The sequence below is a fragment of the Roseateles sp. So40a genome (genome assembly GCF_048081605.1).
Taxonomy (GTDB): Bacteria; Pseudomonadota; Gammaproteobacteria; order Burkholderiales; family Burkholderiaceae_C; genus Roseateles.
In genome coordinates, this window is record NZ_CP182288.1 from 1,517,288 (window position 1) to 2,424,475 (window position 907,188).

General features: G+C 69.1%; 795 protein-coding genes, 9 tRNA genes, 1 other RNA gene and 5 pseudogenes (2 of these 810 only partly in view). 429 read left to right on the forward strand and 381 right to left on the reverse strand.

Annotated elements, in window-relative coordinates; genetic code table 11:
* On the reverse strand, positions 1 to 255 hold the 5' portion of the coding sequence (locus ACNI65_RS07055) for a sulfurtransferase (protein WP_416762041.1). Its footprint begins 537 nt before the window's first position; 255 of the gene's 792 nt are visible here — the first part of the coding sequence; it begins with the start codon at positions 253 to 255; the stop codon falls past the left edge of the window.
* Positions 256 to 352: 97 nt separating this feature from the next.
* A complete protein-coding gene (locus ACNI65_RS07060; RefSeq protein WP_416762042.1) occupies positions 353 to 1,372 on the reverse strand; it encodes a peptidylprolyl isomerase in 1,020 nt (339 codons plus the stop codon).
* A gap of 71 nt (positions 1,373 to 1,443) precedes the next feature.
* Between ACNI65_RS07060 and dnaE the strand changes: the two genes are divergently transcribed.
* The 4 genes from dnaE to ACNI65_RS07080 all read left to right on the forward strand — a co-directional run bounded on the left by dnaE (position 1,444) and on the right by ACNI65_RS07080 (position 8,112).
* Positions 1,444 to 5,010 carry a DNA polymerase III subunit alpha gene (gene dnaE / locus ACNI65_RS07065; RefSeq protein WP_416762044.1) on the forward strand — a complete coding sequence of 1,189 codons (3,567 nt, stop codon included), beginning with the start codon at positions 1,444 to 1,446 and terminating at the stop codon, positions 5,008 to 5,010.
* Between the two features lie 81 nt (positions 5,011 to 5,091).
* Positions 5,092 to 5,403: a helix-turn-helix domain-containing protein gene (locus ACNI65_RS07070; protein WP_416762045.1), complete on the forward strand. Its 312-nt coding sequence runs from the start codon at positions 5,092 to 5,094 to the stop codon at positions 5,401 to 5,403.
* Positions 5,400 to 6,671: a type II toxin-antitoxin system HipA family toxin gene (locus ACNI65_RS07075; RefSeq protein WP_416762046.1), complete on the forward strand. Its 1,272-nt coding sequence runs from the start codon at positions 5,400 to 5,402 to the stop codon at positions 6,669 to 6,671. The genes ACNI65_RS07070 and ACNI65_RS07075 overlap by 4 nt, the downstream gene beginning before the upstream one ends.
* A gap of 142 nt (positions 6,672 to 6,813) precedes the next feature.
* On the forward strand, positions 6,814 to 8,112 hold the full coding sequence (locus ACNI65_RS07080) for a patatin-like phospholipase family protein (RefSeq protein ID WP_416762048.1): 1,299 nt from the start codon (positions 6,814 to 6,816) through the stop codon (positions 8,110 to 8,112).
* A 74-nt stretch (positions 8,113 to 8,186) separates the two neighbouring features.
* Here the strand turns inward: ACNI65_RS07080 and ACNI65_RS07085 are convergent, their stop codons facing one another.
* From ACNI65_RS07085 to gyrA, 19 genes are all read right to left on the reverse strand, one after another.
* The gene (locus ACNI65_RS07085; RefSeq protein WP_416762049.1) at positions 8,187 to 9,545 is read right to left on the reverse strand and encodes an ATP-binding protein; all 1,359 of its coding nucleotides are present in this window, start codon (positions 9,543 to 9,545) and stop codon (positions 8,187 to 8,189) included.
* Complete coding sequence (locus tag ACNI65_RS07090) at positions 9,542 to 10,387, reverse strand: response regulator transcription factor (RefSeq protein WP_416762050.1); 846 nt, start codon at positions 10,385 to 10,387, stop codon at positions 9,542 to 9,544. Before ACNI65_RS07090 ends, ACNI65_RS07085 begins: the two co-directional genes overlap by 4 nt.
* 6 nt (positions 10,388 to 10,393) lie before the next feature.
* Entirely contained in the window at positions 10,394 to 11,311 is a 918-nt protein-coding gene (locus ACNI65_RS07095; RefSeq protein WP_416762051.1) for an intradiol ring-cleavage dioxygenase, read from the reverse strand.
* Positions 11,312 to 11,394: 83 nt separating this feature from the next.
* Complete coding sequence (msbA, locus tag ACNI65_RS07100; protein WP_416762052.1) at positions 11,395 to 13,203, reverse strand: lipid A export permease/ATP-binding protein MsbA; 1,809 nt, start codon at positions 13,201 to 13,203, stop codon at positions 11,395 to 11,397.
* Positions 13,204 to 13,312: 109 nt separating this feature from the next.
* A complete protein-coding gene (locus ACNI65_RS07105) occupies positions 13,313 to 14,197 on the reverse strand; it encodes a hypothetical protein (protein ID WP_416762053.1) in 885 nt (294 codons plus the stop codon).
* A gap of 7 nt (positions 14,198 to 14,204) precedes the next feature.
* Entirely contained in the window at positions 14,205 to 15,308 is a 1,104-nt protein-coding gene (gene glf / locus ACNI65_RS07110) for a UDP-galactopyranose mutase (RefSeq protein ID WP_416762054.1), read from the reverse strand.
* A gap of 51 nt (positions 15,309 to 15,359) precedes the next feature.
* Positions 15,360 to 16,454, reverse strand: a complete 1,095-nt coding sequence (locus ACNI65_RS07115; protein WP_416762056.1) for a glycosyltransferase family 4 protein — start codon at positions 16,452 to 16,454, stop codon at positions 15,360 to 15,362.
* Positions 16,441 to 17,484: a glycosyltransferase family 2 protein gene (locus tag ACNI65_RS07120; protein ID WP_416762057.1), complete on the reverse strand. Its 1,044-nt coding sequence runs from the start codon at positions 17,482 to 17,484 to the stop codon at positions 16,441 to 16,443. Before ACNI65_RS07120 ends, ACNI65_RS07115 begins: the two co-directional genes overlap by 14 nt.
* 10 nt (positions 17,485 to 17,494) lie before the next feature.
* Positions 17,495 to 18,286, reverse strand: coding sequence for a glycosyltransferase (locus tag ACNI65_RS07125; protein ID WP_416762059.1), 792 nt, complete (start codon positions 18,284 to 18,286; stop codon positions 17,495 to 17,497).
* Between the two features lie 19 nt (positions 18,287 to 18,305).
* Positions 18,306 to 19,463 (reverse strand): lipopolysaccharide assembly protein LapB, encoded by a 1,158-nt coding sequence (lapB, locus tag ACNI65_RS07130; RefSeq protein WP_416762060.1) that lies wholly within the window; start codon positions 19,461 to 19,463, stop codon positions 18,306 to 18,308.
* Positions 19,453 to 19,755, reverse strand: coding sequence for a LapA family protein (locus ACNI65_RS07135; RefSeq protein ID WP_416762062.1), 303 nt, complete (start codon positions 19,753 to 19,755; stop codon positions 19,453 to 19,455). Before ACNI65_RS07135 ends, lapB begins: the two co-directional genes overlap by 11 nt.
* A gap of 121 nt (positions 19,756 to 19,876) precedes the next feature.
* Positions 19,877 to 20,191, reverse strand: a complete 315-nt coding sequence (locus ACNI65_RS07140; protein WP_088403971.1) for an integration host factor subunit beta — start codon at positions 20,189 to 20,191, stop codon at positions 19,877 to 19,879.
* Between the two features lie 176 nt (positions 20,192 to 20,367).
* Positions 20,368 to 22,053: a 30S ribosomal protein S1 gene (gene rpsA / locus ACNI65_RS07145; RefSeq protein ID WP_416763583.1), complete on the reverse strand. Its 1,686-nt coding sequence runs from the start codon at positions 22,051 to 22,053 to the stop codon at positions 20,368 to 20,370.
* A 191-nt stretch (positions 22,054 to 22,244) separates the two neighbouring features.
* A complete protein-coding gene (locus ACNI65_RS07150; protein WP_416762063.1) occupies positions 22,245 to 24,266 on the reverse strand; it encodes a bifunctional 3-phosphoshikimate 1-carboxyvinyltransferase/cytidylate kinase in 2,022 nt (673 codons plus the stop codon).
* Between the two features lie 46 nt (positions 24,267 to 24,312).
* Positions 24,313 to 25,203: a prephenate dehydrogenase gene (locus ACNI65_RS07155; RefSeq protein WP_416762064.1), complete on the reverse strand. Its 891-nt coding sequence runs from the start codon at positions 25,201 to 25,203 to the stop codon at positions 24,313 to 24,315.
* Between the two features lie 33 nt (positions 25,204 to 25,236).
* Positions 25,237 to 26,388: a prephenate dehydratase gene (gene pheA, locus ACNI65_RS07160; RefSeq protein WP_416762065.1), complete on the reverse strand. Its 1,152-nt coding sequence runs from the start codon at positions 26,386 to 26,388 to the stop codon at positions 25,237 to 25,239.
* Positions 26,381 to 27,508: a 3-phosphoserine/phosphohydroxythreonine transaminase gene (serC, locus tag ACNI65_RS07165; protein ID WP_416762066.1), complete on the reverse strand. Its 1,128-nt coding sequence runs from the start codon at positions 27,506 to 27,508 to the stop codon at positions 26,381 to 26,383. The genes pheA and serC overlap by 8 nt, the downstream gene beginning before the upstream one ends.
* Positions 27,509 to 27,656: 148 nt before the next feature.
* Positions 27,657 to 28,271, reverse strand: a complete 615-nt coding sequence (locus tag ACNI65_RS07170) for a DUF2059 domain-containing protein (protein ID WP_416762067.1) — start codon at positions 28,269 to 28,271, stop codon at positions 27,657 to 27,659.
* Positions 28,272 to 28,273: 2 nt separating this feature from the next.
* Positions 28,274 to 30,961, reverse strand: a complete 2,688-nt coding sequence (gene gyrA, locus ACNI65_RS07175; RefSeq protein ID WP_416762068.1) for a DNA gyrase subunit A — start codon at positions 30,959 to 30,961, stop codon at positions 28,274 to 28,276.
* A gap of 258 nt (positions 30,962 to 31,219) precedes the next feature.
* Between gyrA and ompA the strand changes: the two genes are divergently transcribed.
* The 4 genes from ompA to ssrA all read left to right on the forward strand — a co-directional run bounded on the left by ompA (position 31,220) and on the right by ssrA (position 33,868).
* Positions 31,220 to 31,867, forward strand: a complete 648-nt coding sequence (ompA, locus tag ACNI65_RS07180) for an outer membrane protein OmpA (protein ID WP_416762069.1) — start codon at positions 31,220 to 31,222, stop codon at positions 31,865 to 31,867.
* Between the two features lie 174 nt (positions 31,868 to 32,041).
* The gene (ubiG, locus tag ACNI65_RS07185) at positions 32,042 to 32,743 is read left to right on the forward strand and encodes a bifunctional 2-polyprenyl-6-hydroxyphenol methylase/3-demethylubiquinol 3-O-methyltransferase UbiG (protein WP_416762070.1); all 702 of its coding nucleotides are present in this window, start codon (positions 32,042 to 32,044) and stop codon (positions 32,741 to 32,743) included.
* Positions 32,740 to 33,456 (forward strand): phosphoglycolate phosphatase, encoded by a 717-nt coding sequence (gph, locus tag ACNI65_RS07190; protein ID WP_416762071.1) that lies wholly within the window; start codon positions 32,740 to 32,742, stop codon positions 33,454 to 33,456. Before ubiG ends, gph begins: the two co-directional genes overlap by 4 nt.
* Positions 33,457 to 33,494: 38 nt before the next feature.
* Positions 33,495 to 33,868, forward strand: a transfer-messenger RNA (tmRNA) gene (ssrA, locus tag ACNI65_RS07195).
* 61 nt (positions 33,869 to 33,929) lie between these two features.
* On the opposite strand, the gene ACNI65_RS07200 is transcribed toward ssrA, so the two are convergent.
* Positions 33,930 to 35,933, reverse strand: coding sequence for a WD40/YVTN/BNR-like repeat-containing protein (locus ACNI65_RS07200; protein WP_416762072.1), 2,004 nt, complete (start codon positions 35,931 to 35,933; stop codon positions 33,930 to 33,932).
* Positions 35,934 to 36,265: 332 nt separating this feature from the next.
* On the opposite strand from ACNI65_RS07200, the gene ACNI65_RS07205 reads away from it, so the two are divergent.
* Both ACNI65_RS07205 and ACNI65_RS07210 read left to right on the forward strand, forming a co-directional pair.
* Positions 36,266 to 36,943 (forward strand): hypothetical protein, encoded by a 678-nt coding sequence (locus tag ACNI65_RS07205; protein ID WP_416762073.1) that lies wholly within the window; start codon positions 36,266 to 36,268, stop codon positions 36,941 to 36,943.
* Between the two features lie 95 nt (positions 36,944 to 37,038).
* On the forward strand, positions 37,039 to 37,401 hold the full coding sequence (locus tag ACNI65_RS07210) for a hypothetical protein (protein WP_416762074.1): 363 nt from the start codon (positions 37,039 to 37,041) through the stop codon (positions 37,399 to 37,401).
* On the opposite strand, the gene ACNI65_RS07215 is transcribed toward ACNI65_RS07210, so the two are convergent.
* Positions 37,338 to 38,231 carry an AraC family transcriptional regulator gene (locus tag ACNI65_RS07215; RefSeq protein WP_416762075.1) on the reverse strand — a complete coding sequence of 298 codons (894 nt, stop codon included), beginning with the start codon at positions 38,229 to 38,231 and terminating at the stop codon, positions 37,338 to 37,340. The genes ACNI65_RS07210 and ACNI65_RS07215 overlap by 64 nt on opposite strands.
* A 71-nt stretch (positions 38,232 to 38,302) precedes the next feature.
* On the opposite strand from ACNI65_RS07215, the gene ACNI65_RS07220 reads away from it, so the two are divergent.
* The 5 genes from ACNI65_RS07220 (at position 38,303) to ACNI65_RS07240 (ending at position 42,853) form a co-directional block, all read left to right on the forward strand.
* Entirely contained in the window at positions 38,303 to 39,577 is a 1,275-nt protein-coding gene (locus ACNI65_RS07220) for an MFS transporter (protein WP_416762076.1), read from the forward strand.
* 216 nt (positions 39,578 to 39,793) lie between these two features.
* Positions 39,794 to 40,717: a PIG-L deacetylase family protein gene (locus tag ACNI65_RS07225; RefSeq protein ID WP_416762077.1), complete on the forward strand. Its 924-nt coding sequence runs from the start codon at positions 39,794 to 39,796 to the stop codon at positions 40,715 to 40,717.
* A 64-nt stretch (positions 40,718 to 40,781) separates the two neighbouring features.
* Positions 40,782 to 41,297, forward strand: coding sequence for a pyridoxamine 5'-phosphate oxidase family protein (locus ACNI65_RS07230; RefSeq protein WP_416762078.1), 516 nt, complete (start codon positions 40,782 to 40,784; stop codon positions 41,295 to 41,297).
* A 59-nt stretch (positions 41,298 to 41,356) separates the two neighbouring features.
* Positions 41,357 to 42,346: a PAS domain S-box protein gene (locus ACNI65_RS07235; protein ID WP_416762079.1), complete on the forward strand. Its 990-nt coding sequence runs from the start codon at positions 41,357 to 41,359 to the stop codon at positions 42,344 to 42,346.
* 129 nt (positions 42,347 to 42,475) lie between these two features.
* Positions 42,476 to 42,853, forward strand: a complete 378-nt coding sequence (locus ACNI65_RS07240) for a response regulator (RefSeq protein WP_416762081.1) — start codon at positions 42,476 to 42,478, stop codon at positions 42,851 to 42,853.
* Between the two features lie 24 nt (positions 42,854 to 42,877).
* Here the strand turns inward: ACNI65_RS07240 and ACNI65_RS07245 are convergent, their stop codons facing one another.
* On the reverse strand, positions 42,878 to 43,702 hold the full coding sequence (locus tag ACNI65_RS07245) for an alpha/beta fold hydrolase (protein WP_416762082.1): 825 nt from the start codon (positions 43,700 to 43,702) through the stop codon (positions 42,878 to 42,880).
* A gap of 504 nt (positions 43,703 to 44,206) precedes the next feature.
* Here ACNI65_RS07245 and ACNI65_RS07250 point away from each other — a divergent pair.
* Entirely contained in the window at positions 44,207 to 45,655 is a 1,449-nt protein-coding gene (locus ACNI65_RS07250; protein WP_416762083.1) for a catalase, read from the forward strand.
* Between the two features lie 79 nt (positions 45,656 to 45,734).
* Here the strand turns inward: ACNI65_RS07250 and ACNI65_RS07255 are convergent, their stop codons facing one another.
* A complete protein-coding gene (locus ACNI65_RS07255) occupies positions 45,735 to 46,295 on the reverse strand; it encodes a carboxymuconolactone decarboxylase family protein (protein WP_416762084.1) in 561 nt (186 codons plus the stop codon).
* A 176-nt stretch (positions 46,296 to 46,471) separates the two neighbouring features.
* Between ACNI65_RS07255 and ACNI65_RS07260 the strand changes: the two genes are divergently transcribed.
* Both ACNI65_RS07260 and ACNI65_RS07265 read left to right on the forward strand, forming a co-directional pair.
* Complete coding sequence (locus ACNI65_RS07260; RefSeq protein ID WP_416762085.1) at positions 46,472 to 47,368, forward strand: AraC family transcriptional regulator; 897 nt, start codon at positions 46,472 to 46,474, stop codon at positions 47,366 to 47,368.
* Positions 47,369 to 47,471: 103 nt separating this feature from the next.
* Complete coding sequence (locus tag ACNI65_RS07265; RefSeq protein ID WP_416762086.1) at positions 47,472 to 47,735, forward strand: DUF2024 family protein; 264 nt, start codon at positions 47,472 to 47,474, stop codon at positions 47,733 to 47,735.
* Positions 47,736 to 47,807: 72 nt separating this feature from the next.
* Here ACNI65_RS07265 and ACNI65_RS07270 read toward each other — a convergent pair whose 3' ends face one another.
* Positions 47,808 to 48,770, reverse strand: a complete 963-nt coding sequence (locus ACNI65_RS07270) for an IS110 family transposase (RefSeq protein ID WP_416762088.1) — start codon at positions 48,768 to 48,770, stop codon at positions 47,808 to 47,810.
* 294 nt (positions 48,771 to 49,064) lie between these two features.
* Here ACNI65_RS07270 and ACNI65_RS07275 point away from each other — a divergent pair, with 294 nt between their 5' ends.
* Positions 49,065 to 49,643 carry a DUF6624 domain-containing protein gene (locus ACNI65_RS07275; RefSeq protein ID WP_416762089.1) on the forward strand — a complete coding sequence of 193 codons (579 nt, stop codon included), beginning with the start codon at positions 49,065 to 49,067 and terminating at the stop codon, positions 49,641 to 49,643.
* 28 nt (positions 49,644 to 49,671) lie between these two features.
* Here ACNI65_RS07275 and ACNI65_RS07280 read toward each other — a convergent pair whose 3' ends face one another.
* The 8 genes from ACNI65_RS07280 to ACNI65_RS07315 all read right to left on the reverse strand — a co-directional run bounded on the left by ACNI65_RS07280 (position 49,672) and on the right by ACNI65_RS07315 (position 59,054).
* On the reverse strand, positions 49,672 to 51,558 hold the full coding sequence (locus ACNI65_RS07280) for an ATP-binding protein (protein ID WP_416762091.1): 1,887 nt from the start codon (positions 51,556 to 51,558) through the stop codon (positions 49,672 to 49,674).
* A gap of 138 nt (positions 51,559 to 51,696) precedes the next feature.
* The gene (locus ACNI65_RS07285) at positions 51,697 to 52,380 is read right to left on the reverse strand and encodes an SAM-dependent methyltransferase (RefSeq protein WP_416762092.1); all 684 of its coding nucleotides are present in this window, start codon (positions 52,378 to 52,380) and stop codon (positions 51,697 to 51,699) included.
* Positions 52,381 to 52,417: 37 nt separating this feature from the next.
* Positions 52,418 to 53,791: an MmgE/PrpD family protein gene (locus ACNI65_RS07290; RefSeq protein ID WP_416762093.1), complete on the reverse strand. Its 1,374-nt coding sequence runs from the start codon at positions 53,789 to 53,791 to the stop codon at positions 52,418 to 52,420.
* Positions 53,788 to 54,678, reverse strand: coding sequence for an HpcH/HpaI aldolase/citrate lyase family protein (locus ACNI65_RS07295; RefSeq protein WP_416762094.1), 891 nt, complete (start codon positions 54,676 to 54,678; stop codon positions 53,788 to 53,790). The genes ACNI65_RS07290 and ACNI65_RS07295 overlap by 4 nt, the downstream gene beginning before the upstream one ends.
* Positions 54,679 to 54,691: 13 nt before the next feature.
* Positions 54,692 to 55,681 (reverse strand): tripartite tricarboxylate transporter substrate-binding protein, encoded by a 990-nt coding sequence (locus tag ACNI65_RS07300; RefSeq protein ID WP_416762095.1) that lies wholly within the window; start codon positions 55,679 to 55,681, stop codon positions 54,692 to 54,694.
* A 52-nt stretch (positions 55,682 to 55,733) separates the two neighbouring features.
* Positions 55,734 to 56,963 (reverse strand): CaiB/BaiF CoA transferase family protein, encoded by a 1,230-nt coding sequence (locus ACNI65_RS07305; protein WP_416762096.1) that lies wholly within the window; start codon positions 56,961 to 56,963, stop codon positions 55,734 to 55,736.
* Between the two features lie 10 nt (positions 56,964 to 56,973).
* Complete coding sequence (locus ACNI65_RS07310) at positions 56,974 to 58,134, reverse strand: acyl-CoA dehydrogenase family protein (RefSeq protein WP_416762097.1); 1,161 nt, start codon at positions 58,132 to 58,134, stop codon at positions 56,974 to 56,976.
* Between the two features lie 59 nt (positions 58,135 to 58,193).
* Entirely contained in the window at positions 58,194 to 59,054 is an 861-nt protein-coding gene (locus ACNI65_RS07315) for an FAS1-like dehydratase domain-containing protein (RefSeq protein WP_416762098.1), read from the reverse strand.
* 143 nt (positions 59,055 to 59,197) lie between these two features.
* Here ACNI65_RS07315 and ACNI65_RS07320 point away from each other — a divergent pair, with 143 nt between their 5' ends.
* From ACNI65_RS07320 to ACNI65_RS07330, 3 genes and pseudogenes are all read left to right on the forward strand, one after another.
* Positions 59,198 to 60,130 carry a LysR substrate-binding domain-containing protein gene (locus tag ACNI65_RS07320; protein ID WP_416762100.1) on the forward strand — a complete coding sequence of 311 codons (933 nt, stop codon included), beginning with the start codon at positions 59,198 to 59,200 and terminating at the stop codon, positions 60,128 to 60,130.
* A 203-nt stretch (positions 60,131 to 60,333) separates the two neighbouring features.
* Positions 60,334 to 60,513 (forward strand): annotated as a pseudogene (locus tag ACNI65_RS07325) (lysozyme inhibitor LprI family protein); the annotation flags it as partial.
* 51 nt (positions 60,514 to 60,564) lie between these two features.
* Complete coding sequence (locus ACNI65_RS07330) at positions 60,565 to 60,870, forward strand: MliC family protein (protein WP_416763584.1); 306 nt, start codon at positions 60,565 to 60,567, stop codon at positions 60,868 to 60,870.
* A gap of 71 nt (positions 60,871 to 60,941) precedes the next feature.
* Here ACNI65_RS07330 and ACNI65_RS07335 read toward each other — a convergent pair whose 3' ends face one another.
* Entirely contained in the window at positions 60,942 to 62,051 is a 1,110-nt protein-coding gene (locus tag ACNI65_RS07335; protein WP_416762102.1) for a Glu/Leu/Phe/Val family dehydrogenase, read from the reverse strand.
* A 262-nt stretch (positions 62,052 to 62,313) separates the two neighbouring features.
* Here ACNI65_RS07335 and ACNI65_RS07340 point away from each other — a divergent pair, with 262 nt between their 5' ends.
* Positions 62,314 to 63,432 (forward strand): hypothetical protein, encoded by a 1,119-nt coding sequence (locus tag ACNI65_RS07340; RefSeq protein ID WP_416762103.1) that lies wholly within the window; start codon positions 62,314 to 62,316, stop codon positions 63,430 to 63,432.
* A 26-nt stretch (positions 63,433 to 63,458) separates the two neighbouring features.
* Positions 63,459 to 63,731: a hypothetical protein gene (locus ACNI65_RS07345; RefSeq protein ID WP_416762104.1), complete on the forward strand. Its 273-nt coding sequence runs from the start codon at positions 63,459 to 63,461 to the stop codon at positions 63,729 to 63,731.
* On the opposite strand, the gene ACNI65_RS07350 is transcribed toward ACNI65_RS07345, so the two are convergent.
* Both ACNI65_RS07350 and ACNI65_RS07355 read right to left on the reverse strand, forming a co-directional pair.
* Positions 63,718 to 64,464 (reverse strand): 2OG-Fe dioxygenase family protein, encoded by a 747-nt coding sequence (locus ACNI65_RS07350; RefSeq protein WP_416762106.1) that lies wholly within the window; start codon positions 64,462 to 64,464, stop codon positions 63,718 to 63,720. The genes ACNI65_RS07345 and ACNI65_RS07350 overlap by 14 nt on opposite strands.
* Before the next feature lie 17 nt (positions 64,465 to 64,481).
* Positions 64,482 to 65,519, reverse strand: coding sequence for a CDP-6-deoxy-delta-3,4-glucoseen reductase (locus tag ACNI65_RS07355; RefSeq protein ID WP_416762107.1), 1,038 nt, complete (start codon positions 65,517 to 65,519; stop codon positions 64,482 to 64,484).
* A 71-nt stretch (positions 65,520 to 65,590) separates the two neighbouring features.
* On the opposite strand from ACNI65_RS07355, the gene ACNI65_RS07360 reads away from it, so the two are divergent.
* Positions 65,591 to 66,538 (forward strand): SDR family oxidoreductase, encoded by a 948-nt coding sequence (locus tag ACNI65_RS07360; RefSeq protein ID WP_416762109.1) that lies wholly within the window; start codon positions 65,591 to 65,593, stop codon positions 66,536 to 66,538.
* 7 nt (positions 66,539 to 66,545) lie between these two features.
* Here ACNI65_RS07360 and ACNI65_RS07365 read toward each other — a convergent pair whose 3' ends face one another.
* The 8 genes from ACNI65_RS07365 to ACNI65_RS07400 form a co-directional block, all read right to left on the reverse strand.
* Positions 66,546 to 67,142, reverse strand: coding sequence for a rhomboid family intramembrane serine protease (locus ACNI65_RS07365; RefSeq protein ID WP_416762111.1), 597 nt, complete (start codon positions 67,140 to 67,142; stop codon positions 66,546 to 66,548).
* Positions 67,143 to 67,346: 204 nt separating this feature from the next.
* Entirely contained in the window at positions 67,347 to 71,474 is a 4,128-nt protein-coding gene (locus tag ACNI65_RS07370; protein ID WP_416762112.1) for a hypothetical protein, read from the reverse strand.
* Positions 71,475 to 71,577: 103 nt separating this feature from the next.
* Positions 71,578 to 72,921, reverse strand: a complete 1,344-nt coding sequence (locus ACNI65_RS07375) for an HlyD family type I secretion periplasmic adaptor subunit (RefSeq protein WP_416762113.1) — start codon at positions 72,919 to 72,921, stop codon at positions 71,578 to 71,580.
* Complete coding sequence (locus ACNI65_RS07380) at positions 72,918 to 75,101, reverse strand: type I secretion system permease/ATPase (protein WP_416762114.1); 2,184 nt, start codon at positions 75,099 to 75,101, stop codon at positions 72,918 to 72,920. The genes ACNI65_RS07375 and ACNI65_RS07380 overlap by 4 nt, the downstream gene beginning before the upstream one ends.
* Before the next feature lie 14 nt (positions 75,102 to 75,115).
* On the reverse strand, positions 75,116 to 75,271 hold the full coding sequence (locus tag ACNI65_RS07385; RefSeq protein ID WP_416762115.1) for a hypothetical protein: 156 nt from the start codon (positions 75,269 to 75,271) through the stop codon (positions 75,116 to 75,118).
* 74 nt (positions 75,272 to 75,345) lie between these two features.
* Positions 75,346 to 76,320 (reverse strand): hypothetical protein, encoded by a 975-nt coding sequence (locus ACNI65_RS07390; protein WP_416762116.1) that lies wholly within the window; start codon positions 76,318 to 76,320, stop codon positions 75,346 to 75,348.
* Positions 76,308 to 77,654 (reverse strand): TolC family protein, encoded by a 1,347-nt coding sequence (locus tag ACNI65_RS07395; protein ID WP_416762118.1) that lies wholly within the window; start codon positions 77,652 to 77,654, stop codon positions 76,308 to 76,310. The genes ACNI65_RS07390 and ACNI65_RS07395 overlap by 13 nt, the downstream gene beginning before the upstream one ends.
* A 500-nt stretch (positions 77,655 to 78,154) precedes the next feature.
* Positions 78,155 to 78,239, reverse strand: a tRNA-Leu gene (locus tag ACNI65_RS07400).
* 145 nt (positions 78,240 to 78,384) lie between these two features.
* Here ACNI65_RS07400 and cysM point away from each other — a divergent pair.
* The 3 genes from cysM to ACNI65_RS07415 are packed head-to-tail and all read left to right on the forward strand — an operon-like array spanning position 78,385 to position 80,180.
* A complete protein-coding gene (gene cysM / locus ACNI65_RS07405; RefSeq protein ID WP_416762119.1) occupies positions 78,385 to 79,314 on the forward strand; it encodes a cysteine synthase CysM in 930 nt (309 codons plus the stop codon).
* A 40-nt stretch (positions 79,315 to 79,354) separates the two neighbouring features.
* Positions 79,355 to 79,894 (forward strand): NUDIX domain-containing protein, encoded by a 540-nt coding sequence (locus ACNI65_RS07410; protein ID WP_416762120.1) that lies wholly within the window; start codon positions 79,355 to 79,357, stop codon positions 79,892 to 79,894.
* A gap of 58 nt (positions 79,895 to 79,952) precedes the next feature.
* Positions 79,953 to 80,180, forward strand: coding sequence for a sulfurtransferase TusA family protein (locus ACNI65_RS07415; protein WP_416762122.1), 228 nt, complete (start codon positions 79,953 to 79,955; stop codon positions 80,178 to 80,180).
* Positions 80,181 to 80,290: 110 nt separating this feature from the next.
* Here the strand turns inward: ACNI65_RS07415 and galU are convergent, their stop codons facing one another.
* The gene (gene galU / locus ACNI65_RS07420; protein ID WP_416762123.1) at positions 80,291 to 81,160 is read right to left on the reverse strand and encodes a UTP--glucose-1-phosphate uridylyltransferase GalU; all 870 of its coding nucleotides are present in this window, start codon (positions 81,158 to 81,160) and stop codon (positions 80,291 to 80,293) included.
* A 39-nt stretch (positions 81,161 to 81,199) separates the two neighbouring features.
* Here galU and ACNI65_RS07425 point away from each other — a divergent pair, with 39 nt between their 5' ends.
* Positions 81,200 to 82,219 carry an NAD(P)-dependent oxidoreductase gene (locus ACNI65_RS07425; RefSeq protein WP_416762124.1) on the forward strand — a complete coding sequence of 340 codons (1,020 nt, stop codon included), beginning with the start codon at positions 81,200 to 81,202 and terminating at the stop codon, positions 82,217 to 82,219.
* Here ACNI65_RS07425 and ACNI65_RS07430 read toward each other — a convergent pair.
* On the reverse strand, positions 82,161 to 85,019 hold the full coding sequence (locus ACNI65_RS07430) for a valine--tRNA ligase (RefSeq protein ID WP_416762125.1): 2,859 nt from the start codon (positions 85,017 to 85,019) through the stop codon (positions 82,161 to 82,163). The genes ACNI65_RS07425 and ACNI65_RS07430 overlap by 59 nt on opposite strands.
* Before the next feature lie 587 nt (positions 85,020 to 85,606).
* Here ACNI65_RS07430 and ACNI65_RS07435 point away from each other — a divergent pair.
* From ACNI65_RS07435 to ACNI65_RS07490, 12 genes are all read left to right on the forward strand, one after another.
* Positions 85,607 to 85,765, forward strand: a complete 159-nt coding sequence (locus ACNI65_RS07435) for a hypothetical protein (protein WP_416762126.1) — start codon at positions 85,607 to 85,609, stop codon at positions 85,763 to 85,765.
* Positions 85,732 to 86,157 (forward strand): hypothetical protein, encoded by a 426-nt coding sequence (locus tag ACNI65_RS07440; protein ID WP_416762127.1) that lies wholly within the window; start codon positions 85,732 to 85,734, stop codon positions 86,155 to 86,157. Before ACNI65_RS07435 ends, ACNI65_RS07440 begins: the two co-directional genes overlap by 34 nt.
* Positions 86,157 to 86,522 (forward strand): 4Fe-4S dicluster domain-containing protein, encoded by a 366-nt coding sequence (locus ACNI65_RS07445; RefSeq protein WP_416762129.1) that lies wholly within the window; start codon positions 86,157 to 86,159, stop codon positions 86,520 to 86,522. Before ACNI65_RS07440 ends, ACNI65_RS07445 begins: the two co-directional genes overlap by 1 nt.
* Positions 86,500 to 87,234, forward strand: coding sequence for a response regulator transcription factor (locus ACNI65_RS07450; RefSeq protein ID WP_416762131.1), 735 nt, complete (start codon positions 86,500 to 86,502; stop codon positions 87,232 to 87,234). The genes ACNI65_RS07445 and ACNI65_RS07450 overlap by 23 nt, the downstream gene beginning before the upstream one ends.
* Entirely contained in the window at positions 87,231 to 88,352 is a 1,122-nt protein-coding gene (locus ACNI65_RS07455) for a sensor histidine kinase (RefSeq protein ID WP_416762132.1), read from the forward strand. Before ACNI65_RS07450 ends, ACNI65_RS07455 begins: the two co-directional genes overlap by 4 nt.
* A 219-nt stretch (positions 88,353 to 88,571) precedes the next feature.
* Entirely contained in the window at positions 88,572 to 89,180 is a 609-nt protein-coding gene (locus ACNI65_RS07460) for a hypothetical protein (protein WP_416762134.1), read from the forward strand.
* A gap of 133 nt (positions 89,181 to 89,313) precedes the next feature.
* Positions 89,314 to 90,147: a MipA/OmpV family protein gene (locus ACNI65_RS07465; protein ID WP_416762136.1), complete on the forward strand. Its 834-nt coding sequence runs from the start codon at positions 89,314 to 89,316 to the stop codon at positions 90,145 to 90,147.
* Between the two features lie 50 nt (positions 90,148 to 90,197).
* Positions 90,198 to 90,881, forward strand: coding sequence for a response regulator transcription factor (locus ACNI65_RS07470; RefSeq protein WP_416762137.1), 684 nt, complete (start codon positions 90,198 to 90,200; stop codon positions 90,879 to 90,881).
* Positions 90,853 to 92,340 carry a sensor histidine kinase gene (locus ACNI65_RS07475; RefSeq protein ID WP_416762138.1) on the forward strand — a complete coding sequence of 496 codons (1,488 nt, stop codon included), beginning with the start codon at positions 90,853 to 90,855 and terminating at the stop codon, positions 92,338 to 92,340. Before ACNI65_RS07470 ends, ACNI65_RS07475 begins: the two co-directional genes overlap by 29 nt.
* 106 nt (positions 92,341 to 92,446) lie before the next feature.
* The gene (locus ACNI65_RS07480; protein WP_416762139.1) at positions 92,447 to 92,926 is read left to right on the forward strand and encodes a helix-turn-helix transcriptional regulator; all 480 of its coding nucleotides are present in this window, start codon (positions 92,447 to 92,449) and stop codon (positions 92,924 to 92,926) included.
* 86 nt (positions 92,927 to 93,012) lie between these two features.
* Positions 93,013 to 93,426, forward strand: coding sequence for a VOC family protein (locus tag ACNI65_RS07485; RefSeq protein WP_416762140.1), 414 nt, complete (start codon positions 93,013 to 93,015; stop codon positions 93,424 to 93,426).
* A 127-nt stretch (positions 93,427 to 93,553) separates the two neighbouring features.
* Positions 93,554 to 93,940 carry a DUF1801 domain-containing protein gene (locus ACNI65_RS07490; protein ID WP_416763585.1) on the forward strand — a complete coding sequence of 129 codons (387 nt, stop codon included), beginning with the start codon at positions 93,554 to 93,556 and terminating at the stop codon, positions 93,938 to 93,940.
* Positions 93,941 to 93,971: 31 nt separating this feature from the next.
* Here the strand turns inward: ACNI65_RS07490 and ACNI65_RS07495 are convergent, their stop codons facing one another.
* Together ACNI65_RS07495 and ACNI65_RS07500 are read right to left on the reverse strand one after the other, a co-directional pair.
* A complete protein-coding gene (locus tag ACNI65_RS07495) occupies positions 93,972 to 94,391 on the reverse strand; it encodes a VOC family protein (RefSeq protein ID WP_416762141.1) in 420 nt (139 codons plus the stop codon).
* 212 nt (positions 94,392 to 94,603) lie between these two features.
* Positions 94,604 to 95,134 (reverse strand): gamma carbonic anhydrase family protein, encoded by a 531-nt coding sequence (locus tag ACNI65_RS07500; RefSeq protein ID WP_416762143.1) that lies wholly within the window; start codon positions 95,132 to 95,134, stop codon positions 94,604 to 94,606.
* On the opposite strand from ACNI65_RS07500, the gene ACNI65_RS07505 reads away from it, so the two are divergent.
* On the forward strand, positions 95,133 to 95,570 hold the full coding sequence (locus tag ACNI65_RS07505) for a hypothetical protein (protein WP_416762144.1): 438 nt from the start codon (positions 95,133 to 95,135) through the stop codon (positions 95,568 to 95,570). The genes ACNI65_RS07500 and ACNI65_RS07505 overlap by 2 nt on opposite strands.
* Positions 95,571 to 95,607: 37 nt before the next feature.
* Here ACNI65_RS07505 and ACNI65_RS07510 read toward each other — a convergent pair whose 3' ends face one another.
* The gene (locus ACNI65_RS07510; protein WP_416762146.1) at positions 95,608 to 98,373 is read right to left on the reverse strand and encodes a TonB-dependent receptor plug domain-containing protein; all 2,766 of its coding nucleotides are present in this window, start codon (positions 98,371 to 98,373) and stop codon (positions 95,608 to 95,610) included.
* Positions 98,374 to 98,550: 177 nt separating this feature from the next.
* Complete coding sequence (locus tag ACNI65_RS07515) at positions 98,551 to 99,327, reverse strand: acid phosphatase (protein WP_416762147.1); 777 nt, start codon at positions 99,325 to 99,327, stop codon at positions 98,551 to 98,553.
* Positions 99,328 to 99,483: 156 nt separating this feature from the next.
* Here ACNI65_RS07515 and ACNI65_RS07520 point away from each other — a divergent pair, with 156 nt between their 5' ends.
* Positions 99,484 to 100,356 carry a DUF6502 family protein gene (locus ACNI65_RS07520; protein WP_416762149.1) on the forward strand — a complete coding sequence of 291 codons (873 nt, stop codon included), beginning with the start codon at positions 99,484 to 99,486 and terminating at the stop codon, positions 100,354 to 100,356.
* A 74-nt stretch (positions 100,357 to 100,430) separates the two neighbouring features.
* On the forward strand, positions 100,431 to 102,512 hold the full coding sequence (locus ACNI65_RS07525) for a prolyl oligopeptidase family serine peptidase (RefSeq protein WP_416762150.1): 2,082 nt from the start codon (positions 100,431 to 100,433) through the stop codon (positions 102,510 to 102,512).
* A gap of 1 nt (position 102,513) precedes the next feature.
* On the opposite strand, the gene ACNI65_RS07530 is transcribed toward ACNI65_RS07525, so the two are convergent.
* Entirely contained in the window at positions 102,514 to 103,572 is a 1,059-nt protein-coding gene (locus ACNI65_RS07530) for a hypothetical protein (RefSeq protein WP_416762151.1), read from the reverse strand.
* Positions 103,569 to 104,573, reverse strand: a complete 1,005-nt coding sequence (locus ACNI65_RS07535; RefSeq protein WP_416762153.1) for a family 43 glycosylhydrolase — start codon at positions 104,571 to 104,573, stop codon at positions 103,569 to 103,571. The genes ACNI65_RS07530 and ACNI65_RS07535 overlap by 4 nt, the downstream gene beginning before the upstream one ends.
* Before the next feature lie 210 nt (positions 104,574 to 104,783).
* On the opposite strand from ACNI65_RS07535, the gene ACNI65_RS07540 reads away from it, so the two are divergent.
* Entirely contained in the window at positions 104,784 to 105,407 is a 624-nt protein-coding gene (locus ACNI65_RS07540; protein WP_416762155.1) for a phosphohydrolase, read from the forward strand.
* A gap of 25 nt (positions 105,408 to 105,432) precedes the next feature.
* Here ACNI65_RS07540 and ACNI65_RS07545 read toward each other — a convergent pair whose 3' ends face one another.
* Positions 105,433 to 106,080, reverse strand: coding sequence for a TetR/AcrR family transcriptional regulator (locus ACNI65_RS07545; RefSeq protein ID WP_416762156.1), 648 nt, complete (start codon positions 106,078 to 106,080; stop codon positions 105,433 to 105,435).
* Positions 106,081 to 106,184: 104 nt separating this feature from the next.
* On the opposite strand from ACNI65_RS07545, the gene ACNI65_RS07550 reads away from it, so the two are divergent.
* Genes ACNI65_RS07550 through ACNI65_RS07560 form a run of 3 tightly spaced genes read left to right on the forward strand, consistent with a single transcriptional unit; the run spans position 106,185 to position 109,797 of the window.
* A complete protein-coding gene (locus ACNI65_RS07550; protein ID WP_416762158.1) occupies positions 106,185 to 107,294 on the forward strand; it encodes a dipeptidase in 1,110 nt (369 codons plus the stop codon).
* Positions 107,291 to 109,396, forward strand: coding sequence for an amidohydrolase family protein (locus ACNI65_RS07555; RefSeq protein ID WP_416762159.1), 2,106 nt, complete (start codon positions 107,291 to 107,293; stop codon positions 109,394 to 109,396). The genes ACNI65_RS07550 and ACNI65_RS07555 overlap by 4 nt, the downstream gene beginning before the upstream one ends.
* Positions 109,393 to 109,797 (forward strand): RidA family protein, encoded by a 405-nt coding sequence (locus tag ACNI65_RS07560; RefSeq protein WP_416762160.1) that lies wholly within the window; start codon positions 109,393 to 109,395, stop codon positions 109,795 to 109,797. Before ACNI65_RS07555 ends, ACNI65_RS07560 begins: the two co-directional genes overlap by 4 nt.
* Before the next feature lie 212 nt (positions 109,798 to 110,009).
* On the opposite strand, the gene ACNI65_RS07565 is transcribed toward ACNI65_RS07560, so the two are convergent.
* Together ACNI65_RS07565 and ACNI65_RS07570 are read right to left on the reverse strand one after the other, a co-directional pair.
* Positions 110,010 to 111,050 (reverse strand): quinone-dependent dihydroorotate dehydrogenase, encoded by a 1,041-nt coding sequence (locus ACNI65_RS07565; RefSeq protein WP_416762161.1) that lies wholly within the window; start codon positions 111,048 to 111,050, stop codon positions 110,010 to 110,012.
* A gap of 217 nt (positions 111,051 to 111,267) precedes the next feature.
* A complete protein-coding gene (locus ACNI65_RS07570) occupies positions 111,268 to 112,218 on the reverse strand; it encodes a LysR family transcriptional regulator (RefSeq protein WP_416762162.1) in 951 nt (316 codons plus the stop codon).
* Between the two features lie 125 nt (positions 112,219 to 112,343).
* Between ACNI65_RS07570 and ACNI65_RS07575 the strand changes: the two genes are divergently transcribed.
* The 8 genes from ACNI65_RS07575 (at position 112,344) to ACNI65_RS07610 (ending at position 119,173) form a co-directional block, all read left to right on the forward strand.
* Positions 112,344 to 113,369: a DMT family transporter gene (locus ACNI65_RS07575; RefSeq protein WP_416762164.1), complete on the forward strand. Its 1,026-nt coding sequence runs from the start codon at positions 112,344 to 112,346 to the stop codon at positions 113,367 to 113,369.
* A 51-nt stretch (positions 113,370 to 113,420) separates the two neighbouring features.
* A complete protein-coding gene (locus ACNI65_RS07580; protein WP_416762165.1) occupies positions 113,421 to 114,554 on the forward strand; it encodes a 3-deoxy-7-phosphoheptulonate synthase in 1,134 nt (377 codons plus the stop codon).
* A gap of 21 nt (positions 114,555 to 114,575) precedes the next feature.
* Positions 114,576 to 115,004, forward strand: a complete 429-nt coding sequence (locus ACNI65_RS07585; RefSeq protein ID WP_416762166.1) for a hypothetical protein — start codon at positions 114,576 to 114,578, stop codon at positions 115,002 to 115,004.
* Between the two features lie 59 nt (positions 115,005 to 115,063).
* Positions 115,064 to 115,537, forward strand: a complete 474-nt coding sequence (locus ACNI65_RS07590) for a DUF6152 family protein (RefSeq protein WP_416763586.1) — start codon at positions 115,064 to 115,066, stop codon at positions 115,535 to 115,537.
* A 136-nt stretch (positions 115,538 to 115,673) separates the two neighbouring features.
* Positions 115,674 to 116,171, forward strand: coding sequence for a DUF2141 domain-containing protein (locus ACNI65_RS07595; protein ID WP_416762167.1), 498 nt, complete (start codon positions 115,674 to 115,676; stop codon positions 116,169 to 116,171).
* An 11-nt stretch (positions 116,172 to 116,182) separates the two neighbouring features.
* On the forward strand, positions 116,183 to 117,739 hold the full coding sequence (locus tag ACNI65_RS07600) for a carotenoid oxygenase family protein (protein WP_416762169.1): 1,557 nt from the start codon (positions 116,183 to 116,185) through the stop codon (positions 117,737 to 117,739).
* Between the two features lie 85 nt (positions 117,740 to 117,824).
* Positions 117,825 to 118,484 carry a ribose-5-phosphate isomerase RpiA gene (gene rpiA / locus ACNI65_RS07605; protein WP_416762171.1) on the forward strand — a complete coding sequence of 220 codons (660 nt, stop codon included), beginning with the start codon at positions 117,825 to 117,827 and terminating at the stop codon, positions 118,482 to 118,484.
* Between the two features lie 143 nt (positions 118,485 to 118,627).
* Complete coding sequence (locus ACNI65_RS07610; protein ID WP_416762172.1) at positions 118,628 to 119,173, forward strand: PAS domain-containing protein; 546 nt, start codon at positions 118,628 to 118,630, stop codon at positions 119,171 to 119,173.
* On the opposite strand, the gene garD is transcribed toward ACNI65_RS07610, so the two are convergent.
* The 4 genes from garD to kdgD form a co-directional block, all read right to left on the reverse strand.
* Positions 119,174 to 120,745, reverse strand: a complete 1,572-nt coding sequence (gene garD, locus ACNI65_RS07615) for a galactarate dehydratase (RefSeq protein ID WP_416762173.1) — start codon at positions 120,743 to 120,745, stop codon at positions 119,174 to 119,176. It abuts the gene before it with no gap.
* Positions 120,746 to 120,800: 55 nt separating this feature from the next.
* Positions 120,801 to 122,162: an MFS transporter gene (locus ACNI65_RS07620; protein ID WP_416762174.1), complete on the reverse strand. Its 1,362-nt coding sequence runs from the start codon at positions 122,160 to 122,162 to the stop codon at positions 120,801 to 120,803.
* A gap of 133 nt (positions 122,163 to 122,295) precedes the next feature.
* Positions 122,296 to 123,735 (reverse strand): aldehyde dehydrogenase family protein, encoded by a 1,440-nt coding sequence (locus ACNI65_RS07625; RefSeq protein WP_416762175.1) that lies wholly within the window; start codon positions 123,733 to 123,735, stop codon positions 122,296 to 122,298.
* 68 nt (positions 123,736 to 123,803) lie between these two features.
* A complete protein-coding gene (gene kdgD / locus ACNI65_RS07630; protein WP_416762176.1) occupies positions 123,804 to 124,718 on the reverse strand; it encodes a 5-dehydro-4-deoxyglucarate dehydratase in 915 nt (304 codons plus the stop codon).
* Between the two features lie 357 nt (positions 124,719 to 125,075).
* On the opposite strand from kdgD, the gene ACNI65_RS07635 reads away from it, so the two are divergent.
* From ACNI65_RS07635 to upp, 7 genes are all read left to right on the forward strand, one after another.
* Positions 125,076 to 125,306: a hypothetical protein gene (locus ACNI65_RS07635; protein ID WP_416762177.1), complete on the forward strand. Its 231-nt coding sequence runs from the start codon at positions 125,076 to 125,078 to the stop codon at positions 125,304 to 125,306.
* Positions 125,307 to 125,310: 4 nt separating this feature from the next.
* Positions 125,311 to 126,699 carry a DUF6895 family protein gene (locus ACNI65_RS07640; protein ID WP_416762178.1) on the forward strand — a complete coding sequence of 463 codons (1,389 nt, stop codon included), beginning with the start codon at positions 125,311 to 125,313 and terminating at the stop codon, positions 126,697 to 126,699.
* Positions 126,700 to 126,832: 133 nt separating this feature from the next.
* Positions 126,833 to 127,966, forward strand: coding sequence for an ABC transporter substrate-binding protein (locus ACNI65_RS07645; protein ID WP_416762180.1), 1,134 nt, complete (start codon positions 126,833 to 126,835; stop codon positions 127,964 to 127,966).
* A 248-nt stretch (positions 127,967 to 128,214) separates the two neighbouring features.
* Positions 128,215 to 130,185, forward strand: coding sequence for an ATP-binding protein (locus ACNI65_RS07650; protein WP_416762181.1), 1,971 nt, complete (start codon positions 128,215 to 128,217; stop codon positions 130,183 to 130,185).
* 127 nt (positions 130,186 to 130,312) lie between these two features.
* Positions 130,313 to 131,083 carry a DUF1624 domain-containing protein gene (locus ACNI65_RS07655; protein WP_416762182.1) on the forward strand — a complete coding sequence of 257 codons (771 nt, stop codon included), beginning with the start codon at positions 130,313 to 130,315 and terminating at the stop codon, positions 131,081 to 131,083.
* 22 nt (positions 131,084 to 131,105) lie between these two features.
* The gene (gene rlmB, locus ACNI65_RS07660) at positions 131,106 to 131,861 is read left to right on the forward strand and encodes a 23S rRNA (guanosine(2251)-2'-O)-methyltransferase RlmB (protein ID WP_416762183.1); all 756 of its coding nucleotides are present in this window, start codon (positions 131,106 to 131,108) and stop codon (positions 131,859 to 131,861) included.
* A 145-nt stretch (positions 131,862 to 132,006) separates the two neighbouring features.
* On the forward strand, positions 132,007 to 132,639 hold the full coding sequence (upp, locus tag ACNI65_RS07665) for a uracil phosphoribosyltransferase (protein ID WP_416762185.1): 633 nt from the start codon (positions 132,007 to 132,009) through the stop codon (positions 132,637 to 132,639).
* A 36-nt stretch (positions 132,640 to 132,675) separates the two neighbouring features.
* Here upp and ACNI65_RS07670 read toward each other — a convergent pair whose 3' ends face one another.
* A complete protein-coding gene (locus tag ACNI65_RS07670; RefSeq protein ID WP_416762187.1) occupies positions 132,676 to 133,569 on the reverse strand; it encodes a transglutaminase-like domain-containing protein in 894 nt (297 codons plus the stop codon).
* Positions 133,566 to 134,702 (reverse strand): zinc-binding metallopeptidase family protein, encoded by a 1,137-nt coding sequence (locus ACNI65_RS07675; RefSeq protein WP_416762188.1) that lies wholly within the window; start codon positions 134,700 to 134,702, stop codon positions 133,566 to 133,568. The genes ACNI65_RS07670 and ACNI65_RS07675 overlap by 4 nt, the downstream gene beginning before the upstream one ends.
* Positions 134,703 to 134,896: 194 nt before the next feature.
* Between ACNI65_RS07675 and ACNI65_RS07680 the strand changes: the two genes are divergently transcribed.
* Entirely contained in the window at positions 134,897 to 135,079 is a 183-nt protein-coding gene (locus tag ACNI65_RS07680; RefSeq protein WP_416762189.1) for a CsbD family protein, read from the forward strand.
* Between the two features lie 153 nt (positions 135,080 to 135,232).
* Positions 135,233 to 135,604, forward strand: coding sequence for a YciI family protein (locus ACNI65_RS07685; protein WP_416762190.1), 372 nt, complete (start codon positions 135,233 to 135,235; stop codon positions 135,602 to 135,604).
* Between the two features lie 2 nt (positions 135,605 to 135,606).
* Here the strand turns inward: ACNI65_RS07685 and ACNI65_RS07690 are convergent, their stop codons facing one another.
* The 4 genes from ACNI65_RS07690 to ACNI65_RS07705 all read right to left on the reverse strand — a co-directional run bounded on the left by ACNI65_RS07690 (position 135,607) and on the right by ACNI65_RS07705 (position 139,806).
* Entirely contained in the window at positions 135,607 to 135,996 is a 390-nt protein-coding gene (locus tag ACNI65_RS07690; RefSeq protein WP_416762191.1) for a hypothetical protein, read from the reverse strand.
* A gap of 42 nt (positions 135,997 to 136,038) precedes the next feature.
* Entirely contained in the window at positions 136,039 to 136,365 is a 327-nt protein-coding gene (locus tag ACNI65_RS07695) for a hypothetical protein (RefSeq protein WP_416762192.1), read from the reverse strand.
* A gap of 380 nt (positions 136,366 to 136,745) precedes the next feature.
* Positions 136,746 to 137,132, reverse strand: a complete 387-nt coding sequence (locus ACNI65_RS07700; RefSeq protein WP_416762194.1) for a hypothetical protein — start codon at positions 137,130 to 137,132, stop codon at positions 136,746 to 136,748.
* A gap of 70 nt (positions 137,133 to 137,202) precedes the next feature.
* Positions 137,203 to 139,806, reverse strand: coding sequence for an excinuclease ABC subunit A (locus ACNI65_RS07705; protein ID WP_416762195.1), 2,604 nt, complete (start codon positions 139,804 to 139,806; stop codon positions 137,203 to 137,205).
* A gap of 122 nt (positions 139,807 to 139,928) precedes the next feature.
* Here ACNI65_RS07705 and ACNI65_RS07710 point away from each other — a divergent pair, with 122 nt between their 5' ends.
* Together ACNI65_RS07710 and ACNI65_RS07715 are read left to right on the forward strand one after the other, a co-directional pair.
* A complete protein-coding gene (locus tag ACNI65_RS07710; protein WP_416762196.1) occupies positions 139,929 to 143,051 on the forward strand; it encodes a two-component regulator propeller domain-containing protein in 3,123 nt (1,040 codons plus the stop codon).
* Positions 143,052 to 143,123: 72 nt separating this feature from the next.
* Positions 143,124 to 143,597, forward strand: a complete 474-nt coding sequence (locus tag ACNI65_RS07715; RefSeq protein WP_416762198.1) for a DUF4275 family protein — start codon at positions 143,124 to 143,126, stop codon at positions 143,595 to 143,597.
* A 25-nt stretch (positions 143,598 to 143,622) separates the two neighbouring features.
* Here the strand turns inward: ACNI65_RS07715 and ACNI65_RS07720 are convergent, their stop codons facing one another.
* From ACNI65_RS07720 to ACNI65_RS07745, 6 genes are all read right to left on the reverse strand, one after another.
* Positions 143,623 to 144,219: a hypothetical protein gene (locus ACNI65_RS07720; RefSeq protein ID WP_416762199.1), complete on the reverse strand. Its 597-nt coding sequence runs from the start codon at positions 144,217 to 144,219 to the stop codon at positions 143,623 to 143,625.
* A gap of 46 nt (positions 144,220 to 144,265) precedes the next feature.
* Positions 144,266 to 145,132: a hypothetical protein gene (locus tag ACNI65_RS07725; RefSeq protein ID WP_416762201.1), complete on the reverse strand. Its 867-nt coding sequence runs from the start codon at positions 145,130 to 145,132 to the stop codon at positions 144,266 to 144,268.
* A gap of 4 nt (positions 145,133 to 145,136) precedes the next feature.
* Positions 145,137 to 145,643 (reverse strand): hypothetical protein, encoded by a 507-nt coding sequence (locus tag ACNI65_RS07730; protein ID WP_416762202.1) that lies wholly within the window; start codon positions 145,641 to 145,643, stop codon positions 145,137 to 145,139.
* A gap of 135 nt (positions 145,644 to 145,778) precedes the next feature.
* The gene (locus ACNI65_RS07735) at positions 145,779 to 146,333 is read right to left on the reverse strand and encodes a chromate transporter (RefSeq protein ID WP_416763587.1); all 555 of its coding nucleotides are present in this window, start codon (positions 146,331 to 146,333) and stop codon (positions 145,779 to 145,781) included.
* 89 nt (positions 146,334 to 146,422) lie between these two features.
* Complete coding sequence (locus ACNI65_RS07740) at positions 146,423 to 147,043, reverse strand: chromate transporter (protein ID WP_416762204.1); 621 nt, start codon at positions 147,041 to 147,043, stop codon at positions 146,423 to 146,425.
* Entirely contained in the window at positions 147,040 to 148,047 is a 1,008-nt protein-coding gene (locus ACNI65_RS07745; protein WP_416762205.1) for a D-2-hydroxyacid dehydrogenase family protein, read from the reverse strand. Before ACNI65_RS07745 ends, ACNI65_RS07740 begins: the two co-directional genes overlap by 4 nt.
* A gap of 139 nt (positions 148,048 to 148,186) precedes the next feature.
* Between ACNI65_RS07745 and ACNI65_RS07750 the strand changes: the two genes are divergently transcribed.
* The gene (locus tag ACNI65_RS07750) at positions 148,187 to 148,693 is read left to right on the forward strand and encodes a DUF1993 domain-containing protein (RefSeq protein WP_416762207.1); all 507 of its coding nucleotides are present in this window, start codon (positions 148,187 to 148,189) and stop codon (positions 148,691 to 148,693) included.
* Positions 148,694 to 148,839: 146 nt separating this feature from the next.
* Here the strand turns inward: ACNI65_RS07750 and ACNI65_RS07755 are convergent, their stop codons facing one another.
* The gene (locus ACNI65_RS07755; protein ID WP_416762208.1) at positions 148,840 to 149,352 is read right to left on the reverse strand and encodes a hypothetical protein; all 513 of its coding nucleotides are present in this window, start codon (positions 149,350 to 149,352) and stop codon (positions 148,840 to 148,842) included.
* 437 nt (positions 149,353 to 149,789) lie between these two features.
* On the opposite strand from ACNI65_RS07755, the gene ACNI65_RS07760 reads away from it, so the two are divergent.
* The 4 genes from ACNI65_RS07760 to ACNI65_RS07775 all read left to right on the forward strand — a co-directional run bounded on the left by ACNI65_RS07760 (position 149,790) and on the right by ACNI65_RS07775 (position 156,862).
* On the forward strand, positions 149,790 to 151,646 hold the full coding sequence (locus ACNI65_RS07760) for an acetylglucosamine transferase (protein WP_416762210.1): 1,857 nt from the start codon (positions 149,790 to 149,792) through the stop codon (positions 151,644 to 151,646).
* Between the two features lie 19 nt (positions 151,647 to 151,665).
* The gene (locus ACNI65_RS07765) at positions 151,666 to 154,050 is read left to right on the forward strand and encodes a type I secretion system permease/ATPase (protein ID WP_416762211.1); all 2,385 of its coding nucleotides are present in this window, start codon (positions 151,666 to 151,668) and stop codon (positions 154,048 to 154,050) included.
* Between the two features lie 25 nt (positions 154,051 to 154,075).
* Entirely contained in the window at positions 154,076 to 155,284 is a 1,209-nt protein-coding gene (locus tag ACNI65_RS07770) for an HlyD family type I secretion periplasmic adaptor subunit (RefSeq protein WP_416762212.1), read from the forward strand.
* A gap of 165 nt (positions 155,285 to 155,449) precedes the next feature.
* Positions 155,450 to 156,862 (forward strand): TolC family protein, encoded by a 1,413-nt coding sequence (locus ACNI65_RS07775; protein WP_416762213.1) that lies wholly within the window; start codon positions 155,450 to 155,452, stop codon positions 156,860 to 156,862.
* 168 nt (positions 156,863 to 157,030) lie between these two features.
* Here the strand turns inward: ACNI65_RS07775 and ACNI65_RS07780 are convergent, their stop codons facing one another.
* Positions 157,031 to 157,987: a PEP-CTERM sorting domain-containing protein gene (locus ACNI65_RS07780; protein WP_416762214.1), complete on the reverse strand. Its 957-nt coding sequence runs from the start codon at positions 157,985 to 157,987 to the stop codon at positions 157,031 to 157,033.
* Between the two features lie 285 nt (positions 157,988 to 158,272).
* Between ACNI65_RS07780 and ACNI65_RS07785 the strand changes: the two genes are divergently transcribed.
* The 17 genes from ACNI65_RS07785 to ACNI65_RS07865 all read left to right on the forward strand — a co-directional run bounded on the left by ACNI65_RS07785 (position 158,273) and on the right by ACNI65_RS07865 (position 179,494).
* A complete protein-coding gene (locus ACNI65_RS07785) occupies positions 158,273 to 159,154 on the forward strand; it encodes a ThiF family adenylyltransferase (protein ID WP_416762216.1) in 882 nt (293 codons plus the stop codon).
* Positions 159,155 to 159,261: 107 nt separating this feature from the next.
* On the forward strand, positions 159,262 to 159,900 hold the full coding sequence (locus tag ACNI65_RS07790; protein WP_416762217.1) for an XrtA/PEP-CTERM system exopolysaccharide export protein: 639 nt from the start codon (positions 159,262 to 159,264) through the stop codon (positions 159,898 to 159,900).
* Between the two features lie 131 nt (positions 159,901 to 160,031).
* The gene (locus tag ACNI65_RS07795; protein WP_416762219.1) at positions 160,032 to 161,624 is read left to right on the forward strand and encodes an XrtA system polysaccharide chain length determinant; all 1,593 of its coding nucleotides are present in this window, start codon (positions 160,032 to 160,034) and stop codon (positions 161,622 to 161,624) included.
* 13 nt (positions 161,625 to 161,637) lie between these two features.
* On the forward strand, positions 161,638 to 162,675 hold the full coding sequence (locus ACNI65_RS07800; protein WP_416762220.1) for an XrtA-associated tyrosine autokinase: 1,038 nt from the start codon (positions 161,638 to 161,640) through the stop codon (positions 162,673 to 162,675).
* Between the two features lie 4 nt (positions 162,676 to 162,679).
* Entirely contained in the window at positions 162,680 to 164,257 is a 1,578-nt protein-coding gene (locus ACNI65_RS07805; protein WP_416762221.1) for a TIGR03016 family PEP-CTERM system-associated outer membrane protein, read from the forward strand.
* 13 nt (positions 164,258 to 164,270) lie between these two features.
* Positions 164,271 to 165,359: an XrtA/PEP-CTERM system-associated ATPase gene (locus ACNI65_RS07810; RefSeq protein ID WP_416762223.1), complete on the forward strand. Its 1,089-nt coding sequence runs from the start codon at positions 164,271 to 164,273 to the stop codon at positions 165,357 to 165,359.
* On the forward strand, positions 165,356 to 166,225 hold the full coding sequence (locus ACNI65_RS07815) for an XrtA system polysaccharide deacetylase (protein WP_416762224.1): 870 nt from the start codon (positions 165,356 to 165,358) through the stop codon (positions 166,223 to 166,225). The genes ACNI65_RS07810 and ACNI65_RS07815 overlap by 4 nt, the downstream gene beginning before the upstream one ends.
* A complete protein-coding gene (locus tag ACNI65_RS07820) occupies positions 166,222 to 167,289 on the forward strand; it encodes a FemAB family XrtA/PEP-CTERM system-associated protein (RefSeq protein ID WP_416762225.1) in 1,068 nt (355 codons plus the stop codon). The genes ACNI65_RS07815 and ACNI65_RS07820 overlap by 4 nt, the downstream gene beginning before the upstream one ends.
* Positions 167,290 to 167,304: 15 nt before the next feature.
* On the forward strand, positions 167,305 to 168,558 hold the full coding sequence (locus ACNI65_RS07825) for a TIGR03087 family PEP-CTERM/XrtA system glycosyltransferase (RefSeq protein WP_416762226.1): 1,254 nt from the start codon (positions 167,305 to 167,307) through the stop codon (positions 168,556 to 168,558).
* Positions 168,555 to 170,183, forward strand: a complete 1,629-nt coding sequence (gene xrtA / locus ACNI65_RS07830) for an exosortase A (protein WP_416762227.1) — start codon at positions 168,555 to 168,557, stop codon at positions 170,181 to 170,183. The genes ACNI65_RS07825 and xrtA overlap by 4 nt, the downstream gene beginning before the upstream one ends.
* The gene (locus ACNI65_RS07835; protein ID WP_416762228.1) at positions 170,180 to 171,373 is read left to right on the forward strand and encodes a TIGR03088 family PEP-CTERM/XrtA system glycosyltransferase; all 1,194 of its coding nucleotides are present in this window, start codon (positions 170,180 to 170,182) and stop codon (positions 171,371 to 171,373) included. Before xrtA ends, ACNI65_RS07835 begins: the two co-directional genes overlap by 4 nt.
* Before the next feature lie 14 nt (positions 171,374 to 171,387).
* Entirely contained in the window at positions 171,388 to 173,304 is a 1,917-nt protein-coding gene (locus ACNI65_RS07840) for an XrtA/PEP-CTERM system amidotransferase (protein ID WP_416762229.1), read from the forward strand.
* Between the two features lie 20 nt (positions 173,305 to 173,324).
* Positions 173,325 to 174,530, forward strand: coding sequence for a glycosyltransferase family 4 protein (locus ACNI65_RS07845; RefSeq protein WP_416762230.1), 1,206 nt, complete (start codon positions 173,325 to 173,327; stop codon positions 174,528 to 174,530).
* Between the two features lie 6 nt (positions 174,531 to 174,536).
* Positions 174,537 to 175,739 carry a glycosyltransferase family 4 protein gene (locus tag ACNI65_RS07850; protein WP_416763588.1) on the forward strand — a complete coding sequence of 401 codons (1,203 nt, stop codon included), beginning with the start codon at positions 174,537 to 174,539 and terminating at the stop codon, positions 175,737 to 175,739.
* Positions 175,732 to 177,048, forward strand: a complete 1,317-nt coding sequence (locus ACNI65_RS07855; protein ID WP_416762231.1) for a putative O-glycosylation ligase, exosortase A system-associated — start codon at positions 175,732 to 175,734, stop codon at positions 177,046 to 177,048. Before ACNI65_RS07850 ends, ACNI65_RS07855 begins: the two co-directional genes overlap by 8 nt.
* A complete protein-coding gene (locus ACNI65_RS07860) occupies positions 177,048 to 178,010 on the forward strand; it encodes a polysaccharide deacetylase family protein (RefSeq protein WP_416762232.1) in 963 nt (320 codons plus the stop codon). The genes ACNI65_RS07855 and ACNI65_RS07860 overlap by 1 nt, the downstream gene beginning before the upstream one ends.
* A gap of 194 nt (positions 178,011 to 178,204) precedes the next feature.
* Positions 178,205 to 179,494, forward strand: coding sequence for a hypothetical protein (locus ACNI65_RS07865; protein ID WP_416762233.1), 1,290 nt, complete (start codon positions 178,205 to 178,207; stop codon positions 179,492 to 179,494).
* A 24-nt stretch (positions 179,495 to 179,518) separates the two neighbouring features.
* On the opposite strand, the gene ACNI65_RS07870 is transcribed toward ACNI65_RS07865, so the two are convergent.
* The 11 genes from ACNI65_RS07870 to ACNI65_RS07920 are packed head-to-tail and all read right to left on the reverse strand — an operon-like array spanning position 179,519 to position 191,301.
* Positions 179,519 to 181,186, reverse strand: coding sequence for an asparagine synthetase B family protein (locus tag ACNI65_RS07870; RefSeq protein WP_416762234.1), 1,668 nt, complete (start codon positions 181,184 to 181,186; stop codon positions 179,519 to 179,521).
* Positions 181,187 to 181,200: 14 nt separating this feature from the next.
* On the reverse strand, positions 181,201 to 182,193 hold the full coding sequence (locus ACNI65_RS07875) for a glycosyltransferase family 2 protein (protein ID WP_416762235.1): 993 nt from the start codon (positions 182,191 to 182,193) through the stop codon (positions 181,201 to 181,203).
* Entirely contained in the window at positions 182,190 to 183,653 is a 1,464-nt protein-coding gene (locus tag ACNI65_RS07880) for a lipopolysaccharide biosynthesis protein (protein ID WP_416762236.1), read from the reverse strand. The genes ACNI65_RS07875 and ACNI65_RS07880 overlap by 4 nt, the downstream gene beginning before the upstream one ends.
* A gap of 10 nt (positions 183,654 to 183,663) precedes the next feature.
* A complete protein-coding gene (locus tag ACNI65_RS07885; protein ID WP_416762237.1) occupies positions 183,664 to 184,671 on the reverse strand; it encodes a glycosyltransferase family 2 protein in 1,008 nt (335 codons plus the stop codon).
* Positions 184,668 to 185,810, reverse strand: coding sequence for a GNAT family N-acetyltransferase (locus tag ACNI65_RS07890; protein ID WP_416762238.1), 1,143 nt, complete (start codon positions 185,808 to 185,810; stop codon positions 184,668 to 184,670). Before ACNI65_RS07890 ends, ACNI65_RS07885 begins: the two co-directional genes overlap by 4 nt.
* A complete protein-coding gene (locus ACNI65_RS07895) occupies positions 185,807 to 187,093 on the reverse strand; it encodes a glycosyltransferase (RefSeq protein WP_416762239.1) in 1,287 nt (428 codons plus the stop codon). Before ACNI65_RS07895 ends, ACNI65_RS07890 begins: the two co-directional genes overlap by 4 nt.
* 8 nt (positions 187,094 to 187,101) lie before the next feature.
* Positions 187,102 to 188,337 (reverse strand): DegT/DnrJ/EryC1/StrS family aminotransferase, encoded by a 1,236-nt coding sequence (locus tag ACNI65_RS07900; protein ID WP_416762240.1) that lies wholly within the window; start codon positions 188,335 to 188,337, stop codon positions 187,102 to 187,104.
* Complete coding sequence (locus tag ACNI65_RS07905; RefSeq protein WP_416762241.1) at positions 188,334 to 189,173, reverse strand: tetratricopeptide repeat protein; 840 nt, start codon at positions 189,171 to 189,173, stop codon at positions 188,334 to 188,336. Before ACNI65_RS07905 ends, ACNI65_RS07900 begins: the two co-directional genes overlap by 4 nt.
* The gene (locus ACNI65_RS07910; protein ID WP_416762243.1) at positions 189,170 to 190,117 is read right to left on the reverse strand and encodes a hydrolase 1, exosortase A system-associated; all 948 of its coding nucleotides are present in this window, start codon (positions 190,115 to 190,117) and stop codon (positions 189,170 to 189,172) included. The genes ACNI65_RS07905 and ACNI65_RS07910 overlap by 4 nt, the downstream gene beginning before the upstream one ends.
* Positions 190,114 to 191,019, reverse strand: coding sequence for a hydrolase 2, exosortase A system-associated (locus ACNI65_RS07915; RefSeq protein ID WP_416762244.1), 906 nt, complete (start codon positions 191,017 to 191,019; stop codon positions 190,114 to 190,116). The genes ACNI65_RS07910 and ACNI65_RS07915 overlap by 4 nt, the downstream gene beginning before the upstream one ends.
* Positions 191,020 to 191,049: 30 nt before the next feature.
* A complete protein-coding gene (locus ACNI65_RS07920; RefSeq protein WP_088382204.1) occupies positions 191,050 to 191,301 on the reverse strand; it encodes an acyl carrier protein in 252 nt (83 codons plus the stop codon).
* Positions 191,302 to 191,442: 141 nt separating this feature from the next.
* Here ACNI65_RS07920 and ACNI65_RS07925 point away from each other — a divergent pair, with 141 nt between their 5' ends.
* From ACNI65_RS07925 to ACNI65_RS07940, 4 genes are all read left to right on the forward strand, one after another.
* Positions 191,443 to 193,050: an acyl-CoA ligase (AMP-forming), exosortase A system-associated gene (locus ACNI65_RS07925; RefSeq protein ID WP_416762245.1), complete on the forward strand. Its 1,608-nt coding sequence runs from the start codon at positions 191,443 to 191,445 to the stop codon at positions 193,048 to 193,050.
* A gap of 77 nt (positions 193,051 to 193,127) precedes the next feature.
* Positions 193,128 to 194,333, forward strand: coding sequence for a pyridoxal-dependent decarboxylase, exosortase A system-associated (locus ACNI65_RS07930; RefSeq protein WP_416763589.1), 1,206 nt, complete (start codon positions 193,128 to 193,130; stop codon positions 194,331 to 194,333).
* Entirely contained in the window at positions 194,330 to 195,385 is a 1,056-nt protein-coding gene (locus ACNI65_RS07935; RefSeq protein ID WP_416762246.1) for an acyltransferase family protein, read from the forward strand. The genes ACNI65_RS07930 and ACNI65_RS07935 overlap by 4 nt, the downstream gene beginning before the upstream one ends.
* Positions 195,386 to 195,534: 149 nt before the next feature.
* Positions 195,535 to 196,425 (forward strand): sialate O-acetylesterase, encoded by an 891-nt coding sequence (locus tag ACNI65_RS07940; protein WP_416762247.1) that lies wholly within the window; start codon positions 195,535 to 195,537, stop codon positions 196,423 to 196,425.
* A 28-nt stretch (positions 196,426 to 196,453) separates the two neighbouring features.
* On the opposite strand, the gene ACNI65_RS07945 is transcribed toward ACNI65_RS07940, so the two are convergent.
* The gene (locus ACNI65_RS07945; RefSeq protein WP_416762248.1) at positions 196,454 to 196,930 is read right to left on the reverse strand and encodes a DUF1203 domain-containing protein; all 477 of its coding nucleotides are present in this window, start codon (positions 196,928 to 196,930) and stop codon (positions 196,454 to 196,456) included.
* Between the two features lie 182 nt (positions 196,931 to 197,112).
* On the opposite strand from ACNI65_RS07945, the gene ACNI65_RS07950 reads away from it, so the two are divergent.
* The gene (locus ACNI65_RS07950) at positions 197,113 to 197,781 is read left to right on the forward strand and encodes a GAF domain-containing protein (protein WP_416762250.1); all 669 of its coding nucleotides are present in this window, start codon (positions 197,113 to 197,115) and stop codon (positions 197,779 to 197,781) included.
* Here ACNI65_RS07950 and ACNI65_RS07955 read toward each other — a convergent pair.
* The 12 genes from ACNI65_RS07955 to ACNI65_RS08010 form a co-directional block, all read right to left on the reverse strand.
* Positions 197,778 to 198,428, reverse strand: coding sequence for a nucleotidyltransferase family protein (locus tag ACNI65_RS07955; RefSeq protein ID WP_416762252.1), 651 nt, complete (start codon positions 198,426 to 198,428; stop codon positions 197,778 to 197,780). The two genes, ACNI65_RS07950 and ACNI65_RS07955, sit on opposite strands and share 4 nt — an antisense overlap.
* 101 nt (positions 198,429 to 198,529) lie before the next feature.
* Positions 198,530 to 207,154 (reverse strand): GH36-type glycosyl hydrolase domain-containing protein, encoded by an 8,625-nt coding sequence (locus ACNI65_RS07960; protein ID WP_416762253.1) that lies wholly within the window; start codon positions 207,152 to 207,154, stop codon positions 198,530 to 198,532.
* Between the two features lie 179 nt (positions 207,155 to 207,333).
* Positions 207,334 to 207,624, reverse strand: coding sequence for a hypothetical protein (locus ACNI65_RS07965; RefSeq protein ID WP_416762254.1), 291 nt, complete (start codon positions 207,622 to 207,624; stop codon positions 207,334 to 207,336).
* Positions 207,625 to 207,775: 151 nt separating this feature from the next.
* Positions 207,776 to 208,303: a superoxide dismutase [Cu-Zn] SodC gene (gene sodC / locus ACNI65_RS07970; protein WP_416762256.1), complete on the reverse strand. Its 528-nt coding sequence runs from the start codon at positions 208,301 to 208,303 to the stop codon at positions 207,776 to 207,778.
* Between the two features lie 118 nt (positions 208,304 to 208,421).
* Positions 208,422 to 209,276 carry a hypothetical protein gene (locus tag ACNI65_RS07975; RefSeq protein ID WP_416762257.1) on the reverse strand — a complete coding sequence of 285 codons (855 nt, stop codon included), beginning with the start codon at positions 209,274 to 209,276 and terminating at the stop codon, positions 208,422 to 208,424.
* Positions 209,254 to 210,087 carry a HipA family kinase gene (locus ACNI65_RS07980; RefSeq protein WP_416762258.1) on the reverse strand — a complete coding sequence of 278 codons (834 nt, stop codon included), beginning with the start codon at positions 210,085 to 210,087 and terminating at the stop codon, positions 209,254 to 209,256. The genes ACNI65_RS07975 and ACNI65_RS07980 overlap by 23 nt, the downstream gene beginning before the upstream one ends.
* Before the next feature lie 143 nt (positions 210,088 to 210,230).
* Positions 210,231 to 210,857 (reverse strand): LysE family translocator, encoded by a 627-nt coding sequence (locus tag ACNI65_RS07985; RefSeq protein WP_416762259.1) that lies wholly within the window; start codon positions 210,855 to 210,857, stop codon positions 210,231 to 210,233.
* 38 nt (positions 210,858 to 210,895) lie between these two features.
* Positions 210,896 to 213,427 (reverse strand): penicillin acylase family protein, encoded by a 2,532-nt coding sequence (locus tag ACNI65_RS07990; RefSeq protein WP_416762260.1) that lies wholly within the window; start codon positions 213,425 to 213,427, stop codon positions 210,896 to 210,898.
* Positions 213,428 to 213,549: 122 nt separating this feature from the next.
* Positions 213,550 to 214,416 (reverse strand): hypothetical protein, encoded by an 867-nt coding sequence (locus ACNI65_RS07995; RefSeq protein WP_416762261.1) that lies wholly within the window; start codon positions 214,414 to 214,416, stop codon positions 213,550 to 213,552.
* Positions 214,413 to 215,438 carry an acyltransferase family protein gene (locus ACNI65_RS08000; RefSeq protein WP_416762263.1) on the reverse strand — a complete coding sequence of 342 codons (1,026 nt, stop codon included), beginning with the start codon at positions 215,436 to 215,438 and terminating at the stop codon, positions 214,413 to 214,415. The genes ACNI65_RS07995 and ACNI65_RS08000 overlap by 4 nt, the downstream gene beginning before the upstream one ends.
* Positions 215,439 to 215,448: 10 nt before the next feature.
* Positions 215,449 to 216,066, reverse strand: a complete 618-nt coding sequence (locus tag ACNI65_RS08005; protein ID WP_416762264.1) for a glutathione S-transferase family protein — start codon at positions 216,064 to 216,066, stop codon at positions 215,449 to 215,451.
* 99 nt (positions 216,067 to 216,165) lie between these two features.
* Positions 216,166 to 217,140: a LysR family transcriptional regulator gene (locus tag ACNI65_RS08010; protein WP_416762266.1), complete on the reverse strand. Its 975-nt coding sequence runs from the start codon at positions 217,138 to 217,140 to the stop codon at positions 216,166 to 216,168.
* Between the two features lie 155 nt (positions 217,141 to 217,295).
* Between ACNI65_RS08010 and ACNI65_RS08015 the strand changes: the two genes are divergently transcribed.
* From ACNI65_RS08015 to ACNI65_RS08040, 6 genes are all read left to right on the forward strand, one after another.
* The gene (locus ACNI65_RS08015) at positions 217,296 to 220,124 is read left to right on the forward strand and encodes an ATP-binding protein (RefSeq protein WP_416762267.1); all 2,829 of its coding nucleotides are present in this window, start codon (positions 217,296 to 217,298) and stop codon (positions 220,122 to 220,124) included.
* Entirely contained in the window at positions 220,121 to 222,034 is a 1,914-nt protein-coding gene (locus tag ACNI65_RS08020; RefSeq protein WP_416762268.1) for a CocE/NonD family hydrolase, read from the forward strand. Before ACNI65_RS08015 ends, ACNI65_RS08020 begins: the two co-directional genes overlap by 4 nt.
* Before the next feature lie 127 nt (positions 222,035 to 222,161).
* Entirely contained in the window at positions 222,162 to 222,617 is a 456-nt protein-coding gene (locus ACNI65_RS08025) for a cupin domain-containing protein (RefSeq protein ID WP_416762270.1), read from the forward strand.
* Positions 222,618 to 222,666: 49 nt separating this feature from the next.
* A complete protein-coding gene (locus ACNI65_RS08030; RefSeq protein ID WP_416762272.1) occupies positions 222,667 to 223,536 on the forward strand; it encodes a glutathione S-transferase family protein in 870 nt (289 codons plus the stop codon).
* A 44-nt stretch (positions 223,537 to 223,580) separates the two neighbouring features.
* Positions 223,581 to 223,964: an OsmC family protein gene (locus tag ACNI65_RS08035; RefSeq protein ID WP_416762273.1), complete on the forward strand. Its 384-nt coding sequence runs from the start codon at positions 223,581 to 223,583 to the stop codon at positions 223,962 to 223,964.
* Between the two features lie 11 nt (positions 223,965 to 223,975).
* Entirely contained in the window at positions 223,976 to 225,163 is a 1,188-nt protein-coding gene (locus tag ACNI65_RS08040; RefSeq protein ID WP_416762274.1) for an alpha/beta fold hydrolase, read from the forward strand.
* A 79-nt stretch (positions 225,164 to 225,242) separates the two neighbouring features.
* On the opposite strand, the gene ACNI65_RS08045 is transcribed toward ACNI65_RS08040, so the two are convergent.
* A complete protein-coding gene (locus ACNI65_RS08045; protein ID WP_416762275.1) occupies positions 225,243 to 227,774 on the reverse strand; it encodes a hypothetical protein in 2,532 nt (843 codons plus the stop codon).
* On the reverse strand, positions 227,767 to 229,416 hold the full coding sequence (locus tag ACNI65_RS08050; RefSeq protein ID WP_416762277.1) for a hypothetical protein: 1,650 nt from the start codon (positions 229,414 to 229,416) through the stop codon (positions 227,767 to 227,769). The genes ACNI65_RS08045 and ACNI65_RS08050 overlap by 8 nt, the downstream gene beginning before the upstream one ends.
* Positions 229,417 to 229,910: 494 nt before the next feature.
* Here ACNI65_RS08050 and ACNI65_RS08055 point away from each other — a divergent pair, with 494 nt between their 5' ends.
* Entirely contained in the window at positions 229,911 to 230,285 is a 375-nt protein-coding gene (locus tag ACNI65_RS08055; protein ID WP_416762278.1) for a hypothetical protein, read from the forward strand.
* Positions 230,286 to 230,361: 76 nt separating this feature from the next.
* Here ACNI65_RS08055 and ACNI65_RS08060 read toward each other — a convergent pair whose 3' ends face one another.
* The 6 genes from ACNI65_RS08060 to ACNI65_RS08085 form a co-directional block, all read right to left on the reverse strand.
* On the reverse strand, positions 230,362 to 231,024 hold the full coding sequence (locus ACNI65_RS08060) for a peroxiredoxin-like family protein (RefSeq protein ID WP_416762279.1): 663 nt from the start codon (positions 231,022 to 231,024) through the stop codon (positions 230,362 to 230,364).
* Positions 231,021 to 231,728 (reverse strand): CDGSH iron-sulfur domain-containing protein, encoded by a 708-nt coding sequence (locus tag ACNI65_RS08065; protein WP_416762280.1) that lies wholly within the window; start codon positions 231,726 to 231,728, stop codon positions 231,021 to 231,023. Before ACNI65_RS08065 ends, ACNI65_RS08060 begins: the two co-directional genes overlap by 4 nt.
* Positions 231,729 to 231,741: 13 nt before the next feature.
* Entirely contained in the window at positions 231,742 to 232,374 is a 633-nt protein-coding gene (locus tag ACNI65_RS08070; RefSeq protein ID WP_416762282.1) for a glutathione S-transferase family protein, read from the reverse strand.
* Between the two features lie 214 nt (positions 232,375 to 232,588).
* A complete protein-coding gene (locus ACNI65_RS08075; RefSeq protein ID WP_416762283.1) occupies positions 232,589 to 233,344 on the reverse strand; it encodes an SDR family oxidoreductase in 756 nt (251 codons plus the stop codon).
* 97 nt (positions 233,345 to 233,441) lie between these two features.
* The gene (locus ACNI65_RS08080) at positions 233,442 to 233,921 is read right to left on the reverse strand and encodes a carboxymuconolactone decarboxylase family protein (RefSeq protein WP_416762285.1); all 480 of its coding nucleotides are present in this window, start codon (positions 233,919 to 233,921) and stop codon (positions 233,442 to 233,444) included.
* 144 nt (positions 233,922 to 234,065) lie between these two features.
* Positions 234,066 to 235,046, reverse strand: coding sequence for a LysR family transcriptional regulator (locus ACNI65_RS08085; RefSeq protein WP_416762286.1), 981 nt, complete (start codon positions 235,044 to 235,046; stop codon positions 234,066 to 234,068).
* Between the two features lie 220 nt (positions 235,047 to 235,266).
* Here ACNI65_RS08085 and ACNI65_RS08090 point away from each other — a divergent pair, with 220 nt between their 5' ends.
* Both ACNI65_RS08090 and ACNI65_RS08095 read left to right on the forward strand, forming a co-directional pair.
* The gene (locus tag ACNI65_RS08090) at positions 235,267 to 235,746 is read left to right on the forward strand and encodes a carboxymuconolactone decarboxylase family protein (protein ID WP_416762287.1); all 480 of its coding nucleotides are present in this window, start codon (positions 235,267 to 235,269) and stop codon (positions 235,744 to 235,746) included.
* Positions 235,747 to 235,797: 51 nt separating this feature from the next.
* Positions 235,798 to 236,313: a hypothetical protein gene (locus tag ACNI65_RS08095; protein ID WP_416762288.1), complete on the forward strand. Its 516-nt coding sequence runs from the start codon at positions 235,798 to 235,800 to the stop codon at positions 236,311 to 236,313.
* Between the two features lie 28 nt (positions 236,314 to 236,341).
* On the opposite strand, the gene ACNI65_RS08100 is transcribed toward ACNI65_RS08095, so the two are convergent.
* From ACNI65_RS08100 to ACNI65_RS08115, 4 genes are all read right to left on the reverse strand, one after another.
* Entirely contained in the window at positions 236,342 to 237,778 is a 1,437-nt protein-coding gene (locus ACNI65_RS08100; protein ID WP_416762289.1) for a catalase, read from the reverse strand.
* A 22-nt stretch (positions 237,779 to 237,800) separates the two neighbouring features.
* Positions 237,801 to 239,180, reverse strand: a complete 1,380-nt coding sequence (locus tag ACNI65_RS08105) for a cytochrome b (protein WP_416762291.1) — start codon at positions 239,178 to 239,180, stop codon at positions 237,801 to 237,803.
* Between the two features lie 49 nt (positions 239,181 to 239,229).
* Positions 239,230 to 239,724 carry an Ohr family peroxiredoxin gene (locus tag ACNI65_RS08110; protein WP_416762292.1) on the reverse strand — a complete coding sequence of 165 codons (495 nt, stop codon included), beginning with the start codon at positions 239,722 to 239,724 and terminating at the stop codon, positions 239,230 to 239,232.
* Positions 239,725 to 239,799: 75 nt separating this feature from the next.
* Positions 239,800 to 240,876 (reverse strand): LysR family transcriptional regulator, encoded by a 1,077-nt coding sequence (locus ACNI65_RS08115; RefSeq protein WP_416762293.1) that lies wholly within the window; start codon positions 240,874 to 240,876, stop codon positions 239,800 to 239,802.
* Between the two features lie 234 nt (positions 240,877 to 241,110).
* Between ACNI65_RS08115 and ACNI65_RS08120 the strand changes: the two genes are divergently transcribed.
* On the forward strand, positions 241,111 to 242,106 hold the full coding sequence (locus tag ACNI65_RS08120; RefSeq protein ID WP_416762294.1) for an alpha/beta fold hydrolase: 996 nt from the start codon (positions 241,111 to 241,113) through the stop codon (positions 242,104 to 242,106).
* Between the two features lie 95 nt (positions 242,107 to 242,201).
* Positions 242,202 to 243,047 (forward strand): alpha/beta fold hydrolase, encoded by an 846-nt coding sequence (locus ACNI65_RS08125; RefSeq protein ID WP_416762295.1) that lies wholly within the window; start codon positions 242,202 to 242,204, stop codon positions 243,045 to 243,047.
* A gap of 7 nt (positions 243,048 to 243,054) precedes the next feature.
* Here the strand turns inward: ACNI65_RS08125 and ACNI65_RS08130 are convergent, their stop codons facing one another.
* Both ACNI65_RS08130 and ACNI65_RS08135 read right to left on the reverse strand, forming a co-directional pair.
* Positions 243,055 to 244,023, reverse strand: coding sequence for an SDR family NAD(P)-dependent oxidoreductase (locus tag ACNI65_RS08130; protein ID WP_416762296.1), 969 nt, complete (start codon positions 244,021 to 244,023; stop codon positions 243,055 to 243,057).
* A gap of 15 nt (positions 244,024 to 244,038) precedes the next feature.
* Entirely contained in the window at positions 244,039 to 244,788 is a 750-nt protein-coding gene (locus ACNI65_RS08135) for an SDR family NAD(P)-dependent oxidoreductase (protein WP_416762297.1), read from the reverse strand.
* A 150-nt stretch (positions 244,789 to 244,938) separates the two neighbouring features.
* On the opposite strand from ACNI65_RS08135, the gene ACNI65_RS08140 reads away from it, so the two are divergent.
* Complete coding sequence (locus ACNI65_RS08140; protein ID WP_416762299.1) at positions 244,939 to 245,871, forward strand: LysR family transcriptional regulator; 933 nt, start codon at positions 244,939 to 244,941, stop codon at positions 245,869 to 245,871.
* A gap of 121 nt (positions 245,872 to 245,992) precedes the next feature.
* The gene (locus ACNI65_RS08145; protein WP_416762300.1) at positions 245,993 to 246,436 is read left to right on the forward strand and encodes a hypothetical protein; all 444 of its coding nucleotides are present in this window, start codon (positions 245,993 to 245,995) and stop codon (positions 246,434 to 246,436) included.
* A gap of 10 nt (positions 246,437 to 246,446) precedes the next feature.
* Here ACNI65_RS08145 and ACNI65_RS08150 read toward each other — a convergent pair whose 3' ends face one another.
* From ACNI65_RS08150 to ACNI65_RS08170, 5 genes are all read right to left on the reverse strand, one after another.
* Positions 246,447 to 247,280 (reverse strand): hypothetical protein, encoded by an 834-nt coding sequence (locus ACNI65_RS08150; RefSeq protein WP_416762301.1) that lies wholly within the window; start codon positions 247,278 to 247,280, stop codon positions 246,447 to 246,449.
* A gap of 4 nt (positions 247,281 to 247,284) precedes the next feature.
* Positions 247,285 to 248,514: a hypothetical protein gene (locus tag ACNI65_RS08155; protein ID WP_416762303.1), complete on the reverse strand. Its 1,230-nt coding sequence runs from the start codon at positions 248,512 to 248,514 to the stop codon at positions 247,285 to 247,287.
* A gap of 222 nt (positions 248,515 to 248,736) precedes the next feature.
* Positions 248,737 to 248,827, reverse strand: a tRNA-Ser gene (locus ACNI65_RS08160).
* A gap of 89 nt (positions 248,828 to 248,916) precedes the next feature.
* On the reverse strand, positions 248,917 to 249,843 hold the full coding sequence (locus tag ACNI65_RS08165; RefSeq protein WP_416762304.1) for an SPFH domain-containing protein: 927 nt from the start codon (positions 249,841 to 249,843) through the stop codon (positions 248,917 to 248,919).
* 68 nt (positions 249,844 to 249,911) lie between these two features.
* Positions 249,912 to 250,343 (reverse strand): NfeD family protein, encoded by a 432-nt coding sequence (locus ACNI65_RS08170; RefSeq protein WP_416762305.1) that lies wholly within the window; start codon positions 250,341 to 250,343, stop codon positions 249,912 to 249,914.
* Between the two features lie 241 nt (positions 250,344 to 250,584).
* Between ACNI65_RS08170 and ACNI65_RS08175 the strand changes: the two genes are divergently transcribed.
* Entirely contained in the window at positions 250,585 to 252,930 is a 2,346-nt protein-coding gene (locus ACNI65_RS08175) for an Orn/Lys/Arg decarboxylase N-terminal domain-containing protein (RefSeq protein WP_416762306.1), read from the forward strand.
* A 64-nt stretch (positions 252,931 to 252,994) separates the two neighbouring features.
* Here the strand turns inward: ACNI65_RS08175 and fabI are convergent, their stop codons facing one another.
* Positions 252,995 to 253,777, reverse strand: a complete 783-nt coding sequence (gene fabI, locus ACNI65_RS08180; protein WP_416762308.1) for an enoyl-ACP reductase FabI — start codon at positions 253,775 to 253,777, stop codon at positions 252,995 to 252,997.
* Between the two features lie 195 nt (positions 253,778 to 253,972).
* Between fabI and rimP the strand changes: the two are divergent.
* The 6 genes and pseudogenes from rimP to typA form a co-directional block, all read left to right on the forward strand.
* Positions 253,973 to 254,491 (forward strand): annotated as a pseudogene (gene rimP, locus ACNI65_RS08185) (ribosome maturation factor RimP); the annotation flags it as partial.
* 173 nt (positions 254,492 to 254,664) lie between these two features.
* Positions 254,665 to 256,143, forward strand: coding sequence for a transcription termination factor NusA (gene nusA / locus ACNI65_RS08190; RefSeq protein ID WP_416762310.1), 1,479 nt, complete (start codon positions 254,665 to 254,667; stop codon positions 256,141 to 256,143).
* A gap of 81 nt (positions 256,144 to 256,224) precedes the next feature.
* A complete protein-coding gene (gene infB, locus ACNI65_RS08195; RefSeq protein WP_416762312.1) occupies positions 256,225 to 259,191 on the forward strand; it encodes a translation initiation factor IF-2 in 2,967 nt (988 codons plus the stop codon).
* Positions 259,192 to 259,266: 75 nt separating this feature from the next.
* Positions 259,267 to 259,647: a 30S ribosome-binding factor RbfA gene (gene rbfA, locus ACNI65_RS08200; protein WP_416762313.1), complete on the forward strand. Its 381-nt coding sequence runs from the start codon at positions 259,267 to 259,269 to the stop codon at positions 259,645 to 259,647.
* Between the two features lie 52 nt (positions 259,648 to 259,699).
* Positions 259,700 to 260,659: a tRNA pseudouridine(55) synthase TruB gene (truB, locus tag ACNI65_RS08205; RefSeq protein ID WP_416762315.1), complete on the forward strand. Its 960-nt coding sequence runs from the start codon at positions 259,700 to 259,702 to the stop codon at positions 260,657 to 260,659.
* Positions 260,660 to 260,747: 88 nt separating this feature from the next.
* Positions 260,748 to 262,571: a translational GTPase TypA gene (gene typA, locus ACNI65_RS08210; protein WP_416762317.1), complete on the forward strand. Its 1,824-nt coding sequence runs from the start codon at positions 260,748 to 260,750 to the stop codon at positions 262,569 to 262,571.
* A gap of 179 nt (positions 262,572 to 262,750) precedes the next feature.
* On the opposite strand, the gene xdp1 is transcribed toward typA, so the two are convergent.
* From xdp1 to ACNI65_RS08225, 3 genes are all read right to left on the reverse strand, one after another.
* The gene (xdp1, locus tag ACNI65_RS08215; protein ID WP_416762318.1) at positions 262,751 to 263,554 is read right to left on the reverse strand and encodes an exosortase-dependent surface protein XDP1; all 804 of its coding nucleotides are present in this window, start codon (positions 263,552 to 263,554) and stop codon (positions 262,751 to 262,753) included.
* Between the two features lie 221 nt (positions 263,555 to 263,775).
* Positions 263,776 to 266,586 (reverse strand): XrtA/PEP-CTERM system TPR-repeat protein PrsT, encoded by a 2,811-nt coding sequence (prsT, locus tag ACNI65_RS08220; protein WP_416762320.1) that lies wholly within the window; start codon positions 266,584 to 266,586, stop codon positions 263,776 to 263,778.
* 56 nt (positions 266,587 to 266,642) lie between these two features.
* Positions 266,643 to 267,137, reverse strand: a complete 495-nt coding sequence (locus tag ACNI65_RS08225; protein ID WP_416762321.1) for a YajQ family cyclic di-GMP-binding protein — start codon at positions 267,135 to 267,137, stop codon at positions 266,643 to 266,645.
* Between the two features lie 73 nt (positions 267,138 to 267,210).
* On the opposite strand from ACNI65_RS08225, the gene murB reads away from it, so the two are divergent.
* Positions 267,211 to 268,281 (forward strand): UDP-N-acetylmuramate dehydrogenase, encoded by a 1,071-nt coding sequence (murB, locus tag ACNI65_RS08230; protein WP_416762323.1) that lies wholly within the window; start codon positions 267,211 to 267,213, stop codon positions 268,279 to 268,281.
* Positions 268,282 to 268,306: 25 nt separating this feature from the next.
* Here murB and ACNI65_RS08235 read toward each other — a convergent pair whose 3' ends face one another.
* The 4 genes from ACNI65_RS08235 to ACNI65_RS08250 all read right to left on the reverse strand — a co-directional run bounded on the left by ACNI65_RS08235 (position 268,307) and on the right by ACNI65_RS08250 (position 273,244).
* Complete coding sequence (locus ACNI65_RS08235) at positions 268,307 to 269,146, reverse strand: hypothetical protein (protein WP_416762325.1); 840 nt, start codon at positions 269,144 to 269,146, stop codon at positions 268,307 to 268,309.
* Positions 269,139 to 270,593, reverse strand: a complete 1,455-nt coding sequence (locus tag ACNI65_RS08240; protein WP_416762326.1) for an AAA family ATPase — start codon at positions 270,591 to 270,593, stop codon at positions 269,139 to 269,141. The genes ACNI65_RS08235 and ACNI65_RS08240 overlap by 8 nt, the downstream gene beginning before the upstream one ends.
* Before the next feature lie 129 nt (positions 270,594 to 270,722).
* A complete protein-coding gene (locus ACNI65_RS08245) occupies positions 270,723 to 272,690 on the reverse strand; it encodes an ATP-binding protein (protein WP_416762328.1) in 1,968 nt (655 codons plus the stop codon).
* Between the two features lie 2 nt (positions 272,691 to 272,692).
* On the reverse strand, positions 272,693 to 273,244 hold the full coding sequence (locus ACNI65_RS08250) for a hypothetical protein (protein ID WP_416762329.1): 552 nt from the start codon (positions 273,242 to 273,244) through the stop codon (positions 272,693 to 272,695).
* Between the two features lie 258 nt (positions 273,245 to 273,502).
* On the opposite strand from ACNI65_RS08250, the gene ACNI65_RS08255 reads away from it, so the two are divergent.
* Positions 273,503 to 275,215, forward strand: a complete 1,713-nt coding sequence (locus tag ACNI65_RS08255; protein ID WP_416762331.1) for a long-chain fatty acid--CoA ligase — start codon at positions 273,503 to 273,505, stop codon at positions 275,213 to 275,215.
* 124 nt (positions 275,216 to 275,339) lie between these two features.
* Here ACNI65_RS08255 and ACNI65_RS08260 read toward each other — a convergent pair whose 3' ends face one another.
* The 3 genes from ACNI65_RS08260 to ACNI65_RS08270 form a co-directional block, all read right to left on the reverse strand.
* Positions 275,340 to 276,188 (reverse strand): DUF924 family protein, encoded by an 849-nt coding sequence (locus ACNI65_RS08260; protein ID WP_416762332.1) that lies wholly within the window; start codon positions 276,186 to 276,188, stop codon positions 275,340 to 275,342.
* Entirely contained in the window at positions 276,185 to 278,326 is a 2,142-nt protein-coding gene (locus ACNI65_RS08265; RefSeq protein ID WP_416762333.1) for a prolyl oligopeptidase family serine peptidase, read from the reverse strand. The genes ACNI65_RS08260 and ACNI65_RS08265 overlap by 4 nt, the downstream gene beginning before the upstream one ends.
* A gap of 114 nt (positions 278,327 to 278,440) precedes the next feature.
* The gene (locus ACNI65_RS08270) at positions 278,441 to 279,001 is read right to left on the reverse strand and encodes a YaeQ family protein (RefSeq protein ID WP_416762334.1); all 561 of its coding nucleotides are present in this window, start codon (positions 278,999 to 279,001) and stop codon (positions 278,441 to 278,443) included.
* 230 nt (positions 279,002 to 279,231) lie between these two features.
* On the opposite strand from ACNI65_RS08270, the gene ACNI65_RS08275 reads away from it, so the two are divergent.
* The 5 genes from ACNI65_RS08275 (at position 279,232) to ACNI65_RS08295 (ending at position 283,891) form a co-directional block, all read left to right on the forward strand.
* Positions 279,232 to 279,891 (forward strand): hypothetical protein, encoded by a 660-nt coding sequence (locus tag ACNI65_RS08275; protein WP_416762335.1) that lies wholly within the window; start codon positions 279,232 to 279,234, stop codon positions 279,889 to 279,891.
* Between the two features lie 115 nt (positions 279,892 to 280,006).
* Positions 280,007 to 282,058 (forward strand): M3 family metallopeptidase, encoded by a 2,052-nt coding sequence (locus tag ACNI65_RS08280; protein WP_416762336.1) that lies wholly within the window; start codon positions 280,007 to 280,009, stop codon positions 282,056 to 282,058.
* Between the two features lie 224 nt (positions 282,059 to 282,282).
* Entirely contained in the window at positions 282,283 to 282,555 is a 273-nt protein-coding gene (locus ACNI65_RS08285) for a hypothetical protein (protein ID WP_416762337.1), read from the forward strand.
* A gap of 145 nt (positions 282,556 to 282,700) precedes the next feature.
* Positions 282,701 to 283,531 (forward strand): SDR family oxidoreductase, encoded by an 831-nt coding sequence (locus ACNI65_RS08290; RefSeq protein ID WP_416762338.1) that lies wholly within the window; start codon positions 282,701 to 282,703, stop codon positions 283,529 to 283,531.
* A 60-nt stretch (positions 283,532 to 283,591) separates the two neighbouring features.
* Positions 283,592 to 283,891 carry a hypothetical protein gene (locus tag ACNI65_RS08295; protein WP_416762339.1) on the forward strand — a complete coding sequence of 100 codons (300 nt, stop codon included), beginning with the start codon at positions 283,592 to 283,594 and terminating at the stop codon, positions 283,889 to 283,891.
* Positions 283,892 to 283,897: 6 nt separating this feature from the next.
* Here the strand turns inward: ACNI65_RS08295 and rsgA are convergent, their stop codons facing one another.
* The gene (rsgA, locus tag ACNI65_RS08300; protein WP_416762340.1) at positions 283,898 to 284,809 is read right to left on the reverse strand and encodes a ribosome small subunit-dependent GTPase A; all 912 of its coding nucleotides are present in this window, start codon (positions 284,807 to 284,809) and stop codon (positions 283,898 to 283,900) included.
* On the reverse strand, positions 284,806 to 286,158 hold the full coding sequence (locus tag ACNI65_RS08305; protein WP_416762342.1) for a M48 family metallopeptidase: 1,353 nt from the start codon (positions 286,156 to 286,158) through the stop codon (positions 284,806 to 284,808). The genes rsgA and ACNI65_RS08305 overlap by 4 nt, the downstream gene beginning before the upstream one ends.
* Positions 286,159 to 286,261: 103 nt before the next feature.
* Here ACNI65_RS08305 and orn point away from each other — a divergent pair, with 103 nt between their 5' ends.
* From orn to ACNI65_RS08320, 3 genes are read left to right on the forward strand one after another with little or no spacing between them, the layout of a single operon-like run.
* Positions 286,262 to 286,828 (forward strand): oligoribonuclease, encoded by a 567-nt coding sequence (gene orn, locus ACNI65_RS08310; RefSeq protein ID WP_416762343.1) that lies wholly within the window; start codon positions 286,262 to 286,264, stop codon positions 286,826 to 286,828.
* 28 nt (positions 286,829 to 286,856) lie between these two features.
* Positions 286,857 to 288,797, forward strand: coding sequence for a chorismate-binding protein (locus ACNI65_RS08315; protein WP_416762344.1), 1,941 nt, complete (start codon positions 286,857 to 286,859; stop codon positions 288,795 to 288,797).
* Positions 288,742 to 291,009: a hypothetical protein gene (locus tag ACNI65_RS08320; RefSeq protein WP_416762346.1), complete on the forward strand. Its 2,268-nt coding sequence runs from the start codon at positions 288,742 to 288,744 to the stop codon at positions 291,007 to 291,009. The genes ACNI65_RS08315 and ACNI65_RS08320 overlap by 56 nt, the downstream gene beginning before the upstream one ends.
* Before the next feature lie 51 nt (positions 291,010 to 291,060).
* Here the strand turns inward: ACNI65_RS08320 and ACNI65_RS08325 are convergent, their stop codons facing one another.
* A complete protein-coding gene (locus ACNI65_RS08325) occupies positions 291,061 to 292,593 on the reverse strand; it encodes an FAD-binding oxidoreductase (RefSeq protein ID WP_416762347.1) in 1,533 nt (510 codons plus the stop codon).
* Positions 292,594 to 293,230: 637 nt separating this feature from the next.
* On the opposite strand from ACNI65_RS08325, the gene ACNI65_RS08330 reads away from it, so the two are divergent.
* From ACNI65_RS08330 to ACNI65_RS08355, 6 genes are read left to right on the forward strand one after another with little or no spacing between them, the layout of a single operon-like run.
* Positions 293,231 to 295,198 (forward strand): DEAD/DEAH box helicase, encoded by a 1,968-nt coding sequence (locus tag ACNI65_RS08330; protein ID WP_416762349.1) that lies wholly within the window; start codon positions 293,231 to 293,233, stop codon positions 295,196 to 295,198.
* 36 nt (positions 295,199 to 295,234) lie between these two features.
* Positions 295,235 to 295,984: a DUF1294 domain-containing protein gene (locus ACNI65_RS08335; RefSeq protein WP_416762350.1), complete on the forward strand. Its 750-nt coding sequence runs from the start codon at positions 295,235 to 295,237 to the stop codon at positions 295,982 to 295,984.
* Positions 295,984 to 296,502 carry a GNAT family N-acetyltransferase gene (locus ACNI65_RS08340; protein WP_416762352.1) on the forward strand — a complete coding sequence of 173 codons (519 nt, stop codon included), beginning with the start codon at positions 295,984 to 295,986 and terminating at the stop codon, positions 296,500 to 296,502. Before ACNI65_RS08335 ends, ACNI65_RS08340 begins: the two co-directional genes overlap by 1 nt.
* A 23-nt stretch (positions 296,503 to 296,525) precedes the next feature.
* Complete coding sequence (locus ACNI65_RS08345; RefSeq protein ID WP_416762353.1) at positions 296,526 to 298,016, forward strand: hypothetical protein; 1,491 nt, start codon at positions 296,526 to 296,528, stop codon at positions 298,014 to 298,016.
* On the forward strand, positions 298,013 to 298,726 hold the full coding sequence (locus ACNI65_RS08350; RefSeq protein ID WP_416762354.1) for a hypothetical protein: 714 nt from the start codon (positions 298,013 to 298,015) through the stop codon (positions 298,724 to 298,726). Before ACNI65_RS08345 ends, ACNI65_RS08350 begins: the two co-directional genes overlap by 4 nt.
* On the forward strand, positions 298,726 to 301,545 hold the full coding sequence (locus tag ACNI65_RS08355; RefSeq protein WP_416762355.1) for an ATP-binding protein: 2,820 nt from the start codon (positions 298,726 to 298,728) through the stop codon (positions 301,543 to 301,545). Before ACNI65_RS08350 ends, ACNI65_RS08355 begins: the two co-directional genes overlap by 1 nt.
* 118 nt (positions 301,546 to 301,663) lie before the next feature.
* On the opposite strand, the gene ACNI65_RS08360 is transcribed toward ACNI65_RS08355, so the two are convergent.
* The 5 genes from ACNI65_RS08360 to aat all read right to left on the reverse strand — a co-directional run bounded on the left by ACNI65_RS08360 (position 301,664) and on the right by aat (position 308,990).
* Complete coding sequence (locus tag ACNI65_RS08360; protein ID WP_416762356.1) at positions 301,664 to 303,709, reverse strand: glycosyl hydrolase family 18 protein; 2,046 nt, start codon at positions 303,707 to 303,709, stop codon at positions 301,664 to 301,666.
* A gap of 82 nt (positions 303,710 to 303,791) precedes the next feature.
* A complete protein-coding gene (locus ACNI65_RS08365; RefSeq protein WP_416762357.1) occupies positions 303,792 to 306,431 on the reverse strand; it encodes a chitinase C-terminal domain-containing protein in 2,640 nt (879 codons plus the stop codon).
* A gap of 552 nt (positions 306,432 to 306,983) precedes the next feature.
* Positions 306,984 to 307,340 (reverse strand): hypothetical protein, encoded by a 357-nt coding sequence (locus tag ACNI65_RS08370; RefSeq protein ID WP_416762358.1) that lies wholly within the window; start codon positions 307,338 to 307,340, stop codon positions 306,984 to 306,986.
* A 121-nt stretch (positions 307,341 to 307,461) separates the two neighbouring features.
* Positions 307,462 to 308,187 carry an arginyltransferase gene (locus ACNI65_RS08375; RefSeq protein WP_416762359.1) on the reverse strand — a complete coding sequence of 242 codons (726 nt, stop codon included), beginning with the start codon at positions 308,185 to 308,187 and terminating at the stop codon, positions 307,462 to 307,464.
* Positions 308,184 to 308,990: a leucyl/phenylalanyl-tRNA--protein transferase gene (gene aat / locus ACNI65_RS08380; RefSeq protein WP_416762360.1), complete on the reverse strand. Its 807-nt coding sequence runs from the start codon at positions 308,988 to 308,990 to the stop codon at positions 308,184 to 308,186. The genes ACNI65_RS08375 and aat overlap by 4 nt, the downstream gene beginning before the upstream one ends.
* Positions 308,991 to 309,013: 23 nt before the next feature.
* Here aat and ACNI65_RS08385 point away from each other — a divergent pair, with 23 nt between their 5' ends.
* The 4 genes from ACNI65_RS08385 (at position 309,014) to ACNI65_RS08400 (ending at position 311,736) form a co-directional block, all read left to right on the forward strand.
* The gene (locus tag ACNI65_RS08385; RefSeq protein WP_416762361.1) at positions 309,014 to 309,391 is read left to right on the forward strand and encodes an ArsC family reductase; all 378 of its coding nucleotides are present in this window, start codon (positions 309,014 to 309,016) and stop codon (positions 309,389 to 309,391) included.
* Positions 309,392 to 309,405: 14 nt separating this feature from the next.
* Positions 309,406 to 310,095 carry a riboflavin synthase subunit alpha gene (locus ACNI65_RS08390; protein WP_416762362.1) on the forward strand — a complete coding sequence of 230 codons (690 nt, stop codon included), beginning with the start codon at positions 309,406 to 309,408 and terminating at the stop codon, positions 310,093 to 310,095.
* 208 nt (positions 310,096 to 310,303) lie between these two features.
* Positions 310,304 to 310,690: a hypothetical protein gene (locus ACNI65_RS08395; RefSeq protein WP_416762363.1), complete on the forward strand. Its 387-nt coding sequence runs from the start codon at positions 310,304 to 310,306 to the stop codon at positions 310,688 to 310,690.
* An 86-nt stretch (positions 310,691 to 310,776) separates the two neighbouring features.
* Positions 310,777 to 311,736: a CsgG/HfaB family protein gene (locus ACNI65_RS08400; RefSeq protein WP_416762364.1), complete on the forward strand. Its 960-nt coding sequence runs from the start codon at positions 310,777 to 310,779 to the stop codon at positions 311,734 to 311,736.
* Between the two features lie 172 nt (positions 311,737 to 311,908).
* Here the strand turns inward: ACNI65_RS08400 and acnA are convergent, their stop codons facing one another.
* Positions 311,909 to 314,644, reverse strand: a complete 2,736-nt coding sequence (gene acnA, locus ACNI65_RS08405) for an aconitate hydratase AcnA (protein ID WP_416762365.1) — start codon at positions 314,642 to 314,644, stop codon at positions 311,909 to 311,911.
* A gap of 380 nt (positions 314,645 to 315,024) precedes the next feature.
* Between acnA and ACNI65_RS08410 the strand changes: the two genes are divergently transcribed.
* A complete protein-coding gene (locus ACNI65_RS08410; RefSeq protein WP_416762366.1) occupies positions 315,025 to 316,368 on the forward strand; it encodes a class I SAM-dependent methyltransferase in 1,344 nt (447 codons plus the stop codon).
* Positions 316,369 to 316,438: 70 nt separating this feature from the next.
* Here the strand turns inward: ACNI65_RS08410 and ACNI65_RS08415 are convergent, their stop codons facing one another.
* The gene (locus ACNI65_RS08415; protein ID WP_416762367.1) at positions 316,439 to 317,977 is read right to left on the reverse strand and encodes a methyl-accepting chemotaxis protein; all 1,539 of its coding nucleotides are present in this window, start codon (positions 317,975 to 317,977) and stop codon (positions 316,439 to 316,441) included.
* 198 nt (positions 317,978 to 318,175) lie between these two features.
* Between ACNI65_RS08415 and ACNI65_RS08420 the strand changes: the two genes are divergently transcribed.
* On the forward strand, positions 318,176 to 318,529 hold the full coding sequence (locus ACNI65_RS08420) for a putative quinol monooxygenase (protein ID WP_416762368.1): 354 nt from the start codon (positions 318,176 to 318,178) through the stop codon (positions 318,527 to 318,529).
* Between the two features lie 52 nt (positions 318,530 to 318,581).
* On the opposite strand, the gene mnmC is transcribed toward ACNI65_RS08420, so the two are convergent.
* Positions 318,582 to 320,531, reverse strand: coding sequence for an FAD-dependent 5-carboxymethylaminomethyl-2-thiouridine(34) oxidoreductase MnmC (gene mnmC / locus ACNI65_RS08425; protein ID WP_416762369.1), 1,950 nt, complete (start codon positions 320,529 to 320,531; stop codon positions 318,582 to 318,584).
* A 120-nt stretch (positions 320,532 to 320,651) separates the two neighbouring features.
* Complete coding sequence (locus tag ACNI65_RS08430; RefSeq protein ID WP_416762370.1) at positions 320,652 to 322,223, reverse strand: DEAD/DEAH box helicase; 1,572 nt, start codon at positions 322,221 to 322,223, stop codon at positions 320,652 to 320,654.
* A 442-nt stretch (positions 322,224 to 322,665) separates the two neighbouring features.
* Between ACNI65_RS08430 and ACNI65_RS08435 the strand changes: the two genes are divergently transcribed.
* The gene (locus ACNI65_RS08435; RefSeq protein ID WP_416762371.1) at positions 322,666 to 323,373 is read left to right on the forward strand and encodes a winged helix-turn-helix domain-containing protein; all 708 of its coding nucleotides are present in this window, start codon (positions 322,666 to 322,668) and stop codon (positions 323,371 to 323,373) included.
* 63 nt (positions 323,374 to 323,436) lie between these two features.
* Here ACNI65_RS08435 and ACNI65_RS08440 read toward each other — a convergent pair whose 3' ends face one another.
* Entirely contained in the window at positions 323,437 to 324,984 is a 1,548-nt protein-coding gene (locus tag ACNI65_RS08440; RefSeq protein ID WP_416763590.1) for an ABC transporter substrate-binding protein, read from the reverse strand.
* Positions 324,985 to 325,265: 281 nt separating this feature from the next.
* Between ACNI65_RS08440 and ettA the strand changes: the two genes are divergently transcribed.
* The 4 genes from ettA (at position 325,266) to ACNI65_RS08460 (ending at position 330,165) form a co-directional block, all read left to right on the forward strand.
* Positions 325,266 to 326,930: an energy-dependent translational throttle protein EttA gene (ettA, locus tag ACNI65_RS08445; RefSeq protein ID WP_416762373.1), complete on the forward strand. Its 1,665-nt coding sequence runs from the start codon at positions 325,266 to 325,268 to the stop codon at positions 326,928 to 326,930.
* A 288-nt stretch (positions 326,931 to 327,218) separates the two neighbouring features.
* On the forward strand, positions 327,219 to 327,803 hold the full coding sequence (locus ACNI65_RS08450) for a Spy/CpxP family protein refolding chaperone (RefSeq protein ID WP_416762375.1): 585 nt from the start codon (positions 327,219 to 327,221) through the stop codon (positions 327,801 to 327,803).
* 94 nt (positions 327,804 to 327,897) lie between these two features.
* Entirely contained in the window at positions 327,898 to 328,611 is a 714-nt protein-coding gene (locus tag ACNI65_RS08455; protein ID WP_416763591.1) for a response regulator, read from the forward strand.
* The gene (locus ACNI65_RS08460) at positions 328,612 to 330,165 is read left to right on the forward strand and encodes a HAMP domain-containing sensor histidine kinase (RefSeq protein WP_416762377.1); all 1,554 of its coding nucleotides are present in this window, start codon (positions 328,612 to 328,614) and stop codon (positions 330,163 to 330,165) included.
* Positions 330,166 to 330,323: 158 nt separating this feature from the next.
* Here the strand turns inward: ACNI65_RS08460 and ACNI65_RS08465 are convergent, their stop codons facing one another.
* Genes ACNI65_RS08465 through trpS form a run of 3 tightly spaced genes read right to left on the reverse strand, consistent with a single transcriptional unit; the run spans position 330,324 to position 333,236 of the window.
* Positions 330,324 to 331,712 (reverse strand): MATE family efflux transporter, encoded by a 1,389-nt coding sequence (locus ACNI65_RS08465; RefSeq protein WP_416762378.1) that lies wholly within the window; start codon positions 331,710 to 331,712, stop codon positions 330,324 to 330,326.
* The gene (locus ACNI65_RS08470; protein ID WP_416762379.1) at positions 331,709 to 332,209 is read right to left on the reverse strand and encodes a DUF3717 domain-containing protein; all 501 of its coding nucleotides are present in this window, start codon (positions 332,207 to 332,209) and stop codon (positions 331,709 to 331,711) included. Before ACNI65_RS08470 ends, ACNI65_RS08465 begins: the two co-directional genes overlap by 4 nt.
* Before the next feature lie 10 nt (positions 332,210 to 332,219).
* Positions 332,220 to 333,236, reverse strand: a complete 1,017-nt coding sequence (gene trpS / locus ACNI65_RS08475; RefSeq protein ID WP_416762380.1) for a tryptophan--tRNA ligase — start codon at positions 333,234 to 333,236, stop codon at positions 332,220 to 332,222.
* 142 nt (positions 333,237 to 333,378) lie between these two features.
* On the opposite strand from trpS, the gene purN reads away from it, so the two are divergent.
* A complete protein-coding gene (gene purN / locus ACNI65_RS08480; protein ID WP_416762381.1) occupies positions 333,379 to 334,017 on the forward strand; it encodes a phosphoribosylglycinamide formyltransferase in 639 nt (212 codons plus the stop codon).
* A 46-nt stretch (positions 334,018 to 334,063) separates the two neighbouring features.
* Here purN and ACNI65_RS08485 read toward each other — a convergent pair whose 3' ends face one another.
* Positions 334,064 to 334,714, reverse strand: a complete 651-nt coding sequence (locus ACNI65_RS08485) for a DUF1345 domain-containing protein (protein WP_416762382.1) — start codon at positions 334,712 to 334,714, stop codon at positions 334,064 to 334,066.
* 29 nt (positions 334,715 to 334,743) lie between these two features.
* Entirely contained in the window at positions 334,744 to 334,959 is a 216-nt protein-coding gene (locus ACNI65_RS08490) for a DUF1653 domain-containing protein (RefSeq protein WP_416763592.1), read from the reverse strand.
* Positions 334,960 to 335,088: 129 nt separating this feature from the next.
* Between ACNI65_RS08490 and ACNI65_RS08495 the strand changes: the two genes are divergently transcribed.
* The 3 genes from ACNI65_RS08495 (at position 335,089) to ACNI65_RS08505 (ending at position 338,520) form a co-directional block, all read left to right on the forward strand.
* Positions 335,089 to 336,357 (forward strand): RsmB/NOP family class I SAM-dependent RNA methyltransferase, encoded by a 1,269-nt coding sequence (locus ACNI65_RS08495; protein WP_416762383.1) that lies wholly within the window; start codon positions 335,089 to 335,091, stop codon positions 336,355 to 336,357.
* 278 nt (positions 336,358 to 336,635) lie between these two features.
* Positions 336,636 to 337,847, forward strand: coding sequence for a fatty acid desaturase (locus ACNI65_RS08500; protein WP_416762384.1), 1,212 nt, complete (start codon positions 336,636 to 336,638; stop codon positions 337,845 to 337,847).
* A 151-nt stretch (positions 337,848 to 337,998) separates the two neighbouring features.
* Entirely contained in the window at positions 337,999 to 338,520 is a 522-nt protein-coding gene (locus ACNI65_RS08505; protein ID WP_416762385.1) for a DUF3016 domain-containing protein, read from the forward strand.
* Between the two features lie 150 nt (positions 338,521 to 338,670).
* Here ACNI65_RS08505 and rpmG read toward each other — a convergent pair whose 3' ends face one another.
* From rpmG to trxB, 3 genes are all read right to left on the reverse strand, one after another.
* Positions 338,671 to 338,841, reverse strand: coding sequence for a 50S ribosomal protein L33 (rpmG, locus tag ACNI65_RS08510; protein WP_058934741.1), 171 nt, complete (start codon positions 338,839 to 338,841; stop codon positions 338,671 to 338,673).
* Positions 338,842 to 338,863: 22 nt separating this feature from the next.
* Complete coding sequence (gene rpmB / locus ACNI65_RS08515) at positions 338,864 to 339,097, reverse strand: 50S ribosomal protein L28 (RefSeq protein ID WP_022979438.1); 234 nt, start codon at positions 339,095 to 339,097, stop codon at positions 338,864 to 338,866.
* 217 nt (positions 339,098 to 339,314) lie between these two features.
* Positions 339,315 to 340,274, reverse strand: a complete 960-nt coding sequence (gene trxB, locus ACNI65_RS08520) for a thioredoxin-disulfide reductase (RefSeq protein ID WP_416762387.1) — start codon at positions 340,272 to 340,274, stop codon at positions 339,315 to 339,317.
* A 181-nt stretch (positions 340,275 to 340,455) separates the two neighbouring features.
* On the opposite strand from trxB, the gene ACNI65_RS08525 reads away from it, so the two are divergent.
* The 5 genes from ACNI65_RS08525 (at position 340,456) to ACNI65_RS08545 (ending at position 346,675) form a co-directional block, all read left to right on the forward strand.
* Positions 340,456 to 341,124, forward strand: a complete 669-nt coding sequence (locus ACNI65_RS08525) for a Crp/Fnr family transcriptional regulator (protein ID WP_067067043.1) — start codon at positions 340,456 to 340,458, stop codon at positions 341,122 to 341,124.
* A gap of 73 nt (positions 341,125 to 341,197) precedes the next feature.
* Positions 341,198 to 343,573, forward strand: a complete 2,376-nt coding sequence (locus tag ACNI65_RS08530; protein WP_416762388.1) for a DNA translocase FtsK — start codon at positions 341,198 to 341,200, stop codon at positions 343,571 to 343,573.
* A gap of 1 nt (position 343,574) precedes the next feature.
* Positions 343,575 to 344,201, forward strand: a complete 627-nt coding sequence (lolA, locus tag ACNI65_RS08535) for an outer membrane lipoprotein chaperone LolA (protein WP_416762390.1) — start codon at positions 343,575 to 343,577, stop codon at positions 344,199 to 344,201.
* Positions 344,202 to 344,248: 47 nt separating this feature from the next.
* Positions 344,249 to 345,664 carry a replication-associated recombination protein A gene (locus ACNI65_RS08540; protein ID WP_416762391.1) on the forward strand — a complete coding sequence of 472 codons (1,416 nt, stop codon included), beginning with the start codon at positions 344,249 to 344,251 and terminating at the stop codon, positions 345,662 to 345,664.
* 33 nt (positions 345,665 to 345,697) lie between these two features.
* The gene (locus tag ACNI65_RS08545) at positions 345,698 to 346,675 is read left to right on the forward strand and encodes an amino acid ABC transporter substrate-binding protein (protein ID WP_416762392.1); all 978 of its coding nucleotides are present in this window, start codon (positions 345,698 to 345,700) and stop codon (positions 346,673 to 346,675) included.
* On the opposite strand, the gene ACNI65_RS08550 is transcribed toward ACNI65_RS08545, so the two are convergent.
* Positions 346,590 to 347,639 (reverse strand): LysR family transcriptional regulator, encoded by a 1,050-nt coding sequence (locus ACNI65_RS08550; protein WP_416762393.1) that lies wholly within the window; start codon positions 347,637 to 347,639, stop codon positions 346,590 to 346,592. The two genes, ACNI65_RS08545 and ACNI65_RS08550, sit on opposite strands and share 86 nt — an antisense overlap.
* A gap of 146 nt (positions 347,640 to 347,785) precedes the next feature.
* Between ACNI65_RS08550 and sugE the strand changes: the two genes are divergently transcribed.
* Positions 347,786 to 348,106, forward strand: coding sequence for a quaternary ammonium compound efflux SMR transporter SugE (sugE, locus tag ACNI65_RS08555; RefSeq protein ID WP_416763593.1), 321 nt, complete (start codon positions 347,786 to 347,788; stop codon positions 348,104 to 348,106).
* Positions 348,107 to 348,132: 26 nt separating this feature from the next.
* Here sugE and ACNI65_RS08560 read toward each other — a convergent pair whose 3' ends face one another.
* Together ACNI65_RS08560 and ACNI65_RS08565 are read right to left on the reverse strand one after the other, a co-directional pair.
* Positions 348,133 to 349,128 (reverse strand): hypothetical protein, encoded by a 996-nt coding sequence (locus tag ACNI65_RS08560; RefSeq protein ID WP_416762395.1) that lies wholly within the window; start codon positions 349,126 to 349,128, stop codon positions 348,133 to 348,135.
* 190 nt (positions 349,129 to 349,318) lie between these two features.
* Positions 349,319 to 349,957, reverse strand: coding sequence for a hypothetical protein (locus tag ACNI65_RS08565; protein ID WP_416762397.1), 639 nt, complete (start codon positions 349,955 to 349,957; stop codon positions 349,319 to 349,321).
* A 130-nt stretch (positions 349,958 to 350,087) separates the two neighbouring features.
* On the opposite strand from ACNI65_RS08565, the gene ACNI65_RS08570 reads away from it, so the two are divergent.
* Positions 350,088 to 350,408, forward strand: a complete 321-nt coding sequence (locus ACNI65_RS08570; protein WP_416762398.1) for a hypothetical protein — start codon at positions 350,088 to 350,090, stop codon at positions 350,406 to 350,408.
* Between the two features lie 6 nt (positions 350,409 to 350,414).
* Here the strand turns inward: ACNI65_RS08570 and ACNI65_RS08575 are convergent, their stop codons facing one another.
* From ACNI65_RS08575 to rpsU, 5 genes are all read right to left on the reverse strand, one after another.
* Positions 350,415 to 351,938, reverse strand: coding sequence for a TRAP transporter large permease (locus ACNI65_RS08575; RefSeq protein WP_416763594.1), 1,524 nt, complete (start codon positions 351,936 to 351,938; stop codon positions 350,415 to 350,417).
* Entirely contained in the window at positions 351,938 to 352,546 is a 609-nt protein-coding gene (locus tag ACNI65_RS08580; RefSeq protein ID WP_416762400.1) for a TRAP transporter small permease subunit, read from the reverse strand. The genes ACNI65_RS08575 and ACNI65_RS08580 overlap by 1 nt, the downstream gene beginning before the upstream one ends.
* A gap of 297 nt (positions 352,547 to 352,843) precedes the next feature.
* A complete protein-coding gene (locus ACNI65_RS08585; protein WP_416762401.1) occupies positions 352,844 to 353,188 on the reverse strand; it encodes a TIGR01244 family sulfur transferase in 345 nt (114 codons plus the stop codon).
* 39 nt (positions 353,189 to 353,227) lie between these two features.
* Positions 353,228 to 353,674 carry a GatB/YqeY domain-containing protein gene (locus tag ACNI65_RS08590; protein WP_416762403.1) on the reverse strand — a complete coding sequence of 149 codons (447 nt, stop codon included), beginning with the start codon at positions 353,672 to 353,674 and terminating at the stop codon, positions 353,228 to 353,230.
* Between the two features lie 175 nt (positions 353,675 to 353,849).
* Positions 353,850 to 354,062, reverse strand: a complete 213-nt coding sequence (gene rpsU / locus ACNI65_RS08595) for a 30S ribosomal protein S21 (protein WP_012346814.1) — start codon at positions 354,060 to 354,062, stop codon at positions 353,850 to 353,852.
* 406 nt (positions 354,063 to 354,468) lie between these two features.
* Between rpsU and ACNI65_RS08600 the strand changes: the two genes are divergently transcribed.
* Positions 354,469 to 355,488, forward strand: a complete 1,020-nt coding sequence (locus ACNI65_RS08600) for a GGDEF domain-containing protein (protein ID WP_416762404.1) — start codon at positions 354,469 to 354,471, stop codon at positions 355,486 to 355,488.
* A gap of 4 nt (positions 355,489 to 355,492) precedes the next feature.
* On the opposite strand, the gene ACNI65_RS08605 is transcribed toward ACNI65_RS08600, so the two are convergent.
* The 7 genes from ACNI65_RS08605 to ACNI65_RS08635 form a co-directional block, all read right to left on the reverse strand.
* Positions 355,493 to 355,966 (reverse strand): EVE domain-containing protein, encoded by a 474-nt coding sequence (locus ACNI65_RS08605; RefSeq protein WP_416762405.1) that lies wholly within the window; start codon positions 355,964 to 355,966, stop codon positions 355,493 to 355,495.
* A gap of 281 nt (positions 355,967 to 356,247) precedes the next feature.
* A complete protein-coding gene (locus tag ACNI65_RS08610) occupies positions 356,248 to 356,580 on the reverse strand; it encodes a cell division protein ZapA (RefSeq protein WP_416762406.1) in 333 nt (110 codons plus the stop codon).
* A complete protein-coding gene (locus ACNI65_RS08615) occupies positions 356,577 to 356,831 on the reverse strand; it encodes a DUF904 domain-containing protein (RefSeq protein ID WP_416762408.1) in 255 nt (84 codons plus the stop codon). The genes ACNI65_RS08610 and ACNI65_RS08615 overlap by 4 nt, the downstream gene beginning before the upstream one ends.
* Positions 356,832 to 356,879: 48 nt before the next feature.
* The gene (gene nth, locus ACNI65_RS08620; RefSeq protein ID WP_416762410.1) at positions 356,880 to 357,518 is read right to left on the reverse strand and encodes an endonuclease III; all 639 of its coding nucleotides are present in this window, start codon (positions 357,516 to 357,518) and stop codon (positions 356,880 to 356,882) included.
* A 26-nt stretch (positions 357,519 to 357,544) separates the two neighbouring features.
* Complete coding sequence (rsxB, locus tag ACNI65_RS08625; protein ID WP_416763595.1) at positions 357,545 to 358,201, reverse strand: electron transport complex subunit RsxB; 657 nt, start codon at positions 358,199 to 358,201, stop codon at positions 357,545 to 357,547.
* 98 nt (positions 358,202 to 358,299) lie between these two features.
* Positions 358,300 to 359,616, reverse strand: coding sequence for a polyhydroxyalkanoate depolymerase (locus tag ACNI65_RS08630; protein ID WP_416762412.1), 1,317 nt, complete (start codon positions 359,614 to 359,616; stop codon positions 358,300 to 358,302).
* A gap of 268 nt (positions 359,617 to 359,884) precedes the next feature.
* Complete coding sequence (locus ACNI65_RS08635; RefSeq protein WP_416762414.1) at positions 359,885 to 361,087, reverse strand: amino acid aminotransferase; 1,203 nt, start codon at positions 361,085 to 361,087, stop codon at positions 359,885 to 359,887.
* A gap of 136 nt (positions 361,088 to 361,223) precedes the next feature.
* Here ACNI65_RS08635 and uvrB point away from each other — a divergent pair, with 136 nt between their 5' ends.
* Positions 361,224 to 363,410, forward strand: coding sequence for an excinuclease ABC subunit UvrB (gene uvrB, locus ACNI65_RS08640; protein ID WP_416762415.1), 2,187 nt, complete (start codon positions 361,224 to 361,226; stop codon positions 363,408 to 363,410).
* A 17-nt stretch (positions 363,411 to 363,427) separates the two neighbouring features.
* Here uvrB and ACNI65_RS08645 read toward each other — a convergent pair whose 3' ends face one another.
* Both ACNI65_RS08645 and ACNI65_RS08650 read right to left on the reverse strand, forming a co-directional pair.
* Positions 363,428 to 365,137: a rhodanese-like domain-containing protein gene (locus tag ACNI65_RS08645; RefSeq protein ID WP_416762416.1), complete on the reverse strand. Its 1,710-nt coding sequence runs from the start codon at positions 365,135 to 365,137 to the stop codon at positions 363,428 to 363,430.
* 31 nt (positions 365,138 to 365,168) lie between these two features.
* Entirely contained in the window at positions 365,169 to 366,161 is a 993-nt protein-coding gene (locus ACNI65_RS08650) for an aliphatic sulfonate ABC transporter substrate-binding protein (protein WP_416762417.1), read from the reverse strand.
* Positions 366,162 to 366,362: 201 nt separating this feature from the next.
* Here ACNI65_RS08650 and ACNI65_RS08655 point away from each other — a divergent pair, with 201 nt between their 5' ends.
* Positions 366,363 to 366,827, forward strand: coding sequence for a hypothetical protein (locus tag ACNI65_RS08655; RefSeq protein WP_416762419.1), 465 nt, complete (start codon positions 366,363 to 366,365; stop codon positions 366,825 to 366,827).
* Positions 366,828 to 366,847: 20 nt separating this feature from the next.
* Here the strand turns inward: ACNI65_RS08655 and ACNI65_RS08660 are convergent, their stop codons facing one another.
* From ACNI65_RS08660 to ACNI65_RS08680, 5 genes are all read right to left on the reverse strand, one after another.
* Complete coding sequence (locus ACNI65_RS08660; RefSeq protein ID WP_416762420.1) at positions 366,848 to 367,012, reverse strand: hypothetical protein; 165 nt, start codon at positions 367,010 to 367,012, stop codon at positions 366,848 to 366,850.
* A gap of 199 nt (positions 367,013 to 367,211) precedes the next feature.
* Complete coding sequence (locus ACNI65_RS08665) at positions 367,212 to 367,526, reverse strand: hypothetical protein (RefSeq protein ID WP_416762421.1); 315 nt, start codon at positions 367,524 to 367,526, stop codon at positions 367,212 to 367,214.
* The gene (locus ACNI65_RS08670; protein WP_416762422.1) at positions 367,526 to 367,753 is read right to left on the reverse strand and encodes a hypothetical protein; all 228 of its coding nucleotides are present in this window, start codon (positions 367,751 to 367,753) and stop codon (positions 367,526 to 367,528) included. The genes ACNI65_RS08665 and ACNI65_RS08670 overlap by 1 nt, the downstream gene beginning before the upstream one ends.
* Positions 367,754 to 367,818: 65 nt before the next feature.
* A complete protein-coding gene (locus ACNI65_RS08675; RefSeq protein ID WP_416762423.1) occupies positions 367,819 to 368,391 on the reverse strand; it encodes a hypothetical protein in 573 nt (190 codons plus the stop codon).
* Positions 368,388 to 368,777, reverse strand: coding sequence for an SCO4402 family protein (locus ACNI65_RS08680; protein WP_416762425.1), 390 nt, complete (start codon positions 368,775 to 368,777; stop codon positions 368,388 to 368,390). Before ACNI65_RS08680 ends, ACNI65_RS08675 begins: the two co-directional genes overlap by 4 nt.
* A 204-nt stretch (positions 368,778 to 368,981) precedes the next feature.
* On the opposite strand from ACNI65_RS08680, the gene ACNI65_RS08685 reads away from it, so the two are divergent.
* The 34 genes from ACNI65_RS08685 (at position 368,982) to ggt (ending at position 401,396) form a co-directional block, all read left to right on the forward strand.
* Positions 368,982 to 369,449 carry a low molecular weight protein-tyrosine-phosphatase gene (locus ACNI65_RS08685; protein WP_416762426.1) on the forward strand — a complete coding sequence of 156 codons (468 nt, stop codon included), beginning with the start codon at positions 368,982 to 368,984 and terminating at the stop codon, positions 369,447 to 369,449.
* Positions 369,450 to 369,616: 167 nt separating this feature from the next.
* On the forward strand, positions 369,617 to 370,150 hold the full coding sequence (locus ACNI65_RS08690; RefSeq protein WP_416762428.1) for a Fe-S cluster assembly transcription factor: 534 nt from the start codon (positions 369,617 to 369,619) through the stop codon (positions 370,148 to 370,150).
* A gap of 57 nt (positions 370,151 to 370,207) precedes the next feature.
* Positions 370,208 to 371,428 (forward strand): IscS subfamily cysteine desulfurase, encoded by a 1,221-nt coding sequence (locus ACNI65_RS08695; protein WP_416762429.1) that lies wholly within the window; start codon positions 370,208 to 370,210, stop codon positions 371,426 to 371,428.
* Positions 371,429 to 371,472: 44 nt separating this feature from the next.
* Positions 371,473 to 371,871, forward strand: coding sequence for a Fe-S cluster assembly scaffold IscU (gene iscU, locus ACNI65_RS08700; protein ID WP_416762430.1), 399 nt, complete (start codon positions 371,473 to 371,475; stop codon positions 371,869 to 371,871).
* 10 nt (positions 371,872 to 371,881) lie between these two features.
* Positions 371,882 to 372,205 (forward strand): iron-sulfur cluster assembly protein IscA, encoded by a 324-nt coding sequence (gene iscA, locus ACNI65_RS08705; RefSeq protein ID WP_067067084.1) that lies wholly within the window; start codon positions 371,882 to 371,884, stop codon positions 372,203 to 372,205.
* Between the two features lie 48 nt (positions 372,206 to 372,253).
* A complete protein-coding gene (gene hscB / locus ACNI65_RS08710; RefSeq protein WP_416762431.1) occupies positions 372,254 to 372,769 on the forward strand; it encodes a Fe-S protein assembly co-chaperone HscB in 516 nt (171 codons plus the stop codon).
* Between the two features lie 67 nt (positions 372,770 to 372,836).
* On the forward strand, positions 372,837 to 374,705 hold the full coding sequence (gene hscA, locus ACNI65_RS08715) for a Fe-S protein assembly chaperone HscA (RefSeq protein WP_416762432.1): 1,869 nt from the start codon (positions 372,837 to 372,839) through the stop codon (positions 374,703 to 374,705).
* Between the two features lie 35 nt (positions 374,706 to 374,740).
* Complete coding sequence (gene fdx / locus ACNI65_RS08720; protein ID WP_343630507.1) at positions 374,741 to 375,079, forward strand: ISC system 2Fe-2S type ferredoxin; 339 nt, start codon at positions 374,741 to 374,743, stop codon at positions 375,077 to 375,079.
* 15 nt (positions 375,080 to 375,094) lie between these two features.
* Positions 375,095 to 376,153: a tRNA (adenosine(37)-N6)-threonylcarbamoyltransferase complex transferase subunit TsaD gene (gene tsaD / locus ACNI65_RS08725; protein WP_416762434.1), complete on the forward strand. Its 1,059-nt coding sequence runs from the start codon at positions 375,095 to 375,097 to the stop codon at positions 376,151 to 376,153.
* A gap of 41 nt (positions 376,154 to 376,194) precedes the next feature.
* Positions 376,195 to 377,472: a branched-chain amino acid ABC transporter substrate-binding protein gene (locus ACNI65_RS08730; RefSeq protein ID WP_416762436.1), complete on the forward strand. Its 1,278-nt coding sequence runs from the start codon at positions 376,195 to 376,197 to the stop codon at positions 377,470 to 377,472.
* A 198-nt stretch (positions 377,473 to 377,670) separates the two neighbouring features.
* On the forward strand, positions 377,671 to 377,940 hold the full coding sequence (gene rpsO / locus ACNI65_RS08735) for a 30S ribosomal protein S15 (protein WP_416762437.1): 270 nt from the start codon (positions 377,671 to 377,673) through the stop codon (positions 377,938 to 377,940).
* A gap of 297 nt (positions 377,941 to 378,237) precedes the next feature.
* Entirely contained in the window at positions 378,238 to 380,376 is a 2,139-nt protein-coding gene (gene pnp / locus ACNI65_RS08740) for a polyribonucleotide nucleotidyltransferase (protein ID WP_416762438.1), read from the forward strand.
* Positions 380,377 to 380,415: 39 nt separating this feature from the next.
* Positions 380,416 to 381,402, forward strand: coding sequence for an NAD(P)H-quinone oxidoreductase (locus tag ACNI65_RS08745; RefSeq protein WP_416762439.1), 987 nt, complete (start codon positions 380,416 to 380,418; stop codon positions 381,400 to 381,402).
* 66 nt (positions 381,403 to 381,468) lie between these two features.
* A complete protein-coding gene (tpiA, locus tag ACNI65_RS08750) occupies positions 381,469 to 382,209 on the forward strand; it encodes a triose-phosphate isomerase (protein ID WP_416762440.1) in 741 nt (246 codons plus the stop codon).
* Positions 382,210 to 382,243: 34 nt separating this feature from the next.
* A complete protein-coding gene (secG, locus tag ACNI65_RS08755; RefSeq protein ID WP_416762441.1) occupies positions 382,244 to 382,624 on the forward strand; it encodes a preprotein translocase subunit SecG in 381 nt (126 codons plus the stop codon).
* Positions 382,625 to 382,756: 132 nt separating this feature from the next.
* Positions 382,757 to 382,841: transfer RNA gene (locus ACNI65_RS08760), tRNA-Leu, on the forward strand.
* Positions 382,842 to 383,131: 290 nt separating this feature from the next.
* Entirely contained in the window at positions 383,132 to 383,491 is a 360-nt protein-coding gene (locus ACNI65_RS08765) for an NADH-quinone oxidoreductase subunit A (RefSeq protein WP_091724279.1), read from the forward strand.
* A gap of 178 nt (positions 383,492 to 383,669) precedes the next feature.
* Positions 383,670 to 384,146, forward strand: a complete 477-nt coding sequence (locus tag ACNI65_RS08770) for a NuoB/complex I 20 kDa subunit family protein (protein ID WP_067273441.1) — start codon at positions 383,670 to 383,672, stop codon at positions 384,144 to 384,146.
* Positions 384,147 to 384,166: 20 nt separating this feature from the next.
* Positions 384,167 to 384,763 (forward strand): NADH-quinone oxidoreductase subunit C, encoded by a 597-nt coding sequence (locus ACNI65_RS08775; RefSeq protein WP_416762442.1) that lies wholly within the window; start codon positions 384,167 to 384,169, stop codon positions 384,761 to 384,763.
* Between the two features lie 2 nt (positions 384,764 to 384,765).
* On the forward strand, positions 384,766 to 386,022 hold the full coding sequence (locus tag ACNI65_RS08780; RefSeq protein WP_416762444.1) for an NADH-quinone oxidoreductase subunit D: 1,257 nt from the start codon (positions 384,766 to 384,768) through the stop codon (positions 386,020 to 386,022).
* Positions 386,023 to 386,066: 44 nt separating this feature from the next.
* A complete protein-coding gene (gene nuoE, locus ACNI65_RS08785; protein ID WP_416763596.1) occupies positions 386,067 to 386,564 on the forward strand; it encodes an NADH-quinone oxidoreductase subunit NuoE in 498 nt (165 codons plus the stop codon).
* Between the two features lie 12 nt (positions 386,565 to 386,576).
* Complete coding sequence (nuoF, locus tag ACNI65_RS08790; protein ID WP_416762445.1) at positions 386,577 to 387,974, forward strand: NADH-quinone oxidoreductase subunit NuoF; 1,398 nt, start codon at positions 386,577 to 386,579, stop codon at positions 387,972 to 387,974.
* A 22-nt stretch (positions 387,975 to 387,996) separates the two neighbouring features.
* Entirely contained in the window at positions 387,997 to 390,339 is a 2,343-nt protein-coding gene (gene nuoG, locus ACNI65_RS08795) for an NADH-quinone oxidoreductase subunit NuoG (protein WP_416762446.1), read from the forward strand.
* Positions 390,340 to 390,352: 13 nt separating this feature from the next.
* Complete coding sequence (gene nuoH, locus ACNI65_RS08800) at positions 390,353 to 391,447, forward strand: NADH-quinone oxidoreductase subunit NuoH (protein WP_416762447.1); 1,095 nt, start codon at positions 390,353 to 390,355, stop codon at positions 391,445 to 391,447.
* Complete coding sequence (gene nuoI / locus ACNI65_RS08805) at positions 391,438 to 391,950, forward strand: NADH-quinone oxidoreductase subunit NuoI (RefSeq protein ID WP_416763597.1); 513 nt, start codon at positions 391,438 to 391,440, stop codon at positions 391,948 to 391,950. The genes nuoH and nuoI overlap by 10 nt, the downstream gene beginning before the upstream one ends.
* A 75-nt stretch (positions 391,951 to 392,025) precedes the next feature.
* Positions 392,026 to 392,667: an NADH-quinone oxidoreductase subunit J gene (locus ACNI65_RS08810; protein ID WP_416762448.1), complete on the forward strand. Its 642-nt coding sequence runs from the start codon at positions 392,026 to 392,028 to the stop codon at positions 392,665 to 392,667.
* The gene (gene nuoK / locus ACNI65_RS08815) at positions 392,667 to 392,978 is read left to right on the forward strand and encodes an NADH-quinone oxidoreductase subunit NuoK (protein WP_067273420.1); all 312 of its coding nucleotides are present in this window, start codon (positions 392,667 to 392,669) and stop codon (positions 392,976 to 392,978) included. The genes ACNI65_RS08810 and nuoK overlap by 1 nt, the downstream gene beginning before the upstream one ends.
* Before the next feature lie 21 nt (positions 392,979 to 392,999).
* Positions 393,000 to 395,048, forward strand: a complete 2,049-nt coding sequence (gene nuoL, locus ACNI65_RS08820; protein ID WP_416762449.1) for an NADH-quinone oxidoreductase subunit L — start codon at positions 393,000 to 393,002, stop codon at positions 395,046 to 395,048.
* 18 nt (positions 395,049 to 395,066) lie between these two features.
* Positions 395,067 to 396,536, forward strand: coding sequence for an NADH-quinone oxidoreductase subunit M (locus ACNI65_RS08825; RefSeq protein ID WP_416762450.1), 1,470 nt, complete (start codon positions 395,067 to 395,069; stop codon positions 396,534 to 396,536).
* 12 nt (positions 396,537 to 396,548) lie between these two features.
* Positions 396,549 to 398,015, forward strand: coding sequence for an NADH-quinone oxidoreductase subunit NuoN (gene nuoN / locus ACNI65_RS08830; RefSeq protein WP_416762451.1), 1,467 nt, complete (start codon positions 396,549 to 396,551; stop codon positions 398,013 to 398,015).
* 41 nt (positions 398,016 to 398,056) lie between these two features.
* Entirely contained in the window at positions 398,057 to 398,392 is a 336-nt protein-coding gene (locus tag ACNI65_RS08835; protein WP_416762452.1) for a DUF2818 family protein, read from the forward strand.
* Positions 398,373 to 399,032: an NUDIX domain-containing protein gene (locus tag ACNI65_RS08840; RefSeq protein ID WP_416762454.1), complete on the forward strand. Its 660-nt coding sequence runs from the start codon at positions 398,373 to 398,375 to the stop codon at positions 399,030 to 399,032. Before ACNI65_RS08835 ends, ACNI65_RS08840 begins: the two co-directional genes overlap by 20 nt.
* A gap of 30 nt (positions 399,033 to 399,062) precedes the next feature.
* On the forward strand, positions 399,063 to 399,581 hold the full coding sequence (locus tag ACNI65_RS08845) for a DUF1178 family protein (protein WP_416762455.1): 519 nt from the start codon (positions 399,063 to 399,065) through the stop codon (positions 399,579 to 399,581).
* A gap of 195 nt (positions 399,582 to 399,776) precedes the next feature.
* Positions 399,777 to 401,396 (forward strand): gamma-glutamyltransferase, encoded by a 1,620-nt coding sequence (gene ggt / locus ACNI65_RS08850; protein WP_416763598.1) that lies wholly within the window; start codon positions 399,777 to 399,779, stop codon positions 401,394 to 401,396.
* 19 nt (positions 401,397 to 401,415) lie between these two features.
* Here ggt and ACNI65_RS08855 read toward each other — a convergent pair whose 3' ends face one another.
* From ACNI65_RS08855 to ACNI65_RS08870, 4 genes are all read right to left on the reverse strand, one after another.
* On the reverse strand, positions 401,416 to 402,771 hold the full coding sequence (locus tag ACNI65_RS08855; protein ID WP_416762457.1) for a M56 family metallopeptidase: 1,356 nt from the start codon (positions 402,769 to 402,771) through the stop codon (positions 401,416 to 401,418).
* Complete coding sequence (locus ACNI65_RS08860) at positions 402,764 to 403,213, reverse strand: BlaI/MecI/CopY family transcriptional regulator (RefSeq protein WP_416762458.1); 450 nt, start codon at positions 403,211 to 403,213, stop codon at positions 402,764 to 402,766. Before ACNI65_RS08860 ends, ACNI65_RS08855 begins: the two co-directional genes overlap by 8 nt.
* 141 nt (positions 403,214 to 403,354) lie before the next feature.
* Complete coding sequence (locus tag ACNI65_RS08865) at positions 403,355 to 404,722, reverse strand: 3-deoxy-D-arabino-heptulosonate 7-phosphate synthase (protein WP_416762459.1); 1,368 nt, start codon at positions 404,720 to 404,722, stop codon at positions 403,355 to 403,357.
* Positions 404,723 to 404,759: 37 nt separating this feature from the next.
* Positions 404,760 to 406,052, reverse strand: a complete 1,293-nt coding sequence (locus ACNI65_RS08870; RefSeq protein WP_416762460.1) for an NADH:flavin oxidoreductase/NADH oxidase family protein — start codon at positions 406,050 to 406,052, stop codon at positions 404,760 to 404,762.
* 91 nt (positions 406,053 to 406,143) lie between these two features.
* Between ACNI65_RS08870 and ACNI65_RS08875 the strand changes: the two genes are divergently transcribed.
* Both ACNI65_RS08875 and ACNI65_RS08880 read left to right on the forward strand, forming a co-directional pair.
* On the forward strand, positions 406,144 to 406,557 hold the full coding sequence (locus ACNI65_RS08875; protein WP_416762461.1) for a MerR family transcriptional regulator: 414 nt from the start codon (positions 406,144 to 406,146) through the stop codon (positions 406,555 to 406,557).
* Positions 406,557 to 407,033: a DUF5329 domain-containing protein gene (locus ACNI65_RS08880; RefSeq protein WP_416762462.1), complete on the forward strand. Its 477-nt coding sequence runs from the start codon at positions 406,557 to 406,559 to the stop codon at positions 407,031 to 407,033. The genes ACNI65_RS08875 and ACNI65_RS08880 overlap by 1 nt, the downstream gene beginning before the upstream one ends.
* Before the next feature lie 5 nt (positions 407,034 to 407,038).
* Here ACNI65_RS08880 and ampC read toward each other — a convergent pair whose 3' ends face one another.
* Positions 407,039 to 408,271: a class C beta-lactamase gene (gene ampC, locus ACNI65_RS08885; RefSeq protein WP_416762463.1), complete on the reverse strand. Its 1,233-nt coding sequence runs from the start codon at positions 408,269 to 408,271 to the stop codon at positions 407,039 to 407,041.
* Positions 408,272 to 408,487: 216 nt separating this feature from the next.
* Here ampC and ACNI65_RS08890 point away from each other — a divergent pair, with 216 nt between their 5' ends.
* From ACNI65_RS08890 to ACNI65_RS08900, 3 genes are all read left to right on the forward strand, one after another.
* A complete protein-coding gene (locus tag ACNI65_RS08890; protein ID WP_416762464.1) occupies positions 408,488 to 408,913 on the forward strand; it encodes a hypothetical protein in 426 nt (141 codons plus the stop codon).
* Between the two features lie 178 nt (positions 408,914 to 409,091).
* Entirely contained in the window at positions 409,092 to 411,293 is a 2,202-nt protein-coding gene (locus tag ACNI65_RS08895) for a diguanylate cyclase domain-containing protein (RefSeq protein ID WP_416762465.1), read from the forward strand.
* Positions 411,294 to 411,424: 131 nt separating this feature from the next.
* Complete coding sequence (locus ACNI65_RS08900; RefSeq protein ID WP_416762466.1) at positions 411,425 to 411,925, forward strand: hypothetical protein; 501 nt, start codon at positions 411,425 to 411,427, stop codon at positions 411,923 to 411,925.
* A 92-nt stretch (positions 411,926 to 412,017) separates the two neighbouring features.
* Here ACNI65_RS08900 and ACNI65_RS08905 read toward each other — a convergent pair whose 3' ends face one another.
* From ACNI65_RS08905 to ACNI65_RS08930, 6 genes are all read right to left on the reverse strand, one after another.
* A complete protein-coding gene (locus tag ACNI65_RS08905; protein WP_416762467.1) occupies positions 412,018 to 412,596 on the reverse strand; it encodes an SMI1/KNR4 family protein in 579 nt (192 codons plus the stop codon).
* A 22-nt stretch (positions 412,597 to 412,618) separates the two neighbouring features.
* Positions 412,619 to 412,996, reverse strand: a complete 378-nt coding sequence (locus tag ACNI65_RS08910) for a hypothetical protein (protein WP_416763599.1) — start codon at positions 412,994 to 412,996, stop codon at positions 412,619 to 412,621.
* Between the two features lie 197 nt (positions 412,997 to 413,193).
* Positions 413,194 to 413,619: a hypothetical protein gene (locus ACNI65_RS08915; protein WP_416762469.1), complete on the reverse strand. Its 426-nt coding sequence runs from the start codon at positions 413,617 to 413,619 to the stop codon at positions 413,194 to 413,196.
* Positions 413,612 to 414,151 carry a hypothetical protein gene (locus tag ACNI65_RS08920; protein WP_416762471.1) on the reverse strand — a complete coding sequence of 180 codons (540 nt, stop codon included), beginning with the start codon at positions 414,149 to 414,151 and terminating at the stop codon, positions 413,612 to 413,614. The genes ACNI65_RS08915 and ACNI65_RS08920 overlap by 8 nt, the downstream gene beginning before the upstream one ends.
* A 685-nt stretch (positions 414,152 to 414,836) precedes the next feature.
* Positions 414,837 to 415,295 (reverse strand): ankyrin repeat domain-containing protein, encoded by a 459-nt coding sequence (locus ACNI65_RS08925; RefSeq protein WP_416762473.1) that lies wholly within the window; start codon positions 415,293 to 415,295, stop codon positions 414,837 to 414,839.
* Positions 415,296 to 415,306: 11 nt separating this feature from the next.
* Positions 415,307 to 415,612, reverse strand: a complete 306-nt coding sequence (locus ACNI65_RS08930) for a hypothetical protein (RefSeq protein WP_416762475.1) — start codon at positions 415,610 to 415,612, stop codon at positions 415,307 to 415,309.
* Between the two features lie 465 nt (positions 415,613 to 416,077).
* Here ACNI65_RS08930 and ACNI65_RS08935 point away from each other — a divergent pair, with 465 nt between their 5' ends.
* The 7 genes from ACNI65_RS08935 (at position 416,078) to ACNI65_RS08965 (ending at position 420,149) form a co-directional block, all read left to right on the forward strand.
* Positions 416,078 to 416,395: a hypothetical protein gene (locus tag ACNI65_RS08935; protein ID WP_416762477.1), complete on the forward strand. Its 318-nt coding sequence runs from the start codon at positions 416,078 to 416,080 to the stop codon at positions 416,393 to 416,395.
* Positions 416,396 to 416,564: 169 nt separating this feature from the next.
* Positions 416,565 to 416,828, forward strand: a complete 264-nt coding sequence (locus tag ACNI65_RS08940) for a hypothetical protein (protein ID WP_416762479.1) — start codon at positions 416,565 to 416,567, stop codon at positions 416,826 to 416,828.
* Between the two features lie 17 nt (positions 416,829 to 416,845).
* Positions 416,846 to 417,046, forward strand: coding sequence for a hypothetical protein (locus ACNI65_RS08945; protein WP_416762480.1), 201 nt, complete (start codon positions 416,846 to 416,848; stop codon positions 417,044 to 417,046).
* A gap of 68 nt (positions 417,047 to 417,114) precedes the next feature.
* Entirely contained in the window at positions 417,115 to 418,203 is a 1,089-nt protein-coding gene (locus ACNI65_RS08950) for an SAM-dependent methyltransferase (protein ID WP_416762482.1), read from the forward strand.
* Between the two features lie 3 nt (positions 418,204 to 418,206).
* Entirely contained in the window at positions 418,207 to 418,995 is a 789-nt protein-coding gene (locus ACNI65_RS08955; protein ID WP_416762484.1) for a DUF1295 domain-containing protein, read from the forward strand.
* Positions 418,992 to 419,639, forward strand: coding sequence for a DUF6134 family protein (locus tag ACNI65_RS08960; RefSeq protein WP_416762485.1), 648 nt, complete (start codon positions 418,992 to 418,994; stop codon positions 419,637 to 419,639). The genes ACNI65_RS08955 and ACNI65_RS08960 overlap by 4 nt, the downstream gene beginning before the upstream one ends.
* A gap of 21 nt (positions 419,640 to 419,660) precedes the next feature.
* Positions 419,661 to 420,149, forward strand: a complete 489-nt coding sequence (locus ACNI65_RS08965; RefSeq protein WP_416762486.1) for a DUF2177 family protein — start codon at positions 419,661 to 419,663, stop codon at positions 420,147 to 420,149.
* Here ACNI65_RS08965 and ACNI65_RS08970 read toward each other — a convergent pair.
* Both ACNI65_RS08970 and ACNI65_RS08975 read right to left on the reverse strand, forming a co-directional pair.
* Positions 420,112 to 420,792: a ChrR family anti-sigma-E factor gene (locus ACNI65_RS08970; RefSeq protein ID WP_416762488.1), complete on the reverse strand. Its 681-nt coding sequence runs from the start codon at positions 420,790 to 420,792 to the stop codon at positions 420,112 to 420,114. The genes ACNI65_RS08965 and ACNI65_RS08970 overlap by 38 nt on opposite strands.
* 2 nt (positions 420,793 to 420,794) lie before the next feature.
* Complete coding sequence (locus ACNI65_RS08975; protein WP_416762490.1) at positions 420,795 to 421,388, reverse strand: sigma-70 family RNA polymerase sigma factor; 594 nt, start codon at positions 421,386 to 421,388, stop codon at positions 420,795 to 420,797.
* A gap of 337 nt (positions 421,389 to 421,725) precedes the next feature.
* Here ACNI65_RS08975 and ACNI65_RS08980 point away from each other — a divergent pair, with 337 nt between their 5' ends.
* The 4 genes from ACNI65_RS08980 to ACNI65_RS08995 are packed head-to-tail and all read left to right on the forward strand — an operon-like array spanning position 421,726 to position 426,062.
* Complete coding sequence (locus ACNI65_RS08980) at positions 421,726 to 423,165, forward strand: NAD(P)/FAD-dependent oxidoreductase (RefSeq protein ID WP_416762491.1); 1,440 nt, start codon at positions 421,726 to 421,728, stop codon at positions 423,163 to 423,165.
* The gene (locus ACNI65_RS08985; protein ID WP_416762492.1) at positions 423,162 to 424,040 is read left to right on the forward strand and encodes a DUF1365 domain-containing protein; all 879 of its coding nucleotides are present in this window, start codon (positions 423,162 to 423,164) and stop codon (positions 424,038 to 424,040) included. Before ACNI65_RS08980 ends, ACNI65_RS08985 begins: the two co-directional genes overlap by 4 nt.
* 19 nt (positions 424,041 to 424,059) lie before the next feature.
* Positions 424,060 to 425,448, forward strand: a complete 1,389-nt coding sequence (locus ACNI65_RS08990) for a class I SAM-dependent methyltransferase (protein ID WP_416762494.1) — start codon at positions 424,060 to 424,062, stop codon at positions 425,446 to 425,448.
* Between the two features lie 50 nt (positions 425,449 to 425,498).
* Entirely contained in the window at positions 425,499 to 426,062 is a 564-nt protein-coding gene (locus tag ACNI65_RS08995; RefSeq protein ID WP_416762495.1) for a GAF domain-containing protein, read from the forward strand.
* A gap of 26 nt (positions 426,063 to 426,088) precedes the next feature.
* Here the strand turns inward: ACNI65_RS08995 and ACNI65_RS09000 are convergent, their stop codons facing one another.
* Positions 426,089 to 426,529 carry a hypothetical protein gene (locus ACNI65_RS09000; protein ID WP_416763600.1) on the reverse strand — a complete coding sequence of 147 codons (441 nt, stop codon included), beginning with the start codon at positions 426,527 to 426,529 and terminating at the stop codon, positions 426,089 to 426,091.
* Positions 426,530 to 426,712: 183 nt separating this feature from the next.
* Positions 426,713 to 427,057 carry a hypothetical protein gene (locus ACNI65_RS09005; protein ID WP_416762496.1) on the reverse strand — a complete coding sequence of 115 codons (345 nt, stop codon included), beginning with the start codon at positions 427,055 to 427,057 and terminating at the stop codon, positions 426,713 to 426,715.
* Positions 427,058 to 427,230: 173 nt separating this feature from the next.
* On the opposite strand from ACNI65_RS09005, the gene ACNI65_RS09010 reads away from it, so the two are divergent.
* The 5 genes from ACNI65_RS09010 to ACNI65_RS09030 all read left to right on the forward strand — a co-directional run bounded on the left by ACNI65_RS09010 (position 427,231) and on the right by ACNI65_RS09030 (position 431,125).
* Positions 427,231 to 427,449 (forward strand): hypothetical protein, encoded by a 219-nt coding sequence (locus ACNI65_RS09010; RefSeq protein ID WP_416762498.1) that lies wholly within the window; start codon positions 427,231 to 427,233, stop codon positions 427,447 to 427,449.
* 499 nt (positions 427,450 to 427,948) lie between these two features.
* Positions 427,949 to 428,113 carry a hypothetical protein gene (locus tag ACNI65_RS09015; protein ID WP_416762500.1) on the forward strand — a complete coding sequence of 55 codons (165 nt, stop codon included), beginning with the start codon at positions 427,949 to 427,951 and terminating at the stop codon, positions 428,111 to 428,113.
* 105 nt (positions 428,114 to 428,218) lie between these two features.
* Positions 428,219 to 429,907, forward strand: a complete 1,689-nt coding sequence (locus ACNI65_RS09020; RefSeq protein WP_416762502.1) for an NAD(P)/FAD-dependent oxidoreductase — start codon at positions 428,219 to 428,221, stop codon at positions 429,905 to 429,907.
* Positions 429,908 to 429,989: 82 nt separating this feature from the next.
* Positions 429,990 to 430,358, forward strand: coding sequence for a hypothetical protein (locus ACNI65_RS09025; protein WP_416762504.1), 369 nt, complete (start codon positions 429,990 to 429,992; stop codon positions 430,356 to 430,358).
* Positions 430,355 to 431,125, forward strand: coding sequence for a zeta toxin family protein (locus ACNI65_RS09030; RefSeq protein WP_416762505.1), 771 nt, complete (start codon positions 430,355 to 430,357; stop codon positions 431,123 to 431,125). The genes ACNI65_RS09025 and ACNI65_RS09030 overlap by 4 nt, the downstream gene beginning before the upstream one ends.
* A gap of 37 nt (positions 431,126 to 431,162) precedes the next feature.
* Here ACNI65_RS09030 and ACNI65_RS09035 read toward each other — a convergent pair whose 3' ends face one another.
* Together ACNI65_RS09035 and ACNI65_RS09040 are read right to left on the reverse strand one after the other, a co-directional pair.
* Positions 431,163 to 432,320: a lytic polysaccharide monooxygenase gene (locus ACNI65_RS09035; RefSeq protein ID WP_416762506.1), complete on the reverse strand. Its 1,158-nt coding sequence runs from the start codon at positions 432,318 to 432,320 to the stop codon at positions 431,163 to 431,165.
* A gap of 230 nt (positions 432,321 to 432,550) precedes the next feature.
* Entirely contained in the window at positions 432,551 to 433,708 is a 1,158-nt protein-coding gene (locus ACNI65_RS09040) for a lytic polysaccharide monooxygenase (RefSeq protein WP_416762507.1), read from the reverse strand.
* Positions 433,709 to 433,972: 264 nt separating this feature from the next.
* Between ACNI65_RS09040 and ACNI65_RS09045 the strand changes: the two genes are divergently transcribed.
* The 23 genes from ACNI65_RS09045 to ACNI65_RS09155 all read left to right on the forward strand — a co-directional run bounded on the left by ACNI65_RS09045 (position 433,973) and on the right by ACNI65_RS09155 (position 455,556).
* Positions 433,973 to 434,920: a LysR family transcriptional regulator gene (locus tag ACNI65_RS09045; protein WP_416762508.1), complete on the forward strand. Its 948-nt coding sequence runs from the start codon at positions 433,973 to 433,975 to the stop codon at positions 434,918 to 434,920.
* Between the two features lie 34 nt (positions 434,921 to 434,954).
* Complete coding sequence (leuC, locus tag ACNI65_RS09050) at positions 434,955 to 436,385, forward strand: 3-isopropylmalate dehydratase large subunit (RefSeq protein WP_416762509.1); 1,431 nt, start codon at positions 434,955 to 434,957, stop codon at positions 436,383 to 436,385.
* Between the two features lie 23 nt (positions 436,386 to 436,408).
* A complete protein-coding gene (gene leuD / locus ACNI65_RS09055) occupies positions 436,409 to 437,059 on the forward strand; it encodes a 3-isopropylmalate dehydratase small subunit (RefSeq protein ID WP_416762510.1) in 651 nt (216 codons plus the stop codon).
* Positions 437,060 to 437,104: 45 nt separating this feature from the next.
* A complete protein-coding gene (gene leuB, locus ACNI65_RS09060) occupies positions 437,105 to 438,229 on the forward strand; it encodes a 3-isopropylmalate dehydrogenase (RefSeq protein ID WP_416762511.1) in 1,125 nt (374 codons plus the stop codon).
* 131 nt (positions 438,230 to 438,360) lie between these two features.
* Positions 438,361 to 439,491 (forward strand): aspartate-semialdehyde dehydrogenase, encoded by a 1,131-nt coding sequence (gene asd / locus ACNI65_RS09065; protein ID WP_416762512.1) that lies wholly within the window; start codon positions 438,361 to 438,363, stop codon positions 439,489 to 439,491.
* A 349-nt stretch (positions 439,492 to 439,840) separates the two neighbouring features.
* Positions 439,841 to 442,486, forward strand: coding sequence for a FimV/HubP family polar landmark protein (locus tag ACNI65_RS09070; RefSeq protein WP_416762513.1), 2,646 nt, complete (start codon positions 439,841 to 439,843; stop codon positions 442,484 to 442,486).
* 85 nt (positions 442,487 to 442,571) lie between these two features.
* The gene (gene truA, locus ACNI65_RS09075; protein WP_416762514.1) at positions 442,572 to 443,384 is read left to right on the forward strand and encodes a tRNA pseudouridine(38-40) synthase TruA; all 813 of its coding nucleotides are present in this window, start codon (positions 442,572 to 442,574) and stop codon (positions 443,382 to 443,384) included.
* An 11-nt stretch (positions 443,385 to 443,395) separates the two neighbouring features.
* Complete coding sequence (locus ACNI65_RS09080; protein ID WP_416762515.1) at positions 443,396 to 444,031, forward strand: phosphoribosylanthranilate isomerase; 636 nt, start codon at positions 443,396 to 443,398, stop codon at positions 444,029 to 444,031.
* A gap of 54 nt (positions 444,032 to 444,085) precedes the next feature.
* Entirely contained in the window at positions 444,086 to 445,396 is a 1,311-nt protein-coding gene (gene trpB / locus ACNI65_RS09085) for a tryptophan synthase subunit beta (RefSeq protein ID WP_416762516.1), read from the forward strand.
* Positions 445,393 to 446,190, forward strand: a complete 798-nt coding sequence (trpA, locus tag ACNI65_RS09090; RefSeq protein ID WP_416762517.1) for a tryptophan synthase subunit alpha — start codon at positions 445,393 to 445,395, stop codon at positions 446,188 to 446,190. The genes trpB and trpA overlap by 4 nt, the downstream gene beginning before the upstream one ends.
* Before the next feature lie 63 nt (positions 446,191 to 446,253).
* Positions 446,254 to 447,126, forward strand: a complete 873-nt coding sequence (gene accD / locus ACNI65_RS09095) for an acetyl-CoA carboxylase, carboxyltransferase subunit beta (RefSeq protein WP_416762518.1) — start codon at positions 446,254 to 446,256, stop codon at positions 447,124 to 447,126.
* Between the two features lie 95 nt (positions 447,127 to 447,221).
* Positions 447,222 to 448,604 carry a bifunctional tetrahydrofolate synthase/dihydrofolate synthase gene (gene folC, locus ACNI65_RS09100; RefSeq protein WP_416762520.1) on the forward strand — a complete coding sequence of 461 codons (1,383 nt, stop codon included), beginning with the start codon at positions 447,222 to 447,224 and terminating at the stop codon, positions 448,602 to 448,604.
* A gap of 140 nt (positions 448,605 to 448,744) precedes the next feature.
* On the forward strand, positions 448,745 to 449,713 hold the full coding sequence (locus ACNI65_RS09105) for an SPOR domain-containing protein (RefSeq protein ID WP_416762521.1): 969 nt from the start codon (positions 448,745 to 448,747) through the stop codon (positions 449,711 to 449,713).
* Between the two features lie 83 nt (positions 449,714 to 449,796).
* On the forward strand, positions 449,797 to 450,285 hold the full coding sequence (locus ACNI65_RS09110; RefSeq protein ID WP_416762522.1) for a CvpA family protein: 489 nt from the start codon (positions 449,797 to 449,799) through the stop codon (positions 450,283 to 450,285).
* A 72-nt stretch (positions 450,286 to 450,357) separates the two neighbouring features.
* Positions 450,358 to 451,869: an amidophosphoribosyltransferase gene (gene purF, locus ACNI65_RS09115; protein WP_416762523.1), complete on the forward strand. Its 1,512-nt coding sequence runs from the start codon at positions 450,358 to 450,360 to the stop codon at positions 451,867 to 451,869.
* Positions 451,869 to 453,128 (forward strand): O-succinylhomoserine sulfhydrylase, encoded by a 1,260-nt coding sequence (locus ACNI65_RS09120; protein WP_416762524.1) that lies wholly within the window; start codon positions 451,869 to 451,871, stop codon positions 453,126 to 453,128. Before purF ends, ACNI65_RS09120 begins: the two co-directional genes overlap by 1 nt.
* Positions 453,125 to 454,516 carry a glutamate--tRNA ligase gene (gltX, locus tag ACNI65_RS09125; RefSeq protein WP_416762526.1) on the forward strand — a complete coding sequence of 464 codons (1,392 nt, stop codon included), beginning with the start codon at positions 453,125 to 453,127 and terminating at the stop codon, positions 454,514 to 454,516. The genes ACNI65_RS09120 and gltX overlap by 4 nt, the downstream gene beginning before the upstream one ends.
* 145 nt (positions 454,517 to 454,661) lie before the next feature.
* Positions 454,662 to 454,737, forward strand: a tRNA-Ala gene (locus tag ACNI65_RS09130).
* Positions 454,738 to 454,780: 43 nt separating this feature from the next.
* Positions 454,781 to 454,856: transfer RNA gene (locus tag ACNI65_RS09135), tRNA-Glu, on the forward strand.
* 195 nt (positions 454,857 to 455,051) lie between these two features.
* A tRNA-Asp gene (locus ACNI65_RS09140) sits at positions 455,052 to 455,128 on the forward strand.
* Positions 455,129 to 455,174: 46 nt separating this feature from the next.
* Positions 455,175 to 455,250: transfer RNA gene (locus ACNI65_RS09145), tRNA-Ala, on the forward strand.
* A 51-nt stretch (positions 455,251 to 455,301) separates the two neighbouring features.
* Positions 455,302 to 455,377 (forward strand) — tRNA-Glu (locus ACNI65_RS09150).
* 102 nt (positions 455,378 to 455,479) lie between these two features.
* A tRNA-Asp gene (locus ACNI65_RS09155) sits at positions 455,480 to 455,556 on the forward strand.
* A 132-nt stretch (positions 455,557 to 455,688) separates the two neighbouring features.
* Here the strand turns inward: ACNI65_RS09155 and ACNI65_RS09160 are convergent.
* Together ACNI65_RS09160 and lexA are read right to left on the reverse strand one after the other, a co-directional pair.
* Positions 455,689 to 456,009 carry a helix-hairpin-helix domain-containing protein gene (locus ACNI65_RS09160; protein WP_416762527.1) on the reverse strand — a complete coding sequence of 107 codons (321 nt, stop codon included), beginning with the start codon at positions 456,007 to 456,009 and terminating at the stop codon, positions 455,689 to 455,691.
* Positions 456,010 to 456,011: 2 nt separating this feature from the next.
* Positions 456,012 to 456,689, reverse strand: a complete 678-nt coding sequence (gene lexA, locus ACNI65_RS09165; protein WP_416762528.1) for a transcriptional repressor LexA — start codon at positions 456,687 to 456,689, stop codon at positions 456,012 to 456,014.
* Between the two features lie 143 nt (positions 456,690 to 456,832).
* On the opposite strand from lexA, the gene ACNI65_RS09170 reads away from it, so the two are divergent.
* Complete coding sequence (locus ACNI65_RS09170) at positions 456,833 to 457,765, forward strand: asparaginase (protein WP_416762529.1); 933 nt, start codon at positions 456,833 to 456,835, stop codon at positions 457,763 to 457,765.
* 10 nt (positions 457,766 to 457,775) lie between these two features.
* On the opposite strand, the gene ACNI65_RS09175 is transcribed toward ACNI65_RS09170, so the two are convergent.
* Positions 457,776 to 458,687, reverse strand: a complete 912-nt coding sequence (locus ACNI65_RS09175; protein ID WP_416762530.1) for a DMT family transporter — start codon at positions 458,685 to 458,687, stop codon at positions 457,776 to 457,778.
* 65 nt (positions 458,688 to 458,752) lie between these two features.
* Positions 458,753 to 459,412: an OmpA family protein gene (locus tag ACNI65_RS09180; RefSeq protein ID WP_416763601.1), complete on the reverse strand. Its 660-nt coding sequence runs from the start codon at positions 459,410 to 459,412 to the stop codon at positions 458,753 to 458,755.
* A gap of 338 nt (positions 459,413 to 459,750) precedes the next feature.
* Here ACNI65_RS09180 and ACNI65_RS09185 point away from each other — a divergent pair, with 338 nt between their 5' ends.
* Positions 459,751 to 460,911: an EAL domain-containing protein gene (locus ACNI65_RS09185; protein WP_416762531.1), complete on the forward strand. Its 1,161-nt coding sequence runs from the start codon at positions 459,751 to 459,753 to the stop codon at positions 460,909 to 460,911.
* A 102-nt stretch (positions 460,912 to 461,013) separates the two neighbouring features.
* On the opposite strand, the gene ACNI65_RS09190 is transcribed toward ACNI65_RS09185, so the two are convergent.
* The 4 genes from ACNI65_RS09190 to ACNI65_RS09205 all read right to left on the reverse strand — a co-directional run bounded on the left by ACNI65_RS09190 (position 461,014) and on the right by ACNI65_RS09205 (position 466,547).
* The gene (locus ACNI65_RS09190) at positions 461,014 to 461,679 is read right to left on the reverse strand and encodes a response regulator (RefSeq protein WP_416762532.1); all 666 of its coding nucleotides are present in this window, start codon (positions 461,677 to 461,679) and stop codon (positions 461,014 to 461,016) included.
* Positions 461,680 to 461,784: 105 nt separating this feature from the next.
* Entirely contained in the window at positions 461,785 to 462,876 is a 1,092-nt protein-coding gene (locus ACNI65_RS09195; RefSeq protein WP_416762533.1) for an HlyD family type I secretion periplasmic adaptor subunit, read from the reverse strand.
* An 86-nt stretch (positions 462,877 to 462,962) separates the two neighbouring features.
* Complete coding sequence (locus tag ACNI65_RS09200) at positions 462,963 to 465,182, reverse strand: ATP-binding cassette domain-containing protein (RefSeq protein WP_416762534.1); 2,220 nt, start codon at positions 465,180 to 465,182, stop codon at positions 462,963 to 462,965.
* Between the two features lie 54 nt (positions 465,183 to 465,236).
* Positions 465,237 to 466,547: a TolC family protein gene (locus ACNI65_RS09205; protein WP_416762535.1), complete on the reverse strand. Its 1,311-nt coding sequence runs from the start codon at positions 466,545 to 466,547 to the stop codon at positions 465,237 to 465,239.
* 603 nt (positions 466,548 to 467,150) lie between these two features.
* Here ACNI65_RS09205 and ACNI65_RS09210 point away from each other — a divergent pair.
* Positions 467,151 to 468,308, forward strand: a complete 1,158-nt coding sequence (locus ACNI65_RS09210) for a hypothetical protein (protein ID WP_416762536.1) — start codon at positions 467,151 to 467,153, stop codon at positions 468,306 to 468,308.
* Here the strand turns inward: ACNI65_RS09210 and ACNI65_RS09215 are convergent.
* Positions 468,283 to 470,364 carry an ATP-binding protein gene (locus tag ACNI65_RS09215; RefSeq protein WP_416762537.1) on the reverse strand — a complete coding sequence of 694 codons (2,082 nt, stop codon included), beginning with the start codon at positions 470,362 to 470,364 and terminating at the stop codon, positions 468,283 to 468,285. The two genes, ACNI65_RS09210 and ACNI65_RS09215, sit on opposite strands and share 26 nt — an antisense overlap.
* Positions 470,365 to 470,445: 81 nt before the next feature.
* A complete protein-coding gene (locus ACNI65_RS09220) occupies positions 470,446 to 470,676 on the reverse strand; it encodes a DUF2789 domain-containing protein (RefSeq protein ID WP_416762538.1) in 231 nt (76 codons plus the stop codon).
* 156 nt (positions 470,677 to 470,832) lie between these two features.
* Here ACNI65_RS09220 and ACNI65_RS09225 point away from each other — a divergent pair, with 156 nt between their 5' ends.
* Genes ACNI65_RS09225 through ACNI65_RS09240 form a run of 4 tightly spaced genes read left to right on the forward strand, consistent with a single transcriptional unit; the run spans position 470,833 to position 476,183 of the window.
* Complete coding sequence (locus ACNI65_RS09225; RefSeq protein WP_416762539.1) at positions 470,833 to 471,507, forward strand: MEDS domain-containing protein; 675 nt, start codon at positions 470,833 to 470,835, stop codon at positions 471,505 to 471,507.
* A 5-nt stretch (positions 471,508 to 471,512) separates the two neighbouring features.
* The gene (locus tag ACNI65_RS09230; protein WP_416762540.1) at positions 471,513 to 473,117 is read left to right on the forward strand and encodes an ATP-binding protein; all 1,605 of its coding nucleotides are present in this window, start codon (positions 471,513 to 471,515) and stop codon (positions 473,115 to 473,117) included.
* Positions 473,118 to 473,137: 20 nt separating this feature from the next.
* Complete coding sequence (locus ACNI65_RS09235; RefSeq protein WP_416762541.1) at positions 473,138 to 473,953, forward strand: response regulator transcription factor; 816 nt, start codon at positions 473,138 to 473,140, stop codon at positions 473,951 to 473,953.
* A 22-nt stretch (positions 473,954 to 473,975) separates the two neighbouring features.
* Positions 473,976 to 476,183, forward strand: coding sequence for a PAS domain S-box protein (locus ACNI65_RS09240; RefSeq protein ID WP_416762542.1), 2,208 nt, complete (start codon positions 473,976 to 473,978; stop codon positions 476,181 to 476,183).
* Between the two features lie 54 nt (positions 476,184 to 476,237).
* Here ACNI65_RS09240 and ACNI65_RS09245 read toward each other — a convergent pair whose 3' ends face one another.
* Entirely contained in the window at positions 476,238 to 477,155 is a 918-nt protein-coding gene (locus tag ACNI65_RS09245) for a Crp/Fnr family transcriptional regulator (RefSeq protein ID WP_416762543.1), read from the reverse strand.
* Between the two features lie 255 nt (positions 477,156 to 477,410).
* On the opposite strand from ACNI65_RS09245, the gene ACNI65_RS09250 reads away from it, so the two are divergent.
* Positions 477,411 to 477,821: a hypothetical protein gene (locus tag ACNI65_RS09250; protein WP_416762544.1), complete on the forward strand. Its 411-nt coding sequence runs from the start codon at positions 477,411 to 477,413 to the stop codon at positions 477,819 to 477,821.
* A gap of 32 nt (positions 477,822 to 477,853) precedes the next feature.
* Here ACNI65_RS09250 and ACNI65_RS09255 read toward each other — a convergent pair whose 3' ends face one another.
* Together ACNI65_RS09255 and ACNI65_RS09260 are read right to left on the reverse strand one after the other, a co-directional pair.
* A complete protein-coding gene (locus ACNI65_RS09255) occupies positions 477,854 to 478,435 on the reverse strand; it encodes a DUF4142 domain-containing protein (protein ID WP_416762545.1) in 582 nt (193 codons plus the stop codon).
* 82 nt (positions 478,436 to 478,517) lie between these two features.
* Positions 478,518 to 479,561 carry a glycosyl hydrolase gene (locus ACNI65_RS09260; RefSeq protein ID WP_416762546.1) on the reverse strand — a complete coding sequence of 348 codons (1,044 nt, stop codon included), beginning with the start codon at positions 479,559 to 479,561 and terminating at the stop codon, positions 478,518 to 478,520.
* 321 nt (positions 479,562 to 479,882) lie between these two features.
* Between ACNI65_RS09260 and tssA the strand changes: the two genes are divergently transcribed.
* The 15 genes from tssA to ACNI65_RS09335 all read left to right on the forward strand — a co-directional run bounded on the left by tssA (position 479,883) and on the right by ACNI65_RS09335 (position 494,724).
* On the forward strand, positions 479,883 to 480,920 hold the full coding sequence (tssA, locus tag ACNI65_RS09265; RefSeq protein WP_416762547.1) for a type VI secretion system protein TssA: 1,038 nt from the start codon (positions 479,883 to 479,885) through the stop codon (positions 480,918 to 480,920).
* 87 nt (positions 480,921 to 481,007) lie between these two features.
* Positions 481,008 to 481,520, forward strand: a complete 513-nt coding sequence (gene tssB, locus ACNI65_RS09270) for a type VI secretion system contractile sheath small subunit (protein ID WP_416762549.1) — start codon at positions 481,008 to 481,010, stop codon at positions 481,518 to 481,520.
* Between the two features lie 24 nt (positions 481,521 to 481,544).
* Positions 481,545 to 483,044: a type VI secretion system contractile sheath large subunit gene (gene tssC / locus ACNI65_RS09275; RefSeq protein ID WP_416762550.1), complete on the forward strand. Its 1,500-nt coding sequence runs from the start codon at positions 481,545 to 481,547 to the stop codon at positions 483,042 to 483,044.
* A gap of 193 nt (positions 483,045 to 483,237) precedes the next feature.
* Complete coding sequence (locus ACNI65_RS09280; protein WP_416762551.1) at positions 483,238 to 483,717, forward strand: Hcp family type VI secretion system effector; 480 nt, start codon at positions 483,238 to 483,240, stop codon at positions 483,715 to 483,717.
* Between the two features lie 138 nt (positions 483,718 to 483,855).
* A complete protein-coding gene (locus ACNI65_RS09285; RefSeq protein ID WP_416762553.1) occupies positions 483,856 to 484,356 on the forward strand; it encodes an Hcp family type VI secretion system effector in 501 nt (166 codons plus the stop codon).
* Positions 484,353 to 485,153: a type VI secretion system accessory protein TagJ gene (locus ACNI65_RS09290; RefSeq protein WP_416762554.1), complete on the forward strand. Its 801-nt coding sequence runs from the start codon at positions 484,353 to 484,355 to the stop codon at positions 485,151 to 485,153. The genes ACNI65_RS09285 and ACNI65_RS09290 overlap by 4 nt, the downstream gene beginning before the upstream one ends.
* Positions 485,154 to 485,798 (forward strand): hypothetical protein, encoded by a 645-nt coding sequence (locus ACNI65_RS09295; RefSeq protein ID WP_416762556.1) that lies wholly within the window; start codon positions 485,154 to 485,156, stop codon positions 485,796 to 485,798.
* A gap of 4 nt (positions 485,799 to 485,802) precedes the next feature.
* The gene (gene tssE / locus ACNI65_RS09300; RefSeq protein ID WP_416762557.1) at positions 485,803 to 486,297 is read left to right on the forward strand and encodes a type VI secretion system baseplate subunit TssE; all 495 of its coding nucleotides are present in this window, start codon (positions 485,803 to 485,805) and stop codon (positions 486,295 to 486,297) included.
* Positions 486,298 to 486,305: 8 nt separating this feature from the next.
* Positions 486,306 to 488,213 carry a type VI secretion system baseplate subunit TssF gene (tssF, locus tag ACNI65_RS09305; protein ID WP_416762558.1) on the forward strand — a complete coding sequence of 636 codons (1,908 nt, stop codon included), beginning with the start codon at positions 486,306 to 486,308 and terminating at the stop codon, positions 488,211 to 488,213.
* Positions 488,210 to 489,478: a type VI secretion system baseplate subunit TssG gene (gene tssG, locus ACNI65_RS09310; protein WP_416762560.1), complete on the forward strand. Its 1,269-nt coding sequence runs from the start codon at positions 488,210 to 488,212 to the stop codon at positions 489,476 to 489,478. The genes tssF and tssG overlap by 4 nt, the downstream gene beginning before the upstream one ends.
* Positions 489,475 to 492,126, forward strand: a complete 2,652-nt coding sequence (gene tssH, locus ACNI65_RS09315; RefSeq protein WP_416762561.1) for a type VI secretion system ATPase TssH — start codon at positions 489,475 to 489,477, stop codon at positions 492,124 to 492,126. Before tssG ends, tssH begins: the two co-directional genes overlap by 4 nt.
* Positions 492,127 to 492,172: 46 nt before the next feature.
* Complete coding sequence (locus ACNI65_RS09320) at positions 492,173 to 492,673, forward strand: helix-turn-helix domain-containing protein (RefSeq protein WP_416762562.1); 501 nt, start codon at positions 492,173 to 492,175, stop codon at positions 492,671 to 492,673.
* 40 nt (positions 492,674 to 492,713) lie between these two features.
* Positions 492,714 to 493,358 (forward strand): nucleotidyl transferase AbiEii/AbiGii toxin family protein, encoded by a 645-nt coding sequence (locus tag ACNI65_RS09325; RefSeq protein ID WP_416762564.1) that lies wholly within the window; start codon positions 492,714 to 492,716, stop codon positions 493,356 to 493,358.
* 22 nt (positions 493,359 to 493,380) lie between these two features.
* Complete coding sequence (locus ACNI65_RS09330) at positions 493,381 to 494,385, forward strand: DUF4424 family protein (protein WP_416762565.1); 1,005 nt, start codon at positions 493,381 to 493,383, stop codon at positions 494,383 to 494,385.
* Positions 494,386 to 494,388: 3 nt separating this feature from the next.
* A complete protein-coding gene (locus tag ACNI65_RS09335; RefSeq protein WP_416762567.1) occupies positions 494,389 to 494,724 on the forward strand; it encodes a YnfA family protein in 336 nt (111 codons plus the stop codon).
* A gap of 31 nt (positions 494,725 to 494,755) precedes the next feature.
* Here the strand turns inward: ACNI65_RS09335 and ACNI65_RS09340 are convergent, their stop codons facing one another.
* The gene (locus ACNI65_RS09340; protein WP_416762568.1) at positions 494,756 to 495,508 is read right to left on the reverse strand and encodes a hypothetical protein; all 753 of its coding nucleotides are present in this window, start codon (positions 495,506 to 495,508) and stop codon (positions 494,756 to 494,758) included.
* Positions 495,508 to 496,233 (reverse strand): hypothetical protein, encoded by a 726-nt coding sequence (locus tag ACNI65_RS09345; RefSeq protein WP_416762569.1) that lies wholly within the window; start codon positions 496,231 to 496,233, stop codon positions 495,508 to 495,510. Before ACNI65_RS09345 ends, ACNI65_RS09340 begins: the two co-directional genes overlap by 1 nt.
* 203 nt (positions 496,234 to 496,436) lie before the next feature.
* On the opposite strand from ACNI65_RS09345, the gene ACNI65_RS09350 reads away from it, so the two are divergent.
* The 23 genes from ACNI65_RS09350 to ACNI65_RS09460 all read left to right on the forward strand — a co-directional run bounded on the left by ACNI65_RS09350 (position 496,437) and on the right by ACNI65_RS09460 (position 520,768).
* Complete coding sequence (locus tag ACNI65_RS09350) at positions 496,437 to 498,476, forward strand: type VI secretion system Vgr family protein (protein ID WP_416762570.1); 2,040 nt, start codon at positions 496,437 to 496,439, stop codon at positions 498,474 to 498,476.
* A gap of 14 nt (positions 498,477 to 498,490) precedes the next feature.
* On the forward strand, positions 498,491 to 499,885 hold the full coding sequence (locus tag ACNI65_RS09355) for a DUF2169 family type VI secretion system accessory protein (RefSeq protein ID WP_416762572.1): 1,395 nt from the start codon (positions 498,491 to 498,493) through the stop codon (positions 499,883 to 499,885).
* Positions 499,878 to 500,234 (forward strand): DUF4150 domain-containing protein, encoded by a 357-nt coding sequence (locus tag ACNI65_RS09360; RefSeq protein ID WP_416762573.1) that lies wholly within the window; start codon positions 499,878 to 499,880, stop codon positions 500,232 to 500,234. Before ACNI65_RS09355 ends, ACNI65_RS09360 begins: the two co-directional genes overlap by 8 nt.
* A gap of 4 nt (positions 500,235 to 500,238) precedes the next feature.
* A complete protein-coding gene (locus ACNI65_RS09365) occupies positions 500,239 to 501,219 on the forward strand; it encodes a hypothetical protein (RefSeq protein ID WP_416762575.1) in 981 nt (326 codons plus the stop codon).
* A 7-nt stretch (positions 501,220 to 501,226) separates the two neighbouring features.
* Positions 501,227 to 501,688 carry a hypothetical protein gene (locus ACNI65_RS09370; RefSeq protein ID WP_416762576.1) on the forward strand — a complete coding sequence of 154 codons (462 nt, stop codon included), beginning with the start codon at positions 501,227 to 501,229 and terminating at the stop codon, positions 501,686 to 501,688.
* A 175-nt stretch (positions 501,689 to 501,863) separates the two neighbouring features.
* Positions 501,864 to 502,730 (forward strand): hypothetical protein, encoded by an 867-nt coding sequence (locus ACNI65_RS09375; RefSeq protein ID WP_416762577.1) that lies wholly within the window; start codon positions 501,864 to 501,866, stop codon positions 502,728 to 502,730.
* A gap of 54 nt (positions 502,731 to 502,784) precedes the next feature.
* Complete coding sequence (locus ACNI65_RS09380; RefSeq protein WP_416762578.1) at positions 502,785 to 503,222, forward strand: T6SS immunity protein Tdi1 domain-containing protein; 438 nt, start codon at positions 502,785 to 502,787, stop codon at positions 503,220 to 503,222.
* Positions 503,223 to 503,261: 39 nt separating this feature from the next.
* Positions 503,262 to 503,747 carry a hypothetical protein gene (locus tag ACNI65_RS09385; RefSeq protein ID WP_416762579.1) on the forward strand — a complete coding sequence of 162 codons (486 nt, stop codon included), beginning with the start codon at positions 503,262 to 503,264 and terminating at the stop codon, positions 503,745 to 503,747.
* Complete coding sequence (locus ACNI65_RS09390) at positions 503,740 to 504,204, forward strand: hypothetical protein (RefSeq protein ID WP_416762580.1); 465 nt, start codon at positions 503,740 to 503,742, stop codon at positions 504,202 to 504,204. Before ACNI65_RS09385 ends, ACNI65_RS09390 begins: the two co-directional genes overlap by 8 nt.
* Before the next feature lie 91 nt (positions 504,205 to 504,295).
* Positions 504,296 to 504,778, forward strand: coding sequence for a hypothetical protein (locus ACNI65_RS09395; protein WP_416762581.1), 483 nt, complete (start codon positions 504,296 to 504,298; stop codon positions 504,776 to 504,778).
* Positions 504,779 to 504,826: 48 nt separating this feature from the next.
* Positions 504,827 to 505,309 carry a hypothetical protein gene (locus ACNI65_RS09400; protein ID WP_416762582.1) on the forward strand — a complete coding sequence of 161 codons (483 nt, stop codon included), beginning with the start codon at positions 504,827 to 504,829 and terminating at the stop codon, positions 505,307 to 505,309.
* Between the two features lie 78 nt (positions 505,310 to 505,387).
* Positions 505,388 to 506,410: a hypothetical protein gene (locus ACNI65_RS09405; RefSeq protein WP_416762584.1), complete on the forward strand. Its 1,023-nt coding sequence runs from the start codon at positions 505,388 to 505,390 to the stop codon at positions 506,408 to 506,410.
* 208 nt (positions 506,411 to 506,618) lie between these two features.
* Positions 506,619 to 507,140 (forward strand): hypothetical protein, encoded by a 522-nt coding sequence (locus tag ACNI65_RS09410; RefSeq protein ID WP_416762586.1) that lies wholly within the window; start codon positions 506,619 to 506,621, stop codon positions 507,138 to 507,140.
* Between the two features lie 241 nt (positions 507,141 to 507,381).
* The gene (locus ACNI65_RS09415; protein WP_416762587.1) at positions 507,382 to 509,619 is read left to right on the forward strand and encodes a type VI secretion system Vgr family protein; all 2,238 of its coding nucleotides are present in this window, start codon (positions 507,382 to 507,384) and stop codon (positions 509,617 to 509,619) included.
* Position 509,620: 1 nt separating this feature from the next.
* A complete protein-coding gene (locus tag ACNI65_RS09420) occupies positions 509,621 to 510,280 on the forward strand; it encodes a DUF6484 domain-containing protein (protein ID WP_416762588.1) in 660 nt (219 codons plus the stop codon).
* A gap of 22 nt (positions 510,281 to 510,302) precedes the next feature.
* Complete coding sequence (locus ACNI65_RS09425) at positions 510,303 to 511,379, forward strand: DUF2169 family type VI secretion system accessory protein (protein ID WP_416762589.1); 1,077 nt, start codon at positions 510,303 to 510,305, stop codon at positions 511,377 to 511,379.
* Between the two features lies 1 nt (position 511,380).
* Positions 511,381 to 512,535 (forward strand): beta-ketoacyl synthase N-terminal-like domain-containing protein, encoded by a 1,155-nt coding sequence (locus ACNI65_RS09430; protein WP_416762590.1) that lies wholly within the window; start codon positions 511,381 to 511,383, stop codon positions 512,533 to 512,535.
* Entirely contained in the window at positions 512,532 to 513,917 is a 1,386-nt protein-coding gene (locus tag ACNI65_RS09435) for a TIGR02270 family protein (RefSeq protein WP_416762591.1), read from the forward strand. The genes ACNI65_RS09430 and ACNI65_RS09435 overlap by 4 nt, the downstream gene beginning before the upstream one ends.
* A 4-nt stretch (positions 513,918 to 513,921) precedes the next feature.
* Positions 513,922 to 514,917, forward strand: coding sequence for a DUF4150 domain-containing protein (locus ACNI65_RS09440; RefSeq protein WP_416762592.1), 996 nt, complete (start codon positions 513,922 to 513,924; stop codon positions 514,915 to 514,917).
* A 32-nt stretch (positions 514,918 to 514,949) separates the two neighbouring features.
* Complete coding sequence (locus tag ACNI65_RS09445; protein ID WP_416762593.1) at positions 514,950 to 515,930, forward strand: type VI immunity family protein; 981 nt, start codon at positions 514,950 to 514,952, stop codon at positions 515,928 to 515,930.
* Positions 515,931 to 516,025: 95 nt separating this feature from the next.
* On the forward strand, positions 516,026 to 518,692 hold the full coding sequence (locus tag ACNI65_RS09450) for a protein kinase domain-containing protein (protein WP_416762594.1): 2,667 nt from the start codon (positions 516,026 to 516,028) through the stop codon (positions 518,690 to 518,692).
* 37 nt (positions 518,693 to 518,729) lie between these two features.
* Positions 518,730 to 519,815, forward strand: a complete 1,086-nt coding sequence (locus tag ACNI65_RS09455; protein WP_416762595.1) for a polysaccharide deacetylase family protein — start codon at positions 518,730 to 518,732, stop codon at positions 519,813 to 519,815.
* Positions 519,812 to 520,768 carry a hypothetical protein gene (locus tag ACNI65_RS09460; RefSeq protein ID WP_416762596.1) on the forward strand — a complete coding sequence of 319 codons (957 nt, stop codon included), beginning with the start codon at positions 519,812 to 519,814 and terminating at the stop codon, positions 520,766 to 520,768. Before ACNI65_RS09455 ends, ACNI65_RS09460 begins: the two co-directional genes overlap by 4 nt.
* 33 nt (positions 520,769 to 520,801) lie before the next feature.
* On the opposite strand, the gene ACNI65_RS09465 is transcribed toward ACNI65_RS09460, so the two are convergent.
* Entirely contained in the window at positions 520,802 to 521,230 is a 429-nt protein-coding gene (locus ACNI65_RS09465; protein ID WP_416762597.1) for a VOC family protein, read from the reverse strand.
* Positions 521,231 to 521,446: 216 nt separating this feature from the next.
* On the opposite strand from ACNI65_RS09465, the gene ACNI65_RS09470 reads away from it, so the two are divergent.
* On the forward strand, positions 521,447 to 522,376 hold the full coding sequence (locus ACNI65_RS09470; RefSeq protein ID WP_416762598.1) for a PEP-CTERM sorting domain-containing protein: 930 nt from the start codon (positions 521,447 to 521,449) through the stop codon (positions 522,374 to 522,376).
* A 10-nt stretch (positions 522,377 to 522,386) separates the two neighbouring features.
* Positions 522,387 to 523,031: a glutathione S-transferase family protein gene (locus ACNI65_RS09475; protein WP_416762600.1), complete on the forward strand. Its 645-nt coding sequence runs from the start codon at positions 522,387 to 522,389 to the stop codon at positions 523,029 to 523,031.
* A 67-nt stretch (positions 523,032 to 523,098) separates the two neighbouring features.
* Here ACNI65_RS09475 and ACNI65_RS09480 read toward each other — a convergent pair.
* From ACNI65_RS09480 to ACNI65_RS09495, 4 genes and pseudogenes are all read right to left on the reverse strand, one after another.
* Positions 523,099 to 524,151 (reverse strand): annotated as a pseudogene (locus ACNI65_RS09480) (acyltransferase family protein); the annotation flags it as partial.
* A 123-nt stretch (positions 524,152 to 524,274) separates the two neighbouring features.
* Entirely contained in the window at positions 524,275 to 525,186 is a 912-nt protein-coding gene (locus ACNI65_RS09485) for a TIGR03915 family putative DNA repair protein (RefSeq protein WP_416762602.1), read from the reverse strand.
* A complete protein-coding gene (locus ACNI65_RS09490) occupies positions 525,186 to 526,514 on the reverse strand; it encodes a putative DNA modification/repair radical SAM protein (protein ID WP_416762604.1) in 1,329 nt (442 codons plus the stop codon). Before ACNI65_RS09490 ends, ACNI65_RS09485 begins: the two co-directional genes overlap by 1 nt.
* A gap of 155 nt (positions 526,515 to 526,669) precedes the next feature.
* Positions 526,670 to 527,719 carry a LysM peptidoglycan-binding domain-containing protein gene (locus tag ACNI65_RS09495; RefSeq protein ID WP_416762605.1) on the reverse strand — a complete coding sequence of 350 codons (1,050 nt, stop codon included), beginning with the start codon at positions 527,717 to 527,719 and terminating at the stop codon, positions 526,670 to 526,672.
* 139 nt (positions 527,720 to 527,858) lie between these two features.
* Here ACNI65_RS09495 and tagH point away from each other — a divergent pair, with 139 nt between their 5' ends.
* The 4 genes from tagH (at position 527,859) to ACNI65_RS09515 (ending at position 531,564) form a co-directional block, all read left to right on the forward strand.
* Positions 527,859 to 529,790 carry a type VI secretion system-associated FHA domain protein TagH gene (gene tagH / locus ACNI65_RS09500; RefSeq protein ID WP_416762606.1) on the forward strand — a complete coding sequence of 644 codons (1,932 nt, stop codon included), beginning with the start codon at positions 527,859 to 527,861 and terminating at the stop codon, positions 529,788 to 529,790.
* A gap of 33 nt (positions 529,791 to 529,823) precedes the next feature.
* Positions 529,824 to 530,693: a PP2C family protein-serine/threonine phosphatase gene (locus tag ACNI65_RS09505; protein WP_416762608.1), complete on the forward strand. Its 870-nt coding sequence runs from the start codon at positions 529,824 to 529,826 to the stop codon at positions 530,691 to 530,693.
* 112 nt (positions 530,694 to 530,805) lie between these two features.
* A complete protein-coding gene (locus tag ACNI65_RS09510) occupies positions 530,806 to 531,369 on the forward strand; it encodes a cytochrome P460 family protein (protein WP_416762610.1) in 564 nt (187 codons plus the stop codon).
* Positions 531,370 to 531,420: 51 nt separating this feature from the next.
* Positions 531,421 to 531,564, forward strand: coding sequence for a hypothetical protein (locus ACNI65_RS09515; protein ID WP_416762612.1), 144 nt, complete (start codon positions 531,421 to 531,423; stop codon positions 531,562 to 531,564).
* A gap of 16 nt (positions 531,565 to 531,580) precedes the next feature.
* On the opposite strand, the gene ACNI65_RS09520 is transcribed toward ACNI65_RS09515, so the two are convergent.
* Positions 531,581 to 531,967, reverse strand: coding sequence for a hypothetical protein (locus ACNI65_RS09520; protein ID WP_416762613.1), 387 nt, complete (start codon positions 531,965 to 531,967; stop codon positions 531,581 to 531,583).
* A 402-nt stretch (positions 531,968 to 532,369) separates the two neighbouring features.
* Here ACNI65_RS09520 and ACNI65_RS09525 point away from each other — a divergent pair, with 402 nt between their 5' ends.
* The gene (locus tag ACNI65_RS09525; protein WP_416762614.1) at positions 532,370 to 535,375 is read left to right on the forward strand and encodes a di-heme oxidoredictase family protein; all 3,006 of its coding nucleotides are present in this window, start codon (positions 532,370 to 532,372) and stop codon (positions 535,373 to 535,375) included.
* Between the two features lie 82 nt (positions 535,376 to 535,457).
* Here the strand turns inward: ACNI65_RS09525 and ACNI65_RS09530 are convergent, their stop codons facing one another.
* From ACNI65_RS09530 to ACNI65_RS09555, 6 genes are all read right to left on the reverse strand, one after another.
* Positions 535,458 to 536,663 carry a serine hydrolase domain-containing protein gene (locus ACNI65_RS09530; RefSeq protein ID WP_416762615.1) on the reverse strand — a complete coding sequence of 402 codons (1,206 nt, stop codon included), beginning with the start codon at positions 536,661 to 536,663 and terminating at the stop codon, positions 535,458 to 535,460.
* A 1-nt stretch (position 536,664) separates the two neighbouring features.
* Positions 536,665 to 537,288 (reverse strand): hypothetical protein, encoded by a 624-nt coding sequence (locus tag ACNI65_RS09535; protein WP_416762616.1) that lies wholly within the window; start codon positions 537,286 to 537,288, stop codon positions 536,665 to 536,667.
* On the reverse strand, positions 537,285 to 537,821 hold the full coding sequence (locus tag ACNI65_RS09540; protein ID WP_416762617.1) for an RNA polymerase sigma factor: 537 nt from the start codon (positions 537,819 to 537,821) through the stop codon (positions 537,285 to 537,287). The genes ACNI65_RS09535 and ACNI65_RS09540 overlap by 4 nt, the downstream gene beginning before the upstream one ends.
* Positions 537,822 to 537,868: 47 nt before the next feature.
* On the reverse strand, positions 537,869 to 538,468 hold the full coding sequence (locus tag ACNI65_RS09545; RefSeq protein ID WP_416762619.1) for a YceI family protein: 600 nt from the start codon (positions 538,466 to 538,468) through the stop codon (positions 537,869 to 537,871).
* An 82-nt stretch (positions 538,469 to 538,550) separates the two neighbouring features.
* The gene (locus ACNI65_RS09550; RefSeq protein WP_416762620.1) at positions 538,551 to 538,967 is read right to left on the reverse strand and encodes a hypothetical protein; all 417 of its coding nucleotides are present in this window, start codon (positions 538,965 to 538,967) and stop codon (positions 538,551 to 538,553) included.
* Between the two features lie 81 nt (positions 538,968 to 539,048).
* Positions 539,049 to 541,193 (reverse strand): acyl-CoA dehydrogenase, encoded by a 2,145-nt coding sequence (locus tag ACNI65_RS09555; protein WP_416762621.1) that lies wholly within the window; start codon positions 541,191 to 541,193, stop codon positions 539,049 to 539,051.
* A gap of 131 nt (positions 541,194 to 541,324) precedes the next feature.
* On the opposite strand from ACNI65_RS09555, the gene ACNI65_RS09560 reads away from it, so the two are divergent.
* A complete protein-coding gene (locus ACNI65_RS09560; protein ID WP_416762622.1) occupies positions 541,325 to 543,481 on the forward strand; it encodes a tetratricopeptide repeat protein in 2,157 nt (718 codons plus the stop codon).
* Here the strand turns inward: ACNI65_RS09560 and ACNI65_RS09565 are convergent.
* Complete coding sequence (locus ACNI65_RS09565; RefSeq protein ID WP_416762623.1) at positions 543,460 to 543,651, reverse strand: hypothetical protein; 192 nt, start codon at positions 543,649 to 543,651, stop codon at positions 543,460 to 543,462. The two genes, ACNI65_RS09560 and ACNI65_RS09565, sit on opposite strands and share 22 nt — an antisense overlap.
* Before the next feature lie 149 nt (positions 543,652 to 543,800).
* On the opposite strand from ACNI65_RS09565, the gene ACNI65_RS09570 reads away from it, so the two are divergent.
* Entirely contained in the window at positions 543,801 to 544,625 is an 825-nt protein-coding gene (locus tag ACNI65_RS09570; RefSeq protein ID WP_416762625.1) for a DUF4349 domain-containing protein, read from the forward strand.
* Here ACNI65_RS09570 and ACNI65_RS09575 read toward each other — a convergent pair.
* Positions 544,537 to 544,902 carry a hypothetical protein gene (locus tag ACNI65_RS09575; protein ID WP_416762627.1) on the reverse strand — a complete coding sequence of 122 codons (366 nt, stop codon included), beginning with the start codon at positions 544,900 to 544,902 and terminating at the stop codon, positions 544,537 to 544,539. The two genes, ACNI65_RS09570 and ACNI65_RS09575, sit on opposite strands and share 89 nt — an antisense overlap.
* A 247-nt stretch (positions 544,903 to 545,149) precedes the next feature.
* Here ACNI65_RS09575 and ACNI65_RS09580 point away from each other — a divergent pair, with 247 nt between their 5' ends.
* Positions 545,150 to 545,926, forward strand: a complete 777-nt coding sequence (locus ACNI65_RS09580) for a hypothetical protein (RefSeq protein ID WP_416762629.1) — start codon at positions 545,150 to 545,152, stop codon at positions 545,924 to 545,926.
* A gap of 236 nt (positions 545,927 to 546,162) precedes the next feature.
* Here ACNI65_RS09580 and ACNI65_RS09585 read toward each other — a convergent pair whose 3' ends face one another.
* Positions 546,163 to 546,834, reverse strand: coding sequence for a GNAT family N-acetyltransferase (locus tag ACNI65_RS09585; protein ID WP_416762631.1), 672 nt, complete (start codon positions 546,832 to 546,834; stop codon positions 546,163 to 546,165).
* A 286-nt stretch (positions 546,835 to 547,120) separates the two neighbouring features.
* Between ACNI65_RS09585 and ACNI65_RS09590 the strand changes: the two genes are divergently transcribed.
* The 5 genes from ACNI65_RS09590 to ACNI65_RS09610 are packed head-to-tail and all read left to right on the forward strand — an operon-like array spanning position 547,121 to position 559,707.
* Positions 547,121 to 549,289: a type I secretion system permease/ATPase gene (locus ACNI65_RS09590; RefSeq protein WP_416763602.1), complete on the forward strand. Its 2,169-nt coding sequence runs from the start codon at positions 547,121 to 547,123 to the stop codon at positions 549,287 to 549,289.
* Positions 549,286 to 550,737, forward strand: coding sequence for an HlyD family type I secretion periplasmic adaptor subunit (locus ACNI65_RS09595; RefSeq protein WP_416762632.1), 1,452 nt, complete (start codon positions 549,286 to 549,288; stop codon positions 550,735 to 550,737). Before ACNI65_RS09590 ends, ACNI65_RS09595 begins: the two co-directional genes overlap by 4 nt.
* Positions 550,737 to 552,008 (forward strand): glycosyltransferase family 4 protein, encoded by a 1,272-nt coding sequence (locus tag ACNI65_RS09600; RefSeq protein ID WP_416762633.1) that lies wholly within the window; start codon positions 550,737 to 550,739, stop codon positions 552,006 to 552,008. The genes ACNI65_RS09595 and ACNI65_RS09600 overlap by 1 nt, the downstream gene beginning before the upstream one ends.
* Positions 552,009 to 552,046: 38 nt before the next feature.
* Complete coding sequence (locus tag ACNI65_RS09605; protein WP_416762634.1) at positions 552,047 to 552,868, forward strand: hypothetical protein; 822 nt, start codon at positions 552,047 to 552,049, stop codon at positions 552,866 to 552,868.
* Between the two features lie 29 nt (positions 552,869 to 552,897).
* Entirely contained in the window at positions 552,898 to 559,707 is a 6,810-nt protein-coding gene (locus ACNI65_RS09610) for a calcium-binding protein (protein ID WP_416762636.1), read from the forward strand.
* Between the two features lie 109 nt (positions 559,708 to 559,816).
* Here ACNI65_RS09610 and ACNI65_RS09615 read toward each other — a convergent pair whose 3' ends face one another.
* Both ACNI65_RS09615 and ACNI65_RS09620 read right to left on the reverse strand, forming a co-directional pair.
* Positions 559,817 to 561,229: a TolB family protein gene (locus ACNI65_RS09615; RefSeq protein WP_416762637.1), complete on the reverse strand. Its 1,413-nt coding sequence runs from the start codon at positions 561,227 to 561,229 to the stop codon at positions 559,817 to 559,819.
* Between the two features lie 127 nt (positions 561,230 to 561,356).
* Positions 561,357 to 561,659 (reverse strand): hypothetical protein, encoded by a 303-nt coding sequence (locus ACNI65_RS09620; protein ID WP_416762639.1) that lies wholly within the window; start codon positions 561,657 to 561,659, stop codon positions 561,357 to 561,359.
* Between the two features lie 148 nt (positions 561,660 to 561,807).
* Here ACNI65_RS09620 and ACNI65_RS09625 point away from each other — a divergent pair, with 148 nt between their 5' ends.
* Positions 561,808 to 562,743, forward strand: a complete 936-nt coding sequence (locus tag ACNI65_RS09625) for a LysR family transcriptional regulator ArgP (RefSeq protein ID WP_416762640.1) — start codon at positions 561,808 to 561,810, stop codon at positions 562,741 to 562,743.
* Positions 562,744 to 562,764: 21 nt separating this feature from the next.
* On the opposite strand, the gene ACNI65_RS09630 is transcribed toward ACNI65_RS09625, so the two are convergent.
* Positions 562,765 to 563,265, reverse strand: a complete 501-nt coding sequence (locus ACNI65_RS09630) for a hypothetical protein (RefSeq protein ID WP_416762641.1) — start codon at positions 563,263 to 563,265, stop codon at positions 562,765 to 562,767.
* A 160-nt stretch (positions 563,266 to 563,425) separates the two neighbouring features.
* On the opposite strand from ACNI65_RS09630, the gene ACNI65_RS09635 reads away from it, so the two are divergent.
* Positions 563,426 to 563,974: a hypothetical protein gene (locus ACNI65_RS09635; RefSeq protein ID WP_416762642.1), complete on the forward strand. Its 549-nt coding sequence runs from the start codon at positions 563,426 to 563,428 to the stop codon at positions 563,972 to 563,974.
* Positions 563,975 to 564,142: 168 nt separating this feature from the next.
* Positions 564,143 to 564,442 (forward strand): hypothetical protein, encoded by a 300-nt coding sequence (locus ACNI65_RS09640; protein ID WP_416762643.1) that lies wholly within the window; start codon positions 564,143 to 564,145, stop codon positions 564,440 to 564,442.
* Positions 564,443 to 564,478: 36 nt separating this feature from the next.
* On the opposite strand, the gene tagF is transcribed toward ACNI65_RS09640, so the two are convergent.
* From tagF to ACNI65_RS09765, 25 genes are all read right to left on the reverse strand, one after another.
* Positions 564,479 to 565,189: a type VI secretion system-associated protein TagF gene (gene tagF, locus ACNI65_RS09645; protein WP_416762644.1), complete on the reverse strand. Its 711-nt coding sequence runs from the start codon at positions 565,187 to 565,189 to the stop codon at positions 564,479 to 564,481.
* 23 nt (positions 565,190 to 565,212) lie between these two features.
* Complete coding sequence (gene tssM, locus ACNI65_RS09650) at positions 565,213 to 568,791, reverse strand: type VI secretion system membrane subunit TssM (protein WP_416762645.1); 3,579 nt, start codon at positions 568,789 to 568,791, stop codon at positions 565,213 to 565,215.
* Positions 568,788 to 570,107: a DotU family type VI secretion system protein gene (locus ACNI65_RS09655; RefSeq protein ID WP_416762647.1), complete on the reverse strand. Its 1,320-nt coding sequence runs from the start codon at positions 570,105 to 570,107 to the stop codon at positions 568,788 to 568,790. Before ACNI65_RS09655 ends, tssM begins: the two co-directional genes overlap by 4 nt.
* An 81-nt stretch (positions 570,108 to 570,188) precedes the next feature.
* Positions 570,189 to 571,523, reverse strand: coding sequence for a type VI secretion system baseplate subunit TssK (gene tssK / locus ACNI65_RS09660; RefSeq protein ID WP_416762648.1), 1,335 nt, complete (start codon positions 571,521 to 571,523; stop codon positions 570,189 to 570,191).
* A complete protein-coding gene (gene tssJ, locus ACNI65_RS09665) occupies positions 571,520 to 572,047 on the reverse strand; it encodes a type VI secretion system lipoprotein TssJ (RefSeq protein WP_416762649.1) in 528 nt (175 codons plus the stop codon). The genes tssK and tssJ overlap by 4 nt, the downstream gene beginning before the upstream one ends.
* 82 nt (positions 572,048 to 572,129) lie before the next feature.
* Positions 572,130 to 573,689, reverse strand: coding sequence for a DUF4157 domain-containing protein (locus ACNI65_RS09670; protein WP_416762650.1), 1,560 nt, complete (start codon positions 573,687 to 573,689; stop codon positions 572,130 to 572,132).
* Positions 573,686 to 576,301, reverse strand: a complete 2,616-nt coding sequence (locus ACNI65_RS09675; RefSeq protein ID WP_416762651.1) for an Ig domain-containing protein — start codon at positions 576,299 to 576,301, stop codon at positions 573,686 to 573,688. The genes ACNI65_RS09670 and ACNI65_RS09675 overlap by 4 nt, the downstream gene beginning before the upstream one ends.
* Positions 576,298 to 577,707, reverse strand: a complete 1,410-nt coding sequence (locus tag ACNI65_RS09680) for an ATP-binding protein (protein WP_416762652.1) — start codon at positions 577,705 to 577,707, stop codon at positions 576,298 to 576,300. The genes ACNI65_RS09675 and ACNI65_RS09680 overlap by 4 nt, the downstream gene beginning before the upstream one ends.
* Positions 577,691 to 580,336 carry a contractile injection system tape measure protein gene (locus ACNI65_RS09685; protein WP_416762653.1) on the reverse strand — a complete coding sequence of 882 codons (2,646 nt, stop codon included), beginning with the start codon at positions 580,334 to 580,336 and terminating at the stop codon, positions 577,691 to 577,693. The genes ACNI65_RS09680 and ACNI65_RS09685 overlap by 17 nt, the downstream gene beginning before the upstream one ends.
* Positions 580,333 to 583,005 (reverse strand): hypothetical protein, encoded by a 2,673-nt coding sequence (locus ACNI65_RS09690; protein WP_416762654.1) that lies wholly within the window; start codon positions 583,003 to 583,005, stop codon positions 580,333 to 580,335. Before ACNI65_RS09690 ends, ACNI65_RS09685 begins: the two co-directional genes overlap by 4 nt.
* A complete protein-coding gene (locus ACNI65_RS09695; protein WP_416762655.1) occupies positions 583,002 to 583,895 on the reverse strand; it encodes a hypothetical protein in 894 nt (297 codons plus the stop codon). The genes ACNI65_RS09690 and ACNI65_RS09695 overlap by 4 nt, the downstream gene beginning before the upstream one ends.
* Positions 583,892 to 587,755: a hypothetical protein gene (locus tag ACNI65_RS09700; protein ID WP_416762656.1), complete on the reverse strand. Its 3,864-nt coding sequence runs from the start codon at positions 587,753 to 587,755 to the stop codon at positions 583,892 to 583,894. The genes ACNI65_RS09695 and ACNI65_RS09700 overlap by 4 nt, the downstream gene beginning before the upstream one ends.
* A gap of 13 nt (positions 587,756 to 587,768) precedes the next feature.
* Positions 587,769 to 588,188 carry a GPW/gp25 family protein gene (locus ACNI65_RS09705; protein ID WP_416762657.1) on the reverse strand — a complete coding sequence of 140 codons (420 nt, stop codon included), beginning with the start codon at positions 588,186 to 588,188 and terminating at the stop codon, positions 587,769 to 587,771.
* Position 588,189: 1 nt separating this feature from the next.
* Positions 588,190 to 588,489: a PAAR domain-containing protein gene (locus ACNI65_RS09710; RefSeq protein WP_416762658.1), complete on the reverse strand. Its 300-nt coding sequence runs from the start codon at positions 588,487 to 588,489 to the stop codon at positions 588,190 to 588,192.
* 21 nt (positions 588,490 to 588,510) lie between these two features.
* The gene (gene vgrG, locus ACNI65_RS09715) at positions 588,511 to 590,304 is read right to left on the reverse strand and encodes a type VI secretion system tip protein VgrG (RefSeq protein WP_416762659.1); all 1,794 of its coding nucleotides are present in this window, start codon (positions 590,302 to 590,304) and stop codon (positions 588,511 to 588,513) included.
* A gap of 11 nt (positions 590,305 to 590,315) precedes the next feature.
* Positions 590,316 to 591,044: a CIS tube protein gene (locus ACNI65_RS09720; RefSeq protein ID WP_416762660.1), complete on the reverse strand. Its 729-nt coding sequence runs from the start codon at positions 591,042 to 591,044 to the stop codon at positions 590,316 to 590,318.
* 2 nt (positions 591,045 to 591,046) lie between these two features.
* Entirely contained in the window at positions 591,047 to 591,340 is a 294-nt protein-coding gene (locus ACNI65_RS09725; protein ID WP_416762661.1) for a hypothetical protein, read from the reverse strand.
* Between the two features lie 22 nt (positions 591,341 to 591,362).
* A complete protein-coding gene (locus tag ACNI65_RS09730) occupies positions 591,363 to 591,872 on the reverse strand; it encodes a phage tail protein (RefSeq protein ID WP_416762662.1) in 510 nt (169 codons plus the stop codon).
* 22 nt (positions 591,873 to 591,894) lie between these two features.
* Positions 591,895 to 592,353 (reverse strand): phage tail protein, encoded by a 459-nt coding sequence (locus ACNI65_RS09735; RefSeq protein WP_416762664.1) that lies wholly within the window; start codon positions 592,351 to 592,353, stop codon positions 591,895 to 591,897.
* A gap of 111 nt (positions 592,354 to 592,464) precedes the next feature.
* Complete coding sequence (locus ACNI65_RS09740; protein WP_416762666.1) at positions 592,465 to 594,087, reverse strand: phage tail sheath family protein; 1,623 nt, start codon at positions 594,085 to 594,087, stop codon at positions 592,465 to 592,467.
* 18 nt (positions 594,088 to 594,105) lie between these two features.
* Complete coding sequence (locus ACNI65_RS09745) at positions 594,106 to 594,825, reverse strand: hypothetical protein (protein ID WP_416762668.1); 720 nt, start codon at positions 594,823 to 594,825, stop codon at positions 594,106 to 594,108.
* A complete protein-coding gene (locus ACNI65_RS09750) occupies positions 594,822 to 595,400 on the reverse strand; it encodes a DUF4255 domain-containing protein (protein WP_416762670.1) in 579 nt (192 codons plus the stop codon). Before ACNI65_RS09750 ends, ACNI65_RS09745 begins: the two co-directional genes overlap by 4 nt.
* A 168-nt stretch (positions 595,401 to 595,568) precedes the next feature.
* Positions 595,569 to 596,369 (reverse strand): response regulator, encoded by an 801-nt coding sequence (locus ACNI65_RS09755; RefSeq protein WP_416762671.1) that lies wholly within the window; start codon positions 596,367 to 596,369, stop codon positions 595,569 to 595,571.
* Between the two features lie 222 nt (positions 596,370 to 596,591).
* The gene (locus ACNI65_RS09760; RefSeq protein ID WP_416762673.1) at positions 596,592 to 598,154 is read right to left on the reverse strand and encodes a methyl-accepting chemotaxis protein; all 1,563 of its coding nucleotides are present in this window, start codon (positions 598,152 to 598,154) and stop codon (positions 596,592 to 596,594) included.
* A 214-nt stretch (positions 598,155 to 598,368) separates the two neighbouring features.
* Positions 598,369 to 599,550, reverse strand: coding sequence for a methyl-accepting chemotaxis protein (locus ACNI65_RS09765; RefSeq protein WP_416762674.1), 1,182 nt, complete (start codon positions 599,548 to 599,550; stop codon positions 598,369 to 598,371).
* 74 nt (positions 599,551 to 599,624) lie between these two features.
* Between ACNI65_RS09765 and ACNI65_RS09770 the strand changes: the two genes are divergently transcribed.
* Positions 599,625 to 601,061, forward strand: coding sequence for an MFS transporter (locus ACNI65_RS09770; RefSeq protein WP_416762675.1), 1,437 nt, complete (start codon positions 599,625 to 599,627; stop codon positions 601,059 to 601,061).
* Between the two features lie 180 nt (positions 601,062 to 601,241).
* On the forward strand, positions 601,242 to 602,153 hold the full coding sequence (locus ACNI65_RS09775; RefSeq protein WP_416762677.1) for a hypothetical protein: 912 nt from the start codon (positions 601,242 to 601,244) through the stop codon (positions 602,151 to 602,153).
* A 4-nt stretch (positions 602,154 to 602,157) separates the two neighbouring features.
* On the opposite strand, the gene ACNI65_RS09780 is transcribed toward ACNI65_RS09775, so the two are convergent.
* From ACNI65_RS09780 to ACNI65_RS09790, 3 genes are all read right to left on the reverse strand, one after another.
* Complete coding sequence (locus ACNI65_RS09780) at positions 602,158 to 603,060, reverse strand: MBL fold metallo-hydrolase (protein ID WP_416762678.1); 903 nt, start codon at positions 603,058 to 603,060, stop codon at positions 602,158 to 602,160.
* 108 nt (positions 603,061 to 603,168) lie between these two features.
* The gene (locus ACNI65_RS09785) at positions 603,169 to 603,294 is read right to left on the reverse strand and encodes a hypothetical protein (RefSeq protein ID WP_416762679.1); all 126 of its coding nucleotides are present in this window, start codon (positions 603,292 to 603,294) and stop codon (positions 603,169 to 603,171) included.
* A gap of 13 nt (positions 603,295 to 603,307) precedes the next feature.
* Positions 603,308 to 603,733 (reverse strand): organic hydroperoxide resistance protein, encoded by a 426-nt coding sequence (locus ACNI65_RS09790; RefSeq protein WP_416762681.1) that lies wholly within the window; start codon positions 603,731 to 603,733, stop codon positions 603,308 to 603,310.
* Positions 603,734 to 604,047: 314 nt separating this feature from the next.
* Between ACNI65_RS09790 and ACNI65_RS09795 the strand changes: the two genes are divergently transcribed.
* Positions 604,048 to 604,374: a hypothetical protein gene (locus ACNI65_RS09795; RefSeq protein ID WP_416762683.1), complete on the forward strand. Its 327-nt coding sequence runs from the start codon at positions 604,048 to 604,050 to the stop codon at positions 604,372 to 604,374.
* Here ACNI65_RS09795 and ACNI65_RS09800 read toward each other — a convergent pair whose 3' ends face one another.
* Positions 604,375 to 605,352, reverse strand: a complete 978-nt coding sequence (locus tag ACNI65_RS09800; RefSeq protein ID WP_416762684.1) for a bestrophin family protein — start codon at positions 605,350 to 605,352, stop codon at positions 604,375 to 604,377.
* A 271-nt stretch (positions 605,353 to 605,623) separates the two neighbouring features.
* On the opposite strand from ACNI65_RS09800, the gene ACNI65_RS09805 reads away from it, so the two are divergent.
* From ACNI65_RS09805 to ACNI65_RS09825, 5 genes are all read left to right on the forward strand, one after another.
* Positions 605,624 to 606,040, forward strand: a complete 417-nt coding sequence (locus ACNI65_RS09805; protein WP_416762685.1) for a hypothetical protein — start codon at positions 605,624 to 605,626, stop codon at positions 606,038 to 606,040.
* Positions 606,041 to 606,263: 223 nt separating this feature from the next.
* On the forward strand, positions 606,264 to 606,929 hold the full coding sequence (locus ACNI65_RS09810; RefSeq protein ID WP_416762687.1) for a response regulator: 666 nt from the start codon (positions 606,264 to 606,266) through the stop codon (positions 606,927 to 606,929).
* Positions 606,926 to 608,428, forward strand: a complete 1,503-nt coding sequence (locus ACNI65_RS09815; RefSeq protein WP_416762688.1) for a sensor histidine kinase — start codon at positions 606,926 to 606,928, stop codon at positions 608,426 to 608,428. The genes ACNI65_RS09810 and ACNI65_RS09815 overlap by 4 nt, the downstream gene beginning before the upstream one ends.
* A 131-nt stretch (positions 608,429 to 608,559) precedes the next feature.
* Complete coding sequence (locus ACNI65_RS09820; RefSeq protein ID WP_416762690.1) at positions 608,560 to 609,639, forward strand: tripartite tricarboxylate transporter substrate binding protein; 1,080 nt, start codon at positions 608,560 to 608,562, stop codon at positions 609,637 to 609,639.
* Positions 609,640 to 609,703: 64 nt separating this feature from the next.
* On the forward strand, positions 609,704 to 610,801 hold the full coding sequence (locus ACNI65_RS09825; protein WP_416762691.1) for a porin: 1,098 nt from the start codon (positions 609,704 to 609,706) through the stop codon (positions 610,799 to 610,801).
* Between the two features lie 34 nt (positions 610,802 to 610,835).
* On the opposite strand, the gene ACNI65_RS09830 is transcribed toward ACNI65_RS09825, so the two are convergent.
* The 4 genes from ACNI65_RS09830 to ACNI65_RS09845 form a co-directional block, all read right to left on the reverse strand.
* A complete protein-coding gene (locus tag ACNI65_RS09830; RefSeq protein WP_416763603.1) occupies positions 610,836 to 611,393 on the reverse strand; it encodes a flavin reductase family protein in 558 nt (185 codons plus the stop codon).
* 135 nt (positions 611,394 to 611,528) lie between these two features.
* Positions 611,529 to 614,015 (reverse strand): mechanosensitive ion channel domain-containing protein, encoded by a 2,487-nt coding sequence (locus ACNI65_RS09835; RefSeq protein ID WP_416762692.1) that lies wholly within the window; start codon positions 614,013 to 614,015, stop codon positions 611,529 to 611,531.
* 57 nt (positions 614,016 to 614,072) lie between these two features.
* Complete coding sequence (locus ACNI65_RS09840; protein ID WP_416762693.1) at positions 614,073 to 614,669, reverse strand: hypothetical protein; 597 nt, start codon at positions 614,667 to 614,669, stop codon at positions 614,073 to 614,075.
* A 14-nt stretch (positions 614,670 to 614,683) separates the two neighbouring features.
* The gene (locus tag ACNI65_RS09845; RefSeq protein WP_416762694.1) at positions 614,684 to 615,034 is read right to left on the reverse strand and encodes a hypothetical protein; all 351 of its coding nucleotides are present in this window, start codon (positions 615,032 to 615,034) and stop codon (positions 614,684 to 614,686) included.
* A gap of 229 nt (positions 615,035 to 615,263) precedes the next feature.
* Between ACNI65_RS09845 and ACNI65_RS09850 the strand changes: the two genes are divergently transcribed.
* Positions 615,264 to 616,709 carry an NAD-dependent succinate-semialdehyde dehydrogenase gene (locus ACNI65_RS09850; RefSeq protein WP_416762695.1) on the forward strand — a complete coding sequence of 482 codons (1,446 nt, stop codon included), beginning with the start codon at positions 615,264 to 615,266 and terminating at the stop codon, positions 616,707 to 616,709.
* 249 nt (positions 616,710 to 616,958) lie between these two features.
* Here ACNI65_RS09850 and ACNI65_RS09855 read toward each other — a convergent pair whose 3' ends face one another.
* From ACNI65_RS09855 to ACNI65_RS09870, 4 genes are all read right to left on the reverse strand, one after another.
* On the reverse strand, positions 616,959 to 619,502 hold the full coding sequence (locus tag ACNI65_RS09855) for a cbb3-type cytochrome c oxidase subunit I (protein WP_416762696.1): 2,544 nt from the start codon (positions 619,500 to 619,502) through the stop codon (positions 616,959 to 616,961).
* Positions 619,499 to 620,530, reverse strand: coding sequence for a cytochrome c oxidase subunit II (coxB, locus tag ACNI65_RS09860; protein ID WP_416762697.1), 1,032 nt, complete (start codon positions 620,528 to 620,530; stop codon positions 619,499 to 619,501). The genes ACNI65_RS09855 and coxB overlap by 4 nt, the downstream gene beginning before the upstream one ends.
* Complete coding sequence (locus ACNI65_RS09865) at positions 620,527 to 620,904, reverse strand: c-type cytochrome (RefSeq protein WP_416762698.1); 378 nt, start codon at positions 620,902 to 620,904, stop codon at positions 620,527 to 620,529. The genes coxB and ACNI65_RS09865 overlap by 4 nt, the downstream gene beginning before the upstream one ends.
* Positions 620,905 to 621,031: 127 nt before the next feature.
* Positions 621,032 to 621,994 (reverse strand): IS110 family transposase, encoded by a 963-nt coding sequence (locus ACNI65_RS09870; protein WP_416762088.1) that lies wholly within the window; start codon positions 621,992 to 621,994, stop codon positions 621,032 to 621,034.
* A gap of 376 nt (positions 621,995 to 622,370) precedes the next feature.
* Between ACNI65_RS09870 and ACNI65_RS09875 the strand changes: the two genes are divergently transcribed.
* Together ACNI65_RS09875 and ACNI65_RS09880 are read left to right on the forward strand one after the other, a co-directional pair.
* Positions 622,371 to 623,285 (forward strand): c-type cytochrome, encoded by a 915-nt coding sequence (locus tag ACNI65_RS09875; protein WP_416762699.1) that lies wholly within the window; start codon positions 622,371 to 622,373, stop codon positions 623,283 to 623,285.
* Positions 623,286 to 623,468: 183 nt separating this feature from the next.
* Positions 623,469 to 624,578 carry an S-(hydroxymethyl)glutathione dehydrogenase/class III alcohol dehydrogenase gene (locus ACNI65_RS09880; protein ID WP_416762700.1) on the forward strand — a complete coding sequence of 370 codons (1,110 nt, stop codon included), beginning with the start codon at positions 623,469 to 623,471 and terminating at the stop codon, positions 624,576 to 624,578.
* 8 nt (positions 624,579 to 624,586) lie between these two features.
* Here the strand turns inward: ACNI65_RS09880 and ACNI65_RS09885 are convergent, their stop codons facing one another.
* Positions 624,587 to 625,408: a tellurite resistance TerB family protein gene (locus ACNI65_RS09885; RefSeq protein WP_416762702.1), complete on the reverse strand. Its 822-nt coding sequence runs from the start codon at positions 625,406 to 625,408 to the stop codon at positions 624,587 to 624,589.
* Positions 625,409 to 625,540: 132 nt separating this feature from the next.
* A complete protein-coding gene (locus tag ACNI65_RS09890) occupies positions 625,541 to 626,536 on the reverse strand; it encodes a LysR substrate-binding domain-containing protein (protein WP_416762703.1) in 996 nt (331 codons plus the stop codon).
* Between the two features lie 123 nt (positions 626,537 to 626,659).
* Here ACNI65_RS09890 and ACNI65_RS09895 point away from each other — a divergent pair, with 123 nt between their 5' ends.
* From ACNI65_RS09895 to ACNI65_RS09915, 5 genes are all read left to right on the forward strand, one after another.
* Complete coding sequence (locus ACNI65_RS09895) at positions 626,660 to 627,733, forward strand: tartrate dehydrogenase (RefSeq protein WP_416762704.1); 1,074 nt, start codon at positions 626,660 to 626,662, stop codon at positions 627,731 to 627,733.
* Positions 627,734 to 627,788: 55 nt separating this feature from the next.
* Positions 627,789 to 628,787, forward strand: coding sequence for a Bug family tripartite tricarboxylate transporter substrate binding protein (locus tag ACNI65_RS09900; protein WP_416762705.1), 999 nt, complete (start codon positions 627,789 to 627,791; stop codon positions 628,785 to 628,787).
* 140 nt (positions 628,788 to 628,927) lie between these two features.
* Positions 628,928 to 629,578: a uridine kinase gene (gene udk, locus ACNI65_RS09905; protein ID WP_416762706.1), complete on the forward strand. Its 651-nt coding sequence runs from the start codon at positions 628,928 to 628,930 to the stop codon at positions 629,576 to 629,578.
* A 15-nt stretch (positions 629,579 to 629,593) separates the two neighbouring features.
* Positions 629,594 to 630,676: an alpha/beta fold hydrolase gene (locus ACNI65_RS09910; RefSeq protein WP_416762707.1), complete on the forward strand. Its 1,083-nt coding sequence runs from the start codon at positions 629,594 to 629,596 to the stop codon at positions 630,674 to 630,676.
* Positions 630,631 to 631,059, forward strand: a complete 429-nt coding sequence (locus tag ACNI65_RS09915; RefSeq protein ID WP_416762708.1) for a type III secretion system chaperone — start codon at positions 630,631 to 630,633, stop codon at positions 631,057 to 631,059. The genes ACNI65_RS09910 and ACNI65_RS09915 overlap by 46 nt, the downstream gene beginning before the upstream one ends.
* 332 nt (positions 631,060 to 631,391) lie before the next feature.
* Here the strand turns inward: ACNI65_RS09915 and ACNI65_RS09920 are convergent, their stop codons facing one another.
* Together ACNI65_RS09920 and ACNI65_RS09925 are read right to left on the reverse strand one after the other, a co-directional pair.
* The gene (locus tag ACNI65_RS09920) at positions 631,392 to 631,937 is read right to left on the reverse strand and encodes a hypothetical protein (RefSeq protein WP_416762710.1); all 546 of its coding nucleotides are present in this window, start codon (positions 631,935 to 631,937) and stop codon (positions 631,392 to 631,394) included.
* A 171-nt stretch (positions 631,938 to 632,108) separates the two neighbouring features.
* Positions 632,109 to 632,480: a hypothetical protein gene (locus ACNI65_RS09925; protein ID WP_416762711.1), complete on the reverse strand. Its 372-nt coding sequence runs from the start codon at positions 632,478 to 632,480 to the stop codon at positions 632,109 to 632,111.
* Positions 632,481 to 632,817: 337 nt separating this feature from the next.
* Here ACNI65_RS09925 and ACNI65_RS09930 point away from each other — a divergent pair, with 337 nt between their 5' ends.
* The 18 genes from ACNI65_RS09930 (at position 632,818) to ACNI65_RS10015 (ending at position 642,047) form a co-directional block, all read left to right on the forward strand.
* The gene (locus ACNI65_RS09930) at positions 632,818 to 633,093 is read left to right on the forward strand and encodes a hypothetical protein (RefSeq protein ID WP_416762712.1); all 276 of its coding nucleotides are present in this window, start codon (positions 632,818 to 632,820) and stop codon (positions 633,091 to 633,093) included.
* Positions 633,093 to 633,350: a hypothetical protein gene (locus ACNI65_RS09935; protein ID WP_416762714.1), complete on the forward strand. Its 258-nt coding sequence runs from the start codon at positions 633,093 to 633,095 to the stop codon at positions 633,348 to 633,350. Before ACNI65_RS09930 ends, ACNI65_RS09935 begins: the two co-directional genes overlap by 1 nt.
* A 1,198-nt stretch (positions 633,351 to 634,548) precedes the next feature.
* Entirely contained in the window at positions 634,549 to 634,842 is a 294-nt protein-coding gene (locus ACNI65_RS09940; RefSeq protein ID WP_416762715.1) for a hypothetical protein, read from the forward strand.
* A 2-nt stretch (positions 634,843 to 634,844) separates the two neighbouring features.
* On the forward strand, positions 634,845 to 635,189 hold the full coding sequence (locus ACNI65_RS09945) for a hypothetical protein (RefSeq protein ID WP_416762716.1): 345 nt from the start codon (positions 634,845 to 634,847) through the stop codon (positions 635,187 to 635,189).
* A 4-nt stretch (positions 635,190 to 635,193) separates the two neighbouring features.
* Positions 635,194 to 635,703 carry a hypothetical protein gene (locus ACNI65_RS09950; RefSeq protein WP_416762717.1) on the forward strand — a complete coding sequence of 170 codons (510 nt, stop codon included), beginning with the start codon at positions 635,194 to 635,196 and terminating at the stop codon, positions 635,701 to 635,703.
* Between the two features lie 133 nt (positions 635,704 to 635,836).
* Positions 635,837 to 636,493: a hypothetical protein gene (locus tag ACNI65_RS09955; protein WP_416762719.1), complete on the forward strand. Its 657-nt coding sequence runs from the start codon at positions 635,837 to 635,839 to the stop codon at positions 636,491 to 636,493.
* An 84-nt stretch (positions 636,494 to 636,577) separates the two neighbouring features.
* Complete coding sequence (locus ACNI65_RS09960) at positions 636,578 to 636,730, forward strand: hypothetical protein (protein ID WP_416762720.1); 153 nt, start codon at positions 636,578 to 636,580, stop codon at positions 636,728 to 636,730.
* A gap of 137 nt (positions 636,731 to 636,867) precedes the next feature.
* Positions 636,868 to 637,728: a major capsid protein P2 gene (locus ACNI65_RS09965; protein WP_416762722.1), complete on the forward strand. Its 861-nt coding sequence runs from the start codon at positions 636,868 to 636,870 to the stop codon at positions 637,726 to 637,728.
* A gap of 107 nt (positions 637,729 to 637,835) precedes the next feature.
* Positions 637,836 to 638,204: a hypothetical protein gene (locus tag ACNI65_RS09970; protein ID WP_416762723.1), complete on the forward strand. Its 369-nt coding sequence runs from the start codon at positions 637,836 to 637,838 to the stop codon at positions 638,202 to 638,204.
* Positions 638,204 to 638,575 (forward strand): hypothetical protein, encoded by a 372-nt coding sequence (locus ACNI65_RS09975; RefSeq protein ID WP_416762724.1) that lies wholly within the window; start codon positions 638,204 to 638,206, stop codon positions 638,573 to 638,575. Before ACNI65_RS09970 ends, ACNI65_RS09975 begins: the two co-directional genes overlap by 1 nt.
* A complete protein-coding gene (locus ACNI65_RS09980) occupies positions 638,560 to 638,955 on the forward strand; it encodes a hypothetical protein (protein WP_416762725.1) in 396 nt (131 codons plus the stop codon). The genes ACNI65_RS09975 and ACNI65_RS09980 overlap by 16 nt, the downstream gene beginning before the upstream one ends.
* Positions 638,952 to 639,698 carry a hypothetical protein gene (locus tag ACNI65_RS09985; RefSeq protein ID WP_416762726.1) on the forward strand — a complete coding sequence of 249 codons (747 nt, stop codon included), beginning with the start codon at positions 638,952 to 638,954 and terminating at the stop codon, positions 639,696 to 639,698. The genes ACNI65_RS09980 and ACNI65_RS09985 overlap by 4 nt, the downstream gene beginning before the upstream one ends.
* A 4-nt stretch (positions 639,699 to 639,702) precedes the next feature.
* Positions 639,703 to 640,365, forward strand: coding sequence for a hypothetical protein (locus ACNI65_RS09990; RefSeq protein WP_416762727.1), 663 nt, complete (start codon positions 639,703 to 639,705; stop codon positions 640,363 to 640,365).
* Positions 640,365 to 641,033, forward strand: coding sequence for a lysozyme (locus tag ACNI65_RS09995; RefSeq protein WP_416762729.1), 669 nt, complete (start codon positions 640,365 to 640,367; stop codon positions 641,031 to 641,033). Before ACNI65_RS09990 ends, ACNI65_RS09995 begins: the two co-directional genes overlap by 1 nt.
* Positions 641,030 to 641,239 (forward strand): hypothetical protein, encoded by a 210-nt coding sequence (locus ACNI65_RS10000; protein WP_416762730.1) that lies wholly within the window; start codon positions 641,030 to 641,032, stop codon positions 641,237 to 641,239. Before ACNI65_RS09995 ends, ACNI65_RS10000 begins: the two co-directional genes overlap by 4 nt.
* Positions 641,239 to 641,622: a hypothetical protein gene (locus tag ACNI65_RS10005; RefSeq protein ID WP_416762731.1), complete on the forward strand. Its 384-nt coding sequence runs from the start codon at positions 641,239 to 641,241 to the stop codon at positions 641,620 to 641,622. The genes ACNI65_RS10000 and ACNI65_RS10005 overlap by 1 nt, the downstream gene beginning before the upstream one ends.
* A 108-nt stretch (positions 641,623 to 641,730) precedes the next feature.
* Positions 641,731 to 641,901 (forward strand): hypothetical protein, encoded by a 171-nt coding sequence (locus ACNI65_RS10010; RefSeq protein ID WP_416762732.1) that lies wholly within the window; start codon positions 641,731 to 641,733, stop codon positions 641,899 to 641,901.
* On the forward strand, positions 641,898 to 642,047 hold the full coding sequence (locus ACNI65_RS10015; protein WP_416762733.1) for a hypothetical protein: 150 nt from the start codon (positions 641,898 to 641,900) through the stop codon (positions 642,045 to 642,047). Before ACNI65_RS10010 ends, ACNI65_RS10015 begins: the two co-directional genes overlap by 4 nt.
* Positions 642,048 to 642,221: 174 nt before the next feature.
* Here ACNI65_RS10015 and ACNI65_RS10020 read toward each other — a convergent pair whose 3' ends face one another.
* Positions 642,222 to 642,488: a hypothetical protein gene (locus tag ACNI65_RS10020; RefSeq protein WP_416762734.1), complete on the reverse strand. Its 267-nt coding sequence runs from the start codon at positions 642,486 to 642,488 to the stop codon at positions 642,222 to 642,224.
* Positions 642,489 to 642,783: 295 nt separating this feature from the next.
* Here ACNI65_RS10020 and ACNI65_RS10025 point away from each other — a divergent pair, with 295 nt between their 5' ends.
* Positions 642,784 to 644,388, forward strand: a complete 1,605-nt coding sequence (locus ACNI65_RS10025) for a RecQ family ATP-dependent DNA helicase (RefSeq protein WP_416762735.1) — start codon at positions 642,784 to 642,786, stop codon at positions 644,386 to 644,388.
* Between the two features lie 150 nt (positions 644,389 to 644,538).
* On the forward strand, positions 644,539 to 646,407 hold the full coding sequence (locus ACNI65_RS10030; protein WP_416762736.1) for a carbohydrate-binding module family 20 domain-containing protein: 1,869 nt from the start codon (positions 644,539 to 644,541) through the stop codon (positions 646,405 to 646,407).
* Between the two features lie 50 nt (positions 646,408 to 646,457).
* On the opposite strand, the gene ACNI65_RS10035 is transcribed toward ACNI65_RS10030, so the two are convergent.
* The 6 genes from ACNI65_RS10035 to ACNI65_RS10060 are packed head-to-tail and all read right to left on the reverse strand — an operon-like array spanning position 646,458 to position 653,301.
* Positions 646,458 to 647,228 carry an arginine N-succinyltransferase gene (locus ACNI65_RS10035; RefSeq protein WP_416762738.1) on the reverse strand — a complete coding sequence of 257 codons (771 nt, stop codon included), beginning with the start codon at positions 647,226 to 647,228 and terminating at the stop codon, positions 646,458 to 646,460.
* Positions 647,225 to 648,289: an arginine N-succinyltransferase gene (locus ACNI65_RS10040; protein ID WP_416762739.1), complete on the reverse strand. Its 1,065-nt coding sequence runs from the start codon at positions 648,287 to 648,289 to the stop codon at positions 647,225 to 647,227. The genes ACNI65_RS10035 and ACNI65_RS10040 overlap by 4 nt, the downstream gene beginning before the upstream one ends.
* Positions 648,286 to 649,428 (reverse strand): GlxA family transcriptional regulator, encoded by a 1,143-nt coding sequence (locus ACNI65_RS10045; RefSeq protein WP_416762741.1) that lies wholly within the window; start codon positions 649,426 to 649,428, stop codon positions 648,286 to 648,288. Before ACNI65_RS10045 ends, ACNI65_RS10040 begins: the two co-directional genes overlap by 4 nt.
* A 42-nt stretch (positions 649,429 to 649,470) precedes the next feature.
* Positions 649,471 to 650,877: a YfcC family protein gene (locus ACNI65_RS10050; RefSeq protein ID WP_416762743.1), complete on the reverse strand. Its 1,407-nt coding sequence runs from the start codon at positions 650,875 to 650,877 to the stop codon at positions 649,471 to 649,473.
* Positions 650,878 to 650,884: 7 nt separating this feature from the next.
* A complete protein-coding gene (locus ACNI65_RS10055; RefSeq protein WP_416762745.1) occupies positions 650,885 to 652,003 on the reverse strand; it encodes a succinylglutamate desuccinylase/aspartoacylase family protein in 1,119 nt (372 codons plus the stop codon).
* Positions 652,004 to 652,005: 2 nt separating this feature from the next.
* Entirely contained in the window at positions 652,006 to 653,301 is a 1,296-nt protein-coding gene (locus ACNI65_RS10060) for a cyanophycinase (RefSeq protein WP_416762746.1), read from the reverse strand.
* A 299-nt stretch (positions 653,302 to 653,600) separates the two neighbouring features.
* Between ACNI65_RS10060 and ACNI65_RS10065 the strand changes: the two genes are divergently transcribed.
* The gene (locus tag ACNI65_RS10065; protein WP_416762747.1) at positions 653,601 to 656,312 is read left to right on the forward strand and encodes a TonB-dependent receptor; all 2,712 of its coding nucleotides are present in this window, start codon (positions 653,601 to 653,603) and stop codon (positions 656,310 to 656,312) included.
* Positions 656,313 to 656,395: 83 nt separating this feature from the next.
* Positions 656,396 to 658,009 carry a cryptochrome/photolyase family protein gene (locus ACNI65_RS10070; RefSeq protein ID WP_416762748.1) on the forward strand — a complete coding sequence of 538 codons (1,614 nt, stop codon included), beginning with the start codon at positions 656,396 to 656,398 and terminating at the stop codon, positions 658,007 to 658,009.
* A gap of 55 nt (positions 658,010 to 658,064) precedes the next feature.
* On the opposite strand, the gene ACNI65_RS10075 is transcribed toward ACNI65_RS10070, so the two are convergent.
* From ACNI65_RS10075 to ACNI65_RS10085, 3 genes are all read right to left on the reverse strand, one after another.
* Positions 658,065 to 658,502: an Hsp20/alpha crystallin family protein gene (locus ACNI65_RS10075; RefSeq protein ID WP_416762750.1), complete on the reverse strand. Its 438-nt coding sequence runs from the start codon at positions 658,500 to 658,502 to the stop codon at positions 658,065 to 658,067.
* A gap of 27 nt (positions 658,503 to 658,529) precedes the next feature.
* A complete protein-coding gene (locus ACNI65_RS10080) occupies positions 658,530 to 658,982 on the reverse strand; it encodes an Hsp20/alpha crystallin family protein (protein WP_416762751.1) in 453 nt (150 codons plus the stop codon).
* Between the two features lie 598 nt (positions 658,983 to 659,580).
* Positions 659,581 to 660,345: a DUF72 domain-containing protein gene (locus ACNI65_RS10085; RefSeq protein WP_416762752.1), complete on the reverse strand. Its 765-nt coding sequence runs from the start codon at positions 660,343 to 660,345 to the stop codon at positions 659,581 to 659,583.
* A 348-nt stretch (positions 660,346 to 660,693) separates the two neighbouring features.
* On the opposite strand from ACNI65_RS10085, the gene ACNI65_RS10090 reads away from it, so the two are divergent.
* From ACNI65_RS10090 to ACNI65_RS10110, 5 genes are all read left to right on the forward strand, one after another.
* Entirely contained in the window at positions 660,694 to 661,218 is a 525-nt protein-coding gene (locus ACNI65_RS10090; protein ID WP_416762754.1) for a hemerythrin domain-containing protein, read from the forward strand.
* 150 nt (positions 661,219 to 661,368) lie between these two features.
* The gene (locus ACNI65_RS10095; RefSeq protein ID WP_416762756.1) at positions 661,369 to 662,538 is read left to right on the forward strand and encodes a zinc-dependent alcohol dehydrogenase; all 1,170 of its coding nucleotides are present in this window, start codon (positions 661,369 to 661,371) and stop codon (positions 662,536 to 662,538) included.
* Positions 662,535 to 662,723, forward strand: a complete 189-nt coding sequence (locus ACNI65_RS10100) for a hypothetical protein (protein WP_416762758.1) — start codon at positions 662,535 to 662,537, stop codon at positions 662,721 to 662,723. Before ACNI65_RS10095 ends, ACNI65_RS10100 begins: the two co-directional genes overlap by 4 nt.
* Positions 662,724 to 662,742: 19 nt before the next feature.
* Positions 662,743 to 663,621 (forward strand): YihY/virulence factor BrkB family protein, encoded by an 879-nt coding sequence (locus ACNI65_RS10105; protein ID WP_416762760.1) that lies wholly within the window; start codon positions 662,743 to 662,745, stop codon positions 663,619 to 663,621.
* 301 nt (positions 663,622 to 663,922) lie between these two features.
* Positions 663,923 to 667,243 (forward strand): di-heme oxidoredictase family protein, encoded by a 3,321-nt coding sequence (locus ACNI65_RS10110; RefSeq protein ID WP_416762762.1) that lies wholly within the window; start codon positions 663,923 to 663,925, stop codon positions 667,241 to 667,243.
* A 173-nt stretch (positions 667,244 to 667,416) separates the two neighbouring features.
* Here the strand turns inward: ACNI65_RS10110 and norR are convergent, their stop codons facing one another.
* A complete protein-coding gene (norR, locus tag ACNI65_RS10115) occupies positions 667,417 to 669,012 on the reverse strand; it encodes a nitric oxide reductase transcriptional regulator NorR (RefSeq protein WP_416762764.1) in 1,596 nt (531 codons plus the stop codon).
* A gap of 181 nt (positions 669,013 to 669,193) precedes the next feature.
* Between norR and hmpA the strand changes: the two genes are divergently transcribed.
* A complete protein-coding gene (hmpA, locus tag ACNI65_RS10120; protein WP_416762766.1) occupies positions 669,194 to 670,381 on the forward strand; it encodes an NO-inducible flavohemoprotein in 1,188 nt (395 codons plus the stop codon).
* A 170-nt stretch (positions 670,382 to 670,551) separates the two neighbouring features.
* Positions 670,552 to 671,385: an enoyl-CoA hydratase-related protein gene (locus tag ACNI65_RS10125; protein WP_416762768.1), complete on the forward strand. Its 834-nt coding sequence runs from the start codon at positions 670,552 to 670,554 to the stop codon at positions 671,383 to 671,385.
* Positions 671,386 to 671,471: 86 nt separating this feature from the next.
* Here ACNI65_RS10125 and ACNI65_RS10130 read toward each other — a convergent pair whose 3' ends face one another.
* From ACNI65_RS10130 to ACNI65_RS10145, 4 genes are all read right to left on the reverse strand, one after another.
* A complete protein-coding gene (locus ACNI65_RS10130; protein WP_416762770.1) occupies positions 671,472 to 671,747 on the reverse strand; it encodes an HU family DNA-binding protein in 276 nt (91 codons plus the stop codon).
* 220 nt (positions 671,748 to 671,967) lie between these two features.
* Positions 671,968 to 673,452 carry a PA domain-containing protein gene (locus tag ACNI65_RS10135; protein WP_416762772.1) on the reverse strand — a complete coding sequence of 495 codons (1,485 nt, stop codon included), beginning with the start codon at positions 673,450 to 673,452 and terminating at the stop codon, positions 671,968 to 671,970.
* Between the two features lie 6 nt (positions 673,453 to 673,458).
* Positions 673,459 to 673,914, reverse strand: coding sequence for a post-PEP-CTERM-1 domain-containing protein (locus ACNI65_RS10140; RefSeq protein ID WP_416762775.1), 456 nt, complete (start codon positions 673,912 to 673,914; stop codon positions 673,459 to 673,461).
* 61 nt (positions 673,915 to 673,975) lie between these two features.
* The gene (locus ACNI65_RS10145) at positions 673,976 to 674,617 is read right to left on the reverse strand and encodes a choice-of-anchor J domain-containing protein (protein WP_416762776.1); all 642 of its coding nucleotides are present in this window, start codon (positions 674,615 to 674,617) and stop codon (positions 673,976 to 673,978) included.
* Positions 674,618 to 675,049: 432 nt separating this feature from the next.
* Here ACNI65_RS10145 and ACNI65_RS10150 point away from each other — a divergent pair, with 432 nt between their 5' ends.
* On the forward strand, positions 675,050 to 675,883 hold the full coding sequence (locus ACNI65_RS10150) for an alpha/beta fold hydrolase (protein WP_416762778.1): 834 nt from the start codon (positions 675,050 to 675,052) through the stop codon (positions 675,881 to 675,883).
* A 165-nt stretch (positions 675,884 to 676,048) separates the two neighbouring features.
* Positions 676,049 to 677,518, forward strand: coding sequence for an HD domain-containing phosphohydrolase (locus tag ACNI65_RS10155; RefSeq protein ID WP_416762780.1), 1,470 nt, complete (start codon positions 676,049 to 676,051; stop codon positions 677,516 to 677,518).
* Here ACNI65_RS10155 and ACNI65_RS10160 read toward each other — a convergent pair.
* Both ACNI65_RS10160 and ACNI65_RS10165 read right to left on the reverse strand, forming a co-directional pair.
* Positions 677,484 to 678,323 (reverse strand): alpha/beta fold hydrolase, encoded by an 840-nt coding sequence (locus tag ACNI65_RS10160; RefSeq protein WP_416762782.1) that lies wholly within the window; start codon positions 678,321 to 678,323, stop codon positions 677,484 to 677,486. The genes ACNI65_RS10155 and ACNI65_RS10160 overlap by 35 nt on opposite strands.
* Positions 678,324 to 678,366: 43 nt before the next feature.
* On the reverse strand, positions 678,367 to 679,281 hold the full coding sequence (locus tag ACNI65_RS10165; RefSeq protein ID WP_416762784.1) for a LysR family transcriptional regulator: 915 nt from the start codon (positions 679,279 to 679,281) through the stop codon (positions 678,367 to 678,369).
* Positions 679,282 to 679,437: 156 nt separating this feature from the next.
* On the opposite strand from ACNI65_RS10165, the gene ACNI65_RS10170 reads away from it, so the two are divergent.
* Complete coding sequence (locus ACNI65_RS10170; RefSeq protein ID WP_416762786.1) at positions 679,438 to 680,229, forward strand: SDR family oxidoreductase; 792 nt, start codon at positions 679,438 to 679,440, stop codon at positions 680,227 to 680,229.
* A gap of 265 nt (positions 680,230 to 680,494) precedes the next feature.
* Here ACNI65_RS10170 and ACNI65_RS10175 read toward each other — a convergent pair whose 3' ends face one another.
* The 3 genes from ACNI65_RS10175 to ACNI65_RS10185 all read right to left on the reverse strand — a co-directional run bounded on the left by ACNI65_RS10175 (position 680,495) and on the right by ACNI65_RS10185 (position 684,558).
* Positions 680,495 to 681,712 (reverse strand): MFS transporter, encoded by a 1,218-nt coding sequence (locus tag ACNI65_RS10175; protein ID WP_416762788.1) that lies wholly within the window; start codon positions 681,710 to 681,712, stop codon positions 680,495 to 680,497.
* 73 nt (positions 681,713 to 681,785) lie between these two features.
* The gene (locus ACNI65_RS10180) at positions 681,786 to 683,864 is read right to left on the reverse strand and encodes an ATP-binding protein (protein ID WP_416762790.1); all 2,079 of its coding nucleotides are present in this window, start codon (positions 683,862 to 683,864) and stop codon (positions 681,786 to 681,788) included.
* Between the two features lie 4 nt (positions 683,865 to 683,868).
* Positions 683,869 to 684,558: a response regulator gene (locus tag ACNI65_RS10185; RefSeq protein WP_416762792.1), complete on the reverse strand. Its 690-nt coding sequence runs from the start codon at positions 684,556 to 684,558 to the stop codon at positions 683,869 to 683,871.
* A 482-nt stretch (positions 684,559 to 685,040) separates the two neighbouring features.
* Between ACNI65_RS10185 and ACNI65_RS10190 the strand changes: the two genes are divergently transcribed.
* From ACNI65_RS10190 to ACNI65_RS10225, 8 genes are all read left to right on the forward strand, one after another.
* Complete coding sequence (locus ACNI65_RS10190; RefSeq protein WP_416762794.1) at positions 685,041 to 687,698, forward strand: TonB-dependent receptor; 2,658 nt, start codon at positions 685,041 to 685,043, stop codon at positions 687,696 to 687,698.
* Positions 687,699 to 687,733: 35 nt separating this feature from the next.
* The gene (locus tag ACNI65_RS10195) at positions 687,734 to 688,723 is read left to right on the forward strand and encodes a family 43 glycosylhydrolase (protein WP_416762796.1); all 990 of its coding nucleotides are present in this window, start codon (positions 687,734 to 687,736) and stop codon (positions 688,721 to 688,723) included.
* 95 nt (positions 688,724 to 688,818) lie between these two features.
* Positions 688,819 to 690,567: an IlvD/Edd family dehydratase gene (locus ACNI65_RS10200; RefSeq protein WP_416762798.1), complete on the forward strand. Its 1,749-nt coding sequence runs from the start codon at positions 688,819 to 688,821 to the stop codon at positions 690,565 to 690,567.
* A gap of 125 nt (positions 690,568 to 690,692) precedes the next feature.
* A complete protein-coding gene (locus ACNI65_RS10205) occupies positions 690,693 to 692,255 on the forward strand; it encodes an alpha-N-arabinofuranosidase (RefSeq protein ID WP_416762799.1) in 1,563 nt (520 codons plus the stop codon).
* Between the two features lie 2 nt (positions 692,256 to 692,257).
* The gene (locus ACNI65_RS10210) at positions 692,258 to 693,829 is read left to right on the forward strand and encodes a glycoside hydrolase family 43 protein (RefSeq protein ID WP_416762801.1); all 1,572 of its coding nucleotides are present in this window, start codon (positions 692,258 to 692,260) and stop codon (positions 693,827 to 693,829) included.
* The gene (locus tag ACNI65_RS10215) at positions 693,829 to 696,399 is read left to right on the forward strand and encodes a beta-L-arabinofuranosidase domain-containing protein (protein ID WP_416762802.1); all 2,571 of its coding nucleotides are present in this window, start codon (positions 693,829 to 693,831) and stop codon (positions 696,397 to 696,399) included. The genes ACNI65_RS10210 and ACNI65_RS10215 overlap by 1 nt, the downstream gene beginning before the upstream one ends.
* Before the next feature lie 146 nt (positions 696,400 to 696,545).
* Positions 696,546 to 697,319: a MipA/OmpV family protein gene (locus tag ACNI65_RS10220; protein WP_416762804.1), complete on the forward strand. Its 774-nt coding sequence runs from the start codon at positions 696,546 to 696,548 to the stop codon at positions 697,317 to 697,319.
* A gap of 19 nt (positions 697,320 to 697,338) precedes the next feature.
* On the forward strand, positions 697,339 to 698,496 hold the full coding sequence (locus tag ACNI65_RS10225; RefSeq protein ID WP_416762805.1) for a sterol desaturase family protein: 1,158 nt from the start codon (positions 697,339 to 697,341) through the stop codon (positions 698,494 to 698,496).
* 36 nt (positions 698,497 to 698,532) lie between these two features.
* Here the strand turns inward: ACNI65_RS10225 and ACNI65_RS10230 are convergent, their stop codons facing one another.
* The 4 genes from ACNI65_RS10230 to ACNI65_RS10245 form a co-directional block, all read right to left on the reverse strand.
* Entirely contained in the window at positions 698,533 to 701,388 is a 2,856-nt protein-coding gene (locus ACNI65_RS10230; RefSeq protein ID WP_416762806.1) for a hypothetical protein, read from the reverse strand.
* Positions 701,389 to 701,522: 134 nt separating this feature from the next.
* Entirely contained in the window at positions 701,523 to 702,596 is a 1,074-nt protein-coding gene (locus tag ACNI65_RS10235; protein ID WP_416762807.1) for a DUF4126 family protein, read from the reverse strand.
* Between the two features lie 159 nt (positions 702,597 to 702,755).
* Entirely contained in the window at positions 702,756 to 703,106 is a 351-nt protein-coding gene (locus ACNI65_RS10240; protein ID WP_416762808.1) for a hypothetical protein, read from the reverse strand.
* Between the two features lie 145 nt (positions 703,107 to 703,251).
* Entirely contained in the window at positions 703,252 to 704,694 is a 1,443-nt protein-coding gene (locus tag ACNI65_RS10245) for a PLP-dependent aminotransferase family protein (RefSeq protein WP_416762809.1), read from the reverse strand.
* Positions 704,695 to 704,817: 123 nt separating this feature from the next.
* Here ACNI65_RS10245 and ACNI65_RS10250 point away from each other — a divergent pair, with 123 nt between their 5' ends.
* A complete protein-coding gene (locus ACNI65_RS10250) occupies positions 704,818 to 705,279 on the forward strand; it encodes a carboxymuconolactone decarboxylase family protein (protein WP_416762810.1) in 462 nt (153 codons plus the stop codon).
* A 73-nt stretch (positions 705,280 to 705,352) separates the two neighbouring features.
* Here ACNI65_RS10250 and ACNI65_RS10255 read toward each other — a convergent pair whose 3' ends face one another.
* Both ACNI65_RS10255 and ACNI65_RS10260 read right to left on the reverse strand, forming a co-directional pair.
* The gene (locus ACNI65_RS10255) at positions 705,353 to 705,997 is read right to left on the reverse strand and encodes an N-methyl-D-aspartate receptor NMDAR2C subunit (RefSeq protein WP_416762811.1); all 645 of its coding nucleotides are present in this window, start codon (positions 705,995 to 705,997) and stop codon (positions 705,353 to 705,355) included.
* A gap of 20 nt (positions 705,998 to 706,017) precedes the next feature.
* A complete protein-coding gene (locus ACNI65_RS10260) occupies positions 706,018 to 706,956 on the reverse strand; it encodes a LysR family transcriptional regulator (protein WP_416762813.1) in 939 nt (312 codons plus the stop codon).
* Positions 706,957 to 707,149: 193 nt separating this feature from the next.
* Here ACNI65_RS10260 and ACNI65_RS10265 point away from each other — a divergent pair, with 193 nt between their 5' ends.
* Both ACNI65_RS10265 and ACNI65_RS10270 read left to right on the forward strand, forming a co-directional pair.
* Entirely contained in the window at positions 707,150 to 707,917 is a 768-nt protein-coding gene (locus ACNI65_RS10265) for an SDR family oxidoreductase (RefSeq protein ID WP_416762814.1), read from the forward strand.
* 103 nt (positions 707,918 to 708,020) lie between these two features.
* A complete protein-coding gene (locus ACNI65_RS10270; protein ID WP_416762816.1) occupies positions 708,021 to 708,932 on the forward strand; it encodes a pyridoxal-phosphate dependent enzyme in 912 nt (303 codons plus the stop codon).
* An 11-nt stretch (positions 708,933 to 708,943) separates the two neighbouring features.
* Here the strand turns inward: ACNI65_RS10270 and ACNI65_RS10275 are convergent, their stop codons facing one another.
* The 3 genes from ACNI65_RS10275 to ACNI65_RS10285 form a co-directional block, all read right to left on the reverse strand.
* Positions 708,944 to 709,627: an SH3 domain-containing protein gene (locus ACNI65_RS10275; protein WP_416762818.1), complete on the reverse strand. Its 684-nt coding sequence runs from the start codon at positions 709,625 to 709,627 to the stop codon at positions 708,944 to 708,946.
* The gene (locus ACNI65_RS10280) at positions 709,617 to 710,567 is read right to left on the reverse strand and encodes a hypothetical protein (protein WP_416762820.1); all 951 of its coding nucleotides are present in this window, start codon (positions 710,565 to 710,567) and stop codon (positions 709,617 to 709,619) included. Before ACNI65_RS10280 ends, ACNI65_RS10275 begins: the two co-directional genes overlap by 11 nt.
* Before the next feature lie 125 nt (positions 710,568 to 710,692).
* The gene (locus ACNI65_RS10285; protein WP_416762821.1) at positions 710,693 to 711,121 is read right to left on the reverse strand and encodes a DUF1801 domain-containing protein; all 429 of its coding nucleotides are present in this window, start codon (positions 711,119 to 711,121) and stop codon (positions 710,693 to 710,695) included.
* Positions 711,122 to 711,384: 263 nt separating this feature from the next.
* Here ACNI65_RS10285 and ACNI65_RS10290 point away from each other — a divergent pair, with 263 nt between their 5' ends.
* The 6 genes from ACNI65_RS10290 (at position 711,385) to ACNI65_RS10315 (ending at position 718,389) form a co-directional block, all read left to right on the forward strand.
* Positions 711,385 to 712,677, forward strand: coding sequence for a hypothetical protein (locus ACNI65_RS10290; protein WP_416762823.1), 1,293 nt, complete (start codon positions 711,385 to 711,387; stop codon positions 712,675 to 712,677).
* A 131-nt stretch (positions 712,678 to 712,808) separates the two neighbouring features.
* Complete coding sequence (locus ACNI65_RS10295; protein WP_416762824.1) at positions 712,809 to 713,813, forward strand: ABC transporter substrate-binding protein; 1,005 nt, start codon at positions 712,809 to 712,811, stop codon at positions 713,811 to 713,813.
* Entirely contained in the window at positions 713,813 to 715,324 is a 1,512-nt protein-coding gene (locus ACNI65_RS10300) for a sugar ABC transporter ATP-binding protein (RefSeq protein ID WP_416762825.1), read from the forward strand. The genes ACNI65_RS10295 and ACNI65_RS10300 overlap by 1 nt, the downstream gene beginning before the upstream one ends.
* A 52-nt stretch (positions 715,325 to 715,376) precedes the next feature.
* The gene (locus tag ACNI65_RS10305) at positions 715,377 to 716,393 is read left to right on the forward strand and encodes an ABC transporter permease (protein ID WP_416763604.1); all 1,017 of its coding nucleotides are present in this window, start codon (positions 715,377 to 715,379) and stop codon (positions 716,391 to 716,393) included.
* Positions 716,394 to 716,401: 8 nt separating this feature from the next.
* Complete coding sequence (yjfF, locus tag ACNI65_RS10310; RefSeq protein WP_416762827.1) at positions 716,402 to 717,379, forward strand: galactofuranose ABC transporter, permease protein YjfF; 978 nt, start codon at positions 716,402 to 716,404, stop codon at positions 717,377 to 717,379.
* Positions 717,376 to 718,389: a glycoside hydrolase family 43 protein gene (locus ACNI65_RS10315; RefSeq protein ID WP_416762828.1), complete on the forward strand. Its 1,014-nt coding sequence runs from the start codon at positions 717,376 to 717,378 to the stop codon at positions 718,387 to 718,389. Before yjfF ends, ACNI65_RS10315 begins: the two co-directional genes overlap by 4 nt.
* Here the strand turns inward: ACNI65_RS10315 and ACNI65_RS10320 are convergent.
* From ACNI65_RS10320 to ACNI65_RS10375, 12 genes are all read right to left on the reverse strand, one after another.
* Positions 718,386 to 719,336, reverse strand: a complete 951-nt coding sequence (locus ACNI65_RS10320) for a LysR family transcriptional regulator (RefSeq protein ID WP_416762830.1) — start codon at positions 719,334 to 719,336, stop codon at positions 718,386 to 718,388. The genes ACNI65_RS10315 and ACNI65_RS10320 overlap by 4 nt on opposite strands.
* 15 nt (positions 719,337 to 719,351) lie before the next feature.
* Complete coding sequence (locus tag ACNI65_RS10325) at positions 719,352 to 720,113, reverse strand: FadR/GntR family transcriptional regulator (protein WP_416762831.1); 762 nt, start codon at positions 720,111 to 720,113, stop codon at positions 719,352 to 719,354.
* Between the two features lie 16 nt (positions 720,114 to 720,129).
* Positions 720,130 to 722,190 (reverse strand): glycoside hydrolase family 97 catalytic domain-containing protein, encoded by a 2,061-nt coding sequence (locus ACNI65_RS10330; protein WP_416762832.1) that lies wholly within the window; start codon positions 722,188 to 722,190, stop codon positions 720,130 to 720,132.
* Positions 722,187 to 723,140, reverse strand: coding sequence for a family 43 glycosylhydrolase (locus tag ACNI65_RS10335; protein ID WP_416762834.1), 954 nt, complete (start codon positions 723,138 to 723,140; stop codon positions 722,187 to 722,189). Before ACNI65_RS10335 ends, ACNI65_RS10330 begins: the two co-directional genes overlap by 4 nt.
* Before the next feature lie 21 nt (positions 723,141 to 723,161).
* On the reverse strand, positions 723,162 to 724,781 hold the full coding sequence (locus ACNI65_RS10340; RefSeq protein ID WP_416762835.1) for an alpha-N-arabinofuranosidase: 1,620 nt from the start codon (positions 724,779 to 724,781) through the stop codon (positions 723,162 to 723,164).
* Positions 724,782 to 724,800: 19 nt separating this feature from the next.
* On the reverse strand, positions 724,801 to 726,177 hold the full coding sequence (locus ACNI65_RS10345; RefSeq protein ID WP_416762836.1) for an extracellular solute-binding protein: 1,377 nt from the start codon (positions 726,175 to 726,177) through the stop codon (positions 724,801 to 724,803).
* Positions 726,177 to 727,013 (reverse strand): carbohydrate ABC transporter permease, encoded by an 837-nt coding sequence (locus ACNI65_RS10350; protein ID WP_416762838.1) that lies wholly within the window; start codon positions 727,011 to 727,013, stop codon positions 726,177 to 726,179. The genes ACNI65_RS10345 and ACNI65_RS10350 overlap by 1 nt, the downstream gene beginning before the upstream one ends.
* On the reverse strand, positions 727,010 to 727,918 hold the full coding sequence (locus ACNI65_RS10355; protein WP_416762840.1) for a carbohydrate ABC transporter permease: 909 nt from the start codon (positions 727,916 to 727,918) through the stop codon (positions 727,010 to 727,012). The genes ACNI65_RS10350 and ACNI65_RS10355 overlap by 4 nt, the downstream gene beginning before the upstream one ends.
* The gene (locus tag ACNI65_RS10360; protein WP_416762842.1) at positions 727,915 to 728,997 is read right to left on the reverse strand and encodes an ABC transporter ATP-binding protein; all 1,083 of its coding nucleotides are present in this window, start codon (positions 728,995 to 728,997) and stop codon (positions 727,915 to 727,917) included. The genes ACNI65_RS10355 and ACNI65_RS10360 overlap by 4 nt, the downstream gene beginning before the upstream one ends.
* A gap of 72 nt (positions 728,998 to 729,069) precedes the next feature.
* Entirely contained in the window at positions 729,070 to 730,095 is a 1,026-nt protein-coding gene (locus tag ACNI65_RS10365) for an arabinan endo-1,5-alpha-L-arabinosidase (protein ID WP_416762844.1), read from the reverse strand.
* A 2-nt stretch (positions 730,096 to 730,097) separates the two neighbouring features.
* Positions 730,098 to 731,546, reverse strand: coding sequence for an aldehyde dehydrogenase family protein (locus ACNI65_RS10370; RefSeq protein WP_416762846.1), 1,449 nt, complete (start codon positions 731,544 to 731,546; stop codon positions 730,098 to 730,100).
* A 34-nt stretch (positions 731,547 to 731,580) separates the two neighbouring features.
* Positions 731,581 to 732,510, reverse strand: a complete 930-nt coding sequence (locus ACNI65_RS10375) for a dihydrodipicolinate synthase family protein (RefSeq protein WP_416762848.1) — start codon at positions 732,508 to 732,510, stop codon at positions 731,581 to 731,583.
* A gap of 193 nt (positions 732,511 to 732,703) precedes the next feature.
* On the opposite strand from ACNI65_RS10375, the gene ACNI65_RS10380 reads away from it, so the two are divergent.
* Genes ACNI65_RS10380 through ACNI65_RS10390 form a run of 3 tightly spaced genes read left to right on the forward strand, consistent with a single transcriptional unit; the run spans position 732,704 to position 735,440 of the window.
* Complete coding sequence (locus ACNI65_RS10380; RefSeq protein ID WP_416762850.1) at positions 732,704 to 733,456, forward strand: SDR family NAD(P)-dependent oxidoreductase; 753 nt, start codon at positions 732,704 to 732,706, stop codon at positions 733,454 to 733,456.
* Between the two features lie 44 nt (positions 733,457 to 733,500).
* Complete coding sequence (locus ACNI65_RS10385; protein WP_416762852.1) at positions 733,501 to 734,370, forward strand: SMP-30/gluconolactonase/LRE family protein; 870 nt, start codon at positions 733,501 to 733,503, stop codon at positions 734,368 to 734,370.
* Between the two features lie 5 nt (positions 734,371 to 734,375).
* Positions 734,376 to 735,440: an aldose epimerase family protein gene (locus tag ACNI65_RS10390; protein WP_416762854.1), complete on the forward strand. Its 1,065-nt coding sequence runs from the start codon at positions 734,376 to 734,378 to the stop codon at positions 735,438 to 735,440.
* Here ACNI65_RS10390 and ACNI65_RS10395 read toward each other — a convergent pair.
* From ACNI65_RS10395 to ACNI65_RS10430, 8 genes are all read right to left on the reverse strand, one after another.
* Positions 735,349 to 735,888 carry a PIN domain-containing protein gene (locus ACNI65_RS10395; protein ID WP_416762856.1) on the reverse strand — a complete coding sequence of 180 codons (540 nt, stop codon included), beginning with the start codon at positions 735,886 to 735,888 and terminating at the stop codon, positions 735,349 to 735,351. The genes ACNI65_RS10390 and ACNI65_RS10395 overlap by 92 nt on opposite strands.
* A complete protein-coding gene (locus ACNI65_RS10400) occupies positions 735,888 to 736,121 on the reverse strand; it encodes an AbrB family transcriptional regulator (protein ID WP_416762858.1) in 234 nt (77 codons plus the stop codon). Before ACNI65_RS10400 ends, ACNI65_RS10395 begins: the two co-directional genes overlap by 1 nt.
* On the reverse strand, positions 736,102 to 736,344 hold the full coding sequence (locus ACNI65_RS10405) for a hypothetical protein (protein ID WP_416762860.1): 243 nt from the start codon (positions 736,342 to 736,344) through the stop codon (positions 736,102 to 736,104). The genes ACNI65_RS10400 and ACNI65_RS10405 overlap by 20 nt, the downstream gene beginning before the upstream one ends.
* Before the next feature lie 195 nt (positions 736,345 to 736,539).
* Positions 736,540 to 739,752 (reverse strand): efflux RND transporter permease subunit, encoded by a 3,213-nt coding sequence (locus tag ACNI65_RS10410; protein WP_416762862.1) that lies wholly within the window; start codon positions 739,750 to 739,752, stop codon positions 736,540 to 736,542.
* Positions 739,753 to 739,762: 10 nt separating this feature from the next.
* Positions 739,763 to 741,040 carry an efflux RND transporter periplasmic adaptor subunit gene (locus ACNI65_RS10415; protein WP_416762864.1) on the reverse strand — a complete coding sequence of 426 codons (1,278 nt, stop codon included), beginning with the start codon at positions 741,038 to 741,040 and terminating at the stop codon, positions 739,763 to 739,765.
* An 8-nt stretch (positions 741,041 to 741,048) separates the two neighbouring features.
* Positions 741,049 to 742,341 carry a TolC family protein gene (locus ACNI65_RS10420; protein WP_416762866.1) on the reverse strand — a complete coding sequence of 431 codons (1,293 nt, stop codon included), beginning with the start codon at positions 742,339 to 742,341 and terminating at the stop codon, positions 741,049 to 741,051.
* Positions 742,342 to 742,475: 134 nt separating this feature from the next.
* Entirely contained in the window at positions 742,476 to 742,871 is a 396-nt protein-coding gene (locus ACNI65_RS10425) for a hypothetical protein (protein WP_416762868.1), read from the reverse strand.
* 77 nt (positions 742,872 to 742,948) lie between these two features.
* Entirely contained in the window at positions 742,949 to 744,022 is a 1,074-nt protein-coding gene (locus ACNI65_RS10430; RefSeq protein ID WP_416762870.1) for a beta family protein, read from the reverse strand.
* A gap of 305 nt (positions 744,023 to 744,327) precedes the next feature.
* Between ACNI65_RS10430 and ACNI65_RS10435 the strand changes: the two genes are divergently transcribed.
* Positions 744,328 to 745,389: an alpha/beta fold hydrolase gene (locus tag ACNI65_RS10435; RefSeq protein ID WP_416762872.1), complete on the forward strand. Its 1,062-nt coding sequence runs from the start codon at positions 744,328 to 744,330 to the stop codon at positions 745,387 to 745,389.
* A gap of 13 nt (positions 745,390 to 745,402) precedes the next feature.
* On the opposite strand, the gene ACNI65_RS10440 is transcribed toward ACNI65_RS10435, so the two are convergent.
* Positions 745,403 to 745,849 carry a DUF4148 domain-containing protein gene (locus tag ACNI65_RS10440; protein ID WP_416762874.1) on the reverse strand — a complete coding sequence of 149 codons (447 nt, stop codon included), beginning with the start codon at positions 745,847 to 745,849 and terminating at the stop codon, positions 745,403 to 745,405.
* A gap of 168 nt (positions 745,850 to 746,017) precedes the next feature.
* On the opposite strand from ACNI65_RS10440, the gene ACNI65_RS10445 reads away from it, so the two are divergent.
* Positions 746,018 to 747,391, forward strand: a complete 1,374-nt coding sequence (locus tag ACNI65_RS10445; RefSeq protein WP_416762876.1) for a 3-oxoacyl-ACP reductase — start codon at positions 746,018 to 746,020, stop codon at positions 747,389 to 747,391.
* Positions 747,392 to 747,466: 75 nt separating this feature from the next.
* On the opposite strand, the gene ACNI65_RS10450 is transcribed toward ACNI65_RS10445, so the two are convergent.
* Both ACNI65_RS10450 and ACNI65_RS10455 read right to left on the reverse strand, forming a co-directional pair.
* Positions 747,467 to 747,622 (reverse strand): DUF3309 domain-containing protein, encoded by a 156-nt coding sequence (locus ACNI65_RS10450; RefSeq protein WP_261760402.1) that lies wholly within the window; start codon positions 747,620 to 747,622, stop codon positions 747,467 to 747,469.
* Between the two features lie 142 nt (positions 747,623 to 747,764).
* The gene (locus tag ACNI65_RS10455; RefSeq protein WP_416762879.1) at positions 747,765 to 748,655 is read right to left on the reverse strand and encodes a LysR family transcriptional regulator; all 891 of its coding nucleotides are present in this window, start codon (positions 748,653 to 748,655) and stop codon (positions 747,765 to 747,767) included.
* 141 nt (positions 748,656 to 748,796) lie between these two features.
* Here ACNI65_RS10455 and ACNI65_RS10460 point away from each other — a divergent pair, with 141 nt between their 5' ends.
* The 12 genes from ACNI65_RS10460 to paoC all read left to right on the forward strand — a co-directional run bounded on the left by ACNI65_RS10460 (position 748,797) and on the right by paoC (position 761,957).
* Positions 748,797 to 749,492: a substrate-binding domain-containing protein gene (locus ACNI65_RS10460; protein ID WP_416762880.1), complete on the forward strand. Its 696-nt coding sequence runs from the start codon at positions 748,797 to 748,799 to the stop codon at positions 749,490 to 749,492.
* A 34-nt stretch (positions 749,493 to 749,526) separates the two neighbouring features.
* Positions 749,527 to 750,210, forward strand: coding sequence for a 4-carboxy-4-hydroxy-2-oxoadipate aldolase/oxaloacetate decarboxylase (gene ligK, locus ACNI65_RS10465; RefSeq protein ID WP_416762882.1), 684 nt, complete (start codon positions 749,527 to 749,529; stop codon positions 750,208 to 750,210).
* A 103-nt stretch (positions 750,211 to 750,313) separates the two neighbouring features.
* Positions 750,314 to 751,366, forward strand: a complete 1,053-nt coding sequence (locus tag ACNI65_RS10470) for a Bug family tripartite tricarboxylate transporter substrate binding protein (protein ID WP_416762884.1) — start codon at positions 750,314 to 750,316, stop codon at positions 751,364 to 751,366.
* Position 751,367: 1 nt separating this feature from the next.
* The gene (locus ACNI65_RS10475) at positions 751,368 to 752,354 is read left to right on the forward strand and encodes a DUF1932 domain-containing protein (RefSeq protein WP_416762886.1); all 987 of its coding nucleotides are present in this window, start codon (positions 751,368 to 751,370) and stop codon (positions 752,352 to 752,354) included.
* Positions 752,355 to 752,393: 39 nt separating this feature from the next.
* Positions 752,394 to 753,332, forward strand: a complete 939-nt coding sequence (locus ACNI65_RS10480) for an amidohydrolase family protein (RefSeq protein WP_416762888.1) — start codon at positions 752,394 to 752,396, stop codon at positions 753,330 to 753,332.
* 40 nt (positions 753,333 to 753,372) lie between these two features.
* Complete coding sequence (gene ligA, locus ACNI65_RS10485; RefSeq protein ID WP_416762891.1) at positions 753,373 to 753,774, forward strand: protocatechuate 4,5-dioxygenase subunit alpha; 402 nt, start codon at positions 753,373 to 753,375, stop codon at positions 753,772 to 753,774.
* Entirely contained in the window at positions 753,771 to 754,679 is a 909-nt protein-coding gene (locus ACNI65_RS10490) for a class III extradiol dioxygenase subunit beta (protein WP_416762893.1), read from the forward strand. Before ligA ends, ACNI65_RS10490 begins: the two co-directional genes overlap by 4 nt.
* Positions 754,680 to 754,764: 85 nt before the next feature.
* Positions 754,765 to 755,721 (forward strand): Gfo/Idh/MocA family oxidoreductase, encoded by a 957-nt coding sequence (locus tag ACNI65_RS10495; protein ID WP_416762895.1) that lies wholly within the window; start codon positions 754,765 to 754,767, stop codon positions 755,719 to 755,721.
* Between the two features lie 100 nt (positions 755,722 to 755,821).
* Entirely contained in the window at positions 755,822 to 757,957 is a 2,136-nt protein-coding gene (locus ACNI65_RS10500; RefSeq protein WP_416762896.1) for a diguanylate cyclase domain-containing protein, read from the forward strand.
* A 96-nt stretch (positions 757,958 to 758,053) separates the two neighbouring features.
* A complete protein-coding gene (paoA, locus tag ACNI65_RS10505) occupies positions 758,054 to 758,785 on the forward strand; it encodes an aldehyde dehydrogenase iron-sulfur subunit PaoA (RefSeq protein ID WP_416762899.1) in 732 nt (243 codons plus the stop codon).
* Entirely contained in the window at positions 758,782 to 759,747 is a 966-nt protein-coding gene (locus tag ACNI65_RS10510; protein ID WP_416762901.1) for an FAD binding domain-containing protein, read from the forward strand. Before paoA ends, ACNI65_RS10510 begins: the two co-directional genes overlap by 4 nt.
* On the forward strand, positions 759,744 to 761,957 hold the full coding sequence (gene paoC / locus ACNI65_RS10515; protein WP_416762903.1) for an aldehyde oxidoreductase molybdenum-binding subunit PaoC: 2,214 nt from the start codon (positions 759,744 to 759,746) through the stop codon (positions 761,955 to 761,957). Before ACNI65_RS10510 ends, paoC begins: the two co-directional genes overlap by 4 nt.
* Positions 761,958 to 762,128: 171 nt before the next feature.
* Here paoC and ACNI65_RS10520 read toward each other — a convergent pair whose 3' ends face one another.
* Positions 762,129 to 764,471, reverse strand: a complete 2,343-nt coding sequence (locus ACNI65_RS10520) for an ATP-binding protein (protein WP_416762905.1) — start codon at positions 764,469 to 764,471, stop codon at positions 762,129 to 762,131.
* Positions 764,472 to 764,642: 171 nt separating this feature from the next.
* Here ACNI65_RS10520 and ACNI65_RS10525 point away from each other — a divergent pair, with 171 nt between their 5' ends.
* Complete coding sequence (locus ACNI65_RS10525) at positions 764,643 to 765,434, forward strand: Crp/Fnr family transcriptional regulator (RefSeq protein WP_416762907.1); 792 nt, start codon at positions 764,643 to 764,645, stop codon at positions 765,432 to 765,434.
* A gap of 232 nt (positions 765,435 to 765,666) precedes the next feature.
* Here ACNI65_RS10525 and pepA read toward each other — a convergent pair whose 3' ends face one another.
* A complete protein-coding gene (gene pepA / locus ACNI65_RS10530) occupies positions 765,667 to 766,464 on the reverse strand; it encodes a flocculation-associated PEP-CTERM protein PepA (RefSeq protein WP_416762908.1) in 798 nt (265 codons plus the stop codon).
* 375 nt (positions 766,465 to 766,839) lie between these two features.
* On the opposite strand from pepA, the gene ACNI65_RS10535 reads away from it, so the two are divergent.
* Positions 766,840 to 767,139, forward strand: a complete 300-nt coding sequence (locus tag ACNI65_RS10535) for a hypothetical protein (RefSeq protein ID WP_416762909.1) — start codon at positions 766,840 to 766,842, stop codon at positions 767,137 to 767,139.
* Between the two features lie 67 nt (positions 767,140 to 767,206).
* Here the strand turns inward: ACNI65_RS10535 and ACNI65_RS10540 are convergent, their stop codons facing one another.
* From ACNI65_RS10540 to ACNI65_RS10555, 4 genes are all read right to left on the reverse strand, one after another.
* Positions 767,207 to 768,037 (reverse strand): CheR family methyltransferase, encoded by an 831-nt coding sequence (locus ACNI65_RS10540; protein WP_416762910.1) that lies wholly within the window; start codon positions 768,035 to 768,037, stop codon positions 767,207 to 767,209.
* Positions 768,038 to 768,050: 13 nt separating this feature from the next.
* On the reverse strand, positions 768,051 to 771,656 hold the full coding sequence (locus ACNI65_RS10545; RefSeq protein ID WP_416762912.1) for a response regulator: 3,606 nt from the start codon (positions 771,654 to 771,656) through the stop codon (positions 768,051 to 768,053).
* A gap of 103 nt (positions 771,657 to 771,759) precedes the next feature.
* Positions 771,760 to 772,566, reverse strand: coding sequence for a beta/gamma crystallin-related protein (locus tag ACNI65_RS10550; RefSeq protein WP_416762914.1), 807 nt, complete (start codon positions 772,564 to 772,566; stop codon positions 771,760 to 771,762).
* 101 nt (positions 772,567 to 772,667) lie between these two features.
* The gene (locus ACNI65_RS10555) at positions 772,668 to 773,765 is read right to left on the reverse strand and encodes a response regulator (protein WP_416762915.1); all 1,098 of its coding nucleotides are present in this window, start codon (positions 773,763 to 773,765) and stop codon (positions 772,668 to 772,670) included.
* 211 nt (positions 773,766 to 773,976) lie between these two features.
* Here ACNI65_RS10555 and ACNI65_RS10560 point away from each other — a divergent pair, with 211 nt between their 5' ends.
* The 8 genes and pseudogenes from ACNI65_RS10560 to ACNI65_RS10595 all read left to right on the forward strand — a co-directional run bounded on the left by ACNI65_RS10560 (position 773,977) and on the right by ACNI65_RS10595 (position 781,507).
* Positions 773,977 to 774,867 (forward strand): STAS domain-containing protein, encoded by an 891-nt coding sequence (locus tag ACNI65_RS10560; RefSeq protein ID WP_416762916.1) that lies wholly within the window; start codon positions 773,977 to 773,979, stop codon positions 774,865 to 774,867.
* A pseudogene (locus ACNI65_RS10565) lies at positions 774,864 to 775,220 on the forward strand (STAS domain-containing protein); the annotation flags it as partial. The gene ACNI65_RS10560 and the pseudogene ACNI65_RS10565, both read left to right, overlap by 4 nt.
* A 97-nt stretch (positions 775,221 to 775,317) precedes the next feature.
* Positions 775,318 to 775,725 carry an anti-sigma regulatory factor gene (locus ACNI65_RS10570; protein WP_416762917.1) on the forward strand — a complete coding sequence of 136 codons (408 nt, stop codon included), beginning with the start codon at positions 775,318 to 775,320 and terminating at the stop codon, positions 775,723 to 775,725.
* A 2-nt stretch (positions 775,726 to 775,727) separates the two neighbouring features.
* Positions 775,728 to 776,807, forward strand: coding sequence for a SpoIIE family protein phosphatase (locus ACNI65_RS10575; protein WP_416762918.1), 1,080 nt, complete (start codon positions 775,728 to 775,730; stop codon positions 776,805 to 776,807).
* Between the two features lie 30 nt (positions 776,808 to 776,837).
* Positions 776,838 to 777,764 carry a sensor histidine kinase gene (locus ACNI65_RS10580; protein ID WP_416762920.1) on the forward strand — a complete coding sequence of 309 codons (927 nt, stop codon included), beginning with the start codon at positions 776,838 to 776,840 and terminating at the stop codon, positions 777,762 to 777,764.
* Positions 777,761 to 779,779 (forward strand): response regulator, encoded by a 2,019-nt coding sequence (locus ACNI65_RS10585; protein WP_416762921.1) that lies wholly within the window; start codon positions 777,761 to 777,763, stop codon positions 779,777 to 779,779. The genes ACNI65_RS10580 and ACNI65_RS10585 overlap by 4 nt, the downstream gene beginning before the upstream one ends.
* Before the next feature lie 92 nt (positions 779,780 to 779,871).
* On the forward strand, positions 779,872 to 780,363 hold the full coding sequence (locus ACNI65_RS10590) for a hypothetical protein (protein ID WP_416762922.1): 492 nt from the start codon (positions 779,872 to 779,874) through the stop codon (positions 780,361 to 780,363).
* A gap of 4 nt (positions 780,364 to 780,367) precedes the next feature.
* Entirely contained in the window at positions 780,368 to 781,507 is a 1,140-nt protein-coding gene (locus ACNI65_RS10595) for a hypothetical protein (protein ID WP_416762923.1), read from the forward strand.
* Between the two features lie 34 nt (positions 781,508 to 781,541).
* Here ACNI65_RS10595 and ACNI65_RS10600 read toward each other — a convergent pair whose 3' ends face one another.
* Complete coding sequence (locus ACNI65_RS10600) at positions 781,542 to 783,689, reverse strand: TonB-dependent receptor family protein (protein ID WP_416762924.1); 2,148 nt, start codon at positions 783,687 to 783,689, stop codon at positions 781,542 to 781,544.
* 264 nt (positions 783,690 to 783,953) lie between these two features.
* Between ACNI65_RS10600 and ACNI65_RS10605 the strand changes: the two genes are divergently transcribed.
* The 4 genes from ACNI65_RS10605 to ACNI65_RS10620 all read left to right on the forward strand — a co-directional run bounded on the left by ACNI65_RS10605 (position 783,954) and on the right by ACNI65_RS10620 (position 788,802).
* Positions 783,954 to 785,375: a hypothetical protein gene (locus tag ACNI65_RS10605; RefSeq protein WP_416762925.1), complete on the forward strand. Its 1,422-nt coding sequence runs from the start codon at positions 783,954 to 783,956 to the stop codon at positions 785,373 to 785,375.
* Between the two features lie 68 nt (positions 785,376 to 785,443).
* Entirely contained in the window at positions 785,444 to 786,838 is a 1,395-nt protein-coding gene (locus tag ACNI65_RS10610; protein WP_416762926.1) for a PQQ-dependent sugar dehydrogenase, read from the forward strand.
* Positions 786,839 to 786,991: 153 nt separating this feature from the next.
* Positions 786,992 to 787,342, forward strand: a complete 351-nt coding sequence (locus ACNI65_RS10615; protein ID WP_416762927.1) for a helix-turn-helix transcriptional regulator — start codon at positions 786,992 to 786,994, stop codon at positions 787,340 to 787,342.
* Positions 787,339 to 788,802, forward strand: coding sequence for a type II toxin-antitoxin system HipA family toxin (locus ACNI65_RS10620; RefSeq protein WP_416762929.1), 1,464 nt, complete (start codon positions 787,339 to 787,341; stop codon positions 788,800 to 788,802). Before ACNI65_RS10615 ends, ACNI65_RS10620 begins: the two co-directional genes overlap by 4 nt.
* A gap of 8 nt (positions 788,803 to 788,810) precedes the next feature.
* On the opposite strand, the gene ACNI65_RS10625 is transcribed toward ACNI65_RS10620, so the two are convergent.
* A complete protein-coding gene (locus tag ACNI65_RS10625; protein ID WP_416762931.1) occupies positions 788,811 to 789,374 on the reverse strand; it encodes a hemerythrin domain-containing protein in 564 nt (187 codons plus the stop codon).
* A 173-nt stretch (positions 789,375 to 789,547) separates the two neighbouring features.
* Between ACNI65_RS10625 and ACNI65_RS10630 the strand changes: the two genes are divergently transcribed.
* The 4 genes from ACNI65_RS10630 to otsB all read left to right on the forward strand — a co-directional run bounded on the left by ACNI65_RS10630 (position 789,548) and on the right by otsB (position 793,442).
* Positions 789,548 to 789,760, forward strand: coding sequence for a hypothetical protein (locus ACNI65_RS10630; RefSeq protein WP_416762932.1), 213 nt, complete (start codon positions 789,548 to 789,550; stop codon positions 789,758 to 789,760).
* Between the two features lie 120 nt (positions 789,761 to 789,880).
* A complete protein-coding gene (locus tag ACNI65_RS10635; RefSeq protein ID WP_416762933.1) occupies positions 789,881 to 790,387 on the forward strand; it encodes a hypothetical protein in 507 nt (168 codons plus the stop codon).
* Positions 790,384 to 792,672 carry an alpha,alpha-trehalose-phosphate synthase (UDP-forming) gene (locus ACNI65_RS10640; RefSeq protein ID WP_416762934.1) on the forward strand — a complete coding sequence of 763 codons (2,289 nt, stop codon included), beginning with the start codon at positions 790,384 to 790,386 and terminating at the stop codon, positions 792,670 to 792,672. Before ACNI65_RS10635 ends, ACNI65_RS10640 begins: the two co-directional genes overlap by 4 nt.
* Before the next feature lie 8 nt (positions 792,673 to 792,680).
* Complete coding sequence (otsB, locus tag ACNI65_RS10645) at positions 792,681 to 793,442, forward strand: trehalose-phosphatase (protein WP_416762936.1); 762 nt, start codon at positions 792,681 to 792,683, stop codon at positions 793,440 to 793,442.
* Between the two features lie 123 nt (positions 793,443 to 793,565).
* Here otsB and ACNI65_RS10650 read toward each other — a convergent pair whose 3' ends face one another.
* Positions 793,566 to 794,624 (reverse strand): mechanosensitive ion channel family protein, encoded by a 1,059-nt coding sequence (locus ACNI65_RS10650; RefSeq protein WP_416762937.1) that lies wholly within the window; start codon positions 794,622 to 794,624, stop codon positions 793,566 to 793,568.
* A gap of 17 nt (positions 794,625 to 794,641) precedes the next feature.
* On the reverse strand, positions 794,642 to 796,060 hold the full coding sequence (locus ACNI65_RS10655) for a hypothetical protein (protein ID WP_416762938.1): 1,419 nt from the start codon (positions 796,058 to 796,060) through the stop codon (positions 794,642 to 794,644).
* 364 nt (positions 796,061 to 796,424) lie between these two features.
* Between ACNI65_RS10655 and ACNI65_RS10660 the strand changes: the two genes are divergently transcribed.
* Positions 796,425 to 796,787: a hypothetical protein gene (locus ACNI65_RS10660; protein ID WP_416762939.1), complete on the forward strand. Its 363-nt coding sequence runs from the start codon at positions 796,425 to 796,427 to the stop codon at positions 796,785 to 796,787.
* Here the strand turns inward: ACNI65_RS10660 and ACNI65_RS10665 are convergent.
* Both ACNI65_RS10665 and rpoN read right to left on the reverse strand, forming a co-directional pair.
* The gene (locus ACNI65_RS10665) at positions 796,778 to 797,686 is read right to left on the reverse strand and encodes a hypothetical protein (RefSeq protein WP_416762940.1); all 909 of its coding nucleotides are present in this window, start codon (positions 797,684 to 797,686) and stop codon (positions 796,778 to 796,780) included. The two genes, ACNI65_RS10660 and ACNI65_RS10665, sit on opposite strands and share 10 nt — an antisense overlap.
* Before the next feature lie 189 nt (positions 797,687 to 797,875).
* On the reverse strand, positions 797,876 to 799,279 hold the full coding sequence (rpoN, locus tag ACNI65_RS10670; protein WP_416762941.1) for an RNA polymerase factor sigma-54: 1,404 nt from the start codon (positions 799,277 to 799,279) through the stop codon (positions 797,876 to 797,878).
* 516 nt (positions 799,280 to 799,795) lie between these two features.
* Between rpoN and ACNI65_RS10675 the strand changes: the two genes are divergently transcribed.
* The 3 genes from ACNI65_RS10675 (at position 799,796) to ACNI65_RS10685 (ending at position 803,905) form a co-directional block, all read left to right on the forward strand.
* Entirely contained in the window at positions 799,796 to 800,965 is a 1,170-nt protein-coding gene (locus ACNI65_RS10675; RefSeq protein WP_416762943.1) for an AI-2E family transporter, read from the forward strand.
* 95 nt (positions 800,966 to 801,060) lie between these two features.
* Entirely contained in the window at positions 801,061 to 803,403 is a 2,343-nt protein-coding gene (locus ACNI65_RS10680; protein ID WP_416762944.1) for an ATP-binding protein, read from the forward strand.
* Between the two features lie 49 nt (positions 803,404 to 803,452).
* Positions 803,453 to 803,905, forward strand: a complete 453-nt coding sequence (locus tag ACNI65_RS10685; RefSeq protein ID WP_416762945.1) for a ferritin-like domain-containing protein — start codon at positions 803,453 to 803,455, stop codon at positions 803,903 to 803,905.
* Positions 803,906 to 804,112: 207 nt separating this feature from the next.
* Here the strand turns inward: ACNI65_RS10685 and ACNI65_RS10690 are convergent, their stop codons facing one another.
* The 4 genes from ACNI65_RS10690 to ACNI65_RS10705 all read right to left on the reverse strand — a co-directional run bounded on the left by ACNI65_RS10690 (position 804,113) and on the right by ACNI65_RS10705 (position 806,248).
* The gene (locus ACNI65_RS10690; protein WP_416762947.1) at positions 804,113 to 804,679 is read right to left on the reverse strand and encodes a hypothetical protein; all 567 of its coding nucleotides are present in this window, start codon (positions 804,677 to 804,679) and stop codon (positions 804,113 to 804,115) included.
* Positions 804,654 to 805,061, reverse strand: coding sequence for a hypothetical protein (locus ACNI65_RS10695; RefSeq protein ID WP_416762949.1), 408 nt, complete (start codon positions 805,059 to 805,061; stop codon positions 804,654 to 804,656). Before ACNI65_RS10695 ends, ACNI65_RS10690 begins: the two co-directional genes overlap by 26 nt.
* A gap of 178 nt (positions 805,062 to 805,239) precedes the next feature.
* The gene (locus ACNI65_RS10700) at positions 805,240 to 805,641 is read right to left on the reverse strand and encodes a DUF883 family protein (RefSeq protein ID WP_416762950.1); all 402 of its coding nucleotides are present in this window, start codon (positions 805,639 to 805,641) and stop codon (positions 805,240 to 805,242) included.
* Positions 805,642 to 805,723: 82 nt separating this feature from the next.
* The gene (locus ACNI65_RS10705) at positions 805,724 to 806,248 is read right to left on the reverse strand and encodes a hypothetical protein (protein ID WP_416762952.1); all 525 of its coding nucleotides are present in this window, start codon (positions 806,246 to 806,248) and stop codon (positions 805,724 to 805,726) included.
* Between the two features lie 258 nt (positions 806,249 to 806,506).
* On the opposite strand from ACNI65_RS10705, the gene ACNI65_RS10710 reads away from it, so the two are divergent.
* Together ACNI65_RS10710 and ACNI65_RS10715 are read left to right on the forward strand one after the other, a co-directional pair.
* Positions 806,507 to 807,070 (forward strand): response regulator, encoded by a 564-nt coding sequence (locus tag ACNI65_RS10710; RefSeq protein ID WP_416762953.1) that lies wholly within the window; start codon positions 806,507 to 806,509, stop codon positions 807,068 to 807,070.
* Positions 807,071 to 807,223: 153 nt separating this feature from the next.
* Positions 807,224 to 807,664 (forward strand): annotated as a pseudogene (locus ACNI65_RS10715) (D-glycero-alpha-D-manno-heptose-1,7-bisphosphate 7-phosphatase); the annotation flags it as partial.
* A gap of 55 nt (positions 807,665 to 807,719) precedes the next feature.
* Here the strand turns inward: ACNI65_RS10715 and ACNI65_RS10720 are convergent.
* From ACNI65_RS10720 to ACNI65_RS10745, 6 genes are all read right to left on the reverse strand, one after another.
* Positions 807,720 to 808,925: a DNA topoisomerase IB gene (locus tag ACNI65_RS10720; RefSeq protein ID WP_416762955.1), complete on the reverse strand. Its 1,206-nt coding sequence runs from the start codon at positions 808,923 to 808,925 to the stop codon at positions 807,720 to 807,722.
* 52 nt (positions 808,926 to 808,977) lie between these two features.
* A complete protein-coding gene (locus ACNI65_RS10725) occupies positions 808,978 to 810,459 on the reverse strand; it encodes a sigma-54-dependent transcriptional regulator (RefSeq protein ID WP_416762956.1) in 1,482 nt (493 codons plus the stop codon).
* A gap of 279 nt (positions 810,460 to 810,738) precedes the next feature.
* Positions 810,739 to 811,104, reverse strand: coding sequence for a hypothetical protein (locus tag ACNI65_RS10730; RefSeq protein ID WP_416762957.1), 366 nt, complete (start codon positions 811,102 to 811,104; stop codon positions 810,739 to 810,741).
* Positions 811,105 to 811,278: 174 nt separating this feature from the next.
* On the reverse strand, positions 811,279 to 811,767 hold the full coding sequence (locus tag ACNI65_RS10735) for a hypothetical protein (RefSeq protein ID WP_416762958.1): 489 nt from the start codon (positions 811,765 to 811,767) through the stop codon (positions 811,279 to 811,281).
* 280 nt (positions 811,768 to 812,047) lie between these two features.
* Positions 812,048 to 813,055, reverse strand: a complete 1,008-nt coding sequence (locus ACNI65_RS10740) for a glycosyltransferase family 9 protein (RefSeq protein WP_416762959.1) — start codon at positions 813,053 to 813,055, stop codon at positions 812,048 to 812,050.
* A gap of 113 nt (positions 813,056 to 813,168) precedes the next feature.
* On the reverse strand, positions 813,169 to 814,080 hold the full coding sequence (locus ACNI65_RS10745; RefSeq protein ID WP_416762960.1) for a YihY/virulence factor BrkB family protein: 912 nt from the start codon (positions 814,078 to 814,080) through the stop codon (positions 813,169 to 813,171).
* Between the two features lie 128 nt (positions 814,081 to 814,208).
* Between ACNI65_RS10745 and ACNI65_RS10750 the strand changes: the two genes are divergently transcribed.
* Positions 814,209 to 814,550, forward strand: coding sequence for a PRC-barrel domain-containing protein (locus tag ACNI65_RS10750; RefSeq protein ID WP_088404154.1), 342 nt, complete (start codon positions 814,209 to 814,211; stop codon positions 814,548 to 814,550).
* Positions 814,551 to 814,637: 87 nt separating this feature from the next.
* Here the strand turns inward: ACNI65_RS10750 and ACNI65_RS10755 are convergent, their stop codons facing one another.
* Positions 814,638 to 815,093, reverse strand: coding sequence for a CBS domain-containing protein (locus tag ACNI65_RS10755; protein ID WP_416762962.1), 456 nt, complete (start codon positions 815,091 to 815,093; stop codon positions 814,638 to 814,640).
* A 110-nt stretch (positions 815,094 to 815,203) separates the two neighbouring features.
* On the opposite strand from ACNI65_RS10755, the gene ACNI65_RS10760 reads away from it, so the two are divergent.
* The 3 genes from ACNI65_RS10760 to ACNI65_RS10770 all read left to right on the forward strand — a co-directional run bounded on the left by ACNI65_RS10760 (position 815,204) and on the right by ACNI65_RS10770 (position 817,859).
* Positions 815,204 to 816,517, forward strand: a complete 1,314-nt coding sequence (locus ACNI65_RS10760; RefSeq protein ID WP_416762963.1) for an O-acetylhomoserine aminocarboxypropyltransferase — start codon at positions 815,204 to 815,206, stop codon at positions 816,515 to 816,517.
* 41 nt (positions 816,518 to 816,558) lie between these two features.
* Entirely contained in the window at positions 816,559 to 817,407 is an 849-nt protein-coding gene (locus tag ACNI65_RS10765) for an alpha/beta hydrolase (protein ID WP_416763605.1), read from the forward strand.
* Between the two features lie 86 nt (positions 817,408 to 817,493).
* Positions 817,494 to 817,859, forward strand: coding sequence for an Mpo1-like protein (locus ACNI65_RS10770; protein WP_416762964.1), 366 nt, complete (start codon positions 817,494 to 817,496; stop codon positions 817,857 to 817,859).
* Between the two features lie 21 nt (positions 817,860 to 817,880).
* On the opposite strand, the gene ACNI65_RS10775 is transcribed toward ACNI65_RS10770, so the two are convergent.
* The 6 genes from ACNI65_RS10775 to kbl all read right to left on the reverse strand — a co-directional run bounded on the left by ACNI65_RS10775 (position 817,881) and on the right by kbl (position 821,841).
* A complete protein-coding gene (locus tag ACNI65_RS10775; protein ID WP_416762966.1) occupies positions 817,881 to 818,093 on the reverse strand; it encodes a hypothetical protein in 213 nt (70 codons plus the stop codon).
* Positions 818,094 to 818,136: 43 nt separating this feature from the next.
* Complete coding sequence (locus tag ACNI65_RS10780) at positions 818,137 to 818,340, reverse strand: hypothetical protein (protein WP_416762967.1); 204 nt, start codon at positions 818,338 to 818,340, stop codon at positions 818,137 to 818,139.
* Positions 818,330 to 818,749, reverse strand: coding sequence for a hypothetical protein (locus tag ACNI65_RS10785; RefSeq protein WP_416762968.1), 420 nt, complete (start codon positions 818,747 to 818,749; stop codon positions 818,330 to 818,332). The genes ACNI65_RS10780 and ACNI65_RS10785 overlap by 11 nt, the downstream gene beginning before the upstream one ends.
* A gap of 132 nt (positions 818,750 to 818,881) precedes the next feature.
* Positions 818,882 to 819,577, reverse strand: a complete 696-nt coding sequence (locus tag ACNI65_RS10790) for a hypothetical protein (RefSeq protein ID WP_416762969.1) — start codon at positions 819,575 to 819,577, stop codon at positions 818,882 to 818,884.
* A gap of 53 nt (positions 819,578 to 819,630) precedes the next feature.
* Complete coding sequence (locus ACNI65_RS10795; RefSeq protein WP_416762971.1) at positions 819,631 to 820,584, reverse strand: NAD-dependent epimerase/dehydratase family protein; 954 nt, start codon at positions 820,582 to 820,584, stop codon at positions 819,631 to 819,633.
* A gap of 27 nt (positions 820,585 to 820,611) precedes the next feature.
* Positions 820,612 to 821,841: a glycine C-acetyltransferase gene (gene kbl / locus ACNI65_RS10800; RefSeq protein WP_416762973.1), complete on the reverse strand. Its 1,230-nt coding sequence runs from the start codon at positions 821,839 to 821,841 to the stop codon at positions 820,612 to 820,614.
* 135 nt (positions 821,842 to 821,976) lie between these two features.
* Between kbl and ACNI65_RS10805 the strand changes: the two genes are divergently transcribed.
* Both ACNI65_RS10805 and ACNI65_RS10810 read left to right on the forward strand, forming a co-directional pair.
* The gene (locus ACNI65_RS10805; protein ID WP_416762974.1) at positions 821,977 to 822,555 is read left to right on the forward strand and encodes a helix-turn-helix domain-containing protein; all 579 of its coding nucleotides are present in this window, start codon (positions 821,977 to 821,979) and stop codon (positions 822,553 to 822,555) included.
* 124 nt (positions 822,556 to 822,679) lie between these two features.
* Positions 822,680 to 823,003, forward strand: a complete 324-nt coding sequence (locus tag ACNI65_RS10810) for a hypothetical protein (RefSeq protein WP_416762975.1) — start codon at positions 822,680 to 822,682, stop codon at positions 823,001 to 823,003.
* 33 nt (positions 823,004 to 823,036) lie between these two features.
* Here ACNI65_RS10810 and ACNI65_RS10815 read toward each other — a convergent pair whose 3' ends face one another.
* Complete coding sequence (locus ACNI65_RS10815) at positions 823,037 to 824,305, reverse strand: YihY family inner membrane protein (RefSeq protein ID WP_416762977.1); 1,269 nt, start codon at positions 824,303 to 824,305, stop codon at positions 823,037 to 823,039.
* A 19-nt stretch (positions 824,306 to 824,324) separates the two neighbouring features.
* On the opposite strand from ACNI65_RS10815, the gene ACNI65_RS10820 reads away from it, so the two are divergent.
* Positions 824,325 to 824,756 carry a DUF2069 domain-containing protein gene (locus ACNI65_RS10820; RefSeq protein WP_416762979.1) on the forward strand — a complete coding sequence of 144 codons (432 nt, stop codon included), beginning with the start codon at positions 824,325 to 824,327 and terminating at the stop codon, positions 824,754 to 824,756.
* Positions 824,753 to 826,192: an FAD-binding oxidoreductase gene (locus ACNI65_RS10825; protein WP_416762980.1), complete on the forward strand. Its 1,440-nt coding sequence runs from the start codon at positions 824,753 to 824,755 to the stop codon at positions 826,190 to 826,192. Before ACNI65_RS10820 ends, ACNI65_RS10825 begins: the two co-directional genes overlap by 4 nt.
* Before the next feature lie 22 nt (positions 826,193 to 826,214).
* Here ACNI65_RS10825 and ACNI65_RS10830 read toward each other — a convergent pair whose 3' ends face one another.
* From ACNI65_RS10830 to ACNI65_RS10840, 3 genes are all read right to left on the reverse strand, one after another.
* Entirely contained in the window at positions 826,215 to 827,963 is a 1,749-nt protein-coding gene (locus tag ACNI65_RS10830; protein ID WP_416762981.1) for a hypothetical protein, read from the reverse strand.
* 122 nt (positions 827,964 to 828,085) lie between these two features.
* Entirely contained in the window at positions 828,086 to 831,319 is a 3,234-nt protein-coding gene (locus tag ACNI65_RS10835; protein ID WP_416762982.1) for an efflux RND transporter permease subunit, read from the reverse strand.
* A gap of 20 nt (positions 831,320 to 831,339) precedes the next feature.
* Positions 831,340 to 832,521 carry an efflux RND transporter periplasmic adaptor subunit gene (locus tag ACNI65_RS10840; protein ID WP_416762983.1) on the reverse strand — a complete coding sequence of 394 codons (1,182 nt, stop codon included), beginning with the start codon at positions 832,519 to 832,521 and terminating at the stop codon, positions 831,340 to 831,342.
* A gap of 426 nt (positions 832,522 to 832,947) precedes the next feature.
* Here ACNI65_RS10840 and ACNI65_RS10845 point away from each other — a divergent pair, with 426 nt between their 5' ends.
* Together ACNI65_RS10845 and ACNI65_RS10850 are read left to right on the forward strand one after the other, a co-directional pair.
* A complete protein-coding gene (locus ACNI65_RS10845; RefSeq protein WP_416762984.1) occupies positions 832,948 to 834,024 on the forward strand; it encodes a glycosyltransferase in 1,077 nt (358 codons plus the stop codon).
* A 23-nt stretch (positions 834,025 to 834,047) separates the two neighbouring features.
* The gene (locus ACNI65_RS10850; RefSeq protein WP_416762985.1) at positions 834,048 to 834,989 is read left to right on the forward strand and encodes a hypothetical protein; all 942 of its coding nucleotides are present in this window, start codon (positions 834,048 to 834,050) and stop codon (positions 834,987 to 834,989) included.
* A 35-nt stretch (positions 834,990 to 835,024) separates the two neighbouring features.
* Here the strand turns inward: ACNI65_RS10850 and ACNI65_RS10855 are convergent, their stop codons facing one another.
* Positions 835,025 to 836,521 (reverse strand): MFS transporter, encoded by a 1,497-nt coding sequence (locus ACNI65_RS10855; protein ID WP_416762986.1) that lies wholly within the window; start codon positions 836,519 to 836,521, stop codon positions 835,025 to 835,027.
* A 52-nt stretch (positions 836,522 to 836,573) separates the two neighbouring features.
* Positions 836,574 to 837,443, reverse strand: a complete 870-nt coding sequence (locus ACNI65_RS10860; RefSeq protein WP_416762987.1) for an inositol monophosphatase family protein — start codon at positions 837,441 to 837,443, stop codon at positions 836,574 to 836,576.
* A 103-nt stretch (positions 837,444 to 837,546) separates the two neighbouring features.
* On the opposite strand from ACNI65_RS10860, the gene ACNI65_RS10865 reads away from it, so the two are divergent.
* The 4 genes from ACNI65_RS10865 to ACNI65_RS10880 all read left to right on the forward strand — a co-directional run bounded on the left by ACNI65_RS10865 (position 837,547) and on the right by ACNI65_RS10880 (position 841,393).
* Entirely contained in the window at positions 837,547 to 838,482 is a 936-nt protein-coding gene (locus ACNI65_RS10865) for an SOS response-associated peptidase family protein (RefSeq protein ID WP_416762989.1), read from the forward strand.
* A gap of 156 nt (positions 838,483 to 838,638) precedes the next feature.
* A complete protein-coding gene (locus ACNI65_RS10870) occupies positions 838,639 to 839,442 on the forward strand; it encodes a hypothetical protein (protein WP_416762990.1) in 804 nt (267 codons plus the stop codon).
* 489 nt (positions 839,443 to 839,931) lie between these two features.
* Positions 839,932 to 840,366 (forward strand): response regulator, encoded by a 435-nt coding sequence (locus tag ACNI65_RS10875; RefSeq protein WP_416762991.1) that lies wholly within the window; start codon positions 839,932 to 839,934, stop codon positions 840,364 to 840,366.
* 97 nt (positions 840,367 to 840,463) lie between these two features.
* Complete coding sequence (locus tag ACNI65_RS10880; RefSeq protein ID WP_416762992.1) at positions 840,464 to 841,393, forward strand: alpha/beta hydrolase; 930 nt, start codon at positions 840,464 to 840,466, stop codon at positions 841,391 to 841,393.
* An 18-nt stretch (positions 841,394 to 841,411) separates the two neighbouring features.
* On the opposite strand, the gene ACNI65_RS10885 is transcribed toward ACNI65_RS10880, so the two are convergent.
* The 5 genes from ACNI65_RS10885 to scpA are packed head-to-tail and all read right to left on the reverse strand — an operon-like array spanning position 841,412 to position 848,812.
* Positions 841,412 to 841,879 (reverse strand): VOC family protein, encoded by a 468-nt coding sequence (locus ACNI65_RS10885; protein ID WP_416762993.1) that lies wholly within the window; start codon positions 841,877 to 841,879, stop codon positions 841,412 to 841,414.
* A 10-nt stretch (positions 841,880 to 841,889) separates the two neighbouring features.
* Entirely contained in the window at positions 841,890 to 843,956 is a 2,067-nt protein-coding gene (accC, locus tag ACNI65_RS10890; protein ID WP_416762994.1) for an acetyl-CoA carboxylase biotin carboxylase subunit, read from the reverse strand.
* Between the two features lie 20 nt (positions 843,957 to 843,976).
* Positions 843,977 to 845,509 carry an acyl-CoA carboxylase subunit beta gene (locus tag ACNI65_RS10895; protein WP_416762995.1) on the reverse strand — a complete coding sequence of 511 codons (1,533 nt, stop codon included), beginning with the start codon at positions 845,507 to 845,509 and terminating at the stop codon, positions 843,977 to 843,979.
* Entirely contained in the window at positions 845,502 to 846,569 is a 1,068-nt protein-coding gene (gene meaB, locus ACNI65_RS10900; protein WP_416762996.1) for a methylmalonyl Co-A mutase-associated GTPase MeaB, read from the reverse strand. Before meaB ends, ACNI65_RS10895 begins: the two co-directional genes overlap by 8 nt.
* 35 nt (positions 846,570 to 846,604) lie before the next feature.
* Positions 846,605 to 848,812, reverse strand: a complete 2,208-nt coding sequence (gene scpA, locus ACNI65_RS10905; RefSeq protein WP_416762997.1) for a methylmalonyl-CoA mutase — start codon at positions 848,810 to 848,812, stop codon at positions 846,605 to 846,607.
* Positions 848,813 to 848,892: 80 nt separating this feature from the next.
* Here scpA and ACNI65_RS10910 point away from each other — a divergent pair, with 80 nt between their 5' ends.
* The 8 genes from ACNI65_RS10910 (at position 848,893) to ACNI65_RS10945 (ending at position 872,296) form a co-directional block, all read left to right on the forward strand.
* Positions 848,893 to 849,570 carry a GntR family transcriptional regulator gene (locus ACNI65_RS10910; protein WP_416762998.1) on the forward strand — a complete coding sequence of 226 codons (678 nt, stop codon included), beginning with the start codon at positions 848,893 to 848,895 and terminating at the stop codon, positions 849,568 to 849,570.
* Positions 849,571 to 850,204: 634 nt separating this feature from the next.
* Positions 850,205 to 859,669, forward strand: coding sequence for a hypothetical protein (locus tag ACNI65_RS10915; RefSeq protein ID WP_416762999.1), 9,465 nt, complete (start codon positions 850,205 to 850,207; stop codon positions 859,667 to 859,669).
* A gap of 128 nt (positions 859,670 to 859,797) precedes the next feature.
* Entirely contained in the window at positions 859,798 to 864,255 is a 4,458-nt protein-coding gene (locus tag ACNI65_RS10920; RefSeq protein ID WP_416763000.1) for a hypothetical protein, read from the forward strand.
* A gap of 203 nt (positions 864,256 to 864,458) precedes the next feature.
* Entirely contained in the window at positions 864,459 to 867,521 is a 3,063-nt protein-coding gene (locus tag ACNI65_RS10925; RefSeq protein ID WP_416763001.1) for a hypothetical protein, read from the forward strand.
* A gap of 73 nt (positions 867,522 to 867,594) precedes the next feature.
* On the forward strand, positions 867,595 to 868,749 hold the full coding sequence (locus ACNI65_RS10930; RefSeq protein WP_416763003.1) for a glycosyltransferase: 1,155 nt from the start codon (positions 867,595 to 867,597) through the stop codon (positions 868,747 to 868,749).
* Between the two features lie 12 nt (positions 868,750 to 868,761).
* Positions 868,762 to 869,511 carry a DUF5672 family protein gene (locus tag ACNI65_RS10935; protein WP_416763004.1) on the forward strand — a complete coding sequence of 250 codons (750 nt, stop codon included), beginning with the start codon at positions 868,762 to 868,764 and terminating at the stop codon, positions 869,509 to 869,511.
* Entirely contained in the window at positions 869,511 to 870,518 is a 1,008-nt protein-coding gene (locus ACNI65_RS10940; protein ID WP_416763005.1) for a hypothetical protein, read from the forward strand. Before ACNI65_RS10935 ends, ACNI65_RS10940 begins: the two co-directional genes overlap by 1 nt.
* 203 nt (positions 870,519 to 870,721) lie before the next feature.
* A complete protein-coding gene (locus ACNI65_RS10945; RefSeq protein WP_416763007.1) occupies positions 870,722 to 872,296 on the forward strand; it encodes a methyl-accepting chemotaxis protein in 1,575 nt (524 codons plus the stop codon).
* Positions 872,297 to 872,397: 101 nt separating this feature from the next.
* Here the strand turns inward: ACNI65_RS10945 and ACNI65_RS10950 are convergent, their stop codons facing one another.
* A complete protein-coding gene (locus tag ACNI65_RS10950) occupies positions 872,398 to 872,541 on the reverse strand; it encodes a hypothetical protein (protein WP_416763009.1) in 144 nt (47 codons plus the stop codon).
* On the opposite strand from ACNI65_RS10950, the gene ACNI65_RS10955 reads away from it, so the two are divergent.
* Positions 872,540 to 872,749: a hypothetical protein gene (locus ACNI65_RS10955; RefSeq protein ID WP_416763011.1), complete on the forward strand. Its 210-nt coding sequence runs from the start codon at positions 872,540 to 872,542 to the stop codon at positions 872,747 to 872,749. The two genes, ACNI65_RS10950 and ACNI65_RS10955, sit on opposite strands and share 2 nt — an antisense overlap.
* A gap of 19 nt (positions 872,750 to 872,768) precedes the next feature.
* Here the strand turns inward: ACNI65_RS10955 and ACNI65_RS10960 are convergent, their stop codons facing one another.
* The 12 genes from ACNI65_RS10960 to ACNI65_RS11015 all read right to left on the reverse strand — a co-directional run bounded on the left by ACNI65_RS10960 (position 872,769) and on the right by ACNI65_RS11015 (position 886,632).
* Positions 872,769 to 873,428 carry a hypothetical protein gene (locus ACNI65_RS10960; RefSeq protein WP_416763012.1) on the reverse strand — a complete coding sequence of 220 codons (660 nt, stop codon included), beginning with the start codon at positions 873,426 to 873,428 and terminating at the stop codon, positions 872,769 to 872,771.
* Entirely contained in the window at positions 873,412 to 874,833 is a 1,422-nt protein-coding gene (locus ACNI65_RS10965) for a hypothetical protein (protein WP_416763014.1), read from the reverse strand. Before ACNI65_RS10965 ends, ACNI65_RS10960 begins: the two co-directional genes overlap by 17 nt.
* Positions 874,830 to 875,846, reverse strand: coding sequence for a phospholipase (locus tag ACNI65_RS10970; RefSeq protein WP_416763015.1), 1,017 nt, complete (start codon positions 875,844 to 875,846; stop codon positions 874,830 to 874,832). Before ACNI65_RS10970 ends, ACNI65_RS10965 begins: the two co-directional genes overlap by 4 nt.
* Before the next feature lie 174 nt (positions 875,847 to 876,020).
* Complete coding sequence (locus ACNI65_RS10975; RefSeq protein ID WP_416763016.1) at positions 876,021 to 877,220, reverse strand: patatin-like phospholipase family protein; 1,200 nt, start codon at positions 877,218 to 877,220, stop codon at positions 876,021 to 876,023.
* A 44-nt stretch (positions 877,221 to 877,264) separates the two neighbouring features.
* Entirely contained in the window at positions 877,265 to 878,929 is a 1,665-nt protein-coding gene (locus ACNI65_RS10980) for a hypothetical protein (protein WP_416763017.1), read from the reverse strand.
* 100 nt (positions 878,930 to 879,029) lie between these two features.
* Positions 879,030 to 880,934, reverse strand: a complete 1,905-nt coding sequence (locus tag ACNI65_RS10985; RefSeq protein ID WP_416763018.1) for a hypothetical protein — start codon at positions 880,932 to 880,934, stop codon at positions 879,030 to 879,032.
* Positions 880,935 to 880,992: 58 nt separating this feature from the next.
* Positions 880,993 to 881,841: a transporter substrate-binding domain-containing protein gene (locus ACNI65_RS10990; protein ID WP_416763019.1), complete on the reverse strand. Its 849-nt coding sequence runs from the start codon at positions 881,839 to 881,841 to the stop codon at positions 880,993 to 880,995.
* Positions 881,842 to 881,914: 73 nt separating this feature from the next.
* Positions 881,915 to 882,949, reverse strand: a complete 1,035-nt coding sequence (locus tag ACNI65_RS10995) for a hypothetical protein (protein ID WP_416763020.1) — start codon at positions 882,947 to 882,949, stop codon at positions 881,915 to 881,917.
* Positions 882,950 to 883,121: 172 nt separating this feature from the next.
* Complete coding sequence (locus tag ACNI65_RS11000) at positions 883,122 to 884,162, reverse strand: TRAP transporter substrate-binding protein (RefSeq protein ID WP_416763021.1); 1,041 nt, start codon at positions 884,160 to 884,162, stop codon at positions 883,122 to 883,124.
* Between the two features lie 34 nt (positions 884,163 to 884,196).
* A complete protein-coding gene (locus tag ACNI65_RS11005; protein WP_416763022.1) occupies positions 884,197 to 885,489 on the reverse strand; it encodes a TRAP transporter large permease in 1,293 nt (430 codons plus the stop codon).
* Positions 885,490 to 885,544: 55 nt separating this feature from the next.
* Positions 885,545 to 886,090: a TRAP transporter small permease gene (locus ACNI65_RS11010; protein ID WP_416763023.1), complete on the reverse strand. Its 546-nt coding sequence runs from the start codon at positions 886,088 to 886,090 to the stop codon at positions 885,545 to 885,547.
* The gene (locus ACNI65_RS11015) at positions 886,087 to 886,632 is read right to left on the reverse strand and encodes a gluconokinase (RefSeq protein WP_416763024.1); all 546 of its coding nucleotides are present in this window, start codon (positions 886,630 to 886,632) and stop codon (positions 886,087 to 886,089) included. Before ACNI65_RS11015 ends, ACNI65_RS11010 begins: the two co-directional genes overlap by 4 nt.
* A gap of 201 nt (positions 886,633 to 886,833) precedes the next feature.
* On the opposite strand from ACNI65_RS11015, the gene ACNI65_RS11020 reads away from it, so the two are divergent.
* Positions 886,834 to 887,856: a LacI family DNA-binding transcriptional regulator gene (locus tag ACNI65_RS11020; RefSeq protein WP_416763025.1), complete on the forward strand. Its 1,023-nt coding sequence runs from the start codon at positions 886,834 to 886,836 to the stop codon at positions 887,854 to 887,856.
* 26 nt (positions 887,857 to 887,882) lie between these two features.
* Here the strand turns inward: ACNI65_RS11020 and ACNI65_RS11025 are convergent, their stop codons facing one another.
* The 11 genes from ACNI65_RS11025 to surE form a co-directional block, all read right to left on the reverse strand.
* Positions 887,883 to 888,572: a hypothetical protein gene (locus ACNI65_RS11025; RefSeq protein ID WP_416763026.1), complete on the reverse strand. Its 690-nt coding sequence runs from the start codon at positions 888,570 to 888,572 to the stop codon at positions 887,883 to 887,885.
* 173 nt (positions 888,573 to 888,745) lie between these two features.
* Positions 888,746 to 892,021 carry an efflux RND transporter permease subunit gene (locus ACNI65_RS11030; protein WP_416763027.1) on the reverse strand — a complete coding sequence of 1,092 codons (3,276 nt, stop codon included), beginning with the start codon at positions 892,019 to 892,021 and terminating at the stop codon, positions 888,746 to 888,748.
* Positions 892,022 to 892,033: 12 nt separating this feature from the next.
* Positions 892,034 to 893,191, reverse strand: a complete 1,158-nt coding sequence (locus ACNI65_RS11035; protein WP_416763028.1) for an efflux RND transporter periplasmic adaptor subunit — start codon at positions 893,189 to 893,191, stop codon at positions 892,034 to 892,036.
* Positions 893,192 to 893,217: 26 nt separating this feature from the next.
* A complete protein-coding gene (locus ACNI65_RS11040) occupies positions 893,218 to 893,361 on the reverse strand; it encodes a hypothetical protein (RefSeq protein ID WP_416763029.1) in 144 nt (47 codons plus the stop codon).
* 55 nt (positions 893,362 to 893,416) lie between these two features.
* On the reverse strand, positions 893,417 to 894,607 hold the full coding sequence (locus ACNI65_RS11045; protein WP_416763030.1) for an MFS transporter: 1,191 nt from the start codon (positions 894,605 to 894,607) through the stop codon (positions 893,417 to 893,419).
* Entirely contained in the window at positions 894,604 to 895,701 is a 1,098-nt protein-coding gene (gene aroC, locus ACNI65_RS11050) for a chorismate synthase (protein WP_416763032.1), read from the reverse strand. The genes ACNI65_RS11045 and aroC overlap by 4 nt, the downstream gene beginning before the upstream one ends.
* Positions 895,702 to 895,743: 42 nt before the next feature.
* Complete coding sequence (gene rlmD, locus ACNI65_RS11055; RefSeq protein ID WP_416763033.1) at positions 895,744 to 897,198, reverse strand: 23S rRNA (uracil(1939)-C(5))-methyltransferase RlmD; 1,455 nt, start codon at positions 897,196 to 897,198, stop codon at positions 895,744 to 895,746.
* A gap of 117 nt (positions 897,199 to 897,315) precedes the next feature.
* Positions 897,316 to 898,503: an RNA polymerase sigma factor RpoS gene (rpoS, locus tag ACNI65_RS11060; protein WP_416763035.1), complete on the reverse strand. Its 1,188-nt coding sequence runs from the start codon at positions 898,501 to 898,503 to the stop codon at positions 897,316 to 897,318.
* 24 nt (positions 898,504 to 898,527) lie between these two features.
* Complete coding sequence (locus ACNI65_RS11065; RefSeq protein WP_416763036.1) at positions 898,528 to 899,406, reverse strand: peptidoglycan DD-metalloendopeptidase family protein; 879 nt, start codon at positions 899,404 to 899,406, stop codon at positions 898,528 to 898,530.
* 65 nt (positions 899,407 to 899,471) lie between these two features.
* Positions 899,472 to 900,317, reverse strand: a complete 846-nt coding sequence (locus tag ACNI65_RS11070; RefSeq protein WP_416763037.1) for a protein-L-isoaspartate(D-aspartate) O-methyltransferase — start codon at positions 900,315 to 900,317, stop codon at positions 899,472 to 899,474.
* Positions 900,314 to 901,069, reverse strand: a complete 756-nt coding sequence (gene surE / locus ACNI65_RS11075) for a 5'/3'-nucleotidase SurE (protein ID WP_416763038.1) — start codon at positions 901,067 to 901,069, stop codon at positions 900,314 to 900,316. The genes ACNI65_RS11070 and surE overlap by 4 nt, the downstream gene beginning before the upstream one ends.
* 133 nt (positions 901,070 to 901,202) lie before the next feature.
* Between surE and ACNI65_RS11080 the strand changes: the two genes are divergently transcribed.
* Both ACNI65_RS11080 and ACNI65_RS11085 read left to right on the forward strand, forming a co-directional pair.
* Positions 901,203 to 902,180, forward strand: coding sequence for an NADPH:quinone oxidoreductase family protein (locus ACNI65_RS11080; protein WP_416763039.1), 978 nt, complete (start codon positions 901,203 to 901,205; stop codon positions 902,178 to 902,180).
* 82 nt (positions 902,181 to 902,262) lie between these two features.
* Positions 902,263 to 903,009, forward strand: a complete 747-nt coding sequence (locus tag ACNI65_RS11085) for a LuxR C-terminal-related transcriptional regulator (RefSeq protein WP_416763041.1) — start codon at positions 902,263 to 902,265, stop codon at positions 903,007 to 903,009.
* Between the two features lie 46 nt (positions 903,010 to 903,055).
* Here the strand turns inward: ACNI65_RS11085 and ACNI65_RS11090 are convergent, their stop codons facing one another.
* From ACNI65_RS11090 to ACNI65_RS11100, 3 genes are all read right to left on the reverse strand, one after another.
* Positions 903,056 to 905,275 carry a TonB-dependent receptor plug domain-containing protein gene (locus ACNI65_RS11090; RefSeq protein ID WP_416763043.1) on the reverse strand — a complete coding sequence of 740 codons (2,220 nt, stop codon included), beginning with the start codon at positions 905,273 to 905,275 and terminating at the stop codon, positions 903,056 to 903,058.
* 332 nt (positions 905,276 to 905,607) lie between these two features.
* Positions 905,608 to 906,171 (reverse strand): GNAT family N-acetyltransferase, encoded by a 564-nt coding sequence (locus ACNI65_RS11095; RefSeq protein WP_416763044.1) that lies wholly within the window; start codon positions 906,169 to 906,171, stop codon positions 905,608 to 905,610.
* A gap of 20 nt (positions 906,172 to 906,191) precedes the next feature.
* On the reverse strand, positions 906,192 to 907,188 hold the 3' portion of the coding sequence (locus ACNI65_RS11100) for an MFS transporter (RefSeq protein ID WP_416763046.1). It continues 209 nt past the right edge of the window; only the last 997 of its 1,206 coding nucleotides appear in the window; the start codon falls outside the window, past its right edge — the gene reads right to left on this strand; the stop codon is at positions 906,192 to 906,194.

Sequence of the window (907,188 nt, forward strand, 5' to 3'; positions counted from 1 at the left end):
GCTTTCCTTGGGCGCGAGCGACGCGAAACGGCGGTCCTGGCGCAGCGCGCCGACCCACGCGTTCACCGCCTCGGCGGGGCCGGCCAGGAACAGGTTGATGCCTTCCTCGGCGATCAGCACCGTGCCCTTGAGGCCCAGCGCCTGCGCGCGCTCGTGGAGCGTCTCCCGCAGCGTGTCCGGCGCGTCGATCGCGACGAACAGGTAGCAGGAGATGTTCAGGACGGGCAGGGAATCAGGCGGGACAGCAGCGTTCATGCCGGTGTGGCGGCATCGCGCCACGCAGGATCAGCAAAACGCGCGATTGTAGGGCGGCTGGCGCCCCGGTGAAGCTCGTGGCGTGGTGGACCTGACTTCAGCGCCGCGTCTCGGGCGACTTCGGCTCGTTGAGCTTCACGTCCGGCCCGGGGCTGGGCTTGACGCGCACCGGCACGGCGGCGCTGCACAGGTCGGTGTAGCCGGGGCTGTGGACGAACCAGCCGCCGCGGTTGCGGCGCGCGTTGAGCAGTTCCTGCCAGGTCGGCGTGTCGGTGCGCAGCACCTGCAGCGCGGGCCGCTGCTCGGCTGGCAGCGCTGAGGCCAGCGCCACGCGCTCGATGCCCAGCTTCTGCTCGGGCTTGTCGTAGAAGCCCATCGCCGCGCCGCCGCGCGGCAGCGCCGACAGGTGCTCCATGCCCTTGAGCACGCGGCCCACGACGGTGATGTTCAGGTCCAGCCCGCGCGGCGCGTTGCCGATCACGGCGTAGAGCTCCGCGCCGGTGCTGGAATCCACCGCGTTGCCGCGCCCTGCGCCCACCGTGCCGTAGCAGTGCGCCATCCAGGACGTGCCCTTCTTCGGATCGGCCGCGGCGGGGAAGCCGTCGACCTGGCCCACGCGCGGCGCCCAGCCGTCGACGTCGGGCAGCACCGTCATCGGCACGCCCTTGAGGGGGATGGAAAACTCGGCCGGGATCTTCGATTTCGCGCCGGCGGGGAAGGGCTTGGCCTTGCCCTTGATGCCGGCGTCCTCGTCGTCCGCGTTGGGGTCGCCCCATTGGGTGACGAAGTTGTCCTGGACCCGCACGATCGCCAGCCCGTCGTAATACCCGCCGCGGGCCAGCGCGCGGATGTTGTCCACGTGGGCGGGGGCGAAGCGCGGGGCGAGCTCGATGAAGACCTGACCCTGCGGCAGCGTCATCACGAGCAGGTTGTCCGGGTCGACTTCGCGCCACACGGCCGCGGGCGCGGTGGCGAGGATGTCGGCGGAACTGCGCGGCGGCTGGGGGGGCTGGGACGGCTGTTTGGGCGCCTTGGCGTCGGCGGCCAGCGCGAGCAGCGGGGCGCACAGGGCGAGGGCGGCCAGCGCCGGAGCGCGGAAGGGGATCTTCATGGTCATGCGCATCGTCCTGCGGGCGGTCCGCGAGAGTGTTCGATGGGGGGCGAGCATAGCCTTCTTACAATCGCCGGATGGCTTTCGTTCACCTTCGTCTCCACACCGAGTTCTCTGTCGTCGATGGCACCGTGCGCATCGATGACGTCGCCCAGGCGGCCGCCAAGGACGGGCAGGTCGCCCTGGGCCTGACGGACCTGGCGAACATGTTCGGCGGGGTGAAGTTCTACAACGCCTGCCGCAAGAAGGGCGTCAAGCCCATCCTGGGCGCCGATGTCTGGCTGGAACCCGAGGCCGCCGACAAGCCGCCCGGCCGCGTGCTGCTGCTGGTGCAGAACTTCCAGGGCTACCTGAACCTGAGCGAGCTGCTGTCGCGGGCCTGGATCCAGAACGTGCAGCGCAACCAGGCGCTGCTGAAGCTGGAATGGATGCAGGAGCTCCACGAAGGGCTGATCTGCCTGGGCGGCATGCAGTTCGGACCGGTGGGCCAGGCGCTGATCGCCGGCGACGAGGCGCGCGCGCTGGAGACGGCCCGTCGCCTCGGCGCGATCTACCCGAACCGCTTCTACATCGAGCTGCAGCGCGCGGGGCTGCCCGGCCAGGAAGCGCTGCTGCGCCAGCTGGTGCCGCTGGCGGCCAAGGCGGGGCTGCCGGTCGTGGCCACGCACCCGATCCAGTTCCTGGAAGAGGACGACTTCGAGGCGCACGAGGCCCGCATCTGCATCGCCGACGGCGAGACGCTGGCCAATCCGAAGCGGATCAAGCGCTTCCTGCCGAGCCAGCACTTCAAGTCGCAGGCGCAGATGGAGAAGCTCTTCGCCGACCTGCCCAGCGCGGTCGCCAACACGGTGGAGATCGCGCGGCGCTGCAGCCTGTCGCTGGTGCTGGGCAAGCCGCAGCTGCCCAACTTCCCCACGCCCATCCAGGCCGACGGCACGCCGATGCCGATGGAGCAGTACTTCCGCATGCTCTCGTTCGAGGGCCTGGAGGACCGGCTGCAGCTGCTGTTCCCGGACCCGGCCAAGCGCGACGCGGCGCGGCCGCGTTACGTCGAGCGGCTGGAGTTCGAGCTCGCGACCATCATCAAGATGGGCTTCCCCGGCTACTTCCTCATCGTGGGTGACTTCATCCGCTGGGCGAAGAACAACGGCTGCCCGGTGGGCCCGGGCCGGGGATCGGGCGCGGGCTCGCTGGTCGCGTACGTGCTGCTGATCACCGACCTGGACCCGCTCCAGTACAACCTGCTGTTCGAGCGTTTCCTGAACCCGGAACGGGTGTCGATGCCTGACTTCGACATCGACTTCTGCCAGGGCAACCGCGACCGGGTCATCGAGTACGTCAAGGACAAGTACGGCCGTCCGGCGGTGAGCCAGATCGCGACCTTCGGCACGATGGCGGCCAAGGGCGCGCTGCGCGACATCGGGCGGGTGCTGGGCATGGGCTTCGGCCACGTGGACTCGATCGCCAAGCTGGTGCCGGCGCCCCCGGGCAAGACGGTGACGCTGGCCAAGCTGCCGCCGGACTTCGATCCGGACAAGGCCAAGATGGTCTACGCGCGCCACGAGTCGCCCGAGATCGAGGAACGCGAGCAATCGGACGAGGAAGTCGCGGGCCTGCTGGAGATGGCCGCGCGGGTGGAGGGCATGGTGCGCTCCATCGGCATGCACGCCGGCGGCGTGCTGATCGCGCCGGGCAAGATCACCGACTTCTGCCCGCAGTACCAGCAGCCGGGCTCGACCTCCGCGGTGAGCCAGTACGACAAGGACGACGTCGAGGCGATCGGCCTGGTGAAGTTCGACTTCCTGGGCCTGGCGACGCTGACCATCCTGGAGCTGGCCAAGGACTTCATCGTCGCGCGCTATCCGGAGCACAAGGACTTCGCGTTCGAGACCATCCCGCTGGACGACAAGCGGACCTACAAGCTGTTCTCCGACGGGCTGACCGAGTCGGTGTTCCAGTTTGAATCCAGCGGCATGCAGCGGATGCTGAAGGACGCCAAGCCGTCGCGGCTGGAGGACCTGATCGCGCTGAACGCGCTGTACCGGCCGGGCCCGATGGACCTGATCCCCAGCTTCGTCGCGCGCAAGCACGGCAAGGAAGTGGTGGAGTACCCGCATCCGCTGGTGGAGCCGGTCCTGTCGGAGACCTACGGGATCATGGTCTACCAGGAACAGGTGATGCAGACCGCGCAGGTGCTGGGCGGGTACTCGCTCGGCGGCGCGGACATGCTGCGTCGCGCGATGGGCAAGAAGAAGGCCGAAGAGATGGCCATGCACCGCGACCTGTTCCGCAAGGGCGCGGCCGAGAAGGGCATCGATCAGAACAAGGCCGACGAGGTCTTCGACCTGATGGAGAAGTTCGCGGGTTACGGCTTCAACAAGTCGCATGCGGCCGCGTACTCGCTGCTGGCCTATCACACGGGCTGGCTGAAGGTGCATTTCACGGCGGAGTTCTTCGCCGCGAACATGACGATCGAATCCGACGACACGGACAAGCTCAAGGTGCTCATGAATGACGCCAAGCTGTTCGGCATCGAGTTCGAGCCGCCCAACATCAACATCGGCGTGGGCCGGTTCGAGCCGATGGGCGCGGACGAGGGAACGAACAAGACGGCACCGAAGGAGTCGCCCAAGCCGGGCATGACGCCGCGCGCGCGCAAGATCAACTACAGCCTGGGCGCGATCAAGGGCACCGGCGCGGGCGCGATCGAGGCGATCGTGCGGGCGCGCACCGAGGGCGGTCCGTTCACGAGCTTCTTCGATTTCTGCGCGCGGGTGGATCGCAAGGCGGTCAACAAGCGGGTGGTGGAGGCGCTGGTGAAGGCCGGCGCGTTCGACGCGCTGCATCCGAATCGCGCGCGGCTGCTGGCCAGCGTGGGGCTGGGTTACACCTACGCCGACAACCTGGCGCAGAACGCCAACCAGGGCGGCCTGTTCGACTTCGACGGCGGGCATGGCTCGTCGACGGCTGAGCCGGACTTCGTCGACGTGCCCGAATGGGGCATCAAGGAGCGGCTGAGCCTGGAGAAGACGGCGATCGGGTTTTACCTGTCGGGTCACCTGTTCGACCAGGCCGAGACGGAGCTGCGCAAGATGGTCAAGCGCCGGATCGTGGACCTGCAGGACAGCCGCGAGCCGACGACGGTGACGGGCATCGTGTCGGACATGCGGGTGATCAACGGGCAGCGGGGCCGGGTCGCGATCTTCAAGATCGACGACAAGACGGACGCGATCGAGGCGGTGGCCAATGAGGAGCTGCTCAACGCCAACAAGGAGTTGCTGGCGGAGGACGAACTGATCATCGCGGTGGGCAAGGTGCAGAACGACCGGTTCTCGGGTGGGCTGCGGATGAACGTGCAGCAGGTGTTCGGGCTGGCGGCGGCGCGGGCGCGATTCGGGCGCTATCTGCGCACGGCGCCGAACCTGTCGGCGGCGCAGGTGCTGGAGCTGGTGCAGAGCTGGCCGGCCAAGCGGGTGGAGACGGAGCAGGGCGTGCTGAGCCAGGGGCTGGAGTTGCGCATCCCGATCAAGCGCGCGGGCGCCACGGCCGAACTGGGCCTGGGCGGCGCGGGCAAGTTCTGGCCCAGCGATGAGGCGCTCGAGAAGCTGAAGCCGGCGGAGATCGTGTATTCCGAGGGGGGATGACGCCCGGGGGAAACTGGGTTTGAATCTTTAAATGTTGCTGCAGCACGATTTATGGCCTATAAATCGTGTTGTATGAAGAGTTTGAAGATTCTCCCTTTCGTTGTCGAAGACGCGCTGGGCGACCTGGGCGAGCGGATCTCGCTCGCCCGCCGCGCGCGGCGCATCACCCAGCCCGACCTGGCCGCCAAGGCCGGCATCAGCATGAGCACCTTGCTGGCGATCGAGAAGGGCACGCCCACCGTGCAGATCGGATCGGTCCTCATGGTGTTGTGGGCCCTGGGGCTGGAGGGCACTTTCGACACCTTCACCCAACTCGGGTCAGACAAGGAACTGTCGGAGCTGATGGCTGACGCGGTGCCGTTGACGGTGCGACCCAAACGGGGCCCGCGATGAGCGCGAGCAAGCCGGTCTGGGTCTGGCTCCCCGGTGAGACCACGCCGACCGAGTGCGGCGTGTTCACGCTGGATGGCGCGCGCGGCATCTTCGAATACCGGCAGGGCTACCTCGACCGCGGGGATCTCGCGCTCGATCCTGTCCACCTGCCGGTGGCCTCGCGTTCGCGCGCGATCCGGGAGGTCAAGCAGGATGGGCTGTTCGGCGTGATCCGCGATGCCAAGCCGGAGGGCTACGGACTGGACCTGCTCGCCAACGTGCGCAAGCTGGACGTCAACGACCATCTGGCGGTCCTGGAGGCCTCGGAAGGGGACGCCGTCGGCGCCATCGCCGTCTGCGAGGATGTGGCGCACAAGCAGGACTTTCGGTGCCCGGCCTCGTCGGATCTGCTCGACATCCTGGCGAAGGTGCCGGACTCCCGTCCTGCCAGTGACGCGGTCCGGGAGGTTCACGGCCTCGTGGGCACGAGCGCCGGCGGCGAGCGTCCCAAGCTCACGGTGCTGCATGAGGGCCAGCAGTGGCTGGCCAAGCTGCAGGATCGCGGAGACCGGCCGCATTCGCCGCTGCGCGAGTTCGTGGCGATGCAGGTCGCCGCGGCCTTGGGCGTGCATACCGCGCAGACCGAGTTCCGACGTGTCGAGGATCGCGAGGTCATCCTCGTGCGCCGTTTCGATCGCGAGGTGCTCGCGGACGGCGGCGTGACGCGCCGCCTCTACGCCAGCGCGCACACGGTGCTGGGCCTGGACAAGCAGATGCGCGGCAGCCGCGAGCGGTCCTACGTGGCCCTGGCCCATGAGCTGCAGCGGTGGGGGAATCGCGCCAGTCCGGCACAGCGGCGCGAGGACACGCGCGAGCTGTTCCGTCGCATCGTCATGAACACCGTCCTGGGCAACGGCGACGATCATCCGCGCAACACCGGCTTCATCTTCGACGGATCGTCCTGGACCCTGTCGCCCGCGTTCGACATCGCGCCCTACGGGATCGCGTTCGCGGGCAACCAGTCGATGGACATCTCCCGATCGAAGACGCATGCGGCCCTGGGCGCAGAGTTCAATCTCGTCGACGCGAGCGAGGTCTACGGCTACCCGCAAGAGGAGGCGCGCGAGTACATCGCGCAGGCGCGCCGGCTCGCGCCGGACCTGTGGGCGCAGCAGGTCGCGAAGGCCGGTTATCCCGAAGAGGCCTTGCCTTTCCAGCCACCGACCTGGATGGACACGCCGAGGCCGCCCTCCGACATCCCGACCCGGCGAGGGGCGCGCCCGCGCTGAGCCGGGGCGGAACGGGGCGGAAAACGGGGAGGAAAACGGGGCGAGGTGGACGGGCTCGTCGCCCGACGGCAACACCCGCATCCCCCATTTGACGGGTCTCCGCGGGACACCGCGTTCGCATGGCAGGCGTAAGCTGGCGCCCATGCAGGATGCCAAGCCCAAGACTGGCCTGATCCTTACCGGAGGGGGCGCCCGAGCGGCCTATCAGGTCGGTGTGCTCGCGGCCATCGCCCAGCTCCGGCGCGACGCCTGCACCACCGGCGACAACCCCTTCCAGGTCATCTCCGGCACCTCCGCCGGCGCCATCAACGCCGCCACGCTCGCCTGCCAGGCCGACGACTTCTGCTCCGCCGTCGACGGCCTGATGTACATCTGGCAGAACATCCACGTCGACCAGGTCTACGCCGCCGATTCCTTCGGCGTCATCCGCACCGGCGCCAAGTGGCTCAGCATGGTCTCGCTCGGCTGGGCGCTGAACCGCTGGCGCCGCACCCGCCCGCGCTCGCTGCTCGACAACACGCCGTTGCGCGGCCTGCTCGACCGCTGGATCAAGCTCGACCGCCTGGACGACATGCTCGCCCAGGGCCACCTCGACGCGCTCGCCGTGACCGGCTCCAGCTACACCTCGGGCCACCACGTCACCTTCTATCAGACCCACCAGCAGCGCGAGCCCTGGGTCCGCACCCAGCGCATCGCCACGCGCATCCCGCGGATCTCGATCGAGCACCTCGTGGCGTCGTCCGCGATCCCCTTCATCTTCCCGGCCGAGCCGCTGGAGCTCGGCGGCGAGATCGAGTGGTTCGGCGACGGCTCCATGCGCCAGACCGCCCCGATCTCGCCCGCCGTGCACCTGGGCGCCGAGAAGGTCCTGGTCATCGGGGCCGGGCGCATGCACGAGGCCGGCGGCGAGGGCCAGCACGGCCCCCAGCCCACCGGCCACCCGAGCCTGGCGCAGATCGCCGGTCACGCGCTGTCCAACATCTTCCTGGACGCGCTGGCCGTGGACATCGAGCGCCTCAAGCGCATCAACAACACACTGGCGCTGCTGCCCGAAGAGGCGCTGCGCAACACGCCGCTCAAGCCGATCGAGGCGCTGGTGATCGCGCCCAGCCGCCCGCTGGACACGCTGGCCGCGGAGCACCAGGGCGCGCTGCCGCCGGCGATCCGCGCGCTGCTGCGCAGCGTGGGCGTGTCGGGCGAGGGCGCCACGGCCAGCGGGTCCACGCTGGTGAGCTACCTGCTGTTCGAGCCCGAATACACGAGCGAGCTGATCACGCTGGGCATGGCCGACACGCTGGCGCGCCGGGCGGAGATCCAGAAGTTCTTCGATTGGCCGGCCCAGGCGCCGCAGGTCGACCCCGCGATGATGCGCAAGCGCGCCGGCGGCTTCGCGCTGCAGATGCCGCCGAATCCGCCGGGACCGCCGCGGCTGGTCGCCTGATCCAGGCGTTCAAGCAGGCCCCGTGAAGGGGCCACCGTCCGGGTGGGCCCGGTCAGCTCGACGTCAGCAGGACGTCAGCCGCGGGTCAGCCGCACCTCCGCCATCAACCCGCCTTCTGGGCGATTCGACAGCACCAGCGAGCCGCGCTGCCGCAAGGTCAGCTCGCGGGCGATGTACAGGCCCAGGCCCGCGCCCCCGGTGTGGCGATTGCGCGAGGCCTCCAGCCGGAAGAAGGGCTCGAAGACCGCTTCCAGCTGATCGGCCGGAATGCCCGGCCCGCGGTCCATCACGCGCAGCCACGGACCCTGTTCGTCGCGTCCGACCTGGACCTCCGCGCTGCCACCGTAGCGCACCGCGTTGCCGATCAGATTGCCCAGCACGCGACGCAGCGCCATGGGCTGGCCCTTGGCGAGCACCGGCGATTGACCGTCCTCATCACCGGGATCGCCGATGACATCGCCGATGACCTCGCAGGTCACCGGCATGGCCTGCTCGACCAGATCGTCGCTCAGCGCCATCGCCAGCGCGCCGAGGTCCACGCCTTGCAGCGGCTCGGCCGCGCCGGGGCCATCGCCGCGGAAGAGCTCCATCACCGCGTCCACCAGCGCATTCATCTCGTGGATGTCCTCGACCGAGCGCTGGCGTTGCAGCTCGTCGATGTCCAGCGTCTCCAGCCGCATGCGCAGCCGCGTGAGCGGCGTGCGCAGATCGTGCGAGATCGCCGCCACCATCAGCCCGCGCTCGTTGAACTGGCGCCGCAGCTGCCGCGCCATCGTGTTGAAGACCTGGGCGGTCTCTCGCATCTCCACGGTGCCCTGCCGCTCGTCGAGCAGCGGCAGCCGCTCCTGCTTGTGCAACGACTGGCCCAGGTCCTGCGAGGCCCGCACCAGATCGCGCATCGGCCGCGACAGCCAGCGCGACGCGATCCACGCCGCCAGGCCGGTCACCAGCAGCCGGATGCCGTAATCCAGCGTCAGCTCCCAGCCGGTGAGCGCGCGGAACGGGCCGCGCCAGCGCGGCGGATCCGACGGCGAGCCTCCGTCCTGCGGGAAGCCGCGGAAGCTATCGCGCGGCGGCATCGGCACGTCGCCGGGCAGCGGCACGTCATGCATCGCGGGCGGCGCGTCCTGCGGCCGGAACGGCCCCTGCTGGCCCTGCGGATCCTGCGATCCCGGCTGGTCCGGTCCGCGGCCCAACTGCGGCATCGGCGGCAGCGAGGGCGCACCCGGCACGCGCACGCGCTGGACGTCGAACTCGCCGCGTGTCCAGGTCACGACGCCGATGGCCAGCGCCTGCGCCACCACCAGCGTCACCCACAACAGCAGGAAGATGCGCCGCGCCAGCGTGTCGCCGAAGACGCGCTCGAAGCCTCGACGCAAGGGGCCGGGGCGCAAGGGGCCGGGCCGCCCGGGCGAGCGCTCGTCCGCGCTCAAGCCTGCACCTGGGCGTCGAAGAGATAACCCTCGCCGCGCATCGTGCGGATCAGGCGCGGCTCCTTGGGCGAATCGCCCAGCTTCTGCCGCAGCCGCGAGATCGTCAGGTCCACGCTGCGGTCATTGACCTCGACGCCGGGCGCGCGCGTGAGCTCGATCAGCTGCTCGCGGCTGAGCACCCGCCCGGGGCGTTCCACCAGCGCGCTGAGCATGCGGAACTCGGCGCTCGACAGCGGCACCACCACCTGCTGCGGCGACACCAGCTGACGCAGCAGCCGGTCGAAGGCCCAGCCCTCGAAGCGGAACTCGCGCCGGGTCTGCGCCTCGTGCTCGCCGCGGCGCGCGCGGCGCCGGATCGCATGGATGCGGGCGACGAGCTCGCGGGGCTCGAAGGGCTTGGAGAGGTAGTCGTCGGCGCCCATCTCCAGCCCGAGCACGCGGCTGATCGGGTCGCCGTGGGCGGTCAGCATGATCACCGGCACCGACGGATGGTGCTGCTGGATCCACTGGCACAGCGTCAGGCCGTTCTCGTCGGGCAGCATCAGGTCCAGCACGACGACGTCGAAGACCTGCGCGGCCATCTGCCGGCGCATCTCGCGGCCGTCGGCCGCGGTGCCCACCGTCACGCTGAACTTCTGCAAGTACTCGCCGAGCGACCGGCGGATCTCCGCATCGTCGTCGACCACCAGACACCGCGTCATGCGCATCTCCACCGGCACGGCCGGCGGCATGCCGGCCTGAGCCACGCACGATACACCGGCCGATCCGGCGCTCACCTCCAGCGGCGACGCCGTCGAGAAGCCCGGTTGCTGAGCGGAGGAGGAGGGAATGAAGCGCGGCATGCGGGATCAGGCGGCGATGCCCACCGTCAGGGTCGCGACGTAGCCGGCGGCGACGCTGCCGGTCAGCGTGGCCAGCTGCGTCGAGTAGCCGTCGCTGAACACGTTGTCGGAGGCGAAGCTGATGCGGTTGAAGTTGGTCAGGCTGCTGCTGTAGCCCGAGGCGGTGCTGTAGACCGTCGTGCAGACGTCGGTGGGGAGGGCGATCTGCGAGGTCTTGATCTTGTTGGCGTACGAGGTCGCGGCGCTCGCCGACTTGTAGACCTCGAAGTGCATGTGGGGCATGCGGCCGTCGTAGCAGCCCGGGAAGATCGTCGTGAAGGTGACGGTGCCGTCGCTGCCGGTGCTCTGCACGCCGCGCAGGTAGTTCTCGTTGACGATGCTGGCGCTGTACAGCGAGTAGCGGCCCTCGCGGTCGCAATGCCAGAGGTAGATCGCGTAGCCCGAGAGATCGGCGCAGCTGCTGCTGGTGTTGACCAGCTTGAGCGTCAGCGTCAGCGGCACGCCGCCCGCGGTGGCGCTGGCGGTGCCGATGCTGGTGCGGATGTCGCTGCGCACGATGCCGCTGAGCGCCAGCGCGTTGGTGACGCCGCTGCCGTTGCTGTTGGAGCCGTCGCCGGGGTAGGGGCCCGCGGTCTCCTCGGGGATGACCGAGCAGCTGCCGGTGCTGCCGGTGGTCGTGCCCGTGCCGGTAGAACCCGAGCCCGAGGTCGACGAGCCGGTGGTGACGGTGGTGGTGTCGGAGCCGCCACCGCCGCAGCCGATCAGCGTCAGGCCGCCGATGCCGGCGATCCCGGCGAGCAGGCCCAGCGCGCGGCGGCGCTGCAGCAGGACGGCGAGGTCGTGCGCGAGACCCTGGTCGTGGTCATGACCGTGGCCGTGGCCGTGATCGTCGGTGGCGTCGGATGCGTGGCGATGAGGCTGCATGCGGAACTCCTGTGGGGGATGCTCCGCATTGGATAGACGCGCCTTGTCCGGGGCTTATCGTCTTTGTGTCAGGTCTGACAAGCTCAATGCTGGACCTTGACCATGCCCGCGTAGGTCCCATCTCGCGCCAGGAGCGCGTCATGGTCGCCGGACTCGATGACCTGCCCGTCGGCCATCACCTGGATGCAGTCCGCGCGGCGGATGGTCGAGAGCCGATGCGCGATCACGATCAACGTCTTGCGGCCCTGCCACTGCTCCAGCGCCTGCTGCACGGCGCGTTCGCTCTCGGTGTCGAGCGCCGAGGTGGCCTCGTCGAAGATCCACACCGGCGCGTCCTTGTACAGCGCGCGCGCGATCGCCAGGCGCTGACGCTGACCGCCCGACAGCTTGCTGCCGTTGGCGCCGACGGTGGTGTCCAGCCCCTCGGGCAGGCCCTGCACGAAGTCCCACAGCGCGGCGGCGCGCAGCACCTGCTCGAGCTTGGCGTCGTCGCGTTCCTGCGCGTAGGCAATGTTGTCGGCGACCGAGAGGTCGAACAGCACGATGTCCTGCGACACGACCGCGAACTGGCGGCGCAGGTTGGCCTTGGTCAGTTCATCGATGGGCACGCCGTCCAGCAGGATGCGGCCGCTGTCGGGATGCTCGAAGCCGAGCAGCAGGCTCACCACCGAGCTCTTGCCCGCGCCCGAGCTGCCCACCAGCGCGGTGGTCTTGCCCGACGGGATACGCAGGTCCAGCGCCGCGAGCGCGTCGCGGTTCGCGCCCGGATAACGCAGCGTGACCTGTTCCAGCACGATGTCGCCGCGGACCTCCGTCAGCTCGCGCGTGCCGGTGTCGCGCTCGGCGGGCGTGTCCAGCAGGCCGATGCAGCCGCGCGCCACGACCAGCGCGTTCGTGATGGGCTGCATCACGTCGCTCAGATGGCGCAGCCGCGAGCTCATCAGCAGCAGCGCCGCGACGAAGGCGGCGAAGTCGCCCACGCCGGTGCCGTTCACGCGGGACTGGTACAGCGCCAGGCTCACGATGAGCGAGATGCCGACGCTGGCCATCAGCTGCGACAGCGGCTGCGCCATCGCGTTGGACGCAGCGGTCTTGAGCGAGGCGCGCTGCACCTCGCGGGCGCGCTCGGCGAAGCGGCGCTTCTCGTAGTCCGCGGCATCGAAGCTGCGCACCACGCGCCAGGCGCGGGTGATGTCCTCGACCACCGACACCAGCCGCAGCTGCGCGTCATAGGCCCAGGTGCCCATGCGGCGCACCCGCTTGTTGACCTTGCGCACGACGAACGCCAGGCCCGGCACCGTGATCAGCGACAGCAGCGTGAGCTTCCAGTTGATGAAGAACAGGTAGCCCATCAGCGCGAGCGCGGGCAGGCCGTCGCGCAGGATGGTCACGAGCGCGCCGGCGATCAGCGTCACGACGTGCTGGGGGTCGTTGACGACCTTGGTCACGGCGGTGGCCGGCTGCAGGCTGGTGTAGACGCGGGCATCGGCGCGCAGCAGCACCTGCAGCAGCGCCGCGCGCAGGTCCATCACGGTGCGCGAGATCGTCCAGTTCAGCAGGTACTGGCCGCAGAAGCTGAACAGCCCGCGCAGCGCGAACAGCCCGATCAGCACGATGGGCACCATCCAGATGGGGAAGCTGTACTGGACGTGCAGCGAGGGCATCGCCACGCCGCCGGGCAGCGTGGAGCCGGTCCCGGCCGGCTTGCCGCTGAAGCCCTCGCCGAGCGCGAAGCCCAGCAGCTGCGGGATCAGCGGCTCGGTGGCCGCGACCAGCACGAAGGAGAGGATGGAGAGCAGCAGGCCCCAGCGATGCGGCTTCATGAAGCGCCACAGTCGGCTCGCGGTGGGGGCCAGCGGTTCGTTGTCTTTGGCGGAAGTGGGGTCGGTCATGGCGCAGGCCGGCGCCGGGCGCGACGCGCCGGCCCCGGCCAGGGGAGCGAGGGGTGAAAGCGGGGATTGTGCCGGAGTCGCGCGCCGCGGCGGCGCAGGGGCAGGGCGCTCAGCGAGCCGCGTCCAGCCAGGCGGTGACCGCGCGGGCGGCGCGGCGCTTCCAGCGAATCCACTTGTTGGGGGTCTCGCGGGCAACGAAGGTCCGGTGATACCAGGGGCTCTTCACCAGTCCGGGGGCCTCGCGGGCGATCAGGTCCAGGCTGGCCTGGCGCAGGATCTGGCGTTCCTGCCAGGCGGTGCGGCCGTTGCGGTAGACCTTCTCGCCGCTGGTGACCGGGCGGCGGTGGCTGGCCATGACCGTGTCCAGCAGCGCGGTGCGCGTCTGGCCGCGGAGTTGCTGCAGCGTGGGGATCAGGAAGCGGTCCAGCCCCCAGGAGGAGATGTTGTCCTGGTAGTAGGGGCGCGCCGCCATGAAGAGGTCCCCCCGATAGAAGGGCATCATGACCTCCACCCAGTCCACCTCGCGGTAGAGCTTGTGGGGCTGCTGACGCATCCATTGGTGGGAGTAGGGGCTGTCGTGGCTGAGCACGGGCGAGAAGACGTCCAGCCGCTCGCTGCGGCCCAGGTGCAGCGCGGTGTTGATCTGGGCGACCGAGATCAGGATGTCGTCGTCGATGACGCCGACGTACTCGGGCCAGGGGCCGGAGGCCGGATCGGAAGCGGTCGAGGCGAGGTGATCGGCCAGGTGATCAGCCAGGTGCTTGTAGATCTCGCCCTTGCACTCGGTCCTGGCGGCGAGCACCGTGACGGGCTGGCCTCGCAGGGTGCGTTGGCCCGGTGCCTGGCGGCCGGTGTAGTCGAAGAGGATCCAGTCGAATTCGGGGTGGGCGTCGAACTGGACCAGCGCCAGCGGCAAGCTCGCGCCGTCCCACGACACCAGGACGGCAGGTCGCCGGATCGCCTCGGGCGTCCGGTCTTCGGAGTAAACGGTCATCCCGAGATCATGCCTTGGGAATCTCCAGCAGATCCTGAGCCGTCTTCAGCGCCGCGGCGACGATCTGGTCCATGTTGTAGTAGCGGTACTGCGCCAGCCGGCCGACGAAGGTGACGCCCTGGGCCTGATCGGCCATCTCGGCGTACTTCTTGTACAGCGCCTCGTTCTCGGGCCGCGGCACCGGGTAGTACGGGTCGCCTTCGGCCTGCGGGTACTCGCGCACGATGGACGTGCCGGCGTGCTGCTCGCCCGTCAGGTGCTTGAACTCGGTGATGCGCGTGTAGTCGTGGTCGTTCGGATAGTTCACCGTGCCCACCGCCTGCACCTTCGCCGTCGTCGGCAGATGCTCGTGGGCGAAGCGCAGGCTGCGGTAGGGCAGCGGGCCGTGGCAGTGATCGAAATAGGCGTCGATCGGGCCGGTGTAGATGATGTGCGCGCCTGGGAAGTCGCCCCGCACGTCCTGGAAGTCCACGCCGGTGCGCACCGTGATGGCCGGGTGGTCCAGCAGGCGCTCGAACATCGCCGTGTAGCCGTCGGCCGGCATGAACTGGAAGGTGTCGCCGAAGTAGCGGTCGTCGTCGTTGCTGCGCGTCGGGATGCGCGCGGCCACGCCCGCGGACAGCTGCGACAGGTCCAGCCCCCATTGCTTCTTCGTGTAGCCGCGGAAGAACTTGTCGCACAGGTCGCGGCCGACGCTGTTCAGCACCACGTCCTCGCTGGTCTGGATCGGCTCGCGCGGCTCGCGCACCGTCTCCAGGTAGCCCTGCACCTCGTCCTCGGTCAGCGACAGGCCGTAGAGCGTGTTGATCGTCGTGCGGTTGATCGGGATGGGCAGCAGCTGCTCGCCGACCTTCGCCAGCACGCGGTGCTCGTAGAAGCGCCAGGTGGTGAAGCGCGACAGGTACTCGAAGACCTTCTTCGAGTTGGTGTGGAAGATGTGCGGCCCGTACGGGTGGATCAGCACGCCGTGGGCGTCGCGCTCGTCATAGGCGTTGCCGCCGATGTGCGGGCGCTTGTCGATCAGGACCACGGTCTTGCCGGCATCGGCCAGCTCGCGGGCGCAGACGGAACCGGCGTATCCGGCGCCGACGATCAGGTAATCGGTCTTCATGCGCGGATTGTGGCGCTGGCGCCTGGGCCGGGCCTCCGGAACAACCCAGCTTTATCGGGGCTTCTTCAGGCGGGCGCCGGCCAGCAGCTCGCGGTAGAAGGCCTCGATGCGCGCGGCCTGATGGCCGGCGTCGAAGCGCGAGAGCTCATAGCCCCGCCGCGGCGGCCGCGTGCACGCCAGGCGGTCCAGCGCCTGGGCCAGCGCGCCCACGTCCCCGCGCGGCAGCAGCGGCGTGTCGATCACGGCGGACAGGTGACTCGCGCCTTCGCTGTCGCTGGCCAGGATGGGCAGCCCCGCGTACATCGCCTCCAGGAACACCAGCCCGAAGGGCTCGCTGCGCGCCGCGCTGACGAACACGTCGAACGCGGACATCCAGTCCTGCGGCCGTTCGGCGAAGCCGGGCATGACGATGTCCGGAGGCGCCATGCGCCGCAGACGTTCCCAGTCGCGGCCATGGCCGACGATCACCAGCCGCGCGCGCGCCGGCCGCGCCCGTTGCCAGGCCTCGATCAGGACGTCCAGCCCCTTGCTCTCCTCGACCCGGCCCAGCGCGCCGAACAGCACCTCGTCGTCGGCCATGCCCAGCGAGCGGCGCAGCTGCGCGCGCGCGTCGTCTCGTGGGGGCCGAGGCTCGCTCCAGTTGTCGATCTGGACATGCGGCAAGCTGGCCGGCAGGTCCTCGAGCTGCCACGGCGCGATCGCGATCACGCCATCGAGCTTCGATTGCTGTGGGCCCTTGTAGCGGATGTGCAGCGTGGACACGCGCATCGTCGCCTCGCCGCGCCAGCCGTTGAGCGCGCGATTGGCCCAGCTGAGGTGGCCATGGGCGACATCGGGACGCAGCGCGCGCAGCCGGCGACGCACGGCCAGCATCCGCAGCGGTGCCCAGCCGTCGACGAACTGCACGTCCACGCGCGGATCGAGCCGATGCGCCAGCGCGTCGGGACGGGACTCGCCCGCCGATCGCGTCAGGATCATCGTCACGCGGTGATGCGGCGCCTGCAGGTTGGCCAGGTCGATCGCGTAACGCTCGCTGCCGGCGAAACGGTCGGTCAGCAGGACATGCGCGATGTGGAGCGCCTGTCCGGGCGAGCCTCCGGGCGCGCCTCCGGTCGCGTGTCCGGAAGCGTCCTCAGGCTGTCGCACGGGTCCCCGCCAGTTCCGCCCGGCGCAGCCAGTAGCGCAGGCGCATCGCCCGCACGAACCAGCCGCGCGACTTGTAGGCCCGGTCCAGCTCGCGCAGCGGGATCGGCGACGCTTCCTCGAAGGCCTGCCGGAACATCGCCACCGTCTTCTCGCAACCGTCGGGCAGCGCCTTGTCGGCCATGCGCGAGGCGCCTATGAAGTTGCGCGCCGCGAAGTGGGCCCAGGCGAAATTCGCCGCATCGTCCAGCGGCCGGCCCTGGGCTGCGTCGCGCAGGTTCGCCAACGCATGGGCCAGATGCTCGGCCTTGGTCACGTTGGGCGTGCTGAGGATGGACCCGGCGCGCTGCCGGTAGGCGACCCACACGGCCGGCTCATACCAGGCGTTCTCGGCCTGCAGCGCCAGCCACGGCGTCGTGGCCATGTCCTCGAAGTAGCGTCCGACCGGGAAGCGCAGCTCCTCGCCCCAGACGCTGCGTCGCGCGATCTTGGACCAGCTGTGCATCTGGCCCGCCTCGAACAGCCCGCGCATCAGCAACGAGTGGTCCGACACCAGCTGGCGCTCCGGCCCGAAGAAGGTGCGGCGATGCATCTCGCCGCGCAGCCGGTGCTTGAGCTTGGTGTGCTCGCGCAGCATGAAGAAGTCGCACAGCACCAGGGCCGGCGCATGGGCCTGGACCACCTCGCGCAGGCGCGGGATCGCGCCGGGCATCAGGTAATCGTCCGAGTCGACGAACCACACGTACTCGCCGTGCGCGGCCTGCAGCATCGTGTTGCGCGCGCCGGACAGGCCCAGGTTCTTCTCATGGAACAAGCCGCGCACGCGCACGGGGCCGGCGGCGTGCTCGGCCGCGATCGCGCGCACGAGCTCGCCCGATCCGTCGGTGGAGCAGTCGTCCACCAGCAGGATCTCGACGCCGGCATCCGCCTGCGAGACGACCGAGTCCACGCACTCGCGCAGGTAGTCCTTGACGTTGAAGACCGGGATCAGCACCGACAGCCACGGCGTCGGGGAGGGGAGGGTCGCGCTCATGCGAACCTCGTCACTCGCGCCAGTGGTCGGCGATCCAGCCGGCCGGTTTCGGACGGCGCCAGTTGCCGTTGCTGCGGCCTGCCAGCGCGTCGGGCGGATTCATCACGCCGTGGAAGATCAGGATCCGGGCGCCCTCGGGAATGAACGGCGCCTGGAAGTAGTTCAGCGGCCAGCGCGGGATGCTGTGGTACTTGAAGCTCGCGCACCAGCGCGCGTCCCAGTACTTCAGCAGTCCCTTCTGATGCATCTCGTCGGAGAGATAGGCCTGCTCGTTGCGGAACTTCGCGCGGATCGCGTCGAACTCGCGGCGGAACTTGGCCAGCACCTCGGGATGCGCGCCCAGCGTGAAGCGGTAGACCGACGAGTTGCCGGTGATGCGCCAGGGGCGCTTCCAGTCATGAATGATGAGGAACTCGCCGGGCTCCTCGAAGAACGGCGTGATGTCGTCGACGATCACCACGTCCAGATCCAGGAACAGCGCCGTGCCGCGCAGGCCGTACTTCTGCACCAGGTCGTCGCTGAAGGTGGTCAGCTTGGTCCAGCCGCGCTCAGGGCTGCCCGGGGGCAGGTCCAGCGGCGGGATCGGCAGGCATTCGACCTCGGCGCGCACGCCTTCGCCGCGGTCCGTCAGGCAGACGAAGCGGAAGTCGCCGCGCAGGTGGCGGCGCACCATCGCGTAGAGCCGGTTGACGTACTCGGGACCGTACTTGGTGCCCCACTTCATGCACAGGATGACGCGCTGCGCGGCGGCATCGGTCGGCGCGCCGGACGTGCTCGGGGCGCTCGTGGGGGAGGAGCTCATCGGGGTGGTCATCGCGGGATCAGAGCTCTTCGACGTGACGGGGAGGGTAACTGTCCCAGCTGAGGCAGCCGGGGCATTGCCAGAAATAGTGTTGCGACTCGAAACCGCACGCGGCGCAGCGATAGCGCTGCAATGGACGCACGGCGCGCTGCAGCGCGGTGCCGACCAGCTGGGCCTCGTCGTCGTTGAGCGGCTGCTGGCGCGACTGGCTCTGTTGCAGCAGTTGCGTGGCGGCGGACAGGGCCGGCTCCACGCGCAGGTGCTCGGACAGGCGGCGGCGTTGCGCGTCGGGCGCGGGTTCCAGCAGCGCGATCGCCTGCAGCAGCGCCATGCTCGGATGGCGGCGGTACTGGGCCTCGATCAGCGCCAGCGCCTGCGGCACCGTGCCGGTGGCCTGCGCGCCCTGCGCGTAATCGCGCGCGACCAGGTTGAACGCATCCGGGTTGGCCTTCAGCAGCTCGCCGTACAGCGCCATCGCGCCGGGCTGATCGCCCTGGCGGGCCAGCATCTGGCCCAGCAGCACGTAGGCGCGCGCGGACTGCGGCGCGCGCTCGCGTGCCTGGTCCAGCCACCGACGCGCCTGGGCCTCGTCCTGATGGGCCTGCGCCTCCAGCGCCAGCTCGCACCAGTAGTTGGCGATCCGGCTGGCGAAGCTGCCGGTGCCGGCGGCCTCCAGTTGCTCGGAGACCTCGGCCGCCTTGGCCCATTCGCGGGAACGCTCGTACAAGGACAGCAGCGCCAGCGCCGCCTCGTGGTCGAAGGCCGTGCCCTTGAGCGCCTCGTAGGCCGATTCGGCCCGGTCGAACAGGCCGGCCTTGAAGAAGTCCTGCGCCAGCGCGTACTGCGCGCGGTCGCGTTCGGACTTGGGCAGATCGCCGCGCGACAGCAGGTGCTGGTGCACGCGCACCGCGCGTTCGTACTCGCCGCGGCGGCGGAACAGGTTGCCCAGCGCGAAATGCAGCTCGGACGTGTCCGGGTCGGCCTGCACGGCCTCGATGAAGGCGTCGATCGCCTTGTCCTGCTGCTCGTTGAGCAGCAGGTTCAAACCCTTGAAGTAGGCGCGCGGCGCGTCGCGCTGCTCGCGTTTCCACTGGCGCGAGTCCAGCTTGGACGCGAGCCAGCCCAGGCCGAAGACCAGGGGGACGCCGATGAGCAGCCAGCTCAGATCAAATTCCATCGGGGATCTTGGGGTCGTTGGCGGAGACGCTCGCCGCGGACGGCGGCGGCACATCGTCCGCGGGAGGCAGCGATCTGGCCGCGGCGCGCTTGTGGCGCCACCACGAGGGCACCATCGCCAGCACGCCGAAGGCGCAACCGAGCCCGAAGGTCAGCAGCACCACGATCACCAGCGGAGAGCGCCAGGCTTGGCCGAAGAACCAGTGCACGACGACCTCCTGGCTGTTGTTCAGCGCGAAGGCGAACAGGCAGAAGAACAGGAAGGCGCGGAAGAGCCAGACCAGGATTCGCATGGGGGGCGATTCTAGGCGCGTGCGCGGTACGGCTAGACGAACGCATGACGTTCGGCACGGCGAAAAAAAAGCGCCGCTCGAGGCGGCGCTTGTGCCAGGGCCACCGAGGCCCGGGCGACGTTCAGGCGGCTTGCTGGTCTTCGTCCGTGACGGGCAGCTGCGCGTCCACCGCCTCGCGCAGGGCCTTGCCCGGCTTGAAGTGGGGCACCAGCTTCTCGGGGATCAGCACCTGCTCGCCGCTGCGCGGGTTGCGGCCCATGCGCGGCGGGCGGCGGTTGATCGAGAAGCTCCCGAAGCCGCGGATCTCGATGCGGTGGCCCCGGGCCAGCGCGTCGGACATCGCGTCCAGGATGGTCTTGACCGCGAACTCGGTGTCTCGTTGCGTGAGCTGGCCGAAGCGCTCGGACAAGTGGGCCACCAGGTCGGATCGGGTCATGGTCGTCAGCATCTGAAGAAAAACAGGCTCGCTGCGGAGCGAGCCTGTCGAAGCGCTTGTGCGTCGGTTGGGCGTGTCTGCGGCGGTCAGGCTAACTCAGCCTGCCGCCGGCCAGAACAGGGGATTCTCTCGAGATCGGGCGCCACGCAACGCGGAGCGCCCGCTGCTCTTGAGGATCAGCCGTTGTTCTGGTTGTCCAGCTTGGCGCGCAGCAGGGCGCCCAGGCTCGTCGTGCCGGCGTTCTCACGCTCGTTGGACTGCGACAGGCGCTGCATGGCTTGCTGCTCGTCGGCGTTGTCCTTGGCCTTGATCGACAGCTGGATGCCACGCGACTTGCGGTCGACGTTGATGATGACGGCGGAGACTTCGTCGCCTTCCTTCAGCACGTTGCGGGCGTCTTCCACCCGGTCGCGGCCGATTTCCGAAGCGCGCAGGTAACCGATGACGTCTTCGCCCAGATCGATCTCGGCGCCACGCGCGTCGACGGTCTTGACCTTGCCGGTCACGGTCATGCCACGGTCGTTCACCGACACGAAGGTCGAGAACGGATCACCGTCCAGCTGCTTGATGCCCAGCGAGATGCGCTCACGCTCGACGTCCACGGCCAGCACGATCGCGTCGACTTCCTGGCCCTTCTTGTAGTTGCGGACGGCGGTTTCACCCGGCTCGTTCCACGACAGGTCGGACAGGTGCACCAGGCCGTCGATGCCCTGGGCCAGGCCCACGAACACGCCGAAGTCGGTGATCGACTTGATCGGGCCCTTGACGCGGTCGCCACGCTTGACGTTCTCGGCGAACTCTTCCCACGGGTTGGCGCGGCACTGCTTCATGCCCAGCGAGATGCGACGCTTGTCTTCGTCGATCTCCAGCACCATGACTTCCACTTCGTCGCCCAGCGAGACGACCTTGGAAGGCGCCACGTTCTTGTTGGTCCAGTCCATTTCGGAGACGTGCACCAGGCCTTCGATGCCCGGTTCGATCTCGACGAACGCGCCGTAGTCGGCGATGTTGGTGACCTTGCCGAACAGGCGGGTGTTGGCCGGGTAGCGGCGCGACACGCCGAACCACGGGTCGTCGCCCAGCTGCTTCAGGCCCAGCGAGACGCGGTTCTTCTCGGCGTCGAACTTCAGGACCTTGGCGGTCAGCTCTTGACCCACCGTCACCACTTCGCTCGGGTGACGGACACGGCGCCAGGCCATGTCGGTGATGTGCAGCAGGCCGTCGATGCCGCCCAGGTCCACGAACGCACCGTACTCGGTGATGTTCTTGACCACGCCGTTGACGATGGCGCCTTCGGTCAGCGTCTCGAGCAGCTTGGCGCGCTCTTCACCCATCGAAGCCTCGACCACCGCGCGACGCGACAGCACAACGTTGTTGCGCTTGCGGTCCAGCTTGATGACCTTGAACTCCATGGTCTTGCCCTCGAACGGGCTCATGTCCTTCACCGGGCGGGTGTCGAGCAGCGAACCGGGCAGGAAGGCGCGGATGCCGTTGACCAGGACGGTCAGGCCGCCCTTGACCTTGCCGGAGACGGTGCCGGTCACGAAATCGCCCGATTCCAGGGCGGTTTCCAGCGACAGCCACGAGGCCAGGCGCTTGGCCTTGTCGCGCGACAGGATGGTGTCGCCGTAGCCGTTCTCGATCGCGTCGATCGCGACCGAGATGAAATCACCGACTTGGACTTCGACTTCGCCCTGGTCGTTCTTGAACTCGTCGACGGGCACGTAGGCTTCGGACTTCAGGCCGGCGTTGACGACCACGAAGTTGTGCTCGATGCGGACGACTTCAGCCGAGATGACCTCGCCGGCGCGCATGTTCGACTTCTGCAGCGATTCCTCGAAGAGGGCGGCGAAAGATTCCATTTGGGACATGTGAGATTTCCTTGCCAGGCACAGAGCGTCCGGCGGCTGGGCTCGATGAGCGTCAGGCGGCCTGATCCGAGAGGTGCGCGGGCTTGTGTTGCAAGCGGACTTGCGGGTTAGGTTGTCGAATGCGTCACCCCCAGTGGACTGGCGTCCGGAGGGAGGGGTGACGCTCCATTTGCGCGTTGAGCTCAGGCCTTGAACGGACGCCGTTCCTGCCACCAGCTCAGCACCAGGTCACGGGATTCCCCGATGGTCTGCTGCGAGTTGTCCAGCTCGATCGCGTCCGCGGCGGCCTGCAGCGGAGACGCGCTGCGACCTTTGTCGCGTGCGTCCCGCGCTTCCAGATCAGCGCGCAAGCTGTCGATATTAGCCGAAATGCCCTTGGAAATCAATTGCTTGTAGCGCCGCTCGGCCCGCGTGGCCGCGCTCGCGGTGAGGAAGACCTTGAGCGGCGCGGCGGGGAAGATCGCCGTGCCCATGTCGCGCCCGTCGGCCACCAGGCCGGGCAGGCGGCGGAAATCCAGCTGCAGCTGATGCAGCGCGCGGCGCACCGCCGGATGCGCGCCCACCTGCGAGGCCATCAGCCCGGTGGCTTCCTGGCGCAGGTCGGCCGAGACGTCCTCCTCGTCGAGCAGCACCCGGCCGGACTCGAACTTGAGGTCCAGCGTCGGCACCAGCGCGGCGACGGCGTCGCCGTCGTTCAGGTCGATGTGGCGGCGCGAGGCGGCCAGCCCGGTCACCCGGTACAGCGCGCCCGAATCAAGCACGTCATAACCCAGCGCCTGGGCCACTTCGTCGGTCAGCGTGCCCTTGCCCGAGGCGGTCGGGCCGTCGATGGTGATGACGGGGATGTCCGCGGCCTCGGCGCGCACGACGCCGAACAGCGTCTCGAAATACTCCGGGAAGGTCTTGGCCACGCATTGCGGATCCAGGATGCGCACCGGCACGGCCGGGCCGACCCGGTCGTCCTGCAGGCCGTTGAACGCGGCCAGCGAGAAGCACATCGCCACGCGGTGGTCGTCGTAGGTGTGGATCGCGGCCGGCTTCCAGGCCTTGAGCGGATGCACGCGCAGCCAGTCCGGACCTTCCTCGACGCGCGCGCCCAGCTTGCCGAGCTCGGTGGCCATCGCCGCGATGCGGTCGGTTTCCTTGACGCGCCAGGACGCGATGTTGCGCAGCGTGGTCGGACCGTCGGCGTACAGCGCCATCACCGCCAGCGTCATCGCGGCATCCGGGATGTGGTTGCAGTCCAGGTCCAGCGCCTTCAGCGGCCAGGCGCCGCGGCGGACCTCCAGCCAGTTCGGGCCGATCTCGACCCGGGCGCCCATCGCCTGCGCGGCCTCGACGAAGCGCACGTCGCCCTGCACGGAGGCCGAGCCCACACCCTCGATGCGCACCGGTGCATCGGTCGCGGCGATCGCGCCCAGCGCGACGAAGTAGGACGCCGACGAGGCGTCGCCCTCGACGTGGACCTCGCCCGGCGAGCGGTAGCGGCTGCCCGCGGGGATGACGAAACGCTGCCAGTCGTCCGCGCGCTCGACCTGCACGCCGAAGCGCGCCAGCAGCTCGAGCGTGATGTGGACGTAGGGCTTGGAGATCAGCTCGCCGGTGACCTCGATGACGATGTCGCGCTCGGCGACCAGCGGCAGCGCGAGCAGCAACGCGGTCAGGAACTGGCTGGACACGTCGCCGCGCACGCGCACCGGCGCGTCCAGCGTCAGCGGGGCGGGACCGTACAGGCGCAGCGGCGGGTAGCCCTCCTGGCCCAGGCAGTCGATCGGGCAGCCCAGCGCGCGCAGGGCGTCGACCAGGTCGCCGATGGGGCGCTCATGCATGCGCGGCACGCCCGAGAGCTCGAACCTGCCGCCCTGCGTCGCGGCCAGCAGCGCCAGCGCCGCGGTCAGCGGGCGCATCGCCGTGCCGGCGTTGCCCAGGAAGAGTTTGGCCTCGCCGGTGCGCAGCCTGCCGCCGATGCCGGTGACCGACAGCACGCCCTCGGCGTCGGTCTCCAGCGCGCAGCCGAGCTCGCGCAGCGCGGCCAGCATGACCTTCGTGTCGTCGGAGGCCAGCAGGTCGTGCACGCGCGTGACGCCGTCCGAGAGTCCGGCCAGCAGCAGCACGCGGTTGGAGATGCTCTTGGAGCCGGGCAGGGACACGGTGCCCGCGGCGCCGCGCAGCGGGGGCAGGTCCAGGAAGGGAATCTTGTACATGGCGCGGTGGAGCGCGGCCGGCGCCGCGCCCGCGGGAGGGGTTGGATTACTTGGACTTGGACGGGCTCGAGGCCGGCGCGGCGAGCTGCCACTGCGCGCGGCCCTCGGAGGCTTGCCGGATCATCGTCTCGAGCGCGTGCGTGTCGCCCTGGCGGATGGCCTGCTCCATCTGGTCGAGCACCTCGCGGAAACGCTGCGACTGGGTCAGCAGGTCCTGCTTGTTGGCCATCAGGATGTCGCGCCAGATCGTCGGATCGCTCGCGGCGATGCGGGTGAAGTCGCGGAAGCCCGAGCCGGCCAGGCTCAGGAAGTCGCGGCCCGAGGGCTGTCGGGCGACCGAGCTGAAATAGGCGTACGCGAGCAGGTGGGGCAGGTGGCTGACCGCGGCGAAGGCCTCGTCGTGGTGATGCGGCGCCATCTTGAGCACCTGGCAGCCCAGCGCGGACCACACGTCGGTGGCGGCCTGCACCATCTCCGGCTTGGTCTGGTCCAGCGGCGTCAGGATGACCTGCTTGCCCTGGTACAGCGTCGCGTCGGCGTGCTGCACGCCCGCGCTTTCCTTGCCCGCGATCGGATGCGCCGGCACGAAGCTCGGGAACTGCTTGCCCAGCGCGCGCTTGGCCGCGTCGACCACGTCGCTCTTGGTCGAGCCCACGTCCATGATCAGCACGTCGGCGCGCACCAGATGACGGATGGCCTTGAGCGTCGATTCGGTCGCGGCGACGGGCACGGCCACCAGCACGATGTCCGAGCCGGACACGGCCAGCAGCGCCGACTCCGCGGCGATGTCGATCACGCCCATCCGGCGGGCGGTGTCGGTCGTGGACGGGCTCTTGCTGTAGCCGACGACGCGGCGCACCAGGCCGGCCTTCTTCATGGCCAGCGCGAACGATCCGCCCATCAGGCCGCAACCGATCACGCCGAGTTGGTTGTACATCGCGAGAAACCTCTTTCGCTCAAGACGTCAGCGTCAGGACTTCAGCGGGTAAGCGCCGATGACCTTGTAGAACGCGCACAGCTCGCGCAGCTCCGCGAGCGCGGCCGCGACATGCGGCTGCGACGGGTGGCCGTCCAGATCGATGTAGAAGTAGTACTCCCACTGTCCGGTGCGCGCCGGGCGCGATTCCAGGCGTGTCATGGACACGCCATGCTTCTTCAACGGAACCAGCAGATCATGCATCGCGCCCGGGCGATTCGCCACGGACACGATGAGGCTGGTGCAGTCCCGCCCCGTGGCCGGGGGGGTGGCCATGGTCTGCGGCAGGCAGATCACGGCGAATCGGGTGCGGTTGTAGGCCTCGTCCTGCACCGCGTGCGCGGTGATGTGCAGGCCGAAGAGCGTCGCCGCGCGCTCGCTGGCGATCGCGGCGTAGGCCGGGTTCTCCGCGGCCAGGCGCGCGCCCTCGGCGTTGCTGGACACCGCGCGGCGCTCCGCGTTGGGCAGGTGCTTGGACAGCCAGTTCTGGCATTGCGCCAGCGCCTGCGGATGCGCCAGCACGGCCTCGATGCCCTGCAGCGAGTTCTCCTTGCGCAGCAGGTTGTGGCGGATCAGCAGGCTGACCTCGCCGACGACGTGCGTGGGCGTGTGCAGGAACAGGTCGAGCGAGCGCGTCACCACGCCCTCGGTCATGTTCTCGACGCCGACGACGCCGTACTGCGCGCTGCCCGAGGCGGTCGCGTGGAAGACCTCGTCGAAGCTGTTGCAGTAGATCAGGTCGGCCGCGCCGCCGAAGTACTCGACCGCGGCCTGCTCGCAGAAGGTGCCGAACGGGCCCAGCACGGCCACGCGCTGGGGCGACTCCAGCGCCAGGCAGGCGGACATGATCTCGCGCCAGATCGCGGCGACGTGCTCGCCCTTGAGCGGGCCCTGGTTGGCGCCGCGGATCTTGGCGATCACCTGCGCCACGCGGTCCGGGCGGAAGAAGGGCGTGCCGTCGCGGCGCTTGATCTCGCCGACCTGCTCGGCGACGTGGGCGCGCTCGTTGAGCAGCGTCAGCAGCTGCTTGTCCAGCGCGTCGATCTGGTCGCGCAGCGCGAGCAGCTCGGGATCGGCCACCGGCGCCGGCGGCACGGGGGCAGCGCCCGGTGCGTCGGGCAGGGGGGTGTTCGGCGTGTCAGCCATGTCGGGTCTCGAAGTCTTTCAGGTGGCTTACCAGGGCTTGAACGCCCTCCAGCGGCATCGCGTTGTAGATCGATGCCCGCATGCCGCCCACCGACTTGTGGCCTTTGAGTTGCAGCAGCCCCCGCTCCCTGGCGCCAGCCAGGAAGGCGTCGTTCAGACGCTCGTCGCGGAGGAAGAACGGAACGTTCATCCGCGAGCGGCACGCGGCCGCCACGCGGTTCTCGTAAAGGGAGGAGCCGTCCAGCGCGGCGTAGAGCAGGGCCGCCTTGTCGACGTTGCGCTGCTCGATCGCGGCCAAGCCGGTCTTGCCGCCGTACGTGAAGCGCTTGAGCCACTGGAACACCAGGCCCGCCACGTAGATGCCGAAGGTCGGCGGCGTGTTGTACATGGACTGCGCCTCGGCCACGATCTTGTAGTCGAAGGCGGAGGGGCAGATCGGCAGCGCGTGACCCAGCAGGTCGTCGCGGACGATGACCAGCGTCAGGCCGGCCGGGCCGATGTTCTTCTGCGCGCCGGCGAAGGCGATGCCCACGCGCGACCAGTCCACCGGGCGCGAGGCCACGTGCGAGGAGAAGTCGATCGCCAGCGGCGCGTCGTGGCCCAGCGCCTTCAGGTCGGGCAGGGTGGAGAACTCGACGCCGTCGATGGTCTCGTTGGTGCAGACGTGCACGTAGGCGGCGTCGCGGCGCAGTTGCCAGGACGCGGGATCGGGGATGGCGAGGTAGCGGCCGCCGTCGGGGTCGAGGTCCGCGCCATTGGCGGCGATGCGCACGTCGGCGTATCGACGGGCCTCGGCGGCGCTCTTCTTCGACCAGGAGCCGGTGACGACCACGTCGACCGCACCGCCGCGCGACAGGTTCAGCGGCAGGATGGCGTTCTCGCCCAGGCCGCCGCCCTGCATGAACAGGATGCGGAAGTTCGAGGGCACCTGCAGCAGCTCGCGCAGGTCGGCCTCGGCGGCTTCGTAGATCGAGATGAACTCGCGGCCGCGATGGCTCATCTCCATGACGCTCATGCCCGAACCGTGCCAATCCAGCATTTCCTCGGCGACCTGGCTCAGGACCTCGGGCGGGAGGGCGGCGGGACCGGCGGAGAAATTGAACGGGCGGGAGGCGGACATGGCGGGCGCGGGGTGAGCGCGGGGTGTGCGGGCAAGGGGGCGCGAGGACCGGGGACGGGCGGACCCGTCCGCCGGCGCCTCGCGAAAACCGGCGGGCCGCGCGAGCCGCCCTCCGGTCACGGTGGCGGCACGGGGCCGCCGCCGCGGCTTACTTCTTCGGCGTCGGCGCGGGCTTGGCGGCCGGCTTGGCCGCGGAGGCGCCCGGCTGCGCCGGCGCGGGCTCCAGGCCCAGCTGCTTGGCGACGTTGGCCTGCAGCGCGGTGAACTTGTCGTCCAGCGCCTTGCCGTTGTCGTCGATCAGCTTCTTCGTGTAGATGCTCTGCAGTTCCTGCGAGGACTCGGCGAACTTGCGGCTCACCGGCGATTCCAGCCAGGCCAGCAGCTGCTTGAGCTCGTCCTCGGTGAACTTCTCGTCCAGCGCCACGCCCATCGTCGACGGGGCCAGCTTCAGGCCCTTGTCGACCAGCGGCTTGGCGTTGTCGTCGACGAACTTCTTCAGGTCGGTGTCGATCTGCTTGGCGACGGCCTCGCGGCGCGCCTCGGGCACGTTGCGCAGCGCCGGCGCGGCCTTGGCGGCCAGCTCCTGCACCGGACGGGTCAGCACGCTCATGGTCAGCGCCTCGATGGCGGGCTGCTGCAGCTTGAGCAGACGGGCGATCAGGTCCTTCTTGGACTGCGGGCTGTCGGCCTTCTGGGCGAAGACGACGGGGCTCGCCAGCAGCGATGCGGCGATGACGCCGGCTTGGATGGACTTCAGCAACAAGGTCATTCCTTCACGTCGGGAGTGGAGTCGCCCGCGGCGCCCGTGGCGTCGCCGGCATCGGAACCGGCGGGACCGCTGGCGTCCGCATCGGTGGGGTCGGTGGACTCGTTTGCATCGTTCTCGACGATGCGCTGCAGGCCCGAGAGCTTCGCGCCCTCGTCCAGCGAGATCAGCGTCACGCCTTGCGTGGCGCGACCCAGCTCGCGGATCTCGGCAACCCGCGTGCGCACCAGCACGCCGGTATCGGTGATCAGCATGATCTCGTCCTCCGGACGCACCAGCGTCGCGGCGACGACCTTGCCGTTGCGCTCGCTCTGCTGGATCGCGATCATGCCCTTCGTGCCGCGGCCATGGCGGGTGTATTCGGCGATGTTGGTGCGCTTGCCGTAACCGTTCTCGGTGGCGGTCAGCACGCTCTGGGTCTCGTCCTCGGCCACGAGCATCGCGATCAGGCGCTGGTCGGGCTCGAGCATCATGCCGCGCACGCCGCGGGCCTGGCGGCCCATCGGGCGGACGTCGTCCTCGTCGAAGCGCACGGCCTTGCCGCCGTCGGAGAACAGCATCACGTCATGCTGGCCGTCGGTCAGCGCGGCGCCGATCAGGTAGTCGCCCTCGTCCAGGTCGACCGAGATGATGCCGGCCTTGCGCGGGTTGCTGAAGTCCTTCAACGAGGTCTTCTTGACGGTGCCCAGCGCGGTGGCGAAGAAGATGAAGTGGTCTTCCGGGAAGCTGCGGAACTCGCCCGTCAGCGGCAGGATGACGTTGATCTTCTCTTCAGGCTGCAGCGGGAACATGTTCACGATGGGCTTGCCGCGGGCGTTGCGCGAGCCCTGCGGCACTTCCCAGACCTTGAGCCAGTACACGCGGCCGCGATTGCTGAAGCACAGCATCCAGTCGTGCGTGTTGGCGATGAAGAGCTGGTCGATCCAGTCGTCGTCCTTCGTCGCGGTGGCCTGCTTGCCGCGGCCGCCGCGGCGCTGCGCGCGGTACTCGCTGAGCGCCTGGCTCTTGATGTAGCCGGTGTGCGAGAGGGTCACGACCATGTCGGTCGGCGTGATCAGGTCCTCGGTGCCGAGTTCCTGCGCGTTGTGCTCGATCACGCTGCGGCGCGCCCCCAGCTTGGTCTGGCCGAACTCCTGGCGGACCGAGCCCAGCTCGTCGCCGATGATCGTCGTCACGCGGGCGGGCGTGGCCAGGATGTCCAGCAGGTCGGCGATCTGGGCCATCACGTCGCGGTACTCGCCCACGACCTTGTCCTGTTCCAGGCCGGTCAGGCGCTGCAGGCGCATCTGCAGGATCTCGCTGGCCTGGGCGTCGGACAGCTTGTACAGGCCGTCTTCCTGCAGGCCGTACTGGGCTGGCAGGCCTTCCGGACGGTAGGCGTTGCGGCCGCCGGCGGCTTCGGTCTCGGCGCGCGACAGCATCTCGCGCACCAGCGACGAATCCCACGCCCGCGCCATCAGCTCGGCCTTGGCGACCGGCGGGGTGGGGCTGTTCTTGATGACGGCGATGAAGTCGTCGATGTTGGCCAGCGCGACGGCCTGGCCTTCCAGCAGATGGCCGCGCTCGCGGGCCTTGCGCAGTTCGTAGACCGTGCGGCGGGTGACGACCTCGCGGCGGTGCTCCAGGAAGACCGTGATCAGGTCCTTCAGGTTGCACAGCTTGGGCTGGCCGTCGACCAGCGCCACCATGTTCATGCCGAAGCTGTCCTGCAGCTGCGTCTGCTTGTACAGGTTGTTGAGGACCACCTCGGGGACCTCGCCGCGCTTGAGCTCGATCACCACGCGCATCCCGGACTTGTCGGACTCGTCCTGGATGTGGCTGATGCCCTCGATCTTCTTTTCCTGGACCAGCTCGGCGATGCGCTCGAGCAGGGTCTTCTTGTTCACCTGATAGGGGATCTCGTCGACGATGATCGCCTGGCGCTGGCCACGGTCGATGTCCTCGAAATGCACCTTGGCGCGCATCACGACCTTGCCGCGGCCGGTGCGGTAACCCTCGCGCACGCCCGACAGGCCATAGATGATCCCCGACGTGGGGAAGTCCGGTGCCGGGATGATCTCCATCAGCTCGTCGATCGAGCATTCCGGATTCTTCAGCGCGTGCAGGCAGGCGTCGACGACCTCATTGAGGTTGTGCGGCGGGATATTCGTGGCCATGCCGACCGCGATACCGGCGGCGCCGTTGATCAGCAGATTCGGCAGGCGCGCGGGCAATACCAGCGGTTCTTTCTCGCTGCCATCGTAGTTCGGGCCGTAATCGACGGTTTCCTTGTCGATATCGGCCAGCATTTCATGGGCGATTTTGGACAGGCGGATTTCGGTGTATCGCATGGCCGCGGCGTTGTCGCCGTCGACCGAGCCGAAATTGCCCTGACCGTCCACCAGCATGTGGCGCAGCGAGAAGTCCTGCGCCATCCGCACGATGGTGTCGTACACGGCGCTGTCGCCGTGCGGGTGGTATTTACCGATGACGTCGCCGACGATACGGGCCGACTTCTTGTAGGGCCGGTTCCAGTCGTTGTTGAGCTCATGCATCGCGAAGAGCACGCGACGATGCACCGGCTTGAGGCCGTCACGCGCATCGGGGAGGGCGCGACCCACGATCACGCTCATCGCGTAATCCAGGTAGGAGCGGCGCATCTCCTCTTCGAGGCTGATCGGCAGGGTTTCCTTGGCGAACTGGGTCATGCGCTTGGGGCGCGCACGGACATGCGCGGCCTCTGGAGAGATCGGAAGACAGGGATTCTAATTGCGCGCGCTTGTCGTGCTTGCGCAACAGGTTCATGAACAGTTGCGGTGCGTGCCGCGAGAATGGAGGCGTCCTGTTGCCCTATGGCACAATCGGTTCGTCCCTAGGAGAAACCCTTGGTCAGGGAACTCCTGAGGTTTTAGTTCCGACATTGGACGTTTCGCAGGGCAACTGCGGCTTTCCTTGAGAGGAGAATCATGAAGAAACTGAACCGCGTGGCAGCGCTCTTTGCTGTCGCCGCTGTGGCCACCTCGGGCGTGATGGCCCAAACCGTGGACAACTGGCGCGCTACGGATGGCACCGTTTGGAAAAACGGCACGAACGAGCTGTGCTGGCGCGATGCTTTCTGGACGCCCGCAACGGCTGCCAAGGACTGCGACGGCGCCCTGAAGCCGGTGGCTGCTCCGGTCGTGGCTCCGCCCGCTCCGGCACCGGCTCCGGCCGTGACGCCGGCACCGACGCCCGCTCCGGTGGTCGCACCGACCAGCGAGAAGGTCACGTACGCCGCTGACGCCTTCTTCGACTTCGACAAGTCGGTCCTCAAGCCTGAAGCCAAGGCCAAGCTGGATGACCTGATCTCGAAGACGGGTGGCATCAACCTGGAAGTGATCATCGCCGTCGGTCACACCGACAGCATCGGCACGGACGCCTACAACCAGAAGCTGTCGGTGCATCGCGCCGAAGCCGTCAAGACCTACCTGGTCTCGAAGGGTCTGGAAAAGAACCGCGTCTACACCGAAGGCAAGGGCAAGAAGCAGCCCATCGCCGACAACAAGACCGCGGAAGGCCGCGCCAAGAACCGCCGCGTCGAAATCGAAGTGGTCGGTACCCGCGCCGTCAAGTAATCGGATCGTTCGCGATCCGTGGCAGGTGGCTTCGGCCACTGCCCGCGAAACCCCGCCAGCCGTCAGGCTCGCGGGGTTTTTTCATGCCCGTGTCATCGGCGCGAATGCGCTGGCCATCGGGGATGCGGGGCGATGTCGTGCCCGGCGCGGGTGGGCTCGGCTACCATTGCGCCCATGGCGAATGTCGACGCAAAAGAGCTGGAGAAATTCAGCGAACTCGCCCACCGCTGGTGGGATACCGAAAGTGAATTCAAGCCCCTGCACCAGATCAATCCGCTGCGATTGAACTGGATTGATGGGCTCTGTGCCCTGCAGGGCAAGACGGCGCTGGACGTCGGTTGCGGCGGCGGCATCCTGGCCGACGCGATGGCGCGCAAAGGCGCCAACGTGCTCGGCATCGACCTGGCGACCAAGTCGCTGCGCGTGGCGGAGCTTCACGCGATGGAGGCCGGCACCGAGAACGTCGCGTATCAGGAGATCGCCGTCGAGGATCTCGCCGCTCAGCGCCCCGCGTCCTTCGATGTCGTGACCTGCATGGAGATGCTGGAACACGTGCCCGACCCCGCCTCGGTGGTGACGGCCTTGGGTCAACTGGTGAAGCCGGGCGGCTGGGTGTTCCTGTCCACGTTGAACCGCAACGCCAAGTCCTTCCTGTTCGCGATCGTCGGGGCGGAGTACGTGCTGCGCATGCTGCCTGCGGGCACGCACGAGTACGCCCGATTCATCCGTCCGTCGGAGCTCGCGCAGATGTGCCGCGATGCCGGTCTGGAGGTGCAGGGCGCCAAGGGGTTGACCTTCAACCCATTGACCCAGCGCTACGCGTTGAACGCGGACACCGACGTCAACTATCTGCTGGCCTGCCGCCGACCTTCATGAGCGCCGTCCTGCCGATGCCGCAAACGGCGGCGATTGCACCTGCCACGGCCGCACGCGCGGCCATCCGCGCGGTGCTGTTCGACCTCGATGGCACGCTCGTCGACAGCGCCCCGGATCTCGCGGGTGCGACCAACGAGATGCTCGCGGCCCGCGGCCTGCCGGAAGTCCCGTTCGAGCGGCTGCGGCCGATGGTCGGAGCGGGGGCGCGCGGGATGATGGGCGTGGCCTTTGGCGTGTCGCCGATGGAGGCGACCTTCCCGGCGCTGCGCGATGAATTCTTCGACCGCTACGAGCAGCGCCTGCTGCGCGCGACCGCGCCATTCGACGGCGTGGCCGCGATGCTGGAGGCGCTCGCGAAGTCGGGTCTGGGCTGGGGCATCGTCACCAACAAGTCGGAGCGATTCGCCTTGCCGCTGGCGCGCGGGCTGGGCTGGATGGACAGCGCGGCGGCCGTGGTCGGCGGCGACACGACCCCGCACGCCAAGCCGCATCCGGCGCCGTTGCTGGAAGCGGCGCGCCGGGCCGGTGTGCCGCCCGAGGCCTGCGTGTACGTCGGTGACGACGCACGCGACATCGCGGCCGGCCGCGCGGCCCACATGCTGACGGCGGCGGTGCGCTGGGGCTACCTGGGCGATGGCGAGCCCATCGAGGCCTGGGGCGCGGACGTCATCGTCGACACGCCGGAGGAGCTGCTCGAATGGCTTCGCGCGTGAGCGTCACGACACTGGCATAATCCGAGACTTCTCTCTCTGGGGCCGACCTGGTTTCGACGTGGGTACGGAGTCGGAGTAGGGCATGCCGAGGGCCAGGCACCTCGTAAATCCATCTGGAACAAACCAACTGCGAACGATCAAACGTACGCTCTCGCGGCTTAAACCCCGCGGACCTCTCACCGGTTGGCCGATGGGCCGGGTGACGGGACGCAAGTCCTGACACAGAGAGGTTATTCACATTGGCTGGCTGTCATTCGTGCACCTTGGGTGACGGCGAGATTTAGGGTGCTGGCTGATCCGGTAGCGTGCTCCTGCGCGACTGGGTTGGCGAGATCCAAATCAGAGAGCTAAGCATGTAGAACTGCCCGGCAAAGGCTTGCGGACGCGGGTTCAATTCCCGCCGGCTCCACCATTCAAGACGACCCCTGCTCATGGAAGACCATGGGCAGGGGTTTTGTTTTTCCGCTTCACGATCACTGCGGGGTGAACGTCAGGTTGGCCGATACGTAGCTGATCGGCATGAACACGCCGCCGCCGACGTATTGCAGGTGCATCGCGTCCCCCTGTCCACCGGACAGTGAACCGCCCACGCCCAAGGTAGTCGAGGTCCGGCGCGTTCCACCGTACACCGCCGCGCCCGATTTGCCGGCCAACAGCGTCAGACCGTCGGCGCTGCTCGCGACGGACGTCCACGCCCCCGCATCGGCGGTGGCACGCCACGTCTGACCGCCATCAGCCGATTCCTGCAGGCGGCCGCCGCTGGTCGCCGCGACGACATGACGACCGTCCGCGGAGGTGGTGATGCCGCGCCAATCGCGGTTGGTCGCGACCGAGTCCCAGGTGGTGCCGAAATCGTCAGACCGCCAGACGGCGCCGGTGTCGACCGTCGCGTAGAGCCGCTTGCCATCCGCCGACGCCGACGTCCCCCACCAGAATTGGGCGGAGGCGCGGGCGGTCCAGCTCACCCCGAAATCGGTCGACACGTAGAGCTGGCCGCCATTCGTGCCGGCGACCAGCACGCGACCGTCTGCGGATGAACTGACGCTCCGCCACGCGCGGTTGCTGTCGCGCGCCGTCCAGCTCGCGCCGCTGTCCGAGGACGTCCAGATCTGTCCGAGATACGCCGTGGCAACGAGACGCGAGCCGTCAGCCGAACTTGCGACGGCGGTCCAGGCCCGGCTGCTGCCGTCGTTGGTCCAGTTGGCCCCGCCGTCGATGGACATGTAGAGCGCGCCGCCGTTGGTGGATGCCAGGATCCTGAGGCCGTCGGACGAGGTGGCCACACCGGACCAGGGCTGACCGCTGAGCAACTGCACCCACAGCGCCCCCGAGTTGGTCGAGCTGTACAGCTCTCCGGACGCGGCGACGGCGACCTGGCGCGTCCCGTCGGCCGACATGGCCGTGCCGGTCCACGAGGCGACGGGCGCCCGTGCCGTCCAGCCGATCAGGTTCCCGCCTGGCAGGCCTGCCGTCGAGATGCGCTGGCCGGGATTCTGCGCGATCGTCCAGCCGCCGCTCCCGGCACCGGTGACCTTGATCCAGTCGCCGATGGCGGGGGATGCAGGCAAGGTGACAACGACGGCGGTGCTCGAGTTCGCCAGATAGCCCGTATTTGATTCGGCCTGCACGGCGGAGCCTGTCACGTTGACCCACCGCGTATCGGCCGGGGCGGCGCTGCAGACGTAGGAGGTCGCGGAGACTTCCCCCGCGTCAAGCACGCCATTGCGGTTGGCGTCCTGGCCCGACTGCACGCGCTGACCGCCATAGGCACAGTTGGCGCCGGCGGATTCAGCGATGACCGTGATCAAGGCGTCCAGGCCGGAGGCGCCGGTGGGGCCAGTGGGGCCAGTGGGGCCAGTGGGGCCAGTGGGGCCAGTGGGGCCAGTGGGGCCAGTGGGGCCAGTGGGGCCAGTGGGGCCGGTGGGGCCGGTGGGGCCGGTGGGCCCGGTGGGCCCCGTGGGGCCGCTGCTGCCATTCGAACCGTTGGATCCGTTGGATCCGTTGCATACATACGCGACGCTGCCGGCCTCGCCGTCTTCCAGCGCGCCATTCCCGTTGGCGTCCAGCCCGGCCAGTACAGCCGAACCTCCCTGTGCGCAGTTCGCGCCAGCGGCCTCGGCTCGCACCCTGACGAGCATGGATGGCCCGGCGGCGCCGGTGCTGCCAGGCACGCCATTGCAGACGTACTGCGTGTTGACGACTTCCGCATCCGCGAGCTGGCCGTTGGCATCGGTATCCGGACCCGACTGGACCCGCGTGCCGCCGGCGGCGCAGTGGCCGCCCGCCGGCTCTGCGGCGACGCGAACCAGCGTCGCGGCCACCTTCGCGGGGCTTTCCGCGGGATCGGCGTCCGGTTCGGAGGATCCGCCGCCGCAGGCCGCGAGCCCGGCGGTGGCCATCGCGGCCAGGAGCACGCGAAGCGAGGAGCAGTTCAGACGCGCGTGACGCGGGCGGTGACGGGCGATGGCTGGAATCATGATGGTGGGACGCGCCCCTGGCCGCCGCACGATGCGACCGCTGCGCAGGGCGGTAGACCCGGGAGTATCTTCAAGCTGGCATCGGTCCGGAACAGGTCCGACCACGGCACCACCGAAAGTTACAGAAGTGTCGTGCCCACGCTGCGACGTGGCTGGCGCCCCGGGGGCGGGGCGCTCGCGTTCAGAGCTCGAATCTTCGCGTTGAGCCCCAGCGTGCGGGGCGTGCCGGCGAAGGTGTAGCCCCAGGCCAGGAATCCCCGTCACCGGGTAGTCCGAGACCCCCGATCGGAGGATCTCCCCTACCATCCGCCCATCCTTGACGAGGGCGGACCTTGAACATCACCGCACGAATGGGGGGCGTCGTGATGACGGTGGCCGCCCTGGGCCTGGGGGTCGCGCAGGAAGGGCGGTCCGGCGGCGTCACGCCGTTCACGCGCAAGGCCTATGAGGCGGCGGGCGGGGCGGCCTCGGGCAAGGGCGTCGTGCTGATTTCCGCCAACTGGGCCAGGCGCTGGAAGTGCGGCGCCTTCCAGAACGCCCAGCTGCAATCGCTCGGATTCGATCGCGCCGGGACCGGCAAGTCGGGCTCGGAGCCGGTGGACCTGCTGCTCGAGGACGACTCGCTGCTGCCCGCGAGCGCGCGTTTCGTGAACTTCGCGTTCATCGTCGAGCCGGGCGAGTATCTGTTCAGCAGCTACCGCATCAAGGCCGCGAAGTCGCTGAGCGAGGTCGGCGCCTTCGCCAGCGATCGCGGCACATTGATCACCGACGACGTCTCCAAGACGGGCAGCTTCCGCGTGGGCGCCGGGGAGGTGGTCTACGTCGGCCACTTCGCGGTGGACTGCGCCAGCGCGCCGATGCCGTGGCGCTTCTACCCGCAGGACCGGGCGGCCTTCCAGTCCTACCTCTCGGGCGTGGCCAAGGAGATCGACGGCCTGCCGGTCGACCGCGCGACCTCCCGGCTCTTCAAGACCGAGATCCTGGGCACCGACTTCGAGCTGCCGGAGTAATTCCGGGCGGCGGCGCCTCGTCGCGCCGTGGGCGGCCGCGCCGGTCGGCAAGCCTGGCGCGGTATGCTGCGCGCCGCGATCCAAGCCTCCCCACGATGACGTCCCGTTCCCCCCGACCTGATCCCCAGCCCGACACCCCGCCCGCGTCGCAACCGCCTGTTGAGCGCGGCGAGCTGCTCGGTTACTCGCTGATCGGCGTGCTGGCGGCGCTGATGGTCCTGACGCTGCGCGCCGAGGGCGCCGCCAAGTCCGTCACGATGGGCATCTACCTGATCGTGCTGGGCCTGATGTTCCTGGCCAGCGTCTTCTACAGCCACAAGACCTTCCTGCTGCGCGGCCTGGCCTGGTTCTGCGTGAAGCTGTCCTATCCGTCCACGCCGAAGATGGCCTACTTCTACGCCGCCGTGATGGTGGCGATGGGCGGCGTGTCGATGCTGTCGGGGCTGGGCATGGTCTGATCCCTGGGGGCCGCTCCTGCGGCTCCTGCGGCCGCGGCGGACCCCACCGGTTCACGCCCGCCGTGAAAGCTCGACGGCGGCGCGCCGAAGTGCCGTCGGAACATCGCCGTGAAGGCGCTCTGGCTCGAGTATCCGCAGTCGAAGGCGATGTCGACGATGCGCGCGCCCTCGGCGATGCGCCGCAACGCGAAGAGCAGCCGCGCCTGCTCGCGCCATTGCGCGAAGCGCATGCCCGTCTCCTTCTGGAAGAGCCGGTGCAGCGTCTTGGCCGCGACGCCGATGCGCTCGGCCCAGATGGCGGCCGTCGCCGCATCGGACGGTTTCTCCGCCAGCGCCTCGCACAGACCGCGCAGCCGCTCGTCGGCCGGCATCGGCAGGTGCAGCGGCAGCGTCGGCGCCCGGCGGACCTCCTCGACCAGCAAGGTCATCAGCGTCGCATCACGGCCCTGTTCGGCGTATTCGACCGGCACCCGGACCGCCTCCACGAGCAGCTCGCGCAGCAGCGCCGACACGTTGAGCACGCAGGTGCGGTCGGGCAGTCCGCCCAGCCGCGGCGCGTCGAGGAAAGCCGTGCGCATGCGCACCAGCCCGGCCATGCGCACGCTGTGGCGCTCGCCGGCCACCAGCCACAACGCGCGATTGGGCGGAACCACCCAGAAGCCGGTCCCGGCGTGCACCAGCATCACCCCGTCGATGGCATACAGAAGTTGGGCGCGGGGGTGGCTGTGCCAGTCGTTGACCGTGCCGGACGGGTAGTCGGCTTCCATCGCCACCGTCGGGCGTGGCGTGTCGTGGAAATCCTGGAAACGTTGTACGCTCTTCGGTTGCATGTCCCAAACTCTACAAGTTTTGTCGCAATGGAGCGAGACGGACGGGCGGGATCTCCCTAATCTCGCGGTCCATGACCACCGACTCCGCCACCCTGGCCCGCGCTGACGCGGCACGCTCCGCCGCCGTGGCGGGCTCCGTCACGTCTGCGCCGTCCTCCACGTTCGCCGCGGCCACGCCCGCCGCGCCGCGCTTCCTGCTGCCCATCGTCGGCGCCGCGGCCTTCGCGCACCTGCTCAACGACCTGATCCAGGCCGTGCTGCCGTCGATCTATCCGATGCTCAAGACCAATTACGGCTTGAGCTTCGGCCAGATCGGCTGGATCGCGCTGATCTACCAGATCACCGCCTCGCTGCTGCAGCCCTGGGTCGGGCTCTACACCGACAAGCATCCCAAGCCCTACCTGCTGCCGCTGGGCATGGTGGCGACGCTGATCGGCGTGGCGATGCTCGCGTTCGCGCATTCCTACGAGATGCTGCTGGTCGCGGCGGCGGTGGTGGGCGTCGGATCGGCGACCTTCCACCCCGAGGCCTCGCGCGTGGCGCGCATGGCCTCGGGCGGGCGATTCGGCACGGCGCAGTCGTGTTTCCAGGTCGGGGGCAACACGGGCTCCGCAGTGGGACCGCTGCTCACCGCCGCGATCGTGATCCCCTACGGCCAGACCGCCGTCGCCTGGTTCATGCTGGCAGCCGCGCTGGCGATCTTCGTGCTGTCGCGCATCACCGGCTGGACGCTGCGCCATGGCCAGGCCACGGTCTCCAGCCTGGCGCGCAACGCCGCCGGCGGGCTGGGCCGCAAGGACGTGATCCGCGCGATCGTCGTCATCTCCATCCTGATGTTCGCGAAGTTCGTCTACATCGCGTCGTTCACGAACTACTTCACCTTCTATCTGATCCAGCGCTTCGGGCTGAGCGTGCAGCAGAGCCAGCTCTACCTGTTCATCTTCCTGGCCGCGGTCGCCGCGGGCACCTTCGCGGGGGGGCCGGTGGGGGATCGCATCGGACGCAAAGCCGTCATCTGGGTGTCCTTCCTCGGGGTGGCGCCGTTCGCGCTGGCGTTGCCCCATGTGGGCCTGACGCTGACCGGGGTGCTCGCGGTGGCGATCGGGCTGGTGATGTCCTCGGCCTTCGCCGCGCTGGTGGTCTACGCGCAGGAAGCGGTCCCGGGCCGCGTGGGCATGGTCTCGGGCGTGATGTTCGGCCTGATGTTCGGCATCGGCGGCATCGGCGCGGCCGGCCTGGGCCACCTGGCCGACGTGCACGGCATCGTCTGGGTCTACGGCCTGACGTCCTTCCTGCCGCTGCTGGGCCTGGCCACCGCGTTCCTGCCGGACACGCGCAAGCGCTGAAGGGCGCCTGCCGGTTCGCGTTGAACGAGCCTGCCGGCCCGCGTTGAACGCGCGCTGTCTCAGCTCTTTCGACTCGTTACGCGGCCTTGTCCCCGAATTGTCCCCTTTGGGAGGGGGCCCTGGCAGGCGTCTTGCCAAACACTGGGCCAGGCGCGCCAGGGCGACCGCGATTCACGCGGCGTCGAGCGCGCCCCCTCAGGAAGGAGACGCCTCAGCATGGAAGCCTTGCCGCAACACGCTGCTTTCCCCGCCGCCTCGCCCGCTCCGCGTGGCCTGGGCATGACGGATTTCCCCGATGACGACCTGCGGGGGCCGAGCTTCGGTCCCACCCTGGGCGATGCGGGGCCGTCCCTCCCGCGAGGGCATTCGCTGGAGGGGCAGGGCACACCCGAATGGGCGTGGCGCCAATGGCGGCCCTTGTGGGCGTCCCCGCTGACCTCGCTGGACGAACTGGTGCCGGACGGCCGCCGGCTGGTCGTCGTCGCGCCGCATCCGGATGACGAGGTGCTGAGCTGTGGCGGCCTGCTGTCGCTGCTGGTGGCGCGGCATCGCGCGCAACTCCCGCCGCATCGCGCCACGCCGGCCCCGGTGGAACTCGTCGCCGTCACCGATGGCGAAGCGAGCCACCCGGGCTCGCCGCGGTGGACGCCGGACCGGCTCGCGACGCAACGCCGCGCGGAACGCATGTCGGGCCTGCGTCGACTCGGCCTGCACGTGCCGGTCCATGCGCTCGCGCTGCCCGATGCCGACGTGACCGCGCACGAGGAGCGCCTGGCGCTGATGCTGACGCAGCGCTTGCGGCCCGACGATGTCGTCGTCACGACCTGGCGCCATGACGGCCATCCGGACCATGACGCGACCGGACGCGCCTGCGCGCGGGCCGCGGCCTGGGCGGGCGCCACGCTGCTGGAGATCCCCGTGTGGGCGTGGCACTGGGCGCAGCCGGGTGACGTGGCCGTGCCCTGGCACCGGCTGCGCCGACTGCCGCTCAACGCGCGCGCGCTGCGGGACAAGCGCAGCGCGCTGGCCGCGCATCGCAGCCAGCTGCTGGCCGATGACGATCGCGCGCCGGTGCTGTTCCCCGAGGCGGTGAACCGGCTGATGCGGCCCTTCGAGTTCGTGCTGGTGTCGGAGGCCTGACGCCCGGATAGCGCGTCGGGAGCGGGGCTTGCTCAAAAGGGCTCATCACTTCAAGGAGCTCCCCATGACCGATCAAGCGCTGTCAGACACCGAACGCCGACACAAGCTGTGGACGCTGATCAAGGACATCAAGTTCGGGATGTTCACGACCCACCATGCCAACGGCCATCTGCATTCGCGGCCGATGACGCTGCAGAACAAGGACATCGACGAGGGCGAGTCCCTGTGGTTCTTCATGTCGCGCAGCGGCGATCCCTACGCGGACGTGGCGCACTCGTCGCAGGTCAACGTGGTGTTCGCCGATGCGAGTGCCGACAGCTATGTCTCGGTCTCCGGCATGGCCGGACCCGATGAGGACCGCTCGCGCCGGCAGGCCTTGTGGAACAAGGCCGCCGAGGCGTGGTTCCCCCAGGGCGTCGACGATCCGGACCTCGTGCTGGTGCGGGTGCGCATCAGCCATGCGAGCTACTGGGACGTGAAGTCCTCCAAGCTCACGCAGCTCTATGCGATGGCCAAGGCGGCCGTCACCGGCAAGCCGCCCAAGGACCTCGGCGAGACCGGCGAAGTCCGCATGAAGTAGGCATTGCGGCACGCGCCGGGGGCTAGCGGGCACGGGCGGTCCTTGGATAGGATCGCCCGATGATGTCGCCCCTGCTCCTTCGCGGTCGGTGCGCGTGCGGACGCGCCGAATACGCCGTCCACGGCGCCGCCGACCTCGAAGCCGCCGTGTGCTACTGCGCCATCTGCCGGCGATCGTCCGGCGGAGCGGGCATGGCCTGGCTCAGCGCGGACCGCGTGACGCTGCGCGTCAACGGCGAGCTGCATGCGTGGCTCGATGCCGACGGGGCGACGCGTCAGTTCTGCCCGGCCTGCGCCACGCAGCTCTTCCGATTCGTCGGTGACGACGCGCAGGTCGTGGAGATCGCGGCAGGCACGCTCGAGGATCAGAAGCTGATCAAGCACACGCACAGCGTGTCCGTGGAGGAGCGCCCCGCCTGGGATGCGCGGCACACGCTGGGTCAGCCGGCCGACGTCGCGCCCGCTGCTACACCCGCCGTCGCGCCCGTGACCGCGCTCACCAAGGCCGCCGCGGATGCCGCCTTCCGCAGCGCGCTCGCGAGCAGCCCGGATGCGTTCCTGAGCATCGATCCCGACGGGCTCATCACCGAGTGGAACCGGCAGGCCGAGCGCACGCTGGGCTGGACCTATGCCGAGGCCATCCGTCGCCCGCTGCATGAGCTGATCATCCCGCCCGAGATGCGCAGCGCGCATCTGCGCGGCATGTCGCGGCTGCAGATCACGGGCGAGGGCCCGGTGCTGGGAAGGCGCTTCGAGGTCGATGCGATCCACAAGCTCGGGCATCGCCTGCCGGTGGAGCTCTTCGTCGCGCCGTTGCGCATGAGCGGCGGCACCGGCGCCACGGCCTTCCTGCGCGATGCCAGCGCGCGGCGCGGCGCGGAGTCCGCGATCGAGCATGCGCTCGCGGGCGAGTCGGTGGACCTGGAGCTCGATCTGCGGCTGGCGGGCATCACCCGGCGCAAGCGTCTGCGCCTGTGCGCGCGAGAGGACGCGGCCTCGGGCGACGAATTCATCCTCAAGATTGAGGACTTGCCAGGCGGGCCGTCCTGACGGTCCGCGGCCTGTAGGCGATCGCCTGACCGGCGGTCGGCGCGGCAGCCCACCCTGACTGGGGCCCCGGCGGCCTCGCAATCCGGTGAGCCATCTCCCATCATTGAAGCCATACAGGGAGAACACCAGATGAAAGTCGCAGTCATTGAAGACAACGCGCTCTTGCGCCGTCTGATGGTGACCCGCCTGCAGGCGGAGTCCTCGATCACCGTGGTCAGCCAGGCTTCCAGCGAGAACGCCGCCGTCAGCACCATCGCGCTGAGCGCGCCGGACGTGGTGCTCGTGGACCTGAGCATCGAGGGCGGATCGGGACTGGGTGTGATCGAGCGGCTGCGCGCCGCGCGCTTTCGCGGTCGCATCCTGGTGCTGAGCGCGGAGGACCGCGCGGTCTTCGAGCCGCGCGTCCTGTCCTGCGGTGCCGATGGTTTCTACGACAAGGCGTGCGACTTCGAACGCCTGGTCGAGGAGCTCAGCACGCTGGCCGCGAGCGCGTGGATGGCGGAATGATCCGACGCGCCCGGCGGCGGACGCTCACGACTTCAGGAACTTCAGCAGGTCCTGGTTGAGTTCGTCCTTGGCGGTGTCGCCCAGGCTGTGGCTGCCGCCCTTGTAGATCTTCAGCTGCGAGCCCTTGACCAGCTTGTGCGACAGCAGCGCCGAGCCGCCGATGGGCACGATCTGGTCGTCGTCGCCGTGGATGATCAGCGTGGGGACGTCGAACTTCTTGAGGTCCTCGGTGAAGTCGGTCTCGGAGAAGGCCTTGATGCAGTCATAGGCGTTCTTGTGGCCCGACAGCATGCCCTGGTGCCACCACGACTGGATCAGCCCTTGCGAGACCTTCGCGCCGGGGCGGTTGAAGTTGAAGAACGGACCGCTGGCCACGTCGAGGAAGAACTGTGCGCGGTCGGCCAGGTAGGCCTTGCGGAAGCCGTCGAAGACCTCCATCGGCAGCCCGCCCGGGTTGTTGGGCGACTTCACCATGATGGGGGGCACGGCCCCCATCAGCACCGCGCGCGACACCCGCTTCGTGCCGTGTCGGCCGATGTAGCGGGCGACCTCGCCTCCGCCGGTGGAGTGCCCCACCATCGTCACGCCCTTGAGGTCGAGCTGGGTGAACAGCTCGTTCAGGTCGTCGGCATAGGTGTCCATCTCGTTGCCGTTCCACGGCTGGCTGGAACGCCCATGGCCGCGGCGATCGTGCGCGATGCAGCGGAAGCCGTTGCTGGCCAGGAAGAACATCTGCGCTTCCCAGGCGTCCGCGGTCAGCGGCCAGCCGTGGCTGAAGCTGACGACCGGGCCGCTGCCCCAGTCCTTGTAATAGATCTGGGTGCCGTCCTTGGTGGTGATGGTGCTCATGGTCTTCCTTTTGATGACAGGGGCTGAGGCGGGCAGGGTGGGTGTGCCGCCCGGGCCGGCGGCGCAGGCGCCCAGGACGCCCAGCGGCAAGGCGGCGATCGCCGCGCCCTGGGCCGCGGTGATCAGCACCTCCCGGCGGGTCGCGCCCTGGGACGCGCCGGGTGGGCGCGCTCCGCCGTCGGGGGTGAGGGATGGATCGTTCTGGGGTCCGGACACGTTGCGCCTCCTGGCCCGTGGGCCGTCGCGAGCCTGGCGGCGACGCGCCGACAGTGCCTCGGCATCGTCCCCGCCCGCGCCCCGCGGGCCATCGCCCCGTGAGGCCCCCCGCGGGGGGATCGGTGGATCCCCCCGAGGCTCTCCCGAATGGGGGCTCTTCCGAATGGGGGCGATCCGCGGGAGGGAGTCGTGATCGGCCACCTGGGGGAGGACAGACGGCGCGCCCGCGCGCATCTTGTCGGGGCTGTCCGCCCTCGGCGGATCCACCACGCCAGGGAGGCCCCATCCATGAACCGACCCATCAGCCACGCGCACGGCGCGCCCGTCGTCGACAACCTCAACATCCAGACCGCGGGCCCGCGCGGACCCGCGCTGCTGCAGGACGTCTGGCTGCTGGAGAAGCTCGCGCATTTCGACCGCGAGGTCATCCCCGAGCGTCGCATGCATGCCAAGGGCTCCGGCGCCTATGGCCGCTTCACCGTCACGCACGACATCACGCGCTACACGCGGGCCAAGCTGTTCTCGCAGATCGGCAAGCAGACCGACGTCTTCCTGCGCTTCTCCACCGTGGCCGGTGAGCGCGGCGCGGCCGATGCGGAGCGCGACATCCGCGGCTTCGCGGTGAAGTTCTATACCGAGGAAGGCAACTGGGACCTGGTGGGCAACAACACGCCGGTCTTCTTCATGCGCGACCCGCTGCGTTTCCCCGACCTGAACCACGCGGTCAAGCGCGATCCGCGGACCAACCTGCGCAGCGCGCAGAACAACTGGGACTTCTGGACGCTGCTGCCCGAGGCGCTGCACCAGGTCACCATCGTGATGAGCGACCGCGGCCTGCCGGACGGGTATCGCCACATGCACGGCTTCGGCAGCCACACCTTCAGCTTCATCAACGCCGACAACGAACGCCACTGGGTGAAGTTCACGTTCAAGTCGAAGCAGGGCATCCGCAACCTCACCGATGACGCCGCGGCGCAGGTCATCGCCGGGGACCGCGAGAGCGCGCAGCGCGATCTCTTCGACGCGATCGACCGCGCGGACTTCCCGCGCTGGACGCTCTACATCCAGGTGCTGAGCGAGGCCGCCGCGCGCGCCTTGCCCTACAACCCCTTCGACCTGACGAAGGTCTGGCTGCACGCGGACGCGCCGCTGATCGAGGTCGGCGAGCTCGAGCTCAACCGCAATCCCGACAACTACTTCGCGGAGGTCGAGCAGTCGGCGTTCTCGCCGGCCCACGTGGTGCCGGGGATCAGCTTCTCGCCCGACAAGATGCTGCAGGCGCGGCTGTTCAGCTACGGCGACGCGCAACGCTACCGGCTCGGTGTGAATCACCACCAGATCCCGGTCAACTCGCCCAAGTGCCCGTTCCACAGCTACCACCGCGACGGGGCGATGCGCACCGACGGCAACGCCGGCGCGGTGCCGGCCATCGTGCCCAACAGCCGCGGCGACTGGCAGGACCATCCGCAGCTGCATGAACCGCCGCTGGCGCTGGACGGCGCCGCGGCCCATTGGGACCATCGCCTGGATGACGACTACTTCACGCAGCCCGGTCTGCTGTTCCGGCTGATGGATGCGGCGCAGCGGCAGGCGCTCTTCGACAATACCGCCCGCGCGTTGGGCGGGGCCGATGCCGACGTGCAGGGGCGCCACATCGCCCACTGCACGCAAGCCGACCCCGCCTACGGCGCGGGCGTGCGTGATGCGCTCGAGAAGCAGCTGGCGTCGCGCGGCTGATCGTGAGGTCCGGCCTGGCCGGCCCGGCGGTCCGGGTCGTCCTGGCCGTGACGGCCGATGCCGGCGCGACGCCCCGCGCTCACGCGCGGCGGAACTTCACCGACGGGAAGTCGACCGGCACGGCGAACGCGACGTTCACGTAGTTCGTGAACAGGTTGAGCGCGACGTGCGCGAGGATCTCCACGATGGCCTCGTCGTCGAAGCCGACCTCGCGCAGCGCCTGCACGTCGGCATCGCCGATCTGGGCGCGGTCGGTGACGACCTTCAGCGCGAAGCGCAGCGCGGCGGCGGTCTTCGGATCGGCGGATTCGCCGGCCTGCGCCGCGGCCATCTCATCGGCGCTGGCGCCGGCCTTGCGGCCCAGCATCGTGTGCGCGGCCAGGCAGTACTCGCAGGCATTGCGATCGGCGACGGCCACGGCGATCTGCTCGCCGAGCTTGGCGGGGATCACGCCGCCGCCCAGCGCGCCGAAGCTGCCCCACAGGCTCTTGAGCGCGGCGGAGGAGTTGGCGACGGCGCGGAACATCGCCGGCGTCGCGCCGAAGGCGCCCTGGATCTGGTCGAGCGCGACCTTGACGTCGCCCTGCGCTTGCTTGGGATCGACGAGGGCGACGCGGGCGGTGGTGGAGGTGGCAGTCATGGCAATTCCTTTCAGGATGAGGTTGAAGTCGTTGGCGAGACCGCGCCGGTCCTTCCGGTGGGTGGCTCGCAGCGTTTGCCGCTGGGATGAAGTGTGGGCGAGGGTGGAGTAGGATTGGATGCGTTTCATCCGATAAACATATCCAAACGTCCATAGAGGCGACCGTGAGCATCCCCATGAGCACGTCCGATCCATTGCCAGCCGCCGCGTCGGCGGACCGCCTGTCCTCGCTGCTGGAGCACTTCCGGGTGCGCGCGCGGCTGTTTCATGTCGGGCCGCTGTGCGGCATCAATCCCTTCGATCCGCTGCCGGGCCGGGGCTTCCTGCACGTGATGCAGCGCGGCGAGATGGAACTGCGTCATCCGGCCGGCGCGGGTCTGCCGCGCAAGCTGCGCGTGGACGAGCCCTCGCTGCTTTTCTATCCGCGTCCGGTCGCGCATGAGTTCCGCAACCCGCCGCGCGAGGGATCGGACTTCACTTGCGCGGAGCTCGAGTTCGACGGCGGCGCGCTCAATCCGCTGGTGCGCGCGCTGCCGCCGCTGGTGCTGCTGCCGCTGGCCCGGGTGCAGGGGCTGGAGCTGTCGCTGCAGCTGCTGTTCTCGGAGACCGAGCGCGCGCGTTGCGGGCATCGGCTGCTGGCGGACCGGCTCTTCGAGGTCGTGCTGATCCAGCTGCTGCGCTGGTTGCTCGACCATCCCGCGGAGGCCGGCGTGCAGCCGGGCCTGGTGTCGGGACTGTCGGATCCGCGCGTGGCGCTGGCGCTCGCGGCGGTGCATGAGGCGCCGGGCGACGCCTGGTCGTTGGAGCGCATGGCCGAGCGCGCGGGCATGTCACGCAGTGCCTTCGCGGCGCGTTTCCGCGATCTGGTGGGGCAGGCGCCGGCCGCCTATCTGGCCGATTGGCGATTGAGCCTGGCGCAGGAGCAGCTGCGGCTGGGCCGTCCGATCAAGCAGATCGCCGATCAGCTCGGCTATGCGAATGCGTCGGCGTTGTCGCGGGTGTTCACGCAGCGCGTGGGACGCTCGCCGCGCGAGTGGAAGCAGGCGGTGGTGGGGCAGGGGGCAGAGGGCTGAGGGCCCGCGGACGATTCGATGCGTGTGCTGGACGATGAGGCGCGTTCATGCGGCGGGGCGACGGGACACTGGCTCACCCCAACTCCTGTCTGATGTGAACCCCATGAAGATCGCCGTGTTCGACACCTACGTCACCCGTCCGGATGGCCGCCTGATGCATTTCGACATCCTGGTGCCGGGCGCCTCGCGCGCGCTGGAGCAGGTGCTGGCCTTCGGCCGGATCTACCTCGATGCCAAGGGCGTGCCCGCGGTGCGGCTTTCGGCGGAGGAGTGCCGCTTCTGCCACATGGAGACCGCGCCGGAACCGGTGATCGAGGAGATCGCGCGCGAGGGCTTCGCGATCATCGAGCTGGCCAACTGCGATTGATGGTGGATCGGGTGATGCCGTCCGAAGAGCACCCACCGATCGCCCTCGCCCGCTTGCGGGAGAGCAACCTTGTCAAGCGCTCTCGATGAGCCTCCATGGTTGGCCGGACTTGAGGATGGCGTTGAGGATGATCAGCAGCTTGCGCATGCACGCGGTCATGGCGACCTTGTAGGGCTTGCCTGAGGCGCGTAGGCGCGAGTACAGGTCCTTGATCGGCCCGTCGCACCTTCTGGCGGAGAGTGCAGCCATGTACAGCACCGCGCGCACGTCTGCCCGTCCGCCCTGGATGTAGCGCTGACCGTGCCGTCTGCCGCTGTCATCGGCCATCGGCGCCAGCCCCACCAGCGCCGCCAGGCGCTTGCGGTTCAGAGTCCCCAACTCAGGCAGGCGTCCCAGCAGCGTAGAGATCGTGACTCGGCCGATGCCCGGCACGCTGTCCAACAGCTCGTACTTGGGCTGGTAGATCGTCGAGTCCTTCAAGCGACCGTCCAGATCCTTGTCGATCTCCTTGATCCTCTTGTCCAGCCACTCGATGTGGTGTCGCACGCTCGTACGCGCCACGTGCTTGACCGTGGCCAAGCGGTTCTTCTCCTGCGCGCGCATCGTCACCAGCTGCGCACGTCGATCCACGAGCTCGGTGATCTCCTGCTGAGTCTCGTCGGGTAGCGCGTACACCTGGGGACGGGCGGCCAAAGCAAACTTGGCCAACACCCGTGCGTCCAGCCGGTCTGTCTTGGCAAGAACGCCCATTGATCGGGCGAAGTCGCGCACTCGCTTGGGATTGACCACGGCTACCGCAATGCCTGCCGCGCACAACTCGCTGGCCAACGCTGCCTCGAAACCGCCGGTGGCTTCCAACACCACCAACGTCGGCGACAGGCGCTTGAGCTGATTCACCAGCTCTGCGCGCCCGGCCTCATCGTTGTTCACTCTCGCAGTCAGCTCGCCTGGCACAGCGGCGCTTGAGCTGCACACCTGGGCCGTATCCAGCCAAGCCTTGCAAACGTCGACGCCAACGAAGATCTCGTCGCTCATGACAGTGCCCTTCCTTGTGTTCGATACGGCCTCGATGGACCTCACAACCGTTCGGGCTATCCGTCACGGCGACCGAGATAGGCCGCCACGACCCTCGCTCTCCCTCGGCATGACGCCTCAGCGCCTACCCTGGGAGGATCGGCCTGTGGCGGCCAGGGTCTACTTTGCTACATACAAGGGAGGGGTGAGGGCCAGCGGCCTCCGCACGAACCCTCTCTCAGCTTCAGTTGTCCAGAGCGCCTAGGCTAGAGTGCCTCGCGTGACGCCGCGCTCGCGGCGCAGGGAGACTCGGGCATGAAGCACTGGTGCGTGTGGACCCTGATGGCGGCTGGCTCGATCGCGCACGCGGGAACCGCCTGTCCCGCCGATTACGGCCATCGCCTCGTCGACTGGCTCGCCGCCGATCAGGCGGTCCGCAGCGCAATGGGCGGCGTCATCGCCGACGAGCGCCGCCTCATCAATGCGATGGAAACGCTTGGCGCCCGGCATGCGCGTGACTTCGGCGCGCTGCTGCGCGTGTGTGGATGGCCGGATCAACGCGTGTGGGGCGAGGAAGCCGCCAAGGCCGCGTGGATGCTGGCGCAACACGCGGACGACGATGTCGCGTTCCAGGAAACCGCGCTGCGCGCGCTGCGTCGCGCGGCCGATCAAGGTGCCGCGCCGCGCCGGCAGGTGGCCTACCTCACCGATCGCATCCTGTCGAATCGGCAGCGGCCTCAGCGCTTCGGAACGCAACTGCAGGCAGTCGATGGCCGCATGACGCCCCTGCCCATCGACGATCCCGCGAACGTCGACCAGCGGCGCGCCGCCCACGATCTGCAACCGCTGTCCGAGTACCTCTCCGAGGCGCAGCGGCGATTCGACGCGCGCTGAGGGCGAGGCGGTCCCGCGAGCGTCGACGTCACGGCGCCACGCGCGCCCCCTGCAGCAGTCGCTGCATCACGTCCTCCAGCTCGCCGAACTCGACGGGCTTGACGAGGTGGGCGTCGAAGCCCGCGGCCGAGGTGGCCTCGCGATCCGCGCGCTGGCCCCAGCCGGTGATCGCGATCAGCGACAGCACCTCCGGTCCCGCCACCGCCCGCAGCCGCTTCGCCACGTCCAGCCCCGAGATCCCCGGCAGGCCGATGTCCAGCAAGATCGCCCTCGGCCTCAGCCGATCGAAGCACGACAAGGCCTCCTCGCCGCTGAAGGCCACCGCCGGCCGATAACCCGCTCCGCGCAACACCTCCGCCAACGTGTTGGCCCCGTCCTCGTTGTCGTCGACCACCAGCACGTCCGTCTCGTCGAGCACCGGTGTGTCATCGCGCGGCGCGGGGGCGGGCGCGGCCTCAGGCGACACGGACACCACCGGCTCCTCGGCCCGCGGCAACCGGTCTTGAGCCACGGCGGGCAGCCGGACGATGAAGCGGCTGCCGTGCCCGAGACCTTCGCTCTCGACGCTGACGCTGCCCTCGTGCAGCTGCATCAGCTGCCGCGAGACCGCCAGCCCGATGCCCAGCCCGGACGGCGCGCCCGGCGCGTCGATGCGCGTGAACAGCTCGAACACGCCGGCCTGCCGGTCCATCGCGATGCCCACGCCGCGATCGGTGATCACGACCTGCGCGGTCCCGTCGTCGCTCGTCACGTCGACGCGCACCTCGCCCGGCACCGGGCTGTACTTCGCTGCGTTGTCCAGCAGGTTGCCCAGCACCTGCTGCAGCCGCGTCGGATCGCCGTCGACCGGCACCGGCTCGTCGGGCAGCGACAGCACCACCCGATGCGCCAGCTCGCGATACAGCGGCTGCACCGCCTCCAGCGCCTGTCGTACGACGCCCCGCAGGTCCAGCACCTCGCGGCGCAACGCCACGACGTTGCGCGTCACGCGGCTCATGTCGAGCAGGTCATCCAGCAGCCGCGCCATGTGCGCCGACTGCCGCCCGATCACCTCGATCGCCTCGGTCGCCTGAACGCGCGCCGCGTCGGCGCCGGGCTGCCGCAGCATCGCCACCGCGTAGCGGATGGGCGCCATCGGATTGCGCAGCTCGTGGGCCAGCGTCGCCAGGAACGCGTCCTTGCGACGGCTCTCCCGCAGCAACTCCTCCTGCGCCATCCATTGCGTCGTCACGTCCACCGCAACGCCGTACGCATGCAGCGCGCGGGCCTTGGCGTCCAGGCTGACGTAGCCGTCGAATTGCGTCCAGACGATCTCGCCGTTGTCGGCGCGAGTGATCGGACACACGAGGCTGAAACGGCCGCCGCTCTCCGTCGCATAGCGGTAACGCTCGCGGAACCGGGCGGCATCCGCCGGTGCCATGTCCGACAGCACGTCCTCCAGCGAGTTCCACTTGCGGCCGAACAGCACTTGCACGCCGCCCGCGGTGGAGGCGAACCCGGTCTCCGCGTCCCAGTCCCAGGTCACCATGCGCCCGGCGGCCAGCGCCAGGCTCAACCGCCGGCGGCTGTCGCGCTCCTTGCGCATCAGACGGCCGGCCCATGCCGACACCGCCCCCACGAGCGACCCGGTCACCAGGAACAGCGCCACCAGCACCGCGTCCGCGAGCGTGTTGATCGGAAAGAAGTGGCCGACGGGCTCGATCCAGAAGTACAGGATGGCCAGGCTGCCCGTGATCACCACGGCCAACGCGGGCCCCAGGCCGAAGGCCAGGCCAACGATCACCAGCGCGGGGAAATAGGGCAGCAGCGGCGCGCGTCCGTCCAGCATCGGCTGCAGCTGCAGGTTGAGCCACGTCGTGGCGGCGAAGATCAAGGCGGCCGCGGGCCAGCGCAGCCAATGCCTCTCGATGACCATGGACCGACTCCCTGGACTGCCCGGACAGCCGGCATGGGCCGGCGCTCGCGCCGCAAGAGACCCCTGGAGGCGTTCGGCGCGGACCGCAGCATATCGGTCCCCAGGGCAACTTCCGTGCCCCGGCGTCCCCTCATTCCTTCAAGGTGTAGCGCCGCTGGCCACGACCACCCACTGGACCACCTCGGCCAGTCCGTCGTGCAGCGGGCCCTCGCGCACCAGGCGCTCGCCCTGGAAGCGCAGCGCGACATCGAAGCGCGGCGCCGTGACGGCCGTGATGGGCGTGATCACCGGGGCCACCTCCTGCTCCAGGCGCGGCAACGAGACCAGCAGCGAGGCCTCCTTCGGCCCGCCCGTGCCGCGGCCCAGTTGGCCCGAGCCATAGGCCTCGAAGACGAAGCGGCCGCCCGGCGCGAGCGCGCGCAGGCAGCGCGCATGCAGCGCCGCGCGCGGCTTGGGCGGCAGGTGCAGGAAGATGGAAACGATCAGGTCCCATCGGGTCTGTCCGAGATCCCACGCGCACACGTCCGCCTCGATCGTCTCGATCTCGACGCCGCGCGCCTGCGCGAGCCGACGCGCCTTGGCGCCCCCGGCGGGAGAAATGTCCAGCGAAGTCACGCGCGCGCCGCGCGACGCGAGCCACACGCCGTTTCGCCCCTCGCCATCGGCCAGGCACAGCACCCGCGCGCCGGTCAGCGGCAGCGCGCTGGTGGCTGCGACAAGGAAGTCGTTGGGCGAGGTGCCGTACGCGTAATCCTCCGCCCCGTAGCGCCGATCCCAGAAGTCGCGCAAGGGGGCGATCGCCGCCGGCTCTGGCGTCGGCATCCTCGACGGATCGGCGGCCATGATCAGGCGGCCCCCATCAAACAGCCGTGAGCCAACTGCCCACCGGCGCGTCGCTGTCCAGCGCCCACACGCGCGCGAAGACCTCGCGCAGTTCCGCGGGCGTCGCGCCGTCGCGATAGCCGCCCAGCGTCAGCGCCTTCGCTTCGAGCTCGGCACGGCTCAGCGTGTTGCCCGGGTCGCCCTTGGGCTCGTCGACGCGGCCGCTCAGCCGGCGGCCGTCGCGCGTCGTGACCTCGACCTTGCCGATCCAGCGGCGCGGATAGGCGGCATCGACCTCCGCGTCCAGCGTCATGCGCACGCGGCCCGCGAAGTCGCGCACGCGCTGCGCGCGGTAGCCGGCGTCGAACTCGCCGACCCCCGCATGGCCGTGCAGCGCCGCGAGCGCCAGCACCGTGCCCATCGAGAACTTGGCCTGATGCACCGTCTGCGGATCCGTCACCGGCCCCAGGACGTCGATCGCACCCTGGTGGACGAAGGTCTCGACGTGCTCGATGTCGTCCGCCGTGAGGCCGTGATCGCGCAGCGCCTGCAGCAGCGCGTCGGCCGCGGGATGCGTGTGGCGGCAGGACGCGTGGTACTTGAACGAGGTCTCCGCCGTCGCCCAGCGCGTGCCCAGGCCGTCGGTCAGGCGCGTTGGGTCGCTGTCCACGGACATGCCCGCGGCCATGCCCTGCGGACCCTCGAGGATCTGCCGCGCGCCGGTCAACCCGTCCGCCGCGAGGTAGGCCGACGCGAGCCCGGTCGAAGCCGCATGCGCCGTGTGCAGCTGCTTGGAGTCGGCCGCGTCGCGCAGGAACTCCCACAGGCCGGCGGCCTGCGTGCCCGCCGATCCGAAGGCATGCAGCATCTGCGCCGCGCTCAAGCCGAGCAGATGCCCCGCGGTCGCGGCGGCGGCGATGGAGCCGGCCGTCCCCGTCGTGTGGAAGATCCGGTAATGCGGGCGGCCGAGGTACTCGCCGACGCGGATACCGACCTCGTAACCCGCCACGCTGGCGGCGAGCAGCTCGCGCCCGCTGCGGCCCAGCGCCTGCGCGACGGCCAGGGCCACGGGGAACACGACGGTCGCCGGATGGAAGACCGAGCCGTTGTGCACGTCGTCCTGCTCGGCGTGATGCGAGGCCGCCGCGTTGATGGCCGCAGCGACCATGGGGCTGCTGCCGCGGCGATGGATCAGCACCTCTGACGGGCCGTCCGCGGGTCCCTGCGAGGCCCAGAAGCGCGCCAGCGTCTCCACCGGCCGCGCGCCCTTGCCGGCCAGCGCCGAGGCGAACCAGTCGAGGAACAGGTCCTCGGTGCGGCGCATCACCGGTGCGGGAATGTCGCTGGGGCGAAGCCCGGCGGCGAAGTCGGCCAGCGTTTGGCTGGGATGGCTGGGATGGGAATGGCTCATCGGGAGTCCTCTTCGGAGTAGCGGGCGTGTTGGGCCGCGATGCGTCGCGCCTGCAGCACGACCGGCGCATCAACCATGCGGCCGTCGAGCTGGAAGGCCGCGCCACCGGCGGCGGCATCGGCCGTGATCACGCGCTTCGCCCAGGCGATGGCCTCATCGCCGGGCCGCAGCGCCGCATGCAGCGCGGCGATCTGTCTCGGATGGATGCAGAGCTTGGCCGTGAAGCCCAGCCGCTGAGCCCGTTGCGCGTCGAGGTGCAGGCGGTCCGGATCGTCGATGGCGACGGTGACGCCGTCGATCGGCGGCGGCAGACCCGCCGCGCGGCTGGCCACCGCGAGCGCGAAGCGCAGCGGGGTGAGCTCGGCCTCCTCGTCGGAGGGCGACATGCCCATATCGGCGATGAAGTCGATGTGGCCCAGCGCGAGGCGCGCGACGCCCGGCGCCAACGCGATCGCGTGCAGCTCGACCAGTCCCCGCGCGCTTTCGACGAGCGGCACGAGCGGCACGCCGGGCAGCGCTCGAGCGAGCGCGGCGAACGCGTCCGCGGACTCCGCCTTCGGCACCATCAGCGCATCGGGCGTGGTCTCGGTCAGCGCATCGATGTCCGCCTGGAACCACGCGCTCGACGCGGCATTGATGCGCACGAGCACGGGCACGCCGTGCGCGTCACGTTCCTGCAGATAGACCCGCACCGCCTCCCGCGCCGTGGACTTGCGCTCGGGCGGGACAGCGTCCTCGAGATCGAGGATCACCGCATCCGCGCCGCTGGCGATCGCCTTGGCGAAACGCTCAGGCCGGTCGCCTGGCACGAACAGGAAGGAGCGGCCGTCGGCGATGCGATTGGCGATGCGATGGGCGGTATCGCCGAGGACGCTGTGCTCGGTCACGTGAGGACGCTCCTCAATCCGCGAACTGGCCGGCCGACTTGATCAGCGGTCCGTAGCGATGGACCTCCTCGGTCAGCCAGGACTGCAGGCCGGCGGGCGTGAGCCGGTCGTCGGACGGGATGACCGCGCCGAGTTCCGTCATGCGCTGCACCACGACCGGGTCCTTGAGCGCGGCGCGCAGCGCCTGCCCGAACGCGTCGATCGCGACCTTGGGCGTGTGCTTGGGCGCGTAGATGCCGTGCCAGACGACGACCTTGAATCCGGCCAGCCCTTGCTCGGCCAGCGTCGGCGTGTCGGGCAGCGTCGGCAGCCGCGTGGGCGTCGTGACGCCGTAGAGCTTGACCGCGCCGGCCTTGATCTGGCCGGTGGTCTGCGTGGTCTGGTCGCACAGCACGTCGACCTGGCCCGCGAGCAGCGCGGCCATCGCCGGCGCCGTGCCCTGGTACGGGATGGTCGTCATCTCCGCCCCCACCGCCTGGCGCAGCTGCATGCCGCACAGGTGAGACACCGCGCCCAGGCCGGCATGCGCGAGGTTCACCGCGCTGCCCTTGGTCTTGAGGAAGACCAGCAGCTCCTTGAAGTCCTTGGCCGGCAGGTCCTTGCGGCCGATCAGCGTCATGGGGACGTCGACGACCTGGGACACGTACTCGAAGTCGGTCAGCGGGTTGTAGGAGAGCTTGCGGTACAGCGAGGGCGCGGTGGCCATCCCGTTGTGGTGGATGAGGAAGGTGTAGCCGTCGGGCTGCGCCTTGGCGACGACCGCCGCGGCGATCGTGCCGCCAGCACCGACCTTGTTCTCGATGACGATGGTCTGTTTGAGCGTCTTCTGCATCGACGCCCCGATCGCGCGCGCCACGACGTCGGTGGGCCCGCCCGCGGCGAAGGGCACGATCAATGTGATCGGTCGCGAGGGATAGGTGTCGGCGTGCGCCGCGCCGGTGGCGAGCAGCGACACGGCGAGGCCGGTGGCCATCACGGCCGAGTGGAGGAATCCGCGGGTCATCTGATGTCTCCTGACGTTGTCCTTCGATGGGAACTCCGGGCCGGTCGGCCCGCTACACGGCGCCCTCTGCGTGGAGCGCTCGGATCTGTGCGGCGTCGCGGCCGAGCTCGGCCAGGATCGCGTCGGTGTGCTGGCCCAGCCCCGGCACCGCGTCCATGCGCGGCGAGAAGGCGTCGTTGCGGCCCGGCGGCAGCAGCGCGGGGATCGGTCCTTGCGGCGTGTCCACCTCGCGCCAGCGCGCGCGGGCCTGCAGCTGGGGATGCGACCAGACGTCGCGCATGTCGTTGACCCGCGCGTTGGCGATCTGCGCCTGGTCCAGCCGCTGCATGACCTCGTCGGCGCTGAGCGCGCTGAAGCTCTCCACGATGCGCGCGCGCAGCGCCTCGCGATTCGCGGTGCGCCGGGAGTTGGAGATGAAGCGCTCGTCGGTGGCCAGCGCCTCGTCGCGCAGCACCTCGCGGCAGAAGGCCAGCCACTCGCGCTCGTTCTGCAGGCCCAGCATCACGGTGCGGCCGTCGCCGGCGGGGAAGGGGCCGTAGGGATAGATGGTCGCGTGCGCGGCGCCGGCGCGCGGCGGCGGCGATGCGCCGTCGAAGGCGTAATAGAGCGGATAACTCATCCACTCGACCATGCTCTCGAGCATGGACACGTCGATGCGGCTGCCCAGGCCGGTGCGCAGGCGCTGCAGCAGCGCCGACAGGATGCCGCTGTAGGCATACATGCCGGCGGCGATGTCGGCGATGGAGCAGCCCGCCTTGGCCGGCGCGTCCTCGTCGCCGGTCACCGAGAGGAAGCCCGACTCGCTCTGGATCAGCAGGTCGTAGGCCTTGCGGTCGCGGTGCGGGCCGGGCCGCTTTGGGTCGTCGCCATAACCGGAGATGTCGCAGACGATCAGGCGCGGATTCAGCGGATGCAGGGCCTCGAAGCTCAGGCCCAGGCGTGCCGCGGCGCCCGGCGCCAGGTTCTGGACCAGCACGTCGGCGTCGGCCAGCAGCTCGCGCAGCACGGCCCGCGCCTGCGGGTGCTTGACGTCGAGCGTGAGGCTTTCCTTGGACCGGTTGGTCCACACGAAATGCGAGGCCAGGCCGCGCACGCGCTCGTCGTAGGCGCGGGCGAAGTCGCCGGTGCCGGGGCGCTCGATCTTGATCACGCGGGCGCCCAGGTCCGCGAGCTGGCGCGTGCAGAAGGGCGCCGCGATCGCGTGTTCCAGCGTGACGACCTTGATGCCGTCGAGCGGGCGCGGCGCGGTGGCTGAAGCAGCGGCAGCGGTGGGGGACAACATCGCCGGCTCCTCAGAACGACCGCGGCAGTCCGAGCAGGTGCTCGGCCACGTACGAGTAGATGAGGTTGGTGGAGATCGGCGCGACTTGGTAGAGCCGCGTCTCGCGGAACTTGCGCTCGACGTCGTACTCGTTGGCGAAGCCGAATCCGCCGTGCGTCTGCAGGCAGACGTTGGCCGCTTCCCACGAGGCCTTGGCGGCGAGGTACTTGGCCATGTTGGCCTGGGCGCCGCAAGGCAGGTGGGCATCGAAGCGGCGGGCGGCGTCGAAGCGCATCAGGTTGGCTGCCTCGGTCTCGATGAAGGCATCGGCGATGGGGAACTGCACGCCCTGGTTCTGGCCGATGGGGCGGTCGAAGACGACGCGCTCGGTGGCGTACTTGCGGGCGCGCTCGATGAACCAGTAGGCGTCGCCGATGCATTCGGCGGCGATCAGCGTGCGCTCGGCGTTGAGTCCGTCGAGGATGTAGCGGAAGCCCTGGCCTTCCTCGCCGATGAGGTTCTCCTCGGGGATCTCGAGGTTGTCGAAGAAGAGCTCGTTGGTCTCGTGGTTGACCATGTTGGGAATGGGCCGCACGGACAGGCCGTGGCCGATCGCCTGGTGCAGGTCGACGATGAAGACGGACATGCCCTCGGACTTGCGCTTGACGTCGGCCAGCGGCGTCGTGCGCGCCAGCAGGATCATCAGGTCCGAGTGCTGCACGCGCGAGATCCAGACCTTCTGCCCGTTGACGACATAACGGCCGTCCTTCTTGACGGCGGTGGTCTTGATCTTCGTGGTGTCGGTGCCGGTGGTGGGCTCGGTGACGGCCATCGACTGGATGCGCAGCTTGCCCGCGGCGATGTCGGGCAGGTACTTGTCCTTCTGCGCGGCGCTGCCGTTGCGCAGCAGCGTGCCCATGTTGTACATCTGGCCGTGGACCGCGCCGGCGTTGCCGCCGCAGCGGTTGATCTCCTCCATGATCACCGACGCCGCCGTGAGGCCCAGGCCGGTGCCGCCCCAGGCCTCGGGGATCATCGCGGCGAGCCAGCCGGCCTCGATGAGCGCGTCAACGAAAGCGACGGGATAGGCCTTGTGCTCGTCGACCTCGCGGAAGTACTCGTCAGGGAACTGCTTGCACAACGCGCGGATCGCGTCGCGGATCTCCTGGTGCTCGTCGGGTTCGTTGAACATCGGTGTCGTCCTGGAATGTCGATGGAATCGGGGATCGGAGGCGGTGGCGCGAGTTGCCTTCAGGCCAGCGTGGCGCTGGCCTCCATGGCGAGTTGCCCATCGGCGTCGCGCGCCCACAGGCGCACGGTGCTGCCGCCGTCGTGGCGGCCGCAGACGAAGAAGGGGGCGGTGTCGAAGGTCGGCGCCACGGCCTTGAAGCTGAAGCCGCGCACGACGGCGTCGGGCAGCTCGCGGCGCAGCAGGTCCAGCAGCAATGTGGCGATCAGCGGGCCGTGCACGATCAGGCCCGGATAGCCCTCCACGCCGGTCACGTAGGCGCGGTCGTAATGGATGCGGTGGCCGTTGAAGGTCAGCGCCGAGTAGCGGAACAGCAGCACGTCGTCGGGGGTGATGCAGCGGGTCCAGGTGGCGTCGGTGGGGGCGGCGATGCGCGGCGAGGCGTTGGCGGTGGTGTCGGCGGGCGAGGGCAGGTCGCGGTAGACGATGTCGTGGTGATCACGGATCGCCAGCGCGCCGTCGGCGTGGATCGCGTGTTCCACCTTGACGAAGACGAGCGTGCCGGTGCGGCCCTCGCGGACGTTGACGTCGGCGATGCGCGAGGTTCGCGTGATCGCCTGACCGACGCGCAGCGGGGCGAGGAAGTCGAGCCGGCTGCCGGCCCACATGCGCCGGGGCAGCGGGACCGGCGGCAGGAAGCCGCCGCGGCGCGCATGGCCGTCGGGACCGATGTCGGACTGTCGATGCGCGGGCAGGAAGTAGAGCCAATGGCTGAGCGGCGGGAGCGCATCGCCGCCGCGCGGCGGCGGGTCGTCGCGGTCCAACGTCGCGGCGAGTCCGCGCGCCGGCGCGGCCGTGGCGACGTCCTCCGTCCGTTCCTCGCGGCCGATCCAGCCGCGCAGATGCTCGATGTCCAGGCTCATGCCGTCTCCTGCGTGACCCCGCTTCGTCGGTGCGCCGGGACCACCTCGGTGGCGCATGCGGCAGGGCTGGGGGCGATTCTGGTGAGCGCCGGGGTAGCTGTGAAATACTTCATCGAGCTACGGGCTATACGGAGATCAGCTATATGGAGTTCCGCCAACTGCGCTATTTCGTCGGTGTCTGCGAGGCAGGCAGCCTGCTGAAGGCGTCCACGCGGCTGCACGTCGCGCAGCCCGCGCTGGGGCAGCAGATCGCGGCGCTGGAGCACGGGCTGGGGGTGAAGCTCTTCGACCGATCGAGCCGCGGCATGGCGTTGACCGAGGCGGGGCGGGTGTTCCTGGAGCACGCGCGGGTGGTGCTCGCCGATGCGGACCGAGCGAGGGAGGCGGTGCGCGCGACCGATGCCGAGCCGAGGGGCGCGGTGAGTCTGGGCCTGCCGACGACGGCGGGCCTGATCGCGACGGTGCCGCTGCTGAGCGCCTGCCGCGAGCGCTTCCCGCAGGTGACGCTGCGCATCGTCGAGGGCTACAGCGGCTTCCTGCGCGAGTGGTTGCAGGGCGGTCGGCTGGACCTGTCGCTGCTGTATGGGGACGCGCCGGATCCGGCCTTGTCCAAGCGGCTGCTGATGGAGGACCGGCTGGCGCTGATCAGCACGCCGGGCGATCGGCCGGTGCCACGCAAGCTGACGCTGGCGGCGCTCGCGGACTGGCCGCTGATCCTGCCCGGGCCGGATCACGGGCTGCGGCGGATCATTGACGAGGCCTGCCTGAAAGAGGGCGTGCGGCTGAACGTGGTGGCGGAGATCGAGGCCTTGAACAGCGTGAAGCGCGCGGTGGAGGCGGGGCTGGGCGGGACCATCCTGCCGCTGGGGTCCGCGGCGGACGAGATCGCCGCGGGACGCCTGCGCGGGCGCGACATCGCGAGCGCGCACATGGTCCGCCGGGTGGTGATCGCCACCAGCGTGACGCGGCCCGCGACCTCGGCGACCAATGCTGTGATGGGGCTGGTCACCGAAGTCGCGATGGAGATGGTGAAGGACGGAAGGTGGCCGGCGAAGTGGGTGGGGAAGGGCGGTTGAGCGCGGCGTTTCGCGATGGTCCACGTCGAACTATCAGTCGGCCGTCTCGTCTAAGCTCGCCTCGTTCCACGGAGACTTCCACGATGCTCATCCGATCGACTGTCATCACGGCTGCGCTGCTTGCGCTGGCTCAATCCTGATTCGCCACGGCGCCTGCGGCGAAGCCGGCCGCCACCGCGCCCAGCTTCAACTGCGCCAAGGCCAGCGGCCAGGCGCAGCAGCTCGTGTGCAAGGACGCCGAGTTGGCCCGGCTCGACCGCGAGATCGCCCGGCTCTATGGCCTGGCGAGCACGGGCCCCGACGCGAAGCGCCATCCCGAGTTGAAGGCCATGCAGCGCGGCTGGATCAAGGGCCGCGACGACTGCTGGAAGAGCGACGATGCGCGCCGCTGCGTCCGCGATGCCTACGCGCTGCGCATCGCCGAGCTGCGCGCCTTGCCCGATGCGCGCCGGCAGGACGCCAAGCGCGGCGAGAAAGCCCTCGCCATCGGGCCGCTGCCCCTGCGCTGCCCGACCGTTGAGGGCGAGGTCGTCGTCACCTTCGTCAACAGCGATCCGGGCGCCGTCGTGCTGCGCACCGCGCAGGGCAGCGTCGTGCTCGACCACCTCGTCAGCGCGTCGGGCGCGCGCTACGGCGGCAAGCTCGCAGGGGGCGATTACCTGCTGTGGAACAAGGGCCGCGACTATCGGCTCGAGCTGCCCGGCGCGCCCGGGGCCGAGTGCACCGACACCGCGCCATGAAAAACGGCGCCCCGCAGGGCGCCGTCTCGGCAGCTCGGATCAGCGATCCGAGCGGTTGATCGAGGGATCGATCAGGCCGGCTTCACCAGCAGCGAGCGCGCCCAGGCGTCCGCTTCGCGCGCCGGCGTCGTCTGACCGCTGGTCTTCACGCGGTCCAGCAGCTCGGCCACGCGGCCACGGATCTGGCCGACCTCGGCCATGACCGCGCCTTCCTCGCCCTCGTTGCGGTACTCGCGCGCCACGCTGATGATGCCGCCCGCGTTGACCAGATAGTCCGGCAGGTAGGTGATGCCGCGCGTCTGCAGCGCGTCGCCGTCAGCGGCCGTGGCCAGCTGGTTGTTGGCCGCGCCGGCGATCAGCACCGCCTTCAGCGCCGGGATCGACTGCGCGTTCAGCGTCGCGCCCAGCGCGCACGGCGCCACCACATCGACGTCTGCAGCCAGGATCTCCGTCACGCTCACGGCCTTGGCGCCCAGCTCGGTCTGCGCGCGCGCGACCTTCTCGGCGTTCACGTCCGCGACCACCAGCTTGGCACCCGCCTTGTGCAGGTACTCCGCCAGGTGCCAGCCCACGGCGCCCAGGCCTTGCAGCGCCACGCGCACGCCTTCCAGCGACTGGCGGCCCATCACGCGCTTGACGCCTTCATCGATGGACACGAACACGCCGTACGCGGTCTTGGGGCTCGGGTCGCCACCGAAGGCGCCTTCGCGCGGGATGCCCGACACGTACGAGGTGTGGGCCATCATGCCCTTCATGTCGGCCGTCGTCGTGCCGACGTCCTCGGCGGTGATGTAGGCGCCTTGCAGCGATTGCACCGCGCGGCCGAAGGCCGCGAACAGCGCGGCACGGTCGAAGTCGCCTTGCGGCTTCAGGATCACCGCCTTGCCGCCGCCGAAGGGCAGGTTGGCCAGCGCGTTCTTCAGGCTCATGCCCTGCGACAGGCGCAGCGCGTCGTTCAGCGCGGCCAGCTCGTTGTCGTAGCTCCAGAAGCGGCAGCCGCCGAAGGCGGGGCCGCGCGCGGTGCTGTGCACCGCCAGGATCGCCTTCAGACCGGTCACCGGATCGGCGGCCAGCAGCACGCGTTCGTGCGGGGCCTGGTCGGGCAGGCCGAAGAGCGAGGAGGGGAGGGAGTCGGACGATCCGGCGGCCAGCGCGCGGGCGATGTCGGTCAGGGCGTTCATGTGAACCTGCACTTGTGATGCTTGAGCGGATCAGATCCGCGAGAAGTCCGGCGGCACCAGGCCTCCGGGGCATCGCACGCTTGTGGCGCGCGAGGCCGACAGTGTAGTCGCCTCGCTCTGCGAGACCCCGTGAACTCCCCACGCCAGAGCGGGACTGACCGCGCCTCGCATTCGCCGCAAGCTCCCCATGTTTCCCTGTGCCCCTCCACCGACCTGCTTCCCGCCGCCCCCGGCGGTTTCCACGACGTCGAGACCGGGCGGCATGTCCGGGGACGCGTTCTGCCGCGCTTCGGTGAGGGAGCGGATCGCGGCGATCGACAGGATTCGCGGCGGGCTGAGGGAGCCGCGACATTCGCAAGAGCGCTACGTCGTGCCGACCTCGCTTCGACCGGCGTTCGAGGCCGCGCTGGAGTCGCTGAGGAAGCCCTACGCCTTGCGCGCCGTCCCGCCGGGAAGATTGCCTGGACATTCCTCCGACGCGGCATGGGCGCGCGGGCTGCTGGATCGCTATCTCCAATGCATGACCGACACCGACCTGTTGCCGTACGGCGGCTTGCGCGTGGCGCTCCTGCTGCTGCGATGTCGACTGCGCGACGCCCTGGATCTGCTGTCGCCGCCTCAACTGCCGTCCGGGCTGGATCGGGATGCCCATTTGGAGCTGGCCGCGGATCCTGGATTGCGGCGGTTGGCGGCCTGGTGGGCGCCTCGTCTGTCCGCCGACGCGACCGGCGTTGTCGATCAGGCCAAGCCCCCTCGTGCGTGCGCGTCAGGGACGGGCCAGGATGCCGTGAGCGAAGTTGGCGACTTCCATGCCGCGCGCTGCGAGACGCTTGTGCAGCGCCTGATCGGCGAGGGCGACACCGATGGCGCCTGGGCCCTCCTGTGCGCCGTGCGGGCTGAGGATGATCGCAACCTTCCGACGATGAACAGCTACGCCATGTTGATCCAGGCGTTCGGAGAAGAGCATCGCGGGCTGCGCGCCGGGCAGGTCTTCGAGAGGATGCAGGGTCTGTTTCCTCAGGCGATGTCCGACCGTGCGCTCGCGCAGCAAGGCTATGACGAGATCCTCATGGCCTGCGGCCGATCTCAGGACTTCGCCCGGTCGCTGCGCCATGCGAGGGCGATGAGACGATGCGGTTGCCGCTTCGACACCGAGACCCTCGCGAAGGCGATCGTGGCCTGCATCGCGTGCAAGGACCTGCGCGAGGCGCGGTGCTTCCTCGATGAGGGACGCAAGTCGGGCGTCCCCATTCGTGCCTGCCATGTGATTCCGCTGGTCGAGGCGTTTGCCGCGCGCGGCGGCGATCGCGAACAGGCCGGCCGGATCATCCAGGAGAGCCTGGACCGCAACGAGGGGGTATTCACCCCCACCTGGGCCTGACCGGCCATGTGTTGGATGTGCGCCAAGTGTTCGACAAGCACGGCTCAACGAGACGCTGGAGCGCGGCGTCACGCGATCTGATCTCCACCTTCATCGATTTCCACGACCGGCGCGGCATGCTGGGCAATCGCTTCGAGATGATCCTGGAACTCACGGATGACGGCGCAGGCAATCTGAAGACGCGGAGCCTGCCACGTTGGAACGGCTGGAGGGTGCTCAGTTGTTCCTCCGGCGATCATCGTCAGCTGCGGCTGCAACTGGTCCGCCCGCCCGGGTACCGATCGCTCAGCGACCCATGAAGGCGTCCGCCCGCAAGGTCACGACCAGCGTGTCGCGGTGGCCGGCGTGCGCGGGCTCGATCGGCTGGATCGGCGTGGTCTCGTGAATCACGCGTTCATCGTCCAGCAGCAGCAAGGTCCAGGGCTCCATCATCGTGAAGCGCTGACCGCGCGGGCCGTCGGCCTCGAAGACGCGCGACTCGCCGCCCTTGATCCCGTGGCGCGACAGCATGAACACCGCCACCAGGTCCACGCCGTCGCGGTGCGCGCCCTCGGGCGTGGGCCGGCCGATGCCGCCCGCCGTGTCGATGCGGAACTGGTGCGCCTCGACGAACCAGGGCCGCGCGCCCTTGAGCCGGTCGGCCACCCCCGCCAGGCCCAGCAGCAGCCGCGGCCAGATCGGCAGGTCGACCGCCGCCGGGTCCATCGGCTCGAACCAGCGCTCCAGGCCGCCGTGCAGCGCGTTGTAGTCCACCGGCTGCCAGTGCGCGCGATGCGGCGCCAGCCGCACCGACGGATCGGCCTGCGAGTCGACCACGAAGCTCGCATGCCGGCGGAAGCGGTACTTGCCGCCATCGCGCAGGTAGGCGTCGGGGGGCAGGTCGTTCCAGTAGGTCTGCAGCGCGCGCAGCTCGCTGGCCTGGCAGTGCAGCCAGTGCGTCAGGCTCTCGGGCGCGATCACCGTGTGGCCGAGGTCCTGCAGTTGTTGCTCGAACTGCGCGGCGCTGGAGTAGGGCGGCGGGAAATGCTTCATGTCCGCAAGTATGGATCTCAGCCGGCGTGTTTGTCCGCCTCCGAGGTGAACGCGTCGGCGTAGAACTCGCCGTCGGGCAGACCGCATCGGGCGACGAAGTCGCGATGCGCGGATTCCACCATCACCGGCGCGCCGCAGGCATAGACCTGGTGACGCGACAGGTCCGGCAGGTCCGCCATCACGGCCTGATGGACGAAACCGGTGCGGCCCGTCCAGCCGTCCTCGGGCTTGGGCTCGGACAACACCGGGATGTAGGTCAGCGTGGGCATGGCCGCGGCGGCCGCCTCGGCCCAGTCGTGCTGGTAGAGATCGGCCTTGGCGCGCGCGCCCCAGTACAGCGCGACCGGCCGCGTGATGCCTTCGTCCTGCAGCCGCTCGATGATGGCCTTGATCGGCGCGAAGCCGGTGCCCGAGGCCAGCAGCACGATCGGCTGATCGCCGTCCTCGCGCAGGAAGAAGCTGCCGAACGGGCCTTCCATGCGCAGGATGTCCTTCTCCTTGAGCGCGCCGAAGACGTGATCGGTGAACTTGCCGCCGGGCATGTGGCGGATGTGCAGCTCGATCGCGGGCGGCGTGCCCAGGCGGCTCGGTGCGTTGGCCATCGAGTAGCTGCGGCGCGCGCCGTCGCGCAGGATGAACTCGACGTACTGGCCCGCGCGGTACTGCAGGTTCTGCTTCGCGGGCAGCTGCAGCTTGACCACGGCCACGTCGGCGGCGGGTTTCTCCATGCCGAGCACCCGGCTGGGCAACTTCAGCACCGGGAACTCGCCCGCGCCGGGCACGGTGCGGGCCTCCACCGTGCAATCGGTCTGGGGCCGCGCGCAGCAGGTCAGGATGAAACCGGCGGCCTCGTCGGCGGGCGGCAGCGCCTTGATCTGGTGCTCGCCGTGCACGACCTGGCCTTCGATCAGCTTGCTCTTGCACGAGCCGCAGGCCCCGTCCTTGCAGCCATAGGGCAGGCCGATGCCCTGGCGGATGGCGGCGGCCAGCACGGTTTCGTCGTCGTCGACAGTGAAGTTGCGGCCGGCGGGCAGGACGGTGACCTGGAAGCTCATGGTGCGGAATCGGCGCGAGGAAGGGCGCAATTAAACTGACCCGCCATTTTGCCCCAGCCCCATCGCGACCCATGCCTGGCCCTACTTCCGACTTCACCGCCGCCGAATCCCGTGTCGGCGCGGGACATCCCGGGCGCGCCCGCCGGGGCCGGCTGCTCATCGTGGGTTGCGGGGACGTCGGCCTGCGCGTGCTGCGGCTGCTGGCCGGTCGCTGGACCGTCTTCGCCCTGACCAGCAGCGCCGCGCGAGCGCCCGAGTTGCGCGCCGCCGGTGCGATTCCGTTGATCGGCAACCTCGATGACGCCTGCTCGCTGGGCCGCCTGGCCGGCCTCGCGGACCGCGTGCTGCACCTGGCCCCGCCTGCCGCGACCGGCCGCACCGACGAGCGCACCCGGCATCTCCTGCGGGCGCTGTCGCGCTCGGCGCCGCCCCGGCGGCTGGTCTACGCGAGCACCAGCGGCGTGTACGGCGACTGCGGCGGCGCGCGCATCGACGAGACCCGCCTGCCGCGTCCCGCCAACGACCGCGCGTGGCGGCGGGTCGACGCGGAGGCGCAATTGCGCCAGTGGGGCCGCGTGAGCGGCTGCGCGGTGACCGTGCTGCGGGTCCCCGGCATCTATGCGTTCGACCGCGACGGCGGTCATCCGCGTGAGCGCCTGGCCAAGGGCCTGCCGGTGCTCGCGCGCGAGGACGACGTCTACACCAACCACATCCAGGCCGACGACCTGGCCCGGGCCTGCCTGCTGGCGCTGATGCGCGGCCCGGCGCCGCGCGTGCTGCATGCCAGCGATGACAGCGAGCTGCTGATGGGCGACTACTTCGACCTCGCGGCCGAGCTCTGCGCGATGCCGCGCCCCGAGCGCGTGGCGCGCGCGCAGGCGGCGGAGCGCTTCTCGCCGATGCAGATGAGCTTCATGAACGAGTCGCGCCGCCTGGACAACAGCCGGCTCAAGCACGAGCTGCGGCTGAAGTTGCGTTATCCCACCCCGCGAGAGGGCTTGCTGGCGGTCGAGGACTGAGCGCGGATCAGCGCCGGGGCGCGCCGCGCCAGTGGTTGATGATCAGCCACGCGCCGAGCATGCCGCCCAGGTGGGCGAAGTGCGCGATGCCGCGTCCGCCGGTGAATCCGAGGATCAGCTCGGCCGCGCCGAACAGCGCCACGGCGACCTTGATCTTCATCGGGATGGGCGGGAACAGCGGCACGATCACGCGTTCGCCGAACTGCAGGCCGTAGGCCAGCAGCAGCCCGAACAGCGCGCCCGAGGCGCCCACCGTCGTCGAGCCGGAGTTGGTCACCAGCGTCACCACCAGCTGCGCGGCGGCGGCCGTCAGCACGCTGGCCAGCAGCAGCAGCGCGTAGCGGGTGCGGCCCCAGATGGTTTCCAGCTCGGCGCCGAACATCCACAGGCCCAGCATGTTGAAGAACAGGTGCAGCGGATCGCCGTGCAGGAAGGCGTAGGTGATCGGTTGCCAGAGCTCGAAGCGGCCGGTGTTCAGCGGCCAGAGCCACATCGCCACGAAGACGTCGGTGATGCCGGGCATCCCCGCGACGAGCATCCACAGACAGTACAGGCCGACGCAGAGCAGCATCAGGGCCTTGGTCACCGGGGGGATGAAGGGCATGGTCGTGGCGTCTTCTGAGGGCGCCGGCACGCGGCGCGATGGAAGGCGCAATGGTCATGTCTGCCAATGCGTTGAAGGACCAGTGTAGCCGCGGCCGTCGACGGATCGCCCTGGCAGGAACACGCGAAAAAGAGCGCGGTGCGCGCATGGCGCACCGCGCTCAGGATTTTCCTCAGCTCACGACAGGCCGAGGAGACGTGGCGCTCAGTGCGGCGTCACGAGCGACGGCGCGATGCTCGCGGGGCGCGTGTCCGGGCCATGGCCCGTCGTGGCCGCCTGCGGCACCGCGAACCCGGCCATCGCCTGCGTCAGGCTGGCGGCGGTGTGCGTGTCCGCCAGCGCGGGCGGCTGGACCTGGGTCGAGGCGGCCGGGGCGTTCGCCGCCGCCGCCCTTTGGGAATCCAGCAGGAACGTATCGATCGCCGCCCGCTGCTGTGAGGTAATCGCCGCGATCGTGCTGGTGGTCAGCTGCTGGACCGCTTGGGGCTGCAGCCCGCGGAGGGCGTCGGCGGGAATCTTGGCGATCGTGGCTGGCGATTGCTGGGAGAACCAGCCGGCAGAGACCTTGGTCCAGTCCGTGGGCATGACCGAGTAGTCGACCAGGAACGCGGCATGAGCCGCATCGACCTTGGTCCGCGCGATCTGTTGATGCGCGGGGTCCAGGCCGCCCAGGGCCCAGTGATCCATCTTGTTGATGGTGGCGGCCGGGATCGAGGCGAAAGTCTCCAGCGACAGCTGGTTCATCCAGGCGTCGGACTGCTTCCAGTAGCCGGTCATGCCGGCGAGCTGCGTCGGCGTGATCACGGCCATCGCCTCGCGCGACAGGCTGGCCATGAACATCTCCATCGAGCCGAGCTGGCTGGGCGTCAGATGGCTGACGAAGCTCGCGGAGAGCTGCGAGACCACCGGGCCGTTGAAACCGAAGATCGGCACGCCGGGGATCGCGTCCGCGGACAGGGCGTTGAGCCACTTGGCGTCGATCTTGGCCCACGGCGTGGGCGTGAGCTGCGACCAGTCCGGGTTGTACGGAATGGCCTGGACCTGGGCCAGGCTCAGCGCGCCGATGGCCTCGGTGGACAGCAGGTGCGGAGACGGCAGCGCGGCGAACTGGGCCGGCGTCAGCGCGCGGATCGTCGAGGCGCTCAGTCCGGAAACGGCGCTGGTGTTGATGCGGGCGATGTCGGCGGGTGCGACCGCGGCGAGGTCCTCGGGCTTGCGCGCGTTGAGCCAGGCGGCGGTGACCTTCGTCCAGTCGGTGGCGGGGGTGTTGTCGTTGAGGGCGGCGGCGTGCGCGGCATCGGCCGACTTCAGCGCGATGGCGCGATGGGCAGGGTCCAGCGCGCGCAGGGTCTCGGCACCGAGCTGGTTGATGTCCGCGGCCGGGACGGCGGCGAAGGCGCTGGTGGACAGCGCGTTGATCCAGGCGCCGTTCAGGCCGACCCAGCGCGCGGCCGGGATGGCGGCGACCTGGGCCGCGCCGAGTGCGCCGATCGCCGCGACGGACAGTTTGTCCAGGCAGGGCAGCACCGTGGCCTGGTCCGGGGTCAGCGCGCGGATGGTGCTCGGCGCCAGCGCGGCGACCTGCTCAGGCCGCAGGCCGGCCAGGGTGCTCGTCGTGATCGCGGCCACGGCGGCCGACGACAGGCCGTTCAAGCCCAGGATGTTGAGGTTGGCGGCATCCACCGTGGCGATCTGGCCGGGCGTCAGCACGGCGAGGATCTCGGGCCGTGCGGCGAACAGGTAGGCGGAAGCCGCGGCCATCTTGGCGCTGAACTGGTCGGGGGTCAGCGCTGCGACCGTGCTGGGCAACAGGTTCATGTCGATGACGTTGTCCCATTTCTTGACCAGCTTCGGCGCGATGGCGGCCAGCGCCTGCGGCGTGAGCGCGTTGATCCAGGCAGCGGCGCAGCCGCTCATGCTGGTCAGGGCGGCGGTTTGGGCCGCGCTCAGCGCGGCCACCGCAGACGAGGACAGCGTTCCCAGATCGCTCAGCGTGGCGATTTGCTGCGGCGTCATCGTCTTGATCGCGTCGGGCGTCAGAGCGGAAGTCCTGACGGACGTTGGGTCAAAGGTCGGCGTCGGCGTCGGCGTCGGCGAAGGAGTGGGAGGGGCGGGCGGGGCGACGTCCTGGGGGTGGACGGCCTTGGTGGCATCGGCGGACAGCTGGTCCAGATGGGGTATCTTCCCGCGCTGTTCCGTGGTCAGGGCCCGCACGGTCGAGGCCGTGAGCGCCGAGACGGCCGTGGCGTTCAGACCCGCGATGACGGCGGCGGGCACCGCGGCCAGCGACTCGGGCTTGAGCGAGTTCAGGCTCATGTACTTCCAGGACGCGGAGGAGAACACGGCCACCTGCTGCGGCGACAAGGCCGCCACGGCCGCGTCGGTCATGCGGTAGCGGTGGTCCATCACCTTGAGCTGGGCTGGCGTCAGCGCGGCCACGGTGGCGGGGGTCAGCTTGGCCATCGCGGCGGCGGACAGCGGCTCGATGACCTTCGGCGGGATCGCGGCCAGCGCCTGCGGCGACAGCGCGTTGATCCACTCGGCGCTGAATGCGCCCATCTTGATCGTGAGCGCGGCGGCCTGTGTGGCGGTCAGCGCGGCGACCGCGGTGGCCGACAGGTTCTGCGGGTCCTTCAGCGCGGCGATCTGCTGAGGGGTCATGGCCTTGATGGCGTCGGGAGTGAGGGAGGAGGTGTTCACGTTGAGGTCCTGGATCGGGTGGTTGGACGAAGGCGTGACCGGGGGGGTCACGGGAGCGGGAATGGAGGTGGGAATGGAATCTGGAATGGGAGCGGGAATGGGCGCGGGAAGCGGGGCGAGCGCGGCGCGTTGCGTCGGGCTGAGGGCGGCGAGGCTCGCGGCGCTCAGCGCCTGGACGCCGGCCACCGGCAGTTGCCGCAGTGCATCGGGGGTGAGCGTGGCCAGCACCGTCGGCGAATGGGCGTTGATCCAGTCCGCGGTCAGGGCCGAGCCCTTGGCGAGCGCATTGCTGCCGTATTCGGGCGGAACCTGCGTCATCGAGAACCAGCCGCTGCCCGGCAGCGCGTTCAGTTCATCCATGGACAGCTCGAACGGCGTGTGCGTCATGTTCCACGGGTTGCGGAAGATGAGCTTGCCGTTGTCCGGGTCGATGCCGATCACCGCGAAGCCGTGGCCGCTGATCATCCCGGAGCCCGACTTGAACGAGGTGTAGGTCACCAGGCCGGTGCCGGACTGCAGCGCGGCCTTGATCGCGTCGTATCCGCTCTGGGCGCTGGCCGGCGTGGAGGCCGGCTGGCCCGTCAACGCATGCAGCGTCGCCGCGCACCCGACGCCGACCAGGCCGGACCAGACGCCCGGCAGCAGCCCGGCGCGGCTGGCGGTGGCGATGGCGTCCTCGACCAGCCGCAGCCAGCTGCCGTTGGCGATGTTGGCGCCGCGCTTGACGATGCTGCTGTCGACGGTCACGAAGAACGGCTGACCGTCCTTGTCGTAGAGCTTCACCGCGTAGGTGCCGTTGCCGTTGACGCCGATCAGTCCGGACAGCCGCTCGGGCATCGTCTGGGCCAGCGCCAGGACGGGCGCGATGATGCCGCAGTCGCCCAGGCCGCCCTGTCCCGTGGTGGAGGCCGCCTGATCGAGGGTGCCCTCGGTCAGTTCCAGGTCCGCCACGTTGCGGTTGTCCTGGGAGGCATCAGGATTGACGCCGAGGAACCAGGTGTCGATCGAGGTCGAGAACGCGGCCTGGCTCATCGACGGCGCGAGGCCGCCCTTGACCATGCTGTTCATCAGCGAGGACACGTAGGTCACGCCGCCGTCGGCGGTCTTCGCCCGGGCGAGCAACGCGTTGAAGCTGTCGACCTGCTGGGTGCTCAGGCCCTGGGCGCCGACCTGCTGCTTCATCTGCTGCAGCGTCGCGAGCACCGTGTCATACGTGACGGTGGCATCGGCCGGGGCGCTGTCGAGGTAGCCGGCGTGGATCGGGTCCGCGCTCTTGAGCGCGACGGCGCGATGCGCGGCGTCCAGTCCCTGGAGCGCGATCAGCGACATCTGGTTGATGCCGGCCGCCGGGATGGCGGCGAAGGCCGCCGGGCTGAGCTGGTTGAGCCAGTGCGCGCTGACCGATTCCCAATCGGTGGCCAGGCGGAGCTGCGATGGCGTGAGCGTCCGAACAACGGCGTCGGGCAGCCATGCGACATTCTCCAGGGCGGCGAACTGCTCGGCCGTCATGGCGCTGAGACGGCTTGGATCGATCGCCCGGATCGTGGGCGCGTCGAAGCCGTGCACGACCGCCGGACTCAGCGCGGCGAACTCGGACGGGCTGAGCGTGTTGAGTTGAAGGGTGTCAGTCATTGTTTCAGGAAGGGGTGGGGCGGGTACGCCGACAAGAGGCGGCCATCGGGAAGTCGAGGCCGCGAAGAAGGGGGGAGGGGAGCGGGACGACGCACCGGATGCATCAGCGCTCGCGCAGGCTCTCGCGCTGGTGCTGGATCAGCGGGGAGAGGAGGTAATCGATCACCCGGCGCCGGCCGGTGCGGATGTCCACGGTGCCGGACATGCCCGGGCTGACGGGCATCGCCTGACCCTCGACCTGCAGCGTGGACTGGTCCAGGGTGACGGTCACGGCGTAGATCGGGCCGCGCTTGTCGTCCTGCACCGCGTCGCGCGAGACATGCAGCACGTGGCCAGGCACGGTGCCGTAGCGTGTGTAGTCGAAGGCGTCGATCTTGACGGCGACCTCCTGACCCTCACGCACGAAGCCGACGTCGCGGTTCTCGATGAAGGCCTCGAACTGCACCTTCGCCTGACGCGGCACGATCAGCATCAGCGGCTGTGCCGCGGGAATCGCTGCGCCGACGGTGTGCGTGGTGAGCTGCTGCACGGTGCCGTCCACCGGCGAGCGCAACGCCAGCAAGGACTGCCGCGCTTCGGCGCGCGCGACGTCCTGGCGGGAGGCCTGCGTGATCCGCAGCGACTCGGCGAGCCGGTCGTCGGCCTGCTTGCGTGTCGTGGCCAGCAGTTCCTGCAGCTGGCTGCGCGCCTGCGCGAGCGAGCCTTCCAGCTCGATGCGCGTCATCTTCTTCTGCAGGAAGGCGTCCTGCGGCACGTCGCGGGTGCGCGCCAGCTCGGCGTACTCCCGCTCGCGGTCCTGCGCGATCGGCAGCGACGCGCTGAAGCGCGCGATGTCCGCGCCCAGGCGCTGGCGGCGCGCCGTGTAGTCGCTCCAGGCGCTGGACAGCGAGACACTCGCCGACAGGCGGCGGCTGGCATCCAGGTCGGGCGTGGCGCCGAGCGTGGGCATGCGGCCCGTGTCCAGCGCCTGGATCAGCGCCTGCTGCACCGCCACCTGGGCGGCGGCGGACTGGCGCTCGCCCTCGGCCTTCTCGTGCTCGGTGTCGACCTCGCGGTTGTCGAGCTCGATCAGCAGTTGCCCGGCGCGCACCTGCTGGTTCTCGACCACGTGGATCGCGCGCACGCTGGCGAGCTGGGTCGAGGAGATCGTCTTGGTCTCGCCGTTGACGGCGACCTTGCCCTGGCCGACGGTCACCACGTCGACCTGGCTGAGGATGGCCCAGGCCAGCGCGATCGCGAACATGCCCATCAGGATCCGGGCGACCCAGCGGCCGGCCGGAGAGACGGGACTGGCCTGCAGCGCCAGCGCGGCGGGCAGGAACTCGGCCTCGCGCGCGGTCAGGCGAGGACGGCGATCGGCCTTCTCCTCCTTCCAGGCCAGGCGCGTGGCGGTGGCATAGCGTCGCAGCAGCTCGCCAGCGGCCTGGCAGCGGTGGAGCAGGCTCATGACGTGACCTCGGTGATCTCGGAGGCGCCGCCGTGCTGCAGCGCGTTCAGGTGGGTGAAGATGCCCTTGGGGTTGGCCAGCAGTTCCTCGTGGGTGCCGAACTCGGCGACCTCGCCGCGCTCCATGACCACGATGCGGTCGGCGTCTCGGACCGCCGAGAGGCGGTGGGCGATGATCAGGACGGTGCGGCCCTCGCAGATGGCGCGCATGTTGTCCTGGATGATCTTCTCGGACTCGTAGTCCAGCGCGCTGGTGGCCTCGTCGAAGATCAGGATGCGGGGATTGCCGATGAGCGCGCGCGCGATCGCGATGCGCTGGCGTTGACCGCCGGACAGGCCCGTGCCGTGCTCGCCGACCATCGTGTCGTAGCCGTCGGGCAGTCCGCAGATGAAGTCGTGCGCGCCGGCGAGCTTGGCCGCGCGGATCACGCCCTCGATGGGCATCGTCGGGTCGATGAGCGCGATGTTGTCGCGGATCGACCGGTTGAACAGCACGTTGTCCTGCAGCACGACGCCGACCTGGCGCCGCAGGGACGCGGTGTCCACGACGGCGATGTCCTGGCCGTCGACGAGCACCCGGCCGCGGTTGGGCACGTACAGGCGCTGCACCAGCCGGGTCAGCGTGCTCTTGCCCGAGCCCGAGCGGCCGACGATGCCGATCACCTGGCCGGGCTCGAACTTCAGGCTCACGCCGCGCAGAACATCGGGCGCATCGGGCTTGTAGCGGAAGGCCACCTGGTCGAACTCGATCGCGCCGCTCAGGCGCGGCAGCCGCGTCTTGGCGCCGGTGATCTCGGGACGCGCGTTGAGCACGTCGCCCAGGCGCGCCACCGAGATGCCCACCTGCTGGAAGTCGTTCCACAGCTGCGCCAGTCGCAGGATGGGGCTGGAGACCTGGCCCGCGAGCATGTTGAACGCGACGAGCTCGCCCACGCTGAGCTTGCGGTCGATCACCAGCATCGCCCCGACCCACATGATCACCGCGGTGACCAGCTTGCTGATCAGCGTGACGCCGCTGCTGGCGATCGTGGACACGTTGTTGACGGACTGGCCCGCGGTGACGTAGCCCGCGAGCTGCTGTTCCCATTTCTGGATCCAGCGCGGCTCGACGGCCATCGCCTTGACCGTGTCGATGCCACTGATCGTCTCGACCAGGAAGGACTGGTTCTCCGAGCCCTTGTTGAACTTGACGTCCAGCCGCGCGCGCATGATCGGCGTAACCATCACCGACAGCACGAGGTACAGCGGGATGGACAGCGCCACGATCAGCGTGAGCGTCGGGCTGTACCAGAGCATCACGCCGAAGAAGACAACGGAGAAGAGCAGGTCCAGCACCAGCGTCAGCGCGTTGCCGGTGAGGAAGGAGCGGATGTTCTCGAGCTCGCGGATGCGGGCGACCGAGTCGCCGACGCGGCGTGCCTGGAAGTAGGCGAGCGGCAGCGCGACCAGGTGGCGGAACAGCCGCGCGCCGAGTTCCACGTCGAGCTTGTTGCTGGTGTGCGAGAAGACCCAGGAGCGGATGCCGGTCAGCACGACCTCGAAGACGGTGGCGCAGATCAGGCCCACGGCCACCACGTCGAGCGTGCGCATCGCGTGGTTGACCAGCACCTTGTCCATCACGACCTGGAAGAACATCGGCGTGATGAGGCCGATCAGCTGGATGACCAGCGAGATCAGCAGCACCTCGCCGAGCACGCGGCGGTAGCGCACGATCGCGGGAATGAACCAGCTGAAGTCGAACTTGGCCATGTCGCCGATGAAGTTCGCCTTGCTGGTGAAGAACAGCAGCGTGCCGGTCCAGCGGTCGAGGAAATCGGCCTCGGACAGGATGCGCGGCGGCTGGCCCGGGTACTGGATGAGCAGCTGGGCGGGCTTGTCCTCATGCTGGCGGTATTGGGCGACGACGAAGTAGGTGTCGTTGCGCCGATCCTTGGCGATGGCGGGCAACGGGGCCTGCGCCAGCCGCGCGCGGGCCTGCTTGACGGCCTTGCCGCGCAGGCCCAGCGATTGGGCGGCCAGCAGCAGGGTCTGCCGCGAGAACGGTTCCTTGCCGAACTGGTGGCGCAGCTGGGCCTCGTCCGCGGTGATGCCGTGCAGCGAGGCGATGGCGAGCAGGCAATGCAGCCCGGAGTCCGGCGCGGGCTCCTCGCGCGCGGGGGGCTGCATGATCGATGTATCCATGGAGAGTCCTGGGGTCACAGCGCCGGCTTGGTCAGCGTGCCGAGCGTGGGGTGGTTCGGCGAGGCGGTGGTCGGCGAGATCTGGCTCGACGTCGGCACGATGAACAACGCCGGGCTCAACGCGGCGAGGGCGGACTGGGTCAACGCATTGAGGTTGGTGGTGTCGGTCATGGTGAGAGGGGGTTGGGCGTTTCGCCTGGGGGCGGGGCGCGAGCGGGCAGGACCTGATCAGGGGGATGCCCCGCTCAGCGCGGTGTGGTGAGGGAGTGCTCGACGGGCCACGGCGACCGGAGGTCGTCGAGGATCGTCGTGGCGGAGAAAGAGGGCGGCGTGTAGCTGGCGATCGTCTGGATGACCTGGTGCGCGCGCGCGGCGACGTCCGGCTGCAGCGAGCGCGCCGGCGCCGTGGACGCGATGCCCGGCAGCCAGGGCGAAGCCGCGGTCAGGGCGAGCGCGAGGTCCGGCCATGGGGCCGACCGATCGAGTTGGTCGGCGAACGTCTCGCTCGCCGTGCCGTTCAAGGCGTCGGCGTGGGGAAGGGCCGCGAGCTGGAGGTCGTTCATCGCCTTCAGGACATGAGCGTCCAGCCCGGAGACCGTGGCGGGCGCCCATTGGGCGATGCCGGAAGTGGGAATGGCGGCGATCGCGCGCGGTGTCAGCGCGTTGATCCAATCCGCCGACATCCAGCGCCAGTTCACGCGGACGGCGCGGACCTGTTCGGGCGTCATCGCCTGGACGGTGACGTCGGGCAGCCAGTCCGGATGCGCGAGCGCGCTCATCTGCTCGGCGGTAATCGCGCGCAGCGTGGACGGGGCCAGGAAGGGCAGCGCGCGCTTGGACAGCCTCGCGACGCCCTCCAGGGGCAGCGCCGTGATGGCCGACGGCGAGAGGGCATTGATCTGCTCGCCGGACAGCCATTCCCACTGGGTGCACAACGCGCCCGCCTGCTGCGGTGACAGGATCTTGAAGACCGAAGGCGAGAGCCGGTCCGCATGCGCCAGCGCGGCGATCTGCGTGGGGGTGAGCGCGGCGACCTGCGAGGGCGACAGCGCGCCCGTCTGCGACGCCGTCAACCACTGGCAGTGTTGAAGATCCAGCGTCGCGAAGGCGTAGGTCGGAATTCGCGCGAGGTCCTTCGCGTTCAGCGAGGTGAACGCCGAGTGGCCCAGCACGTTGGGCTGGGACAGCGTGTCCATCACCGGCGCCATCACCGGCTCCATTGACCGATGTCGGCCAGCAGCTTCAGACGGGCTGCATTCCATTGGGCCTCGCCTTGCGCCTGGGATTCGAGCGCCTCGGCCACCGCGTTCTGGGCGTTGATCAGTTCCATGATGTCGCCGACGCCCCGGGCGTAACGGTTTTCAGCCGACTCCAACGCGATATTGGCCGTATCCAGCCATTGCTGCGCGGCATCGAGTCCGGCACGCGAGGAAGCGACCTCGGCGTGGCATTTCACGAGTTCACTCAGGACCTGCTGCTCGATATCCAGCGCTTGTTCCGTCGAGCGGTCGGCCTGCACGCGGGCACGTTGACTCTGATATTTGTTGGCGCCACCGTCGAATATCGGAATATTCACGGTGAAACCCACACCCAGCGCGCGTTGACGCGAGCTGGCGCCGAGTTGGGTGGTGGGCGCGTTGAGCTGGTGGGTGAGGCTGAAATCCACCGTGGGGCGCCCCTGCGCGCGGGCGGCGGCGGCACGCGCCGCGTCCGCGTCGCGCTGGGCGCGGGCCGCGAGGATCGCCGGGTGGTGCGCGCTGGCGTCGTCCATCAGGTCTTGCAGGTCCGGCAGCGGCGTGGGATCGGGCGTCTGCATGCGCGCCGGGAAGGTGATGCGCGCGTCGGCCGGCGCGCCGATCGTGTAGGCGAGGGTGGCGAAGCTGCGATCCACGTCGCTTTGGGCGCGCTGGCGCGAGAGGCGCGCGCGGGCCAGGGCCGTCTCGGCCTGCAGCGTGTCGGCGCGGCCGGCGGCACCGCGTTCCTCGCGGCGCTCGGCGGCGGCCAGGGTCCGCGCGCCCTGACGGGCCGCCTGCTGGCGTGCCTCGAGCGTGGCGCGCGCCTGCTGGGCGGCGAAGTAGGCCTGGATGGTGTCAGCGACGGTCTTGCGGATGGTGTCGTCGCGGCTGGCCACCGCCGCGTCGAGCATGAGCGCGGCCGCGGTCCGGTTGGCGGCGCGCTCGCCGAAATCGAAGAGTCGCCAGTTCAATCCGAGGGAGCTGCCCAGTCCGGCGGTGCGGCTGGTGGCGGTCAGGCCGCCGGTCTGCGTGCGGTTGTCCTGCGCGCTGAGCGAGGCCGTCACCGTCGGGAAGGAGGCGGCGCGGGCCACGCCGACTTCAGCGGTCTGCGCCTGGATCGCGAGCCAGGCCTGGGTGGTCTTGGCATTGCGACACAACGCGATGTCGACCGCGTCGGCCAGCGTCAGCGGAGTATCTGTCTGATATTGCTTGTCGCAGCCCGGAATATCGGCGGCGCTCGCAGGGAGGGCCCACAGCAAACTGGTGAGCGAGATCACCGTGGCCGCGAAAGTCTGTTTCGGATTGAATCTGGCGTCCATTGCTCGTTTCCTACCCCGTGAGGGCGTGAAATCCGGACGCGTTATTGCGTCCGGATGCGGGGAGCGGTGAGGCGCGGCGGGGTCGGCGCTTCACCAACGAGTGCATTAGATTCAAGTCATTGGCGTCGACAAATAGGCCGGTCGTTGCGGATTGATATCTCGCATTCGGCGATCAGAAATTGGCGGGTTGAGGCGGGATCAACCATTAATGAGGTGAACTGACCTCGATTAACTATTGCCGAGACGAGGTATCCCCAAAACCGGGGCGGCGCGATGGCGTGACAGGATTCACGAACCACGGTGAAAACGCGGGCGCTGGGAGGAAACGCGGCGGCGCGGGGCAGGGGGACCCACCTCGATGGGCTAGTGTTGACTTGCCAGGCGGCGGGGAACCGCGACCCGCGACAGGGGCGGCGCGGCCGGACGAGCGCCTGCGCCCAGGCCATGGCGCAGGCGGGCCAGCGAGGAAGAAGCAGGAGGGGGGAGGGGATGCAAGAACCTGGTGCCCGGAGCCGGACTCGAACCGGCACACCTTGCGGCGGCGGATTTTGAGTCCGCTGCGTCTACCGATTTCGCCATCCGGGCGGCACGGTCTTGCTGATCGCGAAGGCCGCCCGAGGCGGCCTTCCTGGCGGCACCGGAGCGTTGACGAGAAGGCAACGCGGCGCCGCGAAATGAGAAAGCCATTATGCCACGCAAGACCTGGCCTCCGCTGAGAGAATGCGCGCTTATGACTGACGCAAGCGCCTCCTCCCTCCCAAGCTATCCGACCCTGGAAGACGTCATCGGCAACACCCCGCTGGTGCGCCTGCAGCGACTGCTCGTTCCCGAACTGGACGCGCGCGGCAACGTCCTGCTGGCCAAGCTGGAAGGCAACAACCCGGCCGGCTCGGTCAAGGACCGTCCCGCCATCAGCATGATCCGGCGCGCCGAGGAGCGCGGCGAGATCCGCCCGGGCGACACCCTGATCGAGGCCACCTCCGGCAACACCGGCATCGCGCTGGCCATGGCCGCGGCGATCCGCGGCTATCGCATGGTCCTGATCATGCCGGAGGACCTGTCCGTCGAACGCGCCCAGACGATGAAGGCCTTCGGCGCCGAGCTCATCCTCACGCCGCGCTCCGGCGGCATGGAATACGCCCGCGACCTGGCCGAGCAGATGCAGCGTGACGGCAAGGGCCGGGTGCTGGACCAGTTCGCCAACAACGACAACCCCCGCATCCATTACGAGACCACGGGCCCCGAGATCTGGCGCGACACCGGCGGCCGCATCACCCACTTCGTCAGCGCGATGGGTACCACCGGCACCATCACCGGCGTGTCGCGATTCCTGAAGGAAAAGAACCCCGAGGTGCGCATCGTCGGCGCGCAACCGGCGGAAGGCTCGCGCATCCCGGGCATCCGCAAGTGGCCCGCCGCCTACCTGCCCAAGATCTACCGGCCCGAGACCGTCGATGAACTCGTCCTGGTCGGCCAGTCCGACGCCGAGGACATGGCCCGGCGCCTGGCGCGCGAGGAGGGCCTGTTCGGCGGCATCTCCGCCGCGGGCGCCTGCTGGGTGGCGTTGCAGATCGCGCGTCAGGTCAGCAACGCGACGATCGTCTTCGTCGTCTGCGATCGCGGCGACCGTTACCTGTCGACCGGGGTCTTCCCGGCCTGACCCGACCAGGAACCGACCAGGAACCGACCAGGACCCCCGCATGACCGTTCCACCGACCTTCCGCTTCTGCCCGCAATGCGCCAGCGAGCTCGCGTGGATCGAGCTGCCCGAGGACAGCGGCCCCACCACGCGCCTGCGTTGCCCGAAATGCGACTTCACGCACTGGAACAACCCGACGCCGGTGCTGGCCGCGGTCGTGGAGTGCGTGGACCGGGAGGGCCAGGTCTTGCTCGCACGCAATGCCGCGTGGCCGGGCCCCTTCTTCGGATTGATCACCGGGTTCATGGAAGCCGGCGAAAGCCCCGAGGAGGGCATCCGGCGCGAGGTGCTCGAGGAGACCTCGCTCGAAGCGCTGGGCGCGACGCTGATCGGCGTCTACGACTTCCAGAAGAAGAACCAGGTCATCATCGCGTACCACGTGCCGGCGCGCGGCGAGATCCGGCTGTCGCCGGAACTGGCCGAGTACTCGCTGACGCCGCCCGAGCGACTCGAATGCTGGCCCGCCGGCACCGGTCAGGCGCTCGCGGACTGGCTGCGCGGCCAAGGCCTCGAGCCCCGCTGGATGGCGCCGCGCGGCTGAGCGCGTCTGACTAGAATCCGCCCCATTACCGGCGCCGGTCGCCGGCCAGGACACACGCATGGACATCCACAAGGAACTCGACACCCGCGGCCTGAACTGCCCGCTGCCCATCCTCAAGGCCAAGAAGGCGCTGGCGGAAATGGAGAGCGGCCAGCTGCTGAAAGTCGTCGCGACGGATCCGGGGTCCACGCGCGACTTCCAGGCCTTCGCCAGACAGACGGGCAACGAGCTCGTCGAGCAGAGCACCGCAGGCGACGAGTTGATCCACGTGCTCAAGCGGCGCTGAGACGCGCAGACGCGCCGCTCCCCAAACGACGAAGGCCACGCGATGCGTGGCCTTCCTGCTTCATGACACGGCAGTGACGGGGAAGTCCTGCCGTCAGAAGTGCCGGGCGGTCAGAACTCCAGCGCCTTCAGGTACTCGCGGAAGCTCGCGCCGAGTTCCGGATGGGCCAGGGCCAGCTCGACGTTGGCCTGCAGGAAACCTTCCTTGCTGCCGCAGTCGTAGCGCTTGCCTTCGTAGCGGAACGCGAAGACCTTCTCGCGTCGCATCAGCGCGGCGATGCCGTCGGTCAGCTGGATCTCGCCGCCCACGCCGCGCGGCTGCGTGGCGATCTCGCGGAACACGCCCGGGGTCAGGATGTAGCGGCCGGCCACGCCCAGACGCGACGGGGCGTCCTCGGGGGCGGGCTTCTCGACCATGTGCGTCAGGTCCATCAGGCGGTCGCTGATCGGCGCGCCCGCGACGATGCCGTAGCGCTTGGTGTGCTCGGCCGGCACTTCCTGGACGGCGAGGATGGACGCCTGCCATTCGGAGAACTGGTCCACCATCTGCTTGAGCACCGGCGGCTTGCCGACCATCAGGTCGTCGGCCAGCAGCACCGCGAAGGGCTCGTTGACGACCACGCACTGCGCGCACAGCACCGCGTGACCCAGGCCCAGCGCCTTGGGTTGGCGGATGTAGATGCACTCCATGTCATCGGGCTTGATCGAATGGACCAGCGCGAGCAGTTCCTTCTTGCCGGCGGCCTCGAGTTCGGTCTCGAGTTCAAAAGCGGTGTCGAAGTGATCGGGAATGGCGCGCTTGTTACGCCCGTTCACGAAGATCATCTGACGGATGCCCGCCGCGTAGGCTTCCTCGACGGCGTACTGGATCAGCGGCTTGTCGACCACCGGCAGCATCTCCTTGGGCTGCGCCTTGGTGGCGGGAAGAAAGCGTGTGCCAAGTCCAGCAACCGGGAAGATTGCCTTGTTGATGAGGGCCATTTACGTACACTCCAACGGTAATTGCGCCGGCATTCTTGCATGGCGCTGCTGAAAGAAAATCAAACAAACCTCTCCAAATCCCTCATGTCAGTGCTTGTCCTGGAACCGCTGGAGGCAGACGTCCTGGAGTGGCTGGCGGAACGCCATGCCGTCCAGTCCGCGCCCGAGCTGGCGACGGCGCCGATGACCTTGAGGGAACATGTTGCGCAGGCCCAGGCAATTTTCCTGCCCGCCTCCGTCGCGCTCGACGCGGACACAGTCCGCCGCGCGCCGCGCTTGCGCGCCGTGGGCCGCATCGGCGCCGGCGCGGAGAACATCGATCTGGAAGCCTGCCGCGCCGCCAACATCGAGGTGGTGAGAGCGCCGACCGCGGCCGCGTCGGCGGAAGCGGAGTTCGTCATCGGTGCCTTGCTGGCTCTGTTGCGCCGCGTGCCGGTGCAGGGCGCGGATGGCAATTGGGTGGGTCGTGAGCTCGGCTGCGCGACCGTGGGGCTGGTCGGCCTGACGCCATCGGCGCGCCAGCTCGCGACCTTGCTGCCGGTCTTTGGTGCACGCGTGATCGGTTATGACCCGAGCCTGCACCATGCCGATCCGCTGTGGGCGCAATGGGGCATCGAGCCCTACGGCCTGCGCGAGCTGATGCAGGCCGCCGACGCCGTGAGCGTGCAGCTGGCCTACTTCCCGCGTTATCGCGGGTTGATCGGGGAGCGGGTGCTGAACTTCTGCAAGCCGTCGCAGGTGCTGGTGTCGACCTCGCACTCGGCGCTGTTCGACGAGCAAGCCCTGGCCGACGCCTTGCACGGCGGCCGGTTGCTGGCGGCTTGGCTGGACCTGATGGAGCCCGGCCTGATGGAAGCCGGGCGCCCGTTGCACGGGGCGCCCGGATTGCAGGTCACGCCGCGCGTGGCGGCGACGACCCGCGAGTCACGGATGCGCGCCGCGTGGAGCGTGGCCAGACGGATCTCGGAGATCCTCGCCACGCCCGCGGCGCAGGCCGAGTTCAGGCCGACGCACCCAGGCGCGCTGCCTGATCTTTTAGCCGAGCCACGGTGGCGCTGAAGTCGGCGATGCGCTGACGTTCCTGCTCCACGACGGCCGCCGGCGCGCGCGCCACGAAGCTCTCGTTGCCCAGCTTGGCGTTGGCCTTGGCCACTTCACCTTCCAGGCGCGCGATCTCCTTGCCGATGCGGGCGCGTTCGGCCTCGACATCGATCTCGACCTTCAGCGCCAGGCGCGCGGCACCGTGCACCAGCACCGGCGACATCGCGCTCTGCGCGTTGAAGGCGGCCTCGTCCTCGATCAGCTCGACGCTTTCCAGCTTGGCCAGCACCTTGAGCGCCGGCGCGGCCTCGCGCAGGAAGCTCAGGTCGCCGCCGGCCAGCAGCGGCACGCGGTCCGACGGGCTCAGGCCCATCTCGCCACGCAGGCTGCGGCAGGTGCCGACCACCGCCTTGAGCTGCTCGACCCAGGCGATGGCCTGCGGGTCGATGCGCTCGGGCTGCGCGACGGGGTAGGCCGCGGTGACGAGGTAGTCGGTCGACTTGCGGCCGGCGATCGGCGCGACGGTCTGCCAGAGTTCCTCGGTGATGAACGGCGCGATCGGATGCAGCAGGCGCAGGATGGTCTCGAGCACACGGATCAGCGTGCGGCGCGTGCCGCGCTGCGCGGCCTCGTCGCCCGCGGCCTGCGCGGTCTGCAGCTGCACCTTGGCCAGCTCCAGGTACCAGTCGCAGTACTCGTCCCAGACGAAGGAATAGATCGCGTTGGCGACCTGGTCCAGCCGGTAGTCGGCGAAGCCTTGCGCCACCGCCTGCTCGACTTTCTGCAGCTCGCTGACGATCCAGCGGTCCGCCTGCGAGAAGCGCAGGTAGCCGTGGGCGCTGCCGCCCGGGGCGCATTGCTCCTTCGTGTGCTCGACCAGACCGCAGTCCTGGCCTTGCGTGTTCATCAGCACGAAGCGGGTCGCGTTCCAGAGCTTGTTGCAGAAGTTGCGATAGCCCTCGCAGCGCTTGGAATCGAAGTTGACGCTGCGGCCCAGCGTGGCCATCGCCGCGAAGGTGAAGCGCAGCGCGTCGGCGCCGTAACCGGGGATGCCCTCGGGGAATTCCTTCTCGGTGGCCTTGCGGACCTTGGGTGCCGTCTCGGGCTTGCGCAGGCCCTGCGTGCGCTTGTCCAGCAGCGGCGCGAGCTCGATGCCGTCGATCAGGTCGACCGGATCCAGCACGTTGCCCTCGGACTTGCTCATCTTCTTGCCCTGCGCGTCGAGCACCAGGCCGTGGATGTAGACATGCTTGAACGGCACCTGGCCGGTGAAGTGCGTCGTCATCATGATCATCCGGGCGACCCAGAAGAAGATGATGTCGTAGCCGGTCACCAGCACCGACGACGGCAGGAAGAGGTCCTGCTCGATGGTCTTGGCCGGCCAGCCCAGCGTCGAGAACGGCACCAGCGCCGAGGAGTACCACGTGTCCAGCACGTCCTCGTCGCGCTTGAGCGGGCCGGTGTAGCCGGCCGCGGTGGCCTTGGCCTGCGCCTCGGCCTCGTCATGGGCGACGAAGATCTCGCCGTTCGTGCCGAACCAGGCCGGGATCTGGTGACCCCACCAGAGCTGGCGCGAGATGCACCAGTCCTGGATGTTGCCCATCCACTGGTTGTAGGTGTTGACCCAGTTCTCGGGCACGAACTTGACCTCGCCGCTGGCGACCACGTCGATGGCCTTCTGCGCGATGGACTTGCCGTCGCGGCCGGGCTTGCTCGTGGCGACGAACCACTGGTCGGTCAGCATGGGCTCGACGATCTGACCGGTGCGGGTGCAGCGCGGCACCATCAGCTTGTGCTTCTTGATCTCGACGAGCAGGCCCTGCTCCTCGAGCGCCTTGACGATCAGCTTGCGCGCGGCGAAACGGTCCAGGCCGCGGTACTCGGCGGGGATCTCGGCCATCGTGTCGACGACGGTCGCGTCCAGCGTGAAGATCGTCAGCATCGGCAGCTGGTGGCGCTGGCCGACCTGGTAGTCGTTCGTGTCATGCGCCGGCGTGACCTTCACGACGCCGGTGCCGAATTCCTTGTCGACGTACTCGTCGGCGATCACCGGCACGAGGCGGCCGGTGATGGGCAGGCGCACCTGCTTGCCGATCAGGTGCTTGTAGCGCTCGTCTTCGGGATGGACCATCACGGCGGTGTCGCCCAGCATGGTCTCGGGACGGGTCGTGGCCACGACCAGCGTCTCGTCGCCCTCGGCCATCGGATAGCGGATGTGCCACAGCGAGCCGTCTTCCTCCTCGCTCTCGACTTCCAGGTCGGAGACGGCGGACTTCAGGATCGGGTCCCAGCTGACCAGGCGCTTGCCGCGGTAGATCAGGCCTTCGTCGAAGAGCTTGACGAAGGTGTCGACGACGACGGTCGAGAGCTTCTCGTCCATCGTGAAGTACTCGTGGTTCCAGGACACCGAGTCGCCCATGCGGCGCATCTGCTGGGTGATCGTGGAGCCGGACTGCTGCTTCCACTCCCAGACGCGGGCGACGAAGTTCTTGCGGCCCAGGTCATGGCGGCTCTGGCCCTGGCCCTGCAGCTGGCGCTCGACGACGATCTGCGTGGCGATGCCGGCGTGGTCGGTGCCCGGGACCCACAGCGTGTTGTGGCCGCGCATGCGGTGGTAACGCGTCAGCGAGTCCATGATGGTCTGGTTGAACGCGTGGCCCATGTGCAGCGTGCCCGTGACGTTGGGCGGCGGCAGCTGGATGCTGAACGACGGCTTGGCCGGGTCGAGCGACGGCTCATAAAGGCCCTTGGACTCCCACAGCGGGCCCCAATGGGCTTCCAGGGACGCGGGTTCGAAGGACTTGGCGAGTTCGGTCATGGGGGCGCTCCGCCGTGAGGCGGTGTCATCTGGGCGAGGGACACAGGGTGAGCCCGCGATTGTAGGGGGCCGCACGTGGCCGGCGGCTGCCGGGGACGGGGGACATCCCAGAGGGGGAAAGCAGGGGGAGGAGGGGGGATGGCGGGGGATGTCGAAAGTCGACTCCCTGACGCGTCGTGTCAGCAGAGGGCTTTGGCGTCCCTCCAATTCGCCCGATTTCGCCCGGATTTCCCCCCTTGGAGGCATTCCATCGGGTGGGGGTGCGGCGATACAAAACGAAAAACAGCGATACCGCGGTGAGATGCCCTGGCGAACGGGCATGGGAATCATGGCGACATGGATTCACCGCCCGGACACCCGGGCTTTACCAAGGAATTGCACCATGCATTTGTTTCGACGCTGGAGCCACCACCATGAACGTCAGCACGCTCTTTTCGGCCACGATGGTCGCTTCGGTCCTGTCGGCCCTGTGTGTGACCACGGCTACTACGGCCCGCTGCCCGTCCACGGCCCCTGGCATCGCCTCGGCGGCTTCGGTGGTTTCCCATGGGGCTGGGGTGGCTTCGGACGCGGCCACGCACACGGTCATGGCGGCCACGGACGACACGGTGGCCACGGCCGCCACGGTCGCCATGGTCACCACGGCGGTGATGGGTGGGGCGGCCTCGGCGGGGGCCTGGGATCCGATGCCCACGGCCACCGCGGCCACCGGTTGCAAGCCCGGGCCCGTGCCTTTCTGGACCTGAGCGAGCGCCAGGACGCGCTGCTCGGGCTGTTGCTGGAGCAGCTGGGCAACGCACGCCGCGCGCTCCAGGCGCTGGCGCGCGGTCCCGAGGTCGCCCGCCTCATCGACACCGACAACTTCCGCCGCGAGGAGGCGCAGGAGCTCCTCGACGGTCAGCTCGACGCGCTGCGAGCGACCGGCCCGGCGCTGGTCGCCGCTTTCGGGGACTTCTTCGACGCGCTGGATTTCGACCAGCAGCAGATGCTGCGCTTCGCGATGCGCCGGCTGCGCAAGCGGGCAGGGCGGCATGACGATCGCCATGACGGTCGCCATGACCGCCACCGTGACGGTCGCCGTGACGATGAGCGCCGCGGTGACGACGCCCCGCCGGCCGGCGCCGACCGGGGCCTGTGATGGACGCGCGCGACTGCCGGCAGCCGCCGGGGCTGCTGCGGCCGGTCATCGATCGCAACCGCTGCGAGGGCAAGGGCGATTGCGTCGCGGTCTGTCCGCATGACGTGTTCTCGGTCGGCACCCTGCCGGCGGAGCGCCGCAAGGAACTGAACCTGCGGGGCAAGCTGCGCGGTTACGCGCACGGCTGGCAGCAGGCCTTCACGCCCAACGCCGACGCGTGCCGCGCCTGCGGTCATTGCGTCAGGGCCTGCCCCGAGCGCGCGATCACGCTGGTGAGGCACACCCGGGTGCCGGACGGCGCGAACGGCACCGCGGGGGCGCCTGGGCACAATGGACGCCACGATGCATCGATTGCTGCTGATTGACGACGACGAGGCGCTGGCCGCGCCGCTGGCGAGCTACCTCGCGCGTTTCGACTTCGCGTTGAGCGCGGTCACGCGGCCCAGCGCCGCGCTGGCGCGGCTGGCGCAGGAACGCTTCGACGCGCTGATCCTGGACGGCATGCTGCCGGAGATGGACGGCTTCGCGTTCTGCAAGCAGCTGCGCGGCGGACAGGACCCGTGGCGCGAGATCCCCATCCTGATGCTGACCGCGCGCGGCGATCTGACCGACCGCGTGGTCGGCCTGGAGCTCGGCGCGGACGACTACCTGGCCAAGCCCTTCGAGCCGCGCGAGCTCGCCGCGCGGCTGCAGACCATCCTGCGGCGCACGCGGCTGGCGCCGGCGGCCTCCACCACGCCGTCCCCGACGCTGCTGCGCTTCGAGGGCCTGACGATCGACACCGCGCGGCGGCAGGTCAGCGCGGACGCCGGCCCGATCGAGCTGACCAGCACCGAGTACGAGCTGCTGCTGATGCTGGCGCGCGAGCCGGGCCGGGTCTTCTCGCGCGACGAGATCCTGAATCGCTTGCGCGGCCAGGAGGCCGACCTGTACACGCGCGCCGTGGACATCCTGGTGAGCCGGATGCGTCGCAAGCTCGAGCCGCTGGAGGCGCTCAAGACGCTGCGCAACGCGGGCTACTGCTTCGCGCTGCCGGCGCTGAGCGCCTCCGCGCGTGACGGGGAGGGCGCGCCATGAGAGGCCCTCGACATCCCTATGACCACTGGAGCCGGCATCACCGCAAGCTCGACAAGCTGCGTCGCTGGGCGGAGATGGAGGCCCGGGGGCTGCCGTTCCCGCACGAGCGCCTGCGTCAGCGGGACTGGCGCTGGCACTGGCGCGCGCGCAATCGCTGGCATCAGCGCTGGCATCGGCATCACGCGCGGTTCAAGCACTCGCTGGGCGCGCGGCTGATCGCGATCTTCGTGGTGCTGGCCGGCGCGGGCAGCGCGATCCTGTGGAGCGCGATGCGTTTCGAGTACGGCCTGTTGTGGGCGGTGCCGCTGCTGCTGCTGGTGACGGGGCTGGCCTATGGCGGCATCCGCCACCTCGTGGCACCGCTGCATGAGCTGGCCGCGGGCGCGGAGGCCTTCGGCCGGGGCGATCTCGACCATCGCGTGCGGATCTGGCACCGCGACGAGATCGGCGATCTGGCGCACCGCTTCAACCAGATGGCCGAGGACATCCAGGCGATGCTGGACGGCAAGCGCGCGCTGCTGCTGGCGATCAGCCACGAGCTGCGCAGCCCGCTCACGCGGGCCCGCCTGCATGCGGAGCTGGTCGACGAGGGCGCCTCGAAGGAGGCGCTGCTGGATGAGCTGGCGCAGATGCGCGAGCTGATCTCGGCCCTGCTCGAGCGCGAGCGGCTGGGCAGCGGGCATCGCGCGCTGCAGGTCGACGACTGCGACCTGGGGGCGCTCGCGCAGGAGCAGGACCAGCCGGGCGTGGCGCTGCGGATCGACCGCGACCTGCCGGTGCTGCGCCTGGATCGCGTGCGGGTGCAGCTGCTGCTGCGCAACCTGGTGCACAACGCGCTGCGGCACAACGACGCGGCGGCCGGACCGGTGCTCGTGTCGGTGACGCGCGACGGGACGGGCGCGCGGCTGACGGTGCGCGACCATGGACCGGGCGTGACGCCCGAGGCGCTGTCGCAGCTGGGTCAGCCGTTCTTCCGCCCGGACGAGGCGCGCGCGCGCAGCGATGGCGGCGTGGGGCTGGGGTTGTCGCTGTGCCGGCTGGTGGCTGAAGCGCATGGCAGCCGGCTGGAGCTGCGCAACGCGCAGCCGGGGTTCGAGGCGACGGTCCGCTTCCAATAGACAGGACCAGTCAGCACCCCACCGAGACAGGTCGGTCGCATCCCCACAAGCCGTGTGGCGCCGACGTTGAAGACTTCATCGAATCCATTTCATTGATTCTTTCGTGCCAGGTCTTGCGGCCGGCGCGCTGAAGATCCGTCCCCCGCGCCGCCAGCGCGGTCCCCGTCATCCCGACGAAGGTGATGTTGATGCAGTGATCCGATTCGATTGGAGTTGTCCATGTCCCTGATGCCTTCCCCCCGCGCCGGCCTGTCCGGCCTTCCACCCGCCGCCGCGGCCCGCTTCGCCGCGATCCACACGGACGATGCGTCCGATGAGCTGGACGATCCGCCGGCCCGCGAGTCCGCGGCCGCCGATCGCCACCCCTCTGAGGCCTGTCCCGCCGATGCCGGCCCCGCCGATCCGCCGCGCCCCGGCAAGACCCTGGTCATGCAGTGCGCGCTGGAACACATCCGCCCGCTGCTGCGGCTGAACCCCGAGGAGATGGAGGCCTTCCTCCTCGAATCGCGCATGTACCCGTCGCTGAGCCGCTTCGCGCTGGGCAGCGTCGAATTCTTCGTGCCGCGCCGCGACATCACGGTCGGCCTGGCCATGCGCACGCTGCGCGAGCGGCTGCAGCGCGCCGCCGTCATCGCCGAGCTGGTCTGCCGGCTGCAGGACGACGACGAGGGCGCCATGGACAGCGATGACGAGGCCGTCATCGCCGCCGCGGCCATCCGCGACGACCTGCGCGAGGCCATGGGCATGCTCGGCGTCTACGAGCTGGCGGTGCGCCATGGCGTGCCCGTCGTGCAGTACTTCGAGCCCGTGCCCGACACGGTCGCCTGAGGCCCGCCCACGCGAGGACGGCCGCCGCAAGGACGGCCGCGGTCAGGACGGCCGCGGTAAGGACGGCAACGGTAAGACGCGGGTAAGTCGACCCGTCCGACCATCCGCTCCGTCCTCACTTGGAGTCGCCTCGATGGCCGCCTTTCTCTCGTCCCGCGCCCCCTTCCGCGTCCTGTTCCACGCCCAGGCCCTGTCCCTGGGCTCCGTCCTCCTGCTGGGCGCGGTGGCGACGCCCGCCCATGCCCAACTGCTCGGTGATCTCGACCCGCAGGTCCAGCCGGGCCTGCAGACCGGCCTGGGCATCGCCGTGGCCAGCCGCCAGCTGCCTTATGCCGGCGTTGACCGCAAGAACAACGCGCTGCCGGTGCTGCTGGTCGAGAACCGGTGGTTTCGGCTCGCCGGCGGCAATGCCGATCTGAAGCTGTGGCGCGAGGGCTTCTCCACCCAGCACAGCCTGAGCGCCGGCCTGCGCCTGAAGTACGACGACGAAGGCTTCAAGGCGAGCGACTCGCCGCTGCTCGCCGGCATGGACAAGCGCAAGGCCTCGGTGTGGGGTGGTGGCGCGCTGACCTGGCAGACGCCGTGGGTGCAGCTCGGCGCGGAGTACGTCGGCGACCTCTCGGGCGAGAGCAAGGGCCAGAAGTTCTCGCTGCAGGCCGATCGCCGTTTCGGATTCGGCGCATGGGGCCTGACGCCGCGCGTGAAGGCGCAGTGGCTCGACAAGAAGTACGTCGACTATTACTACGGCGTGCACGCGCATGAAGTGACCGCCTCGCGCGCGCTGTACACCGGCCAGTCGGCGACGACCGCGGAGCTCGGCCTGCGCGTGGACTACGCGATCGCCCGCAGCCATCTGGTCTACATCGATGCTAGTGTCACGCGTCTGCCCGACGAGATCCGGCAGAGCCCCATCGTCTCGCGCAAGGACACCTCGCGCGTGGTGCTGGGCTACATGTACCGCTTCTGATTGCTCGCGACCCACGCTCCGCCTCCCACTCTCCGCTTCCCGCTCCCCGCATGAATCGAATCGCCCTGATCGAGGACCACGTCCGGCTCGCCGGACTGATCCGGCAGGCCCTGCAGAACGCCGGCATTCCCACCGATGTCTTCCACGCGATGGAGGCCGCCTGGGTGGCGCATCGCGAGGTCGGCTACGCGGCGTTGGTGATCGACCGCGGCCTGCCCGACGGCGACGGGCTCGCGCTGGTCAAGCGGTTGCGCGCCGAGCGGCAGGGCACGCCCTGTCTGATGCTCACCGCGCGCGACGCGCTGCATGACCGTGTCGAGGGCCTGGAATCGGGCGCCGACGACTACCTCGCCAAGCCCTTCCCGATGGAGGAACTGGTGGCGCGCGTGCGGGCGCTGATGCGCCGGCCCGCGGCGGTGCGGCCGCCGCGGGTGGCCTTCGGCGACATCGAGATCGTCGTCGAGCAGGCGCTGCTCATGCGCGGCGATGACGCGGTCGCGCTGGCGCCGGCGGAGCTGCAGATCGCCGTGGCGCTGGTGCACCAGCAGGGCCGCACGGCACGGCGTGCGGCGTTGGAGGCCGCGGCGTGGGGGCTGTCCGAGGCGGTCACGCCCAACGCGCTCGACGTGGCGCTGCATCGCTTGCGCAAGAAGCTGGCCTCGGTGGGCTCCTCGCTGCGCATCGTCAATCTCAGGAATCACGGGTATGCGCTTCAAGATGCGATGGCCGAATAGCCTGCGCGACCGCGTGCTGGCGGTGCTCGGCGCGAGCATGCTGCTCAGCGCGCTGATCGTGGGCGCGGCGTCCACGCTGTGGTGGGAGCCGTTCACGCGCTGGGTGCTGCGCGACCAGATCGAGGACAACGGCGCCGCCATCGCGCGCCACCTGCGTTTCGACGCGAGCGGCCAGCCCGTGGGCATCGAGGAGAAGGCGATCCAGCCCTGGCTCTTCGAGAGCCTGCGCAACGAGGTCATGCTGCGCGTCGTCGATGCGCGGGGCCGTGTGGCCTATGCGACCGACGGCGTCACGGAGACCCTCTCGCCCGAGGGCCGCGCGTTCGAGCCCAAACGCCAATCCTTCGTCTTCGAGCGCAAGGGCGTGGCGATGCATGGCGCGACCGTGCCCTTCGATCACGAGGGCCGGCGCTGGTACGCGCAGTTCGCGGTGACCGACCGCATGGTGCTGCAGATGCGCGAGTCCATCGGTTTCGACGTGCTGCGCCAGGGCACGATCGCGCTCAGCGCGACTTTCGTTCTGGTGTTCCTCGTGACCATCCACCTGGCGCTGAAGCAGGCGTTGGCGCCGGTGCGCGCGGCCTCGCGCGCGGCGCGGCGCATCACGCCGCGCACGCTGGCCGAGCGCCTGCCGGCGGCGGATCAGCCCCGGGAGCTGCGTCCGCTGATCGAGGCGCTGAACGGCGCGCTGGACCGGTTGCAAGGCGGCTTCCGCACGCAGCAGGACTTCCTGTCCAACGCCGCGCACGAGCTCAAGACGCCGCTGGCGCTGATCCGCGCGCAGGTCGAGCTGGCCGATCCCGGCCCGTGGCGCGAGCAGATCCTGGAGGACGTCGACCGGGTCGCGCGCCAGGTGCAGCAGTTGCTGCTGCTGGCCGAGGCGAGCGAGCAGCGCAACTACCGGGTCGAGGCGATCGAGCCGGGCTCGGCCGTGCGCGAGGTCTTCGACCTGATGGAGCGCGTGGCGAGCCGGCGCAGCGTCACGCTCGGCCTGCGGCTGGATCCCGCGCTGCGCTTCTGGCAGGCGGACCGCGGCGCGCTGTTCACGCTGCTGAAGAACCTCGTTGAAAACGCGATCCAGCACAGTCCGTCCCAGGGCGTGGTCACGCTGCAGGCGCGGGCGGACGGGTTCTCGGTGATCGACGAAGGGAAGGGCGTGGCGGCGAAGGACCTGCCGCGCATCTTCGAGCGCTTCTGGCGCGGCGCCGACCGGCGCGAGCAGGGTGCGGGCCTGGGCCTGGCGATCTGCACCGAGATCGCCGCCGCCCACGGCTGGCGGCTGAGCGCGCATCAGCGCTCGCCGGGACTGGAGGTGCGGTGCGAGATGACGCCCTCGGACGACGACGCTCCGATGGAGACCACGGTGCCGCACGACCTCACGACATCGACACCGCCTCGGCTCGCCGGCGCGGGCATCCAGTCGGGGTATTCGCAGGCGGTGCGGCGCGCCTTGTTCTGAGCCGGCGCCGGTCTGACGCTCCTCTGACTTTCGGCACCTGGCTTGTCCGGGATGGTCCCGAGGCCGCCGCTGGATTTCGCGCGCGGTGGCTGGTTAGGATCGCCGGATGCCTGATCCCGCCGCTCGCGCAGTCGCCGACCTGCCCCCATCGTCCGTGGCGCCGGACACGCGCCTGCGCGACCTCGCGCGCCTGCGCCGCGTGCGCGACCGCATCGACCGCGAGTACGCCCAGCCGCTGGACGTCGAGGCGCTGGCCGCGGGCGTGGCCATGTCCGCCGGCCACCTGAGCCGCCAGTTCCGGCTGGCTTACGGCGAATCCGTCTACGCCTACCTGATGACGCGCCGCATCGAGCGCGCGATGGCCCTGCTGCGTCGCGGCGACCTCAGCGTCACCGAGATCTGCTTCGAGGTCGGCTGCGCGTCGCTGGGCACCTTCAGCACCCGGTTCACTGAGCTCGTCGGCGTGCCGCCCAGCGTCTACCGGCGCGACGCCGCGGGCGAGGCCCAGGGCCTGCCGTCCTGCGTGGCCAAGCAGGTGACGCGTCCGATCAGGAATCGAGAAGCGCCGGAAAAGGCATCCTCCTAGACTGCATCGCAAGGGCCCCCAAACCACCCGGGCGGCCGGCGGCGACGGCCGCCGCGACCGCCACCCACGACTTCCTGGAGACTTGCATGGACATCACCATTCACTCGACCTTCCTGCCGCACACCGACCCGGAAGCCTCGCTGGCCTTCTACCGCGACGGGCTGGATTTCGAGATCCGCAAGGATGTCGCCTTCGGCGGCAACCGCTGGATCACGATCGGCCCCAAGGGCCGGCCCGACACCTCCATCGTGCTGTTCCCGCCGGCGGCCACGCCCGGCGTGACCGATGACGAGAAGCGCACCATCGCCGAGATGATGGCCAAGGGCACCTACGCGATGCTGCTGCTGGGCGCCAAGGACCTGGACGCGACCTTCGAGCGGCTCCAGGCGCGCGACGCGGAGATCGTCCAGGAACCGACCGATCAGCCCTATGGCGTGCGTGACTTCGGCGTGCGCGACCCCGCGGGCAACATGATCCGTATCCAGCAGCTCAAGAACTGACCGGAGCACCGCCATGCCCGCCACGACCGCAAGCAAGACCGCCACGGCCAAGATCCCCGCGGCCAAGGCCAAGGCCAAGGCCAAGACCGCCGACACCGACGCCAACGCCGACATCAACGCGTCCGAGATGATCGATGCCCGCATCGCGCAGCTCGACGACTGGCGCGGACGCACGCTCGCGCGCATCCGCCAGCTGATGAAGGACGCGGTGCCCGGCGTCGAGGAGACGTGGAAGTGGCGCGGCACGCCGGTGTGGGAACGCCATGGGCAGATCTGCACCGGGGAGACCTACAAGGAGGTCGTGAAGATGACCTTCGCCAAGGGCGCCAAGCTGGACGATCCGGCGAAGCTCTTCAACTCGAGCCTGGACGGCAACGCGCGCCGCGCCATCGACATCCGTCAGGGCGAGGTCCTCGACGAGAAGGCGTTGAAGGCGCTCTTCAAGGCGGCGGCCGCGCTCAACGAGGCGTCGGCCAAGCCGCGCGCCAAGGCCAGCGCCAAGCCGTCCGCTTGAACGGGAGGCGGCCGCCAGGCCGCCGCCGCCATCAGCCCTGCTGGCTCGCGAAGGTGCGCCGGAACTCCGGCGCCGCGTCTTCGCGCGTGTTGACCTCCAGCATCAGCCGGCCCGGCATCCAGCAGAAGAAGCGTGAGCCGCGCGCATGCGCGAAGACGTCGGTCTCCATCGGCACGCCGGCCTCGCGCATCTCGTCGAAGAGGCGGGCAAGGTCCTCGCGCGTCGCGACCTCGACGCCGACGTGGAAGTTGCCCGGCCACTGGACGTCGCGATCGCGCGCGTCCTCCAGGACGATGTCGAGCTGATCCTTCTTGACGACGCGGCTGTTGCCCATCGCGAGGACGGTGAAACCGAGGAAACGCTCGAAGAACGCCGCGGTGGCGGGCACGTCGTGCGACGGGAAGCTCAGGTGATTGAAGGTGGTACGAACCGTGGTGATGAGCGTGGTCATGTGAATGCCTGTGCGCGAACCGGCACGACGCGACAGCGACGAGGTACCGGTGGGGTTGCGCGTTGGCTGACGTAAACGCTTACGGCTCGGTGCAGTGCGAAGGACTGCGAAGCGGGCGCGATGGTAGGACACCCGCTTCGATGCCGTCAAGCACGGCAAGGATGTCCCTGCGCCCGAACAGGCGTCCGATCACGCGCCCGATCACGCGCCGCTCACTTGCCCAGGTAGTTGTCCTTCACCCGGACGTAATGCTCGGCGGAGTAACGCAGGTAGGCGATCTCCTCGTCCGTGAGCGGACGCACGGCCACGGCGGGGCGGCCGATGTAGAGATGACCGCTCTTGAGCGTCTTGCCCGGCGAGACCAGGCTGCCCGCGCCGATCATGACGCGGTCCTCGATCACGACATCGTCCATCACGATGGAGCCCATGCCGATCAGGCATTCGTTGCCGATGCGGCAGCCGTGCAGGATCACCGAGTGCCCCACGGTCACGTGGTCGCCGATGATCAGCGGCGAGCCCTCGGGCTTCTTCGTGCTCTTGTGCGAGACGTGGCCCATGCTGAAGTCCTGCACGTTGGTGCCGGTGCCGATCACAATCCGGTTCACGTCGCCGCGCAGCACGGTGTTGCACCACACGGAGCTGTCGGCGCCGATCGTGACATCGCCGATCACCTGCGCGGAGTCGTGGACGAAGACGCGCTCGGCGAGCACGGGCGAGGTGTTGAGGTAAGAGGACAGAGGCATGGCGGTCAGCGGCCGGAAATCAGCAACGAAGCGCATTGTCGCGGCATCGGCCAAGAACGCCGAGCACACCGAGAAGGCCGGGAACACCAAGCAGGCCCCGCGGACGAAGCGTGCGCAGCGCCATCACCATCACGTCTACGTGGTGGAGCTCGCCGACCAGGTCTGGAACGAGCCGCGCTTTCGCAGGGCCAATCCGGACTACCGGCTCGGCATGCCCTTCGTGTACGTCGGCATGACCGGCCTGGACCCCGACCTGCGCTTCGACAAGCACAAGGCCGGCATCCAGGCCAACCGATTCGTCTTCGACTACGGACTGCGGCTGCTGCCGCGCCTGTACGAGGTCTACAACCCCATGCCCTACGACGCCGCGCGGGACATGGAGGTCGAGCTCGCCATCGGCCTGCGCGAGGCCGGGTACGGCGTCTGGCAAGCGTGATCCCGCAGGCCTGACCCCGCAGGCCTGATCCCCTCGATCAGAACTCGTACGACGCGGTCACCGACAGGTAGCGCCCATAGGCGTTGGCCACGCTGCCCGACACGCCGACGTCGGTCTCGTTGGGGTCCAGCGGCGGACGCGAGTCGGCCACGTTGCGCACCGTCGCGCTCAGACGCAGCGAACGGAAGCCCTTGTAGCTGACCGACATGTCCACCGTGCGCCACGCCTTCATCCGGCAGTACTCGCCGTAGCCGTTGCTGGTCAGCGTCGAATCGCAGCTGCCGCCGGCATCGAAGCTCTGGAAGCCGCTCTGGTGATTGCCCGTCACCGAGGTGCTCCAGTCGCCCATCGTCCAGTTCGCGCTGATCGCGGCCTTGCTGCGCGGCACCTTGTAGAAACCGAGTGTCTCCACCATCGGGCTGCCGGCTTCAGTCTGTTCCTTGCGCATGAACATGCGCGTGCCGCGCAGGCTCAGCTTGAGCTTGCCCCATTCGCCCGATTCGCCCAGCGTGAAGCGCTGCGACAGGTCGTAGTCCAGGCCGGAGGTCCGCGTCATCGCCAGGTTCAGATACGGGCGGCGGACCTGGTAGACCTGGCCCAGCGTGCCGTCCGTGGTCGGCAGGCGCAGCACCATGCCGGGGAACTCCGCCTCGCGGTTCAGGATCTCCTGCGCGCTCAGGCGGTCGACCTCGCCGCGGCGCTCGATGTACCAGCCGTCGACGATCACCTCGGTGCTGGGCGTGGGCGAGAACAGCAGCCCCAGCGTGTAGGAATCGGACTTCTCCGGACGCAGGTTCGGGTTGGCCAGCGAGACGGTGGACAGGCTCAGCGAGCAGTTGGTGTTGGTGGTCGTCACCGTCGGGCAGAGGATCGGATCGCGATAGCCCGAGCTGAACGAGAACACCGAGGACTTGCTGATCTGCGACAGCGACGGTGCGCGGAAGCCGTTGGCCCAGCTGCCGCGCAGCGACAGCGAGTCGGTGACCTTGTACTTGGCGCCCAGCTTGGCGGTCAGCGCGTTGCCGAAGTCGGTGTAGTGTTCGACGCGCAGCGCGGTCTGCGTCTCCAGGCCCTTGAGCAGCGGGGCCTGCACTTCCGCGTAGGCGGCGGCCACGTTGCGCGCGCCGCTGGCCTCGCCGATGCCGCGCCCGATGATGTCGCCCGCCGCGGTGCGCGGATCGGCGCCGACCTCGAAGCTCTCATGCCGGAACTCGCCGCCCAGGCCCAGCATCGCCGCGCCGCCGGCGAGCTGGCCGATCTCGCGCGAGCCGCGCAGGTCCGCCGAGCTCGTCGAGGCCTTGCCCCAGTCGTGCAGGTCGGGGGCCATCAGCGCGAGCGTCTCGGCGCTGTTCACGCCGCCGAAGACGTAGCTGCCGTCGTTGACGACCTTGTTCAGGCCGGACAGGCTCAACCGGCCATGCAGGTCCTTGGTGTTGCGCTGCAGGTGATGGAGGAGGCCGCCGTCCAGGTCCCAGCCGTTCCACTCGGTGCTGCCGCTGACGACCATGCGCAGGTTGTCCGCGGTCGTGCTGTAGCCGTAGGGGATGTCGGCGAAGCGGTAGCGCAGGCCCATCACGGTGGGCTTGGTGTAGGTCGTCGTGCCGCCGCTGCTGTTGGGCAGCTTCACCGGGTTGGCCGTGCTGGCCAGGCGCGTGGGGTTCTGCGGGTGATTGGCCGGCAGGGCCAGGCCGAGGTACTGCATCGTGTTGCCTTGCGAGTCGCCCCAGGTCGACAGCGATTCGCTGCGGCTGGTGGGCGAGTCCGCGTAGTCGTTCTTCACGCGCGAGGCCATCACCTCGGCCGACAGCGTGGTGACGCTGTTCACGCGCAGCGACGCGCGCGCGAAGACCGAGCCGCGTTCCTGGTCACCGACGTACTGGCTGTACTGGGTCGAATCCCACAGGCAGCGCGGCGTGGCAACGGTCGACGAGTAGGGCGCCTGCGTCGCGCAGTCGTTGGACAGCATGCCGCGCCAGCTGCCGCTCAGGCCGTTGTTGTAGGTGTAGAGGTTGCCGGGATAGGACGAGGTCGAGCTCGGCACCAGGCGGTTGTAGAGCTTGGTCAGCAGCTCGCCGCGCACCCGGTCCGGCGCTTCCTTGATGCCCACGCCGTCGCGCAGGTAGACCTCCGCGCCGAGCATCACGTTGAAGCGGTCGGCCGCGAAGTCGCCGAAGCCGGCCACCGCGCTGACGGTCTGGTTCTTGAAGAGGCCGTCGAAGCGCTGCTTGGCGTTGACCTCGATCAGTTGGCCGACGTAGTCGTTGCGCAGGATCACGTTGACCACGCCCGCCAGCGCGTCGGAGCCGTACAGCGAGGACGCGCCCGACTTGAGGATCTCCACGCGGTCGATCGCCGACATCGGGATCGAGTTGACGTTGAACACCGTGGACTGGCCGGAGTTGGGATCGACCACGCCGGCCGGCGCGATGCGGCGGCCGTTGATCAGCACCAGCGTGGCGGCCGAGCCCATGCCGCGCATCGAGATCGACGCCGTGCCCGCCGCGAAACCGTTGCCCGAGCCCAGGTCATCCAGGCCGCCGGTGCCGGTGGAGGGGTCCATGCGCAGCAGCTCGTCGAGCGAGGTGGCGCCCGCGCGCTGGATGTCCTCGCGGCGCAGGATGGTCACCGGCGCGGGCGTCTCGGCGTCCAGCCGCTTGATCATCGTGCCGGTCACCTCGACCTTCTCGAGCTTCTTGTTGTCGTCAGCCGGTGCGGCCGGCGAGGTCTGCGCGGCGACAGGACACGCGATCTGCAGCGTGGCGGCCACGCAGGCCAGGGCGATGAGGGTGGGACGGGTCTTCATGGGGTTGCAAGCCTCTGGAGGAGTCAACGAAGGGGAGGAGCGGGCAGGGCTGCGCCTCGGCAGGGCCGAAACGTCGCGAACGTGGTGAGCCGGCGCCAGGCCGGCGGAATCAGTCGGACCGCCGCAAGACGGCGGGATCAGGCGGACCGCGTCGGGGTGGCGCGGGTCCGGCTCAGCTCAGCGCGCGGCGGCCAGTTCGGCCCGGGCGCGCTGGAGGTCCTGCTGGAACTCGGGGTTCAAGTCCAGCTGGGACACGACGGCGGTCGCGAGCTGTCGGCCCGCTTCCACGTCGCTGGGGAAATGCATGCCGCAGATCAGGCGGCTCTCACCGTAATCGCGCGCCCGCGCCAGCAGCGCGGGGGCCTTGTCGGGGGCGACGCGCGACAGCACCAGCGCCGTCGTCCACCCGTAGGTCGCGTGACCGGACGGGTACGACGTGCGCTGCTTCGCGTCGGGATCGGGTTTGGACTGACCGCTCTGGCCGCAGACGTGGTCCAGCGTCAGGCGCTGATAGGGGCGCAGCCGGCGGTAGAGCGCCTTGGCGGCGAAGGCCGGCTGGCCCGCTTCCTTCAACGAGCGGTTCAGCAGGTTGATCAGCGCGGGGAAACGTTCCCGCTTGAGCTCGATGCCGAGCAGCGGGGCGAAGCGGTCATAGAGCAGCTCCCCGTCGGCCTCGGCCATCGCGCGGCGCGCGGCGTCGACCTGCTGGCGCGCCAGCACCGCGGCGACGTCATCCTTATCCGCCTGCGTGCCTTCCTCGGGCGGCGCGGGCAGCGTCAGCCCATGCAGGGCGGTGACGTTGGCATAGGGCTTGACGTCCTTGTGGCTGGCGGTCGGCGTCTCCCACTCCGGCGAGGCGGCGCGCACCGCGTCGGCGCCCAGCGCCAGCAGCGTGGACAGGACGAACAGCGCGGGGGCGCCGAGCCAGGAACGGGGGGAGGGGTCGTTCTGCATGTTGCGCATTGTTGAGTTATGCGAAAAATTCGCAAATCGAGAGTAACCCGCATGCCGTCCCGCCCCGGATGCGCGACAGTGCGCATCGTGCCGGGCTCGGTGCGAGCAGCGGTTCGGGCATCATCCAGACCGCCCGCGCCCCCGGTGGAGACATGGATGAACGCCAACACACAAGAAGAATCCCTGCATATCGCGACGCTGCTGATGCGGCCGCTGATCCGGCTGCTGGTGCGCGAGGGCGTCGGCGTGGCCGAGCTGGTCGAGCTGTCCAAGCGCGTGTACATCGAGCAGGCCGCCGCGCAGCTCGAGGACGAGGGCCGGCGCATCACCGACGCGGCCCTGAGCACGCTGACCGGCGTGCACCGCAAGGACGTCAAGCGCATCGGCGTCGAGGCGCCGCTGGCGCAGGCCGAGCGGCGGCGCAAGAGCCTGCTCGACGGCGTGATGTCGCTGTGGAGCGGCGATGCGCGCTTCATCGACGAGCGCGGCGCGCCGCGGCCGCTGGAGCGGCGCAGCACCACGCGCGCGGCCGAGGGCGAGACCTTCGAGGACCTGATCGAGGAGATCACCAAGGGCGTGCCGCCCAAGGCGCTGCTGGACGCGTGGCTGCAGCAGGGCGCGGTGCGGCTCGATGACGCGGGGCGGGTGTGCTGGGGCACGCCGGAACGCGCCGCGGGCGAGGAGCTGCAGAGCCTGACGCGCAGCGCGCGCATCGCCGCGGACCGCATGCAGGCGGCCTGGGAGCGGATGCAGGGCGATGAGACGGCGCATTTCCTGTTCTCGGTGCGCGGCGACAGCCTGCTGGATGAGGACGTGGGGCGGATGCACGCGCTGGTGCGGCGTTGGGGGCGGCGATTCGCCGACCGGCTCAACCGCGAGGTGACGTTGGCGCAGGCGCGCGGACGCAAGGCCGGCGGCACGCAGCGCTACAGCTTCGGCCTGCAGAGCTACGCCGAGCCGGTGCGCCCGGACGCCCGGCCCATCGATGCCACCGCGACGCCGCGCAAGGCCGTGGCCGCGGCGACGTGAGCGGGCCTGGCTCGACTTGGCTCGACCTGGCGTGACGTGACCCTCGCGCCTGAACGACGACTTCAAGGAACACGATGACGACGATGAATCGGCGCGGCTGGCTGCGCCTGTCCGCGACCGCGCTCGCGGCGCTGCAGCCCTGGTGGGCGGGACGCGAGGCCGAGGCCGCCTCGGCGCGGCTGGGCGCGCAGATGACCGCGGACGGCATTCCGCGATTCGAGGCGTGGCTGATGGGCGAGCGCGAGGCGCCGATGATGCGCTTCGCGGGCTGGCATCCGGTCAAGCCCGAGATGCTGGTGCTGACGCGGCGCGGCGCGCGGATGCAGCTGCATCGGCTCGGCGGGCGGGGCTGGGTGCCGGAGCCGCTGACCCAGGGCCGCGACGCGGTCGGGAGCGCGGCCTGGGAGCCGTCGCGGGCCGAGTACCTCGTCTTCGCCCGCGACCAGGGTGGCAACGAGGCCTACCAGCTGTTCCGGCTCGACGCGGGCGGCGACGAGCGCCGTCCCGCGCCGATCGCGCTGACGCCCGAGGGCGAACGCGTCAGCGAGTACGCCTTCCTGCCGGAGGGGCAGGGCCTGGTCTACCTCCAGCAGCGGCTGGACGCGCGCGCGGCGGTGGAGCCCGAGGATTCGGATGACCCGGAGAAGGTTGAGGAACGGGAGAAGACCGAGGAACGGGAGGATGCCCAGGCGGTCTCGGACGCGGGCCCCGGCCTGACGAATCTCTGGTGGACCGACCCGATGCGGCCCGGCGAGCGCCGGCTGCTCGGTGCGAGCGAGGGCCGGCTCGGCGCGCTGCGCGTGAGCCCGGCCGGCCGCGTGATGGCGGCGCTGTCCCGCGGCGGGCGCACGACGGGGCTGGTGTTCCCGCTGGACGGCGGCGGCCCGCATGTGCCCGGCGCGCACGGGGCCGCGGCCCGGTCGCAGGGGCCGTCGGGCGAGGACATCGTCTGGCGCCGCCAGGCCGTGCACGGCGAGTTCCGCCATCTGGTGCGCGGCGACGCGGCGGGTGGACGCTCGCGCAACGAGCTGGTCGACATCGGCGCGGACCTCGAGGGCCTGGCCGTGCCGCCGCGAGTGAACGGCAACAGCAACAACAACCTCGGCGACCGCCCGCTGGCGCTGGTCTACAACGTGGACGGCGTGTCGTCGCTGCGGCTGTATCGGCCCGGCGGCACGCCGACGACGATCGCCCAGGACCTGGCACCCGGCGTGATCCGGTCGCCGCAGTGGCATCCGCGGCTGCCGCTGCTCGGTTTCGAGCAGGTCTCGGCACAGAGCCCGGGGCAGCTCTTCGTGCATTCGCTCGAGGACGGCAGCACCCGCGCGTGGACCGATGCGGCCGAGGGCCCGGGACAACGCGCCGGCGTGCTGCGCTGGAAGAGCTTCGACGGCCGCGAGATCACCGGCCTGCACCTGGCGCCGCCGCCGCGGTTCACCGGCCCGCGGCCGGTGTATGTGAGCCTGCACGGCGGGCCGGCCTCGCAGGCGCGCCCCGGCTATGTGGCCGGCCTCACGCGGGCGCTGCTGGAGCGGCTGGGCATGCATGTGATCGAACCCAACGTGCGCGGTTCCGATGGCTTCGGCAAGAGCTTCCTGAAGCTCGACGACGGCCGCCGGCGTGAGGACGCCACGCGCGACGTGAGCGCGCTGCTGGACCTCATCGCCACGCGCGAGGACATGGACGCATCGCGTGTCGTCGTGGCGGGCGGCAGCTACGGCGGTTACCTGTCGCTCGCCGTGGCGACGCGCGAGTCCGCGCGGCTGGCCGGCAGCATCTGCCGCGTGGGCATCGCCAACTTCGTGAGCTTCCTGGAGCGCACCGAGAGCTACCGCCGCGACAACCGGCGCGAGGAATACGGCGACGAGCGCGATCCCGAGATGCGCGCCTTCCTCACGTCGATCTCGCCGCTGACGCATGCCGACGCGGTACGCAAGCCGCTGATGGTCATCCACGGGCGCAACGATCCGCGCGTGCCTTTCGGCGAGGCGCAGGCCATGGTGGCCGCGGTGCGCGCCCAGGGCACGCCGGTGTGGTTCCTGAGCGCCGATGACGAGGGCCACAGCTTCACCAAGGCCGACAACCGCGCCTATGCCAACCAGGCAAGTCTCGAGTTCGTGCGGCGCGTGATCGAGGGCGCGGCGCTGGATCGGTGAATCAGCCCGGCGGGCGCAGGAAGCGATCGACGTCGCGCGCGAGCACCGCCTCGCGCAGCCGCTCGACCCACGCCCGCACCGCCGCGCGGCGGTCCGGCGCAGCCGGGCCCGCATCGAGGCCGGCATCGGCATCCGTCGCAGCGAGCACGGCCTCCTCGCGCGTCGCGTGCCGGCAGTCCCCCGTCATCACGCAAGGTCCCCAGACGCGCTCGTCGCGCTCATCGCAGGCCAGTCCCAGCGCGCAGGGCAACAGCATCGTCGCGGCTTCCAGCGCGCGTCGTTCGTCCTCGCCGGCCAGGCGTCGACCGTCGAAGACGAACGCCTCGCCCTCTCGCTGCAGCAGCGCGGGGCCCAGCTCCGACAACATCAGCGGATCGGCCCGGTTGAGGATGGCCGCGAGCCGCTCGCGCGCCGCGGCGCTGCCCGGCGGAGCAGGGCGGTCCATCAGCTGGATCAGCGGGTCCGCGCCATCGAGCGTGCCGGGCGTGGCGGATGTGCCGGACGCGGCGGCCGGCACATTCATCGCCTCGCGCAGTTCCTCGGGCTGCAGCTGCGCGCAGCCCGCGGCGAGCTGCTCGCGCCAGGCCGACACCCGCTGCGCCAGCGGCTGGTTGAGATCGACCGGCGCCAGCCCGGCCGTGCCCTCGTGCAGCGTGGTCATCTCCAGCAACACGCACTGACGCGCCAGCGCCCGAGCGTAGAGCCAGCCGCCCTGGTCGCGATGCCGCATCGCGGTCTTCAGGCTGGCGCGCAGCGCGGACGGCGGTGCGCGCAGCAGGGCCTGCAGCTCCGGTGTGCCGACAGCGCCGCGCGGCGCGCCGGTGCGACGCGCCGCGAGGTCGGATGGCGCTGCGTGCGCTGCGTCCAAACCCGGGCTCGCGCCGCGCCAGGACGCGTCCGCCCCGGCGAAGGACGACGGACGCCCGGCGGCTGCCGTGGCCGGCAGGGCCGGGCGGGTGCCGTCTCCACCGGGGTCGACCCACCAGCCCGCGCCGGCGCCCGCGAGCGCGCCCAGCGCGGCGGCGAGCACGGCGACGCGACCGACGCGGGCGGGGCTCACCACACGGCCTGCGGCCAGCCGTCCGAGCCCCAGGTCACGTTGTTGAGGAAGAGCACCGGCGCGCCGTTGTTCTGCGCGTCGTAGGCGTGCCAGGCCATCACCGAGCCGTCCGCCAGCAGCGACTGGCCGCCCGGGCCCTTGAAGCGCGAGCCGCTGGCGGCCAGCACCGTGCCGCCGCCCGAGAGCATCGCCACGCCGGCCTTGTCGACATAAGGGCCGGTGATCGCGCTCGCGCGCCCGACGACGATGCGGTAGGTGCTGTTGGCGCCCTGGCAGCACGCGCCCTTGGACGCGAACAGGTAGTACCAGGTCGTGCCGCCGGTCGCGCGCGAGATCACGAAGCCGTTCTCGATGCCGTTGGCGGTGTCGCGCGCGATGTTGGTCGCGCTGCCCGACGGCTTGAGCGTGGTGCTGCTCACCGGGCGGATGAAGATGCCGTTCCAGAACGAGCCGTAGACGAGGTAGGGCGCGCCACCGGTGGTCCTGGCCAGCGCGGGATCGATCGCGTTGTAGGTGTCGCCGGCCTGCGAGGTCACGACGGCGCCCTGGTCGATCCACTGGCCCGCGGCGATGCCGCCCGCCGAGGTGGTCAGCCCGATGGCGGACTTCTGCGAGCCGAAGCTCGACACCGCGTAGTAGCAGTACCCGAGCGAGCCCCATTCGCCGCAGCCCGGCGCCCAGACCTGCGCGGTCTTGTTGGCGGGGAGATAGGACTTCCACCACGACAGCCCGCCGCTGAAGATCGGCAGCCCCTGCGTCCACGCGCGGCCGTCGCCGGAGTACTTCACGCCGATGCCGCCGTTGTCGGTGGTCTCGAAGATCCACCAGGTCGAGCTGGTCTTGTAGAGGTTGGGATCGTGCGTGCCGAGCGAGCCGGTGAGCGTCCAGGGGGCCGCGATCGCGCTCGTGCTGAAGGCGAGGGCGGCTAGGGCGGCGAGGGCGGCACGCGCAGGGCGCGGCCACCGAGACGCGCCCTCCAGGCGCGAGAGGGTCAGGGTCATGTCTTGTCTCCGGTCTTGTGGGTGTGATGAGCCGGACCTGGGCTCGCGGACGATGCTAGGAAGCGGGCGCTGCGCGCACCAATGAATTCGCGCCGCGTTGCGATGCCGGTTCGGGCATCGGGCCCGAGGGCCTCCAGGCCACCATGGCGGGAATCCGCGATCGCGGCTCAACTGCCAGGAACCGGCCGCGCGCTCGGTACAGTGGGTCGCATGACTGATCACCCTCGCGCCTGGATCCGCCTGCCCTCCGGGGCGGCGCTCGACCTCATCAATCCGTCGCCCGAGGCCTGGACCGACGAGGATCTCGCGCTGCGGCTGGCGCGCACCTACCGCTGGGGCGGGGAGTCGGTCTGGCCGTGGCCCCTGTCCGTCGCGCAGCACTCGCTGCTGGTGCTGGCGCTGCGCCGGCAATGGGCCGAGGAGGCCGGCGAGCCGCTCTCGCGCGCGCTCCAGCGCGCCGAGTTGCTGCACGACGCGGAGGAGGGTTTCCTTGGCTTCGATTGCATCTCGCCGCTCAAGCGCGTGCTGGGCGAGCCCTTCCGCGTCGTCGGCGACCGGCTGATGGCCGCGATCAGCGTGCGCTACCGCCTGCCGGCCTGGACGCCGGACACGCACGCACTGCACAAGCGCGCCGACAGCACCGCCGCCGCCACCGAGGCCGTGCGCTGCACGGGCTGGTCCGAACGCGAGGTCCGCGAGGTGCTCGGCATCACGCATCCGGTGCTGGCGAGCGATCCCTTGACGGCCGTGTACGGCGGCACGGACTGGGAGCCCTGGCCCTCGGATGTCGCCGCGGCGCGATTCCTGGAGGCGCTGCGGGCGCTGGCCGACTGACGGGCCGGTCGCGTTCCGCGACCGCTCAGATCTGCCGCGCGATCGAGCGCCAGGCCGCCTCGGCGAGCATCTCGGCGCGCTCGGCCGGGCTGGCCATGCGGCGTCCGGCCAGCCACGACTGGCTGTACCACTCCGCCGCGCCCAGCACGAGCGCGGGGATCAGCTCCTCGGGCAGCGGCATCACGCGGCCGTACTTCACATCGCGGGCGAAACAGGCGTCGATCGGCGCGTAGCGCGCCGAGATCCGCTGGCGCAGCTCGTCGCCGAAGGGGCCCGAGGCCACCACCTCGCGTGCCATGAACACGAAGCGCGCCAGGTCCGGATGCGCGGTGATCCAGCCCACATAGGCCGTGATCAGCGACTCCACGACCGCGTGGCTGTCCTCCAGGCCCTCGATGCGCGCCGAGATGGCGCGGCTCTGGTCGTCGACCGCGGCGAACAGCAGCGCCGCCACGACGCCTTCCTTGTTCTTGAAGTGGTGATAGATCGTGCCCACGCTCTGGCCGCTGGCCGCGCGCACGTCGTCGATCGTCGTGGCCTCGATGCCGCGCGCGTTGAACGCGGTCAGCGCATGCGCGAGGATCAGCCGCTTGCTCTCCGCCCGGTCCTCGGGCAGCGCGGCGCGAAGCACCTGGTCCGTCCGGTCGGTGGCCGTGGCGGTCTTGCTGGGCATGTCTGGAATAATCTTCTAGGAAATTCTTCTAGGCAACGCGATCATCACGCCGTTGCCGCGGATAGCCGCGATCATCCCTCAAAGCCCACGTGGCGCAGGCGCTCATGATTCCTTCCTCGCTGGACATCCCGAACAAGCCCGGCAAGCCGATCCCCGTGCTCAACGCGCTGGGCGTGCTGGACAACCCCAACCTCGCGCTGGCCGAATCCGCGGAGAGCGCCGAGCAGCGCGACGCGATGGCCTACGCCAGCAGCGCGCGTTTCGTCGACGCGCGCGCGATCAACGACGCGATCGCCTCGGGCCTCTACGCGGTCAATGTCACGCTGGGGCATGTGGCCGGCAGCGACGATCCCCGCGCCGCCACCGAGCGCGACATCGCCGCCTGGGACGCCTTCATCGCGGCCGAGCCGCGGCTGCTGAAGGTGCGCGATGGCGCGGATCTCGACACCGCGCGGCGCGAGGGGCGCATCGGTGTCATCTACGGTTTCCAGAACACCGGGATGCTCGGCGACTCGATCGATGGCGTGGACCATTTCGCCGCGTTGGGCGTGCGGGTCATCCAGCTGACCTACAACGGCCGCAACGCGGTGGGTCATGGCGCGACGGCGGCCGAGGACGCCGGCCTGAGCGCCTTTGGCGAGGCGGTCGTCGAGCGGCTGCAGGCGCGCGGCGTGCTCGTGGACCTGAGCCACAGCAGCACGCGCACCTGCCTGGACACGCTGCGCCGCGCCCGTCGCCCGGTGGCCATCACGCACACCGGCTGCCGCGCCATCGCCGATCACCCGCGCAACAAGAGCGACGAGGAGTTGCGGCTGCTGGCGGACCGCGGCGGGGTCGTCGGTCTGTACTTCATGCCCTATCTGCGCCTGAGCGGCCAGCCGATGGCCCAGGACCTGATCGCGCATCTGGAGCATGCGATCCAGGTCTGCGGCGAGGACCACGTCGGGCTGGGCACCGATGGCGGCACCAGCGCGCATGACGATCCCGCTGCTTATCGGCGCCACCTGGAGGCCGAGGTCGCCCTGCGGCGGCGGCTGGGCATCGGGGCACCGGGCGAGACGGCCGATGTCGGCTTGTTCCTGCCCGACCTGTGCGGGCCGGGGCAGTTCCAGCAGCTGGCACGGCTGCTGGCCGGACGCGGCCACGGGGCGGCACGCATCGACAAGCTGCTGCACGGCAACTTCCATCGACTGATGACGGAGACCTGGGGATGACACGAGCAACACGGCGGACGATCGCCGCACTGGCGGCCGCGGCCTGGATGGCAGTGCTGACCCCGATGGCGCCAGCGGTCGCGCATGACGGACACGAACGCCAATGGGCGCCGAGCGCCACCGAGGCGCAGTCTTCCCTGGCCACGTTGCCGGCGCCGCAGGTGCTGCCCGGCGCGAAGCCGCAGACCACCCGCGTGCAGATCCACGGCATGGCGGTGGGCCGGCAGGTGCTGAGCCGCGCGGGCGACGAGACGCTGGCCGACTACGCCTTCAGCGAGCGCGGCCGCGGCGATCAGATCCGCGCGCGCTGGTCGCTCGATGCGCGCGGTCTGCCGCTGCGCTACGAGGCCGAGGGCAACGATTACTGGAAGGTCCCGCTGACGGAGCGTTTCGAGCGCACGGAGGGCGCGGGCGCGCAGGCGAGCTGGAAGAACCGGGTCGAGCAGGGCCACCGAGCGTGGCCCGAGGCGGGGGCGTTCTACCTGCCGGCCAACGCGCCGCCGGAGTTCACCGCGGTGCTGGCGCGCGCGCTGCTCAAGGCTCCGGGGCAACGCCTGGCCCTGCTGCCGGCGGGCGAGGCCACGATCGCCAAGGGCGCGACGATCGCCGCGGGTGGCCGGCGGCTGACGATGTACCGGATCTCGGGCATCGACTTCACGCCGGTGCCGGTCTGGCTGGACGAGCGGCTGCAGACGGCCGCGGTCGTCGACGACTGGTTCGAGGTCCTCGAGGCGCGTGATGCCGCGCTGCTGCCGCGGCTAGTCGCCGCGCAGCGTGACGCCGATCAGCGCTGGTCGGCGGATCTCGCCAGACGGCTGACGCATGTGCCGGCGGGCGATCTGCTGATCCGGCATGCGCGGCTGTTCGACCCGCGCGACGGCGTGGCGCGCGAGGACATGCGCGTGCTGGTGCGCGGCGGCCTGATCCTCCGCGTGGAACCCGACGACGCGTCACCCGCGCCGCCGGACACCGAGGTGCTCGACGCGGAAGGGCGTTTCCTGATGCCGGGGCTGTGGGACGTGCATCAGCATTTCGCCGGCACCGACGGCGTGTTCGACCTGATCGCGGGCGTGACCAGCGCGCGCGACATGGCCAACGACAACCTGCCGTTGATCGAGCGCGTGCGGCGTTTCGACGCGGGCACGGAGCTCGGCCCGCGCGTGGTGAAAGCCGGCATCGTCGAGGGCGTCGGACCGCTGGCCGGGCCGACCGACGTGCGGGTGGAGACGCTCGATCGGGCGCGCCAAGCCGTGGACTGGTACGCCGAGCGCGGTTATGCGCAGATCAAGATCTATTCGTCGTTCAAGCCGGAGCTGGTGCGTCCGATCGCCGATCTGGCGCATGCGCGCGGGATGCGCGTCAGCGGCCATGTGCCGGCGTTCATGCGCGCGCAGCAGTTCGTCGAGGCGGGCTCGGACGAGATCCAGCACCTGAACTTCATCGTGCTGAATTTCTTCCCGGAGGTTGCCGACACGCGCGGCAAGGACCGCTACACGGTGATGGCGGAGAAGCTGTTGCAGCTGGATCTGGACAGCGCGCCGGTGACCGGGTTCATCGCGGAGCTGCGGCGCCGGCACACGGTGCTGGACCCGACGGTGGCGATCCTGGAGGGCTTGTACTCGGGCGCGCCAGGCGAGCCGCCGGCCGCGTTGCGGGGCCTGGTCGAGCGCTTCCCGCCGATCGTGCGGCGGCGCTTGCTGTCGGGCGCGGTGGCGGTCCCGCCGGGCAAGGAGGAGGCTTATCGCCAGGCCTTGCCACGTCTGCTGGAACTGATCAGGCGGCTGCACGACGGCGGGGTGACGCTGATGCCGGGCACGGACGCCTTCGCCGGCTACACGCTGCACCGCGAGCTGGCGCTGTACGTGCGCGCGGGCATTCCCAATGCGGAAGTACTGCGCCTGGCGACGCTGACGCCGGCGGAGGTGCTGGGCGTGGCGGGTCAGCGCGGCGTGATCGCCGCGGGCAAGCAGGCCGACATGGTGCTGCTGGACGGCGACCCGCTCACCGACATCGCCGCGCTGGGGCAGGTGCACCGCACGATCAAGGCGGGCCGGGTCTTCGATCCGGCGCAGTTGGAGGCAGCGATGGGGATGACGCGATGACGAAGTCGAACGACGGCATTGAGCGATTCAACAGCGGCCGCGTGCTGCCGGCCACCGTGCCGTTCCCGGAGGGCACCGCCTTCGGCGGGCTGGTGTTCCTCTCAGGGCAGCTGGGCAATCAGCCCGGGACCTTGACGCTGGTGCCGGGAGGCCTGCGCGAGGAGGCGCTGCAGACGCTGCGCAACATCGAGACCGCGCTGCAGGCGCAGGGACTCGGGGTCGAGCACCTGTTGCGCTGCACGGTGATGCTGGCGGACATGGCGGAGTGGGGCGAGTTCAACGAGGTCTACCGCGCGTTCTTCGGCGACCGGCCGCTGCCCGCGCGCAGCGCGCTGGGCTGCAACGGCCTGGCGCTGGGCGCGCGCGTGGAGATCGAGTGCATCGCGGCGCGGGTTCGTTGACGCCCGCAAGCGCGTCATGCCGGTCCTCAGCGCAGGGACATGGGCAGGCCTGAGGCGACGTAGCGTTCTGACGAATGTCTTCGGACTCGAAAGCTGCGTCGTTTTTGTGACGAATGCGGGCGACTTATGTTCGCTTTGTGACGGTCGGTCGCCTTCGTTCGCCTTCCTGCGTCGTTTTCGTGACTGGAGGAGAGGCTGCGTGGGCTGGACGCTTACAGCCGCGCCATCGCCTTCGCGCACTCGGGCACGAGGGCGGGGCCCTTGTAGATCAGGCCGGTGTAGAGCTGGACCAGGTCCGCGCCCGCCTGCAGCTTGGCGCGCGCCTGCTCGCCGCTGAGCACGCCGCCCACGCCGATGATCGGATAGCCGCTGCCCAGCGCCGCGCGCAGCAGCCGGATCACCCGATTGCTCGCCTCGAAGACCGGCGCGCCCGACAGGCCGCCCGCCTCGTCGGCATGCGGCAGGCCCTGGACCGCGTCACGCGCGATCGTCGTGTTGGTGGCGATCACGCCGTCGATGCCATGGCGCTTGAGGCTGGCCGCGATCAGCGCGACCTGGTCCTCGTCGAGGTCGGGCGCGATCTTCACGAACAGCGGCACCTGGCGGCCGCTCTGGTCCTGCAGCGCCAGGCGGCGCGCCTGCAGCGGGCCGAGCAGCGCATCCAGCGCCTCGTCACTCTGCAACTGGCGCAGGTTCTTCGTGTTGGGGCTGGAGATGTTGACGGTGATGTAGTCGGCGTGCGGGAAGACGCCTTCCAGGCCGATCAGGTAGTCGTCGACGGCGCGCTCGATCGGTGTGGCGGCGTTCTTGCCGATGTTCAGGCCCAGCAGGCCGCCGCGGTGACGGAAGCTGTGCGAACGCTTGACGTTGGCGATGAAGGCGTCCAGGCCTTCATTGTTGAAACCGAGCCGGTTGATCAGCGCCTCGCGGGCGGGCAGGCGGAACATGCGCGGCTTGTCGTTGCCCGGCTGCGCCTTGGGCGTGACGGTGCCGACCTCGATGAACCCGAAGCCCATCGCGCCGAGGCCGTCGATGCAGCGGCCGTTCTTGTCCAGGCCGGCGGCCAGGCCGATGCGGTTGGGGAAGGTCAGTCCGGCGACGGTGACAGGGTCCGACACGCGGGTCTGCGCCCAGGCGCATTGCGCGGGCGTGTTCTGCAAGCGCGCGATGCTGCCCAGGGTCAGTTCATGCGCGTGTTCGGGATCCATGCCGAACAGGAAGGGACGGGCGAGGCCGTAGGGGATGAGAGCCATGATGGGGCGGCATTGTCTCATCGCGGCTCGCCAGGGCTACTCGCCGCGTGCGAACGGTGATGGGGGAAGCGCCCTAGCTCGTTCGGGCGGGTGGTCCGCACAGAGCCCTCACCCCAACCCCTCTCCCGCTTCGCGGGCGAGGGGCCTCCCACAGGTGGGCGTCGGGGCTCCCTCGCCCGCAAAGCGGGAGAGGGCGGGGGGTGAGGGCTCGCGGCAGTCAGCCGATGTCCTCCCGATCCCACGGCGGCACCTCGCCGAAACGCTCGACGCAGAAGTCGATCAGCGCGCGGACCTTGGGACTGGGATAGCGGCTCGGCAGATAGACCGCGTAGAGGACGTTGGCCTCGGCCGGCCCGCCCATCGGGGTCCAGTCCGGCAGCAGGGCGACGAGCCGTCCCTCGCGCAGGTCACGCCCGATCGCATAGGTCGGCAACACCGCCAGCCCCATGCCCGCGAGCGCCGCCACCCGCAGCGATTCGCTGCTGTTGGCGGTCAGGCCGCTCTCGAAGCGCAGCGCGCCGGAGATCTCCACCTCCTGCTCCCCGTGCTCGCCATGCCGGAAGCGCCAGCGTTCCGGCGCGTGCAGATAGCCGAAGCGCAGACACCGGTGCCCGGCCAGCGCCGCGACCGACGTCGGCGTCCCCTGCGCCGCGAGGTAGGCGGGCGACGCGCACAGCACGAAGCGGATGTCGGCCAGCCGGCGCGCGACCAGCCCGGGACTGGGCCGGCCGGTCAGCCGCAGCACCACGTCGAATCCCTCCTCGGCCAGATCGACGTAGCGGTCGTTGAGCCCCAGCACCACCTGCAGCTGCGGATGGCGCGCGCAGAACTCGGTGATCAGCGTGGTGAATTGCAGGTTGCCGAAGGCGGTGGAGGTGCTCAGCCGCAGCACGCCGCGGGGCTGCTCGCGCTGGCCGGCGAGCTCGGCATCCAGCGCCTGCGCCTCCTCCAGCAAGCGCTGCGCGCGTTCATAGACCCCGCGTCCCTCGGCGGTCGGGCTGATGCTGCGGGTCGTGCGATGCAGCAGACGCGTGCCGAGCTGCTGCTCCAGCCGCGCCACCTGCTTGCTGACCGCCGACTTGGTCGCGCCCAGCAGCTTGGCCGCGCCCGAGAAGCTGCGCGCGTCCACGACGCGGGCGAAGGCTTGCAGGTCTTCCAGACGTCCCATGGAGATCTCCGATCCAGGCTTGGATTGTTCTCGATCTGGAAACTCTAAAACGAATCGACAGCGGATTGTGTCCAGAAGCTGCCTTTTCCAGAATCCAGCCATCGACCTTCATGCCTGGAGTCGCCATGTCCACCACGCTCTCGACCCCTGTTTCAGCCCCGCGTCCAGCCGGGCGACCCGCAGCGCCCGCCGTGCGGCCGCCGGCCTCCGATCGCCTCGGCGCGCTGGTCGCGCTGAGCCTGCCCGCGCTGTTCATCCTGCTGTGGAGCACCGGCTACGTGGCCGGCAAGCTCGCCCTGCCGCATGCCGGCCCGTTCACGCTGCTGGCGCTGCGTTTCGGCCTGGCCGCGGCGGTGCTGCTCGGCGTCTCGCTGGCCACCGGCGCACCCTGGCCGAAGACGCCGCGCGCCTGGATCCACCTGGGCGTCGTGGGCCTGCTGATGCAGGTGCTGCATTTCTCGGGCGTCTACTGCGCGATCGCCTGGGGCCTGCCCACCGGCGTGGCGGCCTTGCTGATCGGGCTGATGCCGCTGGCCACGGCGCTGGGCGCGCACCTGTGGCTGGCCGAGCGCATGGGCACGGGGCAGTGGCTGGGGATGCTCGGCGGACTGGCCGGCGTGGGGCTGGTGCTGCTCGACCGGCCGCTGGGCGGCGGCGCCTGGGCCGCCTACGGCGCGGGACTGCTGGGCCTGGCCGGGCTGGTCGCCGGGACGCTGTACCAGAAGCGCTTCTGCGCCGGCATGGACCTGCGCACCGGCAGCGGCATCCAGATGGCGGTGTCGACGCTGGCGGTGACGGCCCTCGCGCTGTGGCGTGAGCCGGGCGTCGCGGACTGGAGCGCCGAGCTCATCGGGGCGACGCTCTGGCTGGGCCTGGTGAACTCCATCGGCGCCTTCAGCCTGATGTTCGTGATGATCCGGCGCGGCCAGGCGGGCGCGGTGGCCCGGCTCTTCTACCTGATCCCCGGCGTGTCCGCGCTGATGGGCGTGGCGCTGCTGGGCGAGCACCTCGGGGCGCTGACGCTGGCCGGTTTCGTGGTCGCGGCGGCGTCGGTGGGGCTGGGCGCGATGACCTCCGCCAAGACCTCGGCCAAGACGCCTGCCAAGACACCGACGCGCGCGCCGGGACAACCCGGAGAAGCAGGACGATAATCGCCGGTCCTTTTCCGCGTTTCCGTGTCCGAGAGGACACGCGCCGCCGCCATGAAGCACCTCGACCATCCGCAGCACGACCGCGAAGTCGGCTCCGCCGACACCACCCGCGACGCCACCCGCACCGACGACACCCGCATCGACGCGGTCCGCCCGCTGATCTCGCCGGCGCTGCTGCTGGACGAGCTGCCGCTGCCCGAGGCCTCGCTGAGCGTCGTCGAGACCGCCCGCCGCGAGATCAGCGACGTGCTGCACGGGCGCGACGACCGGCTGCTGTGCGTGGTCGGCCCGTGCTCCATCCACGACCACGACCAGGCGATGGACTACGCCCGGCTGCTCAAGGACCTGCGCGGCGAGCTCCAGCAGGACCTGCTGATCGTGATGCGCGTGTACTTCGAGAAGCCGCGCACGACGGTGGGCTGGAAGGGCTACATCAACGACCCGCACCTGGACGGCAGCTTCCACATGAACGAGGGCCTGCGCCTCGCGCGCCAGCTGCTGCTGGACGTGACCGCGCTGGGCCTGCCCGCGGGCACCGAGTTCCTGGACCTGCTGTCGCCGCAGTACATCTCCGACCTGATCGCCTGGGGCGCCATCGGCGCGCGCACCACCGAGAGCCAGAGCCATCGCCAGCTGGCGTCGGGCCTGTCCTGCCCGGTGGGCTTCAAGAACGGCACGGACGGCTCGGTGAAGATCGCCGCCGACGCGGTGCTGGCCGCGCGCGCGAGCCACGCCTTCATGGGCATGACCAAGATGGGCCTGGCCGCGATCTTCGAGACCCGCGGCAACGACGACTGCCACCTGATCCTGCGCGGCGGCAAGGCGCCGAACTACGACGCGGCCTCGGTGCAGTCCGCCGCCGAGGTGCTGAAGGCGGCCGGCCTGCCGCAGCAGCTCATGATCGACTTCTCCCACGCCAATTCGTCCAAGAAGTTCGAGCGCCAGATCGACGTCGGCCAGGACGTGGGCGCGCAGATCGCCGGCGGCGACACGCGCATCACCGGCGTGATGATCGAGTCCCACCTGCAGCCGGGCCGCCAGGACCTGCTCGCGGGCCAGACCAAGGCGGACCTGCTCCCCGGCGTGTCGATCACCGACGCCTGCCTGGGCTGGAGCCAGACCGAGCCGCTGCTGCGCTCGCTGGCGGCTTCGGTGCGTCAGCGCCGCGATCGCCGCGGCGCCTGACCCGGACCGCGCCGACCGCCCATGGGCGAGCTGCTGACCGCGTGGGCGGCCCATCCGTGGGCCTACCCGGCGTGTGCGGTCGTGCATCTGATCGGCGTGGGCGCGCTGTTCGGCGGCCTGCTGATCTTCGAGTTGCGGACCCTGGGCGTTCGAGCCGATATCGATCCGGGCGCGCTGGCGCGTCTGGCCATCCCGGCCGCGCTGGCCGGTTTCGCGCTGTGCGCGGTGTCGGGCGCGGCCATGTTCTCGTTCCAGCCGGAGGAGCTCTGGGTCAATCCCGCGCTGCGGGTGAAGGTCGCGTTGATCGCCCTGGCCGGCCTGAACGCCGCGTGGTTCCACCTGCGCGGCGGCGTGCGGGCGCAGGACCGGCTCGGCCGCTGGCAATGCCTGCTGTCGTTGGGGATTTGGGTCGCTGTCATCATCTGCGGGCGCTGGATCGCCTTCGTCTGACCCCCGGCGCATCCTTCAAGGAGGCTTCGATGGAACGACGCTCGATGGACCGGCCCTCGATGGACCGGCGCGCCCTGCTGGCCGCGCTCGCGGCCGCGCCCTGGATCCCGCTGACCGCTCGGGCCCATCACGGCTGGAGCAGCTTCGACCAGGACCGCCCGCTCTACCTGGAAGGCCGCGCGCTCAAGGTGTCCTGGCGCAATCCGCATGCGGAACTCGATCTGGAACTGCCCGAGCGGCCCGTGCTGCCGGCCGATCTCGCGCAGCGGACGCTGCCGGCCCAGACGACCGCGGTCGATGGCGCGTCGCTGCTGGCCAAGGCGCAACTGCCCACGCGGCGTGACCGCCGCTGGGAGGTGGAGCTGGCGCCGCTCACGCGGCTGGAGTCCTGGCGCGTCGCGGAGATCAAGCCCGGCACCGCGCTGTCGGTGATCGGTTTCGCCGCGCCGGGCGAGCAGGGCGCCGCGGTGCTGCGCGCCGAGTACCTGTTCGTCGACGGCAAGGCCTACGGGCTGCGGTCGTCGCCGGCCTGAGCCGCGGCCAGCGCGGCGCCGTTTGCGACGGGTGGCGACGTCTCGCGCCACACAGCGGCACTTCGTCGCGCGGCGCTGCCCAGGCCGCCGGCCGGTTCCTAGAGTGCGCTCCATCGATCAACGACTGGAGCCCTCGATGACCTTCGCCCCTCACTCGCGCCGCCTCCCGGCCTCCGCCGTCCGTTCCCGCCTGCTGGCGCCGATGCTGGCCGTGCTGCTCGTCGCAGCGGGCGCCCAGGCCCGCGCGGCCGACCTCGAGCTGGAGGTCAGCGGCCTCGCCGCCTCTGCGGGCACCGCTGCCACCGCAGCCGACAGCGGCATGCTGATGGTCGCCGTCTTCGACGCGCAGGGCTGGCTGCGCAAGCCCGTGGCGGTGGACCGCCAGTCGGTCTCGGCGGCCAAGGACGGCAAGCTCGTGCTGCGCCTGACCGGTCTGCCCGACGTCCCGATCGCCGTCAGCGTGTTCCAGGACCTCAACGGCAACGGCAAGCTCGACATGAACCCGATGGGCATGCCGATCGAGCCCTTCGCGTTCTCGCGTCAGGCCCAGGGCAACTTCGGCCCGCCGAGCTTCGAGCAGGCCGTGCTGCCGGCCGGCACCGCGCGCCACGAGATCCGCCTGCCGGCGCAATGAGGGAGCTCGCCATGCAACACCGCAGGGACTGGATGCGGGGCACGCTGCGCCTGGGGGCCGGCGCGCTGGGCGCGACGGCGTTGGCCACGGGCTCGACCTGGGCGAGGGCGGCCGAGCTGCTCTCGGCCACCGCGCATGAGACGGGCGCCGCCGCGCTGTCGGCCGCGGACTTCGAGCGCGCGGTCGCCGAGGCGCCCGAGCTGCTGCCGCTGCGCGGCTGGTCGGGCGAGGACCGCGAGGCGGCCGAGCTGCGCATCGAGGGGCGCTGGCCGCGCGAGCTGCGCGGCACGCTCTATCGCAACGGCCCCGGGCTGATGAGCCGCGGCGGCGAGCGCTACCGTCATTGGTTCGACGGCGACGGGCTCGTGCAGGCCTGGCGATTCGAGGAGGGGCGCGCGCGGCATCAGGCGCGTTTCGTGCGCACCGCCAAGTTCGAGGCCGAGCAGGCTGCCGGGCGTTTCCTGCTGCCCGCGCTGGGCACGGCGATCCCGCCGCAACGGCCCATCACCGGGCCGGACAGTCTGAATGTCGCCAACACCAGCGTGCTGCGCGTTCAGGACCGCCTGTATGCGCTGTGGGAAGGCGGCAGCGCCTATGAGCTGGACCCGGAGACGCTCGCCACGCGCGGCGTGAAGACCTGGGCGCCGGAGCTGCGCGGCATGCCGTTCTCGGCGCATCCCAAGGTCGAGCCCGATGGCACGGTCTGGAACTTCGGCACCAGCGCGAGACACCTGTCGGTGTTCCGGCTGGGCGCGGACGGCGCGCTCCGCGAGCACCGGATGCTGACGCTGCCGATGCCGGCGATGGTGCATGACTTCGCGGTGTCGGCGCGTCACCTGGTGTTCCTGCTGGCACCGATCGGGCAGGACCGGGCCGCGCTGCGTGGCGGGCAGAGCATGGCGGCGTCGATGACCTGGCGGGCGGGCGACGCCACGCGCGTCCTGGTGCTGGACAAGGACACGCTGACGCCGCGCTGGTACGAGCTGCCCGCCAGCCTGGTCTTCCACTTCGCCAATGCCTTCGAGGACGGCGGCGAGCTGGTGGTGGATTACGCCGAGGCGGCCCCGCTGCCCGAATTCCAGGCACGCATCGAGTTGCTGATGGCGGGCCGGCGTCACCGGGCCACTGTGTCGCAGCCGCGGCGCCTACGCCTGCCGCTGGACGGCGGGGCGGCGCGGCTCGCGCGGCGGGACGAGGCGATGGAGTTCCCGGTGGTCGACCCGCGCGTAGTCGGACAGCGGCATCGCTACGTCTATGCGCCCACGCGCATCGCCGGCGATGAGCGCTGGGGTTTCGACGGGGTGATGCGCCTGGACATGGACCAGGGCCGGCGCGACCGGTTCCGGTTCGACGAGGACGTGTTGATCGAGGAGCAGCTGCTGGTGCCGCGTCCTGGCAGCGCGCGGGAGGGTCAGGGCTGGCTGCTGGGCCTGGGTTACGACGTCCGGCGCCAGCGCAGCTTCGCCAGCGTCTTCGACGCGGAACGCCTGGGCGATGGACCGCTCGCGCGCGCCTGGCTGCCGTACTGGGTGCCGCTCGGGTTCCATGGACGGTTCCATGCGGGGTGAGGGTGGGTGAGCCTGGGGGGAGCGAGAAGCGGGCCGGGGGCAGACAGCGATAATCCCCGCTTTCCTCCGCAGCACCCCCACGTCCATGACCCAAGACGAATTGAAGACCCTGGTCGGCCAGGCCGCATTGCAGTACGTGACGCCCGACACCATCGTCGGCGTGGGCACCGGCTCGACCGTCGACAAGTTCATCGACGCCCTGGCCGCCAGCGGCGTGCGCATCGCCGGCGCGGTGTCGAGCTCGACGCGCAGCACCGCCCGCATGCAGGCCCTGGGCATCCCCGTGCTGGATGCCGCCGAGGTCGAGTCGCTGCAGGTCTACATCGACGGCGCCGACGAGATCGACCGCCAGGGCCACATGGTCAAGGGCGGCGGCGCGGCGCTCACCCGCGAGAAGATCGTCGCCGACCTCGCCAAGACCTTCGTCTGCATCGCCGACGAGAGCAAGCTCGTGGACGTGCTCGGCGCCTTCCCGCTGCCCGTGGAGGTCATCCCCATGGCCGCCGCCCAGATCGCCCGCCGCTTCCGCGCCATGGGCGCCGATCCGGTGCTGCGCAAGGACTGCGTGACCGACAACAGCTGTCACATCCTCGACGTCAAGGGCCTGAAGATCACCGATCCGGTCGCCTTCGAAGCCGAAGTCACCCAGTGGCCGGGCGTGGTCACCGTCGGTGTCTTCGCCCGCAACAAGGCCGCCGTGTGCCTGCTGGGCACCTCGCAGGGCGTCAAGACGCTGGATTTCTGAGGATCGCGTCCTGCGCGTCCTGCGCGTCCGGCGCGCCCGGCATCGGCGGTTCCGGTGAGGAACCGTGGCTTCGCGGCAAATTTCCGGTTTCTCCGGGCCTGCCGCGTTGACCGTGCCGGATGCGGCGCGCAAGATGCCTCGCCATGGGGATCCGTCTTGATGAGATCAGCACCTGGCGGACCGCCGTCGAGCGGGGCGCCTTCGGCGTCTGGGACCTGAATCCGCCGCTGGAGCTGGTGCATTACTCGCCGCGCTGGAAGGAGCACTTGGGCTATCCGCACCCGGATCAGCCCGACAGCACCGCGTTCTGGCGCTGCCGCGTCCATCCCGAGGACCTGCCGCCGATGATGGTCGCGTTGCGCGAGCACTTCGACGGCTTCACCGACAGCTACGAGCAGCGCTTCCGCCTGCGCAGCAACGGCTCGGGCTACCGCACTGTGTACTCCCGCGGCCGCGTCGTGGCCCGCGACCACCGCGGCAACGTGCTGCGCATGGTGGGCACGATGGTGGATCTCACGGCCCGGCCCGTCGTGCCCTTCGACGACCGCTTCCTGGGCCACGACTTCTCGCCCTCGGCCCTGGGCTGCACGCCGTTCCACGCACTGCTCGCGGACGCCACCGCGCCGCTGCTCGATCAGGTGTCGGAGATGCTCGCGGCGTCCTTCGAGCAGGCGATGGCGGTCGGTTGATCAGGTCACCGGCGCCGGGTTGAACAGGACCAGCGCGTTGGCCAGGCCGTGCTGCTCGGCCCACGTCTTCTTGCCGGACGCGACGTCCAGCATCATCCGGAACATCTCCCAGCCCATCTCCTGGATGGACTTCTCACCGTCGGCGATCTGGCCGGCGTTGATGTCCATCAGGTCGAACCAGCGCCGTGCCAGGTCGCTGCGCGTGGCGACCTTGATCACCGGGCATTCCGCCAGGCCGTAGGGCGTGCCGCGGCCGGTCGTGAACACATGCAGGTTCATGCCCGCGGCCAGCTGCAGCGTGCCGCAGATGAAGTCGCTGGCCGGCGTGGCCGCGTAGATCAGCCCGCGCTGGTCGCGCCGGAGCTTGTCGCCCGGCGCGAGCACGCCCGAGATCGCCGAGCTGCCGCTCTTGACGATGGACCCCATCGCCTTCTCGACGATGTTGGACAGGCCGCCCTTCTTGTTGCCCGGCGTCGTGTTGGCGCTGCGGTCAACGCTGCCGCGCTGCAGGTAGGCGTCGTACCAGGCCATCTCGCGGACCATGGCCTCGGCCACCTCCGGCGAGGCGGCGCGCGAGGTCAGCTGCGCGATGCCGTCGCGGACCTCGGTGTTCTCGCTGAACATCACCGTCGCGCCCGCGCGCACCAGCAGGTCCGCGCAGAAGCCCACCGTCGGGTTGGCGGTGACGCCGGAGAACGCATCGCTGCCGCCGCACTGCACGCCCACGACGAGCTCCGACGCGGGCACCGTCTCGCGACGGCGCGCGTTCAGGCGCTCGAGGTGGACCTTGGCCTGCGCCATCACCGAGTCGATCATCGACATGAACCCGACGTGCTTCGCATCCTGCAGGCAGACGACATCGAGCGGCTCGCCGTTGGCCGTCGTCTCGCCACGTTGATCCGCGATCGGGATCACGCCGGGTGGCATCAGCCGCTCGGGCTGGAGCTTCTCGCAGCCCAGGCTGACCACCATCACCTCGCCGCCGAAGTTCGGGTTGAGGCTGATGTTGCGCACCGTGCGGATCGGGATCACCGCGTCGGGCGCATCGATCGCCACCCCGCAGCCGTAGCTGTGCGCGAGCCCGACGACGTCGTCGACGTTGGGGTACTTCGGCAGCAGCTCCTGCTTGATGCGCTCGACGGCGAACTCGACGACGCCCGCGACGCATTGCACCGTCTGCGTGATCGCCAGGATGTTGCGCGTGCCCACCGAGCCGTCCGCGTTGCGGTAACCCTCGAAGGTGTAGCCCGTCAGCGGCGCCATCTCGGGCGCCTTCACCGTGGCGATCGGCAGGCCCTCGAGCTCGCGCGCCGGCGGCATGCGCAGCAGCCGCTCGTGGACCCAGCTGCCGGCGGGGATGTCCTGCAGCGCGTAGCCGATGGGCACGTGGTAGCGCAGCACCGCGGTGTCGGCGGGGAGGTCGACCAGCGCGACCTTGTGGCCTTGCGGCACGTGATTGCGCAGCACCAGTCCGGACGGCAGCACCGTGCCCTCGGGAAGTCCGCCGTCGTTGGCGACGATGGCGACGTTGTCGGCCTCGTGCATCTGGATGGTCAGCGGGGAGGTGATCATGGAGAGTTCCTGGGTCAGGTCTACCTGGGTGAGGCCAGCAGCGGGATCGGCGCGGTCAGACCGGCTTGAGCTCGACCCGCTTGATCTCGCCGACGATGAGCAGGTAGCTCAGCACGGCCACCAGCGCATGCGCGCCGACGAAGACGAGCGCGCCGTTGAACGAGTGCGTCGTCTGCACGATGTAGCCGATGACGATCGGCGTGACGATGCCCGCGACATTGCCGAAGGTGTTGAACAGCGCGCCCGACAGGCCCGCGATCTCCTTGGGCGAGGTGTCCGACACCACCGCCCAGCCCAGCGCGCCCAGGCCCTTGCCGAAGAAGGCCAGCGCCATGATGCCCACGACGACCGCCTCGATGCCCACGTAGTTGCACGCGATCATCGACGTCGACAGCAGCATGCCCACGACGATCGGCACCTTGCGGGCGAAGGTCAGCGAGTGTCCGCGGCGCAGCAGCCAGTCCGAGATCACGCCGCCCAGCACGCCGCCCGCGAAGCCGCAGATCGCGGGCAGTGCCGCGACGATGCCGGCGTTGAGCAGCGACATGCCGCGCTCCTTGACCAGGTAGATGGGGAACCAGGTCAGGAAGAAGTAGGTCAGCACGTTCACGCAGTACTGCGCGATGTACACGCCCATCAGCATGCGGTTGCCCAGCAGCTGCTTGAGATAACCGAGCTTGGGGCCCGACGCGGCCTTGCCCGCGCCGCCTGCGCTGCCCGCGAGCAGCGCGCCGCCCGCCTCGATGTGATCGCGCTCGGCGCGCGTGATGGTCGGGTGATCGGCCGGGCTGTTGTGCATCGTGCGCATCCACACGACGCTCATCACGATGCCCAGGCCGCCCATGAAGTAGAAGACCTCGGACCAGCCGATGGCGTGCACGATCCAGGCCATGATCGGCGCGAAGAGCACCGTGGCGAAGTACTGCGCGGAGTTGAAGATCGCCGAGGCGGTGCCGCGTTCCTTCACCGGGAACCACGCAGCAACCATGCGGCCGTTGGCGGGGAAGGAGGGCGATTCGGCCAGCCCGACCATCAGCCGCATCAGGAACAGCGCCGACACCGCCAGCGGCAGGCCGAAGAGCATCTGGTCCATGCCCATGTGATGCACGCTGCCCTGCAGCATCGTGAACAGCGACCACAGCAGGATGCTCCACGCATAGACCTGCTTGGCGCCGAACTTGTCCAGCAGCCAGCCGCCGGGCAACTGGCCTAGCACGTAGGACCAGCTGAAGGCCGAGAAGATGAAGCCCATCTGCACGGCGTCGATGCCGAGCTCCTTGGACAGGACCGGGCCCGCGACACCGACCGTGGCGCGGTCCGCGTAGTTCAGCACCGTGACGATGAAGATCATCGCCAGCACGCCGAAGCGCGCGCGACCGATGCCGCCCGCGGCGGGGGAGGAAAGGGATAACTGCATGTTGTCTCCGGATCGTATCGAGGGCCGGTCTGCGCCGGCTTCCGTCATGCCATCTGTCGGGGCGCGGGCCTGGACCCCGCGCCGCCGTCATGCCTGCATCACACGTGGATCACGTGTGCGATCACGCCTGTGATCACGCTTGTGCGTAGGCGGTCTTCACCGTCGTGTAGAACTCCGCGGCGTACTTGCCCTGCTCGCGCGGGCCGTAGCTGGAGGACTTCCGGCCGCCGAAGGGCACGTGGTAATCGACGCCCGCCGTGGGCAGGTTGACCATCACCATGCCGGCCTGCGCGTGGCGCTTGAAGTGCGTCGCGTGCTTGAGCGAGGTGGTGGCGATGCCGGTGGCCAGCCCGAACGGCGTGTCGTTGGCCAGGGCCAGCGCCTCGTCGTAGTCGCGGACCTTGATCACGCTCACCACCGGGCCGAAGACCTCTTCCTGGTTGATGCGCATCGCGGGCGCGGTCTCGGTGAAGAGCGCCGGCGTCAGGTAGAAACCGGGCGCGCCCGCGCTGCTGGTGGGCAGCGCCTCGCCGCCGGCAGCCAGGGTCGCCCCCTCGGCCTTGGCGATGGCGATGTACTCCAGGTCCTGCGCGAGCTGGCGCTCGTCGACGACCGGACCGATGTCGGTGCCGGCCTTGCGCGCGTCGTCGACCTTGAGCGTCTTCATGCGCTCGACCACGGCGGCGACGAAGCGGTCATGGATGCCCTCGGTGACGATCAGGCGCGAGGACGCCGTGCAGCGCTGGCCCGTGGAGAAGAAGCCGCTGTTGACCGCGGCCGCGACGGCCACGTCGAGGTCGGCGTCGTCGAGCACGACGAACGGGTTCTTGCCGCCCATCTCCAGCTGGAACTTCGCGCCGCGCGCCACGCAGGCCGCGGCCACGCGCTGGCCGGTGGCCACGCTGCCGGTGAAGCTGATCGCGTCGACCTGGCGGTTCTCGAGCAGCTCGGCGCCGACCTCCGAGCCGCGGCCCATGACGAGGTTGAACACGCCGTCGGGCAGGCCCGCGCGCTTGAGGATGTCGGCCAGGTGCCAGGCCGAGCCGGGCACCAGGTCCGCGGGCTTGAGCACGACGCTGTTGCCGAAGGCCAGCGCGGGCGCGATCTTCCAGGCGGGGATCGCGATGGGGAAGTTCCACGGCGTGATCAGGCCGACCACGCCCAGCGGCTCACGCGTGACTTCCACGCCCACGCCCGGACGCACCGAGGGGATCACCTCGCCGCCCACGCGCAGCGCCTCGCCGGCGAAGAACTTGAAGATGTTGCCCGCGCGCACGACCTCGCCGATCGCCTCGGGCAGGGTCTTGCCTTCCTCGCGGGCGAGCAGGTCGCCGAGCTCGGCGCGGCGCGCCAGGATCTCGGTGCCGGCGGCGTCGAGCACGTCGAAGCGCTGCTGCGGCGTGGCCACGCTCCACTTGCCGAAGGCCGCGCGCGCGGCGGCGATGGCGGCGCGGGCTTGCGCGACGTCGGACTGCGCGTACTCGCCGATCACGTCGCGCGTGTCGCTGGGGTTGATGTTGCGGGAAGCGCGCGGGCCGTCGACCCATTCGCCGTTGATGAGGTTCTTGAACATGCGGGACTGCTCTCTCTGCGTCGGGATCGGGGACGCGTGGCGACCGGCCGCGCGTTCCCCAGGAAGACTTACTGCGGGCCGAGCTTGGAGATCAGCGCGCCCAGCTCGTCGACCTCGGCGGCCTTCAGGTCCGACAGCGGCGGACGCACCGGACCGGCGGTGTGGCCGATCAGCGTGGCGCCGGCCTTCACGATGGAGACCGCGTAGCCGTGGCCCTTGTTGCGCAGCGCGATGTAGGGCAGGAAGAACTCGCGGATCAGGCGATCCGTCGTGGCGGTGTCGCCCGAGGCGTGCGCGTTGTAGAAGTCGATGGCCGTCTTGGGGATGAAGTTGAAGACGGCCGACGAGTACACCGGGCAGCCCATCGCGCGATACGCGCCGGCGAAGACCTCGGCGGTGGGCAGGCCGCCCAGGTAGCTGAAGCGGTCGCCCAGCTGCTGGCGGATGGAGACGAAGGACTCGATGTCGCCGATGCCGTCCTTGAAGCCGATCAGGTTGGGGCAGGTGTCGGCCAGCTTGAGCAGCGATTCGGGCGTCAGGCGGCAGGCGCCGCGGTTGTAGACGATGACGCCGAACTTGACGCTGCGGCACACGGCCTGCACGTGGGCGACCAGGCCCTCCTGCGAGGCCTCGGTCAGATAGTGCGGCAGCAGCAGGATGCCCTGCGCGCCCAGGCGCTCGGCTTCCTGCGCGTACTGGATGGCCACACGGGTCGGGCCGCCGGCGCCGGCGATGATGGGCATCCGGCCCTTGCAGGTCTCGACGGCCACGCGGATGACGTCGCTGTACTCCTTGGGCTCCAGCGAGAAGAACTCGCCCGTGCCGCCGGCCGCGAACAGCGCGGTGGCGCCGTAGGGCATCAGCCATTCCAGGCGATCGGCGTAGGGCTTGGCCGCGAAGTTCAGCTGGGCGTCGAAGTCGGTCAGCGGGAACGACAGCAGGCCGTGGGAGATGATGGTTTTGAGGTCTTGGGGCGAGGTCATGAGGGGCTTGTCTCCGTGGATGCAACAGCACTGGCGGCCGACGTCGCACCTCGCCGCGATGGGCTTGGTACCGGTACCAGCTTGCGACGAATGGTAGCGATACCAGTGGCGTCGTTCAAGCAGATGTCCGACAACTGCGGGTAATCACCTAATTGATCTTCGCGCGCGGTCATCGGCTTCATCGGCGCCGGCGGCCTCAGCGACTTCATCGCCGTATCCCCCATCCGGGGACCCTCTTTGCGGTTGCCTCCTTGGAGGGACCACTTCAGAGGGGGGAGAGCTAGGGGTGTCGAGCGCGGGAACGGCCACCTACAACGGGGAGGCGTCTTTCACGCGTTACCCAACCAGGAGGCCCACATGAAGTCCGACACCCGTTCTGCGTTCCAGCAGCAAGTCATCGAAGCGCTCGTCGAGAGCAAGGCCATCAACGTCTCCGCCGTCGGCGCGACCTTCGCGAAGTTCGGCGAGCGGGCCCTGCTGCACGGCGAGACCCTCGTCACCATCGTCAACCGCAATGCCATCTGGAACTGCGGCTGGCCCGGCCCCGAGCTCGACATCGTCCGCAACGCGCGGCAGTTCAACGAGTGACGTCATGAGCGCGGTCGTGTCGATGCCCGCGGTCCGGCGGGTGGCAGGCAGGAGGCCGGCACCGGTCCGGCATCGGGACGACCTGCTCGGGCGGGTGCACCTGGCGGTGCGCATGGCCCGGCGCGCGGTGAAGGCCGCGGTGAACCGGGAGGTCCTGAATGGGGAGGAGTCGGCAAGCGCGGCGTGTCATCCGCCGCCGCTGGTGCCGGCCAAGGTCGTGGGCGAGTCCGCGATGCTGCTGCGCATGACCGCACCGCTGCGCGGGCTGGACGAGACGCTCGATGTCGAGTCCCGCCTGCTCGCGGTGCAACTGGTGCCGCAGGCGCGGGGAGGGCGCGTGCGCGAGCGGCTCTGCCATGAGCCGGGACGCGCGCTGGAGCATGCGTCGGCGCATCTGTTCCTCAGCGACGCCGGATATCCGGACGAGGCCTTCGATCGATTGCTGGCCGGTGTCGTCGAGGGCAATGCGGTCCAGGGGTCGGAGCGCCTGCCCAATCACCTGCTGGAGGGCGAGTGGCTGGACCAGATCTGGCGCGGGCGCGTCGACGCCGAGCCGGCGGACGCGGCGCTGCTCGATCGCACCTGCCTGGGCTGGCCGCTGGACGTGCTGGGGTGCTCGACGCTGGATCTCTACCTGTTCACGCATGTGGTGATGTACGCGTCGGACATGGGCCGGCGCGCGGTGGTCCTGCCGCGTGAGCCGGTGGACATCCTCGCGGAGGTGGAGGCGGCGCTCGCGGCCGCGCTGGACGCGGACAACCTCGACCTCGCCGCGGAGCTGCTCTGGACCTGGCCGATGCTGCGCCAGCCCTGGAGTCCGGTGGCTAGCTTCGCCTACGGCGTGCTCGCGCGCGAGCAGGACGAGCTCGGGTTCCTGCCCGGACCGGACTACGAGCGCTGGGCGAGGCAGCCGGCAGGGCAGGACGCGATGTCGCATGAGGACCTCGTGCTGCGCAGTTCGTACCACGCGACCTTCGTGATGGGCATGTTGTGCGCCGCGGCCTTGCTGCCCGGCGGTGGGGGCCGCGCGGCCGCCGGCCCCGTGATCCCGCTGCCGGACGGCATGGCCGATCAAGCGGATCGACCAGATCAACCTGATGGACCTGATCGAGCCGCATGGCCTCGATGGCAACGGGCCTTCGAGGCGCTCGACGACGCGGCGCGATCGCGGCTCGCGTCCTTGTCGGTCAGCGTGCGTTTCCGGCGCGCGGCGGCGACGGGGGACATCAACGCGCTGCGCGAGGTCCTGGCGTCGACGCTGGACGAGCACGGCGCGGACGGTCCGTCCGCGCGGCAGGCGCTGAGGAAGCTGCAACGGGCGATGGCGATCGTGCGCGCGTCTGGTGCATCGGGTGTGTCGACTGCATCGGGCGCGTCTTCCTTGCAACGCTGAGCGGCGCGGCGAGCCGTGCTTCGCACGAAGTTCCCTGCATTCGCCCATAACGTCGATTGGTTACATGCGGGTTCACCCGTGTTGGCAACAATGGCCAGCCTTTGTTGTCTGACCTCTTGAGCCCTTGCTGACCATGCCTCTTGCCTCGTCCTTCGCGCTGCCTCTTCGTGCCCGCCGCCTGTTCGCGCTGATTTGCCTGGCGGCGGCTCCGGCCGCGCAGGCCGACATCGTCGTCGGCCAGGTCGCGCCGTTCTCCGGCCCGCAGGCGGTGACCGGCAAGGCGATCCACGCGGGCGCGAAGCTGTGGATCGACGAGGTCAACGCCAAGGGCGGCATTCGCGGGCAGCGGATCAAGCTGGTCACGCGCGATGACGCGCAGAAGCCCGAGGAGACGGTGCGCCTGGTCAAGGAGCTGATCGCGCAGGAATCGCCGACGGCGCTGATCGGCACGGTCGGCACGTCCAACCTCGAGGCGCTCAAGCAGGACGGCGTTCTGGAGAAGAGCCGGGTGTCGATGCTCGGCGCGGTGTCGGGCGCGACGAGCGTGCTGACCGCGCGCGGCCTGTATCCGGTCAAGGCCAGTTATCGCGAGGAAGTGGAACGGCTGTTCAAGCAACTCGCCGAGACGGGCCGCAGGCGCGTGGGCATCGTGTTCCAGGACGACGGCCTGGGCCGTGACGCGCTGGCCGGGGCGCAGGTCTCGGCCAAGACGTACGGGCTGACGCTGGTGGCGCAGTCCGGGTACGCGCGTAACACGGTCGAGGTGGGCAAGGCGGTCGACGAGATGGTCAAGCAGACGCCCGATGTGATCTTCCTCGCCGCGACGACGGCGGCGGCGATCGAGTTCACGACGCGCTACCAGGCCGCGGGTGGTCGAGCGGGTCTGTATGGCATGTCGATCATCGACGTGCAGGCGCTGCTGGCGAAGATGGGTCCGGAGAAGGCGCGGGGCTTCGCGTTCTCGCTGGTGCTGCCGACGGATGACCGGGCGGACCGCGAGGTGGTGCGGGACTATGTGCGCCTGCGTCAGGGCTCGAAGGACGCGGACCTGTCGGGCCGCTCGCTGGAGGGCTTCATCGCGGCGAAGGCGCTGGTGCGGGCGCTGGAGCGTACGACGGCGCCGGGCGCGGCGGGCCTGTCGGACACGCTGGAGCGGGGCTTCGATGTGGACGTCGGCGGCCACCGCCTGACCTTCGGCAAGGGCCAGGCCCCGTCGCGCTACGTCGACTTCGCCGTGCTGGGCGCGGGGGGGCGGTTGATGCGGTGAGGCTTGCGGCCTTGCTGCGTTGAGGTGGGGCAGGGCGGTGTCGGCGGCGTCCATCGTCCCGTCTTGTTGTCATCGACGCTTCAATCTCTACTGATTTGTGCAGGAGCGCCTGGGGCGCGAATGCAACGCCTTGGCGGATGCCTCGCCCATGGGCGCCTTGGGCGTCGATAGAGTTCTTCAGATCAAAGGGCCGTCCCAGGTGTCTCGTAGCGAGCCACCTGGAACGGTCCTGATCAGAAGGACTCGCCATGCACGTTGTTGCCTCCACACCGAACGAAGGCGCATGCTCCGCCTTTGAAGAGAGCTACCTGGTGCGGACGCTCGGCCGCATCGCCGAGGACGCCGAGATCGCGTTGACCGAACTCGTGGCCAATGCGTGGGATGCGGGAGCGTCCCGCGTGGACCTCACCATTCCCGCGCATCCGGAAGGCCGCCTCATCGTCGAGGACGACGGACACGGCATGACCGCGGTCCAGTTTCGTGAGCGATGGATGATGCTCGGTTACGACCGCCTCAAGCATCAGCCCGCGGCGGTGGAGTTCCCGCCAGACCGGATCGACTGGCAGCGTCTTGCGCACGGGCGCAACGGCATCGGCCGTCATGGGCTCTTGTGCTTCGGGGATCGCTACGTGGTCGAGACGTGGCGCGACGGTCACGGCGCTCGATTCGAGGTGGACACCCAGGGTCATGAGCGTCCGATCCGGATTGATCGGGCGTCCACCTTTCCGGTGCCGGGCCACGGGACGCGTCTTTCAGTCGACGTTCGGCGTCACTGTCCGGATGCGAATGACCTCCTGGCCATGTTGGCCTTGCGATTCCTGCCGACCGACCGTTTCCAGGTGCGCGTGAATGGCCGGCTTGCCGCACTCGTGGCGAGGTCTTGCGTCATCAGGTGTGCAACCCTGGACATCCCAGGCGGAGCAGGTGTCGCGGTCAACGTGATGGACGAGTCGCAGGTTCCGGCGTCCCTGCGCCAGCAAGGCATCGGCTTCTGGGTGAATGGTCGTCGGGTCGGCACGCCCGGCTGGTGGGTCGGGGCGGAATCAGTCATGGATGGCGGCGGCCGCTTCGCTGAGCGGTACTCGTTCGCCGTCCATGCCGGCGACGAGTGGTCAGCGGAAGTGAGCCCGGATTGGTCGGGGTTCCGGTCGAGCCAGCGGGTGCAAGCGCTGCATGAAGCGGTGCGCAGCCATGCCCGTGCAGTCGCGGCGCAGCTCTCCGGCACGTTGATTGAAGAGAGTTCGGAAGAGGCCCTGGTGCGGAATCGCCAGGCCTTTGGGGCGCTGTCTCCATTGGGACGTGCCGAGATCGCGACGTTCGTGCGCGATCTGGCGAAGACGATGCCTTCCGCGTCGCAAGAGGTCTTGTCGGCGGCTGTGCATGCGGCCATCAAGCTGGAGCGGGCGAGGGGAGGCGCGGTGTTGCTTGAGAGGCTGACGACGCTGGATGAGTCGGACATCGACGGGCTCAATCGGCTCCTGAGCCAGTGGACGGTCCGCGAGGCCTTGACGGTGCTGGACGAGATCGACCACCGCATGACGGTGATCGCGACGATCGAGAAGCTGAGCGCCGACCCGGGTACGGACGAGTTGCACACGCTGCATCCGCTCGTGACCCAAGCCCGCTGGCTCTTCGGCCCCGAATTCGACAGCACCGAATACGCCTCCAACGTGTCCTTGCGGACAGCGGCGGAGACGATCTTCAAGAAGCGGCTGGCTCCGGACGCCTTTGACTTCCGCAGGCGCCGCCCCGATCTCCTGCTGCTCGCCGATGCGACCTGCTCCATCGTCGGCGCCGAGGGCTTCGACCCCGTCGAGGATGCGCTGACCAAGCATCGCCATGTGCTGATCGTGGAGCTCAAGCGCGGCGGGCATGAGGTCGGTCGGGACGACGTGCGGCAGGCCAACAACTACGTGCAGGACTTCTACTTCAGCGGCGCCATGGACGGCCCGACCCAGCTGACCGCGTTCGTCGTCGGACACACCATCGCCGCCACCGCGGGACGGGAGCTGCAGTTCATCGATGGCGGCCTGCCTCGCGCGCGCATCCGGGCGGTCACCTACGGCCAGTTGACGCGGTCCGCCCACCGCCGGCTGCTCTGCCTGAAAGACCGCATTCCGGCCCGCTACGACGAGATCACGGGGGCGGACCTCTCCGCCAAGGTCCTGAAGACCGCAGCACGCACGCACCTGCATCTGGTCGAGGGCAACGACGATTGAGGTGGAGGCTCCGTGGCGCCTGACGATCCCCGGGCGAAATGTTCCGCGCGGGCGGTGTCATCGAGGCCCCAGGCGCCTTCGGTAGACTTGCCCCCTGATGAACTCGACGGCACGAACTCCGACCGCAATGCCTGACCCCGGCCCCGAAGCCGTGGTCGATCCCCGACCTCCGAGCCCGGAGGCGCCCACCCCGCGTTTCGACCGGCTCGATGCCGTGCGGGGCCTGGCGATGGTGTGGATGACGGCGTTCCACTTCTGCTTCGACCTGAGCTACTTCCGGCTCATCACCGAAGACTTCTACCGCGACCCCTTCTGGACCTGGCAGCGCAGCGGCATCGTCAGCCTCTTCCTGCTCTGCGCCGGGATGGGCCAGGCGGTGGCGCTCGGCCAGGGTCAGACGGCCTACCGCTTCTGGCGGCGCTGGGGCCAGATCATGGGCTGCGCGCTGCTGGTGTCGCTGGGCTCGTGGTGGATGTTCCCGCGCTCGTACATCAGCTTCGGTGTGCTGCACGGCATGGCGCTGATGCTCATCCTGGTGCGTTTCGGCTTCGCGCGGCTGCCCACCGCGGCGCTGTGGGCCCTGGGCGCGCTGGCCATCGCGCTGCCTTTCCTGGTCGCCGATCCCTTCTTCGACACCCGCACCACGAATTGGGTCGGCCTGGTCACGCGCAAGCCGCTGACCGAGGACTACGTCCCGCTGCTGCCCTGGCTGGGCCCGATGCTGTGGGGCTGCGCGCTGATGCGCGTGGCGGCGGTGCGCCGCTGGATGCAGCGGCCGCTGAGTCTGCCGCTGCGGCCGCTGGCGGGACTGGGGCGATGGTCGCTGTCGTACTACATGGTCCACCAGCCGGTGATGATCGGCGCGCTGATGGGCGCGCGGCAGCTGGGGTGGATCTGAAGGGCTGCGACAATCGCGCCCCATGAGCTCCTCTCCCTCCAAGACCCAGATCCTGTTCGGCTTCCACGCCGTGACCGTGCGCCTGAAGACGGCGCCCGCGTCGGTGCAGGAGATCCTCTTCGACGCCACCCGCAAGGACCAGCGCATGCGCGGTTTCCTGGAGAAGGCGCAGGCCGCCGGCGCGCGGCTGGTCGAGAGCGACGACGACCGCCTGCAGAAGCTGTGCGGCACCACGCGCCATCAGGGCGTGGTGGCCCGCGTGAAGGTGGTGGCGCAGCAGCATTCGCTGGACGACCTGCTGGACACGGTCGAGGGCCCGCCGCTGGTGCTGGTGCTGGACGGCGTGACCGATCCGCACAACCTCGGCGCCTGCCTGCGGGTGGCCGACGGGGCGGGCGCGCACGCCGTGGTGGCGCCCAAGGACCACGCGGTCGGCCTGAACGCGACGGTTGCCAAGGTGGCCAGCGGCGCGGCGGAGACGGTGCCTTACCTGATGGTGACCAACCTGGCGCGCACGCTGGGCGAGCTCAAGGAGCGCGACATCTGGGTGATCGGCACGTCCGACCAGGCCGAGAAGACCTTGTACGACCTGGACCTGAGCGGCCCGGTGGCGCTGGTGCTGGGCGCCGAGGGGCAGGGGATGCGGCAGCTCACGGGCAAGACCTGCGACGAGCTGGTGCGCATTCCGATGCAGGGCGCGGTGGAAAGCCTGAATGTCTCGGTGGCGGCCGGCGTGTGCCTGTACGAGGCGCTGCGTCAGCGGCAGAAGAAGGGCTGAGGCCAGCGCGCGGGCCCGTCCGGGCACGCCGGGCATGGGTTTTGCGAAGCGAGATAATCGCGCCACTGCGGCCCTGCGGGGCCGCTTCGACATTCAAGAGGCCCTGACCGGGGCCCGATCCTCTCTTACCGGACCTCCTACCGCCATGGCCGTCATCGAAGTCAAGCACCCCCTCGTCAAGCACAAGATCGGCCTGATGCGGGAAGGTGACATGTCCACCAAGAAATTCCGCGAGCTGACCGGCGAGGTCGCTCGGCTGCTGGCCTACGAGGCGACGGCCGACTTCCCGCTGGAGAAGACGACGATCGCGGGCTGGTGCGGCGAGGTCGAGGTCGAGCAGATCGCCGGCCGCAAGGTGACGGTGGTGCCGATCCTGCGCGCGGGCCTGGGCATGCTGGACGGCGTGCTGGACATGATGCCCAACGCGAAGGTCAGCGTCGTGGGCCTGGCGCGCGATCACGAGACGCTGCAGCCGGTGAACTACTTCGAGAAGTTCGTGGGTCAGCTGGACCAGCGCACCGCGCTGATCGTGGATCCGATGCTGGCGACGGCGGGATCGATGATCGCGACGATCGACCTGCTGAAGAAGCGCGGCTGCAAGGACATCCGCGCGCTGGTGCTGGTGGCCGCACCCGAGGGCGTGGCCGCGCTGACGAAGGCGCACCCGGACGTGCGCTGCTGGACGGCGGCGATCGACTCCCACCTCAACGAGCAGGGCTACATCATCCCGGGCCTGGGCGACGCGGGCGACAAGATCTTCGGCACGAAGGACGTCTGAGCGTCACCGCCGGGAGGCGACGACCGGCGGCAGCGCTCATCCGTTCGCCGCCACCACCATCGGCATCGGCCGATGGTCGAGGTCCGACGAGATCGCCTGGTCCACCGGTCGGGGCAGCTCCAGGCCGGGACCCTCGCAGGCGGTCGCGCGGACCCATGGCGCGAAGGGCGCGCGGACCTCGCCGAACAGCATCGCGAACGGCACCTGCGCCGCGTCGAAGCCCGTGCCGATGCGCACGAAGCCCATCGGTACCCCGGTCCCCGAGGGATCGAAGAGATACCAGCGACGGCCGACATACGCCTCCACGTAGGCGTGGAAATCAGGCGCTCGCGCGGTGTCGGCGCCGAAGTCCGTGCCGGTGACATAACGGGCCGGGATCGACAGCGCGCGGCACAGCGCGATCATCAGATGGGCCATGTCGCGGCAGACCCCGACGCGATCCGTCATCGTGTCGAGCGCCGAGGTCCGCGTCGTCGACGCGCCCGGCACATACGCGATGTGCCGGCGCACCCAGGCCTCGATCGCCCGTACCCGTTCATGGCCCGGCGGCATCGCGCCGAAGACGGCCTCGGCCCAGGCGCCCAGCCGGTCGGACTCGCAATAGCGGCTCGGCATCAGGTAGGGCAGCACGTCGACCGGCAAGGCGTCGACCGGGGTTTCCTCGAGCGTGGCCGGGTCGCTCAGCAGATGCTCGATCGTCACGCTCGCGGCGTAGCTCAGGTGCAGCGGGCCGCGCGGCGCGCGCACCCGGATCACGCGGTTGCCGGCGGGCGCGTTCTCGGCGCGCCAGGGCAGGTCCTGCGCGATCGTCACCTGCTCGCAGAGCACGCGTTGCGCCGCGGTGCGCGCGGGCTGCACGCTGAAGAGGAAGTCGCCGAAGGCCGAGTCGACGAGGTAGTCGAGCTCGAATTGCAGGTCGAGGCGGATCATGGCGTGGAGATCCTGGGCTGGGGTGGGGCGTCGCCGCGCGCGGCGGCATCGATGACGCAATGGATGAAATGGAGCTTGGGCACCACGTCGCGGACCAGCACGAACGGATAGAAGTCGGGCTGGCCCATCGCACGGGACATCTCGTTCATCACGCTGGTCACGGCGATCCAGGTGTGGAGGAGCTCGAGGAAGGCCGGGCCGGTCGGGTGGTCGGGGCGCCAGAGCGCGTCAGCGGTGAAGGGCTTGTCACCGCCCGCATCGGCCAGCGGCTGGAGCAGCCGGAATCCCGCGGCGGTCGCGAGGGTGTCTCGCAGGTGCAGGTAATGGGCCCAGGTCTCGGCCCAGTCCTCCCAGGGATGGCTGCTGGCGTAGGCCGAAATGAAGTGTGAAGCCCAGTCCGGCGGCGGGCCGTTGTCGTAGTTGCGCTTCAGCGCCGCGGCGTAGTCGGCGCGCTCGTCGCCGAAGAGCTCGCGGCAGGCGGGCAGCCAATCGGTATCGGCGACCAGCTGCAGCCAGTAGTGATGGCCGACCTCGTGGCGGAGGTGGCCCAGCAGCGTCCGATAGGGTTCGTGCAGCTGCTGGCGGGCACGCTCCCGGTGGGCGTCGTCGGCCTCGTCGATGTCGATGGTGATGACACCGTCGGCATGGCCGGTCATGACCTTGGGCTGGCCGGGCAGGGAACGCAGGAAGTCGAAGGCGAGCCCGCGCCGCGGATCGACGGCCTTGGACACCACCGGCAGGCCGAGCTCGAGCAGCTGCGCGATGACGCGCCGCTTGGCGCGTTCCATGCGACCCCAGAGCTCGCCGTTCTCCGGCACCGACAGGTCGGGGATCCTGCGGTTGAGCGCGCAGGCGATGCAGTACCGATGCGGTGATTGATCATCGAGCGGCACCAGCCAGTTGCAGCCGGCGGCGGTGTCGAAATTCGCGCATCGCGTGAAGAGACCGTCATGACCCGTCACGCGCCAGGTGTGTGGAGAGGAGCCCGGCACGAGCGCATGCAGCGAGGCGTCGCTCGAGAGAAAACCGAGCGCCGAGCCACAGGCGAGGCACGCGCTGTTGCGGAAGAAAACGCGGCGCCCGCAGACGCAGCGGTAATGGTGGGAGGAAGGGCGGGAGGAACGTGTGAGCACGGAGGCGACATGGCAAGCCTGGGGCCCGTGAGGCGCGTCTGTGCCCTGTTCGCTGGCGGTGTAGGACCGATCCGACTTGGAGATGCGTCTCTGCCCTGCACCACGGTCGAGGTCCGTTCCCTACGATGAAGTTGTCCCACCGAAAAGCAGTTCCGCAACGGTGGCAACGCAGCTTCACTTTCAGGAGATCGACCATGAACAAGGACCAAGTCAAGGGCGCCGCGAAGGACATCGCTGGCAAGGTGCAGCAGAAGACCGGTGAGGTCGTGGGCAGCACCGAGCAGCAGGCCAAGGGCCTGGCCAAGCAGGTCGAGGGCAAGACCCAGAAGAACTACGGCGACGCCAAGGAAGCGATCAAGGACGCCAACAAGCATTGAGCGTCACGCCCCTGCGGAGCGCCTTGAGCGCTTCGCCAGCGCGTAAAGCCAGGGACGGCCGATGGATGCATGTCCATCGGCCTTTCTTTCATGCGATGTCGAGAATGGGGCCGGCGATTCGTCGTCCAGGCATCAACCTCACTTGGAGCTCCCATGAAATACCTCGGCCTCGCGTACTTCACCCCCGAGAAGTTCGCGGAAATGTCGCCCGAAGAGGTGAAGGCGCTGGTCAGCCAGTGCCCGGCCCTCGACGAGAAGATGCAGGCGACCGGCAAGATGCTGGTGTCAGCGTCGCTCGGCGACCTGGAGACGTGGAAGACGCTCCGGCCGCGCGCGGGCAAGACGCACGTCACCGACGGCCCCTACACGGAGGCCAAGGAAGTGGTCGGCGGACTGTTCATCATCGAGGCGGACGATGCCGATGAGGCCTTGCGTATCGCGTCCATGCATCCCGCCGCCCAGATCGGCGACGTCGGCGGCTGGGCGGTGGAACTCATCCCGATGGACTTCTATCTGGGGCGATGAGGTCAGCGCCGGAATGCAAAGAGCGCGGCGCCGTAGTACCCGACCTGCATGGCGCAAACCACCGGAATCCAGCCGATCTTGTTGTATTGGGTGGGGAAATTGAACAGCACCAGGACGGCCACACAAGTCAGGATGATGGGTTTCGCCAATAGGATCTGATGGAGCCGGGGGAAGGGTTGGTCCGTGTCCCAGCACAGCCGCTCCTCATGGATGTGCGCGGGTAGAGATACTCGAAGAACGTAGACGAAGTACAGCGCCATGACGGCAATGCTGGTGAAAGACCATATATTGGCGTCGCGGATGGGTGCGGTATCGTAGATCGTGATCAAGGAGATGGTCGAGGCGATTCCGTTGAGAATCACCGCTTGCCGGTGCAGCGTGCGTGGGGTCATGGATGATAGAAATGCACCCGCAAGGCGGGTGCATTGTCAGTATCAGGAAGTCGATTGATCGGTCTCGGTGCCGGTCACCCGATCCCCGATATATCCTCCCGCCGCGCCGCCAAGCGCAGAGCCGATGGTCTGGCCGAATTTCCTTCCCACCACATATCCGACCATGGCCCCCGCTGGGCCAAAGACGGCGCCAATGGCTGCGCCGGCCACGCCGCCGTAGAGCTCGCCTGCCACTCCCCCAGCGATGCCTCCCACCGCCACGCCCGCTGCCGCTCCTTCGGCTGTGCCGCCGTGGACCAGATCAATTTCTGCGTCTGTCAAAACTTGCATTCTCAGAACCTGAATGGTTGTCGATGGATCTGCGGCCATCGATCGCCGCCGGCACGTTTCACCCGCACCTGGCAGATGCCCGTAAAGGCAACTGTTGATCCGACGGTATTCGATGGGTTTGAGGGCGTGGCGCTTAAGTTGACTTGTTCAGGCTGATATTTCAAAAGTTCTTTGATCGAATCAATTCAGTCTTATGCGTGATTGGATATGTGCGGTGGAAGTTTCGAGGCGGCTCGCGCAACTTACTTGCTAGTGGGGCACTTTGCTCCAACATTAGTCGGTTAGTGCCCCACCTCGATAGGTGGGTGGAATTCGCGCCAAACGTGTTGATCGCGATCCTTTGACAATGTCAAGAGACGTTTTGATGTCGTGCAATCTGTGGTCTGTCAGCCAAATGAGGGATCTGACTTTGCGTCTCCTCAAAGCTCGTCGTCCTCTTCATGCTCCGGATCCGGCCCGGCGGACGGGTCATCGCCGCTGGGCAAGTCCTCGACGTCGATCGATGCGTCGATGTCGCTGTTGTCCGGTGAGCGGGTGACGCGATCGGGAAGAATGTCCGCCGACTCGTGATCGTGGCCGGGCGTCGCGGACGCGCGCTCGCCAGTCCCGAAACGGTCGGTGTCGGAGCCGGCCTCGGACGGCGTCGCCCCGAGTTCATCGGGATCGTCCGCGCCCGTGGCCATGCGGCGCTCGTTGGAGACGTCGCTGCCGCTGTCCGAGCTGTCGCTCGGGCCGAGCGCGTCGGTGCCGCGGCCCTTGGCCTGCGAGGGGGCGGGCGTGCCGCCGAGGATGCTGCTGGTGGCCATGGAAACTCCTTGCAGGGACCCGAAGGTCGATGCCGGAGATCGGCAAGCGCGGGGCCCGGCCGACCGGGTGTCAGGCCCCGTTGAGCGCGGCCTTCAGATGGGGTGCGGTCCGCGAGGCGGGGTGCCCCGCGACGTCGTCCGGGGTGCCCGTCGCGACGATCCGGCCGCCGGCCCCGCCTGCGCCCGGTCCCAGGTCGATGACCCAGTCCGCGGCGGCGACCACGCGCATCTCGTGTTCGACCACCACCACCGTGTGGCCCGCCTCGACCAGGTCGCGCAACTGCGCCATCAGCTTGTCGACGTCCGACGGGTGCAGCCCGGTCGTCGGTTCGTCCAGCACGTACAAGGTGTGCCCGCGCGCCGCACGCTGCAGCTCGGTGACGAGCTTGATCCGCTGGGCCTCGCCGCCCGAGAGCTCCGTCGCCGGCTGACCGAGCCGCAGGTAACCCAGCCCGATCCCTTGCAGCAAGCCCAGTGGCCGCGCGAGCGCGGGTTCCTCGGCGAAGAACTCGAACGCCGCGTCGACCGTCATGCCCAGCACGTCGGCGATGCTGCGGTCCCGGTACAGCACCTTCAGCGTCGCCTCGTTGTAGCGCGCGCCATGACACGCGGGGCAGGGCGCGAAGACGCTGGGCATGAACAGCAGCTCGACGCTGACGAAGCCTTCGCCCTCGCAGGTCTCGCAGCGGCCCTTGGCGACGTTGAACGAGAAGCGCCCGGCGTCGAAGCCGCGACGCCGCGCGGCCGGTGTGGCGGCGAAGAGCTTGCGCACGTGGTCGAACAGCCCCGTGTACGTCGCCAGGTTGGAGCGCGGCGTGCGTCCGATCGGCTTCTGGTCGACCCGCACCAGGCGCCGGATCGCCTCGGCGCCCTCGGTGATGCGGCCGCTCGTCGGCAAGAGTCCAGCGCCGCTGTCGCCTCGACCCTCCGGACCCGAGGCGTCCGCGTCCTGGTCGTCATCGAGGCCCGCGGGCTCATGCCCGAGGTGCGCGCCGACGAGATCCACGAGCGCGCGGCTCACCAGCGAGGACTTGCCCGAGCCCGACACGCCGGTGACCGCGGTGAACACGCCCAGCGGGAACGCCGCGTCCACGTTGACGAGGTTGTTCTGCGTGATGCCTTCGAGCTTCAACCAGCCCTTGGGCGCGCGGCGCGCGCGATCTCCCGTTTCCGCCTCGCTCGCCTCAGGGAAGAGGTACGCGGCAGTGCGCGAACCCTCGACGCCGCGCAGTCCCTGCGGCGGGCCGCTGTAGAGCACGCGGCCACCGAGTTCGCCCGCGCCCGGCCCGACATCGACGATCCAGTCCGCGGCGCGCATCAGGCCGAGGTCGTGCTCGACGACGAAGATCGAGTTGCCCGCCGCCTTCAGCGCTTGCAGCGACGCGAGCAGCGATTCGCCGTCCGCCGGGTGCAGCCCCGCCGAGGGCTCGTCGAGCACGTAGACGACGCCGAAGAGGTTGGAGCAGATCTGCGTCGCCAGGCGCAGCCGCTGCAGCTCGCCCGGCGAGACCGACGGCGTGGCACGCTCCAGCGACAGGTGGCCCAGTCCGAGCGTGAGCAGCGGCCGCAGCCGCATCAGCACGTCGTCGACGAGGCGGTGCGCGGCCAGGCGCTTCTCGTCGCTGAGGCCGTCCATCGCGGCGTCGCCGAGGTGCCGAGCGAGCTCCGCGAGCGGGCAGCGTGCCAGCGCGCCGATGTCCAGCCCGCCGAAGGTCACGGCCAGCGCCTCGGGCTTGAGCCGCTTGCCGTCGCAGGACGGGCAGGCGCCGCCGATCAGGTAGCGCGACACGCGGCGTTTCATCAGCGCGCTCTGCGTCGTCGCGAAGGTGTGCATCACGTAGCGCCGCGCGCTGCTGAAGGTGCCCTGGTAGCTCGGCTCCATCTTGCGGCGCAGCGCGTCCTTGGTCTCCGCGGGCGTGAAGCCGGCGTAGACGGGGACGGTGGGCTGCTCGTCAGTGAACAGGATCCAGTCGCGCGTCTTGCGCGGCAGCTCGCGCCAGGGCTTGTCGACGTCGATGCCCAGCGTGACGAGGATGTCGCGCAGGTTCTGCCCATGCCACGCTGGCGGCCACGCCGCCACGGCGCGATCGCGGATGGTGAGCGTGTCGTCGGGGACCATCGACGCCTCGGTGACCTCGTACACGCGGCCCAGGCCGTGGCAATGCGGACAGGCGCCCTGCGGCGTGTTGGGCGAGAAGTCCTCCGCGTACAGCATCGGCTGCTTCGCCGGGTAGCGGCCGGCGCGCGAGTACAGCATGCGCAGCAGCGAGGACAGCCCCGTCACGCTGCCCACCGAGGAGCGCGCGCTCGGCGTGCCGCGTTGCTGCTGCAGCGCGACGGCCGGCGGCAGTCCCTCGATCGCGTCGACCGCCGGCACGCCGACCTGATCGATGAGCCGGCGCGCGTAGGGCGCGACCGATTCGAAGTAGCGGCGCTGAGCCTCCGCGTAGATCGTGCCGAAGGCCAGCGAGGACTTGCCCGAGCCCGACACGCCGCTGAACACCACAAGCGCGTCGCGCGGGACGTCCACGTCGACGTCCCGGAGGTTGTGCTCCCGCGCGCCGCGCACCTGGACGAAGGCGGTCCGGCCACGGTCCGGCTGGTTCGCGTCGAGGAGGGGCTCGGGATGCTGGGGCGGGGGCGGGGGCGGGGGCGGGGGCGGGGACGGGGGCATGGAGGTCCTTGGGCGGTGAGCCAGTGGGCGCAGCGGGATCGTCATTCTGGCAAGCGCGGGTCCCGTGCGCCCGTATCATCCGGCTCGCTCGCGCACGGCCGCGCGGGATCCAGCCCCCTCGAATGACGCGACCGATCCTGTCGATCCCGGTGATGCCCCTGCGCGCGCGACGAGCCCGGCGCGGTGATCGGGCACGCCTGGCGGCGCTGGGGGCGCTGACGGCCCTGGCCTGGTCCTGCCTGGTCGGCGCCGCGCCGATGCCGGCATCGCTGGCCGAGTTCAAGCACACCGCCTGGCCGATGGAGCGCGGCGCGCCCAGCCGCATCAATTCCATCAGCCAGACCCGCGACGGTTTCCTGTGGATCGGCAGCGTCGAGGGGCTGTTCCGCTTCGACGGCGTGAGCTTCGAGCCCATCGGCCTCGCGGATGCCGAGCCCGCGCAGCGGCTCGTGGTCTCCAGCCTGCGCGCGGCGCGCTCGGGCGAGTTGTGGGTCGGCCTGGCGCGCGGGCGCGGCGTGGCGGTGCTGAGAGAGGGCCGACTGCTCGACGCCCGCATGCCGCATCCGTCGCGCGAGGTCAACGACATCGAGGAAGACGACCAGGGCGGGATCTGGATCGCGCGCGGTGGCCGCAGCACGCTGGGCCTGGCCCGCTTCCACGCCGGGGCCTGGCGGGAGTTCGGACCCGACGACGGGCTGCCTGCCCAGCCGGTCTGGGACCTGCACCTCGCGCGCGACGGGTCGATGTGGGTGGCCCTGTCGCAGGCGCTGGCGGTGCTGCGGCCGGGCCAGACGCGGTTCACCGTCACGCAGGATCGTCTCGAGCCCCGCGCCAGCCTGTCCGAGGACGCGCAGGGGCGGCTCTGGATCTCCGATGCCCAGGGTACGCGCCGGCTGGCTGCAGCCGACCGGCAGGACGCCGTGATCCCGCATCCCGGACCGGTGGGCGGCACGCGACTGTTGTTCGATCGGCAGGGCGATCTCTGGACGACGACCTGGAACAGCGGCCTGCTGCGCATCCGCGCGCCCGGCCAGGCTCTGCCCGCCACGGGCGCGGGCAAGGACCGCGTCGCGTCGCTGGACGCCGCCGATGGCCTGACCTCCGACCAGACGCGCGCGCTCTTCCAGGACCGCGAGGGCAGCCTGTGGGTGGGCACCGAGTTGGGGCTGGATCAGCTGCGTCCGGCCAGCGTGGTGGTCGAGCCCGGCCTGCCCAACAACTCGCCGACGAGCTACCGCCTTGCCGCCGCGCGCGACGGCACGGTCTACGTGGCCGATGCGCAGGCGCTGTACGCGATCGCGCCGGGTGCGGATCCGCGCCGGGTGCGGGTGAACGGCAGTCCCGCCGAGGCGCTGTGCGCGGCGCGCGCGGGCGGCGTGTGGCTCTTTCTGGCGGATCGGGTGCTGCGCGTGGACGCGCGAGGGGCCGAGCGCTTCGCCAAGCCCCCGGGGACCATGGCGTACGGCTGCGCGGAGGATGCCGAGCATCGGCTCTGGATGCCGGCGCTGGATCGTGGCCTCCACTGGATGAAAGACGGCGCCTGGTCCCGATGGCGGGAAGCCGAGCCGTCGCCCTCGTTGCCCGCCAACGCCGTGCTGGACGGGCAGGGAGGCGCTGCCATCCTGTTCCGCGCGGCCCCGCCCTCGGGCGAGTTGCCCTTCCTGGCGCTGGAGGCGTCGCGCTCGCCGGCCGGCGGGATCGAGGGACTGCTGCCCACGAGCGCCGGGCTGGCGGTCAGCGGCAGTCGAGGGCTGGCGATGGTGGAGGCGGGGCCGGCTGGCGGGCCCAGCGCGGCGTCACCCGCTTTGCTGGGCATCGAGGCGGCGCCCTGGGCCGCGTCGCTGAACGGATGGGCGCAATCGGTCAACGGCGAGGCCTGGGCGATCGGCGATGCCGGCATCGTGCGGCTGCGCGCGGGCGAACTCGAGTCGGCGCTCGCGGGCGGGTCCGCGCCAAAGGCGCGCGTCTTCGGTTTCCAGGACGGACTCAACAGCTTCGTGCAGAAAGCGCCGGGCGCGCAGGTGGCGGTCGGTGGCGATGGCCGCGTGTGGTTTCTTACGCGGCGCAACGTCGTACGCATGGACCCCGCGACGCTGGCGGACAACGCCTTGCCGCCGCCGGTGCTGGTGCGATCGGTGGTGGCGGGCGATCAGGAGATCGCCGCCGGTCCGCGCGTGGTCCTGCCGGCAGGGACGACCACGGTGCGCGTGGCCTTCACCGCGCTGAGCCTGGCGGTGCCGTCGCGGGTGCGGTTCAGCCACCGCCTGGTCGGCGTGGACGAGGCCTGGTCCGCGCCGAGCCCGCAGCGCAGCGTGGTCTTGTCGGACCTGCGGCCCGGGGACTATCGATTCGAGGTCCGCGCCACCAACAACGATGGGCTGTGGAGCGCGCAGCCGGCGGTGATGAGCGTGTCGATCCCGACGACGCTGACGCAGTCATGGCCGTTCAAGCTGGCGATGGGCGCTGCGGGGCTGCTGGTGATCTATGGGCTGTCGATGCTGCGCATGCGGCAGGTGCTGGCGCGGGTGCGCGAGCGGGACGCGGAGCGCGCGAGCGAGCGTGAGCGCATCGCGCGGGACATGCACGACACGCTGCTGCAGAGCGTGCAGGGGCTGATCCTGCATTTCCAGGCGGCAGCCAACAAGCTGCGCGGGCAGAACGGGCAGCGCAGTGAGGGCGGCGAGAGTGGCACGAGGGGCGAGCTCGACAGCGTGCTGGAGCGCGCCGAGGATGTGTTGAGCGAGGGCCGCGATCGCTTGCAGGGCTTGCGCCGCACGCGCACGGGCGAACTCGAATTCGAGGCGCGCCGGCTGCTGCAGCAACAGCCCTTCACGGACCGCACGCGGGTCGGCGTGGTGAGCGAGGGAACGCCGCGCCGGGTGCGGGCGGATGTCTTCGACGAACTGTCGTTCATCGTGGGCGAGGCGCTGTTCAACGCGGCGCGACATGCCGAGGCCACCGAGGTGGCGGTGCATCTCAGCTATGGACGGCGTTGGCTCGGGATCGAGGTGAAGGACAACGGCGTGGGGCTGCGGCCCGAGAAGCTGTCACGCGCGCAGGCGTCGGGCCACTTCGGCATGCGCGCGATGCGGGAGCGTGCCCGCTCGATCGGCGCGCAGTTCGCGGTGACCGATCTGCCGGGGCAGGGCACCTGCGTGTCGCTGCGCATCCGCGCGGGGATCGCGTATGCGAGCGGTGGCGGCGTGAGCGAGAGCGAGGGCGCGGAGGGTGCCGTGTCGGTCTGAGACCGCGGAGATGGCGGTTGACCGTGCCTGCGCTGATGAGCGTGGACCGTCTGCCGGCGGCATACTCCGCCCATGTCGAAAGCCGGAGAGCCGCTCGTCCGTCCGGGTCAGGTGTTGCGCACGCTGTCCGAGGACGCGGCCGCGGCGATGACGAAAGCCTGGATGCAGGTGTATGGCCGTCGTGGACAAGGGCTCAACATGAAGGACTTCATGTGGCACGTGTTCAGCGGCGGCGGATATGACTGCGTGTCCGGGCAGGAGGCGTTGGCGGCTTATGCCACGCGACAGGCGGCGGAGTACGTCGTGCTGTCCAACGATCGACGCACGGTGTTCGTCACCGATGTGCGGCCTGATCGGGCCGCGCTGTCCGACTACATGGTCTTCCCGTCGAACCTCGCGTGGACGATGGCCTTCACGCATGAAGACGGTTGGCTCGGTCCGTACTTCGCGGTTCATCCGGACGCGGCCCGGCTGGAGGCCGACATCCTGGCGGGCATCCGCAAGAAGCAGCAGATCGAGGCCGCCCGGGCGAAGGGGTGGATCTAGCCGTTGAGGTCCAGGACCGCAGCGATCAGTTCATCACCAGGTCGTCGATCATCTGCTCGAAACCGTCGAGGGCCGGGTCGTCGCCGGTCTTCGTGAGGACGCTCATGGCGACCATGGTGGCGCCGACGTTCCACTTGGGATGACGGCAAAGCGCCACCTTGAACTTGACCGTCATCGGCTTCGTGCTGGCCGGATCGGGGCGCGTCGCACCCACCGCGCACATGTAGCGCCCGGGCTTCTCCGGCTGGAGCTCCATGGGGCCGACCTCGATGGTGTCGGGAATGACGATCAGGCCGGCGGAGGCTTGCTGGAACTCCTTGACCAGTTGCTCACGCGTGTCCGACGCGCCGATCTTCACCGCGGCCAGGCGGAGGTTCCACAGCCGCTGACGCGGCGCGTCCTGCCAGCGATAGGTCAGGGACATGTCGTCGGACTTGAGCAGCTTCCAGTCGGATCCTCCCGGGATCGTGCTGGAGAACAGGGATCGGCTCACGGGTGTGCGCTCCGCAGGGTCCGCGTGGACGGGCGCGATGCAGGCCAGGAGGAGCAGCGCGGCAGCGAGTGTTTTTGTTGAGAAGGGCATTGGTTCAGGGTGAAAGGGATAGGCGTCGGTCTGCGCCATCGCAGACGGAAGGACGGCGTTGCGTACAGCGCGATGGTCTTGGGACTCAATGTTTGAAGCCGGCGGCGAAGTCCTTGGCCCAGGCTTGATCGGTGGGGTTGAGCGCGGCGAGCTTCCGGTCCGCGTACTCCTTCTGGTACTTCAATGCACGACTGCCTCGCTTCTCGTAGCTGGCAGTGAGCGCCATTTCCAGGGCCGCGTCGAGCTTGGGATCGATCGGCGCGTACAGACCGTGGCCGTACGCCGATGACAAGGCTCTCAGCGCATCCGCATTGCCAGCCTTCGCATCGCGCATCAGCAGATCGAAAGTGGTGCGCTTCCACTCCAGCACCAGGGGGTCATCCGGGCGCTGCGTCAGGGCTGAGATGTCTCCATTCGGACCGGCCTCCAGCAGCGCGACGGATGAGCCCGGCACCCGTGCGGCGAGCGCTGCATTCAGCCACGTCATGAAGTCGCGCTGGAAGGCGAAAGGCATTGCCTTGCATTCATCAAGCTGGCGTTGATACGTCTGCTTGTACTCCGCTGATCCTGGCACCTCGACATTGGCGGTCTCCAGGTCCCGCATGACGTTGCAGCGGGCCACGAGCGTGTGGGCTTTGAGCAAGGACTCCGGATCATTGCGCGCCAGAAGCGTCTCGATCCGGGACCGCAGCGATGCCGGTTGCGATGTCGGCGCGGCGGATGGGGGCGCGGCGATCTTCGGCGAAGGCTCGAGGACATGGCTCGTCCTGTGAGGCACCGACGACGCGACGATGGTCGGAGGCGATGCCACGGTCGCTGCGGCAGCTTCGACGGGCCCGTCGATAGGGTCGATGAGCAGGTAGGCCACGGAGGCGGCTGCAACCAGTGCGCCACCGAGGAGGAGCGATCTCCTGGTCTTGAGTCCCAGGTCTTTCCAGCCGATGCGGATCACGATCTCACCGCTCCGGCAGCACCATGCGCGCGATGCTGATCATCGGCCGCGCGTCGGTCTCCGAGTACGGCGACCAATGCCGCGAGCCGGCGTTCAGTTCGCTCGGCAAGGGCACGTACCAGATCAGCGGCCGGGTGGCGGCATCGACGATCTGCACGGCGGCGCCCGGTCGATCCATCGACGCGGACATCACCAGGAAGTAGCGCTGGTCCGCGGCCAGGCGCAGCCGCACCGGCGGCGCACCGGGGCGATCGCCCAGACGCGTCTCCAGCACATGTTCCCCCGGTGCGACCGAGATCGCCGTCCAGGTCTCCGCCGGCATGGCGGCCAGCATCCGCGCGCCTTCGCGCACGGTCAGCGTCGCGTCGTCATGCGGCGCCCGGATCAGATAGATCAGCGACTGGCCGGGCAGCGGGTCTTGAAGCACCAGCGTGGCGGGGTCGGGATAGCTGCGCTGCGCGCAGCCCGCGCCCAGCGTCGCGAGGATGCCGGCGACCGTTGCGGTCGACATGGCACGCAGAGCCCGGCGGCGCGATGTCCGCCGAGCGTTGTCGATGATCGACATGTTCTTGTCCTCCCAGGGAGCCTCGAGCCTAAGGCGAAGCACCTTCCTCGCGCCTTGGGACTGGCCCCAGGGGCGCCACGCTCACACCACCCCCAGCGCCCCCAGCACCCCGCCCGCCAGCACCAGCCACACGATCCCGATCCTGGTCCGCATGGTCAGCAGCACCGTCGCGACGATCATCGCCAGCGTGGCCCAGCGATGCTCGGGCTCGACCAGGTAGGGCGCGGCGAGCAGCCAGCCCGTGGCGATCATCAGCCCCAGCGTCAGCGGCGCCATGCCCACGGTGAACGCGCGCACCCCGAGGTGATCGCGATTGCGGCGCGCCCAGCGCGTCGCCGCCACCACCAGCGTCGTCGACGGCAGCAGGATGCCCGCCATCGCCGCCGTCGCGCCCAGCAGCCCCGACACGTTGAACCCCAGCACCGCCACGAACAGGATGTTGGGACCCGGCGCGGCCTGCGCCAGCGCGATCGAGCTCGTGAAGCTCTGGTCCGTCAGCCAGTGCCGCTCATCCACCAGGTAGCGATGCATGTCCGGCGCCGTCGTGATCGCGCCGCCGATCGACAGCAGCGACAACATCAGGAAATGCAGCATCAGCGCGCCGAGCTCGGGCCAGCTCAGCGTGCCCGTCAGCATCTGATGCCACGGGACGGGGGCGCTCGCGGCGGTCGCCATGGCGGCTGTCGCGGCTGCAGTCCCAGACAAGGCCGCGCTGACCGTGGCGCTCATCGCTGAACTCCGGCGCGGCTGCGCTTCAACGCGATCGTGGCCAGCGCCATGCCCAGCCCGCCGACGCTCAGCACGATCCAGAACAGCGGCAGCTTCAGCCACACCGTCGCCCCGAACACCAGCGCCGCCAGCGTCAGGCCGGGCATCAGCCCGACCGGGTTCTTCTTCAACGAGGGCAGCAGCTTGAAGCCGGTGGCCAGGATCAGCCCCGCCGACACCGCGCCCATGCCGCGCAACGCGCCCGTCATCCGCGGCGAGGCCAGCCAGGTCGTCGACAAGGCCGCGAGCACCAGCACGATCACCGCCGGGAAGAACATCATCCCGGCCAGCGCCACCAGCGCGCCGCGAAGGCCGAAGAATCGGTCGCCGATCATCAGCGAGATGTTCACGATGTTGGGCCCGGGCAGCACCTGCGCTACGGCCAGCGTCTCGACGAATTCCTCGCGCGACATCCAGTTCAGCCGCTCCACGAGCTCGCGCTGCGCCACCGCCAGCACGCCGCCGAAGCCCTGCAGCGCCAGCCACGTGAAGGCCCAGAACAGCTGCGACAGCGATTCGGGTTGCGCCAGCGCCGGCGCGGGCGTTGAGTCAGGGGAGGGTGGCGCCGCCGGCGTCACCGGTGCACCTTCAGCGCATCCGGATTGACGATGTTGCTCGGCTTGCCGGCCATGTAATTCAGCACGTTGTCGAACGCCGCGTCGAAGTACATCTGGTAGCTGTCCTGCTCGACATACCCGATGTGCGGCGTGCACACGGCATTCTCCAGGCGCAGCAGCGGATGGCCTTGCAGGATGGGCTCGGACTCGAACACGTCCACCGCCGCCATGCCCGGCCGGCCCCGGTTGAGGCCCGACACCAGCGCGCCATCGGCCACCAGCTCCGCCCGCGAGGTGTTCACGAACAGCGAGGTCGGTTTCATTCGCGCGAGGTCCTCGCCGGTCACGATGCCGGTGGTCTCGTCGGACAGCCGCAGGTGCATTGACAGCACGTCAGCCTGCTCGAAGAAGGCCTCGCGCGTGTCGGCGGCCTGGTGGCCGTCGGCCTGGGCGCGCAGCCGCGAGGCCTCGCTGCCCCACACGAGCACCTGCATGCCGAAGGCCTTGCCGTAACCGGCCACGAGCTGGCCGATCTTCCCGTAGCCCCAGATGCCCAGCGTCTTGCCCCGCAGCACCATGCCCAGCCCGAAGTTGGGCGGCATCGAGCCCGACTTCAGCCCCGACTGCTGCCACACGCCGTGCTTGAGCGTGGCGATGTACTGCGGCAGCCGCCGCATCGCGGCCATGATCAGCGCCCAGGTCAGCTCCGCGGGCGCGATCGGCGAGCCGCCGCCCTCCGCGACCGCGATCCCGAGCCGGGTGCAGGCGTCGATGTCGATGTGCTTGCCCACGCGGCCGGTCTGCGAGATCAGCTTGAGCTTGGGCAGCTTTTCCAGCAGTTGGCGCGAGAAGTGGGTACGTTCGCGGATCGTTACGAGGACTTCGGCATCCCGCAGCCGGATCGACAATTGGCCGATCCCCTTGACGGTGTTGGTGAAGACCTTGGCGTTCAGCGCGTCCAGCTTGACGGCGCAAGGCAGCTTGCGCACGGCGTCCTGGTAGTCGTCGAGGATGATGATGTTCATAGGCGTGCGGGGTCCGATCCTACTCGCGTCGCACGACCACCTGAAGGCCATTGGGCGAGCGTCGTGCAACAGATCGGAACAGGCACTAGCATCCGGCCCGCTTCGCATCCCACCCCCCTAGAGACACGAGGAGATCTCCATGGACATGTACGCCGCCACCGTGCCGGTGTTTGATCGCATGCTCGCCAGCATGCAGACCTGGCTGCGCACCGCGCGCGATCACGCGATCGCCAAGGGCTTCGATGAATCCGTCTACCTGACGATGCGCCTGGCACCGGACATGCTGCCGCTGTCGCGCCAGATCCAGATCGCCAGCGACGCCGCCAAGAGCGGCGCGGCCCGCCTGGCCGGCATCGAGGTGCCGAGCTGGCCCGATACCGAGGCGACGCTGGAGGAGCTCGTCCAGCGCATCCAGAAGACGCGGGACTTCATCAAGACGGTCAGCGCGGAGCAGATCAACGGTTCGGAGACGCGCTCGGTGAGCGTGCCGCGCCGCGACAAGGAACCGCTGCAGTTCCAGGGCCAGGACTTCACGCGTTTCTTCAACCTGCCCAACTTCTACTTCCACGCCACCACGCTCTACGCGCTGCTGCGCCATGCGGGCGTGCCGCTGGGGAAGATGGACTTCCTGGGGCAGCCGAAGTAAGGAGCAGCGGGTTTCTCTCGACAGCACATCGGGGGAGCCCTCACCCCAACCCCTCTCCCGCTTCGCGGGCGAGGGGCTGCTGCGCTGTGGAGCATTGAGGCTCCCTCGCCCGCGAAGCGGGAGAGGGCGGGGGGTGAGGGCTCGTGTCAGCCCAGCAGCCGGCGCAGGAGGCTCTTGCTCTGCGCGAGTTGCCGGTTGAGCGCGATCAGGCGGGCTTCGGCTTCCGCCTGGTTGATGCCCCGGGCGACTTCCGTGTAGATCGCCGTGCGCAGGTGCCACAGGTCTTGCGGATGCCGCGCGTGGACGATGTGGCGGAGCAGGGCGCGCACGCGCTCCATCGTCGGCGCGTCTGCGTCCACCGCCAGGTCATTGACGCTCGCCCGGAACGCCGAGCGCAGCTTGGCCATCGCGCGGGCGCTCGCCTGCGGCCGGCGGCTCTCGCCGGGCCACAGCCGCATCAGGCTCTGGAACAGCGAATCCCCGCTGCGCCGCCGCGTCGGCGCGTCATTCATCGCCGCGCCCCCGGTGCCGCCCAGGCGGCTGACCGGCTCCACCCAGCTCTGGGTATCCACCGCGCGCGTGTCGATGTCGTCGAGCTCGGCCCCGTCGGCCGCGTCCACGATCTCGTCCCAACGAGACAGGCTAGGAATCACCTTCATGGGTGGTTTCTTCTTGGCGTGATTGATCGAACGCGCGTCCCTCGACGTCCCTTTCCGGGCTTGCTCGCACCGCGCGGCGTCCCGGCTCTGAGGCCCGGATCGCGAGACGATTGTGGAAGTCGCCCCTGTCCCCAGAACCCCGGATAAGGCCGTGACGCGGGCCTCAAATCGTGCTCAAGTTCTCGTTCCGGCTGCCGATAACGGGCCCATGGGGCAGGCCGCCGGTGTCCGCGGCCGCCCGGGAAGGGGCATCCGAAGGAGGGGAATTGGGCGGTCGGCACCGTCCAATTGCCGGGATGCCTCCCGTGAACGCGCGGACACAATCCGATCAGGCGGCCCCTGGGTCCGCGCCGGCACGTCCGGCCGATACCCGCCGGACCGCGTCACGTCCCCGAAAGCCCGATCACATGGACATCGCCCGCCCCAGCATGCCGAACTTGAGCGTTCCCGCCCCGCTGGCCCAGGAATGGGAGCAGCTGCTGAGCCGCGCCCGCGAGGCCACCCTCCCGCTGCCCGAGCTGATGGACCGGGGCAACTTCTTCCAGGCGCAGAACCTGGGAGACGCCGCCGCCCATCTCTATGAGACCTGGCTGGCGCACGACGGCCATCCCCCCGCGGCGCGCCTGGTGGCGCTCTACAACTGGGGCACGGTGCTGGGCAACATCCAGCAGCACGAACGCGCCGAGCAGGTCTATCGCGAGGCGCTGGCCATCAGCCCGACCTTCGCCCAGGCCCGGCTCAACCTCGGCCATCAACTCGAACACATGCAGCGCGTGGACGACGCGCTCGCCGCCTGGCGTGAGGTGTACGACGGCACGCAGCCGATGGAGGCGCTGGGCGCGGAGCCCACCGGCCTGCGCACCCATGCGCTGAACAACGCCGCCCGGCTGCTCGAGCTGCAGCGCCGCTACGAGGAATCCGAAGCCCTGATGGTGCGCAGCCTGACGCTCAATCCCGAGCAGACGGATGTGATGCAGCATTACGTGCATATCCGGCAGAAGCAGTGCAAATGGCCGGTGTACGAGGCTTTTGGCGAAGTCACGCACAACAAGCTGCTGATCGCGACCTCGCTGCTGGCGACGCTGAGCGCCACCGACGATCCTGCGCTGCAGATGGGCGCGGCCCAGCGTTTCGTCCATGAGAAGGTGGTCAAGCAGAAGGAGGCGCTGTGGCGTCATCCGGTCTCGGTCGCGGCGCGCCAGCAGGGCGGCAAGATCAAGATCGGTTACCTGTCGGGCGACCTCTGCATGCACGCGGTGGGCCTGCTCACCGCGGAGCTCTACAGCCTGCACGACCGCGAGAAATTCGAGATCCACGCCTTCGACTGGAGCCGTGAGGACGGCACCTCGCTGCGCAAGCGCATCCTGATGTCGATGGACAAGGTCTGGCGCCTGAACGCGATGGACGACGCCACCGCCGCCAAGCTGATCGCCCAGGCCGGCATCGACGTGCTGGTGGACCTGCAGGGCCTGACCAGCGGCGCCCGCCCCAACATCCTGGCCCACCGGCCCGCGCCGGTGCAGGTGAGCTACCTGGGTCTGCCGGCGACCTCGCTGCTGCCCGGCGTGGACTGGATCCTGGCGGATCGCTTCACGATGCCGCCCGAATACCTGCCGTACTGCTCAGAAAAGCCCATTTACCTGCCGCACTGCTACCAGGTCAGCGACCGCCAGCGCGAGGTCGGCGCCGATCCGACGCGCGCGCAGTACGAACTGCCCGAGGACGCCTTCGTCTTCTGCTCGTTCAACAACAACCACAAGATGAATGCCGAGATGTTCGGCGCCTGGATGCGCATCTTGCACGGGGTGCCGAACTCGGTGTTGTGGCTGCTGGCGGACAACGAATGGGCCAAGGCCAACCTCAAGCGCGAGGCCGAGGCCGCCGGCATCGACGCCTCGCGGCTGATCTTCGCGCCGCGCGTGGCGCCGCCGGACTACCTGGCCCGCTTCCAGCTGCCGGACCTGGTGCTGGACACCTTCCCGTACAACGCCGGCACGACCGCCAGCGACTGCCTGTGGATGGGCACGCCGATCCTGACGCGCTCGGGCCGCAGCTACATCTCCCGCATGTGCGGCAGCCTGCTGACCGCCGTCGGCCTGCCGGACCTGATCACCTTCTCGGTGGACGAATACGTCGAGCGCGCCATTCAGATCGGCTTGAATCCCGGCCGGGCGCGCTCCTACAAGCGATACCTCCGCGACGAGGGCCGCAACAGCGCACTTTTCGACATGCCGGCCATCGTCCGTGACATCGAGCGCGAATTCGAGCAATTGGCCCTCGCCCATCGGGCATGAACTGACGAAGATCCCGTAAATGACCCGGCCGCACGATCCCTTCTTCGACGGTGACCCGCACGCTCGCCGCCCCGGCCTGCGCCTGGCGGCCGAGGACGGCCAGCGCGCGCCCGGCATCCCCGACGAGCCGGTCGATCCGCTGGCGGACCTGGCAGCGCAGCCCGCGGTCGATCCGCTGCTGCAGTGCCTGGCCTGGCTGACCCAGCACCACGGCCGCGCGCGCTCCGTCGATTCGCTGCGCGCGGGCGCGCCGATCGAGGGCGCCATCAGCCCCGACCAGGCCATCCGCCTGATGCGCGAGGCCGGCTACAACGCCGGGCTGCTGCGCAAGGGCATCGAGGAGATCAACCAGCTGCTGCTGCCGGCGGTGCTGCTGCTCAACGGCGGCGACGCCTGCGTGCTGGTGCGCCGACTGGACGACGACGCCAGCGGCGTGCGTTACGAGGTGGTCTTCCCCGGCCCCGAGGCCGCCAGCTGCGTGGCGCCGGCCGCCGAGCTGGACCAGGAATACAGCGGCTTCATCCTGGCCGTCACCCCGCAGGAGGTCTCGCAGGCCAAGCCGATGGGCGGCGCCAAGGAAGAGGCCCCGCTGCTGCAGTCCGACTCGCACTGGCTGTTCGGCACGCTCAAGCGCTTCATCCCGTACTACCGCTCGGCCATGCTGGCCGCGCTGCTGAGCAATGTGCTCATGATGGTGTCCGGGCTGGTGACCTCGGTCATCTACGACAAGGTCATCCCGCACCAGGCCTTCGTCACGCTGTGGACGCTGGCCGTGGGCGCCGGGCTGGCGCTGGTCTTCGACCTCTTCGCGCGCCAGCTGCGGGCCCACCTGATCGACCTGGCCGGCCGCAAGACCGACCTGATCGTCGGCGCCAAGCTCTTCCGCCAGACGCTGGGCGTGCGCATGGAACACCGGCCCGCGTCCGCCGGCTCCTACGCGCATTACCTGGCCCAGGTCGAGGTCGTGCGTGACTTCTTCACCTCGGCCACGATGTCGGTCCTGACCGACCTGCCGTTCGTGATCCTGTTCGTGGCGATGACCTTCATCATCGGCGGCCCGCTGGGCTGGGTGCTGATGGTCGCGATCCCGCTGATGCTGCTGATGAGCTTCGGCATCCAGGGCTACCTGCGCCGCGCGATGCGCACCAACATGACCGAGTCGGCCGACCTGCACGGCACGCTGGTCGAGGCGCTCGAGGGCCTGGAAGACCTGAAGACTGCCGGCGCCGAGGGCCGCTTCCTGCGCCGCTACGAGCACAGCACCGCCATCGTCGCCGAGTCCGCGCTGCGCGCCCGCACGATGGCCAGCTGGAGCATGAACATCTCGATGACCATGCAGCAGGCGATCAACCTGGTCATGCTGGTCTGGGGCGTCTACCTGATCAACGAGAGCGTCATCAGCGCCGGCGCACTGATCGGCGCGGTCATGTTTGCCGGCCGCGCCACCGTGCCGCTCAACAGCCTGGTGAGCCTGGCCACGCGCTACCAGGGCGCGCGCGCCGCGATGCTCTCGCTGAACTCGGTGATGAGCGCGCCGGTGGAGCGCGACTCCACGCGCAACTACGTCCCGCTGAACCAGATCACCGGCCGCATGGGCCTGAACGACATCGGTTTCTCGTACCCGGCGCAGGGCGACGCGCAGTCGCCCAAGGTGCTGCGCAACGTGACGATGCGCGTGCAGCCCGGCGAGCGCATCGCGATCCTGGGCCGCATCGGCAGCGGCAAGTCCACCGTGCTGCGCATGCTCGCGGGGCTGTACCAGCCCACCGAGGGCAGCGTGGAGATCGACGGCATCGACCTGCGCCAGATCGACCCGGCGGAGTACCGCGGCAAGGTCGGATTCGTGTCGCAGGAGCCGCGTCTGTTCCACGGCACGCTGCGCGACAACGTGCTGATGGGCCGCCATGTCGACGCGCAACGCCTGGTCGAGGTCGCCAAGCTGACGGGCCTGGACCGCGTGGTCGCGGGCCACCCGATGGGCTGGGACCTGCCGGTCGGCGAGATGGGCTCGCTGCTCTCCGGCGGTCAGCGCCAGCTGGTCGCGCTCGCGCGCAGCCTGGTCACCAAGCCGCAGATCCTGCTGATGGACGAGCCCACCAGCTCGATGGACGCGCAATCCGAGATCGCCTTCCTGCGCCAGCTGCGCGACGCGGCCGGCAGCTGCACGCTGATCATGGTCACGCACCGTCCGGCGGTGCTGGAGCTGGTCTCGCGCATCGTCGTCGTCGACAGCGGCCGGCTCGTCATGGACGGTCCGCGCGACCAGGTGCTGGCGGCGCTGTCGGGCGCGCGCCCGCCGGGCCAGCCCCAGCAGCAGCAAGCGCAACCGGGTCAAGCCGCGCAGGGCGCGCCGGTCCACGTGCATCCGGCGGCGCAGGCCGTGAACCGCGCGGCGTCGGTCTGACGCCCGCTACGAGATTCCAACGACCATGTCGCAGTCCCGTTCCCTCAGCCGCGAAGAAGGCCTGTTCGTCGGCAGCGTCCAGTCGGCGCTGATCGACGAGCCGCTGCCGCGCGCCGTCTGGGCCCTGTACCTGATGGCAGCGGTGCTGCTGGTGGGCATCGTGTGGTCCTCGCTCGCCACGGTGGACGAGGTCACCCGCAGCGACGCGCGCGTCGTGCCCGACGGCAAGGAGCAGGTCATCGCCAGCCTCGAGTCCGGCACGCTGGGCAAGCTGCTGGTGCATGAAGGCGAGGAAGTGGAGGCCGGTCAGGCGCTCGCCGAGCTCGACCCCACGCGCGCCGAGGCCGCAGAGAACGAAAGCCAGGCCAAGCGCCTGGGCCTGATGGCGCAGGTGGCGCGGCTGCGCGCCGAGGCGCTGGGCGTGCCGCTGAAGTTCCCCGACGAGGTGAAGCACGTGCAGCGCCTGGTCGACAGCGAGTCCGAGGTCTTCGACACGCGCCGCCGCGTGCTCGACGAGGCCACGGCCAGCATCAACCGCAGCATCGGGCTGCTCGCCACCGAGCAGAAGATGGCGCAGGACATGGCGTCCAAGGGCCTGATGTCCAACGTCGAGGTGATGCGCGTCACGCGCCAGGTCAACGAGCTCCAGCAGCAGCGCAACGAACGCATCAGCCGCTTCCGCCAGGACGCCAGCACCGAGCTGTCCAAGGCGCAGACCGACCTGGCGCAGCTGGATGAGCAGCTCGTCGTGCGCCGGGACGCGGTCACGCGCTCGGTGCTGAAGTCGCCGGTCAAGGGGCTGGTCAAGAACATCAAGATGAACACGGTGGGCGGGGTGATCACCTCGGGCTCGCCGATCATGGAGATCGTCCCCATCGGCCCGCGCATCCTCGTGGAGGCACGCATCAAGCCCAAGGACATCGGTTACCTGCAGGTCGGTCAGACGGCGGTGGTGAAGGTCAACGGCTACGACTTCAACGTCAACGGCGGCCTGCACGGGAAGATCGAGTACGTCAGCCCGGACGCGCTGGGCGAGACGGAGAAGAACAACGAGGGTACGTACTATCGCGTGCTCATCACCGCCGAGCGCAACACGCTGCGCGCCAAGGGCGAGCCGCTGCCGGTCATCCCCGGCATGACGGCGATGGTGGACATCCGCACCGGCGAGCGTTCCGTGCTCAGCTACCTGCTGCGGCCGATGCTCAAGTCCAAGGAAGCGCTGCGCGAGCGCTGAGATCGAGTTCCCCCTGAAACCACCCGCTTCCAGCGGGTGGTTTCATTTGTAAGCCTCGTCTGAAGGTCACGAACAGGCCGGTTGCGCGCCGCTTATCCACGCTTCGATTTCCCGCCGGGATGGTCCAGTAGAGGCCATGGGAAATTGCTTGCAGTACGCGTGACCATGATCCATTCGACTCGGCGCCGGAGCCTGCGGCGCGCCTCCTCCTTCCGCCTGAACGCGGGCATGGCTGTCGTCGTGACCGCCCTGGCCGGCTTCAGCGCGTCCGCCTGGGCGCAGGACCCGCCCCCCAGCCGTTGCTCGGACGAGCGCACGCTCCCCGCGGCGCAGCTCTCCGCCAAGGACAGCGCGCTGCTGGACGTCGGCGACGCCGATCCGCGCTCGCAGCTGCAGGAGCTCGTCAACCGGGCCCTCAATCGCAGCAAGGCGCTCGGCGCCACGCGGCTGCTGACGCAGGCCGCCGAGGCCGACCTCGCCGAGGCCAAGGCCCAGCGCCTGCCCACCGTCAATCTCGGTCTGACCGCCGGCCACACCGGCACCATCCTGCCGGGCGACGGTCCGGGCAACAACTCCAGCGGCATGATGGGCCGCGGCTCGCTGAGCGTCACCGCGCCGATCTACGACTCGGGCCGCATCACGAAGCTCACCGAATGGAAGTCGCAGCTGCTCGAGGCCGCGCGCTTCGGCCAGTCCAGCGCCGAGGAGCAGGTCGCCCTGCAGACCGTGTCGCTGGCACTGGACCGCGGCCGTTATCAGCTGCAGGCCCAGGTCTACAGCCAGTACGTGCGCAAGATGTCCTGCCTCGTGGAGGCGCTGGACATCATCACCAAGGCCGACCGCGGCCGCGCCAGCGAACTGGTGCAGGCGCAGAAGAGCCTGCAGCAGGCCGACCTCTCGTATGAACAGACCACGTCCGCGCTGCGCCAGACCGAGGTCCGCCTCAAGCGCTTCGTCGGCGACGACCTGCCGCGCGGCGCGGCGATGAGCGCCGTGCTGGCGCGCCTGCCCGACCTGGGCGAGATGCTCGCCGACGTGATGGCCTCGCCCGACGTGGCCGCCGCCAGCGCGCAGGCGCAAGCCCAGCGCAGCTACGCGGAATCGGTGCGCGCGGGCCAGCAGCCCAGCGTGAGCCTGCTGGTGCAGGGCAACTCGACGGTGGGCCAGTCCCGCCAGACCGACTGGGTCGGTGGCGTGACCGTCAACATCCCGATCGTGCAGCCGGGCGCGGATTCGGCGCTGACCTCGGCACGCCGCCGCGCGCAGGCCGCGTCGATGCAGCGCGACGAGACCATCGAGGCCAAGCGCTATCGCGTGCAGGAAATGTTTGAAGCGGCCTCGTCGTCGCTGGACCGCTCGCGCCGCCTGGTCGACATCCTGCGCAACAGCGAGCGCGTGCGCGGCTTCACGCTGCAGCAGTGGCAGCAGCTGGGCAAGCGGTCGCTGTTCGACGTGATGGCCGCCGAGGGCGACTACTACTCGATGCGCATCGCTCACGTGAACGCGCTGTACGACGCGCAGCAGGTCGTGGCCATCATCTGGTCGCAAGGCCGCGGCGTCGTGACGCCGCTGCGCTGAGAACTCCCCAACGGCCGGCCAAGCGCGGGCTCTCCGCGACGCAGGGGGCGTCCCGTCCGGGAACCCCCAGCATCACTCCGGCCCCAGCCACACCTGTTGACCGCGGGTTTCCGGACTGCCAATGAAAAAACCGCCCCGAGGGGCGGTTTTCGTTTCAGCGGAAGCTGATTACTTGCGCAGGGCGCGGCGGCGTTGGGCGAAGCCCAGGCCAGCCAGGGCCAGACCGACCAGGGCCAGCGAGCCCGGTTCCGGCACGTTGATCACCAGGGAGCCGTCCAGCGTGGACTGACGGATCAGGCCAGAGCCGGTGTTCCACAGTTGGTCCGGGGTCGGGATCGGGGGATCCACGTTGGTGTCCAGGACCCAGCTCACCGAGATGTTGTTGGCCAGCCAGTTGCTGTACAGCGAGCCCAGGCCATCACCGGAGTTGAAGAAGTTCTGGACGAACGCGTCGCCGCCAGCGTAGCTGTAGTCGACATAGCCGCTGACGTTCAGGTTGGTCAGCTGGATGTTCGAGCCCGTGACGATCAGGCGCAGGACTTCCTTGTTGTTGTTCGGGTCCGTCGCCGCGCTGCGGTAGAAGACGCTGAACACACCACCGGTGTACTGCACGTAGTCAGACACGCCGTCGCCGTTGGAGTCGACGGTCTTGCCGACGATCTGGTACGAGTAGGTCAGGCCCCACGCGCCGCCCAGGCCGCCGACGTTGCCGGCACCGTACTGCGGGAAGCCCACGCCGCCGGTGAAACCGTTCAGGTCATTGCCCGGACGCGGGTTGTTCAGCGCGTCGATGTTGGTCTGCGACGGGTCGTTCGGGTAGGCGAAGTTCGCCGAGCCGCCCGACACCGTGGTGTGCGAACCCGGGGCGAAGCCGTACGAGTTCATCACCGACGGGATGTTGGTGTCGATCACCGTGGTGCCCGGCGCGGCCGGCGAACCCAGGTAGATCGAGGTGGCCAGCGTGCCGGAGTAACCCAGCTGGTCGAACACCGCGGTGGTCGTCAGACCGTTCGGGTCCAGGTTGAAGTCTTGCCCGGTGTTGATGTACAGCGGCGCTGCCATCGCCGGCAAGGTCGCTGCCGCCAGCGCCATGGCTGCCAGTGCGAGCTTTGCTTGCTTGAACATGTGTCTCTCCTTGAGGATGCGTCTTGCCAGATGCACGTTAGGAAGCGGCACGTGCCGGCTTCTTGGCGGACATCAAAGCGAGGACCGTGCCAGCCCACTTTCATCCTTTCAAATCAACGACTTGACATTTGGATGCGGTATTCCTCGGCGCCTGCTGTCAAGTTTCTCGACAGCGGCTTTCCCCACATATCAGGGGGGTGCGAGGGTGCATACTCGCCGCTGGCGTCGTCGGACCGGTCCACGAGTGTTTCCGGCCGAACGGCGCTCCGCCTACAGGGAGACCCCATGAGCCGCGACCCCGCCCCCGGTTTCGCCTTCGATTACGACCGCGCGTTTTCCCGCAATATCGGCTGGGTCACCCGCGATGAGCAGCAGCGTTTGCGCCGCGCCCGCGTGGCGGTCGCCGGCCTGGGCGGTGTCGGCGGGCTGCATGTGCTGGCGCTGTCGCGTTTGGGCGTGGCCAACTTCAATATCGCGGACTTCGATGAATTCGATGTCCACAACATGAATCGGCAGGCCGCCGCCTTCATGTCGACGATGGGTCGCCCCAAGCTCGATGTCGTCGCCGAAATGGCCCGCGACATCAACCCCGAAAGCGATATCCGGCGCTTTCCGCAGGGGGTCACCGATGCCAACCTCGATGAATTCCTGAAGGATGTCGACGTGTATGTCGACAGCCTGGACTTCTTTGTCCTGGAAGTACGTCGCAAGGTGTTTCGCCGGTGCCGCGAACTGGGTATCCCCGCGATGACCGCCGCGCCTCTGGGGATGGGCACCGCCTTCCTCTACTTCAGCCCCACCGGGATGAGTTTCGAGGACTATTTCCAGGTCGAGGGCCACGACCACGAGGATCAATATGCGCGCTTCATCGCCGGGGTGTCCCCGTCCATGATGAGCCGGCAGTATCTGGTGGCGCCCGAGGCGGTGAATTTCAAGGAGAAGCGGGGGCCCTCCACCGGCATGGCCTGCGAGTTGTGCGCCGGGGTCATGGCGACGAATGTGCTCAAGCTGCTGTTGAATCGCGGACCCTTGCGCGCGGCGCCCTGGGGCATGCATTTCGATGCCTATCGCGGCAAGCTGAAACACACTTGGCGGCCCTGGGGGAATTCCCACCCCTTGCAGCGTTTGTTGATCGCGCTGATCAAACCCGTCCTCAAAGGGCGCTGAGCTAGCACGGAATTCGTTCACGCCAGGGAGGGATCGCCCTCAGTCCAGGGGGTTCCACACCCGGGCGCGCTGAGGTGCAATCCGAGCAGCTTCCTGCAGGGGTGGACATGTTCAAGAACACTGGATTCAAGATCGCTACGTTCAAGGCGGCACAAGCTGCGCTGCTGGCCGTCACGGCCGTGCTGGCCGGCTGCTCGACGACCGGCAACCTGCCGCCCGCGCCTGTCGCGGCCTCGCAGGCCGACTACAGCTACGTGGTCGGCGCCGGCGACAACCTCAACATCATCGTCTGGCGCAATCCTGACCTGTCGACCACGGTGCCCGTGCGTCCCGACGGCAAGATCGCCGCGCCGCTGATCGACGAGCTGGCGGTGCAGGGCAAGAACTCCGTGGAGATCGCCCGCGACATCGAGAAGCAGCTCGGCAAGTACGTGCGCGACCCGGTCGTCACCGTGATCGTCACCAGCTTCGTGGGCCCGTACAGCGAGCAGATCCGCGTCGTGGGCGAGGCCGCCAAGCCGCAGTTCCTGCCCTACAAGCAGAAGATGACGCTGCTGGACGTGATGATCGCCGTGGGCGGTCTCACCGACTTCGCCGCCGGCAACTCCGCCACCATCCTGCGCACCGCCGAGGGCAACAAGCAGTACTCGGTGCGGCTCAAGGACCTGATCCGTCGCGGCGACGTGTCGGCCAACGTCGAGATGCGCCCGGGCGACATCCTGATCATTCCGCAGAGCTTCTTCTGATCGACGGCCCGGCCGCGGCCGCGCCTGTCGCGCCGGCCGCCGCGGGGCGTCTCCCGGGATCGATTCCCGCAGTACCGGTCCGCGTCGTCGCGGACCACCGGCATTGACGCCGGGGCAACAGAGATCGCCGCATGGATTCCCTCATCGCGCAACTGATGGCCGTCTTCAAGCGGATGTGGCGCTACCGCTGGCCGGGCCTGATCGCGGCCTGGCTGGTAGGCATCGCCGCCGCCGTCGTGGTCTTCGTCGTGCCCGACCGCTACGAGGCCAGCGCGCGCGTGTACGTGGACACCCAGTCCATCCTCAAGCCGCTGATGTCGGGCATGGCCGTGCTGTCCAACACCGAGCAGCAGGTCAACATGCTCAGCCGCACGCTGATCAGCCGGCCCAACGTCGAGAAGCTCGTGCGCATGGCCGACCTCGACCTCAAGGCCACCAGCAAGTCCGACCAGGAAGCGCTGATCGACCGCGTCACGCGCAACCTGTCGATCCAGACCGCCGGCAACTCCGCCAACAACCTGTACCTGCTGTCCTACCGCGATTCCTCGCCGGACGTGTCCAAGAAGGTCGTCGCCTCGCTGCTGTCGATCTTCATGGAGTCCAGCCTGGGCGCCAGCCGCAAGGACAACACCACCGCCGCGACCTTCCTCAGCGAGCAGATCAAGGCCTACGAGACCAAGCTCGAGGAGGCCGAGGCGCGCCGCAAGGAATTCCGCCTGCGCAACCTGGCGCTGACCGCCTCGGATGGCAAGGACTCCGCTTCCCGGCTGGCCGAGGCCAGCAACCAGCTCGAGGCGGCGCGGCTGCAGCTGCGCGAGGCCGTCAACGCCCGCGATGCCGCCAAGGCCCAGCTGGACCTGGAGACCAAGCGCTCCGCGTCCGGCGGCAGCCTGTCCAGCCTGCTGCAGGAAAGCGCCCAGAAGTTCGCCACGCCCGAGCTCGACGGCCGCATCGCCGAGCTCAAGCGCGCGCTGGACCTGAACCAGCAGAAGTACACCGACCAGCACCCGGACATCATCAACATCAAGCGCCAGATCCGCGACCTGGAAGACCAGCGCAAGCGCGAGGTCGCCGACCTGCAGAAGGCCGCGATGTCGCAGCCGCAGGCCGCCGGCGGCCGCAACGACAGCCTGGCCAACCAGGAACTGGCCCGCGTGCTGGCGACCAAGGAAGTCGAGGTCGCCCAGATCCGCGCCCGCGTCGACGAGTACGCGAGCCGCTACACCAACGCGCAGGGCGCCATCAAGATGGCGCCGCAGCTGGAGGCCGAGTTCGCCCAGCTCAACCGCGATTACGACATCATCAAGAAGAACTACCAGGAGATGGTCGAGCGCCGCGAATCGGCGTCGCTGTCGACCGACCTGGACAACACCTCGGGCGTGGCCGACTTCCGCATCATCGATCCGCCGCGCGCATCGACCAAGCCGGTCGCGCCGAATCGCCTGATGCTGCTGGCCGGCGGCCTGGTCGTGGCGCTGCTGGCCGGTCTGGTGACCGCCTTCGCCGCGAGCCAGATCCGCCCGGTCTTCCACGACCTCAATGAACTGCGCCACCGCCTGGAGCTGCCGATCCTGGGCGCCGTGTCGCGCCAGGAAACCCCGCAGGACCGCCGCCGCCAGAAGGTGGACCTGCTGCGCTTCGGCGTGGCCTCGGGCAGCCTGGTCAGCCTGTACGCGATGGGGCTGATCGGCATGGCCATCTGGATCAGCCGCCAGGCCGGGTGAGGGGAGCTTTCACATGACGAGCCTGATCGAACAAGCCGCCCAGCGGCTGGAACAACTCAAGCAGGCCGGCGTCGACGTCGGCCCCGCGCCCACGCCGGTGGCGGCCTCGGCCGCTGCCGCTGCTGCCGCCGCGGTCGCTGTCACGCCGGTGGTGCCGGTCGCGCCCGCGGTGGTGCCCGCGCCGGTCACCCCGGTCGCTGCGCCCGCCGTCATCCGCTCGCCGGGCGACGTGACGTCGAAACGCGTGGAGCTGGATCTGGACGCGCTGGCCGCGCAGGGTTTCCTGACGCCCAACGCGCCGCGCAGCGTGATGGCGGACCAGTACCGCAACATCAAGCGCCCGCTGATCCGCAACGCGATGGATCGCAGCGCCACCTCGCTCAAGCACGCCAACCTGATCATGGTGACAAGCGCGCTGCCCGGCGAGGGCAAGAGCTTCACCTCGCTGAACCTGGCGATGTCCATCGCCGCGGAGTTCGACAACACCGTGATGCTGGTGGACGCCGACGTGGCCCGCCCGTCCATGCTGCGCATGCTGGGCCTGCCGCCCGGCCCGGGCCTGCTGGACGTGCTGGAGAAGGAAGCCGACATGGCCAGCGTGCTGCTGCGCACCAACGTCGACAAGCTGACGCTGCTGCCCAGCGGCCGCCCGCACGCGCGCGCCACCGAGCTGCTGGCCAGCGACGCGATGAGCGCGCTGCTGGACGACATGGCCCAGCGCTATCCCGACCGGATCATCATCTTCGACAGCCCGCCGCTGCTGCTGACCACCGAGTCCCGCGTGCTGGCCACGCACATGGGCCAGATCGTGATCGTGGTGCAGGCCGAGCGCACGCCGCAGAGCGCCGTGCAGCAGGCGGTCTCCGCCATCGAGCACTGCCCGCTGAAGATGGTGCTGCTCAACCAGGCCAGCAACAAGAAGAGCAGCGGTTACGGCTACGGCTACGGGTATGGCTACGGGTATGGCTATGGCTACGGCCAGGCGGACGGACAAGGCGATGCCCAGGGCGATCGCGCCGCCGAGCCGGCCGTCCGCGTGGACCGGGCCTGACACGATGACGCGGGCCACCGACCTGAACCGCCGGCCGCCGATGCCCCTGCGCCGGGCCGCGTGCGCGACGATGGCCGCGCTCGCCGTGCTGGCGCATGCGCCCGCGCGCAGCCAGGAAGACACGAGCGGCGCCCGCCGCGGCTGGTCGTTCGAGCCCCGCGTGTCCGTCACCGAGACCTGGACCGACAACCTGCAGCTCGCGCCCAGCGGCTCGCGCGACAAGGCGCTGATCACCGCGGTCTCGCCCGGCATCTCGATCACCAGCAACAGCGGGGCGATCAAGGGCAACTTCGACTATCAGCTCGACGGTCTGATCTACACGAAGAGCGAGCGCTCCTCGCGCGTGCAGAACCAGCTCAACTCGCGTCTGCTCGCCGAGGTCGTGCCGCAGGCGCTGTTCGTGGACGTGCGCGGCAACATCAGCCAGCAGTCCATCTCGTCCTTCGGCCAGCAGTCGAGCAGCAACGAGCTCGACAACCCCAACCGCACCGAGGTCCGCACGCTGCAGGTCTCGCCGTACTGGCGCGGCAACCTCGCCGGCGTGGCCAGCTTCGAACTCCGCGCCACTGGCGTGATGCGTGACTCCAGCGATGGCGGCGGCGGCGGACTGGCCGCCAACAGCGGCGACTCCAAGCAGGGCTCGCTCTCGCTGAGCCTGGCCGGCCCGCAGGGACGCGCCATCAACTGGGGCCTGAGCGCCAGCACGCAGCGCACGCACTTCGAGCAGACCGGCGTCGACAACCGGACCTCGTCGGTGGTCGGCTCCCTGTACTGGATCCCCGATGTCGACTGGATGTTCGGCGTCAACGCCGGGCGCGAGCGCAGCGACTACTTCGGCAGCGAGACCACGACGATCTACGGCGCCAGCGCGCGCTGGACGCCGTCGGCCCGCACCAAGCTCGACGCCGACTGGCAGCACCACAGCTACGGCAACAGCCACAACGTGTCGCTGGAGCACCGCATGCCGTCGATCTCGCTGCGCGCGTCCAGCTCGCAGAGTGTGCAGACCAACGACACGCCCACCGGTCAGGCGACCAACTACCAACTGCTGGACCTGCAGTTCCAGGGCCTGCAGCCCGACCCGGTCAAGCGCGACGCGCTGGTGCGCTCGGTGCTCGCGGCGATGGGCCTGAGCCCGGACGCGCTCACCGGCAACGGTTTCATCTCCAACTCGGCGATGCTGCAGCGGCGCACCGACCTGTCCATCGGCTACAACGGGCCGCGCCTGGTCGCGATGCTGGGCGTCAACGACAGCATGAACCGCCGGCTGGGCGTGTCGCCCACCGGGACCGGCGACCTGGCGCTGACCGACCGGCTGCGTCAGCGCGGCGCCTCGATCAGCCTGGGTTACCGCTTCACGCCGCTGGCCAGCGGCAGCCTGAGCCTCACCCGTCAGCACTCCAGCGGCGACCAGATCGGATCGACCGACGCGAAGTCGCTGCTGGCCAATGTCACCTTGCGCCTGGGTCCGCGCGCCGATGCGAGCATCGGCCTGCGGCACTCGACCTACAGCGACAACGCGTTCTCCAATTCCGGCTACCGCGAGAACGCGGTGTACGCCTCGCTGTCGCAGCGCTTCTAACGTCATCACCGCCATGTACGAGGCCTTCTACGGGCTGGCCAGCAAGCCGTTCCAGCTCAGTCCCGATCCCAGCTTCTACTTCGGCAGCAAGCAGCACCGGCGCGCCAAGGCCTACCTGGACTACGGCGTGCTGCGCAGCGACGGCTTCATCGTCATCACCGGCGAGATCGGCGCGGGCAAGACCACGCTGGTGCGCGGCCTGCTCGACAGCCTGAACCGCAGCAACGTCGTCATCGGCAACGTGGTGACCACGCAGCTCGATGCCGAAGACACGCTGCGCCTGGTGGGCGCGGCCTTCGGCGTGCGCGTCAAGGACCTGCCCAAGAGCGAGCTGCTGATGGCGCTCGAGGCCTTCTTCGTCAGCGAGGCCAGCCGCGGCAAGCGCTGCCTGCTGATCGTCGACGAGGCGCAGAACCTGACCGCGCGCGCGGTCGAGGAACTGCGCATGCTGTCCAACTTCCAGTTCGGCAACCAGTCGCTGGTGCAGACCTTCCTGGTCGGCCAGCCCGAGTTCCGCGGCATCCTGCAGCGGCCCGAGATGGAGCAGTTCCGCCAGCGCATCGCCGCGAGCTGCCACATCGGCCCGCTGGACGAGGAGGACACGCAGCGCTACATCGAGCACCGGCTCAAGTGCGCCGGCGCCGCCGACAAGCCCACCTTCGACGCCGACGCCTTCACCGCGCTGCACCGGGCCAGCCACGGCATCCCGCGCCGCATCAACACCTTGTGCGACCGCCTGCTGCTGCTGGGCTTCATGCACGAGAACCCGCACCTCACCGCGGCCGACGTGGACGAGGTGGTCGAGGACCTGGCCAAGGAATCCGCCTCGGCGCCCGCGCCGGCGGTGCACGGCGCGCAGATCAACGGCCACGCGTCGGGCGGCGAGCTCGCGGTGGACCTGGACCTCAGCCGGCTGCGCGCGCGGGTGGGGCAGGGCGGTGCGAGCGGCGAGATCGGCGCGCTGGCCGATGAACTGGCCGGCCTGAATCTCGATGGCCAGGATGCGCGCCTGCAGCGCATCGAGGACAGCCTGATGCGCCTGGAGCGCATCAACCAGCAGACCCTGTCGCTGCTGCAGAAACTCGTGGGAGCGATGCGATGAACACGACCGCCGGCGCGATCCGCAACGCGATGAGCATCGACGTGGAGGACTACTTCCAGGTCTCCGCCTTCGCGCCCTACATCGCCCGTGGCGATTGGGACGCGCGCGAGTGCCGCGTCGAGCGCAACGTGCATCGCATCCTGGACCTGCTCGACGCGAACGGCGTGAAGGCGACGTTCTTCACGCTGGGCTGGATCGCGCAGCGCTATCCGCAACTGGTGCGCGAGATCGTCGCGCGCGGCCATGAACTGGCCAGCCACGGCTTCGGCCATGAGCGCGCCAGCGACCTGGACCGCGCCTCCTTCCTCAAGGACGTGGGCGACGCCAAGGCGCTGCTGCAGGACCTGGGTGGCGTGGAGGTCAAGGGCTACCGCGCGCCGAGCTTCTCCATCGGCAAGGACAACCTCTGGGCCTTCGACGTGCTGCAGGAATGCGGCTACCGCTACAGCTCCAGCGTCTACCCGATCGAGCACGACCATTACGGCATGCCCGATTCGCCGCGTTTCGCCTACGAGGTCCGACCGGGCCTGATCGAGGTGCCGGTGACCACGCTGCGTTTTCGCGGCAAGAACTATCCGAGCAGCGGCGGCGGCTGGTTCCGGCTGCTGCCCTACGGCATGACGCGCTGGATGATCGAGCGCTTCAACCGCATCGAGGGCCGCAGCGCGGTCTTCTACTTCCATCCGTGGGAGATCGATCCCGAGCAGCCGCGCATCCCCGGCATCGACGCCAAGACGCGCTTCCGCCATTACGTCAACATCGGCCGCACCGAGGCGCGCATCGCGCAGCTGCTGGGCGATTTCGCGTGGGCGCGGATGGACGAGATCTTCCTCGCGCCCGCGGGCGCCGAGCGGCTGGCGGCATGAGCCCGCTGCCCACGAGTGCCGCGGGCACCGTCCAGGTCAAGCGTCTGGTGCTCAAGGACAGCGCCGGCGCCGCGCGCTGGGACGCCTTCGTGCAGGGCTGCGCGCAGGCGAGCTTCTTCCACCTCTCCGCGTGGCAACGGATCCTGCGCGAGCAGTTCGGTCACGAGGGCTACTTCCTCTACGCCGAGCGGGACGGCGCGATCGAGGGCGTGCTGCCGCTGGCCGAGAACCGCAGCCGGCTCTTCGGCCATGCGCTGGTGGGGCTGCCCTTCGCCGTCTACGGCGGCGTGGCCGCGCTGAACGACGAGGCCGCGCGCGCGCTCGAGGACGAGGCCCAGGCGATCGCGCGCAAGCTCGGTGTCGAGCACCTGGAGCTGCGCAACGTCGAGCGCCGCCACCAGGACTGGCCGCACCAGGACCTGTACGTCACCTTCCGCAAGGCCATCCTCGAGGACGAGGAGGCCAACATGCTGGCCATCCCGCGCAAGCAGCGCGCGATGGTGCGCAAGGGCATCAAGAACGAGCTCAAGGCCGAGATCGACCGCGATGTGACGCGCTTCTTCGCGCTCTACGCGGACAACGTCCATCGCCACGGCACGCCGGCGATGCCGCGGCGCTATTTCCAGGCGTTGCTGGATGCGTTCGGCGACGCGGCCGAGGTGCTCATCGTCACCAGCCCGCAGGGCGAGCCGCTGTCGGGCGTGCTGAGCTTCTACTTCCGCGATGAGGTGCTGCCGTACTACGCCGGCGACGCCGTGGCCGCGCGCGACCTGGCCGCCAACGACTTCAAGTACTGGGAGCTGATGCGCCGCGCCTGCGCGCGCGGGCTCAAGGTCTTCGACTACGGCCGCAGCAAGCAGGGCACGGGCAGTTTCTCGTTCAAGAAGAACTGGGGTTTCGAGCCCACGCCGCTGAACTACGAGTACTGCCTGTACAAGCGCGACGCCGTGCCGCAGAACAACCCGAGCAACGCCAAGTACCAGCTCATGATCAAGGCCTGGCGCCGCCTGCCGATCGGCGTGGCCAACTGGCTCGGGCCGCACATCGTGCGCAGCCTGGGCTGAGGACGGGACCGCCGCATGGCCAACATCCTCTATCTGGTCCACCGCCTGCCGTATCCGCCCAACAAGGGCGACAAGCTGCGGTCGTACCACCTGCTCAAGCACCTGGGGGCCCACCACAAGGTGTGGCTCGCCACCTTCGTCGACGATCCCGAGGACTGGGCGCATGTGCCCGAGCTCGAGCGCCAGTGCGAGCAGGTCTTCGCCGCCGACCTCAATCCGCTGCTGTCGCGCGTGGCCAGCCTGCGCGGCCTGGTCACGGGCGAGGCGCTGAGCCTGCCGTACTACCGTCACCGCGCGATGCGTGCGTGGATCGACCGCATCGCGCGCGAGCAGCGCTTCGATGCGATCGTGGTGTTCTCGTCGACGATGGCGCAGTACGCCGAGCAGCTGCGCGCCATCGCCGGTCCGGTGCCGATGCTGATCGACTTCGTGGACGTGGACTCGGCCAAGTGGACCGATTACGCCCAGGCGCACCGCTGGCCGATGTCGTGGCTGTACCGGCGCGAGGGCCGCGAGCTGCTGGCCTACGAGCGCCGCGTGGCGGAGCAGGCGCGCTGCTCGTTCTTCGTCACCGAGGGCGAGAAGGCGCTGTTCCAGCGGCTGTCGGCCACCGGCGCGCCGGTGGAGGCGCTGGGCAACGGCGTGGACAGCGGCTACTTCGCCCCGCTGCCGCAGCAGGCCAACCCGTTCGAGGCCGATGAGCTGCCGCTGGTCTTCACCGGCGCGATGGACTACTGGCCCAACGTCGACGCGGTGCAGTGGTTCGCCGCCGAGGTGCTGCCCGAGCTGCGCCGGCGCTGGCCCACGCTGCGCTTCACCATCGTGGGCCGCGCGCCCACGCCTGCGGTGCTGGCGCTGGCCGGCGACGCGGTGCGCGTGACCGGCACGGTGCCCGATGTGCGGCCCTATCTGCAGCATGCCGCGGCGGTGGTCGCGCCGCTGCGACTGGCGCGCGGCGTGCAGAACAAGATCCTGGAGGCGATGGCCGTGGGCCGTCCCGTCGTCGCCGCGCGCTCGTGCGTCGAGGCGCTGGGCGCGGACGGCGTGCTGGCCGGCCAGGACGTGCTGTCGGCCGACAGCGCGGCCGATTACCTGGAGCTCGTGCACGCGCTGCTCAGCGCGCCGACGCGGGCGCAGGCCATCGGCCAGCAGGCGCGCGAGCGCGTGCTGCGCCAGTTCAGCTGGCAGGCCCATCTGGCCAAGCTCGACGGCTACCTGCCGCAGGCGGGCGCGGCCGGCCTGCATGGCGCGCAGGGGCAGGCCGCATGAGCGCGACCACGCCGTCCGTGCTGCGTTCCCCGGGTCTGCCGCCGGCGTGGCGCGGTCCGCTCGTGGCGCTGGTGCTGCTGATACTCGCGCTGCTGGTGCTGTACCGCCAGACGGCGCTGGGCATGGTGGCGATCTGGTGGCGCTCGGGCACGTTCACGCATGCCTTCCTCGTGCCGCCGATCGTGATCTGGCTGGCCTGGCGCCGCCGCGCGATGGTGACCCCGCTGACGCCGCGGCCCGTGCCTTGGCTGGCGCTGCCCATCGTGGCGCTGGGCGCGGTCTGGCTGTTCGCCGACTTCGCCGCGATCAACGCCGCCACGCAGTTCGCGCTCGTGGCGATGCTGGTGCTGCTCGTGCCCGCGGTGCTGGGCTGGCGCGTCGCGCGCGAGATGGCCTTCCCGCTGGGCTTCCTGTTCTTCTGCGTGCCGGTGGGCGAGTTCCTGCTGCCCCAGCTGATGGACTGGACCGCGCGGTTCACCGTCGTCGCGCTGCGCCTGAGCGGCCTGCCGGTCTATCAGGAAGGCCTGCAGTTCATCATCCCGAGCGGCCAGTGGTCGGTCGTGGAAGCCTGCTCCGGCGTGCGTTACCTGATCGCCTCGGCGATGGTGGGCACGCTGTACGCCTACCTGAGCTATCACTCGACGCGCCGCCGCCTGGGCTTCATCGCCTTCGCGCTGGCGCTGCCGCTGGTGGCCAACTGGGCGCGCGCCTACCTGATCGTGATGATCGGCCACCTCTCCGGCAACACGCTGGCCGTGGGCGTGGACCACCTGATCTACGGCTGGCTGTTCTTCGGGCTGGTGATGCTGGCGATGTTCCTGATCGGCGCGCGCTGGGCGCAGCCCGAGCTGCCGCTGGTGCCACCCGCGCCCGACGGTGGGCGCCCTGCGGGCGCGTCGGCTGGCTGGCCGGCCTTCGCCGCCGTGCTGCTCGCGCTGGCGCTGCCGATGGCCGCCGGGGCCTGGCTGCGCCAGGGCCACACCGCGCCCATCGACACGCTGCCGGCCGTGGCCGCCGCGCCGGGCTGGACCTCGCAGGTCGTGCCGTCGGACGCCTGGTCGCCGGGCTTCGAGGGCGCCAACGCCGCGCGCCATCAGCAGTTCAGCGCCGCGGGCGCGACCGAGCCCCGCGTGGGCCTGCACCTGCAGTACTTCCGCGATCAGGACTACGAACGCAAGCTGGTCAGCTCCAGCAACGCGGTCATCGCGGCCGAGGACAAGCACTGGGCCGTGACCGGGCAGGGTGGCGCGAGCTTCACGCCGGCCGGATCTTCCGCTGCCACCGCCGCCGCGATCCCGGTGCTGAGCACGCAGGTCCGCGCCGCGTCGCTGGATGCGATCACCGCGCCGCGGATGCTGGTGTGGCATGTCTACTGGATCAACGGCCAGCCGATGACGAGCGCGTTGCGCGCGCGGCTGTGGGGCGCCTGGGAGCGCCTCAAGGGTCATGGTGATGACGCCGCGCTGGTGCTGGTCTACACCGATGCCGACGAGCAGGCGCCGCAGCGGCTGGACGCTTTCCTGCGCCAGCACTGGGGCGCGATCGACGCGGAGCTGCATCAGCTGCGCGACGCAGGCGCCGGCACGAGCACGGACGGCAAGGCCGCCGCGAGGAGCGCCCCATGAGCGCCGACCTGAGCGTGGCGCGCGCGCGCGACGCGGCGGACCCGCGGCCGCTGGTGCTGCACGTGATGTACCGCTTCGACACGGGCGGGCTCGAGAACGGCGTCGTCAACCTGATCAACCACATGCCCGCGGACCGGTACCGGCACGCGATCGTGGCGCTGACCGAGGTCACCGATTTCCGCCAGCGGCTGCAGCGCGACGATGTCCGGTGCATCGCGCTGAACAAGCCGCCGGGGCAGGGCTTCTGGCTGTATCCCAAGCTGTATCGGCTGTTCCGCGAGCTCCGGCCCGCGATCGTGCACAGCCGCAATCTCTCCGCGCTGGAAGTGCAGCTGCCCGCGTGGGCCGCGCGCGTGCCGGTGCGCATCCACGGCGAGCACGGCCGCGATGTCGGCGACCTCGATGGCCGCAATCGCGTGTACCAGCGCGTGCGGCGTTTCTACAAGCCCTTCGTGTCGCACTACATCGCGCTGTCGCGCGACCTGGGCGACTACCTGACCGGTCCGGTCGGCGTGCCGCCCGCGCGCGTGAGCCAGTTCGTCAACGGCGTGGACACGCAGCGCTTCCAGCGCAGCCGCGTGGAGCCCATCCCGGGCTGCCCCTTCGATCCGGCGACGCACTGGCTGATCGGCACCGTGGGCCGCATGGCGCCGGTGAAGGACCAGCTGATGCTGACGCGCGCCTTCATCGCGCTGATCGGCCAGGCACCCGAGCTGCGCGCCACCGCGCGGCTGGTGCTGATCGGCGACGGGCCGCTGCGGGCGCAGTGCCAGGCGCTGCTCGACGACGCGGGTCTGGCGGACCTGGCCTGGCTGCCGGGCGAGCGCACCGACGTGCCCGTGGTGATGCGCGGCCTGCACGTCTTCGCGCTGCCGTCGCTGGCCGAGGGCATCTCCAACACCATCCTCGAGGCGATGGCCAGTGGGCTGCCGGTGGTGGCCACCGAGGTCGGCGGCAATGCCGACCTCGTCACGCGCGGCGTGAGCGGGCTGCTCGTGCCCGCCGCGGATCCGGCGGCGATGGCCGCGGCGCTGCTGCGCCTGGCGCGCGATCCGGCGCTGGCCGCGGCGATGGGCGAGGCGGGCCGCGCGCGCGTCGAGCAGGATTTCAGCATGCGGGCCATGGTCGCGAGGTACCAGGGCCTGTATGACACGCTGCGCGGCCACAATGCCGCCAGCCACAAGAACTGACACGGGATAGGACCATGTGCGGAATCAGCGGACTCTTCGACACCCGGGGGCGGCGCGACTTCGACGGCGCGCTGATGCATCGCATCAACGACTCGCTGCACCACCGCGGGCCGGACGAGGGCTCCATCCACCTGCAGCCCGGCCTGGCTTTCGGCCACCGGCGCCTGTCCATCATCGACATCGCCACGGGCCAGCAGCCGCTGTTCAACGCGGACCATTCGGTGGGCATCGTCTTCAACGGCGAGATCTACAACTACCGCGAGCTCACCGACGAGCTGATCGCGCTGGGGTATCAGTTCCAGACCAAGAGCGACACCGAGGCCATCGTGCACGCCTGGTCGGCGTGGGGCGAGAACTGCGTGAACAAGCTGCGCGGCATGTTCGCCTTCGTCCTATGGGACAAGGCGCGTGACCAGCTCTTCATGGCGCGTGACCGGCTCGGCGTGAAGCCGATGTTCTACGCGCTGCTGGACGACGGCACGCTGGTCTTCGGCTCCGAGCTGAAGGCGCTGCTGGCGCATCCGGCGATGAAGCGCGACATCGTGCCGCAGGCGGTGGAGGAGTACTTCGCGCTGGGCTACGTCGCCGAGCCGCGCACCATCTTCCGCCAGGCGCTGAAGCTGCCGCCGGCGCACACGCTCGTCATCAAGCGCGGCGAGCCGCTGGGCCAGCCGCGCCGCTACTGGGACGTGAACTTCACGACCGACAACAAGATCGACGAGCTGCAGGCGCAGGAGGAACTCACGCGCCGGCTGCGCGAGTCGGTCAAGCTGCGCCTGATCTCGGAAGTGCCGCTGGGCGCCTTCCTGTCGGGCGGCGTGGACTCGAGCGCCGTTGTCGCGATGATGGCCGGCGAGACCAACGGCCCGGTGAAGACCTGCTCGATCGCGTTCGACGACCCGCAGTACAACGAGTCCGAGTTCGCGCAGATGGTCGCGGACCGCTACCAGACCGAGCACCACGTCGAGACCGTCCAGAGCGACGACTTCGACCTGATCGACACGCTGGCGCGTCTGTACGACGAGCCCTATGCCGACAGCTCCGCGATCCCGACCTACCGTGTCTGCCAGCTCGCGCGCAAGCACGTGACGGTGGCGCTGTCGGGCGACGGCGGCGATGAGAGCTTCGGCGGCTACCGCCGCTACAAGCTGCACATGATGGAGGAGCGCATGCGCGCCAGCCTGCCGCTGGGGCTGCGCAAGCCGCTGTTCGGCACGCTGGGCAAGCTCTACCCGAAGGCAGACTGGGCGCCGCGCGTGTTCCGCGCCAAGACGACCTTCCAGGCGCTCGCGCGCAACTCGGTCGAGGCCTACTTCCACACGATGTCCGTGATCCGCGACAACGAACGCATGCCGCTGTACAGCGCGCGTTTCAAGTCGGAGCTCGGCGGCTACAACGCGCGTGAGCTCTTCCTGCAGCACGCCGAGCGGGCCAACACCGACGATCCGCTGGCGCTGATCCAGTACATCGACCTGCAGACCTACCTGGTCGGCGACATCAACACCAAGGTCGACCGCGCGTCGATGGCGCATTCGCTGGAGGTGCGCGAGCCGCTGATGGACCACCCGCTGGTCGAGTGGCTGGCCACGCTGCCGTCCCACCTGAAGCTGCGCGGCGGCGAGGGCAAGTACCTGTTCAAGAAGACGCTGGAACCGCATCTGCCCAACGACGTGCTGTACCGGCCCAAGATGGGCTTCGCGGTGCCGCTGAACCGCTGGTTCCGCGGCCCGCTGCGCCAGCGCGTGCGCGGCGCGCTGCTGGGCGGCCCGCTGGCCGATTCCGGCATGTTCGACTTGAAGGCCGTGGGCCAGATGGTCGAGCAGCATGAGAACGGCAGCCGCGATCACAGCACGCCGCTGTGGACGCTGCTGATGTACGACGCGTTCCTGCGGAATGTGATGGGTGCGTCGTCGATGCGCGAGGCCGCGTGAGCGTTGAGCGGACTCCACGGATGAAGATCCTATATCACCATCGCACCGCGTCCAAGGACGGGCAGGCGGTCCACATCGAGGAGATGATCGGCTCGCTGCGCGCGCTCGGCCATGAGGTGCGCGTGGTCGCGCCGGGCGGCGAGTCGGCGCCGGAAGAGAAGTCGAAGATGGGCGACGACGCGGGCTGGGTGCATCGCCTGCGCGCCAAGCTGCCCAAGGCCGTGTACGAGCTGCTGGAGCTGGCGTACTCGCTGGTGGCCTACCGTCGACTGGCCGCCGCGGCGCGGGACTTCCAGCCCGACCTGATCTACGAGCGCTACAACCTCTACCTGCTCAGCGGGCTGATGCTCAAGCGCCGGCTGGGCGTGCCGCTGCTGCTGGAGGTCAACGCGCCGCTGGTGGACGAGCGCGCGAAGTTCGGCGGCCTGGCGCTGCCGCGCGTGGCCCGCTGGGCCGAGGACAAGGTCTGGCGCGGCGCCGACGCGGTGCTGCCGGTGACGCAGGTGCTGGGATCGATGATCGCCGCGCGCGGCGTGCCCGCCGAGCGCATGGTCGTCATCCCCAACGGCATCAACGAGGCGCACTTCGACGAGGCCCCGACCCCCGAGGCCGCGAAGCGGGCGCTGGGCTGGGACGACGCGCTGGTGCTGGGCTTCACCGGTTTCGTGCGCGACTGGCATGGCATGGACAAGGTGATCCGCTGGATGGCCACCGAGGCCGCGCCCGCCAACGCGCGGCTGCTGGTGGTCGGCGACGGGCCCGAGCGGGACAACCTCGAGCGGCTCGCCGCGGAGCTGGCCCTGGGCGAGCGCGTGCGTTTCACCGGCGTCGTCTCGCGCGACGCGGTGCCTGCCCACGTGGCCGCCTTCGACATCGCGCTGCAACCCGCGGTGGTGGCGTATGCGTCGCCGCTCAAGCTCTTCGAATACCTGGCGCTGGGCAAGGCCATCGTCGCGCCGAGCACGCCCAACATCGAGGAAGTGCTGGACCACGACGGCAACGCGTTGCTGTTCGACCCGGCCGAGCCGGGGGCGCTGGAGATCCAGCTGGCGCGGCTGAGCGCGGACGCCGCGCTGCGCCGCCGGCTGGGCGAGGGCGCGCGCGCGACCATCGGCCGCCTGCACCTGACCTGGCACGGCAACGCGCGTCGCGTGGTCGCGCTGGGCCAGGCGCTGCGCAACGGGCAGGGCGCCCGCGCGGCGCCGGCTTCCGACGCGAAGGCCTGAGCGATGCTGAAGCTGCTGACCTTCTCGACGCTGTATCCGAGCGCGGTGATGCCCAGCCACGGCATCTTCGTGGAGACGCGCCTGCGCCACCTCGTGGCCTCGGTCCAGGCGCAGTCGCGCGTGATCGCGCCGGTGCCCTGGTTCCCGCTCAAGGGCGAGCGTTTCGGCGAGTACGGCAAGTTCGCCGCCACGCCCAGGCGCGAGACGCGCCACGGGCTGGACATCGCGCATCCGCGCTTCCTGCGCCTGCCCAAGGTGGGCATGAGCAGCGCGCCCTACACGCTGGCCTGGACCTTCCTGCGCGAGGCGCGCCGGCTGCAGGCCAGCGGCTACGACTTCGACCTGATCGACGCGCACTACTTCTATCCCGACGGCGTGGCCGCGGTGATGGTGGCGCGCGCGCTCGGCAAGCCCGTGGTGATCACCGCGCGCGGCACCGACATCAACCTGATTCCGCAGTACGCGTTCCCGCGCAAGCTGATCCTGCGCGCGGCCGGGCAGGCCGACGCGATGATCACCGTGTGCGAGGCGCTCAAGGACGAGCTCGTCGCGCTGGGCGCCGACGCGGCCAAGGTGACCGCGCTGCGCAACGGCGTGGACCTGTCGCTGTTCCATCCGGGCGGACGCGACGAGGCGCGCACCGCCCTGCAGCTCGCGCCCGGGCGCTTCACGCTGGCCTCGGTGGGCCACCTGATCGAGCGCAAGGGCCATGAACTCGTGATCGGCGCGCTGGCCGAGCTGCCCGACGTGGACCTGCTGATCGCCGGCGCCGGACCGGAGGAGGGCGCGTTGCGCCGCCTGGCGGAGTCGCTGGGCGTGGCATCGCGCGTGCGTTTCCTGGGCGCGCTGCCGCAGCCGCGGCTGCGCGAGGTCTACACCGGCGTCGACGCGCTGGTGCTGGCCTCGAGCCGCGAGGGCTGGGCCAATGTGCTGCTGGAGGCGATGGCCTGCGGCACGCCGGTCGCGGCGTCCAATGTCTGGGGCACGCCCGAGGTGGTGGCCCGTCCCGAGGCCGGCGAGCTGATGCCCGAGCGCACCGCCGCCGGCGTGGCCGAGGCGGTGCGCCGGCTGCGGCAGTCGCCGCGCGAGCGCGCGGACACGCGGCGCTATGCCGAGCTCTTCAGCTGGGATGCGACGACGCAGGGCCAGCTCGATCTCTTCCATCGCATCCTGGCCGCGCGTCGGTCGCCGGAGTTGCGCCATGCGTGACCTGCTGCTGCTGGGCCTGTTCCTGGCCCTGATCTACAAGACCTTCAAGGACCCGATGTGGGGCGTGCTGGGCTGGGTGTGGATGGGGGTGATGAACCCGCATCGCCTGGCCTACGGCTTCGCGCGCGAGGCGCCCTGGTCGATGGTGATCGCGCTGGTGCTGTTCACCACGCTGCTGATCCATCGCGACAAGCTGGTGAAGTTCCCCGTCAACGCGGTGACCATCCTGCTCGGGATCTGGATCGTGTGGATCGGGGTCTCGCCGCTGCTGTTCTCGTTCTATCCGGACAAGGAGATGCACTTCTGGTCGCGCGCGTTCAAGGTGCTGCTGATGGTGCTGGTGTCGCTGCTCGTGGTGAAGCGGCGGCGCGACCTGGACTGGCTGGTGCTGGTGCTGGTGATCTCGATCGGCTATTACGGCATCAAGGGTGGCGTGTTCACGGTGCTCTCGGGCGGCTCGGCGCGGGTGTGGGGACCGGAGGGCTCGTTCATCGAGGACAACAACTCGCTGGCGCTGGCCACCATCATGACGGTGCCGCTGATCCGCTACCTGCAGCTGCAGTCGACGAAGAAGTGGCAGCGCTGGCTCGCGGGTGGCGCGATGCTGCTGTGCATGGCCTCGGCGGTGGGGTCGCAGTCGCGCGGCGCGTTCCTGGCGATCATCGCGATGTCGTTCTTCATGTGGATGAAGAGCCGCAACAAGCTGCCGCTGGCGATGGTGGTGCTGCTGGCGCTGCCGCTGATCTTCATGTTCATGCCCGACAGCTGGTCGGACCGCATGAACACGATCAAGACCTACGACCAGGACGCGTCGGCGCTGGGGCGGATCAACGCCTGGCACATGGCCTGGCGGCTGGCGACCGATTTGTTCCCCTTCGGCGGCGGCTTCACGGTGGCCGGTCCGGCGGTGTTCGCGCGTTACGCGCCGGATCCGTCGATTCCGCTGACCGCGCACAGCATCTACTTCCAGGCGATGGGCGAGCACGGCTTCTTCGGCCTGTTCGTCTTCATCGGGATCTTCTTCACGACCTGGCGCCTGGCCAGCGCGACGATCCAGGCCAGCAAGGGGCTGCCCGAGCTGCAATGGGCGCGCGACCTCGCGGCGATGTGCCAGGTGGGCCTGATCGGGTATGCGACGGGCGGGGCCTTCCTGAGCCTGGTGTATTTCGACTTGCCGTACTACCTGGTGCTGATCGTCGTGGTGGTGAATCGGATCGTGGCGGCGGAGATGACCGAGCGCAAGCAGGCCGCGATCGCCGCGGGCAAGGCACCGCGCGACGTGCATTCGCCGTACTGGGGAGGTGCGTGATGCTGGCCTCGCTGAGCCTGCTGGGCTGGCCGCGCGGCGCGCCGGCGCTGAGCATCCTGATCTATCACCGCGTGCTGCCGTCGCCCGACGCGCTGCGTCCGGGCGAGATTGACGCGGCGCGTTTCGAGGCGCAGGTGGCCTTCCTGGCTCGGCACTTCACGCTGATGACGGTGGGCGACGCGGCGGCCGCGCTGCGCGAGGGCCGCCTGCCCGCGCGCGCGGCCTGCATCACCTTCGATGACGGCTACGCGGACAACTGGACCGTCGCGCATCCGATCCTGGCGCGGCACGGCGTGCGCGCGACGGTGTTCGTCGCGACCGGTTTTCTCAATGGCGGCCGCATGTTCAGCGACACCGTCATCGAATTCGTGCGGCGCGTGCCGGGGCCGGTGCTGGACCTGAGCGCGGTGGACATGGGCACGCATGCGGTGGCGACCGTCGAGGACCGCTTGACGGCCGTGACCGCGCTGCAGGTGCAGCTGAAGTACCTGGCACCGGCGGAGCGCGACGCGCAGGTGGCGCGGATGCTGGCCGCGGTGCCGGTGTCCGGGCTGCCCGAGGACCTGATGCTCTCGGATGCGCAACTGCGCGAGCTCGCGCAGGCGGGGCACGAGATCGGTGGTCACACGGTGGACCACACGGTGCTGACGACGCTCACGCCCGAGGGCGCGCGGGAGCAGGTGGCGCGGGGGCGGGACCAACTCGCCGCGCTGCTGGGCCGGCCGATCCGCAGCTTCGCGTATCCGAACGGCCGTCCGGTGCGCGACTACGACGCGGGTCACGCGGCGATGCTGCGCGAGCTGGGTTTCGAAGCCGCCGTGAGCACCTCGCCCGGCGTGGCGCTGCCCGGTGCCGACCTGTTCCAGCTGCCGCGCTACACGCCCTGGGGCGACTCGATGACGATGTTCGCCGCCCGCATGATGCGCAACGCACGCATGCGCCGGCCGTTCGCGGTGGTGTGAGGCGGCCTGCCGCATCCGGCGAAAGACGGGCACGACCTTGGGCGGATCCTTGCGACTTCCCGGCGCGTTCGTTGTGATCCATCAAGGTCGCGGTGGTGTTCGTGGGTCTTGCCCAACGACTCGCCCCGCTTCGGGCCGGTGGCTTCTCAGCGAGGTCTGAACCCGGACCAAGAATGGGTGGCTTGGAGGTTCTCATGCTTCAAGCACCCATCCCGTCTTTCCAACGTTTTGCCCATCAGGTCGAGGTGTACGCGCGCGTCGCGGAACACGCGCCCCTGTTCCCACGGCCTGCATTGGCCGCGGCCACGGTCCAGGACTTGCTGTCTGTGGCACGGAGCAGGGGTCTGCTGCTCACAGGCGGCAGGTTCACCGGCAAGAGCACGTTCTTGCGCCACGACCTCCTGCCGCTCCTGCGCTCGGATCCCTCTCTGTATCCGATCGTCATCGACTTCATGGCCCACGAGGAGGCGGAGCCTGGCGCCGTCATCCTGCAGACGCTGTGCGCGGAACTGCAGTCCCAGGACGGCGTTGTCCGGCGGACGGCCAGGAAGCTGGGCCTGACCGGGCTCAGCCTCGGCGGCATGCAGATGAGTCCGGTGCAGGCGGAAGCCGACGACTTCAAAGGGGTGCTCAAGATGTTGCGCGCACTCTCCGCGAAAACGGGGCGCCGGCTGATCTTGCTGCTGGATGAGGTCCAACGGACGCAGACCTCGGACCACGGCCGACGGGTGCTGCTCAGCCTGGCGCGCTCGGTCAACAGCCTCAACGTCGACGCGCGTCCGGGTCCCCGCATCCTGGCCACGGGCTCGCACGCTCACAAGCTTCGGAAGATGACCTTCGGCAAGGAGGACGCCTTCCACGGCGCGACCGTGCGCGCGCTCCCGCCATTGGGCGGCGATTACCTGCAGTGGCTGCACGCCCAGGTCCCGGTGCGCGGGCGGCCGTCGTCAGGCCTGATGGCATCCGCGTTTGACCGGCTTCTGCACCGGCCGCGGGACCTCATCTCGGTGTGTCAGGTGCTCGCCAGCTACGACGGCAATCCCCAGCATGTCATCGACCGAATGTTTCATCTGCTCGTCGAAGAGTGCGCGGATGACGGCAAGACCGAATTTTTGCTTCACCTGCGTGACCTGCCGGATCTGCCCCTGGCGCTCTCGCGTGTGATGGCCGAGGCGGGCCCGGAGTTCGCACCTTTCCAGCTCTGGTGCAAGCGGCTGACTGCCGCGCTGGTGCAGGCGAGGCGGAAACTGCCGGCGCCGCCGGAGTTCACGGAAGGGGAGATCAGCGATGCGCTCAACGTGCTCGTGGCGCGCGGCCTGATCTGGCGAGGACTTGGTTTCGTCTTCGAGCACGCCCGCTTCCAACGCTGGATCCTGTCCCTGGATCCTGCCGTCGAGTTCGGGTTGGCCGCCCCGGGCGGGCAACCCGTGTCGGCGCTGCTCAGCGTCGCGAGCGAGCAGGGGGCACCGAGACTCGTCTCCTGATCGAGACGTCGAGCGCGGACGCGCTCACACCCGATAGTTCGGCCGCCTGCCGCGGAGCCACTGCTCCAGCATCATGAGGATCCACACCATCTCGCCGTAGTAGCCGGGGTGTTCCGGCAGGCGATGGCTGAGCAGGCTCTGGATGAAGTCCGGGCGCACGATGCCGCGCGTCGCCAGACTGCCCAGCGAATCGGTCGCCAGCGCGCGCAGGCCGTCGTCGCGCGTCGCCCACACGCCGAAGGGCAGACCGAAGCCCTGCTTCTTCTTCACGATGATCTCGTCGGGCAGGAACCCGCGCAGCGCCTCCTTGAAGAACCAGCGCAGCTTCAGCCCCTTGAGCTTGTAATCCGCCGGCAGCCGCTGCGAGAACGCCAGCAGCTCGTCGTCCAGCATCGGGAAGCCCACCGAGGTCCCCGCCAGCGCCGTCGTGCCCACGACCTTGGGCAGGTCCGTGTCGGCCAGCGTGTAGCGCCAGTCGAAAGCCAGCATGCGGTCCACCAGCTGCCCGGTCTTCACCGTGTTCCACACCTGGCGCTGCTGCTTCTGCGGCCCCAGCGGATCCACGCGGCGCAGGAAGTCCATCTCCAGCACCTCGCCCATGCCCAGCCGCGTCAGCAGGTTGTAGCTCTGCAGCCGGTCCGGCATCGGCACGCGCGCCTGATCGATGTAGCTCGCGCCCTTCTTGAGCAGCGGCAGCTTGCCGATGGGCGAGCCGAACACCGGCTGCAGCACGAAGTCGCGCAGCGGCGCGGGCACCTCGCCGTACCACGAGAACACCGTCTGCTTCGCATAACGCGTGTTGCCGCCGAAGAGCTCATCCCCGCCGTCGCCCGCCAGCAGGTGACGCACGCCGTTGTCGTGGGCGCGGCGCGCGCAGTAATACGCCGGCAGCGCCGAGCTGTTGCCGAAAGGCTGGTCGTAATGCGTGGCGACCTTGGCGATGCCGTCCACCAGGTCCTTGGGCGTCACGTAGTACTCGTGATGCCGGCAGCCGAAGTGCTTCGCGGCGATGCGCGCGAACGCCATCTCGTCGTAACCCTCGGCCTCGAAACCGATCGAGTAGGTGTCCGCCGCTCGGCCCGCGACGCGGCTCAGCATGCCCGCGACGGTGGAGCTGTCCGTGCCGCCGCTCAGGAAACACGCGGCATCGCCGCCGTGCATCGACCGCTGCACCGAGCGCTCCAGGATCTGCTTGAACTCGTCCTTCAGGTCCTCCAGCCGCGGCGCGGGATCGGCGCGGAAGGTCGGCACCCAGTACGGCATCACGCGCAGCTCGCCGCGCTCGAAGATCGCCACATGCCCCGGCGGCAGCCGGAAGATGTTGCGGAACACCGTCCGCGGCGACGGGATCACGTGGAAGTACAGGTAGTCGAAGAGCGCTTGCGGATCGAGGTCGGCGTCGTCGCCCGCGAGGTCGTCCGCGCGCGTGGCGAAGCGCAGCTCCTGACCGACGATGCGGTAGCACAGCGGCTCGATGCCGAAGCGGTCCGTGGCCATCACCACGCGGCCGCTCGGCTGGCGCCAGGCCACCGAGAAGCGCCCGCCGACCTGCGCCAGCGCCGGCACCGGATCGCTCGCCGACAGCAGCGTCTGCCAGGCAGCCTCGCGCTGCGCGGGGGACGTGTCGGTGCCCAGGCCCGGCGAGCCCGGGAACGCGGGCTGGCCCGTGGAGAGGAAGGAGGCGGTGCTCATGCTCATCGTCATGGTCATTGTTCTTGGTGTCCCTGAAGGCGATCCGGAAGGGGGAGCCAGTGCGCGCCGCGCGTCAGGCACGCGTCGCGGTGACGGCGGATGCGCGGCAGTTCGGGCAGCACGCGCAGCACGGCCGCCCATCCCGCGACGGCCTCCACCCAGTTGAAATACACGAACAGCTGCTGCGCCGACTGCAGCGTCTGCCCCGCCAGCGCGTACCAGGCGTTGCGGCCGAAACGGCCCTCGGGGCGCTTGATGTCGTTGACGACGATCGAGCGCAGCCGCGAGCGCCGCTTGCGCAGCAACTGCGACGAGGACATCGACGAGGCCGGCGCGTGGAAGCCGCGCAGGTGGCGGAAGCGGGCCGCCGGCACGAGCGCGATGCCGAAGCCGTGATGGCGCGCGCGGGCGCACAGGTCGTCGTCCTCGCAGTACAGGAAGAACAGCGGATCGAAACCGCCGACCTGCTCGAGGAACTCGCGCGTGAACAGCCACGCGGCGGCCGGCAGCGCATGCGCGCGGTAGTGGCCGGCGATCGCGTGGCCCATCACCGCGTCGGTGAGGTAGGCCGTCGCGTGCGGCGCGACGTAGTAGCGCAGGAAGGTCGGGTCCATCGCGGCGCCGTCGCCGCCCAGTTGCAGCGGGCACAGGATGCCCAGCGCGGGATCGGCCGCGGCCTCGCGCGACAGGTGCTCGAGGCAGTCCGGCGCGAGCACCGTGTCCTGGTTCAGGATGAAGACCTGCTGCGCGCCATCGGCCAGCGCGCGCGCGATGCCGATGTTGTTGGCGCGGCCGAAGCCCAGGTTCTCGTCCTGTGGCAGCAGCGTCACCTCGGGGAAACCGGCGACGATCGCGCGCGTGTCGTCCGAGGACGCGTTGTCCACGACGATCACCCGCATCGGCACCGTGCTCTCGCGCAGCGCGCGCAGGCAGTCCGCCATCCACGGTCCGCCGTTGAAGCTGACGATGACGCAGGCGACCGAAGGCTTGGACGTGTCGACGCTCATGAGGCCACCCGTTTCGTCATGCGTTGACGCAGGCCGTGGAACGCGCGGGAGAGTTCGATCGCCAGCGGATGGTGCAGGCCCTGCGCGGTGATCACCAGGCCCGCCAGCCCGGCCGCGCCGGTCGTGAGCAGGTTCACCAGCAGTGGCCAGTCGTAGTGATGCCCCGCCTGCGCCATCAGCGCCTGCGGCCCGATCGAGCCCGCCGCCACCAGCGCGCTCTTCAGGCTGGGACCGAGCAGCGTGCGCGTGGACGCGCCCAGCAGCGTGCGCATGTAGTAGACGTAGAGCGACAGCGCCACCAGGTGGCTCACCACCCACGACGCGGCCAGCGTCTCGAGGTTGAAGCGCGACGCGATCACCAGCACCACCAGGTGGACCGGGCTGTAGATCAGGTTGATGCGCAGCCGCTTGGACACGTTGCCCGTGGCGTTGAGCAGGTTGGGGCCGAAGCTGTAGAGGTAGGTCGGCATGATGGCCAGCGCCAGCAGGCTGCAGATCGGCGCCGCGGCGTCCCACTGCGGCCCGAGCAGCAGCCGCATGATGTCGTGGGACATCAGCGCCACGTAGCCGAAGAAGGGCCAGGCGATGGCCGTCATCAGCGCGGTGCTCTGCGCGTAGGTCACCGACAGGTCGGTGCCCGAGCGGTGCTGGTCGGCGAAGACCGGCGTGGCCACGCGCAGCACGGCCGAGGTGACATTCGAATAGAACATCTCCAGCAGCCCCAGCGCGCGGCTGAACAGGCCCACCGAGGTCAGCCCGAAGCTGCGCGCGATGATGAACTCATGGGCGTTGCGGGTGAAGGTCTCCAGCAGCCGGCTCAGCACGAAGTACGAGCCGTAGCCGAAGACATGCCGCATGCCCTTGAAGCTGGGCATCAGCAGCGTGCCCGGCGAGCGCATGACCAGCAGCAGCAGCGCCTGGAACGCGGTGTTGGCCACGCTGGCCCAGGCCAGGCTGCGGAAGCCGAAGCCGTTCATCGCCAGGATCACGCCGGTGCCCGCATGCACGAAGCTCGACGAGAACTGGATGACGAAGATGCGGCGGAACTGCAGGTTGCGGTTGAGCAGCGCGAACGCCGGCGACGCGAACGGCAGGATCGCGAAGTTCAGCGCGAGGATGCCGATCACCTCGACGACCGCGGGCTCCTTCAGGTAGACCGCCAGCGGATGGCGCGCGAGCATCGCGATCGCGCCCACGCCCCAGCCGATCACGATCGCGCCGGCATACGCCGCGCGCAGCTTCTCGTCGTCGAGCTGCTTCTCCTGGATCAGGTACTCGCTGATGCCGAAGTCCCGCAGCACGGTGGCGATCGTGACGAAGGCCGCGCACACCGAGAACACGCCGATCTCCTGCGGCGTGAGCAGCCGCGCCAGCAGCATCGTCGAGGCCAGCGTGACGACCAGGCTGGCGTAGCGTTCCGCGAAGGACCAGATCAGGGCCCCGCGCACCTTGCCGCTCATGCGCGCTCCTTCATGCGGGCGCGCTCCCGGAGCGGCGGAACAGCTTCTCGCCCAGCACGCGGAAGGGCACCGCGGCGGCGTAGAGCACGAAGGTCGGATCGAAGCGCGCGATGTCGCGCACGAGCTTGAAGTTGATCGGCTTGCCGTGGCGCACGCGGTGCAGCAGGTCGCGCATGACGTCCTGCTGCAGGTTGCGGATGGTGCGCTGGTTGTTGCGGTGCTGCGTGTCGGTCAGCGTGTAGAAGCGCGGCACCGAGGTCCACACGAACAGCTCGTTGCGCATGCGGTGCAGCGATCGCTCCGTGCCCCAGCCCGCGCCCTGGTAAATGTTGATGCCCTCGCCGTTGTTGCAGTCGACCTCGGTGGAGAAGCAGAAGGTCGCGCCGCCGGCGCCCAGGTCCATCCAGAAGAAGAAGTCCTGGCCGTTGAAGAACTCCTCGCGGAATCGCAGCGCCGGGAAGCGGTCGAAGCGGTAGACCACGGTGGAGGTCTGGATCAGCCCGCCGCCGTCGCTCAGGATGTGCTCCAGCGGGGACACGCCCAGATCGAAGCCCGGCGGTTGCGCGCTGATCTCGGTGTGCGGCTTGTTCAGCGTGCCGATGCGCTGGAAGTTGGTCTGGTCCGGATGGTTGAAGGACCACCAGTCGGCGAAGTAGCCGTCGAAGCGATCGCCCATCACGGCCAGCGCGTTCTCCAGGTGCTGCGGGCGCCAGTCGTCGTCCGAGTCCAGGAAGGCCACGAAGGTCGTGCCCGCGGGCACCAGGTCCAGCGCCTTGTTGCGCGCGGAGCCCGCGCCGCCGTTGGCCTTGCGGTGCACGGTGAGCTGCGCGCGGGGGAACTCGGGATGGGCGTCGATCTCGGACTGCGCGGACACGGGCGACTCGTCGTCGACGACGATGACGTGGAGGCGGTCGGCGATCGTCTGCGCGAAGCACGAGGCCAGCGCCTTGGGCAGCAGCCCCGGCTGGCGCTGGAAGTGCGGGATGACGACGGCGATCAGCGGCGGGGACGGGTTCATTGGGAAGCTCCCTGGATATCGGCTTGCGGCCGTGTGAGGCCGGCATCGGGTGAGGGGGCGGGTTCCGTTTTGTCGTTGCCCTTCAGCAGACGCTTGAGTGCGGGCAGCCAGGCCCAGCGGAACAGCGTGGCGTGATAGACCGGGCGGGCGTTCTCGGTCCAGCGGGTGTGCCACTCCATGACCTTGCCGTAGAACTCGATGCGGCGCAGCGGGCCGCCGGCAGCCGCCGCCTCGAACAGCTGGTGGAACTGCAACTGCCGCATCAGCGTGGACGGCGACACGGCCTTGTGGGCCTCGTCGTAGGCGGTCTTGAGAATCACGATCTTGCCGCCGGACTCGATGCACAGGTCCATGGCAACGACCGCGTCGTCGAACCAGTACTGGTAGATCCGCGCGCGGCCCTTGCGCGCGAAGCCCTCGAGCATCGCCCGGTAGAACTCGTACTGCGGGTGTCCGGGCGCGATGGCCGTGCCTTCCTGGCCCTTCCAGCCGCTGGCTTCCAGCCGCCCGTAATGGGTCAGCGCGGTCGCGACGTCCTCGGGCGCGGTCAGGCATTCGAGCCGCGTGGCGGTGCCGGCGGTCTCCAGCTTCTTGGCCTGCTTGCGCAGGTTCTGGCGCAGGTTCTTGCCGCGCGCTTCCCAGTAGGTGTCGAAGTCGCCGCTGAGCTCGACCCACGCGGTGTCGATGTAGGCCTGGCCGAACCAGCGCGCGTCGTCAGCCGCGCGCGGGTGGAAGAGGCTGTCGATCTGCGTCAGCCCCAGTGCCAGCGCGGGCAGCGGCAGCGCGCGCAGCAGGCCCTGGGCGAGCGGCTCCAGCGGCTCGCCGGCCGCGCTCAGCCAGGCGCCCAGCGGCAGCTGCGACGGTTGGAAGGTCGCCCACTGGCCCTTGCCGACCGGCGTCACGATCGCCGCGGCGCTGGGCGCGCGCGGATCGCCGCGCAGCGCCAGGCGCTCCTTGCCGGAACCGAACACGTCCAGCAGCGGCGCCAGGAAGGCGCTTTCCAGGAAGGGCAGCGGCGTGACGCGGGCCTGCAGCGCGTCCCACGCGGCGGCGTGCGGGGCGAAGGCGGCGGCGCCGGGCAGCGGGACGAGGGTCCAGCGCGTGGCGCCGGGAGAGGAACTCGGGGTCGTCGACATCATGGGCGAGCCTCGGCGGTAGGCATTCGGGGGGCGCAGGCCTCGTCGAGCACGCGGGCGAGCTCGCCGGTGCGGGACTCGCGCGAGGCGGCGGCGATGGCCGGCGGCGCGGGCAGCGCGGCACGGTCGTGGAACAGGTCGTCGAGGAAACGGTCGAGCGCCAGCGCCACGCCGGGGCCGTCCTCCAGCGCGGCACCGTGCGGCAGGCCGGCGCGGCGCATCAGCTGCGCGGTGTCGCCGGCCGGATCGGCCAGCGTCAGCACCGGGCGCCGCGCGCGCAGGTATTCATAGGCCTTGGCGGGGATCTGGTCGTTGCAGTCGTTGGACTGCAGCAGCAAGAGCGCATCGGCGCGCAGCATCTCCGCCAGCGCGTCGGCGTAGGGCAGCAGCGGGGCGAGCTCGATGAGCTCGCTCACGCCGTGGCGGGCCGCCAGATCGCGCACGAAATCGTCGTGGCCGCTGGCGCGGAAACGCAGCCGCAGGCGCGACGCGTCGACGCGGCCCTCGGCCTTCGCCGCGGCCAGCGCCTCGAACAGCCGCACCGGGCTGCGCCAGTCGGGATAGACGATGCCGCTGTGCACGACCACGCGTGGACCGCGCGGGTTGGCTCCGCGAGCGGACTCGGCCGAGCGCCCGAGTCCTGCCTCCGCTTGCCGGAAGGCGTCCTCGCTGTAGCCGTTCTCGATCACGCGGATGCGCTCGGCGGCCTCGGGGAAGCGCTTCGCGTAGAGCCGGGCCGCGCCGGGCGTCGTGAAGGTGAAACGCGCGGCGCGCGAGAACACCTGGCGCTCGATCGCCGCGTAGCGCTGCCACAGCGCCGGATCGGCCGGATAGCCGTCATGCGCCATCGGATCGCGGAAGTCCGCGACCCAGGGCAGCCCGCTCAGGCGCGAGAGCCAGTAGGCGATGACATGCGCGGTGGGAATGGGATAGCTGCTCCAGATCGCATCGGGCCGCTCGGCACGGATCATCGCCAGCCCGGCGGGCAAGGCGCCCAGCAGCCAGCTCTTCCAGCGATCAGGACTGGCGAGGAAGCCGGGATACCGCCCGCCCACCGACAGGTGGCGCGCGGCGTCCAGCGCGAAGGCGCGGCGCACGTTCAGCCCGGGCGGGATCTCGCCGATCAGGTCCTCGCCGGTGTGCGCGTGCACGCGCGGATGCGCGGTCAGCACGCTGGGCGTCCAGCCCGCGGCGGGCAGCTGCTGCGCGAAGCGCAGGGCGCGCTGCACGCCGCTGGTCCCCGCCATCGGCGGGAACTGGAAGGACACCATGAGCACGCGCTTCATCCTGGGCCTCAGGGGGCGGACGGCGCGGTCGGCGCCGAGGATGCGGCGGGCGTGATGTACAGCCGCTCGATCTGCGCCACGATGCGCTGCAAGTCGGCATCGCTCAGGTCCTGGTGGCAGGCCAGCTGCAGCACGTGGTGCGACCAGGACTTGCCCGAATCGCCCGGCAGCGCGGGCACGCCCGGCCACAGCCGGTCCCAGCGCGACACCGGCACGCCCAGCTTGCGCATCTCCAGGTAGCCCGGATCGGGCGAGCGCACCCACAGCGGGAACACGTAGGGCGCGCAGTCCGCGGGCAGCTCGGGCAGCAGCGGCCGCACGCCGTCGCGCCCGCTGAACGCGGCGGTGAAGAAGCTGTAGTTGCGGCGGCGCGCCTCGACGATGCGCCGGCGCGGCACCCGCGTGGAGATCCAGCCGCTGGCGCTGGTGAGCGCGCGGTGCGACAGCGGCAGGTCGATCAGCGCCATGTTGGCGTCGATCTCGGCGTCCTCGTCCAGGTCGCCGTGGCGGCTGGGCACCGGCGCGGGACCCTTCGGTCCACCGCGCAGCATGCCGCGCAGCGCGCTCTTGAGCGTGAACGCGCCGCGGATCAGCGCGTTGAGCCCTGTCAGCCGGTCGTGGCTGGCGCCCATGTGCAGGATGTCCGAGGCGGCCTTGACCTGCTCGATCGAGGAGGCCGGCGTCAGCGCGGGCAGGCGCAGGCCGTCGCGGTTGAGCGCCAGCACGCCGCCCTCGGGCGTGGGGAAGAACTTGGTCAGGCTGGCGATGGCGACATCGCCCCAGCTGCCGATCGCGCGCGAGCCGGCACGGCCGAACATCGCGTGCGCGCAGTCCTCGATCAACGCGATGCCGCGCGCGTCGCACCAGGCGCGCACCGGCTCCATCGGCTGGGGCAGCCCGAAGAAATGCGGCACCAGCAGCGCCTTGGTCCGCGGCGGCACGTTCGCCGAGAGCCAGTCCAGGCGCGGCGCGCCGTGGTCGTCGATCGGATAGAAGACCGCGTCGGCGCCCAGCGTCATGACCGGCGAGACCATCGTCGGGCAGTGATAGGTGGGCAGCAGGACGATGTCGCCGGGGCCCACGGCCAGGCATTCCAGCGCCAGCAGGATGGCCGCGCGGCCGCTCGTGGTGAGCACCTGGCGCGGATGCGCGAGCAGCGTCGGCACCGCCGCCTCCTGCGGACCGGAGAAGGTGTTCCAGCCGACGACGGGCAGTCGCGGCGCGGGCAGGCGCGAGGCGCTCACGGCTTGGCGGGCGCGGAGGCCGCGGGGGACGCCGGGGTCGAGGACGCGGGCGCGGACGTGGCCGGGGCAGCGGGGGCCGAGGCTCCGCTGGCCGGTGCTTCCGGCGGCGTGGCGCCGGGCTGCGAGGCGGCCTCGTCCTCGGCGCTCCAGCGCCGCGCGGCGATCAGGCGCTGCTTGAGTCCGGGCTGCAGCATGCCGGCCGCGTAGGCCTTGCGCGCGTACTCGACGGCGGTGTCCATGTCGTTCATGTCCAGCGCGACCATGCCCAGGTTGTACTGGCTGAATGGATTCGTCGGCGACAGCTTCTTGGCGTCGTCCAGCGCCTTGCGCGCCGCGTCCATGCGGTTGGAGTCCTTCAGGTACACGACGAAGAGCAGCCGCACGACGATGTCGTCGGGCACGAAGCGGATCGCGCGGTTGAAGTAGCAGGGCACCGAGTAACGCGCATCGGGCGCGTGCTCGGTCTTGTACTTGGAGGCCAGTCGCACCATCGCCACCAGCGCGCGGTGGTGGTTGGGGAAGGCGCGCAGCGTGTAGTCGAACTCGCGCCCGGGCGTGCCGGCGGCGCAATAGACCATCGCCTCGCAGGTCTCCAGGAAGTGCGCGCTCTCGACGAGGAACAGGTTGGAACTCGTCCCGGTGCGCGGATCCTTCTCCGGCGCGTCCTTGTACTCGCGGTAGTCGTAGGGGCCGAAATTGTTCTCCAGCGGCCCGCAGCCGCCGGCGGTCTGGGCGATGGCCAGCGTGGCGCTCAGCGCGCAGGCGGACAGCAGCGCGGCGCGGCCGGCGTGGGCCAGCGACCGGGCGAGCCGGGCAGGGCGTCGATTCGTCATCATGGTGTGGGGCTCCCTCCAGCCGCGACGCCGCGCGCGAAGGCGGCGGTGAGTTGCTCGACCCGCGCGCGCCAGGCGGCGGTCGAGAACGTGTGGTCCGCTTCCGGCAGGTCCTCGCGGCGCAGGCCGGGGCGGTCCAGCAGGCCGCGCCAGGCCGCGCCGCCGTCGCGGCAGCGGTCCAGGAATTCCTTGGCGACGTAATCGTCGCCCGACAGCACCAGCAGCACCGGGCCGGCAAAAGCCCGCAGGCCATCGGCCATCTGCTCGGTGTAATGACGAGTGTCGTGACGGGTGTCGTGACGGGTGTTGCGGGCTGCGCCGTCCGGGCCGGCGGAACCCCCGGACGCCGTCGCCCGGCTCTGCGCCAGCTTGCCCAGCAGCTCGCGCACGGCCGAGAGGCCGACCCGGCCGCTCAGCAGCTTGCGCCAGAACGCGGGCTGGCGCAGCCGCTCTAGGTAGTAGTGACGGACCTGCGTGCGGGCCAGGCTGGCCTCGGTGCGCACCCACGGATTGGCCAGGCACAGGCCGGCCACGCGGGCGTCGCGCTGGCGATGGACATAGAGCAGCGCGGCCGAGGCCGCGTCGCACAGGCCCCAGAGCACGACGCGCTTCAACTCGGGGCGCTCGCGCGTCCAGGCGTCCAGCGCGGCGGCGATGTCGGCGTCGACCTGCTCGAACCCGCGCTGATCGCCGCCGGCGTCGCCCATGCCGCGGTAGTCCAGGCGCAGGCAGGGCACGCCCGAGGCGGCCAGGGCCCGGCCCAGCAAGGTGAATTGACGGTGACTCCCGACCCGGTACTGCGGGCCGCCGACGATGAGCAGCACGCCCATATCGCTGGAGAGCGCGGTGGCCGAGGCCGGCTCGCTCAACAGGCCGACCAGCGGCGTGCCGTCGCAGTCGATGCGCAGCACGCTGTCGCGATGCAGGGGAGCAGCGAGGGCGCTCATGCCGGCACGGCCTCCGCGGTGATCGTCGCGAAGTCGTCCCGCGCGGCGAGCGCGGCCAGGCTGGCCTCGATCAGGCGCGGGGCTTCCTCGATCTCGGTGGCGGCCCAGAAGGACGGGCCCTGGCACACGGCGGCGCGCACGGCCGCGCCCTGCGCGGTCCAGGCCTGGGCGGCCATCGTGGCGGCGGGCGTCAGGGCCGCGTCCTCGCGGGTCGACAGCTCCAGCCAGGCCACGCGGGACACCCGCGCGGTCGGCGTCAGCCTGGCGGCTTCCAGGCCGTCGGCCAGCGCCGGGGCCAGCGCGTAACCGGCAATCTCCACCGACTCGCCGCGGGCGAGCTGGTCGCGCATCGCCTGCACGGCGCCCTTGGCCTGGCCGCCAATCAGGTCCGCGGCCACGCGCAGCCGCATGAACTGCTGCAGCTGCAGCTTGCCGGTGGCGATCGGCTGCCACAGCAGCAGATGTACCGGACGGTCCGGCGCGGCGGCGCTCGCGGCCTCGATGCCGGCATTGGCCAGCAGCGCGCCCGCGCGCAGGCCCCACAACCACAGCGGCACGGGCTGGCCGTCCGGGCCGGGCCGGGTGCGTTCATTCAGCCAATTGACCGCCAGGCGGACATCGTCCTGCCAGTCGGCCCAGGTGGCGTCGCCGAAATCGCCGCTGCTGTCGCCGCAGCCGAGCAGGTCCAGCGTCAGCACCTCCAGCCCGGCGGCGGCGAAGGCGCGCGCGGCCAGGGCCGTCATGCGGCGGGACTTGTTCATCTCCTCCGCGAAGGGCGGCAGCAGCAGGACCTGGCCGAGCGCGGGCGCGCCGTCCGGGTCATGGAAAGCCGGGGAATGGACGCACAGCCGCTGGCCGCGCGCGCCGGTCTCCAGGAAGAAGGGGGTGTCGGCGGCGGCCATGGCGTCAGGGCGCGGCAGTCCCGGCGCCGGTCAGGCGGCGAGCTTGCCGTTCACGAAATCCAGCAGGGCGCCGACCGTGGCGAAGGTGGCGCCGTCGATCTCGTCGTCGTCGACGACGATGCCGAACTGTTCCTCCAGCGCGGTGATCAGGCTGACGACCGCCATCGAGTCGAGCTCGGGGATGGCGCCGAGCAGCGCGGTGTCGACGGTGAAGTCCTTGGCGCGGCCTTCCAGGCTCAGGACGTCGTCGAGGATGGCGAGCAGGTGTTGTTGGGTGTTCATGATCGGGGCGGATCTTAACTGTGGCCCTCTGGAGCCGCCCCCGGAGCGCCCCCCCATCCCAAGGGGATCTCCGCAGGAACGTGAGGTACTGCCGCCAAGGTGCGTGAGATACTTTTTTCGACCCCGTACAGTGACGACACCGTGACCGCAACCGCCACCGACAGCCACCTGCTCCCGCACCTGATCTGGCACAGCGCCGATCGCGATCCGGCCGCACCCGCGCTGCGCGACGGCGCGCGGACGCTGGATTACGCCGAACTCGCCGCGCAGGTGCGCGCGCTGGCCGGCGGGCTGCTGTCGCTGGGCCTGCAGCGCGCCGAGCGCGTGGGCATCTACCTGGACAAGCGCCTGGAGACCGTCGTGGCGAGCTTCGCCGCGCCCGCCGCCGGCGGCGTCTTCGTGCCGATCAACCCGATCCTCAAGCCCGAGCAGGTCGGTTTCATCGCGCGTGACTGCGAGGTCCGCGTCCTGATCACCTCCCGCGACCGCTACGCGGCGCTGCAGCCGGTGCTGGCGCAATGCCCGTCGGTGCGGCATGTGGTGCTGGTGGACGCCGCCGCCGACGGCGCGCCCGCGGGCACCGTCCGCTACAGCGACCTGCTGGACGCGCCGGCCCCGGCCGCCCACCGCGTCATCGACACCGACATGGTGGCCATCCTCTACACCTCGGGCTCCACGGGGCGGCCCAAGGGCGTGGTGCTGTCGCACCGCAACATGGTGGCCGGCGCCAAGAGCGTGGCCAGCTACCTGGGCAACCGGCCCTCGGACCGGCTGCTGGCGGCGCTGCCGCTGTCCTTCGACGCGGGATTCAGCCAGCTGACGACGGCCTTCCATGCCGGCGCGTCGGTGACGCTGCTGAACTATCTGATGCCGCGCGACGTGCTCAAGGCGCTGGCGCGGGACCGCATCACCGGGCTGACCGCCGTGCCGCCGCTGTACATCCAGCTGACGCAGCAGGACTGGCCCGCCGAGATCAATGAGCACCTGCGCTACTTCGCCAACACCGGCGGCCGCATGCCGCGCGAGACGCTGGGCCTGCTGCGCCAGCGCGTGCCCGCGGCGCAGCCTTTCCTGATGTACGGCCTGACCGAGGCCTTCCGCTCGACCTACCTGCCGCCGGAGGAGGTCGACCGCCGGCCCGATTCGATCGGCAAGGCCATTCCCAACGCCGAGATCCTGGTGCTGCGCGAGGACGGCACGCCCTGCGCGCCCGACGAGCCCGGAGAACTGGTGCACCGCGGCGCGCTGGTCGGCCTGGGCTACTGGAACGACGCCGAGAAGACGGCCGAGCGCTACAAGCTGCTGCCCGCCGGTGTGGGCGGCCGCGAGGCCGGCCTGCAGTTGCCCGAGTACGCCGTTTTCTCCGGCGACAACGTGCGCATGGACGCCGAGGGCTTCCTGTACTTCATCGGGCGGCGCGACGAGATGATCAAGACCTCGGGCTACCGGGTCAGCCCGACCGAGGTCGAGGAGATCCTGTACGCGACGCAGCTGGTGGGCGAGTGCGTCGCCTTCGGCGTCGACCATCCGGCCATCGGCCAGGCGATCCAGGTGATCGCCACGCCGCCGGTGGGCGCCGCGTCGGTGGACACGGCCGCGCTGCTCGCGGCGTGCAAGCAGCGCATGCCCGCCTACATGATTCCTTCCGGCATCCAGGAGATGGCCGGCCCGCTGCCGCGCAACCCCAACGGCAAGATCGACCGCAAGCTGCTGAGCACCGACTGGGTGGCGCGGCAGGAAGCCCAGTGAATCCCGTGAGCTCCGACGACAAGACCTCCCCCCCCACGACCTCAGCCCCGGCCAAGGCCGCCCCGCAACATGTGCCGATGGACCAGTTCGGCGCGCGCGACGGCGTGCTGCAGATCGGCGGTCAGCCGCTGACCCGCCTGGCCGACCGCGTCGGCCGCACGCCGTTCTACGCCTACGACCGCGCGCTGCTGACCCGCCGCGTGGCGGAGTTGCGCGCGGCGATGCCGGAGAAGCTCGAGCTGCACTTCGCGATGAAGGCCAATCCGATGCCGGCGGTGGTCGCGCATCTGGCCACGCTGGTGGAGGGCATCGACGTGGCCTCGGCCGGCGAGCTGCAGGTGGCGCTGGACGCCGGCGCCGATCCGCGCGAGATCAGCTTCGCCGGGCCGGGCAAGAGCGCGCTGGAGCTCAAGCAGGCGCTGGCCGCGGGCATCCTGATCAACCTCGAGTCCTTCCGCGAGGTCGAGCTGCTGCGCGCGCTGTGCGCCGAGACCGGTTACGCCGCGCGCGTGGCGGTGCGCGTCAATCCGGACTTCGAGCTCAAGTCCTCCGGCATGAAGATGGGCGGCGGGCCCAAGCAGTTCGGCGTCGATGCCGAGCAGGTGCCCGAGCTGCTGGCGCGCATCGGCGAGGCGGGCCTGGGCTTCGAGGGCTTCCATCTCTTCGCCGGCTCGCAGAACCTCAAGCCCGAGGCGATCGTCGAGGCGCAGCTCAAGAGCTTCGAACTCGCGCTGCGCCTGGCCGCGCACGCCCCCGCGCCGGTGAAGGTGCTGAACCTCGGTGGCGGTTTCGGCATCCCGTATTTCCCGGGCGAGCAGCGCCTGGACCTGGGCCCCATCGGCGAGAACCTGGCCGCGCTGATCGAGCGCGCCGCGGTCGAGCTGCCGCAGGCGAAGATCGTCGTGGAGCTGGGGCGCTATCTGGTCGGCGAGGCCGGTGTGTACGTCTGCCGCGTGGTGGATCGCAAGGTCTCGCGCGGGCAGGTGTTCCTGGTCACCGACGGCGGGTTGCACCACCACCTCGCGGCATCGGGCAACTTCGGCCAGGTGATCCGCAAGAACTATCCGGTGGCCATCGGCAATCGGATGGGCGCAGAGGTCGAGGCCGGGGTCTCGGTGGTGGGGCCGCTGTGCACGCCGCTGGACCTGCTGGGCGAGCGCATGAGCCTGGCGCATGCCGAGCCCGGCGACCTGGTGGTCGTGTTCCAGTCCGGCGCCTACGGCATCACCGCGAGTCCGCAGGGCTTCCTGAGCCATCCGGCGGCGTCGGAGGTCCTGGTGTGAGCCAGACCCCGCGCCTGGCGCAGCTCGATGCCCTGCGCGGCATCGCGGCGCTGGCGGTGGTGCTGTTCCATTACACGACGCGCTACGACCAGCTCTTCGGTCACGCGCAGGCGCCGGCGGTGGCGTTCCCGCACGGTTGGCTGGGCGTGAACCTGTTCTTCATGATCAGCGGCTTCGTCATCTTCATGACGCTGGAGCGCACCGCGCGGCCGATGGATTTCGTGGTGTCGCGCTTCAGCCGGCTCTATCCGGCGTACTGGGGCGCGATCGTGCTGACCTTCGCGCTGACGCACGCGATCGGGTTGCCCGGCAAGACGGTGGGCTGGGACGTGCTGGCCGTCAACGTGACGATGGTGCAGGGCTTCTTCGGCGTGCCGCACGTGGACGGCGTGTACTGGACGCTGGAGGTCGAGCTGCTGTTCTACGCCTGGGCGCTGCTGAGCTTCCGGCTGGCCGGCGCGGCAGGGCTGCGCCATTTCCTTTTCGCCTGCCTGGCCTTGCGGCTGGTGTACGCCGCGGCGCTGGCGTTCTGGGGCGTCAACCTGCCGTGGATGGGCCAGCGCTGGCTGCTGCTGCCCTACATCTGCTGGTTCGCGCTGGGCGTGACGATCTATCGGTTGAGCCGGCCGGGTGGGGCGGCGTCGTCCTCGCGCTGGGACGTCGCTCTCGCCGTCGCGGCGCTGGGCGTGATGGGCGTGTGCGACGGCTGGGACCTGGCGGCGCTGGCGGCGGTCTTCTACGCGGTGCTGTACGGCGCGGCCAAGGGCCGCTGGACCTGGCTGGAGCACCCGGTGCTGCTGTGGCTGGGAGCGATCTCGTACACGCTGTACCTGCTGCACGAGAACATCGGCTGGGCGGTGCTGCGCCGGCTCGAGAGCTGGGGTGTGGAAGTGCACCTGGCCATCGCGCTGACCATGGCCCTGGCGGCCGCGCTGGCGCACGCGCTGACGCACTTCGTGGAGCAGCCGGCCATGCGCTGGATCCGCGACCGTTACCGCGCCCGGCGTCCGAACGGCCCCCTCGCCCGCGCAGCGGGAGAGGGCGGGGGGTGAGGGCTCGGGGAAGGACTCCGTGCCCTCACGCGAGCCCTCACCCCAACCCCTCTCCCGCTTCGCGGGCGAGGGGCTCTCCAAGGACCTTCGAGGACAATGCGCGCCATTCCGATGACGCATGAGGGCGCGCCGCGCGCGCCCAGCCCCCGATGACCGAAGAACGCAAGAGTTTCCTGATCCCCGTGGCGATCGGCGTGGTGGCGCTGCTGTCCTGCGCCGGCATGATCGCCGCGGGCGTGGCCATGCTGCGCCAGTCCAAGGGCGCGACGCCGGCGGACGATCTCGCCAAGCGCATCGCCGCGATCCACGACATGCCCGTCACCGCGCCCGATTGCGGCACCGTGTTCCAGGGCCAGGAGCCGGTCGTGGTCCTCGTGATGGGCCAGTCCAACGCCGCCAATCACGCGGACACGGTGCCCGCGGGCGCCGCGCCCGTCCCGCAGATGCCGGTGCTGCACCTGGGCGGATGCGGCCTGGCCGGCGCGCCGGTGCCCGGCGGCACCGGCACCGGCGGCAGCCTGTGGCCCGCGGTCAACCAGGCGCTGGGCGGCCGCTGGGCGGGTCGCCCCATCGTCTGGGCCGAGATCGCGGTGGAGGCTTCGACCATCGGCGAATGGACCGCGCCGAACAGCCAGCTGCGCACCTACTGGCAACAGCAGATCGACCGCATCAAGGGCACGCCGTGGCCGGTGGTCGCGGTGCTGTGGCAGCAAGGCGAGGCCGACGCGCGGGATCGCACCGCGATGGCCGACTACCGCGACGCGCTGGCCGCTTTGCGTGCCGGCGTGGCCGCGCGCGGCGTCGACGCGCCGTGGTGGATCGCGCGATCGACGTACTGTCCGCCGCACGACGGTGGCCAGGTGCGCGAGGCGGTGCGCGAGCTGCTCGTCATTCCCAACAGCGGTTTCCGCGAAGGCCCGGACACCGACACCATCAGCCTGCCGCTGCGCAACGGCTGCCACTTCACGGCCGAAGGCGCCGCGCGCGCCGCTGCGATGTGGGCCGAGGTGCTGAAGCCGGCCGCGCAGGCCACGCGCTGATTGCCGGCGTGCGGTGAGGGCAGGGGCCTCAGCCCCGGCCGCAGCGCTCGATGCGCGCGGCGTAGCAGCCTCGCTTGGCGAAGTGGACCTGCAGGTACTGCACCGCCGGGTCCGCGAAGAGGCGCTCGATGAGCGCCTCGAGCTCATCGCCCGCCGTGAGGTCCGCGTCGCGCATCATCCCCGCCGCGTCGAAGGCCCGCACCGACAGCATCCGGCCGCGCAACGCGGGCGGCACGGTGTTCACGCGGTCGTAGCGCTCGGCGTCGGCCTCGCGCACGTAGATCGCGTGGGTGCCGCGGTAGGGCGAGTCGACATCCAGGTAGAGGTGGTTGAGCAGCAGCACGGTCTCGCCGGGCTCAGCGTCGTCGAGCGTCACGCGGTCGGGGGCGGAGCGCGGGCTGTCGATGCGCACGCGCCGCGCGCCGACCTCGCGCAGCAGCGCGTCGCTCATGCGGAACATCGGGCGGAAGGGAGCGGGGTCCAGCCCCAGGATGCGGAAGTCCATGTCAGCGCGGCGCCGAGGCCGTCGTGGTGGTTGATGGCCGCACGATAGGGCGGGGCCACGCGGCGGTCGCGCCGTTTCCGGACATGGAATTGCGCCGCGGCCCCTTGCTCTTGGGGTTGGCCCGGGGCGCGGGATCGCGTCATGATCGGCGCTCGCGCGCGAGCGAATCGCCGGAGGTCCGCATGTCCATCGCCTGCCATCCCGAATCGGAGCGTCTGTATGGACGCTGGCAACGCCTGCTGGAGGTGTTGTCGCAGCAACTCGACATGCCCATCGCGATGATCAACCTCGTGGACGGCGGCGACCTCGTGTTCTTCGGCATCCAGGACGCGCAGCAGCGTTTCCCGCGCAACGGCCGGCTGGAACTTGCGGTCAACAGCTACTGCGCCAACGTGATCCGGCGCGGCGAGCACCTGCTGGTGAGCGATGTGCGGCGGCTGCCGGCCATCGGCGACGCCAACCCGACCGCGGCCATGGGGCTGGTGCATTACTACGGCGAGCCCATCCGCGACGCGGGCGGCACAGTGGTGGGCACGGTGTGCGTGATGGACGAGCGACCGCGCGAGACCTCCTCCGCGGTGCGGCAGCTCGTGACGCTGATGCGCGATGCCATCGAGGACGACCTGCGCGCCTGCGCCGAGGCCGAGGCGGTGGAGGCACAGCACGCGGCGCTGCGCAGCTCGGCGCGTCAGCTGCTGGACGCGATGGCGCGCTCGGGCCTGGGCGAGGACAGCGCGCTGCGGGCGCTGGGCTTCAATGCCACGGACCTGGAGAACCACCGGCGGCTGGGATCGTTGTCGGCGTCGATGCCGCGCTCACCCGGCGCGACTTCCCACTCGCCGCCTCGCTAGCCGCTGACCTGGGTGTCGACGGCGTCGCCCGCCGGCTCGATCGTCAGCCACGGCCAGCGGCGCTGGTACGACGCGGCCTTGCGCTCATAGAGCTTGCGGTGCGGCACCAGCGGATTCATCGTGAGCCGGCCGGCATACAGCCCTTCCAGGCCGTAGGGCGCATAGATCTCGCCCGGGCGCACGCCCACGCAGGTGCAGGGCACGAGGAAGCGCTCGATGCCGTCGCGCGCGCTGTGCAGCGGCTGATAGGGCTCGCCGAAGTCCTCCTCGTACCAGAGGTGTACCCGCGCCTGGTTGGCCGCCTCGATGGGGATGCCCAGGTCGCCGAGCACCGCGTCGACGCGAGCCTGGACGCGCTGCTCGGCCTCGCGGCTGAGATCGCCTGGATCGAAGTAGAAGAGGTCGTAGTCCTTGATGTCCGCCGTCGGCGGCCGCCCGTCTCGCAGGTTCCAGACGGTCTGGAACAGGCAGCCCGCGACCAGCCAGCCGTCGGGCAGCGCGAGCTGGTCCCAACGCTCCAGGATCGCGCGGTTGTTGGGGTTGGTCAGCAGGTCCGCGACGAAGCGGTCCTCCAGCGAGGAGGCGTCGCCAGCGGTGATGCCAACGTCGGCGCCCGTGGAGGCGCGGTCGGGGTGGGCGGTGAACATCAGGACCATTCTGTCCGGCGATGGAGAGGGACCCCCGTCATTGGAATCCCTCTCTAGCCAGCGGCGCTCGCGGACGATCCGGCGCGTTCACCGCAAGGCGGTCACTTCGCCGCCGCGCCCTGACCCGTGGTGTGCGGCAGCTTCACCATCTCCGGCACGCTGACCACGACCAGCGCCTGCTCCGGCGCCAGCGACGCGAGCTCGACCTCCACGCCCGGCGACTCGCGCCGAGCGCCCGGTTCACGCGTCAGCGCGGCCCGGCAGGCGGTCTCGTTGGCGCAGACGATCACGCGCAGCCATCGGCCCTCGTGACGCACGCGCACCTCGGCCTGGTCCCAGTGCACCGGCAGGCAGGCCCGCACGCGCAGCCGCCCCTGCTCGATGACCACGCCGCAGATGGACTCCAGCGAGGCCCGCAGCAACCATCCCGCCGAGCCGCTGTACCAGCTCCAGCCGCCGCGTCCGACCCAAGGCGCATGCGAGTAGATGTCGCCCGCCATCACGTAGGGCTCGATCGCGTAGATCGGCCCCAGCCGCGGATCGGCCCAGCGATGCGCGGGGCTCAGCCCCGTGTAGACCTGCCACATCGTGTCGCGCTGCCCCAGCCGCGCGAGCGCCATCAGCGCCCACACCGCGGCGTGGTTGTACTGGCCGCCGTTCTCGCGCACGCCCGGTGCGTAGGACTGGATGTAGCCCGCGCTCGGTTGCGCCACGGCCAGCGGCGGATGCAGCAGCCGCGCCAGCCGGGCCACCGGGTCCAGCAGCTGCGTGCAGGCACTGGCCATCGCCTGTCGCGCGCGCGCTGGATCCGCCGCGCCCGTCAGTACCGCCCAGCTCTGCGCGATCAGGTCGATGCGGCATTCAGCGTTCTGCGCCGATCCCAGCGGCGAGCCGTCGTCGAAGAAGCCCCGCCGATACCACTCGCCGTCCCAGCCCGGCCCGTCCAGCGCCCGCACCCAGCCTTCGCGCGCGCTCTTCCAGCGCAACACGCGCTCATGCTCGCCGCGCGCCGCGGCCACCGGGGAGAAGTCCTCGATCACCTGCGCGAGGAACCACGCCATCCAGACCGATTCGCCGCGCCCCTCGTGCCCGACGCGGTTCATGCCGTCGTTCCAGTCGCCGGTGCCGAACAGCGGCAGGCCATGCGGGCCGCTGTCCAGGCTGCGGTCGATCGCGCGCGCGGCGTGCTCGTAGACCGAGGCGAGCGGGCCGTCGGTGCGCGGGCTCTCGTAGATGTCCTCCGCGCCCTCGGGCACCTGCTGGCCCACGAGGAAAGGAACGTTCTCGTCGAGCAGCGCGAGCTCGCCGGTCCGCGCGAGGTAATGCGCCAGCGCGTAGGGCAGCCAGAGCCGGTCATCGGCGAAATGGGTGCGCACGCCCGCGCCGCCGGGCTCGTGCCACCAGTGCTGCACGTCGCCTTCGGGGAACTGGCGCGCCGCGCTGCGCCGGATCTGGTCGGCGAGCAGCTGCGGCGCGACGTCCGTCAAGGCCATCGCGTCCTGCAACTGGTCGCGGTAACCGAAGGCGCCGCCGGCCTGGTAGAAGCCGGCCCGCGCCCACATGCGGCACACCAGCGTCTGGTAGGGCAGCCAGTGGTTGGTCAGCGCGTCGAAGCGCGGATCGGGCGTGGCGACCTGCAGGCCGCCGAGCAACTCCGGCCATTGCCGGCGCTGCCGCTCGAGCCGCTCCGCCGGATCGACCGCCCAGGCCGCGGCCATCAGCGCGTGGGTGGCCTCGGGCGAGGGACCATGGCCCAGCAGCACGCTCAGCCGCGCCGGTGCGCTGCCGTCGAGCTCGATCTGCGCGCCCAGCGCCGCGCAGGCATCGAGCCCGTCGCCGCTGCGCGGCGTGAGCGCGCGCGGCAGCACCATGTTGCCGGCGGCGTCGAAGAAGGCCCGCCGGTCGCAGGTCCAGTCGCGCGTGTCCACACGCACGCCCGCGCCGGGGCGCAGGCACAGCGCCGCGGTCGCGCCGCCGAAGCCGCCCAGGTGATCGAGCTGTGTGGCCATCAGCACGCGGGCGCGCTCGGGCTGGGGCAGACCCGCGCCGTCCTCGCCGACGGTGAGCCAGTCTTCCCGCGTGGTCACCGACAGCCGCTCGCTGCGCGCGCTGCCGAGCTGCCATTCCGCCAGCGCCACCAGCCGCAGCCGCCGACGCGCGCGGCCGTCCGAGGTGATCGTCACCTGCACCTGCTTGAGGGACGCGTCGCGGTCCACGCACCAGCACAGCTCGACGGTGAGGTCTTCCAGGTGCTGGCGACTGCGCGAATAACCGATGCCGTGCTCCACCATCAGCGGCGCGTCGCTGCGCAGTTGCCGCCCCAGCGGCCAGACACGGTCGTGGTTCAGGTCGTGCAGCAGCAGCCACTCGCCCGGCGGATCCAGCAACGGGTCGTTGGACCAGGGCGTGACCTGATGCATGCGGCTGTTGCCGGCCCAGGTGTAGCCCGCGCCGATCTCGGTGACCTGGCAGCCGAAGTCGCGGTTGGCCAGCACGTTGACCCAGGGCCGCGACGGATGCCGCTGCGGCGAGACCTCGAACGAGAAGCCGCCGTGGTCCGGATCGAAGCGCCCCTCGGGCGGTCGCGCGACCGCCTCGGGCCGCGGGCGCTCGACCAGCGCGTGCGCGACTGGCAGGCGTGGCGTGTCCGGCAGCGCGGCGTGGTCCTCGATCCAGCGCTCGAGCTGCTGCGACAGCCCGCGGCCATCGGCCTGCAGCTTCAGCCGGGTCAGGGTCTGCAGCGTGAAGCGCTCGTCGGGCTGCAGGTCGCTGTCGCGCAGCACATGCAGCGCCGAGCACAGGTGGGACGGGCGTCCCTGCGCCTGTCCCTGCAGCCGCGACTGCAAGGCTGCCAGCGCCTGCTGCACCGGCGCGAGGTAGGAGGGCGGTTCCTCGTTGAGCACCACGAGGTCCACGCCCACCGCGTGCGTGGTCCACATGCGCAGCGCCTTCTTCAGCGCGCGGATCAGGTCCAGGCCTTCCTCGCCGCTGACGGTCACCATCAGGATCGGCCGATCGCCCGAGATGCCGAAGCGCCACAACGCGCGGCGATCGCAGCGCCCGACTGGCGCGCGCGCATGGGCGGGCTCGCGCACCGCCTGGCCGGTGATCAGCGTGTTGAGCTGCAGCAGCGCGCCCCAGGTGACGGTGTCGAACTGCAACTCGCGCAGCCGGATGCCGCCCATCGTGTGGGACATCGACGCCGCGCGCTCCACGTGCGCGGTCTGGCGATACTTGTCGACGAGGGCGCGCAGCAGGTCCGCGTCGCGCGACGCGGCCGTGCAGAAGGTCAGTCGCACCGTGGCGCCGGGCTTGAGGATCAGGCCCACGCGCAGCCCGGCCACGGGATCGAGCCCGGTGTCGAGCAGCCGGCCCGGTTCGCCCTCGGCGGTGACGTCCGCCTCGTCGTCGACGAAACGTGGCATCGCGTCGCCGACTGGCCGCGTCGAGCTGCCGTAGCGGCCCAGCCAATGCGCGCGATCCGCGATGGGCAGGACCTCGCGCACCACGTGAGCGTCGGGCTTGAGCTCGGCGCCGGCCGCTCCGGTCGATCCCGGCGATCCGGTCCCGCCAGCCGCCCCGGCATCGATGCCCGCCAGGAAGAACACCGCGCGCATCGCTGCCTCGTCGAAGAGACGCGGGCGGCGGCGCAGGTGCAGCGCGTGCTCGGACTCGTCCCAGCGCGCCTGGATGAACAGGTTGGAGAACGCGGGATGGGCCTCGTCGCCACGTTGCGGGGCGAGCGTGGCCTCGAAGCACGAGACCACGTCCAGCGACAGCGGCTCGGTGCCCCGGTAGGTGAGCTCGACCTGGCGCAGCTCGCAGTCGTCCTCGGGGCTGACCCACACCGTGGTGCAGCTCTGCAGATCGGGCCAGGTGGCCTCGAAGAGCACCCGCTCGGCCTGCATGCGGGCCTGGTAGCGCGCGCGCGGATCGGGCGTGGGACGCGCGGTGTTGCTGAACCAGTCGGCCTCGCCGGCGCGACGGATCATCGTGAAGCTGCCGTGCTGATCGCGCAGCAGGTCATCGCGCCATCGCGTGATCGCCACGCCGTCCCAGTTGCTGTAGCCCGCGCCATGGCTGCGCAGCACCACCGAGTAGCGCCCGTTGGTCAGCATGTGCGTGAGCGGCAGCGACTCGGTCAGCGGCTCGCTCTCGCGCACCATCCGCGTCTTGCGCACCGCCTGCTTGCGCGGCGTGAGCTCGGCGACGCTCGTGTCCAGCGGCGCCACCTCGCGCGGCGCGCGCTCGTGCAGCAGCGTGGCGACCGCCTTCACATGCGGGTCGCTCATCAGCCAGCGGCGCGGCGCGTCATCGGCCAGCAGCTGCGTCAGCGCGACGAAGCCCATCGCCTGGTGATGCGCCATGTAGGTCTGCACCAGCGTGTGGCCGGCGCCCGCGGTCTGGCGTTGCGGCGTGTAGTCGACGGCCTCGATGAAGCCGAAAACGCCGCGTGCCCCCAGCTGCTCGAAGGCCTGCAGGTTGCTGACCACCTGCACCGGCGCGACGATCGCCGCCATCAGCGTGGCGTAGGGCGCCAGCACGCGCTCGTCCACCGGCATGCGCGCCAGCGCCAGCGTCTGCACGCCCTGAGGCCCGTACTGGTAGGCCAGCGTGTGGTCCTGCCCCGCGATCGCCGATTCCGAGATGCCCCAGGGCGTGCCCTTGCCCTGCGCCTCGCGCTGCTGCTCACGCACGGCAGTGCGGATCGCCCGGCCCAGCGCGCTGGCCGCGGGTTCGCGCAGCACCAGCGAGGGCATGAGGTACTCGAACATCGAGCCCGACCACGACTTCAGCCCCAGGGACTCGCCCGCGCCGTCACGCGCGAAGAAGGGCCGGCCCAGCGAGCGCCAGTGCTCCGGCGGCAGGTCGCCCTTGGCGATCGCGATCAGGCTGGTCAGCCGCGCTTCGCTCGCGAGCAGGTCGTAATGGTTGTCGTCGAGCTGCTGCGCGTCGCCGCGCCAGCCGATGCGCAGCAATCGCCGCTCGCCGTCGTACAGCGGCCGATAGTCCGCGTCCAAGCCCAGGCGGCGCGCGCGACTCGCCAGCTCGCGCAAGCCCAGGCGGGCCTGCTGGAACGCCGCGCCGTGGTCGCGCCAGGCCGAGTCCAGTTGCGCGATCAGGTCGCGCAGCAGCCAGTGCGCCGATGTGGCCGCGTAGCCCTCCACAGCGGCGAGCGCGTCCAGTTCGGCGCGCGCGGCGTCGACCTGCCCGCGCAACACGGCCTGCTGTTCCTCGGCGCCGGCCTGCCGGTTCTCCGGATCCATGAGCGCGGCCACCAGCGCGGCGCCCGCGGCCAGCACGCCGTCGCCCGCCAGCGGCGGCTGCATCACGCGCAGCCGGTGCAGCGTGCGCGTCAACGCGTCGCGTGTCGGCGCGGCGAGCTGCTCGGGCGTGAGCTCCGAAGCCATCTCGCAGGCGCGCGCCACGGCGAGCAGGTGGGCCGAGCAGTTGCCGCTGTCCACTGCCGACACGTACCCCGGCGCCAGCACCACCAGCGACTGCGTGTCGTACCAGTTGTAGAAATGGCCATGCCAGCGCGGCAGCCGCTCGAGCGTGTCCAGCGTCGCGGAGAGCCGCTCGCTCATCGATACCAGGCCGATGAATCCCAGCTCGCGCGCGCAGGCCACCGTGAGCAGGTACATGCCGATGTTGGTCGGCGAGGTGCGATGCGCGACGAGCAGGTGCGGCGTCAGCTGCACGTTGTCCGGGGGCAGGTGGTTGTCTTCATCACCGACGTGCCGGTCGTAGAAGCGCCAGGTGTCGCGCGCGACGCGCCAGAGGTACTCGCGGCCCTGCGGGTCGATCTCGGCCTCACCGCGCATCAGCGGCGCGCGCGGCGCGCTCGCCCACCAGATCCACAGCGGCGACAGCGCCCACACCACGAGCATCACCACCGACGCCGGACCGTCCACCGGCGCGCCGTTGAGCGCGGCCAGCACGAGCACGCCGCCGATGATCAGCGCCGCGATCGGCACGCGCAGGTGCTGGCGGACGAGCGTCGGCAGCTCCTGGCGCGCGGCCGCGGCCGCGGCCGCGGCGGTCGTCCACTCGAGCAGGTGGCGCCGCGACACGGCGAGCCGCCACACCGCGCGGCCGATCGCGTCGAGGTAGAGCATCGACAGGTGCAGCAGCAGCGCGACATGCCAGGCCGCCAGGCCGAGCGCGCGCCACAGGTCGTGACCGGTCTCGCGATAGAAGTGGCGGCGTGCCAGGCCGTCGCGGCTGGGCACCAGCCCGGCCAGCGCCCCGACCAGCGGTCCGATCGCGAAGGCGCTCGCCACCACGGCGAGCGTCAGGCCGAAGGGCAGCACCTCGGTGGCCAGCACGAGCAGCATCAGCGCGAGCGCCATCGGCGCGACCAGCGAGCGGCGCAGGTTGTCGATCAGCTTCCAGCGGTTGATCGGCGCGATGCCCTCGCGGCGCGCGTGCGCGATGAAGGGCAGCAACTGCCAGTCGCCGCGCGTCCAGCGATGCAGCCGGCCGTGCGCGACGTCGGCGTGCATGGGCGAGTCCTCGACCAGCGTGATGTCGGACACGCCGGCACAACGCGCGAGGCTGCCTTCCAGCAGGTCGTGGCTGAGCACGCGGCCCTCGGGCAGACGCGCGTCAAGCACTGCATGACAGGCGCGCACGTCCAGCAGGCCCTTGCCGGTGAAGCTGCCTTCGCCGAACAGGTCCTGGAAGATCTCGGAGCTGACGGCGCTGTAGGGGTCGATGCCGAACTGGCCGACGAAGAGCCGGTGATACGGCGTGCTCGCCTTGTCGTCGGGCATCGGCGAGAGCACGCGCGGTTGCAGGATCGCGTAACCCTCGACGACCCGGCGCGTCGCGGCGTCCACGCGCGGCCGGTTCATCGGATGCGCGGCGGTGCCGACCAGCGCGCGCAGCCGTCCGGGCGGCATGTCGGTGTCGGCGTCCAGCGTGATCAGGTGGCGCACGCCCGCGGCGGGCCGTGACAGCGCGCCCAGGTCGACGAAGGGCGAGGTCCCCGCCGGCGCGACCAGCAGCCGCAACAGCAGCTCGAGCTTGCCGCGCTTGCGTTCCCAGCCGATCCAGCGGCGCTCGGTGGCGGACCATTCGCGGCCGCGATGCAGCAGCAGGAAACGCGGCTGGCCATCGGCCAGCGGGCCGTGGCGCTCGTTGAGCGCCGCGATCGCGTCGGCGGCGGTGACCACGATCATCGTGTCGCCGCTGTGGTGTTCCTCGTAGGCATCGGCGTGATCGCTGAGCAGCGCGAACTGCACGAGCCGCTCGGGATTGGCCAGGTGATGCTGCTCCAGCTGCGCCGCGAGCGGCGCGACGCTGTCCTCGCGCGGCAGCAGCACTGGCATGACCACCAGCGTGCGCTCCGCATCGGGGATGCCGCCGCTGAAGTCCAGCCGCGGCAGCCGCGCCGGACGGGCGAGCTCGCTGATCCAGCGGTTGGCCAGGGCGACGACCGCCTCGCCGATCGGTCCGGCCGCGAGCAGCGCCGTGGCCACCAGCAACCCGATCGACACGCCGGGCCGCGCCTGGCTCATCAGCCAGTACAGACCGAGCAGGCCGAGCAGCGCCAGGCCCGACAGATACGCCACGGCAGCCCAGCGCTGGCCGGGCGCGGTGTCATGCGGCGGCCAGCGGCCCTCGTGCAGCCCCAGCGCGGCGAGCAGCGTGGGGCGGCCCGCGCCGCGCCACCAGTAGATCGGCGCGCTGCGGCGATCGGGGTCGCCGTCCTCGGGCTCGCCGGCGCGCTGCGTCAGCGCGAGCAGCTGCTGCGCGATCTCGAGCTCCGTGCGGCCGCTGCGGCGCGCCAGCCGCTCGATCTCATGCAGCGTCAGGTCTTGCGTGTCCGTGGCCTCCGCGGCGAAGACAGGGCATTGGCCCAGCGTCTGCATCACCGGGCTCACGGTCTGGATGAGCCGGCGCCAGTCGGTCTGGTCGATGCGGCGCAGCGCGGTGATGGCGTTGCGGATGCTCTGCAGGTCCTTGATGGACTCGTCCTGTTGACGCGCGAGCGCCCGCGCCGGGGCGGGCAGCCGCGTGCTCAGCCAGGCGGCGAGTTCGCCCATCAGCGGCGCGGGCAGCTCCTCCATGCGGTGGTCGAGCTGCAGCCAGAAGGCCTCGGCCACGCCGCGTTCGAGCATGCGCGGCTCCAGCCGCGTGATCGCGCCGATGCCGGTCTGCTGCGGATGGCCGTCGTACCAGTGGTGCACGACATCGCGCGCCGCCTGCAGCGTGGCGAATCGCTCGGCCAGGCGGCGCAGGTTCTCGACGAGCACCACGCGCAAGGTGGTCGGCAGCGCCCAGAGCTCGGCCAGCGACAGCGGGCGTTCCTGCTGGTAGGCGCGCAGGTAGGCGGTGAGCAGCTCGATGTCGAAGCCGCCATCGGTGTGGGCCACCCAGGCCCAGGCGATGCCGTAGATGCGGGGCAGGCCGGCCAGCGGCTCGTCACGCAGCCGCGGCAGCAGCCGGAAGAAGTTGCGCGGCAGGCCGCGCCGGACCTGGTGCGTCTGCTCGTCGATCAGCGCGGCGTTGTCCAGCAGCCATTTGCCGGCGGCGCCGAGGTGGCGGAAGTCGCGATAGCGTTTCTCGATGAGGCGCCGGGACTGGCGCAGCATCGCCACGTTCTCGTCCAGGCGCGGGAAGAACTGTCCCGCACCGGCGGTGCCCTGGACGGCTTGCGCCTGCGCGAGGCTGCGTCCGTGCTGCTCGAAGCGGGCCAGGCCGAAGAGCACCGAGCGCACCGGCGGCTCGATGGCGCCCAGCGACGGGTTGAGCAGCGCAAGTTCTTCCGCAATTTCCGGGGGGGCGTCACCTCCCTCGTCGGGGGGGCGCGCCGAAGCGGACGCCGGGGGGCCCTCCAAGGAGGGATCGGGCGTCGCGGCGGGGGGGCGATCAGCGTCGTTCGTGGGCCGGTTGCCGGTCATAGCCAGTGGGCGAACAGGCCCAGGGTGAGGGCGCTCAGGGCGGCGGTGGTGGCCAGGCGGGGGAGCACGAGGCCATGGAGGCGCTCGGCGAGGACGGCCAGGCCGAACCATCGGCCGCGGGCGCGGGCGCACTGCGCCAGGTGGCGCTGCAGCGCGGCGTCATGCGGGAACGGGGGATGGGCGGCGCCGGCGAGGCCGGTCAGGGTCGGAAGCGCGGTGAGCGGACCGGTCGAGGCGATCGGTGCCAAAGGGGCGATCGCGTGGAGCGGGCCGACTGGGCGGGTCATGGTGGAGTCCCCTCTTGCAAGTTGTTGATGCGGTCTGAAACCGGACGTATCAACTTGGCAAGCCCCATGCCTGCGCAGGCAGGGGAAAGGCCCCCCAGAAGGGCGAGGGGCCCCACGGGGCCCCAGCAAAGGTGTTACAGGAGCAGGGGCGTCACTGGATGACGCCGCAGGCCACGCGAGCGCCGCCGCCGCCCAGCGGGGCGGGGTGGTCGGCGTGGTTGTCGCCGCCGGCGTGGATCATCAGCGCGTGGCCCTTGACGTCGGCCAGCTTCAGGCGCGGCGCGAGCACGGGCTGGGTGGCCTCGCCTTCGCCGTTGACGAACAGCGGCGGGAGGTCACCGAGGTGGCCGTCGCCCCAGGGTTCGCCGTGCTTGCCGGATTTCTTGGGGTCGAAGTGGCCGCCGGCGGCCTCGGCGGGGGAGGGCTTGCCGTCCTTGTCGGCGGCGGCGCAGGACGGATTGGCGTGCACGTGGAAGCCGTGCAGGCCCGGGGGCAGGCCGGTCAGCTTGGGGGTGAAGACGAGACCGTACTTCGTGTCCTCCATCGTCACCGTGCCGATGGGGCCGCCTTCCCCCTGCGGGGTGGCCACCTTCAGGGTGACGGAGGCTTCAGCGGCGAACACGGCGGTCGCGGGCAGGGCGGCCAGCAGCGCGGCGGCGAGCAAGGGGCGAAGGGTCATGCGAGTCTCCGGAATGGGGGAGGAGCGAGGCGGCAAGCGGCGTGCCGCAGGCGCCGGAAAGACCCATCGTCGCGGAATCCTCGTTCGGAGGTCGACAAGACCGCGTTGGCAACGCGGGTCAGGCAGCTCTTTGGCGAAGGTATTCCGCAGCAGCGTGCGAGTTGGGGTACCGAAGCGGCGTCACGCCGCGCAGGGAAGACTCGCGCGTGATGAAGTCCCAAGTCTCGATCAGCGCTTCTCGTTGGCGCTTCGGATGGCTGTCTCCGGGACTCTCGACGCCGACGATCAACTCAGCGTCGTGGAAGGCCAGCGCGTTCTCTCGGCGCAGAACTTCCAGGTCGAAGAGCTTGAGCTTGAGCGCTCGCTGGTCGGTGTTCAGGCTCTTGCCCACGCGCAGCACGCCGAACTGGGCGACATAGCCGCCGCGAACGAATCCGATGCGAAGCCGCTTGGCGCTGAGTATCGGCACCTGGACATTGAAGGCGTCCGCGAGGTTGGCGGAGTTACTACCCGCCAGGGTGTGCTCGCGCACTTGCTCCGTCCATTCGTCGAAGGCCAGTTGCGCGTCGGTGTCGCCCGCGTTGTTCTCCGCGCCGAACGGCGATTGAGAGAACGCGGTCCCGAGACGCATCGCGATGTCGAATACCTCGTCTGAGTCTCTGGCCACGCAATCGCGGACGGTGCCGAATCGGAAGCCTCCGAACGCAAAGTCCAGTTCCTCAACGCGAGTGAATGCGTTCAGTTGGCGCTGGAGATCCTGCACGGTCTGCTCGATGATGAACGTCATGCCTTTGCCGCCGCTGCCAAAGAGCGACCGCAGTACCTCGGGGGAAATGGCCTGCCGGACAGCGGCTTGGCCGCTGGCTGCGCGCATCAGGACGGCGACGCAGAGCTGCTCGCTGGATCCGGGAACCGTTTCCAGGAAGATTGGCCACCAGACGGCCTCGAAGCTAGGCAATTGATGCGCTGTCATTGCTGGGGTCTCGCATGTCGAAGGCGCGCTGTTCAGGAATGACGCGGGCGCTGAGGAGTGAGCCGAGGTGATCGAGCCGGGCAGCGAGGAACTCTAGCACTGCGGCATAGGTGCTATCACCCCGCTCGATGTCTCGCATCTCGGGAGGCACACCATGGATCTGGGCGACCGTCAGCGACCTCGCCAACTGATGCAAGCGCCCCAGGAACTCGGCTCGCTCTGATCGGGTTTGGAGCGTGATGTCCAACTGTCCGGCTAACCAGTTCGTGACGGCTTCGTCGGGACGGATATGAGCCTCCAACGCGCCTTCATGGTCGATCAACCACACGGACTGCTGAGCATCAAAGACGATGTCACCAGGTCCTCGCACGGCATTGGCAATCCATTCGTCGAGCACGCAGACGCCCTCGGTTGCCTTTGCCTTGCGGAGCAGATCCAGCATCAGCGACAGATTGCGGACCGGATACGCGAGTGAAGTGGGTCCGACTTGCTGGCAGCCAAAGGCCAGCATCGTCGGCCCACGAGCGCGTCCGACATGGTGCGGCGCGACAGAGGCGATGAACGGGTCAGGGCAGGGAAGCCCGAGGCAATGGCCGACCTGTGCGGCGACCAGCTCGGCGACCAGTTGCCGCACGGTCAAACCGGGCTTCACGTAGAGCATCACCGTGTCGGCGCCGCTGTAAGCCGGGCAAAGCCAGACCTCGTTGCGAGAGCCGTTGATGCGCACGCCGGCGCTGTGAATCGAGGCCGTTCGAATCTCGCGTAGCGATGAACGACGCAGTGGAATGATCTGTGCGGTGGAGTGCCTCATTCGAACCCCGAGCGACACGCGTCGCAGGCAAGAGGTCGAACGGTATCAGTCGCCTTGGCGGGCGCACATCATCAAAAGTGGGGGACCTGATCGCATGGGAAGGTCAGATCCACCGACGATCTGCGAAAGGGTGGTGCAGGTGCTCAGCGCGACACGATCAACCGCAGCCCCAGCGCGACGAAGACGGCGCCGGCGATGCGGTCGAGCCAGAGTCCGGCGCGCGGCTTGCGCTGCAGCCATTGCCCGATCGCGCCGGCGAAGTAGCCGAGCAGGCCGAACAGCACCGCCGCCTGCGCGGTGAAGACGAGCCCAAGCAATGCGGTCTGCCCGGCCACATGCCCTTGCGCCGGCACGACGAACTGCGGCAGGAAGGACAGGAAGAACAGCACGACCTTCGGATTGATCGCGTTCGCGAAGACGCCCTTGAAGAACAGGCGCGCGAGCGAGTCCTCGACCTGCGACGCATCCGCCACGCTTGCGCCACCGCGGCTGCGCAGCGCCTTCCAGCCCAGCCAGATCAGATAGAGCCCGCCCGCCACCCTCAGCGTGGTGAAGGCCACCGGAGAGGCCGCGATCAGCGCGCTCACGCCGATCGCCGCCAGCACCGTGTGGCTCAGGCAGCCCAGCGCGCAGCCCAGCCCGAAGGCCATGCCGTGCCGGCGTCCCTTGGACACCCCCATGCCCAGCACCATCAGGTTGTCTGGCCCCGGCGACGCCGTGATCAGCATCGCGGCCAGCAGGAATCCGAAGACTTGTTCGTAGGTCAGCATGGGGGCGGATGATAGGCCCGCCGCCACCGCTGCTGGTTCTACTCGCTGATCGTCTTGGTCGTCAGCGCCGGGTCCTTCGCGATCTCCGCCTCCGAGAACGGCATCCGCTGCCACTGCCCCGCGCTGTAGGCGCGCGTGTAGTCGCTGTAATGCGCGGACGCCGGATCGTCGGAGAGCGAGAAGGTCAGGAAGGTGTAGGCCTCGACCCCGTCGCTGGGGAAGCGCACGACCTGCATGTAGCTGTTGGCGCTGGTCGCCGTGTCCAGGTTGTAGCCGCCCTGATCGATGCGCGTCGGGGAACACGCGATCGTGAAGTAGCCCTGCGCGCCGCAGCCTCCGAACATCGGGATCTTGTCCGCGCCGCGCGGCGCGAACAGGGTCTCGCCACGCGTGGCCGTGAGCGCGAAGCCGCTGGCCTGCACGCGCAGGATGGCCGCCCCGAAGGCCTGCCGCAGCGTCGACACCGCGGCGGGATTCAGATCGCGCGGCGTGCGGAGGGGATCCGCCGCGCTGAACGGCACCGCATACAGCGAGGTCTCCGGCAATCGCAAGGCGCGTGTCCAGAACTCGTCCCACACATGCGCGCCGCGAGACCCCACCAGCGCCTTGTTGTCCCAGGCCTGCAGCGCCGCGCACGCCTCGGTCGGATCGACGTTGCGCGGCGGGTTGAAAGTCTCTCCGGTGGCCGTGTCGCCGGTGACGCTGATCGCCGCGGGCGGCGCGCACAACATCGTCAGGGCCTGGTCCTTCACCAATTCGGCCGACAGCGCCCGGTTGTTCAGCACCATCGCGCGGACCGTGTCGCTCGTCGCCTTGTTGCCCGCGTAGCCGTCGGTGCCTGCCAGCCGCCCCTGCGCGAGCAGATGCGCCAGGCGGGTGCGCAGGCTGATGGCGGTGGTGCCCGCGGGGCCCATCAGGTCGGGGAATCCGGTCAGCGGCGCGGCCGGGTTGCTCAGCCAATAGCTGTCGTTGCTGTTGAGCACGTAGTCGTCGCGCAGCAGGCTGGGCATGCGCGAGGTCCCGATGGCGCCCGGCTGCTTGGAGTCCGCGTCGGTCAGCCAGTCGCAGCTGCTCTTCGAGCCGTCCAGCACCGGCGTGCGCGGCAGCGCGGCGCTGAGCGCCGTCGTCAGCGGCGTGGCGCAGCTGGTCATCTGCGCGGGCGAGACGTTGGGCACCGCGCCGATGTCGGCATACCAGGCCTGGCTGCCGCCTCGCGCGACGGCCACCGTGTTGACCCAGGGGATCGACGATTCCTCGCGCTGGATGGTCGCGAACTCGTCGAGCGTCTTGGCCTGGCTCCAGCGCAGCCACACGCGGAACACGCGAAAGTTGTCCGCGTTGATGTCCCGGATCGCGAAGGCGGTGTTCGTCGTCCAGCCCAGCGCCGGATTGAGCGCGCCCAGGTTCACGATCGGCCCGTACTGCGATTCATACAGCGTGCGCGTCACGTTGGCCACGGTGCCGTCGCCTTGCTTGACGGCCACGGTCAGCGCCCGCGCCGTCATCTTCACCGGCGCGCCGTCACGCACGTAGCTGGTCGGATCGCCGGGCACGAGCGTCAACTGGAACAGCCCATAACGGCGCGCGGCCGAGACGGTGTGACTCCAGGCGACGTCGTTCGTGTAGCCGATCTGGATCACCGGCACCCCCAGGAAGGAGGTGCCGGCGACGTTGAGCTCGCCCGGAATGGTGAACTGCGCCTGATAGAAGCGATCGGGGCCGCGCCAGTACCAGTGCGGATTGCCGAAGAGCAGCGGGCTGCTGTCGCCGGTGGCCGCGGTGCCGAAGCCGATCATGTTGCTGCCGACGCCCTCATGGCCACCGACCTCGACGTGGGGCAGGCGATCGGTGGCGATGGCCAGCGACGTCGCCTTCATCGGACGCGCGCGTCGGGACGTCGACGTCGACGTCGCGGACGCCATCGTCGGTGTCGCCGCGGCCGGCGCGGTGGCGTTGGCGATCTGGGCCAGGTAGTTGCTGTAGCCCGCCGCGAAGTGGGCGGCGTACATGCGGCGGAAGATGTCCGTGTCGGTGAGCGGCTTGACCCAGTCCTCGCCCCGGCAGGCCGTGTGGGCGGTGGACTCCGCGCCGGCCTTGATCTCGCGCACGTAGCGGTTGTAGCCCGCCGCGTAACCGGCCACGACCTGCTTGAGCCGGTCCGGCTGCGCGGCGATCAGGCGCTGCATCACGTCGTCGTTCAGGACATGACGGTGATAGAAGTCGGCATCGAGGTTGCGTGGCTGACCGATCGTGCCCTGGAAGGGGATCACCGCGTCCGCGCCGAAGTAGCGGGAGCGCTCGCCGCGGAAGGTCAGCATCGAGTTGGCGATGGTGCACAGGTCGTCCTGCGCCTGGGCATAGCCGTAGCCGTAACCCACGCCGCTCCAGTTGGCGGCCTTGATGTGCGGCACGCCCATGGCGGTGCGCCGGATCTCGGCGGAATAGGTGGAGGCGGGCGGCGCCGGCCCGTCGTCATCGTCGTTGTCGCTCCAGCAGGCGCTCAGCAAGGCGGTGGCGCCAAGGGTCAGCGTGAGCAGCGGCATCACGCCGCGCCAGACGGAATGTGTCATCTTGTCTCCCTGTTTTCTGTCGACGGCCCGATGCACCGGGCAGGGGGCAAGCGTAGCGGCGTCTCGCCACGGGTCGGCTGCGGCGAGGCGAGGTCGACCCAGACAGGGGACAAGGTGGGCGGCTAGCGTTCAGCTTCCGTCAGCCACGACGCGATGTTGCGCATGTACTGCTTGGTGGATCGCAAGGCGTCGGCGCTGTCCAACATGCCCGTTCCCGGTGTCTCGCTGACGAATGACGGCGATCCCATCCGGGGATCCCAGTTGAAGTCGCAGAAGTGGTGGAAGGTGGATTCGGCCAGCACGCGCCCGGATCGGCCGTTGCGCTCCATCACCGACGCGATGTTGAACCGGTTCCCGGACACCCGGCTGACTCCCGCCAGGATGGTCTGCGCGCCATCTGGCAAGGCGACGACGCCCTCATGCGGGTGGGCCGGGAGGTAGCGCACCAGCCCCGTAGGGGAGTCGGGGTCCCGCAGCAATGGGTGGGCGGGATCGATCACCTGGACGTCCTGGAAGTCGCCATTCGCGCCCGAGTGGTAGTTGGGCCAGAGGATCGTCGTCGTGTAGGGATCGTCGCGGCAGCGGCGTGCCTCGTCGGGTTCCTTGTTGCGCGAGTGGAAGTGATGCGCCAGACCGAGCCGGCCCGCCAGCTCGCACAACGACGAGCCCAGGTCCATGTGGTCGCGCGTCAGCATCAGGCCGCCGCCGCGTTCGTGGAATCGCCCGATGCCCTCGCAATCCTCGGGCGTCAGGCCGTTGCCGATATCCACCGCGAAGAGCCACATCTGGTCGAAGGCCGTGGTGTCCAGGTGCTGGAGCACCTCGTCGGGCCCCGGGCCCGGCAGGCGGTCGCGCGCCGTGACCTCGAAGAGCGCGCGCCCGTCGCCGTCCCGGCACGACGACAGGAAGGCCTTGAGCAGGCTGAATCGGGCGATCGACCAATCATCGGGATCGCTGGCGATCGTGGTCTGGAGCAGGATCTTGATCATGGACTGAGCACTTTCGAAGAAGGGTTGAGCGGTCCGAAGCGGCGGCGACTCCAGCGCCCCACGGGCCGCTCGATCAGGTAATGGCAGACGGCGGCCATCACCAGCGAGAACGTCAGGCTGGCACCGAGCAGGACCCAGGGCGAGTGGCTGCGGCCGAGCGCGCTGATCGCAGCGAAGTGCCAGAGGAAGAGGCCATAGGACAGCCGGCCCAGCCAGGCCAATGGAGGCGACGACAGCCAGGTCCCGGTCGGATGCGCGGCCGCGTGGCTCACGAGGACGAACGCCGCCAGCTCCGCCGCGGTGACACGCCAGGTGGCCCCGGGGAATTGCCAGTGGAACGGCAGCGAAGGCATGACCAGGTTGATCAGCAGGGATGCACACGCCACCAGCACCAGCCATCGGGGCATCACGGTCGGCCGCAAGGCGGCGATCGCCCCGAGCACGATGCCGGTGACGCGTGTGTCGAAGCGAAAGTACGCCTGGCCCCATCCCCACTGCCAGGCGACCGCGTAGCGCCAGGCGGTCACGGCGACGAAGGCGCCGAGCAGCCAGAGCATGGGCCGTCTGGCGCGCAGCAGCGCGGGCAATAGCAGTGGCCAGAGCAAGTAGAACTTCTCCTCGACGCCTAGCGACCAGGTCACGCCCAGCGTCGGCGGCAGCACGTTGAAGGCGATGGCGTAGTCCATCACGTAGGTCAGCGTGAGCCCCGCCATCAGCCAGCGCGGCTCGTTGGGGAACAGCCAGGGGGCGAGCAACAGATAGGCCAGCACCAGCGCCAGCAGCGGCGGATAGAGCCGCATCAGGCGTCGCATGTAGAAGCGCCCGACGGCAATGCCGCCATGGCGGATCTCCGCGGCGAGCAAGGCCGTGATCAGGTAACCCGATAGGACGAAGAACAGGTCGACGCCCAGATGTCCGCCGCCGAAGCCCGGGACGAAGCAGTGGAAGGCGATGACGACCAGGATGGACAGCGCGCGCAGTCCGTCGAGGGCCGGGTTGTAGGGAAGACTCGAGGGGGTCATGGTCCGGGAATCATAGGGAGAGGCCTTCTTCCGCGAAGAGCGCGGCCCGGACGCCGGGGTCCAGGTACATGCGGCGAGCGAAGGCGGTGAGATGGCGAAGGCCGTCCAGCGCGATGTCGGCGCTGACGGCCCAGCGGAACATGACGAACAGGTAGGGGTCCGCGATCGAGCGCACGCCGGTCAGCCAGTCGCGGCCGGCCAGTTGGCGGTCCAGCCGCTCGAGGTAGCCGCGCACACGGCGCGTCGTGGGGCTGATGCGCTGGGCCGCATGCGGATCGTCGTCCTCGAGCCTCTTGAGCGCGAAGATCGATTTGAAGGCCGCATGCAGGTCGGAGTTCATGAAGGCCAGCCAACGCAAGGTCTCGGCACGATCACGCGGTATCTCGCCCATCAGTCCGACTTCGGGAAAACACTCGGCCAGGTAGAACAGCACCGCGACGCTCTCCGTCAGCAGGAAGCCGCCGTCGCGCAGCAGCGGCACCGTGGCACCAGGATTCAACGCGAGGTGCTCGGGCGAGCGCAGCGCGTTGTGCGTCATGCCCAGGGCCTCGTAGGGCGCCGCGGCCCACTCCAGCGCGATGTGGGCCGCCAGCGAGCATGCGCCGGGCAGGTAATACAGCTGCATCATCGATCGGTCCTCTCCTCGACCCGGGAACGGGGGCGAATGCTAGAAGCCATGCCCCTCTTCGGCTAGGCGACGCCCGCGCAACACGTCGTTGCGCGTGCGTCACGAATGCGCCGCCTGGATCGTGTCCGGGCAGCGCAGGTCCCGCTCGCGGATGCGGGCGGTCATGAAGTCGATGAACACCCGCATGCGCGACGGGAGATGCTGTCGGCTCAGGAAGCAGATGTAGTGACCCTGGTCCGCGGGTGCGTAGGCGTCGAGGCAGGCCACCAGCGCGCCTTCGCGCAGCGACTCGCAGGCCATGAAGTCCGGCATCTGCGCCAGGCCCTGGCCGTCCAGTACGGCCTGGTGCACCAGGTCCGCGTCGTTGTAGGTGAGCCTCGCCTTCGGGGACATCCGTCGTGTCTGCCCGTTGACCTGGAATTCCCAATCCACCAGCCGCCCCGAGGGCACCCGCAGATTGATGCAGGGGTGCCGGTCCAGGTCCTCGATCGCGGCCGGCAGGCCATGCGACTGCGCGTAGTCGCGCGACGCGCACACCACCATCTGCATCGGCACGATGCGCTTGGCGATGATCTGCGCGTCCTCCATGCGGCCATGGCGGAAGGCGACATCGACGCCATCCGAGATGAAGTCCGCGGGGCGATCGCTGAGCAGCAGCTCGATGGAGACGTCGGGATAGGCGTCCTGGAAGGCATTGAGCAACGGCGCCACCACGCGGCGTCCGAAGCCCGCGCAGGCGCCGATGCGCAGCTGGCCGCGTGGCGGCCCCTCGCGCAGGTCTCGCATTTCGTCGACCGCCTGCATGATCCGATCGACGCCCGCGTGACAGTTCGCGTAGAACAGGTCACCTTCGCGCGTCAGCGATGTGCTGCGCGTGGTCCGGGTGAAGAGCCGCACGTTCAACTGGTCCTCCAGGCGCTGCACGCTGCGGCTCACGGCCGAGCGGCCGATGCCGAGCCGTTCGGCGGCTCGCGCGAAGCTGCCTTCAGCGACCACGGCGATGAACGCCATCACGCCCGCGTAGGTGGTGGCGAAGCTCGACGCGAGCGGATCGGGGTTGGCATTGGGAAGCATGAGACAGCCTGGATTCGAAGGGGACGCTGCAACTTTGGTGGTTGACGCGCGAGAGGGCGAGTTAAAGCCTGTTAAAGCGCGTGCCGGACGGCGTCCGATACCTTTACCGAGGTAGGCCGTTGCGCACATACTCGCCCGCCATCACAAGGTCCGCCATGCAAGCACCGTCCATGGCGCCGTCCACGTCGGCCCTCGAGGCCCGCTGGCACTTCGGCGCGTTCATCCTGTGGGAGTCGCAGCGACGCCTTGAGCGTCTGGGTGGCGGTGACACCGCGGCCGACGGGGCGAATGCCGCCCAGGTTGTGCGCATCGGGCCGCGCTCCTTCGACCTGCTGCTCTATCTGGTGCGGCGCGCCGGCGAGTTCATCGCCAAGGACGAGCTGCTCAACACGGTCTGGGCCGGTGTGGTCGTGGAAGAGGCCAGCGTGCGCGTGCACGTGTCCATGCTGCGCAAGGCACTGGGCGAGCCCGATGGCGAGGACGGCTTCAAGGAGTGGATCTCCAACCTCCCGCAGCGCGGGTATCGCTTCAACGGCCGGGTTCAGCGAGAGACGGTGGCCGGCGAGGAGGCGCCGGCGACGCGCGCTCGCGTGGCCACCTGGACCTACACGACGCCGCCGGTCCTGCTGACCGCCCTCATCGGACGCGACGAGGACACCGAGACCGTGCTGGCCTCGCTCGCCGAGCACCGCCTGGTGACGCTGGTGGGTGCTGGCGGCATCGGCAAGACCAGCGTGGCCATCCGCGCTTCCGAATGCCGGCAGCAGCGCGACGGCGTGCCCGTCGCCTTCGTCGACCTGGCGCCGCTGATCTCGCAGGACCACGTGCTCAGCACGATGGCGCGCGCGCTGGGAGCCGCGCCTGACCTGCCCGACCTGCTGTCGGCCATCACGCAGGCGCTGGCCGGCCGTGACATGCTGCTGCTGGTGGACAACTGCGAGCACGTCGTGGACACGCTCGCGGCACCGATCACGCAGTTGCTGGGCGCGTTGCCGGGTCTGCGCATCCTGGCCACCAGCCGAGAGGCCTTGCGCGTCCCCGGAGAACGGGTGTTGCGCATGTCACCGCTGGCGGTCCCGCCTGAGGAGTCGCTGACGCTGGCCGAAGCCCTGCAGGCACCCGCGGTGCAGTTGCTGGTCTGTCGGGCGCGAGCCGCGGGCGCCGGGCCCTTCCACGACGTCCAGGGGCCGTCGCTGGCCCGCGTGGCCCGGCAGCTCGACGGGATTCCGTTGGCCATCGAACTGGTGGCCGCGCGACTCGGGGTGCAGTCCGTGGGCGACCTGGTGCTGCGGCTGGACGATCACATCCGCCTCTTCTCCACCGGCAGCCGCGCGGCGCTGCCTCGCCATCGAACGCTGGCGGCAGCGCTGGACTGGAGCATCGCGCTGCTGAGCGAGGCGGAGCTCACGATGTTCCGCCGTCTGTCGGTGTTCCGGGGCCGCTTCGACGTCGAGTCAGCGCTCGGCGTGGCCATCGGCACCGACCCGGAACAGGCCTTCGAGACGCTGATCTCTCTGGCGGGCAAGTCCTTGGTCTTCTTCGACAGTCAGGATGCCATTGCGCCGTATCGGCTGCTGGACACGACTCGCAGTTATGCCGCGGCGCTGCTGGCGCAGAGCGACGAGCGGCCGGCGCTGCTGCATCGGCATGCGACGCTGATGATCGAGGTCATGAAGACGGCGGCCGCCGACCTGCAAGGCCTGAGCGTCCAGGAGTGGGACGAACGCCATGCCTGGCGGCTCAATGACGTGCGCTCGGCGCTGGAGCACTGCCTCGTCCAGGAGACCGATGCGAAGTCCGCGCATGCGCTGGTGATCGCCTCGGCCCACCTCTGGTTCCACCTGTCGCTGGTGGCCGAGTACCAGCATTGGGTGATGGCTGCCTTGCGGCTGGTGGACGACCAGCTGGAGCCCGACGTGGAGACGGCGACCTCGCTCTACACCGTGCTGATCACCGCGTTGCTGCACACCGGCGGCAGCGTCGCGCAACTGAACGAGGCCTGTGATCGCGCGCTTGCCGGAGCGTTGGCCATCGGATCGGCCGCCCTGGAGCTGCGGGCGCGCTGGGGCCGCTGCACCCACGACATGTTCCGCGGCGAGTACACCGCCGCGTTGCGGCATTCACAGGCGCTGGAGCACATGGCCCTGGCCTGGTCGGATCCGTCGGCGCAGATCCTGTCCCATCGGGTGTGCGCGATGGCGCATCACTTCGGCGGGCGTTTCGACCTGTCCCGGCAGCACAGCGAGTCCGGGCAATCGGCCGCGCTGAAGATCGGCCGCACCAGCGCGAACCTGGTCGGTCCGGATTCGCTCGTAGCGGTCCGCGCCTTGTTCTGCCGGACCCTGTGGATCGTCGGAGACACCTCCGGCGCGATCGAGATGGCGACCGCGGCCGTCGAGCGGGCGCAGGCCATCGGCCATTCGGTGTCGGTCTGCTCAGCGCTCTATGGCGGCTGCGCGGTGGCCTTGTGGTCAGAGGACCTGCCCTTGGCGCGGCGCTGGATCCAGCTGATGACCGAGGAGGCAAGACGCCGCGGGTTGACCGGCTGGCTGCGTTATGCCGAGTGGTTCTCGCAGGGCCTGCGGCTGGCGGAAGCGGCGCCGGGGCCGGATCGGGAGACCTGCGTGCGGGAGGTCCAGCGCGAGTACGCGTCCTACGACCCGCCGCGGCGCGAGATGCTGACGACCTTCTGCCTGGACTGGATGGACGACGGCCTGATCGCGCGGCTGGAGGCCGGTGAGGGGCACTGGTGCGCGCCGGAGATCTGGCGAGCGGCCGGCTGGCGAGAGGAGCAGGCGGGCCGAGAGGCGGCCGCCGAAGGCCTGTACCAACGCGCGAAGCAGCTGGCGCTGGAGCAGGGCGCCGCAGGCTGGGAGCGGCGCGCGGCCGCCAGCCTGGCCGCGCTGTGGTCCCGGCAGGGGCGGTCAACGACAGAGCAACCACCATCGAGGGGGGCGTCCGGCCCGGACCGGCGAAGCACATGAGCACATCCACTTTCACGCGCGCCTGCAAGGGCTGGGGCCAAGGACTGGGCCTGCTGCTGGTCGTCGGCGCCGCGCTGGCGCAAGGGACCGCGCAGGCTCCGGCGCTCGACCCCGACACCGGGTTGCCGTCCATGGGCGCGTTCGAGTTTCCCGCCTCGCCGCCGGTCGAGCCCTTCTGGGCCGAGCGGCGGACCGGCTACATGAAGACCGCCGATGGCGAGCGGCTGCGCTACAGCGTGCTGCTGCCCAGGCGCGAGGGCAAGGCGCGCGTGCCGGTGATCCTCTTCATCAACGGGTATGACGCGGGTTCGATCGGGGGACTGACCTACCGCAGCGGACAGACCGCGCAACAACTGGCCCTCGACCGTCGGCTGGTGGAGGCGGGCTACGCGGTGATGGGCGTCAATCCGGCGGGTACCGGCTGCTCGACGGGGCGGCTCGAATACATCCGTCCGCAACTTGGCAGGCATGGCGCGGAGGCGGTCGAGTTCGCCGCGGCGCAGGACTGGTCGGATGGCAAGGTCGGGATGATGGGAGCGTCGTACGGCGGATCGTCGCAGCTGGCCGCGGCGCAGTTCCAGCCCAGGCACCTGCGCGCGATCGTGCCGGGCGTGCCGCTGGTCGACTATCGCGACGCGCTCAATCCCGGCGGCGTGCCGCAGCCGGGCTTCATCGCCGGCTTCCGCCTGGTGTTCCGCGCGTGGTGGGAATCGGTGGTGGCGCGCACCGCGAAAGAGGAGGGCGACACCGTTTGCCTCGCGCAGGTGGCGCGCAACCTGGCCAACGAGGAACCCAACTCGATCATGCAGTTCTTCACCGCGCATCCGCTGCGGGACGACTACATGAACAGCATGGACCTGTCGCGTCGTGCCGGTCGGATCCGCGTTCCGGTGCTGTCCGTCGAGGCCTTCCAGGATCAGGCGCTCACGTCGCGCGGCGGCCATTACCACGAGCTGCTCGACCCGGCGCGCCTGTGGCGAGTGCAGTCCAACGGGGCGCACGACATCTACTCGGCACCGGAGTTCCAGGCCACGGCGATGCGCTTCATCGATCGTTTCGTGAAGGGCCTGGACAACGGCTTCGAGCGCGACACCCCGAAGCTGTCCGTGTGGATGGAGACGACGGGCCCCGGCGAGAACGGCATGCGGCCCGCCGCGACCGCGCGCGCGGGCTGGAAGGTGGAGCGTGATGCCGTGCGCGAGCGCGACCTGCGCGTGCGCGAGTTCCACCTCGCCGAGGGCGGCCAGCTCTCGGACCGCCCGGGCGCGGGCGCGGCGGACGGCTTCGACTATCCCGGCGCCGGCGTCGCGGTCAACGACATCGCGGCACGCGCGTACTGGGGCGATCTGCCGGGCGACTGGCGCGCCAGCAGCCTGGCCTACACGTCGGCGCCGCTGGCCGAGGACGCGCTGGTCTATGGCACGGGCAGCGCGGACCTCTGGGTGGCGGCGATGGCCGGGGACGCCGACCTGCAGGTGACGCTCACCGAGATCCGCCCGGATGGCCAGGAGACTTACGTTCAGCGCGGTTGGCTGCGGCTGTCCAATCGCGCGCTGGATACGGCGCGGTCGACGCCGCTGCGCCCCTGGCACAGCGAGAAGCCGCAGGAATTCCTCCCGCCGTTGATGGGGCGACCTGTTCTCGCGCGCGTGGAGGTCCAGCGCATGGGGCACTACTTCCGCAAGGGCTCGCGCCTGCGGATGTGGATCGACACGCCGTCGCAGTCCGGTGGCCTGGGCTTCGATCCGTTCTCGCTGCGCCAGCGGGTCTTCGTGCTGCACAACGCGCGGTACGACTCGCTGCTGCGTGTGGGCATTCTTGACGGCGTGCGCGGTCCGGCCGAGCGGCCCGCCTGCGGCAGCCTGCTGATGCAGCCGTGCCGGCCGGATCCGCTGGCCAGCGTGCGTTGAATCCCACGCGCTGAATCTTCCGAGGCGGCCATTGGTGCCGCTTGAGCAACACCGTGAGAACCGCCGCGTGGCTTCCGCCACTGCGGCGCGATTCCTAGCATGACGTCATCCCATCCAGGAGAACGTCATGACCTATCACCTCCGCGCTTTCGTCCCATCGCGCCCTTTTCGTTCCGTGCTGTCGGTGCTTGCCGTCGCGTGCTTTGCGACGCTGGCCACCGGCGTGATCGCGACCGACGCCTGCGCCGCGCCGCCGCCGCCCAAAGTGGCCGAGCTGATGACCAAGTCCTTGTCCAACCTGCCCGGACAGGAGGTCCTGATGCTCACTGTCGAATATCCGCCCGGCGGTGCCGACCCGGTGCATCGCCACGACGCGCATGGCTTCATCTACGTGCTTGAAGGCTCGATCGTCATGGGCGTGAAGGGCGGCAAGGAAGTCACGCTGACGCCGGGTCAGACCTTCTACGAAGGTCCCGCGGACATCCACACCGTCGGCCGCAATGCGAGCAAGACCAAGCCGGCGAAGTTCGTCGTGTTTCTGGTCAAGAAGCAAGGCGTGGACGCGGTGTTGCCGGCCCATTGACATCGCACCCGGCACGCCTTGACCGACCCGTGACGCGCAGGAGGATTCCATGAAGCTGTACTACATGACCGGTGCCGGCTCGTTGGCCAGTCACATCGCCCTGGAGTGGGCCGCCGCCTGCTACGAGGCGGTCCGGATGACGCGCTCGCGGCTGCAGACGCCGGAGTTCCTGGCGCTCAGCCCGATGGGAACGGTGCCGGTGCTGCTCCACGACGACCTCTGCCTCACGGAGAGCGTGGCGATCCTGGCGCACATCGCCGATGTGTATCCCGCTGCGGGTCTCTGGGGCGGCAGCGGTTGGAGCGCGCGGGCGCGCGCGCTGCAAGGACTGGCCTTCCTGAACTCGGAGGTCCACAAGGCCTTCGCGCCGATCTTCTATCCGGAGCGTTTCCGCTTCGGCGAGGCGAGCGCCGAGGACGTTTCCGCTGCCGCGCGGGCCCGTGTGCGTGCGCTGTTCACGCGGATCGAGCGCCAGATGGCGGGGCGCTCGTGGCTGACCGGCGAGCGCTCGATCGCGGACGCCTATCTGTTCGTGATGCTGCGCTGGGCGCTGACAACCAAGATCGGTCTCGCCGGGTTCCCCGAGCTGGCGGCCTTCTTGCGGCGCCTGCATGACGATCGCGGTATCCGGGCGGCGCTCGCGGTCGAGGAGCGGCTGGCCGGTGCGCCGATGCCGGGACGCGGCGAAGTGAGCCTGCCGTCGCCCGGCGCCGGATCGCTGCTGGCGGAGATCGTCGGCATCGTGCAGTACCGCGAAGGCGAGGGCGTGCCGCAGGAGGTCCGCCGCGGCGCCGTCGAGATCGCCATCGGTCAGACCGATGTGGTGATCTCCTGGCGCGACGAGCAGTACCACGGTCAGGCGGCAATGCCGATCGAGCTGTTTACGAGCTATGTCAGCGGCGGCGCGATCAGGATCTGATCTTCCGCCGCGACTTCATCCCCTTCATTTCTCGGAGCATGGCCATGGCCCATGGAATCGCCCGCATCGGGCGGGATCGCTTTCGCACCCACATCGAGCTCGGCTCGCATCACCTGATCGCGGACGAGCCGGAAGTGCTCGGCGGCGCACACGCCGGCCCTGCGCCCTACGACCTGCTGCTGGCCAGCCTCGGCGCCTGCACGGCGATCACGCTGCGCATGTACGCGGACCGCAAGGGCTGGCCGCTCGAATCGCTCGAGGTCGACCTGCAATGGCGTCAGGAAGAGGACGGCCCCCGGGTCATCCGCACGCTGCGCGTGGTCGGGCTGGACGACGCACAACGTGATCGCCTCGCCGAGATCGCCGAACGCACGCCGGTCACGCTGACGCTGCTGGGCGGTGTGTCCATTGATACCTATCTGTCCTGACGGAGCCTGCGATGCCGACCCGCGGTTTCAGCTTCGTCAACCCGCATGGGCAGCGCCTGTCCGGCAAGGTGGAGATGCCGGAGCGCGTCGTGCGCGGCTGGGCCTTGCTGGCGCACTGCTTCAGTTGCGGCAAGGACAGCCGCACGGCGGTGGCGCTCGCGCGCGGCCTGGCGGCGCAGGGCATCGGCGTGCTTCGCTTCGACTTCTCGGGCGTCGGCAAGAGCGAAGGCAACTTCGACGACACGAGCTTCACGCTGAATGTCGAGGATCTGGTGGCGGCCGGCGATGCGATGGCGGAGGCGGGCATGCCGGCCTCGGTGCTGATCGGCCACAGCCTGGGCGGGACCGCGGTGTTGAGCGCGGTGTCGAGGATGCCGTCCGTGCGGGCGGTGGCGACGATCGGCGCGCCGTTCGATGCCTCGCACCTGCTGGGCCATGCGAGCGAGAGCGAGCTCAAGACCATCGACGAGTTCGGCGCGACGGAGCTGCTGCTGGGCGGATTTCCCGTGCGCATCGGCGCGGCGTTCGTCGAAGACCTGCGTCAGCACGATGCCGGTCGCCGTCTGGCGGAGCTGAAGGTGCCGCTGATGATCCTGCACAGCCCGATGGACCAGATCGTGGACATCGAGAACGCGAGCCGCATCTTCGTGGCGGCGCATCATTCGAAGAGCTTTGTCTCATTGGACAAGGCCGATCACCTGATGCGGGACCATGCCGACGCGGTGCATGCGAGTGCGTGCGTGGCGGCCTGGGCGATCCGCTATCTGCCCGACCCTCAGCCGCTCGCGGCGCCGTCACCGGACGCCGAGGCCGAAGAGACGGGCCTCGGCAAGTTCCAGCTCGCCTTGCTGTCCGGTGGCTCGCGTTGGCTGGCCGATGAGCCGGAGGCGATTGGCGGCTTGGGGTCTGGGCCGTCGCCCTACAACCTGCTGTCGTCCGCGCTGGCCGCCTGCACGACGATGACGATCCGGCATTTCGCCGAACTCAAGGGCTGGAAGGTCGGGCGCATTCGCACGGGCGTGAGCCATCGCAAGCGCAAGGACGCGGAGCCCGCGGACGAGTTCTCGCGCCGCATCACGATCGAGGGCGAGCTCGACGACGAGCAACGCGCCCGGTTGATCGAGGTCGCGCAGAGGTGCCCGGTGCATCGCACGTTGGAAGCGGGGGCCGCGTTCAGTGAGCCGGTGATCAGCGATTGACCAGAAAGAATCTCTGTGCTCATCCCGAGGCGAACGGCACGGCGCGAAGGTGGATGACAACATGCGCAGCTGCGCGGCGTTAGGTCCTCATTCCGGCGAACCTTTCGAAGCTTCGTTCTCGATCAAACTCAGTCAGTTTGACGGCCTGGGCGGTGACTTCCAGGACCACTCGGAGTTGCGCAGGCGAAGATAGGGGAATGCGCATGAGGTCACCGACGTGGAGGTCAAAACGATCATTGAAGGTGTGTTCAGGGGCCGTAGCTAGGTCTAATCCAAGCCCCAGGTGGTAGTCGAGCCACGATTCCGCTCGGGCGCCTTCGTCAGCAGTAGGACTCCTTGTCATTCTGATGCTCTCCTTGAGACGAATCGCCTCCTCGTCGTCGAGCGCGAGCGCTGGAAGCAATTCGAAAAGGTTGGCGTAGCTGTTGGCGAGCTGGAGTTTCTTCTCTGGCAGGACCATGGGCTCGATCGGGCCCATCACCGCATCGCCCAGATCCCATGCAAGCCAGGCGAGCAGCGAACGGACCTGCCCCAGTTCTTCCGGATCGTCTTCACCTTCGACTCGAACGTGCCGTGCAAGTCCGTTCGCACTACCGAAGAGGGCAGCCATCGAGCTGGTCAGGAGATCCCGACGGCAGTCTTCGTCGAGGAAGCCGAGGGCCGGTTTCCACTGGGGACGATGTCGCAGTCTTCGGAACTCGCGTATCAGCGAGAGCACGGCAACCAGTTGTCCTAGCGCGGCTTTTGCCCTCTGCTCTAGCTGGCCGTTAGCCCCTACTGCGGACTTCAGCTGCTTGATCATGCGTTTGACGATCAACTTCAGCCGCTGTCTGACGAGCGCGATAGCCTCCCTTGTGGGATCCGCGTTGCTGTCGTCTTCTGGCAGCTCTTGTTGGTTGTTGATGTTCTCCTCTTCGGAGACCGGATCAATGCGTCCAGAATCTCCGCCGGTGGAATTCAAACCGACTCCGAGGCGATGCAACAAGGCGTCCAACACGTCAACCAAGCTGCCATCCTGCAGAACTCGGCGTCGGTGTTTGCTTGAGACTGTCGGCTGGCTGGCTTGCACTGCGAGGCTCTCCGGTCGGAGGCTGGCCGCCGGGCTCAAACCGCCCGCCGTCACCGCCTCGGAAGCACTATGAGCTACAGAGATCTCATCGTCAAAGATGGCCTTCTCGATGACGGCGATCAGCTCGCCGATGTTGGCTCCGCTGAAATCCAGATGGGCGAGCGCATCCCGCAGCTTGGCTCTGTCAGACCCGTTGGTCCTTGGCTGTAACGCCTGCTCATGGTGAATGATGACGATGAGGCGTTTGGCATCTTGCGCGCTCATCTCCATCCAACGCGATCGACCCGAGTTGGATCCCAGATCTACCTCCGCATGGCCTTGCGGCGAAGTGATAACGGTGGTTGATTGTGGCGGCGTACCGCCCTCGAAATGGATGACGGCATTCGTCATCGGTCTCGCAGTTGCAGTGGTCACCACCACCAAGTTGGTCCCGCGGACCAGCGGCGCCACAACGATGGGGCACGTGCTGTCGAGCGCGCTCGACTCATCTTCTGAATCGGAGCGGGGAATGGCATCCAGTTCCGGCTGCCCCATGAGCGGGGCTGAAAGGCTTGCAAAGAGGTCGCGCACGAAACTCGACTCCTCCAGCGTGACGTGTGGCCTCAGAACCATCGCCTCGAAATTTCTTCTCGGTTCAGCGAGCCAAGCAGGTGCACTGGGATTGGCACTACCAGTCACAAGCGATAGGTGGTCTTCGAAGTCGAGCAGCAACCCTTTGGCGTGGAGGTAACCGTCGCGGTGCGAATCCCAGAGCTTCCTCGCATCAACGAACTGTGTCCGAGAGGTCCCTGGCCTCCGACCGAGCTTCACCGTGGGAGGGTCGATGACGACACGAATGCTTGTGTCTGGCCAACGCCACTCGAGCTCCTTTAGAAACCGATGGCCCTGGTCAAAGAAGGCGCCAACGACAACCGCTTGCTTGGGCGGTCGAGGCAATGCAATGTCCAGTTGATCTAGAAGGGACGGTCCTTCGCCCGACTGGCCAAGCAATCGGATGTCCTCCACGTCGGACGCCGTGCCTGCGTGCGGCGGGAGCAAATCGCCAATGCGCATGACGCTAGCGATGAGTGTTGGCGATAGTTGAGACCCTTGGGCACGCACCCATTCCTGGATGAGGCTCCACGCGTGGTTCAGGAGAAGCTTGTGAGCTGGCGGGGAGGTCGCAGCGATCTCGAGAAAGTTCGATACCTCGCGGTTCACTCCGTACCCGGAGAGAGTGAGGTTGTGGCTGCCCACTTGAAGCACCGTCTTCTTCTTGCCGACCAGAAGGGTGATCTTGGGATGGAAGGATCCAGGCGCGGAGAGCGGAAGGAGCGTGTAGGCGCTACCCGCAAATCGTGGTCGGAGCGATGGCGTGGCCCAGCTGCGCGCGCACTGGGCCGCATCCATCATCACAACGTTGTGCCGTGAGCCCGCGGAAACCAGGCGACGTAGGACGACCTCCTCATAGAAGGGCAGCGTTGCATTGAACGTGGTGATGAGGGACGCCTCGAAGCTGGCTCCCTTGAGAGTGTCTAGCAGAGAGATGGGATCGTCATTCATGAGCTGCTGCGCAGAGCGCATCTCCCAACGCCGTCACGATGTACTGGTCCCTATCGGTCTGGACTTGATCGAGGGCGCCAACATCTCGGAGGATTCGGACCGCTTGGCGAAAGCGCGGCGTCGTCTTTGCGGGTGGTGGAATGTCACCCCGAGGCTCAATGCCACGCTCAGATGGAATCAGTCTGAAGGTGGAGCGTGAGTTTTGCCTGAGCTTCCGAAGTGCCACATGAAGATGGGCCTCGAAGCACCATGCCAACAGCTCTTCGACGACGTTCCGTAGGGGCAACTCCTTCCATGCACCACACCGCAGTCGGAACGATGCGAGGTTGATTGGGGAATCTTTGAGCTGCTCTGCGTCGATGGCCAAGTGCCCGTACGGTGCGCGGATCGCATCGTCGCGCGTATGCAAGAGCGCGAGAATTCGGACCACCGAAGCTAGGAATGCCGGAGCGCGATCATCCTCGTCGGTTCTGGCTGAGACCCTCGCCGCAAACCAAGCCAGTTCGTGATCTGTCGATGCGACTTGGTGCAATTGGGGCGCGTCGGCGCGAAGGGACTCGCAGAGCTCGCCGAACGTATCGACCTTCAACGCTCGAAGGGCGCGAGATACGGACGGGAGGTCCGAGATCGAGCGTGCCAAATCTTCGATAGAGGCGGCCGGCCGCGATTCTGCCGCGAGTGCCGTAAGCCCGATGGCGAAGGCCGTTTGTACTGCGACAGAAAACACATCGTTTCTGACGTAGTACGACCATGCCGAGACCGTGCTCTCCAGCGAAACGGGCACATCCCACTCGGCGACGCCCGCCAAGGACCGCGCGTACACCGCTGAGCGGAATGTGAATTCATCAAGCTCCGTGGCACCGGTGTCGCTCAGTGCCTTTGCCAAGTGCAGGACAACAGCGAAGGACTTTCTGCGCTGCCCGCCTTCCTCACCGAAATCTGCCTGTCGATCGAAGAAGGTGTCCAGCAAAACGGCCTGCTCTTCGCTTTGCGTAGGCAAGCAGCAAGGGCAGAAGGCATGCAGTGCGTCAAGGGTTTCACCTGAGATCTCATCATTCTCAACAGCTTCCCAAAACTCCGCGCCAGGCACGCCACTCTCAAACGCCTCGGCAATCTGTCGACCTCGTGTCTCCGTGTATCCCAGCCATGGCTTGGTTTTTGTCGACAGTAGTTCGAGTTGGGTCAGCGTTCCCGCGTAGTACTGCCCCAAACCGCCTAGCTTGTTCAAGAAATACCGCGAAGGCACATCGTCGCGGGTCGCATAGGTGGAAAGTCGAAGCGACCTCCCGCTATCGATCAGGTCGACTGCGGGAACCAAGTTGTCCCTGCCGACCATGGCGGGACCATGTCTCGCCGGGTTGTCTTTTGAGACGCGAGCGTGACGTTCGGCAATCAGTGTGAAGAGGCAATCCGCACGTCGGTAGTGCTCGAGAAAGGTGTCGAAACTAGCTTCTTTGGAAGTGCGGCGGTCGAATGACCAGATCAACCACGGGAAGAAGCTGTAGTAACGGGCTCTGTCCGTGACGTTGGTGATGCCAGGGAAGAGTTGGGAGTAGATGACGATGCACGGGCCCTGAGTACCGAGATGATCCAGGCCTCGAATGACCGTTGGCGGTTTGATCCAGTTTGTCGCGATGCCCATGAAGTCCCTCTCTGATTGCAAGCAACTGTATCGTCGACTTCGCTGCAGTCTCACGGGGTTGATAAGGCCGGAAGAGGGCGGGACGATCGATAAGGAATTGAGGCTGACGGCCCCTTCAATCGAGTGGCTTGACCCGCTTGCCACTGAGCCTTTGCCTCTCTACGATCACATCGCTGTCTCAGCTCACCCGCCATGCGCGGGGACCACGCCTTCATACCAGCCAGCTGGCCAAGCGATTCGCTTCGGCATCCGCGGCAATTCTGAGATGCCCCCCCAATGGCATCCGCTCCCGGTAGGTGACAAGCCTCGTTACTGCACGCCCGGAGCGATACGCGTTGATGCGTTCTGCGTCGATGCCCAAATCGTGCCTCATTGCTTCTCGCCGACGATCGGTCTTGAGTCGGATACGCGCATTCCGACGTCGGCTGCGGTGAGGCTCCACCCGTGTGCGGAAGGCTGGTCGCTGACCGCAATTCACTTTCGAGAGAGTTCTCATGAGCGAGAAGGAATCGATCCAATCTTTCGGCGATGCAGTCGCTGCAGGTGTCGGCGCAGCTGCTGGCGCTGGGGCGGGTGCCGCCATCGGAGTGACCACCGTCGCCGCAGCTGCGGAGGCAGCTGCGCTCGCAGCCTTGGCGACTGCCTCGTCGTGTGCTGGCGTGGCCGGTGCCGCAGCGACGGCAAGCGCGCTCGCCGCTGCGGGCGGTGGGGCCGTCGCCGCAGGAGGCGCGGGGATGGCGGGGGGCGTTGGTGCGATCGCCGGCACCGTCGCTAGCTCGGCGGCTGTCCCGATCATCGGATGGGCCATTGGAGGCGCCGTTGTTCTGGGCGTCGGCGCGTGGGATTTGTACAGGCTCGTGACGCGCTGAGCTGACCAGGTCCCGAAGGCAAACGGGGCTGCCACCGCAGCCCCGTTTCAGTTTCTACAACCGGGCGATGCATGGCTCACTGCCACCCAAACCGCTCCTCCACCTCGAACAGCACATCCTCGGGTTTCGGTGGCGGGGTGGGATCGCCCTCGACGTAGGCGTAGCGGACGATGCCGTCCGGGCCGATGACGTAGGTCGCCGGCACGGGCAGCACCCACAAGCCGTTGCCATTGAGCACCGGCACGTCCATGCCGTTGGCCGCATACAGATCCACCGCATCCGGCGGCAGCGTGAACGCGATGCCGAAACCCTTGGCCGCCGCCAGGTCGGGATCGCTCAGCATCGCGAAGTCCACCGCGTTGTCCGTGGCCGTCTGATCGCTCAGGTCCGGGGTCTGCGGCGACACCGCGATCAGCGTCGTGTTCAGCGCGCGCAGCGTCTCGCCGTGCTCGCGCCAGTGCCGCAGCAGCAGGCTGCAGGCGCGGCACCAGCCGCCGCGGATGAACAGCACGATCGCCGGTCCGTCGCGCCAGGCGTCGGACATCGCGACACTGCCGCCGCGCGCATCCAGCAAGGTGCCGAACGGCGCCAGGCTGCCGGCACGAAGCGCCCGCGCACCGATGCCCGTGGCGCGCAGCAACTCGCCGGCGGCCGACGGATCCGCGTACGGACTGGCGAAGGACGGGCGGCCTTCGCCAGGCGAGGTCATCGAGATGGAAGAAGCGTTGATCGTGTTCATGGGGATTCCTCCTGGGAACGGAAGCCGATGCGCAGATGGCTGTCATCGCAGAACGGCTTGTTGCGGCTCGCGCCGCAGCGACACAAGGTCGCGGTTGTGCAGCGCTCGACGCAGCGGCCCGTGCCGCTGACGATCTCGAGCGATCCTCGGACCTCCAGCGGTCCATCCGGCTGCGGCGCGATCTCCAGCGGACCGTCCCGCACTATCAGCGCGGTCGTGTTGCCGCTCGCCGGCTCGCCGGTGGCTTCGAAGCCTATGCGGCGATGGGTGTTGTCGCAGAAGGGCTTGCGCCGAGACTTGCCGCAGCGGCACAGCGTGGCGCGATAGACCACCGGCGTCGCCATCGGCGCAGGCGCTTCACCCGCCAAGGTGATGCGCGCCCGCACGGCGTAGGGGCCGTTCTCGCGGACCGCCAGCAGATTGACCTGCGGCGCAGGCTCGGGGGCGCCGCCATCCAGCCGCCGATAGCTCAGGGCGCCCGACGGGCAGTTGCGGATCACCGCGATCAGGTCGTGCAGCGGGGTCAGCGCCGGCAGGATCCACGGCCCGTCCACGTCGGACAGGAAGGTCGCCGGCGAGCCCGTCACGCACTGCCGCGCGTGGATGCAGCGGTTGCCGTCGAAGCTCACCTCCAGCCAGGCGCTGCAGGCGCGCTCGACCGGATGCAGCGCGGGTGCCGTCGCGCTTGTCGTCGAGGGGGCCATGACGAGGCTCCCGTCAAAGCACCGACTTCAGCGATTCCTCGCCTTCCTCGGACGCCAGCGCGCGCTGCACCGCCGGATCCTCATACATGCGGGCGCGGAACGCGCGCAGGTTGTCGAGGTCCGAGATGTCGATGCCCTTGGACAGCGCCCAGCGGATCAGCACGAACAGATAGGGGTCGGCGACCGATCGCTCGCCGGTCAGCCACTCGCGGTCCTCGAGCTGCTCGTCCAGGCGCTCCAGGTAGTGCCGTACATGGCCGCGGGCCTTCTCCGCGAGCGGGCCGGCGGCGTCGGCGTCATCGAGGAATCGCTTGGGCACGAAGATCGGCTTGAAGGCCTTGTGCACGTCCGAGTTCAGGAAGGCCAGCCAGCGCATGACCTCGGCCCGGCCACGCGGCGTGCCGTCACCGAGCAGGCCGGACTCCGGATACAGGTCGCCGAGATAGCCGAGGATGGCGACGTTCTCGGTCAGCGTGAAGTCGCCGTGCGTCAAGAGCGGCACCGTGCCGCCGGGATTGATGGCCAGGTAGTCCGGCGTCTTGATGCTTTGCAGGCTCATGCGCACCGGCTCGTAGGGGCTCGCGATCCACTCGAGCACGATGTGGCCGGCGAGCGAGCACGCGCCGGGAAAATAGTAGAGCTTCATGGGGCACTCCGCAGAGGGTGCCTCCCGCCCGCGCATTCGTCGTGTGGCTGACCGGCATTTGCGGGGACGCCGCGCCAGCGTGGGTTGGTCCCGTGCACGAACGGATGGAAAGTGCACGCCCGTTACAGCCGCCTCGACGAACTGACACCCGTCATCTTCGTCGCGACGGGCAGGAGGCATTGATCAATTCACGGGCCCGCGGGCCCGGCGGCGCTCAGGCCGACTGTGTCGTCAGCCACTGGCTGAACGTCGCCTTGCCCAGGCGCGGCGTCTTGCCGGCCGTCGGCACCAAGGTCGCGTCGTCCAGCGCCGCGCCGAAGTACAGCGCCTGGCCGTCGCCCTTGACTTCACGAGCATCCTTCTTCGCCGCAAGGTACTTGGCGATCAGCTCATGCAGGCGGAAGGCCTCGGGGCCGGCGATCTCCTGCGTGCCGTTCAGCGGCTGGCCGACGGTTGCGTCGAACATCGCGTCGGCGACGTCGTCCGAGGAGATCGGCTGGATCATCGCGGTCGGCAGCGTCACGACATTGCCCTGGGTCGACGACTGCGCGATGCCGCCGGCGAATTCGAAGAACTGCGTCGAGTGCACGATCGTGTACGGGATCTTCGACGACTTGATCAGGTCTTCCTGGACCTGCTTGGCGCGGAAGTAGCCGCTGGCCTGCAGCCGCTCGGTGCCCACGACCGACAGCGCGATGTGGTGCTTGACGCCGGCCTTGGCCTCGGCGGCCAGCAGGTTGCGGCCCGAGGTGGTGAAGAAGGCCATCACGTCGTCGTCCGCGAAGGACGGCGAATTGGCGACGTCGACCACGACGCTCGCACCCGCCAGCGCCGCATCGAGGCCCTCGCCGGTGATCGTGTTCACGCCGGTGTTGGGCGATCCCACGACGACTTCATGGCCCGCGGCCTTCAGGCGCGCGACGAGCTTTGAACCGATCAGGCCGGTTCCGCCGATGACGACAACTTTCATTTGAGACTCCTGCTGGTGGAAGAGAAGGGCGGGGCCGGCGTCGGCTTGCGCGACGGCACCCGCGTGAAGAGGGGCGAACCCCTCGGAGACAAACGCGTCAGGCCAGGCCGGCCTTGTCCAGGCCGAGCGCGGCGTCCGACGCCCCGGGCACCGACTTGAAGGCGATGTTCAGGCGGCTCCAGGCGTTGCTGGACATGATCAGGAAGGTCAGGTCGGTGATCTCCTGCTCGTTGAGCTGCGTGCGCACGCGCTCATAGATCTCGTCCGACGCGCCTTGCTCCGGGATGCGGGTCAGCACCTCGGCCCAGGCCAGCGAGGCGCGCTCGCGCGGCACGAACAGCGTGGACTCGCGCCACGAGGCCAGGTGGTGCAGGCGCAGCTCGCGCTCGCCGGCGATGCGAGCCTGCTTGACGTGCATGTCCAGGCAGAACGCGCAGCCGTTGAGCTGCGAGATCCGGACCGTCACCAGGTTGCGGATCGTCTCGTCGATCGAGCTGGCCTTCACGGCGTTGTTGAACTCGATGTACTTCTTGAACAGTTCCGGCGACTGCTGCATGAAGTTGATGCGCTGGGTCATGATGGATCCTTGTTGGCGGCGGGAAGGCCGATGGATTCGGTGATCCGGTCGATCCGTCGGGATCGTTCCGGTGTGCTTCGCGGTGCGATGACCGACGGAATGAATGCTAGGGAGGGCACTGAGGCACCGGTAGCCCGCCCACCATCAACGCACTGTTGCCTCCGATTCACGAATGCGGCTCTGAATGGCTTCCGCGTTGTTCACCGCTGCGCTGACGTGATCGATGAAAACGCGCACGCGCGCGGGCATGTGGGTGCGGCGCGGATAGCAGAGCTCGTAGCTGCCGTCCGCGACGGCCACGTCCTCCAGGCAGCGCACAAGCGAGCCGTCGTCCAGCCGGTCGCGCACCAGATGGCCGGGAAGTTGCGCGATGCCCAGTCCCTCGCCGACGGCCCTCGCGAGCAGCTCGTCGTCATTGACGATGTGGCGAGGCGAGATCCGGTGCCGCAGCAAGCGTCCTTCGACTTGGAACTCCCATTCCTGAAGGCGACCGTTGGCCAGGCGTCGGCCGATGCAGTGATGCCGGCGCAGATCCTCTGGCGTCAGCGGCAGTCCGTGCCAGCGCAGGTAGGACGGCGTGGCGCAGACCGTCAGGTCCAGCGGCATCAGGCGGCGAGTGACGACATGGCCGTCCGCCGACGGGCCGCGTTGGAAGCGCACATCGATGCGGTCGTCGATGAAGTCGCCAGGCGCGTCGTCAAGGATCACGTCCAGGCCGATCTCCGGGAAGGCCGACTGGAAGGAAGGCAGCAGCGGGGCGATCACGCGCCGGCCGAAGTCCACCTCGGCGCCGATGCGCAGCGTGCCTCGCGGCGGACCCTCGCGCAGCTCGCGCACCAGCTCGAAGGCCTGGCCGATCTGCTCGATGCCCGGCCGGCAGTGCTCGTAGAGCAGGGTGCCCTCGGTCGTCAGCGACAAGCTGCGCGTCGTCCGGCGCAGCAGGCGCACGCCGAGCTGCTCCTCGAGCCGCTTCACGCTGCGGCTGACCGCGGAACGGTCGACGTCGAGCCGCACGGCGGCGCGGGCAAAGCTGCCCTCGATGACCACCGCCATGAACGCGACGACATTGGCGTAGCTGGTGGAGAAGGACGTGGACAGCGGATCGAGGGCGGGCGGGACATCCATGGCGGTGGGGCGGAGTGAGGCGCGGAACCTGATACCCACAAGACGACGCAGCCCTCCCGCGTGTGACATCAGCGCCTGCTTCCGGCCATTGGTTCCCCCGCAGCAACGGTGTGGGGCCGTCGGGCGGTCTACCGCGCGCGGGGATCGATTCCTAGCATCTGCCCGTGTCCCGCCAGAACCGGCGTGACTTGTCTGCCCCCTCCTCAACAAGGAAACCACCATGTCCGAACGTCTCGACTACATGAAGCAATCGCCGGAACTGACCAAGAAGCTGATCGCGCTGGCACAGGCGGCTCACGGCGCCTCGATCGAGCCGTCGATCAATGAGCTCATCTCGCTGCGCGCGTCGCAGATCAATGGCTGCGGCTTCTGCGTCGACATGCATGTCAAGCAGGCCCACCTGCAGGGCGAGCGCGAGCTGCGCCTCCATCACGTGGCGACCTGGCGGGAGTCGGACCTGTTCTCGCCGCGCGAGCGGGCCAGCCTGGCCTGGACCGAGTACCTCACGCGTCTGCCCGAAGGCGGCGTGCCTGACGACGTCTATGACCGCGTGCGCACCCAGCTCAGCGAGCAGGAGATCGTCGATCTGACCTACCTGGTCATGCTGATCAACGCCTGGAATCGCGCGAACGTCGCCTTTCTCATTCCTCCGGGCGCCCGAGACAAGGCTTTCGGTCTGGACAAGGCCAAGCTCAAGTAAGCACGGCCGCCCGGCGCTCGTCGCCGGGCCTTGCCCCATCAGGAGCCTGCGATGCTGGCCTGGCCCTTCTTCATCCACGCGCCCTCCGTCGTCCCGCCCGGCGCGCCTGGCTCGTCCGCGGCAATGAGCGAGCCCGCGCGCCGCTTCGTCGAAGACGCCTTCCGGCGCATCGAGGCGCAGCAGACCGAGGAGCTGATCCAGAACTATCGCCGCGGTGGGGGGCTGCTTGAGGCCAACGCGTTGGCGGTGCGCCTGCGCGACTGCTGCGATCAGCCGATCTCCCGCCTGGCGCGCTGGATCGTCGATCGCGACATCGTGGTCCTCGCCAGCCATGGCGCGCTGCTCGTCCCGCTGTTCCAGTTCGACCTGGTCAGCGGCCAGGTGCTGGGCGTGGTGCAACAAGCGCTCGATGAGCTCGACGGTGCCTTCGACGATCGGGAGATCGCCCATTGGTTCGTGCAGCCCAACTGCTGGCTCGACGACCGCTGGCCGCTGGACCTCATCACCAGCGACCCCGGGGCCGTCGTCGAGGCGGCCCGCGCCGATCGCTTCATCGCCCGCGGCTGAAGGAGCCCCGCCGAGGCGGGGCCCGCTCTCAACGGCCGATGCGCGCCAGTGCGTCCGCCACGCCCGCGCCGTAGTCTGCATCCACCTTCGCGCAATTGACGATGTGGCGATGCCGCACGTCCTCGCTGGCGCCGGCGATCGCGCGCGCGGTGTTGTCGAAGAGTCGTTGGCGCTCCTCCGTCGACATCAGCTCGAAGAGCGCGCGGGGCTGCGACCAATAGTCCTCATCGACGCGATGGTCCCAGTGCCAGGCCTCGCCGTGGATGGCCAGCGGCGGATCGGTCTGTTCGGGGCTGTCCGACCATTCGCCCAGGCTGTTGGGGAAGTAGCCCGGCGTGCGGCCCTGATTGCCGTCCACGCGCATGCGGCCGTCACGGTGAAAGGCGTGGAAAGGGCAGCGCGGGCTGTTCACCGGGATCTGGTGCGCATTGACGCCCAGCCGATAGCGTTGCGCGTCGCCGTAGCTGAACAGGCGGGCCTGCAGCATCTTGTCGGGCGAGAAACCGATGCCCGGCACGACGTTGGCGGGCGAGAACGCGGCCTGCTCGACCTCGGCGAAGTAGTTCTCCGGATTGCGGTTGAGCTCGAGCACGCCGACCTCGATCAGCGGGTAGTCAGCATGCGGCCAGACCTTGGTCAGGTCGAAGGGGTGGAAGGGGCTCCGCGAGGCCCGCTCCTCGGTCATCACCTGGATGTACACGGTCCAGCGCGGGAAGTCGCCGCGCTCGATCGCATCGAAGAGGTCGCGTTGCGCGCTCTCGCGGTCATTGGCGATCAGCTCGGCCGCCTGCGCATCGGTCAGGTTGCGGATGCCTTGCTGGGTCTTGAGCGTGAACTTGACCCACACCCGCTCGTTGCTTCCGTTGATGAGGCTGAAGGTGTGACTGCCGAAGCCGTGCATGTGGCGATACCCGTCGGGCAGTCCCCGGTCGCTCATCAGGATCGTCACCTGATGCATGGCCTCGGGCAGCAGCGTCCAGAAGTCCCAGTTGTTCTGCGCGCTGCGCAGGTTGGTCCGCGGATCGCGCTTGACCGCGTGGTTGAGGTCGGGGAAACGCAGCGGGTCGCGCATGAAGAAGACCGGCGTGTTGTTGCCCACCAGGTCCCAGTTGCCTTCCTCGGTATAGAACTTGATCGCGAAACCACGGATGTCGCGCTCGGCATCGGCCGCGCCGCGCTCGCCGGCCACGGTGGAGAAGCGCAGGAAGACATCCGTCTGCTTGCCGATCTCGGAGAACAGCTTGGCGCGCGTGTAGCGCGTGATGTCGTGCGTGACGGTGAAGCGGCCGTAGGCCCCGGAGCCCTTGGCGTGCATGCGGCGTTCGGGGATGACCTCGCGGTCGAAGTGCGCGAGCTTCTCCAGGAGCCAGATGTCCTGGAGCAGCGCCGGGCCGCGCGGGCCCGCGGTGGCGATGTTGGTGTTGTCGGCGACCGGGGCGCCGTTGGCATGGGTGAGTTTGCTCATGGGAACTGCGTGTGGAGTGGGATCAATGCGGCGCGAAACGCACGCGCGCGGGGACGGGCTTGAACGTGCCGCGATGGGACCAGAGCGGCATCAGCAGGAAGAAGCCGAAGTAGACGAGGGTCAGCACCTGGGAGACGACCGTGCCCCAACCCGTGGGAGGGCGTGTGCCCAGCCATCCCAGCACGAGAAAGGACGCGACGAGTGCGCCGTACAGCCAGCGATGCCAGCGAGGACGGAAGCGGATCGAGCGCACCGGGCTGTGGTCCAGCCACGGCAGGGCATACAGGATCAACACGGCGCCGCCCATGACGACGACGCCCATGAACTTGGCGTCGACCGCCTTCATCGCGGCGGCCGCGAGTAGCGCGCCGGCGACGATGACAAGGCGCCGCCGCAGACTCGTGCGTCTGAGCACCAGCGCCGCCACGGCGGCGTCGCCGACGAGGACGCAGATCACGTTGACCATGCTGTCCGTCGTGGCTCGCAGCATCGAATAGAAGGGCGTGAAGTACCAGACCGGCGCGATGTGCGGCGGGGTTTTCAGCGGATCTGCGGGGATGAAGTTGTTGTATTCGAGGAAGTAGCCGCCGCCCTCGGGCGCGAGGAAAACCACCGCGCTGTAGAGCGTCAGGAAGACCAGCACCCAGAAGATGTCATGCACCGTGTAATAGGGCTGGAAGGGGATGCCGTCCAGCGGATGACCGTCGGGTCCCACGGTGGCCTTGATGTCGATGCCGTCAGGATTGTTGGACCCGACCTCATGCAGTGCCAGGATGTGGAAGGTCACCAGGCCAAGCAGCGCGATCGGAATCGCGATGACGTGCAGCGCGAAGAATCGGTTCAGCGTGGCGTCGCCGACCACGTAGTCGCCGCGGATCATCAGCGCCAGCTCCGGCCCGACGAAGGGCACGGCGGCGAAGAGATTGATGATGACTTGCGCGCCCCAGTAGTTCATCTGGCCCCAGGGCAGCAGATAGCCCATGAAGGCCTCGGCCATCAGGCACAGGAAGATCGTGCAGCCCAGCAGCCAGACGATTTCGCGCGGCTCGCGGTAGGACCCGTAGATCAGCCCGCGGAACATGTGCAGGTAGGCGCAGATGAAGAACGCCGATGCACCGGTCGAATGCATGTAGCGGATCAGCCAGCCCCAGGGCACGTCGCGCATCAGGTATTCGACCGAAGCGAAAGCCCGCTCGGCGTCGGGCTTGTAGTGCATGGCCAGGAAGATGCCGGTGATGAGCTGGATCGCCAGCACCGTCAGCAGCAGCGAGCCGAAGATGTACCAGACGTTGAAGTTCTTCGGCGCGTAGTACTCGCCGAGGTGCTTGTTGTAGAACGCCGTCAGCGGGACGCGCTCGTCGATCCAGCGCAGCAGCGCCGGCTTGCGGGGGGTGTTACTCATGGCCGCCTCCGTCGCGGGACAGGAAGAAGGGCGGGCCCGGCCCGAGGGCTCAGGTCTCGACCCGAATGGTGCTGTCGATGCCCTGGCGGGCCATCTTGGCGTAGGGGCAGATGCGTTCGGTCTCACGCACCAGGCGCTCGGCCGTCGTGCGGTCATGGCCGGGCAGCTTCACGACCAGGTCCGCGGTGATGCTGTGCCGGCCGTCGACGGGGTCGCGGCCGAAGGCCACGGTCACGTGCACCGAGCAGTCCTTGATCGGGATCTGGTGGCGCGCCGCGAGCAGGTTGAGCGCGCCATGAAAGCAGGCGCCATAGCCGGCAGCGAAGAGCTGCTCGGGGTTGGTGCCGCCGCCTTGGCCGCCCATCTCGTTGGGCAGGCGCAGCACGATGTCGAGCGCGCCGTCGTCCGAACGCACGCAGCCCGAGGCGCGCGCGTGGTGGGTCTCACCGCCGGACACGTGGACGGTGGTCACGTACAGCGGCTGGAACTCGGCACCACGGTAGGTGTCGAGCAGGCTCGTGGGGGGAGGGCGAAGGTCGGTCACGATGTCATCGGGGCGGCGATCAATGCGATGAATGCTAGGAATGCCGTCGCCTCGACGCCAGCCACCTCGCGGCCATCACACTGTTGACCGTGCCGCACCAATCAGCGCATGCACGTCCGCGGAATCGACGAGCGGACTCGCCCCATCGAGGAATCCATCCGCGCATTGCAGATCGGAAGCGCGGATCGCCGTGGTCATGTGGTCCACGAAGACGCGGATGCGCGACGGCAGGTGTTGCCGGCTGAGATAGCAGATGAAGTGGCCGCGGTCGTCCGGCGCGTATTCGGGCATGCAGGCGACGAGTTGCCCGCGTCGCAACAGCTCGCAGACCTGATAGCCGGCGAGCTGCGCCAGGCCTTGACCCTGGAGCACCGCTTGCAACACCAGGTCCGCGTCGTTGAAGGTGATCCGCGACTGCGGCGAGAACTTGCGCAGCTCGCCTTGCACCTTGAATTCCCATTCGTGCACACGGCCCGAGGCCGCGCGGAAGTTGACGCACGCGTGATCAGCCAACGCGTCGATCGAGGTCGGCAGGCCATGCGCTCGGATGTAGGCCGGCGACGCGCACACCATCAGCTGCATCGGAACGATCTGCCGCGCGATGATCTGGCTGTCCTCCATGCGGCCGTTGCGGAAGGCAACGTCGACGCGATCGGAGGTGAAGTCCGCCGGGGCGTCGCTCAGCACCAGGTCCAGCGTGACCTCGGGATAGCGCGCGTGGAAGTCGCGCAACAGCGGGGCCACGATGCGCCGGCCGAAGTCCACCGTGGCGCAGATGCGCAGGCGTCCGCGCGGCGGGCCATCGCGCAGCTCGCGGAGATCCTCCAGCGCCTGCGAGATCTGCGCCACACCGGGTTGGCAGCGTCCGTGGAAGAGCTCGCCCTCGCGCGTCAGCGCCAGGCTGCGCGTGGTGCGGCTCAACAGCCGCGCGCCCAGTTGCGTCTCGAGTTTCTGGATCGCGCGGCTTACCGCGGATCGTCCGATGCCGAGCCGGTCACCGGCCTTGGCGAAGCTGCCTTCGGCCACGACCGTCATGAAGGCGACCACGCCGGCGTAGCTGGTGGCGAAGCTGGAGGCGAGGGCGTCCGGTGAGGTCGTGGGTGGCGAGGAGAAAGCGGCGGAAGCGCCGGCGGAGGAGGCGTGAGCGGACATGGCGTCTCGGACGTGTACTGCGTGTCGTTGGGCCGCGTCACTATGCAGGAGGTGGCGCCGCGGATTGGTGTTCGTCGGTCAACACTGCGACGACACGCCGAGGGCTGGCCGCGGCGGTTCTGGATTCCTACGATTTCTCGCAACACATCGATGTCGGCGTTCTTGTCCTCGCCCACGGGCACCAGGACAACGCCGCGGTGTGCTCCCCCTGAATCGACCACAAGGAATCCACCCATGATCGCCAACGAAATCGACCTGTCCGGCGGCGCCTCCCGCCGCAACCTTCTCATCGGCACCGGCAGCACCGCGCTGGCCGCCGCCGCGCTGACGATGGCAGCCTCGCGCAGCGCGTCCGCCGCCGGCGGTGCCAGCTCGGGCGCGGGCGGCGCTGCCGACGGCTCGTCCTACATCACCACGAAGGACGGCGTGCAGCTTTACTACAAGGACTGGGGCCCGAAGAACGGCCAGCCGATCGTCTTCAGCCACGGCTGGCCGCTGAGCTCGGACAGCTGGGACGCGCAGATGATCTTCTTCGCCGAGCGCGGCTTCCGCGCCGTCGCGCACGATCGCCGCGGCCACGGCCGTTCGAGCCAGCCGTGGGACGGCCATGACATGGACCACTACGCGGACGACCTGGCCGCCGTGGTCGAGGCGCTGAACCTGCGCAACGCGGTGCACATCGGGTTCTCGACCGGCGGTGGGGAAGTGGCGCGCTACATCGGGCGTCACGGCACGAAGCGTGTGGCCAAGATCGCGCTCGTGTCCGCGGTGCCGCCGCTGATGGTCAAGGGTCCGACCAACCCCGATGGCGTGCCCATCGAGGCCTTCAACGAATCGCGCGCGGCGCTGCTGAAGAACCGCTCTCAGTTCTTCAAGGACGTGCCGTCGGGACCGTTCTACGGCTTCAACCGTCCGGGCGCGAAGCCCTCGCAGGGCATGATCGATTCGTGGTGGCTGCAAGGCATGCAGGGCAGCCACAAGGCCACGCACGACTCGATCAAGGCCTTCTCGGAAACCGACTTCCGCGAGGACCTGAAGAAGTTCGACAAGCCCACGCTGGTCGTGCACGGCGATGACGACCAGATCGTCCCCATCGACGTCTCGGGCCGCCGTACCGCTCAGCAGGTCAAGGGCGCGAAGCTCATCGTCTACGCAGGCGCGCCGCACGGCCTGTCGGTGACCCATGCGGACCGGCTCAACGCGGACCTGCTGAGCTTCATCCAGGGCTGATCGCCGCACCGCAATGCACCGTGTCGTCCCGGGTCGCGCCAACGCGGCCCGGGACGGTCGCGGGCGCTCCACTCCTTCTCGACTCCGACAACATCATGATCAACACCTTCCGAATCCACGGCGGCCTGCCGCTGTTTGCCCTGCTCGCGCTGGGCGTGCTCGCCGCGATGATGAGCTTCTCGCTGCGCGCTGAGCCCGCAGCGAGTTCCAAGTCCGACAAGCCCGCGCAGGCGCTGCCCACCATCGTGCTGGTGCATGGCGCGTTCGCGGATGCGTCGAGCTGGAACGATGTCGCGCGTCGCCTGCGCGGTCAGGGCTATCCCGTCACCGCGATCGCCAACCCGTTGCGAGGCGTGGCGAGCGATGCGCGCTACACCGCCCGCGTCATCGACGGCATCGCCGGTCCCGTCGTGCTGGTCGGCCATTCCTATGGCGGATCGGTGATCAGCGCGGCCGCGGTGGGCAAGGCCAACGTGACCGCGCTGGTCTATGTCGCGGCGTTCGCGCCGGATGTCGGCGAGAGTTGCGCGTCTTTGTCGGGCAAGTTCCCCGGCAGCACGCTGGGCGATGCGCTGGGTCAGCCGGTGCCGCAGGAAAGCGGCGCGTCCGACCTCTACATCCGCCAGGACCGCTTCTGGAAGCAGTTCGCCCATGACGTGCCCGAAGGCGATGCGCAGCTGATGGCCATCGGCCAACGGCCCATCACCGATGCCGCGCTGAATGAGCCGACCGGAGAGATCGCCTCGGCCTGGAAGACGCTGCCGTCGTACTTCGTCTTCGGCACCGGCGACAGGAACATCCCGCCGGTGGCGCTGGCGTGGATGGCCGAGCGGGCCGCGTCGCGCGGGACCGTGTCGATTCCCTATGCGTCGCACGTGCCGATGATCAGCCACCCCGAGACCGTGGCGAAGCTGATCATCCAGGCGGCTCGTGGCCGCTGAGCGAGGCTCAGAAGCGCTCCGACACGAGCGCTTCGCTGACGGCCCACATCCGGGCGGCGAGGTCCGCATCCAGGGCGAGGGCGCTGACGCCCGCCGCCAGAGGGCTGGCGGACGGTGCGGCGACCTCGGCCACCTGGCAGTCCTCGCAGTACCGCCCGCCCACCTCGTCGGCGGGCGCCACGAACCCTGCCCACACCGAGGTGGCCGCGCCTTGCTCGACGGTCTTCCATCGGAAGGGCGGCTCGCCCTGGGCGGTCAGCGAGGCGCTGATCCGGGCCACGGCGTCGTCCATGACGTCCTGGCCGATGTGACGTCCGAGGCCGGTCCGGATGGTGCCGGGATGGACGGCGGTCGCGCGCACGCCGCGATCGCGATGGCGCCGATCAAACGCCGTGGCGAAGAGGACATTCGCGAGCTTGGATCGCGCGTAGGCCAGTTGCGGGTGATAGTCCGAGCGCTCCACGTTGAGGTCGTCCAGGTCGCCATCCGCCGCGCGATGCGACGAGGAGGCGACGACGACCAGGCGGCTGCCCGCGCTCAGCAGGGAGGCGATCCGGTTGATCAGCACGAAGTGGCCGAGATGATTGGTCGCCAACTGCAGCTCGAGGCCGTCATCGGTGCGCGCGAAGGGCGTGGCCATCACGCCGGCATTGGCGATGACGACGTCGAATCCTTGATTGCGCTGGAGCAAGGCCTGCGCGCAGGCGCGCACGCTGGCCAGCGAGGCCAGGTTCAGTGGGACCAGGTCGAGCCCTCCGCCGTGGCGTGCCGCTTCCCGGACGACGGCGGTCGCGGTCAGCGCCTGGTCAGGCGATCTCACCGCGCCCACGACGCGCGCGCCGCGGGCGACCAGCACCCGCGCGGTCTCGATACCCAGGCCGGACGAGGCCCCGGTCAAGAGGATGTGCCGTCCTCGCAGGTCGAGGTCGCCGAGCACCTCGTCGGCCGTCGATGTCCCGTCAAAGCGTCCTTGCATGCTCGCCCCCATGGATCAGAGCAGGCTCATGCCGCCGTCGACCAGCAGGTTGACGCCGGTGATGAAGGTCGCGTCCTCGCTGGCCAGGAACAGCGCGGCGCGTGCGAGCTCCTCCGGCCGGCCGAAGCGGCCCAGCGGAATCGCCGCGGAGACGGCCTTCTCGAACTCCGGCTTGTCCTGCGGCTTCACGCCGAGCTTCTCGAGGATGGGCGTGTCCACGGGGCCCGGGCTGATGACGTTGACGCGGATGCCGCGGTCCTTCAGTTCGATCGACCAGCTGCGTGCGAAGGCCTCGATCGCCGCCTTGCTGCCGGCATACACGACATGGTTCTCCATGTACTTCGTCCCGGCGATCGAGCTCACCAGCACGATCGATCCGCCGCGAGCCATCAACGGCATGACCTTCGTGATGCCGAAGAAGACCCCCCGCGTGTTGGTCGCGAAATGCGCATCGAAGGTCTCGGGCGTCACGGCCGTCGAGGGCTCGAGCTGGGCCATGCCCGCATTGGCGACGTAGATGTCGATGCGGCCGTGGGTGCGCTCGATGTGCGCGACGAGTCGATCGTGCGTCGCCAGATCGGCGATGTCTCCCACTACGCCGGTCGCGCGGTTGCCAAGTCGAGTCAACGCGGTATCCACGGCGTCGGCTCGCCGTCCGACGATCACGACCGAAGCGCCCGCATCAACGAATGCCTGAGCGGTGGCGAAGCCGATGCCGCTGTTGCCGCCGGTGACCACCGCGACCTTGCCTTCCAATTTCTTCATGAGGGGATCCCTTTCTGTTTCACGTTGCTTGAGTCCAGCTCCTGGCGCATTGCTGCGATGCGTTCAGCACGAGATGGACTCTAGGCAGCGAGCTGTCCGGCCACTAGCCGGGCACATGGAACAGCATCTGTTCCCAAGGGGTGTGAATCCATGGCTCAGACAACACTGGATCAAACGCAAGGGCTGCTGGCTTTCGTCCGCACGGTGCAGACGGGATCGTTCAGCGCGGCCGCCCGATCACTGGGGGCCGCGCCATCCGCGATCTCCAAGGCCGTGGCTCGACTGGAGCGACGACTGGGCACGCGTCTGCTCCAACGCTCGACGCGCGCGCTCGTCCTGACGCAGGAGGGCAGCGACTACTTCGATCGCATTGAGCCCTTGTTGCGCGCGCTGGACGAAGCCGGGGATGTGGCGCGCGGCACGGACGAGGTGCAAGGCGTCCTGAAGGTGTCGGCACCGGCGGATCTGGGTCGCGCGCTCGCCTTGCCGATCGCCAGGGACTTCGTTCCGAGACATCCTGCGTTGCGCGTGGAGTTCAGCGTCACCGATCGACCGGTCGATCTGATTCGCGAAGGCGTTGATGTCGGCATACGAGTGGGTCAGGTCGAGGATGACAAGCTCAATGCCCGCGCGCTCGCTCGCGTCCCGCTCGTGCTGGTGGCCTCGCCCGGCTATCTCGCGACGCGTGAGCCGATCACGTCCGCGTCGGATCTGTCTCGGCAAGCGCATGTCCGATATCTGTTGCATGGGCGTCCTCAGCCCATCGTGCTGGCGGATGGTCAGCGCATCGAGACGGTGCCTGCCTTCGATACGGACTCGGGCGACATCCTCCGCACGGCGGCCCTGAGCGGTCTAGGCATCGCCCAGATCCTCGAGTGGTCGATTCGCGAGGACTTGAGGGAAGGGAGGTTGCAAGCGGTGGCTCCCAGCCTGGGGATGCCGTCGCTGCAGATTCACGCGCTGCATGCCTTCGGGCGACACACGCCGGTTCGCGTGCGTCGGTTCATCGACTTCCTGTTGACCTGGTTCGAAGCCATGGCTGAGGTCTTGCCTCCCGGCGTGGCCTGCAGGCACAAGGAATAGCGCGGCGCGATGGTGCGCCCGATTCAACACGCCGTTGTCCCTCGCCGGTCTACCGGGCACACACCTCGATTCCTAGCATCTGCTGACGGCCACCAGGGCCGGCCAATGAGAAGGAATCGCCATGAACCGCCGCACAGTCCGCCGTTCGATCGTGTTGTTGATCCTCCTGTCCGGGGTCAGCCTCAATGCCAGTCCGGCCGGGGAGATGGCCGAGTCCCGATGGTCCTGTCGAGCCGCCGGCTGGGTGATGCACATGCATTGGCGTGAGGTCAGCGCGGCGGAAGGCTGCGACGGCGAGGCCTGCCGCCTGGTCACCGAGCCCATCCTCGAAGGGGTGCTCATGACGGAGCAGGGCCGGCGCGTGGGCGTCGTCGAGGTGCGCGGCACGGCGAAGACGGGGTGGCGGTTCCGTGACCTCGAAGGGAGGTCGTGGCATCTGCGCCCTCAATCAAGCGGCCTGAAGGGCACGGTCGGGTCGAAGCGATCGCGTTGGCCGGTGGCCTGCACGCGGAACCCGGACGAGGCCGTGTCATCCCGCACGAGGGACGCGGAGGCCTCGCGCTAGACCGGCTGCATCAAGGGGGCATGAGCCGGGCGCCGGATGAAGCGCTGCACGGATTCGTCCTGATCGCGCAGGTGCGCAAGGGCAGCATGGCATCGAGCGCGCGCTTGGCGAGCGCTCCCGCTGGCGCCTCGAACCGGTCGTTGAGTCGATTCCCTGCCGGGTCTTCCAGCGTGGCTCGCACGATCAAACGGAAGGGCCCGGCGCTCCACGCCCGTGCGGGTGAGAAGCGCCAGACCGTCTCGCCATCGAGGAGCTCTGCCCGGCCTGGGACGCGTCGACCTTGCGCATCGATCACCGCCAGGTAGTCCACCTCGAGCGCGTCGATCGGGGCATCCAGTCGAACGTCCACGGACTCGCGGCGACCGACCGGAAGGGGTGGCAGTTGCCAGTCCCGCGTCTGGGGCCCGGTCTCGTCCCGCGGCTGGACCCGCCATCGATGCAGCTCCCGTCCATCGAGGGTGAGCCGGATCACCTCGCCGTCGACCAGCGCCGCGCCGAGTGCGTCATGGGCGATCAAGCCGGTCTTCAGGCGCCCGGGATGCAGCAGCACGGTCAACACCTTGCCGTCGGGTGACCAGAGTTCCTGGTCGAGGAAGGGATCGGCCACTGGCCGGTCATCCGGACCGATGAGCGCCAGGCGGCGCAGTACGGGTGCTGTCGGTGCGATCGCGAAGCGGAGCGAGATCCTGAGCAGGTTCTCGGGAACGGTCGGGCCAGACGGTCGCACGCTGACGATGCCCGGCGGCACGATGGTCGCGAGACGATCGGAAGCGCGGACCGTCGGCGCGTAGAGCGAGGCGAGGGACGCGATGACCGCGGCCAGGTGCTGACGTCGCAGCCGCATGGCGTCACCGATCAGGCTTGATGTGGTCAGCGAATCCCTCGTGTTCCAGCAACTGATCCTGCCGTGGCTTGATGTACTTCAGCTGGAATTCGTCGCCCTTGAAGCTGTACTTCTGGAAGGCGTACTCCGAGACGAAGTCGGTGAGCCGGAACGAGAGCTCCTTGCCGATCGTCACGAGTTGCAAGCGGTCCTGCTCGAGTCGGCGGCGCACGACGATGAACGATTGGTCGTCGAGGTTGTCGATGCGGATCGCGCCCGCGAGCGGGGCGGCAGTCGGCTCCAGGCCGCTCAGCTGGCCGAACTGGACGACCTGCTCGATGCCGGGCTTCGCGTTGGCGGCCTCCACCTGGGACAGCGGGATCGCGCTGCCTCCGCGCTCGAAGTTGAGCAGCATCAGGTAGTCGCGGGTCTGGCCGTCCTCGGTCTTCGAGTAGCTGATCAGGTCCGCGGGCGTGTTGCCGTATCCGAGTTCCGCGATGGTCTTGCCGCGCAGGTGCGCGCCGTCGCGGATCTCGTCCAGCGGGATCGTGACGATCGGCGTGCAGGTGTAGGCGGCGACCAGGTAGGGACGTCCCGCCAGCGTCGCGAAACTCATCGCTCGAATCGGGGCGCGCGTCTCAACGAGGTTGTGGCCCGTGTGGTAGATCTCGATCGACGCCATGGTCTGCGTCGCGTCGAACGGATATCTCACGCGGCGCAGGGTCGACGAGAAGTCTTGGTTCGAGAGGCCGGCGACGAACAGTTCGCCTTCTCGCCACTTCATGTCCGTTACGGTGAAGCTCCGCTCAGGGAGGTCTCGCCAGATCCGGTCGGCCGGGGCGGGCGCGTCGCGCAGCGCGACGGTGGTGGTCTTGGCCTGCTTCAGATCGACGCGCCGCGCGCGACCATCGCTGGTCACAACCAGGAGGGCGGGGGACTTGGCCGGGCCATAGCTGATGGCGATGTACACCTCGGCCGTGCCGGGTCGGGCCACCATGTCCTCGATCACCACCTTCGCGCCCCCGACCTGCGCGGAAAGCAGGGGCTCAAGGTCGAGGATGTTGAATGCCGTGCCGGCGGGCCTGGCCGCGACCGGGCGCAGCTTCAGCGCGTGGACCTTCGCGTCTTTCCAGTCGGCGAGGAACAGCACGTTGTCGGGACCCACCGCCAGGCGGGAGAGCGACTTGATGTCGGCGGCGGAGGCGTTGGAGGCGAAGGCAGCCGTGAGGGCCAGGATGGCGAGTGGGAAGCGCATGGGAACCCCGGTGTGGGAAAGGGGTTCGATCCTAGGAACCGCGAGCCGCGCGGGGTAGTCCGCCCGAGGTCAACAAGCTGGTGAACGCAGGACACGATTCCGGCCCCGTCCCCGTCCCCGTCCGCGCCGCAGTGGACGAGGACATCCGTACCCGGGGCAGGTGCCGCGCGTCGCGCCGAAATGAAAAACGGGCCCTGATCGCTCAGGGCCCGTTTCGTGTCTTGGCGGAGAGAGAGGGATTCGAACCCTCGGTAGGCTATTAACCTACACACGCTTTCCAGGCGTGCGACTTAAACCGCTCATCCATCTCTCCGAAGCCCGCCATCATAGCGCAGTTTTTTGGGCCGCCAGGAAACTTGTCGAAGTTCCTACGATCGACGTCATGCGATCGACCTCATGCGATCAGCGCCCAGGCTGGATCACCTTGTCGCTCTTGATCAGCGCCATCGCCGTGCCGATCAGCCCCGAGACCTCGCTCATGTTGGCCGGCACGATCATCGTGTTGTTCTTCTGTGCGAGCTGCGAGAACGCCTCGACCGCCTTCTCCGCCACCTTCAGCTGCACCGCGTCGCCGCCGCCCGGCTGCTGGATCGCCGAGGCGATCTGACGGATCGCATCCGCGCTGGCTTCCGCCACCGCCAGGATCGCCGCCGCCTCGCCCTGCGCCTTGTTGATCTCGGCCTGCTTCTCGCCCTCGGAGCGCGCGATCGCCGCCTCGCGCTCGCCCGTCGCGATGTTGATCTGCTCCTGGCGACGGCCTTCCGACGCCGCGATCAGCGCACGCTTCTCGCGCTCCGCCGTGATCTGCGCCTGCATCGAGCGCAGGATCTCCGCCGGCGGCGTCAGGTCCTTGATCTCATAACGCAGCACCTTCACGCCCCAGTTCAGCGCCGCCTCGTCCAGCGCCTGCACCACGGAGCTGTTGATGACATCGCGTTCCTCGAAGGTCCGGTCCAGCTCCATGCGGCCGATCACCGAGCGCAACGTGGTCTGCGCCAGCTGCGTGATCGCGATGATGTAGTTGCTCGAGCCGTAGCTCGCGCGCATCGCGTCCGTCACCTGGAAGTACAGGATCCCATCGACGGTCAGCTGCGTGTTGTCACGCGTGATGCAGACCTGGCTGGGGACGTCCAGCGGGATCTCCTTGAGCGAATGCTTGTAGGCCAGCCGGTCCACGAAGGGCACCAGGATGTTCAGTCCCGGCGTGAGCGTGCCGTGGTACTTCCCCAGGCGTTCCACGACCCAGGCGTTCTGCTGGGGGACCACCTTCACCGATTGCACGACGAAGACGATGGCGACAAACAAGATGACCAGGGCAACGATTTCCATGAGCAGGGTGCTCCTCCGGGAAGGTCAGGGACAGTGAAAGGGAAGAAAGAAGAGGTGGGGAGGGCGATTCAGGCCGGCTCGACCAGCAGGCAGCAGCCTTCGACCGCTCTGATCACATGGCGTCCGACATGCGGCGCGCCAGTGCCGACGAAACGCGCCTGCCAGGCCGCGCCGCGGTAGCGGACCTCGGTCGTGCCGTCCTCGCGCCAGTGCGCGACCTCCAGGCTCTGGCCGACGTCGAGGTTCACATTGGGGTTCTCGTTGGCGGGCAGGCGAGGGTGCTTGCGCAGCCGCAGGTGCCACCAGGTCACCGCGCCGCCGCCGACCGCCGCGGCCAGCACCAGTTGCGTCCACAGCGGGCCGCCGGCGTGCGCCGCGATGGCTGCCGTCGCCGCGCCCAGCGCCAGCATCAGCAGATAGAACGTCGTCCCGCTGGCGAGTTCCGCCGCCACCAGTCCGCCGCAAATGACCCACCACCAGGTGGGAGCACTCCAGTCCATGGATCCTCCTAGCTTGCCGGACGATCCGTGATTCGCCCGGTCCTTTGTGCCAGGGCAGTGTACGCCCCGGGTGCCTGCGTGCGGGAACGCTCTTACGGGGGTCTTCTCCCTGCTTTTGGAGGCCATCGACCGCTTGTCCGTTCTGTTTCTGCGACAACCTCCGGTCAACACTTGCGTGACACGGCTGTAGCCCTACACTTCGCGCCTTTCTTGTTTGACCTGCCCCGCTTCGGAGGCCCCAATGACGCCGCGTTTCCGCTTCCCCATCGTCATCATCGACGAGGACTATCGCTCCGAGAACACCTCGGGTTTGGGCATCCGCGCGCTGGCGGAGGCCATCCAGAAGGAGGGCTTCGAGGTCCTGGGCGTCACGAGCTACGGCGACCTGAGCCAGTTCGCGCAGCAGCAGAGCCGCGCCAGCGCCTTCATCCTGTCGATCGACGACGAGGAGTTCTCCGGCAACGGCGATGGCGGTGAGCTCGACCCGGCCGTGCTGAACCTGCGCAAGTTCATCCAGGAGATCCGGTTCAAGAACGCGGACATCCCCATCTACGTCTATGGCGAGACGCGCACCTCGCAGCATCTGCCCAATGACGTGCTGCGCGAGCTGCACGGCTTCATCCACATGTTCGAGGACACGCCCGAATTCGTGGCGCGTCACATCATCCGCGAGGCCAAGAGCTACCTCGACGGACTGGCGCCGCCGTTCTTCAAGGCGCTGATGGACTACGCGCAGGACGGGTCGTACTCGTGGCACTGCCCGGGGCACTCCGGCGGCGTGGCTTTCCTGAAGAGCCCGGTGGGACAGATGTTCCACCAGTTCTTCGGCGAGAACATGCTGCGCGCGGACGTCTGCAACGCGGTCGAGGAACTCGGCCAGTTGCTGGACCACACTGGCCCGGTCGCCGAGAGCGAGAAGAACGCGGCCCGCATCTTCAACGCGGATCACTGCTTCTTCGTCACGAACGGCACCTCGACGTCCAACAAGATGGTCTGGCACCACACGGTGGCGCCGGGTGACGTCGTCGTCGTGGACCGCAATTGCCACAAGTCCATCCTGCACAGCATCATCATGACCGGCGCGGTGCCGGTCTTCATGACGCCCACGCGCAACCATTACGGGATCATCGGCCCCATCCCCGAGAGCGAGTTCTCGCCCGAGACCATCCGCAAGAAGGTCGCGAAGAACCCGCTGCTCAAGGGCGTGGATCCGAGCAAGGTCAAGCCGCGCATCATGACGCTGACGCAGAGCACCTATGACGGCGTGCTCTACAACACCGAGACCATCAAGGGCAAGCTCGACGGCTGGATCGATACGCTGCACTTCGACGAGGCGTGGCTGCCGCACGCGGCGTTCCACAACTTCTACGGCTCGTACCACGCGATGGGCAAGCATCGCCCGCGCCCGAAGACCGCGATGGTCTACGCGACCCAGTCCACGCACAAGCTGCTGGCGGGCATCTCGCAGGCGTCGCAGGTGCTGGTGCAGGACTCGCAGAACGTGAAGCTGGACAAGCATCTGTTCAACGAGGCCTACCTGATGCACACCTCGACGAGCCCGCAGTACTCGATCATCGCCAGCTGCGACGTCGCGGCCGCGATGATGGAGCCTCCGGGCGGCACCGCGCTGGTGGAGGAGTCCATCAGCGAGGCGCTGGACTTCCGCCGCGCCATGCGCAAGGTCGAGAAGGACTACGGCAAGGACTGGTGGTTCAAGGTCTGGGGTCCGGACAAGCTCGCCACCGAGGGCATCGGCAAGGCCGCCGACTGGATGCTCAAGGCCAACGAGAAGTGGCATGGCTTCGGCCCGATCGAGGCCGGCTTCAACATGCTGGATCCGATCAAGTCCACGGTGATCACGCCGGGGCTGGACATGAGCGGCAAGTTCGCCAAGACCGGCATCCCGGCCAGCATCGTCACCAAGTTCCTGGCCGAGCATGGCGTCGTGGTCGAGAAGACGGGTCTGTACTCGTTCTTCATCATGTTCACCATCGGCATCACCAAGGGCCGATGGAACACGCTGCTGACCGCGCTGCAGCAGTTCAAGGACGACTACGACAAGAACGCGCCGATCTGGCGCATCCTGCCGGACTTCGTGGCGGCGTTCCCGCGCTATGAGCGCATGGGTCTGCGCGACCTGTGCCAGAGCGTGCACGAGGCCTATGCCTCGGGCGACATCGCCAGACTGACCACCGAGGTCTATCTGTCCGATCTGGAGCCGGCGATGAAGCCGTCGGACGCGTACGCGCACATCGCGCATCGCAAGACGGAGCGCGTCGAGATCGACAAGCTCGAAGGCCGTGTCACGACCGCGCTGCTGACGCCGTATCCCCCGGGCATCCCGCTGGTGATCCCGGGCGAGCGCTTCAACAAGCGCATCGTGGACTACCTGATCTTCACGCGCGAGTTCAACGCCAAGTTCCCGGGCTTCGCCACCGACGTCCACGGACTGGTGTCGGAGAAGGGCGTCGACGGCATCACGCGCTACTACGTGGATTGCGTGGTCGACGCCGAGCCGGCGAAGCAGCCCGTGCCCGCCAAGAAGGCGGCTCCGGCCAAGAAAGCGGCCGCGGCCAAGAAGAAGTAAGCCCGTCTCGGGCGGAAAGAAAATCAGGCCCCGCGGGGCCTGATGTTTCTTGGGGCGGGGAGATTTACTCCGTGCCGGCCATCGCGCCGTGGCTGAAGCCGCCGTCGACGTAGACGATCTCGGAGCTGATGCCGCCGGCCAGGTCCGACAGCAGGAAGGCTGCCGTGTTGCCGACGTCCTCGATCGTGACGTTGCGCTTGATCGCGGCGCTCTCGGCGAATTGCTTGAGCAGCTTGCCGAAGTCCTTGATGCCCGAGGCGGCCAGCGTCTTGATCGGGCCCGCCGAGATGCCGTTCACCCGGATGCCCTTGCCGCCCAGGCCGTAGGCCAGGTAACGCACGCTGGCTTCCAGCGAGGCCTTGGCCAGTCCCATCGTGTTGTAGTTCGGCACGAAACGGTCGGCGCCCAGGTAGGACAGCGTCAGCAGCGCGGCGCCAGGACGCAGGCGGCTTTGCGCGGCCTTGGCCATCGCGGGGAAGCTGTAGGCGGAAATGTCGTGCGCGATGCGGAAGTTCTCGCGGGTCATGCCGTCCAGGAACTCGCCGGCGATCGCGTCGCGGGGCGCGAAACCGATCGAATGCACGAAACCGTCGAATTCGGGCCAGTGCTGGCCGAGATCCTCGAACAGGCGCTCGATCTGGGCGTCGTCGCCCACATCGCAGTCGAACACCAGCTTGGAGTCGAATTCGGCGGCGAATTCGGTGATGCGGTCCTTGAAGCGCTCGCCCACGTAGCTGAAGGCGAGTTCAGCGCCTTCGCGGTGGCAGGCCTTGGCGATGCCATAGGCGATCGAGCGGTTGGACAGCACGCCCGTGATCAGCAGTCGCTTGCCGGCGAGAAATCCCATGTCTGCTCCTGGTATTCATAGATTCGAGGGAGGCCGGGATTCTCGCACGCCATGCCGTGACCGAAGCCACAGCCTTGTCGGCATGCTGTTTGCATAGTACACTTCGAGCTTCGCTGAGAAAGTGAACGGTGGGCGGATTCATCCAGCCCATTTTTTTTGGCTGTCCAAACTGGATAGATACCGTCGTCGATGAATTTGAGCTGGCAAGCCGTTGTTGAAAAAACCGTGACCGGACTGGGTTACGAGGTGGTGGGCTGCGAACGCAGCGCCGGGGGCTTGCTGCGCGTGTACATCGACAAGCCGCTCGTGAATGGCGTGGAGCCCGAGCAGCCGGTCAACGTCGAGGACTGCGAGCGCGTGACGCGCCAGCTGCGCTACGTGATGGAGGTCGACGAGGTCGACTACACGCGCCTGGAAGTGTCCACCCCCGGTCTCGACCGCCCGCTCAACAACGCAGCGGACTATGCCCGTTTCCGCGGTCATGAAGTGGAAATCACGTTGCGCGAGGCTTTCCAGGGTCGCAAGAAGTACCGGGGTGTCCTGGTCGCGGCCGAAGGCACCGCTGACGACGCCGACATGGCCACGCTGGCCGCCGCCACCGCCTGGCGCGTGATCTTCACCGACGGCAAGACCGAACAGGCGCTGGACTTCGCGCTGGACGAGGTGCGCTCGGCCAAGCTGGTGCCGGAGATCGTTTTCAAGAACCGGGCGTCGGGAACGGCGACCGGTGCCGCTGCGGGCAAGGCCGCCGCGGCGAAAAAGAACACGGGCTTGGCGCCCGGATCGGAATCTGCTGACGGAACGGCTGCGAAGCCCAAGGCGTCGAAGAAGAAGAGCAATGCCAAGTCCCGGCAGACGGATGACAAGGTTGACGGAGGTCTCGATCAATGAACCGCGAACTGTTGATGCTGGTGGACGCCATCTCGCGCGAGAAGAGCGTGGAGCGCGATGTGGTGTTCGGCGCCGTTGAGGCGGCGCTGGCTTCGGCCACCAAGAAGTTGTATGGCGGCGAGGTCGACATCCGTGTGGCCATCGACCGCGACACCGGCGAATACGAGACCTTCCGCCGCTGGCACGTGGTGCCCAACGAGGCCGGTCTGCAGAACGCCGACTCCGAGATCCTGCTGTTCGAGGCGCAGGAGCAGATCGCCGACATCGAGGTGGATGACCACATCGAGGAAGGCGTGGAGTCCGTGCCCATCGGCCGCATCGGCGCGCAGGCCGCCAAGCAGGTGATCCTGCAGAAGATCCGCGACGCCGAGCGCGAGCAGCTGCTCAACGACTTCATGTCGCGCGGCGAACGCATCTTCGTGGGCACCGTCAAGCGCCTGGACAAGGGCGACATCATTGCCGAGTCGGGCCGCGTCGAAGGCCGTCTCAAGCGCAACGAGATGATCCCGAAGGAAAACCTGCGCACCGGCGACCGCGTCCGCGCGGTCATCCTGGGCGTGGATCCGACGCAGCGCGGTCCGCAGATCATGCTGTCGCGTTCCTCGGGCGAATTCATGAAGGAACTGTTCGCCCAGGAAGTGCCCGAGATCGAGCAGGGCCTGCTGGAGATCAAGAGCTGCGCGCGTGACGCGGGCAGCCGCGCCAAGATCGCCGTCGTGTCGCACGACAAGCGCGTCGATCCGATCGGCACCTGCGTCGGCGTGCGCGGTTCGCGCGTGAACGGCGTGACCAACGAGCTGGCCGGCGAACGCGTGGACATCGTGCTGTGGTCGGAGGATCCGGCGCAGTTCGTGATCGGCGCGCTGGCTCCCGCGAACGTGCAGTCCATCGTCGTCGATGAAGAGCGTCACGCGATGGACGTGGTGGTGGACGAGGAGAACCTCGCGATCGCCATCGGCCGCGGCGGCCAGAACGTGCGTCTGGCCTCGGAGCTGACCGGCTGGAAGATCAACATCATGACCGCCGAGGAATCCGCCGCCAAGCAGGCCGAGGAATCCGATGGCGTGCGCAAGCTGTTCGTCGAGAAGCTGGACGTGGACGAGGAAGTCGCCGACATCCTGATCGCGGAAGGTTTTGCCTCGCTGGAGGAAGTCGCCTACGTTCCGATGCAGGAGATGTTGGAGATCGAATCCTTCGACGAGGAAACCGTCAACGAGCTCCGCACCCGTGCCAAGGATGCGCTGCTGACGATGGAGATCGCCCGCGAGGAGAAGGTCGAGGAGGTCTCCCAGGACCTGCGCGACCTCGAGGGCATGACGCCCGAACTGATCGCCAAGCTGGCGGGCAGCGACATCAACACCCGTGACGACCTGGCAGACCTGGCCGTTGACGAATTGGTCGAGATTTCGTCCCTGGACGAGGCAGCGGCACGCGCATTGATCATGAAGGCGCGCGAGCACTGGTTCAACGCATAACGCCCGAGCTAGACACGCTCTGAAGCGACTTCAAGCGAAACCAGACCGCTCCGCCCCACACAAGATTTAAGGATTTCAACAATGGCCGTGACCACCGTCGCCCAGCTGGCCGCAGAGCTGAACAGGCCTGCGAGCACCCTGCTGGAGCAGCTCCAAGCTGCGGGCGTCAACAAGGCGTCCGCCGAGGACAGCCTGAACGAAAGCGACAAGGAACGTCTGCTCGATCACCTGCGCACCGCGCACGGGACCGGCGGCGCCGAACGCAAGAAGATCACGCTGACCCGCAAGTCCACCAGCGAGATCAAGCAGGCCGATGCCTCGGGCAAGGCCCGCACCATCCAGGTCGAGGTCCGCAAGAAGCGCACCTTCGTCAAGCGCGAGGACGGCGTCGATGACGCCGCCGCCGCCGCGGCCGAGGAAGCCGAGCTGAAGCGTCGCGAGGAAGAAGCGCAGGCGCAGGCCGAGGCGCTGCGTCAGCAGGAAGAAGAGCTGGCGCGCAAGATGCGCGAACGCGAGGACGCCGAGCGCGCCGCGCGTGAAGCCGAGGAAAAGCGCCGCGAGGAAGAGCGTGCCGCGCGTGAGGCCGCCGAGGCCGCCGCCGCGGAAGCCGCCGCCAAGGCTGCTGCCGAGGAAGAGGCACGCAAGGCCGCCGACGCCGCCAAGTCCAAGGCCGAGAAGGCCGCCGACAAGGCTGCCGAGAAGGCCAAGGCCGCCGCCGCGCCCGCACCCGCTCCGGCCCCCGTGGCCGCTGCTCCGGCACCCGCGCCCGCCCCGGTCGAACCCGCCAAGCCCGTGCTGCGCGTGGTCAAGGCCGCCGACGTGGCCGCCGACGAGAAGGCCCGCCAGGCCGAGCTGGAGCGCCGCCGCAAGGCCGCCGAGGCCGAGGCCGCCGCCATCCGCGCGATGATGAACGCACCCAAGAAGGTGCTCGTCGCGAAGAAGGAAGAGCCGAAGCCGGAGGCCGCGGCCGCCGGCATCAAGGGCACGATCCACAAGAAGCCGGGCGGCGCCCCGGGCGCTGCCGGCACGACTGCCGCCGCAGGCGCCGGCGCGAAGCCGGGCGACAAGAAGTCCGTCAAGTCCGAGAAGCTGTCCTCCAGCTGGGCCGACGACGCCAAGAAGCGTGGCGCACCCGGCAAGCCGGGTGGCCGCACCGACGGTCCGGGCGCCCGTCCGGGTTCGCCGGGCTGGCGCGCGCCGGGCCGTGGCGGTCCCGCGGGCCGCCGTGGCGGTCGCGACGATCGCGGCGCGTCGCACTCCAACTTCCAGGCTCCGAACGAGCCGGTGATCCAGGAAGTGCACGTGCCCGAGACCATCTCGGTCGCCGATCTGGCGCACAAGATGTCGGTCAAGGCGTCCGAGGTCATCAAGCAGCTGATGAAACTGGGTCAGATGGTCACCATCAACCAGCAGCTGGACCAGGAGACGGCCATGATCCTCGTCGAGGAAATGGGCCACAAGGCCTTCGCCGCCAAGCTGGACGATCCGGACGCGTTCCTCGAGGAAGAGGGCGCCGCCGCCGAGTCGCAGCACGAGCTGCTGCCCCGCGCGCCGGTGGTGACCGTCATGGGTCACGTCGACCACGGCAAGACCTCGCTGCTGGACAGCATCCGCCGCGCCCGCGTGGCGGCTGGCGAAGCTGGCGGCATCACGCAGCACATCGGCGCGTATCACGTCGACACGCCGCGTGGCATGGTCACCTTCCTGGACACCCCGGGTCACGAGGCCTTCACGGCCATGCGTGCCCGCGGTGCCAAGGCGACCGACATCGTCATCCTGGTCGTCGCGGCCGATGACGGCGTCATGCCGCAGACCAAGGAAGCCATCCACCACGCGAAGGCTGCTGGCGTGCCGATCGTGGTCGCGATGAACAAGATCGACAAGCCCGATGCCAACCCGGAGCGCGTCAAGAGCGAGCTGGTGGCCGAGGAAGTCGTGCCGGAAGAATTCGGCGGCGAATCGCCGTTCGTCCCGGTGTCGGCCAAGACCGGCCAGGGCATCGACGCGCTGCTGGAGCAGGTCCTGCTGCAGGCCGAAGTGCTGGAACTGAAGGCCGCGAAGGACTCGCTGGCCAAGGGTCTGGTCATCGAAGCCAAGCTGGACAAGGGCCGCGGCCCGGTCGCGACGGTGCTGGTGCAGTCGGGCACGCTCAAGCGTGGCGACGTGGTGCTGGCCGGCTCGACCTACGGCCGGGTCCGCGCGATGCTGGACGAGGACGGCAAGGCCGCCACCGAGGCCGGCCCGTCGATCCCGGTCGAGATCCAGGGTCTGACGGAAGTCCCGCGCGCCGGTGACGAGTTCATGGTGCTGGGCGACGAACGCCGTGCCCGTGAGATCGCGACCTTCCGCGCCGGCAAGTACCGTGACGTGAAGCTCGCCAAGCAGCAGGCCGCCAAGCTGGAGAACATGTTCGCCGACATGACCGCCGGCGACGTGCAGACGCTGCCGCTGATCATCAAGGCCGACGTGCAGGGTTCGCAGGAAGCGCTGGCCTCCTCGCTGCTCAAGCTGTCGACCGAAGAGGTCAAGGTGCAGATCGTCCACGCGGCGGTCGGCGCGATCAGCGAGTCCGACATCAACCTGGCGATCGCCTCCAAGGCCGTCGTGATCGGCTTCAACGTGCGTGCCGATGCCGGCGCGCGCAAGGTGGCCGAGCACAACGACGTCGACCTGCGCTACTACAACATCATCTATGACGCCGTGGATGAGGTGAAGGCAGCGATGGCCGGCATGCTGGCTCCGGAGCAGCGCGAGGAGATCATCGGTACCGCCGAGATCCGCACCGTGTTCGTGGCGACCAAGATCGGCACCATCGCCGGTTCGATGATCACCAGCGGTCACGTGACGCGCAACGCGCGCTTCCGCCTGCTGCGCGACAACGTCGTGGTCTACACCGGCGAGATCGAGTCGCTGAAGCGCCTGAAGGACGACGTCAAGGAAGTCCGCGAGGGCTTCGAGTGCGGTATCAAGCTGAAGAACTACAGCGACATCAAGGAAGGCGACCAGCTGGAAGTCTTCGAAATCAAGGAAGTGGCGCGCACGCTGTAAACCAGCCTGCCGCAGCTTCATGCCCGGCGGTTCGCACCGCCGGGCTTTGTTGTTTGAGAGAGTGAGGAAAGAGCCATGCGTCACAAGCGATCTATCCCCAACCGCGGTCTGCGCGTGGCGGACCAGATCCAGCGCGACCTGGCCGAGCTGATCCGGGACCTCAAGGACCCGCGCATCGGCATGGTGACGATCAGCGCCGTGGAGGTCACGCCCGACTACGCGCACGCCAAGGTGTTCTATTCGCTGCTGGTCGGCGATGTGAAGGCCACCGGCGAGGCGCTGAACGAGGCGGCCGGTTTCCTGCGCAACGGGCTCTTCAAGCGCCTGCAGATCCATACCGTGCCGAGCCTGCATTTCCATTTCGACCGCACCACCGAACGTGCCGCGGAGATGAGCGCGCTGATCGCCAAGGCGAACGCCGACCGCTCCCGGGACGACGAGACGACCGAGGACTGAGGTCCTTTGAGAGATTTGAAAGGCGACGCCCTGAGAAGGGCGCCGCGATGTGATGAGCGCAGTAGCCCCCCGCCCCAAGATCGTGAAGCGCGCCGTGCATGGCGTGCTGATGCTGGACAAGCCGCTTGGCCTGACCAGCAATGACGCATTGCAGAAGGTCAAGCGCCTGCTGCGCGCGGAGAAGGCCGGCCATACCGGCACGCTGGATCCGCTGGCCACCGGGCTGCTGCCACTGACCTTCGGGGCGGCGACCAAGTTCAGCCAGGTCTCGCTGGAAGCCGACAAGGCCTATCGCGCCACGCTGCGGCTGGGCATCACGACGACCACCGGCGACGGCGAGGGCGAGATCCTGGAGCAGCGCGACGACGTCGCCAGGTCGCTGGACCTGGCCGCGATCCGCGCCGCCTGCGAGGCCTTCCGTGGCGAGATCTCGCAGCTGCCGCCGATGTACTCGGCGCTCAAGCATCAGGGCCGCGCGCTGTATGAGCTCGCCCGCGAGGGTGTGGTCGTCGAGCGCCAGCCGCGCGTCGTCACGATTCACGCGCTGGACATCGTCGAGTGGCACGCTGAGGAGCTGCTGCTGGTGATCGACGTGCGCTGCACGAAGGGCACCTACATCCGCACGCTGGGCGAGGACATCGGCGAGCGGCTGGGCTGCGGCGCGCACCTGGCCGGACTGCGCCGCACGGCCAGCGGGCCGGTGTCGATCGCGCAGGCGGTCACGCTCGAGCAGATCGAGGCGCTGGACGACGAGGCGCGCCTGTCGCTGCTGACCGCGCCCGACAGCCTGCTGGGCGAATGGCCCGAGGTCGAGCTGAGCAACGACGAGGCCGGCCGCTTCCTGTCGGGCATGCGCCGCCGCGTCGCGCTGCCGGACATGCCGCAGGCCCGTGTCTATGGCCAGATGCCGCGCGCGTTCCTGGGCAGCGCCCATGTGGCGGGAGGCGAGCTGATCGCCGACCGGCTGCTGAGCCCCACGGAAATCGCCTCCATGCTGATGCAGGCCGCCTGAGCCGGCATCGCCCCAACAAGATCCGAGACATCCCCGAGTTCCCGACTTCCTCCATCTCCGAGAAAGCCCTCCAAGCGAAAGCCGCCCCATGAGCAAGCAAATCCGCAACATCGCCATCATCGCCCACGTCGACCATGGCAAGACCACCATGGTGGACCAGCTCCTTCGCCAGAGCGGCACCTTCGCCGACCACGAGAAGGTCGTCGACACGGTGATGGACAACAACGCCATCGAACGCGAACGGGGCATCACCATCCTGGCCAAGAACTGCGCGGTCAGCTGGAAGGGCACCCACATCAACATCGTCGACACCCCGGGACACGCGGACTTCGGCGGTGAGGTCGAGCGCGCGCTGTCGATGGTCGACGGCGTGGTGCTGCTGATCGACGCCCAGGAAGGCCCGATGCCGCAGACCCGCTTCGTGACGAAGAAGGCGCTGGCCCTGGGCCTCAAGCCCATCGTCGTCGTGAACAAGGTCGACAAGCCGGGCGCCAAGCCCGACGCCGTCATCAACGCCGCCTTCGACCTGTTTGACAAGCTGGGCGCCACCGACGAGCAGCTGGACTTCCCCGTCGTGTACGCCTCGGGCATCAATGGCTGGTCGTCGCTGGAAGAGGGCGAGCCGGGCGCGAAGTGGGGCGAGGACATGTCCGCCCTGTTCGACACCGTGCTCAAGCACGTGCCGTCGCAAAGCGGTGACCCGGCTGCCCCGCTGCAGCTGCAGATCTCGGCGCTGGACTTCTCGACCTTCGTCGGCCGCATCGGCGTGGGCCGCATCAGCCAGGGCACGATCAAGCCGTCGATGGACGTGGTCGTGATGGAAGGTCCGGACGGCAAGACCACCAAGGGCCGCATCAACCAGGTGCTGACCTTCCAGGGTCTGGACCGCATGCAGACCAATGAAGCTGGCCCCGGCGACATCGTGCTGATCAACGGCATCGAGGACATCGGCATCGGCGTGACGGTCACCAGCCCGACCAACCCGACCCCGCTGCCGATGCTGAAGGTCGACGAGCCGACGCTGACGATGAACTTCTGCGTCAACACGTCGCCGCTGGCCGGCCGTGAAGGCAAGTACGTCACCAGCCGCCAGATCTGGGACCGCCTGCAGAAGGAACTGCAGCACAACGTCGCGCTGCGCGTCAGCGAGACCGGCGAGGACGGCATCTTCGAAGTGATGGGCCGTGGTGAACTGCACCTGACCATCCTGCTGGAGAACATGCGCCGTGAAGGCTACGAGCTGGCCGTGTCCAAGCCGCGCGTGGTGTTCCAGACCATCAACGGCGAGAAGTGCGAGCCGATCGAGCTGGTCACCGCCGACGTGGAAGAAACCCACCAGGGCGGCGTCATGCAGGCCCTGGGCGAGCGCAAGGGCGAGCTGGTCAACATGGAGCCGGACGGCCGCGGCCGTGTCCGTCTCGAGTACCGCATCCCGGCCCGCGGCCTGATCGGTTTCTCGAACGAGTTCCTGAACCTGACGCGCGGTTCGGGCCTGATCTCCAACATCTTCGACGGCTACGAGCCGCACAAGGGCGACATCGCCAGCCGCAAGAACGGCGTGCTGATCTCGATGGACGCCGGTGAGATCTTTACCTACGCGCTGGGCAAGCTGGACGACCGCGGCCGCATGTTCGTCAAGCCGAACGATCCGGTCTACGAAGGCATGATCGTCGGCATCCACAACCGCGACAACGACCTGATCGTCAACGCGACCCGCACCAAGCAACTGACCAACTTCCGCGTCAGCGGCAAGGAAGACGCGATCAAGGTGACGCCCCCGATCGAGCTGACGCTGGAATACGGCGTCGAGTTCATCGAGGACGACGAGCTGGTCGAGATCACCCCGAAGTCGGTGCGTCTGCGCAAGCGTCACCTGTCGGAAAACGAGCGCAAACGCGCGCTGCGCAGCTGAGCTGCGCAGCGCGCGCAAGCGCGGGTCCGTGAGCTCCCCCAAGCCCCCTCCGAGAGGGGGCTCCAGTCAGAACTGGAAGGCCCCCTTGGGGCCGAAACGCCCGGCGCACTGCGACGGGCGTTTTGCTTTGGGCATGAAAAAAGCGACCCGAGGGTCGCTTTCGTTCGGAGCGGTGAGGCTCAGCGTTGGGTCTTGCGGCGACGCACGCCGATCAGGCCCAGGATGGCCACCGAGGCCAGGGCCAGCGAGGCCGGCTCCGGCACATTGCCGTTGTTCGAGCCGCCACCGGTCTTGGTGCTCGACACCGAGTACAGCTTGACGAAGTCATAGCCGGCGTACGAGCTGCCGAGACCGCGCGTGAGGCCGGACTGGCTGCCATCCGCGCCCGTCGGCGAACCGCCCAGCTGCGAGTTGTAGGCCGTCACGATCCACCAGCTCGAGCTGACACTCGTGTTCAGGTTCAGCTGGTTCGCCGTGCCGACATCCGCATAGCTGTTCACCAGCGACCAGCCATTGGCGGACTTCAGGTTCGCGGCCGTCTTGCCCGTGATCGTGTTGGCGACGTTCACGCCGCTCGTCGATCCGGTGTAGGCCAGCACGGTGATGTCGCTGTCGTAATCGGCCCATCCCAGCTTCAGCTGGGTCAGGTTCACGGCCGTGTCGAACTTCAGGAGGATCAGGTCCTGATAGCCGTAGTTGTCCATCGAGTGCTGAGGCGATCCGGTGTCGTTGGCGGGCGCCTGCACGCCGTAGCCGCCGCCGCTGTAGAACGCCAGCGTGCTCTGCGCGAAGGCGCCGGTGCCCGTGTACACGCCGCTACCGTTCTGGGTGATCTGCGCCGAGTAGGCCGAGAAGCTCACGTTCGGCGCCGCATCGCCCGTTTCCGCGCAGCTGCTGCCGTTGACGCAGGCCTGGCTGGCCGTCCACGTCGACAGCGCATGCGCGCTCATCGGCAGCATGGAGGCCAGGGCCAGGGCGGCCATCCCAATCAGGCGTTGTTGAACTTTTTGCACAGTGTTCCCCTCGGTGCCCCGACGGTTGTCGGAGTTTCAGATTCGGTCGGAGCCTTTAAAGCAAGGCCTGGGCCAGCCTCATGTTTTCGTTACGGCACAAGCACTTGTCGGTAAAAGCGTCTGCCATTGGAGAAGGAATGTAAGTTTTTCTGACACGCGCCGGAACCCCTCACCGGAGGGGCGCCGGGCCCTCAGCGCAGCGTCTGGCTCAGAAAGAGCGCGTCCTTGTGACTTTCGAACGCCGTGCTGCGCAGCGCCGCGTCCAGTTCCTCCTTCGCCTCGGCCTTGCGGCCGGCCTTGGCCAAGGCGGCGGCAAGGTGATAACGAATGTCGGGGCTGTTGGGCTCGCGCAGCCGCGCGTCGCGCAGCAGCTGCAAGGCTCGGTCGGCATTGCCGGACAGGTGGTACGCCCAGCCTGCGGTGTCGATGACCGCCACGTTGCGCGGGTCCTTGGCCAGGGCGCGCTCGGCGACCACGGCGGCCGCGGCCGGTTCACCCTGGCGGATCATCGTGCTGGCCAGGTTGTTGAGCGCCTCGACGTCGTCGGCGCGCAGCTTGAGCGCCGTCTCGAAGCTGCGGCGCGCGGCGGGGAAGGCCCCGGTGCGGGCCTGCGCGTCGCCCAGCGCCTTCCAGGCCGCCAGGTCCGAGGGATGGGTCTTGAGCCAGCGTTCGCCCAGGTCCTGCGCGGCCTTGCCGGCGGGATCCTGCTGGCTCAGCGCGCGCATCAGCGCGAGCAGGCTGCCGCTGGTGGGCTGGACCTCATGCGCCTTGCGCAGCGCCTCCAGCACCTGCGCCGGCTGCCGGCGGGCCTGCGCGACGTCGGCCAGCAAGGTGTAGCCGATCGCCGCCTGCGGACGCAGCTGGATGACCTGCCGGGCCTGCTTCTCGGCCAACGCCGGGTTGCCCTGCTGCAGCGCCACCGTCGAGGACAGCCCGAGCGCCGCCAGGTGCCGCGGCGCGGACTGCAGCGCCTTGTCCAGGCTGTAGGCCGCGCCGGCGAGGTCGCGCGCGTCGAGCTGCAGCGCCGCGATCTGCGCCAGCGGATCGGCGCCGAAGCCCGAGCGCCGCGCCGCGTTGGTCAGCGTGATCCGCGCGCCGTTGGTGTCGCGGTTGGCCAGCTGCGCCTGGGCGTAGGCGATCATCGCCTGCGGGTCCTCCGGGGTCTTGGCGAGCAGGCGCTTGGCGGCCTCCTGCGCCGGTCCGGGCTGCCCCTGGCGCAGTTGCCAGGCCACGAGCGCCAGATCGGCTCGCGTGTTGCGCGCGCTGCTCACGTCGGCGGCCCTGGTCAGCCAGCGCGCCACCTCGGCCGTCTGGCCGCGCGCCTCGCTCAGCAGGGCCATCTCGTAGAGCGCATCGGCGTTCTTCTCGTCGGCCTTGATCAGCGCGTCCAGGCGGGCCTGGGCGGCGTCGAACTTGCGCTCGGAGATGTCGATCCGCGTCACGCCCAGCTGCGCTTCCACCAGTCCCTTGTCGAACTGGCCGGCCTTCTCATAGGCCTCGCGCGCGCCCGGCAGGTTGCCGGCGGCACGGCGCGCCAGGCCCAGCTGCATCCACATCGTGGGATTGCCGGGCGCCTGCTTGACGAGCTTGTCCGCGGTCGCGACCGCCTTGGCGGCCTGTCCATTGCGCAGGTAGAGCGACACCAGCGCCATGCCGGCGTAGCTCTGGCGCGGGTCGCGCTGGAAGGCTTTTTCCAGTTCGCCGACGGCGTCGCCGGACTGGCCGCTGCGCAGCAGCGACAGGCCCAGCGCGGTGCGGAACTCGGGGGCGTCCTTGGCCTTCAGCGCCTCCTGCATCAGCGCGGCGGCCCGCGCGTGGCGGCCCTGCGCCATCTGCAGCGTGGCCATCATGACCAGCGCCTGGCCGTCGCCCGGATAGGCCTTGAGGTAGCTGTCCAGCACCTCGGCCGCGCGATCCAGGTTGGGTTCGGCGACGTAGACCTGGGCCAGCAGCTTGGACAGCGGGCTGTTGGGCGTCTGCCGCTGGGCGTATTCGAGGTAGGGCTTGGCCTTCTCCATCTGACCCAGGCCGAAGTGCGCCAGGCCGTTGAGCATCAGCGCCTGCGGCCGGTAGCGGATGAACTCGATCGGGACCGGGTCCAGCTCGTCGGTGACGGCCTTGAGCGCCTTGCGGGCGCTGGCGGCGTCGCCTCGGCGCTCGGCCAGCACGGCGGTCAGGTAGAGCGCGCGCGGCTCGGTCGGTGCCAGCTTGAGCGCGGCCTGCGCCTGCGCCAGCGCGTCGGCGTCGCGGTTGAGGTCGATCAGCAGCCCGGCGCGCGCGAGTTGCGCCTCCAGATAGCGCGGATCGGCGGCGAGGGCCTGGTCGTAGCCCTTGAGCGCTTCCTCGGCGCGGCCCTGCACGTGCGGCACGGTGGCGCGCTGGTAGAGCGCCTCGGCGTTGCCGGGCGCGAGTTGCAGGCCGCGTTCCGCCGCGGCCGTCGCCTGATCGAACTGCCGCGCGCGCACGCGCAGCGGCACCTCGGCCAGCCACGCATCGGCGTTGTCGGGCGGGATGGCCCGCGCCAGCTCGATCTGTGCCTGCGCGCGCGTCGGGTCGCCCAGGTCGGACGCGGCGCCCGCGCGCACCAGCAGCAACTGCTTGCGCACGGGGTCGGGCAGGCCCTCGGGGACCAGCGCGGGCTGCTTGAAGACCTCGGCCTGCTTGCCCTGCGCGACCAGCGCCTGGGCCAGCGGGACGGCGACCTCGGCGCGGTTGATGCCCTGCGAGAGCGCCTCGTTGAACTCGATCTCGGCGGCTGCGGCCTCGCTGCGCATCAGCAGCGCCTTGCCCAGCAGCACGTGCACGGTGAGCATGCGCGCGTCCTGCTGCAGCGCGTTCTTGAGCTGGATGACGGCGCCGTCGATGTCCTGACGCTCGAAGCGCTTGAGCGCGTCCTCGTAATAACGCGAGGCCTTCGCGCTGTCCGCGTGCGCGCCCGCGGCGCTCAGCGCGAGCAGGGCCGCCGCGGCGGGCAGACGCCAGCCGGTGCCAAGAATGCTCATCTCCGTCCCCCCGGACCGTTGTTCTATCGGCGCTGATGGGCGCCGATGGGCGCCGCTTACTTGCGGTAGTTGTCGAAGCTCAGCGGCAGATCGGGTAGCGCCTTGCGCAGCGCGCCCTGCGCGGCCTGCAGGTCGTCGAGCGACTTGCCGGTGATGCGCACGATGTCGCCCTCGATCTGGGCCTGCACCTTGAGCTTGCTCTCCTTGATCGCGCCGACGACCTTCTTGGCCTCGGCCGATTCCAGCCCGTTCTTGATCTTGTAGACCTGCTTGACGCGGTCGCCGCCGAGCTTCTCGATCTTGTCCTGCTTGTCGACGAAGCCGAGCACGACGCCCTGCTTGGTCAGCTTCGAATAGAGCACGGCCTCGATCTGCTCGAGCTGGAACTCGGCATCGCCGGTGGCGTGGACTTCCTTTTCCTTGTCCTTCCACTCGATGGCGGCGCTGGTGCCCTTGAAATCGAAGCGGGTGGCGATTTCCTTGGCGCTGGCGTCCACGCTGTTGCGGACCTTCACCATGTCGGGTTCGAGGACGGTGTCAAAGCTGGGCATGTGCGTACATCTCTTTCAGAGGAGCGAAGACCCGGAAGAGGACCTTCGAGGGATATGGGCGAGAATTCTAGCCATGCAGTCTCCCGCCATCCCCCCCTCGACCGAGCGACGCGAAGGCGTCGTCGTCGAGCACGACGTCAACCTCAAGCCCTACAACACCTTCGGCCTGCCGGCCACGGCACGCCGGCTGGTGCGCATCCGCGAGGAACTGGACGTGCGCCGCGTGGTCGACCACCCCGAACTGGGCCGCGCGCCGAAGTTCGTGCTGGGCGGCGGTTCGAACCTCGTGCTGACGCGCGACGTGGACGCGGTGGTGCTCAAGATGGAGATCCCGGGCCTGCGCGTCGAGGAACGCGAGGACTGCTGGATCGTCGAGGCCGGTGCCGGCGTGCCCTGGCACGAGGCGGTCGCCGGGTCGCTGGCGCACGGGGTGCCGGGGCTGGAGAACCTGGCGCTGATCCCGGGCACCGTCGGTGCGGCGCCGGTGCAGAACATCGGCGCGTATGGCGTCGAGTTGAAGGACCGGCTGGAGAACGTCGATGTGGTCGACCTGACGACGGGGCGCCGCGTGACGCTGCCGGCGGAGGTGTGCCGCTTCGGGTATCGCGACAGCGTGTTCAAGCAGACGGGTTACGGCGGGCTGGCCGGCAAGAGCGTGATCACGAAGGTGCGCCTGCGCTGCCCCAAGCCGTGGCAACCGCAGCTGGGTTATCTGGATATCGAGCGCAAGATGGCCGAGACGGGGATCGCGACGCCGGATGCGAAGCAGGTGTTCGACTGGATCTGCGAGATCCGTCGGGCGAAGCTGCCGGACCCGGCGCGCATCGGCAACGCGGGCAGCTTTTTCAAGAACCCGGTGGTGAGCGCGGAGCAGTGCCGCGACATCATCACGCGCGATCCGCACATCGTGCATTACCCGATGGCGGATGGCAGCTTCAAGCTGGCGGCCGGCTGGTTGATCGACGCGTGCGGCTGGAAGGGCAAGAGCGTGGGCGGCGCGGCGGTCTACGAGAAGCAGGCGCTGGTGCTGGTGAACCGCGGGGAGGCGCGAGGCGCCGAGGTGGTCACGCTGGCGCGCGCGATCCAGGAAAGCGTCTACGGCCGCTTCGGCATCCGGCTGGAGCCGGAGCCGGTGGTGGTGTGAGATCGCATCGGGAGCCAGTCTCTATTCACGGGGTCACACCCCACACGCTGAGGTAGTGACGTTTCATGGCAGCGAAGGGTCGATCGGACGCGGCCATGTTCCGCACACGTTGCAGCAGATCGGGCAGTTCCGGATGATCTGTTGGCAGTGACTTCAGCGCGCGGACCATCGTGTGCAGGTCGTCGTAATGCTGCCATCGCAGGCGGAGCAGTTCGGAGCGGTTGAGGCCCAACACGGTCTGCGCTGCCTGCGCGGCATTCCTGGCGCGGACAGATCGACCCCGTGCGACGAGTCGAACCTCCCGGGCCTTGTCATCCGCTTCCCAACTGAACAGCCTTTGCGGCTCGTCGAGGTAAGGATCGGGCAAGTGCGCACCTTCGCTGCGGAAACGCTGCTTCAGGGCCTTCGAGGTTGATGTCGCTGGGTCGGGGCAAAGTGTTGCGGCCAAGGCATCGAGCGCGGGTCCAGAGGGTAATGCTGCCGGCATCGAAGGACCAGCAACGCGAGGACCGGACACCGGAAACTGGTTGCCCTTGTAGTTCTGGTTGCAGATCTGGCAACTGAAGTTGTAGTTGTCCATCGAGTAGGCCAACCACCAGTACAAATCCTTGGGGCGAAAGTGCTCGACATCGCCGTGGGCCACGACCGCGGTGTCGGCTTCGCAGTAAGCGCACTTGTTGGCGGATTCGCGCTTCAAGATCTCCTTGCTGCCGGACCAGCGCTGACGTGCCTTGGGCTTGAAGTCGACCTTGCCGGTGCCATCGGCGTAAAAGTGCTCGGTCAGCTGCCGCAACATCGTCTGCAAGCGCTTGCCAGAGTAGCGGCCCAAGCTGGCGGTGTCCTTGCTTCGATGAAGTTCAATCATTGGCAGCGCTCCGACCGGGCGCCTTCACGCTCGGAGATTTCCGGGCAGTCGTCTTCGCGGCCACCTTCTTCGCGGCCTGCGTCTTGGCCTTCACCGTTTGCGCGGCAACGGAGGCTGTCTTGACTGCGGCTGCGGCCGCGGTGGGTTTTCGCTTCGGTGTCGAAGACTTCTTGCCGCCGGCGCCCGATGCGCCGTCCAGGGCTGCCTTGATGTCCTGCAGCAGCGCGAGCTTCTCGCGCTCGTGCGGGGTGACCGCGGTGCGGTCCGGAACCTCCTGGAGAAGCTTCGCCTGCTCGCTGAGCGCCCTGCGTGTCGGAGCCGACAGGCTCTTGCGATCGCTGCGCAGTGTCCTCGCGGCCTTGCGTGCGTCCTCCACGGCGAGCGAGTCCATCGAGTCGAGTCCGAACATCGGGCTCATCAGCAACTGATGGAGCATCATGAATCTCGGCTCACCAACGAAAGGAATAAGGGTGGGGCGCTGCTTGGGGCCCTCGCGGCGGATCACGAAGAGCTCCCCCTTGCCGCTCTGCTGAGCGGTCAGCGCCGAGTGCGTGGTGGCGATGAACTGGAAGTTTGGCAGCATGGCAGACAGGAACTCCATGAGCTGCCGTTGCCAGACGGGGTGCAGATGAAGATCGATCTCGTCGATCAGCAACACGCCCGCTGCATCGAGCGGGTTCTTGCGGGAGGGGTAGGCCTGGGTCAGGCGATAGAGCAAGTCGCCGCACCACGCCGCCATGTTCTGATAGCCGTCCGAGAGTTGCGCCAGGGGAATGTCGCCATCGACCGTTGCGAACATGAGATCGCCCAGGCGACGATCGATGCGCGTGAACGACATTTCCGGGAGCAATTGGTCGAGCGCGCTCCGGATGGTCTTCAGCGCCGTCGTGCCCCGCTGGTAATGCAGATCCATCGCCCAGCGTTGCAGGGAGACCAGACTGAATCCAGGCGTGAACATCGATGCGAGTCCGCCGGCTCGACCGGCCTTCGGCGCCTTGTCCGAAGGAAGAAGGCTCGTAGAGGCATCGGCGGGGCGACGGGACACGCCATAGCCCAGCACGACGGCGTCATGTCCGACGGCTTCCGCAGCCTTGTCGATGATCGCCAAGGTTTGCGCGTTGCGCGCCAGGATGTCGTGAAGCTTGTCGCCCCGGTGAATCTCCAGCGAGATCCGCTGTGACTCGCCCTTTCGAGTGGTGATCGCGCCGTCGATGCGGCAGGATTTCGCATCGTTCCGAATCCAGCTGTCCGGGTTCTCAAGCAATGTCGCCAAGCCTTCGGTACCGGCCAGGAGCAGTCCGATGGCCTTGAGTACCGAGCTTTTCCCGCAGCCGTTCTCGCCCAGCAAGAGTGTCCACCGACGATTGCTTCCGTCACCGGACGTCAGATCGATCTCAAGGGATTCCATCGAACGCACGTTGGTCAGTGCGATGCTGGACAAGTACATGTGGCGGCTCTCCATCGGGCGTCGAAGGCTTTTCCTCGGACGCATTGCAAGGAACGAATGTTAGCGGTGCTAACAGCTGTTCCCGGAGAAGACTCGACCCTTGGTCAGCGAAGTCGATCGTGCTTTGACTTACGCGGCCTCGGGCCGGATCGTCTGCGACGCCATCGCCTGCAGGCAGGCGCGCAGCGTCTCCAGCTCCACCGGCTTGGCGAGGAAGGCGGAGATGCCCGCCTCGTCGGCCCGCTGGCGCGACTCCTCGAAGGCATCGGCGGAGAAGGCCACGATCGGCAGGCTGCCGCGCGGCGCGGGCAGCTCGCGCATCAACCGCGTCGCCTCGAAACCGTCCATCTGCGGCGTGTGCAGATCCATCAGCACCACGTCGAAGGGGTGCTGCCGCAACGCGTGCAGCGCCTGCAGGCCGTTCTCGCACAGCGTGGCGTGGTGGCCCAGCCGCTCCAGCATCGCCTCGATGACGATGCGGTTGGTCGGGTTGTCCTCGCTGACCAGCACGCGCAGGCCGGTGACCGGCGGCACGGCCGCGGCGGCGAGTCCGGCCTTGTCCTGCGAGGCGGCGGCAGTCGCTGTCGTTGCGTCCGCGGCATTCATCGCGTTCATCGCGGTCGACGCCGGCGAAGCGACTGACGCCGGCCTCCCCAGCGGCAGGTCCGCGCCGGCCCGCAGCGGCATCGTCAGCGTGAAGCGCGCGCCCTGGCCGGGTGCGCTCGCCACGTGGATGTCGCCGCCCATCGCGCGCGCCAGCCGCCGAGAGATCTCCAGCCCCAGGCCCGCGCCGCCGTGTCTGCGCGACGTACTCGCGTCGCCCTGGCTGAAGCGCTGGAAGAGCCGCGCCTGCGTCTCGGCGTCGATGCCCGGGCCGGTGTCGCTGACCTCCACCAGCAGCAGGTCCTCGCCCAGCGCGCCCACGCCGCGGCGCATCTGGCAGCCGACCTGGCCGCGGTCGCAGAACTTGAGCGCGTTGCTCAACAGGTTCAGCAGGATCTGGCGCAGCCGCGTCGGGTCGGCCAGCACCCAGCCGGGCACGTCGTCGTCGATGCCGAAATGCAGCGCCAGACGCTTGGCCGCCGCCTGCGGCCGGCTCAGCGCCTCGAGCTCCCGCATCAGCGCCCCGGGCTGCAGCGGCTCCGGCGCGATCGACAGGCCGCCCGCTTCCATGCGCGTCACGTCCAGGATGTCGCCCAGCACGGCCAGCAGGTGACGCGCGCAGTCGTTGGCGGCCTTGTGCTGCTCCTGCTGCGCGGCGGTCAGCGGCGCCTCCTTGATCAGGCCCAGCATGCCCAGCAGGCCCTGCAGCGGCGTGCGCAGCTCATGGCTCATGTTGGCCAGGAACACCGTCTTGGCGCGGTTGGCCGCGTCGGCCTCGCGCTGGGCCTCGTTGAGCCGCGCGGCCAGCGCCTTCTGCTTGTCGCCGTAGCGCTCCAGGCCGCGGAACTGCCGATAGATGACGGCCGCGAACAGCAGCGTCATCGCCGACAGCGCCGCCGTCAGCCCCAGACTCACGCGGCTCTGGCTGCGGATGATCTCGTTGCGGTGGGTGACGGACTCGGCCACGTGATGCGTGGAGGTCAGCGAGAGCTCGCGGATCGGGTCGGCCAGCGGCTCCATCCGCGCGATCACCTCGGGCAGACGCTCGGGATGCTCGCGGATCAGCGCGCCGTTGAGTGGCAACGCGTCGGCCCAGCGCACGAAGTCCTGCGTGCGCGCGACGGTGCGCTGGTAATCGGGGTGGCGCGCCAGCACCTGCGCGGCGTGCTCGCTCTCCACGAGGTTGAGCCGGCTGACGAAGATCTCGTAGCGCTGGGCGACCTGGTCCGGGTCCACCGCGACGCTGGGACCGGCGGCCTGCTCGAGCGCCAGGCGCAGCTTGAGATATTCCGTCTCGAACTGGAACAGGCTCCAGACGAGGTAGTCGTCCTGGTAGCGGCGGGTGCCGTTGAGCGCCTCGTACTGACGCGCCTGCAACCACGCCACGCCGGCCATCGCCAGCACGAGCAGCAGGCCCATCGTGCCGATGACCAGGCGCCAGCGGCGTTGCTTCGCGGCAGCCTGGCGGGAGAGCGGGGCGGCGTCGCGCGGCATGCTCAGCGCAGCTCCAGATGCGTCAGCTGCCACGCGCTGCGGCCATAGAAGACGCTGTTGCGCAGCTCCGGCGCGCGGTCGAAGGGGTAGATCAGGAACAGCGGGCCCTTGTCGCGCACGGCCATGGGCTTGTCGTCCAGCAGCCGGGCGACGATGACGTCGTAGCGCTCGACATCCGCGACGGGCAGCGTGACGCGGTAGGCGTTGAGCGCGCGCGCCTCGATGGTGCGTCCCTGCGCGCCGGCCGCGGCCAGCACGTCGCGCAGCAGCGGACCGGTGAACTTGCGGGCCTGGGGATACCAGGGCGTCTGCGTGCTGAAGCTGACCTGCGGCAGCTTCTCCAGCATCGCCATGTCGAAGGCGGCGCGGCCGTCGCGGTTGGCGTTGCGCATCGCGCCGCCGACGGTCAGCACGACCGGGCCCTCGGGCGTCGCCAGCGGGGACGGCGCGGCCTCAGCGGGCGCGGCCAGCGCGCCGGTCAGGCTCGTCAGGCCCGTCGTCGTGAGGGCACAGGTCAGCAGGCCCCGCAGGGCGGTACGTCGCGCGATCAGCATGAACGAAAAGCAGACACGGCCCGATCACGCCTCGTCGCCCGCCGGTGGGTGGGCGATGGCCGCGCGGGCAGGGGCATTGGTGAAAGCCCGCATGCTACGCGCGGGCACCGGATGGAGCATGTCCCGAGTCACCCCAATAGCGGGGGCGAGTGACGTTTACGCCACAGTCCCCTGGCGAGAGGCCTGTCGCTGCCGAGACAAGGCCCGAGGCGCGGCCGGCAGAAGATCGGCCAAAACATCAGACAGGAGACAAACCCGATGCCGCGCGTGGTCACCCCTCGTCCCGAGAATGCCGATGTCCAGTATCGCCACTGGCCGGCCCGTCTGCCCCGTCACCTGGCGATCCCGCGGACCTCGCTCTGGTTCAACCTGGAGGTCGCCGCCACGCGTTATCCGGACAAGGCGGCCACGCAGTTCCTCGGCGCCACGCTCAGCTTCGGCGAGATGCGCCGGCAGGCCGAGGCGCTCGCGGGCTGGCTGCACGCGCAGGGTGTGCGCAAGGGCGACCGCGTCGCGCTGTTTCTGCAGAACTGTCCGCAGTATCTGATCGCCTTCTATGCGATCAACCGCGCCGACGCCGTCGTCGTGCCCGTCAACCCGATGAACCGCGAGGACGAGTTCGGCCATTACCTGACCGACCCCGAGACCAAGGTCGTCATCTGCAGCGGCGAGCTCTCCGGCATCGTGGCCAAGGCCGCGGCGAAGTTGCCCGAGGCCCAGCGCCCGCCGGCGATCCTCGTCACGCAGTACTGGCAGATGCTGCCCGCGGACGGCCCCGATCCGGCCTGCGATGCGCCCGAGCCGATGCGCGCCTGGCTGACCGCGCGCCACGAACTGCCGCCCGGCGCCACCGACTGGCGCGACGCGATCGCCGCGGACCTCGTGCCGGCCGCGCACACCGCGGGTCCGGATGACCTCGCGATGCTGCCCTACACCTCGGGCACGACCGGGCTGCCCAAGGGCTGCATGCACACCAACGCCACGCTGATGTCCAACAGCTGCGGCGGCTGCCAATGGGGCTACGCGAGCGCGGAATCGGTGGGGCTGGCCGTCGTGCCGATGTTCCACATCACCGGGACGCTCTACGGCGTGCTGGGGCCGGTGTTCATCGGCATGACGCTGGTGATCATGCCGCGCTGGGACCGCGAGCTGTGCGGCCGGTTGATCTCGAAGTACCAGGTCACGCACTGGACCTGCATCCCGACGATGATCATCGACCTCTTCGCCAGCCCCAACTACAAGTCCTTCGACCTGCGCAGCCTGCGCTACCTGAGCGGGGGCGGGGCAGCGATGCCCAAGGCGGTGGCCGAGCGGCTGCAGCAGGAATTCGGGCTGACCTTCGCCGAGGGCTACGGCCTGACCGAGACGGCCGCGCCCAGTCACGGCAATCCGCCCGAGCGCGCCAAGCTGCAATGCCTGGGCATTCCGATCTTCGGTGTCGACGCGCGCATCGTCGATCCGACCACGCTCGAGGAACTCCCCGTCGGCGAGGTCGGCGAGATCATCACGCACGGGCCGATGGTGTTCCAGGGTTATTGGCGTCAGGCCGAGGCCACCGACGCGGCGTTTGTCGAGCTCGACGGCAAGCGCTTCTTCCGCACCGGCGACCTGGGGCGCATGGACGACGAGGGCTACTTCTTCATCACCGATCGGCTCAAGCGGATGATCAACGCGAGCGGCTACAAGGTCTGGCCGTCGGAAGTGGAGATGCTGCTGTACCGCCATCCGGCGGTGCAGGAGGCCTGCATCATCGCGGCCAAGGACGCCTATCGCGGCGAGACCGTCAAGGCCGTGGTCGTGCTGCGCGCGGACGCCAAGGGCAAGACCACCGACAAGGACATCATCGACTGGTCCCACGAGCACATGGCCGCCTACAAGGCGCCGCGCATCGTGGAGTTCGTCGACGCGTTGCCCAAGTCGGGATCGGGCAAGGTCATGTGGCGCCTGCTGCAGGAGCAGGAAGCGAAGTGACGCTGAATGACCCCCTCTCCTGCGAAGCGGGAGAGGGCGGGGGTGAGGGCTCTCCGAAGGGCACCGTGCCCTCTCACGAGCCCTCACCCCAACCCCTCTCCCGCTCCGCAGGCGAGGGGAAGACCTAGAAGCGCGAGCCGGGCTGCTTCAGGAAGTCGATTTCTTCTGGCGTGCTGGCCCGGCCCAGGATCTCGTTGCGATGCGGGAATCGGCCGAATCGCGCGATCACGTCGCGGTGGCGGATCGCGTAGTCCAGCGCATCGGCCAGCCGGGCATCCTCGGCGGCAAGCGCCTCGAAGGTCGCCACGCTGCGGTCCTGCATCGCCAGGTCTTCCGCATGTTCCAGCGGCATCGCGACGAACCAGCGCTCCAGCGTGCCCAGCTCCTGCGCCCTCGGCAGCAGCGCCAGCGCGGCCTCCAACGCCAGCGCGTCGCCGGCGAAGGACTTGGGCGTGTCGCGATGGATGTTGCGCGTGAACTGGTCCAGCACCACGATGCGCGCCAGCGCGCCCCACGGGGTCGATTCCCACTCGCGCAGCCCGCCCGCCAGGGCCTGGTCGACCACCGCGCCGAAGCGCTCGCGCAACGCGGCGTCGAAGGCCGCGTCCTTCTTGAACCACTTCATCTGGACCTGGCCGTCCTGCGCGGACCCGGGCGCGCCGAACCACTCGTTGAGCACGCGCTGCGCCGCGGCGGGCGTCAACAGCCGCTGCCAGCGGGGATGCTCCGACAGCCAGTGCCGCACGTAGCTGCAGCCCGGCACGAGCTGCAGCGGAAACTCCGCCAGCCAGCGCGCCGCGGTCTCGACGAGCTGCGAGGCCAGGCCTTGCCCGCGCAACTGCGCCGGCACGCCGGTGTGGGTGATGATCAGCTGCTCGCCGTGGCGCTCATAGTCGAGCCGGCATTGCAGCCCGGGTTGCGGCTGGGCAAGAAAGCATCTCGCGTCGGGACGATGCTGGATGACGAAATTCACGCTGCGTCTCCACTCTGGGCCTCCCTGCCGAGTTGTCGCCACAAGTAGCTGAACTCGAGCGCTTGCAACTGCGCGCGCTGCTGGTTGTCCGCAGCGCCGCCATGGCCGCCCTCGATGTTTTCGTAATAGAAGCACGGCTGCCCCAACGCCGCCATGCGCGCCGCCATTTTCCTCGCGTGGCCCGGATGCACGCGGTCGTCGCGCGTCGACGTGGCGAAGAGCGCCCGCGGATACGCCACGCCGGCCTTCAGCTGCTGATAGGGGCTGTACGCGGCGATGTGCGCCCATTCGTCGGGCTCGTCGGGATCGCCGTACTCCGCGATCCACGACGCGCCGGCCAGCAGCAGGTGATAGCGCTTCATGTCCAGCAGCGGCACCTGGCACACGACCGCGCCGAAGAGCTCGGGCCGCTGCACCATGCACGCGCCCACGAGCAGCCCGCCATTGCTGCCGCCCATGATGCCGAGCCGACCGGGCCGGGTCAGGCCGTGCGCGACCAGGTCCTCGGCCACGGCGATGAAGTCGTCGAAGCTGCGCTGCTTGTGCTCGAGCGTCGCCGCCTGGTGCCAGCGCGGGCCGTACTCGCCGCCGCCGCGGATGTTGGCCACGACCAGCTGGCCGCCGCGGGCCAGCCACGCGCGGCCATTGCCGCCCGAGTACCACGGCTGCAGCGAGACCTCGAATCCGCCGTAGCCGTAGAGCAGCGTCGGCGTCTCGCGGCGTTCGGCCTCGGGCCGGGTGCGGCCGATGACGAAGTAGGGGACGCTCTCGCCGTCCGCGCTGGTGGCGAAGCGCTGCTCCACCGTCATCCCATGCGCGTCGAACTGCGCGCCGCGCTGCTTGAGCGTCTCGCGCGTGTCCACGCCCGCCTGCGCCAGGCACACGACGTCGGGCGTCAGGAAATCGCAGTAATGCAGCAGGTAGCGGTCGCCCAGCGGGTCCTGCGCGAGCTCCGGATCGTGCAGGCTCTGCACGCTCAGCGTGCCGGGGAAGGGCGCCTTGACCTGTCGCAGCGTCGGCGGCTTGTGCGACAGGTCCCACTCCTCGAGCCGGCTCGCCACGTGCTCGCTGACATTGAGCAGCAGGTGGTGCGCGGTGAGCGTGTAGTCCTCCAGCGAGCGGCCCGCCGTGGGCGAGAACATCACGCGGATGTGCCTGTCGTGACGCTCGTTTTTCCAGAACGCGGCTTCCTCCATCAGCAGCAGCGCGCCCGACGGATAGGTCGGCCCGTGCGGGATGTGCCAGTCGGTGCGCGGACGCAGCAGCATCCACGGCCCCTCCAGGTGCACGCTCATGTCGCTGGGCAGGTCGATGGGGACGAACTCGCCGTCCTTCCACAGGAAGCGCGACTCGTTGTAGAAGTCCAGCGCGCGGCTGAACACCACGCGCTCGAAACCCGGCGTGCGGTCCACCGAGGCCGAGACCGACACGTCCTCCTTCTCGCCCTCGAAGATCACCGGCGCGTCCGCCAGCGGCGTGCCGCGCGCCCAGCGCCGCACCTGGCGCGGGTAGCCCGATTCGGTCAGCGAGTCCGGCCCGAAATCGCTGCCCACGAGCAGCGTGTCCGCGTCCAGCCACTCGACGTCGCTCTTGGCCTCGGGCACGAAGAAGCCGTTCTCCGCGGCCGGGATGAAGCGCAGCTCGTGCAGGTCGAACTCGCGCAGCTCGGCCGCGTCGGCGCCGCCATCGGACAGCGACACGAGACAGCGCCGGTACTCGGGCGCGAGCGCGGTGGCGCCGTGGAAGACCCAGCTGCGGCCCTCGTCGCGGCCCAGCGCATCGAGGTCCAGCACCAGCCGCCACGGCGGCTCGGCCAGCTGGTATTCCTCCAGCGTGCAGCGCCGCCACAGGCCGCGCGGATGGGCCTCGTCCTGCCACAGGTTGTAGAACCAGTCGCCGCGCCGGGCGACATGCGGGATGCGGTCGCGCGCGTTGAGGATCTGCAGCAGCTCCTCGCGCACCGGCACGAATTCGGGCTCGGCCTGCAGCACCGCGAGCGTCTCGGCGTTGCGCTCGCGCACCCATTGCAGCGCGCGGTCGCCCTCGGCGCCCTCGAGCGCCTCCAGCCAGAGGAAGGGATCGTCCCCGGCGGCGGATGCGATGGATTCGTCGGTGGCGGGCGGCACGGGTTGCGGCACAACGGTCTCCTGGGCAATGACGGGGCGAGAGAGCAACTCCCGGTCCCGCTGTCGGGGGACGGGGAAGGGGCAGGGCTGGCGGCGGGGATAAGGGCTTTCTACCTTACTCCTGCCTCATGCCTCGCGTTCCTTCAGCAGCACCGGGGTGATCTCCACAGCGCCCTTCTCGGTGCTGACGTACGCCGTCCCGTCCTGGATGCTGACCTGCCACTGCATGCCGCGCTCGGCCAGCGCGGCCAGGGCCTGAGCCTGTTCCGCGGGGATCTGCCAGACCGCGAGCTTGGGCGTGCGCTGCAGCTTGTTCTGGATGCCGGTCCACCACACGGGGGTGCTGGACGCGTACCCGATGACGGTGACGCGATCGGCGCGGCCGTGGGCCTGGCGCAGCCGGCGTTCGTCGGGCTGGCCCAGCTCGATCCAGTGCACCACCTGGCCGGTCAGGTCCAGCTGCCACAGCGGCGGCTCGTCGACATCCGACAGGCCCTTGCTGAACTCCAGCTTGCCGTGCAGGTCGTCGGCGGGCACGTTCAGCGCGAAGGCCAGGATGCGCAGCATCATGCGCTCGTCGGTCTCGGAGGGGTGGCGGGCGACGGTCAACGAGTGCTCGCCGTAGACATGGCGGTCCATGTCCGAGAGTTGCAGCTGGGCTTTGTGGATGGTGGCCTTGAGCGCCATGGTCGGGGGGCCGCCTCGGGGCGGTCGTGTTCGGGTGGACGGCCCGCCGTGCGGGCTGCACGCGGGTCGGAAACGATCTGAAGCGGCGCATTATCCCGGTCGTGGCATCATCCCGACCCGCATGGCGGCCCGAGCGGACGCCCCATGAGAATCGCGGACCGCCCGGCCTGCCGGCCCCGGCCCGTACCGACGAGACAGCGCCCACCCGGCGCAATGACCTGAGAGACGACATGAACACGCTTCGCACCTCCCTCGCCGTGGCCGCGCTGCTGGCCTGCGGTCTGGCCTCCGCCCAGACGACCACCCCGGCCAAGCCCGCTGCCAAGCCGGCCGCCGCCGCGCCCGCCGCCACCAAGGGCGGCAAGGGCAAGCTGATGACCCGCGACGAGCTGCGCGCCTGCATGAACTCCAACACGGAGAACGAAGAGAAGGCCGCCGAGCTCGACAAGAAGAAGGCCGTGGTCCTGAAGGAGCGCGACGAGCTCAAGGCCGCCAAGGCCGACTCCGACAAGGCGGAAGCCGCCATGCAGGCCCAGAGCACCGCGCTCAAGACCGAGATCGACTCGGTCAAGGCCTTCGGTGCCGAGATCGAGGCCGGCGCCGCCAAGATGGAGAAGGCCGAGCTCAAGGCCAAGCAGGAGGAGTACCAGGCCCGCGCCAATGCCCTGCAGCCCAAGATCGACGCCTTCAACAAGGAGCGCAACGACCGCGTGGAGATGCACAAGGCCTTCAACGTGAAGGTCGAGGCGCACCAGAAGACCGCTGACGAGTTCAACGAGGCGGTCGAGGAGCTGAACGACAAGCGCAACGAGTGGAAGTTCAAGTGCGCCTCGCGCTCGTACGACGAGAAGGACGAGATCGCGATCAAGAAGGAAATGGAAAAGAAGTAATCCGCTTCTTCGTCCCTTTCGACGCCTCGGGAACGGCGCCGGCACCGCACACGGTCCGGCGCCGTTTCTACAATCGGCGCCGCTCGCGGCCGATGCCGCCTCGCCTGGAGTCTTGATGAGCGCCAATCCGCTGATGTCCGCCTGGACCGGCCCCTACGGGCTGCCCCCGTTCGACGCGATCCGCGCCGAGCATTTCGAACCGGCCTTCGAGGCCGCGCTGGCCGCGCACCGGGCCGAGCTCGACGCGATCGCCGCGTCCACCGCAGCCCCGAGCTTCGCCGACACCGTCGCCGCGCTGGACCGCGGCGGCCGCGCGCTGACCGCGCTGGAGCACCTGTTCTCGACGCTCAGCGCCTCGGCCAGCTCGCCCGAGCTGCAGGCCGTGCAGCGTCGCATGGCCGCGCCGCTGGCCGCGCATGCCAATGCGATCTACCTGAACGCGCAGCTGTTCGCGCGGCTGGAGCAGCTGCATGAGCAGCGCGCCGCGCTGGGCCTGACGCCCGAGCAGCGACGGCTGCTGGAGCGTCTGCACCTGGACTTCGTGCGCGCCGGCGCGCGGCTGCAGGGCGAGGCCCGCGCGCGCTACGCCGCGATCATGGAGCGCCTGGCCGATCTCAACACCCGCTTCGCCCAGAACGTGCTGGCCGACGAGAGCCGCTATCGCCTGGAACTGCGCAGCGAGGCCGAGCTGGCCGGTCTGCCCGGCTTCGTGCGGGCCGCCGCGCGCCAGGCCGCGCTGGATCGCGGCATCGGCGAGGAGGGCGTGCATGTGGTGACGCTGTCGCGCTCGCTGATCGTGCCCTTCCTGACCTTCAGCGAGCGCCGCGACCTGCGCGAGCAGGCCTGGCGCGCCTGGGTCGGCCGGGGCGACGACACCGGCGAGACCGACAACCGCGACATCGTGCGCGAGATGCTGACGCTGCGCCGCGAGCAGGCCGCGCTGCACGGCCATCGCAGCTACGCCGATTACGCGCTGGCCGACACGATGGCGGGCCGCCAGTCCGCGGTGCAGGCGCTGCTGGACCAGGTCTGGGAGCCGGCCAAGGCGGCGGCCGCGCGTGAGCGCGCGATGCTGGAGGAGGTCCGCGAGCAACTGGGCCATCAGCTGACGATCGAGGCCTGGGACTGGCGCTGGTACGCGGAGAAGGTCCGTCAGCAGCGTTTCCAGCTCGACGAGGCCGAGGTCAAGCCCTATTTCCCGCTGGACGCGATGGTGCAGGCGATGTTCGACTGCGCCCAGCGCCTGTACGGACTGCGCTTCGTGGCGCAGCCGCAGGTGGCGGGGTACCACCCCGACGTGAAGGTCTACGAGGTGCAGCGCGCGGACGGCACGGCGCGCGGCGTCTTCGTGCAGGACAACTTCGCGCGTCCGACCAAGCGCAGCGGCGCCTGGATGAACGCGCTGCGCTGGCAGGCGCGCAACGGCATCGACGCGCTGCCGATCATCCTGAACAACAACAACTTCGCCAAGGGCGCGCCGGGCGAGCCCACGCTGCTGTCCTTCGACGACGTGCGCACCCTGTTCCATGAATTCGGCCATGGCCTGCACGGGCTGTTGTCGGACGTGGAGTTCGAGCGGCTGTCGGGCACGCAGGTGCTGCGCGACTTCGTCGAGCTGCCCTCGCAGCTGATGGAGCACTGGATGGCCGAGCCGTCGGTGCTCAAGCAGCACGCGCGCCATTACCGCACCGGCGAGCCGCTGCCCGACGCGCTGCTGGCGCGGCTGAAGGCCGCGGCCACGTTCAACCAGGGCTATGAGACGGTGCGCTACACGGCGTCGGCGCTGGTGGACCTGGCGATCCACGCGGTGGAGGACGAGCAGGCGCCCGAGCCCGTCGGTTTCGAGCGCGAGACGCTGGAGCGCCTGGGCCTGCCGCCGGCGATCGGGCAGAACCATCGCCTGACGCATTTCCAGCATCTGTTCTCGGGCAGTTCGTACGCGGCGGGGTATTACGTCTACCTGTGGGCGGAGGTGCTGGACTGCGACGCCTTCGAGGCCTTCGTCGAGGCGGGCGATCCGTTCGACACCGCGACGGCGCAATCGGTGCTGGCCAACATCCTGGCCGTGGGCAACAGCAAGGAGCCCGGCGAGACCTACCGCGCCTTCCGCGGCCGGGACGCCCGCGTGGAGCCGATGCTCAAGGGGCGGGGGTTGATTCCGGCCTGACCGTCTCCGGGGGGCGTGCCGCCCGGATTCACCCCCAAAGGGGCCCCTCGTGGGCCCCTTGTTGTTTGGGGTTAACCCTGAACCGAAACCCCATTCATCGCCGCAGGCCGCAGTTCATCGCCTGCAAGTTCGTGTTGGTCGCAGCAGACTTTTGCTAGGGGTTAACCCCGGTGATCATTCGCCCCATGCCGCAAGAACAAGGACCGCGGCCCCTGGAGGACACGATGAACACCATTCGCTGCTACGACCGTTACACGACCCTGAAGCGCCTGATCACGGTGCTGGGCGTCGGCGCGGGCATCGCCGCCGGCCTGCTGCTGACGCTGCCCAGCCGGGCCGAACCGCAGCGTCTGCCCACCGTCGTGATCAACGGCAAATCCACGCAGACCCTGGCCGCCATGCGCGCCGCCGGCGAGCTGCACACGCTGCCGACCGTCGTCGTGACCGGCCGCCGGTCCGACGCGGGCCTGGACGGCGAACAGGTGGCCGCGCGATGAGCGAACACGACGCCATGTCCGGCATCCGGCTGTCCTGGCCGGCGCCACTCCAAGGGGTGATGACGGCGGGCGCAGGGCGCGCGCCGCTGGGCGCGGGTTCAGCCCCGCGTCAGCCGATCCCTGATGCGCTCCCTATGATGGGGGGATGGACTCTGCCCACGCCGCCCTCGATCCCGTCGCTGCCGACGTGACCGCCTCGCCAGAGGTCGTCCCGCTCGCGGCGGCGACCCCGCTCAAGCTCCGCTTCGCCGCCGTGACTGGTGCCGGCTCGGGCATCGGCCGCGCCAGCGCGCGCGCGTTGATGCAGGCCGGCTGGCAGGTCGCGCTGCTGGGGCGCCGCGAGGAGATGCTGCGCGAGACCGCCGCGCTCGCGCCCGAACGCGCGCTGATCCTGCCCACCGACGTGGCCGACGAGGCCCAGGTCGGCGCCGCCTTCGCCGCCATCGAGCGCCGCTGGGGCCGGCTCGATTTCCTGTTCAACAACGCCGGCCGCGGCGCACCCGCGTCCGACATCGACGAGCTGAGCCTGGAGACCTGGCGCGCCGTCGTCGACGTCAACCTCACCGGCAGCTTCCTGTGCGCCCGCGCGGCCTTCGGGCTGATGAAGCGGCAATCGCCGCGCGGCGGGCGCATGGTCAACAACGGCTCGATCTCGGCGCACGCGCCGCGGCCGGGCTCGATCGCCTACACCTCGACCAAGCACGCGGTCACCGGGCTGACCAAGACGCTGGCGCTGGATGGCCGCAAGCACGACATCGCCGCCGGCCAGATCGACATCGGCAACGCCGAGACCGACCTGACCGAGCGCTTCAAGCAGGGCGTGCCCCAAGCGCACGGCGGCACGATGGTGGAACCGGTGATGGACGTCGGTCATGCGGCCAGCGCGGTGCTGTACATGGCGGAATTGCCGTTGTCGGCCAACGTGCCTTTCCTGACGGTGATGGCCACCAAGATGCCCTACATTGGCCGAGGCTGATCGCCGACGACACTTTTTCGAGGACTTGAATCCGGGCGATCGCCCCGATCTGAAGGACCGATGAACGCTCTCTCCACGCTTGTCTCGATCGTCGCCCGCGTTGTGCTGGCGGCGGCTTCCCTCGTGCTGTTCCTGGCGGTGCTCGCCGCCGGGCTGGTGATCTTCGGCGTGGTGCTGCTGTGGAGCCTGATCCGCGGCCGCAAGCCGACGATGCACACGGCAGCCTTCCAGCGCGCGGCGCAGTTCCGCTCGCAGGCGTTCCGCGGCGCGGCCCGCGGGCGTGCGCATCAGTCGCAAGGCGACATCATCGAGGCCGAGGTGCGCGAGGTGCCCAACAGCGATCCGCGTCTGGAGCGCTGAGCGCGCTCAATACTTGGGCGGGGCGCTGAGCTCGTCCCAGAGTTCGTCGTAGATCCGATACCGCGAGGGGCTGATCTTGCCGGCCTCGACCGCTTGCAGCACCGCGCAGCCCGGCTCGTGCCGATGGCTGCAGTTGTGGAAGCGGCATTCGCCCAGATACGGCTTGAAATCGGCCATGTAGCTCGCCAGCTCCGGCGCCGCGATCTGGCGCAGGCCGAATTCCTGGAAGCCCGGCGAGTCGATCAACGCGTCCTCGCGGGCCGCGTCCATCCAGTACCACTGCGTCGTCGTCGTCGTGTGGCGGCCCGAGTTCAGCGCCTGCGAGATCTCGCCCACCTGCGCCTGCGCGTCCGGCACCAGCAGGTTGATCAGCGTGCTCTTGCCCGTGCCGCTGGGCCCCAGCACCAGCGTGGCCTGACCATGCAGCAGCGGGCGCAGCACCTCGCGCGATTCGTCCGGGCGGCCTTTCAGGCTGAGCTCCAGCACGCGATGTCCCATCGCCGTGTACGGCGCGAGACGCTCGCGCGCCGCGTCGGCGCCGGGCAGGTCGGTCTTGTTGAGCACGATGTCCGCGGCGATGCCCGCGCTCTCCGCGGCGATCAGCGCGCGCGTGAGCTGCGACTCGGAGAACTGCGGCTCCACCGCCACCAGCACGAGCAGCCGGTCCAGGTTGGCCGCGAAGCTCTTGGTCTTCCATTCGTCCTGGCGGAACAGCAGGTTGCGCCGCGGCTCGACCTTCTCGATCACGCCCTCGTGATCGCTGCTGCGCATCCAGCGCACGCGGTCGCCGACCACGCAATCGCTCTTCTTGCCGCGGGTCAGGCAGTGGATGCGCTGGCCGTCCTGGTCCTCGATCACGTAATGCCGGCCATGGCCGCGCACCACCAGGCCGATCTGGGCGGAGGGAGTCTTGCTCATGCGGGCTGCCCCATGACGGCCTTGGAGGTGGTCGAGTGGGCCGAGATCGCCGCCAGCCGCTCCCCGGTAGGCGGATGCGAGTAATAGACCCGCGCGAACAGCGGGTCCGGCGTCAGCGTGCCGGCGTTGTCCTCGTGCAGCTTGAGCAGCGCGCTGGACAGGTCCGCGCCGCTGGCGTGGGCGCAGGCATAGGCGTCGGCCTCGAACTCGTGCTTGCGCGACCAGAACGAGGACAGCGGCGTCAGGAAGTAGGTGAAGGGCGGCAGCGCCAGCAGGATCAGCAGCAGCGCCAGCGCGTCATTCGGCGCGTCCAGGCTGGGTCGAACGCCCAGGCCGAGGTAGAAGCCCGCCTGCGCGCTCAGCCAGCCCAGCAGCGCGAAGAGCGCCAGGCTCATCGCGAACATCAGCACCAGGCGCTGCAGCAGGTGGCGGCGCTTGAAGTGGCCGAGCTCGTGCGCGAGCACCGCCTCGACCTCGCCCGGACCGAGCCGCTCCAGCAGCGTGTCGAAGAACACCACGCGCTTGGCGCTGCCCAGGCCGGTGAAGTAGGCATTGCTGTGCGCCGAGCGCTTGCTGCCGTCCATCACGAACAGGCCCTTGGACTTGAAGCCGCAGCGCGCCAGCAGCGCGCCGACGCGCTCGCGCAGCGCCTCGTCCTGCAGCGGCGCGAAGCGGTTGAACAGGGGGGCGATGAACACCGGGATGATGACCATCAGCGCGAGCTGATACGCCGCCCAGGCGCCCCAGGCCCAGAGCCACCACAGGCTGCCGGCCGAGGCCATCAGCCACAGGATCAGCGCGGCGAAGGGCAGGCCCAGCACCAGCCCGATGCCCAGGCCCTTGATGCCGTCCAGGATGAACAGACGCAGCGTCATGCGGTTGAAGCCGAAACGCTCCTCGAGCCGGAAGGTGTTGTAGAGCGACCAGGGCAGGTCCAGCAGCCCGGAGGCCAGCGCGAAGACGGTCAGCAGCGCGAGCTGGTAGCCCATCGCGCCGAGCTCGACGCGCCACGACAGCGCCCATTGGTTGAGCAGGTCCAGTCCGCCCAGCAGCGTCCAGCCGATCAGCAGCGCGGTGTCCCAGGCCAGGTGCAGCGTGCCGAAGCGGCCGCGGGCGACGGTGTAGTCGGCGGCCTTCTGGTGCGCCGACAGCGGCACCGTGCCGACGAAGGCGGCCGGCACCGTGCCGCGATGGCCCGCCACATGGCGCATCTGACGCGAGGACAGCCAGAGCCTGGCGAGGAAGGACAGGATCACCGCGGCGACGAAGGCCGCGGTGAGCGCGAGCGGGGAGTGGGCCAGCGACAAGGGCGCCGGCACGGCGGCGAGCGCCGCGGGAGAGATCTGCATGGGCACGGAGTGTAGGTCCCGGAACGCTGCGACAATCCGCGCCATTCCCGACGGTGCGATGCCGCCGTCAACAGACAAGACCCGCCAAGACAAGGACGTCGCCATGAGCGAGAACCCCGTGCTGCCGCTGAATGACCAGAACCTGATCTGGATCGACCTGGAAATGACCGGCCTGTTCCCGGACAAGGACCGCATCATCGAGATCGCCGTGGTCGTGACCGACCCGCAACTGACGGTGCGCGTGGAGGGCCCGGTCTTCGCGATCCACCAGTCCGACGCGACGCTGGACGGCATGGACGCCTGGAACAAGGGCACGCACGGCAAGAGCGGCCTGATCGACCGCGTGAAGGCGTCGACCGTGTCCGAGGCCGATGCCGAGCAGCAGGTCATCGATTTCCTGAAGGCCTACGTGCCGGCCGGCAAGTCGCCGATGTGCGGCAACTCGATCTGCCAGGACCGCCGCTTCCTGGCCAACTACATGCCCAAGCTGGAAGACTTCTTCCATTACCGCAACCTGGACGTGTCCACGCTCAAGGAGCTGGCGCGCCGCTGGAAGCCCGCCGCGATGGAGGGCTTCAAGAAGGCCCAGAAGCACACGGCGCTGGCCGACATCCACGAGTCCGTGGACGAGCTGATCCATTACCGCGAGCAGTTCCTGAAGCTGGACTGAGCCCGCTGCCGCGCGGCCGAGACCCCCGATGAACACCCCGCGCCGCCCGCAGGAGCTGTGGGCGGCCTTCGACTTCCCGCGTCATCCGCTGGCGCGCGAGGACGGCGAACGCTTGCGCGGCGCCTTCTTCGCGCCGCCGGCGGAGCGCCTGATCGCGCGCGACGCGGACGGGCTGCGCGCCGTGCTGCGCCTGGCGCATGCCGCGGCGCGCGCGGGCGCCTGGGTGCTCGGCGGCCTGAGATACGAAGCGGCCGGGGCGCTCGACCCGGTGCTGCGCACCCGGCCGGCCGGCGACACGCCGCTGGCGGAATTCCACGTCTGGACGCGGTCGCCCGAGCCCTGGCCCGAGGACCTGGCCGACGAGGGCGCGCGTCGCGCGCATCCGATCGCGGCCTGGCGCGACACGCAACCTGACGCGCAGGAGCAGGCGCAGGTCGAGCGCATCCGCGAGTACATCCGCGCCGGAGACTGCTATCAGGTCAACCTGACCACGCGGCTGGTGACCGAGGTGACGCCGGACTCCGACGAGGCTTTCGACCCCGCGCTGCATTTCTTCGCCCTGCACGCGGCGCAGCCCGGGGGCTTCGCGCTGTTCCTCCGGACCGGGGAGGGCGCGGCGAGCGGGGCGAACGCGGAGAGCGTGGCGAGCGTCTCGCCCGAGCTCTTCTTCGACTGGCGTCCACTGCCCGAGACGCCGCAGGCCAGCCACACCTGGCTGCTGTCGGCGCAGCCGATGAAGGGCACCGCGCCGCGCGGCCGCGACCGCGCCGGCGACGAGGCCGCGCAGGCCTACCTGCGCACCAGCGCCAAGGAGCGCGCCGAGAACCTCATGATCGTGGACCTGCTGCGCAACGACCTGTCGCGCGTGGCGGTGCCGGGGTCGGTGCGCGTGCCGCGTCTCTTCGAGCTGCACGCGCTCCCCACCGTGTGGCAGATGACCTCCACCATCGGCGCGGTCACGCGCGCCGGCTTGGCGCTGGACGACGTGATGACCGCGCTGTTCCCCTGCGGCTCGATCACCGGCGCGCCCAAGAAGCGCGCGATGGAAGTGATCGACGAGCTCGAGCCCGGCCCGCGCGGCTGGTATTGCGGCGCGTTGGGGCTGCTGCAGCCGGGTGGGGCGGTCACCTTCAACGTGCCGATCCGCACCGTCGAGCAGCGCGGCGCCGCGTTGCGCTGCGGCGTGGGCAGCGGGATCACGCTCGATTCGCAATCGCGCGACGAGATCGACGAGTGGCGCGCCAAATCGCGCTTCCTGTCGCGGGCGCGGGCGCCGATCGAGGCGCTCGAGACGATGCGGCTCGAGGACGGCGACTTCGCGCTGGCCGCGCGTCACCTGGCGCGGATGCAGCGCACCGCGCGGCATTTCGGGCTGACGTGGTCGGTCGAGGCGGTCAAGGCGCGGCTGGTGGAGATCGCGCGGCGGCACCCGGCGGGCGCCTGGCGCGTGCGCCTGACGCTGGCACGCGATGGTCGGCTGACCGACACGGTGCAGGCCTTGCCGCCGTCCGACGGCGCGGTGTGGACGGTGGCGCTCGCGCGCGGACCGATCGACACGCGCGGCCCCGACGCCGAATTCATCCAGCACAAGACGACGCGCCGCGAGGTGTACCAGGCCTTCCTGGACACCAAGCCGGCGGACTGCTTCGACGTGCTGCTGTTCAACCGGTCCGGCGAGCTCACCGAGGGCTGCCTGACCAACCTCGCGCTGCAGCGGGTGCCGGACGGACCGTGGCTGACGCCGCGTGCCGAGGCCGGCGTGCTGCCCGGCACGCAGCGCGAGGCATTGCTGGAGCAAGGCCGGCTGCGCGAGGCGCGGCTGACCGTGCACGATCTGCGGCGGGCGCATGCGCTCGCCCTCTTCAACGGTGTCCGTGGCTGGCGCGAGGCGCGGCTGCGGCACGAGGATTCCCATGACGACGACGACCCAACGCCGCCGCCCGGCGGCGCGCAAGACCCGAGCGCTTGACGAGGCGGCCCCGGCGGCCGAACCCGTGATCGCTGAACCCGTGATCGCTGAATCGGTGATCGACACGCCGACGCCCGAGGCCAAGCCCGCGCGCAAGCGCGCGAGCCGTGCCAAGGCGAAGCCCGAGGCCGTGATCGACACCGAAGCGGACACCGCCGAGCCGATCGTGGCCGAGGAAGCGCCGGCGCCCAAGAAGCGGCCCGCGCGCAAGCGTGCGGCTGTGGCCGAGGTGCAGGCCGAGGCCATCGCCGAGGATCAACCGGCGCCTGTGGAGGCTGAGGCCGCCATCGAGGAAGCGCCTCGCAAGGGCCGGCGCAAGCCCAAGGCGGAAGCCGTGGACGCGGTGGTCGAAGAAGCGCCCGCCGAGCCGGCCGTGCCTCCGGAGCCGCCGCGCTTCACGCTCGGCACCCGCGAGGACGACGGCGTGTTCGGCGACTACGAGTTGCGCGACGCCGAGACCGGCGGCACCTTCCAGCTGCGCCTGCTGGGCCGTCACACCTGGCGCTGCAGCTGCGCGGATTACCGCGCCCACGGCGGCTGCGAGCACGGCGCGCACCTGCTGGCGCTGTTCGACGCCGCGCAGCATGAGGCGCTGGACGCCGGCTGGCCGGGCCGCGAGGCCGAGGTCTGGCTGGTGCCGGGCGCGGAGCGCGGGCTGCAATGGGTCTGCGGTCGCGATGTGCCCGCGCGCCTGCGCGACCAGTGGGGCCTCGACGAACAACAACGCCGCGGCGCCGAGGGCGCGCACGATTGGCTGCAGACGCTGCTGAGCGAGGCCCGCGCGCTGGGCGTCACGCTGCGCGTGGACGCGCCGGTGTGGCCGCAACTCGCCTGCGGCCGCGATGCCCAGGCCCGTGTGGCACGCATCGAGGCGCTGATGGCCGATGGCGACGCGATGCGCGCGCTGCTGCGCGACGAACTGCCTGAGCCGGCCTGGGAAGCCGCGCTGTTCGCGGTCTGCGCCGGCCGCGCGCTGATCGCCGACGACCTCGGCCTGGGCCAGCGTGGCGCGGCCATCGCCGCGATCCGCCTGTGGACGCATTGCTTCGGTGTCAAGCCGGCCGTGGTCATCGCCCCTGAATCGCACCACGCCGCCTGGCAGCGCGACCTCACGCGCTGGCTCGGCGACGAGGCCAAGTCCGTGATCCTGAGCGCCACGCCGCCGGCCAAGCCGCTGCCGCAACCGGCCTCCGCGCTGCTGGTGATCGATGGCATCGAATCGGTCGACGCCGAGCGCCTGGCCGCGCTGCGCGCGCTGCCCGCCGCGCAGCTGCTGCTGATCGCGCATCAGGAACCGCTGGGCGACGCGCGCCTGGGCGAGTGGATCGATTGGCTGGATGAACTGCGCCGCGGTCCCGCCGCGCGCCTGGCCTCGCTGCCGGCCGACGCCGGCAAGAAGCTCCGGCGCGAGGCGCTCGAGGCCGTCGTGCTGTCGCGCCGCAAGCGCGAACTGGCCGACACGCTGCCGGCCGCGCTGCTCTCGCCGCTGTGGTTGGACGGCGCCGGCAACAACGGCACCAGCCTGCCGGCCACGCCGCTCAAGCAGCTGCGTCAGCTGATCGAGCGCTGGACGGCGTTGCGTTTCCTGTCGACCGTCGAGCAGCAGCAGTTGCTCGAGGCGCTGGCGCTGCTGGCGCCGGCCTCGCGCCAGGCGCTCGCCGCCAAGGCCGAGGCGGTGCTCGCGCTGCGCCGCGAATGGATCGAGTCGCCCGCACCGGCCGCCGCGCGGCTGGTGGTCTGCGCGCGCTCGGAAACGCTGCTGGACAGCCTGTCGATGTCGCCGCAGCTGCGCCGCCTGCCGCCGCAGCGCCTGCGCGCGGGCGACGATGCCGCGACGCGCGAGGCGGCGCTGACGGCCTGGCGCGCCGCGCCGGCCGGCGTGCTGCTGGCCAGCGATGACGCGTTGGTCAGCCTGGAGAACGGCGGCCAGGAGGGCGCGCTCCGCGACGATCGCCTGGCCGTCGTGCACGCGGACCTGCCGTGGCAGGCCGCGGTGCTGGAGCGCCGCGTTCATCTGCTGTGCGGCGAGGACGCGCGCGGCGTGCCCGCCGCGCTGCTGCTGATCGAGGCCTCGCTGGACGCCGCCGTGCTCCGCGCGCAGAAGTCGGGCGTGGACTTCCCGTCCTGGCTGGATGCGGCGCCCGCGTGGCTGGACGCCGATCAGCTCGAGGCCTTGATGGCCGTGCTGCCGGCGTTGATCGAGGGGCTGTGAGCCACTCGGGACCCGTTCCTGGGTGCGAGCCCGGAACGGGATCCTGCCGCGTCAGATCGTCACGATCGGCGTCTTGAACAGCCCGTTCGGATCGACCGAGCGCTGGACCGCGCGCAACCGCGCGACGTTCTCGCCGTAATAGGCCGTGGCCGGATTCGGGATCGCCGCGTCCGGATAGTTCACGTAGGCGCCGCCGGTGCTCCACGGGGCCATCGTGTCGCGCAGGCCGTGGGTCCAGCGCGCGTTGTCGTCCAGCGCGGCGGGCAGGTCGCCGGCCATGTTCTCGGTCAGGTACTGCGCGCTGAACAGCGCGTCGCGGTGCGGGAACGCGGTCGCGTCCTTCGCCACGCGCGCGATCGCGCCGCCCATCAGGTCGAGCAGCACGCCGCCGAAGCGGCCCGCCTGGCTGCGCGCCGTCAGCGCGTTCACCAGCGCCTGGACGCCCGCGGCGGGCAGCGCGGTGAAGAAGTCCGAGCTGGCCGTCATCGACACACGCGTCATCGTCCCGCCGGCGGACTGCGAGGGCAGGCGGCATTGCGCCGCCGACAGCGTCGCGCAGCGGCCCAGCAGCAGGTCGGCCGGCGAGGCGTCCAGCGGCGGGCTGTTGCTGACCATCGTCGCGCCCGTCGCGGCGAGGAAACGGTTCCAGTGCGCGGACAGCGCCGCGGCGCCGTCGGCCGCGACGGCGATGACCTGCATGCCGATCTGCCCGTTGCCGAAGGCGCCGATCTGCGCCTGCGACCAGACGCTGTCGGGCAGCGCCGCGCCCCAGGCCTGCCAGGCGGCGAGGACGGCGGGAATGTCGTTGCCCCCGTACTGCACCGCGCTGCTGCTCATCGCGGGCAGCGGTTGCGTGCGCAGGCGCAGTTCCGTCACCAGGCCCAGCATGCCGCCGCCTCCGCCGCGCAGCGCCCAGAACAGGTCGGGATGGCGCGTGGCGTCGCAGCTCACCGTCTGGCCATCGGCGGTCACCAGCGTCGCGCCGACCAGCGCGTCGCAGGTCAGTCCGTAAGCCCGTTGGAAGAAGCCGAATCCACCGCCCAGCGCGATGCCGCTGATGCCCACCGTCGGGCAACTGCCCGAGGGCAGCAGCCGCGGCTGCGGCAGCGCCAGCAGCGCGCGGTAGATGTCGGCGAGCTTGGCCCCGGCGGACACGACCGCGATGTCGCCGTCCATGCGCACGCTGTCCATCGGGCCGGTGTCGATGACCAGCCCGGCCGCGATCGTCGACGCGCCCAGGTAGCTGTGACCGCCGCTGCGCGGGGTGAAGCGGATCTGGTTGGCCCGCGCGAAGTTCACCGCGGCGACGACGTCCTCCGCCGCCACGCAGCGCGCCAGCGCCTGCGGCACGACGCTGTCGTAGCGGGCGTTGGCCGGCAGCCGGAAAGCGTCGAAACCGGTGCTGCCCGCGACGAGCAACTGGCCCTTCATCTGACTGGCCAGCGGCGCGTAGACGCCGAGGCTGGGTCCGGGCGGGGGCGGCGCGACCGGCGTGCCGGCGCTGCCGCCGCCTCCGCCGCATCCGCTGAGCCATGAACTCGCGAGCGCACCTGCGCCCGCCGCGATGAATGCGCGACGATCCATCCACTGTCTCCCTGAGCGGTTGTTCGACGGCTCGATCCTCGGGATCGAGCGGCTGGTCTTTGAAGTCCAGTCAAAGACCAGTGTAGGACCGAATGAAGTCCACTTGACGCCGAATGGGCGACTTCCCCCATCGGGGCGAATCCTGAGGCGAGCCCGGGGCGAACCCGGAGCGGGACCTCTGGAGAATTCGCAGGAATGTGCTAGGTGAAAACCCGAAACGCTGTTATAGTCGCGGGCTTCACCGCTTCGTGCGGTGCTTCGTACGTCTCCTCTGACCTCTTGCAGACCGCTGCGCCGGCCTTCCGAACGGATCGCCACGCAGGCTCCGGATCCTCTCCGAAGCTGTTTCCCGCCTTGGGACTCGCGCACTGCATGCCCTCGGGTTCGGTCGGCGGCGATGCCGTCGCTTTGACTGTTCCCCGGCGCCTCACCAGGCCCCCTTGTTCGTTCGACAGGCTGCTCTGCCAGCTCCGCCGCGCGTGCGTTTCTCTTTCCTGGTGATCGACGCGAGCTTTCTCCCAGCGACATCACGGTCCTGCCGCGAGCCAACGACTTCGCGTGACAGGCCACAGCGCGCCAGCGCGGACGCCATTCCTTCGGCGTCGGTGGCGGCGCGTGCCTTTGGAATGCAAGACAGATGAGTTTCGACCACGACATGAACGCCGACGCCCAGAACCAGAACGACGAACTCGATCAGGAGATCGAGGCGGGCGAGATCGGCAACGACGCGGAAACGACCGGCACGCCGTTCGCCGCCCTGGGTCTGCACGACGCGCTGCTGCGCGCCGTCAAGGACTCCGGCTACGAGAACGCCACCGAAGTGCAGGCGCAAGCCATTCCCCCGGCGCTGGGCGGCGCGGACCTGATGGTCTCGTCGCGCACCGGTTCGGGCAAGACGGCCTCGTTCATCCTGCCCGCGCTGCAGCAGGTGCTGAACGCCCGCGCCGAGCGCGCCGCCGGCACCAAGACCAAGACCATCGGCCCGCGCGTGCTCGTGCTGGCCCCGACGCGTGAACTGGCGATGCAGGTCGCCAAGTCCGCGATGACCTACGGCCGCCACATCCAGGGCCTGCGCGTGGCCACCGTGCTGGGCGGCATGCCCTACGCGCACCAGCTGCGCGCGCTGAGCGGCCACCTGGACATCCTGATCGCCACGCCGGGCCGCCTGCTGGACCACATCAACAGCGGCCGCTGCAAGCTGGACAACGTGACGATGTTCGTCCTGGACGAAGCCGACCGCATGCTGGACATGGGCTTCATCGACGACATCAACTTCGTCGCCGAGCAGATCCCCGCGACCCGCCAGACGCTGATGTACAGCGCGACCTTCGCCGGCAACACCGGCCGCCTGGCCGCCCAGCTGATGAAGGACCCGCAGCGCATCGACGTGTCGGGCCACACCGAGACGCACGAGAACATCGCGCAGCGCCTGCACTGGGCCGACAACGGCCAGCACAAGCGCAAGCTGCTGGAGCACATCCTGGGCGAGCGTGATGTCGACCAGGCCGTGGTCTTCACCAGCACGCAGCAGGACACCGAATGGCTGGCCGAGCAGCTCGAGGCCATCGGCCACCGCGTCGCGGCGCTGCACGGCGGCATGCCGCAGGGCAAGCGCAACCGCACGCTGATGGCGCTGCGCCGCCGCGACCTGCGCGTGCTGGTCGCCACCGACGTCGCCGCCCGCGGCATCGACGTCCCGACGATCTCGCACGTCATCAACTTCGGCCTGCCGATGAAGGCCGAGGACTACGTGCACCGCATCGGCCGCACGGGCCGTGCCGGCCGCTCCGGCATCGCGGTCACGCTGGCCGAGCGCGGCGACATCTCGATGATCAAGCGCATCCAGCAGTTCACGACGCAGCAGATCCCGGTGTCGCGCATCGAAGGCCTGGAGCCCAAGAACGAAGAGCCGAAGATCTACCCGTCGCGCCCCGGTTTCGACCGCGGTGACCGCGGTGGTTACGGTGGCAACCGTGGCGGCTTCGGCGGCAACCGCGGTGGCTACGGCCGTCCGCAAGGCGGCGGCTTCCGCGGCAATGACCGTGGCGGCGATCGCGGCGGCTTCGGTGGCGGCGACAACCGCTTCGACAACAGCGCCCGCTTCGAGCGTCCGGAAGGCCAAGGCCGTCCGCCGTTCGGCGAGCGTGGCCAGGGTGGCTTTGGCGGTGGCAACCGCTTCGAGCGCCCGCAAGGCGACCGTCCGCGTTTCGGTGACCGCCCGCAAGGCGATCGCCCGCGCTTCGGCGACCGCCCGCAGGGTGATCGTCCCTTCGGCGATCGTCCGCAGCGCGACGGCCAGGGCTTCGGCGGCCCGCGCAACTTCGGCGACCGTCCGCAGCGTGACTTCGGCGGCCCGCGTGAAGGTGGCAACGGCGGTGGTTTCGACCAGCGCCGCGGCGACGTGCGTTTCGACCGTTCGGCCGACAACAACGACCGCTACGCGCCGCGCGCCGAGCGTCCGGCCTTCAACAAGGGCGGCGACCAGCGCTTCGAGCGTCCGGAAGGCCGTCCGGCGGGCAAGCCCTCGTTCAGCAAGGGCCCGCGCAGCCAAGGCGGCGATGACCGCGGCGGCTTCGTGAAGAAGGGCCCGCGCAAGGGCTACTGAGCCCTCGCGGCTCGGCCTGAAGGGGAACGCTGAGGGATGCGCGTCGAGGGTCGGATCGTCCAGTGGGATGACGCGAAGGGCTACGGCTTCATCGCGCCGTCCGACGGCGGCGCGAAACGCTTCGTGCACATCAGCGCCTTCGGCATGCGCGCCCGCCGGCCCTTCGTCGGCGAGCGCGTCAGCTACCAGCCCGGCGCGGACGCGCAGGGCAAGCCCCGCGCGCTCCAGGTCAAGAGCCTGGAGCCCCGGCCCGCGCCCGCGGGCCCCGCGCCGGGGCAGGGTGCGGCCCGATCCGGTGCGCGCGCCAGGGCCCCCTCGCCACCGCGCGGTGCGTCGGCTGCTTCCTCTTCCTCCTCGTCTTCTTCCGCCTCGCGGTCCGCCGACACCGGCGCCTCGCTGTGGCTGGTGCCCGGCTTCGCGTCGCTGGTGCTGCTGACCCATCTCGCGTGGCCCTTGCCGCGCGGCCTCTGGGGCGTGTACGTCGCGATGAGCTTCGCGACCTTCATCGTCTACGCGCTGGACAAGCGCGCCGCGCGCCTGGGTCAATGGCGTGTCAAGGAATCCACGCTGCACGCGCTCGCGCTGCTGTGCGGATGGCCGGGCGCGTTGCTGGCACAGCACTTGCTGCGCCACAAGAGCGCCAAGCCGGTCTTCCGGCGGGTGTTCTGGTTGAGCGTCGCGCTCAACATCCTGGCCTTCGTCTGTCTTTTCACGCCGCTGCTGTCGCCGTTCCTCTCGGGTTGGTCCGAGCACTGGAACGCGAGATCGGCCGGCGCCTCCGTTTGATGTTGCAGTTGAAAGTGATCGGTGCCGCGGACGTGCCCGCGGTGCTCGCCTTGCAGGCCCAGTGTTACGGGCCCGAGTTCCTGGAAAGCGCGCAGGCGTTCACCGCCAAGATCGACGCGGCGCGCCACCTGCATTGCTCCTACCTGGCCGTGGACGCCGGCGAGCCGCTGGCCTACGTCGTCAGCCTGCCGGTGGATGACGGGCAGTTGCCCGCGCTGGACGCGCCCTCGGTGACGCCGGCCCGCGCGCCGCGCACGCTGTACCTGCACGACCTGGCCGTCTCGCCCGCGGGCCGCGCCCGCCGCCTGGGCCACAAGCTGGTGCAGCAGGTCGTCCACCGCGCGCAGGACATGGGCCTGACGCAGGTCGCGCTGGTGGCGGTGCAGGGCTCCACGGCCTACTGGGAACGCCACGGCTTCTCGGTGTCCGACGCCGCGCCCGGCTCGCCGCTCGCGGCCAAGCTGGCGACTTTCGGCTCCGGGGCGACCCTGATGCGACGCGCGCTCAAACCGGCGTGATCGAGCGGCGATAATCCGCCGCTATGACCCTGACTCCGGGAGGCGGAGACGACGCGCTGCGCGACGATCTCCTCGAACCCTCTTTCGAAGACCATTTCCGCGAAGGCCAGCTCCCGCAGGACTCCCTGCTGTGGTGGCAGCTTGAACGCAACGACGCCCTGATCGGCGCGCAGCGCGCGCTGTTCCACGGCCCGGCCACGCTGGTGCGCCTGCGCGTGTGGGTGTTCATCGAGCTGATGAGCCTGCCGCAGTCCCGGCTCTCGCGCGACGACCTCAACCGCCATTTCCACGTGCTGCGCGACGAGGCGCTGGAGCTCGTGCTCAAGCGCCTGCGCGACGGCCAGCTGCTGGCCTGGGACGCGTCCAACCAGCAGTACGGCGTGACGCCGCTGGCGCAGCAGCTGATGGCGATGGTGTCGCCGCTGACGCAGGGCCAGGCGGTCGACGAGGACGGCGACCTGGCCGGCCTGCTGGCCAACGTGGCCGGCGCGCAGCAGCTCGGCACGCTGGAGCCGGCGCAGCTGCAGCATCTGCTGGCGCAGCTCTCGCGCTTGTACAACGAGTTCGCCGACGCGATCGCCTCCGGATCCGAATTCCACCTGCGCCGAGCGCGCATGCGTTTCGACCGCGCGCTGTCGTTGGTGGAGCGCGCCAGCGAGGCGCTGTCCGCGATCATCCGGCAGGCCGAGAACGACGGGAACGCGCGGCTGGAGCGCCTGGCGCGCGAACTCGGGCTGGCGCAGGCGCGCCTGCTCGCGATGGCGAGCCAGTTCAACCGCGCGCTGCAGCAGGCCGACCGCCAGCGCGTGACGCTGGGCACCACCGGCATCACGACCACCGACGTGCGGCGCTGGCTGCAGGACGTGCCCTTCCTGGAGAACCTGGCGCTGGGCGCGCTCTCGCGGCCGGTGCATCCGGTCTTCGTCGCGCAGCATGAGCTGCTGGACGGCTGCGAGGCCGAGTTTGAACGCGACCGGCCCGTGCCGCCCACGCCCGAGCCGCTGCCCACCGGGCTGGCCGCGCCGCCGGGCGAGCTCGCCGTGATGAGCCTGCCGCCGGAGATGGCGCAGCTGCAGGCGCTGCTGGGCCGCTGGAGCGGCGACAGCCACCCGATGAACGACCTGCGGCCCGCCGTGCTGGGCGGCAGCTACGCCCGCGCGGCCTATCGCGCGCAGTTGCTGCCGCTGCTGGGCGACCCGCAGGCGCAGCATCTGGCCGGCGCCACCGGCGACATGGCGCGCCAGCCGTGGCGCGTGCGCTGGTCCGCCGCGCAGGGCGAGATCGACGACGAATTCGTCCGCTGGATGAGCCAGGGCGTGCTGCACACCACCGAGGTCGAGCCGCCCGTGGAGCCCGAACCCGAGCCCAAATGGCGTCCGCCCGAGCCCGAGGCGCCCAAGCGCGGCCGTCGCAAGGCCGCGGCTTCTTCCAATACCCCCGCATCGACCGATGCCCCCGCGCCGTCCGACGACGCGCCGGGCGCGGCCGACGCCGACACCACGCCCTCGCCATGAGCCACCCCCTCGACGATGCCGCCCAACTGGCGGCCCAACTGCTGGCGCGTCGCTGGCTGCCGCGCAACCAGCCGCTGGTGCGCCGCGCGCTGATCGACCAGGAACTCTGGCGCGCGGTCAACGAGCGCGTCGCCGCCGTGGGCCTGCGCGTCGTGGACAACGTCTACGCCGACCACATCACGCTGGCGATGCTACGCCCGGCCGAGGTCGCCGTCTTCGGCGAGACCGGCCTGGCCGCCAACAACAACCTCGACCTGCCGCGTGACGGCGTGGCGCTGCTGGTGGTCGTGTGGGCGCTGATCGTGCTGCCCAAGCGCCAGCGCCAGCTCGCCCGCGCCGAGGAAGCCGCCGAGGGGCAGGGCGAGATGTTCTCCAAGGACAAACCGCTGCCCAGCGCCGCGAGCAGCGCGCCCACGCTGTCCTACCGCAGCCTGCTGGCCGACTTCGGCAACCAGCTCGGCAAGAAGATGCGGCTGGACGCCAACCTCAAGCTGCTCGAACGCCAGGGCTTCATCACGCGCAAGGGCGAGGACATCTGCGAGGGTCCGCTGCTGGACCTGCTGCTGGACTACGACACGCTCGCGCCGCGCATCCTGGACGGCGCGCTGGCCGACGTGCTCGCGCGCAGCACCGACGCGGAATCCGGCCCGATGCTCAATGCCATCCTGGCCGCCCGCCACAACGAAGAATCCGACCTGAGCGACGCCTGATGTTTCACCTGCAATCCCTGGAACTGCTGCACTGGGACTACTGCCGCCGCGTCTCGATGCCGCTGGACGGCAACATCATCACCATCGCCGGTCCCAACGGCTCGGGCAAGACGACGCTGCTCGACGCGATGCGCACGTTGCTCGGGCTGGAGTGCTCGGGCGGGCGCACCTACAAGACCTACGCCCGGCACGCCAACGCCGAGCACGCGTGGCTGCGCGCGCTGGTGGACAACCGCCCGCGCGGCCGCCAGAACAGCAGCCGCCCCTTCGCGAGCTCGCTGCTGTACGCCGACCAGGTGACGCTGGCCTGCCGCATCTCGCGTCAGGGCGGCGACTGGGTGCGCCGCTACATCCTCGTGGACGGCGTCCATGAGATCGAGGAGCTCGACACCAAGGCCGACAAGGACTGGCTGGGCATCGAGGCCTGGAAGAAGCGGCTGGAAGCCGCGGGCCTGACGCGCGCGATCGGGCGCGTGCTCGCGCTGGAGCAGGGACAGACGGACCGCCTGTGCGAGCTCTCGTCCAAGGAACTGCTGCGCTTGGTGTTCGAAGTGTTCGGCGACCAGGAGGTGCTGGACCGCTACGAGCTCGCGCGCAACCACCAGCAGCAGCTGCTCAAGGAGGTCGACCAGTCCACGCACGAGCTCTCGCACGCGCAGGCGCAGCTGTCGGACCTGTCCAACCGCGTCAACAGCTATCAGCAGTACCAGCTGCGGCTCAAGGAGCGCGAGCGCCTGGCCACCGAGATCGTGCCCGTGATGCAGTGGAGCGAGCAGCGCCAGCGCACCGCGCAGCAACTGCGCGAGCTGCACCGGCAGCGGCTCTTCGCCCGCACGGACGCGCGCGGCATCAGCGACAAGCGCGCCCAGCTGCTGGCGCTGTTCAAGGCGCAGGAAGCGGCGAAGGACAAGCTCGCCGACCTGGAGCAGCAGCGCAAGGAAGCGCGCCAGGCCTTCGAGGCCGCGCGCGACGGCGAGCGCCCGATGGAGCAGCTCACCAAGCGCGAGGACGAGATCAAGGCGCTCGCCGCGGTGGAGACCGACGGCGCGGCGCTGGCGGCCAAGCTCGAGGAGCTGGGCACGCGTCAGCATCAGGTGCGTGAGAGCTTCACCCGCACGAACGACCAGCAGCGCAAGGCGCAGGCGGCGATGGACGCGCTGAGCGGCCAGCGCCTGCCGCCGCCGCCGGTGGAGGTCACGCGTTTCCGCAAGGCACTGGATGAAGCCGGCATCGCGCATCACGTGCTGGCCGATGCGATCGACATCGCCGACGACACGTGGCGCGCCGCCGCCGAAGGTTTCCTGCGGCCGTCGCGCTGGGTCGTCGTGCTGGCCCGCGCCAGCGACGAGGGCCAGGCCTACCGCATCGCGTCGCGCGAGCGCTACCGGCATTACGTCGTCGCGGACGGCGAGCATGCGCCGTCGGTGAGCCCCAAGGACAGCCTGCTGTCGGTGCTGAAGTTCAACGCGAAGGCGCCGGGCTGGCTGCTGCGCCAGCTCGCGTCGATCCGCTGCGTGAGCGACACCGAGAAGGGCGCGCAGTCCGGCGGCGAGTGGATCACCACCGAGGCCTACTACCGCGATGGCCGCGGCGGCCGCAGCCTGTGGGTCGAGCCGCGCGAGTACCAGTTCGGCGACTCCGCGCTGGATGCGCGCCGGAGCTCGCTCGACAAGGAGCTCACGCGTTACGACCTGGAGCTGTCCAAGCTCGCCAAGGAGCAGCTCGAGATCGAGCGCCAGCTCAAGGACGCGCAGCGCGCGGCGCAGGGCCACAAGGCCGCGCTGGAGCTGGTGGAGCGGGCCGAGGAATTCGCGCAGGCGCGCGCGCGCCTGCCGGGCCTGCGTCAGTCGCGGATCGAGGCGGCCACGCGCATGGGCGCGCTCGATCAGGAACACGACCGCACGGTGGCCGCGTCCACGCGCGCCGAGCGCGACTACGAGGCGGCCCAGGCCAGCCTCAAGGCGAGCGAGGACAACGTGTCGCGCGCCGAGCGCGACTGGGCGGGCAAGCGCGATGACCTGCTCGCCGCGGCCAAGGCCTCGCGCGAGGCCCGCGCGCGCTTCCCCGCCGCGTGGGTGCATCCGATGCGGCTGGTCACGCTGCGCGACGAATTCGAGAACGCCAAGCAGGCCGAGATCGCCTCGCGCCATGTGCAGCAGGAGCTGGACAACGGCGTGTGGGAAACCGACGCGGGCGTGCAGGAACGCCACGCGCGCATGCAGCTCGCGGTGCTGGAACAGACCACGCAGCTCGATGACCGCCGCGCGAGCAACGAGATGGCGCGCATCGCCGCGTTCAACGCGCGCGAGCGCTACATCGACGTGCTGCGCGCCACGGTGCGCCGCTACAAGAAGAACGTGCAGGAGCTCGGCGAGCTGGCCGGCGTGCACGCGCAGGCGGAGCTGCCGCACCTGGACAACGACGACACGGTGCTGGCGCAGGCCGGGCTGCATGTGAAGTTCAACTTCGACGGCAAGGGCGAGGTGGGGCTCAACGACGGCGAGGCCTCGGGCGGGCAGCAGGTGCTCAAGAGCCTGATCCTGCTGGTGGGCCTGATGAAGGACGACGACTCGCCGGGCGGCTTCGTGTTCATCGACGAGCCCTTCGCCCATCTGGACGTGCGCAACATCCAGCTGGTGGGTCACTTCCTCAAGAGCACGCGCGCGCAGTACCTGCTGACGACGCCGATCACGCACAACGTCGAGGTCTTCGAGCCCTCGGAGATCACGCTGGTCACCAGCAAGAAGCCGCGCGGCGAGCGCTGGGCGCCGCCGATCGCGGTGCTGGCGCGCCGGCCGGAGAAGTCGATCTACGACTGATCGCGCGGCGACAAAAAAGTGAGAAAGGAAAAGGCCCCGGTGCTCACGCCCCGGGGCCTTTTCTCATGCCGAGCCGATGCCCCTAAGGACATCGGCATCGGCATCGATCACCGGCGCATCACTTCAGGCCGGCACCGATCGCCTTGGACAGCGAGGCGGTCGGATCGTCCCCCGAGAACTCCCAGAAGAACGCGCCGCCGAAGCCCTTGGACTTCACGTAGGCCATCTTGGTGGCGATGGTCGCGGGCGTGTCGAAGCTCCAGAAGGTCGTGCCGTTGAAGATCCACTGCGCCTTGCTGACGTCGTCGATCCGGCTGGTGTAACCCTGCAGGTTCTTCAGGACCTTGTAGTCCTCGTTGCCGGCTTCGTAGGTGCCCGGCGCGGGCGTGCCGCTCTGGTACAGACCGTTGTTGACGTTGGGCACGTTCGTCCAGCCGCGGCCGTAGAAGCCGATGCCGACGTTGAGCTTCTTGGCCGGCACGCCCTTGTCCAGGAAGGCCTGCATCGCGTCGTTGGTGTTGTACTTCTTGACGTCACCCGTGGACGGATCGTTGGCCGGCGCGTACAGCGCCGAGTGGAACCCGGTGATGGAGTCCCAGCCGCCGTGGAAGTCGTAGGTCATGACGTTGATGAAGTCCAGGTACGGATGGACCTTGTCCGGGTCATACGACCGGATCTTGTCCACGCCCGCGCCCGACGCGATCGACAGCAGCAGGCCCGGACGCACCGCGTCGAGCTGTTTGCGGAACTCGGCCAGCAGGCCGGTGAAGTTCTCGCGGTCCTCGGCCGTGCCGCAGGCCAGGCCGCAGGCGTTCGGGTATTCCCAGTCGAGGTCGATGCCGTCGAAGACGCCGGCCGCCGCGCCCGTGCCGCCCGCGCCGTCGCTCACCGGCACGTTGCCCTTGATGTAGGCATCCACGCAGCTCTTGACGAAGTTGACGCGGTTCTCCGGACGCGCCGCGCTGGAGAAGCCACGCGACCAGGTCCAGCCGCCCAGCGAGATCAGCACCTTGATCTTGGGGTACTTGGCCTTGAGCTTCTTGAGCTGGTTCCAGCTGCCGCGCAGTGGCTGGTCCCAGGTGTCGGCCACGCCGTCGACGCTGAGGTCGGCGCCGTAGGACTTGCCGTAGTCGGCGAACGCGTCGCCGCCTTCACCGGTGGACTCGTTGCTCGGGATGATCTTGCCGACCTCGCAGACGTTGTTCCGGACGTTGCCGAACGCGTAGTTGATGTGCGTGAGGTTGGCCGCCGAGCCGCTCGTGTCGATGTTCTTGACGTGGTAGTTGCGGCCGTAGATGCCCCACTGCGCGAAGTAGCCCAGCACGACCTTGTCGCCGGTGGAGGCGGTGTCGGTCTTGACCGTGATCGGCGCGGACGGCTGCGACGAGCCGGCCTGGTTGAACGCCGACACCGTGAAGGTGTAGTTCGTGTTGGCCGTCAGGTTGGTGACGCTGGCGCTGGTGGCCGCGCCTTGCGCGACCTGCGTGCTGCCCTGGTTGACGCGGTACTGCACCGTGCAGTTCGGGCCGGCGGCGACCGCGTTCCAGGCCAGGTTCACGCTGGTGGAGGTCTTGGACGGCGAGGCGAGACCCGACGGCGTGGCCGGCGCGGCGGCGCAGGTGCCATTGCTGGCAGTGCTGGTCATCAGCGTGGGGCTCAGCGCGGAGACGTTGCCGGCCTTGTCCTTGGCGCGGACCTGGTAGCTGTAGGCGGTGCCCGCGGCCAGGCCCGAGTCGGTGTGCGTCGTCGCGGTGGGCGACGCGATCAGCGTGCCGCCGCGCAGCACCTCGTAGTTGTTGACGCCGCTGCCGGCATCGGTCGAGGCGCCCCAGCTCAGCGTGATGCTGCTGCTGGTGATGTTGCTGGCGCTCAGGCTCGAGGGCACGGTCGGCGCGGTGGTGTCGGTGCCGCCGCCGGTGTCGCAGGTGCCCAGCGACTTCCACACGTCCCACTGGCCGGAGTTGGTCGCGGGCGAGTTGTTCTGCGTCCACCACTTGGCCTGGTAGGCGATGTTGTTCTGCTTGGCGAAGCTGTTGGAGGTGCCGGTGTAGGTGGCCGAGGCGGACCACTCGGGCACGTTGGTGCAGTCGTACGCGTGGGCGGTGCCGGCGGCCAGGGCCGCGGCCAGCGCGATGCCGCTGATGCGGGCGATCTCTCGTTTCATGTGAGCTCCTGTGTGGGGTCTTGGGGTGGTGGAAATGTCCCGAGGCGCGGCACCGCGCGAACGCGATGCCGCCTGGCGCGCGTTACTTGGACGCGGCCGAAGTCTTGGAGGTCGAGGAAGTCGTTCGAGCTGCTGCCGCCGCCGCCGGTGTCGAGCCGCGGCGCGCTTCCTGCGCCAGCGCGTAGGCCACGCCGTTGACGGTCACGGTCCAGTTGCTGGGCATGGGCATGGGCAGGTAGTAGTTGATCGTCACCGTGACGCTGGCGCCCGGGGCCAGGCTTTGCCAGGCCGGCAGCTTGAAGCTGGCGCGGTGGAAATCGTTCTTCAGTCCGCCGACGTTGTTGCCGCTCGTGTTGGAGCCGTTGCTCGTCACCGTCAGCCCGAAGCCGCTCTGGTCCGTCACTGTCGCGGGGATCGCGGTGGGGACGTCGAACTGGAACTCCGTGCCGCCGGGCAGCGTCATCGTGCTGTTGTTGGTCAGCGTGAGCTTGGGCGTGATCGGGTAGTTGCTGTCGCCCAGCGCGAAGCCGGCGAGCGCGTAGCCGATGTCCAGCGTCTGCGCGGGCAGGCTGGCCGGCGTGAGCCGGTTGCCGTAGGCCGGCGCCGCCTTGAGCTTGTTGTAGAGCAGGCTCGTCAGCGTGTTGCCGATGAAGTACTCGTTGCGCGCGGTGTCGAAGGCGTAGTCGCCGGCGAATTCCCAGAACATCACGCCGCCGATGCCGCGATCGGCCACGTACTGCGCCTTCACGCCCAGCGACTGCTCGTCCTCGGTGCTGATGAAGACCTGCTTCTGCGCGTTCCACAGCCACGGGGCCACCAGCGTCGCGTCGTAATAGCGCGTGTAGGTGCCGGTGAGGCGGTCGGCGGGGTTCGTCGCGGGGTTCAGGCCGTAGGCGGCCAGGTAGCTGCCCGTGCGGCCCGAGGCGAGGTTCATCGTGTGCCACAGCGGGTTGGAGCCGGCGGGCACTTCCTTGCTGGAGACGTCGAGGTCATGCCAGAGGTTGTCGATGCCCACGGCGCCGTTGCCGCATTTCTGCACGGTGCCGCCGCCGGTGCCGGCCGGGCACTTGCTCTGGTCGGGCAGCGAGGCCTGGCCCCACAGCCCGTTGGTGCCGCCGGTCACGCCTTGCCAGCCGCGGGTGTAGTACGGCACGCCGATGTTGATGCGGCCCGCCGGCATCGCGCCGCGGAAGTAGTGGTACGCCCAGTCGGTGTTGAGGTAGCCGATGCGCGCGTACTGGCTGGCCGAGTAGTAGTTCCAGGCGGTGAGCTCACCGTCCTTGCCGTCGTCGTACAGCGCGGCGTTGGGGCCGACGAACTGGTTCCACGCGCCGTGCAGGTCGTAGCTCATGATGTTCACGTAGTCCAGGTACTGCGTGACCTGGAAGGCCTCCATCCCGCGCAGCAGGTAGGCGGAGGAGGGCGCAGCGATCGTGAGCATGTAATGCCGCGTGTCGGCCTGGCTCGCGGCATCGAGCTTGGCGCGCAGCGTGCGCATCAGCACCACGTAGTTCTTCATCAGCGCGGCGCGGCGCGCGTTGCTGATGGCGAAGTCCACCGGGTTGCCGGCGTTGTTCATGCTGGTGGGGTACTCGTAGTCGATGTCCACGCCATCGAAGCCGTACTGGCGCAGGAAGGCCACGGCGGAGTCCGCGAAGGTGTTGATGCCGGCGGTGTTGGTCGAGCCGTCGGCGTTGGTGGTCATCGTGTAGAAGCCGGTCGTCTCGGCCCAGCCGCCCACCGAGATCAGCGTCTTGACGTTGGGGTACTGCTTCTTGAACTTGTTGAGCAGGTTGAAGTGGCCCTTGTAGGCGTAGGCCGGATCCATCTCCGCGCCGGCGATGCCCGGCCAGGTCAGACCGGTGGCGGGGTTGGCCGCGTCCGCGGTGTTGCCCACCGAGAGCTTGTTGGCCGTGTCCACATGCGCGAACGCGTAGTTGATGTGCGTGACCTGCGCCCAGGGGATCTGGTGCGCGAGGAACGCGGGCTGGCCGGTCTTGCCGGTGCGCCAGCTGGTGAAGTAGCCGATGATGCGGCGCGGCTTGTCGGCGCCCATCTTCTCGCGGCCCTGGTCGTCGTAGACCTTGCAGTAGGCGGGCGCGGTGCCGGCGGTGGTGGTGAGGCCCTCGGGGCGGCAGCGCTCGTCGCCGGTGACCTGGCCCGCGACGTTGATGCGCACGGCGGCGCTGTCGGTGGCGGCGCCCTTGTCGTCGGTGGCGCGCGCGGTGATGTCGGCGACGCCGGCGCGGGCGGTCCAGGTGATGCTGAACGGCGCGGTGGTGTCTTCAGCGACCAGTGCGCCGTTCACGTAGAAGCCGACCTTGGCGACGCTGCCGTCGCTGTCAGCCGCAGTGGCCGAGATCGTGACCGTGTCGCCCGCCGTGGGCGAGGCGCCGGCCGAGGGCGCGCTCAACGCGACCGTGGGCGGCTTGTTGGTGCCTCCGCCTCCGCCACCTCCGCCCGTGTCGCAGGCGCCCAGCGACTTCCACACGTCCCACTGCCCGGAGTTGGTCGCCGGCGAGTTGTTCTGCGTCCACCACTTGGCCTGGTAGGCGGTGCTGTTCAGCTTGACGATCGCGTTGCCGCTGTAGGCGGTGGCCGCGTTCCAGTCGGCGACGGCGCTGCAGTCATAGGCCATCGCGGAGCCGCCGGCCATCGCCAGCATCATCGGCATCAGCCAGGGAAGCATCGGGTGCGGGGAGGCACAGGGACGAAGTCTCATCGGGGTTCTCCTGATCGGGTGTTGTCGTTGTGGTCGTCGGCACGGCAGGGATGAGCGCCGCCACGCCGGGCACTGCCAGGGGCAGCGCGGCGGGGAAGGAAACGGGGCTCGGAGAGAGAGGTGCCGCTGGCGGCTCAGCCGGTGGGTGCGGCGAGCGCGGCAGGTACAGCGGATACGGCCGGTACTGCGGATGCGGCGGTTGCTGCGGATGCAACGGGTACAGCGGAGCGCGTGGGAGCGCGTTCAGACATGGCAGTCACTCCTGGTGATCGACGTGCTGTCCGCGGGCGGCTGGCGTCCGCGGCGTCTAGGAGATCGATACCGCTGCTGATCTCATAGTGGTATGCAATGTAGATACCACTCGCATCCGAATCATTCAGGTTAACCCTGGGAGTTGGCGTAACTTGTCGTAATGATGTCGTCGAAACGCTGTAGAGACGTCATTTCTGCAAGCAGCCAGGGGTTTTCGACAAGCCTCTGATGGAAGCTCAGGAAAAACCAGTGTGGGACCAATTCTTGCCGTGAGGGGCTTTGGAGGCCGTGGGCGCGGCGTCAGAAGTCGTGCGACAGGCGCAGCCGCACGCCCTGTCCGCGCGGGCTGAGCGACACGTGGGTCATGCCCTGGTTGAAACGCAGCCGCAGGCCCAGGAAGGGTCGCGTCGAGCGTCGATGCGCCATCGAGGCGAGGAGGGGTGGCGGCCCGTCATTGACGGCGGGCGTGACGGAGGGGGTGTCCAGGTGGTAGTCCGGCGTCCAGCGCAGGCGAAGGGCTTCGGGCCGCAAGGGGGTCGACTGGGTGTGGCCGGGGGCCGGCAGCGCCAGCAGTCCGATCAGGACAAGAGGGGAGGCCGTGGTCGCCATCGCGGCCATCGCGGCCGCCAACCGGCGGGGTCGGAATACAGCATTCATGGGGATCGCTCATCGATTCGTGGGAACGAAAAGTGATCCTAGGAAGCCAGCTCCCGGGCCGGCAATGACATCAATGGGTTGTCGTCTGCAGCAAGCTGACAGGCGTCAGCGATTCCCGCCCTCAGCGCTCCACGCGCTCCCATTGCCCCTCGCGCAGCAGCTCGTGCGGCAGGAAGCGGGCCTTGTAGGCCATCTTGTCGCTTTGCTCGATCCAGTAGCCCAGATAGAGATGGGGCAGGCTCAGATCACGGGTCTGGCGCAGTTGCCACAGCACGTTGTAGGTGCCGTAGCTGACGCCGTCCTCGGGCTCGTAGAAGGTGTAGACCGCCGACAGCCCGTCGCCCAGGATGTCCAGGATGGACACCATCTTCAACGCGCCATCGGGCTCGCGGAACTCCACGAGGCGCGAGTTCACGCGGCTCTGCAGCAGGAACTGGGTGTACTGGTCCACGCTGTCGTGGTCCATGCCGCCGCCGCTGTGCCGGCCGGCCTGGTAGCGCAGGTAGAGCTGGTAATGCTCGTCGCTGTAGCCCAGGCGCATGACGCGGGCCTGCAGCGACTGGTGCTGCGACCACGCGCGGCGCTGGCTGCGGTTGGGGTGGAAGTCCGCCACCGGGATGCGCATCGGCACGCAGGCCTTGCAGCCGTCGCAGTAGGGTCTGTACGTGAACATGCCGCTGCGCCGGAACCCGGCCGCCACCAGGCTGGAGTACGCATCCGCGTGGATCAGGTGGCTGGGCGTGGCGACCTGCGACCGGGCCTGGCGGTCGCTCAGGTAGCTGCAGGGATAGGGCGCCGTCGCATAGAACTGCAGCTCGGCCAGCGGAAGTTCCTTGGGATGCGTCACGGTCGAGGCTCGTGGTGCGTGGGGGGCGGTGGAGACGTGGCGGTCGGGGCGGTGGGGGCGGACTCCGGTTCCAGGCCTAGATGCGCCCACAGGCGCGGATGATAGGTCCAATCCCCGGGCGACGGCCCCCCGGTGTGCGCGGCGAGGTGTGCCTCGAAGACCTCGCGCGTGACGGGTGCCGCGCCCAGCGAGGCGAGGTGGCTGGTCTGCTGCTGGCAGTCGATCCAGGGGATGTCGAACTTGCGGCACAGGCAGATCAGCGCGGCCAGCGCGATCTTGGAGGCGTCGGTCCTGCGCATGAACATCGATTCGCCGAAGAACATGCGGCCCAGATTCAGGCCGTACAGCCCGCCGGCGAGCTCCCCATCGATCCAGGTCTCCACCGAGTGGACGGTGCCCTCGCGGGCCAGGCGCAGGTAGGCCTGCTGCATCTCCGGCACGATCCAGGTGCCGTCCTGGCCGTCGCGCGGCGTGCTGGCGCAGGCCTTGAGCACCGTCTCCGTGGCGGCGTCGACGCGGATCTCGCAGCCCGGCGTGCGGATGAACTTCGCGAGCGTCTTGCGCAGCGAGCGCGACAGCTTGAAGTCCGCAGTGCGCAGCACCATGCGCGGATCGGTCGTCCACCAGAGGATGGGTTGACCTTCGCCGTACCACGGGAAGATCCCCCGGGCGTAAGCCGCCCGCAAGCGCGCGGGTCTCAGGTCGCCGCCGGCGGCCAGCAGGCCCGGCGCGTCGCTGCGCGGCCCCAGCGCGCGACGGGTCGGCGGGAAGTCCAGGGTGTCATCGTCGAGCCAGGGGATCATCGTCTTCATGGTAGCGTGCCGGGATGATTACCCTCTACGGCATTCCCAACTGCGACACGGTGAAGCGCGCCCGCGCCTGGCTCGACGAACAAGGCCTGGCCTACCAGTTCCACGACTACAAGAAGCAGGGCGTGCCCGCTGACCAGTTGCCGCGCTGGATGGCCGAGCTGGGTTGGGGCAAGGTGCTCAACCGCGCCGGCACCACCTGGCGCAAGCTGGATGACGCCGTCAAGGCCGGCGCCGCCGACGCGTCCGGCGCCGCGGCGCTGATGGTCGAGCAGCCCAGCGTCATCAAGCGCCCGGTCGTCGAATGGAACGACGGCCGCCTGAGCCTGGGCTTCTCGCCCGAGCTGTTCGCGTCGCACGCCGCGACGTCCGCCTCGTCCACCGCCTCGCGCTGATCGGAGACCCACCCATGTTCACCGGCATCGTGCAAGGCATCGCCCGCGTCGCGGAGATCACCGACAAGCCCGGGCTGCGCAGCTTCACGCTGGACTTCCCCGACGGCTTCTGCAAGGACCTGGAGATCGGCGCGTCCGTCGCCTGCGACGGCGTTTGCCTGACCGTCACCGCCCTGAAGGGGGATCACCAGGCCGACTTCGACGTGATGCAGCAGAGCCTGAACCTGACCACGCTGGGCGGACTCGCCCCGGGCGGGCGGCTCAACGTCGAACGGGCGGCCAAGGACGGCGCGGAGATCGGCGGCCATCCGCTGTCGGGCCACGTCGACTTCATGGCCACGGTCGAGTCGATCCGCCGCCCGGCCAACAACCACGTCATCCGCATCGCCGTGCCGGCGCCGTGGATGCGCTACATCTTCGCCAAGGGCTACATCGCGGTGAACGGCGCCAGCCTCACCGTGGCCGAGGCCGGCCGACATGCCGATGGCTCAGGGTGGTTCGAGGTCTGGCTGATCCCCGAGACGCTGCGCATGACGACCTTCGCCGACAAGGGCGACGGCGCGCCGCTGCACATCGAGATCGAGCGTCAGACGCAGGTCGTGGTCGACACGGTGCGCGACGCGGTGGCCGAGAAGATCGGCGCGCTGATGCCGGCGCTCAAGGTCTTCGCCCAGGAACGCGGGCTGGACCTGGGCCTGGAGTAGGCCGTACGAGGGCGCTCCTCGCATAGGCGACGCCGGGTGTTTCGCCATCCCTACAACTTCAGGTGACCTAAGTCATCGAAGGCCCGGGCCCCCACGATGGGGGCCTCGTCTTTTTCAGGTCGGCGTCTAACAATCCGCCGCATTCGTTCGCGTTCGTGTCGATTCGTTGGGAATCGTCCGGATCCGTGACACGCATGGGAGAAGACGAATGATGGCCAAAGGCCTGGTGGCTGCCGGACTGCTCGCCGCGTCGATCGCGACGCTGGCGCAGGTGCCCTACGTGTTCAGCTACAACCCGGGCCCGACCCGGGGCACGAAGTGGATGGCCCGGGCCTCCGACGGCAACAGCGAAGGCGCGGCCTCGGTCGTGTCCTCGGCACCGCGTCCGGTGTGGGCGCGGGTCTGCTACACGATCGGCCCGTCCGACAGCACCGTGTCGGTCTACGCCCAGACCCGCAGCGAGGAGCCGCGCGCGCTGGAGATCGCCTGGGGCGGTTGCAGCGATGTCTTCGGCACCAGCATCTGGGTCGGCAACCCGCACGGCCAGCCGGTCGGCGGCTATTACGGCGTCGCGCCGGCCACCCCCATCGATTGACCCCGTTTCCCTTGCCCCGGCCGGTCGCGCCCGACCGGGACGTTCCCGCTCGTCCTGAGATGTCGTTAGAAAAACTGGAGGATCCCATGCTTGCCACTCCCCGCCTGACCCCCACCGCCGCGTCTGCAACGGCCCCCGCCGGTCGCCTGCTGAAGTCCGCCCTGCTGCTGTCGCCGCTGCTGCTGGCCGGTTGCATGGCCACCGCGCCGACGATGGGCGACAACAAGGGCACCGTCTCCGGCGCGGCCGGCGGCGCGACGGCCGAGAACAAGAACAGCCAGCTCGAGCATTGCGACGAGTCGCTGGGCACGCTGGCGATCTTCGAGGACCAGAACGCTCCGTGGTGGTCGCAACTGCGCGACCGCCAGCTCGGCTCGACCGTGCCGGTGCTGCGCCTGATGGTCCAGCAGTCCAACTGCTTCGTGATCGTGGAACGCGGCAAGGCCTTCGCCAACATGGAGCGTGAACGCGCGCTGATGCAGTCCGGTGAAGTGCGCGCCGGCAGCAACTTCGGCCAAGGTCAGATGGTCGCCGCCGACTACACGATGAGCCCCGAGATCCAGTTCGCCGGCAAGACCGGCGGCGGTGGCGGCGGCATCGGCACCGGCGCGATCGGCCTGCTGACCGCGGTGGCGGCCAACATCAGCCAGAACGAGGCCTCGACCACGCTGCTGCTGGTGGACAACCGCTCGGGCGTGCAGATCTCGGCGGCCGAAGGCACGGCCAAGAACTTCGACTTCGGCGTGGGCGGCGCGAGCTTCTTCGGCAACGCCGCAGTCGCCGGTGGCGCCTACGGCAAGACGCCGGCCGGCAAGGTCGTCGTGACCGCGTTCGCGGACTCGTACAACCAGATGGTCAAGGCGCTGCGCAACTACAAGGCCCAGCAGGTCAAGGGCGGCCTGGGCACCGGCGGCCGACTGGGCGTGCAGGGCGGCTCCACCGCGGCGTCCAAGGAACTTGACCAGGCCGCACCGGCCAAGGCCGCGCCGAAGGCCGCCGCCAAGCCCGCGGCGAAGAAGCCGGCGACCCCGCCGACGACGAAGTGATCGCCTGAGCGTCTGGCGAGACCGCCCAACGCCGCGAGGCCTGGCGCTGGCTCTCCACGACGCGGGGGGCATCCCGTCCGGGAACCCCCCGCATCATTCCGGCCCCACCCGCACTCGCTGACCTCGCGTCAGCGATGCAGTGGGGCCGGGTCGTTTCGGGATCTCGCGTCGATCACGCCGCCAGCAGGTCGCGCAGCACGTACGGCAGGATGCCGCCGTGGCGGTAGTACTCGACCTCGATCGGCGTGTCGATGCGCAGGATCAGCGGCACGCGGCGCTCGGGCGCGTCCGCGGACGAGCGGATCACCAGCGTCGCCTCGGACTGCGGCTTGATCTCGGCGCCGAGTTCAATGTCGATGAACTCGCTGCCCGTCAGGCCCAGCGATTCCCAGGAGTCGCCCGCCTTGAACTGCAGCGGCAGCACGCCCATGCCCACCAGGTTGGAGCGGTGGATGCGCTCGAAGCTCTTGGCCACCACCGCCTTGATGCCCAGCAGCTGCGTGCCCTTGGCCGCCCAGTCGCGGCTGGACCCGGTGCCGTATTCCTCGCCCGCGAAGATCACCGTCGGCGTGCCCGCGGCGATGTAGCGCATCGCGGCGTCGTAGATGAACAGCTTCTCGCCACCGGGCTGGAACAGCGTCAGGCCGCCTTCCTCGCGCGCGCCGTCGGGTTTGGCCGGAATCATGAGGTTCTTGATCCGGACGTTGGCGAAGGTGCCGCGCATCATGACTTCATGGTTGCCGCGACGCGAGCCGTAGCTGTTGAAGTCGGCCTTGAGCACGCCCTGCGCCTTCAGGTAGCTGCCCGCGGGCGAGGCCTCCTTGATCGCGCCGGCCGGCGAGATGTGGTCGGTGGTGATCGAGTCGCCGAACAGCGCCATGATGCGCGCGCCCTTGACGCCGGACTCCTGCGCCTGCGGCACCTGCGTGAAGCCGCCGAAGAAGGGCGGTTGCGCGATGTAGGTGCTCTGCGGCCAGCCGTAGACCTGCCCCTTGCCGCCCTTGATCTTCTCCCAGAGCTTGCCGGGTTCGGCCTTCACCTTGCCGTAGTTGGCCCGGTAGGCGACGGGATTGAGCGCGAGCTTGAGCAGCGCGTAGATCTCGTCGCTGGTGGGCCAGATGTCGCCCAGGTAGATCGCCTTGCCGCCGGTGCCGTGACCGACCGGTTCGGTCATCAGGTCCCGGGTGACGTTGCCGGCGATCGCGTAGGCGACCACCAGCGGCGGGCTGGCCAGGAAGTTGGCCTTGATGTTGGGGTGGATGCGGGCCTCGAAGTTGCGGTTGCCCGACAGCACCGCCGCGCAGACCAGGTCGTTGCCGGTGATGGCCTCGTTGATCTCCGGCGTCAGGTCGCCGGCATTGCCGATGCAGGTCGTGCAGCCATACGCGGCCACGGTGAAGCCAAGCTGCTCCAGGTAGGGCAGCAGGCCGGCCTTCTCCAGGTACTCGGTGACGATGCGCGAGCCCGGCGCCAGCGAGGTCTTGATGTGCGGCTGGACCTTCAGACCCGCTTCCACCGCCTTCTTCGCCAGCAGTCCGGCCGCCAGCAGCACGCTGGGGTTGGACGTGTTGGTGCAGGAGGTGATCGCGGCGATCAGCACATCGCCGCTGGCGATCTCCAGACCCTTCTGCGCGCCGCCCAGCGGGAAACGCTGCGCGAGCTTCTCGGCGGGCTGGTTGAAACCGTTGTCGGCGATCGGCTTGCTGTACAGCGAGGTGAAGGTCTTGGCCAGGTCCGTGATGACGATGCGGTCCTGCGGGCGCTTGGGGCCGGCCAGCGAGGGCACCACGGTGCCCAGGTCCAGGGACACCACCTGGCTGAAGCGGATGTCACCTGCCTTGGGGATGCCGAACAGGCCCTGCGCCCGGAAGTAGGCCTCGAAGGCCTCGATCTCGTCGGTGGTGCGGCCGGTGCCCTTGAAGTAGTCGATGGTGCGCTCGTCCACGGGGAAGAAGCCCATCGTCGCGCCGTACTCGGGCGCCATGTTGCCGATCGTGGCGCGGTCCGGCACGGACAGCGACGCCGTGCCCTCGCCGAAGAACTCGACGAACTTGCCCACGACCTTGGCCTTGCGCAGGATCTCGGTGACCGTCAGCACCAGGTCGGTGGCGGTCACGCCTTCGCGCAGGCGGCCGGAGAGCTCGAAACCGACGACGTCCGGCGTCAGGAAATAGACCGGCTGGCCCAGCATGCCGGCCTCGGCCTCGATGCCGCCCACGCCCCAGCCGACCACGCCGATGCCGTTGATCATCGTCGTGTGGCTGTCGGTGCCCACCAGGGTGTCGGGGTAGTAGACGGCGTCCTTGCCGGCGCCCGCCTTCTTGCCCTTGTGCACGCCGCGGGCCAGGTACTCCAGGTTCACCTGGTGGACGATGCCGAAGCCCGGGGGCACGACGCCGAAGGTGTCGAAGGCCTGCATGCCCCACTTCATGAACTCGTAGCGCTCGCGGTTGCGCTCGAACTCCAGCTTCATGTTCAGGTCCAGCGCCTGCTTGTCGCCGAAGTGGTCGATCATGATCGAGTGGTCGACCACCAGGTCCACCGGCACCAGCGGCTCGATGGTCTTGGGGTCCTTGCCCTGCGCCTGCGCGACGTTGCGCATCGCGGCCAGGTCCGCCAGCAGCGGCACGCCGGTGAAGTCCTGCAGCACGACGCGGGCGACGACGAAGGGGATCTCCTCGTTGCGGGCGGCGTTCGGTTGCCAATTGGCGAGCTGCTCGACGTGTTCGGCCGTCACGCGCTGGCCGTCACAGTTGCGCAGCACCGACTCGAGCACCAGCCGGATCGACACCGGCAGCTGGTTCACGTTGGGGAAGCGCTCGGCCAGCTTGGGCAGCGAGTAGTACTGGCCGGACTTGCCGGAGGCGGTCTTGAAGCTGGCGACGGCGCTGGCGAAAGCATGGGGCATGGCTCACTCCTTGGCGTTGATTCGGGGGCGCGCGGCACGTGGCGGCGGGGGATGGGGGCTGATTGTGGCCTCGGTGGGCGAGCTTGTGATGACTCCTTTGGGCGAGGGTGTGCGAGGGCACAACGGGGCCGCTTCCGGGGGAGGTGCTGGGGATGCGCGGGGGAAGCGACGGGGGAAGCGACGGGGGAGGGCAGGCATGGTGCTTGCGGCAATGCCCCCTGTCCGGGCGGGGCGTCGCCGGGACCGCCCGCGGCGCCCGGGGCCATTGGCTAATATCCCCGCAGGATGTCCCGGCCGCCCGTGCTCCGGGTCGCGCAAGAACTGACCCTGGCGCGCCGGCGACCCACAAGCCTTTCGCGTGGTATCGAAAGAGGACTTGCATGGACCAGGAACTGATGTCCCCGACGTCGGCCGGCGGCGCGCCCCCCGCCGGGGCGCCCGAGGGCGAGGCCGGCAGCGCGCCCCTGCCGCCGGCCGGCATGGCGCTGCTCCAGCGTCTGTTTGCCGCCTATCCGGGGAGCATGGGCCTGCGGCTGGGCCATTGGTCGGCGCGGCTGGGCCGGGACGCCCAGCAGCCGCCCGAGTTCACGCTGGTGCTCAATGAGCCGACGGCGCTGCGCCGATTGCTGCTGGGGCGCGACCCGCTGCGATTCGCCGAGGCCTACTTCACCCAGCAGATCGACGTCGAGGGCGACTTCTTCGCCGCGCTGCAGCTCAAGGACCACCTGCCGGAGCTGACGCTGTCATGGAGCGACCGGCTGCGGCTGGCGGTGCGCCTGCTGGCGCCGCCGCCGGGCGCGGCCGACGCGGACCTGCGATCCAGCGGCGTGCGCCGGCACACGCGGGCCGAGAACAAGGCCGCGATCGCGTTCCATTACGACCTGTCCAACGACTTCTACGCGCTGTGGCTGGACCCGGCGATGGTCTATTCCTGCGCCTATTACGAAAACGACGAGACCTCGCTGGCGCAGGCGCAGTGGTCCAAGCTGGACCACATCTGCCGCAAGCTGCGGCTGCAGCCCGGGGAGGAACTGCTGGACATCGGCTGCGGCTGGGGCGCCCTGGTGATGCATGCGGCGCGTCATTACGGCGTGAAGGCCACCGGGATCACGCTGTCGGAGCGGCAGCTGGCGCTGGCCCGTGAACGCATCGAGGCGGCGGGGTTGCAGGCGCAGGTCGAGGTCAGGCTGTGCGACTACCGCGACATGACCGGGCAGTTCGACAAGATCTCCAGCGTGGGGATGTTCGAGCATGTCGGGCTGAAGAACCTGCCGACCTACTTCAACAGCGTGCACCGGCTGCTCAAGCCGGCCGGACTGTTCCTGAACCACGGCATCACCCATGAGGAGGACGGCTGGGGGCAGGACACGCTGTCCTCGCGCTTCATCAACCGGTATGTCTTCCCCGATGGGGAACTCGACCGGGCGAGCAACGTCATGCGGGTGATGGAGCAGGAACGCTTCGAGCTCCACGACGTCGAGAGCCTGCGCATGCATTACGCGCGCACGCTGCGGGCGTGGGTGGCCCGGCTCGAGGCCGGCCATGACCAGGCGCTGCAGTACGTCGACGAGGCCCATTACCGGATCTGGCGGCTGTACATGGCGGCGTCCGCGCTCGAGTTCGAGACGGGTGAGCTCGGCCTGTACCAGATCCTGGCCAGCCGGCGCGACGGCGGACCGGCGCCGGTGCCCCTGACGCGGCGCTACATGTACGAACCCCGCTGAGCCCAGGGCATCAGCGGGGGCGGGCTGCGCGCCAGGGACCTCAGGGGGCGCCCGTGGGCGCCTGGGGTCCTCAGCGCAGGCGGAACACCGAGATCGCGCCGGCCAGGCGTTGCGACTGCTCCTTGAGGCTCTCCGCGGCGGCGGCGGATTCCTCGACGAGCGCCGCGTTCTGCTGCGTCATCTGGTCGAGCTGGCCGATGGCCGCGTTGACCTGGTTGATGCCGTCGCTCTGCTCGCGGGACGCGGCGCTGATCTCGCCGATGATGTCGGCCACGCGCTGCACGCTGGCGACGATCTCGGTCATCGCGCCGCCGGCGTCCTCGACCAGTCGAGAGCCGGACTCGACGCGCTCGACGCTGGCGCCGATCAGCGTCTTGATCTCCTTGGCCGCCTCGGCGCTGCGCTGCGCGAGCGAGCGCACCTCGCTGGCCACCACGGCGAAACCGCGGCCCTGCTCGCCGGCGCGGGCCGCCTCGACCGCGGCATTCAGCGCCAGGATGTTGGTCTGGAAGGCGATCCCGTCGATCGTGCCGATGATGTCGGCGATGCGGCGCGAGCTGTCACTGATTTCACCCATCGTGCTGACGACCTGGCCCATGACCGAGCCGCCACGCTGCGCGGTTTCCGCGGCGGAGCTCGACAACTGGTTGGCCGTCATCGCGGAGTCCGCGGTCTGGCGCACCGTGCCGGTGAGCTGCGTCATGGACGCGGCGACTTCCTGCAGGTTGGAGGCGGTCTGCTCGGTGCGCGCGCTCAGGTCGTGGTTGCCGGTGGCGATCTCGGCGCTGGCGGTGCCGATGCTCTCGGCGGAGCCGCGCACGTCGCCGATCAGCTTGAGCAGCTGCGATTGCATGCCGCCCAGCGAGCCCAGCAGCTGGCCGGTCTCATCCTTGCCGCCGGCGGGCACGCGCTGCGTCAGGTCGAAATGGGCGATGGCGTCTGCGACCTCGGCGGCACCGCGCAGCGGGCCGGTGATCGAGCGCGTCAGCGAGACCGCGAACCACACGCCCAGGCCCAGCGCCACGAGCGAGAAGATCAGCAGCGCGGAGCGCGCGCGGCTGTTGGTCGCGTCGAGTTGCCGGGCGGCGCTGTCGAGCAGCGAGCGCTTGTGCTGCACGATGGCCTGGATGGCTTCCTGGAACTTGGCGGCGGCGGGCTGGAACTCGCGGTCGAAGATCTCGCGGGCCTTCTCGGCATCGCCGGCCTTCTTGCTGGCGGCGACCGCGTCGCGCGTGCTCAGGTAGCCCTTGCGGGCCTCGCTGAGCGTGTCGAAGAGCTTGCGCTCGTCGGGCGTGACCATGTAGCCGTCGAGCTGCTTCTGGAGCTCGCCCGACTGCTTGGTGGACTCGGCCGCGGTGGCGGCGAAGAACTGCGCGAGGCTGGGGTCCGCGCTGATGGCGATGGCGCTGGTGCGGTTCACGCCGTTGGTGATGTTGCGGTACCAGTCCGAGGCGACGCGCTCGGCGGCCAGGTCCTGGTTGAGCATCACGTCGGTCTCGGCCGCGACGCGGCCCAGGGCGAGGTAACTGAGGCCGGAGCCCACGAAGGCGATCAGCAACACCAGGCCCAGCACCACGCCGAGCCGTTGACCGATCGTGCGACCTGCCACGAGATGAATCATGTTTGTCCCCACAGAGGTTGAATCCGCCCGCCGCGACCCGTGTGGGCGCAGCGCGCCCGTTTTCGCCGGGCGTCATGGGCGACTTCGCACCATATCGACGCGCGCGCAGGAAAACTTGAATGCCCCTGTCGCGCCGATGCGGACAATGCGCCATCCGTCACGACCGCGGCCCCGCCGCCGATCCCCATGACCACGACTCCTCCCGCCACGGGCAGCTTCCTGCAGGTGATCGCGCATTACCACGTCAAGCCGGGTCTGGGCGACCAGGTCGGCGCGCTGCTGGTGGCGCTGACCGCGCAGACGCGGCGCGAGCCCAAGAACCTGGCGTACGACTTCTACCGTTCGCCGCAGGATCCGGACCGGTACGTGATCCTGGAGCAGTACACCGATGCCTCGGGCCTGGACGAGCACCGCGCGTCCGAGCACTTCCAGCGACTGGGCTTCGGTACGATCATCCCGATGCTGGTGTCCCGCGAGGTGACGAGCTACGTCGTGCGCATCGGCGAGCAGGGCCAGGCGCTCGACGCGGTCAAGACCTGACCCTGAGGCATCGACTGGGTCTCACGGCGGGTCTGCATTGACGGGGTTGCCCTCAGCCCTGGCTTCGCCGCTGCTTCGCGCCAAAACGCGCCGGGTCGATCGCGTCGGCGAGGCTGCTTTCCACCGGCCAGGGCGCCCCGGTCAACTGCGCGGTGATCAGCTCGGCGCACAAGGTCGCCGACGTGATGCCGCGTGACCCCAGCGCGCCCAGCACCATCAGACCGGGATGGCGCGGCCAGAAGCGGACCTGTTCCGCCCGTTGCGCAGGCGCCTGCGCGGGCAGGGCGCCCACGAGGGGAAGCCGGTCCGGCACCAGGCTGCGCCAGCCGACGCGACCCGCCAACGGCGGGGCGATGAGATCCGCGGGGCCGTCTGGCAGCAGCTCTGCGAGCCGCGCCAGGTTCTGCGCCTGATCGGCGGCGCGCAGCTCCGGATCAAGGTCGCCTGCATCGGCGCTGGCGCCGAAGCACATCGAGCCGTCCGGCAGGCTCAGCGCGTAACCCAGCCCGGCCACCGGCGTCGACAGACGGCCGGGCGCCAACGTGGCGCTCAAGGTGCTCAACTGTCCGCGTTGCGAGATCCAGGGCCACTCGACGTCCGCGGTCCAGCCGGCGGTGAGCGCGGCATTGGCAGTGCCGCCGCACAGCACGACCGCGTCGGCGGACGCGAGCTCCACGCCCGCCGCGTCGCGCGCGATCCATCGGCCGCCGAGCTCATCGCGCTCATCGCGCTGGAGTGCGGCGACCGGCGCGTTCAGCCGCAGCGAGAAGTCCGGATGACGCCCGGCCTCGGCCAGCCAGGCCGCCACGAGCGCCGGCGGCGACACCGCGCCGCCGCCCGGGAAGTGCCACGCGGGCCGACCCAGCGTCGCCCCGGCGAGGGCTGACGCCGCGTCGGCCGCCAACGCCTGGACGTAATCGGCGGGCAGGCCGCAGCGCGCCTGGAGCTGGCGCATGGCGTCGAGCACCTGCGCCTCGCGCTCCACGCGCAGCAGTCCCCATTGCAGCCAGGGCAGGGCGCCGGCCAGTCGACGAAGTTCTCGCTCCGTGGCGAGCGCCGCGGCGCGATTGAAGCGCGCGTGAACCCCGTCATCGGCGTGCAGCGTGCCGTGGAAGAGCCCGCCCGGATTGCCCGAGGCCTGCGACGCGGGCGTCGCGCCGGCCTCCAGCACGGTGACCCGGAGGCCTTCGCGGCTCAGCGCGCGCGCGCAGGCCGCGCCGGCCAGGCCGGCACCGATGACGAGCACGTCCCGGGGCAAGGTCGGCGGCGCCATTCGGCCCGCAGGCACCGGCGCGCGGTGGCGGGGCGCGAAGGTGGCGACCGTCGTCTGCCACTTGCCGCCCGTGCCCGGGCGTTTCTCGACCTGGAAGCCAGCGGACGTCAGCGCGTCGCGCACGCTGCGCGCCACGCTCCAGGTGGCGGCTGTCGCGCCGGGGGCGGCCAGGCGGCCGGTCTGGCGCAGCACCGACGCGTCCCACAGCTCCGGATTCTTCGCCGGCGCGAATCCGTCCAGGAAGAAGGCGTCGACCGAGGCCACGAGCTCGGGCATCCAGTCGCGTGCGTCGCCCAGCGCCAGCATCAGGCGCACACGGCCATCCTCGAAGTCCAGCGTGTGCAGGTTGGGGGTGAGCGGTGGCCACGCGTCGATCAGTTGGCGCGCCAGCGCGAGTTCAGGCGAGGCCGCATGCGCCCGCGTGAGGTCCTCGCGCGTGAGCGGGTGTTTCTCGACGCTCAGGAAGACCAGGCGCTCGCAACGCGCGGGATCGTCGCGCCAGGCGGCCCAGGTTGCCAGGAAGTTGTTGCCCAGGCCGAAGCCGGTCTCGAGCACGACGAAGCGCGTGCGGCCCGCCCAGCGCCCCGGCAGGCCGTTGCCGCCCAGGAAGACGAGCCGCGCCTGCTCGAACGCGCCGAACGGGGCGTGATACCCGTCGCCGAAGTCCGGCGCGTGCGGCACGGCGCCGGAGAAGTCGACACGGGCGGGAACGATGGGGGCAGTCTTCATCGAGGCGGTCAGGCAGGCGGGTGCCGGGGATCGTCGGAAGTATCGGGGAGCCGCAAACGAAAACGGCGCCCGCGAGGGCGCCGTTTCAGCAAGCCTTGGAAGGCGGGCTCAGGCTCAGGCTCAGGACGTCGACTTCGGACGCGTCAGCGCCGAGCCGCCGGCTGGGCGGTTGCCCTGGCTGCCGTGACGGCTGCCCTGGCCTTGGCCCTGACCTTGCCGCTGACCGCCGCCGGCGTTCTGGGCCTGACGTTGACCCTGACCTTGGCCTTGACCGCCGCCGCCTTGACCCTGGCGCTGACCGCCTTGCGAGCCGCCGCCGGAGCGTTGACCGCCCTGGCCGCCATGCGCGCCTTGCGAGGGGCGGCCTTGACCGCCGCCTTGCGGACGACCCTGGCCCTGGCCTTGCGGACGGCCACCGCCGCCGCCACCACGACGACCACCGCCGCCGCCGCCGCCGCCGCCCGCCGGACGCGGCGAGCCGGAGGACTTGCCCAGACCGCCGTTGAGCACCATGCGGCCCATCACGATGGGCTCGGCCTTGGCGTTCGGATCGGGTTCGAAGCCCGGCACGATTTCGCGCGGGATCTCGCGCTTGATCAGTTTCTGGATGTCGCGCAGGAAACCTTCCTCGTCGATGCACACCAGCGACAGCGCTTCACCCTGCGCGCCCGCGCGGCCGGTACGGCCGATGCGGTGCACGTAGTCCTCGGCCACGTTGGGCAGCTCGTAGTTGATGACGTGCGGCAGCTGGTCGATGTCGATGCCGCGCGCGGCGATGTCGGTCGCCACCAGCACCTTCAGGTCGCCGCTCTTGAACTCGGACAGCGCCTTGGTGCGGGCGCCCTGGCTCTTGTTGCCGTGGATCGCCATCGCGGTGATGCCCGACTTGTCCAGGTACTCGGCCAGGCGGTTGGCGCCGTGCTTCATCCGCGTGAACACCAGCACCTGATGCCAGTCGTGCTTGGTGATCAGGTGGGCCAGCAGTTCCTTCTTCTTGTCGCGGTCCACCGGGTGGATGCGCTGCGCGATCGTGTCGGCGGTGGCGTTGCGGCGCGCGACCTCGATCAGGCCGGGGTTGTCCAGCAGGCGGTCGGCCAGCGCCTTGATCTCGTCGCTGAAGGTCGCCGAGAACAGCAGGCTCTGCTTCTTGGCCGGCAGCAGCGCGAGCACCTTCTTGATGTCGTGGATGAAGCCCATGTCCAGCATGCGGTCGGCTTCGTCCAGCACCAGGATCTCGACCTTGGACAGGTCCAGCGTGCCTTGCTGCGCGTGGTCGAGCAGACGGCCCGGCGTCGCCACCAGGATGTCCACGCCCTTGCGCAGCTGGCTGATCTGCGGATTCATGCCGACGCCGCCGAACATGACCATGCTGGTCAGCGGCAGGTACTTGCCGTAGGTGCGCACGCTTTCCTCGACCTGGGCGGCGAGTTCACGGGTGGGCGTCAGCACCAGCGCGCGGATCGCGGGGCGGCCCTTGGCGTCGCGCACGGGCTTGCCGGCGGACAGGCGTTCGAGGAGGGGGAGGGTGAAGCCGGCGGTCTTGCCGGTGCCGGTCTGGGCGCCGGCCAGCAGGTCGCCGCCGGTCAGGACGGCGGGAATCGCCTGGCTCTGGATGGGGGTGGGGGTCGAGTAGCCGGCATCGGCGATCGCGCGGAGCAGGGGCTGGGAGAGCCCCAATGCGTCAAAACTCATAAGCTGCTTTGTTGTGGCCCGATCGGGCTTTGTGTGTGCAGCACGCCGGCCCTTTGCAGGCCTGGCGCCAGTCTTCGGCTGCCGTGGGAGAGCGTTGAGCTCAGAAAGATGAAAGCCGCGACAAGACTGAGCCGCGGCGATCGGGCGATTGTAGCCGAGCGGGGCCTCTCGTCCGATCGAGGCGGGCATGGGGCGGCGCGCGCGGTGAAATCGTGCGCGGAGCCGGGCGATGGGCAGATCGTCTTGAATGGCCGCGGCGCGCCGGACAGCTTGTCGACAGCTCGCGGACAGCCCTCGCACAGGGTTTCTTGTCGGCGTCCGCAGCCGTGTTTCAGCGCGGTAAACCGACGGTAAAAAGGGCGGTGAGGCCCCTGCTGATCGGCCTTCAAACGAGTTTCGGGCGGCATAGTCTTGCGCCAATGTGTCCACTCGCCCTGTCGTCATGAGCGCCCCGTTTCCCGATCCCGCCGCTGGCACCCATCTGCTGCTGCTGGACCCCGACCCGCATGCGCGACTGCGATTCGCCGCGTTGATGCGGGCCTGGGGTCACCGAGTCACCGACAGCAGCGAGCCGGCCCTGCTGGACCGGGTGCCGCTGCTGCCGGTCGACCTGGCCCTGATCGACCCGAGCGACGCCCGGGAGGCGGGCTGGGGCGCGCTGACGCGTCTGCGGCAGCGGTCGCGGCTGCCGGTGATCGTGCTGCTGCAGCACGACAGCACGCTGGAGCGCGTGCTCGCGCTGGAGCGTGGGGCCGACGCGGTCGTGGCCAAGGACGGCGAGCCGCGCGAGCTGCAGGCACGGATCAAGGCGCTGTTGCGGCCGCGTGAGGGCGATCCGGCGGAGGTGCTGATGTTCGGGCGCTTCCGGCTCGAGCCGATGACGCGCCGGCTCACCGGACCCGGCGGGTTCTGCGTGGTGCTCTCGCAGAGCGAATACAAGCTGCTGCGGGCGTTCCTGGAGCGGCCGCACAGTGTGCTGCAGCGGCAGGAGCTGCTGCACCTGGCGCGCGGCGACGGGGTCACGGCGCTGGAGCGCTCCGTGGACCTGATGGTGTCGAGGCTGCGGCAGAAGCTCAACGACGATCCGAGCTCGCCGTTGATCCGCACCGTGCGGGGGATCGGCTACCTGTTCGATCCGCCGCTGCGCTGACCGAGTCCGGCACAGAGCCCTCACCCCAACCCCTCTCCCGCTCCGCGGGCGAGGGGCTCTCCGTTACTTCGCGGCGACTGACGCCCAGCGCAGTTCGAACCAGTTGTCCGGGCGGTGGATCACCGTCACGTTGGCGCGCGTGGCCCACGGGATCATCTGGCGATGCAGCGGGATCAGATGCACCTGCGCGCGGAACTCGCGCAGCGCGTCCTTGATCAGCGCCTCGCGCTTCTTCGGATCCGCTTCCTCGCTCGACGCCGCGGCGAGCGCGTCGAACTTGTCGTCCTTCCAGTTGCCGAAGTTGTACTGGCCCACCGACTTCTCACCCCGGTTGCGCATCAGCGGCGTCAGCGCCGTTTCCGCGTCGGTGATGCTGCCGCCCCAGCCGTACAGGTAGAGGCTGGTGTCAAGCTTCTCCAGCTTGGGGAACATCAGCACGCGCGGCTGCGCGTTCACGTTGACCTTCACCTTGAGCTGCGCCCACATCGACGCCAGCGCCAGGCAGATGCGCTCGTCGTTGATGTAGCGGTTGTTGGTGCAGTCCAGCGTGACCTCGAAGCCGCTCGCGTACCCCGCGTCGGCCATGAGCTTGCGCGCGGCGGCCAGGTCGAAGGGCAGCCGGGTCTCGAGCTGCGCGTCGCTGAACGCGCCCAGCGGGGAGGGCGTCAGGCCGCCGGTGGGCAGGCTCAGGCCGTTCATCAGCTTCGTGCGCAGCGCCTGGATGTCGATCGCCTGGTACAGCGCCTGACGCACGCGCAGGTCCTTGAACGGGTTCTTGTCGCCGGGCACCTTCGCGTACAGCAGCTTGTCGCGCGCCTGGTCCATGCCGATGAACACGATGCGGTTCTCCGGCCCCTCCTGCACCTTCACCTGCGGCGTCTGCTTGAGCCGGGGAATGTCGCGCGGTGACGGGTCCAGCACGAAGTCGATCTCGCCCGAGACCAGCGCCGCCAGGCGCGTGGCGTCGTTGGCGATCGGCGTGTAGACCGCGTCCTGCACGTTGCCGTCGAACTTGCCCCACCACGCCGGATTGCGCTTGAACGCGGTGCGGATGCCCGGCTCGCGGGCGGTCATCAGGTACGGGCCGGTCCCGTTCGAATGCGTCGCGGCGTAGGTCTCCTGCTTGTCCTTGAAGTTCTGCGGCTTGACGACGTTGTGCTGCTCGCACCAGCGCTTGCTCATGATGAACAGCGTGTCCAGGTGCTGCAGGAAGATCGGATTGACCTTCTCGAGCTGGAACTCGACCGTGAAGTCGTCGATCTTGCGCGGCGTGCCCACGGCCTGCGCGTAGACGCTGATCTGCGAATAGGGGTCCTTGGCGCGGTTGACCGAGAACACGACGTCGTCCGCGGTGAACGGCGTGCCGTCCTGGAACTTCACGCCCTGGCGCAGCTTGAGCCGCCACAGCGTGGGCTTGATCTGCGTCCATTCGGTGGCCAGGCCCGGCACCAGGTTGAGCTGGCGATCGCGCGAGACCAGGCGCTCGTAGACCTGGCCGTTCATCGCGTTGGTGACGATCTCGTTCTGCGCATGCGGGTCGGCGGTCTGCATGTCGCCCTGGCTGGCCCAGCGCAGCGTCTGCGCCTGCGCGGCGCCGGGGAGCAGCACCATCGACGCGCCGATCACGCCGTAGGCGCCGAGCACGCCGACCGCGGCCAATGCGCGCAAGCGAACAGAGAAGGGGCGGGGCAGCAGGGTGGTCATCACGGGAGCGATCTATGGAGCGGCATGGGCGGTCGAGTTTAGGGTCAGGGGCATAAGCTGCGACAATGCACGCCTATTGCCCGGGCGACTCACCGCCCTGGCACGCCCCGCCCGCGGGATCGATCCTCGATCACACGCGGCCCGCGGGCCCTCCAGGTCAACCCACGAAACGCTGAAGAACCATCGCCATGGCTCAATACGTCTTTTCGATGAACCGCGTCAACAAGACGGTTCCTCCCAAGCGCCACATCCTCAAGAACATCTCGCTGTCCTTCTTCCCCGGCGCCAAGATCGGCGTGCTGGGTCTGAACGGCTCGGGCAAGTCCACGCTGCTGAAGATCATGGCCGGCGTCGACAAGGAGATCGAAGGCGAAGCCGTGCCGATGCCCGGCATCAAGATCGGCTACCTGGAGCAGGAGCCCAAGCTGAATCCCGACCAGACCGTGCGTGAGGCGGTCGAGGAAGGCATCGGCGGCGTGCTGGCCGCCAAGAAGCGCCTGGACGAGGTCTACGCCGCCTACGCGGAAGAGAACGCCGACTTCGACGCGCTGGCCGCCGAGCAGGGCGAGCTCGAAGCCATCATCGCCGCGGCCGGTTCGGAGAACACCGACCTGCAGCTGGAACTGGCCGCCGACGCGCTGAACCTGCCGCCCTGGGACGCCAACATCGGCGTGCTGTCCGGTGGTGAGAAGCGCCGCGTGGCGCTGTGCCGCCTGCTGCTGTCCAAGCCCGACATGCTGCTGCTCGACGAACCCACCAACCACTTGGACGCTGAATCGGTCGAGTGGCTGGAGCAGTTCCTGCAGCGCTTCCCCGGCACCGTGGTGGCCATCACCCACGATCGCTACTTCCTGGACAACGCCGCCGAGTGGATTCTTGAACTCGACCGTGGCCATGGCATCCCCTGGAAGGGCAACTATTCCGACTGGCTGGACCAGAAGGAACGCCGCCTGGAGCAGGAGCAGAAGTCCGAGGACGCCCGCGCCAAGGCGATGAAGGAAGAACTCAAGTGGGTGCGCTCGAACGCGAAAGGCCGTCAGGCCAAGAGCAAGGCGCGTCTGGCCCGCTTCGAGGAACTGAGCGACGTCGAATACCAGAAGCGCAACGAGACCAACGAGATCTTCATCCCGGTCGCCGAGCGCCTGGGCAATGAGGTCATCGAGTTCGAGGGCGTGACCAAGTCCTTCGGCGACCGCGTGCTGATCGACAACCTGTCGTTCAAGGTCCCGGCCGGCGCGATCGTCGGCATCATCGGCCCGAACGGCGCCGGCAAGTCCACGCTGTTCCGCATGATCCAGGGCGTCGAGCAGCCGGATTCGGGCACGGTCAAGATCGGCAAGACGGCCAAGCTGGCCTTCGTCGACCAGAGCCGTCAGAGCCTGGACGCGAGCAAGACGGTCTGGGAAGACGTCTCGGGCGGTCTGGACAACATCATCGTGGGCAAGTTCGTGATGCCCTCGCGCGCCTACATCGGCCGCTTCAACTTCAAGGGCAACGATCAGCAGAAGCTGGTCGGCTCGCTGTCGGGCGGTGAGCGCGGCCGTCTGCACCTGGCCAAGACGCTGGCGCAGGGCGGCAACGTGCTGATGCTCGACGAACCGTCGAACGACCTGGACGTCGAAACCCTGCGCGCGCTGGAAGAGGCGCTGCTGGAGTTCGCCGGCTCGGCGATGGTGATCTCCCACGATCGCTGGTTCCTGGACCGGATCTGCACGCACATCCTGGCCTGCGAAGGTGACTCGCAGTGGTTCTTCTTCGACGGCAACTTCCACGAGTACGAAGCCGACAAGAAGAAGCGCCTCGGTGAAGAAGGCGCGCGGCCGAAACGCGTGCGTTTCAAGCCCATTACGTAACCTCCGCGGTCCCGCTTCGGGCGCCCCACGTCGTTGCAGATCCTCGCCATAGCTGGGCTATGGCTCCGGTCTGCGCCTAGCGCTGCATCCCGAATCGGAGCCTCGGCGGTCACGTAATGCCGAGCGTTGTGGTGACCGCAAACGCCTGCAGGTCCTCGTTTTCAAGAGGGCGTGCGGGCGTTTTTCATTGGGCTCGATTCATTTCACGAATCTTTACGGGAGGCCCACGGCCAATTGACGCGCGCCGCCGACGATCTCCTCACCCCACAACACGTTGGAGATCCCGAGATGGTCAACCGCATTACCCGACCCCTCTCCCTGTTGGCCCTGGCCGCGAGCCTCGGCTTTGCCGCCCTCTCCGCGCAGGCCCAGCCCGCGCCCGGCGACGCGCCCCCGCCGCCCCCGCACATGCACCGCGGCGGTCCGGACTTCGGCGGCCCCGGCTTCGGCCCCATGGGCCCGATGCACGGCAAGCTGCTCAAGGACGCCGGCGTCACCGACGCCCAGCAAGCCCAGATCAAGCAGATCTTCGAGGCCGCCCACAAGGACCTGAAGTCCCAGCGCAACTCGGAACGCCAGCTGCATGAGCGCATGCAGGCGCTGTTCACCGCGCCCACCGTCGACGCCAACGCCGTCGAGCAGGTCCGCCAGCAACTGCACGCAGCCCACGATGTCTCGTCCAAGCGCATCACGCTGGCGATGATCGACGCCTCGCGTGTCCTGACCCCCGAGCAGCGCGCCAAGATCGCCGAGCTGAAGAACCAGCAGCGCGAGAAGATGAAGGAACGCATGAAGGATCGGGCGCAACGCGGCAAGGACCGCCGCGCGGCCGATCAGAACAACCCCGTTCCGAAGCCTTTCACTGACCGCTGAACGCAGGAGGCCGGCTATGCTCCAGTCTTTCGATGAGTCCGCGGCGCGCGGCCTGGCCGATCCGGCCCGGTCGGTGGCTGCCCCGCAACGCCCGATGAACCCACGACTGCTCCTGATCGACGACGACGCCCGGCTCACCGCCATGCTGGGCGACTACCTCAGCAGCGCCGGCTTCGATGTCAGCTTCGCCGGATCCCTCGCGCAAGGCCGCTCCGAACTGGAGGCCGGCCAGTTCGAGCTGCTGGTGCTGGACCTGATGCTGCCCGATGGCGACGGCCTCGAGTTCTGCCGCCAGCTGCGCGGCGACAAGCGTTGGCGCCGCCTGCCGGTGCTGATGCTGTCCGCCCGCGGCGAGCCGATGGACCGCATCCTGGGCCTGGAGCTCGGCGCCGACGACTACCTGCCCAAGCCCTTCGAGCCCCGGGAGCTGCAAGCCCGCGTGAAGGCGCTGCTGCGCCGCACCGAGCCGCAGGCCATGGGCGACGAGGTGCTTCGCTTCGGCCGCCTGGAGATCGACCTGGCCGCGCGCCAGGTGCGCCTGGACGGCAATGCCTGCGACCTCACCAGCCATCAGTTCGACCTGCTGGTCGTGCTGGCGCAGAGCCCGGGCCGGGTGCTGTCGCGCGACCAGATCATGGATGCGCTCAAGGGCCATCCGCTGGAGGCCTTCGACCGGTCGATCGACGTGCACATCTCGCGCATCCGCTCGGTCATCGAGGACGACGCCAAGAACCCGCGGCGCGTGCTGACGGTGCGCGGCGCCGGTTATGTGTTCGCCCGCAAGCAGGATGCCGAAGGCCTCGAATAAGTGAAGTCGCTGTACCTGCGGATCTACATCACCGTCGTGGTGGTGTTGCTGGCGTTCGCGCTCGGGTCGGCCTGGTTGTTCCAGGGACGCATCGAGCAGGAACGCGGCACCTTCGAGCAAGCCGCCTCCGAGCGGCTTGTGGCGTTGGCGGTCCTGGTGCAGCGCGCGCTGCCGCCCGCCACCGCGCCCACCGACGAGCAGGCCGATGCCGTCGAGGACTGGGGTCAGCGCCTGCGCATGGCGCTGGCGCTGGAGGACTCGCGCGGCCGGCGCATCGGCGCCTCGCCGCTGTTCGAGCGCCGCGAGGACATTCCCGGTTCCCGCGTGCAGCGCATCCCGCTGGATGACGGACGTCATCTGCTGTTCCTGAGACTGGCCCGCCCGCCGGGCGCCTCGGGTCCGGTCGGGCAGGACAAGCTCGAGGCCGACGCGCGCGCCGCCAGTGGCCCGCATCGCGCGCCGCGCGAGCGCCGCGATCCGTTCATCGACGGGCCGGGGCCGCAGGACTGGCGAGGGCAGGACGGTCGCCCGCAGGAGGCGCGTGAACCCGCGCGTCGAGAAGGGCGCCACCCCGAAGCCGAGCAGATGCGTCAGCGCATGCTGGATCGCCTGGAGCAGCAGCGCCGCGAGGACGCCGCCAACGGGTCCTGGCTGCCCGGCTGGATTCCGCGTCCCAGCGGCGAGGCCCTGGCCGTGCTGCTCGCGGTGCTGTTCCTGGCCGTGTCCGGCGGTGCCTATCCGGTCGTGCGCCGGCTGACGCGCCGGCTGGAGTCGCTGAAATCCGGCGTCGAGCAGTTCGGTTCCGGCGACCTGGGCTTCCGCGTCCAGGACAACGGCAAGGACGAGGTGGCTGCGCTGGCCACCAGCTTCAACCGCGCCGCCGAGCAGATCGAGGCGCTGCTGCGGGCGCAGAAGAGCCTGCTGGCCAACGCCAGCCATGAGCTGCGCTCGCCGCTGGCCCGCCTGAAGATGGCGTTCTCGATGCTCGACGATGCCTCGCCGGCGCAGCGCGCGCGCCTGGGGCAGGAGATCAACACCAACATCGCCGAGCTCGACGCGCTGGTCGAGGAGGTGCTGCTGGCGAGCCGGCTCGAGGGCGGCGCCCAATCGCTGCGCCTGGAGCCGGTGGACCTGCTGGCCATCGCCGCCGAGTCCGCGGCGATGGGCGGCGCGGACTTGCAGGTCGAGGACGGCATCGACCGCCTGACGCTCAGCGGCGATGACCGCCTGTTGCGCCGCGCGCTGCGCAACCTGCTGGAGAACGCCAGACGGTATGGCGGGCCGGATGTCGAGCTGAAGGTGAGACGCGCCGGCAACGATCGCATCGAGCTGGCGGTGTGCGATCGCGGGCCGGGTGTGCCCGAGCCGATGCGCGAGCGCATCTTCGAGGCGTTCTTCCGGCTGCCGGGGCATGCCGAGGTGTCAGGCGGCGTCGGCCTGGGGCTGAACCTGGTCAAGCAGATCGCCACGGCCCATCACGGCACCGTGCGCTGCGATGCCCGCGAGGGCGGCGGCAGCTGCTTCGTGATCACGCTGCCGTTGACCGCGGCCTGACCCAGGACTGCACGGAGCCCTCACCCCAACCCCTCTCCCGCTTCGCGGGCGAGGGGCTTCTTGCTAGTCGCCCGGTCTCTCCGGCCCCCTCGCCCGCGGAGCGGGAGAGGGCGGGGGGTGAGGGCTCGTCGATCCCAGCGAGCCTTGCAGCCCTTGGACTAGCCTCTGATCTCCCGGCGGTGGACCATGGCCAGCAGGACGCTGAGCCCGATGGCCGCGGCGGCCAGGCCCACCGAAGCGGCGCTCCAGAACCCGCGCGCGCCCTGCATGACGGCGGGCAGCTCGATGTCATGGCTGCCGAAGGCCAGCCAGTACCCGCCGCCCAGTCCCAGTCCCCAGATCGCGAACGCGTAGATCAGCATCGGCGCGGTCGCGATGTGGTGGGCCCGCAGCACGAAGGCCGCGACCGTCTGTCCTGCGTCCGATACGTGGAACAGCCACAACCAGCCCAGCAGCGGCAGTGCGGCGGCGACGATGGCCGCGTCGTGGGTGTACAGGCCCAGCACCTGCTCGCGCAGCGAGAAGACCAGCCCGCCCAGCACGAACGCGATCGCCAGCGCGATCTCCAGCCCATGCCAGCCCAGGCGGCGCGCGGCGGCGTAGTCGCGCGCGCCCAGCGCCTGCGCCACCAGCGTGCTGCAGGCGTTGGCCTGCGACAGCGGCAGCATGAACATCATCGCCACGAGGTTGGCGCACAGCTGATGCCCCGCGACCGGCGTCGTGCCCAGCCGCGCGATGAAGATGGCCATGAAGGTGAAGCCGGTCACCTCGATCAGCACCGAGGCGCCCATCGGCACGCCCAGCTTCACCAGGCGCAGCAGCGTGTCCTTGCGCGGCCGGTGCAGCCCGGTGCCGGAGAAGCCGAAGGGCGCGTAGAACGGATCGCGCTTGAGCACGATCAGCGCGATCAGCAGCTGGCTCCACATCACGATCGCGGTGGCGATCGCGCATCCCACCGCGCCCAGCGCGGGCACCTGCAGCGGTCCCAGGCTGAAGCCGCCGATCAGCAGCATGCTCGCCGGGAACTTGAGCACCAGGCCGCCGATCTGCAGCGCCATGACCGCCTTGGGCCGCGACACCGCCGTGTTGAAGCCGCGATACGCGGTGAAGAGCAAGGCCGCCGGCAGCGCCACGCCCAGCATGCGCAGGTAGTCGCGGATCTTGGCGGCGATCTCCGGACTGACCTGCGAGATCGCGAGGAAGGGCTGCGGGAACCACAGGATCAGCTCGCCGACGACCGTCAGCGCGAGCGCCAGCCACGCGGCCTGATGCAGGCTGTCGCCGGCCTCGCTCATCCGGCGGGCGCCGAAGAGCTGCCCCGCCACCGGCGAGATCGCCAGCACCACGCCCATCAGGCCGACGAACACCGAGGTGTAGACCGCCGAACCGACCGCCAGCGCCGCGAGGTCGATCGCCGAGTGCCGCGCCACCAGCAAGGTGTCGATCGTCGAGTAGGCCAGCACGGCCAGTTGGCCGATGAACACGGGCCACGCGAGCGGCAGGATCTGCCGCAGGCTCGCGAGTCGGCCGTGGATCGCGGCGCTCAAGCGCGGTCCTTGCCGGAGGCGCGGTGCCCAGTGCCGGTGGGCTCATCGGGGACAGGGGCGCCCGGGTCGGCCTGCCCGGGCTGCCCGGACTGACGCCGCTCGATGGCCCGTTCCGCGTAGCGGTTGAACCGCCATGCCGTGCCCTCAAGCGTGATGCGCCGCCAAGTCGCACGCTTCTCGCCGGGCGTGAGCACCGGCCAGTTCTGGACCTCGTCGAAGCTGCGTCCGCAGCCCTTGCAGAGCTCGTCGCCCTGGCTCGTGGAGCAGATGGCGATGCAGGGCGCGTCGGGCGTCGTGTCGTACCAGCGCAGCCAGGCCGAGCGCGCGGCCTCGGGCATGCTGTCCTCGTCGCACTCGGTCTCGTGGTGGAAGACCAGCAGCGCGTAGACCTCGGCCAGCGCGCGCAGCTCCGGGCCCAGCGTCACGCCGTCGCCGGGCGCGCGATGCCGCCACCAGTTGATGGCGGATTCGATGTCGGTGATGTGGATGCCTGCCATCTGGGCCGTCTCAATAGTCGATGCCCATGGCCGCGCGCACCTCGCGCAGGGTCTTGCGGGCCACGGCGCGGGCGCGCTCGGTGCCGACCTCCACGATCCAGTGGACCTTCTTCGGATCGGCCAGCAGTTCATCGGCGCGGGCGCGCCACGGCGCCTGCTCGTCGTGGATCGCCTCGATCAGCGGCTGCTTGCAGTCCAGGCAGCCGATGGCCGCGCTGCGGCAGCCCGATTCGACCCAGGCGCGCGTGTCGCTGTCGGCGTAGACCTGGTGCAGCGACCAGACGGGGCAGCGCGTGGGCTCGCCCGGATCGCCGCGGCGCACGCGCTGCGGATCGGTGGGCATCTTGCGGATCTTCTCGGCCACGACCTCGGGGGCGTCGCGCATCGCGATCGCGTTGCCGTAGGTCTTGCTCATCTTGCGGCCGTCCAGCCCGGGCAGGCGCGAGGTCTCGGTGAGCAGCGCCTGCGGCTCGGGGAACAGCGGCGGCGACGACGGCCGGTACAGGTGGTTGAAACGCCGGGCGACCTCGCGGGTGACCTCGACGTGCGGCGCCTGGTCCTCGCCCACCGGGACGAACGCGGCCTTGTAGATCAGGATGTCGGCGGCCTGCAGCAGCGGATAGCCCAGGAAGCCGTAGGTGGCCAGCTCGCGGTTCTCCGCCACCAGGTCCTTGTAGCTGGGCATGCGCTCCAGCCAGCTCGACGGCGTGCTCATGGCCAGCAGCGTGAACAGCTCGGCGTGCTCGGGCATGCGGCTCTGGATGAACAGCGTGGCCTGCTCCGGGTCGACACCGGCGGCCAGCCAGTCCACGACCATGTCGTAGACGCTCTGCTCCAGGCCCTCGCGGTGCTGGTAATGCGTGGTCAGCGCGTGCCAGTCGGCGACGAAGAAGAAGCAGTCGTAGGCGGCCTGCAGCCTCACCCAGTTCTTCAGCGCGCCGTGGTAATGGCCCAGGTGCAGCGCGCCGGTCGGGCGCATGCCGGAGAGGACGCGCTGGCGCGGGGAGGGGATCGGATGGTCGGTCATGGCGGAGGGCTGGGGCGCTGGCCACACCGTTGGCGCGGTCCCGGGACGGGACCCGACGCGGTCCGGCGGGAGGGCGATTGTAGGGAGCCGCGGCCCCGGTGCCGGTCCGTCATGCCCATGCCCTTGGCTACACTGCCGCCCCATGAAGCACATCGTGATCCTGATCTCCGGCCGCGGCTCCAACATGGAAGCCATCGTGCAGGCCTGCGCCGCCGGCGGCTGGCCGGCCCGCATCGCCGCGGTGATCAGCAACCGGCCCGATGCCGCCGGACTCGAGTTCGCCCGAGCGCATGGCGTGCCGACCGCCGTCGTGGATCACAAGGCCTTCGGCAAGGGCGATGTGGCCCGCGCCGCCTTCGACGCCGAGCTGCAGCGCGTGATCGACGGCTTCTCGCCGGATCTGGTCGTGCTGGCCGGTTTCATGCGCATCCTGACGCCCGCGTTCACCGGGCATTACGCCGGGCGCATGCTCAACATCCACCCGTCGCTGCTGCCGGCCTTCCCGGGGCTGCACACGCACCAGCGCGCGATCGACGCGGGCTGCCGCGTGGCGGGGGCGACGGTGCACTTCGTCACCGCCGAGCTCGACCACGGCCCGATCGTGGCGCAGGCGGTGGTGCCGGTGCTGGACGGCGACGACGAGGCCGCGCTCAGCGCGCGGGTGCTCAAGCTCGAACACCGCATGTATCCGAGCGCCGTGCGCTGGTTCGTCGAGGGGCGCTTGAGCGTGGACGGCGCCCGCGTGCGCCATGCCGGCGGCGAGCCCCAGATGTTCAGCTGATCGCGCGACGCCGGGGTCGGGTCGGGCCGGGCTGGGCTGGGTTTCTTCAGCCCAGCATGCCGGCCAGGAAGTTGATCGTCAGCGCCAGCACGACGGTGTTGAAGACGAAGGCCTGCACCGCCTGCACGAGCACCAGCCGGCGGATCGGCCGGGAGCTGACCACGACGTCCGAGGTCTGCGAGGTCGCCGCCACCGTCGCGGCGAAGTACAGGAAGTCGATGTAGTCGGGGGCGTCCTCGTCGCCGGGGAACTCCAGCCCGTGAGGCGCCTTCGGCCCGCAATGGAACAGCGACGCGTAGGCCAGGCCGAACTCGACCGGCAGCAGCAGCCAGGACCCGGTCAGCGTCGCCGACGCGACCAGCAGGTGCGGCCAGGCCTGCATCAGCCCCGATTCCTTGACCTGCGCGAGCTCCAGCGCGATGGCCGCCATGCTCGCCGCGCCGCCCAGGATCGCCAGGCCCAGCACGACGTAGACGCTGTCGGCGACGGCGCGGGCCTGCTCCTCGACGTCCTCGGCATCGGTGCGGACCATGCGCCAGCCGATGAGGATCAGGTAGGTCCACACGCCCGCGCTCCAGCCCAGCAGCAGCCGGGTGTGCCAGGCGAGGTCCACCGGCCAGCAGGCGGCCAGTAGCGCGCCGGTGGCCGCCCCGATCAGCAGGCGCGGTCGGCGTTGGATCTGGTGCAGGAGCGGCATGGCGGTGCGAGGCCTCGGCAGTGGCGGCGTCAGTCGCCGATCCGCGCGAAGCGGGGCAGGGCGCGGCCGTCGATCTCGACGGTGCCGAAGAACATCGCGTAAGGGCGCACCCAGAGGCCCGAGTCGTTGTACAGCGGCGCGTACAGCACCAGGGGCTCCAGCGTCTCGCTGTGGCGCACGACGCCGCGGACTTCGTATTCGCCGCCCTTGTAATGGCGGTAGCGGCCCGGGGGCGCCTCGGGCAGCGGCGGGAGCGGATCGCCGGCGCCGTGCGCGGCCGGATCGGCACCGGACGTGGCGTGTGCGGGCTGCGGGGTGGCGAGGGGATCGGACGTGGCGTCGCTCATTCGGGAAGCGTCGGGGATAATCGGGCGATGCATCCTAATGCCCTTCTCGAACTCTGCGCCGAACTCGTGGACAGCCTGCTGCTGTTCGACAAGCCCGCCGACGCCCTCGTTTCCGACTTCTTCCGCGCCAACAAGGCCCTGGGCCAGCGCGAGCGCCACACCGTGGCCGAGACCGCCTACACCGTGCTGCGCAAGCGCGCGGTGCTGCAGCATCTGGCCCAGTCGGGCCGGGGTCCGATGTCTCGCCGGCTGGCGATCCTGGCCTGGCAGGGCAACGAGACCTTCCTGCGTGCCGCGCTCAAGGACGAGGAGCAGCACTGGCTCAAGCAGGTCGCCTCCATCGACCGCGCCAAGCTGCCCGAGAAGCTGCGCCACAACCTGCCCGACTGGCTGGTCGACCCGCTGCGCCAGCGCCTGGGCGACGAGGAGTTCTGGCAACTGGCCGAGGCGGTGAACGAGTCCGCACCGCTGGACCTGCGCGTGAACCTGCTCAAGGCCAAGCGCGAGGACGTGCAGGCCGCGCTCAAGGACAAGGGGTTCAACTCGGCGCCGACGCCGTATTCGCCCTGGGGCCTGCGCCTGGAGGGCAAGCCCGCGCTGCAGAAGCTGGACGTCTTCACCAGCGGCCAGGTCGAGGTGCAGGACGAGGGCAGCCAGTTGCTGTCGCTGCTGACCGAGGCCAAGCGCGGCGAGATGGTCGTGGACTTCTGCGCCGGTGCCGGCGGCAAGACGCTGGCGCTGGGCGCGGCGATGCGCAACACCGGCCGCCTGTACGCCTTCGACGTGTCGGGCCACCGGCTGGACAAGCTCAAGCCGCGCCTGGCGCGCAGCGGTCTGTCCAACGTCTATCCGGTCCAGATCAGCAACGAGCGCGACGAGCGCGTCAAGCGCCTCGCCGGCAAGATCGACCGGGTGCTGGTCGATGCGCCGTGCTCGGGCCTGGGCACGCTGCGCCGCAATCCCGACCTCAAGTGGCGCCAGTCGCCCAAGAGCATCGAGGAACTGCACGCCAAGCAGATCAACATCCTGAACAGCGCGTCGCGCCTGCTCAAGCCGGGTGGTCGCCTTGTGTACGCGACCTGCTCGCTGCTGGACGCGGAGAACGAGGCGGTCGCGCAGGCCTTCGCCGAGGCGCATCCCGACTTCACGCTGCTGCCCGCGCAGGACGTCCTGGCGCATGCCCAGGTCGACGCGGCCCAGGCGGCCGAGTTGTCCGACAGCGGCTACCTGCGCCTGTGGCCGCACCGCCATCACAGCGACGGCTTCTTCGCGGCGGTCTGGGAACGCAAGAAGTAAGGCCGGGCAGGGCGCGGCAGGTGGCCGCGCTCCGAAATTCTTCTGACGAACCAAATGCCTGGGCAGCGACCGCAGGAAGGCCTTGCGGTGCTTCGGTCTGCCCTGATCTGGTTCGTTCGATGAATCACGTTTCCTGGTCTTCCAGACCTGAAGCGTCAAAAGACCAGCGGGAAAGCCGGTCACATTTGGGCGATTTCTAGAGTCGCTCGCCTACAATCGTGGCTTCCTGTGGACAACTGGCTCCTCGCGAGCAGGGTTAGGACCGAATGAACGTATTGATGTCTGTGCACGACGCCGTCTTGAGTTTCCTCATCGACGGCCTCACCGGCGCCAGCTGGTGGCAGATCGTGGTCTTCACGCTGGTGGTGACGCATATCACCATCGCCGCTGTCACGATCTTCCTGCACCGCGCCCAGGCGCACCGCGCGCTGGACCTGGGCCCGATCCCGTCCCATTTCTTCCGCTTCTGGCTGTGGATGACCACGGGCATGGTGACGCGCGAGTGGGTGGCCATCCACCGCAAGCACCACGCCAAGTGCGAGACCGAGGACGATCCTCACAGCCCCGTCACCCGCGGCATCAAGACCGTGATGACGCGTGGCGCCGAGCTGTATCGCGCCGAGGCCAAGAACCAGGAGACCATCAAGAAGTTCAGCCACGGCGTGCCGGACGACTGGATGGAGCGCAATGTCTACACGAAGCGCTCGGTCTGGGGGGTGTCGCTGATGCTGATCCTGAACGTTTCGCTGTTCGGCGTGGCGGGCCTGGCGGTCTGGGCGACGCAGATGGCCTGGATCCCGATCTGGGCGGCCGGCGTCATCAACGGCGCGGGTCACTACTGGGGTTATCGCAACTTCGAGGCGACCGACGCCTCCACCAATGTGTCGCCCTGGGGCCTGATCATTGGCGGCGAGGAGCTGCACAACAACCACCACACCTACCCGACCTCGGCCAAGTTCTCGGTCAAGCCTTTCGAATTCGACATCGGCTGGGGTTACATCCGTGCCATGGAGATGATCGGCTGGGCGAAGGTGCGCAAGACCGCGCCGCAGATGAAGACCGGCGAGATCAAGGCCGTGGCGGACAAGGACACGCTGGAGGCGATCATCGCCAACCGCTACGAGGTGATGGCGCAGTACGCGCGTGGCCTGCGCAGCGCCTGCAAGGAAGAGCTGGATCGCCTGAAGGCGGCTGGCGAGCAGCATAGCGTCAAGTTCCACCAGTTCAAGCTGGCCAAGCGCTGGCTGCACCGTGACGCCGAGAAGATCCCGGCGGCCTACCAAGCGCAGCTGGACGGCGTGCGCGCCGAGAGCCCGGTGCTGGACAAGCTGGTGACCATGCGCGAAGAGCTGCGTCAGCTGTGGACCCGCACGAACGTGTCGGCTGAGCAGCTGGTGCACGATCTGCAAGCCTGGTGCCGCAAGGCCGAGGAAAGCGGCATCGCCGAGCTGAAGTCCTTCGCGATGAGCCTGCGCACCGTGCGGGCCTGATCGTCGATTCGGAGATTCCGACGTCGATCCTCGCCTGGGTGAATCGCATCACCCAGCGGCAGATGAAGGAATGCAAAGGGCGCCCCTACCGGGCGCCTTTTTTCCTGGTGGCGCCCATAATTTGTCAGGACCGTCACACAAGGAGACCGACATGAATGCCTCGACCCTGATCAAGCGCGCGACGCTGCTGGGATTGACCACGCTGAGCCTGACGGCGGTGGCGTCGGTGGCGCAGGCGCAGGCCGAAGTGAACTTCATCAAGCCGGAGACCTTCGCCGACATCGGCTGGAGCGCCCCCGATCGCGAGACCGCGATGAAGCAGCTCGAGGAGCACTTCAAGACCGTGGCAGCGCGCGAGTTGCCCGGCAAGCAGTTGAAGATCGATGTGACCGATGTCGATCTGGCGGGCGACGTGGAGCCCCGCGTTCGCGCCGACCGCATCCGCATCCTGCGCACGGTGACCATTCCCCGGATGAGCTTCTCGTACACGCTGAGCGAGAACGGCCAGGTGCTGAAGTCCGGCAAGGCGGACATCAAGGACATGGACTACCAGAACACCGCGCGCAATCGCTACTTCGAGTCGGAGCCGCTGCGCTACGAGAAGAAGATGATCGACGACTGGTTTGCCAAGACGCTGCTCAACAAGTCCGACATCGCTCGCGCCACGCCTTGAGAGCCAGCCGGCGGCGCGTCGGCTTGCCGAGGCGCTGTCGCTGCAGAAATGTCCTCGGACATGAGCCGTCGGAAATGAAAAAACCCGCCGTGAGGCGGGTTCTTGCTTGCAAGGTGAGGGCGCTGCCGGAGCCGCGGCCTCCCAGCTGAATCACTTCAGCTTGGTTTCCTTGTACAGCACGTGCTTGCGTGCCTTGGGGTCGAACTTCATGAATTCCAGCTTTTCGGGCGTGGTCTTCTTGTTCTTGTTGGTGGTGTAGAAATGACCGGTGCCGGCAGTGGATTCCAGCTTGATCTTCTCGCGTCCGCCTTTGGATGCCATGGTGTCGCTCCTGGTTCAGTGATTAGGCTTGACCGCGCGCGCGCAGGTCGGCCAGCACGGCGTCGATGCCCTTCTTGTCGATCAGACGCAGCGCGGCGTTGCTGATGCGCAGACGGACCCAGCGGTTCTCGCTTTCGACCCAGAAACGGCGGTATTGCAGGTTCGGGAGGAACCGGCGCTTGGTTTTGTTGTTGGCGTGGGAAACATTGTTTCCGACCATGGGCTTCTTGCCCGTGACTTCGCAGACGCGTGCCATGTGGACACTCCGATACTTGTCATCCGGCGACCATCCCAATCGGCCCGACCTGGCTGTCGGATCGCGGGTGGCGGCCTCACCTCGCCATAGGGTGGCGGTATCCCATCTTCCCCGCGTCGAGATCCTTCACAGGTTGTCGGCGCAGGAAAAACGTCGAGTGTAGCAGAAACAGACCGGCCCGCGCAAAGGCGGGCCGGTCAGGAGGCGCAAGGGGCGGTCAGTCCGCGGCCTGCTCCAGGAAGCGCTGCGCGTCGAGCGCGGCCATGCAGCCGGTGCCGGCGCTGGTGATGGCCTGGCGATAGACATGGTCCTGCACGTCGCCGGCGGCGAACACGCCCGGCACGCTGGTCATCGTCGCGAAGCCTTCCAGGCCGCTCTTCGTGCGGATGTAGCCGTCCTTCATCTCCAGTTGTCCCTGGAAGATGTCGGTGTTGGGCTTGTGGCCGATCGCGATGAAGCAGCCCTGCAGCTTCACGTCGGTGGTCGTGCCGTCCTGCGTGCTCTTGATGCGCACGCCAGTGACGCCGGTGGCGTCGCCCAGCACCTCATCCAGCGTGTGGAACAGGTGCAGCTCGATCTTGCCGGCCTTGACCTTGTCCATCAGCTTGTCGACCAGGATGGGCTCGGCGCGGAACTTGTCGCGGCGATGGATCAGGTGGACCTTGCTGGCGATGTTGGACAGGTACAGCGCTTCCTCGACCGCGGTGTTGCCGCCGCCGACCACGCTGACTTCCTGATCGCGATAGAAGAAGCCGTCGCAGGTCGCGCAGGCGCTGACGCCGCGGCCCATGAACGATTCCTCCGACGCCAGGCCCAGGTACTGCGCCGAGGCGCCCGTGGCCAGGATCACCGTGTCGGCCGTGTACACGCCACTGTCGCCGGTCAGCGTGAACGGGCGCTTGGAGAAGTCGACGCTGTTGATGTGGTCGAAGACGATCTCGGTCTGGAAGCGCTCGGCATGCTGCTGGAAGCGCTGCATCAGTTCGGGACCTTGCACGCCCATCACGTCGGCGGGCCAGTTGTCGACCTCGGTGGTGGTCATGAGCTGACCCCCTTGCGCCATGCCGGTGACCAGCAGCGGCTTGAGGTTGGCGCGGGCCGCGTAGATGGCGGCGGTGTAGCCGGCGGGGCCGGAGCCGAGGATCAGCAGTTGGACGTGGCGGGTGGTTTGGCTCATGACGGGGCAGGTGGGGATGCGCACGTTGCGCACAAGGGTCGACAGCCTACGGCGGCCTACAGCGTTGACCCTATGAACAGCCGTGAACAAATTGGCACAATGCATCCATTCTAGGTGGCGGCTCCCTCTGCCATCCTGACAACCACGATTGACCCTAACCCCCGACAGGAGGCATCCCTTCATGGCCATGTTGTCCAATTTGGATCTGATCCGCAGGGTTCCCTTGTTCTCCCTGCTGACCGCCGACCAGGCCCAGTCCATCGCGGACAGTGTCGTCAAGCGCCGCTTCAAACGCGGCGAGTTGATCGTCGAGCAGGGCACCAAGTCCAACGCGCTCTTCATCCTGCTCAACGGCCGCGCCCGCGTGCTGACCGCCGACTCCCGCGGCCGCGAGGTCATCCTCGCGGTGTTGCAGCCGGGCGACTATGTCGGTGAGATGAGCCTCATCGACAACGAACCCCATTCGGCCACCGTGCGCGCCGAGGTCCAGACCGACATGCTGGTGCTGGGCCGCGCCGATTTCGCGCGCGGGCTGCCCGAGCCCTCGAGCCTGGCCTACGGCATCCTGCGCGGCCTGGTGGCGCGCCTGCGCAACGCCGATCGCCAGATCGAGTCGCTGGCGCTGCTGGACGTGTACGGACGCGTGGCGCGCACGCTGCTGGACATGGCCGAGGAAGAGAAGGGCGTGAAGATCATCCGCGGCAAGGTGTCGCGCCAGGACATGGCCAAGGTCGTGGGCGCGTCGCGCGAGATGGTCAGCCGCGTGATGAAGGACCTGGAGGACAAGGGCGTCATCGAGACGCTCGAGAACGGCTCCGTGGTCATCAAGGAACGTCTGCAGCACGATTGAGGCTTCAACGTTTCTTCACCTTGCGGCCGGGCCCCGCGTCTGAGACGCGGGGCGCTTGCGTCACAATCGCGGCATGAGTTTCCCCGGTTCCCTGCTGGGCGGAGGCGACGACGCCGCCCCGTCCGAGCGCCCCGCGCCGGCGCGCAAGTCCAAGAAGGCCGCGGCGGCCGCTCCGCCGCCGACGCCGCCCAGTCCGCTGCGCACGCCGCTGTGGCTGCTGCTGGGCGCGCTCGCGTGGTGCCTGGTCTTGCTGGCGATGGTCAGCCATGACCGCGCCGACGCCGCCTTCAGCACCGCCGGCAACGGCCTGCCGACGCACAACCGCGTGGGCGCGCTGGGCGCGTGGATCTCCGACCTGATGCTCTTCGGCTTCGGCTACTCGTGCTGGTGGCTGATGCTGGTGTCGCTGCGCACCTGGCTGAGCGGCCTGGCGCGGATGCTGCGCGCCGACCCGGGAGCTGCTCCCACGATCAAGGACCGGCTGCCGGCGATCGGCGGCGTGCTGCTGCTGATGGCGGCGAGCTGCGCGCTCGAATGGACGCGTCTGTATGGTTGGGAATCGCACCTGCCTGGGCACGCCGGTGGCGTGTTCGGGTACCTGCTCGGCCCGGCCAGCATGAAGCTGCTGGGCTTCGCGGGATCGGGCGTCGTGTGGATCGCGGCACTCGTGGCCGGCGTATCGCTCGCGCTGAAGTTCTCGTGGTTGCGGCTGTCCGAGCAGATCGGCACCGCGATCGAGCGCCTCATCGAGAAGCGCGAGGTCCGCCGCGAGATCGCCGAGGACAAGCGCGTGGGCAAGGAAGCCAAGCGTGAGCGCGAGGCCGTCGTCGAGGTCGAGCGTCACATCGAGGAAGAGCACCACATCCCGATCGTGATCGAGCCGCCGGTGGTGGAGGTGCCCAAGTCCACGCGCGTGATCAAGGAGCGTCAGCAGACGCTGTTCACCGATCCGACCGACGCCAAGCTGCCGCAGGTCGACCTGCTGGACGCGCCGCCGCCGCGCATCGAGACCGTCACGCCCGAGTCGCTGGAGATGACCAGCCGCATGATCGAGAAGAAGTTGAAGGACTTCGGCGTCGAGGTGCGGGTGGTGGCGGCGTCGCCCGGTCCGGTGATCACGCGCTACGAGATCGAGCCGGCCACCGGCGTGAAGGGCTCGCAGATCCTGGGCCTGGCCAAGGACCTGGCGCGCTCGCTGAGCCTGGTGTCGATCCGCGTGGTCGAGACGATTCCGGGCAAGAACTACATGGCGCTGGAGCTGCCCAACGCGCGGCGCCAGACGATCCGTCTGTCGGAGATCCTGGGCTCGCAGGTCTACGCGGATGCGTCGTCGTCGCTGACGATGGGCCTGGGCAAGGACATCGTGGGCCTGCCGGTCGTGGCCGACCTGGCCAAGATGCCGCACTGCCTGGTGGCCGGCACGACCGGCTCGGGCAAGTCGGTGGGCATCAACGCGATGATCCTGTCGCTGCTGTACAAGGCCGAGGCCCGCGACGTCCGCCTGATCCTGATCGACCCCAAGATGCTCGAGATGAGCGTCTACGAGGGCATCCCGCATCTGCTGGCACCTGTCGTGACCGACATGAAGCAGGCGGGCAACGCGTTGAACTGGTGTGTCAACGAGATGGAGCGCCGCTACAAGCTCATGTCCAAGATGGGCGTGCGCAACCTGGCGGGCTACAACAAGAAGATCACCGACGCGGCCGAGCGCGAGGAGAAGATCCCCAATCCGTTCAGCCTGACGCCGGAAGAGCCCGAGCCGCTGGATCGCCTGCCCCACATCGTCGTGGTGATCGACGAGTTGGCCGACCTCATGATGGTCGTGGGCAAGAAGATCGAGGAGCTGATCGCGCGCCTGGCCCAGAAGGCCCGTGCCGCAGGCATCCATCTGATCCTGGCCACGCAGCGTCCGTCGGTGGACGTGATCACCGGCCTGATCAAGGCCAACATCCCGACGCGGCTGTCCTTCCAGGTGTCGAGCAAGATCGACTCGCGGACCATCCTCGACCAGATGGGCGCCGAGGCGCTGCTGGGCATGGGCGACATGCTCTACATGGCCTCGGGCACCGGGCTGCCGGTGCGCGTGCACGGCGCGTTCGTCAGCGACGACGAGGTGCATCGTGTCGTCGAGTACCTGAAGGAGCAGGGCGGCGAGCCCAACTACATCGAGGGCATCCTGGAGGGTGGGGTGCTCGACGGCGACAGCGGCGGCGATGGCCTGCCCGGACTGACGGCCGGCGGCGATGGCGAATCCGACCCGATGTACGACCAGGCCGTGGCCATCGTGCTGCAGCACAAGCGGGCGTCGATCTCGCTGGTGCAGCGCCACCTGCGCATCGGCTACAACCGGGCCGCCCGATTGCTGGAGCAGATGGAGAAGTCCGGTGTCGTGTCGTCGATGGCGACCAACGGCAACCGCGACATCATCGTGCCCAAGAGAGATGAATGACATGGTCCTCCGAATCCTGACCCGCGGCGCCGCCGCGATCGTGCTGGGCGCCGCCGCCGCGGTGGCGCATGCCGACGGCATCAGCGCGCTGCAGCAGTTCGTCACCGAGGTGAAGAGCGGTCGCGCCAACTTCACGCAGACGGTGACCGCGCCGGACGGCAAGCGCAAGAAGACGACGACCGGCACCTTCGAGTTCCAGCGCCCGAACCAGTTCCGCTTCGCCTATGGCAAGCCGTCGGAACAGCTGATCGTGGCCGATGGCAAGCAGGTGTGGATCTACGACCCCGACCTGCAGCAGGCCAGCGTGCGCGCGATGGACCAGGCGCTGGGCGCGACCCCGGTGTCGCTGCTGGCGGGCGGTGACCTGGGCAAGGACTTCACGCTCAAGGCGCTGCCCGCGGCCAACGGCCTGGACTGGGTCCAGGCCACGCCCAAGCGGACCGACAACACGCTGCAGAGCCTGAAGCTCGGCTTCAAGGGCCGCGATCTGTCGGCGCTGGAGATCGTCGACGGTTTCGGCCAGCAATCGGTGATGCAGTTCAGCGCGGTGGAGCCCAACGCGAAGGTCGCGCCGGAGCGTTTCCGCTTCACGCCGCCGCCCGGGACCGACATCGCGCGCCAGCCCTGAGCGCGCCGCGTGCGTCCCGGTTGGCGTGACTTCCCCTTGAGCCCGCGATGAGCAACGCCTCGCTCTTCCCTGACGAGTTCGACCCCGTGCCTGCCGCCTCGCCGGCGCGCACCGCACCGAGCGCGCATGCGCCACTGCCCGAGCGGCTGCGGCCGCGTCAGCTCGACGAGGTCGTCGGCCAGCGTCACCTGCTGGGCCCGGGCATGCCGCTGCGGGTCGCGCTGGAAAGCGGCCGGCCGCATTCGATGATCCTGTGGGGCCCGCCCGGCGTCGGCAAGACGACGCTGGCGCGGCTGATGGCGCAGTTCTTCGATGCGCAGTTCATCGCGATCTCGGCGGTGCTGGGCGGCGTCAAGGACATCCGCGAGGCGGTCGAGCGCGCGCTGGCCGCGTCGGGGCAGGGCCGTCGCACGATCGTGTTCGTCGACGAGGTGCACCGCTTCAACAAGGCGCAGCAGGATGCCTTCCTGCCGCATGTGGAGTCGGGGCTGTTCAGCTTCATCGGCGCGACGACGGAGAACCCGTCGTTCGAGGTGAACTCGGCGCTGCTGTCGCGCGCGACGGTGCACGTGCTGAAGTCGCTGGACGAGCAGGACATGCGGGAGCTGCTCGTGCGCGGCCGCGAGGCGCTCGGCGCGCCGCCGGTCAGCGAGGCCGCGACGCAGCGCCTGATCGGCTACGCCGACGGCGACGCGCGACGGCTGCTCAACACGCTGGAGACGGTGTCGCAGCTGACGCCGGCGGACACCGCGGAGATCGATGAGGCGCTGCTCGAGCGCACGCTCGGCGAGCAGCTGCGTCGTTACGACAAGGGCGGCGACCAGTTCTACGACGTGATCTCGGCGCTGCACAAGTCGGTGCGCGGATCCAATCCGGACGCCGCGCTGTACTGGCTGGTGCGGATGCTCGATGGCGGCGTGGATGCGCGCTACATCACGCGGCGCCTGATCCGCATGGCCAGCGAGGACATCGGCAATGCCGACCCGCGCGCGCTGCGGCTCTGCCTGGACGCCGCCGAGACCTACGAGCGCCTGGGATCGCCGGAGGGCGAGCTGACGCTCGCGCAGGCGGTCGTGTACCTGGCGATCGCGCCCAAGTCCAATGCCGTCTACAACGCGTACAACCAGGTGCGCGCGCTGATCAAGCAGGACAGCTCGAGGCCGGTGCCGGTGCACCTGCGCAACGCGCCGACCCGGCTCATGAAGGAGCTGGGCTATGGCAAGGCCTATCGCTACGCGCATGATTTCCCGGGCGCCTACGTGGCCGGCGAGCAGTACCTGCCCGACGGCCTCGAGGACCAGCGCTTCTACGCGCCGGTGCCGCGGGGGCTGGAGATCAAGATCGGCGCGCGGCTCGATGAGCTCAGACGCCTGGATGGCGAGGCGTTGGGACGCGACGATGCGGCGCTGTCGCCGGGCGCGCAGGGCGCATCCGACTCGCCCAGCCTGGACGACGAGGCCTGACCCATGAGCGCGCGGATCGTTTGGCGGCAGACGATGTCCTTGCTTGCGATCGTGGCCGCCACCTTCGCCGCGATCTCCGCCGCGACGGCCCAGGCCGCGCCCGCCAAGCCCTCGCCACCGCGCTCCGGCGCGGCCTCGCATGCCGCGCCGCTCGCGCAGCCGGCCGAGGGGCCCACGCTCACGCGCATCCGCGAGACCGGCGTGATCGTCATCGGCTACCGGCCGGCCTCGTTGCCGTTCTCCTACCTGGACGCGCAACTGCGGCCGACCGGGTACTCGGTCGAGCTCTGCGAGCGCGTCATCGGCGCGTTGCGCGTGCGGCTCAAGCTGCCCGACCTCGAGGTGCGGCGCGTGGCGGTGGGCTCCGCGACGCGCATGCCGATGGTCAGCAACGGCACGCTGGACATGGAGTGCGGCATCACGACCAACACCGCGGAGCGGGCCCGCAGCCAGGCCTTCTCGCTGACGATCTTCGTGGCCGAGACCAAGCTCATGACGCGCCACGGCGAGCGGGTGCAGAGCCTGGCCGACCTGCGCGGCCGGCCGGTGGTCAGCACCATCGGCACGACCAGCATCCAGCACCTGGCCAAGGTCAACGAGCAGCAGGGGCTGGGCATCCGCATCGTGGCCGGCCTGGACGACCCCGACGCGTTCCAGCTGCTGCGCAGCGGCCGCGCGGACGCCTTCATGATGGACGACGTCATCATGCGCAGCGTGCTGGCGCAGCAGGGCGCGGCGACCTCGAGCGAGGATTACGTGATCTCGGAGCGCGCGCTGACGGTGGAGCCGTATGCGATCGGGCTGAACCGCGACGATCCGATGTTCAAGGCGATGGTCGACGAGGTGCTGACCGGGCTGTACCGCAGCGGGGAGATCCACGCGATCTACAAGCGCTGGTTCGAGTCCCCGTTGCCGTCCAGTGGCATCAACCTGAAGCTGCCGATGAACGCCGCTTTCCGGCGCGTGGTCGCGCAGCCGACGGATTCGCCGGATCCGGAGCGTTACCGCTGAGCGGAGCGTCGGCGCTTGTCTCGGGTGAGGCGTCCTGCCTGCCGCTGGCCAGCGGCCCCGAGCAGCCGTCGCGTCCTCCGAGCAGGTCGACGAAACGACGCGCGGCCAGCCCCAGCGGGCGCGTCTGCGTCCACACCACGTCCACGTAGAGCTGCAGCGCGGTCGTGAAGTTGCCGGCGGGAACCTGCACGAGCTCGCCCGAGTCCAGCGCGGCCCGCACGAAACCCGAGGGCAGCCACGCCCAGCCCAGTCCCGCCGACACCATGCGCAGCGCCGCGATCGGGCTGTCGGTGCGCCACTGCACGCGGGATACGGAGATGCGCTTGTCGACGTCGCACGCATCGCGGCCGGCGACGAGGATCTGGCGCTCGGCGATCAGGTGCTCGTCGCGCAGCGCGCCGGCGCCGATCTCCTGGCCGCGCGCGAGCATCGGGTGATCCGCGGCGACGACAGCGATCAGCGTCTCCCGGGCGACTTCCTGGAACTGCTCGGACGGGTCCAGGCCCTGGCGCTCGAAGACCAGCGCCAGCTGCGCGCGGCCGGACTTCAGCATCGCCAGTGCATCGGCCTGCGGCGCGGTCAGGATGTCGACGGCCAGCAGCGGGAACTCCGCGGACAGCGTGCGCAGCGCGTCGCTCCAGGGCGTGGCCGCGAGCAGCTCGGGCGCGACGGCGATCGCCAGCGCGGGCTCCAGGCCTTGGGTCATCGCCAACGCATGCCGGTTGAGCTGACCGAGCTGCTCCGCCAGTCGGCGCGCCTGCGGGATCAGCGCGAGCGCTTGCGGCGTGGGCACCGGTTCGCGCCCGCTGCGATCGAACAGCGGGAGATCCAGCTCGGCTTCCAGATGCGCGATCGTCATGCTGACCGCCGAGGGCACACGACCCAGCGCGCGGGCGGCCGCCGAGAACGAGCCGTGATCGATGGCAGCGAGGAAGGTGCGGACGTTGTCGAGGTCGAAGGCCATGGCTGGATCATCTATCAGAAGGTCTGATGGATGCTGACTTCATCTATCAGGACTGTGAACATACAGTCGACGCCATCGTGGATCAAGTCCTTGGCCCTCCGGCGATCGTCGCTGTGGGGCGCGAGGGCTCAGACAAGGAGTTCGAGATGGTGTGGGGTGTGTTGTTCCTGGCGGGCCTGTTCGAGATCGGCTGGGCGGTGGGTCTGAAGTACACCGAGGGCTTCACGCGGCCGTGGCCGACGGTGGGCACGGTGCTGGCGATGGTGACGAGCGTGGTGCTGCTGGGCTGGGCGCTGAAGCACCTGCCCGTGGGCACGGCCTACGCGATCTGGACGGGGATTGGCGCGGTGGGCACGGCGATCGCGGGCATCGTGCTGCTGGGCGAGTCGGCGTCGCTGGCGCGGCTGGCATGCATCGGGCTGATCGCCGCAGGGATCATCGGGCTGAAGATGGTGTCGTCCTCCTGAACCTCGGCGCGCGGGTCAGCGCGAGGTCAGCGCGGTGAGGTCGCGGGCACGCGGCGCAAGGCGGCGAGGTCGCGCTCCCCGTCGGGGGAGAGGAAGCGCCAGGCCTGCTCCAGGGGCAGGGACCAGTCGCCGTTGCACATGCGCATCCCGTAGCTGCCGGCCTCGGCGCGGAAGACGAGTTCACCGGGTCGCGCGAACAGGACGCTCCAGCGGATCGAGTCCTTGCATTCGGCGTCCCCGTTGTCCGGCTCATACATCCGATCCAGCAGCTGGCGCAGGCTCGGTCCCTCGTCGGGATCCGCCGGCTCGTCCGGGGCGGGCTGGTCCAGCCTGGCTGCGATCCATGAGCCGGCCTCCACCGCCTCGCCGGTCTGGGGCCGGTAGATCCGGACCTCGTGCGAGGTCATCGGATGGTTGCCGCCGCAGTACGCGTCGGAGTCCAGGCTGATGGCCACCTGATCGGCCGTCCAGGCCAGCACGGACTGCACGCCGGAGGTGTGGAAGGCCGCGTCGGGCGAGCGCTCGACGCGTCCATAGGCGATGCAGTCGAGGTGTTCGCGCAGCCAGGCCATCCATTGCGCGCGGAGTTCCGTGTTGATCTTTTGCAGACCCGGGTCCGAGCCGAGCAGGCGGAGGCCCTCGATGCCGGTGCCGTTGTCCTTGAGCACCTCGCCATCCGCGTCCGGGACGGGCAGCGTGAGGGTCTCGTAACGGCCGACGCCTTCCTGATGCGGCATGACGATGGGACGCAGGTCCGCCTCGCGGGCCGTGTGGTACTGGTCGTCGGCGATGCGCCGAGCCCGGATCGGGATCGGCCGCCCGCCTGTGACGGGCGTCCATCGGCCTTCGAGTGATTGCGCGTCGCAGCTCAGGTGCAAGCGGCCGGTGATCCGGCCCTTGGCGGCGATCTCGCGCCATTCGCCGGACGCCTTCTCCGGCAGCAGCACCAGGTCGGACAGCGCGGCGCGGTAGTAGTAGCTGCCGCTGCCCGGGCGACCGGCGTCATCGGGCGTGAGGCTCATCGTGATGGGCGCGGTGCCGACGGTGCCGGACCAGACCCCTGACGCGCAGGGCGCGCGCGTGGCCGGCGCCGCGGCAGCGGCCGAGGCGCAGACGAGTGGCCCAGCGATGGTGGCCAGCAGGAGCCGCCGGGCCGCGACAGATGCTCGACGCAGGGGCCTGGGGCCCGGATCCGGACGCAGCGGCACGACGTCAGCGGCGCTCGATGTCGTGGATCGAGCCCTGGCTGCTCCAGGTCTGGATCACCGACTGCGGCAGGACGAGCGTCTTGTCCTCGAAGTAGCCGGGGCCGGACAGCTTGGCGGCGTCGCCCACATCGCGCGTCGCGCCCTTGAGCTTGTTGTAGCCCATGCGCGGCAGCTGGAACTCGACCTGGCCGTCGGCGACCCGCAGGACGCGCATCACGCCATAGGTCGTGCCCGATTCATTGGTCAGCTTGTTCAGGTTGACCACGTACAGGTCGCCGACCGCGGGCGCCGCCGCGAGCGTCGACACCCGCTGACCGCGCTCGTCATCGGCGAACTTGCCGATCACGATCACCAGCCCGATCAAGGCCACCAGTAGCACCCAGCCGAAGCGGTGCATCACCGGGATGGGGTTCTTGGTCAGCTTGGATTCGACCTCCTTGGCGGCGAGCTGGCTGCCGCGCTGGCAGACCTCGCAGACCAGCAGGTACTGCTTGCTGGAGACCCACTTGAACAGGTAGTACAGGTGATGGAGCTTGTACTGGAGCGCCAGCTTGAAAGGGCGCTCGCGCTCGCAGGTGGCGCAGTGGTGGTGGGCTTGGACGCCCAGGTCGGCGACAGCGCCCTTGGATCCCCAGATCAGCATGTGAACGTTCTCCCTCGGTGAAGGCTCAGCATATTTCGATGCTGACAGGCGGGAAATCCGAAGTTTCCGGGGGGAGGGGGCAGGGCATGGGACTTGCCGATCCAGGTCATCCCGACCTCAGGAGCAAGCCATGCCCGACTTCGATGAACGCCGAGACCATGCCTTCGACCGCGAGCAGGAGTCCGCCTACTGGCGCGACAACTACGCCAAGCGGCCGTACATCCAGCAAGGCGACACGCACGATGACTTCGGCCCGGCTTATGCCTATGGCGTCGATGCCTTCGCGCGCTATCCCGATCGCGACTTCGATGACTTCGAGGCCGAGCTGCACCGCGACTGGGGCGCGCAGCGCCAGGGGTCATCGCTCGAGTGGGCGCGCGCCAAGCCCGCGGTGAAGGATGCGTGGGACCGCATCAAGCAAGCCTCGAACATGCCGCCGTCGACGCGTTGAGGCCTATCAGTTCGACGATGCCGGCGCCGAGGCCGCCGACGCGGCCTCCGCCGGCACGCCGAACAGCGCATTCGTGTCCGCGTTCGGGTCGGTGCGGCCGTCCTGGCCGGCGTCGATGCCTTGCAGCATCTCGGTGGCCTTGTCCATGTCCACCACCTCGGGCTTGTCCAGGAAGGCCGTCACCGTCTGCGGGAAGAAGATCACGATGCCCACCAGGACCAGCTGCATCACCACCCAAGGAATCGAGCCCAGGTAGATGTCGCTCGACAGCACCTTGCGCGGCAACGCGCCGTTCTTGAACAGCGAGTCCGAGATCCCGCGCAGGTAGAACAGCGCGAAGCCGAACGGCGGATGCATGAAGCTCGTCTGCATGTTCACGCACAGCATCACGCCGAACCACACGAGATCGATGCCCATCTTGTCGGCCACCGGGCCGAGCAGCGGCAGGATGATGAACGCGATCTCGAAGAAGTCCAGGAAGAACGCCAGGAAGAAGATGAACAGGTTCACCACGATCAGGAACCCGACCTGACCGCCCGGCAGATTCGACAGCAGGTGCTCGATCCACTTGCCGCCTTCCACGCCCTGGAACACCAGCGAGAAGGTCCGCGACCCGATCAGGATGAACACCACCATCGCGGTGATGCGCATCGTGCCGATCATGGCGTCCTTGGCCACCGGCCAGGTCAGCCGGCGATGCGTCGCCGCGAGGATGAACGCACCCACCGCGCCCATCGCGCCGGCCTCGGTCGGCGTGCAGATCGCCGAGTCCTGGAAGGGTAGCCCGCCCATCGAGCCCAGCACCGCGAAGATCAGGATCGCCGACGGGATGATCCCGCGCAGGCACTTGCGCCACAGCGCCCAGCCGTCCAGCGTGCGCGCTTCCTTGGGCACGCCGGGCACGAACTCCGGCTTGATGCGCGACAGCGCGAAGGTGTACAGCGCGAAGATCAGCACCTGCAGGATCGCTGGGCCCCAGGCGCCCTTGTACATGTCGCCCACCGGCTTGCCGAGCTGGTCCGCGAGCACCACCAGCACCAGCGACGGCGGCACCAACTGCGTGATCGTTCCCGACGCCGCCAGCACACCCGTGGCGTAGCGCATGTTGTAGCCGTAACGCATCATGACCGGCAGCGAGATCATCGCCATCGCGATCACCTGACCCGCCACCGTGCCGGTGATCGCGCCCAGGATGAAGCCCACGATGATCACCGAGTAGCCCAGCCCGCCGCGCACCGGCCCGAAGAGCTGACCCATCGAGTCCAGCATGTCCTCGGCCAGCCCGCACTTCTCGAGCAGCGCGCCCATCAGCGTGAAGAACGGGATCGCCAGCAGCAGGTCGTTGGACAGGATGCCGAAGACGTTCTGCGGCAGCGCCGACATGAACTCCGGCGGGAACCAGCCCTGGCTCACCGCGAAGAAGCCGCAGGCCAGGCCGAGCGCGGCCAGCGAGAACGCCACGGGGAAGCCGATCAACATGATGAAGATCAGCCCCGCGAACATCAGCGGGGGAAACTGCTCCATCGTCATCATTGCAGCGGCCTCTCGTAATGCGTGTCCATCTCCACGAGATGCGCCAGGTAGCCCACCCGCTTGATCACTTCCGACAAGCCCTGCAGGAAGACCAGCGCGAAGCCCACCGGCAGCGTCAGCGCCGCCGGCCAGCGGATCAGGCCGCCCGCGTTGCCCGACACCTCACCGCTCGTGAAGAGCTTGTGCAGGTAGCCGCCGGTGCCGAGCGCCGCCATCGTGTCCTCCGGCCGCATGCCGGTGGTCAGCTTCACCCAGAAGAAGTCCCACGACAGCCAGCCCGCATACCCCATCACGGGGAGCAGGAACACGATCAGGCCGAAGAGATCGATGTAGACCTTGCCGTGACCGCGCCAGCGCGTGTAGAGGATGTCCACCCGCACGTGTTCGTTGAGCCGCAGCACCTGCGCCGCGCCGCCCATCACGCACACGGCAAAGAGATACCACTGGATCTCGAGGAAGGCGTTGGAGCTGATGTCCAGGCCATAACGGACCACCGCGTTGGTGGCGCTGATCAAGCACGACAGCAAGACAGCCCAGGCGGCAAGCGTGCCGAACCGGTCCGTCAGCCAATCAATGCCCTTGGCAAATGCAAGCAGGGCGTTCATCGACAGTCCAGGTCTCCATCTCGAACCCGTGACGGGACAGGCTCGATGTTCTTTTGCGGTGAGACCTGGAATGTAGCCAGCAAGCGCTGACGGGAAGCTGATTTCAGAGAGCGTTGCGGGAAAGCCCTCACCTCTTTCGAAGGGGTCGAGCAGCGATCGAGCCAGCCGGTGGGCCCTCGCCCTCCTGTCCCCCCTTTGACTGCCTCCCGGCAGTCAAATTCCTTCCTTTACCTCGGGCGAGGGCCCACCGGCCGTCTCGATCGCGAGACGCCGGTGGTCTTCGGGAAGGTGGCGGGGTCAGTCCAGCTGCATCGCCGAGGCGAAGAGCCTCGTCGAGCGGGCACCGGATCTGCAGAACGCCAGCACCGGCTTGGGCACTTCGTCCAGCAGCGCACGCATCGCGGCGATCTCTTCCGGCGATTGATAACCGCCTTGCACCGGCAGGTGGTGATACACCAGACCCGCAGCCTCGGCAGCGGCTCTCACCTGCTCGCTCGTCGGCTGATCGGGGCCGCCCTCGAAATCAGGACGGTTGTTGATCACCGACTTGAAGCCGGCGCCCGCCAGCGCCGCCATCGTGTCCGGCGTCAGTTGCGGGGCGACGCAGAAATCGGGCGTCAGTTGTTGAACGGTCAGTTCCATCGCGGACTCCTGTCGTTGACTCGGAAGCGGGCAGGGCGCTCAGCCCGCCAGCGCCGCCTTCACCGCGGCCGAGACCAGGCCCATGTCGGCCTTGCCGGCCAGCTTGCCCTTGACCGCGCCCATCACCTTGCCCATGTCCGCCGGACCCTTGGCGCCCAGCTCGGCCACGATCGCGGCAACCTCGGCCTTGATCTCGGCTTCGCTCAGGCGCTGCGGCAGGTAGACCTCCAGCACCTTCAGCTCGGCCGTCTCCTTGTCGGCCAGGTCCGTCCGGCCCGCGGCCGTGAACTGGCTGATCGAATCCTTGCGCTGCTTGATCAGCTTGTCCACGATGCCCACGAGCATCACATCGTCGACCTCGACGCGCTCATCCACTTCCTTCTGCTTCACCGCGGCCAGCAGCAGGCGGATCGTGCCCAGGCGCTCGCTGTCCTTGGCGCGCATCGCCGTCTTCATGTCTTCGGTGATCTGTTCCTTCAGGCTCATGGGGACTCCTTGCTTGTCCTGGCTGTCTGTCGACAGCTTGTCTCAAACCTCATTCCGCCGGCGCGGAAAACAAAAAAGCCCGCGGCAGCGTCCTGCGCGGGCTTTCTGTGCTGTTCGGGCAATGGGGCGCGGTCAGTGGTGACGGTCCCCGGTGCCGAAGCGTCCGATCAAACGATCAGTACAGCTTCTTGGGCAGCTGCATGCTGCGCACGCGCTTGTAGTGACGCTTGACGGCCGCGGCCTTCTTGCGCTTGCGCTCAGCCGTCGGCTTCTCGTAGAACTCACGGGCGCGCAGCTCGGTGAGCAGGCCCAGCTTTTCGATCGTGCGCTTGAAGCGGCGCAGGGCCACGTCGAACGGCTCGTTTTCTTTGACGCGAATGGTGGTCATGAAATTCCTTCAAATAGCGCTCGGTGTTCGCGAGGAAGGACTTGCCTTCGAAGCGGAGTATCCGGATTCCACTTCCGAATCGACGCGCAGGGTTTGCCAGCAAAACGAGGATTCTAGCCTTATTTTTGACGCTCCGCCAGATCGAGTGTGGTTCGGTCGCGCGCCCGGCGCGTGCGTGACCAGCCGTGACATTTTCACGGCTTGTCCTTCCAGGCGACCGGGTCTCCCTTCTGGGTGAAGTGCATCGCCGTCACCCCCTGTCGGGGCGAGCTAGGATGACTGACCCCAAGTTAGGGGGAGTGACGCCCCCACGCGGGTGGCAGCACTTGCCCGGGCAACCGGCGCCCATCTACATTCGATCCACCACCATTCGACCGCCAGGGGCACTCCTGGCCCGGCCCGACCCATGGAATTACAAGCCGCCGCGACACCCGCGCCTGCCAGTTTCGATGCCTGGCTGGAATCGACGGGAACGCCCCAGTCGCCCGTCGCGGCCGGCCTGCTCAGCCTGCTCGAGCCGACGGGCGCCTGCCTGACCGTGAAGTCGATGGCCACGGGCCGCTACGTCTTCGCCAGTCCCGGCATGTCCGAGCTCTTCGGCCGCACGGAGACCGGCATCGTCGGCGCCGCCGACAACGAGCTGATGCGCGGCGACGAGGTCCAGGCCATGCGCCGCTCCGAGCAGGCCACGCTCGCGCAGCGCGGCGTGGTGAGCTCCGAGCACCGCCTGGAGATCGGCGGCCGTCGCCGCGAGTTCATGGTCACGCGCGTGCCGCTGGGCCAGGAACACGTGATGGCGCTGTGGAGCGACAAGACCGAGGAGCGCCATCGCGAGACGCACCTGCAGCGCGCGCTGCAGCAGCTCGAGCAGCAGCAGAAGTCGCTCGAGCAGTTGCGTCGCGAGCTGCAGCAGGGCAGCGGCCGCGACGAGGTGTCGGGCCTGTACATGCGTGCTCAGTTCGATGACCAGCTGCTGCGCGAGATCGACCTCTCCACACGCGAGCACCGCGAGTTCACGCTCGTGCTGATCGCGCTCGACCCGGTGGCCGCCGACGCGGGCCTGGGCGAGGAAGCGAGACAGCGCCTGCTCGAGGGCCTGGGCCGCATGCTGCGCGCCAACACGCGCGCGATGGACGCGGCCTGCCGCATCGGCGATGACCTGTTCGCGGTGCTGCTGTCGGGCGTGGGTCTGGCCACCGCGCATGCGCGCATGGAGCAGCTGCGCCGTCAATGCCACGCGCAGATCGTCGTGCTGCAGGGGCAGGACCTCGGCCTGTCGCTGTCGATGGGCGTGGCGAGCTTCCCGCACACGGCCTCGCGTCAGGAAGAGCTGCTCGGCGCCGCCGAGATGGCCGTCAAGGAAGCACAACGCCGCGGCGGCAACCAGGTCGTGCTGGCGTCGATCCCGTTCGGGATGGGTGGCTGAGGCTTCAGGCGAGCAATCGCTGCAGGTGCGCCCATTCCTCGGGCGTGACGGGCGTGATCGAGAGACGGTTGCCCGGCTGAAGCGTGCGCATGCCCGCCAGCGCGGGATCGCGCTTCATGTCCGCCAGGCTCAGCAGCCGCGTCTTGCGCACGAAGCGCACATCGACATGCGACCAGCGCGGTTCCTCGGGCTTGGACTTCGGATCGAAGTACCGGCTCCTGGCGTGGAACTGCGTCGCGTCGGGATACGCGGTGCTGCTGACCTCGGCGAAGCCGGCGATGCCGGGTTCCGGGCACGAGGAGTGATAGAACAGCACGCCGTCGCCGATGCGCATCTGGTCGCGCATGAAGTTGCGCGCCTGATAGTTGCGCACGCCGGTCCATGGCAGTTCGCCAGCGGCCTGCAGGTGATCGATCGAGGCCTCGTCGGGCTCGGACTTCATCAGCCAGTACTGCGGGGACGCGGAAGGGGGGCTCATCGGCGTATCCATGAACGTCGACTCCATGAAAAAACCGCGCTCTGAGACGCTCAGGCGCGGTTTGGGGAAGAGGTGTCCACGGCGAGCCGTGAGCCGCATTCCTGAACCCAAGGGGTACAGGTGGGCGAGGTCAGCAGGGCTTCGGGTTCATCTGACGCGAGACGCTCACACCAGCTCTGCAATGTTCCAAGCCCTTGCTCGCGAGAGCATCGGTTCAAGGAAATATAAAACTCACGCGAACGCAGTGGACGGTTTGGATTCTACGCGCCGCGATCCATCGATCACAGCAGTTGCCCGTCTTGGACAAGGGCTTCATCCAGCTTCTTCATCAAGCCGTCCAGATCGGGTATGGCGGCCTGCGCGCCAGTGTTGCCAACCGTTGCATCGCTTGCATCGCCAGCGGCCGCATGCGCGCTCGATTCGGTCAGCGAATACGCGAGATTCAACGCCGCGAGCACCGCGATGCGCTCACGCGCCTTGATGCGGCCGGCATCGCGGATGGCGCACATTTCCTTGTCGACGCGGGCCACGGCCTTCTGCAGCGCGGCCTCGCCGCCCTCGGGGCAGCCGAGCAGGTAGCTCTGGCCCATGATCGTGACTTCCATTTGCTTCATGCGCCGGTCTTTCGAGAATCAGTGGTGTCGGGGCCATCGCCGCCTTCGAGGAGGTCGGCTGCCTCCAGCGGCAGGCGGTCCAGCAGCGCGTCGACGCGCGCGCGGGCCGCGGCCAATCTCGAACGCAGGCTGTCGCGCTCCAGCGTGAGGCCTTGCACCTGCTGTTCGAGCAACGCATTCGTGCGTTTCAGTTCCTCGTGACGCACCAGCAGGCGCTCCACGCGGTCCACAAGGTCGGTGATGCTGGACATGGTTTCCCTGACGGAATGAACGCGCGGATTGTAGTTGGCGAGGTTCGATCAACGCGCCGCCGCCATGGGCGCGCTGTCACATTGCGCGACGACGGCGCACCGCTCGCACAGTGGCCGGCGGGCCTGGCAGACATAACGTCCGTGCAGGATCAGCCAGTGATGCGCGTCGACGAGGAACTCCGGCGGCACGCGCTTGAGCAGCTGCTCCTCGACCTCGAGCACGTTCTTGCCCGGCGCCAGCCCGGTGCGGTTGCCGACGCGGAAGATGTGCGTGTCCACGGCCATCGTCGCCTCGCCGAAGGCGACGTTCAGCACGACGTTGGCGGTCTTGCGTCCGACGCCGGGCAGGGCTTCCAGCGCCTCGCGGGTCTGGGGCACCTCGCCGCCGTGCTGCTCGACGAGGATGCGGCAGGTCGCGTACAGGTTCTTCGCCTTGGTCTTGTACAGGCCGATCGTCTTGATGTAGTCGGCGAGCCGCTCCTCGCCGAGCTCGAGGATCTTGGCCGGCGTGTTGGCCACGACGAACAGCCGGCGCGTGGCCTTGTTGACGCCGACATCGGTGGCCTGCGCCGACAGCAGCACCGCGGCGAGCAGCTCGAAGACGCTGGCGTATTCGAGCTCCGTCTGCGGCGAGGGATTGGCGGCGCGCAGGATCTCGAAGAATTCGCGGATCTGGGTCTTGTTCATGGCGAGGGATGTGCTGGCGCGCGGCGTCACACGCCGCGCTTGGCGCGCGAGCGGGCCAGCGCGGCCGCGATCACGGCGCGCTTGCGTTCGATGTCCGCGGGGTCGGTGAGGCGGGTGGACGACTCGAGATGATCGAGCTTGTGTTGCGCCTTGGCCTCCAGGCGCGTGGCCTGCTCGCGCTGGTCGCGTGCGACGCGGATCTCGTGCAGCCGGTAGCGCTCGCGGGCGCGCTCGGCTTGCGGGGCGCTCCAGGCGGCCCAGCCGCTGCGTCCGGGCGTGACGTCCGCAAGCGAGATGCAGTCCACCGGGCAGACCGGCAGACACAGCTCGCAGCCGGTGCAGTCCGCGTCGATGACGACGTGCATGAGCTTGTTGCTGCCCACGATCGCGTCGACCGGGCAGGCCTTGATGCACAGCGTGCAGCCGATGCACCAGTCCTCATCGATGACGGCGAGGCGTCTCGAGCCCTCGATGCCGTGTTCGGCGTTGAGCGGCCGCGGCTCGCGGCCGGTGAGGGCGGCCAGGCGCGCGATGCCCTCGGCGCCGCCGGGCGGGCATTGGTTGATGGGCGCCTCGCCGCGCGCGATCGCGTGGGCGTAGGAGTGGCAATCCGGATAACCGCAGCGCGTGCATTGCGTCTGCGGCAGGGCGAGATTCAGCCGCTCGACCAGCGCGTCGAACACCGGGTCGGGCACGGGGTCCGGCACCAGTTCGGGCGCGGGGGCGAGCGCGGGGTCGGGCAGGAGGTCGGGTCGGGGATCGGTGGCGGGCGCGGCGGGGTTCACTCGGTCGGCTTGCGCGTGCGGCGCGCCGCCGGACGGGAGGCGCGCTTGGCCGCGGCGGGCTGCTTCAGCGGGGCCGCATCGTACTGCGCAATGAAGTCCCGGACGACCGGATAGACCTTCTCGCGCCAGCGACGGCCCGAGAAGATGCCGTAATGCCCCGCGCCGACCGCGTCGTAATGGAACTGATGCTTGGAGGCGATGCCGCTGCACAGCTCATGCGCGGCCTTGGTCTGGCCGGCGCCGGAGATGTCGTCGAGCTCGCCCTCGACCGTCAGCAGCGCGGTGGTCGAGATGTCCTGCGGCCGCACCAGGTCGCCGCCCACGGTCCACGTGCCGTTGACCAGTGCGAAGTCCTGGAAGACCGTCTTGATCGTGTCCAGGTAGTACTCGGCGGGCATGTCCAGCACCGCGTTGTACTCGTCGTAGAAGCGGCGGTGCGATTCGGCGGAGTCGTCGTCCCCGCGCACCAGGTCCAGGAAGTAGTCGTAATGCGAGGTGAGGTGGCGGTCCGGGTTCATCGCGACGAAGCCGGTGTGCTGCAGGAAGCCCGGGTAGACCTCGCGGCCCGCGCCCGGGAAGTTGGTCGGCACGCGATAGATCACGTTGTTCTCGAACCAGCTGTAGCTCTTGTTCATCGCCAGGTTGTTGACCGCGGTCGGGCTCTTTCGAGCGTCGATCGGGCCACCCATCATCGTCATCGAGCGCGGCGTGGTCTCGCCGGCCGAGGCCATCAGCGAGATCGCCGCCAGCACGGGCACCGTGGGCTGGCAGACCGAGATCACATGGCAGTCCTCGCCGACATGGCGGATGAAGTCCTGGACGTAGTAGATGTAGTCGTCGAGGTGGAAGGCGCCGGCGTCCAGCGGCACCATGCGCGCGTCGGTCCAGTCGGTGATGTAGACCTTGTGGTCCTTGAGCAACTGCTTGACGGTGTCGCGCAGCAGCGTGCTGTGGTGGCCCGACAGCGGTGCGACGACCAGCACCGTCGGCTGCGCCTTCATCTTGGCCAGCACCGCCGAGTCGTCCGTGTAGCGCTTGAAGCGCAGCAGCTTGCAGAAGGGCTTCTCCTCGGCCACCAGTTCCTGCACCGCGACCTCCACGCCGTCGACCTCGACGCTGGTGATCTCGAACTCGGGCTTCTCGTATTCCTTGGCCAGCCGGTGCATCAGGTCCAGGCCGGCGGACATCCGGTGCGACAGCGGCGTGTGCGCGAACGGCGACAGCGGATGGCTGTAGAGCTTGGCCGTGGCGCTGGCGAACTCGGAGAACGGGCTCAGCAGCGCGCGTTGGGTTTCATAAAGCTGGTAGAGCATCTGGCGGACCTCTCGAGGGGGAGTGAGGCGAAGGCTGGCACCCGGGGCCTGGTACCCATTGTGCAACGCAGCAATTCTAGGTCCCGGCCTTGCCCAGTGTGTGTCCCCGATGCGCCGGCCAAGGCCCGAACAGGGGCTTCGAAGCGCCGGATTTCGCCATAAATGCGCAGGGCCGGCCCGCTTTTGACGGAACCGGCCCTGGGGGCGAGGCGCGATCGTGCGATCAGCGCATCGATGTGTGGCGTCGGCGGAGCGTCCGCCGGGGAGCTCAGCCGCGCTTGACGGCGGCGATCGCGGCGGCGACCGGCTTCAGGTTCTTGCTGTTGAGCGCGGCCACGCAGATGCGGCCGGAGTCCACGCCATAGACGCCGAACTCCGAGCGCAGGCGCTGCATCTGCTCGGCGGACAGGCCGCTGTAGCTGAACATGCCCTTCTGGCGGGTGACGTAGCTGAGGTCGTCGGTGATGCCGGCGGCCTGGAGCTCGGCGACCAGCGCCTCGCGCATCTGCTTGATGCGCACGCGCATGCCGGCCAGTTCCTCTTCCCACTGCGCGCGCAGTGCCGGGGTCGACAGCACGGTGGCGACGACCTGCGCGCCGTGCGTCGGCGGGTTGGAGTAGTTGGTGCGGATCACGATCTTGAGCTGGCTCAGGACCTTGACCGTCTCCTCGGCCGAGGCGCAGACCACGCTCAGCGCGCCGACGCGCTCGCCGTACAGCGAGAAGCTCTTGGAGAAGCTCGTGGAGACGAAGAAGTCCAGGCCGGCGGCCAGGAACTGCTGGATGACGGCGCCGTCCTCGGCGATGCCCTCGCCGAAGCCCTGATAGGCCATGTCCAGGAAGGCGACGAGGCCGCGGGCCTTGACCACCTCGACGACCTTCGCCCACTGGGCGGGCGTCAGGTCGTAGCCGGTGGGGTTGTGGCAGCAGGCGTGCAGCACGACGACGGTGCCAGCCGGGGCGGCGTTCAGCGCCGACAGCATGCCGTCGACGTGGATGCCGCGGTTGGCGGCGTCGTAGTAGGGGTAGGTGTCGACCTGGAAGCCGGCGTTGGTGAACAGCGCGCGGTGGTTTTCCCAGGACGGATCGGAGATCAGCACCTTGGCGTCGGGGTTCAGGCGCTTGAGGAAGTCGGCGCCGATCTTCAGGCCGCCGGTGCCGCCGATGGCCTGGACGGTGGCGACGCGTTTCTGCTGGAGCACCTCGGCGCCGGCGCCGAAGACCAGGGCCTGCACGGCGGCGTCATAGGCGGCGATGCCGTCGATGGGCAGGTAGCCGCGCGGCTTGGGGGCGGCCTGCATCTGCGCCTCGGCGGCGGCCACGCAGGCCAGCAGCGGCAGCTTGCCGTTGTCGTCGTAATAGACGCCCACGCCCAGGTTGACCTTGTTGGGGTTCGGGTCGGCGTTGAATTGCTCGTTCAGACCCAGGATCGGGTCGCGGGGGGCCATGGCGACGGCGGCGAACAAGGACATGGAGGCTTTCCTGACAATCGGTGGCAAGAGGACTGCGCTACGCTGTCGCGTCCTGACGCCCGCAGGCGCCTCCTGAGCGCCCAGCGAAGCCCGCCGATTGTAGGCAGGGAACATGCGTTGCCCCTGGGAAACCCTGATGAGCCGATCCTCCGCCGCCAAGCCTGAAACCCCCGCCGCCAAGGGCGCGAAATCCGCTGCCACGCAGGCGGACACGTCCGTGGCCGCCGCTGCCGACGACGCGGCGTCCGAGGCGCCGAAGGGCGAATTCGTCTCTTTCGAAGGCTCTCCGTTCCAGCTTTTCCAGCCGTATCCGCCCGCCGGCGACCAGCCGACCGCGATCCAGGGCCTGGTGGACGGGGTCAATGACGGCGAGAGCTTCCAGACGCTGCTCGGGGTGACGGGCTCGGGCAAGACCTTCACGATGGCCAACACGATCGCGCGGCTGGGCCGTCCTGCGATCGTGTTCGCGCCCAACAAGACGCTGGCCGCGCAGCTGTACAGCGAGTTCCGCGAGTTCTTCCCGAAGAACGCCGTCGAGTACTTCGTCAGCTACTACGACTACTACCAGCCCGAGGCCTACGTGCCGCAGCGCGACCTGTTCATCGAGAAGGACAGCGCGATCAACGAGCAGATCGAGCAGCTGCGACTGTCCTGCACGAAGAGCCTGCTGGAGCGGCGCGACGTGGTGATCGTGGCGTCGGTGTCGGCGATCTACGGCATCGGCAACCCCAGCGACTACCACCAGATGGTGATGACGCTGCGGGTGGGCGACAAGGTCGGCCAGCGCGACGTGATCCAGCAGCTCGCGCGCATGCAGTACACGCGCAACGAGATGGAATTCACCCGGGGCCACTTCCGCGTGCGCGGCGACACCATCGACGTCTTCCCGGCCGAGCACTCGGAGCTGGCGCTGCGCATCGAGCTCTTCGACGACGAGGTCGAGGGCCTGGTGCTCTTCGACCCGCTGACCGGTCAGATCCGGCAGAAGATCCCGCGCTTCACGGTGTACCCGTCCAGCCATTACGTGACGCCGCGCGACCGCGTGGTGGCCGCGATCGAGACGATCAAGGAGGAGCTGCGCGAGCGCGTGGCCTTCTTCATCAAGGAAGGCAAGCTCGTGGAGGCGCAGCGGCTGGAGCAGCGCACGCGCTTCGACCTGGAGATGCTGCAGGAGGTGGGCCACTGCAAGGGCATCGAGAACTACACGCGCCATCTGTCGCAGGCGGCGCCCGGCGATCCGCCGCCGACGCTGGTGGACTACCTGCCCTCGGACGCGCTGATGTTCCTGGACGAGAGCCATGTGCTGATCGGCCAGTTCGGCGGCATGTACAACGGCGACCGCGCGCGCAAGAGCACGCTGGTGGAGTACGGCTTCCGACTGCCGTCGGCGATGGACAACCGGCCGCTGAAGTTCGAGGAGTACGAGCGCAAGATGCGCCAGGCCATCTTCGTCAGCGCGACGCCGGGCGATTACGAGAAGCGCCAGGCCGGCAATGTCGTCGAGCAGCTGGTGCGGCCCACGGGGCTGGTGGATCCGGTCGTCGAGGTGCGTCCCGCGACGCATCAGGTCGACGATGTGCTGCAGGAGATCCGCGATCGTGTCGAGGTTGGCGAGCGGGTGCTGATCACGACGCTGACCAAGCGCATGGCCGAGCAGCTCACCGAGTACCTCAGCGACAACGGGGTGAAGGTGAGATACCTGCACTCGGACATCGACACCGTCGAGCGGGTGGAGATCCTGCGCGACCTGCGGCTGGGGACCTTCGACGTGCTGGTGGGGATCAACCTGCTGCGCGAAGGCCTGGACATTCCCGAGGTGTCGCTGGTGGCGATCCTGGACGCGGACAAGGAAGGCTTCCTGCGCGCCGAGCGCAGCCTGATCCAGACCATCGGGCGGGCGGCGCGCAACGTCAACGGCAAGGCGATCCTGTATGCGGATCGCATCACCGAGTCGATGAAGAAGGCGATCGGCGAGACCGAGCGCCGGCGTGCCAAGCAGATCGAGTTCAACGCGGCCAATGGCATCACGCCGCGCGGCGTGGTCAAGCGCATCCGCGACCTGATCGACGGCGTGTACAGCGACAAGCCGGGCCGCGACGACGCCAAGGTGATCGCGGAGACCGCCGAGGTCGAGGCGATGAGCGAGAAGGACCTGAGCAAGCGCATCCAGCAGCTGGAGAAGCAGATGCTGGAACACGCGCGCAACCTCGAGTTCGAGAAGGCGGCGCGCTTGCGCGATCAGCTCTCGCAGCTCAAGGAGCAGGCCTTCGGCGCGGCGACGCACGACAACGTCGTGCCCATCGCGGCAGCCAAGGCGAAATAGCGGCTCAACCTGGCGGCTCAGCCCTCGATGGGGCGGAAGAAGTGCGTGCCGTCGCGCTCGAGTTGCGCGACCAGGCCGTACTCCCAGTCCAGGTAGGCCTGCATCGCCGCGCGCGGGTGATGGGTGCCCTCGTAGGGGCGCCGGTAGCGGTCATCGCGTGGGAACGCGAGCCGCGGATTGGCCGATTCGATCGGGAATCCCGCGTCATACCAGGCCGTGGTGCCGCCTTCGAGCACGAGCAGCTCGCGGCCCTCGGCCGCCAGCTCCGCGGCGAGGTCGGCGGCCACGAAACGCGGCAGCACGCCGAGGTTGCCGGTCAGCACGACGCGCCGCGACGGCGGGATCACGTCGCGCAGCGCCTCGGCCAGTCGCGCGCGGGGACTCCACCACGCGCCCGGGATGTGGCGCACGACGTAGGTGATGCTCGGCGCGACGTCGACCACGACCGTCTCCGGATGCTCGCGATCCGCATCCTCGCCGCGCCAGCGCGCGAGCTCGGCCGGCGTGATCGTGGCCACGGTCGGCGAGAGCGGCTGCGGCGGCAGGTCCGGGCCGGTCTCGGTGTGCGAGGCGGGATCCGGCGGAAGCACGGCGACCTCCCAGCCCATCTGCGCCAGCCAGGCCGCGGCCATCGGCGCGCGCACGCCGTCGTCGTCGCTGAGCACGATCCGCGCGCCCCGCACGGGCACATGGTGATCGGTCTCCTGCACGAGCTGCCCACCCGGCGCGTGGCGGAAGCCGGGGCGATGTCCGCGGGCGTACTCGGTGGCGCCGCGCACATCGAAGCGGTAGGTGCTGCGGCGCGGATCGGCGAGCCAGTCGGCGAGCACCCGTGAGTCGATGCGCTGGACATGCGCGCGGCGGGCGAGCGCCGCGGCGCCCTCGCGGGCGGCGTCGAGCTCGCCCAGCGGCACGTCCTCGTGTGAGCGGCCCTGACCCTGCGCGAGCGTCAGCCCGGCGAGCGTCCACCCGATCGTGCCGTTGCGCAGCGCGACGACGGGATTGGGCACGCCCGCGTCGATCAGCGACTGCGCGCCGATCAGGCTGCGGGTGCGTCCGGCGCAGTGCACGACGATGGTCGTGGCGGGATCGGGCGCGAGGTCACGCGCGCGGCGCACCAGCTCGCCACCGGGCACGCTGATCGAGCCGGGCAGGCTCATGGTGCGGTACTCGTCGAAGCGGCGGGCGTCCAGCAGCACGAGATTGCCGCCGAGCGAGCGCCTCGCGTTCACCTCCTCGGCGGAAAGCGACGGCGTGTGGCGGCGGGCCTCGACGAGCTCACCGAAGGCCTTGCTCGGGACGTTGACGTCGCGGAAGAGCTCGAGGCCGGCGTCGCGCCAGGCGGCCAGTCCGCCATCGAGCAGTGCGACGTCGGTGTAGCCGAGCGACTGCAGCTTGCGCGCGGAGGCGGCGGCCACGCCTTCGCCGTTGTCGTAGATGACCAGCGGCACGTCGCGGCGCGGCAGGCGACCCCAGGCATCGAGTTCCAGCCGGGACGCGGCGAGGTTGGCGGCCCACAGCGGATGGGCCTCGGCGTAGGCGGCTTCCTCGCGGACATCGAGCAACGCGATCTCGACCCGCGCGAGCAGCGCCGCGCGGACATCGGCCACGCTGCGGGTGGGCAAGGGCGCGGGATGCCGGGGTGAGGGCGGGCGCGCGAGCGCCGAGGTCGAGGCCGAGATCGCGGTCGACGCGGAGGTGGTGGTGTCGGGATGCAGGACGGACATGGACAAGCTCCTGGCGATGGGTGGGCCGCGGTCAGGCGGGCTTCCAGACCGGCGATTCCTGGATGGCGACGCGGCGCGGCAGGATCTGGGCGCCGCTGAAGGCGTCGGCGATGCGTTGCTGCTCGGAGAGCGATTCGGTGTCGACGGGGCGCACGGCGTAGCTTCGGCGTTCGTTGGCGGCGGCGACGATGGTCGGGTCGAGTCCCAGCACTGGCGCGTGCCAGTCGGCCGCGGCGGCGGGGTTCTTCTTGACCCACTCGCCGGCGCGCTGGAGTTCGTCATAGACGCGCTGCAGGACCTCGGGGTTCTGTTGGGCGAAGGACGTGGCGGCGAGATAGAAGCGGCGATAGGCGGCGATGCGGGTGCCGTCGACGAGCAGCCGCGCGCCGGACTGGCGCTGGACGGCGGCTAGGAAGGGATCCCAGACGACCCAGGCGGCGATGGCGCCGTTCTCGAAGGCGGAGCGGCCATCGGCGGGGTTGAGGTAGGCGGGTTCGATGTCGCGGATGGAGAGGCCGGCCTGGGCGAGGGCCTCGAGCAGCAGGTAATGCGCGCCGGCGCCCTTGGCGAAGCCGATCTTCCTGCCCTTGAGCTGGGCGACGGAGGTGATGGGCGAGTCCTTGCGCACGACGATGGCCTGCGCGGTGGGCGAGGGCGTCTCGATCGCGTAATAGGTGAGCTTGGCGCCGGCGGCGAGCGCGAAGGGCGGCACCGCGTCGGCGACGTCGGCGCTGAGGTCGAGCGCGCCGATGTTGAGGGCTTCGAGGAGCGGCAGGCCCGAGGTGAATTCATGCCACTGGACCTTGACCTGCTGCGGCGCGAGGGCGGTCTCCAGGATGCCGCGCGACTTGAGGAAAAGCGTCAGCGTGCTGGACTTCTGATAGCCGATGCGCAGGGTCTTGGCGTCGGCGGCGCGGACGGGGAAGGCGGGCAGGGCGGCCACGCCGGCGAGCGCGGCGGTGTGGGTGAGCCAGCGGCGGCGGGAGGGGGCGTCAGGGAGCGAGGTGTCGGACGGGGAGGACATGGCGGCGGGCTCGACGAGCGCAAAGCGTGTGAATGCCGCAGCCTAGGGATGCCGCCGTGGGGGAGGAAGGAAGGAAAGTGAGGATCGATAGATGCGGGGTGACATCACTCGAATAAGCCAAGTGAAACTCCGGGTGAAGAGCAGCGATGCGACTCGTAGAGTGGCTGCTTTCGACCCCACGGCGCTTGGCGCCGAGCTCCCATGAACATTGGAATCCGCGCGTCTCGCGCGATCTGCTTCGGTGCCGCGTTGGGATGCTTCTCCGCGACGACGGCTTGGGCGGGAGGCGCTGGGCCGGAACGGCTTCCCGCCGCGCTCATCGACGCGCGCTTCTACGCATGGGGAGCGGTGGGAACGCCAGGTCAGGTCTCCGCGGAGGAGTTGGCCGCGCGTGACGTGGCGACGCACTGGACGGCCCAGCAGATTCGCGCCGGGTTGTCGAGCGCGAACGCGGAGGGGCGGCTGTTCCTGCTGTGCGTGGCGCGGCGCAACTTTCCGGATGCCTACGCGGGGTTGAAGAAAAGCGCCGGAATCCGGAGTGACGAAAAGGTCAGCCTGTTCTCCGGCAACGTGCTTCAGCAAGTCACGGCCGGAGAAGTGATGGCGCAGTTTGAATCCAGCGGGTGCGAAGCGCTGGGTTGGCCGGTTGGCGGGAAGGCGCGCTGACCGCCACGGGCGTTCTGCAATCAGCGAGCCGGAGGCGTCTCTCGCTTGTCCGTGGTCGCAGGCGCGGTCGACGGCGCCTTGTCGGTGTCCAGTGCCCACTCGAGCAGCTTCGCGGTCTTCTCGTCGCCGAGGTCGATCAGCTGCAGGCGGGCGGCACGGACGGTTTCGATTTGCGTGAGGCTCATTGAAGGCTCCTGGGTGAAGTCGCAGTCCTGAGGCAAAAGGTGATCCCGCGTGGTCACCGTTCGGCGAAGAGCAGGATCAATCGAACTTGAAGCGTACGTCCTCGGGCATTGATTGGCGCCATGAATCTGTGACGCCTTGCTTCATGGCCATCGCTCAGAGGTGTGCCCATTCTTGATGGGGCTTATCTGCAGCTCGCTGTCAAGAGCGGCTGTCGAATCGGTCGTCTTCGGGTCGCTCTGTCTTGAAGCGCATCAGCAGCCCGACCTCCAGAAGCTTCACGGATCGCTGGCTTGAAAGCTTGAAGGGGAATCGCTCCAGCAACGACACGAGTGACTCGTACGCAATGCCGTACTCGCCGGCGTGTTCGATCCATTCCTGGACCTGGGCCATCTGTTCCGGGAAGCTCAGCAGGTCCTTGGGGAACGTTGCGTCGACGTGCTCTTGTTGTCTGACCTCGGAGAGGATCTCAGAAAGGTTGGCTTCCACCAGGACCGATGCGGGGACCTCGTTCATCATTGATTCAGGTCATCAGCGGCCACCCTCAAGCGTTCCAGGAACTCGCTCAGGGGAACTCGGTTCCTCAAACGTCCATCCTTGTCCGGGAACGAGATGCAAACGGCTTCACGCCCATCCTCGCGGTCAAGCAGCAACAAGAACTGAGCATCGTGGTGCAGCTCTGCGACCAGATGCTCATGGTCGGGGTCGCTCAATACGATGGTGTCCCATCCCTCACTTCTCATGGCGCTTCCTTCTCGGTTTCACGTTGCCTGCGACCTTGGCGCACCGCGCGCATCGCTCGTTCCCGTCATGTCGCACGCTCCCGGAAACGTCGAATGGACATGGCAGCCCAACATCTCCAGTCGCTCGCGAGTGCAGCCTCGATGGCAGGTAGTCCCTCGGCGTTCTGGGCTTCATGGAGGTCGAGTTCAGGGCCGCAGGCCAGGACGGCAGTGTCGAACACACCGCTTGCCCAAGCCGCGAGGCGAAGCATGGCTTGCGTCGCCAGGCCCGCGTCGCCGAGCCATGCAGCATCGAGCGAGACGCTGATCACGCTGGCCTGCGAGCGGGCGTCGATCGAGATGCTCTGCCTTGCTCCTGCGCTCGATGCCATCGAGAAGTAGGCCACCAGGAGCGAGTGGGGCGTGATCGGGGCCGCGACCAGATCCTGGGCTTGCTCCCATGAGGATGCCGTCTGGCTCACCGCGCCGCAGTCAATGCGCAGGGCCTCGATCAACCGGTGCGGCTGTCCCGATGACAGACCTGCCACGATCGCTTGAATCGACGACCAATGCTCGGAGGGGTCGAGCAGTCGGTCGCCGACGCACAGGACAGTCAGGCGTCCCAATCTAAGCGGCCCACCTGCCGCTTCGACGATCACAGCGGCACCTTCTCGGAATCGGGGATGACCGCCAGGGCTGCCCCTGCCGCTTCGACCACCGCCGCCCATTCAGGCGTCGCGATGTATTCAGCATCCGAGAGACCGTTGCCGTGCTTCACCAAGACGGCGTCGATTGCCTCGATGACTGCAGTGACCAGATCCGCCTCCGACCTGTCGCGCAGCATCCATCCGATGTTGTCGTAGGGGTCCCGCTGAAGCGTGGAGTCATCGAAGAAGAAGTGCACGGCGTAGTCGAATTCGTCGTGGACGACCTTCCCCCAGGAACGTCCCTCGACCCAGACATGTTGCTGGTACTCCTTGCTTGAGAGCGCGAAGAGATTGGCGACGAGTTCCGCGCGTTGTTCGGGCGACTGGATGTGGGTCATGGCGATGGCATCGGATCACATCGACCTCGATGTCGCCTACCCCGGCTTCCCCTAGGCCCGGGGACAGAGCCAATCGATCACCGCCTTCGCACTCGCCGACGGGGCGCGGTCCGCGCTCACCGACACGTGATACGGGCGGCCGTCGAGGCGATCGCGGTGGTCTCCGGCGGGGAGGAGCGGTGACGAGCGCCACAATCTCGCCCCATGCCCACCCCCGAGCTCTCCATCCTGTTCGTCTGCACCGGCAACATCTGCCGGTCCCCCACCGCCGAGGGTGTCCTCCGCCACCAGCTGGAGGCGCTCGGCATCGCCGACCGGATCCGGGTCGACTCGGCCGGCGTTCAGGGCTGGCATGCGGGCGAAGCCCCCGATGAGCGCTCCCAAGACCACGCCCGAAAAAGGGGCTATGAGCTCTGCGACCAGCGGGCGCGCGCGCTTCGCCCCGATGATTTCGAACGCTTCGACCTGCTCGTCGCCATGGACGCCGGCCATCTGCGCGAACTCCGCCGCCGCTGTCCTGCTGCGTTGCAGCACCGGATTTCCCTGCTTCCAGGGGACATCGAGGTCCCGGATCCCTATTACGGTGGACCCGACGGCTTCGAGCATGTGCTGGACCTCCTGGAGTCCGGCTGCCAGCGTCTAGCGCAAATCGCGCTCGCCCGCCTGGCCTGAACAGGCCCCCGCGCCACCTGTCGGGGCTAACCCGAGCAAGCCTTTTCTTAATTGAGTAAAATGGTCGGACTTAGCGGGGTTAACCCTGCTCCGTGAGTCGACCCGGCGTCAGCCGAGCCGCCGCCTCCATGTCCTGAAGCCCGATACGGGCGCCAAGGAGAAGTTCGATGCGTCTCACCACCAAAGGCCGTTTTGCAGTCACCGCGATGATCGATCTGGCCCTGCGCGAAAACAGCGGCCCCGTCGCGCTGGCCGCGATCAGCCAGCGCCAGCAGATCTCGCTGTCCTACCTGGAACAGCTGTTCGGCAAGCTCCGGCGCCATCAACTGGTCGAATCCACCCGCGGCCCGGGCGGCGGCTACTCCCTGGGTCGCCGCTCCGATGAGATCACCGTCGCCGACATCATCGTCGCCGTCGACGAACCCATCGACGCCACCGGCTGCGGCGGCAAGGAAAACTGCATGGGCGAGGACAACGGCCGCTGCATCACGCACGACCTCTGGACCGCGCTGAACAACAAGATGATCGAGTTCCTCGACTCGGTCACCCTGCGCAAGCTCGTCGACGACCAGCTCGCCAAGGGCGTCACCGTCGAGGAGGCGCCCATCAAGCGCGCCATCTCCAGCACCCCCGTCGTCAAGCCCATCCGCATCACCGCGCCGAACTCCGTCTTCGCGCTCGGCAACGCGATGAGCAAGTGAGCCCGGTCCGCCGGTCCCCGTCATACCGATTCAGTAGTCGATAAGAAGAACGTTCCCATGGACATGACCCCGCACTTCCCCATCTACATGGACTACGGCGCCACCACGCCGGTGGATCCGCGCGTCGTCGACGCGATGATCCCGTGGCTGCGCGAACACTTCGGCAATCCGGCGTCGCGCAGCCATGCCTGGGGTTGGGAAGCGGAAGAAGCCGTGGAGAACGCGCGCGGCCAGGTCGCCGCGCTGATCGGCGCCGACCCGCGCGAGATCGTCTGGACTTCCGGTGCCACCGAGTCCAACAACCTCGCCATCAAGGGCGCCGCCAACTTCTACCAGTCCCGCGGCAAGCACCTGATCACCGTGAAGACCGAGCACAAGGCCGTGCTCGACACCACGCGTGAACTGGAGCGCCAGGGCTTCGAGGTCACCTACCTCGACGTCAAGGAAGACGGCCTGATCGACCTGGACGTGCTCAAGGCGGCCATCCGCCCCGACACGATCCTGATCTCGGTGATGTTCGTGAACAACGAGATCGGCGTGATCCAGGACATCCCGACCATCGGCGCGCTGTGCCGCGAGAAGGGCATCGTCTTCCACGTCGACGCCGCGCAGGCCACCGGCAAGGTCGAGATCGACGTCACCACGCTGCCCGTGGACCTGATGAGCTTGGCCTCGCACAAGTCCTACGGCCCCAAGGGCATCGGCGCGCTGTACGTGCGCCGCAAGCCGCGCGTGCGCCTGGAAGCGCAGATGCACGGCGGCGGTCATGAGCGCGGCCTGCGCTCGGGCACGCTGCCCACGCACCAGATCGTCGGCATGGGCGAGGCCTTCCGCATCGCCCGCGAGGAAATGGCCACCGAGCTGCCCCGCATCAAGGCGCTGCAGCAACGCCTGCTGGACGGTCTCAAGGACATCGAGCAGGTCTTCATCAACGGCGACCTCGAGCGCCGCGTGCCCCACAACGTCAACGCCTCGTTCAACTACGTCGAGGGCGAGTCGCTGATCATGGGCATCAAGGGCATCGCCGTGTCGTCGGGCTCGGCCTGCACGTCCGCCAGCCTGGAACCCAGCTACGTGCTGCGCGCCCTGGGCCGCAGCGACGAGCTGGCGCATTCCTCGCTGCGCATGACGATCGGCCGCTTCACGACCGAAGAGGAAATCGATTACGCCGTCTCGCTGCTCAAGGACCGTGTCGCCAAGCTGCGCGAGCTGTCCCCGCTGTGGGACATGTACAAGGACGGCATCGATCTGAGCACCATCCAGTGGGCCGCTCATTGATCTGATCCCCAGGACACCTGAACAAGAGACGTTGGAGAACTGACATGGCATACAGCGACAAGGTCATCGACCACTACGAGAACCCCCGCAACGTGGGCGGTTTCGACAAGGGCGACGAATCGGTGGGCACCGGCATGGTCGGCGCACCGGCCTGCGGCGACGTGATGAAGCTGCAGATCAAGGTGAACCCGGCCACCGGCCTCATCGAGGACGCGAAGTTCAAGACCTACGGCTGCGGCTCGGCGATCGCCTCGAGCTCGCTGGTCACCGAGTGGGTCAAGGGCAAGACGCTCGACGAGGCGCTGTCCATCAAGAACAACCAGATCGCGGAAGAGCTGGCGCTGCCGCCGGTCAAGATCCATTGCTCGATCCTGGCCGAGGACGCCATCAAGGCCGCCGTGGACGACTATCGCGCCAAGCACGGCGCTGCCGTCGCAGCCTGAGGTTCCCGCGATGTCCGTCACCCTGACCGAAGCCGCCGCCCGGCACGTCACGCGCTACATCGCCAAGCGCGGCCGCGGCGTGGGCGTGCGCCTGGGCGTCAAGACCACCGGCTGCTCCGGCCTGGCCTACAAGCTGGAGTACGCCGATGAGGTCGCCCCCGAGGACGTGATCTTCGAGGGCCACGGCGTCAAGGTGCTCATCGATCCGAAGAGCCTGCCTTACCTGGACGGCACCGAGCTGGACTTCGTCCGCGAAGGCCTGAACGAGGGCTTCAAGTTCCGCAATCCGCGTGAGAAGGACCGCTGCGGCTGCGGTGAATCCTTCCGAATCTGATCTCGCACGCGAAAAAGGGCGCGGCCACGGTGCCGCGCTTTTTTGTTCATGAAACTCGACGACGACGACTTCACCCTGTTCGGGCTGCCGCAGCGCTTCGCGCAAGGCGGCGCCGAGATCGCGGAGCGCTGGAAGGCGCTCGCGGCGAAGGTGCATCCCGACCGCTTCGCCGCGGACGGCGCGGCCTCTCAGCGCCTGGCGATGCAGTGGTCGTTGCGTGTCAACGAGGCGCATCAGCGCCTGCGCGATCCGCTCAAGCGTGCTGCCTATCTCTGCGAACTGCGCGGCGCGCCCATCCAGGCCAACGAGAACACCCGCATGCCGGCCGCGTTCCTGATGGAGCAGATGGAGTGGCGCGAGTCGCTCGACGACGCGAAGACCCCCGACGCCATCCTGGCCATCGACCGCCAGGTCGCCGAGCGCGAGAGCGCGCTGCTGGCCCAGGCCGGCCGCCAGCTCGATGAGACCGGCGACGCCCCGGGCGCTGCCGAGACCGTGCGCGCGCTGATGTTCCTGACGCGCTTCCGCGCCGACATCGACCGTCGACTGGACACGCTGTCCTGATCAGGATGTCCTGATCACGCTGCCCTGAACCCGCTTCCCCGACATTCCAAGAACACGTCCCCACACCATGGCCCTGCTGCAGATCTCCGAACCCGGCGCGTCGCCCGATCCCCATCAGCGTCGCATCGCCGTGGGCATCGACCTGGGCACGACGCACTCGCTCGTGGCGGCGATGCGCCATGGCGTGGCCGAGTGCCTGCCCGATGACGCGGGCCGCGTGATCCTGCCCTCGGCCGTGCGTGTGATGCCCGAAGGCCGCCGCCAGTTCGGCTACGACGCGCTGGCCGCGCAGGCCGAGGACCCCGAGAACACCATCGTCTCGGTGAAGCGCTTCATGGGCCGCCGCGTCGAGGACGTCGCCAACCGCGACAAGCTGCCGTATCGCTTCGAGGACACGCCGGGCATGTTGAGCCTGGCCACGCGCGAGGGCCTGAAGTCGCCCGTCGAGATCAGCGCCGAGATCCTCGCCACGCTGCGCCAGCGCGCCGAGGACACCTTCAACGACGACCTGTTCGGCGCCGTCATCACGGTGCCCGCGTACTTCGACGACGCGCAGCGCCAGGCCACGAAGGACGCCGCTCAGCTCGCGGGCCTGAACGTGCTGCGCCTGATCAACGAGCCCACCGCCGCCGCGATCGCCTACGGGCTGGACAACGGCAGCGAGGGCCTCTACGCCGTCTACGACCTCGGCGGCGGCACCTTCGACATCTCGCTGCTGCGCCTGACGAAGGGCGTCTTCGAGGTCGTGGCCACCGGCGGCGACGCGCAACTGGGCGGTGACGACTTCGATCGCCTGCTGGCCGACTGGGCGTTGGCGCAGGCGGGCCTCAGCGCGAGCAGCGCCGCCGACAAGCGCCGCGTGCTGGTCGCCGCGCGCCAGGCCAAGGAGTCGCTGACGGACCGCGAGCGCGTGACGCTCGCCGCCGCGCTCGATGCCGGCGCGCTGAACGTCGAGGTCACGCGCGCGCAGTTCGACGAACTCGCGCAGCCGCTGGTCAACAAGACGCTGCTGGCGGTGCGCCGCGTGCTGCGCGACGCCAAGGTCGGCGCCGACGAGGTGCAGGGCACGGTGATGGTCGGCGGCTCCACGCGGATGCCGATCGTGCGCCGCGTCGTGGGTGAGCTCTTCGGTCGCGAGGTGCTGACCAACCTGAACCCCGACGAGGTCGTGGCGCTGGGCGCCTCGGTGCAGGCCAATCAGCTGGCGGGCAACAGCGCCGATGGCGAGATCCTGCTGCTGGACGTGATCCCGCTGTCGCTGGGTCTGGAGACGATGGGCGGGCTGGTCGAGCGCATCATCGAGCGCAACGCCACCATCCCCGTGGCGAAGGCGCAGGACTTCACCACCTTCAAGGACGGCCAGACCGCCCTGGCCGTGCACGTGCTGCAGGGCGAGCGCGAGCTGGTCAGCGAGTGCCGCTCGCTCGCGAGATTCGAGCTGCGCGGCATTCCGCCGATGGCCGCCGGCGCCGCCCGCATCCGCGTGACCTTCCAGGTCGATGCCGACGGCCTGCTGAGCGTGCAGGCGCGCGAGCTGGGCTCGGGCGTCGAGGCCGCGGTGCAGGTCAAGCCGAGCTACGGCCTGTCCGACGACCAGATCGCCACCATGCTGCGCGAGGGCTTCGCCAGCGCCGAGGCCGACATGGCCGCGCGCAAGCTGCGCGAGGCGCGCGTGGAAGCCGAACGGATGATCCTCGCGACGCAGTCCGCGCTGCGCGCCGACGGCGACCTGCTCAGCGACGCCGAGCGCGCCGAGATCGCCGCGCTGCAGGCCGACCTGCTCGCCAAGGCGCAGGCCGAGGACGCCGTCGCCGACGCCAATGCCATCGACGCCGCCGTCGAGGCCCTGGCCAAGGGCACCGAGGCCTTCGCCGCCGCGCGCATGAACCGCGGCATCCAGCAGGCCCTGACCGGCCGCAGCATCGATCAGGTCTGAACGCGAGCCGACGCCGCCAGCTTCAAGGACATCCCATGCCCGTCATCAAGATCCTTCCCCATCCCGAATACGCGCCCGAGGGCAAGAGCATCGAGGCCCCACCCGGGACCACGATCTGCGAGGCGCTGCTCGACAACCACGTCGACATCGAGCACGCCTGCGACCAGGTCTGCGCCTGCACCACCTGCCACGTGATCGTGCGCGAGGGCTTCGCGTCGCTGTCCGAGATGGAAGAGAACGAGGAAGACATGCTGGACCGCGCCTGGGGCCTGGAGCCCAACTCGCGCCTGTCCTGCCAGGCGATCCTGTCCAACAAGGACGTGACGGTCGAGATCCCCAAGTACTCGATCAACCACGCCAAGGAAAACCATTGAGCGGCGCCTGATCCCATGCGAGTCCTCGGCATCGAATCCTCCTGCGACGAGACCGGCGTGGCTCTGGTCGATGCGTCGGGCGACGGCGTGCCGGCGCTGCTCGCGCACGCGCTGCACAGCCAGATCTCGATGCACCAGGCCTACGGCGGCGTGGTGCCCGAGCTCGCCTCGCGGGATCACATCCGCCGCGTGCTGCCGTTGACGCGCGAGGTGCTCGCGAGCGCGGGTTTGTCGCTGGCCGATGTCGACGTCGTGGCCTACACGCAAGGGCCTGGACTGGCCGGCGCGCTGCTGGTGGGCGCGGGCGTGGCGGCCTCGCTGGGCGCGGCACTCGATCGGCCGGTGATGGGCATCCATCATCTCGAGGGCCATCTGCTGTCGCCCTTCCTGTCGGCCGATCCGCCGGAGTTTCCGTTCGTCGCGCTGCTCGTGTCGGGTGGCCACACGCAGTTGATGCGCGTGGACGATGTCGGCAGCTACGAGCTGCTCGGCGAGACCATCGACGACGCCGCGGGCGAGGCCTTCGACAAGTCGGCCAAGCTGCTCGGCCTGCCGTATCCGGGCGGTCCGCATCTGTCCAGGCTGGCGGAGCAGGGCGATCCCGAGGCCTTCGCGCTGCCGCGTCCGCTGCTGCACAGCGGCAAGCCCGACTTCAGCTTCGCCGGTCTGAAGACCGCCGTGCTGACGCAGGTCCGCAAGCTCGAGGCCCAGGACGGCGGCATCACCGAGCCGCAGCGCGCGGACCTCGCCGCGTCGACGCAGGCGGCGATCGTCGAGGTGCTCGTGAAGAAGGCGATGCTCGCGCTCAAGGAGACCGGGCTGAAGCGCCTGGTCGTCGCGGGCGGCGTCGGCGCCAACAAGCATCTGCGCGAGCAGCTCAACGCGATCTGCGAGAAGCGCCGCGTGCGCGTGCATTACCCCGAGCTGCACCTGTGCACCGACAACGGCGCCATGATCGCGCTGGCCGCCGGGCTTCGGCTGCAGCGCGACATGGCCGCGCTGACGCGCGGCGGCGGCTTCGAGGTCAAGCCGCGCTGGGACCTGTCGCAGCTGAACGGCCCGGCCGCGCTGTGAGGCGCTGGACGAGGCGGGCGGCGGTCGCGCTGACCGCCGTGATGACCGCCGTGATGACCGCCGCGATGGCTGCATCCACGATCGCTGCTCCCGCGGTCGCAACTGCGAAGCCCGCAGCCGAGCCCATCCGGCTCGCGCTGATCGAAGGGCTCTCGGGGCCGCTGGGCAATGGCGGCGAGGCCGTCTTCCGCAACCTGATCTGGGCGACCGAGCGCGTCAATGCGCGCGGTGGCGTGAAGCTGCCCGGCGGCGCGCGACCGCTCGCGCTGGTGCGTTTCGACAGCAAGGGCTCGGTGGAGGAGTCGTTGTCGCTGCTGCGCGCCGCGACCGACCAGGGCATCCCGGTCGTGCTCCAGGGCAACAGCTCGGCGGTGGCGGGCGCGATGATCGCGGCGCTCGACAAGCACAACGCGCGCGAGCCCTCGCGCCGCGCGCTCTTCCTGAACTACGCCGCCGTCGACCCGGGGCTGACGGGCGCGCAATGCAGCTTCTGGCATTTCCGCTTCGATGCCCACACCGACATGCGGCTGGCCGCGCTGGTCGAGGTCATCGCGCAGGATCAGCGGCTCAAGACGATCTACCTGATCGGCCAGGACTACAGCTTCGGCCAGCACCTGCGCGAGCAGGCGAGGGCGATGCTCGCGGCGCGCCGGCCCGATCTGCGCATCGTCGGCGATGAGCTGCATCCGCTGGGCCGCGTGAAGGACTTCCTGCCCTACGCGACCAAGATCCGCGCCAGCGGCGCGCAGGCGGTGCTCACCGGCAACTGGGGCAACGACCTGACGCTGCTGATCAAGGCGGCCAGGGACATCGGTCTCGACGCGCGCTTCTACACCTTCTACGGCAACGCGCTGGGCGTGCCGGGCGTGCTGGGCGAGGCCGGCGTCGACCGGGTGCTGGCGGTGGCCGAATGGCATCCCAACGCCGGCACCGCGGTTGCGGAGCGCTTCTACGGCGCCTTCCGCCAGCGTTTTCCCAAGCCCGAGCACGACTACCTGCACGCACGCATGCAGTTGATGATCGAGATGCTCGTCGCCGCGATGGAGAAAGCCGGATCGACCGATCCGAAGGCCGTCGCCACGGCGCTGGAGGGCTTGCGCGTGGACGGCCGCCCGCTGGGCGTCGCGCACCAGGGCGTGATGCGCGCCGGCGACCATCAATTGCAGCAGCCGCTGTACGTCAGCGTGATGCGGCGAGCGGGCGAGGCCGGCGTGCAGCATGACAACGAGGGCTCGGGCTACGGTTTCCGCACGCTGAGATATCTCGACGCGGACCAGGCGGCGCAGCCCTCGACTTGCCGCATGAAGCGGCCCGACTGAGCGCGTAATTCCAAAAGCCACTCTTCTGGGTTACACTGCGCGCTGTTTTGCCCGGTCCGTCCGGGTGAACGATGAGCACGGCACGGGTCGGTTTCACCTGTGACCGCAAGTCAATCCTCGGAAACCGTCTGCGCACTTGTCGCCTTCATCGGCCATGCCGGCGGACCTTCCGAATCATTCCGGAACAAGGAACGCACCATGTCCATGGACAACCAGAAGAAGGCCGACATCGTCGCCGCCAATGCCCGCAGCGCCAGCGACACCGGCTCGCCCGAAGTGCAAGTGGCCCTGCTGACCGCTCGCATCAACGAGCTGACCCCCCACTTCAAGCTGCACGCCAAGGACCACCACGGCCGCCGCGGTCTGCTGAAGATGGTCAACAAGCGCAAGAGCCTGCTGTCCTACCTGAAGAACAAGGACGCCGAGCGTTACACCGCCCTGATCCAGAAGCTGGGTCTGCGCAAGTAATTCGCGCGTGAATGCAAAGAGCCTGATTGGTCCCATTCCAACAGGCTCTTTGTCGTTTCTGCGAGCCGCCGCCGGAGTGTTCCGGCCGGCCGCCGCGCCGGGCCTTCCCGTGGTGGGAAACCCGGCGATCCGACAGACGGAGTCGGGCTGACGTGGCAGTGATGTGTCATTCCAATGCGCTTGCCGGCAAGGACCGGTCAAGCAGGCGCTCTGGAATGGCATCCCGCCAAACCCAGCTTCACTCCCGGTTTCGCGCCGCACCGCGAGCGGCGCATGCCTGAACTGAGGAGAACTCGAATGAGCATGTTCAACAAGGTCACGAAGACCTTCCAATGGGGTCCGCATCAAGTCGTGATGGAGACCGGCGAGATCGCCCGTCAATCCTCCGGCGCCGTGCTGGTCAACATCGAGGACACCGTGGTGCTGGCGACCGTCGTCGCCAAGTCCTCGCCCAAGGCCGGCCAGGACTTCTTCCCGCTGACCGTCGACTACATCGAGAAGACCTACGCCGCCGGCAAGATCCCCGGCAGCTTCTTCAAGCGTGAAGGCCGTCCGAGCGAGCTCGAGACCCTGACCTCGCGCCTGATCGACCGCCCGATCCGCCCGCTGTTCCCCGAAGGCTTCTTCAACGAAGTCCAGGTCGTGGTGCACACGGTGTCGCTGAATCCTGAAGTCCAGGCCGACATCGCCGCCCTGATCGCCACCAGCGCCGCGCTGGCCATCTCCGGCATCCCGTTCAACGGCCCCATCGGCGCCGCGCGCGTGGGTTACGTCAACGGCGAGTACGTGCTGAACCCGGGCAAGACCCAGCTGATCGACTCCAAGCTGGACCTGGTCGTCGCCGGCACCGAAGCCGCCGTGCTGATGGTCGAATCCGAAGCTGACCAGCTCAGCGAAGACATCATGCTGGGCGCCGTGACCTACGGTCACGACCAGGGCAAGATCGCCATCGCAGCGATCAACGAGCTGGTCCGCGAAGCCGGCAAGCCGTCCTGGAACTGGACCGCGCCGGCCAAGGATGAAGCCTTCATCGCCAAGGTCACCGCCCTGGCCGAGGAAGAGCTGCGCGCCGCCTACCAGATCCGCTCCAAGCAGGCCCGCACCGAGGCCTGCCGCAGCGCCTACGCCAAGGTCAAGGCCGCCCTGACCGAAGAAGGCACTGCCTTCGACGGCGTGGAAGTCGACGGCCTGCTGTTCGAGATCGAAGCCCGCATTGTGCGTGGCCAGATCCTGGCCGGCGAGCCCCGCATCGACGGCCGCGACACCCGCACCGTGCGCGCCATCGAGATCCGCAACAGCGTGCTGCCGCGCGCTCACGGCTCGGCGCTGTTCACCCGCGGCGAGACGCAGGCGCTGGTCGCCGCGACGCTGGGCACCGACCGCGACGCGCAGACCATCGACGCGCTGGCCGGCGAGTACTCCGAGCGCTTCATGCTGCACTACAACATGCCTCCGTTCGCCACCGGCGAGACGGGCCGCGTGGGCAGCCCCAAGCGCCGCGAGATCGGTCACGGCCGCCTGGCCAAGCGCGCGCTGGTCGCAGTGCTGCCGACCAAGGAAGACTTCCCGTACTCGATCCGCGTGGTCTCCGAGATCACCGAGTCGAACGGCTCGTCGTCGATGGCTTCGGTCTGCGGCGGCTGCCTGTCGCTGCTGGACGCCGGCGTGCCGCTGAAGGCGCACGTCGCCGGCATCGCCATGGGCCTGATCAAGGACGCCAACCGCTTCGCCGTGCTGACCGACATCCTGGGCGATGAGGATCACCTGGGCGACATGGACTTCAAGGTGGCCGGCACGACCGCGGGCATCACCGCGCTGCAGATGGACATCAAGATCCAGGGCATCACCAAGGAGATCATGCAGGTCGCCCTGGCGCAGGCCAAGGAAGCGCGTCTGCACATCCTGGAGAAGATGGTCGACGCGATGGGCTCGGCCAACACCGAGATCTCGCAGTTCGCGCCCCGCCTGTACACGATGAAGATCAATCCGGAGAAGATCCGTGACGTGATCGGCAAGGGCGGCGCGACCATCCGCGCGCTGACCGAAGAGACCGGCACGCAGATCGACATCGCCGAAGACGGCACGATCACGATCGCGTCGACCGATGGCGACAAGGCCGAGCTGGCCAAGAAGCGCATCGAGCAGATCACGGCGGAAGCCGAGATCGGCAAGGTCTACGAAGGCCCGGTCACCAAGATCCTGGACTTCGGCGCGCTGATCAACATCCTGCCGGGCAAGGACGGTCTGCTGCACATCAGCCAGATCGCCCACCAGCGCGTGGAGAAGGTCACCGACTTCCTGAGCGAAGGCCAGATCGTCAAGGTCAAGGTCCTCGAGACGGACGAGAAGGGCCGCATCAAGCTGTCGATGAAGGCGCTGCTGGACCGCGACGCGGCCCCGGCCGCTCCGCATCACGGCGAAGGCTCGGCCGAGTAATCGGCCCGGTCTCCGGCCACGACGCCCGCGCATCGCCCCATGAAGGCCATCGCCATCACCCAGCCCGGAGGACCTGAGGTCCTCCAGCTGATCGAACGCGCCGACCCCGTCGCCGGGGTGGGCGAGTGCCTGATCCGCGTGTCGGCCTACGGCATCAACCGTCCGGACGTGTTGCAGCGCAAGGGAGCCTATCCGGCGCCCGCCGGCGCGAGCGACCTGCCGGGACTGGAGGTCGCGGGGGTGGTCGAGTCGGGTGACGCGCAGGCGCTGGCCGAGGCCGGCCTGAAGGTCGGGGACGCGGTCTGCGCGCTGGTGGCCGGCGGCGGTTACGCCGAGCGGTGCGTCGCGCCGGTGGCCCAGTGCCTGCCGGTGCCCGCGGGCTGGTCGATGGTCGAGGCGGCGAGCCTGCCGGAGACCTTCTTCACCGTCTGGAGCAACGTCTTCGAGCGGGCCCGCCTGCAGCCGGGCGAGAGCCTGCTGGTGCATGGCGGCAGCTCCGGCATCGGCGTCACGGCGATCCAGATCGCCAAGGCGCTGGGCTCGACGGTGCTGGTCACCGTCGGCAACGCGGACAAGGCCAAGGCCTGCCTGGCGCTCGGCGCCGATGTCGCGATCAACTATCGCGACGAGGACTTCGTCGAGGCCGTGAAGGCCGCAACGAATGGCCGTGGCGTGGATGTGATCCTGGACATGGTCGCCGGCAGCTATGTCGCGCGCAATGTGCAGTGCCTGGCCGACGACGGCCGCGCCGTGATCATCGCGGTGCAGGGTGGGGTGAAGGCGGAGTTCGACGCGGGCCAGGTCTTGCGCCGCCGCCTGACGATCACCGGCTCCACGCTGCGTCCGCGTCCGATCGCGTTCAAGGCCGGCATCGCCCGCGCGCTGCGCGAGCGGGTCTGGCCGCTGCTCGAGTCCCGCGCGATCGCGCCGGTGATCTACCGGCAGCTGCCGGCGTCGGAAGCCGCCGCGGCGCACGCGCTGATGGAATCGGGCGAGCACGTCGGCAAGATCGTGCTGAGCTGGTGAGCGGGTGGGCGGTTTCGCTCAGCTGCAGGATTTTTCAGAAGTTCCGGATTCAAGGGAGTTGATCTGATGCGCAAGAAACTGGTGGTCGGCAACTGGAAGATGCATGGCACCCGTGCATCCAACGCCGTGCTGCTGGCGGGCCTCAAGGAAGCGGGCCCGTGGAACGCCCAGGTCGCCGTGTGCGTGCCGTTCCCGTACATCACGGACACGGCGCTCGCGCTGACCGGCACGCAGGTGGCGTACGGCGCGCAGGACGTCTCCACGCACGAGCAGGGCGCCTACACGGGCGAGGTCTCGTCGGCGATGCTGGCGGACCTCGGTTGCCGTTACGCGATCGTCGGTCACTCGGAGCGCCGCGCGTACCACGCCGAAGGCGATCAGTTGGTCGCCGACAAGGCCAAGGCCGCGCTGGCGCATGGCGTCACGCCGATCGTGTGTGTCGGCGAGACGCTGGCCGAGCGCGAGGCGGGCCGCACCGAGGAAGTCGTCAAGCGCCAGCTCGCGGCCGTGATCCACACGCTGACGCATTGCATCGGCGAGATCGTGGTGGCGTATGAGCCGGTCTGGGCGATCGGCACCGGCCTGACGGCCACGCCCGAGCAAGCCCAGCATGTGCATGCGCTGCTGCGTCAGCAGTTGCGCGCGGCCACGCAGAAGGCCGATCAGATGCAGATCCTGTACGGCGGCAGCGTCAAGCCCGACAACGCCGTCCAACTGTTTGCGCAGCCCGACATCGACGGCGGCCTCATCGGAGGCGCCGCGCTGAAGGCGGCGGATTTCGCGGCGATCTGCCGCGCGGCCGGCTGAAGCCCGGCGTTCAAGGTTCCTGGAGAAAGAAGCAATGCAAGTGATGATGAACCTCGTGCTGGTGCTGCAGCTGATCGCGGCCCTGTCGATGATCGGTCTGGTGCTGGTGCAGCATGGCAAGGGCGCGGACATGGGCGCCTCGTTCGGCAGCGGTGCCTCGGGCTCGCTGTTCGGCGCGACCGGCAGCGCCAACTTCCTGTCGCGCTCGACCGCGGTCGCCGCGACGATCTTCTTCGTCGCCACGTTGGCGCTGGCCTACATGGGCAGCCATCGTGACGGCGGCATCGGCTCGGGCCCGTCCGCCGGCGAACAGCTGCTGGACCGCGCCGCGACCCCGTCCGCACCGGCCTCGGCCGCCGTGCTGCCGGGCGCGTCGATCGCTCCGGCCGCGCCTGCCTCCGGCGCGTCCAACTGACAGACGTGGGCGGCAAGCGCAAGGACCTGAAGAAAATTGCTTTGGTTTTCTATTTGGCCTCAGAAAGCTGTATAGAATTCGAGGCTGTCTGAAACGCGAGCCGTCAAGACAAGTCACTGAAGGGTGACACAAGCCGACGTGGTGAAATTGGTAGACACGCTATCTTGAGGGGGTAGTGGCGAAAGCTGTGCGAGTTCGAGTCTCGCCGTCGGCACCAGAATAAATCGGCCTGCCATGGTCTTCACGATCTAGCCGGAAAGCCGGATCGAAGTGAACAAGCAGGGCGAAGGACCCAGGGAGACCAGCGACGCGAAACGCGTGTGCGAAAACCCTGGGGACAAGGCGGGCGCGGTCCGTGAGCGATTGGATAATCGCTGGCGGCGCGCCCGTTGCTTTTGCCGAATCGTTGGTCGGCCCCGGCCCGCCAAACTTCGGTGACACGTCGGGAATCGGTTTTGCAGCGCGCCTGCGCCAATATCGGACCCGGCCATACAACGAGAGCAAGTCGTGAGCCTGGAACAATACCTGCCCGTCATCCTTTTCATCCTGGTCGGTTGCGGAGTGGGTATCGCCCCGCAAGTGCTGGGTTTCCTGGCCGGCCCGCGTCGCCCTGACGCGGCGAAGAACAGCCCCTACGAGTGCGGCTTCGAGGCCTTCGAGGACGCGCGCATGAAGTTCGACGTGCGCTACTACCTCGTCGCCATCCTCTTCATCCTCTTCGATCTGGAAATCGCCTTCCTGTTCCCGTGGGCGGTCTCGCTGCGCGAGATCGGTCCTGAGGGCTTCTGGGCGATGATGATCTTCCTGGGCATCCTGGTCGTGGGCTTCGCCTACGAATGGAAGAAGGGCGCGCTCGACTGGGAGTGACGACCCGACGGCGGGCCCGTGTGTGACGCACCGGGCCCGTGAACGCATCAGGACACGGCGCCCGTTCAGGGCGCGTGTCCGTTAGGGAAGGGCAACGCGTCAAGGTGGCGTCAATGCGTGTTCGCTGCCGCGGCTCGAGGGTCCTTCTCCGCTGATCTCGAAAGATTGGAAATTCGATATGGGTAACGAAGGCGTAATGAAGGAAGGCTTCATGACCACCCAGCTGGACAAGCTGGTGAACTGGTCCAAGACCGGTTCGTTGTGGCCGATGACCTTTGGTCTCGCCTGCTGCGCGGTCGAGATGATGCATGCGGGCGCGGCCCGTTACGACATCGACCGCTTCGGCATGCTGTTCCGTCCGAGCCCTCGCCAGTCCGACCTGATGATCGTGGCCGGCACGCTGTGCAACAAGATGGCTCCGGCGCTGCGCAAGGTCTACGACCAGATGGCCGAACCCCGCTGGGTGCTGTCCATGGGCAGCTGCGCCAACGGCGGCGGTTACTACCATTACAGCTACTCGGTGGTGCGCGGCTGCGACCGCATCGTCCCGGTCGACGTCTATGTCCCGGGCTGTCCGCCGACCGCCGAGGCGCTGCTCTACGGCATCCTGCAGCTGCAGGCCAAGATCCGTCGCGAGAACACCATCGCTCGCTGAGCAGAAGCAGGCTGATTCCCATGACCATGAAACTCGACACCCTGCAGGCGGCGCTGCAATCCGTTCTGGGCGACCAGATCGTGGCGCTCAAGCGCGAGCTGGGCGAAATCACCATCACCGTCGCGGCCAAGGATTACTTCGCCGTGGCCAAGCTGCTGCGCGACCACTCGGAGCTGCGCTTCGAGCAGCTGATCGACCTGTGCGGCGTGGACTACTCGACCTACAAGGATGGTGCCTATGACGGCGCGCGTTTCGCGGTCGTGTCGCACCTGCTGTCGATCAACAAGAACTGGCGCCTGCGCGTGAAGGTCTTCGCGCCCGAGGACGACTTCCCGTCGGTGGCCGCGGTGACCCCGATCTGGAACGCCGCCAACTGGTTCGAGCGCGAGGCGTTCGACATGTACGGGATCATCTTCGAGGGTCATGAGGACCTGCGCCGCATCCTGACCGATTACGGCTTCATCGGTCACCCGATGCGCAAGGACTTCCCGGTGTCGGGTCACGTCGAGATGCGCTATGACCCCGAGCAGAAGCGCGTGGTCTACCAGCCGGTGACCATCGAGCCGCGCGAGATCACCCCGCGCGTGATCCGCGAAGACAACTACGGGGGCCTGTGAGCATGCCAGCCGAAATCAAGAACTACACCCTGAACTTCGGTCCGCAGCATCCGGCCGCCCACGGCGTGCTGCGCCTGGTGCTGGAGCTCGACGGCGAAGTCATCCAGCGCGCCGACCCGCACATCGGCCTGCTGCACCGCGCCACCGAGAAGCTGGCCGAGACCAAGACCTTCATCCAGTCGCTGCCCTACATGGACCGCCTCGACTACGTGTCGATGATGTCCAACGAGCACGCGTACTGCCTGGCCATCGAGAAGATGCTGGGCATCGAGGTGCCCGAGCGCGCGCAGTACATCCGCGTGATGTTCGGCGAGCTGACTCGCATCCTCAATCACCTGCTCTGGCTGGGCGCGCACGGCATCGACTGCGGCGCGATGAACATCCTCATCTACTGCTTCCGCGAGCGTGAGGACATCTTCGACATGTACGAGGCGGTCTCGGGCGCGCGCATGCACGCGGCCTACTTCCGTCCGGGCGGCGTTTATCGCGACCTGCCGGACGCGATGCCGCAGTACAAGGTCAGCAAGATCAAGAACCAGAAGGCCATCGACAAGCTCAACGAGAACCGTCAGGGCTCGCTGCTCGATTTCATCGAGGACTTCTGCAACCGCTTCCCGGCCAACGTCGACGACTACGAGACGCTGCTGACCGACAACCGCATCTGGAAGCAGCGCACCGTGGGCATCGGCGTCGTCACGCCGGAGCGCGCGCTGAACCTGGGCCTGACCGGCCCGATGCTGCGCGGCTCGGGCATCGCCTGGGACACCCGCAAGACCCAGCCGTACGACGTGTACGGCAAGATGGACTTCGACATCCCCATCGGCACCAACGGGGACACCTACGACCGCTACTGCGTGCGCGTCGAGGAGATGCGCCAGTCCAACCGCATCGTCCAGCAGTGCGTGAAGTGGCTCAAGGCCAACCCCGGTCCGGTCATCACCGACAACCACAAGGTGGCTCCGCCGTCGCGCGTGGCGATGAAGACCAGCATGGAAGAGCTGATCCACCACTTCAAGCTGTTCACCGAAGGTTTCCGCGTCCCCGAGGGCGAGGCCTACGCGTCGGTCGAGCATCCGAAGGGCGAGTTCGGCATCTACATGATCAGCGACGGCGCCAACAAGCCGTACCGCCTGAAGATCCGCGCCCCGGGCTATTCGCACCTGGCCGCGCTGGACGAGATGGCCCGTGGCCACATGATCGCCGACGCGGTGGCCGTGATCGGCACGATGGACATCGTGTTCGGTGAAATTGACCGTTGAGTGGTGAAGCGATGAGCAGCACTGAAATTGCAAGCACCGGGTTCGTGCTGAGCGAGGCCACCGCGGCCCGCTTCGCGCGCGAAGTCGCCAAGTACCCGGCCGAACAGGCCCAGTCGGCCGTGATGGCCTGCCTGTCCATCGTCCAGCAGGAGCAGGGCTTCGTGTCCCGCGAGGCGGAAGACGCGATCGCCGATTACCTCGGCATGCCCGCGATCGCCGTCTACGAGGTCACGACCTTCTACAACATGTACAACCAGCGCAAGCTGGGCGTGTTCAAGCTCAACGTCTGCACCAACCTGCCGTGCCAACTGCGCGACGGCCAGAAGGCGCTGGACCACCTGTGCTCGAAGCTGGGCGTCGAGGCCGGCGGCACGACCGCCGACGGCGTCTTCACCGTGCAGCAGAGCGAGTGCCTGGGCGCTTGCGCCGACTCGCCGGTGATGCTGGTCAACGACCGCCAGATGCTGAGCTTCATGAGCGCCGAGCGTCTGGACGAGCTGGTGGATGCGCTCAGAGCGCACCACGCCGCCAACAAGAACTGAGGGACCTGGACGATGACGAACATCGCGAACATCGACCTCTCGAAGTGGCAGGCCACGGGCGTCGAGACCTGCTTCCACGACCGCAACATCACCCCGCAGATCTACGCGGGCCTCGATGGCAAGAACTGGTCGCTGAAGGACTATGAAGCGCGCGGCGGCTACCAGGCGCTGCGCAAGATCCTCGCCCAGGGCGAGGGTCAGGGCATGACCTCCGACCAGGTCATCGCCGAGGTGAAGGCGTCGGGCCTGCGCGGCCGCGGCGGCGCCGGTTTCCCGACCGGCCTGAAGTGGAGCTTCATGCCCCGCCAATTCCCCGGCGCGAAGTACCTCGTCTGCAACAGCGACGAGGGCGAGCCGGGCACCTGCAAGGACCGCGACATCCTGATGTACAACCCGCACATCGTCATCGAAGGCATGGCGATCGCGGCGTACGCGATGGGCATCAAGGTCGGCTACAACTACATCCACGGCGAGATCTTCGAGGTCTACGAGCGCTTCGAGGCGGCCCTGGAAGAGGCGAGAGCCGCGGGCCTGCTGGGCGACAACATCCTGGGCAGCAACTTCAGCTTCCAGCTGCACGGCCACCACGGCTTCGGCGCCTACATCTGCGGCGAGGAAACCGCGCTGCTGGAATCGCTGGAAGGCAAGAAGGGCCAGCCCCGCTTCAAGCCGCCGTTCCCGGCCTCGTTCGGCCTGTACGGCAAGCCCACCACCATCAACAACACCGAGACCTTCGCGGCGGTGCCCTGGATCATCCGCAACGGCGGCCAGGCCTACCTCGAGGTCGGCAAGCCCAACAACGGCGGCACGAAGATCTTCTCGATCTCCGGCGACGTCGAGCGTCCGGGCAACTACGAGATCCCGCTGGGTACCTCGTTCGAGAAGCTGCTCGAGCTGGCCGGCGGCATGCGCGGTGGCCGCAAGCTGAAGGCGGTCATCCCCGGCGGCTCGTCCGCCCCGGTGCTGCCCGCGGACGTGATGATGCAGTGCACGATGGACTATGACTCCATCGCCAAGGCCGGCTCGATGCTGGGCTCGGGCGCGGTCATCGTGATGGACGAGACCCGCTGCATGGTGACGAGCCTGCTGCGCCTGTCCTACTTCTACGCGCACGAGTCCTGCGGCCAGTGCACCCCGTGCCGCGAGGGCACGGGCTGGATGCACCGCGTGATCGAGCGCATCGCCCACGGCAAGGGCCGCGTCGAGGACATCGACCTGCTGAACTCCGTGGCCGACAACATCCAGGGCCGCACCATCTGCGCGCTGGGCGACGCCGCGGCGATGCCGGTGCGCGCGATGCTCAAGCACTTCAAGGGCGAGTTCATCGCGATGATCGAGCAAGCCCAGCAGAACAAGGCGCCCGGCGCGTCGTCCCCGTCCGCCGCGGCCAAGTCGCCGGCGCACGCCTGATCCGGAGCCGCTGAGAAGAACTATGGTTGAAATCGAACTCGACGGCCAGAAGGTCGAAGTGCCCGAGGGCAGCATGGTGATGCATGCGGCCGAGAAGGCCGGCGCGTACATCCCGCACTTCTGCTATCACAAGAAGCTGAGCATCGCGGCCAACTGCCGCATGTGCCTGGTGGACGTGGAGAAGGCGCCCAAGCCGCTGCCCGCCTGCGCCACGCCGGTCACGCAGGGCATGATCGTGCGCACCAAGAGCGAGAAAGCCATCAAGGCCCAGCAGGGCGTGATGGAGTTCCTGCTGATCAATCACCCGCTGGACTGCCCGATCTGCGACCAGGGCGGCGAGTGCCAGCTGCAGGATCTGGCCGTCGGTTACGGCGCGGGCTCCTCGCGCTACACCGAAGAGAAGCGCGTGGTGTTCCACAAGAACGTCGGCCCGCTGATCTCGATGGAAGAGATGAGCCGCTGCATCCACTGCACGCGTTGCGTCCGTTTCGGCCAGGAGATCTCCGGCGTGATGGAGCTGGGCATGGCCCACCGCGGCGAGCACAGCGAGATCCAGACCTTCGTCGGCCGCACCGTGGACTCGGAGCTGTCGGGCAACATGATCGACATCTGCCCGGTCGGCGCGCTGACCAGCAAGCCCTTCCGCTACAGCGCCCGCACCTGGGAACTGTCGCGCCGCAAGAGCGTCAGCCCGCATGATTCGACCGGCGCCAACCTGATCGTCCAGGTCAAGAACAACGACGTGCTGCGCGTCGTGCCGCTGGAGAACGAAGCCGTCAACGAGTGCTGGATCGCCGACCGCGACCGCTTCTCGTATGAGGCGCTGAACAGCGACGAACGCCTGACCACGCCGATGCTCAAGCAGGGCGGCGAGTGGAAGTCCGTCGACTGGACCACCGCGCTGGAATACGTCGCCAACGGCCTCAAGCAGGTCAAGACCGAGAAGGGCGGCGCCGCGATCGCCGCGCTGGGCTCCGAGCACAGCACCGTCGAGGAACTGCACCTGCTGGCCCAGCTGGTCCGCGGCCTGGGCAGCGAGAACATCGACACGCGCCTGCGCGTGAGCGACGCCGCGCTGCGTGCCGCCGATGGCAAGGCGCTGTGGCTGGGCACGTCGATCGCGTCGCTGTCGACGCTGGACCGCGCCTTCGTGGTCGGCTCGTCGCTGCGCAAGGACCACCCGCTGTTCGCGCAACGCCTGCGCCAGGCCGCACGCCGCGGCGCGCAGGTGCTGTCGCTGAACGGCTCGGTCGAGGACTGGAAGATGTCCGTCGCCGCGACGATCGCCGCCGCGCCGTCGGCCTGGGTCGCTGAGATGGCCGGCGTCGCCGCCGCCATCGGCGCGGCCAAGGGCGTGAGCGCTCCTGTGGCTGGCACCGCCTCCGACACCGCCAAGGCCATCGCCGACGCGCTGCTGTCGGGCGAGCGCAAGGCCGTGCTGCTGGGCAACGCCGCCGTGCAGCATCCGCAAGCCGCGACGCTGCTGTCGCTGGCGACCTGGATCGCCGAGCAGACCGGCGCCACGGTCGGCCTGCTGACCGCCGCGGCCAACACCGTCGGCGCGCAACTCGTCCACGCCCAGCCGGGGCAGGGCGGTCGCACCGCGGCCCAGGTGCTGAACGACCAGCCCGCCAAGGCGCTGCTGCTGCTGAACACCGACCCGGTGCTCGACGGCGCGAACGCCGCCGCGGCCAAGAAGGCGATCAACGCGGCCGAGATGGTCGTCGTGATGAGCCCGTTCAAGACCGGCCCGGTCGTCGAGTTCGCCGACGTGCTGCTGCCGATCGCACCGTTCACCGAGACCTCGGGCAGCTTCGTCAACGCCGAAGGCCGCCTGCAGAGCTTCGTGGGCGTGGCCAAGGCGCGCGGCGAGAGCCGTCCCGCCTGGAAGGTCCTGCGCGTGCTGGGCAACCTGCTGAGCCTGCAAGGCTTCGAGTTCGACAGCTCCGAGCAGGTTCGCGCCGCGGCGCTGGGCTCCGAGCTCGATCTGGCGAACCGCCTGAGCAATGCGGTGTCGGCGCAGTCCGCTGCCGCCGCGCCGGTGCAAGGCCTGGAGCGCCTGACCACGGTCCCGATCTACGCGACCGACGCGCTGGTGCGCCGCGCCACCTCGCTGCAGCTGACCCGCGACGGCCGTGACGCCGCCGTGGCCTCGCTGCCGCAGCAGCTGTGGACCGAGCTCGGCCTGTCCGAGAACGCCGGCAAGGGCGCGCAAGTGCGCGTGACGCAGGACGGCGGCGAGGCCGTGCTGGCCGCGCAGCTCGACGCCACGCTGCCCGCCCATGTGGTGCGCATCCCCGCCGGCATCCCCGAGACCGCCGCGCTGGGCGCGTTCACCGGCGCGATCGCCGTGACCAAGGCCTGAGGACGAGACGACGATGGAAAACTTCTACAACGCCGGCGCCTCGATGCTGGGCATGGTCTGGCCGGTGATCTGGAGCCTGCTCAAGATCATCGCCGTGCTGCTGCCGCTGCTGGGTTGCGTCGCCTACCTGACGCTGTGGGAACGCAAGGCCATCGGCTGGTCGCAGATCCGTCCGGGTCCGAACCGTGTCGGTCCGCTGGGCCTGCTGACCCCGATCGCCGACGCCGTGAAGCTGATCTTCAAGGAGATCATCGTCCCGAGCGCCGCCAACAAGGGCCTGTTCTTCCTGGGCCCGATCATGACGATCATGCCGGCGCTGGCCGCCTGGGCCGTCGTGCCGTTCGGCCCGGGTGCCGCGATCGCCGACGTCAACGCCGGCCTGCTGTTCCTGATGGCCATCACCTCGCTCGAGGTCTACGGCGTGATCATCGCGGGCTGGGCGTCGAACTCGAAGTACGCCTTCCTGGGCGCGCTGCGCGCCTCCGCGCAGATGGTGTCCTATGAAATCGCGATGGGCTTCTGCCTGGTCGTGGTGCTGATGGTCACCGGCTCGATGAACGTCAGCGCCATCGTGATCAGCCAGGAGCAGGGCTGGTTCGCGTCGCACGGCGTGAACATCCTGTCGTGGAACTGGCTGCCGCTGCTGCCGATCTTCCTGGTGTACTTCATCTCCGGCCTGGCCGAGACGAACCGCCACCCGTTCGACGTCGTCGAAGGCGAATCGGAAATCGTGGCCGGCCACATGATCGAGTACTCGGGCATGTCGTTCGCGATGTTCTTCTTGGCCGAGTACGCCAACATGATCCTGGTGTCGGCACTGGCGGTGCTGATGTTCCTGGGCGGCTGGTCGGCGCCGATCTCGTGGTCGCTGCTGGGCATGGACACCCCGTCGTTCATTCAACAGACGATGGCGTTCTGGAACTGGTTCTGGCTCTTCGCCAAGACCTTCTTCGTCGTGACCTGCTTCCTGTGGGTGCGCGCCACGTTCCCGCGCTATCGCTATGACCAGATCATGCGTCTGGGCTGGAAGATCTTCATCCCGGTCACGCTCGTGTGGCTCGTGGTGGTGGGTCTGTGGATCCAGTCGCCGTTCAATATCTGGAAGTAATCCGAGGTACCGCTGTGAGCGCCATCAAGGACATCGTCAAGAGCTTCATGCTCACCGAGCTGCTGAAGGGCATGGCCCTGACCGGCCGGCATTTCCTCTCGAAGAACATCACGGTGCAGTTCCCGGAAGAGAAGACCCCGCTGTCTCCTCGCTTCCGTGGCCTGCACGCGCTGCGCCGGTATGAGAACGGCGAGGAGCGCTGCATCGCCTGCAAGCTGTGCGAGGCCGTGTGCCCCGCCATGGCGATCACGATCGAATCGGACGTGCGCGCCGACGGCTCGCGCCGCACGACGCGTTACGACATCGACCTGACCAAGTGCATCTTCTGCGGCTTCTGCGAGGAAAGCTGCCCGGTGGACTCCATCGTCGAGACCGACATCTTCGAATACCACGGCGAGAAGCGTGGCGACCTGTACTTCACCAAGGAAATGCTTCTGGCGGTGGGGGACCGGTACGAGCCGCAGATCGCAGCCAGCAAGGAGGCCGACGCCAAGTACCGCTGAGCGGTGCGCGGCGCCTGACCCTCGCGTGAGCGAGGGCAGGGGACCGCGACCGTCAGCCTGCTTGCAGGACATCACATGGACATCACTACCGCGCTGTTCTTCGTTTTCTCGGCCGTGCTGCTGGGCTCCGCGTTCCGTGTCATCACGGCCAAGAGCACCGTGCACTCGGCCCTGTTCCTGATCCTGGCCTTCTTCAACGCGTCCTGCCTGTGGATGCTGATGAAGGCCGAGTTCCTGGCCATCACCCTGGTGCTGGTCTACATCGGCGCCGTCATGGTGCTGTTCCTGTTCGTGGTCATGATGCTGGACTTCGAGTCCACCGCCGTGCGCGAGAGCGTCTGGAAGCACCTGCCGGTGGCCAGCCTCGTGGGCGCGCTGATCGCGCTGGAGATCGCGGCCGTGCTGATGGGCGGTTTCCGCGGCGTGGAGAACGCGCCCGAGATCGCCAACATGGCCAAGCTGGGCAACACCAAGCTGCTGGGCATCGAGATCTACACGAACTACCTGTTCCCGGTGCAGATCGCGGCGGTGCTGCTGCTCGTGGGCATCATCGCGGCGATCGCGCTGACGCTGCGCGGCCGCAAGGACTCGCGCAAGCAGGACGCCTCGCAGCAGGTCCGCGTCAAGAAGGCCGACCGCCTGAAGATCGTCAAGGTCGCCCCGACCGTCGAAGCCCCGTCCGTGCCGGTGGCTGAAAAGAACGAAGGAGCCGCGTGATGGGTGCGCTGAGCCTGAACCACTTCCTGATCCTGGGCGCGTTCCTGTTCGCGCTGTCGGTGATCGGCATCTTCCTGAACCGCAAGAACCTGATCGTGCTGCTGATGGCCATCGAGCTGATGCTGCTGGCGGTCAACATGAACTTCGTGGCCTTCTCGCACTACCTGGGCGACATGGCCGGACAGGTGTTCGTGTTCTTCATCCTGACCGTCGCGGCCGCCGAGTCGGCGATCGGCCTGGCGATCCTGGTCGTGCTGTTCCGCAACCGCAGCAGCATCGACGTGGAAGAGCTGGACGCCCTGAAGGGCTGACCGAGGGAAGCGAGAAAAACAATGTCTGCAACACTCTCTCAGAACATGCTGCTGGCGGTGCCGCTGGCCCCGCTCGCGGGTGCCATCGTGGCGGGCCTGTTCGGCAAGCAGGTCGGCCGCCGCGGCGCGCACATCGTCACCATCCTGGGCGTGCTGATCGCCTTCATCCTCTCGGCGATGACGCTGAGCGCCGTGCTGGATGGCGCGCGCTTCAACCAGACCGTCTATGAATGGATGGTGCTGGGCGGCCTGAAGATGGAAGTCGGCTTCATGATCGACGGCCTGTCCGCGATGATGATGTGCGTGGTGACCTTCGTCTCGCTGATGGTGCACATCTACACCATCGGCTACATGGAGGAAGACCCCGGCTACCAGCGCTTCTTCAGCTACATCTCGTTGTTCACCTTCAGCATGCTGATGCTGGTGATGGCCAACAACATGCTGCAGCTGTTCTTCGGCTGGGAAGCGGTGGGCCTGGTGTCCTACCTGCTGATCGGCTTCTGGTACACGAAGCCCACGGCGATCTTCGCCAACATGAAGGCCTTCCTGGTCAACCGCGTGGGTGACTTCGGCTTCATCCTGGGCATCGGCCTGCTGGTGGCCTACGGCGGCTCGCTGAACTACACCGAGACCTTCGCCAAGTCGGCGGAGCTGGCCAAGATCGGTTTCGCCAACCCCTTCGGCGGCGAGAACTGGATGATGCTGAGCGTGGCCTGCATCTGCCTGTTCATCGGCGCGATGGGCAAGTCGGCGCAGTTCCCGCTGCACGTGTGGCTGCCGGACTCGATGGAAGGCCCGACCCCGATCTCGGCGCTGATTCACGCGGCGACGATGGTGACGGCCGGCATCTTCATGGTGTCGCGCTTCAGCCCGCTGTTCGAGCTGTCGGACACCGCGCTGAACTTCGTCATGATCATCGGCGCGATCACCGCGCTGTTCATGGGCTTCCTGGGCATCATCCAGAACGACATCAAGCGCGTCGTCGCGTACTCGACGCTGTCGCAGCTGGGTTACATGACCGTGGCGCTGGGCGCGTCGGCCTACTCGGTCGCCGTGTTCCACCTGATGACGCACGCGTTCTTCAAGGCGCTGCTGTTCCTGGGCGCGGGCTCGGTGATCATCGGCATGCACCATGACCAGGACATCCGCAACATGGGCGGCCTGCGCAAGTACATGCCCATCACCTGGATCACGTCGCTGCTGGGTTCGCTGGCGCTGATCGGCACGCCGTTCTTCGCGGGCTTCTACTCGAAGGACTCGATCATCGAGGCGGTGCACGCGTCGCATCTGCCGGGCGCGGGCTTTGCATACGTCGCGGTGGTGGCCGGCGTGTTCGTCACGGCGTTCTACAGCTTCCGGATGTACTTCCTGGTTTTCCACGGCAAGGAACACTTCCACCACAAGCCCTTCCCGGGCGAGCACGACCATCATGACGATCACGGCCATGGTCACGACCACACGCCGCATGAGTCGCCCTGGGTGGTGACGGTGCCGCTGATCCTGCTGGCGATCCCGTCGGTGGTGATCGGTTACCTGACGATCGGCCCGATGGTGCACGGCGAGTTCTTCAAGGACGCGATCTTCGTGAACCACGAGGTCCACCACGCGATGCACGAGCTGGGTGAAGAGTTCCACGGCGCGTTCGCCATGGCGCTGCACAGCCTCCAGACGCTGCCGCTGTGGCTGGCCGTGGCCGGTGTCGCGGTGTCGTACTGGTTCTACATGATCAGCCCGGCCATCCCGGCCGCGATCGCGCGTATCTTCCGCCCGGTCGTGACGATCCTCGAGAACAAGTACTACATGGACTGGTTCAACGAGAACGTGCTGGCACGCGGCGCGCGCCTGATCGGTACCGGCCTGTGGAAGGCCGGTGACCAGGGCGTCATCGACGGCGTGCTGATCAACGGCTCGGCGCGCACGGTGGGCGGTGTCGCCGGCCTGGTGCGGCTGATCCAGACCGGCCACCTGTACTGGTACGCGCTGGTGATGATCCTGGGTGTCGTGGGTCTGATGACCTGGCAGCTGTGGCCTTACATGGGGCCCCAATTCAAGGCCCTGTTCGGCCTCTGACGCGGGCGGAGAATAAGAATGTTGCTAAGTCTGTCCATTTGGCTGCCCATCGTCTGCGGTGGCCTGCTGCTCGCGCTCGGACGCGACAACAACGCCGGCGCGGTGCGCTGGATGGCGCTGGTCGCCGCGCTGCTGTCCTTCCTGGTGACGCTGCCCCTGATCTCGGGCTTCGACACCACGAGCGCGGCCATGCAGTTCGTCGAGAACCACGCCTGGATCGAGCGCTTCAAGATCAACTACCACCTGGGCGTGGACGGGATCTCGATGTGGTTCGTGCCGCTGACGGCCTTCATCTCGATCATCGTGGTGATCGCGGCGTGGGAAGTCATCGACACGCGGGTGCACCAGTACATGGGCGCCTTCCTGATCCTGTCGGGCCTGATGATCGGCGTGTTCTGCGCGCTCGACGGCATGCTGTTCTACGTGTTCTTCGAGGCCACGCTGATCCCGATGTACATCATCATCGGCGTGTGGGGCGGTCCTCGTCGCGTATACGCGGCCTTCAAGTTCTTCCTGTACACGCTGGCCGGCTCGCTGCTGATGCTGATCGCGCTGCTGTACCTGTACAACCAGTCGGGCAGCTTCGAGATCCTGGCGTGGCACAAGCTGCCGCTGCCGCTGTCGGCGCAGACCTTGCTGTTCTTCGCCTTCTTCGCGGCCTTCGCGGTGAAGGTGCCGATGTGGCCGGTGCACACGTGGTTGCCTGACGCGCACGTGGAAGCCCCGACCGGTGGCTCGGTGGTCCTGGCGGCCATCATGCTGAAGCTGGGTGCCTACGGCTTCCTGCGCTTCTCGCTGCCGATCGCGCCGGATGCGGCCCGTCATTACGACTGGTTCATCATCGGCCTGTCGCTGATCGCGGTGATCTACATCGGCCTGGTGGCGATGGTGCAGCGCGACATGAAGAAGCTGGTGGCCTACTCGTCGGTCGCGCACATGGGCTTCGTGACGCTGGGCTTCTTCATCTTCAACGAGCTGGGCGTGGCCGGCGGCATCGTGCAGATGATCGCCCACGGCTTCGTGTCGGGCGCGATGTTCCTGTGCATCGGCGTGCTGTACGACCGCGTGCATTCGCGTGAGATCGCCGACTACGGCGGCGTCGTGAACACGATGCCCAAGTTCGCGGCGTTCGCGGTGTTCTTCGGCATGGCCAACTGCGGCCTGCCGGCGACCGCGGGCTTCGTGGGCGAGTGGATGGTGATCCTGGGCGCGGTGGGGCACAACTTCTGGATCGGCCTGCTGGCGGCCACGGCGCTGATCTTCGGCGCGGCCTACACGCTGTGGATGATCAAGCGCGTGTACTTCGGTCCGGTGACCAACGACAACGTCCGCCACCTGACCGACATCAACGGACGCGAGTTCCTGATGCTGGGCGTGCTCGCTGCGGCCACGCTGTTCATGGGCGTGTATCCGAAGCCCTTCACCGACGTGATGCACCCGTCCGTGGACGCGCTGCTGAAGCACGTGGCCGTGTCCAAGATCCAATAAGGACCCAACACAATGAACGACATGAACTGGGTCGCGGTCTATCCCGAAATCCTGTTGCTGGTGCTGGCGTGCGTGGTCGCGCTGGTGGACCTGTTCGTCACCGACCCGCGTCGCACGCCGACCTACTGGCTGACGCAGCTGAGCCTGGCCGTGGTGGGCGCGATGCACTTCGCGGCCATGGGTCAGCCGCAGGTCGAGGCCATGCAGGGCATGCTGGTGGTGGACTCGCTGAGCCACCTGCTGAGCGGCTTCAGCGCCTTCGCGCTGATCATCACGCTGGTCTACGCGCGTCCGTACGCCGAGTCGCGCGAGCTGCTCAAGGGCGAGCTGTTCACGCTGAGCCTGCTCACGCTGCTGGGCGTGAACGTGATGGTGGCGGCCAACAACTTCCTGACCGTCTATCTGGGTCTGGAGCTGATGAGCCTGTCGCTGTACGCGCTGACCGCGCTGCGTCGCGATCACACGATCTCGACCGAGGCGGCGATGAAGTACTTCGTGCTGGGCGCGCTGGCGTCGGGCTTCCTGCTCTACGGCCTGTCGATGATGTACGGCGCCACGGGTTCGCTGTCGATCCCGCGCGTGGCCGAGGTGATCGCCTCGGGCACCGTCAACAAGGGCGTGCTGGTGCTGGGCGTCGTGTTCGTCGTCGCCGGCCTGGGCTTCAAGCTGGGCGCCGCGCCGTTCCACATGTGGGTGCCGGACGTCTACCAGGGCGCGCCGACCGCCGCGACGCTGCTGATCGGCGGCGCGCCCAAGCTGGCCGCGCTGGGCATGACGCTGCGCCTGCTGGGCGACGGCATGATCGACCTGGCCCGTGACTGGCAGCAGATGATGCTGGTGATGGCGGTGGCCTCGCTGGTCGTGGGCAACCTGGCCGCGATCGCGCAGACCAACCTCAAGCGGATGCTGGCGTACTCGACGATCTCGCAGATGGGCTTCGTCGTGCTGGGCCTGGCCTCGGGTGTGGTCAACGGCGACACCGCGCTGGTGCAGAACGCCTACAGCTCGTCGCTGTTCTACGCGATCACCTACGTGCTGACGACGCTGGGCAGCTTCGGCCTGATCATGCTGCTGTCGCGCCAGGGCTTCGAGTCCGAGCAGATCAGCGACCTGGCCGGCCTGTTCAAGCGCAGCCCCTGGTACGCGCTGGTGATGGCGATCTACATGTTCTCGCTGACCGGCATCCCGCCGATGGTGGGCTTCTACGGCAAGCTGGCCGTGCTGCAGGCGATGATCGCGACCGGCCAGTCGCTGTACCTGTGGCTGGCCGTGATCGCGGTGATGCTGTCGCTGATCGGCGCGTTCTACTACCTGCGTGTCGTGAAGGTCATGTTCTTCGATGAACCGGCCGACACGAGCCCGCTGAACGCCCCGGCCGACGCGCGCATCGTGATGTCGCTCAACGGTGCCGCCGTGCTGGTGCTGGGCCTGGTGCCCAGCGGCCTGCTCGCGCTGTGCGCCCGCGCGCTGGCGCCCTGAGCGCCTGACACACATCACTTCACGGGACAGGACTCGGCACGATGGAGCAGGGCACATCGGTGTGGGCGGTGCTCGTGGTCGCGTTGATCGCGGCCAACGCGCCTTACCTGAGCTCGCGCATCCTGCTGGTCGGGCCGCGCCGTGATCCCAAGGCCGCCGGCTGGCGGCTGCTGGAACTCTTCCTGCTGGCGCTGATCACGCTGGTCGTGGGCTTCGGACTCGAGTCCCGCCTCGGCCAGCGCGCGCCTCAGGGATGGGAGTTCTATGCCGCGGCGTTGGCGCTGTTCGTCACGCTCGGCTTCCCGGGCTTCGTGTGGCGCTACCTGCGCCGCTCGCGGTCCAAGGTGCGAGAGTTCGATGACGAAGAAGCTGCCTGAGGCCCTGCGCCCCGATGCCGACGACGTGATCGGCATTCCCCCGGCCCCGGACGCCGACCCCCACCTGCGCGAGACCCCGCTGCGATCCGACTGGATCCTGCGGGGCAACTTCCTTCAGGTGAAGCGCGATCATGTCGCGCTCCCCAATGGCCGTGAGGCCACCCGCGAATACGTGCGCCATCCCGGCGCCGCCGTGGTCGTGCCGCTGCTGGACGACGGCCGCGTGCTGCTGGAGCGCCAGTACCGCTACCCGCTGGGCCGCGTGGTGCTGGAGTTCCCCGCCGGCAAGCTGGACCCCAACGAATCCCCGCTGCGCTGCGCCATTCGCGAGCTGCGCGAGGAAACCGGCTACAGCGCGCGCGAGTGGGCCTACGCGGGCGTGACCCACAACGCGATCGCGTATTCCGATGAGCGCATCGAGATCTTCTTCGCCCGTGGCCTGAGCCTGGGCGAGCGCCGGCTCGATGACGGCGAGTTCCTCGACCTTCTCCCGGTCGAAGAAGACGAACTGGACCGCATGGTGGCCGATGGCCGGCTCACGGACGCCAAGTCCATGGCCTGCCTGCTGTGGCTGCAGCGCTGGCGCGCCGGCGCCTGGACGCTGGACTGGATGTCCGCGGACGAGGCCTCGAGCCGCTGACCGCTACCCGCCAAGCGCTAGCATCGGACCATGCTCGTCCTGAACCTGGCCTGCGAGACGGGCCATTCCTTCGAAGGCTGGTTCGCGTCGTCGACCGACTTCGAATCGCAGCAGCAGCGCGGTCTGCTGAGCTGCCCCCTGTGCAACAGCGCGAACGTTCGGCGCATGCCGAGCGCGCCGCGCTTGAACCTGTCGCACGCCTCGACGCCCCCCACGCCCTCGACGCCTCCCTCGCGTCCGACGGCCTCGGTGTCTTCCGTGTCCGCGACGCCTGCGCGTCCGAGCTCGAGCGCCGACGGTGAGGCGGTGCCCGCGATCGCCATCGAGCTGCAGAAGCAGGTGATGCAGGCGGTGCGCACGCTGATCGCCAAGACCGAGGACGTGGGCGACCGATTCGCCGACGAGGCGCGCCGCATCCATTACGGCGAGGCCAAGGAGCGTGGTATCCGCGGTCACGCGACGCCCGACGAGGCGCGCGAACTGGCGGACGAAGGCATCGACATCGTCGCACTGCCGGTGCCCGATGCGCTGAAAGACCCTCTCCAGTAAGGACCTGACCCCGAGCGGGATTGCGGGTGACGCCATGACCGGTGTCGAATGGCCCGTCGCATCCTCAGAGGAATCAGGTTCATGAAGACTTTCCGATTGCTGGTCTGCGCCGCGGCGGCGTGCGCGTCCCTGTCCTTCGCGCCGGTCGATCCCAGCTTCGCTGCGTCGTCCGCGCCGGTCGCCGCGCCCAACGGGATGGTGGTGACCGCGCAGCATCTGGCCACGCGCGTGGGCGTGGACGTGCTCAAGGACGGCGGCAATGCCGTCGACGCGGCGGTGGCCGTGGGCTACGCGCTGGCGGTGGTCTATCCGGCCGCGGGCAACCTGGGCGGCGGCGGCTTCATGACGATCCAGCTCGCTGACGGCCGCAAGACCTTCCTCGACTTCCGCGAGAAGGCGCCGCTGGCCGCCACGGCCAACATGTACCTCGACAAGGACGGCAACGTCATCAAGGGCCTGAGCACGCATGGGCACCTGGCGGTGGGCGTGCCGGGCACGGTGTCGGGGCTGGAGTACGCACGGGAGAAGTACGGCACGATGAAACGCGCCGCGCTGATCGCACCGGCCATCGCGCTGGCCGATCGCGGCTTCGCGCTGGACCAGGGCGATGTCGACATGTTCCAGACCGCGACCAAGGACTTCGAAGCCGACGCGGCCTCGGGCGCGATCTTCCTGAACAAGGGCAAGCCCTTCCAGGCCGGCGACAAGCTCGTGCAGAAGGACCTGGCGAAGACGCTGCGCGAGATCGGCGCCAAGGGCACGGACGGCTTCTACAAGGGCTGGGTGGCCAAGGCGCTGGTGGACTCGAGCCAGTCAGGCAAGGGCATCCTGACGCAGGCCGATCTGGACCAGTACAAGACGCGCGAGCTCGCCCCGATCGAATGCGACTACCGCGGGTATCACGTGGTGTCGGCGCCGCCGCCGAGCTCGGGCGGCGTGATCATCTGCGAGATGCTCAACATCCTGGAGGGCTATCCGTTGCGGCAGCTGGGCTGGGGATCGGCGCAGGGCACGCATTACCAGATCGAGGCGATGCGCCATGCCTACGTGGATCGCAACAGCACGCTGGGCGATCCGGACTTCGTGAAGAACCCGCTGCAGCGGCTGCTGGACAAGGACTACGCGGCCCGGATCCGCGCGGCGATCGATCCGACGAAGGCGGGCGTGTCCAAGGACCTGAAGCCCGGTGTGCCGCCGCATGAGGGCAGCAACACCACGCATTACTCCATTGCCGACAAGTGGGGCAATGCGGTGTCGGTGACCTACACGCTGAATGACTGGTTCGGCGCGAAGGTCACCGCGGCGAAGACGGGCGTGCTGCTGAACAACGAGATGGACGACTTCACGTCCAAGGTCGGCGTGCCCAACATGTACGGGCTGGTGCAGGGCGAGGCCAACGCGATCGCCCCAAGCAAGCGGCCCTTGTCGTCGATGAGTCCGACCATCGTGACGAAGGACGGCAAGCCGGTGATGGTGGTGGGCACGCCGGGCGGCAGCCGCATCATCACGGCGGTGCTGCAGACCATGATCAACGCGATCGACTTCGACATGACGGTGCAGGAGGCGGTGGACGCGCCGCGCATCCACCAGCAATGGCTGCCGGACCTGACCAACGTCGAGCCCTACGCGCTGTCGCCCGACACGAAGCGGCTGCTGGAGGGCATGGGGCACAAGCTCGGCGCGCCGCATCCGGCGAATCACCTCGCGGCGATCATCATCGGCGCGCCCTCGCTGAACGGGAAGCCGGTGGGCAACAACCGCTTCTACGGCGCCAACGATCCGCGGCGCAACACGGGCTTGGCGGCGGGGTATTGATCCGCGTGTTGATCCGATCTCAGCGCGCCGCCTTGTAGCCGGGCACCTCGCCGAGGCCGATGGTGCGCACGCGGATCAGCAGTTCGGTCCGCTTGTCGCCATCGGGCGCGGTGAACAACGTGGCCTCCTTGCCGTCCTCGACGAGGACCGCGCTGCGCAGCATCGGCCGGCCGCCCTCGGTCGCGAGGACGTTGAGCATCACGTGCTTGCCGTCGCGGCGCTTGGGCGTGATCTCGATGCGGATCTGGTCCGGCGTGGGCTGGTCCGGCCGCCCGCCGAGCACCACCAGCGCCTGCTGGCCTTCCTCGGCGACGAGCCGCATCTTCGACGTGCGTTTGTCCGTGGCCACGCCGGGCTCGATGCGGCTCACGTCGAAGGCGAGGTCCAGCGCGACGGGATCGCGAGCAAGGTCCGGCATCACCGCGTTGACTGCGTGCACGGCGCCGGCCGCGCCCAGCGTCAGCAGGGCGAGGGTGCCGGCACCGAGCAGTCGGCGCGAGCGGGAATGAGGATGGACGGCGAGCATGGTGATCCTTTCGATCAACGGGTGGGACGAGCGCCAACCGGACCACGGCTGGAGCAGGGCATGGGGATGGGCATCGACACGGCCTGGGGCGTGTTGCGCGCTGAGCAGCGCGCGGCCGTAGTCGGCTTGTTGTCCGGGGTGAAGGCGCATGACGGCGTGATCGCAGGACAGTTCCTGATCCGCCCGCATCGCGCGCAGTGCCAGCCAGGCCAGCGGGTTGAACCAGTGCAGCGCGCACAGCGCGCTGGCCAGCGCGTTCCAGTGGTTGTCCCGGCGGCGGCGGTGAACCTCTTCGTGCGCGAGCACCAGCGGCCGCTGCCGCGCATCGAAGCGCTCAGCGAAATCGGGCGGCAGCACCAGGCGCGCGGGCCACAGGCCGACGAGCGCGGGTCCCTGCGCGCCGATCCAGTGACGGCCGGACGCGTCGCGCGTGAGCGCGGCTTCGAAGCGGCGTTGCAGCCGGACCATGTGCCACGCCACGGCGATCGCGCCGAGGGCCCAGACGCCCAGCGCGAGCATCACGCCGGCGATGCTGCTCAGCGGCACGGGATGGGCCGGCTCAGCGAGGGCAGGGGCCAGACGCGTGAGGTCGGGCAGCAGGCCGGGGAACGCGTCAGGGAAGAGCTCCGCGGTGAAGCGTGTCGCGGGCGTGCTCGCCGGCAGCAGCGCGACGACGAGCAGCAGCGGCAGCGCTGCCCAGGCGGCGTATGCCAGCCCGGGTCCGCCCAGACGAGCGAGCGGCCGGCGCAGCATCAGCAGTGCGGCCGAGACGAGCGTGAGCAGGGCGCTCTGCCGCAGCAGCGCGTGGCCGGCGTCCTGCAGGGCCATCGACACGGTGAGCTCAATCATTGGCGTCCCCGGTGCGGGTCTTGCGAGTCGTCTTGCCGGAGGTTTTCTTGGCCGAGTCCGAGCGGCCTTGCTCGTAATCCTCGATCAACTGCTTGAGCGCCTTCACGTCGGCGGCTTTCAGCTTGCGCTGCGAGGTGAAGTGCGAGACCAGCGGCGCGAGGCTGCCGCCGAAGAGGCGATCCAGCAGCGACAGGCCCTCGCCGTGCGCCCAGGCGGAGCGCGGAAAGCGCGGCGCGTAGAGGAAGCGCCGGCCGTCGCGCTCGGCGATGACGGCCTCCTTCTTCAAGAGGCGGTTCAGCAGCGTCTTCACCGTGGCGAGTTGCCAGTCCTGGCGGTCGGCCAGCGCGGCGGCGATCTCTTCCGCCGATTGCGGGGAAGAGGTCCAGAGGACTTCCATCACCTCGGCCTCGGCCGCGGTGATCGGGGGGTGATCCTTGCTCATGCGAATTCGTTTACGGGTGTAATCGAATCAATGATTACAGCTGTAAATGAAATCGTCAAGCGTGTGCTCATGACGATCAAGGGACTCGGTCGGACACCCTCGCCCGCTTGCGGGAGAGGGCAGGGGTGAGGGCCAGAGGCCTCAGCAGGCCTCCAGATCGTCCGGGTGGACCATGAGCCCGCGGACACGCACCGGCGTGGCGGCTTGATGCAGCACCGGCGTGAACCCCGATGCCGTGAGCAACTGCTGCCACACCGGCTCGAGCTCCTCGATCGGAGCGCCGTCGATGCCATGCGCCGCGCGCTCGAGGCTCGCGGTCGACGACAGCAACTGCATGCGGCTCGCCGCGTTCAACCAACGGGGGTGGAGCTCCGCGGGCGCGTCGCTGCAGTACAGGACGGCGCGTGCCAGATCTGCTTCCTCGGTCGGCAGCACGCGCAGCGAGTCGCCCCGGACGAGCACTTCCCCAGAAGGCGACGTGAAGCGATACGTGGTGTCGGCCTGCGCCTGCGCCAGCAGCCGCAATCCGCGCAGCAGCTTGGGCAGGTCGGTGGTCGCCGCGTCCGCGGAGGCTTTCGCCTCGACGAGCAGGACGACGTCCCACACGTGCTCCGCGACGTCAGCAGGGCGTCGCAGCAGCACCACATCCCATTCGCTCTTGGCGCGTTGCGCATCGCCGGGGAAAGACGGCGGGACGCGCATCGAGCTGACCACGCGATAGACCTCTTCACCGCTCGCACCGGCAGCGTCATTGAGCCGCTGCGCCAGCGCCCGCAACGCCGAGGCTGCGAGTGCCTCCACCGCGTCACCGCGCCGCTGTGCGCCGGAGCCCTGGGCCGATGCGCGCGCCGTGCCCGACATCGGCCCCTTCTGCTCACACAGCGCGCGATGGTGCTGGACCATCGGTTCCTCCGCGAGGACGTCCACACGCCGAAGCCGCGCCAGCGCAGGCTCATCGCGCAATCGGGCGAGGTCGCGTTCCAGCGCCGGCTCGTCCACGGGGACCGCTGCGATCCCCTTCGCGACCGTCGACCAGTCATTCGCCGCCGCCGCAGCCTGCAACGCGGCGAGCGCCTCCCGCAACGTCCCCGGCGCGCGCTGCACGACCTTGGCCGGATGCGCGATCGCATTCACGATGGCGAGCACCTGTCGGCGGTCCCGGTCGAGATGAGCGCTCAGCGAGGCGTGCTCGCGCACCAGCGGCGATCGATGCCGCAAGACCATGGCCTGAAAGGCGGGATCGCCGCTGCGGGCCTCGTCGGTCAGGCGCGCGAGCGAGCGCAGGAACAAGCGCCGCACCTCGTCCGCCGGGGTGATCCCAGCGGCCATCGACTGCCGCGCCTGCTCGATCGCGATGGCCAAAGCCGTGGACGGACTGCATGTGTCAGCGGTCGAGGCATCGGGCAGGGCCGCCATGCGGAATCGGCGCGGCACCTGCGCGAGCGCGCGGGTGAGCAGCGGATCCGCAGTGGCGATGGCAGAAGGGACGTTCGACATGGCGGTCGCCATTGTGGCGCCCGCCCGCCCGGCTGCTCGCGAGCCTCGCTCAGCCGCCCGTGCCCGCGGCCTGCGCGCGCCACGCGAGATAACGGCGCGTCAGTCGCGACGCACGCCACTGGTCCAGGACCAGCGTCAGGAACGGCGACACTCGTCTCGAGGGCGCGCGGCCCGCGGCCATCCGATGCAGTTGCCGACGCGCCAGCGCCATCGTGGCGAGGCTGGCCATCGCCTTGTTCTTCCAGCCCACCGCCACCGGCTGCGCGACGGCCTCGGCGGCCATCCACTGCGCGGGCAGGTCCGGCGCGTAGGCGAGCGCGGTGCCGATGCCCACGAGCGCGATGCCGCTGTCCAGCACCTGCTGCGCGACCGCGCGGCGGCGGATGCCCCCGGTGGTCATCACCGGCATGCGCGCCAGCCCCGCGAGCTCGCGCGCGAATTCCAGGAAGTAGGCCTCGCGCGACAGCGTGCGGCCGTCGGCGGTGCGGCCCTGCATCGCGGGGCTCTCATAGCTGCCGCCGGAAAGCTCCAGCAGGTCGATGCCTTCCGCGTTGAGCATCTCGATGACCGCGCGGGCGTCGGCCTCGTCGAAGCCGCCGCGCTGGAAGTCCGCGCTGTTGAGCTTGACCGCGACGGCGAAGTCAGGTCCCGCGACCGCCTTCACCGCCCGCACGACCTCCATCAGTAGACGCGCGCGATGCGCGATCGGGCCGCCGTAGCCGTCCTCGCGGCGATTGGCCAGCGGCGACAGGAACTGCGACAGCAGGTAGCCGTGCGCCGCGTGGATCTGCACGCCGTCGAAGCCGGCCTCGCGCGCGGCGCGGGCGGTGTCGGCGAAGCGGCGCACGATGGCGGCGATCTCGGGCTCGGTCAGCGCGCGCACCGGCGCGAAGAGCTTGCCGTGCTTGCCCATGTCCAGGGCCACATCGGACGGCGCGAAGCCCGGATTGCCCAGCGCCGCGAAGACCTGGCGGCCCGGGTGGTTGATCTGCATCCACACGCGCGTGCCGCCGGTCTTGGCCGCGGCGGCCCACGCGCGATATGGCGCCAGCGGCGTGCCGGCCTGCAGCACCAGGCCGCCCGGGCCGGTCAGCGCGTCGGGCGCGACCATCACGTTGCCGGTGATCAGCAGGCCCGCGCCGCCCTCGGCCCAGCGGCGGTAGAGCTGCTGGCTGGCGGCGCCGGGCAACTGGCCGGGCTCGGCCAGGGCTTCTTCCATCGCGGCCTTGGCGATGCGGTTCTTGAGCCGTTGGCCGTTGGGCAGGACCAGCGCGTCCTGCAGGGAGACGGAAGCAGAGTTGGAAGCGGGAAAGGAAGCAGAGGCAGAAGCGGGAGTCGACATGGTGACGGCGACCGGGCTTTATCCGGTGGCAAGCGAGGGAGATGGCCGCGAGCGTAAGCTTCAAGCTCACTTGAAGGTCAAGAGGTTTCGCATGCGCATCGGAGAACTCGCCAGGCAGACGGGGATGAAGCCCTCGGCCATTCGTTTCTATGAGGCCAGCGGGCTGTTGCCCGAGGGCACGCGCTCGACCAATGGCTACCGCGAGTACGGTCCGGCCGCCCTGGAGCGCTTGCAGTTCATCCAGCTGTCGCAGCGGCTGGGCTTCTCGCTGGACAGCCTGCGGCAGGCCTTCGCGCAGGGACAGGGCGGCCGGCTGCCGCATGACCTGGTGCAGGCGGGTCTCGCGCGAAGACGGGCCGAGATCGCCCGCATGCGGGCCGAGCTCGACGAACAGGATGCCGAGCTGCAGCGGCTGGCCGCGGCCTGCAACGAGAGCTGGTCCGTGGGCGAGTGCCTGGATGGCAGCGCGTATCTGGCAACATCGCCGCTTTCCAGACCGGCGTGATGAGCGTGATGAGCGTGATGAGCGTGATGAGCGTGATGAGCGTGATGAGCGTGGTGATGAACGTGGTGATGAGCGTGATGCGTCCGATGCGTGTGATCCAGACTTCGACGCGGTGCGCCGCGATGGCGGCGTTGATCCTGGGCGCCGCGACGGCTGGCGCCACGCCCTTGCCAGCGGCGGCCAAGGCCGAGGTGACGGCGCTGCTGGGTCGGCTGCAGACCTCGTCCTGCGAGTTCAACCGCAACGGCGACTGGCACGCGGCCGCCGAGGCCCGCGCCCACCTGGAGCGCAAGCTGGCCTACCTCGAGGACAAGAACCTCGTGAAGACCGCCGAGGAGTTCATTGACCGCGGCGCGTCCAAGAGCAGCATGAGCGGCAAGCCCTATCTCGTGCGCTGCGCCGGCGCCGCGCCCGTCGAGAGCAAGGTCTGGTTGACGCGCGAGCTGACGGCGTTGCGCTCAGCCTCCTCGCGCTGACCCGGCTACTGAGCCGGTTGCTGTTTCGGCAGCTGCTGGAGCTGCTCCAACAGCGCGAGTCCCAGCTCGATGCGCGCGGGATTGGGCCAGGCGCGATTGGCCAGGAGCACGAGCCCCAGGCGTTTCTCCGGAACGAAGAGCACGTAGCTGCCGAAGCCGCGTGTCGATCCGGTCTTGTTGAACAGACGGGGTGCATCGGGCGTGGCGCGCGTCGCGCCGGCGGCTGCCGCTGCCGCATCGGCTGCGACCGTATCGGACACCGGCACCGCCGCCGTGGCGCCGCGGCTGAGCGCGTTGCCGGCCAGCAGCTGCTCGCGCGAGACCGGCCACGGGTACTGCTCCCATCCCAGGCCTTGCGTCATGCCGGCGACCTGGAAACGCGGCACCTGCGTGGCCGCGATCGCGCGCGCCAGACGCGGTGGCGCCGACGATGGGTCGATGTTCAGCCGCACGAAATGCAGCAGGTCGGCCGCGGTGGTCTTGATGCCGTAAGCCTCCGCGTCGAAGACGTCGGGCCTCACGCGCACGGCCTCGTCCTTCTCGTAACCCCAGGCGTAATGGGGCATCGCGGCCGCGCTCACGTGGATGTGGGTGTCGCGCAGGCCCAGCGGCGGCAGCAGCTCGGACTCGATCGCGCGATCGAAGTCCATCTTCATCGACGCCGCGACCGCGCGGCCGAACAGGCCGATGCTGGGGTTGGAATACACGCGCTGCGTGCCTGGCGGGAAGGCCGGCTGCCAGCGGGTGAGATAAGGCGTCAGCGCGGCTTCGTCGTGAACCTCGTCGGACACCTGGAGCGGGAAGCCGCCGGCGGTGTAGGTGGCCAGCTGCAGCAGCGTCACGCGGTCGACCGCGTGACCGCGCAACGCAGGCAGGAATCGGCCGGGCGAGTCCGACAGCGACAAGCGGCCGTCCACGAGCGCCAGCGCGCCCAGCGTCGCGGTGAAGGTCTTGCTGACGGAGCCGATCTCGAAGAGCGTGGCGTCGTCGACCGGGGCACCCGACTCGCGCGAGGCCACGCCGTAGTTGAAGACGTAGCTGCGGCCGTTGACGGTGACGCCCACCGCCATGCCGGGGATCGCGTGTTTCGACATCACCGGACGGATGGCGGTGTCTACGAGCGCGCGCAGCGCGGCGGGTGGGGCATCGCTGGCCGCGGCCGTGCCGGCCATCGTGAGCGCGGACACGGCGATGGCGACGCAAGCGCCGAGCGCGCGAGGGATTCGGGAATCGATCATTGAAAGCAGAGGGTGGCGGATCACGTCGTCACGATAGGGGTCTCGCGGCGCGGGACCTGTCGAAAGTCGCGTTACGGACCATCCCCGTAACGAGGGGGAAAAACGGCACAGCGTGAGCCGTCGTCAAGGGAAACCGGTCATGCGCGGCCGATATGATTTCGCCCGCCGCGCACCAATACATTCAATCCAGGCGCGGCATTCAGGGAGAAATCTGTCATGCGGTTGGTATTGCTCATCGTGGCCTTGGTCGTGGCCGGCGTCGTCGGCTGGAAGAAGCGCGACGAGATCCCGTTCCTGCGCGATGCGACGCGCCAGGTGGAACGGCAGGTGCAGAGCGTCGAGCTGCCCAAGGTGCCGGGCCTGTCCTCGGCCAATGACGCGCCGGCCAGCGGCGGTCAGCCCGCGCCGGGCGGCGTGCGCCGCTGCGTCGTCAACGGCAGCGTGCTCTACACCAACGACGCCTGCCCGGCGGGCAGCAGCGAGCAGAAGGTCAAGGGCGGCACCGTGTCGACGGTGCCCGGCTACAAGGCACCGGCCGCGGCGGCCTCGGGCACCGGCATCCCCAACGCGCGCGAGCTGCTCGCGCCCAAGGACGGGACGCTGAAGGACAAGGCCGCGGAGAAGATCATGGAAGGCCTCTGACACCCCCGCGTTCTCGGGTTTCCCGGCATCGCCGCGGCCGGGAGCGGATCAGTAGACTGGCTGGGAAGCCGGACCGCGACGGAGGTCGCGAGATCCGGCCGGGCTTCAGGGAGTCGAGGCCACGATGCCGGGATCGGGCACGTCCTGTCCGGCACGCCGATGCGACGTTCAACAGCCCATGCCGCTGACTGATCCGCAAGTGCTCATCGAGGGAGCGGCGCGCCGGCGCCGTCGCCTGACGGCGTGGCTCGTCGGGGCGAACCTGACCGTCGCGCTCGTGCTGGCCGCGCTGGTGGCGCATGTGCTGGACAACTCGCGCCGCGCCTACGAGACCCAGGCGCGCAGTTTCGCCGAGGGCCTCGCCGCGGTGGCACAGCTCAATGTCGAGGCCGAGATCGGCCGCGTGGATGCGGTGCTGCGCGCCACGGGCGGTGAGCTCGAGCGGATGCTCAAGGACGGCGCGGGGGACGCGGCGCTCAACGAGGTGATGCTGGCGCGCTTCGGCCTGATGCCCGGCGTGGAGGCGATCCGCGCGGCGGACGCGACGGGCCGGGTGCGCTGGGGCACGCGGCTGCCAGAAGGCGCGCCCACGCGGGTCGAAGACCGCGACTACTTCGTCCGCGCCCGGGATGAGGCAGCGCCGACGACGCAGGTGACCGGGCCGCTGGTGTCGCGCGTGTCGGGCAACTGGGTCGTGGCCTTCGTGCGGCCGATGCGGGTGCAGGGACGATTCGCGGGCGTGATCTACGTGACCGTGGGCGTCGAGCATTTCCGGCGCATCTTCGATCGTTATGAGCTGGCCCCGCTGGACGCGATGACGCTGCGCCGCGACGATCTGCGGCTGGTGGCGCGCGCGGCGCCGGGCAGCCCGGTGCAGGGCCAGATCGGCGACACCAACGTCTCCGCGGCGACGCGCCAGATGTTGGCGTCGCACCCGCGTCAGGGCACGCTGGTGACGACAGTGTCCATCGACGGTCAGCAGCGCACGAGTTCCTACCGCGCGCTGGAGCGCTGGCCGTTCGTCGTCTACGCGGGCGTCAACAACGATCGCTTCTTCGCGCCGTGGCGCGCGCAGGCGTGGCGGGTGGGGTCGCTCGCGGCGCTGGCATGGTTGCTGGTGGCGCTGGCCTCGGCCTATGCGCATCGCGTGAGCCGCCGCGAGTTCGAAGCCATCCGCGAGGTGGCCTCGCAAGGGCAGCGCATCCGGGCGCTGATGCGCGTGGCGGGCGACGGCATCCACATCATCAACCGCGACGGCCGGCTGGTGGAGATGAGCGATTCCTTCGCGGAGATGCTGAAGTCGACGCGCGCATCGCTGCTGGGTCGGCACATCTCGGGCTGGGACGCGAATCAGGACGAAGCGGCGATCCAGCGGTGGCTCTCGAAGATCAAGGCCGGCGATCGGCAACAGGTGGATGTGCAGCATCGGCGCGATGACGGCGAGGTGATCGACGTGGCGCTGCACCTGAGCGTGGCGGAAATCGGCGGGGAACTGCTGGTGTTCTCGTCCGGGCGGGATGTGACGCAGGAGCGGCGGCTGCAGCGCGAGCAGGCGGCGATGCTCGACAGCGACCTGGTGGCGATGGCGAAGATGTCCAACCGGATGATCACGTGGCGCAATCGGGCGGTGGAGCGCTTGCTGGGGTATGGACCCGGCGAGCTGGAGGGCGTGTCGGCGCGGGTGTTCTATTGGGACGACGCGCAGTTCGAGGAAGTCGGCCGGCAGGTGTATGCGGCGTTGGCGTCGCACGGGTATTACCGCTCGCAGATCCGGATGAGGAGCAAGGCGGGCGAGGCGGTGTGGGTGGACTTCAACGCGGCGCCGCTGTCGGAGACGGAGGTCTTCGCGATGGCGGTGGACATCACGCCGATGAAGGCAGCGCACGAGCACCTGGCGCATGCGGCGTTCCATGATGCGTTGACGCAATTGCCGAATCGGGTGCTGTTGTACGACCGGATCGAGCAGGCCCTGGCGATGGCGCGGCGGGAGAGGAAGCGGGTGGCGGTGTGCTACCTGGACCTGGATGGCTTCAAGGCGGTGAACGACGAGCACGGGCATGACGCCGGGGATCAGCTGCTGCAGACGATCGCGGGAAGGCTGACGGCGAGCATCCGGCCGCTGGACACGGCGGCGCGGCTGGGCGGGGATGAATTCGTGCTGGTGCTGACCTGCGTCGACGACGCGGAATGGCCGCCGGTGCTGGCGCGGGTGATCGAGGCGATCAGGGAGCCGGTGACGCTGGCGTCAGGCGCGGTGGTGCGGGTTGGGGCGACGTCGGGCGTGGCGGCTTTCGCCCCCGAAGACACCGCCGGCGCCCATGAACTCATCGAGCGCGCGGATCATGAGATGTTGAGGGGGAAGAGGGTGGGGCGGGGGTGAATGCAAATCCGACCGAAAGGATCTCGTCTCAGCTTTCGAAGTGCAAATAGGTAATTATTTGAAGTAATACGTGTGGCGGTTGCCGGCAAACGCATTCGTTCTGTAGTTTGAGCGTTCTGAGGGACTTCTGTATGGGAAAGCAATTAAGCATCCTCGCAACGGACGTGGATCTTCAAGCACTTGAAGATATTATGCGAGAAATGGAAGATGTCGACATTCTCTCGGATGTTGCCAATGCGGATCTTATGAATCTGCTGCCGCTTGAAGATTTGACTATCCCCTTGTCTCAAGTGGGAAAGGCCTCGTTGTTTTGCTATTTGGCGCCGCGATATTTGGCAAGAAGTATTGTTGTTGAACGAGATAGTCCCGTTAAGGTTCATATCGACTTGAGGAAGTCTTGTTTAATTGAGTTCTGGCGCCCGTTCTACGATGGCAATGTGATGCGGTACGGGCGGATGTATTACCACAAGCAACACCGATCGGTCGAGCGCGATCCCGCGTTCGTTGCTTGGGCGGATAGTGTGATGACGCGGGTTCGGCGTAGCCTGAAGCTTGATAAGAACCTTGGCGCCTATGTGGGGTCGGATGCGGCGAAGAAACTTGCGGGACGTGAAGTTTCCGTCGTTGGATAGGACTATCTCCCCGCGTTGTGAGCCTATATGTGCCGACCGTCCGGTCGTGAGAGTGCGCCACTACTTGGCTGGGCTTCCAAGGCTGATTTTCTCTAGTTTGGCACGGTGTTTTCAATGCCGACTGTCAGATGGCCATGGTCGTTGAATAGCATAGACAGTCGAGTTACCTCCGCGCTAATGAAATCATTCAGATTATTCCATGTATTGACGAGCGACGCCGAAGGGCCGGGGGCTAGGCGAAAAACCTCTTCGGAGTTTGCGTCAATGGCGACAAATGAACCATCAAAGAAATAACTTCCGATGAGGATCCAGTTTTTTGGAGTGCCTCGTGGGCGTTCAGTTACGTTGGTATCGATAATATCGAAGGGTTGCCATCGCGCGTCGCCAGTTCGGGTGTAATCGCTCCTTAATCCGTAAATATCGAGGTGGCTCGAAAATAGGGAGATGCCGTTGGAGCTAGCGAAGAATTCGCTAAGGCTTGCAGGCATGCTCCGCCCTAGCGAAACTTCCATCTTGGATCGCTCGGCGGGTGTGAGGCCTCGGTAGACTATATGCAGCCATGCTTCGGGTGCGACATGTGGTACGTGACCATACAAGTTTGCGCCTAATGCTGTTGTTTGATGGCCGAGTAGAGCCGCGCGCTCTAGTGCATTCTTTAGATCTGATTGCACATAATCTCCTGATCAATGGGCCTTAGGTTGGAGGTGCGTAGTTGCCATTGTGTTCCGTCCAGAAATGACTGTACGGGTCTGTGAATTTGATGTTGTTCGGATTGCTCGCATACCCTGGACTTCCCCGTACGCTGTTGATGTGGTGTCTAACAAATCCCGATACTCTCCCCGTTGTAAGTAGTTCCTTGAGCTGGGCATTCGTCCAGCGTCGGCTGCCTTGCCCGCCGCTCTGAATCAATGCGATCTCATCTTCCCATGCGGTTGATTCCCTCGCGTCGGGCCCAAGCCAAGTAGGAGTTGTAGCTTGAGGAACAAGTCCGTGCATTTTGGGATCGAAGAAGATTTGAATGGTAATTGGGCAAATACCGCACGTCTCGGTGTCCGAAGACGTTGGTCCCATTTCCCGAGATTCAGGAGTATGAGAAATTTGGCTCAACGGAGCACCACCAGCTTCCCAGAGGCGCAAGCGACGTGACTGGTGACCAGCAAAGGAAGCGCGACCAGCAGCGCCTTCATTCGATGGCGGCGAGTTAGGGTGTCGAGGATTCGCATGAACTCTGATCTGTTGTCTTGAGCGGTTGGCCCCCGTGATCTGCGTCAGTCGGCCGCTGGACGGTCTGACCCGTGTCGTCGCCCTGCCTTGTGTTTACGGCGCCAAACCACCCAGAACGAGAGCCCTGCCAAAGCGCCTGCGGCGCCATAGATCGGCATACCAGCCCCGCTGACATTGCCCTCGCTCACGATGACGATGGCCAGCGCGCCGATGACCGCGCCTCCCAATATCGCCGACCACCAGCGAACAAGATTCCAGTGGTTGACCAAGGCAAAGGCTGGAACGCCGAGCGCAAGGGTCGCGGCTACGGTGAACGGAAAGACGACCAGAAACGTGAGAAGCATATCGACAAGCTCGTCCCGGCCCGAAATCGGCGACAGCATCGCCAGGCAGGCAGCCGCGATCACAGTCGCCGCAAGGAATCCGCCGATGGTGTCTCCATTGGGCGTGTCTTTGGTGCGGTCAGTCACGAGGTTCAATCTCAAATGCGTCGCTGGTCGTCGTGGTCCTGCGGGTGGTGAACTCGCGGCGCAGTAATGCCTTCACAGAGCGCTTGTCGCGAATGACGTCATCGATCAGCCAGTCGCGATTGAGTCTGACCAGATGCAGGCGTGCCGTTTGGATGGAAGACGCGCTGTCACCGCACTCGCATTGGTACTCGAAGTCGACCTGTCGTTGACGATCGCTCGCCACGATACGGGTGACACGGATCCAGCGAAGCTCCGCGCGATCCTGCGTGGAGGTCCAGAAGTCCCAATCGATCGCGCAGGATTCGCCGTCGTCCAGGCAGTCGCTGTTGCGCTGCAGAAGCTGGTGGAGTTCTGGGGTGTAGAGCCCGGCCGGTGGCGATTCGATCCAGAAGCGCTCGTGCTTCTCGAAGAACTGCCTGGCCACGGCTTCGGGAGGTTCAACGGGCACGGCTCCGACATGCCCGAACGTGAGCAGGCAGCAAAGCGCCGCGAATTGCGTTGTCAGGCGCCAAAGGGTTTGGATGTAGATCAAGGCTCGTTCGAGATGTAGTTGTCGCCAGCCGCCGGTGCGGCCCGCGCTGCCTCCCACGGCAAGGTCCGAATTTTCAGGACTCGCGGCCTTGCCTGCGATTGCGCTTTATATGCCATAGATACGGAGTGAAGCTGGCAAGGAATATAAGGACTACGATCATTTGCGGCGTCGTTGTGAAAAGCGCCAACTATAGATCTATCAGATTTATGGCCAAGAAGAATGCGATTGATGCGGTTCGCACTTAATTAATCTCTCGATTCGTTGTTTTTCGTTTGCTGAATGCTCTCCGGTGAAATTGCCACAAGGGCGGCGCACCGTACACCCGCTCCTAGGAAAACGAGCGTTGCCGCGAACGCACAATAGGTCAGGAGGGCGCTGAATCCGGCGGGTCCGCCTCCGCAAGAATGCGCCCACGGCGCAGCAAGCATTCGGCAATCGATCCACGCAAACAGAAGTGCCACCAGTGTCCCGAGTAATGCCAATCCCAGCCATTCGATTGGAGACTGGGCATGCGCCTTCAGCCATTGCGGAACGCCCAAGATCCACACGATCGCGCTGCAGAGCAAACGCAGTACCGTGGATGCTTCAGGGGCGAATATTGCGAATGCGAGCCAAGTGGTGAGCAGTGAGATCGCCGCAGCCGCCAATGTGGCAATGACGTTGGCGCGGGAGGAGAACAGGGCAGCTACTCGCACGACGGGCCCCAATTTCCTTCCTGAATATCCTTGAAATCCAGCCAGCGCTGCTTCGCATGGCCAGCTGCATCGTGTCCGAATGAAGGAGCAAGCTCGGCGCTGCCCAAAAGGACGCTGATTTCATGCAGTTCCAAGATCCGCGACATCTCAAGAGCAGACTCGCCGAACTCATTTTCGATCGACTTGTCGCCCCCAAGACTCAGCAGGAGTTTCACCGTCCGAGCGCAACCACCGAGGATCGCGTAATGAAGCGGGGAAAGGCCCAGATCGCCAATGGCGTTCAGATTGGCGCCGAGTCTTGCAGCTTCCACGACGTCCTCGCAGTCTCCAGCAAATGACGCCAGATGGATAATCTGCAAGTCAAACAAGCCGACTTGATTGATGTCCACCAGCTCTTCGCCAAGGAATTCCAAGTGTTGCTCGTATTTGGCCTTTAGATGGTTGTTCATGGATAACTTCTTCAGACTCTGAGCTGACGTCGTCCGGAAGGCTTTACTTCGGCACTCCAAAAGCGCAGGACTTGAACCAGCAAGCCAAATCCGAACGCCAATGCCACGACGGTCAGGTGATCTGTGATCTCCAGCGAGGTCCAGAAGCTCCATTCGAGGAGATGCGGCCCGGACAGCAACCAGTTCGAGAACAAGCCGAGGAACAACGCCCCCAACCCAACGAGCGCGAGCCTTGATCGACCGTAGAGATCGACGATCTCGCGTGTTGTCGTGGCGTGCATGCCCACGACGATGGCGCAGGACAGTGCGATCTTCATGCAGAGGAATAGGGCGGTGAGCAAGGCGGGTGACGATCGTGCGAATCGGCGGATGGTGCCAGGGTTTGCCCCCAACGCCCAGAGGAACGTGCACCTCTAGCATTCCCGTCGCCGGTGACGGGACACCGCTCGAGGAAGCGATCACCGTCGGCAATGGAGCAACCGCAAGGGCGATCCGGGCCCTGCGTCTTTGGCCAGAGTAGACAGAACGAAGCGTCGCATATGAGGTGGTACAAGTGGCTTCACATTGCTGTCATGGCAATGATGTTCGTGTTTGTTTTTGTTCCCGGCGTCGTCGACAGGTTTCCTTTCCTATTTCTCCTGCTTATTGCATTGATAGTTGTGATGGCTCCTATTTCTGGAGCTATCGCTGTAAAGAAGTGGCGGCGGCCAAGTGAAAAATGGACGGGACGTGGAAATTCTTGGCTTCGTCTCATGCGTTCCGGGTTGGGGATGGGTGAATAAGTGGCAAGTCTGAAGATTGGCGATGTGGTTGAACTGAATACAAATCGAGGCTTCAGTTATTTGCACTACACGCACAAGCATCGGCAATATGGAGCATTGCTGCGGGCGTTCGCTGGCTTCCATGAGGCCCGCCCGTCGTCCCTGACGGAGTTGATGGTGGGTGCGTCTGTTTTTCAATGTTTCTTCCCTCTCGGCGCGGCAGTGGATCAAGGGATTGTTTCTATCGTTGGAAATGTCGAGTTGTCGGCTGCTGAAAAGGATTTTCCGACATTCCGCGCTGGAGTCATGAATCCTGCCACGCGAATGGTTGACGTGTAGTGGCTGTGGAATGGCCAGGAAGAGTGGAAGGTCGGTGATTTGACCGCGGAGCAGCGTCGGTTATCGATTCGAGGGGTATGGAACGATACTTTGCTGCGGGACCGCCTGGAATCCGAGTGGCGGCCTGAAACCGATTCAGCGTAGCGATGGTCTTTTCAAGGCTCTGACCATGCAACACGGGACGAAATTAGCCCTGCGAGAAATGTCGGTCGACGCATTCATCGTCATCGCGATCGCCATCCCGATGTTTCTCCTGCAAACCTACCTTTGGCGCGAATGGGCCTTGGTCGCCTTGCTCTGCGCGCTGCCTATCCTCTTTGGCGGCTTCGGTCTTTGGCCTTGGGGGATTCGCCTGTTTCGGCAGGTGGGCGCCGGGGCGATCCTCGGTGTGTTCACCGCGTTCTGCGCGAACGTCGTGGCCCGAGTGATCTGATCGGACAACGAGAAGCCATGAAGAGTTTCAAGCGCTTCGCGATCGAATTCGTCCTTCACGGCGTTTGCATGCTGATCGGCATCGTCGCGATCTATCAGGCGATCCTGCGAGGATCGATCTGGCCAATTGCTTTTGCCGGCGCGATCTTGCTGGCGATTGAGCTCGTCTGGCTGCAATGGCGATTGAAGCGGATGGGGAGAGAAGACGGCGTGGGATGAGGCGATGTTGATGATCCAAACCCCGTTTTCCTACGTAGAACAAGGCGTCACCCCTCCCAGGTCACGCCATGGATCTCGCCCTGTCTTCGCTCGCGATGCGTCTGGCCGAACGCGGCCTCCTGCCCGATCCGGCCTTGCGGCTCGGCATCCGCCACCTGCTGCGCCAGCGCCTCGATGAATCCCATCACGAGGACCACGAGACCGCTGCCGCGCTCACGCAGCGCTTCCTCGACTCGCTGAAGAGCGCGCCACTCGCCGTCCTCCCCGACAAGGCCAACGAGCAGCATTACGAACTCCCGCCCGCGCTCTTCCAGGCCATGCTCGGCCCGCAGCGCAAGTACAGCTGCTGCTGGTGGCCCGAGGGCGTCGACACGCTCGAGGCCGCCGAGGAAGCCGCGCTCGCCGAGACCGCCGCCCGCGCCGGACTCGCCGACGGCCAACGCATCCTCGAGCTCGGCTGCGGCTGGGGATCGCTCAGCCTCTGGATGGCCTCGCACTTCCCGAATGCCGAGATCCTCGCGATCTCCAACTCCGCGTCCCAACGCGAGTTCATCGAGGGCAAGGCCGCCCACCGCGGTCTGCGCAACCTGCGCGTCCTCACGCGCGACTTCAACAGCTTCGGCGAAGGCGAGGACCCCGATGTGGGCGCGCTCGCCAAGCGCTTCGACCGCATCGTCTCCGTCGAGATGTTCGAGCACCTGCGCAATTGGCCGCAGGCCTTCCGCAAGGTCGCCGGCTGGCTGCGCGACGACGGCCGCTTCTTCATGCATGTCTTCGCGCACCGCGATGCGCCTTATGCCTTCGAGGTTCGCGATGCCACCGACTGGATGAGCCAGCACTTCTTCTCCGGCGGCATGATGCCCAGCGATGACCTCGCGCTGCTGTGTCAGGACGACCTCGCGCTGCAGCAGCGCTGGCGTTGGGACGGCCGGCATTACGCGCGCACCGCCGCCGCCTGGCTGCAGCGGCTGGACGCGCATCGCGGCGAACTGATGCCCGTCTTCGAATCCGTCTATGGCGCCGCCGACGCCCCCATGTGGTGGCAGCGCTGGCGGCTCTTCCTGCTCTCCGTCGAGGAGCTCTTCGCGTACGACCGCGGGCAGCAGTGGTGGGTCAGCCACTACCTCTTCGCGCCGCGGCGCACCAGCGCCCGTTGAGCCATGTGGAGCACCGCTCTCCTGGGATTGCTCATCGCCGTCGCGATCGCGGTGCCGACCTGGCTGGTCAGCATCGCACGCGAGGACGCGAGCCTTGCTGATCGCGTCTGGTCGCTGTTCATCGCCGCGCCTGCCGCGTTCTACGTCTTCCATCGGGGTGGCGACACGCGCGCCCTCGTGATGCTCGCCATCACCATCGCCTGGGCCGTGCGGCTGGCCGTCTACGTGACCGCGCGCAACTGGGGCCATGGCGAGGACCGCCGCTACCAGGCCATCCGCGCCCGCAATCAACCGGGCTTCGCGCTGAAGAGCTTGTGGCTGGTGTTCCTGCTGCAGGCGGTGCTGGGCTGGGTCGTCACCTGGCCGCAGCTCGTCGCGAGCGGGGAGGGCCGGGCGCCGTGGAGCTTCTGGGATGGGCTGGGGGCAGCGATGGCGACCGTCGGGGTGCTGATGGAGGCCGTCGCCGACGCGCAGCTCGCGCGCTTCCGCCGCTCGCCAGGTCACGGCGACCGGGTGCTCGACACCGGCTTGTGGCGATATTCGCGTCATCCCAATTACTTCGGCGAGACCTGCGTGTGGTGGGGGCTGGGCGTGATGGGCCTGAGCGCCGGCGGCTGGGCCGCGGCGTGGTGCCTGGCCTCGCCGCTGCTGATGACTTTCCTGCTGCTCAAGGTCAGCGGTGTGACGCTGCTGGAGAAGGACATCGGCGGGCGCCGTCCCGCTTACCGCGACTACATCGCCCGCACCAGCGCCTTCATTCCCTGGCCGCCCCGACGCGGCGCGGCGCGATGAGGGCGCCACGTCTTGTGGCCGCGTGCGCTGCAGTCGCATGGGCCGCCGCCGCTGGCGCAGCGACCTGGGACTTCGAGGTCCGCCTCGACGGCAAGCCGATCGGCACGCATCGATTCGTCGTCGAGGAAGTCGCGGCAGCAACTGCTGCTGGCACCGAGGCGCCAATCGCGCGCACCGTGCAAAGCACCGCGCGCTTCGATGTGAAGCTCCTCGGCCTGACGGTCTTCCGGTACCGCCACGAGGCCAAGGAGCGTTGGCGCGGCGATTGCCTGCAATCCGTGCAGAGCCGCACCGACGACGACGGCAAGCCGGTGCAGGTCGACAAGACCTTCGCGGACCCCGACTGCCCGATGAGCTACGCCTACTGGAACCCCGCGCTCGTGCGACAGCAGCGGCTGCTGAATCCGCAGACCGGCGAGTTCGACGAGCTCCGCGTCGAGCGCCTGCCCGACGGCGTGATTGCCGTGAACGGGCGCGACGTGGAGGCGACGCGTTGGCGCCTGACGGCCACTCCGCCGGCGACGTCGGGCAAGGCCGCCGAGCGCCAGCAGATCACGCTGTGGCGTGATCGCGCGGATGGCCGCTGGATCGGGCTGGACGCCGTGGTGAAGGGCGGACGCGTGTTGAGTTACCGGCTGCCCTGAACGCGGCCCCAGGAGATCGAGATGACTGCTTCGACCGGATCCCCGGCCGCCACCGGCTTCTTCGCGGAGCCCGCTCCGGCCTGGCGCTGGCCGCTGGCCTATGCGCTCACGCTGGCCGTGTTCCTCGCGATGGATGCCGTGTGGCTGAGCACCGCCACCGCCAGCCTCTACCGCCCCGGCATCGGCCATCTGATGGCCACCGAGGTCGACTGGCGCGCGGTGGCGATCTTCTATCCGCTGTACATCGTGGGGCTGGTGTTCTTCGCGATCGCGCCCAGCCTGCGGCGAGGCCGCCCGGCGCTAGCCTTCGCCCATGGCGCGCTGTTCGGCTTTCTCGCCTACGCGACCTACGACTTCACCAATCAGGCCACGCTGCGCGACTGGCCCTGGCTGATCACCGCGGTCGACCTGCTCTGGGGCACGGTCATCAGCAGCGTGTCGTCCGGCATCGCGGCGGTGCTCACCGCCCGCATCACATCCCGACGAGCGACCCGAACCAGCGTGCGATGAGCCCGTCGAAGTGAAGGCGGCCCTCGACGGCAGCGATGCAGATGCATTCGCTGCCTTCCTGCACCACCGGCTGGTGGTGGACCTCACCGTCGGCCAGGTCGAAGTCGCCCGGTCCGAACAGCGCGCGGCCGTCATGGAAGCGCCCGTAGATCACCTGCGTGAGCTCGGTGCCGCGATGCGTGTGCGGCGGCAGGTACTTGCCCGCACCGATGCGCAGCAGGAAGAGGTTGGCCTCGGGCGCACCCGGCACGCTGACCCGGCTCCAGCGCATGCCCGGGCCGAGCCACTGCCAGCGCGTGGCGCTGCAATCGGCCAGCGCGCGCGGCCAGACCGCACCCGCGGGCAGCGGCGGCGGCGCGGGGACCTTGCGCGGAGCCGCTGACGCGTCATCAGAGTTTCCCGCCTCCAGCGCGTCGATCCGCGCCAAAGCGCGCGCCAGTGCGTCGTCGCGCATCGCGACGGGCGTTTCCTCCTCGAGGATCGCCCCGCCCACCGCGCGCAACATCGCCACCCGCTCGCGGCAGCTGGCGCACAGCTCCAGGTGAACCTCCGTCACCAGGCGGATGCCGGTCGGCAGACCGCCGGCGGCCAACGACAGCAGCAGCTCGTCGTCGGGGTGATGGTGGATATCGGGCGGCAACATGATCAGGATTCCAGCAACTTGCGCAGATGCGTGACGGCGAGCCGGATCCGCGACTTCACGGTGCCCAGCGGCAAGCCGAGTTCCGCGGCGATCCGCGCATGCGGCTCGTCGTCGTAGAAGGACAGGCGCAATACCTGCGCCTGCTCCGGCGGCAGGCGCGACAGGGCGTCCCGTACGCGCCGACACTGGCGGGACGCATCCGCGTGGTCGGCCACGTCGGCCTGGTCGGCCGGCAGGTGATCGAACTCGAAGCACTCGTCCCCGGCGCCATCCAGCAGATGCCGGCGCGCCGCGTCGATGCGCAGGCGCCGCGCGATGGTGAAGATCCAGGTCGAGACGGCGGCCTGCGCCGGATCGAACATCGCGGCCTTGCGCCAGACCGTCACGAGCGCGTCCTGCACGAGCTCCTCGGCCGCGGCGTCGCTGCTGCCGGTGCGCATCAGGTAGCTCTTGAGCCGGGGCGCGAAATGGGCGAAGACCCGCCCGAAGGCCTCGCGGTCCTGATGCTCCGCGATGCGCCGCATGAGCGCCGGCCAGTCCGGCTCGGACGGCGAGGGCGCGGCGGAGCGCGTCGGATCGAGCGGAACGATCTTCAAATGTCGGACCCGGGACAGTGTGGACGTGGACGTGACCCCGTCCGGCCCGGTGGCCGGGACGGTGGTCGGAGGTTCGCGACGTGACTGGCCCATGGACCCTGATACGCGGCGAACGGCGACTCGGATCATCGCCTACCGCGGACAGGATCGCCAAACGGGCGTTTGTCGCCCAGGAGTCGGCAGGAATTCACGCGCCGATTCCTCGGTGACGCCCGCCGACGCCTCGCCAATGACGGGAACGGCACCTGATCCCGCCCTCTGCACGCCCACGTGAGGGGGCCGAGGAATCCAAAACCCGATCGCTCGCGTACAAGGCACACATTCCCAGGACGCGACGATGGACCGCACCGAAGCAACAGCTCCCCAGTTTCCGCCTCACCCCGAGGGCCGCCCCTGGCGCATCGCCGTCGTGGGAGCCGGCATCTCCGGGCTGTCCTGCGCCTGGCTGCTGTCGCAACGGCATGACGTGCAGGTCTTCGAGGCAGAGGGCCGGGTCGGCGGTCACAGTCACACGGTCGATGCGCCGGCCGCGGCTTCGGCTTCAACCGCGACCGTCCCGGTCGACACCGGCTTCATCGTCTACAACGAACCGGCCTATCCCAACCTGAGCGCGCTGTTCCGCCACCTGGATGTCCCGACCCGGGCGTCCGACATGTCCTTCGCGGTGAGCCTGGACGGCGGCGCGCTGGAGTACGCCGGCACCGATCTCAACGGCCTCTTCGCCCAGCGCGCCAACCTGCTGCGGCCGCGCTTCTGGTCGATGCTGCGCGAGCTGCTGCGCTTCTACCGCGAGGCGCCACGTGACGCCCAGACCTGCGGCGACATGGCGCTGGACGCGTACCTCGACCGGGGCGGTTATGGACGCGCCTTCCGCGACGACCATCTCTATCCGATGGGCGCGGCGATCTGGTCGACGACCGCGGCGGAGATCGGCCGCTACCCGGTGGCCGCCTTCGTCCGCTTCTGCCAGAACCACGGCCTGCTGCAGGTGGCTGATCGGCCGGTCTGGCGCACGGTGGACGGCGGTAGCCGCGAGTACGTGCGCCGCCTGACGCGGACCTTCACCGATCGCATCCATCGCGACGAACCCGTGATTGCCGTCGCCCGCGAGCCGGGCGGCGTGCGCCTGCGCACCCGGCGCGGCGTCTGGACGGGCCTGTTTGACCATGTCGTGCTCGCCACGCATGCGGACCAGTCCCTGCGCATGCTGCAGGCGCCCAGCGACGCGGAGCAACGCCTGCTGTCGGCCTTCCCGTACACACGCAACCTCGCCGTCCTGCATCGTGACCCCGCGCTGATGCCGCGCCGCCGCGCGGTGTGGTCGAGCTGGAACTACCTCGGGTCGCGCGGGGGATCTTCCGGGTCCGCCGCGCCGGGGGAGCTGGCGCCGCCCACGGTCACCTACTGGATGAACCGCCTGCAGCCGCATCTGCCGCAGGGCGCCGATGCCGCGCCGCTGTTCGTGACGCTGAACCCGACGGTGGCGCCGCGTCCCGAGCACCTGATCCGGACCGAGGTCTACGAACATCCGCGATTCGACGCGGCCGGCATCGCCGCGCAACGGGAGCTCTGGTCGCTGCAGGGGCAGCAGCGCACGTGGTTCTGCGGCGCGTGGTTCGGGTCGGGCTTCCATGAGGACGGCCTGCAGGCGGGGCTCGCGGTGGCCGAGGCGCTCGGCGGCGTGCGCCGGCCCTGGACCGTGCCCGACGAGTCCGGCCGTATCCACTTGCCGGCACCGAAGCATATGGTCGATCCAGCGGGCATGGTGGCGACATGAACTCCGCGATCTACCGCGGACGGGTGATGCATCAGCGCCTGCGCCCGCTGCGCCATCGGCTGAGCTACGGGATGTTCATGCTGTTGCTCGACCTCGACGAGCTGCCGGCGATGGACGCGCGCCTGCGGTGGTTCTCGGTGGGGCGCTTCAACCTCTTCAGCTTCCGACCGGCCGACCACGGGGATGGACGGGCAGCGGACGTGGCGGGACTGCGCGCGCAGGTCCAAGCCCGTCTCGTCGAGGCCGGCTTGCCGGTCGGCGGCGCGATCCGGTTGCTGACGATGCCACGACTGCTCGGGTACGCCTTCAATCCGCTCAGCGTCTGGTTCTGCGATGCGCCCGACGGGAGGCTGCAAGCGGTCATCTACGAGGTCAACAACACCTTCGGCGAGCGCCACAGCTATCTGATCGAGGTCGAGCCCCAGCAGCGCGACGCGACGCTGATCGAGCAGCGGAGCGACAAGCGCTTGTATGTCTCGCCCTTCCTGGGCATGGCGCTCCGCTATCGCTTCCGCATCGAGCCGCCGCACGCCGACCGGCCAGGGATGTCCCTCGGCATCACCGTGGAAGACACGGGCGCACCGGAGGCCGCGAAGCGGTCATCGGAGATCGGTGACGTTGTCGGCGATGCAGCCGATGCAGCCGATGCGGCCGGTGCAGCGGTGCTGCACGCGCGACTCGGCGCGCGCCGCGTGCCGCTGACCGACGCGGGGCTTGCGCGGCTGTTCCTTTCATATCCGCTGCTGACCTTGAAGGTCATCGTCGGCATTCATTGGGAAGCGCTGCGGCTGTGGCTCAAGGGCGCGCGGCTGCATGACCGGCCCGCCGCGCCCGAGCAGCCGATGACCGTCGTGCGGCGCGAACCTCTTTCCTGATCGACCTCTCGAGACCCTCATGCATCACGATTCGAGCTCGACCCTGACCGCACCGTCGTCGACGACGACAACGTCGACAACAACAACAACGTCAGCGACGGCTACTGCGACGGCGACGACGACGCTGACGGGCGATCGCCTGTCTCCGTGGCACGCGCCGTTGCGGCGCCTGCTCGCGCGCGTGCGCCACGGCCAGCTGTCGCTCACGCTGCCCGACGGACGGCGGATCGAGGTGGTGGGCGCGGCCCCCGGCCCCCGCGCGGAACTCCGGCTCCATCGCTGGCGCCCGGCGTGGCGCCTGCTGCTGCAGGGCGACCTGGGGCTGGCGTTGTCCTATCGCGATGGTGACTGGTCGTCCGCGGACCTGACCGAGCTGCTGCGTTTCGGTTTGGCCAACGAAGCCGCGCTGGGCGTGATCGAGTCGCGCGGACCGGCGCGATGGCTGGCCCGGTGGCGGCATCGGGCCAACGCCAACACGCGGCGCGGCAGCCGGCACAACATCGCCGCGCATTACGACCTCGGCAACGAGTTCTACGCGCGCTGGCTCGATGAATCGATGCTGTATTCCAGCGCGATCTATGACGCGGAGGAGGCCCGCTCGACTGCTGACGTGGAAGACGAGGCCCTCTTGGCCCCCTCGCCCGCGCAGCGGGAGAGGGCGGGGGGTGAGGGCTCGTCGCAGACCCTGGAATCGGCCCAAGCCCAACGGCTGGACCGCATCGTCGAGTTGCTCGATCCCCGTGCGGGCGAGCGCGTGCTGGAGATCGGCTGTGGCTGGGGCACGCTGGCCGCGACCTTGGCGCGGCGCTGCGGGGTCGAGGTCGTTGGTGTGACCTTGTCCACCGAGCAGCTCGCCTTCGCCCGCGAGCGCGCTGCCCAGTACGGCGTGGCGCCCGAGGTCGACCTGCGACTGCAGGATTACCGCGACATCAGCGGCCAGTTCGACCGCATCGTCTCGATCGAGATGATCGAGGCGGTCGGCGAGGCCTACTGGCCGACCTATTTCGCCACGTTGAAGGATCGCCTCAAGCCTGGCGGCGTGGCGGTGCTGCAGGCCATCACGATCGACGAATCGCAGTTCGAGCGTTATCGCGACAGCCCGGACTTCATCCAGCATTGCATCTTCCCGGGCGGCATGTTGCCGACGCCGGAGCGCATGGCGGCGGAGGCGCGCCGCGCGGGCCTTCGCCTCACCACCGAGTCGCGATTCGGCCGCGGCTACGCGCTGACGCTGCGGGAATGGCGGCGGCGATTCCTCGCCGAATGGCCAGCGATCCAGGCCCTGGGTTTCGACGAGGCGTTCAGACGCCTGTGGACCTATTACCTCTGCTATTGCGAGGCAGGCTTCCTCGCCGGACGTGTCGACGTCGGGCTGTATCGGCTCACGCACGCGGACGGCGAGCGCTAGGCCGCAATGGGTTTAGCATCCGTCCTCCTTTGCGGCGTACGCCGCCGCTGTTGCCTCTGTCCTTGACGCTGATGTACGACCGACCGTTCACCGCTCATTCCCTGGATGTCGCCATTTCCGAGTTGCTGGCCGCGACGTCGGACAGCTTCGATCCCGAGCTCGACGCCCGCATCACCGACGTGCTGTGCGGTCTTCGCCAGCAGCTGCACATGGACGTCGTGTTCGTGTCCGAGTTCCAGGACGGGGAGCGGGTGTTCCGATTCGTGGACGGGCATTCGGAGATCGGCGTGCACGTGGGGGATTCCGCGCCGCTGGAGCAGAGCTATTGCCAGCGCATCGTCGAGGGCCGCGCGCCGGAGCTGATGACCAATGCGTCGGCGGTCGCGGCGCAATACCAGCTCCCGGACACGCCGATCCCGATCGGCGCGCACCTGAGCGCCCCGGTGGTGCTGTCCGACGGCCGGATCTTTGGCACGGTGTGCTGCTTCAGCGCCCACCCCAATCCGGGCCTGCAGGGTGAGGATCTCTCGCGCCTGAAGGGCTGCGCGCGCCTGGTCGCCCGCAAGGTCGAGGCGCAGGACTTCCAGGACACGATGCCGTTCGAGAAGGATTGATCGGGTGGCGCCAGTTGGGAGACCGCTCACTTGAGCTTGTGATCCTCTCGCTTGGCTTCCTGCATGGCCTCGGGCTCGAGTTCCTCGGCCGCGCGGTTCAGCCGGATGAACAGGCCCCAGCCGGTCAGCAGCGCGCCCACGGCGAGCACCATCGCCGCCGCATGCAGCAGCAGCGTCGAATCCGAATGCGCCGCGCGGAAGGTCGCCACGAGTGCCTCGATCGCCAGCGCCACGACGATCACGACCATGAACCGCGACAGGAAGCGCCGAACCCGGGTCGGCGCGCTGATGTGGGCCGTGCGGATCACCTCTTCCTCGGTCACCGTCTGCGCTATCTGCAGCGCGACCACGGCCGCGGCCAGCACGCCCATCGCCTCGATCACCAGTTGCGCGGCCTGATCGTCCCAGTCCGCATGCAGCGCCGCCCACATCTCCTTGGCAGCGATCGCCAGCAGCATCAACGCCATCAGCGTGAACAGCAACGCCAGCGCCGCATGCACCACCGAGAACCCCCGCAGCAACACCGGCACCGTCTCCTCGGCGGCGACGTCACGCGGCGTACCCGAGGGGCCGTCCGGGGCGGCAGGTGCTGAACTGGGAGTGGGCGAGGGCGGGGTCTCAGGCGTCATGGGCAGCAGTCCACGTGGAGGTCAGTTGCGGTCGGGGCGGATGCGCAGCGCGCCGGAGCGCTCGCCAGGTTCGGTCACCCGGCCGCTGGCGCGTCGCGAGGGCCGTTGCGGGCGCTCATCGGCGGCTGGGGCGGGCGCCGCGTCGGGCGGGGGCTCCACGGGCGCGGCGGAGGCCGGCGGCGTCACGGGAGCACTCGGGACAGGCGCGGTCGAGGCTGCGTCCAGCGGCGGGCCGACCGTGCCGGATTGGCGGCGGGCCGCGGCCGGGTCGATGGGCGCCGCGCCCGGCGCCTGGGTCTGGGCGAAAGCCGCCGCGGCGACGACCGTCGCCGAGGAAGCGAGGAATGCGAGGCTGATCGGTTTCATGGCCAGTCCTGCCGAACGGCGTTCGCGGCATCTCTGCCGGGATTGTTCGCAGGGCAATCGGCGAGCCAGCCATCCGGACTGGTACCCTGTGCGGCGGCACGCCCCGTCGAAGGGGCCGAGCGGCGGTCGCCAGATCGTCGCCCGACCGGTGCCTGACCGAGCAAGGACGCGCAGTGAAGACCATCGACGAGATGTTGAACCTCGACCTGATCACGGCTGAACAGCATCAGGAGATCGATGCCTGGATCGCCCGATCCCCGACGCCCGAGGCGATCCTGGCGATGCCCGCCGAGCTCTGGCAGGCCGTGGAACGGGCCAGCGAGGCCATGGGCGTGGACGCCGACCTGCTGCGTCCGCCCGCGCTGGACGCCGGCGGCCACGTCGGCGAGTGAGCGCGACGGTCGAGCTCCTGGGCCGATCCCGCCACATTTGCCGCACATCCTCCTGCTTTCCCTCCCCCGATTTGGGTAGGTCGGGGGACGCGAGCGGGCTTGCGGCCTCTACAGTTCCGCCCATAAGAAAACTGGGTTGGGATGAGGTCGGGAATGAGGATCGCGTATGGGGCCGGCGCCGTGGCGCTGGCGTGCGCCGCCGTATGGAATCTGCGGATCGGCGCCGGATTGCAGGCCACGTCGTTCGAGGACGCGCTGGGTCATTACTTCGGGTCGGCCTGGGCGCTAGGCATCGCGGCCTGGCTGATCTGGCGGGCCAGGGGCGCTGGCTCGTCGTCGCGGTAGCTGGCTCGCGGGAGTCAATGGCTCGGGAACGTGTAAACTCCCGCCCTTCACCGTATTTCCGACGCTGCTCAAGGCAACCGGTCGCCCAGGTGGGCCCGAGGCCGGTGAGTCTGTGACTTCGGGCAGGTGTCTCTCGTTCATTACCGGAGCCAACATGGGCAACAAGATCGTCACCGAAGCCGACCGCAAGGCTTCCCCCCGTCCCGCCGCCCCCAAGGGCGTGACCATCACCCCGAACCGCGGCCAGAAGAGCAGCCTCGAGCGCGGCTCGCACACCCGCTCGAAGAAGAACCCGGGCAAGCGTCCGCACTCGGGTTGAGGTCGCGGGGAGCAAGACCCCATCGACCTGACGACAGGCCCACGCCCCGCGGCGGGGCCTGTTTTGCTTTCTGCTGACCGTTTCTTCCTTGCTCGATCAATCGCCATGATCCGCATCAACGAACTCCGCCTGCCCCTCAACCACCCCGAGGAGGCCCTGCGCCCCGCCGTCGTCGACCGACTCGGCATCCCGGACGCGCAGCTCACCGCCTTCACCGTCTTCAAGCGCAGCTACGACGCCCGCAAGAAGACCGCGATGGTCCTGATCTATTCCATCGACTGCGAGGTCGGTGATGCCGCCGCCGAGACCGCGCTGCTGCAGCGCCATGCCGGCGACACGCACATCAAGCCCTCGCCCGACACGAGCTACCGCTTCGTCGGCCAGGCGCCGGCGGATTTCGCCGCCGCGGCCTCGACCGGCGAGCGCCTGCGTCCCGTGGTCATCGGCTTCGGCCCCTGCGGCCTGTTCGCCGCGCTGATCCTGGCCCAGATGGGCCTGCGCCCGATCGTGCTGGAGCGCGGCAAGCAGGTCCGCGAGCGCACCAAGGACACCTGGGGCCTGTGGCGCGAAAGCGTGCTCGACCCCGAATCCAACGTCCAGTTCGGCGAGGGCGGCGCGGGCACCTTCTCCGACGGCAAGCTCTACAGCCAGATCTCCGATCCGCGCTTCCTGACCCGCAAGGTGCTGACGGAGTTCGTCAAGGCCGGCGCGCCCGAGGAGATCCTCTACGTCAGCAAGCCCCACATCGGGACCTTCCGGCTGGTGAGCATGATCATCAAGATGCGCGCCGAGATCGAGAGCCTGGGCGGCGAGATCCGCTTCCAGCAGAAGGTCACGGACCTGCTGATCGAACCCGGCACCGAGGGTCAGCAGCACCTGCGCGGCGTGACGCTGGCCTCGGGCGAGCAGATCCGCGCGGATCACGTGATCGTGGCGCTCGGTCACAGCGCGCGCGACACCTTCACGATGCTGCATGAGCGCGGCGTCTACATGGAAGCCAAGCCGTTCTCCATCGGGTATCGGATCGAGCATCCGCAGTCGATCATCGACACGGCGCGCTTCGGTCCCAACGCCGGGAATCCCATCCTGGGCGCGGCCGATTACAAGCTCGTCCATCACGCGAAGAACGGGCGATCGGTCTACAGCTTCTGCATGTGCCCGGGCGGCACGGTGGTGGCGGCGACCTCGGAGCCGAACCGCGTCGTCACCAACGGCATGAGCCAGTACTCGCGGGCCGAGCGCAACGCGAATGCCGGCATCGTCGTGGGCATCTCGCCCGAGGACTATCGCCAGGACGGGAAGAAGGACGGCAGCACGGTGAACCCGCTGGACGGCTTCGCGTTCCAGCGCTTCTGGGAATCGCGCGCCTACGAGCTGGGCGAGGGCGATTACAAGGCGCCGGCCGCGCTGGTGGGGGACTTCGTGAAGCGTCAGCGCAGCACGGCGCTGGGCAATGTCGAGCCGAGCTACAAGCCCGGCGTCACGATGACGGACCTGCAGCAGAAGGGCTTCGGCAGCCTGCCCGAGTACGCGTTGTCGGCGATCCGCGAGGCGCTGCCGGCCTTCGAGCGCCAGATCCGCGGCTTCTCGATGAACGACGCGGTGCTGACGGGCGTGGAGACGCGCACGTCCTCGCCGCTGCGCATCACGCGCGGCAAGGACTACCAGAGCCTGAACGTGCGCGGCCTGTATCCGGCGGGCGAGGGCGCGGGATACGCCGGCGGCATCATGTCCGCCGGCGTGGACGGCATCGAGGTCGCCGAAGCGGTGGGCCGCAGCGTGCTGGGGCTCTGATTCGCGGTGGCGCGGCGGACCCGGCCGTATCCGCGTCCGCTCAGTGCCGGTGGCACAATTCAGGCCTACTTCGCACCTCACCATGTCGTCCAACAGCAGCCTTAAGAAGATCGAGACCCGCAAACCCGCCAAGTCGGCGACGGTGCGGGGGACGGCGATGGCCGTGTTCTCCGGCGGCATGGCGCTCATCGACACCTCGGAAGGCAAGTCCGCTGCCATCAAGCGCGTCAAGCGCGATGAGCAGACCAGCAGCCTGATCAAGAAGGTCGGCGCGGCGCTGGAGCGTCCGGGTGTCTCCCGCAAGACGGTGTTCCCTCCCGGCAGCAACACGAGTTTCGTCTACGCGGTGGATCCCAATGATCCGACGATCCTGATCCGGCGGACGGCGCAAGGCAAACGCGAGCGCGGCCGCTTGATCCACGGACACTTCGAGCCACTGCCGGCGAAATGACGGCACGCGGGGCGCCGTCCCTGTCCAGCCTTTTGCGAGGGTTGGGCAAGGGCCAGAAGAAGCCCATGGCGATCGTGCTGGCCGGGCATAACGGTTCGGGGAAGTCGACTCTCTGGCGCGACAAGCTGGGGCCGACCTTGCAGATGCCGCTGTTGAACGCGGACCATCTGACGTCCTCCATCCTGCCCCTTCAATCGCCGCTGCCGCCGTGGGCGCAGAAGCTGCGCAATGACGACGACCGGTGGGCGCGGCTGTCACAAGAGGGCGTTCGGGCCTTCAAGACGCTGGTGATGCGGGAAGGGCTGCCCTTTGCCTTCGAGACCGTGTTCTCGCACTTCGTGCGTCATCCGGATGGTCAAGTCGACTCCAAGGCAGACGACATCATCGAGATGCAGCGCGAGGGCTACTTCGTCGTGCTGGTCTTCGTGGGGCTTGCGCACGTGAACCTGTCGATCACCCGCGTGGGGCAGCGCGTCGAGCAGGGCGGGCACAACGTGCCGCTCCACAAACTGCTGCAGCGCTTCGATCGCACGCGGGCGGCGATCGGCCATGCAGCGTCGATTGCTGACGCCACGCTCATGTTCGACAACAGTCTGGGCGGCCAGCTCGGCTTTTCCCTGGCGAGGGTGCAGCAGAGGCACGATGTGCTCTTCGATGTCAGGACGGACGGCGCCCGTGTCCATCCCCATATCCGTCGGTTGGCGGGAGGCTGGCTGGACGTCGTCTGTCCGGCCACCCCGGCGCCTGCGGCGCGCGGGGTGGCCTGATTCGCTCAGGTCAGGTGAAGTCCGGCTGGGCTGAGCCTCAGATCGCCTGCCACAGCGTCGGCGACGAGGCCGGGTTCCAACCCGCGCCGACGTAGGCCGTGTGCGCCTGCAGGCAGCGGTAGCTCTTGCCCGCGTAGCTCACCACCTGGCCGGCCGTGTAGCTCGCGCCTTCGGTCCAGGCCGTCGTGCCGGGCGGGGTGGTCGGCGGCGTCGTCGGCAGGATCACGTCCATCGCGTAGCTCGCGCCCGAGTTGGCGTTCTGCAGATAGACGTCCATCACCGTCGCGCCGCTCGGGACCACGACCGAGCCGCCCTGCAGCGACCCCACCTTCACGTAGCCTGAGCTCTGGTTGACCTTGGTCGCGATCTGGCCGAGCCACACGGCCTTGGTCGCCGCCGCGGTCAGCGACACCGAGATCGTCTCCAGGTCGTTGCCGGCCGTGTTGAACACGCGCAGCTTGACCTGGCTGCCCGACGGCAGGTCCTGCGCCGCCGAGACCTGGCCGATCTGCTTGAGGTCCGACGGTGTGCCCGGCGGCGTGGTGCCGCCGCCGAAGTCGACGTCCGAGCAGGCATAGAAGGCCTCGGTGCTGTCGGCGCGTTGCCAGACCGAATACAGCACGTGCTTGCCGCTGCGTCGCGGCAGGGTCAGCTTCATCGTGTAGGTCTTGCCCGAGGTGATGATCTGATCCGGGCCCAGCTGCTGGACCTGCTCCAGGTCCGACCAGCGCAGCGGCGAGGCGCTCGGGTTCCAGCCGTCGCGCGTCAGGAAGAAGGTCCAGTTCAGCGAGCGGTGCGGCGCGGTGGCGTTGTAGCGGTACTCGTACTTGCCGTCGGCGCCCGGCGCATAGGCCGTCGTGGGCCAGTCCGCACGGGCGAGGTCGAAGCCCTTGAACTTCTCCTGGCCGCCCGCGCAGATCTTGAGGTCGGGCACGACGGCCTTGTGGTTGCCGTTGGCGGCGGCCTGGTTGACGCCGTTCCAGTCATAGATGGCCTGCTCGCCGCCGTACGCGATCGCGGCCTGGCAGGCCGGCAGCGAAGGGTTCTTGTAGCAGTTGTACTGGCGCGCGATCGGGAACTCCGGGGCGCCATGGGCCAGGGCAGCGGTGGGGGCGAGCATCGCGGCGAGGGCGCCGCTGAGCGAGGCGAGGGAGGCGAGCGCGAAGGCGCCGCCCAGTCGGGCACGGATGTGCATGGAATGTCTCCTTGACGGTGGTTGATGTGCTTCAACGCGTGGCCCGACACAGCACCAAAGCAGGACCACAATAAGACCTCAAGCAGACCAATACAAGTCGGGAAGACGTAACGAGCGTCACGCAAGCGGTGGACAGGGGGCGGAGAGGTCCTCCTGCCCCCTGTGCTTTCAGCTCGGTGTCTTCGGTCAAGCCCGGCGACACGAGCAAGGACGTCGACTGACGCCGCCGATCAGATCGCCTTCCACAGGATGTTGAGCGTCCCCACCGCGTTGGGCATCCAGCCGGCGCCCTTGTAGGCGATGTGCGCCTGCAGGCAGCGGTACTGCTTGCCCTGGTAGCTCACGACCTGGCCGACCTTGTAGGTCGCGCCTTCCACCCAGGTGTCGCCGACAACCGGCGGGTTGGTCGGCGGCGTGGTGCTGGGGAGTTGGGTGTCCAGTGCGAAACGCACGCCGCTGTTGGCCTGCAACGCATACACATCCATCTGCGCGGCGCCGCTCGGCACGACGACCACGCCGCCCTGCAGCGCGCCCATCTTCACGTAGGCCGAGCCCGCGTTGGTCAGCGTCGCCACCCGTGCCAGCCAGTCGGCCTTGGCCGTCGCTGCCGTCAGCGTCGTGGTGATCTTCTCCAGGTCGGCGCCGTTCTTGTCGAACACCCGCAGCGTGGCCGTGCTCTGCGCGGGCAGGTCCTGTGCCGCCGCCACCTGGCCAATTTGCGTCAGCGACGACGGGATGGCCGGAGGTGTCGTGCCCGTGCCGCCGAAGTCCACATCCGAGCAGCCATAGAACGCCTCACCGCTGTCCGAGCGCTGCCAGATCGAGTACAGGACATGCTTGCCGGTGCGCTTGGGCAGGCTCAGCCGCATCAGGTAGTTCTGTCCCACCGTCTGCATCTGGTCCGGGCCGAGCTGGGCCACGCGATCCAGGTCGGACCAGCGCAGCGGGCGCGCCGACGGGTCGAAGCCGTCACGCGTCAGGTAGAAGGTCCAGTTCAGCGTGCGGTGCGGGGCGGAGGCGAAATAGCGGAACTCGTACTTGCCGTCCGCACCCGGCGAATACGGCGTGGCGGGCCAGTCCGCGCGCGGCAGGTCGAAGCCCTTGAACTTCTCCTGACCGCCCGCGCAGAGCTTGCCGTCCGGCACCACCGCCTGGTGATTGCCGGCGGCCTGGCCCTGGTTGACGCCGTTCCAGTCGTAGATGGCCTGCGGGCCGCCGTAGGCGATGGCCGCCTGGCAGGCCGGCAGCGACGGGTTCTTGTAGCAGTTGTAGACCCGGCCGACCGGGAACTCCGGGGCGCCGTGCGCCTGGGCCGGCGGGCTCATCGTGAGGGCGCCGGTGGCGACCAGGGCGGCGGCGGCGGTACTACGCAAGATGTGGGTGTTCATGATGATTCCGAGGTGGTTGGTAGGGGGTGGCCGGATCTTCGGGTTGACCCTGGGCATCAGGCACTAGCCAACTTTTGTTGGAATCCGTCGCCGACTGACCTAAATGTGCTGATCCACCTGACGTGTTTTTGCGCCACAGGCCGTCTCGGCTTCCGGCCGCGCGCATCATTTCGAGGCTTCGTCGACGGCGAAGTGGTTATCATGAACGCCGGTAGTCTTCGCTTTCGGGCGAAGGCTAAAGTTCAACCTAGCCGCCGCCAGACCATGCGCCTCGACCTCACCACCCTGAACCTCGTGTTGGCGATCGAACAGACCCGGTCGATCACCCGCGGAGCCGAACGCGAGCACCTGGCGCTGGCCGCCGCCAGCAAGCGGATCTCCGACCTGGAGACGCGCCTGGGCGTGCAGCTCTTCGAACGCCGCGCCCGGGGCGTGGAGCCCACCGAGGCCTGCCGCGCGCTGGTGCGCCACATCCGCTCGCTGCACGCGTCGCTGCACGCGCTGGAGAGCGAGGTCGTCGAGTTCGCCCGCGGCATCAAGGGCCACCTGCGCATCGCCGCCAATGCCGGCGCGATCGCCGAGGCGCTCCCGCCTGATCTGGCCGCGTTCTCGCAGGCCCATCCGCAGATCCGCATCAGCCTGGAGGACCAGACCAGCGCCGAGGTCCAGGCCGCCGTCGCCGAGGGCCGCGCGGACGTCGGCGTCTTCACCACGCCGCTGCTGGACAACCGGCTGCAGACCTGGTCCTACCGCACCGGCCGCCTCGCGGTGCTGGTGCCCGCCGCGCACGAGCTGGCCGGGCGCGAGTCCGTCAGCTTCGACGACCTGCTGGAGCATGACCTCGTCGGCCTGCACAGCGGCGCCGCCGCCCAGGAGCTGATGCTGCAGGAAGCCATGACCCGCGGCCGCACGCTCAAGGCGCGGCTGCAGGTGCGCGGCTTCGACGCCATCGCGCAGCTGGTCGAGGCCGGCATGGGCGTGGCGGTGCTGCCGGACGCGCCGGCGCGCCGCTTCGCGCAGGTCTTCGACGTGCGCCGGCTCACGCTCGATGAAGCCTGGGCCCAGCGCGACTATGTTCTGGGGGTGGCCCGCCAGGAGCGGCTGCCCACCGTCGTGCAGCGCTTCGTCGACGCGCTGTGCCCGGCCGCCAAGGCCGAGGCCGCGGCCGCGCAGGCCACGAACCCGCCAGTTTCCAAGGGCGGCTCCAAGTGAGCCCCCGATTCCTGAAGTGATGGAGAGCCATCCCATGACCGCCAACATCTCCGCAGCCCCCCGCACGCTCTACGACAAGCTCTGGGACGAGCACGTGGTGCACACCGAGGACGACGGCACCGCCGTCCTGTACATCGACCGCCACCTCGTCCACGAGGTCACGAGTCCGCAAGCCTTCGAGGGCCTGGACCTGGCCGGCCGCAAGGTCTGGCGCCTGTCGGCCAACCTGGCCGTCAGCGACCACAACGTGCCCACCACCGACCGCAGCCAGGGCATCGCCGATCCGGTGTCGCGCCTGCAGGTCGACACGCTGGACAAGAACTGCGACCGCTTCGGCATCACGCAGTTCAAGATGAGCGACAAGCGCCAGGGCATCGTCCACGTGATCGGCCCGGAGCAGGGCGCCACGCTGCCCGGCATGACCGTCGTGTGCGGCGACAGCCACACCTCCACGCACGGCGCCTTCGGCGCGCTGGCGCATGGCATCGGCACCTCCGAGGTCGAGCACGTGCTGGCCACGCAGACGCTGCTGGCCAAGAAGGCGAAGAACCTGCTGATCCAGGTCGAGGGCCAGGTCATGCCCGGCGTCGGCGCCAAGGACATCGTGCTGGCCATCATCGGCCGCATCGGCACCGCCGGCGGCACCGGCTACACGATCGAGTTCGCCGGCAGCGCGATCCGCGCGCTGTCGATGGAAGGCCGCATGACCGTCTGCAACATGGCCATCGAGGCGGGCGCGCGCGCCGGCCTGATCGCCGTGGACGACACGACCATCCAGTACGTCAAGGGCCGCCCGTTCACGCCCGCCGGCGTCGAGTGGGACCAGGCGGTGCAGTACTGGCGCACGCTGCACTCGGACCCGGGCGCGCGTTTCGACGCGGTGGTCGAGCTCGACGCCGCGCAGATCCGCCCGCAGGTCACCTGGGGCACCTCGCCCGAGATGGTCCTGTCCATCGACGACCGCGTGCCCGATCCCGACAAGGAGAAGGACGCCGTCAAGCGCGGCGCCATCGAGCGCGCGCTGCAGTACATGGCGCTGGAGCCCAACAAGGCGATCAACGACATCCGCATCGACAAGGTCTTCATCGGCAGCTGCACCAACAGCCGCATCGAGGACATGCGCGAGGCCGCCGCCGTCGTGAAGCGCCTGGGCGGGCGCGTCGCCGCCAACGTCAAGCTGGCGCTGGTGGTGCCGGGCTCGGGCCTCGTGAAGGCGCAGGCCGAGGCCGAGGGCCTGGACCAGATCTTCAAGGCCGCCGGTTTCGAATGGCGCGAGCCGGGCTGCTCGATGTGCCTGGCGATGAACGCCGACCGGCTCGAGCCGGGCGAGCGCTGCGCCTCCACCAGCAACCGCAACTTCGAGGGCCGGCAGGGCGCCGGCGGCCGCACCCATCTGGTGAGCCCGGCGATGGCCGCGGCCGCCGCGATGGAAGGCCACTTCGTCGACGTCCGCCGCATCGCCTGAGCGCGCGCACGCAGGAGCAAGACATGGACAAGTTCACCGTGCACAAGGGCCTCGTGGCCCCGATGGATCGCGAGAACGTCGACACCGACGCGATCATCCCCAAGCAATTCCTCAAGTCGATCCAGCGCAGCGGCTTCGGCCCGAATCTCTTCGACGAGTGGCGCTACCTGGACCATGGCGAGCCCGGCCAGGATCCCGCCAGCCGCAAGCCCAACCCGGACTTCGTGCTCAACCAGCCGCGTTACCAGGGCGCCTCGATCCTGATCGCGCGCAGCAACTTCGGCTGCGGCTCCAGCCGCGAGCACGCGCCCTGGGCGCTGCAGCAGTACGGCTTCCGCGCGCTGATCGCGCCGAGCTTCGCCGACATCTTCTTCAACAACACGTTCAAGAACGGCGTGCTGCCCATCGTGCTGCCCGAGTCCCAGGTCGCGCGCCTGTTCGACGAGGTCTTCGCCTTCCCCGGCTACCAGCTGACGGTGGACCTGGAGCGTCAGGTCGTCGTCAAGCCCGACGGCGAGGAGCTGCCCTTCGACGTGCAGCCCTTCCGCAAGTACTGCCTGCTCAACGGCTTCGACGACATCGGCCTGACGCTGCGTCACGCCGACAAGATCAAGGCCTTCGAGGCCGAACGCATCGCCACCAAGCCGTGGCTGAATCACCGAATTCCGCGCTGAGCGCCACGCGGCGCTCGCCAATTGCCCATTGCCAAAGGGAAGTCCATGAAGATCGCAGTCCTGCCGGGTGACGGCATCGGCACCGAAATCGTCGCGGAGGCCGTCAAGGTCCTGCACGCGCTCGAGCTGCCGCTGGAGATGGAAACCGCCCCCGTGGGCGGCGCCGCCTACGAGGCCGAGGGCCACCCGCTGCCCGAGGCCACGCTCAAGCTCGCGCTCGAGGCCGATGCCGTGCTGTTCGGCGCGGTCGGCGACTGGAAGTACGACAAGCTCGAGCGCGCGCTGCGCCCCGAGCAGGCGATCCTGGGCCTGCGCAAGGCGCTGGGCCTGTTCGCCAACTTCCGCCCGGCGATCTGCTACGAGCAGCTCACCCACGCGTCCAGCCTGAAGCCGGAACTCGTCGCGGGCCTGGACATCCTGATCATCCGCGAGCTCACCGGCGACATCTACTTCGGTCAGCCGCGCGGCCGCCGCACCGCCGTCGACGGCCACTTCCCCGGCAGCGAGGAAGCCTTCGACACGATGCGCTACTCGCGCCCCGAGATCGAGCGCATCGCCCATGTCGCCTTCCAGGCCGCGCGCAAGCGCAACAAGAAGGTGACGTCGGTCGACAAGGCCAACGTGCTGGAGACCTTCCAGTTCTGGAAGGACGTCGTGACCGAGGTCCACAAGGACTATCCGGACGTCGAGCTCGAGCACATGTACGTGGACAACGCCGCGATGCAGCTGGTCAAGGCGCCGAAGAAGTTCGACGTGGTCGTCACCGGCAACATGTTCGGCGACATCCTGTCGGACGAGGCCGCGATGCTGACCGGCTCGATCGGCATGTTGCCCAGTGCCTCGTTGGACAAGAACAACAAAGGTCTGTACGAACCGAGTCATGGCAGCGCGCCCGATATAGCAGGGAAGGGGATTGCCAATCCGCTGGCTACAATCCTCTCCGCTGCCATGATGCTCAAGTTCTCCCTCAACCAGCCCGAAGCCGCCGCTCGTATCGAGTCGGCGGTTCAATCCGTACTGGCCCAGGGTCTGCGTACCGCGGACATCTGGAGCGAGGGCACCCAGAAGGTGAGCACCCGCGAGATGGGTGATGCCGTCGTGACCGCGATCCTCGCGGGCAAGACCACGACCACGTCCACCATTGCCACGACCAAAACCATCAAGAGCTAGTCCGCTCCGGTTCGTCTCGCCCCCTCTCACAAACCCGGCGAAGCGAGCCGGGCAGGCTCCGCAGGGTTTGTGACGGTGTTTTGGGCGACTTGCCCGGCCAGTGCAGTGCCGGGCCTCTTCAAGGAACGCAAATGACGACTTTGGTTGGACTGGTGGGCTGGCGCGGCATGGTCGGCTCGGTGCTGATGGACCGCATGGCGCAGGAGCGCGATTTCGATCTGATCGAGCCGCTGTTCTTCAGCACCTCGAACGCGGGCGGGACCGCCCCGGCCTTCGCCAGGAACGAGACCGCGCTGCAGAGCGCCTTCGACATCGACCAGCTCAAGCGCTGCGAGATCATCATCACCTGCCAGGGTGGCGATTACACGAACGAGGTCTACCCCAAGCTGCGCGCCGCGGGCTGGAACGGCCACTGGATCGATGCCGCGTCCTCGCTGCGCATGGCCGACAACGCCGTGATCGTGCTGGATCCGGTCAACATGCCGGTCATCAAGAACGCGCTGGCCAAGGGCGGCAAGGACTGGATCGGCGGCAACTGCACCGTGAGCTGCATGCTGATGGGCGTGGGCGCGCTGTACAAGGCGGGCCTGGTGGAATGGATGTCCACGCAGACCTACCAGGCGGCCTCGGGCGGCGGCGCGCAGCACATGCGCGAGCTGCTCACCCAGTACGGCACGTTGAACGCGGCCGTGCGCCCGCTGCTGGACGATCCCAAGAGCGCCATCCTCGAGATCGACCGTCAGGTCATCGCCACGCAGCGTTCGCTGTCGGCCGAGGAAACGGCGAACTTCGGCGTGCCGCTGGGCGGTTCGCTGATCCCGTGGATCGACAAGGACCTGGGCAACGGCACTTCCAAGGAAGAATGGAAGGGCATGGCCGAGACCAACAAGATCCTCGGCCAGGGCGAGGGCTTCGGCTCGCCGGCCGTGCCGGTCGATGGCTTCTGCGTGCGCGTGGGCGCGATGCGTTGCCACTCGCAGGCGCTGACCTTCAAGCTCCGCAAGGATGTGCCGCTGGCCGACATCGAGGCGATGATCGCCGCCGACAACGAGTGGGTGAAGGTCGTGCCCAACACCCGTGAAGCGACGATCAAGGACCTGACCCCGGTCGCCGTCACCGGCACGATGACGATCCCGGTGGGTCGCATCCGCAAGCTGGCGATGGGCCCGGAATACGTCGGTGCGTTCACCATCGGTGACCAACTGCTGTGGGGCGCGGCCGAACCGCTGCGCCGCATGCTGCGCATCCTGCTGGATCGCTGAGCGTTTCCGGCCTGATGAACGAAGCGGTGGCATGCCACCGCTTTTTTCGTTCCCGGGTTAGGGATTGCCAGGAGAAGCGCCGCGTTGCCTTCTAGCGACACGGCTGTAACCAGCGGTGAATCGAGGGGCGCTCATCGTTGTTATTCATGAGCTACCTCAGCAACGATGCGTATATGCTTGCCACCGTTGTGATTTTCTACCGCGGGAACGGCTGGGAGCCTGCCCGGGCACATCAGTCGCACAACAACAATACGTCAGACAGGCGGTCCTCAGGGTGGGCCGCTTTGTTGCTTTGGGGGACGCCTTGAAAAAACATGCGAGCGCATATGCGCGATTTGCGCTGAGCCAGGTGGCCGCGGTCACCGTGTTGGGACTGGCGGCGGGCTCGGCCTGGGGTCTGGGACTGGGGAAACTGACGGTGCAGTCGGCGCTCGGCGAGACGCTGCGCGCCGAGATCGACGTCAGCAGCCTCAGCCCGGAGGAAGCCAGCTCCCTCAAGCTGCGCGTGGCCTCGCCCGACGCCTATCGGTCGTCGGGTCTGGACTACAACGCGGTGCTGTCCAGCACGCAGGTGCAACTGGCCCGCCGTCCCGACGGCCGCCCGTACCTGCGCCTGACCAGCGATCGCGCGGTCCAGGAACCGTTCGTCGACGTGATCCTCGAGGTGAACTGGTCCAGCGGCCGGTTGACCCGCGAATTCACGCTGCTGTTCGATCCGCCGAACAACAACGTCGCCCGCAGCGCCGAGCCCACCACGTCCCCGGTGATCTCCGCCCCCGCGCCGTCCACGGCGCCGGTCGCGCGCACCCAGCCGCCGGTGGCGTCCGCCCCGGCCGCGCCGGTGAGCCAGCCGCCCGCGCCGGCCGTGAGCGCCAGGCCCTCGCGTCCCGCCCCGGCCCCCGCGCCGACGGCCGCCGCGCCGGCTCCCGCCACGGGCGCCTCGGAGTACACCGTCAAGCCGGGTGACACGCTGTCGCGCATCGCCTCGCGCACGCAACCGGCCGGCGTCTCGCTGGACCAGATGCTGGTGGGCCTGTACCGCAGCAATCCGGACGCGTTCATCAACCAGAACATGAACCGGCTGAAGTCGGGCGCCACCTTGTCGGTGCCGGGCAGCGAGTCGGTCCAGTCGATCACGCCTCAGGAAGCCCGCAAGGTCATCCAGGCGCAGAGCAGCGACTTCGGCGGCTATCGCCAGCGCCTGGCCGAGGCCGCGCCGACGCTCAAGCCCGACGAGAACGCGCGTCAGGCCAAGGGCTCCGTCCAGGCCGCCGTGGAGGACCGCAAGCCGGCCACCTCCGCCACTCCGGACAAGCTGACGCTGAGCAAGCCCAGCGTCGCCGGCGGCGAGGCCAAGGTCTCCAAGGACACCGAGAAGAAGGACTCCGCCGCGCGCGTGGCCGAGCTGACGCGCAACGTCGAGGAGCTCAAGAAGCTCTCCGCCGCCGCCAAGCCGTCCGCGCCGACGACGACGGCCGCCGCTCCGGCGCCTGCCCCGGCACCGGCTCCGGCGCCCGCACCGGCTCCCGCCCCCGTGGTGACCCCGCCCGTGAGCGTCGCGGCCAACGTGCCGGCGTCCGCGCCGGCGCCGGTGGCCTCTGCTGCTGCTTCGGCCGCCGAAGCCGCGACGCCGGCCTCGGTCCCGGTGGCCGCGTCGGCTCCGCGCAAGGCGCCGGCTCCTCAGCCGCAGGCCGAGGAACCCGGTTTCCTGGATTCGTTGTCCGACTACCTGCCCGCGCTGCTCGCCGCGCTGGCCGTGATCGGCGGCGGTGTGTTCTACAACCGCTGGCGCGCGCGCCGCGACGCGGCCTCGCGCTCCGAGACCGCCTTCGCGGAGAGCCGCCTGGCGCCGGACTCGTTCTTCGGTCACAGCGGCGGCCAGCGCGTGGACACGCGTGACGCGTCCACGACCGGCCAGTCGTCGATGAGCTACTCGCTGAGCCAGCTCGACGCGATCGGCGACGTCGATCCGGTCGCCGAGGCCGACGTCTACCTGGCCTACGGCCGCGACCTGCAGGCCGAGGAAATCCTCAAGGAAGCGCTGCGCGCCAATCCGGAGCGCCTGGCCATCCGCCTGAAGCTGCTCGAGGTCTACGGCAAGCGTCGCGACATCAAGGGCTTCGAGCAACTGGCCGTGCAGCTGTACGCCGAGACCAAGGGTCAGGGCGAGGACTGGCTGAAGGTCCAGGAGCTGGGTCGTCAGGTCGATCCCGAGAATCCGCTGTATCAGCCGGGCGGCGCGCCCGTCATGTTCGAGAACGATGACGAGCGTCCCGAGCCGATGAACGCGAGCACGCTGCCCGCGGCCGGTCTGGCCCATCCGGGTTCCGGCGCGCTGGCCCGTGCCGCCGCGACGGCCGCCGCCGGTGCTTCCGTGGCCGCGGCTGCCGCCCCGCGCGACAGCGGCCCGTCCAGCCTGATGGACTTGGACCTCGACCTGGACCTGGGTTCGCCCCCGGCCCCGGCCCCCGCGATGGCCGCGACGCAGGCGCTGCCCAGCTCGGGCAGCCAGGCGCCGATGAACATGGACCTGGACCTGAGCACGCCGCAGTCCGCGCCGACGACGGCCTCCGCCCATGAGCTGGAGTTCGACCTTGGCGATCTGGATGACCTCGGCGGCACGACGCCCGCGTCGGCCCCGGCCGCCGCGCCGGAGTCGCTGGACTTCGACCTGTCGAGCATCGACCTGGACCTGCCGGCGGACGCCCCCGCGGCCCGCGCCGACGAGGGGTCGATCGAGCTGCCCGACCTGGACGTGCCGTCCGACGCCAAGCCCACGACGCAGGACACGATGAGCCTGGACGACCTCGGCGTCGACCTGGACAGCATCGATCCGAACGACGACGAGGCGCTGCAGCGTCAGCTGGAACTGGCCGAGGAATTCCGCCAGATCGGCGACACCGAAGGCGCTCGCGACGTGCTGCAGGAGCTGGTCGGCAAGGCCAGCGGTCCGCTGAAGGATCGCGCGCAGCTGATGCTTGATTCGATGCGCTGATCCGCTTCGCTAAACTGCGCGTTCTACGCGACAAGGCGCTCGGCCTGGCCGGGCGCCTTTTCTTTTTTCTGGTTCGGAGATCCGCATGCGCGTGGCGCTGGGTGTGAGTTATCGCGGCGATGCCTACAAGGGGTGGCAGAGCCAGCCCGGCGGCGGCACCGTGCAGGATGCGCTGGAAGCGGCGCTCGGCCAGTTCGCCGCGCAGCCGATCCGCACCATCTGCGCCGGCCGCACCGACACCGGCGTGCATGGGCTCAACCAGGTCGTCCACTTCGATTCACCGGTCGATCGCGAGCCCTTCTCGTGGGTCCGTGGCACCAACCGTTACCTCCCTCCGGACATCGCCGTGCAATGGAGCGCCTTTCCCGGCGACGACTTCCATGCGCGCAACCTCGCGCGCGGCCGGCGCTACTGGTACCTGCTGCTCGAGTCCAACGTGCGTCCGTCCATCCAGCAAGGCGGCGTGGGCTGGACCTTCCGGCCGCTGGACGGCGACGCGATGCGTGACGCCGCGGCGCGCCTGATCGGCGAGCACGACTTCAGTTCCTTCCGCTCGGCGGAGTGCCAGGCGGCGTCCCCGGTGAAGCTGCTGCGCCGCATCGAGATCCAGCGGCATGGCCCGTACTGGCGCTTCGAGTTCGACGGCATCGCGTTCCTGCATCACATGATCCGCAACCTCATGGGTTGCCTGATCGCGGTGGGAGCAGGGCAGAAGCCGCCGTCGTGGATGGACGAGGTCCTGGCGGCGCGTTCGCGCGACGCGGCGGCACCGACCTTCGCGCCGGACGGGCTGTACTTCGTCGGGCCGAGCTACGACGATCACCTGAACCTGCCACGGCACACCGCGGCGATGGACTGGCTGCCGGGCGGCTACTCCGCGCCGCTGCCCAATCTCTGAGCTTGACGACCATGACCCGTACCCGCATCAAGATCTGTGGCCTGACCCGCGAGGACGACGTGGACACGGCCGTCGCCGCCGGTGCCGACGCGATCGGCCTGGTGTTCTACGAGAAGAGCCCGCGCGCGGTCAGCGTCGCGCGCGCCGCCGAGCTCGCCCGGCGCCTGCCGCCGTTCGTGACGCCGGTGGGGCTGTTCGTCAACGCGGCGCCGGCCGCGATCGAGGCCGCGCTGGCCGCGATCCCGACGCTGACGCTGCAGTTCCACGGCGACGAGTCGCCCGAGGACTGCGACCGCTGGGCGCGGCCCTATCTGCGGGCGGCACGGATGGCACCGGGTTTCGATTTGCTAGACTTCGCATCTCGTTTCTCCCGCGCCCAGGCCGTGCTGCTCGATGCCTTCGTCGACGGATACGGTGGAGGCGGAAAGGTCTTCGATTGGTCACTGCTGCCTCCAAGCGTTCCCTCTCCGGTCGTTTTGTCTGGTGGGTTGAGTGCAGCCAACGTGATCGATGGCGTGCAGCAGGTCCGGCCCTGGGCCGTTGACGTCAGCTCCGGCGTGGAGGCCAGCAAGGGCCTCAAGGACGCCGTGAAGATCCGCCAGTTCTGCGATGCCGTGCGCGAGGCTGACCGCCTGATGTCGGTCTGATCGCCTGATCACTCTCCCGATCCGCGCGCGGGCATCCTCCAATGAGGACCCCTCATGTCCAAGACCTCGATTCCCTTCGCGACCGGCCCGCTGCCGGGTTACGCGCAACCGGACGCGCTCGGCCGCTTCGGCCCCGTGTCCACGCCCGCCTCGCACGGTTACTACGGCGGCCGCTTCGTCGCCGAGACGCTGATCCACGCGCTGGATGAGCTCAACGAGGCCTACGCCCGCTACAGCCAGGACCCGGAGTTCATCCGCGAGTTCCAGTACGAGCTGGCCCACTTCGTCGGCCGCCCCAGCCCGATCTATCACGCCAAGCGGCTCAGCGAAGAGCTGGGCGGCGCGCAGATCCTCCTCAAGCGCGAGGACCTGAACCACACCGGCGCGCACAAGGTCAACAACACGATCGGGCAGGCGCTGCTCGCGCGCCGCATGGGCAAGAAGCGCGTGATCGCCGAGACCGGCGCCGGCCAGCACGGCGTGGCCACCGCGACGATCTGCGCCCGTTACGGCATGGAATGCGTCGTGTACATGGGCTCGGAGGACGTCAAGCGCCAGTCCCCGAACGTCTACCGGATGAACCTGCTCGGCGCCAAGGTCGTGCCGGTGGAGTCGGGCTCGCGCACGCTCAAGGACGCGTTGAACGAGGCGATGCGCGACTGGGTCACCAACATCGAGTCGACCTTCTACATCATCGGCACCGTGGCTGGCCCGCACCCGTATCCGATGATGGTCCGCGACTTCCAGCGCATCATCGGCGACGAGTGCCTGGTGCAGATGCCCGAGATGATCGGGCGGCAGCCCGACGCCGTCATCGCCTGCGTGGGCGGCGGCAGCAACGCCATCGGCATCTTCTATCCCTACATCCCGCACGCCGACGTGCGCCTGATCGGGGTCGAGGCCGCGGGCGAGGGCGTCGGCACGCCCCGGCACGCCGCCACGCTCAGCGCCGGCGCGCCTGGCGTGCTGCACGGCAATCGCACCTACCTGCTGCAGGACGACGCCGGCCAGATCATCGAGACCCATTCGATCTCCGCCGGCCTGGACTATCCGGGCGTCGGTCCCGAGCACGCCTATCTGAAGGACATCGGCCGCGCCGAGTACGTGGGCGCCACCGACGCCGAGGCGCTGGCGGCCTTCCACCGGTTGTGCCGCACCGAGGGCATCATCCCGGCGCTCGAGTCCAGCCATGCGCTGGCGCATGCGATCAAGCTGGCGCCGACGATGCGCCCGGACCAGCACCTGCTGGTGAACCTGTCCGGTCGTGGCGACAAGGACATCGGCACCGTCGCCGACCTGTCGGGCGCCGAGTATTTCGACCGCCCGTCGATGGCTGGTCACGCCGTCAAGGGAGGTGCGCGATGAGCCGCATCGAAGCCGCCTTCGCCCGGCTGGGCGCGCAGGGCCGCAAGGCGCTGATTCCGTACGTGACCGCCGGCGATCCGTACGCCGATGTGACCGTCGAGCTGATGCTCGCGATGGCCCGTGCTGGCGCGGACGTGATCGAGCTCGGCGTGCCGTTCTCCGACCCGATGGCCGACGGCCCCGTGATCCAGAAGGCCAGCGAACGCGCGCTGGCCAAGGGCATCACGCTGACCCGCGTGCTGGACATGGTGCGCGAGTTCCGCCAGCAGGACGGCGACACACCGGTCGTGCTGATGGGCTACGCCAATCCGGTGGAGCGCTTCGGTTGGGAAGCCTTCGGCGCCGCGGCCCAGGCCGCGGGCGTCGACGGCGTGCTGATCGTCGACTACCCGCCCGAGGAGTGCGAGGCCTTCGCCGCCACTCTCAAGGGCCATGGGCTGGATCCGATCTTCCTGCTGGCGCCGACCTCCACCGATGAGCGGGTCGCCCGCATCGGCCAGCTGGCCAGCGGCTACGTCTATTACGTCTCGCTGAAGGGCGTGACCGGCGCCGGCCACCTGGACACCGGCGCCGTCGCCGACGCGATGCCCCGCTTGCGCCGTCACGTGCCGATCCCGCTGGGCGTGGGTTTCGGCATCCGCGACGGGGCGACGGCGGCGGCCGTGGCGCGCCATTCGGACGCGGTGGTCATCGGTTCGGCCCTGGTTCAGCTGATCGAGTCCCAGACAAGGGATAATGTCGCGATCCAGGCAGCGGCCTTCATCCGAGACATCCGCGCCGCGCTGGACGCCTGACCGGGGCGCCGATCCACCCGATCGCCCCCGGTTTCGCGTTCCGCTTAGACATAGGAGCCCGCCATGAGTTGGCTTGAGAAACTGCTTCCCCCGAAGATCCAGCAGACCGATCCCGACCAGCGCCGCACGGTGCCGGAGGGCCTGTGGATCAAGTGCCCGTCCTGCGAGACCGTGCTCTACAAGACCGACCTCGAGCAGAACGTCAACGTCTGCCCGAAGTGCGGCCACCACCACCGTATCGGCGCCCGCGCCCGTCTGGACGCGTTCCTCGACGGCGAGGGCCGTTACGAGGTCGGCCAGGAGGTGCTGCCGGTCGACGCGCTGAAGTTCAAGGACAGCAAGAAGTACCCCGACCGGCTCAAGGAAGCGCTGGAATCGACCGGCGAGACCGACGCGCTGGTCGTGATGGGCGGCGCGGTGATGAGCATCCCGGTGGTCGCGGCCTGCTTCGAGTTCGACTTCATGGGCGGTTCGATGGGCTCCGTGGTCGGCGAGCGCTTCGCGCGCGGCGTCGAGACCGCGCTGGAGCAGAAGACCCCGTTCATCTGCTTCACCGCCACCGGCGGCGCGCGGATGCAGGAAGGCCTGCTCTCGCTGATGCAGATGGCCAAGTCCAACGCCGCGCTCACGCGACTGGCCAAGGCGAAGCTGCCCTACATCAGCGTGCTGACCGATCCGACGATGGGCGGCGTGTCGGCGAGCTTCGCGTTCGTCGGCGACATCGTCATCGCCGAGCCCAAGGCGCTGATCGGCTTCGCCGGTCCTCGCGTGATCGAGAACACCGTGCGCGAGAAGCTCCCCCCGGGCTTCCAGCGCGCCGAGTTCCTGATGGAGAAGGGCGCGATCGACATGATCGCGGACCGTCGCAAGCTGCGCGAGATCATCGCCCGCAACCTGGCCATCCTGCAGCGCCAGAGCTCCGACGCGGTCGCCTGACGGCGCGCCGCCGAACCGCCCGGCGCGGTTCCGGTCCTCAGCACGGCCAGACCCGACCCGGTCTGGCCGTCTTCATTTGAGCCTTGGAAGTCCCGATGTCCTCTCCGATCCCTCACGAACTTTCCCTCCCCGTGCTGGCGCCCGGCGGTGACGCGCAAGCGGTGCTCGACGCCTGGCTGGCCCGCTGCGAGCGCCTCCACCCCAAGGAAATCGACATGACCCTGGCCCGCGTGGCCGAGGTCCGCGATCGGCTGGGCCTGAAGTTCGGCCCGGACACGCCGGTGGTGATGGTCGCCGGCACCAACGGCAAGGGTTCGACCTGCGCGATGCTCGAGAGCGTCGCGCTGCAGGCCGGTTACCGCGTGGGGCTCTACATCAAGCCGCACCTGGTGCACTTCCAGGAGCGCTGCCGGGTGGGCGGCCGCCCGGTGGACGCCGCGGCGCTGCTGCCGCATTTCGAGGCCGTCGAGCGCGCCCGGGGCGATCTGACGCTGACCTACTTCGAGTTCACGACGCTCGCGATCCTGCACTGCCTGGCCGCCGAGCCGCTGGACCTGGTGATCCTGGAAGTCGGCCTGGGTGGCCGGCTGGACGCGGTCAACGTGATCGACGCCGACTGCAGCGTCATCACCAGCATCGACCTGGACCACACCGAGTACCTCGGCCCGGATCGCGAGTCGGTCGGTCGCGAGAAGGCGCACATCATGCGGCCGGGCCGGCCGGCGATCGTCTCCGACCCCATGCCGCCGGCATCGATCGCGGCCCATGCTGAATCGATCGGCGCCGATCTGCGTCAATTGGGCCGCGACTTCACCTATTCCGGCGACCGCCAGCAATGGCAGTGGGCGGGCAGGGCGCGTCGCTACAGCGGCATGTCCTACCCGGCACTGCGCGGTGTGAACCAGTTGCTCAATGCCTCGGGCGTGCTGGCGGTGTTCGAGGCGCTCTACGAGCGGCTGCCGATCTCCGCACAGGCGGTGCGCGCCGGGCTGGCGCTGGTGGAGCTGCCGGGGCGCTTCCAGGTGGTGCCGGGCTCGCCGATGCTGGTGCTGGACGTGGCGCACAACCCGCACGCCGTGGCGGCGCTGGCGCAGAACCTGGACCAGATGGGCTTCTTCCCGCGCACCCGCGCGGTGTTCGGCGCGATGGCCGACAAGGACCTGGCCAACATCCTGGCGCGCATCTCGCCGCTGATCGACCACTGGCACTTCTGCGACCTGCCGATCGCCCGTGCGGCGAGCGCCCAGGCGCTGTCGCAGCGCTTCGAGGAGGCGCGTGCCGCGGGCGCGCTGCAGACGCCCAAGGACGTGGCGTTCACGCTGCACGCGGATCCGGCGTCCGCCTTGGCCGCCGCGGCCGCCGAGGCGGACCCCGCTGATAGAATTTTGGTCTTCGGTTCGTTCTTCACCGTGGGCGGCATCCTCAAGAACGGCATCCCGAGGCTGGGCGGCGGCGTCCAGCCGGAATCCGAGTCCTGACACGCCCGCGTTGAACGCATCGCAACGCTGCATTCGAATCTGTCGCGATTGAAGTCGGCGGCCCCGTCCGTAAATGCGGAGGGGCCGCTTCCCGCTTTCGGGGCGGCGACGGCGCGGCATCAACCAGGTCATCCGAGTACATGGGTTTTCTGTCCTTCCTGAAGCGCGGCGAAGCGAACGATTCCGGCGACCGGGGCGGTGAGCGTGGCGACCGGGCGCGCGCCGACAGCGGCCGAGGCCGCTCGCGCGGCGGCGCCGAGGCGGTCGACGACGTCCAGCAACTGCGCCTGCGCGCGCGGCGCCGCCTGATCGGAGCGGCGGTGCTGGTGGGTGTGGCGGTGATCGTGTTCCCGCTGGCCTTCGAGACCCAGCCCCGCTCCATCCCGGTGGACCTGCCCATCGACATCCCGCGCAAGGACGGCACGCCGCCGTTGAGCATTCCGGCGCCGACGGGGCAGAGCGCTCGCGGCACGACCGAGGCCGACGCCGGCCGCGGCATCATCACCGAGTCCGCCGAGCAGGCTGACGCCGACCGCGCGGTGCCCCCGCCGGGATCGCGTCCCGGCGTGACGCCCGAACAGCAGGTCGCGCAGGCGATGCCGCCCACGCGCATGACCACGCAGCCCGATGAGCGCGCGACGATGGCCGAGCCCGCCCGTCCGGCGATCGTCGAGCCCAAACCCGAGCGCAAGCCCGAGACCAGACCGGAGACGCGCGCCGAGCTCAAGCCGGAGCGCAAGCCCGACCTGAAGCCGGAGGTCAAGCCGGAGCGCAAACCTGAAGCCAAGCCCGACACGCGCGCGGCCGATGCCGCTCGCGCGCAGGCGCTGCTCGAGGGCCGGTCCTCGCCCGAACGCAAGGTCGACGCGGCCGCGGGCAGCGCCCGATTCATCGTGCAGGTCGGGGCGTACGCCGACGGCAAGGCCGCGCAGGACGTGCGCGCCAAGGTCGAGCGCCTGGGCCTGAAGACCTACACCCAGGCGGTGGAGACCGCCGACGGCAGACGCATCCGCGTGCGGGTGGGGCCTTTCAACTCGCGGGACGAGGCGGACAAGGTCGCGGCGAAGGTCCGTGGTGGTGGCCTGTCCTCGGCCGTGCTGACGCTCTGACGGGCCGGCACGGAGATACGAACGATGCCCGGCCATGACCGCCTCGCGCCACGCCCGATCCCCAGCCCTCGCGGAGCCGCGCGATGAACTGGGTCGATCTCGCGCTGATCGGCCTGTTCGTGATCTCGGTGCTGCTTGGCGCCTGGCGCGGCCTGGTGTTCGAGCTGATGACGATCGCGGGCTGGATCGTGGCCTACCTGGCCTGCCCGTTCGTGGCGCCGCTGGTCGAGCGTTTCATCCCGATCGACAAGGTCGGCCCGACGATGCTGCATGCACTGGGCCTGGTGCTCGCGTTCGTGCTGGTGCTGCTGGTGTGGGGCATCGCCGCCAAGTTGATCCGGGCAGTGATCCATGCCACGCCGCTCGGCGTGATAGATCGACTGTGCGGCGCGGGCTTCGGTGTGCTGCGCGCGGTGCTGCTGGCGCTGCTGACCACGGTCATCGTCGCCATGACGCCGGCGGTGCATTCGGCGCCGTGGGTCGAGTCGCAGATCGTGCCGTATCTGCAGGTGACCCTGACGCAGGTCAAGCCGCTGTTGCCCACGGCCCTGCACGACTACATTCCGGCCTGAACATCCCGAACGATCAGGCCTTGATCCCGAATTCCGTTTCCTCCCAGTTTCCAGAGCATTGAAGGACCTCCCATGTGCGGCATCGTCGGTGTGATTTCCAAGGCGCCGGTCAACCAGCTGATCTATGACGCGCTGCTGCTGCTGCAGCATCGCGGGCAGGACGCGGCCGGCATCGTCACGATGCAGGGCCACAAGTGCTTCATGCACAAGGCCCGCGGCATGGTGCGCGACGTGTTCCGCACCCGCAACATGCGCGCGCTGCCCGGCAACGTCGGTCTCGGCCAGGTCCGTTACCCGACGGCCGGCAATGCCTATTCCGAGGAGGAGGCGCAGCCGTTCTACGTCAATGCCCCCTACGGCATCGTGCTCGTGCACAACGGCAATCTGACGAACGCCCATGCGCTCAAGGACGAGCTCTTCGAGGTCGACCGCCGTCACATCAACACCGAGAGCGACACCGAGGTCCTGATCAACGTGCTCGCGCACGAGCTGGAGATGGCTGGCCGCGACCTGCCGCTCACGCCCGAGCAGATCTTCAAGGCCGTGGCCACGGTGCACAAGCGCATCAAGGGCTCGTATGGCGTGATCGCGCTGATCGCCGGTCACGGCCTGCTCGCTTTCCGCGACCCCTACGGCATCCGTCCGCTGTGCTTTGGCCAGGCCGCCAACGGCGAGGTGATGGTGGCCAGCGAGAGCGTCGCGCTCGAGGGCACCGGCCACACGCTGACGCGTGACCTCGCGCCCGGCGAGGCGCTCTTCATCGACACGCACGGCACGGTCCACACGCAGCAGTGCGCGGAGAGTCCGTCGCTCAATCCCTGCATGTTCGAGTTCGTCTACCTGGCGCGCCCGGACTCGGTGATGGACGGCATCTCCGTCTATCAGGCCCGGCTGAACATGGGCGAGACGCTGGCCCAGCGCCTGATCTCGACCATCCCGCCCAGCGAGATCGACGTCGTGATCCCGATCCCCGAATCGAGCCGGCCGTCGGCGATGCAGCTCGCGCACCGCATCGGCAAACCGTATCGCGAAGGCTTCGTCAAGAACCGCTACGTCGGCCGGACCTTCATCATGCCGGGCCAGTCCACGCGCAAGAAGTCGGTGCGCCAGAAGCTCAACGCGATCGGTCTCGAGTTCAAGGGCCGCAACGTGCTGCTCGTGGACGACTCCATCGTCCGCGGCACGACCTCCAAGGAGATCGTGCAGATGGCCCGCGAGGCCGGCGCCAAGAAGGTCTACCTGGCCTCCGCCGCGCCGCCGGTGCGCTTCCCCAACGTGTATGGCATCGACATGCCGACCAAGGAGGAGCTGATCGCCCACGGCCGCTCGATCGAGGAGATCCGCCAGTTCATCGGCGCCGACGCGCTGATCTATCAGGACGTCGACGCGATGAAGCGCGTGGTCGGCCAACTGCGCCAAGGACTGAACGGTTTTGAGGCGTCGTGCTTCGACGGCCAGTACATCACCGGTGACGTGACCGCCGAGGACTTCGCCACGATGCAGGCCCAGCGCAAGTCGCAGCCCGAGGAAGAGGACCTGCCCGCGCGCAGCCGTCTGGCGCTGCAGAGCGGAGGGGACCAGTGATGGCGGACGACGCGAAGGGCAGCAGTATCCCGGGCGGCATTCCTCGCGTCGGCCTGCCCGAGGACGCGCGACTGGACACGCTCGCGGTGCGCGAGGGCCTGCCGCCGTCGCCCTGGGGAGAGAACTCCGAGGCGCTCTATCTGACCAGCTCCTTCGTGCATCCGGACGCGGCCACCGCCGCGCGCCGTTTCGCCAACGAGGAAGAGGCCTTCGTCTACAGCCGCTTCTCCAATCCGACGGTCATGATGATGGAGCGCCGGCTGGCCGCGCTCGAGGGCACCGAGGCCTGCATCGCGACCTCCTCGGGCATGTCCGCGATCATGCTGCTGGTGATGGGGCTTCTGAAGTCGGGCGACCACGTCGTGTGCTCGCGCTCGGTGTTCGGCTCCACGATCAAGCTGCTGCAGGGGGAGTTCGGCAAGTTCGGCGTCCAGACGACCTTCGTGTCGCAGACCGACCTCGCCGAATGGAAGAGCGCGCTGCAGCCCAACACGAAGCTGCTGTTCGCCGAGACGCCGACCAACCCGCTGACCGAGGTCTGCGACGTCGCGGCGCTGGCCGACATCGCCCATGCGCATGGCGCGCTGCTGGCCGTGGACAACTGCTTCGCCTCGCCGGCGCTGCAGCAGCCCGCCAAGATGGGCGCGGACTTCATCATCCACTCCGGGACCAAGTACCTGGACGGTCAGGGCCGGGTGATCGCCGGCGCGCTGTGCGGACCGGCCAGGTACGTCAACGACGTGTTCACGCCGGTGATGCGCACCGTGGGCATGTCGCTGTCGCCGTTCAACGCGTGGGTCGTGCTCAAGGGCATGGAGACGCTGTCGGTGCGCATGAAGGCGCAGACCGCCAGCGCCGCGGTGCTGGCCGAATGGCTGGAAGCGCATCCGGGCGTGGAGCGCGTGTACTACCCGGGGCTGAAGTCGCACCCGCAGCATGAACTGGCCATGCGCCAGCAAGGCGGGCAGGGCGGGGCGGTCGTGGCGTTCATCGTCAAGGGTGGTGCTAATGCGGCGACCGACGGCGGCCGCGCGGCCGCTTTCCACGTGATCGACCACACCCGCATCTGCTCGATCACCGCCAACCTGGGCGACACCAAGACCACCATCACGCATCCGGCCAGCACCTCGCACGGCCGGCTCACCGAGCCGCAGCGCCAGGCCGCCGGCATCACGCAGGGGCTGATCCGCGTCGCGGTCGGCCTCGAAGACATCGAAGACATCAAGGCCGACCTGGCCCGTGGTTTGAACTCGCTATGACCTCTCCGATCCGCACCCGCATCGCGCCATCCCCGACGGGCTTCCTGCACCTGGGCACCGCCCGCACGGCGCTGTTCTCGTGGGCCTACGCGCGCCACTTCGGCGGCGAATTCGTGCTGCGCATCGAGGACACCGACGTCGCGCGCTCGACGCAGGACTCGGTGGACCAGATCCTGGCCTCGATGAAGTGGCTGGGCCTCGAGTACGACGAGGGCCCGATCTACCAGATGCAGCGCCTGGAGCGTTACCACGCGGTGATCGATCAGATGATCGCCGCGGGCACCGCCTACCGCTGCTATTGCACGCCCGAGGAACTGGCCGCGATGAAGGCCGGTCAGGAAGCGCGCGGCGAGAAGCGCCGCTACGACGGCACCTGGCGTCCCGAGCCCGGCAAGACGCTGCCGGCGATTCCCTCGGGCGTCGATCCGGTGGTGCGTTTCAAGAATCCGATCGACGGCGACGTCACGTGGGATGACGTGGTCAAGGGCCCGATCACGATCAACAACCGCGAGATCGACGACCTGATACTGCTGCGTCCGGACGGCGTGCCGACCTACAACTTCGCCGTCGTCATCGACGACTGGGACATGCGGATCACGCACGTCTTCCGCGGCGACGAGCACATCAACAACACGCCGTGGCAGATCAACCTGTTCAACGCGCTGGGCGCCCCGCTGCCCGCGTTCGGACATATCCCGGTGATCCTGGGTGACGATGGCCTGAAGCTGTCCAAGCGCCGCGGCGCGGTGAGCGTGACCGCCTACGAGGAGAACGGCTACCTGCCCGAGGCGATGCTGAACTACCTGTCGCGCCTGGGCTGGAGCCATGGGGACGATGAGCTGTTCTCGCGGGAGCAACTGGTGTCGTGGTTCGACGGCAGCCACATTTCCAAGAGCCCGGCCCAGTGGGATCCGGCGAAGCTCGAGTGGGTCAACGCCCATTACATCAAGCTGGCCGACGACGCCCGCCTGGCCGAACTGGTGACGGCCCAGATGGCCAAGCGCGGCCTGGCCGCGCCGGCCCGCCTGGAAGCACTGTGCGCGCTGTTCAAGGATCGCTGCAGCACCACCGTGGCGCTGACGGACTGGCTGGCGATGTACGTGTCGCCGGTGACCCCGAGCGAGGCGGATCGCGCCCAGCACCTGACCGACGCCGTGAAGCCGGCGGTGCTGGCGCTGGCGGACAAGCTTGAGGCGCTGGCCGTGTGGGACAAGGCCGCGATCAATGCCGCGATCAAGGAAACCATCACCGCCCACGGCCTGAAGATGCCGCAGCTGGCGATTCCGGTGCGGGTGCTGGCGTGTGGCCGGACGCAGACGCCATCGGTCGATGCGGTGCTGGAACTCTTCGACAAAGAAATTTTGTTGAACCGCTTGCGTTCCGTTTAAAACTCGGTCTATACTCTTGTTCTCGCTTGAACAGCGCGATGTTCGAAACGAACTTCGAAGCGGCAGACAGCGAATCAAAACGGGGAGCGTCAGCTCCCCGACGAGATTCAAGGAAGCCGAAAAGAAGTCGGATCGAATCCCCGAAGGGGGTATAGCTCAGCTGGGAGAGCGCTTGCATGGCATGCAAGAGGTCAGCGGTTCGATCCCGCTTACCTCCACCAAACTTCGGTTTGTGTGGCGCGCGGTTCAAGGAATGAAGGTTTAGTCCCCTTCGTCTAGAGGCCTAGGACACCACCCTTTCACGGTGATTACAGGGGTTCGAATCCCCTAGGGGACGCCAAGTTGTCGAGCTTGGTTACTGACTTAGAGATTGAACGAGAAAATCGAAAAATTCTTCGGAAATCGATTTGATCGTTGTCAAAATCAGGTATAGTAACGATATCGACGCAGCGATACGGTCAAGCAATTGATCGGATCGATGCGACAAGAGATAGAAAAGAGTTTGATGCGACGGATCGAAAGATCTTGAGTATCTGGAGTGGTAGTTCAGTTGGTTAGAATACCGGCCTGTCACGCCGGGGGTCGCGGGTTCGAGCCCCGTCCACTCCGCCAACGTTTTGAGACTCGGGCAGCGTACCGATTCGATGCGAAAGCATTCGGGGGTATAGCTCAGCTGGGAGAGCGCTTGCATGGCATGCAAGAGGTCAGCGGTTCGATCCCGCTTACCTCCACCAGAATTCCTTCGGGAAGTCTGGGCGCGGTCTGAGTCGATGCGAGAAGGTTCAGTCCCCTTCGTCTAGAGGCCTAGGACACCACCCTTTCACGGTGATTACAGGGGTTCGAATCCCCTAGGGGACGCCAAGTTTGACAAGGCTTGGCTGCATCGCAGATCTGTATGGATCTGGAGATTTGCAGCGCAACTTGTCCGCGAACAAGAATGACGTGCTTAACAACGTCGTCTTAGGAGTGGTAGTTCAGTTGGTTAGAATACCGGCCTGTCACGCCGGGGGTCGCGGGTTCGAGCCCCGTCCACTCCGCCAACATTGAAACCCTGTCGATGCAAGTCGGCAGGGTTTTTTCTTTTCCGGCATTGGTTTCACACGCATTCTGTCGGCGCCATCATTCGCCGGGATTTCAGTGTGAACCCGAATGCGGCGATCTATCCGGCTTCTTCACAGATCCGGATACTCGCGTTTGCGCTGGGCGGTGTAACTCCACCAATCCCTGGGTGGGCCGCCATTCATGAAATCAACAGCGGCCATATAGGTATCCAGCACGCAAGGATCGTGGCGTTTCCCGGTCAGTTTGCAGATGCCCTGATACAGCGCGAAGGCATCGGCACCGACGAGATCCGCAGGCTGATGGATGCCCATCAACTGGAAATCGCGGACCATCGCCGGTCCGATGTTGGGAATCTGCCGCAGTTGCGTGCAGGTCTCCGCTGAGGCCGCCTTGCTGTGCGACTTGCGCGCGGTGGTGCGGGCGGCCGTCATGGTCAGTGGAAGCCGCCGGAACGGATCAAACCTACCGCCAAGCCTTCGATGGCGAACTGTTCATCGGGCGTGACGTCGATCGGTTGGAAATCCGGATTCTCGGGCAGCAGTCGAATGCCGTCGGCATGACGCTCCAGGCGCTTCACGGTCACCTCCTCGCCGATCCGCGCAACAACCACCTGACCGTTGCGCGCCTCGCTGACCTTCTTCACCGCCAGCAGGTCGCCGTCCATGATGCCGATGTCCTTCATGCTCATGCCTTTCACGCGCAGCAGGAAGTCCGGCGCCTTCGAGAACATCGAAGGGTCGACGCTATAGTGCTGCTCGACATGTTCCTCCGCGAGGATCGGCGCGCCGGCGGCCACCCGGCCCACCAGCGGCAGCGTCAGCTGTGCGAGGCTGGCCAGCGGCAACGCGAACTGGCTGTGCTCCCGGGCCCGGTTGACCTGGCGCAGCGCCGTCGACGGCAGGCGGATGCCGCGGGCGGTGCCACCCACCAGCTCGATGACGCCCTTGCGGGCCAGCGCCTGCAGGTGTTCCTCGGCGGCATTGGCCGACTTGAAACCCAGCTGCTGCGCGATCTCCGCGCGCGTGGGCGGGGAGCCGGTGCTTTCGATGCTGTCGCGGACCAGATCGAAGATCTGTTGTTGGCGGGCGGTCAGTTTGGGCGGTGTTTCCACGAGCACAGGCCTTTATTCGGTGGGGAAGGCTGAATGCCACGAAGCCGGGTCGAAGCGGTTCACCCCACAGCGGGGTGCATGACTGTTCGATGCGTGCCTGAGAATTCATCCAGCATCTGGATTTTTATACAGGAGACGATAAATTGCAAAGCGCGGCGCAGACCCTCGTGATCATCGGCACCGGCGGGACGATCGCCGGAGCCTCCGGCAGTGCGACGGACAACGTCGGCTACAAGGCCGGCTCGCTGTCCGTGAACACGCTGGTGGCGGCCGTGCCGGCCTTGGCCAGTCGCTCCCTGGAGGCCGAGCAGCTCGCGCAGCTCGACAGCAAGGACATGGATCACGCGACCTGGGCGCGACTCGCTCGCCGGGTGCAGGCGCACCTCGAGCGGCCTGAGGTGCGCGGCGTCGTGATCACGCACGGCACGGACACACTGGAGGAAACCGCCTACCTGCTGCAACGCGTGCTGGCGCCGCGCAAGCCGGTGGTGCTCACCGCGGCGATGCGGCCCGCGACGGCCATCCAGGCCGACGGACCGCAGAACCTGCTCGACGCGGTTGCCGTGGCGGAGTCCGAGGGCGTGTCGGGCGTCGTTGCCGTGGTGGCAGGTCAGGTGTGGTCGGGGCTGGAGCTCCGCAAGACGCATTCATATCGTCTGGATGCCTTCGAGGCGGGCCCCGACGCCGGCGCGCTGGCGGTGGTGGAGGAGGGCGTGTTGCGCCGCTTCCGCGACTGGCCGGCGGGTGAGGCGCTCGGTGTGGCACGCTTGCCGGCCGGGGGTCAGGCCTGGCCGTGGGTCGAGGTGCTGGGCAGTCACGCGGGCGCTGATGCGCGCGCGATCGAGGCCTGGCGAGTGGCGGGCCTGCAGGGACTGGTGCTCGCCTGCACCGGCAACGGCACGCTGCATGAGGCCCTGGAGGCACCGGTGCGCGCGCTGAAGGAAGCCGGTGTGCCGGTGTGGCGGACCACCCGCTGCGCCCAGGGACGCATCGTTGGCGCGAGCGACGAGCCGGGCGCCGCGTTGTCGCCGTGGGCCGCGCGCGTCGAGTTGATGCTGCGCCTGCTGGCCGATTGAGCGGACGCGCTCAGGCCCGGCGTCGCGCGAGCCAGACGCCGACGGCGACCAGGGCCATGCCGGCCATGGCCAGGACCGACAGCGTCTCCCCGAACAGGCCCCAGGCGATCAGCGCCGTGGCCGGTGGCGTCAGATAGAACAGACTGGCGACGTGGACCGCGCTGCCGCGACGGATCAGCACGTTGAGCAGGCTGACGGCGCCCAGCGACAACACGAGGACCAGCCAGGCGAGCGCGAAGACGAACTGCCCGGACCAGGTCACCTGCATCGTCTCGGTGGCCGCGGCCAGCGCGGCGGTGACGATCAGGCTGGGCACGAACTGGATGATCGAGCCGGTGCGCAGGTCAAAGGACGGGCAGAAGCGCTTCTGGTACAGCGTGCCGACGGTGATGCCCAGCAGCGCGAGCATCGCCGGCAGCAGCATCGTCACGAGGGCGCCGCCGGGCACCGCCGCGATCTTTTGCGCGACGACCAGTCCGACGCCGATGAAACCGAGGCTCAGCCCCAGCCACTGGAGGCGGTCGATGCGCTCGCCGAGGAAGGCGCGCGCGCCCAGCGCGGTCACGAGCGGCTGCAGGCCGACCACCAGCGCGGTGATCCCGGCGGGCAGGCCGTGCGAGATCGCGGTGAACACGCCGCCCAGGTAGACACCATGCACCAGCAGTCCGGTCACGGCGATGTGTCCGCAGGCCCGCAGCGAGCCGGGCCACGGCGCGCGCAGCACCAGCACCACGGGCAGCATCAGCACGAGCACGGCCGCGTAGCGCCAGGACAGGAAGGTCAACGGTTCCGCGTCGGGCAGTCCGAATTTCGCGCCGATGAAACCGGTGCTCCACACCGCGACGAACAGCAGCGGGAGCAGACCGGTGGAAGCGCCCGCGGCTTGGGGTGTGGGCGGCGGTGGCGCGGGCGACGGGTTCATAGGGGCTGGATGCTACCCAGGCCCGTCACCGTCGCGCCGCCACGCGGGCGACAGGCGCGCCGGCCTCAGCCGCCCGAGCCTTGCTGCGGCTCACGCAGGAAGATCTCGACGCGCCGGTTCTTGGCGCGGTTCTCCGGCGTGTCGTTCGACATCAGCGGCTCGCGCGAACCGCGGCCCGCCACCTCGATGCGGTCGGCGCGCACGCCGCGGTCGGCCAGGTAGCCGCGCACGCTCTCGGCGCGACGCAGCGACAGCGGGTCGTTGATCGCGTCGGAACCGGTGTTGTCCGTGTGGCCCACGACCCGCACCACCGTCGGCGACGGATTGTTGTTCAGCCCGTTGGCGAAGGCATCCAGCACCGGACGCAGGCGCGGCTCGACGGCGGCGCTGTTGGTGGCGAAGGAGATGTCGCTCGGCACGTCGAGCTTGAGCTGGTTGTCGGCGGTGCGCGTGACCTCGACGCCGGTGCCTTGCGTGGCCTGCTCCATCGCGCGGCGCTTGTCCTCCATGTGGCGCGACCAGACGTTGCCGGCCACCGCACCGAGCGCGCCGCCGATCAATGCACCGGTGCCTGCCTTGCCGCCGGTGGCGGAGCTGATGACCGCGCCCGAGACCGCGCCGATCGCCGCACCGCCCGCGGTGCCGCGCTGGCGTTCATCCATGTTGGCGCAACCGCCGAGGACGGCGGCGGCGAGGGCGGCGGCGGCCAGTCGGGTGTGTCGCATCTGCATGTTGTTTCTCCTTGTGATCCGGATAAGAAAACCCAACGACCCGGGCGGCTGTGTCGTCGCCTGCGAGGGGGAGTATCTCCCTGCGGCGGCCGACGGTCCGAGGTCGGCGGATGAGTCGACGAGGTCTCGCGCCGGGGTTCCGGTGCGACGCCTCGCGGCGGACGGTGTTCGACTTCGGCAAACGGGGCGCCCGCGTCGCCACCATCGAAGTGGGGGCGACCCACCTTCAACTGCTAGCGACTGGTCATGGATGACAAGGAGTTGTTATTCGGCGCTGAGCGGGCGATTCATAGCATGAAGCCCTGCTTTTCTCCCTTTGCCTTCGAGCACCCATGCCCCGTCCCCACGACTCCGGTTGCACCCCCGTCAGCGGTGCGGAAGACCTCGGTACCCACGTTCGCTACGCCGGCCAACCGATCATCGATCGGACCGGTCGCGTGGTCGCGACCGAGCTGCTGTTCCGCTGGAACGCCCGCGATGGGGAGGTCGGGCCGGAGCTCGGCGGCTACGGCACGGCGGCGGTGTTGTCGAACGCGCTGATCGATGCCGAGCTGCTGACGCGCACGCCCGCGGCGGAACACCCGCTGGGGGACCTGCTGATCAACATGGATGCGCGCACGCTGATGAGCCCGATCGCCGAGACGGTGACGCCGGACATCGGCGTGATCGAGGTGCTGGAGACCGTGTCCGTGGACGAGGCCCTGACGCGGCGGCTCCGTGAGCTCCACGGCAGAGGCTACCGTTTCGCGCTCGACGACGTGCAGCGACTCGACGACCCGCGCTGGGCGTTGGCGCCCTGGGTGCAATTCGCCAAGGTCGACGTGGCGGATCTGGACGGGGGGCGCTTGTCGGCGCTGATTCGCCAGGCCCACCGGCTCGGCCTGTCCGTGATCGCCGAGAAGATCGAGGACGAGGCGACGCTGGTGCGTGTGCGCGACGCGGGTGCCGACTACTTCCAGGGCTATGCGATCGCCCGGCCGACGACCACCGCGGTGGCTGCCTTGCCGGGATGCGACCCGCGCGTCATCGGTCAATTGATGGCGCTGGCCCGCGCGGGCGTGGAGGCGAGCTCGCTGGCGATGCTCGCGGGCCGGCACCCGGCCGTCGTCGTCCGGTTGATGAGGATCCAGGCGCTGCATGCGCCGCAGACGATCGTCCAGGCCGAGACGATGGAGGAGGTCCTGGAAGCGCTGCCGCGCGCGTTGCTGATGGGCTGGTTGACGGTGCTCAACCTCGCGGCCACGCATGGACGCGATGCCGACCTGGCCTCGCAACTGCGAGAGGAACTCGCCACGGGTCGACGCCGATTGCGCGAAGCTGCGTCTGGCCAGTCCCAGAGGGCCCTTGATCGCGCCACGTTCTTCCTCTGCCAGCAGTTGCTGCGCATGCGCCTGAAGCCGCCTTCGATGTCGCCAGTCCCCGCCGCGGAAGTCACTCGCTTGCCGACCCCTGCGGCGACCCTCGCCGATACACAAGGCCTGGCCGCGGCCTGAGGCGGGGGGCACGGCGAAAAGCCGCCTGAAGGCGGCTTCTTTCTTTCGTCGCAGAACGCGTGTCGACCGAGGCGCCCGCACGGCGCGCGGATCAGGCCTGATTCATTCGTCGATCAGTCCATGCATGCGCGCGACGCTGGTGGCCATGGCGCGGGAGTTCACGTTCAGCTTGCGGTAGATGGAACGCAGATGCTGATTGACCGTGAAGCGGGAGATCGACAACCGGTTGCCGATGTCGACGATCGGCAGGCCTTCGATCAGCAGGTTCAGCACGCTCCATTCACGTTGGCCGAGTCCCAGCTCCTTGAGCTTCTGCGCCTTGTCGACCTTGGGCTTCACGCCGGTCTCCAGGCTCTCGAGCTTGTCCAGCACCAGGCGCGAGACGGCGGGGCTCAGCGGGGCGTGACCGTTGTGGGTGGCGATGATCTTGTCGATGAGGCTGGGCTGGATCTCTTCCTTGAGCAGGTAGCCCGAGGCACCCGAGCGCAGGCTGCGCATCACATGCTTGGCATCGCCGAAGGTGCTGATCACGATGCTGTGGGCGTCCGGGCACTTCTCGCTGATCAGCTTGATCAGGTCGATCCCGTCGACGTCAGGCAGACCCAGGTCCACCAGATAGATGTCCGCGCGGTTGGCCAGGATCGCCGAGACCGACTCGCCGCGGTTGCGGCCGATGCCCACGATCTGGCAGGCGCTGCTGGCAGACACGACGTCGATCAGCCGCTGCAGGACGGTGGCGTCGTCTTCGATGATGGTGACAGTGATCATGTGAGGGGTCCCCTGAGGATCCGGGTTGTTGTCGGTGAAGTCGACGATGGGTCAATGACGCGAAGTGAGTGGCGAACATCGACAGGTCGGGCGGCGGCTTGCGGATCATCGCTCGCCGAGCGATTCGGACATGGTCTTCCTGACGGGTTTGAGCAGGTAGTCCAGCACCGTGTGACGGCCGCTGATGATCTCCGCGGTCGCGGTCATGCCGGGCTGGATCACGATGGCATCGGCCTTCTCGCCGTGGAAACGCTTGCCCGTGATGCGGATGTGCGTCCGGTAGTAGGGCTGTTCGCCTTGCGGTGTGCGTTCGGTCAAGGCGTCCGGGCTGACGTAGCTCACGGTGCCGTCCAGTGCGCCATAGATGCTGTAGTCGAACGCGTCGAGCTTCACCGTGGCCTGCATGCCGGGGCGCACGAAGCCGATGTCCGCGGCGCGCAAGCGCGCCTCGATGATGAGGTCTTCGCCGGTGGGCAGCAGCTGCATGATCTCGTCGCCCGGGCGCAGCACCGCACCCACGGTGGTCTGCGTGATCAGGTTGACGATCCCGTCCACCGGTGCGCGGAGTTGCATGTGTTCGAGATTGCCTCGACGGTCGTTGAGCACCTGCTGGATGCTGGCGAGGTCCTCCTCGGTCTTGGCCAGCTCGGCCTGTGCGTCCTGCAGGAACTTGTTGCGGCGGGTGGTCACCAGGCCGGCCGCTTCGTTGGCGGCCCGTTGCAGTCGTAGGAACTCAGCCGCGCTGATGTCGCCGGCCTGGCGCAGTGGCTCATTCAGCTCCACCTCGCGCCGCGCGAGATCCGCGGAGGTCGTCAGCACCGCGAGCTCCTCGCGCAACGCGGTCTGCCGGCGCTCGTAGAGCTTGCGCTGCAGTTCGCTGAAGGCGTTGGTGGCGGCAGGGCGATAGGGAGTGCCGAGCGTCTCCGCGCGCAGTCGAGCGAGCGACGCGTTCAGCGCCGCGGATTTTTCGCTGGAATCCGCCAGCGCGGCGCTGGCCTTGGTGTTGTCCAACTGGGCGAGCAGGTCGCCTTTGCGGACGGCATCTCCCTCATGCACGAACAGCTGCTCCACCACCCCTCCATCTGGTGCCTGGATGACTTGTGTGCGCGAGGATGCCATGACCTTGCCGCCGGCGCGAGTGACCTGTTCGATCTCGGCCACGGAGGCCCACCAGAGACCGGCGCCGAGCGCGGCCACCGTGGCCAGGACGGTCCAGCGAAGGCGCGAAGGCGCATGCGGGGAGGAAGAGGAAGTCGACATGGGAAGTCCTTGCTGAAAGCGTGTCAGGGGGCGACGGAGGTCGCCGTCGGCGCGGAGGCGGTGGGCGCCTCGACAGGACGCGCCGGGCGCGTGGCCGCAGAGTGCGTCGTGGCGGGAGATCCCGCGGCGCCTGGAGCCGGCCGGCCCTGCAGGCGCGCGAGGACCTCGTCGCGCGGGCCGTCGGCGAGGACGCCTTGCGGGGCCAGCACGATCACGCGATCCACCAGCGCCAGCATCGACAGTCGATGCGTGACCAGCAGCAGCGTCGCCTCGGGTTTGAGCAGTTCCTTCATGAGCCGCAGCGTCGCGTGTTCGAGTCCGTCGTCCATGCCGGACGTGGGCTCGTCGAGCAGCCACACCGGTCGATCCGCCAGGACGAGGCGCGTCAGCGCCACGAGTTGGCGTTGTCCGCCGGACAGGCCGCGGCCCCCTTCCGACAGCTTGCGGTCCAGCCCATGCGGATGCTGAGCGACCATCGGCCACAGCCCCGTCCGGCGGCAGGCCGCGATCAGGGTGTCGTCGTCCAGATCAGGCAGTCCGAACAGCAGGTTGTCGCGCAAGGTGCCGGCGAACAGCCAGGCGTGCTGCGGTCCGTAGGCAAGGTGCGAGGCCCGCCAGCCGGCGTGGATCTGCTGCTGGTCGACGCCGTCGAGGTACACGGTGCCGCGCGATGGCTTGGACAGTCCGCAGGCCAGCGAAAGCAGGGTGGTCTTGCCCGCGCCGACGGTGCCCAGGATGGCGATCTTCTCGCCGGCGCGGATGTTCAGATGGCCGATGCGCAGCGGGTCCTTCTGGCCGGGATAGCTGAACTCGACGTCCTCGAAGCGCAGGTCACCGCGCAGGGTCTCGGGCACGATCGGCCGCTCGATCGCGTGGTTGTCGACCTGCAGCCGGAAGATCGCGTCCAGCGCCTTCATCGAGGCTCGGGCGCTGCCCAGTTGCACCAGCAGCGGCGGGATGGAGGCCAGCGGCGACAGCACCCGGCCCGACAGGATGGAGCACGCGACGATCGCGCCCTGCGTCAGCTCGCCATGGATCGCCAGCACCGCGCCGACGCAGATCAGCGAGACGTAGCTCGCCTGTTGCAGCGCCGCCGCGAGGTAGGAGGTGGTGTCGCTCTCATGCTTGAGCGCCAGGCTCTGCGAGGCGTTGACCTCGCACAGCGCGGCCCAGCGGGCCTCGAAGCGCCAGGATGCGCCCAGGCCCTTGATCGACTCGGTGCCCTCGATCGTCTCGACCAGCAGGCCCGTCTTGGCGTTCGCGCCGGACTGGTTGCTGGCCGTCAAGCGCGCGATGCGGCGCGCGCGGAGCAGGCCGGTGAGCACCGTCAACCCGAAGAGCACGACAGCCGGCAAGGCCATCCACGCCCCGCCGATCGCCGCGATCACCAGCGCGAAGAGCAGCGCCATCGGCATGTCGAACAGCAGGAACAGGGTGCCGGCGGACAGGATGCCGCGGATGGACTCGAAGCTCTGGACTTGCGACGCCAGGGTGCCGACGGCGCCGGGCCGCTGGTCCATGCGCACCGCGCCGAGGCGGGACATCAGCGCCTTGGAGATGCCGACGTCGAGCAGCTTGAGCCGGGGCTCGAGCAGCGACGCGCGGGCGAGCTTGAGCAGGAACTCGATCAGCACCGCCAGACCGACGCCGACCGTGAGCACCCAGAGCGTCTGGTGTCCCTGATTCGGGATGACGCGGTCGTAGACCTGCATCGAGAAGAAGGAGATCGAGATGCCGATCGCCGACAGCAGCAGCGACAGGCCGGCCGCTTCGGCGAAGGTGGGCCACTGGCCGCGCAGGTGGCTGAGCATCATGCCGTGCGCCGTCGTGTCGGCGGCCTGTCGCGCGTCGTCTTCCGCGGTCGCATGCAGGCAGGGCTGCGCGTCCAGCACCAGCTCGCGTCGGACCTGATCGGCGCCGACGCAGCGCCACAGGCCTTGCGGCGTGCGCGCGGTGATCACCTGCCACCCATGCTCCGCGTGATGGCACAGCAGCGGCAGCGCGGCGAGCTGCGGTCCCTGCAGGCAGGTGAACCGGGCGCTCGAGTCGACCGCGCTGGCGAGATGGACGGCCGCGGCGAGGTCCTCGGCAGGGGCCGGTTGCTCGGCCTGGCGCTGTCGCACCTGCTCGATCGGGACCGGGCGGCCCTTGAGCCGCAACCAATGGGTCAGCGCGACGGCCAGCGAGGACGAGGCGGGCGCGGGCGGCGCGGAAGGGCGGCGCGAGAGGAAGTTCCAGGACATGGGGCGCTTTCGAGGGGCGGGCGTGGCGGAGGGCGGAGGCCGTGGGCGTCGTGGTCAGGACCCGGAGGGGTCGACCCAGACGGTCGGGGATGGGGCGGGGCCGGCCTCGCCGGCGCGGTCGGTCGCGGCGTTTGCCGTGGTGTCCAGCCCGGTGTCGATGGCGCCGGTGAGCAGGCGCAGCCGGTACAGGCCCGCGCGCTCGTCGATGGCCGCGTCGCGTTGGGCCTGGCGCGTCGCATGCGCTTCCCGGACCATGTTGAGCAGATCCAGCCAGGCGCGCTTGCCGGCCTCGAACTGACGCCGGTAGGAGGCCAGGACCTCGTCGCTGGTGGCGACGGTCAGGCCCGCGTTGCGCAGCGAGGCGACCGCGGCGGCGTAGCGCGTGTACTCGAGCTGGTAGTTGCCGAACTGGTCCTGCTCGGTGGCGGCGACGGCGGCCTCGGCGGCAGCGATGCGCGAGCGTGCCGCGTTCACGCCCGAGAGGCCGGACAGACCGCCCTGGAGCCCCGCCTGGAACACCAGTCCGATGCGCTGATCGTTGATGGCGCCGCTCTGATGGTCCAGGCGCACGCTCAGCGTGGGCATCAGGGCGGCCTTGGCGCGCGCGAGTTCGTCCCGCGCCGCGTCGACCGCCGAGCGCGCCAGCGCCATCTCCGGCGACAGCTGGATGCGGTCCAGGACGGCGTTCAAGGTCGGCGGGGTGGGAAGCTCGCCGTCAAGCGCGGCCATCAGCGGCGCATCGACGGGTCGCCGTGCCAGGCGCTGCAGCCGGTCGCGCTGGAGGTTCTCCTCGAGCCGTGCCTGGGCGAGTTCAGCTTCGACCGCGCTCATCCGGGAGGTCGCCAGCGCCGCGTCCGAGTTCGTCGCGACGCCGGCCGTGTTGCGCCGCCGGATCATGTCGAGCAGCTGGCGATGGCTGTCGCGCAGGCCTTCCAGCGCCTGCACGCGGCCGTGCGCCTTGGACCAGTCCGCCCATCCCTGCACGATCCGCAGCCGGAGCTGGAGCTGCGCGGCGAGCAGGTCCTGGCCGCTGCTGCGCACGGCCGTGCGGGCGGCGGCGAGGTTGGCGGTCAGCAGTCCGCCGGTGTAGAGCGGCTGCTGCACGCTGAGCACCGTGACGTAGCCGGAACCGGTCGCGCGCTGGCGCGAGACCGTGGGCGACGGCCCGAATTGCCACTTCGCCGCGGTGACGCCGTCCTCGGCGGCGGCGATCGCCGCGCGGGCGCGTTCGATCGACGGATCCTCCGCCAACGCGGTCTCGAGAAAGGCGGTCAGAGGCGCGCCCCACGTCGTGGAGGTGGCCGCCGGCGTCGTCGCGAGGGCGGACGCCGTTGGAGTGGCTTCAGGCACCGGTTCGGCGCTCACTGCCGTGGCTGCCAGTGTCAGCGCCATCAGTCCGCGGGATATCACCCAATGAGTCGACCCGATGAAACGCGGGGACGGGAACCGTTGGATATTCGGTCCTTGCCAATCCTGAAAATCTCGGTGGGCGGGCACGTAAACTCCTCGGGGTGGTTATTCGAGATGCTCAGTTTCGTTTCCCGGTGTGCCGGCTCGCAATAGCATCAATTTGCTAGGTAATTCCAGTGAGGATGGAGTGCTCCGAGACGCTGATCTGAAATGACTAGCAAAAATTTGCTAGTGGCCCGCTGGTATGAGGCATGCAGCGTGTCATCTGCACGGCCTAGCCGGCCTCGGGGACGCGGCGGGATTCCATTGCGAGCTCCAAAATTGATTCGGTCAGGAGGAAACCAGCCTCAATGAGCTAGTGGATAGCTAAAGATGTCTATTCTTGAGGGATTGGTGATGTCTTATTGCGGTCGCTGACACAGGGAGGTGATCTCTAGAATGGTGGCGCCACGTTGAAGGGATTCGATGTGCGTTCAATGGATTTATTCTTCCCGACATTCGAATATCTTGCTCTCGCGCCAAGGGAATGTCGGGTGACTCTCTGCAGGGACTGCCACCATGAGTGACCTCGACACCATTCCCCTCGATCCTTCGAGGCTGCCTTCGGCTCGTCCGGACCCGCAGCCGCCCGAGCCGTTCGTGCTCACCTTTGGCGGCGGGACCAACGCCGCGAGAGCCGCGAACGATGCGCCGCAGGTCCGTTTCGGCGCGGAGGAGGTCGTCGATGCCGACGGCCGGCTGGTCGCGCACGAGCTGCTCTTCCGTTGGAACACCGCGGAGCAGCCCGACCGCCTGGTGCCCGGCGAGTTCCGCGTCGCGGCCATGCTCTCCAATGCGCTGCTGGACGGCAGCGTCTCGGGCCGCACGCCTTCAGGCCTTCACCTGATCGCGATGGATGAGCCCACCTTGCTCGGACCGCTGGCCGATCTGTGCACGCGCCTGGGGGTGGTGATCACGCTGACCGATGCTGTGTCCGTGGAGGCCTCGATGCTGCTGCGCGTGGCGCAACTGCGCGCGCGCGGCCAGCGTTTCTGCATCGACGGCCTCCGTGATCCGGCCGATCCCCGCTGGCTCTTCGCCCCTTACGCGGAGTTCTGCCGCCTGGACCTGCGGGCGATCCGCCCCGACTGGCTTCGCCCGCTTGCGCAACTGGCTGCCAAGCGTGAGCTGACGGTCATCGGCCAGCACGTCGAGACGATGAACGGTTACCAAAGCCTGGCCGGCGCCGGCGTGCCGCTGTTCCAGGGCTCATTCATCTCGCCGACGCAGCGGCTCGCGGTGGACGCGCTGCCGGGATGTGATGCCGGCGTGTTGGCGCGCCTGCAGCAGCTGCTGGCTGATCGCGTGTCGGCCAAGGCGCTCGCCGTCGCGGCGATGGGCGATCCCGCGGTGATCATGCGTCTGCTCCTGCTGCACCGGCTGCACGCGGGACGCGGCGCTCCCGAGGCTCCCAGCGTCGCGGCGCTGATCGGGGCGCTGCCCGCGGATGCGCTGGCGGGATGGCTGCGCGTGCTGCTGCTGGCCGCGTGCCATGGGATGGGCGAAGGCTGGGCGCCGTCGGTGCGCCAGCAGGTGGACCGCTACCGGCGCGGCCTGCGCAGTCCCGGCCTGGACGACGCGCGGAACGCGCTCGCGATCGACGAGTCGCTCTGGATCTTCCTGCGCCGGCTCTGCCACCCGCGGCATTACGTCAAGACGCTGCGCCATCCCGCGTGAGGGCCGGACGGGCCGCAGGCCCCTCGCCGATCAGCGGCAGGCGCAGCAGGGTGCGGGCGCCCTCGGGCCCACGCTCAAAGCGGTAGTCGCCGCCCAGTTGGCGGGCGCGCTCGCGCATGTGGGCCTGACCGCGGCCGGTCGACGTGCCGAATGAGGGGCGCACCGCGCCGGTCCCATGCCCCGCCGCGTCGCCATCGTCCGACACCGTCAGCACCAGACAGCCGTCGATCTGATGCAGGCCGATGGCCAGCCGCGTCGACCGTGCGTACTTGAGCGTGTTGGCGACGCTCTCCTCGAGCACCTGCATCAGATGCCGCGACCGGTCGCCGAGCAGCACGCATTCGTGGCCGCTCTCGATGTCGTACTCGACCTGGAAGTCGGGCGCGCTCAGCAGTCCGTCCAGGCCGACGCAGTAGTCGAAGACGATGTCCTGGATGTCGCGGTGCTCGGTGCTGTCGGTCTCGCTGACCAGGTCGCGCACGCCCTGAAGCACGTCGAGCAGGCTGTGCTCGATCTGGTCACGGTCCAGGCGCCCCTCTCGCAGGCTGAAGATCGTGGTGACCAGCCGTGAGCCGATGCCGTCGTGCAACTCCGAGTAGATGCGCTCGCGTTCGTCCTGTCCGGCCTCGCGGCGCTCGAGCTCGGACTGGCGCGAGTAGCTCAGCGCCAGTTCCATCTCGCGACGGCGCAGCGCCTCGGCCAGGATGCGGTTGGCTTCGCGCACATGCTCCACGCTGAGCCGGAACTTGGCCAGGTGCACGCGCGCCATCACGATCAGCAAGGGCGGCAGCGCCAGGTGCGTCAGGTACATCGGCGCGCCGAGCAGGCGCACGAGGTTGGGATCGTCGTCATGGGCGGGCCAGCGCACCAGCTGCGTCAGCACGTTGTAGTCGTGCAGGATCAGGGCTCCGGCCAGGATGACCGCCCCCAGCAGCAGGACCGCATGGACGTTGCGCGTGCGCCAGGCGTGGCGGGCCAGGTGCACGAGCGCCCAGAGCTGGAACGGCATCAGTGACCAGATCCAGAACTTGTCGAGGTCCCATTCGACCACCGTGCCCAGGAAGGGCCACACCGTCGCCGCGATCGCCGAGAACACGACGATCGCGATCAGCGGGCGACGTCTCACGGGCCGGTCGATGTAGCGCATGACGAACTGGATCAACAGCACGTTGAACGCGCCCGCGCACAGGTAGAAGGCCCAGAACCAGTACGGCCGCCAGTCGGAGGGGAGGTAGATCCACAACGACAGCGTGTAGATCAGGGCCCAGGTCAGCGAGGCCGCCCCGAGCAGCCCGAAGGCCGTGTCCTCGCGGTTGGCCAGCCAGACGCCGATCATGAACAGCCCCGCCAGCAGGCAGAACCAGCGCGACGCATCGGCCAGCTGCCGGCAGATGAAGTCGATGGCCTCGGCCACGTACGCGACCTGCGACGTGGGTCCGATGCGGATCGGCGAGATCGTGAAGTAGGGCTCCCAGCTGTTGATCTCGACGGTGACGATGTTGGGCCCGTCAGGACGGAGCAGGTGGCGTGGCAACTCGGCCACCATGGGCCGGAACCACATGAACCGGGCATGCCGCGAGGACTGCGTCAGTCCGTCCAGCCACACCCCGTTCAGGTAGACGTCCGCGCCGTTGATCGCCTGCGTCATGATCAGGCTCTTGGTCGGCCGGTGCATCGGGGGCGCCTGCGCGTCGGACGGCGCCGGGGCGTCGAAGTCCTTGGCCGAGAGATAGGGCGCGAGGTCGATCTGGAAGCGCACCTGGTGCAGCGCCAGGTCCGAGTCTGTGCGCACGAACGCCGGAAGCGCCAGCCGGGCCTGGGATTGGAGCAGCGGGCCGTCGAAACGGGTGGCGTGCTTGTCGCTGGGGGAGAGCTCGCGCAACTCGAAGTGCTGGACCTCAGGCACCGCGGCGAGCAGGGCCTTGGGCGTGGTGAACGACCAGATCGCGAACCTGGCGAGCAGCAACAGGCCCGCGGCGATCAGCAACAGCCGGACGACCGCCCGCACGCGATCCCCATGCCGGGCCGCGAGCGGGCCGTGCAGCCAGTCAGTCATCTCTCTCCCTTTGCGTGGGGCGAAGGCCTCGACAGGGGCCCTCTACGGGGGCCTCGCGCCGCGGTTCAACCGCGGCTCAGCTCAATGCAGCGCCAGGTTGAGCTGGTCCACGACCTCGGCCCAGTCCGCGTCCTGCGCGAGCATGTCGCGCAGCGCCTTCGACTGGGCGGGCGACCAGAACGGCGCGTCCTGCACGCGCGTGCCGCCGGGCAGCGGGCGGTGGCGTTCGATGAAGGCGCGGATGTCGGCCTCGGCGGCGGGCAGCCCCAGCTGCTCGAACAGCGCCGAGAACGGGTGCACGACGGGTTCCATGACGGTCTCCTCTTTGACTTCGGTCAGACACTCGCGGCCAGACCCACTCATCAAGGCTAACATCAAGAAGTCAGTCACAAGAGCCAGATCACTGGCCGTTGCAACTCGGGTTGGAGGACGTTCGGCGGGATCCCCCACGAACGGCGTGAGAGAGCAGTGAACACCACCCATTTCCACATCTGCGCGTTTGTCGACAGCCGGGACGAGGCCGATCAGGCGCTGGTCCCGTTCTATCGCGAGGCCCTGGCGCGCAACGAGCGCAACCTGCACCTGGTCGAGCCGCACGGCCAGGACGCCCATCGCGCGCGGCTGGCGCAGGCCGGCATCGATGTCCCGGCCTGTGAGCACCGCGGCCAGCTCGCCGTGCGGGCCTGGCCGGCCGACTGGACGGAACCCGGCGGGCTGGACGTCGAGGAGTTGCTCGAGGCGATGGCCCGGGCCACGGCGCCGATGCCTGCACCCGCTCCTGCGCCAGCGAGCGATTTCGACGGCGTCCGCGTGATGGCCCAGATGGGCTGGGCGGCGCGGGCGGGGCAGGACCGCCTGGATCTGCTCGACTACGAGGCGCGGCTCAACGCGCTGCTGGCCGAGCGCCGTCAGCTGGCCATCTGCGTGTATGACCTCGCCGCGCTGGACGGCACGCTCATGATGGATCTGCTGCGGACGCATCCGCTGACGATGATCGGCGGCGTGCTGCGAGAGAATCCCTTCTTCACGCCGCCGGCCGAGATGTTGCGCGAGCTGTCCGCGCGCCGGGCCACGGGCCGTCGCCGCGGGCGGCCGGCACCGGAGGCGCTTCCTGAGCCGGCCTGGCGCCGGCGGGCCGAATGACCACGATGTTCCGAGAACGAGAACCGTCCGCCGCCGACCAGGCGCTGCGCGACCTGATGGGCCTGCTCGCGCTGCCGGCGCTGTGGGTCGGGCGCGATGCCGCCACCGTGCTGCAGCTCACGACCGAGGCGGTGAACCGCATCGTCGGCACCGCCGTGTGCCTGGTGCACGCGCCGCTGGTGCCTGACGCGCCCCCCGCCACGACGCTGCAGCTGGGCGGGGTGAAGGTGTCGCAGGATGCCTGGACCGACTTCATCCGCGCCTGCCGCGAGATGCCCGACACGGCCGAGGCCGCCACGCCGCTGGAGTCGCCGCTGGGCACTCTGCGCGTGGTGCGGCTGTACCTCGGGCCGGCCGGCCGGGCGGGCAGCCTGTGGTTCGGCAGCTCCCGCCCGGACTTCCCGTCCGCCCATCAGAGCGCGTTCATGCGCGCCGCGGCCACGCTCGCATCGACCGGGCTGCACGCGGCGCGGCTGGACCACGAGCGTGAGCGCGCCGCCAGCGCCAAGGACGAGTTCCTGGCGATGCTCGGCCATGAGCTGCGCAATCCGCTGGCGCCGATCTCCACGGCCTTGCACCTGATCCGGCTGCAGACCGGCAGCCTCTCGCGCGAGCACGAGATCATCGAGCGCCAGGTCGGCCACCTGTCCAAGCTCGTGGACGATCTGCTGGACATCACCCGCATCACCCGCGGCAAGATCGAGCTGTCGCGGGAGCCGGTGGACGTGCAGTTCCTGCTGACCGACGCCATCGAGGGCGTGAGCCCGCTGCTCGAGGAGCGCAACCACCTGCTGCGCGTCTCCTGCGACGTGGGCGCGGAACTGCGCCTGGTGGGCGACCGCGCGCGGCTGCGCCAGGTCGTCGTGAACCTGCTGAGCAACGCCGCCAAGTACACGCCGACCAACGGCGAGATCCGCGTGGCCGCGCGCGCGGTCGAGGATGCGCTCGTGATCGAGGTCCAGGACAACGGCGCGGGCATTGACGCGGACATGCTGCCGCGGGTGTTCGAGCTCTTCGAGCAGGGATCCACGACGCTGGACCGGTCCAAGGGCGGCCTGGGCATCGGGCTGGCGATCGTCAAGCAGCTCGTGGAGATGCATCACGGCCAGGTCGCCGTGTACAGCCCCGGTCCGGGCCTGGGCGCGACGTTCCGCGTCACGCTGCCCGCGGAGATCCACACGGTGCCGCCGGTGCCGGGCCCCGCCGCCGAGGCGCTCGACACGCTGCCGCCGGTGCAGGGACGCGTGCTGGTCGTCGACGACAACCGCGACGCGGCCGAGACGCTGGGCATGGCCTTGCGCTACGCCGGCTACGACGTGGTGACGACGACGCTGCCGCAGGAGGCGCTCGAACGGGTGCGGGCGTCGCGCTTCGACGCGGCGGTGCTGGACATCGGCATGCCGGTGATCGATGGGTACCAGCTCGCGACGCTGATCCAAGGGGAGCTCGGCCCGATCGCGCCGCGGCTGATTGCGCTGACCGGCTACGGTCAGGCCTCGGACCGCGACAAGGCGCTGAGCAGCGGCTTCGACGAGCACATGGTCAAGCCGATCGACCTCGATCGCCTGACGCGCACGCTGGAGCGTCTGATCCGCGCGGACGCGGTCTGACGCGGTCTAATGCGGCACCCATGACCTCGACCGGACCCGTGACGCCCCCGACCGCGCCCCCGACCGCGACCGCCAGTGCCCCCGCACCGGCGCACGTGGCCATCCTCGATGACGAGCCCGACATCACCGTGCTGCTGGCCGGCTACCTGGCCTCGCACGGCTTCCGCACGACGCAGTTGCACAACGGCCGCGCGCTGATGGCGCTGATGGCGTCCGATCCGCCCGACCTCGTGCTGCTGGACCTGGGCCTGCCGGGCGAGGACGGATTCGTGATCGCACGCCAGTTGCGCGAGCACTGGCGCTGCGGCCTGGTGATCGTCACCGGGCGGGGCGACGCGGTCGACAAGGTCGTCGGTCTGGAGGTCGGTGCCGACGATTACGTGACCAAACCCTTCGACCTGCGCGAGCTGGTCGCGCGCGTGAAGGCGGTGCTGCGACGCCTGGCGCCGCCCCCCGAGGCCGCGGGCGCGAGCGCCGGCGCGGGTCCGGCGGACGGCGCGGACGTCCCGGCCAGGCTGCATTTCGAGGGCTGGACCGTGGATGTGGCCGCGCGCCGCGTGACCGGTCCGGATGCGGAGGAGGTCGCGCTGACGACCGGTGAATTCGATCTGCTGCACACCTTCCTGCTGCACCCCGGTCGGGTGCTGTCCAGGGATTTCCTGCTGGACCAGACCCGCGGACGCGAGTCCGGCCCCTTCGACCGCACGATCGACGTGCAGGTCGGACGGCTGCGCCGCAAGCTCGGCGCGGAGTCGGGCGAGGGCCCCTGGATCAAGTCGGTGCGTGGCGCCGGCTATCTCTTCGCGCCGAGGGTGACCTCGACGCAGTCGGCCTGAGGCCGTCCCGGAAAGGGCGTCGATGAGCGACGGGACGGCCGGGGTCGACGAAGCGGTCCTGCTGCGCGCGCTGTTCGCCGCGTCGCCCGACGCCTTGATGCTGGTCGACGACACGGGCCGCATCCGGCTCGCCAATCCGACGGTCTCGCAGCTGCTCGGCTACACGCAGGACGAGCTGATCGGCGCGCCGGTCGAGATGCTGGTGCCGGACAGCATCCGGCCGCGCCACGCCGCCTATCGCCAGGCCTATGAACACGCGCCGCGCGCGCGGCCGATGGGCGGCACGGCCACCGAGCTGGTCGCGCGGCGGCGCGACGGGTCCGAGGTGCTGGTCGAGATCGCGCTCAGTCCGCTGCAGCCGCTGGGGCTGCCGTACACCATGGCTTCGATGCGCAGCGTGGCCGAGTACCCACGTGTGCGACAGGCCCTGCAACGCGCCCGCTACAGCGAGCACCTCGCGCAGCTGGGCCGCATCGCGGTCGACGCGCTCGATCCGCGGGCCGTGCTGGAGGCGGTGCCGGCGATCGCGGCGCAGGCGCTGGAGGTGGAACTCGCGGCGGTGTTCCTGCTCGATCACGCGCGCACGACCCTGCGCCTGGCCAGCGGCGTGGGGCTGCTGCCGGAGGAGGGTGTGGGCGCGCGCCTGCCCAATCAGCCGGACACGCCGCCGGGATTCGTGCTCGCGCAGGGCCTGCCGGTGGTGGTCGAGGACTACGCGCGCGAGACCCGTTTTGTCGTGCCCGAGGCGTATCGCCGTGCCGGGTTGATGTCGGCGCTGTCGGTGCCCTTGTCGGACCGCGGCCGCGCGGTGGGCACGGTGGTCGTGCGCTCGCGCCAGCCGCGCCGATTCGGCGACGCGGAGCTCCGGTTCCTGGAATCCGTGGCCAACCTGCTGGGCACCTGCCTGCAGCGCGCGCGGACCGAGGAGGCGCTCCATCACTCGCAGCGTCTGGAGGCGGTGGGGCAGCTCACCGGCGGCATCGCCCATGACTTCAACAATCTGCTCACCGTCATCCAGGGCAACCTGCAGGTGCTCGCGGATCTGCCGGCGGTGGCGGACGACGGCTTCGCGCCGCAGCTGGTGGCGGCGGCCACGCGGGCCTCGCGCCGCGGGGCGGAGCTGACCGGCAAGCTGCTGGCGTTCTCGCGCCGCCAGCGCCTGCAACCGACGAGCGTGGACGTGGGCGCGATGATCCGGTCGCTGGCGGACATGCTGCGGCGCACGCTGGATCAGCGCATCCGTATCCGCATCGAGGTCGCGCCGGGCTGCCCCGACGTGCAGGCGGATGCGGCGCAGCTGGAGTCGGCGTTGCTGAACATCGCCATCAATGCCCGCGACGCGATGCCCGAGGGTGGCGAACTGGTCTTCGAAGCCGCGCCGCTGCATGCGGTGCCGGCGGCGCTGCGCCGACAGCTCGAGGAGGAAGTCCCCGATGACGACAGCGGGCATGATCAGGACGATCAGGACGGAGGGGACGATGAACCTCTTCGGGGATCGGTGGACGATGTCGAGCGGCTGCCCGTTCACGCGCAGCGCTACGTGCGCATCGCGGTGAGCGATTCCGGCACCGGGATGCCCGAGGACGTGAAGGAACGCGCCTTCGAGCCCTTCTTCACGACCAAGCAGGCCGGGCGCGGCACGGGGCTGGGGCTGAGCACGGTCTACGGTTTCGCGCGGCAGTCGCGCGGCGCGGTCGGTATCGACAGCGTGCCGGGGCAGGGGACGACGCTGAGCCTCGTGCTGCCTCAGCCGCCGCGGGCCGCGCTGGCCGACGAGCAGTCGATGGGCGGCGCGGGCGGCGCGGGCAACGGAGCCATGCGGGACGGTGATGCCGTGCCGCGGGGGCTGCGGGTGCTGCTGGTGGAGGACGACGCCGAGGTGCGCGCGGTCGCGCGGCGTTACCTCGTCGATCTGGGCTGCGAGGTCACCGCCTGCGCGAGCGCGGAGGAGGCGCTGCGCGTGCTGGAGACCCCCGGGGAGGCGCAGGAGCCGCACGACGCGCGTCGGCCGCAGCTGCTGCTGAGCGACATCGCGCTCGGCGCCGGGATGCGCGGTACCGAACTCGCCGCCCAGGTGCGTCGCGACTGGCCGGACATCGCGGTGTTGCTGGTGTCGGGCTTCTCGGAGGAGCTGCTCGGCGCAGACGGGACGCTGGCGGGGACCTTGCTGCCCAAGCCCTACGACCGCGCCGCGCTGGCGCGGGCGATCGTCGGGGTGCTCAAGCGGTGAGGGTGGCGCTGAGGGGGCTCGGGGCGCTCAGGGCGCCCCCGGCGTTGTTGGCGCTCAGGCCGCGGCGGCGTCCGTCCGGCCCGCCGAGCCGCTGATCACGAACTGCTCCAGCGCCACGAGGCTGGGAATCGAGATCTGGCGGCGGCCCCGCTCGCCGAATCGGATCAGGCCGTCGCGGTTCAGGCGCGACAGGCAGCGGCTGACCGTCTCCAGCGTCATCCCCAGGTAGTTGCCGAGATCGGCGCGGGTCATGCGCAGCGTCAGCTCGTCGGCGCGCAGGCCGCGCTGATGCATGCTGCGCGCCCAGGCGCAGAGGAACTCCGCCACCCGCGCCAGCGAGGCCAGCGTGCACACCGACATCAGCGACTGGCGCTCATGCGTGATCTCGGCGCTCATCGCCTCGTGGACGACGGCCATCATCTCCGGGTGACGGGCGCAGGCCGCGGTGAGGGTCTCGTAAGGAATGATCGAGATGTTGCCGGTGTCCATCGCGACGGCGTCGCAGGGGTGGCGGCCCTGCGCGATGCCGCTGAAGCCCAGCCAGTCGCCGCGGAACTTCAGGCTCACGATCTGCTCGCGGCCGTCCAGGCTGCGGCTGACCAGCTTGAAGGCGCCGGCGTTGATCAGGAAGACGGTGCTGAAGGGCTGCGCGGCGCGGAAGATCAGGTCGCCCGCGCGCACGACCTTCGCCGTGGGCTGCACGACGTCGCGGATCACGCGCATCACTTCAAGCATGCGTTGCTGCGGATCGCGGCTCGGGTAGCGGGGATCGTTGATCGCCACGGGCATGGCCAGCCGGGCCAGCGGACGCGCGTCGGGGGAGGAGGCCGCGCCGGTGAGCGCGTCGGAAGAGGGGTCCAGCGGGGATTGATTCGCGGAGGACGCGATGCGAGGGCGGCTGGCCGGGGCATCGCGCAGACGGTCGCGGGAAGCATCACTCGGGGGGACGGCAACTGCGAGGGCGTTGTGCATGATGGTCTCTGGTTGAAGGATTGATGTGATGCTAGGAATCGGGGGCAAACACCGCGCGAATCCTTGACATCGCTCGGCAACAGTCGGTGAACCCTTGGTGACGGTTCGGTAACGAGCCATCAATCTCCGCGGTGGGGATGGCGCGGACAGCGCGCCGTCACGATCCGATTGACATCGGTCAACGCCTTCAATCGCCAGCTGACTACGCTGCGCACCTCGTTCCGATCCGCCGTAACGCGACCGATGCTGACGTCCATGTCCGACCGCACCCCCGTTCCCCCCCTGCGCCATCCGCTCGGTCTGAAGATCGGGCTGGTGAGCGAGCGGCCCGAGGCCTTGGCGGACGAGTTCAGCGAAGCCGCGCGAGCGCTGGGCGCGGAGGTCACGCTGCTGGCCGCATCACGACTGTTTGGCGAGGCGCCATCGGCGGGCGACCCGGCGGAGTTCCGCGACCTCGCGCGGGTGCTGAGCCGGCTCTACGACGTGGTGGTGTGCGACGGCCTCCCGGCCTCGATGACGCACCGGTTGGCCGAGGTGGCCACGGTGCCGGTGCATGACTTGAGCGAACTGCTGCCGCCGGACGATGCCGACGGCGGCGAGCTCGCCAGCGACGCCGACCGGCGCCGCTGGCGGACGCAGGCGGCCGTGCTGGCCGCGCTGCGTTGATCGGCGCGTTCAGCGCCCGATCGGTTCAACGATCACTTCTTCTTGTCGGCGGCCTTGGTCGCCGTTTCCAGCGCCTGCGCCTCGGTCAGGTGCTGTTGCAGCGCCGGCAGCATCTTCGCCGCCCAGGCCTTCACGTCAGCGTCCTTGGCGTCCTTGGAGGCCTTCTCGAACAGCTTGACGGCGTCCTTGTGGGCGCTGACCTGGTTCTCGGCGTAATGGTGGTCGAAGCTCGTGCCGTCGCGCTGTTCCAGCAGCTTCTCCTTGCCCTTCTGGATCATCGTGGCCTCGGTGGGCAGCTTCACGCCCTTGGACGCGGCCAGCGACTGCAGGTCCGAATCGGCCTTCTTGTGGTCGTCGATCATCTTCTGCGCGAAGCTCTTCACGTCGGCGCTGACGCCCTTCTTGAGGGCGATGTTGGCGGCGTTGATCTCGCCGAAGTTGGCCTCGGCGGCGTTCTTCAGGAAGCTGCTGTCGGCATGCGCGGCGCGCGGTGCAGAGGCCGCGGGGGCCGCGGTCTGCGCCGAGGCGCCCGCCGCGCCGAGCATCGCGCCCAGGGCGACGGTCACGGCGGCAATCGTGGACAGGGGGCGGCTGCGTTGGAAGCGTGTGCTCATCGGGATCTCTCCTTGAAGGGATGATGCCCACCACCAGCAATCGGCAGTCCCGCCCCGCGCCATCGCGCGCTCCGCCCCTCCGTCAGCCCTTGGGCAGGGACTTGTAATGCTGGCCGAGCTCGGTCAGCGCGCCCGAGGCGCCCAGCAGGCTCGTGAAATGCGGATCCGGCGACCAGCGTCCGGTGAACCACGCGTAGCGGACGACGTCGGTGCGCGACTCGCAGATCTGGACCATCTCGGCCATCTGCGCCTTCTGCCTGGCCACCGTGTCGATCTGCGCGCCGTCGTTCTGGGCATGCCAATTGGCCATCTCGGTGATCCAGAACGGCTTGCCGTACTTCGTCAGACGATCGAGCTGACCGGCCAGGCCGTAGTCGTACCAGTGGAAGGCGAGGGCGTCGATCTGCGGATCGCGGCCGCCGTTGGCGGCGCGGTAGGCGGCGATGAAGGCGTCCATCCAGGCGACCGGGTCGGTGTAGCCGGCCATCGTGCCCCAGGTGATCGCCGGGCCCACGATCTTCACCCCGGTCTGGCGGGCCACTTCCTCGTAGCGCGGCCACTGCGCGGCGGCGCTGGCCGGCGTGACATTGGCCTGGTCGACGAGGTTGGGCTCGTTGAGCACCAGCAGCGACTTCACCGACGGTCGCGCCTTGAGCGCGGCGACGACCTGCGCGGTGTCGAAGTTGAAGTTCCAGAGCATCGGCACGTGCTCCATCGCACCGGCGATGCTCGGCTGGGCGACGACGGTGGCGTTGGGCTGCAGTGCCCAGTTCACCCACCAGCCGACCGACCCGCCCGCCAGCGCGCTGAAGTCGGCGGCGTCCTTGAGGTCGTAGGCCAGGCCGCGCTTGACGGTGGAGGCGGGAGGCGGCGCGGGCGTGGGCGCCGGGGCCGGGGCCGGGGCAGGAGAGGGTGCCGGCGTTGGCGAAGGCGCTGGAGACGGCGTCGGCGCGGACGGCGAGGCGGGCGCCTCGGCGCTGCCGCCACCGCCGCCTCCGCAGGCCGCGAGCGTGGCCCCGAGCGCGCTGGCCCCGGCGATCGCGAGCCAGCGACGGCGGTCAGCGTCAGGGGCGTCAGGAGCGTCTGGAGGAAGGGGCGGCGCGTCGGGCGTGGTGATGGGTGTCATGGTGCGGGCCTGGTGAGCCTGTCCCGCACAGAGGGGACAGGTCTTGCGGGGGCGGAGTATGGCGGCCCGTCCGGCCGGCTGTCTTGTGGCGAAACATGTTGTTAATGTTTCTGACAGACGTCTTTCATGGCGCTACCTCGAAATGGGACTTGCCAATGCGTCGACAGGAAGGCCTGGCGCCGAGCCACACCCGGATCCCTCCGCGCGCCAATCCCTAGCCTGACCCGCCCCTTGGGGGGCAAAGTGACTTTCGACCACTGTGCGCCTGAACAGCTGTCAATAGAGTCCAGTCCATGCAACTGCCTGGCTGCCTCCGACGCGATGGCTGATCTCGACCTCGACGCACTGCTCGCTCCGCTGCAGGACGACGCCCCTTGTGGCGCCGACCTGGAGTACGACCCTGCCTTCCTCGCCCTCGAGGCGGCCGGTGCGGGCAAACCCGAGCAGCAGTACGGGGACACCGTCATCGCCGCCGAGGAACCCGACTGGCTTGCCGTCCATGAGCAGGCCCTGGCCCTGTCCGCCCGCACCCGCGACCTGCGCGTGGCCGTCTGGCTGCTGCGCTCCGGCGCCCGGCTGCACGGCTTTGGCGCCGCGCTGCAGGGCCTGGGGCTGATCCGCGGCCTGCTCGAGCGCCATTGGGACCATGTCCATCCGCAGCTCGACGCCTCGGACCACAACGACCCGACCATGCGCCTGAACGCGCTGCAGCCGCTGATCAGCGGCAGCGCGGCGCTGGCCGACCTGCGCGCGGCCAGCCTCACCGGCCAGCGCGGCGGACCGCGCGTGCGCGACGTCGAGCTCGCACTGGGCAACGCCGACCCGGTCGGCGAGGAGTCCGTGCCGTCGCCCGAGGGCCTGATGGCCGGCCTGTCCGCGCAGGCCGCCAACGATCCCCGCTTCGCCGCGCGCCTGCATGAGGCGCTGCCCGCCGTGCAGGGCATCGTCGCCGCCATCGAGACCCCGCTGGGCGCTGGACAGGGCCCCGACTTCGCGCCGCTGCTGCGCCTGTTCAAGCCGCTGGCCGCCGCTGCCGGGCAACTGCAAGGCCAGGGCGTCGACCTGGGCGCCGACGCGGCGTCCGGCGCTGACGGTGCCTTCGCCGGAGCAGGCCATGCGGCCGCGGGCCTCGTGGGCGCCGTCGCCGCGCCCGGCACGATCGCCAGCCGCGAGGACGCCGTGCGCGCGCTGCAGCGCGCCTGCGAATGGATCGAACGCCATGAGCCCAGCAACCCCGCGCCGCTGCTGATCCGGCGCGCGCAACGGCTCATGAGCAAGAACTTCATGGAAATCATGCGCGACCTCAACCCCGAGGGCGTGCACGAGATCGAGAAGCTCGCCGGGATCCTCAACGAGTGATCGTCGTGATCGCCGAGTGATCCCCCAGCCAGCTTCAAAGAACCCCCGTCTCCCGTCGTCCCCTGATTCACGCTTCAAGGAGCAAACATGGCCACCAGCAGCCAGAAGTTCATCGCCAGGAACCGCGCCCCGCGCGTGCAGATCGAGTACGACGTCGAGCTCTACGGCGCCGAGAAGAAGGTCCAGCTGCCCTTTGTCATGGGCGTGCTGTCGGACCTGTCGGGCAAGCCCACCGAGGCGCTGCCGCCGGTGTCGGACCGCAAGTTCCTGGACTTCGACGTCGACAACTTCGACGCCCGCATGAAGGCCATGAAGCCGCGCGTGTCCTTCGCCGTGCCCAACACGCTCACCGGTGAGGGCAACCTCATGGTGGACCTGACCTTCGAGTCGATGGACGACTTCTCGCCCGCCGCGGTGGCGCGCAAGGTCGACGGGCTCAAGCAGTTGCTCGAGGCCCGCCAGCAGCTCGCCAACCTGATCACCTACATGGACGGCAAGGCCGGCGCCGAGCAGCTCATCGCCAAGGTGGTCAAGGACGAGGCGCTGCTCAAGTCCCTGGCCTCGGCCCAGAAGCCCGCCGACGGCGGCGACGCGCAATAACCCGGACCCCACGGAGCTGACACCATGGCCGAAGAGACCCTCTCGCAAGCCGCGCCCTCACTGCAGGGCATCGAGTACCAGGGCGGCGAGTTCGCCTCGCTGCTGAACAAGGAATTCAAGCCCAAGACCGACGAGGCCAAGTCCGCCGTCGAGCAGGCCGTCCTGACGCTGGCGCAGCAGGCGCTGTCGCAGACCAACCTGATCGGCACCGACGTCATCGTCTCCATCGAGGCGATGATCGCGGAGATCGACAAGAAGCTCTCCGAGCAGGTCAACGCGATCCTGCACCACGCCGAGTTCCAGCAGCTGGAATCGGCCTGGCGCGGCCTGCACTACCTCGTCAACAACACCGAGACCGACGAGCAGCTCAAGATCCGCGTGATGAGCATTTCCAAGAACGATCTTGGCAAGACGCTCAAGCGCTACAAGGGCACGGCCTGGGATCAGAGCCCGATCTTCAAGCGCGTCTATGAAGAGGAATTCGGCCAGTTCGGCGGCGAGCCCTTCGGCTGCATCGTCGGCGACTACTACTTCGACCACAGCCCGCCCGACGTCGAGCTGCTGGGCGAGATCGCCAAGGTCTCCGCGGCCGCGCACTCGCCCTTCATCGCCGCGGTCAATCCGTCGCTGATGCAGATGGAGTCGTGGCAGGAGCTGGCCAACCCGCGCGACCTGACCAAGATCTTCAGCACGCCCGAGTACGCCGCCTGGAAGTCGCTGCGCGAGTCCGACGACGCGCGCTACATCGGCCTGGCCATGCCGCGTTTCCTGGCGCGCCTGCCGTATGGCGCCAAGACCAACCCGGTCGAGGAATTCAACTTCGAGGAAGCCACCGGCGGCGGCGAGCACGGCAAGTACACGTGGGCCAACTCGGCCTACGCGATGGCCACCAACATCAACCGCTCGTTCAAGACCTACGGCTGGTGCACGCGCATCCGCGGCGTGGAAGCCGGCGGCGCGGTGGAGGGCCTGCCGGCCCACACCTTCCCGACCGACGAGGGCGGCGTGGCGATGAAGTGCCCCACCGAGATCGCCATCAGCGACCGCCGCGAGGCCGAGCTGGCCAAGAACGGCTTCATGCCGCTGGTGCACCGCAAGAACTCGGACTTCGCCGCGTTCATCGGCGCGCAGTCGCTGCAGAAGCCCGCCGAGTACGACGATCCGGACGCCACCGCCAACGCCAACCTTGCCGCGCGGCTGCCGTATCTCTTCGCCTGCAACCGCTTCGCGCATTACCTGAAGTGCATCGTGCGCGACAAGGTGGGCTCCTTCAAGGAGCGCGCGGACATGGAGAAGTGGCTCAACAAGTGGATCATGAACTACGTCGACGGCGATCCCGCCAACTCCTCGGAGACGACGAAGTCGCAGAAGCCGCTGGCCGCCGCGGAAGTGCTGGTCGAGGAGATCCCGGGCAACCCGGGCTACTACTCGTCGAAATTCTTCCTGCGTCCGCATTACCAGCTCGAGGGCCTGACCGTGTCGCTGCGACTCGTGTCGACGCTGCCCTCGCAGAAGGGCAAGTAAGCCCGGCTGACGGAAATCGAGAAATCGCGCGCGATGACGCGCGACGTGTTGAAGGGAGCGCTGTCGAAGGCGCCGTTCTGATCTTTCGAGGCAAAGCATCCGGGCCCTCGGGCCCGCAATCCCTGGTCTCCGCCGCTGATTGAGCGTTGAAGCGGAGACTGTTTTCAAAGAGTCCATCTAGGAGAAACCGACCATGACGATCGACGCCAATCTGAAGTTCGCCGGAGTCGAAGGCGAATCCACCCACAAGGACCACAAGGGCGAGATCGATCTGCTCGCCTGGTCGTGGGATGTGCGTCAGGAAAGCACCGCCAACGCTGGCGGCGGCTCGGGCAAGGGCAAGGGCGTTCCCGGCCAGTTCGTGTTCGCGCATTACTACGACAAGGCGTCCCCGGTGCTGGCCAAGGCCTGCGCCTCGGGCAAGCACTTCGATCAGGCCGTGCTGACCTGCCGCAAGGCCGGTGAAGGCCAGCAGGACTTCCTGAAGGTCACGCTCAAGCAGGTCCTGGTGACCGCGGTGTCGCCGTCCGCTTCCGCCGGCGGCGAGATCAGCGAGAGCGTGTCGGTGTCCTACGCCGACATCGAGTTCGAGTACAAGGCCCAAGACGCCAAGGGCGGCCTGGGCGGCGCGGTCAAGTTCGGCTGGAACATTTCCACGACCGAAACGCGTTGATCCCCGGCGATCGCGAGATCGCACGAGGATGACCCGCGGCGCGCCGGCCCTGGCCGCGCGCGCCGCGCCCGAACACTGGGACAACGCATGGCGGTGGCGAGGCCTCGCCGCCATGCGTTGTCCATGCCGGAGCGAGAGATGAATCCGTTGACCAGCGGCGGCGCGCAGAGCGCCGACATGTACCTGGACCTGTCGCTCAAGCGGGCGGGCAAGGTCAAGGGCGAGTCCACCTCGGCGGGCCACGCCAACGACATCGTCGTGCGCGGCTTCAGCTGGGGCGTGGGCGCGGCGGGAGACGCCGTGGCGGGCCAGCAGACGGGCCGCCGCAGCTATCGCCAGCTGACGATCACCAAGGGGCTGGACAGCGCGAGCACCGCGCTGATGAGCGCCGTGGCGACCAATGACGAGGTCAAGAGCGCCAAGCTCTACCTGCGCAAGGCCGGTGGCTCGCAGGAGGACTACTTCTGCCTGACGCTGGAGAAGGCGCGCGTGGCGTCCTACGACATCGAGGCCGATGACAGCGGCGCGCCGGTGGAGCGCATCGCGATGAGCTTCCAGAAGGTCAACATCGAGTACCGCACGCAGAACGCCAAGGGCGCGATGGGCGGCACGCACACCTTCGACGACGACCTGACATGAGCACCGTGCAGGAGCTGCTGGCCGCGGGCCGCCCGACCGACGCGCTCGCCGCGGCGCAGGCCGAGGTGCGTCAGCGCCCGCAGGACGCGAAGCTGCGCACGATGTTGTTCCAGCTGCTGGCCGTGACCGGCCAGTGGGCGCGGGCGGCGGCGCAGCTGGAAGTCTGCGGCGAGCTCGACGCGGGCACGCTGGCGATGGTGAACACGTACCGCGAGGCGCTGAAGTGCGAGCTCGTGCGCGAGGCCGTCTTCGAGGGCCGCACCACGCCGATGGTGATGGGCGAGCCGGCCGAGTGGGTCGCGAACCTGGTGCATGCGTTGAAGGTCGAGACCGACGGCGACGCGGCCGGCGCGCGCAAGCTGCGGGCGCAGGCGCTGGAAGACGCGCCGACGACGGCCGGCAGCATCGATGGACAGGCCTTCGACTGGATCTGCGACGCGGACTCGCGGCTGGGTCCGGTGCTGGAGGCGGTGATCAATGGGCGTTACTGCTGGGTGCCGTTCTCCGCGCTGAAGGAGATCCACATCGAGCCGCCGACGGACCTGCGCGACCTGGTCTGGGCGCCGGCGCATCTGGAGTTCCCCAACGGCGGCGCGTCAGTGGCGCTGATCCCGACGCGGTATCCACGCACGGTGGCCTTCGACGACGAGCGCGTGTGGATGGCGCGCCGCACGGAATGGCAGGCGCTGCCAGGGTCGCAGGACGACCAGTACGCGGGCGTCGGACAGCGGGTGCTGATGAGCGATCAGGGTGAGATGGGTCTGCTGGACATTCGTCTGATCGAATTGAGGACCTGAATGAGTCGAGGGCTGTTGCCGAGCAGGGCTCGCCGGCGGTCATGGGCCGCAGGTGCGTCACTGACCACCGGCCTGCTGGTGGGCTTGCCGGTCTGGGCCGGCGCACCGGCAAGCGGGCCGTCCACGGACGCCAGCGCGGCCAAGCCCTCGAGCGCCCGGCCGTCCGGCAAGAGCGGCGTCTGGCGCACTCTGGACCCGGACGCCTGCACGCCGCTGGAAGCGCAGGACCAGGCGCGCCTGCCCGGCAGTTGGCAGCCCTACCTGGCGTTCGCGCGCCGGTGCGAGCTGACGGCGCCCGGCGGGCGGCCCGAGGTGGCGCTGATTTCGATCTTCACGCTCGCGTATTACGAGGGCAAGCCCGACAACACGCCCTGGGAGCAGTTCCCCACGCCGCTGCTGGTGGACCGCGAGTTCCGCTGCCTGGGCGGCCTGTCGCAGCTGTTCCCCTGGGACCAGCCCGCGATGCTGGCGCTCAAGCATGGCCGCTGGAAGGAGGGCGTGCCGCAGGAAATCCGCGTCCACGTCGACCACCCAGCGGTCAGCGGGCCGTATGACCTGCCCACGCTGCGCTGGAACGCCGCGCAGCGCCGTTATCAACCTGTCGGCAAGGCCGACGCCGCGGAATGCCCTTCTCTGAAGTCGTGATGCCATGAGCCAGATCCACCGCGATCGCCTGCAGCCGGCCTTGCTGGACCGGCTGACCGATGACGAGCCCTTCCATCGCGTCGAGGCCGAGGACCGCCGCGTGATGAGCAAGTCGCAGCTGCGCCAGGCCGTCCTGCGCGACCTGGGCTGGCTCTTCAACGCGACGCAGCCGCTGGGCAAGGAGGCCGACCCCTACGCGCGCGTCGGCGAGAGCGTCCTGAACTTCGGCCTCCCGCCGCTGTCCGGGCAGCTCGCCTCGCGCGTGGACGTGCACCTGCTCGAGAAGCAGATCCGCCAGGCCATCCTGCGTTTCGAGCCGCGCATCCTGCCCGAGTCGCTGGAGGTGCGCGCCATCGAGACGTCCAGCGTGATGGACACGCACAACGTCATCGAATTCGACATCCGCGGCCACCTGTGGTCGCAGCCGGTGCCGCTGGAGATCCTGCTGCGCACGCAGCTCGATCTCGAGGCGGGACAGGTCGAGGTCCGCGAGGGCTGAGGACACCCATGGATCCGCGCCTGCTGCGCCTGTACAACGACGAACTCGCCCACCTGCGCGAGGTCGGCGCCGAGTTCGCCCGCGATTTCCCCAAGATCGCCGGCCGGCTCGGCCTGGAGGACGCCGAGGTCGCGGACCCTTATGTCGAGCGCCTGCTCGAAGGCTTCGCCTTCCTGTCCGCGCGCGTGCAGCTCAAGCTCGACGCCGAGCATCCGCGTCTGATCACGCACCTGCTCGAGTCGATCTACCCGAACTTCCTCGCGCCGGTGCCCTCGATGATGATCGCGCGCTTCAGCGTCGATCCCACCGATCCCAATCTCTCCAAGGGCCATCCGGTGCCGCGCGGCAGCGTGCTGCAGTCCGGCGTGGCGCGCGGCCAGGACACGCGCTGCGAGTTCCGCACCGCCCACGACGTCACGCTGTGGCCGCTGACGCTCGAGGACGCGCAGTACTTCAGCCACGCGCCCGACCTGCCGATGTCGCGCCTGCCCGAGGCGGCCGGCTCGCGCGGCGGCCTGCGCCTGCGCTTCAAGACGGGCGGCGGCGTGCCCGTGCGCCAGCTCGGGCTGGACCGGCTCGCGTTGTACCTGAGCGCGCCCGATGAGGTCGCGTACCGGCTGCATGAGCTCGCGCTGGGCGCGCCGCTGGGCAGCTTCGTCACCGGCGAGGGGATCGACGCGCCCGCGGTGCTGTCGCAATGGCGCGGCGCGGCGAGCATCCGCCCGCTCGGTTTCGCACCCGACGAGGCGCTGCTGCCCGAGACCCATCGCAACTTCTCCGGCTGCCGCCTGATGCAGGAGCTGGCCGCGATGCCGCGCCGCTTCCTGTTCCTGGAGATCGATCACCTGGCCGAGCGGCTCTCGCGCATCGACGGCACGAGCTTCGAGATCGTGCTGTTCTTCAGCCGCGGCGACGCGGCGCTGGAGGCGATGGTCGATGCGGACAGCGTCTCGCTGCACTGCACGCCGGCGGTCAACCTGTTCCCCAAGCGGCTGGACCGCATCCAGCTCGGCACCGGCAACTGGGAATATCACGTCGTCCCGGACCGCACGCGGCCGATGGACTACGAGATCCACAGCCTGCAGTCGGTCACCGGCTACGGTGCCGGCGCGCTCGGTCAGCAGGGCTTCGAGCCGCTGTACGCGACCTACCACGAGGCCCGCTCCGACGCGCCCGGTTTCTACACCGCGCGCCGCGAGCCCCGCCTGATGTCGATGCGGCAGAAGGAGCAGGGGCCGCGCACCGGCTACATCGGCGACGAGGTCTTCCTGTCGCTTGTCGATCCGCGGCATGCGCCGTATCGCGAGGACATCCGGCAGCTGTCCGTGTCCGCGCTCGTCACCAACCGCGATCTGCCGATGCTGCTGCCGCACAACGGCGCCGGGGTGTGGCGGCTCGATGCCGCCGGGCCGGTGCTCAAGGTCGAGGCGGTGCAGGGACCGACGCGGCCGGTGAACCGTCAACCGGTCGGCGAGGCCGGCTGGAGCCTGGTGGGCCTGTTGACCCAGCAGCAACTGCCCTGGGGCGATGAGCCGCCGGCGCAGGCCGCGGCGACGCTGCGGCGCTTGCTCGCGCTGTACGGCCCGCCCGGCGATGCGGCCTGGCTGCGTCAGGTCGAGGGCGTGCGCGCGGTCGAGGCGGTGCCGGTCGTGCGCCGGCTGCCGTTCACCGGGCCGCTGAGCTTCGGCTCGGGCAGCGAGATCACGCTGGATCTGGACGAGCTTGCGTTCCAGGGACACAGCGCCTTCCTCTTCGCCAGCGTGCTGGAGCGCTACTTCACGCGCCATGCCGCGATCAACAGCTTCACGCAGCTGAGCCTGCGCACGCCGCAGCGCGGTCCCGTCAAGCGATGGGCACCGCGCATCGGCGGCGATGCCGAGGGCCGCTCGGAGCGCGCCTCGGGGAGCCGCGCGTGAACGTCCGCAAGGACGGACCGGACGGCCCGGACGCGCCCGTGCCGGCGCGTGGCGCCGACCCCGCGAGCGCCGCGGCTTCGGCTGCTTCGGCTTCTACGCCGCCTTCATCGGCTGCATCGGCTGCAACTGAGACCGAGCCGTCGCCGGCTTCACTGCTTGCGCGGCGGCCGGGTCGGCGCAGCGTCGACGACGCCGCCTTGCGCGCGCTGTTCGAGGACGTCGAGGCCACGCCGTGGGCGCACGATTTCTTCGCGCTGCTGCGCCGCATCGAGGGCCTCACGCCGGACGTGCCGCGGCTGGGTCGCGGCCTGCGGCCGTCGCAGGAGGCGATCCGGTTGGGCCAGGAGCCCGAGCTCGATTTCGCCCCGGCGGCGCTGTCCAGCCTGACGCGTGGGCAGAACCCGGCGCCGCGGCTGGGTGTGCGTTTCTTCGGCCTGCTGGGACCGCAGGGGCCGATGCCGCTGCACCTGACCGAGTACACCCGCGAGCGGCTGCATCAGCGCGGCGATCCGACGCTGAGCCGCTTCCTCGACGTCTTCCATCACCGGCTGCTGCTGCATTTCTATCGCGCCTGGGCGCAGTCCCAGCCGACGGTGCAGCACGACCGCCCGGCCTCGGACCGCTACGCCGCGTGGCTGGGCGCGGCCTCGGGGCTGGACGGCGCGCAACGGCCGGGCGACTCGCTGCCGCAGACCGCGCGCCTGTTCCAGGCCGGGCTGCATGGCGGCCGCGCGCAACATGCCGAGGGGCTGGAGAAGATCCTCTCGCTGCACTTCGGCGTGCCGGTGCGCATCGAGCAGCACGTCGCGCACTGGCTGCCCGTCGAGGACGGCGAGCGCACGCGGCTCGGCTTCGCGCGCCAACGTCCGGAGCGCATCGGCCGCGAGCTGCCGCAGCTCGGTCGCAACACGGCGGCCGGCAACAAGGCCTGGGACCGCCAGTACCGCTTTCGCGTCGTGCTGGGACCGCTGACGCTGCGCCAGTACGAGGGCTTCCTGCCCGACGGCGACGCGTGGCGGCCGCTCAACGACTGGATCCGGCAGTACGTCGGCCACAACCTGCAATGGGAGCTGCAGCCCGTGCTGCGACACGACGAAGTGCCCGCCGCGGCGCTGAGCGGTCGCGCGCGACTGGGCTTCACCTCCTGGACGGGCCGCTCGGGCGGCCGTCCGCATCGTCACGACCGGGGCGACCTGCGCCTGCATCCGCGACAGCGGGTGAAGGGGCGGGCCACGCCGCCGGCATCACAGGGAGCATCGTCATGACAGAAATCGCCCGTACCAGCCTCTTCGGCAAGCTCAATCCGCTGGCCTACAAGGCGATCGAAGGCGCCACCGTGTTCTGCAAGCTGCGGGGCAATCCGTACGTCGAGCTGCAGCACTGGCTCTATCAGATCCTCAACACGCCCGATTCCGACCTGCATCGCATCGTCAAGCATTACGGGCTGGACGCGGCGCAGCTGTCGGCCGACCTGATGGCCTCGCTGGACCGGCTGCCGCGCGGCGCGACCTCGGTCACGGACCTGTCGAGCTGGGTCGAGAACGCGGTGGAACGCGGCTGGGTCTATGGCTCGCTGATGTTCGGCGACCAGCAGGTGCGCACCGGTCACCTGGTGCTGGGGCTGCTGAAGACGGCCTCGATGCGCAACGTGCTGCTGTCCGTGTCCAAGCAGTTCGAGAAGATCCCGGTCGACGACCTGAGCGAGCATTTCAACCAGATCCTCGAAGGCTCGCCGGAGCGCGCGATGCGCGCGGCCGAGCCCGGCGCCGTGCCCGGCGATGCGAGCGGCGCGATCGCGCCCGCGGCGATGGGCAAGCAGGAGGCGCTCAAGCGCTTCGCGGTGGACCTGACGCAGCGCGCGCGCGATGGCGAGATCGATCCCATCGCGGGCCGCGACGAGGAGATCCGGCAGATCGTCGACATCCTGATGCGCCGCCGCCAGAACAATCCCATCCTCACCGGCGAGGCGGGCGTGGGCAAGACGGCGGTGGTGGAGGGCTTCGCGTTGCGGCTGGCGCAGGGCGACGTGCCGCCGCAGTTGAAGGACGTGTCGCTGCACATGCTGGACATCGGCCTGCTGCAGGCCGGCGCGAGCATGAAGGGCGAATTCGAGAACCGGCTGCGTCAGGTGATCGACGAGGTGCAGGCGTCGCCCAAGCCGATCATCCTGTTCATCGATGAGGCGCACACGCTGATCGGCGCGGGCGGAGCGGCCGGCACCGGCGACGCGGCCAACCTGCTCAAGCCGGCGCTGGCGCGCGGCAAGCTGCGCACGATCGCGGCGACGACCTGGGCCGAGTACAAGAAGCACATCGAGAAGGACCCCGCGCTGACGCGGCGTTTCCAGGTCGTGCAGGTGCCCGAGCCCGACGAGGCGAAGGCCGTGCTGATGCTGCGCGGCGTGGCGACGATCCTGGAGCAGCACCACCGCGTGGCGCTGCTGGACGAGGGCATCGCCGCGGCGGTGCGGCTGAGCCATCGCTACATCCCGGCGCGGCAGCTGCCGGACAAGGCGGTGAGCCTGCTGGACACGGCGTGCGCGCGCGTGGCGGTCAGCCAGCATGCGACGCCGGCGGAGCTCGAGGACTGCCTGCGCCGCATCCAGGCGCTGGAGGTCGAGCGCGAGATCATCGGCCGCGAGGGCGCGATCGGCATGGACGTGGCCGAGCGCAAGCAGCGCGTGGCCACGCAGCTGGACGAGGCGCAGACCCGCAAGGCGGAGCTCGAGGCCCGGCATCTGAAGGAGAAGGGCCTGGTCGATCGCGTGCTGGAGCTGCATGCGCTGCTGCGCAAGGACGGGGAGGGCGCACCGGCCGAGGCCGAGCGCGCGCCGCTGCTCGACGAGCTGCACGGGCTGCGCGCCGAGCTCACGGCGCTGCAGGGCGACGCGCCGCTGATCCTGCCGCAGGTGGATGAGCAGGCGGTGGCCGCGGTGGTGCAGGACTGGACCGGCATCCCGGTGGGGCGCATGGTCCGCAACGAGCTGCAGGCGGTGCTGCAGCTGGCCGACACGCTGAACCAGCGGGTGGTGGGTCAGCGGCATGCGCTGGAGATGATCGCCAAGCGCATCGAGGTGTCGCGTGCCGGGCTGGACAACCCGAGCAAGCCGATCGGGGTGTTCCTGCTGGCGGGGACCTCGGGCGTGGGCAAGACCGAGACGGCGCTGGCGCTGGCCGAGGCGCTGTACGGCGGCGAGCAGAACGTCATCACGATCAACATGAGCGAGTTCCAGGAGGCGCACACGGTCTCCACGCTCAAGGGTTCGCCGCCGGGGTATGTCGGTTACGGCGAGGGCGGCGTGCTGACCGAGGCGGTGCGGCGCCGGCCGTACAGCGTCGTGCTGCTGGACGAGGTCGAGAAGGCCCATCCGGACGTGCATGAGCTGTTCTTCCAGGTCTTCGACAAGGGCTGGATGGAAGATGGCGAGGGCCGCTACATCGACTTCAAGAACACGATCATCCTGCTGACCAGCAACGCGGGCAGCGACCTGATCATGAAGCTGTGCGCGGATCCGGAGCTGATGCCCGAGCCAGAGGGGATCGCCAAGGCGCTGCGCGAGCCGCTGCTGAAGGTGTTCCCGGCGGCGCTGCTGGGACGGCTGGTGACGATCCCGTATTACCCGCTGAGCGAGGAGATGCTGGGCCAGATCGTTCGACTGCAGCTGGGCCGGATCCAGAAGCGCGTGGGCGAGAACCTGGGCGTGCCGCTGACGTTTGGCGACGACGTGGTGAAGCTGATCATCAGCCGGTGCAACGAGGTGGAGAGCGGCGGCCGCGTGGTGGACGCGATCCTCACGAACACGGTGCTGCCGCGCATCAGCCGCGAGTACCTCACGCGCCTGACCAACGGGCAGACGATCACCAAGGTCGGCCTGAGCGTGAAGGATGGGGACTTCGAGTACGGGTTCGACTGAGGCCTGAAGCTTGCATGTCATCGCGTCTTCGTATAAAACGCGATACATGCCGGCCAAAGCCCTTCCTCTCACCGATCACCTCCAGCACCTCTGGGGGCAGGTGAGCGAGCGCGTCCGGGAGGCCCGTCTGCGTCGGAACATGACCGCCGAGCAGGTGGCCAAGGAGGCGGGCATCACCCGAGTGACCCTGCATCGCTTGGAGCAAGGCGATCCATCGGTGACGGTGGCCACCTTCCTCAAGGTGCTGGATTCGCTTCGGTTGTCGCAGGATCTGGCTGAAGTGGCTGGTGATCCCGAGCGAAGGATGCCCGGCGAGCGCCTGCCGCCGCGTCGGATGCCCGCGCGGATCCGCATCGGGGACTATCCGCAGCTTCGACAGATTGCCTGGCACATCCAAGAGCCTGGTGCCACGGTGTCGCCTCAGGAAGCCCTTGAGCTCTATGAACGCAACTGGCGTCATGTGGATCAGGCGCTTGTGCCTCCCAAGGAGCGGGCCTTGATCGACAAGCTGGTGGCGACCGTGGGCAAGGGGGTGTTCCTTGTTTGAGCGGCCTCATCACCGCCACATCGCCGCAGTTTTGGAGCAGTTGAACAGCGACATGCTGAAGGGGTATCGCTGCCTTTTCGGCGGCGGGACTGCCATCGCGCTGGCTTATGACGAGTTCCGCGAGTCGGTCGACATCGACTTCATGTGCGACGACAAGGAGGGCTACCGCGAGATGCGCTCGCTTGTCGATCAGCGTGGTCTGGCGTGGGCGTTCTCGCCGGCGGTGAAGATCGAGCGGGAAGCTCGCGTCGATCAATACGGCATTCGAAGCGCGGTCTCGATGGGCGGCGAACGCGCCATCAAGTTCGAGATCGTCTTCGAGAGCCGGATCACGCTGGATGAGCCCAAAGCCGAGGAGCGGGTCTGCGGCGCGTGGCGATTGACGGGGGTGGACCTCGTGGCGTCCAAGTTGATGGCCAACGCGGACCGTTGGGCAGATGACAGCGTCGCCTCTCGGGACCTGATCGATCTGGCGATGATGGCCGCGGATGCGTCCGTGATGGCGGCTGGCCGGGAGAAGGCGGAGCTTGCCTACGGGTCGTCGATTGCTTCCTCCTTCCTGAAGGCGAAGGCTGGACTCCTGGAGCGGGAGGGCCGCCTCAAGGCCTGCATGCAGCGGATGGGCATGACGGCCTCGGAGACGAAGGTGCGATCGGCCATCAAGCGCTTGAGCCTGGACGTCTGATCCTCGCGGATACTCCGCCGCCATGACCCGATCCCTTTCCGTGCTGGCGGCGATGCTGCTGGCCGCGACGCTGTCGCCTGTCGCTCGCGCCAATGATTCGATGGCCCGCGTGGGCACCGGCGGCATCGAGCTCGTCAAGAGCGCCGATGTCCGCATGGCTTCCGAGCTCCTCGAGATTTCGCAGGAACGCATCCGCGTCACCTATCAGTTCGTCAACGAGGGCCGCGCGGACATCCGCAGCACCGTCGCCTTCCCGATGCCGGACTACGGCTGGAATCCGGGCATGTCGATGCTCAGCCAGAACGACTACCCGTTGCGGCCGTTCAAGGTGCTCGTCGACGGTCAGCCGGTGCCGACCCGCTTCGAGCACAAGGCCATGCTCAAGGGCCGCGACGTCACCGCCGCGCTGCGCCGCGCCGGGCTCTCCGACCTGACGATCTTCGAGACCTTCGGCTGCGACCGTGAGGTCTGCGATTACCCGAAGGCGGTGCAGCGCAAGCTCGAGGCCATCGGCGCGGTCGAGCAGGGCTTCCCGCAGTGGCGTGTCACCGAGACCGTCTACTGGGAACAGCGTTTCCCCAAGGACCGGCCGCTGCGCGTCGAGCACGAGTACAAGCCGCTGTACGGGCAGGTCTACACCTATCCGTATCAGCAGAACCGATGGGTGCCGCCCGAGGATCGTCTGCCTCCGCCAGCCAAGCACGGCGAGGACGCCGTCTGCCTGGACGAGGGCGCGCGTGCCGCGCTCGATCGGCGCATGCAGCGCGAGGTCGATGCGGGCGCCAAGCTGCTGATGGTGATGCTCAAGGACGTCGAATACATCCTGGGCACCGGCCGCAACTGGAAGGGGCCGATCGGCGATTTCACGCTGCGCATCGAGAAGGCCAAGCCCGAGGAGATCGTGTCGCTGTGCTTCCCCGGTCAGGCCCGGCGCATCGACGCGAGGACGCTGGAGTTCCGCGCGAAGGACCTCGTGCCGCAGGATCGGCTGGTCATCCACTTCTACGAAGTCATTCCCGAGCGCTGAGCCATGGATCTCGCCAAGACCTTCCTGCTGTTCGTCGTCACCGCGGTCGCCGAGATCGTCGGTTGCTACCTGCCGTATCTCTGGCTGAAGCAGGACAAGTCCGCGTGGCTGCTCGTGCCCGCGGCCGCGAGCCTGGCGCTCTTCGCGTGGCTGCTCACGCTGCATCCGACCGCCGCCGGCCGTGTCTATGCGGCCTATGGCGGCGTCTACATCGGGGTAGCGATGGTGTGGCTGATGCTCGTGGACAAGGTCAAGCCCACGCCCACCGACTGGATCGGCGTCGCCGTCAGCCTCGTGGGGATGGCGATCATCATCCTGGGGCGCCGGCCGGCGCCTTGAGCCAGCGCCATGAGCCGCGCGGGCTTGACGCTCAGGGTTGCTTGATCGTCAAGGTCCCATCCTGCGCATTGCCCGGCTCGCCGTTGACTGCACGCCGATCGTCCTGGCCTTCGCACCCACGCGCGCTGCATTGATAGGCCACCAGCCGCAGCGGCTTGTCGGCCTTGGGCTCGGAGCGCTCCACCACGCGCAGCGACAGCGTTCCCGTCGTCGCCCCAGTCACCAGCGAATCGCAGCCCGTCCAGTACCCGACGAAGCGATGCGCCGTCGCGCCCGGTGCCGCGCCGTTGAACGGCACCAGCACCACGCTGGTCCAGCGCTGGAAGGTGCCGCTCTTTCCCACGCCCGCGTGCGAGAACTCCAGGCAGCTGCCCCAACGCTGACCGCCCGCCATCACGCGGTACGCATCCGTCGGCGTCCAGTCCAGATCGGGCAGGGCGTCGCCACCCAGCGCCTTGTGCTCGACGACCTGCAGCTTCTTCCCGCCCTCGGCGCGCGCGAAGCCGCCCTTGTCCCGATCGATGCGCAGCTCGCCGGCATCGACGAAGCAGCCCTGCGGACCGCACCAGCCTTCGGTCTTGAGCGGCTCCAGCACCGCCGCCGGCGCGTTGCCGCGCAGCGCGTCGCGCAACTCCGTGGCGTTGCGCGCGACGGTGTCTGCCTGCGCCGCGCAGGCCGTGAACAGCACGCCGGCCAGCGACACCGCCACCCACGCGGACATCGAGGAGGCGAGGGCGCTCACCGGGACGGGAGCTTTCGGCAGCAGGCGCGACGGTCCGGGCATCAGTCGTATTCCTTGTTGTTGGTGGCCTTCACGAAGTCCGCGTTGTACTTCCAGAAGATCGTGCCGCCATACGCGGCGGTGGACTCGTACTTGTAATCCCATTTGCCGCGCAACTTCGTCTTGACCCCTTGCGCGTTGCGCCACCACTCCTCGCCGGGCACGTCCTTGTCCTTGATGTCGTAGATGTTGTGCTTGGGATCGGTGATGTGGATGCCGGCCTTCACCTTGGGGTGCTTGTCGTAGTTGGACTTGATGTCCGCCCCGTCCCAGAAGTACGCGCCGTTGGAGTAATCCGTTCCCGTCGAGCTCAACGCGTTGCGCGCGCCGCGCAGCGCGTCGCTCATGCCGGTGTCGGCGGCGATCTCCTCGGCGGTGGCCTTCTTGAGCTTGTCATGCCGCTGGTTGCCGTCATGCGCGGCGAAGGCGAACGTCTTGTCCTTCTTGATGAAGGCGCTGATCGTGGCGAAACCGCGCGCCTTCTGCTGGCGCACCAGCACGTTGGCGATCGCGGCCATCTCCTCGTAGACGTTGCCCGTCGACCCCTCGCCATAGGCGACCGCGGCCAGCGCGCGGGTGTCGTCGTCGATGGCGGCGGGCTTGTCGGCGCGCGCGGCGGTGCCCACCGGCGCGACCAGCGGCGAGGCCGCGCGGATCATCGTGCCGTCGTCGATGGCGAAGGTGTTGGCCCCGGCGCCCTGGGGGCCGGGAATGCGGGCTGCGGGCATGGCGGACTCCTACATGACCCTCCGACGCGCGATGGACGCCCCGGTCTGCAACCGGATGTTTCGCCCAGGGCAAGCCCTGCCCCTGGCGCGGGAGGAGTGGACGGACGTTAGCGGGCGGACTGCGCGGCCCAAAGTGACTTTCGCCTCTTTCCCGCGCGATAGGCGCCCCCTACCGTGCGGGTCAGGGAGATCCAGCAAGACCTATGGCCTCACCGTTCCGCCTCAAGACCGCATTGCCTGAAGATGCCTTGCGCGTGCACTCGTGTGTGTCGCGCGAGGGCCTGAGCGATGCCGGAGACACCGTGCTGACGCTGCTCAGCGAGCGCAAGGACATCCAGGCCTCCGAGCTGCTGGGCAAGTCCGCGACGCTCACGATCGCGTTGCGCGACGATGCACCGCGCTACCTCAGCGGCTATGTGACGCGCTTCGCGCAGCGTGGCTTCGAGGGCAAGCACTGCGTCTACGAGATGCAGCTCAAGCCCTGGCTGTGGCTGCTGTCGCGCACCTCGGACTGCCGCATCTTCCAGGAGATGTCGGTGCCGGACATCGTCAAGCAGGTCTTCGAGGACCACCCGATCGCGCGCTACGAGTTCAAGCTGCTGCGCCCGTACCGGACCTGGAACTACTGCGTCCAGTACCGCGAGACCGACTTCAATTTCGTCGCTCGGCTGCTCGAGCACGAGGGCATCTACTGGTACGTCGAGCACGACGAGAGCGGCCACAAGGTGGTGCTGTGCGACTCCGCGAGCGGCCATGACGCGAAGGCGGGTTGCGAGTCGCTGCCGTTCTACGGCTCGGAGGCGCAGGCCGCGCCGCAGCTGGAATACGTGCAGAGCTGGGCCAGCGCGGAATGCGTGAAGCCGGGCAAGGTCGTGATCACCGATTACGACTTCCAGCGGCCGTCGACCTCGCTGGAGACCGATCAGAGCGTGGCGCGCAACTACGACCTGTCCGACGGCGAGATCTTCGATTACCCGGGCGGCTACATCCAGACGGGCGACGGGTCGCAGTACGTCGAGGATCGGCTCGACGAGCTGCAGACCGCCTTCAATACCTATGACGGCACGACGAACGCGCAGGGCGTCCAGACGGGCCATCTGCTGGCGCTGACGCGTCATCCGCGCGATACCGAGAACGCCCAGTACCTGATCACCGGCACGCAGATCAGCCTGCGCCAGGCGGCCAACGAGGCGGGCTCGGGCGAGACGGGGCTGCGTTGCAGCTTCAACTGCATTCCGGCGGCGCAGCAGTACCGGCCGCCGCGCAAGACGCCCAAGCCGCTGGTGGCGGGGCCGCAGACGGCGATCGTGACGGGTCCGGCGGGCGAGGAGATCCACACCGACAAGTTCGGGCGCGTGAAGGTGCAGTTCCACTGGGACCGCCGCGGCAAGCGCGACGAGCGCAGCTCGTGCTGGGTGAGCGTGGCGCATCCGTGGGCGGGCTCGAACTTCGGCGGCATCCACATTCCGCGGATCGGGCAGGAGGTGATCGTCGGGTTCATCGAGGGCGACCCCGATGCGCCGATCATCATGGGCCGCACCTACAACGGCGAGAACCTGCCGCCGTGGGACCTGCCGGCCAACGCGACGCAGAGCGGCTTCCTGACGCGCTCGACCAAGGGCGGGAGCTACGGCAACGCCAACGCGATCCGCTTCGAGGACAAGCAGGGCGACGAGCAGCTGTGGATCCACGCGGAGAAGAACCAGGACATCGAGGTCGAGAACGACGAGACGCACTGGGTCGGGCGTGACCGGACGAAGACGATCGACCGGCATGAGACGGTCCATGTGAAGGGCAACCGCACCGAGACTGTCGATCTCGACGAGACCATCACCGTTCATCAGAACCGGACGGAGCGGGTGGATCTCAATGAGACCGTGTCGATCGGGGACAACCGGTCGGTGACGATCGGGGGCATGAAGACCGAGACCATCGCGCTGGCCAAGGCCGAGACGATCGGGCTGGGCAAGGCGTTGACGATCGGTGCCGCGTATCAGACGACCGTCGGCGGGTTGATGAACACGACGGTGGGCCTGCAGCAATCGGAGCAGGTGGGCCTGAGCAAGACGACGCGCGTGGGCAAGACCTACGAGCTCGTTGCCGGTGACGCGATCCGCTTCGTCGTCGGCAAGGCCAGCCTGACGATGACCAAGGACGGCAAGGTGACCATCGTCGGATCGGAGTTCCTGTTCGACGCCTCGGGTCCGGTGCAGATCAACGGCAAAGACATCGACCTCAACTGAGGTCGGAGCCCGGCATGGAACTGGTCAACCTCACGCCGTTCGGCGCGGCCGGCTATCGCGGCATCGACACGCAGGATCGCGAGCACGAGGTCGTGGCGATGCGCACGGTCTACAAGCTCGTGCCTGCGTGGCAGCTCGAGGGCGCGGTACCTGCGACGAGCGGTCCGCTGCGCTTGGTGCCGCAGATCATCGACGCGGGCGCGCCGCCGCTGGTCACCGACGACCTGTACGTCGGCGAGGTCGGCCACAGCAGCGTGCGCGTGGAAAGCGATCTCGCGCCATTCAAGCTCAAGTGCGACGTGCTGGTGACGGGGCGCTCGCATGCGCCCGGTGGTGTCGCCAGCGAGGGATGGCTGGCCCGCGTGCGCGTGAGTCAACCCGCCCGTCATCCACAGGCCGATGCCGCCGCGGGCTACGAGCCTCCGCCGACCGATCCTGAAACGAGCTTCGCCGACCGGGTGGCCTGGCAGGAGCGCCGCCGCATCGCCATCGATGCGTGGCTGCGCGCGCCCGGACCGCAAGGGGAGCGCAACCGGGAGATGCTGCTCGACAAGGCGCTGCATCTGCGCGCGCCATCGGCCTTCGCGCCGGATGGGGCAGGCGGCTGGGAGCGTCGAGTCGAAGGGCCGGTGACGTCGGTGCCGCTGTTGTACGAGCTGGCCTACGGCGGCGCGAGCCGCGTGGCCAATCCCGACTTCGAGCAACGGCCCGATGAGCCCGAGCTGCTGCTCAACGAGGTGTGTTTCGTGAATCCGCTGGGCCGTGGATGGCTGCATGCGGACCTGGGGCGCGCGCTGCGAGATGCGCGTCTGCCGATGCCGGCCTCCTGGCCCGCGCCGCAGATCGAGCTGCCGGACGATCTCGTCGAGCGGCCCGACATCACGCAGCAGCCCGCGGGGCAACAGCCGCCGCAGATGCTGGAGCAGGCGACGAGATATGCGCATCGTCCAGCGGGATTCGGGCCCGTGGGTCGCGCATGGACGCCGCGCATCCAGCGTGCGGGCTCCTACGACGAGCAGTGGCTGGAGAGCCGGTGGCCGAATCTGCCGCGGGACTTCGACATGGCGTACTGGAATGCCGCGCCGCAGGACCAGCAGATCGCCTTCCCGAGACCGGATTGCTACCTCGAGCTGGGCAACCTGATCGATCCGGCGTTGTGCCCGAGCGGGTACGCGTTCATCGCGCTGCCGGGGCATCGGGCGTCGGTGCTGTTCCATCTGGAGAGCGGCCTGATGCTGGGCGGTGCGTGCGTGATCGACACGCTGCATGTGGATACCGAGGCGATGGAGTTGGCCATCGTGTGGCGCGCGAGCGTGTCGGCGGAGATGAACGTGAAGACGGCCGAGCTGAGGTTCGAGACCGATCTGGCGGCGCCGCTGTTCAAGATGGAGGAGGCCGCGCATGGCTAGCAACCTGGGGGCTCGCAAGGAAAGCGGCTGGGTGGTTTACAGCATGCCGCCGGACGTCTGCAAGACGCCGATGGGCAGCTCGATGGTCCCGGTGCCGTATCCGATCACGTCGCAGGTGAGCGCCGCGACGGGGGTGGTGAAGAGCGTGAAGCTCAACGGCAGTCCGGCGGTGGTCTTCGATCAGAGCAAGACACCGAGCAGCGTGGGCGACATGCCGGGTAGCGGCACGGGCATCAAGAGCGGGACGGTGGGCAAGAAGTGCGAGCCGATCGACAAGAGCTCGACGGTGCGCGCCGGCAAGAAGTGGCTGGTGCGGCACGGCGACAAGTTCTGGATGAACGGCGGCTGATCGCATGGGTAGCTACAACACGACAGGCATCCTGCAGAAGTCGCCCGCGGTCAGCGCGGGGAAGGCGGAGGATGCGAATGCAGGCGTGAAGATCGACCCGTCGGAGATCTCCAAGCTCGACGCGCTGCAGATGCTGCTGGATCTCGTCGGCCTGATCCCAGGTGCGGGCGCGCCGGCAGACATCCTGAACGGGCTGATCAGTGCGGGCCGAGGCGATTGGGTGGGCGCTGGGTTGTCGGTGCTCGGTGCCGTGCCCATCGCGGGCGAGGCCGCGACGGCCGGCAAGATCGCGCAGAAGTCCGAACGTTATGCGGCCGGCTTGAAGAAGGTGGCCGAAGAGGTGCTGCCTCATTTGCCCAAGCGCTTCCAGAAGCCTTTGCGGGAAGCGCTGGAGAAGGCGGAAGCGAAGCTGGATGAATTGGCTGGACGGCCTCCAAAGAAGAAGCCTGAAGCCGAGCCGCCGAAGGCCAAGAACGAGGGAAGCGACGGCGCGAAGGTCAACCCCAAGACTCAGAAGCCGCATCCTGATTGCGGTAAGGTCTCGTACTATCGCGCGGCTCCCAAGAAACTCGGTGAGTTGAATGCGGACCATGTGCCATCTGGAGCAGCGCTGAAAGCGGCCGCAGAACAGTATCTGAAGGAATCGGGGTTGCTTCGAAAGCTCTCTTCGAAGCAGTTGGAGTCGGTCCTGAATCGTGTTTACAACAATGCGAAGACGATCACCGTTCCGGAGGACGTCCACAAGGAAGGCAGAACATGGGGTCCGAAGAACAACGCGGGCCAAGTCTCTGGCGATTCCAAGGACCTCAAAGGAGCATTCCGAAAGGACGCGGCAGCAATTCAGAAGTCCATGGACACGAAGGATCATGGTTGCAGCGAAAAGTACGCCGAGGCCGTGAAGGAGCTTGAGAAATTTGACTTCGACCAGTACGTCAAGGACGCGGTCAGTAGTCACCGCGCAGTGAAGCCACTCTTGAAGAAGTAGATCAAACATGAACCTCGAACAACTGATTCCGTTCCTGGCCGATTCGACCGACAACGATCGATTCGATGACCTGATTCAGGAACTGGGATTCAAGGCAAGACCAAAGGGACCTGACTTGACGGTCTTTATTCGGACGCCTGACAAGAAGGTGACGCTTGAGTTCAGCGCTCGGCCGAGCTTCGAAGAGACGTTCGACGAAGTTCCGAAGTCGGCAGGCTCGTATCTCCTGGCAGCGATCGAGTCGGAAACGGGCGGCGCGGACCTGCCCTTCGGATTGACTTGGGAAATGCCCATCGCGTCGGTCAAGAGCTGCCTCGGCGAACCCGCCGAGCTAGACCCGAGCATTGCGACATTTATCCGTGAAGGCTTGCAGGTCACTTGCCGCTTCAAAGACAAGGCAATGACAAGACTGAGCTCAGTCACCATTTCGCTCGTGGACGTCTATGCAAAGAAGCGACTCGGACTCTGACAAGGCGTTTCCCACCGAGGGACTGTTAGGGTTCATAGGACGCTCGCCTACCAATCCGGACTTCGACGAGTGGTTGGGAACTCTGCGGATTCGCCACCGTCCGTTCACAGCGGAAGAAGACGAGTACTTCAAGCGAGACCCGTATCGCGCTGGCCGAAACGCACAGGCCAGCGAAGTGGACGAAGTCGAGCGGCACAGTCTTGCGCTGATCTACGACGCGAAGGAGCTCTACTGGTCGCTGGTGGCGAAACCCGATGAGGTTCCGCCACTTGACCCGGGTGCGTTCATTCTTCGCGAGGTCGCTTTCTTCGCTCCGGGTTTCCAGTCCTATCGTGGATTCGATGGGCCGCTTCCGGCGGGGCTCCGGTTTGGTCAGTCGGCAGCCGAGGCCAAGGCTCTTCTTGGTGAGCCGCTCGCGCGCCGCAATGTCCAGGAGCTGATGTCACTCCTCTGGGCGCCTGAGGATTGGGTTCTGAACGCCAGCTTCTTCGATGGAGAGGATGACCTGGGCGTCGTCCACCTACGTCGCCAGAACATCTATGACCGGCGAATGCTCGGAACCGAGTCGATGCCGCCGGATGAGGAACGTGGCGACCCCAACATGGCGATCAATGCGTTGGGGCGATCCCTGGTTGGTGCGCTTGCTGCTGAGACGCTGGCTCCCATTGGTTGGTCCGCGAAGCTGTTCGACTTCAGCAATGCGGGTGAGATCACCCACTACATGCCCTCGCACGGCGTAACGCTGTATGTTGGCGAGCATGGCCGACCGAACTCCACCTTGACCGGCATTCGATTCAATCGCCGCGGCGACATGAAGAGCGCGGGCTTCGAGGGTCGGATGCCGCATGGCATCGAGTTCCACGACACGCCGACGGTCGTGGAGCAGCGCATCGGGCGTCGACCGGACAAGATCACGCAGGCGCCGGACACGGGTTCGTATCTCTGGACGATGGACGGCTACGACCTGCATGTCATGTTCAGCTTGATCGACTATCAGGTCTATCGCGTTTCGCTGTTCTTGCCTCACTCGCCGAATGCGTGAGCATTGAGACAAGTGGCTCAAGGGGCGGTCGAGGGCCATTGATTGAGCACGTGGATGGACGGCACGCCATTCGTCGCCCAAGACGACTTTCACGTTTTCGCGCGCACGGCGTTTGGTAAGCTTGTCCTTTGGGGCGAGCGCACTGGGCAGTCCTTGAAGGTGAACTCTCCCTATGGGATGGTGTTTCCGTCCTTTGATAAAGAGGCATTCGATCGCCGCGGACCTGACAAGGCCCTGCAGTTGAGCTTCGCTTCATTCAACAGGGGCAACTTCGATCTCATCGACGAGGCTGGTGAATCGCTCTTCGACAAGGCGCTGGCGGCGTTGGGGCCGGTGGACAAGAACACCATGTACGGCTTCGCTCCTGCGCTGGCTGTCGGAGGTGCTGCCAAGGTGGAGGCGCTCAAGAAGGTGGACATCCATGTCCATCTGGATCTGCTTGCCCAAGTGACGCGGATCCAGATCATGGAAGACGTTCGCAAACTTGCATGACGCGTCGATTCAAAGGCGCATTGATCGTGGTGTCTCGCAATGAATGCTGAGAAGTCCGCCTCATGGGCCGATCGCCTGTGCGCGCTTAGAGGCTTGAAACCTTCTGCTCGAAGGGACGTTGACCTCGCTGATCTGTTTGATAAGCCGTTTGATGGCGGTAGCGAGAGGTGTATTGATCAGTTATTTCTGTCGTTTACATCGCAAATCGATTCATCTGTTTTGCAAGCAGCGGAGAACGCGTTTGGGCGTGTGGGTTACCCTGAATATTATCTAGGGCTGGGTCGCTGCTTCGAGGCGATGGCAGAGATCAACCCAAGGATTGCCGTCGAACGAATCAACTACCCTTCTAGGAAGTTGCTTGGCGAAGAAGTGGAAGAAGGCTTCCGTCTCTTCGTCTCAGGCCTCGGAAGCGTGGAGCTTTTGGAACTCATGCGACGCACGATCATTGAATGGCGGCTAATGGATAGTGAGCCCTATTGCTCATTCTTGTCCTTGGCGGGAGACGGTGAGGCGCGTCATGGATGATCTGTTGAACCAGTTTCTCTCGGATGGCGAGAAGTTGATGGTGAACGTTCCATTGGACTTCTTCGAAAACTATGGTGGTCAAGACGGTTCCCGGCCCAACGGGATCCACATCGTTTGGTTTATTGGATGGGCTCGCGCGTCCGGCCACTTGGCGCCAGACTTTAATGCAGCCATTCATGATTATTTGAAGTCCGGCGCCCAAGATGGTAAGTCTCTTCGTGACTTCTGTGCCGAGTACACCCAAGGGTCATTGAAGCCAGAGCATTTCTGCGAGGACGCACGAGCGTTTGCGCGAAGTTATTACACGACCGGCTGGGAATATCGGTATCTGCTGGATCTCGAGGCATTGTTCCCGGCTGTCGAGTCCTTCGATCAGTTGGTCGATGAGCCGGAGAACTACGAAGCTGTCAGTCGAATCATTTTGAAGCGATTCGCTGAGTTCCAGGCTGCGACTTGAATGGCTCCGGGTCTTGCATTGACGATGCAGCATGGACGTTGTCGTATGGCTGCGAGCCCATTTCGCCCGGACCGTTGAATGGAATAGTTAGATGAATGCAGACAAGTTTGTGCAGTTGATCGGCTTCACTGAAACCGACGAGGCGTTGCTTGCGGCAGTAGAGGCAGGCGGAGGTGATCTGACTGGCTTGACGCCTAAGCGCTTTCGCGACTACGGCAACGCCTACGTACGTTTCCCCGATCACGGTGTGGAGCTGGTATTCGTAAGTCGTGCGATGTTCGAGGAAGAACGAGATACACCGCGGGGTAGCGGAAAGTACGCACTCGAAGCTGTATTTTGCTTTCCGAACGGTGGAGACGACGCGCCGTATCTTGGGCCAGCGCCATTCACGGATGTAAGACTCAGCGCCCGAGCGGAAGCTCTTGCCGCCTACGGGGAACCGTTCGATACGGAAGAGTCGGATGGGATGTTTGAATCTGATGACTGGTCCAAGGCGGGGCTGCAGATCAGTTGCGCCTACAACGACAATCAGAGCATTGCCAACATCTGCGTGATGCCGCCTTACAAGGGCTGAGAGCCTGAGAAGAAATTCGGGATCATCCTTCTTGGGAGAATTATCTTCATGCGAATCGAAGAATTGCACAACGTTCTTGGTCTGACGAACGTAGATGCACTGCTACAACAGGCGATTGAAGCCGCGGGCGGATCGGTCCAAGTGCTGTCACCCAAGAAGATTCGCGAGCTGGGTTCGGACTTTGTGAATATAAACGACAAAGGTGTGTCGCTGTCCTTTCTGTCACGAGGCGATTACGAGGATGAGCATGGTGTCCCGCGAGGCGCAGGTCCTTATGTCCTGGCATGCATCTTCTACTTTCCTTTCGGCGAAGGCGATGCCCAGGCTTATGAAGGAGTGGCGCCTTTTGCAGACGCGTCATTGAAGTCAAGGGACGATGCGCTGCGAGCGTATGGCGCGCCGCATAAGACCGAAGAGGACGAGGGGGAGATTGAATGGGACGAATGGATCAAGGGCGGTCGGCAGTTGCGTGTTTCTTACACTAGCGAATTGGCAATTCAGGATATTTCTGTTGCTGTTCCACGGGCGTGATCGACTATCAGGTCTATCGCGTTTCGCTGTTCTTGCCTCACTCGTCGAATTCATGATCAACACGATGAATCCAGTGTCATGAGCAGACCATCAAAGGACGATGTCTCGTCGGTCTATTTTTTGGACGGCGTCGTCATCGCGCCCGACTTCGTATTCATCGCCACGCAGCTTGATTCGTTGGACCCGGACGAAACGGCGCACACGCGCATGTCCACGTACAACCCGAGCCAGCAGGAGCTTCCCTTCGGCTTCTTTGATCTCGAGGACAACATCGTTTCCGTCCACGCTTACTGGACGCTGCCGGAGGACAAGAAGCGCTTCGCCTGTCTGGGGCGACATGGAGCCGTTCATTTCGTTCGCGGCAGCACAGGTGAGAAGCGCACGGAGAAGATCCCCGGAAGCGGGATGCTGGACGGTGACTTTGGCGGCCTCATGAGCAATCTGCGAGAAATCGATGGTGAGCTCTGGGCGTGCGGTCAGCACGGCCAGGTCTATCGGCGAGTAGGTGTCGACGATTGGCGCGAAGTCGACCAAGGGATTCGAGTGAAGGTCGACCCGACGGAGTACGGACCGGATCGAATCGAAGAGATGCTCGATCTCATGTCGTCCTCGCCCATGTTGAGCTGCGTCGACGGCAACAACTCCTCCGACGTCTATGTCGTTGGAATGCAAGGCCACATGGCGCATTTCGACGGACGGACATGGTCCAAGATCGAGCTCCCCGTCGACGAGCATCTGGAATGGGTCCGTTGCATCGGTCCCGACGAGGTCTGGGTCTGCGGCTACAACGGCACGCTGCTCAAAGGCAGTGCCAGGACGGGTTTCAAGAGCTTGAGCGGCTTGAACGATCACCAAACCTTCGTGTGCCTCGCGAAGTTCAACGGGGTGGTCTATCTGAGCGCCGAGGAAGGGCTCTTCGAATTCGATGGGAAGGAGATCAGCGAGGTCAGGTCCAAGCTCAAGCCCGAGATCCAAGACGCATGGCGTCTCGATCACGCCGATGGTGTGTTGTGGAGCGTGGGTGTGACGGATCTCGTCCGCTTTGATGGCAACAAGTGGGTCCGGATTCAGGATCCAGATAACCCTCCTATTGGCGAATGAGGGCGACCGCTCATCGACCTCAGCCGGGAGCGAGAGTCAAACCAACGTCGAATTGCCGCAACAGCAGATGGAATTGCTGCTGACCCTGCGCAGCGAGTTGCCAGGTGGCGAAGCGCGTACCCGGCAGGTCGCGATTTCATATCGGTTTGAATGACGATATCGGCCGCCACCCCCGTGAACCCCTCAGTTCGCGTTATCGTCCACCCCCATGACCACCGTCGCCACTGCCCCGTCCTTGCCCAACCTCCCCAGCCTGATCGGTCTGACCGAGGTGGATGCTCCGCTGATCGCCGCCGTCCTGGCGTACACCACGCCCCCAGGCACACCGGCCCCCACCGAGCTCTCCCAGAAGCGCAAGAAGGAGATCCGCGCCGGGTTCGTGCTCCTCAAGGAAGCCGGCGTGGTCCTGTCCTTCACCCCGCGCGAGGCCCATGCCACCGACTTCGGCGAGCCCCTGGGCCCCGGCACCCACGTGCTCAGCGCCGTCTTCTACTACCCCGAGGGCAGCGAGGAAGTCGATCCCTACGAGGGTGACGCGCCCCTGGCCAACGCCCCCGTCACGACCCGCGAGGCCGCCATCGCCGCCTACGGCGAGGCCCTCGACGGCGAGGAAGAGGAGGGCGTCTTCGAGTGGGAACAATGGCAGATCGACGGCCGCGAGATCACCGCGGACTACGCCGACGACGGTGCCGTGCTCACCCTCACCGTGTCCCTCCCGCTGCCGATGTAACGCGTCTGTAGCGCGACGTCCCCCCCACGAGTGACACGCCGAGGGGCGCAGGCGGGAGGGGCCGCTAGGCGCGAACCGCAGCCATAGCGGCGCTATGGCGAGGATTCGCAACAACGCGGACGCCCCGCCTGCGTCCCTCGGCGAATGACTTTGGTCGCTTTCGACGGGGAGCGACCACGCCTACCGTGAAGGACCGTCAGGTGAAGGACCGTGTGTTCCGGTCCGCCGCGACGGTCCGCTCATGGCCGCACCATTCCGCCTCAAGACCGCTCTCGCCGACGATCTCCTGCGCGTGCACGCCTGCGCGTCCCGCGAGGCGCTGAGCGACCTCGGCGAATCCACCCTCACGCTCCTCTCCGAGCGCAAGGACATCCGCGCCGCCGAGCTCCTCGGCAAGCCCGCCACGCTCACCATGGCGCTGCGCGACGACGCCCCCCGCCATCTCTCCGGCTACGTCACCCGCTTCGCGCAGACCGGCTTCGAGGGCAAGCACACCGTCTACCAGATGACGCTGCGGCCGTGGCTCTGGCTGCTCACCCGCACCGCCGACTGCCGCATCTTCCAGGAGATGACCGTCCCCGACATCGTCAAGGCGGTCTTCGACGACCACCCCGTCGCGCGCCACGAGTTCAAGCTCATGCGGGCCTACCGCCCCTGGACCTATTGCGTCCAGTACCGCGAGACCGACTTCAACTTCGTCGCCCGCCTCCTCGAGCAGGAAGGCATCTACTGGTACTTCACCCACGACGAGGGCGGCCACACCCTCGTGCTCACCGACGCCGCCTCCGCCCATGACTGCGCACCCGGTTGCGAGTCGCTGCCGTTCTACGGCGGCGTGAACAACGCCCCGCCCGAGCTCGAGTACGTCGACGCCTGGGTCACGCAGGAGAGCCTCAAGCCCGGCAAGGTCGTCATCACCGACTACGACTTCGAGCGCCCGTCCACCTCGCTGGAAACCAAGCAGGACCGCGCCCGCGACTACGACCTCTCCGACGGCGAGATCTTCGACTACCCCGGCGGCTACGTGCAGAGCAGCGATGGCGCCCAGTACGTCGAGGACCGGCTCGACGAGATCCAGACCGCCTACGCGCGCTTCGACGGCGACACCAACGCGCAGGGCGTGCGCACCGGCCACCTGCTGTCGCTGGCGCGCCATCCGCGCGAGGACCAGAACGCCAAGTACCTCGTCATCGGCACCACCACGCAGATGCGCCAGGCCGCCACCGAGTCCGACTCCGGCGAATCGGGCCTGCGCTGCCGCTTCCACGCCATCCCGGCCGACCAGCAGTTCCGCCCCGAGCGCCGCACGCCCAAGCCCATGGCCCCCGGCCCGCAGACCGCCATCGTCACCGGCCCCTCAGGCGAGGAGATCTTCACCGACAAGTACGGCCGCGTGAAAGTCCAATTCCACTGGGACCGCCGCGGTCAGCGCAACGAGACCAGCTCGTGCTGGATCCGCGTCTCGCAGCCCTGGGCCGGCAAGGGCTGGGGCGGCGTCTCCATCCCGCGCATCGGCCAGGAGGTCGTCGTCGACTTCGTCGAGGGCGACCCCGATCAGCCGCTCATCACCGGCCGCGTCTACAACGCCGAGCAGATGCCGCCGTACGGCCTGCCCGCCGCCGCCGTCATCAGCGGCATCAAGTCCAAGACGCACAAGGGCGCCGGCTACAACGAGCTGTCGATGGACGACACCGCCGGCAAGGAAATGATCACGATCCACGGCCAGTACGACATGGCCACCACGATCGAGCACGACCAGACCTCCACCATCCACAACAACCGCACCGACACCGTCGACGTCGACGACTCGGAGACCGTGGGCAACAACCAGACGCAGAGCGTCGGCGTGAACCAGACCATCAGCGTGGGCGCGGACCGCAGCAAGTCCATCGGCGCCAACGAGACCGTCAGCGTCGGCGCCAACCGCACCGAGTCCGTGGGCGCCAACGAGACGATCACCGTCGGCGCGCATCGCACCGAGACCGTCGGCGCCGGCGAGACGCTCACCATCAACGCCGGCCAGACCGTCACCGTCAACGGCATGCGCAGCCACACCGTCAACGGCGTGCAGACCACCACCATCTCGCTGGCCGAGGCCCACACCGTGGGCGCCGCGCGCGCACACACCGTCGGCGCGGCCGAGGCGATCACCGTGGGCGGCGCGCAGATGGTGTCCATCGGCGGCCTGCAGCGCGTGAACGTCGGCGCCCTGCAATCCATCGGCGTGGGCGGCCCGCACAAGCTGTCGGCCGCCACCATCGGCCAGACCGCCAAGGGCACCTACAAGACCAAGGCCGGCGGCAGCGCCACGATCGAGGCGCCGTCGATCACGCTCAAGGCCGGCGGCAGCAAGATCGTCATGGACTCCAGCGGCATCACCATCTCCGCGTCCAAGATCACCGTCAAGGCCAGCGGCACCGTGAGCGTCAAGGGCAGCGGCGGCGTCGCCGTCAAGGGCGCCAAGATCGGAGAGAACTGACATGGCCGAGCACCGCCGCAATTCCGGCCCGCTGGGCGCCGAGCCCAGCCCGGGCCCCCATCGCCGCCGCGGTGACGTCACCGCCGCCGTGCATGCCGCCGAGCAGTTGATGGACCGCGTGCGGCTCGTCGACGCGGGCGTGCTCGTCGGCGTCTTCTGCGGGTTCGACGCGCAGGGCCGATTCCTCGTGCGCATGGCCAAGGGCCTGCCGCCGGTGGCGGCGCTGTCCGTGGTCGGACTGCGCGTCGAGGACGAGGGCGACGAGGTCATCGTCTCGCTCGAACGCGGCGACCCGCTGCGCCCGGTGATCCTCGGCCGTGCGCTGCGCACCGCCGCGGATGAGGCCCTGCAGCCCGTCGCCCGTCCCGGCGAGGCGCTCCAACCTGAATTTCATCCCGAGGCGCCGGCGATCGCAGAGCCGGTGACCTCGCCGCGCTCCGACGACACCAGCGACACACCGGGGCTCACCACCCACGGGCAGACGCTGGTCGTCGACGGCCAGCGCGTGGTGCTCAACGGGGCCAAGCAGGTCGAGCTGCGTTGCGGTCAGGCCAGCATCGTGCTGACCGCCGCCGGCAAGATCCTGATCAAGGGCACCTACGTGATGAGCCGCTCCAGCGGCGCGAACCGCATCAAGGGCGCGTTCGTCGACATCAATTGATGGCGCGACGCGGCGTTTCCCGATGTGGCAACTGGACAACCGCACGCCCTTCGCCGCCGAGCGCGGCTGGGTGCGCGACCGCGACGGCACCGAGATCTGGCTGGTCGCGGTCAAGGCCAGCTTCACGCTGCAGGCCGACGGCGCGGCGCGGGTGGCCGGGTCACAGCCCGAGGTGCTGCGCGGCCCGCTGCATCGCGGCGACGCCACGTCGACCAGTCTGGCGGCCGATGCCGACCTGATCCGGACCAAGGTCGCCACCGATGTGCTGCTCGACGGCCACGCGCATGCGCCGGGCGGTGAGCCCGTGACCGAGCTCGACGTGGGCCTGGCCGTCGCCGGCCGGGCCAAGGTGCTGAAGGTCTTCGGCGATCGCGTGTGGCAGGGCCGCTCGATCGGCCGGCCCGCGCCGTTCACCGCGATGCCCATCGTCTGGGAACGCGCGTTCGGCGGTGCCGATCCGAAGGCCGAGCCCGCCGCGTGGGACGAGCGCAATCCGGTGGGGCAGGGCTTCGCGACGCAGGCCGAGCACGTCGATGGCCGTCCGCTGCCCAACATCGAGCACCCCGACCACCTGATCCACGGCTGGAAGGACCGGCCCGAGCCGGCCGGCTTCGGCCCCTTGTGCAGCCACTGGACCGAGCGGCGGCGCTTCGCCGGCACCTACGACGACCGCTGGCAGCGCGAGCGCCTGCCGCTGCTGCCCCACGACTTCGACGACCGCCATTACCAATGCGCGCCCGCGGACCAGCAGCATCCGGGCTTCCTGCGCGGCGGCGAGGCGGTCACGCTGCTCAACCTCACGCCGGGCGGCGGCACCTGGCGCTTCGCGCTGCCGCGCGTGTTCCTCGGGATGGAGACCGTCTTCGGCGACGGCCATCGCGAGACACACGTGCCGCCGCGGCTGCACACGGTGCTGATCGCGCCCGATGAGCGCCGGGTCTCGCTCGTGTGGCACAGCGCGCTGCCCTGCCATCCGCGCGTGCTCAAGCTCGAGCGCACCCGGTTGTGGCTCAAGCAGGACCTGCGCGACGGACAGCTCGGCCCGGCGCATGCCGAGCCGGACGAGGACGCGCCGGCCCCGCGCGTGGAGGCGGCCTGACATGCACGATCTCCGCAAGACGCAAACGAGCGGCACCGCCGATGCCCAGGGCGCGGCGGACCCGGGCGCCGGACTGCGCGTGCTGGCCATCGGCGCGTGCACGCCGGTCGGCGGCACCGCGCGCGCGACCGCCGCCGCCGTGCGTGCCGGCCTCTGCGGTTTCGTCGAGCACGACTACCTGGTCGACGACGCGGGCGAGCCGATGCGCGTGGCCCGTGTGGCCTCGATCGACCCGGAGCTGCAGGGACCGGAGCGCCTCGTGGCGCTGCTGGCGCCAGCGCTGGATGAAGTGCTGACCGACGTGCGCGCGGCGCCGCGGGGACGCATCGGCGTGGCGGTGGCGCTGCCGCCGACGCGACCGGGTGGTCCCGGCGCGGCGCCTGGACAGGACCCGGACGCCGGACCCGCGGCGCAGGCCGTGCGGGCGCTGTGCCGCGCGCGGCTTGGCGAGCGCCTGGGGCCGTTCCAGGCTTTCCCGAGCGGCCATGCCGGCGGCTTCCAGGCGCTGGATCAGGCCCGGACCTGGCTGCGCGCCGGGCAGGCGGAGGCGGTCATCGTCGCCGGGGTGGACTCCTACCTCGCGCCGCTGACGCTTGAATGGCTGGAGGCCGAGGGCCAGTTGCACGGCGCGGGCCTGACCAACAACGCCTACGGCTTCGTGCCGGGCGAGGCCGCCGGCGCACTGCTGCTGGCGAGCGCGGCGGTGAACTCCGCGAGCGCTTCCGGCGCGGACCCCGCATGGGCGGAGCTGCTCGCGGTCGGACTGGGCCGCGAGACCCGATTGAACAAGAGCGACGGCGTGTGCGTCGGCGAGGGCCTGACACAGGCCCTGCGGCACGCGCTGGATGAGGTGGCGACGCAAGGAATGATCGACAACGTGGTCTGTGACATGAATGGCGAGGCGTACCGCGCCGATGAATACGGCTTCAGCGGGCTGCGCGTGCGCGACCGGCTGCGCGATCCGACGGACTTCCTCGCGCCGGCCGACTGCTGGGGCGACGTGGGCGCGGCGGGCGCGCCGCTGCATCTGCTGCTGGCCGCGTCGGCCGGCCGCAAGGGCCATGCCAAGGGGCCGCTGTCGCTGCTCTGGGGCAGCTCCGATGGTGGCGAGCGCGGCGCCGCGGTCATCCGCGCCCGCGTGGCGCAACGGACATGACGATGGACAACGGGCGATTGCAGACCGGCACGGGCGCGGCATCCGGCACGGCATCCGGGGCGCCATCGGGCGTCGGTGCGGGCATGGGTGCGGGCGAGGTCTCGTCCTTCGCGCCGGTCACCGCCGATCAGATCGAGACCTACCGCGACGAGGCCGCCTTCCTCTGGACGCAGCGGCGCGACGCGCTGGACGCGCCGCATTACTCGCCGCGACAGTTCGCCGACCTGGACGAGCAGCTCGCCGCGCAGCTCGACGGCCTGGCCGAGGCCGGTGACGAGGCCTGGCCGCCGTGCGAGGCCGCGCTGATCAACGACTGCGCCGAGGACTTCTTCGTCGCCGGCGTGCTGGCGCTCAACGGCCGCGCGGCCGCGTGGTCCTCGCTGGTGCGCCGCGCCCGCGAGGCGCCGGAAGCCGCGCCCGGACTGGCCGCGGCGCTGGCCTGGGTCGGCCCCAACGAGGCGCTGCAGGCCGAGGCGCTGATGTCGGCCGAGGATTCGCTGAGCCGACGCCTCACGCTGGAGGCCTACGGCGCGCACCGGCTGGACGCGGGCGAGCGCTGGTCGGTGTCGATGCGCTCGACGAATGCGGGCGAACGCGCCCGCGCGCTGCGCCTGGCCGGCGAGCTCGGCCGCGTGGACGGCCTGAACGCGGTGCTGGAGCTGATCAGCGACGAGAAGAGCGAGCCGCGCTTCTGGGCGCTGTGGTCGGGCGTGCTGCTGGGCGACCGCGGCAAGGCGCTCGCCGCGCTGACCGGCGCGGCGCTGCGGCCGGGAACGCGGCAGATGGATGCCTTCCGGCTGGCCGTGCTGGCGCTGCCGGTGGAGGACGGCCATCGGCTGCTCGTCGAGGCCGAATCGATGGCTGGCGCGGCCCGGCTGCGCGTCATCGGCGCGGGGCTGTCGGGCCAGTTGCGCTACGTGCCGTGGCTCGTGGACCAGATGACCCAGCCGGCGCTCGCGCGCATCGCGCTGGAGGCCTTCTGCCTGATCGTCGGCGCGGACGTCAATGTCGACGGCCTGGAGGCGACGCCGCCCGAGGACCTCGAGGAAGGCCCCAACGAGGACCCCGAGGACGACGACGTCGAGCTGCCCGTGGACGTGGCCTTGCCGTGGCCGCAGGTGGAGCGGGTGCGCGCGTGGTGGCTGTCGCACCAGTCGCGCCTGCCGGCGCTGACGGGACAGCCCGCGACCGCGCGCTACTTCCTGGGCGAACCGCTGAGCGAGCTGCAATGCCTGCGCGTGCTGCGCGACGGGCATCAGCGCGCGCGCGCGCTGGCCGCGCTGCACCTGTGCCTGCTGCGTCCGGGCACGCCGCTGTTCCCGGTGGAGGCGCCGGCCTGGCGGCAGCGGCGGCGGCTGGACGTCCTCGGCGCGGGGGACTGACGCCATGGCGGCCACGATCAAGGTCAACGGGACCGTGCATTCGCTGGTCCACAAGTTCAGCAACGGCATCACCATCGCCACGATCCCCGACGTCTGCAAGACGCCGAGTCCCGGCGGCCCGGTGCCGATCCCGTATCCCAACATCGCCCAGTCGATCACGCTGGCCGACGGCACCACCACCGTCAAGGGCGACAAGACGATGGCCGCGGTGAAGGGGTCCAAGTTCGCGCTCTCCAATGGCGACAACCCCGGCGTGGCCGGCGGCGTGAAGTCCAGCACCTTCATGAAGGAGGCCACCTGGATCCTCTACTCGTTCACCGTGAAGATGAACAAGAAGAACGCCGCGCGGTTCATGGACAAGATGTTCCACAACCATGAGAACGCCGCGAATCTGAGCGGCGCGATCAACCCGCCGGTGACGATCGAGGTCTTCGAGCAGATCCTCAAGGACTGCATCGAGGCCGCCGCGGCCTCGGTCAACAAGAAGCACCTGGGCAGCCCGTCGGGCCCCAAGACCAAGGCCGCGTGGCAGCGTTTCTGCAAGAGCGTGGTCGGCAAGGACGCGCGCGGCAAGGACATCACCGGCGCGATGCAGCGCGGCACCGACATCGGCGAGGAGGCCGAGGCCTGCGTCAACGAGAAGATGGAGGCCCAGGGGCGCGGCAACGAGGTGTCGACCGAGCAGTCCTACAACGGCACCGCCAAAGGCCCGCAGGCGGTGGGCAATCGCGGCGACGTGATCAAGGGCTCGCAGCGGCCCGACGTCGTGCTGCACGAGGCCGGCAACCCCAACGCCGTGCGCGCGGTCTACGACTTCAAGGCGCCATGCCCGCCGTCCAACATGCCGCACTGGGGCGATCGCGGCGCCTTCGACCAGGGCGAGCTCTACATGCATGTGTTCCGGCAGGTGCCCAAGATCGTCGCGCCGGGTTATCGCATCGCGCCCTTCGCCACGCCGGTCATGAAGGGCGTCGCCCGGCTGCTGGGCCTCCCGATCTGACCGCCTACGATGACCGCCCCGGAGGATCCGACTTGAGCGACACGACATCCCCGACTTCGCCGAGCGGCGCACCCGCTGGCGAGCTGCCGCGTTACCAGATCGACGTCGAGGCCGGCGTGCCGGTGCTGCGCGACGGCTGGACGGCGGTGTTCTATCTGAGCGGGCCCTGTGAGCAGCATCAGGCCGCCGCCGCGCGCTGCATCGCCGAGTACCTGCGACTGGTCCACGAGCCCGCGCTGCGCTGGACGATCGACGAGGAGGGCGACGCCGTCGAGCTGGACGACGCCGAGATCAACGGCCGCCTGGACGAGCTGGCGCAGCCGGGCGAGGAATCGGTCGGTTTCCGGCTGATGGACAACCCCGAGGGCGTGAGCGCCCATCGCGTGCGTTACATCGGCTTGCACACTGACGATCCGATCGCGGCGATGCGGCCCGACGCGGTGAGCCTGCTGCAGCTGACCTACGCGACCGAGACGGTGGAGCGGATCGGGCTGGAGCGTTTCGTGCGTTTCCACGACGCCGTGGCCGAGACCTTGCCGCTGTCCTTCGGCTACGTGTCGCCGGCCTTCCTGGCCGCGACCGGCGCCGGCGAGCCGCCCGCGTTCGAGCGGATCCGCGGCTGGAGCCGGCGTTTCCCGTGCCTGGACGTGAGCCATGTCTCCATCGACACCCTGACGCTGGGCGATCGCGTGCGCGGCGCCTACTGGCTGAGCTACCTGGGGCCGCGCAACGTGGAGGCGCTGGGCGGCGAGCCCGCGCTGCGTGCCGCGCTCACTGCGGCGGCTGGGGAGGGCGTGGGCGTGCGGGCTCTGCCTGGGGGCGTGCTGGCGCTGCAGGTCGAGGCCGCGCCGATCTCGGGGGATGTCAACCGGCGCGAGGACGTCGGCGCGTACCGGGCGCTGGCGGCCTGCCTGGAACCGCGCCTGTACGAGCCCGAGATCGCGTTCCCCGAGTTCGAGCTCGAGGACACGCAGGCATGGTTCCGGCGCTTCCTGGAGGACAAGCACGCGTAGCGTGTGCGGGCGTCGTGACTTTCGTTCATTGCCCCCTCTGTCCGTGACACGAAAATGCGGACTGGGCGGCGATCCTCGCCGCGGCGAGGCGCTCGATGTCAGGTTCTGAAGGTAATTCCCGCTCGGCCAAGCCGGGCCATGCTCCGGCCCCGCGCGCCGATGACCCGGCGCTGGATCCGGACGCGACGCGCATCGTGCCGGCCGGTGCCCCGCTGGACCGCATGCCGCCGATCACCGCGGCCAACCGCGCGCCGGCCGCCGAGCTCCCGCCCGAGCCGGAGCCGCCGCACGACGACGGCCCGGAGACCGTGCAGCAGGAGCGCGAGGTCAGCTTCATCGACCCGACCTTCCCGGACACCTTCTCGATGCGCGCCGGCCGCAAGCCCGCCGACATCCCGCTGGACAACGACCACACGGTGATCGCGCCCGCACCGCTGCTGGAGCCGCGCACGCCGGCCGCCGAGCCCGTTGCGCCGATCGAGCCGGTCGAGCCGGTCGCGGCTGCCGCCCCAGTCACGCCTGCCGCGCCGGTGCCGCCCGCCGCCCTCGACAACGAAACCGTGATCGCCCCGGCCGCGCCGATCTCCAACGAGACAGTGATCATGCCGGCCTCGGCCCTGAACGCGCTGTCGCCCAAGCCAGCCAAGCCCGCCGAGAAGGCCCCGGCAGCTCCGGCAGCTCCGGCAGCCCCGGAGCCCTTGGAGACCCCGGAGGCCCTGGAGGCCCCCTCGCCCGCGCAGCGGGAGAGGGCGGGGGGTGAGGGCTCGGGGAAGGACGCCGTGCCCTCACGCGAGCCCTCACCCCCACCCTCTCCCGCTGCGCAGGAGAGGGAGTCTTCGGTGCCGGTGGCTGACGCGGGTGACTCGACCTTCCATGCCTCCGAGTTCGCCGAGACCGTGCTCGATCCCGACGCGGTGGCCGCGGTCGCGGCCTTGCGCGCGATGCCGCCCGCGCCCGAGCCCGAGCGGCGCCCGTCCACGGGCACCTTGCCCGGCGGCGCGCTGGCCGGCATCACCAGCATCACGAAGGCCGCCAGCGCGGACGCGCCGGTGCGTCAGGTCGGCCGCTTCCAGGTGCTGGACCGCATCGGCCGCGGCGGCATGGCCAGCGTGTTCAAGGCGCACGATCCGAGCATCGGCCGCGACGTCGCCATCAAGTTCCTGCATGCCTCGCTGTGCGAGGACGAGGAATACCACGCACGCTTCCTGCGCGAGGCGCGCGCCTCGGGCAGCCTGTCCCATCCCAACATCGTCACCGTGCACGACGTGGGCGAGGTCGACGGCCGGCCCTACATGGCCATGGAACTGCTGGACGGCGAACCGCTGGCCGACCTGCTCGAGCCCGGCGCGCCGCTGCCCATCCGCGACACCGTCGTGATGGCCATCCAGCTGGCGCGCGCGCTGGACTACGCGCACAAGCGCGGCATCGTCCATCGCGACATCAAGCCCGGCAACATCGCCCGCGTGCGCGGCACGCTGGACATCAAGGTGATGGACTTCGGCATCGCGCACATGGAGTCCACCAAGGGGGAGCAGCGCACCCGTGTCGGCGACGTGCTGGGCACGCCGCAATACATGGCCCCCGAGCAGATGAACGGCGAGAAGATCGACGGCCGCTCGGACCTGTTCTCGGTGGGCATCGTGCTGTACCAGATGCTCACCGGCGTGCGCCCGTTCACCAGCGACAGCGTGGTGAACCTGGCGCTCAAGATCGCCAAGGACGACCCGACGCCGCTGAACAAGCTGCGCCCGGAGATTCCCGCGTCGCTGCGCCGCGTGGTCGACCGCTGCCTGGCCAAGTCTCCGGACAACCGCTTCCAGACCGGCGCCGAGTTGGCCGACGCGCTGGTCAAGGTGCTGGTCGAGATCGACGAGGAAGCGCGCAACAAGGGCCGTTCCAAGCTGATCCCGCTGCGCGTGAAGTGGGCCGCGATGATGGCCGGCATCGTCGCTATCGTGATGGCGGTGAGCGGCTCCATCATCAGCCAGCGCCAGAACGCGGCGCTGATGCAGCAGGTGGCCGATTACGGCACGGCGCTCTCGCGCTTCATCGCCGCGCAGAACGCCACGGCGGCGCTGGGCGAGGACTGGGTCTCGGTGGACGTGTCGCTGCAGGAGATCATGAAGACGCGCGACTTCGAGAGCGTCACCGTGATCGACCGGGCCGGCGTGGTGGCGGCCTCGAGCCAGCCTGACGCCGTCGGCAAGCCCTACCAGCCGCCCCCGGGCGAGACGCTGGGCGAGCAGGGCGGGGTGAAGCGCACGCGGTATCACGCCGCGGCGGGCGCGGCGATCCTCGGGTTCGAGTCGCCGATCACCTTCCAGGACAAGACGGTGGGGCGCGTGGCGCTGGGCCTGCCCGAGCGGCCGCTGGAAAGCGTGGCGCGGCTGTCGCGCACCTTGATGGCGGTGCTGGCGGTGACGACGGTGCTGGCGGTGGCCATCGCGATGTTCTTCGTCGCCAACTGGTTCTCGCGACCGATCAAGCTGGTGGTCGAGGCGCTGGACGAGATCGGCCGCGGCCGCGTCGACTTCCGCATCCGCGAGCAGCGCAAGGATGAATTCGGGCTGCTGTACGCGGCGTTCGACCGGATGGCGCAGGCGCTGCAGGACAAGCAGGCGCTGGCCGCCTCCGCCGCCAAGGCCGAGGCGCCGACGACGATCGGTCGGCGCTCGGGGCTGAAGCCGACGGCCGCGACGGCCGATGCGCCTGAGGCGACGCCGACGCCCGCGGACGACGCGGAAGCCCCCAAATCTTCGTGACCGCTCCGTGATGACGTTCGTACAAGCCATGTCTCCCATGACGAGCCCTCACCCCAACCCTCTCCCGCTGCGCGGGAGAGGGGGCAAGATCTTGCTCGCCGCCGCGGCGCTCGTGCTGAGCGCCTGCACGACCGCGCCGACCTCGACGCCGCCGCTCAACGAGCCCGCGCCGGCCAAGGCCGCGGCGACGACCGCCACCGGTGAGGTCCTCGCCCGCAGCGACCGGATGGTCATCTACTCGCCGGTGGCCGGTGAATCGCTGCGTGGCATCGCCGCCCGATTGCTCGGCAGCGAGGACCGCGACTGGCAGATCAGCGAGGCCAACGGCGGCGTGACCAAGGTCGACCCGGGCCAGCCGCTGATCGTGCCGCTCAAGCCGATGAACCCGGCCGGCGTGCGCGCCGGCAGCTTCCAGACCGTGCCCATCCTCTGCTATCACCGGCTCGGCACCGTCGGCGGCAAGATGGCCGTCTCGCCCGGCAACTTCGCCGCGCAGATGGAGTGGCTCGCGAAGAACGACTACCGCGTCATCAAGCTCTCGCAGCTCGGCGGCTACCTCGACGGCAAGGAACCGCTGCCGCCCAAGGCCGTGGTGATCACCTTCGACGACGGCTACGAGTCGGTCTACAAGTTTGCCTACCCGGTGCTGCGCAAGCTGGGCCTGCCCGCGACGATGTTCGTCTACACCGATTTCGTCGGTGCGGGCGGCGACGCCGTGAGCTGGCCGCAGCTGGTGGAGATGCAGGCCTCGGGTCTGATGGACATCCAGGCGCATTCCAAGTCGCACCGCAACCTGATCGAGCGCGTCAGCGGCGAGAACGAGGAGCGCTACAAGCGCGCCCTGGATGCCGAGACCGCCGGCCCGCGCGACCTGATCGAGAGCAAGCTCGGCACGGCCGGCCAGGTGCGCCATTACGCCTATCCCTACGGCGACGCCAACGAGCTGGTGCTGGACACGCTGACGCGTCAGAAGTACACGCTGGCGGTGACCGTCAACCCCGGCGGCAACGCCTTCTACGCGCAGCCGCTGATGCTGCGCCGCACGATGATCTTCGGCGACCACGACCTCGAGGCCTTCAAGGCCCGGCTGCAGACCAGCCGACGCATCGGACAGACCCCATGAGGGCGGCGCTCCTCGTCCTGATGGCGGCCGCCGCGCTGGCGGCCTGCAGCAGCGGCCCCGGCGCGGTGCGCGGACCCGACGGCAGCGTCGGTCCGGGCCCGACGGCCTTCGAGCAGGCGCAGATCGCGCGCGCGCAGGAACAGGTCAAGGACGGCCAGTTGGCCGACGCGGCCTGGACCTGGGAATCGCTGACCGTGCTGCGGCCCGACAACAGCGGCTATCGCGACAGCCTGGCCGCGACGCGGCAGCTGATCGACGCGGGCGTGACCGAGAAGCTGGACAAGGCCCGCGCGGCGCACAAGCGCGGCGACCTGGAGGGCGCCACGACGCAGTACCTGGGCGCGCTGGCGCTGCAGCCCGACAACGACGCCGCCGCGGATGCCCTGCGCGCGCTGGAGAAGGAACGCAACCAGAAGAGCTACCTCGGCAAGCCCGCGCGCGTGACGCTGCGCAAGGCCGCGCCGCCGGTGGCGGCCAAGCCGGCGCCCAAGGCGAAGGACTCGGCCCAGACGGCGGAGAAGGCGAACGCGGGCGGCGCAGGCGGTTCGGGCAACGCAACCGCGGCGTCGAGCAAGGACGGCGGGTCCGGCGCGGGCGGCGATCGCAACGAGCTGGAGCACATCGCGATGCTGGCGGCGCAGGGCGAGCTCGACGAGCCGATCCGGCTGCTGGAGAAGCGCGCGCCGCAGGACCGCAACGATCCGTCCGCGCGGCGTCTGCTGGCCGATCTCTACGTGCGCAAGGCAGAGAAGATCTCGACGATCGACAAGTCCGGCGCGGTGATGCTGCTGCAGAAGTGCCTGCGCGTGGATCCGAAGAACGCGCGAGCGACCGCGTTGATGCGGCAGCTCATCGACGAGTCCGCAGCCAAGGCCTCGCCCGCGCCGGCCTCGCCGGGGGCGGGCACCTCGCCGGCGGCCGCGTCGGCAAAGAGCAAGGCCGAGCGCAAGTGAGCCGAGGGCCCTAGGGCCCGACCTCGCGCTCGCTCAGAACGTCACCGTCACCGACGGCGCGCTGCGCTCGGCCTCGCCGTGGAAGACGGCCTCGATGTTGTTGCCGTCGGGGTCCAGCACGAAGCAGGCGTAGTAGCCCGGGTGATACGGGCGCTCGCCGGGCGCGCCGTTGTCGGTGCCGCCGCTCGCCAGCGCGGTCTTGTGGAAGGCGTCCACCGCCGCGCGGTCCTTGGCCTGGAAGGCCAGGTGATGCCGCCCCGTCAGATGACCTTGCGCGGACGAGCTGTCGGCGCTCGAGACGAACAGCTCGTCGAACCAGAAGTAGTCCTCGGCCGCGCCGCCCAGCGGCACGCCCAACGGCGGCAGCACCGCTTCGTAGAAGCGGCGGCTCGCGGCGAGGTCGCGCACGACCAGCTGCAGGTGATCGATCAGGCGGCCGCGGTGCAGTTGCATCGTTTCCATGGAAGTCTCCGTGCGGTGGGGTTGTCCTCATCGGGGCAAGGCGCGTTCTTACCCGCGGCGCGGGCGGATGCCATTCGTTTCGGTGCCGCGCGACGCCCGCGACCCCGGAGTGCGGGACGCGGGACCCGATTCCCGCGGATTTCCACGCGGGTGGGCGTCCCGCTTGCTCCGCCCGCGCATCGCGTGCGCCGCACGTGTCTCGAGGGCCTTTCCTGCATGAAACCGATCCTCCTTGCCGCCACGCTGATCGCGGCCTCCTCCGGCGCGCTCGCGCAGTTCAATCCCCCTGCGGCGCCGATGCAGCAGGTCGAGCTCAACGCCAGCGGCACGACCGACACCCGGCACCAAACCGGCACGCCCGGCTCGCTCGCCGCCGACGTGGCGCGCTCGGGCATCGACGCGGGCGGTCAGCCGTATACGTCGAGCGCGTCCGGCGCGACGCGGATCGGGCCCGGTCAACTGACCGGCAGCCTGGACCTGAAGGTCACCGGCACCGGATCCGCGTCCGGCGCGCTGACCGCCTATCAGCACGACGCCTTGACCTTCCAGCGGCGCGACGGCGGCTTCGACGACGCGCTGATCGTCCACTACAACATCGTGATCACCGGCGGCACCGCAGGCTCGGCGTCGGGCGGCGGCGCGGGCCAGGTCGGCGCGCTGGACTGGACGCTGGTGCATCAGCTCGACGATCACTACCTCACCAGCTGGGACAGCCGCACGACGCTGCAAGGCGACGGCAGCACCGCCACCGTCAGCCACTGGAATGTCGGCGACATCGACAAGGTCTACGCGGTCTACAGCTTCTCGGCGGCGGTGATGGCCGGTTCGCCGCTGAGCATGGACTTCTACCTGGAGATGAGCGGCGCGCTGCAGGGCGCGTTGTCCTCGGCGAGCGCCTCGCTCGCGGCCCAGGCGCCCTCGATCTACTGGGGCGGCATCACGCAGGTGTCCGACTGGAGCGGCAACGCCGTCGACTACGCGGTGAGCTCCGCGTCGGGCTTCAACTATCGTCTGAACGCGCTGGCCTCGCCCGCACCGGAGCCGGCGACCTGGGCGATGCTGCTGATGGGCGGCATCGTGCTGGGCGCCTGGGCCCGCCGCCGTGGCCAGCGCCACGTTTCACCACCGCCGCCGCGTCGCGGCTAGGAGACCGCGCATGCTCAAGCTCTATGGCTTCTCCCGCGTCAACGCGATGGCGCGCGGCCACACCCGGGACCTGCGCGTGCTGTGGGCGCTCGAGGAAATGCAGCTGCCGTGCGAGATCGTCGGCATGGACCATCCCGCGCATGACCTGAACACCGCGTCCTATCGCCAGCTCAGCCCCTTCGAGCAGATCCCGTCCATCGACGACGACGGGCTGATCGTGTCGGAGTCCGCGGCGATCCTGGTCTACCTCGCGAGGAAGACCGGGCAGCTGATGCCCGCGGACCGCGAGGGCGAATCGCAGGTGATGCGCTGGTGCTTCGCGGCGATGAACACCGTCGAGCTGCCGCTGATGGGTCTGCTGACGCTGGACTGGACGTCCAAGGGCAGTTGCGAGAAGCACCGCGAGTTCCTCACCGGCTGGGTGCATCGCGTGCTGGGCAACCTGGACCGCTGGCTGGCGAATCGCGCCTTCATCGCGACCGAGGCCTTCTCCGTGGCCGACATCCTGATGGCCCACGTGCTGGAGTCGGGCCTCAGCGACCCGTCGACGATCGCGGCGTATCAGAAGGTGCTGGCCTACCGCGATCGCTGCCTGTCGCGGCCGGCGTGGCAGCGGACGAAGGCGCGTTACCTGGAACGCGTCGAGGCCGCATGAAGGGCGCCAGCAGCGGACGAGCCGCGAGGTCGCGCATGAAGCGCTCGACCAGCACGGCCAGGCCGACGCACAGCGCCACGGTGGGCAGGTACACGACGAAGGTCCAGGCCTGCGACGGCCCGAGCAGCGCGCGATAAGCGGCGACCACGGCCAGCACGACGAACATGTGGGTCAGGTAGAGCTCGTAGCTCAGCTGCCCCATGCGCGCGAGCCAGCCCAGCCACGCGTGCCCGCGTTGCGGCCGCGGCGACTGGGCAAGGGCATGGGCATGGAAGGCGATCAGCATCGCGGCCGTGCCTCCGCACAGGCCGTACATGCCGGACTTGAAGAGCCCGCGATGCACGAGGTCGCCCCAGCCGATGACCATCAGCACGCAGAAGCCGCCGAAGAGCGCGAGCGCCCGGGCGTCGCGCGGGGCCGGCGTCCAGCGCCGGGCCGCCAGCGCGGCCAGCACGCCCCACGCGATCGCGGACATGCCCGGCAGGTAGGCCTTTTCCCACCAGACCTCGTCGCTGACGGGGACCACCGCGCGCAGCGGCATCAGGCTCAGCGCGAGCACCGCCAGACCCGCGATCAGCAGCCCGCGCGGGAGCAGCAGGCACAGCAGCGGGAAGCCGACATAGAAGACTTCCTCGATGGACAGGGACCACAGCACGTCCCACGCGGCGGGCGCCCAGCCGGTGCGTCCCTCATACCAGTTGAAGGTGAAGCTGAGCGCGGACCCGACCAGCCCGTGCAGCGTCTGTTGCTCGCCGGGCGCGAAGCCCTCCAGCCCGATCCGCGCGAGCAGGGTCAGCACCGTCAGCACGACCAGCAGCAGCGGCAGGATGCGGCGCGCGCGGGCCAGGTAGAACTGGCGCAGGTCCACGCGGCGCAGCTCGCCGTGTCGCTCCAGGATGCGCGTCGTGATCAGGAAGCCGGAGATCACGAAGAACATGAAGACCGCCTCGTAGCCGTTGAAGCTGATCGCGTCGATCAGCCGCCTGGGCATCCACTCGCCGGCCAGGCTCGGGCGCAGCGGCAAGCGGAAGGGCAGGGCCAGGTGATGCACGATCACCAGCAGGATGGCCACGCCGCGCAGGCAGTCGATGGCGAAGTTGCGCGGAGCGGGCGTCGTCATGGGAGCGATCGGCAGGAAAGTCGGCGAGAGGATCGGCGAGAGGGGCGGCAGTGAGCGCCGCGGCGGTCGCGCATGTTAGCGGCGCGGTCCTCGCTTCCGGTCGATGCGGTCGCGTGACGGCCGTTACGCGTCAGGGTCGTCCGCGGCTCCCGATCCCTGCGGCGATCTGTCGATCGGCGCGATCGGACGGAGCCGTCGCGGCGCGGTGGGCGCCGCGTCGATCATGCCGGCCATGCGCGCCTGCGCCTGCGCGACGAGGGGCTCGATCAGCGCGGCCTCCGGCAGGTTGGCCCAGTAGCGGCGCGGCATCTCGCGCTCCATCATCGCGACCTTGAGCCGCGCGGGATTGAAGATGCTGCGGTAGTAGGTCAGCCACAGGCTCGCGCCGGCGTCCGGCGCGGGGGCCTGCTCGCGCGCGGCGCCGGGCCCCACCCTGAGCGACACGCCATCCCACGTCACCGAGCATCGCGGCGACAGGATCGCCCAGCGCTCGTTGGCGAAGCGCCGCGCGAAGAAGGGCGCGGCGGCTTCCAGCACGTGGTGCTCGGGCTCGATCCACGCGACCAGGCGCTCGCCGCCGCCGAGGTCTTCGTCGGGCACCGGCACGAAGCGCACGAACGCATGCAGTTTGTGGATCTCGTGGCGGACCTCACGGGCGAGCTGCTCCGCGCGGCGGCGATCGGGATCGAGTGGATCCCGCCAGAACGCGGGCTCGCGAGCGAGCCGCGCCAGCAGCCGGTACATCAGCGCGAAGCGCTGCGGCTCGCGATGGAGCAGCACGTCCTCGCACAGCCGCATGAAGTCTTTCGGCACGTGGAGCAGCGGGGACGGATGCGCGGCGCCGCGCGTATCGACGGGTGACGCCGGATCGGTCTCGGCGGAGCCGGTCTCCGCGAGGGACCACAGGTCTCCGTCCGTGGCGTCCCCGCAGTCCCAGAGGACGTCCTCGGGCCGGGTGCCCAGCGCCAGGAGCCGTTTGGCCTCGCGGCGGAAGCCGGCGAGGTCGATGGGTCCGTCGAGCCGCGCGCGCTGCATCAGAACAGGCCCATCTGGATCGCCGGCATCGCGACCGATGCCGATGCCGATGCCGATGCCGATGCCGATGCCGATGCTGCCGCGGCGTCGGGCGCTGATCGGGGCAGGGCGCCCAGGAGATCCGCCTGGCGCGGCTGATGGCCGTCGACGATCACGAAGGGCATCACCTTGCGCGTGGGCAGCTTCAGCTGGCGCAGATCCTCGGCCCGGAGCCGCCGCGTGCCGCGCGCGGCCAGCAGCTTGTCCACCGATCCCACACCCAGCCCCGGCACGCGCAGCAGCAGCTCGCGCGGCGCGACATTCAGGTCCACCGGGAAGCGCTCCGGATGCGCCAGCGCCCAGGCCAGTTTCGGATCGACGTCCAGCCGCAGCAGCCCGGTGCCGTCGTCGACGATCTCGTCGTGCTCGAAACCGTAGAAGCGCATCAGCCAGTCGGCCTGATAGAGGCGATGCTCGCGCACCAGCGGTGGGGACTTCAGCGGCAACGCGCGCGACGCATCGGGGATCGGGCTGAAGGCCGAGTAGTACACCCGCCGCATCCGGAAGCGCCCGTACAGCGCCGCGCTGCTGCGCAGGATGCTGCGGTCGTCGCTGGCGTCCGCGCCGACGATCATCTGCGTGCTCTGACCCGCCGGCGCGAAACGCGGCGGCCGCGCCGGACGGGTCGCCGCCCCCGGCAGCACGCGGATCGGCGCCTCAGCCACCGCGCGGCGCTCGGCCTTGGCGTCGTCGATGTGCAGCTTCAGCCGGCCCATCGAGCGATGGATGGCGGCGGTGTCCTTCTCCGGCGCCAGCGCCTTCAGTCCCTGGTCGGTCGGCAGCTCCACGTTGATGCTCAAGCGGTCGGCATACAGGCCGGCGCGCCGCAGCAGCTCCTCGCTGGCGTCGGGGATGGTCTTCAGGTGGATGTAGCCGCGGAAATCGTGTTCCTCGCGCAGCGTCTGCGCCACGCGCACCACCTGCTCCATCGTGAAGTCGGGGCTCTTGACGATGCCGCTGCTCAGGAACAGGCCCTCGATGACGTTGCGCCGATAGAAGTCCAACGTGAGCGCGACGACCTCCTCGACCTGGAACCGCGCGCGCGGCACGTTGCTGGAGGCCCGGTTGACGCAGTACAGGCAGTCGTACTGGCAATGGTTGGTCAGCAGGATCTTCAGCAGCGAGATGCAGCGGCCGTCGGGCGCGTAGCTGTGGCAGATCCCCATCCCCTCGGTCGAGCCCATGCCCGCGCCCCCGCGGGAGTCGCGGCGCTCCGTGCCGCTGGACGAGCAGGAGGCGTCGTACTTCGCGGCGTCCGCCAGGATGGCGAGCTTGCGATCGAGGTCCATGAGAGAGGGCCGACAAGGCAATGGCTGATGACTGTATGAATATACAGTGTCATTGCCTCGTGAAGGTCAGGAGACCCTCCGGTGGAAGCCGGAATCCCGGCGCCCCAAAGAGAAAGAGGCGCACGAGGCGCCTCTTCGATCGGATGCTCAGCCGGTCACTTCAGCTGATCGGCCTTGGCCTTCAGCGTGACCGCCTTCTGGCGTTCGAGCTTGGCCAGCTCGTTGTCCGGGTCCAACTGGAGCACCGTGTCCCAGCCCTTGATCGCGCCGGCCAGGTCCTGCTTGGCGAAGGCGGTGCGGGCGGACAGCGTCGCGCGGGCGATCTGCTTCTTGCGCACGGCCTCGATCTTGGCGCCAGCACCGGGCTGGTCGGCGGCCTCGGCGCGGCGGTATTCCTCCAGCGCCTTGTCCAGACGGCCGGCGCGCTCGTGCGCGTCGCCGGCACGCAGGGCCTTCTCGCCGGGCGAGAGCTCAGGCACCGGCGGCGGCGCGGTCGGCGCGGCAGGGGCCGCGGCGGCGGCGGTCGTCGTGGGAGGAGGAGCCGTGTTGGCGGCAGCCGCAGCGGCCGCGGCGTCCTTGGCCGCCTTCGGATCGGGTTTGGCCGAGGGGCGCGGATACAGCGGACCCGCGGGCGGCTTGCCCGGGATGCGCAGCACCTGGCCGCCGGCGACCTGGCGCGGCACGCGGATGTCGTTGTAGCGGGCCAGGATGTAGAACGAATAGATGTCGCCCATGAAGCGGCCGGCGATGCGCGAGAGCGTGTCACTGGACTGCACGGTGTAGGCGAAGGACTCGCGGCCCAGCAGCGCCACCGGGTCGGCGGTGATCTGCTTCATGAGGTTGTTGGCCAGCTTGTTGGCCGGATCCAGCTGCAGCGCGCGCGACAGCTCGGCGCGGGCCTGGTCTTCCTGGCCGGCTTCCAGCAGCTCGATGGCCTGCATGGCGGTCTTCTGCGACAGCGCCTGCTCGGCCGGCGTCGGTGGCACGGGTTCGGGCGGCGGCGGCGGGGGCGGCGGCGCGGTCACCACCGGCTCGGGCGGCGGCGGGGGCGGCGCGGGCGTCTGGCAGGCCGCGAGCGCCAGGCTCAGCAGGAGCACCGTCGTCGCCGAGAGGGCGAATGGGGCGCGGCCCCGCGGCGCCGGATCGCGGCGGGCGGTGGTGCTGGGGGAGGCGGGCAGGGTGTCAGGACGGAAAGTGGTCGACATCGGCATCACGTCGGGATTCGAGCGGATTGGAGTATGAAACAGCGACAAGCCCGCCGCAGGTGACTTTCGTTCATTGAAGCGTGACCTGTGACACGCAAACATGCCATGCCTGTCGCTTTAGGTCCCGAAGGCCGCAACCATGACCCTCACCCTGCGCGCGGTGTCGCTCAACGACCTGCCCCTGACGCAGCCCATCACCGCGCGTTTCGACGCCTCCGGGGGGACCATCGGCCGTGCCGATCACAACACGATGGCGCTGCCCGACCCGGAGCGCCACATCTCCCGCCAGCAGGCCGAGATCAGCGCCGATGGCGACGCCTTCCTGATCCGCAACGTCGGCAGCGCCAATCCGATCACCGTGGCCGGCCAGGCCGTGGCGCAGGGTCAGGCCGTGCCGCTGCGACATCTGGACCAGGTCCGCATCGGCGGTTACCTGCTGGAGGTGATGAACGAAGCCGGCGGGGAAGGCGCGACGGTGATCCGCCGCGCGCCGGACCTGCATCGCCCGTCGACGCTGGGCCCGGCGACCGCGCCGGCGGCGCTGTCCAGCTCCAACCCCTTCGCCGACCTGCTCGGCGGCACGCCGCCGCCGCCGGACGTCTTCGCCACGACGCCCGCGCCGGCGCCGCCGGTGTCGGCTTTCGCGTCGCTGCCGGCCAGCGCGCCGCCGCCCACCGCGCCCGCCAGCCCCATGCTGCTGCCGGACGACTTCGATCCGTTCGCGCCGCCGCCGCCCCCGCCGTCCTCGACATCGCGCCAGGCGCAGTCCGCCTTCGGGCAGGGTGCCTCGTCCTTCGACCCCTTTGGCGGGCTGGACCTGGCACCACCGCCGGCACCCGCCGTCCCGCCGCCGCCGGCCAATGACCTCGGATTCGGCGGTGCTTTCTCCGACCTGGTGCCCGGGGACGGCAACCGGTCGCTGGATGACCTCTTCGGCCTGCAGTCGGGCAGCGGCAACGCCGATCCGCTGGCCGGATTCATGGCCGGGGCCGCGCCCGCGGGGCCGGGCATGGCGGGCTCGAATGGCGCGGGCTCGGCGCATGGGGGTCTCAACACGGACCCGCTCGCGCTGTTCGGCGCGGCCGCGCCGGCCACGCATTCCGAGCCGGTCACGCCCGCGTTGCCGGATCACACCCCGGCGCTGCACTCGTCGTTCCGGCCGCCCGAGGTGCGGGCGACGCCGCCCGCCATGCCACCCGCCATTGCGCCCGCCATTCCGCCAGTGGCGGTGCCCGTGGTCGCGCCGCCCGTGGCACCGCCGTTCGCGCAGATGCCGCCGCCTCCGCCGATCGCCCAAGTCGCGCCCGTTGCGCCCCCGGTGACTGTGGTCGCGCCGCCGATCGCGCCGGTCGCGCCGCCGGTGACCGCGGTCGCCCCGCCGGCCGCCGCCGGTCAGCCGGGTGACACCGCCGCGCTCTGGCAGGCCTTCTGCGAGGGCGCGGGCGTGCGCATGGCGCCGCCGCCACAAGGCCTCAACCCGGACCTGATGCGCGTGATCGGCCAGTTGCTGAACGCCTCGGTGGACGGGACGCTGCGCATGATGGCCGTGCGCGCGGCCACCAAGCACGAGTTGCGCGCGCAGGTCACGGTGATCCGCTCGCGGGAGAACAACCCGCTGAAGTTCTCGCCCGATCCGCAGTCCGCGCTGGAGCAGCTGCTGCAGCCGCCGGTGCGCGGCTTCCTGCCCGGTCCGGCGGCCATGCAGGACGCGATGCGCGACCTGGTCGGCCACACGATCGGCACGATGGCGGGCACCCGCGCGGCGCTCGAGGGCGTGCTCACGCGCTTCCAGCCCTCGGCGCTGGAGGCCAAGCTCACGAGCCGGTCGGTGCTGGACAGCGTGCTGGCCATGAACCGCAAGGCCAAGCTCTGGGAGCTGTACCTGCAACACTTCGAGTCCATCCGCGACGAGGCGCAGGAGGACTTCCACACCCTGTTCGGCAAGGCCTTCCTGGAGGCCTATGAAGATCAGCTCGAGCGCCTGAGCCAGGTCGGGCAAGCTGGCCCCGGTGGACAACCGGGCGCCGAGTCTTCCGCCACTTCCGCACACCCACATCAGAGCGGGGCCTGAGCCCTGCCATCCGTCCTACACGTCGTTCACACCATGCTCAAGATCCGGGTCGCCGCCTGCAGCGAACAAGGCGCGCGCGCCAACAATGAAGACGCCATCGTGGCGCACGAGAACGGTCCCGGCTGGTATGCCGTGCTGGCCGATGGCGCTGGCGGTCACCGCAATGGCGCGGAGGCCGCGCGTCGCGCCGTCCATCGCATGCAGACCAGCCTGGGCGAGGCCACGCTGCCGTGGCGCCCCGAGCTGCTGACGGGCGCGGTGCTCGACGCGCATGACGACGTGCGCCGTGGCGTCGAGGGCACCGGCCGCGACCGCATGCACACGACGGTCGTCGCGCTGTGCGTGGACGCGCAGCGCAACTTCGCGATGTGGACCCATGTGGGCGACTCGCGGCTGTACCGGATCCGGGCCGGCCGCATCGACACGATCACGCAGGACGACAGCGTCGTGCAGATGCTGATCGAGGCGGGGCTGCTGACGCCCGAGCAGGCCGAGGATCATCCGCACAAGAATCACCTCGTGGCCGCGCTCGGCATCGAGGACGAGCTGCATCCGCACACGACGACGCCGCAGCCGCTGCAGGACGGGGACGTGTTCCTGCTGGCCAGCGACGGCTGGTGGGGCACGGCCGGCGACACGCTGATCCACGACACGCTGCGCGATGCGAGCTCGCCCGATGACTGGCTGACGGCGATGCGCGCGGCCATCGAGGAGCGTGGACTGCCCGATCAGGACAACTTCAGCGCGATCGCGCTGTGGGTGGGTGAGCCCGCCTTGCAGACCGAGGTGCAGACGCCGGCCGACGAGACCGGATCGGCGGCCGAGGAAGCGGCGGTCGATTCCGGCCCGATGCCGCTGGAGGCGGAGGAAGAGGACGAGACGACGCGGCGCATGCCGCTCTGATCCCGGCGCGCCCCTGACCGGGGTTGGGGTCGCGCATACCTTCGTTCAATGTCGCGCGAGGGCCGGTTTTGGTCTGATCCCTGCCATGGTTCCACTTGGCATGAGGTCTCCCATGAATTCGAAGCGTCTGGCGTCGGCCACCCGCCTGGCTCCGGCCCTGGTCCTGCTCGCCGCCGCGAGCTTCGGCGCCTCCGCCCAGCCTGCCCAGCCCGCCTCCTCCGCGCCAGCGAAGGCGGCCAAGGCCGCGAAGTCCGCCAAACCCGCCTCGCCGATCTACGGCGTCACCATTCCCGACGGCTATCGCCAGTGGGAGCTGGTGGGCGTGGCGACCGAGGATGCGCCGCTGGATGAGCTGCGCGCGGTGGTCGGCAACAAGATCGCCATCGACGCCTACAAGCTGGGCAAGCTGCCGTTCCCGGATGGCGCGATGCTGGTCAAGCTCGCGTGGAAGCGTCAGCGCTCGAGCGAATTCCCCGCCGCGACGGTGCCCGCGCAGGCCACCACGGTGCAGGTGATGGTCAAGGACTCGAAGCGTTACGCGGCGAGCGGCGGCTGGGGCTACGGCCGCTTCATCAACGGCCAGCCGGTGGATGTGGCCCAGCACCAGACCTGCTTCGCCTGTCACGAGTCGCTGGTGAAGGCCCGCGACGACGTGTTCACGCGACTGGCACCCTGAGCCGGCACCCTGAGCCGGCGTGTCGGGGCCCACACGCCGCAGGTCGCGGCGGTGCGCCGGGAGGACGGCGGCAACTATGCGCAGCCGGTGCGCCGCAACACGGCGCTGCGCAGCTTCGCCGTCGCCCGCGGCCTGCGCGACGCCGACATGCGGATCTCGCTGAATCACTCGAAGGTGATTGACTGCGGGAAGTGATCGAACGAGGAGGGCGCTATGGCGCGGTCGACGCGTCGGCGGTATCCCCGGCGGCGTCGGCTCGAGGTTTCTCGCGGGCCCAGAACTCCACCATGATCGTCATGCCGATCCAGACCAGCAGCGTCGGGCGGACCTTGTCCGGCACCGTGTCCTTGCTGTGCAGCATTAAATCCATCGCGTCCGGCAGGATCACCGCATAGAAGATCGCCAGCAGCGCATAACCCAGCCGGTATTTGCTCGACGTGATGTAGAGCACCGTGATCACCACCCCGGCCAGCATGGCCAGCAGCACCCCGAACTGCCACGCCTGCAGCTTCTCGGTCCCCGAGAGCACGAACCCCAGCACCGCGCCGAAGAACATGTTCATCCCGTTGAGATTGGCCTGATATTCCCCCGAGCTCATCCGGCCCAGTCCCGACCTCGACACCACCCGATTCCACATCCCCGGCATCTCTTGTTCTCCCTGTTGGAGTCCGGATCATGCCCAAGCGCCTCGCGCCGCGCCCTTGCGGGAGCGTCGGATTGACAGCCGCCCGCGCCCGGTGACGCCAATCGTCAAGTTGTCAAAAGTGACACTATTTGTCGCTGCCTGACAAAACCTGGCCCCGAACGACGCTCCGGTGTCGGCCTCGATACCTCTTTGGAATTAGGCACCCCACCCAAAAAACCGCTGCTCGCACGAGTTCGGGGTCAGGTGTTTCCAATGGAAACCGGCACGTTCCCTGCATGAACGGGATGAAAGTTCACCTCGGGATCGTGTTTCGCGCATCCGGGTGTCTCGATTGACCGGACTCGCAGGAGCGCCATGCGCAGCAATGATTCCCAGGCCGACCAGAAGTTGGCCTGCCCGCCGCCCCCCACCACCCCTCGGGGATTCATGCTCGGTGCCGTCGTCGCGCTGAGCGCCGTCAGCCTGCTGGCCGGATGCGGCGGCGGTGGCGGCGGTTCCGCCGATTCAGGCAACCCGCCCGTGGCCGGAACGCCCGCTCCGGCACCCGCGCCGACGCCGGCCCCCGCGCCGCCCGCGTCCTCGCCCGTCGGGGACGCTGAGCCCGAACTGCCGCCGCCCGCACCCACGCCGCCACCGCTGCCCACCGGCAACGACGCCGGCGCACCCGCGCTGCCTCCCACGATGCAACTGCCCGGCGGCCTCGACCTGAGCCAGCCCGGCAAGGCCGTGACCGTCGTCAAGGCGACCTCCAGTGCCACCGAGAACAATGCCAACGGCCCCGAGAAGGCCGTCGACGGCAACCTGACCACGCGCTGGGCCAGCGCGCAGGACGACAAGGCCTGGATCCAGTTCGACTTCGGCGCCAAGACCCCACTGGGCTACATGAAGCTGCTGTGGGAGAACGCCTATGGCAAGGAGTACGCGCTGCAGGTCTCCGACGACGGTCAGACCTGGTACCAGCTGCGCTACGTCTCGGGCGGCCACGGCGGCACCGAGGAGTTCTTCAACCTCAACACCAGCGCCCGCTACGTCCGGCTGCAGGGCGTGGCCCGCGGCACGCAATACGGCTACTCGCTGTTCGAGGTCACCTTCACCGGCCCGGGCAGCGACAACACGCTGCCCACGCTCGCGACCTCGGCCTTCGCGTCCGTGCCCACCGGCGCGGCCGTGGTCACGCCGGCCGCGCCGCCGCTGCTGGAGCAGACCCAGTTCACGCTGGCCGACGGCACGCTGGTGACGCGTTTCGGTTTCGTCGGCCGCTCGCGCCACGGACGCGAGCGCGGCGAGGACTGGAATGAAATCGGCTTCGGTCCCAACGACACCGTCGATGCCAACGGCAAGCCGCAGGACAAGGGCCCGGGCGCCTACCTGAACTTCATCGCCAACTACTTCAAGAACCGCACCTGGGGCGTCGAGTTCATCGACAACAGCCGCGTGGCCGGCGTCACCAAGCCCCGCATCATCATCAACCAGTACTACCAGCAGGCGCAGCGCGGCGGCGGCCATTCCTTCTTCCGCCGCACCGATGACCCGAACGTCACCGGCTACGGCTGGATGTCGCCGGGCGAGCTGCTGGACCGCACCACCTACACCGACGGCTTCGTCGACAAGACCTCCTGCCCGATCGTGCCCAAGCCGCCGGAGAACGCGCTGGCCAAGCCCAGCACCGGCTACAACGGCGTGATCGGCGCGAACGACGGCTGCTCCGTGGTGCTGGACAACGTGCCGGGCCATTCGGACCTGGCGCCCAACGCCAACGGCGTGATGGTGCCCAACGGCGTCACCATCCCGGCGCGCAACCTGAAGGTCGGCGACGCGATCGAGTTCACCGGCTCCTTCTTCTCGAGCCGCGCCGCGATGGACGCGATCGGGGACAACGGCAACTTCCGCTACTACACCAACGAGGTCACCTACGTGGTGGGCAGCGGCCTGCGTCCGCAATACGGCGTGCAGCCGCGCCTGAACAACGCGGCGCTGCCGGTGGAGACGCTGTCGGGCGGCACCGGGTCGATCTCCTACGACTACGCCGACAACGCCACCTTCATGTTCCAGCAGCCGAATCTCCAGATTGGCATGCAGAACATGCAGCGCTTCGTCGAGGGCCGGCGCTGGTTCCACACCAACATGTGGACCGGCGACCACAACGAGCAGGGCAACGATCGCAACACGGCAGCGGTCCAGCTTCAGGGCCCGCGCTACAACCAGACCAACTGCTTCGGCTGCCACATCAACAACGGCCGCAGCCTGGCGCCGCAGGTGCTCAACCAGCGCCTGGACACGATGGCCGTGCGCACGGCCTCGGTCGACGCCAATGGCAAGCAGGTGCCGCACACCGTGTACGGCATGGCCGTGCAGATGAATGCGCGTTCGTCCACCACCGGCGTGCCGCAGGACTGGGGCAACAGCGTGCGTGTCAGCGGCTTCGACACCAAGACGGTCACGCTGGCCGACGGCACCGTCGTCACGCTGAGCAAGCCCAAGGTCAGCTTCGACGGACCGACGCCCTCGGTGTACTCGCTGCGCAGCGCGCAGCCGGTGATCGGCATGGGGCTGCTGGAGGCGATCTCCGACGCCGACATCCTGTCGCGCGTGCGCACCACCCCCGATGAGGACGGCGTCAAGGGCCAGGCCAACCTGGTCTACGACCCGGAGTCGGGCACCGTCCGCGTGGGCCGCTACGGCTGGAAGGCGGCCAAGGTCAGCCTGCGTCACCAGACGGCCAGCGCCCTGCTGCTGGACATGTCCGTCACCTCGCCGGTCTATCCGAACCGCGACTGCCTGGCCGGTCCGGCCAAGTGCAACCGCAGCAAGGTCGAGAAGGGCGTCAGCGAGGATGAGCTCACGCTGCTGTCGCGTTACGTGGCTCAACTGGGCGTGCCGGCGCAACGCAGCCAGACCAGCGGATTCCCCAAGGGCGTGACCCCGCTGAAGTACCTGGACGTGAACCCGGTGCAGGTGGCCGCGGGCGCCAAGGTGTTCTCGTCGATCCGCTGCACGGCCTGCCACGTGGCGGAGATGAAGACCGGCGTGGCCACCGAGCTGGCCGAGATGCGCAACCAGACGATCAAGCCCTACACCGACCTGCTGCTGCACGACATGGGCAGCGAGATGGCCGACAACCTGATCGAGGGCCAGGCCGCCGGCAGCCAGTGGCGCACCTCGCCGCTGTGGGGCATCGGGTACACCGAGTCGGTCGCCGGTTCCGGCGTGCGGGTGGGCTACCTGCATGACGGCCGCGCGCGCACGCTGAGCGAGGCCATCCTGTGGCACGGCGGTGAAGCAGACACCAGCCGCAAGCGCTTCATCAACCTGAGCACCGCGGATCGCGAGGCGTTGATCGCCTTCCTGAACTCGCTGTGATCCTGAAGCGATGAAGGACTGAAGGGCTAGCCCCTTCGCTCCGACGCCACGCCGCCGGGTGCTCACGCCCCGGCGGCGTTTTTCATGGGCGCGAGGCGGCAGGGGTGGAAGCAGACCCGGCAGGCGCCGGCGTGGACGCCGCGGGTGGGCGCGAGGGCGGCGGTGCGAGCTCCGGCAACAGCGCCGTCATCGCGAGCGCGTCGACCGATCTCATCGCATCGGCCAGCACGACGACACCGCGTTGGCCGTCGGCGGTGAAACCGATGAAGCTCGCGTAGCCGCCGGTCATGCCGTTGTGCCAGACCACCAGCCGCCCGCGAGCGTCGGTGATGTGCCAGGCGTAGCCGATGCGCGTGCCAGGGATGCCCGTGTCTCGCTGCGGCGTCTGAGCAAGCCCCATCGGCGAGTCGCGCTCCGTCGCGCCCCGCATCGCCGCGCGCAGGTAACGCAGCAGATCGTCGGCGTCCGACTTCAGCGCGCCGGCGCCGGCCATCGCGTCGAAGTCCCAGCCGGACACCGGTTGGCCATTCTGGCCATGGCCGGGCACCAGCCGCGTCCGCATGGCGTCGTCGACCGTGACGCTGGTCGAGGCCATGCCCAGGGGCGTGAGGATGCGCGCCTTCACCAGATCGCCGTAGGACTCACCGGCCTGGGTGGACAGCGCGACGCCCAGCAAGCCGAAGCCGAGGTTGGAGTATTCATAACGCTCGCCCGGGCGCTGTTTCAGCTGATGGCCGTCGAGGAAACTCCCCAGTGCCGCGCGGTCGTATCGCGCATAGGGATTGGCGAGCCGCGTCAGGTCCAGGTTGGAGGGCAGGCGGGGCAGGCCGGACGTCTGCGTGACCAGGTCCAGCAGCGTGATGGACCGGCCGTCGAGATCGGGCACGCGCTGGCCGGGCAGCAGCCGGCTCACCGGGTCGTCCGCCTTGAGCTTGCCGGCATGGACCTGTTGCGCGAGCAGCAGGCCGGTGAAGGTCTTGGTCACCGAGCCGATCTCGTAGACGCTGCCCCCGTCCGGCACCGGCGTGCCCTTGGCCGAGAAGCCGAAGACCGCGCTGCGGTCGCCGTCCACCAGCCCGATCACGAGGCTGCGGAAGCCGCCCGCAACGACCTGCTGCTGCGCCATCGCCTGGGCGCGTTCGGCGAGCACCGGCTGCGCGGAGGCCTGCAAGGCGCAGGCGCCGACGAGCAGCAGGGCCACGTGGCGAAGGCTGACGAGGCGGGTGGGGAGCGTGGAAGGGGTGTGGAGGGTGAGACTGGAGAAGCGGGTGAAGCGGGTGGTGCTCATGTCAACGGGCCTCCTGGTCCAGACGGTCGATGCGTTGCTGCAGTTGGTGGGCGGCATAGCGGTTGAAGAGGACCACGGCCACCAACACGGCCGCGATAACGAGATTCGCGGTCAGTCCGCGCGCGAAGGGCGCGCCTGGACCGAGCTCGGTTTCCACGCCCCAGCGGAAGACGATCACGCCGGGCACGAGGGGGCCGATGTACCAGGTCGCCACCGATCTCAGCGCGTCGCGCTGGCGCGCCCACTGCGCGCGCTGGTAGTCGAGCCAGGACTGGGCGCCGCGGTCGGTCGGCGCGGGCTGGCCGGAGGCCCGGCGATGCAGCTGCCAGGCCACGATCAACGTGCCCGCGATCACCAGGGCGCTGCCGGTCCGCATCAGCGGGGACGGGAACTGGACCATGTAGAACACGAACACGAGCGCGATCACGGCGCAGGCCAGGTACTCGGTGGCATTGCGCCAGAGGATGCGGCGCTGGAACCGGCCCGCGGCGCGGCGCAGATCGTCCAGGGCGAACTCGGTTGCGGGCGTGGACTGGGATTGCCAGAGGCGCTGCAGGGTGTGGTCCGAAGGCTCAGCGGGGGCGGAGGGGGCGCAGGGGGCGGAGGGATCGTCAGGGCGGGTCATCGCGGGGGCTCCTGCGGACGAAGTTGCTGGGCGAGCACCGACTTGATGCGGTGCACCTTGGTCGCGACGTTGCGCGCGGACAGGCCGGTGATCTCACCGATGGCCGCGGCGTCGACGTCCTCGAGGTAGAGCAGCATCACCTCGCGGTCCGGGGGCTGGAGGCGGTGGATCAGCGCGAAGATGCGCTGCAGGTCGATGCGTCGCTCGGTGTGCGCCATGTCGGCGCCGTCATGGACGAGGGTCTCGACCTCGGTGTCGTCCAGCGCGAGGTAACCCCGCTCGGCGACCTTGCGGCTGCGGTCGATGTGGGAGGCGCCCACGTTGTGGGCGATCCGGTAGACCCAGGTCCGCAGGCTGCATTGGCCGCGGAAGCCGGCGAAGCTCTGCCAAAGCGCCACATGGACGTCCTGCAGCAGCTCCTGGCGGCGGGCCTCGTCGCGTTCGTAGCCGGCGACGAAGCGGGCGACGTCGGGGCCGAACTGCCGGATCGCGTCGCGATAGCGCGTGTCTTGGGTCTCTGGGTTGGATGCCATACCCAGGTAGTCGTCGGCCCGCGAAGTTTCTTACACCGCCCTGCGGATCACTCCTTGGCGACGGCCTCGACCTGGATGCGCAGGTTCACGTCCATCTTGAAGCCCCAGTCCTTGCCGGCGGCCAGGCCGAAGTCCTCGCGGTTGAAGCTGCCCGAGGCGTCGGCGCCGCAGAAGTCGCGCTTGTGCAGCGGATGCGGGATGCACTTGAGCTGGTGAATGGTCAGGTTCAGGGGACGGGTCTTGCCGTTGAGCGTCAGCTCGCCGGTGACCTGGGTCGGGACGCCGGCCTTGACGGCGTCGAAGCGGCCCTTGTAGGTCGCGCTGGGGTTCTGGCTGACGTTGAAGAAGTCCTTGCCGGTGGCCCAGGCATTCATCGCGGGGAGACCGAAGTCGATGCTGGCGAGGTCCATCTTCACGTCGACGCTGCCGGCGCCGGTGGCCTTGTCGTAGACGATGGTGCCGGTGCTCTTCGTGAGCTTGCCGCGCCAGTACGACAGGCCCATGTGGTCGGCCTCGAAGCTGGGATAGGTGTGGGTGGGCTCGATGTCGTAGGTCTGCGGCGCGGCGTGCGCGACCGGCGCGAACGACGTGATCGAGGCCAGGACGACGGCGGCGAGCAGCGCGGAGAGGGTCTTCTGCGGGGTCATCGTGGATCCTTGAGATGCGGTCTGGCGGGGCGCCATTCTGTCGACGAGCGGCGCTGGGCGAAATCGACAGTCAGCGAAGTCTTCAAGAGCCGCAGGGGCCCAGGCGATAACGGCCGTTCCAATCCGAAGGGCCGCGCGGCTCATGCGCCTGGATCAGCTTGACGTCGACCGAGTCGCCCGAGAACTGCAGGGCGCCGTCGTAGTGTCGTGAAGGGTTGTCCAGGTCGACGACCTCGCTCGCGGGCACGAGCCCGGTGATGCGAGGAACGACCAGCTCCATCCTGTCCTTGACGGTGGGGCTGAGCAGGAACAGCACGATGGAGTGGGTGAGGTTGTCTCGCACCGCGTGGAAGATCAGCAGGTGTCCGTCCGGGCGCCGCTGGCATTGGACGTTCGGTGCATTGCCTGGCGTGGCGCAGCCGGCCAGCAACGAGAGGCTCAGCACCCATGGCGCGGCGCGGCGCGCGCCGTCGACGAGCATCGGGGTGGGATGCTTCATGGTCTCTTGTTTCTCCCTCGTTCAGACGCGGGAGTCTAAGTCCACTGGACCAGCGGAGGGCCACCTCAGTTACCCGACTCCTCAGCGACGCGGCTCGCCGTCCTCGTCCACCCGGATCACCTCCTCGGCGGCCTTCAGATAGGTCAGCGCCGTCTCGGGATTGCGGGAGCCTTGCGCCACTTCCTCGAGCGATCGCGCGCGGCGCAGCGCCTTGTTGAGCTCGGGGACCTCGTCGCCGAGCACACGGGCCGCGTCCAGCGCTTGCATCAGGTCGAGCAGGCCGCCGCGCTTCGGGCGGGAGACGTCGGGGCACAGGCGCGCGATCAAGCCGGGCTGCGTGCGCAGCGCGTCGGCCAGCGCGATGGCCTCGCGGTCGCGCAGCGGGGCCAGGTGACCCGTGCCGTGCAGCAACATCGGCGCCACCGCGCGCACGAGGCGCGAAGGCAGGTTCGCGTAGAGCTCGCGCAGCAGCGTCGAGGCCTCATGCAGCTGGAGACGGATCGCCGCGCGCGCGACCGGCCGCATCGCCGGGTCGTTCTCCATCTGATAGCGCCACACGCAGGCGGCGGCCAGGTAGAGACACGCGAGCACATCGCCCAAACGCGCCGAAAGCAACTCCATGCGCTTGAGCTTGCCGCCGAGCAGCCCCATCGCGAGATCCGCCGTGAGCGCATAACGCGCCGACAGCGACGCGATCAGCTTGGCCTCAGCGCGCAGGTCTTCGGGCGGCTGGCCGACCAGCGGGGTGTGGACCACGCTGCGCCACGCGTTGCGCATCACATGGCCGACATGACCGAGGAGCGCGCGCCCGAGCCGCTCCGGGTCCTTGGCCTGGACGGCGGACATCTCCTCGAGCACGAACGGGTGGCAGCGTGTCGCGCCCTGGCCGAAGATGATCAGCGCGCGCGACAGCAGGTTGGCGCCCTCGACGGTGATGGCGATCGGCGCATGCCGGTAAGCCACGCCCAACAGGTTGCGCGGGCCGGCGATGATGCCCTTGCCGCCGAGGACGTCCATGCCGTCGTTGATGGCGCGGCGTCCCGCCTCGGTGAGTTGCACCTTGAGGATGGCGCTGGCGACGCTGGGCCGTTCGCCGGCGTCGAGCGCCGCGGCGGTGTAGCGGCGCGCGGCGTCGGTGGCGTAGAGCCGTGCCGCCATCTGCGCGGTGATGCCCGCGATCGCGTGGAATCGCCCGATGGGCAGTCCGAACTGCTCGCGCACCTGACCGTAACCGTTGACGACGAACAGAGCGGTCTGCTGCATCGCCGCGCCCAGCGCCGGCAGCGAGATCGCGCGGCCCGCGGCCAGGCATTCCATCAGCATGCGCCAGCCTTCGCCGACGCGGGCCTCGCCGCCGATGATCCAGTCCATCGGCACGAAGACGTCCTCGCCGCGGATCGGACCGTTCATGAAGGCCGAGTCCATGGGCCGATGGCGCTTGCCGATCTCCATGCCGGGCGTGGGCACGGGCAGCAGCGCGCAGGTGATGCCGAGTTCCTGCTGGCCCTCGGGCCGCGCGGGGTCGATCGCCTGGAAGGCGAGGCCTACGACGCTCGCCACCGGTGCGAGCGTGATGTAGCGCTTGTCGAAGCGCACGCTGAAGCCGCGCACCATCCGCCCGTCGATCTCGCGCTCGGTGAGCACGCCGCGGTCGGGGATGGAGGCGGCGTCGGAGCCGGCGTAGGGCGAGGTCAGGCCGAAGCAGGGCAGCTCACGGCCATCGGCCAAGCGGGGGAGGTAGTGCTGCTGTTGCTCGGGGGTGCCGTAGTGGAGCAGCAGCTCGGCCGGGCCGAGGGAGTTGGGCACCATCACCGTGACCGCGCAGGCGGTGTTGACGGTGGCGATGCGGGTGACGACCTCGGCATGCGCGTGATGGCCGAATCCCAGGCCGCCGTGTTCCTTGGGAATGATCATTCCGAAGAAGCGGTGCTCGCGCAGGTACTGCCAGACCTCGGGCGGCAGGTCGCCGGCGGTGTCGATGGCGTGGTCGTCGAGCATGGCGACGAGCGTGGCGACCTCGTGGTCGAGGAAGCGTTGTTCCTCGTCGGTGAGGCGATTGGGCCCGCGCTGGATGAGGGCGTCGAAGTCGGGCTGCCCGGCGAAGAGCTGGCCCTCGAAGCCGACGGTGCCGGCCTCGAGCGCGGCGCGTTCGGTATCGCCCATCGCGGGCAGGGCCTTGGAGAAGGGCGCCATCGCGAGGCGACCGATGAGTCGATGCAATCCCATGGAACGAGCCTAGGGCCACGCGGCCGACCCAGGCGTCAGCGGGGTGCGCGTGAGCGTGTAGGACTCGGGGAATGGCGACGCTCATCGGCTCTTTCACATGCGTTGTCCGCCCCGCGGTTAGCATCGCCGCCATGTCGTCTTCCGATCGCCGTCACCGCGCGGACTCCACCGTCGAGGCGCTGGTCCAGCGCGCTTCAGCCCAGCAGCGCGCCGGTGATCCCGCCGCGGCGGCGCAGACCCTGCATCAGGCGACGCAGCAGTTCCCCGATGACTGGCGGCCGTTCACGCGCTTGGGCGCCTTGCTCGCCGAGCATCACAACTGGGACGGGGCCGCCACCTGCTTCGCCGAGGCCTCGCGCCTTCAGCCCGGCAACGCCGACATCGCCTTCAACCTCGGCACCTCGCTGCGCGGGGCCGGCCGATTCGACGAAGCCATCGGCGCGTTTGAACGCGCTGCCAGCTTGAACCCCGCGTACGGCGGCGCCTATCTCGGACTCGGGCTCACGTACCGGTTGATGGGCGCGGCGGACGCGGCGGTCATGGCCTTCAACGTGGCCGAGGACACGCTGCCCGGTGACCCGCGGCCCCTGCGCGAGGCCGCACGGACGCAGATCGATGCGGGTCAAGTCAACGCCGCGCTCGCCACGCTGCAGCGGATGGCTGAGCGTCTGGATCGCGATGCCGACGCCGACAATGCCCGCGGCCTGTTGCTACAGGAACTCGGGCTCGCCGATGACGCGTTCGCCGCGTTCACCCGCGCGGTCGGACTTGACCCGAGGCACGTCGCCGCGTTGAACAACCGCGGCAGCCTGCTGCTCCTGAATCGGCGCTTCTCTGACGCGATCTCGGACTTCGACCGGGTGCTGGCGATCCAGCCGGACGTCGATGGCCTGCGCAGCATCCGGCTCTACGCCGCGATGCATGTGTTCGACTGGGCCCCCTTCGACGAGGACGCGAAGCGCCTGGCGCAGGACGTCGACGCCGGTCAGCAGGCGATCCAGCCGCTTGTCGTGCAGACCGTGCTGGACGATCCGCAGCGTCAGCAGCGCGCGTCGCGGCGTTGGATGCAGGACTTGTCAGTCACCGATGCCGCGGCTGCGGCGGCTGCCGCTGAGCCCGCGGGCGATCCGACACAAACGGCCGGTCGCCGGATCAAGGTCGCCTATGTCTCGCGGGACTTCCGCTCCCATCCGGTGTCGTTCCTGATGGCAGAGGTCATCGAGCTGCACGACCGCGCGGCATTCGAAGTCATCGCGATCAACTATGGCGACGTGAAGGACGACGCGATGCAGCAGCGGCTGCGCGGCGCCTTCGATGCCTTCCACGACGTGGCGCGTTTGCCCGATGCCGAGGTCGCCGCGTTGTGTCGGCAACTGGGCGTGGACATCGCCATCGACCTCACGGGATTCACCGATGGCGCGCGACCAGGGATCTTCGCGGCACGCGCCGCGCCGGTGCAGATGCTGTACCTCGGCTTCCTCGGCACGTCGGGGTCGAAGGACTACGACTACCTTGTCGCCGACCCGGTGCTGATTCCCGAGACCGAGCGGTCGTGCTTCGATGAGCGCCTGTTGATGCTGCCCTGGTATCAGGCCAATGATCGCCAGCGGCCGATGCCCTCGACCGGGTTGACGCGCAAGGACGTGGGCTTGCCGGAGGCGGCCGTCGTTCTGTGCTGCTTCAACAACCCGTGCAAGATCCTGCCCGAGCAATTCGCGAGGTGGGCTTCGATCCTGCGCGAGGCGCCGCGGGCGGTGCTCTGGATCCTCGAGGAGGATGCCGAGGCCGCGTTGAACCTGCGTGGGCACGCTGCTGCGCAGGGTGTCGATCCCGAGCGCATCGTCTTCGCGCCGCGGGTTTCGCGCGAGGTCTACCTGGAGCGGCTCGCGTTGGCCGATCTCTTCCTGGACACGCTCCCCTACAACGCCGGCACGACGGCCAGCGATGCGCTCTGGATGGGCGTTCCCGTGCTGACGCTGCCTGGCCGGAGCTTCCCGGCGCGCATGGCCGCGAGCCTGCTGATGGCGATCGACTGCGAGGAGTTCATCGCGCGGGATGCGTCGGATTACGTCGCCAAGGCGATCGCGTTGGCCAGCGACGAGCTCGCGCTCGCGCGGGCGAAGCAGACGGTGCGAGACGCGCGGCTCACAGGACGCCTCTTCAATTCAGAGGCGTTCACGCGGCACCTGGAGCAGGGGCTGCGGCGTGTGCACGCGCATCGGCTGGCGGGGCATGCGCCAGAGGATCAGTGGGTCGAGTCTTCAATCTACCGCGGCGGGGTCGCGTAGTCGTCGTGATATCGACGCGGGCCGTCGGGATGCACGCCGGGATCGTCCGGATGCTCATGCGGCGCTTGATTCGGACCAGGCGCGGGTTTCTCGGCGGGTGAAGGCGGTGCCTTGGCAGGGGCGGGACCGGGCTTGGGCGCGGCGCCCGCGGCGATGGGGGAGTGAGACATGACCGTTGCTCCTTGCAGGATGGTTGTCGTTGCAAGGGCAATCGGGCAGCCCGTTCCGGCGTCAATCCTGGCGCGCGCCCAGCGCCACGACCTCCCGGCACGCGCTCGGCGCTGAGGCACACTCCGGAGCCTTCACCGTCGGAGCCTTGATGAACCGTTCCCTGATCGCGTGCGTGCTGCTGGCTGTTCTTGCCGGGTGCTCCGGCAGGTCGGACTCCGGATCCATGGGCTCTGCAGCCAAGCAGCGCATGGTGGCGGCGCCCGACTCGTCCGGAACCGCTCGTCGCACGCTCGCCTACGAGCATTCGATCCAGATCGAAGTGCCGGAGGAACGCATCGCGACGGTCCATCAAGCCGCGCTGACGGCCTGCCATCAGGCCAGGGCGGATGCTTGCGAGGTGCTCGAATCCCGCGTCAGCAGCGGCCGGCGGCCCTCTGCGTCGCTGCGATTCCGGGCGAAGCCGGCTGGCATCCCGAAGCTGATCGCGGCGTTGGGCCAGCAGGGCGAGATCACGGGCCAGTTCACGCAGGCGGAGGATCTGGCGGGGCCCATCCAGGACACCGAGAAGAAGCTGGCGATGCTGACCAGCTATCGCGCGGAGTTGGAAACCCTGCGCAAGCGCCCTGGCAACGACGTCGACGCGTTGATCAAGGTGACGCACGAGTTGGCGTCGGTGCAGAGCGAGCTGGAGGCCGTCGCCGGCAAGCAGGCTCAGCTGATGCAGCGCGTGGAAACCGAGACCCTTCACATCGCAATCGAGCCCGCGCATGGCAGTTCGTTCTGGCGACCCATCGCGCAGGCCGGTGCCGATTTCAGCGGCAGCCTGTCGCAGGGCATCTCCTCGGCGATCACCGGTCTGGCCTATCTGCTGCCGTGGTCCCTGATCATCGGGATTCTGCTGTGGCTGGGTCGCACTGTGTGGCGGCGACGCAAGGCGACAGGTCCATCCAATCAGTCGCCACGTGGATCGTGAGGATCCACGCCATCGTCACGATGAGCCAGAGGATGGCTGACCGGAAGCGGCGCTCATCGACGGCCCACCACACCGAGGCGCAGAACCAGACGATGTTGCCCAGCATGCACAGCAGGACCGCCGGTGCGACGAACAGCAGGGCGTTGATGCTGTCGCCGAAGTCGTAGGACTGTCTGGCCTCGCCGATCGCCTGGCGGTTCGCGGCGTCGAAGAAGTACAGGAGCAACAGCATCGACGCGCCGTTGAGCACGGCCAGGAAGATCACGCGTTTGTTCATGCCGGGGGAGTGCGCTTCGTCATCGGGAGGGCGACGCAGTCTCTGACGTGTGTGTGAGCGCGGGATGAAGTCTGGCGGGCAAGAACTCTTCACGACTTCCGGGTTCCCCCCTTCCGGCGGGGTTCGTCGGACCTGCGTGGCTCGGCCACAATCGCGCCCGAGCCGACAAGGCCGACCCCGGCGAGGGCGCGATCACCACGCTGCCGCCGAGAGGGACAACAGAGATCACGTTCACGAGGGAGAAGGCATGTTCATCGTCTGGGGGAAGAAGATCGTTTATCGCCGGCTGGGGTATGTGGCGGACTTCTGCCCGATCTGCCGAGACAAACGGGTCTTCGAGCTCAAGCGCGTCGGGTCGGCGGGGCACGTCTACTACATCAGCGCGGGGCAGGGCGAGCTCGTGGGCTATGAGCTCATCTGCCAAGACTGCCGGACCTCGCTCCAGACCGATCCGGGCATCTATGCGTCCTTTGCGAAGCTCCCTGCGCCCGTCGAGGAACTGGTGCGCACGACCTTCCCCAACATCGATGAGGTCATGGCCGACCGCCTCGCGCTCGAGGAGCGCATCCGGCGCGAGCCGTCGTCGCTCAGCGCGGACGAGCGCCGGGCGCTGATCCGCCATCCCTTCCTGCTGCTGTCGCCGAAGGTCGATCGGCGCTTTGCGTCGACGCATGTTGATCGATGGGTGGGGCTATCGCTCGTGGGCGCGCTCCTGCTGATGATGATCGGCCCGGCGCTGACGCATGTGGTGGCGCCCGATGAGGCCGAGCTGTCGATGTTGCTCTTCATCGTGCTGGGCGTGGCGCTGGTGGTCTGGCAGGTCGCGGCATCGAAGACGCGCTTCATGGAACGCGAGATCATCCCGGTGCTCGCGAAATCGCTCCATCCGCTGCGTCCGACCGAAGCGGAGCTGCGTGAGGTGATGAGCGAGCTGAAGCTGCTGCGTCACAAGATGGCGTCCAAGCTCGGATCGAGCGAGCGGCTCGCGGGGCTGGTCGCGGCGCCGGTCGCGATGGCGCGCTGAGGCTGGATCCCTCGGGCACTCGGCTTGCCGCGTTCTCGACAGGCTCGATGAGCCCATCGAGAGCCATGTCGAGGAAGGTCCACATGAACAACATGAAGTGGCGCGGGTTCGCGCTGATCGCCGCGACGCTGGTGCTCGCGGGATGTGATCGCGCGAATGCGCCGACCGGAGGACCGCCGTCCTCGCCTTCCACGTCGGCCGTACCGCCAGCCTCAACTGCTTCGCCCGAGATCGCCTCAACCCCCGACCCCGCGCAAGCCTGGACAGGCCGTTGGATCGGACCGGAAGGCACGTATCTGCAACTGGACGCCGCAGGTCCTGGCCGCTATGAGGTCCGCATCAAGGATCTGGATGCCGAGCGGAAGTTTGCTGGCGTGAGCAAGGACGGCGTCCTGCGCTTCGAGCGCGACGGCAAGTCCGAGACGCTTCAGCCCACCGATGGCGACGCCACGGGCATGAAGTGGCTGGCAGGCAAGAAGACTTGTCTGACGGTGCGGGCGGGGGAGGGGTATTGCAAGGATTGAGCAATCGGCGCCCTCGGGTGGGCCGCTCCAGTCGAAGCGCACGCAGCCTTGCTCGATGGCGTGGCGAGCGATCCAGCGCATCAGCTGTTCCCCGACCTTCGACCCGCGGTGATCACTGTGGACATACAGCTCCTTCATGAAGAGCTGCCCGCGTTCCTTGGGCGCCGGATAAAGCAGCGAGATCGCCGCCACTCCCTGCACCACGCCGTCCTCGATCGCAACGACGAGCCGCACGTCGGAGTCCGGTCCCAGGATCCGATCTCTGAGGTTCCGCTCGATCACGTCGCGCGGCGGGGCATTCGTCCCGTTGTAATGCACGCTCATGTCGACGAAGACATCGAGGAGCGACTCGAAGTCCTCCGGGTGATGGAAGCGAATCTGCATGGCGGTCCGTCGTGGGATGAGCGGCCATCCTAGTGACCGGCCACGGTCTTCAAACGCTGTCAGCCATCGAAGGTGGAGAAGCCGAGGTTGATGCCTGCCGCGCAGCGCCCACAGCCCTCGTCGCAAGGGAAACTTCAACCCCCTCTCAAGGGGGGAATCTTCCCGCAGATCGTCTCCTCTACCATCGCGCCGCTTTACAAGAGGCCGTTAAGGCGGCAACAAAATGGTGACAAGACAGGGAGGGGCGGACGCGCTGGAAAGCGTGGCCGAGGAGGTCGCGTCGGCGATGGCACCAGGCGACGGGCCGTCAGACACGACGCCGGACGCGGACGGCGGGCTGTGCGCGCTGTGCCTCGTCGCGCGCATGCATCACGTGGCCACCGACGCCCCCTCGATGCGGCACTCCCTGGGTCTGGGAGCAAATGACGTCCCGTCCACCCGCGATCTTCTCCTGGCCGCCAAGCGGCTCGGCCTCAAGGCCAAGACCTCGCGCACGACGCCGGATCGACTGTCGCTCGCCGCGCTGCCTGCGCTGGCCATGCTCCACGACGGCCGCGTCGTCGTGTTGGCCCAATCCGACGGCAAGCGCGTCCTCTTCATGGACCCTGCCGGCGACGAGCAAACCGCGCGGCCGACCATCGAGCCGCTGGACACCTTTGCCGCGCAATGGACCGGCGAGCTGATCCTCATCGCCAGCCGCGCGAGCCTCGCCGGCGACCTCGCCAAGTTCGACTTCTCCTGGTTCATCCCCAGCATCGTCAAGCACCGGCGCCTGCTGGGCGAGGTGTTGACGATCTCGCTGTTCCTGCAGCTCTTCGCGCTGGTCAGTCCGCTCTTTTTCCAGGTGGTCATGGACAAGGTGCTGGTACACCGAGGGCTCACGACGCTGGACGTGCTGGTCCTCGGTCTGGTGGTGATCATGCTGTTCGAAAGCACGCTCAACATCCTGCGCGGCTACGTGTTCAGCCACACCACCAGCCGCATCGACGTGGAGTTGGGATCGCGGCTTTTCCGCCACTTGCTGAGCCTCCCGCTGGCCTACTTCCAGGCCCGCCGCGTCGGGGATTCGGTTGCCCGCGTTCGAGAACTCGAGAACATCCGCCAGTTTCTGACCGGGAACGCGCTGACCCTGGTGCTGGACGTGTTGTTCTCGGTCATCTTCATCGCGGTCATGTTCAGCTACAGCGTCACGCTGACGCTGATCGTGCTGGTGTCGCTGCCGCTCTATCTGATCCTCAGCCTGGCGATCGTCCCGGTGCTGCGCGGACGCCTCAACGAGAAATTCGCCCGCGGCGCCGAGAACCAGAGCTTGCTGGTCGAGACCGTCACCGGCATCCAGACCGTCAAGGCCAGCGCGCTCGAACCGCAGATGGCTCGCAAGTGGGATGAGCAGCTCGCCGCCTACGTGTCGGCGTCCTTCCGCACGCAGACGCTGGCGCAGTACGGCAACGAGGGCATCAACCTGATCGGCAAGCTGGTCAACGCGGCCACCTTGTGGTGGGGCGCGCAGCTCGTGATCGAAGGTCAGCTGAGCGTGGGCCAGTTCATCGCGTTCAACATGTTTGCCGGCCGGGTCGCTCAACCGATCATGCGCATCGCGCAGATGTGGACAGATTTCCAGCAAACCGGCATCTCGATGGCGCGCCTGGGGGATGTGCTGAACACGCGCACGGAACTGCGCCCGCAGAGCGCGGGTGCGATGCCGCGCGTGCGCGGCGACGTGACGCTGGAGAACGTGACCTTCCGCTACCGCACCGACGCGCAGCCCGTGCTGCATGGCGTGGACCTGTCGGTCGATGCGGGCGAGGTGATCGGCATCGTCGGGCGCAGCGGATCGGGCAAGAGCACCCTGACCAAGCTGCTGCAGCGGCTTTATGTGCCGGAGGCGGGCCGTGTGCTGGTCGACGGCCAGGACATCGCGATGGCTGATGCAACGCAGCTGAGGCGCCAGGTCGGCGTGGTGTTGCAGGAAAACATGCTGTTCAACCGCTCGGTGCGGGAGAACATCGCGATCTCTGATCCGGCCGCCCCGATTGAGGCGGTCATCCACGCGGCAAAGCTTGCCGGCGCGCACGACTTCATCGCCGAGTTGCCTGAGGGTTATGACACGGTGGTGGGCGAGCAGGGGACCGGACTGTCCGGTGGGCAGCGCCAGCGCATCGCGATCGCGCGAGCGCTGTTCGGTCAGCCGCGGATCCTGATCTTCGACGAGGCCACCAGCGCGCTCGATTACGAGAGCGAGGCCATCATCCAGAAGAACATGCGGGCGATCTGTCAGGGTCGCACGGTGTTCATCATTGCCCATCGCCTGAGCGCCGTGCGCCATGCCCATCGCATCATCGCGATGGAGAAGGGCCGTATCGCCGAGATGGGCAGCCATGAGGAGCTGATCGCCAAGCCGCAGGGGCTTTATGCGCACCTGTGGCGCATGCAGGGCGAGGGAGGCTCGGAATGAGCGCCGACGTGAACGGGGGCGCCGTGGCGCCCCGCCATCCGCTGCGCGAGCTGCTTGCGCGTTATGGCGCCGTGTTCCGCGCGGCCTGGGAGCGTCGCGAGGAACTGGCCGGACCTCGGCGGCTGGCCGATGAGCGCGCCTTCCTTCCAGCTGCGCTGGAGCTGCAGGAGACCCCACCGCATCCCGCGCCGCGCCGCATGGCCATCGCGATCTGCGCGCTGTTCGTGATCGCGCTGGCGTGGGCCATCCTGGGGCAGATCGACATCGTGGCCGTGGCGCAGGGCCGGATCATCGTGAGCGACCGCAGCAAGACGATCCAGCCGCTGGAGACCAGCGTCGTGCGCGAGGTGTTCGTCAAGGACGGCGACAAGGTGAAGGCCGGGCAACTGTTGATCGCGCTGGACTCGACGATGACCGAGGCGGACAGCCATCGGGTCGAGAAGGAGCGTTTGGCGGCCCTGTCGGAAGTACTGCGAGCTCGGGCGTTGTTGATGTCGTTGTCGGGCAGCGGCTCGCCGCAACTGGCTGCCGAGGCGGTGAAGTCGATGCCGCGCGAGGACGCGGACAGCGCGCGCTTCCAAGTGCAAAGCGAGTGGGCGGACATCTCGGCCAAGCTGGCCAAGCTGCAAGCGGAGATGGAACGGCGTGAGGCGGAGATCGCCACGTCGAAGCAGGTCGTCGAGAAGCTCCAGAGCACCGTGCCCATGGCGCAGCAGCGTGAGCGCGACTACAAGGCGCTGAGCGATCAGGGCTTCATCGCGGGCCACGCGGGGCAGGATCGGACGAGGGAGCGGATCGAGCAGGAGAAGGACCTCGGCACGGCGATGGCGCGACAGCGCGAGGCGCTGGCAGCGCTGGCGGAGTCGCGAGGGTCGGCGGCATCGTTCCGGGCGGAGACGCTGCGCACGCTGAGGGATCGCGAGGCCCAGGCTGATCTGAAGCTCAAACAGTTGGCCGAGGAAGGCGCGAAGGCCAATAAACGCAACCAGCTGACTCGCTTGACCGCGCCGGTCGACGGCACGGTGCAGCAGTTGGCCGTGCACACGGCCGGCGGCGTCGTGACCGAGGCGCAGGTGCTGCTGGTGCTGGTGCCTGATGAAGCCGAGGTGACCGCCGAGGTCGTGCTTGAGAACAAGGACATCGGCTTCGTGAGGGCTGGGCAGGAAGCGGAGATCAAGCTCGAGACCTTCCCATTCACGAAGTACGGCACGGTGCCGGCAACGGTGAAGAGCGTGAGCGCTGATGCGGTCAACGATGAGAAGCGTGGCGCGATCTTCCCGGTGACACTGGTGCTTGGTAGAGGCGTCATCGACGTCGACGGCAAGCAGGTGCGGTTAGCGCCGGGGATGAATGTGACGGCGGAGGTGAAGACCTCGCAGCGGCGCGTCATTCGCTACCTGTTCGATCCGGTGAAGCGTCACGTGGATGAAAGCCTGAAGGAGCGGTGATGCGCGTGCTCATCGTCCATCAGAACTTCCCGGGCCAGTTTCGTCATGTGGCCAAGGCCTGGTCGGAGCGGCCGGGCTGGCAGGTGATCGGCATCGGGCGCGACACGGCGCCGGGCATGCCGGAGCTGGAGGCCAGCGGGCGTCTGACGCTGATCCGCTACAAGCCTCATCGCGAGGTGGGGAAGCAGCAACACCCATACCTGCGGCGCATGGAAGACGCCGTGCTGCATGGGCAGGCGGTGGCGCGGGTGCTGCTCAAGCTCAAGGCCAAGGGTTTCAAGCCGGATCTGATCCTTGCTCATCCCGGCTGGGGTGAAACGCTCAACGCCAAGGACGTGTTCCCGGACGCGCGGCTCGTGCACTTCTGCGAGTGGTTCTACAACGCACCTGCGACTGGCAACGGCTTGGATCCCGATTGGCAGGGCGCCGATCTCGGGTTTGATCCGGAGTTCCCGATGAGCTTCGATGATCGGGCGCGGGTGCGGACCTGGAATGCGTTGCATCTGCTGAACCTGGAGAACTGCGACGCGGGGATCAGTCCGACGCATTGGCAGAAGGCGCAACACCCCAAGGCCTACCTCGACAAGATCACGGTGGCGCATGAGGGAATCGATCTCGACGGGCTCGGGCCGGACCCGCAGGCGTGGATGGCGATGCCCAACGGGGCGGTGCTGAGGGCGGGGGATCCGGTGATCACCTACGTTGCGAGGAATCTGGAGCCGTATCGCGGCTTTCACCAGTTCATGCGCGCGCTGCCGGCGATTCAGCGGGAGCACAAGAGCTGTCATACCGTGATCGTCGGTGGCGACGACGTGAGCTATGGTCGCGCGCATTCGTCGGGCAAGACCTGGCGCCAGGTGATGCTGGACGAAGTCGGCGATCGGCTCGATCCGACGCGGACGCACTTCCTGGGGAAGCTGCCTTACGCGCAGTACAAGCGAGTGATGCAACTGTCCGCGGCGCATGTTTACCTGACCTATCCGTTCGTGCTGAGCTGGTCGATGCTGGAGGCGATGGCCACCGGGTGCGTGGTGATCGGGTCGGATACGGCGCCGGTGAGGGAAGTGATCCAGGACGGGCGCGAGGGGCGTTTGGTCGGGGTGTTTGATCGGCACCAGTTGTCGCGCAGCGTGACGGAGGTTCTGGCGCTGACCGGCGCGGATCGCGAAAGGTTCAGCGCGGCGGCGCGCGATCGGGCGAGGGGGTATCGATGCAGAGACTTCGTGAGCACCTTCCCGGCTCCAGACGCATTCACATCGGCTCGTGTTTGAGGCTTGTCGTGTATGCAGCCTGATCGCAGGGATTCAATATGAACCGACGTTTTTTCTCCCGCCGCCTGGTTGGTGCGGCAATCTCCGGAATGATTCTTCCGGGATGCAAGGAAAAGGAGCAATCTGTGGAAGATTCAGTCGTTGTCGCGAGAGCGCGAGCATATGCCGACGAACATTTTTTGCCCCAGCATCGGGCCGCTTTCATTGAGACGGCACGAGACGTGGAGAAATATTACTCCACCGCCCTGATCAAGGAATTTCATGGCGGCCATACCTTCGCGTGGCCAGCGAACTTCATGGCGCCCGATGCCAGGAAACGATTCGAGAAGTTTGCGATTCCGGGGGGCGAGGGGTTTCAGTTTCCGCCCGGGAAACCTGCGCTGGGCCAATGGCGATTCTTTTGGCCCACGATGTCCGGGTACGACCTGGAAAACTGGATGAATGAGCTCGATCCTCGTCTGATCGAGTACGTCATCTACCAGCTTCATCCGTCAGGCTCCGACACCATCACCACCGAACAGTCCATGGCTCGATTGCATGCCTCGAAAGTCATCGAGCTGGAGCCCGGTCTGCGCAGACATGGTCTGGAGGGATACCGATGGATCCTGCCGGATGGCACGCCGCGCGATCTCGTCGAGTGGGTGGGGAAGCGCCAGGACGGGGGGCTTTTTCGTATGAGCTGCGTCGATCCGGAATACCCTCAAAAGGCGCAGGTTCCTTATCCGCAATGCAGCGTCTCCATGTTTGATTCGGACACTGGAGAGGAAGTTGTCTATCGCTATCCACTGAAGTTGTTCGAGCATTGGAAATCCATTGAGGAACAAACCAGGAAGATCATCCGTTCATGGCGAACTCGATGAATTGACAGATTAATCCAGGGAGATAATAAATGGCATCGCTCACGTTGAACCAGAATCAGATCAATCAGATCAACGCGCTGACCTCAAATGGCACGAAGGACTATTACAAGGCCTATCAATACATCGTCTCGCTGAATTCCAGCGGCGAGATTGCGCTCAACGCCGACACGCTCTACTGGTTCAAGCAGGCCGCGGAGATCAATTCAAACGATCCCATGAGCCCTGCCAATGTCTTCATTCGCGCGCACACCATGATCGGTGCCGAGCACGCGAAGAAGGACATCGACATGCAGAAGATCTCCGACTCGATCGGCGCCGCCGTGATTGGCGACCTGGTTCGAGGCAGTCCGGTCGAGGTCGAGAAGATGTGGCAGAAGGACATCTCGATGGCGACCAAGGACTATGGCCTGCCCGTCGGAGGCTGGGGTGGCGCCTTCTTTTACTTCGACAAGAAGATGTCGGACTCCGATTCGCTCACCATCGGCGAACTCATCCAGGAGAATCGCTTCCAACGCGAGACCTTCGTGGATGCGATGTCCTTCGCAGGCGCGGCCTCGCTGGGCCGGGTCCTGACAGCGCCCGGCATCGTCTTTGACCAGGACAAGATGGATGCGTTCGGCGACGCCATGGCGGCGGGCGTCAACAACATTCCCTTCTCGCTCAAGGCGCAGATCGTTGCCAGGACGATGGAGCGCACCTACGACTACTGGACGGAAGGCAAGTACGGGAACAAGTCCTGGGCGGAGGTGCAACGCGCCTTCCAGTCCTATTTCCGCGGCACCTTCGACGACGAGAACGTCCTCCTGCGCTTGCTGGACCGATTCGCCTCCGCCAAGAAGATCCTCTCGCCGATCGTCCTGGATCTCGATGGGAACGGGATCGCCACGTCCGATGCCGATGACGGCGAGGCGCATTTCGACCACGATGGCAACGGGGCGCGCGAGCGTACCGGATGGGTGCGCGGAAACGATGCCTTGCTGGTGCTCGACCGCAACGGCGACGGCAGGATCGATTCAGGCCGGGAGCTCTTCGGCAATCAGACGAAACTGGCCAACGGTCAACTCGCGGCCAACGGGTATGAGGCGCTGGCGGAACTGGACAAGAACAACGACGGTCGCATCGATCAGGCCGATGACGCCTATGCTGCGCTTCGGCTGTGGCTTGACGACGGCGACGGCACGCTCGAGGGCGGTGAACTGAAGACGCTGGCCGAGGCCGGCGTCCGCAGCATCTCGACCGAGTACCTCGCAGCGGACATCCGCGATGAGCACGGCAATCGCATCCGGCAAGTCGGCACCTTCGAGCGCGCCGACGGCAGCACCGGGGGCGCGGCGGACGTCTGGTTCCGCGTGGATCCGGCCCGTGGCCAGGCGCCGGAGGAGGTGCCGGTCTCCGCCGACGTCGCGGCGCTTCCTGACCTCTGGGGCTTCGGCAACCTGCCGAGCCTCCACCAGGCCATCATGAAGGACGGCACCGGCCTGATGAAGGGCTGGCTCCAGGAGTTCGTCGCCTCCGACGATCCGCGCGAGCGCCGTGCGCTGCTCAAGGCCTTGCTGTATCGATGGGGCGGGGTGGATGTGCGGCAAACCGGCGCGTTCGAGAGCGTCTATGAACAGCTGCCGGTGCTTGAGGCCTTCCTCGGAGACCGGTTCACCCAGTACGGCGGCACGATCTACGAGACCAACTCGCCGGGCGCCGTTGCGGGCGGCTACCTGAACTTCGTGTTTGCGGACTTCGCCGAGGAGTTGTACGCGCGACTGATGCAACAGACGCATCTGTCGAGCTTCTTCAAGGCCGTCGACTATCGGTTCGACGCCGCGACCAACACCTACTCGACGGATCTGACCGCCGCGATCGGGGTCGCGCGCGGGCTCTACCAACAGGACCCCTCCGCCGTGAAGGATCTTGCCGGCGTGCTCATGCGCATGGGCGCCAACGGGGAAGACATCCTGCAGCAGCTGCGAACCTTCGCTGCCGGCTCGACGGACGAGTTTGGCCGGTGGATGGTCGGTCAGCTCCAACTGGAAGGCGTCGGCGGCTACACGGACGATTGGTTGCGAGGCGCCAGCGGCAACGAGGCCATCGTGGGTAACGGTGGCAACGACATTCTGGACGGCGGCGCGGGCGACGACACCCTGATGGGCGGAACGGGGAACGACACCTACCTGTTCGGACTGGGCAGCGGGCATGACACGGTGCTCGATGAGAGCGGCGCGCGGGACCGGATCCAGTTCGGGCCTGGCATCCTGCCTTCGCAGATCACGCTCGAGCGGAGCGGCTTCGACACCGTGATCCGGATCGTCGGCGCCCCCGACACCTTGACGGTGTCCACCTGGGGCGGCGGGATGGAGTTCCGCCTGGAGGAGTTCGCCTTCGCGGATGGCACCGTCTGGAACCAGGCGCAGATCTACGCGTTGATCCCCCCGCCGCAGCAGATTGGCGGCGCCGGCAATGACGTGCTCGCGGCGTTCGCTGACGAGCCCGGAACGCTGCAGGGCGGCGCGGGCAATGACACGCTGCTCGGGTACGGCATGAGCGACCACCTCGATGGCGGCGATGGCGCCGACCTGCTGCGGGGCGATCTGGGCGATGACACCTTGCTGGGCGGCGCGGGCAACGACGTCCTGGATGCCGGCGAGGGCGACGACCGCCTGGATGGTGACGCGGGGGATGACCTGCTGGACGCCGGGGCGGGCAATGACAGCTTGCGTGGTGGCGCCGGAAGGGACCGCTTGAGTGGCGGGGAAGGCAACGACACGATGGAAGGCGGCGGCGGTGAGGACCTCCTGATCGGCGGTGGCGGCGACAACGTGATCCGCTTCGACCGGAGTTCGGGTCGGGACTATCTCGACCAATCCAAGGCCTCCGGACGTGGGCGGGACACCGTGGTGCTGGGCGCCGGCATCGCCATGGGTGATGTCGCGCTCCGACGCGTGGACGGTCACCTGGTCTTGCGGCTCGCTGGCTCCGATGCGGAGCTGATCGTGCTGGATTTCTTCAGTTCGATGACCACGACCGGCCAGCGCAACGAACTCTCGGCCATCCGGTTCGCCGACGGCAGCAGCTGGAGCAGCGACGACGTGCGCCAGCGCGTCCAGGACATGGGGCTCACTCGCTCGACGACCTCGGATGGGCGGACGCTGGACCTGGCGGAAGGATCGGCGGCCCTCGCCGCGGATGCCAACGATCTGTCGGCTCAGCCGGGCCTCCATCAATCCCGCTTGTTGGGCAACGCGGGCGACAACGTCCTCACCGGCAATGCCGCGTCGAACGTCTTCAATGGGCCGTCGTTCGAGGACGGTCGGGCCTGGTTGTCCTGGCAGGCGCCCGGCGCGAGAGGGGTCTCCGCGGAGACCCGCGGCGGTCGCGACACCCTGATCGGGGGCGCGGGCGACGACATCTACTACACCACCTCGATCAACGGGGAAGGCAATCCGTACATCAACTATCCCAATCAGCTGGGTACAGGGAACGACACGATCATCGAGCTTGCGGGTGAGGGGCATGACACGGTGATCACCACCGCGTATCACGAGACGCTCGCCGACAACGTCGAGGACCTGATCTCGTTCAACGCGCAGGACTATTACTACACCAACTCCGGTCAGAGCATCGCGCATACCTACACCGGCAACGCGCTGAACAACGTCATCGACGGGAGCCGTGTCTCGGGGGCGGTCAGGCTGGATGGCGGCGCCGGTGCCGACACCATGATTGGAGGGGCTGATGCCGAGACGACGTTCGTCGTCGACGACATCGGTGACGTGGTGCTCGGCGAGGACGCGGCCAACAACAGGAGGGCCGACACCGTCGAGGCCTCCATTTCCTACACCTTGACCGCGGGCATCGAGAACCTGACCCTGACCGGTTCCGCCGCGACCCGCGGGACCGGCAACGCGCTCAACAACGTGCTCGACGGCAGCCAGAACGCGGCCGCGAACACGCTAGTGGGCGGGCTGGGAGACGACTTCTACCGCGTGGACGCCTCGGACGTGATCGTCGAGAAGGAAGGCGAGGGCTTCGATACCGTCGTGGTCGTTTCGGCCGGGGGGGCGTCGATGTTCCAGCTCGATCTCGCCGCTTCCGTGGAGCGCCTGGTGCTGGACGAGGCGGTCGGCGAGATCGGCGTGGTCGGATCCGACCTGAACGACAACTTCGCCGGCAACTCGAAGCGCAACGTGTTGGTCGGCGGCGCGGGCAACGACACGCTCGATGATGGCGGCATCCGCGATCCGCTCTGGGGGCGCTACATCGTTTCCGGCCAGGACGTGCTGGATGGCGGTGCGGGCGACGACCTCATCTACACGCACGGCGACTACGACCAGATCACGGGCGGCACCGGCAACGACACGATCTCGCTGGTCTTCGACGAGCGCGGTTCCGCGCGCGCCTACTTCAATCGTGGCGACGGCACCGACTGGTTTACTGAAACAACCGTCGGATCGGTCGATATCGAGTTCGGCGCGGGCATCGATGCCTCCGAGTTCACGATGACACGCCAGGGCGACGATCTTCGACTCGGCGTGGGGTCTCCCGGCGACTCGATGACCTTCAGCCAGGCGTTCATCGACCCGGGCACCGACCCCTTCCGCTCGACGCTGGGCACGGTCACCTTCGCGGATGGCTTCGAGCTCAGCCGCGCGGAAGTCCGGGCGAGATTCCTCAATGGCGGCGTCAATGTTGTGACCGAGGACGCCGACGTGATCATCGCCGGTGCTGCGGCGGACACGCTGTCGGGAGGTGGTGGCGATGATCGCATCGCCGCTGGCGCCGGCGACGACGACATCTCCGGCGGTCAAGGCAACGACTCCTTGTATGGCGGCCTGGGCAACGACACCTATCGATTCAACGTTGGAGACGGTGTGGACGCGATCAGCGACGCTGGCGGAATCGATACCCTTGTGCTGGGCCCTGGTCTGAACGAAGCGGACATGGCCGTGAGCGCCTGGTGGCCCAACGACCTGCTGCTGACCTTCGGCAACGACCGGATCCGGATCAAGGACGGTCGGATCGAGGGCGCAACCGCGTCGATCGAGTTCGTGCGGTTCGCCGATGGGACTGTGCGCGACATGGCCTATCTGCGCTCGCTCGAGGCGTATCGCGGCAGCGATGGCGATGACAACATGTTGGGCGATCCCGTCAATGATCGACTTCTGGGGCTGGCAGGCAACGACACGCTGGACGGCGGAGGCGGAGCCGACACGCTCATCGGTGGACTGGGTGACGACACCTACCTGGTCGACAGCACCGACGACGTGGTGGTCGAGGAGTTGAATCAGGGTACCGACCTCGTACGGACATCCGTGTCGTATGTTTTGCCCGCCAACGTCGAGAACATCGTGCTCACCGGCACGGCGGCGATCTCCGCGACTGGCAATGCGCTGAACAACAAGCTTGACGGCAACGCGGGAGCGAACCGGCTGGACGGCGGCTTGGGCGCCGACGCGATGAAGGGCGGGGCCGGCGACGACACCTACGTGGTGGACAACGCCGGCGACACCGTCACCGAGTCGTCCAACCAGGGTACGGACAAGGTGTTCGCGAGCATCGGCTACACGCTGGGCAGCAACGTGGAGCAACTGGAGCTCACCGGCAGCGCGGACATCAACGGAACAGGCAACTCGCTCGCCAACGTCCTCGTCGGCAACGCGGGCGCCAACGTGCTGACTGGCGGTGCCGGCAACGACACGATGAACGGCGGGCTGGGCAATGACACGTATGTGGTCGATGCCGCCGGAGACGTCGTGAACGAGAACGCCGGGGAGGGCATCGACCTGGTGCAGAGCAGCGTGACCTGGACCTTGGGCGCCAATGTCGAGCATCTGACGCTGACCGGCTCCAATGCCATCAATGGCACGGGCAACGCGCTCGACAACGTGCTCACGGGCAACAGCGGCGCCAACAAGCTGGACGGTGGCGCCGGGAACGATTCGCTGGTGGGCGGCGGTGGCGCCGACTCGCTGATCGGCGGTGCGGGCAACGACACGCTCGATGGAGGCTCAGGCAACGACACGATGCTGGGCGGAACCGGTGACGATACCTACCTGGTAGACGCGACGACCGACGTGATCACGGAGAACGCCGGCGAGGGGACAGACACCGTCCTCACCACGGTCACATTGACCGCGCTGGCCAACAACGTGGAGAACGTGGCCCTGCAAGGCAGCACGGCGCTCAGCGCCACGGGCAATGTGGCCAACAACGTCATGACCGGCAACTCCGCCGCCAACACCCTGACAGGCGCTGCGGGCAACGACACGCTCGCGGGCGGTCTCGGCAACGACACCCTCAATGGCGGTGCCGGTGCGGACGTCTACCTGTTCAACAAGGGCGACGGCACCGACACCATCCAGGACAACGACAGCACCGCCAACGTCCTGGACCAGTTGAGCTTCGGCGCTGGCATCACGCGTGCGGGCACGACCTTCAAGAAGGTCAGCAACAACCTGGAGATCACGTTCTCTGGCACCACGACCGACAAGGTCGTGGTCAAGGACTGGTACCTGGGCGCGGCCTACCAGGTCGAACGCGTCGTCTATGCCGACGGCACCGTGCTGACCAACGCCCAGGTCAACACGGCTGCGGGCCAAGCGGCCGGGGCGAAGACGGCGCTCATGCGCGAGTCGGAGGCACCGACGGTGACCGAGAGCCTGGAGGCGAGGACACTGGCGATCGGCGGCATGCTGGGCTCACCGGCCCAGATCGCCATGACCCGTCAGGCGGATGCGTTGATCGCTGCGATGGCGTCGTTCTCGGGCTCGTCGTCGATGGCCTCGAACGCGATGCTGCCGAGCTATACAGGCAGTCACCGGGAGTTGATCGCCGTCTCGGAACGCTGAGCCGACTGGCCTCTCACGGAAACGCCTCAGGTGCCGAGCGCACCTGGGGCGTTTTTTCGTCGGCTGCTCGTTTCAACGAGCGGCGGCTGGACCGACGCCCAACATCCGCCTACCCCACACACTTCCCACTCGCCCCCGCGCTCGGCGGCAACGGCGCCCCGGGCAGTTCCACCGCGTAATGCAGCGACAGCATCTGCCAGCCCTGCGGCCCGAGCTGCCACTGCGTGCTGTTCACGCCGACGTAGTCCGGCGCTGCCTGCGCCGCATCACGGCGTGACTCCACGACGCTGTAGACCTCGGCATGCCCCGCGTAGCGGCGCACCTCCCGATGGATCTCGCACTCTCGCAGCCCGCGCGCGCTCGGCTTGCCGACGGCGGCCGCGAACGCGTCGGCCGTCCAGCTTCTCGCCTGGATCTGGCTGGCCGACGCATTCAACTGCTGCGCCCACACGCGCGCCTCCGGATGCATCAGCGCGCGCAGGCGCTCCGCATCGCCCGGCTGACCCGGCTCGTGATCGAAGGTCCGCCATAGCGCGCTGACCTGCGCGTCCAAGCTCGAACGGCTGAACGCCTGCGCTTCAGAACCGAGCGCCTCCACCACCGCCGGCCAGCTCACGCGATAGACCGCCGACAAACCCGCCGCCACGCCCGGCGCCGCCCGCGTCGACGCGAACAGCAGCCAGCGGCCATCGGCCGTGATCGATGGCGTGAACTCGAACCCGGGCCCGTTGACCGGCGCGGGCAGGCGCATCGCCGGGCCGAAGCGGTCGCCGACGCGCTCCGCCGCATAGAGATCCGCTCCGCCTTCGCTGCCGGCGCGGTTGCTCCACCACAGCGCGAATCGACCGTCGGGGCTGAAGGTGAAATCGCTGTTGGCCGTGCCTTCGTTGATTGGCGACGGCAACGCGCGAGGCGCCGTCTGCTCGTCGTCGTCCACGCGATAAACGGACAGCTTGCCCGGCCCACCCGCGCGAGTGGAGGCGAAATACAGCCGCGTGCCGTAGCGCTCCGGCCCCAGCTCCTGGCCCGCGCTCTGACGCGCGTCGGCCAGGCGTCGCGGTGGCGCCCAGGACCCGGCATCGAGGTACGTCAGCCGCGTCTCAAACAGATCGAGATCGTCGCCACGCGGCTTCGCGTCGTCAGCGGGCCGGCTGGAGACGAAGGTCAGCGTCTTGCCGTCGGCCGACAGATGCGGGTCGGAATCCCGCCAGCGCGGATCGGAGAAGGGCAGCGACTCGGGCGCGCGCCAAGCACCGATCGCCTCCCGTCGCTGCCAGAAGATCCTCGACGCCTTGAAGCCCGCCTCGGATCGCGCGAACACGCGCAGCGTCGCGGTCTCCTGCAGGTTGTAGGTCTGCGTGCCCGCTTCCGATCCCGGCAGGTCCACGCGCTCGACGACCAGTTCGCGCGCGGCCGCGGTTGATGGGGGTGTCGCCGCATGGGCGGCCGTGCCAACAAGGAACGGGCCGTGGAATGCCGTCAGGATGAGCAGGGCAAGCGGGTTCAGGACACGTGCGTGCATGGCAGGCGAGGCGGGAAGTCCAAGGTGCGCGGATGCTAGGAGCGGTCCCGGCCTCGGATCGGCGTCATGCGATGAATCCCGAGATTCCCGCCGCCAGCTCAGCCGGCGGCGGATGGGATGGCGCGCATCAGCCCTTGACCGCCGCATACCCGTGCGCCTTCATGCAGCCCTTGATCAGGTCAGCCTGGCGCATGCCGACGACCACGCCGTCGCCCACGGCCTGGCCGAGGATCCCACCCGCGTGGTGCCGGCCCAGGTGGTAGCTGCTGCCGTGACTCGCGGTCGCAGCCTTGGCTTCGTACTCGCACTCGCTCTTGGCCTGCGCGACCGGGCTCATCGATTCATCGGTGGGCACGTAGCGCGTGGTGGAACACGCCGTGGTCGCCATCGCGGCGATGACCAGGGACAGGACAACTTGCAGCTTCTTCATGAGGGTTCTCCTTCGGTTGGTTGAGGGCCGCTGTGTTGAAGCGGTAACTGCAGTGTCCGGATTCACCTGGTTTTCATGAAGCAGGATTCATTCAATTCAGCCATCCGAAGTTTTGCTTAAGATGCGCCGACCCGTCCGGAGGTGCCCCATGCGTTTCGATCCCCGTCAGACCGCGGCCTTGCTCGCGGTGCTGGAGACTGGCAGCTTCGAGGCCGCAGCGCAGCAACTGCACATCACGGCCTCGGCGGTCTCGCAGCGGATCCGCGCGCTGGAGATCGAGATGGGCGGCACCCTGATCGCCCGCACGCGGCCCTGCCACGGGACGCCGCTCGGGCAACGGCTGATGCAGCACCTGCGCCGCGCCGCGCTGCTCGAGGACGACTTCGACGCCGAGATCCGCGGCCACGCCGAGGCGCCGCTGCGACTGGTGCTGGCCGTCAACGCGGATTCACTCGCGACCTGGTTCGTGCCGGCGCTCGCGCCGATGTTCGTCGCCGAGAACGTGCTGCTCGAGACCCATGTGGACGATCAGGACCACACGCAGGCGCTGATGACCTCGGGCGAGGCGGTGGGCTGCGTGACGACACAGGCCGACGCCATCCGCGGTTGCGAGGCCTTGCCCTTGGGCGTGATGCGTTATCGGCTGATGGCCTCGCGCGACTTCGTGCGGGATCGCTTTCCCGAGGGGCTGAGCCGGGACGCGATGCGCCGCGCGCCGGTGGTCGCGGCCAGCCGCAAGGATCGTCTGCACACGCGGGTGATCGAGCGGCGTCTGGGGTTGAAGGAGGACGCCTATCCCTGCCACCACATCGGACCGGCGATTCCGCGCTTCGAGTCCGTCGGTCGCGCGCTGGGCGTGGGCATGGTGCCTGAGCTGTGGCTGGCGTCGCAGCCGAAGGCCGCGCGCGAGGACTTCGTCGACCTGCTGCCGGACCATCCGACCGATGTCGCGCTGTTCTGGCACGGATGGAAGCTGCAATCGCCCCGGCTGGAGCGGCTGACGAAGCGTCTGGTCAGCGCGGCGCAGGACGTGTTGCTTGGATCGACCCAGCCAGCACGGACGAAGCGGACGACCCGCTTGTGAGCTCGTGAGCTCGACAGTCGATCAGAGCGGCTCGCGCTTGCCCACGTCTGACATCAGCCTGCGGTTGGGGACCGAACGAAGCAGGGCGCGCTCGCGTCGCACGCGCCAGCAGAATCGAACGAGCCCCAGCGTCCAGAGCATCGCGATGCCCGTGCCCAGCAGCTCCAGCCATCGAAGTCCAGGCAGCGCGTCCGGATCCGGACGGAGCCAGGTGAGCACGCAGATCACCGGCAGCAGGACCGCCAGCAGTGATTGCCGCTCGGCGGTCGGCAGCGCCACCTCGCCGGTCGTCTGGTTCTGCCAACCGACGACGCTCTGCAGCTGACCGGGCGTGCGGCACAGCGCGGTGATCGTGTGGCCGGCTTCGAGGTGCGGCAACCCCGCGATCTGCACGAGGTGAACCACCTGGCCTGCGGCTCGCAAGGAGAAGTCCGTCGACGGCGGCTGATACCGCGTGCGCGGATGGCGCTTCAGGACGGTGACCTCGTCCAGCGTGAAATCGGTCAGGTGCGGGTCGTTCATGGGATGGCGCGCAGTGTCGCCGAAGACGTGGCGGCAACGGTGACGGCGAGGTCGATGCGCCTCTCCCGTCCGCGCAGCCCATGCCTCTCTCTTCGGTGCGTGGACAGACTCGCCCCGCTACCAGAAGATCTCCGCCATCGCTGGAGAAAGGTCCCGCTCGATGCCTCCGATCGTCACCGAACACGCGCTCGTCGATCGGATCCTGGCTTCGCATCGAGAAGCGCTCGGCACGGACTTCGACGGTTATCGCCATCACGTCTATCGCGTCGTCAACTGCTTCAACGCGCTGGGACCGGCGACTTTCGACGGCTCGCCCGCGCTGCCCATCGCCGCCGCCTTTCACGACCTCGGCATCTGGGTCGACGGCACCTTCGACTACCTCGACCCCTCTAGCCGGCTCGCACGAAGCTTCATCGAGGCCGAAGGCCTGGACGATGTCGACCCCGAGCTCGTTCACGATCTGATCGTCCAGCATCACAAGCTGCGGCCGTTCCGCGCCGGCCCGTGGGCCGCGATCGTCGATCAATGGCGCCGCGCCGACACCGTCGATGTGTCGCTCGGCCTCATCACTTTCGGCATCCCTCACGCGCACATCCGCGAGATCCAGCGCCGGCTGCCTGATCGCGGCTTCCATGTCGGCCTGCTCAGGCGCACCGGCGCCGAGTTCCTGCGCAAGCCCTGGAATCCGCTGCCGATGATGCGGTGGTGACGACCATCCACGCGCTGATCGACGCGCTGATCCACGCGCTGATCCACGCGCCCATCCGATCACGCTCATCCCCCGTTCGCCGCCGCCATCCGCAGCTCAGGACACGCCGACCCCGTTGATCCACTCGCGCGCCTACAAACCGTCCTCACGCATCAGGAGGACAAGGACATGCGCAGAGATCCGGCACCGGCGACCCTCGAGGCCCCGCCGCCCGCACCCCCGCGGAGGAAGAGTTATCTGAAGGCCAACGTGGCCGTGACCGCCGCGATCGCCATCGCGGCGACCGCCACCTGGCTCACCGCCATGAGCCTCGTCGAGGCCCACGGCCTGGGCGCGAGCCATCTCGGTCAGGCTGCCGACATCGCCCATCGCGGCGGCCCGGGCACGCTGATGATCGCCGGCGACATCGCCGCGTTGATCGTCGTGGCCATGCTCGCGCGCTTCGCGGCGCGACGCTTCAAGGCCTGAGGACGCACCGGGGCACCCCCAGGTGCTCCGGACCCCTCAAGGCGTCTGCTTCGTCAGCAGCGCCGCGAACGCCTCGACGTAGGGCAGCCCCGGACCCCATCGCATGTGGACCTGCTGTCCCGGCTCGGGGTTGGGCGACCACACGGTGCAACCCGCGAGGCGCTCCATCAGCTCGCCCGCCGCCAGCATCGGCACCGCCGACGTGAGCAGGCTCGCCGACGCGGTGTAGCTCACCCACTGCACCGCGTTCTCCGGCGCGGGCAGCAGCGCCGCGTGGCTGGTCGGCCACGGGGGCGCGCTCGCGAGCGCGTGCTCCAGGCTGTCCACCGTCGCGGTGTCGTCCAGCGTGCGCATCGCCGCGTTGGCCAGCACCGTGTACCAACGGTCCAGGTGGTCGAGCCCGGCCCGGTCTACCGGCGGCTGCGCGCGCGGCTGCGCGATCACCAGCGGGAAGTAGCGCCCGACGTTGTCGCAGCTGGCCATCAGCACGCCGAACCACCACTTCATGTCGACCACGCCCGGCGCCCACGCGAAGCGCAGCACCGGGGCGGTCAGGTAGGTGTCGAGCCAGCGTGGGCCCAGCACCTTGGGCAGGTCCTGCATCATCCCGGACAGCCAGGTGTCGCAATGCCGCACGCAATGCGGCGGCAGCCGGCGCTGCGCGAAATCGCCCAGCGCGGCGACCTTGCCGTACCAACCCGGCGTGCCATCGCCGGACGTGTTCAGGGCTTCGGGCAGCGCGCTCATCTCGGGGGTTCTCCTGATGGGGGTCACAGCCCGCCCGGGCAACGGAACTCGTTGAGCTCCGGCAGCCGGAAGGGATTGCGGACGCTGCTGGCCGTCACCTCGAAGACCGCCTTGCGGCCCTCGATCTCGAACGTGGCCTTGAAGCGCTCCGGCGCGTTGGTCTTCTCGATCTTCACCCGGTCGAACAGCCGGAACAGCGCCCACGGTCCGTCATTGACCATGCCGCTCGATCCGCTCGTGCTCGCCGGGCTCAGCTGCACCCGCACCTGCGAGCTGCCGCGAGGACCCGGCCATTGCACCGAGGTCGGGATCTGCGGTCCGTGGCTGTAGCGCACGATCTGGCCGTCCACGTCCAGGATGAACTGCTGGATGGACGTGTCCATCTCGATCGGCTTGAAGTCCAGCCGCAGCGACGGCGTGTTGCTGCCCGGGAAGAAGGTCTCCTTGATCGCCTGCGCGCGCTGGAACTGCGGCAGCGTGCCGACGTCGCCGCCCAGCGGCGTGCCCTCGACGGCGCGGAATTTCCACGGCCGCGTCGTCGTGTCCACGTAGGGCGCGAGCTTGCTCTGGAACAGCTGGTCGATCTTGCCGCCCGGTCCGAACAGCATCGCGAAGTCCGCCTGCGTCGCGTCGCGCGACGAGTTGCGGTCCAGCGGATAACGCCCGGCCACGGCCTGGTTGCAGAACTCGCCGACCTGCGAGCGCACCTCCATGCCCAGGTTCTGCCGCATCGCGCCCTGCGACACCCGCGCGCTGCTGCTCCCCAGGTCGTCGAGCATCGTGCGCAGCGGCTCGGGGCTCATCGCCGCGGCCGCCTTCAGCCGCGTGGGCACCGGCGAGGGCGGCGGGGCGCTGCCGCCCTTGAGCGCCGAATCCGCCGCCGTCAGCATGATGTTGGCCTCGGCGATCAGCCCGACCGTCTCGTCCAGAGGCGCCTTGCCGCCGCCCTGCGGCGCGGTGACCATGCTGCGCAGCGCGACGAAGCGCTCATCGACGATGTTCTCGATGCGCGGCGCGTTGGGGTCGTTCGTCGCCGGCTGGCCGGGCCTGCCGGATAACATGCCCGCGACCTTCTCACGCGTCTGCTGCACCAGGTCCGCGGCGCGGCGCTCGGCGTTCTCGATCGCGTTGCCAGGCTGCGCCAGCGTCGTCTCACGCGAGGCCGCGCGCAGGAACGGACCCAGCGGGCTGTCCGGCGCGGACAGCATCCGCGAGCGCTCCACCGACTGCGGCACCGTGGCCATCGGCAGCAGCTTCACGCTGTTGAGGAAGGCCTCCCACGCCGCGGCGTAGTCGTTCAGGTAGAGCCGGCGCACGTCGTCCACCAGCGGCGCGTTGGCGCGCACCATCTCCTGCGGGTTCTTCGGCGCGGCGGCCACGCCCAGCACCCAGGGTTCCTCGGCCGACAGCTCATCCGTCACCTGGCCCACCCGCGGCTGGAAGCCGCGCAGGTAGGCGTCGCGCGTGAAGAAGCCCGGCACGCCCTGCGTCAGCGGCGCGCCGTTGGTGCGCGTGAACAGCAGCGGCGCGTTGTGTCCGCCGGCGCGCGCGACGGTGAAGTCCGGATACTCGGTGCCCAGGCCCTGCGCGCGCAGCCGGTTGTAGATGCGCTGCGGCAGCGGCTGCGTCGCGAGCTGCGTGCGCACCGCCGTCAGCAGCGAGGCGTCCTCGGGCAGCGGCGAGGCGATGCCGCCCTGCGACAGCAACGCGTCCAGGTGCGCGCCGAGTGCCTCGCGCTGCTCGGGCGTGAGCTCGCGGCGCGTGGTCTCCCAGTCGCTCTCGATGTGCTGCTTGAGCGCCTTGGCGTCGAAGTGCTGCGGGTCATGCAGCATCACGTAGGCCTTGAGCGCCTCGTACAGCGTGACCGGCGTGGCCGCGCCCTGGCGCAGCTGCTCCTCGATGCGCAGCACCAGCCGCGGCAGCACCGCGTCGCCGAGCATGCGCTCGTAGGACGCGCGCGCGGCGCTGTCCAGCTTCTTGCCCTGGAACAGTCCCATGCGGTGCGTCCACGACACGTCCTCGTCCACCGCGGCCAGCGCGCGCGTGGCCTGCAGCGCGGGCAGGATGGGCAGCAGGTCCGCCGACGCGCGATTCGGCGTGGCCTGCAGCAGCTCACGCACGTGATCGGCGCGGGCGGAGGTTTCCTCGAGGTACTTGCGGTTGTTGAAGTAGCTCACTGTCCAAGCGGTGATCAGCCCGATGCCCGCGATGGCGACCGCCGCGTAACCGGCCAGCGCCAGCGCATTGCGGCGGCGCTCCCAGCCGCGGTGCGTGCCGCCCAGGCCGGCTTCGGCGAAGACGACCTCGCCCAGCAGCCGGTTCAGGAAGTAGCTGCGGCCGCTGGCCTGGTTGGGCGCGAGCACCGCGTTCTCGATCTGGTAGCTGCGCGCCACCGAGCCCAGCACCCGGTCGATCGGCGTGCCTTCCTGCGTGCCGCTGACAAAGTACACGCCGCGCAGTTGCGCTTGCGCCTCGTAGGGGGAGGGCGCGAAGACGCCCTCGGCGAACTCGGCCAGCAGGCCGCGCAGGCTCGCGAACTGCGCCGGGAAGCCGTAGATCCGCGCGCGGCGTTGCGGGTCGCGCTCGGCCTGCAGGCGGTCGATCAGGCCGTTCTGCAGGCGCTGCTCCAGCGCGTCGAACTCGGCACCGAAACCGGCCAGCGGCTCGCTGGACTGGCGCGGGAAGGTGAAGCCCCAGGGCGCGGCGCGCTGGTCCTTGTCCACCGTCGCGAAGTAGTCCATGAAGCCCGACAGCAGGTCGGCCTTGGTCACCAGCAGGTAGACCGGGAAGCGGATGTCCAGGTCCTTCTGCAGCTCCTGCACCCGCGCGCGCACCGTGGCGGCGTGCTGGGCGCGTTCCGCGGGGCTGCGCGCGAGCAGATCCGTCACCGACACCGTCACCAGCGCGCCGTTGATCGGCTGGCGCGGCCGCGAGCGGCGCAGCATCTGCAGGAAGCCGCTCCAGGTCGCCTTGTCGTTGTCGGGATCGCTGTCCTGCGTGGTGAAGCGCCCGGCGGTGTCGATCAGCACGGCGCGATCGGTGAACCACCAGTCGCAATGCCGCGTGCCGCCGACGCCGCGGATCGCGTGATCGCCCATCTGGTCCGCGAGCGGGAAGTTCAGCCCGCTGTGGCGCAGCGCGGTCGTCTTGCCCGAGCCCGGCGCGCCGATGATCAGGTACCAGGGCAGCTCATACAGATAACGGCCGCCGAATCGCGAGCGCAGCTTCGCGCCGAATCCGGCCGAGCCCTCCGCGCCGAAACGCGAGCGCTGCAGCATCTGCAGCGCCTGGCGGAAGCGCTCGCGCACGGCGAGCATGTCGGCGCTCTCGCGCTCGGGCACATCCGCCGCGGGTTGCTGCAGCAGCTGGTTCACCACGGCCGTGTTGCCGCGCTTGGCGCGCCAGCGGTTCCAGGCGATGCACAGCGCCACGATGAGCACCAGCACGCCGATCGTGATCCAGCGCGAGCGCGCCGTGTCCAGCGGACGTGCCTCGCCGATGGCCACCAGCGGGCCGACGATCCAGATCAGCAGCGCCACCGCCAGCACCAGGACCGCCAGCAGCACCCAGCGGTTGAAGATCCATCCCAGCACGCGTTTCATCGGGAAGCTCCGCGGGCCGGCGCATCCGCGGCGCGGCCGTTGATCATCAGACTGACCTCGACGCGCCGGTTCAGCGCGCGGTTGGCGGGGGTGTCGTTGGCCGCGACGGGCTCGGCATCGGCGCGTCCCTCGGCGCGGATGCGCTCAGGCGCGACGCGGCGCGCCACGAGCAGCTCGCGCACGGTGTTGGCGCGTTCCTCCGACAGATGCCAGTTGGACGGATAGCGCGCGGTGCGGATCGGCGTCGAGTCGCTGTGACCCGTCACCAGCACCGAGCCCTGCACCTGCGTCAGCGCATCGGCGATGCGGCTCATGAGCGCCTCGCGCTCCGGCACGATCGTCGCGCTGGCCGGCGCGAAGAGCCCGTCGCCGCGGATGGTCACGACGCTGCGGTCGACCTCGTCGCGCACGGCCACCAGGCCGGCCTTGATGTCGGACTGCAGGAACTGCGCCAGCCGCGGCTTGGCCGGTGGCGGCGGCGGTGCCACCACGGGCGGCGACAGCCGCAGCGACTGGATCTGGCCGAAGACCGGATCGGAGCGCTCCGCCAGCGACAGCGTCAGCGACAGGTACACGCCCACCAGCACCAGCGCGGTCAGCGCGGCGGTGGCGGCCAGCGGCAGCCAGCCGATGTGGCGGCGCTGGCTGACGGCCTCGACCTGCCAGTGCTGCGCCAGCGCGGCGGGATAGTCGCCGCGCTGCTGCTTGAGGATCTGAGCGAGGCGATCGCGCACGGCCTCGAGCTGCGCGGGGCCGTTGTCGATGACGCGGTAACGCCCAGCGAAGCCCAGCGTCAGCGCGGCGTAGATCAGCTCCAGCAGGTCGCGGTTGGCGTCGGGTTTCTCGGCCAGGCGCGCCATCAGCTGGAAGACCTTCTCGCCGCCCCAGGTCTCGTTGTGGAACATCGACAGCAGGCTGTGCCGCGCCCAGACGCCCGAGCCGCCCCAGGGGGTGTCGGCGCAGGCCTCGTCGATCATCGTGCAGAGCACGTAGCGGGTGGCCATCACGCGCTCGGGCGGGATGCCCGCGGCCGCGGCGCGCGCGGCGAAGTCACGGATGCCTTGCGCGAGGTTGTTGCGCAGCACGGCGACGTCGTCCACGCGGCGCGTCGCGCGCAGCTGCGGCACGAGCAGCAGCAGCGGGTTGGCCAGCGTCAGCAGCGGGTTGAGCCCGGCGGCCGGCGGGGCGGCGTCGGGCTGCACCGAATCGGGCGCGGGCGTGCCGCGCGGCGCCTGCGCGCCGCCCGGACGGGGCTTGATGAAGGTGCGCTGATCGTCGAAGCCTGCGAACGGATCGTTGAGCGCGGAGGGGTCCATGCCGGCTCCCGGGGGTTACTGGTGTGGGGTCGTCGAGTGGCGCGTGCGGGCCAGCGTCGCTTGTATCGGTGGGCGGGGCGGCTACTGCCGGATCGCCCAGAGCTCGAGCTCCAGGCCGGGGAAGTCGCCCGCCACGTGCAGCGCCAAGCTGCCGCTGCGTTCGAGCTGCTTCCAGAGCTCGCCGCCGCGGTCCAGCTCGAAGTAATGGAATCCCGCGTGGAAGGGCAGCTGACGCGGCGCGACCGGCAGCGCGCGCAGGCCGATGCCGGGCAGCTGCAGGTTCACCAGGTCGCGGATGCGGTCCACCGGGCCGAGCTTGGATTGCGCCGGGAAGCGCTGACGCAACTGCTCGGCGGCCACCTGCGCGTTGACGGCGATGACGAAGCTCGCGCTGCGCAGCAGGTCGGCGTCGGGCACGACGGCGGTGCGCACGCCGTGGGTGCGCTCGGTCAGGTCGATCTGCAGCGCGTTGCGCTCCAGCACCACGCTGAGCATGCGGCGCAGGTCCTCGAGCAGCGGCGCGAAGCTGCCGCGCAGGTCATCGTGGCGGTACAGCGGGTATTCGGACGCGAGCCGGGAGTCGCTGACGAAGGTCGCCAGGTCGCCGGCCAGTTGCAGGCAGTCGCGGTGCAGCACCTCGGGGTGGACGTGCGGCGACGCGGCGTGCTGGCGGAACAGCGGATCGGCTCGGTTGAGCGCCTGCAGCATCAGGAAGTCGGCCAGCTCCGAGACGCCATTGCCCATCTGCCCCATGCGCGAGGACAGCAGCTGCGCGCGCTGGCGCACCAGGCCGTGCAGCAGCGACGCCATCGCCGAGAGGTGGCTGCTGGCGTCGATGCGGGTCTGCGGCGGGATGTAGCTGCGGTCCAGCACGAGCTGCTGGTCGGCGCGGCGCTCGGCGATGCGGGCCACGCCCAGCGCGGCGTAGGCGTCGTTGAGCTCGCGCGCGGGCAGCAGGCGCAGCGTGAGCGCGCCGGTCTGCACGGGTTCGGGTTCGTCGCCGGCGCTGGTCTGGTCGCGCAGGTCCTGGTCGACGACGTGGTAGCGGTGCAGTTCGCCGGCATCGACGCCGTTGAACGCGACCTGGTCGGTGCCGGGGCGCGCGATCGGGGCGGCCAGCACGACGAGGTCGCCCTTCAGGTCCGCCGGGACTTCCAGCGGCGCCATGGCGGCGTCGGCCTGCGGGATCTGGAAGGGGGTGCCGTCGGGCAGGATGCCGCTGGCGCGCACGATGCCCAGCCGGCCCACGCTCATCAGCGCCTCGTCGAGGACGAGCTCGGTGAAGCCCCAGCCGTGGGGGGCGAGGGCGCGGGCACGGCTGTCGACGAGGTGCTCGAGGTAGCGGGTTTCCTGCTGGAAATGGTGGGGCAGCAGGAACATGCCCTGCGACCAGATGACCTTGCTGTGCCAGCTCACGGTTGCTTGACCGAGGCGCTGACCGACAGCTCGTCGGCCTGGATGACGATCTCCTGCTTCTTGCCGACGGCCACCGGCGTCACCGCGCGCCAGCGCGCGTGTTCCAGATCGCGATAGGCGCCGAAGACGGCGATGAAACGCGTCTCGGGCGACAGGGTCTTCTTGGCGATGGTGCGGGATTCGCCGGGCTGCAGCGTCATCTCCTCGCGGGCGACGAGCTCGGTGCCGAGCTCGGCCTGGTCCTTCTGGTACAGGCTGACGAAGTCCGCCGAGTTGAAGGCGTTGGCCGATTTCAGCTCATAGACGCGCACCAGCAGCGGCGAGGGGCGCTTGTTGACGCTGGGGTTGAGCTGGGCCGAGGCCGTGATGGTGCCGCGCACCTCGGTCGGCTTGACCGAGCTGGAGAACGGATTGAGCTTGTCCATGGAGGAGCATCCCGCGAGCAGGCCTCCAAATAGCCCCAACGCGCCCAGCGCGAACGCGGCGCGGATGATTCCCTGGTGTCCCGAACGAGGCGTGAGCATCTGGCTTGTCCTTCTTGACCGGTGGAAAGGATAGCCAGGGGGGGCGCCTCGGGAGGGTGACTTAGGTAATCGGACGGGGCGGTCAGTCGGTGTTGTCCGCTCCGTCCCCCTTTTTCGGTTCCACGACGACGGGCTTGGGCGTCTCGAGTTCTCGTCGCTTGTCCACCATCAACTGGCCCCGGGCGGAACGCCCGTCGTCATAGACGGATTTCTTGCCCTCCGGCCCGGCCCAGTGATGGACCATCGATGCCTTGGACACGTTGTGCGCGACGATTTCCATGTTGCGGTAGCCGCTCATGGCGACCTTTTCCGCCTGTTTGTCGGTCTTGGTGCTGTCCCACCTCGTCACCGGCGGCAGCTTGCCGGGCGCCAAGGGTTCCTTGTGTCCGTCGGTGGGATTGATCTGCCACTGAGCGCCGAAGCTGTCCTTGGGCAGCTGCGCCAGGTCCACCAACACCGCGCCGTTGTGCTCTCCAAAGGTCTCGTGATCGTTGCTGAGGATCGGCCGCTTCGTGGACGTGTGGCTGAACGCGAACTGGTTGCCTCCGCCGCCCATGCTTTGCTGGAGGTACTCGCGGTGGTTCCAGCTCAGCGCGTCGGTGGCCGTGGTGCCGCCGGGCAGCAGAGCGTCCTTGTGGTTGACCAGATCGCCGTAGGTGCCGTAGCCGGTGGGCGTCAGGCCCCCGGGCTTGTTGATGTCGTCCCGGCGGTTCAGCTCGCGTCGCACGTAGCGCGACACGAAGGTGCCGCGGCGGTCCTGCACGTACTCCTTGTTGTTGTCCGGACGCTTGAAGACGCCGGGCGTTTCCGCCAGCTCGGTGCCGTAATACGCCGAGCCGCTCTTGAGCGCATCGGAGGCGCCGTAGGACTCGGCCAAGGCCTTGATCGCCAACTCGTACTTCTGCCGGATGCCCGCGATGTCCGTGTTGAAGGTCGTGTCACGGGAGGTGGGATAGGTGTTGGGTTGACCGCTACCGTCGTCCTTGACCCAGTTCGCGGTCTTGACCCGTTTGGCTTCCCGCTTGGCCGCCTTGAGGTCTTCGATCTTCTTGGCGATCTCGTCCTTCTTTCCCTTCGTCTTGTCGTGATCGAGGTCGATCCGGGACTTGCGCTGCACCGGCGCCGCGCTCATCGCCCGCGTGCCCATCACGTCGGCTTCGCGCTCGAGCGAGACGTGGTCGTTGACCGGCACGCCACCGCCCATCGTCGTGGTCGGCTTCACCCGGCCCTGCGCCTGCTGCACCACATGCCAGGCCTCGTGCGGCAGGTGCTGCTCCTGACCCGGCGCGAGGTGGATGTCGCGCCCTTGCGCGTACGCATGCGCCTCCAGCTGCGCCGGCTTGGACGACCCGTAATGCACGCGCACGTCTCCGAGGTCCTGACCCGACATCGCTTCCAGCCCCGCGCGCAATTGCGCCGGCAGGCCGCCGCGCTCAGGAGCTGCTTCCGCCGAGGTCGCGGCATGCGACGCCTCCGACGCCGGCTCGCCGCCTCGCAAGCGCTTCAACTGCGCGGCCTGGCGGACCATCCGCGCGCTGTCTGGCGGCGCCGTCGCGGTCTCTGGCATCGCAGCGGATGAGACAGCCGATGCGGCTGCCGGTTGACGATCCCCGGCCGCCTCCTTGGTGTCGTGTCGCTTCATGGCTTCTCCACCTTGCGCTTGAGCAGGGTCCTGACGAGGAACACCACCATCGCGGCCACCAGCAGGCCCATCAGCGCGATGCCGTTGCGCAGGAAGGCCATCGCGGGGTCGCAGGCCGTGAGCGCGAAGGCCACCAGCAGCGGCGGCAGCCCCGCCAGCAGCGCCACGCGTCCGAATCGCCGCCGCCATTCGCAGTTCAGCTGCAGTGCGACCCACACCGCGATCCCGGCCAGGACCAGCAGCTCCAGCAGCAGCCGCAGCCCCCAGCGGTTGGGGCAAACCCAATTGCACAGCGAGGACAGCTGACCCGGCTCCGCCCCTGGCCCGAAGACGTTGCCCAGCGCCGCCAGCTTGGGCGCGTCGAGCATCTTGTCGTCCAGCGGCGCCGGCCAGAAGCCGAGGCCGCCGAAGTTGTCCTGCGCGTAGACCATGTCGTCCTGGAACTGCTGCGCGTCCGGCGAGGGCAGCTGCAGCACGGGGATCAGGCTGCGCAGGAAGATCCGCCGGTCCGTGCCGTGCAGCGCCGCACTGTCCTCGGCGAGCTGGCGCAGCAGCTTCTTGGACAGCGCCGTGGGCTCGGGCATCAGCACCAGCACGCGCAGCTCGACGTTGCTGCCGCGCTGGTAGTCCGACTGCGTGGCGACGATGCGCCCGTTGACCACCGTGGGCTGCTCTACCGCCTTGAGCAGCTCGAACAGCGCGGGCACGCCGAAGCTCGGATGGTCCTGCAGCATGGGCAGGGTCACCACGAGGTTGATCGTGTAGGTCCGGCGGCGATGCCGCCCCATCTCCTCGGCCAGCGCGCGGACGAAGGCGGGATAGAACTCGGCGAAGCGCGCGGCGGCCTCGCCGGCCGCGGGCGGTTCCTCGATCACGATCGTCACGCCGTCGCCCAGGTACTGGCGCTCGGCGAAGAACGGCATCCACGCCTTGACGTCCTCCCACCAGCCGGGCAGCGGCGTGTCGAGGATCTGGCGCGTGCGCGCCGCCAGCTGGCGCGGCAGCTGCTGCCGCACCGTGGGCCATTGCTCCGCGGTGGGCAGCTGCAGGAAGCGCCAGTCATTGCCATACAGCCCGACGTCCAGCCGGGTGCCGTGTCGGCGGGCGGCGCGCGCGAAGGCGGTCTGCTCGGTGGAGCTCGACCATCCCTGCGGCAGCGCGATGTCGCTGCCCAGCGGCAACGCGAAGACGCTCATCCGGTTGATCAGCCCGAAGTTCATCGCCTGCGGCTGGACGTCGTTCATCCACGTCGGATAGAAGGCGTAGATCGGCTGGTCGCCGTGCTCGCCGTGATCGGCGGCGCAACCGCAGCCCGCGCTGCCGGTCCAGTCCAGCGGCTTGGCGGGCAGCAGCGGCCGCTCGCGTTTGGCGGCATCCGCCAGCCAGGGTTCCAGCCCCGGCGGCAGCAGCCAGGTGCGCACCGACGCCACCGGCAGCTCGCCCGAGGCCGCCGCCGACGCCGCCGCGGCATACGCCGCCGCGGCCTCCGCGGCCAGCTGCTCCTGCCTCTCTTGATCCGCGCGCCGCGCCTTGAGGGTCGAAGGGGGCGAGGGGTTCGAGGGAGCGGGGACGCGCGTGGCGGCGGTCGCCGTGCAGGACGCGAGGAAGGCCTCCGGATCCTGCGCCGTCTGCTTGCGTCGGCGCGCCTCGTCGGCGATCACCCGGCCCATGTGCGCGCACACGCGCATGCGGACAGCGGCCAGGAAGAGATCGCGCGACGGAAACTCCTGCGTCTGGAGTGGGGCCAGCGCCACCATCAGCTGCGCCTGCTGCGGCTTGCTCCAGTTCAGATCAGGCGGCACCGCCGGCAGCGGCGGCGGCGCCGACGCCGCGGGATCCGGCGGCTCGACGATGGGCGGATCGGTGCCCGCGTCCACCGCGGCGTTGCGGGCCGCCTCGTCGCCCAGCGCCTTGAGCGCCTGCTCCGGCAGCTGGTAGGTCGTCACCGAGGGCTCGCGCTGCGCGTGCGGATCGCTGACGGCGTCCAGGGTCGTGAGCCGGCTGAGCGCGGACGAGGCGGCCGATGCGGGCGCTGAAGCGGGTTTGGCTGGAGTGGGCGGCTTGGCGGCCTCGACCGCCCGCACGCGCAGGTCGAAGGTCTGGCGCAGACGCACGCCTGCCTGGTCCTGCACGGCCACGGTGAAGCGGCTCAGCTGGACCTGCTCCGGCACGCCCGACACGAGCCCGCGCGCGCCGAGCATCAGCCCGTCGGGCAGAGCGCCCTCCAGCAAGGTGAATTGATACGGGGGTCGGCCGCCCTCGACCGCGATCCATTGCGAATAGGCCTGACCACGGCGCGCCGCGGGCAAGGGCTCCGGCGCCCGTGCGAGCCGCAGCGGCGCGTCGGCCGCGCAGCAGGCCGAGCCGCAGGCGCCGGCAGCGCCCGAGCCCGATCCTGGCAGCGAGGACGCCGCCGAGACCGGGCAAGCGGCCGGCGCGGACGCAGGGGGCACTGCAGAGGCCTGCGGCACTGGCGTGAGGACGGTTGCCGCGGGTGCGCGCAGCGGCGTTGTGGTGACGGCAGCGAAGGCGGTCGCGCAGAGCGAGGCGACCAGCGCGATCGCGATCGCGAGCGCGGCGGGACGCCGCAGCGGCGGGGCATGAGGGCTCACAGCGTTCTCCCTTCCTTGCCCAGCTCGCGGGCGATGCCGGCGCGCAGCTCGGCCGGCGAGATCCGGTCCCGGCCGCGGCGCAGGCTGGCCAGCGCCGCGTGGCGGATCACGTTGGCGATCGCGCCGCCGGACAACGCGTAGCGCTGCGCCGTCACGGCGAGGTCCACGTCCGCGCTCCAGTGCCGCTCGTCGAGCATGCCGCGCCACAGGCGCAGCCGCTGCTCGGCGTCGGGCAGCGGGAAATGCACCATCGACTGGAAGCGCCGCGAGAAGGCCTCGTCCAGGTTGCCGCGCAGGTTGCTGGCCAGGATCACGATGCCGGGGAAGTCCTCGATGCGCTGCAGCAGGTAGGCGATCTCCTGGTTGGCGTGGTGATCGTTGGCGCTCTGCGCCGCGCCGCGCTTGCCGAACAGCGCGTCGGCCTCGTCGAAGAACAGCACCCAGTGCCGGTTCTGCGCCTGGTCGAAGACGCGCGCGAGGTTCTTCTCGGTCTCGCCGATGTACTTGGACACCACCATCGACAGGTCGATCCGGTAGACGTCCGCCCCGGCCGACTGCCCGATCAGCGTCGCCGTCAACGTCTTGCCGGTGCCCGGCGGTCCGTGGAACAGCGCGCGGTAACCGGGCTTGAGCGCCCGCGCCAGACCCCAGTCGCGCATCAGCCGGCCGCCGTCGCGCATCCACGCGCGGATCTGCTCCACCTCGTCCATCACCTCCGGCGTCAGCACCAGGTCGTCCCAGGTCAGCGGGCTGGTGATGCGGCGCGCGGGGAACTGCAGGCTGTGGTCGGGCTTGTCGGCGTCGCCGGTGCACAGGCGCTGCAGCGCCTCGTCGCTGAGCAGCAGCAGCCCGGCCAGGCGCGGCTCGCCCGGCGGCGGACTGTCCACGCGCAGATAACCGGCCTCGGCCAGCGGATGCGCGCCGTCCAGCCAGGCCAGCAGCGCGATGCGCGCGGGCAGCGACTCGCCGGCGACGAGGAAGGCCGCGGTCTCCCCGGTGGGCAGGAAGCCGCCGTGCGCATACGCCTTGACGCCACCGAACTCGGTGAAGCCGCGGTCCAGATGCTGATTGCGCATGAAGAGGAGGTCCAGCGCCGCGGGGCGCAGATGCGTCGCCAGCGCCAGCGCGAGCACCACGCGCTGCGCCGCGGTCAGCGCGAAGCGATCCACCCAGCGGCGCAGCTCGCTGTCCTCGGGCAGGTCCGGCGCGTCGGACAGCACGTCGTCGTCGGGGCGCTCGTGGACGCGCGCATCGGCCCCTTCCTGGGCAGGCTCCTCGGCGCGGAAGTGCCCGGCGAGCCGCCGGTCCAGCGCGCGGGCGAACCAGTCCAGCTCCAGGCGCAGCGCGCGCGTGTGCGCGTTCTCGGCGGCTTCTGCGGCCTCAGCGATTTCAGCGCCAGTCCACATGCAGCGCTCCTTGCATCCAGGGCAGGCGGATCGTGTGGAAGCTCCACGGCATCCGGTCCAGCAGCACGTCGAAGCCGCGCGGCTGCACGCGCAGGCGCCAGCGCGGCGGCTCGCCCGCAGGCACGCGCTCCTGCTGCAGCCGGCCCTGGCGCTGCAGGAAGCTCTCGCGCAGTCCGGCCACCGAGGTCCGCCCCAGCGCCGACCAGTGCGCGATCACCGCGCCCAGCAGCTGATCGAGCAGCGTGTGGCGCTCCTCGTCGAAGGGCGCGGGGGCGGGCAGCACCGTGTCCGCGGCGACGCCGCACAGCAGGCGCGACAGGACGGTGCAGCTGTCGTCGGGCGGGGCCGGTTCGCGTCCGTGGCACAGCGTCTGCAGGCACTGCACCGCGGTCGCCCGCGCGGCGTCGTCGATGAACTGGCCGTCGCGCACCAGTTGCAGATGCTTGAACAGGCGCTCGGCATAGGCGGCGAGCAGGACCTGGCCCGCGTCGTCGACCCAGACCGGTTCGGGCCGGCCATCGGACCGGACGGGGCGCGCAGGTCGATCAGTTCGATCAGGTCGATCAGGGCGCGCGGATGGGTCTAGCCGGGCGACAGCAGACGCGGCGAGCCGGTGGCCGGCTTCATCGCGCTGATCGGGCTTGTCCATCTCGTCGACCTCGCCCGCGTCGTCAGGCTCGTCGTCCGGCAGTGCATCCTCCAGGTAATGGCGGCGCAGCGAGGCCGCGTCCGGGCTCAGACCGCGGATGAACAGGTGTCGGCACAGGCGGCGCCAATGCTCGGCGAGCGCGGCGGCGGGCTCGCGCACCAGGCCGCGCAGCCAGCCCTGCAGCCGCCCGGCGCGTTGACGCAACGGGCCGGTGACGGCGCCGAACTGCGCCTGCAGCATCGACCAGCGGCGGTCCTCGGTCAGCAACTGCAGCCAACGCTCGCAACCCTGCGCGGTCTCCAGCAGGCGCGCCAGGCGCAGCCGCTGCGGCCAGCGCCAGCGGCCCTCGCGGCATTCGCGCTCCAGGTGGAGCAAGGCGTCGCCGGTCGCGTCGCCGGCCTCGCGACGGCGAGGGCGGGGCTGCGGCGGGTTGTCCTCGGCCGCGGCCTTGGCGCGTGAGGCGGCGGCCGAGGCGGCAGTCGAGGCGGCCGGCGTCGCTTCCCAGCGTCGGGCGTCCACGCTCGCCCGCCGCCACAGGGCGAGCCAGCCCGCGTGCTGGTCCGGCGCCCGCCGCCCCTCGGCGAAGTGGCGCAGGCTGGCCTGCATCAGCAGCGCCATCAGGCGGCTCACGCCAAGGCGTTGCCCCGCCGGCGCCTCGCGCTCCAGCCGCAACGCGGTCTGGCGCAAGGACTCCGCCCAGTGCTGGCCCGCCGAGCCGGCGAGCGCGGGCAACGGCCGAGGGCTCATCGCCTCGAGCAGCAGCGCCAGGCTCGCCGGCGGCAGCGTGAGCGACCAGGTGCGGCGCTCGCGTCGTTGCATCGCCCATGCGCGCAGGCGGTGGCGCAGCAGCATCGGGTGCGAGGCGGCGAGCTGCGTCAGCAGATGCCGCAGCCGCTCCCCCTGACCGGGCCGGCGCTCGCGCAGCAGGGCCTGCAGCTGGATCAGCGCCTGCTCCCAGGTGCGTCCCGGCGAGGCCGAGGCGGCGTCCGGCGATGTGCCTGTCAATGTGCCTGCCGATGATGTGCCCGGCGATGCGCCCGGCACCTCGTCGGCAAGATCCATCGGGAAGCGGTCGTCGCTCGGCGATCCCGTCGCGCCGGCCAGGGCGGCGAGGTCCTCACGCCAGCGTCCGCCCAGCGCGTCGGCGAGCAGCCGCCGCCATCGCGCGATCAGGGACCGGCGTCCCCGGCCGCCCAGGCCTGCGGACCCGGTGGACGCCGTCCCGCGCGCGGCCCACAGCCCCTCGAGCGCGGCGACGCGCAGCGCCTGCTGCAGTTGCCCGCGTTGATAGGCGCTGAGCCGGCCGCGACCCTGCAAGGGGATCAGCACCTCGTCATCCAGGCGCGTCAACGTGGTCGCCAGACGAGGGTCGCGCTGCGCGATCAGCGCTTGCAAGCCGTCGTGCGGCGCGATCCGCGACAGGCGCGCGAGCAGCCGGTCTCGCGCGCGATCCTGCGACAACGCTCGCCACAGCGCCGCGCCCTGGCGTTGGGCCAGGCGCGCCAGCCACAGCGACAACGCGCGCCGCCCGCCCAGGTTCACGCCCCAGGGCAGTTGGCCGTGGCGCAGGTAATGCAGGAACTGGTCGACCTCGTGCCGCTCGCCGTCGCGGTGCTCGATGGGCAGGGGCCTCACGGGTGAGCCGCTTGTTGTCGTCGTTCCCGTCTCCATCGTCGGCGTGGCGCGCTCTAGTTCGCGGCGCAGCGTCCGAGTCAGCCGGTCGAGCCACAGCCGCTCGTCCTGCCGGGCCTCCACCACGCCCAGGTCCAGCGTCAGGCGGGGCAGCACCCAGACCTGTCCCGGCGGGCAGACGCCGTCGAAGGCCGCCTCGATCGCGGCGAGGCCCTCATGGCGCAGGAACACCATCAGGCGATCGTGCAGCTCGAAGCCGCGCCGGGCCTCGCGCTCGTTGCGGTGGTCGAGCTCCAGACGCATCGTCTCGATGCGATGGACCTGGGGCAGGACAAGCGGCGCGTTCATGAAGAGGCCCCTGCCGCGCGCGAGGCATGCCGAGGTCGTTGCCGTGCATGCCAGCGCCGCAGCCAGCGGCTGAGCACCGACGCCGCGTCGTCCAGCGGCTCGATCAGCGATGCCGCGTCTCCGCTGAGCAGCCCTTGCTCATACGCCAGTCGCCGCTTCAGCCAGGCCTGCCACAGCGCCTCGAAGGCCAGCATGTCCGGCGCGTCGAGCCAGACCAGCGTGCAGCGCAGATGGACGGGCGCCTCGCGCTCCAGCGCCTGCGCGGCGATCTGGCGGAAGCGCCGGTCCTGGCCGCGCGCCGTCCAACCCGCCATCACGACGCTGACGCGCTGGTCCGCCGCGAGCGGCTCGGTGGCGCTGCCCGTGGCGGGCGTGGGGGGCGTGGCCATCGGTCGCAGCAGCAGGTGTTCCACCAGATGCAGGCCCTCGCCGTCGGCCTGCATCAGGCAGGCGGCGGCGTGGAACTCGCGGGCGAAGCGCCGCGCGGCGTCGGGAGCGAGCGCCTCGGCGAGCACCCAGTCGCGCTCCGTGTCGGCGGCGAGTCGCAGCTGACCCGTGTCCGGATCGTGGCGGAACCGGGACGGATCCACCGCCGCGCGCAGCATCGCCAGGGGCACCGCGGTCTCGTGATGCGCGTCGGCCCAGGACTTCAGCCGCCGCGCCAGCGTGCCCCAGTGCACCTGCGCGTTCGGCAATCTCGGCTCGGACGGATCGAGCAGCGGTGATGTCGGCGCGGCGGCTGCAGCTTGCCCTTGCCCTGGCCCTGGCCCGTGTCCATGCCTCGATGAGGAGGTCTCGCCGCGCCGGCGCGCGGGCGGTCGATGAAGCCGCTCGCGCTCGAAGCGCAATCCCGCCGCTTGCAGCATCGCCAGCACGCGCGTGAGCGCCCGGCTTTCCGTCCTGGCCAGACCCAGCATCAGCCCGAGCCGTTCCTGCAGCGGCGGCGTGTTGTCGCGCTCGCCCAGCAGCGGACGGCTGAGGTCGGCCCCGGCGCCGCGGTCGCGCCCCAGCCGGATCACGCGCCGCATGAAGTCGCGCTTGAGCAGGAGGAGGTGGCGCGGCCACGCGTCCGGCGCGTGGTAACGCGGCAGGCCGTCGAGCACCGTCTGGTCGAGCGCCTCGCCATGCAGCGCCAGCTGGAAGTCGAGAAAGCGATGGCGACGGCCGAGCCGGTCCGCGTCCAGCGAGGCGTCGTCCTGGGCCTGTCGCCGATCGACGAGGTACAGCGACTCGATGTCGGCCAGCTGCGCGTTGCCCGGCCACTCGTGCCAGTAGCTGCGGAGCTCCGGATCATCGAGCGCGAAGAGCCGCGGCAGTTGCTCGCGCTGCTGCTGCGCCTGGTTGAGCCCGACCTCCAGCAGCGCCGCGTAACCGAGCCACTGGTGGCGCAGCCCGGGTTGCGTGGCCTCGCGCAGCCGCAGGGCCTCGTCATACAGCGGCGGCAGCGCGCTGACCGCCGCCAGGTGCCCGTCGCGACGAGCGGGCAGCGGCGGTGGCGCCATCACGCTGGCAGCGGTGGCAGTGCCGATGCCCATGCCCACGCCCGCGGTGGCGGCGGCGCTGAGATCCGATGACTGGGCGCCTTGCAGGGCCGTGTCGCGCGCGTGATCGGCGCGCCGTTGAAGCGCGAGCTGCGCCAGCAACGCGTCCTCGGTCAGCTGCACGCGCAGCCCGTCGCGGCGGATCACCCAGCCGCGCAGCTCCTGTGGCGTCGACGGCCAGCGCAGGCGCAGCGCCCAGTCCCGGCCGCGACGGGCGACGCTGCCCGGTGGCGCGGTGGTGTCCTCGGGGCGATCGTCGTCGGGATCGACCGCGCGCAGCCACAGGCCCTCGACGCTCGCCACGCCGGGCACGTCCTGCAGCAGGCGGCCCAGGTCGCTGGCGTAGAGGAAGTCGTCGTCCTCGGCCAGCCAGCGGCGCTCGGCGCGGGTCGTCGGCCGGCCCATCGGACCGCCCGGCAGGTCGGGATCGTCGGTGAGACCGGGCGGCGGATCGGGATCGTCCTGACCGTCGAGCGGCGTCTGCACGCGCCGCGACACGCCCGCGTCGCAGCGGCGCAGCACCTCGGTCAGCACGTCGCCCAGGTCCTGCTCGGTCGCCACGCTCAGGTGCAGCTCCAGCCGCACCCAGCGCGGCGCGAGCAGCCGCGGCGGCTCGGCGAGGTCCTCGCCCAGCGCCCGCGTCGCGTGGAAGACCCGCAACGCGCGCTCGCGCAATCGGCGGTCGTCATCGGGCCGGTCGGTGCCGGCCTGCAGCGTCATCCGCCACAGACCCGTGGCGCGGCCGCGCCAGTCCTTGAGCGCGTTCATCGCGAGCTGGCGCGTGCCGGGCAGCGCATGGCCCAGCCACAGGCGCCAATCGGCCTCGCTCACCGGGCGGCACGGCAGCACCGCGTCGCGCGTGTGCAGGCCCAGCCGCTCCCACGCCGCGCGTGGCGAGCGCTCGTCCAGCCCGAGCAGCGTCGGCACCGGCTGGCGCGACGCGAAGACGTCCTCGGTCAGCGCGAAGCACAGCGCCTCCAGCATGCTGACGCCCGGGTCATGCAGGTTGTAGTCGGTCCACAGCTCGCCGCTGGCGGCCTGGGCGCGTTCGATCGCCAGCGCGCGCAGCGCGTCGAAGCCCAGCGGATCGGGCGCGGTGCGTCGCGCGATGGTGAGGGGCGCGTTCATGGATCCACCCCCCAGGTGCCATCGCGCGGATCGGTGTCGGCCTGCATCTCGGGCCAGAACCACAGCCGGCTGAGCTGCACGCGCAGCGGGACGTCGTCGCCGAACTTGCACGCGCTGCGGACCTGCAGCCAGTAGCTCTGGTCGCGGCCCTGCTTGCCGAACCAGCGCAGCTCGACCTTGTCGCAACGCCGGCCCCACCAGGCCTGCGTCTGGCGGATGCCACGCCGGCTGCCGCGGCCGGGGAACCAGCTCGGCATCGGGTTGTAGGTGCTCAGCGCGATCGCATGGACCAGCCCGAAATGTCCGCTGCCCTTGGCGCCGCCCGCGCCGGCCATCACCTCGAAGCCCTGGCAGCCCGTGAGCGGCGGCGTCAGGTCATGCCATTCGCCGTCGGCCTTGAGCTTGGCGGCGAGCGTGGCATCGATCGGGAAGGTCCCCAGGCGGCCTTGCGACGCGGCAACGCCGCGCACGTCCAGCCGCGCGCACGGTTCCAGCGTCCCCAGGCCGACCTTGCGCGACGCGTCCAGCGTCATCACCGGCACGCGCGCCCCGTCCGCGGCCGCGTCCGCGCGCGCTGCAGCCGATGCACCGGATACACCCGCTGCACCCGGCGCACTCGGTGCCCCCGTGGCGTGGAACTGCAGCTGGTCATTGACCGTGCCCAGCCGCAACTGCCACAGCGCGGCATCGGGCTGCTGATCGCGGAAGAAGCTCATCAGCGCGTCGTGGCCGATGGGCGCGTAGAGCTGCTCGCCATGCTCGACGGTCTTGCGGAAGCCCTCGTCGTTCATGTTGAGCATGGAATCGATGAGGGCCTCGAAGTGCCGCTGCGACGGCATCTGCCCGTCGCGGAAGTAGTTCTTGAGGGTCTCGCGGTTGACGGTCTTCATGCGACGGCCCGCCCGATGATGAAGCTGCCGCCGACGCTGAGCTGCGACAGGCCGCTGACGGCGGGCCGGCCGCCGGGATCCTCGGCGAGATCGAGCAGATGGCCGCGCGTGGGCAGCGCCAGGCTCCACGGCGCGCGCGGGCGCAGGGCCCGGTCTCCGCGCGCCGAGTCGCCGAAGCGGTACAGCCCCGCGTCGTCGCGCGTCACCTGCAGCAGCGAGACGCGGCCCACGGCGTCGACACCGGGCAGGGCGCGCAGGTAGGCCTCGACCTCCTCGGCGCGCAGCCGCCAGTCGAAGCGCGCGGTGAGCCCGCCGGGCCGCCACGGCGACAGGAAATCGCGCAGCGCCTGGTTGAACTCGCGCAGCCGGCGGCCGGCGGGTTCACCGTCGGCCAGGCGCAGCGTGCAGCGCACCTGGATGCGGTCGTAGGTGGCGTTGCGCACCAGCAGCGTGTGCCCCGGCGCCAGGCGCGGCAGCAGGAAGCGATGCACGCGGCGCAGCGTCGCGGCGTCCAGGCGGGGCGCCTCGGTGCCGTCGACCTCATGGCCGGGCGGCAGCGCGGGCACGACCACCACCACGACGCGCTCGTCCGGAGCGGGACTCGCGGTGCGCACGCTGCCGGTCTCGGCCTGACCCGACGATCGCGACGATCGCGGCAGGCACTTGACCTTGAAGACGCCGGGGAAGGCCTGCAGCACGAGCCGCTCGACGTCGCCGGGCGTGACCGCGCGATCGCGATGGCGCAGCCGCTCGGCCACGCGCTGCTTCCAGGCGTCGCGGTCCTCGGCCACACGCTGAGGCAGCGAGGGCCAGGGCTGGCGGATCGCCGCGAGCCCGGGCACCGGGGTCTGCGCCGCGCGGATGCTCCCGGGCGGCAGGACCTCGTCGCGCGGCGGCCCCTCCAGCCGCACCGCGACGCCGTTGACCCACACGCCCTTGACGGCCGCGAGCAGGTCCAGGGCGCCGGCCCGCGCGGCGTCGCCCAGCAGCCTCAGCCAGAACAGGCCGGGCGGGAGCGCGGGATGGTCGGCGCTCATGCCGCCGGGCAGGTCCAGCAGGACGAGCCCGCTGCGCAACAGCCCGTCGGTGGCGTCGAGCAACACGCGGTGTGGCTCCAGCGTGCGCCAGTCGCCGTCGCACCAGGCCTGCCAGCGCAGTGCAGGACCCGCGCGGCCGAGGGCCTCCACGGCCGCCTCGGCGCGCAGCAGGAAGAGCAGGCTCAGCGTGCCCGAGGGCGGCTGGCCGGACATCCCGATCAGCAGCTGGCCCTCGGCCGGCTCGGCAGGCAGGACCGTCACCGGATGTCGGCCCGGCAGCGCGTGCAGCGCCCGCGCACCGAAGGGCGTCAAGTGGAAGAGCCGGTCCGACGCGGACTCCGCCGACCCCGGGCGCGGCAGCACGCGCGCGCGCGCCGCGTAGTCCACGCGCAGGAATTCCAGCACCGGCGTGTAGGGTGGCAGCGGCACGGGCAGCGGGTCCTTGCGGCGGCTGTTGGCCGTCATCCGCTCGGCCAGCACGCGCGGATACAGGCTGTGCCCGAAGCCCGTGCGCGGCCCGTCCAGGCGCAGGCGGAAGAAGCCCTGACGGCTGCGCAGCGAGTAGTCGGCGCCGGTGGCCTCGGGCTGCGGCGCGTGCAGCCGCAGCCAGCCCGGCGAGGACAACTCGAGCGTCTGGTCCGCGTCCGCCTGGCCGGCCGTGGTCGAGGGGAACAGCGCCATCGGCGGCTGGTCCGCGTCCTGCCAGCGGCCGTCGCGCAGCAGCTCCGAGCGGAGGCGGAAGACCTCGGGCGTCCAGGGGCCGTCGGGGTAGGCGTCGTACTGCGCGGCCAGGCCGGCCGACGGCAGCGACGCATGGCGCATGCGCGCGCGCAGCCGCGTCAGCGGCTTGCGCATCAGCTCCACATGGCTGAACTGCAGATAGGCGCTGGTGTCGGGCAGGGGACCGAAGGGCAGGAAGGGCTTGCTCGGATCGAGCTGGCCGAGCTGGTTGTTCAACTGCACCGAGCGCAGGCCCTGCACGTCGACCTCCACCTGCACCGCGGCCAGGGCCAGCTGCTGCATCAGGCTGGCCGGGAACAGACGGCTGCGGCCCTCGAGCAACAGCTGCATCACCGGCTGGTCCGGCCAGCCCGGTCCATGGATCGCCGCCTTGGCGACGCCCAGCGCGGGCTGGTCCGCGCCGATCAACAGGCGAAGCTGCAGGCCCGGCGCGCCCCCGGCGGGCGAGGCCACCAGCGCCGCGCCCAGGTCCAGCCAGCCGGCGTCGCCGCTGGCGCGCACCCGCCAGGCATCGTGGAAGACGCGATTGAGCATCAGCGAGCGCTCCAGCGGCCGATCGCTGTAGAGCATCGCCAGCGGGTCATCGACGTCGACAGGCGAGGGCTGCTGCCCGGCGCGCGAGAAGACGCGCCGGGCGTGGCGGCGCAGCAGCGCGAGCGCGTCGGGATCGAGGTCCTCGGCGGTGCCGCACAGCCAGACCGCGAGCAGCCGGCCCAGGCGCCGGGACATCACCTCGGCATCGGCGCTGGCCAGGCAGCGTGCCCAGAGACAGGCGAGCCACGGTTGCGAGGCCAGCGACGGACACAGGCGGCGCACGCGCGCGAAGAGACGCTCGGCCGGCTCGCGCGGGCCGGGTTCGGGCTGTCCGGAAGCTGCCTGGGCGTGCGCCTCGAAGCGCGCGGCGGCGGCGAAGGGGAGGAAGAAGCGCTCGGCGTCGTGGTCGGGGTGGCCGTGATCGTCGTCGGTGCCATGCGAAGACCGTGCGGGCGGTGCCGGCAGGTCGGGTCCGGCGATCTCCAGCGTCAGGCGCACATGGCGCGTTCCCTCGCGCAGCAGCAGCATCGGGGAGGCGATCGCCAGGCCGAGCCGCGCCGGCGACGCGAGCACGCCCCCGCCCAGCGCGGGCCAGCTCGCGGCGCGCGTCTCGGCCGCGGCCTCGGGCGTCGGCGCCGCGACGTCGGTGGCGACGATCGCGCTGGCGTAGCCGTACTCGCGCTGCGGCGAGATCAACGGGTCGCGCAACTGCCGCAGCGTCAGCAGCCGCGCGACCTGCAGCGGCTGCAGCGTTGGGGCCTGCTCGATGACGAAGCTGCGGCTGCCGCGCGGCAGCGCCGCGACGAAGCGCTGCGACGGATCGATCGGCACGGGCTCGGCCAGCAGCGGGGCGGCCTCCAGCACCAGCCACACGCGCTGCGGACCCGCGCCCAGGCGCGGCAGCGCGAGGCGGTCGGCGTAGTAATGGTCGACCAGCCGCTCGTCGAAGGCGTTCAGCGGCGCGCGGCTCAGCTGCAGCAGCTGGGTCCAGGCCAGCAGCAGGCCGGTGGACGGATCGTGGCGGCCGCCGTCGAGCTCGCCCGCCAGGCGCTGCGCCGCGAGCTCGCGCAGCCGCAGCAGCACCCGGCACAAGGCCAGCCAGTAGAGACGATCGTCCCGCGGCGGCGATCCGAGCTGCGTGCGCAGCACCTCGCCGAGCCAGTGCGCGACCGGCCGGAAACAGAGGTCGTCGGCGGGGCGCGCCTCGGCCTGGTCCTGCAAGGCCTGGTGCCATCGCTCCACCCGGCGCGCCAGACGCAGGCAGCTCTCGCGCAGGCTCGGATCCTCGCCGGGGCCGCCCTCGCGCAACCGGGCCTGCCAGTCCGCCACCGGCAGCGTGGACAGCTCGGCCAGCAGCATCGCGCCGTCCTGCGCCAGCGCGTCGCCCCAGCGGCCGATCACGCGGCCCTGCGCGTCGACGAAGCGCAGTTGCCGCGCCAGCGTCAGCACCTGCACGAGCCGGTCGGCCACGCGCAGCTCATCCGGGCGCGCGTAGCCCGGCACCAGCGCCGATGGCAGTCGTTGGTCCTGTTGAGCGCCCGGATGCATGACCGTCGCGCGTTCAGCCGGCCAGGACCGGGTGGGTCGCCTGGTCCAGGTACAGCGGGTAGACCATGTTGTGGCGCGTGTTGGTCGTGCGCACGACGTAGTCCAGGCGCAGCAGCAGCATCCCCACGCCACGGCTCAGCTCATCGGGCGAGACGCGGATGTCCAGCTGCTCGAGCTCGATGCGCGGCTCGAAGTGCACGATGGCCTGCTCCAGCATCAGGCGCAGCTCGGTCAGCGTCTGGTCGTTGATGACCTCGAAGACCATCTGGTGCAGCCGCGTGCCGTAGGCGTGCTGCATGACGCGTTCCCCGCGGCGCGTGCGCATCAGGATGCGCAGGCTCTCCTCGATGTCCTCGACCCCGGAGACCATGACCGCGCGGCGGTCGGCGTCGAAACGCGGGGGGAAGCTCCAGCCGCGGCCCAGGAAGTTCATCTCAGCCTCCGATCATCACGGTGAACAGGCCCAGCGCGATCTGGCCGCCGTGCGCGGTCGCGTCGCCGATGCGCGCTGCCGGGCGGCCGCCGATCATGACGGTCGACGACCCCTGCACGATGGCGTCGGGCGGGCCCACGCACACGGCGCTGTCGCCGACGACTGCGGCGGGCAGCTTGCCCACGAGCACCGTGGGCACGCCCGGCCCCACGACGGGTCCGCCCACATGCGGGATCGGCGGCAGTCCGGGCGTCACCATCGGGCAGGTGTGCAGGTCGGTGAGGCGGGCGGCGGGGGGCATGGCGTTCCTCGTCGGCAGCGATCAATTGATCATGACCATCGCGCCCTTGACCGTGGTCTGTCCCGCGGCGGAGAGCTCGGCCGTGGCCGCGCCCTTGCCGGTGAAGCCCATCTTGGCGTCGGCGGTGATGTTCGCCCCGCTGGCGGAGATGTCCGCGTCGCAGGTGAGCGTCATGCCGGTGGCGGCCTTGAGCGCCATCGTCGTGCCCGCGGTGATCGAGACCGCCTTGGGACTGTCCAGCGTGATGCCCGCCGGGGCGAGCTCGACGCTGTTGCCGTTCTGGTCCTCGAGCCGGATGCGCTTGTTCTTGTCGTCCAGCACCACCGTGTTCTTCGCGGGCGTGACGATCGTGATGACCTTGTCCTCCTCGTTGAACTCGATGCGATGCAGGCAGCGCGTCACGATGGCCTTGGTGTTGTTCTTGGCCTCGGGGGCGTAGGGCATCGCGTGCTGGCTGCTGTACAGCGCGCCCAGCACGATCGGATAGGACGGGTCGTCGTTGAGGAAACCGACCAGCACCTCGTCGCCGATCTCGGGCACGAAGAAATGGCCGAAGCCCTTGGAGGCATGGGCCTGCGCCAGCCGCGCCCAGATGCCTGGCGCCTCGGCCTGCAGCGCGGGCAGGCGCAGCTGGATGCGGAACTCGCCCAGCGGGTCCTCGTCGAGCTTCATCACCACGCCCACCTGCAGTCCGCTCACGCCCGGCACCAGACCGCCGTTGGCGGGCGCGGCGACATCGGTGCGCTCGACATGCCAGTCGGCATGCCGGCCGAACTCGCCCTGGCTGATCCAGTTGCCCTGCGTCAGCTCGTGCTGCACGGCAGTCAGGTAGACACGGCCGCCGAAGCGCGCGCCCAGACCGTCCACGGACATGACCGCGCCCGGCACCGCCGCGGCATGGCCCTGGAAACCGAGGCGGCCGCGTCGGCGCGCCAGCGCCGCGCGTGTCTGCGCGGCGGCAGCCCAGGCGTCCAGCGAGTCCTTGCCCAGCGGCGCGCAGGTCTGCAGCGGCAGCGGGTCCAGCGCGACGATGGCCGCGAGGTCATCGGCGGAAAGATCGCCGCCCTGCGGCGTCTCGGCCGGCGGCTTGGACTCGCCCTGCAGGATGTCCTGCTGCGACGGATCCCAGCTCGTGGCCTGCACCGAGGACCACTGGGTGCGGGCATCGATGTCGATCTGGAAGTCGATCAGGTCGCGTCCCCAGGTGACGCCCAGCACCGGATCCGCGCCGAAGGCCGGCGGCTCGACGACGACCTTCGGTCCCGCCATGTGCAGCACCAGGCCGTTGGCGTCGGCGCGCGCGACGATGAAGTCCCAGTCGCAGCAATGGTGCTGGGCCAGTTCGGGATGCTCGTACGCGGTGGCCTTGACCTGGGCCTCCAGGCCGTGGCGATCCAGCAGCGACTGCAGGATCGCGCTGTCCTTCTGCTTGACGTAATGCGCGCTGCGCCGGCCCAGCGTCGCGCGGAAGGCCGCATGGCGGCAGTCGATCTCCAGTCGCGCGTCGTTGTTGCCGTCCACCTTGAACCCGGTGCGCACGACCAGGCCGGTGAAGATCTCGGTCGCCTCGTCGCCGTAGCCGGCCTCGATCACGATGGCCGTGCCGGGGCGGAACAGGGGACCGTCGCCCAGCGGCATCTGGCCCTTGGTCATGTCGCCGTCGGCGATGACGAGGCGCGCCCATGAGATCGCGTTCAACGCGTGCCGCACCGTGACCGACAGCAGCGGCAGCTCCGGCTGGGCCTCGCCGGCGCTGTGCACGACCACGCGCAGCGGGCCGGCGTCGGTGAGGGAAGGGCTGGGGGGAGCGGGCATGGCCGGGTGCGTCAGTTCAAGGACAGCGCGCGTGCCGCGCCGGCGGCGTGGGCGGAGATGGATGCAGAGGCAGAGGCCAGCGGCGGGAAGTGCAGCCGCAGGCCGGGCTCGAGCCGGCGGAAGCTCGACAGGCCGTTGAACGCGGCGACCTCGGGGTAGTAGCGCGCGTCGCCATAGATCCGCAGGCACAGCAGCGGCAGCGTGTCGCCGGCGACGACCAGCACGGTGTGGCTCAGGTCGGGCGACGAGGGGCTGGCGGTGCGCACCGCATCCTCGGGCGTGGCGAAGCCGGTCAGCGCCAGCGCGACCTTGGCGCGCAGCGGCGCGCCGCCGGACTTGAACAGCGTGTAGGTCGTGTCGAAGGTCGTCAGCCGGCAGTCGAAGCTGAGCGTGCCCCAGGCCACGCGCAGGTGGTTGGGCTCGTGGACCTTGCCCTGGTACTTGTAGATGACATCGCACATCGCCTTGAGCTGGCCGGCGACATCGTCGGGCTGGTCCTTGCGCGAGGGGATGACGCCGGTGCCGTCGAAGACCACGTTGAACGCGATCTTGTCCGGATTCATCGCGGAGAAACGCGCGGGGTTGCTGGTCTGGCCCAGCGTGCGGCGCGTGTTGTAGCAGATGCTGCGCGTGTGCGAGAACTCCGACGGATTGATCATCAGGCGGTACTCCTTGCCGGTCGGCTGGGGCAGGTCGCCGGTGACGTCCAGCGCGGAGAGCGTGAGCGGCTGGCTGTCCATGGTCAGCGCTCGTTGAGGTGGCGCAGCTGGTCGCGCAGCCACGCCTGGCAAGCGGCGAGGATCTCCTCCTTGAGCGCGGCCTTGTCCTCGCAGGGGTCGTCGGCACCGCCGCCGCATCCGCCGGCACCACGCGCCCTGGACCGGCGGCGTCGACGCGAGCCGCCCGGTCGGGCGCCGCCGTCCTCGTCCTCATCGTCGTTGTCGTCGTCGAGCTCGTCCTGATCGAACTCGTCCTCGTCGTCCTCGCGATCGCGCACCTGCGCGCGCAGCACCAGTTGACGGACTTCCAGGGTCATGTCGGTTCCTCGGCCGGCGGCCTCACTCGGGGTCCCAGCAGTCGCGGTAGGCGAGCTCGATCTCCTCGATCGCCACTTCGTTCTTCATCGACGCGAACGGCTCCATCGTCCAGCGCACCGGGAAGGCGCCGTTGCAGGTCCAGCTGCGCAGCGGCGCCAAGGTCGCGTCGAGCAGCTGCACCTTCACGTCCACCAGCTGCAGCGGCCGTTCCATGCCGCCGCGCAGGCTCTGCCGGCACCAGTCCACGAAGGCCGAGTCGCGCTGCACCAGCCCGCGCTTGAGCGTGAGCCGGCGCGCCTTGACGCGCGTCGGCAACTGGTGCACGAAACGGTTCTCGCCGCCTTCCACGAGCTCCTCGGTCTCCAGCGTCTGCTCCAGGCCGGCGACCTCGCTGAACGAGCAGGCCAGCGGACCGCCGCTGTTGGGCAGGCGGAGGAACTCGACCTTGAACGCGAAGGCCGGCGGTGGATCGTCCCGCCTGGGGACGTTGTCGCCCTGGAGGATCTGATGGAAGTCGACGGGCTCGGGCATGGCGGGTGGGCCGCGCGCGGCGTCAGGCGTTGGCGATGGTCAGGCCCTCGTGGGCGATCTCGATCGTCTCGACGGCAACCTCGTTGCCCTCGGCCTTCAGGTCGGTGCCGGTGATCTTGGTCGGCCAGGCGTTGGTCAGCGTCCACACCATCGTCGGTTTGCCTTCCTCGTCGAGCAGGCTGATCGTCACGGGCAGCCGCTTGATCGTGTTCATCTTGATGGTGTTGAACCAGTCCCAGAACTTGTTGTCGGACTTGAAGACGCCCTTCTTCATCGTGACGTTGCCGTACTTCTTGAGGCCCGGCATCTTGATGGGCGAGAACACCGGACTGTCGCCGTGGCGGTACTCGATGGGCTGCGCCTCGACGTCCAGCCCCGAGACCTCCTCGAAGGACAGCACCGCCGAGTCCCACTTCACCTGGAAGTGGAACTTGGGCAGGGGCCAGACATTGGTGGATTGCTTGGAACCGTCATCAGCCATTTCGCTTGCTCCCTAGCGTCGTGGACCGGCCGCGGATGGTGGGCGGCGCGATCGCGGATGGATCGTGGTGGTGTCCCGGAATGGGGTGGTGGGTCGCGGATCCGCGCGGGATCAGGACTTGGGCATCTGCTGCTGGAAGGTGATCTCGATGAACTCGGCCGGCCGCACCATGGCCACGAGCACGGTCACGCGCAGGATGCCCTCGAGGACGTCCTCGGGCGTCATCGTCTCGCCCAGTCCGACGTGGACGCTGAACGCGTCCTCGGGCACCGCGCCCATCAGGCCGCCGCGCTTCCAGATGCCGGTGAGGAAGTTGCTGATCATGCTCTTGATCGTCACCCAGGTATTGGCGGTGTTGGGCTCGAAGACCAGCGCCTTGGCGGCGAGCCGGCAGGACTCCTCCAGCATGATCATCGTGCGGCGCACGTTGACGTAGCGCCAGTCCAGGCTGTTGCCGTCGAGCGTGCGCGCGCCCCAGACCAGCACGCCCTCGCCGATGAAGCTGCGGATGGCGTTGATGGACTTGCCCTGCGGCGTGACGTTGAGGTCCTCCTGCTGCTCGGCCGAGATGGACACGGTGGGCGAGATCACGCCCGAGAGGCTCACGTTGGCCGGGGCCTTCCACACGCCGCGGCTGTTGTCGACCATCGTGTAGATGCCGGCCATCGCGGGGCCGGGCGGCATCACGTTGAGATGGCGTCGCGCTTCCTTGAGCACCGTGACGAAGACGCCGCTGATGCTGGACAGCGTCTTGTTGAGCAGCGCCTTCTGCGCCAGCACGCCGGCGTTGATCTGGTCCGGGGTCGGGTCCTTGGCGTCGGGGTTGGCCTTCTTCTCCTCCGCGAAGGCGGTGGTGACCTTGGCCTTGAAATCGGCGCCGAGGTCGTTGACAGCGTCGACCATCGCCTTCTCGCGCGGCACGGTGGTGTCGGCCTTCAGGCGCAGCTCGGCCATGATCATGGTCTTGAGCGCCGGGAGGCTCGCGGGGTCGATGTTCTCGAAGCCCAGGTCCTTCTCGCCGACGATCGAGGTGTTTAGCCAAGGGTAGTAGGCGACCGCGAAGTCCAGGTAGTTGATGCCGAGCTTGTCGCGGAAGGTCTCGATCGGCGAGGGCATGGCGGTGAAGTCCTGGTCGCCGCCATAGAGGTCCAGGATCGCGATGCGGCTGCGCATCTTGCTGCCGCAGTGCGCGAGCATCGCCTGCTGCACGGCGTTGCAGTCATCCACCGTCTTGAGCCGCACGGCCTCGGGGACCAGCAGCATCGTGGGCTCCTGCTCCTTGAGCAGCGTCTCGATGCCGGCGGAGAGCTTGTCCTTGTCGAGCTCGTCCTTGTAGGAGCCGACGGAGACGATGTAGCAGGGGCCGCCGCCGTTCTGATAGAAGTGCCGCAGCGCCTGGTACAGCGCGAACTGGCCGCCCTTGGCGCCGTCCACCTGCGTCATCACGTAGCCCTTGGTCTCCTGGTCGAGGTCGGGCGCGGCCTTGAAGTCGGGCGTGGTGTCGGCCGCGGCCTCCGCGATGCTGAACAGCGGGGAGGGCGGGCCGCCGAAGAACTGGTGGTACTCCGCCATCGAGCTGATGCGCCACGGCTTCATCGACAGCGGCACGTTGCGGTTGTCGGCGTACTCCGTGTGCCCGATGAAGGCGGGCACGGCGGTGGCGACCTCCACCACCGAGTTGGGGAAGGCGTTCTTCTCGACGATGTAGACACCCGGCGTTTTCATCACGGCCATGGCTGGCTCCTTCGGCATTCAGCGGTTGAGGAAGATTTCGTGGACCGGCCTGCGTCGGCCGTTGCGGTGCTCGCAGATCAAGCCGGCGGGCGCGGCCAGGGGAACCGGCGTGAGCAGGCGGCGCGACGCGCCCTCGGTCTCGCGCAACTCCAGGTGCAGCGCGCCGCGCTCGCGCAGCGGCAAGCGGCGCGTGGAGCGGAAGACGGCGGCGACCCGGCCGTCGTCCAGCGTCTCGGGCTCGTCGCGGCGGAACTCCACGCCGCCGTCACGATCGACGAGCGCGATGGGCACGTCCGGCCAGTCGCCCACGAGCAGGTATTTCCAGGTGCCGCGTCGCGCGCGCAGACGACGTGTCGCGCGCAGCGGCAACGCGGCGATCCAGGCGTCGAGTGGGAGCTCGCGGGCGCGCGGCGCGGCGTCATCCAGCGTGATCTGGAGATGACCGGCGCGGTCGCGACGGTCCGTGTACAGGGCATGGCGCGGATCGCTGGCGCGCAGTGTCCAGGCGGGTGGGGCGATATCGCCGCGCAGGTCCTCCCAGACCTGCGGCAGCCGCGGCTCGGCCGCCGCGAGCAGCAACTCGCCGTCGCGCTGGCGCACGACGAGGTCGTGGCGCCGGATCCAGTCGGCGCCATCGGGGTCGGGGTCAAAGCGCAGGCCGCGCGCGGGGGCGCCGTCGAAGTAGTCATGCTCCACGCGCAGGCGCGCCAGCTCGATGAAGCGGGTGAGCGTGCTCATGACAGGTTGCCGCGCAGGTCGCGGTCGGTCTGGCCGATGAGGATGTCGCGGCCGCGCGCCCACTGGCTGTCGACGCTGACCAGGCGGATGCGATAGAGCACCGACGGCAGATAGCGGCCGCTGTGGATGGACCACAGGCTGTGCATCTCCGCGCTGCTGAGGTTCTCGATGTTGAGCGTGAGGCGCTCCAGCGCGCTGTCCATGCCGGGGCAGTTCTGGTGGTCCATCACCGGGCGCGACTGGAAGAAGGCGATCGCCGCGGACAGACACTTCAGCGCCTCGGTGTAGTTCGTGCCGCTGAAGTTGGCGGCGCACATCACGAGCAGGTTCAGGTAGACGGGATCGGGCGTCTGCAGGCGCGAGGGCAGACCGCCGGGCGCGGCCGCGCGGTGGGCGACCATGTCGCGCTCGATGCCCGCGAGGAACATCACCAGCTTGTTCTGCGCCAGCGGCACCGGGCCGCCGTTCTGCTCGAGCAGGTTGGTCAGCGCGACCAGGTCCTCGTCGGCGCCCAGGCGATGACGAAGGTGCTGGTTGAGCTGCTGGGCGACCTGCTGGAGCGCGGCGTCGATCATGCGTGACCCTGACGTGGAGGAACGGACCGAAGGGGTCCGGGCTTGTGGGTCAAGCGTAGGGGGGCGGGTTCGTCGGGCCCATCGGCATTCGTCTGATTCGCGCCGCGGTCGATGCTGAGATTGCGTGGCCGATTCACGTGTCGATCAATGCGCTGATCGATGCGCCGATCAACGCGGCGGCGGCGCGTCCAGCGTGGTGAGGCCCTCGCGCAGCGCGAAGCGGGTGAGCTCGGCGATGCTCTGGATGCGCAGCTTGGCGTAGACGTGCTCGCGGTGGGTGGCGACGGTCTTGGCGCTGACGTGCAGCTGGTCGGCGATCTGCTGGGCGCTGTAGCCCTCGGCGAAGAGCTGGACCATCTCACGCTCGCGCGGCGTGAGCTGCGTGACGGCGAGCTCGCGCGGATCCTGGCGCATGCCCGCGAGCGTGCCCTGCAGCAGCTCGCCGCTGATGAAGACCTGGTGCTGCATGACGCGGCGCACGCCGCGCACGAGTTCGTCGAAGGAGTTGTCCTTGAGCACGAAGCCCTGCGCGCCGGCATCGATGGCGGCGACGACCTCGCGCGGCAGCGCGCGCGTGGACAGGCACACGGCCTTGCAGTTCATCGGCTCGGCGCGGATGCGGCGCAGCGCCTCCAGGCCGTTCATCACCGGCATGTCGGTGTCCACGAGCAGCAGGTCGGGCCGGTGCTCGCGGGCCAGGCGCACCAGTTCCAGCCCGTCGCGCGCCTGGGCGACGACGTCGATGTCGGGCTCGCGCTCGAGCAGCGCGACGAGGCCGTCGCGCACCAGCAGGTGGTCGTCGGCGACGATCACACGCAGCCGCGACGCAGTGGGCGCGCGCAGCGGCAGCCCGGTCTTGGCGAGCGCGGCCGTCAACAGCCGGCGCGTCTGCTGCGCGGCGGAAGAGGGCGGGTGTACGTGGTCCAGCTCGCGCAAGGCTTGCGTGAGCAGCTGTGTCAGTTCTTGCATGGGGTCCTCCCTGCCGGCGTTCCGCCGTGTCAGCCGCGTGTGGAGAGCGGACGCGCAGGGTAGTGAGCGGGGAGGACGAGCGTCAACCTGTGAGAGCTTTCAGGATGGGAATCGGGACACGATGTCGGGATGCGCGGGGGAATTCCGTTGGGCCCGAGAGGCCCTCGGGAAGGGTGCTCTCGGATTTTCAGAAGCGCGGAATCGGTGGATGGCTGATTGTCATCAGGCCGTCGCGCGCAGCCTGAACTGCGTCACCAGCTTGGACAGCTGCTGGGCCTGACCGTTGAGGCTTTCGGCCGCGGCCGCGCTTTCCTCAACCAGCGCGGCGTTCTGCTGGGTCACCTGATCCAGATGCGTCACCGCGTCGCCGACCTGCTGGATGCCGCCGTTCTGTTCCTGCGTCGCGGCGGAAATCTCGCGGATCAGCGTGTCGACCTGGCCGACCTGCGCGACCACGCGCTGCATCACCTCGCCGGCGCTCTGCGCCTGCTGCGCCCCGACGTCCACGCGTTGCGAGCTCGCTTGAATGAGATCCTTGATCTCCTTGGCCGCGCCCGCCGAGCGCTGCGCGAGCGCGCGCACCTCCGAGGCGACGACCGCGAATCCGCGTCCCTGCTCGCCGGCCCGCGCGGCCTCGACCGCGGCATTGAGCGCGAGGATGTTGGTCTGGAACGCGATCCCGTCGATCGTGCCGATGATGTCGCCGATGCGGCGCGACGACTCGCTGATGCCCTGCATGGTCTGCACGAGCTCTCCCACGGCCTGGCCGCCCTCGCTCGCGGCGCCCGAGGCCTCCGCGGCCATGCGGCTGGCCTGACCGGCCGAGGCCGCGTTCTGCGCCACCGAGCTGGTCAGCTCTTCCATGGAGGCCGCCGTCTGTTGCAGGCTGCTCGCCTGGCTCTCGGTGCGGGAGCTCAGGTCCGCGTTGCCCTGCGCGATCTCCTTGGAGCCCGTGGCGATGCTCTCGCTGGTCTCGCGCACCTGGCCGACCAGGCGGCCCAGTTGATCGACCATCCGCGCCATGGCGCGCAACAGGTCGGCCGGTTCGTCGCGGCCTTCGGCACGGATGTCGACCGTGAGGTCGCCGCTGGCGACGTCCTCGCTGGCGCGCACCGCCTGCGCGATCGGCGTCGTGATCGAGCGCGTGACCTGCAGCGCCAGCATGATGCCGATGGCCAGCGCGATCGCCACCACCACCAGCGTCACGCGCAGCCCGCTCGTGTAGGACGCCGCGGCATCTCGCGCCGCTTGGTCGCCGCCCGCGCGGTTGAAGTCGACGTCGTCGTTGATCGCCTTGGACAGCTCCGAGAACACTGACGAGGACTTGCCCGCGGAGAGCTTGCGCGCCGTCTCGTGCTGCGCTTCGCCGCCGGCGATCGCGCGCTGCAACTCCGCATCGGCCTCGAGGTAGGACTTCCAGCCGTCGCGGATGCGTCCGTAGAGCTCGCGCTCCCGGGTGCCGGTGATCGAGGGCTCATAACTCCCCGCAGCCTTGTCGAAGGCGGCGACGGCGGCGTCATGGTCCTGCTTGAGCTTGGCGCGCGAGGCATCGTCGGTCTCGAGCGCGCCGCGCAGCGACAGCCGTCGCGCGTTGTTCGCCGCGTTCTGCATGTCGGCGAGCTTGGCCACGCTGGGCAGCCAGTTGGTGTTGAGATCCTGGACGTTGTCGTTGATCCGCCCCATCTGCTGGATGCTGAAAGCCGCGATGAAGCAGAGCAGGGCCAGCACGGCGGCGAAGGCCAGCGCCAGGCGCTTGCCGATGCGGAAGTTCCGGAGGATGGACATGGTCGTGACCGGAGGGGAGGCCGGGTGTTACGAGAGGTGTCATCAGGCTGCGCCTCAGAGCCTTCAGAAACCTGTCCGTGAGGACCCCCTGAACACCGTGTGAAGGCGCCGTCCCCACGTCCGGCGACTTCCCGCGAAGTGATTCACGTACGTTAGCGGTACGCCGGACGGCGTACGGTCGCGTCGCATCGGCGCGCGCGGTACCGGCGCGCGCTCAGCCGGCGCCGCGGATCCGGAACTGGCTGACGAGCCGCGCGAGCTGCTGGGCCTGGCCGTTGAGGCTTTCGGCGGCGGCCGCGCTCTGCTCGACGAGGGCGGCGTTCTGCTGGGTGACCTGGTCGAGGTGCGTCACCGCGCCGCCCACCTGCTGGATGCCGCCGTTCTGTTCCTGCGTCGCGGCGGAGATCTCGCGGATCAGCGTGTCGACCTGGCCGACCTGCGCGACCACGCGTTGCATCACCTCGCCCGCGCTCTGCGCCTGCTGCGCGCCGACGTCCACGCGCTGGGAGCTGGTCTGGATCAGGTCCTTGATCTCCCGGGCCGCGCTCGCCGAGCGCTGCGCCAGCGCGCGCACCTCCGAGGCGACGACCGCGAAACCGCGTCCCTGCTCGCCCGCTCGCGCGGCCTCGACCGCGGCATTGAGCGCGAGGATGTTGGTCTGGAACGCGATCCCGTCGATCGTGCCGATGATGTCGCCGATCCGGCGCGAGGCGTCGCTGATGCCCTGCATCGTGCTCACGAGCTCGCCCACCGCCTGACCGCCCTCGGAGGCCGCGCCGGACGCGTCCGACGCCATGCGGCTGGCCTGTCCGGCCGAGGCCGCGCTCTGGGCGACCGAGCTGGTCAGCTCTTCCATGGAGGCCGCCGTCTGCTGCAGGCTGCTGGCCTGGCTCTCCGTGCGCGAGCTCAGATCGGCGTTGCCCTGGGCGATCTCGCGCGACCCGGTGGCGATGCTCTCGCTGCTGTCGCGGACCTGGCCCACGAGCTGGCCGAGCTGCGTGACCATGCGGCCCATCGCGCGCAGCAGATCGGCCGGCTCGTCCCGGCCGACGGCGTGGATCTGCACGGTGAGGTCACCGGCGGCGACATCCTCGGTCGCGCGCACGGCCTCGGCGATCGGCGCGGTGATGGAGCGCGTGACCTGCCAGGCCAGCGCGATGCCGATGCCCAGCGCGGCGGCCACGACGGCCAGCGAGATCGCCAGCCCATCGCGATAGGACGCCGCGGCTGCCTCCGCGGCATCGTCGCCGCCGTCGCGATTGAACACGATGTCCTTGGAGATCGCGTCGGAGAGCGCGACGAAGCGTGTCGCCGCGTCGCCCATCGCGAGCGCCCTTGCTGCCGCATGCGCTGTCTCGCCGGCATGCTCGCTTCCCCGGGCTGACAACGTTGTCATCGTGTCGTATGCTTCGCGCCAAACAAGATCCACGGGATCCCCACGATCCCCGGAAACCAACAGGAGACTCCCTGATGAGCGCAGACCTTTCCCGGATGACCGGGGGCGGGGCACCGCCGGCCCGGACCGGGACGACGACGGATGGCCCCGACGCCACGTCCATGCGGGCCGATTCTGGCGAGCACGCGCCAGGCGGCGTCGATCGCCCCGCGCGCCATCCGCTGACCTGGGTGCCGTCGCTGTACCTGGCGATGGGGCTGCCCAACGTGATGGTCGGCACCGTCGCGGCGATCCTGTTCAAGAACCTGGGCGTGGCCAACGAGGACATCGCGCTCTACACCTCGCAGCTCTACCTGCCGTGGGTGCTCAAGCCCTTGTGGTCGCCGCTGCTGGAGCCCTACAAGACCAAGCGCTGGTGGGTCATCGCGATGCAGTTCCTCATGATGGTGTCGCTGGGCGCGGTCGCGTTCTGCCTGCCCTTGGAGGGTTTCCTGCGCGCGTCGCTGGCCTTCTTCTGGATCGTCGGCTTCGCGTCGGCGACGCAGGACATCGCGGCTGACGGCGTCTACATGACGACGATGCCGCCCCGCGAGCAGGCCCGGTATGCCGGGCTGCAGGGCATGTGCTGGAACCTCGGCGCGGTGGTGGCCTCGGGGCTGTGCGTGTCGATGACGAGCTGGCTGCATCAGTCGCTGGGCTGGAGCTGGGTGCAGTGCTGGATGGCGGTCATGCTGGCGGCGGCGGCGATGATGGGCGGCTTCGGCCTGTGGCACCTGCGCGTGCTGCCGCCGGGCGCGCCTGCGGCCGTGCATGGCCAGGACCTGGCCAGCGCCATGGTCTCGCTGCGCGCGTCGTGGGTGACGCTGTTCCAGAAACCCTCGATCTGGATGATGCTGGCGGTGGTCTTCTTCTACCGCTTCGGCGAGGGCTTCATCGAGAAGTTCGGGCCGCTCTTCCTGCTCGACCCGCGCAGCGTCGGTGGGCTGGGGCTGGACAACGCCGCGCTGGGTCACATCTACGGCAGCGCCGGCACGATCGCGTTCATCGCGGGCGCGTTCCTCGGCGGCTTCATCGCCGCGAAGATGACGCTGCGGCGCTCGTTCCTGCTGCTGGCCATCGCGCTCAACCTGCCGCACCTGACCTATTACTACCTCAGCCACGCCTTGCCCACCGATCTCTGGTGGATCGGCGCGGTCGTGGCCATCGAGAAGTTCGGCTTCGGCATGGGCTCCGTCGGCCACATGCTGTACATGATGCAGCAGCTCGCGCCGGGGCCCTTCAAGATGACCCATTACGCGATGGCCACCGGCGTGATGGCGCTGACCAAGTGGGCCACGGGCAGCGTCAGCGGCTGGTTGTTCTCGGGCGTGGGCCAGCATTACGCGAGCTTCTTCGGCTGGGTGCTGGTGTTCTCGATCCCGCCCATCCTGCTGGCCTGGCGCGCGCCGTTCCTGGTGAAGCTCGAGGACGCCGAACCTGGCGAGCCCACGCGAGCCGCGGGCGGGCATTGATCCCGCGCGCCGGAAGATGACGCGTTTGTCATCTTCCGGCCAGCCCCTCGGCCTCGCTGGCGGCCGGCGTCACGCGCATCGGTTTCGTGATTTCCAACCGGGGAAGCCGTGCCACGACATGACTGACTGGACACCCGGGCCGAACTGACCTCGCGATTCAACTTCGGTTCGAGCCCTGGCATGAGGATCGGCGCAAGACTCCACTTTTTCCATTCGAAGACCGAGCTCGGCAAGGCCGGCTCGAGGGCCCCGGATCCCCACGCCGTCACCCGCGAGCAGTTGGATCGCGCACGCGTGCTGCAGGATCTCTCCAGCAACAACGACGTCTCGCTGAGGCAGCTCCAGGATGGCCGTCGCGTGGTCGTGAAGGTCGGCGCGGAGGTGGTGGATGCGGAAAGCGCGTTGATCCTGGAAGCCGAAACGCTCAAGGAGGATGTCGTGCACCGGATCGGCCTGCTGGTGGGACGGGCCTTCGCGCCCAAGCCCACGATCCTGGTCTCGCCCTCGGGCGCGCGCAGCACGCTCGTGACGCCGGAGATCGACACGGGCCGCAGTGCCCATGGTTACCAGGAGGCTTTCCACACGCTAGGAGACACGGCGCAGGCGCGTAGTCTGCTCGGCAAGTACCACCGCGACGGCTTGAGCGTCTTCGATTTCATCGTCGGACACGGCGATCGTCACGACGCATGGGGCAGTCGAGCGAAAGATTCCTCGGCACGCATGAAGAATGTCCTCGTCGACCGGGATGGAGGGCTTCATTCCATCGATCATGAAGCCGCGTTCGGGAAGCCGCCCTTCGCGGAAGTCTCCGAGGCCGCCGTGCGCGATTTCTTCAAGGGGCGCGATGCCCATCGGACCTTTCGCGCGACCGATCTGAAGCGTCTCATCGACGACACCTACCTGCCACTCGTGGGCGGCGATCATCGGGAACTCGACAAGCTCTATCGGTTCGCAGGGATCGACAGCCACGGCGTCGAGCGCCGCGCCCGGGAGGTGCTCAAGCAGTACGAGGCCCTCCTGGCGGACGATGCCCGCCGCCTGCATCCGACACCGCCGGCCAGACGCCGATTTCCCGGATTCGGCCGAGCCTGATGTCTCAAGACCGGCCCAGCGCGTTCAGCGGAATCTTCAGGTAGCTGACCCCGTTGTCCTCGGCCGGCGGCAGGTGGCCGGCGCGGATGTTGACCTGGATGGACGGCAGGATCAGCGCGGGCACCTCCAGTTGCGCGTCGCGCGCCGTGCGCAGCGCGACGTACTGCGCCTCGCTGACGCCGTCGTGCACATGGAGATTACGCGCGCGCTGCTCCGCCACCGTCGTCTCCCACGCCGGGTCGCGACTGCCGGGCGGGTAGTCGTGGCAGACGAACAGCCGCGTCTCCGGCGGCAGCGCCAGCAGCCGTCTGATCGACCGGTACAAGGTGGCCGCGTCGCCGCCGGGGAAGTCGGCGCGCGCGGTGCCCACGTCGGGCATGAACATCGTGTCGCCGATGAAGACGGCGTCTCCGACGCGATACGCGAGGCAGGCCGGCGTGTGACCGGGCACCGCCAGCGCCTGCGCGCTCAACTCGCCGATGGCGAAGGTCTCGCCGTCCTGGAACAGATGGTCGAACTGGCGGCCGTCGGGCAGGAAGTCGCGCTCCAGGTTGTAGAGCTTGCGGAACACCGCCTGCACCTCGCGGATGTGCTCGCCGATGGCGATGCGCCCGCCGACGCGTTCCTGCAGGTATCGCGCGGCCGACAGGTGGTCGGCGTGGGCATGGGTTTCCAGGATCCATTGCACCGTCAGCGCCTGCTCGGCCAGGTGCGACAGGATTCGATCGGCCTGCTTCGCCGCCGTGTGGCCGGACTTCAGGTCGAAATCGAGCACCGGATCCACGATCGCCGCCTGGCGTGTCGCCGGATCCGCCAGCACGTAGCTCACGGTGCCGGTCTGGGGATCGTGGAAGGCCGCGATGTGCGGATGGGCGGAAGCGGGAGGCGTGGAACGCTGGGTGCTCACGGCGATGACGCGCGGGGCAGGGTGGATGTGCCGGCCACTATACCGAGCCCCGCGCCCGCGGCGGGCCTCGCGCGCCACTCGTGGCGACACGCGAGGCCCGGCGCGTCCTCACACGGGAGGAGGCGACTTCCTGCGCGGGCCGCCGCTGACGATGGCGGTGCATTGCAGCGGATGGCGCACCTCGTGCGCGACACCGCCCAGCAGGAAGAGCAGCGCGAAGACGAGGCGCTTCATGCGGAGGGCCTCGTCAGACCAGCTCGAGACCGACGTTGATGTTGCCGCGCGTCATCTTCGAATAGGGGCAGGTGTCGTGGGCGCGCTTGATCAGCTCGTAAGCGGTGTCGCGCGGCAGGCCGGGCACGGACACGCGCAGGCGGGCGCTGAGGAAGTAGCCGTCGGCGCCCTTGTTGAGGTCGACGCCGGCGTGGACTTCGGTCTCGGCGGGCAGCTTGACGCCGATGGCCTGGGCGGCCAGGCCCATCGCGCCGATGAAGCAGGCCGACCAGCCCACCGCGAAGAGCTGCTCGGGGTTCGTGCCCGGACGCGACGACCCGGGCGAGCTCAGCGCGACATCGAGGCGGCCATCGTCGGACTGGCCGCGGCCCTCGCGTCCGCCGCTGGTGCGGGTCTGCGCGGTGTAGAGGACTTGAACGTGATCGGTGGTCGGGGGCATGCGGAACTCCTGGTGGTGCAGCGGGACTCGCTGCGTGAACCGCATTGAATCGATCGGGTGTATCGCCGATGTGTGATCGGCGCGGCGATTTGGCGCGGCGCGTGTCGGCGACGCGGCCGGACACAGTGGCATACAAAGCGACGACGAGGCGGTGCGAGGGCCTGGCCCGGTGAAGACGCGTGAGCCGCGCGTTTCGGTCGCGTAAAAGCCGGTGCGTGCAGCGCCGCGACCCGCGCGAGCTTAAGGATCGCCTAACCCGCGGGGCGCACCTTACGCCCAAGGCCTCGTTTTGATTGACGGCCCAGGAGAAGCAGATGAGCAAGTCCACCCCGATCCTCGCCATGGTTGCCGCCTTCGCGGCGGCGTCGGCCCAGGCCTCGACCAATCCCGATGACCTGACGCGCCGGGCGGAACGTCGCGCGGCGATGCAGCAGCAGTTGCGCGCGGTGCAGGTGGAGCTCTACTGCGATCACCAGGACAACGCCATGCACCTGCTGCGCGATGCGCGGCGTCAGCTGATGGCGCAGCGCGACCCCGACAACGCGGGCGACCTGCGCCAGCTGGAGAAGGTCAGCTGGCTGGTGCGTCATGGCGATACGGTGCAAGCCATCGCCACGATCGACGCGAGCCGCCTCACGTGATCACATGAGGCAGTAATCCACCGGCTGCAGCGGCGGCGGCACCTCGGGGTCGCCGAGCGCCTGCAGCAGGTCGATCTCCAGCGTGCGGCAGATCGCGTCCAGCGGCAGGTCGTTGGCGCGCAGCCCGAAGGGCTCCTCGATCTCGTCGCCCACCGCGTCCAGCCCGAAGAAGGTGTAGGCCACGATGCCCACGACCAGCGGGGTGAGCAGGCCCATCGAATCCACCAGCCCGAAGGGCAGCAGGAAGCAGTACAGGTGGGCCGTGCGGTGCAGCAGCAGCGTGTAGGGGAAGGGCAGCGGCGAGTTCTTGATCCGCTCGCAGGACGCCGCCGAGGCCGTGAGGCCCGACAGCGTGGCGTCGATCGAGGCCATCAACACCGGATCGATGCGCCCTTGCTGACGACACGCCTGCAGGTCGCGCGCCATGCGCAGCATCAGCCCTGAAGGCGTGTTGGACACGGCGCCGATGGCTTGGGCCTCGTCGGCATCGAGCCAGTCCGAGACCTCGGTACCCGGCGGCGTGCCACGCAACTGGTGCTTGAGCGCATGCGCGAACGCGGCCATGCGGCGGACCATGCGACATTGCAGTGCATCGACGCTCGAGTCCGCGGATGCCACGACGATCGGGTCGGCCGGCGCCTCGACTGGCGCCTCAACTGGCGCGTCAATCAGCGTCAGCACCTGGCGCGCGAGCGTGCGTCCGCGCAGCAGGATGTCGCCCCAGAGCTTGCGCGCCTCCCAGTAGCGGTCGTAGCAGGCGTTGTTGCGGAAGCCCAGGAAGATCGCCAGAGGCAGGCCGATCAGCGAGAACGGCAGCGCGGAGACCTGCAGCTTGTAATCCAGCAACCGGCCGTGGCTCCAGGTCACGAGGATCGCGAGCGCGATGTTGGCGGCCAGCGTCCATTTGATCTGCGCGAGGATGGACCCTCGCATCGCGAGGAAGAGACGGATGCCGGACGGGCGCTCGCGGACGATCATGGCGGGGGGCTGTGGCGCGGAGAGCCGGCAGCTTACCGGAGCCACCGCTGCCGGGCCCCATCGGCGCCGCACGAAGCGCACACCCCTCGAGCCGCTACCCGCCGCGCCGGGTTCGCCCACCCATTCTTGTTTCTGATCACCGCCAGATCCCCAATACCAGTGGATTTGCTGACTTGAACCTAGCAAAACACGGGGTTGGGTCGATTTTGAGCCCCCGCTGCGGGCCTAGCATCGATGACATCGAGCGCAATAGGTCGCGGCAGAGGAAAAGATGAATCCAGAAACCATGGCATTCTGGTTGGCGGGTATTTTTCCGCCGGTGACTGGCTGGATCTTGAATCTCGCGATTCGAGGTCCTGGCGCCTTCAAGACCTCGTGTGCGGATTGGGCGCTGATCTTCTTCGTTTTCGACGCTGCTGTCGCCATTTCATTGCAGGACATCGTCTGCAACATTCCCAACGAGGCAGTGCGAGCGTTCATTCCTTCGATTGCACCGACCTTGATGTTGAGCTCGATGGGCATCTGGATTGCGATTGTCCGCTGGCTCGAGCCGCTGAATCGCAATCGGCGTGGTACGAGCGGCCCATTGTTCTCGCGGCTGGTCGGCCGAGCCGTCATGTGGTCGCTGATTCTCCTCAACACCTTTTTTCATTACTTCCTATTCATTCGGGGGTTCCATGTGGATTGAATTTCTTCTCAATGGTTTGGCGGCATTCGTATTCGGCCTTGTATTCTTCGGTGTCGCCTATTTCCTTGCGTATCGGGCAGGTGTGTTCGACGACGAATTCGAATCTGAGTCGAGTCCTTCCGATCGGCCTGGGCCATGACGCGCCCGCGCGCTGTAGCTCCCGGCTGCCAATGTGGAAAGACACTAGCCGACACCGCAAACCCGCGCGCTAGCATCGCGCGCCATGCGGATCCTGCTTGTCGAAGACGAAAAACCCCTGGCCGATTGGCTGGTGAAGGCGCTTGCGCAGAATGATTTCGTCGTCGATTGGGTGGACGACGGACGGCTGGTGCTCGGCCAACTCGCGGCCACGCGATACGACGCCATGATCCTGGACCTCGGTCTGCCCGGATTGGGCGGCCACGAGATCCTCGCCCGCCTGCGCGACGCCGACTCCCGCGTGCCGGTGCTCGTGCTGACGGCGCGGGACTCGCTGATGGAGCGCGTCAGCACGCTGCACGAAGGCGCGGACGATTTCCTGGCCAAGCCCTTCGAGGTGCAGGAACTGGAGGCTCGCCTGATCGCCCTGATCCGGCGTTCCCGCGGGCGCGACCAGCCACGTTTCGCCTGCGGACCGCTGGTCTATGACGCCGCGTCCAAGCTGTTCACGCTCGACCGCGAACCCCTGGCGCTGTCCCCGCGCGAGCACGCCGTGCTGCGCACGCTGATCCAGCACAGCGGCGAGCCGATGTCCAAGCAGGAGATCCTCGAGCGCCTGTTCTCCGACGAGCAGGACGTGCGGCCCGAGGCCGTCGAGGTGCTGGTGCATCGGCTGCGCCGCCGTCTGGAGTCCGGGAAGGTGCGCATCACGACGCTGCGCGGGCTGGGCTACGTGCTGGAACCGGCATGAAGGCGCTGGCGCTGCCGGCGCGCTGGCGGCGCTTCAGCGTGCGTCGCACGCTGCTGACCCTGGTGCTGCCGGTGATGCTCGGGGCGGTGGGCATCGAGCTGGCGCTGACCTGGGGCACGGCGCTGCAGGCCGCCAACTCGGCCTACGACCGCTCCTTGCTCGGGGCGATCAAGGCGATCGACAGCAACGTGTCGACGGAGACCGGCGGGCTGTCCGTCGAGATGCCGTACCGCTTGCTGGAGTTCTTCGAGCTGACCGCCAGCGGACAGGTGTACTTCCGCGTCAGCACCGAGGACGGCCTGGTGGAGATCGGCAACGCCGGATTGCCCCTGCCCGACCAGCCGCTCAGGACCGGCGTGCCGCGCTTCATCGACGCCGAGTACTTCGGCGCACCGGTGCGTGTCGGGGCGTGGGCCCGCGAGCTCGATGCCGAGCGCCCCGGCCGGCGGATGATCATCCAGGTGGCCGAGAGCACCAACTCGCGCAACGCGTTCTCGCGCGCGCTGCTGATGCAGGCGATGTGGCGCGACCTGCTGACGGTCTCGGTCGTCGCCGGGACGCTGGCGCTGGTGATCGGTTGGGCGCTGCGTCCGCTGGACCGCCTGCGGCGCGACGTCGAGGCGCGCGCCGAGGACGATCTGTCCCCGGTGGACGAGACGCAGGTGCCGGCCGATGCCGCGCCGCTGGTGCGGGCCATCAATCACCACCTGGCCCGGCAGCGTGAGCTGATCGACGGCCGGCGGCGATTCGTCGACGACGCGTCGCATCAGTTGCGCACGCCGCTCGCGACGCTGGCGACGATGGTCGGCTACGCGCGGCGTGAACAGGACCCCGAGCGCCTGGCCGAGGTGCTGGCCGCGCTGAAGGGGCAGATCGACGACACCGTGCGGCGCACCAACCAGATGCTGGCCCTGGCGCGGGCGGACACGGCCGCGGTCGCCATGACGCCGCTGATGCTGGACCGTCTCGCCGACCGCTGCGCGCGCGAGTCCTGGCCGCTGGCCCGTGAGCAGGGCATCGACCTGGGCTTCGAGTGCGCGCGCGAGGACATCGTCGTGCTGGGCCATGAGAGCCAGTTGCGCGAGGCGCTGCTCAACGTGCTGCACAACGCGCTGCGCTACACGCCGCGAGGCGGGCAGGTGACGTTGAGCGTGGAGGTCGAGCCGGGGAACGAGGGCGAAGAAGGCAATGAGGGCAACGAGGGCGAAGTTGAGGCGCGCCCGATGGCCGTGCTCCGCGTCGTCGACGACGGACCGGGCATCCCGGCCGATGAACGGCCGCGCGCCGGCGAGCGATTCTTCCGCGGCAGCAACGTCGATCTGCCGGGCTCGGGTCTCGGGCTGGCGATCGTGCGCGCGATCGCGCGGCGGCATCTCGGCGACATGCACATCGCCGCCGCGCGGATCGATGCCAATGGCCTGGAACGTGGCACCGCGGTCACGCTGCGGCTGCCGCTGCAGGCCGCATCGGAAAACCCGGCCGCGCTGAAAGCCGGCTGAAAGCGCCGCTTCCCTAGAGTCCGCTGCAAGCAGGTGGCGGGCGACCGCGCTGACCCATCGACGACTGGCGAGCTCTCGAGCACGCGATCGACGGCGGGCGGCGGCGACCCAGATCACCGCGAGGAGACAACATGCGATCGATCCCGACCTTCGGCGCGGGCTGGCGCCGCGCGGCCGCCATCCTGGTGGCCCTGTGGGCTGCCGCCTGGCCGGCCACCAGCGCCTTCTCGGCGCCCGCCGGACGCGCGCTGCCGATCACGACGGCGGCGCCGGTGGCGGCATCGAGCGTCCGACTGCCCATCGGCGACGCGTCACCTGAATGCATCGCGCCGGCCAAGCCCGGCGGTGGATTCGACCAGAGCTGCAAGCTCGCGCAGGCGGCCTTCCAGCAAGCCGGGCTGACGCGCGCGCCGATGCGCATCACCTACATGCCGGGCGGTGTCGGCGCGATCGCCTTCGACCAGATCGTCACGCGCCGCCCCGCGGAGGCGCAGACGCTGGTGGCGTTCTCCAGCGGCTCGCTGCTCAATCTCTCTCACGGTCGCTTCGGCAAGCGCAGCGTCGACGACGTGCGCTGGGTCGCCGCGATCGGCGTCGACTACGGCGTGGTGCTGGTCGGCCGGCAGTCGCCATGGAAGACGCTGCCCGAGTTGCTCGCCGCGATCAAGGCCGATCCCGGGCGCATCAGCTTCGCCGCCGGCGGCACGATCGGCAGCCAGGACTGGGTGAAGTCGGCGCTGGTCGCTGGCGCGGGCGGCGTGGACCACAAGGCGATGCGTTTCGTCGCCTTCGAGGGCGGCGGCGAGGCCATGGCCGCGCTCAAGGGCGGCCACGTGCAGGTCTACATGGGCGACGCGTCGGAGGTCTTCGACAAGCTCTCGCCGACCGGCCCCTTCCGCGCGCTGGCCGTGCTGGCCGAGCGGCGCCTGCCCGGTCCGCTCGCGGGCGTGCCGACGGCGCGCGAGCAGGGCGTGGACATCGTCTGGCCCGCGATCCGCGGGTTCTATGTCGGGCCCAAGGTGTCTGACGCGGCGCTGGCCGGCTGGACGGCCACCTTCGATCAGTTGATGGCTACGTCCGCCTTTGACGACCTGCGCGCGCGACACGGCCTGTTCCCGCTGGCCCTGACCGGGCCCGCGCTGCGCGACTTCATCGAGCGCCAGAACCGCGAGTACGCGGCGCTGGCCACGCGTTTCGGCCTGCGGCGATGAGCGCCGCGCGACGCCTGGACTCACCGATTCCCTGACCGCCCCTCCACGACAACAAGGAGACATCTTGAAGACTTCCCGAATTCACAAGAGCGGCAAGAACGCCAGGAGCGCGTTGGGCGCTGCCTGCGTGCTGGGCCTGTGCGCCACGACGAGCGTCCACGCGCAGAGCAGCGTGACCATCTACGGCATCGCCGACGTGCTGATGGAGTACCGCGATCACATGAACGCCGCGGGCGATCACCGCTTCGGCGTGACCTCGGGCGGCATGAACACCTCGCGCTGGGGCTTGCGCGGCGCGGAGGACCTGGGCGGCGGTCTGAAGGCCGTGTTCCAGCTGGAGGCCGAGGTCGGCTTCGACACCGGCGCGGCGGGATCGTCGTTCTGGGGCCGGCAGGCCAACGTCGGCCTGGAGGGCGATTTCGGGCGAGTGATTGCGGGCCGGTCGTACACGACGACCTACGACTTCCTGCTGCCCTTCGATCCGATGGGCTACGCGCCGTTCTACTCCTGGGCGACCTCGGGCGGGCAGATCGCCACGCTGCCGCGCAAGGACGGCATGGTCACGGGCATGTCCAACCTGATCAAGTACCAGGGCACCTTCGGCCCGGTGAAGGTCGGCGCGACCTACGCGCTGGGCGAGGTGGCCGGCTCCGACGCGGCGGGGCGCTTCTTCGCGCTGGCCGGCGCGTACACGGCGGGTCCGTTCGCGGCGACGCTGGTGGTGGATCAGCGCAATGGCGCGACCATCGCCGCCAATGGCCGCTACGACAAGGAGAAGGCGCTGCACTGGGGCGTGTCCTACGACTGGAAGCCGGTGAAGCTGTTCCTGGCGCAGCGCGTCTACCGCAAGGAGTTCGCCGTGGGCGGCGCTGACGCGAAGAGCACGATGACGTGGCTGGGCGCGACCTGGCAGGCCACGCCCGCGTTGAGCTTCACGCCGGCGGTGTACTTCCAGAACATCTCCAGCGGCGCCAGCGGCACGGATGATCCGAAACTCTACGCGGTGCGCGCGAAGTACGAGCTGTCCAAGCGGACCAGCCTGTACGCGGTGGCCTCGACGGCCAAGTCGGGCAGCGGCGGCGTGGTGAGCGTCTCGCGCGACGACAACGGCTTCGCGGACTCGCAGTCCAGCGTCGGCCTGGGCATTCAGCACCGGTTCTGATGTGCGCCCCTCTCCCGCTGCGCGGGCGAGGGGCTCAAGCGTTCTGCACCACGATCGATTCCCCGATCGCGTAGAACTGTCCGCCCGCGATGTAGTGCAGGCTGCGCAGCGCGGGCGGCGCCGACTCGAAGTGCCAATGCCCGTTGCTGAACACGCGCGCATCGGCCCAGGCGGCGATCACCTCGCCGATGAACAGATCGTAGACCTGCTCGTTGCGCGGCTCGGGCAGCACGCGGCAGACCAGCCACGCGGCGCAGCCCTCGACCAGCGGCACGCTCGCATCGGCCACCCTCACATCGACGAGTCGCGCCCCCGCATGCGCGAGCTTCTCCGGATCGTCATGCAGGCTGCGATTACCCAGCTGGTGCGTGAGCGCCGCCTGCTGCGCGGTCGGCACCTGCAGCACGAAGACGCCGCTGGCCTCGACCAGCTCGCGGGTGCGCGTGGCCTTGTCGAGCACCACCGTGACCTTGGGCGGCTTGAAGTCCAGCGCGCAGGACCACGCAGCGGCCATGACGTTGCGCACGCCACCGTGCGCGGCGGAGACCAGCACGGTCGGTCCGTGGTTGAGCAGCCGGTAGGCCTTGTCCATCGGAACGGGCGCGACGGGCGCGGCGTCGGCGAAGACCGGGGTGATCGGGTTGATCGGAAGCGAGGAAGGCGTGGTCGTATTCATGGCGCCGGCGATTGTCGCGTCGACACAGTCCGCGCGCCCTGATGGGGCCATTCATGCCGGCGCGGGGGGTGGTGCGACCTGTCCGGGCAGCAGGCCCTCGGCGCGCAATCGCGTCAGCACGTCGAAGAGCAGATCGCTCTTGATGCCGTAGGCCGCGCGCGGCGAGTTCACGAAGCCCGAGGCATTCATGACCAGGTTGGTCCCATCCACCCCGTCGAGCTGCACGTTGGGCGCGGGCGTCGCGAGCACGCCCGGATGCGCCTGGAAGGAGGCCAGCACCAGCGCCTTCACGCGATCGGTGTCGGTGGCCAGCGGCATCGGCAGCTTGAACTGCACCATGCCCAGCGACTCGCCATAGGTGACGTTGCGCACGATCTTGGTGATGAACTCCGAGTTCGGGACGATGACCGTGGAACGGTCACCCATCTGGATCTCGGTGGCGCGCACGCTGATGCGGCGGATGTCGCCCTCGACGCCCGACAGCGAGACCCAGTCGCCCACCTTCACCGGCCGCTCGGCCAGCAGGATCAGGCCCGACACGAAGTTCTGCACGACGGACTGCAGCCCGAAGCCGATGCCCACGGACAGCGCGCTCGCGACCCACGCGACGCTCTGCAGGCTGAAGCCGACCGCCGACAACGCGGCGGCGATCGCGGCGACGGTGCCGACGTAACCGAAGAGCGTGGTCGTCGAGGACCGCATGCCGACGTCCATGCGCGTGGTGGGCATGTAGCGGTCGGACAGCCAGCCCTTGAGCAGCCGCACCGCGGCCATGCCGATGACCAGCACGGCGATGCCCTGCAGCAGGTCGAAGGGCTTGAGCGTCAGCGCGCCGATGGCCAGGCCGTCCTGCAGGCTGCCGGAGCGGCGCACCAGGTCCATCGGCCCTTCGCCGTAGGGCGCCAGCAGCAGCAACAGCGTGAAGAAGCCGATGGTGACGCGACACAGCGCGGACAGCAGCAGCGCGGTCTGCTCGCGGGTGCGCGGTGGGCGCGGCGTGTCCTCGGCGGCGCTGTCGGCCTGGGTGGCGGCCTTGCCCGCGGCGTCGGGCGAGGTCGCCAGCAAGGTCATGAACAAGTCGTCGACCAGGAGCGTCAGCAGCGAGGCGCCGCCCAGCACGATGAGCGCCCACACGACCTGGTTGAGCACGAACATCGCCAGCGAGACGAAACCGGTCAGCAGCGCCAGTCCCGAGCCGACCAGCACCAGCCACGCGGCGGCGCGCAGCACCGAGAGCCACAACGGGCGAATGGTCAGTTCGGGATGCTGACCGGTGCCGGCCTGATCGTCGCGGGACTTCCGGTCGTCCTTGGACGCCTTGGTGCCCTCGTCAGCGGAGGAGGCGGTGGCAGCCTCCGTGCCTCGTCGCAGCTGCGCGATCGCGGCCGCGAGCACCGCGATGAAGGTGAGCGAGGCCAGCGCGTGGACGGCGCTGTTCCAGGCGATGCTGAGCTCGAGCGTGGCGGCCGTGCGCGAGGACAGCCAGCCCAGCACGACGACGGCCGCGAGCGTGCGGGGGAACCAGGCGAGACGCGCGGCGGTGTCGTCGGGCACCGGAAGCAGCCGCCAGGAGGGCTTGCGGGCCATCAGCAACGCGGCGCCGAGACCGGCGACGAAGCCGCCGAACCAGACGATGGTCTCGACGGTGTCCAGCCACGCGCCGACCGAGCCGGGTGCGTCGCTGAGCGCCGCGGTACCGCTCGTCAGCGTGAGCATCAGGCCGTGGACGATCAGCCCCGGGCGCAGCGTGCGCAGGATCACCTCGCTGACGGCGAAGAGCGATCGGCGCAGACGGCCTTGCGGGACGCGCGTGGCGCAGAGCCGCGCGGTGAGCCGGCGCGCGCCCAGGCACAGCGCCAGCCAGACCGCGACCGCGGCGAGGAAGGTGCCCCAGGCCGTGCCGGGGACGCCATCCCAGAGCGCGCCGAGCTCAGCGAGGAAGACGCGGGCGCGCTCGGTGTCATCGGCGCGCGCGGCGCGCAGCGAGGTCCAGAAGCTGGACTGGAGGACGGACGGGTAGCGCTCGCCGAGCTGCGCGCTGAGCTGCAGGCGCTGGTTGGCGGTGGCGGCGGCGAGGTAGCTGTCGGCCTGCAGGCCGGTGTCCTTGGCGACCTTGACCTGCGCGTCGATCGTGGCGACCTCGCGGTTGAGCTGGGCGCGCAGGGTGGCGAGCTCCGGGGCTTCCTTGACGTCGGGCTGGGGATCGCCGAGCTCGGCGAGCCGGGCCTTGGCGTCGTTGAGGCGGGGTTCGAGCGCGGAGGCGGCCTGATCGGTGCGGGACTTCACCTGATCGACCTTGTCCTTGAAGTCGCGCAGCGATTGCTCGTTGAGCGCCTTGTCCTGCTGCGCCTTGAGCGCCGCGAGGTCCTTGCGGGCGGCGTCCAGCAGCTTGGCTGGATCGGTGGATTCAGCGGCGGGGGGATCCTGGGCGAGGGCGGGCAAGGGCGTCACGCCGACCAGCGCCGCGAGCGCGAGCAGGAAGGCAGCGATCCACGCGCGCGGAGGCGCATGCGGCAGGCGGTCCAGGAAAGCGGTCATCCATCCAGCACGAAGTCAGGGTGCGGCAAGGCGGGCAAGTGGCGATCCCGCAGGTGATCAGACCTGCACCAGGTAGATGCCGTGCCGTCCTTCCCCCTTCCAGAAGTCCTCGCTTTGCGCATCAATACCGAGCGCCTCGAGGTACGCCATCAAGTCCTGCCTGCGCAAGCGGTCCCGGATGCGCCGCTTCTTGTAGTGCTCGGGCGACTCGAAGGGCTGGATCGGACCTTTCTCGAAGAAGACCCATCGATCGCCATCCTCAAGCGCATGCACGACACGGCTTTCCATGCCGGGCACTTGAATCTCAAACTGGTTGAAGGCGTTGATCACGCCATCGGCGGTGCTGTTGATCTGAATGCAGGGAACATTCAGTCTGGCGCTCAAGACATTCACCAGCGTGTGCCATCCGTCAGCGATGTTGCTGACCAGGACGGTGCATACCGGATCCGCCTGCGCTTCAAAGATCACCGCCTTCTTCTTCGTGCGCCCACTGCTGCTGGGTTTGCCAAAAGCCACCTCTTCAAGATCCAAGGGGCTCCTGATCAATTGATAGACAGACCCGTTGTCCCTGCTGGCCGTCTCGCCGAGCGCCGTCGCGACGTGGTCGACCTCGGTGAGAAAGCAGGAAAACACCAAATGAGGCTTGTTGCTCATGTCAGCCTGACCCATCACGATCCCGATCGTCGCTTGAAGCGATCCAAGGCCCAGATCGCCAGGCAGCCGAAGCTGAAGTAGAAGAAGAAACCCAGGATCAGGTCGGCGGCGATCCTTGTCCATGGGTTGTCCAGCATGGCCAGCATCACAATCAACAGCCCCAGCATCAGGGCGGCCATCGCCGCTTGCAGCGGATGAGCGCGCGCCATGTCGGTTATGCCGCGCCAGCTCTTGAGTCCGCCTGTCCACCAGGCCGGCAAGGCCAGCAATGCGCTGAACGAGGTGAAGAGCACCGCATCCACTGGGTCTTGCGAGAGCAGGCGGAAGGCGAATTGCATCAGCAGAAGAGTGACCAGCGGATTCATGAACACGGCATTGTCGAGAGGCTAGGAAATCTATCCAACTTGCGACCTTCCATTGGGGCGCGCAAACCCTCGACACCGCCTTCCGGGAAAGGGATTCAGCGTGCCCGGGCGACCTGCGACCAATACGCCTGTGCTCCGTCGGACATGTCCGCTGCGGCACAACCCCGTCGCAGGGGAGGGGGTAGAGTCAGCGCCCAAGATTTCTTCCTTCGTCTTCGAGGACCACGCGATGACCACTCCCTCCTATCCCGATACCCGCCTGCTGATCGCCAATGAATGGGTCGATGCCACCGGCGGCAAGACGATCGACGTCCGCAATCCCGCCACCGGCGCCGTGATCGGCCGCGTGGCCCACGCCAGCAAGGCCGACCTCGACCGCGCGCTCGACGCCGCCCAGAAGGGCTTCGAGGCCTGGCGCAACATCTCCGCCCACGAGCGCGCCGCCACCATGCGCCGCGCCGCCGCGCTGCTGCGCGAGCGCGCCCCCGAGATCGCCAAACTGCTGACCCAGGAACAGGGCAAGCCCGTCGCCGAGGCCAAGGTCGAGGTCCTCGCCGGCGCCGACATCATCGAGTGGTTCGCCGACGAGGGCCGCCGCGTCTACGGCCGCATCGTCCCGTCGCGCAACCTCGCCGCGCAGCAACTCGTGCTGAAGGAACCGGTCGGCCCCGTCGCTGCGTTCACGCCCTGGAACTTCCCCGTCAACCAGATCGTGCGCAAGCTCGGCGCGGCGCTGGCCACCGGCTGCTCCTTCCTGGTCAAGGCGCCTGAGGAGACGCCCGCGTCGCCCGCCGCGCTGCTGCAGACCTTCGTCGACGCCGGCGTGCCCCCGGGCACCGTGGGCCTGGTCTTCGGCGATCCGCATGAAATCTCCAGCTACCTGATCCCGCATCCGGTGATCCGCAAGGTCACCTTCACCGGCTCGACGCCGGTCGGCAAGCAGCTCGCCGCGATGGCCGGCGCGCACATGAAGCGCGTGACGATGGAGCTGGGCGGCCACGCGCCGGTGATCGTCGCCGAGGACGCCGACGTCGCGCTGGCCGTGAAGGCCGCCGGCGGCGCGAAGTTCCGCAACGCGGGCCAGGTCTGCATCTCGCCGACGCGTTTCCTGGTCCACAACAGCCTCAAGGACGAGTTCACCGCCGCGCTGGTCAAGCACGCGCAAGGCCTCAAGCTCGGCGACGGCCTGGCCGAAGGCACGACGCTCGGCCCGCTGGCCAATGAGCGCCGCGTCGTGGCGATGTCCAAGATCGTGGCCGAGGCGCGCGAGCGCGGCGCCAAGATCGCCACCGGCGGTGAGCGTGTCGGCAGCGCCGGCAACTTCTTCGCGCCCACCGTGCTGGCCGACGTGCCGCTGGATGCGTCGGTCTTCAACGACGAGCCCTTCGGCCCGATCGCCGCGGTGCGCGGCTTCGACGCGCTCGAGGACGCGATCGCCGAGGCCAACCGGCTGCCCTTCGGCCTGGCGGGTTACGCCTTCACGCGGTCGATCAAGAACGCCCACCTGCTCGCGCAACGGATGGAAGTCGGCATGTTGTGGGTCAACCAGCCCGCCACGCCTTCGGCCGAGATGCCCTTCGGCGGCGTGAAGGACTCGGGCTACGGCTCCGAGGGCGGCCCCGAGGCGCTCGAGGCCTACCTCAACACCAAGGCCGTCTCCCTCCTCGGCGTTTGATTGCTCTCCCGCTTGCGCGTGATAAACCTTGTCAATCGGTGCGTATTGGGCCCCCTCGCCCGCGAAGCGGGAGAGGGCAGGGGGTGAGGGCTAGGGGCAGGGCTCGCTGTCGATCACGAGCCCTCACCCCTCCCTCTCCCGCTCCGCGGGCGAGGGCGATCGGTTGGTGCCTTGCATACTCCCTCTCCCGCTTGCGGGAGAGGGCAGGGGTGAGGGCCAGCGGCGAGGGCAGTCAACGAGCGCGCAGCCTCACGCGATCCACCGTGGCCACCACAGCGTGACCACGCCCTGCACGCAGATCCAGCCCCAAAGCAGCACGACCGCCTCGCGCGTCGCGTGCTGCCGGGGCCGGACGAGCCCAGACGCGATGCGCGCCCCGAAGTAGAGCGCGAGCAACGCGGCCACCGCGACCTGCAACCCCTGCAGGCTGTGCATCGCGGCGAGCGTCCCGGTCCACGCATCGAGCGTGGGCGGGCGCTCCGCCGGCCATGCGGTCTGCAAGCCCATCACGAAGGCTCCGACGACCAGCCCGAACGCCGGCACGAGCCACACGGCCCGCCACCTCGCCACCGGCGCGCGCCAAGCGCCACGCCCTGTGGCCATCACGATCGCTGCGCTGAGCGCATAAGCGATCGACCCGAACATCAAGGTCGACACATCCGCGAGCCCGGCCCCTGGCGGCGGACACACATCCAGCCGCATCGCCACGTGCAGATGCGCGAAGGCCATGGACGCGAAGATCGTCGCCTGCACGACGATCAGGATGACCACGCCCCAGAACGACGGCGCCTGCCAGCGGCTCGCGCCCATCGGCAGGATCACGCCGTCTGCCGCTTCCGCGTCCTCGAAGGCCGGCGCGCGATCCGTCTGCCACAGCCACGCCCAGATCGCGACGATCGCCACCACGCCGCCGACCACCGTGCCCGCCACCGCCTTCACCGTCATCAACAGGAAGAACGCCGCTGTCCCGATCGCCGCGACCAACGGCCACAGGCTGTCCCCCGCGAGGACAACGATCCGCAGCGGATGCGCCCGCGCGGGACTGGTCAACAGCGTCTCGCGTCCGCCGGTGATCGTCCCTGGCAGCCAATGCACGCCGGCCTCGACTTCCTCATGCAGACCGGGCCGATGCCACAGCGGCTCATGGTGCTCGACATGCGGGATGCTGCGCGTGCCGTAGTTCTCCGACGGGAGCCACTCCAGCGTCGACGAGCGCCATGGGTCCTCATGGTCCTGCTCCGGCCCGCGCTGACTGCGCACCAGGTCGATCACGAAGAGCAGCACGCCCGCCGCGATGATCACCGCGCCGACCGAAGACAGCGCATTCGGCAGCTCCAGCCCCATTCCCGAAGGATAGGTGTGCACGCGCCGTGGCATGCCCAGCATCCCGGCGATGTGCATCGGGAAGAAGGTCAGGTGGAAGCCGCCGAAGATCAGTCCGAAGACCCAGCGCCCGACGCGCTCGGACATCGCGCGACCCTTCCAGAGCGGCATCCAGTGGTAGAGCGCCGCGAACATCGGCAGCACCATGCCGCCGATCAGCACGTAATGGAAATGCGCGACGACGAAGTAGGTGTCGTGCACCTGCCAGTCGATGGGCAGCAGCGCGAGCATCACGCCGGTCAGTCCGCCCAGCACGAAGGTGACGAGGAAGCCGACCAGGAACCAGGTCGCGGTCGTCCACTGCAGCCGGCCGCGCCACAGCGTGCCGATCCAGGCGAAGACCTGCAGCGCGCCGGGGATCGCGATGGCGACGCTGAAGATGGACACCAGGCTCATGCCCATGCCGCCCAGGCCCGCGGTGAACATGTGATGCAGCCACAGCAGGAAGCTGACCGCGCCGATGCCGATCAGCGCGGCCGTCACTGCATGCCGGCCGACCAGCGTGGTGCGCGCGAGCGCCGGCACCATCGTCGACACCAGCCCCGCCGCCGGCAGGAAGATGATGTAGACCTCGGGGTGGCCGAAGAACCAGAACAGGTGCTGCCACAGCAGCGGGTCGCCGCCGCGGGTGGCGTCGAAGATCGGCCAGTCGAAGGCGCGCTCCATCTCCAGCAGCGCGGTGCCGGCGATCACTGCCGGGAAGGCCAGGATGATCATCAGACCGACCACCAGCATCGCCCACGCGTAGACCGGCATCCGGCTCAGCCGCATGCCCGGCGCGCGCGTCATCAGCACGCCGGTGATCAGCTCGATCGCGCCGGCGATGGCGGAGATCTCGATGAAGCCGATGCCCAGCAGCCAGAAGTCCGCGTTCAGCCCCGGCGAGTAGGTCGCGCCGCTCAGCGGCGGATACATGAACCAGCCGGCATCGGGCGCGAGCCGCCAGAAGAGCGTGGCGTAGAAGGCCAGGCCGCCGATCGCGTACATCCAGTAGGAATAGGCGGACAGGCGAGGGAAGGGCAGGTCGCGCGCGCCCAGCATGTTGGGCAGCAGGAAGACCGCGATCGCCTCCACCATCGGCACGGCGAAGAGGAACATCATGACCGTGCCGTGCATCGTGAACAGCTGCTGGAACAGCGGCGCATCGATCAGCGTCTGACCGGGCGCGGCCAGCTGCGCGCGGATCAGCAGCGCGAGCACGCCGCCCAGCAGCAGGAACACGAACGCGGTGGCGATGTAGAGCTTGCCGATGAAGACGTTGTTGACACTGCCGACCCGGCGCCAGCCGCGCGGCGGCGCCCAGGCGGCCTCCAGCCGTTCGAGCTCGCCCGGCGGTCGCGGCAGGCGGTTGGCGGGACGGCTGATCGCGTCGCCGTTCGCCGCGTCGCCAATCATCTCGTTCTCGATCATGGCGTGGCGGCGACCAGGGGCCGCTTCGCAGGGGCTTCGGCGAGGTACTCCGCGAGAGCCTCGATGTCCCCCGCCGGCAGGTGGCGATAGCTCGGCATGCGCGCGCCGGGCTTCACCTGCTGGACGTCCCGGATCCAGGCGCGGAGCGCGGGGCGGGCGTCGCCGGTCGGCTGACCGACCGCAGCACTGGCCGCGTCATCGGCGACATCACTGCCGGCGCCGCGCTGTCGCAACGCGCCCGCGCCCAGCCACAGGCGGCTGGCGACATGGGTCAGGTCCGGTCCCAATGCGGGTGCGGAGCCGATGGCGGCGCTGCTCCCGCGCACCGTGTGACACGAGACGCAGCCGTGCTCGGCAAACAGCGCGGCGCCTCGCATCGCGCGGGGCGAGACCGGCGCGGGCGGATCGGCCGCCTGCTCGCGGCGCCAGCGCGCGAAGTCCTCGGGCGTCATGGCCACCACCTGCAGCACCATCGTCGCGTGCTGCGTGCCGCAGTACTCCGAGCAGGGCCCGCGATAGACGCCGGGCCGCGCTGCGGTGAAGGTCAGCCGGTTCAACCGCCCGGGCACCAGGTCCATCTTGCCGCCCAGCGCGGGCACCCAGTAGCTGTGGATGACGTCGTCGGACGCGAGCGTCAGCGCGACGGGCCGGCCCACCGGCACGCGCAGCTCATTGGCCGTGACGAAGGCGGGCGTGTCGCCCTCGGCGTCATACCGCAGCGACCACCACCAGAGGTGACCGGTGACGGCGATCCTCAGCGCGCCGGGTGGCGCGGGGTCGAGCAGGCCCCGGGTCTGGCGCTCGCCGTGCAGCAGCAGTCCGCCGAAGACGAGCACCGGCAGCACCAGTCCGCCGCCCCAGAGCCAGAGGGCCGAGGGCACGGGCCGTCGGCCGCGCCACCACAGCGCGGCGGCCAGGGCGCCCATCGCGACGACGAAGGCGAAGGCGCATACGGCCAGGGCGGTGCTCATCGCGCCCGCCAGCGCCTCCGCCTGCGGACCGGCCGGGCGCAGCAGGGTCGCGCTCATCGCAGCGAGAGCAGGTAGCCGGCGATGTCGCGGGCGTCCTGCTCGGACACGCCGAGCCGGGGCATCGCCGTGCCGGGTTGCATCGCGGGCGGATCCCGCAACCATTGCTGCAAGGTCTCCGGCGTGTTGGGCCATTGCCCGGCGATGTAGCTGCGCCGGCCGAAGCCCTGCAGGCCGGGTCCGCGCTGCCCGCCGCCCGGCACCTCGGGGATGAGGTGGCAGCTGCCGCACTGGTACTGGGACATCAGCTGCCGGCCCCGCACCGGGTCCGCGGATTCCACCTGCCAGCGCTTCAGCGGCTCATCCGGCGAGGGGCCGCAGGCGGTGAGCGTGGCGCAGGACAGGGCGGCGAGCAGGAGGTGGCGTCGGGGCATGCGCGCTCCCCGGCATGCGAAGTGCCCGATCCGCCGAATGGCCGAAGGCCCCCTCGCCCGCAAGCGGGAAAGGGGATGCAGAGCGCCAACCGATCGCCCTCGCCCGCGAAGCGGGAGAGCAACCGTGTCAAGCGCTCTCGATGAGCCTCCATGGTTGGCCGGACTTGAGGATGGCGTTGAGGATGATCAGCAGCTTGCGCATGCACGCGGTCATGGCGACCTTGTAGGGCTTGCCTGAGGCGCGTAGGCGCGAGTACAGGTCCTTGATCGGCCCGTCGCACCTTCTGGCGGAGAGTGCAGCCATGTACAGCACCGCGCGCACGTCTGCCCGTCCGCCCTGGATGTAGCGCTGACCGTGCCGTCTGCCGCTGTCATCGGCCATCGGCGCCAGCCCCACCAGCGCCGCCAGGCGCTTGCGGTTCAGAGTCCCCAACTCAGGCAGGCGTCCCAGCAGCGTAGAGATCGTGACTCGGCCGATGCCCGGCACGCTGTCCAACAGCTCGTACTTGGGCTGGTAGATCGTCGAGTCCTTCAAGCGACCGTCCAGATCCTTGTCGATCTCCTTGATCCTCTTGTCCAGCCACTCGATGTGGTGTCGCACGCTCGTACGCGCCACGTGCTTGACCGTGGCCAAGCGGTTCTTCTCCTGCGCGCGCATCGTCACCAGCTGCGCACGTCGATCCACGAGCTCGGTGATCTCCTGCTGAGTCTCGTCGGGTAGCGCGTACACCTGGGGACGGGCGGCCAAAGCAAACTTGGCCAACACCCGTGCGTCCAGCCGGTCTGTCTTGGCAAGAACGCCCATTGATCGGGCGAAGTCGCGCACTCGCTTGGGATTGACCACGGCTACCGCAATGCCTGCCGCGCACAACTCGCTGGCCAACGCTGCCTCGAAACCGCCGGTGGCTTCCAACACCACCAACGTCGGCGACAGGCGCTTGAGCTGATTCACCAGCTCTGCGCGCCCGGCCTCATCGTTGTTCACTCTCGCAGTCAGCTCGCCTGGCACAGCGGCGCTTGAGCTGCACACCTGGGCCGTATCCAGCCAAGCCTTGCAAACGTCGACGCCAACGAAGATCTCGTCGCTCATGACAGTGCCCTTCCTTGTGTTCGATACGGCCTCGATGGACCTCACAACCGTTCGGGCTATCCGTCACGGCGACCGAGATAGGCCGCCACGACCCTCGCTCTCCCTCGGCATGACGCCTCAGCGCCTACCCTGGGAGGATCGGCCTGTGGCGGCCAGGGTCTACTTTGCTACATACAAGGGAGGGGTGAGGGCTCTTCGAAGGGCACCGTGCCCTCACACGAGCCCTCACCCCAACCCCTCTCCCGTTGCGCGGGCGAGGGGCTTGCAGCCAGGCCTCGATCTCCCTTGGCATCGCGCTTGCCGCTGGGCGGCCATGACCGAGCCCCAACCCTCGCGATCAGCACGACGACCGCTGCTCCGATCGCCGATCCGCGCCGTGATCGCTGCCTTCGTGGCGGCAGCCGCGCTGGGGATCGCGGGCGCGGCGGCCTTCATCGGCTGGGGCGTCTATGACGTGTCGGCCACCGGTCCGCATTGGCAGCCGGTGCATTCGCTGCTGGAGATCGCGCTCAAGCGCGCGGTGCAGCGGCGCGCCGACGCGCATCCGCCGCCGGCCGATCTGCATGCGCGCGACCGCGTGATGCTCGGCGCCGCGTGTTTCCGCGACCGCTGCGTGGCCTGCCACGGCGCGCCCGGCGTCGCGCCCGAGCCCTTCGCGCTGGGCCTGCAGCCGGTGCCGACCTCGCTCATCGAGGCCACGCGTCACTGGCGCCCGCAGGACCTCTACTGGATCACGCGCAATGGCATCAAGATGAGCGGCATGCCGGCCTGGGAGTACCGGCTGGAGGAGCGTGAGCTCTGGGCCATCGTCGCCTTCCTCGACGCGCTGCCGCTGATGACGCCGGACCAGTACCGCGCGATGGTGGGGACCTCCGCAAGCGTGAGCACGACGGCGGCCACCACCGCGGCCACGATCACGAGCCCAGCCACGACGACGACCATGGCCACGCCCGTCTCCCCACGCGGCCGCTGCGACGGCCAGGTGGATGCACCCGCGCCGCTGGTGCCGGCGCTGTCCAGTGTCGAGCTGGCTCAGCGCGCCTTCCGTCAGCACGGCTGCACCGCGTGCCACGCGATACCGGGCGTGGTCGGTCCGGACACCGCCAACGGTCCGCGGCTCAGCGGCCTGGCCGGTCGAGACCGCATCGGCGGCGTCGCGCCGGCGACCGAGGACGGCCTGGCCGCGTGGATCCGCGATCCCCAGGCGCTCGACGCCCACACCGCGATGCCGACGCTGGGGCTGAGCGAGACCCAGGCGCGCTTGATGGCGCGCTACCTCCTCGCGCATTGACGCGCCCCGCGACCGCGGACACCACGGGGCCCGTGCGCGAAGCGCATGCGTCGCGCGGACGAGGGGCCTCAAGAGCGCGTCCGACCGGGGCCCGGGGTATAGACTGGCTCGCATCGCGCGCCCCTCGGGGCGCGCCGTCCTTCGCGGACGCCCGTTCCCATCTCCATTCGAAAGGCCCTCCCCATGAAGTCCCGTGCCGCCGTCGCGTTCGAAGCTGGCAAGCCGCTGCAGATCGTCGAGATCGACGTCGCGCCGCCCCGCAAGGGCGAGGTGCTGGTCAAGATCACCCACACCGGCGTCTGCCACACCGACGCGTTCACGCTCAGCGGCGACGATCCGGAAGGTCTGTTCCCGGCGGTGCTCGGCCATGAGGGCGCGGGCATCGTCGTCGAGGTCGGCGAGGGCGTCACCAGCGTCAAGCCCGGCGACCACGTGATCCCGCTCTACACCGCCGAATGCGGCGAGTGCCTGTTCTGCAAGTCCGGCAAGACCAACCTGTGCGTGGCCGTCCGCGCCACGCAGGGCAAGGGCGTCATGCCCGACGGCACCACGCGCTTCAGCTACAACGGCCAGCCCATCTATCACTACATGGGCTGCTCGACCTTCAGCGAATACACCGTGGTGGCCGAGGTGTCGCTCGCCAAGATCAACCCGGACGCCAACCCCGAGCAGGTCTGCCTGCTGGGCTGCGGCGTGACCACCGGCCTGGGCGCGGTGAAGAACACCGCCAAGGTCCAGCCGGGCGACAGCGTCGCGGTCTTCGGCCTGGGCGGCATCGGCCTGGCGGTGATCCAGGGCGCGAAGCTGGCGCAGGCCGGCCGCATCATCGCCATCGACACCAACCCGTCCAAGTTCGAGCTGGCCAAGGTCTTCGGCGCCACCGACTTCGTGAATCCGAAGGACCACGACAAGCCTATCCAGCAGGTGATCGTCGAGATGACGACCTGGGGCGTGGATCACACCTTCGAATGCATCGGCAACGTCAACGTGATGCGCGCGGCGCTCGAGTGCGCGCATCGCGGCTGGGGCCAGTCCATCGTGATCGGCGTGGCCGGTTCAGGCCAGGAGATCTCGACGCGGCCGTTCCAGCTCGTCACCGGCCGCAGCTGGAAGGGCACGGCCTTCGGCGGCGTGAAGGGGCGCTCGCAGCTGCCCGGCATGGTCGAGGAGGCCATGCGCGGCGACATCCAGCTCGCGCCCTTCGTGACGCACACGATGCCGCTGACCGCCATCAACGAGGCCTTCGACCTGATGCACGAGGGCAAGTCAATCCGCTCGGTGGTGCACTACTGATCCTGCGATCAGCCCTGCAGCGCCTGCGCCTCCAGTTGTGCCTTGAGCCCGTCGGGCAGCTTCAGCTGCCGGGCGAGCTCGTCGAGGTAGGCCCGCTCCATGAAGCTGGTTTCGTCGACCATCAGCAAGGTGGCGAGGTACATCTCGGAGGCGATCTCCGGTGAGGTGGCCGCCTGCGCGACGCGCGCGGGATCCAGCGGCTGACGCAGCAGCTCCTCGTACCAGGCGCGCAGGCCGGGATCGTCGTCCAGGCTGGCGAGCTCGTTCTCGATCAGGCCGCGCTCGCGGTCGTCGAGATGACCATCGGCCTTGGCCGCCGCGATCATCGCCATCAGCACGGCGCGGCTGTGGTGCTCGGCCTCGGCTGGCGGCACGCGGTCCAGCGTGCGCGGTTCCGCGGGCAGGGCGCCCGGGGTCCATGACGCGGATCCCGAGTTCGACGCTGAAACCGACCCCGACCCGGTGAAGCCCGATCCCGCGGCGCCTGGTGCCTGTTGCCCCTGTTGGCCCTGTTGCCCTTGTTGCTGCTGCGCCTGCCAGTTCGTGTAGGCCTTGTAGGCCATCAGCCCGAGCGCGGCGATGCTGCCGTACTTGAGCGCCTTGCCGCCATAGCTGCGGCCGCGCTTGCTGCCCAGCAGCGAGCCCAGGACCCCGATCGCGCCGGCCCCGGCGCCGAGCTTGCCCAGGTCACCGAGACCGCCCAATCCACCGAGTCCACCGAGCCCGCCCCGGCTGGCGAGTCCGCCCAGGCCGGTGGACGCGCCGCCGCGTCCTTCCAGCAGATCCCGGCCGGACCTCAGCAGTTGGTCCAGCAATCCGTGTGCGCTCATCTTTGCCCTTTCCGTCCGTGAGGGACGCGAGGAAGAAGCCTGCCAGTTGAAGGCCAAACGCGGGATCCCCAAGACCGCAATCGGCTGCGGCCCGCGACGGTTCCTCCGGCTTGCCGGCCGGAGGCATCGATGCTAGCCCGCCGCCGCCTTCGTGGTTGTCGCCGCCGTGGTCCTCGTTGGCTGGTCATCCCCCAGCGCGCGGGCCAGGTGGTCCACGAACTGGCGCACCCGCGCCGTGCCCTGCACGCGGCTCGGGTAGACGGCGTAGATGTCGGCGTCGGGCGTGTCCCAGTCGGGCAGCACCTGGACGAGCCGGCCGCTGGCCAGGTAACGCGCGATGTCCCACTGCGCGCGCATCAGGATGCCGTGGCCGTCGAGCGCCCAGTTCACGGCGATCTCGCCGTCGTTGGTCGTCAGCGCGCCGCGCGTCTTGACGGCCTCGGTGACCACCTTGCGGCCGCGCCTGGCGCTCAGCCGCCACAGGCCGTAGGCCTCCTCGCCCTGGCGGATGCCGATGCAGTCGTGACGCACCAGCTCCGCCGGCGTGCGCGGCGTGCCCCGCGCTGCGAGGTAGGCCGGCGACGCGCACAGCAGCCGCCGGTTGCCCGCCAGGCGCCGCGCGATCACGCGCGCGTCGGGCGGGGGGCCGAAACGGATGCAGACATCGAACGCGTCCTCGTGCAGCGGCGGCGGATTCACCGACAGCTGCAGCTGCACCTGCAATTTCGGATGCTGGCGCACGAAGCTCGAGATGAGCGGCGCGATGTGCGTGCGCCCGAAACCCAGCGTCGCGTTCACGCGCAGCAGCCCGCTCGCGGTGCGGCCGCTGGCGCTCATCACGTCCTGCAGGTCGTCGATGGCCGCGAGGATGCGCCGCGCGTGCTCCAGGTAGAGCTCGCCTTCCTGCGTCAGGCTCATGCGGCGCGTCGTGCGGCTGAGCAGCGTGGCGCCGAGGCGGCTCTCCATCTGCGTGAGGTGCTTGCTGACCGCCGCCGTCGTGATGCCGAGCTCGCGCGCCGCGGCGCTCAGGCTGCCGGCGCCGCACAGCGCGGAGAAGAACCCCAGGTCGGCCGGCGCGATGGTGGCCGAGGACGGCAGGGCGACAGAGGAGGGCGCTCGGGCGGGCATGCGGACTCCGGTTCGATTGTTGAGCTCAGGTTAAGGACGGCTTGACTGTAGCGGCGATCCGAGCGGGGCGCGGATGCCTAGAGTCGGCCTCGTTGTTCCATGCAAGACCAGGAGACCGATCGCATGAAGACCTATCGCATCGCCACGATTCCGGGCGACGGCATCGGCAAGGAAGTGATTCCCGCCGGCCGTCAGGTGCTGGAAGCGCTGGCCGCCACTACGGACCGCTTTCGTTTCGAGTTCGAGGACTTCGGCTGGGGCGGGGACTGGTATCGCGCGCACGGCGAGATGATGCCGGCCGATGGGCTGGACGCGCTGCGCGGCAAGGACGCGATCCTGTTCGGGTCGGCCGGCGATCCCGACATCCCCGATCACATCACGCTGTGGGGCCTGCGGCTGAAGATCTGCCAGGGCTTCGACCAGTACGCCAACGTGAGGCCGACGCGCGTGCTTCCGGGGATCGACGCGCCGCTCAAGCGCTGCGGACCGAAGGACCTCGACTGGGTCATCGTGCGCGAGAACTCGGAGGGCGAGTACGCCGGCGTCGGCGGCCGCGTGCATCAGGGGCATCCGATCGAGGCGGCGACCGACGTGTCCATCATGACGCGGGCCGGGGTGGAGCGGATCATGCGCTTCGCGTTCAAGCTGGCGCAGTCGCGGCCGCGCAAGCTGCTGACGGTGGTCACGAAGAGCAACGCGCAGCGCCACGCGATGGTGATGTGGGACGAGATCGCGGCGCAGGTCGCGCGGGAGTTCCCCGACGTGACGTGGGGCAAGGAGCTCGTCGACGCCGCGACCGCGCGCATGGTCAACAAGCCGGCGTCGCTCGACACGATCGTCGCGACCAACCTGCATGCGGACATCCTGAGCGACTTGGCAGCGGCGCTCGCGGGCAGCCTGGGCATCGCGCCCACGGGGAACATCGACCCGGAGCACCGTTATCCATCGATGTTCGAGCCCATCCATGGGTCGGCGTTCGACATCATGGGCAGGGGGCTGGCGAATCCGGTGGGGACCTTCTGGTCCGCGGTGATGCTGCTGGAACACCTCGGCGAGGCAGAGGCCGCGCAGCGGCTGATGCGCGCGATCGAGGCGGTCACCGCGAACCCGGCGCTGCACACCGGTGATCTCGGCGGACAGGCCCGCACCACCGATGTCACCGCGGCCGTCGTCGCCGCGCTGCGTCAACCGGCCTGAAGAAACTGACACCCACGTCGAATGGCCAGCAGAGCCATCGTCAGGAGACAAGACCATGAACCACGTTGCAAGCTCTTTACGCCGCCGTACCCTGATCGCGGCGATCGCCGCGTCCATCGGGGTCCTGGGCATTTCAGCGCCCGCCTTCGCCCAACCGTGGCCGGCCAAGCCGATCACGCTGATCGTGCCGTTCCCGGCGGGCGGCACCACCGACGTGCTCGCCCGCGCGCTGGCCGAGAAGCTCCAGCAGAGCCTGGGTCAGCCGGTCATCGTCGAAAGCCGACCGGGCGCGGGCGCAACGCTGGGCGCCGATTACGTCGCCAAGGCCAAGCCCGACGGCTACACGCTGTTGATCGGCGCGGTGCACCACACGATCGCGAGCAGCGTCTACAAGAAGCTGCCTTACGACTTCCAGCGCGACTTCATCCCCATCACCGGCATCGCGCTGGTTCCCAACGTGCTCGTCGTCAACGCGAGCGCGACGCCCGCGAAGTCCGTGCCGGAGCTGGTCGCCGCGCTGAAGGCGCACCCGGGCCAGTGGAGCTACGGCTCCAACGGCAACGGGACGGCGCAGCACCTGATCGGCACGCAGTTCCAGAACGCCACCGGCACGACCTTGCTGCATGTGCCCTACAAGGGCAGCGGGCCGCTGGCGACGGACCTGCTGGGCGGTCAGATCCAGATGTCCTTCGACACGGTGACCCCGGTGCTGCCGCACATCAAGGCGGGCAAGCTGCGCGCGCTGGCGGTGACCACGGCCAAGCGCTCGAGTGCCCTGCCCGATGTCCCGACGCTGGAGGAAATGGGGCTCAAGGGTTTCGACATCGGCACCTGGTTCGGCGTGCTGGCGCCGGTCGCCACGCCCAAGGACATCGTCACGCGGCTGAACGCGGAGATGGTGAAGGTGATCCAGGCGCCGGAGTTCCGCCAGCGCATGCAGGAGATCGGCGCGGAGCCCACCGGCGGCAGCAGTGAGCAGCTCGCGGCGCAGATCCGTCAGGAGACCGGCAAGTTCGCGAGACTCGTCAAGGAGGCGAACGTCCAGATCGAATGAACGCGAAGCGGGCAGCTTTGCCCGCGAACGCGACTTTTGGGGCGCGTCTGCATGGGCGCCCGCAGGGGATCCGGGCTCGGTTGTGGGATGCTCCGCAGTTCGACAACCCGGCCATGGCTTTACGCATGGCGAAGATCTCCATGAAAACAACCAAGAACAACAACAACAACCCCTTCGTGATCGGCGTCGCCGGCGGCAGCGGCAGCGGCAAGTCGACCGTCACGCGTCAGGTGCTGTCGTCCATCGGCCCGGCGCGAGTGGCGGTGGTGATGCTGGATGACTACTACCTGGACCAGTCGCACATGTCGCCGGAAGACCGGCGCAAGCAGAACTACGACCACCCCGACGCCTTCGACTGGCCGCTGATGACGCAACACGTGGCCTCGCTGTGCGACGAGCAGGCGATCGAGATGCCGGTGTACGACTTCGCGGCCGACAACCGCTCCTCGCAGACCATCACGGTGAAACCCGCGCCGGTGATCGTGGTGGAGGGCCTCTACGCGCTGTACGACGTCGAGCTGAGCAAGCTGATGTCGCTGAAGATCTACGTGGACACCGCCTCCGACGTGCGCTTCATCCGCCGATTGCAGCGCGACATCCGGGAACGCGGCCGCAGCACCGAGAGCGTGGTGAACCAGTACCTGGAAACCGTGCGTCCGATGCACAAGCAGTTCATCGAGCCGACCAAGCGCAACGCCGACGTCATCCTGCCGCACGGGGCCAACGGTCCGGCGGTGGACATCATCACCACCAAGGTGATGAGCGTGGTGCGTGATATCGAATCCAGCTGATCCGGAGCCGCCCCCATGTTCACGTTCTTCAAGCGCCTGTGCCTGGTCCTGCTGACCGGCGGCCTGCTCGGCGGTCCCGCGTGGGCGGCCGAGGACCTCGTGCCCGTGGAGGGCGACTTCATCGCCCGCGACTTCCGCTTCGCCAGCGGCGAGGTGCTGCCCGAGTTGAAGCTGCACTACCGCACGCTGGGCAAGCCGCGGCGAGACGCGAGCGGCCGAGTCAGCAACGCCGTGCTGATCATGCATGGCACCGGCGGGACGGGGGCGCAGTTCATCCGCCCCGAGTTCTCCGGCGAGCTCTTCGGCGCGGGTGGCCTGTTGGATGCCAACCGCTACTACCTGATCCTGCCTGATGGCATCGGCCATGGCGCCTCGTCGAAGCCGAGCGACGGACTCCGCGCGAGATTCCCGCGCTACGGCTACGAGGACATGGTGCGGGCGCAGTACCTGCTCGTCACCGAGGGTCTCAAGGTGGACCATCTGCGCCTGGTCATGGGGACCTCGATGGGTGGCATGCACACCTGGCTGTGGGGTCAGCGCCATCCGGACTTCATGGATGCGCTGATGCCGCTGGCCAGCCTGCCGACGCAGATCGCCGGCCGCAACCGGCTGTGGCGCCGGGTCGTCATCGACACGATCCGCAACGACCCCGCCTGGCAGGGGGGCAATTACAAGAGCCAGCCGCCGAGCCTGGGCACGGCGAGCGAGATGCTGATGCTGATGTCGAGCAACCCGGTGCTGCGTCAGCAGCAACTGCCCACGCTTGCCGCCGCCGATGCGGCCATCGACGCGGCCGTGGCCAACGGCGAGAAGCACAGCGATGCCAATGACACGCTCTACGCGCTGGAGTCCTCGCGCGATTACGACCCCAACCCGGGACTGGAGCGGATCAAGGCGCCGCTGCTGGCGGTCAACACGGCGGACGACCTGATCAATCCGCCCGAACTGGGCCTGCTGGAACAGGAGATCAAACGCGTTCCGCGTGGCAAGGCGATCGTCATCCCGCTCAGCCCGGCCACGCGCGGCCATGGCTCGCACACGGTGGCAACGCTGTGGAAGGCATCGTTGGCTGCGCTGCTGGCGGACTCCGGCCGCTGACGCAGATCCGCAAGGGCGCCAGCAGGAGACCGGCAGGTTCGCGAGACTCGGTCGTCGAGCGCGACGAAGACCGTGTGATGCTGGTGGCGCGCGTGATGGCGATCCCGCAGGAGGATCCCGCCGGGACGCTGGCCTTGCGCCTCCTGCGCCTGAACGCCGATCGTGACGCGCTGTCGGGCGCGACGATCGCCGCGGACAGCGAGCGGCGGCAGTTCGTGCTGATCCGTGAGATCGCGCTGGATCCCGACGCGGAGGCGATGGCCGATCAGATCGACGCAATGCTGGATCTGGCCGCCGAGATCCGCGCGGACGTGGCGGGCGATCGAGCGCATCGCCCGCGCACAGCGGCCTTGCTGGTGCGCGCGAGCCGGAGAGCCGCATGATCCGGCTCGTCGCGTCACTCGGCCCGATGGCGTTGATCGTCGGCACGCCGGCCGCTTTCCACACACCGAGCCCGCCGACGCACGCGCCGGCCCCGGCTTCACTCGATACGACGAGGTCCCTGCTGGGTGGGCTTCGCCAAGGCCCCATCGACGACGCGGCGCGGACGTCGCCGCTGGGACGACGCGGAGCCGTGCGGCGCAAGACGCCGGCGGCCGGGCAGGGCGTCGGTGCCCAGAAGGGCGCGAAGGTCGAGTTCCATCAGCTGCGCGGGAGCCCGTCGAGGCGACGTTCGCCGCATTGGGTGCGAAGACACCGGTCGGCCATGGAGATCTCAGGGCTTGGCGGCCGATTCCTCGGGCAGTTGAAGCCGGGCGCGGACGGCGCGTTCCGCGCCAGCGGGCAGATCGCCGAGGTGCCAGCGGACGAAGCGGTATTCGGACGTCGGCACGTCGATCGTGGCGCGGCGGCCGTCGGCCAGGCGCAATTCGCGCTTGAGCGGGATCGGGTCGTATCGCTTGCCGTCGAGGCTGGCGAATTGAGGCGGCGTGTCGCTGGAGCCGCCCAGCAGCACACGCAGACCGCCCGCGGGGACCGGTAGCGTGAGGCGGACGTCGGTCGCAGGCTTGCCGGCGGCGTTGACGTAGCGGACCTCGACGTCGACGACATCGCCGGGACGGACCTGGTGATTCAGCGGCTGGGGCTGGAGCCGGTCCTGGACGTCCGCGGTGTTGACGACGGACTGGACCTGCCAGGTCGGCAGCAAGCGGTAATCGGTCTTGGAAAGAGCGTTGAGGTTGCCGGCGGCGGTGGCCGTCGGGGTCTCGAGGGCCAGGAGCGCGCAGCAGAACGCGCCGATGAGGAACGACAGCTTGGACATGATGACAACTCCCTGTGAGTCGACCGGGTGCCTCGAGGCGCCACTGTTTCGACGTGAGGGAAGCATAGGGATCGGCCGGGGAAGGCGGCATCCGGCAGTCGAGGAGAGAGATGCGAGGCGGATGCGCCGGTCGCTGTCGGGCGATCGCCTACGAGCATCAAATCTAGATAGTCACATAATGCACACGGTGGGCTTCTTCCCACGCCGCTTGAAGGGGAAGGCCGCCAGGTCAGCGGTCGGCACCAAGGCCGACGGCTTGGGCATGGCGGCCAACACTTTTCCCACGTAGTCCTCCAGCGCGGACTTCACCGCCTGGTCCTTCTCTCGCTCCATGCGAGCCACCCACAGGATCTCGCCTGCGTGCACGTTCGGGAGAACGCTCGCCAGGCGCAGCGCCAACGGGTCTGACATCTTGCCGTAGCGGGCCTGCGAAATGACCGGCTGCGCGATGCCGCCCAGCAGTTCGCCCAGCTTCCGGTCGGTCATGTCGACGTCGCCAAGGGTCTGCTTGGCCATTCGCACGTAGTCAGCAGCTTTCAGCATTCTTCACTCCTCGCTTGCGGTGGGTCCCGATCAGTTTAATCGATTCGTTTTAATCCGTGCTACGATTAAATTGAATCGATTCAATGGGAGGTTGATTCATGGAGGCTACAACGATAAATCGCCCCACCTCGCTGACGTTCCCCCCTTCGGGCGGGGGCGTTGCACAGAGCGCCCCTCTGTGGGAGGTGCGGTGCCAGGTCTTGCGCACGGACTACGTACACACGTGGCGCGGCCTGGCCATCAGCGATCAGACGGCGCGAGACCGCGCCAAAGACGACGCCCGGCGCCAGTGGCCCGGCTTCTCGTTCTGCGTGCGGTACGTCCGCCAGGTGGGAGCATGAACATGCGCAACGCCCTCCTGATCGCCAGCCTGGTCGCCACCGGCCAGGCACTTGCAGCAGAGCAGCCCGCCCCGGGCATGACCTGCACCTACACAAAGCAAACGGCCCCGGCCTACGGCACCCCTCGCATGTACGCCGTCGAGGTGATCGGCCCCTTCGAAGCCACCCAGGGCCAGCAGGGCGCGCCGTGGTTGTGGGTGAAGCGCCCAGCCGATGGGAACTATCAGTCGTTCTTGGCGACGGCGGCTGACCTGTCGAGGTGCCAACGGTGATGCAGCAGCAGACAGCCCTCCCGGGCATTCCCGCCGCTCCCGTGGCCCCGCCCAAGACCAGCCAGGCCGAGCGCCTGGCGCGCATGGGCTACATCGCGCCGAAGGACCGGCGCTGCTGTGCAAATTGCAAGCAGTTCGACCCGTACTGGCTGAACCCCGACAGCCTGTCCGCGCGCGAGATGCCCCGATGCAAGCGCGGCGACTTCCCGGTGCTGCGCGGCGGCATCTGCGACGAGCACAGCCCGACCAAGGCATGAGGAAGTCGGCTGTCTACGCCACGAAGCAGGCTGTCGCCGACGGCTTCGTGATGGTGTCCCTCAACGAGCTCGAGGCGCTGGAGGCTCTGCCCTCCTGGATGACCAAGCTGTTCCTCCAGCTCGTGCGCTTCACCAACTTCCACACCGGACGCGGCGAGTCCACCTACGCGGCCCTCCTGCGGCGCCTGACGCCCATCCAGCCGCGTAGCGGCCCCAAGCACTACGTCCCCGACCTGCAGGCGCTCAAGAAGGCCGTGCGCCTGCTGGAAGACCGCGGACTGGTGCGCCGCGACAAGCTCGCCAGCCAGGACGAGGGGAAGCTGCTCTACGTCGTTCTGGCCCGGGTGCCTTCAGTGCGCCCAAGGTCCGAACTCGAACCCCCAACTCGAACCCCTGCAAAACGCGCAAAGAGCCCTATTCATCGTGGTTCTGAGGCGGAAGGGGAGGGAACTCGAACCCCCGACTCGAACCCCTCTTCAACAGGGTGTATTTCTCATATTGAGAGCAGCGAGTTACCCACAGACGGCGGCATCCCGAGGCCGCCGGAGCCGAGCAATCCGCCCGGTCCGATCGCGCTCCCGGCCGGGGAAAAAATTGGGCCCCCCAGGGGGCCGGAATGTCGCCCTGGCGGGCGCGCCCCCCGCGATACACCGACGCAGCGCGAGATGAAGGCCGCGATGCGCAGACCCCAATCAAGTGCCCCCCCAGGGGGGCAGGATGACGCCCCCCTGGGAGCGAGCGCTAAACCGCTGTCGTCGCGACTGCGGCGACCCCGAAGTCAGGTCTTGAATGGGGAGCCCGGCGACGGCTCTGGCGGATAAGGGCACCGAGGACGGCGCGGGAGCGCCGGAACGGCCCCAGGATCGACGAACGAGGGCAGGGCGGGGCAACGGGCGTCGGCGGGGCGGTTGCGGGGCTCCTAGGCCGTTCTATCGGGTCGGGCGGGACCGCCTATAGACCGGCTGGCCCAAAGTTTCAATATGTAAAGCCTTCGACGCCACGCGATCTAGCGACGCGTCTCCATGGACGGCAATCTGCCGCTCCATGGACCCGCGCTCCCTTCTTCCCCTTCTGCCCGCCCCGTTCCGGGGTGTCGTTTCCAACCTGCTGGACCGCCTGGAAGCGGTCGAGCGCGAGCTCGCCGAGCTCAAGCGCGGCTCCTGACCTCAGCCCATAGGAGCCCCCATTGAACCCCCTGATGAATTCCCTGGCCGCACTGGCGGCCCTCGTCGCGACCGCCATCGGCGGCGCGGCGGAACTGCAAGCCGTCGGCGCCATCCGCCAGGACCATGACGTGAAGTGGCAGGGCCTGCGCATCGCGCTGGACCAGGCCAACGACGCGCTGAAGGCCCTGCAGACGGAGGCTGAGACGCTGGCGACCGCCGCGCCGACGCCGGACGCCGCCGCGTTCGAGGTGCTGGGCACGCGCCTGGTCGACGTGGAGCACACGCTGGCCCGCCTGGTCGACCTGGCGAACGGATCGGGCACCTGACCATGGCGCAGATTCTTGGCCGCCACATCCGCCCGTGCCCGTCGTGCGATTTCGAGGGCGTGCACGTGAAGCAGAACGAGGGGAAGCTGCCCTACACCCACTGCCCCGACTGCGGGCTGATGTGCGCGGCCAAGAACGGCCAGCAGGCCGCTGGCCTGCTGCGCAATACGCGCGCCAACAAGATCGACCAGGCTGCGCCGCCCCCGGCGCCGCCGGTCGCTGAAAAACCCATCGTCGTGCCGCCCGAAGTGGCCGCACTGGCGGTGCCCACCCCGGCCCCTGCGCCCGCGCCTGCGGCCCCGGCCAAGCCTGCCGGGCTGTGGGATTCCCTGATGAAGCGGGGTTGAGCTCATGACCGTTGAAACCGAAGCCCCGCCGATCCCTGCGGACCTGATGGCGATTGCCGCCAACGCTGACGCCGAGCTCGCCGGGCAAGCCCTGATCCCCGGCCAGCAGCCCGAGGCCGCGCCCGATCGCGGCGCCGAGCTCGCCGGGATGCTCAGCCTGGCGGTGGCGATGGCTGAGCCCGCTCTGCCGTTCCTGCCGACCGCGTACACGCCCGAGGTGTGCCAGCGCATCGGGACCGCATTCGCCGCGGTCGCTGAGAAATACGGCTGGAACCTGTCGTTCACCGACAGCCCCGAGCTCGCGCTCGCTGTGGTGTCGGTGCCGCCGACGGTCACTGCCGTTGCGCTGGGCCGGAAGTACTTCGCCGAGAAGGCCGCCGAGGCCGAGCGCCAGGCGCGCGCCAGTGCGAGCTCGAGCTCGCAGCAGCCGCAGCAGCAGATGAGCCAGGCGGACGCCTGGAACGATCCGGGTCCGCGTCCGCACGCTGGCACCCGCGTCATGCCGGGCGCTTGACCGATGAGGGAACGGACGTTGATCGTGGAGGCGCGGCTGCGCCTCTCTCCGCGCCTTCAACTGGGCGGCGCCGTTGATCGGAGCCACCTGGTGGTGTTCCTTGGCCCGCTGCACCTGATCGTGGAATTCCGCTGTGGCCGCTGACGCGAAGGGCCAGAGCTGGGCCATCCTGGCCGCGTCGGAGATGGGCAAGGGCGTGTGGCTGAAGGCCCAGCTCGCGGCCACGCGCCCGGACCGCCTGGTCATCTGGGACACGAATGACGAGTACCAGAAGGCAGCCCGCCAGGTCGCCACGTTCGCCGAGCTCCTGCAGGCCATCCAAGCGCCGCGCTTCGCGGTCCGCTACGTCCCCAAGGGCAAGACGGCCAAGTCTCTGCGCGCGGAGTTCGAGACCTGGTGCACGCTGGTCTACATCGCCGCTGGCGCCACCATCGTCGTGGAGGAGCTCGCCGACGTCACCGCGCCCAGCTACGCGCCGCCCGCCTGGCGCAAGCTCAACACCCGAGGCCGCCACCATCAAGGCCTGACCCTCTACTGGTGCAGCCAGTCGCCCGCGTTCGTCGATAAGGCGTCCATGGGAAACGCAACCCACATGCACGTGGGCTACCTGGGCGAGCCTGCCCATCGGAAGGCCGCAGCGGCGCACATGGGCTGCAAGGCCGAGCACATCGACGCGCTGACCCAGGGCCAATACATCGAGTACGACAAGGCGCGGAAGGTCCGGACCATGGGCGCGGTGTCAATCCCCGGCGTGTGCAAGGCACGACAACCGGCCCCCTTCAATCCATAGAGAACGGGCCATTTCTCCATAGACGTCTATGGAGGGCGAGGGGGCTAGGCGGGGTTCGGCGCGACGGGAAAAGTTCGGGCTTCCATGAGCTTGCAACGCTACCTCCCATCGCTCCCCGCAGTGAGCCGCGAAACGCTCGCCGTGCTGGCTGCGACGGTGCTGGCCTCTTGGGTCATCTCCAAGATCCCGGCCCTGCAAAAGCTGGTGCGCGAGAACTCTCCCCCCAACCCTTTCTGAGGATCCGACCTTGAACGGTTACCTGAAGATCGCGGCGGTCGCAATCGCCGCCTACGCCGCCGTCGCTGTGCTCCAGCGCGAAGTGTTCGAAGTGCCCGTCGTGGGCAAGTACCTGCCCAAGTAAGGCGCGCCCGACGATGCTCTATCTCGACCTCCCGCCTTTCAATCCGGTCGCCAACAGCGTCCGTTCCACCACGCAGGTGCAGCGCTGGGCGATGAGCCTGGGGCGCGTGCTGCTGTGCTTCCCGCAGGCCACCGCCAACGGCATCGGCAAGTCGACCATCACCGAGATCGTCGTGAAGGTCGGCGCCCGTGTGGTGTTCGGCCCCATCAGCGGCGCCGAGCTCGACCGGATCAACAAGTACCGTGGCATCTACGATGACGCGGGCCACCTGACGATCGACCTGACCGAGCGTGACGGCCTGACCATCTTCGCCAAGGAGGTCGGCGCCATCGACATCCCGGGCCTGGGTGACGAGGACATCTTCATCGAGGTGGTCAACAACTACGCGGGCGCCAACCCGCTGAGCCTGTACGCCGTGGGTGGCTTCACCGGCCTGCAGTTCCGCCCGGGCGACAAGTCCAGCGAGGGCCAGCTGATCCACAAGGTGCTGGCGTACCAGATCCCCACCAGCGGCGGCACCGCCGTGACGTGGATGCCCGACTTCAAGGGCGCCTTCATCAAGCGCATCCACTTCGTCTATACGGGCACCGACTGGACCGCGACCGCGGACGGCAACCTGCAGCGCGTCGAGGCGAAGAAGAACGGCAATGTCATCTGGAGCCGCATCCGCTGCCTGGACAACCGCTTCATCCAGCAGGAGCAGCGCAAGGTTCCCCAGTCGCGGATCTACACGCTCGACTGGGTGCACGACAACGTGAACTCCTCGGCGCTGGACACGCGTGACGCGCGCGCCCTGGAGTTCAACCTGACGCTGGGCGCCGCCGACACCGTGCGCGCGATCGTCGAGGTGGTCGACCTGCCGCGCAACCTGTGATGCCGACAAGACCGCGCTAGCACTTTCCTCCTTCAGCAGCGCGGCAACCAGGCTCGCCGGGGCACCTGGCCAAAACGCCCCGGCCTTTGTATTTCACAAGGCATCACATGGACGAAATCGCAAATCAGATCTACGCGATGAACGACGGGAGCAATCCCTACGGGGGCGGCTACGCCACGCCCGCCACCGCGACGCCCACGGCGGACGGCGGCTTGTCGGGCCTCCTGCAACAGGCCATGAGCCTGGGCGGCAGCTACCTGAGCAAGCGCCTGGACATCGACCTGGCGACCCGCCTGGCGGGCAACCAGGCGGTGCCCATCCGCTATTCCAACCAGACGCCGGTCTACGCCCAAAACGTGGCGGGCGCTGACCTGACCACGCGCGGCGTCGCCGCCGTCGGCGGCCTGCGCATGGGCGACATCCTGCCGCTGCTGATCGGCGGCCTGGTCCTGTTCATGGTGCTGGGGAAGCGCTGATGGACTGGATGACCCTCCTCGACTCGAAGGCGGGCAGCAACGCGCTCGGCAGCCTGGCCGGGGGCATCGGCAAGGGCCTGGGCGACGCGATCAGCGGCGGCCCGCCCGTGCCGATGATCTCGGGCGGCCCGGTCGATTCCCGCAGCTTCATGGACGGCAGCGGCTGGACCGTGGCCACGGGCGGCAGCAAGACCACGGGCGCCACGATCCAAGGCCGCGAAGGCTTCGGCGCATCGGTCACGCAGATGCCGCAGACGGCCTACGGTGGCGCGTTCCAGTCGGGCGGCATGTCCCTGGCTGGCTTCAGCGGCAACACGCTGTCCATGCTGATGCTGCTCGGTCTGGTGTTCGCGGTATGGCGCAAAAGCTGAGCGTCCGCCTGGCTGCCGATCCGGCGAGCTCGGTCCCGCTGCTGCAGCGGGCCGAGCGCTTCGCCGTGCTGGGCGAGAGCCTGCGCGAAGCCGTGGCCGGTGAAGCGCTGTTCGAGCTCATCGCGGACGGCGAGCTCGTCGGCGCGTTCACCCTCGGTGTGCGCGAGACCGCCAGCGGTCGGCAGATCCACTGCGGCGCCGCAGGCGGCCGCCCGGGCTTCGACCTGGTCGGAACCATGACGCGATTCGCAGAGCACGAGGCCCAGCGCATCGGCGCGGGCCAACTGGTCACCCACACGAAGCGACGCGGCCTGGTCCGACGCCTGGAGCGTGAGGGATACCGCGTCGCTGGCTTCATTCTCACGAAGGAAACCGCATGAGCGGCGGCAAGAAGAACGAGACCCAGACCACCACCACCAGCAGCTACTACGACAACCGGAGCGTGGTGGATGCTGGCGGCGGCATCGTGGGTAACGGCAACGTCTGGGACCAGGGCACCTACCTGACCAGCCTGAGCTCGAGCACCGACAACTCGGTGCGCATCGATGACCGTAGCGACCGGTCCACGCACCTCGACCAGTCGGTCCGCATCGACGACAGCCGCGATTTCTCGACGCGCATCGACGACAGCCGCGACCAGTCCATCCGCATGGAGGACAGCCGCGACCAATCGGTGCGCATCAGCGTCGACGGCGGCGCCATCAGCGCCATCGAGCGCATGGGCCTGGCTCAGACCGAGGCTGCGAAGGACATCGCCATCAAGGCCGCCACCTCGGGCCTGGGCGCGATGGACTTCGCCAAGCAGACCCAAGAGGACGCGGCGGCGTTCAACAAGACCGCCTTCGCGCGGTCGATGGACATGGCCGACAGCGCGCAGAAATTCGCCCTGACCGCCAACGACGCGGCGCTGAGCTTCGCTGGCAACAAGTTCGACAAGCTCCTGGGCATGGCTCAGGACGTCGTGAGCCAGTCCAGCAAGAACGCCACCAGCGCGGCGGATGTCGCCAAGAGCGCCTATCAGTCCGCCGCCGACACCGCCGCCGGCAACAAGACGCTGATCTACGTCGCCATCGGTGCCGTCGCCCTCGTGGGCGTGGTCGCCGCGGCTATCGCCTTCAAGTGACCCCATGCTTCAAACACTCAACTTCACGTCGAATCGCCTGATCAATTTCAAGGCGACGTTCTTCCGCTACGAGAGCGGGACAGCTGGCGGCGCTGATGAGTCGATCCGCGTCCGCGCGGACGGCAACGACCTGGGCGTGTTCCAGACCGGCGACGCCATCGAGCTACCCGGAGCCGCATCGACGTGGGAAATCACCGCCATCAATCCGGCGACGACCGGCATCTTGCGACTGGGCATGGGCAAGGTCCATTCCGCTCGCCTGTCCGGCAGCGTGCGCGTGGTCGACGAGATCACCGACGCCATCCAAAGCTCTGCCGTCGCTGGCCCCACGACGTTGACGTCCTTCACGGTGCAGCAGCTCGTCGCCCCTGCGACCAACGTGAATGGGATCCTGATGCGCATGGCCTCCTGCGGCGGTGCCGCCGGGGCAGGGGGATCGACCACCGTCCGGATCGTGGCGGCCAAGTCCGTGCCGACCGCGTACTTCGTGCCGTCGCAGTGCTATCAGCTGGTGGAGAACTTCAACGCTCAGACCACCGACGTCGGCACCACCCAGCGCATGAACAAGCGCCTGCCGCCGGGCTGGGGCATCTACCTGATCTGGAACATCAAGGACGCGGCGCCGAGCACCGGCCCGAGCGGCGTTGTGCAGTACGAGCTCCAGTGATGCGCATGCTCGCGCCCGCCGCCCTGCTGCTGGTGACCGTCGCCTACTGGTGGCGGTCTCAGCAGTCCGCGCCAGGGCAGGGCGGGGCATCAACGCTTGACCCCTACGCCCCGGACGCCGACTGGCAACCGGAAGTCGAAGACACCAATCCCACGTGGATCGATGAGGTCGATGCGACCTACTCCGTTGTGAAAAACATGATCCTGCCTACTGCGGTCGCAGCGATGACCACCAGCGCCAAGGGCCTGGCCCACATCGCCGAGTTCGAAGGGCTGTCCCTGACCCGGTATCGCCTCGGAGACGGCGGCTGGACGATCGGGCGGGGCCGCTACTACCCCGACGGCGGGCCACTGCCCCCGGAGTGCATCGACCTCGCCACGGCTGACGCCTGGTTCGCCCAGGACGTGCGTGAGCGCGGCGAGCGCTGGGTCAAGGCCTACGTCAACGTCGCGCTGACACAGCCGCAGTTCGATGCGCTGGTGAGCATGGCCTACAACCTGAGCCCCAAGAGCTTCCGCACCATCGCCGAGGCCGTCAACGCGGGGAATGACCCCGAGGCCGCGGCTATGCGCTTCGTTCGAGCTGGGACCGATCTGGAGCGCGGCCTGCGCCGTCGCCGCACGTCCGAGCTCGCCTTGTTCCGTTCTGACGCGAGCACCTACGCATGAACCTCGAAGCCCTCCTGACCGTCGCCGCGCTCGGCGCCGCCGCCTACCTGCTGCTGACGCCGAAGAACGCCGCCGCCGCCGCGCCGTCGACGCCGCTGATGCTCGCGCCTGGCGGCGCGGGCTCCATCTGGAACGACGCCAGCCAGACGCGCTACCGCAACGAGCTCGCGGCGGCGCTCGCCAAGAACCCGGAGTTCTACATCTGATGAAGCTCCAGCTCAGCGCCACGGGCGTGATCGCGCTGGCCGGAGTCGGCGTCGTTGGGCTGCTCGCCTGGCGGCTCTGGAACGGCGGCAAGCTGGTCTCCGAGACCCTGAACCCCGCGAGCTCGAACAACGTCGTCAACCAGGCGGTTGAGGCGTTCGGGCAGAGCCTTACCGGTGATCCGTACTGGTCGCTCGGCGGCGGTTTCTACGACATGACGCACAGCGATCCGACGGATCCAACGCGCTTCACCGGCCTGGACTGGGTGAACCCGGCCAGCGACAAGAACCTGGTCTACCAAGGCGTCTCGGCTGTCGGCCAGGCCGCCACCGGTAGCAAGGACTGGAGCCTGGGCACCTGGCTCTACGACATCACCCACCCCTGAAGGAAAACGCATGAGCAACGCGCTGCTGCAACACACCCTGACCCGACGCGCCATGAGCCGCGTCATTCCCGTGGTCACGAGCCCGCTGAAGAAGATGGGGGGCCGCTGATGCTGAGCTACCTCCTGAAGCGCCTGGGCGAGCCCACGACCTGGATCGGCATCGGCACCGTGGTGGCGACCGCCGCGCAGGCCGTCGCCACGAAGGACCCCGCCGCCGTCGCCGCGACCATCGGCGGCCTGGCCGGGATCCTGATGCCGGAGAAGGGCGCCGCGAAGTGAGCGCCGAAGCCTTCAGCTGGCTCAACCTGCTGCTGGTCCCGACCGTGGGCCTGCTGTGGCGCATCAGCGCCCAGCTCGCCACGCTGCAGAGCGTCCAGCAGCATCACGAGATTCGCATCACCAACCTCGAAAGGAAACTGGCATGACCAAGCGCCGCAAGACCAAGACCCCGCCGCGTGCGAAAAATGGCCGCTTCAAGAAGCGCTGAGCTGGTCGGCCTGGTCGCCGGTGTGGCCTCGCTTGGCTACACCGTTTTGACCGTCTGGCCGCCGCTCGGCTGACTCGACATCGGGGCCACGGCTATGCGGCCCAAAGGCCCGCTACGATGCGGGCCTTCGCTCTTTCACAACTTGCGTCTGGCGCGTCCACGAGAAGCGGCTCCACCAGCCCCCTGAGGGCTGAGCCGCGCCTTCGACAATGGCGTCGAAGGTCCCGGCGAGCTTGGCTCGCTTGATCTTGTCCACGACGCGCCAGGCTTGCGCGTAATACTCGGCACGGGGCGTCCCGGGCTCGATGCCTGCAACCGACAACACCCAGGCGTCTACGTCCTGAGTTGTCACCGGAACCTCCCCAAACAGGTCCAGCATCAGCGTTCTTGAGCAATGAAAAAGCCCCGCATTTTGCGGGGCTCGTTCGAGGAGGAAGGGCGGAAAAGCAGGGTCAAGCAACAGCCCGGAACACAGCGTCGTTGACCGCTTGGCAACTCAACATAATGCACATTGTCAATTACTCATGTGTGTGTGGAGGGGGTGGGAGTTGATGGATTCGGTGGCGATCATCGCTTTCAACTCTTTAGACCCGCACGTCAGCTCGAGTGGCGCTCGCAGGCGCGCGGCTTGCTAGTGGCGTGTTCCGCGTCCGAGCGCCCGCCACCTTTCCTCCATGCCCCGTCGTCGCCCCCCATCACCACGCACCCTCGACCGCCAACTGCGCAGCCTCGGTCTGCGCACCTGGCGACCCGGACAGCGCGAGGTCATCGATCGTGTCCTGCGCGGGCTGAACACGCTTGCGGTGATGCCCACCGGCGCCGGCAAGTCCTTGTGCTACCAGTTGCCCGCGACCCTCCTGCCGGGACGCACGCTTGTCGTGTCGCCGCTGATCGCATTGATGAAGGACCAGTGCGAGCGGCTCAACGCACTGGGCATCGCCTGCGCGCAGATCCACAGCGGCCTGCCTTCTGCCGAGCGTGCCGAGCAGGAAGCTGCCGCGCTCGACGGCACCGCGCAGGTCGTGCTGATCACGCCGGAGCGCCTCGCGGACGAAGCGTGGCTCGCCGGGCTGGCCCGCCGCCCGACCGACCTGTTCGTCATCGACGAGGCCCATTGCATCTCCGAATGGGGCCACGACTTCCGGCCCGCCTTCCTGCGCTTGGGCGACGCGCGCAAGGCATTCGGCGCACCGCCGGTGCTCGCGTTGACCGCCACCGCCACCGGCGAGGTGATCGAGGACATCGCGCGGCAACTGGACATCCCGGCGGCGGGTTGTCTCGTCGGCGGCAGCTATCGCGCCAATCTGCATTACCGCGTCGAGCCGCTGACGGACGAGGCGGACAAGCTGCGGCGCCTGATCGAGATCGTCGCCGGACCGCGCGACGACGGCGACGACGCCATCCCTCGCGTTGATGTCGGACCCTCGACCATCGTCTACACCGCGACGGTGAAATCTGGCCAGTCCGTCCACGACGCCCTGCTCGCCGCGGGCGTGAGTTCGACGCTGTATCACGGCCGGCTGCGTGCCGCGGCCCGGCACGAGGCGCAGGACCGATTCATGCGTGGCGACGCCCGCGTGATGGTGGCGACCAATGCCTTCGGTCTGGGCATCGACAAGCCCGACATCCGGCGCATCGTCCATTACCAGGTGCCGGCAGGCCTGGACGTCTACTACCAGGAGTCCGGCCGCGCGGGCCGCGACGGGGACCGCGCGGACTGCACGCTGCTGTTCGTGCCGGGCGACCGAGCGGTGCAGCAGTTCTTCCTCATCGGCCGCTATCCGTCGCTGGCGGACGCGCAGGCCGTGGTCGAAGCGCTTCGAGCGCCCCCTCCCCCCGATGCGCCCTGGACGCTGGAGACCCTGCGCCAGGCGACCCGGCGACCGCTCAACAAGCTGCGCGTGCTGATCGGCCTGCTGGCGGATGAGGGCTGGCTGTCGACCGAGGGGGACCGCCTGCAACTCGTCGATCCTCCACCCGGCGACGCCCAGGCGCTGATCGACACGATGAGCCGCTATGAGACCAAGGGCGAGCAGGACCGCCGCCGCCTGGAGCAGATCGTGTCGTACGCGCAGTCAGGTCGATGCCGGTGGATCGACATCCTGGAGGCGCTCGACGAGGCCGCGGGCTTCGACCGCTGCCACGGCTGCGACAGCTGCGAGCGCATCGACGCGCACGAGCGCGAAATCGCGGCCACAGCGAGCACGCCGCAGGTGGGTAGCCAAACTACACCGAGAAACAAATCTGCTGGATCGGTTGATACTGGGCAAACGGCGTGACTTGGTAGTTTTCCTACGGGCGATTTCGGTCAGGCTGACTAGAGTTGCCATGCTTTCCCGATGCGGGAAAGACGGCCATGGCAAGCAGTCGAGTGGTCGATGCCAGCCGCCTCACCTCGAGGGCGGCGGTCAATCAACACCGGAGACGACATGCCCCTGCTGCCCTTCCCGAGCCGCCGGCTCGCCCACGCCCTCACCGCCGCCGCCAGTGCCGCGCTCGCAGTCCTCGCGAGTCCTGCACAGGCCCTCAACCCTAAGGCCACGTCGGTCCAGATGTTCGAATGGGCCTGGCCCGACATCGCCACCGAATGCACCCAATGGCTGGGCCCCAAGGGCTTCGGCGCCGTGCAGATCTCGCCGCCCGGCGCGTCCAAGAACGCCAACGGCTGGTGGGGCGTCTATCAGCCCGTCAACTACGCCAACCTGACCAGCCGCATGGGCACGCCCGCGCAGCTGCAGAGCATGATCAACGCCTGCCACGCGGCCGGCGTGCGCGTCTATGCCGACATCGTCGTCAACCAGATGGCCGATGGCAGCGGCACGGCGACCGATGGCTCGACCTGGAACGCCGCGACGCTGAGCTACCCCTTCTTCAGCGCCAACGACTTCCACGGCAATTGCACGATCAACGACGCCGACTACAACTCGCCGGCCGGGCGCAGCAATGTCCAGAACTGCCGACTCGGCGGCCTGCCCGACCTGGCGACCGAGAGCAGCTACGTGCAGGGCCAGATCGTCAACTACCTCAAGGCCTTGCTGGCGATGGGCGTGGACGGCTTCCGCATCGACGCGGCCAAGCACATGCCGGCCGGCTCGTGGACATCGATCATGAGCGCCGTGAAGACGGCCTATCCCAAGACGCTGCAAGGCGAGGACATCTGGGTCACGCAGGAGATCATCAATGACGGCGAGGTGGACAGACCCAGCTACTTCCCGATCGGCACGATCAACGAGTTCCAGTTCCCGTATGCGATGCGGGACGTGTTCCGGGGCAATGGCGGCAACACGCTGTCGAGCATCCCAGGGATCATGGGCACGTGGGGGAACTGGGGCGGCAGCTGGGGCTTCATCCAGCCGCAGAACGCCACGGTCTTCGTCACCAACTGGGACACCGAGCGCAACGGCAGCTCGCTGAACATCAACAACGCTGCGGGCAACGACGCCGCCAATCAGCGCTACACGCTGGCCAACATCTTCATGCTGGCCCAGGGTTACGCGGAGGCGCAGCTGTACTCGGGCTTCAAGTTCAGCAACACCGACGCCGACCGCCCCACCGCGAGCCCGTACAGCGGCGGCGTGCCGCAGATCAACGTGGTGTGGGACTTCGCGCATCGCTGGACGCCGCTGGCCAACATGGTGGCCTTCCGCAATGCCAGCGTCGGCCAGGCGCAGCAGAACTGGATCGTCGGCGACAACGGCAACCAGGTCGCCTTCAGCCGCGGCAATGTCGCCTTCGTCGCGTTGAACAACAGCGGCAGCGCCTGGACGCGGAGCTTCGCCACCGGTCTGCCGGCGGGCACCTACTGCAACGTCATCAACGGCAACAGGAACGCCGCCGGCACCGGCTGCACGGCGGAGTCCGTGACGGTGGACGCCAACGGCAGCGCCAGCTTCACCGTGCCGGCCAACAACAGCGGCAGCACGCCGGCGGTGGCGATCCACACGGGTCAGAAGCTCAGCGGGGGCGGCAGCAGCGGCAATTGCGCCGTGACCTTCACGATCGCGAATGCCAGCACGGTGATGGGCGAGAACCTGCGCGTGGTGGGGAATGTGAGCGGACTGGGCGCCTGGGGGCCGGGCTCGGGCTTCGCGCTGACCATCCAGGGCTCGGGCGCCAACGTGCCGTGGACCGGGACGGTCAACCTGCCGGCGGGCACGGCGGTCCAGTACAAGTACGTGAAGTGGAACGGAACGAGCGCTGTCTGGGAAAGCAACCAGACCACCGGCAGCGGCAACCGCGAGTTCACGAGCTGCGCGAGCGGCTCGCAATCGCGGTCGGACGGCAGCTTCAAGTTCTGAAGACCTGGAGACGCCGCTCGACCCGGGGCCGGCCGGTCACGGCGGCGCGGTCACAGCTGCCAGGTCGGCCCCGCGTCGTCGATCTTGACGTGGGCGCCGGGCCGGAACCCGGCTGCCTGCAGCGCTTCCCGCGCCAGGCGCGCCGCCGGCCCGAAGCCGCCGATGCTGGCGCGCGAGGCGTCGTCCATCAGGGATGCGTAAAGCGGCAACGCCGGCAGCAGCTCGGCGAAGCCGCGTCGCCATTGCGGCCCGCTGCCCGGCGCGTCGCCCTGCTCCGGCAGGAAGCGCGCTCCCAGACCGCGCCAGAACGGCGACAGGCCCTGCGCATCGCGATGGCCCTGCAGGTCCACGAACAGGCGCCCTTGCCCGTCGTGTGATTTCACGATGGCGGTCAGGACCTGCCGCAGCTTCAGTTCGCCTTCGCTCGCCTGCGGATCGACCGCCAGATCGGTGATCTCGGCCGCGTCGCACAGGTCGTTGCCCAGCAGCAGGATCTGTTGCGGACTGAACAGCCGCAGCTCCTCGGAGAGATGGACCAGCTTGCCCACATGGAAATGGAAGCGCAGCGCATCGCCTGACATCGACCCGGCCGGCCCGTCCCCGGTGTCCATCGGCAGTCCCGCCGTCACCGGCACCACCGACATCGGCGGGATCAGCCGCGCGCAGGCCAGGAGGCGGTCCTCCTGCGTCAGCACGAAAAGGCGGTGACCCGCCGGCAAGGACGTCGCCAAGGGCTCGCCGAGCTGATTGACCCAGGTGGCCATCGCCTCGCGCCAGGCGGTCGGCAGCAGCCCGGGCACATCGACACGTTCGACCTTCATGCCGCGCCCTCCTCGTCGTCGCTCGCCAGGACCAGCGGGGCGACGTCCACCTGCTCGCCGGTCCGCAGCGCGAGCCGCCGCGCGACCTCGGCGCCGGCCGTCAGGGTGGTCGCCGCCGCGCCGACCCGGCCCAGCGTGGCCCGGAACGAGGACCGGTCCCCGGCCGCCACCAGATGCCAGGATGCCTCCGGCGGCCCGGAAGCCGCTTCGGCGGAGGCCACCATCAGGCGCCGCGCGGCACGCACGGTCGCCACCTGGTCCAGATGCGCGACCACGGTCGGTCCCGCGTCGAAGACATCGACATAGGTGTCCGTCTCGAAGCCCTCGCGAAACAGGATCTGGAAGGGCAGCTCGCCCACCGGATGCAGCTGGCCGATGCTCATCTGCGCCTGCGGCGGCAACAGGCCGACATAGATCGGCGTGCGCGGCATGAGGTCCGCGATCAGCGACTTGCTGCGCCCTTCGCTCACCCGCTCCGCGTCCGGATAGCTCATCTTGAAGAAGCGCTCGCCCACCGCCGACCAGAACGGCGAATGGCCGTGTTCATCGGATACGCCGGGCATCTCCGCGGCGATTCGCGTGCCCGCGAATCGATCCGCGAAGCGCCGGATGAACAGCAGCCTGGCCCGGGACAGCAGCTCCGGGGCCTCGGTGCCCTCGAATTCCGGCTCGATGTAGAAGGACGTCAGCAGCGTGGATCCCGTCAGGTCGTGGCACAGGTGCAGCGTGTGCATGCGCCGCGTCACGCGCAGGCCCCGCGAGCCATGGACCATGAATTCGTTGCGGTAGCTGTAGAAGCGGTCGTGGAAGCCGGCGCTGGCGGCGATGCCGCTGCAGCCGATGACGCGACCCGCATGCTCCAGCAGGAACAGATAGGACTCCTCGCCGCTGGCGACGTCCTCGGACTGGAAGGACTGCTCGGCGTGTTCGAGCCGGCGACGCAGCTTGGCCGGGTCCTGCGGCAGCGAGCCGATGCCGTGGACGCTGGACGCGGCGATGCGTTCCAGCGCGGGCAGGTCGGCGGGCGTGGCCGGACGCAGCAGCAATTCGGTGGGGTTCAAGCGCCCTCTCCTTGATGTGGCGCGCGAGCGTCAGGCTCGCACGGTGTGATGGCGGATGAGGCGGCCTCCGTCAGCGGCTCGGCGGCTCGCGGCGCCGAGGCCATCGAGCCCCCCGAGGCAGCGCCGGGCGCGCGTTCCTCGCGCGGCGTGCGGCCGAACCTCGCCTTGTAGGCATTCGAGAAATGCGGCCCCGACGAGAACCCGCAGGTCAGCCCGACCTGCAGGATCGACTGCCCGCTTTGCAGCAGCAGGCGCCGTGCGCGCTGCAGGCGCAGCTCGAGGTAATGCCGCGAGGGCAGCGTGTCGAGATGCCGCTTGAAGAGCCGTTCCAGCTGCCGGCGCGACACGCCGCACAGCCGCGCCACGTCCTCGGTCGGCAAGGGCTCGCCCAGGTTGGCCTCCATCAGCGCCAGGGCCTCGCGCAGCTTGGGACTGGCCGTCTGGCTCAGGCGTCCGGGCCGGGGTTGCGGCTCGGATGCTGGCCGACCGCGCTCCAGGCCGAGCAGCGGCGCCAGGTCGGGCAGCGCCTGCTCGCCGTGGCGCGTCGTCAGCCAGGCGACCAGCGCGTCCATCAGCGCGGTGCCGCTGGTGGCCGTGAGGATCTCCCCGCCGGCCTCCACGCCGGCCACCACCCCGGGCATGCCGCCGCTGCCGGCCCACAGCTGCGTGGTCCAGATCACTTGCGGGAATTCGGCCTGCAACGCCTCGGCGCTGCTCCACGGGCAAGCGGCGCGGCGGCCGTCGAGCAGCCCGGTCCGCGCCAGCAGGCTCACCGCGCTGCCGCTCGCGCACAGGGCGCTGCCGCCGTCGGCGAGCTCGCGCAGCAGGGCGCCGAGCTGCATCAGCTCGGCCTCGTCCCAGACGGCGCCATCGAAGCCGCTGTCCACGTGCGCGTCCTGGCCCACGACCACGATCACGCCCCAGGTCTTGTGCGCACGCAGCGGCTGGGTCTCGACCCGCAGGCCGGCGCTGCCTGAGACCGGGCCGCCGCCCAGCGACAGCACGCACGGACCGAGCAGGTAGGGCTGGTCCAGCAGATCGGCCGCGGCTTGCAGGGTCGACAGCGCCGCGCCCAGCGCCAGCGCCGAGAACCCGGGCAGCACCAGGGCGGCGGCGGGCGCGTAGCGGGAGTCACTCATGGGCGCGGACGGGCATGGCGGCACTGTAATCGCGGCCGCGGGTCACCACCCCACCCATTGCGGCGCCAGGCTGGGGATCGCGAGCATCGTCAGCGCCAGCACGACGAAGACCAGCTGCAGCGGCAGGATCCACCGCACCCATCGGCCGAAGGGGATGCGCGCCAGGCTCAGCACGCCCACGGTGATGCCGGAGGTCGGGATGATGGGCGTGCTCAGCTCGCCGAACTGGAAGGCGAGGATCGCGCTCTGGCGGCTGACCTGCACCAGGTCGCTCAGCGGCGCCATCACCGGCATCGTCAATGCGGCCTGCCCGGTGCCGCTGTGGATGAAGAAGTTGATGACGGACTGGATGCCGTACATCTTGTGCAGCGCGAAGACCGCGTGCTCGGAGGCCACCCACGGCGCCAGCGCGTGCAGCATCGCGTCGATGATCTGGGCGTCCCGCATCAGCACCACCGTGCCCTTGGCCAGCGCGATCACCAGCGCGGTGCCGGCGAGGTCCTTGGCACCGGTCAGGAAATGCCGCACCCAGTCGTCCTGGCCCATGCGCGCGATCAGGCCGACGACGATCGCCATCGCGAGGAAGATCGCAGCGATCTCCTCGATGTACCAGCCGAAACGCACCACCCCGACGACCATCGCGCCCAACGTCGCGGCGAAGCTCAGCAGCACCAGGCGTTGCCTGCGGTCGATGCCGGCGAATCGGGCGATCGCCTCCAGGTCCAGCGCGGCGCGCTGATGCTCGTCGTCGGCGAAACACGCGCTGGCCTCCGGCCGGCGGCGGATGCGTCGCGCATGCAGCATCAGGAAGGCGATGGTGACGCCGGTGAACACCAGCCAGCACACGAAGCGGTAACCCAGCCCGGAGAACAGCGGCACACCGGCCAGTCCCTGCGCGACACCCACGTTGAACGGATTGAGGAAGGCCGTCGCGAAGCCCACCTGTGAGCCGAGGAAGGGAATCGCCACGCCGATGAACGTGTCGTAACGCAAGGCCAGCGCGAGCGGCACGAAGATCAATACGAAGGGGATGGCCTCCTCTGCCATGCCGAAGGTCGCCCCGCCCAGCGAGAACAGCGTGACGAAGCCCGGGATCAGGAGCGCGCGCACGAGCGCGGATCGCTGATGCGCCTTGGCCACCGCCTTGATGAGCGCGTCGATCGCCTGCGTCGCCTGCAGCACCGAGAACGCGCCGCCCACGATCAGCACGAATCCGATGATCAGCCCCGCCTCGACGAAGCCCTTGATCGGCGCCATCAGCACCGCGGCCAAGCCCTGCGGCTGGCTGGCCACGACCTGGTAGCTGGCGGGATCGATCACCGGCTTGCCGTCGACGAGCGTGGTCGCGTATCGGCCACCCGGCACGAACCAGGTCGCGGCCGCGATCACGATCAGCAGCGCGAAGATCAGGACGAAGGTGTTGGGCAGGCGAAGGGTCTTGGGGATCATCGTGAACTCACAGCGACAACAACTTGCCGGACCGGAACGCCGTCGGACCGGCGATCTTGCCCAGGCGCAGACCGCGCGTGACCCACCGTCGGGCGACGCGCGCGAACAGGAGGCCGTCGACCTCGGCGATCACCGGCTCACGGGCGCTGGTGGCCGGATCGACGATCTCCGCCACGCAGTCGCCCGCCCTCACCCGGTCGCCCAGGGCGCGGTGGAAGACGAGGATCCCGCTGTGGCTCGCGACCAGCGGCTGCACGCCCTCGAGCGGCGTCGCGGCGCAGCGCGCCTCGGGCATCGCGGGAGCGGGCCCCAGGACGTGGCCGGTGTCCTGGAGGAACTCCACCAGCGCCGTCGCATCCTGGATCGCCAAGGCATCGTCGACATCGGCCTCGCCGCGCAGCTCCACCGTGGCGGCGAAGCAGCCCGTGGCCGGGATGGGGCGATCGCCGAAGCGCTCCGCCAGTTCCCACCAATGGCGCGACAGCGACTCGTCGAACGGATCGTCGCCCGAGCAGGCGCACAGCAGCAGCGCCTGGGCGCGCAGGCGCCGCGCCAGCAACGCGGCCATGTCGGCCTGCGGCGTGCCGGCGTAGACATGCAGCGTCGCCTCGTGGTCGCAGTGCAGGTCCAGCACGATGTCGGCGTCCACGGCCAGCGACTGCAACAGCTGCTTGAGCGCCTCGGTTTCCGAGGTGGGCGCGACCGCGGCCAGGGCGTGCATCGCGGCCTCGCGGATCAGCCGCGTGTTGTCCGCGCCGTCGCCGGTCCAGCGCCCGTCCACGTGCGAGGCGATGCGATCCGTCAGGTGCTGGAACTGCCGGTTGAAGTTGATGCCCGACGCCATGTCGAAGCGACCGTGGTGCGCGCCCTGCAGCGACTGCGACAGCCCGATGGGATTGGCCATCGGCACCAGGACGATCTCGCCGGGAATGGCGCCGGCCTCGTCGAGCTCGGCCAGCAGCGTGCGCAGGTGGTGGGCCACCAGCATCGGCGGCACCTCGTCCGCGTGGAGCGAGGCTTGCAGGTAGACCTTGGCCCCGCTGCGCCGCTGCCCGAAGTGGAGACTGTACAGCGCGCGGCGCGTGCCGTGCGAGGCGCTCGGGAGCTCGTGTTGACGCTGCTCCATGCTCATTGCCCCCGGGCGGCGCCGGTGGCCGGACGGTCCTGGGGGGGCGGGGCGATCAGCTCGTAGAGCGGCGACGCGACCCTCGCCGGCCTGACATCCAGATGGACGTTGACCACGGTGTAGTCCTCGCCGCCGAAGGCGCCGGTGAACCAGCCGCTCGTGTCCGCGCCCTTGTACAGGCGGAACTCGAAGGCCATCGGCGCCTCCATGCGACTCCTAGCGCCACGTCCGGCGTCATTTCCGGCGTCATTTCCGGCGTCCTGTCGCGGCTTCAGCCGCGCGGCCAGGCCACGCAACTCCGCGGCCGGACTGTCGAGCAGCTGGGCCATCGCTTGCGCGATCGTGTTGTCGCCCAGGATGTCGGCATAGAACGGCTCGTCCTTGAAATAGGGTTTGAAGTCGGAGGCCGCCGGATCCAGGAAGCTGCTGGCGCGCTTCTCGGCCGAGGCCGTGACCGCGCCCGTCTGCAGGTCGATGCGATCGCCCCGGTCCAGGTAGCTCAGGCGCGCGTTCTCGATGTTGAAGGCGCCCAGGCGCGGGTCCGTCGTCGCGTCCCGCAGGTCGACGAACAGCGCGCCCCGTGCGCCGATCACCTCGGCGTGGCCGGCATGGATGACGGCGGCGCTGTTCTCCTCGACACCGAGGCCCGCGCGATAGCCCTTGGCCAGCATCAGCGGCAACATGCGGCCGATGCGGCCCCGTTTGAGGAAGTGCTGGTCGATGAAGAGATCCGGGCCGACGAAGCCCAGCCCCCGGTCGATCTCGATGCCCTCTCGCAGGCGGCCTTGCATCACCCCGAGCACGTCCTGCGCATCGCGGAACATCACCCGGCTCATGATCGCCGCGCCCGCGCTGGTGCCCGCCACGACGCCGCCGCGGCGGTAGACGTCCCAGATGGCCTCGAGCATCGGCGTGGGCCGGCCCTGCGGCTGCAGCGTGTCCACGATCAGCTCCTGCGCGCCGCCCGAGAAGAAGACGCCGGTGGCCCCGCGCACGCGCGCCAGCAATGCCGGGTCGCGCAGGGCGGCTGCCAGCGCGTCGGGCGCCAGCTTGGGAGTGACGGGGATGGCCTGCGCGTCGGCACCGCGGCGGCGCAGCGCCTGGACGATCTGCGCGGCGGCGCGATCCGGATTCGCGGCCGCGGTCGCCAGGATGACGAAGCGCGCGCGCGGGCCACCGGCCTCGTCGACGATGCGCTGCCACACCGCGTCGTTGTCGAACTTGAGCGCGCCACCGATCACGATCGCGGTCTGAGCCTGCGCGGACGCGGCGGCCGAGAGGAAGGCCAGGAGGGTCAAGGCCTTCCGGGAGGAACTGCGAGAGGGTTGCATGCCGCGATGTTGATCGGCGCCTTGCAGGATCACGACAGGGTTGCACCTCAGAGGTGCCTTGCATGCAAGCCGGTGTCGCAATCGCGCAAGGCGAGGCGCGTGTGCGCCACACGCCCGGCGCCGCGCTTGCAGCGAAGCGACGCGCGCTTGCATCGGAGCGACCGCCCCGCCAAAACCCGATGTGCCGCGGTGGACAGCGACTTCTAGAGTGCTTCGCAAGGACGGCCCGCCGCCGGCCTGCGCTTCCCCAACTCTCAGAGGCCCCCATGATCACGACACAGGTTCCGCGCCCGCACGCCATCGCTCAAGCTGCTGCTCAAGCCGTCGCCCTGCTCCTTGCCACCGCCGCCGTGGCGGTGCACGCGCAGGAGGCCAACAGCCAGACGCTGGAGCGCGTGGAGATCACCGGCTCCAGCATCAAGCGACTGGAGGGCGAGACCGCCCTGCCCGTCCAGACGATCAAGCGCGAGGACATCGCCAAGACCGGCGCCACCACCGCCGCGGAGCTGATGCGCAACATCAGCGGCAATGCCGCCGGCCTGACCGACGGCGCCAGCATCAGCGACAACAACGGCGGTCAGCGCGGCTTCAACGGCGCGAACCTGCGCGGCATCGGCGTGTCGAGCACGCTGGTGCTGCTCAACGGCCGCCGCCTGGCCAATTTCGCCTCCCCCGGCGACAGCGCGGGCGTGGACCTGAACAACATCCCCGCCGGCGCCATCGAGCGCGTGGAGATCCTCAAGGACGGCGCCTCCGCGATCTACGGCACGGACGCCATCGGCGGCGTCATCAACTTCATCACGCGCAAGGACTATCGCGGCGTGGATCTCAACGCCTATGCCTCGGGCACGCAGGAAGGCGGCGCGGGCAAGCGCGCCGCGTCCATCGCCGCGGGCTACGGGGACCTCGGCCAGCAGGGCTTCAACGTCTTCGGCGTGCTGGACGTGCAGAAGCTGGACGCGTTGCGCTCGACGCAGCGGGACTTCCTGAAGGAGCGTCCGCTGTCGGAGCTGCTGCCCTACTACATGTCCAGCCGCCCCTACCCGGCCAACCTGCGCCTGTCCGGCAACGCGTCGACGCGCGCCGCGCAGCTCGCCGCCATCAACGCCGCGGGCTACACGATCGGCGGCCAGCCCTTCACCGATCGCACGGTCAACCTGTTCGCGCCGGACTGCAAGCCGCCCGCCAGCGTCTTCACGCCCGGCACGCAGACCTGCGGCTACGACTACATGGCCGACACCGAGATCTATCCTGACGCCAGCAAGACGAGCTTCCTTGGCCGTGGCGTCGTGAAGATCACCGATCGCAGCCAGGCTTTCGTCGAGGTGCTGCGCAGCCGCGCGGAGACGACGTACGTGCTCTCGCCCAACCCGACCAACTTCACTGGCGTCAGCGTGGCCGCGCTGAACCGGAACCTGCCGCGCCCGATCAACTACACCGGCACGGTGGAGGTCCGCATGCGCGCCACCGAGCTCGGCAACCGATCCAATGAGGTCACCAGCGATGCCGAGCGCTACGTCGCCGGCGTCACCGGCACCCTCGGCAACGACTGGGACTACTCGCTCGCCGCGAGCTACGCGAAGAACAAGTCCCAGGACAAGTACGTCAACGGCTACTTCCTCTTCGACAAACTGGACGCCGGCGTGAAGAGCGGCGACATCAACCCGTTCGGACCGTCCTCCGCCGCGGGCCAGGCGCTGATCAACGCGATCCGCGTCAACGACGTCGCGCGCAAGTCCAGCGGCACCACGCAAGGCGTGGACGCCAAGCTCACCGGGTCGCTGATGGAGCTCGCAGGCGGGTCGCTGGGCATCGCGGTGGGCGCCGAACTGCGCCGTGAGGGACAGAAGTTCACGCCATCGGCGCTGCTGGTCTCCAACAACATCGGCGGGGACCGCGACAGCTCGCTCGACCCGGGCGTGCCGGACGCTTCGCTCAAGGCCACGAGCAACAGCCGCAACATCGCGTCGGCCTACACCGAGCTCAGCGCGCCCCTGCTCAAGGACCTGGAGATCCAGGCAGCCGTGCGCTTCGACCATTACCAGGGCGTGGGCAGCACGACCAATCCCAAGCTCGGCGTGCGTTACCAGCCGAGCCGGCAGCTGCTGCTGCGCGCCTCGGCGGGCACCGGCTTCCGCGCGCCGTCGTTCAGCGAGCTCTACCGTCCCACGAGCTACGGGTCCAGCCCCGCGTTCATCTACGACAAGGTGCTGGACAGCTTCGACCAATGGGCCACCCGCAAGGAGGCGAATCCCAACCTGAAGCCCGAGCGCTCGCAGCAGTTCTCGGCCGGCATCGTGCTGGAGCCGGCGCGTGACATCAGCGTGAGCCTGGATTACTGGCTCATCAAGAAGCGGGACGTCATCAGCGACCTGTACGAGAAGACCATCCTCGAGAACCCCGACCGCTACGCGCAGTACATCGAGCGCAACGAATTCGACGAACCGACGATCGTGCTGCGCAAGGAGAACCAGGGTCGTCTGAAGACGTCCGGCCTGGACCTGGAGGCCACGCTGCGCAGCGGCCCCAGCGCGTGGGGGCGCTTCGGCCTGAACCTCAGCGGCACCTACATCCTCGACTACAAGCGCCAGTTCGGACCGTTGGAGCCCTACGTCAGCAACGTCGGCCGCTTCCTCAACGACCAGGTGATCCAGCGCTGGCGTCATCGCGCGTCGCTGGACTGGGAGTTCAGCGACTTCAACCTGACGCTGGGCAACACCTTCTATTCCAGCTATCAGGACGACAGCTATCTGCCCGACACGGCGCCCCGCCGCGTCAAGGCGTACTCGCTGTGGGACATCTCCGGCGCGTGGAAGGTCAACAAGATGCTGCGCGTGCGCGCCGGCATCCAGAACCTGGCCGACACCGCGCCGCCGTTCTCCAACCAGAGCTACTACTTCCTGTCCACGTACGATCCGACCTACACCGACCCGCGCGGCCGGACCTTCTATGCCAGCGTGAACCTGTCGTTCAAGTGACGGCGACGGTGCCGGGTGAGCGCTGGGCAAGCGTCGGATGAGGGCCGGGTGATCCGATCCGGCCCCGGCACCGTACAGCCTCCATGACGATCACTCCCCCTGCCCTGCCACCGGATCCCCTCGCGCGCGACGACGGCCCTCGCGATCCCAACGGGCCCGTGCGCTCGCTCGTCCTGGTGCTGGGCGATCAATTGGACGCGGACAGCTCGGCCTTCGACGACTTCGATCCCCGGCGCGACGTGGTCTGGATGGCCGAGGTGCGCGAGGAGTCCACGCATGTCTGGTCCAGCCGCATCCGCATCGCGCTCTTCCTGTCGGCGATGCGGCACCACGCGCTGGCCTTGCGGCAGCAGGGCCGGCGCGTGGACTACGTCCGCCTCGACGAGGCGGGCAACACCGGCCGCCTCGACAGCGAGCTCGCACGGGCGCTGGCGCGATGGAGACCCGAGCGCGTGCGGATGACGGCACCTGGCGACTGGCGCGTGCTCAAGGCCTTGCGAGGCGCCGCCAGCGCGGCCGGCTACGCGATCGAGCTGCGGGACGACCGGCACTTCTTCTGCACCGTGCGCGAGTTCGCCGCTTTCTCCGAGGGAAAACGGGACCTGCGCATGGAGCGCTTCTACCGGCAGATGCGGCGCCGGCATCGCGTGCTGATGGACGGGGACGAGCCGGTGGGCGATCGCTGGAACTTCGACGCCGAGAACCAGCGCCCATTCCCGCCGACGGGGCCGGGCTTCCTGCCCGAGCGTGTGCGCGTCGCGCCGGACGCGCTGACACGCGAGGTGCTGGCGCTGGTCGAGCGCGAGTTTCCCGACCATCCGGGCTCGTTGTCGGACTTTGACTGGCCCGTCACGCGCGAGCAGGCCCTGCTGACCCTGGATCGCTTCATCGCTGACCGGCTCCCCGAGTTCGGGCAATGGCAGGACGCGATGTGGCCGGGCACGCCCTGGCTCTGGCATGCGCAGCTGTCAGCGGCGCTCAACCTCAAGCTGCTCGGCGCGCGCGAGGTGGTCGCGCGCGCCGAGCAGGCCTGGCGCGACGGTGACGTCCCGCTATCAAGCGCCGAGGGCTTCATCCGGCAGGTGCTCGGCTGGCGCGAGTACGTCCGCGGCATCTACTGGACCCGCATGCCGGTGCTCTCGACGGCCAATGCGCTGAACGCCGATCGACCGCTGCCGGCGTTCTACTGGACCGGCGACACGGAACTGGCCTGCCTGAAGGATGCGCTGGCGCAGACCTTGCGTCTGGGTTACGCGCACCACATCCAGCGCCTCATGGTCACCGGGCTGTTCGCATTGCTCCTGGGGGTGCGGCCCGCGGAGGTCCATGCGTGGTACCTGGCGATCTACGTCGACGCGGTCGAATGGGTCGAGCTGCCCAACACGCTGGGCATGAGCCAGTTCGCCGACGGCGGCCAGATGACGAGCAAGCCCTACATCGCCAGCGGCAAGTACATCGAGCGCATGAGCGGCGGTCAGTACTGCGCGCGGTGTCGCTACCGTCCCGAGCTCAGGACCGGCCCCGACGCCTGCCCCTACACCACGCTCTACTGGGACTTCCTGTTGCGCCACAAGGACCGCTTCTCGCAGCATCCGCGCGTGGGCGCGCAGTTCCGGCACCTCGAACGGCTGTCCGACGGGGAGATCCGGGCCATACGCGCCCAGGCGCAAGACTTGCGGGAGCAGTTTGCGGGCTGAGGGCGACACGGGAACGCCATCCCCGCCCGCCGTATTTGCCCCCCGTGCTTGCCTATCACCCAGCCGCGTGAGCCGTCGACACCGCGATGCGCCGGGGCTGCACGTGCGGCTGCTTGGGAATGCGCAGCGTGAGCACACCGTCCTTGATGCCGGCCTCGATCCGCGACGTGTCCAGCTCGCGGCTGAGCGTGAAGCTGCGGCGATAGCGAGGCACATGGACCTCCGCCCACAGGCCGCGCATGCCCTCGGGGCCCTCGACGGCGGTGTCGCCCTCGATCACGAGCGTCTCGCCGTCGAGCCGCACATCCAGCTTCTCGCGGGGCACGCCGGGCATGTCCGCCAACAGCGTGATGCCGACGCCGTCCTCGATGATCTCCACCGCGGGCGCGGCGGCGGTTCGCTCGCCTTGGCTCCCGCGGCTCGTGGACGAACCGGCGGCGGGCTCGCTGCCCGCGTCGTTCCTGGAAATGGTCAGGTGGTTCTGATCAGACATGGCAACTCCTTGGCATCGTTCCTGGGGTCATTGCACGGTGATGCGCTGAGGACGGGCGGCCTCGCGCAGGCCGACGCTCACGCGCAGCACGCCATCGCGATAACTGGCCTCGACGCTGGCGGTGTCGGCATCTTCAGGCAGCGCGACAGCCCGGCTGAACCGGCCATGCCAGCGTTCCGCCGCGTAGACCTGCACGCCCTGCCCGGCCTGACGCTCGGTGGGCCGGCGCTCGCCCGAGAGGCGCAGCACGCCGCGCTCGACGGTGACGTCAATGCCCTGCGCGTCCAGGCCGGGCGCGAAGGCATAGACCTCGATCGATCGCTCGGTGCGGCCGACATTGATCGGCGGGAAGCTGCCGGCCGCCGCGGCACGAATGCCGTCCGGCGCGCCGCCCGGCGTCAGGGAACGCGACAGCGCCTGCTGCAACTGCGAGAGCTGCTCCAGCAGCGCTTGTGGTCGATACAGGGTGTTGTCGTACATGAAACCTCTCCTTTCGGTGGTCGATGAAACAGGGCGACGCCGGAACGCTTCCGTCGTCGGGATGAATCGTCAGGACCTGTGCGAGCCCGGGCGCCGCGTCGCGGCGCGCGTGGGGCGATCAGCGTGGCTGGTCGGGGCTTGGAGCCTGCTTGGGCCGGGCGCCGGGATCGCGGGCGAAACAAGGGCTCGATGAGCGCTTGAATCGCCGCAGCGTCTCGCGGGCGAGCAGATAGGCCTGAAGCTGCGACGGGGGCATCGGGAACCGAGCCTGTCGAGGTGCGCGCTCCTCACGAGCGCTCGGGGATGGGTCTTGATGCGTGGCCATGATCCAGTTCCTCTTCCGAATCGATTGATGGCGAATCGACTCGGATTTAGGAGCTCGGCGCGGCGAGTTCAAGAGCCTGAAAGATCAGTGAAAACCCTGATCTTTGACTCGACCCTGCTGACGGCGCCGCAGCCAGTACGCGACACCGGCGACCACGGCCACCGTGGCGGCTTTGCGCACCGCGCCCGCGGGGTTGTGCTTGAGCTCGGCCCTTCCGCCCATCTCCTCATAGACCCGCGGGACGTGACCGCGCGCCACGTCCTCCTGAATGGATCACGCGTCGCCGAGCAAGGCCTTCATCCTCAAGGCGTCGGCCGTGGCGGCACCGGAGGCGGTGTTGTCGAAGATGCACCAGACCTGCGTATCTTTGGGCCAGCGCGCGATGTCGCGAGCCCGATCGCGCAGCCAGTCGTCGCCATAGGCCGACCAGTACATGCGCGGCGCGCCGTGCCAGCGGTAGTACACGGTCGCGCCGCGCCCATCGCCGTGGTCGCCGAGCCATCCGCCAGGATCGCCAGCGCCTGCCGGCCGCGCGGGATCCGCGATGACGCGGCCCACGCGCTCCTCCACGAGCAGCTGATCGCCCGCCTCGGTGAACCAGCTCGCGTGGCGGGGCTCGCAGACGATCGCGCCGTCGAAGCTCTCGCGCAAGGCGCGAAAGAAGGCGCGCGCCACCCTGCGATCCAAGTCCAACGACGGCGGCAGCTGCACGAGCAGCACCCCCAGGCGCTCACCTAGTCCTTGCAGCGACCGGACGAAGTCGCGCACCTCGCGCGATGGGACCTTCAGCCGGGCGTCGTGCGTCATGGCCTTCGGCAGCTTCACCGAGAAGCGGAAGCCCGGCGGCGTCTGCGCGGCCCACCGCTCGAAGGTGGCGGGCCGGTGGACCTTGCTGAAAGTCGAATTGATCTCCGTGCATGGCAGCACCTGCGCATAGCGGGACAGCAGGCTGTCGCCTTCCGGGAAAGCGCCCTGCACCGCGCGAGGCAGGCTCCAGGCCGCGGTTCCGACGATGGGGGTGGCAGCGCGGGATGACATGCACCCGCCAGCGGCAAGGACGATGCCGATCCGTCGGGCACGAGACCTCGATCCGGCCGGATTCCGCCGCCGTGCAGTCGCGCTTGAACTCCGCCGTCGCGCAGGCGGCCTCGACGGCCTGCGACGCGATTGCCTCGGCCCCTTCGAAGCGAAGGGGATTGATGAAGTCGACGAGCAACAGCACCTTGCGCGATCGCGAGAGCGTGGCGCTGCGCACGCGTGGGCCGGGGGAAGCAGTCATGGCGGTGGCCTTCAGCATCGATGCCAAGAACGCAGCAATCGCCATTCCCCGTGGGCATCGGTCTTGCCGGACCACGTTCATCCTTCAACCCAATGCCAGGAGCTTCCATGCCCAGCCAGACCACTCCCAGGACCGCCAGCACCGCTGCCCGCAAGACCACCGCGCGCCGCGCCGCGACGAAGACCCAGGACGCGATCGCGCTGCTGCGCGCGGACCACAAGAAGGTCAGCGACCTCTTCGAGCAGTTCGACAAGGCCCGCAGCCCCGCGCGCAAGCGGGACATCGTCGCGCAGATCTGCCTGGAACTGACGGTCCACGCGCAGATCGAGGAAGAGATCCTCTATCCCGAAGTCCAGGCCGCGCTCAAGGACAAGGAACTCGTGCCCGAGGCCCGCGTCGAGCATCAGAGCATCAAGGACCTGATCGCCGCCGTGCAGGACGTCGAGCCCGATGGCGAGGACTATGACGCCAAGGTCACCGTCATGGGTGAATGGGTCAAGCATCACGTCAAGGAAGAACAGAACGAGATGTTCCCCAAGGCCAAACAGTCGCGCCTGGACCTGGTGGAGATGGGCGAGCGCCTGCGCCAGCGCAAGGAAGAGCTGATGGCGGAGCAGCAGCAGCGGCATTGAGCCGCCGACCGGCATGGGCAAGCCCCACGTCCTGCGGGAGCAGGCACCGGGCTTGCCGGTTCTCCTCCATCCGACCGCCATTCGGCGCCTGGCGTCCACACCCGCTACCGCGGCGCTGTCCACGCCCCCTCCCCGACCGAGGACTTCCCCATGTTGGCCCTGACCTATCACGGCGCGCACGATGTGCGCGTCGAGAGCGTTCCCGACCCCGTGCTCGCCGCGGATGACGACATCCTGCTGCGCGTCACGGCCACCGCGATCTGCGGCTCCGACCTGCACATCTACCGCGGCAAGATCCCCGACATGAAGGACGGGGACATCCTCGGCCACGAGTTCATGGGCGTCGTCGAGGACGTCGGTCCGGGCGTCACCCGCGTGCGCCGGGGCGACCGGGTCGTCGTGCCCTTCACCATCTCCTGCGGCGACTGCTACTTCTGCGGCCGCAAGCTCTTTGCCGCGTGCGAGACCACCAACCCCGGTCGCGGTGCCATCCTGAACAAGAAGGACATCCGCGCCGGTGCCGGCCTGTTCGGCTACAGCCATCTGTACGGCGGTTATCCGGGCGGCCAGGCGCAGTACGTGCGTGTGCCCAAGGCCAATGTCGGACCGCTGGTCATTCCCGACACGGGGCTGGCCGATGAGCAGGTGCTGTTCCTGTCGGACATCCTGCCCACCGGCTACCAGGCGGCGCTCAACGCGCAGGTGACGGCGGGATCGACGATCGCGATCTTCGGAGCCGGTCCGGTCGGACTGATGGCCGCGGCCAGCGCGCGCCTACTGGGCGCCGAACGCATCTTCATGGTCGATCACCACCCCTATCGCCTCGCCTTCGCCCAGGCGACCTACGGCGTGCTGCCGATCGACTTCGACCGCATCGACGACCCGGCGCAATTCATCATCGAGCAGACCGACCACCGCGGCGTGGACGCCTCCATCGACGCGGTGGGCTTCGAGGCCAAGGGCAGCACTGTCGAGACCGTGCTGACGACGATGAAGCTGGAAGGATCGGCCGGCACCTCGCTGCGCTGGGCGATCGCGGCCACGCGCCGCGGTGGCGTCGTCAGCGTGCCCGGCGTCTACGCGGGCTTCATCCACGGTTTCCTCTTCGGCGACGCCTTCGAGAAGGGCCTGAGCTTCGCCAGCGGGCAGACGCACGCGCAGCGCTTCATGCCCGAGCTGCTCGAGCAGATCGCGCTGGGACGGCTCAAGCCGGAAGCGATCATTTCGCACCGCCTGCCGTTGACCGAAGCCGCCCGCGGCTACGACATCTTCAACAAGAAGGAGGAGGATTGCCGCAAGGTCGTCCTCACGACGTCATGAGCACCACCACCAACATCCCGTCCTCCGCCTCCTCCACCGCTTCCCAGGGTCTCGCCATCGTCACCGGCGCGTCGAGCGGTATCGGCCGAGAACTCGCGCTGGAGGCCGCCCGTCATCGCTACGACCTGCTGCTGGCCGCCGATCGGCCGCTAGACGCGGAACCTGGGAGCGGCAACGCCTCATGAGTCCCTCGCCCGCTGGCACGTGAGCCGCCTCAAACGCCTGTGCAGCCGCGCGCTGCATGCCGTCCTGGACCTGCCGGTCCTGGGCGTGCTGCTGCGCGCGGTGCGCAACTACGTGCTGCACCAATCCGGCAATCAGGCGGGCAGCATGGCCTTCTCGATGGTCCTGTCCATGTTCCCGCTGCTGTTGCTGCTGTCGGCCGCCGCCCCCTACCTCGGGGCGCCGGGCGATGCGGCGGCCCTGGCTCGACGCGTCGCGGAGTACGCGCCCCCGCTGGTCCGCGGCGCCATCCAGCCCGTGATCGACCAGGTCCTGTCCCGGCGCAGCCAATCGCTGCTCGCGATCGGCCTGTTCGTGACCCTGTGGACCGCATCCTCCGGCATCCAGGCCGCACGCACCGCGCTGAACCGCTCCTATGGCATCGAGCGTGGCCTGTCGTTCTGGCAGGCACGGTTGAAGGTCACCCTGTTCACCCTCGTCGTCGGCGCGGGGGCCCTCGTCACGTTCAGCTCCGTCGTCGTCATGCCCTACGTGTGGCATGCGCTGTCGCAGGGGCTGGGCGAGGCCAGCGATTCGATGTGGCTGCGCCAGGGTGTCCGCTATGCCGCGGCGCTGCCCGCCGTGGCCGCGCTGTACGCCCTCCTCTACGCCTGGCTGCCCGACATCTCGCAGCGTGTGCGCACCGTGCTGCCCGGCGCGCTCGTCGGGGCGGCGCTGTGGGTCGCCTCCGCGGTGCTGCTGTCCCGCACGCTTGCTGGTGCGGGAAAGCTGGCGCTGCTCTACGGAAGCTTCGCCGGCGTGGTCGCGACGCTGGTGTTCCTCTACATCAGCGCGGCGACGCTCATCTATGGCGCGGAAGTCAACGCCGTCATCCGGGAGCGGCTGCGCGAGCCGTCCTGATCTGAAAGGGCTTGGAGCGCAGTTCCTTCGGCCTGTCGGCCGCGGTCATGTGGCCGCCATGCGGCGTGTCGTACCTCCGCCGAGGTAGACAAAACTGGTCACATTTCCTCCGCGAATCGCCCGGTGCGCTCGTCGTGGTGCAAAGGTGTCGCCTTCGCGTCGAACCGTTGCCAATCCCACAGCAATTCGACACACATCGAAGCTTGCCGGTCAGCCAAACAAAAACAAAACTCCGCGCCGCATGCACCCCATGCGCAGATCTCATACACGCACCCCACATCGGCACGGGAGGGAGACCATCATGGCGTTCAGGAAACTCGGATTCGAGATGGGCAGGGCGATCGTCCCTGCCCTGCTGGGCAGCGCGCTGCTCGCGGCCTGCGGCGGCGGCACCGGACAACAGGACGCGAGCGTCCAGATCGCGTCGCAAGGCGGCAGCGCCGACGCGGCCGCGCGCGCCAAGGCGCAGGCCGGCGACAGCGCCACGGAGACCGCGCTGACGCCGGTCGCCGCCACCGCCAGCTCCATGGAGCGCGGCGACCTCAGCGCCGCCAAGGCCATCGACCACGACGACGGCAGCCGCTGGGGCTCGGCCTTCAGCGACAACGAATGGCTGACGCTGGACTACGGCAGCAGCGTGGCCATCACGCGCGTGCGCATCAACTGGGAGAACGCCCACGCGACGCGCTACCTGCTGCAGACCTCCGAGGACAACAAGACCTGGACCACGATCAAGACCGTCGACGCGAGCGCCGGCGGTCTCGAGGACCTGACCGGCCTCGCGGGTCAGGGCCGCTACCTGCGCGTGCAGGGCGTGGCGCGTTCCACGCAATACGGCTACTCGATCTTCGAGATCCAGGCCTTCACCGGCGCGCCGGTCCCTCCGACCACGCCCACCACGCCCACCGATCCGACGACACCCACGGACCCGACGCAGCCGACCACGCCGCCCGAGACCGTGCCCGGCGACACCTCGCAGCCCGGCGTCGCCATCAAGCCGGTGGCGGTGATCGCCTCCAGCAGCGAGAACAACGGCCTGGCCGCGACCAACACGATCGATGGCAACCTGTCCTCGCGCTGGGCCTCGAAGGCCGAGGACGGCTCGTGGATCCAGTACGACTTCGGCACCGCGCAGCCGCTGGGCTACATGAAGCTCGTCTGGGAGAACGCCTACGGCAAGGCCTACGCGATCCAGGTCTCCGATGACGGCAAGTCGTGGACCGAGCTGCGCAACCAGTCCGCCGGCAAGGGCGGCACCGAGGAGTACTACAACCTCGGCGTCAAGACGCGCTTCGTCCGCATGCAGGGCATCGCGCGGGCGACGAACTACGGCTACTCGCTCTTCGAGGTCGAGTTCAAGACCGTGGGCAGCGACAACAGCATCCCCACCGCGACCACCTCCGCCCTGCCCGTTCCGGCCAACGGCGCGGCGATGACGGCGCTGTTCCAGCCGCAGGCGCCGATCGAGACGCTGCAGTTCACGCTGCCCGACGGCACGCTCGTCACGCGCTTCGGTCAGCGCGGCGTCGGGCGTCATGGCCGCGAGCGCGGCGAGGACTGGAACGAGATCGGCTTCGGTCCCAACGAGACCGTCGACGCGATGGGCAACCCCGTCGACAAGGGCCCGGGCGCGTACATGAACTTCGTGCCCAACTACTTCCGCAACCGCACCTGGGGCGTGGAGTTCATCGACAACAGCCGCGTGGCCGGCGTCACCAAGCCGCGGCTGATCGTGAACCAGTACTTCCCGCAGGCGCAGCGCGGCGGCGGGCATTCCTTCTTCCGCCGCATCGATGATCCCAACGTCACCGGCTATGGCTGGATGTCGCCGGGCCAGCTGCTGGACAACACCACCTACACCGACGGCTTCAAGGACCTGACGTCCTGCCCGATCATGCCCAAGCCGCCGCAGAACGCGCTGCGCCGGCCCGACAGCGGCTATGCCGGCGTGGTCGGCGCCAACGACGGCTGCTCGGTGGTGCTGGACAACATGCCGGGGCATTCGGATCTCGCGCCGAATGCCAACGGCGTGCTGGTGCCCAACGGCGTCAACATTCCGGCGCGCGCGCTCAAGCTGGGCGAGGCGCTGGAGTTCACCGGCTCGTTCTTCTCCAGCCGCGCCGCGATGGACGCGATCGGGGACAAGGGCGACTTCCGCTACTACACGACCGAGGTCGTCTACGTGATGGGCACGGGCCTGCGCCCGTGGTACGGCGTGCAGCCGCGCCTGAACAGCGTGCCGCTGCCTGAGGCGACGCTGGCGGGCGGTGTGGGCTCCGTGTCCTACAACTATTCGGACGAAGGGTTCCGGATGTTCCAGCAGCCGTTCAACAACATCGGCATGCAGAACCTGCAGCGTTTCGTTGAAGGCCGGCGCCTGCTGCACAGCAGCTTCGTGACGGGCGCGCATTCCGAGGCCGGCAACGACCCGATGACCGCGATCCAGAACCTGGCCGGATCCCGCTTCAGCGCCACGGCCTGCGTGCAATGCCACACCAACAACGGTCGCAGCCCGGCGCCGTTCACGGTCAATCAGCGGCTGGACAGGATGTCCTTCCACGTGGGCACGCAGGGGTCGGATGGCGCGGTGCGCCCGGATCCGCGCTACGGCATGGCGATCCAGATGAACGCGATCTCCTCGAGCGGCGCGCCGCAGGACTGGGGCAACGGCGTCAAGGTGCTGAGCTTCGAGACCCGCAGCGTGACGCTGGCCGATGGCACGAAGGTCGAGCTGCGCCGGCCGAAGTTCGGCTTCGACGGGCCGGTGCCGCAGCTGGTGTCGCCGCGCATGGCGCAGCCGATGATCGGCGTGGGCCTGCTCGAGGCGGTGCCCGAGGCCGACATCCTGGCCCGCGTGCGCACGCAGGCCGACGTCGACGGGGTGCTGGGCAAGGCCAACTACGTCTTCGATCCGGAGTCGGGCGCGACGCGCCTGGGCCGTTTCGGCTGGAAGGCGTCCAAGGCGAGCCTGCGTCATCAGGTGGCGTCCGCGCTGCTGAACGACATGTCGGTGACCTCGTCGGTGTATCCGAACCGCAGCTGCTCGACGGATCCGGTGAAGTGCCGCACGGCGCCGGCGCAGAAGGGGATCGCCGAGGCGGACCTGACCTCGCTGACGCAGTACATGCAGCTGATCGCGGTGCCGGCGCAGCGCAGCCTGCCCAGCGGCTTCCCGCGCGGCGTGGCGCCGACGGAGGAGCACCGCGTCGATCCGGTGCAGGTGCAGGCGGGCCGGCAGGTCTTCGATGCGCTGCGTTGCGCGGCGTGCCACACGGCGGAGATGAAGACGGGCAAGAACCACCCGTTCGCGGAACTGCGCGACCAGACGATCCGGCCGTTCACCGACCTGCTGCTGCACGACATGGGCGCGGCGCTGGCCGACAACCTGCCGGAAGGTCAGGCGGCGGGCGCGATGTGGCGGACGTCGCCGCTGTGGGGCATCGGCTACACGGAGAAGGTGCAGGCATCCACGCCGGTGGGATATCTGCATGACGGACGCGCGCGCACGCTGACCGAGGCGATCCTGTGGCACGGCGGCGAGGCCGAGAAGTCGCGTCAGCGCTTCGAGCAGCTGCCCAAGTCGGATCGGGAGGCGCTGCTGGCGTGGTTGAGGACGTTGTGATTGCTGCCTGACCGAGCCCTGCATCGAGCCCTCACCCCCGCCCTCTCCCGCTTCGCAGGAGAGGGGGTCATGCGTGACGGGGCTGGACAGCCCCTCGCCCGCGGAGCGGGAGAGGGGTTGGGGTGAGGGCTCGCGGAAGGGCACACTGCCCAATAGCCCTACTAGGCTCAATGTCAGCCCTTGATCCCCAGTCGCTTCGCCAGCCGCAGGAAGTTGCTGCGATCCATGCCGGCGTCGCGCGCCGCGGCGGCCATCGCGCCGCCGTTGCGTTCGATCGCGGCTTCGATCCACCGGCGTTGAAACGCGTCGGTGGCCTCGCGCAAGCCCTGGCCCTCCACCTGACCCTGCTTCCCCTCGAGGCCCGAGTTCAACTCGGGCCTTTCCATTTCCGCGTCGAGCACAGGCTCGCTGTCGGGCGCGATCCCCGTGGCCATCGGCTCCTGCGCCGACAGGCCCAGGTGTTCTGCCTCGATTGCGATCCAGCGCCCGCCCCGGCCTGAAGCGGATGAAGCCGTCTGCGCCGCCAGCGCGCGCAGCGCCGCGCGGCTGATGAGGTGCTCCAGCTCGCGCACGTTCCCGGGCCACGGCTGATCCAGCAGCGCCTGCGAGGCCTGCGGCGACAAGCGCAGGTTGCGCGCTCCCAGCCGATGCTGGTTCTCCTCCAGGAAGCTGCCGGCCAGCGTCAGCACATCACGCCCGCGCTCGCGCAGCGACGGCACCCGCAGCGGATACACCGAGAGCCGGTGGTACAGATCCGCCCGGAACCTGCCGCGCGCGACCTCCTCGCGCAGGTCGCGATTCGTGGCCGCGAGCACCCGCACATCGACCCGCTGCATCCGATCGCTGCCGGGCCGCTGCACATCCCCGCTCTGCAGCACCCGCAGCAGCTTGGCCTGCACCGGCAGCGGCAACTCACCGACCTCGTCCAGCAGCAGCGTGCCGCCGTCGGCCAGCTCGAACTTGCCGATGCGGTCCGCCACCGCGCCGGTGAACGCGCCGCGCTTGTGGCCGAAGAGCTCGCTGTCGGCCAGCGTCTCCGGCAGCGCGGCGCAATTGATCTGCACCAGCGGCCGCTCGGCGCGCGCCGAGCGCGCATGCAGCCGCTGCGCCACCAGCTCCTTGCCGACGCCCGTCTCGCCGAGGATCAGCACCGTCAGGTCGGACCCGGCCACCGTGTCGATCTCCTCGCGCAGCCGGACCATCGCGGCACTGCGTCCCAGCAATTCACGCGGCGCGTCGCGCTGCACCGCGCGGGCCAGCGCCTGTTCCTGCTCCGCGCGACGCGCGAGCCCGGCGATCGTCTCCTCGGCGGCGATGCCCGTCTCCAACAGGCGCACCACCGCCTGAAGGCGCTCGCCGTCGACCCCGTCGAAGGCCAGCGGGTCCATCGCGTCCAAGGTCACCAATCCCCAGACGCGACCCTCCAGCCGCAACGGCGCGCCCATGCAGTCGTGGACTTCCTCCAGCACATGCTGATGCGCGAGCAGCCCGTCGTAGGGATCGGGGATGCCGGCGTCCGCGGGAAAGCGCAGACCGTCGCCGCTGGCCATCAGCCTCGCCAGCCGCGGATGCGCCGCGACCGGGAATCTTCGCCCGAGCGCCTCCTCGGCCAGGCCGTCGACCGCCACCGGCTGCAGCACCGCCGGGCCGCCTTCCGGCGCCAGGCGCAGCAGCGCCACGGCATCGCAGCGGATCAGCCCGCGCACGGCGGCGAGCAACTGGCGATACCGGGCGTCGGAGCTCGTCGGGTTCATTGAAGTCGTGGTCATTTCCACCCGCATGTGGTCATTCGGACAGCGGCGAATCTTCGGTCATTTCGACCTGACTCGTCCGAAGGGCAGAGCAAAACCCTTGCCAATCAAGGCATTGCGAGCGCTAGTGGGCGCCGTCTACGCTGGCACGGATCGTGAGTAGAGAGCGTCATCCTCAACGCATCCGGAGTCCCCACGCATGTTCACCCCCGAGACCATCGCCCTGATCCAGGCCACCGTGCCGCTGCTGAAGTCGCGCGGCGAGGACATCACCCGCCACTTCTACCGCGTGATGCTCGCCGAGCACCCCGAGCTGAAGGCCTTCTTCAACGAGGCCCATCAGGCCGAGGGCACGCAGGCGCGCGCGCTGGCCGGGGCGGTGCTGGCCTACGCCAGCCACATCGACCGCGTGCAGGAACTCGCCCCCGCCCTGCCCCGCATCATCCAGAAGCACGTCGCGCTGGGCGTGCAGCCGGCGCATTACCCGATCGTCGGTCAATGCCTGCTGCGCGCGATCCGCGAGGTGCTCGGCGCCGACGTCGCCACCGAGGCGGTCATCGAGGCCTGGGCGCAGGCCTACGGCGCGCTCGCGCAATTGCTGATCGACGCCGAGGAGCAGGTCTACGCCGCCAACGCCGCGCTGCCCGGCGGCTGGCGCGGTCAGCGCGCGATGGTCGTCGCGCGCAAGGAACGCGAGAGCGAGCTGATCACCTCCTTCTACCTGGAACCCGTCGACGGTCAGCCGCTGCCGCCCTTCCACCCGGGCCAGTACCTGACGCTGGTGCTGGACATCGACGGCCGCACCGTGCGGCGCAACTACTCGCTGTCGGACGCGCCGGGCAAGCCCTGGTACCGCGTCAGCATCAAGCGCGAGGACAACGGCCTCGTGTCCAACTGGATGCATGACCGGGCCGAGGTCGGCACCCGCATCGACATCCAGGCGCCCGCCGGCGAGTTCACGCTCGACGCCGCGGCGACCCGTCCGCTGGTGCTGGTGACCGGCGGCGTGGGCATCACGCCCGCGATGTCGATGCTGGAGTCCGCCGCGGGCAGCGGCCGGCCGATCCGCTTCATCCACGCGGCGCGCCACGGCGGCGTGCATGCCTTCCGCGAGCGCGTGGATGTGCTCGCGGCCGCGCATGGCAACGTTCAGGCGCTGTACGTCTACGACGCGCCGCGCGAGGGCGACGACCCGCATGAGATCGGCTACGTGACCGACGCGCTGCTCGCGCGCCACCTGCCCGAGGACCGCGATGTCGACCTCTACCTGCTCGGCCCCAAGCCCTTCATGCAGGCCGTGTACCGCGCCGGCCAGCGCCTGGGCGTGCCCGCGGCGCAGCTGCGCTACGAGTTCTTCGGGCCCGCGGAAGAGCTGGTCGGGGCGTGAGCCCGCAGCGGCTAGTGCACCGGCCAGTGCACCGGTGAACGTCACGGGCGAGCCGCCTTGAGAGCGCTCTCCAATCGCCGCGCCGCGTCGCGTGCTTGACGCGGCGCGGCGGGGTCTCCCGCTACATTGGGCCGGTCCACGAGACCCACCCACAACGATTGGAGACCCGCATGGAATGCCTGAGCTACTCGGAAGAAGGCGGCGTCGGCCACCTGGTGCTGAACCGGCCCGACGCGATGAACACGATGTCGCCGCAGCTGTGGCGCGAGCTCGAGGCGCAGCTCGACACGCTGCATCGCAGCCCGACGCTGCGCGCGCTGGTGATCTCCTCGACCGGCAAGCATTTCAGCGCGGGCATGTCGCTGGACGTCTTCCAGAACGGCGGCATCCAGCTCGATGACCGCAGCGCCGAGGGCCGCGCCGCCATCGTCGACCTGCTGGCCGACATGCAGCAGGCCTTCAACAAGCTCGACGAGCTGCGCGTGCCCACGATCGCCGCGATCCAGGGCGGCTGCATCGGCGGCGCCGTCGACCTGGTCGCCGCCTGCGACCTGCGTTACGCCGAGACCGGCGCGTTCTTCTGCATCCAGGAGATCAACATCGGCATGGCCGCCGACCTGGGCACGCTGCAGCGCCTGCCCAAGCTGATCCCGCTGGGCGTCGTGAAGGAACTGGCCTACACCGGCCGGCGCATGCCCGCGGCGCGCGCGCTGGCCGTGGGACTGCTCAACGACGTGCTGACCACGCAGGCCGAATGCGTCGAGGTCGCGCTGCAATGCGCGCGCGAGATCGCGCAGAAGCCGCCGGTCGCCGTCTGGGGCAGCAAGCAGGCCATCCACTACGCGCGCGATCACGGCGTCAAGGACAGCCTCCAGCAGATGGGCTGGCTGCAGGCCGCGATCTGGCAGAACCGCAACCTGATGGAGGCCTTCGCCGCCGCCCAGGCCAAGCGTCCGACCGCCTTCCCTGACCTCGCCGCGCTCAAGTTCTTCCGCGAGGGTTGAAAGCTTCTCGGCCCGAGAAAACAGAACGCCCGCCCTGAGCGATCAGGAGCGGGCGTTCTCGCGTTGCCGCAAGCGAGCCGGGAGGCTTACTTGTTGACCGCGTCCTTCAGCGCCTTGCCGGCGGTGAACTTGGCGACCTTCGAGGCCGGGATCTCCAGCGCCTCGCCGGTGGCCGGGTTCTTGCCGGTGCGGGCAGCGCGCTCGCTCACCTTGAAGGTGCCGAAGCCGACCAGGGCGATTTGGTCGCCGGAGGCCAGCGCTTCGGTGATGGTTTCCAGGGTCGCGTCCAGGGCGGTCGCGGCCACGGCACGGGTCACGCCAGCCTTGGTGGCGATGCCTTCAATCAGTTCACTCTTGTTCATCAATGCTTCCAGTAAAAAACCAGGTTCCGGCGAACCGGGGGCGCGATTATCAGCCAGTCTGAGCCCCCCTCCTGTTTGAAGACGCAACCAGACCCCCACCGACACGCCGTTCCAGCGCGGTTCGAGCGCCCTGCGCCCTCAATCCTTCTGGAATGGATGAAGAAAAGCCCGGTGCGCCGCGAGGCGGCACCGGGCCGGAGCGCTCAGGCGCGGTGAGGGTTTACCAGCCCAGGTCCTTCAGCAGCGGCTTGGTCAGGTCCTTGGGGGCGACCAGGATCAGGCCCAGGTCCGGCGTGATGTTGGGTTCCATCAGCAGGTTGGGCGTGGCCGAGACATCCCAGTGCGACACCGACGAGCCCGACACCAGCGGATTCGGCGTGTACAGCAGCGGACGGCCCAGCGCGTCGGCGCCGGCGCGGCGCGTCGGATCCGTCGACAGCGAGCCCGTCGCGTAGCCGACCTTGCCGCGCATGCCGTAGGGGATGGATGCGGTGATCGCCGCGCGCAGCTTGGCGCCGTCGGCCTGCGAGACGCTGATCGTCGGGATGGTGATTGTCGGATCGGTGCCGCCCAGGCCCGGGGCCGCGCCGGCCGCGTTGTTGGCGATGATCACGCCGATCGCGCCCGCGTTCTGCGCGTTCTTGGCCTTCACGGCGAAGCCGCAGGTGCCGCGGTCGATGACCGCGACCTTCCCCGCCACCGCCGTCGTGTCCGCCGCGCTGAACGGCAGGCAGCCCTGACCGTTGACCGCGTCCGGCGTCACCGTGGCCAGCGAGCCCATGGCCAGACCCGTGCTGACGGCCGGACCGAAGGACGCGGTGCCATACGGGTACAGGCCGGTGTAGCCCGGGGCCGAGGTCGCGATCTTGAGCACCGGCGTCGCCGACAGCATGTCCGCGCCGGCCAGCACGTTCGAGCCGATCCACGCCAGGCCCAGCGGGTTGACCGCCGAGGCCTTGCGCTCGGCGCTGGTCATGTTGAGCCAGGTCTTGCCCGCGGTGTTGTCGAACATGAAGCGCTCCCAGATGCTGGGGAGCCCGCCGCTGGCCACGTAGGCCGTGCCGGCGGCGTTGATGCGGTAGCCGGTGGAGGTCTGCACCGAGATCACGCTGAAGCCCAGGCCGTGGCCCAGTTCATGCAGCAGGGTCTCGACGAAGTTCACGCCGGTGCCGAAGTTGCCGTCGAGGCCCAGGTAGAACGGCGAGCCCGCCAGGCAGTCCGACTTGCCCAGGTTCACGTTGAACTGGGTCTTGATGTCGACGCCGGCGTAGCCGGTGCCGTCATCGGGCATGCCTTCGCTCAGGTTCACGCCGGCCAGCTTGTTGGCCAGCGCCTGCGGGTACCAGGTGCCCGGTTGGCCGCCGGGGAAGTCGTGCCAGATGTTCCAGGCGCTGGCGCTGCCCAGCGTGGCGGACGAGGCCGTGCAGGTCAGCGCCTGCCAGCCCGCGTTCACCGTGATCGTGACGTCGCTGTCGAGCGCCTTCTCCCACACGTCGGCGACGTAGCGGTACACGTACATGCGCTGCTCGCCCAGCGTGGTGCCGGGGTTGCCGCCCACGGGCGCCACGGGCGTCGGGTCGTTGAAGCCGACACCGGCCGGGTCGCGGCTCTGGATCACGATCGTGGCGGCCTGCGCGGCGCCCGCGCCGATCAGCGCGGCCAGCACGGCGGTACGGAGGACGGTTTTCTTGAAGCTCATGGACATGGTGGCTTACTCCGTGGGCAGGGCCGACTTGGCGAGCGTGCCGCCGTTCTTGATGAAGGCCTCGGCCTCTTCCTTGCTGGCGAAGCAGGCTTCGATCAGCTTGCCGTCGGCGCCGCGCACGATCACGGACTGGCTGGCCATGTCGTCGGTCAGGCGCACGCCGGTGGCGCCGCTGCTGTGACGCTTGAGCTGGGGCGTGAGCGCCGCGGCGCGCATCGCCACGCGGGCACGGAGGTTGTTGGCCGGAATGGCCTTGAGGGCTTCATGCTCCTCGGCGGTGGCCGGACGGAGCTTGCCGGTCTCGGCATCGCGCACGATGACGAGGGCGTCCTGCGAGGCGACGGGCGCCGTCGATTGGGCGGCGGCAGCGGCAGGCGTCGCGTGCTCGGCGGCGTCGTGCGCCTGCGCGGCCAGCGGCAGGGCCGCGGCGATCGCCAGGCCCAGGGTGATGCGGGTGATCATGGTCGGTGTCCTTGCGGAATGACTCGGATTCGGATGCGGAACGGATGCGGCGCGGGGCCGATCAACGCGCGCGACGGCGGCGGGCGGCCATCAGGCCCAGCAGGCTCACGCCGGCCAGCGCCCAGGTCGAGGGCTCGGGCACCTGCGCCACGCGCAGGTCGTCGATGCCGACGATGTTGGCGGCGTCCGCGTCACCCACGTGGCCCAGCGCGAAGCGCGCGGTCGAGCCCGCGCCCTGGCCGGCGATCGTGAAGGTGTAGCGGGTCCAGTCGTCCAGCGCGGTGACGGTGGCGGTGGTGATCAGGCTGCTGATGTCGCCGGCGCTGTTGACCAGGCCGTAGGTCAGCTGGTCGAGGTAGGTGGCGTCGCCGCCGCCGCGGGCCCAGAACGAGACCTGCGTGTCGAACTCGGTCGAGAACGCGCTCGTGATCAGCCAGCTGGCCAGCGATTGGCCGGCGCCGGCGTCGCTCCACAGCGAGGAGGCGTAGGACTCGGGGGCGCCGGTGTGGGCGGTGAAGTTGGTCTGGTCGCCCTGGACCCAGCCCGGCGTGACGCCGCCGGAGGCGTTGTTGACGACCTTCCAGCCCTGGCCCGTCAGGCCGGGGACGTTGTTGAAGCCTTCGTTGATGAAGGTGTACTGCTCGGCGTGCGCCGACGCCGCGGCGCCGAGGAGCGCCAGGACCATGACGGTCTTCTTGAACATTGCTGCGTCCTTCTACGGAATGAAGGTGGGATGTCCACCTGGACTCTGACTGACGGCGGCACCCCGGGTGGGGACGTCGCCTCGACTGCTGCGGGCCGGGGGAGGTCGGCCGTGGGGCGTGGCGATTCTGTGACGCATGTCACGGCCCGCAGGAGGGGGGTCACCAGGGGTTCCCCCTCGGTGTGGGGGTGGGCGTTTCCCTAGGCGCTGTCGTCTTTCACGTCGCCTTCACGGGGTCAGGCCTTGCGGTGACGGGGAACGCGCGTTTTTGCCCCGCGCGGGCGCGATGACGCCGTTTCCTCGGCGGTGTCGCTTCCGCGACCCGACTTCGGGTTTTGCCGGATGGTCGGACATTCGTCCGATACCGGCCGAGCGCCTGAATCGCGACAGTAGAGCCCTGTTCCTCACCTCCACATGAACCAGGAGCCCACCATGTCCTTCACCGCTTCCTTCTCTCGTGCTGTCTCCCGCCGCGCCATCCTCGCTGCCGCCACTGTTGCCGCTGCCGGCGCGCTGGCCGCCTCGGCCGGTTTCTCGACGGCCGCTCTCGCGGCGCAACCCGCGCCGACGGGTGCCAATGCCCAGCCCTCGGTCGTGATCGTCCACGGCGCCTTCGCCGACGGCTCCGACTGGGCCAAGGTCATCCCGCTGCTGCAGCGCGAAGGCGTGCGCGTCACCGCGGTGCAGAACCCGTTGAGCTCGCTGGCCGACGACGTCGCCGCCGCGCGCCGCGCCATCGACGCGCAGCCCGGCAAGGTCGTGCTGGTCGGCCACTCGTGGGGCGGCACGGTGATCACCGAGGCCGGCAACGCGGACAAGGTCGCCTCGCTGGTCTACGTGGCCGCGTTCGCGCCGGCCGCCGGCCAGAACACCGCCCAGCAGGGCGAGGGCTATCCGGCGCCGTCGGGTCTGGCCTTCCTGCGCCCCGACGCGCAGGGCTGGCTGAGCCTGACGCCCGAAGGCATGCGCGACCACTTCGCCCAGGACCTGCCCGCGTCGACGACCGCCGTCATGGCCGCCACGCAAGGCCCGATCCAGGCCAAGGCCTTCGAGCAGCCGGTCGGCGCGAACCCGGCCTGGAAGACCAAGCCGTCGTGGTACCTGCTGGCGACGTCCGATCACATGATCGCGCCCGAGGCGCAAGCGGCGATGGCGCAGCGCGCCGGTGCCAAGGTGACGAAGGTGGCCAGCTCGCATGTGCCGCAGCAGTCGCAGCCGGAAGCGGTCGCCAAGGTCATCCTGGACGCCGTCCGGCAATCCCGGTAAGGTCCGCGCCGGTCGCGGGCAGCCCTGGCGTGCGGGTCACGCCGGGCTCGCCGCCCGCGATCCGCTTGACCTCGCACCAGGGACGCCGTGACCGCTTCATCTCCTTCGAATCCTGCTTCGAACCCCGCCTCGAGCGCCCTTCCCCCACCCACGTCGCACGTCCCGGTGCTCGACGCCGTGCGCGCGCTGGCCTTCGTCGGCGACCTCAGCATGGGGCAGCCGGTCGACCACTCGACCCGCAGCGCGTGGCTGGCCACGCGCATCGCCGCGGCGGCGGTGTCGGAAGGCCTGGTCGAGGACTTGGTCGTCGGCCGGGATGCGCTGGAGGCGCCGGCGCACGCGTCCTGCGTCGCGCTGTTGCGGTGGTCCGGCTGCACGGCCAACGCGCCGGAGTTCTCCGTGCTGATGGGCGACGACGTCGGCGGCCGGGACGCGATGCTCTCCAATGGCTCGGCGGCCGAGGCCTCCGCGCTGGCGGGGACGCTGGGCGAGGCCGCGCTGATCCATTGCGAGGTCGCCGGAGAAGTCGCCCGGCTGCTGGGCCTGCCCGCCGGCATCGAGCGCGCGATGCGCCATCTGTTCGAGACCTGGGATGGGCGCGGCAAGCCGGAAGGCCTGCCGGGCGCCGAGGTCCCCGCGGTGGTCTTCCATGTGGCGCTGGCGGGCGATCTCGAGATCTTCTCGCGCGTGCATGGCTTGCCCGCCGCGCTTCGTCATGTGGCGGAGCGCTCGGGCGCGAAGTACCCGCCGGCGCTGGCAGCGCTCGTCGCGCGACATGCGGCGGCGTGGATGGCCGAGCTGGACGCGGGCGCGCACGAGACCGTCGACATTGACAGCGCGTTCACGGCGCTGACCACGCCGCTGGAGCTCGTTGCCGATGTCATCGACCTGAAACTGCCCTGGATGACGGGACTCTCGCGCCGCGTCGCCGACACCGCCCGCGATGCGGGCGCGTCGCTCGGCTGGGATGCCGCGGCGCAGGCGCGGCTGCATCGCGCGGGACTGCTGCACGGCATCGGCCGCGCGTCGGTGCCCAATGCGCTGTGGCAGGCCCCGCAGGAGGGCCGCCGGCTCGGCGAGGCCGATCGCGAGCGGCTGCGCCTGATGCCCTACTGGACCGGGCGCGCGGCGCGCCGGCTCGCCGCGTTGCACGAGGAGGCGGAGCTCGCCTCCTACGTCGATGAGCGCATGGATGGATCGGGCGCTTTCCGCGGGGTGGCCGGCGCGGCGATCCCGATGCCCGCACGCGTGCTCGCGGCGGCGGCGGCCTGGGTCACGGCACGGACCGCGCGTCCGGGTGCCTCCGCGATGGATGCCGAGACGGCCCGCGCCGCGATGCGCGCGGAGATCGCCGCCGGTCGGCTCGATCCTCAGGCCGCCGAGGCCGTCTGCGGCGCCGAGCGCGGCCGCGTGGCGGCGGCGTCCGCCCCAGCGGCGATCACGCTCTCAGCGCGCGAGACCGAGGTCCTCGCCCGCATCGCCATCGGCGAGAGCAACAAGGAAGCCGCCAGGATCCTGGGCATCAGCCCCGCCACCGTGCGCACCCACCTCGAAAGCGCCTTCCGCAAGCTGGGCTGCAGCACCCGCGCCGCGGCGACGCTCAAAGCGATGACGCTCGGGCTGCTGTCTGTTTGAACCACTCGCTGACTGCGTTGATGACGGCGTCGGGTTGATCCTTGTGCGGCGAATGGCCGCAGTCGGCGATCTCGAAGAGGCGCGTCTGCGGGACCTCGCGCGCGATGCCCCGGATCTGCTCGATCGACGCGTATTCATCGCCCTCGCCCTGCATCGCGAGCAGCGGGCACGTGATCGCGCGGATCTCCTCGACGATGGACCAGTCCTTGAACTCGGCGCTGCGCCACGCGTCGCTCCAGCCGCGGAATGGCGAGTCGGGATCGTCATGGAAGCGCGCCAGGCTGCGCTTCAAGGAACCCGCCTCATACAACTCGACGGTGCGGCCGATGCTCTCGACCGAGAGATCCTCCACCGTGATGTGCGGCGCGGCCACCACGAGACCGGCCGTCGCGCGATGCGCCGCATGGATCAGCGCGATCGAGCCGCCGTCGCTGTGCCCGAAGAGCCACGGTGGTGTCGTGACCCCCACCCCTGCCAGCAGCGCCGGCAGCACCTCCAGCGCCTGGCGGTGCAGGTAATCGGGCGCCCAGGGCTCATCCAGCGGCCGCATCGTCGAGCGCCCGTAGCCGGCCCGTGAATAGACCAGGCCGCGCATTCCCAGCGCGCGGCAAAGCTGCTCCGGGAAGTCGCGCCACATCGCGATCGAGCCCAGGCCCTCGTGCAGGAAGACCATCACGGGCGAGGCCTCGGCGCCCTCGCCCGCGCCGTCGCGGGCAGAGTCCTCGTTGACCCACCGGTACTCGATGTCGGTCGGCCGGCCGCGCCAGTCGATGCGCAGCCGCGGCGCTGAAGTCTTGCTGTCCATGGGCCCGCATCTTAGGCAAGCGGGCCGTCAAGCTCGCGCGGCCTCAGGCGATCGGCACGCCGTCCACCACCCGCTTGGCCAGCCGCGGTTGCTGCAGGCGTTCGGTCCACCACGTCAGCGCGCGGCCCGCGTGGTCGCCGCGCCAGGCGACGTACAGCGTGTTGGGCTCGCGCGGATCGGCGGTGCGTTTCTCGACGAGCTCACCGCGCGCGATCAGCCCGCTGACGCGGTGACGCGGCAACCAGCCCACGCCCAGGCCCTCGACCTGCGCCCTCACTTTCTCCGCCATCCCCGGCACGGCCAACTGCGCCTGTCCGCCCTGTACACCGTAGCTGCGGGCGCTCGCGCCGCGCGAGGTGTCGGCGACCACGACCGCCCGGTGCGCGCGCACGAGGTCGCGCGACAGCGGTTCCTCGGCGCGTGCCAGCGGATGACGCGGCGACATCGCGAAGACCCAGTCCAGCCGGCCGAGCTCGAACCAGCGCAGGCCGGGGATGGCCGGCGGCTCGTTGGTCGCGCCGATGACGAGATCCGCCCGGCCCTCTCGCAAGGCCTCCCAGGTGCCTCCGAGCACCTCATGCGTGAAGCGCAGTCCGACGCCCGAGGCCAGCTTGTCGAAGTCGGCGATCAGCGGGAAGAAGCTGGCGAGCTCCAGCAGCTCGTCGGTGACGATGGTCAGCCGGTCCTCCCAGCCGCTGGCGACCTGCTTCACCCGGGTGTTCAGCCGGGTCATGTCCGCCATCAGCCGCTGCGCCTCCTCGGCCAGCAGCACGCCGGCGGGCGTGAGCTGCAGCCGGTAGCGGCGGCGGTCGAAGAGCAGCGCGTCATACCGCGTCTCGAGCTGGCGCGCCGCGTGCGAGATCGTCGACGGCGCCTTGCCTAGCGCGGCGGCGGCGCGCGACAGGCTGCCCGTCGTCCGGATGGCGTCCAGCAGGGCCAGTTCGTCCTGACTCAACATGTTCGATTCGTTCGAATGAGTGCATCGCGATTGTGGCGCGACTTCCTCGGTCGCGGCGACGAACATTCAGTCATCGCCAGGCGCCAAGCGCTGAAACGAGACCCACCCACCCGGCCCACCCGGCCGACCACCCCGAACGAGTTGAAAGGAAACATCATGAGCAACACGACCAACACCGCCGCCGCCACCGCTCACAACGCCCGCCGCTTCGTCGGCAAGACCGCCCTGGTCACCGGCGGCAGCAGCGGCATCGGCCTGGCCGCCGCGCAAGCCTTCGCCGCCGAAGGTGCCCGCGTCATCATCACCGGCCGTGACGAGGCCGCCCTGGCCGCCGCGGCCACGGCCATCGGTGGCGAGGTGATCACGCTGCGCAACGACGCCGGCAAGATCGAGGACGCGCAAGCGCTGGGCCAGACGCTGCGCGAGCGCGACCTCTTCGTCGACGCGGTGTTCCTGAACGCGGGCGTGGCCAAGTTCGCCGGCCTCGCCGACGCGACCGAGTCGCTCTGGGACCAGACCTTCGACACCAACGTCAAGGGCCCCTTCTTCCAGCTGCAGGCGCTGCTGCCGCAACTGCGCCGCGGGGCGTCGGTGGTGATCAACGGCTCGATCAACGCGCGCATCGGCATGCCCAACTCGTCGATCTACGCGGCCAGCAAGGCGGCGCTGATCTCGATGGCCAAGACGCTGTCGGCGGAGCTGCTGCCGGTGGGCGTGCGGGTGAACGTCGTCAGCCCCGGCCCGATCCAGACCCCGCTGTACGGCAAGCTGGGCATGGATGCCGCGACGCTGGACGCCACCGCCGCCGCCATCCTGGGTCAGATCCCGCTGGGCCGCTTCGGCACCTCCGAGGAAGTCGCTTCCACCGTGCTGCACCTGGCCGCCGCTGAATCCGCCTTCATCGTCGGGACGGAGATCATCGTCGACGGTGGCATGAGCCAGCTGTGATCACCCGCTGAGCAAAAGAAAAGGCCCTGGTCTCACGACCAGGGCCGAAAGTTCGTCCGCCCGCAGAGGGAATAGGCGGACCATGCGAGAGAGAAGCATGAACAACGAAAGCTCGAATTCCGTTGTCAGGATCAACTGTAGGGACGACCGCGGGCCGGGTCACGACGGCAAGACCGCAAGCGCGGCGAGGGTTTCGCCGCAAGCGCGTGTCGGGTGATTGCCTACACGGCGCGGGCACGGTTCCTGTGCGGTCCGTACACGATCCCTACGCGGTCCGCGCCGCCGCGCGCGGCGCCTGCGTGACGCCCAGGGCCCGGCTCGCGCTCATCGCCATGATCACGGCGAAGAACACGACGCAGGACAGGCCGGCCGTCAGCGAGGTGTGCTCGGCGATCATGCCGATCAGCGGCGGACCGGCCATCATGCCGAGGTAGCCCAGCGAGGACACCGCCGCGATGCCGTGCGCGGCGCTGACGCCGGGCACCTTGGACGCCGCGCTGAACAGCACCGGCACGACGTTGGACAGGCCCAGGCCCACCAGCGCGAAGCCCAGCAGGCCCGCGTCGGCCAGCGGCACGAGCAGCGCCGTGGCCATGCCCGCGGCGGCCAGCAGTCCGCTCGCGACCATCAGCGGCACCGGCGCGACCCGCGCCCGCACCCAGTCCCCGCCGAAGCGGCCCAGCGCCATCGCCAGGCTGAAGCTCGCGTAACCGAGCGCGGAGATCGTGGCATCGCTGCCGCGCTCCTGCTTCATGAACAGCACGCTCCAGTCGTACATCGCGCCCTCGGCGATCAGGCCGAGCACGGCCAGCGTGCCGATCAGCGCCAGCACGCCGCGCGGCAGGCTCATCGGCTGCTTCTCGCCGGCCTCGGTCGTCATCTTCAACATCGCGGCGCACGCGCCCAGGATCAGCACGACCCCGGTGCCGCAGGCCACCAGCAGGTGCGTGCCCGGCGTCCAGCCCAGCATCGGCAGCAGGCTGCCCACCCCCGCGCCGACCATGCCGCCCAGGCTGAACATCGCATGGAAGCCGCTCATCAGCGGCCGGCCGGCGAGGTGCTCGATCTCGGTGGCCTCGGCGTTGATGGCGACGTCGAAGAGACTGGCCGTCGCACCGAAGAGCATCAGCAGCCCCACCAGGCCCAGGTAGACGCTCGGCGTGATCAGCAGCGAGACGCCCGCGGCGCACAGCACGCCGGTCAGGCCCGCCACGCCGCGCGGACCGAATCGCGCGACGACCCGTCCGGCCTGCGACAGCGCGAGCAGCGCGCCCACGCCCGAGGCCAGCATCGCGATGGCCAGCGACTGCTCGCCCAGCCCGTAATGCGCCTTGACCGTGGGCACGTGCACGCCCCAGGTCGCGAACAGCGCGCCGGAGACGAAGAACTGGACGCGCAGGGCCCAGGCCGCGGCCAACAGGCGGCGCGCGGTCGGCACGTTGGCGGTGGGAGGCGTGACGGGCGGGGTGGACGGCGTGGTCATCGTGAGGCGGCGTGAAGAGCGCGTTACTGTAGGCGCCACGCGTGGGCACGCGCGCGCAGTCCGCCCGCCGGCCTCAGGACACCATGCCGCGCAGCGCGTTGAACAGCTTGCGCGGCTGCAGCGGCTTGAAGAGCACGGTGTGGCCGCTCTCGGTGGCGCGGCGCAACTCCTCGCGGCTGGTGTCGCCGGTGACGAGGATCGCGGGGACCTCCATCCGGCAGAGCTCGCGCACCGCGCGGATCGCCGCGATGCCGTCGGGGCCGTCGCCCAGGTGCAGGTCCGACAGGATCAGGTCAGGCGGCTCGGCCCGCGCGCGCACCGCGTCGGCGGCCTCGGCGGCGGTGGCCGCGATGATGGACTCGTAGCCCCACTCCTCCAGCAGCAGCTGCAGGCCGATGCGGATGGGTTCCTCGTCGTCGATCACCAGCACCGAGCGCGGCTCCATCACCGGCATCGGCACGGTGTCGGCGGCGGTCGTGAACTCGGGGATCTCCGGCAGCCCGCCCAGCGGCATGCTGAGCCGGAACATCGTGCCCTTGCCCGGCCGCGACGCCACCATCAGCCGGTAGCCCAGCAGGTGCGCCAGGCGCTTGACGATCGCCAGGCCCATGCCCAGGCCCTGCGTGCGGCTGCGCTCGCTCTGCCCGACCTGGTAGAACTCCGCGAAGATCCGCGGCAGGTCCGTGGACTTGATGCCGATGCCGGTGTCCCAGACCTCAAGGTTCAGGTGCGTGGCGGTCGAGCGCGCGACGACCACGACGCCGCCGGTCTCGGTGTACTTGATCGCGTTCTGGATCAGGTTGCCCAGAATGCGCTCCAGCAGCTGCGGATCGCTGGTCACCGACTTGCCGCCCGGCGAGAAGCGCAGCCCCAGGCCCGCGCCCTCGGCCTGCCCGGCGTAATGCATGTGCAGCCGCCGGAACAGGTCGCGCAGCGGGAAGTGCTGCAGGTTGGGTTCGACGGTGCCGGCGTCCAGCCGCGAGATGTCCAGCATCGCGTTGAACGAGCGCTCGAGTCCTTCGATGGAGCGCATCACGTTGCGGATCAGCGGCTCTTCCTCGGTGCCCTGCAGGCGGCGTTCCAGGCTCGCCGCGAACAGCCCGAGCGCGTGCACCGGCTGGCGCAGGTCGTGGCTGGCGATGGCCAGGAAGCGGCTCTTCTCCTGGTCCGCGCGGATCGCGCCGTCGCGCTCGGATTCGAGCGCGCCCAGGCGCAGGTCCTGCTCCATCAGCAGGCGCTTGTTGCGCTGCCAGCGGTGGTGTTCCAGGATGGCCAGCCCCGCGATGACCGCGGCGGCGAGGAACCAGACCGGCCCCGCGCCGGGCCGCGCGGACGGATCGAAGAGACGTGCCAGGCCCTCGGAGGCCGGCAGCAGGCCGATCAGCGCGGCACCCCGCCCCATCGGGCCGAGCAGCACGCCCAGCACCGCCGCGGACGCGGCCAGCAGCGGCCCGGTGAGCAGGCCGCGCGAGCCCGGCGACTCCGCCAGCCACGGATGCAGGCACAGCAGCGCCAGGCAACCCGCGGCCTGCAGGATGAGCAGCCGACGGCCCTCGCGGTCGGTGAGACCGGCACGGTGCTCGAAGGGCTTGGCCGGACGGCGCGACAGGGAACGCGCCGTCAGCACGCAGCCCAGCCCGAGCGCCATCGTGCCGATGATCCAGATGACCAGGCCGGGTGTGGGCGTGCCGCGCAGCAGCGCCGACAGCAGCGGCACCGCCACGGCGGTCAGCAGCCAGGGCCAGTGGCTCCAGGCCTCGACGAAACCGGCGTCCTGCAGCCGGCGCGCGATGGCGCGGCGCTCGCGACGGCGGCCCTCCTGGACCGCTTCGTCGGTCGTGTGCTCCGCGCCGGCGACGGCCACGAACAGCGCGGGCCGCGGCGGCCGCTTGGAACGGCGCGGACGCGGCGCCGGTCCGGCGGCATGGGCGGAGACCGGGGTGGGAGCAACTTCGGGTGCGGCCTCGCCCGCGCGGGGCGAGGCCGCAGCCACAGCACCGGCAGCCGCCTGCGCGGACGGGCGGCCAGAAACGGCGATCGCCGGCACGTCCAGGACGCCCGGCGAATCGAGGAGGATCTCGGTCGGCGGAAAGGAGGTATCCGGTGCCGGGTCCTCGTTCCGTGGGCCGCCTCGGGGGACCGTCGTGGCCACCGCGTCAGCGGAACAGGCTGATCATGTGCGAGCGCGACTTCACGTCCAGCGCCAGCAGCAGCGACGACACGTAGTTCTTCACCGTGCCCAGCGACAGCTGCGTCGAGTTGCTGATCTCCTGGTTGCTGCAGCCCGACAGGACCAGCTCCAGGATCTCCAGGTGACGCGGGCCCAGCTCGGCCACGCGGTCGTACATCGCGGAGGACGGGAAGCGCGGGAACAGCGTGCCGGTCTGCGCCTGGCGATGACGCTGACCGTCGGCCAGCAGCGCGCGCAGCGTGCTGCGCATCTCGGCCATCATCGCGCCCTTGGGCAGGTAGCCCACCGCGCCCAGCGCGCGAGCCTGGCGCACGACGAATTCATCCTGCGTGCCGCTGAAGACGACGACGCGGGCGTCCGGGAAGGCTTCCATGAACTGGCGCAGGCCCTGCAGGCCCTTGCAGTCGCCCAGGTTCAGGTCGAGCAGCACCGCGTCCACCGCGCCGCCGTCGCCGTAGGCCTGCAGGCCTTCCTGCAGCGACGCCGCCTCGACCCAGTCGATGTCGATCTCGTCCAGCGTCTGGTAGAGCGTGCGGATGCCCGCGCGCACGAGTTCGTGATCGTCGACCAGCAACACCCGGCGCTTCACCGCCGGCGCTGCGTAGCCGCCATTTCCTGCCGCCTCGAATGAACGGGCAACGGACACTGCTTCCATAGGGCCTCCCTGCTTCGACTGACCGATGGTCTCCGGCTCGGTCGTCAATCACCCTTTACTGCTTCGCCGGAGAAGGTCCGCATGATATGGCGTTGGTCACTTGCGTCGCCCCCCAACAAGGGGGAACCCTGAGGGGTGGTTCCGGAAACACTTGTGACCACATGTTGCCGATTTGGCCTGCCAACGTTGTCACACACCATCCCCATCTATAGGTCTCTTGGAGGGGGCGCTACCCCCCATTTGGCGGAAGTCGAAACGACCGGTTACGGCGGTTTGTATCGCCGGAAACCGTCCGGACCCCCCCGGAAGGCCGCCATCGGGGTCGTCCCTGATGCCGGAAACGGCATTGGGGAGCCGGAAAATGTGATTGGCTCAGGATCGCTCGCCTCCCTAGCATCTGCTCCGCTCGACAACAACCCTACGGGGGTTGTGGAGTCGCCCGGCTTCCGGGTTGACAAGCCAGAAAAACGACGGAGACAACAATGAGCCAGATCCCATTCGCGCCGCGGGGCACCGTGGTCGCAGCCGCCCTGTTGGGGGCGATCCTCCAGGTCCCGGTCCACGCCCAGACTTCGCCTGCCGCCGACGAGAAGAAGGCGGAGGACAAGAAGGCCGAGGACAACAAGCTCGACACCGTGGTCGTGTCGGGCATGCGCCGCTCGGCGGAGTCCGCGCAGACGATCAAGCAGAACAGCGACCAGGTGGTCGATTCGATCGTCGCCGAGGACATCGGCAAGTTCCCCGACAAGAACGTGGCGGAGATCCTCGGCCGGGTGACCGGCGTGCAGATCCAGCGCGGCAACGGCGAAGCCGGCTCCGTGATCATCCGCGGCCTGGGCGGCGTGGTGACCCTGCTCAATGGACGCGAGTTCTTCTCCGACTCCGGCCGCAGCCTCTACCTGGCGGACGTGCCCGCCACGATGCTCAAGCGCATCGACGTCTACAAGACGCAGGAGGCCTCGCTGCCCGAGGGCGGCACCGCCGGCGTCATCGACGTGCGGACCAACCGGCCGCTGGACTTCAAGGACGCGCAGTTGTTCATCAACGCCCGCGAGGAACACCGCGACAAGGCCAAGAAGAACAACCCCGACGTCTCGGGCATGGCCTCCAACCGCTGGAAGACCGGCCTGGGCGAGATGGGCGCGCTGATCGGGCTGTCCTACCAGCGCGGCCAGTACCACGATGAACGCGCCTTCGTCGGCGATCCGGCGCTGATCACCGTCCCCGGCCGCACCGAGAAGGTCCTGGGCACGGACGCGATGGGCCGCGTCTTCGACCTGGGCGACCGCAAGCGCGTGGCGGGCAACTTCGCGCTGCAGTGGAAGCCGAGCAAGGACTCGGAAATCTACCTCGAGGGCTTCGGCACCCGCATCGACCATCGCTACCAGCAGTCCTTCCTGGTCGCGGGCATCGGCATGAACAACGATCCGGTGCTGGGCTGGGTCCCCGCGCCGGGCACGGTGATCACGACCAAGCCGGGCACCAACAACCTGGACACCGCGACCAACACGAATTACCCGGGCTGGGGTTTCACCTCCACGCAGGCCAAGCACGACGAGGCCAGCAACAACCAGCTCGCGCTGGGCGGCAACTGGCGCGTCAGCGACAAGCTCAAGCTCAGCACCGAGGTCGCCCGCACCCGCAGCCAGATCGACTGGGTCAACCGCATCCTGGACACCGGCTACAGCCCGACCAGCACCGTCGCGGCGGTGCGTGACGGCGGCGGCTTCATCGACTATCCCGGGCTGGACCTGACCAACGCGGCCAACTTCCGCATCAACGGCGGCGTGGACGTGCGCGGCCGCCGCGAGGGCAAGTCCACCGACTGGCGCGCCGATGCCGATTACGACATGGGCGACGGCTTCCTGCGCGAGCTCAGCGCGGGCGTGCGCCTGGCCAAGCGCGATGCGATGTCGATCAACAGCAACATGCCGTGGACGACCTCGTTCTCGGCGGTCGGCCAGACGCTGAGCAACTTCCCCGGCATCTACGAGGTGGCGCCCAAGACCTGGGGCGACTTCGGCGTCAAGCAGTACGTCTTCGCGTCGCGGGACTGGCTGCTCGACAACGGCGAGGCCTTCCGCCAAATGCTGACCGGCAGCACGGCGCTGACGCCGTACGACCCGATGACGCTGTTCGACGACACCGAGAAGACCAGCGCGATCTACGGCCGCGCCAAGTTCGGCTTCGACGCGCTGGGCGTGCCGGTGTCGGGCGTGGCGGGCGTGCGGGTCGTCCGCACCGAGCAGACGCTGCGCGGCAACTCCCGCGATGCCTCCACGAACCAGGTGACGCCGGTGCTGGTGGACACGACGCGCACCGACGCGCTGCCCACGCTGTCCATGCGCGCGGAGCTCACGCCCAAGCTGGTCGGACGGCTGGTCTGGGGCAAGACGCTGGAGCGTCCCAACTTCGTCGACTACAACCCCGGCCAGACCAACACGCCCCCGGGCGGCGGCGTCACCTACGGCACGCTGGCCGGCGGCAACCCCAACCTGAAGCCCACCGAGTCCGACAACACCGACGTCGCGCTGGAGTGGTACTTCGCCCGCACCGGCTCGTTGACCGGCACGGCCTTCCAGCACAAGTTCAAGAACCGCATCACGACACAGACCACCGAGACCACGGTCAACGGCGTGCTGTACCGCGTGACGCAGCCGGTCAACGTCAACCGCGCCGACCTGCATGGCTACGAGCTGAGCTACCGCCAGTTCTACGACTTCCTGCCCGGCTGGCTGGGCGGCTTCGGGATGGAGGCGAACTTCACCTTCATGACCGGCAAGCAGACGGCGCCGGACGGCACCGAGGGCCCCTTCCTCGGCCAGTCCAAGAAGGCCTACAACGTGGTCGGTCTGTATGAGCGCAACGGCATCTACGGCCGCCTGGCCTACAACTGGCGCGGCAAGTTCCTGGCCGAATACCCGTACCGCACCACCGGCCGGGAGCTGTGGGTCGCGCCGCTGCGCACGCTGGACGCGTCGCTGGGCTACGAGGTCACGAAGAACCTGACGGTGTCGCTGGACGTGACCAACCTGCTCAACCAGGCGTATCACGACTACTTCGACAAGAACCCGTCGCTGGTGCGTGACGTCCGCTACTACGACCGCACCGTCGCCCTGGGCCTGCGCTGGAAGCTGTGATCGACCCGAGCGCCTCTGACGTGAATGCCCCCGACGTGACCGAAGTCCCCACGCCCTCCCCGACGCCCTCCCCCACGTTGAGGCCGCTGATCCCCCAACGGGCGGACCCCCACCTCACCCGCCATGTGGACGGGGGGGGACGGGCGCGGTACTTCTTCACCGCGTCGGTGCCGGCGTACGACGGGGTGGAGCTCCGCGCCGCCGATCGCTGGCAAGACCTGGCCCAGGCGCCGGCCCGCATGATCTGGCGCAAGCCCGACATGGGCCGGTGGTCCGAGCTGATCTGGGCGCCGGAACTCCACTTCCGCCAAGGCGCCTGGTACGTCTACTTCGCCGCGGCCCCGAGCCGCGAGATCGTCGGCGGCCTGTTCCAGCACCGGATGTATGCGCTGCGCAACCGCTCGCCCGATCCGATGACGGGCGAGTGGGAGTTCCTCGGCCAGGTCGACAGCGGCATCGACACCTTTTGCCTGGACGCGACGACCTTCGAGCACCGCGGGCAGCTGTATTACCTGTGGGCGCAGAAGGATGTCGGGATCGCCGGCAACTCCAATCTGTACATCGCGCCGATGGCCACGCCGTGGTTGCTGTCGGGACCGCCGGTGATGCTGAGCCGGCCGGAGTACGACTGGGAATGCCGCGGTTTCCTCGTCAACGAGGGGCCGTCGGTGCTGCAGCGCGGGGGCAAGGTGTTCATCAGCTACTCGGCCAGCGCCACGGACGAGAACTACGCGATGGGGCTGCTGTGGATGGACGAGGCGTCCGATCCGCTGGATCCGGCGAGCTGGACCAAGTCGGCCACGCCGGTGCTGACCTCGAGCCCGTCGCGCTCGATCTTCGGCCCGGGCCACAACAGCTTCGCGCTGGACGAGGACGGCGAGACGGTGCTGCTGGTCTATCACGCGCGGACCTACACCGAGATCGAGGGCGACCCGCTCTGGAACCCGGACCGCCACACCTACGTCAAGCGCCTGCGCTGGACCGCGGACGGCCTGCCGGACTTCGGCGACGCCGGGCTGGCGTGATATCCGATTGGATATCGGAATCCCGGAAGTTTTGATTGGATCCGAATCACCCGTCTCCCTAGCATCCGCTTCGGAGACAACACACCACACCTGCAATGACCGAGGCCAAGAAGAAGATCAAGCTGCGTTCCGCCGAGTGGTTCGGGACGCAGGACAAGAACGGATTCATGTACCGGTCCTGGATGAAGAACCAGGGCATCCCGGACCATGAATTCGACGGCAAGCCGATCATCGGCATCTGCAACACCTGGTCCGAGCTGACGCCGTGCAACGCGCACTTCCGCAAGCTTGCCGAGCACGTCAAGCGCGGCATCCTGGAAGCCGGCGGTTATCCGGTGGAGTTCCCGGTGTTCTCCAACGGCGAGTCCAACCTGCGCCCCACGGCGATGCTGACGCGCAACTTGGCCAGCATGGACGTCGAGGAATCGATCCGCGGCAATCCGATGGACGCGGTGGTGCTGCTGGTGGGCTGCGACAAGACCACGCCCGCGCTGCTGATGGGCGCGGCCAGCGTGGACCTGCCGACCATCGTCGTGACCGGCGGGCCGATGCTCAACGGCAAGCTCAACGGGAAGAACATCGGCTCGGGCACGGCGGTCTGGCAGTTGCACGAGCAGGTCAAGGCCGGCGAGATCTCGATGCACGACTTCATCGCCGCCGAGGCGGGACATTCGCGCTCGGCCGGCACCTGCAACACGATGGGCACGGCGTCGACGATGGCCTGCATGGCGGAATCGCTGGGCACCTCGCTGCCGCACAACGCCGCGATCCCGGCCGTCGACGCGCGCCGCTACGTGCTGGCGCATCTGTCGGGCATGCGCATCGTGGAGATGGTCTGGGAGGACCTGCGCCTGTCCAAGGTCCTCACCCGCGAGGCCTTCGAGAACGCGATCCGCACCAACGCGGCGATCGGCGGCTCGACCAATGCGGTCATCCACCTGAAGGCGATCGCCGGACGGGTGGGCGTGCCGCTGGAGCTCGAGGACTGGACCGCGATCGGCCGCGGCACGCCAACGCTGGTGGACCTGCTGCCGTCGGGACGCTTCCTGATGGAGGAGTTCTATTACGCCGGCGGGCTGCCCGCGGTGCTGCGCCGCCTGGGCGAGCACGGCCTGCTGCCGCACAAGGATGCGCTGACGGTCAACGGCAAGACGCTCTGGCAGAACGTGCATGACGCGCCGATCTACGACGACGAGGTGATCCGTCCGATCGTCAAGCCGCTGATCGAGGACGGCGGCATCTGCGTGCTGCGTGGCAATCTCGCGCCGCGCGGCGCGGTGCTCAAGCCCTCGGCGGCCACGCCCGCGCTGATGCAGCATCGCGGGCGGGCCGTGGTCTTCGAGGACTTCGAGGACTACAAGGCGCGCATCATGGATCCGAACCTGGAGGTCGACGCGGACTCCATCCTCGTGATGAAGAACTGCGGGCCCAGGGGATATCCGGGCATGGCCGAGGTGGGGAACATGGGCCTGCCGCCCAAGCTGCTGGCGCAGGGCATCAAGGACATGGTGCGCATCTCCGACGCGCGCATGAGCGGCACCGCGTATGGCACGGTCGTGCTGCATGTGGCGCCCGAGGCCAAGGCCGGCGGCCCGCTGGCGGTGGTCCGCGAGGGCGACTGGATCGAGCTGGATTGCGCGGGGAATCGGCTGCATCTGGATATCTCCGACGCGGAGCTCGAAGCGCGCCTGGCCGAGTGGGCCACGAAGCAGCAGCCCGATCCGGCCGATCTGAGCGGCTATCGCAAGCTCTACGTCCAGCACGTGCTGCAGGCCGACGAAGGCTGCGACTTCGACTTCCTGCGCGGCTGCCGCGGCTCGGCAGTCCCACGGCACTCGCATTGAGTTGCCCCCTCGCCCGCTTGCGGGAGAGGGAGGGGTGAGGGCCAGCGGCCGTGGCCGTCCTCACCCCTTGCCGAGATCCCCACAGAGGGACCGGCTTGACCCCGACAAGAACGAAGGAGACAAGCATGCGATTCCCCCTGAAGGCGACCTGGCTCGCCCTGACGCTGGCGGCTACGACCTGGTCGCTCCCTGCCGCGGCGGCCGACGTGCAACTCAGCATCGACGCCGGCAAGCCCGGTCCGGTGATCCACCGCAACGTCTACGGCCAGTTCGCCGAGCACCTGGGCACCGGCATCTACGAAGGCATGTGGGTGGGCCCCGATTCCAAGGTCCCCAACGTGCGCGGCTGGCGCAAGGACGTGGTGGGCGCGCTCAAGGCGCTGAAGGTGCCGCTGGTGCGCTGGCCTGGCGGCTGCTTCGCCGATGAATACCACTGGCGCGACGGCATCGGCCCGCGCGGCAAGCGGCCGGTGAAGGTCAACACGCACTGGGGCGGCGTGCCCGAGAACAACGCCGTCGGCACGCACGAGTTCTTCGATCTCGTGGAGCAGCTCGGTGCCGAGGCCTACGTCAACGGCAACCTCGGCACCGGCAGCGCGCAGGAGATGGCCGAGTGGCTGGAGTACATGACCGCCGAGGGCAGCTCCACGCTCGCGCAGCAGCGCCGCAAGAACGGACGCGACAAGCCCTTCAAGGTGAGCTACTTCGCCGTGGGCAACGAGGCCTGGGGCTGCGGCGGCAACATGACGCCCGAGTACTACACGAACCAGTACCGCCAGGTCGCCACCTTCCTCAAGACGCCGCCGGGCAACAAGCCGCAGTTCGTCGCCAGCGGCGGCAACGCGCAGGACACGCGCTGGACCGAGGTGCTCTCCACGCAGAACATCAAGTTCAACTTCGACCTGATCGGCCACCACTACTACTCGTTCCCGGGCGGCGAATGGGAGAAGAAGGGACCGGCGGTCGGTTTCGACGAGTCGGCCTGGATCTGGCTGCTGGCGCAGGCGCAGGACTTCGGCAAGACGGTGGAAGCCAACATCGCGGTGCTCGACCGCAACGACCCGCAGAAGCGCATCGGCCTGGCGCTCGATGAATGGGGCAGCTGGTACGACCCCGAGCCGGGCAGCAATCCGGGATTCCTGGTCCAGCGCAATACGATGCGCGACGCGATGCTCGCCGCCCTGCACTTCCACATGTTCCATGAACACGCGGACCGCGTGCGCATGACCAACATCGCGCAGATGGTCAACGTGCTGCAGGCCATGATCCTGACGGACAAGACCCGCATGGTGCTGACGCCGACGTATCACGCCTTCGCGATGTATACGCCCTTCCAGGACGCGACGACGCTGCCTTCGACGCTGGCCGGCAACCCCGCGTACGCGCTGGCGGGCAAGACGCTGCCGACGGTGAGCGCCTCGGCGGCGCGCGGCAAGGACGGCAAGTTGTACCTGGCGCTGCTCAACGTGAATCCGCGCGAGGCGCAGACGGTGAAGCTCGCGTTGCAGGGCGCGAGCGCCACGCGCGCGGTCGGACGCGTGCTGAGCGCCGCGGCGATGGACAGCGAGAACACCTTCGCCCAGCCGCAGGCGGTGCAGCCGGTCGCGTACGAGGCCAAGGCCGCGGGCGGGACGCTGAGCCTGCCGCTGCCTCCCAAGTCCATCGTCGTCGTCGCGCTGGAGGACTGACCATGAGCGAACTCAACAGACGCACCCTGCTCGCGCACGGCGGCGCGGTGGCGCTCGCCCTGACGGGCTGCGGTGGAGGCGGCGGATCGACGTCGTCGGCGGTGGCTGCGGCGCCGTCACCGACACCGGCCCCCTCGCCCGCTCCCGCGCCGGCACCAGCACCAGCCCCTGCGCCCGCCCCGTCGCAGCCGCCGATCCCCTTCGCCGAGGTCTCGGTGCACGACCCGTCGGTGATCCGCGCGGACGGCACGTTCTACGTGTTCGGCTCGCACCTGGCGGCCGCGAAGTCGACCGACCTCATGAACTGGGCCGCGGTCGCCGACGGCGTCAACGACGCCAATCCGCTGTTCAACAAGGTCACGACGGCGCTGGCCGACACCTTCGCCTGGGCGCAGGTCACCGGCCTGTGGGCGCCGGACGTGGCGCGGCTGGACGACGGCAAGTACCGCATGTACTACTGCGCCTGCAAGGGCGACTCGCCGCGATCGGCGCTGGGCGTGGCGGTCGCGGACGCGGTCCAGGGACCCTACGTGAACCAGCAGATCCTGCTGAAGTCCGGCCAGTGGGGCCAGGCCAGCGAGGACGGCACGATCTACGACGCGACGGTCCATCCCAACGTCGTCGACCCGCAGGTCTTCAAGGACGCGACCGGGCGGCTCTGGATGATCTACGGCTCGTACTCGGGCGGTCTCTTCATCCTGGAGATCGACAAGACGAGCGGGTTGCCGCTCGCGGGCCAGGGCTACGGCAAGCACCTGATGGGCGGCAACCACGCGCGCATCGAAGGTGCCTACGTGCTCTACAGCCCGAGCTCGCGCTACTACTACCTGTTTTGCAGCTTCGGCGGGCTGGACGCCAACGGCGGCTACAACCTGCGCGTGGCGCGCTCGCGCAATCCCGATGGCCCCTATGTCGACGGACGCGGCACCGACATGGCGACGGTCAAGGGCGCGCCGGGCACGCTCTTCGACGACGCCAGCATCACGCCGCATGGCCAGAAGCTGATGGGCGGCCATCAATGGGCGCTGGCCAGCGGCGAGTCCGGGACCGCGCTGGGCTATGTCTCGCCGGGGCACAACTCGGCGTATCTCGACGCGGCGACGGGGCAGTACTTCCTCATCTTCCACACGCGTTTCCCCGGCAGCGGCGAGCTGCACCAGGTCCGCGTCCACGAGATGTTCCTCAACGCCGATGACTGGCTCGTGGCCGCCCCCTTGCGCTACGCGCCGCTGTCGCTCGCGGTTCCGGCTGCCTCGCCCACGGTGGGCGCGATCGATGCAGCGGGCAGCTACAAGCTGATCAACCACGGGCTGGACATCACGCCGACGTCCAAGACCTCGGTGGCGGTGACGCTCGCGGCGGATGGCACGGTGAGCGGCGGTGCCACGGGCACGTGGTCGCACCAGGGCAGCAACCGCGTCGCGTTGACGCTGAGCGGCAGCGGGACCTCGGGCGGCAGCTTCGCGGGCGTGCTCTCGCGGCAATGGAACACCAATGCCGGGGCGTTCGCGGTCACGTTGACGGCGCAATCGGCCGCGGGCGTGTCGGTCTGGGCCATCCGCACGGGCACCTGATGCGGCGCGCGTTCCTGCAGCGATGCCTGTGCGCTGTGGGCGCCGGGGTCGGCCCCGGCTTCGGCGCGCTGCTGGCGAAGGACGCGAGGGCGACGAGCGGCGCGGCCCTGGACGTGGCGAATCCATCGCGTCGCGATGTTCCGCTCTCCGCCGCGCGGCGCATGCCGCTCTCGCGCGTGCGGCTGCTCGACGGGCCCTTGCTGGAGGCGCAGCGCACGGACCTGCGCTACCTGATGGCGCTCGATGCCGACCGCTTGCTCGCGCCGTTCCGCCGCGAGGCCGGCCTGCCCTTGCCCAAGCCGTCCTACGGCAACTGGGAAAGCAGCGGGCTGGACGGCCACATGGGCGGGCACTACGTGTCAGCGCTGGCGATGATGGCCGCGAGCACCGGCGACGACGCCGTCACCGCGCGCCTGCGCCAGGTGCTGCGCGAGCTGCGGGCCTGCCAGCTCGCGCAGGGCGATGGCTACCTCGGCGGCATTCCGGACGGACGGACCGCGTGGCGCGAGATCGCGCGCGGGGAGTTGAAGGTCGACAGCTTCTCGGTCAATGGCCGCTGGGTGCCTTGGTACAACCTGCACAAGACCTTCGCCGGTCTGCGCGACGCGTGGGTGCTGTGCGAGGAGCCGCTCGCGCGGACGATGCTCGTGGATCTGGGCGGCTGGGCACTCGGCTTGCTCGAACCGCTGAGCGACGCACAACTGCAGGACATGATGCGCGCCGAGCACGGCGGCATGAACGAGCTCTTCGTCGACCTGGCCGAGATCACCGGCGATACGCGCTACCGCGCGATGGCGACGCGCTTCTCGCATCGCGCGATCCTCGATCCATTGCTGGCCCGGCATGACGCGCTCACCGGGCTGCACGCCAACACGCAGATCCCGAAGGTGATCGGCTTCGCGCGCATCGCCGAGGCCGAAAGCTCGAACGATTCAATGCTCGAGGCCGCCCGATTCTTCTGGCACACGGTGGAAGCGCGCCGCAGCGTAGCGATCGGCGGCAACAGCGTGAAGGAGCATTTCCACGCGCTGGATGATTTCCAGCCGATGCTGGATGAGGTGGAAGGTCCCGAGACCTGCAACACCTACAACATGCTCAAGCTCACCGAGCTGCTGCATGCACATGCGCCGGACGATGCATCCCGAGCGCGCTACGCCGACTTCCACGAACGCGCCCTCTTCAACCACGTGCTGGCCTCGCAGCATCCGTCGGGCGGCTTCGTGTACTTCACGCCGATGCGACCGCAGCATTACCGCGTCTACTCGCAGGTCGACCTGGGCATGTGGTGCTGCGTGGGGTCCGGCCTGGAGAGCCACGCGCGGCATGGCCAGTTCATCTACACGCAGGCCGATGGCCCGACCCCGACGCTGTACGTCAATCTCTTTGCCGCCTCATCGCTCGACTGGCGCGAGCAAGGCGTGACGCTGCGCCAGCTCACGCGATTCCCGGACGAAGCCGCGACGCGGCTGGTCATCGATGCCGTCGCCGCAGACCAGGCAACGCCCTCGCGCCGCTTCGCGCTGAAGATCCGCCATCCGGCCTGGGTCAGACGGGGCGCCCTGCGTGTGACGGTCAACGGCCGCCCCGTGACGCTGAGCGCTGAGGACGCGCGACCCGGTGGCTACGTCACGCTTGAACGCGGCTGGCGCGCGGGCGACACCGTCGCGCTGCGCCTGCCGATGCGCACCACGCTGGAGCCGATGCCGACGCGCCCCGACCATGTGGCGGTGCTGCACGGCCCGATCGTGCTGGCATCGCGCACGAGGCCGCTGCCGGAGGAACGCCTCGAGTTCCGCGCTGGCGATGCCCGCATGGATCACATCGCCCAGGGCGAACGGGTGCCGCTCGCGCAGGCGCCGTTGTTCGTGACCTCGGAGGCGGACTTCTCCGGCCGCCTGCTACCGATCGCGGGCCGCCCGCTGAGCTTCCGCACGGGATCGCTGCTGCAAGGCCCGGATGGCGCGCCGATGCGAGGTCTGGTGCTCGAGCCCTTCTTCCGCGTGCACGACAGCCGCTACATGCTGTACTGGCCAGTGAGCACGCCGCAGCAGGCGCGCGAGCGCCGCGAGCGAATCGCGCGTGACGAGCAAGCGCGCATCGCGTTGCAGGCGCGGACGGTGGACGCGGTGGCGCCCGGCGAGCAACAGCCCGAGAGCGATCACGGCTTCGAGGGCGATCGCGTCGACACCGGCTTGAATGGAGGACGTCGATGGCGCCATGCGACGGGCTGGTTCAGCTACCGCCTGAACGATCCCAAGCGCGAGGGCCGTGTGTTGCGCCTGGTGTGTTCCCCGTCTGACGACGGCCGGCGCTTCGCTGTCTGGCTCAACGACCGCCTTCTGACTGACCTCACGCTGAAGTCCTCGGCCGAGAGCCCCTCGCCCGCGAAGCGGGAGAGGGGTGGGGGTGAGGGCTCGCGGCAGGGCACGGAATCGACCTTCTACGACCTGGATTTACCGATCCCTGAAGACTGGCCGCGCCCCGCCGATGGCACGTTGAGAGTGCGCTTCGTCGCCGCGCCGGGCTCGATCGCGGGCGGCATCTACGACCTGCGGCTGCTGAGATCCTGACGGTCTGACGACGGCCACGCGACAGGCTGCAGCAAGGTCCGCGCGGACGTGGCTTCCTAGAATTCCGCGTGACCTGCCGCACGCCCATTACTGCCCTGTCCCGACGCCACGTCCGCCCTCGCCTGCCCCTGCGTTGTGCAGGTCTGATGGCAGGCCTGCTGGCGAGCGCCACCCCCTCATGGGCCGCCGGCAGCCTCGTGCTGATGGACGCGCCGCCGGCTGAAACGAGCTGGTCGGGCGGTGTCTCCACGCGCAGCTGGCCGTCCGCGCCCGGTTCCCGCGCCAAGAGCAACGACCTGTTGCCGGCGATCGAGGTCCTCGCGCCCAACGGCGCCTTCGCCTCCACGGACCTGGGCGTGGGCTGGAACCTCGTGCCCCTACTAGCCGATGCGGAGACCGCCAAGACCTGGCAAGCGGGCGCGCGCCTGTGGCCGCAGTTCGGCCGCCCCTCGCGCGTGACGCCGCAAGGCATCGACCGGCTCGGCTCGCGCGTCACCACCGAGGCCTTCGCCAACGTGCAGGCGACGTCCTGGCTGTTGCTGCAATCAGGCGCGTCCTGGGGCAGCGGCCGACATCACGACGGTCAGCAGCTGGAACTGGGTCTGACCTCGGGCATCCCGATCGGCGACGACCTGATCGGCGTGACGATCGCGGCGACCGCGGCCAACGGCGCGCACTTGCGCAGCAGCTTCGGCGTCGGCCCGCGCGAGGCGCGCGCCAGCGGCCTGCCCGAATGGCGGCCTCGCGCCGGGATGATGGACTGGAGCATCGCGCTCAACGGCGAGCACAAGTTCTCCTCGCGCTGGTCGGTCAGCGGCCAGTGGCTCAACGCACGCCTCGTGGGCGATGCCGCGCATTCGCCGCTGACGACCGCCAAGTCGCAGCAGACCTTCAGCGCCAGCCTCTGGTACCGGTTCTGAGCGCTCGCGCCCTCCCCTCATGCATCGTGTCCTCCTGATCGCCGTCCCGCTGTTTGCCCTGTTCATGGGGCTCGAATGGCTGTGGGGCCGCTGGCGAGGCCGGGACACGCATGACCTGGCGGACTCGCTGAGCAGCCTCAGCCAGGGCCTGATGAGCCTGGCGGTGGCGGCGGTGACGCCGCTGTTCCAGACGGGGATCTACGCGTGGGCGCAGCCGCATCTCGGGCTGCTGCCGACGTCCCTGTGGACCGGATGGTGGGCTTGGGCAGTGGCCATCGTCTTCTACGACTTCTGCGATTACTGGCTGCATCGCGTGAGCCACGAGAGCGCGATCTTCTGGGCGGCGCACGCGGTGCATCACCAGAGCGAGCGATTCAACCTGACGACGGCGCTGCGGCAGGAGAGCTTCTACGCGGTGATGGGCGCGCCCTTCTTCCTGCCGATGGCGCTGCTGGGGATGCCGGTCGATCTCTACCTGGGCGCGGGGCTGTTCGTGCTGCTGTATCAGTTCTGGATCCACACCGAGCTGATCGGCAAGCTGGGCTGGCTGGACCGGCTGATCTCGACGCCGTCGAATCACCGGGTGCATCACGCGGTGAATCCGGGCTATCTCGACAAGAACTACGGCGCGGTGCTGGTGATCTGGGACCGGATGTTCGGCAGCTTCGTCGAGGAGACCGAGCCCTGCGTCTATGGCACGGTGAAGCCCTTGCACAGCTGGTCGCCGCTGCGCGCGATCGGCCAGTTCTACGGCGAGCTCCTCGAGCGCGCGCGGGCGACGCCGCGCTGGCGCGATCGCGTGCGGGTGATGTTCAAGTCACCGGGGTGGAATCCGCCGGGCATCGCGCCCTTCGCGCCGCCAGATGAGGCGCGGTTGCGCCAGCCGCGATTCGCGTCGCGCCTGGAGGCGCTCGATGTGGGGCGCGCGATCAGCCTGTTCCTGGTGACGGCGGCCGCGACGGCCGTGTGGCTCGATGCCGCCGATGATCTCGGTGAAGGGCGCAATCTGCTGGCCGCCGCGGTGGTCGCGATCGGCCTGTCGGCGACGGGCGCGATGCTCGCGCGCGGGGAGCAGGAGCGCCATCGCGACGGCGAACGATCCACCCAGCGGCGCGCGTGGGGGATCTACCTGGGCGCGATGACCTTGTGCGTGGGCCTGATCGCCGTGATGGCCTGATCGGTGGGCGAGCCTGAAGGGCTCGTCCAATGCCAGTCACCCCGCGATCAACGGGAACAGGCGATCCTCGCCACCGGTCTGCGAGGGCGGCAGCACGACACAGGCGACGAAGCCCGGTAGCGGGCGTCCGGCGGCCGAGGCGATCGTCGCGGCCAGCGCGACGAAGGGCCACGACACAAGTTCCTCGTTCCCCACCAGCGCCTCGCCCGACGTCGCGTAGCGCGCGAGCGTCGATGCGATCTCCGACATGCGCTTGCCGGCGGGTCCGCGCACCGACTCCATCGTTTCCAGCCGAACCGGCCGTAGCAGGTCCTCCAGCGCGCGGCATTGCGAGGTCAGCGCCTCCAGACCGCGCAGCAGATAGGACAACACGAACAGCCGGCCCAGCATCAGGTGCAGTGGCGAGCCCTTCACCCGCAGGCCATCGGACATCCCCAGCCGCGGATAGACGCCAACGTCCATGTCCGCGTCCTTGCGCCACTGGACCGGCAGCTCAGGGAAACGGTCGAGGAAGGCGAGCAGCAGCGCCGTGTCGTCGCCGGCGAAATCGGGCAGGCAGTCCCGGGCTTTCTCCAGCGTGAAGAGGCGCGGCGTCTGCTTGGGCCACCAGCGCGCGTACTCCGATTCCATGCCGCGCAACCCGAAGGTCACCAGGTCTCGCCGCAGGTCCTGCAGCGGCGCGCTCAGGAAGCCGCGGAACTCCGCGCCGGTGAACGACAGCGGCAGGAGGATCGCGGCCGACTTCAGCAGTCCCTTGAGATCGAGCGAGCCATCGTCGGGCAGCGGCACGACCTCGGCCAGGCTCCGGCCGCCCTTGCCGCCGGTGACCGTCTGCAGCGCCTGCCACATGCGCTCGAACTGGTCCTTGTCCAAGGTCTTGCCGCGCGCGGAGAACGCGCCGTTGAGCGCGAAATCGACGAGCCCGCCGGCATCGTCCTTCGTCGCGGACATCACCAGCTGGGCGTGGCGAGAGATCCAGTAGCTGTCGGCCTCCTGCTGGGCGGTCGCGCTGCCGTCGGCGATCACGTCGCCGGTGAGGTTGCCGCGCAGCGACACCGAGCTGTCGCGCGTGCGCACGTCACCGATGTTCAGGCCGAAGAGGTTGATCTTCACCGACTCCGTGCGCAGCCGCCGATCGGCGAGCAGCAGCCATCCCTCGGGCTCGCCCACCACGGCGCCGGCAGCGCGCGCGGCGGCGATCAGCGGGACGAGCGTGTCCAGTCGGCCGGTCCACATCGCGTCGAACAGGCGGCGTCCTGCGTCCGAGTCCGCCGTGGGCGCGAAGGTCACGCGCAGGAAAGTCTGATTGCTGCTGGTGTTCTGCACCGAGCCCGCAAGCGCCAGCGTCACCTTCGCGCGCTGGGCGTCGCCGAGCGCCTCCAGCACGCTCTCGCGCAGCTGGGCGTAATCGTCCAACGCCTTCGTGATGGCGCCCACGATCTTGGCGTTGTTGAGCTTGCCGGTCACGGCGGCCAGCTGCGCCTGGATCTTCTCGCCGAGCGCGCCCAGCGGCGCGAGCACCGCGCTCGCCGCGTCGCCCGCGGCCGCGTTGATCTTGGCGGCCAGCGCGCCGATCGCGGTGGCCGCCTTCTCGCCGAGCGCGTCGATCTGCTTCTGGACGAAGTTCTGCAAGGCCTGCATCACGGTGGGCGGCAGCGGCCCGAACGCGGCGCCTATCCAGGCCTGCGTCAGGGACTGCGCGCTCGCGCCGCCCGTGGCGATCGCGGCGGAGGCCCGATCGAGCAAGTCGATCAGGCGGGCGCTCAAGGCGGAGGCAAGGGTCTGAGCCGCTTCTTCCGGATCGCCGAAGCCGGCGGCGACGAGCAACAGCGGCTTGAACGCGTTGCCCGTCAACGCCTTGCCGAGCTCTTTCTCCAGCGCCTCCGCGAGCGCCGTGCCCGGGTGCGTGAGGATCGCGAGCTCGTCGCTGTACTTCGCCGGATCGGGCAGCTTGCGCCGCAGCCAGGCGTCGGCGGAGGCCGCGAGCGCGGTCGCGTCGAGACCGGCGGACAGCTCCAGTGCCAGCGAGCGCGAGCTGGTGGACAGCCGCTCCAGCGCGACCTCCAGGCCGTAGCGTTCCTGTCCGTCGACCGAGCCGATGGACTTGATCAGGCTGCGCAGCCGGAACTTGCCGCCGATGGCGAGCTTGGCGTTGGCGCTCGCGCCCAGCGAGAAGCCCAGCTTGGCCTTGTCGCCGTCGAAGCCCCAGGTCCAGCCCGAGCCGGTGAACGAGGCCTTGGCGCCGAGCGAGGCCTGCAACTGTCCGTCCAGGTCCACGGAGCAGCCCCAGTAGTCGAAGTCGCCCGCGCGGGCGAGCTGGGCTTGAAGGTCCATCGGGGGCGCCATGAAGGGGACCGCGGCCACGAGCGCCAGGCCGAGCCGCTCGCTTTGTCTCGCCGCGATGTACCACTCGATGGCCGCGTTGCCGGAGGCCGACGCGCCCGCCGACAAGCCCCAGGCGCCGGCGGACGCGGTGCCGTCGAGGGTGGCACCGAGCGTGCCCTTGGCGGCGTAGCGCACGGTGAGGAAGCCGCTTCTGACGGGCAGCCCGAGCGTGCCCATCTGCGCGGCGTCCAGCACATCGGCGGTGAGCGTGAGCTCGGCCTGGGCGCCGAAGGCCCAGGTCCAGGCGCCGGTTTGGAGGCTTTTGCCTTGCAGCGGTCCGCCGAGCGGCACGACGGTGCCGGTGCCGTCCTCGAGCAGATCGGACAGTGGCAGCGCGAGCGGCTTCCACTGCTTGAGCTTGTCGCTGTCCAGCGCCTGCTTGACGGCGCCCTGGAGCAGGCCGCGCGCCGCGCTGATGGCCTGGGTGTCGTCGTTGCCCTTGAGCTTGGCGTCGACGAAGCACTTGATGGCGTCGGAGATGGGCAGGTCGCTGAGGAATCCGGTCATGGGCGCTTTCGTTCAGGCGGTGTGAAGGCGGCCGGAACATAGCGCATGCCCGTCACGAGCGGCATCCCCAAGGCGGCGGATGGGGCGGCGGCGCGACGGGAATCGGGGACGCGGCAGGGGCGCGCCCAGGCGGCTCAGCTATGCGGCCAGCCCAGCACCTCGAGCGCATCGTGATAGTCGTGGTCCTCACGCGCGTCGGTGGCGGCGTTCAAGCCCAGCGAAGCCAGGCACACCATCGCGGCGCCGCCGAAGGCGATGAGGTCTTCCGCGGCGGCGACCGGGAAGTCGTGGCCCAGCGCGTCGGCCATGCCCTCACGCAGCCGGTGGCAGGCGTAGGTCGCGACGATCGCGCCCATCGCGCCTGACAGCGCCGCTGGCCAGGAGCGCCCTCCCGCGAGCGCCGCGCCGGAGATCGCGCCGGTCACGGCGCGCGCGGCCAGCCCGGGAGGATCGGTGCGATCGGGCGTCGAGGGGAGCTTGTCGACGATGAGCTCGCCGATGGCCATGGGCGTGGCCAACGCGACGGCGGAGGTCGATCCGAGCATCGCCAGCGGCGAGTCCTTCACGTCGATCCAGCCAAGCTTGGCCGCCCAGGCCGTGGCGAACAGCGGCGCGCTGGTGCGCGGACCCGCGGTGGCGCCCATCAGGAAGGCCATCGCGAGGGTCCGGCGCGAATCGGCCGGCTTGCGCGCGACGACGGGCACGCCAAGCGTCCTCGCCTCGCGCACCACGGCGGCTCCGGCGCGGGCACGCCCGAAGAATCTGCGGAACAGATTGCGGGCGCATTCGGTGAACGCGCCGTAGATCAGGTGCGAGGCATACGAGTACGGATGCGACTGGAGCGGCGCTCGCGTGATCGGCTCGCCGAAACGCATCGCGGGCACGAGGCCCTCGTCGACAACGGTGGCCGCAGCGATGCCGAAGGCCGTGCCGTGCCCGCAGGTCACGCGGGGGTCGAGTTCCGCGGCGGCGCCGTACACGCCCCCCACCAGTGAGCCGACGGCGTAGTGCACGGCCTCGCCTGCGACAGGGCGTTGACTGGCGGGCAGGCGGCGGCCGGAGAGCTTGGCCAGACGATCCGCGGCGCGCTCGGTCGATGGCCAGCCGCGCACGCCGGAGGTGATCCCGACGCGTTCGAGCAGGTCCTGGAAGGCGGTCATTGCCGCGGCGCCGATCAGGCCGCCGGCCAGGCCGGAGGCGATGCCCAAGGGGATATCAGTTCGGGACGGATGGGATGTGGGCATGGCGGCTCCGTGGGGGCTTCGTTGCAGGACGAAGCAGCGGAGCGGCAAGGGCCGTGCCTTGGTCACTGATGCTCGCCGCGCAGGTGCGGCACAGGCGAGCCGATCCCCCCGCGCGGTCAAGCGTCAGCGGCCACAGGAACGAGGAAGGAAATAGGTGCCGTTCAACGCATAGGGCTTGCCGGCGTGGTCATAAAGCCGGATATGAACGCGGCAATTCCCGTCCCCATCGACCTCAACGCGACTGTCGGGGCTGACCGAGACCACCTGATCCGTCGCACCGATGCCGCGATTCAAGACGATGCGGCCGCCATCCACGGCATCCGCTTTCCGCGGCAGGATCACCTTGTACCGATCCAATCCATTCGTCCAGCCACCGCCGTGCCAGTTGAAGCTGACCTCATTCGTGGGAACCTCAACGCTGATAAAGGTCCGGTCCTCGTGGGACCAGACGGAAACCGAGGTCTCCGTGCTCATGGAAACGCAGCCGGCCAAGATCGTGGAAATCGCCGCTATGAAGCCAAGGCGGCGCCATCGGAGGCGTGGCATCGCGTCAGGACGGATCCGCCGCGCGCGAAGGTGGGATATGTCCAGCAGCATCTATCGCAGCCCGTTTCGGGAATCACGAGGCTGGGCACGATATCTCAACGGCGGCCCGCTCCACCAGCTCCGCTACCCGCTCACATCCCCGCTCGATCTGCGAGAGCGGCGCGGTCGCCACGCTGAGCATCAGCCCCGACTGCGCGAGTTCGGGCCGCGCGTACCAGACCGACAGCGGCGCGGGCGCGATGCCGAAGGCAAACAACGCGCGGGCAAGCGCCAGGTCCGAAACCCCGTCAGGCGTGCGCACCAGCACGGCCAGCGCCGCCGGATGCGTGTGCAGGCCGCGCGCCTGCAGCGCTCGCAGCAACGCGTCCCGTTGCGCCAGGTACAGCCGCTTGGTCCGGCGCAGGTGGCGCAGGTAATGACCCTCGCGCAGCAAGGCCGCGATCGCCGCTTGCGTCGCGGGCCCGGGCGGCGGCGCGAGACACGCCGCCACCTCGCCGAACCGCGCGACTTGCGGCGCTGGCACCACGACGAAGCCCAGCCTCAGGCGCGGATCGATCGTCTTGCTGAACGAGCCGATGTGGATCACGCGTCCGTCCGAGTCCAGCGACGCGAGCGCCGGCGCGGCCCGCCCCTGAAGCTGCAACTCGCTCAGGTAGTCGTCCTCGACGATCCATCCGCCCGTGCTCCGCGCCCAGTCCAGCAGGCGCAAGCGGCGTTGCAGCGACATCGTCACGCCCAGCGGCGCCTGCTGTCCGGCCGTCACCACCGCCAACACCGCATCGGGCGCCTCGCGCCATCCCTCGTCGACATCGAGGCCCTCTTCGTCCACCCGCACCGGCACCGTGGTCAGGCCGCCCAGCGGCAACGCATGCCGAGTGAAGAAGAAGCCGGGTTCCTCCATCCACGCGCGCCGGCCTTCCAGCCTCAAGGCACGCAGCGCGATGCCCAGACCCGCCGCGTAGCCGCCGGTGATCAGCACCTGGTCCGGCGAGCACACCAGCCCGCGCGCCACGGCCAGGTAGGACGCGATCTCACGTCTAAGCTCCAGCTCGCCGCGAGGATCGGGATACAGCGCCGCTCCGGTCGTTTCCGCCGTCAGCGCCCTCACCCGCAGGCGCGTCATCAGCTTGGACGGCAGGCTCTCTCGCGACGGAATGCCGGGCTGGAACAGGCCCGGGCCGGCGGTGAGCTCGCGATACATCGTCACGAACGGACCGGGATCGAGCCGCGCCTCGCTGCGGCGCGCGCTCGCGGGCCGCTCCGCGACGCGCGTCCCGGCGGCGCGCGAGGCCTCGATCAGCTGATCCGCCGCGAGCTTCTCGTAGGCCACCCGCACGGTGCCGCGCGCCACGCCGAGCTGCGCGGAGAGGTCGATCCACGACGGCAGCCGTGTGCCGGGGCGCAGCACGTCCTGCTCGATCGCCACGGCAATCCCGCGATGGATCTGGTCCGTCAGCGGCGTCGCCGAGCCCTTGTCGAGCGACAGATGAAAAGGAGCATCCAGGTTGGAACTCATCGGAAGCGCATCGAGTGGTACAGCGATTCTCGCGCTTGTTGGGACTTCTCGATGCACCAGACCGGGCGAAGAATCCACCCCATCAACCCTCCCTTCAACCACTTTCCAATCCAGGAGTTCCCCATGACCCAACGTCTCGATTACACCCAAGTGGCTCCCGCCGGCGTCAAGGCGCTGGGCGGCGTCTACGGCTACGTGGCCCAGAGCGGCCTGCCCGCCGCGCTCGTGGAGCTGGTCTTCCTGCGCGTCTCGCAAATCAACAATTGCGCCTACTGCCTCGACATGCACACCCGCGACCTGCTCAAGAAGGGCATGCCCATCGAGAAGCTCGCGCTGGTGCAGGCCTGGGACGAAGGCGGCGCGCTGTTCGATGCCCGCGAGCGCGCGGCGCTGGCCTGGGCCGAGTCGGTGACCCGCGTGGCGACCACCGGCGTGCCCGCGGCCGATTACGACGCCGTCAGCGCCGTGTTCAGCGAGAAGGAAGTCGTCGACCTGACCATCGCAATCGGGCTGATGAACACCTACAACCGGCTCGCCATCAGCTTCCGCAACGTGCCGCAGGCGGTCGCTCAAGCCGCGCGTTGAATCGGTGAGTGGCTCAGCTTGCGGAGCTTGCTGAGGCCGAGCCAGGCCGGATCAGGCTACGGCCCCGGCGCCCTCAGCCGATCGCGCGGCGCAGATTCTCGCGGGCGCGCGCTTCGAGCCGCTCGCGCAGCGTCGGCGTGCTGTAGAGCACCGGCCGATCGAGGAAGGTCCGCAGGATCTGCTTGCGCTTGCGGCGGAACAGGAAACCCGGCACGAAGCCGTATTCATCGCGGATCTGCCGCTCGTACTCGTCGAAACGCGGACGCTCCGCGCCGAGGATTGCGAGGTCGATGTCCACCAGCACCTGCTCGTCGGGGCTCTGGGGCACGCCGTCATGCTTGGTGACCAGCACCAACTGGCGGACGCGCTCGGCGACGTCGGCATCGACGCCGGCCTCGCGTAGCGCGGTGTGCGCCCAATCGGCGCTGCGGTCCTCGTTGCCGGAGCCCTTCACGTCGTAGATCGCGTCGTGGAACCACAGCGCCATCTCGACCTCCGCGGGATGCGTCGCCAGCGTCGCGACCTCCTCCAGCAGCGCCAGGCATTCGGCCAGGTGCTGACGCGTGTGGTACTTCCGCTGCGGCTCGCCGTAGCTCGTGAGCAAGGCATCGCGCAGCGCCTCGCCGTCGCGCTGCGCGTGGGTCCCGTCGTTCGCCACCAGCGCCGTCCAGGCGCGATGCCAGGAGCGATCGAAGAGTGCGCGGTCGTGGGCGTCCATGGCGGCAGGTGTCGCGGGGTTCATGTGCGCGCGATCGTAGCGCCCGGCGCCGGAGGCACGCCGACGTCCCAGTACGGCGGATCGCCGAACGCTGCCTTCAGCGCATCGGCCAGCGCGCGCAGCTTGGTCGACACGCGTCGGCCGTCGGGATGGGCCATGTAGATGAACTCCTGTTCGACCTCACGTCCGACGTCGACGATGACCAGCTCGCCGCTGCGGATCTGCTCGCCGACGATGAAGGTCGGCAGCAGCGCCAACCCCAGGCCCGCGAGCGCCGCTCCACGCATCAAGTCGCCGTTGTTGACCCGCAGCACCGCATGCGGGCGGACGAACTCGTCGGGACGCGTGTCCAGGAAGCGCCAGTCGGCGATGCCGCGGTTGGCGTAATGGATGGCGCGGTGATCGGACAGCTCCGCCAGCGAGCGCGGCGTGCCATGGCGGCGCAGGTAGTCCGGCGAGGCGACCAGGAATCGGCGGCTAGGCGCCAGCACCCAGGCCACGAGCCGCGAATCGGCGATCGTGCCGTTGCGCACCACGGCATCGAAGCCTTCGGCCGAGACCTCCACGCGGCGGTCGTCCAGCTCCAGCGTCATCGAGATGCCGGGATGCGCGCCCAGGAAGGGATACAGCGCCGGACCCAGGTGCATGCGGCCGAAGGTGACCGGCGCGGAGAGCCGCATCGGGCCGGTGAGCTGACCGCGGCGCTCGCCGACCTCGGCGGCCGCTTCCTCGACCTCGCGCACGATGCGCAGCGCCCGGTCCAGGAACGCCAGGCCGTCCTCGGTGAGGCTGAGCTTGCGCGTCGTCCGGTGGAAGAGCGGCGCGCCGAGGCCCTGCTCCAGGTCGGCCAGGCGCTCGCTGACGACCGACTTCGACAGATGCAGCCGTCGCGCCGCGGCGCTGATCGAGCCTGCTTCGGCAATCGCCACGAAGCTGGAGATCCCATCCAGTTTGACCACGCGCTCCCCTCCGAAGCAGGCCACCCCACGGGTGACGAAGCCGCCATTCTGGGGGATTGTCCGGAACTTCAGAACGGTAGTTTCTCCAGCCGACGGCTTCTGGAAACGATGGGCGGCTCCCACACTTCCTCCCATCGCTTCATTCAACCCCGCGCCGGTCGGACCGGCGCTCCACGAATCCAGGAGTTCTTCCATGAGCCAACGTCTTGAAAACAAGGTTGCCCTGATCACCGGCGCGAGTTCCGGCATCGGCCGCGCGACCGCGCTGCGTTTCGCCGCCGAGGGCGCGAAGGTCGTCGTCGGCGCGCGCCGCGCGGGCGAGCTCGATCAACTCGTCACCGAGATCCACGCCGCGGGCGGCCAGGCGGTGGCGCTGGCGGGCGACGTGAAATCCGAGGCCTATGCGAAGGCGCTGGTGGACCTGGCGGTCGAGCGCTTCGGGCGGCTGGACATCGCCTTCAACAACGCCGGCACGCTGGGCGAAGGTGGCGCGACCACGGGCGTTTCCGAAGCCGGCTGGAACGACACGATCGCGATCAACCTGACCGGGTCCTTCCTGGGCGCGAAGCACCAGATCGCGCAGATGACGAAGAACGGCGGCGGCTCGGTGATCTTCACCTCGACCTTCGTCGGCTACAGCTTCGGCTTCCCCGGCGTGGCGGCCTACGCGGCGAGCAAGGCCGGCCTGATCGGTCTGACGCAGGCGCTGGCGGCGGAGTACGGCCCGCAGGGCGTGCGCGTGAACGCAATCCTGCCGGGCGCGGTCGACACCGACATGTATCGCGACATGAACGACACGCCGGAGTCACAGAGCTTCGTGACCAACCTGCATGCGCTCAAGCGCGTGGCCACGCCGGATGAGCTGGCCAAGTCGGTGCTGTACCTCGCGTCGGACGATTCGTCCTTCGTGACGGGCACGGCCTCGCTGGTCGATGGCGGCGGCTCCATCACCCGCACCTGATCGCGGGCACCCGATCGGTTGCCCCGGATGGCGGTGCGGCGAGCGGCATCGCGTGGCGCCGAGCGGCGGGGACCCGGGTCGGGATGGCCTAGGATCCCCGGCCATGACGATCCATATCCAGACACCGACCCTCGACTCCGACGCGTTCAGCTCGCCCGAACAACTGGTGTGGTTGAAGCTCGAGGCCCTGCAGCCGAGCGGCTCATTCAAGCTGCGCGGCGTGGGGCATGCCTGCGAGGTCCACGCGTCGCGCGGCGCGAAGCGGCTGCTGTCGTCCTCGGGCGGCAACGCCGGGATGGCGGTCGCCTACGCGGGCCGGATGCTGCGACTGCCGGTGGTGGTCGTGGTGCCGGAGACCACCGGCGAATGGCCCAAGACGCTGATCCGGCGCCAGGGCGCGGAGGTGATCGTGCACGGCAAGAGCTGGATGGAAGCGAACGACTTCCTGATGGCGATGCGCGAGCCGGGCGATGCGTTCATCCATCCCTTCGACGATCCGCTGCTGTGGGAGGGCCACGCGACGATGATCGAGGAGGCCGCGCGGCAGATGCCCAAGCCGGACGCGGTGGTGCTGGCCGTGGGCGGCGGCGGGCTGATGAGCGGCGTGCTGCAGGGCATGCACGCGGCGCGCTGGCAGGACGTGCCGTTGGTGGCGGTGGAGACGGTCGGCGCGGATTCGCTGCGGGCGTCGGTCGAAGCCGGCGAGCTGGTGACGCTGGACGCGATCCGCAGCATCGCGACCTCGCTGGGCGCGCGCCGGGTGAGCGAGCGCGCCTTCGCCTGGACGAAGGAACACGAGGTGGTGCCGGTCACGGTGACCGATCAGGAAGCGGCGCGGGCGTGCCTCGCGGTCGCGAAGGAGCACCGGCTGATCGTCGAGCCCGCCTGTGGCGCGGCGGTCGCCGCGGTGCTGCAGCGATCGACACCGATGCTGAAGTCCGCGGGCAACGTGCTCGTGATCCTGTGCGGCGGCGCGTGCGCGACGTATGAGGATCTGGTGAGGTGGGCGGACTGAGGCGTTTGAGCTCAGCGTGTGCTTTCCTCGAGACCGCGACCGTCGCACGTGGTCTCCTGAATCCCGCAGATCTGGTTGACCCATACGCGGAAGCGCCCGGGTGGTGCGCCCTTGCGAGCTTGCGGAGCGATTTGCAGGGTCGAGTGCACATCCTTGGGAAGGCGGCGTTCATTGAACTCGAGCTGAACCCAATCGCCCTTGCAATCGATAGGACGGCTCGCTTCCATCAGCGCGTCGCTGTCGAGGGGATCTCCATCGGCGCTCTTGAATACGGAGGCTGAGGTGGAGGAGGGCGAGGCGCGTCCGCGAAGTGCCTGCGTCTTCACGCTGAGCCGAGTGCCGCTGACCCAGCCTTCGCCATCAAAGGTCGGACGCGAAGGTCGCCCGCTCAGCCGGGTGAAGTCTTCCGCGCGCCGGATACGGAACCAGCCGTTGCGCGCCTCGAAAACCTCGACCTCAACTCGTTCCTGCAGGTTGTCCTGCTTGCTGATCCAGATGGGTGGCAGCTTGCCGATCACTGCGGCCTTGGGATCCGGCGCTGACCGCACGTTGAGACCTGCGGGGTCATGCTCCTCGACGAAGGCGCCGAAGGTGCAGGCTTCGTCGCGGCCAGCTTCAGCGTGCGCGGCGGGAAGAACACATCCCAAGTTCAGCGCAAGCGCAACCGGAGCAAGGCGGCAGAGGTCAATAACCATCGATGAGGACATAGTGGAATCGCGGGTTGCGGCCAACGGCGGCCAGGAAGCTCGCGTAGCAGTCGCTGGGGATCGTTTGGCAGCCTGCGGAGCCGGTATTTCCGTTGGCGAGATTACCGCCCTTGTGGATCAGCATGGAGGTGCCGACGAACTTCGTGTCGATACGATTCGTATCAGCCGAGGTAAAGAATCCGTCCCCGTTGGTGTCGCGTTCCGCTGTCTGATTCTTTGAAGTCTGGAAGGCACGATCCTTCATGTACCCGCCCGGGCGCTCGTTGTAGAAGTAGGTCCCGGCCTTCAATCGTCCGGCATCACGAATGCCGTCTCCGTTGACGTCGTCGCCTTCAATCTTGCGGAAGCGGACCTGATCGTAGGCGGGATCGAGTCGCTTGCCTGTGCTGAGCGGCGAGGCGCGATGCGCATACTGCGCGCTGGGTTCTGTGGCCGCGGGGAACGTGCGGACCGCGCCTTGGCCAGAGGGGCCATTCAGCACGGCGATGTAATCGTCGTATGCACCGAGGCCCCGATTCACGAGCGTGCAAGTCTCTCGACGCAGGCCCACCAGAACCATCTGTCCACGTGCCATTGCAGAAATGGCGCTGTCATTGCCGCGCTGTCGCACGAGCGACGCGCAGTATTGGAAGGTCAACCGCTTGGACAGCAGAGGGAGCTTGGGCATCACGGGCCGCCGATACTGATCGGCATGCCAGATCATGAGCAAAGCCGCACCTTGGCGCTGTTGGCTCAAACGGGCGCGCCCTTGCCAGTTCAATGCCTGATCGGCAAGGCGTCCGGCAGTTCGCCCGATCTCTGTCGATAACCCGCGAGTTTCCTGGTGCCAGGTCTGCAAGGCGGCATCAGGGTCCGAGACAGCCAAGCGTGCAAAGCGTTGGGCAAGATCGTCCAGATCCGGGTCATAGATGGCTTGGGCCGCGGGCATTGAGGTCCTCCGAAACGTGGCGTTGCGCCTTTGTTCGGAGTGTCTCCAGCAGTGGCCCTGTCGGGAAAGTGACTTAGGTCCGCGCGCCGCTGACGGGAGCGACACGAGTTCGCGCGCCTTGCCGCTCACATCCTCTCCCCCGGCGCCTCGCTCGCCGCCCTCACCCACGCCAAGAACCCTGCCTCGTCGAGCGGATCCTGCTCGCTGACATGCAGGTAGCGCGCGTGCGCGGTCTTCGAGTCCACCGGCGGCATTGGGTCCAACGACTTGCCGTTGAAGAACGCGACCTTCACGTAGCGCGTCATCACGTGGATCCCCAAAAACCAGGTCTCGCCATCCATCCCGTACAACGGCGAGTTCCACTTCACCGCCTTCCTCACGCCCGGCACCTCGCGCGTCACCAGCGCGTCGATGTGCCTCACCACGTCCTGTCTCCAATCCGACAAGGCCGCGATGTAGGCCTGCACCGGCGCGTCCCCATGGCCCTTGGCGATCTGCGGATTGCCGCCCGCGAGCAGCTTCACGGCGGGTTTGGCGGTCTTCCTGCTGGGCATGGTCTTGTGCGATGCGCGCCTGGGATGTGGCGGCCAAGCCTACACCCGCCCCGACACACCCCGGCGACTCCGGCAATACCTCACGCGATGCCCGCGACTCCCCCTTTGGTCGGAGGGGCCACGGGCGCCCTTCCCTCTAAGGTCGCGCCTTCGCTCTCGATCACCCCGTCCTCGCGTCCGCGAGACCCTCGACGTTTCTTCTCTCGACCGACATGCCGTCCCGCCGTATTCGCCGTATCCGCCGTAGCGTTTCTCCTTTGTTCATGACCGCCGCGGCCATCGCCGTCTTCGCCCTGAGCGCGTCGCCCGCGCTCGCGCAGCGCGCCTCCAAGCTCGCCGAGCTCACCGACTTCCCTGAGGGCGCGCCCTTCTTCGGCGTCGACAAGGCCGCCCGCGCGCGCTTCATCGAACGCTTCCGCGCGCTGCCACCGGAGGCCTTCCGCGAACTGCCCCCCAAGGACAACTCCACCGTCCGCTTCGCCGTGACCGATGCCGTCGAGGTCCCCGCCGCCGTGCGTGAAGCCGCCGGCGCGAAGGAGGTCTGGTACGAGCAATGGATCCGCCAGAGCTTCGTCTCCAAGGACGGCAAGCCCTCGCGCGACAGCTACGACCGCACGCTGTTCCGCTGCCAGCCCGCGACCTACATCCCCATCGGCCTGCTGTTCGAGACCACCGACAAGGAGGGCAAGCCCAGCCTCTTCGCCGACGTCGAGTACCTCAAGGTCCAGATGCGCACCATCGATCCGATGCGCGTGCCCATTCCGCTGGCCGACAACTACCGCAAGCTCTGCGGCACTGCGCTCGACGACACACGCGACCAGGCGCTCAAGGACGACGCCGACGACCTGCGCCGCATCCTCAAGGCCCGCCTGCTCGCGCTCAAGGCCGCCGAGAAGCATCCGTATCCGTTGCCACAACCCGCCGGCGCCGCCTCGGCCCCGCCGCCTGACGTCAGCCTGACCGCTGCCCCCACTCCGGGTGCTGCCGCCTCCGCACCCGTGAGCGTCGCCGGCTCGCTGACCGAGCTGATGGGCCTGTCGCCGGACCTGCTCCAGCCCGACCCCGAGCTCGTCACGCCCGACGGCGCCATCCGCCCCGCGCGCCTGCGCCTCTTCGGTGCCAACGGCAAGGCCGCGTGGATCCACCGCGGCTCGGCCTGCGTCGGCGGCAACGACACGATCCACGTGTCAGGCGGCCTCGGGACCTCCTTCCAGTCGCTGCTGGGCACCACCTCCAACGTCAGCATCGGCATGCCCTCGACCAAGAACCTCGAGGCCTTCGGCAGCGGCGGCTCGATCGGCACGAAGCAGTTCTATCAGGAGCATGAGATCCCCGGCGCCCGGCCGACCACGATCAGCCTGAACAGCGAAGGCTGCAAGACGATCAACGCGACCTTCGTGCCCGTGCCCGGCGCCGACTACGAAGCCACGCTGCGCCGTACCGAGACCGGCCAGATGTGCATGCTGCAGATCCACAAGATCGCTGCCGACGCCAGCGTGCGCACGGTCCGCGTCCAGTCCGCCCCGGAATGCCCCAAACCTGCCGCTGACCGATAACCGGAACGGCATCGATCACACCGCAAATGTGATTGGCCGGGCATCCCCGGCCTCCCTAGGATCCGTGTCACCTCGCGAGGCGCGCCCATCGGCGTGACCTCCACACCCACTCGAACGAGGAGACAACGGACATGACCGCATCGCGTCGCCACCTGCTGGCGCGGGCCACCTGCGCCCTGGCGCTGGGCACGGCCCTCTCGCCCTTCAGCCCCTTCACCCTCCTCGCCTCGACGGCCCACGCGGCGGACAAGCCCCTCGTGCTGGGCTTCTCCCAGGTCGGCGCCGAGAGCGAATGGCGCACCGCCAACAGCAACTCGATCAAGGACGCCGCCAAGCAGGCCGGCATCACGCTCAAGTTCGCCGACGCCCAGCAGAAGCAGGAGAACCAGGTCAAGGCCATCCGCAGCTTCATCGCGCAGAAGGTCGACGTCATCGCGTTCTCGCCCGTCGTCGAATCCGGCTGGGACACCGTCCTGCGCGAAGCGAAGAACGCGAAGATCCCCGTCATCCTCACCGACCGCGCCGTCAAGGTCAGCGACCCGTCGCTGTACGTCACCTTCATCGGATCGGACTTCGTCGAGGAAGGCCGCAAGGCGGCCCGCTGGCTGATCGACTGGGCCAAGCAGAACGCGCCCACCGGCGACGTCAACATCGTCGAGCTCCAGGGCACCGTCGGCTCCGCGCCGGCGCTCGACCGCAAGCGCGGCTTCGAGGAAGTCATCAAGGCCGATCCCCGCCTGAAGATCGTGCGCTCGCAGTCCGGCGACTTCACGCGTGCCAAGGGCAAGGAGGTCATGGAGGCCTTCCTCAAGGCCAAGGACAAGAAGATCCACGTCCTCTTCGCGCATAACGACGACATGGCCATCGGCGCCATCCAGGCCATCGAGGAAGCCGGCCTCAAGCCCGCCAAGGACATCGCCATCGTCTCCATCGACGGCGTGCGCGGCGCCTTCCAGGCCATGGCCGCGGGCAAGCTCAATGTCACCGTCGAGTGCAACCCGATGCTCGGCCCGCAGCTGATGCAGCTCGCGCGCGACGTCGTCGCCGGCAAGCCCGTGGCCAAGCGCATCACGACCGAGGAAGGCGTCTTCACCGCCGACGTCGCGGCCAAGGAACTCCCCAACCGCAAGTACTGATGTCCAGCGCCGCTCCGCTGCTGTCGCTCAGCGGCATCGACAAGAGCTTCCCCGGCGTGAAGGCGCTGTCGGGCGTCTGGCTGCGGTTGTTCCCCGGCGAGATCCACGCGCTGATGGGCCAGAACGGCGCGGGCAAGTCCACGCTGATCAAGGTCCTCACCGGCCTGTACGCGCCCGACGCCGGCCGCATCGAGCTCGCCGGGGACCCGATCGCGCCGCGCGCCACCGCCGACGCGCAGGCCCTGGGCATCAGCACCGTCTACCAGGAGGTCAACCTCGTCCCCAACCTCTCGGTCGCGGAGAACCTCTTCATCGGGCGTTATCCGCGGCGCTGGGGCCAGATCGACTGGCGCCGCATGCGCGAGCGCTCGCGGGAGCTGCTCGCCGAGCTGGAACTCGACATCGACGTGGACGCGCCGCTGGCGCGCTACTCGCTGTCCATCCAGCAGATGGTGGCGATCGCGCGCGCGCTCAACATCTCCGCGCGCGTACTTATCCTGGACGAACCGACCTCCAGCCTCGACGAGGCCGCGGTGCAGCACCTCTTCCGCGTCATGCGCCGCCTGCGCGAGCAAGGCATGGCGCTGCTCTTCGTGACGCACTTTCTGGACCAGGTCTACGCGGTCTCCGACCGCATCACCGTGATGCGCAACGGGCGCACCGAGGGCGAGTACATCGCCCAGGACCTCGGCCGCCTGGACCTGGTGCGCAAGATGGTCGGCCCGCACGCGGCCTCCGCGCCGCCGGTCGAGGCCTGCGCGCAGACCACGACCCCGGCGCTGCGCACGCACGGCCTTGCGCGGCGCGGCGCGCTGCAGCCGCTCGACCTCGAGATCCGCGAGGGCGAGGTGCTCGGCCTCGCGGGCCTGCTGGGCTCGGGTCGCACCGAGACCGCGCGTCTGCTCTTCGGCGCGGACAGCGCGGATGCCGGCGACATCGAGGTCGCCGGGCGACGCCGGCGTTTCGCCTCGCCGCGGCAGGCCATCGGCAGCGGGCTCGCGTTCTGCTCCGAGGATCGCAAGCTCGAGGGCGCGGTGCTGGCGCTGTCGGTGCGCGAGAACATCATGCTGGCGCTGCAGGCCCGCCAGGGCTGGTGGCGGGCGATCCCGCTCAAGCGTCAGCAGGCGATCGCCGAGGACTACGTGAAGCGCCTGGGCATCAAGACCGCGGACATCGAAACCCCGATCGGGCTGCTGTCCGGCGGGAATCAGCAGAAGGCGCTGCTCGCGCGATGGCTGCTCACGCAGCCACGCCTGCTGATCCTGGACGAACCCACGCGCGGCATCGACGTGCGCGCGAAGGAGGAAATCATGAACGAGGTCCGGCGCCTGTGCGCGCAAGGCACCGAGGGCGATCGCCGCATGGCGGTGCTCTTCATCTCGTCGGAACTGCCCGAGGTCCTGCGCTGCAGCGACCGTGTCGTGGTCCTGCGCGACCGCCGCGCCATCGGCACCTACGCGCGCGGGCAGCTCGACGAGCGCTCCGTGCTGGAGGTGATCGCCGGTGATTGAGGCCCTCCCCTTGACGGACGCCGCCGCCGCCCGGCCCGCTCGACCTCGCCGCCTGCGCGCGGTGCTCGGATTGCTGGCCGCGCATCCGCTGCTGCGTCCGGTCGCGGCCTTGCTGATCCTGTTGCTGATCGACGCGGTGCTGCTGCCCGGCTTCTGGCACCTGGAAATCAAGGACGGCCACCTGTACGGTCCGCTGATCGACATCCTGAACCGCGCGGCGCCGCTGATGCTGGCGGCGCTGGGCATGAGCCTGGTCATCGCGACGCGCGGCATCGACGTGTCCATCGGTGCCGTCGTCGCGATTGCCGCCACGGTCGCGGCGATGGCGGTGAACGCGGGTCAACCGCTCGCTGTCGCCTACGCGGCGGCGCTGGGCGCGGCGCTGCTGTGCGGCGCCTGGAACGGTGTGCTGGTCGCCGGTCTGAAGCTGCAGCCGATCATCGCGACGCTGATCCTGATGGTGGCCGGTCGCGGCTTGGCCCAGTTGCTGGCCGACGGCCAGATCCTCACCGTCTACCGGGACGACTTCTTCGTGCTGGGCGGCGGCTACCTGCTCGGGCTGCCGGTGTCGCTGTGGGCGGTCGCCGTGCTCGCGCTCGCCACGATCACGCTGCTGCGCAAGACCGCGCTGGGCCTGTTCATCCAGGCCGTGGGCTTGAACCCGGTGGCCTCGCGGCTGACGGGCCTGCGCACCGCGACGCTGATCTTCGGCACCTACGTCTTCGCCGCGCTGTGCGCGGGTCTGGCGGGGCTCATGATCGCTTCCAACATCAGGAGCGCGGACGCCAACAACGCCGGTCTGCTGCTGGAGCTGGACGCGATCCTCGCGGTGACGCTGGGCGGCGCCTCGCTCGCGGGCGGGCGGTACTACCTCGTGGGCGCGCTGATCGGCGCGCTGATCATCCAGACCCTGACGACCACGATCTACTCGCTGGGCGTGCCGCCCGAGGTCAACATGGTGGTCAAGGCGCTGGTCGTGTTCCTGCTGTGCATCCTGCAATCGAGCGAGCTGCGGCCGATGCTGCGCAGCGTGACCGACCGCCTCACCCGGCGCGGAGCCTCGCGATGAGCCAGCCCATGAGCTTTCTTCAACGCTGGCTGCGCCATCCGGCCTTCAGCGCGCAGGTCACGGTGATGCTGCTGATGGCGCTGATCGCCGCGGGCGGCGCGCACTACACCGGCTTCGCCGCGCCGCAGGTGATGCTCAACCTGCTGATCGACAACGCCTACCTGCTGGTGCTGGCGGTGGGCATGAGCCTGGTGATCCTGTCCGGCGGCATCGATCTGTCCGTGGGCGCGGTGCTCGCCCTGGCCACGACCGTCGCGGCCTGGCTGCTGCACCACGCGCAGTGGCCGGCCTGGGCCGTCATCGCGCTGGTGCTCGGCGGTGGCGCGGCGTTCGGGGTGCTGCAGGGCGCGCTGATCCACGCCTTCCGGCTGCAGCCCTTCATCGTCACGCTGGCGGGCATGTTCCTCGCGCGGGGACTGTGCTCGCTGATCAGCGTCGACTCCATCACCATCGACGACCCCGTCTTCGTCGGCGTGTCGCAGACGCAATGGGCAGTGCCGGGCGGATTCATCTCGCCCAGCGCGGCCATCGCCGTGGGCGTGCTCGTGGCGGGCGTGTGGCTCGCGCATCGCAGCGCCTTCGGCCGCGCGGTCTACGCGCTGGGCGGCAACGAGCAATCCGCGCTGATGATGGGCCTGCCGGTCGGCCGGACCAAGCTGATCGTGTACGGCCTCAGCGGCCTGTGCGCGTCGCTGGCCGGGCTGCTCTTCGGGTTCTACATGCTCAGCGGCTACGGCCTGCATGCGCAGGGCGCGGAACTCGACGCCATCGCCGCCGTCGTCATCGGCGGCACCATGCTCAGCGGCGGCTACGGCTACGTGGCCGGCGCGCTCTCGGGCGTGCTCGTGCTCGGCGTGATCCAGACGCTGATCGCCTTCGACGGCACGCTCAGCTCCTGGTGGACCAAGATCGTCATCGGCGCCCTGCTCTTCGTCTTCTGCGTCGTGCAGCGTCTGCTGTCGCGCCCTGCCTCTCACATCGCATGACCGCAAGCATCACTCGCATCCATCGCCTCGCTCGCCTTACTCGCCTTACTCGCCTTGTCGCGGCGGCCGCGCTGACCGTCGCCAGCGGCACCGCGCTCGCGGCCAACCCGCTCTTCCCGCAGCTCTACACGGCCGATCCCGCCGTGCTGGTCGACAACGGGCGGGTCTATCTCTACGTCGGTCACGACGAGGCCAAGCCCGACGGCAAGGACTTCGTGATGAACGAGTGGCGGGTCTATTCGAGCTGCGACCTCGTGCGCTGGACCGATCACGGCTCGCCGATGAAGGCGCTCGACTTCAAGTGGGCCAAGGGCCGTGCCTGGGCTTCTGACATCACGCGTCGCGTCGTCGACGGCAAGCCGACCTACTTCTTCTACACGACCGTCGAGCACGCGACGATCGCCGGCTTCGCCGTCGGCGTGGCGAGCTCGGACAGCCCGACCGGTCCCTTCAAGGACGCGCGCGGCACCGCGCTGATCACCAACGACATGACGACCCAGACCGACATCGCCTGGGACGACATCGACCCGGCGGTGTTCATCGACGACGACGGCCAGGCCTATCTGTACTTCGGCAACACGGTGCTGAAGTACGCGCGGCTGAAAGCCTCGATGACCGAGCTCGCCGGACCGATCACCGCGGTGCCGGTCAAGGACTTCACCGAGGCGTCCTACCTGCACAAGCACGGCGGAACCTACTACCTGTCCTACTCGCAGCACTTCCCCGAGGAGACGGCCTACCTGACCGGCCCGAGCGCCACGGGCCCCTGGACGCCGCGCGGCGTGATCATGGCGAAGAACGAGAAGACGCCGACCATCCACCAGGCGATCTTCGAGTTCAACGGCAAGAGCTACATCGCGTATCACAACGCCAAGCTGCCGGGCGGCGGGGAGTTCCGGCGCTCCGTCGCCATCGAGGAGCTGCATTACAACGCCGACGGCACGATCCGCTTCGTGCCGCAGACCGACACCGGCCCCGCGGCGAATCCCTCGCCGGGATGCCGCGGCTAGTCGACGTAGAGCTCGGCCGCCGCGCCGCGCACCGCTTCCAGCAGCGTGCGCGCGCCCGGCGACAGCAGATGGCCCTCGCGCGTGATGATGCCGAAGCCGTCCATGCTGCACGGCAGCTCGATGGGCAGGATCGCCAGCGCCTGCAGCGACGCGTAGTAGCGCGCGACCTCGATGGGCATCACATGCAGCGCGTCCGTCTGCTGCAGCAGCGCGGTGATCACCAGCAAGGCGGTCGTGTCGACCGCATCGGCCGGCGGCTCGATCGCGGCGCGGCGGAACATCTGCTCCCAGCGATGGCGCAAGACGCTGCCCGGCGGCGGCAGGATCCACGGCTGCGTGGCCAGGTCCGCCAGCGAGAGGTCCTCGCGTTGCAGCAGCGGATGCCCGATGCGCGCGACCGCGCAGGCGGGCTCGCCGCTCAGTTCCTCGTACTGCAGGCCGGCACCGCTGTCCTCCTCGAGGATGCGGCCGATCATGAAATCGAGCACGCCGCGCTGCAGCTGGTCCAGCAGCACCTTGCTGGTCTCCATCTGCACGCCGATGCGCAGCAGCGGCGCCTGCGACTTGACCCGCGCGATCGCACGCGGCAGCAGCGACATGCCCGGCGTCATGATCACGCCGACCTCGACCTGTCCGGTCAGGCCCTTCTTCAGCGCGACGATGTCGTCATGCGCCGCGGCCAGGCTGGTCAGCGCCATGCGGGCGTGGCGGATCATGGTCTCGCCGAACAGCGTCGGCTCCATGCCGCGCGGCAGCCGCTCGAAGAGCTTGACCTCGAGCATGTCCTCCAGGTCCTTGAGCTGCTTGGACGCGGCGGGCTGCGTCATGCACAGCGCCTCCGAGGCACGGTGGATGTTGCGATGGTCGTCCAGCGCGATCAGCAGCAGCAGCTGTCGGGTCTTGAGCCGCGCGCGCAGGAACCAGTTGGGGTTGGGGGCGTCGTCCATGGATGCGGCGGCCCGTCAGGCCAGGTCCACGATGCCCTTGGCGGACAGGACGTTGCTGAGGTCGTCGCCCGTCTCCTGCAGCTGCACCAGCGTGGCCTGGCGCGCGCCGAGCGGGTCGCGGTTGCGGATCGCCGTCAGGATCGCCTGATGGCGCGGCAGCGAGAGTTCATGGGTGTTGGGCAACTGGCTGCTGAGCAGGATGGATTCGCGCAGCGCCAGCGACAGCATGTTGCCGATGTAGGCCATCAGGTCGTTGTTTGTGGCCTCGGCGATGTGGCGGTGGAACGCGAGGTCGGGCTCCAGCAGCTCCTCGGTGTCGGTCGCCGCGGCCATGCCGTCGAAGTCCTGCTCGATGCGATCGAGCTGGTCCGGCGTCGCGGCCTTCGCGGCGAGCGCCGCGGCGGCCGGCTCGAACACACGGCGCACTTCCATCAGCGTGTTCAGGAACTCCGCCTGCGGCTTGGACTGGATCAGCCAGTACAGCACGTCCGGATCGAGCAGGTGCCACTCGTTGCGCGGCCGCACGATCGCGCCGGCGCGCTGGCGCGAGACGACCAGCCCCTTGGCCACCAGCACCCGCACCGCCTCGCGCAACACCGGCCGGCTGATCTCGTAGCGGTCCAGCAGCTGCTGCTCGGCGGGCAGGCGGTCGCCGGGACGGAGCTCGCCGGAGACGATCGCCAGGCCCAGCTCGCTGACGATGCGGCCATGCTGGCTCTTGCCTTCGGCGCGGCGGGCGCGCGGGCTGTAGGTCGAATGGTCGGCGCGGGTCTTCATATCGGGCCGCAGGCTATCACGGGCGACCGGCCTCGAAACTCGCGACAAATCCTCCCTTGGCGGGCAGCGTCACACGCTGCAGTCCGCCGCCGGGCAGCGTGCCGAGACGGAAGTCGCGCGGCCCCTCGCCCTCGCCGATCAGCGCGCCGGTGCGCCCGGCTAGGAAGCCCAGATCCATCTCGATCGTGCGCGGCTCGTCCTCGGCATTGATGCCCGCCACGATCCAGCGATCGCCCGCGCGTCGCGCCAGCGCGACGAAACGTCCGGGTTCGCCGGTGAGGAATCGCACGTCGTCCCACTGCCGCGGCAGCGTGCGCAGGAACTGCCGGACGCTGTCCGGCGCCGTGGCCATGCCCTCGGGCGTCTCGGCGTAGTGCTGGACGCCGGACACCAGCAGCACCGACAACGCGAGCTCGAAGCCGTTGCGCGTGGCGCGCTTGATGTTGGGGATGTCGCCGAAGACCATCGGCGTGAAGTCCATCGGATCGAAGAGGTTGCGCGTGAACGGGAGCATCGCGAGGTGCTCGGGCACGGCGTCCTGATCGACCTGCTCGAAGGTCGCGAACTCGAAGCCCTTCACCGCCTCGGCGGTCATCAGGTTCGGATAGGTCCGGTTCCAGCCGCGCGGCAGCGTCGCGCCGTGGAAGTTGACGAGCAGCCCCGCCTGGGCCGCGTCCTCGAGGATGTCGACGTAATAGCGGATCACCGACTGGCCGTCCCCGCCGAAGAAATCGATCTTCACGCCCTTGATGCCCGCGGCAGCGAGCTTCTTGAACTCGGCGCGGCGCTGGACGGGGGCGATCAGCGCGCCCTTGGGCGTGTACTCGGTGTCGTTCCACTCGCCCGAGGAGTTGTACCAAAGCCAGAGTCCCACGCCCTTGCGGCGGCCGTAAGCGGCCAATTCCTGGATGCGCGGCCAGCCGATCTTGCGGTCCCAGTCCGCGTCGATCAGCGTGTAGGGCCAGTGCATGTCGGCGGCGTAGTCGATGTAGCGCTTCTGCACATCGAAGACCGTGCCGTCGTCCTTGAGCAGCGCCCAGCTCCACGACGCCGGACCGGGCTTGAGCTTCGCGGCGGGGAACTTCACCGCGGGCGCGGCCAGGTCGGTGCCCAGCGTCGACTGCATCAGCGTGGGCAGGTCGCCGATGGCGATCACGCGCCACGGCGTCGTCATCGTGCCGTCGACCGCGGCCAGGCGCTGCGTGCCGCCGCCGGTCTCGCCGACCCGCGGCCAGCCGAACTGGTAGCCGCCCGAGGCCGGCGCGGCCTGGAAGCTGCGATCGAAGTCGTTGTCGGGCCACAGGCGCGAGGCGTGGAAGCTGCCGTCCATGCCGGCCTCGGTCACCGCGATCCAGGTGTCGCCCGAACGGAACAGCGCCGGGAAGGCCCAGCCCACGCCCAGTCGCGCGGGCTGACCCACCGGGGTGTCGATCGCGTAATGCTCTTCGTAAGCGGGGTTCGTGCCCTTCCAGCCGGTATGCCAGGGCTGCATCGGCTGCAGGAAGGCGCGCGTGTCGGGGCGCAGCCGCAGCCCGGTGTGCTCGTCCATGAAGACCTTGCTGCGGGGTTCCGGCAAGGACACGACGTAGCGGAAGGCCACGCCATCGTTGAAGGCGCGCCACTCCAGCGTCATCGGCTGGTCCTTGGCGTTCGTGACCACGCAGCGCATCGCGCGGTACGGGCTGTCGACCTGACGCTTCTTGCCGATCAGCGGATAACGCTCACGCCCGTCCACCGGGCGCGAGCACGGCTGAAGCAGCAACTGCACCCGCCACTTCGCGTTGGCCAGATCAAGGCCCAGCGGCGACGGCAGCACCACCGGTTGACCGTCGCGCAGCACCTCGTAATGGAGGGAGTTGTCGCTGCCCGCGTGGAATCGAACGCGCAGCCGCCCATCCGGACTGGTCAGGCCGGGCGACGCGCCCGCGGCGGCCGAGGCCTGCAAGGACGGCGGCGCCGGAGCGGGCGGTGGTGCCCACACCACGGTGGCCCGCGCGGGCGCGGTCAGACCGAGGATCCCGCACGCGAGTGCGACAGCGAAGGCAAAGGAGAAAACCGTCGAGCGAGCGCGCTTCATGCGTCCACCTCCTGCACCGGACCGTCGGGCTGCGGTTGGCCGAAGTCCGGGAAGCCATCGGCGCGCCAGCCGAAAGGCTGCACACGCGCATGGCGGTTGGGATCGTGCAGCGGATCGCCGACGATGTCGCGATAAGCGCGTGCGTGATAGACCAGCAGGTCGGTGCGGCCGTCCAGCGTCGTCGTGAAGCTGTTGTGGCCGGGGCCGTACTGCCCGTTGGCGCTGGCGAAGACCGGCTCGGTCGACTTGTGCCACGCCGAGGGATCCAGCAGATCGGACGTCGCATCGGCCCAGAGCAGGCCCATGCAGTAGTTGGCGTCGGTCGCCGCCGCCGAGTAGCTGATCAGCACCCGCCCGAATCGCTGCAGCACCGCGGGCCCCTCGTTGACCGCGAAGCCGATGCGCTCCCACGGCAGCACCGCCTCGCTGATCAGCGTCGGCGCGCTCTTGAGCGTCCACGCGTTGGCCAGCGTCGCGAGATAGAGGTTGGTCTTGCCCTGACGCGAGGGATCGGCCTCGGCCCAGCACAGGTACTGCTCGCCGCCGTGGGTGAAGGTCGTCGCATCCAGCGCGAAGTCGTCCAGCGGCGTTCGGATCTGGCCGCGCTCGATCCACTCGCCCTGCGTCGGATCGTCGTGCGCGTTCTCCAGCACGTGCATGCGGATCTTCCAGATGTCGTCGCGCTCGCCGCCGGCGAAGTAGATCAGCCAGCGGCCGTCGACGCGATGCAGCTCCGGCGCCCAGATGTGCCAGCTCGCGGGCCCGTGCCCATGGCGCGTCCACACGAGGCGCGGCTCGGCGTGCGGCAGGTCCTCGATGCGCGCGGCGCTGCGCAGCTCGATGGCGTCGAAGCCCGGCACCGAGGCGGTGAACCAGTAGCGTCCGTCATGGAGCGACAGATGCGGATCGGCGCGTTGGGGAATCAGCGGATGGGACCAGGTCAGCGGCATGGGCGGTGGGGTTGATGAGGCTTATCGGGCGGAGGCGCGCGGTGCGAGGACGATCACGCTCCAGGACGCGGGTGCGAGTGTCGCCTGCAACGACTCGCCGTCCACGGCCACCGCTTCCAACGCGCGCGGCCGGACGCGGTCCGGCGCGTCGGCGGTGTTGGACGCGTCGAGATCGTCCTCGTGCAGGGTCCACGCTTCCTGCACGCGCAGTCCGGAACCCGAGACCAGACCCGCCAACGTGACGGCGAGGTCCATCGGCTGCGCGAGATGCCGGTTCAGCGCGAAGACCGCGAGCGTGCCTGCGCCCTCGCCCGGTTTCTCGTCTGTCTCCCCGTCCGTCTCCTCGTTCCAGACGACGCTGGCCACGAGGAACGGGAGCTCGCCCTCTTTCGCGTTCGGATAGGTCGGCGACGTGATCGCCGGCCGAAGCACGGTACCGCGGCCAAAGCGCGAGGCCAGCGCGAAGGGCCAGAAGATCGTCTGGCGCCAGGCCGGTCCGCCCGGCTCCGTCATGATGGGCGCGATCACGTTGACGAGCTGCGCCAGGCAGGCGACCTTCACCCGGTCCGCGTGGTTCATCAGCATGCACAGCATGCCGCCGATCAGCAGCGCGTCCTCCACGGTGTAGACCTCCTCGAGCAGCCGCGGCGCCTCGGGCCATCCCGACGGCCTCAGGTGGTGGCCGTGGCGCGCGCGGTACCAGACGTTCCACTCGTCGAAGCTGAGCATCAGCCGCTTGCGCGACCGGCGGCGCGCCGCCACCGCGTCGGCGATCGCGACGGTGGCCTCGATGTAGCGCGCGTTGGTCTCGATCTGCGCCAGGAAGGCGCCGGTGCTGGCGTCCGCGCCGGGCGGCAGCGTGCCGTCGGGCGAGAACGGCTTGACGAAGTAGCTGTGCAGCGAGACGAAGTCGACCTCGTCGTGGCAGTGCATGAGCACGCGCTCTTCCCATTCGCCGTAGGTCGGCATATCGAAGGCCGAGGAGCCACAGGCTGCCAGCTCGATGCCGGGTTGCAGCATGCGCATCAGCTTGGCGGTCTCCTGCGCGAGGCGGCCGTACTCGTCGGGCGTCTTGCGGCCGATCTGCCACGGGCCGTCCATCTCGTTGCCCAGGCACCAGAGCGGGATCCGGTGCGGCTGGTCCACGCCGTGCGTGCGCCGCAGCTCCGACAGCGCGGTGCCGCCGGGATGGCAGCAGTACTCCAGGTAGCGACGCGCCTCGTCCATGCCCCGCGTGCCGAGGTTCACGCCGAACATCGGGCTCAGGCCGAGTTCCTCGCACCAGGCCATGAACTCGTTGGTGCCGACCTGGTTGGTCTCGGTCGAGAACCACGCCAGGTCCAGCTTGCGCGGCCGCTGCGCACGCGGACCGACGCCATCCTCCCAGTCGTAGCCCGACATGAAGTTGCCGCCGGGATAACGCACGAGCGTGACGCCGAGCTCGCGCACCAGCGCCTTCACATCGCCGCGAAAGCCCTGTTCATCGGCACTCGGGTGGTCGGGCTCGAAGATGCCGGTGTAGACGCAGCGGCCCAGGTGCTCGACGAAGGCGCCGAACAGGCGTCGGTCGAGCGCCCCGATGGCGAAGTCGCGATGGACCGTGAGGCTCGCGGCAACGGGAGTCGCGGGATTGGCGTTCACGGGATGGGAGCTCGTCATCTCAGCGCCTCACCTTTTTCAAGGCCTTGTTGACCTGCTTCTCGACATCGTCCTGGACCTCCGCGATCGGCTTGCCGGAGATCAGCAGGTTGCTCACGTCCTCGCCGATGAGCAGCTCGACCGCGCGCTGCGTGGGCACGCTGCTGGGCATGGACGCCCCGGTGCGCGTGATCTCGGTCAGGTTCTCGCGGAAGGGCAGCGCGCGGAAGGCGCTGCTTCCGGCCACCGAGCGCCGCACCGGCAGGTGGCCCGTGCGCGCCCATTCGCCGCTGCGCGACCAGATGAACTGCAGCAGCTTGAGCGCCGCGGCATGCTGCTCCGGCGTCGCCGCACCGCCCTTGAACAGCGCCCAGCTGTGCCCGTCGGCGAAGACCGCCGGCCGCTGGTAGAGCTGCGGGAACGGCACGACCGTGTAGCCGCCCTTGAGCGGCGAGGAAGGTTTATTCGCCTCGCGCAGGAACTGGTCGATGGTCCAGGTGCCGACCACCACCACGCCGGCCTCGCCGTTGAGGAAGGCCTGATTGGCTGCGCCGTAGTCGAGGTTGGGCTTCACATGGCCCTCGGCGTAGAGCTGCTGCATCAGCGTCAGCGCCTTCACCACCTGCGGCTGATGCATGTCGATGCGCCGGCCGTCGTCGCTGAATAGCTTCGTGTCCTGCTGCGCGATCAGCGTCTGGAAGGTGCGGTTCGTGGCCGCCGTCTCCTTGACGATCGCCCAGGCGAAGAGCGGCTTGCCGGTCTTTGCCTTGAACTGGCGCGCCATCGCCAGCAGCTCCTCCGGAGAATGCGGCAGCGTCGGTTTGCCGTCGGCGCCCATCAGCCCAGCCTGCGCCATCAGCGTCGTGTTGATGTGCCAGAGCCAGGCCCAGGTGTCGAAGGGCAGCGCGTAGATCTTCCCGTCCAGCGTGACGCCGCGGCGCGCGTGGTCGGTGAAGTCCTGCGTGTCGATGCCCAACGCCGGCAGCTCCGCGTCCAGCGGCTCGATCAGGCGCCGCCGCACGTAGTCGCCGAGCGCGGATTCGTGCATCACCGCCACCGTCGGGATGTCCTTGGCGACCAGGCGCGCGGTGAGCTGGTCGTAGTACGGTGCCCATTCCGCGGTCTGCGTCTTCACGCGGATGCCGTCGGTATTGGTCGCGTTGAACTCGTTGACCATCGCGGTCACGATGCCGCACTCGCCCACGCCGTCGGCGGTCTTCGCCACGGCGCCGAACTTGGCGTCGCAGCTGCCGAAGAAACGCATCAGCGTGATCTCGGTCCGGGGCGCGCTGGCCGAGGCGGTCTCGGCGTGGTTGTCGCCGCAGCCGGCCATGATCGAGCTGCCCACTGCGACCATGGCGGCCAGCAAGGCCGTGCCCATCAGGGGGAAGCGTCGCATCACGAGCGCCCCGTCCCGGCCACCGCGGTGACCAGGTGCTTCTGGAAGAACAGATAGATCATGAGCACGGGCGCACCGGCGAAGACCGCCTGCGCCATCAGGAAGCCCAGCCCCTCGGACTGCGCGAAGTTGGTCTGCGTCGAGGCCAGGCCCCGGGTCAGCGTGTACATCTCGGGCTTGGTGGCGATCACCAGCGGCCACAGGTAATCGTTCCAGCACGCGAGGAAGGTGAAGATGCCCAGCGTGGCCTGCGCCGGCAGTGTCAGCGGCAGCACCACGCGCAGGAAGGTCCGGAAACGCGAGGCGTTGTCCAGCATCGCCGCTTCCTCCAGGTCGATCGGCACGGCCTTGAAGTACTGCGTCATCAGGAAGACGCCGAACGGTGCGGCCAGCCCCGGCAGCGCCAGGCCGGCGTAGGAGTTCTGCAGCCCCCAGTCCGAGAACAGCCGGTGCAGCGGGATGAAGATGCTCTGCGCCGGCACGGCCAGTCCGAACAGCACCAGCGGGAACAGCCAGCGCCGGCCGGGGAACTCGCAGCGCGCGAAGCCGTATCCCGCGAGCGAGGACAGCACCAGCACGCCCAGCGTCTGCAGCGCCGCGACCAGCGCGCTGTTGCCCAGCCAGCGGAAGACCTGCGAGGTCTGCAGGATGTCCGCGTAGTTGGCCAGCGTGTAAGGCGGCTCCAGGAAGACATCGGTGCGGACCATCAGCAGCTCGTTGGGCTTGAAGGACAGCGCCAGCACCCACAGCAGCGGCAGCATCCACAGCAGTGCGAGCAGCACCAGCGCCGCCATCACTGCCCGGTCGAACCAGCCCTTGCGCAGCATCGGGGTCATCGACGGCCTCCCGTGGCGGCTTCGCGCCGCTCCAGCCACATCTGCACGGACACGCCGACCAGCATCACCGCCAGCAGCACCTGCGAGGCCGCGGTCGCGTAGCCCAGCGAGAGCTGCATGAAGGCCTGCTCGTAGATGAACTGGACGATGGGCCGCGTGGTGTTGTTGGGCCCGCCGTTGGTCATCAGCATGATCTGCGGGAAGACCTGAAACTGGCGGATCACCTCGATCACGGCGACCAGCGCCACCGTGCGCTTGAGCGCCGGCAGCGTGACGTGCCACAGCGTGCGCCAGCGGCTGGCGTTGTCCAGCGCGGCGGCCTCGTAGACCTCGGTGGGGATCTGCTGCAGCGCCGAGAGGAACAGCATCATCGGCAGGCCGATGATCCACCACACAGTCACGAGCGCGAGCGTGGGCAGTGCCAGCAGGTCGCTGGTCAGCCAGGGCAGCTGGGGGATGCCGAGCGCGGTGCTGCCTTGGGCGACGAGGCCGCGTTCGGGCATCAGCGCGAGCTGCCAGACCAGCGTGATCAGGGTGACGGAGAACACGCTGGCGCAGAAGAACACGGCGCGCAGCACCGCAGCGAGCTTGCCCGGCCGGTTGAGCGCGAGCGCGAGCATCAGCGACAGGCCGACGAAGACCGGCACGCTCAGCAACACGAAGCGGATCGTGTTCCAGACGACCTGGTGGAAGACGTCGTCGGCGAGGAGTTCCCGGTAGTTCTGCCAGCCGATGAAGAAGCTGTCGTTGGACAGCAGGTCATGGTCATGAAAGCTGATGAACCAGCCCTTGGCCAGCGGCCAGAGCAGCAACAGCGCGTACACCGCCACGAAGGGCAGCACGAACAGCGCATGCGCCGGGCGCGAGGCGCGCAGCCCGACGGATGAGGAAAACGCCGCGCTCATGTCGGCACCACGGCGTGATGCGCTTGGCCTTGCGCGTCGAAGAGATGCGCTTCGTCCAACGCGAGCGACAGTTGCACCGATTCACCTGCGACCGGCGATGCACCGGCTACCGTCGCGATCGCCCGCGTGCCGTCGCTCAGACGCACGTGCGCCAACGTGCGCTCGCCGAGGAACTCCACCATCTCGACCTGCGCTGCCAACGGCCCGCGCGCCACGGTGACCAGATGCTCCGGCCGCACGCCCAGCGTCAGCTCGCTGCCCGGCACCTCGGCGCCGACCTCGGTGGCGATCTCCTGCCCGCCCGGCAGCTCCACCACCGCCTTGCCCTGCCGATCCGCCAATCGCCGCACCGGGATGAAGTTCATGCCCGGCGTTCCGATGAAGCCCGCGACGAAACGCGTGGCGGGCCGGCGGTACAGCTCGGCCGGCGGCGCGACCTGCTCGATCCGGCCGGCGTTCATGACCACGATCCGCGTGGCCAGCGTCATCGCCTCGATCTGGTCGTGCGTGACGAAGACCATCGTGGCGCCCAGCCGCCGGTGCAGTTGCGCCAGCTCCAGCCGCGTGCGTCCACGCAGCGCGGCGTCCAGGTTGGACAGCGGCTCGTCGAACAGGAAGATCGCCGGCTCCTTGACGACCGCGCGTCCGATCGCCACGCGCTGCCGCTGACCGCCCGACAGCTGACCCGGCTTGCGGGCCAGCAAGGCGTCCAGCTCCAGCATGCGGGCCGCTTCCTGGATGCGGCGATCGATCTCGGACTCCGCCAGCTTGATGTTGCGCAGGCCGAAAGCCAGGTTGTCCCGCACCGTCATGTGCGGGTACAGCGCGTAGTGCTGGAACACCATCGCAAGCTGTCTCAGGCCGGGCGCCGCGTGGGTCACGTCCTGCCCGCCGATGAGGATGCGCCCCGCGCTGACCTCCTCCAGCCCCGCGATCATGCGCAACAGGCTGGTCTTGCCGCAGCCCGACGGGCCGAGGAACACGATGAACTCGCCCGGCGCCACGTCGAGCGACAGGTCGGGAATGACCTGCACCGCGCCGTAGCGCTTGCCGATCTGCTCCAGCTTGAGGGCTGCCAAGGGTTTGTCTCCTGATCTTGTTGTTCGGGCCGGGGATCGTGTCGATCTTCTCCGGCCATCGCGGGCACGAGCCTACAACCGGGGCCAGCCGTCCTCGGTCCACCGCAGTTCGTCGAAGCGCAACTTGGGCTTGCCGCCGTCCTGCGCGTCGTAGGCGTGACGCACGATCCAGCGGCCGACCACGTCCTGGTGACCGGGGCCGATCCAGCGCCCGGCGCCCTGCTCCACCACCGTGCCGCCGCCGGCCATCAGGTCGCGGCCGTCCCGGTCGAGGAACGGGCCCGTCGCCGAGCGCGCCCGGCCCACGCGGATGTTGTAGGTGCTGGCCGTGCCGCGGCAGCAGAAATCGTGCGAGACGAAGAGATAGACCCACTCGCCGCGCCGCACGATCGTCGGCGCCTCGATGGCGCCGCCGCTGCCGGGACTGCCCGCGCCATCCTTGCCGGGTCCGCGCGCGATGAAACGCGTCGGCCCTGTCGACCGCATCGTCCCGGGGTCCACTTCGACCACGCGGATGCCGCCCCAGAACGAGCCGTAGCTCAGCCACAGGCGGCCGTCACCGCCCGCTGCGCGCTCATCGATGAACAGGTCCGGATCAATCGCGTTGAAGTCGTCGCCTTCGACGCTCTTCACGACGACACCGTCATCGCGCCATGGGCCGTCGAGTGACTCGCTGCTCGCCAGGCCGATCGCCGACCGGTTCTTGCCGAAGGTCGAGATCGAGTACAGGAGCCAGTAGCGGCCCTTGAGCGCGAACACCTTCGGCGCCCAGACATCCAGTCCGCGATGCGCGGGCACCGCCTCAGCCCACCACGCGGGCGGCTCGGCCAGCGCAGGCGCCAATCGCGTCCAGTGCTCGCCATCCTGCGAGCGCAGATGCTGGATGGCCTTGCCGGTGGTGAAGACATGGAAGACGCCATCGCGCTCGATCAGCGTCGGATCGTGCGCGACAGGCAGGGTCTCGCCAGGCGCAGCGGCGGCACTGTCCACCGGCGCGTTGCCCGATGCGTTCCCCGGCGCGACGGCGCAGCCCGCGACGCCGGCCACCACCACCAGCAAGGCGGCGCCGGCACGGACGGCGGATGCACGGATCCGCATGCTCAGCCCGCGAAGGTGTAGGCGGTCTTGACCGTCGTGTAGAACTCGCGGGCGTGACTGCCCTGCTCGCGCGGTCCGTAGCTCGATCCCTTCGTGCCGCCGAAGGGCACGTGGTAATCCACGCCCGCGGTCGGCAGGTTGACCATGACCATGCCGGCCTGCGCGTGCAGCTTGAAGTGGCTCGCGTGTTTGAGCGACTGCGTGCAGATCCCGGCGGACAGGCCGAACTCGGTGTCGTTGGCCAGCGCGAGCGCCTCGTCGTAGTCGCGCGCCCGCACCACGTTGGCCACCGGGCCGAAGACCTCCTCGCGGCTGATCGTCATCGCGTTGGTCGTGCCGGTGATCAGCGCCGGGCGCTGATAGAAACCCTGGGTGTCGCGCTCGACGACATCGCCGCCGAAGGCCAGCGTGCCGCCCTCACGCTGCGCGATGTCGACGTAGCGCAGGTTCTGCGCGAGCTGGCGCTGATCGACGACCGGGCCGATGTCGGTGCCGGCCTTGAGCGCGTGATCGACCTTCAGCGTGCCCAGCTTCGCGACGACGGCGTCGACGAAGCGGTCATGGATGCCGTCGGTGACGATGATGCGGCTCGACGCCGTGCAGCGCTGGCCGGTCGAGAAGAACGCGCTCTGCACGGCGGCGTTGACGGCCACGTCCAGGTCGGCGTCGTCCAGCACGACCAGGGGGTTCTTGCCGCCCATCTCGGCCTGCACCTTGGCCTGCCGCGCGGCGCAAGCCGCGATGATGCGCCGCCCCGTGGCCACCGAGCCGGTGAAGCTCAGCGCCTTCACGCGCGGCGAATCGACCAGCGTCTGCCCCACCTGCGATCCGGCGCCCATGACGAGGTTGAACGCGCCCTTTGGCAGCGCCGTGCGCGAGAGGATGTCAGCCAGCGTCCACGCGCAGCCGGGCACCAGCTCCGCCGGTTTGAACACGACGGTGTTGCCGTAGGCCAGCGCGGGCGCGATCTTCCAGGCGGGGATCGCGATCGGGAAGTTCCACGGCGCGATCAGCCCGACGACGCCCACCGGCTGGCGCAGCACGTCCACCGACACGCCCGGCCGCACCGAGGCGATCGTCTCGCCGCCGCAGCGCAGCGCCTCGGCGGCGAAGAACTTGAAGATCATCGCGGCGCGGTGGGTCTCGCCCATGCCCTCGGGCAGCGTCTTGCCTTCCTCGCGCGACAGCAGCCGGCCGATCTCCTCGCGCCGCGCGAGCAGCTCGTTGCCCACCGCGTCCAGCACGTCGAAGCGCTGTTGCGGCGTGCTCGTGGCCCAGGCCGGGAACGCGGCCTGCGCCGCGGCGATGGCGGCCTCGGTCTGCGCGGCATCTGCCTGCGCGTAGAGACCGATCACATCGCTGGTGTCGGACGGATTGATGTTGGGACGCTGGTCGGCGCCGGCGACCCATTCGCCGGCGATGTAGTTCTTGAACTCAGGGATGGCGCTCATGACGGTCCTTGGCGTGATCGATGACGTCGGTGAATCAGCGCGCCCAGCGCAGCACCAGCGGGTCGAGGCGCTTGGCCGCGTCCAGCAGGCCGGCGCGCACGGCCGGGTTCATCTCGGGGAACGGGTGACGCGGCGCGTCGCAGGCGATCACGCCGCCCTCCTTCATCAGCGCCTTGGCGGTGAGGATGCCGCCCTGGCGGTTCTCGACGTTGATCAGCGGCAGCCAGCGGCCGTACTCGGCGACGGCGGTCTCGCGGTCGCCGGCGGCGTAGGCATCGACGATGCGGCGGATGCCGTCCGGATACGCGCCGCCGGTCATCGCGCCGGTGGCGCCGGCGTCCAGATCGGCCAGCAGCGTGATCGCCTCCTCGCCGTCCCACGGTCCCTCGATCGCGTCACCGCCCAGCGCGATCAGCTCACGCAGCTTGCTCGCGGCGCCGGCGGTCTCGATCTTGAAGTAGCGGACCTGCTCGATCTCCCTGGCCATGCGGGCCAGGAAGGACGGCGGCAGCGGCGTGCCCGACATCGGCGCGTCCTGGATCATCACGGGGATGTCGATCGCGTCGGACAGGCGCGCGTAGAACTCGAAGATGCCGGCCTCGCCCACACGCAGCGTCGCACCGTGGTACGGCGGCATCACCATCACCATCGCCGCGCCCATCTCCTGCGCGATGCGGCTGCGCTCGGCGCAGATCTGCGTGCTGTAGTGGGTGGTCGTCACGATGACCGGGACGCGGCCCGCGACGTGCTCCAGGATCGTGCGGGTGAGCACCGCGCGCTCATCGTCGCCGAGCACGAACTGCTCGGAGAAATTGGCGAGGATGCACAGGCCGGTCGAGCCGGCATCGATCATGAAGTCGATGCAGCGCTTCTGGCTTTCCAGGTCCAGCCCGCCCTGGGCGTTGAAGGTCGTCGGCACGACCGGGAATACGCCCTTGTAGGGCCGAGGGAAGCTCAGGCTCATGTTGTCTCCAGCGTTCTGTCGATTCGGGTCGATTTCTTGTTGGAGCGAATTAAAGTATTACTTTATGACTTGACGTATCGGTGCAAACCCTCATTCATGGTCTTGCGATCGATTCAATAGTCAGACTTATAGAATCAACGCGACACCACATCAGGAGGACGCGACACTCGCGTCCCAGAACGACGGAGACACCATGACCAGCGCCCTCTATCCCAGCCTGCGCGAGCAGCGCGTGCTCATCACCGGCGGAGCCACCGGCATCGGCGCGACGCTGGTGGAACGCTTCGCCGCCCAGGGCGCGCGGGTGGGATTCATCGACATCGCCGCCGAGGCGGGCCACGCCCTGGCGGCGCGGCTGCCGGGCAGCGCGTTCGTCGCGGCCGACCTGACCGACATCGCGCAGTTGCGTGCCGCGATCGCGTCGCTGCGCGAGCAGCTCGGCGGGCCGTTCAAGGTGTTGCTGAACAATGCGGCCAACGACAAGCGCCATGCGCTGGAGGACGTCACGCCCGAGTTCTGGGATCAGGCCATCGCCGTGAACATCAAGCACCAGTTCTTCGCCGCGCAGGCGGTGGCGCCGGACATGAAGGCGCTGGGCGGCGGGTCCATCATCAACTTCGGCTCCTTCAGCTGGATGCTGATGCAGGGCGGCATGGCGGCGTACACGACCTCCAAGGCCGGCGTGCAGGGTCTGACGCGCTCGCTGGCGCGGGACCTCGGGCCCTTCAACATCCGCGTGAACACGCTGGTGCCCGGCTGGGTCATGACCGAGAAGCAGCTCCAGCTCTGGGTCAATGACGAGACGAAGAAGGAGATCGACGCCAACCAGTGCCTCAAGCAGCCCTTGATGCCTGACCACATCGCGGCGATGGCGCTGTTCCTGGCGGCGGACGACAGCGCGATGTGCAGCGCGCAGGACTACATCGTGGACGGGGGCTGGGCATGAGCGCCGGATACGGATCCGGAGCGGGAACGGGAACGCCTGCGCGCGTGCACGTCGACAGCCGGGACCGGCTTGGCGAATGCGCGCTGTGGTGCGATCGGGAGCAGGCGCTGTACTGGACCGACATCGACAGCCATCGGCTGTTCCGTCGGAGCCATGCCGATGGTGTGATCACGCAGTGGGAGATGCCCGAGCCGCTGGGCAGCTTCGCGTTGTGCGACACGCCGGGACAGCTGGTGCTGGGCCTGGCGTCCGGGGTGGCGATGTTCGACCTGGTCAGCGGCGAGATCGGCCCGTTGACCCCGGTCGAGGCCGAGGAGCCGCGCACGCGCATCAATGACGGCCGCTGCGATCCGCAGGGGCGTTTCGTCTTCGGCATGTTCAATTCGCACGGCGCGGCCGTGGGCGGTTATTACCGCGCCAGCCTCGCGGGCGTCGGCATCGGGCGCGGGCTGGTCGTCGAACGCCTGCCGCTGCCGCCGGGCATCGTGGGCAACTCGCTGAACTTCAGTCCGGATGGCGGGACGCTGTACTACACCGATTCGCCCACGCGCACGATCTGGGCGATGGATTACCGCGCCGATGGGCGGCTCGGCGAGCGCCGCGTGTTCGTGCAACTACCGCTGGACGGCGGCGAGCCTGATGGCGCGGCGGTGGATGCCGAGGGCGGGCTCTGGTCCGCGATCTGGGGCGATGGCGTCGTGCTGCGATTCGACGCGCAGGGACGCGAGACGCTGCGGCTGGCGCTGCCGGCCTCGCAGCCGACCTGCCCCGTGTTTGGCGGGCCGGCGCTGGATCGCCTGTTCGTGACGACCGCGCGCCGGCAGTGCGATCACGAGCCGCTGGCGGGCGCGCTCTTCGAGCTGGATCCGCATGGCCATCGCGGCCGCGCGCCGCACCGGTTCGTGACCCGATGAAGGCGATGAAGCCGATTCAACGACGCGTGTACGGCCAGTTGCCCGACGGTCGGCCGGTCCATGAGTTCACGATGGACAACGGGCGCGGACTGCGCTTGAGCGCGATCACGCTGGGCGGGATCGTCACGCGGCTGGAGGTGCCCGATGCGCGCGGTGAGCTCGCCAACGTGGTGCTGGGCTTGCCGACGCTGGAGGATTACCTGCTGCGCAATCCGCATTTAGGCGTGATCGTCGGGCGTTACGGCAACCGCATCGCGGAGGCGGCCTTTCGGCTGGACGGCGAGCGCCATGCGCTGGTGGCCAACGACGGCTCGAACTGCCTGCATGGCGGGGCGCGCGGTTTCGGCACGCAGCTGTGGCGCGCGGAACCGGAGAGCGACGGCTGCCTGCGGCTCGAGCTCGACAGCCCGGCGGGCGATCAGGGATTCCCGGGGCGGCTGCGGGCGGTGGTGCGGTATCGGATCGAGGAGGACATGGGCTGGACCGTGGAGTACGAGGCCACGACCGATGCGCCCACGGTGGTCAACCTGACGCACCACGACTACTTCAACCTCGCGGGCCGCGGGTCGGTGCTGGGCCACGAGTTGCAGATCGCGGGAAGTCGTTATTGCGAAGTGAACGACGCGCTGATTCCGACGGCGATGGCGACGGTGGTCGACACGCCCTTCGACTTCCGCGAACCGCGCGTGATCGAGTCCCGGCTTCGACAGTGCCATCCGCAGCTGCAGCGCGGCAAAGGATACGACCATCACTGGGTGCTGGATGCGCCCTTCGACGGGCAGTTGCACCTGGCGGCGCGCTTGCGGGATCCCGTCTCAGGCCGCGCGATGGAGGTGCTGACGACGGAGCCTGGCGTGCAGTTCTATTCGGGGAACTTCCTCGATGGCAGCCTGCTCGGCAGCGATGGCGCCTTCTATCGGCAAGGCGATGGGCTCTGCCTGGAGACGCAACACGCGCCGGATTCACCGAACCGCCCCATCAGCAGCGACTGGCCATCGACGGTGCTGCGACCGGGGGAGGTCTATCGGTCGGTGACGGTGCATCGGTTTGCGGGCGTTGGAGCCTCGTGAGATCAAGCTGGTCGGACGACAGAGCGGCGATCACGGGCTGTCCTGCGCCGACCCCGAGCAACTCTGCTGCCGGTAGCGCGGAGGCGCGTCGATCAAACGTGTGCAGAGGACTCCGCGCGGCAGCGGCGGCAATGCGCTCGTGCATGCAATCGGCAAGGTCGGCTTCGCCATACCTGAAAAGCTCGAGTGCATCATCCATCGCTTCTTCCTCGTCGATGAGGAGGTCGTCGGCATCCAGTACTTGCGCCATGGCGTCAAGGACTTTGTCTTTGTCGAACCTGAAGCGGCTGCGAAGGACCCATTCGAACTCCAGGAGCACGGTGACCGGCACGAACAGTTGTTGCCCAGCTTCCCTGTATCGGGATCGCAGACTCGCAACAGCGTGCCACTGCGCCAGATCGTCCCGAACCACGCAACGGATCAGGACATTCGTGTCGACGGCGCCCATCAGCGGAAAGGGTTCATGTCTTCGATCGACACGGTGAGCCCGTCGGGGGGCGTCAGGATTCCATAGAGATCCTCCAGCGTCTTCGTCTTGGCCCGAATATAGAGTCGGCCATCTGGCCGCAGCGCCCACACGAAGCGCGTGCCAGGCTTGGCCTTCAGCGCTTTGAGAATCTCCGGCGGGACCTTCAGGGTGCCGCGCGTGGTGAGAAAGGTGTCATGCAGGTTCTGAAACATCGTCTTCTCCTTGATCATCAATTTCATCATTCCCAGGCGTTGCGTCGGTCGCCGCCTCCAGCGGCTCCGCCCAAGGTGGCAGCTTGCACTTCGCGATCACGCGGATGCTGCCGTCCTTCTGCATCTCCCAGATGAACCGTGTTCCCAGCTTGGCGCCTGTCGCCTCACAGATTTCCTTGGGCACAAGAATCCGGTGGTTCATTTCCATGCGGGTCGTGGGCATGCGGCTCTCCTTGGGGAACGAGCCACCCACTCTAGGCAAGGCGTTCGACGAGAACCATGACTCGCACTTGTCGAGATCGCTTCCCAGCGACTTGGACAAGGCAGCGCACTCCCTTCGATGCGGGGCGCCGTTCGACAACTCGCCGAAACACCCGGCCGTCTCCCGACGCCCGGGTGTCACTTCAAGCGCGACGCCTCAGCGCGCCACGCCGCCTGTCGCGGGAAACTCGCCCGTCGCGAGATCGCCAGGCGCCTTCAGCTCCTCGCCCTCCTCGCCCTCCTCCCGCTCTTCACGTCGATAAGCCCAGCGATACAGCACCGGCAGCACCAGCAGCGTCAGCGCCGTCGACGACAGGATGCCGCCGATCACCACCGTCGCCAGCGGCCGCTGCACCTCCGCGCCCGTGCCCGTGGCCAGCGCCATCGGCACGAAGCCCAGCGACGCCACCAGCGCCGTCATCAGCACCGGCCGCAGCCGCGTGATCGCGCCCTCATGGATCGCCTCGGCCAGCGGCCGGCCCTGCTCCCGCAACTGGCGGATGAACGAGATCATCACCAACCCGTTCAGCACCGCCACGCCGCTCAGCGCGATGAAACCCACCGCGGCCGAGATCGACAACGGAATCCCGCGCATCCATAGCGCCAGCACCCCGCCCGTCAAAGCGAACGGGATGCCCGAGAACACCAGCAGCCCGTCCCGCGCGTTGCCGAACATCGCGAACAGCAGCCCGAAGACCAGCGCCAGCGCCACCGGCACCACGACGCGCAGCCGCTCGCTGGCGGACTGCAGGTTCTCGAACTGCCCGCCCCAGCCCAGCCAGTAGCCCGTGGGCAGCGTGACCTGCGAGGCCACCGCCTGCTGCGCCTCCGCGACGAAAGACCCCAGGTCGCGCCCGCGCACGTTGGCGCTGACGACCACGCGGCGCTTGCCGTCCTCGCGGCTGACCTGGTTGGGTCCCGGCGCCAGCGACAACGTCGCCACCTCCGACAGCGGCAGGAAACGCGCGACGCCATCCGGCCCCTTGGGCAGCGGCACCGGCAGGCGCTCGATCGCGGCCAGGTCGCTGCGCAGCGCCTCGGGCAGCCGCACGACGATCGAGAAGCGCCGATCGCCCTCGAACAGCGTGCCCGCGTGCGCGCCGCCGGTCGCGGTCGCCACCAGCCCCTGCACCTCCTGCAGGTTCAGCCCGTGACGCGCGGCCTTCTCGCGGTCGATGTCCACGGTCAGCATCGGCAACCCGGTGGTCTGCTCGACGTTGACCTCCGCCGCGCCCTCCAGCCCGCCCAGCACCGTCGCGATGCGCGCCGCGGCCGCGTTGAGCTGGTCCATGTCGTCGCCGAAGACCTTCACCGCGACGTCCGAGCGCACGCCCGAGATCAGCTCGTTGAAGCGCAGCTGGATCGGCTGCGAGAACTCGTAGTTCTGCCCCGGCAGCGTCGCCAGTTCCTCCTGCACCGCGGCGATCAGCGCATCGCGCGTGCGCCGCGGCTCGGGCCACTGGTCCTGCGGCTTGAGCATCACGTAGGCATCGGAGATGTTGGGCGGCATCGGGTCGGCGGCGATCTCCGCCGTGCCGGTGCGCGAGAACACGCGCTCGATCTCGGGGAACTTCTGCTTGAGCCGCGTCTCCAGCTGCTGCTGCATCGCCACCGACTGCGACAGGCTGGTGCCCGGCAGCCGCAGCGCCTGCACCGCGAAGTCGCCCTCGTTGAGGCTGGGCACGAACTCGCTGCCCAGGCGCGTCGCGAGCAGCGTCGACAACACCACCGCGACCACCGCGCCGGTCAGCACCACCGGCCGCGCGGCCATCACGCGGGCCAGCATCGGCTCGTAGGCGCGATGTGCCCAGCCCATCAGGCGGCTTTCCTTCTCCTGCACCTTGTCGCCGATGAACAGCGCCACGGCGGCCGGCACGAAGGTGATGGACAGGATCATCGCGCCCAGCAGCGCCATCACCACGGTGACGGCCATCGGGTGGAACATGCGCCCCTCCACGCCCGTGAGCGCGAAGATCGGCAGGTACACCACCATGATGATCAGCTGCCCGAACAGCAGCGGCCGGCGAGCTTCCTGCGCCGCGGCGAAGACCTCGTGGAAACGCTCCGCGCGCGTGAGCGGACGCCCCAGCCGCGACTGCGCATGCGCCAAGCGTCGTACACAGTTCTCGACGATCACGACCGCGCCGTCCACGATGATCCCGAAGTCCAGCGCGCCCAGACTCATCAGGTTGGCGCTGACCTTCTGGCTGACCATGCCGCTGAAGGTGAACAGCATGGACAGCGGGATCACCATCGCCGTGAGCACCGCCGCGCGCAGGTTGCCCAGGAACAGGAACAGCACCGCGATGACCAGCACCGCGCCCTCGATCAGGTTCTTCCTGACCGTGGCGATGGCCTTGTCCACCAGCACCGTGCGGTCGTAGACGGTGACCACGTGCACGCCTTTGGGCAGCGTCGTGGCGATGTCCTTCATCTTGCGGTCCACCGCCTGCGCCACGCTGCGGCTGTTCTCGCCGATCAGCATGAAGACGGTGCCCAGCACCACCTCCCGGCCGTTGTCGGTGGCCGCGCCGCTGCGCAGCTCCTTGCCGATGCCGACCTGCGCGACATCGCGCACCCGCACCGGCACACCGCCCTCGCTGCGCAGCACGACGTTGCCGATGTCGGTGAGGTCCCGCAACTGGCCCGGCGCACGGATCAGGTACTGCTCGCCGCGGCGCTCGATGTAGCCGGCGCCGACATTGGCGTTGTTGCGCTCCAGCGCCTGCACGACCTCCGCGAGCGTCAGCCCGTACGAGGACAACCGGCCCGGATCGGGCGCGATCTCGTACTCCTTGGCGTGGCCGCCGATCGTGTTGACCTCGGTCACGCCGGGCACGTTGCGCAGTTGCGGCTTGACGACCCAGTCCTGCAGCTCGCGCAGGTCGATCGGCGTGTAGGGCGTGCCGTCGGGCTTGCGCGCGCCCTCCTCGGCCTCGATCGTCCACTGGTAGATCTCGCCCAGCCCGGTGGACACCGGCCCCATCGCCGGCGTCAGCCCGTCGGGCAGGTGCTCGCGCGCGGCCTGCAGCCGCTCGTTGACAAGCTGCCGGGCGAAGTGGATGTCGGTGCCGTCGCGGAAGATCACCGTGACCTGCGACAGCCCGTAGCGCGACAGCGAGCGCGTCTGCTTCAGCCCGGGCAGCCCGGCCATCGCCGTCTCGACCGGGAAGGTCACGCGCTGCTCGGTCTCCAGCGGCGAGTAGCCCGGCGCGCCGGTGTTGATCTGGACCTGCACGTTGGTGATGTCGGGCACGGCGTCGATGGGCAGCTTCTGATAGCTGAAGACACCCAGCGCGGCCATGGCGAGCACCGCCACCAGCACCAGCCATCGATGCTCGATGGCGAATCGGATGATGCGTTCAAACATGGCGGCTCCGTCAGTGCGCGTGGGTCGCGGCACCCTTGCCGGCCTCGGACTTGATGACGAAGGCGTTGGCCGCGGCGTAGCGCGTGCCCGGCTTCAGCCCGTCCACGATCTCGATCCGGCGGCCGTCGCCGCGGCCAGTCTTCACCGGCTGCGCGGCGAATCCCTGGTCGGTGCGGACGAACACGACCTGCCGGTCCTCGAAGACCTGCACCGCGTCGGCCGCCACCGTGATCGGCACCGGCGTCTCGCCCGTGACGAGGTCGACGTTGACGAACAGCCCCGGACGCCACGCGCCATCGGGATTGGTCATCGCGATGCGGGCCTGCGCCGTGCGGCTCTGCGCGCCGATCAGCGGACCGACGTAGGTCACGCTGCCCGACGCGGCCTGCTCGAAGGCCGTGGCGCGGACCACCGCGCGCTCGCCCACGCGGATCTTGGCCAGGTCGCCCGCGGGCACGTCGATGCGGGCCCACACGGTGCGCAGGTCCGACAGCACGAAGACGCTGGCGTCCTCCTTGACCTGCTCGCCCCGCGTGAGGTGCTTCTCGACGACGACGCCGTCGAACGGGGCGCGCAGCTCGAAGCGGTTGAGCGCGCCGCCGCGCGGCGTGGCGCCCACGGCCTGCAGCTTCTGGCGCGCGTTGGCCACGGCGATCTCGGCCTCGCGCAGCGCCTGTTCGGCGATGTCGACGTCCTGGCGCGGCGAGATCTTCTCCTCCCAGAGCTTGCGTTCGCGCTCGAAGGTCGTGCGCGCGAGCTGTTCGCGCTTGAGCGCGGCGAGCAGCTCGCTGCGCTGGTCCGACACCTGCGCGCTGGCGATCACGGCGAGCAGGTCGCCCTTGCGCACGGTCTGACCGAGCGTGACGGGCACCGCCTCGACGACGCCGCTGACGCGCGGCACGACATGCGCGGTGCGGTCCTCGTTGAAGCCGATCTCGCCCGGCAGTCGCGTGGTGGTGCGGATGGTGGCCGGACCGGCCGTGTCGAGCGTGATCGCCGCGGACTCGATCTGTGCCTCGGTCATCGCGATGGGCTCGGCGTCAGGGGCCTTGGCCTCTGCCTTCGGCTTCTCGTCACCATGGCCGTGGTCGTCATGGCTGCTCTCCTCGCCATGCTCGGCGTGCTCGGCATGACCGCCCTTGGCCGAAGAGGCCGGACCGGCCGCGAGGATGGCAGCGCCACCGGTCACGCCCAGCGCGATCAGCACCGCGATCGCGATCAATTGGCGACGGGGCAGTCCGAAGGCGCGCTTCGTCTCGCCGCCCTGCTTGTCTTGGTTGAAGTTCATCGTTGTTCTCACGGTTGCTGGGCGGGCGCGCCAAGGCGGCGCTCAAGGTCGGCATGGGCGCGGTGGGCCTTGGCCAGCGCATCCAGCAGTTGCGTGCGGGCCTGCAGCCAGGTCCGCTGCGCGTCGAGCACGTCCAGGAAGCCGAACTTGCCGAGCTCGAAACCCCGCGTGGCCGCGACATGCGCTTCCTGCGCGCCGGGCAGCACCTCGCGGCTCAGCGTCTGGACCTCGTCCACGCGTGCGGCCAGTTCGTCGGCCGCGCCCAGCACCTCGGCGCGCAGGCGCGCGGACTCCGCCTCGGCCAGCTGCTCCGCGGCCTGGCGGCGCTTGAGGGCCTCGCGCTGCGCGCCCTGGTTGCGATCGAACAGCGGGATCGGCAGCGACACGCCGATGACCGCCTGGCTGCGGCCGATCTCCTGCGCGCGCTTGGCGCCGAGGCTGACCGTCACGTCCGGGATGCGGCGCGAGCGCTCCAGCTCATAGGCGGCCTGCGCGCGCTCGACCTCCAGGCGCGCGCGGCGCAGCGCCGGCGCGTCGGCCAGGCGACGAGCGATCTGCGCCTCGTCCGGCAGGGCCGGCAGCGCGGACGCGCGCCCATCAAGCGAGCCGATCAGGGCCTCGTCGAGCCCGGTGGCCAGGGCCAGCGCGTGACGCGCGACGAGCTGGTCCGACGTCGCCTGACGCAGCTCGATGCGCGCGCCGGACGCGGCGACGCGGGCGCGGGTCTCGTCGATGGGCGAGAGCTTGCCCGCGGCCACGCGGCGTGCGGTGGCGTCGGCCCCGCTGCCGGCGATGCGCAGCGACTCCTGCACCGCCGTGACGCGCTCCTGCGCGATCAAGGCGTTGAAGAACGCCGACACGACGTCGGCGCGCAACTCTGCGCGAACGGTGTCGAGGTCCGCCTGCGCCAGGTCGCGGCCTCGCTGGGCGAGCGCGGTGCGGGCGGCGCGCTGGCCGCCGATCTCCAGCGGCTGGCTCAGCATCACGGTGATCGTGCGGGTCTCGCGGCGGGTGTCCTCCTGCTCGAGCCCGAGCGAGGGGTTGGGCGGCAGCGCCGCCTGCTGCACCGCGCCGTCAGCGGCCTCGACCTCGTAGGTCGCGGCCCGCAGGCGGGGATGCGAGGCCATCGCGCGCGCCAGCGCCGCGTCGAGCGTGAGCGGCGGCGCGGTCACGGAGGCCGATGAAGGGGCGGCCGATGAAGGGACGGACGCGTCAGCGGCCGGCTGCGCCGCGCCAGCGGCGTTCTGCATGGAAAGGGAAATCAGTGCCGCGCTGGACAGCGGCACCAGGAACTTGCGCATCGGAGACTCCGGCGTTGCGCCCGCCGCCGCGTGGGCGGCCGGGCAGGAAGGGGGATCAACGGGGAATCGGCGAGCGCCGCGCGCGCCGGCGCTCGGCCGGGGCGTGAGGGATCAGGGAGGCAGGCGCCCGCCGCTCAGGCGGCGCGCCAGTTGGGGCGTTCGCGGCGGTCCGGGCCGCGCGAGGTCCAGGCGTCCGTGGCGGAGCCCGTGTCGGCCGGACTGGTCACGGCCGGCAGCACCAGCGGCGTGCTGGCCACCGGCTGGGTGTGGCCCAGGTGGCAGAAGCCGCAGTCGTCGTCGACGCAGGTCAGCGCCTTGTCCGTTGCGGATTCAACGCCCTTGGGCTCGACGGCCTTCACCTTCAGATCGGGCGAGGCGTGACCGGTCGGATCTGCCTCATGCCGATGCTGGTGATGGCCGACATGGCTGGCGGCGGGATCGGCTTCATGCGCGCAATAGGTCGCGGCCACCGCCCAGCTCAGCTGGAGCGGCAGCAGGATCAGCAGGAAGACGGTGAGCCAGCGGCGCATGGGGCGCGAGTATAGGCAGGGCCGGATGCCCTTCCCCGCCGTCCGGCTTCGTCAGGCCCTCGCCGCCCCGGAGGTTTTCACGAAGTCGCCATGGACGCGAGCCGCCATTCCGCCAGCAACTCGTCGAGCTGCGTGGCCAGGTGCAGGTTCACCCGCACCGCCGTCCACGCTTCCCGTCCGCGCGTGTACACGCGGCCGTTGGACGCCTCCAGGATCTCGTGCTCGCCCCAGAGACCGCGCTCGCCGAACGACGGCGCCGCGGCCACGATCGCCTCGGCGGCCTCGCGGTTGGCCTCATGCGAGGAGATCCGGCGGCGGCGCTCGAAGCGCCACTCGCCCTGCCAGGGATAGTCGATGCGCACCAGTCCCTCGGGCAGCTCCACGCCGGGCTCGCTGGGCACGTGGATGGCGCCATGATCGCCGTAGCCGACGATCGCGACGCCGCCCAGGCGCCGATGCAGCTCACGTTCCAGGATGGCGAGCCGGCCCGAGCGCGGCTGATCGCCGCCGGGGGGCTTGCCCAGCCAGTCCGCCGTGTTGGGGAAGCTGTTGCCCATCGCCACCAGCCGCAGCCCCGGCCAGCGCTGCGGCCAGCGGGCGAGCAGGTCCCGCCCCGTGCCCGCGCAGCCCAGCAGCCAGTCGCGCTCGGTGCCGAAGTCCAGCACGACGACCGCGCGGCCCGGATGGTCCAGCGCGTCCAGCGCCTGCTCGACCACCGCCGTCGACGGGGCCGCGCCCCGGAGCCGGAACACCACGAGTCCCACGTCGCGCTCGATGCACACCGCCTGCTGCGCCACCGTGCGCGCGCCGGCGCTGTCGGTCAGCTGGACGACCGGGATCGCGCCGCGATGCCCCTGGACGAACTCGCGCCAGGCGCGGAAGCCCTGGATCGGGTTGCTCAACCTGCGCCAGGCCGACCCGTGCTCAACCGGTGCCCGGCCCAGATCCAGCAGGTGCGGCAAGGCTTGCATCACCTCGCCGGCCTGCTGCGCCGCGCGACGGAAGTCCAGCGTGTCGGGCTTGCGCGCGGGCGGCGTCAGCGTGATCAGCGGCAGCATCCGGCGCTTGCGGGCCTTGTCCAGCTCCCGCAGCGCGCGCAGCTCCGCGGGCGCCGTGCGCAGCGATGGCCAATACACGATGTCTTCCAGCATTCCCTCTTCCATCACGGTCTCCCGAGGCTCGCGCCTCTCGATGCAGGCGCGGCGTGCGCCCGGACCGCTCAGGCTAGGAAGGCGCGCCGGGGAAAGCGAGGGGTCCGATTGATGGATGTCAGAGAACGCATCAGCGACACCGCAGCAACAGCAGCAACAGCAGCGGCTTTGTATGGCCGTGTATCTCTCGCGGAAGGGGCGACAGCGCCATGCAAAGCGGCCTGCAGCCTGACAAGGCGTCGATACATCGCGGGCGTCCACTGCGGACATCGCCACCACATCGCGCCCCGCGGGGCCTCCTCGACATGAACGACGACCGTGATCTCCCGACCGATGCGCTGCCTCGGCGCAAGTTCCTGATCGGCGCCGCGGCGGCCTCGCTCGCGGCCGGGCTGATGCCCGCCGGTGTGTTCGCCGCGACCCGTGAGGCTGCTGGGTCGGACTCGTCCTCCCTGCCGGTGATCGCGCCGAGCTTCGGCACGCTCAAGCACATCGACGCGGGCGACCTGCGCGTGGGCTACGTGGAGGCCGGCCCGGCGGACGGTCCGCCGGTGCTGCTGCTGCACGGCTGGCCCTATGACGTGCACACCTATGAGCAGGTGACGCCGATGCTCGCGGCGGCCGGATATCGGGTGATCGTGCCGTATGCGCGCGGTTACGGCAGCACGCGGTTCCTGTCCGGGCAGACGCCACGCAATGGGCAGCAAGGCGCGCTGGCGCGCGACGCGATCGCATTGCTTGACGCGCTGCGCATCCCCAAGGCGCTGGTGGGCGGCTGCGACTGGGGCGCCCGCACCGCGGGCATCCTGGCCGCGCTGTGGCCGGAACGATGCCAGGCGCTGGTCGCCGTCAGCGGCTACCTGCTGGTGAGCCGCCAGGCCAACGCGTCGCCGCTGCCGCCGGCGGCCGAGCTCCAGTGGTGGTACCAGTACTACTTCGCCACCGAGCGCGGCCGGCTCGGCTACGAGAAGTACCGCGCGGAGTTCTCCAAGCTGATCTGGCAGCTGGCCTCACCGCAATGGCGCTTCGACGACGCGACCTTCGCGCGCAGCGCGGCCGCGTTCGACAACCCCGATCACGTCGCGATCGTCGTCCACAACTACCGGTGGCGGCTGGGACTGGCCGACGGTGAATCGCGCTTCGACGCCGTCGAGGAGCGGATCGGCGCGCAGCCCGACATCACCATTCCGGCGATCACGCTGGAAGGCGATGCGAACGGCGCGCCGCACCCGCCGGCCGCGGCCTACCGGCGCAAGTTCGTGGGCAGGTACGCCCACCGTGAATTGGCCGGCGGCATCGGGCACAACCTGCCGCAAGAGGCACCGCAGGCCTTCGCGCAGGCGATCCTGGACGTGGCGCGGTTCTGAGCCGCGCCGCCGGTCAGCGATGCAGGGAACGCGCCGGATCCATTTCCGGCGCATAGCCCTGCTCGCTCCACATGCGGTCCAGCGAGCCATCGGCACGGGCTTGCTGCAGCTCGTCGATGACCTGCTCGCGGGTCTTGCCGCCCGCGGCCGGCGCCGCGAACTGCACCTGCGTGCTGGTGTCGGCGGACATGCCCACCGTCACGTCGGCGTCGGCCTGGTGGTTGGAGTACCGCACGTCCATGCCTCGGGCCTCATCGAAGTCCGGGGCGTAGCTGTGCTCGCCCTGCAGACGGTCCAAGGAGCCGTCCATCCGGGCCTGCTCCAGCTCGGCGATGACCTGATCGCGGGACTTCGGCCCGGAGACGATTTCCTCTTCCACCTGCGCGAACGCCGGCACGGTCATCGCCGCGGCGATGGCGGCGAGGCCCAGAGGCAGGGTGATCTTGTGGATGTGTCGCATCTTGAACTCCTTCGAGTGAAACGGATGTGGGTTCTCCCGGCAAATCGGCGTCCCGGCGTGGTCGATATCTGAACGTCGCGCTGGCGGCTCGACTGCGCCGATCGGCGCTGCCCCTACACTCCGCGCGCCGTCTCCCCGGCACCTTCCTGCCGCTACCTGCGCCGCGCCATGACCGATCGCCTGCTCTCCTTCGTCCAACACCCGCTGGGCCGCCGTGTGGCGCGCACGCTGGGACTGCCGCAGCCCGTCGAGCTGCGCCGGCGCCAGGACGCGTGGAGCGCGAAGGAGCTGAGCGGCCTCGCGGTGCTCGCGATCGCGCCGGGCAGCGCCTCGCCGATGCCGTCGCTGCTGGCGGCGATCGTGGCGCTGGGCGCGGCGGAGACCGGCTCGGGCCCCGTGCACACGCTGGTCATCGACGCCACCGGCTGTCGCGACATCCCGGCACTGCATGCGCTGTTCGAGCAGACGCAGCTCGCGTTGACGCGGCTGACCTCAGGCGGCCGCGTGCTGGCGCTGACCACCGACGGCACGGCGGACGCGGCCCAGGCCGCGTGCCAGCAGGCCGTGCAGGGTTTCATCCGCGCGCTGGCCAAGGAGATCGGGCGGCGCGGCGCGACCGCCAACGCGCTCGTGCTGCAGGCCGGCGCGGCTGCGGCGTCGGCCGAGTCGCTGGCCGGCGCCTTGCGTTTCTTCGGCACGGACCGCTCGGGCTATGTCTCGGGGCAGGTGTTGGCGTGGCGGGGGCATGCGCGCGAGCTCGCTTCGGACGCTTCCGCGCATGAAGCGCATGAAGCGCATGAAGCGCCGGAATCGACGTCAACGCCCGTGGCGCTGGTGACGGGCGCGGCTGGCGGCATCGGCGCGGCGACGGCGAGGCGTCTCGCCTTGGATGGGTTCCGCGTGCTGTGCGTCGACGTGCCGGCGGCGCGTCAGCCCTTGGAAGCGCTCGCCCGGGACATTGGCGGCTCGTTCCTGGCAGCGGACCTGACCGCTCCGGGCGCGGTCGATGAGTTGATCGACGCCCTTCGGCGCCTCGGCGGGGTGGACGTGCTCGTGCACAACGCCGGCATCACGCGGGACCGCACGCTGGCGCGCATGTCGGCGGCGGAGTGGGATGGCGTGATGGCGGTGAATCTGGCGGCGATCCTGGCGATCGACGCGCGGCTGGACGCGGCCGATCTGCTGAAAGCGGGCGCGCGCGAGATCTGCCTGTCCTCGATCAGCGGCATCGCGGGGAATGCGGGTCAGACGAACTACAGCGCGTCGAAGGCGGCGTTGATCGGCTATGTCGCCGCACGAGCTGCGACGCTGGAGGCGCGCGGCGGGACGGTCAACGCGGTCGCGCCCGGCTTCATCGAGACGGCGATGACGCGCCGCATGCCGCTGATGGTCCGCGAGGCTGGACGGCGGCTGAATGCGCTCAAGCAGGGCGGCACGCCGCAGGACGTCGCCGAGGCGATCGCGTACCTGGCCACGCCCGAGTCGCAGGGCCTGACGGGTCAGGTCTTGCGGGTGTGCGGGCAGTCGTTGCTGGGCGCCTGAAATAGGCACCTGAACGAGAGAGGCAGACCCGTAGGCCGGGGCCGTCGGCCCACGGCCTTCAGCGGGTGAGGGTCGTCAGATGTATCCCATCAGCAGCAGGATGACGAGGATCAGCACGACGAGGCCCAGACCGCCGCTGGGGTAGTAGCCCCAGCTGCGGCTGTGCGGCCAGGACGGCAGCGCGCCGATCAACAGCAGGATGAGGACGACGAGCAGGATGGTGCTGATCATTCGGGGTCTCCGGTTCTTGTGAATCGAGCCCGCGCGGACGGACGTCGCATCGCGGGAGGCATGAGTTCGTCAGGGCAACTGTTGTGCCCGTCCTGTGCACGTCATGCGGGCTGACCTAAGCCCGCGGCTCCGCCTCCTCGCCCTACTTCATCCCCTCCCCCACCATCTTCATGAGCACCGCCGCGGTTCTCTGCATCAACGGCGTCGCGCGCTTGCTGGTCGGCGTCACCAGGCACAGCGTGCTCTGGATGTCCGCCCGCGCGAACGGCGTGGTCGACAGACGTTCCGGGCGTTCATAGATCCGCAGCGCGTCCTCGCCTAGCGCCGCATGGCCGATCCCGGCCGCCACGCAGTCCAGGATCGCCGGCACGCTCGCGACTTCCCACCGCACGTCCAGCTGCACGCCCGCCATCGCCGCGGCCTGCTCCATCAGCGCCCGGAAGATGTGCCCCCTCTGCGGCATCACCAGCGGATACCGCGACAGCTGCGACAAGGTCGGCGGCCTCGCCGGTGCCTGGTCCTTGGGCGACACCAGGCACAGCCGCTCCCGGCGCAGCGGCAGGATCTCCAGCGCCGGCAGCGGCTCGGGGTTGTAGACCAGCGCCAGGTCCGTGCGCCCCGTCAGCAGCCACTCGGTCAGGTGCACCGAGAAGCCCTCCATGATCGTCAGCCGCGCCTGCGGCATCTCCGCCTGGAACGCCCGGATCAGCGCCAGCGTGTGCAGCCGCGCCAGCGTCGGCGGCATCGCGATCGTGATCTGCCCCACCGGCTCGCTGCGCCGCGAGCGCAAGTCATCCTTGGCATGGCTGACCAGGTTCAGGATGTCCTGCCCGTGCTGCAGCAGACGCCGCCCCGCCTCGGTCAAGGCCACCCCGCGCCCGTTGCGCAGCAGCAGCGTCTCGTGCAGCTCCGTCTCCAGCGCCCGCACCTGGCGGCTCAGCGCGGGCTGCGCCACCCCCAGCACCATCGCGGCCTTGCTGAAGCTGCCGTGCTCGGCGACATGGACGAAGGTCTCCAGTTGGGTCAGGTTCATGCCGCGCATGCTCTCACGAACCGGCATGGCTCGACCATCCGTGCCATGCCCGATCGGAATATCAGCTAGTGGAAGCTAGAACTGGATCGTCTGGCCGGACCGGACCAGAATCCGCCGCAATCCGACAGACCTCGTCCACCCGTGATCGCTCCCCTCGCCGGCATTTCCTCGATGGCCACCCGCGCGCTGCTGGCGGAGCTGTCCGCCGCCTACACCGCGGTCCACGGTCTGGAAACGCGCTTCGAGTCCGTCGGCGGCGTTGACGCCGCCCGACGCGTCGAGGCCGGCGAGCCCTTCGACCTCGTGGTCCTGGCCGACGACGCGATGCAGCGGTTGCTCGCCGCTGGCCATCTGCGTGCCGGTTCGTTGCGTCCCATCGCCGATTCGCCGATGGTCATCGCCGCACCTCAGGATGCGCCTCACCCGTCCGTGGACACCGCCGACGCGCTGCGCGAGGCGCTGACTTCGGCCCGCGCCATCGGCTACTCCACCGGCCCCAGCGGCCAGGCGCTGCTGAAACTGCTCGGCGACTGGGGGCTGCGCGAGACGCTCGCCGACCGACTCCGGCAATCGCCGGCCGGCGTGCCCGTGGCCCGCATGCTCGCCCAGGGCGATGTCGACCTCGGCTTCCAGCAGCGCAGCGAGCTGCAGGGCCACGACGGTGTCGCCGTCCTCGGTCCGATGCCGCCGGGGCTGGAGATCGTCACCCGTTTCACCGCCGGCGTGGCCGCGCGTTGCGCCGAACCCGCCACCGCGCAACAGGTCGCGGACGACTTCGCTTCCCCTCGCCACGACGCGCTGCGTCGCCGGCTCGGGCTCTCATCGCCCGCGGCCTGAGCCTTCCTCCACTCGATCTCCACAGGAATCCGCCATGTACGAACTCGGCGTCGTCTACCGCAACATCACCCGCGCCGACCGCACTGCCGCCGACGCGCTCGGCCACTTCGGCGCCGCGACCGTGCACGAGGCGCTGGGCCGCGTGGGCCTGCTCCAGCCCTACATGCGCCCGATCCAGTCGGGCGTGGCGGTCTCGGGCACAGCCGTGACCGTGCTGCTGCAGCCCGGCGACAACTGGATGCTCCACGTCGCCGCCGAGCAGATCCAGGACGGCGACATCGTCGTCGCAGGCGTCACGGCGGCGTGCTCCGATGGCTACTTCGGAGACCTGCTCGCCACCTCGTTCAAGGCCCGCGGCGCCCGCGCGCTGATCATCGACGCCGGCGTGCGCGACGTCCGCACCCTCAACGAGATGCCCTTCCCGGTCTGGAGCAAGTGCATCTCCGCCAAGGGCACGATCAAGGCCACGCCGGGCTCGGTGAACATCCCGCTGGTGTGCGCCGGCGCGCTCGTGCATCCGGGCGATGTGATCGTCGCCGATGACGACGGGATCGTCTGCGTGCCCGCCGCGATGGCGACGCGCACCCTGGACGCCGCCGCCGCCCGCGAGGCCAACGAGGGTGCCAAGCGCGAGCAGTTCGCCGCCGGCGTGCTCGGCCTGGACCTGTACAAGATGCGCGAGCCGCTGGCCAAGGCCGGGCTGCGCTACATCGATTGATTCCCGCCGATGTCCTGAAGTACCTCCGCAGCAGTTCCCATCCACCCGAGCGGGCCGCCTTGCAGAGCCTGCCGATGACAAGAGATTCCTGGAGACAACAACGATGACGCATTCGACCTACTGCCACCGCCGCTGGCCCTCACCCCTGCCCTCTCCCGCAAGCGGGCGAGGGAGTTGGACTGCCCTCGTCGCCGCGCTGGGCGTCGCAGGCAGCCTGCTGTCGGGTGCCGTGAGGGCGCAAGGCGCGCCTACCGACTGGCCGACCAAGCCGGTGCGCATCATCACGCCGTTCCCGGCTGGCGCCGGTCCGGAGACCGTGGCGCGCGTCGTCGCCGAGAAGCTCTCCAAGAAGTGGGGCAAGCCGGTCATCGTCGAGAACAAACCCGGCGCCAACGGCTTCATCGCGATCGACGCGTTCAAGCGTGGCGCCACCGACGGCCATGACCTGATCCAGCTCGACAACGTCCACCTCGTCGTCTATCCGCATCTGTTCAAGAAGCTGCCCTACGACCCGGTCAAGGACTTCGATCCGATCGCGCCGCTGTTCAAGACCTACTTCTTCGTCGGCGTGCCCGCCAACAGCAAGTACAAGACCGTCGGCGACATCGTGGCCGACGCCAAGGCCCGTCCCAACGCGCTGAACTACGGCTCGTGGTCGGTGGGCAATCCGGTGCACCTGGGCTCGGCGCAGCTGGAGGCGATGACGCACACGCAGATGACGCACGTCGTCTACAAGGAAACGACGATGCTCTACACCGCCGTGGCCAACGGCGAGCTGAACTTCGCGCTCGGCTCGATGGCCACCGCCGGCCCGCTGCAGCGCGCGGGCAAGATCCGGTTCATCGCCGTGACCGGACCCAAGCGCCATCCCGCCTTCCCCGACCTGCCCACCGTCAGCGAGTCTGGCGGCCCGGCGGGTTACGAGGTCACCGGCTGGACCACGATCGCCGCGCCGCGCGGGCTGCCCAAGGCCGTGCAGGAACGCATCCAGCGCGACATCGAGGCCGCCCTGGCCGAGCCCGACATCCGCGAGCGCTACGCCACCTTCGGCTACGACGTCTTCCCGACGACGAAGGAGCAGTACGCGGCCTTCATCGCCAGCGAGTCCGCCAAGTACGCCGAGCTGATCAAGCGGCTCAACATCTCGCTGGACTGACATGGGCACGGCAGTCTCCCCCTCGGCCGTCAACGGCTCCGACGACCTCCAGCCGCCCACGCCGTCGGTCGTGTCGCGGGTCGGCCTGGTCGGCTACGGCGAGGTCGGCCGCATCCTGGCCGAGGACCTGCGCGCCCAGGGCGTGACGGTCAGCGCCTATGACCTCAAGCTCGAATCGCCGTCGGCGGATGCCGACACGATGCGCGAGCACGCCGTGCAGTTCGGCGTCGAGCTCTGCCCATCGGCCACGATGATGGCCACCGCGGCCGATCTCGTCATCAGCGCGGTCACGGCCAGTCAGACGCTGGACGCGGCACGCGCCGCCGCAGCCGGACTCCGGCCCGACACCCTCGTGCTGGACTTCAACTCGGCGTCGCCCAAGGCCAAGCGCGAGGCCGCCGAGGTGGTGCACGCGGCGGGTGGCCGCTACGTCGAGGGCGCGGTCATGACCAGCGTGCCGCCCTACCGCCTCCAGGTCCCGCTGCTGCTGGGCGGCCCGCATGCGCAGGCGGCGGCGCCGATGCTCGCACGGCTCGGCTTCGCGGCCACCGTGGGGAGCAGCGAGTTCGGCGTCGTCAGCGCGACCAAGATGTGCCGCAGCGTGATGATCAAGGGGCTGGAGGCGATGGTCATCGAGAGCCTGACCTCGGCGCGGCATCACGGCGTCGAGGACGCGGTGCTGGCCTCGCTGAAGGAGACCTTCCCGGGCATCGACTGGGAGAAGCAGGCGAGCTACTTCTTCCAGCGCGTCATCCAGCATGGACGCCGGCGCAGCGAGGAGGTCCGCGAGGTGGCCGAGACCGTACGCGACGCGGGCCTCACGCCGTGGAGCGCCGAGGGCACCGCCGAGCGCCAGGCCTGGATGGCCGACCTGGCCGAGGACGGGCTCTTCGGCGAGCGCGGCAGCGCCGGCTTCGGCCGCAGCCCCGATTGGCGCACCGAGGCCGATCGGCTGCTCGCGCATCTGGCCAAGCCCAGGCTCGGCTGAGGCTCCGGACTCGTCCGGCATTGCAAGGAAGGACCCGTGATGACGCTCCCCACGACCGGCGGTTTCGAGAAGACCCCCGGCTGGCTCGACTGGTACCAGGACCCGTCGACGCCCCGATTCCAATTGCCCGACGGGGCCGTCGACGCGCATTGCCACGTCTTCGGCCCCGGCGGCGAGTTCCCCTACGCGCCCGAGCGCAAGTACACGCCCTGCGACGCGAGCAAGGCGCAGCTCTTCGCGCTGCGCGACCGGCTGGGCTTCAGCCGCAACGTCATCGTGCAGGCCACCTGCCACGGCGACGACAACCGCGCGATGGTCGATGCCTGCCGCGCGTCGGGCGGGCGCGCGCGCGGCATCGCGACGGTGCGGCGCTCGGTCACCGACGAGCAGCTGCGTGAGCTGCACGAGGCCGGCGTGCGCGGCGTGCGCTTCAACTTCGTCAAGCGGCTGGTGGACTTCACGCCACGCGACGAGCTGATGGAGATCGCGCATCGCGTGAAGGCGCTGGGCTGGCACGTCGTCATCTACTTCGAGGCGCCCGACCTGCCCGAGTTGTGGGACTTCTTCTCCGCGCTGCCCACGACGGTTGTCGTCGACCACATGGGCCGGCCCGATGTCACGAAGCCCGTGGATGGGCCCGAGTTCGCGCTCTTCCTGCGTTTCCTGCGCGAGCATCCCTTTATCTGGAGCAAGGTCACCTGCCCGGAGCGCCTCTCGGTCAGCGGACCGCGCGCGCTGGGCGGCGAGCCCGAGCCCTACCGTGACGTCATCCCGTTCGCGCGCCGAGTCGTGGAGGAGTTCCCCGACCGCGTGCTCTGGGGCACCGATTGGCCGCATCCCAACCTCAAGGACCACATGCCCGACGACGGCTTGCTGGTGGACGTGATCCCGCGCATCGCGCCCACCGCCGAGCTGCGCCAGCGGCTGATGGTGGACAACCCGCTGCGGCTGTACTGGCCCGAGCTCGCTCGCGGATGAGCGCGAGCCGACGTCGATGACACGTTCCGAGGAGACCCCCATGTCGCTCGACAAGCCCTACCGGGACATTCCCGGCACCACCATCTTCGATGCCGATCAGGCGCGCAAGGGTTATTGGCTCAACCAGTTCTGCATGTCGCTGATGAAGGCCGAGAACCGCGCGCGCTTCAAGGCCGACGAGCGCGCCTACCTGGACGAATGGCCGATGACCGAGCCGCAGAAGGAGGCCGTGCTCGCGCGCGACCTGAACCAGTGCATCCGGCTGGGCGGCAACATCTATTTCCTGGCCAAGATCGGCGCGACCGACGGCCGCAGCTACCAGCAGATGGCCGCCGGCATGACCGGCATGACCGAGACCGACTACCGCGACATGATGCTGGCCGGCGGCCGTCACCCCGACGGCACGCCCCGGCGCAAGAAGGACCAGGAGAGCGGCCGATGAGCCTCACCCCGCCGCTGAACCGCGCGCCGAATCACGCGCGCATCACCGCGTCCGTCTACACCTCGCATGTGCCCGCCATCGGCGTGGCCATGGACCAGGGCCGCACGCAGGACCCGTACTGGCAGCCGCTGTTCGCGGGCTACGAGCCGTCGCGGCGCTGGATGGCAGAGAACCGGCCCGATGCGATCGTGCTGGTCTACAACGACCACGCCAACGCCTTCAGCCTGGACATGATCCCGACCTTCGCGCTGGGCACGGCCGATCGCTACGAGCCCGCCGACGAGGGCTGGGGGCCGCGCGCGGTGCCGCCGGTGCAGGGCCACGGCGAGCTGGCCGCGCACCTCGCGCAGAGCGTCATCCAGCAGGACTTCGACCTCACGCTGATCAACCGGATGACGGTCGATCACGGGCTCACGGTGCCGCTGTCGCTGATGTTCGGCGAACAGCCCGCGGGTGCGCCGGGCTGGCCAGTGCCGGTCATCCCGTTGGCGGTCAACGTGGTGCAGTACCCGGTGCCCTCGGGCCGGCGCTGCCTGCAGCTCGGTCAGGCGATCCGCCGCGCAGTGGAGAGCTTCGATGCGCCGTTGAACGTGCAGATCTGGGGCACCGGCGGCATGAGCCACCAGTTGCAGGGCCCGCGCGCGGGCCTCATCAACCGCGAGTGGGACAACGCCTGGATGGACCGCCTGATCAGCGATCCTCGCGGCCTGTCGGAGATGCCGCACATCGACTACGTGCGCGAGGCCGGCTCTGAGGGCATCGAGCTCGTGATGTGGCTGATCGCGCGCGGCGCCATGTCGGACCTCGCGGAGGACAAGCCAGCGCCGCCGCGTGTCGCCCACCGCTTCTATCACGTGCCCGCGTCCAACACCGCCGTGGGCCACCTGATCCTCGAGAACCCCTGAATTCCATGAACCCCATGAACCCCATGAATCCCCCGAGTCCCCGAATCCTCGGACTTCCGGGAATCGCTGAACGCGGAGCATTGCCATGACTTCTCCCCTGCGCATCGCGCTGGCCGGTGCCGGCGCCTTCGGCCAGAAGCACCTCGACGCGCTCAGGCTCATCGACGGCGTGGAGGTTGTCTCGCTCGTCAGCCGTGACCTCGCCAAGACGCGCGAGGTCGCCGCCAAGTACGGCATCGGCCACGCCACCACCGAGCTCGACGAGGCGCTCGCCCGCGACGATGTCGACGCCGTCATCCTGTGCACGCCCACGCAGCTGCACGCGAGCCAGACACTCGCCTGCCTGGACGCCGGCAAGCACGTGCAGGTGGAGATCCCGCTGTGCGACGTGCTGGCCGAGGGCGAGGCCGTCGTGCGCCGCCAGCGCGAGACTGGGCTGGTGGCCATGTGCGGTCACACCCGGCGCTTCAATCCCAGCCATCAATGGATCCATCGCCGCATCGCGGCCGGGGAGCTGAAGCTCCAGCAGATGGACGTCCAGACCTACTTCTTCCGCCGCACCAACATGAACGCGCTGGGCGAGCCGCGCAGCTGGACCGACCACCTGCTCTGGCATCACGCGGCGCACACGGTGGACCTCTTCGCCTGGCAATGCGGCGCGCCGGTGGTCAAGGCGCATGCGCTGCAAGGGCCGATCCACCCCGAGCTGGGCATCGCCATGGACATGAGCGTGCAGCTGCAGTCCGCCAATGGCGCGATCTGCACGCTGTCGCTGTCCTTCAACAACGAGGGGCCGCTGGGCACCTTCTTCCGCTACATCGGCGACACCGGCACCTACATCGCCCGCTACGACGACCTGGTCTCGGGGCGCGACCAGACCATCGACGTCAGCCAGGTGGCCGTGTCGATGAACGGCATCGAGCTGCAGGACCGCGAGTTCGTCGCGGCCATCCGCGAGGGTCGCGAGCCGCAGGCCAGCGTGGCGCAGGTCTTGCCTTGCTACCAGGTGCTGCACGCGCTGGAGCAGCAGTTGCGGGGATGAGCGGGTTGCGAACGGGTTGAGCGGCTTGAATTAAGCCTTTCGGGGGGCCCGCGCGTCGCTCGGCCCGGGTAGGATGGCCGCTTCGCCTGCGTGCCGCCCGATGGACCGTCCGCCCCTCTACGTTCCGCGTTCTCTGACCCGCCTGGCCCTGTGGCTGATCGCGGGCAATGTCGTCATCGCCGCGGCGATCGCGACCGCGACCTGGCTGTCGCTGGAAGCCGGACGGACGTCCGACCTGACACGGGCCCGCGAGACGACCGAGAACCTCGCCGCCAGCCTCAGCATCGAGATCGGCGCCGAGCTCAAGCAGGTGGACAACGCGCTGTCGACGCTGGCGCTGCAGTTCCGCCGCGCGGGCCGAGAACCGGAGCAACTGCGCCGCGCGATGGAGCGCGCGCTGGCGGACCAGCGCAGCCTGCTGCCGCAGATCGACGCGATCCGGATGACCGACGCGCGCGGCCAGGTCATCTACGGACTGGCCAACGAGGAGCGCACGCTCAACGTCGGCGACCGCGACTACTTCCAGCGCGCCCGCGACAGCGAGGCCTTCGTCATCTCGGAGCCGCTGTTCGGGCGCGTGCTCAGGCGCTGGGCCATCGTCGTGGCGCGCCGGCTCGAGACCGAGGACGGCGCCTTCGCCGGCGTGGTCTACACCTCGCTGTCCACCGAGCACTTCATCGAGAGCTTCAAGGGCCTGACGATCGGCAGCGAGGGGGCGATCTCGCTGCGCACGCGCAGCCAGCGCCTGATCGCGCGCTACTCGGCAGCGGAGCCGCATTCGATCCGCGGCGTGGGTGATGTGATCGTGTCCGAGGACCTGATGCGCCAGATGGCGGCCAACCCGCAGCAGGGCTGGTACATGACCAAGACCAAGCTCGACAATATCGAGCGCATCACCTGTTATCGCCAGGTGCGCGGATATCCGCTGACGATCTTCACCGGCGCCAGCACCGCCGACTTCCTGGCCGCGTGGCGCGGCGAGGCGCAGCAGCAAGGCGCGCTGGCCGCGCTCGTGATCCTGACGGTGATGGGCTGCTCGGTGCTCGTGTTCCTGCAGCAGCGCCGCGACCGGCGAGCAGCCACGGCGCTGCAGACGCTGGCCGCGGAACAGGGGCTGATGCTGGACAACGACATGGTCGGCATGATGCGGCTGCGCGACCGGCAGGTCGTGTGGAAGAACCGCGCGCTGGCCTCCGTGTTCGGCTACGCGCCCGGGGAGCTGGTCGGTCAGCCGACGCGCAAGCTCTACCTGGACGATGCGAGCCACGAGGAGATCGGCGAGGCGGCCTACGCGGCGATCGCATCGGGCCGGCGCTTCCGTCATCAGCTGCGCATGCGGCGCAAGGACGGCACGCCGGTGTGGATCGACCTGAGCGGCGCGGCGGTCACCGAGCGCGAATCGCTCTGGATGATGATCGACATCACCGCGCTCAAGGAAAGCGAGGCCACCGCGCAGCACCTGGCGGTGCATGACGGGCTGACCGGGCTGCCGAACCGGGTGCGCTTCACCGAGCGCCTGGCCGGCGCGCTGACGCTGCTGGGCGAGCGGGTCGGGCTGGTGGCGGTGTGCTGGGTCGACGTCGACGGCTTCAAGGCGATCAATGACGAGCACGGCCACGACGCCGGCGACACGGTGCTGCGCGTGGTCGCGCAGCGCTTGCAGGCGGGGGTGCGTCACCACGACCTCGTGGCGCGCATGGGCGGCGATCAGTTCGCGATGCTGGTCACCGCGCTGCGCGCCGAGCATGAGGCGGAACCCGCGCTGCGCCGGATGATGGATGCGATCGCCGAGCCGATCCGCCTGTCCGATGGGAGTCATGTCGCGGTCGATGTCAGCATCGGCATCGCGTTTGCCCCGCACCATGGCCGGCAGGCCGAGTCGCTGATGCGTCTGGCCGAGACGGCGATGACCATGGCCAAGCGCGCCGGCAGACGCCGCGTGGTGTCGGCCAGCAGCATGCCAGGGAATGCCATGAACGCGACCAACTCGCCCGCCACCTCCGTCGGTCCCGACGCGCCCACGCCGGTGGATGCGATCGACACGCCGTCGGGGCCTGCGCCGGAGCCGGGCACGGAGGGCTCGCGTGAGGCGGCGCCGGCCGCGCCACGGCCCCAGGATCCGGGACCGCCCGCGGTGCCTGATCACGCTTTCGATGAGTCCGTGGCCGGCGAGGAAGACCCCGGCGCCACGCTCGACGGCGAAGACAGCAGCCGCGTGCCTCCCGCGCGTCGCTGAGCCCCTTGTTGGCCCCCTCGCCCGCGCAGCGGGAGAGGGGAGTCTTGGGAACGGGGATTGCCATTGCAGGGGGTTGCCCAGCCAGGAGCCCCCAGCATGGACCTCGACGTGGAATCCCCTCGCGCGCAAGACGCGCCCTCCTCCCCGTGCGACGATCCGCCCGGTGCGCTCTCGCGCCGCGGTCTGCTGATCGCCGGCGCGGGCGCGTCCGCCGCCGTGGCCGCAGGCGCCTCGCTCGAGGCCGCCGCGCAAGCCCCCGCGCGCACCGCCAACCCGACCCAGGAGAAACTCGTGGCCACCACCCGTGTCACGCTCGAGGTCAACGGCCAGCCGCACACGCTGACCCTGGACAACCGCACGTCCCTGCTGGACCTGCTGCGCGAGCACCTGCACCTCACCGGCACCAAGAAGGGCTGCGACCACGGCCAGTGCGGCGCCTGCACCATCCACCTCGACGGCCGCCGCGTCAACGCCTGCCTCACGCTCGCCGTGATGCACGACGGCGCCAAGCTCACCACCATCGAGGGCCTGGGCACGCCCGAGAAGCTCCACCCGATGCAGGCCGCGTTCGTGCGCCATGACGGTTACCAATGCGGCTACTGCACGCCCGGGCAGATCTGCTCGGCGGTCGCGGTGCTCCAGGAGATCCAGGCCGGCGTTCCCAGCCATGTCACCGGCGATCTCACCGCCCGCCCGCTGCTGTCCGCGGACGAACTGCGCGAGCGCCTGAGCGGCAACCTCTGTCGCTGCGGCGCCTACGCCAACATCATCGATGCCGTGTCCGAGGTGGCCGGCTTGCCGGCCGCCGGCGAACGGAGGTCCGCATGAAGCCCTTCACCTTCGAGCGCGCGGCCACGCCGGCCGCGGCGGTCTCCGCCGCCACACGGCAGCCCGGCGCGCGTTTCATCGCCGGAGGCACCAACCTCCTGGACCTGATGAAGCTGCAGATCGAGACGCCGGTCCACCTGATCGACGTCAACGGCCTGGGTTTCGACCGCATCGAACCCACGAATGACGGCGGCCTGCGCATCGGCGCGCTGGTGCGCAACACCGACCTGGCCGCCGACCCGCGCGTGCGGCGCGACTACGGCGTGCTGTCCCGCGCGCTGCTCGCCGGCGCTTCCGGCCAGTTGCGCAACCGCGCCACCACCGCCGGCAACCTGCTGCAACGCACGCGCTGCCCCTACTTCTACGACACGGATCAACCCTGCAACAAGCGCCAGCCCGGCAGCGGCTGCTCGGCGCTGGGCGGCATGAGCCGGCCGCTGGGCGTGATCGGCGTCAGCCAGGCCTGCATCGCCACGCATCCCAGCGACATGGCCGTCGCGATGCGCGTGCTGGACGCCACCGTCGAGACGCTGCGTGCCGATGGCCAGGCCCGCCGCATCCCCATCGCGGACTTCCATCGCCTGCCCGGCGACACGCCGCATGTGGAGACCACGCTCGAGCCCGGCGAGCTGATCACCGCGGTCACGCTGCCCAAGCCCGCAGGCGGCGTGCACGTCTATCAGAAGGTCCGCGACCGCGCGTCCTACGCCTTCGCGCTGGTCTCGGTGGCGGCCATCGTCCAGCGCGATGGCGGCGGGCGGATCGCCGTGGGCGGCATCGCGCCCAAGCCCTGGCGCGTGCCGGCCGCCGATGCGGCCCTGAAGCGTGGCGCGGGCGCCGCGTCGCAGGCGCTGCTCGCCGGCGCGACCCCGACGGCGGAGAACGCCTTCAAGCTGCCGCTGGTCGAGCGCACGCTCGCGGCGGTGCTCGCGCACGCCAGGACGTCCGGGAGGACCGCATGAAGTTCGACACCCCCGCCACCACCAATCCGATCGACCAGTTGCGCGTCGTGGGCAAACCCACCGACCGCATCGACGGTCCGCGCAAGACCACCGGCACCGCGCCCTACGCCTATGAGCGCCACGACGTCGCGCGCAATGCCGCCTACGGGGTGGTCATCGGCGCCGGCATCGCCAAGGGCCGCATCACGCGCATGGACCTGAACGCGGCCGAGGCCGCGCCCGGCGTGCTCGCCGTGGTCACCTCGCAGAACGCCGGCAAGCTCGGCCAGGGCAAGATGAACACGGCCGCGCTGCTGGGTGGCCCCGAGATCGCGCATTACCACCAGGCCGTGGCCGTGGTCGTCGCCGAGACCTTCGAGCAGGCCCGCGCCGCGGCGGCGCTGGTGCGCGTCGAATACAGCGAGGAACCTGGCGCGTTCAGCCTGGCCAAGGAGAAGTCCAAGGCCAAGCCGCCCAAGCAGGACGACGGCCCCGGCGGCACGCCGCCCGAGACGCACGTCGGCGATTTCGAGGGCGCGTTCGCGCGCGCCGCGGTGAAGATCGACCAGACCTACACGACGCCCGACCAGTCGCACGCGATGATGGAGCCGCATGCGACGCTGGCTGTCTGGGAAGGCGACCGCCTCACCGTGTGGACCGCCAACCAGATGATCAACTGGGGACTGGGCGACCTGGCGCGCACGCTGGGCCTGCCCAAGGACAAGGTGCGGCTGATCTCGCCGTTCATAGGCGGCGGATTCGGCGGCAAGCTCTTCCTGCGCGCGGACGTGCTGATGGCCGCGCTCGGCGCCAAGGCGGCGGGCCGCCCGGTGAAGGTCGCGCTGCAGCGGCCGCTGATGTTCAACAACACCACGCACCGCCCCGCCACCATCCAGCGCCTGCGCATCGCCGCCGAGACCGACGGCCGCATCACCGCGATCGGCCATGAGAGCTGGTCGGGCGATCAACCCGGCGGTCAGCCCGAGACCGCCGTCGCGCAGACCCGGGTGATGTACGCGGGCGCGAATCGCATGACGGCGATGAAGCTCGCCGAGCTGCATCTGCCCGAGGGCAACGCGATGCGCGCGCCCGGCGAGGCCCCCGGCCTGATGGCGCTGGAGATCGCGATGGACGAGCTCGCGGAGCGGCTCCGGATCGACCCGGTCCAGTTCCGCATCCTCAACGACACGCAGGTCGACCCCGAGAAGCCGGAGCGCCCGTTCTCGCAGCGCCGTCTGACCGAATGCCTGCGCCTGGGCGCGGAGCGCTTCGGCTGGAGCCGGCGCACCGCGCCCGGTCAGCGCCGCGAAGGCCGCTGGATGATCGGCCTGGGCATGGCCGTGGCCTTCCGCAACAACCTCGTGATGAAGTCCGGCGCCCGCGTGCGGCTCGACAAGCGCGGGATCGTCACCGTCGAGACCGACATGACCGACATCGGCACCGGGACCTACACCATCCTCGCGCAGACCGCCGCGGAGATGATGGGCGTGGGCCTCGAGCAGGTCGTCGTGCGGCTGGGCGATTCGTCGCTGCCCGTGTCGGCGGGATCGGGCGGCCAATGGGGCGCCAACAGCTCGGCCTCGGGCGTGTACGCGGCCTGCGTCGCGCTGCGCGAGCTCGTGGCGCGCAAGGCCGGCATCGACGCCGGGAAAGCCGTGTTCGCCGATGGCCAGGTGCGCGGCGGCGATCGCGCGGTCTCGCTCGCGGAGATCGCCGGCAACGAGGGCCTGGCCGCCGAGGACAAGATCGAGTTCGGTGACCTGGACAAGAAGTACCAGCAGTCCACCTTCGGCGGTCACTTCTGCGAGGTCGCCGTCGACGCGTACACCGGCGAGGTCCGCGTGCGGCGCATGCTCGCGGTGTGCGCGGCGGGCCGCATCCTCAACCCGAAGTCCGCGCGCAGCCAGGTGATCGGCGCGATGACGATGGGCGTGGGCGCGGCGTTGATGGAGGCGCTGCACGTGGACGAGCGGCGCGGCTTCTTCGTCAATCACGACCTGGCGGGCTACGAGGTACCGGCGCATGCCGACATCCCGCATCAGGAGGTGATCTTCCTGGATGAGACCGATCCGATCTCCTCGCCGATGAAGGCCAAGGGTGTCGGCGAGCTGGGCATCTGCGGCGTCGCCGCCGCTGTGGCCAACGCCATCCACAACGCGACCGGCGTGCGTGTGCGGGACTATCCGATCACGCTCGACAAGCTGCTGGCGGGGTTGCCGAAGGTGGCTTGACGCTGCCATGAAGCCCCTCGCCCGCGAAGCGGGAGAGGGGTTGGGGTGAGGGCTCGTGTGAGGGCACGGAAGCGCACGGTGCCCTTCGCAGAGCCCTCACCCCCGCCCTCTCCCGCTTCGCGGGCGAGGGAGTTCCAGGTGTTCCCCCGCAAGCGCGAGCGAGAAACCGGGTCAGTCGGACGCGGCGGGCTCGCGGGTGGGGTTCAGGGCCTGCGCCAGCACGGCCGCGAGCACGTTGATGTCGTAGGGCTTGGGCACCAGCGGCACATCCGGCGCCTCCTCGATGCGCACCGGGTGGCCGCTGGCCAGCACCACCGGCAGCGTCGGCTTGAGCACCTTCAAGGTCCTCACCAGATCCACCCCGCTGCGCACGCCCGGCATCACGATGTCGGTCAGCACCACGTCCACCGCAAGGCCCCCACGCAGCAGATCCAGCGCGTGATCGGCGCTCGGCGCCGTCGTCACGTGGAAGCCGAGTTCCTCCAGCCCCTGCGCCGTGAGCTCCCGCACCGACGCCTCGTCCTCGACCAGCAGCACGCGTCCATAAAAACGCGGGGCCGTGGCGCCGTTCGCCTCGGAGGCCGCCGTGGCGGATGCCGCCGATGCAGCCAGACCTGCCGCGCCGGCAAGCTCCGCTGCGGCGTCCTTCGCGCGGCCGTGCGATCGGGGCAGCCACAGCGTGACCTCCGTGCCCAGTCCGATCTTGCTGACGATGCCGGCGGTGCCGCCGGCCGATTGCGCCAACGCATAGACCTGCGGGAGTCCCAGCCCCGTGCCCTGCCCCACCGGCTTGGTGGTGAAGAAGGGCTCGAAGGCGCGCTCCATCAGCTCCTGCGACATGCCGTCGCCGGTGTCGCGCACCGAGATCGCGACGTACTCGCCCGGCGGCAGCTCGAGCACCGCCGGACTCGACGACTTCTCCTGCGGCATCGGCAGCGTGCGGTTGTGCGCCGCCACGGTCAACTGACCGCGCCCGTGCATCGCGTCTCGCGCGTTCAGCGCCAGGTTCAGCACGGCCAGCTCCAGCTGCACGGGGTCGGTGCGCACGGGCCAGAGCGTCTCATCGATCTGCAGACGGACGTCCACCGCGCTCCCCACGGCGCCGCCGGCCAGGTCCATCAGCGCGGGCAGCTCGCGCCGCAGGTCGATGACGGCCTCGTGGCCCACATGCTGCCGGCCGAAGGCCATCAGCTGCCGCGTGAGCTGCGCGGCGCGCGAGGTCGCCCGCTGGCAGGCGTCCAGCGCCGCGTCGCCGCGCGGATCGCTGCTCAGCCGACGCGCCAGCTGCAGCCCCGTGGTCATCGTCTGCAGCAGGTTGTTGAAGTCGTGCGCGATGCCGCCGGTCAGGCGCCCGAGCGCCTCGAGCTTCTGGCTGCGCAGCGCCGTCTGCTGCGCGCTGCGCGTCTGCGCGACGGCGGCATCGATCTCCTCGCGCAGGCGGAGCTCGTTGCCGGCGCGCTCGCGGCTGGCGGTGGCCAGCGCGCGTTGCGCGATGTCGATCTCGTCGATGCCGCTGCCCGGCGACGCGGGCTCGATCGTCGCGCCGCCGCCCATGCGGATCGCGTCCTTGCGCAGCCGCCGCAGCGGTTCTGCGATCGCGCGGCTCAAGCGGCGCGCCAGCACCAGCGCCAGCACGATGAAGCTCAGCGAGAGCGCCAGCATCATCGCGAACGCCGTCCAGGCGCCCTTGGCGAGCTCGGCCTGGCTCAGCCCGATCAGCACCACCCAGCCCGAATCCGGCGCCCGGCTGAAGACGGTGAACACCGCCTCGCCATCGAGCGTGCGCGCTTCCACGACGCCGCGATCGCCCTTGCCGAGCGCTTCCAGCATGTTCGGGCTGGCGCGCTGGCCGACGCGGCGTTCGGGCTCGCGCGTGCGGGCGACGACATAGCCCTTGCGATCGAGCACGACGCCTAGCCAGCCTTCCGGCAGCGGCTGCTGGCGGAAGATCTGCTGCATGTCGGCGACGGGGCTGCCGTATCCCAGGAACATCGGCTGGCCCAGCACCGTGACCGGCACGCGCACGGCGAAGCTGGGCCGGCGGTCGACCGGACCGACATACAGGTTGGAGACGATCAGGCGACGACGCGGTGCATCCATGCCTTCCTGGAAGGCGCCGGTCGCGGGCAGCGGCTGGCCCCAGGGGATGCGCGTGTTGATCAGCTGCCGGCCGTCGGCCGCGGTCAGCACGATCGTGCTGGGCGTGTTGGCCACGACTCGTGCGGCCTCGCCGTGAAACTGCTCGAGCCGGCCCTCGGCCAGGCTGGGCGACACGCTGAGCGCCTGCAGCAGCGCCGTGCGAACCGCCATCTCGCGGTCGGCGACCAGGCTCAGCGCCTCGGCGGTCTCGGTGGCGGCGGCAACCGCGGCGCGGCGCTCGGTGTGGAACACGGCCATCCCGGCGATCACCGACAGCAGCAGCGTCGGCAGCACGATCAGCCAGACCATCGCGCGCAGTTTCTGGCTGACGGACCCGGCACGCGGCTCAGAGGATGTCGGGGTCCGAAGGGGCATGGTGGGCGGATTCTAGGGGGGTCTCATGCGGAACTCGGGCCGAACTTGCGCCAGTCATGGGCAGTCTTGCGCAGACACGCGGTGGCACCGAAGACACCGTTGGACACCCGCCGGGCACGGTGATTGCCTTCCTTTGGCGCTGGAACCGATGTCCGGTTCCTGGAGCTGTAGATGTCCCTGTCCCTTGCCGCAACTCCTGCCGCCGACGGATCCCGCGGAAATCAGCTGCTGGTGCAGCTGCCCGCCGAGGATCTGGTGCGCTGGTCCGCGCACCTCGAGACCGTCGAGCTGCTCAAGGGCCGCGTGCTGTTCGAGTCGGGCGCCCCCGCCACGCATGTCTATTTCCCGATCACGTCCATCGTGTCGCTGATCCAGACGACGCATTCCGGCGATGCGACGCAGGTCGCGATGATCGGCTCGGAAGGCGCGGCCGGCCTGGCCGCGGCGATGGGCGGCGAGTCGCCGGCATGCCGCGCGGTGGTGCAACGCGCCGGTCTGGCTTACCGGATGCGCGTACCGTTGGTGCGTGAACAGCTGGTGCGCTCGGGCGCCACCACCCTGCTCCTGCTGCGTTACCTGCAGTCCCTGCTGGCCCAGGTCGCCCATACCGCGGTCTGCAATCGTCACCATTCGTTGGAACGCCAGCTGTGCCGCTGGCTGCTCTCCAGCCTGGATCGCCAGCACGGTCACAACGAACTGTCGGTGACCCAGGAATCGATCTCCAACCTGCTGGGGGTGCGCCGGGAAGGCGTCACCGAGAGCGCCCAGCGCCTCCAGGCCGCCGGCCTGATCCGATATTCCCGCGGACATATCGCGGTACTGGACCGGCCGGGGCTGGAGGCCCGGGCCTGCGAGTGCTACGCCCTGCTCAAGCAGGACTTCCAACGTCTGCTGTCCCAGGCACCGGACGGCGTGAACGCGGCCACCTCTGCCACCTTCGCGCCCGTCGCCGTGCAGGCCTGACAGCCCGTCGACGCGTCAAGCATCGCAGTGGACGTCCCGTCGGGAACGGGCGTCCGTCGAGCGTTCATGGAACGCTCTCTTCTACTTCCATCTCCGGTTCCACGGGTCCTGGATCGCTTCGGCACCCGCATGCCTGGCTGATCCAGTTCCCGTTTCACCGCTTCACCGGCTCACCGCTGACGCGCGGTGACACCGGTTCACGCGGGGCCGGCTCGTCGAGCCGGCCGCACGATCACTTGTCGGTGCGGGTGCGGCGACGCGCCACGAAGCCGATCGCGCCCAGACCGGCGAGCAGCATCGCGTAGGTCGAGGGTTCCGGCACCGCGGAGGCGAAGTTCACCGAGCCACCGCCCTGACGGATGCGGAAGCCGCCCACGAAGGGCTCGACCTGGGAGGTCGTGTTGGAGAACGACGTCAGCGCCATGTTGTACGCCGGCGAGGAGGTCTGGAATCCAGGCACCAGCCAGTTCAGCGTCAGCTTGGCGTTGGCCGAGGGATTGAAGGTGCCGTCGCCCAGCGGCGTCGTGGCCACCGTGCCCAGCACCAGCGAGCCCGAGGCCAGCGCGACTTCGCCCGTGGCGGTTTCGGTCGGGGTGTTGCCCGCGAAGCCGAACGACGAGGTGCCGTTGTAGCCGTACAGGGTGTAGGTCAGCGTGTTCAGCGTGCCCAGCGTCGGCGTGGTGGCCGGGTTGCCGCCTTGCGACAGCGTGCCGGAACCGCTGAACTGGATGTAGAAGCCGTAGTCCGAGTTCAGGCCGCTGGAAGGCAGCGTCAGACCGCCCAGCTGCGTGGCGCTGATCGCCAGGTAGCCGGATTCGGTGAACGTGTTGCCGGCCCCGAAGGTGATGGTCGAGTAGTTCGACACCAGCAGGTTGTCCGCCGTGAAGGACGAGCCGTTCAGGCCGGCGGCGGCCGGATCCCAGGTGAACTGCGGCAGCGCGGAAGCGCTGGCGCTGGCGGCAGCCAGGGCGAGAGCCAGCAGGGTGCGCTGGAACGCCACGGGCGAGCGGGAGAGCAAAGGCAGGGTCATGGTGGTTGCTCCGAAAAGGATGAGTCCGAAAGCTACGGACGCTGCAGTTCACCATCCGCTCCAGAGGGAGTCTGTGCGTCCACCCACATAAAAACCCAGTACTTGCGTGCTGTACCCGGAAGGTGCTACGTACGCGGGCGCGCGTGCCTGAAACACCCCCTTGGTTCACGGGGGTCAGGCATGTGCGAATCCAACGCTCGAACGCGTTTGTTACTCGATGTGATCGGACCAAAGTCGATGCAACGAGAGTCGCCGCGGCGCGAAATACTGCGCTCGACCGCGCGTTTCGACGCGGCGCGCGACGGTGGCCGCGCGGGGCTCGCCCGGACAATCGCGCATCGCTGTCCCACCCGACGTTCACCGTCGATTCGCGCCATGCCTCAAGCCCCCCGCTCCGCTGCCGCCGCTTCCCTGTCCTCCGCCGCCGTCTCCGGCGTGGCGGGCCTGATGCTGGGGCAGATCGTGCTGGCGATGGCCCTGCATCACGGCCGCTCGGTCGAGGGTCTGGGCTTCGCGCTGGTGTTCCTGGTCGCCGGCGGCGCCTCGGTGGCCTGCCTGCTGGCGCATCGCCATCAACAGCGCCGTCCGCGCGACGAGCCCGCGCCGATGCGCCTGTGGCTCACCGCGCTCGCGGTCGGCGTGCTGGCCTCGATCTACGCGGCCGGGATGGCCTGATTGGCGCAAGGTCCCTGGGCATCGGCCTCCCGGCCGATCGCCCGTGATTGACGCGCTGAACGCGCCCTCAGCCGTTGCGCTTCTGGTAGACCCGCTCGCGCGCGGCGATCTCGACGAACTCGTGCGCGTGGGATGAGAAACGCAGCGTCTCGCGCGCGCCCAGGCCGAGGAAGCCCCCGCGGCACAGCGCCTCGCTGAAGAGCCCGAACGCGCGGTCCTGCAGCGCCCGGTTGAAGTAGATCAGCACGTTGCGGCAGGACACGAGCTGCACCTCGGCGAAGACGCTGTCGGTGGACAGGCTGTGGTCGCTGAAGACGATGTGCGACTTCAGCGACTTGTCCATCAGCACATGGTCGTACGCGGCCGTGTAGTGGTCCGACAGCGATCCCTTGCCGCCGCTGGCGCGGTGGTTCTCCGAGAAGCCCGGCACCAGTTCCATCCGGTACACGCCGGCCTGGGCCAGCGCGAGCGCCTCCTGGCTGATGTCGGTCGCGTAGATCAGCGTGCGTTCCAGCAGCCCTTCCTCCTTCATGAGGATGGCCAGCGAATACGCCTCCTCGCCGCCGCTGCAGCCCGCCACCCACAGCCGCAGCGACGGGTAGGTGCGCAGCACCGGCACGACGTGCTCGCGCAGCGCGAGGAAGTACTCGGGATCGCGGAACATCTCGCTGACCTGCACGGTCATGTCGGCGAGCACCGACCGGAACACCTCGGGCTCGCGCAGCAGCCGCCCCTGGAGCTGCGACAACGTCGCGCACTCGAAGCGCTGCATCGCGGCCTTCAGCCGGCGGCGCAGCGAGCTGCCGGCGTAGTCCCGGAAGTCGTAGTGGTAGCGCTCGTAGATGGCTTCCAGGATCAGCCGGACCTCGATGTCGAGTTCAGGGGATGCGTGCGGCATCGTCCGTCGGTCCTCAGCGCGGCATCCAGACACGGACCAGCGAGAGCAGCTTCTCGATGTCCAGCGGCTTGGCGATGTAGTCGTTGGCGCCCGAGGCCATGCACTTCTCCTGGTCGTCCTTCATCGCCTTGGCGGTCAGCGCGATGATGGGCAGCCGCTTCAGATCGGGCCGCGCGCGGATCTCGCGCATCGCGGTGTAGCCGTCCATCTCCGGCATCATGATGTCCATCAGCACGAGGTCCACCGGCGGCATCGCGCCCGGTCCCTGAAGCGGCGCGGCGAGCCGGTCCAGCGCCTCGCGGCCGTTGCGCGCGATGTCCACCTTCACGCCCTTGGGCTCCAGCACCGCCGACAGCGCGAAGATGTTGCGCACGTCGTCCTCGACGATCAGCACGCGGCGTCCCTCGAGCATGTTGTCCCGCGCGCGCACCTCCTTGAGCATGCGCTGGCGCTCGGGCGGCAGCTGCGATTCCACCTGATGCAGGAACAGCGTGACCTCGTCGAGCAGTCGCTCCGGCGATCGCGCGCCCTTGATGATGATCGAGCGCGAATAGCGGCGCAGCTGCTGCTCCTGCTGCGGCGACAGCGTGTGGCCCGTGTAGACGATCACCGGCGGGAAGGCGACATCGTCCTGCAGCGCCATCTGGTCGAGCAGGTCGTAACCGCTCATGTCGGGCAGGTTCAGGTCCATGACCATGCAGTCGAAGGTCGACTGGCGCAGCGCCTTCAGCGCCTCGGCCGCGGTGGCCACGCCGTGGATGCGGACCTCGTCGGCGGCGAGCAGGTGACGGATGCTGTCGAGCTGGCGCGCGTCATCCTCGACGACCAGCACCGTGCGCAGGCGTTGCGAGAACTTGGCTTCCAGGCGATGCAGCGCGCTCTCGAGCTCGTCGCGCTTGACGGGCTTGAGCGCGTAGCCCACCGCGCCGCGCTCCAGCGCCTCATGCGAGTAGTCCGCCACCGAGATCACATGCACGGGGATGTGGCGCGTGAGCGGCTCGCGCTTGAGCCGGTCCAGCACGCCCAGTCCCGAGTGGTCGGGCAGGTTCATGTCCAGCAGGATCGCGCTGGGGGCGTAGCGTTGCGCGACCGACAGGCCGTTCTCCGCGGTGTGCGCCATCAGGCACACGAAGCCCATCTCGCGGATCAGGTCGCGCAGGATCAGCGCGAAGCGCGGATCGTCCTCGATGATCAGGATCGCGCGATCGCCTTGCACCCACGACAGGCGGTCGTCGTCGAGCTGCGGCAGGCGCGCCTCGGGCGCGGCCGGCGCGGGCTCGCGCAGCAGCGAGACCGCCTGGTCCTCAGCGCCCTCCTCCGATTCGTCATCGAGCCGCGCGGCCGGCAACACCGCGTCGAAGCCCGCCCGCGACGCGATGGCCGGCGACGCGGTGATCGGGGCCTGCGCCGGTGGCAGCGGCCGCGACAGCTGGCCGTCCTCGGGCAGGTCGATCGTCATCGGCAGCACCAGGCTGAAGGTCGAGCCCTCGCCCGGCACGCTGCGCAGATGGATGTCGCCGCCGAGCAGCCGCGCGAGGTCGCGCGAGATCGAGAGACCCAGCCCCGTGCCACCGTACTTGCGGTGCGTGCTGCCGTCGGCTTGGCGGAAGGCCTCGAAGATCGGCCCCTGCTGATGGGCGGGGATGCCGATGCCGGTGTCCGTGACGGCGAAGGCGATGCGGCCGTCGGCCGTCGGGCCGACCTCCATGCGCACCGAGCCGCGCTCGGTGAACTTCAGCGCGTTGGACAGCAGGTTCTTGAGGATCTGGCTGACGCGCGCCTCGTCGGTCTCCATCCATTCCGGCGATCCGGGCGCCAGGCGCAGGTCGAAAGCCAGGTTGCGCTGCGCGGCGATCGGCGCGAACACCTGCGTCAGATGCTGCAGCAGGCGCGGCAGCGAGCTGCGATCGACCTGCAGGTCGACCTTGCCGGCCTCGATCTTGGACAGGTCCAGGATGTCGTTGATCAGCGCGAGCAGGTCGTTGCCCGCCGAGGAGATGGTCTGCGCGAAACGCACCTGCTCGTCGGTCAGGTTGCCGTCCTTGTTGTCCGAGAGCAGCTTGGCCAGGATCAGCGTGGAGTTGAGCGGCGTGCGCAGCTCATGGCTCATGTTGGCCAGGAACTCGCTCTTGTACTGGTTGGAGCGCTCCAGCGCGTCGGCGCGGTCGGTCAGCTCGCCCTGCGCCTGCGTCAGCGCGGCGCGCTGCATCTCCAGCTGGCGCGCCTGCTCCTCGAGCTGCGTGTTGCTCTCTTCCAGCTCGGTCTGCTGCTTCTCCAGGCGCAACTGCGAGTCGCGCAGCGCATTGCCCTGCTCCTCGAGCTCCTCATTGCTCGCGCGCAGCTCTTCCTGCTGCATCTGCAGTTCCTCGGCCTGGCGGCGGCTTTCCTCGAGCAGCGCTTCCAGTCGGCTGCGATCCTTGGCCGCGCGCAGCGCCATCGCGATCGGTTCCGCGACGCGGGCCAGCAGCTCGCGCTCGGCCTCGCCGACGCCGTGCAGGAAGCCCAGCTCGATCACGCATTGCACGCGGCGATCGATGCCCGCCGGCGCGATCAGCAGCTCGGTCGCGGTGGCCTTGCCCAGCGAGGACGTGATCGGCAGGTAGTCCGCCGGGAGATTCTGGACATGGACGATGCGGCGATCGCTCGCGGCCTGGCCCAGCAGCGTGTCGCCGCCGCGCACCACCGGCGAGGCGGCCTCACCGGTCATCACGGGCAGCGCATAGCCGCCCACGCGCAGGAAACTGCCGTCCTCCTGCGCGACGTAGAAGGCACCGACGCGCGCCTCGGTCCAGCGCGCCAGGAAACTCGTGGCCACGTCGGCCAGGCGCTCGACATGCGGGTCGCCCTGCAGCTCGACGCCCAGACCCGCCAGGCCCGCCTTGAGCCATTCCTCGGTCTTGCCCGCGCGGTAGGCGCGCGCGCTCAGCACGGCCGCGACGGCCGTGAGCACCAGCAGCAGCGCCGATCCGCCCCATATCACCGCGACGGTCTGCTGGACCGACGCATCCCAGGCCTCGCGTCGCGAGGCCGCGCGGTCGCGCTCCTCGCGTTCCATCTCGCCGAGCAGCGTGCGGATGCGCTCCATCAGGATGCGGCCGCGATCGCCCTTGACCACGGAGACGGCAGCAGCGGTGTCGCCGCGGCGGCGCAGCTCGATGGACTCGTCCATCTCGGTGAGCTTGGCCTTGAACAGCTGCTCGGCCGTCTCCAGCCGCGCGAGTTGCGGGCGGTAGTTCTGGAAGGCGGCACGCAGCCGTTCCGCCGCGGCGGGGATGGTCACCTGCGCCGTGTTGAACGGCACGAGGTAGGTGTCGATGCCGGTGATCAGATAACCGCGCTGACCGGTCTCGGCATCCTTCATCGCCGAGCCCAGTGTCTGGATCTGCTCCTGCACGGCCAGCGTGCGGGTCATCGCGTCGGCGGCATCGGACTGGGCCTGCTGCGAGCGCCACGAGAAGAGCGCGCTGATCAGGATGGTGATCACCGCCAGCGCGAAGCCGAGCATCGTGGGCAGCGGCAGCCAGTCATGACGCCGCGTCACGTTGGCCAGGTGGGCAGGCTGACCACCGGCGGCGGTGGCCGAGGTCGAGGAGGCGGCGGAAGACGTCTTGATGTTCATGAAACGCAAACGAGGCGGCCGGAGCGGAGGCGCATGCTAGCGCGCCCCTGCTCCGGCCTGCCCCAGATTCCTCTCTGGGTCGGTCGATCGTGGACCGTTGCCGTCACTCGCGCGGTTCGCCGCGCGCGTTGACGGTGACGGTCGCCCCCGGCGGTCGCCGGGTCTGCATGTAATGGTCTTGTCCCTTGAAGCGATAGGTCACGTCCCAGTACTGCGGGTTGCCGTTGTTGGGCGCGGCCCCGCAGCGCTGCACGTTGCGCACGTCGCGGTCGCGGTTGACATTGCTGCCCACGACCGCGCCGCCGATGGCGCCCGCGGCGGTGGTCACCGCCTGGCCGGAACCGCCGCCGAACTGGTGGCCCAGGATGCCGCCGAGCACGCCGCCGATCACGGCGCCGCCGACATTGGGCCGGTCGCGCACTTCCTTCTGCTCGATCCAGCAGCGCTGCTGCTCATCGCCCATCACGGCGCGCACCGAGACGACCTGCGCCTGATACAGGCCCTCCTCGCCACGGCGATAGAAGGTCGGCTGCGGCTCGGGACCATAACGGCCGTTGTCGACGTTGCTTCGCTCGTCGATGCGGCGCGCGGAACTGATCCGGTTGTCCAAGCCCATGGAGCGCAGCGACGGATAGCTGCCGGGCTGCAGCACGCGGCAACGGCCGGTGTAGCCGGGGTCCTCGCAGACCTCCCAGCGCTCGCCGCGGACCTCGATGGACGAGGCCCGGTCGTCGAAGCCGATCTCCCCGAGGAAGTTGACCTGCGCGCCCGCCCCCGCGGTGCGCCCGCGGAAGTTCTCGTTCTCGTAGAACGTGATGTCGGCCATCGCCTGCCCGGTCAGTGCCAGGGCAGCGGCAGCGACCGCGGCCTTCATCGTCGCCTTCGTCGTCAGAGGGAGGTTGCGCTTCATGACGGTCCCCATCGTGGTTGGTGTGATACCACCACTGTGGACCCGCGCGCACGCACGGTCTGTCGGGCCCCGCTGGCCGCGGCTGTAGGACATGGCCTCGCTCACCGCTCGGACTGCATCCGAGGCAGCAGGAGCTCGAACATCGTGCCCTGCCGCGCGCGCGACACGCCGATCAGCGAGCCGCCATGGGCGCGCGCCACGCGTTCGGGTTCCTGCAGGCCCGGGCCGACCTGCGCCGAGGACATGCCCGACACCGGCTCATCGCCGCCGAACAGGTGGATGGACGCCTCGGACTCCAGCACCGTGTCGAAGCTCACGCGCAGCATCAGCGAGCGATGCGCGCTGCCATCGACCTGGAAGCGGATCGCGCTGTCGCCAGCATGCGTGGCGGCCTGCATCAGCAGTTGGTCGATGGCCTGCGCCATCAGCTCGCTGTCGAAGTCACCGGTGGTGTCGCCCACGCGCTCGAAGACCGGCGGCGCCCACAGCACCGACTGGTTGCTCTCGATGTCCAGGCGCTGCGCGGCGAGCGCGGCCAGGTCGCCGCGTCTCGGCTGCACCTGCAGCAGCTCGCAGGGACGGCGCGCCAGGCTGCCCAGGTGGTCGACCTGACGGCCCAGCAAGGTGGCCGCAGCCTTCACCCGCTGGCCGGCCTTCTGCAGCGCGGGCGATTCGGTCTGGCGGATCAGCAGCTCGGCGTTGAGCATCATGACCGACAGCGGGCTGCGGATGTCGTGGCTGAGCGCGCTGAGCATCAGCGCGTTCACGCGCGCCAGGCGCTCCTGCTCGATGATGCGTTCCGCGAGCATCAGGCGCTGGCGATGCAGGTCGGCGAAGACGGCGACCTTGCTGCGCAGCACATGCGCGTCCACGGGCTTGTAGATGAAGTCGACGGCGCCGGCCTCGTAGCCCTTGAAGCTGCGCTGCGCCTCTTGCGAGCCGGCGGTCAGGAAGATGATCGGCACGTGACGCGTGCGCTCGGATCCCCGCATCAGCTCGGCCAGCGTGAAGCCGTCCATGCCCGGCATCTGCACGTCGAGCAGCGCCAGCATCACGTCGTGCACCAGCAGCAGTTCCAGCGCGGCGGGGCCGGAATCCGCCGTCAACACCTGCAGGCCCGAATCGGCCAGCAGCGCTTTCATGGCGAGCAGGTTTTGTGGCTTGTCGTCCACCACCAGCACGCTGATCTCTTCCGCCACGTCGTTCTCCCAATCGTTGATCTTCAATGTCAGACAGGCGCATGGGGCAACCAGCGTGCCCGCTCCACCCCGCGAGCGTCTAGGGACTTACCCTTCCCCGGTTTTCGCCCTCGAATGGGTGTGTCAAGGCGTCACGGAGCGGTAGGATCCGCCGCCCGGGCGATGCACGCCTTTCCCCAAGTCAGGCACATCCCGTGCCCACGAGGTCCCGATGAAACAGAACAGCGCCGCCGTCGAAGCCCTTCTTTCCCAGCACCGGGACCAGGTCCTGGCCGAATGGCAGGCCGAGTTGACCGCCGGCGGCGGCAACCGCGCCCTGGCCAGCGAGGTCCGCGAGACGGGTGAGGTCTTGACCGCCATCCTCGCGGGCGTGCGCGCCAGCGGCAATACAGAAAACTTCGAGGACACGCCCTGGACCCCGGTGCGCGACGTCCTGGAGCGACTCTCGGCCTCGCGCGCCGCGCAAGGCTCCGCCGCCGCGGACACCAGCCGCTTCGTGCTCGCGCTGAAGAAGCCGCTGTTCGCCGGCCTGCAGCGCAGCTTCAAGGACAACCCGGCCGCCATGGTCGAGGCGACGTGGGAGATCTCCACGCTGATCGACCACATGGCCCAGTTCACCGTCACCACCTACCAGCGCAGCCGCGAGGAGGTGATCTCGCGTCAGCAGATGGAGCTGCTGGAGCTGTCCACGCCGGTGGTCAAGCTCTGGGACGGCGTGCTGGCCGTGCCGATGATCGGCACGCTGGACAGCGGCCGCACGCAGCTGGTCATGGAGACCTTGCTGCAGCGCATCGTGGAGACCGGTTCGGGGCTGGCCATCATCGACATCACCGGCGTGCCCACCGTGGACACGCTGGTCGCGCAGCATCTGCTCAAGACGGTGACCGCGATCCGGCTCATGGGCGCGGACGCGATCATCAGCGGCATCCGCCCGCAGATCGCGCAGACCATCGTCCATCTCGGCATCGACCTGGAAGGCATCACCACCAAGGCCACGCTGGCCGACGCGCTGAAGCTGGCGATGAAACGCGCCGGCTTCGTCGTGACCCGCGCGAAGGGCGCGGACGCCTTCGGCACGGGCAGCGTGGGCGGCCTGGCATGACCACGCGCATCCCGATCCTGCGCATGGGCAGGACCCTGCTGGTGACCATCCAGGTCGACCTGCAGGACCAGACCGCGCTGGCCTTGCAGGACGATCTGGCCAACAAGATCCAGGAGACCGGCGCCACCGGCGTGCTGATCGACATCTCCGCGCTCGAGATCGTGGACTCCTTCATCGGCCGCATGCTGGCGGGCATCTCCAGCATCGCCAAGGTGCTGGGCGCGACCTCGGTGGTCGTGGGCATGCAGCCGGCCGTGGCGATCACGCTGGTGGAGCTGGGTCTGTCGCTGCACGGCGTGCGCACGGCGCTCAACGTCGAGCGCGGCATGACGCTGCTGCGCGAGGCCGATGAGCTGCTCGATGCCCAGTCGACCGGCGAAGGTCTCGATGATGACGACGACAGCGACGGCGCCTCGGACGGGCAAGGCATCCAGCTCGGGGAGCGTGGCCTTGTCCGCCGCTGAGTCCGCGGGGGCGCTGCCCATCCGCACGGAGGCGGACATCGTCCTGGCGCGCCAGGCCGTGCGCAAGCTGACGCAGGAGCTGAAGTTCTCGCTGGTGGACCAGACCAAGATGATCACGGCGGCCAGTGAGCTGTCGCGCAACACGCTGATCTACGGCGGCGGCGGCGACATGGAGTGGGCTGTCGTGCATGCGGGTCTGCGCACGGGCCTGCGGCTGGCGTTCGTCGACCAGGGGCCGGGCATTCCTGACATGGACCTGGCGATGAAGGACGGCTGGACCTCGGGCAACGGCATGGGCATGGGTCTGTCCGGGAGCAAGCGCCTGGTCAACGATTTCGAGATCGACTCCGGACCCGGCCGCGGCACGCGCGTGACGATCACGCGCTGGAAGTAGCCGTGCGCGCCTTCCGACGTTTCCCCATCGAGGACGGCAGCCAGGTGGGCGAGGCCCGCCGCGCCGCGCAGACGCTGGCGGCCGATCTGGGCCATGACGAGCAGTGCGCGGGCCGCGTCGCGCTGGCCGTGACCGAGCTCGGCACCAACCTGCAACGCCACGTCGGCCCAGGCCGCGAGGCGGCGCTGCTGATCGGGGTCGAGGGCGGACATGGTGGCCGCGTGGACGACCCCCCCGCCCTGCAGATCCTGTCGCTGGACCGCGGCGCCGGCATGGACGTCGAGCGCTGCCTGCGCGATGGCTACAGCTCGGCGGGCTCCGCGGGCACCGGGCTGGGCGCGATCCAGCGGATGTCCGACGGTTTCCATGTCTTCTCCGCGTCCGGCCGGGGCACGGTGATCTCGGCGCGCTTCGAGGCGCGCGCGGGTGGCGGCGGATCGTCGACCACCACGACGGCCGCGCGACGCGACCTGACCGCCGCCTTCCAGGTCGCCGGGCTCACGATCGCCGCGCCCGGCGAGTTCGTCAGCGGGGACGCCTGGACGCTGCGCCGCGCGGGCTCGCTCTGGACCCTGGGCATGGCCGATGGCCTGGGCCATGGCCCCGATGCCGCTGCCGCCGCTGATCGGTTCTGCGCCTTGCTCCAGGACGCGCCGGAGGCCGGCCTCGTATCACCAGCCAGCCTGCTGGACCGCCTGCATGAGCCGCTGCGCAGCACGCGCGGCTGCGCGGCCGCCATCGTCAGCCTGACCGAGGGCGAGACCGGCCTGCGATTCGGCGGCGCCGGCAACATCGCCGGCCGCTTGATCTCCGGCGTCACCGACCGCTCGCTGATGTCCCAGCACGGAACGCTCGGCCTGCAGGTGCGCAAGCTGCAGGACGTGGCCTACGATTGGCCGCCGCACGCCGTGCTGGTGCTGCACTCCGACGGCATCGTCAGCCGCTGGTCGCTGATGGAGGTGCCGGGACTGCTGCAGGCGGATGTCTCGCTGATCGCCGGATGGATCCTGCGCGACCACGTGCGCGGTCGTGACGACGCCACGGTGGTGGTCGTCCGTCGCGCCGACGCGCTGGCCGCATGAACGGAACCCGATGACGGAAACCTCGACACCATGACGCCGATCGAATCCCCCGGATCCACCGGATCCACCGATGCGGAGGCGCTGCGCGCCGCCCTGTCCGCCGCGCAGGCGCAGGTGTCCGCGCTGCAGGAGGAGCTCGACGAGACCAACCGCGGCGTGCTCGCGCTGTATGCCGAGCTCGACACGCAGGCGCAGCAGCTGCGTCAGGCCACCGAGCTCAAGAGCCGGTTCCTCGCGTACATGAGCCACGAGTTCCGCACGCCCATCGCCTCGATCCGCAGCCTCACGCGCCTGCTGCTGGACCGGGTGGACGGCCCGCTGACCGCGGAACAGGAAAAACAGGTCGACTTCATCCGGGTGACATCGGAAGAATTTGCCGACATGGTCAACGACCTGCTGGACCTGGCCAAGGTCGAGGCCGGACGCATCGACGTCTCGCCCGGCTGGTTCGAGCTGGTCGACCTCTTCGCCGCGCTGCGCGGCATGTTCAAGCCGGTGCTGGTCAACCCCGATGTCCAGCTGATCTTCGAGGCCCCGCAGGACGTCTCGCAGCTGTTCACCGATGACGCCAAGCTGTCGCAGATCCTGCGCAACTACATCTCCAACGCGCTGAAGTTCACCGCGCAGGGCGAGGTGCGCGTGAGCGCGGTGCGGTCCGTGGGCGCCGGCGGGCAGGACGAGGTCACCTTCGCCGTCGCCGACACCGGCATCGGCATCGCCGAGGAGTTCCACGACGCGATCTTCCAGGACTTCACGCAGATCGATTCGCCGATCCAGAAGCGCCTGCGCGGCACCGGGCTGGGCCTGTCGCTGAGCAAGCGCCTCGCCGAGCTGCTGGGCGGTCGCGTCGCGCTGGAAAGCGCGCCGGGTGTCGGCTCCACGTTCTCCGTGACGCTGCCGCTGCGCGCGCCGGAGCAGGCCAACGCCCAGGACGGGAAGGCCGGAGGCCCTGGATGATCGAGCCGCGCGCCATCGATCGGGCCGCTCATCCGCTGCTGGTCGTCAACGACGATCCGGTGGGTCGGTACACGACGGTGCGGCTGCTCAACGCTGCCGGGTTCCCGACGATCGAGGCTGCGACCGGGGCGGAGGCCCTGGCCGCCGTGGACCAGCGTCCGTCGGCCGTGGTGCTGGACATCCACCTGCCCGACATCGACGGTTTCGAGCTGTGCCGCCGCCTGCGCGCGCAGGCGAGCACCTTCCGCCTGCCGGTGATCCACCTGACCGCGGCCTACCTCACCGACGAGGACAAGGTGCGTGGCCTGGACGCCGGTGCCGATGCGTATCTGACGCACCCGGTGGAGCCGGCCGTGCTGGTCTCGACGATCCAGGCGCTGGTGCGCACCCGGACCGCCGAAGAGGCGATGCGCCGCAGCGAGGCGAAGTTCCGCGCGGTCTACGCGCAGGCGCCCGGCGGCATCTGCCTGCTGCGCGGCGGCGACGGCGCGCTGCTGGACGCCAATCCCGCGATGCTCGCGTTGCTCGGGCTTCGCGCGGACGAGGCGGATCTCGTCGTGGGCCGGCCCCTCACCGATTTCGTTGCCCCGGCTGATCAGGCCATGGCGCGCGCGTTCATCGATGCGCTGGGGCCGGACAAGCTGCGTGCGGAGTTCCCGCTGCGCGGCGTCGACGGCCGCGCCGTGCCCGTCGAATGGACCGCGTCATCGCCCATCGAGCCCGGCGTCTTCATGGCCATGGCGGTGGACATCTCGATGCGGCTGCTGATCGCGCAACAGCGCCAGGAGCTGCTGGACCGCGAGCGCGTCGCGCGCGGCGAGGCCGAGCACCTGTCTCGCATGAAGGACGACCTGATCGCGGTGCTGTCGCATGAACTGCGCACGCCGCTCAACGCGATCATGGGCTGGACCCATGTGCTCCAGCGGCACAGTCCGCCGGAGCTGCTGATCAAGGGCCTGGCGGCGATCGACCGCAATGTGTCGATCCAGGCGCGGATGATCGCCGACATCCTGGACATGTCGCGGCTCAACGTCGGCAAGCTGCCGATGAGCCGCGAGCGCGTGGAGATCGGCGCGGTGCTGCGCGCGGCCGTCTCGGCGCTGCAGCACACGCTCGACGACAGCGGCCATGCGCTCGCGCTGGACCTGCAGGACGAGCACGTCGTGTTGCTGGCCGATGGCGGCCGGCTGCAGCAGGTGGTCTGGAACCTGGTGGGCAACGCGGCGAAGTTCTCGCCGCGCGGCAGCACGATCACCTTGTCGCTGCGCGCGCGCGACGCGGGCGTGGTGGTCGAGGTGCGAGACGAGGGCCAGGGCATCGCCCCGGAGTTCCTGCCGCATGTCTTCGATCGCTTCACGCAGAGCGACGCCGCCGCCAGCCGCCAGCATGGCGGGCTGGGATTGGGGTTGTCGATCGTGAAGAGCCTCGTGGAGGCGCACGGCGGCCACATCGAGGCCCGCAGCGAGGGCCGCGGTCTCGGCGCCACGATCAGCTTCTGGCTGCCCGGGGAGCACGTCCGGCCCGGCACCTGGGCGCGGCCGGAGGAGGACACGGGTCCGGGCCACCTCGGAGCATCGAGTGCCATCAGCGGCTTCGCGCCGCTGGGCGATGCGGACACCGAATCGGTCTCGTTGTCCGGCCTGCGCGTGCTGGTGGTCGAAGACGATGTCGACGCCGCCGCGATGCTCAAGCTGATCCTGGGCGAGCGCGGCGCGCTGGTGACCGCGGTGCATGGCGCCGACGAGGCGCTCCTGGCTTTGGCCGGTCACGCCTTCGATCTGCTGATCAGCGACATCGGCATGCCCGGGCGCGACGGTTATGAATTGATGCGGGACATCCGTGCGCTGGAAGCGCCCGGCGAGCGCCTGCCCGCCATCGCGCTCACCGCGTTCTCCCGTGACGTGGATCGGCAGCAGGCGCTCCAGGCCGGGTTCGACGCGCACCTGTCCAAACCCTTGCGGCCGCCATTGCTGATGCGATTGATCGGGCAGTTCGCCGCGCCAACGCCGAACTGATCGATCCGCGAGGCCGTTGGGCCCGCCGTCAACCGGGCGAACGTGCGGGCGAACCCGATGCGCGAGTCATGCAACAGATGCGCATGACGCCCTTGCCATCGCCCCCCTCCTCCGCCTCCCTTCCCCCCACGCCACGCGGCGCGACACCGCCCGCGCTGCCTCCACCGCGACAGATCTGGCGCCAGACGCGCCGCCGGCTGAACCTGGCCGTGGAGGATCTCCGCCGCGCGGTGATCGAGCGCTGCGAGGACCACCCTGACCGCACGCGCGTGGTGGTCGCGCTCGACGAGGCGATCGTCGACCTGGAACAACTGATCGACGCGTTCGACGGCCCGCTCTTCGAGTTGCTCGATGCCGCCGATGCGGCCTCCGATCGCGATGTGCGCGAGGACGTGCTGCGACGCCTGGGCCAGTACGTCACCGAGGGCCGCCAGGAATTCGCGCGCGACGAGCTCGTCGAGCTGATGGACGACAACGGCTTCCTCGATCTCGAGTTGCGCTCGGGACTCGACGGCGCGCTGGCCGACCTGGCCCGCCGCATGGGCGTCCCGGCCGCCTCGGATACCCCTTCTGAAAGGAGATGACGACATGCCCCGCCTATCCAGCCTGCCCCGTGCGACCTCGTTCGAATCGATCGAGGTCGGCGCGTCGAAGTCACCGTCCACGCCGGGTTGCCTGACCGGCTTCAAGCGATTCCTTCATCGGCTGCTCGCTCGCGGCACCGCGAGGGCCACAGCCCAGACCCCTCGCCAACGGTTGGCGGAGAGCCTGGAAGATCTCGTCCGCAACGAGGGTGGGCCAGCGCTGGGCCTTCGGGCCCCTGACTCGCGCGTCCCGTTGAGCGTCCATCACCGCGTGCTCGGTCAGTTGCTCACCAACAACTGGGATGCTCCCCCGGGAAGCCATGCCGTCCAGATCGGCTGTGCGTTCCCGGAGAACCATCACATCGAACAGCGGCTGGAGAGCATCAGGAGCGGATGGCTGCCTCCGCTCTTCGAGACGCCCCGGGCCGTGAGCGTCGATTGGGATGCGCCGCTGCCGATCACCGAGCGCGAGAAGATGCTCTCTCTGAGCGTGGGCGCGCTGCAATGGCCGCTGTCCCTCCTGCGCCGCGTCGGCGAGCAGAACGCGGACCGGTCGCAGGGGCGGCCGGGCGTCCCCTCGGAGAACGCCGTCATGCGCTCGCTCGACGCGATCCGCCTCGTTCAGTCGCTGATGGTGGCGTATCCCAAGCTGACCCTGCGCCAATTGCTCGAGGAGTTCCCGTCGCGGCTCGCCGAATGGCAGGGCATCCCTCAGGATGTCGACATGCTGGTGGAGGACTGGAGCATGAGCGAGGCCCCCAAGTCCGCCAAGGTCGATCCCTGCCCGATGCGACCGACCGACGTCGATCTGAGCGACGTCGATCTGAGCGCGCTGTTGCGCAAGGCGGATCCCGCCAACCCGTTCCGTCGACGCGACTCGACGCTGGCGCACCTGCTCCGCGAGACCATCGCGTTGCGCAAGCGCTCGCGGGACGACGTCTCGCTGGACGAAGCCGCGGCGCTTCGGAACAAGCTGCGGCAGACTTTGGCCCATCGTTCCGACCAGGTGGAGCGCCTCCGCGCCAAGGACCTCACGGCCGAAAGGGAGCTCCGTCAGCAGTTGCAGACCCTGGCGCGAATGATCGTGCACATCGAGGAGCGCTACGACATCGCCCCCTGGCGGCCGTTCCCGAAGCGTCACTGATCGCGCGCCGCCGAGGCGCGGGCGATGGCGCGGGTCAGCGATCCCCGATGCCTGCGGCGCGCAACGACAGCCCGATCCAGAAGGACCGGCCTGGCGCCGGCTCGTAGAAGCGGCCATTGCCGTCGTTGACGATGACACTGCCGACGTAGCGGCGGTCGGCCAGGTTGTCGATGCGCGCGGTCAGCGTCGCCAGCGCCCCGCCCCACGCCCAGCCTCGCTGGGCACGCAGGTTCAGCACGCCGTATCCGGCCGCCCATTCGCTGTTGATGTCATTGACCGCGGTGCGGCGCATGCCGCGCCACTCGACGGCCACTTCGCCCTGGCGCGCAGCCGCGAACGGCCGCCAGGCCAGCTCGGCGTACGCGCTGCCGCCCTGCGTGCCGGCGATGCGATTGCCCGCCGCCACCGGCACGGTGGCCGCCGCGCACGGCGTGCCGGTGCAGGTCAGGAATCCGTCCAGGTATCGGGCGCGCAAGGTCCCGAGCGCCATCTGCGCCCGCCATCTCGGCGCGAATCGCCAGGCGCCAGCCAGCTCCACCCCCTGGCGACGGGTGCGGCCGACGTTCCGGAAGCTGGAGCGTCCGCCGCTGTTGCTCAGCACGCCGATCTCGTCGCGGGTCTCGATGCGGAACAGCGTGGCGTCGAGCTCGACCGCGCGTTCCGCCCGGGCGTCGTCGCCGTCAACGTCACCGCCGCCTCGCCACTTCGCGCCGACCTCCTGCTGCGTGCTGCGTTGCGGCCGCAGCGCCGCGTTGAAGCCGCCCTGCCCATCCGCGCGATAGGCCAGCTCGTTGAGGGTGGGCGACTCCACGCCCCGCCCGACCGCCGCATGCAGCAACAGCGACGGCGCGACGCGCCAGCCCAGGCCCGCCGCCGGCGTCGTGTAGCGATCGCGTCGCGCGCCCGAGTCATCGCCATTGGCCAGGAATCGATCGCGCGCGGACAGACTCACCCGTCCCGCGCGCAGTCCGGCGGTGGCGGTCAAGGTCTCGGTCACCGGCGCTTCCAGCTGCGCGTACGCCTCGCGCGTGGTGGCCGCGTTGTCCTCGTCGCGCCGCAACGCACCGGTCACCCCAAGCACCTGCGAGGCGCCGGTCCCGATGAAGTTCTCGTAACCCTGCCGGTCGTCGCGCTGCCGCTCGACGTTCACGCCGGTGACCAGGGTGGCCGCGCCCAGCCGCCAACGCACGCGCGCATCGGCCCCGTCGTAGCGCCGGCTGAAATCCACCACGCCGCCGCCGCTGCTGGGCGGCGTCTGCGCACCGACGGTGATCGACTGCCATTGCGCGACCGACCGGCGACCCGCATAGGCCGTCAAGGTCCCTTCCTGCACCGGCCCCGCGTCGTCGAATCGATGCGACCAGCGCGCGCCGAGCTGCGTCTGGCTCGCGTTCTTGCGGGTGTTGAACTGCGTGGCCTGCGATGTTGTCTGACCGGGGTCGGCCGCGAGCTGCGCGGCGGTCAAGCCGAGCGGATCCTGCGCGCGCTGGTCGATGTCGCTGAGCAGCACGACGACCTGATCGCTCGCTCCGGACCAGGCCAGCCGGCCGTTGACCAGCGTGCGGCGCGCGGCGCTGTGCGGGCGCGTGCCATCGGTCTCCATGTGAGAGGCGCTGAACTGCGCCTCGGCACCGCGGCCGGCACCGTCGCGCGGTCCGAAGGGCGCGCCCGCGCTGATGCGTGCCTGTCGCAGGCCGGCGCTGCCGGTGTCGAGGTCCAGTTGCGCGAAGCGCTCCCGCACCGGCGCGGTGACCAGGGCGATCACGCCGCCGGAGCTGTTGCCGTAGAGCGCGGTGAACGGGCCGCGCAGGACCTCGATGCGCTCGGCGGAAGCCAGGTCGAAGTGCGTCACCTGCCCCTGTCCATCGGGCATCGTGGCCGGAATGCCGTCGGTGTAGAGCCGCAGGCCGCGCACGCCGAAGGGCGCGCGGGCGCCGAAACCCCGCGAGGACAGCTGCAGGTCCTGCGCGTAGTTCTGGCGGTTGTTGGCCGTGAGGCCCGGCACGCGGTTGAGCGCCTCGGACAGGTTCACGCGCGGCCCGGCGGTGCGCAGCGTGGCGGCATCGATGACGGTGGCGGCGTACGGTGCGTCCTCCACTCGACGCTCGGCGACGCTGCCCGAGACCACCACGGTCGGGAGTGCCGAAGCGGTCGATGCCGCGGGTGGCGTCTCTTGCGCCAAGGCCGCGCCGCAAGGGACGCTCAGCGCGACGCTCGCCCACAAAGTTCTTCCTGGTGTCATGTCTTGCCGTGATGTCGAACCGCCGCAGCCAGGGCAAGCGTGATGCCGGGTGAAGCCGCAGGCGGAACCTGACGCGAGGAACTCCCGCGCGTTGTCAGCCGACAGATCCTCTCGCCCGCCGCTGCGATCTCTCCGGGATCGGCGGCCGGGCATCGGAGTCTGCCTCATATGCCCAGCCCCTTGTCGATGTTCCGAAGTCTCAGCATGGGCGCGCGCCGCGCGGATGCACCGTCGGTGGCGCCCTCGGCCCACGGCGGTTCACCGGCGGCCACCCGCTTCCTGGACAGGCTCGTGACCCGGGCGTCGTCCGCGTGCCGTCGCGCCAGCGTGCGCCTTCGCCCGCGATTCACCCAGTCCAAACCGGTGCAGTTCCGGGAGCTGCAGCTGCTCATGCACGATTGGGAGCTGCGCTCTCCGGAGAAGCGCCGGGCCAAGGCGGCAACGTTGTTGAAGACGATCGATCGTTACATCGCCTTCATGCGGGAGCACCCCGACCGACCGTTGGCCAATGAGCGTGTCCAGACCGTCGAGGACTGGCGGGAAGCGGTCGCGGAGCCACTGGGCCGAGCGTTCTCCTCGATCGCGTTGACCACCCAGACGCTACCGTTGCCGCCGCTGCGGCTGCCGCCGCGGCTGCTGCTGCCGACAAGGGGGCCCTCGCCCGTGGCGCAGCATGCCGCGCAGCAGGAGCCTGTCAACGCATCCGCACCGAGCGATCAACCCGCGTACACCTCGACCGACCGGGAGAGCCATGTCCGCGCGCTGATGGCGGCCGTTCGCGACATCCACCCGCCGGTGGAGCGAGGCGACTACGCCGTCGCGACCGCCAGCCAGCGCGTCGTCTATCGACTGTGGCCGATGTCCGACAGGGCCTCGGCGGCCGAGACCAGTGCCATGGCGCGCGCCATGGCGACCGCGTCGGCGATGCTGGAGTCCATCACCGCGCAGACCGGTCTGTCGCTGGGGCTGCCGCGTGCGACCTACGCGCAGCCGGTGAGCCGCAAGTTCGTGCCCGTGGTCGTCGCGGACGAGGTGAGCGGCCGGGCGCCGGTCAAGGCGGCGAGCGCGGACAAGCTCCTGAGCGCCCTCACCGGCGCGCGCGCCCGGCAACTCGCGACTGCGGAGGCCTTGACGCTCCAGCAGTTGCTGATCGGGCATTGGCTGATGGGCAGGCCGAATCCGACCTGGGCCGATCTCAAGCGCGACGAACAGGGTCAGTTGCGTGCGCGGGAGCTGTCGCCGCACACGGGCGCGTTGAGCGAGGTCTGGCGGGAGGCGGTGAACCACGGACCGTCCGAGCTGTTCATGACGCCGGACCGCAAGTCGCTCAGCGCGATGGCCTGCCAGCCGCTGGATCCCTCGCTGCGCGAGCAGCTGCTCAAGATCGATCTGCGCAAGCTCGAGGTCGCGATGGCCGGCATGACGCAGCGCCTGGATAAGGCATCGGACATCGCCCTGACGTCGCGACGCGCCGTCGCTGACCGGCTCGCGCCGTTGCGCGCGCTGCAGGAGGCGCTGTGGAACCCGGCCTCGGGGGACCTGCCGCTGGAGATGCTGATGGTGGATGCCGGCGACCGCCTGCGCCTGATCGACCGGCAGGCCTCGGCGCCTGAGGCCGGCCGCTGAGCAGCCTCGGGCATCCCGATTGCTGGACGCACGATGGCCGCCATCGCCGTGCGGTCCCGTCCACGGAGATGCCGATGAACAAGAAGACCTTCGCCCTTGCTTCGCTTGCGATGGCTGCTGCCACCGTCGCGATGGCTGTCCACGCGCTGGAAGCCCAACCCGCCACACCGCCCGGTTACGGCCCCAATCCGGTCCTGCCCGAGCCGCAGAAGGCTTTGCTGCCCACGATCAACGTCGCCAAGGCCGTCGGCTGGCCGGCGGGGGCGAAGCCGCAGCCCGCGGCCGGGCTGACGGTGACGCGCTTCGCCGACAAGCTCGATCACCCGCGCTGGCTGCACGTGCTGCCCAACGGCGACGTGCTCATCGCCGAGACCAACGCCCCGGTCCGCCCCGATGACGGCAAGGGCCCCAAGGCCTGGATCACCAAGCAGTTCCAGAAGAAGGCCGGCGCCACGCCCAAGAGCGCCAACCGGATCACGCTGCTGCGCGACACCAATGGCGACGGCGTCGCCGACCAGCGTTTCGTCTTCGCTCAGGGGCTGAACTCGCCCTTCGGCATGGCGCTCATCGGCGACGCCTTCTATGTCGCCAACACCGATGCCGTCGTGCGTTTCCCCTATGCCAACGGGCAGACGCGCCTGGCCGGCCAGCCGACCAAGGTCGCGGACCTGCCCGGCGGCACGATCAACCACCACTGGACCAAGAGCCTGATCGCCAATGCCGATGGCAGCAAGCTGTACGCCGGCATCGGCTCCAACAGCAACGTCGCCGAGAACGGCATCGAGAACGAGCAGCGTCGTGCCGCGATCCTGGAGATCGACCTGAAGACCGGCTCGACGCGTGTGTTCGCATCGGGGCTGCGCAATCCGGTGGGCCTGGCCTGGGAACCGACCAGCCAGGCGCTGTGGGTCGCGGTCAACGAGCGCGACGAACTCGGCGACGACCTCGTGCCCGACTACATCACCTCGGTCCAGGATGGCGGCTTCTATGGCTGGCCCTACAGCTGGTATGGGCAGCATGTGGACCAGCGCGTGCAGCCGCCTCGGCCCGAGCTCGTCGAGAAAGCCCTCGTGCCGGACTACGCGGTCGGCGCGCATACCGCGTCGCTCGGACTGGCCTCGGCGGATGGCAACAAGCTGACGCAGGGCTTCGCGCATGGGATGTTCATCGGCCAGCATGGATCGTGGAATCGCAAGGTGCCCGCGGGCTACAAGGTCGTGTTCGTGCCCTTCGTCGGCGCCAAGCCCAGCGGCATGCCGGTCGATGTGCTGACCGGCTTCCTGGACGCCCAGGGACGCGCGATGGGGCGTCCCGTCGGCGTGGCGGTCGACCGCCAGGGCGGGCTGCTGGTCGCAGACGACGTCGGCAACGTGATCTGGCGCGTGACGGCCACCGCGGGGGCGGGTCCGCAAGCGGCCTTCCCCGCCGCGGCCGGCGCAGCGAGCACGCCCGCCTCGCGCTGACCCGGGAACCCCGTCCGAGCGTCCCACGACACAAGGCCCTTGTGTTGGCACTAAATTGCCATCATGCAGATATATAGCAAGAAAATGCCATCTTTCGTTGACGGATGCATGGCAACGAAGTATCGTTAGAACCGAACTTCGCACTTTATTGCCATGTTGACCCTGCCCGCCATCGCCGAGCGCCTTCGGGACGCTGCCAAGCAACTCGGCCTGACCCAGGCCCGTCTGGCCGAGGCGGCCGGCGTGGCGCCTCGCACGCTGACCCATGTGCTCAGCGGCCAGGAGGATTTTCGGCTCTCCACGCTGATGGCCCTGTCGGACCGCCTTGGGCTGGAGTTGCTCCTCGTCCCCAAGGGCGCGGCGGTGGCCGTGGCGGCTGGCGAGGAACTGCGCCCGCCGGTGCGCTCCGTGGTCACGCAGGCACTCGATGCCCTCCATGACGCGCAGGATGTGCCGGTCACGCCGCTCGCGCGTGGTGGTCATGACGCGTCGGGCCGGCGATGAACGTCAAGGCGCTCGCCATCCACCTCGGCGTCACACGCCTGGGCGTGCTTTTCCAGTACGCCCTGCCTGGCGCCGCGGTCACGAACCGCTTCGTCGCCGACGAGGCAGTGATCGCGCAGGCGCTGGGCGCCGCGTCGATGGCGGCTTCGGCGGCCGGATCGGGCCTGCCGACCTTGTCCATGTCCCTGCGCGCCGCGACACCGCAGGCGCAGGCCGACCTGTGGCGTGACATCCGCTCAGCGAGCTTCAACGGCCGGCACTCGACGCGCAACGGCTGGCTGCTGCCGTCCTTCTTCCAGAACCTGTTGCCCGAGGGCGTCTTCCGCGACCATGTGGCGGCTCTGCGCGGCTGCGCGCCCGATGACCACTTCGAGATGCTCGCCGCCTGCGGCCGGGACCTGCCCGGCGATGTCAGCGCGCTGCCCGTCACACTCTCGCGCGACGAGCTCGCGCGCTACGTCACCCAGGGTCAGGACGCGCTGGAGATGTCGGTCACCGCGGATCCCTTGGACGCAGGCGTGTCCTTGTCGGGTGTTCAACCCAAGCTCGGCGTGATCCGCGACGGCGATCGTTTCGTCGGCCGGACCAAGGAGCAGGACACCCACCTGATCGCCAAACTCCCCGTCGTGGGCCAGCCGCTGTTGCCCGAGGTCGAGGACCTGTCGCTACGCCTGGCCCGGGCAGCAGGCGTTGACACCTGCGAAGCGACGCTCGAGCCCCTGGGCCGGTTGGGCATCGCCCACGGCTATGACCTCGGTGACGCGAGCTCGCGCACCCGTTTCCTCGCGGTCACGCGTTTCGATCGCACCGCACGAGGACGCGTCCACGTCGAGGACTTCGCTCAGATCCTGGGCCGCATGCCAGAGGACAAGTACGGCGGGGGCCCGGACGGGCGACCGGTGAGCTACCTCGACATCGCCGCTGTGCTGATGGCCGAGCCCAGCCTGGGCGAACCGGCCGTGCACGAGCTGCTGCGCCGCCTCGCCGTCAACGAGATGATCGGCAATGCCGACATGCATCTGAAGAACCTCGGCGTGCGCTATCTCGACGGCGTCACGCCGACCTTGTCGCCTGCCTACGACGTGGTCGCCTATGCGGTCTACCACCGCATCCGCGGCCATGCGCTGCTGACAGTGCCAGAGGCGCTCGCGCCCTCGCGCGGCGAACTGCGTGACGCGAGCCCGGCCGAGCGGCAGGCGCTCGGCCCGAAGTTGCTGCAGGTCTTCTGCGACAAGCTGAAGCTGCCGGTGAAGCCCGCCGAGCAGGCCGTGACGCGCTGCGTCAAGGCGGCTTGGGCGCATTGGCCCGAGATGATCGAGGCCTCGGCGCTCACCGCACAGCAGAAGCAGCGCCTGATGGCGCATTTCTCCTCGCATGGGCTGGTGGCTTCGGTGGCGCGCCGCGCGGAGCGCGCCAAAGGCCTCAAGGGCGCGGGCGCCGCTGCCGCCGATGCACGCTGATCAGGCGCTCACGCGTCCTGCTGCCGCTCGTATTCCGAGCTCTCCTGGCTGAGTTCGTCGCGCCATTGGCGGTCGAGCTCGTCGCGGCGGCGGCGCAATCCGCTGGACAGCCTGCGCCAATCCACCGATGACGCATGCGTGAGCCGCGGCAGGATCCCCTGCTCGACGTCCGTCGCATGGTGGCTCACGTAGCGCCCGAGCACGCCCACCAGCGGCGCGAACTGCGTGTCCTGCGCGCTCATGCGCCGCAGCTGCGACATCAGGATGCGCACGACGAGGTGCTCGATCTCCGCCTCGTTGATCAGCCGGCGCTCCACCGCGCCGATCTCGGGACACTGGCGCACGGCCGGATAGAAGAGTTCCTCTTCCAGCGTCGCGTGCACGGTCAGCAGCGCGCAGGTGCGACGCACCAGGCCCTCGCAGGACTCGTGGTCGCCTTGCTCCCAGAGCCGGTCGAACTGGTGGAACGCGTGCTGCGCCCGCTGGTGATCGTCGACCAACAGCGCGACGACCTCGTCGCGCGCCATCAGATCGGCGCGGAAGTCGCTGCTGGGCAGCACGTGGGATCTCATGCCGTCACTCCTTCCCGGAGACTGGTGGACATGCCGACTTCCGGCAATCCGGGTGCCGCCTGCCGCGAACGGGAGGTGCATCGTGCCCATCCCTTCTCACGCGACATCGAACGCTCGACCCGGGCGCGCCGCTTGCACTGGGGACATCGAGGGCTTTGCCCCCAAGGACCACCATGACACACCTTCGCCCGCCTCAGCACGCGCACACCGTGCCACCCAACCCGCCGCATCCCAACGAGGCGCCGATCGTGCCGCCCCCGCCGCATGGCCCCGGACCGCAGCCCGACCAGCTTCCGCCGGACATCATCGATCCGCCGATCCCGGGCGAGGACCCCGTCCCCGTGCACGAACCGCCGTACATGCCGCCCCCGGTCGCGATCCAGTGAGACGGCCCGGACGGGCCATCGCCTGTCACCGCTCGTTCGCCTCCCGCCCTGCACCGGGCTTGGGCGGCACGGCGATTGCCGTTCGCAGAGCGTTGTATCTCTGTGTCACAGGAGTCGCCATTGAATGCTTTGCTGCTGCCGGCCTTGCGCCGGGCATGCGCCGACGGGATCTTGGCCAGTGTGTTCTCGGGCGTGGCGCTGATGCGTGGCAGCCGGTCGGATCCCGCGCACCTGGTGGGGCGATCGGAATATCGGGTGGGCCGGCCGGGCCTGAAGGCCTCCGCCGCGGACATCGCGCTGCATGCGGCCACCGGCCTCATCTGGGGCGCGCTGTATGACCGGATGCGCGCGCTGCGACGCCACCCCACGCGCGGCAACGCCGTCACCGACGCGCTGCTGCTCACCGCGGTAGCGGTCGGCGTGGACCGGGTCGTCGCGCCCAGCGTGCTCACGCCCGGCGCGGACAAACGCGCCACGGCCGCGGGCACCCGCCCGCCCTCGGTCACGAGCCTGCTGCTGATCTACGGCGCCTTCGCCGCGGGGCTGGCGCTGGGCGGGCTGCATGCGCTGCCACGCGGTGATCGCGATGGCGACGGCGACGGGGACGTGGATCGGGATCACGCATGAAGTCGCTGCATCTCCAGCTCCGATTCCTCGTTCCGCTGCTGATCACGCTGACGGTCGCCGCGCTGCTCGCCCTGCCCCTGCTGGACCGCATGACGCTGCGGTGGTTCTCGCGCGACCTGAGCGCGCGCGGCGCGATGGTGGCCAAGACGCTGTCCGTGGCGATCGCCGACATCGAGCCCGGCGCCAAGCGCGAGCGCATGCGCAACCTGCTCGAGCGCGGCGTGCTCGACGAGCGGCTCGTGGGCATCGCGCTGTGCGCCGCCGACGGCAAGCAGGAGCTCAGCACCAAGGGCTTCCCCGACACGCTCGCCTGCAAGGAGGCCGAGCTGACCGCCGCGCAGAAGGATCCGCGGCTGGAGCTGGCCAGCGGCGCGGTGCACGTGGGCGTCTTTCCGGTGAATCCGCAGCAGGCGGACTCCGAGCGCCTCGTGCTGCTGCATGACCTGAGCCTGCCCGACCGGCGCAGCCTGGACACGCGCCGCTACATGATCATCTTCATCACCGTGCTGGGCCTGGCCGTGGCCGGCATCACGATGATCGTGGCGCAGCTGAGCTGGCGCGGCTGGGTCTCGGGCATGCGCGCCATCCTGCGCGGCGAGGGACTGGTGCGCCCGCTGCTGAACAACACCGCGGGCTTCCGCGGCGGGCCGGAGACCGCCCCGCCCGAGCTGCAGCCGCTGGAGGTCGAGATCCGCCAGCACATCCGCGAGCTCGAGGACAACCTGTATCGCGAGCATGGGCCGCTCACGCCCTGGGATCCTGAGCGGCTTCGCGGGCTGCTGCGCACGCAGTTGCGCGGCGACCAGGTGATCGTCGTGTCCAACCGCGAGCCCTACATCCACCAACGCGGTCCGAACGGCATCACGGTCAGCCGCCCCGCGAGCGGGCTGGTGACGGCGGTGGAACCGGTGATGCGCGCGTGCTCGGGCACCTGGATCGCGCATGGCAGCGGCAGCGCGGACCAGGACGTCGTCGACGCGCATGACCGCGTCGCGGTGCCGCCGGACACGCAGGACTACATGCTGCGCCGCATCTGGCTCAGCGAGGAGGAAGAGCGCGGCTACTACCAGGGCTTCGCCAACGAGGGCCTGTGGCCGCTGTGTCACGTGGCCCACGTGCGGCCGGTGTTCCGTGAATCGGACTGGGCGCAATACCGCGCGGTGAACCAGCGCTTCGCCGATGCCGTCGTGGCCGAGGCGCGCGGCGACGACCCGGTGGTGCTGGTCCAGGACTACCACTTCGCACTGCTGCCCGCGATGGTGCGCGAGAAGCTGCCCAAGGCCACCATCATCACCTTCTGGCACATCCCCTGGCCAAACCCGGAGTCCTTCGGCATCTGCCCGTGGCGACGCGAGCTGCTGCAGGGCATGTTGGGCAGCACGATCCTGGGCTTCCACACCCGGTTCCATTGCAAGAACTTCACCGAGACGGTGGACCGTTATCTGGAGGCGCGCATCGAGCACGAGCACTCGACGATCAGCTACCAGGGCGAGCCCACGCTGGTGCAGAGTTATCCGATCTCGATCGCCTGGCCGACCGACGAGGAGCGCGCGGGATGGGAGTCGCCGGCGGACGCCCGCGCGGCGGTGTATTCGCGCCTGAACCTCAAGCCCGACACGATCATGGCGGTCGGCGTGGACCGGTTCGACTACACCAAGGGCATCCTGGAGCGGCTGCACGCGGTGGAGCGCTTGCTGGAGAAACATCCGCAGTGGCAAGGGCGATTCGTGCTCGTGCAGGTGGCGGCGCCGACGCGCAACGCGCTGGAGGAGTACCGCGAATTCCAGGACCGCATCCATCGCGTCACCGAGCGCATCAACCTGCGGTTCGGCGAAGCCGGCTACAAGCCGGTCGTGCTGCTGGCCGAGCACCACGACCATGCCGCGCTGATGACGCTCTACCGCGCCGCGCACATGTGCGTGGTGACCAGCCTGCATGACGGCATGAACCTGGTGTCCAAGGAGTTCATCGCCGCGCGCGACGACGAACAGGGCGTGCTGATCCTCAGCCGCTTCGCCGGCGCGGCGCGCGAGCTGCAGGAGGCCTTGGTGATCAACCCGTACCACGTCGAGGAGACCACGGATGCGCTGCACCGGGCGGCGACGATGCCGGTGCAGGAACAGCGTGAGCGCATGGCGAGCCTGCGCATGACGGTGCGGGAGTTCAATGTCTATCGATGGGCCGGCCGCATGCTGACGGATGCGGGCCAATGGCGACTGCGCGAGCGCATCACGCGCCGCGTGCAACGACGCTCGCGCGAGGCGGGCGAGGAGGCGATCACCTGATGATGCCGGTGCGATACCTGCTGGATGCCGAGGGCCGCGGGGCTCTCGCGCGACTGATGAAGCGGCGGCCGCTGCTGGGATTCGATTTCGACGGCACCTTGGCGCCGATCGTCATGCAGCCGGATGAAGCGAGGCTGCCTGAGGCCACGGCCAAGCTGCTGGAGCGGCTCGCGGCGCGCGTCCCGGTCGCGGTGGTCAGCGGCCGCCAGGTGCTGGACGTGCGACACCGGCTGGGTTTCAAGCCCACGCACATCGTCGGCAATCATGGCGCGGAGGATGAGCTTGACGGCCCTGACCCGCGCGTCGTGATGACGCTGGGGGCCTTCCGGGAGCGGATGTTGAGGATGGAGCCGCGGCTCAACGAGGCGGGTGCCACGATCGAGGACAAGGGGGCCTCCATTGCGATCCATTACCGGATGGCGAAGGATCCGGTGGCCGCGCGCGATGCGATTGCCGTGCTGGTTGCTGATCTGCCGGCGGGCATCGTCACCGAGCCGGGCAAGCGTGTCGTCAACGTGCTTGTCGAGGGCGCCCCCGACAAGGGTGATGCGATGACGCGTCTCACGGCGCGTTATGGCGCCGATGCGGGGTTCTACATCGGTGACGACACGAACGACGAGCCGGCATTCGAGCGGGCGGGCCCCGACTGGGTGACGGTGCGCGTGGGCCCTCGCCTGGACCACAGTCATGCGCGTTACTACTTGAACGAGCAAGCCGAAGTGGACGAGGTTTTGCGCCTGATGTTGGCGCAGCTCGATGTAACGGGGTGAGGGGCGACCGGGTCCCCTTTCCGGAAGTCAAGGGGTGAATTGGATGGCCGGGGCGGCCATCCATGAGAGGACATGGAGGAAAGGGGACCCGGTCGCCCCGAGGTGGCGCTCTGCCCGAGGCAGTCAGGGCGCCGGAGACGGCGGCAGGGTCGGCTTGATGACGGGCGCTGCGGGGGCCGGGAGGTCTTCCACGAGCGCCCTGACCCGAGGCAGGGACTGGGGATAGGTTTTCTGCAGCCAGGCGATGAGTCCTTCGCGCAACTCGCATCGAAGATCGAAGGCCTTGCCGGAGTCCTTGGCCGACACGAGCACGCGGATCTGCATGGTGCGTTCGGTGGTCTCGACGACTTGCACGCCGCAGACGCGCCCGTCCCAGTGGGCGGAGGCCTTGCACATGGCGGTGGCTTTCTCGCGGAGATCGTTCACGGGCAGCGTGAAGTCGACCCACAGCATGACGGTGCCGAGGATGCTGGCGCTGGTGCGGGTCCAGTTCTGGAATGGGTTCTCGATGAACCATTGGAGCGGGATGACGAGGCGGCGCTCGTCCCAGATCTTGAGCACGACGTAGGTGGAGGTGATTTCCTCCACCCTGCCCCATTCGCCCTGGATGATGAGGACGTCGTCGAGGCGGATGGGTTGGGCCATGGCGATCTGCAGGCCTGCGAGCAGATTGCCGAAGACTGATTTGGCTGCCAGGCCGAAGACCAGGCCGGCGATGCCCGCGGAGGCGAGCAGGCTGGCGCCGAGCTGCTTGGCGCGCGGGAAGGTCATCAGGATGAAAGCCAGTGCGGCGAGCATCACGGCGCCCTTGGCCACGCGCGCGAGCACCTTGGTCTGGGTCTGGATGCGGCGGGCGGCGAGGTTGTCCTCGACATCGGCGGGATTGAGCAGGGCCACCCCCTGGGCCACGCCGGTGATCGCGCCGCTGGCGATGGCGGCGAGGCCCACGATGACCAGCACGCCCAACACGTGCTGCACGCCGGCGATGCCTGGGACGGTGTCGGGCACGCCTTGCGCGGCGACGAGCAGCCCGATCAGCGGCAGTGTCCAGCGGGTGGGGTTCTCGCAGCGCTGGACGACTGCGGTGAGCAGCCGGGAGAAGCGCGCCAGGCGCAGCGCGATCGGACGCAGGATCGCGTGCAGCAGGAGCGCGCCCGCGACGATCACCAGCGCGCCGAGCAACAGCTGGCCCCAGAGCATCAGATCCGTGTCGACGAGGGCGAATCGGGACTTCCAGTTTTCCATTGCCCCTCGCGGGCAAGTGCCGTTCCGCCCTCGTTGCGCAGCATCGCCGCGCCTGCGGGGACCAGCTGTTCGATCCGGTTCTCAATGGTGCGCCACTGCTGCTCCACCGTGAAGCGGCCGTGTCGGGCCAGGACGGCCGCCGCCCCGTCCGCTTCATTCATGCAGGCGTCCAGTTCGCGGAGCTTGGATTGGAAGCTTCGGGCACCGCGTTGGAAGTCGGCACTGCCTCGCGCGGCGTACTCCTCGATCTGGACGCCGATGGTGGTCAAGGCCTGCCGCGCATCGACGCAGACCGACGCGCGACGTGCCGTGTCCAGCAGCCCGGCCAGTGCCGTCACCGGCGGCGCGTGCCCGATCTCCACCGCCTGGCATACCTTGTCGGTCAGCATGGCGAGTGTCCGGCCGCAAGCGTGTTCCCGCACCGACGGGTCGCCCAGGTAACGACGCACCACCTGCAAGTCGCCGAGGAAGTCCCGGGCATCGGCGTACCGTTGGCCGCCGTGCGAGGGCAGCTCGAAGGCGATGCGCGGCATGCGGCCCGCAGGCAGCTGACCGCCCAGACAACGTGACAGGGCATCCGGCGTGGCAGACGGTTCGGCCGGCTCAAGGATCTCCTCGGGCAGCCCCAGCAATTGGTCCAGCGAGATCGTCACGCCGTCGATCAACGAGACGGGGGGCGCCGCGCGGGACATCGAGGAGGCGCCCGTCCCGCGGAGGATCGGCGGCAGGTAGATCTGGTCATGCGTCCGGCGGTCCGGCGGCAGGGAGGGCCGCTGCGAAGTCCTGGGTGTCGGCAGCAACGCGGGCAGCGACGCGCTCGGAGGGTTTGTTGCTGCCGTGCTTGATGAAGACGTCGATCGAATCGACGCCGTCTTGCGCGCCGCGACCCATGCATCGATCACTTCCCGCGACTTCTCCAAGGCCATCGCACACTGTCGTTCGGCCTGATCGGGCGGGAGGCGATGACTGCCATGGAAGGCGTCGCAGGCTCTTTGCAAGTCAGCCAGGCGTTTCATCGCAGAAGCTCCACCGATGGGATCCGGCGTCCCGCCCATGCTCCACACGATGGCGTTGAACTGTTGGAGTCTTCGATCAATCGGGTGGTGCGGTTCCTTGACCGGTCCGGTCAACTCGAACCGCGTGCGCCCGGCGGCGCTCAACTTCTGCCAGGCCCGACACAGCTCGTCGACCCGCCACGACGCCACTTGGCAACGACCGTTGGGGTCGTCTCGCAGGGACGCCTCCAGAGCCGACCGCTGTTGCGCGAATACACGAACCGCGTCGCCCATCTCGGCATCCGCAGTCCCCTGGCACAGATAACGGGACAAGGCGCAGGCCGCTTCGATCTCCACCAACGCGGTCTCGCGTGTCATGCCCGGGGGGCTCGTGCGTGGGTGACGGACCCCGGGCCTGCACGGCGCCCGTTCGCGATCAATCACGTCCCAGGGCGACTCGTGGACCAGCAGGTCCCGGGCCCATCGGAGGATCGGCTGCTCAGCCCTGGCCGCATGGGTCGTGACATGGGTCGTCTCGACCGCGCGTTCAAATGACCACGCACCCCCATGCGAGGAGTTGGGGGTTAGGGATGGGTTCATGGCAAGACTCCGGTTCGAGGGCTGATCCGTCGCCGCTGGACGGCAAGGGCCGGTCAGTCCGATATCCGATGCCTTCGAGTTCCAGGCGGATGTGGGCGGCCGGATTGCCTGTCCGGATCAACATCATTCGAAGGGGACGTTCATGAGCCAACCCACTGATCGGAAGCCAGATGTCGACGCAGATGCCACCAAGCCCTCCCGCCGTCTGCTGGACAAGGCGCCCGTGGCACCCGGCTCGGTCAAGCCCGATGCCACACCCGTGCACAACGACGATGTGCAATTGCCGCATGAACGCGATCAGAGCGTCGGCGCCGATGCCACGGGCGGAATGGGCACCGGCGCGGCCGGCGAGGACCAGCGCGCGGTCATGGGCCAGGCGCATGAGGATCTGAAACAAGGCCAGGTCGATACCGACCTGCGCGCGACACCCGGTCTCGACGCTCAACGCCGCGATCGCCTGGTCAAGGACGCCACGGCGGCCCCCGCCTCCAAGCGTCAGCCTTGATGGATCGACGCGGGCCCTTGGTGCTGGCGGGCCAGCAGCGACGAGAGGCGCGTCGCGACATGATCGCAGCCCCCATGGACTTGTTCGATGAATCGACGATCGACACGACCCGTTGTCTGGAGGGTGAACTTGAGTTTCGCGTAAGCGTCCTGTACAGCTTTCACGTCCTTGCAGAGGCCCGACGAGCGCTCGTAAAGTTCGCCGTACATCACACCAACCTTCTGAATCTTCACCGTGAGCTCATTCCATCGCGCTTCGGCCGATGCACGTGTCCCGCCGAAGGGATCGGGCTCTTCGGTCAATGGGCGCGTGAGTCCGTTGGACAGTTCGTGCCGCGGCGGCATGGCGTCCGTTGCTGCCGCGCGGGGATCCTGGAGTCTCGAAATGCCCCGCTTCAGCGTGCCGAGCGCCTCCCGAAGCGCGTGAGGCTGGAAAGCATCGTAGGTCGCTGCGAGTTCGGACAAGGCAGCGGCGTGATGCGGCGATGTCCGCACCAGGACCGTCGCCTCGCGAATCAATTGTTCCGCGTCGCACGAGTGCTCGGCGAGCTTGCCATGCAGCCCATACGTGATGATCTGAGCGAGCACGTCCAGGGCGATGCAGTTCTGCGTGAGGGTGGCTTCCGCGATCGGCAGTGAACCGGATCCCTGTTCCAGGGCGTGGATCCCGGCCTGGAGTCGGCCCTCGGCACGATCGGCTCGAGCCGCCACCATCGGCCGCGCTTCCGCATTCTGATCAACAACGCTGGCGCTCCAACGTTGTCGCAGATCACGCAGGCCGTTGGTCTGGCGCTCCGCGAAAGCCCTCAACGCGGCGCCGTCCCGCGTCGTCACCTGCAGCAAGGGCTCGACATCCGGCGAGGGAGGAAAAGAGAAACTCTGGATCGGATACAGATACACGCGTGATTCCCATGGACACCCGCGGATCGGCGATCCGTCACGAAGTGTCATCCTGGATCAGTCCGGGTATGCCCACATGGGTTCACCGACGACGCCATCGCGCTGGCGTCTGCCACACGCACCAATGAAAACAGCACCTCTTGGGGTGCTGTCCTTGTCTCCATCGCGCCTCGGGAAAATCCGGGATCGTCAGCTGTGCTGGCGGCGGCGCTCCACCGCGTCGATGCGCAGCATCTGGCGGTACTTGGTCACCGTGCGCCGAGCCACCACCAGACCCTGGCGAGCCAGCTGACGGGTGATCTCGGCATCGGACAGCGGGTTCTCGGGACGCTCGGCCTCGATGATGTCCTTGATCAGGCCGCGGATGGCGGTGCCCGAGCACGCGCTGCCGTTGCTGCTCACGATCGCGCGCGAGAAGAAGTACTTCAGCTCATACACGCCGCTGGGCGTGGCCAGGTACTTGTTGTTGGTCACACGCGAGACCGTGGACTCATGGATGCCGACCTCGTCGGCGATCTCCTTGAGGCCCAGCGGCTTCATCGCCATCGCGCCGAATTCCAGGAAGTGGCGCTGACGACGCACGATCGCGTTGGCCACGTCCAGGATCGTCGAGAAGCGCTGCTCGATGTTGCGCATCGTCCAGCGCGCTTCCTGCAGGTGATTCGCCATCTCGGCATGCCCCTGCTGGCGGTGACGCTGGAACAGCTCCGCGTAGACCTGGTTCATGCGCACCTTCGGGATCACCGCCGGATTGAGCTGCACGCGCCACTGTCCGCGGACCTTGGTCGTGAGCACGTCCGGCACGATGTACGCGGCCTGCGTGGTCTCGTAGCGCCAGCCCGGACGCGGGTCGAAGCGGCGCAGCTTCAGGCACACCGTCTCGGCCTCGGCCACGCTCACGTCGAGCAGCTGCGCCAGCGCCGGCACATCGCGCGAGGCCAGCAGGTTCAGATGCTGCGTGATGATGCGCTCGGCCAGCATCCGGCTGCGCGTGTCCTCGATCTTGGGCAGCTGCAGGAGCAGGCATTCGGCGACGCTGCGCGCGCCCACGCCCAGCGGATCCAGCGCCTGCACGCGCTTGAGCGCGATCTGCATCTCCTCGAGCGCCACCGGCGGCTGCATCTGCGCCACCGCCATGAGCTCCTCGAGCGAGCTGCGCAGGTAGCCGTCGTCGTCGACGGACTCCGCCACGATGGTGGCCAGCACGAGGTCACGCGGCGACAGCCGCAGCACGTTGAGCTGTCCGCGCAAATGCTCGCGCAGGCAGGTCTGCGCGGCGGTCATCTCCAGCGCGCTGAGCTCACCGTCGTCAGCGCGGCGAATCGAGCCGGAGCTCTCCGCGCGCCAGATCTCGCGATCGTCGGGCAGCGGCTCGGGCATCTCGGACATGACCGGCGACGCGGCCACCGGCACATCGGCGTCCAGCGGCAGCGAGTCGTCCGAGCTCTCGGTGACTTCGAGGAAGGGATTGCGCCCCAGCATGTCGGTGACCATCGTGGAGAAATCCAGCGAGGACATCTGCAGCAGCCGCACCGCGTGCTGGAGGCGGGGCGACAGGGTCTGCGACTGCCTGTGCTCGTGCCTGAGTTCCATTGCTCCCACTTGTGAGACTCCTTCCCGGGTATGGTTGAAACCGCCCGCAACCGGTTCCGGAGGGTCCCCGCCGCGAGGACGGGAACTGGTTGCAGACAGTGCCGGCGGACCGGCCTGATGTCCCATCAGCGCAAGGACCATGCCACCGCGTTCCGGCGGTTTCACATTGCGGGGATCGCGTCATCCGGCGTGCCCGCCAGAACGCCGCAAACCCACTGGGCACGGGGCCTGCCGGGGGATTGGGGATCACGGCGCGTCGAGTCCCCGGCCGTCCTCCCTCCCGCCCCCGGAGCCCCCTCAGGACCACTCCGGCGTCGCCAACCGGCGACACCTCGCAAGGCTTTCGGCATCGTTTACCGATGACGACGGGTGCGCTCGCCCCGACGCACGTCCTGCCCCCAACCGTTCCTCCGCCTTCCCCTTTCGTACCTCTGCGTACCCGCGTCCCCGGCAGGGTTGGCCCGCAGCTTGCTTCGATGGGCTCGAACGTTCCCGTCCGCGTCAACCTTACCCATCTTGCGTCCCGCCGCCCTGCCCCCCACCACGATGCGCCGCTGGGCGACGCGAGGCCTGCTGTTGATCGCGCTGGTCTTCCTGCTCAAGGAAGCCAGCGCCATCGTGCTGCCCGTGCTGGTGGCGCTGATCCTGACCTTCGTGCTCGCGCCCGCGGTGAGGACGATGCGCCATCACGGCATCCCCGAGGCCATCAGCGCGGCGATGCTGGTGACCACGCTGGTCGGCTGCACGGTGCTGAGCGTGGCGCTGCTGGCCGAGCCGGTCGCGGACTGGTGGCAGCGCGCGCCGGTGGCGGTGTCGCAGGCGTTGAACCGTGTCGATCGCTGGCGCGCGGCGATCCCGGGTTTCGGGCCGCCGGTGGAGCGCCGGGCCACCGGCCGCACCGCCGCGCCGCCGCCCGTCGATCCGGTGCGCGAGCGGCTGGCCAGCGAGGGCGTCGCGCTCACGGCGCAGGTCCTGGGCACCGGACTGAAGTTCCTGGTGTCGGCCGCGGCCACGACGATCCTGCTCTACTTCCTGCTGGCCTCCGAGCACTGGGTGCTGTCGCGCTGCATCGAACTGCTGCCGCATCGACCGCGATTGCGCGCCGGCGTGCTGGGTGGACTGCGTGCAGCGCAGCGCGACATCTCGCGCTACGTGGCCTCCGTCAGCGCGATCAACCTGGGCGTGGGCCTCGTCGTCGCCGGGACCATGTGGTACGTGGACCTGCCCAACCCTGGCCTGTGGGGCGCCATGGCCACGCTGATGAACTTCATCCCCTACCTCGGCCCGCTGATCATGTGCGGGCTGCTGCTGGCGGCCTCGCTGGCCTCCTCGCTGGGCGACGCCGGCCTGGCCGCGCTGATGGCGCCGGTGCTCAGCTACCTGTGCCTGCACGCGATCGAGTCCAACTTCATCACGCCGATGGTGGTCGGCAAGCGCCTGTCGCTGAATCCGCTGTCGGTGCTGCTGTCGGTGATGTTCTGGGGCTGGTTGTGGGGCGTGGCCGGCGCGGTGCTGGCCGTGCCGCTGCTGATCTGCCTGCGCAGCATCAGCCAGCGCAACCGCCAGATGCGCCCGGTGGCCGTCTACCTGCGCGGCAGCGACCGCCCCTGCACGCCGCTCGCCACCTTGCTGCGCCCGCCCGCTCCGCCGCGAGCGGCCGCTCCCCTGCCTCCGGAACGTCCTTGAACAGCACCGCCCATAATCTGCCGCCTCGACGCTCACGCGTCCGCGCCACCGGCCTTTGGCCGTGGCGGCCCGTCCGTTCCTCCGCTGCCTCGCCCATGCCCCTGCCGATCCGTTCCCGCCTGCTCGTGCTCGTCCTGTCCGTGATGCTGCCCGGCATCATCGCGGCGCTGTGGGTGAGCTGGCGCACCTGGAGCGACGAGCAGGAAGCCACCGTGCGCCACATGCGCGACAGCACGCGTGCGTTGTCGATGGTGGTGGACAAGGAACTCGCCCGCCGCGCGGGCATCGCGCGGGTGCTGTCGCTGTCGCAGATCCTGGACGCCGCGCCGCAGATCCCGCCCGAGGACCTGGCGATGCTGGAGCTGCAGACCCGCCGCGCGATGCAGGGGCTGTCGGGCTGGGTGGAGCTCGACGCGCCGGACCGCACGCTGTTCAGCACCCGCCTGGCCGCGGGCCGTGTGCCCGAGCGGCCGATCGGCGCGCCGTCGTCGCCTTCAACGCCTTCAACACCCTCCTCCCCGCAGGCCGGCGCTTCCGCACCCGTGCTGACGGCGGGCCCTGCTCCCGTGATCGCTCCCGGGCTCGCCCGCGAAGCGGTGCCGCTGATCGAGCAGGCCACGATCGGCAACCTCTCGCCCGATCCCGTGACCGGTCAGCTGCGCGCGCAGATCGTGCAGCCCATTGAGCGCGGCGGCCATGTGTGGCTGAACATGAGCATCTCGGTGCTGCCGCAGGAGATGCAGCAGATCATCGACGCGCAGCGGCTGCCGCCCGACTGGACCGCGTCGATCGTCGATGGTCGCGGCACCGTCGTCGCACGCCATCCGGGCGGCATCAGTTATGCCGGCCGGCCGAGCACGGATGATCTCAAGCGCTTGATGGCCACGCGCGAGGAGTCCCGCTTCGAATCGGTAAACCTGGACGGCGTCCCGGTCGTCGGCTACTTCACGAAGTCGCCGCAAGGCTGGATGGTGATCACGGCGGTCCCGCGCGACATCGGCCTGGGCGGACTCGGCGGGCGCAACGCGCTGCAGCCGATCGCCGTGGGCGCGTTGCTGCTGGTGCTGGTGGGCATGTTCGGCGCGTTGTGGATCAGCCGCCGGATCTCCGGCCCCATCCACGCGCTCAACACCATCGCCAACGAGTTGCGCGCCGGCGAGCCCGTGCACGCGCCCAAGACCGGCATGGTCGAGTGCGACGAGGTCGCGCTGGCGCTCGAGGACGCGAGCGCCGCGATCCGCCAGGGCCGCGCCGAGCTCGAGGAGCGCGTCAACGAAGCGATCGACCGCACGCGCGAGGCCGAGCAGCTCAGCTCGCGCTCGCAGCGCACCGCGGCGCTGGGCCGGCTCACGGGCGGCGTCGCGCATGACTTCAACAACCTGCTGGGCGTGATCAGCAACAGCGCTCACCTGATCCAGCGCAGCCCGCATGCTGAATCGCTGGCGATGCCGCTGGGCGCGATCATGCGCTCGGTCGACGTGGGCAGCCGCCTCACCCAGCATCTGCTGCGGGTGTCCGGCCGCCAGCCGGTGCATCCGCAGGTGGTCGACCTGGGCTCGACGCTGAGCGAGATGAAGGAGCTGCTGGCCACCGTGCTGGGCAAGCGCATGCAGCTCGCGATGACGATGGCGCCGGACCTGCCCAGCGTGCGGGTGGATCCGTCGGAGCTGGAGCTCGCGCTGATCAACATCGCGCTGAACGCGCGCGATGCCACCGACGGCATGGGCGAGATCACGATCGAGGCCGGCCGCGCCGCGCCGGGCGACGTGCGCGACCTGGCCCCGGGCGAGTACGTCGCCATCAGCGTGACCGACCGCGGCCCCGGCATTCCCGACGATCTGCTGGTGCGGGTGTTCGAGCCCTTCTTCACGACCAAGTCCGTGGGCAAGGGCACGGGCCTGGGCCTGAGCCAGGTGCTGGGCTTCTGCGTGCAGGCCGGCGGCACGGCGCGCATCGCCAGCCAGCTCGGCGCCGGCACGACGGTGACGCTGCTGCTGCCCTCGCAGGCGAGCGCCCCGGTGCGGCGCGCGGGCGGCGACGAGCCGCGCGAGGCCCTGCGCGACAACCAGCTGGCCGGCGCCCGCGTGCTGCTCGTCGAGGACAACGAGGAGCTGAATCGCGTCACCGCGAGTCTGTTGCGCAGTTTCTCGTGCCAGGTGCTGTCGGCCAAGGACGCGGACGAGGCGCTGCAGCTGTTCGGCAGCGGCGCGGCCGTGGACATCGTGCTGTCGGACGTGGTGATGCCGGGCTCGATGGACGGTCAGGCGCTCGCGCGCGAGCTGCGCAAGCGTCGGCCCGGTCTGCCCGTCGTGCTGATCAGCGGCTTCAGCGAGGCCTTGACCGCGGAGTCCTCGTTCATCGTGCTGCGCAAGCCGGCGTCGCCCTCGCAGATCCTGGACTCGTTGCGTCGCGCGATGGGGCTGTCCACGGGTATGTGACTTGCTGTATCGGGGAGGTGATCACTTCCCCGATCTGAAAGGAACGACCATGGACAACGCTGATGTCATCGACGAACTGAACACGCTGATCGAAACCAGCAAGGACGGCGAGTACGGCTTCCTGAGCTGCGCGGAGCACGTCAAGAGCACGAGCCTGCGCGAGGTCTTCGCGCAGCGCGCGGCGGACTGCCGGCAGGCGGCGTCGGAACTGCAGCAACTGGTGCGGCAGCACGGCGGCAAGCCGGAGGATGAAGGCAGCACCGGCGGCACGCTGCATCGCGGCTGGGTCGCGGTGAAGGCGACGCTGACGGGCTACAGCGACAAGGCGATGCTCGAGGAATGCGAGCGCGGCGAGGACGTCGCCGTGGCGCGATATCGCAAGGCCGCGCAGAAGGACCTGCCCGCCGGCGTGATGGAGGTCGTGCAGCGCCACCTCGCCGGCGCGCTGCGCAACCATGACCAGATCAAGCTGCTGCGCGACCAGGCGCGCAACGCGGCCTGAGAGACTGAGCGGCTCCGCGAGCCCTCACCCCCCGCCCTCTCCCGCTTCGCGGGCGAGGGAGCCCACCAGCCCGCTGACGCACAACTCGCGGGCGAGGGGACCTAAAAGCCCGCTGACGCACAACCTCGCAGGCGAAGGAGCCTCAAGACCCGATGACGCAAAAGCCCCTCTCCTGCGAAGCGGGAGAGGGATTGGGGTGAGGGCTCGTCAGCGGGAGTCGGTGCTGCGAGACGGCGCAGCATCCTCTCGCTGCTGCTTGCGCCCCTGCATGTAGCCCGCGACGAGTCCCAGCAGCAACTGGGTAATCTCGGGCCCGACCTGCAGCCGGATGCGCGCGGGCATGAATCCCCACAGCATCGTCAGCAGCTGCAGCGTGCCGACTTCCGGCCGCGCGCTGCCCTCGCCCGCCGCGGCTTCATGCGATCGATGCCCGCGGTGCGGCTCGGCCGAATCGGCGAAGTGCTGACGATCATGCCGCTCGTGATCACGGTGATCGCGCGCATGTCGCCGCTTCTTCCCGCGCACCACGCGCCAGAACAGCCAGCTCGCGCCGGTGCCCAGCGCGGGCAGCAGCCAGCGACTGGGAACCAGCACCGCCTTGCCGCGCTGCTGCAGCGAATCCCAATGCAAGCGGTATTCGAGATCGCGGCGCACGACGCGCAGCTCCGCCATCTCGATGCGCAGCGACAGCTCCTCGAGCGTCTCCGGCCCGGTCGCCCGATCGGGCACGTCGGGGATGCGGCGGGGATCAGGGCGGTGTTGCGGTGCGGCCATCGGCGCTCGATTCCTCGGGATCCATCGGATCGTTGAACAGCCAGTGGAATTGGCGACGGGACGCGGGCAAGGCCAGCATCGGCGTCAGCGCCTTCATCGCGGCGGCCACCCAGACCAGCACGAGCAGGTTGAGCACCAGTACGCCGGCGAAGGCCCAGGGCCAGCTCAACCCGAAGTGCACCGCCAGCGCGGCGATCAGCGCCCAGAACGCGATCCACGCGGTGGCACCGGCAATCGCGGCGACCACGCCCAGGATCACCAGGCTCACCAGCCCGTGACGGGCGCGGCGCAGCTCCAGAGAGAGCAGCAGCAGCCGCCCCGACACCATGCCGCGCGCCGCGCGGGCCATGCCCTGCAGGTCGCCCAGCCAGGACTCGGACATCGGCGGCACAGGGCCTGACCCAGAGCCCGCCGCCGCGGCCGGGTCGCCGAAAGGCGCACCGCCCGCCGAGGCGGGTGGAGGACCGTGCGGCGGCGCGGGCGGCGGTGGGAATGGAGGCGGGAACGGCGGAGGGAATTGGGGCGAGCCGTGCGGCGCGTCGCTCATGGGCGGTCGGGCCTCAGCGGGTCAGGCGCGCGATCAGCATGCCGACCGCCAGCGCGGTGCCCACGGCCATCAGCGGATGTTCGCGGACATTGGCGCGCAGACCGTCGCACCATTCGTTGCCGGTGGCGCGCAGCCGGTCGGCGCGATCGTGCAGCATGGAATTCGTGTCTTCCAGGCTCTTCTGCAGTTGCTCCGCGGCGGGCACCGCCGTCGTCGCCAGCTTGTCGATGGTGGCGTGCGCCTTGTCCGCGACACGGTTCACCAGATCCGCCGCCGCCGTGCTCGACGGGCCGGTGCCGGAGGTCGCGGTGCTCGATGCGCTGCTGCCCGTCCCGTTGACAGCCTTGGCGACATCGCTGGCCGTGGTGAACGGGGTGGCCTTGTCGCTCTTCTCGTTGTTCGGAGTGGTGCTCATGAGGAAAGTCCTTTCGTCCTTGCGGGGGTGATCTGCAGGTGGGGTGACGGGTAAGTCCAGGGCAAGGGGCGTGCCCCGGCGCTCAGTTCGGAAGCTCCGGCTTGGGATGCGCGTCCAGCCCGCGATGCGGCGATTCGGCCACCTGCGGGCGACCGCCCTCGGGCTCGAGCAGCTCCTCGATGATGAAGTGGCCGTAGTACTGCGCCCGCTCGGCCCGATTGCGGCGCGCGATCTCGGCGATCTCGCGGGCCTGGTCGTCATCACGCGCCCGCACGACCAGGAAGTGGTATCCGCGCTCGGCCAGCTCGCCGTGGCTCCGCAGCAGGTTGATCTCCTGCCCGATGGCCGCGAGCGGGCTCGCGTTCTTCAGGTCGCGCGCGACCATCGCGACCATCTCGTGGTCGCTGAAGGCGTGCAGATCCTCCCCGGCGATGCCATGCGCGGCCAGCGCCGCGCGGGCCTGGCCGGCGTCGGGCGCGCTCGGGAAACTGATCACCACGTGATCCACCGGCTTGTGCACGCCGAAGCTGGTGGGACGGTGTTCCGCGGCGTCATCAGGAATGTCGGCAGCCGGATTCGCGGCGCCGCTGCGTTGACGGGTGGCCATGCTCGCTCCTTGAAGTGGGAGAGTCCTCCTCGGCAAGGCAAGCCTCGTACCCATCGACCGCTTCGCCTTTCCCGATGACGAAGCGCGGAAGATCAATTCCGCGTCGACATGTCGCCGACGTTGACGCGCGAGCCATGTACCGGTTACACCGGACGAGCCGAATTCACTCGGGGAATCCCCGGATCAGGGGAGGTTTCCAGGCACGACGCTTGCCACATCTCGCGACCAACCAAGGACGGACAGGGAAGGAGCGAACTGATGAACGACGGTCTCACCACGGTGCTGTACATCGAGGACAGCCCGCTGAACGTCATCGTGATGGAGGCGATGTTCGAGCAACGCCGCGACCTGCGGCTCCACGTGGCCGAGGCCGGCATGCCGGCCTGGCGGCTGAGCGCGCAGTTGCAGCCCTCGCTGCTGCTGGTGGACTTGAACCTGCCCGACTGCCATGGCTCCGACCTGCTGAAGCTGCTGCGCATGCGGCGCGGCTGGGCCCAGGTGCCCGCGATCGCGGTCACCGCCGATTCCGATTTCGACGCGCTGAGCTGCGGCTTCCAGGAACTCTGGGCCAAGCCGCTGGACGTGCGTCATACGCTGGACCGGCTCGCGCAGTTGCTGCCGCCGCCCAGGAGCAGCCACCTGGTCACCCCGGCCTCGCCTCCGGTGACCACGGCCGCGACCTCCACCACCGCCGACCCGGTCACCCCGAGCGGCGTGATGATCGATCCGGCCTCTGATGGCGGGCGACGGGAGACCGGCATGATGGCGCGGCACAAACAGTCGCTGGCGCCGCGCCAGACCGATTACGGCTGGGTCCGCTGAGCGCGACAGGAGGCCACCCCCGTGACCGCCTGGCTCGACGCCCCCCTGACCACCCTCTCCCTTCACGACCTCGATTTCTCCGCCGGCTCGCGCGCCCGGCGCGATGTGGGTTCGCCCTCTCCTTCCCCTTCGCCTGCCCGGCTGCGGCCGGCGGTGTTCCTCGACAAGGACGGCACGCTCGTCGAACCCGATGACGGCGCCGTCCACGATCCGCAGCGCCTGCGGCTGCTGCCCGGCGCCGGCGAGGCGCTGGCCCGGCTGAGCGCGGCCGGGCTCGCGCTGGTGCTCGTGACCAACGAGAGCGGCATCGCCCGCGGCGCGTTCACCCGCGCCCAGTTCGCGCGGCTGCAGGGCGCGCTGCTGCGTCAGCTCCAGGAAGGCTTCGGCGTCACGCTGGACGACGTGGCCGTGTGTCCGCACGCGCCCGACGCGCAGGGCCGCCCGGCCTGCCTGTGCCGCAAGCCGGCGCCGGGCATGCTCACTCGAGCGGCGCGCGCGCATGGGCTGGACCTGACGCGCTCCTGGATGCTGGGCGACCTGCTGGACGACGTCGAGGCCGGCCACCGCGCCGGCGCGACCGGACTGCTGCTGGACACCGGCGGTGAGACCGCTTGGCGTCGATCGCCGTTGCGCGAGCCGGCCGGGGTCTTCAGCGACTGGCCGTCGCTGGCCGATCACGTGCTGCAGGCACACGCGATGAACGAGGCGTCGGCGCCGACCGCGACGTCCGCGGCGGATGGCCTGGACGCTGCTTACGCTGCGCAAGGGATGGGGCAGCGGGACGCGATGCCTTCGAGGGCGACGATCGGCGTGACACCGGCCGCGGCGCCGGCGCAGGTGTAGCCAGTTCCACGCGCGGCTGCGTGCGCAGCAGGCCCATCAGGCGGCGCTCGGCCACGCTCAGACCGGCCATCGCCGGCGGAGCCGTCATCCAGCGCTGCGCGGGCAGCGCCTCGATGCGCCCCGACTGCGCCCAGGCGAGCACCTCCGGGTGAACGTAGGCCTTGCGGCACACGGCCACGGTGTTGCCCAGGCGGGCCGACACCGCCTGCAGCGTCTGCTTGATCGCGTCGACCGGCGCGGTGCCCCGCGTCGCGTGCTCGCGCAGCAGGTCCAGCGCCAGCACGCTCGCATGCCAGGTGCGAAAGACCTTGGCGCTGCAGGTGGGGCCGCCGACGGTGGCCAGCCAGTCGTTGACATCGGCGGCATCGATGCGGTGAGGCTCGCCCGCCTCGTCCTGATAGCCGAAGAGCTCCTGCCCCGGCAGGTCGCGGCACCGTCTGACCAGCGCCGCGACGCGGTCGTCGCGCACGGCCAGCTGATGGCGCACGCCGCTCTTGCCCGGGAAGCTCAGCAGCAGCGCGTCGCCCTTGACCTGCACATGGCGCGACAGCAGCGAGCTCAGCCCGTACGAGCCGTTGGCGCGGGCGTACTCGCGGTGGCCGATGCGCATCCAGGTCCGGTCGAGCAGCCGCACCAGCGCGGCGATCACGCGTTCGCGGTCGAGTCCGCCGTCACGCAGCCGGCGCTGCACCGCGCGACGCAGGCGCGGCAGGCGCTGACCGAAATCCAGCAGCAGGCCGAACTTGTTGTCCCCGCGCAGGGCCATCCAGTCGGCGTGATACCGGTACTGCTTGCGACCGCGCGCGTCACGCGCGGTGGCCTGGATGTGGCCGTCGTCGCGGGCGCAGATCCAGACGTCGACATAGGCCGGCGGGATCGCCAGCGCGCGGATGCGATGCAGCGTGCCGGCATCCCGCACGGGTCGGCCGTCCGCATCCACGTATCGAAAGCCCCGCGCCGCCTTCACGCGACGCAGGCCCGGCTCGCAATCGGACACCCAGCGAAGTGACATGTGAACCTCCTGCCCGGATCAGGCAGGCGGTATGCCAGCTCGCCGTCGGGGCTCAGGCGCCCGTGGCCGCGTCCTCGGCGGCGTACTCCTTGAGCCGGTTGTAGAGCGTCTTGAGGCTGATGCCGAGCACCGCCGCCGTCTGCTCCTTGTGATGCTTGTAATGCTGCAGCGTGGCCAGGATGAAGGCCTTCTCCACCTGCGCCATCGAGCTGCCCAGCGGCATCGTCACCGACGGGCCGGAGACCTCCGCGGCGCCCGCTCCACCGGCCAGCGACTGAGCAGCGCTCCCGGCGTTCGCGGCATTCGCGGCGATCGACGTCGCCGCCGCGGCGCTGGCCGAGGTCGCGGCGCCGCCGGACATCGCCGCCACATCGGCGCCCTCGCCCTTGGGCAGCCATTGCTCGTCGACCGTGTCGCCGACGGCCATCACATAGGCGCGCTGCACGGCGTTGCGCAGCTCGCGCACGTTGCCGGGCCAGTGGTAGGTCTGCAGCTGGGCCAGCGCCTTGGCCGTGAAGCGCTTGTTCTTGCCTTCCTTGGCGGCGATCTGGCGCAGGAAGTGATCCGCCAGCAGCGGCACGTCATCCAGGCGCTCGCGCAGCGGCGGCATCTCGATGGGGAAGACGTTCAGGCGGTACAGCAGGTCCTCGCGCAGCTTGCCGGCCTGCACCGCCTGCAGCAGCGGGCGGTTGGACGCGGCGATCACGCGCACGTCCGCGTCCAGCGTCGTCGTCGAGCCCACGCGCATGAAGCGCCCGGTCTCCAGCACGCGCAGCAGCTTGACCTGCAGCTCCATCGGCATCTCGGTCAGCTCGTCCAGGAACAGCGTGCCGCCGCTGGCGCGTTCGAAGAAGCCCTCGTGCTGCTTGTCCGCGCCGGTGAACGCGCCCTTCTCATGGCCGAAGATCTCGCTCTCGATCAGGTTGGGCGAGATCGCGCCGCAGTTGACCGCCAGGAACGGCTTCTTGCGGCGGCGGCTCAGGTCGTGCACCGTCTGCGCGACGAGTTCCTTGCCGGTGCCGCTCTCGCCGTTGATGAACACCGACACGCTGGTGCCCGCCACGCGCGAGATCTGCTCATAGATGCGCTGCATCGGCTGCGTGCGGCCCCACAGCAGGCCGAAATGGCCGGTGTTGGCCAGGTTGGCGTTCAGCTCGGAGACCTCGGCCTGCAGCGCGGCCGGCTTCATCACCCGCGACAGCACGCCCTGGAGCTGCTTGATGTTGATCGGCTTGACCAGGTAATCAGCCGCGCCCATGCGCAGCGCCTGGATCGAGGTGTCCAGGCTGGCATGGCCGGTGATCAGCACCACCTCGGAATTGGCCACCAGCTGCGGATCCTGGAACAGCTCCATGCCGTTGCCATCCGGCAGCTGGAGGTCGAGCAGCACCACGTCGGGCTGTTGCAGGGCAATGTGTCGGCGCGCATCGCGCAGGGTGTGGGCCACCGACACGGTGAATTTCTCGCTCGCGATCAGTTCCTGCAGGGTGGCGACGGAATCAATGTCGTCATCCACGATCAACGCATGGGTCACCGGGTCATCCTTCGTGGTGGGGTCAGCAAAATCTTGGAGGCGACCCACTTCGTGAAGTAGGTCCGCCTAAGCGCTCTAACTCATTCTTGCAGCAAGCGACCGGATTGCCAGCCCCCTGCGCGAATCGATTTGAAAAAAATTCCGGTGCGAAATCCGCGACTCGTTCGTCAATGAACGCCATACGAACTACACGCCCGAAAAAAAGGCACCGGCGCGGGTGATTCAAACCGGGCCGGTGCGTGGTGTCCGACATGCGGGCACCGCGGGGTGGGGGTGTTGTCAGGCATCGCGGCGGCGGCGCTGGATCCAGCCCACCAGGGCGAGCGCGACCACCAGGGTCAGGAAGTTGCGGACTTCGAAACGGGCGTCGCGTGGCTCCACATCCACGGGCGCCGTGGAAGGGTTGCCGGGCTTGGCGGAGGCCGGTGCGAAGCTTGAGATCCGCGCATCGGCCGGACCCGCGGACACGAGCCTGACGCCAGTGTGCGGGACGTGGGAGGGCGTGGTCGCTGGGGCCGCGACGGGCTCCGGGCGAGCCAACGAGGCGAGCTTCGCACCCTCCTGGAAACTGCCGGAACTGTCCGCGCTGGCCGCGGTGGCGGCCAGCATCAGCGGCAAGGCCCAGGCGAGCTTTCGCAGGTGCATGGAGGAACTCCTTGGTCAACGGGAACAGCGCGCTTCCCGGTCATGGTCTGAATCCGCGCGTCGGGTGGACATCCGTCCATTCCGAAGCCATCCGCCGCACGTCCACGCGCGGCCCGACAAGTGGGCAAGCACCGTGCCCGCTCGAACGTCTGGTGACCAATTTCCTCGTGAAGTTCACCAGCAGAATGCGTCAACGAGTCCGCGTATCGCCCCACCGAAGGTCGAACCGACGGCATGACCCAAGGTGTTGGCGACGACGCCGCAGCCCAGCAGTCCGGCACCGATCACGCCCGCACCCAACATGCCGGCCCCGAACGCGCCGGCGGTGCTCCAGTTGTCCCTGGGATCGAACGGTGCGTAGTACGGCGAGAAATACGGCGTGCCGACCACACACGGCAGGCTCGGCGCGACGGTGACATACGGCGACCACGTCGGCCAGAAGGACCCGTTCACCATCGCCTGCGCGTTCTGGACGAGCTGGGCCATGTGGTTCAGGTGATTCGATGCGAACTGGAACTCCAGCGCTTGCTGCTGGTGCTGCAGTTGTTGTTGCCACAGTTGCGCCATCGGCTCGGCAGCGGGCGGCGGCTGGCGCGGGGGCGGGTTCGCCGCGGACTGGAAACGCTCGCGTCCTCGCATTGCATCGCGTGCGGTCGCGCTCATCGGAGGCTCGAAACCGCAGCCGCGCGCTTGGGATCTGCTGTACGCCTGAGGTGGGGAGGAGTGGCCGGAGGGGCGCGCGTCCGGATCGTCGTCCGAGGAAGAGACGGCGGCGTGATTCACGCACGACTCGCTGCCCAGGGGGTCGGGCGACGCCCAGGACGGGGTCGGCGATGGCGTGAAATGGGAGGGGGACGGGTGAAGCATGGGCATCGATTTCGCTGAAACGGAACACGCTCCAGATCGGGGCGTGTCCTTGGGTCGCTGATGGTCCGGCGCCAGTTCAGGAAAGGATCAAGTCGCGGCGGGAGGTGTCTTCAGGCACCACCGCCGGGACCCGCACCGCCGCCGCGATCGTCAGCGGGAGGTCGTCGGTGGCGATCAACAGGCGTGCATCCGCGATCAGCGCCGCCAGTTCACCCAAGGCCCCCACGACCGGCAAGACCTGCCCCCGCGACGGCATCGCGGCGCGCAGCGCCGGCAGCGCGGACTCGTCACCGGGCATCGGGCACAGGACCACGGCGGTGTCGTCGGCCCAGGTCCGCAGCAGCACCTCGATCGCGGCGGCGAAGGCCGCGGGCGTGCTGGTGCGCCCCACCCCACCGCCCGGGCAGACCAGCACGTAACGCTGACCGAAGCCCAGGCCGGCTTGCTGCAAGGCGCTGCGCATGTGGTGGCTGTCCTTGGGCAGGAGCCTCAGGCGCGGACGCTCATCGGTGGTCGACATGCCGACATGCGCCACCAGCGCCAACTGGCGGCGCGTGTCGTCCTGGATCAGACCGTCGTCCAGCAGTTCGTCGCTCAGCAGGCCATGCGCGGGCTCGCGCACATGCGCCAGCGTCAGCGGGATGCCCGCCATGCGGCACAGCAGCGCGGCGGGCAGCGCCCCGCCGGGCGTCGCCGAGAACAGCACCGCGGCATCGAAGTGGCTGCGCCGAAGCTTGCGCAACAGATGCATCTCGGCATCGCCGCGCATCGTGGCGGGTTCGGCACCGAGCGCGGCGGCACCCTCGGCGGTCCACGGCGCGTTGAAGGTCAGCAGGTCGTCGATCGCCTGCAGGTGCGGCCGCAACCCCGCTGCCTCGGGCGCGGTGAGCAGCGTGGACTGTGACCACGGCATCGTCTCGTGGATCGCCGCGAACGAGGCGGTGGATCCGAGCACGCCCGACACCCCATCCAGCCGCACCAGCAGCACCCGCCGGACATTGCACCATCGGCGATGGCGCGCCTCGGCCGCGGTCTGCAGCATCACCGGCGTGGCGGCGGCGGCCGTGTCGAGGGTCGCGATCATGATCCCTGAGACAGGGCAATCGGCATGCCGGACGCAAGACGAGGATCGGCGCGGCCTGGCGGGTGATCGGGCGCTCGCCTGAAGCGCGGCGCGCAGCGGGATCCGGCGGACGTTCAGCCCGCCTGCAGCGCGCGCGTGGCGGTGGCGGCGGCCTCCTCGCGCAGGCTGTGGCGCTTGGCGAAGGCCCAGCTCAGCTCGGCGCCCATCAGGAAGACCTGCGTCGAGTAATAGACCCACAACATCATGACCACCAGCGAGGCCGCGGCGCCGTAGGCGGAGCTCACGCCGCTGCGTCCGATGTACACGCCGATCAGCGTCTTTCCCAGGCTGAACAGCGCCGAGGTGATCAGCGCGCCGAGCCACACATCGCGCCAGCGGACCGGCACGTCCGGCACCCACTTGTAGATGACCGCGAACATCACCGTGATCAGCGCGTACGCGAGCGTGCCGTTCAGGATCTGCGCGAGCAGCACGAACTCGGTCCCCAGCCAGGGCGTCCACCACTTGCTCACCGCGGCGAGCGCCGCGCTGGCGACCATGGAGACCATCGACAGGAACCCCAGCCCGAGGATGAGCCCCAGCGACAGCAGCCGCTTGCGCAGCAGCGTCACCAGCCCTTGCCAGACCGGTCCGCTGCGCGGGGGCGGCGCCTTCCAGATGCGGTTCAGCGAGTTCTGCAGCTCCGCGAAGACCGAGGTCGCGCCGACCAGCAGCACGACGGTGCCGATGGCCGCGGCCCAGCCGCCCTCCTCGGGCCGGTTCACGCGCTTGAGCAGGTCCTCGACGGCCATCGCGCCCTGCGTGCCGAGCAGGCCGGAGAGCTGCTCCATCACCTCGCCGCGCGCGGCCTGTTCGCCGAAGACCAGGCCGGCCACGCTGATGACGATCAGCAGCAGCGGCGCGATCGAGAACAGCGTGTAGTAGGCGAGCGCCGCGCCCATGCTGGGGGCGTTGTCGTCGCTCCAGCCCTGGGCGGCCTCGCTGACGATGTCGACGGCTTCACGGAGGGCGGGGGGCAGTTTCATCGGCGGTGGGCGGCGCGGCGTTGTTCGGGGTTTCCGTGTCGAGGCAAGGGAAATTCCCGCGTGTGTGGCGCGTCGACGGCACGCGCCTTGCCTCAAGGACCTTATCGCAACTGTGTAGGAGACGCCCCATGGCAAGCACCACCATCGCTTCGGACCGCGTGGAAGGCACGAAGGTCTACAACGGCAACGGCGACAAGCTCGGCAGCATCGACAACCTCGTCATCGACAAGCGTTCCGGCCTCGTCCGCTACGCGGCGCTCGAGTTCGGCGGCTTCATGGGCATCGGTACCGACCGGTATCCGATCCCGTGGAACATGCTGAAGTACGACACCAGCCTGGATGGCTACGTCGTGCCGCTGCGCGAGGACCAGCTCGAGAAGGCACCGCGCTACGCGCAGACGGATCGCCCCGAGTACTCGGATGAATACGGCCGCAAGGTCTACGACTATTACGGGGTGGCTTGGATGTAAGCCTCGTCTAGTCTGCTGTTGGACCTGCAATGAAGAACGCCCCGCGTCGCAAGACGCGGGGCGTTTTCTCATTTGGGATCGTGGGGATCAGGACGCCTTGGCGCCGTCCTCGCTCGGCCAGTCGCGGATGTAGGCCTTGAGCATGCGGTTCTCGAAGTCCTGCGAATCGACCACCGTCTTGGCGACGTCGTAGAACGAGATCACGCCCATCAGTTGTCTGCCGTTGAGCACCGGCATGTAGCGAGCGTGGCGGCCCAGCATCATGCGGCGGACCTCGTCGATCTCGGTCTCGGGCGTGCAGGTCAGCGGCGCGTCGTCCATCACGCTGCGCACCAGCCGCGTGCCCACGCTGCCGCCGTTGTTGACCACGGCCTGGATGACCTCGCGGAAGGTCAGCATGCCCACCAGGTCACCGAACTCCATCACCACCAGCGACCCGATGTCGCGTTCGGCCATGGTCTCGGCGGCTTGCGCGAGCGGCGTGTCGGGAGAAACGGTGAAGAGCGTGCTGCCCTTGACGCGCAGGATGTCGGAGACTTTCATGGTCGCCTGAGAAAAACGTGAGGAAAAGTTGGCTGCCAACATAGCACACAATGCCCGGCGCCAGATCCCACAAGACGCCATCCGGCCTCATAACAAGCAGGAGACACCCCATGTCAGGTCCTTCCGACCCGGGCTTTGATACCTTGGCGCTACACGCCGGGGCCGCGCCCGACCCGACCACCGGCGCCCGTGCCGTGCCGCTGCACCTGACCACCTCGTTCGTGTTCGAGAGCGCCGAGCAGGCCGCCGGTCTGTTCAACATGGAGCGCAGCGGCCACGTCTACTCGCGGCTCTCCAACCCGACCACCGCTGTCCTGGAAGAGCGCATCGCCGCGCTGGATGGCGGCGTCGGCGCCATCGCCACGGCCAGCGGCCAGGCCGCGCTGCACCTGGCCATCGCGACGATCGCGGGCGCCGGCGACCACATCGTGGCCTCCAGCGCGCTTTACGGCGGCTCGCACAACCTGCTGCACTACACGCTCAAGCGCTTCGGCATCTCCACGACCTTCGTGCGCCCCGGCGACCTCGACGCCTGGCGCGCAGCGATCCGGCCCGAGACCCGACTGCTGCTCGGCGAGAGCCTGGGCAATCCCGGTCTGGACGTGCTCGACATCCCGTCCATCGCGCAGATCGCCCATGAGGCGCATCGCCCGCTGCTGGTGGACGCGACCTTCGCCACGCCCTATCTGCAACAACCGATCGCGCTGGGCGCGGACCTGGTGCACCACTCGGCCACCAAGTTCCTGTGCGGGCACGGCACGGTGGTGGGCGGACTGCTGGTCGACGGCGGGCGCTTCGACTGGGATCGCGCCCATGCGGCCAGCCGCGACTGGCGACGGTATTCGGAGCTCACCGAGCCCTACGACGGTTTCCACGGCATGGTCTTCACCGAGGAAAGCACGGTGGGCGCCTTCCTGCTGCGCGCGCGCCGCGAGGGGCTGCGCGACTTCGGCGCCTGCATGAGCCCGCACACCGCCTGGCTGATGCTGCAAGGCATCGAGACCTTGCCGCTGCGCATGCAGCGCCACGTGAGCAACGCGCAGCAGGTCGCGGAGTTTCTCGAGGCGCAGGACATCGTCGCCCGGGTGAACTACCCGGGGCTGGCCTCGCATCGGGATCACGCGCTGGCGCAGCGGCTGCTGCCCAAAGGCGCGGGCGCGGTGTTCAGCTTCGACCTCAAGGGCGGGCGCGAGCAGGGCCGGCGCTTCATCGAGTCGCTGCGGCTGTTCTCGCACCTGGCCAACGTGGGCGACGCGCGCTCGCTGGTCATCCATCCGGCGTCGACGACGCATTTCCGCATGGACGACGCCGCGCTGGCCGCGTCGGGCATCGGCGCCGGCACCATCCGTCTCTCGATCGGTCTGGAGGATCCCGCCGACCTGATCGCCGACCTGAAATCCGCGCTGAAGGTGGCCGCCAAATGAGCGTTCAAGCAACCCGGAATCCCGCGGGCCAGTCGACCGCGCTGAGGCTGACGGTGCAGGGCCATGCGGCCTATGCCTACACCGGCGGCAAGCGCTTCGATCCCGCCCTGCCCTGCGTCGTGTTCATCCACGGCGCGCTGCACGATCACAGCGTCTGGACGCTGCTGGCGCGGCATTTCGCGCATCACGGACGAAGCGTGCTGGCGGTCGACCTGCCCGGCCATGGCCGCAGCGCGGGTCCGGCGCTCGGCGACGTCGAGTCGCTTGGCGGCTGGATCAACGCGCTGCTCGATGCGGCGGGTGTCGCATCGGCGTCGGCGTCGGCGCCGGCCGAGAGCGCGGCGAGCGGGGTCGCGCTGGTCGGACATTCGATGGGCTCGCTGATCGCGCTCGAAGCGGCGGCGCAGCGGCCGGCGCGGGTGTCGCGGCTGGTGATGGTCGGCACGGCGTGGCCGATGAAGGTGTCGGACGCGCTGCTGAGCACCTCGCGCGAGCGCCCGTTGGCAGCGATGGCGATGGTCAATGCGTTCTCTCATGCGTCGACGGCCAACAAGCCCTCGTACCCGGGCCCGGGCGCCTGGCTGCAGGGATCGAATCAGGCGCTGATGGAGCGCATGCAGGCCGGCTACGCGCAGGGCAATCTGTTCGAGCACGACTTCCTGGTCTGCGATCGATACCAGCGCGCGCCGGAGGCTGTCGCGCAGGTGACGGCGGCAGGCGTGCGGGCGGAGATGATCCTGGGCGCGAAGGACGCGATGACGCCGCCGAAGGCAGCGAAGTCGCTGGCGGAGCTGCTGGGCGCGCGCGTGCAGACGCTGCCCGCCGGGCATTCACTGATGACCGAGGCGCCGGAAGGGATGTTGATTGCGCTGAAGGCGGCGCTGGCCTGAGCGTCGTACGGTCACGAGCACCATCGAGATGACGACCCCGAGAGGACCCCGCGTGGGGCTCTCGGAGGTCGCGCCAGGAGACGATCATGAGCACGAGCCCCCTGCCCCACACGCCGCGCGATGCCGATGGACCCGCGACCGCGGATCGTGTGAAGGCGATGCGCAGCTTCGCGGAGTTCTATCCGTTCTACCTGGGCGAGCACCGGAACCGGACCTGCCGCCGGCTGCATTTCGTGGGCTCGACGCTGGGATTGATGTGCCTGGCGTATGCGATCGCGACGCAGACCTGGAGCTTCGTGCTGGTGGGTCTGCTGTGCGGCTACGCGTTCGCGTGGATCGGGCACTTCGGCTTCGAGAAGAACAAGCCGGCCTCGTTCAAGCGCCCGCTCTACAGCTTCATGGGCGACTGGGTCATGTACAAGGACATCTGGACGGGGAAGATTCCGTTCTGATCGTCACCGTGTTCGCCGCGGCTACGGTTCCAGCGCGACTTCTGGCGAGCAGGTCCAAGCTGGAAATCGTTCCGGCGACGTCTCGACATCGACGGTGTCGCCCTCCACCAGCACGATCCCCGGCATGCGATCGACCACGCTGACCGTGTCGAGTGCCGCGAGCAGATCGCGCTCTTCCTGCGGTGGAGGATCTGCTTGGCCCCGATAGGTGATCACGTACGCGTTTGAACTCATGGTGAAGAGCTCCTTCCCGATCTGCTTTCGTCAGCCGTGTCGTTCACCTCAGATCCAGATCCCAGTCTTCTTTCGCTGCGACCTGCATGACGGTGCGAATCGAATTCAGCTTGAGAAGTCGGTCATCTGCATCCAACTGAGCGTCTTCATCCGCCGCGTTGGCGGCGACTCCTAGAAGGTGCTGCTCATAGTGCCTCAACGCCTCCCACAAGACGTTGTACTCGCCGACGATCAACCTAGCTGGCATCTGAATCTCCTTCAACAATGAGTTGCACCCGGCTCCGATCCATGCCGAGTTCCTCCAGCGCGCCGAGAAACTTCTTCAATGGCATCGTGACAGCTGGCGCGATCATGTAGTGCCCATGTTGATGCGATCGGCGGTCCTTGACCAGCACCAGCTCCGATGGAATCTGAGCGCCCTTCATGATGCGCCAGACCTTGCGCCCAGGCTGCCGCATCGCTTGAGTGATCCGGTCGAATGCCGAAAAGCCGTTGCCGTTGGCCACCACGACCTCGACACCGTTCAGCATCGAAATCGGCACGTCAACGCGGGCGCGTCCATCAGTGAACCTCGGCCAAGTGGCATTCCCCATCCGATAGAGGTCTTTCGAGAACTCGCTGACGTCGAGGATGTAGAGATCCTCGGGCGAGACCATGGACTGAGATTCGACAACACTGGGCGACATGAGTAGCACCTCCAAGAAGGAAGACTGCAACTCTGTCGGGACGTGATGCCGACGTCATTGACCTATCGATGTCGACGTTCGGAGAACGCTGGCGGATCGGGGTCAGGACTTGCCTGATTCCTGGATCAGCGCCTTCGCCGCCTCGATCCGCAACGCCATCGGCACCGTCGCGTCGTTCATCACGTGCAGCAGGAACGCGCGGGGATCGGTGAATGCGGTCGACGGCGCCATCACCTCCGTCGACGGACCCGCCAAAGTCGGCTGCGATGGCGCGGTCGCGAGCAAAGGCTTCTCCGCCTTCTCGCGCAGCAACTCCCCCGCCGCCTCCCACTCCTGAGGGGTGATCGGCTTGAGCGGCTTCAGCAGATCGGCCTGCCCCTCCGCACCCGGCGGAATGTCCAGCCATGTCGCCTCGACGAACACCGGCGCCAGGTCCGGCGCCACGAATGCGGACCACTGGCCTTCCTTCACCTCGGCCGGCATCGCCGGCGGCTCGGTCAGACAACGCACGCGCGTCGGCGCGATGCCCGTGAGGTAGCGCCGCGACAGCGCCTCGAGGAACGCGATCCCGTCCGCAGGCGTCACGCCTCGCTCGACCGAGAACCACAGCTGATAGCTGTTCTCTCCGGCGATCGCGATGGCCGGCGCGGGCAGCGACAAGGCCAGCTGCACCTCGCGCCACACCTGGCCAAGCAACTCCCAATCCGACGGCCGCCCCACGTCCAGCACCAGCGCGCGGCGCTCGCCGGACGGACCGGCCGCGTACAGACGTTGGAATTCGGTGGCGAGTCGGGACATGGTTCAAGGACGGCAGCGAAGGATCGCCGCCATTGTCCGCGCAGTCGGGGGCTTCAGCCCTTGGCCTGCTCCGCCTGCGCCTTCAGCGACGCCAGCATGTCGTCCGCCATCGCATCCAGGTCGTAACCGAGCTTCCAACCCCAGTCGCGCTGGGCGACCGTGTCGTCGATGGACTGCGGCCAGCTCGCCGCGATGTTCTGGCGGAAGTCCGGCGCGTAGTCGATCTCGAAGCCCGCGATGCGGCGCCGGATCGACGCCGCGATCTGCTCCGGCGTGAAGCTCACGCCCGCCAGGTTGTAGCTGCCCCACTCGGTGATGCGCTCGGCCGGCGCTTCCATCAGCTCGATCGTCGCGCGCAGCGCGTCGGGCATGTACATCATCGGCAACGCCTGGTCGTCCTTCAGGAAGCAGGTGTAGCGGCCGTGCTTGAGCGCCTCGTGGAAGATCTCCACGGCGTAGTCCGTCGTGCCGCCGCCCGGCGGCGTCTTCCAGCTGATCAGGCCCGGATACCGCAGGCTGCGCACGTCCACGCCGTGGTTGGCGTGATACCAGCGGCACCAGCCCTCGCCGGCCAGCTTGGAGATGCCGTAGATCGTCGTCGGATCCATCACCGTCGTCTGCGGCGTGTCGCGCTTGGGCGTCTGCGGACCGAAGGCCGCGATCGAGCTCGGCCAGAACACACGCTCCAGCTTCTCCGTGCGCGCCAGCTCCAGCACGTTGAGCAGGCCCTTCATGTTCAGGTCCCAGGCCCACATCGGATGCTTCTCGCCGGTGGCCGACAAGGCCGCGGCGAGGTGATAGATCTGCGTGATGCCGTGACGCTTGACGACCGCGGCCAGCGCGGCCGCGTCGGTCACGTCCAGCATCTCGTGCGTGAGCTGCGGCACGCGGCCCTGCGGGGCCACGTCGCTCGTGATGACGTTGGCGTTGCCGTGGCGCCGGGCCAGCTCCACCGCCAGCTCGGAACCGATCTGGCCGTTCGCGCCGATCAACAGGATCTTGGTCATGGGACTTCTTTTTCTTTCCGAAGGCGCTTACTTCACGAGGCCCAGTTCGCGGCCCGCCTGCGCGAACGCGGCCACCGCCTTCTCCAGGTGCTCGCGCTCATGCACGGCCGAGATCTGCACGCGCACGCGCGCCTGCTCCTTGGGCACCACCGGATAGAAGAAGCCCACCGCGTACACGCCCAGCTCCAGCAGACGCGCGCTGAGCTGCTGCGCCTTGACCGCGTCGAACAGCATCACCGGCACGATCGGATGCGTGCCCGGCTTGATCTGGAAACCCGCCTGCTGGATCGCCTCGCGGAAATAGGTCGTGTTGGCCTCGAGCTTGTCGCGCAGCGCGGTGCTGCCCTCCAGCAGGTCCAGCACCTTGATCGACGCGCCGACGATGCTCGGCGCCACCGTGTTGGAGAACAGATAGGGACGCGAGCGCTGGCGCAGCAGCTCGATGACTTCCTTGCGCCCGGTCGTGAAACCGCCCGAGGCCCCGCCCAGCGCCTTGCCCAGCGTGCCGGTGATGATGTCGACCTTGCCGAACACGCCGCGGTGCTCATGCGTGCCGCGGCCGGTCTTGCCCATGAAGCCGCTGGCATGACACTCGTCGATGGCCAGCAGCGCGCCGAAGCGGTCGGTGATCTCGCGCATCTTGTCGAGCTGCGCGATCGTGCCGTCCATCGAGAACACGCCGTCGGTGAAGACCATCACGTGACGCGCGCCAGCCGCGCGCGCGGCGGTCAGCTGGGCCTCGAGATCGGCCATGTCGTTGTGCTTGTAGCGGAAGCGCCTGGCCTTGCACAGCCGGATGCCGTCGATGATGGACGCGTGGTTGAGCTCGTCGCTGACGATGGCGTCCTGCTCGCCCAGCAGCGGCTCGAAGAGCCCGCCGTTGGCATCGAACGCCGCCGCGTAGAGGATGGTGTCCTCGGTGCCGAGGAAACGCGCCAGGCGCTGCTCGAGCTCCTTGTGGATGTCCTGCGTGCCGCAGATGAAGCGGACCGACGACAGGCCGTAGCCGTGCGTGCGCAGCGCCTCGTGCGCGGCCTCGACCACCTGCGGATGCGAGGACAGGCCCAGGTAGTTGTTGGCGCACAGGTTGATCACCTCGCGACCGTCGGTCGTCTTGACGATCGCGCCCTGCGGCGTGGTGATGATGCGTTCGCCCTTGAACAGGCCGGCGTCGCGGATGCCCTGCAGCTCGTTTTGCAGGTGGCGGTAGAAGTCGTCGGTGGACGGCGAGCTCGGCGTGGGGGCGAAGTTGGTCATGCGGTGCTCCTGCGGCACAATCCGTTAAATCGAACGCGTTCGTTATATCGAACAGCCGTGCAGTATCAAGGAAGAGCCCGGACCGGTCAAGCCACCGGCTCGCGCTGCCAGATCACCATCTTCCCGCCGACGACGATGTCCGCCAATCCTTCAGAAAAACTGGAACCTCCGCGCGTCGGCGCGACGCTGCAGTCGTTGCGGCAAGCGCAGGGCCTGTCCCTGGACGAGCTGTCGCGGCGGGCGGGCGTGTCCAAGTCCATGCTCTCGCAGATCGAGCGCAACCAGGCCAACCCCACCGTCGCCGTGGTCTGGCGCCTGGCCAACGCGCTGCGCGTGGAGCTGTCGGAACTGCTGGGCGGCGAGCGCCCCGCGGCGCCATCGATCGAGATGGTGGCCGCGCACGCCACGCCCGGGCTGTCCAGTCCCGACGGCCTGTGCCGCCTGCGCATCCTCGGCCCGATCGACCTGGCCGGCAACTTCGAGTGGTACGAGCTGACCGTGCAGCCGGGCGGCGCGCTGGAGTCCGCGGCGCATGAGCCGGGCTCGCGCGAGCACCTGAGCGTGCTCAGCGGGGAGCTGGAGGTGACCGCCTTGGGCAGCCGCCAGATGGTCAAGACCGGAGAGACCGCGCGCTACGCGGTGGACGGCGCGCACGCGATCCGCAATCTGTCCAAGAAGGCGGCGACCGCGCTGCTGGTGGTGCTGCACGCGTGACGCAGCGGGCGCGTCCACACCGCGCGTTCCTTCTGTTCCTCCTGTTACTTGACCGTCGCGCTCACGTCGAGACAATCGCCCGATTCGCGGAGGCGAGGGAGCGCAGGCAGTCAAGGCAGTTCACATGCAGCAACGCTCGTTCCCAGACAAACATCCCCACATCCCGATTCCGACCCAACCGGCCACCGTCGACATCGAAACCCAGGCGAAGCAGCTGCAGCTGCTCGATGGATCCGCGCGCCTGCGCGTGGCGGAGCAGCGCGCCCGCGAGCACCGCGACACGCCGCTGATCGACAAGGCCGCGCTGCCGCTGGGCGCCACGCCCAAGTACGGCATGAAACCCACCGGCGCGACCCGGCCGAAGCCGCCGTATCGGCGCACGGTCTATTCGGTGCTGGCGCTGCTGGCGGTGATCGGCGGCGGCGCCGCGCTCACGTGGCTGCGATAGCCCTCAGCGCTGCGAGGACGCGGCTCGGCGGGCTCAGGGCGCCGCGGCGGCGCTGGGCGGCGTCGGACCGCTGATCAGCGTGGCCAGCGTGGCCTGCTGCCAGCCGGCCTGCTCCCAGAGCACGTTCAATCCCGCCTGACGCTCGGCGAGCAGCGCCCGGATCAGCGGCTCGGCCACGGTCGAGGACGGCTCGCACAGCAGCACCAGGCGCTGGGCGCCCTCCTCCTCGAGCCGGCCGACCCAGTCCAGCTTCTGCAACTGCTGGAGGACGGGCTCGAGTTGCAGCGGGTCGACGCACATGCGCTGCGACAGCGCGATCATCGACAGCCCGGATTCGCCGCCGCTGCGCGCGGCGTCGAGCTCGCGGATCACATCGAGCGCCAGCGCCATCGGCATGCCCGGCTTGTTCGCCCGCACGTCGACGCCACCGGCCAGCGCGGGCGCGTTGGCGGCCAGGATCGCGCCCAGCAGCACGATGGACCAGCCCACGTAGATCCAGATCAGGAAGATCGGCACGGCGGCGAAGGCGCCGTAGAGCGTCGAGTAGGTCGGCACCTGCTTGACGTACCAGGCCAGCGCCTGCTTGGCCAGGTGGAAAGCCACGGCGACGAAGGCCGCGCCGGTGAGCGCGTGGCGCCAGCGCACGTCGGTGTTGGGCACGTAATGGAACAGCGCGGCGATCGCGCCCCAGAGCACGACCAGGTCCACGCTGTTGAGCAGCACCACGAGGCCGCGCGGCATGTTGTCCACGAGGTCGCGGCTGTAGGTGATCAGGATGCTGGTGACGGTGAGGCTGCCGCCCAGCAGCAACGGGCCCAGCGTCATCGCCGCCCAGTACACCAGCACGCGCTGCGCGATCGGGCGCGGGCGCTGCACCCGCCAGATCTGATTGAGCGTGCGGTCGATGGTCAGCATCAGCGACAGCGCCGTCACCGCCAGCACGATCAGGCCGACCACGCCCAGCCGATTGGCCTTGGCCGCGAACTGCGTCAGCGACATCAGCACCGGACGCGCGATGTTGTCCGGGATCAGCGACTTCAGGAAGTACTTCTCCAGCGCGGACTGGAAGCTGGAGAACATCGGGAAGGCGGTGAACAGCGCCAGCGCCACGGTCAGCAGCGGCACCAGCGAGATCAGCGTCGTGAAGGTCAGGCTGCCGGCGGTCAGGCCCAGGCGCTCCTCCCGAAAGCGCTGCACGAACAGGCGCAAGGTGCGCGCGTACGGCCACGTCAACAACTCGCGTCCGAGCTCCCGGATTCCCTCGCGCCAGCTCTGTGTGGGCGCCTCTTCTCGACTGGTCATGCTGGCTATGATGCCAGTCATGTCAAGCCCAGAAGCCTCGTCGATCATGGCCGAACCTCGCGCGGCCACCGCGCGCACCGAGCCCACGCCGCGTGAGCGCGGCAGCCGCCAGGTGGCCTTCCTCGCGACGCTGGCGCTGGCGCTGATCTGCCTGGCCTGGGAGCTCTGGCTCGCGCCGACCGGCAGCGGCACGCTGGCCATCAAGGCCGTGCCGCTGCTGCTGCCGCTGCCGGGCCTGTGGCGCTACCGCATGTACACCTACCGCTGGCTCAGCCTGATGATCTGGCTCTACGTCACCGAGGGCCTCGTGCGCGGCACCTCCGAGGGCGGCTGGGGCATGGCGCTGGCGTGGGTCGAGGTGGTGCTGTCGGTGACGATCTTCGTGGCCTGCGCGGCGCAGATCCGGCTGCGCCTGGCCGAAGCCCGCCGCGCGGGTGAGGAGACGCCGTGAGCAACGGCACCGTGCCTTCCGTCGATCACGACGCGCTGATCGCCGCGCTGCGCGCGCGCCTCGGCGACGCGCACGTGCTGCGCGCCATCGATCACGACCTGTCCGCCTACGAGCGCGACTGGCGCAAGCGCTACATCGGACGCGCGCTCGCGGTGGTGCGGCCCGGCGACACCGAGGAAGTCGCGGCCGTCGTGGCGCTCGCGCGCGAGCACGGCGTGGCGCTGGTGCCGCAAGGCGGCAACACAGGCCTGGTCGGCGGCGGGGTGCCGGACGCCTCGGGCACGCAGTTGCTGCTGAGCCTGCAGCGCCTGAACCGCATCCGTCACATCGATCCGTCCAACCTGACGATGACCGTCGACGCCGGCTGCGTGCTGCAGACGCTGCAGCAGGCCGCGCGCGAGGCGGGATTCCTGTTCCCCTTGAGCCTGGCCGCCGAGGGCAGCTGCACGATCGGCGGCAACCTCGCCACGAACGCCGGCGGCACGCAGGTGCTGCGTTACGGCAACGCGCGCGAGCTCTGCCTCGGGCTGGAGGTGGTCACTGCCGACGGCAACGTGTGGGACGGACTGTCGGGCCTGCGCAAGGACAACACCGGCTACGACCTGCGCGATCTGTTCATCGGCTCGGAAGGCACGCTGGGCGTGATCACCGCGGCGACGTTGAAGCTGCACCCGCTGCCGCGCGCGCGCATGACGGCGCTGGCCGCGTGCGACACGCTGTCCGACGCCGTCGCCCTGCTCGGGCTGGCGCAAGCGCGCTGCGGCGCGGCGCTCACCGGGTTCGAGGTCATGAACGCGCTGTCGCTGGCGCTGGTGGCGCGACATTTCCCGCAGCTGGCGCGGCCGCTGGGTCCGAGGCCGTGGACGGTGCTGCTGGAGCTGTCCGACAGCGAGGGCGAGGCCCACGCCCGCACGCAGTTCGAGGGGCTGCTCGAGGAGGCGCTCGAGCGCGGCGTCATCGACGACGCGGCGGTGGCAGAGAGCCTCGCGCAGAGCCAGGCGATGTGGCACCTGCGCGAGTCCATCCCTCTGGCGCAGAGCGAGGAAGGCCTGAACATCAAGCACGACATCGCCTTGCCGGTGTCTCGCATCCCGGCCTTCGTCGAGCGCTGCGATGCGCTGCTGGCCGAGCGTTTCCCCGGTTCGCGGCTGGTCGACTTCGGCCATCTGGGCGACGGCAACCTGCATTACAACGTCCAGGCGCCCGAGGGCGTCGCGCCGGCGGACTTCCTGCGCGAGCACGAAGCGGCCGTCAACGCGCTGGTCTACGACCAGGTGGCGGCGCACGGCGGGTCGATCTCCGCGGAACACGGCATCGGCCAGCTCAAGCGCGAGGAGCTCGCGCAGCGCAAGAGCCCGGTGGCGCTGCAGCTGATGCGGCAGATCAAGCAGGCGCTGGACCCGGCCGGGTTGTTGAATCCAGGCCGAGTGCTTTGAGCGCCTCAGGATTGACGGCAGCTCAGCGCGCTCGCCGCGGGCTTATCTTGCGGATGCGGTGATTTGATCCATCCGCGACGTATACATTCCCTTCCTGGTCCACAGCCACGCCGTAGGGAGCGTTGAATGACGCCATGGCGCCCTGTCCGTCGACGTCCCCTGATTTCTCCGATCCAGCCAGGGTGGTGACTTCTCCCGCAGGCGTGATCTTGCGGATGCGATGGTTCCTGCTGTCCGCCACGTACACATGTCCCTGATGATCCACGGCCACACCTGTCGGACTGCTGAACGAGGACTGGACGCCCATGCCATCGACGAAGGCCGCGCTGCCCGAGCCAGCCAAGGTCGTGACCTCGCCGGTGGGCGTGATCTTGCGGATGCGATGGTTGCGTCGATCCGCCACGTACATGTGGCCCTGATGATCCACGGCCACACCTGTCGGATTGCGGAACGAGGACTGGACGCCCATGCCATCGACGAAGGCCGCCTTGCCCGAGCCAGCCAAGGTCGTGACCTCGCCGGTGGGCCTGATCTTGCGGATGCGATGGTTCCTGTTGTCCGCCACGTACACATGTCCCTGATGATCCACGGCCACGCCGAGCGGAGATTCGAATGAAGCGTCGGCGCCCTGCCCATCGGCGAACCCCCCCACGTCGGAGCCAGCCAGCGTCGAGACCTTGCCTTCGGGCGTGATCTTGCGGATGCGATGGTTCGTGCTGTCCGCCACGTACACGTGTCCCTGATGATCCACGGCCACGCCGAGCGGAGATCCGAATGAAGCGTCGGCGCCCTGCCCATCGGCGACCCCCCCCACGTCGGAGCCAGCCAGCGTCGAGACCTTGCCTTCGGGGGTGATCTTGCGGATGCGATGGTTACGGTAGTCCGCGACGTACACATTCCCGTGAACGTCGATCGTCACGTGTCCGGGATCATTGAAGGAGGCTGCGAGGCGTTGGCCATCGGCGAAAGCCGCCTTGCCCGATCCGGCCAGCGTCGTGACCTCGGCCACCGCGTCGGAGCAAAGCACCTTCACGCTGCTGATGGAGGACATGGCCTGGCCATGGCCTTCCTGGACTTCACAGAACTGCCAGAGCGGCTGCCGGCTGATCTCCACCTGGTACGCCTCGCCCGAAATCAGCAACTTCGTGAAGTGGAAGGCGCCGTTGACATTGACCGGCAACTCCTCGCCGGATGCCGTGCGCAGCGTGATGTTCCGCCCCGATGCCAGGCCGCTGACCTGACCGCCGATCGAGAAGCGGGGAATCTTCGCCTGCTTCTCCCGCTCGATCTTCTCCCGATCCGGTTTCTCCCGATCCGGCTTCTCCCGATCCGGCTTCTCCCGATCCGGTTTCTCCCGATCCGGTTTCTCCCGATCCGGTTTCTCCCGATCCGGCTTCTCCCGATCCGGCTTCTCCCGATCCGGTTTCTCCCGATCCGGTTTCTCCCGATCCGGCTTCTCCCGATCCGGCTTCTCCCGATCCGGCTTCTCCCGATCCGGCTTCTCCCGATCCGGCTTCTCCCGATCCGGCTTCTCCCGATCCGGCTTCTCCCGATCCGGCTTCTCCCGATCCTGCTTCTCCCGATCCTGCTTCTCCCGCTCGTGCTTCTCCCGTTCCTCTTGCTTCTCTGCCGGAGCAACGGTCTCGGGCCCGGCGGGCTCCTCATCGTCCTCACTGCAGACCGAGAGGCCGAACAGCAGGCAGGCTGACAGCAGGACGCGCGAAGCACATCGGGGTGCCCGTCGAGGCGTTTGTTCTGTAGGTCGAGACATTGCGCTCACTCCGAATCTTCAGGAAGCGCTCCCAGTCGTCCTCGCTTCCGGTGCGGTTCCTCGGAATGAAAAAGGCGCCTCACGAGAGGCGCCTTGTCGTTGGAGCGTCGAGCGTCGCGCGATCAGTCGTCGCCCGCGCCCAGCACCGCTTCGTGGTGCGCCACCGGGCGGCGGCGCTTGATGAGGGACTCGATCACCCACCACACGAAGATCAGCCCCGTCATGAAGCCGACGATGACGGCCAGCTCGATCACCCGGTTCAGCGCGCCCGCGCGCACCTTGCCCCAACCCGGGGACGCCTGCTCCACGCGTCGGCGCTGCTTGTCGCGGAACATCTCGATGCTGTCGTAGAAGCTCGGCACCATCAGCAGCGTCAGGAAGGTCGACGTGATCGTGCCGCCGATGATGGCCACCGCCATCGGCCGGTAGAACTCGCCGCCCTCCCCGATGCCGATCGCCACCGGCAACATGCCGGCGATCAGCGCGAAGGTCGTCATCAGGATGGGACGGAAGCGCTTGCGCCCCGCGTGCATCAGCGCCTCCTCGCGCGGCACGCCCGCCGCCTCTTCCTGACGCGCCGCGTCCAGCAGCAGGATCGCGTTCTTGGCCACCAGGCCGGCCAGCATGATGATCCCGATGAAGCTCATCAGGTTCAGCGTGCCCTTGGTCAGCAGCAGCGCCACCACCACGCCGATCAGCGACAGCGGCAACGACAGCATCACGCCCATCGGCGCGGTGAAGCTGCCGAACTGCATCACCAGGATCAGGTACATCAGCCCGATGCCGGAGAACAGCGCGATGAACATCGCGCCGAAGACCTCTTCCTGGTCCTTGGAAGCGCCGGCCAGCTCGATGCCGTAGCCCGGCGGGAAGTTGATCGACTTCGCCAGCTTCAGCGCGTCCTTGGTCACTTCGCCGGGCGAGCGTCCATGCGCGTTGGCCGACACCGCGATCATCCGCTTGCCGTCCGAGTGCTGGATCTTCGCCGGGCCCTTGCCCATCGTCACCGTGGCGATCTGCTCCAGCGGCACCATCACGCCGGCGCCGGTCACCGCGATCGGCAGGCGCTCGATGTTGCTCGCGTCGACGCGGTCCTCCGGTGCCAGTCGCACCGCCACGTCGCGGGTCTCGCCGCTGGGGTCGACCCAGTCGCCGACCTCGACGCCGGCGAAGGCCACGCGCAGCGCGTTGGCCGCGTCGCCCACCGAGATGCCCAGCGAGTTGGCCAGACCGCGATTCATCTCGATCTGCAGCTCGTTCTGCGGGTCCTGCTCCGACAGACCGACGTCCACGGCGCCAGGCACGCGGCGCAGCTTCTCCATGAAGTCGGTCGTGATCGCCATCAGCTTGCGCGAGTCCGCGCCATGGAAGCGGATCTGCACGGGCTTCTGCGCCCCGTTGTTCAGGTCGTCCAGCACCACGTACTCGGCGCCGACCATCCGGCCCACGCGCGAGCGCAGGTCCGCGGCGATCTCGGCCGCGCTGCGCTTGCGCTTCGTGCTCTTGCCCAGGTCCACGTAGACGCGGCCGCCGCTGGCGTTCACGTTCTCGTTGGTGGCGACGACCTCGGGGATCTCACGCGACAGCGCGCTGGCCGCGCCCATCTTCAGCCGCGAGTACTCCAGGCTGGACGAGGCCGGCGTGCGGACCTCGATGGCGATGGTCCCGGAGTCCGACGCCGGCAGGAAGCTGGTCCCGCCGAAATGCGACTGCAGGAAGATCGCGAGCCCGAAGCTCAGCACCGCGAAGACGGCCATCCAGCGGCGGTGATGCAGCGCCCAGCCGATCACATGGCCGTAGCCATCGGCCTGTCGGTCGAACCACTCGTTGAAGCCCTGCAGCATCTTCGAGATGCCGGTCTTGGGCGCCTCGTGGTGCCCCGGGGGATCACCCCAGAAGGCCGACAGCATCGGGTCCAGCGTGAACGAGATGAACAGCGACACCAGCACCGAGGCCACCACGGTCAGCCCGAACGGGCGGAACCACTCGCCGGACACGCCCGGCATGAAGGCCACGGGGATGAACACCGCGACGATGGAGAAGGTCGTGGCCGCGACGGCCAGCCCGATCTCGGCCGTGCCCTTGAGCGCGGCGGTGCGCCGGTCGGCGCCGCTTTCCATGTGCCGCACGATGTTCTCGCGCACCACGATCGCATCGTCGATCAGCACCCCGATGGCCAGCGACAGACCCAGCAGGCTCATGAAGTTCAGCGTGAAGCCGCACAGCCACACCGCGATGAAGGCCGCGACCACCGAGGTCGGCAGCGACAGCGCCGTGATCAGCGTCGAGCGCCACGAGTTCAGGAACACGTACACGACGAAGATCGTCAGCCCCGCGCCGAAGACCAGCGCGTGGATCACGTTGTTGAGGCTGTCCTGCGCGTCCTGGCCGCCGTCCTGCACCACTTCGAGCGTCGTGCCCTTGGGCAGCGTGGCGGCGATCTCCTCGACCAGCTTGCGCACGTCCTTGGCCACGCTCACCGTGGAGGCGTCGCGCGAGCGCGTCACCGCGATGCCCACGTTGGGATAGCCGTTGCGCACCGAGAGGCCGGTCTGCTCGGCGAAGCTGTCCTTGACCGTGGCGACCTGCCCCAGCCGGATCAGCTCGCTGCCCGCGCGTTTGACGACGATCTGGTTGAAATCGGCCGGCGACTCGATGCGGCCCAGCAGCCGGATGCTCTGGTCCTCGAGCTGTCCGCGCACCTTGCCCACCGGCGCGGTGGTGTTCTGCATGCGCAGCGCGTTGACGACCTCGGTCACCGACACGTTGAACTCACGCAGCTTCTGCGCGTTGAGCAGCACCGACAGCTCGCGCTTGAGCGAGCCGTTCACCGTCACCGTGGCCGTGCCCGGGATGGCGCGGAAGCGGTCGGCCAGCTGGTCCTCGGCCAGGCGCGAGATCTCGGCATGCGACTGGCTGCTGGACGACAGCGCCAGCTGCATGATCGGCTGCGCCGACGGATCCACGCGCTGCAGCACGGGCTCGCGCATCTCGGTGGGGAGCTTGTGGCGGACCGCGGCGATCGCGTTGCGGACCTCGTCGGCCGCCTCGATCATGTTCTTGTCGAAGTTGAAGAACAGCAGCAGCTGCGCGGACCCTTCGCCCGAGGTGGACCGCACCTCGTTGACGCCGGAAATGCTCTGCAGCGACTTCTCGATGCGGTTGACGATCTCGCGCTCGGAGGTTTCCGGCGAGGCGCCCGGGTAGCTGATGCTGACCACCAGCAGCGGCATGTCGACGTCGGGGGTCTGGTTGACGCGCAGCTTGGATAGCGCGAGCAACCCCAGGGCCATCAAGCCGATGATGATCACGATCATCGCGATCGGCTTCTTGACCGAGAAATTGGAGAGGAACATGGCTCAGTCTCCTGCGCGTGTCACTGGGCCGAGGCAGCCGAGGCCACCGGCGCGGCCGGCACCGGCGACACCAGCGCGCCGGCGCCCTTGCCGCCGCTCATTCCGCTATTGGCGCCACTGGCCACCGTGGTCGTCGCCTTGCCCAGCTCCACGCGCTGGCCATCGATCAGCGTGCTGGTCGGGCTGCGCAGGATGCGGTCGCCCTGCTTCAGGCCGTCGGCGATCACGAACAGACCCAGGCGATCATCGCGCGCGCCGAGCTTGACTGGCGACTTGGTGACCTTGCCCGCGTCCACGCGCCACACGAAGGACTTGTCGCCCTCGCGCACCAGCGCGCTGTCCGAGACCATCAGCGCCGAGACGCTGTTGGTCTGCACGCGGCCCTCGGCGTAGAGGCCCGCGACGCCGGGCTGCTGCGCGCCGGCGAAATCGACGAGCACCTCGACCTGGCGCGTGTTGGCATTGGCGGCCTGGGCGATGCGGCGCACCTTGCCCTGGAAGTCCACCTGCGGATAGCCGTTGACGCGGAAGTAGACGGTCTGCGCGAGCTTGAGCTCGGACATGCGGTCCGCCGACACCAGGCCCTCGAAGCGCATCGACACCGGGTCCATCACCTTGATCAGCTCCTTGCCGATCTGGGCCGAATCGCCGGGCGAGACCTTGCGGTCGCTGACCACGCCGTCGAACGGCGCGCGGACCTCGGTGCGCTGCTGCTGCTGGCGGGCGGTGGCCACGCGGGCGCGGGCGGCGACGAGGTCGCTCTGCGCGTTGTTGCGGCGGATCTCGGCATCCTCCATCGCCTGGATGGAGCTCATGCCCTGCGCCTGCAGCGTCTTCAGGCGCTGGTACTGGCGCTCGGCCTGCTCGAAGCTCTGCGCCGAGGCGCGCGCCGATTCATCGGCCGATTGCACGGTGTCGCGGATGGCGGTGTCGTCCAGGCGGACCAGCAGGTCGCCGCGCTTCACGCGCTCGCCGTTCTCCTTGTAGACCTGCAGCACGATGGCCTGCAGCTCGGCGCGCAGATCGGCGCGGCGTTCCGGCTGGATCGAGCCGGTGATCACCGGGCCGCTGGCGTACTGGCTCACGCCCACGGTCTGGACGTCCTCCTGGGCCACCAGCAGGCTGGGCGCGCTGGCCGCGGCGTCCGCGGGCGTGGCCTTCTTGTCCGGGGAGGATTTGCCGCAACCGGCAAGGACAGTCACAACGACAAGGGCAATCAGCGACAAACGCATCATGGAAGCGGGCTCCGCGGAACGTGGCAAGTGGCGTAAAGATGTGTTCTTCGTGCGCAGGGCGCAAAAAGGCGCGCTAGCTTAACTTCAATGACCGCGCTGGCTGGTGGTCATGACTGCAGTTCATCCCAGGGATTCGGCGCTTCGTCGCGCAAGGCCTGGCCCTCGGGAACTCGCGGGCCCTTCACGATCATTTCGCTTACGTGCGGTAGCCACTTCGGCGTGAAGCCGGAAGTCATGGGGTGTTCGCGTGACGTGAAGACTGACCAGGAAATTGCGCACGCTCCACCCGTCCTTGGCATATGTACACCCCACGTTTACGGGGAAACGAGGTCTGTATTGCTGAATGTTAAGAAATAGACTCCGGACGTTTTTTAGCCTTTTTGCCGAATCGACATGCGCGCACTCTCGATCGTCCATGTGGTCTTCTCCTCACGCATCGCCGGTGGCGAGCACCATTGCATCGACCTGGCCAATGCCCAGGCGGCGCTGGGCCACACGGTGCATGTGATCGGACCGGCCGGATCGGCGGTGCGCCACGCGCTGGACCCGCGCGTGAGCTTCCACGGCCTGCATCTGCCGCTGTTGCGCGGCGCGCGGGTGAAGCGCCTGGCGGCTCGGCTGGGCGCGGACATCGTCCATGGCCACCTCGGCCCGGCCTGCAAGGCGACGGCTGCGGCCACCAGCAGCGCCCGCGTGGGCACGCTGCACGTCGGCTACAAGACCCACCACCATGCGCGCCTGGACGCGCTGGTGTGCGTGAACTCGGCGCAGGTCGATCGCCTGAAGGATTTCGGCGGGCTGCACCGCGTCATCTACAACTGGGCGCCGGAGCGCAGCAGCGGGACCTGCGCGTCCAAGGCCCCGTCGGGCTCGCTGCGCATGGAGTTCGGCATCCCCGCCACCGCGCCGGTGATCGGCTGCGTGGGCCGCCTGCACGCGGCCAAGGGCATGCACACGCTGATCCAGGCCTTCCAGCGCCACGCGCCCGCGGACGCGCACCTGGTGCTGATCGGCGAAGGCCCGCAGCGCGCCGAACTCGAGGCGCTGCGCGGCGAGGACAAGCGCATCCACCTGCTCGGCTTCCGCTGGAACGTCGATGAACTGCTGGGCGAGATGGACCTGTACGTGTCCTCCTCGCGCGAGGAGCAATTCCCGCTGGCCATCCTGGAAGCGATGCGCGCGCGGCTGCCCATCGTCGCGACCGCCACGCTGGGCGCGCGCGAGATGCTGGATCCGGCGCAATCGGCGATCGTGCCGGTCGACGATGCCCCGGCCATGGGTCAGGCGATCGCCGCGGCGCTGGAGGAACGTCACCGCAACGCGCGTCAGCCGGTCGTCTACGACATGGACCGCTACGACCGCTCGACCGCGGTGCGCGCCACGCTGGCGCTGTACCAGGACGTCATCGCGCGCCAGGGCGCCACGGTGCAGGGCCTCGCCGGCCTGAGCGTCGAGGACGCGCGCGGCTGATCCGATCCGGGGCATGATGCGGCGTGATCAAGCGACCGAAGTCTGATTTCTGGACCGTCGGCGTCGTCCCCGAGCGTCTCGATCGCCTCAGCCCCGAGCGGCTGAAGGCGCTGCGCGACGACATCGTGTGGATGCCGCCCGCCGGTGACTGGTGCTACTACGCCGACCCGTTCGCGCTGCGCGAGGGCGACGAGCTGCATGTGTTCGTCGAGAACTTCGACTACCGGACCAAGCGCGCCGATCTGCAACGGCTGACGTTGAACCTCTCCGACACCACCTGGAGCGCGCCGCAGCCGGTGCTGCGCCAGCCCTTCCACCTCTCCTATCCCTTCGTCTTCGAGCACGAGGGTCAGGTCTGGATGGTGCCGGAGACCAGCCAGGCGGAGGAAGTCGCGCTGTACCGCGCCATCGACGGCGCGAAGAACGGCGCCCACCGCTGGGAGCGATGGGAACGCGTGGCCGCGCTGCTGCCCGGCGTGCGCGCGGTGGATGCCTCGCTGTTGCGCCACGAAGGGCGCTGGTGGATGTTCTACGCCGTCATCGGACCCGACAAGCGCGACCAGCGCGAGTTGCACGTGGCCTACGCCGATGAGCTGCTCGGTCCGTGGATGCCGCACGCGCGCAACCCGGTTCGCTCGGCCCACGACGGCGCGCGGCCCGCAGGCACACCCTTCGTCGATGACGCCGGCCGCGTGACGCTGCCGGTGCAGGACAGCAGCGCGGGTTATGGCAGCGCGACGCGGTGGGTGCGCTTCGACCGGCTCACGCCCGACGAGGCGCGCGTGTCGGCCCTGCCCGAGACCTTCACCGGCGACCTCGCCCATCCCGCCTTCACCAGCGGTCTGCACACGATGTCGGCCTGCGGCGACGTCACGCTGATCGACGTCAAGCGCATCGACCGATCGCGCCATCGCCAATGGCTGGATTGGCGTCGGCGCGTGCGGCGCTGGTTCGGCAAGGGCTGAGCGGACCCGCCGCGGCGGCGGCGATCTAGCGCTGTTCAGCCTCTGCCATCCAATGAATCCATCGACGGGGCGATGTCTTCCAGCGGCCGGCATTCCGCGTCGACGCCAAACCGCAGCGCGAGCAGCCCCGCCACGATCACCAGCACCGCGCCCAGGCCGTAGCCCGCGGCCACATTGACGCGCTGCGCGCTCTCCACCAGCCAGCCGAAGAGCAGCGGCGCGACGAAGCCGCCCGCGCCGGTCCCCACCGCGTAGAAGATCGCGATCGCCATCGCGCGCATCTCCAGCGGGAAGACCTCGCTGACCGTCAGGTACGCGGAACTGGCGGCCGCCGACGCGAAGAAGAACACCACCGACCAGCACAGCGCCTGCGAGCGCGCGTCGAGCACGTCGGCGACGAAGGCCACACCCGTCGCGGCCAGCCCGACGCCGGCCAGACCGTAGGTCAGCGCGATCATCCGGCGCCGCCCCACCCTGTCGAACAAGGGCCCCAGCAGCAGCGGCCCCAGCACGTTGCCCAGGGCGAACGGGAAGATGTAGAGCGCCACGCGGTGGTCCTCGACGCCGTAGAAGCGCGTCAGCACCAGGGCGTAGCTGAAGAAGATCGCGTTGTAGAAGAAGGCCTGCGCCAGCATCAACGCGAGCGCCACGGCGCTGCGCGCGCGGTAGCTACGCAGCAGCACGTGCAGCACCTCGCGCATCGTCGGCACGGCGCGGCGATGCTCGCGCGCCGTGGTGGGCGGGACCTCGGGCAGCGGGCCGCGCTCGGCGGCGACCTCGGCCTCGATGGCATCGAGGATCGCGCGCGCCTCGTCCACGCGGCCGTGGCGCAGCAGCCAGCGCGGGCTCTCGGGCACGTGGCGCCGCACCAGCACCATGCCCACCGCCAGCAACGCGCCCATCGCGAAGCCCACGCGCCATCCCTGCACCGGCCCGAACACCGCCGGATGCAGCAGCAGCAGGCTGGACGCCGCCCCGAGCGCCGCGCCGATCCAGAAGCTCCCGTTGATGGCGAGGTTCACCCGCCCGCGCACGCGTGCCGGGACCAGTTCGTCGATGGCGGAGTTGATGGCGGCGTACTCGCCGCCGATGCCCAGTCCGGTGATGAAGCGGCACAGCGCGAAGAACGCGAAGTTCGGCGAGAACGCGGTCGCGAGCGTGGCCACGGCATAGACGGCGAGCGTGGCCAGGAACAGCCGCTTGCGCCCCAGCCGGTCCGACATTCGCCCGAAGACCAGCGCACCGACGATCGCTCCGCCCAGGTACAGCGAGCCCGAGGCCCCCACCTGGACCGCGCTGAGCGCCAGCGTGTCGGGCCGCTCCAGCACCGCCCCGACGGAGCCCACCAGCGTGACTTCCAGGCCGTCCAGCACCCAGGCCACGCCGAGCGCGAGCACCACGCGCCAATGCCAGCGCGACCAGGGCAGCCGGTCCAGGCGCCGGGCGATGTCCAGTGAGGTCGCCGCGGGCGGCGGGTTGGAAAGCGGGTCCGGGCGCGGGTCGGGAACCGGAGAAGCAAGCGAGGCCGTCATCGACGGCCTGGGCGGCAATCGGCGCTCCGGCGAAAAATTCCGAGGGGGGACCTTACGCCGTCCGCCAGGCCGCGGCGGCTTCGTCCCACACCTCGCGGCTGCGGGCCACGAGCAGGCCCGGATGCCGGTCGCCCGCGCGGTAGGGTGTGCCGTCGAAACGCGCGGCGACGCCGCCGGCCTCGGTGACGAACAACGTGCCCGGCGCGTGGTCCCAGGCGAGCTTGCGCCAGTACACGGTGACGTCGAAATCGCCGTGCACGAGCGCGGGGTACTCGGCGCCGGCGCAGTTCAGACCGGGCAGGATCTCCACGCCCGACCAGGTCGCCACGCGGGCCTGGTCCTCGGGCGGCAGGAAACGCGTCTTGACGACGGCGCGGCGCAGGCCCGGTCCGGACGCGGCGCGCAGGCGTTCGCCCTCGCGCCAGGCGCCCTGCCCGCGCCTGGCGTGGTGCAGCACCCCGGCGATCGGGTCCAGCATCCACGCGCCGACGGCCACGCCGTCCTCGAGCAGCGCCACCATCGACGACAGCGGCTCGCGCCCCGAGATGAAGTTGAAGGTCCCGTCCAGCGGATCCACCAGCCAGACCTGCCCCTCGTCGAGATGATCCAGCAGCTCCGGGGTCTCGGCGCACTGCTCCTCGCCGACCACGCGCGAGCCAGGCGCGAGCGCGAGCAGCTCCGGGGTCAGGAAGGCCTCGACGTCGCGATCGACGGTGGTCACCCATTCGCCGGGCGCCTTCTGCATCACCTCGTCGTCGCCCAGATGGCGGAAGCGCGGCGCGATCCAGGTGCGCGCGGCATGGCGCAACAGCTCGGCGACGGGGTCAGACGGTGCGGAACGGGATGGCGTGGCCGAGGCCGAGGCCGAGGCCAAGGTCGAGGTCGAGGTCGAGGGGGATGGCGCGGCGGTCATGGCGGCCATGCTACCCGTGCCGGCAAGGCCCTCCCGCGAGCGGGCCACAAGGCCTCGAGCCTGGGGGTCTCCCTGGACGACCACGGCTGAGGGGCGGCGCTAGGATGGGCTGATGTGCTACAGCGCCCGCATCCGTCAGGAGTGGAAGACCTTCTGCGCCCGCATGGGCGTGAAGATCGCCCTGGCCGAGTACGTCGAGCTCTTCTGGGAGCGCAACGAGGGCCGCAAGCGCCCCCTGCCCAAGACGATGGAGGCGATGTTCTCGGACCCTCGGTCGGAGGAGGAGCGCCAGGCCTGGGACGCGATCGTCGCCTACAAGGCCACCCGGACGAGGGACATCGAGCAGGAACTCTTCGACTTGCGGCGTCGGGTGGCGGATGCGGAACGCAAGCTGGCCGGCAGGCCGACGAAGTCCGCCGAGGACAGCCGGCGCATCGCGCTGTCGAAGATCGAGCAGCGCCTGCGCTGGTTGAGCGACCTGCGCCGCGACGCGCCGACCGAGCCGCAGGACGCGCGCATCTATCCCGGCTGGTATGTGCCGGTGATGGTGATGGAGGACGGGCAGCGCGTGCTCAAGCCGATGCGCTACCAATGCCGCCCGGCCGGCAAGCCCGCGTTCTACGACACGAAGTACCCGGGCACCTACAACGCACGACGTGACAGCCTGGAGGGCTTCTGGAAAGGCCAGTTCGGCGTGCATCACGGCGTGATGGTGGCGTCGGCGTTCTACGAGAACGTGCAGCGCGACGGCAAGAGCGTCGTGCTGGAGTTCCAGCCGCAGGGCCTGGGCGACATGCTGGTGGCCTGCCTGTGGTCGGCGTGGACCTCGCCCACCGGCGATCCGGCGGAGCCGCCGCTGCTGTCCTTCGCCGTGATCACGGACGACCCGCCGCCGGAGATCGCCGCCGCGGGGCATGACCGGTGCGTCATCCCGCTGAAGGAGGAACACCTGGATGCGTGGCTCGATCCGAAGGGGGATGTGGCGGCGATGCAGGCGATCCTCGACGATCGGGAGCGGCCGTACTACGAGCATCGAGAGGCAGCGTGAGGGCGTGAGCGAGTTGGGACGCCGCCGCTGACGGATTCAAGTCGGCCGGTCGACTTATCCAAGGTGGCGATCGGGCGTGATGCACGCAAGTCGGTCATGGCGGCGAATGAACCGGTCACCGAGGATGGGGCATCCCATTCCTCCAAGAGGTCCCTCATGCCGCTGGCACTCCAGACCCTGACCGCGCCCGTGATCGACACGCGGCTTGCCGCGCTGGAAGCGCGGATGAGCCACTTCCTGCCACCTGACCACGACGAGATCCGCGCTTTGCTGGCGGACGCGGACCGCCTGGCGCGGCGTGATGCGCTCGAAGCCAGCCACCTGCGTGGCCGCATCCACACGCTGACCGGCGATCGGCAGCAGGTGGACTACTGGTTCGCGAATGCGCGTCGCTTGCACGACGACTGGCGGGCCGCGTTCAACCACGCATCGTGCCTGGCGAGCCTGGGCTACTTCAGCGATGCGGCGGCGTTGACCTCGCGATTCCTAAACATCGACACCGGCACCCTGGCGTCCACGGTGAGTCTGGCCGTGATCGTGCTGGATCTGGAAGGTGCGGTGGGTGCTTATGACGCGCTCCGACGATCCTCCCTTGAACCCGGTGGACTGGACCCGTGCTTTGCACCCTTGGCGCTCGAAGTGCTGCGCGGTTATGAGCTTCCTGTGCATCGAGCACGCAGCGCCCTCGACATCATGGGGCAGGTGCTGCGCGAAGAGCGATTGAGGTGGATCGGCCCGGCACCGCGCCTGTTCGCACACTGCGATCAAGACTTCGCCAGCGTCCTCTATGAGCTGCGCCTTCCCGTCTCCATTGACGCGTCGATCGCGCTTTCCAACCGGCTGCACCTCAGGCTGTTCGACGCCGGCCTCCTTCTGCAAGGCTTCGTCATGGACTTCGTCGGCACCGACCCGATGCCGCCCGCGCAAGTCCAGAACGCCGCATTGATTCGCGTGGTGTGACATGGCCATCCACATCGAAGATCTGATGACCTTGGCGCACGCGCTACTGGAGCTCCCGATGGAGAGCGCGTGGCGGGCCTCGATCAGCCGGTCGTACTACGCCGTCCACCTGCGCGCGCTCGACTGGGAGATCGAACAGCACATCGATGGGCTGAACATCGGGCATCCCGGCGGGCTACATCAGCAGTTGATCAATCGTCTGCGCAACCCGTCGCGCCCGATTCCGTTGCGCATTCGCCAGCGTGCTGCGTTGCTGGCGTGTCACCTCGAGATCCAGCGAGATCGCCGAGTGGATGCGGACTATCGACTGAGTCTGTCGATCACATTGGCAGACGCCCGACAACAATTCAATCAAGCTCGAGAAGCTCTAAACGGATGCAATTTGCCGCCCAGAGCGCGCCGTCAGGACAATGCGAAATCGGACGCCGCACACGAGACGAGCCTGTCGAGGACGGTTCGAGCTAGGATTCCGCCCTCGACGAGGTTCCCATGGTCACGACGATCAAACGCGAAGAGTTCACTTTCCTGGTGGTCGACGACTTCTCGACCATGCGCCGCATCATCTCCGGCCTCCTGCGCGAGCTCGGCTTCAAGAAGATCCTCGAAGCCGAGGACGGCAAGGCCGCACTGCGCCAGCTCGAGCTTGCCCAGGAATCCGGCGAGCCCGTCCATTTCGTGCTCAGCGACGTGAACATGCCGGTCATGAACGGCTTCCAGATGCTGGAAGCGCTGCGCGCCAAACCCGCCACCGATCCGCTGACCAAGGTCCCGGTGCTGCTGGTCACCGCCGAGGGCCGCAAGGAAGACATCATCCGCGCCGCCCAGCTCGGCGCCAGCGGCTACATCGTCAAGCCCTTCAACAAGGACACCGTCGGCGACAAGATCCATCTCACGCTCAAGAACCGCGGCATCCTCGTGGACTGAGCGCGCCCCGTCCGGTAACGGGCGTAACGCCACCCCTTCATTCGCCGGATCCCCGGCACGCGGACACTCGCGGCGCACTTCTGCTTCCGCTTTCCGCATGACCGATCGACGCCGCGTCCTCACGGCCGCGCTGGGCGCCCTGCTGATGCCGACCTCCCGGTCCATCGCCGCGCCCGCTCTGCCGGACTCCACCGGGCCGTACGCCCTCCCCAACACCTTCGTCCACCCGCTGCCCGACCCGGTGTCCGGGCGTCGCTACGAACTCTGGGTGGATCTCCCCGCCGGCGCGCTCCCGTCGAAGGAGCCTCGCCCTGCGGTCTTCGTGACCGATGCGCCCTACGCATTCCCGCTGGTGCGCGCGCTGCGCAACCGCGTCGGCCAGCAGGGTCAGAACCTCGCCGATTTCGCCGTGATCGGCCTGGCCGGGCCGGCGGATGAATCCGCCGTGGTCATGCGCTCGCGCGACTACACGCCGAGCAACCCGCTGGACCGGGCGACGCGGCCGGCCAATCGCTATGGCGCGCCACGTTACGGCGAGGCCGCCGCCTATCTCAAGTACGTGGCGGAGATCGCCGTGCCCGCGGTCACCGCGCGCTACGGACTGGACCCGCGACACCGCGTGATCCTCGGGCACTCCTATGGCGCGCTGCTCGCGGCGCAGATGCTGGTGACGCGGCCCGAGGTGTTCAGCCATTACATCCTCGGCAGCCCGTCCTACTGGTTCGACCAGCACGTGATGTTCGAGCGCGAGGCGGCCTACGCGAAGCAGCACACCGACCTGGACGCGAAAGTCTTCCAGTACGTCGGCGCCTTCGAGGCCGTCGCGCGCGGGCCGCGCTTCAATCGAGAGAACGACCTAGTCGCGGACGCCCGGCGTTTCGAGGCCCAACTGCGTCGCCGGCGCTACCCGTCCCTGCGCATCGAGAGCCATGTGCTCGCGGGCGAGGACCACCTCACGGTGGCCCCCGCCGGGGCGACGCTCGGCCTGCTGTGGGCGCTGCCGGGACGGGGTCCCTACGAGGGCTGAGCGCCGCGCCGGAGACCCTCAGCGCGACAAGGCCTGGACAACGTCCTCCGGCGCCTGCACCAGCTCGATCAGCACGCCCTCCCCGCCGATGGGGAACTCGTCGTTGCTCTTCGGATGGATGAAGCAGATGTCGTACCCCGCGGCGCCCTTGCGAATGCCGCCCGGCGCGAAACGCACGCCGTTGGCGCTCATCCACTCAACCGCCTTGGCCAGGTCATCCACCCACAGCCCCACGTGATTCAGCGGGGTCGTGTGCACCGCCGGCTTCTTCTCCGGATCCAGCGGCTGCATCAGGTCGACCTCGACCTTGTGCGGCCCGCTGCCGATCGCGCAGATGTCCTCGTCGACGTTCTCGCGCTCGGAGACGAACTGGCCGATGACCTCCAGCCCCAGCACGTCCACCCACAGCTTGCGCAGCGCCGCCTTGTCCGGCCCGCCGATGGCGATCTGCTGGATGCCCAGGATCCGATAGGGTTTCGTCGTCATCGCCAGGCCCTCACTCGAAACGCACGATCGGCTGATCGACCGCCAGGCTCTCGCCGACCTTGGCCATCACCTCGGCGACCTTCACGTCCTGCGTCGCCGTCAGGATGTTCTCCATCTTCATCGCCTCGATGACCGCGAGCCGCTCGCCCGCCTGCACCAGTTGCCCCGGCTGCACCGCCACGTGCACCAGCAGCCCCGGCATCGGCGACAGCAGCAGCTTGCTGGTGTCGGGCGGCGCCTTGTACGGCATCAGCTGATGCAGCTCGGCCGCGCGCGGCGACAGCACCGTGACCTCGATCGCTCGGCCGTTGTGCTGGATGCGATAGGCCAGCGGCGCCTTGGGCGTGCCGCGCTCGGCCTGCGCCACGAAGGGCTGGCCGTTGACCGTGCCGACCAGGCGCGTGTCGTTGAGCCGCGACTGGCTCACGATGCGATAGGCATGCGATCCGCCGACACCCCCGAGCCCCCCGACCGACACCAGCGCCTCGCCCTGCGCGCCGACGTATTCGGTGATGTTGAGCGCGTAGCGGCTGAAATGCCCCTGCCCTTCGTTGACCACGGCGACGTAGTCATGCTCGATGCGGACCTCGTGACCGGGCAGCTGGCCGGTGATGCCGGCCTCGCGCTCGCGCGCCTTGCGACGGATGAAGCCGGCCAGCGCCACCAGGAAGTCCGGATCGTCGTGCGGCACATCCTCGGCGTGGAATCCGCTGCCGTAATGCTGCGCGATGAAGCCGGTGTTGAAGTCGCCCGCGCGGAAATCCGGATGCGCCAGCAGCGCCGACTGGAACGGGATGTTGCTCGAGATGCCGCGGATCACGAAGCCATTCAGCGCCTCGCGCATCTTGGCAATCGCCTCGTCGCGATCACGTCCGTGCACGATCAGCTTGGCGATCATCGAGTCGTAGAACATCGGGATCTCGCCGCCGTCGAAGACGCCGGTGTCCACGCGCACGCCGAAGCGCTCATCGCCCGCGGCCTCCATGGTGGTCGGCGGCGGCTGGTACTTCACCAGCCGGCCAGTGGACGGCAGGAAGTTGCGGAACGGGTCCTCCGCGTTGATGCGGCACTCGATCGCCCAGCCCTCGCGCTTGATCTCGTCCTGCTTGAACGGCAGCGGCTCGCCCGCCGCCACGCGGATCATCAGCTCCACCAGGTCCAGCCCGGTGATGCACTCGGTGACCGGATGCTCGACCTGCAGCCGCGTGTTCATCTCCAGGAAGTAGAAGGACTGGTCCTTGCCGACGACGAACTCGACCGTGCCTGCGCTCTGGTACTTCACCGCCTTGGCCAGCGCGACCGCCTGCTCGCCCATCGCGCGGCGCGTGGCCTCGCTGATGAAGGGCGACGGCGCCTCCTCGATGACCTTCTGGTGCCGGCGCTGGATCGAGCACTCGCGCTCCCACAGGTACACGACGTTGCCCTGCGCGTCGCCCAGCACCTGGATCTCGATGTGGCGCGGCGACTCGACGAACTTCTCCATGAACACGCGGTCGTCGCCGAAGCTCGCGCGGGCCTCGTTGCGGCAGCTGGTGAACCCGTCGTGGCAGTCCTTGTCGTTGAAGGCCACGCGCAGCCCCTTGCCGCCGCCGCCCGCGCTGGCCTTGATCATCACCGGGTAACCGATGCGATTGGCGATGGCCACGGCCTCGTCGGGCGACTCGATCGGCTGGTTGTGGCCGGGAATCGTGTTGACCTGCGCTTCGCCCGCGAGCTTTTTCGAGGCGATCTTGTCGCCCATCGCCGCGATCGAGTAGTGCTTGGGTCCGATGAACACCAGCCCTTCCTCTTCCACGCGGCGCGCGAACTCCTCGTTCTCCGACAGGAAACCGTAACCCGGGTGGATGGCCTCGGCGCCGGTCTGCTTCGCCGCGGCGAGGATCTTGTCGGCGACGAGATACGACTCGCGCGACGGCGCCGGGCCGAGCAGCACGGCCTCATCGGCGAGCTCCACGTGGCGGGCATCCTTGTCCGCCTCGGAATAGACGGCGACGGTCTGGATGCCCATCTTGCGGGCTGTCTTGATGACGCGGCAGGCGATCTCACCGCGATTCGCGATCAGGATCTTCTTGAACATCTTCTTGTCTCCTGGTCCGCTCACAGCGGGATGTTGCCGTGCTTGCGCCACGGGTTCTCGAGCTGCTTGTCCTTGAGCATCACCAGCGAGCGGCAGATGCGCTTGCGCGTCTCATGCGGCTGGATGACGTCGTCGATGAAGCCGCGCGCGCCCGCCACGAAGGGATTGGCGAAGCGGGCCTTGTACTCGGCCTCGCGCGCCGCGAGCTTGGCCGGGTCGTTCTTGTCCTCGCGGAAGATGATCTCCACCGCGCCCTTGGCCCCCATCACCGCGATCTCCGCGTTGGGCCAGGCGAAGTTCACGTCGCCGCGCAGGTGCTTGGAGCTCATCACGTCATACGCGCCGCCATAGGCCTTGCGCGTGATCACCGTCACCTTGGGCACGGTGCACTCCGCATACGCATAGAGCAGCTTGGCGCCGTGCTTGATGATGCCGCCGTACTCCTGCGAGGTCCCCGGCATGAAGCCCGGCACGTCCACGAAGGTGATCACCGGGATGTTGAACGCATCGCAGAAGCGCACGAAGCGCGCCGCCTTGATGCTGCTCTTGATGTCCAGGCAACCCGCCAGCACCAGCGGCTGGTTGGCCACGATGCCCACCGTCTGGCCTTCCATGCGGGCGAACCCGGTCAGGATGTTCTTCGCGTTCTCGGCCTGCAGCTCGAAGAAGTCGCCGTCGTCCACGACCTTGAGGATCAGCTCCTTCATGTCGTAGGGCTTGTTGGGGTTCTCCGGCACCAGCGTGTCCAGCGAGTGGTCCAGCCGCGCGCCCGGATCGCCGCTGGGACGGCACGGCGCCTTCTCGCGGTTGTTCAGCGGCAGGTAGTTGAAGAAGCGCCGCAGCATCAGGATCGCTTCGACGTCGTTCTCGAAGGCCAGGTCCGCCACGCCGCTGCGCGCGGTGTGCGTGGACGCGCCGCCGAGCTCCTCGGCGGTCACTTCCTCGTGCGTGACCGTCTTCACCACCTCGGGGCCGGTGACGAACATGTAGCTGCTGTCCTTCACCATGAAGATGAAGTCCGTCATCGCCGGCGAGTACACCGCGCCGCCCGCGCAGGGGCCCATGATCATGCTGATCTGCGGGATCACGCCCGAGGCCATCACGTTGCGCTGGAAGACCTCCGCGTACCCGCCCAGCGAGGCCACGCCTTCCTGGATGCGCGCGCCGCCGGAGTCGTTCAGGCCGATCACCGGCGCGCCGACCTTCATCGCCTGATCCATCACCTTGCAGATCTTCTCGGCATGCGCCTCGGACAGCGCGCCGCCGAAGACGGTGAAGTCCTGGCTGAAGGCGAAGGCCAGCCGGCCGTTGATCATGCCGTAGCCGATGACGACGCCGTCGCCCGGGATCTTGTTGTCGGCCATGCCGAAGTCGACGCAGCGGTGCTCGACGAACATGTCCCATTCCTCGAAGGTGCCGTCGTCGAAGAGCAGGTCCAGCCGCTCGCGCGCGGTGAGCTTGCCCTTGGCGTGCTGCGCCGCGATGCGCTTCTCGCCGCCGCCCAGCCGCGCCTTCTCGCGCTTGGCCTCGAGCATCTGTTGGATGTCATGCATGTCGTTGGTCCTTTGAATCCTCGGGATTCGTGTCTCCGGAAAACTTGCCCAGCAGCGCGCGCGCCGCCGTCGACGCCGCGAGGCGCCCATCGAGCACCCGCGCCGTCGTCTCCTCGAGCGCCGCGCGCACCGCCGGCGCCGCCTTGAACTGCTGCTTCAGGCCCGACTGGATGCGCTCCCACATCCACGCCAGCGCCTGCTGCTGGCGCTTCTCGCGAAAGCCGCCATTGGCCTGCTGCAGCGACTGGAACTCGGTCACCGCGCGCCAGAACGCCTCGACGCCGTCGCCCTTGAGCGCCGACATCCGCATCACGCGCGGTTCCCACGCCGACGCCACCGCGCCAGGATGGTAATGATCGTGCGCGGGCCGGCGATGCATGCCGTACAGCCGCAGCGACGAGGTGATCTGCGCCTGCGCGCGCGTGGCGGCGTGGTCGTCCAGGTCGGCCTTGTTGATGACGACCAGGTCCGCCAGCTCCATGACGCCCTTCTTGATCGCCTGCAGGTCGTCGCCCGCGTTGGGCAGCTGCAGCAGGCAGTACATGTCGGTCATGCCGGCCACGGCGGTCTCGCTCTGGCCGACGCCCACCGTCTCGACGATCACGACGTCGTGGCCCGCGGCCTCGCAGACCAGCATCGCCTCGCGCGTCTTCTCGGCCACGCCGCCCAGCGTGCCGCTGGACGGGCTGGGCCGGATGTAGGCGCGCTCGTCCATCGACAGCCGCTCCATCCGCGTCTTGTCGCCGAGGATGGACCCGCCCGAGACCGAGCTCGACGGATCCACCGCGAGCACCGCCACGCGATGGCCGGCCTCGATCAGCATCAGCCCCAGCGCCTCGATGAAGGTGCTCTTGCCCACGCCCGGCACGCCCGAGATGCCCAGCCGCAGCGAGCGCCCCGTGTGCGGCAGCAGCGCGGTGAGCATCGCGTCGGCCTGCGCGCGATGGTCCGCGCGCGTGGACTCCAGCAGCGTGATGGCCTTGGCCACCGCGCGGCGCTGCGCCGGGCCGGGCTCGCCCAGCAGCGGCGCGGTCAGCGGATGCGCATCATGCGCTTGCACGGTCCGAGGATTCGCGTTCACGCGATCCGCCTCGCTCACGCCACGACGGTCTTGCGGATCTGCTCGAGCACGTCCTTCGCGCTCGCCGGGATCGGCGTGCCCGGGCCGTAGATGCCCTTGACGCCGGATTCGTAGAGGAAGTCGTAGTCCTGCGCCGGGATCACGCCGCCGACGAAGACGATGATGTCCTCGCCGCCCTGCGCCTTGAGCGCCGCGATGATCGCCGGCACCAGCGTCTTGTGGCCCGCGGCCAGCGTGGAAACGCCCACCGCGTGCACGTCGTTCTCGATGGCCTGACGCGCGCATTCCTCGGGCGTCTGGAACAGCGGGCCCATGTCGACGTCGAAGCCCAGGTCGGCATAGGCCGTGGCCACGACCTTCGCGCCGCGGTCATGCCCGTCCTGGCCGAGCTTGGCGATCATCACGCGAGGACGCCGGCCCTGCTCCTCGGCGAAGGCGGCGATCTCGTCCTGCAGCCGCGCCCAGCCCTCGGCCGAGTCGTAGGCGGCAGCGTACACGCCGGTGACCTTCTGCGTGTCGGCGCGATGGCGGCCGAAGACGCTCTCCAGCGCGTCGGACACCTCGCCCACCGTCGCGCGCAGGCGCACGGCCTGGATGCTCAGGTCCAGCAGGTTGCCGGTGCCGGAGCGCGCGGCCTCGGTCAGCGCCGCGAGCGCGGCCTGGACCTTGGCACTGTCACGCGTGGCCTTGATCTTCTGCAGGCGGGCGATCTGGCTGTCGCGCACCTTCACGTTGTCGACCTCCAGGATCTCCACCGGATCCTCCTTGGCCAGACGGTACTTGTTGACGCCGACGATGACGTCCTTGCCGCTGTCGATGCGCGCCTGCTTCTCCGCGGCGCTCGCCTCGATCTTGAGCTTGGCCCAGCCGGAGTCGACCGCCTTGGTCATGCCGCCCATCGCGTCGACCTCCTCGATCAGCGCCCAGGCCTTGTCGGCCATGTCCTGCGTGAGCGACTCCATCATGTAGCTGCCGGCCCAGGGATCGATGACGCTGGTGATGTGCGTCTCCTCCTGGATGATCAGCTGCGTGTTGCGCGCGATGCGGGCGCTGAACTCGGTGGGCAGCGCGATCGCCTCGTCCAGCGAGTTCGTGTGCAGCGACTGCGTGCCGCCGAACACCGCGGCCATCGCCTCGATGGTGGTGCGCACCACGTTGTTGTACGGGTCCTGCTCGGTGAGGCTCCAGCCCGAGGTCTGGCTGTGCGTGCGCAGCATCAGGCTCTTGGGGTTCTTCGCGTCGAAGCCCTTCATGATCCGGCACCACAGCAGACGCGCGGCGCGCATCTTGGCGATCTCCAGGTAGAAGTTCATCCCCACCGCCCAGAAGAAGGACAGCCGGCCGGCGAAAACGTCCACGTCCATGCCCTTGGCGATGGCGGTCTTCACGTACTCCTTGCCGTCGGCCAGCGTGAACGCGAGCTCCAGCGCCTGGTTCGCGCCCGCCTCCTGCATGTGGTACCCGCTGATGGAGATCGAGTTGAACTTCGGCATCGACGTGGCCGTGTACTCGATGATGTCGCCGATGATGCGCATCGACGGTTCAGGCGGGTAGATGTAGGTGTTGCGGACCATGAACTCCTTGAGGATGTCGTTCTGGATGGTGCCGCTCAACTGGTCCTGCGGAACGCCCTGCTCCTCGGCCGCGACGACGTAACCGGCCAGCACCGGCAGCACCGCGCCGTTCATCGTCATCGACACCGAGACCTTGTCCAGCGGGATGCCGTCGAACAGGATCTTCATGTCCTCCACCGAATCGATCGCCACACCGGCCTTGCCGACGTCGCCGGTCACGCGCGGATGGTCCGAGTCGTAGCCGCGGTGCGTGGCCAGGTCGAAGGCCACCGACACGCCCTGCCCGCCCGCGGCCAGCGCCTTGCGGTAGAACGCGTTGCTTTCCTCGGCGGTCGAGAACCCGGCGTACTGCCGGATGGTCCAGGGCCGCACCGCGTACATCGTGGCCTGCGGGCCGCGCAGGAAGGGCTCGAAGCCCGGCAGCGTGTCGGCGTGCGGCAGGTCGCGCGTGTCGGCCGCGGTGTACAGCGGCTTGACGACCAGCCCCTCGGGCGTATGCCAGTTCAGATTCGCGGGATCCCCGCCGGGCGCGGACTTCGCCGCCGCCTTGTGCCATTGCTCCAGCGTCGCCGGCGCGAACTCCTGCGGAGTGTTCGTGCCGCTTGTGGCGGCCGGCGCGGCGGAGGGGACCTTGTGTTCGTTCGACATGGGGGACTCCTGGAAGCCGCGGATCATAGCGCGGCACGAATTCATAATTATGAATTTCAGATTGGCTACACTCCGGCGCCATGTCGCTCCCAGGCCCGCTCAGCGCCCCGCTCGCTCCCCGCGCTCCTCTTTATGAAGAGGTGGCCGAGCGGCTGCGCCAGCGCATCTTCGCCAAGGAGCTCGAGCCCGGCAGCTGGATCGACGAGCTCAAGCTCTGCGCCGAGCTCGGCATCAGCCGCACGCCGATGCGCGAGGCGCTCAAGGTGCTGGCGTCCGAGGGACTGGTCACGATGCGGGTGCGCCGCGGCGCCTACGTCACCGAGATGTCCGAGCGCGACGTGCGCGAGGCCTACCAGTTGCTCTCGCTGCTGGAAAGCGACGCCGCGGCGGTCGTGGCGCGCCAGGCCAGCGACGCGGAGCTGGCGGAACTGGGCGCGCTGCACGCGGACCTGGAAGCGAGCCTGGCGGCCGGCGAGACCGGCCGCGAGCGCTTCTTCGCGGCCAACGAGCGTTTCCACCTGCGCATCGTCGAGATCGACGGCAACCGTTGGCGGATGCAGATCATCACGGACCTGCGCCGGGTGATGAAGCTGAACCGGCACCACTCGCTGTTCAAGCAGGGCCGGCTGCAGGAATCGCTGCAGGAGCACCGCGAGATGCTGGCCGCCCTGCTCGCCCGCGATCCGGACCGGGCGGCGCGGCTGGTCCGGTGTCACTTCGACAATGGACTCAAGGCGACCGGGCGCGCGGTCGATTAGGCGCGCACGGGACGCGCGCGCGAGATGCGTCGGCGCCCCGGAAAACCTCATCCATATTAATTAGGCGGCATTAATTCATCGGGCCGCTCAAACCTCGAGAAACTCCACCCGGGACGGGTCGGAAACTCGTGACGCATGTCACGGTCGACACAGGACGGCCGCCCGCGGCCCTCTGGCCGGCCCCGGCGCCTCCGGGCATCGGTCACACGAGTCACATCTTGTTGCGCCCCTTGAACCCGGGCCTCGCACCCCGTTCGCATGCCGGAGGACGCCCCCGCCGCCCTTCAGCGGCGCGGCTAAGTGCCGATCAACATTGAAGGTCTTGGCACCCACTATCGAACGACCGTTCGATCACGGCGCAGGAAATGGTTGCCCCGGCAAGCATCCCCTCCCCCGCGTTCGCGGGCTTTACGCGCCGTCTGTAACCGTGAACTGAGGCCGTCTCCCGGCCCTTTTGTTCCGTTCACGTTAAGCGTTGCCCCAATAACATTTCGGAGCTCGCTCAAGTTTGTCGTCCGCGGTCCGAAAACCCGATGACGGCATCCGGAAGTCCCGGGTGTCTGAAACAACAAGCTGACCAATACCACCTCGCGCCTATGGGCGCATCCGCCCCATAGGTTCACGGAGTTCCAAGATGGCATCGCTGATTACCAACCTGACGACCGACCAGATCGCCGCCCTCACGTCGACGACCCTGGCGCGCCTGACCAGCGAAGACTGGGCCGCCTTCTCGACCGAGCAGTTCCAGGCGCTCACCACGTCGCAGTTCGCGACGCTGGGCACCAAGGCCGTCTCCTTCTTCACCACGAGCAACATCGCCGCCATCGAATCCGATGACCTGCGCGCGCTGTCCACCTCGGCGGTGCAGACCTTCACCAGCGCGCAGCTCAACGCCCTGGGCTCCGACCAGTTCGGCGCGATGACCACCAAGCAGGTCGGCGCGATGACCACCAGCCAGGTCCGCAACCTGGAATCCGATGACCTGAACGCGCTGGCCTCCGACCAGATCCGCGCGCTGAGCACGCAGCAGGTGGCCGCCATCTCCACCAGCCTGATCGGCTCGATGGCCTCGGATGACCTCCAGGCGCTGACCACCAATCAGATCAAGTCGCTGAGCTCGCAGCAGGTCCACGCCCTCTCCACCGAGGGCGTCGCCGCTCTGGGCACCGGCCAGGCCGCCGCGCTGAGCAGCACGCAGACCGCCGCGCTGACCTCCGACCAGGCCGCTGCGCTGACCTCGGACGCCGTCCACGCGCTGAGCACCGCCGCCGTGCGCGGGCTGGGCACCGACCAGATCGCCGCGCTGAACTCGGACCAGGTCGCCGCGCTGACGACCGCGCAGATCAACGCGCTGTCCACCCAGCAGATCCGCCAGCTGGCCAGCGACGAGATCGCCGCCCTGGACACCAACCAGATCCGCGCCATCACCACGCAGCAGATCGCCGCGCTGACCACCGACCAGCTGGCCGGCGTCGACAGCGCCGATGTGCAGGCGCTGTCCACCGCGCAAGTGCGCGCGCTGAGCTCCTCGCAGATCGGCGCGCTGAGCTCCGACTCCATCGAGGCGATGAGCTCGGGCCAGATCGGCGCGCTGACCTCCACGCAGGTCAAGGGCCTGACGACCGACCAGATGGCGGCCATCAGCTCCGACGACATGAAGGCGCTGTCCACCGCCACGGTGCGCGCGCTGTCCACCGACCAGGTCCAAGCGCTGAATTCCGACCAGGTCTCCGCGCTGAGCAGCCAGCAGATCGCCGCGCTGTCGACCGGCCAGGTCGCCGTGCTGTCCACCGATGAACTGAACGCGCTGAGCAGCTCGCAGATCCGCGCGCTGGGCACCGCCCAGATCGCCGCGCTGTCGACCGACCAGGTCCAGGGCATGGAGTCCGCGGACGTCCAGGCCTTCACCACCGGCCAGATCGCCGCGCTGAGTTCGGCCCAGATCGCCGCCCTGTCCACCGACGCCATCGTCGCGCTGACCTCGGGCCAGTTCGCCACGCTGAACTCCAAGCAGCTCGCCGGCCTGTCCACCGACCAGATCGCCGCCATCGAGACCGGCGACCTGCGCGCGCTGAGCTCCGCCGCGATCCGCTCGCTGACCACCGATCAATTCGACGCGCTGAACTCCGACCAGGTCGGCGCGCTCACGACCCAGCAGGTCTCCGCGCTGACGACCGGCCAGGTCCAGGCCATGGCCAGCGATGACCTGAACGCCCTGGGCTCGGCCCAGATCCGCGCGCTGGGCACCGCGCAAGTCTCCGCGCTGTCGACCGCCCAGGTCAACACGATGGAAAGCGCCGACGTCGCCGCGCTGACCACGCAGCAGGTCCAGGCGCTGAGCTCGGCCCAGGTCGGCGCGCTGTCGACCGAGAACGTCGCCGCGCTGAGCTCCAGCCAGGTCGCCGCGCTGTCCACCAAGCAGATCGCCGGTCTGACCACCGACCAGATGGCCGCCCTCGAGACGCAGGACCTGCGCGCCATGTCCACGGCCGCGATCCGCTCGCTGACGACCGACCAGTTCGACGCCCTGGGTTCCGACCAGGTCGCCGCGCTGACGACCGCCCAGGTCAGCGCCCTGACGACCGGCCAGGTCCAGGCGCTGGCCAGCGATGACCTGAACGCGCTGGGCTCGGCCCAGATCCGCGCGCTGGGCACCGCCCAGGTCGCCGCGCTGTCGACCGCCCAGGTCAACACGATGGAAAGCGCCGACGTCGCCGCGCTGACGACCCAGCAGGTCGCCGCGATGGGCTCGGCCCAGATCGGCGCGCTGTCGACGGAAAACGTCGCCGCGCTGAGCTCGGCGCAGGTCGCCGCGCTGTCCACCAAGCAGATCGCCGGTCTGACGACCGACCAGATGGCCGCGCTGGAGTCGCAAGACCTGCGCGCGCTGTCCACCGCCGCCATCCGCTCGCTGACGACCGAGCAGTTCGACGCGCTGGGTTCCGCCCAGGTCGCCGCGCTGTCCACGCAGCAGGTCGCCGCGCTGACCACCGGTCAGGTGCAGGCGATGTCCAGCGATGACCTGAACGCGCTGGGCTCCGCGCAGATCCGCGCGCTGGGCACCGCCCAGATCGCCGCGCTGTCGACCTCGCAGATCGCCAACATGACCAGCGAGGACGTGCAGGCGCTGAGCTCCGGCCAGATCGCCGCGCTGGGTTCGGACCAGATCGCCGCGCTGTCCACCGAGAACATCGTCGCCCTGACCTCCGGCCAGGTCGCCGCGCTGTCGACCAAGCAGGTCGGCGGCCTGACCACCGACCAGATGGGCGCCATCGAGACCGGTGACCTGAAGGCCCTGGGCACCGCCGCCGTGCGCGCCCTGACGACCGACCAGCTCGCCGCCCTGGGCTCCGACCAGGTCGCCGCGCTGTCCACGCAGCAGGTCGCCGCGCTGACGACCGGCCAGGTCAGCAACCTGACCTCCGATGACCTGAACGCGCTGACCAGCGGCCAGATCCGCGCCCTGTCCACGCAGCAGGTCGCCTCGCTGACGACCGCCCAGGTCAACACGATGGAAAGCGCCGATGTGCAGGCGCTGACCACGACGCAGATCGCCGCGCTGAGCTCCGACCAGGTCGGTGCGCTCTCCACCGAGAACATCGCCGCGCTGAGCTCGCAGCAGGTCGCCCCGCTGTCGACCAAGCAGGTCGGCGGCCTGACGACCGACCAGGTCGGCGCCATCGAGACCGTGGACGTCCGCGCCCTGTCGACCAACGCGCTGCGCGCGCTGACGACGGCGCAGATCGACGCGCTCTCCTCCGACCAGATCGCCGCGCTGACCACCGCGCAAGTCGCCTCGCTGACGACCGCGCAGGTCCAGGCGCTGGCCAGCGATGACCTGAACGCGCTGGGCTCGGCCCAGATCCGCGCGCTGTCCACGGCGCAGGTCGCCGCGCTGACCACCGGCCAGATCAACGGCATGGAATCGGCCGACGTGCAGGCCCTGTCCACGCAGCAGGTCGCCGCGCTGGGCTCGGCCCAAGTCGGCGCGCTGTCGACGGAAAACGTCGCCGCCCTGACCTCGGGCCAGGTCGCCGCGCTGACGACCAAGCAGGTCGCCGGCCTGACCACCGACCAGATGGCCGCGCTGGAAACCGCCGACGTCCGCGCCCTGTCGACCGCCGCGCTGCGCGCGCTGGGCACCGACCAGCTCGACGCGCTGGGCTCCGACCAGATCGCCGCGCTGACGACCCAGCAAGTCGCCTCGCTGTCGACCGCACAGGTCAGCAACCTGAGCTCCGATGACCTGAACGCGCTGACCAGCGGCCAGATCAAGGCGCTGTCGACCGCGCAGGTCGCCGCGCTGACGACCGCGCAGGTCTCCACGATGACCAGCGACGACGTCGCCGCGCTGACCACCACGCAGCTGCAGGCCCTGGGCTCGGCCCAGATCGGCGCGCTGAGCACCGACGCCATCGTCGCGCTGAGCTCGCAGCAGGTCGGCGCCCTGACGACCAAGCAGGCCGCGGGCCTGACCACCGACCAGATGGCCGCCATCGAGACCGGTGACCTCCGCGCCCTGAGCAGCGCCGCGCTGCGCGCGCTCACCACGGACCAGCTCAATGCGCTGGGCTCCGACCAGGTCGCCGCGCTGAACACGGTGCAGGTCGCCGCGCTGACCACCGCGCAAGTCGCCGGCCTGACCAGCGATGACCTGAACGCGCTGGGCTCGGCCCAGATCCGCGCCCTGGGCACCGCGCAAGTGGCCGCCCTGACGACCGCGCAGGTCAACACGATGGAAAGCGGCGACGTGCAGTCGCTGACCACCCAGCAGGTGGCCGCGCTGGGCTCGGCCCAGATCGGCGCCCTGGCGACCGACTCGGTCGTCGCGCTGACCTCGCAGCAGGTCGCCGCGCTGAGCTCCGCCCAGGTCAAGGGCCTGACCACCGACCAGATGGCCGCGCTCGAATCGGGCGACGTCAAGGCGCTGTCCACGGCTGCCGTGCGCGCCCTGGGCACCGACCAGATCGAGGCCCTGAACTCCGACCAGATCGCCGCCCTGACGACGCAGCAGGTCGCCGCGCTGTCGACCGCCCAGGTCGCCAACCTGACCAGCGATGACCTGAACGCGCTGACCAGCGGCCAGATCAAGGCCCTGTCCACGCAGCAGGTCGCCGCGCTGACGACCACGCAGGTCGCCGCGATGGAGTCCGCCGACGTGCAGGCGCTGGCCACGAACCAGATCGCCGCGCTGAGCTCGTCGCAAGTCGGCGCGCTGAGCACCGACTCGATCGTCGCCCTGACCTCCGGCCAGGTCGCCGCGCTGACCAGCAAGCAGGTCGCCGGTCTGACGACCGACCAGATGGGCGCGATGGAATCGGCCGATCTGCGCGCGCTGTCCTCGGTCGCCCTGCGCGCCCTGACCAGCGACCAGCTCGAAGCCCTGTCCTCCGACCAGGTCCAGGCGCTGACGACCGCCCAGGTCGCCTCGCTGACGACCACGCAGGTCAGCCAGCTGGCCACCGATGACTTCGGCGCCCTGACCACCGGCCAGCTGCGCGCCCTGGGCACGGCCCAGATCGCCGCGCTGGGCACGGCCCAGCTCGACGCGCTCGGCTCCGACCAGGTCGCCGCGCTGACCACGCAGCAAGTCGCCGCGCTGACGACCGGCCAGGTGAGCAACCTGTCCAGCGATGACCTGAACGCGCTGACCAGCGGCCAGATCAAGGCCCTGACGACGCAGCAGGTCGCCGCGCTGACGACCGGCCAGATCAACACGATGGAATCGGCCGACGTCGCCGCGCTGGCCACGAACCAGATCGCCGCGCTGAGCTCGTCGCAAGTCGGCGCGCTGAGCACCGAAGCGATCGTCGCGCTGACCTCCTCGCAGGTCGCCGCGCTGACGACCAAGCAGGTCGCCGGCCTGACGACCGACCAGATGGCCGCCATCGAGACGGGCGACCTGAAGTCCCTGTCCACGACCGCGCTGCGTGCCCTGGCCACGGACCAGCTCGACGCGCTGGGCTCGGACCAGATCGCCGCGCTGTCCACCGCGCAGGTCGCCTCGCTGACCACCGCGCAGGTGAGCAACCTGTCCAGCGATGACCTGAACGCGCTGACCAGCGGCCAGATCAAGGCCCTGACCACGCAGCAGGTCGCCGCGCTGACCACGACGCAGGTCTCCACGATGACCAGCGACGACGTCGCCGCCCTGGCCACGAACCAGGTCGCCGCGCTGAGCTCCGCCCAGATGGGCGCGCTGAGCACGGACGCGATCGTCGCGCTGAGCTCCTCGCAGGTCGCCGCGCTGACCAGCAAGCAGGTGGCCGGCCTGACGACCGACCAGATGGCCGCGATCGAGACGGGTGACCTCAAGTCGCTGTCCACCGCCGCGCTGCGTGCCCTGGGCACGGATCAGCTCGACGCGCTGGGCTCCGACCAGATCGCCGCGCTGACCACCGCCCAGGTCGCCGCGCTGTCGACCGCTCAGGTCAGCAACCTGACCAGCGATGACCTGAACGCGCTGACCAGCGGCCAGATCAAGGCCCTGAGCACGCAGCAGGTCGCCTCGCTGACGACCACGCAGGTCTCCACGATGACCAGCGAGGACGTCGCCGCCCTCAACACGGCGCAGGTCGCCGCGCTGAGCTCGGCGCAGGTCGGCGCGCTGGCCACGGACGCGATCGTCGCCCTGAGCTCCAGCCAGGTCGCCGCGCTGAACAGCAAGCAGGTCGCCGGTCTGACCACCGACCAGATGGCTGCCATCGAGACGGGCGACCTGAAGGCCCTGTCGACCAACGCCCTGGCCGCGCTGACCTCCGCGCAGCTCGAGGCGCTGGGCTCCGACCAGATCGCCGCGCTGTCGACCGCCCAGGTCGCCGCGCTGACGACCGGCCAGGTCAGCAACCTCACCAGCGATGACCTGAACGCGCTGACCAGCGGTCAGATCAAGGCCCTGTCCACGCAGCAGATCGCCGCGCTGACGACCGCCCAGGTCGCCGCGATGGAGTCCGCCGACGTGCAGGCCCTGGCCACGAACCAGGTCGCCGCGCTGAGCTCCGCCCAGCTGGGCGCGCTGAGCACCGATTCGATCGTCGCCCTGACCTCGGGCCAGGTCGCCGCGCTGTCGAGCAAGCAGGTCGCCGGCCTGACGACGGACCAGATGTCCGCCATCGAGAGCGCTGACCTGAAGTCCCTGTCCACGGTCGCCCTGCGCGCCCTGAACAGCGACCAGCTCGAAGCGCTGAGCTCCGACCAGGTCCAGGCGCTGACGACCGCGCAGGTCGCCTCGCTGACGACCACGCAAGTGAGCCAGCTGGCCACGGACGACTTCGCCGCGATGACCACCGGTCAACTGCGCGCGCTGACGACCGGCCAGGTCGCCTCGCTGACCTCCGCGGAACTCGAGGCGCTGGGCTCCGACCAGATCGCCGCGCTGACCACGAACCAGGTCGCCGCGCTGACGACCTCGCAAGTCGCCAACCTCACCAGCGATGACCTGAACGCGCTGACCAGCGCGCAGATCAAGGCGCTGACGACGACGCAGGTCGCCGCGCTGACGACCGCGCAGGTCCAGGCGATGGAGACCGCCGACGTCGCCGCCCTGGCCACGAACCAGGTCGCCGCGCTGAGCTCCGACCAGGTCGGCGCGCTGACGACGGAAGCCGTCGTGGCGCTGAGCTCGACGCAGGTCGCCGCGCTGACCAGCAAGCAGGTCGCCGGCCTGACGACGGACCAGATGGGCGCCATCGAATCGGGCGACCTGAAGGCGCTGTCCACGGTCGCGCTGCGCGCCCTGACCAGCGATCAGCTGGCCGCCCTGGGCTCCGACCAGGTCGCCTCGCTGACCACGCAGCAGGTCGCCTCGCTGACCACCGCGCAGGTCGCCAACCTGACGAGCGATGACCTCAACGCGCTGACCAGCGGCCAGATCAAGGCCCTGACCACGCAGCAGGTCGCGGCGCTGACCACGACGCAGATCTCCTCGATGGAGAGCGGCGACGTGGCGGCCCTGAGCTCGACGCAGGTCCAGGCGCTGGGCTCGGCCCAGGTCGGCGCGCTGAGCACCGACTCGGTGATCGCGCTGACCTCGGCGCAGGTCGCCGCGCTGTCCTCCGCGCAGGTCAAGGGCCTGACGACGGACCAGATGGCCGCGATCGAGACGGGTGACCTCCGCGCGCTGTCGACGACGGCCCTGCGTGCCCTGGGCACGGATCAGATCGAAGCCCTGGGCTCCGACCAGATCGCCGCGCTGACCACGCTGCAGGTCGCCTCGCTGACCACCGCGCAGATCGCCAACCTCACGAGCGACGACCTGAACGCGCTGACCAGCGGCCAGATCCGCGCGCTGAGCAACAGCCAGCTGCAGGCCCTGACGACGACGCAGATCTCGACGATGACGACGGACGACGTCGCCGCGCTGAGCTCCACGCAGCTGCAGGCCTTCGGCTCGGCCCAGATCGGCGCGCTGAGCACGGAATCGATCGTGGCCCTGAGCTCGACCCAGGCGGCGGCCCTGACCTCGGCGCAAGTCGACGGTCTGACCACCGACCAGATGGCCGCGTTCGAGACCGCCGACCTGCGCAGCCTGAGCACGGCCGCGATCCGCTCGCTGGACAGCACGCAGCTCGAGGCGCTGGACTCCAACCAGATCGCCGCCCTGAGCACGCAGCAGATCGGCGCGCTGAGCACGCTGCAGGTGAGCCAGCTGGCCACCGACGACGTGCAGGCCCTGACCTCGTCGCAGATCGTGTCGATGACCTCGGCCCAGCTGCACGCGTTCACGACCGACCAGATCCAGGCGATCGACACCGGTGACCTCGCTGCCATCAGCAGCGTGAACATGGTGGCCTTCGGCTCCGCGGACTTCGAGGCCTTCACGTCGGATCAGATCCACGCGCTGACCTCGTCGCAATGGAGCGCGGTGACCGCGACGCAAGTCGCGGGCATCGAGACCGCCGACATCGGGTCGATCACCACGGACGGCATCCATGCGCTGAGCACGACCGCCCTGCACGCGTTCAACACCGAGCAGATCGCCGCGCTGACCAGCGACCAGGTCCATGAATTCAGCACGGCGCAACTGCGCTCGCTGGGCACGGACCAGATCGCGGCGCTGTCCACGGAAGACGTGGCGGCGATGACCAGCACGCACTTCGGCACGCTGACCTCGTCGCAGTTCCACGCGTTCACCACCGACCAGATCCTGGCGATGGACTCGTCCGACATCCATGCGCTGACCTCGGTGCAGATCCAGGGCCTGTCGACCGACCAGATCGTGGCGATGACGTCCGACCAGTTCATCGGCTGGGACACGCAGGACCTGGCCAGCATGAACATGCAGCAGGTGCTGGCGATGACCTCCGACCAGACGGCCGGCTTCACCGACGCGCAGACCAACGCGATGTTCCTGGCCTCGCCGATCGTGCTGGACCTGGACGGCAACGGCATCCAGACGCTGTCGGCCAGCCAGGGCGTGAACTTCGACCTCAACGCCACCGGTCACAACGACAAGTGGGGCTGGGTCGGCGGCAACGACGGTCTGCTGGTGATGGATCGCAACGGTGACGGCTCGATCAACAGCGGTGCGGAGCTCTTCGGCGCCGGCACCACGGTCAACGGCCGCAAGGGTCTGGACGGCTTCACCGCCCTGGCCTCGCTGGACACGAACCATGACGGCCACATCAACGCCAAGGACACGGACTTCAGCAAGCTGCAGGTCTGGGTCGACGCCAACCACGACGGCAAGACCGACGCGGGTGAGCTCAAGACCCTGGCCGACCTCGGCATCACCGACCTGAACCTCGGTGCGACCAAGGGCACGGATGTCGACAACGGCAACGTGCTGGGCCTGGTGTCGAGCTACACCAAGTCCGACGGCAGCTCGCATGAGATGACCGACGTGTGGTTCGCCAAGGACGGCGCGCAGCACACGGCCACGGGCACGACGGCGTCCACGCCGCACCTGGGCGACCTGCTCGCCCAGCCCGAGGCCAACCTGCTGACCGGCGGCACCACGGCGGCCACCGCGACGGCGACGACCGCGGCAGCCACGACGGCGGCCACCACGTCCACGGACACGGTGAACCACGACGTGCTGAGCGCGGCCTACAAGAAGCTGCATGACGATGACCAGAACAGCGCGGCTCCGCTGATCTAAGCGGACCGTGCGGAACCGGGGGCCTCGCGCCCCCGGTTTGCCGTTTGCGGCCGGCCCTCGCCCATCGGGCGTGATCCGGTGGGCCGCAAACGACAGACCGCCAGGTTTCAGAAGTACCCTCCCTGCCCATGGCCACTTTCGACGTCGGTTCGCTCACTCCCGAGGAGATCGCAGCGCTCACCACCGCGCAGCTCGCCACGCTGACGGGGTCGGAGTGGGCCTTGCTGACCGCCGACCAGGTGGTGGCGCTGACCACAACGCAGGTCCATGCGCTGACCGCGCGCCAGCTCAACGCGCTGGCCTCCGGACAGCTCTCGGCGATGGAGCTGCAGGACGTCCAGGCGATCAACACCGGGGCGATCCGCACGCTGACCACGGCCTCGGTCGCGGCGTTCACGCCCGACCAGATCCACGCGCTGACGACGACGCAGATCCCCGCGCTGACGGTGGACCGGTTGCGCCGCCTGGACAGCGACCAGTTCTCCGCGCTGGACACCGCGCAGATCGCGGCGCTGTCGTCGGTGCAGGTGCGCGGGCTGGCCACGCAGCAGATCGGCCTGCTCACGACCGAGGAAGTCACCGTCTTCAGCACCGCCACGATGCAGGTGCTCAACACGTCGCAGCTGGGCGCGCTCAGCGCGGACCAGCTCAACGCGTTCAGCACCCAGCAGATCGGCGCGCTGCGCGGCAACCAGACCAAGGGCCTGAGCGGCGACCAGCTCAGCGCGCTGCAGACCGAATCGCTGCAGGCGCTGACCACCGGCGCGGTGCGCGGCCTGACCACGACGGCCGTGTCGCAGCTGAGCTCCGACGCCGTGCAGGCGCTGGACAGCAAGCAGGTCGCCGCGCTCACCAGTCAACAGTTCCGCACGCTGTCCACCGACGCGCTGGTCGCGCTCACGACCGAGCAGGCCGGCGCGCTGAACACGCTGCAGATCAAGTCGCTGAGCACCACGCAGGTCGCCGCGCTGGAGGGCGAGGACCTCGCCGCCATCGGCACCAAGGGCCTGCGCGCGCTGAACTCGCAGCAGCTGGGCGTGTTGTCCTCGGACCAGGTCGATGCGCTGTCCTCGCGCCAGGTCCAGAGCCTGACCTCCACGCAGCTGATCGGCCTGACCAGCGACCAGCTCCCCGCGTTCAGCACCGATGAGCTGCGGCTGATGAGCAGCAGCGCGCTGGTGGGCCTGAAGCCGGAGGTGCTGGGCGCGATGAGCGCCGAGCAGCTCGGCGCGCTCAAGACGGTGCAGATCGCGATGCTGACCACGCGCCAGCTCGCCGCCTTCGACAGCGACGACCTCGCCGCGCTGTCCACCGGACAGATCGCGGCCTTGAACTCCAAGCAGCTGCAATCGCTGACCGCGGCGCAGTTCCAGTCGCTGAGCACCGAGGACCTGGCGGCGCTGAGCAGCACGACGCTGCGCGGCATGACGCCGGCGCAGCTCGCCTCGCTGAGCTCGGACCAGCTCGCGGTGCTGAGCGGCGCGCAGACCGGCGCGCTGACCACGCAGCAGCTGCGCGACCTCAGCGACGAACAGCTCGGCGCGCTGGGCACCGGCGCGATCCAGGCGCTGTCCACCCGCGTGATCGCCACGCTGACGGACCATCAGCTCGACGTGCTCGGCACGGCGCAGCTGCAGGCGCTGACCAGCGGCCAGATCCGCGCGCTGACAACGGCGCAGCTCTCGGCGATGTCGCCCGAGGACCTCAACGCGCTGAGCTCGCAGCAGTTCGCGGCGTTCAGCTCGGCGCAGTTCCGCGGCCTGACCACGGAGCAGGTCGCCCAGCTCGAGCCCGAGGACTTCGGCGCGCTCAATGCCTCGGTGATCCGCTCGCTGAGCAGCGCGCAGGTGCAGGCGCTGGACGTGAACATGGTGGCCGCCTTCAGCACCGCGCAGGCGCAGGTGCTGACCGCGTTGCAGGTGGGCGCGCTGACCGCCGGGCAGTTGCAGGTGCTGACGCCGCAGGCCTTGCAGGCGATCACGACGCTGGCCATCCGCGGCCTGAGCGCGGACCAGCTCGACGCGCTGGGGCCCACGGGCGTGGCTACGCTGCGCGACGGCCAGCTCGCCGCGCTGAGCACGGCGCAGGTCCGCTCGCTGGACCACGACACGCTCAACGCGCTGGGCACCGCGCATTTCGCCGCGCTGACTTCCTTCCAGATCGCCGCGATCTCCAGCGACGAGATCGGCCTGCTGGCGCCGGAGATGCTCGCCGCGATCAAGCCGGTCTACCTCGGCGTGCTGGGCAGCGAGCAGATCCACCTGCTCAGCCGCGAGCAGGTCGGCGCCTTCGGCAGCGCCCAGACCGCGCAGCTGAGCACGGCGCAGATCGCCGCGCTGGATCCCTCGCAGATCGACGCGATCTCCACCGACGGCGTGCGCGGCCTGTCGATCCAGGCGATGCAGGCCTTCACGACGGACCAGCTCAACGCGCTGGTGCCTGACCAGTTCGCGGCGCTTCGCACCAACCAGGTCGCCTCGCTGACGACGACGCAGCTCGCGGCGCTGGAGCAGGCCGACCTCAACGCGCTGGACTCGACGCAGTTCGCGGTGTTCTCCTCGCGCCAGCTCGCGGCGATGAGCACGGACCAGATCAGTCAGCTGGAGTTCCAGGACGTCATCGGCCTGAACACGCGGGCGCTCGCGGGCTGGAGCTCGGTGCAGCTGGGCGCGCTCAACGGCGACAGCATCGCCTCGCTGAGCAACGCGCAGCTCGCGGCGCTGAGCTCGCGGCAACTGGCCGGGCTCACCGCCGATCAGATCGACCGGCTGAGCACCGAGCAGCTCGCCAACCTCGGCTCGCAGGCGCTGCTGGGCCTGAGCAGCTCGCAGTTCGGCTCACTGGACCTCGATCAGATCGGGGCCCTGTCCGCCCGGCAGATCGCGGCGCTGAGCTCGCTGCAGATCGCCGCGATGGACCCGACGGCGCTGGCCGCGCTGACCACGCTGCAGTTCGCGGCGCTGCGCTCGTCGCAGCTCGCGGCGCTGGACGCGACGCAGATCGGCGCGCTGGAGACGCAGGACCTGGCCGTGCTGCACACAACGGCCCTCAAGGCGATGGGCTCGGACCAGATCGCCTGGCTGAGCGTGGATCAGGTCGCGGCGCTGCGCCCCGATCAGGTGGGCTCGCTGACCTACCAGCAGGCCGCGGCCATGAACACCGAACAGATCCAGGCACTGGGCACGGCCCAGATCCTGGGGCTGACCAACGTGCAGGTGCTGGCCTGGACCAGCGACCAGATCGCCGCGCTGGACGCCCAGGACGTCGCGCTGCTGCCCGGTCGCGCGATCCGCGTGATGGATGCCGGCGACTTCGCCGCGCTGTCCACCGACCAGGTCCATGCGATGACCAGCCTGCAGCTGGCCGAGATGACCACGGCGCAGTTGGCGGGCTTCGGCACCGAGGACTACGCGGCGCTGAGCTCCTCGGCTTTCCGCGCGCTGGGCACGGCCACGCTCAACGCCCTGTCCACCGACGTGTTCGCCGCGCTGGGCTCGGACCAGGTCCACGCGCTGAGCACGCAGACGCTGCGCGGCCTGCACACCGAGGCGCTCGCGGCGATGAACTCCGACGCGATCGAGGCGCTGGACAGCCGCCAGGTCGCGGCGCTGACGACGCAGCAGATCATGGCGATCTCGTCGGAGGCGTTCTCGACGATGTCCAGCGACGACCTGACCGCGCTCAGCCGCGAGCAGGCGCGGGCGTTGACGGTCGATCAGATCCATGCGATCGGCAGCGACGCCATCGTCGGCTTCGAGACCCGCGACCTCGCGGCGCTGTCGATGGACCAGGTGATGGCCTTCACCACGGACGCGCTGCATGCGATGTCGGGCGCGCAGCTCGATGCGCTGTTCCTGTCCACGCCGATCATGCTCAACCTCGACGGGCACGGGCTGGGCACGGTCTCCGCCGCGCAGGGCGTGAGCTTCGACATGAACAACACCGGCCACGCGCAGCAGTGGGGCTGGATGGCGCAGGGCAACGCGCTGCTGGCGCGCGACCTGAACGGCAACGGGCAGATCGACTCGGGCGCCGAGCTCTTCGGCACCGGCACGGTGCTGGCCAACGGCCGGCACGCGGCCAACGGCTACGAGGCGATGCAGGCGCTGGACGCCAACGGCGACCACCGGCTCGACGCGCACGATGCGGGCTTCAGCCAGCTGCGGCTCTGGGCCGACGCGAACGGCAACGGCAAGACCGACGCGGGCGAGCTCAAGACGCTGGCGGAACTCGGCATCGTGGAGCTGGACCTGAACGCGCAGTCCAGCTCAACGATCGATCACGGCAATCTGATCGGTCTGATCTCCGGCTACAAGACCGCGGACGGCGTGTCGCACGCGATGGGCGACGTCTGGTTCGCGAAGGCGACCGACGCCCAGGCGGGCGATGCCGCCGCGGCCGCGGACACCGCCACGGCCAAGGCCGCGATCAGCACCGAGGACCTGCTCGCCGCCCCGGCGGCGGCCACGACGCCGCTGCTCACCGATGCGACGCAGGCCACCGTCCATCACGCGGCGATGAGCGCGATCCACGCGACCGCGCGCCGCCTGGATGAGGAACAAGGCGGCAACGCGCCCTTGATCTGACCGGTCGCTGCCCCGTGGCCGATCGGTGGCCGATCGGATCGCGGGCACGCGCGTGTGACAAATGCTCACTCGCGGCTGGGATGTCGCATGAACTCGTTCTGAGGGCGTCCGGACTGTTCCCCTTCATCGGCTGCCACGCGCCCTGATCGGGTGGCCGACTGGAGCCGTGACGCCGGCGCGTCGTCCCGGCTCGGGAACGCGCCATGGCCTTCACGATCTCCTCACGCCCTTCCGACTCGCCGGCGACTCCGTCGCCCACCGACTCGGACAAACCTTCCGCCTCGACCGACGACGCGTCTGGCGCCCTGCCCGCCCCCACCGACGACGCCTCGTCGTCGCCGTCCTCGGCCACGGGCGGCGATTCCGGGGCCTCCGGCGTGACCGGCCGGCCCTCGCTGTTCCGACGTTTCCTCCGCCCCTTCCAGGACCTGAGGCTGCGGCTCTCTCCGGCGCGCCACGAGCGCACCATCGGCCCCTTCAGCCGAACCTACGTGAAGAGTGACCCGCCCCCGATGCCCGACAAGCGCCCGGCGCTGTTCAAGCCCACCGCCAAGGCCAGCGCGAAGGCCTTGCAAGCCGCGGATGCGAAAGCCCGCGCCGCCGCGCGGTCCACGGCCGCGCAATTGACGAAGCCGCCCGCCCGGTCGTTGGCGTCGTCAACCGCTGCTGTGCCGAAGCAGGCGCCTGCCATCGCGGAGCTGATTCGAAGCTCCCTGCCCGAGTTGCCTCCTGAGCGCGCGCTGTTGCTCGAGGCGGTCCTGGAGACGGCAACCTCCGACCGCGCCCGGGCCGGCGAGGTGCTCGCGGAACTGCTGCGGACGCCCGCGCCAGCGCTCTCCGGCGTGACGCGCGATCCCATCGCGAGCCCCGCCGGCGAGACGCCGGCGCGCATGGAAGTCCAGCGTCAGGCCAACGCCGCCCGCCGAGCGCTGGCGGCGACGGCGGGTGGTTTCGACATCCTCCTGACCTTGCAGGGCTTGCGCCTTCCCCCCGACGGCGATCCGATGCGGCCGCGCGCGGAAGTCGCGCTGGAGAAATACAAGCTGGGCCTGCGGGCCGAGGACGCGCTGATCGCGCAGGGCCTGCGCGTCGGCGGCGCCCAGTCCGGCGACGACGTGCGCGACGCGCTGGATGCCCACCCCCGGCAGCTGGACCTGCTGGATCCCACCTGGCTGGGCACCGGCAACGCGCGCCGGCAACCGGGCGGTGCGCATGAAGCGGAGCTGCCGATGACGCTGGCCGCGCAGGCCTTCCTCCACGCGACCGCCAACCAGGGCCGCGCCGCCGACCTGGAGGGCGAGGCGATGCGCGAGTACAAACCCGCCTACGTCGCGCTGCGCAACGGCTTCACGGTCAGCGGTCAGGGCTCTGACTTCCACCTGATGGCCAAGCGCCTGCGCAAGTTCGTCCGCTACATCGACCTCGCCTGCAAGACGCCCGACGGCGAGCGTCCCACGACACGCCATCAGCTGAGCCTGCCCCTGCGCTTCGCCCGGCGCCTCGCCGGCAAGGACAAGTCGCCGCTGGCCACGCTGCTCAAGTCGGGCGCGATCGGGAGCTCGGCGAAGATCCTCCTCGCCGACGGCCGGACGATCGATCCGACCGCCGAGCGGCAGGTGCTCCAGGACGCCTTCCAGGCCGCCTCGCCCGCGCAGCGCCGCGAGCTGCTGCGCCAGATCGTCGTCGCCACGACGGCCGGCGGCATCAGCAGCTACACCGATGGGCGTCGACATGCCGCCGGTTTCAACGCGGGCTACGGCGGCGTGTCGGTCGCGGGGATCGGCGGCCTGTCCACCGGCATCACGCCCGTGATCGACGTCAGCGCCGAGCGCAGCCGCACCGCGGTGTTCCGCGGCGGCACCCTCGACACCGGCGTGCTCTACCTCGGCAGCGAGCGCAAGGTCAGCGGCTCGGCGGGCGTCGGCGTGCGCGCGGGCACGCAGATCGGCCCGGTGCTGAATGTCTCGGCGCAGGCGATGGCGCGGCTGGGCGCGTCGCACCTGGTGTCGCGCGGGCTCATGATCCGCACCCGCCCCGACGGGCGCGAACACGAGTCGCTGCCGCCGGCGCTCGCCACGGGCCTGGGCAACGAGGGCTGGAAGCGGATGAACGAACTGGCGGTCAACGCGATCTTCGACATCGCCGATCAATCGGCGGCGCAACGCCCGGCCCAGGGCGGTGCGATGTGGTCCCAGGTGGTGGATCGCCTCGGGGACTTCCGCGACATCTCCTTCGGCTGGAACGAGGGGCGCGCCACCGCCGTGGACGTCTCCGCCAGCCTGGACGCCACCGCCGCGATCCAGGTGTTTCCGGGCGTGGGGGCGTCCGCGTCGGCCGGCGTCGGCCTGAAGCACACGCTGCTGGACCGCAAGCAGGCGCGCGATGCCGGCGGCGCGGCACGCTCCGCGCAGACCGAGCACGCTTCCCGCACCGCGCTGCGCCTGGGCGCTGGCGCGGGCGTGTCCCATCCCTCGCTGGCAGTCATCGGCGGGCGCGACATCGCCGCGCTTGGCCGGTACCGCGTGGGCGTGGAGACCGAGCTGGTGCTCCAGTCGCGGTCCGGCATGGTGCGCATCGCCACGCAGGATGGCCAGGTCCTGCCGAACCGCTCGGCCCGCCACCGCGAGTTCGGCGTCCGTGACGACTTCATCCAGGCGATGAATGCCCAGCGCGAGCGCTGGATCGAGCGCCTGGGCCAACCCGATGCGGCCGGCCACCCGCGGGATGGTCAGGCGCGTTTCGATGCCTTCATGACCGAGCTGGTGAACCTGGATCCCGGACCGGGCCGGTTCTATCTGGAACGACAGTGCCTGACGCCCGAGGCCGCGCTGGCGATCGGCAACGCCATGGATCGGCTGGCCGTGCTGCAGCGCGCGCGCCCGGCCGACGCCCGTGTCGCCGAGCTTCAGGCTCAGATCGCCGATCGGGTCGAGTCCTCCTCGAGTTGGCAACCCGCCGGCCTGAACGTCATCCAGCCCATCCTGCGGTCCGGCGCGCCGGGCGCCTCGCTCGACGTCAGCGGATCGGCCAATGCCGGCGGCGGATCGTGGTCGGACCGGCTGCTGGGCGGCGGCCGCCTGGCCGTGGGCGGACGCATCGAGATGGCGTCCGGCGGCCGGGCGGTGCTCTCGCTGGACGCGACGGCAGCGGCGCCGCTGGCGATGCCGCTGGAGACCTCGGCGGCGGCCGTCTCCGGCCCGGCGATGGCCGTCGGCATGAACGCGGACATGGCAGACATGGCGGGCGGGGGGGCGCTCGTCCGCTGACCTGGCGGAGTAGACCGCTCCTGTCCCCCTTATCGGCGCATGGCCGTTTCGCGGCGGGCGACACAATGGCCCGATGAAAACACTGTGCATCGAGGGCTGGCGCGGGGTGAACCACTCCATCGCGATGGTCAACCAGAACCAGATCCTGGAGATGGTGAAGGACCCGCGCTTCGAGCTGTTCCACAAGGACGCGCCGTTCTTCATGCCCCATTGGGACAAGAGCAAGCTGGACTCGGGTTTCGCGCCCGAGGAACGCGCCATCATCGACGCCCTGCCCGATCCCGGCGACCGCGTCATGGACGTGCGCCTGCGCATCGCCTCGCCGGTCCGCCTGGGCGACCCCGCCGCCGCGCGCCGCAACGCCACCTTCGTCGTCACCGAGTTCGGCCTGTCGGGCAAGAGCTTCGATCCGCCCGAGATGCCGCCCAGCGCGCTCACCCAGGGCGATGACCTCGTCATCACGCCGACGCGCTGGTCCAAGGCCCGGCTGGTGGACTACGGCTTTGACGCCGACAAGGTCATGGTCGTGCCCCACGGCTACAAGACCGACACCTTCCTGCCGATGACGCCCGAGCAGCGCCAGGCCGCGCGGGCCGCGCTGGGCATGCAGCCGCACGAGATCGTCTTCAGCAACGTCGGCGTGGCGACCTGGAACAAGGGCATCGACCTGATCCTGCTGGCCTTCGCCGAACTGCGCCTGCAGGGCCTGCCGGTGCGGCTGATCCTCAAGGACCACCAGGGGCTGTACGGCATCGGCGTGGACCGCGTCTTCGCGGAGATGGCCAGCCGCGCGCCGCAGCTCAACTCGGCGCAGGTGCGCGACGGCATCTCGGTGCTGTCCACCAGCCTGAACCTGGCGCAGCTGCGCTCGCTGTACGCGCTCTCCGACGCCTACGTCTCGCCCTACCGCGCCGAAGGCTTCAACCTGCCGGTGCTCGAGGCCATGGGCTGCGGCACGCATGTGATCGTCAGCGGCGGCGGCGCCACCGACGACTTCACGCCGCCCGAGCTCTGCCATCGCCTGCACAGCCGCCCCGGCACCGACGCCGACGCGCCGCAACCGGTGGGCGCCTTCGTCGTGCCGGACCTCGACGACCTGCGCGAGGCCATGCTGCAGGTCGTGGAGCAGCGCCTGCCCCCGGCCGCGCGCCGCGAGGCGGCCCGCCAGCGGCTGGCGCAGCGCTTCTCGTGGGGCACCGTCACGAAGCAGCTGCTCGACCTGCTGTGAGAGGCCGCTGAGATGAGCAAGCCCAGCATCGCCGTCGCCATCGTCGACACCGACCTGCATGTGCTCGCGCGCCAGGCGCTGCTGCACAGCATGCGTCAGATGGAGCAGCACGGGCTGGCGTTCAGCCAGGTGCTGATCTACTCCGACAAGCCCGAGCTCTGGCCCGGACTGCCGGTGATCCCGGTGCCGACGCTGCGCTCGATCACCGAGTACAACCAGATCATCACGCGCACGCTGGCCGATCACCTGAGCGCCGACCACGTGCTGGTGATCCAGTACGACGGCTTCGTGCTCAACGCCGACCAGTTCTCGCCGCACTTCCTGCATTACGACTACATCGGCGCGCCCTGGCCCAACTACGAGGTCAACGAGGTCGGCAACGGCGGTTTCTCGTGGCGCTCGCGGCGCCTGGTGCACGCGGTGGCGCAGCTCGATTACGCCGATCCGGCCGAGCCCGAGGACCTCTTCATCTGCCGCACCATGCGCGAGACGCTGGAGCGCGCCGGCTGCCGCTTCGCGCCCAAGGCGATCGCGCAGCACTTCTCGGTGGAGTTCCCTGCGGTGCCCTTCCCGACCTTCGGTTTCCACGGCATCTTCCACCTGCCCCTGGTCTACCGGGAAATGCCCGACTTCCTGCTGGACCACCTCTCCGACCGGATCGTCAAGACGCGCAGCGGCTTCCTGATGCCCGGCTTCCAGGCGGTGTCGCCCGCGGCCGCGCAGAAGCTGCAGGCGCGCCTGGCCACTCTCGAAAGCTCCTGATGAACGCGAAGAAGCAGATCGTCATCCTCATTCCCCATGGCGTGCAGACCGGCGGTCCGGAAGCCCTGCACCAGCTGTCGGACTCGCTGCTGCGCCAGGGCCACGATGCGCGCGTCTGGTACGTGCTGCCGACTGACCTGCCGGCCATCGACGACCTGTTCCGCCGCAACGGCCTGACCGCGGGCACCGCGCTCAAGCTCCAGCCGCGCCCGAACACGATCGCCGACTACGAGAAGTACCAGGTGCGCCTGGCCGAGGAGATCGCCATGACGCCCGACACCTGCGTCGTCCTGGCCGAGACCTACGTCCACTGGCTGCGCTACTTCCAGCCCTGCACGCCGATGGTCTGGTGGCTGAGCATCGACAACGCCTTCGAATACCTGTCGGTCAACAAGATCAACCTCAACCTGCTGCGCAGCGAGCGGGTGCTGCACACCTACCAATCGGGCTACGCGCGCGACGTGATCCGCGCGCTGGGCTGCACGCGCACGCTGCCGCTGTCGGACTACACGCCCGGCAAGCCGGTGCCCGCGCCCGGCGAGCCCGTCTTCGAGACGGCCGCCAAGACCGACATCGCGCTCAATGCCAACCACAAGGTGGTCTACGACGTGGGCGCGATCGCCGCGCGACTGGAACGCGAGAACGGCTGCAAGGTCCACCTGATCCGCGGCCTGACGCGCGCGCAGGTCTATGAGGCGCTGGGGCGCAGCAAGCTGTTCATCGACCTCGGCACCTTCCCCGGCAAGGATCGCCTCGCCCGCGAGGCGCTGATGCGCGACTGCTGCGTCTTCGCGCTGGATGTGGGCGCCGCGCGCGATTACGCGCTGCCCGACGAGTGCTACTTCAAACCCGACCAGGTCGATCAGGTCTTCGCCGGCGCCGCCGGTCTGATGCGCGATTTCGAGCTCTACCTCGAGCTCTCGCGGCCGGCGCAGCAGGCGGTGCGGCGCGAGCGGATGATCTTCGAGCGCGAGGTCGCCGGCCTGGCGCATGCCTTCGGCGCCTGACGCCTTCGGGGCCGGATGCTTCGGCCCCCACCCCATGCCAAGGGTTTTCCCTCCCCGCTGGCTTACGGGGGTGTAGGTGATCCCCCTTCAAGCGAAACGGCGCGGCTCGCATTGAGAAAGCCCGCCGCAACGCCGAAGATGACTCTGGGACGCGAAACGACCACAAGGACGGGCGTCACCAGCATCCATCAGGGGGAAACCAAATGAACTTCTCAGGCCTCAAGGTCAAGACCAAGCTGTGGGCGGGTTTCGGTGTGATGGCGCTCATCGTGGCGGCCGTCTCCGGTGCGGCGCTGCACTGGCTGAACCAGTCCAGCTCGCGCGTGGAAACCTATCTGCAGGGCGTGGCGGCGCGAGAGCGCCTCGTGATCGACCTCCAGTCCGCCGCCAAGTCCCGCGCCATCGCCGCGCGCAACCTCGTGCTGGTGACCACGCCGCAGGATCGCGCGCTGGAACTGGACGCGGTCACCAAGTCGCATGAGGCCGTCCAGCAGGCGCTGGGCAAGCTCAAGCAGCACCTGGCGGGCGCGCAGGACGCGACCACGCAGGACCGCACCCTGTTCGACAAGGTCGCCGGCATCGAGGAGCAGTACGGCAAGGTCGCCCTGGCCATCGTGGGCCTGGCCAACGACGGCAAGCGCGACGAGGCCGTCACCAAGATGAACGCGGAATGCCGCCCGCTGCTGGCGGCGCTGCTGACCGCCACCGGCGACTTCATCCGCTACGAGGACGAGCGTTCCGCCGCGGAGACGCGGTCCGCGAGCGAGCTGTTCACGACCGACCGCAACCTGCTGATCGCCACGGCGGTACTGTCCGCGGCGATCGCCGGCCTGCTCGGCTGGCTGATCAGCCGCGCGGTGACCGCGCCGTTGAACCGCGCGATCCAGGTCGCGCAATCGGTGGCCGATGGCGACCTGCGCGACGACATCCAGGTCGATGGCCGCGACGAGCTCAGCCAGCTGCTGACCGCGCTGAAGGCCATGAGCGGCAACCTCTCCACGATGGTGACGAACGTGCGTCAGGCCGCGGACGGCATCGCCACGGCGTCCACGCAGATCGCCAGCGGCAACCAGGACCTGTCCAGCCGCACCGAGTCGCAGGCCAGCGCGCTGCAGGAGACCGCCTCCTCGATGGCGCAGATGACCGAGACCGTGCAGGTCAACGCCGAGTCCTCGCGCAAGGCCACCGGCCTGGCGGATGCCGCGGCGCAGGTCGCGGGCCAGGGCGGTGAGGTCGTGCACCGCGTCATGACGACGATGGAGGCCATCACCGGCTCCAGCAAGCGCATCGGCGACATCATCGGCGTCATCGACGGCATCGCCTTCCAGACCAACATCCTCGCGCTGAATGCCGCTGTCGAGGCGGCCCGGGCCGGCGAGCAGGGCCGCGGCTTCGCGGTCGTGGCCAGCGAGGTGCGCGCGCTGGCGCAGCGCAGCGCCAACGCCGCCAAGGAGATCAAGACGCTGATCTCGGACAGCGTGGAGAAGGTCGATGTGGGCGCGGCGCAGGTGCAGGAAGCCGGCCGCACGATGGACTCGGTGCTCACGCAGGTGCGCAAGGTCACCGACCTCATGGGCGAGATCAACGCCTCCACCGAGCAGCAGACCCACGGCATCGTGCAGGTCAACGAGGCCGTCGCCGCGATCGACCGCGGCACGCAGCAGAACGCGGCCCTGGTCGAGCAGAGCGCGGCCGCCGCCGAGAGCCTGCGCCAGCAGGCCGTGGCCCTGACCGAGGCGATCTCGCGCTTCAAGGTGCGCAACGCGTTGGCGATGTGATCCACCGGAGGTTGGTTGCCGGCCCTGGTGCCGATGCGGCCGACTTCGAGAAGACCGAAACGGGAGCCAGATTGGCTCCCGTTTTTTCGTTCCTTGACGCTTCAGGACGGTGCAGAACGCCCGGCGGTGCGATCGCCGAATCCCATGACCGCGATCTTTGGAAACAGCATTTGACTCTGCTGCGCTGCCGCATAAAGTGCCCTGTCCCATTCGCTCGTGAGGTCCAGCATGAGTTCAATCGCCATGACCATGTTCCTCGACTCCTCGCCCGGGGAGCTCGTGGATCTGCCGCATGCGGGTTCCGGCCTGGAGCATCCGCTCGTTTTCGACAGCGCCGCCAAGGAGATCCAGCAGCTGGCCGTCGAAGGCCGTGTCGAGGTCGTTCAACAGCGCGTCACCGCCGTGGGCGACGAGACGCTGATCGAGGACCTGCGCTTCCGGCGCCTGAGCTGAAGCGCGCGGCCGTCCTCGGTCAGGGCGACGCGCCGCTCGCGGCCAGCGACGCGCGCATGCGGGCCTGCATCTCGGCGATGCGGCGGCGTTTCTCCTCGCCGATCGCCAATTGCTCCGGTGACAGTCCCATCGCCCGGCCCCGCTCGATCTGCTGATCGATGAGCGGCAATTCGCGCTCGGCTGCGTCGACGAAGGCGCGCTGCACCGACTGATGCCGGTCCTGCTCGCGGCGCGCGTAGGCGTTGCGATCGTCGAGTTGCCACGCTGGCGTCTGCGCCTCGGCGGCAGCGCGTTGAAGCGGCGGCGTGCGCTCGTCCCCCGCCGTGCGGGCCTCCGCGAGGGTCCATGCCGCCGGCACTTCCCCGGTCGCTGAAGCGGGCGCGCCGGGCGCGGAGGCCGCAACTGCGGACACGGCGCCATTCGCCGCGGACGCCGCCTCGTTCGCCGCTCCCGCCGAAGACGGCGCCGAAGCGCCCTCCTCGCTCCGAAGCAATGCTGTGGCCGACGCGGACAAGGACACCGCGGGCGCCTCGCGCGGCGAGGCCTCAGCGGCGTCCCACGCATCCAGCGGTCCGCCCGTCGCGACCCAGCCGAGCAATGCCCCCACCAGCGTCAACGCGAGCGCGAGACGCAGGTCGATGCGGCCGCGGGCCACGCCCCGATCAATGCGCGTGCGCATGCGCGTCTCCCGCCGCCATCGGCGATGGGGGCTCGAAGGGCGTGCGCGGCGGCGTCACGCCGGGCGCCCAGCGCAGGCCGGCCGCGTCGAGCAGGTCCTTCTGCCGCTGCCGCCAGCGCGCGTCCAGCCGCTCCAGCGCGAGCGCCTGCCGCGCCTCGTGGCGCACGGTCTCGCTGTCCACCGGATAGACGCCGCGCCGCGTCGACAGCACCTGCACGCGTTCCCAGCCCGCGCCGTCCGGATGACGGATCGGCGGGGATGCCGGGCCCACCGGCCAGGCGCGCGCCAGGTCGCGCGCCCAGGCATCGAGCGCCGAGTCCGGCTCGGCATCGCCCAATCGCCAGTTCAACGGCGCGGCGCCCGCGAGCCCGCGCAGGCTCGCGGGCGCCGCGCAAGCCGACGGAGGCTCGCCCTGTTCCTCGCCGGATGCGGGGCAGCGCACATGCAGGGCCTCCACGGCTTCCAGCCGCTCGAAGCGTTCCTGATGGGCACGGTAGTAGCGCTCGATGTCGGCCGGGCTGACGGCCGCGGCGAGCGCGTCGCGCGGCGGCGCGTCGCCGTGCGGATCGGCGCTCAGGCCCGACCACCGCTGCCACGCCAGCTTGCGCTGGCGCGCCTCGATCACGCGGTGCACGAAGTCGAGTTCGTCGGCCTGCCAGCCGCTCTCGCGCCGCAGCCAGTGCTCGACGAATCGCTCGCGCAGCAGCTGGCGAGCCTGCGCGCGGGCGAAGTCGAGATCGCCACCACGCAGCAGGCGCCGGCCCTGCACGTTCTGCAGCGGCCAGAGGTCGCCGAGCGTGATCGCGCCAGCGGGCACGACGCCCGCGCCACCGGCACCACCGAAAGCGCGATGCCGCTGCACGACCACGCGCGACGCCGCGGCCAGCTGCGCGGCGTCCAGCGCGTCGTCCATGCGCAGGCTCGATCCGGGACGCGAGGCGCCGGCGTCGGGCCACACGGCGCGCCACGCGGCCGCGTCGACCTTCAGCGGCAGCTCCGGTGAGGCGGCACGCCACGCGGCGTCGATCCGATCGGGCCAGAGCGCCTGCAGCGTCACGAGCCATTGGCGGCGGATCTCCAGCTCGGGCGGGAAACCGACGCGCCGGCTCGCGAAGAGCGTGGCATCGCCGACCTCGCGCGCGGCCGCGTCGCCCATCAGCAGGTCGACCGCCAGGTGACGCGTGAGCTCGCCCAGCGTGAGCTCGGGCCGCTCGCGCCGCGCGAGCGCGAGCAGCGCCTCGGCCGGGCGCCGCGGGATCGGCTCACTGCCCACGCGCGCGACCCAATCGGCGGACGGCTGCGCGATCGGAGCCGCCATCGCCGGGAACGCCAGCGCGAACGGCAACGCCAACGCCAGCCCCAACGACGACAGCCCCACCGCGCCCGCGAGGAGCGCGGCCCTCACAGCCGCTCGGCCGCGCGGTTGAGCAGGTGCACCACCATCGCGATGGCGTGCGGCACGACGACGCGCCCGACATCGCGGCGCACGCCGTGATCGGTGGAGGACAACACCTGCCCCCCGCGGCTGTACGAGATCGCCCCGCCCTGGCGCAGCAGCGGCCGGATGTCCGTGGCCGTCCCGGACAGCGGCGTGTAGCTCGCCAGCGCGGCGGTCACGCGCGCGTCGTCGTTCAGGGCCTCGCTGTCGTAGTAGTCCTTGACCCAGGTCTCCCAGCCGGAGTGGTTCAGCGCGGACGTCGTCCAGGTGTGATGCGGCTGCAGCAGGTCGGTGGTGTGCATCACGAAGCCCAGGCTTTGCACCGTGGGCCGCGCGAGGAACTGCGACCACCAGTACTGGCCGAGGTTGTCGATGGGCTGGAACGGCGCCTTCTCGAAGTCCGCGTACATCGAGGCGGTGGAGCTGCTGCCCTGGCGGTAGTTGGCCTCGGTCAGCCCGTAGCTGTTGTACTTGCTGCCGTCGCTGAACCAGCCTTTCATGCCGCCCTTGCCGTCGTCCAGGTGGTCGCCGACCAGCCACGCGGCGGCAAGGTCGTCGATGTCACCCTTCACCGTGAGCTTGGCGTAGTTGTAGCCGCCGAAGGCGTTGCCGTGCACGTCCGGACCCTGCGTGCGGTTCTGGAAGTGCCAGTAGGAGGTGTAGTTGACGATGCCCGAGCCCAGGCCCCAGACGGGCGCGAGCACGCAGTCACCGGTCATGGCGCCGCACAGGTAGGTGTCGGCGAAATCGTCCACGTCGTAGGCGCCCTGGCCGAGCTGCTCGGTGAACTGCTCGATCGTGTAGCCCGCGCGCGTCACGCCGGCCAGCAGCTTGGCGTACTGCGTGGTGTCCGCGTGGCGCTGCATGTAGCGCACCGCATCCATGGCGATGCGCTTGTGGGTCTCTTGGGCGAAGGCGCCGGCATCGGTCGTGTGGACGAGCCCGGCCGCCGCGGCGGTCAGAAGCAGGATGGATCGCATCGAAGTCTCCCTGTCGGAACCGGTCGAGGTTCCTGGTCTTCCCGAGAGGCGCGCGTGCCGGCCGCACGTCGTCGTTGTTGTTGTCGGAGCGGGATGTTCGGCGCGGGTCGTGACGGCGCGGTTAAGAAATGTCGACAGCCACGCCGCCGCTTGCATGTCGATACAACTGTCGGGTCAACCCCGAGGCGGCTTGAGGGCGGGTTTGGCCGCTGGCTTGACAGGCGCCTTGGCAGACGGCTTGATCGGCGGCCGGGCGTTGTTGACCCGATTCGCGAGGAAGACCTCGCCGATGTCCAGGGTGCTGTCGTGCCCGACGTGCTTCGCGCAGGTGTTCAGCCACTGGTCCGCCGCCGCACGGCCCAGGCCGAACAACGTCGTCAGCAACCGCGGATCGGTGTTGAGCTTGCTGGACGCGCCGAACGGCGCCAGGCCGTCCTCGTCGGCCACGCGGTGCAGCCGCATCTGCTTGTAGCGCGTCGGGTCGATGCGCCGGTCCCGCAGCAGCCGCTGCACGAAGGAGATCGCGCGCAGTTCCGCCACCAGGCTGGCGTTGAAGGTGATCTCGTTGATGCGGTCGTCGATCTCCGACGCGGTGCGGGGGATGCCCTCGTGCTGTCGCGGATTGATCTGGATGAGCAGCACGTCGTCGGACTCGGTGCCGTAGACCAGCGGCCAGAGCGCGGGGTTGCCCGAGAAGCCGCCGTCCCAGAAGGGCTCGCCGTCGATGACCACGGTCTGCGCGCTGTGCGGCAGGCAGGCCGAGGCCATCAGCGCCTCGATGCTCAGGTCTTCCCCGCTGAACACGCGCGGCTGACCGGTGCGCACCGAGGTCGCGGTGACGAAGACCTTGATCGGGCCGTCGCGCAGCGCGTCCACATCGACGTGACGCCGCACGATGTCGCGCAGCGGATCGAGGTTGAAGGGGTTGAGCTGATACGGGCTCCACAAGCGCAGCCAGGCCTCCCAGGCGGCCATGCCGGGCCAGGCGCTGCGGTTGAAGATCCACGCGGGGGTGGGCGGGCGGACCGGGTCGGCGGGGCCGGCGGCCTCCCCCACGACGCCGAAGCACGCGGGCACGCCGGAGACGTCCTGCCAGAAGCGCGACAGCGCCTGGCGAGCGCCGAGCGCCCCGCCCTGCGCGAAGCCGGTGGCCATGACCGCGGCGTTCATCGCGCCGGCGCTGGTGCCCGAGGCGCCGTCGATGCGCAGCGAGCCGTCCTCCAGCAGCCGGTCCAGCACGCCCCAGGTGAAGGCGCCGTGAGAGCCCCCGCCCTGCAGGGCGAGGTCGATGAGACGAGGCGAAGCGGCGGGCTTGTCCCGATCATTTGTCACGGACGACGATGGCGACGGCGAGGACATGGAGGGCTTGGGCATGACGGAGGCTGCACGAGCGGCGCGGCCGCGGAGCTTGCAGCCTATCAGTCCGGCGCCTTGGGCTCAGGTGGCATGACTGCGCCGAGCTTGCGGAGCTCCTCCGAGATCGCCGCGGCCATTCGCGGCCCCACAGGGCCGAAATGCGCCCTCAAGTCCCGGACCGCTACGGACTGGTACGACTCATCCAGGAGAATCGCATTCAGGTTCCCCAAGGTCGTGACCCGTTCTTCCAGGCGGCGATAGAAATCGACCTGTCCTTGGCAGAACTTCTGTTCCTTCGCCGCCCTCTCGCTCTCCTTCGGGTCATCGCTGCGCACCATCGCGGCAGCCTCCTTTGCCCGCCTCAGCGCCTCCCGGGCAAACCAGTTCGTCTGACCCAAGTCCCGCAAGGTCTCTGAGGGGAAGACTTCCGGGTGTGTGTGGTGCTGCCTCGCCAACCCCGGAAACGCGGTGATGCCGAGTCGGTGATACCCCCGTGCAGCCAGCACGACGCGAAGCCTTTCGGCATAGGAGCGTTCCGCCGTCGACGCGGCACCGGAGGCACCCTCACACGCGAAAAGAACCAAGGTACCCGCGAAATCCGGCCGCAAACCGCGCTGGATCAACCCATCCGCCAAAGCCTCGGGCGACAGGTCACCGACCAGATCAGTGCTGTATGCGGTCGTGCCATCGAATGCCCGACTCCTCTTACCATGCCCCGCGACCAGAATGCGCCCGTTCGGGTGGACGTTCTCCAATAGGCGGACAGGATCCGCCCCGGCGGGGGCTTCAAATGAAAGACGCATGTCGCCAGCCGGCGACTCGATCAGATCGTGGTAGCGGGACAAGGTCTTGATCGGCTGCTCGGACGCATCCATCAAGGACCACATCGCCGTATGGGACAGCCCGGGGCTCAGCGTCAGGACTGTCTCGCGCGCCGCGCGCAGCCCGTCAACGAACCGCACGTCGATGCGATCGCCGGCGACATTGGCTTGCAGCCACCACACGACGCCGTTCGGGGCCTTTTCCAACAGCTGCAGCAAGCGCCGCTTCAAGCCCGCTTCGAGTGCGATTGGCCGCTCCCACAGAAATCGATCCTGAAGCCACGGGCCCAGTGCGCCCGCGATCTGGCCGAGGAGCATGCTCACGGTCTTGTCCTTCGAGTCTCGGACGGTCAATGGCCGTGCGACGGTGATGTGCTCGTTGGGCTGCAATCGGCCGCGAGACGGCAGCCTCTCCACGACATGCCTGGCTCGATCGGCCAGTTCTTCCAGCGTCCAAAATCCCATCCGCAAGGCATCACCGTCCTCGGGCATGCTCGCCATCGTGGCGGCATTCATGCCGGCAGCCTCCGACCTGATGGCATGCATCAGGACGTTGAGCATGGCGGTCGAGGTGTGGGCCACGGTACGCTGCCACGCGCCGACCTCGTTGTCCCAACGGCCATCCGCATGACGGATCGTGATCCAACGATTCGCACCGCCCGTCGGCTCGCAATTGCAGCGCAGGACATCATCGATGCGCACACCCAGTCCCCTTGGCCACCAGGGAGCCCGCATCACGACGTTGACGAGGACTGACGACTCCATAAGCAGCGCGTGGTCAGCGAAAATCGTCGCTGGATCGATCTGCTGGTCAAGGAAAGCGACCGGCGTGCGGACCGACAAGGCCGCCTCATCCGTTGAGAGCGCATCGGCCGTCTGGGCCGGGATCGGGGAGGAAACTCGCATGGAGTGATCACGAAGGGAAGAGGGCTGTGTTCACTCGATCCAAGTTCCAGTTCGGCCACCCGATCAGCGCGGCGGCGGATCGCCAAGCCTGGCAGTTCGATCAGCCTCGGGCGTCCTTGCTCCTGGAGGAACCGGCACGGCGGGGACCGACATGGCCCCACATGTGGCGCACGCCCACCTGGTCGTAGGTGTAGTCGTGGTAGGCCCAGTCCGCCTGCCGATCGATCTCGGACGCCACGGTCGGCTGGGGCTGCGCTTGGCGGAACAGCCCCTTGATCCCGTCCATCAGCCGGCGATGCCAAGGCGGCTTGACGCCCGACGCCGCGGGCGGGCTCAGCGCGGCGATGGCCTCGCCCTTCACCCGGGCAATCTGCGCGGCGATCCGTGCGCCTGCGCTGACGTCCTCGATCCGCGCGGCGTACGCCTTCTCCTGTTCCACCAGGTCCGCGTAGATGCGCATCTCCTTCAGGGTCTTCTCCTGCTTCTCGAACAGGCTCTGACGACGCTCGGGCCGCCGCTCGCGCGAGAGCTCCCGCTCCTGCGTCAAGGCTTCGCGGAGCGCGCGTTCCCGCTGCGCCTCGAGCGACCCGATCAGCCGGCGCGTGCGCGCCAGCGTGGCCGGTGCATGGAGGACCAGTTCCGACGGTGCCACGATGTCGCGTTGGAATCCTGCGCGGGTGACCCCAGGACGGGCCGCCACCGTCAGGGACCGGTAGCCCTTGTCCGCGAGCGCTTGCCGCAGGCGATGCGAGAAGGCCTCCGTGGAACCCAGCCCGTTGCCGCTGCTGCACGAGTTCAGATAGACGGTGCCATTGAACGCCTTGGACAAGCCCTGCCCGGCCAGCTGCGCGGCGAGCTGCCGCGGTGTCAGCCCGCCGACCGTGGGCTGACGCCAGGCGCCGCCGGGCTCGCCGTGTCCGAGCACCATCACCCGCCCTTCCGGGTCGACGTCGGCAAGCGGCTGCTTGGTTTCCAGCGAGGTGGACTCCCGCGCCATCACGCGCCCGACGGTCCGGGCCCGGCCGTTGTGCCCGATCGCCAGCTCGTTCCAGAGATGCTCCAGGTCGTCCTTGGGATCGGGTCGGAAGATGCGCAATCCGTCGAGGTGCGGGCCGTCCTTGAGCACGACGCCCAAGCACCGATGCGCCCCCCCTTCCTTCAGGATCAGTTCCACGTTCCGCCCCTTGGCATCGACACGGAGCGCCCAGTCCGGTGGCTCGGCGCTGGAAGCCGCCATCGCCTGCCTCAAGGCGTCGAACGGCGCCCGCTCCAGCGCGAGCGGCCGGTTCCATTCGAAGCGCTCCATCAGCGTGGCGCCCAGGGACTGCGCGACCTCAGCGCGGACGGTGGCGAGTCGAGCGTCCACGGACTTGGCGGACACGGCCGATGCCGCGAGCGGGCTCGCGGGCCGCGGGCGTGCCTCGCCGAGCCACTCGGCCGCGGTGAACTCGCCGGGTTCCGGCTTCGGCAGCTTCCTGGGCTCGGGTCGCGCCCGGCCTGAGGTTTTCTCTTCGAGAGCGCCCAGCGACTTCACGAGGTCTTCCGAGTGCACCGGCAAGCGGGACACGGGCCCGCTCCCGGCCCCGCTCAGATGGACGCGAAGTTGCTTGAGCAGTTGATGGGCGAAGTCCAGGGGCACGGGATCTTGCCCGAACGGTCGCGAGGTCCAGCCGCCGTTGTCACTCTCCATCTGGATCCAGGCCGAGGCGCCCTCCGGCGGTTCGAAAGCCCAGCGCTGCGCGCCGTGGTCCAGGTTCAAGCCCAGATGGCGGGGCCACCAGTCCGCGCTCAGCGCGAGCCCTGCCTGCTTGAGTTCCCGCTCAGGCACGCCGCCGCTCTGGACGCCGAAGCTGGCCGTCTCGACAGCCAGGGGGGTATCGGCCGCGGCGGCTTCGCCGATGGCCGCGTCGGGGTGACTGGGCGGCGTCGCGCCGGACCAGCGGTCAATGAGGGAATCAGGCATGGCATGACTGGAATCGAGGACACCTGTCCAGTCATCGAGCATCCCTGTTCATGTGCAGCGCGGCTTGTCGGAACGTGTGAACGATCACACGCGCCGGCGGCTAGCGCGGCGGCGGATCGTTCGGCAGCCAGCGCTTGTAGATCGCCTGGAAGCTGCCGTCGCGTTTCATCTCGGCGAGCTGGTGCTGCCACGCCTGGATCGTGCCCATCGGCGTGCTGCGCGAGAACGCGATGAAGCCCTCGCTCGCGGCGAAGCTGAACACTTCCTCGATCGCGTCGCGCGAGACACCGGCCTGCACCAGCGTCTGCGGCATCGACAGCTTCTCGGCGGCGAACAGCGGCGCGCGGCCCGCGGCCAGCATGCGCACGCCCTGGATCGGATCGCTGACCTGCTGCAGGTTGTGGAAACCCGCCGACTGCAGCTGGGTCAGCGTGTACCAGTCCCGCACCACGAGCACCTTGGGCGCGCGCTTCGCCTCGGCCAGCGAGTTCAGCCGCAGGCCGCTGCCGGCCTTGGCGTAGAAGGTGCTCTGGAAGGTGACGATGGGGCCGACCCAGTGGAAGAGCTTCTCGCGCTCGGGGATGCGGGCCATCGAAAACAGCGCCGTCGGCGCGCCGTCCTGCGCCTCGCGGAAGGCCCGGGCCCAGGGCATGAACTCGATGGGCAACGACTGGCCCAGCCGCTTCTGGATCGCCTGGACGATGTCCACCGACAGGCCGCGCGGCTGGCCGAATTCGGTGAAGTTGATCGGCGGGAACTCCTCGCTGAGCAGGCGCAGCGACGCCGCCGGCGCGCCGCCTGAGGCGACGGTCGACGGGCCCGTGGAGGGCGTGGGCGGTGTCGACGCCGGTCCCGGCACAGGGGCCGGAGACGGCAACCGGGTCGTGGCCGAGGCTTGCGCCCCGCCCAACCAGGCCAGACCCGCCAGGGTCAGGTGTCGTCGATGCATCCGCGAGTCAGGGATCGAAGGAGTCGAAGGTGTCGGATCGTTCGAATCGATGATAGGCGGCGGTTACGACATGTCACTTTTCAGCCGATGGCCTGACCCGCCTCGGACTGCGCATTCCTGCGCATCGCGTGAAGGGGAAAACCCGAGGGGACCGGGACGCGCGGTCAACGCGCCGACGGGTCGGAGGCGCGCGGGTCGCGAAGGGTCGTGGGCGTCGACGGGCCGTGGTGGACCCACATCTGGCGAGCGCCCGAGGGGTCCGTCGAATTGACCTTGCCATCGTCGACGCGCGGCCCTCGCGATCCAGCGCGGCCAGGCGCTGTCCGGCTCGGGCGCCCGACATCGACGCCGGCAGCAGGAAGCGGTCCTCCAGCCGTGCGGCTCCGTTATGGCGCTGGGCCAGTCCCTGGGCGGCCGAGGCCAGGTTGTCGTCCGGTCTGGGCCTGAAGATCGCCACGCCCTGGGCGTGCGGCCCGGCCTTCAGCACCGTCCCCAGCGACCGGTCGCCGGTGAGCGTGTGCAGCAACAGCTGCACGTCGCCGCGATCGCTCTGCGCGCGCAGGGACCACGACCTCGACGTCAGGGACGGCTCGGACAAGGCCTGGGCCAGGGCCTTGAACGGTGCCGGCTCGAGCGCGATCGGGCGTGTCCAGTCGAAGCGTTGCAGCAGCACGGCGCCGAGTCGCTGCGCGGTCTCGGCCTGGACCGCCGCGGCGGCGCGTTCGCCTGCGCCGCCCTTGAAAAGCCCCCCGGCCTGGCGGTGCTGTGTGGTCTTGCCGTCGCGGCCACCCTCGATGGCCACGACCTCGGAGGAAACCGCCTCGCCGCGACGGTACGGCGAGAGGTCGATGGGAACGCGTGCGCTCAAGGGGCCCTCACGCGGTTCGAATTCGTGCCGAAGCTCGCCCTCGTCCACGTGCAGTCCGAGGCCGTGTGGCCACCAGTCCGCGGCGACGCAGCGCCTGGCGGTCTCGAACTCCGGGCTTTGCTGGGCTTCGCGGACCGATTTGGCAGCGGGTCCCTGCGCCGCGGCGACGGGCGTGTCGCCGGCGGTCGAGGGGGGCGAGAACGGGGAGAGACGGGTCAGGAAACTGGGCAGTTGCGGCATGGCGCGGGCCTCCATGGAACGATGCCCGATCAGTTCCCTTCAGCGACAGCCCGTTCTCCCGTCGATCCTCCCGTTCGCATCGACGTGATATCGCTCACGTCGCCGGGACCATCGACACGATGACCTTGTGTTTCGTCAAAGCGCGATCACGCGGCCCCGGTCGACCCGGTCCTCACTTCGCCCCGCGCAACTTGCCGAGCTGAGCCTGCGTCTCGCTCCACAGGTCCATGCCGACCTGCGTGGCGATGCCGGCGTTCACGCGGGTGAGCTTGTCGCGCATGCGCGCGGTCTCGGCGGGGCTGAGCTCATTGACCGCCATGCCCTTGGCCTTGAGCTCGGCCAGCGCCTTGGCGGCCTCATCGCGCGTGTCCTTGCGCTCGAAGTCGCGGCTCTTCACCGCGGCGGCCTGCAGCACCGCCTGCTCGTCCTTGGACAGGCCATCCCAGAACTTCCTGCTGACCGTCACGATCCACGGGCTGTAGACGTGGTTCGTCACCGTCAGGTACTTCTGGACCTCGTAGAACTTGGCCGAGAGGATGGTGTTGTACGGGTTCTCCTGGCCGTCGACCGCGTTGGTCTCCAGCGCGGTGAACAGCTCCGAGTACGGCAGCGGCACCGCGTTGGCCCCCAGTTGCTTGAAGCTGTCCAGGAACACGTTGTTCTGCATCACGCGCAGCTTGATCCCGTTGAGGTCCTCGAGCTTGTTGACCGCGTGCTTGCTGTTGGTCAGGTTGCGGAAGCCGTTCTCCCAGTACACGAGGCCGACCATGCCCTTGTCCGTCAGCTTGGCGCGCACCTTGTCGCCGACCGGGCCGTCCAGCAGCGCGTCGGCCTCGCGGACGTTGTTCACGAGGAACGGCGTGTCCCAAAGCGCCATCTCCTTGGCGATGCCCACCAGCGTGGCGGTCGAGCCCACCATCATCTCCTGCGCCCCGCCGATCAGCGCCTGCTGCATCTGCGTGTCCGGTCCCAGCGCGGCGCCGCCGATGGCGCGCACCTTCATCTTGCCGCCCGACAGCCGGGCGACCTCGTCGGCGAAGACCTTCACCGCGCGGCCCTGGTTGCTGTTCTCGGCCAGGCCGTAGCCGAAGCGGATCAGCCGCGGCTTGATGTCGGCGGCCTGTGCCGATGACACGGTCAGCGTGGTGCTCAGTGCGACAGCGGCCAGCGCGACGGCGGCGGCCAGGGTCTGACGACGGGTCTTGAAGCTCATGGTTGTCTCCTTGAGAAATGCATCGTGGACAGGTTCAGCGCATCCACTTGATCGGCGCCGTGACCAGCTCGGGGAACGCGGTGAACATCACCAGGATGATCGTGTAGGTGATCAGGAACGGATTCACGCCCTTGATGACCTGGTGCATCGACAGCCGGCCCACACCGGCCACGACGTTGAGCACCGTGCCCACCGGCGGCGTGATCAGCCCGATCGCGCCGTTGAGCACGAACATCAATCCGAAGTACACCGGATCGATGCCCGCCTTCACCGCGATGGGCAGCATCACCGGCGCGAAGATCAGGATCGTGGGCGTCAGGTCCAGCGCGGTGCCGATGATCACCAGGATCACCATCATCAGCGCCATCAGCAGGCGCGGCGATTCGATCAGCCCGCCGAGCCAGCCCGTCAGCACGCCGGGCAGGTCGGCCAGCGTGATCATGTAGCTCGCCACCTGCGCGCCCGCGCACAGGAACATCACGATCGCGGTGGTCTTGGCCGCGCGCACCAGCACGCCGTGCAGGTCGCGCAAGCCCATCTCGCGATGCACCGCGAAGCTGATCACCAGCGCGTAGAACGCGGCGACGACGGCGGCCTCGGTCGGCGTGAAGATGCCGCTCTTCATGCCGCCGATGATGATCAGCGGCATCAGCAGCGCCCAGAAGGCCTTGGCCGTGGCCAGCAGCCGCTCGCCCATCGGCAGCGCGTTGCCGGGCGGCAGGTCGATCTTGCGCAGCTGCAGCTTCCACGCGATCAGCAGGCCCGCGCCCATCACCAGCCCGGGCACGATGCCGGAGATGAACAGCGCCGAGATCGAGGTGTTGGTCGTCACGCCGTAGATCACGAACGGCATCGATGGCGGAATGATCGGCGCGATGATGCCGCCCGAGGCGATCAGCCCCGCGGACGTGCCCATCGGATAGCCGTGGCGCTGCATCATCGGCAGCAGGATCGTGGCGAGCGCGGCCGTGTCGGCCAGCGCCGAGCCGCTCATGCTGGCCATCAGCACCGAGGCGCCGATCGCCACGAAGCCCAGTCCGCCGGGGATGTGGCCGACCCAGGCCTGTGCCATCTGGATGATCCGCCGGCTGATGCCGCCCGCGTTCATCAACTCACCCGCGAGGATGAAGAAGGGCACGGCCAGCAGCGGGAAGCTGTCGATGCCGGCCACCAGATTCTGCGCCAGCAGCTGGGTGTCCCAGAAGTCCAGCGCCCAGGCCATGCCCGCGCCGGTCAGCACCAGCGCGAAGGCCATCGGGATGCCCAGACCCATCAGCAGCAGCATGCCGGCGCAGAAGATCAGGAAGGACAGTGCCTCGTTGCTCATGATCGTTGTGTCCCGTCCAGGGTCGCGTGATTCGATTCGCTTGGCCCGTGCCGCGTCACTCGACGTCGGACTCGTGGTCGAGGTCCAGCGGCTTGTTGCGCACGAGCTCCCACAGCGCCATCAGCGCGATCGCCGTGCACGACAGCAGCGCCGGCAGCGGCAGCAGCGCGTTGGAATAGCCCAGCACCACCGAGGCGCTGTCCATGCCCACGACGACCTGCTGCCAGGCGCCCCACCCCACCAGCCCCGCCGCCACGATCACCGCCACGCGGATCAGCGCGGTGATGACGCGCAGCGCCGCGGGCTTGCGCCGCAGCGGCAGCAGCAGGCTGGTGAAGGCCATGTGCTCGCCCAGCGGATAGGCGGCCGTCGCGCCGATGAAGACCATCCAGACGAACAGCAGCCGCGAGAGTTCCTCGCTCGCCGCGATGCCGCTGCCGAAGCCGTAACGCAGCACGACATTGACGAACACCGCCAGCGCCATCACCGCCAGGCACAGCGCCATCGCGGCCTCGCTGGCGATCTGCAGGCGCGAGCGCGGCGCGGCGGCGGTCGCGCTGGCGTCGGCGGCCGGAGGGAGGTGAGGTGCGGGCGAAGTCATGCGCCGGTCTCCTGGTGGGGCTTCGGGGTCAGCAGCACGAGCGCGCGCTCGACCTGCTCGGCCAACGGCAACGCGGCCGGCACGGTGATGACGCCGGGCTCGCCGATGGGCGATTCCAAGGTGGCGAACTGGCTGTCGACCAGGCTCGCGGGGAAGATGTGTCCGGCGGCGCGCGCCGCGACGCGCTCCAGCGCCAGCGGCCGGTCGATGTCCATGAACACGAAGCGCACCGCCGGGCAGGCCGCGCGCAGCCGGTCGCGGTAGGCCCGCTTGAGCGCCGAGCAGCTCAGCACCACCGGTGCCTGCTCGCGCAGCATCACCCCGAGCCGGTCCAGCCAGCCCCAGCGGTCGTCGTCGGTCAGCGGCTGGCCCGCCTGCATCTTGGCGATCGAGGCCGGCGCGTGATGCGCGTCGCCTTCGATGAACGGCCATCCGAGCCGCCGCGCCAGGGCATCGCCGACGCTCGTCTTGCCGCAACCGGCCACGCCCATCACGACGATGGGGTCGATGAGGGCCTGGGAAGAAGCGGTCGGCGGGGTCATTGGATAGCGCTGTCCCAAAACTGGAAAAGAGACGGCGATCGGATGGACCGGGTCGCCGTTGCGGTGGGATAGCGCTATCTTAGGTGGTGCACCGGAGCACCAAGAGAGGGATTACGCGTAGTTTCAGGGCGCCCTCCTCGGCACCATCCTCGGGGTCCTTCCGGGCTGTCAGCGCAGGTGGATAGCGCTATCCTCGCGCGCATGAACGCCCCCTCCCCCAAACGCCGCCGCGCCACTGGCCGGGTCACCCTGCAGGATGTCGCCGTGGCCGCTGGCGTCAGCCCGATCACGGCATCCCGGGCGCTGCGCGGGGAACGGAGCGTGGCCGCCGAACTCGTCGAGCGCGTGAACGCCGCGGTCGCCCAGCTCGGTTACGTGCCCGATCCGGCGGCGCGCGCGCTGGCCTCCTCGCGCAGCAACCAGGTCGTGGTGCTGATCCCGCTGCTGTCCAACGCGCTGTTCGTCGACCTGCTCGATGCGGCCCAGCGCACCCTGCTCGCGGCCGGTTACCAGAGCCTGATCGGCGTCACGCACTACCACCCCGAAGAGGAAGAGGCGCTGCTGCGCACCTACCTGATGAATCGTCCGGCCGGGCTGCTGGTGACCGGTTTTGACCGCACCGACGCGGCGCGCGCGCTGCTGCAGGGCAGTGGCGTGCCCTGCGTGCAGGTGATGGAGAACCGGGGCGAGGCCGGCGCGTTCTCGGTCGGGTTCTCGCAGCAGGCCGCCGGTCACGCGATGACCGCGGAGCTGATGCGGCGCGGCTATCGGCGCATCGCCTTCGCCGCGGCGCAGCTCGATCCGCGCACCCTGCAACGCGCGGCCGGGTATCGGCAGGCGCTCGGCGCCGCGCACGATCCGGCGCTGGAGTTCCTGGATGCGGCGCCCTCCTCCCTCGCGCTGGGCGCCGCCATGTTCGATCGCGTGCTGGCCAGCGCGCCCGATGTCGATGCGATCTTCTTCAACAACGACGACCTGGCCCAGGGCGCGCTGCTGCAGGCGCTGCGCCGGGACATTCGCGTGCCCGAGCGCGTCGCCGTGGCCGGATTCAATGACCTGACCGGCGGCGACCAGATGCTGCCCCCGCTGAGCACCGTGCGCACCCCGCGGGGCCGGATCGGACTGGAAGCGGCGCGGATGCTGGTCGCGCTGATGCACGGCGAGACCGTGCCGGAGCCTTGCCTGGACCTGGGTTTCGAGCTGATCCTGCGCGAGAGCTGCTGAGCCCCGCCCCGGGTTGACGCGGGGCCTCAGCCGACCAGCGCCGGGCGGCGCCGCACCCGCAGGCTGCTGGCCGGGCGCCACGCCGCGCTGACGCGGACCAGGCCGAAGGCATGCTGCGTGCGCAGCCGCACGTCCGGCAAGGCCTGCAGCCCCCGCCCCGTCACCGGCAAGGGCAGCAAGGCCACGCGCGCCGCCCCGGCGGGCACGTCCAGGCAGTCCGGCAGGCCATCCCAGCGGTAGTCGCCCAGGCTGATCGCGATCGCCCGGCGCGATCGCCGGGCCGTGTTGATCAGGCGGACCTCCACCATCGCCATGTCGCCTGAGAAGCAAGGACGCGGCGGCCGGCAGATCAAGGACAGACCGCGCAAGGTGCGCACGGCCATCACCGTCCCGGCCAGCACCATCGCGAACAGGCCGAAGCCCACCAGACCCGCCGCCACCGCCTGCGTGGTCGCGGCCAGCACGAGCAAGGGCATCGCGCACAGCAGCATCGCCACCGCGACGGGAGACGGCGCGACGCGCAGGTCGCACCATCGAAGGACGGTCTGGTCGGGATCGCCGGGCGGCAGGCAGGCGTCGTTGGCGGCGGTGGTCGGGTGGAAATGCCGCGCCGCCTCGGGTCGCCGCCCCCCGCGAGGCGGACGGACGGCGTCGTTGGCGGCGCGACGGGCATTCCCGGAGAACTGATGGACTTGTCCAGAGTTGACTTCCGTCAAGACCAACGGCGGGCGTCGGTTGGAAGGATCAATCGGTTGGGTGGGAGGTGTGGACATCGGCGGCTTGGTCGAAACGCTGGGGAGCGATCCGGTCAATGTGCCCGCCGAGGTCTGGGCACGACCATCCTCTGGATGTGTCAGTCCTTCGTTTTGGCTAGCCTACTTTTGCTATGTCAGTCCGCGATCCCGGGCGTGGGCGTGACAGGCGTCACGATCGGGCCGGCGGTGGGCGAACCACTTCCGGCCGGGCCGTTCGGCGCGCTCGGCGAAGGCGCCGTCGCGTCGAAGGTCTTGCGACCCCGCACCAGGTAGGAATAGATCACCGGCACCACGACCAGCGTCAGGATCGTCGACGTGATCACGCCGCCGATGATCGCCCGGCCCATCGGGGCCTGGATCTCGCCGCCCTCGTTGAGCGCGATCGCCATCGGCAGCATGCCGAACACCATCGCCGCGGTCGTCATGATGATCGGACGCATCCGGATCAGGCCGGCCTGCAGCAGCGCCTCGGGCACCGACAGGTCCTGCTCCGTGCGCAGGTGATTGGCGAAGTCCACCAGCAGGATGGCGTTCTTCGTCACCAGGCCCATCAGCATCACCAGGCCGATCATCGAGAAGACGTTCAGCGTCGTCTTCCACAGCAGCAGCGCCAGCATCACCCCGATCAGCGCCAGCGGCAGCGAGGCCATGATCGCGATCGGCTGGACGAAGCTGCCGAACTGGCTGGCCAGCACGATGTAGATGAAGATCAGCGCCAGGCCCATCGCGATCAGCAGGCCGTTGAAGGCCTCGGCCTGCTGCTTGCCGTCGCCGTCGACCATGAAGCTGATGCCCGGGGGCAACTGCGTCTCCTTGATCAGCTTCTGCACGTCGGCGTTGACGTCGCCGCCGGGGCGACCCTGCACGCCGGCATACACCGCCTCGCGGCGCTGCAGGTTCTGGCGCCGGATCACCTCGGGGTTGAACACCGGCTCGATCGTGGCGACCTGCTCCAGCGAGATCGGCGAGCCGTCCCGCGCGAAGGCCACCGGCAGCGTGCGCATCTGGTCCAGGCTCTGGCGCTGCGCCTTGGGCAGGCGCAGCAGCACCTCCACCTGGTTGCCGTCAGGCGTGGTCCAGTAGGTCGCGATCTCGCCGTTGACGTAGGCGCGCAGCGACGACGCCACCTGCACCGCGTTGAGGCCCAGCTCGCGCACCGCGGAGTCCTTGAGCTTGACCGCGTAGGCCGGCAGCCCGGGCTTGACCGTCGTGTCGACGTCCACGGCGCCCTTGATCTTCTTGACCTTCTCGGCGAAGTCCTTGGCGACCTGCGTCAGCACCTCCGGATCGGACCCGAGGATCGTCACCCACACCGGGCGGTTGAAGCCCACGCTGACCTCCACGCCGGGAATGCGCGAGATCTCGGCGCGGATCGCGTCCTCGACCTGCGTCTGGGAGCGCTTGCGCAGCTTGCGGTCCACCAGCGCGATGTCCAGGTTGGCCTGGTTGCGGCCGGTGGCCAGCCCCTCGCCGCTGCCGCCCACCACGGTGGCCACGGTCTTGATCTCGGGGAAGGTCGCGAGGATCTCCTCCACCTGGCGCACCTTGGCCTCGCCGCGGTCCAGGCTGGTGGCCACGGGCATGCGCAGCGTCAGGTGCGTGAAGCCCTGGTCGATCTGCGGCTGGAACTCGCTGCCCACGGCCGGCACCAGCATCAGCGCGAGCACGAAGCTGCCCACGCCGGACCAGGTCACGATGCCGCGCGGCGTGATCGTGGCCAGGCGCAGCCGGCGCCGCGCCTGCTTGTCGCGAGCGCCGTCGGCGTCGAACGGGCGGCCGAAGACCGGCACCGGCGGGAAGAACATCCGATAACGGCGACCGGAGAACACCCAGCGGATCGTCTTCTCGTAGGCCGTGTGCAGCAGGTCCATGCCGCGGTCGGTCGCGCGGATCAGGTGGCCGATGACCGGCACCTTCTTGACGTAGGTGCTGGGCGGATCCGGCCAGACCGACGACAGCATCGGATCCAGCGTGAAGCTCACGAACAGCGACACCAGCACCGCGACGGCGACGGTGATGCCGAACGGGTAGAAGAACTTGCCGACGATGCCGCCCATGAACGCCACGGGCACGAACACCGCGCAGATCGCGAAGGTCGTGGCCATCACGGCCAGGCCGATCTCGTTGGTGCCGTCCTCGGCCGCCTGGTGGTGGCCCTTGCCCATGCCGACGTGCCGCACGATGTTCTCGCGGACCACGATCGCGTCATCGATCAGCAACCCGATGCACAGGCTCAGCGCCATCATCGTCATGAAGTTCAGCGTGAAGCCGAAGGCATACACCGCGATGAAGCTGGAGATCACGGAGATCGGCAGCGTCAGCCCGGTGATGATGGTCGAGCGCCAGCTGTGCAGGAACAGGAAGACGATGGCGATGGTCAGCAGCGCGCCCTCGATCAGCGTGTGGCGCAGCCCGTCCAGCGAGTGCTTCACGAAGTCGCTGTTGACGTAGATCAGCCGCAGCTCCATGTCCTTGGGCAGCGTGCGGCGCAGTTCCTCGACGGCGGCTTTCACCGCCTCGCCGGTCTGCACGATGTTGGCGTCCTGCTGCTTGAAGACGTTGAAGGTCACCGCGGGCTGGCCGTTGATGCGGGCGATGCTGTCGAGCTCGCGCTCGCGCTCGCTCAGGGTGCCCAGGTCGCCCAGCGTCAGCGGCAGGTCGCCGCGGCGGCCGACCACGACATTGACGAAGTCCTTCGGATCCTTGACCTTGCCCTCGACCCGCAGCATCGCGTCATCGAAGCGGTTGGAGATCAGGCCCACCGGCGCGTCCGTATTGGCCGCGTTGAGCGCCTTGGAGATCTCCGCGGGCGTGATGCCATAGGCGCGCAGCCGCGTGGGATCGAGGTCGATGCGGACCTCGCGCACGGCCATGCCGCCGATGTCCACCTTGGCCACGCCCTCGACGCGGCCCAGCCGCTTGGACACGTTCAGGTCCGCGATCATCGACAGCTCGCGCAGCGAGCGGTTGGGGCTCATCAGCGCGGCCACGATGATGGCCTGCGCGTTCTCGGTCTGGAAGCGCTGCACCATCGGCGGCTTCACGTCACGCGGGAACTGCGCCTGGGCCTGCGCCACGCGGTCGCGGATCTCCTGCATGCCGCGGTTCATGTCGGCCTTCAGCGAGAACTCCACCGATGCCTGCACGCGGCCCTCGAAGCTGCGCGACTGCACGCGCTCGACGCCGGCGATCGTGTTGAGCGCCTCCTCGAGCGGCTTGGCCACCTCGCGCTCCACGGCCTCGGGCGAGGCGCCCGGGTACTGGATGTCGATCTGGGCGCCGGGGAAATTGATGTCGGGCGACTGCTCGACGCCCAGCTTGGAATACGCGACCAGCCCCAGCACGCAGAGCGCGACCATGACCATGGTGGCGAAGACGGGGTTGCGGATCGAGACGCGGGTCATCCACATGATGGCGTCTCCTTATTGCGCGGCGGCGCCGCTGGCGGCCGCGCTGGCCACGGCGGCCTTGGGCGCGCGGATCTCGGCGCGCTCGCCCTCCTTGAGGTTGTCGAAGCGCGCGCCCAGCACCTGGGACTGCGGCGTCACGCCCGCCAGGATCTCCACCCGGCCCTCGCGCGGATCGCGCCGGCCGGTGGTGACGATGCGGCGCACCAGCGCGCCCTTCTCGATCAGCCACACGTGTTCCTGGCCCGACACCGCGCCGATGGCGCCCACCGGCACCGTCAGGCGCGGCTTGTCGTCGGGGAGCTCGACCCGCGCCACCGCGTACTGGCCGGCGCGGAAGCGCTCACCGGGGTTGTCCAGCGTCAGCGTCACGCCGATGGAGCGCGTGCCGGGTTCCGCCGCCGGCGAGATGCGGGCGATGCGGGCCGTCACCGGCTCGTCGCTGCCTTCCACCTTCACCTGCACCGACATGCCGGGCGAGAGCTTGCCCACCTCGTGCGTGCCGACCAGGCCGGCGAGCTCGAGCTTGGACAGGTCCACGATGGTCAGCACCTGCTGCTCCGCGGCGACCTTCTCGCCGGGCAGCGTGTGGCGCTTGGCGACGATGCCGTTGATCGGCGAGATCAGCGCGGCCTGGCGCAGCAGGACCTCGCTGGTGCCCAGCTGGGCCTTGGCCGACAGCATCTGGCCGCGCGCCGACTCGAGCTGCGCGCGGGAGTTGTCCAGCGCGGTCGGCGCGATGAAGTTCTGCGAGGCCAGGCCCTGGTTGGCCTTGTACTGGCGCTCGGACTGCTCGTACATCGCCTGCGCGGATTCGACGCTGGCGTTGCGCTCGGCGACCTTGTGGCGCAGCTCCTCCAGGTCGAGCTGACCCAGCGACTGGCCGGCCGTCACACGGCTGCCCTCGGCGACGGCGAGCCGGTCCAGGCTGCCCGAGGCCTTGGCGCGCACGATGACCGTGTTGGGCGCCACCAGCGGGCCGGAGAACTCGATGACACCGGGCATCGGCGCCATCGCGGGCTTGACGACTTCCGCGGCCTGGAATTCCAGCGCCGGCTTGGCGCTGTCCTTCTTCGGCGCCGCGGCGCTGCCGCTGCTGGTCGCGTAGACGCCGACACCGCCGGCCACGACCGCCACCACGGCCACACCACCCATCCACCATTGCTTGCGCATGATCTCCCCCATCCGTCGAGACGGGATCACCCAATCGATGATCCTTGAATGCGGCGCAGTGTAGGAATCCCCAAATTGATGCGGGAGGTGGACGCGACGAACTGCTGTTTGTGCGTCATGGCCTGCTTTTCTCCGGGACTGAAACCGGTCACCTTCACGACGAACTGCATCCGGGGCGGATGAGATGACCTTCCTCAGGGGGAATGACCGGGCGACCGGAGAATCTCAGGCGGGGGTCGCGTCCACGCTCAGCGGATCCCGGCGCGCGCAGCGCCAGTGGCTCCACGCGCCGAGCAGCGCGAAGCCGGCGCCAGCCCAGAAGCAGGCCGCGTAGCCATGACTTTCGGCCAGCCAGGCGCCGCCCAGGCTACCCAGCACGCCCGACACGCCGTAGCCCAGCACCGCGTACAGCGCCTGGCCGCGGCCTTGCAGCCGGCCCGGGAAGTAGCGGCCGATCAGCCCGATGCAGGCGGTGTGCTGCGCGGCGAAGGTCACCGCGTGGCAGCACTGCAGCAGCACCATCGCCGCGAGGCTCGCGCCCAGCCACGCGGTGCCCGCCATGCGCAGCGACGTCAGCAGCGCCGCGGCGATCAGCCAGTGATGCAGGTGGCGATGGCGCACCCAGCGGCCCTGGAACGCGAACCACGCGATCTCCGCCGCCACCGACACCGCCCACAACGCGCCGACCTGCCCCTTGCTGTAGCCGAGCCGGTCCAGGTACAGGCTGTAGAAGGCGTAGATCGCCGTGTGCGCGAGCACCGTGAAGAACATGCCCAGGAAGAACCAGCCGACCTCGGGCCGGCGCAGCGTCGTGCCGATGGAGACGGGCTCGTGGCCCGCGTCGTGCTGCACCGCCGCACGCCGCGGCAGCCGCCACGCGGCGATCACGATGGCGGTCAGGCCGACGGCGATCGTGACCGGGAACACCGCCATGCCGGCCCACTCGAACCACCAGCCCCCGCCCACGACGGTCGCCAGGAAACCGACCGAGCCCCACAGCCGGACCCGCCCGTAGCGCTTGGGATCCATGCCGCCGCTGGCGGCGAGCTCATGCGCGATCAGCGCCTCGTTGAGCGGCGTCACGCAGGCGTTGAAGAAGTACATCAGGAAGACGATCAGCGTCAGCCCGAGCACCGACGGCGGCAGCAGCAGCCCCAGCGCGCTCAGCCAGCAGGCGAGCGCGGCGGCGCGGATCAACTCGACGCGCCGCCCGGTGCGGTCCGCCACCAGGCCCCAGACGTAGGGCGCGAACAGCCGCGTCCAGCTCTGCATCGACACCAGCAGGCCGATCGCCACGACCGGCAGTCCGAGCGACTTGTACCAGAGCGGCGCGAACGGGTTGAAGAGCCCGATGCTGCCGTAATAGGCGCAGCCCAGCAGCGCGCTCGCGCGCAGCGTGCGGGCGCTGTCGGTCACCGGTGGGCCGCGATCGCGGGAATGGGCAGCTCGACGTCCGCGCACTGCGCGCGGTCCATCAACACGTGGTCCATGACCACCAGCGCCAGCATCGCCTCGGCGATCGGCGTGGCGCGGATGCCCACGCAGGGATCGTGACGGCCGAAGGTCTCGACCGTGGTGGGCTCGCCGGCGCGGTTGATCGAGGCCTTGGGCGAGCGGATCGAGCTCGTGGGCTTGATCGCGATGGACACGCGCAGGTCCTGGCCGCTGGAGATGCCGCCCAGCACGCCGCCGGCGTTGTTGCTGGCGAAGCCCTCAGGCGTGAGCTCGTCGCCATGCTGGCTGCCGCGCTGGCGCACGCTCTCGAAGCCCGCGCCGATCTCCACGCCCTTGACCGCGTTGATGCCCATCATCGCGTAGGCGATGTCGGCATCGAGCTTGTCGAAGAGCGGTTGACCCAGGCCGGCCGGCATGCCGGTGGCCTCGACCATCAGCCGCGCGCCGACGGAATCCCCGTCCTTGCGCAGCGCGTCCATGTAATCCTCCAGCGCCTGGATCTGCGAGGCGTTGGCGGCGAAGAAGGGGTTCTGGCCGACGTGTTCCCAGCCCTCGAAGGCCAGGTCGATCTCGCCCAGCGCGGTCATGCAGCCGCGGAAGCCGATGCCCAGCTCCTGCTGCAGCCATTTGCGCGCGACCGCGCCCGCGGCCACCATCGGTGCGGTCAGCCGCGCCGACGAGCGGCCGCCGCCGCGCGGATCGCGCAGGCCGTACTTGCGCCAGTAGGTGTAATCGGCGTGGCCCGGACGGAAGGTGTCCAGGATGTTCCCGTAATCCTTGCTGCGCTGGTCCACGTTGCGGATCAGCAGGCAGATCGGCGTGCCGGTGGTCAGGCCCTCGTAGACGCCCGACAGGATCTCGACCTGGTCCGGTTCCTGGCGCTGCGTCACGTGGCGCGAGGTGCCCGGACGCCGGCGGTCCAACTCCGGCTGGATGTCCTCGACCGACAGCGCCAGTCCGGGCGGGCAGCCGTCGATCACGCAGCCGATGGCCGGACCATGGCTCTCGCCGAAGTTGGTGACGCGAAACAAGCTGCCGAAAGTGCTGCCGGACATCTGGAGGACCTGCCGAGGCGAGAGAAACCGAAGCCGGCGATTCTACGAGTTCGGCTGCGCCGACTGGGCGTCCAGCGCCGCCTGCGCGGCCTCGGCCCTGGCCTGCTCGGCGATGCGGACCTGCGCCTCGGGATCGCGCTCGAAGACCGCGATCGACTCCACGTGCGCCGTGTGCGGGAACATGTTCACCGCGCCGGCCATCGTGACCCGGTAGCCGGCGACGTGCTTGAGCAGCCCGGCGTCGCGCGCCAGCGTCGATGGGGCGCAGGACACGTAGACGATGCGCTCGGGCGGCGTCCAGCCCGGCGCGAGCGACGGGTCCTTGATCAGGTCGGCCAGCGCCTTGACCAGAGCGAAGGCGCCCTCGCGCGGCGGGTCGATCAGCCAGCGGTCGGCCACGCCGTCGGCGGCCAGCAACGTCGGGGTCATCTCGAAGAGATTGCGCGCGACGAAGCTCGCCTTGCCATCCAACGAATTCCGCTTGGCGTTCTCGCGCGATCGCTGCACCAGCGCCTCGCTGCCCTCGATGCCCAGCACCTCGCGCGCCTGCGTGGCCAGCGGCAGCGTGAAGTTGCCCAGGCCGCAGAACCAGTCGATCACGCGTTCCTCGGGCTGCACGCCCAGCAGGCGCAGCGCGCGTCCGACCAGCACCGTGTTGATGTGGTGATTGACCTGCGTGAAGTCGGTCGGCTTGAACGGCATCAGGACGCCGAACTCGGGCAGCGTGTAGGCCAGCTCCGGACCGTCCGCATCCAGCAGGTGCACCGTCTCCGGCCCCTTGGGTTGCAGCCACCATTGCACGCCGTGCTCGGCGGCGAAGGCGCGCAGCTTGGCGACGTCGCCCGCGCTCAGCGGCTCGAGGTGGCGCAGTACCAGCGCGATGACCTGCGTGCCGTCGGTGTCGCCGATGGCGAGCTCGATCTGCGGCAAGCGGTCGCGCGCGTCCATCGCGCCGATCAGCCCGCGCAGCGGCATCAGCATCGCGCTGATCTTCTCGGGCAAGACCTTGCAGACCTGCATGTCGGCGATGTAGCGGCTCTTGCGCTCGTGGAAGCCGACCAGCACATGGCCCTTCTTCGGCACGTAACGCACCGACAGCCGCGCGCGGTAGCGATAACCGGTGGCCGGACCCTCGATCGGGCGCAGAAGCGCCTCGGCCTTGACCTTGCCGAGGTGCCACAGGTTGTCCTCGAGGACGCGCTGCTTGACGGCGACCTGGGCGGCGGGATGCAGGTGCTGCATCTTGCAGCCGCCGCAGGCGCCGGGGTGCAGACCGAAATGCGGGCAGACCGGGCGCACGCGCTGCGCGCTCTCGCGGCGCATCGCGACCAGCGCCGCCTGCTCCCAGTTGTTCTTCTTGCGGCCGACGGCGACCTGGACCTCCTCACCCGGCAAGGCCCCCTCGATGAAGACCACCTTGCCCTCGCTGTTGTGGGCCACGCCCTGCGCTTCAAGGTCCAGCGATTCGACCTTCAGCCATTCCGATACATCAGTCATGGGGCGGCATTATCCCAGCGCCGCGCGACCGAGCCGCGCCACGAGCCCTCACCCCCTGCCCCTCTCCCGCTCCGCGGGCGAGGGGAGCTTCCCTTCCCTCAGCGGGAGGAGCGCCTTTCAGAAGATCGAATCGCGGCTGATGCCCTGGCGCATCATGTTGCGCTTGAGCTTGGCCAGCGCCTCGATCTGGATCTGACGGATGCGTTCACGCGTCAGGCCCAGCCGCACCGCCAGGATGTCCAGCGTCTCGGGCTCGCGGTCCGCGAGGCCGTAACGTCCGGCGAGCACCTCGCGCTCGCGGTCGCTCAGCGAGGCCAGCCCGCTCTTGAGCAGGTCCTCGAGTTCATGGCTGAGCCGATGTCCGGCCGGATCGATGGCCTGCTCGTCGGCGACGAGGTCCAGCATCGACTCGCCGCCCTCCCCGTTGCGGTCCACCGGCGAATCCAGCGAGCTCGGCAGCTCCGCGTAGGCGAGCAGCTCCGCGATCTCGTCCACCGGGCGGCCCAGCGCCTGGGCGACATCCTCGGCGCGCACGCTGCCCTCGCCGCCGCGCTCCGCGGCCAGCGCCTCCAGCGCGCGGCGCGCCTTGAGCACCTGGTTGAGCTCGCGCACGATGTGCACCGGCAGCCGGACCAGCCGCGCCTGATGCATCAGCGCGCGCTCCACCGCCTGGCGGATCCACCAGCTGGCGTAGGTCGAGAATCGGAAACCGCGTTCGGGCTCGAATTTGCCGATCGCGTGCATCAGGCCGAGGTTGCCTTCCTCGATGAGATCGCTCATCGGCAGGCCGCGGCCCAGGTAGTTCTTGGCGATGCTGACCACGAGCCGCAGGTTGTGCTCGATCATCGCCTGACGCGCCTCGAAGTCGCCGGCACGCGCCTTGACAGCGGTGTCGTACTCCTCCTGCGGGGTCAGCAGCGGCGTGCGGCGGATGTCGCGCAGGTAGGCCTGCAGCGCGTTGGTCGCATCGCCGTCGGCGGGACCGAGGTCGCCCTTGCCGGCCTTGCGGGCTTCGCCGGACTCGGCGTCGCGCAGCGCGCGGACATCCTCGTCGTCCTCGCTGGCGGCTTCTGCGCCGCCGCTGGGGGAACCGTCGGGAGACGCGTCGGCGGGGTCGTGGCCCTCTTCGCCGTCGCCGTCGCCGCCTTCGCCCTGCGCGCCGCGGCCATCCGCCTCACGCTCGTCGGTCGCGTCCGCGCCGTCGCTCGAGAGCTCGAGCGGCAATTCAAAGCGGCCTGGATGACCGGGGCGGTCCAGGCCTTCGGGCAGGTGACCCTCTGAGGAAGCGGCGCGTTGCAAGTTCATGTCGCGGCGCCTCCTTGAGCGCCCTCAGCGCGCGGGCAGCAACTTCGACGGATCGATCGGCTTGCCCTGCTTGCGCACCTCGAAGTGCAGCTTCACGGCATCCGCGTCGCTGCTACCCATCTCGGCGATCTTCTGACCCTTGCGCACCACCTGGTCTTCCTTCACCAGCAACGTCTGGTTATGCGCGTAGGCCGTCAGATAGTTCGTGCTGTGCTTGATGATGATCATGTTGCCGTATCCGCGCAACCCCGCGCCCGCGTACATCACGCGGCCATCGGCGGCGGCGAAGACGGGATCGCCGGCCTTGCCGGAGAAGGCCATGCCCTTGTTGCGGACCTCGTCGAAACCGGCCGCCACCGGGCCGGAAGCGGGCCAGCCCCAGCTGATGTCGTCGTCGTCCTTGGTCGCGGCGACGGGCGCGGTGGCGATCGGCGCGGGCGCCGAGGCGGCGGAAGCGGTCGTCGTCGCCGGAGCCGGGGACTTGCCATCCAGCGGCCGCGTCTCGACTTTCGAGCTTGCCAGCGGTTTGGTCGTCACGCCGGTCGGATCGACGCCGGGCGGCACCACGCGCAAGACCTGACCCACCTCGATGAGGTTGGGGTTGTCCATGCCGTTCCAGCGGGCGACGTCCTTCCAGCCCTGGCCGTTGTCCATGGCGATGCGGATCAGCGTGTCGCCGGGCTTGACGGTGTAGTAGCCGGGCTTGCCGGCGTTCTCGGCGCCGGGCAGCGGCTTGGATTCCGGTGCGGGCGTGATGGCGGTGCCGGGCATGGCCTGCGTGTTCGCGCCCTTGCCCACGGGGCGATCCTCCACCGGCGCGCGGTGCGGGGTGTTCTGGCAGCCCGTGAGCGCCATCACCACCACGGAAGCCCAAAGCAGCGGGGAACGGAAGAGTTGTTGCATGCGCGGGAAGATGTCGTTGGGAAAGCCCGGACGCGGGGCCTCGAGGGTGTCGTCGAGGCGCCGCGTCACAGGACTCCGGATTTTAGGGGTACGAACAGGACCGCCTCGTGCAGGCTGCGAACGAAACGCGAGCCGGCCGCGTCGCGGACGTGGTCGATGAGGACGAGGACCTGGCCGCGGCCGCTGGGCGCGGTCATCGGCGCGACGAGCCGGCCGCCCGGCGCGAGCTGGTCCAGCCACGCTTGCGGGATGTCGTCGCCGCCGGCGGCCGAGATGATGCTGTCGTAGGGCGCGGACGGGCGATGGCCCAGCATGCCGTCGCCGTAGACCAGGCGGATCTGGTGGAAACCGACGAGGTTGTCGCGGGCCTTGTCGTGCAGCGGCTTGAGCCGCTCCACCGACACCACCTGTTTCGACAATTGCATCAGCAGCGCTGCCTGATAACCGCAGCCGGTGCCGATCTCCAGCACCTTGCCCAGATGGCCGCGCTGCTGCGCGCCGGGCGCGTTCAGCATCAGCGCCAGCATGCGGCCGACGACGGACGGCTTGGAGATCGTCTGGCCATGGCCGATGGGCAGGCTGGTGTCCTCGTAGGCCTGGGTGGCCAGCGCCGAGTCCACGAAATGATGGCGCTGCACGGTGGCCAGGGCCTGCAGCACGCGCTCGTCGCTCAAACCCTCGCGGCGCAAGCGGTCGACCATGCGCTGACGCACGCCGGCCGAGTCCAGCCCCAGCCCGATGGGCGTGGTCTGGCGAGCCTTGATGGCGGCGGCCTGCTGCCAGTGGCCTTGCGGCTTGAGCGGCTCGCGCGCCTCGGCGGCCGCGGCCGCGCTAGGCGCGGCGGCGCGGGGGGTGCCGAGCTTGTCCAGCGACAGCGGAAAGCGCTTGGGCCGGGGCGGCGAGGCGGTCATGGACGGCCGGTGGTCTGCAGCCGCTGGCGCCAGTCGCCCAGCGTCGCGTGTTCGGTGAGGTCGACCTGCAGCGGCGTGACCGACACCGCGCCATTGCCGGTGGCGTGGAAGTCCGTGCCCTCGCCGGCCTCGCGCTCGGCGCCGGCCGGCCCGATCCAGTAGATCGGCTCGCCGCGCGGGCTGCGCTGCTGGATCGTGGCCTCGCTCGCGTGACGGCGGCCGAGCCGCGTGATGCGGCGCGGCAGCGAGGCGGCGTCGGCGCGGTTGGGGATGTTCACGCTGAGCAGGAAGGGGTGATCCAGACCGCCGGCGATGACGTCCTGGATCAGGGCGCGTGCCACGGCGGAGGCGGCGTCGAGGTGGCCCCAGCCCTTCTCGACCTGCGAGAAGGCGATCGACGGGACGCCGAAGAGGTAGCCCTCGGTGGCAGCGGCGACCGTGCCCGAGTAGAGCGTGTCGTCGCCCATGTTGGCGCCGTTGTTGATGCCCGAGAGCACCAGGTCGGGCTTGTAGTCCAGCAGGCCGGTCAGGGCGAGGTGGACGCAGTCGGACGGCGTGCCGTTGACATAGCGGTAGCCGTTGGCGGCGGTGTAGACCGACAGCGGCCGGTGCAGCGTGAGCGAGTTGGACGTGCCGCTGGCGTTCTGCTCGGGGGCGATGACTTCCACCGTGCCGAGGCCTTCACAGGCGCTGACCAGGGCGGCGATGCCGGGGGCCAGATAGCCGTCGTCGTTGGCGATGAGGATGCGCATGGGGCGGCATTGTAGGCAGGCCGTCACCCGGGTGACGCGAGGGGCCTCCCGGGCTGCCTATCATCCGCCCGACCCCGCGCCGGCGTTGGCCCTCGGCCTGGCCCCGGCGCCCCACAACATCCTGGAGATCCCCATGAAGGCTTGGCTGTGCGAGAACCCCGTCGGTGTCGAGGCGCTGCTGTGGAAGGAACTGCCCTCCCCGACGCCTGGCCCGGGCCAGCTGAAGGTCTCGATCAAGGCGGCGAGCCTGAATTTCCCTGATCTGCTGATCGTCCAGAACAAGTACCAGATGAAACCGCCGCTGCCCTTCGTGCCCGGCACGGAGTTCGCGGGCGTCGTCGAGGCGGTCGGCGAAGGCGTGAGCGGCTTCAAGCCCGGCGACGCGGTGGCCGCGTTCACCGGCACGGGCGGCTTCGGGACCGAGGCGTTGGTGCCGGCGGCGCTGGCGATGCCGCTGCCGCCGGGTTTCCCGTTCGAGGATGCCGCGGCGTTCATCTGCACCTACGCGACCAGCCACCATGCGCTGATGGACCGCGCGGCGCTGCAGCCCGACGAGACGGTGCTGATCCTGGGAGCGGCCGGGGGCGTGGGCACGGCGGCGATCCAGATCGCCAAGGCGGCCGGGGCGCGGGTGATCGCGGCGGCGTCGACGGACGAGAAATGCGCGCGTTGCCGGGAGATCGGCGCGGATGCCACGATCAACTACGCCAGCGGCTCGCTGCGCGATGAGCTCAAGGCGCTGACCGAGGGCAAGGGCCCGGACGTCATCTATGACCCGGTCGGCGGGGACCTGGCCGAGGCGGCCTTCCGTTCGATCGCCTGGCGGGGGCGTTACCTGGTGGTGGGCTTCGCCCAGGGCGCGATCCCGGCGCTGCCGCTGAACCTGGCGCTGCTCAAGGGGGCGTCGCTGGTGGGGGTGTTCTGGGGAGAGTTCGCCAAGCGCGAACCCAAGAAGAACGCCGCGATGATGATGGCGCTGGCCCAGTGGTACGCGGCGGGCAAGATCAAGCCGGTGATCGACCAGGTGCTGCCGATGGAGGAGCTGCCGCGGGCGTTCGCGCGGATGGCCACGCGGCAGGTGGTGGGAAAGCTGGTCGTCGTCAACGGCTGACCGCCCATCGACACCCTGTTTCACGGGGCATGCAAGCCGGGGGGGCGCTGCTAGGATGCGGCCAGCTATCGCTCCGCACACCATGGCCGTCAAAGTTCTCATCGTCGAAGACAACCCTGTCGCCCGCAGCTTCCTGTGCCGCGTGGTGCGTGAAAGCTTCAGCGACGGGATGGAGATCACCGAGGCCGGGGACCTGGAAGGCGCGCGCCGCCAGCTGGCCAAGGTCGAGGCCGAGGGCGGGCCCAACGGGCCCGGGTTCAAGCTGATCCTGATCGACCTGGAGCTGCCGGACGGCAACGGGATGGAGTTCCTGGGCGAGTTGGCCGGCAAGCCGGCGGTGAAGATCGTCACCACGCTGTATTCGGATGACGACCACCTGTTCCCGGCGCTGCAGCGCGGGGCGGATGGGTATCTGCTGAAGGAAGACCGCTTCGAGGTGCTGGTGGAGGAGCTGCAGCGCATCGTGCGCGGTCAGCCGCCGCTGTCGCCGGCGATTGCGCGGCGGCTGCTGTCGCACTTCCGGCCGGGGTCGACCGGGGATTCGGGCCCGATGGGACTGAACTCGGGCTTCGGCAGCCTGACCTCGACGGCCTCGCCCAGCGGGCGCGGCGTGACGCTGGACCCGGTGCCCGAATGGGAACGCCTGACCCCGCGCGAGAACGAGGTGCTGACCTACTTGAGCAAGGGTTTCACGATCAAGGAGATCGCGAACCTGATGGGCATCAAGTGGTTCACGGTCAACGACCACATCAAGTCGATCTACAAGAAGCTCAACGTCTCGAGCCGCGCGGAAGCGGCGGTGCTGGCGAGCAAGCAAGGGTTGGTTTGAACTCCCGGATCGGGAAGATCCGGGATCGGACCTGACGGCCCGCGATTCACCATCGATACCCCACCCTCGCCACGTACTGCCGGCCATTGAAGCCGAACGGCGAGAACTGGCTGTAGCTCAGGATGCCGCCGACCGCGTTCGCCGCGATCACCCGATCGGGGTAGCGGTTGGTCAGGTTGTCCACGCCCGCGCTGACCTGCCAGGCGCCCTGCTCCCACCCTGCCGACACATCCAGCAGCCAGGCCGGCGCGAAGGTCTGGTCATTCGCCGGATTGGACTGCCGCACCACGAAGCTCCCATAGCGGCTCGCCGCGACCCGCCCCGTCCACGGACCCCATCGATGCTCCGCGCTGATCACCAGCTTGTCCTTGGGCGAGCCCACCGTCGCCCGCGCCAGCGTGACCCGGTCGATCAGCTCCAGGTTGTTGGCGCTCAGCACCGCCGGGTTGTCGTCCACATGACGGATCGAGTTCTTGTTGTGGTTGTAGGCCACCGTGTACTGGCCGCGTCCGGCACCGCCCCAGTCCTGCTGCCAGGTGCTCACCACGTCCACGCCGCGCGTGCGCGTGTCCAGCGCGTTGGTGAAGTAGCGCCCCGCGCTCACCAGCACGCCTTGCGCGGCCAGCTGGTTGCGCAGCGCCGTCGGCAGGCTCAGGTTGGCCGACAGCAGGACGCGGTCATCGATGTCGATCTGGTAGACGTCGACCGTGGTCTGCCACTGCGCCAGCGGCTGCAGCAGCAGACCAAGGCTCAGGTTGCGCGACTTCTCCGCCTTCAGCGGCTTCGCGCCCAGCGCGGCCGCGGCGGAGGACTCCACCGGGAAGGTGCCCGCTTCCACCAGCGCGCCGTTGATCAGGTTGGTCGAGGTCGTCGCGAACCATTGCTGCGCCAGCGACGGCGCGCGGAATCCCGTCGACACCGTGCCGCGCAGCGCCACCGCCGGTGACCAGACATAGCGCCCGGAGAGCTTGGCCGAGGTCGCGCTGCCGAAGTCGTTGTAGTGCTCGGCGCGCAGTGCCGCCGAGGCGCTGAAGGCCTTCGTCACCTGGCCTTCCAGGCTCGCATAGGCAGCGACGTCGTGCCGCGAATGCGCGCCCGCGTTGCCCGGTTGGAAGCCGGGGAAGCCCGAGGCCCCGCCGTTCTGATACGAAGCGGGCTCGCCGGCATCGATCTCGTAGCGCTCGCGACGCGCCTCCGCGCCGAGCGCCAGCGTCCACGGCGCGGCCAGACCGAGATCGACCTCGCGCGACAGGTCCAGGTTCAGTACCGTCTGCTGGTTGCTGAGCCGGCCCGCGTCGAAGCGCGTCGGGCTCGCGTTGCCCAGCGAGTAGTTGGCCGTGTTGGTCACGTCGATGTCGAAGCGATTGCGGCCATGGTCCAGGCTCGCGTCCCAGTTCCAGCCGGCGAGCTCACCCCGCACGCCGATCACCAGCCCGGTGTCGACCGTGCGGCTCTGCTGCAGCGGCAGGAAGCCTTCCGGATAGAGACCGGCCACGTTGTTGGCGACGGCGGTGGCGCGGGTGCGCCAGAAGGCGGCGGAGTCCGTGTCCCGACGGCTGAGCGTGGCGACGGCGTAGGCCTGCAGGCTCGTCCCGAGTGCGATCTCGCCGTTGATCACGGCCGACTGCTGATGGCTGTCGGGATCGCCGAGCCGGTTGTTGACCTGCCCCAGACGCGGCTCGGTCGCGGCATCGCGGGTGTCGACGCCAGCCCGGTTGGTCCGCTGCTGATGGCGGTTCTCGAGCGCGACGCGGACCCAGCCGCCGTCGCCGAGCGCGAAACCTGCGCTGGCCGATTCGGTGTGGCGCAGGCCGTCACCGGCGTCAGTCTGTCCGACCTCCACGCCGACGCTACCGCCGCGCGCGCCCTTCTTCAGCACGATGTTGATGACGCCGGCGATCGCGTCCGAGCCGTACTGCGCGGCCGCGCCGTCGCGCAGCACCTCGACGCGTTCGATGGCGGCGAGCGGAATCGTGTTGAGGTCGACGGGCGCGGAGCCTCGGCCCTGCGTGCCGTTGATGTTGACGACGGCGGTGGTGTGGCGGCGCTTGCCGTCGATGAGCACGAGGGTCTGGTCGGGCGCCAAGCCACGCAGTTGCGCGGGACGGACCGCGTCCGACGCGTCGGTCAGCGAGGGGCGCGGGAAGTTCAACGAGGGCAACAACTGGCTCAGCGCGGTGGCGAGTTCAGAAGTGCCGGTGCGTTGCAGGTCGGCAGCGCTGAGCACGTCCACGGGCGATTCGGACTCGGCCACGGTGCGGTTCACGCGGCGTGTGCCGGTGACGACGACTTGCTGAAGTTGATCGGAGGCGGCGCTTGCCGCAGGAGCTGACGCACTGGACGGCGTCTGCGCGCCAGCCGCCGCCGGGGCGAGGCTCGCGATGATTGCGAGCGAGAGCGTATTCAGCGAGAGCAGCGCGCGATGCGAGGAGCGACGGGACGGACCGCGAGAGAAGCGAAGCGACATGGGGGCTTTCCGGGATTCATCGAAGGAGAAGACCCCATAGCCTGCGTGCGCCGGCGTGCCCGGACAAGGAAGGTCCGCGCACAAGCACATGCGGACTCATTCCGAAAGGCGGCCCGGCCCGTCCCGCCATCTCATTCGGCCGGCCGCTGGCTATCCCCCCACGTCGGATTGATCCGCGCGAAGGTCTCGTGGTCGCGCCACGCGCCATCGATGAACAGGTAGCGCGGGCTGAATCCCTCGCGCTGGAAACCCAGCCGCTCCAGCACGCGGCGGCTGCGCGCGTTCTCCGGTCTCACCGACGCCTGCACCCGGTGCAGCGACACCAGCGGCCCGAAGACCTCATCGAGCACACGAGCCAGCGCCTCGTGCATCAAGCCGCCGCCGACGCAGTCCACATCCAGGCTGTAGCCCAGCATCGCGCTCTGGAAGACGCCGCGCACCACCTCGGAGACCGCGCACTGTCCGATCACCCGGTCCGGCGCCTCGCGCGACGAGATCCAGAAGCGCCACAGCGTGCCCGCGTCAAAGGCCGCGGCCTCGCGCTCCAGCCGAGCGCGGGTCACGTCCAAGGTCCAATGATCGGACGGCCGCGTCGGGTCCCAGCGCTCGAAGTGCGCGAGGTTGCGCTGCTGGTAATCGATCGTGGCCTCAGCCAGCGCGGGCGTGGATGCCCGCATCACGAGGCGCTCAGTCACAAGGGACTTGGGCGGTGAATTCAAGGTTTGCTCTCCGATGACTTGCGCGTCGGGATCCACATGCCCAACAGCGTAGCCGCGAGCAGCGACAACAGCCCCGTCACCGCGATCCCGCCAGCCAACGACGCCGTCGCCACCAGCGCCGACAGCAGCGCCGGTCCGCAGGATCCGCCCAGGTCGGAGAGGAAACGCCACACCGCGAGGAAGTAGGCCCGGCCGTGGCGCGGCGCGTGATCGGCGCCCAGCGTCATGATGAGCCCCGACCCGATGCCGTTGCCCACGCCGATCGCGGTCGCCGCGATCAACAGCGTGACGAAGCCGACGGTGAAGGGCATGGCCAGCATCGCCAGGCCGATGATCGCCATCGACGGCACCGCCACCCAGCGCCGGCCCTTCAGGTCCATCACCCGGCCCGCCGGATAGAACAGCAGCATCTCGATGCCGCCCGAGATGCCATAGATCATCGAGGTCACCGCTGGCGCCAGCAGCAGGTGGTCCGCCCACAGCGGAATCACCGCCTGACGCGACGCTCGCACCGCGCTCACCAGCAGCACGCCCAGGCCCAGCGTCAGGAACACGCGGCGGTGATCCGACAGGATCGACCCGAGCGACACCGGGGCCGGGGCTTGCCCCTCCGGATGCACCGGCGCCTGCAGGTCAGGCAGTCGAGCACCGACCGCCGCCGCGGCGAGCACACCCGCGATGCCCACGGCGAACGCGGCCGACAGCCCGAAGGCATGCACCGCCGCCGCCGACAGGAAGGGCCCGATGAACATGCCGATGCGCATCACGCCGCCCAGCGTCGACAAGGCCCGCGCGCGATAGACCGCCGGCACCGCCTCGGTCAGGTAGCTCTGACGCGCGAGGTTGTAGACCGCCTGCGACATGCCCACCATGAAGCAGCCGACCGCCAGCGCGACCACACCCGGCACCAGCACGCACAGCGCCATGCCCAGCGCGCTCCACACGCCCGCGGCCACGATGGCCCAGCGTTCGCCCCAGCGCATCGTGATCACC

Bases quoted from the DNA above. Each gene is read 5' to 3' on its own strand.
- ACNI65_RS08570 (WP_416762398.1), top strand. From the start codon at position 350,088: ATGCCCGACTTCGATGAACGCCGAGACCATGCCTTCGACCGCGAGCAG.
- ACNI65_RS10910 (WP_416762998.1), top strand. From the start codon at position 848,893: ATGTCGCTCCCAGGCCCGCTCAGCGCCCCGCTCGCTCCCCGCGCTCCT.
- ACNI65_RS10230 (WP_416762806.1), bottom strand. From the start codon at position 701,388: ATGACCGGATTCCTCAGCGACCTGCCCATCTCCGACGCCATCAAGTGC.
- ACNI65_RS07795 (WP_416762219.1), top strand. From the start codon at position 160,032: ATGGATTCCCTCATCGCGCAACTGATGGCCGTCTTCAAGCGGATGTGG.
- ACNI65_RS07755 (WP_416762208.1), bottom strand. From the start codon at position 149,352: ATGAAGGTGATTCCTAGCCTGTCTCGTTGGGACGAGATCGTGGACGCG.
- ACNI65_RS10985 (WP_416763018.1), bottom strand. From the start codon at position 880,934: ATGCTCGATGACTGGACAGGTGTCCTCGATTCCAGTCATGCCATGCCT.
- msbA (WP_416762052.1), bottom strand. From the start codon at position 13,203: ATGACCGACCCCACTTCCGCCAAAGACAACGAACCGCTGGCCCCCACC.
- ACNI65_RS08315 (WP_416762344.1), top strand. From the start codon at position 286,857: ATGAACACCCCGCGCCGCCCGCAGGAGCTGTGGGCGGCCTTCGACTTC.
- ACNI65_RS08550 (WP_416762393.1), bottom strand. From the start codon at position 347,639: ATGGCCTTCGACCTCGACAACGTCCGCACCTTCCTCGCTGCCATCGAT.
- ACNI65_RS08835 (WP_416762452.1), top strand. From the start codon at position 398,057: ATGGAGCAGGGCACATCGGTGTGGGCGGTGCTCGTGGTCGCGTTGATC.
- ACNI65_RS09990 (WP_416762727.1), top strand. From the start codon at position 639,703: ATGCTTCAAACACTCAACTTCACGTCGAATCGCCTGATCAATTTCAAG.
- ACNI65_RS10270 (WP_416762816.1), top strand. From the start codon at position 708,021: ATGACGATCCATATCCAGACACCGACCCTCGACTCCGACGCGTTCAGC.
- ACNI65_RS07255 (WP_416762084.1), bottom strand. From the start codon at position 46,295: ATGACTGCCACCTCCACCACCGCCCGCGTCGCCCTCGTCGATCCCAAG.
- ACNI65_RS07225 (WP_416762077.1), top strand. From the start codon at position 39,794: ATGGAAGCCTTGCCGCAACACGCTGCTTTCCCCGCCGCCTCGCCCGCT.
- ACNI65_RS09540 (WP_416762617.1), bottom strand. From the start codon at position 537,821: ATGGCATCCAACCCAGAGACCCAAGACACGCGCTATCGCGACGCGATC.
- ACNI65_RS07775 (WP_416762213.1), top strand. From the start codon at position 155,450: ATGATCCATTCGACTCGGCGCCGGAGCCTGCGGCGCGCCTCCTCCTTC.
- ACNI65_RS10615 (WP_416762927.1), top strand. From the start codon at position 786,992: ATGTTGACCCTGCCCGCCATCGCCGAGCGCCTTCGGGACGCTGCCAAG.
- ACNI65_RS10520 (WP_416762905.1), bottom strand. From the start codon at position 764,471: ATGCCCCTTCGGACCCCGACATCCTCTGAGCCGCGTGCCGGGTCCGTC.
- ACNI65_RS07920 (WP_088382204.1), bottom strand. From the start codon at position 191,301: ATGAACACCCAACAACACCTGCTCGCCATCCTCGACGACGTCCTGAGC.
- trpS (WP_416762380.1), bottom strand. From the start codon at position 333,236: ATGACCGACCATCCGATCCCCTCCCCGCGCCAGCGCGTCCTCTCCGGC.
- ACNI65_RS08970 (WP_416762488.1), bottom strand. From the start codon at position 420,792: ATGTTGCCGCCCGATATCCACCATCACCCCGACGACGAGCTGCTGCTG.
- ACNI65_RS09970 (WP_416762723.1), top strand. From the start codon at position 637,836: ATGGACGAAATCGCAAATCAGATCTACGCGATGAACGACGGGAGCAAT.
- ACNI65_RS09730 (WP_416762662.1), bottom strand. From the start codon at position 591,872: ATGCCCGAGCCCGTCGACTTCCATCAGATCCTCCAGGGCGACAACGTC.
- tssM (WP_416762645.1), bottom strand. From the start codon at position 568,791: ATGAAACGCGTGCTGGGATGGATCTTCAACCGCTGGGTGCTGCTGGCG.
- ACNI65_RS10880 (WP_416762992.1), top strand. From the start codon at position 840,464: ATGACCGATCGACGCCGCGTCCTCACGGCCGCGCTGGGCGCCCTGCTG.
- ACNI65_RS09960 (WP_416762720.1), top strand. From the start codon at position 636,578: ATGAGCTTGCAACGCTACCTCCCATCGCTCCCCGCAGTGAGCCGCGAA.
- ACNI65_RS07520 (WP_416762149.1), top strand. From the start codon at position 99,484: ATGAACGCCAACACACAAGAAGAATCCCTGCATATCGCGACGCTGCTG.
- ACNI65_RS10430 (WP_416762870.1), bottom strand. From the start codon at position 744,022: ATGCTGGAAGACATCGTGTATTGGCCATCGCTGCGCACGGCGCCCGCG.
- ACNI65_RS07595 (WP_416762167.1), top strand. From the start codon at position 115,674: ATGACCTTCGCCCCTCACTCGCGCCGCCTCCCGGCCTCCGCCGTCCGT.
- ACNI65_RS09385 (WP_416762579.1), top strand. From the start codon at position 503,262: ATGAATGCTGAGAAGTCCGCCTCATGGGCCGATCGCCTGTGCGCGCTT.
- ACNI65_RS09805 (WP_416762685.1), top strand. From the start codon at position 605,624: ATGAATCCAGAAACCATGGCATTCTGGTTGGCGGGTATTTTTCCGCCG.
- ACNI65_RS09815 (WP_416762688.1), top strand. From the start codon at position 606,926: ATGAAGGCGCTGGCGCTGCCGGCGCGCTGGCGGCGCTTCAGCGTGCGT.
- ACNI65_RS08270 (WP_416762334.1), bottom strand. From the start codon at position 279,001: ATGGCGCTCAAGGCCACCATCCACAAAGCCCAGCTGCAACTCTCGGAC.
- ACNI65_RS08245 (WP_416762328.1), bottom strand. From the start codon at position 272,690: ATGCCGCGCGACGCCGCCCCGCTCTCCCGCCAGGCTGCCGCGAAGCAA.
- ACNI65_RS07950 (WP_416762250.1), top strand. From the start codon at position 197,113: ATGTCCATCGCCTGCCATCCCGAATCGGAGCGTCTGTATGGACGCTGG.
- gltX (WP_416762526.1), top strand. From the start codon at position 453,125: ATGACCTCTCCGATCCGCACCCGCATCGCGCCATCCCCGACGGGCTTC.
- ACNI65_RS08285 (WP_416762337.1), top strand. From the start codon at position 282,283: ATGAACACCATTCGCTGCTACGACCGTTACACGACCCTGAAGCGCCTG.
- ACNI65_RS10255 (WP_416762811.1), bottom strand. From the start codon at position 705,997: ATGGACGCCCACGACCGCGCACTCTTCGATCGCTCCTGGCATCGCGCC.
- ACNI65_RS08900 (WP_416762466.1), top strand. From the start codon at position 411,425: ATGGGAAAGCAATTAAGCATCCTCGCAACGGACGTGGATCTTCAAGCA.
- ACNI65_RS09710 (WP_416762658.1), bottom strand. From the start codon at position 588,489: ATGCCCCCCGCCGCCCGCCTCACCGACCTGCACACCTGCCCGATGGTG.
- xrtA (WP_416762227.1), top strand. From the start codon at position 168,555: ATGAGCGCGACCACGCCGTCCGTGCTGCGTTCCCCGGGTCTGCCGCCG.
- ACNI65_RS09490 (WP_416762604.1), bottom strand. From the start codon at position 526,514: ATGGACCTCGATCGCAAGCTCGCCATCCTGGCGGACGCCGCGAAGTAC.
- ACNI65_RS08985 (WP_416762492.1), top strand. From the start codon at position 423,162: ATGAACTCCGCGATCTACCGCGGACGGGTGATGCATCAGCGCCTGCGC.
- ACNI65_RS08105 (WP_416762291.1), bottom strand. From the start codon at position 239,180: ATGAGTAACACCCCCCGCAAGCCGGCGCTGCTGCGCTGGATCGACGAG.
- ACNI65_RS10380 (WP_416762850.1), top strand. From the start codon at position 732,704: ATGACCAGCGCCCTCTATCCCAGCCTGCGCGAGCAGCGCGTGCTCATC.
- ACNI65_RS10595 (WP_416762923.1), top strand. From the start codon at position 780,368: ATGCCCCGCCTATCCAGCCTGCCCCGTGCGACCTCGTTCGAATCGATC.
- ACNI65_RS09575 (WP_416762627.1), bottom strand. From the start codon at position 544,902: ATGAACAAACGCGTGATCTTCCTGGCCGTGCTCAACGGCGCGTCGATG.
- ACNI65_RS07695 (WP_416762192.1), bottom strand. From the start codon at position 136,365: ATGGCCGCAGATCCATCGACAACCATTCAGGTTCTGAGAATGCAAGTT.
- ACNI65_RS08060 (WP_416762279.1), bottom strand. From the start codon at position 231,024: ATGAACACGATCAACGCTTCTTCCATCTCGATGACCTCGCCTGGCGAA.
- ACNI65_RS09220 (WP_416762538.1), bottom strand. From the start codon at position 470,676: ATGGAACCCGTCGTGCACCCGTTCTCGGCGCTGTTCGAGCAGCTGGGG.
- ACNI65_RS09570 (WP_416762625.1), top strand. From the start codon at position 543,801: ATGAACCGTTCCCTGATCGCGTGCGTGCTGCTGGCTGTTCTTGCCGGG.
- ACNI65_RS08545 (WP_416762392.1), top strand. From the start codon at position 345,698: ATGTCCTTGCTTGCGATCGTGGCCGCCACCTTCGCCGCGATCTCCGCC.
- ACNI65_RS09080 (WP_416762515.1), top strand. From the start codon at position 443,396: ATGACCCGTACCCGCATCAAGATCTGTGGCCTGACCCGCGAGGACGAC.
- ACNI65_RS07155 (WP_416762064.1), bottom strand. From the start codon at position 25,203: ATGTACAACCAACTCGGCGTGATCGGTTGCGGCCTGATGGGCGGATCG.
- tagH (WP_416762606.1), top strand. From the start codon at position 527,859: ATGACCCTCACCCTGCGCGCGGTGTCGCTCAACGACCTGCCCCTGACG.
- ACNI65_RS10150 (WP_416762778.1), top strand. From the start codon at position 675,050: ATGTCCTTCACCGCTTCCTTCTCTCGTGCTGTCTCCCGCCGCGCCATC.
- ACNI65_RS09425 (WP_416762589.1), top strand. From the start codon at position 510,303: ATGTGGCAACTGGACAACCGCACGCCCTTCGCCGCCGAGCGCGGCTGG.
- ACNI65_RS10865 (WP_416762989.1), top strand. From the start codon at position 837,547: ATGTGCTACAGCGCCCGCATCCGTCAGGAGTGGAAGACCTTCTGCGCC.
- ACNI65_RS10780 (WP_416762967.1), bottom strand. From the start codon at position 818,340: ATGCCAGCTAGGTTGATCGTCGGCGAGTACAACGTCTTGTGGGAGGCG.
- ACNI65_RS08470 (WP_416762379.1), bottom strand. From the start codon at position 332,209: ATGGCAGGCATCCACATCACCGACATCGAATCCGCCATCAACTGGTGG.
- ACNI65_RS10740 (WP_416762959.1), bottom strand. From the start codon at position 813,055: ATGATCGCGACCCTCGACACGGCCGCCGCCGCCACGCCGGTGATGCTG.
- ACNI65_RS09510 (WP_416762610.1), top strand. From the start codon at position 530,806: ATGAATTCGAAGCGTCTGGCGTCGGCCACCCGCCTGGCTCCGGCCCTG.
- ACNI65_RS07700 (WP_416762194.1), bottom strand. From the start codon at position 137,132: ATGGCCACCAGCAGCATCCTCGGCGGCACGCCCGCCCCCTCGCAGGCC.
- ACNI65_RS09930 (WP_416762712.1), top strand. From the start codon at position 632,818: ATGAACATGCGCAACGCCCTCCTGATCGCCAGCCTGGTCGCCACCGGC.
- ACNI65_RS08600 (WP_416762404.1), top strand. From the start codon at position 354,469: ATGGAATTACAAGCCGCCGCGACACCCGCGCCTGCCAGTTTCGATGCC.
- ACNI65_RS10140 (WP_416762775.1), bottom strand. From the start codon at position 673,914: ATGATCACCCGCATCACCCTGGGCCTGGCGATCGCCGCGGCCCTGCCG.
- ACNI65_RS07075 (WP_416762046.1), top strand. From the start codon at position 5,400: ATGAGCGCGAGCAAGCCGGTCTGGGTCTGGCTCCCCGGTGAGACCACG.
- ACNI65_RS07135 (WP_416762062.1), bottom strand. From the start codon at position 19,755: ATGCGAATCCTGGTCTGGCTCTTCCGCGCCTTCCTGTTCTTCTGCCTG.
- ACNI65_RS11010 (WP_416763023.1), bottom strand. From the start codon at position 886,090: ATGACTTCGCCCGCACCTCACCTCCCTCCGGCCGCCGACGCCAGCGCG.
- ACNI65_RS10165 (WP_416762784.1), bottom strand. From the start codon at position 679,281: ATGTTGAGTCAGGACGAACTGGCCCTGCTGGACGCCATCCGGACGACG.
- ACNI65_RS08080 (WP_416762285.1), bottom strand. From the start codon at position 233,921: ATGACCCAGCGCATCAACTTCATGCAGCAGTCGCCGGAACTGTTCAAG.
- typA (WP_416762317.1), top strand. From the start codon at position 260,748: ATGAGCAAGCAAATCCGCAACATCGCCATCATCGCCCACGTCGACCAT.
- rpsU (WP_012346814.1), bottom strand. From the start codon at position 354,062: ATGACCACCATTCGCGTCAAAGAAAACGAGCCGTTCGACGTGGCCCTG.
- ACNI65_RS10885 (WP_416762993.1), bottom strand. From the start codon at position 841,879: ATGACGACGAAACCCTATCGGATCCTGGGCATCCAGCAGATCGCCATC.
- ACNI65_RS09835 (WP_416762692.1), bottom strand. From the start codon at position 614,015: ATGACCGCTTTCCTGGACCGCCTGCCGCATGCGCCTCCGCGCGCGTGG.
- ACNI65_RS08225 (WP_416762321.1), bottom strand. From the start codon at position 267,137: ATGCCCAGCTTTGACACCGTCCTCGAACCCGACATGGTGAAGGTCCGC.
- ACNI65_RS07565 (WP_416762161.1), bottom strand. From the start codon at position 111,050: ATGGCTCTCATCCCCTACGGCCTCGCCCGTCCCTTCCTGTTCGGCATG.
- ACNI65_RS08055 (WP_416762278.1), top strand. From the start codon at position 229,911: ATGAGCGAGAAGGAATCGATCCAATCTTTCGGCGATGCAGTCGCTGCA.
- ACNI65_RS07835 (WP_416762228.1), top strand. From the start codon at position 170,180: ATGAGCGCCGACCTGAGCGTGGCGCGCGCGCGCGACGCGGCGGACCCG.
- ACNI65_RS09120 (WP_416762524.1), top strand. From the start codon at position 451,869: ATGGCGGACGACGCGAAGGGCAGCAGTATCCCGGGCGGCATTCCTCGC.
- ACNI65_RS09045 (WP_416762508.1), top strand. From the start codon at position 433,973: ATGCGCCTCGACCTCACCACCCTGAACCTCGTGTTGGCGATCGAACAG.
- ACNI65_RS08135 (WP_416762297.1), bottom strand. From the start codon at position 244,788: ATGAAGAAATTGGAAGGCAAGGTCGCGGTGGTCACCGGCGGCAACAGC.
- ACNI65_RS07845 (WP_416762230.1), top strand. From the start codon at position 173,325: ATGAAGATCCTATATCACCATCGCACCGCGTCCAAGGACGGGCAGGCG.
- ACNI65_RS09020 (WP_416762502.1), top strand. From the start codon at position 428,219: ATGATCCGCATCAACGAACTCCGCCTGCCCCTCAACCACCCCGAGGAG.
- ACNI65_RS09985 (WP_416762726.1), top strand. From the start codon at position 638,952: ATGAGCGGCGGCAAGAAGAACGAGACCCAGACCACCACCACCAGCAGC.
- ACNI65_RS09705 (WP_416762657.1), bottom strand. From the start codon at position 588,188: ATGAACTTCCTGGGCCGCGGCTGGAGCTTCCCCCCGCGTTTCGACGCC.
- ACNI65_RS09530 (WP_416762615.1), bottom strand. From the start codon at position 536,663: ATGAGCACCACCCGCTTCACCCGCTTCTCCAGTCTCACCCTCCACACC.
- fdx (WP_343630507.1), top strand. From the start codon at position 374,741: ATGCCCGTCATCAAGATCCTTCCCCATCCCGAATACGCGCCCGAGGGC.
- ACNI65_RS08485 (WP_416762382.1), bottom strand. From the start codon at position 334,714: ATGCCGCTCCTGCACCAGATCCAACGCCGACCGCGCCTGCTGATCGGG.
- ACNI65_RS07800 (WP_416762220.1), top strand. From the start codon at position 161,638: ATGACGAGCCTGATCGAACAAGCCGCCCAGCGGCTGGAACAACTCAAG.
- ACNI65_RS09200 (WP_416762534.1), bottom strand. From the start codon at position 465,182: ATGTCCTGGAACTTCCTCTCGCGCCGCCCTTCCGCGCCGCCCGCGCCC.
- ACNI65_RS08235 (WP_416762325.1), bottom strand. From the start codon at position 269,146: ATGATTGAACTTCATCGAAGCAAGGACACCGCCAGCTTGGGCCGCTAC.
- ACNI65_RS10005 (WP_416762731.1), top strand. From the start codon at position 641,239: ATGAAGCTCCAGCTCAGCGCCACGGGCGTGATCGCGCTGGCCGGAGTC.
- ACNI65_RS10870 (WP_416762990.1), top strand. From the start codon at position 838,639: ATGCCGCTGGCACTCCAGACCCTGACCGCGCCCGTGATCGACACGCGG.
- ACNI65_RS07300 (WP_416762095.1), bottom strand. From the start codon at position 55,681: ATGACCCGCGGATTCCTCCACTCGGCCGTGATGGCCACCGGCCTCGCC.
- ACNI65_RS07120 (WP_416762057.1), bottom strand. From the start codon at position 17,484: ATGAGCGCGACCCTCCCCTCCCCGACGCCGTGGCTGTCGGTGCTGATC.
- murB (WP_416762323.1), top strand. From the start codon at position 267,211: ATGCAGTCTCCCGCCATCCCCCCCTCGACCGAGCGACGCGAAGGCGTC.
- ACNI65_RS09450 (WP_416762594.1), top strand. From the start codon at position 516,026: ATGTCAGGTTCTGAAGGTAATTCCCGCTCGGCCAAGCCGGGCCATGCT.
- ACNI65_RS09740 (WP_416762666.1), bottom strand. From the start codon at position 594,087: ATGGCCGTGATGAAAACGCCGGGTGTCTACATCGTCGAGAAGAACGCC.
- ACNI65_RS07105 (WP_416762053.1), bottom strand. From the start codon at position 14,197: ATGACCGTTTACTCCGAAGACCGGACGCCCGAGGCGATCCGGCGACCT.
- ACNI65_RS07280 (WP_416762091.1), bottom strand. From the start codon at position 51,558: ATGGTCATCGAGAGGCATTGGCTGCGCTGGCCCGCGGCCGCCTTGATC.
- tpiA (WP_416762440.1), top strand. From the start codon at position 381,469: ATGCGCAAGAAACTGGTGGTCGGCAACTGGAAGATGCATGGCACCCGT.
- ACNI65_RS09775 (WP_416762677.1), top strand. From the start codon at position 601,242: ATGAGGATCGGCGCAAGACTCCACTTTTTCCATTCGAAGACCGAGCTC.
- ACNI65_RS07985 (WP_416762259.1), bottom strand. From the start codon at position 210,857: ATGCTGACCTACGAACAAGTCTTCGGATTCCTGCTGGCCGCGATGCTG.
- nuoG (WP_416762446.1), top strand. From the start codon at position 387,997: ATGGTTGAAATCGAACTCGACGGCCAGAAGGTCGAAGTGCCCGAGGGC.
- ACNI65_RS07480 (WP_416762139.1), top strand. From the start codon at position 92,447: ATGCCTGATCCCGCCGCTCGCGCAGTCGCCGACCTGCCCCCATCGTCC.
- ACNI65_RS08275 (WP_416762335.1), top strand. From the start codon at position 279,232: ATGAACACGCTTCGCACCTCCCTCGCCGTGGCCGCGCTGCTGGCCTGC.
- ACNI65_RS09105 (WP_416762521.1), top strand. From the start codon at position 448,745: ATGGGTTTTCTGTCCTTCCTGAAGCGCGGCGAAGCGAACGATTCCGGC.
- ACNI65_RS08340 (WP_416762352.1), top strand. From the start codon at position 295,984: ATGTTGCAGTTGAAAGTGATCGGTGCCGCGGACGTGCCCGCGGTGCTC.
- ACNI65_RS10775 (WP_416762966.1), bottom strand. From the start codon at position 818,093: ATGAGTTCAAACGCGTACGTGATCACCTATCGGGGCCAAGCAGATCCT.
- ACNI65_RS09735 (WP_416762664.1), bottom strand. From the start codon at position 592,353: ATGGCTGATGACGGTTCCAAGCAATCCACCAATGTCTGGCCCCTGCCC.
- ACNI65_RS10980 (WP_416763017.1), bottom strand. From the start codon at position 878,929: ATGCGAGTTTCCTCCCCGATCCCGGCCCAGACGGCCGATGCGCTCTCA.
- ACNI65_RS07805 (WP_416762221.1), top strand. From the start codon at position 162,680: ATGACGCGGGCCACCGACCTGAACCGCCGGCCGCCGATGCCCCTGCGC.
- ACNI65_RS08730 (WP_416762436.1), top strand. From the start codon at position 376,195: ATGACCGCCGTGATGACCGCCGCGATGGCTGCATCCACGATCGCTGCT.
- ACNI65_RS08360 (WP_416762356.1), bottom strand. From the start codon at position 303,709: ATGAAACGAGAGATCGCCCGCATCAGCGGCATCGCGCTGGCCGCGGCC.
- hscA (WP_416762432.1), top strand. From the start codon at position 372,837: ATGGCCCTGCTGCAGATCTCCGAACCCGGCGCGTCGCCCGATCCCCAT.
- ACNI65_RS08035 (WP_416762273.1), top strand. From the start codon at position 223,581: ATGGCCCATGGAATCGCCCGCATCGGGCGGGATCGCTTTCGCACCCAC.
- ACNI65_RS10110 (WP_416762762.1), top strand. From the start codon at position 663,923: ATGGCGTTCAGGAAACTCGGATTCGAGATGGGCAGGGCGATCGTCCCT.
- ACNI65_RS07460 (WP_416762134.1), top strand. From the start codon at position 88,572: ATGTCCCTGATGCCTTCCCCCCGCGCCGGCCTGTCCGGCCTTCCACCC.
- ACNI65_RS09800 (WP_416762684.1), bottom strand. From the start codon at position 605,352: ATGATCGTCCGCGAGCGCCCGTCCGGCATCCGTCTCTTCCTCGCGATG.
- ACNI65_RS07470 (WP_416762137.1), top strand. From the start codon at position 90,198: ATGAATCGAATCGCCCTGATCGAGGACCACGTCCGGCTCGCCGGACTG.
- ACNI65_RS07635 (WP_416762177.1), top strand. From the start codon at position 125,076: ATGAAGTCCGACACCCGTTCTGCGTTCCAGCAGCAAGTCATCGAAGCG.
- ACNI65_RS09670 (WP_416762650.1), bottom strand. From the start codon at position 573,689: ATGAAGCGACACGACACCAAGGAGGCGGCCGGGGATCGTCAACCGGCA.
- ACNI65_RS08660 (WP_416762420.1), bottom strand. From the start codon at position 367,012: ATGAGCCTCACGCAAATCGAAACCGTCCGTGCCGCCCGCCTGCAGCTG.
- ACNI65_RS09435 (WP_416762591.1), top strand. From the start codon at position 512,532: ATGACGATGGACAACGGGCGATTGCAGACCGGCACGGGCGCGGCATCC.
- ACNI65_RS09910 (WP_416762707.1), top strand. From the start codon at position 629,594: ATGTTCACGTTCTTCAAGCGCCTGTGCCTGGTCCTGCTGACCGGCGGC.
- ACNI65_RS08430 (WP_416762370.1), bottom strand. From the start codon at position 322,223: ATGAGTTTTGACGCATTGGGGCTCTCCCAGCCCCTGCTCCGCGCGATC.
- ACNI65_RS10585 (WP_416762921.1), top strand. From the start codon at position 777,761: ATGATCGAGCCGCGCGCCATCGATCGGGCCGCTCATCCGCTGCTGGTC.
- tssA (WP_416762547.1), top strand. From the start codon at position 479,883: ATGGCTGATCTCGACCTCGACGCACTGCTCGCTCCGCTGCAGGACGAC.
- ACNI65_RS09940 (WP_416762715.1), top strand. From the start codon at position 634,549: ATGAATTCCCTGGCCGCACTGGCGGCCCTCGTCGCGACCGCCATCGGC.
- ACNI65_RS09355 (WP_416762572.1), top strand. From the start codon at position 498,491: ATGGAACTGGTCAACCTCACGCCGTTCGGCGCGGCCGGCTATCGCGGC.
- surE (WP_416763038.1), bottom strand. From the start codon at position 901,069: ATGCGCATCCTCATCGCCAACGACGACGGCTATCTGGCCCCCGGCATC.
- ACNI65_RS08370 (WP_416762358.1), bottom strand. From the start codon at position 307,340: ATGAATGCTGTATTCCGACCCCGCCGGTTGGCGGCCGCGATGGCCGCG.
- ACNI65_RS09475 (WP_416762600.1), top strand. From the start codon at position 522,387: ATGCTCAAGCTCTATGGCTTCTCCCGCGTCAACGCGATGGCGCGCGGC.
- ACNI65_RS10580 (WP_416762920.1), top strand. From the start codon at position 776,838: ATGACGCCGATCGAATCCCCCGGATCCACCGGATCCACCGATGCGGAG.
- orn (WP_416762343.1), top strand. From the start codon at position 286,262: ATGAGCGAGAACCCCGTGCTGCCGCTGAATGACCAGAACCTGATCTGG.
- ACNI65_RS08175 (WP_416762306.1), top strand. From the start codon at position 250,585: ATGACGCCGCGTTTCCGCTTCCCCATCGTCATCATCGACGAGGACTAT.
- ACNI65_RS09015 (WP_416762500.1), top strand. From the start codon at position 427,949: ATGGGCAACAAGATCGTCACCGAAGCCGACCGCAAGGCTTCCCCCCGT.
- ACNI65_RS08090 (WP_416762287.1), top strand. From the start codon at position 235,267: ATGTCCGAACGTCTCGACTACATGAAGCAATCGCCGGAACTGACCAAG.
- ACNI65_RS07750 (WP_416762207.1), top strand. From the start codon at position 148,187: ATGGACATGTACGCCGCCACCGTGCCGGTGTTTGATCGCATGCTCGCC.
- ACNI65_RS10925 (WP_416763001.1), top strand. From the start codon at position 864,459: ATGGCCTTCACGATCTCCTCACGCCCTTCCGACTCGCCGGCGACTCCG.
- ACNI65_RS07260 (WP_416762085.1), top strand. From the start codon at position 46,472: ATGAGCACGTCCGATCCATTGCCAGCCGCCGCGTCGGCGGACCGCCTG.
- ACNI65_RS07310 (WP_416762097.1), bottom strand. From the start codon at position 58,134: ATGTTCAACGAACCCGACGAGCACCAGGAGATCCGCGACGCGATCCGC.
- ACNI65_RS08015 (WP_416762267.1), top strand. From the start codon at position 217,296: ATGCAAGCACCGTCCATGGCGCCGTCCACGTCGGCCCTCGAGGCCCGC.
- ACNI65_RS10815 (WP_416762977.1), bottom strand. From the start codon at position 824,305: ATGACCAGTCGAGAAGAGGCGCCCACACAGAGCTGGCGCGAGGGAATC.
- ACNI65_RS07515 (WP_416762147.1), bottom strand. From the start codon at position 99,327: ATGCAGAACGACCCCTCCCCCCGTTCCTGGCTCGGCGCCCCCGCGCTG.
- truB (WP_416762315.1), top strand. From the start codon at position 259,700: ATGAGCGCAGTAGCCCCCCGCCCCAAGATCGTGAAGCGCGCCGTGCAT.
- ACNI65_RS08615 (WP_416762408.1), bottom strand. From the start codon at position 356,831: ATGTCCAGCATCACCGACCTTGTGGACCGCGTGGAGCGCCTGCTGGTG.
- ACNI65_RS08865 (WP_416762459.1), bottom strand. From the start codon at position 404,722: ATGGCGACCGCCATGTCGAACGTCCCTTCTGCCATCGCCACTGCGGAT.
- ACNI65_RS07895 (WP_416762239.1), bottom strand. From the start codon at position 187,093: ATGAAGCGCGTGCTCATGGTGTCCTTCCAGTTCCCGCCGATGGCGGGG.
- ACNI65_RS10125 (WP_416762768.1), top strand. From the start codon at position 670,552: ATGGAATGCCTGAGCTACTCGGAAGAAGGCGGCGTCGGCCACCTGGTG.
- ACNI65_RS07265 (WP_416762086.1), top strand. From the start codon at position 47,472: ATGAAGATCGCCGTGTTCGACACCTACGTCACCCGTCCGGATGGCCGC.
- ACNI65_RS08320 (WP_416762346.1), top strand. From the start codon at position 288,742: ATGACGACGACGACCCAACGCCGCCGCCCGGCGGCGCGCAAGACCCGA.
- ACNI65_RS10080 (WP_416762751.1), bottom strand. From the start codon at position 658,982: ATGTACGACAACACCCTGTATCGACCACAAGCGCTGCTGGAGCAGCTC.
- ACNI65_RS10960 (WP_416763012.1), bottom strand. From the start codon at position 873,428: ATGCGCACGCGCATTGATCGGGGCGTGGCCCGCGGCCGCATCGACCTG.
- ACNI65_RS09240 (WP_416762542.1), top strand. From the start codon at position 473,976: ATGAGCGACGGGACGGCCGGGGTCGACGAAGCGGTCCTGCTGCGCGCG.
- ACNI65_RS09290 (WP_416762554.1), top strand. From the start codon at position 484,353: ATGAGCACCGTGCAGGAGCTGCTGGCCGCGGGCCGCCCGACCGACGCG.
- ACNI65_RS10220 (WP_416762804.1), top strand. From the start codon at position 696,546: ATGGCAGGCCTGCTGGCGAGCGCCACCCCCTCATGGGCCGCCGGCAGC.
- ACNI65_RS10130 (WP_416762770.1), bottom strand. From the start codon at position 671,747: ATGAACAAGAGTGAACTGATTGAAGGCATCGCCACCAAGGCTGGCGTG.
- ACNI65_RS09495 (WP_416762605.1), bottom strand. From the start codon at position 527,719: ATGTCGACCACTTTCCGTCCTGACACCCTGCCCGCCTCCCCCAGCACC.
- ACNI65_RS09690 (WP_416762654.1), bottom strand. From the start codon at position 583,005: ATGAACGCGCCCCTCACCATCGCGCGACGCACCGCGCCCGATCCGCTG.
- ACNI65_RS10560 (WP_416762916.1), top strand. From the start codon at position 773,977: ATGAAACAGAACAGCGCCGCCGTCGAAGCCCTTCTTTCCCAGCACCGG.
- ACNI65_RS09175 (WP_416762530.1), bottom strand. From the start codon at position 458,687: ATGAACCCGTCGCCCGCGCCACCGCCGCCCACACCCCAAGCCGCGGGC.
- ACNI65_RS07955 (WP_416762252.1), bottom strand. From the start codon at position 198,428: ATGTTCACCGCCCACCCCGACCGCGCCTCCACGGGCGCCGACGTTGGC.
- ACNI65_RS11015 (WP_416763024.1), bottom strand. From the start codon at position 886,632: ATGACCCCGCCGACCGCTTCTTCCCAGGCCCTCATCGACCCCATCGTC.
- ACNI65_RS07465 (WP_416762136.1), top strand. From the start codon at position 89,314: ATGGCCGCCTTTCTCTCGTCCCGCGCCCCCTTCCGCGTCCTGTTCCAC.
- ACNI65_RS10395 (WP_416762856.1), bottom strand. From the start codon at position 735,888: ATGGGCGCCGTCGACACGAATGTCCTGATCCGTTGCGTGGTTCGGGAC.
- ACNI65_RS07905 (WP_416762241.1), bottom strand. From the start codon at position 189,173: ATGATGACGAATCGACGCCCTGCCCGGCTCGCCCGGTCGCTGGCCCAC.
- ACNI65_RS10705 (WP_416762952.1), bottom strand. From the start codon at position 806,248: ATGGCCACCCGTCAACGCAGCGGCGCCGCGAATCCGGCTGCCGACATT.
- ACNI65_RS08525 (WP_067067043.1), top strand. From the start codon at position 340,456: ATGGCCATGTTGTCCAATTTGGATCTGATCCGCAGGGTTCCCTTGTTC.
- ACNI65_RS09260 (WP_416762546.1), bottom strand. From the start codon at position 479,561: ATGACACCCATCACCACGCCCGACGCGCCGCCCCTTCCTCCAGACGCT.
- ACNI65_RS09580 (WP_416762629.1), top strand. From the start codon at position 545,150: ATGTTCATCGTCTGGGGGAAGAAGATCGTTTATCGCCGGCTGGGGTAT.
- ACNI65_RS10440 (WP_416762874.1), bottom strand. From the start codon at position 745,849: ATGCGACACATCCACAAGATCACCCTGCCTCTGGGCCTCGCCGCCATC.
- ACNI65_RS07990 (WP_416762260.1), bottom strand. From the start codon at position 213,427: ATGACACATTCCGTCTGGCGCGGCGTGATGCCGCTGCTCACGCTGACC.
- ACNI65_RS10700 (WP_416762950.1), bottom strand. From the start codon at position 805,641: ATGAGCACCACTCCGAACAACGAGAAGAGCGACAAGGCCACCCCGTTC.
- uvrB (WP_416762415.1), top strand. From the start codon at position 361,224: ATGAGCCGATCCTCCGCCGCCAAGCCTGAAACCCCCGCCGCCAAGGGC.
- ACNI65_RS07315 (WP_416762098.1), bottom strand. From the start codon at position 59,054: ATGAGCCTGGACATCGAGCATCTGCGCGGCTGGATCGGCCGCGAGGAA.
- ACNI65_RS10145 (WP_416762776.1), bottom strand. From the start codon at position 674,617: ATGTTCAAGAAGACCGTCATGGTCCTGGCGCTCCTCGGCGCCGCGGCG.
- ACNI65_RS08580 (WP_416762400.1), bottom strand. From the start codon at position 352,546: ATGAACGCCCTGCTTGCATTTGCCAAGGGCATTGATTGGCTGACGGAC.
- ACNI65_RS07570 (WP_416762162.1), bottom strand. From the start codon at position 112,218: ATGGGACGTCTGGAAGACCTGCAAGCCTTCGCCCGCGTCGTGGACGCG.
- ACNI65_RS08950 (WP_416762482.1), top strand. From the start codon at position 417,115: ATGGATCTCGCCCTGTCTTCGCTCGCGATGCGTCTGGCCGAACGCGGC.
- ACNI65_RS08255 (WP_416762331.1), top strand. From the start codon at position 273,503: ATGCCGCGCGTGGTCACCCCTCGTCCCGAGAATGCCGATGTCCAGTAT.
- ACNI65_RS10690 (WP_416762947.1), bottom strand. From the start codon at position 804,679: ATGGCCGCACCGCAACACCGCCCTGATCCCCGCCGCATCCCCGACGTG.
- ACNI65_RS10495 (WP_416762895.1), top strand. From the start codon at position 754,765: ATGACTTCTCCCCTGCGCATCGCGCTGGCCGGTGCCGGCGCCTTCGGC.
- ACNI65_RS08150 (WP_416762301.1), bottom strand. From the start codon at position 247,280: ATGCGGCTGCGACGTCAGCACCTGGCCGCGGTCATCGCGTCCCTCGCC.
- lapB (WP_416762060.1), bottom strand. From the start codon at position 19,463: ATGGAATTTGATCTGAGCTGGCTGCTCATCGGCGTCCCCCTGGTCTTC.
- ACNI65_RS09295 (WP_416762556.1), top strand. From the start codon at position 485,154: ATGAGTCGAGGGCTGTTGCCGAGCAGGGCTCGCCGGCGGTCATGGGCC.
- ACNI65_RS09285 (WP_416762553.1), top strand. From the start codon at position 483,856: ATGAATCCGTTGACCAGCGGCGGCGCGCAGAGCGCCGACATGTACCTG.
- ACNI65_RS07980 (WP_416762258.1), bottom strand. From the start codon at position 210,087: ATGAGGCACTCCACCGCACAGATCATTCCACTGCGTCGTTCATCGCTA.
- ompA (WP_416762069.1), top strand. From the start codon at position 31,220: ATGAAGAAACTGAACCGCGTGGCAGCGCTCTTTGCTGTCGCCGCTGTG.
- rsgA (WP_416762340.1), bottom strand. From the start codon at position 284,809: ATGAGCAAGACTCCCTCCGCCCAGATCGGCCTGGTGGTGCGCGGCCAT.
- ACNI65_RS10795 (WP_416762971.1), bottom strand. From the start codon at position 820,584: ATGACCAAGATCCTGTTGATCGGCGCGAACGGCCAGATCGGTTCCGAG.
- ACNI65_RS07945 (WP_416762248.1), bottom strand. From the start codon at position 196,930: ATGGACTTCCGCATCCTGGGGCTGGACCCCGCTCCCTTCCGCCCGATG.
- ACNI65_RS08825 (WP_416762450.1), top strand. From the start codon at position 395,067: ATGTTGCTAAGTCTGTCCATTTGGCTGCCCATCGTCTGCGGTGGCCTG.
- ACNI65_RS09330 (WP_416762565.1), top strand. From the start codon at position 493,381: ATGACCCGATCCCTTTCCGTGCTGGCGGCGATGCTGCTGGCCGCGACG.
- garD (WP_416762173.1), bottom strand. From the start codon at position 120,745: ATGATCACCTCCCCGCTGACCATCCAGATGCACGAGGCCGACAACGTC.
- ettA (WP_416762373.1), top strand. From the start codon at position 325,266: ATGGCTCAATACGTCTTTTCGATGAACCGCGTCAACAAGACGGTTCCT.
- ACNI65_RS08350 (WP_416762354.1), top strand. From the start codon at position 298,013: ATGAGCCACCCCCTCGACGATGCCGCCCAACTGGCGGCCCAACTGCTG.
- ACNI65_RS07495 (WP_416762141.1), bottom strand. From the start codon at position 94,391: ATGACCACGCTCATCACCACGGTTCGTACCACCTTCAATCACCTGAGC.
- ACNI65_RS07095 (WP_416762051.1), bottom strand. From the start codon at position 11,311: ATGCAGCCTCATCGCCACGCATCCGACGCCACCGACGATCACGGCCAC.
- ACNI65_RS10735 (WP_416762958.1), bottom strand. From the start codon at position 811,767: ATGAGCGCGACCGCACGCGATGCAATGCGAGGACGCGAGCGTTTCCAG.
- ACNI65_RS10200 (WP_416762798.1), top strand. From the start codon at position 688,819: ATGACCGAGGCCAAGAAGAAGATCAAGCTGCGTTCCGCCGAGTGGTTC.
- ACNI65_RS08590 (WP_416762403.1), bottom strand. From the start codon at position 353,674: ATGAGCCTGAAGGAACAGATCACCGAAGACATGAAGACGGCGATGCGC.
- ACNI65_RS09870 (WP_416762088.1), bottom strand. From the start codon at position 621,994: ATGAGCGACGAGATCTTCGTTGGCGTCGACGTTTGCAAGGCTTGGCTG.
- tsaD (WP_416762434.1), top strand. From the start codon at position 375,095: ATGCGAGTCCTCGGCATCGAATCCTCCTGCGACGAGACCGGCGTGGCT.
- ACNI65_RS09340 (WP_416762568.1), bottom strand. From the start codon at position 495,508: ATGCCCGGACCGTCGCGCCTGCTGCCGAAAGCTCCCGTCCCGGTGAGC.
- ACNI65_RS08240 (WP_416762326.1), bottom strand. From the start codon at position 270,593: ATGTACTTGTCCAGCATCGCACTGACCAACGTGCGTTCGATGGAATCC.
- ACNI65_RS10470 (WP_416762884.1), top strand. From the start codon at position 750,314: ATGACGCATTCGACCTACTGCCACCGCCGCTGGCCCTCACCCCTGCCC.
- ACNI65_RS07215 (WP_416762075.1), bottom strand. From the start codon at position 38,231: ATGCAACCGAAGAGCGTACAACGTTTCCAGGATTTCCACGACACGCCA.
- ACNI65_RS07745 (WP_416762205.1), bottom strand. From the start codon at position 148,047: ATGAACATCATCATCCTCGACGACTACCAGGACGCCGTGCGCAAGCTG.
- pheA (WP_416762065.1), bottom strand. From the start codon at position 26,388: ATGGCTGACACGCCGAACACCCCCCTGCCCGACGCACCGGGCGCTGCC.
- ACNI65_RS09920 (WP_416762710.1), bottom strand. From the start codon at position 631,937: ATGTCCAAGCTGTCGTTCCTCATCGGCGCGTTCTGCTGCGCGCTCCTG.
- ACNI65_RS08540 (WP_416762391.1), top strand. From the start codon at position 344,249: ATGAGCAACGCCTCGCTCTTCCCTGACGAGTTCGACCCCGTGCCTGCC.
- scpA (WP_416762997.1), bottom strand. From the start codon at position 848,812: ATGTCGAACGAACACAAGGTCCCCTCCGCCGCGCCGGCCGCCACAAGC.
- ACNI65_RS08440 (WP_416763590.1), bottom strand. From the start codon at position 324,984: ATGGTGCTGCTCCCCGGCGCCGCGCAGGCGCAGACGCTGCGCTGGGCC.
- ACNI65_RS10450 (WP_261760402.1), bottom strand. From the start codon at position 747,622: ATGATCAGCACCATCCTGCTCGTCGTCCTCATCCTGCTGTTGATCGGC.
- ACNI65_RS07355 (WP_416762107.1), bottom strand. From the start codon at position 65,519: ATGAGCTTCCAGGTCACCGTCCTGCCCGCCGGCCGCAACTTCACTGTC.
- ACNI65_RS09565 (WP_416762623.1), bottom strand. From the start codon at position 543,651: ATGTCTCACTCCCCCATCGCCGCGGGCGCCGCGCCCAAGCCCGGTCCC.
- ACNI65_RS09230 (WP_416762540.1), top strand. From the start codon at position 471,513: ATGTTCCGAGAACGAGAACCGTCCGCCGCCGACCAGGCGCTGCGCGAC.
- ACNI65_RS10370 (WP_416762846.1), bottom strand. From the start codon at position 731,546: ATGAGCGCCATCCCTGAGTTCAAGAACTACATCGCCGGCGAATGGGTC.
- ACNI65_RS09865 (WP_416762698.1), bottom strand. From the start codon at position 620,904: ATGCCCCGACGCCACCTCCTGCTCGCCGCCCTGTCCTGCGCCACGCTC.
- ACNI65_RS10185 (WP_416762792.1), bottom strand. From the start codon at position 684,558: ATGGAAGCAGTGTCCGTTGCCCGTTCATTCGAGGCGGCAGGAAATGGC.
- ACNI65_RS09655 (WP_416762647.1), bottom strand. From the start codon at position 570,107: ATGGACCCCTCCGCGCTCAACGATCCGTTCGCAGGCTTCGACGATCAG.
- ACNI65_RS07870 (WP_416762234.1), bottom strand. From the start codon at position 181,186: ATGAGCACCGCCTCCTTCCTCTCCACGGGCCAGCCCGCGTTCCCGGGC.
- ACNI65_RS07150 (WP_416762063.1), bottom strand. From the start codon at position 24,266: ATGTACAAGATTCCCTTCCTGGACCTGCCCCCGCTGCGCGGCGCCGCG.
- ACNI65_RS08400 (WP_416762364.1), top strand. From the start codon at position 310,777: ATGCTTGCCACTCCCCGCCTGACCCCCACCGCCGCGTCTGCAACGGCC.
- ACNI65_RS07335 (WP_416762102.1), bottom strand. From the start codon at position 62,051: ATGAACGCCCTGACCGACATCGCCCGCGCGCTGGCCGCCGGATCGTCC.
- nuoL (WP_416762449.1), top strand. From the start codon at position 393,000: ATGTCTGCAACACTCTCTCAGAACATGCTGCTGGCGGTGCCGCTGGCC.
- ACNI65_RS08330 (WP_416762349.1), top strand. From the start codon at position 293,231: ATGAGTTTCGACCACGACATGAACGCCGACGCCCAGAACCAGAACGAC.
- ACNI65_RS10835 (WP_416762982.1), bottom strand. From the start codon at position 831,319: ATGTTCCTCTCCAATTTCTCGGTCAAGAAGCCGATCGCGATGATCGTG.
- ACNI65_RS08990 (WP_416762494.1), top strand. From the start codon at position 424,060: ATGCATCACGATTCGAGCTCGACCCTGACCGCACCGTCGTCGACGACG.
- ACNI65_RS10240 (WP_416762808.1), bottom strand. From the start codon at position 703,106: ATGAGCACGGAGACCTCGGTTTCCGTCTGGTCCCACGAGGACCGGACC.
- ACNI65_RS08250 (WP_416762329.1), bottom strand. From the start codon at position 273,244: ATGCTGATCGCGCGACGTACCGCCCTGCGGGGCCTGCTGACCTGTGCC.
- ACNI65_RS09415 (WP_416762587.1), top strand. From the start codon at position 507,382: ATGGCCGCACCATTCCGCCTCAAGACCGCTCTCGCCGACGATCTCCTG.
- ACNI65_RS07940 (WP_416762247.1), top strand. From the start codon at position 195,535: ATGACCGAAGAACGCAAGAGTTTCCTGATCCCCGTGGCGATCGGCGTG.
- ACNI65_RS10205 (WP_416762799.1), top strand. From the start codon at position 690,693: ATGCGATTCCCCCTGAAGGCGACCTGGCTCGCCCTGACGCTGGCGGCT.
- ACNI65_RS09685 (WP_416762653.1), bottom strand. From the start codon at position 580,336: ATGAACGCGCCGCTTGTCCTGCCCCAGGTCCATCGCATCGAGACGATG.
- ACNI65_RS08290 (WP_416762338.1), top strand. From the start codon at position 282,701: ATGGACTCTGCCCACGCCGCCCTCGATCCCGTCGCTGCCGACGTGACC.
- ACNI65_RS10330 (WP_416762832.1), bottom strand. From the start codon at position 722,190: ATGAAGCGCGCTCGCTCGACGGTTTTCTCCTTTGCCTTCGCTGTCGCA.
- ACNI65_RS08505 (WP_416762385.1), top strand. From the start codon at position 337,999: ATGAATGCCTCGACCCTGATCAAGCGCGCGACGCTGCTGGGATTGACC.
- ACNI65_RS10940 (WP_416763005.1), top strand. From the start codon at position 869,511: ATGAACGCGAAGAAGCAGATCGTCATCCTCATTCCCCATGGCGTGCAG.
- ACNI65_RS10525 (WP_416762907.1), top strand. From the start codon at position 764,643: ATGTCCCTGTCCCTTGCCGCAACTCCTGCCGCCGACGGATCCCGCGGA.
- ACNI65_RS07090 (WP_416762050.1), bottom strand. From the start codon at position 10,387: ATGCCGCGCTTCATTCCCTCCTCCTCCGCTCAGCAACCGGGCTTCTCG.
- ACNI65_RS10055 (WP_416762745.1), bottom strand. From the start codon at position 652,003: ATGGAGCAGCGTCAACACGAGCTCCCGAGCGCCTCGCACGGCACGCGC.
- ACNI65_RS08325 (WP_416762347.1), bottom strand. From the start codon at position 292,593: ATGGATCGTCGCGCATTCATCGCGGCGGGCGCAGGTGCGCTCGCGAGT.
- ACNI65_RS08585 (WP_416762401.1), bottom strand. From the start codon at position 353,188: ATGGAACTGACCGTTCAACAACTGACGCCCGATTTCTGCGTCGCCCCG.
- ACNI65_RS09635 (WP_416762642.1), top strand. From the start codon at position 563,426: ATGCCTCCGATCGTCACCGAACACGCGCTCGTCGATCGGATCCTGGCT.
- ACNI65_RS09420 (WP_416762588.1), top strand. From the start codon at position 509,621: ATGGCCGAGCACCGCCGCAATTCCGGCCCGCTGGGCGCCGAGCCCAGC.
- ACNI65_RS07860 (WP_416762232.1), top strand. From the start codon at position 177,048: ATGCTGGCCTCGCTGAGCCTGCTGGGCTGGCCGCGCGGCGCGCCGGCG.
- ACNI65_RS09600 (WP_416762633.1), top strand. From the start codon at position 550,737: ATGCGCGTGCTCATCGTCCATCAGAACTTCCCGGGCCAGTTTCGTCAT.
- ACNI65_RS11005 (WP_416763022.1), bottom strand. From the start codon at position 885,489: ATGAGCAACGAGGCACTGTCCTTCCTGATCTTCTGCGCCGGCATGCTG.
- ACNI65_RS10375 (WP_416762848.1), bottom strand. From the start codon at position 732,510: ATGAGCCTGAGCTTCCCTCGGCCCTACAAGGGCGTATTCCCGGTCGTG.
- ACNI65_RS08170 (WP_416762305.1), bottom strand. From the start codon at position 250,343: ATGGACTGGAGTGCTCCCACCTGGTGGTGGGTCATTTGCGGCGGACTG.
- ACNI65_RS10820 (WP_416762979.1), top strand. From the start codon at position 824,325: ATGTCAAGCCCAGAAGCCTCGTCGATCATGGCCGAACCTCGCGCGGCC.
- ACNI65_RS09840 (WP_416762693.1), bottom strand. From the start codon at position 614,669: ATGAGCAACAAGCCTCATTTGGTGTTTTCCTGCTTTCTCACCGAGGTC.
- nuoK (WP_067273420.1), top strand. From the start codon at position 392,667: ATGGGTGCGCTGAGCCTGAACCACTTCCTGATCCTGGGCGCGTTCCTG.
- kbl (WP_416762973.1), bottom strand. From the start codon at position 821,841: ATGACCAACTTCGCCCCCACGCCGAGCTCGCCGTCCACCGACGACTTC.
- ACNI65_RS10280 (WP_416762820.1), bottom strand. From the start codon at position 710,567: ATGCCCGCGGCCCAAGCCATCTATGACCCGGATCTGGACGATCTTGCC.
- ACNI65_RS07125 (WP_416762059.1), bottom strand. From the start codon at position 18,286: ATGAGCTCCTCCCCCACGAGCGCCCCGAGCACGTCCGGCGCGCCGACC.
- ACNI65_RS07450 (WP_416762131.1), top strand. From the start codon at position 86,500: ATGCATCGATTGCTGCTGATTGACGACGACGAGGCGCTGGCCGCGCCG.
- ACNI65_RS07810 (WP_416762223.1), top strand. From the start codon at position 164,271: ATGTACGAGGCCTTCTACGGGCTGGCCAGCAAGCCGTTCCAGCTCAGT.
- ACNI65_RS09395 (WP_416762581.1), top strand. From the start codon at position 504,296: ATGAATGCAGACAAGTTTGTGCAGTTGATCGGCTTCACTGAAACCGAC.
- ACNI65_RS10350 (WP_416762838.1), bottom strand. From the start codon at position 727,013: ATGACCCCGATGCTGCGCAAGGGCTGGTTCGACCGGGCAGTGATGGCG.
- tssF (WP_416762558.1), top strand. From the start codon at position 486,306: ATGGATCCGCGCCTGCTGCGCCTGTACAACGACGAACTCGCCCACCTG.
- ACNI65_RS08670 (WP_416762422.1), bottom strand. From the start codon at position 367,753: ATGAGAAGTGAGGGATGGGACACCATCGTATTGAGCGACCCCGACCAT.
- ACNI65_RS09820 (WP_416762690.1), top strand. From the start codon at position 608,560: ATGCGATCGATCCCGACCTTCGGCGCGGGCTGGCGCCGCGCGGCCGCC.
- ACNI65_RS07140 (WP_088403971.1), bottom strand. From the start codon at position 20,191: ATGACCCGATCCGACCTGGTGGCCCACTTGTCCGAGCGCTTCGGCCAG.
- ACNI65_RS09520 (WP_416762613.1), bottom strand. From the start codon at position 531,967: ATGAGCTCGGGGGAATATCAGGCCAATCTCAACGGGATGAACATGTTC.
- ACNI65_RS07590 (WP_416763586.1), top strand. From the start codon at position 115,064: ATGGACCGGCGCGCCCTGCTGGCCGCGCTCGCGGCCGCGCCCTGGATC.
- ACNI65_RS10410 (WP_416762862.1), bottom strand. From the start codon at position 739,752: ATGTTTGAACGCATCATCCGATTCGCCATCGAGCATCGATGGCTGGTG.
- gyrA (WP_416762068.1), bottom strand. From the start codon at position 30,961: ATGACCCAGTTCGCCAAGGAAACCCTGCCGATCAGCCTCGAAGAGGAG.
- ACNI65_RS07455 (WP_416762132.1), top strand. From the start codon at position 87,231: ATGAGAGGCCCTCGACATCCCTATGACCACTGGAGCCGGCATCACCGC.
- ACNI65_RS09965 (WP_416762722.1), top strand. From the start codon at position 636,868: ATGCTCTATCTCGACCTCCCGCCTTTCAATCCGGTCGCCAACAGCGTC.
- ACNI65_RS08410 (WP_416762366.1), top strand. From the start codon at position 315,025: ATGGACCAGGAACTGATGTCCCCGACGTCGGCCGGCGGCGCGCCCCCC.
- ACNI65_RS09215 (WP_416762537.1), bottom strand. From the start codon at position 470,364: ATGACTGACTGGCTGCACGGCCCGCTCGCGGCCCGGCATGGGGATCGC.
- ACNI65_RS07320 (WP_416762100.1), top strand. From the start codon at position 59,198: ATGGAGTTCCGCCAACTGCGCTATTTCGTCGGTGTCTGCGAGGCAGGC.
- ACNI65_RS07890 (WP_416762238.1), bottom strand. From the start codon at position 185,810: ATGATGTCGACGACCCCGAGTTCCTCTCCCGGCGCCACGCGCTGGACC.
- ACNI65_RS10050 (WP_416762743.1), bottom strand. From the start codon at position 650,877: ATGATCCCCAAGACCCTTCGCCTGCCCAACACCTTCGTCCTGATCTTC.
- rbfA (WP_416762313.1), top strand. From the start codon at position 259,267: ATGCGTCACAAGCGATCTATCCCCAACCGCGGTCTGCGCGTGGCGGAC.
- pnp (WP_416762438.1), top strand. From the start codon at position 378,238: ATGAGCATGTTCAACAAGGTCACGAAGACCTTCCAATGGGGTCCGCAT.
- rlmB (WP_416762183.1), top strand. From the start codon at position 131,106: ATGAGCTCCTCTCCCTCCAAGACCCAGATCCTGTTCGGCTTCCACGCC.
- upp (WP_416762185.1), top strand. From the start codon at position 132,007: ATGGCCGTCATCGAAGTCAAGCACCCCCTCGTCAAGCACAAGATCGGC.
- ACNI65_RS10345 (WP_416762836.1), bottom strand. From the start codon at position 726,177: ATGCGACGCTTCCCCCTGATGGGCACGGCCTTGCTGGCCGCCATGGTC.
- ACNI65_RS08810 (WP_416762448.1), top strand. From the start codon at position 392,026: ATGGACATCACTACCGCGCTGTTCTTCGTTTTCTCGGCCGTGCTGCTG.
- purN (WP_416762381.1), top strand. From the start codon at position 333,379: ATGAAGCACATCGTGATCCTGATCTCCGGCCGCGGCTCCAACATGGAA.
- ACNI65_RS07995 (WP_416762261.1), bottom strand. From the start codon at position 214,416: ATGATCAAGATCCTGCTCCAGACCACGATCGCCAGCGATCCCGATGAT.
- ACNI65_RS09350 (WP_416762570.1), top strand. From the start codon at position 496,437: ATGGCCTCACCGTTCCGCCTCAAGACCGCATTGCCTGAAGATGCCTTG.
- ACNI65_RS09485 (WP_416762602.1), bottom strand. From the start codon at position 525,186: ATGCAGCGCGCGCGGCTCGACGGACCCATCGACCTCGCCGGCTTCCGC.
- ACNI65_RS07360 (WP_416762109.1), top strand. From the start codon at position 65,591: ATGCCTGGCCCTACTTCCGACTTCACCGCCGCCGAATCCCGTGTCGGC.
- ACNI65_RS07705 (WP_416762195.1), bottom strand. From the start codon at position 139,806: ATGCCCCCGTCCCCGCCCCCGCCCCCGCCCCCGCCCCCGCCCCAGCAT.
- ACNI65_RS10300 (WP_416762825.1), top strand. From the start codon at position 713,813: ATGTCCAGCGCCGCTCCGCTGCTGTCGCTCAGCGGCATCGACAAGAGC.
- folC (WP_416762520.1), top strand. From the start codon at position 447,222: ATGTCCTCTCCGATCCCTCACGAACTTTCCCTCCCCGTGCTGGCGCCC.
- ACNI65_RS08690 (WP_416762428.1), top strand. From the start codon at position 369,617: ATGCGTCTCACCACCAAAGGCCGTTTTGCAGTCACCGCGATGATCGAT.
- ACNI65_RS08420 (WP_416762368.1), top strand. From the start codon at position 318,176: ATGACCACGACTCCTCCCGCCACGGGCAGCTTCCTGCAGGTGATCGCG.
- ACNI65_RS09400 (WP_416762582.1), top strand. From the start codon at position 504,827: ATGCGAATCGAAGAATTGCACAACGTTCTTGGTCTGACGAACGTAGAT.
- ACNI65_RS10680 (WP_416762944.1), top strand. From the start codon at position 801,061: ATGCCCCTGCCGATCCGTTCCCGCCTGCTCGTGCTCGTCCTGTCCGTG.
- yjfF (WP_416762827.1), top strand. From the start codon at position 716,402: ATGAGCTTTCTTCAACGCTGGCTGCGCCATCCGGCCTTCAGCGCGCAG.
- ACNI65_RS07410 (WP_416762120.1), top strand. From the start codon at position 79,355: ATGACCGTTCCACCGACCTTCCGCTTCTGCCCGCAATGCGCCAGCGAG.
- ACNI65_RS10285 (WP_416762821.1), bottom strand. From the start codon at position 711,121: ATGCCCAGCAGGAAGACCGCCAAACCCGCCGTGAAGCTGCTCGCGGGC.
- ACNI65_RS09695 (WP_416762655.1), bottom strand. From the start codon at position 583,895: ATGAAGACCGTCAACCGCGAGACCCTCAAGAACTACTTCCGCGACGGG.
- ACNI65_RS09610 (WP_416762636.1), top strand. From the start codon at position 552,898: ATGGCATCGCTCACGTTGAACCAGAATCAGATCAATCAGATCAACGCG.
- ACNI65_RS07285 (WP_416762092.1), bottom strand. From the start codon at position 52,380: ATGCCGACGCCAGAGCCGGCGGCGATCGCCCCCTTGCGCGACTTCTGG.
- ACNI65_RS08775 (WP_416762442.1), top strand. From the start codon at position 384,167: ATGACCATGAAACTCGACACCCTGCAGGCGGCGCTGCAATCCGTTCTG.
- ACNI65_RS07610 (WP_416762172.1), top strand. From the start codon at position 118,628: ATGGGGATCCGTCTTGATGAGATCAGCACCTGGCGGACCGCCGTCGAG.
- ACNI65_RS08450 (WP_416762375.1), top strand. From the start codon at position 327,219: ATGGTCAACCGCATTACCCGACCCCTCTCCCTGTTGGCCCTGGCCGCG.
- ACNI65_RS11000 (WP_416763021.1), bottom strand. From the start codon at position 884,162: ATGAGCTTCAAGACCCGTCGTCAGACCCTGGCCGCCGCCGTCGCGCTG.
- ACNI65_RS10770 (WP_416762964.1), top strand. From the start codon at position 817,494: ATGAGCACGAGCCCCCTGCCCCACACGCCGCGCGATGCCGATGGACCC.
- ACNI65_RS09595 (WP_416762632.1), top strand. From the start codon at position 549,286: ATGAGCGCCGACGTGAACGGGGGCGCCGTGGCGCCCCGCCATCCGCTG.
- ACNI65_RS09725 (WP_416762661.1), bottom strand. From the start codon at position 591,340: ATGACCCTGGAAGTCCGTCAACTGGTGCTGCGCGCGCAGGTGCGCGAT.
- ACNI65_RS07880 (WP_416762236.1), bottom strand. From the start codon at position 183,653: ATGAGCGGCAAGGTGCGCGGGGCCCTGATCTGGTCCTTCGCGGAACGC.
- ACNI65_RS09245 (WP_416762543.1), bottom strand. From the start codon at position 477,155: ATGCACAACGCCCTCGCAGTTGCCGTCCCCCCGAGTGATGCTTCCCGC.
- ACNI65_RS10035 (WP_416762738.1), bottom strand. From the start codon at position 647,228: ATGAAGGTCGAACGTGTCGATGTGCCCGGGCTGCTGCCGACCGCCTGG.
- ACNI65_RS07390 (WP_416762116.1), bottom strand. From the start codon at position 76,320: ATGGAGCCGGTGATGGCGCCGGTGATGGACACGCTGTCCCAGCCCAAC.
- ACNI65_RS07910 (WP_416762243.1), bottom strand. From the start codon at position 190,117: ATGAGCGCCCTCGCTGCTCCCCTGCATCGCGACAGCGTGCTGCGCATC.
- ubiG (WP_416762070.1), top strand. From the start codon at position 32,042: ATGGCGAATGTCGACGCAAAAGAGCTGGAGAAATTCAGCGAACTCGCC.
- ACNI65_RS10745 (WP_416762960.1), bottom strand. From the start codon at position 814,080: ATGAAACTGCCCCCCGCCCTCCGTGAAGCCGTCGACATCGTCAGCGAG.
- ACNI65_RS07060 (WP_416762042.1), bottom strand. From the start codon at position 1,372: ATGACCATGAAGATCCCCTTCCGCGCTCCGGCGCTGGCCGCCCTCGCC.
- ACNI65_RS07430 (WP_416762125.1), bottom strand. From the start codon at position 85,019: ATGACCGAACTCGCCAAGTCCTTCGAACCCGCGTCCCTGGAAGCCCAT.
- ACNI65_RS07930 (WP_416763589.1), top strand. From the start codon at position 193,128: ATGGACCAGTTCGGCGCGCGCGACGGCGTGCTGCAGATCGGCGGTCAG.
- ACNI65_RS09760 (WP_416762673.1), bottom strand. From the start codon at position 598,154: ATGTCCATCCTCCGGAACTTCCGCATCGGCAAGCGCCTGGCGCTGGCC.
- ACNI65_RS10020 (WP_416762734.1), bottom strand. From the start codon at position 642,488: ATGCTGGACCTGTTTGGGGAGGTTCCGGTGACAACTCAGGACGTAGAC.
- ACNI65_RS10070 (WP_416762748.1), top strand. From the start codon at position 656,396: ATGACGATCACTCCCCCTGCCCTGCCACCGGATCCCCTCGCGCGCGAC.
- ACNI65_RS07720 (WP_416762199.1), bottom strand. From the start codon at position 144,219: ATGGCGCAGACCGACGCCTATCCCTTTCACCCTGAACCAATGCCCTTC.
- ACNI65_RS09585 (WP_416762631.1), bottom strand. From the start codon at position 546,834: ATGCAGATTCGCTTCCATCACCCGGAGGACTTCGAGTCGCTCCTCGAT.
- ACNI65_RS09885 (WP_416762702.1), bottom strand. From the start codon at position 625,408: ATGAGCGCACACGGATTGCTGGACCAACTGCTGAGGTCCGGCCGGGAT.
- ACNI65_RS08005 (WP_416762264.1), bottom strand. From the start codon at position 216,066: ATGATGCAGCTGTATTACCTGCCCGGCGCATGCTCGCTGGCGGCCCAC.
- ACNI65_RS11020 (WP_416763025.1), top strand. From the start codon at position 886,834: ATGAACGCCCCCTCCCCCAAACGCCGCCGCGCCACTGGCCGGGTCACC.
- purF (WP_416762523.1), top strand. From the start codon at position 450,358: ATGTGCGGCATCGTCGGTGTGATTTCCAAGGCGCCGGTCAACCAGCTG.
- ACNI65_RS10855 (WP_416762986.1), bottom strand. From the start codon at position 836,521: ATGACGGCCTCGCTTGCTTCTCCGGTTCCCGACCCGCGCCCGGACCCG.
- ACNI65_RS08020 (WP_416762268.1), top strand. From the start codon at position 220,121: ATGAGCACATCCACTTTCACGCGCGCCTGCAAGGGCTGGGGCCAAGGA.
- ACNI65_RS10295 (WP_416762824.1), top strand. From the start codon at position 712,809: ATGACCGCATCGCGTCGCCACCTGCTGGCGCGGGCCACCTGCGCCCTG.
- ACNI65_RS08070 (WP_416762282.1), bottom strand. From the start codon at position 232,374: ATGAAGCTCTACTATTTTCCCGGCGCGTGCTCGCTCGCCGGCCACATC.
- ACNI65_RS08745 (WP_416762439.1), top strand. From the start codon at position 380,416: ATGAAGGCCATCGCCATCACCCAGCCCGGAGGACCTGAGGTCCTCCAG.
- ACNI65_RS08530 (WP_416762388.1), top strand. From the start codon at position 341,198: ATGAGTTTCCCCGGTTCCCTGCTGGGCGGAGGCGACGACGCCGCCCCG.
- ACNI65_RS07715 (WP_416762198.1), top strand. From the start codon at position 143,124: ATGTCGAAAGCCGGAGAGCCGCTCGTCCGTCCGGGTCAGGTGTTGCGC.
- ACNI65_RS08455 (WP_416763591.1), top strand. From the start codon at position 327,898: ATGAACCCACGACTGCTCCTGATCGACGACGACGCCCGGCTCACCGCC.
- ACNI65_RS10315 (WP_416762828.1), top strand. From the start codon at position 717,376: ATGACCGCAAGCATCACTCGCATCCATCGCCTCGCTCGCCTTACTCGC.
- ACNI65_RS07710 (WP_416762196.1), top strand. From the start codon at position 139,929: ATGACGCGACCGATCCTGTCGATCCCGGTGATGCCCCTGCGCGCGCGA.
- ACNI65_RS08095 (WP_416762288.1), top strand. From the start codon at position 235,798: ATGCTGGCCTGGCCCTTCTTCATCCACGCGCCCTCCGTCGTCCCGCCC.
- ACNI65_RS10695 (WP_416762949.1), bottom strand. From the start codon at position 805,061: ATGTCCGAGTCCTGGCTGGGCGACCTGCAGGGCATGGCCCGCGCGGCG.
- ACNI65_RS07505 (WP_416762144.1), top strand. From the start codon at position 95,133: ATGGCGGTCAGCGGCCGGAAATCAGCAACGAAGCGCATTGTCGCGGCA.
- ACNI65_RS07655 (WP_416762182.1), top strand. From the start codon at position 130,313: ATGCCTGACCCCGGCCCCGAAGCCGTGGTCGATCCCCGACCTCCGAGC.
- ACNI65_RS10225 (WP_416762805.1), top strand. From the start codon at position 697,339: ATGCATCGTGTCCTCCTGATCGCCGTCCCGCTGTTTGCCCTGTTCATG.
- ACNI65_RS09345 (WP_416762569.1), bottom strand. From the start codon at position 496,233: ATGCCCGCAGCCCGCATTCCCGGCCCCCAGGGCGCCGGGGCCAACACC.
- ACNI65_RS09430 (WP_416762590.1), top strand. From the start codon at position 511,381: ATGCACGATCTCCGCAAGACGCAAACGAGCGGCACCGCCGATGCCCAG.
- ACNI65_RS07270 (WP_416762088.1), bottom strand. From the start codon at position 48,770: ATGAGCGACGAGATCTTCGTTGGCGTCGACGTTTGCAAGGCTTGGCTG.
- ACNI65_RS08280 (WP_416762336.1), top strand. From the start codon at position 280,007: ATGAGCGCCAATCCGCTGATGTCCGCCTGGACCGGCCCCTACGGGCTG.
- ACNI65_RS09470 (WP_416762598.1), top strand. From the start codon at position 521,447: ATGAAACCGATCCTCCTTGCCGCCACGCTGATCGCGGCCTCCTCCGGC.
- ACNI65_RS10970 (WP_416763015.1), bottom strand. From the start codon at position 875,846: ATGCGATCCATCCTGCTTCTGACCGCCGCGGCGGCCGGGCTCGTCCAC.
- ACNI65_RS10920 (WP_416763000.1), top strand. From the start codon at position 859,798: ATGGCCACTTTCGACGTCGGTTCGCTCACTCCCGAGGAGATCGCAGCG.
- iscU (WP_416762430.1), top strand. From the start codon at position 371,473: ATGGCATACAGCGACAAGGTCATCGACCACTACGAGAACCCCCGCAAC.
- ACNI65_RS08680 (WP_416762425.1), bottom strand. From the start codon at position 368,777: ATGACCCACATCCAGTCGCCCGAACAACGCGCGGAACTCGTCGCCAAT.
- paoA (WP_416762899.1), top strand. From the start codon at position 758,054: ATGGACCTCGACGTGGAATCCCCTCGCGCGCAAGACGCGCCCTCCTCC.
- trxB (WP_416762387.1), bottom strand. From the start codon at position 340,274: ATGAGCCAAACCACCCGCCACGTCCAACTGCTGATCCTCGGCTCCGGC.
- ACNI65_RS09895 (WP_416762704.1), top strand. From the start codon at position 626,660: ATGAAGACCTATCGCATCGCCACGATTCCGGGCGACGGCATCGGCAAG.
- ACNI65_RS07790 (WP_416762217.1), top strand. From the start codon at position 159,262: ATGTTCAAGAACACTGGATTCAAGATCGCTACGTTCAAGGCGGCACAA.
- ACNI65_RS08855 (WP_416762457.1), bottom strand. From the start codon at position 402,771: ATGATTGAGCTCACCGTGTCGATGGCCCTGCAGGACGCCGGCCACGCG.
- norR (WP_416762764.1), bottom strand. From the start codon at position 669,012: ATGACCACGACTTCAATGAACCCGACGAGCTCCGACGCCCGGTATCGC.
- ACNI65_RS09555 (WP_416762621.1), bottom strand. From the start codon at position 541,193: ATGGGATTGCATCGACTCATCGGTCGCCTCGCGATGGCGCCCTTCTCC.
- ACNI65_RS07685 (WP_416762190.1), top strand. From the start codon at position 135,233: ATGAAATACCTCGGCCTCGCGTACTTCACCCCCGAGAAGTTCGCGGAA.
- ACNI65_RS09700 (WP_416762656.1), bottom strand. From the start codon at position 587,755: ATGCATCCGGGCGCTCAACAGGACCAACGACTGCCATCGGCGCTGGTG.
- ACNI65_RS08030 (WP_416762272.1), top strand. From the start codon at position 222,667: ATGAAGCTGTACTACATGACCGGTGCCGGCTCGTTGGCCAGTCACATC.
- ACNI65_RS07640 (WP_416762178.1), top strand. From the start codon at position 125,311: ATGAGCGCGGTCGTGTCGATGCCCGCGGTCCGGCGGGTGGCAGGCAGG.
- vgrG (WP_416762659.1), bottom strand. From the start codon at position 590,304: ATGCCCGCTCCCCCCAGCCCTTCCCTCACCGACGCCGGCCCGCTGCGC.
- ACNI65_RS08960 (WP_416762485.1), top strand. From the start codon at position 418,992: ATGAGGGCGCCACGTCTTGTGGCCGCGTGCGCTGCAGTCGCATGGGCC.
- ACNI65_RS07230 (WP_416762078.1), top strand. From the start codon at position 40,782: ATGACCGATCAAGCGCTGTCAGACACCGAACGCCGACACAAGCTGTGG.
- ACNI65_RS08870 (WP_416762460.1), bottom strand. From the start codon at position 406,052: ATGTCGACTCCCGCTTCTGCCTCTGCTTCCTTTCCCGCTTCCAACTCT.
- ACNI65_RS07475 (WP_416762138.1), top strand. From the start codon at position 90,853: ATGCGCTTCAAGATGCGATGGCCGAATAGCCTGCGCGACCGCGTGCTG.
- ACNI65_RS10915 (WP_416762999.1), top strand. From the start codon at position 850,205: ATGGCATCGCTGATTACCAACCTGACGACCGACCAGATCGCCGCCCTC.
- ACNI65_RS09160 (WP_416762527.1), bottom strand. From the start codon at position 456,009: ATGACGGCCGCCCGCACCACCGCGCGCAAGTCGCACAGCAAGGCGGCC.
- ACNI65_RS09785 (WP_416762679.1), bottom strand. From the start codon at position 603,294: ATGAAGCGCCTCGTCTTCGCGCTGCTCTTCCTGCTGGGCGGTGTCGCG.
- ACNI65_RS08880 (WP_416762462.1), top strand. From the start codon at position 406,557: ATGAGCGTGATGAGCGTGATGAGCGTGATGAGCGTGATGAGCGTGATG.
- ACNI65_RS10010 (WP_416762732.1), top strand. From the start codon at position 641,731: ATGCTGAGCTACCTCCTGAAGCGCCTGGGCGAGCCCACGACCTGGATC.
- hmpA (WP_416762766.1), top strand. From the start codon at position 669,194: ATGTTCACCCCCGAGACCATCGCCCTGATCCAGGCCACCGTGCCGCTG.
- ACNI65_RS07535 (WP_416762153.1), bottom strand. From the start codon at position 104,573: ATGACCCTGACCCTCTCGCGCCTGGAGGGCGCGTCTCGGTGGCCGCGC.
- gph (WP_416762071.1), top strand. From the start codon at position 32,740: ATGAGCGCCGTCCTGCCGATGCCGCAAACGGCGGCGATTGCACCTGCC.
- ACNI65_RS07600 (WP_416762169.1), top strand. From the start codon at position 116,183: ATGCAACACCGCAGGGACTGGATGCGGGGCACGCTGCGCCTGGGGGCC.
- ACNI65_RS10845 (WP_416762984.1), top strand. From the start codon at position 832,948: ATGCGCGCACTCTCGATCGTCCATGTGGTCTTCTCCTCACGCATCGCC.
- mnmC (WP_416762369.1), bottom strand. From the start codon at position 320,531: ATGAAGACTGCCCCCATCGTTCCCGCCCGTGTCGACTTCTCCGGCGCC.
- ACNI65_RS09755 (WP_416762671.1), bottom strand. From the start codon at position 596,369: ATGCAAGAACTGACACAGCTGCTCACGCAAGCCTTGCGCGAGCTGGAC.
- ACNI65_RS07560 (WP_416762160.1), top strand. From the start codon at position 109,393: ATGACGAAGTCGAACGACGGCATTGAGCGATTCAACAGCGGCCGCGTG.
- ACNI65_RS07290 (WP_416762093.1), bottom strand. From the start codon at position 53,791: ATGAGCCATTCCCATCCCAGCCATCCCAGCCAAACGCTGGCCGACTTC.
- ACNI65_RS09995 (WP_416762729.1), top strand. From the start codon at position 640,365: ATGCGCATGCTCGCGCCCGCCGCCCTGCTGCTGGTGACCGTCGCCTAC.
- ACNI65_RS10545 (WP_416762912.1), bottom strand. From the start codon at position 771,656: ATGAACATCAAGACGTCTTCCGCCGCCTCCTCGACCTCGGCCACCGCC.
- ACNI65_RS08500 (WP_416762384.1), top strand. From the start codon at position 336,636: ATGTCTGTGCACGACGCCGTCTTGAGTTTCCTCATCGACGGCCTCACC.
- ACNI65_RS09255 (WP_416762545.1), bottom strand. From the start codon at position 478,435: ATGAGCACACGCTTCCAACGCAGCCGCCCCCTGTCCACGATTGCCGCC.
- accC (WP_416762994.1), bottom strand. From the start codon at position 843,956: ATGTTCAAGAAGATCCTGATCGCGAATCGCGGTGAGATCGCCTGCCGC.
- ACNI65_RS10290 (WP_416762823.1), top strand. From the start codon at position 711,385: ATGACCGCCGCGGCCATCGCCGTCTTCGCCCTGAGCGCGTCGCCCGCG.
- ACNI65_RS07235 (WP_416762079.1), top strand. From the start codon at position 41,357: ATGATGTCGCCCCTGCTCCTTCGCGGTCGGTGCGCGTGCGGACGCGCC.
- ACNI65_RS07380 (WP_416762114.1), bottom strand. From the start codon at position 75,101: ATGGATACATCGATCATGCAGCCCCCCGCGCGCGAGGAGCCCGCGCCG.
- ACNI65_RS08120 (WP_416762294.1), top strand. From the start codon at position 241,111: ATGATCGCCAACGAAATCGACCTGTCCGGCGGCGCCTCCCGCCGCAAC.
- ACNI65_RS10025 (WP_416762735.1), top strand. From the start codon at position 642,784: ATGCCCCGTCGTCGCCCCCCATCACCACGCACCCTCGACCGCCAACTG.
- truA (WP_416762514.1), top strand. From the start codon at position 442,572: ATGCGCGTGGCGCTGGGTGTGAGTTATCGCGGCGATGCCTACAAGGGG.
- ACNI65_RS07275 (WP_416762089.1), top strand. From the start codon at position 49,065: ATGAAGCACTGGTGCGTGTGGACCCTGATGGCGGCTGGCTCGATCGCG.
- ACNI65_RS09405 (WP_416762584.1), top strand. From the start codon at position 505,388: ATGAGCAGACCATCAAAGGACGATGTCTCGTCGGTCTATTTTTTGGAC.
- ACNI65_RS10045 (WP_416762741.1), bottom strand. From the start codon at position 649,428: ATGAGTGACTCCCGCTACGCGCCCGCCGCCGCCCTGGTGCTGCCCGGG.
- ACNI65_RS10860 (WP_416762987.1), bottom strand. From the start codon at position 837,443: ATGGCCGCCATGACCGCCGCGCCATCCCCCTCGACCTCGACCTCGACC.
- ACNI65_RS08845 (WP_416762455.1), top strand. From the start codon at position 399,063: ATGCTCGTCCTGAACCTGGCCTGCGAGACGGGCCATTCCTTCGAAGGC.
- sugE (WP_416763593.1), top strand. From the start codon at position 347,786: ATGGTGTGGGGTGTGTTGTTCCTGGCGGGCCTGTTCGAGATCGGCTGG.
- ACNI65_RS07210 (WP_416762074.1), top strand. From the start codon at position 37,039: ATGACGTCCCGTTCCCCCCGACCTGATCCCCAGCCCGACACCCCGCCC.
- ACNI65_RS07485 (WP_416762140.1), top strand. From the start codon at position 93,013: ATGGACATCACCATTCACTCGACCTTCCTGCCGCACACCGACCCGGAA.
- ACNI65_RS08610 (WP_416762406.1), bottom strand. From the start codon at position 356,580: ATGAAGCAAATGGAAGTCACGATCATGGGCCAGAGCTACCTGCTCGGC.
- ACNI65_RS08955 (WP_416762484.1), top strand. From the start codon at position 418,207: ATGTGGAGCACCGCTCTCCTGGGATTGCTCATCGCCGTCGCGATCGCG.
- ACNI65_RS07510 (WP_416762146.1), bottom strand. From the start codon at position 98,373: ATGAAGACCCGTCCCACCCTCATCGCCCTGGCCTGCGTGGCCGCCACG.
- ACNI65_RS07785 (WP_416762216.1), top strand. From the start codon at position 158,273: ATGAGCCGCGACCCCGCCCCCGGTTTCGCCTTCGATTACGACCGCGCG.
- ACNI65_RS08155 (WP_416762303.1), bottom strand. From the start codon at position 248,514: ATGCGCTTCCCACTCGCCATCCTGGCCCTCACGGCTGCCTTCGCCTCC.
- ACNI65_RS09465 (WP_416762597.1), bottom strand. From the start codon at position 521,230: ATGGAAACGATGCAACTGCACCGCGGCCGCCTGATCGATCACCTGCAG.
- ACNI65_RS08025 (WP_416762270.1), top strand. From the start codon at position 222,162: ATGACCTATCACCTCCGCGCTTTCGTCCCATCGCGCCCTTTTCGTTCC.
- ACNI65_RS07340 (WP_416762103.1), top strand. From the start codon at position 62,314: ATGTCCGGGGACGCGTTCTGCCGCGCTTCGGTGAGGGAGCGGATCGCG.
- ACNI65_RS08770 (WP_067273441.1), top strand. From the start codon at position 383,670: ATGGGTAACGAAGGCGTAATGAAGGAAGGCTTCATGACCACCCAGCTG.
- ACNI65_RS10760 (WP_416762963.1), top strand. From the start codon at position 815,204: ATGTCAGGTCCTTCCGACCCGGGCTTTGATACCTTGGCGCTACACGCC.
- ACNI65_RS10445 (WP_416762876.1), top strand. From the start codon at position 746,018: ATGACCGATCGCCTGCTCTCCTTCGTCCAACACCCGCTGGGCCGCCGT.
- cysM (WP_416762119.1), top strand. From the start codon at position 78,385: ATGACTGACGCAAGCGCCTCCTCCCTCCCAAGCTATCCGACCCTGGAA.
- ACNI65_RS09855 (WP_416762696.1), bottom strand. From the start codon at position 619,502: ATGATCGAGAACGAGATGATTGGCGACGCGGCGAACGGCGACGCGATC.
- ACNI65_RS08495 (WP_416762383.1), top strand. From the start codon at position 335,089: ATGCATCCTAATGCCCTTCTCGAACTCTGCGCCGAACTCGTGGACAGC.
- ACNI65_RS10490 (WP_416762893.1), top strand. From the start codon at position 753,771: ATGAGCCTCACCCCGCCGCTGAACCGCGCGCCGAATCACGCGCGCATC.
- ACNI65_RS10265 (WP_416762814.1), top strand. From the start codon at position 707,150: ATGAGCCAACGTCTTGAAAACAAGGTTGCCCTGATCACCGGCGCGAGT.
- ACNI65_RS08895 (WP_416762465.1), top strand. From the start codon at position 409,092: ATGCCGCTGACTGATCCGCAAGTGCTCATCGAGGGAGCGGCGCGCCGG.
- ACNI65_RS09720 (WP_416762660.1), bottom strand. From the start codon at position 591,044: ATGGACAGCCAGCCGCTCACGCTCTCCGCGCTGGACGTCACCGGCGAC.
- ACNI65_RS10685 (WP_416762945.1), top strand. From the start codon at position 803,453: ATGGACAACGCTGATGTCATCGACGAACTGAACACGCTGATCGAAACC.
- ACNI65_RS10090 (WP_416762754.1), top strand. From the start codon at position 660,694: ATGCCCAGCCAGACCACTCCCAGGACCGCCAGCACCGCTGCCCGCAAG.
- tssJ (WP_416762649.1), bottom strand. From the start codon at position 572,047: ATGCTCACGCCTCGTTCGGGACACCAGGGAATCATCCGCGCCGCGTTC.
- ggt (WP_416763598.1), top strand. From the start codon at position 399,777: ATGGTGGTGACCGCGCAGCATCTGGCCACGCGCGTGGGCGTGGACGTG.
- ACNI65_RS08605 (WP_416762405.1), bottom strand. From the start codon at position 355,966: ATGAGCCCCCCTTCCGCGTCCCCGCAGTACTGGCTGATGAAGTCCGAG.
- ACNI65_RS10805 (WP_416762974.1), top strand. From the start codon at position 821,977: ATGTCCGCCAATCCTTCAGAAAAACTGGAACCTCCGCGCGTCGGCGCG.
- ACNI65_RS10945 (WP_416763007.1), top strand. From the start codon at position 870,722: ATGAACTTCTCAGGCCTCAAGGTCAAGACCAAGCTGTGGGCGGGTTTC.
- ACNI65_RS08395 (WP_416762363.1), top strand. From the start codon at position 310,304: ATGATGGCCAAAGGCCTGGTGGCTGCCGGACTGCTCGCCGCGTCGATC.
- ACNI65_RS09320 (WP_416762562.1), top strand. From the start codon at position 492,173: ATGCCGGCCAAAGCCCTTCCTCTCACCGATCACCTCCAGCACCTCTGG.
- ACNI65_RS08965 (WP_416762486.1), top strand. From the start codon at position 419,661: ATGACTGCTTCGACCGGATCCCCGGCCGCCACCGGCTTCTTCGCGGAG.
- ACNI65_RS10100 (WP_416762758.1), top strand. From the start codon at position 662,535: ATGAGCACCACCACCAACATCCCGTCCTCCGCCTCCTCCACCGCTTCC.
- ACNI65_RS08780 (WP_416762444.1), top strand. From the start codon at position 384,766: ATGCCAGCCGAAATCAAGAACTACACCCTGAACTTCGGTCCGCAGCAT.
- ACNI65_RS10325 (WP_416762831.1), bottom strand. From the start codon at position 720,113: ATGAAGACCCGCGCCGACCATTCGACCTACAGCCCGCGCGCCCGCCGC.
- tagF (WP_416762644.1), bottom strand. From the start codon at position 565,189: ATGAGCGCGCTGCCCGAAGCCCTGAACACGTCCGGCGATGGCACGCCG.
- rpmB (WP_022979438.1), bottom strand. From the start codon at position 339,097: ATGGCACGCGTCTGCGAAGTCACGGGCAAGAAGCCCATGGTCGGAAAC.
- ACNI65_RS09950 (WP_416762717.1), top strand. From the start codon at position 635,194: ATGACCGTTGAAACCGAAGCCCCGCCGATCCCTGCGGACCTGATGGCG.
- tssE (WP_416762557.1), top strand. From the start codon at position 485,803: ATGAGCCAGATCCACCGCGATCGCCTGCAGCCGGCCTTGCTGGACCGG.
- ACNI65_RS08940 (WP_416762479.1), top strand. From the start codon at position 416,565: ATGCAACACGGGACGAAATTAGCCCTGCGAGAAATGTCGGTCGACGCA.
- ACNI65_RS08335 (WP_416762350.1), top strand. From the start codon at position 295,235: ATGCGCGTCGAGGGTCGGATCGTCCAGTGGGATGACGCGAAGGGCTAC.
- ACNI65_RS09360 (WP_416762573.1), top strand. From the start codon at position 499,878: ATGGCTAGCAACCTGGGGGCTCGCAAGGAAAGCGGCTGGGTGGTTTAC.
- ACNI65_RS09795 (WP_416762683.1), top strand. From the start codon at position 604,048: ATGAGCAAGTCCACCCCGATCCTCGCCATGGTTGCCGCCTTCGCGGCG.
- ACNI65_RS08165 (WP_416762304.1), bottom strand. From the start codon at position 249,843: ATGGAAATCGTTGCCCTGGTCATCTTGTTTGTCGCCATCGTCTTCGTC.
- ACNI65_RS09365 (WP_416762575.1), top strand. From the start codon at position 500,239: ATGGGTAGCTACAACACGACAGGCATCCTGCAGAAGTCGCCCGCGGTC.
- ACNI65_RS07395 (WP_416762118.1), bottom strand. From the start codon at position 77,654: ATGGACGCCAGATTCAATCCGAAACAGACTTTCGCGGCCACGGTGATC.
- infB (WP_416762312.1), top strand. From the start codon at position 256,225: ATGGCCGTGACCACCGTCGCCCAGCTGGCCGCAGAGCTGAACAGGCCT.
- ACNI65_RS08140 (WP_416762299.1), top strand. From the start codon at position 244,939: ATGGCTCAGACAACACTGGATCAAACGCAAGGGCTGCTGGCTTTCGTC.
- ACNI65_RS08945 (WP_416762480.1), top strand. From the start codon at position 416,846: ATGAAGAGTTTCAAGCGCTTCGCGATCGAATTCGTCCTTCACGGCGTT.
- ACNI65_RS08345 (WP_416762353.1), top strand. From the start codon at position 296,526: ATGACCCTGACTCCGGGAGGCGGAGACGACGCGCTGCGCGACGATCTC.
- rpmG (WP_058934741.1), bottom strand. From the start codon at position 338,841: ATGGCATCCAAAGGCGGACGCGAGAAGATCAAGCTGGAATCCACTGCC.
- ACNI65_RS07365 (WP_416762111.1), bottom strand. From the start codon at position 67,142: ATGCCCTTCATCCCCCCGGTGACCAAGGCCCTGATGCTGCTCTGCGTC.
- ACNI65_RS10095 (WP_416762756.1), top strand. From the start codon at position 661,369: ATGTTGGCCCTGACCTATCACGGCGCGCACGATGTGCGCGTCGAGAGC.
- ACNI65_RS07245 (WP_416762082.1), bottom strand. From the start codon at position 43,702: ATGAGCACCATCACCACCAAGGACGGCACCCAGATCTATTACAAGGAC.
- ACNI65_RS10895 (WP_416762995.1), bottom strand. From the start codon at position 845,509: ATGCATGACATCCAACAGATGCTCGAGGCCAAGCGCGAGAAGGCGCGG.
- ACNI65_RS10605 (WP_416762925.1), top strand. From the start codon at position 783,954: ATGGGCGCGCGCCGCGCGGATGCACCGTCGGTGGCGCCCTCGGCCCAC.
- ACNI65_RS09890 (WP_416762703.1), bottom strand. From the start codon at position 626,536: ATGCCCGCCCGAGCGCCCTCCTCTGTCGCCCTGCCGTCCTCGGCCACC.
- ACNI65_RS10660 (WP_416762939.1), top strand. From the start codon at position 796,425: ATGAGCCAACCCACTGATCGGAAGCCAGATGTCGACGCAGATGCCACC.
- ACNI65_RS08685 (WP_416762426.1), top strand. From the start codon at position 368,982: ATGCCCACCCCCGAGCTCTCCATCCTGTTCGTCTGCACCGGCAACATC.
- ACNI65_RS09850 (WP_416762695.1), top strand. From the start codon at position 615,264: ATGACCACTCCCTCCTATCCCGATACCCGCCTGCTGATCGCCAATGAA.
- ACNI65_RS07650 (WP_416762181.1), top strand. From the start codon at position 128,215: ATGCACGTTGTTGCCTCCACACCGAACGAAGGCGCATGCTCCGCCTTT.
- ACNI65_RS07545 (WP_416762156.1), bottom strand. From the start codon at position 106,080: ATGCCCAGCAAGACCGCCACGGCCACCGACCGGACGGACCAGGTGCTT.
- ACNI65_RS10480 (WP_416762888.1), top strand. From the start codon at position 752,394: ATGACGCTCCCCACGACCGGCGGTTTCGAGAAGACCCCCGGCTGGCTC.
- ACNI65_RS08125 (WP_416762295.1), top strand. From the start codon at position 242,202: ATGATCAACACCTTCCGAATCCACGGCGGCCTGCCGCTGTTTGCCCTG.
- ACNI65_RS10785 (WP_416762968.1), bottom strand. From the start codon at position 818,749: ATGGTCTCGCCCGAGGATCTCTACATCCTCGACGTCAGCGAGTTCTCG.
- iscA (WP_067067084.1), top strand. From the start codon at position 371,882: ATGTCCGTCACCCTGACCGAAGCCGCCGCCCGGCACGTCACGCGCTAC.
- ACNI65_RS11040 (WP_416763029.1), bottom strand. From the start codon at position 893,361: ATGCAGTTCGTCGTGAAGGTGACCGGTTTCAGTCCCGGAGAAAAGCAG.
- ACNI65_RS09975 (WP_416762724.1), top strand. From the start codon at position 638,204: ATGGACTGGATGACCCTCCTCGACTCGAAGGCGGGCAGCAACGCGCTC.
- fabI (WP_416762308.1), bottom strand. From the start codon at position 253,777: ATGGGATTTCTCGCCGGCAAGCGACTGCTGATCACGGGCGTGCTGTCC.
- ACNI65_RS09750 (WP_416762670.1), bottom strand. From the start codon at position 595,400: ATGATCGACGCCGCGCTCCAGCAGGTCGCCCAGCAGCTCAACCAGCAC.
- ACNI65_RS11030 (WP_416763027.1), bottom strand. From the start codon at position 892,021: ATGTGGATGACCCGCGTCTCGATCCGCAACCCCGTCTTCGCCACCATG.
- ACNI65_RS10750 (WP_088404154.1), top strand. From the start codon at position 814,209: ATGGCAAGCACCACCATCGCTTCGGACCGCGTGGAAGGCACGAAGGTC.
- coxB (WP_416762697.1), bottom strand. From the start codon at position 620,530: ATGAGCGCGACCCTGCTGCGCCCGGCCGGTCCGCAGGCGGAGGCGCTG.
- serC (WP_416762066.1), bottom strand. From the start codon at position 27,508: ATGTCCGCCTCCCGCCCGTTCAATTTCTCCGCCGGTCCCGCCGCCCTC.
- ACNI65_RS07690 (WP_416762191.1), bottom strand. From the start codon at position 135,996: ATGACCCCACGCACGCTGCACCGGCAAGCGGTGATTCTCAACGGAATC.
- ACNI65_RS07375 (WP_416762113.1), bottom strand. From the start codon at position 72,921: ATGAGCCTGCTCCACCGCTGCCAGGCCGCTGGCGAGCTGCTGCGACGC.
- ACNI65_RS08000 (WP_416762263.1), bottom strand. From the start codon at position 215,438: ATGACCCCCTCGAGTCTTCCCTACAACCCGGCCCTCGACGGACTGCGC.
- ACNI65_RS10655 (WP_416762938.1), bottom strand. From the start codon at position 796,060: ATGACACGCGAGACCGCGTTGGTGGAGATCGAAGCGGCCTGCGCCTTG.
- rpiA (WP_416762171.1), top strand. From the start codon at position 117,825: ATGACCCAAGACGAATTGAAGACCCTGGTCGGCCAGGCCGCATTGCAG.
- ACNI65_RS07620 (WP_416762174.1), bottom strand. From the start codon at position 122,162: ATGCAGTTATCCCTTTCCTCCCCCGCCGCGGGCGGCATCGGTCGCGCG.
- ACNI65_RS09935 (WP_416762714.1), top strand. From the start codon at position 633,093: ATGCAGCAGCAGACAGCCCTCCCGGGCATTCCCGCCGCTCCCGTGGCC.
- ACNI65_RS08295 (WP_416762339.1), top strand. From the start codon at position 283,592: ATGAACGCTCTCTCCACGCTTGTCTCGATCGTCGCCCGCGTTGTGCTG.
- secG (WP_416762441.1), top strand. From the start codon at position 382,244: ATGCAAGTGATGATGAACCTCGTGCTGGTGCTGCAGCTGATCGCGGCC.
- ACNI65_RS10610 (WP_416762926.1), top strand. From the start codon at position 785,444: ATGCCGATGAACAAGAAGACCTTCGCCCTTGCTTCGCTTGCGATGGCT.
- ACNI65_RS10170 (WP_416762786.1), top strand. From the start codon at position 679,438: ATGAGCAACACGACCAACACCGCCGCCGCCACCGCTCACAACGCCCGC.
- hscB (WP_416762431.1), top strand. From the start codon at position 372,254: ATGAAACTCGACGACGACGACTTCACCCTGTTCGGGCTGCCGCAGCGC.
- aat (WP_416762360.1), bottom strand. From the start codon at position 308,990: ATGATCCCCTGGCTCGACGATGACACCCTGGACTTCCCGCCGACCCGT.
- ACNI65_RS08390 (WP_416762362.1), top strand. From the start codon at position 309,406: ATGTTCACCGGCATCGTGCAAGGCATCGCCCGCGTCGCGGAGATCACC.
- ACNI65_RS10335 (WP_416762834.1), bottom strand. From the start codon at position 723,140: ATGCCGCTGACCTGGTCCCATCCGCTGATTCCCCAACGCGCCGATCCG.
- ACNI65_RS08145 (WP_416762300.1), top strand. From the start codon at position 245,993: ATGAACCGCCGCACAGTCCGCCGTTCGATCGTGTTGTTGATCCTCCTG.
- ACNI65_RS08075 (WP_416762283.1), bottom strand. From the start codon at position 233,344: ATGAAAGTTGTCGTCATCGGCGGAACCGGCCTGATCGGTTCAAAGCTC.
- ACNI65_RS08355 (WP_416762355.1), top strand. From the start codon at position 298,726: ATGTTTCACCTGCAATCCCTGGAACTGCTGCACTGGGACTACTGCCGC.
- ACNI65_RS08665 (WP_416762421.1), bottom strand. From the start codon at position 367,526: ATGAACGAGGTCCCCGCATCGGTCCTGGTGGAAGCCAACCTTTCTGAG.
- ACNI65_RS10030 (WP_416762736.1), top strand. From the start codon at position 644,539: ATGCCCCTGCTGCCCTTCCCGAGCCGCCGGCTCGCCCACGCCCTCACC.
- ACNI65_RS11065 (WP_416763036.1), bottom strand. From the start codon at position 899,406: ATGCAACAACTCTTCCGTTCCCCGCTGCTTTGGGCTTCCGTGGTGGTG.
- ACNI65_RS09545 (WP_416762619.1), bottom strand. From the start codon at position 538,468: ATGACCCCGCAGAAGACCCTCTCCGCGCTGCTCGCCGCCGTCGTCCTG.
- sodC (WP_416762256.1), bottom strand. From the start codon at position 208,303: ATGACCCTTCGCCCCTTGCTCGCCGCCGCGCTGCTGGCCGCCCTGCCC.
- ACNI65_RS07865 (WP_416762233.1), top strand. From the start codon at position 178,205: ATGCTTCAAGCACCCATCCCGTCTTTCCAACGTTTTGCCCATCAGGTC.
- ACNI65_RS10810 (WP_416762975.1), top strand. From the start codon at position 822,680: ATGCAGCAACGCTCGTTCCCAGACAAACATCCCCACATCCCGATTCCG.
- ACNI65_RS09335 (WP_416762567.1), top strand. From the start codon at position 494,389: ATGGATCTCGCCAAGACCTTCCTGCTGTTCGTCGTCACCGCGGTCGCC.
- ACNI65_RS07770 (WP_416762212.1), top strand. From the start codon at position 154,076: ATGTCGCAGTCCCGTTCCCTCAGCCGCGAAGAAGGCCTGTTCGTCGGC.
- glf (WP_416762054.1), bottom strand. From the start codon at position 15,308: ATGAAGACCGATTACCTGATCGTCGGCGCCGGATACGCCGGTTCCGTC.
- ACNI65_RS09790 (WP_416762681.1), bottom strand. From the start codon at position 603,733: ATGCCCCCGACCACCGATCACGTTCAAGTCCTCTACACCGCGCAGACC.
- ACNI65_RS07080 (WP_416762048.1), top strand. From the start codon at position 6,814: ATGCAGGATGCCAAGCCCAAGACTGGCCTGATCCTTACCGGAGGGGGC.
- ACNI65_RS10990 (WP_416763019.1), bottom strand. From the start codon at position 881,841: ATGCATCGACGACACCTGACCCTGGCGGGTCTGGCCTGGTTGGGCGGG.
- ACNI65_RS09280 (WP_416762551.1), top strand. From the start codon at position 483,238: ATGACGATCGACGCCAATCTGAAGTTCGCCGGAGTCGAAGGCGAATCC.
- ACNI65_RS10215 (WP_416762802.1), top strand. From the start codon at position 693,829: ATGCGGCGCGCGTTCCTGCAGCGATGCCTGTGCGCTGTGGGCGCCGGG.
- ligK (WP_416762882.1), top strand. From the start codon at position 749,527: ATGTACGAACTCGGCGTCGTCTACCGCAACATCACCCGCGCCGACCGC.
- ACNI65_RS08435 (WP_416762371.1), top strand. From the start codon at position 322,666: ATGAGCGCCCCGTTTCCCGATCCCGCCGCTGGCACCCATCTGCTGCTG.
- ACNI65_RS07350 (WP_416762106.1), bottom strand. From the start codon at position 64,464: ATGAAGCATTTCCCGCCGCCCTACTCCAGCGCCGCGCAGTTCGAGCAA.
- ACNI65_RS07445 (WP_416762129.1), top strand. From the start codon at position 86,157: ATGGACGCGCGCGACTGCCGGCAGCCGCCGGGGCTGCTGCGGCCGGTC.
- ACNI65_RS10160 (WP_416762782.1), bottom strand. From the start codon at position 678,323: ATGGACAGCAAGACTTCAGCGCCGCGGCTGCGCATCGACTGGCGCGGC.
- ACNI65_RS09110 (WP_416762522.1), top strand. From the start codon at position 449,797: ATGAACTGGGTCGATCTCGCGCTGATCGGCCTGTTCGTGATCTCGGTG.
- ACNI65_RS07825 (WP_416762226.1), top strand. From the start codon at position 167,305: ATGGCCAACATCCTCTATCTGGTCCACCGCCTGCCGTATCCGCCCAAC.
- ACNI65_RS07885 (WP_416762237.1), bottom strand. From the start codon at position 184,671: ATGAACCCGTCCCCGCCGCTGATCGCCGTCGTCATCCCGCACTTCCAG.
- ACNI65_RS07305 (WP_416762096.1), bottom strand. From the start codon at position 56,963: ATGTTGTCCCCCACCGCTGCCGCTGCTTCAGCCACCGCGCCGCGCCCG.
- ACNI65_RS08100 (WP_416762289.1), bottom strand. From the start codon at position 237,778: ATGAGCAAACTCACCCATGCCAACGGCGCCCCGGTCGCCGACAACACC.
- ACNI65_RS10250 (WP_416762810.1), top strand. From the start codon at position 704,818: ATGACCCAACGTCTCGATTACACCCAAGTGGCTCCCGCCGGCGTCAAG.
- kdgD (WP_416762176.1), bottom strand. From the start codon at position 124,718: ATGACCTCGCCCCAAGACCTCAAAACCATCATCTCCCACGGCCTGCTG.
- ACNI65_RS07550 (WP_416762158.1), top strand. From the start codon at position 106,185: ATGATTCCTTCCTCGCTGGACATCCCGAACAAGCCCGGCAAGCCGATC.
- ACNI65_RS08840 (WP_416762454.1), top strand. From the start codon at position 398,373: ATGACGAAGAAGCTGCCTGAGGCCCTGCGCCCCGATGCCGACGACGTG.
- ACNI65_RS10955 (WP_416763011.1), top strand. From the start codon at position 872,540: ATGACCATGTTCCTCGACTCCTCGCCCGGGGAGCTCGTGGATCTGCCG.
- ACNI65_RS08645 (WP_416762416.1), bottom strand. From the start codon at position 365,137: ATGTCCGTCCTGCATCCCGACACCACCACCTCCGCGTCGACCGCGATC.
- ACNI65_RS09035 (WP_416762506.1), bottom strand. From the start codon at position 432,320: ATGCACATCCGTGCCCGACTGGGCGGCGCCTTCGCGCTCGCCTCCCTC.
- ACNI65_RS09560 (WP_416762622.1), top strand. From the start codon at position 541,325: ATGTCGTCTTCCGATCGCCGTCACCGCGCGGACTCCACCGTCGAGGCG.
- ACNI65_RS08875 (WP_416762461.1), top strand. From the start codon at position 406,144: ATGCGCATCGGAGAACTCGCCAGGCAGACGGGGATGAAGCCCTCGGCC.
- ACNI65_RS07385 (WP_416762115.1), bottom strand. From the start codon at position 75,271: ATGACCGACACCACCAACCTCAATGCGTTGACCCAGTCCGCCCTCGCC.
- ACNI65_RS09030 (WP_416762505.1), top strand. From the start codon at position 430,355: ATGACGGCACGCGGGGCGCCGTCCCTGTCCAGCCTTTTGCGAGGGTTG.
- ACNI65_RS09390 (WP_416762580.1), top strand. From the start codon at position 503,740: ATGGATGATCTGTTGAACCAGTTTCTCTCGGATGGCGAGAAGTTGATG.
- ACNI65_RS07780 (WP_416762214.1), bottom strand. From the start codon at position 157,987: ATGTTCAAGCAAGCAAAGCTCGCACTGGCAGCCATGGCGCTGGCGGCA.
- ACNI65_RS08910 (WP_416763599.1), bottom strand. From the start codon at position 412,996: ATGGGACCAACGTCTTCGGACACCGAGACGTGCGGTATTTGCCCAATT.
- ACNI65_RS08630 (WP_416762412.1), bottom strand. From the start codon at position 359,616: ATGCTCTACCAGCTTTATGAAACCCAACGCGCGCTGCTGAGCCCGTTC.
- nuoF (WP_416762445.1), top strand. From the start codon at position 386,577: ATGACGAACATCGCGAACATCGACCTCTCGAAGTGGCAGGCCACGGGC.
- ACNI65_RS07820 (WP_416762225.1), top strand. From the start codon at position 166,222: ATGAGCCCGCTGCCCACGAGTGCCGCGGGCACCGTCCAGGTCAAGCGT.
- ACNI65_RS10935 (WP_416763004.1), top strand. From the start codon at position 868,762: ATGAGCAAGCCCAGCATCGCCGTCGCCATCGTCGACACCGACCTGCAT.
- ACNI65_RS10475 (WP_416762886.1), top strand. From the start codon at position 751,368: ATGGGCACGGCAGTCTCCCCCTCGGCCGTCAACGGCTCCGACGACCTC.
- ACNI65_RS10625 (WP_416762931.1), bottom strand. From the start codon at position 789,374: ATGAGATCCCACGTGCTGCCCAGCAGCGACTTCCGCGCCGATCTGATG.
- ACNI65_RS09410 (WP_416762586.1), top strand. From the start codon at position 506,619: ATGACCACCGTCGCCACTGCCCCGTCCTTGCCCAACCTCCCCAGCCTG.
- ACNI65_RS08565 (WP_416762397.1), bottom strand. From the start codon at position 349,957: ATGCTGATCTGGGGATCCAAGGGCGCTGTCGCCGACCTGGGCGTCCAA.
- ACNI65_RS10830 (WP_416762981.1), bottom strand. From the start codon at position 827,963: ATGTCTCGACCTACAGAACAAACGCCTCGACGGGCACCCCGATGTGCT.
- ACNI65_RS07680 (WP_416762189.1), top strand. From the start codon at position 134,897: ATGAACAAGGACCAAGTCAAGGGCGCCGCGAAGGACATCGCTGGCAAG.
- ACNI65_RS10175 (WP_416762788.1), bottom strand. From the start codon at position 681,712: ATGACCACGCCGTCCACCCCGCCCGTCACGCCTCCCACCGCCAACGTG.
- nusA (WP_416762310.1), top strand. From the start codon at position 254,665: ATGAACCGCGAACTGTTGATGCTGGTGGACGCCATCTCGCGCGAGAAG.
- ACNI65_RS09180 (WP_416763601.1), bottom strand. From the start codon at position 459,412: ATGCGACACACCCGACTGGCCGCCGCCGCCCTCGCCGCCGCCGTCCTC.
- galU (WP_416762123.1), bottom strand. From the start codon at position 81,160: ATGGCCCTCATCAACAAGGCAATCTTCCCGGTTGCTGGACTTGGCACA.
- rpsO (WP_416762437.1), top strand. From the start codon at position 377,671: ATGTCCATGGACAACCAGAAGAAGGCCGACATCGTCGCCGCCAATGCC.
- ACNI65_RS10425 (WP_416762868.1), bottom strand. From the start codon at position 742,871: ATGCGCCGCTGGCTCACCGTCTTCCTGCTGATCCTGCTGCCGCTCCAG.
- ACNI65_RS11080 (WP_416763039.1), top strand. From the start codon at position 901,203: ATGAAGGCTTGGCTGTGCGAGAACCCCGTCGGTGTCGAGGCGCTGCTG.
- rlmD (WP_416763033.1), bottom strand. From the start codon at position 897,198: ATGACTGATGTATCGGAATGGCTGAAGGTCGAATCGCTGGACCTTGAA.
- ACNI65_RS09640 (WP_416762643.1), top strand. From the start codon at position 564,143: ATGCGCAGAGATCCGGCACCGGCGACCCTCGAGGCCCCGCCGCCCGCA.
- tssH (WP_416762561.1), top strand. From the start codon at position 489,475: ATGACAGAAATCGCCCGTACCAGCCTCTTCGGCAAGCTCAATCCGCTG.
- ACNI65_RS08860 (WP_416762458.1), bottom strand. From the start codon at position 403,213: ATGAGCAAGGATCACCCCCCGATCACCGCGGCCGAGGCCGAGGTGATG.
- ligA (WP_416762891.1), top strand. From the start codon at position 753,373: ATGTCGCTCGACAAGCCCTACCGGGACATTCCCGGCACCACCATCTTC.
- tssC (WP_416762550.1), top strand. From the start codon at position 481,545: ATGGCCGAAGAGACCCTCTCGCAAGCCGCGCCCTCACTGCAGGGCATC.
- rpsA (WP_416763583.1), bottom strand. From the start codon at position 22,053: ATGGAATCTTTCGCCGCCCTCTTCGAGGAATCGCTGCAGAAGTCGAAC.
- ACNI65_RS09980 (WP_416762725.1), top strand. From the start codon at position 638,560: ATGGCGCAAAAGCTGAGCGTCCGCCTGGCTGCCGATCCGGCGAGCTCG.
- ACNI65_RS08050 (WP_416762277.1), bottom strand. From the start codon at position 229,416: ATGGGCATCGCGACAAACTGGATCAAACCGCCAACGGTCATTCGAGGC.
- ACNI65_RS07840 (WP_416762229.1), top strand. From the start codon at position 171,388: ATGTGCGGAATCAGCGGACTCTTCGACACCCGGGGGCGGCGCGACTTC.
- ACNI65_RS10065 (WP_416762747.1), top strand. From the start codon at position 653,601: ATGATCACGACACAGGTTCCGCGCCCGCACGCCATCGCTCAAGCTGCT.
- ACNI65_RS10275 (WP_416762818.1), bottom strand. From the start codon at position 709,627: ATGGTTATTGACCTCTGCCGCCTTGCTCCGGTTGCGCTTGCGCTGAAC.
- ACNI65_RS10995 (WP_416763020.1), bottom strand. From the start codon at position 882,949: ATGCCGCAACTGCCCAGTTTCCTGACCCGTCTCTCCCCGTTCTCGCCC.
- nuoN (WP_416762451.1), top strand. From the start codon at position 396,549: ATGAACGACATGAACTGGGTCGCGGTCTATCCCGAAATCCTGTTGCTG.
- ACNI65_RS07490 (WP_416763585.1), top strand. From the start codon at position 93,554: ATGATCGATGCCCGCATCGCGCAGCTCGACGACTGGCGCGGACGCACG.
- ACNI65_RS09550 (WP_416762620.1), bottom strand. From the start codon at position 538,967: ATGAAGCATCCCACCCCGATGCTCGTCGACGGCGCGCGCCGCGCCGCG.
- ACNI65_RS07425 (WP_416762124.1), top strand. From the start codon at position 81,200: ATGGCGCTGCTGAAAGAAAATCAAACAAACCTCTCCAAATCCCTCATG.
- ACNI65_RS07220 (WP_416762076.1), top strand. From the start codon at position 38,303: ATGACCACCGACTCCGCCACCCTGGCCCGCGCTGACGCGGCACGCTCC.
- ACNI65_RS08695 (WP_416762429.1), top strand. From the start codon at position 370,208: ATGGACATGACCCCGCACTTCCCCATCTACATGGACTACGGCGCCACC.
- ACNI65_RS07645 (WP_416762180.1), top strand. From the start codon at position 126,833: ATGCCTCTTGCCTCGTCCTTCGCGCTGCCTCTTCGTGCCCGCCGCCTG.
- xdp1 (WP_416762318.1), bottom strand. From the start codon at position 263,554: ATGGCCGCCCTGGCCCTGGCCTCCATGCTGCCGATGAGCGCGCATGCG.
- ACNI65_RS07815 (WP_416762224.1), top strand. From the start codon at position 165,356: ATGAACACGACCGCCGGCGCGATCCGCAACGCGATGAGCATCGACGTG.
- ACNI65_RS09370 (WP_416762576.1), top strand. From the start codon at position 501,227: ATGAACCTCGAACAACTGATTCCGTTCCTGGCCGATTCGACCGACAAC.
- leuC (WP_416762509.1), top strand. From the start codon at position 434,955: ATGACCGCCAACATCTCCGCAGCCCCCCGCACGCTCTACGACAAGCTC.
- ACNI65_RS10390 (WP_416762854.1), top strand. From the start codon at position 734,376: ATGAAGCCGATTCAACGACGCGTGTACGGCCAGTTGCCCGACGGTCGG.
- ACNI65_RS07500 (WP_416762143.1), bottom strand. From the start codon at position 95,134: ATGCCTCTGTCCTCTTACCTCAACACCTCGCCCGTGCTCGCCGAGCGC.
- rpoN (WP_416762941.1), bottom strand. From the start codon at position 799,279: ATGGAACTCAGGCACGAGCACAGGCAGTCGCAGACCCTGTCGCCCCGC.
- ACNI65_RS10190 (WP_416762794.1), top strand. From the start codon at position 685,041: ATGAGCCAGATCCCATTCGCGCCGCGGGGCACCGTGGTCGCAGCCGCC.
- ACNI65_RS09250 (WP_416762544.1), top strand. From the start codon at position 477,411: ATGTCCGACCGCACCCCCGTTCCCCCCCTGCGCCATCCGCTCGGTCTG.
- ACNI65_RS09210 (WP_416762536.1), top strand. From the start codon at position 467,151: ATGAGTGACCTCGACACCATTCCCCTCGATCCTTCGAGGCTGCCTTCG.
- ACNI65_RS10755 (WP_416762962.1), bottom strand. From the start codon at position 815,093: ATGAAAGTCTCCGACATCCTGCGCGTCAAGGGCAGCACGCTCTTCACC.
- ACNI65_RS11085 (WP_416763041.1), top strand. From the start codon at position 902,263: ATGGCCGTCAAAGTTCTCATCGTCGAAGACAACCCTGTCGCCCGCAGC.
- prsT (WP_416762320.1), bottom strand. From the start codon at position 266,586: ATGAGCATTCTTGGCACCGGCTGGCGTCTGCCCGCCGCGGCGGCCCTG.
- ACNI65_RS07580 (WP_416762165.1), top strand. From the start codon at position 113,421: ATGAAGCACCTCGACCATCCGCAGCACGACCGCGAAGTCGGCTCCGCC.
- ACNI65_RS10415 (WP_416762864.1), bottom strand. From the start codon at position 741,040: ATGAACTTCAACCAAGACAAGCAGGGCGGCGAGACGAAGCGCGCCTTC.
- ACNI65_RS10550 (WP_416762914.1), bottom strand. From the start codon at position 772,566: ATGAAGCGCAACCTCCCTCTGACGACGAAGGCGACGATGAAGGCCGCG.
- ACNI65_RS07625 (WP_416762175.1), bottom strand. From the start codon at position 123,735: ATGTTCAAGAACCTCATCAACGGCGAATGGGTCGACGGCCCGCGCGCT.
- ACNI65_RS09440 (WP_416762592.1), top strand. From the start codon at position 513,922: ATGGCGGCCACGATCAAGGTCAACGGGACCGTGCATTCGCTGGTCCAC.
- ACNI65_RS07875 (WP_416762235.1), bottom strand. From the start codon at position 182,193: ATGAGCGTCGACACGTCCAAGCCTTCGGTCGCCTGCGTCATCGTCAGC.
- ACNI65_RS08130 (WP_416762296.1), bottom strand. From the start codon at position 244,023: ATGCAAGGACGCTTTGACGGGACATCGACGGCCGACGAGGTGCTCGGC.
- ACNI65_RS10500 (WP_416762896.1), top strand. From the start codon at position 755,822: ATGGACCGTCCGCCCCTCTACGTTCCGCGTTCTCTGACCCGCCTGGCC.
- ACNI65_RS09745 (WP_416762668.1), bottom strand. From the start codon at position 594,825: ATGAGCACGCTCACCCGCTTCATCGAGCTGGCGCGCCTGCGCGTGGAG.
- ACNI65_RS10245 (WP_416762809.1), bottom strand. From the start codon at position 704,694: ATGAGTTCCAACCTGGATGCTCCTTTTCATCTGTCGCTCGACAAGGGC.
- aroC (WP_416763032.1), bottom strand. From the start codon at position 895,701: ATGTCCGGCAGCACTTTCGGCAGCTTGTTTCGCGTCACCAACTTCGGC.
- ACNI65_RS09190 (WP_416762532.1), bottom strand. From the start codon at position 461,679: ATGATCACTGTCACCATCATCGAAGACGACGCCACCGTCCTGCAGCGG.
- leuB (WP_416762511.1), top strand. From the start codon at position 437,105: ATGAAGATCGCAGTCCTGCCGGGTGACGGCATCGGCACCGAAATCGTC.
- ACNI65_RS08040 (WP_416762274.1), top strand. From the start codon at position 223,976: ATGCCGACCCGCGGTTTCAGCTTCGTCAACCCGCATGGGCAGCGCCTG.
- ACNI65_RS07525 (WP_416762150.1), top strand. From the start codon at position 100,431: ATGACGACGATGAATCGGCGCGGCTGGCTGCGCCTGTCCGCGACCGCG.
- ACNI65_RS10405 (WP_416762860.1), bottom strand. From the start codon at position 736,344: ATGCCCACGACCCGCATGGAAATGAACCACCGGATTCTTGTGCCCAAG.
- ACNI65_RS09025 (WP_416762504.1), top strand. From the start codon at position 429,990: ATGTCGTCCAACAGCAGCCTTAAGAAGATCGAGACCCGCAAACCCGCC.
- ACNI65_RS08010 (WP_416762266.1), bottom strand. From the start codon at position 217,140: ATGCTTCCCAATGCCAACCCCGATCCGCTCGCGTCGAGCTTCGCCACC.
- ACNI65_RS07240 (WP_416762081.1), top strand. From the start codon at position 42,476: ATGAAAGTCGCAGTCATTGAAGACAACGCGCTCTTGCGCCGTCTGATG.
- ACNI65_RS08065 (WP_416762280.1), bottom strand. From the start codon at position 231,728: ATGGCCCCCTCGACGACAAGCGCGACGGCACCCGCGCTGCATCCGGTC.
- ACNI65_RS10455 (WP_416762879.1), bottom strand. From the start codon at position 748,655: ATGAACCTGACCCAACTGGAGACCTTCGTCCATGTCGCCGAGCACGGC.
- ACNI65_RS07730 (WP_416762202.1), bottom strand. From the start codon at position 145,643: ATGTCGACCGCAACGGTCGCCGGCATCCTCGCGACGCTGGGCGCGGGC.
- lolA (WP_416762390.1), top strand. From the start codon at position 343,575: ATGGTCCTCCGAATCCTGACCCGCGGCGCCGCCGCGATCGTGCTGGGC.
- ACNI65_RS07555 (WP_416762159.1), top strand. From the start codon at position 107,291: ATGACACGAGCAACACGGCGGACGATCGCCGCACTGGCGGCCGCGGCC.
- ACNI65_RS07415 (WP_416762122.1), top strand. From the start codon at position 79,953: ATGGACATCCACAAGGAACTCGACACCCGCGGCCTGAACTGCCCGCTG.
- ACNI65_RS08980 (WP_416762491.1), top strand. From the start codon at position 421,726: ATGGACCGCACCGAAGCAACAGCTCCCCAGTTTCCGCCTCACCCCGAG.
- ACNI65_RS09525 (WP_416762614.1), top strand. From the start codon at position 532,370: ATGCGCAGCAATGATTCCCAGGCCGACCAGAAGTTGGCCTGCCCGCCG.
- ACNI65_RS10075 (WP_416762750.1), bottom strand. From the start codon at position 658,502: ATGTCTGATCAGAACCACCTGACCATTTCCAGGAACGACGCGGGCAGC.
- ACNI65_RS10730 (WP_416762957.1), bottom strand. From the start codon at position 811,104: ATGCACCTGCGAAAGCTCGCCTGGGCCTTGCCGCTGATGCTGGCCGCC.
- ACNI65_RS11035 (WP_416763028.1), bottom strand. From the start codon at position 893,191: ATGCGCAAGCAATGGTGGATGGGTGGTGTGGCCGTGGTGGCGGTCGTG.
- ACNI65_RS11070 (WP_416763037.1), bottom strand. From the start codon at position 900,317: ATGACCGCCTCGCCGCCCCGGCCCAAGCGCTTTCCGCTGTCGCTGGAC.
- ACNI65_RS09845 (WP_416762694.1), bottom strand. From the start codon at position 615,034: ATGAATCCGCTGGTCACTCTTCTGCTGATGCAATTCGCCTTCCGCCTG.
- ACNI65_RS07585 (WP_416762166.1), top strand. From the start codon at position 114,576: ATGGGCGAGCTGCTGACCGCGTGGGCGGCCCATCCGTGGGCCTACCCG.
- pepA (WP_416762908.1), bottom strand. From the start codon at position 766,464: ATGACCCTGCCTTTGCTCTCCCGCTCGCCCGTGGCGTTCCAGCGCACC.
- ACNI65_RS10540 (WP_416762910.1), bottom strand. From the start codon at position 768,037: ATGCCGCACGCATCCCCTGAACTCGACATCGAGGTCCGGCTGATCCTG.
- nth (WP_416762410.1), bottom strand. From the start codon at position 357,518: ATGAACAAGACCCAGATCCGCGAATTCTTCGAGATCCTGCGCGCCGCC.
- ACNI65_RS09185 (WP_416762531.1), top strand. From the start codon at position 459,751: ATGCCCCGTCCCCACGACTCCGGTTGCACCCCCGTCAGCGGTGCGGAA.
- ACNI65_RS09455 (WP_416762595.1), top strand. From the start codon at position 518,730: ATGACGAGCCCTCACCCCAACCCTCTCCCGCTGCGCGGGAGAGGGGGC.
- tssB (WP_416762549.1), top strand. From the start codon at position 481,008: ATGGCCACCAGCAGCCAGAAGTTCATCGCCAGGAACCGCGCCCCGCGC.
- ACNI65_RS07915 (WP_416762244.1), bottom strand. From the start codon at position 191,019: ATGGCCGCCGCCGACACCCCCTTCTTCCTGGAGACCGGCGCGCGCGGC.
- ACNI65_RS07855 (WP_416762231.1), top strand. From the start codon at position 175,732: ATGCGTGACCTGCTGCTGCTGGGCCTGTTCCTGGCCCTGATCTACAAG.
- dnaE (WP_416762044.1), top strand. From the start codon at position 1,444: ATGGCTTTCGTTCACCTTCGTCTCCACACCGAGTTCTCTGTCGTCGAT.
- ACNI65_RS08385 (WP_416762361.1), top strand. From the start codon at position 309,014: ATGATTACCCTCTACGGCATTCCCAACTGCGACACGGTGAAGCGCGCC.
- ACNI65_RS08115 (WP_416762293.1), bottom strand. From the start codon at position 240,876: ATGTCCGCTCACGCCTCCTCCGCCGGCGCTTCCGCCGCTTTCTCCTCG.
- ACNI65_RS08365 (WP_416762357.1), bottom strand. From the start codon at position 306,431: ATGAGACTTCGTCCCTGTGCCTCCCCGCACCCGATGCTTCCCTGGCTG.
- ACNI65_RS09945 (WP_416762716.1), top strand. From the start codon at position 634,845: ATGGCGCAGATTCTTGGCCGCCACATCCGCCCGTGCCCGTCGTGCGAT.
- ACNI65_RS09460 (WP_416762596.1), top strand. From the start codon at position 519,812: ATGAGGGCGGCGCTCCTCGTCCTGATGGCGGCCGCCGCGCTGGCGGCC.
- ACNI65_RS10640 (WP_416762934.1), top strand. From the start codon at position 790,384: ATGAAGTCGCTGCATCTCCAGCTCCGATTCCTCGTTCCGCTGCTGATC.
- ACNI65_RS08635 (WP_416762414.1), bottom strand. From the start codon at position 361,087: ATGTCCTTGTTCGCCGCCGTCGCCATGGCCCCCCGCGACCCGATCCTG.
- paoC (WP_416762903.1), top strand. From the start codon at position 759,744: ATGAAGTTCGACACCCCCGCCACCACCAATCCGATCGACCAGTTGCGC.
- nuoH (WP_416762447.1), top strand. From the start codon at position 390,353: ATGGAAAACTTCTACAACGCCGGCGCCTCGATGCTGGGCATGGTCTGG.
- ACNI65_RS09625 (WP_416762640.1), top strand. From the start codon at position 561,808: ATGCGTTTCGATCCCCGTCAGACCGCGGCCTTGCTCGCGGTGCTGGAG.
- ACNI65_RS08650 (WP_416762417.1), bottom strand. From the start codon at position 366,161: ATGTCCTCCCCGTCCGACACCTCGCTCCCTGACGCCCCCTCCCGCCGC.
- ACNI65_RS07765 (WP_416762211.1), top strand. From the start codon at position 151,666: ATGACCCGGCCGCACGATCCCTTCTTCGACGGTGACCCGCACGCTCGC.
- ACNI65_RS09380 (WP_416762578.1), top strand. From the start codon at position 502,785: ATGGACGGCACGCCATTCGTCGCCCAAGACGACTTTCACGTTTTCGCG.
- ACNI65_RS10720 (WP_416762955.1), bottom strand. From the start codon at position 808,925: ATGTCACTTCGCTGGGTGTCCGATTGCGAGCCGGGCCTGCGTCGCGTG.
- ACNI65_RS10930 (WP_416763003.1), top strand. From the start codon at position 867,595: ATGAAAACACTGTGCATCGAGGGCTGGCGCGGGGTGAACCACTCCATC.
- ACNI65_RS10355 (WP_416762840.1), bottom strand. From the start codon at position 727,918: ATGAGCGCGGCGTTTTCCTCATCCGTCGGGCTGCGCGCCTCGCGCCCG.
- ACNI65_RS07435 (WP_416762126.1), top strand. From the start codon at position 85,607: ATGGCGGCCACGGACGACACGGTGGCCACGGCCGCCACGGTCGCCATG.
- ACNI65_RS10420 (WP_416762866.1), bottom strand. From the start codon at position 742,341: ATGCGCAAGTTCCTGGTGCCGCTGTCCAGCGCGGCACTGATTTCCCTT.
- ACNI65_RS09005 (WP_416762496.1), bottom strand. From the start codon at position 427,057: ATGAAACCGATCAGCCTCGCATTCCTCGCTTCCTCGGCGACGGTCGTC.
- ACNI65_RS08305 (WP_416762342.1), bottom strand. From the start codon at position 286,158: ATGCAGATCTCTCCCGCGGCGCTCGCCGCCGTGCCGGCGCCCTTGTCG.
- ACNI65_RS09615 (WP_416762637.1), bottom strand. From the start codon at position 561,229: ATGCACGCACGTGTCCTGAACCCGCTTGCCCTGCTCATCCTGACGGCA.
- ACNI65_RS10535 (WP_416762909.1), top strand. From the start codon at position 766,840: ATGCCTCAAGCCCCCCGCTCCGCTGCCGCCGCTTCCCTGTCCTCCGCC.
- ACNI65_RS10435 (WP_416762872.1), top strand. From the start codon at position 744,328: ATGAACGACGACCGTGATCTCCCGACCGATGCGCTGCCTCGGCGCAAG.
- ACNI65_RS07975 (WP_416762257.1), bottom strand. From the start codon at position 209,276: ATGACAGCGCATCAATTGCCTAGCTTCGAGGCCGTCTGGTGGCCAATC.
- ampC (WP_416762463.1), bottom strand. From the start codon at position 408,271: ATGATCGATTCCCGAATCCCTCGCGCGCTCGGCGCTTGCGTCGCCATC.
- ACNI65_RS10710 (WP_416762953.1), top strand. From the start codon at position 806,507: ATGAACGACGGTCTCACCACGGTGCTGTACATCGAGGACAGCCCGCTG.
- ACNI65_RS09505 (WP_416762608.1), top strand. From the start codon at position 529,824: ATGCTCAAGATCCGGGTCGCCGCCTGCAGCGAACAAGGCGCGCGCGCC.
- ACNI65_RS10790 (WP_416762969.1), bottom strand. From the start codon at position 819,577: ATGTCCCGACTCGCCACCGAATTCCAACGTCTGTACGCGGCCGGTCCG.
- ACNI65_RS08925 (WP_416762473.1), bottom strand. From the start codon at position 415,295: ATGAACAACCATCTAAAGGCCAAATACGAGCAACACTTGGAATTCCTT.
- ACNI65_RS07575 (WP_416762164.1), top strand. From the start codon at position 112,344: ATGTCCACCACGCTCTCGACCCCTGTTTCAGCCCCGCGTCCAGCCGGG.
- ACNI65_RS10400 (WP_416762858.1), bottom strand. From the start codon at position 736,121: ATGTTTCAGAACCTGCATGACACCTTTCTCACCACGCGCGGCACCCTG.
- ACNI65_RS07370 (WP_416762112.1), bottom strand. From the start codon at position 71,474: ATGACTGACACCCTTCAACTCAACACGCTCAGCCCGTCCGAGTTCGCC.
- accD (WP_416762518.1), top strand. From the start codon at position 446,254: ATGAGTTGGCTTGAGAAACTGCTTCCCCCGAAGATCCAGCAGACCGAT.
- ACNI65_RS09830 (WP_416763603.1), bottom strand. From the start codon at position 611,393: ATGGACAAGGCCTACCGGCTGCTCAACCACGGACCGACCGTGCTGGTC.
- ACNI65_RS07670 (WP_416762187.1), bottom strand. From the start codon at position 133,569: ATGATCCGCCTCGACCTGCAATTCGAGCTCGACTACCTCGTCGACTCG.
- ACNI65_RS09000 (WP_416763600.1), bottom strand. From the start codon at position 426,529: ATGGCGTTGATGCTGCTGGCGATCGCTGCCAAGGAGATGTGGGCGGCG.
- ACNI65_RS10510 (WP_416762901.1), top strand. From the start codon at position 758,782: ATGAAGCCCTTCACCTTCGAGCGCGCGGCCACGCCGGCCGCGGCGGTC.
- trpB (WP_416762516.1), top strand. From the start codon at position 444,086: ATGTCCAAGACCTCGATTCCCTTCGCGACCGGCCCGCTGCCGGGTTAC.
- ACNI65_RS08045 (WP_416762275.1), bottom strand. From the start codon at position 227,774: ATGAATGACGATCCCATCTCTCTGCTAGACACTCTCAAGGGAGCCAGC.
- ACNI65_RS09765 (WP_416762674.1), bottom strand. From the start codon at position 599,550: ATGACAACGTTGTCAGCCCGGGGAAGCGAGCATGCCGGCGAGACAGCG.
- ACNI65_RS07735 (WP_416763587.1), bottom strand. From the start codon at position 146,333: ATGCTGACGGGCACGCTGAGCTGGCCCGAGCTCGGCGCGCTGATGCTG.
- ACNI65_RS09630 (WP_416762641.1), bottom strand. From the start codon at position 563,265: ATGAACGACCCGCACCTGACCGATTTCACGCTGGACGAGGTCACCGTC.
- ACNI65_RS10000 (WP_416762730.1), top strand. From the start codon at position 641,030: ATGAACCTCGAAGCCCTCCTGACCGTCGCCGCGCTCGGCGCCGCCGCC.
- ACNI65_RS08085 (WP_416762286.1), bottom strand. From the start codon at position 235,046: ATGGATGTCCCGCCCGCCCTCGATCCGCTGTCCACGTCCTTCTCCACC.
- ACNI65_RS09880 (WP_416762700.1), top strand. From the start codon at position 623,469: ATGAAGTCCCGTGCCGCCGTCGCGTTCGAAGCTGGCAAGCCGCTGCAG.
- ACNI65_RS10135 (WP_416762772.1), bottom strand. From the start codon at position 673,452: ATGTCCATGAGCTTCAAGAAAACCGTCCTCCGTACCGCCGTGCTGGCC.
- ACNI65_RS08575 (WP_416763594.1), bottom strand. From the start codon at position 351,938: ATGACGATGGAGCAGTTTCCCCCGCTGATGTTCGCGGGGCTGATCTTC.
- udk (WP_416762706.1), top strand. From the start codon at position 628,928: ATGAAAACAACCAAGAACAACAACAACAACCCCTTCGTGATCGGCGTC.
- ACNI65_RS09040 (WP_416762507.1), bottom strand. From the start codon at position 433,708: ATGAACACCCACATCTTGCGTAGTACCGCCGCCGCCGCCCTGGTCGCC.
- ACNI65_RS10620 (WP_416762929.1), top strand. From the start codon at position 787,339: ATGAACGTCAAGGCGCTCGCCATCCACCTCGGCGTCACACGCCTGGGC.
- ACNI65_RS09680 (WP_416762652.1), bottom strand. From the start codon at position 577,707: ATGTGGACTGGCGCTGAAATCGCTGAGGCCGCAGAAGCCGCCGAGAAC.
- ACNI65_RS09770 (WP_416762675.1), top strand. From the start codon at position 599,625: ATGAGCGCAGACCTTTCCCGGATGACCGGGGGCGGGGCACCGCCGGCC.
- ACNI65_RS08560 (WP_416762395.1), bottom strand. From the start codon at position 349,128: ATGAGCCTCACGCCCGATGACGCCGGTCGCCCGGGCAGCGGCAGCTAC.
- ACNI65_RS07200 (WP_416762072.1), bottom strand. From the start codon at position 35,933: ATGATTCCAGCCATCGCCCGTCACCGCCCGCGTCACGCGCGTCTGAAC.
- ACNI65_RS09590 (WP_416763602.1), top strand. From the start codon at position 547,121: ATGGCACCAGGCGACGGGCCGTCAGACACGACGCCGGACGCGGACGGC.
- ACNI65_RS10630 (WP_416762932.1), top strand. From the start codon at position 789,548: ATGACACACCTTCGCCCGCCTCAGCACGCGCACACCGTGCCACCCAAC.
- ACNI65_RS10085 (WP_416762752.1), bottom strand. From the start codon at position 660,345: ATGTCATCCCGCGCTGCCACCCCCATCGTCGGAACCGCGGCCTGGAGC.
- ACNI65_RS09925 (WP_416762711.1), bottom strand. From the start codon at position 632,480: ATGCTGAAAGCTGCTGACTACGTGCGAATGGCCAAGCAGACCCTTGGC.
- acnA (WP_416762365.1), bottom strand. From the start codon at position 314,644: ATGCCCCATGCTTTCGCCAGCGCCGTCGCCAGCTTCAAGACCGCCTCC.
- ACNI65_RS07540 (WP_416762155.1), top strand. From the start codon at position 104,784: ATGACTGATCACCCTCGCGCCTGGATCCGCCTGCCCTCCGGGGCGGCG.
- ACNI65_RS10320 (WP_416762830.1), bottom strand. From the start codon at position 719,336: ATGGACGACGCCCCCAACCCCAACTGGTTCCTGCGCGCGCGGCTCAAG.
- ACNI65_RS10210 (WP_416762801.1), top strand. From the start codon at position 692,258: ATGAGCGAACTCAACAGACGCACCCTGCTCGCGCACGGCGGCGCGGTG.
- ACNI65_RS08655 (WP_416762419.1), top strand. From the start codon at position 366,363: ATGAACATTGGAATCCGCGCGTCTCGCGCGATCTGCTTCGGTGCCGCG.
- ACNI65_RS09605 (WP_416762634.1), top strand. From the start codon at position 552,047: ATGAACCGACGTTTTTTCTCCCGCCGCCTGGTTGGTGCGGCAATCTCC.
- ACNI65_RS07965 (WP_416762254.1), bottom strand. From the start codon at position 207,624: ATGACCCGCCCAGTCGGCCCGCTCCACGCGATCGCCCCTTTGGCACCG.
- ACNI65_RS09900 (WP_416762705.1), top strand. From the start codon at position 627,789: ATGAACCACGTTGCAAGCTCTTTACGCCGCCGTACCCTGATCGCGGCG.
- ACNI65_RS09620 (WP_416762639.1), bottom strand. From the start codon at position 561,659: ATGAAGAAGCTGCAAGTTGTCCTGTCCCTGGTCATCGCCGCGATGGCG.
- ACNI65_RS08890 (WP_416762464.1), top strand. From the start codon at position 408,488: ATGCGGTTGGTATTGCTCATCGTGGCCTTGGTCGTGGCCGGCGTCGTC.
- ACNI65_RS10975 (WP_416763016.1), bottom strand. From the start codon at position 877,220: ATGCCCAAGCCCTCCATGTCCTCGCCGTCGCCATCGTCGTCCGTGACA.
- trpA (WP_416762517.1), top strand. From the start codon at position 445,393: ATGAGCCGCATCGAAGCCGCCTTCGCCCGGCTGGGCGCGCAGGGCCGC.
- ACNI65_RS10365 (WP_416762844.1), bottom strand. From the start codon at position 730,095: ATGCGGATCCGTGCATCCGCCGTCCGTGCCGGCGCCGCCTTGCTGGTG.
- ACNI65_RS07250 (WP_416762083.1), top strand. From the start codon at position 44,207: ATGAACCGACCCATCAGCCACGCGCACGGCGCGCCCGTCGTCGACAAC.
- ACNI65_RS10875 (WP_416762991.1), top strand. From the start codon at position 839,932: ATGGTCACGACGATCAAACGCGAAGAGTTCACTTTCCTGGTGGTCGAC.
- ACNI65_RS09535 (WP_416762616.1), bottom strand. From the start codon at position 537,288: ATGACCCGCCCTGACGATCCCTCCGCCCCCTGCGCCCCCTCCGCCCCC.
- rpoS (WP_416763035.1), bottom strand. From the start codon at position 898,503: ATGAACTTGCAACGCGCCGCTTCCTCAGAGGGTCACCTGCCCGAAGGC.
- ACNI65_RS09235 (WP_416762541.1), top strand. From the start codon at position 473,138: ATGACCTCGACCGGACCCGTGACGCCCCCGACCGCGCCCCCGACCGCG.
- ACNI65_RS08930 (WP_416762475.1), bottom strand. From the start codon at position 415,612: ATGAAGATCGCACTGTCCTGCGCCATCGTCGTGGGCATGCACGCCACG.
- asd (WP_416762512.1), top strand. From the start codon at position 438,361: ATGACGACTTTGGTTGGACTGGTGGGCTGGCGCGGCATGGTCGGCTCG.
- ACNI65_RS09810 (WP_416762687.1), top strand. From the start codon at position 606,264: ATGCGGATCCTGCTTGTCGAAGACGAAAAACCCCTGGCCGATTGGCTG.
- leuD (WP_416762510.1), top strand. From the start codon at position 436,409: ATGGACAAGTTCACCGTGCACAAGGGCCTCGTGGCCCCGATGGATCGC.
- ACNI65_RS10950 (WP_416763009.1), bottom strand. From the start codon at position 872,541: ATGGCGATTGAACTCATGCTGGACCTCACGAGCGAATGGGACAGGGCA.